Origin of the sequence: Nordella sp. HKS 07 (genome assembly GCF_011046735.1) — a bacterium.
GTDB lineage: Bacteria > Pseudomonadota > Alphaproteobacteria > Rhizobiales > Aestuariivirgaceae > Taklimakanibacter.
Genome location: NZ_CP049258.1, coordinates 4,922,470 through 5,835,645, shown reverse-complemented (window position 1 = coordinate 5,835,645; position 913,176 = coordinate 4,922,470). Strand labels below are relative to the sequence as shown.

Annotated in this window: 856 protein-coding genes, 9 tRNA genes, 24 pseudogenes, 1 CRISPR repeat array and 1 riboswitch (2 of these 891 cut by a window edge); of the genes and pseudogenes, 405 read left to right on the top strand and 484 right to left on the bottom strand. The window is 61.5% G+C overall.

Annotated elements, in window-relative coordinates:
- Positions 1-884, top strand: partial view of a GH1 family beta-glucosidase gene (locus G5V57_RS27460; RefSeq protein WP_165171377.1) — the 3' portion only. It extends 526 nt beyond the left edge of the window; only the last 884 of its 1,410 coding nucleotides appear in the window; its start codon lies off the left edge, out of view; its stop codon occupies positions 882-884.
- Positions 885-932: 48 nt separating this feature from the next.
- Entirely contained in the window at positions 933-1,625 is a 693-nt protein-coding gene (locus G5V57_RS27455) for an SDR family oxidoreductase (protein ID WP_246737396.1), read from the top strand.
- Between the two features lie 9 nt (positions 1,626-1,634).
- On the opposite strand, the gene G5V57_RS27450 is transcribed toward G5V57_RS27455, so the two are convergent.
- The 3 genes from G5V57_RS27450 to G5V57_RS27440 form a co-directional block, all read right to left on the bottom strand.
- A complete protein-coding gene (locus tag G5V57_RS27450) occupies positions 1,635-3,263 on the bottom strand; it encodes a CTP synthase (RefSeq protein WP_165171375.1) in 1,629 nt (542 codons plus the stop codon).
- 84 nt (positions 3,264-3,347) lie between these two features.
- Positions 3,348-3,749: a preprotein translocase subunit SecG gene (gene secG / locus G5V57_RS27445; RefSeq protein ID WP_165171373.1), complete on the bottom strand. Its 402-nt coding sequence runs from the start codon at positions 3,747-3,749 to the stop codon at positions 3,348-3,350.
- 230 nt (positions 3,750-3,979) lie between these two features.
- Positions 3,980-5,167 carry a helix-turn-helix transcriptional regulator gene (locus G5V57_RS27440; RefSeq protein WP_165171371.1) on the bottom strand — a complete coding sequence of 396 codons (1,188 nt, stop codon included), beginning with the start codon at positions 5,165-5,167 and terminating at the stop codon, positions 3,980-3,982.
- A gap of 164 nt (positions 5,168-5,331) precedes the next feature.
- On the opposite strand from G5V57_RS27440, the gene G5V57_RS27435 reads away from it, so the two are divergent.
- Positions 5,332-5,952: a LysE family translocator gene (locus G5V57_RS27435; RefSeq protein ID WP_165171369.1), complete on the top strand. Its 621-nt coding sequence runs from the start codon at positions 5,332-5,334 to the stop codon at positions 5,950-5,952.
- A 3-nt stretch (positions 5,953-5,955) separates the two neighbouring features.
- On the opposite strand, the gene tpiA is transcribed toward G5V57_RS27435, so the two are convergent.
- Positions 5,956-6,693: a triose-phosphate isomerase gene (gene tpiA / locus G5V57_RS27430; protein WP_165171367.1), complete on the bottom strand. Its 738-nt coding sequence runs from the start codon at positions 6,691-6,693 to the stop codon at positions 5,956-5,958.
- A gap of 122 nt (positions 6,694-6,815) precedes the next feature.
- Between tpiA and G5V57_RS27425 the strand changes: the two genes are divergently transcribed.
- The 9 genes from G5V57_RS27425 to G5V57_RS27385 all read left to right on the top strand — a co-directional run bounded on the left by G5V57_RS27425 (position 6,816) and on the right by G5V57_RS27385 (position 16,446).
- Complete coding sequence (locus G5V57_RS27425; protein WP_165171365.1) at positions 6,816-8,705, top strand: peptidylprolyl isomerase; 1,890 nt, start codon at positions 6,816-6,818, stop codon at positions 8,703-8,705.
- Positions 8,706-8,744: 39 nt separating this feature from the next.
- On the top strand, positions 8,745-10,265 hold the full coding sequence (gene trpE, locus G5V57_RS27420; protein WP_165171363.1) for an anthranilate synthase component I: 1,521 nt from the start codon (positions 8,745-8,747) through the stop codon (positions 10,263-10,265).
- Positions 10,266-10,527: 262 nt separating this feature from the next.
- Positions 10,528-11,103, top strand: a complete 576-nt coding sequence (locus G5V57_RS27415; RefSeq protein WP_165171361.1) for an aminodeoxychorismate/anthranilate synthase component II — start codon at positions 10,528-10,530, stop codon at positions 11,101-11,103.
- Positions 11,103-12,119, top strand: a complete 1,017-nt coding sequence (gene trpD, locus G5V57_RS27410) for an anthranilate phosphoribosyltransferase (protein WP_165171359.1) — start codon at positions 11,103-11,105, stop codon at positions 12,117-12,119. The genes G5V57_RS27415 and trpD overlap by 1 nt, the downstream gene beginning before the upstream one ends.
- A gap of 4 nt (positions 12,120-12,123) precedes the next feature.
- A complete protein-coding gene (gene trpC, locus G5V57_RS27405; protein ID WP_165171347.1) occupies positions 12,124-12,918 on the top strand; it encodes an indole-3-glycerol phosphate synthase TrpC in 795 nt (264 codons plus the stop codon).
- A complete protein-coding gene (moaC, locus tag G5V57_RS27400; RefSeq protein ID WP_165171345.1) occupies positions 12,915-13,391 on the top strand; it encodes a cyclic pyranopterin monophosphate synthase MoaC in 477 nt (158 codons plus the stop codon). The genes trpC and moaC overlap by 4 nt, the downstream gene beginning before the upstream one ends.
- Before the next feature lie 4 nt (positions 13,392-13,395).
- The gene (gene glp / locus G5V57_RS27395) at positions 13,396-14,601 is read left to right on the top strand and encodes a gephyrin-like molybdotransferase Glp (RefSeq protein WP_165171343.1); all 1,206 of its coding nucleotides are present in this window, start codon (positions 13,396-13,398) and stop codon (positions 14,599-14,601) included.
- A 114-nt stretch (positions 14,602-14,715) separates the two neighbouring features.
- Positions 14,716-15,423 carry a transcriptional repressor LexA gene (lexA, locus tag G5V57_RS27390; protein ID WP_165171341.1) on the top strand — a complete coding sequence of 236 codons (708 nt, stop codon included), beginning with the start codon at positions 14,716-14,718 and terminating at the stop codon, positions 15,421-15,423.
- A 150-nt stretch (positions 15,424-15,573) separates the two neighbouring features.
- Positions 15,574-16,446, top strand: coding sequence for a polysaccharide deacetylase family protein (locus tag G5V57_RS27385; protein WP_165171339.1), 873 nt, complete (start codon positions 15,574-15,576; stop codon positions 16,444-16,446).
- 64 nt (positions 16,447-16,510) lie between these two features.
- On the opposite strand, the gene gatA is transcribed toward G5V57_RS27385, so the two are convergent.
- The 3 genes from gatA to G5V57_RS27370 form a co-directional block, all read right to left on the bottom strand.
- Positions 16,511-17,977 carry an Asp-tRNA(Asn)/Glu-tRNA(Gln) amidotransferase subunit GatA gene (gene gatA, locus G5V57_RS27380; RefSeq protein WP_165171330.1) on the bottom strand — a complete coding sequence of 489 codons (1,467 nt, stop codon included), beginning with the start codon at positions 17,975-17,977 and terminating at the stop codon, positions 16,511-16,513.
- Between the two features lie 6 nt (positions 17,978-17,983).
- Complete coding sequence (gatC, locus tag G5V57_RS27375; RefSeq protein ID WP_165171328.1) at positions 17,984-18,271, bottom strand: Asp-tRNA(Asn)/Glu-tRNA(Gln) amidotransferase subunit GatC; 288 nt, start codon at positions 18,269-18,271, stop codon at positions 17,984-17,986.
- 80 nt (positions 18,272-18,351) lie between these two features.
- A complete protein-coding gene (locus G5V57_RS27370) occupies positions 18,352-19,041 on the bottom strand; it encodes a GNAT family N-acetyltransferase (RefSeq protein WP_165171326.1) in 690 nt (229 codons plus the stop codon).
- 93 nt (positions 19,042-19,134) lie between these two features.
- Here G5V57_RS27370 and G5V57_RS27365 point away from each other — a divergent pair, with 93 nt between their 5' ends.
- Genes G5V57_RS27365 through G5V57_RS27360 form a run of 3 tightly spaced genes read left to right on the top strand, consistent with a single transcriptional unit; the run spans position 19,135 to position 21,070 of the window.
- A complete protein-coding gene (locus G5V57_RS27365; protein ID WP_206530107.1) occupies positions 19,135-20,355 on the top strand; it encodes a GMC family oxidoreductase N-terminal domain-containing protein in 1,221 nt (406 codons plus the stop codon).
- Positions 20,262-20,684: a GMC family oxidoreductase gene (locus G5V57_RS34005; RefSeq protein ID WP_206530106.1), complete on the top strand. Its 423-nt coding sequence runs from the start codon at positions 20,262-20,264 to the stop codon at positions 20,682-20,684. The genes G5V57_RS27365 and G5V57_RS34005 overlap by 94 nt, the downstream gene beginning before the upstream one ends.
- Positions 20,681-21,070: a hypothetical protein gene (locus tag G5V57_RS27360; RefSeq protein WP_165171324.1), complete on the top strand. Its 390-nt coding sequence runs from the start codon at positions 20,681-20,683 to the stop codon at positions 21,068-21,070. Before G5V57_RS34005 ends, G5V57_RS27360 begins: the two co-directional genes overlap by 4 nt.
- A gap of 1 nt (position 21,071) precedes the next feature.
- Here G5V57_RS27360 and G5V57_RS27355 read toward each other — a convergent pair whose 3' ends face one another.
- On the bottom strand, positions 21,072-21,779 hold the full coding sequence (locus G5V57_RS27355) for a metal-dependent hydrolase (protein WP_165171322.1): 708 nt from the start codon (positions 21,777-21,779) through the stop codon (positions 21,072-21,074).
- 74 nt (positions 21,780-21,853) lie between these two features.
- On the opposite strand from G5V57_RS27355, the gene ruvX reads away from it, so the two are divergent.
- Genes ruvX through G5V57_RS27340 form a run of 3 tightly spaced genes read left to right on the top strand, consistent with a single transcriptional unit; the run spans position 21,854 to position 24,182 of the window.
- Positions 21,854-22,321 carry a Holliday junction resolvase RuvX gene (ruvX, locus tag G5V57_RS27350; protein ID WP_165171320.1) on the top strand — a complete coding sequence of 156 codons (468 nt, stop codon included), beginning with the start codon at positions 21,854-21,856 and terminating at the stop codon, positions 22,319-22,321.
- The gene (locus tag G5V57_RS27345; protein ID WP_165171318.1) at positions 22,318-23,253 is read left to right on the top strand and encodes an AEC family transporter; all 936 of its coding nucleotides are present in this window, start codon (positions 22,318-22,320) and stop codon (positions 23,251-23,253) included. The genes ruvX and G5V57_RS27345 overlap by 4 nt, the downstream gene beginning before the upstream one ends.
- A complete protein-coding gene (locus G5V57_RS27340) occupies positions 23,250-24,182 on the top strand; it encodes an AEC family transporter (protein ID WP_165171316.1) in 933 nt (310 codons plus the stop codon). Before G5V57_RS27345 ends, G5V57_RS27340 begins: the two co-directional genes overlap by 4 nt.
- A gap of 27 nt (positions 24,183-24,209) precedes the next feature.
- On the opposite strand, the gene G5V57_RS27335 is transcribed toward G5V57_RS27340, so the two are convergent.
- From G5V57_RS27335 to G5V57_RS27325, 3 genes are all read right to left on the bottom strand, one after another.
- The gene (locus G5V57_RS27335) at positions 24,210-24,551 is read right to left on the bottom strand and encodes a hypothetical protein (protein WP_165171314.1); all 342 of its coding nucleotides are present in this window, start codon (positions 24,549-24,551) and stop codon (positions 24,210-24,212) included.
- Positions 24,552-24,852: 301 nt separating this feature from the next.
- Positions 24,853-26,277, bottom strand: a complete 1,425-nt coding sequence (locus G5V57_RS27330) for an APC family permease (protein WP_246737395.1) — start codon at positions 26,275-26,277, stop codon at positions 24,853-24,855.
- A gap of 318 nt (positions 26,278-26,595) precedes the next feature.
- Positions 26,596-27,312, bottom strand: coding sequence for a gamma-glutamylcyclotransferase (locus tag G5V57_RS27325; protein ID WP_165171310.1), 717 nt, complete (start codon positions 27,310-27,312; stop codon positions 26,596-26,598).
- Positions 27,313-27,486: 174 nt separating this feature from the next.
- Here G5V57_RS27325 and G5V57_RS27320 point away from each other — a divergent pair, with 174 nt between their 5' ends.
- The 8 genes and pseudogenes from G5V57_RS27320 (at position 27,487) to G5V57_RS27285 (ending at position 37,847) form a co-directional block, all read left to right on the top strand.
- Complete coding sequence (locus tag G5V57_RS27320; RefSeq protein WP_165171308.1) at positions 27,487-28,449, top strand: aspartate carbamoyltransferase catalytic subunit; 963 nt, start codon at positions 27,487-27,489, stop codon at positions 28,447-28,449.
- On the top strand, positions 28,446-29,768 hold the full coding sequence (gene pyrC / locus G5V57_RS27315; protein ID WP_246737394.1) for a dihydroorotase: 1,323 nt from the start codon (positions 28,446-28,448) through the stop codon (positions 29,766-29,768). Before G5V57_RS27320 ends, pyrC begins: the two co-directional genes overlap by 4 nt.
- Positions 29,769-29,842: 74 nt before the next feature.
- Entirely contained in the window at positions 29,843-30,460 is a 618-nt protein-coding gene (gene plsY / locus G5V57_RS27310; protein WP_165171306.1) for a glycerol-3-phosphate 1-O-acyltransferase PlsY, read from the top strand.
- Positions 30,457-31,542, top strand: coding sequence for a DNA-processing protein DprA (gene dprA, locus G5V57_RS27305; RefSeq protein WP_165171304.1), 1,086 nt, complete (start codon positions 30,457-30,459; stop codon positions 31,540-31,542). The genes plsY and dprA overlap by 4 nt, the downstream gene beginning before the upstream one ends.
- Positions 31,543-31,802: 260 nt before the next feature.
- Positions 31,803-34,455, top strand: a pseudogene (topA, locus tag G5V57_RS27300) (type I DNA topoisomerase).
- A gap of 4 nt (positions 34,456-34,459) precedes the next feature.
- Positions 34,460-36,709 carry a ribonuclease R gene (gene rnr, locus G5V57_RS27295; RefSeq protein ID WP_165171293.1) on the top strand — a complete coding sequence of 750 codons (2,250 nt, stop codon included), beginning with the start codon at positions 34,460-34,462 and terminating at the stop codon, positions 36,707-36,709.
- Positions 36,709-37,122: a DUF983 domain-containing protein gene (locus G5V57_RS27290; RefSeq protein WP_165171291.1), complete on the top strand. Its 414-nt coding sequence runs from the start codon at positions 36,709-36,711 to the stop codon at positions 37,120-37,122. The genes rnr and G5V57_RS27290 overlap by 1 nt, the downstream gene beginning before the upstream one ends.
- A complete protein-coding gene (locus G5V57_RS27285) occupies positions 37,119-37,847 on the top strand; it encodes an NUDIX hydrolase (protein ID WP_165171289.1) in 729 nt (242 codons plus the stop codon). Before G5V57_RS27290 ends, G5V57_RS27285 begins: the two co-directional genes overlap by 4 nt.
- 244 nt (positions 37,848-38,091) lie before the next feature.
- On the opposite strand, the gene G5V57_RS27280 is transcribed toward G5V57_RS27285, so the two are convergent.
- Both G5V57_RS27280 and folK read right to left on the bottom strand, forming a co-directional pair.
- Positions 38,092-38,691, bottom strand: coding sequence for a L,D-transpeptidase (locus tag G5V57_RS27280; RefSeq protein ID WP_246737393.1), 600 nt, complete (start codon positions 38,689-38,691; stop codon positions 38,092-38,094).
- A gap of 53 nt (positions 38,692-38,744) precedes the next feature.
- Entirely contained in the window at positions 38,745-39,254 is a 510-nt protein-coding gene (folK, locus tag G5V57_RS27275; RefSeq protein WP_165171287.1) for a 2-amino-4-hydroxy-6-hydroxymethyldihydropteridine diphosphokinase, read from the bottom strand.
- 66 nt (positions 39,255-39,320) lie between these two features.
- Here folK and G5V57_RS27270 point away from each other — a divergent pair, with 66 nt between their 5' ends.
- Together G5V57_RS27270 and G5V57_RS27265 are read left to right on the top strand one after the other, a co-directional pair.
- Complete coding sequence (locus G5V57_RS27270) at positions 39,321-39,929, top strand: NYN domain-containing protein (protein WP_165171285.1); 609 nt, start codon at positions 39,321-39,323, stop codon at positions 39,927-39,929.
- A gap of 3 nt (positions 39,930-39,932) precedes the next feature.
- Positions 39,933-40,574: a uracil-DNA glycosylase gene (locus tag G5V57_RS27265; protein ID WP_165171283.1), complete on the top strand. Its 642-nt coding sequence runs from the start codon at positions 39,933-39,935 to the stop codon at positions 40,572-40,574.
- Between the two features lie 594 nt (positions 40,575-41,168).
- On the opposite strand, the gene smpB is transcribed toward G5V57_RS27265, so the two are convergent.
- Together smpB and dapA are read right to left on the bottom strand one after the other, a co-directional pair.
- Complete coding sequence (gene smpB, locus G5V57_RS27260; RefSeq protein ID WP_165171281.1) at positions 41,169-41,666, bottom strand: SsrA-binding protein SmpB; 498 nt, start codon at positions 41,664-41,666, stop codon at positions 41,169-41,171.
- A 7-nt stretch (positions 41,667-41,673) separates the two neighbouring features.
- A complete protein-coding gene (gene dapA, locus G5V57_RS27255) occupies positions 41,674-42,555 on the bottom strand; it encodes a 4-hydroxy-tetrahydrodipicolinate synthase (RefSeq protein ID WP_256378606.1) in 882 nt (293 codons plus the stop codon).
- A 238-nt stretch (positions 42,556-42,793) separates the two neighbouring features.
- Between dapA and G5V57_RS27250 the strand changes: the two genes are divergently transcribed.
- Genes G5V57_RS27250 through G5V57_RS27240 form a run of 3 tightly spaced genes read left to right on the top strand, consistent with a single transcriptional unit; the run spans position 42,794 to position 45,729 of the window.
- On the top strand, positions 42,794-44,860 hold the full coding sequence (locus G5V57_RS27250; protein WP_246737738.1) for a transglycosylase SLT domain-containing protein: 2,067 nt from the start codon (positions 42,794-42,796) through the stop codon (positions 44,858-44,860).
- A gap of 3 nt (positions 44,861-44,863) precedes the next feature.
- Entirely contained in the window at positions 44,864-45,205 is a 342-nt protein-coding gene (locus G5V57_RS27245) for an alpha/beta fold hydrolase (protein ID WP_165171255.1), read from the top strand.
- The gene (locus G5V57_RS27240; protein ID WP_165171253.1) at positions 45,202-45,729 is read left to right on the top strand and encodes an alpha/beta fold hydrolase; all 528 of its coding nucleotides are present in this window, start codon (positions 45,202-45,204) and stop codon (positions 45,727-45,729) included. Before G5V57_RS27245 ends, G5V57_RS27240 begins: the two co-directional genes overlap by 4 nt.
- Here G5V57_RS27240 and G5V57_RS27235 read toward each other — a convergent pair.
- From G5V57_RS27235 to G5V57_RS27230, 3 genes are read right to left on the bottom strand one after another with little or no spacing between them, the layout of a single operon-like run.
- On the bottom strand, positions 45,726-46,277 hold the full coding sequence (locus G5V57_RS27235) for a hypothetical protein (protein ID WP_165171251.1): 552 nt from the start codon (positions 46,275-46,277) through the stop codon (positions 45,726-45,728). The two genes, G5V57_RS27240 and G5V57_RS27235, sit on opposite strands and share 4 nt — an antisense overlap.
- Positions 46,278-46,279: 2 nt before the next feature.
- A complete protein-coding gene (locus G5V57_RS34945) occupies positions 46,280-46,408 on the bottom strand; it encodes a hypothetical protein (protein WP_256378605.1) in 129 nt (42 codons plus the stop codon).
- A 12-nt stretch (positions 46,409-46,420) separates the two neighbouring features.
- A complete protein-coding gene (locus G5V57_RS27230) occupies positions 46,421-48,835 on the bottom strand; it encodes an Ig-like domain-containing protein (RefSeq protein ID WP_165171249.1) in 2,415 nt (804 codons plus the stop codon).
- Between the two features lie 459 nt (positions 48,836-49,294).
- Here G5V57_RS27230 and G5V57_RS27225 point away from each other — a divergent pair, with 459 nt between their 5' ends.
- Positions 49,295-49,987: a serine protease gene (locus G5V57_RS27225; RefSeq protein ID WP_165171247.1), complete on the top strand. Its 693-nt coding sequence runs from the start codon at positions 49,295-49,297 to the stop codon at positions 49,985-49,987.
- On the opposite strand, the gene G5V57_RS27220 is transcribed toward G5V57_RS27225, so the two are convergent.
- Positions 49,988-50,965, bottom strand: coding sequence for a quinone oxidoreductase (locus tag G5V57_RS27220; RefSeq protein ID WP_165171245.1), 978 nt, complete (start codon positions 50,963-50,965; stop codon positions 49,988-49,990).
- Between the two features lie 215 nt (positions 50,966-51,180).
- Between G5V57_RS27220 and G5V57_RS27215 the strand changes: the two genes are divergently transcribed.
- Together G5V57_RS27215 and G5V57_RS27210 are read left to right on the top strand one after the other, a co-directional pair.
- Positions 51,181-52,347 (top strand): aminotransferase, encoded by a 1,167-nt coding sequence (locus tag G5V57_RS27215; protein WP_165171243.1) that lies wholly within the window; start codon positions 51,181-51,183, stop codon positions 52,345-52,347.
- A gap of 32 nt (positions 52,348-52,379) precedes the next feature.
- Positions 52,380-53,228: a sugar phosphate isomerase/epimerase gene (locus G5V57_RS27210; protein WP_165171241.1), complete on the top strand. Its 849-nt coding sequence runs from the start codon at positions 52,380-52,382 to the stop codon at positions 53,226-53,228.
- Between the two features lie 11 nt (positions 53,229-53,239).
- On the opposite strand, the gene G5V57_RS27205 is transcribed toward G5V57_RS27210, so the two are convergent.
- The 8 genes from G5V57_RS27205 to G5V57_RS27170 all read right to left on the bottom strand — a co-directional run bounded on the left by G5V57_RS27205 (position 53,240) and on the right by G5V57_RS27170 (position 61,650).
- Positions 53,240-54,253, bottom strand: coding sequence for an HAD family hydrolase (locus G5V57_RS27205; RefSeq protein ID WP_371744645.1), 1,014 nt, complete (start codon positions 54,251-54,253; stop codon positions 53,240-53,242).
- A 17-nt stretch (positions 54,254-54,270) separates the two neighbouring features.
- On the bottom strand, positions 54,271-54,858 hold the full coding sequence (locus tag G5V57_RS27200; protein ID WP_165171239.1) for an HdeD family acid-resistance protein: 588 nt from the start codon (positions 54,856-54,858) through the stop codon (positions 54,271-54,273).
- A gap of 47 nt (positions 54,859-54,905) precedes the next feature.
- Positions 54,906-55,856 (bottom strand): formylglycine-generating enzyme family protein, encoded by a 951-nt coding sequence (locus tag G5V57_RS27195; protein ID WP_246737736.1) that lies wholly within the window; start codon positions 55,854-55,856, stop codon positions 54,906-54,908.
- Positions 55,857-55,915: 59 nt separating this feature from the next.
- Positions 55,916-56,842, bottom strand: a complete 927-nt coding sequence (locus G5V57_RS27190) for a DUF2950 domain-containing protein (protein WP_165171237.1) — start codon at positions 56,840-56,842, stop codon at positions 55,916-55,918.
- Between the two features lie 42 nt (positions 56,843-56,884).
- Positions 56,885-58,231, bottom strand: coding sequence for a DUF3300 domain-containing protein (locus tag G5V57_RS27185; RefSeq protein ID WP_165171235.1), 1,347 nt, complete (start codon positions 58,229-58,231; stop codon positions 56,885-56,887).
- Between the two features lie 283 nt (positions 58,232-58,514).
- Entirely contained in the window at positions 58,515-59,567 is a 1,053-nt protein-coding gene (locus G5V57_RS27180; RefSeq protein ID WP_246737391.1) for a class I SAM-dependent methyltransferase, read from the bottom strand.
- A gap of 320 nt (positions 59,568-59,887) precedes the next feature.
- A complete protein-coding gene (locus tag G5V57_RS27175; RefSeq protein WP_371744839.1) occupies positions 59,888-61,399 on the bottom strand; it encodes an ABC transporter ATP-binding protein/permease in 1,512 nt (503 codons plus the stop codon).
- Positions 61,396-61,650, bottom strand: coding sequence for a hypothetical protein (locus tag G5V57_RS27170; protein WP_165171233.1), 255 nt, complete (start codon positions 61,648-61,650; stop codon positions 61,396-61,398). Before G5V57_RS27170 ends, G5V57_RS27175 begins: the two co-directional genes overlap by 4 nt.
- A gap of 214 nt (positions 61,651-61,864) precedes the next feature.
- Between G5V57_RS27170 and G5V57_RS27165 the strand changes: the two genes are divergently transcribed.
- From G5V57_RS27165 to tkt, 7 genes and pseudogenes are all read left to right on the top strand, one after another.
- On the top strand, positions 61,865-62,140 hold the full coding sequence (locus tag G5V57_RS27165) for a histidine phosphatase family protein (protein WP_165171231.1): 276 nt from the start codon (positions 61,865-61,867) through the stop codon (positions 62,138-62,140).
- Between the two features lie 16 nt (positions 62,141-62,156).
- The gene (tal, locus tag G5V57_RS27160) at positions 62,157-63,251 is read left to right on the top strand and encodes a transaldolase (protein ID WP_165171229.1); all 1,095 of its coding nucleotides are present in this window, start codon (positions 62,157-62,159) and stop codon (positions 63,249-63,251) included.
- A complete protein-coding gene (locus tag G5V57_RS27155; RefSeq protein ID WP_165171227.1) occupies positions 63,248-63,967 on the top strand; it encodes an ROK family protein in 720 nt (239 codons plus the stop codon). Before tal ends, G5V57_RS27155 begins: the two co-directional genes overlap by 4 nt.
- Positions 63,964-65,611 (top strand): annotated as a pseudogene (gene pgi / locus G5V57_RS27150) (glucose-6-phosphate isomerase). Before G5V57_RS27155 ends, pgi begins: the two are co-directional and overlap by 4 nt.
- Before the next feature lie 68 nt (positions 65,612-65,679).
- Complete coding sequence (gnd, locus tag G5V57_RS27145; RefSeq protein WP_165171225.1) at positions 65,680-66,699, top strand: phosphogluconate dehydrogenase (NAD(+)-dependent, decarboxylating); 1,020 nt, start codon at positions 65,680-65,682, stop codon at positions 66,697-66,699.
- A 22-nt stretch (positions 66,700-66,721) separates the two neighbouring features.
- Complete coding sequence (gene zwf, locus G5V57_RS27140) at positions 66,722-68,122, top strand: glucose-6-phosphate dehydrogenase (protein WP_165174281.1); 1,401 nt, start codon at positions 66,722-66,724, stop codon at positions 68,120-68,122.
- A 79-nt stretch (positions 68,123-68,201) separates the two neighbouring features.
- Positions 68,202-70,271 (top strand): annotated as a pseudogene (gene tkt / locus G5V57_RS27135) (transketolase).
- A gap of 444 nt (positions 70,272-70,715) precedes the next feature.
- Here tkt and G5V57_RS27130 read toward each other — a convergent pair.
- Positions 70,716-73,121: a phosphoketolase gene (locus G5V57_RS27130; RefSeq protein WP_165171223.1), complete on the bottom strand. Its 2,406-nt coding sequence runs from the start codon at positions 73,119-73,121 to the stop codon at positions 70,716-70,718.
- 436 nt (positions 73,122-73,557) lie between these two features.
- Between G5V57_RS27130 and G5V57_RS27125 the strand changes: the two genes are divergently transcribed.
- The 6 genes from G5V57_RS27125 to G5V57_RS27100 all read left to right on the top strand — a co-directional run bounded on the left by G5V57_RS27125 (position 73,558) and on the right by G5V57_RS27100 (position 80,132).
- The gene (locus G5V57_RS27125; RefSeq protein WP_165165511.1) at positions 73,558-73,986 is read left to right on the top strand and encodes a hypothetical protein; all 429 of its coding nucleotides are present in this window, start codon (positions 73,558-73,560) and stop codon (positions 73,984-73,986) included.
- Positions 73,907-74,395: a hypothetical protein gene (locus G5V57_RS27120; protein WP_165171221.1), complete on the top strand. Its 489-nt coding sequence runs from the start codon at positions 73,907-73,909 to the stop codon at positions 74,393-74,395. The genes G5V57_RS27125 and G5V57_RS27120 overlap by 80 nt, the downstream gene beginning before the upstream one ends.
- An 827-nt stretch (positions 74,396-75,222) precedes the next feature.
- Positions 75,223-76,428, top strand: coding sequence for a PqqD family peptide modification chaperone (locus G5V57_RS27115; protein WP_165171219.1), 1,206 nt, complete (start codon positions 75,223-75,225; stop codon positions 76,426-76,428).
- A 14-nt stretch (positions 76,429-76,442) separates the two neighbouring features.
- Positions 76,443-77,558 carry a nucleotidyltransferase family protein gene (locus G5V57_RS27110; RefSeq protein WP_165171217.1) on the top strand — a complete coding sequence of 372 codons (1,116 nt, stop codon included), beginning with the start codon at positions 76,443-76,445 and terminating at the stop codon, positions 77,556-77,558.
- A 600-nt stretch (positions 77,559-78,158) separates the two neighbouring features.
- Positions 78,159-79,673, top strand: coding sequence for a site-specific integrase (locus G5V57_RS27105; RefSeq protein ID WP_165171215.1), 1,515 nt, complete (start codon positions 78,159-78,161; stop codon positions 79,671-79,673).
- Between the two features lie 201 nt (positions 79,674-79,874).
- Entirely contained in the window at positions 79,875-80,132 is a 258-nt protein-coding gene (locus G5V57_RS27100; RefSeq protein ID WP_165171213.1) for a helix-turn-helix domain-containing protein, read from the top strand.
- Between the two features lie 647 nt (positions 80,133-80,779).
- Here the strand turns inward: G5V57_RS27100 and G5V57_RS27095 are convergent.
- The 8 genes from G5V57_RS27095 to G5V57_RS27060 all read right to left on the bottom strand — a co-directional run bounded on the left by G5V57_RS27095 (position 80,780) and on the right by G5V57_RS27060 (position 88,434).
- The gene (locus tag G5V57_RS27095; RefSeq protein ID WP_165171211.1) at positions 80,780-81,100 is read right to left on the bottom strand and encodes a hypothetical protein; all 321 of its coding nucleotides are present in this window, start codon (positions 81,098-81,100) and stop codon (positions 80,780-80,782) included.
- A gap of 457 nt (positions 81,101-81,557) precedes the next feature.
- Positions 81,558-82,013, bottom strand: a complete 456-nt coding sequence (locus tag G5V57_RS27090; RefSeq protein WP_246737389.1) for a glyoxalase/bleomycin resistance/extradiol dioxygenase family protein — start codon at positions 82,011-82,013, stop codon at positions 81,558-81,560.
- 263 nt (positions 82,014-82,276) lie between these two features.
- Entirely contained in the window at positions 82,277-82,996 is a 720-nt protein-coding gene (locus G5V57_RS27085; protein ID WP_165171209.1) for a hypothetical protein, read from the bottom strand.
- Positions 82,997-83,108: 112 nt separating this feature from the next.
- Positions 83,109-83,552: a hypothetical protein gene (locus G5V57_RS27080; RefSeq protein WP_165171207.1), complete on the bottom strand. Its 444-nt coding sequence runs from the start codon at positions 83,550-83,552 to the stop codon at positions 83,109-83,111.
- Between the two features lie 262 nt (positions 83,553-83,814).
- Positions 83,815-84,054, bottom strand: coding sequence for a hypothetical protein (locus tag G5V57_RS27075; RefSeq protein ID WP_165171205.1), 240 nt, complete (start codon positions 84,052-84,054; stop codon positions 83,815-83,817).
- A gap of 476 nt (positions 84,055-84,530) precedes the next feature.
- Positions 84,531-85,094 carry an alpha-ketoglutarate-dependent dioxygenase AlkB gene (locus G5V57_RS27070; RefSeq protein WP_165171203.1) on the bottom strand — a complete coding sequence of 188 codons (564 nt, stop codon included), beginning with the start codon at positions 85,092-85,094 and terminating at the stop codon, positions 84,531-84,533.
- Between the two features lie 34 nt (positions 85,095-85,128).
- Positions 85,129-87,309: an amylo-alpha-1,6-glucosidase gene (locus G5V57_RS27065; RefSeq protein ID WP_165171201.1), complete on the bottom strand. Its 2,181-nt coding sequence runs from the start codon at positions 87,307-87,309 to the stop codon at positions 85,129-85,131.
- 15 nt (positions 87,310-87,324) lie between these two features.
- On the bottom strand, positions 87,325-88,434 hold the full coding sequence (locus G5V57_RS27060; protein WP_165171199.1) for a glycosyltransferase family 4 protein: 1,110 nt from the start codon (positions 88,432-88,434) through the stop codon (positions 87,325-87,327).
- 485 nt (positions 88,435-88,919) lie between these two features.
- Between G5V57_RS27060 and G5V57_RS27055 the strand changes: the two genes are divergently transcribed.
- Positions 88,920-89,111 carry a YhjD/YihY/BrkB family envelope integrity protein gene (locus tag G5V57_RS27055; RefSeq protein WP_256378604.1) on the top strand — a complete coding sequence of 64 codons (192 nt, stop codon included), beginning with the start codon at positions 88,920-88,922 and terminating at the stop codon, positions 89,109-89,111.
- 535 nt (positions 89,112-89,646) lie between these two features.
- Here the strand turns inward: G5V57_RS27055 and G5V57_RS27050 are convergent.
- The 3 genes from G5V57_RS27050 to G5V57_RS27040 all read right to left on the bottom strand — a co-directional run bounded on the left by G5V57_RS27050 (position 89,647) and on the right by G5V57_RS27040 (position 91,129).
- Positions 89,647-89,853: a DUF6496 domain-containing protein gene (locus tag G5V57_RS27050; RefSeq protein ID WP_165171195.1), complete on the bottom strand. Its 207-nt coding sequence runs from the start codon at positions 89,851-89,853 to the stop codon at positions 89,647-89,649.
- A gap of 493 nt (positions 89,854-90,346) precedes the next feature.
- A complete protein-coding gene (locus G5V57_RS27045; protein ID WP_165171193.1) occupies positions 90,347-90,661 on the bottom strand; it encodes a hypothetical protein in 315 nt (104 codons plus the stop codon).
- A gap of 24 nt (positions 90,662-90,685) precedes the next feature.
- Positions 90,686-91,129 (bottom strand): Hsp20 family protein, encoded by a 444-nt coding sequence (locus tag G5V57_RS27040; RefSeq protein WP_165171191.1) that lies wholly within the window; start codon positions 91,127-91,129, stop codon positions 90,686-90,688.
- Between the two features lie 1,482 nt (positions 91,130-92,611).
- On the opposite strand from G5V57_RS27040, the gene G5V57_RS27035 reads away from it, so the two are divergent.
- Positions 92,612-92,890, top strand: coding sequence for a hypothetical protein (locus G5V57_RS27035; RefSeq protein WP_165170195.1), 279 nt, complete (start codon positions 92,612-92,614; stop codon positions 92,888-92,890).
- A 159-nt stretch (positions 92,891-93,049) separates the two neighbouring features.
- Here the strand turns inward: G5V57_RS27035 and G5V57_RS27030 are convergent, their stop codons facing one another.
- Entirely contained in the window at positions 93,050-93,985 is a 936-nt protein-coding gene (locus tag G5V57_RS27030) for a DUF763 domain-containing protein (protein ID WP_165171189.1), read from the bottom strand.
- Between the two features lie 1,384 nt (positions 93,986-95,369).
- Here G5V57_RS27030 and G5V57_RS35435 point away from each other — a divergent pair.
- Entirely contained in the window at positions 95,370-95,729 is a 360-nt protein-coding gene (locus tag G5V57_RS35435) for a Rap1a/Tai family immunity protein (protein ID WP_371744642.1), read from the top strand.
- 258 nt (positions 95,730-95,987) lie between these two features.
- Here the strand turns inward: G5V57_RS35435 and G5V57_RS27020 are convergent, their stop codons facing one another.
- On the bottom strand, positions 95,988-96,227 hold the full coding sequence (locus G5V57_RS27020) for a hypothetical protein (protein WP_165171185.1): 240 nt from the start codon (positions 96,225-96,227) through the stop codon (positions 95,988-95,990).
- A 29-nt stretch (positions 96,228-96,256) separates the two neighbouring features.
- Here G5V57_RS27020 and G5V57_RS27015 point away from each other — a divergent pair, with 29 nt between their 5' ends.
- The 5 genes and pseudogenes from G5V57_RS27015 to G5V57_RS26995 all read left to right on the top strand — a co-directional run bounded on the left by G5V57_RS27015 (position 96,257) and on the right by G5V57_RS26995 (position 99,377).
- A complete protein-coding gene (locus G5V57_RS27015) occupies positions 96,257-96,757 on the top strand; it encodes a hypothetical protein (protein WP_165171183.1) in 501 nt (166 codons plus the stop codon).
- A gap of 384 nt (positions 96,758-97,141) precedes the next feature.
- Positions 97,142-97,531 carry an isochorismatase family protein gene (locus G5V57_RS27010; RefSeq protein WP_246737388.1) on the top strand — a complete coding sequence of 130 codons (390 nt, stop codon included), beginning with the start codon at positions 97,142-97,144 and terminating at the stop codon, positions 97,529-97,531.
- Between the two features lie 10 nt (positions 97,532-97,541).
- Positions 97,542-97,984: pseudogene (locus G5V57_RS27005) on the top strand (cupin domain-containing protein).
- Positions 97,985-98,088: 104 nt separating this feature from the next.
- Positions 98,089-98,679: a hypothetical protein gene (locus G5V57_RS27000; RefSeq protein WP_165171181.1), complete on the top strand. Its 591-nt coding sequence runs from the start codon at positions 98,089-98,091 to the stop codon at positions 98,677-98,679.
- A gap of 440 nt (positions 98,680-99,119) precedes the next feature.
- On the top strand, positions 99,120-99,377 hold the full coding sequence (locus G5V57_RS26995; protein WP_165171179.1) for a helix-turn-helix domain-containing protein: 258 nt from the start codon (positions 99,120-99,122) through the stop codon (positions 99,375-99,377).
- Between the two features lie 2,077 nt (positions 99,378-101,454).
- On the opposite strand, the gene G5V57_RS26990 is transcribed toward G5V57_RS26995, so the two are convergent.
- Entirely contained in the window at positions 101,455-102,693 is a 1,239-nt protein-coding gene (locus G5V57_RS26990; protein ID WP_165171177.1) for a hypothetical protein, read from the bottom strand.
- A 98-nt stretch (positions 102,694-102,791) separates the two neighbouring features.
- Here G5V57_RS26990 and G5V57_RS26985 point away from each other — a divergent pair, with 98 nt between their 5' ends.
- The 3 genes and pseudogenes from G5V57_RS26985 to G5V57_RS26975 all read left to right on the top strand — a co-directional run.
- Positions 102,792-103,280, top strand: coding sequence for a hypothetical protein (locus tag G5V57_RS26985; RefSeq protein WP_165171175.1), 489 nt, complete (start codon positions 102,792-102,794; stop codon positions 103,278-103,280).
- A gap of 409 nt (positions 103,281-103,689) precedes the next feature.
- Positions 103,690-104,145, top strand: a complete 456-nt coding sequence (locus tag G5V57_RS26980; RefSeq protein ID WP_165171173.1) for a hypothetical protein — start codon at positions 103,690-103,692, stop codon at positions 104,143-104,145.
- 66 nt (positions 104,146-104,211) lie between these two features.
- Positions 104,212-105,049: pseudogene (locus G5V57_RS26975) on the top strand (transposase); the annotation flags it as partial.
- A 330-nt stretch (positions 105,050-105,379) separates the two neighbouring features.
- On the opposite strand, the gene G5V57_RS26970 reads toward G5V57_RS26975, so the two are convergent.
- Positions 105,380-106,327, bottom strand: a complete 948-nt coding sequence (locus G5V57_RS26970; RefSeq protein ID WP_165171171.1) for a hypothetical protein — start codon at positions 106,325-106,327, stop codon at positions 105,380-105,382.
- Between the two features lie 1,669 nt (positions 106,328-107,996).
- On the opposite strand from G5V57_RS26970, the gene G5V57_RS34610 reads away from it, so the two are divergent.
- Positions 107,997-108,278, top strand: coding sequence for a hypothetical protein (locus tag G5V57_RS34610; protein ID WP_246737387.1), 282 nt, complete (start codon positions 107,997-107,999; stop codon positions 108,276-108,278).
- A complete protein-coding gene (locus G5V57_RS34605) occupies positions 108,275-108,727 on the top strand; it encodes a DUF5681 domain-containing protein (RefSeq protein WP_371744641.1) in 453 nt (150 codons plus the stop codon). Before G5V57_RS34610 ends, G5V57_RS34605 begins: the two co-directional genes overlap by 4 nt.
- A gap of 594 nt (positions 108,728-109,321) precedes the next feature.
- Here G5V57_RS34605 and G5V57_RS26960 read toward each other — a convergent pair.
- Both G5V57_RS26960 and G5V57_RS26955 read right to left on the bottom strand, forming a co-directional pair.
- Positions 109,322-109,717 carry an Hsp20/alpha crystallin family protein gene (locus G5V57_RS26960; protein WP_165167746.1) on the bottom strand — a complete coding sequence of 132 codons (396 nt, stop codon included), beginning with the start codon at positions 109,715-109,717 and terminating at the stop codon, positions 109,322-109,324.
- A gap of 21 nt (positions 109,718-109,738) precedes the next feature.
- Entirely contained in the window at positions 109,739-110,164 is a 426-nt protein-coding gene (locus tag G5V57_RS26955; protein WP_165171169.1) for an Hsp20/alpha crystallin family protein, read from the bottom strand.
- A 768-nt stretch (positions 110,165-110,932) separates the two neighbouring features.
- On the opposite strand from G5V57_RS26955, the gene G5V57_RS26950 reads away from it, so the two are divergent.
- A complete protein-coding gene (locus tag G5V57_RS26950; RefSeq protein ID WP_165171167.1) occupies positions 110,933-111,427 on the top strand; it encodes a plastocyanin/azurin family copper-binding protein in 495 nt (164 codons plus the stop codon).
- Positions 111,428-111,668: 241 nt separating this feature from the next.
- On the opposite strand, the gene G5V57_RS26945 is transcribed toward G5V57_RS26950, so the two are convergent.
- From G5V57_RS26945 to G5V57_RS26935, 3 genes are all read right to left on the bottom strand, one after another.
- Positions 111,669-112,193, bottom strand: a complete 525-nt coding sequence (locus tag G5V57_RS26945) for a flavodoxin domain-containing protein (protein ID WP_165171165.1) — start codon at positions 112,191-112,193, stop codon at positions 111,669-111,671.
- 586 nt (positions 112,194-112,779) lie between these two features.
- Positions 112,780-113,622 (bottom strand): universal stress protein, encoded by an 843-nt coding sequence (locus G5V57_RS26940; protein ID WP_165171163.1) that lies wholly within the window; start codon positions 113,620-113,622, stop codon positions 112,780-112,782.
- 188 nt (positions 113,623-113,810) lie between these two features.
- Positions 113,811-114,794 carry an ABC transporter ATP-binding protein gene (locus tag G5V57_RS26935; protein ID WP_165171161.1) on the bottom strand — a complete coding sequence of 328 codons (984 nt, stop codon included), beginning with the start codon at positions 114,792-114,794 and terminating at the stop codon, positions 113,811-113,813.
- A gap of 123 nt (positions 114,795-114,917) precedes the next feature.
- Here G5V57_RS26935 and G5V57_RS26930 point away from each other — a divergent pair, with 123 nt between their 5' ends.
- The 9 genes and pseudogenes from G5V57_RS26930 (at position 114,918) to G5V57_RS26895 (ending at position 122,781) form a co-directional block, all read left to right on the top strand.
- The gene (locus G5V57_RS26930) at positions 114,918-115,604 is read left to right on the top strand and encodes a pentapeptide repeat-containing protein (protein WP_165171159.1); all 687 of its coding nucleotides are present in this window, start codon (positions 114,918-114,920) and stop codon (positions 115,602-115,604) included.
- A gap of 676 nt (positions 115,605-116,280) precedes the next feature.
- The gene (locus G5V57_RS26925; RefSeq protein WP_165171157.1) at positions 116,281-116,781 is read left to right on the top strand and encodes an OmpP1/FadL family transporter; all 501 of its coding nucleotides are present in this window, start codon (positions 116,281-116,283) and stop codon (positions 116,779-116,781) included.
- Positions 116,782-117,396: 615 nt separating this feature from the next.
- On the top strand, positions 117,397-117,687 hold the full coding sequence (locus tag G5V57_RS26920) for a host attachment protein (protein ID WP_165171155.1): 291 nt from the start codon (positions 117,397-117,399) through the stop codon (positions 117,685-117,687).
- Positions 117,687-118,560: pseudogene (locus G5V57_RS26915) on the top strand (alcohol dehydrogenase catalytic domain-containing protein). The gene G5V57_RS26920 and the pseudogene G5V57_RS26915 overlap by 1 nt, the downstream one beginning before the upstream one ends.
- Positions 118,561-118,607: 47 nt before the next feature.
- On the top strand, positions 118,608-118,958 hold the full coding sequence (locus G5V57_RS34600; RefSeq protein WP_246737385.1) for a hypothetical protein: 351 nt from the start codon (positions 118,608-118,610) through the stop codon (positions 118,956-118,958).
- Positions 118,922-119,283: pseudogene (locus tag G5V57_RS35430) on the top strand (DUF1003 domain-containing protein). The gene G5V57_RS34600 and the pseudogene G5V57_RS35430 overlap by 37 nt, the downstream one beginning before the upstream one ends.
- Positions 119,284-120,027: 744 nt before the next feature.
- A complete protein-coding gene (locus G5V57_RS35425; protein ID WP_371744639.1) occupies positions 120,028-120,201 on the top strand; it encodes a universal stress protein in 174 nt (57 codons plus the stop codon).
- A gap of 77 nt (positions 120,202-120,278) precedes the next feature.
- On the top strand, positions 120,279-121,835 hold the full coding sequence (locus G5V57_RS26900) for a PAS domain S-box protein (RefSeq protein WP_165171151.1): 1,557 nt from the start codon (positions 120,279-120,281) through the stop codon (positions 121,833-121,835).
- Positions 121,836-121,911: 76 nt separating this feature from the next.
- Entirely contained in the window at positions 121,912-122,781 is an 870-nt protein-coding gene (locus tag G5V57_RS26895) for a universal stress protein (protein ID WP_165171149.1), read from the top strand.
- Here G5V57_RS26895 and G5V57_RS26890 read toward each other — a convergent pair.
- Positions 122,778-123,500, bottom strand: coding sequence for a response regulator (locus G5V57_RS26890; RefSeq protein ID WP_165171147.1), 723 nt, complete (start codon positions 123,498-123,500; stop codon positions 122,778-122,780). The genes G5V57_RS26895 and G5V57_RS26890 overlap by 4 nt on opposite strands.
- Positions 123,501-124,008: 508 nt before the next feature.
- Between G5V57_RS26890 and G5V57_RS26885 the strand changes: the two genes are divergently transcribed.
- The 8 genes from G5V57_RS26885 to G5V57_RS26850 all read left to right on the top strand — a co-directional run bounded on the left by G5V57_RS26885 (position 124,009) and on the right by G5V57_RS26850 (position 127,943).
- The gene (locus tag G5V57_RS26885; RefSeq protein WP_165171145.1) at positions 124,009-124,716 is read left to right on the top strand and encodes a helix-turn-helix domain-containing protein; all 708 of its coding nucleotides are present in this window, start codon (positions 124,009-124,011) and stop codon (positions 124,714-124,716) included.
- A gap of 4 nt (positions 124,717-124,720) precedes the next feature.
- The gene (locus G5V57_RS26880) at positions 124,721-125,230 is read left to right on the top strand and encodes a hypothetical protein (protein ID WP_165171143.1); all 510 of its coding nucleotides are present in this window, start codon (positions 124,721-124,723) and stop codon (positions 125,228-125,230) included.
- Positions 125,212-125,370: a hypothetical protein gene (locus G5V57_RS26875; RefSeq protein ID WP_165171141.1), complete on the top strand. Its 159-nt coding sequence runs from the start codon at positions 125,212-125,214 to the stop codon at positions 125,368-125,370. The genes G5V57_RS26880 and G5V57_RS26875 overlap by 19 nt, the downstream gene beginning before the upstream one ends.
- Positions 125,371-125,469: 99 nt before the next feature.
- On the top strand, positions 125,470-125,700 hold the full coding sequence (locus tag G5V57_RS26870; RefSeq protein ID WP_165171139.1) for a hypothetical protein: 231 nt from the start codon (positions 125,470-125,472) through the stop codon (positions 125,698-125,700).
- 135 nt (positions 125,701-125,835) lie between these two features.
- A complete protein-coding gene (locus G5V57_RS26865) occupies positions 125,836-126,192 on the top strand; it encodes a hypothetical protein (RefSeq protein ID WP_165171137.1) in 357 nt (118 codons plus the stop codon).
- Complete coding sequence (locus tag G5V57_RS35420; protein WP_165174278.1) at positions 126,173-126,313, top strand: universal stress protein; 141 nt, start codon at positions 126,173-126,175, stop codon at positions 126,311-126,313. The genes G5V57_RS26865 and G5V57_RS35420 overlap by 20 nt, the downstream gene beginning before the upstream one ends.
- Positions 126,314-126,358: 45 nt before the next feature.
- Entirely contained in the window at positions 126,359-127,642 is a 1,284-nt protein-coding gene (locus G5V57_RS26855) for an NRAMP family divalent metal transporter (RefSeq protein WP_165171135.1), read from the top strand.
- Positions 127,643-127,649: 7 nt separating this feature from the next.
- The gene (locus G5V57_RS26850; protein ID WP_165171133.1) at positions 127,650-127,943 is read left to right on the top strand and encodes a universal stress protein; all 294 of its coding nucleotides are present in this window, start codon (positions 127,650-127,652) and stop codon (positions 127,941-127,943) included.
- A gap of 342 nt (positions 127,944-128,285) precedes the next feature.
- On the opposite strand, the gene G5V57_RS26845 is transcribed toward G5V57_RS26850, so the two are convergent.
- Positions 128,286-128,579, bottom strand: a complete 294-nt coding sequence (locus tag G5V57_RS26845; RefSeq protein ID WP_165171131.1) for a DUF1488 family protein — start codon at positions 128,577-128,579, stop codon at positions 128,286-128,288.
- A gap of 456 nt (positions 128,580-129,035) precedes the next feature.
- Here G5V57_RS26845 and G5V57_RS26840 point away from each other — a divergent pair, with 456 nt between their 5' ends.
- Genes G5V57_RS26840 through G5V57_RS26830 form a run of 3 tightly spaced genes read left to right on the top strand, consistent with a single transcriptional unit; the run spans position 129,036 to position 131,388 of the window.
- Positions 129,036-129,380 carry a PepSY domain-containing protein gene (locus tag G5V57_RS26840; RefSeq protein WP_246737382.1) on the top strand — a complete coding sequence of 115 codons (345 nt, stop codon included), beginning with the start codon at positions 129,036-129,038 and terminating at the stop codon, positions 129,378-129,380.
- Positions 129,380-130,045: a response regulator transcription factor gene (locus G5V57_RS26835; RefSeq protein ID WP_165171129.1), complete on the top strand. Its 666-nt coding sequence runs from the start codon at positions 129,380-129,382 to the stop codon at positions 130,043-130,045. The genes G5V57_RS26840 and G5V57_RS26835 overlap by 1 nt, the downstream gene beginning before the upstream one ends.
- On the top strand, positions 130,045-131,388 hold the full coding sequence (locus tag G5V57_RS26830) for a sensor histidine kinase KdpD (RefSeq protein WP_165171127.1): 1,344 nt from the start codon (positions 130,045-130,047) through the stop codon (positions 131,386-131,388). The genes G5V57_RS26835 and G5V57_RS26830 overlap by 1 nt, the downstream gene beginning before the upstream one ends.
- 7 nt (positions 131,389-131,395) lie before the next feature.
- On the opposite strand, the gene G5V57_RS26825 is transcribed toward G5V57_RS26830, so the two are convergent.
- The 3 genes from G5V57_RS26825 to G5V57_RS26815 are packed head-to-tail and all read right to left on the bottom strand — an operon-like array spanning position 131,396 to position 134,499.
- Complete coding sequence (locus G5V57_RS26825; protein WP_165171125.1) at positions 131,396-132,907, bottom strand: RnfABCDGE type electron transport complex subunit D; 1,512 nt, start codon at positions 132,905-132,907, stop codon at positions 131,396-131,398.
- Positions 132,907-133,647: an FAD:protein FMN transferase gene (locus G5V57_RS26820; RefSeq protein ID WP_165171123.1), complete on the bottom strand. Its 741-nt coding sequence runs from the start codon at positions 133,645-133,647 to the stop codon at positions 132,907-132,909. The genes G5V57_RS26825 and G5V57_RS26820 overlap by 1 nt, the downstream gene beginning before the upstream one ends.
- Before the next feature lie 3 nt (positions 133,648-133,650).
- A complete protein-coding gene (locus G5V57_RS26815; protein WP_165171121.1) occupies positions 133,651-134,499 on the bottom strand; it encodes an FMN-binding protein in 849 nt (282 codons plus the stop codon).
- Positions 134,500-134,900: 401 nt separating this feature from the next.
- On the opposite strand from G5V57_RS26815, the gene G5V57_RS26810 reads away from it, so the two are divergent.
- From G5V57_RS26810 to G5V57_RS35415, 4 genes are all read left to right on the top strand, one after another.
- Positions 134,901-135,140 (top strand): hypothetical protein, encoded by a 240-nt coding sequence (locus G5V57_RS26810; RefSeq protein ID WP_165171119.1) that lies wholly within the window; start codon positions 134,901-134,903, stop codon positions 135,138-135,140.
- 92 nt (positions 135,141-135,232) lie between these two features.
- Positions 135,233-135,694, top strand: coding sequence for a cytochrome c (locus G5V57_RS26805; RefSeq protein ID WP_165171117.1), 462 nt, complete (start codon positions 135,233-135,235; stop codon positions 135,692-135,694).
- 13 nt (positions 135,695-135,707) lie between these two features.
- Positions 135,708-136,106, top strand: coding sequence for a cytochrome c (locus tag G5V57_RS26800; protein WP_165171115.1), 399 nt, complete (start codon positions 135,708-135,710; stop codon positions 136,104-136,106).
- A gap of 90 nt (positions 136,107-136,196) precedes the next feature.
- On the top strand, positions 136,197-137,183 hold the full coding sequence (locus G5V57_RS35415; RefSeq protein ID WP_371744636.1) for an alpha/beta fold hydrolase: 987 nt from the start codon (positions 136,197-136,199) through the stop codon (positions 137,181-137,183).
- 403 nt (positions 137,184-137,586) lie between these two features.
- On the opposite strand, the gene G5V57_RS26790 is transcribed toward G5V57_RS35415, so the two are convergent.
- A complete protein-coding gene (locus G5V57_RS26790; protein WP_165171111.1) occupies positions 137,587-138,147 on the bottom strand; it encodes a tetratricopeptide repeat protein in 561 nt (186 codons plus the stop codon).
- A 96-nt stretch (positions 138,148-138,243) separates the two neighbouring features.
- Here G5V57_RS26790 and G5V57_RS26785 point away from each other — a divergent pair, with 96 nt between their 5' ends.
- Both G5V57_RS26785 and G5V57_RS26780 read left to right on the top strand, forming a co-directional pair.
- Positions 138,244-138,765 carry an RNA polymerase sigma factor gene (locus G5V57_RS26785; RefSeq protein WP_165171109.1) on the top strand — a complete coding sequence of 174 codons (522 nt, stop codon included), beginning with the start codon at positions 138,244-138,246 and terminating at the stop codon, positions 138,763-138,765.
- A 343-nt stretch (positions 138,766-139,108) separates the two neighbouring features.
- The gene (locus G5V57_RS26780; RefSeq protein ID WP_165171107.1) at positions 139,109-139,582 is read left to right on the top strand and encodes a hypothetical protein; all 474 of its coding nucleotides are present in this window, start codon (positions 139,109-139,111) and stop codon (positions 139,580-139,582) included.
- Here G5V57_RS26780 and G5V57_RS35410 read toward each other — a convergent pair.
- Positions 139,501-139,872 (bottom strand): GNAT family N-acetyltransferase, encoded by a 372-nt coding sequence (locus G5V57_RS35410; protein WP_165171105.1) that lies wholly within the window; start codon positions 139,870-139,872, stop codon positions 139,501-139,503. The two genes, G5V57_RS26780 and G5V57_RS35410, sit on opposite strands and share 82 nt — an antisense overlap.
- Before the next feature lie 324 nt (positions 139,873-140,196).
- On the opposite strand from G5V57_RS35410, the gene G5V57_RS26770 reads away from it, so the two are divergent.
- Positions 140,197-140,976, top strand: coding sequence for a universal stress protein (locus G5V57_RS26770; protein WP_165171103.1), 780 nt, complete (start codon positions 140,197-140,199; stop codon positions 140,974-140,976).
- Between the two features lie 454 nt (positions 140,977-141,430).
- Here the strand turns inward: G5V57_RS26770 and G5V57_RS26765 are convergent, their stop codons facing one another.
- The gene (locus G5V57_RS26765) at positions 141,431-141,601 is read right to left on the bottom strand and encodes a hypothetical protein (RefSeq protein WP_165171101.1); all 171 of its coding nucleotides are present in this window, start codon (positions 141,599-141,601) and stop codon (positions 141,431-141,433) included.
- Positions 141,602-141,944: 343 nt separating this feature from the next.
- On the opposite strand from G5V57_RS26765, the gene G5V57_RS26760 reads away from it, so the two are divergent.
- From G5V57_RS26760 to G5V57_RS26750, 3 genes are all read left to right on the top strand, one after another.
- A complete protein-coding gene (locus G5V57_RS26760; RefSeq protein ID WP_165171099.1) occupies positions 141,945-142,394 on the top strand; it encodes a universal stress protein in 450 nt (149 codons plus the stop codon).
- A gap of 331 nt (positions 142,395-142,725) precedes the next feature.
- A complete protein-coding gene (locus G5V57_RS26755; protein WP_165171097.1) occupies positions 142,726-144,276 on the top strand; it encodes a DUF1254 domain-containing protein in 1,551 nt (516 codons plus the stop codon).
- A 63-nt stretch (positions 144,277-144,339) separates the two neighbouring features.
- The gene (locus tag G5V57_RS26750; RefSeq protein WP_165171095.1) at positions 144,340-145,803 is read left to right on the top strand and encodes a DUF1254 domain-containing protein; all 1,464 of its coding nucleotides are present in this window, start codon (positions 144,340-144,342) and stop codon (positions 145,801-145,803) included.
- A 165-nt stretch (positions 145,804-145,968) separates the two neighbouring features.
- Here the strand turns inward: G5V57_RS26750 and G5V57_RS26745 are convergent, their stop codons facing one another.
- Complete coding sequence (locus G5V57_RS26745; RefSeq protein WP_165171093.1) at positions 145,969-149,259, bottom strand: adenylate/guanylate cyclase domain-containing protein; 3,291 nt, start codon at positions 149,257-149,259, stop codon at positions 145,969-145,971.
- A 1,208-nt stretch (positions 149,260-150,467) separates the two neighbouring features.
- Between G5V57_RS26745 and G5V57_RS26740 the strand changes: the two genes are divergently transcribed.
- The 4 genes from G5V57_RS26740 (at position 150,468) to G5V57_RS26725 (ending at position 156,989) form a co-directional block, all read left to right on the top strand.
- A complete protein-coding gene (locus G5V57_RS26740; protein ID WP_165171091.1) occupies positions 150,468-151,985 on the top strand; it encodes a hypothetical protein in 1,518 nt (505 codons plus the stop codon).
- Between the two features lie 529 nt (positions 151,986-152,514).
- Positions 152,515-153,753 carry a formylglycine-generating enzyme family protein gene (locus G5V57_RS26735; RefSeq protein WP_246737381.1) on the top strand — a complete coding sequence of 413 codons (1,239 nt, stop codon included), beginning with the start codon at positions 152,515-152,517 and terminating at the stop codon, positions 153,751-153,753.
- A gap of 535 nt (positions 153,754-154,288) precedes the next feature.
- On the top strand, positions 154,289-156,232 hold the full coding sequence (locus G5V57_RS26730; RefSeq protein WP_246737380.1) for a CocE/NonD family hydrolase: 1,944 nt from the start codon (positions 154,289-154,291) through the stop codon (positions 156,230-156,232).
- Positions 156,233-156,395: 163 nt separating this feature from the next.
- Positions 156,396-156,989, top strand: coding sequence for a VOC family protein (locus G5V57_RS26725; RefSeq protein ID WP_246737379.1), 594 nt, complete (start codon positions 156,396-156,398; stop codon positions 156,987-156,989).
- A 157-nt stretch (positions 156,990-157,146) separates the two neighbouring features.
- Here G5V57_RS26725 and G5V57_RS26720 read toward each other — a convergent pair.
- From G5V57_RS26720 to G5V57_RS26710, 3 genes and pseudogenes are all read right to left on the bottom strand, one after another.
- A pseudogene (locus G5V57_RS26720) lies at positions 157,147-157,533 on the bottom strand (hypothetical protein); the annotation flags it as partial.
- A 46-nt stretch (positions 157,534-157,579) separates the two neighbouring features.
- Entirely contained in the window at positions 157,580-157,864 is a 285-nt protein-coding gene (locus G5V57_RS26715) for a hypothetical protein (protein ID WP_165171085.1), read from the bottom strand.
- Between the two features lie 448 nt (positions 157,865-158,312).
- Positions 158,313-159,344, bottom strand: a complete 1,032-nt coding sequence (locus tag G5V57_RS26710; RefSeq protein WP_165165892.1) for an IS110 family transposase — start codon at positions 159,342-159,344, stop codon at positions 158,313-158,315.
- A 224-nt stretch (positions 159,345-159,568) separates the two neighbouring features.
- On the opposite strand from G5V57_RS26710, the gene G5V57_RS26705 reads away from it, so the two are divergent.
- The 3 genes from G5V57_RS26705 (at position 159,569) to G5V57_RS26695 (ending at position 167,959) form a co-directional block, all read left to right on the top strand.
- Positions 159,569-161,308: an adenylate/guanylate cyclase domain-containing protein gene (locus tag G5V57_RS26705; RefSeq protein WP_165171082.1), complete on the top strand. Its 1,740-nt coding sequence runs from the start codon at positions 159,569-159,571 to the stop codon at positions 161,306-161,308.
- A 204-nt stretch (positions 161,309-161,512) separates the two neighbouring features.
- A complete protein-coding gene (locus G5V57_RS26700) occupies positions 161,513-162,589 on the top strand; it encodes a calcium:proton antiporter (RefSeq protein ID WP_165171080.1) in 1,077 nt (358 codons plus the stop codon).
- 747 nt (positions 162,590-163,336) lie between these two features.
- Positions 163,337-167,959, top strand: coding sequence for an AAA family ATPase (locus tag G5V57_RS26695; RefSeq protein WP_165171078.1), 4,623 nt, complete (start codon positions 163,337-163,339; stop codon positions 167,957-167,959).
- Positions 167,960-168,730: 771 nt separating this feature from the next.
- On the opposite strand, the gene G5V57_RS26685 is transcribed toward G5V57_RS26695, so the two are convergent.
- The gene (locus tag G5V57_RS26685; protein ID WP_165171074.1) at positions 168,731-169,411 is read right to left on the bottom strand and encodes a hemolysin III family protein; all 681 of its coding nucleotides are present in this window, start codon (positions 169,409-169,411) and stop codon (positions 168,731-168,733) included.
- Positions 169,412-169,821: 410 nt separating this feature from the next.
- Here G5V57_RS26685 and G5V57_RS26680 point away from each other — a divergent pair, with 410 nt between their 5' ends.
- Both G5V57_RS26680 and G5V57_RS26675 read left to right on the top strand, forming a co-directional pair.
- Positions 169,822-170,025, top strand: coding sequence for a cold-shock protein (locus tag G5V57_RS26680; protein WP_165174274.1), 204 nt, complete (start codon positions 169,822-169,824; stop codon positions 170,023-170,025).
- 497 nt (positions 170,026-170,522) lie between these two features.
- Positions 170,523-170,798 carry a hypothetical protein gene (locus tag G5V57_RS26675; protein WP_165171072.1) on the top strand — a complete coding sequence of 92 codons (276 nt, stop codon included), beginning with the start codon at positions 170,523-170,525 and terminating at the stop codon, positions 170,796-170,798.
- A 903-nt stretch (positions 170,799-171,701) separates the two neighbouring features.
- On the opposite strand, the gene G5V57_RS26670 is transcribed toward G5V57_RS26675, so the two are convergent.
- Positions 171,702-171,794 (bottom strand) — tRNA-Ser (locus G5V57_RS26670).
- A 197-nt stretch (positions 171,795-171,991) separates the two neighbouring features.
- Between G5V57_RS26670 and G5V57_RS26665 the strand changes: the two genes are divergently transcribed.
- Positions 171,992-172,267 (top strand): hypothetical protein, encoded by a 276-nt coding sequence (locus G5V57_RS26665; protein ID WP_165171070.1) that lies wholly within the window; start codon positions 171,992-171,994, stop codon positions 172,265-172,267.
- 15 nt (positions 172,268-172,282) lie between these two features.
- Here G5V57_RS26665 and G5V57_RS26660 read toward each other — a convergent pair whose 3' ends face one another.
- The 5 genes from G5V57_RS26660 to gatB all read right to left on the bottom strand — a co-directional run bounded on the left by G5V57_RS26660 (position 172,283) and on the right by gatB (position 176,932).
- Positions 172,283-172,978 (bottom strand): CDGSH iron-sulfur domain-containing protein, encoded by a 696-nt coding sequence (locus tag G5V57_RS26660; protein WP_165171068.1) that lies wholly within the window; start codon positions 172,976-172,978, stop codon positions 172,283-172,285.
- Positions 172,979-173,035: 57 nt separating this feature from the next.
- Positions 173,036-173,296 (bottom strand): sel1 repeat family protein, encoded by a 261-nt coding sequence (locus tag G5V57_RS26655; RefSeq protein WP_165171066.1) that lies wholly within the window; start codon positions 173,294-173,296, stop codon positions 173,036-173,038.
- 218 nt (positions 173,297-173,514) lie between these two features.
- Complete coding sequence (locus G5V57_RS26650; RefSeq protein WP_165171064.1) at positions 173,515-174,417, bottom strand: endonuclease/exonuclease/phosphatase family protein; 903 nt, start codon at positions 174,415-174,417, stop codon at positions 173,515-173,517.
- Positions 174,418-174,561: 144 nt separating this feature from the next.
- Positions 174,562-175,317, bottom strand: coding sequence for a glutathione S-transferase family protein (locus G5V57_RS26645; RefSeq protein WP_165171062.1), 756 nt, complete (start codon positions 175,315-175,317; stop codon positions 174,562-174,564).
- 136 nt (positions 175,318-175,453) lie between these two features.
- Positions 175,454-176,932 (bottom strand): Asp-tRNA(Asn)/Glu-tRNA(Gln) amidotransferase subunit GatB, encoded by a 1,479-nt coding sequence (gene gatB / locus G5V57_RS26640; protein ID WP_165171060.1) that lies wholly within the window; start codon positions 176,930-176,932, stop codon positions 175,454-175,456.
- Positions 176,933-177,192: 260 nt separating this feature from the next.
- Between gatB and G5V57_RS26635 the strand changes: the two genes are divergently transcribed.
- From G5V57_RS26635 to G5V57_RS26615, 5 genes are all read left to right on the top strand, one after another.
- On the top strand, positions 177,193-177,627 hold the full coding sequence (locus G5V57_RS26635) for a cupin domain-containing protein (protein ID WP_165171058.1): 435 nt from the start codon (positions 177,193-177,195) through the stop codon (positions 177,625-177,627).
- A 26-nt stretch (positions 177,628-177,653) separates the two neighbouring features.
- Positions 177,654-178,973, top strand: a complete 1,320-nt coding sequence (locus tag G5V57_RS26630; RefSeq protein WP_165171056.1) for an FAD-binding oxidoreductase — start codon at positions 177,654-177,656, stop codon at positions 178,971-178,973.
- Between the two features lie 75 nt (positions 178,974-179,048).
- Positions 179,049-179,660 (top strand): TetR/AcrR family transcriptional regulator, encoded by a 612-nt coding sequence (locus G5V57_RS26625; RefSeq protein WP_165171054.1) that lies wholly within the window; start codon positions 179,049-179,051, stop codon positions 179,658-179,660.
- Positions 179,661-179,743: 83 nt separating this feature from the next.
- A complete protein-coding gene (locus G5V57_RS26620) occupies positions 179,744-180,970 on the top strand; it encodes a Xaa-Pro peptidase family protein (RefSeq protein ID WP_165171052.1) in 1,227 nt (408 codons plus the stop codon).
- A gap of 103 nt (positions 180,971-181,073) precedes the next feature.
- The gene (locus G5V57_RS26615; RefSeq protein ID WP_165171050.1) at positions 181,074-181,622 is read left to right on the top strand and encodes a chloramphenicol phosphotransferase CPT family protein; all 549 of its coding nucleotides are present in this window, start codon (positions 181,074-181,076) and stop codon (positions 181,620-181,622) included.
- An 11-nt stretch (positions 181,623-181,633) separates the two neighbouring features.
- Here G5V57_RS26615 and G5V57_RS26610 read toward each other — a convergent pair whose 3' ends face one another.
- Positions 181,634-181,867, bottom strand: a complete 234-nt coding sequence (locus G5V57_RS26610; RefSeq protein ID WP_165171048.1) for a hypothetical protein — start codon at positions 181,865-181,867, stop codon at positions 181,634-181,636.
- Between the two features lie 66 nt (positions 181,868-181,933).
- On the opposite strand from G5V57_RS26610, the gene metC reads away from it, so the two are divergent.
- On the top strand, positions 181,934-183,109 hold the full coding sequence (metC, locus tag G5V57_RS26605; RefSeq protein ID WP_165171046.1) for a cystathionine beta-lyase: 1,176 nt from the start codon (positions 181,934-181,936) through the stop codon (positions 183,107-183,109).
- 50 nt (positions 183,110-183,159) lie between these two features.
- A complete protein-coding gene (locus tag G5V57_RS26600; protein ID WP_165171044.1) occupies positions 183,160-183,681 on the top strand; it encodes a CreA family protein in 522 nt (173 codons plus the stop codon).
- A 61-nt stretch (positions 183,682-183,742) separates the two neighbouring features.
- On the opposite strand, the gene G5V57_RS26595 is transcribed toward G5V57_RS26600, so the two are convergent.
- On the bottom strand, positions 183,743-184,051 hold the full coding sequence (locus G5V57_RS26595) for a hypothetical protein (protein WP_165171042.1): 309 nt from the start codon (positions 184,049-184,051) through the stop codon (positions 183,743-183,745).
- A gap of 127 nt (positions 184,052-184,178) precedes the next feature.
- Between G5V57_RS26595 and G5V57_RS26590 the strand changes: the two genes are divergently transcribed.
- Positions 184,179-184,255 (top strand) — tRNA-Arg (locus tag G5V57_RS26590).
- Between the two features lie 201 nt (positions 184,256-184,456).
- Here the strand turns inward: G5V57_RS26590 and G5V57_RS26585 are convergent.
- The 5 genes from G5V57_RS26585 to G5V57_RS26565 form a co-directional block, all read right to left on the bottom strand.
- Positions 184,457-184,762, bottom strand: a complete 306-nt coding sequence (locus tag G5V57_RS26585) for an ETC complex I subunit (RefSeq protein ID WP_165171040.1) — start codon at positions 184,760-184,762, stop codon at positions 184,457-184,459.
- A 35-nt stretch (positions 184,763-184,797) separates the two neighbouring features.
- Positions 184,798-184,874 (bottom strand) — tRNA-Pro (locus G5V57_RS26580).
- Positions 184,875-184,988: 114 nt separating this feature from the next.
- Complete coding sequence (locus G5V57_RS26575) at positions 184,989-185,456, bottom strand: DUF192 domain-containing protein (RefSeq protein WP_165171038.1); 468 nt, start codon at positions 185,454-185,456, stop codon at positions 184,989-184,991.
- A gap of 18 nt (positions 185,457-185,474) precedes the next feature.
- A complete protein-coding gene (locus tag G5V57_RS26570; protein ID WP_165171036.1) occupies positions 185,475-186,053 on the bottom strand; it encodes a cold-shock protein in 579 nt (192 codons plus the stop codon).
- A gap of 336 nt (positions 186,054-186,389) precedes the next feature.
- Positions 186,390-187,160, bottom strand: coding sequence for a Sir2 family NAD-dependent protein deacetylase (locus G5V57_RS26565; RefSeq protein WP_165171026.1), 771 nt, complete (start codon positions 187,158-187,160; stop codon positions 186,390-186,392).
- Between the two features lie 29 nt (positions 187,161-187,189).
- On the opposite strand from G5V57_RS26565, the gene G5V57_RS26560 reads away from it, so the two are divergent.
- Positions 187,190-187,609, top strand: a complete 420-nt coding sequence (locus G5V57_RS26560) for a VOC family protein (protein ID WP_165171024.1) — start codon at positions 187,190-187,192, stop codon at positions 187,607-187,609.
- Between the two features lie 58 nt (positions 187,610-187,667).
- Here the strand turns inward: G5V57_RS26560 and G5V57_RS26555 are convergent, their stop codons facing one another.
- The 9 genes from G5V57_RS26555 to G5V57_RS26525 form a co-directional block, all read right to left on the bottom strand.
- Positions 187,668-188,414, bottom strand: coding sequence for an SDR family NAD(P)-dependent oxidoreductase (locus G5V57_RS26555; RefSeq protein ID WP_165171022.1), 747 nt, complete (start codon positions 188,412-188,414; stop codon positions 187,668-187,670).
- Between the two features lie 137 nt (positions 188,415-188,551).
- On the bottom strand, positions 188,552-188,701 hold the full coding sequence (locus tag G5V57_RS26550; RefSeq protein ID WP_165171020.1) for a hypothetical protein: 150 nt from the start codon (positions 188,699-188,701) through the stop codon (positions 188,552-188,554).
- Between the two features lie 280 nt (positions 188,702-188,981).
- Entirely contained in the window at positions 188,982-191,642 is a 2,661-nt protein-coding gene (locus G5V57_RS35405) for a GH36-type glycosyl hydrolase domain-containing protein (RefSeq protein ID WP_371744838.1), read from the bottom strand.
- Positions 191,533-192,243: a hypothetical protein gene (locus G5V57_RS34575; RefSeq protein WP_246737377.1), complete on the bottom strand. Its 711-nt coding sequence runs from the start codon at positions 192,241-192,243 to the stop codon at positions 191,533-191,535. Before G5V57_RS34575 ends, G5V57_RS35405 begins: the two co-directional genes overlap by 110 nt.
- A gap of 434 nt (positions 192,244-192,677) precedes the next feature.
- Complete coding sequence (locus G5V57_RS26540; protein WP_165171018.1) at positions 192,678-193,292, bottom strand: SOS response-associated peptidase; 615 nt, start codon at positions 193,290-193,292, stop codon at positions 192,678-192,680.
- 290 nt (positions 193,293-193,582) lie between these two features.
- Entirely contained in the window at positions 193,583-194,263 is a 681-nt protein-coding gene (locus G5V57_RS26535; protein ID WP_165171016.1) for a hypothetical protein, read from the bottom strand.
- A 129-nt stretch (positions 194,264-194,392) separates the two neighbouring features.
- Positions 194,393-195,418: a hypothetical protein gene (locus tag G5V57_RS26530; RefSeq protein ID WP_165171014.1), complete on the bottom strand. Its 1,026-nt coding sequence runs from the start codon at positions 195,416-195,418 to the stop codon at positions 194,393-194,395.
- Between the two features lie 39 nt (positions 195,419-195,457).
- Positions 195,458-195,817: a Rap1a/Tai family immunity protein gene (locus G5V57_RS35400; protein ID WP_371744634.1), complete on the bottom strand. Its 360-nt coding sequence runs from the start codon at positions 195,815-195,817 to the stop codon at positions 195,458-195,460.
- An 835-nt stretch (positions 195,818-196,652) separates the two neighbouring features.
- Positions 196,653-198,395 (bottom strand): adenylate/guanylate cyclase domain-containing protein, encoded by a 1,743-nt coding sequence (locus G5V57_RS26525; RefSeq protein ID WP_165171012.1) that lies wholly within the window; start codon positions 198,393-198,395, stop codon positions 196,653-196,655.
- 473 nt (positions 198,396-198,868) lie between these two features.
- Here G5V57_RS26525 and G5V57_RS34940 point away from each other — a divergent pair, with 473 nt between their 5' ends.
- Positions 198,869-199,000, top strand: coding sequence for a hypothetical protein (locus G5V57_RS34940; RefSeq protein WP_256378603.1), 132 nt, complete (start codon positions 198,869-198,871; stop codon positions 198,998-199,000).
- Between the two features lie 151 nt (positions 199,001-199,151).
- On the opposite strand, the gene G5V57_RS26520 is transcribed toward G5V57_RS34940, so the two are convergent.
- A tRNA-Glu gene (locus G5V57_RS26520) sits at positions 199,152-199,226 on the bottom strand.
- Positions 199,227-199,299: 73 nt separating this feature from the next.
- Positions 199,300-201,120, bottom strand: coding sequence for a single-stranded-DNA-specific exonuclease RecJ (gene recJ / locus G5V57_RS26515; RefSeq protein ID WP_165171010.1), 1,821 nt, complete (start codon positions 201,118-201,120; stop codon positions 199,300-199,302).
- Between the two features lie 176 nt (positions 201,121-201,296).
- Here recJ and G5V57_RS26510 point away from each other — a divergent pair, with 176 nt between their 5' ends.
- Positions 201,297-201,446, top strand: coding sequence for a hypothetical protein (locus tag G5V57_RS26510; protein WP_165171008.1), 150 nt, complete (start codon positions 201,297-201,299; stop codon positions 201,444-201,446).
- 261 nt (positions 201,447-201,707) lie between these two features.
- Here G5V57_RS26510 and argC read toward each other — a convergent pair whose 3' ends face one another.
- The 3 genes from argC to G5V57_RS26495 all read right to left on the bottom strand — a co-directional run bounded on the left by argC (position 201,708) and on the right by G5V57_RS26495 (position 206,183).
- Positions 201,708-202,748 (bottom strand): N-acetyl-gamma-glutamyl-phosphate reductase, encoded by a 1,041-nt coding sequence (argC, locus tag G5V57_RS26505; protein WP_165171006.1) that lies wholly within the window; start codon positions 202,746-202,748, stop codon positions 201,708-201,710.
- Positions 202,749-202,888: 140 nt separating this feature from the next.
- Positions 202,889-204,925: a bifunctional DedA family/phosphatase PAP2 family protein gene (locus tag G5V57_RS26500; RefSeq protein ID WP_165171004.1), complete on the bottom strand. Its 2,037-nt coding sequence runs from the start codon at positions 204,923-204,925 to the stop codon at positions 202,889-202,891.
- A gap of 43 nt (positions 204,926-204,968) precedes the next feature.
- On the bottom strand, positions 204,969-206,183 hold the full coding sequence (locus tag G5V57_RS26495) for an MFS transporter (RefSeq protein WP_246737376.1): 1,215 nt from the start codon (positions 206,181-206,183) through the stop codon (positions 204,969-204,971).
- Between the two features lie 146 nt (positions 206,184-206,329).
- Here G5V57_RS26495 and G5V57_RS26490 point away from each other — a divergent pair, with 146 nt between their 5' ends.
- Positions 206,330-206,545 (top strand): hypothetical protein, encoded by a 216-nt coding sequence (locus G5V57_RS26490; protein WP_165170994.1) that lies wholly within the window; start codon positions 206,330-206,332, stop codon positions 206,543-206,545.
- A gap of 30 nt (positions 206,546-206,575) precedes the next feature.
- Here G5V57_RS26490 and G5V57_RS26485 read toward each other — a convergent pair whose 3' ends face one another.
- The 3 genes from G5V57_RS26485 to G5V57_RS26475 form a co-directional block, all read right to left on the bottom strand.
- Positions 206,576-207,778: a M20/M25/M40 family metallo-hydrolase gene (locus tag G5V57_RS26485; RefSeq protein ID WP_165170993.1), complete on the bottom strand. Its 1,203-nt coding sequence runs from the start codon at positions 207,776-207,778 to the stop codon at positions 206,576-206,578.
- 33 nt (positions 207,779-207,811) lie between these two features.
- The gene (locus G5V57_RS26480) at positions 207,812-209,362 is read right to left on the bottom strand and encodes an AbgT family transporter (RefSeq protein WP_165170992.1); all 1,551 of its coding nucleotides are present in this window, start codon (positions 209,360-209,362) and stop codon (positions 207,812-207,814) included.
- 157 nt (positions 209,363-209,519) lie between these two features.
- Entirely contained in the window at positions 209,520-211,208 is a 1,689-nt protein-coding gene (locus tag G5V57_RS26475) for a hypothetical protein (RefSeq protein ID WP_246737731.1), read from the bottom strand.
- 600 nt (positions 211,209-211,808) lie between these two features.
- Between G5V57_RS26475 and G5V57_RS26470 the strand changes: the two genes are divergently transcribed.
- The 9 genes and pseudogenes from G5V57_RS26470 to G5V57_RS26430 all read left to right on the top strand — a co-directional run.
- Complete coding sequence (locus tag G5V57_RS26470) at positions 211,809-212,921, top strand: efflux RND transporter periplasmic adaptor subunit (protein ID WP_206530103.1); 1,113 nt, start codon at positions 211,809-211,811, stop codon at positions 212,919-212,921.
- The gene (locus G5V57_RS26465) at positions 212,918-216,010 is read left to right on the top strand and encodes an efflux RND transporter permease subunit (protein WP_165170990.1); all 3,093 of its coding nucleotides are present in this window, start codon (positions 212,918-212,920) and stop codon (positions 216,008-216,010) included. The genes G5V57_RS26470 and G5V57_RS26465 overlap by 4 nt, the downstream gene beginning before the upstream one ends.
- A 1-nt stretch (position 216,011) precedes the next feature.
- The gene (locus G5V57_RS26460) at positions 216,012-216,524 is read left to right on the top strand and encodes a Na+/H+ antiporter subunit E (RefSeq protein WP_165170989.1); all 513 of its coding nucleotides are present in this window, start codon (positions 216,012-216,014) and stop codon (positions 216,522-216,524) included.
- Complete coding sequence (locus G5V57_RS26455) at positions 216,521-216,805, top strand: monovalent cation/H+ antiporter complex subunit F (RefSeq protein WP_165170988.1); 285 nt, start codon at positions 216,521-216,523, stop codon at positions 216,803-216,805. Before G5V57_RS26460 ends, G5V57_RS26455 begins: the two co-directional genes overlap by 4 nt.
- Positions 216,802-217,095 (top strand): monovalent cation/H(+) antiporter subunit G, encoded by a 294-nt coding sequence (locus tag G5V57_RS26450; protein WP_165170987.1) that lies wholly within the window; start codon positions 216,802-216,804, stop codon positions 217,093-217,095. Before G5V57_RS26455 ends, G5V57_RS26450 begins: the two co-directional genes overlap by 4 nt.
- Positions 217,092-218,024 (top strand): MnhB domain-containing protein, encoded by a 933-nt coding sequence (locus G5V57_RS26445; protein WP_165170986.1) that lies wholly within the window; start codon positions 217,092-217,094, stop codon positions 218,022-218,024. The genes G5V57_RS26450 and G5V57_RS26445 overlap by 4 nt, the downstream gene beginning before the upstream one ends.
- Before the next feature lie 5 nt (positions 218,025-218,029).
- The gene (locus G5V57_RS26440; RefSeq protein WP_165170985.1) at positions 218,030-218,371 is read left to right on the top strand and encodes a cation:proton antiporter subunit C; all 342 of its coding nucleotides are present in this window, start codon (positions 218,030-218,032) and stop codon (positions 218,369-218,371) included.
- Positions 218,372-218,448: 77 nt separating this feature from the next.
- Entirely contained in the window at positions 218,449-219,903 is a 1,455-nt protein-coding gene (locus G5V57_RS26435; protein WP_246737375.1) for a complex I subunit 5 family protein, read from the top strand.
- Positions 219,900-221,018 (top strand): annotated as a pseudogene (locus G5V57_RS26430) (complex I subunit 5 family protein); the annotation flags it as partial. The gene G5V57_RS26435 and the pseudogene G5V57_RS26430, both read left to right, overlap by 4 nt.
- 538 nt (positions 221,019-221,556) lie before the next feature.
- On the opposite strand, the gene G5V57_RS26425 reads toward G5V57_RS26430, so the two are convergent.
- The 3 genes from G5V57_RS26425 to G5V57_RS26415 all read right to left on the bottom strand — a co-directional run bounded on the left by G5V57_RS26425 (position 221,557) and on the right by G5V57_RS26415 (position 226,236).
- Positions 221,557-223,374, bottom strand: coding sequence for an SLC13 family permease (locus G5V57_RS26425; protein WP_165170980.1), 1,818 nt, complete (start codon positions 223,372-223,374; stop codon positions 221,557-221,559).
- A 572-nt stretch (positions 223,375-223,946) separates the two neighbouring features.
- Positions 223,947-225,683 carry a metallophosphoesterase gene (locus G5V57_RS26420; protein WP_246737374.1) on the bottom strand — a complete coding sequence of 579 codons (1,737 nt, stop codon included), beginning with the start codon at positions 225,681-225,683 and terminating at the stop codon, positions 223,947-223,949.
- Between the two features lie 34 nt (positions 225,684-225,717).
- Positions 225,718-226,236, bottom strand: coding sequence for a DUF1269 domain-containing protein (locus tag G5V57_RS26415; RefSeq protein ID WP_165170976.1), 519 nt, complete (start codon positions 226,234-226,236; stop codon positions 225,718-225,720).
- Positions 226,237-226,451: 215 nt separating this feature from the next.
- Between G5V57_RS26415 and G5V57_RS26410 the strand changes: the two genes are divergently transcribed.
- Positions 226,452-226,661, top strand: coding sequence for a YMGG-like glycine zipper-containing protein (locus G5V57_RS26410; RefSeq protein ID WP_165170974.1), 210 nt, complete (start codon positions 226,452-226,454; stop codon positions 226,659-226,661).
- Positions 226,662-226,726: 65 nt separating this feature from the next.
- Complete coding sequence (locus G5V57_RS26405; protein WP_165170972.1) at positions 226,727-227,104, top strand: hypothetical protein; 378 nt, start codon at positions 226,727-226,729, stop codon at positions 227,102-227,104.
- A 79-nt stretch (positions 227,105-227,183) separates the two neighbouring features.
- On the opposite strand, the gene G5V57_RS26400 is transcribed toward G5V57_RS26405, so the two are convergent.
- The gene (locus G5V57_RS26400) at positions 227,184-227,483 is read right to left on the bottom strand and encodes a hypothetical protein (protein ID WP_165170970.1); all 300 of its coding nucleotides are present in this window, start codon (positions 227,481-227,483) and stop codon (positions 227,184-227,186) included.
- A gap of 50 nt (positions 227,484-227,533) precedes the next feature.
- Positions 227,534-228,580 (bottom strand): AI-2E family transporter, encoded by a 1,047-nt coding sequence (locus G5V57_RS26395; RefSeq protein WP_165170968.1) that lies wholly within the window; start codon positions 228,578-228,580, stop codon positions 227,534-227,536.
- 371 nt (positions 228,581-228,951) lie between these two features.
- On the opposite strand from G5V57_RS26395, the gene G5V57_RS26390 reads away from it, so the two are divergent.
- From G5V57_RS26390 to G5V57_RS26370, 5 genes are all read left to right on the top strand, one after another.
- Positions 228,952-230,757 carry a sensor histidine kinase gene (locus G5V57_RS26390; protein WP_165174271.1) on the top strand — a complete coding sequence of 602 codons (1,806 nt, stop codon included), beginning with the start codon at positions 228,952-228,954 and terminating at the stop codon, positions 230,755-230,757.
- On the top strand, positions 230,754-232,124 hold the full coding sequence (locus G5V57_RS26385; protein WP_165170966.1) for a sigma-54 dependent transcriptional regulator: 1,371 nt from the start codon (positions 230,754-230,756) through the stop codon (positions 232,122-232,124). The genes G5V57_RS26390 and G5V57_RS26385 overlap by 4 nt, the downstream gene beginning before the upstream one ends.
- Positions 232,125-232,319: 195 nt before the next feature.
- Positions 232,320-233,294 carry a tripartite tricarboxylate transporter substrate-binding protein gene (locus G5V57_RS26380; RefSeq protein WP_165170964.1) on the top strand — a complete coding sequence of 325 codons (975 nt, stop codon included), beginning with the start codon at positions 232,320-232,322 and terminating at the stop codon, positions 233,292-233,294.
- Between the two features lie 75 nt (positions 233,295-233,369).
- Positions 233,370-233,831 carry a tripartite tricarboxylate transporter TctB family protein gene (locus tag G5V57_RS26375; protein WP_165170962.1) on the top strand — a complete coding sequence of 154 codons (462 nt, stop codon included), beginning with the start codon at positions 233,370-233,372 and terminating at the stop codon, positions 233,829-233,831.
- Between the two features lie 13 nt (positions 233,832-233,844).
- Positions 233,845-235,356 carry a tripartite tricarboxylate transporter permease gene (locus G5V57_RS26370; RefSeq protein WP_165170960.1) on the top strand — a complete coding sequence of 504 codons (1,512 nt, stop codon included), beginning with the start codon at positions 233,845-233,847 and terminating at the stop codon, positions 235,354-235,356.
- 8 nt (positions 235,357-235,364) lie between these two features.
- On the opposite strand, the gene G5V57_RS26365 is transcribed toward G5V57_RS26370, so the two are convergent.
- From G5V57_RS26365 to rplM, 3 genes are all read right to left on the bottom strand, one after another.
- Positions 235,365-236,609: a hypothetical protein gene (locus tag G5V57_RS26365; protein ID WP_165170958.1), complete on the bottom strand. Its 1,245-nt coding sequence runs from the start codon at positions 236,607-236,609 to the stop codon at positions 235,365-235,367.
- Positions 236,610-237,109: 500 nt separating this feature from the next.
- A complete protein-coding gene (gene rpsI / locus G5V57_RS26360; protein WP_165170956.1) occupies positions 237,110-237,598 on the bottom strand; it encodes a 30S ribosomal protein S9 in 489 nt (162 codons plus the stop codon).
- Positions 237,599-237,602: 4 nt separating this feature from the next.
- Positions 237,603-238,067 carry a 50S ribosomal protein L13 gene (rplM, locus tag G5V57_RS26355; RefSeq protein WP_210256113.1) on the bottom strand — a complete coding sequence of 155 codons (465 nt, stop codon included), beginning with the start codon at positions 238,065-238,067 and terminating at the stop codon, positions 237,603-237,605.
- 210 nt (positions 238,068-238,277) lie between these two features.
- Here rplM and G5V57_RS26350 point away from each other — a divergent pair, with 210 nt between their 5' ends.
- Genes G5V57_RS26350 through G5V57_RS26340 form a run of 3 tightly spaced genes read left to right on the top strand, consistent with a single transcriptional unit; the run spans position 238,278 to position 240,331 of the window.
- Positions 238,278-239,000, top strand: a complete 723-nt coding sequence (locus G5V57_RS26350; RefSeq protein ID WP_165170954.1) for a hypothetical protein — start codon at positions 238,278-238,280, stop codon at positions 238,998-239,000.
- Positions 238,997-239,788, top strand: coding sequence for an enoyl-CoA hydratase (locus G5V57_RS26345; RefSeq protein WP_165170952.1), 792 nt, complete (start codon positions 238,997-238,999; stop codon positions 239,786-239,788). Before G5V57_RS26350 ends, G5V57_RS26345 begins: the two co-directional genes overlap by 4 nt.
- 6 nt (positions 239,789-239,794) lie before the next feature.
- Entirely contained in the window at positions 239,795-240,331 is a 537-nt protein-coding gene (locus tag G5V57_RS26340) for a CoA-binding protein (protein WP_165170950.1), read from the top strand.
- 7 nt (positions 240,332-240,338) lie between these two features.
- On the opposite strand, the gene G5V57_RS26335 is transcribed toward G5V57_RS26340, so the two are convergent.
- From G5V57_RS26335 to G5V57_RS26325, 3 genes are read right to left on the bottom strand one after another with little or no spacing between them, the layout of a single operon-like run.
- Positions 240,339-241,850 (bottom strand): tripartite tricarboxylate transporter permease, encoded by a 1,512-nt coding sequence (locus tag G5V57_RS26335; protein WP_165170948.1) that lies wholly within the window; start codon positions 241,848-241,850, stop codon positions 240,339-240,341.
- An 11-nt stretch (positions 241,851-241,861) separates the two neighbouring features.
- Complete coding sequence (locus tag G5V57_RS26330) at positions 241,862-242,320, bottom strand: tripartite tricarboxylate transporter TctB family protein (RefSeq protein ID WP_165170946.1); 459 nt, start codon at positions 242,318-242,320, stop codon at positions 241,862-241,864.
- Between the two features lie 7 nt (positions 242,321-242,327).
- Complete coding sequence (locus G5V57_RS26325) at positions 242,328-243,302, bottom strand: tripartite tricarboxylate transporter substrate binding protein (RefSeq protein ID WP_165170944.1); 975 nt, start codon at positions 243,300-243,302, stop codon at positions 242,328-242,330.
- A gap of 268 nt (positions 243,303-243,570) precedes the next feature.
- On the opposite strand from G5V57_RS26325, the gene G5V57_RS26320 reads away from it, so the two are divergent.
- Genes G5V57_RS26320 through G5V57_RS26310 form a run of 3 tightly spaced genes read left to right on the top strand, consistent with a single transcriptional unit; the run spans position 243,571 to position 246,732 of the window.
- On the top strand, positions 243,571-244,245 hold the full coding sequence (locus tag G5V57_RS26320; protein WP_165170942.1) for a response regulator transcription factor: 675 nt from the start codon (positions 243,571-243,573) through the stop codon (positions 244,243-244,245).
- Positions 244,232-245,626, top strand: coding sequence for a sensor histidine kinase (locus G5V57_RS26315; protein WP_165170940.1), 1,395 nt, complete (start codon positions 244,232-244,234; stop codon positions 245,624-245,626). The genes G5V57_RS26320 and G5V57_RS26315 overlap by 14 nt, the downstream gene beginning before the upstream one ends.
- The gene (locus G5V57_RS26310; RefSeq protein ID WP_165170938.1) at positions 245,623-246,732 is read left to right on the top strand and encodes an ABC transporter substrate-binding protein; all 1,110 of its coding nucleotides are present in this window, start codon (positions 245,623-245,625) and stop codon (positions 246,730-246,732) included. Before G5V57_RS26315 ends, G5V57_RS26310 begins: the two co-directional genes overlap by 4 nt.
- A gap of 73 nt (positions 246,733-246,805) precedes the next feature.
- Here G5V57_RS26310 and G5V57_RS26305 read toward each other — a convergent pair whose 3' ends face one another.
- Positions 246,806-247,081, bottom strand: a complete 276-nt coding sequence (locus G5V57_RS26305) for a hypothetical protein (RefSeq protein WP_165170936.1) — start codon at positions 247,079-247,081, stop codon at positions 246,806-246,808.
- A gap of 36 nt (positions 247,082-247,117) precedes the next feature.
- Positions 247,118-247,393, bottom strand: a complete 276-nt coding sequence (locus tag G5V57_RS26300) for a hypothetical protein (protein WP_165170934.1) — start codon at positions 247,391-247,393, stop codon at positions 247,118-247,120.
- Positions 247,394-247,705: 312 nt separating this feature from the next.
- On the opposite strand from G5V57_RS26300, the pseudogene G5V57_RS26295 reads away from it, so the two are divergent.
- Positions 247,706-248,982: pseudogene (locus G5V57_RS26295) on the top strand (O-acetylhomoserine aminocarboxypropyltransferase).
- Positions 248,983-249,140: 158 nt separating this feature from the next.
- Here the strand turns inward: G5V57_RS26295 and G5V57_RS26290 are convergent.
- Both G5V57_RS26290 and G5V57_RS26285 read right to left on the bottom strand, forming a co-directional pair.
- Positions 249,141-250,090, bottom strand: a protein-coding gene (locus tag G5V57_RS26290; RefSeq protein WP_165174269.1) for an IS630 family transposase whose coding sequence is annotated in 2 segments (ribosomal slippage) — positions 249,141-249,754 and positions 249,754-250,090 — 951 coding nt in all. Because the reading frame shifts where the segments join, the coding sequence is not laid out codon by codon here.
- A 221-nt stretch (positions 250,091-250,311) separates the two neighbouring features.
- Positions 250,312-251,355: a COX15/CtaA family protein gene (locus tag G5V57_RS26285; RefSeq protein ID WP_165170932.1), complete on the bottom strand. Its 1,044-nt coding sequence runs from the start codon at positions 251,353-251,355 to the stop codon at positions 250,312-250,314.
- Positions 251,356-251,448: 93 nt separating this feature from the next.
- On the opposite strand from G5V57_RS26285, the gene G5V57_RS26280 reads away from it, so the two are divergent.
- On the top strand, positions 251,449-251,652 hold the full coding sequence (locus tag G5V57_RS26280; protein ID WP_165170930.1) for a DUF2842 domain-containing protein: 204 nt from the start codon (positions 251,449-251,451) through the stop codon (positions 251,650-251,652).
- A gap of 21 nt (positions 251,653-251,673) precedes the next feature.
- Here the strand turns inward: G5V57_RS26280 and G5V57_RS26275 are convergent, their stop codons facing one another.
- Together G5V57_RS26275 and G5V57_RS26270 are read right to left on the bottom strand one after the other, a co-directional pair.
- Positions 251,674-252,588 carry a helix-turn-helix domain-containing GNAT family N-acetyltransferase gene (locus G5V57_RS26275; protein ID WP_165170928.1) on the bottom strand — a complete coding sequence of 305 codons (915 nt, stop codon included), beginning with the start codon at positions 252,586-252,588 and terminating at the stop codon, positions 251,674-251,676.
- Positions 252,589-252,631: 43 nt separating this feature from the next.
- Positions 252,632-253,588, bottom strand: a complete 957-nt coding sequence (locus tag G5V57_RS26270; protein WP_165170926.1) for a polysaccharide deacetylase family protein — start codon at positions 253,586-253,588, stop codon at positions 252,632-252,634.
- Positions 253,589-253,888: 300 nt separating this feature from the next.
- Between G5V57_RS26270 and G5V57_RS26265 the strand changes: the two genes are divergently transcribed.
- Entirely contained in the window at positions 253,889-255,034 is a 1,146-nt protein-coding gene (locus G5V57_RS26265) for a GNAT family N-acetyltransferase (RefSeq protein ID WP_165170915.1), read from the top strand.
- Positions 255,035-255,197: 163 nt separating this feature from the next.
- Here the strand turns inward: G5V57_RS26265 and G5V57_RS26260 are convergent, their stop codons facing one another.
- Complete coding sequence (locus G5V57_RS26260; protein WP_165170913.1) at positions 255,198-257,423, bottom strand: exopolysaccharide transport family protein; 2,226 nt, start codon at positions 257,421-257,423, stop codon at positions 255,198-255,200.
- A 222-nt stretch (positions 257,424-257,645) separates the two neighbouring features.
- Here G5V57_RS26260 and G5V57_RS26255 point away from each other — a divergent pair, with 222 nt between their 5' ends.
- The 4 genes from G5V57_RS26255 to G5V57_RS26240 all read left to right on the top strand — a co-directional run bounded on the left by G5V57_RS26255 (position 257,646) and on the right by G5V57_RS26240 (position 261,114).
- Positions 257,646-258,335: a polysaccharide biosynthesis/export family protein gene (locus G5V57_RS26255; protein WP_246737729.1), complete on the top strand. Its 690-nt coding sequence runs from the start codon at positions 257,646-257,648 to the stop codon at positions 258,333-258,335.
- Between the two features lie 20 nt (positions 258,336-258,355).
- Positions 258,356-259,435 (top strand): glycosyltransferase family 4 protein, encoded by a 1,080-nt coding sequence (locus G5V57_RS26250; RefSeq protein ID WP_165170909.1) that lies wholly within the window; start codon positions 258,356-258,358, stop codon positions 259,433-259,435.
- A 147-nt stretch (positions 259,436-259,582) separates the two neighbouring features.
- The gene (locus G5V57_RS26245) at positions 259,583-259,822 is read left to right on the top strand and encodes a hypothetical protein (RefSeq protein WP_165170907.1); all 240 of its coding nucleotides are present in this window, start codon (positions 259,583-259,585) and stop codon (positions 259,820-259,822) included.
- A gap of 59 nt (positions 259,823-259,881) precedes the next feature.
- Positions 259,882-261,114, top strand: coding sequence for an O-antigen ligase (locus G5V57_RS26240; RefSeq protein ID WP_165170905.1), 1,233 nt, complete (start codon positions 259,882-259,884; stop codon positions 261,112-261,114).
- Positions 261,115-261,215: 101 nt separating this feature from the next.
- On the opposite strand, the gene G5V57_RS26235 is transcribed toward G5V57_RS26240, so the two are convergent.
- The 12 genes from G5V57_RS26235 to G5V57_RS26180 all read right to left on the bottom strand — a co-directional run bounded on the left by G5V57_RS26235 (position 261,216) and on the right by G5V57_RS26180 (position 269,545).
- Positions 261,216-261,473 (bottom strand): acyl carrier protein, encoded by a 258-nt coding sequence (locus G5V57_RS26235; RefSeq protein WP_165170903.1) that lies wholly within the window; start codon positions 261,471-261,473, stop codon positions 261,216-261,218.
- Positions 261,470-262,501 (bottom strand): hypothetical protein, encoded by a 1,032-nt coding sequence (locus tag G5V57_RS26230; RefSeq protein WP_165170901.1) that lies wholly within the window; start codon positions 262,499-262,501, stop codon positions 261,470-261,472. Before G5V57_RS26230 ends, G5V57_RS26235 begins: the two co-directional genes overlap by 4 nt.
- 5 nt (positions 262,502-262,506) lie before the next feature.
- Positions 262,507-263,085 (bottom strand): GNAT family N-acetyltransferase, encoded by a 579-nt coding sequence (locus tag G5V57_RS26225; RefSeq protein WP_165170899.1) that lies wholly within the window; start codon positions 263,083-263,085, stop codon positions 262,507-262,509.
- 159 nt (positions 263,086-263,244) lie between these two features.
- Positions 263,245-264,234: a hypothetical protein gene (locus tag G5V57_RS26220; protein WP_165170897.1), complete on the bottom strand. Its 990-nt coding sequence runs from the start codon at positions 264,232-264,234 to the stop codon at positions 263,245-263,247.
- A gap of 222 nt (positions 264,235-264,456) precedes the next feature.
- Positions 264,457-264,993 (bottom strand): hypothetical protein, encoded by a 537-nt coding sequence (locus G5V57_RS26215; protein WP_165170895.1) that lies wholly within the window; start codon positions 264,991-264,993, stop codon positions 264,457-264,459.
- Positions 264,994-265,046: 53 nt separating this feature from the next.
- A tRNA-Pro gene (locus tag G5V57_RS26210) sits at positions 265,047-265,123 on the bottom strand.
- A gap of 107 nt (positions 265,124-265,230) precedes the next feature.
- The gene (locus tag G5V57_RS26205; protein ID WP_165174268.1) at positions 265,231-265,758 is read right to left on the bottom strand and encodes a MerR family transcriptional regulator; all 528 of its coding nucleotides are present in this window, start codon (positions 265,756-265,758) and stop codon (positions 265,231-265,233) included.
- A gap of 155 nt (positions 265,759-265,913) precedes the next feature.
- Positions 265,914-266,225 carry an integration host factor subunit alpha gene (locus G5V57_RS26200; RefSeq protein ID WP_165170893.1) on the bottom strand — a complete coding sequence of 104 codons (312 nt, stop codon included), beginning with the start codon at positions 266,223-266,225 and terminating at the stop codon, positions 265,914-265,916.
- 103 nt (positions 266,226-266,328) lie between these two features.
- Positions 266,329-267,303: a beta-ketoacyl-ACP synthase III gene (locus G5V57_RS26195; protein ID WP_256378602.1), complete on the bottom strand. Its 975-nt coding sequence runs from the start codon at positions 267,301-267,303 to the stop codon at positions 266,329-266,331.
- A gap of 17 nt (positions 267,304-267,320) precedes the next feature.
- A complete protein-coding gene (plsX, locus tag G5V57_RS26190; RefSeq protein WP_165170889.1) occupies positions 267,321-268,379 on the bottom strand; it encodes a phosphate acyltransferase PlsX in 1,059 nt (352 codons plus the stop codon).
- Between the two features lie 94 nt (positions 268,380-268,473).
- A complete protein-coding gene (locus G5V57_RS26185; RefSeq protein ID WP_165170887.1) occupies positions 268,474-269,010 on the bottom strand; it encodes a DUF177 domain-containing protein in 537 nt (178 codons plus the stop codon).
- A gap of 7 nt (positions 269,011-269,017) precedes the next feature.
- On the bottom strand, positions 269,018-269,545 hold the full coding sequence (locus tag G5V57_RS26180) for a ubiquinol-cytochrome C chaperone family protein (protein WP_165170885.1): 528 nt from the start codon (positions 269,543-269,545) through the stop codon (positions 269,018-269,020).
- Between the two features lie 74 nt (positions 269,546-269,619).
- Between G5V57_RS26180 and G5V57_RS26175 the strand changes: the two genes are divergently transcribed.
- Positions 269,620-270,129, top strand: coding sequence for an outer membrane protein assembly factor BamE (locus G5V57_RS26175; protein WP_165170884.1), 510 nt, complete (start codon positions 269,620-269,622; stop codon positions 270,127-270,129).
- Positions 270,130-270,152: 23 nt separating this feature from the next.
- Here G5V57_RS26175 and ehuD read toward each other — a convergent pair whose 3' ends face one another.
- From ehuD to ehuB, 3 genes are read right to left on the bottom strand one after another with little or no spacing between them, the layout of a single operon-like run.
- Positions 270,153-270,815 carry an ectoine/hydroxyectoine ABC transporter permease subunit EhuD gene (ehuD, locus tag G5V57_RS26170; protein WP_165170883.1) on the bottom strand — a complete coding sequence of 221 codons (663 nt, stop codon included), beginning with the start codon at positions 270,813-270,815 and terminating at the stop codon, positions 270,153-270,155.
- A 9-nt stretch (positions 270,816-270,824) separates the two neighbouring features.
- Positions 270,825-271,481 carry an ectoine/hydroxyectoine ABC transporter permease subunit EhuC gene (ehuC, locus tag G5V57_RS26165; RefSeq protein ID WP_165170882.1) on the bottom strand — a complete coding sequence of 219 codons (657 nt, stop codon included), beginning with the start codon at positions 271,479-271,481 and terminating at the stop codon, positions 270,825-270,827.
- An 8-nt stretch (positions 271,482-271,489) separates the two neighbouring features.
- Positions 271,490-272,377: an ectoine/hydroxyectoine ABC transporter substrate-binding protein EhuB gene (gene ehuB / locus G5V57_RS26160; protein ID WP_165170881.1), complete on the bottom strand. Its 888-nt coding sequence runs from the start codon at positions 272,375-272,377 to the stop codon at positions 271,490-271,492.
- Between the two features lie 235 nt (positions 272,378-272,612).
- On the opposite strand from ehuB, the gene G5V57_RS26155 reads away from it, so the two are divergent.
- Complete coding sequence (locus tag G5V57_RS26155; RefSeq protein ID WP_165170880.1) at positions 272,613-273,554, top strand: succinylglutamate desuccinylase/aspartoacylase family protein; 942 nt, start codon at positions 272,613-272,615, stop codon at positions 273,552-273,554.
- On the opposite strand, the gene G5V57_RS26150 is transcribed toward G5V57_RS26155, so the two are convergent.
- Positions 273,551-274,375 (bottom strand): alpha/beta fold hydrolase, encoded by an 825-nt coding sequence (locus G5V57_RS26150; protein ID WP_165170879.1) that lies wholly within the window; start codon positions 274,373-274,375, stop codon positions 273,551-273,553. The two genes, G5V57_RS26155 and G5V57_RS26150, sit on opposite strands and share 4 nt — an antisense overlap.
- A 484-nt stretch (positions 274,376-274,859) precedes the next feature.
- On the opposite strand from G5V57_RS26150, the gene G5V57_RS26145 reads away from it, so the two are divergent.
- The 5 genes from G5V57_RS26145 (at position 274,860) to G5V57_RS35390 (ending at position 276,887) form a co-directional block, all read left to right on the top strand.
- On the top strand, positions 274,860-275,108 hold the full coding sequence (locus tag G5V57_RS26145; RefSeq protein ID WP_165170878.1) for a hypothetical protein: 249 nt from the start codon (positions 274,860-274,862) through the stop codon (positions 275,106-275,108).
- Between the two features lie 76 nt (positions 275,109-275,184).
- Positions 275,185-275,502 carry a hypothetical protein gene (locus tag G5V57_RS26140; protein ID WP_165170877.1) on the top strand — a complete coding sequence of 106 codons (318 nt, stop codon included), beginning with the start codon at positions 275,185-275,187 and terminating at the stop codon, positions 275,500-275,502.
- A gap of 48 nt (positions 275,503-275,550) precedes the next feature.
- The gene (locus G5V57_RS26135) at positions 275,551-276,408 is read left to right on the top strand and encodes an exo-alpha-sialidase (RefSeq protein WP_165170868.1); all 858 of its coding nucleotides are present in this window, start codon (positions 275,551-275,553) and stop codon (positions 276,406-276,408) included.
- Positions 276,409-276,425: 17 nt separating this feature from the next.
- Positions 276,426-276,596, top strand: coding sequence for a c-type cytochrome (locus G5V57_RS35395; protein WP_246737373.1), 171 nt, complete (start codon positions 276,426-276,428; stop codon positions 276,594-276,596).
- Between the two features lie 9 nt (positions 276,597-276,605).
- The gene (locus G5V57_RS35390; RefSeq protein WP_246737372.1) at positions 276,606-276,887 is read left to right on the top strand and encodes a cytochrome c; all 282 of its coding nucleotides are present in this window, start codon (positions 276,606-276,608) and stop codon (positions 276,885-276,887) included.
- On the opposite strand, the gene G5V57_RS26125 is transcribed toward G5V57_RS35390, so the two are convergent.
- The 6 genes from G5V57_RS26125 to G5V57_RS26100 form a co-directional block, all read right to left on the bottom strand.
- Positions 276,875-278,371 (bottom strand): carboxypeptidase M32, encoded by a 1,497-nt coding sequence (locus tag G5V57_RS26125; RefSeq protein WP_165170866.1) that lies wholly within the window; start codon positions 278,369-278,371, stop codon positions 276,875-276,877. The genes G5V57_RS35390 and G5V57_RS26125 overlap by 13 nt on opposite strands.
- Positions 278,372-278,521: 150 nt before the next feature.
- Positions 278,522-278,884: a hypothetical protein gene (locus G5V57_RS26120; protein WP_246737371.1), complete on the bottom strand. Its 363-nt coding sequence runs from the start codon at positions 278,882-278,884 to the stop codon at positions 278,522-278,524.
- A gap of 175 nt (positions 278,885-279,059) precedes the next feature.
- The gene (locus G5V57_RS26115) at positions 279,060-281,183 is read right to left on the bottom strand and encodes a sodium-translocating pyrophosphatase (protein ID WP_165170864.1); all 2,124 of its coding nucleotides are present in this window, start codon (positions 281,181-281,183) and stop codon (positions 279,060-279,062) included.
- A 247-nt stretch (positions 281,184-281,430) separates the two neighbouring features.
- A complete protein-coding gene (locus G5V57_RS26110; RefSeq protein ID WP_165170862.1) occupies positions 281,431-282,099 on the bottom strand; it encodes an O-methyltransferase in 669 nt (222 codons plus the stop codon).
- A 111-nt stretch (positions 282,100-282,210) separates the two neighbouring features.
- Positions 282,211-283,578 carry an outer membrane protein gene (locus tag G5V57_RS26105; protein ID WP_165170860.1) on the bottom strand — a complete coding sequence of 456 codons (1,368 nt, stop codon included), beginning with the start codon at positions 283,576-283,578 and terminating at the stop codon, positions 282,211-282,213.
- A gap of 146 nt (positions 283,579-283,724) precedes the next feature.
- The gene (locus tag G5V57_RS26100) at positions 283,725-285,461 is read right to left on the bottom strand and encodes a VanW family protein (RefSeq protein WP_165170858.1); all 1,737 of its coding nucleotides are present in this window, start codon (positions 285,459-285,461) and stop codon (positions 283,725-283,727) included.
- 202 nt (positions 285,462-285,663) lie between these two features.
- Between G5V57_RS26100 and G5V57_RS26095 the strand changes: the two genes are divergently transcribed.
- Positions 285,664-286,260 carry a hypothetical protein gene (locus G5V57_RS26095; RefSeq protein ID WP_165170856.1) on the top strand — a complete coding sequence of 199 codons (597 nt, stop codon included), beginning with the start codon at positions 285,664-285,666 and terminating at the stop codon, positions 286,258-286,260.
- Here the strand turns inward: G5V57_RS26095 and G5V57_RS26090 are convergent.
- Positions 286,257-287,216 (bottom strand): MFS transporter, encoded by a 960-nt coding sequence (locus G5V57_RS26090; protein ID WP_371744631.1) that lies wholly within the window; start codon positions 287,214-287,216, stop codon positions 286,257-286,259. The genes G5V57_RS26095 and G5V57_RS26090 overlap by 4 nt on opposite strands.
- 44 nt (positions 287,217-287,260) lie before the next feature.
- On the opposite strand from G5V57_RS26090, the gene G5V57_RS35385 reads away from it, so the two are divergent.
- The gene (locus G5V57_RS35385; RefSeq protein ID WP_371744629.1) at positions 287,261-287,386 is read left to right on the top strand and encodes a hypothetical protein; all 126 of its coding nucleotides are present in this window, start codon (positions 287,261-287,263) and stop codon (positions 287,384-287,386) included.
- 204 nt (positions 287,387-287,590) lie between these two features.
- On the opposite strand, the gene G5V57_RS26085 is transcribed toward G5V57_RS35385, so the two are convergent.
- The 17 genes from G5V57_RS26085 to G5V57_RS26005 all read right to left on the bottom strand — a co-directional run bounded on the left by G5V57_RS26085 (position 287,591) and on the right by G5V57_RS26005 (position 301,914).
- Complete coding sequence (locus G5V57_RS26085; RefSeq protein WP_165170854.1) at positions 287,591-288,526, bottom strand: CorA family divalent cation transporter; 936 nt, start codon at positions 288,524-288,526, stop codon at positions 287,591-287,593.
- A 14-nt stretch (positions 288,527-288,540) separates the two neighbouring features.
- Entirely contained in the window at positions 288,541-288,744 is a 204-nt protein-coding gene (locus tag G5V57_RS26080; RefSeq protein WP_165170852.1) for a hypothetical protein, read from the bottom strand.
- 386 nt (positions 288,745-289,130) lie between these two features.
- The gene (gene nusB / locus G5V57_RS26075; protein ID WP_246737370.1) at positions 289,131-289,598 is read right to left on the bottom strand and encodes a transcription antitermination factor NusB; all 468 of its coding nucleotides are present in this window, start codon (positions 289,596-289,598) and stop codon (positions 289,131-289,133) included.
- Complete coding sequence (ribH, locus tag G5V57_RS26070) at positions 289,595-290,071, bottom strand: 6,7-dimethyl-8-ribityllumazine synthase (RefSeq protein WP_246737369.1); 477 nt, start codon at positions 290,069-290,071, stop codon at positions 289,595-289,597. Before ribH ends, nusB begins: the two co-directional genes overlap by 4 nt.
- Complete coding sequence (locus tag G5V57_RS26065) at positions 290,068-290,673, bottom strand: riboflavin synthase (protein ID WP_165170850.1); 606 nt, start codon at positions 290,671-290,673, stop codon at positions 290,068-290,070. Before G5V57_RS26065 ends, ribH begins: the two co-directional genes overlap by 4 nt.
- Before the next feature lie 137 nt (positions 290,674-290,810).
- Positions 290,811-291,908: a bifunctional diaminohydroxyphosphoribosylaminopyrimidine deaminase/5-amino-6-(5-phosphoribosylamino)uracil reductase RibD gene (gene ribD / locus G5V57_RS26060; protein ID WP_165170848.1), complete on the bottom strand. Its 1,098-nt coding sequence runs from the start codon at positions 291,906-291,908 to the stop codon at positions 290,811-290,813.
- Positions 291,905-292,363, bottom strand: a complete 459-nt coding sequence (locus G5V57_RS26055; protein WP_165170846.1) for a GNAT family N-acetyltransferase — start codon at positions 292,361-292,363, stop codon at positions 291,905-291,907. The genes ribD and G5V57_RS26055 overlap by 4 nt, the downstream gene beginning before the upstream one ends.
- 3 nt (positions 292,364-292,366) lie before the next feature.
- Positions 292,367-292,846 carry a transcriptional regulator NrdR gene (nrdR, locus tag G5V57_RS26050; RefSeq protein WP_165170844.1) on the bottom strand — a complete coding sequence of 160 codons (480 nt, stop codon included), beginning with the start codon at positions 292,844-292,846 and terminating at the stop codon, positions 292,367-292,369.
- Positions 292,847-292,858: 12 nt separating this feature from the next.
- Positions 292,859-294,262: a serine hydroxymethyltransferase gene (glyA, locus tag G5V57_RS26045; protein ID WP_165170842.1), complete on the bottom strand. Its 1,404-nt coding sequence runs from the start codon at positions 294,260-294,262 to the stop codon at positions 292,859-292,861.
- A gap of 87 nt (positions 294,263-294,349) precedes the next feature.
- Positions 294,350-295,333 carry an NAD(P)-dependent oxidoreductase gene (locus G5V57_RS26040; protein ID WP_165170840.1) on the bottom strand — a complete coding sequence of 328 codons (984 nt, stop codon included), beginning with the start codon at positions 295,331-295,333 and terminating at the stop codon, positions 294,350-294,352.
- A gap of 20 nt (positions 295,334-295,353) precedes the next feature.
- Positions 295,354-296,577 carry a 5-aminolevulinate synthase gene (gene hemA, locus G5V57_RS26035; RefSeq protein WP_165170838.1) on the bottom strand — a complete coding sequence of 408 codons (1,224 nt, stop codon included), beginning with the start codon at positions 296,575-296,577 and terminating at the stop codon, positions 295,354-295,356.
- Between the two features lie 150 nt (positions 296,578-296,727).
- Positions 296,728-298,605 (bottom strand): L,D-transpeptidase family protein, encoded by a 1,878-nt coding sequence (locus tag G5V57_RS26030; RefSeq protein WP_165170836.1) that lies wholly within the window; start codon positions 298,603-298,605, stop codon positions 296,728-296,730.
- 265 nt (positions 298,606-298,870) lie between these two features.
- Positions 298,871-299,386: a transcriptional regulator LdtR gene (ldtR, locus tag G5V57_RS26025; RefSeq protein ID WP_165170834.1), complete on the bottom strand. Its 516-nt coding sequence runs from the start codon at positions 299,384-299,386 to the stop codon at positions 298,871-298,873.
- Between the two features lie 215 nt (positions 299,387-299,601).
- Positions 299,602-299,874 (bottom strand): hypothetical protein, encoded by a 273-nt coding sequence (locus G5V57_RS26020; RefSeq protein ID WP_165170832.1) that lies wholly within the window; start codon positions 299,872-299,874, stop codon positions 299,602-299,604.
- Positions 299,875-299,929: 55 nt separating this feature from the next.
- Positions 299,930-300,259, bottom strand: a complete 330-nt coding sequence (locus G5V57_RS26015) for a plastocyanin/azurin family copper-binding protein (RefSeq protein WP_165170830.1) — start codon at positions 300,257-300,259, stop codon at positions 299,930-299,932.
- A gap of 61 nt (positions 300,260-300,320) precedes the next feature.
- Positions 300,321-300,989 (bottom strand): hypothetical protein, encoded by a 669-nt coding sequence (locus G5V57_RS26010; protein WP_165170828.1) that lies wholly within the window; start codon positions 300,987-300,989, stop codon positions 300,321-300,323.
- 223 nt (positions 300,990-301,212) lie between these two features.
- The gene (locus G5V57_RS26005) at positions 301,213-301,914 is read right to left on the bottom strand and encodes a hypothetical protein (RefSeq protein ID WP_165170826.1); all 702 of its coding nucleotides are present in this window, start codon (positions 301,912-301,914) and stop codon (positions 301,213-301,215) included.
- 93 nt (positions 301,915-302,007) lie between these two features.
- Here G5V57_RS26005 and G5V57_RS26000 point away from each other — a divergent pair, with 93 nt between their 5' ends.
- From G5V57_RS26000 to G5V57_RS25990, 3 genes are all read left to right on the top strand, one after another.
- Complete coding sequence (locus G5V57_RS26000; protein ID WP_165170824.1) at positions 302,008-302,841, top strand: extensin family protein; 834 nt, start codon at positions 302,008-302,010, stop codon at positions 302,839-302,841.
- Between the two features lie 87 nt (positions 302,842-302,928).
- Complete coding sequence (hemB, locus tag G5V57_RS25995; protein WP_165170822.1) at positions 302,929-303,924, top strand: porphobilinogen synthase; 996 nt, start codon at positions 302,929-302,931, stop codon at positions 303,922-303,924.
- Between the two features lie 82 nt (positions 303,925-304,006).
- Positions 304,007-305,740 carry an adenylate/guanylate cyclase domain-containing protein gene (locus tag G5V57_RS25990; protein WP_165174265.1) on the top strand — a complete coding sequence of 578 codons (1,734 nt, stop codon included), beginning with the start codon at positions 304,007-304,009 and terminating at the stop codon, positions 305,738-305,740.
- Between the two features lie 7 nt (positions 305,741-305,747).
- Here the strand turns inward: G5V57_RS25990 and G5V57_RS25985 are convergent, their stop codons facing one another.
- Positions 305,748-306,497 carry a sulfite exporter TauE/SafE family protein gene (locus tag G5V57_RS25985; RefSeq protein WP_165170820.1) on the bottom strand — a complete coding sequence of 250 codons (750 nt, stop codon included), beginning with the start codon at positions 306,495-306,497 and terminating at the stop codon, positions 305,748-305,750.
- 9 nt (positions 306,498-306,506) lie between these two features.
- Positions 306,507-307,379, bottom strand: coding sequence for an NAD(P)-dependent oxidoreductase (locus G5V57_RS25980; protein ID WP_165170797.1), 873 nt, complete (start codon positions 307,377-307,379; stop codon positions 306,507-306,509).
- A 223-nt stretch (positions 307,380-307,602) separates the two neighbouring features.
- Between G5V57_RS25980 and G5V57_RS25975 the strand changes: the two genes are divergently transcribed.
- The 5 genes from G5V57_RS25975 to G5V57_RS25955 all read left to right on the top strand — a co-directional run bounded on the left by G5V57_RS25975 (position 307,603) and on the right by G5V57_RS25955 (position 311,837).
- Positions 307,603-308,841 carry a threonine ammonia-lyase gene (locus G5V57_RS25975; protein ID WP_165170795.1) on the top strand — a complete coding sequence of 413 codons (1,239 nt, stop codon included), beginning with the start codon at positions 307,603-307,605 and terminating at the stop codon, positions 308,839-308,841.
- A gap of 96 nt (positions 308,842-308,937) precedes the next feature.
- Positions 308,938-309,195, top strand: a complete 258-nt coding sequence (locus G5V57_RS25970) for a GlsB/YeaQ/YmgE family stress response membrane protein (RefSeq protein WP_165170793.1) — start codon at positions 308,938-308,940, stop codon at positions 309,193-309,195.
- A gap of 117 nt (positions 309,196-309,312) precedes the next feature.
- Positions 309,313-310,041, top strand: coding sequence for an arginyltransferase (locus G5V57_RS25965; RefSeq protein WP_165170791.1), 729 nt, complete (start codon positions 309,313-309,315; stop codon positions 310,039-310,041).
- Positions 310,042-310,131: 90 nt separating this feature from the next.
- Complete coding sequence (locus G5V57_RS25960) at positions 310,132-311,043, top strand: DMT family transporter (protein ID WP_165170789.1); 912 nt, start codon at positions 310,132-310,134, stop codon at positions 311,041-311,043.
- 86 nt (positions 311,044-311,129) lie between these two features.
- Positions 311,130-311,837 carry a hypothetical protein gene (locus G5V57_RS25955; protein ID WP_165170787.1) on the top strand — a complete coding sequence of 236 codons (708 nt, stop codon included), beginning with the start codon at positions 311,130-311,132 and terminating at the stop codon, positions 311,835-311,837.
- Here the strand turns inward: G5V57_RS25955 and G5V57_RS25950 are convergent.
- From G5V57_RS25950 to G5V57_RS25855, 20 genes and pseudogenes are all read right to left on the bottom strand, one after another.
- Positions 311,824-312,606 (bottom strand): hypothetical protein, encoded by a 783-nt coding sequence (locus G5V57_RS25950; protein WP_165170785.1) that lies wholly within the window; start codon positions 312,604-312,606, stop codon positions 311,824-311,826. The two genes, G5V57_RS25955 and G5V57_RS25950, sit on opposite strands and share 14 nt — an antisense overlap.
- A gap of 121 nt (positions 312,607-312,727) precedes the next feature.
- Positions 312,728-314,972 (bottom strand): annotated as a pseudogene (parC, locus tag G5V57_RS25945) (DNA topoisomerase IV subunit A).
- A 55-nt stretch (positions 314,973-315,027) separates the two neighbouring features.
- The gene (locus tag G5V57_RS25940; RefSeq protein ID WP_165170783.1) at positions 315,028-316,695 is read right to left on the bottom strand and encodes a ribonuclease J; all 1,668 of its coding nucleotides are present in this window, start codon (positions 316,693-316,695) and stop codon (positions 315,028-315,030) included.
- On the bottom strand, positions 316,692-317,438 hold the full coding sequence (locus G5V57_RS25935; RefSeq protein WP_165170781.1) for a biotin--[acetyl-CoA-carboxylase] ligase: 747 nt from the start codon (positions 317,436-317,438) through the stop codon (positions 316,692-316,694). The genes G5V57_RS25940 and G5V57_RS25935 overlap by 4 nt, the downstream gene beginning before the upstream one ends.
- On the bottom strand, positions 317,438-318,874 hold the full coding sequence (nuoN, locus tag G5V57_RS25930; RefSeq protein ID WP_165174264.1) for an NADH-quinone oxidoreductase subunit NuoN: 1,437 nt from the start codon (positions 318,872-318,874) through the stop codon (positions 317,438-317,440). Before nuoN ends, G5V57_RS25935 begins: the two co-directional genes overlap by 1 nt.
- A 6-nt stretch (positions 318,875-318,880) precedes the next feature.
- Positions 318,881-320,392: an NADH-quinone oxidoreductase subunit M gene (locus tag G5V57_RS25925; RefSeq protein WP_165170779.1), complete on the bottom strand. Its 1,512-nt coding sequence runs from the start codon at positions 320,390-320,392 to the stop codon at positions 318,881-318,883.
- Positions 320,392-322,449: an NADH-quinone oxidoreductase subunit L gene (gene nuoL / locus G5V57_RS25920; protein ID WP_165170777.1), complete on the bottom strand. Its 2,058-nt coding sequence runs from the start codon at positions 322,447-322,449 to the stop codon at positions 320,392-320,394. Before nuoL ends, G5V57_RS25925 begins: the two co-directional genes overlap by 1 nt.
- 9 nt (positions 322,450-322,458) lie before the next feature.
- A complete protein-coding gene (gene nuoK / locus G5V57_RS25915) occupies positions 322,459-322,767 on the bottom strand; it encodes an NADH-quinone oxidoreductase subunit NuoK (RefSeq protein ID WP_165170774.1) in 309 nt (102 codons plus the stop codon).
- Positions 322,768-322,769: 2 nt separating this feature from the next.
- The gene (locus G5V57_RS25910; protein ID WP_165170772.1) at positions 322,770-323,381 is read right to left on the bottom strand and encodes an NADH-quinone oxidoreductase subunit J; all 612 of its coding nucleotides are present in this window, start codon (positions 323,379-323,381) and stop codon (positions 322,770-322,772) included.
- 27 nt (positions 323,382-323,408) lie between these two features.
- The gene (gene nuoI / locus G5V57_RS25905; protein ID WP_165170770.1) at positions 323,409-323,897 is read right to left on the bottom strand and encodes an NADH-quinone oxidoreductase subunit NuoI; all 489 of its coding nucleotides are present in this window, start codon (positions 323,895-323,897) and stop codon (positions 323,409-323,411) included.
- A 4-nt stretch (positions 323,898-323,901) separates the two neighbouring features.
- Entirely contained in the window at positions 323,902-324,141 is a 240-nt protein-coding gene (locus tag G5V57_RS25900) for a hypothetical protein (RefSeq protein ID WP_165170768.1), read from the bottom strand.
- Between the two features lie 12 nt (positions 324,142-324,153).
- Positions 324,154-325,191: an NADH-quinone oxidoreductase subunit NuoH gene (gene nuoH, locus G5V57_RS25895; protein WP_165170766.1), complete on the bottom strand. Its 1,038-nt coding sequence runs from the start codon at positions 325,189-325,191 to the stop codon at positions 324,154-324,156.
- Position 325,192: 1 nt separating this feature from the next.
- The gene (nuoG, locus tag G5V57_RS25890) at positions 325,193-327,256 is read right to left on the bottom strand and encodes an NADH-quinone oxidoreductase subunit NuoG (RefSeq protein WP_165170764.1); all 2,064 of its coding nucleotides are present in this window, start codon (positions 327,254-327,256) and stop codon (positions 325,193-325,195) included.
- Positions 327,257-327,263: 7 nt separating this feature from the next.
- Complete coding sequence (gene nuoF, locus G5V57_RS25885; RefSeq protein WP_165170762.1) at positions 327,264-328,571, bottom strand: NADH-quinone oxidoreductase subunit NuoF; 1,308 nt, start codon at positions 328,569-328,571, stop codon at positions 327,264-327,266.
- Positions 328,572-328,583: 12 nt separating this feature from the next.
- The gene (nuoE, locus tag G5V57_RS25880) at positions 328,584-329,294 is read right to left on the bottom strand and encodes an NADH-quinone oxidoreductase subunit NuoE (protein WP_165170760.1); all 711 of its coding nucleotides are present in this window, start codon (positions 329,292-329,294) and stop codon (positions 328,584-328,586) included.
- Positions 329,291-330,493 carry an NADH-quinone oxidoreductase subunit D gene (locus G5V57_RS25875; protein ID WP_165170758.1) on the bottom strand — a complete coding sequence of 401 codons (1,203 nt, stop codon included), beginning with the start codon at positions 330,491-330,493 and terminating at the stop codon, positions 329,291-329,293. Before G5V57_RS25875 ends, nuoE begins: the two co-directional genes overlap by 4 nt.
- Positions 330,490-331,095, bottom strand: a complete 606-nt coding sequence (locus G5V57_RS25870; RefSeq protein ID WP_165170756.1) for an NADH-quinone oxidoreductase subunit C — start codon at positions 331,093-331,095, stop codon at positions 330,490-330,492. Before G5V57_RS25870 ends, G5V57_RS25875 begins: the two co-directional genes overlap by 4 nt.
- A 5-nt stretch (positions 331,096-331,100) precedes the next feature.
- Positions 331,101-331,646, bottom strand: a complete 546-nt coding sequence (locus tag G5V57_RS25865; RefSeq protein WP_246737368.1) for an NADH-quinone oxidoreductase subunit B family protein — start codon at positions 331,644-331,646, stop codon at positions 331,101-331,103.
- Positions 331,637-332,002 (bottom strand): NADH-quinone oxidoreductase subunit A, encoded by a 366-nt coding sequence (locus G5V57_RS25860; protein WP_165170754.1) that lies wholly within the window; start codon positions 332,000-332,002, stop codon positions 331,637-331,639. Before G5V57_RS25860 ends, G5V57_RS25865 begins: the two co-directional genes overlap by 10 nt.
- A 1,484-nt stretch (positions 332,003-333,486) precedes the next feature.
- The gene (locus G5V57_RS25855) at positions 333,487-333,717 is read right to left on the bottom strand and encodes a hypothetical protein (RefSeq protein WP_165170752.1); all 231 of its coding nucleotides are present in this window, start codon (positions 333,715-333,717) and stop codon (positions 333,487-333,489) included.
- A 305-nt stretch (positions 333,718-334,022) separates the two neighbouring features.
- Between G5V57_RS25855 and G5V57_RS25850 the strand changes: the two genes are divergently transcribed.
- Entirely contained in the window at positions 334,023-334,355 is a 333-nt protein-coding gene (locus G5V57_RS25850) for an HNH endonuclease (protein WP_165170750.1), read from the top strand.
- Between the two features lie 88 nt (positions 334,356-334,443).
- Here the strand turns inward: G5V57_RS25850 and G5V57_RS25845 are convergent, their stop codons facing one another.
- The 6 genes from G5V57_RS25845 to G5V57_RS25820 all read right to left on the bottom strand — a co-directional run bounded on the left by G5V57_RS25845 (position 334,444) and on the right by G5V57_RS25820 (position 340,081).
- Entirely contained in the window at positions 334,444-336,279 is a 1,836-nt protein-coding gene (locus tag G5V57_RS25845; protein ID WP_165170748.1) for a carbamoyltransferase, read from the bottom strand.
- Between the two features lie 8 nt (positions 336,280-336,287).
- A complete protein-coding gene (locus G5V57_RS25840; RefSeq protein ID WP_165170746.1) occupies positions 336,288-336,437 on the bottom strand; it encodes a DUF5989 family protein in 150 nt (49 codons plus the stop codon).
- Between the two features lie 9 nt (positions 336,438-336,446).
- The gene (locus G5V57_RS25835; protein ID WP_165170744.1) at positions 336,447-336,869 is read right to left on the bottom strand and encodes an SxtJ family membrane protein; all 423 of its coding nucleotides are present in this window, start codon (positions 336,867-336,869) and stop codon (positions 336,447-336,449) included.
- Positions 336,870-336,989: 120 nt separating this feature from the next.
- Positions 336,990-338,396 (bottom strand): SGNH/GDSL hydrolase family protein, encoded by a 1,407-nt coding sequence (locus tag G5V57_RS25830; RefSeq protein ID WP_165170742.1) that lies wholly within the window; start codon positions 338,394-338,396, stop codon positions 336,990-336,992.
- A 303-nt stretch (positions 338,397-338,699) separates the two neighbouring features.
- Positions 338,700-338,776: transfer RNA gene (locus G5V57_RS25825), tRNA-Asp, on the bottom strand.
- 57 nt (positions 338,777-338,833) lie between these two features.
- Entirely contained in the window at positions 338,834-340,081 is a 1,248-nt protein-coding gene (locus G5V57_RS25820) for a mechanosensitive ion channel family protein (RefSeq protein ID WP_165170740.1), read from the bottom strand.
- Positions 340,082-340,231: 150 nt separating this feature from the next.
- On the opposite strand from G5V57_RS25820, the gene G5V57_RS25815 reads away from it, so the two are divergent.
- Both G5V57_RS25815 and G5V57_RS25810 read left to right on the top strand, forming a co-directional pair.
- Positions 340,232-341,278, top strand: a complete 1,047-nt coding sequence (locus G5V57_RS25815; protein ID WP_165170738.1) for a Fe(3+) ABC transporter substrate-binding protein — start codon at positions 340,232-340,234, stop codon at positions 341,276-341,278.
- An 8-nt stretch (positions 341,279-341,286) separates the two neighbouring features.
- Positions 341,287-342,981, top strand: a complete 1,695-nt coding sequence (locus G5V57_RS25810) for an iron ABC transporter permease (protein WP_165170736.1) — start codon at positions 341,287-341,289, stop codon at positions 342,979-342,981.
- Positions 342,982-343,042: 61 nt separating this feature from the next.
- Here G5V57_RS25810 and G5V57_RS25805 read toward each other — a convergent pair whose 3' ends face one another.
- A complete protein-coding gene (locus G5V57_RS25805) occupies positions 343,043-343,315 on the bottom strand; it encodes a hypothetical protein (RefSeq protein WP_246737367.1) in 273 nt (90 codons plus the stop codon).
- A gap of 251 nt (positions 343,316-343,566) precedes the next feature.
- Positions 343,567-345,312 carry an arylsulfatase gene (locus G5V57_RS25800; protein WP_165170734.1) on the bottom strand — a complete coding sequence of 582 codons (1,746 nt, stop codon included), beginning with the start codon at positions 345,310-345,312 and terminating at the stop codon, positions 343,567-343,569.
- Between the two features lie 335 nt (positions 345,313-345,647).
- Between G5V57_RS25800 and G5V57_RS25795 the strand changes: the two genes are divergently transcribed.
- Complete coding sequence (locus tag G5V57_RS25795; protein ID WP_165170732.1) at positions 345,648-346,172, top strand: hypothetical protein; 525 nt, start codon at positions 345,648-345,650, stop codon at positions 346,170-346,172.
- A gap of 50 nt (positions 346,173-346,222) precedes the next feature.
- Here G5V57_RS25795 and G5V57_RS25790 read toward each other — a convergent pair whose 3' ends face one another.
- The gene (locus G5V57_RS25790; RefSeq protein WP_165170730.1) at positions 346,223-346,630 is read right to left on the bottom strand and encodes a cupin domain-containing protein; all 408 of its coding nucleotides are present in this window, start codon (positions 346,628-346,630) and stop codon (positions 346,223-346,225) included.
- A gap of 286 nt (positions 346,631-346,916) precedes the next feature.
- Between G5V57_RS25790 and G5V57_RS25785 the strand changes: the two genes are divergently transcribed.
- The 4 genes from G5V57_RS25785 to G5V57_RS25765 all read left to right on the top strand — a co-directional run bounded on the left by G5V57_RS25785 (position 346,917) and on the right by G5V57_RS25765 (position 350,971).
- Positions 346,917-347,216, top strand: coding sequence for a hypothetical protein (locus G5V57_RS25785; protein ID WP_165170728.1), 300 nt, complete (start codon positions 346,917-346,919; stop codon positions 347,214-347,216).
- A gap of 218 nt (positions 347,217-347,434) precedes the next feature.
- Positions 347,435-347,812, top strand: a complete 378-nt coding sequence (locus G5V57_RS25780; RefSeq protein ID WP_165170726.1) for a hypothetical protein — start codon at positions 347,435-347,437, stop codon at positions 347,810-347,812.
- Between the two features lie 2,215 nt (positions 347,813-350,027).
- A complete protein-coding gene (locus G5V57_RS35380; RefSeq protein WP_165170722.1) occupies positions 350,028-350,351 on the top strand; it encodes a LysR family transcriptional regulator in 324 nt (107 codons plus the stop codon).
- The gene (locus G5V57_RS25765; protein ID WP_371744625.1) at positions 350,264-350,971 is read left to right on the top strand and encodes a LysR substrate-binding domain-containing protein; all 708 of its coding nucleotides are present in this window, start codon (positions 350,264-350,266) and stop codon (positions 350,969-350,971) included. The genes G5V57_RS35380 and G5V57_RS25765 overlap by 88 nt, the downstream gene beginning before the upstream one ends.
- 308 nt (positions 350,972-351,279) lie before the next feature.
- Here G5V57_RS25765 and G5V57_RS25760 read toward each other — a convergent pair whose 3' ends face one another.
- On the bottom strand, positions 351,280-351,513 hold the full coding sequence (locus G5V57_RS25760; RefSeq protein WP_165170718.1) for a hypothetical protein: 234 nt from the start codon (positions 351,511-351,513) through the stop codon (positions 351,280-351,282).
- 339 nt (positions 351,514-351,852) lie between these two features.
- Here G5V57_RS25760 and G5V57_RS25755 point away from each other — a divergent pair, with 339 nt between their 5' ends.
- Together G5V57_RS25755 and G5V57_RS25750 are read left to right on the top strand one after the other, a co-directional pair.
- Positions 351,853-352,167: a hypothetical protein gene (locus G5V57_RS25755; protein ID WP_165170716.1), complete on the top strand. Its 315-nt coding sequence runs from the start codon at positions 351,853-351,855 to the stop codon at positions 352,165-352,167.
- A gap of 13 nt (positions 352,168-352,180) precedes the next feature.
- The gene (locus G5V57_RS25750; RefSeq protein ID WP_165170714.1) at positions 352,181-353,524 is read left to right on the top strand and encodes a DUF6600 domain-containing protein; all 1,344 of its coding nucleotides are present in this window, start codon (positions 352,181-352,183) and stop codon (positions 353,522-353,524) included.
- Positions 353,525-353,729: 205 nt separating this feature from the next.
- Here G5V57_RS25750 and G5V57_RS35375 read toward each other — a convergent pair whose 3' ends face one another.
- The 7 genes from G5V57_RS35375 to G5V57_RS25715 all read right to left on the bottom strand — a co-directional run bounded on the left by G5V57_RS35375 (position 353,730) and on the right by G5V57_RS25715 (position 360,871).
- Positions 353,730-354,026, bottom strand: a complete 297-nt coding sequence (locus G5V57_RS35375; protein WP_371744837.1) for a Rap1a/Tai family immunity protein — start codon at positions 354,024-354,026, stop codon at positions 353,730-353,732.
- A 494-nt stretch (positions 354,027-354,520) separates the two neighbouring features.
- A tRNA-Val gene (locus G5V57_RS25740) sits at positions 354,521-354,596 on the bottom strand.
- 46 nt (positions 354,597-354,642) lie between these two features.
- Positions 354,643-355,416, bottom strand: coding sequence for a class I SAM-dependent methyltransferase (locus G5V57_RS25735; RefSeq protein WP_165170712.1), 774 nt, complete (start codon positions 355,414-355,416; stop codon positions 354,643-354,645).
- A gap of 154 nt (positions 355,417-355,570) precedes the next feature.
- Positions 355,571-355,846, bottom strand: a complete 276-nt coding sequence (locus G5V57_RS25730) for an HU family DNA-binding protein (protein ID WP_165170710.1) — start codon at positions 355,844-355,846, stop codon at positions 355,571-355,573.
- A gap of 255 nt (positions 355,847-356,101) precedes the next feature.
- Positions 356,102-358,540, bottom strand: coding sequence for an endopeptidase La (gene lon / locus G5V57_RS25725; RefSeq protein WP_165170708.1), 2,439 nt, complete (start codon positions 358,538-358,540; stop codon positions 356,102-356,104).
- A gap of 246 nt (positions 358,541-358,786) precedes the next feature.
- Positions 358,787-360,061 carry an ATP-dependent Clp protease ATP-binding subunit ClpX gene (gene clpX, locus G5V57_RS25720; RefSeq protein ID WP_165170706.1) on the bottom strand — a complete coding sequence of 425 codons (1,275 nt, stop codon included), beginning with the start codon at positions 360,059-360,061 and terminating at the stop codon, positions 358,787-358,789.
- Positions 360,062-360,244: 183 nt separating this feature from the next.
- The gene (locus tag G5V57_RS25715; RefSeq protein WP_165170704.1) at positions 360,245-360,871 is read right to left on the bottom strand and encodes an ATP-dependent Clp protease proteolytic subunit; all 627 of its coding nucleotides are present in this window, start codon (positions 360,869-360,871) and stop codon (positions 360,245-360,247) included.
- Positions 360,872-361,097: 226 nt separating this feature from the next.
- Here G5V57_RS25715 and G5V57_RS25710 point away from each other — a divergent pair, with 226 nt between their 5' ends.
- The 3 genes from G5V57_RS25710 to G5V57_RS25700 are packed head-to-tail and all read left to right on the top strand — an operon-like array spanning position 361,098 to position 363,611.
- Positions 361,098-362,402 carry a hemolysin family protein gene (locus tag G5V57_RS25710; protein ID WP_165170702.1) on the top strand — a complete coding sequence of 435 codons (1,305 nt, stop codon included), beginning with the start codon at positions 361,098-361,100 and terminating at the stop codon, positions 362,400-362,402.
- A 1-nt stretch (position 362,403) separates the two neighbouring features.
- Positions 362,404-363,018: an exopolysaccharide biosynthesis protein gene (locus tag G5V57_RS25705; RefSeq protein WP_165170700.1), complete on the top strand. Its 615-nt coding sequence runs from the start codon at positions 362,404-362,406 to the stop codon at positions 363,016-363,018.
- Complete coding sequence (locus G5V57_RS25700; RefSeq protein WP_165170698.1) at positions 363,015-363,611, top strand: histidine phosphatase family protein; 597 nt, start codon at positions 363,015-363,017, stop codon at positions 363,609-363,611. Before G5V57_RS25705 ends, G5V57_RS25700 begins: the two co-directional genes overlap by 4 nt.
- A 179-nt stretch (positions 363,612-363,790) precedes the next feature.
- Here G5V57_RS25700 and tig read toward each other — a convergent pair whose 3' ends face one another.
- The 6 genes from tig to G5V57_RS25670 form a co-directional block, all read right to left on the bottom strand.
- Positions 363,791-365,395, bottom strand: coding sequence for a trigger factor (gene tig, locus G5V57_RS25695; RefSeq protein WP_165170696.1), 1,605 nt, complete (start codon positions 365,393-365,395; stop codon positions 363,791-363,793).
- A gap of 81 nt (positions 365,396-365,476) precedes the next feature.
- Positions 365,477-365,561, bottom strand: a tRNA-Leu gene (locus tag G5V57_RS25690).
- Between the two features lie 33 nt (positions 365,562-365,594).
- Entirely contained in the window at positions 365,595-367,058 is a 1,464-nt protein-coding gene (locus G5V57_RS25685; RefSeq protein WP_165170694.1) for an NAD(P)H-hydrate dehydratase, read from the bottom strand.
- 40 nt (positions 367,059-367,098) lie between these two features.
- Complete coding sequence (locus tag G5V57_RS25680; protein ID WP_246737364.1) at positions 367,099-367,494, bottom strand: glyoxalase/bleomycin resistance/extradiol dioxygenase family protein; 396 nt, start codon at positions 367,492-367,494, stop codon at positions 367,099-367,101.
- Between the two features lie 98 nt (positions 367,495-367,592).
- Positions 367,593-368,798, bottom strand: a complete 1,206-nt coding sequence (locus G5V57_RS25675) for a pyrophosphate--fructose-6-phosphate 1-phosphotransferase (RefSeq protein WP_165170690.1) — start codon at positions 368,796-368,798, stop codon at positions 367,593-367,595.
- An 8-nt stretch (positions 368,799-368,806) separates the two neighbouring features.
- Positions 368,807-369,415: a GNAT family N-acetyltransferase gene (locus G5V57_RS25670; protein ID WP_165170688.1), complete on the bottom strand. Its 609-nt coding sequence runs from the start codon at positions 369,413-369,415 to the stop codon at positions 368,807-368,809.
- Positions 369,416-369,621: 206 nt separating this feature from the next.
- Between G5V57_RS25670 and G5V57_RS25665 the strand changes: the two genes are divergently transcribed.
- Both G5V57_RS25665 and glnA read left to right on the top strand, forming a co-directional pair.
- A complete protein-coding gene (locus G5V57_RS25665; protein WP_119269018.1) occupies positions 369,622-369,960 on the top strand; it encodes a P-II family nitrogen regulator in 339 nt (112 codons plus the stop codon).
- A gap of 79 nt (positions 369,961-370,039) precedes the next feature.
- Positions 370,040-371,428: a type I glutamate--ammonia ligase gene (gene glnA, locus G5V57_RS25660; protein ID WP_371744836.1), complete on the top strand. Its 1,389-nt coding sequence runs from the start codon at positions 370,040-370,042 to the stop codon at positions 371,426-371,428.
- 201 nt (positions 371,429-371,629) lie between these two features.
- Here the strand turns inward: glnA and G5V57_RS25655 are convergent, their stop codons facing one another.
- From G5V57_RS25655 to G5V57_RS25640, 4 genes are all read right to left on the bottom strand, one after another.
- Positions 371,630-373,261 (bottom strand): amidohydrolase, encoded by a 1,632-nt coding sequence (locus G5V57_RS25655; RefSeq protein WP_165170684.1) that lies wholly within the window; start codon positions 373,259-373,261, stop codon positions 371,630-371,632.
- 36 nt (positions 373,262-373,297) lie between these two features.
- The gene (locus G5V57_RS25650) at positions 373,298-374,194 is read right to left on the bottom strand and encodes an NAD(P)-dependent oxidoreductase (protein ID WP_165170682.1); all 897 of its coding nucleotides are present in this window, start codon (positions 374,192-374,194) and stop codon (positions 373,298-373,300) included.
- Between the two features lies 1 nt (position 374,195).
- Positions 374,196-375,389 carry a mandelate racemase/muconate lactonizing enzyme family protein gene (locus G5V57_RS25645; RefSeq protein ID WP_165170680.1) on the bottom strand — a complete coding sequence of 398 codons (1,194 nt, stop codon included), beginning with the start codon at positions 375,387-375,389 and terminating at the stop codon, positions 374,196-374,198.
- 72 nt (positions 375,390-375,461) lie between these two features.
- A complete protein-coding gene (locus G5V57_RS25640; RefSeq protein ID WP_165174260.1) occupies positions 375,462-376,550 on the bottom strand; it encodes a pyridoxal phosphate-dependent aminotransferase in 1,089 nt (362 codons plus the stop codon).
- 171 nt (positions 376,551-376,721) lie between these two features.
- On the opposite strand from G5V57_RS25640, the gene G5V57_RS25635 reads away from it, so the two are divergent.
- Positions 376,722-377,072, top strand: a complete 351-nt coding sequence (locus G5V57_RS25635) for a hypothetical protein (protein ID WP_165170678.1) — start codon at positions 376,722-376,724, stop codon at positions 377,070-377,072.
- Positions 377,073-377,147: 75 nt separating this feature from the next.
- Positions 377,148-377,855 carry a L,D-transpeptidase gene (locus G5V57_RS25630; RefSeq protein ID WP_165170676.1) on the top strand — a complete coding sequence of 236 codons (708 nt, stop codon included), beginning with the start codon at positions 377,148-377,150 and terminating at the stop codon, positions 377,853-377,855.
- Positions 377,856-378,038: 183 nt separating this feature from the next.
- On the opposite strand, the gene G5V57_RS25625 is transcribed toward G5V57_RS25630, so the two are convergent.
- On the bottom strand, positions 378,039-378,530 hold the full coding sequence (locus tag G5V57_RS25625) for a BA14K family protein (RefSeq protein WP_165170674.1): 492 nt from the start codon (positions 378,528-378,530) through the stop codon (positions 378,039-378,041).
- A gap of 28 nt (positions 378,531-378,558) precedes the next feature.
- Positions 378,559-379,710 carry a TIGR03862 family flavoprotein gene (locus G5V57_RS25620; RefSeq protein ID WP_165170672.1) on the bottom strand — a complete coding sequence of 384 codons (1,152 nt, stop codon included), beginning with the start codon at positions 379,708-379,710 and terminating at the stop codon, positions 378,559-378,561.
- A gap of 184 nt (positions 379,711-379,894) precedes the next feature.
- Between G5V57_RS25620 and G5V57_RS25615 the strand changes: the two genes are divergently transcribed.
- On the top strand, positions 379,895-380,182 hold the full coding sequence (locus G5V57_RS25615; RefSeq protein WP_165170670.1) for a hypothetical protein: 288 nt from the start codon (positions 379,895-379,897) through the stop codon (positions 380,180-380,182).
- Between the two features lie 192 nt (positions 380,183-380,374).
- Here the strand turns inward: G5V57_RS25615 and G5V57_RS25610 are convergent, their stop codons facing one another.
- The 3 genes from G5V57_RS25610 to G5V57_RS25600 form a co-directional block, all read right to left on the bottom strand.
- On the bottom strand, positions 380,375-382,555 hold the full coding sequence (locus G5V57_RS25610) for a TonB-dependent hemoglobin/transferrin/lactoferrin family receptor (protein WP_165170668.1): 2,181 nt from the start codon (positions 382,553-382,555) through the stop codon (positions 380,375-380,377).
- Positions 382,556-382,694: 139 nt separating this feature from the next.
- On the bottom strand, positions 382,695-383,627 hold the full coding sequence (locus G5V57_RS25605) for a dimethylarginine dimethylaminohydrolase family protein (protein WP_165170666.1): 933 nt from the start codon (positions 383,625-383,627) through the stop codon (positions 382,695-382,697).
- A 75-nt stretch (positions 383,628-383,702) separates the two neighbouring features.
- Complete coding sequence (locus G5V57_RS25600) at positions 383,703-384,611, bottom strand: LysR substrate-binding domain-containing protein (protein ID WP_165170664.1); 909 nt, start codon at positions 384,609-384,611, stop codon at positions 383,703-383,705.
- A 320-nt stretch (positions 384,612-384,931) separates the two neighbouring features.
- Between G5V57_RS25600 and G5V57_RS25595 the strand changes: the two genes are divergently transcribed.
- On the top strand, positions 384,932-385,123 hold the full coding sequence (locus G5V57_RS25595; protein ID WP_165170662.1) for a hypothetical protein: 192 nt from the start codon (positions 384,932-384,934) through the stop codon (positions 385,121-385,123).
- Here G5V57_RS25595 and G5V57_RS25590 read toward each other — a convergent pair whose 3' ends face one another.
- Genes G5V57_RS25590 through G5V57_RS25580 form a run of 3 tightly spaced genes read right to left on the bottom strand, consistent with a single transcriptional unit; the run spans position 385,124 to position 386,997 of the window.
- Positions 385,124-385,681, bottom strand: coding sequence for a thioredoxin family protein (locus G5V57_RS25590; protein WP_165170660.1), 558 nt, complete (start codon positions 385,679-385,681; stop codon positions 385,124-385,126).
- A gap of 27 nt (positions 385,682-385,708) precedes the next feature.
- Positions 385,709-386,269: a GNAT family N-acetyltransferase gene (locus tag G5V57_RS25585; RefSeq protein WP_165170658.1), complete on the bottom strand. Its 561-nt coding sequence runs from the start codon at positions 386,267-386,269 to the stop codon at positions 385,709-385,711.
- Positions 386,266-386,997 (bottom strand): glutamine amidotransferase, encoded by a 732-nt coding sequence (locus G5V57_RS25580; protein WP_165170656.1) that lies wholly within the window; start codon positions 386,995-386,997, stop codon positions 386,266-386,268. The genes G5V57_RS25585 and G5V57_RS25580 overlap by 4 nt, the downstream gene beginning before the upstream one ends.
- A gap of 161 nt (positions 386,998-387,158) precedes the next feature.
- Between G5V57_RS25580 and G5V57_RS25575 the strand changes: the two genes are divergently transcribed.
- Entirely contained in the window at positions 387,159-387,335 is a 177-nt protein-coding gene (locus G5V57_RS25575; RefSeq protein WP_165170654.1) for a DUF1127 domain-containing protein, read from the top strand.
- A gap of 105 nt (positions 387,336-387,440) precedes the next feature.
- Here the strand turns inward: G5V57_RS25575 and G5V57_RS25570 are convergent, their stop codons facing one another.
- Positions 387,441-387,668, bottom strand: a complete 228-nt coding sequence (locus G5V57_RS25570) for a KTSC domain-containing protein (RefSeq protein WP_165170652.1) — start codon at positions 387,666-387,668, stop codon at positions 387,441-387,443.
- Positions 387,669-387,674: 6 nt separating this feature from the next.
- A complete protein-coding gene (locus G5V57_RS25565) occupies positions 387,675-387,959 on the bottom strand; it encodes a DUF2934 domain-containing protein (RefSeq protein WP_165170650.1) in 285 nt (94 codons plus the stop codon).
- A 204-nt stretch (positions 387,960-388,163) separates the two neighbouring features.
- Between G5V57_RS25565 and G5V57_RS25560 the strand changes: the two genes are divergently transcribed.
- Positions 388,164-390,044 (top strand): hypothetical protein, encoded by a 1,881-nt coding sequence (locus tag G5V57_RS25560; RefSeq protein ID WP_165170648.1) that lies wholly within the window; start codon positions 388,164-388,166, stop codon positions 390,042-390,044.
- 10 nt (positions 390,045-390,054) lie between these two features.
- Here the strand turns inward: G5V57_RS25560 and parE are convergent, their stop codons facing one another.
- Positions 390,055-392,085: a DNA topoisomerase IV subunit B gene (parE, locus tag G5V57_RS25555; protein ID WP_165170646.1), complete on the bottom strand. Its 2,031-nt coding sequence runs from the start codon at positions 392,083-392,085 to the stop codon at positions 390,055-390,057.
- 175 nt (positions 392,086-392,260) lie between these two features.
- Here parE and G5V57_RS25550 point away from each other — a divergent pair, with 175 nt between their 5' ends.
- The gene (locus G5V57_RS25550; RefSeq protein WP_165170644.1) at positions 392,261-393,310 is read left to right on the top strand and encodes an alkene reductase; all 1,050 of its coding nucleotides are present in this window, start codon (positions 392,261-392,263) and stop codon (positions 393,308-393,310) included.
- Here the strand turns inward: G5V57_RS25550 and G5V57_RS25545 are convergent.
- The 14 genes from G5V57_RS25545 to G5V57_RS25480 form a co-directional block, all read right to left on the bottom strand.
- On the bottom strand, positions 393,307-394,353 hold the full coding sequence (locus G5V57_RS25545) for an Ldh family oxidoreductase (RefSeq protein WP_165170642.1): 1,047 nt from the start codon (positions 394,351-394,353) through the stop codon (positions 393,307-393,309). The genes G5V57_RS25550 and G5V57_RS25545 overlap by 4 nt on opposite strands.
- A 14-nt stretch (positions 394,354-394,367) precedes the next feature.
- Complete coding sequence (locus G5V57_RS25540; protein ID WP_246737363.1) at positions 394,368-395,198, bottom strand: ABC transporter permease; 831 nt, start codon at positions 395,196-395,198, stop codon at positions 394,368-394,370.
- Complete coding sequence (locus G5V57_RS25535) at positions 395,179-395,949, bottom strand: ABC transporter ATP-binding protein (RefSeq protein WP_246737362.1); 771 nt, start codon at positions 395,947-395,949, stop codon at positions 395,179-395,181. The genes G5V57_RS25540 and G5V57_RS25535 overlap by 20 nt, the downstream gene beginning before the upstream one ends.
- A gap of 66 nt (positions 395,950-396,015) precedes the next feature.
- On the bottom strand, positions 396,016-397,017 hold the full coding sequence (locus G5V57_RS25530) for an ABC transporter substrate-binding protein (RefSeq protein ID WP_165170640.1): 1,002 nt from the start codon (positions 397,015-397,017) through the stop codon (positions 396,016-396,018).
- A 27-nt stretch (positions 397,018-397,044) separates the two neighbouring features.
- On the bottom strand, positions 397,045-398,265 hold the full coding sequence (locus G5V57_RS25525) for a UxaA family hydrolase (protein ID WP_246737361.1): 1,221 nt from the start codon (positions 398,263-398,265) through the stop codon (positions 397,045-397,047).
- The gene (locus G5V57_RS25520; protein ID WP_165170638.1) at positions 398,258-398,554 is read right to left on the bottom strand and encodes a UxaA family hydrolase; all 297 of its coding nucleotides are present in this window, start codon (positions 398,552-398,554) and stop codon (positions 398,258-398,260) included. Before G5V57_RS25520 ends, G5V57_RS25525 begins: the two co-directional genes overlap by 8 nt.
- A 5-nt stretch (positions 398,555-398,559) precedes the next feature.
- Positions 398,560-399,522 (bottom strand): dihydrodipicolinate synthase family protein, encoded by a 963-nt coding sequence (locus G5V57_RS25515; protein ID WP_165170636.1) that lies wholly within the window; start codon positions 399,520-399,522, stop codon positions 398,560-398,562.
- Positions 399,519-400,646 carry an ABC transporter ATP-binding protein gene (locus tag G5V57_RS25510; RefSeq protein WP_165170634.1) on the bottom strand — a complete coding sequence of 376 codons (1,128 nt, stop codon included), beginning with the start codon at positions 400,644-400,646 and terminating at the stop codon, positions 399,519-399,521. The genes G5V57_RS25515 and G5V57_RS25510 overlap by 4 nt, the downstream gene beginning before the upstream one ends.
- The gene (locus G5V57_RS25505) at positions 400,647-401,828 is read right to left on the bottom strand and encodes a sialidase family protein (protein WP_165170632.1); all 1,182 of its coding nucleotides are present in this window, start codon (positions 401,826-401,828) and stop codon (positions 400,647-400,649) included.
- Between the two features lie 10 nt (positions 401,829-401,838).
- On the bottom strand, positions 401,839-403,047 hold the full coding sequence (locus G5V57_RS25500; RefSeq protein ID WP_165170630.1) for a sialidase family protein: 1,209 nt from the start codon (positions 403,045-403,047) through the stop codon (positions 401,839-401,841).
- Between the two features lie 39 nt (positions 403,048-403,086).
- On the bottom strand, positions 403,087-404,556 hold the full coding sequence (locus G5V57_RS25495; RefSeq protein WP_165170628.1) for an aldehyde dehydrogenase: 1,470 nt from the start codon (positions 404,554-404,556) through the stop codon (positions 403,087-403,089).
- On the bottom strand, positions 404,553-405,416 hold the full coding sequence (locus tag G5V57_RS25490; protein WP_165170626.1) for a carbohydrate ABC transporter permease: 864 nt from the start codon (positions 405,414-405,416) through the stop codon (positions 404,553-404,555). The genes G5V57_RS25495 and G5V57_RS25490 overlap by 4 nt, the downstream gene beginning before the upstream one ends.
- Positions 405,416-406,318 (bottom strand): carbohydrate ABC transporter permease, encoded by a 903-nt coding sequence (locus tag G5V57_RS25485; RefSeq protein ID WP_165170624.1) that lies wholly within the window; start codon positions 406,316-406,318, stop codon positions 405,416-405,418. The genes G5V57_RS25490 and G5V57_RS25485 overlap by 1 nt, the downstream gene beginning before the upstream one ends.
- Before the next feature lie 145 nt (positions 406,319-406,463).
- The gene (locus G5V57_RS25480) at positions 406,464-407,804 is read right to left on the bottom strand and encodes an extracellular solute-binding protein (protein WP_165170622.1); all 1,341 of its coding nucleotides are present in this window, start codon (positions 407,802-407,804) and stop codon (positions 406,464-406,466) included.
- Positions 407,805-408,023: 219 nt separating this feature from the next.
- Between G5V57_RS25480 and G5V57_RS25475 the strand changes: the two genes are divergently transcribed.
- Complete coding sequence (locus G5V57_RS25475) at positions 408,024-409,055, top strand: GlxA family transcriptional regulator (protein WP_165170620.1); 1,032 nt, start codon at positions 408,024-408,026, stop codon at positions 409,053-409,055.
- Positions 409,056-409,069: 14 nt separating this feature from the next.
- On the opposite strand, the gene G5V57_RS25470 is transcribed toward G5V57_RS25475, so the two are convergent.
- On the bottom strand, positions 409,070-409,321 hold the full coding sequence (locus tag G5V57_RS25470; protein ID WP_165170618.1) for a hypothetical protein: 252 nt from the start codon (positions 409,319-409,321) through the stop codon (positions 409,070-409,072).
- 310 nt (positions 409,322-409,631) lie between these two features.
- Between G5V57_RS25470 and G5V57_RS25465 the strand changes: the two genes are divergently transcribed.
- Genes G5V57_RS25465 through G5V57_RS25440 form a run of 6 tightly spaced genes read left to right on the top strand, consistent with a single transcriptional unit; the run spans position 409,632 to position 412,958 of the window.
- Positions 409,632-409,922, top strand: coding sequence for a hypothetical protein (locus G5V57_RS25465; RefSeq protein ID WP_165170616.1), 291 nt, complete (start codon positions 409,632-409,634; stop codon positions 409,920-409,922).
- An 11-nt stretch (positions 409,923-409,933) separates the two neighbouring features.
- Complete coding sequence (locus G5V57_RS25460) at positions 409,934-410,314, top strand: hypothetical protein (RefSeq protein WP_165170614.1); 381 nt, start codon at positions 409,934-409,936, stop codon at positions 410,312-410,314.
- Positions 410,315-410,323: 9 nt separating this feature from the next.
- The gene (locus G5V57_RS25455) at positions 410,324-410,485 is read left to right on the top strand and encodes a hypothetical protein (RefSeq protein ID WP_165170612.1); all 162 of its coding nucleotides are present in this window, start codon (positions 410,324-410,326) and stop codon (positions 410,483-410,485) included.
- A gap of 9 nt (positions 410,486-410,494) precedes the next feature.
- Complete coding sequence (locus tag G5V57_RS25450) at positions 410,495-411,901, top strand: APC family permease (RefSeq protein WP_165170610.1); 1,407 nt, start codon at positions 410,495-410,497, stop codon at positions 411,899-411,901.
- Positions 411,902-411,960: 59 nt separating this feature from the next.
- On the top strand, positions 411,961-412,647 hold the full coding sequence (locus G5V57_RS25445; RefSeq protein WP_165170608.1) for a hypothetical protein: 687 nt from the start codon (positions 411,961-411,963) through the stop codon (positions 412,645-412,647).
- Positions 412,644-412,958, top strand: a complete 315-nt coding sequence (locus G5V57_RS25440; protein ID WP_165170606.1) for a hypothetical protein — start codon at positions 412,644-412,646, stop codon at positions 412,956-412,958. Before G5V57_RS25445 ends, G5V57_RS25440 begins: the two co-directional genes overlap by 4 nt.
- A 13-nt stretch (positions 412,959-412,971) precedes the next feature.
- Here G5V57_RS25440 and G5V57_RS25435 read toward each other — a convergent pair whose 3' ends face one another.
- The 3 genes from G5V57_RS25435 to G5V57_RS25425 form a co-directional block, all read right to left on the bottom strand.
- Positions 412,972-414,108, bottom strand: coding sequence for a GNAT family N-acetyltransferase (locus tag G5V57_RS25435; RefSeq protein ID WP_165170605.1), 1,137 nt, complete (start codon positions 414,106-414,108; stop codon positions 412,972-412,974).
- A gap of 10 nt (positions 414,109-414,118) precedes the next feature.
- On the bottom strand, positions 414,119-415,210 hold the full coding sequence (locus tag G5V57_RS25430) for an ATP-grasp domain-containing protein (RefSeq protein WP_165170604.1): 1,092 nt from the start codon (positions 415,208-415,210) through the stop codon (positions 414,119-414,121).
- 413 nt (positions 415,211-415,623) lie between these two features.
- The gene (locus G5V57_RS25425; protein ID WP_165170603.1) at positions 415,624-416,169 is read right to left on the bottom strand and encodes a hypothetical protein; all 546 of its coding nucleotides are present in this window, start codon (positions 416,167-416,169) and stop codon (positions 415,624-415,626) included.
- A gap of 479 nt (positions 416,170-416,648) precedes the next feature.
- Here G5V57_RS25425 and G5V57_RS25420 point away from each other — a divergent pair, with 479 nt between their 5' ends.
- On the top strand, positions 416,649-418,136 hold the full coding sequence (locus G5V57_RS25420) for a DEAD/DEAH box helicase (protein ID WP_165170602.1): 1,488 nt from the start codon (positions 416,649-416,651) through the stop codon (positions 418,134-418,136).
- Between the two features lie 110 nt (positions 418,137-418,246).
- On the opposite strand, the gene G5V57_RS25415 is transcribed toward G5V57_RS25420, so the two are convergent.
- The 11 genes from G5V57_RS25415 to G5V57_RS25365 form a co-directional block, all read right to left on the bottom strand.
- On the bottom strand, positions 418,247-419,542 hold the full coding sequence (locus G5V57_RS25415) for a hypothetical protein (protein WP_165170601.1): 1,296 nt from the start codon (positions 419,540-419,542) through the stop codon (positions 418,247-418,249).
- 151 nt (positions 419,543-419,693) lie between these two features.
- Positions 419,694-420,059, bottom strand: coding sequence for a TfoX/Sxy family protein (locus tag G5V57_RS25410; protein WP_165170600.1), 366 nt, complete (start codon positions 420,057-420,059; stop codon positions 419,694-419,696).
- A gap of 100 nt (positions 420,060-420,159) precedes the next feature.
- A complete protein-coding gene (gene sufA, locus G5V57_RS25405) occupies positions 420,160-420,537 on the bottom strand; it encodes a Fe-S cluster assembly scaffold SufA (protein WP_165170599.1) in 378 nt (125 codons plus the stop codon).
- Between the two features lie 9 nt (positions 420,538-420,546).
- Positions 420,547-420,930, bottom strand: coding sequence for an SUF system Fe-S cluster assembly protein (locus G5V57_RS25400; protein WP_206530101.1), 384 nt, complete (start codon positions 420,928-420,930; stop codon positions 420,547-420,549).
- Entirely contained in the window at positions 420,927-422,171 is a 1,245-nt protein-coding gene (locus G5V57_RS25395; RefSeq protein WP_246737360.1) for a cysteine desulfurase, read from the bottom strand. The genes G5V57_RS25400 and G5V57_RS25395 overlap by 4 nt, the downstream gene beginning before the upstream one ends.
- Complete coding sequence (gene sufD, locus G5V57_RS25390; protein WP_165170598.1) at positions 422,168-423,367, bottom strand: Fe-S cluster assembly protein SufD; 1,200 nt, start codon at positions 423,365-423,367, stop codon at positions 422,168-422,170. Before sufD ends, G5V57_RS25395 begins: the two co-directional genes overlap by 4 nt.
- Positions 423,364-424,119 (bottom strand): Fe-S cluster assembly ATPase SufC, encoded by a 756-nt coding sequence (sufC, locus tag G5V57_RS25385; RefSeq protein WP_165170597.1) that lies wholly within the window; start codon positions 424,117-424,119, stop codon positions 423,364-423,366. Before sufC ends, sufD begins: the two co-directional genes overlap by 4 nt.
- Positions 424,120-424,231: 112 nt before the next feature.
- Positions 424,232-424,399, bottom strand: a complete 168-nt coding sequence (locus G5V57_RS25380) for a hypothetical protein (RefSeq protein WP_165170596.1) — start codon at positions 424,397-424,399, stop codon at positions 424,232-424,234.
- The gene (sufB, locus tag G5V57_RS25375) at positions 424,399-425,865 is read right to left on the bottom strand and encodes a Fe-S cluster assembly protein SufB (RefSeq protein WP_165170595.1); all 1,467 of its coding nucleotides are present in this window, start codon (positions 425,863-425,865) and stop codon (positions 424,399-424,401) included. Before sufB ends, G5V57_RS25380 begins: the two co-directional genes overlap by 1 nt.
- A gap of 11 nt (positions 425,866-425,876) precedes the next feature.
- A complete protein-coding gene (locus G5V57_RS25370; RefSeq protein WP_165170593.1) occupies positions 425,877-426,956 on the bottom strand; it encodes a cysteine desulfurase family protein in 1,080 nt (359 codons plus the stop codon).
- Positions 426,940-427,431 carry an Rrf2 family transcriptional regulator gene (locus G5V57_RS25365; RefSeq protein ID WP_165170591.1) on the bottom strand — a complete coding sequence of 164 codons (492 nt, stop codon included), beginning with the start codon at positions 427,429-427,431 and terminating at the stop codon, positions 426,940-426,942. Before G5V57_RS25365 ends, G5V57_RS25370 begins: the two co-directional genes overlap by 17 nt.
- Before the next feature lie 218 nt (positions 427,432-427,649).
- Here G5V57_RS25365 and G5V57_RS25360 point away from each other — a divergent pair, with 218 nt between their 5' ends.
- Both G5V57_RS25360 and G5V57_RS25355 read left to right on the top strand, forming a co-directional pair.
- Positions 427,650-428,297, top strand: a complete 648-nt coding sequence (locus tag G5V57_RS25360) for an alpha/beta hydrolase (RefSeq protein ID WP_165170589.1) — start codon at positions 427,650-427,652, stop codon at positions 428,295-428,297.
- 53 nt (positions 428,298-428,350) lie between these two features.
- A complete protein-coding gene (locus tag G5V57_RS25355; RefSeq protein ID WP_165170587.1) occupies positions 428,351-429,238 on the top strand; it encodes a hypothetical protein in 888 nt (295 codons plus the stop codon).
- A 131-nt stretch (positions 429,239-429,369) separates the two neighbouring features.
- On the opposite strand, the gene G5V57_RS25350 is transcribed toward G5V57_RS25355, so the two are convergent.
- The 5 genes from G5V57_RS25350 to G5V57_RS25330 form a co-directional block, all read right to left on the bottom strand.
- Positions 429,370-430,935 (bottom strand): sulfotransferase, encoded by a 1,566-nt coding sequence (locus G5V57_RS25350; protein WP_165170585.1) that lies wholly within the window; start codon positions 430,933-430,935, stop codon positions 429,370-429,372.
- Positions 430,936-430,947: 12 nt separating this feature from the next.
- Positions 430,948-431,709 (bottom strand): outer membrane beta-barrel protein, encoded by a 762-nt coding sequence (locus tag G5V57_RS25345; RefSeq protein WP_165170583.1) that lies wholly within the window; start codon positions 431,707-431,709, stop codon positions 430,948-430,950.
- A complete protein-coding gene (locus G5V57_RS25340; RefSeq protein WP_165170581.1) occupies positions 431,633-432,787 on the bottom strand; it encodes an outer membrane protein in 1,155 nt (384 codons plus the stop codon). The genes G5V57_RS25345 and G5V57_RS25340 overlap by 77 nt, the downstream gene beginning before the upstream one ends.
- 505 nt (positions 432,788-433,292) lie before the next feature.
- Positions 433,293-433,997: an aquaporin Z gene (aqpZ, locus tag G5V57_RS25335; RefSeq protein WP_165170579.1), complete on the bottom strand. Its 705-nt coding sequence runs from the start codon at positions 433,995-433,997 to the stop codon at positions 433,293-433,295.
- 80 nt (positions 433,998-434,077) lie between these two features.
- The gene (locus G5V57_RS25330; protein WP_165170577.1) at positions 434,078-435,013 is read right to left on the bottom strand and encodes a hydrogen peroxide-inducible genes activator; all 936 of its coding nucleotides are present in this window, start codon (positions 435,011-435,013) and stop codon (positions 434,078-434,080) included.
- A 159-nt stretch (positions 435,014-435,172) separates the two neighbouring features.
- On the opposite strand from G5V57_RS25330, the gene katG (G5V57_RS25325) reads away from it, so the two are divergent.
- Positions 435,173-437,356: a catalase/peroxidase HPI gene (gene katG, locus G5V57_RS25325; protein WP_165170575.1), complete on the top strand. Its 2,184-nt coding sequence runs from the start codon at positions 435,173-435,175 to the stop codon at positions 437,354-437,356.
- A gap of 814 nt (positions 437,357-438,170) precedes the next feature.
- On the opposite strand, the gene G5V57_RS25320 is transcribed toward katG (G5V57_RS25325), so the two are convergent.
- Positions 438,171-439,133: a LysR substrate-binding domain-containing protein gene (locus G5V57_RS25320; protein WP_165170573.1), complete on the bottom strand. Its 963-nt coding sequence runs from the start codon at positions 439,131-439,133 to the stop codon at positions 438,171-438,173.
- 133 nt (positions 439,134-439,266) lie between these two features.
- Between G5V57_RS25320 and G5V57_RS25315 the strand changes: the two genes are divergently transcribed.
- From G5V57_RS25315 to G5V57_RS25290, 6 genes and pseudogenes are all read left to right on the top strand, one after another.
- Positions 439,267-440,178 carry a serine hydrolase gene (locus G5V57_RS25315; protein ID WP_165170571.1) on the top strand — a complete coding sequence of 304 codons (912 nt, stop codon included), beginning with the start codon at positions 439,267-439,269 and terminating at the stop codon, positions 440,176-440,178.
- Positions 440,147-440,974 carry an ABC transporter substrate-binding protein gene (locus G5V57_RS25310; RefSeq protein ID WP_371744620.1) on the top strand — a complete coding sequence of 276 codons (828 nt, stop codon included), beginning with the start codon at positions 440,147-440,149 and terminating at the stop codon, positions 440,972-440,974. Before G5V57_RS25315 ends, G5V57_RS25310 begins: the two co-directional genes overlap by 32 nt.
- Positions 440,967-441,242 (top strand): annotated as a pseudogene (locus G5V57_RS25305) (ABC transporter permease); the annotation flags it as partial. The gene G5V57_RS25310 and the pseudogene G5V57_RS25305, both read left to right, overlap by 8 nt.
- A complete protein-coding gene (locus G5V57_RS25300) occupies positions 441,242-442,222 on the top strand; it encodes an ABC transporter ATP-binding protein (RefSeq protein ID WP_165170565.1) in 981 nt (326 codons plus the stop codon). The pseudogene G5V57_RS25305 and the gene G5V57_RS25300, both read left to right, overlap by 1 nt.
- Positions 442,215-443,213 carry an ABC transporter ATP-binding protein gene (locus G5V57_RS25295; protein ID WP_165170563.1) on the top strand — a complete coding sequence of 333 codons (999 nt, stop codon included), beginning with the start codon at positions 442,215-442,217 and terminating at the stop codon, positions 443,211-443,213. The genes G5V57_RS25300 and G5V57_RS25295 overlap by 8 nt, the downstream gene beginning before the upstream one ends.
- 1 nt (position 443,214) lies before the next feature.
- Positions 443,215-444,759 (top strand): succinylglutamate desuccinylase/aspartoacylase family protein, encoded by a 1,545-nt coding sequence (locus tag G5V57_RS25290; RefSeq protein ID WP_165170561.1) that lies wholly within the window; start codon positions 443,215-443,217, stop codon positions 444,757-444,759.
- A 36-nt stretch (positions 444,760-444,795) separates the two neighbouring features.
- Here G5V57_RS25290 and G5V57_RS25285 read toward each other — a convergent pair whose 3' ends face one another.
- A complete protein-coding gene (locus G5V57_RS25285) occupies positions 444,796-445,689 on the bottom strand; it encodes a sigma-70 family RNA polymerase sigma factor (protein ID WP_165170559.1) in 894 nt (297 codons plus the stop codon).
- A 68-nt stretch (positions 445,690-445,757) separates the two neighbouring features.
- On the bottom strand, positions 445,758-446,870 hold the full coding sequence (locus G5V57_RS25280) for an anhydro-N-acetylmuramic acid kinase (RefSeq protein ID WP_256378601.1): 1,113 nt from the start codon (positions 446,868-446,870) through the stop codon (positions 445,758-445,760).
- A gap of 48 nt (positions 446,871-446,918) precedes the next feature.
- Between G5V57_RS25280 and tyrS the strand changes: the two genes are divergently transcribed.
- Complete coding sequence (gene tyrS / locus G5V57_RS25275; RefSeq protein ID WP_165170557.1) at positions 446,919-448,175, top strand: tyrosine--tRNA ligase; 1,257 nt, start codon at positions 446,919-446,921, stop codon at positions 448,173-448,175.
- A gap of 252 nt (positions 448,176-448,427) precedes the next feature.
- Here tyrS and G5V57_RS25270 read toward each other — a convergent pair whose 3' ends face one another.
- From G5V57_RS25270 to G5V57_RS25245, 6 genes are all read right to left on the bottom strand, one after another.
- The gene (locus G5V57_RS25270; protein WP_165170555.1) at positions 448,428-449,054 is read right to left on the bottom strand and encodes a glutathione S-transferase family protein; all 627 of its coding nucleotides are present in this window, start codon (positions 449,052-449,054) and stop codon (positions 448,428-448,430) included.
- Entirely contained in the window at positions 449,051-452,482 is a 3,432-nt protein-coding gene (locus G5V57_RS25265) for a DUF3971 domain-containing protein (RefSeq protein WP_165170553.1), read from the bottom strand. The genes G5V57_RS25270 and G5V57_RS25265 overlap by 4 nt, the downstream gene beginning before the upstream one ends.
- 283 nt (positions 452,483-452,765) lie before the next feature.
- On the bottom strand, positions 452,766-453,779 hold the full coding sequence (locus G5V57_RS25260; protein ID WP_165170551.1) for an aromatic ring-hydroxylating dioxygenase subunit alpha: 1,014 nt from the start codon (positions 453,777-453,779) through the stop codon (positions 452,766-452,768).
- Positions 453,780-453,900: 121 nt separating this feature from the next.
- A protein-coding gene (gene prfB / locus G5V57_RS25255) for a peptide chain release factor 2 (RefSeq protein WP_165170549.1) occupies positions 453,901-455,032 on the bottom strand; the annotation gives its coding sequence in 2 pieces (ribosomal slippage) (positions 453,901-454,962 and positions 454,964-455,032; 1,131 coding nt in all).
- 36 nt (positions 455,033-455,068) lie between these two features.
- Positions 455,069-457,552 (bottom strand): penicillin-binding protein 1A, encoded by a 2,484-nt coding sequence (locus tag G5V57_RS25250; protein ID WP_165170547.1) that lies wholly within the window; start codon positions 457,550-457,552, stop codon positions 455,069-455,071.
- Between the two features lie 135 nt (positions 457,553-457,687).
- Positions 457,688-458,887 carry an N-acetylmuramoyl-L-alanine amidase gene (locus G5V57_RS25245; protein ID WP_246737359.1) on the bottom strand — a complete coding sequence of 400 codons (1,200 nt, stop codon included), beginning with the start codon at positions 458,885-458,887 and terminating at the stop codon, positions 457,688-457,690.
- A 666-nt stretch (positions 458,888-459,553) separates the two neighbouring features.
- Between G5V57_RS25245 and G5V57_RS25240 the strand changes: the two genes are divergently transcribed.
- The 8 genes from G5V57_RS25240 (at position 459,554) to aat (ending at position 467,485) form a co-directional block, all read left to right on the top strand.
- Positions 459,554-462,127, top strand: coding sequence for an Rne/Rng family ribonuclease (locus G5V57_RS25240; RefSeq protein ID WP_165170543.1), 2,574 nt, complete (start codon positions 459,554-459,556; stop codon positions 462,125-462,127).
- Between the two features lie 84 nt (positions 462,128-462,211).
- Positions 462,212-463,477: a M48 family metalloprotease gene (locus tag G5V57_RS25235; RefSeq protein ID WP_246737358.1), complete on the top strand. Its 1,266-nt coding sequence runs from the start codon at positions 462,212-462,214 to the stop codon at positions 463,475-463,477.
- Positions 463,395-463,589 carry a hypothetical protein gene (locus G5V57_RS34555; protein ID WP_246737357.1) on the top strand — a complete coding sequence of 65 codons (195 nt, stop codon included), beginning with the start codon at positions 463,395-463,397 and terminating at the stop codon, positions 463,587-463,589. Before G5V57_RS25235 ends, G5V57_RS34555 begins: the two co-directional genes overlap by 83 nt.
- 61 nt (positions 463,590-463,650) lie before the next feature.
- Positions 463,651-464,403, top strand: a complete 753-nt coding sequence (locus tag G5V57_RS25230) for a DsbA family protein (RefSeq protein ID WP_165170541.1) — start codon at positions 463,651-463,653, stop codon at positions 464,401-464,403.
- Between the two features lie 118 nt (positions 464,404-464,521).
- Positions 464,522-464,968, top strand: a complete 447-nt coding sequence (gene aroQ / locus G5V57_RS25225) for a type II 3-dehydroquinate dehydratase (RefSeq protein ID WP_165170539.1) — start codon at positions 464,522-464,524, stop codon at positions 464,966-464,968.
- Positions 464,969-464,976: 8 nt separating this feature from the next.
- Positions 464,977-465,480: an acetyl-CoA carboxylase biotin carboxyl carrier protein gene (accB, locus tag G5V57_RS25220; RefSeq protein ID WP_165170537.1), complete on the top strand. Its 504-nt coding sequence runs from the start codon at positions 464,977-464,979 to the stop codon at positions 465,478-465,480.
- An 8-nt stretch (positions 465,481-465,488) separates the two neighbouring features.
- Complete coding sequence (gene accC / locus G5V57_RS25215) at positions 465,489-466,832, top strand: acetyl-CoA carboxylase biotin carboxylase subunit (protein ID WP_165170535.1); 1,344 nt, start codon at positions 465,489-465,491, stop codon at positions 466,830-466,832.
- A gap of 5 nt (positions 466,833-466,837) precedes the next feature.
- Entirely contained in the window at positions 466,838-467,485 is a 648-nt protein-coding gene (gene aat / locus G5V57_RS25210; protein ID WP_165170533.1) for a leucyl/phenylalanyl-tRNA--protein transferase, read from the top strand.
- Positions 467,486-467,589: 104 nt separating this feature from the next.
- Here aat and G5V57_RS25205 read toward each other — a convergent pair whose 3' ends face one another.
- From G5V57_RS25205 to G5V57_RS25180, 6 genes are all read right to left on the bottom strand, one after another.
- Positions 467,590-469,626: an amidase gene (locus G5V57_RS25205; RefSeq protein WP_246737356.1), complete on the bottom strand. Its 2,037-nt coding sequence runs from the start codon at positions 469,624-469,626 to the stop codon at positions 467,590-467,592.
- Positions 469,623-470,066 carry a DUF2155 domain-containing protein gene (locus G5V57_RS25200; RefSeq protein ID WP_165170531.1) on the bottom strand — a complete coding sequence of 148 codons (444 nt, stop codon included), beginning with the start codon at positions 470,064-470,066 and terminating at the stop codon, positions 469,623-469,625. The genes G5V57_RS25205 and G5V57_RS25200 overlap by 4 nt, the downstream gene beginning before the upstream one ends.
- Positions 470,063-470,824, bottom strand: a complete 762-nt coding sequence (locus G5V57_RS25195; protein WP_165170529.1) for a class I SAM-dependent methyltransferase — start codon at positions 470,822-470,824, stop codon at positions 470,063-470,065. The genes G5V57_RS25200 and G5V57_RS25195 overlap by 4 nt, the downstream gene beginning before the upstream one ends.
- Positions 470,821-471,333: an outer membrane lipid asymmetry maintenance protein MlaD gene (gene mlaD / locus G5V57_RS25190; RefSeq protein ID WP_165170527.1), complete on the bottom strand. Its 513-nt coding sequence runs from the start codon at positions 471,331-471,333 to the stop codon at positions 470,821-470,823. Before mlaD ends, G5V57_RS25195 begins: the two co-directional genes overlap by 4 nt.
- A gap of 198 nt (positions 471,334-471,531) precedes the next feature.
- Entirely contained in the window at positions 471,532-471,933 is a 402-nt protein-coding gene (locus tag G5V57_RS25185; RefSeq protein ID WP_165170525.1) for an NADH:ubiquinone oxidoreductase subunit NDUFA12, read from the bottom strand.
- A 54-nt stretch (positions 471,934-471,987) separates the two neighbouring features.
- Positions 471,988-474,003 carry a bifunctional DedA family/phosphatase PAP2 family protein gene (locus G5V57_RS25180; protein ID WP_165170523.1) on the bottom strand — a complete coding sequence of 672 codons (2,016 nt, stop codon included), beginning with the start codon at positions 474,001-474,003 and terminating at the stop codon, positions 471,988-471,990.
- Positions 474,004-474,285: 282 nt separating this feature from the next.
- Here G5V57_RS25180 and G5V57_RS25175 point away from each other — a divergent pair, with 282 nt between their 5' ends.
- A complete protein-coding gene (locus G5V57_RS25175; protein ID WP_165170521.1) occupies positions 474,286-475,836 on the top strand; it encodes a DHA2 family efflux MFS transporter permease subunit in 1,551 nt (516 codons plus the stop codon).
- Between the two features lie 460 nt (positions 475,837-476,296).
- A complete protein-coding gene (locus G5V57_RS25170) occupies positions 476,297-480,004 on the top strand; it encodes a vitamin B12-dependent ribonucleotide reductase (protein ID WP_165170519.1) in 3,708 nt (1,235 codons plus the stop codon).
- An 846-nt stretch (positions 480,005-480,850) separates the two neighbouring features.
- Here G5V57_RS25170 and G5V57_RS25165 read toward each other — a convergent pair.
- Entirely contained in the window at positions 480,851-481,504 is a 654-nt protein-coding gene (locus G5V57_RS25165; protein WP_165170517.1) for a ceramidase domain-containing protein, read from the bottom strand.
- 87 nt (positions 481,505-481,591) lie between these two features.
- Positions 481,592-482,314 carry a L,D-transpeptidase gene (locus tag G5V57_RS25160; protein ID WP_165170515.1) on the bottom strand — a complete coding sequence of 241 codons (723 nt, stop codon included), beginning with the start codon at positions 482,312-482,314 and terminating at the stop codon, positions 481,592-481,594.
- 275 nt (positions 482,315-482,589) lie between these two features.
- On the opposite strand from G5V57_RS25160, the gene G5V57_RS25155 reads away from it, so the two are divergent.
- Positions 482,590-483,798: a hypothetical protein gene (locus G5V57_RS25155; RefSeq protein WP_165170513.1), complete on the top strand. Its 1,209-nt coding sequence runs from the start codon at positions 482,590-482,592 to the stop codon at positions 483,796-483,798.
- Between the two features lie 59 nt (positions 483,799-483,857).
- Here G5V57_RS25155 and G5V57_RS25150 read toward each other — a convergent pair whose 3' ends face one another.
- Together G5V57_RS25150 and aspS are read right to left on the bottom strand one after the other, a co-directional pair.
- Entirely contained in the window at positions 483,858-487,040 is a 3,183-nt protein-coding gene (locus G5V57_RS25150) for a glycosyltransferase family 2 protein (RefSeq protein ID WP_165170511.1), read from the bottom strand.
- An 11-nt stretch (positions 487,041-487,051) separates the two neighbouring features.
- Positions 487,052-488,833: an aspartate--tRNA ligase gene (gene aspS / locus G5V57_RS25145; RefSeq protein ID WP_165170509.1), complete on the bottom strand. Its 1,782-nt coding sequence runs from the start codon at positions 488,831-488,833 to the stop codon at positions 487,052-487,054.
- Positions 488,834-489,099: 266 nt separating this feature from the next.
- Between aspS and rnd the strand changes: the two genes are divergently transcribed.
- Positions 489,100-490,287, top strand: a complete 1,188-nt coding sequence (gene rnd / locus G5V57_RS25140; RefSeq protein ID WP_165170507.1) for a ribonuclease D — start codon at positions 489,100-489,102, stop codon at positions 490,285-490,287.
- A 70-nt stretch (positions 490,288-490,357) separates the two neighbouring features.
- Positions 490,358-490,651, top strand: coding sequence for a GYD domain-containing protein (locus G5V57_RS25135; protein ID WP_165170505.1), 294 nt, complete (start codon positions 490,358-490,360; stop codon positions 490,649-490,651).
- A 12-nt stretch (positions 490,652-490,663) separates the two neighbouring features.
- On the opposite strand, the gene ppx is transcribed toward G5V57_RS25135, so the two are convergent.
- From ppx to G5V57_RS25105, 6 genes are all read right to left on the bottom strand, one after another.
- Positions 490,664-492,175 (bottom strand): exopolyphosphatase, encoded by a 1,512-nt coding sequence (ppx, locus tag G5V57_RS25130; protein WP_165170503.1) that lies wholly within the window; start codon positions 492,173-492,175, stop codon positions 490,664-490,666.
- A complete protein-coding gene (locus tag G5V57_RS25125; protein ID WP_165170501.1) occupies positions 492,172-494,355 on the bottom strand; it encodes an RNA degradosome polyphosphate kinase in 2,184 nt (727 codons plus the stop codon). The genes ppx and G5V57_RS25125 overlap by 4 nt, the downstream gene beginning before the upstream one ends.
- Before the next feature lie 75 nt (positions 494,356-494,430).
- On the bottom strand, positions 494,431-495,135 hold the full coding sequence (locus G5V57_RS25120) for a chromosomal replication initiator DnaA (RefSeq protein WP_165170499.1): 705 nt from the start codon (positions 495,133-495,135) through the stop codon (positions 494,431-494,433).
- Complete coding sequence (locus tag G5V57_RS25115; protein ID WP_165170497.1) at positions 495,135-496,256, bottom strand: AI-2E family transporter; 1,122 nt, start codon at positions 496,254-496,256, stop codon at positions 495,135-495,137. The genes G5V57_RS25120 and G5V57_RS25115 overlap by 1 nt, the downstream gene beginning before the upstream one ends.
- A complete protein-coding gene (locus G5V57_RS25110) occupies positions 496,253-496,807 on the bottom strand; it encodes a CDP-alcohol phosphatidyltransferase family protein (protein ID WP_165170496.1) in 555 nt (184 codons plus the stop codon). The genes G5V57_RS25115 and G5V57_RS25110 overlap by 4 nt, the downstream gene beginning before the upstream one ends.
- A 42-nt stretch (positions 496,808-496,849) precedes the next feature.
- Positions 496,850-497,974 carry a DUF2066 domain-containing protein gene (locus G5V57_RS25105; RefSeq protein WP_165170494.1) on the bottom strand — a complete coding sequence of 375 codons (1,125 nt, stop codon included), beginning with the start codon at positions 497,972-497,974 and terminating at the stop codon, positions 496,850-496,852.
- Between the two features lie 143 nt (positions 497,975-498,117).
- On the opposite strand from G5V57_RS25105, the gene purM reads away from it, so the two are divergent.
- The 3 genes from purM to thiD all read left to right on the top strand — a co-directional run bounded on the left by purM (position 498,118) and on the right by thiD (position 500,779).
- The gene (purM, locus tag G5V57_RS25100; protein ID WP_165170492.1) at positions 498,118-499,200 is read left to right on the top strand and encodes a phosphoribosylformylglycinamidine cyclo-ligase; all 1,083 of its coding nucleotides are present in this window, start codon (positions 498,118-498,120) and stop codon (positions 499,198-499,200) included.
- The gene (gene purN / locus G5V57_RS25095) at positions 499,200-499,844 is read left to right on the top strand and encodes a phosphoribosylglycinamide formyltransferase (protein ID WP_165170490.1); all 645 of its coding nucleotides are present in this window, start codon (positions 499,200-499,202) and stop codon (positions 499,842-499,844) included. Before purM ends, purN begins: the two co-directional genes overlap by 1 nt.
- A 131-nt stretch (positions 499,845-499,975) precedes the next feature.
- Positions 499,976-500,779 carry a bifunctional hydroxymethylpyrimidine kinase/phosphomethylpyrimidine kinase gene (thiD, locus tag G5V57_RS25090; protein WP_165170488.1) on the top strand — a complete coding sequence of 268 codons (804 nt, stop codon included), beginning with the start codon at positions 499,976-499,978 and terminating at the stop codon, positions 500,777-500,779.
- Here thiD and thiE read toward each other — a convergent pair.
- The 7 genes and pseudogenes from thiE to G5V57_RS25055 all read right to left on the bottom strand — a co-directional run bounded on the left by thiE (position 500,721) and on the right by G5V57_RS25055 (position 508,714).
- Entirely contained in the window at positions 500,721-501,395 is a 675-nt protein-coding gene (gene thiE, locus G5V57_RS25085; protein ID WP_165170486.1) for a thiamine phosphate synthase, read from the bottom strand. The two genes, thiD and thiE, sit on opposite strands and share 59 nt — an antisense overlap.
- Complete coding sequence (gene thiM, locus G5V57_RS25080) at positions 501,392-502,189, bottom strand: hydroxyethylthiazole kinase (protein WP_165170484.1); 798 nt, start codon at positions 502,187-502,189, stop codon at positions 501,392-501,394. The genes thiE and thiM overlap by 4 nt, the downstream gene beginning before the upstream one ends.
- Positions 502,186-504,010, bottom strand: a pseudogene (thiC, locus tag G5V57_RS25075) (phosphomethylpyrimidine synthase ThiC). The gene thiM and the pseudogene thiC overlap by 4 nt, the downstream one beginning before the upstream one ends.
- A 90-nt stretch (positions 504,011-504,100) precedes the next feature.
- Positions 504,101-504,234: riboswitch (TPP riboswitch) on the bottom strand.
- Positions 504,235-504,296: 62 nt separating this feature from the next.
- Positions 504,297-505,010 (bottom strand): YafY family protein, encoded by a 714-nt coding sequence (locus G5V57_RS25070; RefSeq protein ID WP_165170482.1) that lies wholly within the window; start codon positions 505,008-505,010, stop codon positions 504,297-504,299.
- A gap of 110 nt (positions 505,011-505,120) precedes the next feature.
- Complete coding sequence (locus G5V57_RS25065; protein WP_165170480.1) at positions 505,121-505,609, bottom strand: hypothetical protein; 489 nt, start codon at positions 505,607-505,609, stop codon at positions 505,121-505,123.
- A complete protein-coding gene (locus tag G5V57_RS25060) occupies positions 505,606-505,875 on the bottom strand; it encodes a hypothetical protein (RefSeq protein ID WP_165170478.1) in 270 nt (89 codons plus the stop codon). Before G5V57_RS25060 ends, G5V57_RS25065 begins: the two co-directional genes overlap by 4 nt.
- Positions 505,876-506,623: 748 nt before the next feature.
- Positions 506,624-508,714: a molybdopterin-dependent oxidoreductase gene (locus tag G5V57_RS25055; protein WP_165170476.1), complete on the bottom strand. Its 2,091-nt coding sequence runs from the start codon at positions 508,712-508,714 to the stop codon at positions 506,624-506,626.
- A 110-nt stretch (positions 508,715-508,824) separates the two neighbouring features.
- On the opposite strand from G5V57_RS25055, the gene G5V57_RS25050 reads away from it, so the two are divergent.
- The 4 genes from G5V57_RS25050 (at position 508,825) to G5V57_RS25035 (ending at position 514,283) form a co-directional block, all read left to right on the top strand.
- Positions 508,825-509,589: an RNA methyltransferase gene (locus G5V57_RS25050; RefSeq protein WP_246737355.1), complete on the top strand. Its 765-nt coding sequence runs from the start codon at positions 508,825-508,827 to the stop codon at positions 509,587-509,589.
- Between the two features lie 157 nt (positions 509,590-509,746).
- A complete protein-coding gene (locus tag G5V57_RS25045; RefSeq protein WP_165170474.1) occupies positions 509,747-512,170 on the top strand; it encodes an FAD-dependent oxidoreductase in 2,424 nt (807 codons plus the stop codon).
- 2 nt (positions 512,171-512,172) lie between these two features.
- On the top strand, positions 512,173-513,507 hold the full coding sequence (locus tag G5V57_RS25040; protein ID WP_165170472.1) for a YARHG domain-containing protein: 1,335 nt from the start codon (positions 512,173-512,175) through the stop codon (positions 513,505-513,507).
- On the top strand, positions 513,504-514,283 hold the full coding sequence (locus tag G5V57_RS25035) for a M15 family metallopeptidase (RefSeq protein ID WP_165170470.1): 780 nt from the start codon (positions 513,504-513,506) through the stop codon (positions 514,281-514,283). The genes G5V57_RS25040 and G5V57_RS25035 overlap by 4 nt, the downstream gene beginning before the upstream one ends.
- 28 nt (positions 514,284-514,311) lie before the next feature.
- Here G5V57_RS25035 and G5V57_RS25030 read toward each other — a convergent pair whose 3' ends face one another.
- Entirely contained in the window at positions 514,312-514,668 is a 357-nt protein-coding gene (locus G5V57_RS25030) for a hypothetical protein (protein WP_165170468.1), read from the bottom strand.
- 84 nt (positions 514,669-514,752) lie between these two features.
- Between G5V57_RS25030 and G5V57_RS25025 the strand changes: the two genes are divergently transcribed.
- Complete coding sequence (locus G5V57_RS25025; protein ID WP_165170466.1) at positions 514,753-515,628, top strand: DMT family transporter; 876 nt, start codon at positions 514,753-514,755, stop codon at positions 515,626-515,628.
- 83 nt (positions 515,629-515,711) lie between these two features.
- On the opposite strand, the gene G5V57_RS25020 is transcribed toward G5V57_RS25025, so the two are convergent.
- The 8 genes from G5V57_RS25020 to G5V57_RS24985 all read right to left on the bottom strand — a co-directional run bounded on the left by G5V57_RS25020 (position 515,712) and on the right by G5V57_RS24985 (position 525,331).
- A complete protein-coding gene (locus G5V57_RS25020; RefSeq protein ID WP_165170464.1) occupies positions 515,712-516,197 on the bottom strand; it encodes a VUT family protein in 486 nt (161 codons plus the stop codon).
- A 4-nt stretch (positions 516,198-516,201) separates the two neighbouring features.
- Complete coding sequence (gene ndk, locus G5V57_RS25015; RefSeq protein ID WP_165170462.1) at positions 516,202-516,624, bottom strand: nucleoside-diphosphate kinase; 423 nt, start codon at positions 516,622-516,624, stop codon at positions 516,202-516,204.
- A gap of 95 nt (positions 516,625-516,719) precedes the next feature.
- A complete protein-coding gene (locus G5V57_RS25010) occupies positions 516,720-518,807 on the bottom strand; it encodes an OmpA family protein (RefSeq protein ID WP_165170460.1) in 2,088 nt (695 codons plus the stop codon).
- Between the two features lie 132 nt (positions 518,808-518,939).
- Positions 518,940-519,701 (bottom strand): formyl transferase, encoded by a 762-nt coding sequence (locus G5V57_RS25005; protein WP_165170458.1) that lies wholly within the window; start codon positions 519,699-519,701, stop codon positions 518,940-518,942.
- A 63-nt stretch (positions 519,702-519,764) separates the two neighbouring features.
- On the bottom strand, positions 519,765-520,508 hold the full coding sequence (locus G5V57_RS25000; RefSeq protein ID WP_165170456.1) for an amino acid ABC transporter ATP-binding protein: 744 nt from the start codon (positions 520,506-520,508) through the stop codon (positions 519,765-519,767).
- Between the two features lies 1 nt (position 520,509).
- On the bottom strand, positions 520,510-521,658 hold the full coding sequence (locus G5V57_RS24995; protein ID WP_246737354.1) for an amino acid ABC transporter permease: 1,149 nt from the start codon (positions 521,656-521,658) through the stop codon (positions 520,510-520,512).
- Between the two features lie 41 nt (positions 521,659-521,699).
- On the bottom strand, positions 521,700-522,557 hold the full coding sequence (locus G5V57_RS24990; protein ID WP_206530098.1) for an ABC transporter substrate-binding protein: 858 nt from the start codon (positions 522,555-522,557) through the stop codon (positions 521,700-521,702).
- Positions 522,558-522,616: 59 nt separating this feature from the next.
- Positions 522,617-525,331: a phosphoenolpyruvate carboxylase gene (locus G5V57_RS24985; RefSeq protein ID WP_246737353.1), complete on the bottom strand. Its 2,715-nt coding sequence runs from the start codon at positions 525,329-525,331 to the stop codon at positions 522,617-522,619.
- Between the two features lie 80 nt (positions 525,332-525,411).
- Between G5V57_RS24985 and G5V57_RS24980 the strand changes: the two genes are divergently transcribed.
- A complete protein-coding gene (locus tag G5V57_RS24980; RefSeq protein WP_165170454.1) occupies positions 525,412-527,280 on the top strand; it encodes an ABC-F family ATP-binding cassette domain-containing protein in 1,869 nt (622 codons plus the stop codon).
- 35 nt (positions 527,281-527,315) lie between these two features.
- Here G5V57_RS24980 and G5V57_RS24975 read toward each other — a convergent pair whose 3' ends face one another.
- The gene (locus G5V57_RS24975) at positions 527,316-528,134 is read right to left on the bottom strand and encodes a cyclase family protein (protein WP_165170452.1); all 819 of its coding nucleotides are present in this window, start codon (positions 528,132-528,134) and stop codon (positions 527,316-527,318) included.
- 127 nt (positions 528,135-528,261) lie between these two features.
- Here G5V57_RS24975 and G5V57_RS24970 point away from each other — a divergent pair.
- Together G5V57_RS24970 and G5V57_RS24965 are read left to right on the top strand one after the other, a co-directional pair.
- Positions 528,262-528,501: pseudogene (locus tag G5V57_RS24970) on the top strand (zinc metallopeptidase); the annotation flags it as partial.
- A gap of 57 nt (positions 528,502-528,558) precedes the next feature.
- Positions 528,559-528,939 (top strand): hypothetical protein, encoded by a 381-nt coding sequence (locus G5V57_RS24965; protein ID WP_165170450.1) that lies wholly within the window; start codon positions 528,559-528,561, stop codon positions 528,937-528,939.
- A gap of 24 nt (positions 528,940-528,963) precedes the next feature.
- Here the strand turns inward: G5V57_RS24965 and G5V57_RS24960 are convergent, their stop codons facing one another.
- Positions 528,964-529,422, bottom strand: a complete 459-nt coding sequence (locus G5V57_RS24960) for a DNA polymerase III subunit chi (protein ID WP_165170448.1) — start codon at positions 529,420-529,422, stop codon at positions 528,964-528,966.
- 100 nt (positions 529,423-529,522) lie between these two features.
- Here G5V57_RS24960 and G5V57_RS24955 point away from each other — a divergent pair, with 100 nt between their 5' ends.
- A complete protein-coding gene (locus G5V57_RS24955) occupies positions 529,523-530,002 on the top strand; it encodes a hypothetical protein (protein ID WP_165170446.1) in 480 nt (159 codons plus the stop codon).
- Positions 530,003-530,017: 15 nt separating this feature from the next.
- Here G5V57_RS24955 and G5V57_RS24950 read toward each other — a convergent pair whose 3' ends face one another.
- The 3 genes from G5V57_RS24950 to G5V57_RS24940 all read right to left on the bottom strand — a co-directional run bounded on the left by G5V57_RS24950 (position 530,018) and on the right by G5V57_RS24940 (position 533,652).
- The gene (locus tag G5V57_RS24950) at positions 530,018-531,208 is read right to left on the bottom strand and encodes a Xaa-Pro peptidase family protein (RefSeq protein WP_165170444.1); all 1,191 of its coding nucleotides are present in this window, start codon (positions 531,206-531,208) and stop codon (positions 530,018-530,020) included.
- Between the two features lie 106 nt (positions 531,209-531,314).
- Entirely contained in the window at positions 531,315-532,085 is a 771-nt protein-coding gene (locus G5V57_RS24945) for an IclR family transcriptional regulator C-terminal domain-containing protein (protein WP_165170442.1), read from the bottom strand.
- 82 nt (positions 532,086-532,167) lie between these two features.
- The gene (locus tag G5V57_RS24940; protein WP_165170440.1) at positions 532,168-533,652 is read right to left on the bottom strand and encodes a leucyl aminopeptidase; all 1,485 of its coding nucleotides are present in this window, start codon (positions 533,650-533,652) and stop codon (positions 532,168-532,170) included.
- A 241-nt stretch (positions 533,653-533,893) separates the two neighbouring features.
- On the opposite strand from G5V57_RS24940, the gene G5V57_RS24935 reads away from it, so the two are divergent.
- From G5V57_RS24935 to G5V57_RS24915, 5 genes are read left to right on the top strand one after another with little or no spacing between them, the layout of a single operon-like run.
- Entirely contained in the window at positions 533,894-536,164 is a 2,271-nt protein-coding gene (locus G5V57_RS24935; protein ID WP_165170438.1) for an LPS-assembly protein LptD, read from the top strand.
- Between the two features lie 14 nt (positions 536,165-536,178).
- A complete protein-coding gene (locus G5V57_RS24930) occupies positions 536,179-537,144 on the top strand; it encodes a SurA N-terminal domain-containing protein (RefSeq protein ID WP_165170436.1) in 966 nt (321 codons plus the stop codon).
- 5 nt (positions 537,145-537,149) lie between these two features.
- The gene (pdxA, locus tag G5V57_RS24925; RefSeq protein ID WP_165170434.1) at positions 537,150-538,175 is read left to right on the top strand and encodes a 4-hydroxythreonine-4-phosphate dehydrogenase PdxA; all 1,026 of its coding nucleotides are present in this window, start codon (positions 537,150-537,152) and stop codon (positions 538,173-538,175) included.
- Complete coding sequence (rsmA, locus tag G5V57_RS24920) at positions 538,172-539,014, top strand: 16S rRNA (adenine(1518)-N(6)/adenine(1519)-N(6))-dimethyltransferase RsmA (RefSeq protein WP_165170432.1); 843 nt, start codon at positions 538,172-538,174, stop codon at positions 539,012-539,014. Before pdxA ends, rsmA begins: the two co-directional genes overlap by 4 nt.
- Positions 539,011-540,060, top strand: a complete 1,050-nt coding sequence (locus tag G5V57_RS24915) for an alcohol dehydrogenase (RefSeq protein WP_165170430.1) — start codon at positions 539,011-539,013, stop codon at positions 540,058-540,060. Before rsmA ends, G5V57_RS24915 begins: the two co-directional genes overlap by 4 nt.
- A 110-nt stretch (positions 540,061-540,170) precedes the next feature.
- On the opposite strand, the gene G5V57_RS24910 is transcribed toward G5V57_RS24915, so the two are convergent.
- The 9 genes from G5V57_RS24910 to fabD form a co-directional block, all read right to left on the bottom strand.
- On the bottom strand, positions 540,171-541,085 hold the full coding sequence (locus G5V57_RS24910) for a cyclase family protein (protein WP_165170428.1): 915 nt from the start codon (positions 541,083-541,085) through the stop codon (positions 540,171-540,173).
- A complete protein-coding gene (locus G5V57_RS24905; protein ID WP_165170426.1) occupies positions 541,082-542,335 on the bottom strand; it encodes an MFS transporter in 1,254 nt (417 codons plus the stop codon). Before G5V57_RS24905 ends, G5V57_RS24910 begins: the two co-directional genes overlap by 4 nt.
- Positions 542,336-542,350: 15 nt before the next feature.
- Complete coding sequence (gene gmk / locus G5V57_RS24900) at positions 542,351-543,004, bottom strand: guanylate kinase (protein ID WP_371744835.1); 654 nt, start codon at positions 543,002-543,004, stop codon at positions 542,351-542,353.
- Positions 542,994-543,881, bottom strand: coding sequence for a YicC/YloC family endoribonuclease (locus G5V57_RS24895; RefSeq protein ID WP_165170422.1), 888 nt, complete (start codon positions 543,879-543,881; stop codon positions 542,994-542,996). Before G5V57_RS24895 ends, gmk begins: the two co-directional genes overlap by 11 nt.
- 194 nt (positions 543,882-544,075) lie before the next feature.
- Positions 544,076-545,464, bottom strand: coding sequence for an endolytic transglycosylase MltG (mltG, locus tag G5V57_RS24890; RefSeq protein WP_165170420.1), 1,389 nt, complete (start codon positions 545,462-545,464; stop codon positions 544,076-544,078).
- Between the two features lie 260 nt (positions 545,465-545,724).
- A complete protein-coding gene (fabF, locus tag G5V57_RS24885) occupies positions 545,725-546,984 on the bottom strand; it encodes a beta-ketoacyl-ACP synthase II (RefSeq protein ID WP_165170418.1) in 1,260 nt (419 codons plus the stop codon).
- A gap of 103 nt (positions 546,985-547,087) precedes the next feature.
- Positions 547,088-547,324 carry an acyl carrier protein gene (locus G5V57_RS24880; protein ID WP_119269176.1) on the bottom strand — a complete coding sequence of 79 codons (237 nt, stop codon included), beginning with the start codon at positions 547,322-547,324 and terminating at the stop codon, positions 547,088-547,090.
- 216 nt (positions 547,325-547,540) lie between these two features.
- Positions 547,541-548,278 (bottom strand): 3-oxoacyl-[acyl-carrier-protein] reductase, encoded by a 738-nt coding sequence (fabG, locus tag G5V57_RS24875; protein WP_165170416.1) that lies wholly within the window; start codon positions 548,276-548,278, stop codon positions 547,541-547,543.
- Positions 548,279-548,282: 4 nt separating this feature from the next.
- Positions 548,283-549,233: an ACP S-malonyltransferase gene (gene fabD, locus G5V57_RS24870; protein WP_165170414.1), complete on the bottom strand. Its 951-nt coding sequence runs from the start codon at positions 549,231-549,233 to the stop codon at positions 548,283-548,285.
- 115 nt (positions 549,234-549,348) lie between these two features.
- Here fabD and G5V57_RS24865 point away from each other — a divergent pair, with 115 nt between their 5' ends.
- The 30 genes and pseudogenes from G5V57_RS24865 to G5V57_RS24725 all read left to right on the top strand — a co-directional run bounded on the left by G5V57_RS24865 (position 549,349) and on the right by G5V57_RS24725 (position 579,238).
- The gene (locus G5V57_RS24865) at positions 549,349-550,314 is read left to right on the top strand and encodes a threonine dehydratase (RefSeq protein ID WP_165170412.1); all 966 of its coding nucleotides are present in this window, start codon (positions 549,349-549,351) and stop codon (positions 550,312-550,314) included.
- 220 nt (positions 550,315-550,534) lie between these two features.
- Positions 550,535-550,993 (top strand): HIT family protein, encoded by a 459-nt coding sequence (locus tag G5V57_RS24860; protein ID WP_165170410.1) that lies wholly within the window; start codon positions 550,535-550,537, stop codon positions 550,991-550,993.
- Complete coding sequence (locus tag G5V57_RS24855) at positions 550,990-551,472, top strand: GNAT family N-acetyltransferase (protein WP_165170408.1); 483 nt, start codon at positions 550,990-550,992, stop codon at positions 551,470-551,472. The genes G5V57_RS24860 and G5V57_RS24855 overlap by 4 nt, the downstream gene beginning before the upstream one ends.
- 63 nt (positions 551,473-551,535) lie before the next feature.
- Positions 551,536-551,721, top strand: a complete 186-nt coding sequence (locus G5V57_RS24850) for a hypothetical protein (RefSeq protein WP_165170406.1) — start codon at positions 551,536-551,538, stop codon at positions 551,719-551,721.
- Between the two features lie 4 nt (positions 551,722-551,725).
- Positions 551,726-552,400, top strand: a pseudogene (locus G5V57_RS24845) (response regulator transcription factor).
- Entirely contained in the window at positions 552,397-553,809 is a 1,413-nt protein-coding gene (locus tag G5V57_RS24840; RefSeq protein WP_165170404.1) for a HAMP domain-containing sensor histidine kinase, read from the top strand. The pseudogene G5V57_RS24845 and the gene G5V57_RS24840 overlap by 4 nt, the downstream one beginning before the upstream one ends.
- Positions 553,810-554,515: 706 nt before the next feature.
- Positions 554,516-554,932 carry a 30S ribosomal protein S6 gene (rpsF, locus tag G5V57_RS24835; RefSeq protein WP_165170402.1) on the top strand — a complete coding sequence of 139 codons (417 nt, stop codon included), beginning with the start codon at positions 554,516-554,518 and terminating at the stop codon, positions 554,930-554,932.
- Positions 554,932-555,180 (top strand): 30S ribosomal protein S18, encoded by a 249-nt coding sequence (rpsR, locus tag G5V57_RS24830; protein ID WP_119391349.1) that lies wholly within the window; start codon positions 554,932-554,934, stop codon positions 555,178-555,180. Before rpsF ends, rpsR begins: the two co-directional genes overlap by 1 nt.
- A 131-nt stretch (positions 555,181-555,311) precedes the next feature.
- On the top strand, positions 555,312-555,896 hold the full coding sequence (gene rplI, locus G5V57_RS24825; protein ID WP_165170400.1) for a 50S ribosomal protein L9: 585 nt from the start codon (positions 555,312-555,314) through the stop codon (positions 555,894-555,896).
- A 344-nt stretch (positions 555,897-556,240) separates the two neighbouring features.
- Positions 556,241-557,497: a cyclopropane-fatty-acyl-phospholipid synthase family protein gene (locus tag G5V57_RS24820; protein WP_165170398.1), complete on the top strand. Its 1,257-nt coding sequence runs from the start codon at positions 556,241-556,243 to the stop codon at positions 557,495-557,497.
- Positions 557,498-557,596: 99 nt separating this feature from the next.
- A complete protein-coding gene (locus G5V57_RS24815; RefSeq protein ID WP_165170396.1) occupies positions 557,597-560,617 on the top strand; it encodes a caspase domain-containing protein in 3,021 nt (1,006 codons plus the stop codon).
- Positions 560,618-560,731: 114 nt separating this feature from the next.
- The gene (locus G5V57_RS24810; protein ID WP_165170394.1) at positions 560,732-561,892 is read left to right on the top strand and encodes a PotD/PotF family extracellular solute-binding protein; all 1,161 of its coding nucleotides are present in this window, start codon (positions 560,732-560,734) and stop codon (positions 561,890-561,892) included.
- A 15-nt stretch (positions 561,893-561,907) separates the two neighbouring features.
- Positions 561,908-562,786: an ABC transporter permease gene (locus tag G5V57_RS24805; protein ID WP_165170393.1), complete on the top strand. Its 879-nt coding sequence runs from the start codon at positions 561,908-561,910 to the stop codon at positions 562,784-562,786.
- Complete coding sequence (locus G5V57_RS24800) at positions 562,780-563,565, top strand: ABC transporter permease (RefSeq protein ID WP_165170391.1); 786 nt, start codon at positions 562,780-562,782, stop codon at positions 563,563-563,565. Before G5V57_RS24805 ends, G5V57_RS24800 begins: the two co-directional genes overlap by 7 nt.
- Positions 563,562-564,353 (top strand): annotated as a pseudogene (locus G5V57_RS34930) (amidohydrolase family protein); the annotation flags it as partial. The gene G5V57_RS24800 and the pseudogene G5V57_RS34930, both read left to right, overlap by 4 nt.
- On the top strand, positions 564,289-565,044 hold the full coding sequence (locus G5V57_RS34925; RefSeq protein WP_165174248.1) for an amidohydrolase family protein: 756 nt from the start codon (positions 564,289-564,291) through the stop codon (positions 565,042-565,044). The pseudogene G5V57_RS34930 and the gene G5V57_RS34925, both read left to right, overlap by 65 nt.
- 30 nt (positions 565,045-565,074) lie before the next feature.
- The gene (locus G5V57_RS24785; RefSeq protein ID WP_165170387.1) at positions 565,075-566,175 is read left to right on the top strand and encodes a DUF4432 family protein; all 1,101 of its coding nucleotides are present in this window, start codon (positions 565,075-565,077) and stop codon (positions 566,173-566,175) included.
- Positions 566,172-567,185 carry a succinylglutamate desuccinylase/aspartoacylase family protein gene (locus G5V57_RS24780; RefSeq protein WP_165170385.1) on the top strand — a complete coding sequence of 338 codons (1,014 nt, stop codon included), beginning with the start codon at positions 566,172-566,174 and terminating at the stop codon, positions 567,183-567,185. The genes G5V57_RS24785 and G5V57_RS24780 overlap by 4 nt, the downstream gene beginning before the upstream one ends.
- Positions 567,182-568,123: a threonine/serine dehydratase gene (locus G5V57_RS24775; RefSeq protein WP_165174247.1), complete on the top strand. Its 942-nt coding sequence runs from the start codon at positions 567,182-567,184 to the stop codon at positions 568,121-568,123. The genes G5V57_RS24780 and G5V57_RS24775 overlap by 4 nt, the downstream gene beginning before the upstream one ends.
- Positions 568,123-569,064: a Gfo/Idh/MocA family protein gene (locus G5V57_RS24770; protein ID WP_165170383.1), complete on the top strand. Its 942-nt coding sequence runs from the start codon at positions 568,123-568,125 to the stop codon at positions 569,062-569,064. The genes G5V57_RS24775 and G5V57_RS24770 overlap by 1 nt, the downstream gene beginning before the upstream one ends.
- A 2-nt stretch (positions 569,065-569,066) precedes the next feature.
- A complete protein-coding gene (locus G5V57_RS24765; RefSeq protein ID WP_165170381.1) occupies positions 569,067-569,813 on the top strand; it encodes an SDR family oxidoreductase in 747 nt (248 codons plus the stop codon).
- 70 nt (positions 569,814-569,883) lie between these two features.
- Positions 569,884-570,738: an isoprenylcysteine carboxylmethyltransferase family protein gene (locus tag G5V57_RS24760; protein ID WP_206530096.1), complete on the top strand. Its 855-nt coding sequence runs from the start codon at positions 569,884-569,886 to the stop codon at positions 570,736-570,738.
- Positions 570,735-571,451, top strand: a complete 717-nt coding sequence (ubiG, locus tag G5V57_RS24755) for a bifunctional 2-polyprenyl-6-hydroxyphenol methylase/3-demethylubiquinol 3-O-methyltransferase UbiG (protein WP_165170379.1) — start codon at positions 570,735-570,737, stop codon at positions 571,449-571,451. Before G5V57_RS24760 ends, ubiG begins: the two co-directional genes overlap by 4 nt.
- Positions 571,452-571,582: 131 nt before the next feature.
- The gene (locus G5V57_RS24750) at positions 571,583-573,082 is read left to right on the top strand and encodes a replicative DNA helicase (protein WP_165170377.1); all 1,500 of its coding nucleotides are present in this window, start codon (positions 571,583-571,585) and stop codon (positions 573,080-573,082) included.
- A 247-nt stretch (positions 573,083-573,329) separates the two neighbouring features.
- Positions 573,330-574,502, top strand: a complete 1,173-nt coding sequence (locus G5V57_RS24745) for an MFS transporter (protein WP_165170375.1) — start codon at positions 573,330-573,332, stop codon at positions 574,500-574,502.
- Between the two features lie 61 nt (positions 574,503-574,563).
- On the top strand, positions 574,564-575,739 hold the full coding sequence (alr, locus tag G5V57_RS24740; protein WP_165170373.1) for an alanine racemase: 1,176 nt from the start codon (positions 574,564-574,566) through the stop codon (positions 575,737-575,739).
- Positions 575,736-576,509, top strand: coding sequence for an ABC transporter permease (locus tag G5V57_RS24735; RefSeq protein ID WP_165170371.1), 774 nt, complete (start codon positions 575,736-575,738; stop codon positions 576,507-576,509). Before alr ends, G5V57_RS24735 begins: the two co-directional genes overlap by 4 nt.
- A gap of 4 nt (positions 576,510-576,513) precedes the next feature.
- A complete protein-coding gene (locus G5V57_RS24730) occupies positions 576,514-577,290 on the top strand; it encodes an ABC transporter ATP-binding protein (RefSeq protein WP_165170369.1) in 777 nt (258 codons plus the stop codon).
- A gap of 276 nt (positions 577,291-577,566) precedes the next feature.
- Positions 577,567-578,118, top strand: coding sequence for an amidohydrolase family protein (locus G5V57_RS35370; RefSeq protein ID WP_371744614.1), 552 nt, complete (start codon positions 577,567-577,569; stop codon positions 578,116-578,118).
- Entirely contained in the window at positions 578,012-579,238 is a 1,227-nt protein-coding gene (locus G5V57_RS24725; protein WP_371744613.1) for an amidohydrolase, read from the top strand. Before G5V57_RS35370 ends, G5V57_RS24725 begins: the two co-directional genes overlap by 107 nt.
- A 6-nt stretch (positions 579,239-579,244) precedes the next feature.
- Here G5V57_RS24725 and G5V57_RS24720 read toward each other — a convergent pair whose 3' ends face one another.
- The 7 genes and pseudogenes from G5V57_RS24720 to G5V57_RS24690 all read right to left on the bottom strand — a co-directional run bounded on the left by G5V57_RS24720 (position 579,245) and on the right by G5V57_RS24690 (position 586,908).
- Positions 579,245-581,182, bottom strand: a complete 1,938-nt coding sequence (locus G5V57_RS24720; protein WP_165170367.1) for a beta-N-acetylhexosaminidase — start codon at positions 581,180-581,182, stop codon at positions 579,245-579,247.
- Positions 581,183-581,205: 23 nt separating this feature from the next.
- Positions 581,206-581,682 carry a GNAT family N-acetyltransferase gene (locus tag G5V57_RS24715; RefSeq protein ID WP_165170365.1) on the bottom strand — a complete coding sequence of 159 codons (477 nt, stop codon included), beginning with the start codon at positions 581,680-581,682 and terminating at the stop codon, positions 581,206-581,208.
- Positions 581,683-581,690: 8 nt separating this feature from the next.
- On the bottom strand, positions 581,691-582,623 hold the full coding sequence (locus tag G5V57_RS24710) for an ABC transporter ATP-binding protein (protein ID WP_165170363.1): 933 nt from the start codon (positions 582,621-582,623) through the stop codon (positions 581,691-581,693).
- Entirely contained in the window at positions 582,620-583,432 is an 813-nt protein-coding gene (locus G5V57_RS24705) for an ABC transporter ATP-binding protein (RefSeq protein WP_165170361.1), read from the bottom strand. Before G5V57_RS24705 ends, G5V57_RS24710 begins: the two co-directional genes overlap by 4 nt.
- Positions 583,429-584,331: an ABC transporter permease gene (locus G5V57_RS24700; RefSeq protein ID WP_165170359.1), complete on the bottom strand. Its 903-nt coding sequence runs from the start codon at positions 584,329-584,331 to the stop codon at positions 583,429-583,431. Before G5V57_RS24700 ends, G5V57_RS24705 begins: the two co-directional genes overlap by 4 nt.
- Positions 584,328-585,311 carry an ABC transporter permease gene (locus tag G5V57_RS24695; RefSeq protein WP_165170357.1) on the bottom strand — a complete coding sequence of 328 codons (984 nt, stop codon included), beginning with the start codon at positions 585,309-585,311 and terminating at the stop codon, positions 584,328-584,330. Before G5V57_RS24695 ends, G5V57_RS24700 begins: the two co-directional genes overlap by 4 nt.
- A gap of 27 nt (positions 585,312-585,338) precedes the next feature.
- Positions 585,339-586,908, bottom strand: a pseudogene (locus G5V57_RS24690) (ABC transporter substrate-binding protein).
- 315 nt (positions 586,909-587,223) lie between these two features.
- Here G5V57_RS24690 and G5V57_RS24685 point away from each other — a divergent pair.
- Complete coding sequence (locus G5V57_RS24685; protein WP_165170355.1) at positions 587,224-588,432, top strand: ROK family transcriptional regulator; 1,209 nt, start codon at positions 587,224-587,226, stop codon at positions 588,430-588,432.
- A gap of 117 nt (positions 588,433-588,549) precedes the next feature.
- Positions 588,550-589,269, top strand: coding sequence for a peptide-methionine (S)-S-oxide reductase MsrA (msrA, locus tag G5V57_RS24680; RefSeq protein WP_165170353.1), 720 nt, complete (start codon positions 588,550-588,552; stop codon positions 589,267-589,269).
- A gap of 110 nt (positions 589,270-589,379) precedes the next feature.
- On the opposite strand, the gene G5V57_RS24675 is transcribed toward msrA (G5V57_RS24680), so the two are convergent.
- The gene (locus G5V57_RS24675) at positions 589,380-589,892 is read right to left on the bottom strand and encodes a GAF domain-containing protein (RefSeq protein ID WP_165170351.1); all 513 of its coding nucleotides are present in this window, start codon (positions 589,890-589,892) and stop codon (positions 589,380-589,382) included.
- A gap of 218 nt (positions 589,893-590,110) precedes the next feature.
- Here G5V57_RS24675 and G5V57_RS24670 point away from each other — a divergent pair, with 218 nt between their 5' ends.
- Positions 590,111-591,223, top strand: a complete 1,113-nt coding sequence (locus G5V57_RS24670; protein WP_165170349.1) for an HPP family protein — start codon at positions 590,111-590,113, stop codon at positions 591,221-591,223.
- 19 nt (positions 591,224-591,242) lie between these two features.
- Here the strand turns inward: G5V57_RS24670 and G5V57_RS24665 are convergent, their stop codons facing one another.
- Complete coding sequence (locus G5V57_RS24665) at positions 591,243-592,199, bottom strand: LysR family transcriptional regulator (RefSeq protein WP_165170347.1); 957 nt, start codon at positions 592,197-592,199, stop codon at positions 591,243-591,245.
- Positions 592,200-592,336: 137 nt separating this feature from the next.
- Between G5V57_RS24665 and G5V57_RS24660 the strand changes: the two genes are divergently transcribed.
- The 7 genes from G5V57_RS24660 (at position 592,337) to G5V57_RS24630 (ending at position 600,241) form a co-directional block, all read left to right on the top strand.
- Complete coding sequence (locus G5V57_RS24660; protein ID WP_165170345.1) at positions 592,337-593,734, top strand: amidase; 1,398 nt, start codon at positions 592,337-592,339, stop codon at positions 593,732-593,734.
- Positions 593,735-593,788: 54 nt separating this feature from the next.
- Positions 593,789-595,087 carry an ABC transporter substrate-binding protein gene (locus G5V57_RS24655; RefSeq protein WP_165170343.1) on the top strand — a complete coding sequence of 433 codons (1,299 nt, stop codon included), beginning with the start codon at positions 593,789-593,791 and terminating at the stop codon, positions 595,085-595,087.
- A gap of 75 nt (positions 595,088-595,162) precedes the next feature.
- A complete protein-coding gene (locus G5V57_RS24650; RefSeq protein WP_165170341.1) occupies positions 595,163-595,963 on the top strand; it encodes an ABC transporter ATP-binding protein in 801 nt (266 codons plus the stop codon).
- Positions 595,960-596,679: an ABC transporter ATP-binding protein gene (locus G5V57_RS24645; protein ID WP_165170339.1), complete on the top strand. Its 720-nt coding sequence runs from the start codon at positions 595,960-595,962 to the stop codon at positions 596,677-596,679. The genes G5V57_RS24650 and G5V57_RS24645 overlap by 4 nt, the downstream gene beginning before the upstream one ends.
- 5 nt (positions 596,680-596,684) lie before the next feature.
- A complete protein-coding gene (locus tag G5V57_RS24640; protein WP_165170337.1) occupies positions 596,685-597,572 on the top strand; it encodes a branched-chain amino acid ABC transporter permease in 888 nt (295 codons plus the stop codon).
- Positions 597,573-597,581: 9 nt separating this feature from the next.
- Positions 597,582-598,649: a branched-chain amino acid ABC transporter permease gene (locus G5V57_RS24635; protein WP_165170335.1), complete on the top strand. Its 1,068-nt coding sequence runs from the start codon at positions 597,582-597,584 to the stop codon at positions 598,647-598,649.
- 8 nt (positions 598,650-598,657) lie between these two features.
- Complete coding sequence (locus G5V57_RS24630; RefSeq protein ID WP_165170334.1) at positions 598,658-600,241, top strand: GMC family oxidoreductase; 1,584 nt, start codon at positions 598,658-598,660, stop codon at positions 600,239-600,241.
- A gap of 20 nt (positions 600,242-600,261) precedes the next feature.
- Here the strand turns inward: G5V57_RS24630 and G5V57_RS24625 are convergent, their stop codons facing one another.
- Positions 600,262-600,744 carry an Hsp20/alpha crystallin family protein gene (locus tag G5V57_RS24625; RefSeq protein WP_246737350.1) on the bottom strand — a complete coding sequence of 161 codons (483 nt, stop codon included), beginning with the start codon at positions 600,742-600,744 and terminating at the stop codon, positions 600,262-600,264.
- 181 nt (positions 600,745-600,925) lie between these two features.
- Between G5V57_RS24625 and radA the strand changes: the two genes are divergently transcribed.
- The 7 genes from radA to G5V57_RS24590 all read left to right on the top strand — a co-directional run bounded on the left by radA (position 600,926) and on the right by G5V57_RS24590 (position 609,336).
- A complete protein-coding gene (radA, locus tag G5V57_RS24620) occupies positions 600,926-602,317 on the top strand; it encodes a DNA repair protein RadA (protein ID WP_165170332.1) in 1,392 nt (463 codons plus the stop codon).
- Positions 602,318-602,376: 59 nt separating this feature from the next.
- On the top strand, positions 602,377-603,114 hold the full coding sequence (locus G5V57_RS24615) for a CvpA family protein (protein WP_165170330.1): 738 nt from the start codon (positions 602,377-602,379) through the stop codon (positions 603,112-603,114).
- Positions 603,115-603,125: 11 nt separating this feature from the next.
- Complete coding sequence (purF, locus tag G5V57_RS24610) at positions 603,126-604,595, top strand: amidophosphoribosyltransferase (protein WP_165170328.1); 1,470 nt, start codon at positions 603,126-603,128, stop codon at positions 604,593-604,595.
- An 8-nt stretch (positions 604,596-604,603) separates the two neighbouring features.
- Complete coding sequence (locus G5V57_RS24605; RefSeq protein WP_165170326.1) at positions 604,604-605,338, top strand: SDR family NAD(P)-dependent oxidoreductase; 735 nt, start codon at positions 604,604-604,606, stop codon at positions 605,336-605,338.
- 284 nt (positions 605,339-605,622) lie between these two features.
- The gene (locus tag G5V57_RS24600) at positions 605,623-606,573 is read left to right on the top strand and encodes a sugar-binding protein (RefSeq protein ID WP_165170324.1); all 951 of its coding nucleotides are present in this window, start codon (positions 605,623-605,625) and stop codon (positions 606,571-606,573) included.
- 64 nt (positions 606,574-606,637) lie between these two features.
- The gene (locus tag G5V57_RS24595; RefSeq protein ID WP_165170322.1) at positions 606,638-608,143 is read left to right on the top strand and encodes a sugar ABC transporter ATP-binding protein; all 1,506 of its coding nucleotides are present in this window, start codon (positions 606,638-606,640) and stop codon (positions 608,141-608,143) included.
- Positions 608,144-608,337: 194 nt separating this feature from the next.
- Positions 608,338-609,336, top strand: a complete 999-nt coding sequence (locus tag G5V57_RS24590; RefSeq protein ID WP_165170320.1) for an ABC transporter permease — start codon at positions 608,338-608,340, stop codon at positions 609,334-609,336.
- A 498-nt stretch (positions 609,337-609,834) separates the two neighbouring features.
- Here G5V57_RS24590 and G5V57_RS24585 read toward each other — a convergent pair whose 3' ends face one another.
- The 11 genes from G5V57_RS24585 to G5V57_RS24535 form a co-directional block, all read right to left on the bottom strand.
- On the bottom strand, positions 609,835-610,455 hold the full coding sequence (locus tag G5V57_RS24585) for an HAD family phosphatase (protein WP_165170318.1): 621 nt from the start codon (positions 610,453-610,455) through the stop codon (positions 609,835-609,837).
- The gene (gene der, locus G5V57_RS24580; protein WP_165170316.1) at positions 610,452-611,804 is read right to left on the bottom strand and encodes a ribosome biogenesis GTPase Der; all 1,353 of its coding nucleotides are present in this window, start codon (positions 611,802-611,804) and stop codon (positions 610,452-610,454) included. The genes G5V57_RS24585 and der overlap by 4 nt, the downstream gene beginning before the upstream one ends.
- Positions 611,805-611,915: 111 nt before the next feature.
- A complete protein-coding gene (locus G5V57_RS24575; protein ID WP_165170314.1) occupies positions 611,916-613,223 on the bottom strand; it encodes a PQQ-binding-like beta-propeller repeat protein in 1,308 nt (435 codons plus the stop codon).
- Positions 613,224-613,232: 9 nt separating this feature from the next.
- The gene (locus G5V57_RS24570; RefSeq protein WP_165170312.1) at positions 613,233-613,892 is read right to left on the bottom strand and encodes a tetratricopeptide repeat protein; all 660 of its coding nucleotides are present in this window, start codon (positions 613,890-613,892) and stop codon (positions 613,233-613,235) included.
- 77 nt (positions 613,893-613,969) lie between these two features.
- The gene (locus tag G5V57_RS24565) at positions 613,970-615,334 is read right to left on the bottom strand and encodes a multicopper oxidase family protein (protein WP_165170310.1); all 1,365 of its coding nucleotides are present in this window, start codon (positions 615,332-615,334) and stop codon (positions 613,970-613,972) included.
- A 333-nt stretch (positions 615,335-615,667) separates the two neighbouring features.
- Positions 615,668-616,486, bottom strand: coding sequence for a 3-methyl-2-oxobutanoate hydroxymethyltransferase (gene panB / locus G5V57_RS24560; RefSeq protein WP_165170308.1), 819 nt, complete (start codon positions 616,484-616,486; stop codon positions 615,668-615,670).
- Between the two features lie 64 nt (positions 616,487-616,550).
- On the bottom strand, positions 616,551-617,111 hold the full coding sequence (locus G5V57_RS24555; RefSeq protein WP_165170306.1) for an NnrU family protein: 561 nt from the start codon (positions 617,109-617,111) through the stop codon (positions 616,551-616,553).
- On the bottom strand, positions 617,108-617,683 hold the full coding sequence (locus G5V57_RS24550; protein WP_165170304.1) for an NnrU family protein: 576 nt from the start codon (positions 617,681-617,683) through the stop codon (positions 617,108-617,110). The genes G5V57_RS24555 and G5V57_RS24550 overlap by 4 nt, the downstream gene beginning before the upstream one ends.
- A gap of 44 nt (positions 617,684-617,727) precedes the next feature.
- Entirely contained in the window at positions 617,728-618,060 is a 333-nt protein-coding gene (locus G5V57_RS24545) for a hypothetical protein (protein WP_165170302.1), read from the bottom strand.
- Between the two features lie 73 nt (positions 618,061-618,133).
- A complete protein-coding gene (locus G5V57_RS24540) occupies positions 618,134-618,454 on the bottom strand; it encodes a hypothetical protein (protein WP_165170301.1) in 321 nt (106 codons plus the stop codon).
- A gap of 27 nt (positions 618,455-618,481) precedes the next feature.
- A complete protein-coding gene (locus G5V57_RS24535) occupies positions 618,482-618,802 on the bottom strand; it encodes a hypothetical protein (protein WP_165170299.1) in 321 nt (106 codons plus the stop codon).
- A gap of 141 nt (positions 618,803-618,943) precedes the next feature.
- Here G5V57_RS24535 and G5V57_RS24530 point away from each other — a divergent pair, with 141 nt between their 5' ends.
- From G5V57_RS24530 to G5V57_RS24510, 5 genes are all read left to right on the top strand, one after another.
- On the top strand, positions 618,944-619,786 hold the full coding sequence (locus G5V57_RS24530) for a MurR/RpiR family transcriptional regulator (protein WP_165170297.1): 843 nt from the start codon (positions 618,944-618,946) through the stop codon (positions 619,784-619,786).
- Positions 619,787-619,899: 113 nt separating this feature from the next.
- On the top strand, positions 619,900-621,021 hold the full coding sequence (locus tag G5V57_RS24525) for an ABC transporter substrate-binding protein (protein ID WP_165170295.1): 1,122 nt from the start codon (positions 619,900-619,902) through the stop codon (positions 621,019-621,021).
- Between the two features lie 179 nt (positions 621,022-621,200).
- The gene (locus G5V57_RS24520; RefSeq protein ID WP_165170293.1) at positions 621,201-622,922 is read left to right on the top strand and encodes an iron ABC transporter permease; all 1,722 of its coding nucleotides are present in this window, start codon (positions 621,201-621,203) and stop codon (positions 622,920-622,922) included.
- A 6-nt stretch (positions 622,923-622,928) separates the two neighbouring features.
- Positions 622,929-623,990: an ABC transporter ATP-binding protein gene (locus tag G5V57_RS24515; protein ID WP_165170291.1), complete on the top strand. Its 1,062-nt coding sequence runs from the start codon at positions 622,929-622,931 to the stop codon at positions 623,988-623,990.
- Complete coding sequence (locus tag G5V57_RS24510) at positions 623,987-624,595, top strand: histidine phosphatase family protein (RefSeq protein WP_165170289.1); 609 nt, start codon at positions 623,987-623,989, stop codon at positions 624,593-624,595. Before G5V57_RS24515 ends, G5V57_RS24510 begins: the two co-directional genes overlap by 4 nt.
- Here G5V57_RS24510 and G5V57_RS24505 read toward each other — a convergent pair.
- From G5V57_RS24505 to G5V57_RS24490, 5 genes are read right to left on the bottom strand one after another with little or no spacing between them, the layout of a single operon-like run.
- Positions 624,556-625,440: an ABC transporter permease gene (locus G5V57_RS24505; protein WP_246737349.1), complete on the bottom strand. Its 885-nt coding sequence runs from the start codon at positions 625,438-625,440 to the stop codon at positions 624,556-624,558. The two genes, G5V57_RS24510 and G5V57_RS24505, sit on opposite strands and share 40 nt — an antisense overlap.
- Entirely contained in the window at positions 625,437-626,318 is an 882-nt protein-coding gene (locus G5V57_RS24500; RefSeq protein ID WP_165170287.1) for an ABC transporter permease, read from the bottom strand. The genes G5V57_RS24505 and G5V57_RS24500 overlap by 4 nt, the downstream gene beginning before the upstream one ends.
- Positions 626,311-627,378 carry an ABC transporter ATP-binding protein gene (locus G5V57_RS24495; RefSeq protein WP_165170285.1) on the bottom strand — a complete coding sequence of 356 codons (1,068 nt, stop codon included), beginning with the start codon at positions 627,376-627,378 and terminating at the stop codon, positions 626,311-626,313. Before G5V57_RS24495 ends, G5V57_RS24500 begins: the two co-directional genes overlap by 8 nt.
- Before the next feature lie 58 nt (positions 627,379-627,436).
- On the bottom strand, positions 627,437-627,661 hold the full coding sequence (locus tag G5V57_RS34550; protein WP_246737348.1) for a hypothetical protein: 225 nt from the start codon (positions 627,659-627,661) through the stop codon (positions 627,437-627,439).
- The gene (locus G5V57_RS24490) at positions 627,658-628,557 is read right to left on the bottom strand and encodes an extracellular solute-binding protein (protein ID WP_246737347.1); all 900 of its coding nucleotides are present in this window, start codon (positions 628,555-628,557) and stop codon (positions 627,658-627,660) included. The genes G5V57_RS34550 and G5V57_RS24490 overlap by 4 nt, the downstream gene beginning before the upstream one ends.
- A gap of 108 nt (positions 628,558-628,665) precedes the next feature.
- Here G5V57_RS24490 and G5V57_RS24485 point away from each other — a divergent pair, with 108 nt between their 5' ends.
- Positions 628,666-629,250, top strand: a complete 585-nt coding sequence (locus G5V57_RS24485) for a DJ-1/PfpI family protein (protein WP_165170283.1) — start codon at positions 628,666-628,668, stop codon at positions 629,248-629,250.
- Positions 629,251-629,265: 15 nt separating this feature from the next.
- Here the strand turns inward: G5V57_RS24485 and G5V57_RS24480 are convergent, their stop codons facing one another.
- From G5V57_RS24480 to G5V57_RS24430, 11 genes are all read right to left on the bottom strand, one after another.
- Positions 629,266-630,420 carry a patatin-like phospholipase family protein gene (locus G5V57_RS24480; protein WP_165170281.1) on the bottom strand — a complete coding sequence of 385 codons (1,155 nt, stop codon included), beginning with the start codon at positions 630,418-630,420 and terminating at the stop codon, positions 629,266-629,268.
- Positions 630,421-630,447: 27 nt separating this feature from the next.
- The gene (grrM, locus tag G5V57_RS24475) at positions 630,448-631,617 is read right to left on the bottom strand and encodes a cyclophane-forming radical SAM/SPASM peptide maturase GrrM/OscB (protein ID WP_165170279.1); all 1,170 of its coding nucleotides are present in this window, start codon (positions 631,615-631,617) and stop codon (positions 630,448-630,450) included.
- Positions 631,617-631,853 (bottom strand): hypothetical protein, encoded by a 237-nt coding sequence (locus tag G5V57_RS24470; RefSeq protein WP_165170277.1) that lies wholly within the window; start codon positions 631,851-631,853, stop codon positions 631,617-631,619. The genes grrM and G5V57_RS24470 overlap by 1 nt, the downstream gene beginning before the upstream one ends.
- Positions 631,854-631,873: 20 nt before the next feature.
- Positions 631,874-635,038, bottom strand: a complete 3,165-nt coding sequence (locus G5V57_RS24465) for a hypothetical protein (RefSeq protein ID WP_165170275.1) — start codon at positions 635,036-635,038, stop codon at positions 631,874-631,876.
- A gap of 43 nt (positions 635,039-635,081) precedes the next feature.
- Entirely contained in the window at positions 635,082-635,285 is a 204-nt protein-coding gene (locus tag G5V57_RS24460; RefSeq protein WP_165170274.1) for a hypothetical protein, read from the bottom strand.
- Positions 635,282-636,679, bottom strand: a complete 1,398-nt coding sequence (locus G5V57_RS24455; RefSeq protein WP_165170272.1) for a TIR domain-containing protein — start codon at positions 636,677-636,679, stop codon at positions 635,282-635,284. Before G5V57_RS24455 ends, G5V57_RS24460 begins: the two co-directional genes overlap by 4 nt.
- A 123-nt stretch (positions 636,680-636,802) precedes the next feature.
- The gene (locus tag G5V57_RS24450; RefSeq protein ID WP_165170270.1) at positions 636,803-637,273 is read right to left on the bottom strand and encodes a TIR domain-containing protein; all 471 of its coding nucleotides are present in this window, start codon (positions 637,271-637,273) and stop codon (positions 636,803-636,805) included.
- Positions 637,274-637,354: 81 nt separating this feature from the next.
- Complete coding sequence (locus G5V57_RS24445) at positions 637,355-637,903, bottom strand: hypothetical protein (RefSeq protein ID WP_165170268.1); 549 nt, start codon at positions 637,901-637,903, stop codon at positions 637,355-637,357.
- An 83-nt stretch (positions 637,904-637,986) separates the two neighbouring features.
- Positions 637,987-638,751, bottom strand: coding sequence for an SDR family oxidoreductase (locus tag G5V57_RS24440; protein WP_165170266.1), 765 nt, complete (start codon positions 638,749-638,751; stop codon positions 637,987-637,989).
- 123 nt (positions 638,752-638,874) lie between these two features.
- Complete coding sequence (locus G5V57_RS24435) at positions 638,875-639,399, bottom strand: hypothetical protein (RefSeq protein ID WP_165170264.1); 525 nt, start codon at positions 639,397-639,399, stop codon at positions 638,875-638,877.
- A gap of 10 nt (positions 639,400-639,409) precedes the next feature.
- Complete coding sequence (locus tag G5V57_RS24430) at positions 639,410-640,231, bottom strand: class I SAM-dependent methyltransferase (RefSeq protein WP_165170262.1); 822 nt, start codon at positions 640,229-640,231, stop codon at positions 639,410-639,412.
- A 300-nt stretch (positions 640,232-640,531) separates the two neighbouring features.
- Here G5V57_RS24430 and G5V57_RS24425 point away from each other — a divergent pair, with 300 nt between their 5' ends.
- Positions 640,532-641,425 (top strand): N-acetylmannosamine kinase, encoded by an 894-nt coding sequence (locus G5V57_RS24425; protein ID WP_165170260.1) that lies wholly within the window; start codon positions 640,532-640,534, stop codon positions 641,423-641,425.
- A gap of 188 nt (positions 641,426-641,613) precedes the next feature.
- Complete coding sequence (locus G5V57_RS24420; RefSeq protein WP_165170258.1) at positions 641,614-643,239, top strand: N,N-dimethylformamidase beta subunit family domain-containing protein; 1,626 nt, start codon at positions 641,614-641,616, stop codon at positions 643,237-643,239.
- A 3-nt stretch (positions 643,240-643,242) separates the two neighbouring features.
- Here the strand turns inward: G5V57_RS24420 and G5V57_RS24415 are convergent, their stop codons facing one another.
- Complete coding sequence (locus tag G5V57_RS24415; protein WP_165170256.1) at positions 643,243-643,743, bottom strand: DUF2938 domain-containing protein; 501 nt, start codon at positions 643,741-643,743, stop codon at positions 643,243-643,245.
- A 60-nt stretch (positions 643,744-643,803) separates the two neighbouring features.
- Between G5V57_RS24415 and G5V57_RS24410 the strand changes: the two genes are divergently transcribed.
- Positions 643,804-644,256, top strand: coding sequence for a helix-turn-helix transcriptional regulator (locus tag G5V57_RS24410; RefSeq protein WP_165170254.1), 453 nt, complete (start codon positions 643,804-643,806; stop codon positions 644,254-644,256).
- A gap of 211 nt (positions 644,257-644,467) precedes the next feature.
- On the opposite strand, the gene G5V57_RS24405 is transcribed toward G5V57_RS24410, so the two are convergent.
- The 13 genes from G5V57_RS24405 to G5V57_RS24345 all read right to left on the bottom strand — a co-directional run bounded on the left by G5V57_RS24405 (position 644,468) and on the right by G5V57_RS24345 (position 653,522).
- A complete protein-coding gene (locus G5V57_RS24405; RefSeq protein ID WP_165170252.1) occupies positions 644,468-644,947 on the bottom strand; it encodes a hypothetical protein in 480 nt (159 codons plus the stop codon).
- Positions 644,948-645,330: 383 nt separating this feature from the next.
- Complete coding sequence (locus G5V57_RS24400) at positions 645,331-646,713, bottom strand: AAA family ATPase (RefSeq protein WP_165170250.1); 1,383 nt, start codon at positions 646,711-646,713, stop codon at positions 645,331-645,333.
- Entirely contained in the window at positions 646,668-647,852 is a 1,185-nt protein-coding gene (locus tag G5V57_RS24395; RefSeq protein ID WP_165170248.1) for a hypothetical protein, read from the bottom strand. Before G5V57_RS24395 ends, G5V57_RS24400 begins: the two co-directional genes overlap by 46 nt.
- Positions 647,845-648,843 carry a hypothetical protein gene (locus G5V57_RS24390; RefSeq protein ID WP_165170246.1) on the bottom strand — a complete coding sequence of 333 codons (999 nt, stop codon included), beginning with the start codon at positions 648,841-648,843 and terminating at the stop codon, positions 647,845-647,847. Before G5V57_RS24390 ends, G5V57_RS24395 begins: the two co-directional genes overlap by 8 nt.
- A complete protein-coding gene (locus G5V57_RS24385) occupies positions 648,840-649,061 on the bottom strand; it encodes a hypothetical protein (RefSeq protein WP_165170244.1) in 222 nt (73 codons plus the stop codon). Before G5V57_RS24385 ends, G5V57_RS24390 begins: the two co-directional genes overlap by 4 nt.
- A 12-nt stretch (positions 649,062-649,073) precedes the next feature.
- The gene (locus G5V57_RS24380; RefSeq protein WP_165170242.1) at positions 649,074-649,541 is read right to left on the bottom strand and encodes a hypothetical protein; all 468 of its coding nucleotides are present in this window, start codon (positions 649,539-649,541) and stop codon (positions 649,074-649,076) included.
- Between the two features lie 18 nt (positions 649,542-649,559).
- On the bottom strand, positions 649,560-649,835 hold the full coding sequence (locus G5V57_RS24375; RefSeq protein WP_165170240.1) for a hypothetical protein: 276 nt from the start codon (positions 649,833-649,835) through the stop codon (positions 649,560-649,562).
- Entirely contained in the window at positions 649,832-650,785 is a 954-nt protein-coding gene (locus G5V57_RS24370; RefSeq protein WP_165170238.1) for a hypothetical protein, read from the bottom strand. Before G5V57_RS24370 ends, G5V57_RS24375 begins: the two co-directional genes overlap by 4 nt.
- 135 nt (positions 650,786-650,920) lie before the next feature.
- Positions 650,921-651,193, bottom strand: coding sequence for a hypothetical protein (locus tag G5V57_RS24365; RefSeq protein ID WP_165170236.1), 273 nt, complete (start codon positions 651,191-651,193; stop codon positions 650,921-650,923).
- Positions 651,194-651,280: 87 nt separating this feature from the next.
- Positions 651,281-652,069 (bottom strand): hypothetical protein, encoded by a 789-nt coding sequence (locus G5V57_RS24360; protein WP_165170234.1) that lies wholly within the window; start codon positions 652,067-652,069, stop codon positions 651,281-651,283.
- Complete coding sequence (locus G5V57_RS24355) at positions 652,066-652,575, bottom strand: hypothetical protein (RefSeq protein WP_165170232.1); 510 nt, start codon at positions 652,573-652,575, stop codon at positions 652,066-652,068. Before G5V57_RS24355 ends, G5V57_RS24360 begins: the two co-directional genes overlap by 4 nt.
- Complete coding sequence (locus G5V57_RS24350; RefSeq protein ID WP_165170230.1) at positions 652,565-653,290, bottom strand: MT-A70 family methyltransferase; 726 nt, start codon at positions 653,288-653,290, stop codon at positions 652,565-652,567. Before G5V57_RS24350 ends, G5V57_RS24355 begins: the two co-directional genes overlap by 11 nt.
- Before the next feature lie 76 nt (positions 653,291-653,366).
- The gene (locus tag G5V57_RS24345) at positions 653,367-653,522 is read right to left on the bottom strand and encodes a helix-turn-helix domain-containing protein (protein ID WP_165170228.1); all 156 of its coding nucleotides are present in this window, start codon (positions 653,520-653,522) and stop codon (positions 653,367-653,369) included.
- A gap of 772 nt (positions 653,523-654,294) precedes the next feature.
- On the opposite strand from G5V57_RS24345, the gene G5V57_RS24340 reads away from it, so the two are divergent.
- From G5V57_RS24340 to G5V57_RS24295, 10 genes and pseudogenes are all read left to right on the top strand, one after another.
- Positions 654,295-654,687, top strand: coding sequence for a hypothetical protein (locus tag G5V57_RS24340; protein WP_165170227.1), 393 nt, complete (start codon positions 654,295-654,297; stop codon positions 654,685-654,687).
- Between the two features lie 21 nt (positions 654,688-654,708).
- Positions 654,709-654,864, top strand: coding sequence for a hypothetical protein (locus tag G5V57_RS24335; RefSeq protein WP_165170225.1), 156 nt, complete (start codon positions 654,709-654,711; stop codon positions 654,862-654,864).
- 269 nt (positions 654,865-655,133) lie between these two features.
- The gene (locus G5V57_RS24330; protein ID WP_165170223.1) at positions 655,134-655,565 is read left to right on the top strand and encodes a hypothetical protein; all 432 of its coding nucleotides are present in this window, start codon (positions 655,134-655,136) and stop codon (positions 655,563-655,565) included.
- Positions 655,566-655,620: 55 nt separating this feature from the next.
- Positions 655,621-656,169: a tetratricopeptide repeat protein gene (locus tag G5V57_RS24325; RefSeq protein ID WP_165170221.1), complete on the top strand. Its 549-nt coding sequence runs from the start codon at positions 655,621-655,623 to the stop codon at positions 656,167-656,169.
- The gene (locus G5V57_RS35365) at positions 656,096-656,611 is read left to right on the top strand and encodes a S1C family serine protease (protein WP_371744610.1); all 516 of its coding nucleotides are present in this window, start codon (positions 656,096-656,098) and stop codon (positions 656,609-656,611) included. Before G5V57_RS24325 ends, G5V57_RS35365 begins: the two co-directional genes overlap by 74 nt.
- 4 nt (positions 656,612-656,615) lie before the next feature.
- Complete coding sequence (locus G5V57_RS24315) at positions 656,616-656,807, top strand: hypothetical protein (protein WP_165170217.1); 192 nt, start codon at positions 656,616-656,618, stop codon at positions 656,805-656,807.
- Between the two features lie 238 nt (positions 656,808-657,045).
- Positions 657,046-657,342 (top strand): annotated as a pseudogene (locus G5V57_RS24310) (transposase); the annotation flags it as partial.
- A gap of 693 nt (positions 657,343-658,035) precedes the next feature.
- Entirely contained in the window at positions 658,036-659,499 is a 1,464-nt protein-coding gene (locus G5V57_RS24305) for a hypothetical protein (protein WP_165170215.1), read from the top strand.
- 451 nt (positions 659,500-659,950) lie between these two features.
- Entirely contained in the window at positions 659,951-660,145 is a 195-nt protein-coding gene (locus G5V57_RS24300) for an SDR family oxidoreductase (RefSeq protein WP_165174243.1), read from the top strand.
- Positions 660,146-660,739: 594 nt separating this feature from the next.
- Complete coding sequence (locus G5V57_RS24295; RefSeq protein WP_165170213.1) at positions 660,740-661,156, top strand: class I SAM-dependent methyltransferase; 417 nt, start codon at positions 660,740-660,742, stop codon at positions 661,154-661,156.
- A gap of 201 nt (positions 661,157-661,357) precedes the next feature.
- On the opposite strand, the gene G5V57_RS24290 is transcribed toward G5V57_RS24295, so the two are convergent.
- From G5V57_RS24290 to G5V57_RS24275, 4 genes are all read right to left on the bottom strand, one after another.
- Positions 661,358-662,893 carry a toll/interleukin-1 receptor domain-containing protein gene (locus G5V57_RS24290; protein WP_165170211.1) on the bottom strand — a complete coding sequence of 512 codons (1,536 nt, stop codon included), beginning with the start codon at positions 662,891-662,893 and terminating at the stop codon, positions 661,358-661,360.
- A gap of 656 nt (positions 662,894-663,549) precedes the next feature.
- Positions 663,550-663,864: a DUF982 domain-containing protein gene (locus G5V57_RS24285; RefSeq protein WP_165170209.1), complete on the bottom strand. Its 315-nt coding sequence runs from the start codon at positions 663,862-663,864 to the stop codon at positions 663,550-663,552.
- 51 nt (positions 663,865-663,915) lie between these two features.
- Positions 663,916-664,347, bottom strand: coding sequence for a hypothetical protein (locus G5V57_RS24280; protein ID WP_165170207.1), 432 nt, complete (start codon positions 664,345-664,347; stop codon positions 663,916-663,918).
- Between the two features lie 496 nt (positions 664,348-664,843).
- Positions 664,844-665,182, bottom strand: a complete 339-nt coding sequence (locus G5V57_RS24275) for a hypothetical protein (RefSeq protein WP_165170205.1) — start codon at positions 665,180-665,182, stop codon at positions 664,844-664,846.
- A 310-nt stretch (positions 665,183-665,492) separates the two neighbouring features.
- Here G5V57_RS24275 and G5V57_RS24270 point away from each other — a divergent pair, with 310 nt between their 5' ends.
- The 3 genes from G5V57_RS24270 (at position 665,493) to G5V57_RS24260 (ending at position 668,327) form a co-directional block, all read left to right on the top strand.
- Positions 665,493-665,666: a hypothetical protein gene (locus G5V57_RS24270; protein ID WP_165170203.1), complete on the top strand. Its 174-nt coding sequence runs from the start codon at positions 665,493-665,495 to the stop codon at positions 665,664-665,666.
- Between the two features lie 467 nt (positions 665,667-666,133).
- The gene (locus G5V57_RS24265) at positions 666,134-666,625 is read left to right on the top strand and encodes a thermonuclease family protein (RefSeq protein WP_256378599.1); all 492 of its coding nucleotides are present in this window, start codon (positions 666,134-666,136) and stop codon (positions 666,623-666,625) included.
- 1,060 nt (positions 666,626-667,685) lie between these two features.
- Positions 667,686-668,327: a hypothetical protein gene (locus G5V57_RS24260; RefSeq protein WP_165170199.1), complete on the top strand. Its 642-nt coding sequence runs from the start codon at positions 667,686-667,688 to the stop codon at positions 668,325-668,327.
- Between the two features lie 1,104 nt (positions 668,328-669,431).
- Here G5V57_RS24260 and G5V57_RS24255 read toward each other — a convergent pair.
- Together G5V57_RS24255 and G5V57_RS24250 are read right to left on the bottom strand one after the other, a co-directional pair.
- Positions 669,432-669,776 (bottom strand): hypothetical protein, encoded by a 345-nt coding sequence (locus tag G5V57_RS24255; RefSeq protein ID WP_165170197.1) that lies wholly within the window; start codon positions 669,774-669,776, stop codon positions 669,432-669,434.
- 843 nt (positions 669,777-670,619) lie between these two features.
- On the bottom strand, positions 670,620-670,898 hold the full coding sequence (locus G5V57_RS24250; protein WP_165170195.1) for a hypothetical protein: 279 nt from the start codon (positions 670,896-670,898) through the stop codon (positions 670,620-670,622).
- Positions 670,899-671,195: 297 nt separating this feature from the next.
- On the opposite strand from G5V57_RS24250, the gene G5V57_RS24245 reads away from it, so the two are divergent.
- Together G5V57_RS24245 and G5V57_RS24240 are read left to right on the top strand one after the other, a co-directional pair.
- Entirely contained in the window at positions 671,196-671,399 is a 204-nt protein-coding gene (locus G5V57_RS24245; RefSeq protein ID WP_165170193.1) for a hypothetical protein, read from the top strand.
- A 1,002-nt stretch (positions 671,400-672,401) separates the two neighbouring features.
- Positions 672,402-672,605, top strand: coding sequence for a CsbD family protein (locus tag G5V57_RS24240; RefSeq protein WP_165170191.1), 204 nt, complete (start codon positions 672,402-672,404; stop codon positions 672,603-672,605).
- A gap of 276 nt (positions 672,606-672,881) precedes the next feature.
- Here G5V57_RS24240 and G5V57_RS24235 read toward each other — a convergent pair whose 3' ends face one another.
- The 5 genes and pseudogenes from G5V57_RS24235 to G5V57_RS24220 form a co-directional block, all read right to left on the bottom strand.
- Positions 672,882-673,358 carry a hypothetical protein gene (locus tag G5V57_RS24235; RefSeq protein ID WP_165170189.1) on the bottom strand — a complete coding sequence of 159 codons (477 nt, stop codon included), beginning with the start codon at positions 673,356-673,358 and terminating at the stop codon, positions 672,882-672,884.
- A 644-nt stretch (positions 673,359-674,002) separates the two neighbouring features.
- A pseudogene (locus tag G5V57_RS34545) lies at positions 674,003-674,247 on the bottom strand (SOS response-associated peptidase family protein); the annotation flags it as partial.
- Between the two features lie 289 nt (positions 674,248-674,536).
- A complete protein-coding gene (locus G5V57_RS24230; RefSeq protein WP_165170187.1) occupies positions 674,537-674,755 on the bottom strand; it encodes a hypothetical protein in 219 nt (72 codons plus the stop codon).
- 75 nt (positions 674,756-674,830) lie between these two features.
- The gene (locus tag G5V57_RS24225; RefSeq protein WP_165170185.1) at positions 674,831-674,983 is read right to left on the bottom strand and encodes a hypothetical protein; all 153 of its coding nucleotides are present in this window, start codon (positions 674,981-674,983) and stop codon (positions 674,831-674,833) included.
- A 34-nt stretch (positions 674,984-675,017) separates the two neighbouring features.
- On the bottom strand, positions 675,018-675,224 hold the full coding sequence (locus G5V57_RS24220) for a hypothetical protein (RefSeq protein ID WP_165170183.1): 207 nt from the start codon (positions 675,222-675,224) through the stop codon (positions 675,018-675,020).
- 83 nt (positions 675,225-675,307) lie between these two features.
- On the opposite strand from G5V57_RS24220, the gene G5V57_RS24215 reads away from it, so the two are divergent.
- A complete protein-coding gene (locus G5V57_RS24215) occupies positions 675,308-675,484 on the top strand; it encodes a hypothetical protein (RefSeq protein ID WP_165170181.1) in 177 nt (58 codons plus the stop codon).
- A 118-nt stretch (positions 675,485-675,602) separates the two neighbouring features.
- Here G5V57_RS24215 and G5V57_RS24210 read toward each other — a convergent pair whose 3' ends face one another.
- Positions 675,603-675,986, bottom strand: coding sequence for a hypothetical protein (locus tag G5V57_RS24210; protein ID WP_165170179.1), 384 nt, complete (start codon positions 675,984-675,986; stop codon positions 675,603-675,605).
- A gap of 165 nt (positions 675,987-676,151) precedes the next feature.
- On the bottom strand, positions 676,152-676,430 hold the full coding sequence (locus G5V57_RS24205) for a hypothetical protein (protein WP_165170177.1): 279 nt from the start codon (positions 676,428-676,430) through the stop codon (positions 676,152-676,154).
- 1,073 nt (positions 676,431-677,503) lie between these two features.
- Between G5V57_RS24205 and G5V57_RS24200 the strand changes: the two genes are divergently transcribed.
- Positions 677,504-677,956, top strand: a complete 453-nt coding sequence (locus G5V57_RS24200) for a hypothetical protein (RefSeq protein WP_165170175.1) — start codon at positions 677,504-677,506, stop codon at positions 677,954-677,956.
- Between the two features lie 100 nt (positions 677,957-678,056).
- On the opposite strand, the pseudogene G5V57_RS24195 reads toward G5V57_RS24200, so the two are convergent.
- The 5 genes and pseudogenes from G5V57_RS24195 to G5V57_RS24175 all read right to left on the bottom strand — a co-directional run.
- Positions 678,057-678,354 (bottom strand): annotated as a pseudogene (locus tag G5V57_RS24195) (IS5 family transposase); the annotation flags it as partial.
- A 263-nt stretch (positions 678,355-678,617) separates the two neighbouring features.
- A complete protein-coding gene (locus G5V57_RS24190; RefSeq protein WP_165170173.1) occupies positions 678,618-679,562 on the bottom strand; it encodes an MBL fold metallo-hydrolase in 945 nt (314 codons plus the stop codon).
- Between the two features lie 171 nt (positions 679,563-679,733).
- Positions 679,734-680,093 carry a hypothetical protein gene (locus tag G5V57_RS24185; protein ID WP_165170171.1) on the bottom strand — a complete coding sequence of 120 codons (360 nt, stop codon included), beginning with the start codon at positions 680,091-680,093 and terminating at the stop codon, positions 679,734-679,736.
- A gap of 148 nt (positions 680,094-680,241) precedes the next feature.
- On the bottom strand, positions 680,242-680,481 hold the full coding sequence (locus G5V57_RS24180; protein ID WP_165170169.1) for a hypothetical protein: 240 nt from the start codon (positions 680,479-680,481) through the stop codon (positions 680,242-680,244).
- Positions 680,482-680,505: 24 nt separating this feature from the next.
- Positions 680,506-680,937 (bottom strand): hypothetical protein, encoded by a 432-nt coding sequence (locus G5V57_RS24175; RefSeq protein WP_165170167.1) that lies wholly within the window; start codon positions 680,935-680,937, stop codon positions 680,506-680,508.
- Between the two features lie 1,273 nt (positions 680,938-682,210).
- Between G5V57_RS24175 and G5V57_RS24170 the strand changes: the two genes are divergently transcribed.
- The 3 genes from G5V57_RS24170 (at position 682,211) to G5V57_RS24160 (ending at position 684,178) form a co-directional block, all read left to right on the top strand.
- Entirely contained in the window at positions 682,211-682,858 is a 648-nt protein-coding gene (locus G5V57_RS24170) for a recombinase family protein (protein WP_165170165.1), read from the top strand.
- Between the two features lie 275 nt (positions 682,859-683,133).
- A complete protein-coding gene (locus G5V57_RS24165; protein WP_165170163.1) occupies positions 683,134-683,829 on the top strand; it encodes a hypothetical protein in 696 nt (231 codons plus the stop codon).
- Positions 683,822-684,178, top strand: coding sequence for a hypothetical protein (locus tag G5V57_RS24160; RefSeq protein WP_165170161.1), 357 nt, complete (start codon positions 683,822-683,824; stop codon positions 684,176-684,178). Before G5V57_RS24165 ends, G5V57_RS24160 begins: the two co-directional genes overlap by 8 nt.
- 779 nt (positions 684,179-684,957) lie before the next feature.
- On the opposite strand, the gene G5V57_RS24155 is transcribed toward G5V57_RS24160, so the two are convergent.
- Positions 684,958-686,208 carry an integrase family protein gene (locus G5V57_RS24155; protein WP_165170159.1) on the bottom strand — a complete coding sequence of 417 codons (1,251 nt, stop codon included), beginning with the start codon at positions 686,206-686,208 and terminating at the stop codon, positions 684,958-684,960.
- A gap of 114 nt (positions 686,209-686,322) precedes the next feature.
- Between G5V57_RS24155 and G5V57_RS24150 the strand changes: the two genes are divergently transcribed.
- A complete protein-coding gene (locus G5V57_RS24150; protein WP_165170157.1) occupies positions 686,323-686,658 on the top strand; it encodes a rhodanese-like domain-containing protein in 336 nt (111 codons plus the stop codon).
- On the opposite strand, the gene G5V57_RS24145 is transcribed toward G5V57_RS24150, so the two are convergent.
- Positions 686,628-687,050, bottom strand: a complete 423-nt coding sequence (locus G5V57_RS24145) for a VOC family protein (RefSeq protein ID WP_165170155.1) — start codon at positions 687,048-687,050, stop codon at positions 686,628-686,630. The genes G5V57_RS24150 and G5V57_RS24145 overlap by 31 nt on opposite strands.
- Positions 687,051-687,136: 86 nt before the next feature.
- On the opposite strand from G5V57_RS24145, the gene G5V57_RS24140 reads away from it, so the two are divergent.
- Positions 687,137-687,919 (top strand): helix-turn-helix domain-containing protein, encoded by a 783-nt coding sequence (locus tag G5V57_RS24140; protein WP_165170153.1) that lies wholly within the window; start codon positions 687,137-687,139, stop codon positions 687,917-687,919.
- Positions 687,920-688,096: 177 nt separating this feature from the next.
- Positions 688,097-689,014 carry a hypothetical protein gene (locus G5V57_RS24135; RefSeq protein ID WP_165170151.1) on the top strand — a complete coding sequence of 306 codons (918 nt, stop codon included), beginning with the start codon at positions 688,097-688,099 and terminating at the stop codon, positions 689,012-689,014.
- 2 nt (positions 689,015-689,016) lie between these two features.
- Here G5V57_RS24135 and G5V57_RS24130 read toward each other — a convergent pair whose 3' ends face one another.
- On the bottom strand, positions 689,017-690,837 hold the full coding sequence (locus G5V57_RS24130) for a heavy metal translocating P-type ATPase (protein ID WP_165170149.1): 1,821 nt from the start codon (positions 690,835-690,837) through the stop codon (positions 689,017-689,019).
- 171 nt (positions 690,838-691,008) lie between these two features.
- On the opposite strand from G5V57_RS24130, the gene G5V57_RS24125 reads away from it, so the two are divergent.
- The 3 genes from G5V57_RS24125 (at position 691,009) to G5V57_RS24115 (ending at position 698,446) form a co-directional block, all read left to right on the top strand.
- Positions 691,009-693,051 carry a molybdopterin-dependent oxidoreductase gene (locus tag G5V57_RS24125; RefSeq protein ID WP_165170147.1) on the top strand — a complete coding sequence of 681 codons (2,043 nt, stop codon included), beginning with the start codon at positions 691,009-691,011 and terminating at the stop codon, positions 693,049-693,051.
- A gap of 305 nt (positions 693,052-693,356) precedes the next feature.
- Positions 693,357-695,693, top strand: coding sequence for a glycosyl hydrolase 108 family protein (locus tag G5V57_RS24120; RefSeq protein ID WP_165170145.1), 2,337 nt, complete (start codon positions 693,357-693,359; stop codon positions 695,691-695,693).
- A 134-nt stretch (positions 695,694-695,827) separates the two neighbouring features.
- On the top strand, positions 695,828-698,446 hold the full coding sequence (locus tag G5V57_RS24115; RefSeq protein WP_165170143.1) for a DUF2235 domain-containing protein: 2,619 nt from the start codon (positions 695,828-695,830) through the stop codon (positions 698,444-698,446).
- Positions 698,447-698,481: 35 nt separating this feature from the next.
- Here the strand turns inward: G5V57_RS24115 and G5V57_RS24110 are convergent, their stop codons facing one another.
- The gene (locus G5V57_RS24110) at positions 698,482-699,366 is read right to left on the bottom strand and encodes a LysR substrate-binding domain-containing protein (RefSeq protein ID WP_165170141.1); all 885 of its coding nucleotides are present in this window, start codon (positions 699,364-699,366) and stop codon (positions 698,482-698,484) included.
- A gap of 210 nt (positions 699,367-699,576) precedes the next feature.
- Here G5V57_RS24110 and G5V57_RS24105 point away from each other — a divergent pair, with 210 nt between their 5' ends.
- The 6 genes from G5V57_RS24105 to G5V57_RS24080 are packed head-to-tail and all read left to right on the top strand — an operon-like array spanning position 699,577 to position 705,892.
- On the top strand, positions 699,577-701,127 hold the full coding sequence (locus G5V57_RS24105; RefSeq protein WP_165170139.1) for an ABC transporter substrate-binding protein: 1,551 nt from the start codon (positions 699,577-699,579) through the stop codon (positions 701,125-701,127).
- A 60-nt stretch (positions 701,128-701,187) separates the two neighbouring features.
- Entirely contained in the window at positions 701,188-702,129 is a 942-nt protein-coding gene (locus G5V57_RS24100) for an ABC transporter permease (RefSeq protein WP_206530095.1), read from the top strand.
- 5 nt (positions 702,130-702,134) lie between these two features.
- The gene (locus tag G5V57_RS24095) at positions 702,135-702,965 is read left to right on the top strand and encodes an ABC transporter permease (RefSeq protein ID WP_165174241.1); all 831 of its coding nucleotides are present in this window, start codon (positions 702,135-702,137) and stop codon (positions 702,963-702,965) included.
- Positions 702,962-703,939, top strand: a complete 978-nt coding sequence (locus G5V57_RS24090) for an ABC transporter ATP-binding protein (protein ID WP_165170137.1) — start codon at positions 702,962-702,964, stop codon at positions 703,937-703,939. Before G5V57_RS24095 ends, G5V57_RS24090 begins: the two co-directional genes overlap by 4 nt.
- Positions 703,936-704,943, top strand: a complete 1,008-nt coding sequence (locus G5V57_RS24085; protein ID WP_165170135.1) for an ABC transporter ATP-binding protein — start codon at positions 703,936-703,938, stop codon at positions 704,941-704,943. The genes G5V57_RS24090 and G5V57_RS24085 overlap by 4 nt, the downstream gene beginning before the upstream one ends.
- Positions 704,944-704,977: 34 nt before the next feature.
- On the top strand, positions 704,978-705,892 hold the full coding sequence (locus G5V57_RS24080; RefSeq protein ID WP_165170133.1) for a serine hydrolase: 915 nt from the start codon (positions 704,978-704,980) through the stop codon (positions 705,890-705,892).
- Here G5V57_RS24080 and G5V57_RS24075 read toward each other — a convergent pair.
- From G5V57_RS24075 to G5V57_RS24065, 3 genes are read right to left on the bottom strand one after another with little or no spacing between them, the layout of a single operon-like run.
- Positions 705,889-708,186 carry a xanthine dehydrogenase family protein molybdopterin-binding subunit gene (locus G5V57_RS24075; protein ID WP_165170131.1) on the bottom strand — a complete coding sequence of 766 codons (2,298 nt, stop codon included), beginning with the start codon at positions 708,184-708,186 and terminating at the stop codon, positions 705,889-705,891. The genes G5V57_RS24080 and G5V57_RS24075 overlap by 4 nt on opposite strands.
- The gene (locus G5V57_RS24070; protein ID WP_165170129.1) at positions 708,183-709,166 is read right to left on the bottom strand and encodes a xanthine dehydrogenase family protein subunit M; all 984 of its coding nucleotides are present in this window, start codon (positions 709,164-709,166) and stop codon (positions 708,183-708,185) included. The genes G5V57_RS24075 and G5V57_RS24070 overlap by 4 nt, the downstream gene beginning before the upstream one ends.
- Positions 709,163-709,639, bottom strand: a complete 477-nt coding sequence (locus tag G5V57_RS24065) for a (2Fe-2S)-binding protein (RefSeq protein ID WP_165170127.1) — start codon at positions 709,637-709,639, stop codon at positions 709,163-709,165. The genes G5V57_RS24070 and G5V57_RS24065 overlap by 4 nt, the downstream gene beginning before the upstream one ends.
- Positions 709,640-709,799: 160 nt before the next feature.
- Here G5V57_RS24065 and G5V57_RS24060 point away from each other — a divergent pair, with 160 nt between their 5' ends.
- Entirely contained in the window at positions 709,800-710,426 is a 627-nt protein-coding gene (locus G5V57_RS24060; protein ID WP_165170125.1) for a TetR/AcrR family transcriptional regulator, read from the top strand.
- A gap of 218 nt (positions 710,427-710,644) precedes the next feature.
- Complete coding sequence (locus G5V57_RS24055) at positions 710,645-711,268, top strand: DedA family protein (RefSeq protein WP_246737344.1); 624 nt, start codon at positions 710,645-710,647, stop codon at positions 711,266-711,268.
- Positions 711,269-711,276: 8 nt separating this feature from the next.
- On the opposite strand, the gene G5V57_RS24050 is transcribed toward G5V57_RS24055, so the two are convergent.
- The gene (locus G5V57_RS24050) at positions 711,277-712,926 is read right to left on the bottom strand and encodes an NAD-dependent malic enzyme (protein WP_165170123.1); all 1,650 of its coding nucleotides are present in this window, start codon (positions 712,924-712,926) and stop codon (positions 711,277-711,279) included.
- Between the two features lie 125 nt (positions 712,927-713,051).
- Between G5V57_RS24050 and G5V57_RS24045 the strand changes: the two genes are divergently transcribed.
- On the top strand, positions 713,052-713,480 hold the full coding sequence (locus G5V57_RS24045) for a cupin domain-containing protein (protein WP_165170121.1): 429 nt from the start codon (positions 713,052-713,054) through the stop codon (positions 713,478-713,480).
- Here G5V57_RS24045 and G5V57_RS24040 read toward each other — a convergent pair whose 3' ends face one another.
- Both G5V57_RS24040 and G5V57_RS24035 read right to left on the bottom strand, forming a co-directional pair.
- Positions 713,481-714,674: a lytic murein transglycosylase gene (locus tag G5V57_RS24040; RefSeq protein ID WP_165170119.1), complete on the bottom strand. Its 1,194-nt coding sequence runs from the start codon at positions 714,672-714,674 to the stop codon at positions 713,481-713,483.
- Positions 714,675-714,771: 97 nt separating this feature from the next.
- The gene (locus G5V57_RS24035) at positions 714,772-715,821 is read right to left on the bottom strand and encodes a GlxA family transcriptional regulator (RefSeq protein ID WP_165170117.1); all 1,050 of its coding nucleotides are present in this window, start codon (positions 715,819-715,821) and stop codon (positions 714,772-714,774) included.
- Between the two features lie 181 nt (positions 715,822-716,002).
- Here G5V57_RS24035 and G5V57_RS24030 point away from each other — a divergent pair, with 181 nt between their 5' ends.
- On the top strand, positions 716,003-717,079 hold the full coding sequence (locus G5V57_RS24030; RefSeq protein ID WP_165170115.1) for a class I SAM-dependent methyltransferase: 1,077 nt from the start codon (positions 716,003-716,005) through the stop codon (positions 717,077-717,079).
- Between the two features lie 46 nt (positions 717,080-717,125).
- Here G5V57_RS24030 and G5V57_RS24025 read toward each other — a convergent pair whose 3' ends face one another.
- Positions 717,126-718,895: an FAD-binding oxidoreductase gene (locus tag G5V57_RS24025; protein WP_165170113.1), complete on the bottom strand. Its 1,770-nt coding sequence runs from the start codon at positions 718,893-718,895 to the stop codon at positions 717,126-717,128.
- Between the two features lie 179 nt (positions 718,896-719,074).
- Here G5V57_RS24025 and G5V57_RS24020 point away from each other — a divergent pair, with 179 nt between their 5' ends.
- Together G5V57_RS24020 and G5V57_RS24015 are read left to right on the top strand one after the other, a co-directional pair.
- Positions 719,075-719,935: a LytTR family DNA-binding domain-containing protein gene (locus G5V57_RS24020; RefSeq protein WP_165170111.1), complete on the top strand. Its 861-nt coding sequence runs from the start codon at positions 719,075-719,077 to the stop codon at positions 719,933-719,935.
- An 80-nt stretch (positions 719,936-720,015) separates the two neighbouring features.
- Positions 720,016-720,747 (top strand): Crp/Fnr family transcriptional regulator, encoded by a 732-nt coding sequence (locus tag G5V57_RS24015; RefSeq protein ID WP_165170109.1) that lies wholly within the window; start codon positions 720,016-720,018, stop codon positions 720,745-720,747.
- Between the two features lie 6 nt (positions 720,748-720,753).
- On the opposite strand, the gene G5V57_RS24010 is transcribed toward G5V57_RS24015, so the two are convergent.
- Positions 720,754-721,245, bottom strand: a complete 492-nt coding sequence (locus tag G5V57_RS24010) for a hemerythrin domain-containing protein (protein ID WP_165170107.1) — start codon at positions 721,243-721,245, stop codon at positions 720,754-720,756.
- A gap of 345 nt (positions 721,246-721,590) precedes the next feature.
- Here G5V57_RS24010 and G5V57_RS24005 point away from each other — a divergent pair, with 345 nt between their 5' ends.
- Genes G5V57_RS24005 through G5V57_RS23995 form a run of 3 tightly spaced genes read left to right on the top strand, consistent with a single transcriptional unit; the run spans position 721,591 to position 723,987 of the window.
- The gene (locus G5V57_RS24005; protein WP_165170105.1) at positions 721,591-721,968 is read left to right on the top strand and encodes a hypothetical protein; all 378 of its coding nucleotides are present in this window, start codon (positions 721,591-721,593) and stop codon (positions 721,966-721,968) included.
- Complete coding sequence (locus G5V57_RS24000; protein WP_165170103.1) at positions 721,952-722,845, top strand: HTTM domain-containing protein; 894 nt, start codon at positions 721,952-721,954, stop codon at positions 722,843-722,845. The genes G5V57_RS24005 and G5V57_RS24000 overlap by 17 nt, the downstream gene beginning before the upstream one ends.
- Positions 722,842-723,987, top strand: coding sequence for a hypothetical protein (locus tag G5V57_RS23995; protein WP_165170101.1), 1,146 nt, complete (start codon positions 722,842-722,844; stop codon positions 723,985-723,987). The genes G5V57_RS24000 and G5V57_RS23995 overlap by 4 nt, the downstream gene beginning before the upstream one ends.
- Before the next feature lie 36 nt (positions 723,988-724,023).
- Here G5V57_RS23995 and G5V57_RS33985 read toward each other — a convergent pair whose 3' ends face one another.
- The 9 genes from G5V57_RS33985 to G5V57_RS23950 all read right to left on the bottom strand — a co-directional run bounded on the left by G5V57_RS33985 (position 724,024) and on the right by G5V57_RS23950 (position 730,820).
- The gene (locus G5V57_RS33985; protein WP_206530094.1) at positions 724,024-724,563 is read right to left on the bottom strand and encodes a hypothetical protein; all 540 of its coding nucleotides are present in this window, start codon (positions 724,561-724,563) and stop codon (positions 724,024-724,026) included.
- Between the two features lie 133 nt (positions 724,564-724,696).
- A complete protein-coding gene (locus G5V57_RS23985) occupies positions 724,697-725,218 on the bottom strand; it encodes a cupin domain-containing protein (protein ID WP_165170099.1) in 522 nt (173 codons plus the stop codon).
- A gap of 33 nt (positions 725,219-725,251) precedes the next feature.
- Positions 725,252-725,725, bottom strand: a complete 474-nt coding sequence (locus tag G5V57_RS23980; RefSeq protein ID WP_165170097.1) for a cupin domain-containing protein — start codon at positions 725,723-725,725, stop codon at positions 725,252-725,254.
- A gap of 53 nt (positions 725,726-725,778) precedes the next feature.
- Positions 725,779-726,075: a putative quinol monooxygenase gene (locus tag G5V57_RS23975; RefSeq protein ID WP_165170095.1), complete on the bottom strand. Its 297-nt coding sequence runs from the start codon at positions 726,073-726,075 to the stop codon at positions 725,779-725,781.
- Positions 726,068-726,421 carry a helix-turn-helix domain-containing protein gene (locus G5V57_RS23970; RefSeq protein ID WP_165170093.1) on the bottom strand — a complete coding sequence of 118 codons (354 nt, stop codon included), beginning with the start codon at positions 726,419-726,421 and terminating at the stop codon, positions 726,068-726,070. The genes G5V57_RS23975 and G5V57_RS23970 overlap by 8 nt, the downstream gene beginning before the upstream one ends.
- A gap of 210 nt (positions 726,422-726,631) precedes the next feature.
- Positions 726,632-727,846 (bottom strand): hypothetical protein, encoded by a 1,215-nt coding sequence (locus G5V57_RS23965; protein WP_165170091.1) that lies wholly within the window; start codon positions 727,844-727,846, stop codon positions 726,632-726,634.
- A gap of 1,028 nt (positions 727,847-728,874) precedes the next feature.
- Positions 728,875-729,120, bottom strand: coding sequence for a hypothetical protein (locus tag G5V57_RS23960; protein ID WP_165170089.1), 246 nt, complete (start codon positions 729,118-729,120; stop codon positions 728,875-728,877).
- An 8-nt stretch (positions 729,121-729,128) separates the two neighbouring features.
- Positions 729,129-729,893 (bottom strand): DUF899 domain-containing protein, encoded by a 765-nt coding sequence (locus tag G5V57_RS23955; protein WP_165170087.1) that lies wholly within the window; start codon positions 729,891-729,893, stop codon positions 729,129-729,131.
- Between the two features lie 180 nt (positions 729,894-730,073).
- A complete protein-coding gene (locus G5V57_RS23950) occupies positions 730,074-730,820 on the bottom strand; it encodes a hypothetical protein (RefSeq protein WP_165170085.1) in 747 nt (248 codons plus the stop codon).
- Positions 730,821-730,903: 83 nt separating this feature from the next.
- On the opposite strand from G5V57_RS23950, the gene G5V57_RS23945 reads away from it, so the two are divergent.
- Together G5V57_RS23945 and G5V57_RS23940 are read left to right on the top strand one after the other, a co-directional pair.
- Positions 730,904-732,124, top strand: a complete 1,221-nt coding sequence (locus G5V57_RS23945) for a helix-turn-helix domain-containing protein (protein ID WP_165170083.1) — start codon at positions 730,904-730,906, stop codon at positions 732,122-732,124.
- 85 nt (positions 732,125-732,209) lie between these two features.
- Positions 732,210-732,842 (top strand): DUF5074 domain-containing protein, encoded by a 633-nt coding sequence (locus G5V57_RS23940; RefSeq protein ID WP_165170081.1) that lies wholly within the window; start codon positions 732,210-732,212, stop codon positions 732,840-732,842.
- A gap of 561 nt (positions 732,843-733,403) precedes the next feature.
- Here G5V57_RS23940 and msrA (G5V57_RS23935) read toward each other — a convergent pair.
- The 3 genes from msrA (G5V57_RS23935) to G5V57_RS23925 all read right to left on the bottom strand — a co-directional run bounded on the left by msrA (G5V57_RS23935) (position 733,404) and on the right by G5V57_RS23925 (position 735,357).
- Positions 733,404-733,910: a peptide-methionine (S)-S-oxide reductase MsrA gene (gene msrA / locus G5V57_RS23935; RefSeq protein WP_165170079.1), complete on the bottom strand. Its 507-nt coding sequence runs from the start codon at positions 733,908-733,910 to the stop codon at positions 733,404-733,406.
- Positions 733,907-734,353, bottom strand: a complete 447-nt coding sequence (gene msrB / locus G5V57_RS23930; protein ID WP_165170077.1) for a peptide-methionine (R)-S-oxide reductase MsrB — start codon at positions 734,351-734,353, stop codon at positions 733,907-733,909. The genes msrA (G5V57_RS23935) and msrB overlap by 4 nt, the downstream gene beginning before the upstream one ends.
- Before the next feature lie 176 nt (positions 734,354-734,529).
- On the bottom strand, positions 734,530-735,357 hold the full coding sequence (locus tag G5V57_RS23925; RefSeq protein WP_165170075.1) for an SDR family oxidoreductase: 828 nt from the start codon (positions 735,355-735,357) through the stop codon (positions 734,530-734,532).
- 91 nt (positions 735,358-735,448) lie between these two features.
- On the opposite strand from G5V57_RS23925, the gene G5V57_RS23920 reads away from it, so the two are divergent.
- A complete protein-coding gene (locus tag G5V57_RS23920) occupies positions 735,449-736,390 on the top strand; it encodes an AraC family transcriptional regulator (RefSeq protein ID WP_165170073.1) in 942 nt (313 codons plus the stop codon).
- Here the strand turns inward: G5V57_RS23920 and G5V57_RS23915 are convergent.
- From G5V57_RS23915 to G5V57_RS23895, 5 genes are all read right to left on the bottom strand, one after another.
- Positions 736,368-737,621, bottom strand: a complete 1,254-nt coding sequence (locus G5V57_RS23915; RefSeq protein WP_165170071.1) for a flavin-dependent oxidoreductase — start codon at positions 737,619-737,621, stop codon at positions 736,368-736,370. The two genes, G5V57_RS23920 and G5V57_RS23915, sit on opposite strands and share 23 nt — an antisense overlap.
- 241 nt (positions 737,622-737,862) lie before the next feature.
- Positions 737,863-738,828, bottom strand: a complete 966-nt coding sequence (locus tag G5V57_RS23910) for a hypothetical protein (protein ID WP_165170069.1) — start codon at positions 738,826-738,828, stop codon at positions 737,863-737,865.
- A 777-nt stretch (positions 738,829-739,605) separates the two neighbouring features.
- Complete coding sequence (locus G5V57_RS23905; protein WP_165170067.1) at positions 739,606-740,685, bottom strand: D-alanine--D-alanine ligase family protein; 1,080 nt, start codon at positions 740,683-740,685, stop codon at positions 739,606-739,608.
- A gap of 180 nt (positions 740,686-740,865) precedes the next feature.
- Positions 740,866-741,903 (bottom strand): zinc-dependent alcohol dehydrogenase family protein, encoded by a 1,038-nt coding sequence (locus G5V57_RS23900; protein ID WP_165170065.1) that lies wholly within the window; start codon positions 741,901-741,903, stop codon positions 740,866-740,868.
- Positions 741,904-742,050: 147 nt separating this feature from the next.
- Positions 742,051-742,416 (bottom strand): MmcQ/YjbR family DNA-binding protein, encoded by a 366-nt coding sequence (locus G5V57_RS23895; RefSeq protein WP_165170063.1) that lies wholly within the window; start codon positions 742,414-742,416, stop codon positions 742,051-742,053.
- A gap of 158 nt (positions 742,417-742,574) precedes the next feature.
- Between G5V57_RS23895 and recQ the strand changes: the two genes are divergently transcribed.
- Entirely contained in the window at positions 742,575-744,377 is a 1,803-nt protein-coding gene (recQ, locus tag G5V57_RS23890) for a DNA helicase RecQ (protein WP_165170061.1), read from the top strand.
- Positions 744,378-744,536: 159 nt separating this feature from the next.
- Here the strand turns inward: recQ and G5V57_RS23885 are convergent, their stop codons facing one another.
- On the bottom strand, positions 744,537-745,004 hold the full coding sequence (locus tag G5V57_RS23885) for a MarR family winged helix-turn-helix transcriptional regulator (protein WP_165170059.1): 468 nt from the start codon (positions 745,002-745,004) through the stop codon (positions 744,537-744,539).
- A gap of 145 nt (positions 745,005-745,149) precedes the next feature.
- On the opposite strand from G5V57_RS23885, the gene G5V57_RS23880 reads away from it, so the two are divergent.
- A complete protein-coding gene (locus tag G5V57_RS23880) occupies positions 745,150-745,548 on the top strand; it encodes an Ohr family peroxiredoxin (protein WP_165170057.1) in 399 nt (132 codons plus the stop codon).
- A gap of 56 nt (positions 745,549-745,604) precedes the next feature.
- On the opposite strand, the gene G5V57_RS23875 is transcribed toward G5V57_RS23880, so the two are convergent.
- Together G5V57_RS23875 and G5V57_RS23870 are read right to left on the bottom strand one after the other, a co-directional pair.
- Positions 745,605-746,858: a lytic murein transglycosylase gene (locus tag G5V57_RS23875; RefSeq protein WP_165170055.1), complete on the bottom strand. Its 1,254-nt coding sequence runs from the start codon at positions 746,856-746,858 to the stop codon at positions 745,605-745,607.
- A 191-nt stretch (positions 746,859-747,049) separates the two neighbouring features.
- Positions 747,050-747,703, bottom strand: a complete 654-nt coding sequence (locus G5V57_RS23870; RefSeq protein WP_165170053.1) for a TetR/AcrR family transcriptional regulator — start codon at positions 747,701-747,703, stop codon at positions 747,050-747,052.
- Between the two features lie 266 nt (positions 747,704-747,969).
- Between G5V57_RS23870 and G5V57_RS23865 the strand changes: the two genes are divergently transcribed.
- The 5 genes and pseudogenes from G5V57_RS23865 (at position 747,970) to G5V57_RS23845 (ending at position 754,544) form a co-directional block, all read left to right on the top strand.
- The gene (locus G5V57_RS23865) at positions 747,970-749,064 is read left to right on the top strand and encodes a sugar ABC transporter substrate-binding protein (RefSeq protein WP_165170051.1); all 1,095 of its coding nucleotides are present in this window, start codon (positions 747,970-747,972) and stop codon (positions 749,062-749,064) included.
- A gap of 356 nt (positions 749,065-749,420) precedes the next feature.
- A complete protein-coding gene (locus G5V57_RS23860) occupies positions 749,421-750,398 on the top strand; it encodes an ABC transporter permease (protein ID WP_165170049.1) in 978 nt (325 codons plus the stop codon).
- Complete coding sequence (locus tag G5V57_RS23855) at positions 750,395-751,927, top strand: sugar ABC transporter ATP-binding protein (RefSeq protein ID WP_165170047.1); 1,533 nt, start codon at positions 750,395-750,397, stop codon at positions 751,925-751,927. Before G5V57_RS23860 ends, G5V57_RS23855 begins: the two co-directional genes overlap by 4 nt.
- 4 nt (positions 751,928-751,931) lie before the next feature.
- Positions 751,932-752,882 (top strand): ABC transporter permease, encoded by a 951-nt coding sequence (locus G5V57_RS23850; RefSeq protein ID WP_165170045.1) that lies wholly within the window; start codon positions 751,932-751,934, stop codon positions 752,880-752,882.
- Positions 752,883-752,887: 5 nt separating this feature from the next.
- Positions 752,888-754,544, top strand: a pseudogene (locus tag G5V57_RS23845) (GMC family oxidoreductase).
- A gap of 113 nt (positions 754,545-754,657) precedes the next feature.
- Here the strand turns inward: G5V57_RS23845 and G5V57_RS23840 are convergent.
- A complete protein-coding gene (locus tag G5V57_RS23840) occupies positions 754,658-755,347 on the bottom strand; it encodes an aldo/keto reductase (RefSeq protein ID WP_246737343.1) in 690 nt (229 codons plus the stop codon).
- Between the two features lie 234 nt (positions 755,348-755,581).
- On the opposite strand from G5V57_RS23840, the gene G5V57_RS23835 reads away from it, so the two are divergent.
- From G5V57_RS23835 to G5V57_RS23820, 4 genes are all read left to right on the top strand, one after another.
- Complete coding sequence (locus G5V57_RS23835) at positions 755,582-757,168, top strand: acyl CoA:acetate/3-ketoacid CoA transferase (RefSeq protein WP_165174239.1); 1,587 nt, start codon at positions 755,582-755,584, stop codon at positions 757,166-757,168.
- Positions 757,165-757,938, top strand: a complete 774-nt coding sequence (locus G5V57_RS23830; RefSeq protein WP_206530093.1) for an enoyl-CoA hydratase/isomerase family protein — start codon at positions 757,165-757,167, stop codon at positions 757,936-757,938. Before G5V57_RS23835 ends, G5V57_RS23830 begins: the two co-directional genes overlap by 4 nt.
- A gap of 430 nt (positions 757,939-758,368) precedes the next feature.
- Positions 758,369-759,127, top strand: coding sequence for a thermonuclease family protein (locus G5V57_RS23825; protein ID WP_246737342.1), 759 nt, complete (start codon positions 758,369-758,371; stop codon positions 759,125-759,127).
- Positions 759,128-759,175: 48 nt separating this feature from the next.
- On the top strand, positions 759,176-760,075 hold the full coding sequence (locus G5V57_RS23820) for a DUF429 domain-containing protein (protein ID WP_371744604.1): 900 nt from the start codon (positions 759,176-759,178) through the stop codon (positions 760,073-760,075).
- 27 nt (positions 760,076-760,102) lie between these two features.
- Here G5V57_RS23820 and G5V57_RS23815 read toward each other — a convergent pair whose 3' ends face one another.
- Positions 760,103-760,567, bottom strand: a complete 465-nt coding sequence (locus G5V57_RS23815) for a MaoC/PaaZ C-terminal domain-containing protein (protein ID WP_165170041.1) — start codon at positions 760,565-760,567, stop codon at positions 760,103-760,105.
- Positions 760,564-761,580, bottom strand: a complete 1,017-nt coding sequence (locus G5V57_RS23810; protein ID WP_165170039.1) for an aldo/keto reductase — start codon at positions 761,578-761,580, stop codon at positions 760,564-760,566. Before G5V57_RS23810 ends, G5V57_RS23815 begins: the two co-directional genes overlap by 4 nt.
- Positions 761,581-761,713: 133 nt before the next feature.
- Here G5V57_RS23810 and G5V57_RS23805 point away from each other — a divergent pair, with 133 nt between their 5' ends.
- The 4 genes from G5V57_RS23805 (at position 761,714) to G5V57_RS23790 (ending at position 765,884) form a co-directional block, all read left to right on the top strand.
- Complete coding sequence (locus G5V57_RS23805; protein WP_165170037.1) at positions 761,714-762,859, top strand: acyl-CoA dehydrogenase family protein; 1,146 nt, start codon at positions 761,714-761,716, stop codon at positions 762,857-762,859.
- Positions 762,856-763,635 (top strand): 3-ketoacyl-ACP reductase, encoded by a 780-nt coding sequence (locus G5V57_RS23800; protein WP_165170035.1) that lies wholly within the window; start codon positions 762,856-762,858, stop codon positions 763,633-763,635. Before G5V57_RS23805 ends, G5V57_RS23800 begins: the two co-directional genes overlap by 4 nt.
- Before the next feature lie 200 nt (positions 763,636-763,835).
- Positions 763,836-764,984 carry a dihydrodipicolinate synthase family protein gene (locus G5V57_RS23795; protein ID WP_165170033.1) on the top strand — a complete coding sequence of 383 codons (1,149 nt, stop codon included), beginning with the start codon at positions 763,836-763,838 and terminating at the stop codon, positions 764,982-764,984.
- A 42-nt stretch (positions 764,985-765,026) separates the two neighbouring features.
- Positions 765,027-765,884: a sugar phosphate isomerase/epimerase gene (locus G5V57_RS23790; protein ID WP_165170031.1), complete on the top strand. Its 858-nt coding sequence runs from the start codon at positions 765,027-765,029 to the stop codon at positions 765,882-765,884.
- A 7-nt stretch (positions 765,885-765,891) separates the two neighbouring features.
- Here G5V57_RS23790 and G5V57_RS23785 read toward each other — a convergent pair whose 3' ends face one another.
- Together G5V57_RS23785 and G5V57_RS23780 are read right to left on the bottom strand one after the other, a co-directional pair.
- Positions 765,892-767,037, bottom strand: a complete 1,146-nt coding sequence (locus tag G5V57_RS23785; protein ID WP_165170029.1) for a calcium:proton antiporter — start codon at positions 767,035-767,037, stop codon at positions 765,892-765,894.
- A gap of 233 nt (positions 767,038-767,270) precedes the next feature.
- On the bottom strand, positions 767,271-768,509 hold the full coding sequence (locus G5V57_RS23780; protein ID WP_165170027.1) for an NAD(P)/FAD-dependent oxidoreductase: 1,239 nt from the start codon (positions 768,507-768,509) through the stop codon (positions 767,271-767,273).
- 183 nt (positions 768,510-768,692) lie between these two features.
- Here G5V57_RS23780 and G5V57_RS23775 point away from each other — a divergent pair, with 183 nt between their 5' ends.
- From G5V57_RS23775 to katG (G5V57_RS23765), 3 genes are all read left to right on the top strand, one after another.
- A complete protein-coding gene (locus G5V57_RS23775; protein WP_165170025.1) occupies positions 768,693-769,292 on the top strand; it encodes a DNA alkylation repair protein in 600 nt (199 codons plus the stop codon).
- 344 nt (positions 769,293-769,636) lie between these two features.
- The gene (locus tag G5V57_RS23770) at positions 769,637-770,443 is read left to right on the top strand and encodes an alpha/beta fold hydrolase (protein ID WP_165170023.1); all 807 of its coding nucleotides are present in this window, start codon (positions 769,637-769,639) and stop codon (positions 770,441-770,443) included.
- A 260-nt stretch (positions 770,444-770,703) separates the two neighbouring features.
- Entirely contained in the window at positions 770,704-772,947 is a 2,244-nt protein-coding gene (gene katG, locus G5V57_RS23765) for a catalase/peroxidase HPI (protein ID WP_165170021.1), read from the top strand.
- On the opposite strand, the gene G5V57_RS23760 is transcribed toward katG (G5V57_RS23765), so the two are convergent.
- Both G5V57_RS23760 and G5V57_RS23755 read right to left on the bottom strand, forming a co-directional pair.
- Positions 772,939-774,327: a GH1 family beta-glucosidase gene (locus G5V57_RS23760; protein WP_165170019.1), complete on the bottom strand. Its 1,389-nt coding sequence runs from the start codon at positions 774,325-774,327 to the stop codon at positions 772,939-772,941. The two genes, katG (G5V57_RS23765) and G5V57_RS23760, sit on opposite strands and share 9 nt — an antisense overlap.
- Before the next feature lie 266 nt (positions 774,328-774,593).
- On the bottom strand, positions 774,594-775,193 hold the full coding sequence (locus G5V57_RS23755; protein WP_165170017.1) for a L,D-transpeptidase: 600 nt from the start codon (positions 775,191-775,193) through the stop codon (positions 774,594-774,596).
- Between the two features lie 446 nt (positions 775,194-775,639).
- Between G5V57_RS23755 and G5V57_RS23750 the strand changes: the two genes are divergently transcribed.
- Genes G5V57_RS23750 through G5V57_RS23740 form a run of 3 tightly spaced genes read left to right on the top strand, consistent with a single transcriptional unit; the run spans position 775,640 to position 780,578 of the window.
- Entirely contained in the window at positions 775,640-776,686 is a 1,047-nt protein-coding gene (locus tag G5V57_RS23750) for an HlyD family secretion protein (RefSeq protein WP_371744600.1), read from the top strand.
- Entirely contained in the window at positions 776,683-779,463 is a 2,781-nt protein-coding gene (gene rbbA, locus G5V57_RS23745) for a ribosome-associated ATPase/putative transporter RbbA (RefSeq protein ID WP_165170013.1), read from the top strand. The genes G5V57_RS23750 and rbbA overlap by 4 nt, the downstream gene beginning before the upstream one ends.
- A gap of 2 nt (positions 779,464-779,465) precedes the next feature.
- Positions 779,466-780,578, top strand: coding sequence for an ABC transporter permease (locus tag G5V57_RS23740; protein WP_165170011.1), 1,113 nt, complete (start codon positions 779,466-779,468; stop codon positions 780,576-780,578).
- Positions 780,579-780,586: 8 nt separating this feature from the next.
- Here the strand turns inward: G5V57_RS23740 and G5V57_RS23735 are convergent, their stop codons facing one another.
- Positions 780,587-781,963 carry an FAD-containing oxidoreductase gene (locus tag G5V57_RS23735; protein WP_165170009.1) on the bottom strand — a complete coding sequence of 459 codons (1,377 nt, stop codon included), beginning with the start codon at positions 781,961-781,963 and terminating at the stop codon, positions 780,587-780,589.
- A gap of 1,104 nt (positions 781,964-783,067) precedes the next feature.
- Here G5V57_RS23735 and G5V57_RS23730 point away from each other — a divergent pair.
- A complete protein-coding gene (locus G5V57_RS23730) occupies positions 783,068-783,553 on the top strand; it encodes a hypothetical protein (protein WP_165170007.1) in 486 nt (161 codons plus the stop codon).
- Between the two features lie 107 nt (positions 783,554-783,660).
- On the opposite strand, the gene G5V57_RS23725 is transcribed toward G5V57_RS23730, so the two are convergent.
- Positions 783,661-784,641, bottom strand: a complete 981-nt coding sequence (locus tag G5V57_RS23725; RefSeq protein ID WP_165170005.1) for an NAD(P)-dependent oxidoreductase — start codon at positions 784,639-784,641, stop codon at positions 783,661-783,663.
- A 150-nt stretch (positions 784,642-784,791) separates the two neighbouring features.
- On the opposite strand from G5V57_RS23725, the gene G5V57_RS23720 reads away from it, so the two are divergent.
- Together G5V57_RS23720 and G5V57_RS23715 are read left to right on the top strand one after the other, a co-directional pair.
- Positions 784,792-785,172 carry a nuclear transport factor 2 family protein gene (locus G5V57_RS23720; protein WP_165170003.1) on the top strand — a complete coding sequence of 127 codons (381 nt, stop codon included), beginning with the start codon at positions 784,792-784,794 and terminating at the stop codon, positions 785,170-785,172.
- The gene (locus tag G5V57_RS23715; protein WP_165170001.1) at positions 785,151-785,786 is read left to right on the top strand and encodes a DNA-3-methyladenine glycosylase; all 636 of its coding nucleotides are present in this window, start codon (positions 785,151-785,153) and stop codon (positions 785,784-785,786) included. The genes G5V57_RS23720 and G5V57_RS23715 overlap by 22 nt, the downstream gene beginning before the upstream one ends.
- A 42-nt stretch (positions 785,787-785,828) precedes the next feature.
- Here the strand turns inward: G5V57_RS23715 and G5V57_RS23710 are convergent, their stop codons facing one another.
- The 3 genes from G5V57_RS23710 to G5V57_RS23700 all read right to left on the bottom strand — a co-directional run bounded on the left by G5V57_RS23710 (position 785,829) and on the right by G5V57_RS23700 (position 788,592).
- A complete protein-coding gene (locus G5V57_RS23710) occupies positions 785,829-787,478 on the bottom strand; it encodes a Na/Pi cotransporter family protein (RefSeq protein ID WP_165169999.1) in 1,650 nt (549 codons plus the stop codon).
- Between the two features lie 89 nt (positions 787,479-787,567).
- Complete coding sequence (locus G5V57_RS23705) at positions 787,568-787,930, bottom strand: helix-turn-helix transcriptional regulator (protein WP_165169997.1); 363 nt, start codon at positions 787,928-787,930, stop codon at positions 787,568-787,570.
- Positions 787,930-788,592: an SRPBCC family protein gene (locus G5V57_RS23700; RefSeq protein ID WP_165169995.1), complete on the bottom strand. Its 663-nt coding sequence runs from the start codon at positions 788,590-788,592 to the stop codon at positions 787,930-787,932. Before G5V57_RS23700 ends, G5V57_RS23705 begins: the two co-directional genes overlap by 1 nt.
- 174 nt (positions 788,593-788,766) lie before the next feature.
- Between G5V57_RS23700 and G5V57_RS23695 the strand changes: the two genes are divergently transcribed.
- Positions 788,767-789,555 carry a class I SAM-dependent methyltransferase gene (locus tag G5V57_RS23695; protein WP_165169993.1) on the top strand — a complete coding sequence of 263 codons (789 nt, stop codon included), beginning with the start codon at positions 788,767-788,769 and terminating at the stop codon, positions 789,553-789,555.
- A 155-nt stretch (positions 789,556-789,710) separates the two neighbouring features.
- Here the strand turns inward: G5V57_RS23695 and G5V57_RS23690 are convergent, their stop codons facing one another.
- Together G5V57_RS23690 and G5V57_RS23685 are read right to left on the bottom strand one after the other, a co-directional pair.
- Positions 789,711-790,112 (bottom strand): cupin domain-containing protein, encoded by a 402-nt coding sequence (locus tag G5V57_RS23690; protein ID WP_165169991.1) that lies wholly within the window; start codon positions 790,110-790,112, stop codon positions 789,711-789,713.
- Positions 790,113-790,333: 221 nt separating this feature from the next.
- Positions 790,334-790,900: a flavin reductase family protein gene (locus G5V57_RS23685; protein WP_165169989.1), complete on the bottom strand. Its 567-nt coding sequence runs from the start codon at positions 790,898-790,900 to the stop codon at positions 790,334-790,336.
- Between the two features lie 119 nt (positions 790,901-791,019).
- Between G5V57_RS23685 and G5V57_RS23680 the strand changes: the two genes are divergently transcribed.
- A complete protein-coding gene (locus tag G5V57_RS23680) occupies positions 791,020-791,475 on the top strand; it encodes a hypothetical protein (protein ID WP_165169987.1) in 456 nt (151 codons plus the stop codon).
- Here the strand turns inward: G5V57_RS23680 and G5V57_RS23675 are convergent.
- The gene (locus G5V57_RS23675) at positions 791,436-792,089 is read right to left on the bottom strand and encodes a glutathione S-transferase family protein (RefSeq protein WP_165169985.1); all 654 of its coding nucleotides are present in this window, start codon (positions 792,087-792,089) and stop codon (positions 791,436-791,438) included. The two genes, G5V57_RS23680 and G5V57_RS23675, sit on opposite strands and share 40 nt — an antisense overlap.
- A 90-nt stretch (positions 792,090-792,179) precedes the next feature.
- On the bottom strand, positions 792,180-792,599 hold the full coding sequence (locus G5V57_RS23670) for a VOC family protein (protein WP_165169983.1): 420 nt from the start codon (positions 792,597-792,599) through the stop codon (positions 792,180-792,182).
- A gap of 162 nt (positions 792,600-792,761) precedes the next feature.
- Between G5V57_RS23670 and G5V57_RS23665 the strand changes: the two genes are divergently transcribed.
- Positions 792,762-793,319, top strand: coding sequence for a TetR/AcrR family transcriptional regulator (locus G5V57_RS23665; protein ID WP_165169981.1), 558 nt, complete (start codon positions 792,762-792,764; stop codon positions 793,317-793,319).
- 228 nt (positions 793,320-793,547) lie between these two features.
- On the opposite strand, the gene G5V57_RS23660 is transcribed toward G5V57_RS23665, so the two are convergent.
- Positions 793,548-794,585 (bottom strand): saccharopine dehydrogenase NADP-binding domain-containing protein, encoded by a 1,038-nt coding sequence (locus G5V57_RS23660; protein ID WP_165169980.1) that lies wholly within the window; start codon positions 794,583-794,585, stop codon positions 793,548-793,550.
- Positions 794,586-794,686: 101 nt separating this feature from the next.
- Between G5V57_RS23660 and G5V57_RS23655 the strand changes: the two genes are divergently transcribed.
- Genes G5V57_RS23655 through G5V57_RS34915 form a run of 4 tightly spaced genes read left to right on the top strand, consistent with a single transcriptional unit; the run spans position 794,687 to position 796,481 of the window.
- The gene (locus G5V57_RS23655; protein WP_165169979.1) at positions 794,687-795,292 is read left to right on the top strand and encodes a TetR/AcrR family transcriptional regulator; all 606 of its coding nucleotides are present in this window, start codon (positions 794,687-794,689) and stop codon (positions 795,290-795,292) included.
- Between the two features lie 49 nt (positions 795,293-795,341).
- Positions 795,342-796,076, top strand: a complete 735-nt coding sequence (locus G5V57_RS34540; protein WP_246737341.1) for a BsuBI/PstI family type II restriction endonuclease — start codon at positions 795,342-795,344, stop codon at positions 796,074-796,076.
- Positions 795,970-796,266 (top strand): BsuBI/PstI family type II restriction endonuclease, encoded by a 297-nt coding sequence (locus tag G5V57_RS34920; RefSeq protein WP_256378598.1) that lies wholly within the window; start codon positions 795,970-795,972, stop codon positions 796,264-796,266. The genes G5V57_RS34540 and G5V57_RS34920 overlap by 107 nt, the downstream gene beginning before the upstream one ends.
- Positions 796,266-796,481 carry a BsuBI/PstI family type II restriction endonuclease gene (locus G5V57_RS34915; protein ID WP_256378597.1) on the top strand — a complete coding sequence of 72 codons (216 nt, stop codon included), beginning with the start codon at positions 796,266-796,268 and terminating at the stop codon, positions 796,479-796,481. Before G5V57_RS34920 ends, G5V57_RS34915 begins: the two co-directional genes overlap by 1 nt.
- 145 nt (positions 796,482-796,626) lie before the next feature.
- On the opposite strand, the gene G5V57_RS23645 is transcribed toward G5V57_RS34915, so the two are convergent.
- From G5V57_RS23645 to guaA, 5 genes are all read right to left on the bottom strand, one after another.
- Positions 796,627-798,045, bottom strand: a complete 1,419-nt coding sequence (locus G5V57_RS23645) for a UvrD-helicase domain-containing protein (RefSeq protein ID WP_165169978.1) — start codon at positions 798,043-798,045, stop codon at positions 796,627-796,629.
- Positions 798,035-798,697 carry a TOPRIM nucleotidyl transferase/hydrolase domain-containing protein gene (locus G5V57_RS34535; protein ID WP_371744598.1) on the bottom strand — a complete coding sequence of 221 codons (663 nt, stop codon included), beginning with the start codon at positions 798,695-798,697 and terminating at the stop codon, positions 798,035-798,037. Before G5V57_RS34535 ends, G5V57_RS23645 begins: the two co-directional genes overlap by 11 nt.
- Positions 798,663-799,745, bottom strand: coding sequence for an ATP-dependent endonuclease (locus G5V57_RS34530; RefSeq protein ID WP_246737339.1), 1,083 nt, complete (start codon positions 799,743-799,745; stop codon positions 798,663-798,665). Before G5V57_RS34530 ends, G5V57_RS34535 begins: the two co-directional genes overlap by 35 nt.
- Positions 799,746-800,387: 642 nt before the next feature.
- The gene (locus tag G5V57_RS23635; protein WP_165169977.1) at positions 800,388-802,016 is read right to left on the bottom strand and encodes an ABC-F family ATP-binding cassette domain-containing protein; all 1,629 of its coding nucleotides are present in this window, start codon (positions 802,014-802,016) and stop codon (positions 800,388-800,390) included.
- Positions 802,017-802,096: 80 nt separating this feature from the next.
- Entirely contained in the window at positions 802,097-803,644 is a 1,548-nt protein-coding gene (guaA, locus tag G5V57_RS23630) for a glutamine-hydrolyzing GMP synthase (protein WP_165169976.1), read from the bottom strand.
- A gap of 149 nt (positions 803,645-803,793) precedes the next feature.
- Between guaA and G5V57_RS23625 the strand changes: the two genes are divergently transcribed.
- Positions 803,794-804,489 carry a DJ-1/PfpI family protein gene (locus G5V57_RS23625; RefSeq protein WP_165169975.1) on the top strand — a complete coding sequence of 232 codons (696 nt, stop codon included), beginning with the start codon at positions 803,794-803,796 and terminating at the stop codon, positions 804,487-804,489.
- 483 nt (positions 804,490-804,972) lie between these two features.
- A complete protein-coding gene (locus G5V57_RS23620; RefSeq protein WP_165169974.1) occupies positions 804,973-806,208 on the top strand; it encodes a hypothetical protein in 1,236 nt (411 codons plus the stop codon).
- A 254-nt stretch (positions 806,209-806,462) separates the two neighbouring features.
- On the opposite strand, the gene G5V57_RS23615 is transcribed toward G5V57_RS23620, so the two are convergent.
- The 5 genes from G5V57_RS23615 to G5V57_RS23595 all read right to left on the bottom strand — a co-directional run bounded on the left by G5V57_RS23615 (position 806,463) and on the right by G5V57_RS23595 (position 811,204).
- Positions 806,463-807,404 carry an amidohydrolase family protein gene (locus G5V57_RS23615; protein WP_165169973.1) on the bottom strand — a complete coding sequence of 314 codons (942 nt, stop codon included), beginning with the start codon at positions 807,402-807,404 and terminating at the stop codon, positions 806,463-806,465.
- Between the two features lie 39 nt (positions 807,405-807,443).
- On the bottom strand, positions 807,444-808,184 hold the full coding sequence (locus G5V57_RS23610; RefSeq protein WP_246737338.1) for an ABC transporter ATP-binding protein: 741 nt from the start codon (positions 808,182-808,184) through the stop codon (positions 807,444-807,446).
- Positions 808,185-808,257: 73 nt separating this feature from the next.
- Positions 808,258-809,121 (bottom strand): ABC transporter permease, encoded by an 864-nt coding sequence (locus G5V57_RS23605; RefSeq protein ID WP_165169971.1) that lies wholly within the window; start codon positions 809,119-809,121, stop codon positions 808,258-808,260.
- Positions 809,122-809,162: 41 nt separating this feature from the next.
- Positions 809,163-810,005, bottom strand: coding sequence for an ABC transporter permease (locus tag G5V57_RS23600; RefSeq protein ID WP_165169970.1), 843 nt, complete (start codon positions 810,003-810,005; stop codon positions 809,163-809,165).
- Positions 810,006-810,157: 152 nt separating this feature from the next.
- Entirely contained in the window at positions 810,158-811,204 is a 1,047-nt protein-coding gene (locus G5V57_RS23595; protein WP_165169969.1) for an ABC transporter substrate-binding protein, read from the bottom strand.
- Between the two features lie 136 nt (positions 811,205-811,340).
- On the opposite strand from G5V57_RS23595, the gene G5V57_RS23590 reads away from it, so the two are divergent.
- A complete protein-coding gene (locus tag G5V57_RS23590) occupies positions 811,341-812,225 on the top strand; it encodes a LysR family transcriptional regulator (protein WP_165169968.1) in 885 nt (294 codons plus the stop codon).
- Positions 812,226-812,263: 38 nt separating this feature from the next.
- Here G5V57_RS23590 and G5V57_RS23585 read toward each other — a convergent pair whose 3' ends face one another.
- The 4 genes from G5V57_RS23585 to guaB all read right to left on the bottom strand — a co-directional run bounded on the left by G5V57_RS23585 (position 812,264) and on the right by guaB (position 817,457).
- The gene (locus G5V57_RS23585; RefSeq protein ID WP_165169967.1) at positions 812,264-813,613 is read right to left on the bottom strand and encodes an Nramp family divalent metal transporter; all 1,350 of its coding nucleotides are present in this window, start codon (positions 813,611-813,613) and stop codon (positions 812,264-812,266) included.
- Between the two features lie 657 nt (positions 813,614-814,270).
- The gene (locus tag G5V57_RS23580; RefSeq protein WP_165169966.1) at positions 814,271-815,566 is read right to left on the bottom strand and encodes an RsmB/NOP family class I SAM-dependent RNA methyltransferase; all 1,296 of its coding nucleotides are present in this window, start codon (positions 815,564-815,566) and stop codon (positions 814,271-814,273) included.
- Between the two features lie 2 nt (positions 815,567-815,568).
- Positions 815,569-815,988: an MAPEG family protein gene (locus tag G5V57_RS23575; RefSeq protein WP_165169965.1), complete on the bottom strand. Its 420-nt coding sequence runs from the start codon at positions 815,986-815,988 to the stop codon at positions 815,569-815,571.
- Entirely contained in the window at positions 815,988-817,457 is a 1,470-nt protein-coding gene (guaB, locus tag G5V57_RS23570) for an IMP dehydrogenase (protein ID WP_165169964.1), read from the bottom strand. Before guaB ends, G5V57_RS23575 begins: the two co-directional genes overlap by 1 nt.
- Positions 817,458-817,757: 300 nt before the next feature.
- Between guaB and G5V57_RS23565 the strand changes: the two genes are divergently transcribed.
- Both G5V57_RS23565 and G5V57_RS23560 read left to right on the top strand, forming a co-directional pair.
- Positions 817,758-818,318 (top strand): BA14K family protein, encoded by a 561-nt coding sequence (locus G5V57_RS23565; protein WP_165169963.1) that lies wholly within the window; start codon positions 817,758-817,760, stop codon positions 818,316-818,318.
- A 155-nt stretch (positions 818,319-818,473) separates the two neighbouring features.
- On the top strand, positions 818,474-818,788 hold the full coding sequence (locus G5V57_RS23560) for an endonuclease domain-containing protein (RefSeq protein ID WP_246737721.1): 315 nt from the start codon (positions 818,474-818,476) through the stop codon (positions 818,786-818,788).
- Positions 818,789-818,930: 142 nt separating this feature from the next.
- Here the strand turns inward: G5V57_RS23560 and G5V57_RS35000 are convergent, their stop codons facing one another.
- Positions 818,931-823,433, bottom strand: coding sequence for an autotransporter outer membrane beta-barrel domain-containing protein (locus G5V57_RS35000; RefSeq protein ID WP_165169961.1), 4,503 nt, complete (start codon positions 823,431-823,433; stop codon positions 818,931-818,933).
- A gap of 596 nt (positions 823,434-824,029) precedes the next feature.
- Between G5V57_RS35000 and G5V57_RS33980 the strand changes: the two genes are divergently transcribed.
- Both G5V57_RS33980 and G5V57_RS23540 read left to right on the top strand, forming a co-directional pair.
- Positions 824,030-824,530: a hypothetical protein gene (locus G5V57_RS33980; RefSeq protein WP_206530092.1), complete on the top strand. Its 501-nt coding sequence runs from the start codon at positions 824,030-824,032 to the stop codon at positions 824,528-824,530.
- A 147-nt stretch (positions 824,531-824,677) separates the two neighbouring features.
- Positions 824,678-825,133 (top strand): hypothetical protein, encoded by a 456-nt coding sequence (locus G5V57_RS23540; RefSeq protein WP_165169960.1) that lies wholly within the window; start codon positions 824,678-824,680, stop codon positions 825,131-825,133.
- A 194-nt stretch (positions 825,134-825,327) separates the two neighbouring features.
- Here the strand turns inward: G5V57_RS23540 and G5V57_RS23535 are convergent, their stop codons facing one another.
- Entirely contained in the window at positions 825,328-826,068 is a 741-nt protein-coding gene (locus G5V57_RS23535) for a response regulator transcription factor (RefSeq protein WP_165169959.1), read from the bottom strand.
- Positions 826,069-826,896: 828 nt separating this feature from the next.
- Here G5V57_RS23535 and G5V57_RS23530 point away from each other — a divergent pair.
- Positions 826,897-827,202 (top strand): hypothetical protein, encoded by a 306-nt coding sequence (locus G5V57_RS23530; RefSeq protein ID WP_165165510.1) that lies wholly within the window; start codon positions 826,897-826,899, stop codon positions 827,200-827,202.
- 36 nt (positions 827,203-827,238) lie between these two features.
- Positions 827,239-827,463, top strand: a complete 225-nt coding sequence (locus G5V57_RS23525) for a transposase (RefSeq protein ID WP_165169958.1) — start codon at positions 827,239-827,241, stop codon at positions 827,461-827,463.
- Between the two features lie 93 nt (positions 827,464-827,556).
- Here G5V57_RS23525 and G5V57_RS23520 read toward each other — a convergent pair whose 3' ends face one another.
- The 3 genes from G5V57_RS23520 to G5V57_RS23510 all read right to left on the bottom strand — a co-directional run bounded on the left by G5V57_RS23520 (position 827,557) and on the right by G5V57_RS23510 (position 830,230).
- Positions 827,557-828,264, bottom strand: coding sequence for an outer membrane protein (locus G5V57_RS23520; protein WP_165169957.1), 708 nt, complete (start codon positions 828,262-828,264; stop codon positions 827,557-827,559).
- A 170-nt stretch (positions 828,265-828,434) separates the two neighbouring features.
- On the bottom strand, positions 828,435-829,136 hold the full coding sequence (locus tag G5V57_RS23515; protein ID WP_165169956.1) for an RlmE family RNA methyltransferase: 702 nt from the start codon (positions 829,134-829,136) through the stop codon (positions 828,435-828,437).
- A complete protein-coding gene (locus tag G5V57_RS23510; protein WP_165169955.1) occupies positions 829,133-830,230 on the bottom strand; it encodes a Ppx/GppA phosphatase family protein in 1,098 nt (365 codons plus the stop codon). The genes G5V57_RS23515 and G5V57_RS23510 overlap by 4 nt, the downstream gene beginning before the upstream one ends.
- A 209-nt stretch (positions 830,231-830,439) precedes the next feature.
- On the opposite strand from G5V57_RS23510, the gene G5V57_RS23505 reads away from it, so the two are divergent.
- The gene (locus tag G5V57_RS23505) at positions 830,440-831,303 is read left to right on the top strand and encodes a HAMP domain-containing sensor histidine kinase (RefSeq protein ID WP_165169954.1); all 864 of its coding nucleotides are present in this window, start codon (positions 830,440-830,442) and stop codon (positions 831,301-831,303) included.
- A gap of 17 nt (positions 831,304-831,320) precedes the next feature.
- Positions 831,321-833,273, top strand: a complete 1,953-nt coding sequence (locus G5V57_RS23500) for an ATP-binding protein (RefSeq protein ID WP_165169953.1) — start codon at positions 831,321-831,323, stop codon at positions 833,271-833,273.
- Between the two features lie 63 nt (positions 833,274-833,336).
- Here G5V57_RS23500 and G5V57_RS23495 read toward each other — a convergent pair.
- The 9 genes and pseudogenes from G5V57_RS23495 to G5V57_RS23455 all read right to left on the bottom strand — a co-directional run bounded on the left by G5V57_RS23495 (position 833,337) and on the right by G5V57_RS23455 (position 841,748).
- A pseudogene (locus G5V57_RS23495) lies at positions 833,337-834,417 on the bottom strand (NAD/NADP octopine/nopaline dehydrogenase family protein).
- Positions 834,418-834,442: 25 nt separating this feature from the next.
- On the bottom strand, positions 834,443-835,045 hold the full coding sequence (locus G5V57_RS23490) for a helix-turn-helix domain-containing protein (protein WP_165169952.1): 603 nt from the start codon (positions 835,043-835,045) through the stop codon (positions 834,443-834,445).
- The gene (locus G5V57_RS23485) at positions 835,042-835,617 is read right to left on the bottom strand and encodes a peroxidase-related enzyme (protein ID WP_165169951.1); all 576 of its coding nucleotides are present in this window, start codon (positions 835,615-835,617) and stop codon (positions 835,042-835,044) included. The genes G5V57_RS23490 and G5V57_RS23485 overlap by 4 nt, the downstream gene beginning before the upstream one ends.
- Entirely contained in the window at positions 835,614-836,102 is a 489-nt protein-coding gene (locus G5V57_RS23480; RefSeq protein ID WP_165169950.1) for a CMD domain-containing protein, read from the bottom strand. The genes G5V57_RS23485 and G5V57_RS23480 overlap by 4 nt, the downstream gene beginning before the upstream one ends.
- Positions 836,099-837,574, bottom strand: coding sequence for an NAD(P)-binding domain-containing protein (locus G5V57_RS23475; RefSeq protein WP_165174236.1), 1,476 nt, complete (start codon positions 837,572-837,574; stop codon positions 836,099-836,101). The genes G5V57_RS23480 and G5V57_RS23475 overlap by 4 nt, the downstream gene beginning before the upstream one ends.
- 23 nt (positions 837,575-837,597) lie before the next feature.
- On the bottom strand, positions 837,598-838,683 hold the full coding sequence (locus G5V57_RS23470) for an ABC transporter ATP-binding protein (protein WP_165169949.1): 1,086 nt from the start codon (positions 838,681-838,683) through the stop codon (positions 837,598-837,600).
- Entirely contained in the window at positions 838,683-839,477 is a 795-nt protein-coding gene (locus G5V57_RS23465) for an ABC transporter permease (RefSeq protein ID WP_165174235.1), read from the bottom strand. The genes G5V57_RS23470 and G5V57_RS23465 overlap by 1 nt, the downstream gene beginning before the upstream one ends.
- Positions 839,477-840,319, bottom strand: coding sequence for an ABC transporter permease (locus G5V57_RS23460; RefSeq protein ID WP_246737337.1), 843 nt, complete (start codon positions 840,317-840,319; stop codon positions 839,477-839,479). The genes G5V57_RS23465 and G5V57_RS23460 overlap by 1 nt, the downstream gene beginning before the upstream one ends.
- 319 nt (positions 840,320-840,638) lie before the next feature.
- On the bottom strand, positions 840,639-841,748 hold the full coding sequence (locus tag G5V57_RS23455; protein ID WP_165169948.1) for an extracellular solute-binding protein: 1,110 nt from the start codon (positions 841,746-841,748) through the stop codon (positions 840,639-840,641).
- A gap of 298 nt (positions 841,749-842,046) precedes the next feature.
- Here G5V57_RS23455 and G5V57_RS23450 point away from each other — a divergent pair.
- A tRNA-Gln gene (locus G5V57_RS23450) sits at positions 842,047-842,120 on the top strand.
- A 529-nt stretch (positions 842,121-842,649) separates the two neighbouring features.
- On the top strand, positions 842,650-843,240 hold the full coding sequence (locus tag G5V57_RS23445) for a hypothetical protein (protein ID WP_165169947.1): 591 nt from the start codon (positions 842,650-842,652) through the stop codon (positions 843,238-843,240).
- Between the two features lie 637 nt (positions 843,241-843,877).
- On the opposite strand, the gene G5V57_RS23440 is transcribed toward G5V57_RS23445, so the two are convergent.
- Positions 843,878-844,198: a hypothetical protein gene (locus G5V57_RS23440; RefSeq protein WP_165169946.1), complete on the bottom strand. Its 321-nt coding sequence runs from the start codon at positions 844,196-844,198 to the stop codon at positions 843,878-843,880.
- Positions 844,199-844,428: 230 nt separating this feature from the next.
- On the opposite strand from G5V57_RS23440, the gene G5V57_RS23435 reads away from it, so the two are divergent.
- From G5V57_RS23435 to G5V57_RS34910, 5 genes are all read left to right on the top strand, one after another.
- Complete coding sequence (locus G5V57_RS23435; protein WP_165169945.1) at positions 844,429-845,154, top strand: HNH endonuclease; 726 nt, start codon at positions 844,429-844,431, stop codon at positions 845,152-845,154.
- 342 nt (positions 845,155-845,496) lie between these two features.
- Positions 845,497-845,976, top strand: coding sequence for a hypothetical protein (locus G5V57_RS23430; protein WP_165169944.1), 480 nt, complete (start codon positions 845,497-845,499; stop codon positions 845,974-845,976).
- Positions 845,977-846,210: 234 nt separating this feature from the next.
- Positions 846,211-846,639, top strand: a complete 429-nt coding sequence (locus G5V57_RS23425) for a hypothetical protein (protein ID WP_165169943.1) — start codon at positions 846,211-846,213, stop codon at positions 846,637-846,639.
- Between the two features lie 146 nt (positions 846,640-846,785).
- On the top strand, positions 846,786-847,280 hold the full coding sequence (locus G5V57_RS23420) for a hypothetical protein (protein ID WP_165169942.1): 495 nt from the start codon (positions 846,786-846,788) through the stop codon (positions 847,278-847,280).
- Between the two features lie 150 nt (positions 847,281-847,430).
- On the top strand, positions 847,431-847,556 hold the full coding sequence (locus G5V57_RS34910) for a hypothetical protein (RefSeq protein ID WP_256378596.1): 126 nt from the start codon (positions 847,431-847,433) through the stop codon (positions 847,554-847,556).
- A 64-nt stretch (positions 847,557-847,620) separates the two neighbouring features.
- On the opposite strand, the gene G5V57_RS23415 is transcribed toward G5V57_RS34910, so the two are convergent.
- The 3 genes from G5V57_RS23415 to G5V57_RS23405 form a co-directional block, all read right to left on the bottom strand.
- Positions 847,621-847,833: a hypothetical protein gene (locus G5V57_RS23415; RefSeq protein WP_165169941.1), complete on the bottom strand. Its 213-nt coding sequence runs from the start codon at positions 847,831-847,833 to the stop codon at positions 847,621-847,623.
- A gap of 271 nt (positions 847,834-848,104) precedes the next feature.
- Entirely contained in the window at positions 848,105-848,530 is a 426-nt protein-coding gene (locus G5V57_RS23410; RefSeq protein WP_165169940.1) for a lipocalin-like domain-containing protein, read from the bottom strand.
- Between the two features lie 245 nt (positions 848,531-848,775).
- On the bottom strand, positions 848,776-849,054 hold the full coding sequence (locus G5V57_RS23405; protein WP_165169939.1) for a hypothetical protein: 279 nt from the start codon (positions 849,052-849,054) through the stop codon (positions 848,776-848,778).
- Positions 849,055-849,240: 186 nt separating this feature from the next.
- On the opposite strand from G5V57_RS23405, the gene G5V57_RS23400 reads away from it, so the two are divergent.
- The 3 genes from G5V57_RS23400 (at position 849,241) to G5V57_RS23390 (ending at position 854,347) form a co-directional block, all read left to right on the top strand.
- Complete coding sequence (locus G5V57_RS23400; RefSeq protein WP_165169938.1) at positions 849,241-849,555, top strand: hypothetical protein; 315 nt, start codon at positions 849,241-849,243, stop codon at positions 849,553-849,555.
- Positions 849,556-850,205: 650 nt separating this feature from the next.
- A complete protein-coding gene (locus tag G5V57_RS23395; protein ID WP_165169937.1) occupies positions 850,206-852,440 on the top strand; it encodes a DUF4157 domain-containing protein in 2,235 nt (744 codons plus the stop codon).
- A gap of 221 nt (positions 852,441-852,661) precedes the next feature.
- Complete coding sequence (locus tag G5V57_RS23390) at positions 852,662-854,347, top strand: DNA polymerase/3'-5' exonuclease PolX (RefSeq protein WP_165169936.1); 1,686 nt, start codon at positions 852,662-852,664, stop codon at positions 854,345-854,347.
- On the opposite strand, the gene G5V57_RS23385 is transcribed toward G5V57_RS23390, so the two are convergent.
- Complete coding sequence (locus G5V57_RS23385) at positions 854,344-854,700, bottom strand: septal ring lytic transglycosylase RlpA family protein (protein WP_371744597.1); 357 nt, start codon at positions 854,698-854,700, stop codon at positions 854,344-854,346. The two genes, G5V57_RS23390 and G5V57_RS23385, sit on opposite strands and share 4 nt — an antisense overlap.
- 517 nt (positions 854,701-855,217) lie before the next feature.
- On the opposite strand from G5V57_RS23385, the gene G5V57_RS23380 reads away from it, so the two are divergent.
- Positions 855,218-856,027, top strand: coding sequence for a YihY/virulence factor BrkB family protein (locus G5V57_RS23380; RefSeq protein ID WP_246737336.1), 810 nt, complete (start codon positions 855,218-855,220; stop codon positions 856,025-856,027).
- A gap of 149 nt (positions 856,028-856,176) precedes the next feature.
- Here G5V57_RS23380 and G5V57_RS23375 read toward each other — a convergent pair whose 3' ends face one another.
- Positions 856,177-856,614 (bottom strand): nuclear transport factor 2 family protein, encoded by a 438-nt coding sequence (locus G5V57_RS23375; protein WP_165169934.1) that lies wholly within the window; start codon positions 856,612-856,614, stop codon positions 856,177-856,179.
- Positions 856,615-856,881: 267 nt separating this feature from the next.
- Between G5V57_RS23375 and G5V57_RS23370 the strand changes: the two genes are divergently transcribed.
- The 6 genes from G5V57_RS23370 (at position 856,882) to G5V57_RS23345 (ending at position 862,537) form a co-directional block, all read left to right on the top strand.
- Positions 856,882-857,415, top strand: coding sequence for a group 1 truncated hemoglobin (locus G5V57_RS23370; RefSeq protein ID WP_165169933.1), 534 nt, complete (start codon positions 856,882-856,884; stop codon positions 857,413-857,415).
- A gap of 1,253 nt (positions 857,416-858,668) precedes the next feature.
- Positions 858,669-859,142 (top strand): DUF6328 family protein, encoded by a 474-nt coding sequence (locus G5V57_RS23365; RefSeq protein ID WP_165169932.1) that lies wholly within the window; start codon positions 858,669-858,671, stop codon positions 859,140-859,142.
- Between the two features lie 143 nt (positions 859,143-859,285).
- Positions 859,286-860,038 carry an inorganic diphosphatase gene (locus tag G5V57_RS23360; protein WP_165169931.1) on the top strand — a complete coding sequence of 251 codons (753 nt, stop codon included), beginning with the start codon at positions 859,286-859,288 and terminating at the stop codon, positions 860,036-860,038.
- Between the two features lie 26 nt (positions 860,039-860,064).
- On the top strand, positions 860,065-860,619 hold the full coding sequence (locus tag G5V57_RS23355; protein ID WP_165169930.1) for a hypothetical protein: 555 nt from the start codon (positions 860,065-860,067) through the stop codon (positions 860,617-860,619).
- A 311-nt stretch (positions 860,620-860,930) separates the two neighbouring features.
- Positions 860,931-861,821: a hypothetical protein gene (locus tag G5V57_RS23350; protein ID WP_165169929.1), complete on the top strand. Its 891-nt coding sequence runs from the start codon at positions 860,931-860,933 to the stop codon at positions 861,819-861,821.
- 215 nt (positions 861,822-862,036) lie between these two features.
- On the top strand, positions 862,037-862,537 hold the full coding sequence (locus tag G5V57_RS23345; RefSeq protein WP_165169928.1) for a ferritin-like domain-containing protein: 501 nt from the start codon (positions 862,037-862,039) through the stop codon (positions 862,535-862,537).
- A gap of 380 nt (positions 862,538-862,917) precedes the next feature.
- On the opposite strand, the gene G5V57_RS23340 is transcribed toward G5V57_RS23345, so the two are convergent.
- From G5V57_RS23340 to G5V57_RS23325, 4 genes are all read right to left on the bottom strand, one after another.
- Positions 862,918-863,160, bottom strand: a complete 243-nt coding sequence (locus G5V57_RS23340; protein ID WP_165169927.1) for a plasmid stabilization protein — start codon at positions 863,158-863,160, stop codon at positions 862,918-862,920.
- 12 nt (positions 863,161-863,172) lie between these two features.
- Positions 863,173-864,159, bottom strand: a complete 987-nt coding sequence (locus tag G5V57_RS23335) for an SDR family oxidoreductase (RefSeq protein ID WP_165169926.1) — start codon at positions 864,157-864,159, stop codon at positions 863,173-863,175.
- A gap of 79 nt (positions 864,160-864,238) precedes the next feature.
- A complete protein-coding gene (locus G5V57_RS23330) occupies positions 864,239-864,433 on the bottom strand; it encodes a hypothetical protein (RefSeq protein ID WP_165169925.1) in 195 nt (64 codons plus the stop codon).
- Between the two features lie 689 nt (positions 864,434-865,122).
- Positions 865,123-866,829, bottom strand: coding sequence for an HAD hydrolase family protein (locus G5V57_RS23325; protein ID WP_165169924.1), 1,707 nt, complete (start codon positions 866,827-866,829; stop codon positions 865,123-865,125).
- A gap of 428 nt (positions 866,830-867,257) precedes the next feature.
- Here G5V57_RS23325 and G5V57_RS23320 point away from each other — a divergent pair, with 428 nt between their 5' ends.
- Positions 867,258-868,526: an MFS transporter gene (locus G5V57_RS23320; protein ID WP_246737335.1), complete on the top strand. Its 1,269-nt coding sequence runs from the start codon at positions 867,258-867,260 to the stop codon at positions 868,524-868,526.
- A gap of 79 nt (positions 868,527-868,605) precedes the next feature.
- On the opposite strand, the gene G5V57_RS23315 is transcribed toward G5V57_RS23320, so the two are convergent.
- The 3 genes from G5V57_RS23315 to G5V57_RS23305 form a co-directional block, all read right to left on the bottom strand.
- The gene (locus tag G5V57_RS23315) at positions 868,606-869,715 is read right to left on the bottom strand and encodes a glycosyltransferase family 4 protein (protein WP_165169923.1); all 1,110 of its coding nucleotides are present in this window, start codon (positions 869,713-869,715) and stop codon (positions 868,606-868,608) included.
- Between the two features lie 646 nt (positions 869,716-870,361).
- Positions 870,362-870,775 carry a hypothetical protein gene (locus tag G5V57_RS23310; RefSeq protein ID WP_165169922.1) on the bottom strand — a complete coding sequence of 138 codons (414 nt, stop codon included), beginning with the start codon at positions 870,773-870,775 and terminating at the stop codon, positions 870,362-870,364.
- Positions 870,776-870,828: 53 nt separating this feature from the next.
- Positions 870,829-871,332, bottom strand: coding sequence for a ferritin-like domain-containing protein (locus G5V57_RS23305; protein ID WP_165169921.1), 504 nt, complete (start codon positions 871,330-871,332; stop codon positions 870,829-870,831).
- A 16-nt stretch (positions 871,333-871,348) separates the two neighbouring features.
- On the opposite strand from G5V57_RS23305, the gene G5V57_RS23300 reads away from it, so the two are divergent.
- Positions 871,349-871,939, top strand: a complete 591-nt coding sequence (locus G5V57_RS23300; protein WP_165169920.1) for a low affinity iron permease family protein — start codon at positions 871,349-871,351, stop codon at positions 871,937-871,939.
- A gap of 366 nt (positions 871,940-872,305) precedes the next feature.
- Here the strand turns inward: G5V57_RS23300 and G5V57_RS23295 are convergent, their stop codons facing one another.
- On the bottom strand, positions 872,306-872,497 hold the full coding sequence (locus G5V57_RS23295; protein ID WP_165169919.1) for a DUF6496 domain-containing protein: 192 nt from the start codon (positions 872,495-872,497) through the stop codon (positions 872,306-872,308).
- A gap of 363 nt (positions 872,498-872,860) precedes the next feature.
- On the opposite strand from G5V57_RS23295, the gene G5V57_RS23290 reads away from it, so the two are divergent.
- The 8 genes and pseudogenes from G5V57_RS23290 to G5V57_RS23260 all read left to right on the top strand — a co-directional run bounded on the left by G5V57_RS23290 (position 872,861) and on the right by G5V57_RS23260 (position 881,154).
- On the top strand, positions 872,861-873,298 hold the full coding sequence (locus tag G5V57_RS23290; RefSeq protein ID WP_165169918.1) for a hypothetical protein: 438 nt from the start codon (positions 872,861-872,863) through the stop codon (positions 873,296-873,298).
- Positions 873,299-873,333: 35 nt separating this feature from the next.
- A pseudogene (locus G5V57_RS35360) lies at positions 873,334-873,911 on the top strand (hypothetical protein).
- A gap of 237 nt (positions 873,912-874,148) precedes the next feature.
- Positions 874,149-874,890 (top strand): annotated as a pseudogene (locus G5V57_RS23285) (IS5 family transposase).
- 343 nt (positions 874,891-875,233) lie between these two features.
- Complete coding sequence (locus G5V57_RS23280; protein WP_165169917.1) at positions 875,234-876,100, top strand: hypothetical protein; 867 nt, start codon at positions 875,234-875,236, stop codon at positions 876,098-876,100.
- 96 nt (positions 876,101-876,196) lie between these two features.
- A complete protein-coding gene (locus G5V57_RS23275) occupies positions 876,197-876,718 on the top strand; it encodes a hypothetical protein (protein WP_165169916.1) in 522 nt (173 codons plus the stop codon).
- Positions 876,705-877,142, top strand: a complete 438-nt coding sequence (locus G5V57_RS23270; RefSeq protein ID WP_165169915.1) for a phage holin family protein — start codon at positions 876,705-876,707, stop codon at positions 877,140-877,142. The genes G5V57_RS23275 and G5V57_RS23270 overlap by 14 nt, the downstream gene beginning before the upstream one ends.
- On the top strand, positions 877,139-877,840 hold the full coding sequence (locus G5V57_RS23265) for a hypothetical protein (protein WP_165169914.1): 702 nt from the start codon (positions 877,139-877,141) through the stop codon (positions 877,838-877,840). Before G5V57_RS23270 ends, G5V57_RS23265 begins: the two co-directional genes overlap by 4 nt.
- A gap of 392 nt (positions 877,841-878,232) precedes the next feature.
- Positions 878,233-881,154 (top strand): phospholipase C, encoded by a 2,922-nt coding sequence (locus tag G5V57_RS23260; RefSeq protein WP_165169913.1) that lies wholly within the window; start codon positions 878,233-878,235, stop codon positions 881,152-881,154.
- Positions 881,155-881,683: 529 nt separating this feature from the next.
- Here G5V57_RS23260 and G5V57_RS23255 read toward each other — a convergent pair.
- From G5V57_RS23255 to G5V57_RS23235, 5 genes are all read right to left on the bottom strand, one after another.
- Positions 881,684-882,568: a hypothetical protein gene (locus G5V57_RS23255; RefSeq protein WP_165169912.1), complete on the bottom strand. Its 885-nt coding sequence runs from the start codon at positions 882,566-882,568 to the stop codon at positions 881,684-881,686.
- Positions 882,565-883,362, bottom strand: coding sequence for a helix-turn-helix domain-containing protein (locus G5V57_RS23250; RefSeq protein ID WP_165169911.1), 798 nt, complete (start codon positions 883,360-883,362; stop codon positions 882,565-882,567). The genes G5V57_RS23255 and G5V57_RS23250 overlap by 4 nt, the downstream gene beginning before the upstream one ends.
- Positions 883,362-883,547: a hypothetical protein gene (locus G5V57_RS23245; RefSeq protein WP_165169910.1), complete on the bottom strand. Its 186-nt coding sequence runs from the start codon at positions 883,545-883,547 to the stop codon at positions 883,362-883,364. Before G5V57_RS23245 ends, G5V57_RS23250 begins: the two co-directional genes overlap by 1 nt.
- A gap of 77 nt (positions 883,548-883,624) precedes the next feature.
- On the bottom strand, positions 883,625-883,864 hold the full coding sequence (locus tag G5V57_RS23240) for a hypothetical protein (protein ID WP_165169909.1): 240 nt from the start codon (positions 883,862-883,864) through the stop codon (positions 883,625-883,627).
- 363 nt (positions 883,865-884,227) lie between these two features.
- Positions 884,228-885,406, bottom strand: a complete 1,179-nt coding sequence (locus tag G5V57_RS23235; RefSeq protein WP_165169908.1) for a site-specific integrase — start codon at positions 885,404-885,406, stop codon at positions 884,228-884,230.
- 828 nt (positions 885,407-886,234) lie between these two features.
- Between G5V57_RS23235 and G5V57_RS23230 the strand changes: the two genes are divergently transcribed.
- Positions 886,235-886,492, top strand: coding sequence for a DUF1344 domain-containing protein (locus tag G5V57_RS23230; protein WP_165169907.1), 258 nt, complete (start codon positions 886,235-886,237; stop codon positions 886,490-886,492).
- 176 nt (positions 886,493-886,668) lie between these two features.
- On the opposite strand, the gene G5V57_RS23225 is transcribed toward G5V57_RS23230, so the two are convergent.
- The 12 genes from G5V57_RS23225 to G5V57_RS23170 form a co-directional block, all read right to left on the bottom strand.
- Positions 886,669-886,950, bottom strand: coding sequence for a hypothetical protein (locus G5V57_RS23225; RefSeq protein ID WP_165169906.1), 282 nt, complete (start codon positions 886,948-886,950; stop codon positions 886,669-886,671).
- Positions 886,951-887,278: 328 nt separating this feature from the next.
- Complete coding sequence (locus tag G5V57_RS23220) at positions 887,279-889,249, bottom strand: DEAD/DEAH box helicase (RefSeq protein WP_165169905.1); 1,971 nt, start codon at positions 889,247-889,249, stop codon at positions 887,279-887,281.
- A gap of 58 nt (positions 889,250-889,307) precedes the next feature.
- Positions 889,308-890,191: direct repeats of the CRISPR family, unit length 28 nt; unit sequence CTTTCAGTCCCCCTTCAAATCGAGGGGG.
- Positions 890,192-890,262: 71 nt separating this feature from the next.
- Positions 890,263-891,372, bottom strand: a complete 1,110-nt coding sequence (locus G5V57_RS23215; RefSeq protein ID WP_165169904.1) for an RAMP superfamily CRISPR-associated protein — start codon at positions 891,370-891,372, stop codon at positions 890,263-890,265.
- 16 nt (positions 891,373-891,388) lie between these two features.
- Positions 891,389-891,928 (bottom strand): type I-E CRISPR-associated protein Cas6/Cse3/CasE, encoded by a 540-nt coding sequence (gene cas6e / locus G5V57_RS23210; protein WP_165169903.1) that lies wholly within the window; start codon positions 891,926-891,928, stop codon positions 891,389-891,391.
- Between the two features lie 52 nt (positions 891,929-891,980).
- Positions 891,981-892,556 carry a hypothetical protein gene (locus tag G5V57_RS23205; RefSeq protein ID WP_165169902.1) on the bottom strand — a complete coding sequence of 192 codons (576 nt, stop codon included), beginning with the start codon at positions 892,554-892,556 and terminating at the stop codon, positions 891,981-891,983.
- 8 nt (positions 892,557-892,564) lie between these two features.
- The gene (locus G5V57_RS23200) at positions 892,565-893,266 is read right to left on the bottom strand and encodes a hypothetical protein (protein ID WP_165169901.1); all 702 of its coding nucleotides are present in this window, start codon (positions 893,264-893,266) and stop codon (positions 892,565-892,567) included.
- 220 nt (positions 893,267-893,486) lie between these two features.
- Positions 893,487-893,783, bottom strand: a complete 297-nt coding sequence (locus G5V57_RS23195; RefSeq protein ID WP_165169900.1) for a hypothetical protein — start codon at positions 893,781-893,783, stop codon at positions 893,487-893,489.
- Positions 893,784-893,876: 93 nt separating this feature from the next.
- Positions 893,877-894,554: an AIM24 family protein gene (locus G5V57_RS23190; RefSeq protein ID WP_165169899.1), complete on the bottom strand. Its 678-nt coding sequence runs from the start codon at positions 894,552-894,554 to the stop codon at positions 893,877-893,879.
- Between the two features lie 96 nt (positions 894,555-894,650).
- Positions 894,651-895,631: a TAXI family TRAP transporter solute-binding subunit gene (locus G5V57_RS23185; RefSeq protein ID WP_165169898.1), complete on the bottom strand. Its 981-nt coding sequence runs from the start codon at positions 895,629-895,631 to the stop codon at positions 894,651-894,653.
- Complete coding sequence (locus G5V57_RS23180) at positions 895,628-896,452, bottom strand: DUF4239 domain-containing protein (protein ID WP_165169897.1); 825 nt, start codon at positions 896,450-896,452, stop codon at positions 895,628-895,630. The genes G5V57_RS23185 and G5V57_RS23180 overlap by 4 nt, the downstream gene beginning before the upstream one ends.
- 57 nt (positions 896,453-896,509) lie before the next feature.
- Positions 896,510-897,031, bottom strand: coding sequence for a hypothetical protein (locus G5V57_RS23175; RefSeq protein ID WP_165169896.1), 522 nt, complete (start codon positions 897,029-897,031; stop codon positions 896,510-896,512).
- Positions 897,032-897,044: 13 nt separating this feature from the next.
- Positions 897,045-897,281, bottom strand: a complete 237-nt coding sequence (locus tag G5V57_RS23170) for a hypothetical protein (protein WP_165169895.1) — start codon at positions 897,279-897,281, stop codon at positions 897,045-897,047.
- Positions 897,282-897,742: 461 nt separating this feature from the next.
- Here G5V57_RS23170 and G5V57_RS23165 point away from each other — a divergent pair, with 461 nt between their 5' ends.
- Positions 897,743-897,919 carry a hypothetical protein gene (locus G5V57_RS23165; protein WP_165169894.1) on the top strand — a complete coding sequence of 59 codons (177 nt, stop codon included), beginning with the start codon at positions 897,743-897,745 and terminating at the stop codon, positions 897,917-897,919.
- Positions 897,920-898,089: 170 nt separating this feature from the next.
- On the opposite strand, the gene G5V57_RS23160 is transcribed toward G5V57_RS23165, so the two are convergent.
- The 4 genes from G5V57_RS23160 to G5V57_RS23145 form a co-directional block, all read right to left on the bottom strand.
- Positions 898,090-900,828, bottom strand: a complete 2,739-nt coding sequence (locus G5V57_RS23160; RefSeq protein WP_165169893.1) for a CARDB domain-containing protein — start codon at positions 900,826-900,828, stop codon at positions 898,090-898,092.
- A gap of 58 nt (positions 900,829-900,886) precedes the next feature.
- On the bottom strand, positions 900,887-901,543 hold the full coding sequence (locus G5V57_RS23155) for a hypothetical protein (protein WP_165169892.1): 657 nt from the start codon (positions 901,541-901,543) through the stop codon (positions 900,887-900,889).
- 178 nt (positions 901,544-901,721) lie between these two features.
- A complete protein-coding gene (locus G5V57_RS23150; RefSeq protein ID WP_165169891.1) occupies positions 901,722-903,845 on the bottom strand; it encodes an adenylate/guanylate cyclase domain-containing protein in 2,124 nt (707 codons plus the stop codon).
- The gene (locus G5V57_RS23145) at positions 903,842-904,999 is read right to left on the bottom strand and encodes an ABC transporter substrate-binding protein (protein ID WP_165169890.1); all 1,158 of its coding nucleotides are present in this window, start codon (positions 904,997-904,999) and stop codon (positions 903,842-903,844) included. The genes G5V57_RS23150 and G5V57_RS23145 overlap by 4 nt, the downstream gene beginning before the upstream one ends.
- 230 nt (positions 905,000-905,229) lie before the next feature.
- On the opposite strand from G5V57_RS23145, the gene G5V57_RS23140 reads away from it, so the two are divergent.
- Entirely contained in the window at positions 905,230-905,658 is a 429-nt protein-coding gene (locus G5V57_RS23140; protein WP_165169889.1) for a GFA family protein, read from the top strand.
- A gap of 504 nt (positions 905,659-906,162) precedes the next feature.
- Here G5V57_RS23140 and G5V57_RS23135 read toward each other — a convergent pair.
- The 3 genes from G5V57_RS23135 to G5V57_RS23125 form a co-directional block, all read right to left on the bottom strand.
- Entirely contained in the window at positions 906,163-906,648 is a 486-nt protein-coding gene (locus G5V57_RS23135) for a GNAT family N-acetyltransferase (protein WP_165169888.1), read from the bottom strand.
- Positions 906,649-906,693: 45 nt separating this feature from the next.
- Positions 906,694-907,491 (bottom strand): DUF1194 domain-containing protein, encoded by a 798-nt coding sequence (locus G5V57_RS23130; RefSeq protein WP_246737334.1) that lies wholly within the window; start codon positions 907,489-907,491, stop codon positions 906,694-906,696.
- An 80-nt stretch (positions 907,492-907,571) separates the two neighbouring features.
- A complete protein-coding gene (locus tag G5V57_RS23125) occupies positions 907,572-908,507 on the bottom strand; it encodes a LysR family transcriptional regulator (RefSeq protein WP_165169887.1) in 936 nt (311 codons plus the stop codon).
- Between the two features lie 97 nt (positions 908,508-908,604).
- Here G5V57_RS23125 and G5V57_RS23120 point away from each other — a divergent pair, with 97 nt between their 5' ends.
- Positions 908,605-909,207 carry a DUF6506 family protein gene (locus tag G5V57_RS23120; protein WP_165169886.1) on the top strand — a complete coding sequence of 201 codons (603 nt, stop codon included), beginning with the start codon at positions 908,605-908,607 and terminating at the stop codon, positions 909,205-909,207.
- Between the two features lie 208 nt (positions 909,208-909,415).
- On the top strand, positions 909,416-910,333 hold the full coding sequence (locus tag G5V57_RS23115; protein WP_165169885.1) for a DMT family transporter: 918 nt from the start codon (positions 909,416-909,418) through the stop codon (positions 910,331-910,333).
- 470 nt (positions 910,334-910,803) lie between these two features.
- On the opposite strand, the gene mtnA is transcribed toward G5V57_RS23115, so the two are convergent.
- Together mtnA and G5V57_RS23105 are read right to left on the bottom strand one after the other, a co-directional pair.
- Positions 910,804-911,916, bottom strand: a complete 1,113-nt coding sequence (gene mtnA / locus G5V57_RS23110; RefSeq protein ID WP_165169884.1) for an S-methyl-5-thioribose-1-phosphate isomerase — start codon at positions 911,914-911,916, stop codon at positions 910,804-910,806.
- Between the two features lie 86 nt (positions 911,917-912,002).
- The gene (locus tag G5V57_RS23105; RefSeq protein WP_165169883.1) at positions 912,003-912,308 is read right to left on the bottom strand and encodes an antibiotic biosynthesis monooxygenase; all 306 of its coding nucleotides are present in this window, start codon (positions 912,306-912,308) and stop codon (positions 912,003-912,005) included.
- A gap of 148 nt (positions 912,309-912,456) precedes the next feature.
- On the opposite strand from G5V57_RS23105, the gene G5V57_RS23100 reads away from it, so the two are divergent.
- Together G5V57_RS23100 and G5V57_RS23095 are read left to right on the top strand one after the other, a co-directional pair.
- Complete coding sequence (locus tag G5V57_RS23100) at positions 912,457-912,945, top strand: Lrp/AsnC family transcriptional regulator (protein ID WP_165169882.1); 489 nt, start codon at positions 912,457-912,459, stop codon at positions 912,943-912,945.
- A gap of 21 nt (positions 912,946-912,966) precedes the next feature.
- On the top strand, positions 912,967-913,176 hold the start of the coding sequence (locus tag G5V57_RS23095; protein ID WP_165169881.1) for a transporter substrate-binding domain-containing protein. 642 nt of this gene lie beyond the right edge of the window; only the first 210 of its 852 coding nucleotides appear in the window; its start codon is at positions 912,967-912,969; the stop codon falls past the right edge of the window.

The window sequence follows — 913,176 nt, the reverse complement described above, 5'->3', positions numbered from 1 at the left end:
GGACGACCCTGAACGAACCCTGGACCTTCTGCTGGAGCGGGTACGCGACCGGCGAGGACGCGCCCGGCCTGAAGGATGGCGCCAAAGGGGGCTTAAGCGCCAGTCATCACGCCTTGCTCGCCCATGGTCTGGCTGTGCCGGCGATCCGCGCCAATGTGGAGGGGGCGGATATCGGCATCGTGCTCGACCTCAACACGGTGATACCGGCATCCGACAAGGCGGCCGACGTCGCCGCCGCCGGGCGCTTCGAGGCCGCGCAGAACCGCTGGTTCCTCGATGCGCTGTTCAAGGGCCGTTACCCTGAGACGATGCTCGATCTTTGCGGCGGTATGCTGCCCGAGATCCGCGCCGGCGATAGTGAGATCATCGCCGCTCCCCTCGATTATCTGGGCGTGAACATCTATCGCCGCTCGATCATGGCGGCGGGCTCGGAGCTGCCGCCCTTGAATTTCGAGCGTGTCAATCCGCCCGGGCGCTACTCGGCGGTGAAGTACGAAGTCTGGCCGGAGTCGATCGAGGACATACTCGTCTATGTGCATGAGCAATATGGACCCAAGGCAATCTACATCTCCGAGAACGGCTTTGCCACGACGGCCGAGCGCGTGACGCCAGACGGCGCCATCCACGATGTCCTGCGCGCCGAGTATCATATCGATCATCTCGACTATATGGCGCGCGCCATGCGCCGCGGCGTACCGGTGAAGGGTTATTTCGCCTGGACGCTGATGGACAATTTCGAATGGGCCTATGGCTATTCGACGCCCTTCGGCATCGTGCATGTCGACTTTGCCGACCAGACGCGGCGCATCAAATTCAGCGGCCATGTCTATGCCGCGATCGCCCGCAATTCTTCAGCCAGCCAGAGCGCCAAGCCGGCCGCCTGAAAGCCTTGCGGTAAAAAATCGATTGCTCTGGAACATTGTGGATCGGCCATGACGCGCAATCTCGAGAATGGACATCCGATGACGATCCTTGTTACCGGCGCCAATCGAGGCCTGGGCCTTGAGCTCACACGGCAATATGCCGACGCCGGTCACCGTGTCCTCGCCTGCAACCGAAGGCCCGCTGACGCGCCCGCCCTCGCCGGCTCTGTTACCTGGAAGACACTCGATACCGGAGAAGCGGAAAGCATTGAAGCCCTCGCCACTGATCTCGCGGCACAGCCTGTTGATGTTCTCATCAACAACGCCGCCCGGCGCGGCGACACCGGCGGCCTTGACACTCTGTCCACAGACGATTTCCTCACCACCCTCCGCATCAATACGTTGGGGCCACTTCTTATGGTGAAGGCCTTCCGGCCGCATCTTGAACGCGGGCGGCGTCGCATCGTCGCCAATATCAGCAGCCGCGCCGGCTCGGTAGCCGAGGGCCTCGATGCCGACGGCGACTACGCCTATCGCTGCTCCAAGGCGGCGCTCAATATCGCCACGGCCAAGCTCGCCTTCGATTACCGGCTCATCTTCCTGGCACTGCATCCGGGCTGGGTGAAGACCGACATGGGCGGGCCTCAAGCCGATCTGCCAGTGACGGAAAGCGCCCAGGGTCTTCGCGCGGTCATCGACGCCGCTGCCCCCGGTAACAACGGCTCATTCCGCAGTTTCGACGGCAGCAGGATAGGCTGGTAGGCAGCTCTCCTAGACCAGGCGGCTCTGCTCGACCGCGGCGGCGATGAAGGAGGCAAACAGCGGGTGCGGCTCGAAGGGCCTGGATTTGAGCTCCGGGTGATACTGCACGCCGATGAACCAGGGATGGTCCGGATATTCGATGGTTTCCGGCAACAGCCCGTCGGGCGACATGCCGGAGAACAGCATTCCCGCCTTCTCCAGTCTTTCGCGATAGGCCGTGTTCACCTCGTAGCGGTGGCGATGGCGCTCGGAAATGCGGGTGTCGCCATAGATGTCGGCGATCTTGCTGCCACCCTTCAGCGTCGCCTCGTAGGCGCCGAGTCGCATCGTGCCGCCGAGATCGCCCCCTGCCCGTCGGATCTCGAGCTCGTTGCCCTTCATCCATTCGGTCATCGTGCCGACCACCGGCTCGCTCGTCGCTCCGAATTCGGTGGAGCTTGCGTTGCCGATGCCGCACAGGCTGCGCGCCGCCTCGATGCAGGCCATCTGCATGCCGAAGCAGATGCCGAAATAGGGCACCTTGCGGGTACGCGCGAACCTGGCCGCCTTGATCTTGCCTTCCGAGCCCCGCTCACCGAAGCCGCCCGGCACCAATATGCCATGAACGCCTTCGAGATAGGGCGCGGGATCCTCCTTCTCGAATATCTCGGATTCGATCCATTCGAGCTTGACCTTGACCTTATTGGCCACGCCGCCATGGACGAGCGCTTCGTTCAGCGACTTGTATGCGTCGAGGAGGCCCGTATATTTGCCGACCACCGCGATCTTCACCTCGCCTTCCGGATGGGTGATGCGGTCCATCACCGTCTTCCAGCGCGTGAGATCAGGCTCGGGAACGGTGGTGATGCCGAACGCGTCCAACACTTCCTTGTCGAGCCCTTCGGCATGATAGGCGCGCGGAACATCGTAGATGCTCTTCACGTCGAGCGCCTGGATCACCGCCGAGGGGCGGACATTGCAGAAGAGTGCGATCTTGCGCCGCTCGTTGACCGGGATCTCGCGGTCGGCGCGGCACAGCAGGATATCAGGCTGGATGCCGATCGAGCGCAGTTCCTTCACCGAATGCTGGGTCGGCTTGGTCTTGAGCTCGCCGGCCGTCGGGATGAAGGGCAAGAGCGTCAGGTGGATGAAGATCGTCTGGCCGCGCGGCAGCTCGTTGCTGAGCTGGCGGATGGCCTCGAAGAACGGCAGGCCCTCGATGTCGCCGACCGTGCCGCCGATCTCGACGAGGACGAAGTCATAGCCCTCATTGCCGGTGGTGACGAATTCCTTGATGGCATCCGTCACATGCGGAATGACCTGGACGGTGGCGCCCAGATAGTCGCCGCGGCGTTCCTTGGCGATGATGTCCTGATAGATGCGCCCGGTAGTGATATTGTCCTGCCGGTTCGCCGAGCGTCCGGTGAAGCGCTCATAGTGGCCGAGATCAAGGTCAGTCTCGGCACCGTCATCGGTGACGAAAACTTCGCCGTGCTGATAGGGGCTCATGGTCCCCGGATCGACATTGAGATAGGGATCGAGCTTGCGCAGGCGCACGGAAAATCCGCGCGCCTGAAGGAGAGCGCCGAGCGCTGCCGAAGCCAGACCCTTGCCGAGGGAGGAGACCACGCCGCCGGTGATGAAGATGTACCGCGCCATGGGCCCCTAATCTAACCTCTCATCCATACGATTCGAAGCCCGGATTTCTGAGGTCCGGGCTTCTGTGGAAAGCTGTGAAACAAACTACTGTGAAACAGGAACCTGCGGCTGCCCGGTGCCACCCGAGCCACCACCTTGCTGATTCTGATTCTGACCCGCCGGCGGCAGCGTCGGCAGGACGCTCCCACCCGACCCGGTCGGCGCCGACTGGCCCTGGTTTTGCTGGGTCGCCGGGGAATTGAAGAGCGATCCACCGCCGGTGCGGCCCGAGAGCAATGTCAGGCCGATCGAGGTCATGAAGAAGATGACCGCCAGAATGGCCGTGGTGCGGGTCAGCGTATTGCCGACGCCGCGCGCCGAGAAGAGCGAGCCGGCACCGCCGCCGCCGCCGATCCCGAGGGCACCACCTTCGGAACGCTGAAGAAGCACGACGCCGATCAGGGCCAAGGCGATGATGAGATGAACGACTAGGAGGACGGTTTGCATCTGGAGGGTCCGATTTCGAAATTCGGTGGCAGCGTCTAGCGCGGATATGGGAGCGAGGCAACCCTTCGGCAAGACGCGCCATCATTCGATCCTGCCAGGGCCGCAGCCAAATATGGATACCCCCTACAATTCAAAGAGTTATACTGAAACACTCATCTCATCTCTTGAAACGCCGGACGGACGGTCCGCCCGGCCCAACGGCTTCCGTTTTCCGGCGCGCCGCATGAGGATCAATTCTGAAGCGTGATCGCCGAGGCCATTTCGGTGGCGAGCCGGATGAAATCGCTCTGGCGCGACACCCCGGTTTTGCCAAATATGTTGCCGAGATGGGTGCGCGCCGTCGTCTCGGCGATACCGAGCCTTTCTGCGGCTTCCGCGAGCTTCTGTCCTTGCAGCAGGCCGTCGAGCAAGCGCGTCTCCATCGGCGACAGGTCATAGGCGACCGACATGGCCTCCGCCCCATGCGCCGCCGCCGACACTGGGCCGATGAAGATCGCGACCTTGGCGCCGGGATGCAGCCTGGAGCGGACATCGCCCTCTTCCAGCGGCAGAATATGAGCCAGCATCGGAGGGTCGCCAGCGCGGGTCAGCCGAACCGCCCTCGCCTTGCTGTCCGCGCCGATCACACGGTCGCCGGCCTGCGCGATGGCCGCAATGAGCTTCAGGGACGACGCCGGATCCTCGGTCCGGATCATGCCGCCCGCCGCATGAATGGGCCGGCCCTGCCTCAGCATCGTCTCGGCGGCCTTGTTGGAGCTGAGGATAAGCCCCCGCTTGTCGGTCATCACGACGCCGGCCATCAGGGCATCGAGCGCCTGATGCGCGCGTTCGCACTCCACCGTCTTGAGGTCAATCACATCGCCGATCATCGCGGCGCGCCTGATATGAGGGAGCAGCAATCGGCCAAGCGCCATTTCGCGCTCGGTGATGATGCCCATTTCGCGGTGCCGGCTCATGGCGAGCTGGGCATGCCGGGTCGGCGAGCGCATCAGCACCAGTTGCAGCGTGTCGACGAGGTCCTGCGGCGCGTTCCACTCGGCGTTGACGGGTGAGGCCGCGAGAACGGCGGCCGGGACGTTGCGCGAATTGGCCTGCGGTTCGTCGATCGACCAGTCCGGCGCGTAATAGAGCCGCTTCCACGAGGCGAGCTCGGCGGCATGGCGGTCGAGCTCAATGAGCCAGTACGGAGAAATATTGAGCGACTTCGAGAAGACGGCGCGGCCTTGCGCGAGATCGAACATCACGAGCAGCGCGCCATGGCAGTTGAACAACTGGGTCAAGGCCGCGAGCGCCCTGTCCCAGCGTGCCGGATCGAGCGCGCAATCATAAATGAGGCCGATGACCGTCGAAATCTCCTCGACGGATGGCGAGTTATTCTTACGCTCGATAATTTTTGGAGAGAGGGCCTTGCTCTTCATGCGGCGATCATAAATGTCGTCTCACCGCTGCATAGGGCCAGAGCTTAACTATTCAGTTATCCTGATCGCTAGAAAGCGATGTTCCTCAACACTCTCCTCCTCTGTTTGAAGGAGGTGCGCCTTTCCGGAAGCTGCGATAGCGGCGACTCTCTGGAGAGGTCATCATGCCGCCCATCGAACATTTGTTGCCGTTTCTCTTCGCCACTTTGCTGTTCGCGGTCATGCCGGGCCCTGCGATCCTTTATATGACGGCGCAGACCATGGCATTTGGCAGCCGGGCGGGCATCATGGCGGCGCTCGGCATCCATATCGGATGCTATGCCCACATCATCGCCGCTTCCATCGGACTTGCTGCGGTCCTGACACATTTTCCCGGCCTCTATGTCGCCTTGAAGCTGGCCGGCGCCGCTTATCTGGTCTGGCTCGGCTTGCGGATGCTATCAGGAACCGCCGGCCCGCAAGCCGAAGCGGCTTCCTCAGGCAAGGCCGCCTTCCGGGAAAGCATCGTCGTCGAGATACTAAATCCCAAGACGGCGCTGTTCTTCGTGGCCTTTCTTCCGCAATTCGTCGATCCCGCGGCCGCCTGGCCGGTCGGCCTGCAATTTCTGGCGCTCGGCGTGATCGTCAATCTGGCGCTGTCGTTCGCCGATCTCGGCGCCGTCGGCCTCGCCGCGCTGGCCCGCGGCCGCCTCTTTGCTCAGCCGCGCGGCAACCGTGTGCTGTTCACGGCCTCGGGCTCGATCCTGATCGGCCTGGGCGTGCTGCTCGCCGTCCAATCCTTCTGAAATTTATGTATAGGCCTTGATGATGCCGATGAAGTCGGCGGCCTTGAGACTCGCGCCGCCGACCAGCGCGCCATTGACATTGGCGACCGCCATCAGCTCGGCGGCGTTGCCGGGCTTGACGGAACCGCCATAAAGGATGCGCAGAGCCGGATCGGTCTTGGCGCGGATCGAGGCATGGACTTCCGCCACTTGCTCGACGGTGGGGGTAAGGCCGGTGCCGATGGCCCAGACCGGCTCATAGGCGACGACGGTATTGGTGGGGACCGCATTCATCGGCAAGGATCCCTTCAGCTGGCGCGCGATCACCTCGAGGGTGCGGCCGGCCTTGCGCTCATCGAGCGTCTCGCCGATGCAGATAATGGCGGTGAGGCCGGCCCTGTAGGCCGCTTCCGCCTTAAGCCTTACCGTCTCGTCGCTTTCGCCGTGATCGGCGCGGCGCTCGGAATGGCCGACGATCACCGCGCTGCAGCCGGCATCCTCGAGCATTTCAGAGGAAATGTCGCCGGTGTGGGCGCCATGCGCATGCCAATGGCAGTCCTGGCCGCCGAGCCTGATTTTGGCGCCCTTGACCACCGACTTGATGCTGGTGATGAGGGTCGCCGGCGGGCAGATCATGACTTCGCATTTCAGGCGCACGTCCTTCAGCATGCCGGCCAGGAGCCGGGCTTCCTTCAGGGCGGCGGTCGTGCCGTTCATCTTCCAGTTACCGGCGACCAGCGGTTTTGGTGATTTCTGAGCCATATCAGTCCCCTACCCGAGATTCTCAAATCCTACTAGCAGAGCCAAGCGGCGCTTGCGAGGGTTGATCCTCATCCCTATTATGCGCGCCGCTCCAACGGGAGCATTTTTGAGAAGGTGAATTGATGCTCGATAGAATGAGAAGCGGCGCCAAGAGCTGGATGGCCAAGGTGCTCATGGGTCTGCTGGTCCTGAGCTTCGGCGTCTGGGGCATCGCTGACGTTTTCACCTTCCGGGCTACGTCGGCGCTGGCGACAGTCGGCGACCAGGAGATTTCCGGGGTCGAATTCACCGAGGCCTATCGAAACTGGCTGCAGAACTATCAGCGGCAGACGGGCCGGACCATCACGCCGGAGCAGGCCCGCCTCCTCGGCCTCGACCGCGCCGTTCTCAACGACATGATTCGTACCGCCGCCCTCGATGGCGAAGCGAGCAAGATGAAGCTCGCCATCTCGGATGCCCAGATCGTCGAACTCGCCAAGACAAACCCCGCCTTTCACAATTCGCAAGGCGTCTTCGATCCGGCCCGCTTCGCCGAACTCCTGCGCCAGAACGGCCTGACCGAAGCGGGATACGTCGCCGGCGAGCGCGCGCGCTTCCTCAGAAGCGCCGTCGGCGACACCGCGACCTGGAACTTCACGCCGCCCAATGCGCTCAAGGAAGCCGCCTACCGCCATCGCAATGAGCAGCGCGATGCGCGCTATTTCGTTCTGCGCCCGCAGGACCAGGACGTTCCGACGCCCACCGAGCAGGATCTAAAGACATTCTGGGAGAAGAACAGCGCCCAGTTCACGGCGCCCGAATACCGCGTGATCGCCGTCATCAAGGCCGATCCGGAGGATCTGGCGCCGACCATCAAGATAAGCGACGACGAGCTCACCGCGGCCTATGACAGGTTCAAGGGCGATTATTTCAAGCCGGAGCTGCGCACCATCCTGCAGATCCCCTTCCCCTCGATCGAGGAAGCTAAGAAGGCCAAGGAGCGCATCGCCGCCGGCACCGACTTCATGGCCATCGCCAAGGAGCGCGGGCTCACCGACACCGATGCCTCGCTGGGCGAAGTCAGCAAGGACAAGGTCCTCGACACGCTCATTGCGGACGCCGCCTTCGGCCTCGCGCAGGACCAGGTGAGCGATCCGGTCCAGGGCAAGCTGTCGGTCGTCCTCCTCAAGGTGACGAAAATCACGCCCGAGAAGCAGTCGACGCTCGATGAGGTCAAAGCCGAGCTCACCCAGCGCCTGCAGCTCGAAAAGGCGCGCAGCGAAGTCCAGACCACCTATGATGCGATCGAGGACGCGCGCGCTCAGCAGAAACCGTTCGAGGAGATCGCCAAGGACGTCAACCTGCCGCTTACCGTGACGTCCCCGGTCGATGTCCAGGGCCAGGGCAAGGACGGCAAGGAAGTCGAAGTGCCGTTCAAGGAGAATGTCCTGAAGCAGGCCTTCGAGAGCGACACCGGCGTCGAGAACGACGCGCTGACGACGCCGTCGGGCGGCTATGTCTGGTATGAGGTGCGCGAAGTGACGCCTTCCGCCATCAAGCCCTTCGACACTGTCAAGGCCGAGGTCGAGACCGCCTGGAAGGCGCAGAAGCTGCGCGAAGTGGCGCTCGAAAAGGCCAAGCAGATGGTCGAGCGCGCCCGCAACGGCGTGACGCTTGAAGCGCTCGCCGGCGAAGCCAAGGCCGAGATCAAGACGGTCCAGGGCCTCAAGCGCAACGAAACGACGAACGAGTTCGGTGCCGACGCGGTCGCAGCCCTTTTCTCGGTTCCCGAGAACGGCTTTGCCTTTGCGCCGGAGGGCGACGGCAAGGGCGCCAAGGTCATGCAGTCGCAGGCCGTCCTCATCCCGACTTACGATCCCACTTCGGAAGAAGCCAAGACCATCGCCAAGGCACTGAGCGATGGCGCCGGTAACAATCTGGCGGCGAGCTATGTCGCCGATCTCCAGAACGAACTCGGTGTCTATGTAGACGAGAATATGTGGCGACAGGTCACGGGCGCGAACGCTAACTGATCTCAAATCCTGAAGGCACACTCATCTTGGTCTACTCCTATGAAAGTCTCACCCGATTTCGACGTATTCCGTCGCGTCTATGAGTCTGGCGAAGCCCAGATTCTCGCCACCCGCCTCGTCGCGGATCTCGAAACCCCCGTCTCGGCCATGCTCAAGCTCGCACGCAATGCGCGCTATTCGTTCCTGCTCGAATCGGTCGAAGGCGGCGCCGTGCGCGGGCGTTATTCCATCATCGGCATGCGCCCCGACGTCATCTGGAAGGTCGAGGGCCGCAAGACCCAGATCAACCGCCGGGCGCTGTTCAATCCGGATGGCCCCTTCGAAACGGTCGATCTCGATCCGCTGCCGGCGCTGCGCGCCCTCCTCCAGGAAAGCCGCATCAAGCTGCCGCCGGATGCGCCCCCCATGGCGGCCGGCGTCTTCGGCTATATGGGCTATGACATGGTGCGCCTGATGGAGGATCTCCCCGTCGCCAATCCGGATGTCCTCGGCCTTCCCGACAGCATGCTGATCCGGCCGACCATCATTGCCATATTCGATTCCGTGAAGGACGATGTGACGATGGTGACGCCGGTCTATCCGGAAGCGGATGTCAGCGCCAAGGCGGCCTATGCGCGGGCCGAGGAGCGTCTCGCTTATGTGGTCGAAGCGCTCGACCGGCCGCTCGATCATGGCATGATGGGTCGCGCCGATGTGCCGGCGATCGGCGACGCCCGTTCCAATACCACGCCCGAAAGCTATATGGGCATGGTGGACAAGGCTAAGGACTACATCGCCGCCGGCGACATCTTCCAGGTGGTGCTGTCGCAGCGCTTCGAGTCCGACTTCTCCTTGCCGCCCTTCGCACTCTATCGATCGCTCAGGCGCGTCAATCCCTCTCCCTTCCTCTATTATCTCGACTTCGACCGCTTCGCGATCATCGGCTCGTCGCCCGAGATCCTTGTCCGGGTGCGCGACGGCAAGGTCACCATAAGGCCGATCGCCGGCACCAGGCGGCGCGGCGAGACGCCCAGCGAGGACCGGGCGATGGCGGAAGAACTTCTGGCCGATCCTAAGGAACGCGCCGAGCATCTGATGCTGCTCGATCTCGGGCGCAATGATGTGGGCCGCGTCGCCGAAATCGGATCGATCAAGGTGACGGACCAGTTCATCCTCGAATATTACAGTCATGTGATGCATATCGTGTCCAATGTCGAAGGCCAGCTGGCCCGGAAGCATGACGCGATCGACGCGCTGGTGGCGGGTTTCCCGGCCGGCACCGTGTCGGGAGCGCCTAAAGTGCGCGCCATGCAGATCATCGATGAGCTCGAGGGAGAGAAGCGCGGCGCCTATGCCGGCTGTGCCGGCTATTTCTCGGCCGATGGCGACATGGACACCTGCATCATGCTGCGCACGGCGATCGTGAAAGACGGCAAGATGTATGTGCAGGCGGGCGCCGGCATCGTCGCCGACAGCGTACCGGAATCCGAGCATGCCGAATGCGTGAACAAGGCCAAGGCGCTGTTCCGCGCCGCCGATGACGCGGTCCGCTTCGCCGGCCGCGCCGGGAGGGGACAATGATGAAATCTGGTCCCCACGAGCGATCGGTCTGCACGTTCCCCCTTCTCCCGCTTGCGGGAGAAGGTGCCCGAAGGGCGGATGAGGGTGTTCTCCCCGCTTGGGAAGATCACCCAGATGGCCCGCGCTGCACTATTCTTCACGCAGCGAACACGCTGAACCAACACCCTCATCCGGCCTGTCGGCCACCTTCTCCCGCAAGCGGAAGAAGGGAAACGTCTGGCGCTGTATTCACAATGCGAGCGCAGGAGAGGAGGCATCACTCATGATCATCCTCATCGACAATTACGACAGCTTCACCTGGAACCTCTATCACTTCCTCGGCGATCTCGGCGCCGAGACGGTGGTGCACCGCAACGACAAGATCAGCGTCGGTCAGGTCCTTTCGGCCAGGCCCAAGGCGATCGTGCTGTCGCCGGGTCCCTGCACCCCCAATGAGGCCGGCATCTGCCTCGACCTCATCGCCAAGGCACAGGACCAGGTGCCGATCCTCGGCGTCTGCCTCGGCCATCAGGCGATCGGCCAGGCCTTCGGGGGCAAGGTGATCCGGGCACCGAAGCTGATGCACGGCAAGATGTCGGGCATACGCCATCAGGCCAAGGGCATCTTCGCCACGGTGCCGGATGGCTTCGCGGCGACGCGCTATCATTCGCTCATCGTCGAGCGCGACAGCCTGCCCGCCAGCCTCGAAGTCACCGCCGAGACCGAGGACGGCATCATCATGGGCCTCCAGCACAAGACCAAGCCGATCCACGGGGTGCAGTTCCACCCGGAGAGCATTGCCTCCGAGCATGGTCACACCCTATTGAAGAACTTCCTCGAACAAGCGGGGGCCGTGTGATGCCGACAGACCTCAAACCCCTCATCGCCAAGGCCGCCAATGGCCAGGCGCTGACGCGTGAGGAGGCCCGCGCGGCCTTCGACGTGCTGATGTCGGGCGACGCGACGCCGTCGCAGATCGGCGGCTTCCTGATGGCGCTCAGGGTACGCGGCGAAACGGTGGACGAGATTACCGGCGCCGTCGAGATCATGCGCGAGAAGATGACGCCGGTTGTGGCGCCAGGCGATGCCATCGATATCGTGGGGACCGGCGGCGATGCATCGGGCTCCTACAACATCTCGACCTGCGCGGCCTTCGTCACCGCCGGCGCCGGGCTCAAGATCGCCAAGCACGGCAACCGGGCGCTGTCGTCCAGGTCGGGCTCGGCCGATGTGCTGATGGCGCTCGGCATCAAGATCGACCTCACGCCGGCTCAGATCAGCCACTGCATCGACGAGGCCGGCTGCGGCTTCATGTTCGCGCCGGCGCATCACGTCTCGATGAAGCATGTCGGACCGTCCCGGGTCGAGCTCGGTACGCGGACGATATTCAACCTGCTGGGTCCCCTATCCAATCCGGCGGGCGTCAAGCGCCAGGTCACCGGTGTCTTTGCCAGAGCCTGGGTCGAGCCCCTCGCCCATGTGCTCAACAATCTGGGCTCGGAGCGCGCCTGGATCTGCCATGGCGAAGGCGGCTTCGACGAGATCGTGCCGTCGGGAACCACCTGGATCGCCGAACTTAAGGACGGCAAGGTCACTTCGACCGAGATCACGCCGGAAGACGTCGGCATCGCCCGCTCTTCCGCCGCCGATCTCAAAGGCGGTGACGCGGCCCAGAATGCCGAAGCGCTCAGAGGCGTATTGGAAGGCCAGAAGAACGCCTTTCGCGACGCGGCCGTCATGACGGCCGCCGCCGCGCTGCTCGTTGCCGGCAAAGCGAAGGATTTGAAGGACGGCGTGGCGCAGGCGCAAAAGTCCATCGATAGCGGCGGTGCCGGAAGCGTCCTGGAGAAGCTCGTCAAGGTATCGAACGGGTAGAGTGATGGCCACCATTCTCGACAAGATCGCCGCTTACAAGCGCGAAGAGGTCGCCAAGGCAAGAGCCGAGGTCGGCGAGCGCGAGCTCGACGTGATGGCGCTCGACGCGCCGCCGGTGCGCGGCTTCGCGGCGGCGCTCGAGGCGAAGATTGCGCAAGGCCAGTGGGCGCTCATCGCCGAAATCAAGAAGGCCAGTCCGTCCAAGGGACTGATCCGGCCCGACTTCAATCCGCCACAGCTGGCGATGGCCTATGAGGATGGCGGGGCCGCCTGCCTCTCCGTGCTCACCGACGCGCCCTCCTTCCAGGGCGCGCCGGAATATTTGGGCGCGGCGCGCGCGGTCACGCAGCTTCCCGCCTTGCGCAAGGATTTCATGCTCGATCCCTATCAGGTTGCGGAAGCACGCGCCTGGGGCGCGGACTGCATCCTCCTCATCCTGGCGATGATCGACGATGCGCTCGCCTGTGAGCTCGAGGCGGCCGCCTTCGACTGGGGCATGGATGTGCTGGCGGAAGTCCATGACGAGAAGGAGCTCGAGCGTGCGCTGAAGCTTTCGACGAAGCTCATCGGCATCAACAACCGCAGCCTCCACACTTTCGAGACGACGCTGGCGACGACCGAGCGCCTGGCGCCCATGGTGCCGAAGGACCGGCTGATCGTCGGCGAAAGCGGACTCTTCGCGCCCGGCGATCTCGACCGGCTCTCGCGGGCCGGCGTCAATGCCTTCCTCATCGGCGAGAGCCTGATGCGGCAGGAGGATGTCGCCGAAGCAACCCGTGCTATCCTGAAGCGGACATGAGCAAGCTCACCCATCTCGACGACAAGGGCCACGCCCGCATGGTCGACGTCTCGGCCAAGGACGTGACGACGCGCCTCGCCACCGCGCGCGGCCGCATCGCCATGAATGCCGAGACATTGGCGATGATCACCGAAGGCCGCACCAAGAAGGGCGATGTGCTGGCGGCGGCGCGCATCGCCGGCATCATGGCGGCCAAGAAGACCCACGAGCTCATCCCGCTCTGCCATCCGCTGCTGATTTCGGGCGTCACGGTCGATTTCACGCCCGACGCCAAGGCTTCGGCCATCGAGGTCGAGGCCACCGTCAAGGTCGAGGGCAAGACCGGGGTCGAGATGGAGGCGCTCACCGCCGTGTCGGTCGCCTGCCTCACCATCTACGACATGTGCAAATCGGCCGACCGCGCCATGCGCATCGGCGATATCCGCCTCATCGAGAAGTCCGGCGGCAAGTCCGGCCATTTCACCGGAGACTGACAAAATGGCGCTCATGCCGGTCGGCGAGGCCAAGGACCGCATCCTGAAAGGCGCCAGGGCGCTGTCGCGCGAGACTGTCCGGTTGCATGAATGCGCCGGCCGGGTGCTCGCCGCCGATATCAAGGCCAGGCGCGACCAGCCCCCCTTCCCGGCTTCCGCTATGGACGGCTATGCGGTGCGCTTTGCCGATGTCACCGCCGTTCCTGCCCGGCTCGCGGTGATCGGCGCCGCCCCGGCCGGTCACGGCTTCGCGGGCACGGTCAAGTCCGGCCAGGCGGTGCGGATTTTCACTGGGGCGCCGGTGCCCAAGGGCGCCGACACGGTGGTCATCCAGGAGAGTACCGAAGCCGCAAATGACCATGTCGACATCACCGTGGCCGCCAAATTCGAGGGCCAGCATATAAGGCGCAAGGGCCTAGACTTTGCCAGGGGCCAGGACGTGCTCCGCAGAGGGACCCTTCTCGGGGCCCGCGAGATCGGACTGGCCGCAGCAATGAACTGGCCCGAGCTTCCGGTCACGAAGCGGCCGAGGGTCGCAATTTTCACGACCGGCGATGAACTGGTTTCCCCCGGCAACATGCCCAGGGCCGACCAGATCGTTTCCTCGAACAGCTTCGCTCTCGTGGCCTTTGTTCGCCGCTATGGCGGCGATGCGATCGACCTGGGCATCGTCCCGGACAATATCAAAGCCATTTCCAGGGCCGTCCGGAAGGCGGCCGGCGCAGATATCCTTCTGACGACCGGTGGCGCCTCGGTCGGGGATCACGACCTTGTACAGGCTGCCCTCAAGGCAGAGGGAATAGAGCTCGATTTCTGGAAAATCGCGCTCCGGCCCGGGAAACCGCTCATGTTCGCCCGCAAGGGCCGGCAACGGATTCTGGGCCTGCCGGGCAATCCCGTCTCAGCGTTCGTCTGCGCGCGGATTTTCCTCAAACCGCTGCTTCTCACCCTGCTCGGTCTTCCGCCGACCGACGACATCGTCAAGGCCCGGCTTGGATGCGATCTGCCGGCCAATGATCTGAGACAGGATTATCTTCGCGCCCGGGTCGCGCGCCGCAGCGATGGCGCTTACGAAGCCACCCCCCTGGCGGTTCAGGACTCGTCGATGCAGCGCGCCCTCACCGAGGCGCAGGGCCTCATCGTCCGGCCGCCTTTCGCCCCGGCCGCGTCCTCAGGCGACCTTATCGACCTGTTGCCGCTCGATTTTTGAACGACCGACCAGTTTCAGCTTGCCGAACCAAACGGGAACGCTTATTCTCGTTTTGTATTTGTTCCGATTCTTGCTGATCGACTTCCCCGGAACGTTCTTTGAACAGGTCACGCCATGCTGACACGCAAACAACTGGAACTTCTCCTTTTCATCAACGAGCGGCTTAAGGAAGACGGCGTGTCCCCCTCTTTCGAGGAGATGAAGGAAGCGCTGAACCTGCAGTCCAAATCCGGCATCCACCGGCTGATCCTCGCGCTCGAGGAGCGCGGCTTTCTCCGCCGCATGCCCAACCGGGCGCGGGCGCTCGAAGTCATGAAACTGCCGGACGCCCACAGCCCCAGCCTCTTGACAGCCAAACGGCCGGGCTTCAGTCCCAATGTCATCGAAGGCAATCTCGGCAAGGTGAAGCCGATCCCGCATGCCGGCAGTGGCGCGCCGCGGGCGGCCATTGTGCCGGTGATGGGCCGGATCGCCGCCGGCGTCCCCATCTCGGCCATCCAGGATCACTCGCACAATATCACCGTGCCTCCCGAAATGCTGGGCTCGGGCGAGCACTTCGCGCTCGAGGTCAAGGGCGACTCGATGATCAATGCCGGCATCTTCGACGGTGACACGGTGCTCATCCGCAAGGGCGACAGCGCCACCAATGGCGACATCGTCGTGGCGCTCGTCGACAATGAGGAAGCGACGCTGAAGCGGATCCGCAAGAAGGGCGATTCGATTGCGCTCGAAGCCGCCAATCCGGCTTACGAGACGCGTATCTTCGGCCCCGATCGCGTGAATGTGCAGGGCCGCCTCGTCGGACTCATCCGCAAATATTGATCTCTGTCCATTCTGGGCGGACGTGACAAGCCGGGCGCAATCCGCCCGGCTCTTTTTTGTCCAACGGCATGGGCATGCGCCGAGACCGCTTGAATCCGATTATTACTTAGAGGAATGTTTATTCCCGGTCACCGAGAAGCGGAGACGTGCATGAAGATGGCCTTCACGCTTGATGACCTGCCCCTCTGGCCTATGTCCTATCCCCCGCCGGGCTATTCTGCCGCCGGAATAGTCGAGGACATCAAGGCGGCGCTCGACCGTCACAAGATCAAAGGCGTATATGCCTTCGCCAACTCATGGTCCCTCATCAAGCACCCGGAATTCAGCGCGATTATGGATGGCTGGGTTGCCGACGGCCATCACGTCGCGAACCATACGCACAGTCACATCGAACTGAACGACGTCTCCGCTGAAACCTATATGGAGGACATCGATTTGGGAGAACGCTGCCTGATGCCATGGCTGGCAACGGCGCCGAAACGCTATTTCCGGCACCCACTATGTTACTGGGGTGACACAGAGGAAAAGCGCGATACGCTGCGCAACTTTCTCGCCGCGCAGAACTACGAGACGGCAGAGGTCACGAGCTGGCTTTACGAGTGGCGCTGGAACCGGGCCTATCTCAACTGCCGCGAGCAGGGCTATCATGAGGGAACGGCTCTTGTCCGGCGGACATTTCTGGAGTTTTCGCTGGCGCAGCTGCGCTATGACAATCTGAGCGCGCGCCGGTGGTTTGGACGGGAAATCACAGGCATCACGCTCGGACACACCTTGCCGTTTTTCGCCGATATCGCCGATGAGCTGTTCGGTCAGTTGATCAACGAGGGCGTGGAGTTTGTGCCGCTCGAGGAGGCAATGGCCGATCCGGCCTATGCAGCTGTGGCGAGCGTGCCGTCCGGCAAGTTCCTGGTCTATCAGCAGAAGCTGGCGGAAGCCGCGGGAAGACCCATCGCGATGATCGAGCCCGATTATCTCGCGCTATTCGAGACGATCACGCATATGGGGGCCGGCCGGAGCGGATAGCGTCGCATCAAACCTCATGCCGGCTGGGGGATCGAATGCCTCTCATCCCCCGCAGCGGATGAGGTCACCACCATTTCGGCGCTTCGAACTTTCCGGCCGCTTCCTCGATGGCATGGCCGACCTGGAACAACGTCTTTTCGTCGAAGGGCTTGCCGATGAGCTGCAGCCCCATGGGAAGTCCCTGCTCCGACAGGCCGCCCGGCACCGAGATGCCCGGCAAGCCCGCCATGTTCACCGTCACGGTGAAGATATCATTCAGATACATCTGCACCGGATCGGTGATCTCGCCGGGCGCGAAGGCCGGGCTCGGCGTCGCCGGGGTGAGCACCACGTCCACCTTGTCCCAGGCTTTGTCGAAGTCCTGCTTGATCAAGGTACGGACTTTCTGGGCGCGCACATAATAGGCATCGTAGTAGCCGGCCGAGAGCACATAGGTGCCGATCATCACGCGGCGCTGCACTTCGCGGCCGAAGCCCTTGGCGCGGGTATTCTCATACATCGACAGGATGTCGTCGCCCGGCACGCGCAGGCCATAGCGCACGCCGTCATAGCGGGCGAGATTGGACGAGGCTTCCGCCGGCGCCACGATGTAATAGGCCGGCAGTGCGTATTTGGTGTGCGGCAACGAGATCTCGACGATCTCGGCGCCCTGCTCTTTCAGCCACCTGGCGCCTCTGTCCCACAAAGCATCAATCTCGGCCGGCGTGCCGTCGACGCGGTATTCCTTCGGGATGCCGACACGCAGTCCCTTGATCGGCTTGCCGATGACGGCCTCGTAATCCGGAACCGGATGGTCGACCGACGTCGTGTCCTTGGCATCGACGCTCGCCATGGACTTGAGCAGGATCGCCGCGTCGCGCACATCGCGTGCGATGGGTCCCGCCTGGTCGAGCGACGAGGCGAAAGCAACGACGCCCCAGCGCGAGCAGCGGCCATAGGTCGGCTTGATGCCGACGGTGCCGGTGAAAGCGGCGGGCTGACGGATCGAGCCGCCGGTATCGGTGGCGGTGGCGCCGGCGCAGATATGCGCGGCAACCGCCGAAGCGGAGCCGCCGGACGATCCGCCCGGCACCAGAGCCGCATTGGAATTCTTGCGGCGCCAGGGGTTGATCACATTGCCGTAGTAGCTCGTCTCGTTCGACGAGCCCATGGCGAACTCGTCCATGTTCAGCTTGCCCAGCATCACGGCGCCGTCGCGCCACAGATTGGTGGTGACGGTCGATTCATAAGTCGGCTTGAAGCCGTCGAGCACATGGCTCGCCGCCTGGGTATGGACGCCTTTGGTGGCGAAGAGATCCTTGATGCCGAGCGGTATGCCTTCGAGGGTCCCCGCCTCACCCTTGGCGATCCGGGCGTCGGAAGCAGCCGCCATGGCGCGCGCCTGATCCGGCGTTTCGACGACATAGGCGTTGAGGACGCGCGCCTTGGCCATCGCGTCGAGATACGCATCGGTCAATTCGCGCGCCGAGAAGGACTTCTTCTTCAGGCCGTCACGGGCGGCGGAAATGGTCAGGGAGGTAAGATTGGTCATCGAGAATTATTCCACCACTTTCGGAACCATGAAGAACTCGTCTTCGGCCGCGGGGGCATTTTGCGTCACTTGCTTGGCATAATGGCCGTCGGTCACCACGTCCTGGCGCTTTTTCATCTTCATGGCGACGACGGAGGTCAAAGGCTCGACGCCCGCGACGTCAACCTCGTTCAGCTGTTCGATCCAATGCAGGATCGAATTGAGCTCGCCTTCGAGGCGCGGCACATCCTCCTCGCTCACCTTGATGCGCGCCAGATGCGCGATACGCCGCACGGTTTTCTGATCGACCGACATGTTTCAACTCTTCTGGAAAACAGGGGCGCTCAATAACACCCGCTCACCCGACCTGCAACCCGGGGCCGGCTAGGGCCTTCTCAGCCGCCTAGCGGGCTCTTCTGCCGCCCTTGCGCATCGAAATTCTCATCATGGAGCCAGGCTTGGAATCTGGCCGCCATGGCCGGCCACTCCTTGTCGATCATCGCATACCAGGCCGTGTCGCGGTTGCGGCCCTTGACGATCAGATGCTGGCGGAAAATGCCCTCATAGGTGAAGCCGAAGCGCTCGGCCGCCTTGCGGGACGGCGCATTCATGGAATGACATTTCCATTCGAGACGGCGTACGCCCAGATCGTCGAAACAGTGACGCATCATGAGGAAAATGGCTTCCGTCGCCTCGCGGGTGCGCTGCAAGGCGGGCGCCATCCAGATATGGCCGATCTCGATCACGCCATTCGCCTTATCGAGCCGCATGAAAGCGCCCATGCCGGCGGCCTTGCCGGTGTCACGGCGAATGAAGGCGTAGAACCATGGGTCGCGGCTCTCCTCCTGCTTCGCGAGCCAGGCCTCGAAGGTCGCGAAATCGGCGAACGGCCCATATCCCATATAGGTCCAGATGGCCCCGTCCGGATCGCTCGTGGCGAAGGATTCGTAGAGGTCTCGGCCATGTAGGGCGGCGACGACCGGCTCGAGCCTAGTCCAGCGGCCGAACAGCGGGCGCTGATCGGGGGCCAGTCCCGGTGGCACGGGATCAACAACAGGGCCGACAGGTCGTTTGCGGTCTGACATGGCCCCAAGCTTATGTCCGGGTTTGCGCTCACACGCAATTCCCGCTTATCTTCTATGGTAATGACAAGAAAACGCCTGGATCCCGTCGACGTCGTGATCATCGGTTCTGGCTGCGGCGGGGCGGCATTCGCCTGGCAGCTCAAGCGCCGGTCCCCGCATCTCAAGATCGTCTGTCTCGAGCGCGGCGGTTGGCCCGATCCGCTCCGGATGCCGGCCAAGACCATGCGCTGGCAGCGCGCAATCATGGAGGACTGGGCCTCCAATCCCAATCTGCGCCTCAGAGCGGGCGGCTATCGTGGCTCCAACGACTATCCCGTCGATGAGGAAAACTCCGTATTCAAGCCGCTGATGTGGAACGGCGTCGGCGGCTCGACGGTCGCCTGGGCGGCGCATTTTCCACGCCTCCACCCCTCCGATTTCCGCGTCCGCAGCCTCGACGGCGTGGCCGACGACTGGCCCTTCGACTATTTCGATCTCGAGCCCTGGTACGATCTCAATGACGAGATCATGGGCGTGGCAGGCCTCGATGGCGATCCGGCCTATCCACCGAAGAGCCGGCGTGCCATGCCGCCTCTCTCTTTCGGGACCGTGGCCAATCGCGCGGCGCGCGCCTTCAGCGATCTCGGCTGGCACTGGTGGCCGGTCGACGCGGCGATCAACTCCATCCCGCATGACGGGCGCGATGCCTGCAACCATTGCGGGCCATGCCTCATCGGCTGCATTCCCAAGGCCAAGGCCTCGGTCGATCTCACCTATTGGCCGAAGGCGATCCAGCTCGGCGTCGAGCTCAGAACCATCGCGATGGCCCGGCAGATCGAGATCGAGGCGGGCCGCGCCACCGGCGTCGTCTATGCCGACCGCGCCGATGAGGAGCATTTCCTGCCCGCGCAAGCCGTCGTCATGGCCGGCAATGGCATCGGCACCGCACGGCTGCTCCTCGCTTCGGGTGTGGAGAGTCCGGCGCTCGGCCGCAATCTCATGTTTCATCCCGCCGCCTATGTGCGCGGCATCTTCAAGGATCGCCTCGACGGGCCTGTCGGCCCGGTCGGCTGCTCCATCTATTCGCATGAATTCTACGAGACCGACCGCGCCCGCGGCTTCGAGCGTGGCGTTCATTTGCAGCTGTCACGCGAGAACGCGCCCCTCGTCCAGGCCTCCCGGCTGTCCCCCTTTGGGGTCCTGAGCCGCAGGCTCAGTTGCGCGAGGAATTCCTCCATACGATGCCGATCCTGGTGCTCGCCGAGGATCTCCCGGAAGCGCATAACCGCGTCAGCCTCACCGGCACGATGGAGCGCGACGGATTACCAGGCGTGAAGATCGACTACCGGATCTCGGAGCGCGCCCAGAAGAGCCTCGATTTTGGTCTTGCCCGCGCCGAGGAAGTGCTGATGGCTGCCGGCGCCTATCGTACCGTGCGCGTCTCGCCCGCCCCCCTGACCGGCTGGCACCTGCTCGGCACGGCGCGCATGGGCGAAGATAAGCGGACTTCCGTCACCGATGCGCGCGGCCGCTGCCATGCCGTGCCCAATATCCTTGTCGCCGATGGCAGCCTGTTTCCAACGGTCGGCGCCGCCAATCCCGCCTCCACCATCGGCGCCGTGGCGCTCAAGCTCGCTGATGAATTCGCCGAGGATATCGCATGACGTCGGCGCAGTTGCGACAGCTCGCCAATCTCCTTCTGCCCGGCGACGAAGCGGGCCTGCCGCAAGGCTCGCTCGTTCCCGACGTCATGCTGGCGCTGGCGGAATCGTCATCGCCGATCAAGGCACTCGTCGGCAGTCATCCGGATTTCGCCGATGCGAAAAAGCGCACCGCGGTTCTGAGCAGCCTGGAGCAGAGCCACCCGCAGGACTTCCGCGATCTCGTCCTGTCGCTCATCAAGCCCTATTATGAATCGGGTCCGGTGCTCGAGGCCATGGGCTGGCGCAGTGCGCCGCCCCAGCCCACAGGCCATGCCATTGCGCCCATGGATGCGGAACTCAGCCAGGCGCTGGCCCGTGTCGCTGCCCGCAAACGGATGTGGCGGTGAATTAGAGTGTCACCGTGTCGCCGGATTTCATGACTTTGACGGTCCGGGCCTTGGGTCCCATCGCCTTGACGAAGGGCTTCGCATCGGGGATGAGGAAGCCCTCGAAAGTGGCGAAGTGGCAAGGGATAACCGTCTTGAACTTGAAGAACTTGCGGCAGGCATAGGCCGCCTGATCCGGGCCCATGGTGAAGCGGTCACCGATGCAGACGATACCGATCTCGGGCTTGTAGAGCTCGTGGACGAGCTGCATGTCATAGGTGAGGCCGGTATCGCCCGACACATAGAGGCGGCGCCCCTTCTCCTTCTTGGGCAGGATGACGAAGCCGGATGGGTTGCCGAGATAGATGGGCATGCCGTTCTCGACATGCGAGGAGGAATGCCAGGCATTGGTGAAGACGACATCGAAATCGTCGAAGGCGATGCGGCCGCCGTGATTGCCGGGGGAATAGTTGGCGACACCCTTGGCGGCAAAATACATCGCGACCTCGAAATTGGCGACAAGCGTGGCGCCGGTCGTCTTGCAGATATCAAGCGTATCGCCCGTATGATCGTCATGGCCATGAGTCAGGAGCACGTGGGTGGCACCTGCGGCGGCGGCCTTGGCATCGCCCGTGAACAACGGATTGCGGGTGAGGAAAGGGTCGAGCATGATGACCGCCTTGCCGGTCTCGATGCGAAAGGCCGAATGGCCGAAATAGGTGATCTTCATCCGCATTATCTCCTGTGATCCCGTGCCTTTATCCTCCTTTTGCGCATAAACGCCAAGTCGCGTAAGACGTCCCGATGATTATCGACTCTTTCGCCGACGCCATCTCCGGGCTGGCCCCCAACGTGCCAGTGCTCGGCCTCGATCTCGGCTCCAAGACGATCGGCGTCGCCGTCAGCGACATCACCCGCCGGATCGCCTCGCCGATCGCTACCATCGCGCGCAAGAAATTCACCGAGGACGCCCGCCTTCTCCTCGCCATCGCCGAGGAGCGGAAGGCCGGACTCGTCGTGCTCGGCCTGCCGCTCAACATGGATGGCAGCGAAGGTCCACGGGTGCAATCGACCCGCGCCTTCGCGCGCAACCTCGAAAAGCTGACCCCGATAGCCATCACCTATTGGGACGAGCGGCTCTCCACCGCCGCTGTCGAGCGCATGCTGATCGGCGCCGATACCAGCCGGGCGAGGCGCGCTGAAGTCATCGACAAGCTCGCCGCCGTCTATATCCTGCAATCCGCCCTCGATACGCTCAAGACCACCGGATGACGGCCGCCTTTGAAAGCCTGCTGCCGGTCTTCCTGCTTCTCGGCCTCGGCTATGTGCTGCGCTGGCGCGAGATCGTCCCTCTCGATCTGTGGCGTGGCATCGAGCTCCTGGGCTATTGGGTGTTCTTCCCGGCCCTCCTGGCGCAGACACTGATCTCGTCCGATATCCAGACCCTGCCGCTCGCCGGCATCACCTTCACCATGCTGGCGAGCTTCGCCACCATGGCGGGTGGCCTGTTGCTCCTGCGCGGTCCCATCCTTGCCGGCCTCGGCATCACGGCGCCCGCCTTCAGCTCGCTTTTTCAGAACACGACGCGCTGGAATGGCTTCATCGCCCTTCCCATCCTCGCCAAGCTCCATGGCGAGCTCGGTGTCGCATTGGTCGCGGTGGTGCTCGCCGTGCTGGTGCCGGTCGCCAACTTTGCCGCCGTCTATGTCGTGGCCCAGAATGCCGGCACCCAGCCGATGCCCCTGCGCCAGCTCCTCTATGTGATTTTCCGCAATCCGTTCATCTGGGCGACCACGCTCGGACTTCTGATCAATCTTTCCGGAATCCCCATCTATGCGCCGGTGCTGAGTACGCTGACCATGCTCGGCGGCGCCGCCATCGCCTGCGGTCTGCTGATGGTGGGGGCCGGCCTCAGGGTCGAGGAAATCAGGCGCCCCTCGCCCACAGTGTGGCTCGGCACCTTGCTCAAGCTCCTCGGCATGCCGCTCGTCGTCACGCTGTGGAGTTTCGTTTTTGGCATCGATGGCGTCGCCTTCCTCGCCTGCCTCGTCTGCGCCGCCGTTCCCACAGCCATGAGCGCCTATGTGCTCGCCCGCCAGATGGGCGGCGACGCCCCGCTTGTGGCGACGACGGTGACGCTGCAGACTGCGCTCTCCTTCATCACCATCCCGCTCCTCATCTGGCTGGCCCAGAATCTCAAATGACCGACGCCTTTATCGTTCTCCTGCCCGTCTTCATCGTCATCGTGATCGGCGCCGTGCTGAGGCGCACCAATCTCATGGGCGATGCGCATTGGGCGGGCGTCGACCATGTGTGCTATTTCGTCCTTTTCCCGGCGATCATCTTCAAGGAGATCGCCGCGGCCGACTTCTCCCGGATACCGGTCTGGCACATGGCGGCGTCGATGGTGCTGGCGCTCATGACGATGTTCGCCCTGCTTCTGGTTCTCAGGAAATCCCTCTCCGCCGCGCTCGGCATCAATGGCGCGCAGTTCTCCGCCCTGTTCCAGGGCGCCACGCGCTGGCACACCTTCATCGCCTTCGCCATCGTGCCCTTGTTCTTCGGCGACGGCGCGCTGGCTCTGGCGGCGGTGAGTGCCGCCACCATGACGCCGCTTCTCAATGTCGTCTGTGTGATTGTCCTGTCGGTCTATGCCAGTAATGGCGGCGAGAGCCCTTCGGCGGGCAGGCTGGCGTTTGTCGTCCTGCGCAACCCGTTCTTCCTGTCCTCCATGGGCGGCGTGCTGTTCCAGCTCTCCGGCCTGTCGCTGCCCGCCCTTGGCGTCCAGGTGCTCGACATGATCGGGCGCGGTGCGCTCGGCCTGGCGCTGCTCACCGTCGGCGCCGGGCTGCGTTTCGGCGAGGCAGCGTCGGCAAAAATGACGGTAGCACTTGCCACCGCGCTCAAGCTGCTGTTGATGCCGGTGCTGATGGCCGTTGCGCTGAAACTGTTCGGCGTCACCGGAACGCCCGCCGCCGTGGCTGTGCTGTGCTCGGCGGTGCCGACAGGCTCCGGCGCCTATGTGCTCGCCCGCCAGATGGGCGGCGACGCGCCGCTCGTCGCCAACATACTCACCTTCCAGGTAATCTGCGCCGCGGTGAGCATTCCGCTGGTGCTCGCCTTCCTGGCATGAGAGGGCCTAACGGTCATATCGGGCAGATCAATAATAGTCCCGGTAGTCGTCGATCACCCGTGCGCTGATGATGCGCCCCGAGCGCGCGCTGACCCTCACACTCCATAGCCGATCTCGCCTGACCGCTTCGTAGCGATAGATTTCGCCGCCGCATTTCATCGGACGAACACTCCAGAAGCCGTCGTCTCGCACGATCCGCCGGCCTTCGCCGCAGGAGATGTAATAATCGTCATCGCCATCGTCCGGATAGACCGGCACCCATCCGCCCCCGATCGTGACACCGATCCTGGTACCCGCATTGGCCGGTTCAGGCACGGACACGAAACACGCCAGCAACAGCGCGCCACCGATAACGAAACCCCTCAGCATATTACAACTCCACCAGGCATCCACGTGTCGTTCCCTCGAAACGCTCGGCAATAATTCTGGCGCGGCATTCGGGGCGAATTTGTGGTGTGAAGTACACGCACTCAGACCAAGCGCGGATATGGCTTACAATCGGTTAACGCCGCCTGCTGGCAATCCCGGCTAAAGCACCGGCCCGAGAAGCTTGTGGTCGGGCTTGACCCGACCATGCGAAGCGGTTCTCGGGTGGGCCGATGCGCAAAATCAAAGAGATAGAGCGCCGAGGTGATTCCATGAGAACGCCCGGCGCTCTAATTTGAGTTCCTCAGTTCACCGGACCTGAGCCGCCGGACGTTTCCATGGTCGGCTCAGCCGGCTTCTGGCCCATGGCGCGGTTGACCAGCAGATTGACCACCCAGAGCACGACGCCGATGCCGATCAGGATGCCGGCGATCTTGTACTGCACCGGATCACGCCCGGTCCACGGGCCGGCGAGGAATGCGCAGCATATGGCGCCGAAAATGGGCAGTATAGTCGGGCTGCGGAAATGGCTGTGCTCCACGGGGTCGCGGCGCAGCACCAGCACCGCGATATTCACGATGGTGAAGACGCACAGCAAAAGTAGCGCCGTCGTGCCGCCGAGCGCCGGAACCTCGCCCACGAAGGTGATGAGCGCGAAGGCGAGCAGCGTCGTGAAGGCGATGGCGATATAGGGCGTGCGGCGGCTGGCATGCACCTTGCCCAATACAGGCGGCAGGACATGTTCACGGCTCATGCCATAGACCAGCCGGCTCGCCATCAGCATGTTGATGAGCGCGCTGTTGGCCACCGCGAACATGGTGATGAAACCGAAGATCCATAGCGGGAAATCAGGCGCGCCCGCCTGGACGACCTGAAGCAGTGGCGTCTCCCCCTCGCCCAGTTGCTCAGGCGCCACCAGGGTCACCGCCGAGATCGACACCAGCACATAAATGACGCCGGTGATCAGCAGGCCGGCGAGCAGCACCTTGGGGAAAATGCGCTGCGGCTCCTTGCATTCCTCGGCCATGTTGACGGAATCTTCGAAACCCACCATGGCGAAGAAGGCGAGCGTGGTGGCCGCAATGACCGACCAAAAGGCGCCCCGGTCGGCGGCCGTGGCGAACTGAGTGATCCGCGAGACGTCGCCATTGCCGAGGCCGATGGCCCACAGGCCGATAAGGATGATGATCAGGAGACCGGTCAGCTCGACGCAGGTCAGGACCACATTGGCCTTCACGCTCTCGCCCACACCCCGGAAATTGACGATCGCCACGACACCCATGAAGAGAAGGCCGATCAATGTGATGCCGAATGTACCGGCAAGCCCCAGGTCGAAGGCGTTCGACATGTTGGCCGCGAAGGCACGCGACGCCGTCGAGGCCGAGGTGATGCCGGAACACATGACCGCGAAGGCGACGATGAAGGTGATGAAGTGGATGCCGAAGGCCTTGTGGGTATAGAGCGCCGCGCCCGCCGCGCGCGGATATTTGGTGACGAGCTCGAGATAGCTGAAGGCGGTGATCAGCGCGACGATGAAGGCCACCAGGAAGGGCAGCCAGACCACACCGCCCACCTGCTTGGCGACTTGGCCGGTCAGCGCATAAATGCCGGTGCCGAGAATGTCTCCGACGATGAACAGCAACAGAAGCCATGGCCCCATCACGCGATGCAGGCTCGGTTCGACGGTGACGGTGTTGGGCGTGCTGGCACGGGCGGCAAGATCGGTCATGACCATCTCCATCCAGGCGTGAAGCTGTCGTGACAGATTATGGGCGCCGGAGCGCAAGTCAACCTGTCGGCGACGAGATCAACCCGTGATCATGTCTCAATATGGGATTGTTTCGCGCCCGCGTCACGCTAGTGTGCTGAACGCGAAGTTCCTGATTTCAGGAGGCTCGCACTGACAGGAACTTCGCGTTCAAAAGCACACTAGAATCATTAGGCTTTCTAGTGTCCTTCCGAATCCGAAGTTCGCTCGGAAGGTCCCGCTGGCTCGTGGCGAACTTCGGATTCGGGACACTAGTTGGCAAACTGTCCGGTCGTCCATTCACAGTCGACCCTGTCCCGCCATTCCCGCGCTTTTCTGAGATCGTGTTGTCGCCTCGATCCGGTCGGAGACCAGTTCCTGCAAGCGCCACAATTGCCTGTCGCGAATCCCCAATTCCTCGAGATGGCGGACGGTGCTGCACAGATAATCCGCCATGGTTCCGACGGGACCGGCGGCCGTCGCGAGCGTATCCGCAACCGTTTCAAGCGAGAGTCCACCGATATAGCGCTCCCCGTGCCGATTGATGACGAAGGCCAGCGCGCGGAACTTATCCGTCGTCGTCTCGATCGTCAGCCAGCGTGGCAGATGTGCCCTCGACGACGTCCTGATCTCGCGACGGAGCAATTTCCTCAGATTCGCTTCGATCGCATCGGGTGGCAGCCGATAGGCCACCCCCCGGCACTGACCGCCGCGATCGAGTGACAGCATGAGACCCGGACGCGCCTCACATCCCCTGAACCACCTGTCCCAGCCGAGGCAAAAAGACCGCCGCCAGCCACGGACCGTGGCGGACCGGCTTTCAACGGTGTCGCAGGCAGGATTCCAGATCAAAGATCCAAAGGCGAACAGCCAGACGTCATGCCGCGACGGAGCGCTCTCCAGGATTTCACGCAGGACCTCGTCATATTCGGCGTCCGACACTGGCGCGCCAGGTAGCGCCGGCGCTTCCCCGACATAAGGGGGGACCTGGGCAACAAGGCCCGGTGTCAGACGCAAGGATCGTGCTTTTTGAGCCATCCAGGGTCATTTTCTTCGGTGTGGGCCACGCAGGCAAGCCCGGGTGCCCCGACGTCCATCGCGCCTGAATCGCCCGCGCCGCTCATAAACTTTCCCACAGGCCCGCATTGGCGCTTGCCGGGGCGAGGAATCGTCCCTAGACAGTGGCCTTCGATGACCCAAGCGCGCAATCCCAAACGCCTCATCGAAGGCCAGCATCTGCTGGGTATCGAAGCTCTTTCAGCTCAGGAAATCGTAACGCTCCTCGATCTCGGCGAGCGTTATGTCGAGGTGAGCCGGCAAATCGACAAGCGCCAGGCGGTGCTGTCGGGGCGCACCCAGATCAACCTGTTCTTCGAGGCCTCGACCCGTACACAGAGCTCCTTCGAGCTCGCCGGCAAGCGGCTCGGCGCCGATGTGCTCAACATGGCAGTGTCGACCTCCGCCCTATCCAAGGGCGAAACGGTGCTCGACACCGCGATGACGCTCAACGCCATGCATCCCGACATACTGGTGGTGCGCCATCCCTCCTCGGGTGCCGCGGAGCTACTCGCGCAGAAAGTCTCCTGCGCCGTCATCAATGCCGGCGACGGCCAGCATGAACACCCGACCCAGGCGCTGCTCGACGCCCTCACCATCCGCCGCCGCAAGGGCCGCATCGAGGGCCTGATCGTGGCGATCTGCGGCGACGTGCTGCATTCGCGCGTGGCACGCTCGAATATCCACCTTCTCAACAAGCTCGGCGCCCGGGTACGCGTTGTGGCGCCTTCGACGCTGCTGCCGACGGCGGCGCATCATTTCGGCGTCGAGGTCCATCGCAATATGCGTGATGGTATCGAAGGCGCCGATGTGGTGATGATGCTGAGGCTCCAGCTCGAGCGCATGAGCGGCGCCTTCGTGCCGTCGGTGCGCGAATATTACCGCTTCTACGGGCTCGACGAGGAGAAGCTTAGATTCGCCAAGCCCGACGCGCTGGTGATGCATCCGGGTCCGATGAATCGCGGCATCGAGATCGACTCCAATGTCGCCGACGGTGTGCAGTCGGTGATCCGCGAACAAGTGGAAATGGGGGTCGCGGTGCGCATGGCCGTGCTCGACGCGCTCGCCCGCAATCTGCCGGGAGGCGGCAACGCATGATGGCACCATCGGCAAAACATTCGGCGGGGCGCAAGGCCTATCTCAACGCCCGTCTCATCGACCCGGCGCAAGGCCTTGATGAAAAAGGCGGATTGCTGATCGAAGACGGCTGGATCCTGGCCGCGGGGCCGAAGGTGACGGCACAGTCCGCCGGCGCCGGCACCACGACATTCGACTGCAAGGGCAGAATCCTCGTGCCCGGTCTCATCGACATGCGCGTCTTCACCGGCGAGCCCGGCAACGAATATCGCGAGACGCTGGCCACCGCCTCGGAGGCGGCCGCGGCCGGCGGCATCACCACCATGATCGTGATGCCCAACACCAATCCCGTCATCGACGATGCGGCAATCGTCGATTTCATCCTGCGGCGGGCGCGCGATACCGCGATCGTGCGCGTCGCTCCGATGGCCGCCCTTACCAAGGGGCTCGGCGGCGAGCTCATGACCGAGATCGGCACGCTGCAGGAGGCGGGCGCCGTCGCCGTCACCGACGGCAACAAATCGGTCGCCAATGCGCGTCTGTTCCGCCGCGCCCTGGCCTATGCCAAGGACTTCGACATGCTGGTGGTGCAGCATGCCGAGGAGCCTACCCTCGCCACCGGCGTCATGAATGCCAGCGAGACGGCGAGCCGGCTTGGGCTATCGGGCACGCTCGCGGTCTCGGAAGTGATCATGATCGAGCGCGATCTGCGCCTCGTTGAAGCGACAGGCGCCCGCTATCACGTTTCGCAGGTCTCCTGCCGCATGTCGGTCGAGGTCATCCGCGCAGCCAAGGCCCGTGGCCTCCCCGTCACGTGCGGTGTCTCGGTCAATCACCTCGTCCTCAACGAGAACGATATCGGCGCCTATCGCACCTTCTTCAAATTATCGCCGCCCTTGCGCGCGGAGGACGACCGGCGCGCGCTGGTCGAAGGCGTCCTTGACGGCACGATCGACGTCATCGTGTCGAGCCATGATCCGCAGAGCGCCGACACCAAACGGCTGCCTTTTGCCGAAGCCGAGTTCGGCGCCATCGGCCTCGAGACTCTGTTCTCGGCGAGCCTCAGCGTGCATCACAATGACGGCGTCCCACTCACCCGGCTCATCGACGCGCTCTCCACCAAGCCCGCACAGATATTGGGTCTGGAGGCGGGACGCCTGGCGCCGGGTGCGCCGGCCGATTTCACCCTCGCCGATATTCAACAAAGCTGGACGGTGGAGGATCACGTCCTGCGCTCGCGCTCGAAGAATTCGCCTTTCGAGCACCGCACGCTGGAAGGCCGCGTACTCGAAACGGTCGTTGCGGGACGTACCGTCTATGCGTACGATCCCGCCGGATAAGCGGGACTCGACACCCTTCGAGGGCCCCGGCGCGGCCCCCTCGGGGTGAGGGTCGAAGGGAGCGGGAGGGATTGATGCTCGATTTCGCGGCGGTTACGCCGGCCATGGCGATCATGGCCGCCCTGCTCGGCTATCTGTCGGGTTCCATTCCCTTTGGCCTCCTGTTCACCCGCTGGGCGGGCCTGGGTGATGTGCGCGCCATCGGCTCCGGCAATATCGGCGCCACCAATGTGCTGCGCACCGGCAACAAGAAGCTCGCCGCGGCAACTCTCATTGCCGACGCTGTAAAGGGGACCATCCCGATCCTGCTGATGAAGGCGCTCGGGGGCGAGACCGCCGGCCTCATCGCCGGGCTTGCCGCCTTCGCCGGACATCTCTTCCCCGTCTGGCTCGGCTTCAAGGGCGGTAAGGGCGTCGCCACCAATATCGGCATCCTGTTCGGCCTCTACTGGCCGCTGGGCCTTATCTTCCTTGCCGTCTGGCTCGCCATGGCGTTCATTTTCCGCATCTCGTCGCTTTCCGCCCTGACGGCATCAGCCTTGAGCCCGCTGTGGGCCTGGTTCCTCGGCAAGCCTACCCTGGTGTTTCCGCTCATCCTGCTCGCGGCGCTGATCTGGATCATGCATCACGAGAATATCGCCCGCCTGCTCAAGGGCCAGGAAGCGAAGATCAAACTCGGCTCCAAAACATGATCCTGACGGATCAGGAGCGGCTCGATTGGCTGCGCCTGATCCGCAGCGAGAATGTCGGTGCGATCGTTTTCGATCAGCTTCTTGAGAAATTCGGCAGCGCCACCGAAGCGCTGGACGCTCTCCCCGATCTCACCCGCAAGCGCCCGATCAAGATCTACGGCATTGCGGACGCGCAAGCCGAGTTCGACAGAGCCGCGGCAGCGGGCGCCCGCTTCGTCGCGAAACCTGAGCCGGACTATCCGCCGCTCCTGCGCCATTGCGACGGCGCGCCACCCCTCATTTGCATCAAGGGAAAGACGGCACTCGTAGCGCGGGACGCGGTGGCGATCGTGGGCTCGCGCAACGCTTCCGCCAATGGCAAGCGCCTCGCCCGTACTTTCGCGTCTGATCTTGCGGCAGCCGGGCTCGCGGTCGTCTCGGGCCTGGCGCGCGGCATCGACACCGCGGCGCATGAGGCCGCGCTCACGCCAGGTACGGTGGCGGTTCTCGGCACAGGCATAGATATCGCCTATCCGCCTGAAAATGCCGGCCTGCAGAAGAAGATTAGTGAAGACGGGCTTCTCATCTCCGAGATGCCCCCCGGGGCCACGCCGCGCGAGACCTCCTTTCCACGCCGCAACCGCATCATTTCCGGTATGAGCCGGGCGGTGATCGTCGTCGAGGCCGCTCTGCGCTCGGGCTCGCTCATCACCGCGCGCTTCGCCAATGAACAGGGCCGCGAGGTCTTCGCGGTGCCGGGCTCGCCCCTCGATCCCAGAGCGGAAGGCACCAACCGGCTGATCGGCGAGGGCGCGCATCTCCTGAGCAAAAGCCAGCAGGTCCTGGACGCACTTCTCGAAATGCGGCCACGGCTCCATCCCGAAGCGCCGGCGGCGGGTCCTGTCCCCGAGACGGAGATCGACGGCTCGACGCGCGCCGCCATCCTGTCACTCCTGAGTCCCGCGCCTACCGAGGTCGACGATCTGATCCGCGAGAGCGGCGTGCCGGCGCAACAGGTGCTCGGCGTGTTGCTCGAGCTCGAACTCGCGGGCAAGCTCACCCGCCACGGACGACAGCTCGTTTCCCTCGTTTCGAAAGATTGAAGGCCGCCGTTCCCGGCGGAGCGCGCTTATTGACCTCACGTGTTACGGGCCCGAGGCAGATCCCCCTCCCGCAATTACCTTAGGGCAGTTGCTTTCCAGGGACGCTTGCTTATATATCCGCGGCATAGGCCCTGAATAACCTTAGGTTGTATCCATCAACCTTAAGAGTTCAACTTCCCGTGGAATCGCTTTCCACAAGGCTTGCGGGCCGGAAACGATCCCTATATGAGCCCCGTCCTAGTTTTCAGATCGCAAGATAAATGACAGTCGTCGTCGTCGAATCGCCTGCAAAGGCCAAAACGATCAACAAGTATCTGGGCAAGGACTATGTCGTCCTCGCCTCCTATGGTCACGTGCGCGATCTGCCGCCCAAAGACGGCTCGGTGCGCCCCGACGAAGACTTCGCCATGTCCTGGGAGGTCGACGGCAAGTCGGCCAAGCGCGTCTCCGACATCGCCGCGGCTCTTAAGAACAGCGACCGGCTGATCCTCGCTACCGACCCCGACCGCGAGGGGGGAGGCCATTTCCTGGCACGTTCTGGAGATCCTGAAGAAGAAAGGCGCTCTCAAGGGCAAGGACATAGAACGGGTGGTGTTCAACGCGATCACCAAGCAATCGGTGCTCGAGGCGATGAAGCACCCGCGCCAGGTCGATGCGGCGCTCGTCGATGCCTATCTCGCGCGCCGCGCGCTCGATTATCTCGTCGGCTTCACGCTCTCCCCCGTGCTGTGGCGCAAATTGCCGGGCTCGCGCTCGGCCGGACGCGTGCAGTCGGTGGCGCTGCGTCTCATCTGCGATCGCGAGCTCGAGATCGAGGCCTTCAAGGCGCAGGAATACTGGACCATCGACGGCGCCTTCACCTCGCCGCGCGGTGATGCTTTCGGCGCACGGCTCGCTGCCATCGACGGCAAACGCCTGGGCAAGCTCGACATCTCGAACGAGGCATCCGCCAAGGCGATCGTCTCGGCGATCAAGGGCGCGCGCTTCACCGTCGACACGATCGAGTCGAAGCCGGTCAAGCGCCATCCTTATCCGCCTTTCCGTACCGCGACACTGCAGCAGGAGGCCTCGCGGAAGCTCGGCTTCTCATCCGCCAAGACGATGCAGGTGGCTCAGCGCCTCTATGAAGGCGTCAATATCGGCGGCGAGGTCACCGGCCTCATCACCTATATGCGTACCGACGGCGTCGATCTCGCCGGCGAGGCGATCGCCGCGACGCGCAATGCCATCCTGAAGCGCTTCGGCGAGCCTTATCTGCCGTCGGTTCCGCGCAAATACACGACCAAGGCCAAGAATGCGCAGGAAGCGCATGAAGCCATCCGCCCGACCGATCTGTTCCGTTTCCCGGAGAATCTCCGGCGCACTCTCGATCCCGACCAGATGGCGCTCTATGAGCTGATCTGGAAGCGCACCATCGCAAGCCAGATGGAGAGCGCCGAGATCGAGCGCACCACCGCCGATATCGGCGCCAAGGGCGATGACGGCAAATCCTATTCCTTCCGCGCCACCGGATCGGTGGTGAAGTTCGACGGCTTCCTGAAACTCTACCAGGAAGGGCTCGACGATGAAGAGGACGAGGATGCCCGGCGCCTGCCTACTCTGGCGCGCGGCGATGGCGTTGGCGTCCGCTCGATCACGCCTGAGCAGCATTTCACCGAACCGCCGCCGCGCTACTCGGAAGCTTCTCTCATCAAGAAGATGGAAGAGCTCGGCATCGGCCGGCCTTCGACCTATACGGCCATCTTCTCGGTGCTGCGCGACCGCGGTTATATGAGGGTCGACAAGAAACGCCTCGTCCCGGAAGACAAGGGCCGCCTGGTAACCGCGTTTCTCGAAGCCTTCTTCAAGCGCTATGTCGAGTATGACTTCACCGCCAATCTGGAGGAGCAACTCGACCGGATCTCCAATGGCGAGATCGACTGGAAGGCGGTATTGCGCGACTTCTGGCTGAACTTCACCGGCGCCGTCGGCGAAATCCAGGAACTGCGCATCACCAATGTGCTCGATGCGCTGAACGAGATTCTGGGTCCCCATGTCTTCCCCGAACGCACCGACGGCCAACCGGCGCGCGCCTGCCCGTCCTGCTCCGACGGCCAGCTGTCGCTCAAGCTCGGCAAGTTCGGCGCTTTTGTTGGCTGCTCGAACTATCCGGAGTGCCGGTTCACACGTCAGATCACCCCGGGCAACGGTTCGGGCGAAGCGGTGCCGGCGGAAGGCATTCTGATCGGCAATGACCCTGAAACCGGCCAGCCCGTCACCCGGCGCGATGGCCGTTTCGGTCCCTATCTGCAACTGGGCGAAGCAGCGGAAGGCGAGAAACCACGTCGCGCGTCCATCCCGAAGAAGACCGACCCCTCGAGCATCGATCTCGAATTGGCGCTCAGACTCCTGTCGCTGCCGCGTGAGGTAGGGCTCCATCCCGAGACCGGTAAGCCGATCGTTGCGAATTTCGGGCGCTTCGGCCCCTTCATCCTGCATGACGGTGTCTACGCCACGCTGAGTGATCCCGAAGACGTCTACACCGTCGGCCTTAATCGCGCCGTCGATCTCCTCGCCGAGAAGAAGGAAAAGAACGCCAACCGCAAGCGGCCGGGTGCGCTCAAGGACCTGGGCGCGCATCCCGACGGCGGCGGCCCGATCCATGTGATGACGGGACGCTACGGGCCCTATGTGAAATGGGGCAAGGTCAACGCCACGCTGCCGGGCGACAAGCCCCCGGAAGAGACGACGATCGAGGAAGCGGTCGCGCTTCTTGCGGCGCGTGCCGGCAAGGGCAAGGCGAAGAAGGCCGGCAAGCCAAAGGGCGAAGCCAAGGCCCCCGCCAAGAAGGCTGCCGCGAAGAAGGCACCGGCCAAGAAGGCGGCCCCGAAGCGCGCCAAGAAAGCCGCCACACCCGACGAAGTGAGTGCCTGAGGTCGTGGCGCGCAAAGCGAAGCCAGCGCAAAACGATCTGCCGTCAGCCGAACAGCTCATCGACTTCATCAAGACCAGCTCAGGCAAGGTCGGGAAGCGCGAGATCGCGCGCGCCTTCAATGTCAAAGGCAATGACCGGATCGCGCTGAAGCGGCTTCTCAAGGAACTGGAAAAGGACGGCAAGCTCAAGCGCGCCGGCCGCGCCATGGCCAAGGCTGGCGAACTGCCGCCGGTCACTGTTCTGGAAGTCACCGGTCGCGATGATGATGGCGAATTGATCGCCGTGCCGGCCGAATGGGACGATGCGGCGGGCAAGCCTCCCCGTATACTGATCATCGCGCAAGCGGCCAAGGGCACGCGCGCGGAATCCCAGCCTGCCGCGGTTGGCGATCGGGTGCTTGCCCGGATCGAGCCCGTGAAGGATCCCAAGCTCCCCTATCACGGCCGCATCATTCGCAAGATCGCCGGCCGCAGCAGCCGAATCCTCGGCATATTCCGCCATGCCAGGGGCATGGGCGCCCGCGTCGTGCCGGTCGACAAGAAGGCGCGTCATGATTTGCAGGTCCAGCCCGGTCACGAGAATGGCGCCGAGCCTGGCGAGCTCGTCTCCGTCGAGGTCATGCGCGGGCGCGGCCAGGGCCTTGCGACCGCCCGCGTGAAGGAGCGGCTTGGCGACATTTCCAGCCAGCGCAACATTTCACTGATCGCCATCGAGCATCACGGCATCCCATCGGAGTTTCCCGCACGCACGCTCGCCGAAGCAGCGGCCCTGAAACCCTTCTCACACGCCAAGCGCACCGATCTGCGCGATGTTCCCCTCGTCACCATCGACCCCCCCGATGCGCGCGATCATGACGATGCGGTCTGGGCCGAACCCGACGATGACCCCAAGAATGAAGGCGGGGTGAAAGTGATCGTCGCCATCGCCGATGTCGCGACCTATGTGCATCCGGGCTCGGCGCTCGACCGCGAGGCACGGATAAGGGGCAATTCCGTCTACTTCCCCGACCGCGTCGTGCCGATGCTGCCGGAGCGAATTTCCAACGATCTGTGCTCCTTGCGCGAAGGCGAGGAACGGCCTTGCCTCGCCTGCTTCATGACCTTCGATCGCACCGGCGCCAAGCGCAAGCACCATTTCGCGCGCGCCGTCATGCGCTCGGTGGCGAAGCTTTCCTATCAGCAGGCGCAGGCCGCGATAGATGGGCGGCCCGACGACAAGACTGAGGCCCTGCTCGCCCCCGTGCTGAGGCCGCTCTGGGCCGCCTACAAGGTGCTGCTCAAGGGCCGCAACAAGCGTGAACCGCTCGAGCTCGATCTTCCCGAGCGCAAGCTTATCCTCGACGCGCATGGCCTCATCGAGCGGGTTGTGACGCCCGAGCGTCTCGATGCCCACAAGCTCATCGAGGAATTCATGATCCAGGCCAATGTTGCGGCCGCCGAGACGCTCGGCGAGCGTAAGGTGCCGCTCCTCTATCGCGTCCATGGCGAGCCCGCCGAGGAGAAGATCCGCAGCCTGGCCGAGTTCCTGAAGACCGTCGGCATCAATCTGGCCAAGGGCCAGCACATGATGCCCCGGCACTTCAACCAGATCCTGAAGGAGGTCGAGGGCAAGGACTATCAGCATGTGGTCAACGAGGTGGTCCTGCGCAGCCAGGCTCAGGCCGTCTACGACACGGAGAATGCCGGTCATTTCGGCCTGCACTTGCGGCACTATGCGCATTTCACCTCGCCCATCCGGCGATATGCTGACCTGATTGTGCATCGCGCTCTCATCACTGCATTCGGCTTCGGCGACGACGGCCTTTCGCCGGAAGACACGGCACAGCTCAATGATACGGCCGAGCTCGTCTCGGGCGCCGAAAGGCGGGCCATGGCGGCGGAACGCGAGACCGTCGATCGGCTGATCGCCAGCCATCTTTCCTCGCAGATCGGCGCGCGCTTTGCGGGACGCATCGGCGGCGTTGTGGCCGCCGGTCTCTTCATTACCCTCAATGATACGGGCGCCGATGGCTTTATTCCGGCAGGCACGCTCGGTTCAGACTATTTCGTCTATGACGAGACGCGCCGTGCGCTTATCGGGGAGCGTTCGGGCGAGACCTTCCAGCTCGGCGATCCGGTCGAGGTGCGCCTTGTCGAGGCGGCACCCGTCTCGGGCGGACTGCGTTTCGAGATGATGAGCGACGGGCGTAAAGGCAAGCCGGTACCGCGTCGCTCGCTGCGCCAGCGCGGCATGGGCCGGGCCAAGAGACGCTGATGCCCGTCATCATCGAAAACACGCAAGGTCCGGCACCGATGCCGTCGCGCTCGTGGCTTGGCGCCATGCTGCGCGGATTCGTGCGGCGATGCCCGGCTTGTGGTTCGGGCCCCATCTTCTCCGGCTTCATCGCCGTCAGGGACAAGTGCCCGCGCTGCGGCGAGGAGCTTCATCATCAGCGTGCTGACGACGCGCCGCCCTATTTCACGATCTTCATCGTCGGACACATCATCATTCCGCTGCTGCTCGTGGTCGAGAGATTGTGGCAGCCCGACTATCTCATCCATGCCGCGATCTGGATCCCAGCCACGCTGGTCCTCACCTTGCTGCTGATGCCCGCGGTCAAAGGCTCCATCATCGGCCTGCAATGGGCATTGCGCATGCATGGATTTGGGGGAAAGATCGAGGAATGACCCAGCGCGATCCCGAACTCGCCGGCTCGCGCCACTTCCCGCAGGCGCAAAAGCCGCGCGATTCCGCCACGCTGATCGTCGTGCGCCATGACGACAATGCGCCGCGCGTGCTTTTGGGCAAACGCCATGGCGGCCACGCCTTCATGCCCAATATGTTCGTCTTTCCGGGTGGCCGGCTCGACCCTGGCGATATGCGCGTCAAGGTCACGAGCGATCTCCATCCCCTCGTCCATGAGAAACTCTTGCAACGCATGCGCGGACATACCAGCGTGTCGAAAGCCCGCGGCCTCGCCGTGGCCGCGATCCGTGAGACTTACGAGGAGACCGGTCTTTTCCTCGGCAGCCTTCCCGACGACGCCAAACTCGCCAATGAGGAATGGGACGGCATCCTCGCCGCGACCGGCCTCGATCTGTCCCACCTGCGCTACTTCGCGCGCGCCATCACGCCGCCCGGGCGCACGCGGCGCTTCGATTCACGTTTCTTCGTCGCCAATGCGCGCCATGTCGGCAATCTCGACAACCCGCGACATCCGGGATCGGGCGAATTGCTGACACCGCACTGGTTCAGCTTCGCCGAAGCACAGGAACTCGAGCTGCCGATGATCACGCGCGATGTCCTGAAGCGGCTGCAGCCTCTGATGGAAGCGCAACAGGATCTACCGGCGGATCAGCCGGTCTGCTTCCAATACTACAGAGGCAAGAGCTGGCGCGAGGACATGCTTTAGTCCGCAGAGCATTATGACCCTGAGGTGCCCGCTGAAGGCGGGCCTCGAAGGGTGGCAAGCGGCAAGGCCTATGTACCTGGATCATGCTTCGAGGCTCCCCCGGCTCAAGGCCGGGGTCGCGCCTCAGCATGAGGGTGTGTCGTCGTCCGAATAATAATCGCGCATTGGCGCGGGATGCGAAGAGTGGGGACCGGTTCTTCGCAGCAAGCTCGCGCTGAGCTCTAAATCGATCCCGATGCACCGACTACTCGACCACGACCGTGGCGCCGACATCGACGCGATTATAGAGGTCGATGACCTCTTCGTTCATAAGCCGGATGCAACCGGAAGACACGGACTGGCCGATGCTCCAGGGCTGGTTGGTGCCGTGGATACGATACAAGGTCGTGCCGATATAGAGGGCGCGTGCGCCCAATGGATTATCAGGTCCGCCAAGCATGCGCACTGGGAGGTAATTGCCGCGATCGGCCTCACGCTCGATCATTTCCTTCGGCGGAACCCAGTCGGGCCACTCCGCCTTGCGGCTGACCTTGTCGGTGCCCGACCAGGTGAAACCTTCACGGCCGACACCGATGCCGTAACTGATCGCCCGACCCTCCGGCAGAATATAATAAAGCTTGCGCTCCTTGGTGCGGATGAGGATCGTCCCCGGCGCGAGCTGGGTCTGGAAATCGACGATCTCCTTGCCGCGGTAGTTGCTCCGCCGCACCGGCGTCGTTGCTTCGCTGCTGATTCCGCCGATAATCTGGAATGTATCGCTCGAGAATGTGATCGGCTCGGCATGCACCGGATAAGCCAGCATCGCCGCCGCGGCCATTCCAGCGGGAGCTATAAGGAAACGCATCGTCACAACCATTCTCACCAGAACGCGCAAGCCTCGAACATGGCGGGGACTCGTTAAGACTCCCTTTCGGGCACCTCTTGCAGCACCATACCACCCTGCGAGAGGCCCGACAAAACACTGCGCATCTGCTGGGCGGTCCGCCGTGTCACCGGATGGCGCCACCGGGGCACCAGCTCCGTCAACGGGGTCAACCAGAAATCCCGTTCGGGGATGCCCGGATGCGGCAGCTTGAGCCGGCCGCGACGCACCAGCCCGTGATAGTCGAGAAGATCGAGATCGAGTGTGCGCGGGCCCCAGCGCAGCCGCCGCCGCCGCCCGGCCCGTCGCTCGATATCATGCAGATGGTGCATTAAAGTCTCGGGCGGCATCACGGTGGATATCCGCGCGACCGCATTCACGAAGCTCGGCTGGTTCACCTTGCCGAAGGGCGTCGTCTCGACCAGACGGGAAGCCGCGACAAGCTCGGTGCCATTGGCGTCGAGTTCACGCAAGGCGCGCAGCATAGTCTCGCGCGGGTTTCCCCAAGGACCTTCCACATTGCTGCCAAGACCGATCAGGATCATAATTGACCTTGAGCCTCGCCCACGAAGCGACTATCAAAACACTGTTTCAAATAGGAGATTTCAATCATGAATTTTTACCAGGACGAACGCGTAGCGCTTTTTATCGACGGCGCCAATCTTTACGCAACCGCAAAATCGCTGGGCTTCGATATCGACTATCGCCGCCTCCTCGGCTTTTTCCGCAAGCGCTCGCGGCTGATCCGCGCCATCTACTACACCGCGCTGATGGAGGACGCCGAATACTCGCCGATCCGCCCACTGATCGACTGGCTCGACTATAATGGCTACCGGGTCGTCACCAAGCCGGCGAAGGAATTCACGGATTCGCTCGGCCGCCGCAAGGTCAAGGGCAACATGGATATCGAGCTCGCCATCGATGTCATGCAGCTCGCCGACAATCTCGACCACATCGTGCTGTTCTCCGGCGACGGCGATTTTCGCTCCCTCATCCAGGCCGTGCAGGCCAAGGGCCGGCGCACCAGCGTCGTCTCGACCCTCGCCACGAGGCCGCCCATGGTGGCGGACGAATTGCGCCGTCAAGCCGATCAGTTCATCGATCTCGCTGACCTGCGCGAGGAGATCGGGCGCGAACCGAGCGAACGCCCTGAACGGGTGCGCGAGCGGCCGGCGCCGGCGCAGTCTGCCTCTTCCTTCGAGGACTTCGCCGATATCTGAGCCGTGCACGTGGTGACGCCATCCGCCAACTGCCCGCTCTGCCCGCGGCTCGTCTCGTTCCGCGAGACGCAGCGGCGCGACCATGCAGACTGGTTCAATTCTCCAGTCCCTACCTTCGGCGGTACCGACGCCCGGCTTCTGATCGTCGGGCTGGCGCCCGGGCTGCGCGGCGCCAACCGCACCGGGCGGCCCTTCACCGGCGACTATGCCGGCGACCTCCTCTACGCGACGCTCAAGCATTTCGGCTTCGCCAAGGGCGACTATCGGGCCGACCCTCAGGACGGATATACGTTGATCGACTGCATGATCGTCAATGCGGTGCGCTGCGTGCCGCCCGAGAACAAGCCGCTGCCGGCCGAGATCAAGACCTGCAACAGTTTCCTGAGGGACCAGATCGCGGCATTGCCGAGGCTTTCCACCATCGTGGCGCTCGGCCGTATCGCCCATGACGCGACGCTGACGGCCCTGGGCGAGAGGAAATCACGCCACCCCTTCGGCCATGGGGCGCAGCATAAGATCGGCGCTCTCACGCTCTTCGACAGCTACCACTGCTCGCGCTACAACACGAACACCGGCGTTCTCACGACGGAGATGTTCGAGAGCGTGTTCGCGCAGGTGCGCGCCTCCCTCCCAATCGCGCCCTGAGGTCCGGCCCCGACCTTTGCGCAAGCCCCCTTTGCAATGATGTGCACGATCGCGTCATGAAATTATACGATCGGCGGGCCCTGGCTTCTGGTGTGCTTTCGAAGAGGCCGAAGAAGGGAGATTGGTGATGAGCCTGACAAAACTCTATCACAAGGCGAAGGCGGAGCTTGGCTTCCGCTTCAACCAGCTCTGCGACAAGCTGGGCATGCTTGCCCATGTCCATGCGCGCCGCTGCGGCACTGCGGAAGCGCCGGCCGAGGTGCAGGACGCGGCGGGAACGGAGCGCGTGAGCGGTGACAAGGGCAATGACTGCGGCACGCCGCGGGGCGGGATCAGCAGCCCCGTGCTTGCCAATCTCCAATTGAACCGCTTCGTGAAGCATTGGCGCGGCACCGGAAAGGGTGAGACGTTCCGGGCCCGCATCGCCAGCCCCAGGACCACACCGCTCCCGGCGGAATGGCCAAAGGTATCTGGGCGCAAGTCCGTCACGCAAAAGCGTGCAGCGGATCAAGGACAAGGTGGCAGCCGTCCTGGCTGCCGGCAACGAGGGCACGTGTCCCCACGTAAACTAGCGGCGTCGGATCCCCCTGGCGCTCAGCCGCGCTCGCGCAGGAGCCGCGCCTTCTCGCGATTCCATGACCGATCCTTGATCGCGTCGCGCTTGTCATGCAGCTTCTTGCCGCGCGCCAAAGCAATGCCGACCTTGGCGCGTCCGCGGGCATTCATATAGACGCGCAGCGGCACGATGGTGAGGCCCTCGCGCAGCACGCCGCCCGACAATTTGTCGATCTCGCGCGCATGCAGCAACAGTTTGCGCGGCCGCTTGGTCTCGTGATTGAAACGGTTGGCTTCGCGATATTCCGGGATATAGGCGTTGACGAGGAACAGCTCGCCGTTATTCACCGCGGCATAGGACTCGGCGATATTGGCCTTGCCGTCGCGCAGCGACTTCACCTCCGAGCCCTTCAGCTCGATGCCGGCCTCGTAGGTATCGAGGATCTCGTAATCAAAGCGGGCGCGGCGGTTGTCAGCGACAACCTTTATCCCCTCCTCTTTGCGCGAGGCTTTTGTTCCACCACTTTTCGACGACATGGCGTCCTCAGTTCAGGAGACCGGCATGGATCATGGCGGCGTGCACCTGCTTCTTGCAGGCTTCCGACGGCTCGACCAGCGGCAGGCGGATATCGGGACGGCAATGGCCGAGAAGGCTCACCGCGTATTTGATCGGCGACGGCGAGGTCTCGACGAACAAAGCAGTGTGAAGCGGCATCAGCCGGTCCTGCAGCTTGAGCGCGGCGCGATAGTCACCGGCGAGTGTCGCGCTCTGGAATTCGGCACAGAGACGCGGCGCCACATTCGCCGTCACCGAGATGCAGCCGACGCCGCCATGGGCGTTGAAGCCGAGCGCGGTGCCGTCCTCACCCGACAGCTGGATGAAATCCTCGCCCGATACTTCGCGCTGGCGCGACGGGCGGGTCAGATCGGCGCTCGCATCCTTGGTGCCAATGATGTTGGAGTGATCCTTGGCGAGGCGCGCAAGCGTCTCCACCGAGATGTTCGCTACCGTGCGGCCGGGAACATTGTAAACCAGGATGGGTATGTCCACCGCCTTGGCGATGGCGCTGAAATGCGCATAGATCCCGTCCTGGGTAGGCTTGTTGTAATAAGGGACGACGATCAGCGCCACGTCCGCCTTCGCCTTCTTGGCATGCACCGTGTATTCGATCGCCTCGTCGGTATTGTTCGAGCCGGTGCCGGCAATGACCGGCACGCGGCCCGCCGCGACCTCGACGGTGATCTCGATCAAGCGCTTGTGTTCGTCCGGCGTGACGGTCGGGGATTCGCCGGTGGTGCCGACCGGAACCAGCCCGTGGCTGCCCTCCTTGATCTGCCATTCCACGAATTTTCGGAACCCGTCCTCATCGACGCGGCCGTTCTTCATGGGGGTAATCAAGGCAGGAAAAGAACCCTTGAGCTTCACGTGTCAGTCTCCGGTAATAACTTGGCAACCATGCGCTGGCTAGAGTCGGGAGGTTCCGCGCAGCGTGGGAATGCGGGGCACATTAGACGCTCGCCTGAAGACCGGCAAGCGCGCGAAATAGCTGATTTGACAGGCCACAGGACGGTCGCAATTGGCTTATAGGGATTTTTCTGGCCGACAGGGGCCGACTGGCAGGGACGTATTGATGATTCGGGGATTTTCCGCTGGCTTGCTCATTGTGGCCTTGCTCGGGTCGACGGCTATTACCGTTGCCCCGCCTCTGAGCACGTCCGCCATTGCCGCGCCGCAGGTAAGCCGATCGGCGGTTAATGCAGCCGATGCCGCCTTCAATGGCAAATACAGCGATGCCGGAAGCTACGCCCAGCAGTCGGGCGATCCGGCCGCGGCCAAGCTGGTCGAGCTCATCTATCTGCGGAACAACTGGAAGGAAGCGGGCTATAGCCGGATCATGGCGTTCCTCAGCGCCGCACCGCAATGGCCGCTGACCGAGACCCTGCTCAAGCGCGCCGAGCAAAGCCTCTATGCGAGCAACGCCTCGGCCCAGACCGTCTTCGCTCATTTCGAGAAGCGCACGCCCCTTACGCCTGAGGGCTCGCTCGCCATAGCGCGGGCGCAGCTCGCAACGGGCAACAGCGACGCGGCCCGCCGGACGCTGCGGCGCGTGTGGCTCAATGAGACGCTCGACGCGGCAATGGAAAAGCAGATCACGAGCGAGTTCGGCTCGCTGATCACCAGCGACGACCGCAGGGGGCGCATGTGGCGTCTCGTCTACAAGCAGGAGACCAACGCGGCGATCCGCGTGTCCAAATCGCTTTCCGGCGATTACCAGTCGGCCGCCAAGGTGGCCCAGGCCCTCATTCGCGGCACCGCCGGTGCGGAGAAGCAGTATCAGTCTCTGCCCAGCGCCATGAGGCAGCAGCTCGGTATGCGCTATGCGATGGCCCGCTACTACCGGAAGGCTAACAAGCAATCCAAAGCGGCGCAGATGCTGCTCGATATACCGGCCGATAACGCCGCCATCGGCGATGGCGAGGCCTGGTGGGTGGAACGCCGCCTTGTGGCGCGCATGCTGCTCGACCCGCGCCGGCCCGGTTCGGCCAAGACCGCCTATCAGCTCGCCCGCGCCCATGGCTTTTCGAGTGGCGAGTTCTTCGGCGAAGGCGAATTCCTCGCCGGCTGGATCGCGCTGCGCTTCATGAAGGATGAGAACACCGCGCTCAAGCACTTCGCCAAATTGCAGGCGGGCGTCACCACCAGAACCGACAAAGCGCGCGCCGCCTATTGGATGGGCCGCTCTTATGCGGCACTCGGCGACAAGGACAAGGCAAAGGCCGCCTATCGCGAAGCGGCCACGGTGCCGACCGTCTATTATGGACAGCTCGCGCGCGAGCAACTGGGAATCGCCACGCAACCGATCCAGATCACCGGCGGACAGCCCTCGGCCGCAGCGCAGGCGCGCGTCGACAATGACGAGGTGATGCGCGCTTTCCAGATGGTGGCGCAGACCGGGCGCTCGCGCGAGCTCAACATGTTCCTGTGGTCGCTGTCGGGCCGCTTCAAGACAACCGACGAGATGAGCGCGGTCGCGCGTAACGTTTCGAGCGGCGGCGGCCCCGCCGCCGCGGTTCGGCTGGCCAAGCTCGCGGGTCAGAAGGGTGTCGACATCGACTATTGGGGCTATCCGACCAAGGCCCTGCCCGACTGGCGCCAGATCGGCCCGCCGGTCGAACGCGCCATGGTCTTCGGCCTGTCGCGCCAGGAAAGCGAGTTCGATCCCAAGGCCGGCAGCCGCGTCGGTGCGCAAGGCCTGATGCAGCTCATGCCGGGAACAGCGAAGCTCGTCGCCAAGCAGTATCGCCTCAGCTATGCCCCTGAAAAGCTGACCGGCGATCCGGCCTACAACGTCAAGCTCGGCGCGGCGCATCTCGGCGACCTCATCGAGGAGTTCGGCGGCTCCTACATCCTGACGCTCGCCGCCTACAATGCCGGCCCGCGCCGCTCGCGCGAATGGGTCGAGGCGCATGGCGATCCGCGTTCCGGCACTGTCGATCCGATCGACTGGGTCGAGATGATCCCCTTCACCGAAACACGCAACTATGTGCAGAAAGTGATGCAGAATGTGCATGTCTATCGCTCGCGGCTCGCGCCCAAGACGATGCATGCGATGACAGCGGATCTCAGGCGCGGAGCACCCGGCGCGATCAAGCTCGCCAACTCCTCGGAAGCAGGCTCGGCCAATTGCTCGGGCGGCAGCATTGCCGAACTGATCACCGGCTGCGACTGAGCGATGGGAGCTCCCGTCTCCCCTCGCGACATCCATTTCACATCGGCGGACGGTCTTGCTCTCTATGGGCGAGACTATCCGGCGGCGGGCAACGAGACGCCCCTCCTCTGTCTCGCCGGCCTGACCCGCAATGTCCGCGACTTCGAACCACTGGCCCGATGGCTTGGCGGAACACGCCGCATCGTGACCATGGATTATCGTGGCCGCGGCCGCTCCGCCTATGCGCCCGATCCTTCGACCTATAGGCCCGATGTCGAGCTTGCCGATGCGATGCGTCTGCTCGATGCCCTAGAGATCGAGCGCGCGAATGTCATCGGCACGTCGCGGGGGGCATCATCGCCATGATCATGGCGGCGCAATATCCGCAACGGCTCAACGGCGTGCTCCTGAACGATGTCGGGCCGGTCATCGAGAAGGCGTCGCTGCTCCGTATACGAAGCTATCTCGGCAAGGCCGTCTCGTTCGCGAGCTGGGAAGAGGCTGCAGCGGCCCTGAAGCAGAACCATCCGGGTTTTGCGAGCCTGAATTCGGAAGAATGGCTTTCTTTTGCCAGGCGCGTCTTCATCGAGAAGTCCGGGAAGATCGTCAACGACTACGATCTGCGCCTCGGCGAGGCGTTTCCCACCGATGCGGAGATAGAAAAGGCTGATACTCCCGATCTATGGCCTGTGTTCGATGCCCTGCAAGCACTCCCTGTGGCGGTGCTGAGGGCCGAGCATTCCGATCTGCTGAGCGAGGCGACCGTGCGGGAGATGGAAAGGCGCCATCCGCGCCTGAGCGCCCATATGATCAAGGATCGCGGCCATGTGCCGTTTCTCGACGAGGCTGATGCGCAAGCCGCAATCAGAGCCTGGCTCGCGCTGGTTTAATCCTTGCGCGTGTGCGTCCCCGATTCCGTCTCGCCTTCGTTGTTGCGCAATCCGCCCGTTCCGTAGAGCCGGCGGAATTCCTCTTCCTTGCCTTCGGCCAGGAGCCTTGCCTGGTTGATCCATTCCTCGCGCTCGATACGGCCGCCGAATTTAAGGTGGTCGTCTACCCAGGCAACCTCCTCGCGCGTCCACGCGGCGAGCTGATCGAAATGATAAAATCCCAGGCTGTGCAGGGTCTTCTCGTTCTTGGGGCCGACGCCGCTGATGCGCTGGAGATTATCCGGCGTGCCGTTCCTTGCCATGGCGATGCCCGTCGGTCTCGTGGCGATCAAGGGTTGGGCCGTCGAGGCAACCGCAGCCGCGGGCGCAGCGGCTTCCTGAGATGCCGGGGTGGTGACGCGCGGGACATCGCCTGTAGCGGAAGGACCCTGTGGGGCCACCGACGACGTGTCCCGAGCGACAAGACTGCGCAGCAGGCAGCCCAGGATGCAGCCGATGAAGAAAGCGAGAAGGATCCAGAGCGCCAGTTCGAGAGCGAGATGTGACATGATCAGATTCTCTCTTCGATCGAGCAGCTGATCCAACCTACGATCAGTCCCAGCCCCAGCGCCACCAGGAGCCACACCCAGTTTTCCCTGGCCAGGAACATCGTATCGTTAAAATTCCAGAAATCGACCATTGGCGGCCCTTTCTATTTCACGATCTTGATTTCGATGCGCCGGTTGAGTGCTCGTCCAGCTTGGGTGTTGTTGTCGGCAACGGGATTCTTCTCGCCATAGCCGATCGCCGTCAGACGCTCGCGGGCGATGCCGAAACCGGCAAGTGCATTAGCGACGGCGACGGCGCGGCGCTCGCTCAGCGCCTGGTTGTATTCGCGCGATCCGCGATTGTCGGTGTAACCTCCGACTTCGAGCCGATCCTCGGGACAGGTCGCGGCGATCACCGCGAGATCCTTGATGATGGCGGCGGCGGTCGGCGTCACCGCCGACTTGTCTCTGTCGAATTGGAGCGGCCGGGCCAAAAGTGTCTTGGCGAAATCGTCCACGCAATTCACTTCAGGCGGAGGTGGCGGAGTCGGCGGCGGCTCCTTAACCAGGATCTCGAAGCGGGTCTGGTCGGACGATGTGCGGCCATGCTTGTCGGTCACCACGACACCGACATCGTAACTGCCGGGCTTGAGCACCTCCGGTACCGCGAGCGTCCAGTTGCCCTTGTCGGCGGTGAGGCCCGCATCCTTGCCGAGCGTCCAGCTCTTTCCGTTGAACGTCACGACGAGGCTTGTCGCGTCTTCCACCGGCCAGCTACCGGAAATACTGCGCGGGCTTTCGAGCATGGCGTAGAGGTTGACGGTCGGCGAGACAGGACCAGCCGCGTCGACCACGAGCTCGTCCTTCGTGGTGTCAGTCACGATCTTGCCGTCGGCATTCGTCACCTCGACCACGACGTCATAGGTGCCGTCCTTCAGGGGTTCCGGCAGCTTCAGACTCCACTGGCCGGCGGAGGCCGTCAGCTCCTCATTGCTGCCGAGGACGAAGCTCTGGCCTGACAGCGAAACCTTGAGCGATCTCGTGGCGCCCGGCACCCAGGTGCCGGCGAGCGTCGGACGCGCCATCAGCGCGACGAGCGGCGTCACCGTCGGCACCGCATCCGTCGCGGGCGGCGGAGGTGGCGGCGGTGGCGGCTCGGTGGTTTTGCCGGCTTCGATTACAAGAGCGCCCGTGCCGGCAGCGGAGGAGACGTTGCCGAAGGCATCAACCGCTTCCACGATCGCGTCGTAAACGCCAGGCGCCAACTTCTGGTCCGGCGCCAGGGTCCAGGTCTCCGCCTTGGCGGTCAGCGCCGCGTCAGTACCGAGCGTGTAGCTGTGACCGGCGACCGTCACCCGCAGAAGCTTGGTGTCGCCGGGGGCGTAAGTCCCGGTCAGCGGGAAGCCGGTCGACTTGTTGACGGTGGGGGCCGCGGGCGCCGTGGCATCGATCTCGATCTCGCCCACCGTCTCGTCCTTGACGCTCCTGCCCTTCGCATCCGTCACGGTGACGGCGACGTCATAAATGCCGTCCTTCAGGGGTGTGGTCGGCTTCAATTTCCAGTTGCCGCTTCCGTCCGAGGTGAGTTCGGCATCACGGCCCAGCTCATAGGTCTTGCCGGCGAGTCCCACCTGCAGCTTGTTCCTCGGCGCTTCGGCCCATACGCCGGAAACGAGCGGGGTGACGATGTTGCCTGAGTATCGCGCAACCGTCGGCGGCGGTACGTCGCTGGCGATCGTTATCGCCGCCGGCATGTTCAGGCGGGTGCTGTTGCGGGCAGCATCGAGGGCTTCGACCGCCAGATCATACACCCCGTCAGCCAGTGGCTCCGGCAAGGTCAGGGTCCATGTGCCGCCGGAGGACGTCAGGGACGGATCGCTTCCCAGGACGTGAGTCTTGCCGGCAAGCTCGACCTTGAGCGCCGTGGCGTCACCCTCGGCCCATGTGCCGGAAAGACTGTTGGGAGAGACCGCTCCGCTGAATGGAACAAAGGCCGACATGGGCGGCGGCACCGTGTCGATGACGACCTTCGCCGGCGACGCGATCTTGGAGCTGTTGCCCGCTCCGTCGTCGACTTCGACCGAGACATCATGGGCCCCGTCTTTCAAAGGCGCGCCCGGAACGAGGCTCCAATTTCCCGCACCGTCCGATTTGAGGTCCGGATCGGTGCCGAGGACGTAGGTCCGCTCGGGCAAAATAATCTTCAGGGTTTTGGCGAAGATTTCCGGCCAAGTCCCTTTGATCTCAGGACGATTATTGTTGGCTATGAGCGGATCGAGGGTCGGCGGAGCGAGCACCACCTTGGCCGCGGAGGACTCGACCCGGCGCACGCCTTCGGTGCCGGCGACCGCCTTGACGGCATCCTCGACAGCGCGCACCCCTGGTGCCGAGCCTTCGAGCCGCGCGTCACGACCATCGAAGCTCAGTTTCGCCCAGTCGGCCTTGATGCCGGAAAGACTGGCGCCGGCGGCTTCCGTCAGCTTGCGTTCGATCGGCGCGGAGTTCAGCCAGAGAGCGCCGAGAAAAGGCAATACCGCCAGAGGCGCCCAATAGAGCCATTTGCGCGGATTGCATTTCATATTCCCTACCCCTTGCCCAACGCGGCCGCCGTCAGCCGAACTCTTCTTGGCCTGTTGAAGCCACAGGCTTGGGCGTGCCTCGCGCCGTCCGCTCAGGAATTTATGGCACTGGCAGGTATGTAAAACAACGAGATTTCCCATTCGGAAGGTTGAACCTGTTGCGAGACGAGCGGGTCTCGCTGCCCAAACGTCAGAGCACTGTTGCATGTTTGCCGCAGTTGCGGCTTCTTCCGCTCCCCGCCTTGTTCCCGACGCAAGGCGCTGTTAGATGGCTCGAAAGGGCTGGAATTCCGTCGAGGCGAGACCTTCTTTTGTCCACTAAGTTTCCAAAACTGGCCGTAACGCTGCCGTTACTGGCCCTTCTCGCGGCCTGCAGTGGTCAGCAGAACGCCCTTGAAGACAGGGTGATCAGTGTCGAGATCGGACGCGATTCCTACAGCGGCCACACCGACCCCCGACATGTCGGGCCTGTTGAAACAGACCAGCCCCAGCTACGTGACCCTGACCGTGTCGCAGGCTCGACGTAAGGGCAAGCCTGGCGATGGCGATGCCGGCCAAGCTGTAACTTCCGGTAGCGGCTTCATCGTGGACAATGCAGGCCATGTCCTCACCGCAGGTCATGTTGCCGTGCAGTCCGGATATACCGTCACGGCACGCGGCGCCGATGGTCGCCTCTATGCCGGCAAAGTCGTCGCCATCAAGCCGAGCAACGACATGGCCCTCATCTCTCTCAAGGGTCTCAACGGCAAGCCGGTCGAGCCGGCATCCACTCCCTGCATGCCGCGCGGCGCCCCGGTCTTCTCGCTCGGCAAGCCGCATGCGCAGGGCGACACGGCGCGTCTGGGCCAGGTCGAGTCCATGAGTTTCGGCAGGGCCGTCAGCTACAATGGCTTTGGCTACCCCGACGCGATGGTGCTCAGGATGAACACCAAGAAGGGTGAATCCGGCGGCCCCGTCTTCAACGGCTCGGGCCAACTCACGGGCATGGTGGTCAGCACATTGTCGGACGGCAATGGCCGGCCGCTGAACCTGGCTCACGCCGTGCCGAGTTCCAGCCTCGCCGACTTCCTCTGCTCGCAGACGTCCTGCTCGCCGCGTTGGAAGTCTCTGTCCACCCAGTCGGTCCAGAGCTGCCGGCCCTCCTCGAGCTAGTCAGGGCAGCAGGATCGTTGTTCCCGTGGTGGCACGCGATTCCAGATCACGATGCGCCTTCGCCACGTCCGACAGGCTGTAGCGCTGGTTGATCGGGATGCGGACCTTGCCGCTCCTCACGACCTCGATCAGATCGCGCGAAGCTTCCGCCAATTCCGTATCGTCGGCCATGTAGTTCATCACCGTCGGGCGCGTCACATAGAGCGAGCCCTTGGCCGCCAGAAGTCCCAGCTCGAAGGACTTCACCGGCCCCGACGCATTGCCGAAAGACACCAGAAGGCCGCGCGGCTTCAGGCAGTCCAGCGAGGTCATGAAGGTCGCCTGACCTACGCCGTCATAGACAACGGGTACCCCTGCCCCTTTGGTGATTTCCTTGACCCGCGCCACGACATCGTCAGTACGGTAGTTGATCACATGGGCACAGCCATACGCCTTGGCGACCGCGACTTTGTCGTCCGAACCCACTGTGCCGATCACCTTGACGCCGAGCGCCTTGGCCCATTGGGTGAAGATCACGCCGACCCCACCAGCCGCCGCGTGAAACAGGATGGTTTCGCCACGCTTGACCTTATAGACGGAGCGCAGCAAGGCCCGCACCGTCAGCCCCTTCAGCATCATGCCGGCAGCGGTCTCATTGCTGATGGCTTTGGGAAGCTTGGCTACGCGCACAGCCGGCACATTGCGAAATTCGGCATAGGCCCCGCGCGGCCCCAAGCCATAGGCAACCCGATCGCCCACCTTAATGCCCTTCACGCCTTCGCCGACTGCCTCGACGACCCCTGCCGCTTCCATGCCCAGGCTAGCCGGCAGCGGCAGCTGATAGAGCCCCGAGCGGTGATAGGTATCGATGTAATTGAGACCGATGGCGGTCTGGCGCAACGTGATCTCGCCCTTGCCGGGAGACGGAACGTCAGTCTCCACCAGGCGCATAACCTCCGGGCCGCCGTTCTCCGCGATTTGTATGGTTTTCGTGCGCACCGTATCACCTCATCGGCAGTTGAATCAGCAAAATTTCCAGTTCGACTTTTCCGCACACTGCCCTTAAAGGCAAGCTGCAGCCGCCGTTGTCTTTACGCCATTCCACCCTATCGGTCTGAAATGTCAAACCGTCCAGTAGCTTGCAATTCCCGGAAAGACGGCCAACGCCGGATTTGAAGACCAATCATCGAAGATTCCGCTAAAATCAAAGTCTCATGAAATCTCTCGCCAGCAAGACCATCAGAGGCATCGAAGCTCCCCCTATCGCCGAAGCGATGAGCTGGATCAGCTCGACCCCCAGCAACCGCGCGCTCATCAATCTCTGCCAGGCCGTTCCGAGCTACCCGCCGGCGGAAAGCCTGGCCGACGAAGTCGGGCGTCTCGCCAAGCTGCCGGAGACCAGCCTCTATTCCGAGATACTGGGCATCCCGGCCTTGCGCGAAGCGCTCGCGTCGAGCCTGTCGGCGGACTACCAGGCACGGATCCTGCCGGAGAACATCGCGATCACCGCCGGCTGCAACCAGGCCTTCGCGGCGACGATGATGGCGCTCGCCGAAGCCGGCGACAATGTCGTCCTGCCCGTCCCCTATTATTTCAACCACCATATGTGGCTGGAGATGCTCGGCATCAGGCCGCGTTATCTGCAGGCGATCAAGGGCGGGGGCACCACGCCAGTGGCAGCCGATGCGGCTCCGCTGATCGATGAGCGGACGAGGGCGATCGTGCTGTGCAGCCCCAACAACCCGACCGGCGCCATCTATCCGGCCGGGACGATCGAGGAATTTCATGCGCTTGCCAGGAAACACGGCATCGCCCTCGTCGTCGATGAAACCTACAAGGACTTCCGCGCCGATCCGGCCTCGCCGCACGGCCTTTTCAATCAAAAGGACTGGGGCGACAACTTCATCCACCTTTACAGCTTCTCGAAGGTCTTCGCGTTGACCGGCTATCGCGTCGGCTCGGTCACGGCGAGCCCGGTCTTTCTCGCCGAACTCGAGAAAATCCTCGACTGCGTCGCCATTTGCGCGCCCACCATTTCGCAAGGTGCTGCCCTGTATGGGCTGCGCGCACTCGAGGACTGGAAAAACCAGAAGCTCGCGATGGCGAAGGAGAAAGCGGTTGCGCTACGCAACGCCTTCATGCAACCGGGCCTCGACTACAAGCTTCTGAGCGCCGGTGCGTTCTTTGCCTATATCCAGCACCCGTTCTCGGAAGACGCCAAGAGCGTGGCCATGCGGCTGGCGCAGAAGCATGATCTTCTCGCCTTGCCGGGCAGCATGTTCGGTCCGGGCCAGGAACAATATCTGCGCCTCGCCTTCGCCAATGTCGAAGCGGGCTTGATGCCGGATGTCGTGGCCCGACTGATCGAAAGTCAGGGCTAGCCAAGCGAAACGGATAGAGGAGACTGACCAGCATGAAAATCGGTTTCAATCTCCTCCTCTGGACCGGACATGTCGGCGATGAGCATCGCTCGTTGCTGCGCGACATCAAAAAAGCCGGCTATGACGGCGTCGAGGTCCCCGTATTCCAGGGAGATCCGGTTTACTATGCCAGGCTCGGCCAGATGCTCGACGAAATCGGCCTCGAACGCACCGTCGTCACCATTATGCCGTCGCTCGACAAGGATCCGCTGAGCGGCGATGCGCAAATACGCAAGGCAGCGTTCGATCACGCCAAATGGTTCATCGACTGCAGTGCGGCGCTTGGCGCACCGACCATCGGCGGCCCCATTCACTCCGTCCACGGGCATTTTACCGGAAAAGGCCCGACAGCGGACGAACGCAAGCGCGCATTGGCCTTCCACCGCAAGGCCGGCGATTATGCCGCAAAGAAGAATATCCGGCTGGCGGTCGAGGCGCTCAACCGTTTCGAATGCTATTTCCTGACCACCATGCAGGGGCTCGCAGACTATCTCGACGAGGTCGATCATCCGGCGGTCAGCGGCATGTACGACACTTTCCACGCCAATATCGAGGAAGCCGATCCGATCAAGGCGATCCGCACGATCCGTCGCCATATGAGCCATGTGCATATTTCGGAGAATGACCGCGGCACTCCGGGTAAGGGCCATATCGACTGGACCTCGACCTACAAGGCGCTCAAGGCTGCCAAATATGACGGATGGCTCACCATCGAGGCGTTCGGACGCTCGCTTCCGGCGCTCGCCGCAGCGACAAGAGTCTGGCGCGATTTCTTCCCCAACCCCGAAAGCGTCTATCGCGACGGCATCAGGAACATCCGGAAGGGCTGGGCCGGCGCGTGATCGGCACACCTTCACTTTTCAAAGGGGTAGATCCGCTTCCAGTCGCGCTTCATGTCGGCGACCGTCCAGCCTTTGGCATTCGCCTCGTCGAGGGCCTTGTCGAGCTTGCCGATATGAGACTGCCGGTCATAGGCCCATTCGCGCTCGGCATCAGTATGATGAACCAGCCCCATGAAGCTCGCGCCCTGCCTCGCCGCGGTCCATTCCAGCATCTGCTGGTCGCCGTCCGAATTGCCGAAGGCGAAGATCGGGCGTCGTCCGATGAAGCGGTTGATGCCGACCGGCTTGCCCGGACCGTCATCGATGAACTCGATCTTGGGCTCCTTCATGAGCACCGGCTTGCCGTCGGCATCCATCTCGAACTTCACGACCCCTGAAGAGCCGACCACCTGCTCAGGCGGAATGCCGTATACCTTCTCCGTCCAGGGCCGCATGAACTCGATGCCGCCACCGGACACGATGAAGGTCTTGAAACCCTGGCCGCGCAAAAATGCGGTGAGCTCCAGCATCGGCTGGTAAACGAGATCGGTATAGGGGCGATCGAAGCGCGGATGACGCGCAGTGGCGAGCCAATCCGTGACGGTCTTCGTGAAGGCCTCGATGGTCATGCCGCTGTGGGTTGCTCCCACGATCTCGAGCAGCCCCTTCTCGCCCAAAGCGACAAGTCCCTTGAGATCGCCGGCGAGGACGCTCTTGAAAGGTTCGGTCGTTTTCCACTCCGGATGCTCGGGCGCCAGCGCCTTTACCCGGTCGAGCGCGAAGGCGAACTGGAAATAGACCGGCTGCTCGGACCACAAAGTTCCGTCATTGTCGAAGACGGCGATGCGCTCCGGGACCGGCACGAAATCCGCCGTCCCCTCCTGACTGACGCGCTTCACGAAGTCGAGGATCGACTGCTTCACCGGGCCGTCGCTCCAGGACGGCAAGACGTCGGCTTGCGCGCGCGCAGCTCGTCCCGCAATGCCGCTCAGGGCGCCCGCCGCCATGGCGACCAGAAGGTGTCGCCTGTTGAAATCGGGCATCATGCCCCCCTCGCCGTTACCTATGACTTGTCGGCGCGGAGATGCTTCTTGAGCCGGAAGGCGAAGCCGACCAGCAAGCCGCCAAAGATGATCGCATAGGCGCCGATGAGCCAGACAAGCGCCAGAGCGCCGGCGCCCGGCCTGACCAGAATGATGAGACCGAAGAGGACGGAGATGGCCCCCGACAGAATGAGCCACCACTCATTGTCGATTTCCTTGCGGATCTTGATGGCGCCGACGATTTCGAAGATGCCGTGGATGAGCGCCCAGGCGCCGATGAATATCGTGAGCACCAGCGCCGTGATGGCCGGCCAGAAGAAGGTGAGCAATCCGGCGCCGACGCCGAGCAAGCCGATCAGGATCAGCCACCATCTCGATTCCGCACCGCCTCCCTTTATGCCGGCGAGGATGGCGAAGAACCCGTCGATCAGGGCATAGGCGCCATAGAGGATAACCAGGGAGAGAAGAGTTATTCCCGGCCAGGCGAAGGCCAGGACACCGAACAAAATGCCCGCGATGCCGCGCAGCAGGACGATCCACCAGTTCTTCGCCAGCGCATGCAGTCCCGCAACCGGTAATCTCAGGGAGGCTTCCTCTTGCTTTGTCATGTCGCGCTTCTCCTCGATTGAGCGATCATTTCAGCATTACAAGGCCGTCACGCCGGGCTCGGCTTGCGCAGAATGCAGCGAAAACCCAAATGGCAGGTCGAGGTGTCGATGGGCTGCGCCATGCGCGCCGCCGGCCGGTAGCGGCGGCAATAATTGGGCGCGCACAGATAGGAGCCGCCCTTCATCACCTTGCGCGGAATTTTGATCTCAGGCTGGTCGGTCGCGATGCTGGCCTCGCGCGTGCCGCCGCGCGGATTTTCCAGCGTGCAGCACGGGCTGTCGATGCTGCCATGGGTCTGGTACCAGTCCGACGTCCACTCCCACACATTCCCGGCCATATCGTGAAGGCCGTAGCCATTGGCCGGGAAGGAGCCGACGGGTGCAGTCCATTCATAGCCATCCTCGAGCTTGTTCTGCCATGGGAATTCGCCCTGCCAGGTGTTGGCCAGATGCTGCCCGTCCGGCGTGAAGTCGTTTCCCCAGCAATATTCCGCTCCCTCGAGGCCGCCTCGCGCGGCGAACTCCCATTCGGCCTCGGTCGGGATGTCCTTGCCCGCCCATTTCGCATAGGCTTCCACATCCTCATAAGCGACATGAACCACCGGGTGATCGCCAAGACCCTTGATACTGCTGGCCGGTCCGCGCGGATGGCGCCAATCGGCGCCGCGCACATAGATCCACCAATTGTAGCGATTGGTGAGATCGACGCGCTGCGCGGCCTTCTTGAACACCACCGAGGACGGCGCCAGGAGCTCGGGCTTGGCACCGGGATAATCGCGAGGGTCCGCAGGCTTTTCGGCCGATGTAATATAGCCGGTCGCCTCGACAAAGCGGCTGAACTCATCATTGGTGACAGCGCGGGCATCCATCCAGAAGCCGCCCACGCTCACCTTGTGGCTGGGGGCCTCCTCGGGATAGTGATGGTCCGAACCCATGAGGAAGGTGCCGCCCGGAATCCAGAGCATGCCCGCCAGTGGCGCTGTCTCTTGACCTGCCATGTCCTTATGGTCCGCCGCGCCAGCCGTGTCGTCAAGCGCGCTCATGTCCAAGCATCCTTTCAGTCGTCGACCTCGTCCCAGGTCTTGTCGGGGTTGAAGCGCGTGATCTGTTCGGCAAGCTTGGCGGTCTCCGGCCCCAGATCCTTTTCATAGATCGTGCCTTGGTGATTGACGACGAAAGTCTTGATGCCCGTCTCGCCATAACGCGCCGGCCAGGCGATGAGCGCGTAGCCGGCGATCATATTGCCGTTGATCACATAGTCATACTGACCGCCGGCGATGTTCTTGCCCTGGCTCTTCAGGATGCGATAGCGATAGCCGAAATAGCCCTGGTCGGGCGCCCCCTTCAGCTTCGCCTCGACGACGAAGGGGCCGGCCGGGCTTTCTTCGCCATTCTCGCTCGGCCAATAGAGCCCGTCATGCGTGCCCTCGGTGCTGATGAGCTTCTGGGCGAACTCCAGCACATTGTCGCCGTCGCGGTCGTCGCTCGCATATTCCTGCTGGGCTTCTATGTAATTGCGGACATTGGCGATCGCCTCGAGCTCATTCTCGCCGATGCGGCGGGCGAGGATTTCTTCCAGACCCGCGGGAGTGTCGAACTGCCAGCCCTTGTCGGTCTTCACCAGCGGGAAAGGGAACGGCCAGAGCAGATTGCCAAGCACGATCACCCGGCGGTCCGGCGCCGGTTCCTCGATGCCGACACGTTCCTTGGTTGCGGCCTGCAGCTGCGTCAGGCGGGCATCGAAATCATCGCTCTTGCCGATTTCCTTTTCGTTGAGACCGATGAGATGGGCTAATCCCGGCACGTCCTTGGCGATCATCTTCGCCTTGAAGGCGTCTATCGCCTCGGAGGCTTCCTTGAAGCTTTCAGGCTCGGCACCCAAGAAGCGCTCGATCGCCTTGGTGGCTGCCCAAACGGTGGAAACGCTCGCGGTTCCTACGAGAAGCGCCGCGGTGAGGAGCGAGAGGAGAGATTTGCGATACATATGTATCCTCCTGGAATAACTGGGCGTCTATTGCCGGGACATTCAGCGCCGCCGCACGCGATGGCCGCCACCACCACCACCGCCTCTTCCACCGCCGCCGCGACTGAAATTGCCGCGCTGCGAGAAGGAACGTGCGTCGCTGCCACGGCCATAGTCGCCGAAGCCTGACATCTCCCGCGGGCGATTGTCGACCTTGGCCGCCGGCCGCTTTGTCGGACGGTTGGCGTTGGCCGCCTTGTTGCGCTGCTGTGGCCGGTTCGCCTTGGAGGTCTGGCCGCCGAGATTCTTGGCACCTTGGGCGGGACGATTCTTCCCAGCGATGTTGTTCTTGCCAGCGATGTTGTTCTTGGTCTGGCCGGAGAGGTTTTTGCCGGGGCCCTGACCACCCCTGTCCTTCAGGCCTTGCTGGACATCGCGGCGGACATCACGCCCGGAGATATTCCCGCCGCCCGGCAGATTGGAGATTTTCGAGCGGTCGAGATTGGGCTTGCGGTCGAGACGGTCCAGGTTGTTCTGCCTCAGGTTATTGTTGATCGAGTCGCGATCGAAATTGAATTTCTTATTGTCCCAATTGATGTTGTTGATGTTGTTCCTGTCCCATTTGAAGTCATTTCTGTTGATGTTGTTGATATCGATATCGATATTGGTATCGCCCCCCCAGGAATGCCAGTTATCCCAGTCGATCGCCGCGCCGAACACCGCGCCCGTGACGAATCCAGCCCAATAGGGCGCATAGGGATAATAGTAGGAAGGATAGGGATCGCCGTAATAAATCGGCTGCGAGGCGACATAGGTCGGGCTGGTCAGGATCTCCGGGTCATATTGCGGGACATAGACCACTTCCTTCTTCGCCGGCCTGATGACGACGTTATCGTTCTGCTCCTCGACGATTACCTTGTCGTCGCTCTTGATTATGCCATCGGCGACCGCCTTGTCGCGCAATTGCTGGATGGCGACGAGCACGTCTTTCTGCTGGTTGACGACTGCCTCTCCGATTTCCTGCGTCCACTTCAGGTCGTCATTCATCATCTTGACGATCTGCGGGTAATTGAGCAGCGACACGATGCTGCCGTCCCATGACGCATCGGGCTTGAGGTTCGGCTTCGACTTGACGTCGTTCAGATAGCGATCCGCCTGAACGATCTGCAGCGGATAGAGAGAGCCCGCAAGCACCAGAGCCACGAGATCATCGGGATAGAGCGCGATGCGCGCCACCAAGGTTTCGAGCTCATCCGCCTGCAGAAGCTCCGGCTGAGCGGCAGCCTGCGGGGCGGCGGCCGTCTGGTCGGTCGAGGTCTGCGCCTGGCCGCGATCTATGGGCTGCGCCGCCATAAGGGCAGAGAGCGCGACGACGGCTCCCAAAGGCTTTATCCAACTGGACAAGGGCATAACCGGAGCCTCCTGAAAAGACACCACTTCTTATACCTGCGGCAACGAGTGCCGGGCGAACGAATTCTGTCCTAAAAACAGGTGGGGCGGATAGTTGGACCAAGGCCCTATATGCGGCCGGACATCGTGCCTAACGTGGTGTCCAAACTTCCTTGGCCACGGCCAAGACGGTCGGTCGCACTTGATCGATTCCCCTTGTCCGACCAACGGCTTATGTCCTGCTTAAACCTGGCAAGCCTGCCAGCGACTGGAGTTCTATCCCCTTGAAACAGGATGGCTGGGTCTACGACGACTTCGCCAGGACCACAGCAGCGAGATAGTGTTCATGTTCTTGATGACTTGCAGCCACGCGTGAAGCGAAGCGAGAGAAGAGCTCTTCAACCAGTTCCTCGCCATTCCGGTCAGGACTTATGGCGCGCAAGGCGGTCGGCTTGAACACGGCTTTCATCGTATCTGCCCAGGATTGGCCAAGTTTATTGGCGTCTCCAGTCGCCTCGAAATCACCCCAGAAAGGATCGCTCCCCTTCATCAACTCGAGACGCTCAATCCTCAACCCGGCGAATTGTCCGTCGTTCAGGAAGGGTGCCTCAATTTCCTCCAAGGATCGCGCGTTTGTGGGAAATGTCAGGGACAGCCGTTCGCGCTCTGACAAAAGTCCGGAATCGCCCATATCGGCGATTGCTCCCCAGAATTCCCCTCCGATCCATCGCCAGCTTCGATGACCGGGATCATCAGCGACAAACAGGCTCAAGAGCTTCCCGCCCGGCCGCAGCTCGAAAGCCCGGGCTCGCAGAAATCGTTGCCAATCGTCCGCCTGCTGTTTTGCCACAGCATCAACCACAGCAGGAGAGTTGCTGAACCTCGCGAAGACATGATCGGGAGCTTCTATCGTTCGGCTCATCCATTGCAATGTCCATGAATTCCATCCGAGCGTAACCCGGCCTGCCGGGATAATGGGATCAAAGTACGAGCGTCCAATCGCCGATGGAAAGATATGCGAGTTTCTCGCCATGTAGCTGTCCGCGTCTTCCTCGAGTGCCTTGAACAATGAGGCAAAGTCGTTGGAAGGCAGATCGGTATGGATGACCTGCACCGGAATGTTGTTTCCAACCTTGGCGCGCAACGCGTCGATCGCCATTCGTATCGGCAACATTGAGTTTCGGCCCTGCGAGGAACCATAATCGGCAATGACCAGGTCGCCGCCCCCGGGATCCGCGGATTGGATTGCAGCCTCCCACAGGGGCAATACCGCGGCAATTCCCGCCGCCTGCAGAGAGGAGTTCCGATTATAAAATCCACTGCCTTCCATGGCAGCGACTACGGGTGCGCGGCTCATCGGTGTTGACCACCTTGCCTCCGCCCCCTGTCAGGTACCACGCCAAAGCGTAACCAGACGTTGGGTAACACTAGCTGCAATTCAACATGGTGTCACCAGCAAATGGCATGTGCATGTCGATGATCTTCCAGACTTGACCGTAAACCGAATTCAAACGTTGTCCGCCTTCGTCGAACGGACTTCTGCGCCAGTTGATGTAAGCCGGTGTCGCCTACACTCGAATCCAATCAGCAAGAGTTGCCTTGTCGTTTAAAAATCGGATTCACCTGGTGCTCAACAAGAGATTCAAGCTCATAGCCGGAAGCGCTTTGTCAGTGCGATTATGGCGCTCCATGTGTGACCGGGTGAAATGCCCGCGAATAGAACACATCCCGCGTGTCATCGCTCGTTATGCTGATGAGGGCAGAGTTTGCCAGTTCGTTCTCGAACACCGAGAGCACCATCTTGCGGGAATGCTCGTTGAGCCGAGCGATTGACTCATCGGTAATAATCCACCAAGGCTTCCGAAGAATAAGTTGCGCTAATGACAGATGCAGACGCTCATCGAGGTTCAACATCTTATCCCACCGTGTCACTCGCTCGAGTGCCGGGACCAGATGTCCCAGATTTGTCCGCTCGAGGGCATATATCACGTCGGTTGCCCGAAACTTCTCTGGATGGTCTGGATAGGCTAGAACCTCTCGCAGAGAACCCGTCGGGACGTAGGGTTGCGCAAGGAGGAAAGTCATACTGGTCCTCGGCGGTAGTGCAATCTTACCTCTTCCCCACGGCCACAATCCCGCGATCGCTCGGAAAAACACCTTGTTCCACATACCGGTCTTCGCGAATATAACGACATGCTCGCCCGACTGTATTTCTAAAGCAGGCACATCAAGACCGATCTCGGAATCGGTCATGCGCGCGATGACCCCGTTCAATATGAGGCTTTTCGCGTTTTCAGAAACTTCGATTTGGTCTTTGGACTTCTCCACTTCGTCAATCGAGAGAAGCGCCTGGCGGAAGTCCATGACCCGGGCAAGCGCGGCCCGCCAGTCCGCAATTGCGCTCGAATTGTCGACAAACCAGCGCAGGGATTGTTGAACCTGATTGAACGCGCCGACCGTCACCATGAGCTCACCGAATGTGAGCTGCCCCGAAAAATAGGCGGGAGCGGCGACGACAATTGGGACAACAAGAGCGGCCCAACCATAACCAGCGGTCACCGACGTCAGGCCGGCTATCCACCCCGCGAAGCGGCGCATGACGTTGATGACCTTAGCGAGCTCGTGTTCGAGGCGCTGCTGTTCCTCCGAGTTGCCACCAGCAAGGGTAATTCCATCCACTCCTTCACTTGCACGAACGAGCGCAAAGCGAAGATCACCTTCTCGAGCGGCGCGTGTCTTGCCGATTTCAATCAATGGCCGGCCGATGAACCGGCTCAACAATGATCCGGATGCGGCGTAGATCAATGCGCACCACAGAATAAATCCGGGTATGACGACACTTCGTCCACCGACGGTGAGGACAAAGCCCTGCGACAGCGACCAGAGCACGCCGACAAAGCTCGCGAGTAGCAATGTCGACTGAAAACATCCGATAGCAAGTGAGCCGGTCATTTCAGTCAAACGCCGGGTATCATCATGAATTCGCTGATCGGGATTGGCAGCGACATCTGCTCCAGGAGAGATCAATCCAGCGGCAGCCAGAAGAAAGGCGCGTTTTGGCGCCATCCACTGAGCCAACAGGTCTCGCGTGAGCCAATCACGCATTTCCAACTTTGCGGTTTGATCGAGCCATGCCTGGGAAACATTCAAGATTAGGAGGCTGCCGGCGATCGCTCCGAAGACGATCAGTTGCGAGATAAAGGCGTCACCACCCTTTCCTGGATTGCGTTGTAAAATGGCTTGTTCCAGGCGTTTAATCTGAGTTGGGCTGCGGCTGTCGCGCTGATCACGATCGCGATGCCGATCGCCAGGAGTAGCAGCCGTGTCCGCCCGGGTGAGTGGGCGAGTACGTTGAACAGTGCTTGGGCCTGCTGCCTGACGCCCGCGGAAACTCGACCTTGCAAGCCTGCTTTGTCACTGGTTGATGTTGGCGAGACCATGGGAATGCCTCCCTGGCAACCATTTTACCACTGCACTCCATCAATCGGCACGCAAAAGGAGTTCCCACAGCCATTTCTCAGGCATGGACGTTGCTCTGACAATCACAGAAACTATCATCGGCAAGATCTTTACAAGGCATTGAATCTGTCGCATCGTTCGCATCGGCCTGAATAAGGGAACGCGGCAATTGTAGTCTCGCCCTGCGGTGATGTGATGACCGAAGGCCTACCATCGATCTATCTGGCCAGACACGGGGAGACCGCTTGGAGTCTCTCAGGCCAGCATATCGGGGTTACGGACCCGCCGCTCACCGAGCGTGGCGAGCGTGATGTCGTCCGTCTTCCGGAGCTTTTGCGTGGGCTGACATTCCAGCAAGTCTTCACGAGTCCGTTGCAACCAGTGGCCCGGACCAGCGATTTGGCTGGCCATGGCGCCGTGGCCGAACTGGATCAAAGACATGATCCACCCGCCGCGGCTCCCATGACATAATCTTAAGGATCTCGCGATGAATGCGACAGAAAAGCTTCAGGATATCGGTCAAAGTCTTTGGCTCGACAACATCACGCGCAGCCTGCTCGATGGCGGTACACTCAATCACTACATCGATGAATTATCGATCACCGGGCTGACGTCCAATCCGACGATCTTCGACCACGCCATCAAGAATAGCACCGATTACGATGCCGACATTCGCCGAAAGCTGGCTGAGGGCAGGTCAGGAGAGCGACTGTTTTTTGGACTAGCTCTCCAGGATATCACCCGCGCCGCCGACATGTTCCGCCCCATCTATGAACGGACCAGCGGCGTCGATGGCTGGGTCTCTCTGGAAGTCTCCCCACTGCTCGCGCACGATACCACGACGACGCTGGCAGAGGCCAAGGAGCTGCACGCTCGGGCCGAACGACCAAATCTTTTCATCAAAATCCCCGGAACCAAGGAGGGCCTCCCCGCAATTGAAGAGGCGATCTTCGCGGGCGTTCCTGTGAATGTGACACTGCTCTTCTCCCGCGAGCACTATCTCGCCGCTGCTGAGGCCTACTTGCGAGGAATCGAGCGACGTATCGCGGCCAGACTCCGACCAGATGTGAGCTCGGTCGCGTCTGTTTTCATCAGCCGATGGGATGCCGCGGTGATGGGCAAGGTTCCCGCGGCGCTCAGGAATCGGCTCGGGATCGCTATCGGTCAACGCTGCTATAAGGCTTATTGCCAGTTGATCGGCTCATCACGCTATCTGCGTGTGCTGAATGCGGGCGCCCGCCCGCAGCGGCTGCTGCTGGCGAGTACGGGGACGAAAGACCCCGAGGCATCCGACGTTCTGTATATCAGGGCGCTCGCCGCCCCATATACCGTAAACACGATGCCGGAGAGCACGTTGAAGGCGTTTGCCGATCATGGCGAGGTTGGCGCAGCCATGTCTGGCGATGGCGGCGATAGCGAGATCGTGCTGGGTCAGTTTGCCAAGGCCGGTATCGACATCGATGCCCTTTCCGCCAGACTCCAGGATGAAGGGGCGGCCGCTTTCGTCACCTCCTGGAACGAGCTCATGGGCGTCATCGCTTCAAAGAGCGCTACCCTCGAGAAGGTCGGAGGTGCGGCATGAACGTGATGGTCATCGATGTGGGAGGCAGCGACGTCAAGATTCTCGCCACCGGAGAGGATGAGCCCCGAAAGTTTCCCTCCGGCCCAACGCTGACAGCGGCGAAGATGGTTGCCGGTGTAAAGGAAATCGCCGGGGGCTGGAAATATGATACGGTGACGATCGGCTATCCCGGGCCGGTTCTCCACAACCGGCCCGTACACGAGCCACACAATCTCGCACCGGGGTGGGTGGGATTCGACTTTCAACAGTCATTCGGACGACCGGTCAAAGTCGTCAACGATGCCGCCATGCAAGCCCTGGGAAGCTACAAGGGCGGCAAGATGTTGTTTCTTGGTCTGGGAACCGGCCTCGGCACCACTCTCATTGTAGACGGCATCATCGAACCGATGGAGCTGGGCCATCTCCCTTACAAGGATGCAACCTATGAGGACTATGCGGGCAACTGCGGATTCGACAAGCTGGGCAAAAAGAAGTGGCGAAAGAATGTGGCCGAGGTGATCGAACTCCTGGTCGCCGCCCTTCAACCGGATGACGTTGTGATCGGCGGTGGCAATGTCAAGAAGCTTGGGAAGCTGCCCACCGGTTGCCGGGCGGGAGACAATGCCAACGCGTTTGCCGGTGGGTTTCGTCTTTGGGAGAAAGCTGCACCAGGCAAACCCAGTGCATGCGAAATCAATTCCTCTCGGCCAGCGAACCCCGGTAGGGTACGAGCATGACGGCCGGTTCCTCGTCACTCACAGCCCGACCAGCATGGAAGGCTCTCAAATCCCACCATAAGAAGATGCGCGGGCTGCATCTGCGGAAGCTCTTCGCCGATGATCCCACACGCGGCGAACGCATGGCAATCGAGGCGGCGGGCATCTATCTCGACTATTCGAAGAACCCGCATCGTGGACGAGACACTTGCGCTGCTGCTGCAATTGACGGAGGAGTGCGGTCTGCGCGCGCGCATCGATGCGATGTTCAGTGGTGAGAAGATTAACATCACAGAAGGTCGCGCGGTGCTGCACGTCGCGCTTCGCGCACCGAAGGACGCATCGATTGTCGTCGACGGCCAGAACGTGGTTCCGAAAGTCCATGCCGTTCTCGATAAGATGATGGATTTTTCCCACCGTGTACGGAGCGGTGCCTGGAAAGGTCACACCGGCAAGCGCATGCGGAATGTCATCAACATCGGAATCGGAGGCTCTGACCTGGGGCCGGTGATGGCCTATGAGGCTCTCAAGGCCTATAGCGACCGGGCGATGACATTCCGTTTTGTCTCGAACATCGATGGGACCGACCTCGTTGAAGCCACCCGCGACCTTGATCCGGCGGAAACCCTTTTCATTGTCTCATCGAAGACCTTCACAACACTCGAAACGATGACGAACGCCGAGAGCGCGCGCAAGTGGTCGCTCGCGAGGCTCGGAGGCGATGCCGGCGCCGTGGCCAAACACTTTGTGGCGGTTTCGACCAATGATCAGAAGGTCTCCGAATTTGGAATCGACGTCGCCAATATGTTCGGTTTCTGGGACTGGGTCGGGGGCCGCTATTCCATGGACGCGGCCATAGGCCTTTCGACGATGCTCGCCATTGGGCCGGACAATTTCCACGCCATGCTGGACGGCTTCCGCGAGATAGACGAACACTTCCGCGCGACGCCGTTCGAGCGCAACCTGCCCGTCCTGATGGGCCTCATAGCACTCTGGCACAACGACTTCTTCGGTGCCGAAACGGTCGCCGTATTGCCCTACGAACAATATCTGAAGCGGTTTCCGGCCTATTTGCAGCAGTTGACGATGGAGAGCAACGGCAAACACGTCCATCTCGACGGGAGACAGGTCACCTACCCGACCGGCCCCATCTATTGGGGCGAGCCGGGAACAAATGGTCAGCACTCCTTCTACCAATTGATTCATCAGGGAACCCGGTTCATTCCCTGTGACTTCATTGCCTTTGCCAAGACTCTTAATCCTCTGGGCCGGCATCACGACATGCTACTTGCGAATGTCTTTGCCCAGACGGAGGCGCTCGCATTCGGTAAGTCATCGGAACAGGTCAAAGCGGAGGGTATGCCGGATTGGCTCGTGCCACACCGGGTGTTCGAGGGAAATCGCCCGTCGAACACAATCCTGCTGGACCGGCTGACGCCGAATGCGTTGGGCAAACTCGTGGCCCTCTACGAGCACAGCGTGTTCACGCAGGGAGTGATCTGGAACATCGATTCATTCGATCAGTGGGGCGTCGAACTTGGCAAGGTATTAGCCCAGCGCATCATACCGGAGCTTGAGTCCAAGACCGCGTCCAAGCTGCAACACGACAGTTCAACCACCACGCTGATCACGCGCTATCGGAACCTGAGAGACCGGGAGACGTGAAGCGGCCTTGAACACATAGTCGCCCGACGAATAGTTTCACCGACCTGAACCTGGCGAGGAATCTCATCATGCAACTCGGAATGATCGGACTAGGCCGGATGGGCGCCAATATGGTGCGGCGACTCCTCGAGAACGGCCATCAGTGTGTTGTATACGATAGGTCCTCGAAAGCGGTGGAGGCGCTGGTACAGGAAAAGGCGGCAGGTGCGACATCGTTAGCCGATCTGGTGAAGAAACTCTCCAAGCCGCGCGCCGTCTGGCTTATGGTGCCGGCAGCAGCAGTAGACAAGACGATTGCCGATCTGATGCCAAATCTGGAGCCTGGCGATACTCTGATCGACGGCGGCAATTCCTATTACATAGACGATATTCGGCGAGCGAGCGAGCTCACGGTCAAGCGCATAGATTATGTGGACGTGGGCACCAGCGGCGGCATATGGGGTGTTGAACGGGGCTACTGCATGATGATCGGCGGCCCCAAAGAGCCGGTGCAGCGCCTCGATCCCATTTTTAAAGCGCTGGCGCCAGGCACGGGCCAGATTGACCGCACACCGGGACGGGACAAGCTCACTGGCACGGCCGAGCTGGGTTACCTGCATTGCGGAGCCAGCGGCGCCGGCCATTTCGTCAAGATGGTCCACAATGGCATCGAATACGGACTCATGGCATCTTATGCCGAAGGGCTGAGCATCCTGCGCGCCGCGAATGTCGGTGCAAAACAGGGCGACGTTGACGCCGAGACGACACCGCTGCGAAACCCCGAGCACTATCAGTATGATCTCAACCTCACCGATATCGCCGAGCTCTGGCGGCGCGGAAGCGTGATCGCCTCGTGGCTTCTGGATCTGACGGCTGCCGCTCTTGTCGAGGATCCAGCACTTGAAAAGTTCGCGGGCCGGGTCTCGGATTCGGGCGAAGGGCGTTGGACCATCAAGGCGGCGATAGACGAAGCCATGCCGGTGCCCGTCCTCTCCACCGCTCTCTATGAACGCTTCAGCTCGCGCGGCGACGCGGAATTCCAGAACAAGGTAATGTCGGCGATGCGCTATGAATTTGGCGGTCATCTGGAAAAGGCGTCCGGCAAATGATCGACCGCGAGAGGTCAACATGATGAGCGACGGACGCTCCGACGCGCTGGTCTTTTTCGGCGCCACCGGAGATCTGGCATACAAGAAGATTTTCCCGTCGCTGCAGGCGATGCTGAAGCGCGGCCACCTCGATGTGCCAGTGATCGGCGTAGCGAAGTCCGGCTGGGACCTCGACCAGTTTCGTGCTCGGGCGCAGGACAGCCTGGAGAAACATGGCGGTCTCGACCCCGCGGCTTTCAAGAAGCTCGTCACGCTCCTGCGATACGTCGACGGAGACTACGCCGATCCCGGGACTTTCCTCGCGCTGCGCAAGGAACTCGCCAATGCGCAACGGCCGGCGTTTTACCTGGCGATCCCGCCCGCTTTGTTCGGCATGGTCGTCGAGCAGCTGACGAAGGCAGGATGTACCGACAATGCGCGTGTGATCATCGAGAAGCCCTTTGGGCATGATCGGGAGTCAGCTCGCAAACTCAACGCAATCCTGCTCGAGACATTCGATGAGAGGCGGATATTCCGCATCGACCACTATCTTGGAAAAGGGCCGGTGCACGCCATGCTCTTTTTCCGCTTCGCAAATGCCCTCCTCGAACCATTCTGGAACCGCAACTACATCGAGAGTGTCCAGATCACGATGGCGGAGGATTTTGGCGTCCAGGGTCGCGGTGCGTTCTACGACGCGACGGGCGCCATTCGTGACGTGATCCAGAACCACCTGTTCCAGGTGCTGGCCAACCTGACCATGGAGCCCCCGGTAAGGACCGACAGCGAGTCGATCCGCGACGAAAAGGTAAAGGTTCTGAAAGCAATTCCCACTCTCGATGAAAAGAGTATTCTGCGGGGGCAGTTTCACGGCTACCGGAATGAACCTGGTGTTGCGGCAAACTCGACGGTTGAAACCTTCGCGGCTGTGCGGCTGAACGTCGATTCCTGGCGCTGGCAAGGTGTGCCATTCTACATCCGTGCCGGAAAGTGTCTGCCGCTGACTTGCACCCAAGTACTCGTTCGCTTGCGGCGACCTCCCACGGTCTACAAGGCGACGAATGTAGTGCCGAACCACGTACGCTTTCGGATCAGCCCGGACGTCACGATTGCGATCGGCATGATGACGCTGTCTCCGGACAAGGACGATGTCGGCCTTCCGATCGAGATGGTTGCGAGCCAACATCCCCGCGCCGGCGAGATGGATGCCTATGAGCGGGTGCTGGGAGATGCGATGCACGGCGACGCTACGCTTTTCGCCCGCGAAGACTATGTGGAGGAGGCGTGGCGAATCGTCGATCCGGTGATCGCCGCAAACACGCCGATCCATGAGTACGAGCCTGGTAACTGGGGGCCCAGTGAAGCCGACACCGTGTCGCCGCCTGGGGGATGGAATAATCCAATGCTGGCGGGCGCGACGCCGGAAGAGGTGAAACGCCAATGAGGATCGAAGTGCTCGCGGACGCCGACCGAAGAGTGCCTGCGGAACCGCGATTTCCTGACACTTTCCAGGGGAAATCGAAATGACCACCGAGCAATTGGATCAACTATCGATCAACACCATTCGCACCCTGTCGATCGACGCGGTGCAGGCCGCCAATTCCGGCCATCCGGGCACGCCAATGGCGCTTGCTCCGCTTGTCTACACACTCTGGAACCGGGTGATGCGCTTCGATCCGAAGGATCCGATCTGGCCCAACCGCGACAGATTCATCCTTTCCAACGGTCACGCGTCGATGCTTCTTTGGTCAGTACTGCATCTCGCTCAGGTTCAGGCCGTCAATGCTGACTATGAGAAACTGGGACGGCCGGCGGTGACACTCGAAGATATTCGCCGCTTCCGGCAATTGGGCAGCAAGGCGCCTGGTCACCCTGAGTACCACTTGGTCTCGGGCGTCGAGGCGACGACCGGTCCCTTGGGACAAGGAATCGCAACGAGCGTCGGCATGGCGATCGCCCGCCGCTGGCTCGCCAGCCGCTACAATCAAACGGGCTTTGAGATATTTGACTACGACATCTATGGCGTATGCGGCGACGGTTGCTTGATGGAAGGAGTCGGGTCGGAAGCCGCGTCGCTAGCCGGCCATCTCGGTCTGGACAACCTGTGCTGGATCTATGACAACAACCACATCACCATCGAAGGAAACACGAGTATCGCCTTCACCGAAGACATCGCGGCACGATTCCTCGGTTATCACTGGAACGTCCTGCGCGTCGGCGACGCCAACGATATTGATGGTATCGAGAATGCGTTGCGGGTATTCTGACAGACAAAAGGCCGCCCCACCCTTATCATCCTCGACAGCCATATCGGCTATGGCTCCCCACACCGCCAGGATACTGCCGCAGCGCACGGAGAGCCGCTGGGCGAAGACGAGATCCGCCTCACCAAGCGTGCCTATGGTTGGCCAGAAGATGCGAAATTTCTAGTTCCTGACGGTGTTGTCGAGCACTTTGCGGAGGGTGTGGGAGCGCGCGGAGGTCAGCGACACCGCCAGTGGGATGAGGTCTTTTCCGCCTATAAATCGAAGTACCCTGGGCTCGCGGCCGAGATCGACCAGATGCAGCGACGCGAACTCCCCGCCGGCTGGGATCGTAATCTTCCGCACTTCGACGTCGATCCGAAGGGTATTGCTGGCCGCGACGCCTCGGGCCAGGTGCTCAATGTTCTTGCCCAGAATATCCCGTGGTTTCTAGGCGGTTCAGCAGATCTAGGCCCTTCGAACAAAACCACGCTAAAGTATGACGGTGCCGGTGATTTCCAGGCGAACAGTCCGGGCGGAAAAAACCTACATTTCGGGATTCGAGAACACGCAATGGGTGCCATGCTGAATGGACTTTCCCTCTCCAAGCTGCGGCCGTTCGGCGCCACATTCTTCATTTTCAGCGACTACGCGCGGCCGGCGATCCGGCTCTCCGCTTTGATGGAGCTGCCTACGATTTTCGTCTTGACGCATGACGCGATGGGTGACGGCGAGGATGGGCCCACGCACCAGCCGATCGAACAGCTCGCATCGTTGCGCGCAGTTCCCGGCCTTACCTTGATCAGGCCTGGTGACGCCAACGAAGTTGTCGAAGCCTATCGCTGCATCATGCAGCTCAAACACAGACCAGCTGTGCTCGCCTTGTCGCGCCAACCACTTCCGACCCTCGATAGAGGGGAAGCCTCACAATCGGATCGTGTCGCGCTCGGCGCTTATGTTCTCGCTGATGCTGCCGGGGGCAAGCCCGAAGTCATCCTCATCGCCAGCGGCAGTGAGTTGAGTCTTGCCGTGCAGGCGCACACCGCCCTCGTCGCCGAAGGCATTCACTCGCGTGTCGTATCGATGCCATCGTGGGATCTGTATGAACGGCAATCGGAGGCCTATCGCCATAGCGTGCTGCCCCCTCATGTGCGGAGCCGCGTAGCAATCGAGCAGGCATCCACCTTTGGCTGGGAGCGCTATGTCGGCCGCCAAGGCCACACGATCGGAATGCACACATTTGGTGCCTCCGCGCCACTCAAGGCGTTGCAGCAGGAATTCGGGTTCACGGTTGAGAACGTCGTTGCTGCTGCCAAAGATCAGCTCTCGAAGCAAGAGGACGTCACCTAACACAGGTCGAACAATGACTCGCGTCTTGCACCCGCTCGTTGCCATCCAGCGGAACTATCGCTTCATCGTCGACAAGGGCGGGCAAGTCATGAAGATCGTCGTCATTTTGCACCAGGACGGCCATGAAGCAGTCAAGTCCTCCCCAGCATCCCTTAGAGCGCCGGACGCTCACATAGAATCGGTCCGACGCTCTAACTCTTCGAATTGCGCATCGGATTATCCGAAAACCGCTTCGCACTTTTCGGTCCGATGCTCTAGACCATCGTCCGCTCGACTCAGTTTTTGAAATTCGTCAGCGCTATCGCGGCCTGTACCAGCCCATCCAGCGGACGACCTTGCTGCCCTCGTTGCCGATGCTGACCACCTTGCCTCCTTCCATGTCAGGTACCACCCGCGAATGGTTTGATATGTCGATCATCGGTCAGTCCTGACCGCGAACCGAATTCAGACGTTGTCGGCCTCCGTCGAACGGACATCTGCGCCCGTTGCCTCCTGCCCCCACTTCCAACCGGTAATCTCGGGCATGTCGTCACCGTGGCGCGTGATGAACTCCCGGTGGTCGAGGAGCTTGTCGCGGATCGCCTGCTTCGCATAGGCGGCACGCTCGCCGAGCTTCGGCACCCGGTCAATCACATCGTTGACAAGATGGAAGCGATCGAGATCATTCAGCACGCACATGTCGAACGGTGTCGTTGTGGTACCCTCTTCCTTATAACCGCGCACATGGATGTTTTCGTGATTGGTTCGCCGATATGTCAGCCGATGAATCAGCCATGGATAGCCGTGGAAGGCGAAGATGACCGGCTTGTCGGTCGTGAACAGCGTGTCGAAATCCTTATCTGAAAGGCCATGAGGGTGTTCCCTCGGCGGCTGCAGTTTCATCAGATTGACGACATTGATGACGCGGACTTTCAGCTCAGGCGCGTATTTGCGAAGAAGGTCCACCGCGGCTAGGGTCTCGAGCGTCGGCACATCGCCACAACACGCCATCACCACATCGGGTTCAGCGCCGCGGTCATTGCTGGCCCACTCCCAGATTCCGAGCCCGGCGGTGCAGTGCTTGACCGCCTGATCCATCGTCAGCCATTGAGGCGCCGGCTGCTTGCCGGCCACGACGACATTGACGTAATTCCGGCTGCGCAGGCAGTGATCTGTCACCGAAAGCAGGCAATTGGCGTCGGGAGGCAGATAGACGCGAATGACTTCGGCTTTCTTATTGACGACATGATCTATGAACCCGGGATCCTGATGACTGAAGCCATTGTGATCCTGGCGCCAGACGTGGCTCGACAAGAGATAGTTCAGCGAAGCGATAGGACGACGCCACGGTATATGATTGCACACCTTAAGCCACTTGGCGTGCTGGTTGAACATCGAGTCGATGATATGAATGAACGCCTCGTAGCATGAGAAGAAGCCGTGCCGGCCGGTGAGAAGATAACCCTCCAGCCATCCTTGGCACTGATGTTCGCTCAACATCTCCATGACCCGCCCGTCGGGTGCGAGGTGATCGTCCCAGGGATGGGTTTCCGCGACCCAGGCACGATTGGTGACCTCGAGCACATCCTGCCAGCGGTTCGAATTATTCTCGTCTGGACTGAACAGGCGGAAATTTCGCTCCTCCATGTTGAGTTTCATCACGTCGCGCAGAAACCGGCCCATGACCCGCGTGGATTCGGCCGTAACCGCCCCAGGTGCCGTCACCTCGACGGCGTAGTCACGGAAATCCGGGAGGCGGAGGTCACGGAGCAGCAGGCCGCCATTGCCATGCGGGTTGGCGCTCATGCGGCGGTCGCCTCGAGGCGCGAGGTCCGCCAAATCGGGCCGCAGACGCCCACTCTCGTCGAAGAGCTTCTCGGGCTGGTAGCTCTTCATCCAGTCCTCGAGAATACGAACATGAGCGTCATTCTCGTGCATCGCACCCATCGGCACCTGGTGAGAGCGCCAATAGCCCTCGGTGCGTTTGCCGTCGATTTCCTTTGGACAAGTCCACCCTTTCGGCGTGCGCAGCACGATCATCGGCCAGCGGGGACGCTTCGTAAAACCGTTGCGGCTCGCATCGGCCTTGATCCGCCGGATCGCGCCGAAGACTTTGTCCAGCGTGCTCGCCATAAGCTCGTGCATCTTCTTCGGATCGTCCCCTTCGACGAAATACGGCGTATAGCCGTAGCCACGGAACAGCTGATCCAGCTCTTCGTGACTGATGCGCGCGAGAACGCAAGGATTGGCGATCTTGTAGCCGTTGAGATGCAGGATCGGCAAAACCACACCGTCGGTCACCGGGTTGAGGAACTTGTTGGAGTGCCAGCTTGTCGCCAGCGGCCCGGTCTCCGCCTCACCATCGCCGACGACACAGGTGACGACCAGATCGGGATTGTCGAAGGCTGCCCCATAGGCGTGGGAGAGCGCGTAGCCGAGTTCGCCTCCCTCATGAATTGAACCGGGCGTCTCAGGTGCCACGTGACTTGGAATGCCGCCTGGAAACGAGAACTGCGTGAAGAGGCGCTTCATGCCCGCTTCGTCCTGGCTGATATTCGGATAAACTTCGCTGTAGGTTCCCTCTAAATATGCATTCGCCACCAGCCCGGGGCCGCCATGCCCAGGACCGGTGATATAGATCATGTCCAGGTCGTTCTGCCTTATCACCCTGTTCAGGTGGACATAGATGAAGTTTAAACCCGGCGTAGTTCCCCAGTGTCCCAGGAGACGCGGCTTGATGTGCTCCTTCGTCAGCGGCTTCTTCATGAGCGGGTTGTCATAGAGATAGATCTGGCCGACAGACAGATAATTGGCGGCCCGCCAGTACGCGTCCAAGAGCTTCTCTTCGTTGCCAGACAGCGTATTTGCCATTGCTTTCTCCTTCGATGCCGCGTCACCGGGATAGGTCCATGCCATTCCGTCGACGTCTCAAATCACAGGAAGAGCAAAAATGCTGCTCACTCGATAAGCATATCACACTCAGCGAGTTGGAAATGAGAGCGAAACGCATTGACGATCAACACGATTACTATTCAGGCGCCGACTTGGCGCCCGGAACGAAGTGTCGACCAGACGGATCAAGTACGAAGTGCAAGGTCGATCAGGCGGCTGGCCGCCGCATTTGTACGGGCGTAGTCATCGGCGAATGGTGGACATTGGCGAGCTTTCTCATTGCCCTGATGTTGGACAAAATGACTGTCTGACGGAGATCCCCGGGTGATGTCGCTCCACTATAGCCCGCGCCTCCAAATCGAGATAAGGTTGTGAAAGTGGATGGCACAAATCGAAAATAGTACGAGGGCCTTTCATGAAACTGAAATCACGCCATGCATTGCTCGTTGTTTCACTGACCACCCTGCTCGTCGCTGCGCCTTCATTGTTCAATGCCGGCAAACTGGTTTCCTATGACCAGGCCTATGCCGCCAAGGGCGGTAATGGTGGCGGCAAGGGCAACGGCGGGGGCAAGGGGAATGGCGGCGCCGGTAATGGCAATGGCGGCAATGGCGGCAATGGCAGTCAGGGCAAGTCCGCGGGCGCTCAAGGGAAGGCAGTCGGCCATAGCAAGAGCGCCTCACTGCAAAGCGGTTCGACGAACAAAGCAAAGACCAAGGGTAAGGGCAATATCTCAAGCCAGCTTGGCGCGCTGAATGCGGCCCATGCATCTCCCACGGCCCTGGCCAACGCATCCCCCCAATTCGCGAGTCGGCAAGATCGCGGCCTACAAGGCGGCGGCTGAGGCGGCGACGCAAGCAGAGAAAGCTGCAGCGGCGGCCGTCGCTGCCGCGATAGCGGCAAGTCCGGGCGCGCAGGCAGCTATCGCCGCGTCGGACCAGGCCGACGCGAACCTGGCAGCTGCGCAGCAGACGCTCGCCGATCTCAAGGCTGACCCAGCCGCAACGCCGGCGGCCATCGCCGCTGCGGAGCAGGCCGTAGAAGACGCGACGAATATCGCTGCGGACGCGCAATCTGCCGAAGAACAAGCCAAAGCCGATGCGGTGGCGGCCGATCCTGCCGCGCAGGCAGCATTGGCGGCGGCCCAAGAGGCCAGTCAAGCCGAGACGGATGCTCTCAATGCGGCCGCCAACAAGACGCCCGTCAGTGCGGAAACCAAGGCCGCGCTCGACGCGCTTCTTGCGGGCAAATAGTTCCGAGCCGACGCGATCGTGGCTGAAGCAGCTCCACGATCGCGAGCTGGCGCTCCCCGGCGTGCGAACAGACGTCGCGTCCGCGGAGCAGTCGACTAGTTGGATCTGAACATTGCGATGCGGCTTTGCCTTCCCAAGACGTTTTGCTATTCAAACAAACTGAAGAGCACTTCTTGTGAGACAGCATTAGGCCTGCTCAGCCCGCGACGAGCTGGAACGGCAGCGGCATCCCAGCCGGGATGAGCTTGGACCAATGTGACCTCAAGGCGACAACTTACCTTTTGACTTGATTCATAAGCACCTGGTCGGGAAATAAGACAGCGGGAAGAACCACATTGCGGTGTCGGTCTTCCTGGCTGGATACAGCCAAAAACTTCCGCGGCTCGGCTTGCCTGCGATCAAGCATCTGATTTATTTCCGCTTTTTCCAACGGAACGACTAAATCGTTCGATATATTGATAGCTCAATGCATTTGCCCCAGATTATGAGGCAATTCTTCGTAAAAATAGCGAAGTAAGAGGGCAAATATGAGTACCTCCCGCAGAGATGAAGACCACGCGCCCCCGCAGCAAGAGTCCGGTGATGGCCACGAAGTGGCACGCCGCGCCGTACTGAAAAAGATCGGGCGCTTCGCATACGCAGCACCAGCGTTAGCCTTGCTAGCCCAGCCCAAGCGGGCGCAGGCCGGTTATGGCGGTGGCGGTGGCGGTGGAGGCGGCGGCGGCGGCGGCACGAAGCCGGGGAATGGCTTTGGCGACAAGAACCACACGCATACTGGTCCGCCCGGTCAGAACAAGAAGCCCTGACACGAGGCGTTCTCGCGAGATATGCACGGCTTTGTCGATCAGCCCGACCGGATCGCTACTGCACCGTACTGTGACGGGGCTGTGATCTACGAGGCACTGACGGGCAGATTGTTTCACTTGAACCATACTGCCGCGCGCGCGTGGGTATTGCTGCGAGAGGGCGGTCGCGAGGCGGCGATCGTTTCTGATCTCGCGCGGGAGCATGGAAGCGATGCGGCTGCGGTTCAGCGCGACCTTGAGGCGTTTATTGCCGCGGTGCACGAAGCGGGACTTCTCAGACCACGCGCGACAACTGATCTGGACGTCGTCGTGGCCGACCCGCCACAAGAATCGCCGGCACTTGATGCTGCGTACCGGGTCGGCGAGGTCGTGGTCAGAGTGGTCTGCCATTCTGCCAACGTTGCCGCCGCATTCGCCCCCCTTGCCGCTCCCGCAATCGTCACTGATGGAACTGCCCCCGAGGTTTGCCTGACCCTATACCGCGATCGCGGCGCGTTTGTACTTGCGCGCGACGGCCGCGTCATTGACCGTTTGGCCACGGCACCCGTGGCGCGATGGGCTGTGGTCCGGCAGCTCGTTTCGGCTGGAAGCCGGCGCTCCTGGCTTGCTTTGCTGCACGCCGGTGCTGTGGCGACTCCGACGGGATGTCTGCTGGTCTGCGGCGACAGCGGTGCCGGCAAGAGCACTCTGCTGGCAAGTCTGCTCCACGCGGGCTTCGGGTTCGTCGCCGACGATATCGTGCCGCTTGAGAAGGGTACCAGGCTCATTCGGCCTGTGCCGCTGGCGATCAGCATCAAGCAGGGCAGCTGGCCCGTCATCGGGGCTATGTTTCCGGAACTCGCCGAGGCGCCGGCCGTCCGCCTCGGCGCTCGGAGGATGCGCTTCCTTTGGCCCAGGAACGGTACCGCTTCAGCTGATGCGGCCGGTCGTCCGGCAGCCGCAGTCCTATTTCCGCGCTATGTGAAGGGTACGCCGGTCAAGCTGACCCGGCTTGATCACCTTCGCTCCCTCACCTTGCTGGGAGAGGGAGGCAGCATACTGCCCTCCACCGACGCTGGGCTTGCCGAATTCCTCGCCTGGTGGCGCGGGCTTGCGGCCTACGAGATTTCCTACGGCCGCTTGGACGACGCGGTTCGCGTAGTACGCTCCCTCTGGGATACGATTCACCAGTCCCACGACGAACTGGCGGCTGCTGTCCCACCGCCTGTGTTCGGGCCTGAGCATTGAGCCCGGGCCGCGGCTTGGCGCCCCATCGCGATCTCCGGCCGCTGGACCTCCTTTGTGCGTGTCTCTCGGCCGGGCAGCGCGGGCGACGCCTGGATACCGCTACAGCAGCGGCTCTGATCAACCCAGCAACCGATCTCGTCAGCTTCGCGCAACTGGCCGGGCGCCATCTCGTCACGCCGATGCTTGCAGCCTGTATCGCGGACCCGGAGATCGGGCCGTTGTTGCCCGAGGACTTCAGGACATATCTGGAGTTCATGCACGCCCAGAACAGTAGTCGCAACGAAACGCTACGCCTGCAGCTCGCTGAAGCCGCGGCCCGCCTCAACGAAGTCGGCATCCAACCTGTTCTCCTGAAGGGCGCCATTCGGCTGGTCGACGGCCTCTACCCGGATCCCGGTTGGCGCTTCATGCGCGATCTCGATCTGCTCATTCCTCGCGACCGCCTGCCCGAAGCGGTGGCTTGCCTGAGCTCTCTGGGCTACGGCTTTCAGGAGAACGTCGCCGAATGGTCGACACAGTATAAGCATCTACCCCCGCTCAGACGAGACGGTGATGCCGCGGTGATCGAGATCCATTCCGAACCCCTGTCAAGCCGGCATGGGTTGTGTGGCGCGGAAGGTGTGCAGGCGAGATCGACGCTTGTCGACCTTGATGGCACACAGGTAAGGATACCGGACATCGTTGATCAGCTCGCGCAATTGATCGGACATGACCGTTTCGACCGCTATCTGTCCCGATCCAGGATGTTTCTCCTGCGCAGTATCTTCGAGACGGCCCTTCTTTGCCGCAACCAGGACCATACGCGACAGTTGCTCGATCGCTTCGCCAGCGAGGGTGTCAGGAGATGGGCGTGGACGCAGCTTGGTCTCGCTGCCCGTCTCTTTCCCGACTATGTCGCTCGCCCGCGAGACGGCGGCTTGATCGATAACCTGGAAACGCGCGCGCTCTTAGGGCTGGAACAGCTGGATGAGAATGGCCGGCTACGCCGGCTTGTCTGGTTCGGATGGACCAGGATCGACAAGCTCTTCAGGCTGCGCGAGGAGCGCGAGCATCTCGCGGCGAACATTTGGTCTACCGGATATCACCGTCGTGGCGTTCGTCGGCTACGCCGGCTCTGGAAGCATGATTGATCTAGTGTTGGCGGCCGCCTGACAGGCCAATGGCCGGAGACTGTTTTCCGCCCGATGGCTGACGAATAGACGAAACCCGCCACCTTCCGCCATCTTTACGGTTTGCCAGCAGGTTTTCATCTTGCGAATTCGGACGTCTGCAAGCATTGCATGCCTTTCCTTCAAAGCACCCGGTCAAGGCGCTTCTGACCCCCGGGCATAAGTCGAAAAGGCGCGAGAATAAGCGGAAGGCAGCCGCACCAGAAATGCAGTAAATTCAGGGGTTTTCGGTGATGTGTGGCCAACGGCGAAAGGTTGGTTGGCGGAGACGGAGGGAGATTCCGCCGCTCATATATAAGGCGCTGATTTTTATACAAGTTATTCTTTTTGCTTTCTTATTTCCACTTCTCTGCTACAAAATCTGCTACAAAATTAAAATGTCTGACGGTGGCAGGAATGGCGGCAAAGGTTCGATATCTACTTGTTCGCGATGGGCGGCATTTTGCGAGGCTGGGGGTTCCGGAAGCCCTTAGGCCGATTGTCGGTAAGCGTGAGCTTCTAGAGCCCCTGGGCGGCGATAGGCGGACTGCACTCCGGAGATTGCCGGCTGCTGTCGCCGGCATGCAGGCGCGCCTGGATGAGGCGCGTGCTTGGGTGAAAAGGCCCGCGCCAGCGGGGAGGCCCCTCACCCCGCGCCAGATGGCTCGGGCTCACTTTGACGAACAGACCGGCCTTGATGAGGCCTTCCGAAACTCAAACAGCGCATATGCGTCGGTCGGCATAGATGACAGCTACGTTGCGGCGCTCCGTAGAGCTATCGCCGGCACCGCTTCCAATGCCGAACTTGGTGAGACTGTCGGCTGGATCGTGCAAACCTTTCAAGCCAAGGCCCATACAGGCGTAGTCGAAAATACGCCCGAATGGCGAGAACTTGCCCGGACACTCGCCATTGCTGAACTAGAGCATGTGCGGATCACGGCCGCCCGCGACGACGGCGACTTTTCAGCTAAGCCGGAGCACCCCTTGCTCATAGACGAGCCTGATCATGCGTCCGCCGCGATCCGCGCAAGGAAAATCGGCCCGAACAGCACGAAGCCCCTTAGCGATATTGTCGACCTTGTCACCCAGGAGAAAGGCGCAAAGTCCGCGACCAACTATGAGTATGAGACGGCCGTCCGCATGTTCGAGGAGCACCTGGGAGAGGCGAAGCCCATCTATAAAATTACACGGCTGGACGTTCTCGGCTTCAAGGATGCCCTGCTAAAGACTCCATCCAACTACACAAAGCGCTTCCCTGGTACAAAATTGCCCGACGCGATCGCTCAGAATGAGGCGCGAACAGTCCCCTTCCCAACTCTGAACGTCACCACGATCAATGAGAAATGGCTCCCGCGCGTTCATACCGTCCTTAAATGGTCCGTCGACAACGCGGTGATCCCAGACAACCCGGCGAGCGGCGTTAAAGTCGCTAGAAAGAAAGGCGAGAACCGGCCTAGTCGCGTTCCGTTCACGCCCGGCGATCTCAGCCGGATCTTCGCCCCTCCCGAGTTTAGGAAGGACAGGCTCACTACGGAACGCCAATGGGCGTTGTTGATTGCGCTGTTTTCCGGCATGCGGGCAAGTGAGATTGCCCAGATCAAACTCGATAGCGTTCGGCATGAACGCCAGATCCTGGCATTTGCGATCGAGGAGGAGACAAAGAACGGCCAGTCTCTCCGGATTGTGCCGGTTCATAGCATTTTGGTCCGCTTGGGGCTCGCAAAGCGGATAGCTCAGCTGAGGAAAGCCGGCGAGACGCACCTGTTTCCTGGGTGGTATGGGCAAGGCCAGGATCAACTGGCCCGCGCCAAGGCTGCGGGGAAGATCGAAAAACAACCCTACTCTCAGTTTATTCCCCGGTGGTTCCTCCGGACCTACAAGAAAACAGTCGGGGTCGATGATGCCCGGAAAAAATTTCATAGCTTCCGGCATACCCTCAAGACCGCGCTTTCCAGGGCCGGCGTTCCCCGCTCCATCAGCGATGATATCACCGGTCATGATGATTCATCGTCGGGCGCAACCTATATTCACGATTCAGCAATTGAGGCTATGAAGGACGCCTTGGAGAAGGTTCACTTCGACGGCTTCCCCCTGTGAGTCCTGCTAGCGACTAACATACTAATAGAGCCACTTTCTGAAACGTCTAATAGTAGGCTGAGAAGCTAGACTAAGTTCTTTGCCTCACTTGCTACTTTTGGTCGACGAAATGATAACCCATGCCAAAAAAACGTATCAATATGGGCAAGACGCATGTAGGGGACAATGGCTCACGTAGCCAGATCGAGAAAGGCTTCAACCATGTCATACATCACTCATGGGAGCGTCTGGAACGCACTCTATGATGATCCCATCGAAGCAATGGCGATGGAGCGTCGGTCGCTTCTTCTGATGAAGGTGCAGGAGGAGCTCAATAGAAAAGGCTGGACCCAGAACGAGGCTGCCAAGAAACTTGGCGTCGATCAGTCGCGCATGTCCGACCTCAAATCCGGCAAGATCAGCAAGTTCACGGTTGATTCGCTGCTCGGCTATCTCGATCACCTTGGGCAGTCGACCTGATCCGGCCAGACGCGCTATTTTAGAGCGTGCACCTCTATCACCGCCATCTTTGGTTGGCGCTGGCAGCAAATCGCAAAGATTGGCGGAAAACCCGAAAGCTTTTCTGATCCTACATGCCTAATTTCGTGGGCCGTTTCGCTACGCAAGGGGGTGAAACGCATGCAAACGAGACGCCGGACGATTGACGCTGCACTTAGCGCAAGCATCATTCTTTTGCACGTTGCTCTTCCTTTCGACCTTGGCTTGGCGCTACAAATTCCGCATTGGCACAAAGAATGCAATTTCAGACGAAACCGAAGCATAGGGCTTTCGCGGTAACGAACCCGAGTTCTGGCGGAGTTTCGGGAATTGCCTGCGGCATGGCCTGGGGTTATCCGTCCAAAGCGGAAGCAGAGGCGTCTGCAATAAGCCAATGCCAAAAAAAGCTCTGGCCCTTGCTCGATCAAGAAGTCGGATTGAAGATAAGGCCACGCCTGACACATAGCGACAGAGAAAGACGACCGCGAGGCCGAGCTCGAGGCGGCGCTCGAAGCGATCCGCAAAGATTTAGAAGCCGGGGCAGACGTTCCCAAAGCTGCGACATGCAATTACGCAGACCTGCAAGCGCTCAAGCGGTAGATGGCAAAAGCTCTCGGCCCAAACAACTTTTAATTGGTGGCGCGATAGGTGATCGCGAGAATTCTAAAGACGCGAAGAAAGCGGTCGAGCGAAGGCGGCACTGGATCATTCCCCGGGTAACCGGTTATGGCGAGGTTATTGCCTAGCAGGTAGTGCGCGACGAAGCAGTGATCGAGCAAATGTTGAGGTGCCCAGCGGCGAACATGAGCGAAGCCAAGCACCCGATCAAGCAACTGCTCGACGGTCGCGCTGCCCTTCGTCACGATGTCCATGAATTTGGGTTGGTCAACATCATCGAGCACCTTTTGATAGGATTTAAGGCTGTACTCAAACGGGGTGGTATCGGCCATGGAACTTAACCTCTGAAATGGGCAAGGGACCGCAAATAGAAAAGCCCCGCCGCCAAGGGAGGCATCGACGGGGCTTCGATGTGAAGCTTGCCGGAGAATGGGGCAAATTCCTCGCCGGCAATTCAACAGTAACCAAATTCCCGCGATTCGGACAGCCAACCTTTCGCCGCCACTCTCGGTCGCGATTGGCGGCGACGGTGAAGGTGCGGATCTTCCGCCAAGGCTAGTGCAGCCAGGGCGGGGTTGTCGGCCCCTCCGCGGGCATTGGCGAGGCAGACACCACCACCCTAGCGGGAATCCGCACGCCGCGTTAAGTGCGCGCAAATTCCTTGCTTAACGTTCTGTCTTGAGTGACATTTTCGCATCACTCACATCAGTCTGAGTTGGCTCGGATGCGAAGTGCCACCGCACGGATGCAGGATGTGGGGACCACCGGCCCCCCGCGCGCCCTCGCGGCTCAGGCGGCCTTGCCCTTATTGTGCTGCTTCATGAATTCATCGGCACGTCGCTGCATTTCCGGCAGCGCCACATCTTCTTTGTGCGTCGCGATCATCCAGCTGTTGCCGGATGAATCCTTCACGCCGCCATAGCGGTCGCCATAAAACATATCGGTGGGTTCCATTACCGATTTACCGCCGGCCTTGACCGCTTGCTGATAGACCCGATCCACATCGGGCACATAGAGGTAGAGCGTGGAAGTAGTCGCCTTCGCCTCTTCGCTTTCTTCCCCGAGCATGACGCAGGAGTCTCCGATCTTGACCTGAGCATGCATGATCTTACCGTCCGGGCGCTTGATCGGCTCATGCGAGACTTCCGCGTTGAAGGCCTGACGGATAAAGTCCATGACCTTATCAACGCCACGAATGGTCAGATAAGGGGTTACGGTATGAAATCCTTCAGGAACCGGCTTCACAGGCACCTCCATTATTCGGGATCGAGACACGCGCAACATTGACGCGCGCAAACAACCGCTGCGCGGTATCTCGAAACCAACCTTCACATGAGGCAATGGTTCCGGCTTGTGCGGCTCGGCCGAGTTATCGCGAGATTTAGGATCGGCCAATCATGCGAATATTTCGCTGGGGCACCGGCGCTGGGGCTCTCGCCATGGCGGCCTTGGGGCGCGCCACGGTGAGCGCCGCCACCGCGAGGATCACCGCGCACATAGCCAAGAAATCATCGTGAGATCGCCCTGATGACGCGCTCGAACTCGTCCTTGCTTCCCGGACACCCCGGCAATCCCGGGAAGCCCGTCGGGCTAGCCACATTCAACGTCTGTGCGATCGTGTCGAGCAAACTCTCGGCTGAGACCTCCGCCGGCGCGGTCGTCGCGAAGAACTCCTGCAGTAAGGCATGGAGATGGTGCATGTCGCCGGCCTCGGGATAAGCCATCAGAGGATCGCCAAGATATTCCTGCAGCAAAAGTGGCCGCCCGAAATACCTTTCAATGTTCCGCTGAAGCCGGTTCCAGCCTCGATGCACCATGACAGGGCGTCCCGCCTGTAGCGCGAAGGCGATTTCGGCCAGCGTACCCGCGCCGCCCCCGAAAGCGACGACGAGGTCCGGCGTACGCGCGTTGATGACGTTGCGGATATTGTGGAGCAGCCCGGTCCTCAGGAAGAAATGCCGACCCTCGGCCATCCAAGGCAGCGGCGGAGGTTGCCCGTCTGGAATGATCCCCACGAGACGCGCCGGCCGACGCGGTACGCCTTCCTCCGCGGCTCCAAGCATTGAAGACTCCTTCAGCGCCCCTCCCCGCGCCACGTCTCTCTCATCGCGAAGCTCTCCGCCCGTCAGCAGGATCCATTGCCGGCGGGTGACCTCGCGCCCGAATTCCTTTCCTTCCTCGAAGTTCTTGCTACCGCCAACGGCGGCTATGATCGGTCGTCGAGCCACGTCTTTTTCACAGCTCCCATGGTGAACCGCTCGACGCCATGTGCATTGTGGGATGGTACCCTTTTTCCCAACTTTACCAATTGGCGAGGCTCCCGAATGGATTATTGCAAGATCAGAATGGCGAGCACTTGCCTGTGCTGAGTGTTGGCGTTGTATTTTCCTGATCGAAATCATCCACAAAGTTTTGGATGTTCGAGTAGATGAATGCCCGCGTCGTTGTGTTCATCTCCATCTCCGAGATGCCGGTGCAGCTGATAAGGGGGCCCCGCACCCGCTTTTTTTTGGATGAGTCGAGATAGCTGTCATCACAATCAGCCAACGCAAGAGGGAATCCGAGCCTTGTGAGAACCCAATACGACTTTTCGGGCATGCCCCCCATGTACTGGAGGACAAACGTCGATTGCTTCCATTCATTCTGCGGTTTCCAGACGCCGTTCTTGTATGAAAAGCCCGTCGTTTGGTCCGTCTTGCAGATGTATGTTGTGGGCTCGTCCTCAGCGAGCGCCAAAGGCGACCATGTGCTGCACAGAAGGGCGGCGACTAGCAAAACTCTCATTGGTTGCCTCCATCCCTGTTGAGCCTAGATGCCGGAACAGAATTGTGAAGGCTCATAATTGCACGGGGCGGCGACCGGGTTAGGCCCGATTTTTCGCCGAAACGCCGCCAGTAACTCGCGCTGCGAATCCTGCTCCTGGCTAAAGGAAAACTTACGGCCTCGATACGGCAGCCAGACGCGGATCTCTTTCGCCGCCCGCCTGGTGATACCGTGCCGTTGGCCATCATGCTCGCCGCCCTATCCCGCGTGGCGACGTCGGCCATTAGCCGTTGTCAGCTTTTGCTCCGATTTGTTCTAGCTGGTTGAGTACCCAGTAGATCTCCGCAAGATGCTTTTGATCGGCCATCTTCGCAAGCGACAATCGCCGCTCGGCCTCTGTCGAATCGCGCCCGTTGGTGGCCAGCCTAGTGACTGTGTCGCTCTTAAGGATTGTTTCAAGATGGGCCGCCTCCGCTTTTTGGTGGGCCTTAGCAAACTGTTCCAGAAGTAATGACTTGCTCATTCGCCCCTCGCTAGGGCTTGTCGATTTCGTATGGCAGACGCTCCTGTCGCGGAGGAAAGTTCACCAGGGAACAGCTGATCGCGACGCCGCCGAAACGATGCTGAGACGCCACATGGAAGGGCTCTGGCTGGTTAACAACAGACGAAGCGTGGAAGCGTAAGCCTTTAGAGAGAGTTGCCCTCTTACAAGTCCGCGCAACAACGCCCATGATCCCGACGCACAGCACAGGCATAGTGCTCCGTCCGACCGTAGTTGCATCCTAGGCTATGGCGGCTGCCAATCCGATGAGAATTGCGACGCAGATCATCACCATCGCGCCAAGGGCGATATACACGTGCATATTAGATTGCGGTTCCGAGTGCATGTGGTTCACCTATCCGAGACAACGGGCAAGGAGCTAAAAAGACCCATTTTGGGCGAATTTTTCCGCGGCCTTTTCGCCACATGCTAAGAGCCGGCGGGGTCCGGCCTTCGTTTCAATTGCCTGCCGCCAGTGTCCTGAACGTCATCGAGAAGCGAATGCTGGCGACGGGCGGGATGCTATGTTCCCAGACATGTCGGGATTCGTCGCTCATCATATAGAGGGAGCGCGGCTCGACATCGAGATGAAAGCGCTGCCATCCTTTACCCGCGGCGCGGCGAAAGCGGAATGTGCATTCCGACGCGAGTGACAGGCCGAACACGTCGCCATAATGAGCCTTGTCGCGATGCCAGCCTATTCCCACGCCCTCCTCATACTCGGTGCAGAGGACTTGGCGGATCGGCGCTGAGCCCGGTCCCCCGAATTGCTCGACTCTTGCGATGATGCTCAGCGTCCAATCGGGCGGCGGCAGGGCGTCCTTCACGGCGTGCCGCGTATAATCGTAGCGGGAACCAAAGGAAACGACGCGCCTTTTTCCCTCATACGCGCCGAACTGGAAAGGCTGCAACGGAAGCTCGCGGATGTGAGCGATGAGCTGCTGCTCCTCTTCGCGCGAAATGAAGTCTTCCTCATAGCGAAATCCCGGCGGCGCGCCCTCGGCAGGCGGGAAGAGATTCAACGTTTCTGCCAGTTCAAGACTTCTTTCCGGTGTTTCAGCTTTTCAGGACCAGACGGGCGCCGCCAGCGCGGTGGACGGCATTGGCCGCGACCTCCTGACCGGCGCGGCGCAAGGTGAGATCGAGAAGACCACCACCCGCCTGGACGCGACACAAGGTGATCTCGTCGAGGAACTGCGGCAAGATCGGCCGCTCAAGCCTTATTTCGCGCGTTTCGGGATCGATATCGAGCCCGAGCGATGACTGCACGAGGCTGAGGAGAGAGGCGGCCGCCCAGGCCTGCGGCGAACAGGCGACCGGATAGAAGGTCGGACCGCGGGCCGGCCGGCGCGGAAAGCCGCAGAACAATTCCGGCAGGCGGCGCAGATCGATATAGGAGGCGGCGCTGAACAAGCCTTCGAATATGCGCACGACTTGCGATTTGTAGCCGTAGCGCGCGAAACCCAGGGCGATGAGCGCATTGTCATGCGGCCACACCGATCCATTGTGATAGGACATCGGGTTGTAGCGCAGCTCCGTCGTAGCGATCGTGCGGATGCCCCATCCCGACATCGAGCTTGCATCCATCAAGGTCCTCGCCGTCCGCCGCGCCAGCTCGAAATCGGCGAGGCCTGTCAACAGCGCATGCCCGGCATTTGAAGAGCGGACGGCACACCGCCTCTTCTTTCCATCCAGCGCGAGCGCGAAGGTATCAAGCTCCTCGCACCAGAACGCTTCATTGAAGTTGCGTCTGAGCCCGGTCGCCTTTTGTCGATGCGTCGCGGCGGCTTCCGCATGGCCGAGACGCCCCGCCATCGCTGCAGCGGCCAGAAGCGCGCCATAATAATAAGCCTGCACTTCGCACAGCGCGATGGGCGGCTCGGCGATTGCACCGTCCCGATGGAAGATGGAATCGTGACTGTCCTTCCAGCCTTGATTGACAAGTCCGCCTTCACTCTTGCGGCGATACTCGATGAAGCCGTCGCCATCGATATCGCCATAGGTCGCGGCCCAGCTCATGGCCCGCTCCACATTGGTCCAGATCTGGCGGGTGAAGTCCATGTCCGCCGTCGCCTCGCAATAAGCCCCGGCCAGGATGACGAAAAGCAAGGTGGAATCGACGCTGCCGTAATAGCGGCGGAAGGGAACCTCGCCCAGGAGGGCCATCTCGCCATTCCTGATTTCATGAAGAATCTTGCCGGGCTCTGCGTCACTCAAAGGATTCTCATCCACCGCCTGGTGTGCCGCCAGATAGGACAGGACCCCGCGCGCCAGCACCGGATTGCTCCACAAGGTCAGGAGCGCCGTGATGAGCGCGTCACGTCCGAAGACCGTGCTGAACCACGGAATGCCCGCATAGACATAGGGGCCGTGCGGCGTGTGCGAAGTCAGCATCTCGATATCGCACTGAGCCCGCCGGATCGCCTCGTTGAAAATTTCGTTCGACGAGTCGATTGTGGCCGAACGTGGTCTTTCGGCTCTGTTCTGCCGGCGGATGGCGACCAGCGAGCGCAGATAATTCTCACGCGGCGGTGGTGGCGGAATGCCGACGCAGGACATGGTCACGAAGATGATGCGGTGCTCGCGCGGCGCGCAGGGCAGGATAAATATGGCGTGATTGCCCTCGAGCGTGTCTGGAACGGGGTCCAGTATCAGTGTCGTGGTGAGGCGCCGTCCGTCGAGGCCATTATAGGAAAGCACTACGCTGCCGCCGTCCAGGACCGGATCGAGAAAGGCGCCCCGGCGCGGCCGCTCGAGACCGCGCACTTCGAAGATGTCGGCAAAATCCGCCTGGAAGCGAAACTCGATCGGAAGCGCTATCACGACATCGGCGAAATTGCGGACGACGACGCGCTCGTGACAAACTCCGTCCTGCAGGAACTTGGAGCGCCGGATATGAATTGAATCGTGCCGAAGCACGAGCTTCTGCTCGGCGAAGATGTCGGGATTGGCGAGATCCGAGACCAGCATGGAGCTATCGTCCGTAAGAGACGACGACAAGAGGATGGGCCGCACGCCGCCGATCAGCAGTTCGTAATGGGAGAGATATCGCGTGTCGCGGTAGTAGATCCCGTCCGAACTGCCGAAGCCGGAAAGAAGGTCGCCATTGGGATCGATGACGGCGAAAGTATCGTCCCGCTTGAGAATGCGCGGACGCCGTTCCTGCAGCGAAAAAAAGGCGCTGACCTGGAATTGCTCGTCGCCTCCCGCGCGCGGGTATTTGCGATCCTGCAGCATCAGGGTCCCTGGCAATTACAGAGCCAGCTCTGATCGCAGATCCGGGCGGCGGTCGGCCACGGCGAGAGGCGGTCCATAGACATGTCCGTTCACACCTTTGGGCCGGGTCAGCTTAGCATAGAGCTTCAGATAATCCGCGCTCATGCGCGTCGCCGTGAAACGATGATCGAAACACTGCCGGACGACGCGGCGGTCGATCTCATCCAGCCTTTCCACGGCGGCAACCGCGGCCTCCCGGCTGCCTACGATGTAACCGGATCGCCCTTCCTCGACGATCTCCGGTACCGATCCCATCGGATAGGCGATGATCGGCGTTCCGCATGCCATGGCTTCGATCATGACCAGGCCAAAAGGCTCCGGCCAGTCGATGGGAAAGAGAAGAGCTGACGCATTGCCGAGGAACTCTCCCTTCTCGCGTTCCGAAATCTCTCCAACAAACTCAATGCTCGCATTCTTATCGACCAACGGCTTGACAACGTCACGCCAAAAGTCCGCGTCCACCTTGTCGATCTTTGCAGCGATTTTGAGCGGAAGGCCTGCCGCTAGGGCGATGGCGATCGCATCTGCCGGCCCTTTCTCCGGGGAAATGCGGCCGAGGAAAGCGAGGTAGCCACCTTGCCCTTTGCCATAATGAAGTAAATCCTGCGGCAGACCGTGATAAACGAGAGATGCCTGAGCTTCATCTGGGAGGCTACGACGCTGAGACCGGGAGATGGTGACGAGCTGGGCTTCGTTGAATTCGCGATAGAAGGGAGAAATACCCGGTCCGTCGAGGCGACCGTGTAGTGTGGTAACCGATGGGCAGTTCAGACTTCGTAGGAACGGAAATTGCAGAAGATCCATATGAAAATGGATGACGTCGAAATCCTCGTACCGGTCGCGCAATTTCTCGAGCATCAAAAGATGCTGCAATAATGGATCCTGGCGATCCTCGCTGAGGCGCAAGGCCATTCTGCTCCCCGCTACGAGTGTCGCACTTGTTCGCGAATCGCCGGACGCAAACAACGTGACCTCGTGGCCTTGCCGAATCAGTTCCTCGGTGAGGTAGAACACGATACGCTCGGTGCCGCCATAGAGCTTGGGCGGTACGCTTTCCATTAAAGGTGCAACTTGCGCAATCTTCACGGTCAATCTCAGCTATAGCTCAGTACGGATCTCCAACGATTAGATCAGCCCGTTGTTCCTATTAAATCAGCACAGGTCTTTGTAATACCGTGGACTTCCCGATAGGGCTGGGGTCAGCGAAAATGACGACTTTCGTGGCCCCAATCTGCCGCGGACGGAACAACCGAAGCGGCTCCTCGTTGCCTGTTGCCTGCCACGCGGCAGGTAGCCCCTAGGCCCGCCAGGAGATCACTTCGCTATGCCCAGCCCTGGCGGGCCACTGACAAGTGCCCCGCTTCCCGATATGGCGCCTTCCGGCCCGCGGCGGCACGCGCTTCAACTTTGAAATAGTATCTAGAACACCAGCAACCGCAGAACATTGTTTCCACTACCGAATTGATTGTCGCGCGTGGTCTGCTAAGCATCCGCATGCGTCCTTCTCAGTCTCGTCAGCAGATTGGATCTGCGCCGTAGCAGAATTTTCTTAGCAACCGACCACCCTTGCGGTGTCCGCTGCGATATTTTCCGCAATGTTCAAATGGCTGCCAGATGCGAGCACAAGCTGGAGCGACATTCTACCTGGCGCGCTGTTAACCGCCGCCCTGTTTGAAGTTGGTCGATTCCTGATCAGCTTCTACGACAGGGGCCTTGAATCCACGTATGGCGCGGCTGGTTCGATCGTGGCCATCCTCATCTGAGTCTATTATACATTTCAAATCGTTCTTTTTGGCGCTGAGTATGTCCGGGCTTATGCCGACGAATGGGGAGCAAGGGCCGCCTTGAGTACGTAGGCGGCTATTCTCACTAAGCGAGGTCATAGGCAACGCCAGCGCTCCGCTGGATTGCTAATGCGTTGCTCATAGGGCACACGCTAACGTCGACCTGGGGCCGTCCACCCCCCTGAATTTGATGATACTACAGCGCGAATTGGGAACCTTTCAGCTCGTGGGCGATTTTGTTCATGCTCAGCACGGCCCGTCAGGCCAAGGCTTCCTCTCTGGTCCTCGGATGCAAACCTGGCGGGCCACCGCTGAATGCCCATTGTACTCCGTTCTGCCGCCTCTGATTGATGGTGACATGATGCAGTGCTGGACGGCAAGCCAACCTCAATCCGAGGGAGCATTTTTGAAGCAAGTGCGCGCCCCTTTCTAAAGGAGCCGGTTTCCCTCAATTCCGTCGGAAACAGACTGGGCCTCGCATATGCGGGCAACCGTGATAACAGACGCGAAGGGTCTACTTGCGAGAGGTCTTCGTTTTTGAGCGTTTCTTGGGGGCGATCTTCTTGCCTTTCTGGCGCGCTTCCGACAGCCCGATGGCAATGGCCTGCTTTCGGCTCTTCACTGTCTTTCCGCTTCGGCCACTCTTTAGCGTGCCCTCCTTGCGCTTATGCATCGCCCGTTTCACGTCCTTGGAGGCGCTCTTCGAAGTCTTGCGTGCCATGTCTCACCTGATCGGAGGTTGACGGTGATCTGGCAACGCTAATTTGCACAGTTCGGTTCCTGTCTGGAAACACAAGCCCATTGAGCATCGCACTTCGAGCAGCGATGCAGCTCTGGCCGCGCCCCCTCCGATAGTGGTGAGGGCTCGCCCCTTACAATCCAACAATAGAAGCATGTCGGATCGTTGTCTGGGCGGAAAGTGCCGAACCGACGCAGCGCCTGGCGGCAATTTTCCGCGTCCGCTTCCAGTGCTGCGATTTCCTCCACATCCCTATCGGTGAGCGGATAGGCTCGGCGCCGGCCAATTTCGGCGTAGATTTCGACCCTACGCACGGTCTGACTGCTGGCAAGCGTCGCAGCATGCCGTAGCAATACGTGGTGCAGTTTCATCGGGAAATTGCTTCTGTGAATTAAGTGAGCCTGCCGCCGCTGTGGTGCTCTGCGGCAGGCTCTCCGAGAGCCGCCCGAGGGCGGTGAGCGGACCCTCGGTGGGGTTAGCTCCGTAGGTCGCTCTGCCTCACCCACCTTCGATAGGCCGGCGTTCGCTTGAGACCCTGCCGGGCCTGTTCATCCAGCTCTCTGAGCGCGTCCATGATTTCATCGAATGTCACGGTCGTGCCGGCCGGCGCCCTGCGAAGTTCGGGAACAGATTCGACGGCGCTGGCGTCAGAGGCCCAGGAAGCAAGAATTGCCCGCTTCTCGTTGATCGAAAGATCAGGGTCGCACGCAACCTCATTAGGGTGCATGAAGGCGTCCGCAGGTCGCAGGACGCCATCAAGATTGAGCTCGCAAGGGATTTTCCTTGCCATCTTCATTCCTCGCATGGCGCCACCTCACGAAAGGAGCTTGTGTGCGCCGCCCCCTTTTATGGAGATTTTGCGCGGCTTCGCTGCCTCAGGGATCTCCTTATGCAGCTCAATTTCGAGAATACCGTTCTCATAATTGGCATTCGTCACTTCGCCTTTGTCGGCCAGGCTGAACTGACGCTCGAAATCGTTGCTCGTGATACCTTCATGCAGGTAGTGGTGCCCCTGCTCCGGCTCTTTCCGGCCAGCAACGGTCAAGAGGTTTTGCTGAGTAGTGATATTGATGTCGCGCGGGGCGAAGCCCGCGACAGCGAGGCGGATAACATAATTCGTCTCGTCTTTCCGAATGATGTCATAGGGAGGAAAATTTCCCTCTGACTCGAGGCGGTTGTGAGCGCCGCTCAGAAGACTGAAAAAGGGTTCAAAGCCCACGCTCGAACGCGAGAAAGTCGATAGGTCGTAGTTGCGCATAGCCATATCCTCCATTGAGCAACATGGGTACGAGCAGCGCACCAGACGTCCGCCGGTGCCCGCACCGGAACCTAATACCCAATTGATCCGGCGAAATTTGATCTAGTTCGACCACAGGGACCTTCAAGATCTCCTTCGCAAAAATTTTATCGTGAGTTCCTTCCGTGAACGACGGCCAGAGGCCCCATTTAATCTATGACATTGGCGCGCGGCGAACGATGTGCGACATTTTAGGTTCCCGGGTCCGAATCCGGCAGCGCTCCCACCACGTGGCCGTCGGCAAGCTTACCCCCAAACCCTAAGCACCGACGGGCTTCGCACTCAACTGCAGACCCGGAACCATTTAACGACCATCCGCATTACGAAGATGGCCATGATTGCGCTCAATTCATGGCCATCTAGCCCGTCGGGCTACGGATTGCCTCCCAGTCCGGCGGGCGCCCTACATTGTCGAAATAGCCGCCGCATCCAACGAACGGAACATTTTAACATTGCATTTCGTTGCTTGTGGCCTGTCTCCCCGGCAGGCAGCCCAAGGCCCGTCAGGTGATCACTTCGCTGCTACCCAGTCCCTGGCGGGCCACTCTACGTGGGGAGTTGGCGTCGGCGATGAAAGCTAAAATAACCGTCCTACGCCCGCGAGAATGGTGAGACGCCGGTCGCGCGCTAGGTCGAGATCATCGAGGGAAAAGCTGGCCGGATTTCGCTGCCTGGAATGTGACGGATCAGGCCTATGGCCGCATCACCGAGACGGGACGGGGTGACGAGGATCTGCACGGACTGCAAGGGGACGCGGAGGGTGTTCGTTTCGGTCTAGTTATGGCAATTAACCGCACCTAACCTATGACATTGGCGGATGTCCGGGTGCATGCAATCTTCATGCACCGGAAGCCCCCGCAGGCGTCGTTTGCACTGCATGTCAAATGGGCGCCCCCGATGATCGGACGACCGTTGGGCGACATAAAAGCGCGGCTCATTTCTTTCTCTCCCTCCCGATAAATTCATCCAAGTCGAAGCAATCAACCGTGTGCCAGTTGCGAGCCTCGGACTCGAGCCAATGGTCGGGATTTGCCGAGATCCTCATCGTCATGACTATCGGCCCGGCTATCAGCCATCTCCTTGAGGGTCAGCCGGTCTGCTTCTTCGCAGTCTCCTCGACTATCGTCCCGAAGCTTGCGCACTCGGGCCAGTTATCCCAGGTTTTAGTGACGTAGAAGCGGGGCATGTTCTGTCCCCAAATGCAAAACGCTCGGTATGTTTCGAATATAGTGAGCGCTCAGCGGTATGCTCTCTTGGCAATTGCGGCTTGCGCTGCTTGGACGTAGCGGCAAGTAGCTGGAACTTGTTTCAGTTTTGACGCGGCGTTATTCTGCAAGTTCCAACGAATGATACAACCTGTCGTATTTTCGCTGCATTGTTTCGCACACTTGCGGTTGTGGGACGGCTCACTGAGTCAGAAAATCATCTGACAGAGGAGAAGCTATGAAGAAGACTATTCTCGCCGGTGCAGCGGTATTGGCATTGTTCGCAGCGATTCAGCCCGCTCTCGCCGATGGCCGTGGACCTGGCGGTGACAGCGGCATCAACAGTGGCGGAGCCCCTGATGGCCGTGGCAGCAACGGCGGCGCGCCCGACGGCCGTGGCTCTGGCGGTGACAGCGGCATCGGGGGTGGCGGTGAGGGCGGCGGTGGAACGCCAACTCCAACACCCGGCGAGGGCAGCGGTGGCGGCCAGGATTCGGGCAGCGGCGGCGGCAACTAAGCGCCGTACTACCAAGGCCTCCCTTAGGGGAGGCCTTTCTAGCTTCAGTTAGGCCTCGCCAGCCGACATGATCAAGATCGTGGCCAGGGGGGACGAGTAAGCAGGATTAGCCGAGAGAATCGAGTGTTCGCGTTCGCGGCGAGGAAGATCACGAAATGACTAGTGTTTGTCTGGGAGCAATGGAAAGCAGTATACCCTGATGTCACTAGCTGCTCGGTCTTTCTCCTCCAGAACAAGCAGCCACTGCGCACAGGCGGTTTGGGTGGTCTCAACCATCGTGACTTGGCAGTGCGGGGAGTTTAAGTTTCCGCAAATCATGCTGGAGCGAACATCATGATGGGCCGGCATGACGAGATGCGGCAATATCGGCTGCTCGTCCTCTGCCGCATGGTTCAAGGTGCGCCATTCATCGATGATGCGGTCCGGTCCCCAAACGGCAAGAAGATCGACCTGGGCGCTACGCGACCGTTCGGCGCGCTGGTCGGTAAGGTTGATGATCTCACCCTGCGCGGGACCATCGATCGCGGTGTGTGGTTGATCGACGAAGCTCACCAGACCCTGCGAGTGCCAATGATAGCGGCGGGCTTGGCGCTTGTCGCCGTTCATTCCTTGTTGAACGACGGTCCACAGCCCCTCATCCGTCACAAAGAAGCCGTGCAGGTAAAGATCGAAGCCGTCCTGGACGGCCGCGCTGTCCACTTTCGCCACGAGCCGGCTTGCACGCGTGAGCGCCGCGGCGTCGAGACCTAGTTGGTCGCCCAGCATCGTCAGTTCCTCCGGCGTCTTTCGGGAATGCCGACCGCGGCCACCGCAGACGTGAATGCCGAGTTCCCGTCCGAGCGGGGCAAGGCCGCGCTTTAGAGCGCCGATAACACTGGTCGTGATGCCCGAGGAATGCCAGTCCATCCCCATGAGGGCGCCGAAGGATTGAAACCAGAATGGGTGCGAAAGCCGCCTGAGAAACTCGTCGCGGCCATAATGGTGGACAATCGCCTGGCAAATTACGCTGCCCAAGACCGCCATGCGATCAGCCAGCCATGACGGCACGTGCCCGCCATGGAGCGGTAAATCGGCACTACCGCTACGCCTCACCATAGGAACTCGCGATCGGAGATCATCATACGCATAAATAGACACGCCGAAGCTGCGCCGCAATATTTGTCCGACGAAAGTTCCCGCTTCGGCGCACTTCAGTGGCGTTGGCTCCCTGAATGTTCTGGTTCGCACTCATTGCCACGCATTTCGGACCTTGACATAAGCCTCGGGCAAATTGGCGGACCGTCAGTCAGTCGTCATGTAAACTTTCCTCCTGTTCACTGTACTTTCGACGCCGAGCAGCCGCCGACCTGCTCTGCGGAATGGGGTACGAGCGTTTTCTCAGGATTTCAGCGCGAAGAGCGCGCGGAGCTCGACCTGATATTCCGGCCAGTTCTGCGATTTAATCACGCGTGAAAAAAATTCTCCGAATGCAAGGGGGGCGCGGGTCCGCTTAAAAGGCCTTCCAGACTTTTGACGGCCCCCCGGGCCATTCAGCGTTCGCCGGGTGTCGCGCCGTCCGCTGGGCCATCCATCAGTGCGTACCTCAGTCAAATAGCCTCGTACCTCGATCTGTTGAGCCTGGCCGTCGTGGCAGCACTTGCACAGGCTGGTGCATGGACCAGCGAAGAAAGTCTCTTGCTTATGCTTCAGTGATGGATCGTTGTGATGGCAAACCGTGGCAGCTACTGTCCGGCCCTTCTTCAGGCACCACTCATACAGAGGGTGCCCGCGACCGATGTGCGCGGGAAGCGGTAGAGATCTACTGTTGATTTGGCGGACTAAAGCCGGCGCTAGCTCAATGCTCGATATCGAAAGATATATTGCCGCATAGGTGGTTTGCTGGTCGAATGTCGCCACCAGTTGGGAGACAGCGATGGCAATGCGCGTTCAACTATCTGGCGATGGTCCGCTCGTGATACCTGCTGTTGTAGGCTATCTAGGCTTAGCCCTTCCAGCAGGCGGACGACCAACGCAAATCCGTTTTGTCTTAGAGGATGGATTAGAGCTCCATCTGCCGATTCCGGTGGCTGCTTACAACAAACTCCTCGCTCAGTTCGCGATGCCTGTACGCCGAGCGTTCTGAGCTGAACTCGATCGGAATAGGGCCAAGGTAGGCAATGCATTCGAACTCTCAGCATGACGCGGAGGACACGCCGGATGCTTTCGACTGGCAAAGAGTGCTCTTTCTGTTTCTCTTGGCCATTTGGCTGCTCGTGACTTTGTGGCTGATCAGTCAACTTCTGAATTTGATGTATCCCCCACTCGCCGGCATAGGAATGATGGTACTCTCGCTCGGAGAGCTATCCTACGTAGATAGGTTCGACGCGGGGCCGCCGCGTGACGGGACGGGTCAGTGAACGCTCACTGAGGGTTACACCCCAAGTAGACGCGTTTGCGTCGATGCTCCTTCGGTGGAACTCTGTCGCACGGGGACATCTCAATGTCGTGGGTTAGGACAGTCGCCGCTTTTGGGGTGCTCGTGTGTCTGACGCTGGCACCACCCGCTGCAGCAAAAAGCATGTGGAACAGCAACAAGCTTTATACCGAGTGCAGTCGGTCAGGCCCTCGCTGTGCGTCCTATCTTGCCGCAGTTGTTGATACAGCAAATGAGGCAGCGCTCATTGCCACACAAAAATTGGCGATCTGCCTCCCTCCAAAAGCAAAGGTGGAGAAGCTCCGAAAAGTTGTCTTGAAGGAGTTGGAGGTACAACCACAAGCTCGCGCAAGCTCAGCTGCTTCCGTTGCTTTGAGGGCGCTCAAGAGAAAGTGGCCGTGCCCCACCCACTTCGGGACGGACTGATAGGGGCACGCGGGGTCGCGCCGCGCTCGTCCCCTGGTGAGAAGCAGCAAAAGGTCGCATCCCGCGGCAGCTCACGTGGCTTCACTGTCGCTTCCTTCCTCCCCCCTGCGCGCCTCTGGACGGGCTTAGGCTAGCTTGGCGAGTCCGAGGACGGCCAGGGCTGGCTCGCGAACCTGAAGATAAAGGACATCTTCATGTTCAGCGTGTGCCTACTCATCGTTATCGGCGCCATTTTCTACAGTTGAGGAGTTCTGGCGGTTAGACCTTGCCTTCGCTGGGTGGAAGCTTGTCGAGCACATCCAGCAGTTTTTCAATCTCTGCCAGGTGGAGGTCATGGGATCGCTCGTAAGCATCGAGGACGATCAGAGCTTCTTTAGTATCGGTTCTCGCGGCTGTGAGCGTGGCAACAATCCGCTTTTGAGCCTCGATCAACATCTCTTCGTGGTCAGCTCGATGTCTGGCCTCTTCGAGACAGCGTAAAAAGGCGTCCTTGTCCATAACCCTTGCAGGTTAGCACGAAATGGAACTTGGGAGCAGATCCCGAAGGTTGCGGCCTGAGGCCCTGGTACTTACCTTTGGAACAAATTTGGCCCGTTTTCATTGATTTCTGGCTTACCAAACTCCACCAAGCAGAGGGTAATCCAATGGATTCTTTCATAACCGGTGCCGTGAGCCTAGAGCTCACCGAAAATGGCACCTTGATTGTGATCAAAGCCACCACCACAGACGGGCTAATCACAATCAATATGCCAAGAGAGGTGGCTCGGCTGGTGGGTGACCTCCAATGGATCCGGATGCCCGATGCAGTGCCTTCAGGTGCTCAGCTGAAGTTTGTAGGCCAGCTCGAGAACGTCTCTACGGCGTTGGTCGGACGGGAGACCGGAGAAGATCCTACGCGCCTCTTCATCTGCTTCGCAGTCGGGAGTGGCCAGACTTTCCGTTCCTTCCTTTTGGACCCTGAGGCAAGCGATCAGCTCATATTGGGCCTGACCAAGGTCACCAAGAAAGGCGAGAGGACGACCCACTAGAGAGCCCAGCGGCCGGGGATGGAATGATCCACCTCATTTTCTGTCATTACCGACCTAGTTGGACCAAACGCTGGCTCGAAATTGATTGTCCCATTGGGAACTGATGTCGTCGAACGACTTCAAACCGGGTGATACTCACCAAACACAGGCAAAGGGAATTGGAGCATGATGGAACTAGAGCTTGTGATGACTCCGCTTTCGCCCCCACTTTTTAGAGCACTTAAACGCTACGCCGCTGAGGTCCCTCCTCCTGGCGCACTAGTTCTCAGGCACTTCGCGATGCCATTACGGAATGGTGCATAGACCGCGGCTATATAGAGCCCAGTGAGATCGAGCAGACTTGAAATTCGGACATAGCCCTGCCATTGAGCCGAGGCCCGAGGGGTGCTAGCGGCGCGGCGCAGCCCGCGTGATGCGCGCGCGAGGCCAAAGCGCTTCGCAAAGCCTGGTCATGTAAAGTTCGTCATCGACGATGTGAACCACGAGCGGCGGCCGACGCAGTTCGGCATCCGGCGCATGATTGTTATCGGCATGATCGCCCATACTTGCATAGATGCGACCGGACGCTTCGCGATGGAGCTCGGCTACGATGTCACCTTGGTCAAAGATGCCATAGCCGACTTCAATGCTGAAGCGATGCGCGCTGCGCACGCGATCAACGGACCTACTTACGCCCCCGCTATCACTACAACCGATGAGCTTATCACCGCACTCGGCGTCCGAAGTGTGAGCAAGGCGAACCGTCAGCGGAGTGATCTGAGTCAACTCGAGTAAGGAGATTCACATGAAAGCGATAGGTATAAATGCAACCGGAAACATCCCGATAGCCGTGCTCGTCGTCGCGAGCGGCTGGGCAATGCACTCGGCATCAGCGCAGGATGAGGGAGTCAACCGCACTGGCCCCCAACGACACGATCTCAGCGTTCCCGGACGCGAGATGATCCAAGTGCGCGTCGATCTTGACCCAGCAGTGACGTTCCCACTGCACTCACATCCCGGGAAGAGATCATCTATGCACTCGAAGGGGAATGGGAGTATCATGTCGAGGGCAAAGGTGCGACGATCCTCAAGGCCGGCGACGTCTTGTTCATTCCGGCGGGAGTGAAGCACGGGGCGAAGAACGTCGGCAGTGCCAATGGTTCGGAGCTCGCTACGTATATCGTCGATAAAAAGCAAGCCGCTTGTAGTCCTGACCAAGTGAATCCCGCTGGAATAGCCACTGATTAGCGGGTTGCTATGCTCCCTGGGACGATCGGGCCAATGACGAAGCTGCTGGCCAAGTTGTTTCCGCAGGCGTATTGCTCGTTCTTTTCCAGCATTCGAGGGTTGCCATGGTCACGATTTTGATCGAGGAAGCTGGTTGCATGGAAGGGTTGTTGACGATTGGCAGACTGGTTGTCGTTCAGTCTGACCAAGTCGTTTATCCGAGTGCATCGCATGAACTTCAGGTCGATCTCCTCCCGGTCGAGCGGTTGGGTGCCAGTACTGGGTTAAAATTCGTAGAACCTACGATCGAAATAGAAATCTCTCCAACAAAGGCTGGGAGCATCGAACGCTGGCTAGTTCCGATGTCCAGCTCGAGTCAGCCTAACGGAGTGCATTTGGAGTACTATGACGGCACCAACTGGCAGCCATTTTTAGATACCACTCCCGGTGTCCCACGTACTGCGGCGAGCGCTCGGCTACGGCGAGATGAAACATCAATCGACTGGCACGGGGTGGCTAGCGCCCCAAATGGCTTAAGCTTTGTATTCGGGCTATTGATGAATGATACGGCAGATGCGGCTGCGCAGGTCGATTCCGTGTCGTTCCTCGTCAGGGGATTTGCCAGCCAGGTGAAGGCCACAAGTGCATCATGCCTGAGACGCGTATCCGACCTCTCGCTAGGCGCTCCTGTTCCGGGTTTTGTCCCTCAAACATAGGCGATGACAGCTTTTTGAGGACGCTGTGTCCGCCAATCACCGATGCCCCGCCATAAGCGGCCAACTACGGATTCTAACTTACGCACTTTCAACCATCATTGGTTTCTATTTCGGTGCCAAAGTTCAGAATAGCGACTCAGAGAAGAATCACTCAAGTGCTGGTCGCACTAATCCGTCAGGTCCTGGTGGCACTCCAAAGCCCAAGTCCAAAGGCTAGTCCCCGTCCTATCTTCAGTGGCAGGATGAGTGGACGGATGATCTCGTCTGGGAACTGGAGAGAAGCGGAAACTCGCCGGGGCGATTTCTTGGATGTCATCGCCACTTTTGGTCGGTGCAATGATGACCCATGCCCAAACGGCGCCACAAAAAAGTATCAATGCTGGCAAGGCCCATTACAAGGGACAATAGTTCACGCAGCCAAATTGAGAAAGGCTTAAGCCATGGCACATATCACTCGTGGGAGTGTCTGGTATGCGATTGAGAAGGACCCAATCGCCGCCGCGGCGATGGAGTGCAAGTCGAAGGTCCTAATAATGGTGCAGAAAAAGCTCAAGGAGAAGGGCTGGACCCAGGCCGAGGCTGCCAAGCACCTCAAGACCGATCAGCCCCGCATCTCCGACTTGATGAATGGCAATATCAGCAACTTCTCGATTGATATGCTGCTTGGCTTTCTCGATCGCCTAGGACGTCCAGCGTGATCCTGCCAGCGCCGGGGAAAATCGAGAAACAACCCTACCCTCAGTATATTTCGCGTTGGTTTCTTCTCACTAGCAAGAAAAGAGTCGCTATCGACAATACTCGAACCTTCCGGCTCTGGAATTCACGACCCATCGTTCGGAGCAATTTACATCCACGATTCGGCTACAGAGGCAATGAAGGAAGCCATTGAGAACGTGCACTTCGACGGCTTCTCATTGTGAAGTTGAGCGAACGGACGGTCTATTTCCGATGGTCTCTCCGGGAAGGCCAGACCTCCCCTCACGAGAGGTAACAACGCTCGCCACCTTAGCATCAGCGTGCCAGGCGGCCAGTGTATCTTCAGCTCCCCGCGGTGCTGCATCGGCACCAGCGCTGTTCGCGCCGAGAATGAAGCATTGGTCGAGTCAATTGATCATCGCGTGGTCGAACCGGGAAACGCCTAGCATTGGATCAGACTTCGCAAGCTGTCTCAAGCACATGAACTAGGGTATTGGAAACGACCGCTGGGTCTGAGTTACGATCGATGGTCACAGACCGATAACCGCTGGAGACCGCAAGATGCAATGCACGCCGTCAATATTGGTCAAGGTCAGGCATTTCTGCGTTATGGACACCCGAGCCATCCCGTTCGCTTGCGACGGTTTTTTCTAGGACTTCCATCCATACATTCCGCGGGTCCCGAGATACTGAGCCGTGTCTAATCGCGGTTACCACGGCATATGCGGTTCTGGAGAACAACAGAATATAGTATCACCGGTACGAATTCATCATCAGGCGGCTATGACAATCCTATGGCGATTTAGCGAAATCGCTATTTAGCTATTTCGGCTTTATATCAATAACTTGCGCGCAACTTCGAGTTGCAGTATTATGACGAGTCTCAGCCATTACGAACATCGTGAGGCCCGAGATGAAGTCGACTGATAATCAAAGAAGGAGAACACCGCAGATGAAAGGCCGTCTCCGACGTACCGTCGTCTATGACGCCGGCAAACCAAGAAAAGATTGCAATATGAAAATCTTGCCTGCCGAGAAGCGTGCGATTGATTTAGCTGCGGCGTACCGGGGCATAACGAGGAAGCAGCTCTTGCTCGAGGGTTTCAGACTGTGGGTATCCATATTCGGCAGGCACCCGCCACATAAGTCGTCTCCGAGACCCGTTAGATATTGCCGCAAACGCAAAGTTTCAAAGCGATAAGTCGTGACCATTCTAGGCGTCGAAACTAGGCTAACACGCAGGACGGCCTAAATTGCTGGCTGCTCAAACGGCGCCTATGGGAAGTAGACCAGTACCGGCTTCGATCGAATAGCGAACTTTAAATCCATACATCTCCCAAATCTGTCCCATACTTTGACAGCTATAAAATTGTCACTTGAGACATTTCATCTAGAGGTGACTAGTGACAACTGCGACATCGAAGCTAATCAAGCGTGCGATCGAATCTCTTGCGAGTGAGATCACGCAGAGCGAAATAGCAAGAAAAGCCGGATTCGACCGTCCGAACATGCTGTCAATGATCAAACACGGTAAGGCGCGGCTTCCCTTGGACAGGGTTCCTGCACTCGCGGAGACTCTCCGGATCGACCCTGGCTTGCTTTTCAGAACCGCTCTGGCTGACTATTGGCCCGAGCATGAACGAACCGTTCGTGCGATTTTCCGCGATGTGCTGACCACGAACGAATGGGCATTCCTGGACGTTGTGCGCTCCTTAACGCACGGGGAAGTTCCCACGATGACTCCGACACTTAAGGCGGCATTGACGAAGCTCTTGAAAATGACTTCTCCTATTCGCCCTTAGAGCGATTGAAGATGCGAGGTTGGACATAGCGCACGCGCATTCAAAACACACGCATTACGCTGTGTCAACTTGGCAACTTTTTTCCACCTAAGAGAAGGCGCTGGCCACTTAGGAATGGCTGTTATCAAAGGAAAATCGCGTCTTTTGCTTGTATCGATCTAATAACTAGTCAATGCACCTTCAACCCGCCCTAGCACTTGAAGTGAGAGTTCCCCGGTTCTCACCAATCCAAAAGAATGGAGCACCTCATCTGCTCTTCCATGTTCGCTTTGACTCATCAGCAACTCGTGGGCGAAGAAGTTCCAAGCTTCACCTGCCGTCTTACTCTCTCCGAAAGGTGGCGCAGGGCAGTATCTACGGCCTTGTTCAAATCCTTATATGACACAAAAGTGCCTTTACCACCCTTCCCTACTCTCACTCGATCGCGAGTCGGAATCTTAGCCTTCACAAGGGCCGATCGTGCTCTCTCCCTCTCCTTGCGCTTAGCCTCGTCCATCGCGAGCAACCCCGGCACGCCAGTCAATGCAAACTTTTCCCACCGCCGCTTCGAGGCCCATGCTCGGGGCTCGCTAGGCTTTGGAGGAGCACTTTCCTCGAAGGTGGTCAATTCAAATCGGAAGAATCGGCTCAAACGTTCGAATCGAAATGTCCTCAGTTTTGAAAATTCGTCAAAGCTAAACTCATCCATCGACTCGCCACTAAGCTGGACCTCGATCCTGGCGCGTCGCTCCTCGGGTGGGAGGACTATGGCCGTCCCCTTTCCCCGGTTCTGTCGGTCTATGACCTTGTCCATTATTCTCCACATAACCGGACCGCTTTGGGCTCCGAGGTAAAGGGTGGCGTCCGCAAAAGGCGCCTGATCGCCTGCTATGGAGAGTGGTAAAACATCCCGATTGATCCTCTCTTGGTCTGTTCCGAAGGATACCGTATCGAACTTCTTATCTCCCCAAGAGAACCGCTCCCTGTCGGCTTTGCAACTGATAACGTCGTGCGCGGTTGGCAGCAGGTGCCGGCCCAAGACCAACACCATGGCCAACCTGTCCCGGTCACATGGCGTCTTCGGAGTGAAATCAATACTGACTTCAATCGCAGGGATCCGAGGATCAGCGCTCAACTGATACCTTCTGGCGATCGCAATCAGGGCCGCTGCGATCTGGGCAAAGTCCGGCTCCTGGACACGCAGGACAAACAAATGAGACTTCCTGCGGAACCGCTCTAGGCGAGGCAGGGTTGTATCGGAGTCTTGCATCGGGACACAATACGGCTTTCTACCTCCAAAAACAGGCGCCATAAGCCTCCTAAGCTCCAAAATGCGTGTAGGCAAAACGGTCTCAAAATTGATCTCCACCCAATCAATGACAGCGCGGCAAGTGAACTTGGATAGATCAATGTCCGGTTGCAAAAGCCAGCGACCATCGAGCCTTCGCTGGCACCCGGCGAGATATTTCGCACGATAGGTGAGTGGCTCAAGGTCAGTCAGCGATTTTCGGGTGATTATGGGGATAGTCAGTGCCATGTCACCTATATAGCGCTCGACGTTAGTCAATATTGACTTAATCGTAAACGTGTCTACGGTAATTGCCATTCTTCGTAGACGTGTCTACGATGCGCGTCATGTCGAATGTCAAACAGAAGCGAGACAGCGCCTACCGAAAAAAGAGGCTCTCCAAGGAGGCGCCCAAGATCTATGACGACCTCCTGGCGGGGAAATATCCATCGGTGCGGGCAGCTGCGATCGCTGCCGGGATAGTGAAAGAGCAGTCCCGGCTCGCAAGACTCAAGAGCGACTTTCTTAGGGCAACGCCCGCTGAGAAGAAGCAGTTTCTCAACTGGCTTCTCTCGGTGATCTCGAAGAGACCCTTGCCAACTCCGCGGACCGGCATTCACCCGCTGGTCGGAACCGACGGTCTCCTGTTAAAGTCGGTTCGTTCAGACATCCAAGACATTATGGATAGGCGGCGTCTGAAGCCGGCAGACGTTTGCGAGGAACTGGGTTTCAGCCGGCTCGATCCTACCTGGTTGGGCGCCTACACGCGTCGCCAGCCACCGAAACAAGCGTTCTTGGACAAGCTACCGGCTTGGTTGGCCAAGCACTCGAAATAGTGGCCGGGCGACGCACCGCACACCTATGCCACTTCCTATCTATCGGAAATGGTGAAACTGCATGGCTTCGAGCAGGATGCCACAGACGGGTTGAGGTGACCGCAAGCACGGGTGTTCGCCCGCCAAAATGCTGATAGGACCAGGGCGCTGTAAACGTTTTTGCTGACAGCAAGGGGCTCGTCTCGGGGCTGGCCTTGGCGCTGTTGTGCCTCCCTACCGCCGAGGCATTTCAGGCTTAGCTCACCACCAAGCCCTTCACGAAGGGGCGAGCGAGTAGCACGCGCGGTCGAATGTTGTCAGGCGGTGGCTGAGCCAAAACTTGGACCTCTAGAAGCGCCTAGTCTGCATCCGCTCGTCATTTCGCTATATCTCATGCAGTTCAACATAACCCCAGCAAAGGTCAAGCCTCATGCACATCTCCGACGATTGGACATACACCTACTGTTCTAAAATTACCTTAGAACAGCTTCCCGATTTCTATCAGAGCATAAGGTTTTTGAGCTGTCGGGTCGACAAGACCATGCCAAACACTATTGAGGTTGTTGGACATCACGATCACTTAGGCCTCGTGGTTGTCTCTCAATACGCTGAAGGTGCAACGTTGCTGTCACCGCAGGAACTTCCTGGATTCGAAGTGCATTCAGTATGGTCGGAGGATGAGGACGACTTACTGGAGGCACAGAGGGCATTTGAAGAGGGTGATTTTGAGGACGGGGCAGAGCTCGTTCTCATGGACGATCCAACTGTTCCATGGATGTCAGAGGAGAAATTTGCATGCCTGAGAGCACTGTCGAACATCGCTTTTCGCGCTGCGCTTGAAAAGGCCAAGGTGGCCAACCTGATTCGAAATGCTGACGACAGCTGACCAAATCGTCACCCGCAGAGATCCGCTGCCTGCCTAAGACTATTTGCAGTGGTGGCTTGCTCTTGGGCTTTCGATAAGCTGGTGAGCTTGGCCAAGAAGGTCGGCCTCGACCTGCGCCAGAGCTATACGCGGGTGGGCAAGCTGGCGCTGGTCAAGTATCAGCGCTACGCCCACGCCAAGCAGTTCAAGCGGGCCGGCAAGGCGCTGCGCACGCTCAAGACCTATCTCGGCCGCACCATCCGCGACATCGGCCAGCAGATTGCCGGCGAGGACGAGCTTCAGGGCATCTTCCGGCGGCTCCTCTACCTGGCCAACCGGGTTATCGAGCAGAGGCAGAACCAGCGCGGCAGGAAGGTCTGCAGCCTGCATGCGCCGGAAGTGGAATGCATCGGCAAGGGCAAGGCGCATCGGCCCCTACGAGTTCGGTGTCAAGGTGTCGATCGCCACCACGCTCAAGCGCTCAAAGGGCGGCCAGTTCGCGCTGCATGCCAAGGCGCTGCCCGGCAATCCCTATGACGGCCATACCTTGGCCGAGATCATACCGAACATGGAGAAGACCATAGGCAACGGCATCGAGCGCCTTCTCGCCGATGCCGGATACCCGGGCCACAATGCGCCGCTCTCGCACAGGTTCAGGGTCTTCACGTCAGGCCAGAAGCGCCGGATGACGCCCTCTATCAAGCGCGAGATGAAGCGGCGTGCCGCCGTCGAGCCGGTTATCGGCCACATCAAGAACGAACACCGCATGGGTCGCAACTATCTCGCCGGAACACGAGGCGACGCCATCAACGCCATCCTCGCCGCCGCCGGCTACAACTTCAGCCTCCTGCTCAACTGGCTGAGGATGATTGTGCGCCTGCTCGGGATCTTGCTTATCGGCGCAAACAGGCCGTTCCCAGCCTAAAAGGCAGATTGTTCACGGTCGACCGTTTACAATTGGCGAGTGTCTGCCAAGAAACTTAGCCTTAGTAGATATGACTACCGATGGAGAAGAGCATGCGAGAGGCTTGACCCAGTGCCGGCTGTTTTCTTGGTCGAGTTCCCCCGGTGGCTGGCAAAGAATAGAATTTAGTGAGTAGACACGTCTATCACGGGCCGGAGATAGCTCCTCTGAAGTATCCGGGTCACACGCCCGGAGAGTCTAAGTGTAATGGCTTCCAATAATATATATAATACTTACAAGTTGAGAGATCTTGGAAACCATTACACCCTCCGGATAACCGGCGAGAGCCGCTCAGACCGACATACTAACGCTGGATCCCCTCTTCTTCGCCCGGTAACGGGCTACCCGCTCACGGTTTAGCTGTCTCTCCCTGGCCGTTACTGGATCCAGGCTCCCATGGCGAGAGGCGATATGTTTGTCGGTCGCTCGGGCAGCGGCCTTGCACCTCTGCTTAATCTGGCAGTCAGCACACATAGAACTGGACTCGTCAAAGGCATACGGGACCATATAGCAGGCTGGGCGGAACTGGGCGGTTGATAGCTTGACCACCGGCTCGGTCGTTCGACAAAAGTCCCGTTTAGCCTCCTCGACAATGTCATACCCGAAAGACGAAATTGCCAAGTCATGCGACAATACCCGTTCGCCAAACACCATCCGGCCGATGAGCTCGACGGGCCTGACCCGATCGTTAATCTGCTGGATGACATGTTCTCGATGAGCGAGCTGTGCTGGGAGACCCACGAAATTCTCCTCCCGGTATTGCGGTAAGCGTGAGTATCGGAAACTTTCTCCCGATGCGGCCCAGGAAGCGCGGACATGTTCGACAACCGACTGGCCCTTGACCTCGCAAACAAGCTGATTTGGTCGAGGAAGGCGTTTCCATTGAGATCTAAGGTGCCAAGTCATCGCCGCTCGAACAAAGGAGTCATACTGAACTCCGATCAGGTCTGCTATCTGGCGAACTCGCCAGAAGCTGGACAATTCTCTGCGGTTATTCGTAATGCCTCCCGCAACGATCGCCCGCTTTCTTTTAGCTTCATCACGATCAAACGACTCCGCCCATTTGTCCTTGTAGACTAGAGCGTAAGCTTCCGCGAACTTCACTGTGGCGTCCAGCGGTGTGTCGAAACGGTAATCAAACCACTTCAGTGGGACGAGTTCTTTTTCATTTTCGAGCAGTTCCCGCCTTATGTGCGAAGCGCACCGCAACGACTGTCTCAGGCGATCGGCTTCAAGCATGTGGTCTCCTTATGTGTAACGGTGCGAGGGATGGCTCCCTCGTTCCTTCTGGCCGATATAGCGTCGATCGAGCGGCCTCTGCAGGTGCTATCCGCCTTCGCCTCTATGAATATTGCCTGGGGTCAGTAATTGAGACCTCGCCTCGCAGGGAAACGCCCCGGCTCGCGAGAATGTAGAAAGCAAGGGAATTGCTACTTGCGATCGGATCCGATCAGAGGCGACCTGACGCAATTTGGGGCGCTATCGGCTGCGCATCGCGCTTATGAGCGAAAGCTGCTCTTTCGGTCCACTTGCAAAGGCATGGTTCTCGGACCGACACGTGCAGGCAGCCCAAAAGCAGCGCCAGGTTGTATCGGTCTCTCCTCTTATGTATCTCTCCAGAGATGAGACGCAGCCTGACCTCTCGACGTTTTCGAGTGAATTGAGATTGACTTTGAGGTGACTTTCAAGGGTTGAACCAATTGGACGAGCCGATTGAATAACCGGCTCCGCATTCTCTGCGAATGTTGTTTTGCCCAACGTTTCTCTATGGATAGACCGAGTTGAACCGCCGCGTCGTCCACCGGATCAAGATAGTTGCGTCTGCTATTCGGCTGAAGTCAACGCGGTCGCCGCGGAAGTAATCCTTGTCGGACTCTATGCCTGCGAACGAGAGAAAAGACCGGCTGATCCGTAACAAGATTTTTTCTGAGGGAGTTTTTGTCAACCTTATGTAAACATAATGACAACATCCGCCGTCGCTTCCATCTCGCTTTTGTCTCTCGGAAGACCAGAAGTGTTTAACATTGCCGGTTCGGAATATTGACAGACGTTTACATCGGTAGGGGGAAATGTGGGCAAAAGTTGACTCCTAAAGTCCCATGTAAACTTCGGAGGCACAGAACTCGGCACTCAACGTGTTCGAGGCCAAGGCGCGATACATGCGCCAGAGCGAACGATTATATGTGCGTTTTGGAGAGTTGGTCGGACGTCTGTATCTCGAGCTCCGCAACGACACACGGCAAGCTGTAGATATCGATGCCAACGCCGGCGGGTTGTCGATAATCCGCCGGTGCGTTTTCGTGGTGCTTCCGAATGCAGGTGTTGTCGGCGCCGGCTCGGGGCAGATCGGCCGATATGCTGCGACGGTTCCCCAATGTTCGTTCTGATGCTGATTTCGTCCTGGTCATCGCCTGGGCGGTGGCGTGCCTGCGGGACCGCGGACCCTATCCGGTGCTAGTGCTGTCGGGGGAGCAGGCTCGACCAAGGCCACTTTCTTGAAGATTTTGCAGTCGCTGCTCGATCCGAACACTGCGCCGTCGCAGACTTTGCCATGCAACGATCACAACCTGTTCATCGAGGCGAGTAACGGCCATGTTCTAGCTTTCGACAACGTATCCCGTCGCCGAATTTTGAAGCGCGGCCAGTAGCCGGCGGCCGATGAAGGTATCATTAGTGCATGACGAAATAATTGTCGGACAGCGGAAGCACGTGGACTTTGTCCGACGGGTTTTAGGTTTGGCCATGCCGCCTTTATGGAGCCGCCTTATAATGTGAGATCCGTGGTCGCGGTTGCCAAAAGTCGCCACCGCGAGTTTGCCAGGGTCACTGGCGCAATGTCGGGGCAGAGTTCCAGGCATTCCTGAAAGCTACTCTCGGCAATGCGGGCCAAGTCTCAAGGGACTGCGCGGTGCATTTCGTTTACATGGGCTGGCACCATACTGCTGAAATGATCGCTGCCGGCGAAGCGGTCTATAAGGAGTTAAAGAACCTCCTTGCCTCGGTCAAGCGCAATGGCGGCATGGGGACGTTCTACCGCTCGCGCCATGAGCTGATCTTCGCCGTTAAGAGGGGCACAGGTCAGCATGGCCGCTATAGAACCAATGTGTGGACCTACAAGCGGTTGAACACCCTCAAGGCGGGACGCCTGGACGAACCCGACTTCACCCGAGCGTCAAGCCGGCTCAAATGATTGCGGACGCGATCAAGGAGGTATCCGGCCGCAACGGCATGGTCCTCGATCTCTCCGGCAGCAGCGGTTCGCCCCTCATCGCAGCCCCTAAGACGGGGAAGCGCGCCTATCTCTGCGAATACGCTCCCCTCTATTGCGATCGCATAATTTGGCGATGGGAACCCTATGCGAAGAACGTGGCCGTCCAGCTGGCCTGCGGTCTGGGCGAAGGTATCATGTCGTCGAGGCCGCAAAATGACCATCGAACACGACAAGCACGAAATGCACTCGCCATCAGGCCCGCTGCATATGACGTGGGCCATGCCAGGTCGCTTGCCCAGCATCGCTTCAGGAAGGGCCAATCCGGCAATCCTCGCGGTCGGCCCAAGGGAGCGAAGAACAAGTTGCCGGCTCCTGGCGAGGAACGACTCAAGCAAATCCTACTGGAGGAAACCTACCGCCCAGATTAGGGCCAAGGACGGTGAAAGGAGCATCTCCGTGCCCATGGCGACTGCTGTTTGTTCGTTCCCTTGCCGTGTCAGCCGGCAAGGGTAACAGCCGCGCAGCCCAGTTCTTCCCCCAGATGATCAAAATCATCCAGGAGGAGAACAAAGCACTTCACGCGAGCTTCCTGTCCTCAGCACTCGACTTTAGGATTGCCTGGAACTGGGCCGGCATACCAGCCCGATGCGCCATTCGGGCGAATTGCTCGACGGCAGCTGGTTCACGGCCCTAACGGGCGATCTCGTAATGCGCTGGAACACCTCCAGTCGATTCGATGAAAAAACGCAGGCCTATGAACAGGCAGCCGATATTCAATTATTGTGGCGTCTTCGGCGGACGCTCATGCCAGGTAGAGCGTAAGCGACATAATGCATCGGAAATGCATCGGAGGATAAGAGGCTAATCTTGATCGCGGCGGCCCAGCGTGATGCTCGCTTACTGCTGCCGCTGGCAAAAGCCCATCACGGCATCCTCTGCATACTCATCAAACAAGCGGCTTAGCTCATCGATGGTAGCCCACGGGTCAGCGTATATGAGCGCTGTTGCGCGCTTTCTGTAAATCAACCCACCTTAATCTTCCGAGCTTTTGCTGTGTCGGCTTTGGGCAGAACGAGCGTCATCACGCCATCTTTCAGCTCTGCGCTGATTCCGTCTTGTTTGATCTTGCTCGAGATCTCGAAGCTGCGAGCATAATTGCCAATGTTGTATTCGGTATAGACTGGTTGCAACTCCTGGTATTTTGAAAAGTCAATCCGCCCCTCGATTGTCAAAACATCATTCTCGACCATGACGTCCACGTTCTGCTTGTCAACGCCGGGCATCTCCAGAACCACTGTCAGGGCTTCGTCGGTCTCGAAGATATCGGTCACCGGCAAGAATACGCGTGCAGGTATCGTGCGTTCTTGCTTCTTCTCAACTTCACGTTTCTGTTGAACGCTCAGTTCTTGTTCAACCATGGTAGCGTCTCCCATTAATCGTCATGAGACCTTAATCGCTCGCGGCTTCTGGCTTTCCGCCCGCGGTATGAATAGAGCGAGCACACCGTCGCCGTACTCCGCTCTGATGCTGTTCGGATCAATCTGAGTTGGGATCGAGATCGTCCTATCGAAAGCACCCCAAGTGCGTTCCCGCCTGTGCATGCTGGCCGCTGCGTCGTAATTGATCGTCTTCTTGCCGGATATTCGGATCGTGCTCTCCTTTGCCTCTATTTGAATGTCGTTCTTATCAATACCTGGTAGCTCAATGACCGCAACGAAATCGTCTCCATGCTGGAAAATGTTGATCGGTGGGTAGCTGCCCCTACCAGCAGTCCCGGCACTCATCCAATTGCTTTCCAAGCGCGAATCTAAAGCTCTTTGTAGAGCAAACAGCGCCGCAAACGGATCGCTAAAGCTGGAAGCCATCGCACATACCTCCTGTAACGCCAAATTCCACGTCAGAAGCAAGAGACATCTATTTAGCGGAATAATGACGCAATGCATCCATCTAGCCCTATGAACGCCCAGCGCTTTGATCTGCGTCAAATTCCGGAGCACTCTCGCGTGTTTCTTCAAAGAGGATCGCGCAATGCATGTTCCTAATATGACACTCGTCCTGGTGATGAAGCGCGGAAGTTCTGTTGACTAAGGTCTATGATTCAAGAGCCGGATTGCTCGACATGGGAGCATATGACCATTCATGGTTGCGCGCAATTTGTTCTCGGCGATGGTCAGTGTTGGACAAGATGAGATGCCCATTAATATTCTCGCATTGAGCTATCACGAACGCGTGTCACGCTAGCCTTTAAGTGGCCCGACAAACGAGTGGCAAATGCAGCTTATCGTGCTTCGTCGCGCAAGAGTCGACGCGAATAGTCTAGGGCTCCGGACCAGTGGGTGTCATTTGCGGTGCGCGGAAAGCTCCACACGATAGGAGAGATTTCATGAGAATCCTATTTGCCTTTGGAACATCTGAGGGTCAGACTCGGAAAATAGCGGAGGCAGTTGCAGCTCGCGTGCATGACCTAGGTCGTGACGTTCACGTTGTTTGAGACGGCTGGCAGCCCTGGAGGCGCGCGCAGTTTCGACAACTAAAACCAACGCAGTAGCGCTCATTGATTTGCGTCAATGCCAGCGGCCGAAAGTGCCCCTATGCTGCCACTGCACAGGTTAACTCAGCAAAAGGATTATGCCATGTCTAAATGGAACGTCTTAGTGTCTTGCGTGATCGCTGTGGCTTTGGCTGCGGCATCGTCTATTCCTGCCCTCGCAAATGCCGTCGTTAAAGTCTCTTTGCTGGACAAAGGTGGCGTAATGGATTTGAGCAAGCCCATGGGCATGGGCATGGGCATGAAAGGCGACATGAAATTGGCCATCATGAGCATCAAGATTGACCCGAAGAGTGTACCTGCCGGTAAAGTTACCTTCGAAGTAACAAATGCATCGAAGGAAACCATACACGAGATGGTCGTTGCACCTCTAGCAAATGAAAACGTCGTGTTGCCTTTTGTTGAGAATGAAAACCGTGTGGACGAAGAAAAAGCCGGTCACCTTGGCGAAGTTTCCGAACTCGAGCCCGGAAAGTCGGGTGCTCTGACAGTAGAAATGAAGCCCGGGCTCTATATTCTGTATTGCAATATTCCCGGCCACTACATGGCGGGCATGTGGACCACACTGAAAGTTAGATAACGCGGTTCAATCAAGAAGAGTGAGGGACCAGCAGACATGCTTGTACAACTTTCGCTCGCGCTGATGCTCATTAATGTTTGAATCGCCTCAATGTGGCAACGTCGCGGGCCAGAGATCTGTCTACTGTCGCCTCGCCACGACGATGCCCCGGGTCTCAGTTGCCTGCTCATCTGGACGTTGCACTTCTGCGGCCCTCTTCCTGGGATCGTTGTCAAAAAAAGCAACGTTTGGCACGCCCCTTCTATGACCGAACAAAGGAGTCGACGACCCGGGACAAGGCGGCCCAGTCCGTGAATTCAAGGTCCCCCTTTGGTCCTTCAACCTTACGGCCCTTCAATACAATATGTTCAATGACCTGTTCCTGGAAGTAGTCGTATTCTGTGTACTGTAACGCCCCGGCGACCAGATGGGACTGTGTAGGATTCCAACCGGAACTGGCGAGAAACGCGTGAACATAGCTCTGTGCTTCCGTCATACCCTCGGGGAACGCAGCCGAGAGACTGACAGATAGGAAAAGCGTTGGCCTCTTTCGGAGTTCGGCCAAATTCGCCGTAACAAAATCTTCGACAGACTCTTGATGCCGTTTATGATGCACTGATCCTGTGACGACGATCTTGTCATATAAATCCACATGCACGTCAGCGGGGCTGTCAGCGGTGTTAAACAGGTGAGCGTCATGACCAAGGTTACGCACACGATCTGCAACAGCCTCCGCTATTTTCCGCGTCTGCCCCTCCAATGTTCCGAAGGCAACCAGGATTCTCATGATATCCATCCCATGTGAGCCTCGTGCAGACTACCAGCTTTGCACGAACATCAGAACAACTGCCAGTAGATTTGTTCCAGCCTGTCGGACAGCTATATCATTTTGGGAAGGGTACCCGCATGATGAGTGTTCATAACGACGTCGTCCGGCTCGCGGCGCGGCGAGTAATTTCGCGCTTAGTCATTCTTCAAGCTGAGGATGTATTGAATAACGTCCCGCGTCTGTGCATCTGTCATGACAATATTTGGCATCGTTGGATGTGATGTCTGAAACCATGCCGCGAGTGAAATCGCGGTCATTCCGGGGGTGTTGGCGACATCCTCAAACCGCGGGGCCTCCGGCAGGGTGATCGCGGCTGCGCAGGGCGCACCGCGTGACACTGTGTGCAGAACTTTAAGGCGTACTGCCGACCTTTCTCAGCATCGCCAATTTGTTGGCTTAGCGCGGGTGCCGGAATTAAGGAGCTTAGCATCAGGCCTAGCCATCCGATCAAGACAGTCTGGGTTTTCAAGTTATCTATTGACTTAGTAAACAGAGCAAACTCAGCGGGACACCTTCCCGGAATGTATTTCATAGTGCTAACCTCTCAATGCGAAAGTAGAACCGGACACCTCATCTTCTGCATCACTGTTCGAGTGACGCCGCCGAGGACGAACTCACTCAAGCGCGAGCGGCCATAGGCGCCGATGACCAACATCCCGGCCCGCAAATCCGCGGCCTTTTTCAAGAGAGCATCCCCCGTGCTGTCTGCGCCGCTGTTGACCGGATCGACAACGACCTTGATGCCCTGCGATTCTAACGATCGAGCGATTCTTTCTCCCGGAATAGCTTCCGACTTTTGCCGCTCGGCAGGCGGGTCGATCCAAACAATATGGATTTTCGTCGCCCGTTTCAAAATAGGCAGGCTGTCGAACACGGCGCGAGCGGCCTCACGAGAACCGTTCCATCCGATGATCACCGTTTCCGGGATGGATTCCAGAGGCGCGTTGAACGGGATGACCATTACTGGCCGGCCGACCGCCACCGCAACTCGCGGCACGAAGTCCAATTCGACGCCTAATTTGGAGGCTGTCTCGGTCTGGCTCACCAAGATCAGATCGAAGCTGCGCCCCTGCTCTATGACGCAATCGCCAATCAGCGGACTGGGCGAATTCTCGATCCGCAGCTGATGGCGAAGCGTGTTATTGAGAAACGTGGCCTTGAAGGCCGCCCTGACCGAATGAGACTGGCGATTGAAATGTTTCCGGTGAGCCTCAAACAGTTCCGGTATGGGCTCATAATGAGCCGATGGATAAATGGGGGCGGCTGGAATCACATAGAGGCCGGTCAAATGTGCTTCGAATTCGCACGCAAGGGTGCTCGCCGTGGCAGCGACCGCCAGGTTGTTGGCTGTCTCATTGAGACAGGCAAGAATCGTTCTGAAACACATGGTACGGCCCTGAAAAATCAGCCGGCATTCTGGCACAGGGGCTCGACCGGCCTTTGACTTGCGTCAAACGCCTATATACCGCTCGGCAACTTTAGCCAGAGACGCGATATCAGGCACTTCGAACGCACGCGTGTCGATTAAACTGATGATCCCTGCCGCCTTGACCCGGGTCAGCTGCCGGCTGACGGTTAGTAGTCTCCCTGCATGGGTCCGAGTTTGCTACTGACCATTGCGTAGGCAACCGACGTATTGGAGATGGCGCGGTAAAAATTAACTAATTCGTCCCATGGATCCGCGATCCGTTGTAGACCGGAAATGAATACGACGAGCGTTCCAACCTCGGTTTTGCCAGTGATGACGAGATAGCCCCCAACGGTTACCACTATCAACGGCCCAAGGTTTGCAAGAAAATTCCCAAGCTCTGAGAGGAAATATTTTCGCAAGTAAATCCAGACGCGCACTTGATAGAGTCGGTCGATGAGCGCGCTTCCAGCATTTCGAAGAATCCGCTCATGCCGCTCGTCACCATGCTCAGCAATATGACCAAGGAAGCGCGTAAGTCTGATCCGCAAGCGAGCCAATCGGTTAATCTTATGCTGTATGCTTGGTACTAGCACCATCTGGGGGAGATAAACGACTATCGCGAGCATGGCGATCTCAGGCTGCACCCATAGGAGATAGCCGACCACGTAGAGTATGGTACCACCGCTGAGCATCGGAACCGCGAAGGCATCGCCAGCAAAGCCGCTCATATCTTCTGTTTCCGCGGACAATATCGAGACTAGGGTTGCGCCAGTCACCTGGCTTCGCGACTTTTCTATCCCTCCGGACATCTCGCCCGCCTTTACCATCACACGGCAGCGGATATCGCGCGCGATTGTTTCGATTGCGATACCCTTTGTCATGTTGAGAGTATACTTGAACGCACATTTCACGCAGATTACAGCAAGATAGGCAGTGCCGAGTATCGTTAACAAGCGCAAGTTTCGCTGCGTAACTGCCTCATCGACCATGCGCCGCTGCAGTTCGAGGTACGCCATCGGAAGCGGCGCCAGTACCATCGTCAGTATACAGATAAGTATTTGCGAGGATTGGCTCGTGTGCCAAACATAGCGGTATAGCGCGCCGACCGCTATCCCCGAACTCATCCCATGACTGTGCGCAAGCACCATCGTAACCTCTGAGAACTGGATCTTCGGCAGATATGCCTATTTGGGGATAATGGCAAGTGGCGCTATGATTAGGACGACAAACAGCGGGAGAAATCTTGTAATATTGAAGATAGGAGAATTCGCGTGCGTCGCTGGGCAATTGCGCTGTTTATGGTGGTGACATTTGGCGCCGCGCCGCGGGCAGGCTTCGCCGGTTGCTCCGACTATCCCGCTCCCGGGGTGAATTGGTCGGGCTGTTCGAAAGTAAACCGCATGATGGCGGGCTATGACTTTCGAGGCGCCAACTTGGAAAACGCCGATCTCAGCCGGAGCGACCTCACGGGCGCCAATTTCATCAACGCTAATCTGAGGAAGGCAAATTTCGCCCGCGCCCAGCTCAAGGGGGCCATGTTGACTGGCGCCCTCCTTGAAAAGGCGACGCTTGATCGAGCATTGCTCGCTGGCGCTGATCTTCGGGACGCCAGGCTTGAAGGAGCGAGTCTCGATCGCGCCAACTTAACGGAAGCGATACTTACAGGAGCCAACGTGCAGAAGGCGGCTCTGGGGCGAACCATTCTCATTGGAGCTGACTTGACCCGCGCGGATCTCAGTGGAGCATTTCTGGGTCGTGCCGATTTGCGGCGCGCAACGCTTACTCAAGCCAATATGAAAAATGCAACACTGCTATTTGCCGACTTGCGCGACACGGACTTGTCGGGAGTGATCAATCTGGCTGAGGCGCAACTCAACGAGGCCTGCGGCAACGCAATGACCAAATTGCCAGCAAGTATGGTTGCCCCAGGCACTTGGCAGTGCGCCGGCCGCGAATAGGGACACACGAACCAGAACCATCGCCTGTGCCATGGCCATCCTGTCATCGCTGGCCGAATGGAACGAAGCCCGCCTTGCAGCGGGTCACTACTGTGCCATCAGTCGCGACGATTCGAATGTGGTCGACGAGGCTCATTGGGTAATCAACGTACCCGTCACGTGAGGATGGCGGAGCGCCGGGTACCGGACGTGGCGAAGCTCACGGCGGCGTGGCGCTTGGCCGACATCGAGTGCGTCGACGAGCCTGCGGGCGACGTGAAAGGACAATACATAGACAATCAGTACCCAGCTCAAGCTCACGAAGCTTGCAAGAACGACAAGCGAGAACAGAAGCTTATGCTCCGACATTAATTCCTCCCTCAATTCCATTAGGCTAGAGTGCCCTCACTGCGTCGACTGCGGTTGTCGGAGTTGTGCTTGTTTGTGTCATTGTGTGTCCATCGGCGTCTTATTGTCTCATCGTTGATGACCACATAGACGGTCATCCCGGCCTATGCCGATAGCGCTGAACCGCAGGGTCTAAAGCGCTTTGAAAAGGAAGAAACACCTTAATCACGGCCACTTATCGCTCTATCGCAGGATCTTTTGTCTGGAATGGGCACCTTGTATGATCGCTTAGGGTGCGCTGCAAAATCCCCAACCATAGCAATCGCGGCGGGCCGTCAGGCCCGGGAACATGCCGCATGAACGTCCTGCTTTTCGCCTCAACCGTGATGACGACAACGTCAGTGGCCGCGACGGCAGCGGCAGGAGGGTTCGCCGTTCGCACGCAATCCGCGTACGGAGAGGGCTCGAGCTTTGCTGGCATTGCCGCCCCCGAGTACGTCAACGGGTCAACGAGACGTTCACGGTCATGGCTGGCATGGAGTGGACGAATTGGAGCCGCATGCAGATTGTTCCGCTTAAGGGCTCGCCCGCTGGTTCTAGCCTTACTTTCAACTACGAGGATGGTTGGATCTTCTCGCTCGGGGCCGACTACAACATTAACAATGATCTGACGTTCAGGGCCGGTCTCAGCTATGAAATCACACCAACAATTGACCAAGCACGGTCGATGAGATTGCCGGATGCCGACCGTATTTGGACTAGCGTTGGTGCAAGCTACAAATATGACGAACGGCTTTCAATTGACGTTGGCTATACGCATCTTTTCGTCGAGGACGCCCCAGTCGACTAGACAACTTTCGGCATCCGCTATGCCGGCACCTCCAAAGGCAGCGTCGACACTATCTCAGTTGGCCTACGTTACCGTTCGCCCTAAGGCGTTGGCGGCACGTAAGGAGCCATCACGATATGGGCGCCAAAAACCCTAGAACACGCGATAGGACCTCTATTGCGAATTCCTTCCCTGCCAACTTATCAGGAAAGACTGAGAAGCGGCCTGTTTCTTGGGGTCGGACGCCCGGCGACGCTGACATAGAAGCATGCGGCGGAAACGCCATGTCTTTCAGAATTATCTTTCCTCATCTAGATTAGCCGGCCAACCACCCGGCAGGACAGCCACGGCGAATTTAACCGGCCTCTATGGCCCATCCCCGAGAGATCTGTGGCGCAGGGACTCGAACTGCCCCTGACTTGGGTCAGACGCCTATATCCTGTCCGGCACTTCAGCCAGGCCCGCGCTAGGAACCGAGAACGTGCGTATTTCGCCTATATCGACGACCAGATCGTGAGTTGATTTCGATGCCTTTTAGCGGCGATGGAGACGCGGCGAGGTCACCGTGAAAATTGACCCAAATCAAAGCGCTTTTCTTCCAACACTCTCAAAGTTATTCAAGAAAGGAGGCTCGTCATGCGCGTACCAAGGACACTCTACATAATCGCGGATGGCGGTCGTGTTCGCTATATCGAGCGCATTGGCCCCAACCATTTCAAGACGTTCCGGAAATTCGTCTCGGCCCACATACATGAGAAATCATCCGAGCTCGCCCGCGACAGGCCGGGACGTGTCTGTGAGAGCGGATCGCCTAGCCGGCATGCCGTAGAAATGCGCAGCGACCCGCGCGACAAGGTCGAAGCGGACTTCATACAGGCCCTTGCCGCCGATCTTCGCGAAGACGAGACGGTCGCTAGCAGCCGCTGATGATGCGCGAGCGCCCGATGCCCATTCCGCGACGTGGCGAGGTTCGTGTCAGAGTGAGTGCCTGCGGTGTTTGCCGGACCGATCTTCATGTTGTCGACGGTGAATTGCCCAGGGCACCGCTCCCTCTCGTAACCGGCCACGAGATCGTGGGCTATGTAGAAGAACTAGGCCCCAACGTCCGCAGCTTCGAGCTGCATCAGCGGGTCGGCGCTTCTTGGCTCGGCTTCACGTGCGGCAAATGCGCTTATTGCGTGGCCGGGCACGAGAATCTCTGCGACCATCCGCTGTTCACCGGTTACACGCGGGATGGCGGATATGCAACGCACGCCCTCGCAGACGCCCGCTACGTCTTTGCCCCGCCAGAGGGCCGGCGATGCTAAGCGCCTGGGACTGTACGGCGGCGCTGCCGCCCATATCATCGCGCAAGTCGCAAACTCGGAAGGAAGACGAATTTTCGCCTTCACACGCACCGGCGATGTGGAAAGCCAGTCATTCGCGCGCCAACTTGGAGCCGTCTGGGCCGGCGCGTCCGATGAGACGCCCCCTGAGCTCCTCGATGCGGCCATAATCTTTGCGCCGATCGGTGCCCTCGTACCATGCGCGCTCAAGGCGGTGCGCAAGGGTGGCCGCGTCGTATGTGCAGGCATTCACATGAGTGATATTCCAAGCTTTCCCTACAGACTATTGTGGGAAGAGCGCCAAATCGTCTCCGTCGCCAATTTGACGCGTGTGGACGGCGATAGCTTCTTCCGACTGGTTCCGCAGATCGGGATTGAGACGCAGGTTTCCACATACCCACTTGCTGAAGCTAACCAGGCCCTGGCGGACTTGCGCGTGGGCCGGTTGATCGGGGCTGCGGTCCTGACGATGTAACGGGGGATAAGTGACGTGAAGAAGCGAACACCCAGAGCACAACGGAAATGCGCAATCAGCGGTCTCGCCTATCCCACCTCGGAGCTGTTCCGCAGGAACTGCTGAGGCATGCCATCGTCGAGAGGATCAGAAAGGAGCATCCCACACTGACATCGGATGCAGTGATCAGCCGTCAAGAGGCCAGTCGCTATCGTACCGCCTACGTTGAGGAGCTGCTGCGTGCCGAGCGCGGCGAACTCTCCCACCTAGAGCAGCAGGTGGCCCAAGGTGATTTGATCTCGGCAAATATCGAAAAGGACTATGGCGCCCGACGCACGCTCGCGGAGAGGGTTTCGGATGATTTGGCCAATTTCGGTGGAAGCTGGCGCTTCCTGATTTTCTTCGCTCTCGGATCCTGATAAATATCGCAAGTACCAATAGCTTCGATCCTTACCCCTTCATTCTGCTCAACCTCATCTTGTTGTGCATCGCCGCAATACAGGCACCCATCATCATGATGAGCCAGCGAAGGCAGAGGCCAAGGATCGGATGCGGTCGCTCAACGATTATCGCGTCAACCTGAAGGCGGAGCTTGAGGTCCGTCACTTGCAGGAGAAGGTCGACCACCTCCTGTTCAACCAGTGGCAAAGGCTGTCGGAGATCCAGGAGCTGCAGATCGAGAACATGCAGAACCAAGCCGCATCGGCCAGCCCGCAGGTGCGCCGTATGTTTGATCGGAGGTGATGCTTTCACCCAACTGAGCAAAAAGGTGTCAGGCGCCTTCTGTGTTGCGGACTTTCGAAAGGAGCGGCTTATGCGCCAAATTTACAATATCGAGAACATTCTCATCGGCCTGTCGGTAGAGAACAAGTATGAGCCGACCGCCGCGATCAGCTATGGCCTTTCACTCGCAAAGCTAGCAGGTGCGCAAATTACGGTATATGCACCGTCGGTGAAGCTTACTTTGCCTCATTCATTTGTCAGCGGTATCGTGGCTGGCGCTCGTGGCCTCCGAAAATCGTCATGTTGCGGAGTTGTCGCGTACGGTGACCGAACGCATTAGCGAGCAGGCCCGCGCGATCGGCGTTGCGGCTTCCGTCAGTTCGCCTCAGCTCAAGCGTTTAAAGCTTGTCGAAGGGTTTACCAGAGAAACCCGCTTGCATGATTTGTGCATTCTCGACAGCGAATCCGACGCAATCGACATCGACCGGGATCTGATAGAGGCAGCACTGTTGGATAGTGGACGTCCTGTCATCGTTGTGCCTCCTGGCTTCACCTCATTCAGTGCACCGCGTGTTGTTGTTGCCTGGGACGGTAGCAGCAAAGCAGCGCGCGCGCTTTTTTACGCGTTGCCGATCCTGCACATTGCGGAAATGGTCGAGGTGATCCAAATAGAGGGTGAAAAAGACCTATCTGGTTCGATCCCTAGCGCAAGGCTGGTCGAACACCTTCTTTCCCACAAGGTGAAGATTATTGCCAAGACCATTCATGCGGATAACGGCGAACGTGGCCCAAGCGTTCAGACAGTATGCCGAGCACTCGGCTGTCGACCTGATCGTGATGGGTGGTTTTGCGCATTCGCGGATACGGGAGCTCATTCTGGGGGGCGTGACGCAGGCTCTTCTGCGGCACTGCAATGTGCCGTTATTCCTGTCCCATTAGCGGCTGTTGAGTTCCCCTACCGCATGGGGCCAATCCAATGCTACGCTGGTCTATAGAGCTCAAATTCAGCCTGGATCATGCAACAGAAACTGCCGAACGGCGGGCCAAAAGCCTCGAAGCTCGAGGCCATTCTGAACTCGGCTGTCGCGGCCATAATCACGATAGATACCAGTGGCTTGATCGACTCGATCAACCCGGCGACGGAGCGGATTTTCGGCTATCACGCAGACGAGTTGATTGGGCAGAATGTTCGCATTCTGATGCCTGAACCGTTCCACAACGAGCATGACAGCTATATTTCGAACTATCTTTCCACCGGAAGACGAAAGATTATTGGCGTCGGCCGGGAAGTGATGGGCAAGCGCAAGGATGGGACCACCTTCCCGCTCGATTTGTCGGTCAGCGAGTTTGTTGCGGGGGGCAAGCGTTATTTCGCCGGCATCATCACCAATCTCAGCGACCGTAGACGAGTCGAAGAAGCTCTTTTGGAAAGCGAACGCAAGCTGGCCCAGGCGCAACGACTGGAGGCAATAGGCCAGCTGACGGGCGGCATTGCCCACGATTTCAACAATCTCCTGACCGTGATCACGGGAAATCTGGAGCTCATCGAGATGAGCGTACAGGGAGAGCACTTGCACAAAATGCTAAGAGATGCGCAGGAGGCCGCTGACCTTGCAGCGAAGCTTACGTCCCGCCTTCTCGCATTTGCCAGACGCAGTCATCTTGAACCGGAAATTCTTGAAACTAACGACTTGGTACTGAATGTCACCAGTATGCTTCGCCGCACGCTGGGTGAGCATATCTCACTGTCAACCGTCCTTTCGCCGGACCTGTGGCAGGTAAAGGTGGATCCCACTCAGGCTGAAAGCTCTCTGGTCAATTTAGCTATCAATGCACGCGACGCCATGTCAAAGGGCGGGAAGCTTGTCGTCGAAACACGAAATATCCGCATGGACGAAGTCAAGAGCGGAGACGCAATTGAACTGCCGCATGGCGACTACGTGCAAATTTCTATCTCCGACACTGGCACCGGCATGCCGGCGGAAGTCAGGGATCGCGCCTTCGAACCGTTCTTCACGACGAAGACAAGGGGGCACGGGACCGGCCTTGGCCTTAGCATGGTCTATGGCTTTGCCAAACAGTCTGGCGGCCATGTGACGATCTATAGCGAGCTTGGTTACGGAGCGACTATAAACATCTATTTGCCTCGGGCGAACGGAACGATGGATGCCGCAGTTGCAGCTGATGCCGAACCGTCGCCAAGGCGCGGCGAAACCGTCCTTGTTGTCGAAGACGACGACGGTGTCCGTGATTTGACGGTTACACGCCTTGCGACGCTCGGATTCAAGATCTATGAATCGTCAGATGGGGCGAGCGCTATCAGATTCCTTGAAAGCGGGCTCAAGGTGGATTTGCTGTTCAGCGATCTCATGCTGCCAGGAGGGCTTACCGGATATGACATTGCCAGAAAAGCAAGGGAAATATATCCCGGAATTCGGATATTGCTGACTTCAGGTTATGCCGAGGATCTCCTCCGGACGGAGAATCTCGGCGGTATAAAATTGCTTCGTAAGCCATATCGGCTCGCTGATCTACGCAGCGCTTTGGACGCCGTGCTCAACGGACCGCCGTGAAGCGGGTTTGATTTGCATCAAATCATTCTAGCGACACTCTGGTTACGTAGGCATTAGAGTTTAACAAGGTGCAGTCATGAAATCGATATTGGTCGCTGTCAGCGGGACGAAAACCGACGATGCAGTGCTCGGCGCTGCGTATGCTATTGCTAAGCCGTTGAATGCCCATATCGATTTCCTTCACAGTCCCATTAATGCGATAAATCCTGCGGACTATAATCCTCATGTCGAGTTTGCACGCGGCGACGCCGTAGAACTCGCACTCCGAACGACCCTGCTCAATGCCAAGGACGCAATAGCGAATGCCCGCTCGCACGTGAGCCGTTTCTGTAAGATGAATAATATACCGAAGGCGTCTTACGCAGCAGCCATGGACAGAGTGACCGCAAACTGGAGCTCCAATCCAATAACCGCAGGCATTGAGGGTTTGATCAAGGCAGCTCGCACCCACGATCTGACTATTGTCGGCCGCTCGAGTGCTGAACGCACCTGGTCAAGAAACCTTCTTGAAGCCCTGGCGACAGAAACGGGGCGCCCGGTTCTAATCGTCCCACATGACTGCCGAGATATGACACTCGACACAATAGCGGTATGGTGGAAGGATCAGGCAGCTGCTGCGCGCGCGCTCACCGCCGCCCTGCCATTGCTTAAGGCCGCGGACAGGGTTGTTCTTCTCAATGTTCCAGAGGACGCCGACAAAGCATCAGACACACTCTCTGAGCTGAGCGATCAGCTCGGATGGCATGGAATTAACCCGGTGCTTGAGATCCACGACCGTGGTCATCGGCCAACGGTAAGGGTGCTTTGGTCGGCAAGCCTGCGTAGGCAGGCGGATATCGTGGTGATGGGCGGATTCAGCCGCTCAAGAATCAGGGAGATCCTGTTCGGAGGATGCACCCAGTCCGTACTTGAGGACGGCGCGCGGCCGGTATTCATGTTGCATTAGGTCGAGGTCCTTGTCACTTTGGTGGAGAAGCTATAGCCAACTCCCCTTACGGTTTTGATCAAACTTTCGGAGTCCTCGCCAAGCTTCTTGCGCAGCCGCGATATTTGACTATCTATGGCGCGATCATTGGCGGCCCAATCATGGCCTTTGAGCTGGTCCATGATCGCCTCCCGAGATAGAACATGCCCCGGACGCTTGATGAGCACGGCCAGTAGGTCGAGTTCCGCTGTGGTCAAAGGGCATAGAGTTCCGTCGGGTTCACGCAATTCACGTTTTGCCAGGTTGAGTTCCCACTCGTCGAAGCGGTACTTAACCTCACTCTCCAAAAGAGGCTCGGTCAAAGCCCTGTCAGCCCGTCGCAAGACAGTACGGACCCGTGCGAGTATTTCACGCAGATGGAACGGCTTGGCTATGTAGTCATCGGCACCGAGTTCAAGACCTACGACGCGATCGATAAGGTCACCCTTGCCTGTCACCATGATTATTGGAATTTCTGAAATGGTGCGCAAGTTTCGCGCGATTTGCAGACCGCTTTCAGCCCCGAGCGTCAGATCGAGTGTTATGAGATCGACACCACCGCTCCTCACGAGATTGAAGAGTTCTTCGCTTGTTGCCGCTTCGCTGACTCTATAGCCCTCCGCTTCAAAACAGTTCCGCAGGAGCGTCCGAATAGGCGGCTCGTCATCGACGACGACAATATGTATGGAAGGGGTGTTCAAGGGAGCTCGCACTCATGCCGGGTCTGTGAGTATCACAGAGCCGGAATCTCCGCAAATGGTTGGGAAATTTCCAAATGGTTGGATCCCAGTAGAGGCTGGAGACAGAACCTCCAAATCAGGAAAACCTTCCCGACGGCGGCCTCTCCATCTAACACCCACCTTGACATTGGACCCCGTTTGACCGCCTCTCCGGCGACATGGAGCACGGCTTCCTCCCGCCTCCGCATGGACGGTAAAAGCAAGACAGCCTTCGCCAGTTCATGATTCGAGGCATATAGCACCGTTGTCGCGTCCGGTTACTGGGCGAGGACGAGTCTATCTCGACCAGATTGGAGCGAGCGCGCAAAACGTAGAATCCGAAGGCGTCAGGTGGGACGGCATCAGCCAACCTGATTTCGCGCCATTCCGGCCACTTGGCACAATTTGCCACAAACCGGCACAATCGGGGCAAGCGCGGGCGAAGCAGGGAGAGCTTACTGAGGTCCGAACAGATGCTCAGGAGTGAACCATGTTAACCCTTGCAGCAGATTCAGAACGTGACTACCGCCCCCCGCTCCAGATCGCGAGCGTAAGTGAGCCCTCAAAAGGCCTGAAAACATTCGACCAATTGCTATCTTGCCAATCTTTATGCAGCCTAGATCCTCATCAGCATCTGTATCATCAGGGAGACGAAAATCATAAAATTTACCGGATTGAATCGGGAATCGTGCGCATCTATCACGTGCTGAGCGACGGGCGGCGTCAGATTATCTCCCTGCGCTTTGCCGGCGATATCGTGGGCTTTGAAGCTACCTCGGAACGGCATTGCAGTGCCGAAGCGATCACTCATGTGAGATACCGTTGCTTAGAGCAGAATAGTGCTTATCGGCACATGCGCGACGAGCCAACGCTGGCACCGCAACTCGTAAGCCTTCTATCGAAAGAACTCGAGGATGCGCGAGGCCAGATCGCCGTCCTCAACCGTCGCTCCGCGATGGAGAAGCTGTCTGCCTTTATTCTTGAGTTGCACCGCCGCCAGGACAATTCGCCCGCAATCAACCTTGAGCTGAGCAGGTCCGACATCGCCGATTTTCTGGGGCTGACGATAGAGACCGTGAGTCGGAATCTCGCCAAGCTGAAGGTCAAGCGGATCATTCGGCTGCCGGAAGTCCACAAGCTCATCATCCTCGATATTGAACGTCTGGAAGCGCTGGCGGCAGGCGATTGCGTTGAGTGACGCCATGAAAGAGGCGGCACATAGGCGCTTCGCGCTCGCGGTCGTGGCCAATCTCGACGACGCCTTGCGTGCCCTGCGGCAACTGGTCCACAATGAGCTTGAGCCACAAGCGATCTCTATCGTCGGGCGCGAAGCGAGCTTTACTCACGGCCGGGAGAGATCCGCTGAACTCAGCGCCATCGTGAATGGGAAGTCGCGCTCCCTCGACTTCCAGACAGGGCAGGACCGAATTGTTGCACTCGCATGCGGACCTGTCTTGCCGAAGAGCATATCACAGGATGCCTCGGCATTCGAAGGATTGTTGGGACGCTGGCTCTTTCCCACGCATGCCAAACGTTTGGCGCAAGCCGTTGCCGGTGGTGAATTTCTACTGCTCGTCCAGCTTGATGGCCTGGTCGAGGAACGCCTTGCAACCAGGACATTGCTACGCAGCTGCCGAGGATCGGTGGAAGTGCATGATTTTGATCTGGCCGACAGCATCGAGCAGTTTTGCCTATGCTCGCAAAAGACCTGATCAGCGTCACGCCGGAGGTTCTTCGCGCGCAGCCGACCGCCGCTCAGGCTTCGAAAGTCTGGTTCTGCGCCGACGCGTCCATATCCGCGGCCGAAATGTACTACACGGTGATGGCGATCTCGGGCTGCACAGACGCATAGGCGATGATCTGGTCTCCTGATCAATTGACCTCAGTCAATGCCACGGCATCGGCCTTGTGTATCCTCGCGAACCCAGTGTCCGATCCAAAGGAGAATGTTGTGACATACAAGACGATTCTGGTGAACCTGAACGATCTCGAGCGCAACGAGGCTCTTCTCATATGCGCGGCGGAGCTCGCCCGTAATTTTGATTCCCATCTCCAGGGCCTATACGTCATCCCTGCTGTCGAGATCTATGCTGGGGCAGACTTTGGCATGCCGGTCGTCTTCGAAGGCAATCGAGAGACATACCAAAAGGCCGAGAAATCCGTGCGAGACTTGTTCGAATAGCTCGCGCAAGTGGCAGGTGTCCGCAGCGACTTCGTTTTGGTGGATTCGATAGCTCCCAGCATTACGGATCATGTAATTGACTATGCGCGCCGATCTGATATCGCGATCATCAACCAGCCCCCGGAGGATGGGGGATTGTCCGTCACGGGTCGCGCTTTCGTCGAGCAGATGCTGTTGTCTACTGGCAGACCGACCCTTGTCTTGCCGAGGAAAGGTGGGACGAGCGCGGTGGCCGAACTCGTCATCGTCGGCTGGAGTGGAAAGCGTGAATCGGCGCGAGCCGCTTTCGACAGCGTGCCGCTATTGACAGGTGCGAATGAAGTCCGCGTAGTCTGGGTCGATCCGGAAATGGAACATCCCCGTCCTGGCAGCCTGCTCGGCGCCGATCTTGCCACGGCTTTGTCGCGCCATGGCGTCAAGGCGGTGATCGAACCCCTCTCTACGGGGGGAAGGGGAGGCCGGCGAGGCCCTACTGACCAAGATATCGGATAGCGGAGCCGGCCTGCTTGTGATGGGAGCTTATGGTCATTCGCGTCTGAGTGAGCTGATTCTCGGCGGAGCGACCCGGTCTGTTCTCAGTGGCATGAATTGTCCGGTATTATTCTCGCACTGAGCCGCGAAAGCATTCGGCACGCGCCGGCCCCGCAGGTGAACTGAGATGGAGCAGCCGACATCAAAGCTACCCGATGAACCGCGTCGACGGCGGACCAGCTTCCTGCGAACATTGGGACCCGGGCTGATCACAGGCGCCGCGGACGATGACCCGAGCGGCATCGCAACCTATAGCCAAGTGGGCGCGCAATTTGGCTATACCCTCGGCTGGACAATTCCGTTCAGCTACCCGCTGTTGGTCGCGATCCAGGGGATCAGCGCAGGCATCGGCGCCGTGACCGGCCAAGGCATCGCCCAGAACCTGAGGCGACACTATCCGCCATGGGTGATGCGTTTTGCCGTTCTCCTGCTCCTCGTCGCCAACTTCATCAACATTGGTGCCGATCTGGCGGCAATGGGAGCCGCCTTGCGGCTGCTCGTCGGTGGGTCTCAGCTCTTCTATGCCATCGTCTTCGGACTGATCTGTGCGAGCCTCGAGATCCTCATCAGTTACAGGCACTATGTGATGGCCCTGAAGTGGTTGACCCTCTCGCTGTTTGCCTATGTCGCCGTGGTGCTGGCGGTGGACGTACCGTGGACAACCGCCCTGCGCGGTGCAGTCATTCCGCAATTTGCCTTCGACAGCGACCACGCCATGGCCCTTGTGGCTGTTCTGGGCACGACGATCAGCCCGTATCTTTTCTTCTGGCAAGCCGGCGAGGAAGTGGAGGAACTGCATCGTCGTCATCTTGCACGACTGGCCACTCATACGCGTGCGGCAGGTGCCGAGCTTGCCCGCATTCGAACAGATACGCTTTTCGGCATGGGCTTTTCCCATCTCATCGCCCTCTTCATCATTTTCGCCACCGCAGCCACACTCCACGCCAACGGCATCACACAGATCGAGACTTCCGCGCAGGCGGCCGAGGCGCTCCGGCCGATCGCCGGCGAGTTCACCTTCGCGATTTTCGCGGTCGGCATCATCGGCACCGGCATGCTGGCCGTCCCGGTGCTCGCCGGCTCGGCTGCCTACGCCGTCGCGGAGATGTTCCGCTGGCCAGAGGGACTGGATCGGCGACCGCGCGAGGCCAAGGCGTTTTATGCCACGATTGCCGTGGCGACGCTCGGCAGCGTCGTCGTCAGCTTCACCGCGTTCGATCCGATCCGCGCACTCTATTGGGCTGCAGTTATCAATGGCATACTTGCGGTTCCGCTGATGGCAATCATGGTGATGATGGTCAGCAGCCCGCGCGTCATGGGGAGGCTGACGGCCCCACGATGGATGGTGCTGATGGGAGGACTGACCGTGCTGGTCATGGCGCTGGCGACTATCGGGTTCCTGGTGCTTTGAGTGAACAATGCCCGGGAAAGAGAGTGCGCTGGCTCGACTGGACGTGCTCCGCGACGGATGGAGCTTTCTTGATTTCTTGAATCAGGCGGCAGGCAATTCTCGGAAAGCGGAAACGGAGCCATGGCCCGATACAGGGGAATTGTCGGTCATCGAGGCGCTGTTTGCTTCCCGGTGTATGGAGGATGCTGACATGATCGTCGCCGGCGCCTATAGCCATTCTCGTTTTCGTGAAACCTTGTTCGGCGGTGTGACCCGGGATTTGCTGCGCCAATTTTCGCTGCCGGTCTTCGTATCGCATTAGAAGAACCCGATCGTCGCGCCATCTCCGTCATTGCGAGCGAGGTCGGCGCCATGCGACAGTCCGTCGACTATGGCCGATCAAGGATGCAAATGGCGCCTGTCGGATGGACGCTGATGTGCGGTGAGGCGGAGTCTGGCTAGCCATTCAACTTCAGTCCAAGGTCAGGGATATCATTTGCCGAAATAGCCACGACGTAGGTGCTGTGCTGGCCCTCCTCAGACGCTCCGACTAAGCATCGATTCGACGGGCTCCGCGGGGGCTGGACTTACCAAGATCTGGCATCTAGGGCGGCTGAATCTTCAGGACCCGCGCCACCGGTCCATCGCCCTTTCCATTAGCGCTTCAGGGGGAGAGATCGCGGCGATGAACCACGATCCGCACGCTACCCTCCGGTTCGAACTCGCCGCGCTCGTATTTGGATCGTGCGGCATCGTGGATGGCGACGATGAGCCTCTCAAACGCCTCGAAAAATGCTTCCGACGGAATGAGACCATGACGCTGCATGTGAGGGTCGCATTCCTTGAGCGCCGCGGTCGTCACCCCGCAAGTCACCTCGTCCTTGCCGTCGATCCCCATAAAGCGGATGCACTGCCCGTCAAACCGCCTGTCTTCATCCAGGAAAGCGAGCTGACCCATATCCCTTCCCTTCTTCCATGTTCATGTCGGAGGCAGTAAGCCTCATGCAACCTGGTGGGCGACCAGGGCCAGGCCGGTAGTTGCCGGCGCGTTTGAGCTTGGTTGTCAGCAGTGGATCAGCCATCGACAGAACCTTTTCAAGTTTCTTAGGCATTGTACTACCACATATGAGCGGATCGGCAGCGTTCGGCGCTGTCGCCGGGGCTACTTTTGTCTAATACTGTGCAGAAAATTTCACAAGTTGCCACGGTATCTTCACCGCTCCTAGGACATGATCCCTGGCAACCAAAACTGGTCGCGCGCGGGGGTTGGCTCTACATATTGATGTCAGCTAGCTATACGGGCGGGTATGAGGTGAACAAGCAATTCGACGCCCAGTACCGTTACCTTTCGAAGCGATTTCAGATATATCCCCCGCGGATAGAACGCTATCGACAGCAAATTGCAAGCTCCGGTATGCAACAGACGTCGCTCATGAAAACCGTTCTGAAGCGTCTCGCTATGGTGGGGCTTTCCGGCTTCGTCCTGGGTTGGCCGCTCGCCGCTCGCGCCGACATGGACGATGACGGGGACCATGATCGGGCGCGGGATCTTTACGAACGAGGCGAGATCAAGGGCCTGTCCAATATCCTGGGCATGGTCCGCGCCCAGGCCCCAGGCGACATCGTGGCCGTCGATTTCATCCGGATGGGTAACCGGTGGGTCTACCGGTTCCAGGTCGTTGCCGCCGACGGGCGCCGCAGGGTCGTCGATGTGGACGCCGGCGCCGGGGTAGTCATTCCCCGCGAAGAGGGCGACTGATGAAGATCCTGCTTGCCGAGGACGAATCCCGTATCGCCGACGACATCGTGGCGGTCCTGCAGGGTGCCGGAATGGCTGTCGACACCGTGCGGGACGGCCAAGCTGCCTGGTTCGCGGGCGACGTCGAGAACTACGATGCAGCAATACTGGATCTCGGCTTGCCGAAGCTCGACGGCCTGACGGTGCTGAAGCACTGGCGCGCCAACAGGCGCCGTTTTCCCGTCCTGATCCTGACGGCAAGGGGTCTTTGGACCGAACGCGTCGAAGGCATCAATGCCGGGGCTGACGACTACCTGCCCAAACCATTCGAGATGGAGGAGCTGCTGGCCCGGCTGCGTGCTATCCTTCGGCGCTCGACTGGCCAGGCGGCACCCGTGCTGAAATCCGGCCCCCTGCGGCTCGATACGCGCCAGATGCGCCTTTCGCTACGCGGCGTCCCCGTCGCGCTGTCGCCGCTGGAATACCGGTTGATAGCGTTCCTGATGCATCACGCCGGGCGCGTGGTGGCGCCGACCGAACTCGCGGAGCATCTGTACGAGTCCGGCAATGATCGCGATCCCAACGCGATCGAGGTCATCGTCGCGCGCCTGCGCCGCAAACTCGGCAACGATGTGATCGAGACCCGCCGTGGGTTCGGATATCTCGTACCGGACGGACCGCCCTGATGGGCAACTCGATCCGCTTCAGGCTCTGGTTGGCGGCAACCATTTCGATCCTCGTCGCCCTTGCCATCGCCGGGATCGGACTGCGTTATCTCTTCGAACTAAATGTCGAGCGGCGTATTGTCCGCGAACTGACCGTCGATCTCAATGAACTGATCGGCGCGACCAGCTTCGCCGCCGACGGCCGCCTGTCGGTCGCAGCGGAGCTGACCGATCCGCGCTTCGCCAATCCCCTGTCAGGCCGTTACTGGCAAGTGGAAGACCTGGTCCGCCATAGAATCGTGCGCTCGCGCTCGCTGTGGGACGCATCGCTTGCCCTGCCGGCCCAGACAGAGAGTGGCGAAGTGAGAGAGATCGAGGAGCTACCGGGGCCCGGCGGCGAGCTTACCATTGCCGTCCAGCGCACTATCACCGATGCCGACGGCCGGTCCTTTCGCGCCATCGTGGCGGAGGACCATCGCAGCGTCGAGGTTTCGGTGCGCGAATATGTCCAAGACCTCGCGCCGGCACTCGTTGTGCTGGCCGCGGCACTCATTGCGGCCTTCTTCGTCCAGATCACCGTCGGCCTTGCGCCGCTGGAAAACCTGAGGGTCGCCGTTCGCAACGTCATCGCGCAGAAAACAGCGCGGCTTGATGTGGTGGCCCCCCGCGAGGTGCAGCCGCTCGCCAACGAAATCAACCGCCTGCTGGATGCACAAGAGAAGGCCCTTGCTCGTGCCCGGGCGCGCGCCACCGACCTGGCGCACGGGCTCAAGACGCCGCTGCAGGTGCTTTCGGCCGACATACGCGCCTTACGCAGCAAGGGCGAGACCGAACTCGCTGACGAGATCGAGAAGAGCGCCGGTGCGATCCGCCGCCATGTCGAGCGAGAGCTGGCGCGGGCGCGGCTGGCACCCGGCGTTTCGGGCAAGGCATCGTGCCGGGGCCGCGAAACCGCCGCCGGCGTGATCGCGGTCGTCAAGCGCACGCCAGGCGGCAAACAGCTTTCATTCGAGCTCGACATTGCAGAGGATTTCACAGCACCGGTCGATGAAGGCGATCTGTCGGAGATCCTGGGCAATCTGGTGGAGAATGCGGCGCGCTTCGCAAGATCCTCGGTTCGCGTTAGCGCATCCGCGACCGCCAGCGAAGTGACCATCGCCGTCGCCGACGACGGTGCAGGGATTCCCCCTGCGGACCGAGAAGCCGCCTTATCGCGGGGCGTCCAGCTGGACAGCAAGGGTGGCAGCAGCGGATTGGGCCTCGCCATCGTCGCCGACATTGTCGAGGCCTATGGCGGCCGGCTAGCCATGGCCAATGCCGATCCGGGTCTGGTTGTGACCGTCGCCTTGCCGAGACACGGTTGACCAGCTCTCAGGCAAAGCCCGGGAAATAGTCGACCCTTATCTTGGAGCGGCGAACACCCATGGCCAGGAGTTTTTTGCGCAGCGCCTTGACCATGGCCTGCGGGCCGGAAATGTAGAAGGTCCGCTCCAGATAATCGGGAATGGCCAGGCGGACCAGACGCGCGTCGATATAGCCAGGGTACTGGCCTTGCACCGCGCCCCGAGCCACGGCAAGCACCGTCCTTATGCCCAGCTCCCGCCTGGCCGCGGCAAGCACATCGAGATAAGCGGCTTCATGCTGGGTCTCGACTCCATAGAGGAGGACGATCGGGCGACTTTCACGACTGTCGATGAGAAACTGAAGCATGGAGCGGAATGGCGTGATGCCGATGCCGCCCGCCAGGAAGGCGATCTTGGTTTCGGAATCGGACGGCAGGGTGAAGTCGCCGGCGAGTTGCGAAGCGTGGATCGTGCTGCCTGGCGTCATCATGCCGAGCGCCTGCTTGAACGCGCTCGCCCGCGCATAGAACTTGACCCCAAGCCGAACCCGATCCTCCGTTGGCGCCGATGCGATCGTGAAGTAGCGGCGGTTGCCACGAACGTCCGGGCGGTCGAGACCTAGCGTCCATTCGAGGTACTGGCCGGCCTGGAAGGCGAGGCTTCGAGGCGACCTGAAGATAAAATCGTAGCTGTTGACGGAAGATTGCTCGATGCGCTCCAGCGTCAGTACGAGACGTCCCTTGGGGCTGACCGCATAGGCAAAAAGGTTTCCCGACAAGAGCGCCAGCTCCGGCGTGAAGTAGAACGAGCCGATATGGACGCTGGGTGCAAATAGGAAGCCGACAATGGCGGCGAAGGCGATGCGCGGCCACCGCCTCGTCGGTGACGTCAGCGGCTCGGTCAGCATGACGAATGCAAAGAACAGCAGCGGCGACGAGGTGAGCGTCTCCTTCAGCGCAGTGAGACATTGAGATGGCTCGGCGGTTGCAAGGATCGTCGCAAGCGCGACAGCGACGAAAGTGGCGACGAGATCGAGCCGGCGCAGCTTGCGCACGATGAGGAGGCCGCCGACGAGCACGACAGGAAGCAATGGCAGATTGCCTCCGACCCACCATGTGGCAGGCTGGTTCAGAAGCGCCGCGGTCAGCGCTACACCCAGCGCCGCGGGGTTGAACAGGTGCTTCCTGCTGATGGCAAGGATGAACTTGGATGAAATCGCCCAGACGCAGGCGAGCATCACCGCGCCGATCCGCTTGAGGTCGATGGCGGCCACCGGATCAAGGATGAGCGCCAGGATAAGGGCCGTGATGTAGACGGACTCGCTGTTGGCCGGAACCTGGAAGACAACGGCAAAAAGCCGGTTGGTGATCCAGCACGCGATCAGCATGACGACCGTCGTCAAGGCGAGCGCGACCGGATCCTGCGGCAAAAGTCTGAATAAGCCGAGCACCAGGGCCGAGCCCAGCAGGGCGACCAGAAAGTAGAGGACCAGCCGGTACATAGTCTGATGGTCGAGAAACCGGTCGATCGCCTTGATCATTATTGGCAAAAGGCTCCGAAGTAGCTTGTCTGCGTGGCGCGGCCGTTGCTGTCGACCATGTAGCCCTCAAGGCCCGTCGCCTGCTCGAGAAAGAGAATTCCATCCCGGCCCATGGCGAAGGCGGCAGTGGCGAAACGGTCGGCTTCGCACACATCCTCGCCGATAACGGTCAGGCTGACGATCTCGGTGATCGGGTCGCCAATGCCCAGCGGATTGTAGATGTGCTGCCCGCGCACATAGGTGCCGGAGGTCGCAATGCCGCGTCCACGCGGATAGACGATCTTGATGATCTCGGCGGCATTGAAAGGATTGCGTATGCCGACGCTCCAGTCGAGGCCCGATGCATTCCTGCCGCAAGATTGTATGTCGCCGCCGGCGTCGATGAAGAAGTCGCCGACACAAGCCCGGTTAAGGATTCCAGCGGCGTTGCGTATGGCCCAGCCCTTGACGATACCGGACGGATCGAGCGAGCCATCGGGCTTGCGGATGTCGAAATATCCGCCTGTCTCGTTCTTCGTGCGTTCGGCGAGCGCCAGCACTTCCCTCATTTCACCGCTCCAGTCCTGGCGTGAAACATCGCCCCGGTTGATGGCCGAAATCTCGCTGTCGCTCCGGTAAGTGCTGAACCGCCGGTCGACACCCTGGAAATATTCGAAGACGGTATCGACAAGCGTCACGTCCCCGGCACCGCGGATATCGAGGGTGATGGGCATACCCATCAGAAGCCGGGTCTCGCGCATGGATCAGGACGACGCTTCCTTCAATGCGCCGCCAAGCGACTGGATGAAGGCCCTGCTGGTCAGCGTCGCACCCGAAATGATGTCTACATTGGCGCTTTGCGCGCTGATCGCTTCGTCTCGCAGCATGGGCAGTGCCTGACGGTTGATTCTGATCGAAGTTCCGCGGTGCGACGGGTATCTCAACACGCTGAGCGCCATGAGGCGGCCGCCCTGGACGAAGGCCTGAATCTGGATGAGGCCATAATAGGCATCAGTGACCGGACCGGTGTAAATGCCGTCGGCAAAAGCGTGTGCGGCCGGCTTTGCGCCGGAATGGACGGATGATTTCGTGGCGGCCTTGATGACACGAGCGGATGCTTGAAGATGGGCCGGCCTCGGCTTCGGAATGGGGATGTATGCAACTGGCCTTATGGCGACGGACGCTTCCTGCGATGCGGCATCGGCGAGGAGCCGGGCGGGCGCCCATTCCGTCGGGGCGGCGGGTGCCTGGGAAACTTGCGGCTGCTTGACGATAATTGTCCTTTCTGCAGCCTCAGGCTTTGCGGCGGCCGGCTGATCCGGCACGGGTGCGGCGATCGCGGCCATAGGTTCGCTGCCAAACGTGGCCGGTGGAGTGGCCGGTGTCCCGGTCAGCATGCTCTGCTGTTCGATCCCGGGCGGGGCCAGGGCAGGCGCCACAACGTCAGCAGCGGGAGCAGGCACATGACCTAGAGGCTGCACCATATTGTCCTCGGCGGCACTGGCGGGACCTGCCGTATCGATCATGTCGCCAGCGGGACCCCTGCCCGCCTGATCCCACACGTAAGCGCCGGAGGCCGCGATCACGAAAAACGACAGGGCAATCTGTTTCATGTGAGGCTGGATTTCCAAGTCGAGGGTCCCGGGACATGCCGCGGACCGTTTCCAGCACAATATCTCATGAGCCAGCTGACAATTGGCTGTCAGGGCGGCCCTGACTTGGACAGGATTACCGGCTCCTGCCTTAGCCAGAGCGATACGAGCGATCCCCGGCTTGACCTGGGGCAAGGCCTGCAAAAATCCGTCCTGCTACCCGCCATTCGGCACCGAGGCCCGCAGCTTGCGCGACTTCTCAAACGTTGCAGGTATTCTGCTTCGGCCATTGTCGGCGCGCAGGCCAACACCGGATTGATATTCTCGGTATCATGCGCTGCCGGCGGTTTGACTAAGGTCAAGGCGCGACGCTCGCCGGCCCTTTATTTTTTGGCCACTTCGCTCAAGCCAAGGTTACAAATATGAAAGCGCCATATTTGACGCTGATAGCCTCTGCCATGCTTCTGGCAAGCAATATTGCCAGAGCCGATGATTGCCCGCCGGGCCAAGCCATGATGGGCCAAGGCATGATAGGCCGAGCCATGGGCATGATGGGACAGAGACAGGGTATGCATCTCATGATGATCTTGATGGACACGGATGGCGACGGCGCTTTGTCACAAAGCTTTCGTCATCCGATGCTGTGGAGACCGCCGCATTGACTCGTGTGGTTTCTGTTAAAATATCGTGTATATAAATGGATAGAGCGTTCCTCGGGTTACCTGTCGGGTGCCCAGTTTGAGTCGCCAGATAGATGCGTAATGTAATTCTGATCGTAGTGGGCGCTGTGGCCGCCACGTTTGTCCTGGTGCCGTTGACAGGTGCGACGTCAGTGGGGAGCGGAGAAGGTTCGACCGCAAAAACGCCGCTGAGCGTCGCGCTAGGCGAAGAGGACTTTGAAACCTATTGCGCATCATGCCACGGCGAAAGTGGCGTGGGAGACGGTCCCGTAGCCGAGTATTTGGCTCTCGAGCCGGCAGACCTGACCAAGCTTGCGCGCAAGAACGGCGGACCTTTCCCGCGTGAACGGATCGCAGCGATCATCGATGGGCGTGAATCCGTCAAGGTTCACGGTCCGCGCGACATGCCCGTTTGGGGCGACTGGTTCAATGCTGAAGCCGAAGCGCCCGGCCTGCGGGCCCAGGAGCGCGAGCTCGTCATTCAGGCGCGAATCGACGCCTTGGTCAGCTATATCGAGACGATCCAAGAAAAATAGCTAAGTTAGCGTTATGAAATTTGCTCTCCAAATCGGTCTCGGTCTTGCTCGTCTTAGTAAGGCAATGAATGCCTTGAAGGCCAGGACTGTCTTGATCGGATGGCTTGGTCTGCTGCTGAGCACCTTGATGCCAGCTCCCGCGATGAGTCAACAAATCGGTGATGCTAGGAAGGGAATGCAATACGCCCTGAAGTCCTGTTCAGAGTGTCATGCGGTGCGTCATTCGCAGCTACGATCACCCCTGCCGAAGGCCCCGCGGTTTGACGATGTTGCCAACATTCCCGGAATGACCGCTATTTCACTCACTGCATGGTTTCAGACATCGCACCCAACGATGCCAAATATTGTCATGACAGATGTGGAGATGCGAAACGTTATTCAATACATCCTCAGCCTTAAGAAGAACGACTAAAGCCGAGCGCCGGTTTTTCGCCAGGTAGTACACGGACTGCGAAAAGATTGGCAAAATAGCCTGGCAGTGGGAGTTGGTGCCGGTAGGCCAATGAACTCGCTGACGCTGAGGTGCCCTGCGGTGATTGAACATGGGGCCGGGATGGAAATGATCGACAGCGTAACATCGGACCATTTCGCGTGGAATTGGAAGGGCAAAGCGGTTGAAGTCGGCTTGGATCGTCTCGGAGCGGGGGCCACGCTCCTGCTGCTGCCTGCCTTAAGCTCAATCTCTACCAGGCGAGAAATGCGCCCTCTCCAAGAAAGGCTCGCGTCCGACTTCGCTACAGTTGCTATTGATTGGCCTGGCTTTGGCGACGAGCCCCGGCCACCCATCCCCTGGCAGCCCGCTGCCTATGTTTCCTTTCTGCAGGACGTCCTTACGCATGTGGTTGTCCATCCCTTCGCCACGATAGCTGCGGGGCATGCTGCAAGCTATGCCCTCGCGATGGCTGCCCGCTCTCCGAACTCAACAGGGCTCCTTTGCCTGATCGCGCCAACGTGGCGCGGACCTCTGCCCACCGTTACGGGTGGGCGTGGGCAAGTGGGAGAATGGATATCCCGGGCAAGCGACATACCCGTCCTCGGCCACCTGCTATACCGGCTTAACGTCAGCCCTCCCGTCATACGGATGATGGCGCGAGGTCATGTCTATGCCGATCCTGACTGGCTCACACGTGAACAGCTTGCTCAAAAGATGGATGTCGTAAACGCACCAGGTGCACGTCACGCCTCGATCCGATTCGTGACTGGTATGCTGGACTTAATGGCGAGCCGCACGTCTTTCGTGGATACGGCGAGAGGTATAAAAGAGCCCATACTTGTCGTCTACGGAGCCGCCACACCGACGAGGTCCAAAGCGGAGATGTTGGCCCTCGTGGACTTGCCCAATGTTCGGTATGTCGAACTGCCGTTCGGCAAGCTGGCCGTGCACGAAGAATTTCCTGACACTGTTGCCGAAGCCGTTAGGTCTTTTCTTGGCGGGCGGGGAGCAAGTTACGCTCCGGTGGCCAGTGGTCCACAATTCCGAGGTCCTTGAAAGAGAAAGCTGGGCGAGTGCTGATGCGATTGCTGCTGAAGACAACTGGTGTGCAAGTGTCAGGCCTAACCCGCGTCGGCGGGCCCAGCCAATTGGTGAAAGTGGAACAACAGTATCCATGTGATTGAATAAAGCGGCTCTACCACAGATTTATATTGGACACCTGGGTACCCGAGCCGCCCATGGCCGCAGGATCTCATCCGCCCCCGAGGCAACGGTGGTGACATTTTTGCCGACCAACATGCTGGAAGTAACGGCCGCGATGCACTGTTGGATATTCAACGGCACTCAGTGTTGGATCGATTCGCCGGATCGAGGACGCAAACGCCGCTGATCGATTAGGTCGTGATCATTTAGAACCACGGAGTCAAACAGAGCTCGCCCCGTGGTTCTTGTTTCGATATTAGGTTGCGTTTGGCGCGCCTGCAAGTGCAGCGGCAAGGTCATGATATTGCTCGCACTCAGTGCCGCAGAGCGCCTCGATCTTAGCGAGTTCGGCCTTAGCGAGACCAAACTTGCCCTTCTCCACATAGGCTTCGCCGAGATACTCGCGTGTATTGACATTGTTGGGATCGATCGCAAGCGCCCTCGCATAGAGAGCCATCCCTTCATCGAAATTGCCTAGCTTGCGTTTCGAATACCCAATCATCGTCAACACCATCGAATCGTTCTGGTTGCTAACGGCCTGAAGCGCCGCGAGCGCCTCCTCATATCGGCCGGCGAGAGCGAGATCACGGCCCTGCGTGTAGAGAGTCCCATCGTCGATTAAGCTCGACCCAGCCTGTACGCAACCGTGCTTTTTCTTATCGTACACCTGGCCTGCCTTACAGACAGGCGTGCCGCTTGCGCCACTGCTGCTGCCACCGCTACTGAATGCGAAAACGGGACTCACGGCGACCGCGCCCGAAAGCGCGACGGCCATGAAGGCTGCCTTGGTGAAGAAAGAGGTCCGTTCTTGTGTCATCAAAATGCTCCTATACAATGTGCTGGATTTGGGGCATGTCAGCACTCTCGAGACGTAAACACCAAGCCCTGAGCACTTATTCATTTGCCCCAGGCCATGAGCGCTCACAACGCTGTGATGACAGGCATCGCCACCTATCTCAATCGGTTGTGGCGGTACGGCCTCGTCCTCTCTGGCAATCGCACCGCTGCTGAGGATCTCGTCCAAGCGACTTGTGTTCGTGCGCTTGAAAAATCGCATCAATTTGAACCCGGCACGCGCCTCGATCGTTGGCTTTTCTCCATCCTTCATTCGATCTGGCTGAACGAAAGACGGGCGGAGCGCTATCGCCGGGGGGAGGGCCTCGTCGACCCCGAATCTGCTCTTATCTTCGATGGGATCAAGGAGATCGAAACGAATATTTTGGCTCGTCGGGTGTTAAGAGAGGTTCAATCCCTACCGGAGGCGCAACGTGAAACCGTGTTCCTGGTCTACGTCGAGGGGCTGACCTATCGCGAGGCGGCAGAAATTCTTGCCGTGCCGATTGGAACAATAATGAGCAGGCTGGCCGGCGCCCGCGCGAAGCTCGCCTGGCTGGCAGCTGATCAGTCAGGCGCCGAGACGAAGAGGGAAAGATGAGCGAAAGTTCCGTAATTGAGACTTCGGCAGACCCGATTCTTGTCGCCTATCTCGACGGCGAGCTCACCGAGGCCGAAGGCACCGAGCTTCAAGCGCGGTTTGGCGCGGAACCAAGCCTGAAGACGCGACTAGACTATTTGGCTCGCGGGGGACGGCCCTTCAGCGAATGCTTCGACGTGTTGCTGCACGATGCGCCGTCCGATCGTCTTGCGGATATTCTCGAGAATGCCCTAGCGACGAAAGCGAAGCGGATAGTTTGGTATGGGCGATTCCACGATCACCGCTTCGGACGGATTGCCGCTGCCTTGGTGCTTTTCCTTGCGGGGGGGCGCTCGGCGTCGGCTTGCCGCGGTTCCTTCCTGAGATGCAAATCCAGGCTAACACCGAAAAGACATCCGATGGATGGCGTGCGGTCGTCGCGGAATACCTCACCCTCTACACCGATGACACGCTTGCAAACATTCCTGACGACGCGGCGATGCGGGCGCGTGAGCTAGAGGCAGTCAGCGTCAAGCTTGCGCTCGATCTCTCATTGGAAAAAGTGCTGCTTCCCCAGCTCAGCCTCAAGCGTTCTCAACTATTCAACCTCGATGGTAAGCCGCTCGCTCAAATCGCCTATTTATCGCCATACGATGGACCGGTGGCGTTCTGCATCATTGCCGACGGCGGGGCCGACCAAGCGATACGCTTCGAGCAGCGCAGCGGCGAAAACATTGCGTATTGGTCGACGGCCGGTCATGCCTTCATGCTAATCGGGAAGATACCCCGCTCCGACCTTGAGCCGCTTGCCGCGAGCCTCGCCAAACGGGTGACCTGATCCTGCGCAGGCGGCAGAGAGACCCAATACCAATCGACGCCGGCCCGCCGCGCCGATGGCGCAACCCACATGCTGATCAGATGGGCGACTGGGTCCGGTCCCGGCTGAATCCAGCAGCCTGCAATACCGATAGGTGACTGGGAGTCATCGAAGGCGGCAAAATACGCTCCGTCTCGGGGCCAGGCGCGCCACTCCGCCTCTGAGCGGTCGAGTTCCCGGTCAAGACTGCTGGCGAATGCCGCTGAGCTCTCCTTAAGCGCGGCCAGGCGAAGGTCACGCTTAGCTGCCACTCATCGGCTTCGAGACGTCTGATGTTCATAAGTCGAAAAACACCCATACCCACTGAAATATCGCTCGATAACCGGGTTGGCCAGGCGAAGCCGCCTGCGGAAGATGTCCTGGAGCTCGTGCTCGCCGGCGATCTTTTAGCGCGGACAGCGCCCTCCCTTGATGTGATTGGGCGAAAGCGCACCCTTAACAGCGCTCCACGGGTGGTCCGAGAGGAGCCGATTACGACCCAATTTCGCACTATTTTCCACGATTCTTGATGTGGATCAATCCGCCGACGCCCGGCTTGGCTTTCATTCACCTTAGTTTTTTTGGAGGAGCCTTTCATGAGCTACAGAGATATCCTCGTCTTTCTCGACGGCTCGCGCGATAACGATGCCCGTTTGGACATCGCGATCTCGCTCGCGAAAGCGCACGATGCAAAGCTCACGGGCGTGGATGTCAGCTCAGCGGCTGCCTTTGAGGGCGAGTGGTCTGAGCGGGCAAGGAGGGTGGGAGAATCGTTTGAATCCAAGGCTGGGGCGGCGGGCTTAAGCAGTCGGTTCAAGATTGTTGAGCGGGAATCGGCTGGCTGGAAGGACTTCTACGTGCACTATGCAGACCTGCTCATTGCGACACAGCCCAACAGGCAGGCTGCGGGCAAGATCCTCTCGGCAATTCCCGAAGATGTCTTGATTTCGTCGGGCGTGCCAATGATTGTGCTACCGCATCGATGGACATCGAAACCAATAATGCAGAATGTCGTCATTGCCTGGTCTCCGAGCAGCCAGGCCACGCGGGCCGTACACGATGCGATGCCGATCCTTGCGCAGGCACAAAGGGTGTCGGTTTTCGCGTTTGACCCACCCTCGGACAGGAATGATGCAGATATCAAGATGCTTTGTGACCATCTCCTAACCCACGGCATTACGGCGGAAACGGAGCCATGGCCCGATACAGGGGAATTGTCGGTCATCGAGGCGCTGTTTGCTTCCCGGTGTATGGAGGATGCTGACATGATCGTCGCCGGCGCCTATAGCCATTCTCGTTTTCGTGAAACCTTGTTCGGCGGTGTGACCCGGGATTTGCTGCGCCAATTTTCGCTGCCGGTCTTCGTATCGCATTAGAAGAACCCGATCGTCGCGCCATCTCCGTCATTGCGAGCGAGGTCGGCGCCATGCGACAGTCCGTCGACTATGGCCGATCAAGGATGCAAATGGCGCCTGTCGGATGGACGCTGATGTGCGGTGAGGCGGAGTCTGGCTAGCCATTCAACTTCAGTCCAAGGTCAGGGATATCATTTGCCGAAATAGCCACGACGTAGGTGCTGTGCTGGCCCTCCTCAGACGCTCCGACTAAGCATCGATTCGACGGGCTCCGCGGGGGCTGGACTTACCAAGATCTGGCATCTAGGGCGGCTGAATCTTCAGGACCCGCGCCACCGGTCCATCGCCCTTTCCATTAGCGCTTCAGGGGGAGAGATCGCGGCGATGAACCACGATCCGCACGCTACCCTCCGGTTCGAACTCGCCGCGCTCGTATTTGGATCGCGCGGCATCGTGGATGGCGACGATGAGCCTCTCAAAATGCTTCCGACGGAATGAGACCGTGACGCTGCATGAGAGGGTCGCATTCCTTGAGCGCCGCGGTCGTCACCCCACAAATCACCTCTTCCTTGCCGTCGATCCCCATAAAGCGGATGCACTGCCCGTCAAACCGCCTGTCTTCATCCAGGAAAGCGAGCTGACCCATGTCCCTTCCCTTCTTCCATGTTCATATTGGACGCAGTAAGCCCAACCATCCGTCGACTTTCCTTGATCACGATCAATCCCCAGTGCGGAAAGTCTGTCCGGATGTGATGCATCAGAAATGCTCGCCCAGACGAAATGGCCCCGCGCGGGTCGACGCCACGACCAGATAGGCCATTACCTCAGCGCCGCAGCCCTAGCTGCAACCAAAATCGCCATTATTGTTCTGGACGGCGGAGCACATCAAGCGCAGGCTGCTAATGAGAGGGCAATTGAAGCCAAAAACTTGACTTCGCTTACGGAAGTGAGACCGTTCTATAGTGCGTCAAAGCTAGTTGGAGCATCTGGTGTACAAACATATTCTCATCCCAACTGATGGTTCTGAGCTTTCACAAAAAGCTATTGAACATGGCATGGCGCTCGCCGCGGTCCTTAGTGCCAATGTGACCGTCCTTACGGTTGCGATCCCATTTCATTCCATGGAGTCCGACCCCACACCCGTTGTGGATATTCCCGGCGCGGCCGACTTTGTTCATGAATTTCTTCATGGACACTCAAAGAGATACCTGGAGGCCGCCGGGGGCGTTGCAAGAGCGAAGGGTGTGGTCTGCGAGACTGTCCAAATCGAGCACCAACATCCCTATGCGGCAATCATCGAAGCGGCTGAAGGCAGGGGTTGTGATCTCATCGTCATGGCCTCACATGGGCGGCGAGGGATCTCAGCGATTGTCTTGGGAAGCGAGACGGTGAAGGTCCTGACACACAGCAACATTCCCGTGCTCGTCCACCGTTCCTGAACACGCCATCTGGGGTGTCGAAGGCAGAGGCTCTGGCAATGGGCATTCTCAAATCGGCGCTTAGAAAGAGTGCGGGCGTCATAGGACTAGACCCGGAAGTGCAGCGAGCTTTTTCAATCCAGTTTGACTGGCCCTGGCCGCGACGGGCCAACAGCGGTCATGCGAGATCCAGAAGTTGCGCGGTGCCTCGACCGGACTGCCGTCCGGAAGCCGGGTCGAATCGCTCTCATTGGGCCCTTGATCCAACTTGCAGCGTCGGTTCTTCAGGCAGATAATCGCTGCATGCCCCGATAGGGACGGAGGACTGCGTTCCCCGATAGGAGGGAGAGCCATGTCCATTACACTAAACGGACTAGTGACGCTGGGCCTAGCTGTCCTTGCAATGACTGCTAGCCCAATCGCGATTTCGCAGGCCCAGTCAAGTCGTTATGACGCGCTCGCAGATGCACCCTTCTCGGAAAATCGCCCAACCGCCGAGACCGCCAAGCTGCTGAAGGACGAACTGCTCTTCCAGCGCGCCACACAGACCTACCTGTGGGCAATGCCACTCATCAACACGCTCGGCATGAAGGTCGGCTCGAAGAAGGTCTTCGGCGCCGGCTACAATGTGCTGCCTGTCTGGAAGAAGCGCCTCGACCCCAAGACGCTCGTGACCACACCTAACAGCGACGTCATCTACGCGATGGGTTACCTCGACCTGGGCAAGGATGGACCGATCGTGTTCGAGGCCCCACCCGAACTGCAGGGAATTTTGCTCGACTTCTGGCAAAGGCCGATTCCCGGCCCGACCATCGACGGCCGCGCGTTCTTCGGAGATGTCGGTTTGCCGGGACCGGACGGCGGTAAGGGTGGCAAGTTCCTCATCCTGCCACCAGGCTACGACGGACCGATACCGGACGGCTATTTCGTGTATCGGTCAGGCACCAATAACGTCCTCGTGTTCCTCCGCTCGTTCTATCAGGACCCTGCCAACCTGAAACCCGCTGTGGACCGGATGGAGCAAGCGAAGATCTACCCGCTCGGCGGCGAGGCGAACGCTAAGCCGATGCAATATCCGGATGCCTCCGGCGTGGCGGCCAACATGCTGCCGGCCAGCGACGGCGGTGTCTTCGATCAACTCAAGGCTCTGGTCGACAGTGAAGGTCCGTGGCTAGCCGACAAGGACTGGTTGGGAATGCTTGCTTCCATCGGCATAGTCAAGGGTAAGCCGTTCACGCCGGACGAGCACACCCGCACCATTCTCGATAGGGCCGCAAAGACAGCCTACAAAACAAGCCGCGTGATCGGAATCCAGAGTGAGGTCGGTGGACGGTCCTTCCGCATGTATCCAGATCGGCAATGGGTGAACCCCGTCGCCGACGGCACCCCGGACAATCCCGGCGGAGCACTGGATCTTGAGTGGAACCGCAGTGCCGAAGGCTATCGCGACCTTGATGCGCGTACTTGGTTCTTCACCGACTATTATGCGTGGAGCCCAGGCATGATCTCGCAGATTCCTGGCAAGGGCGCGAAATACATGGTCGGCTTCACCGACGCCAGCGGGATACCTCTCTCGGGTGGGGCGAGTTACACACTGAAACTCCCACCCAATGTTCCAGCGGCTAATTTCTGGTCGGTCACGCTCTACGAGGCGGAGAACGCTTCGGGCCTTGCCAACGGCCAACCATTTCCGTCTAAGGGCTCGCGCGACAAGCCAGTCCAGGAACCTGATGGCTCCACCGTGATCTACCTGGGTCCAACCCCACCCGCCGGTAAGCCGGAATCCAACTGGCTCGCGACCGTTCCGGGCAAGGGTTATTTCGCGATCCTGCGGCTCTACAGCCCGACTGAGGCCGCAATCGACAAGAGCTGGAAGCCCGGCGACATCGAAAAGGTGAACTGAGGGGGCGCGTGCGGCGCTGTTCACGGCGCATGCACCTCCAAAACTCAACGATGGAGCATAGCCATGAGAACGGGATTGATAGTTGCGGCGCTTGCGGCCGCGTTGGCGGGTCAGGTGTCGTCGGTCGTCTGGGCGGCGCCGGTCGAGACAGTCAAGACACCAATCGGCGACGTCAAGCTGCAATTCGGCCTGCCTGCCAATGCCGACGAGGAGCGTCGCCTTTATGACCAGATGGACTTCCAGCGCGCGACGCAGTGCTACATCTGGGCGATCCCCTTCGTCGCCATGGCGGAATGGAAGTACGCCCATCTGAACGAAATAGGCGCTGCCGAAAACGAGACCGTTCTCTACGCCGAGTTCAAGGACAAGATGGGCATCCTCACGCCCAATATGACAACGCCCTATCTGATCACTTTCGGAAATCTGGCGAAGGGGCCAGTCGTTGTTGAGCTTCCTGCTGCGAACATGGGCGGGATGGTGATGGATTTTTGGCAGCGGCCGATGACCGACCTTGGTCAGGTCGGACCCGACAAAGGCAAGGGTGGCAAGTTCCTGCTGATCGGTCCCGGGCAAGCCCCGCCGGCAGACACGGCCGGGTATTTTGTGGTGCCGGTGACAACCAACAATTTCTTCGCCGGCGTTCGCGTACTCGATCCCGGGCCTGAGAATGTCGCCGTCGCCCAAAAGGGCTTCCGCATTTACCCTTATGCCCAGCGCGACAATCCGCCAAAGCAGCTGAGCCGCAGCGCTGGGGGCAAGAAGTGGTCACAGGTGCAGCCGCGGGGAATGGCCTACTGGGAGCGCTTCGACGAATACATGCAGCAGGAGCCGATCGATGCGCGCGACCGTATGATGATGGCAATGCTGGCGCCGCTCGGCATCGAGAAGGGCAAGTCGTTCAAGCCGGACGAGCGTTCGACGAAGCTGCTTACCGACGGCGCCGTGATGGGCGAATTGATGTCGATGAACATCTCCTTCGCCAAGCGTTTCCCTGATTCCTACTATCGCGACGATGCCAAGTGGGCTTACGTCTTAATGTTCGACCCGAGCCAGGAGCGTCCGAACTACACCGAGCTCGACGAGCGCACGGACTATTTCTACGAGGCGGTGACGGCCTCGGGGGGCATGGTCAGCACCACGCCCGGAGTCGGTTCGGCCTATCTCGGCGCCTACAAGGACAAGGACAACAACTGGTTCGACGGCAGCAAGACATACCGTCTGCGCGTGCCGTCGGGCCCGCCGGCAAAGAACTTCTGGTCGCTGACCATCTACGACACCTATGACCGCATCCCACTCGACAACCGCACGCAGGTCTCCGACATCTCCTCGCGCAAGGAAACCCTGAAGAAGAATGCCGATGGCACAGTCGATCTCTATGTGGGTCCCAAAGCCCCTGCGGGGTTCGAGAATAACTGGATCGAGACGCTTCCGGACAAGGCTTGGTTTGCCTATTTCAGGTTTTATGGCCCGGAACAGGCCTATTTTGACCGCAGCTGGAAGCTGCCAGATTTCGAGCTGGTTGAGTAGCTTGCCGCTAACAAATCCCAAGCAGCCAATGTCCCCTTTGGGTCAAAAGCAGACGTTTCACGCCATCGCCTCCGATGTCCGCTTAGGGCCAGAAGCAGACCTGAGTACACCTGCCATCAGGAACATCGGAGTTAGGTGTTGCTGAAGCGGCCCGACCGCCCGCCCCTACCAGGCGGCAAGTGTTGCCTCTATTCTCCGATTGGCCAAGCGTAGTCCCGCATCCGATGCAGTGCGCTGGAGACGCAGCAGCTGGTTTCTGATTTCTTCATCACGTTGCCCTTGCCCGTAACGAGACAGGGCCCGACCGCTCGCAATGAAGAAATCGCACCAAGGCAAAGGCTCCGGCCGCGTGAAACTCTCAAGCGCGCCAGCATAACGATTGACTTCGTCCCATTCGCCGCTTTGAAGACATGCCTCCATGGCCGTGGTGTAGAAGTGGAAATGACAATGGCTGACTGCGCCAGCTGCAAGCGTGCGCTCGCCCTCTGCCAGAGCCTCACTTCGGGCTTTGGGATCTCCAATATTCGCCGCAAATTCTGCCATTGCCCAAGGCCCAACAAACGCGAGGCCAGTATCGCGAGCAATCTGTATTGCACGGGTACATGCCCCTATCGCCTCATTACGACGCCCCTCGGAGCGCAATACTATTGAACGAAAGATAAGTAGCTGAGCCTCGAACCTTCTTGGCCCTAAACGCTCGAGGAGGATCTCAGCCTCCGTGATTTCCTTTTGAGCGGAGCCGAACTCCGCCATTTCGACGAGAATTGTAAAAGCCAGGAATCTTCCACCCAGTTCGGCACGGCGGTTTCCAACGGTAGTTGCGGCGTCGATCGTCTCAAGGGCGATTTTCAGAGCTTCTTGCAAGCGGTTTGCATATCGGGCGGTGTAACCGATCATATAGAGATTGGCCAAGGCGATACGGCCATATCCATTCTCCCGACTCAAATCGACACACTTACGGAAGTGTTGGTTTGCAGTAATCATATAGCCGCGCTGATAGTGCGCGTCGCCTAAGCCCCCTAACGCTCGGGCTTCTGCTTTGGCTGATCCAGCATCCTGGGCAAATTTTAGCGCCAACTCATGCTGTTCCAGACAGCCATCGATATTGGCCATTGGAAAATAGATATTGCCACGGAGGAAATGGATTTGTGCAAGTTGGCCGGCTTGGCAATCTGCAGAGGCTACGGATTCCGCCCTGCGCAACACCGAAAGGGCCTCGTCGTACCGATCAGCGATACGCATGCCTTCAACTTGGCCGATCCAGGCCGTCAAACGTTGTGAATCGCTCCCCGCTGTCTCAAGTGCATTTTCGAATGCCTCGATTGATTTCTCGGCCTCACCCAATTCACGGAGGATATTTCCATGAAGGCAAGTAAGGTCATAACGCATTGACAAATCTCTGACAATCTCCAATCCGCGCTTTACCAGCCCCGCCGCTCGCTCAAAATGGAATTGATGGAGTTCCGCCTTTGCCGCGTGCAGATAGGCCTCAGCGGCCGCGGCATCCTCTGCTCTGTCGAGATGTTCAGCCCGCAGTATGGGATCGGATTTGCGAAACCAATCTGCGGCGAGCCGATGCAGCACATTTCGCCGTGCGGTGAGCAGCGATGAATAGACACCGTCACGTATCAGCGCATGCGCAAAAAGGAACGCATCACCTTCCGGACGTATCAGTGAATTGCGCAGCAGTGGTTCAAAGTCGTAAAGCGGGTCGTCGATCAGATGCGCTACCGCATCAGGCGTGAACCGCTGTCCGACTACAGAAGCGGCTTGTAATGCCAATCGGTCTGCTTGTCCTAGTCGATCGACGCGAGCCTGGACCAGGCTTTGAACTGAAGCAGGTAACTCGGCGGCATCGGCCTCCTGTGCGTTGCGCAACAGTTGATCAAGGAAGAGAGGGTTGCCCTCGGCGCGCTCGACGCAGTCTAAGGCGAGGCGATTGCCGGCATCAAAAAACCCTGCTGCCAGTTCCAATGCCTCGGCCTGTCGCAGAGGTCCGAGATCAATCGTTGTAAGAGTCCCGTTCCCGGCAGCTGCGCGCCAAGATTGATTGATCGGGTCACCATCGAATCTGGATGTCATGACGAGGAGTGCCGGGATGTCATTTACTGCACGAGCCAACGCGGCAAGATGGCGCAACTCCATTGTGCTGGCCCAGTGCAAATCCTCGACGACAATTACGACCGGACGCTTCGCGGCCGCTGCTCGCACCAGACCTACTACCGTCCGACGTTTCCCATCATTCCTGCTCGTATTGTCCATTGCATCGTAAATGCCAGCCAAATCCGGTGGCTGGGGAAGCCCAAGCAGGTCATTCAGAAAGATGCGAGCCTCGGCGCCGACCAGTCCTTCGGCAACGGCTCTGGCTGCGGCAGCATCATGGGCTTTTAAGTCACTGGATGGAGCAAAATCTAACAGGCTCCGGACGATCAACCGGATTGCGTCCTGACCTCTGGCCACGCCGAAGTCGAGAAGAAACCCGATGTGACATGCAAATTCCTGCTCCTCAGCGAGACGCTTCAGTTCGGCTATCAGCCTCGTCTTCCCGATGCCGGCATCGCCCCTAACATAGATCGTCTGTCCGTTGCCCGTATCCCGGCAATTCGTCAGGATGCTTATAAATTGTGCCATTTCGCTGCGACGGCCGACAAACGGAATGGAATCGCTTTCATCCAACTCGCTCCGCAACCCCACCAGTCGTCCGGCTCTGACCGGTTGCGCGAAGCCCTTGACCTCAATTTCGACCATTCGTTCGCAGATTGCCATTCTACCGATTGCACGCTGGAGAGATTCAGACACCCAGGTTTCGCCTGCTTGCGCCACATCCTGCAGACGCGAGGCCAGGTTTACTGAATCTCCGGTGATCGTATATTCCCGGTGGGCGTCGCTGCCGGTGCCGCTCGCCACCACTTGGCCACTGGCAATTCCGATATGGACACGCAGCGCCTCCAGGGCGCCATTTCCTGATCTGGAAACAGCTTCGTGGATCTCGCATGCCGCCCTCACTGCACGCTCGGGGTCGTCACTATGAGCTTTCGGTGCCCCGAAGACCGCCATGACGTTGTCGCCAATGTGCTTGTCGATGGTGCCGCCATAGCCTTCGACGATTCCGTCAACGACGCCAAAATAGCGGTTCAAAAGATCGTGGGTCGCTTCCGCGCCGAGTTCGCGAGAGAGTCGGGTAAAACCCGAAATGTCGGCGAACAGCACGGTAACCTGACGACGGGCGCCGTCCAAAATACCTGCGGCAACGGCAGGACCCCCCTCCGAACTGGATCTGCCCAACTCCGCAATGGCCAAAACGAGCTTCTTGCGATGGCCGAGTGCCGACACTCCCAACTCCTTCAAATCCTCGTCGTCGAGGGCCCGCAGGGTGGTCTCATCGATTTCGTTTGCCGCGAAGTGCTCGGCGTATCGCTCCAAACCAAGATCGGTGAGCCATGCGACAATATCCATCCACGTATTCCCCAATCTATGAGTGACCATAGCGCGAATTGTGGGGATAGACCAAATCGGCCCACAAGATCCGCCAGTTCGCGCGTTCTTTCATCGATCGTGCTACTCGGCCGAAATTGATCGGGTTTGGAAAGCGAGAAAGGTTCTCGGGAACGGAGCGTCCTGGCCGTTGAAGCACGCCGCTCAATCCGAAGAGCAATGAAGAGCGTTTTCGCAATCGGCGTTTGAATGGCTTTAATTGACGGCATATCCCCAAGATGTCCGCATTGGGTCATAAGCGGAACTCCTCGGCCTGAGTGAAGGTGTCGGCTCTGCGCCCGGAAGCGGACATTCGGAGCTGCGGTTAGGTGCTCAATTTAGCGAACGAGGTGACGAACACACGAACACTCCTAAAGGAGTGTGTTCGTGTTCGTTCGCCCCGCACACCTGCGAAATTCGGCGAACAATGTTCGCTATGTTCGCCCTCACTCGTGGAGAGAATTACCTCACTGAGTTTTCGGGGAAATCCCGCCCGATCTCCTGCCACACCATCGCGCATCCTTGCACACCCTTACTCCCGGTCAGGGAAGAGATGCTTACCCATCATCACTTTCATGGCCCTATCCGCAAAGAGATGACCAGGTTCACGAACACCCCGAACACCCGCGAATATTGCGCGCTTGGGTTCGCCATGCTCGCCCTTCGCCTCACGACTTTATTCTTCGCCGACGGCTCCTCCTCCTTCGATCGTTTGGCCGCGGAGCATGACGGGCTGGTACGGAGCTCCATGCAGGGGATGATAGCCAGGCCTGTGGCACTTCGCGGCACCGCAATATGACGCGAGAGAGCGTTGACTCATCTACGCGCCACCATTGCCTCATTGACGCATGCTGGACGAAGGTTGAATAGTTGGCTGCAAGTTTGTCTCCGCGTCGCGATCCGACGACATTGCGTGATCTGATTGAAGATCGCTCAACCCGGTTGCAGGCGCGCTAGAGATGAGGGCTGAGACCGATCGGGATTCCGGCCTTGGCACTGGCGCTATTGGGATAAAGCGAACATCATCAGTCGGACGCTCAACGACCTGTTTCGGAACTCACGACCGGCTACTTTTACAGTCTGAATTTGAGAGCTATAATGCCTCGTCTTGAGCCTCAGGAAGGCTAATGAGACGACACCTCGATACCGGCAGTAAAAGAAGCTAACCTGCAAGAGCGGGAAGCTGGAACGTGCGCAATGACGCCGAACTTCAGGAAAGCGACACGAGCTCAAGCGCTCGAGAATTTCAGCTAGGTGTTTTGCTCGTTCACGGAATCGGCACGCCGCGAGCCGGAGATACGTTGGTCCATTGGGGCGACTTGCTATTAAAGACTATTGAGCGCGCAAGTCGCTTACCGGAAGGCGAGAGACGAAAACGTTTAACGTCGTCTCCATCCATCCCCGCAGAAAGCCAAGGCACGGCTCCTGAAGGGGTCTTGGTATCCATAGAGCGTGCGGTTCTTGGTGGTTCACCTGAGACTGGTCACTTCGAAGTGGCGCTGCGGCTAAGCGCTGGTGATCACACCGAACGATGGCTACTCCGCGAAGGTTTGTGGGCCGGGGCGTTTCCTGCCCCGAGCTACCGAGAACTCCTGTCATGGGGCGTAAGAGCATTGCCATGGTCTATCGTGGTCCATTTCGGGGAACGTTATTGGCAGTCTGCTGGCCTCGCGACAAGGAGCTGGCAAGCGCTCAAGCCACTGTCAAGCAGCCTACTCAAGCGCCCTTTGGATCGGACGAAGATAGTCGCACTCGCCAGGGCAATTCGCCACCTCATCGTCGCGATAGCACCCCTCGTTAAGGCGGTTTTCCAGCTTATCGGCATATTAGCGCTAACGCCCGCGCTAATCGCCGTCCTCGGGCTGACACTGCTGTTGGGGCTAATCCCCATCCCGCAGATTCGCACGCTGGCGCTCGCTGTTCAGTCGAAGCTTACGGCAACGGCCGGCGATAGCTTCGCCTTCGTCGAGAGTCCAATTCGGGCCGCACTGATCCGAGAATGCATTCTCAAGGGTCTAAAGCGGCTCAAGCCGCTCTGCGTGCACACCGTCGTAGTCGCACACTCCCAAGGAGCGGCTGTTGTGCTAGAGGCTCTGGGTGCCCTCGAGCCGTCTAACGATAAGCGTGAGGTAGCGGCAGTTTGGCGCCTCGTCCCGGACGCGCTGATTACCTTTGGTGCGGGTACAAACCAACTCGCAAGCCAGAAAGTCCTGGCTGACAGAATGCCAGAGTTGAAGATAAGCCCGGTCCTTCTCGCGGTCGGGGCCATTCTTTTGGGGGCTGGGCTATCCGTCTGGTTGTACTTGAACGCAACGGTGCGGCAAATTCTACTCGGCGGCGCGTTGGTGCTTTTCTTATTGATGATCCAACGCGTGGTCTTGTTGGGTTTGGCCCGGTGGGGGAAGAAGCAGCGAAAGGAACCGGACAATAACGGAGAGGACATTGATGACCCATGGATGATGTGGGGCAGCGCCCGGTGGTGGAAGAAGCAGAGCACGCAATCGGGCCATAAGCGAAAAGACGATGATGACCCTTGGAAGAATGTTGAGCCATGGACGAAAAAAATATATCGTAGGCATCTTGTGCGTTCTCTTAGCCGTTTTTTGGGGGGTGTATCAATTCTCGGATCTTTATTTGGAGCCCATTGTTTGGCTGATCTCTGCGCTGGCTATCTTGTATGGGTCGATTGGTTTCATTCTCTCACCTGAGGGCAGGAAAATCGTACAAGCGCCAGTGAGTAGGCCGTTGGGCCTTCGTCGTTGGGTCGATCTTTACGCGTCTGCCGACCCAGTGCCAAACGGTCGCACGAGAACAACCGAAGGCGGACATGAGTCCAAACAGATCTGGAATCTGGGCTCCCTGTTGCGCGACCACACCGCCTATTGGGACAATCGGGACGGATTCGTGCTTCGGGTCGTAAGGGTGTGCGCCGAGACGGCAGAGAGCCCCTGGACGCATGAGCTTCCTGAAGAATCGGACTTCGTAGACATACGTGCGGCTTGGCGGGTCGGCTTCCTGCGGGCGGCACGATGGATCAGCGGCTTAACCTGGATAGTTCTGGGCTTTTTGCTTTGGAATCGGGATCTGGCGGACGTACCCGTACCGTTCAATTTGCCAAGTTGGGTACCTGCTTGGGTACCTGCTCCGCCGGTTCAGCATGCTCTGTTCTTGGCGCTGATCCCGTTGGCTATGTGGGTGACGTCCAGTGTGCTGTGCTGGATCTGGAGGTGGTGGGTCTTGGCAGAGCAGGAGGTGGTGCTGGGTCACGAACAGCCCGGGCGGGAAGAGTCAACCGTAGGCCAATTGGTCATCTTTTTCATGGCGCTGGTCGTCTCTACGTTGATTGCGTCGGCCGTCTGTGTGCTATTTGTGGCCGATCTGGGCAACCTTACCAACCTCGAGTCGGTCGTTTCGATTATGGGGCCTTGTTTGTTATTTGCCTGGTTGTGTACTTATTTGCCCAGAGTTCTGAGATGTTGTCCGCCAGATGCCTCGCTTGGAAAGCGTTCCGATGACATCCCTAAGCTTGACCGGGACTTCATTGCGCCGAGCCGCAAGGCGGCGAGCATGCTGGCCTTCGCCGCTGGCCTCATGCTACTTTTCGGCGTCTGTTCTTTCCTCTTTCAGGTGGCGCGCTTCCAGCCTTTTTTCTTGGATATCTCGCCGTCCCCGCTGGCTGCCGAAGACGAGCAGGCCTTGAAGCCCGGCGACAAGTTCAGGGAATGTACGAACTGTCCCGATATGGTCGTCATCCCGGGCGGTAAATTCAAAATGGGGTCACCGGCAGACCAGTTCGGGCATAAGAACAGCGAGGGCCCGCCGCATGAGGTAACCATCGGCCAACGGTTCGCTGTGGGCAAATTCGAGTTAACTGTAAACGAGTGGAACGCGTGCGCGGCGCATGGTGGATGCCGCCCGCTGGACTACTTATCCCTCGACTTCATATTATCCAGCTTGAGGGGTGGCCTGAGCGGTCGCGAGCCGGCGAGCTCATTGTCCTGGGACAACGCCCAGCAGTATGTGGCCTGGATCGTCAAGGTGACTGGCAAGCCCTATCGACTATTAACCGAGGCGGAATGGGAGTATGCCGCGCGCGGTGGCAAAACAACAGCCTATTTCTGGGGCGATGAGATCGGCAAGGAGAATGCCAATTGCACCGGCTGTCGCGGCGAGTTGTCCCGTATAGGGGTCGAGGAGGTCGGCCGCTTCAAAGCCAATGCATTCGGCCTCCACGACATGCACGGCAACGTCGCCGAGTGGGTCGAGGATTGCTCGCACGAAAGATATGTGGGAAATCCACCCATCGACGGCTCGGCGTGGACAGCAGAAGGTAACTGCGACCTGCGTGTCATCCGCGGCGGTTCCTGGTACGACAATCCTCCCGACCTCCGCTCGGCCGCACGCATCTCGCAAGACAAATCAAGGTTCGCCAACACCACCATCGGCTTCCGGATCAGCCGGACGCTTACCCCTTAAATCCTTACTGTTCATCCTTAAGGTCTGGGCGGCGGACAGTAGTTGTCGGCAGCACCGTCCGAGGCGGCGATCCGATGCGACACGCTTGCAAGCGCGATCTTGCCCTCGCGGCTCTTGTGCCTCCTCGCTTCGAGGTTGAGCATGAAGATAATTGTCTGCCCATCCACGATGCGAATCAGCGCTTCAGCGCCAGCGGTCGAGCATGGTGTGATGATAGCTTGGAGAGACGCCATGAGTCTCCGGCATTCTTGTGCAGCAATGTCCGGAGTTGGCTCATCGCGTCATCTCGCTGCGCTGCAGAATTTAGACTAGTCGCTGTCGGGGCAAAGCTGACATGGCCGGACTTGATACGGGCGCGATCCGGTAGCGAATGACCCAATACCGACATCACGGACTATTGATTCAGCGCAGAGACGCCCTATGCCGGCAGCCCGGGCTCACGCCAAGCCTCGAATCGACAGTTCGAGATCGAGTATGATAATGCGGGCGTCGAAGCTTTCGCGTTCACATTCGGCTGATCCGTTGGAGTGCATCGGTGATTGTCAAGACCTTTCCAAGGACAGTGCGGGCCATCGAGCACACGCTGATACCGTTGAAGGACGGCACGATGCTGGCGGCTCGCATCTGGTTGCCGGACGATGCCGAGCTGAACCCGGTCCCGGCAATCCTCGAATATCTCCCCTACCGCAAGCGCGACGGGACATATGAGCGAGACGCGCTCACTCATCCTTATCTTGCCGGTCACGGCTATGCGGGCGTTCGGGTCGACATTCGTGGCAGCGGCGAATCGGACGGCTTGCTGTTCGACGAATACGCAAAGCAAGAGCAGGACGATGGCCTGGAGGTCATAGAGTGGTTGGCGGCACAGTCCTGGTGCAGCGGTGTGGTCGGGATGATGGGGATTTCCTGGGGCGGGTTCAATGGACTTCAGATTGCGGCGCGCCGCCCGCCGGCACTCAAGGCGATCGTAACCATTTGCTCGACCGATGATCGTTACGCCGATGATGCACACTACATGGGCGGCGCGCTTCTGACCGCCGGACTTGAATGGGCCTCCTTCTTCTTCGGCTCAATGTGCCTGCCGCCCGACCCATCACTTGTCGGTGATCGCTGGCGGGCAATGTGGGTGGAGCGCTTAGAGAACGTGCCGCTGTTCTTTGAAACCTGGCTGCGGCACCAACGGCGCGATGACTATTGGAAGCATGGATCGGTATGCGAGGATTATGCGGCAATCCAATGTCCGGTATACGCCGTCGGCGGCTGGACCGATGGCTATAAGAATGCAATTCCCCGGCTGCTCGAGCAGCTGTCGGTGCCGCGCAGGGGCCTCATCGGGCCGTGGGCCTGCGGCTATCCGCATTTTGCCCTTCCCGGCCCGCAGATCGGCTTTCTGCAAGTAATGCTGCGGTGGTGGGACTATTGGCTGAAAGGCATCGATACGGACGTGATGGATGACCCCATGCTGCGCGCCTGGATGACAGAGAGCGTGAAACCGGCTCGGCATCATGGCGAGCTGCCGGGCCGCTGGGTTGCCGAATCCTCTTGGCCGTCACCGGGAGTGATATCCCGACGCCTATTCCTGACTGATGAGGGGCTGCGGACCGAAGCAGCCGCTTTGACGCCTCGCCCGATATGTTCGCCCCAGACTGTTGGCAAATGCTCGGGCGACTGGGTTCCTTTCGGCCATGGGAGCGATCAGGCAGGCGACCAGCAGGAAGATGACATGCGCTCGCTCGTTTTCGAGACACCGCAACTCCATGCGCCGATTGAGATCCTCGGCGCCGCGACTGTGACACTCGATATCGCATCTGACCGGCCGATTGCGAACTTGGCGGTTCGGCTATGCGATGTCCACCCCTCCGGCAAATCGATGCGCGTTAGCTATGGTCTGCTCAATCTCACTCATCGTGACGGACATGAAGCACCCGCACCGCTGGTGACAGGCGAACGCTACACAGTGTGTGTTAAACTCAACGATGCGGGTTCTGTGTTCCCCGTCGGCCACAGGATAAGGCTCGCTCTTTCAACCGCTTACTGGCCGATCATGTGGCCAAGCCCTGAGAAGGCGACGCTCTCGATTTTGGGCGGCACCATCGACCTGCCGGAACGCCCGCCTCAGGCAGCGGACGCGCGGCTGTCGCCGCTGCCCGGCCCCGAGTCGGCGCTGCCGGAGAAACCAACAATCATCCATCGAAACGGCATGCGCATCGAGCGCATCGACCGCATCGGCCTGGAGTTAGGCGTTGGAGGCAAATCTCTGTTTCACGTCGCGGACGACGATCCCCTCAGTGCGCTGGTCGACCTGCAGCGGACCCAGACGATGTCGCGGGGAACTTGGCAAATCCGCACAGAAACTCAGATGCGGCTGTCTTGCACGCGCAATGCATTCCATTTGCGTGGGAGTTTGCGCGCCTTCGAAGGTGTGAATAAAATCTGCAGCAGGGAATGGGATCGCGCCATTCCGCGAGATTTCCTATAGCGATGCGAAAAGACGAGCTATCCGCTCTTAGGTCCCACCGATATCATCGCATAGTTGATCGGACTGTGCGCCTCTGGTCAGATCTGTAAAATACTCAAATCTAAGGAGTTCTCCGGTGTCCAACACAACAGCTACTACGGTCCCAATATCGCGGACGGTCGATTTGAAGCTCGAGGTTGTCGTCATCCCGGTTTCGGACGTCGATCGCGCCAAGAGTTTTTACAATAAGCTGGGTTGGCGGCTCGATGGCGAATTCGCCGTCGGCGACGATTTTCGGGTCATACAGTTCACGCCTCCGGGCTCGCCGTGCTCAATCCACTTTGGCCGCGGAGTCACATCGGCCAAGCCTGGCTCGGCCCAGGGACTTTACCTCGTCGTGTCCGACATCGTGGCGGCGCGCGCCGAACTCGTCGATCGCGGTGCCGATGTGAGCGAAGTATTCCATCGCGCCGGTCCAGGGCAACCGGCTGTAAGCGGCCCCGATCCTGAGCGGCGCAGCTACTTCTCATACGCGACGTTCAACGATCCGGACGGCAATGGTTGGCTGCTCCAGGAGGTCACTACACGGTTCCCCGGACGCGTGGACGCCGACCACACGACCTTTACCTCCACGAGGGAACTCGCGGGCGCGCTTCGCCGCGCCGAGGCCGCGCATGGCGAGCATGAGAAGCGGACCGGTGAGCGAGATCCGGACTGGCCCAGCTGGTATGCCGAGTACATGGTTCAAAAGCAGGCCGGCGGGCCGTTGCCGTCATGAAGACAGCCAAGGGGGCCAATCGGGAACTTGGCAACATCGCGCGCCGTCGCGACGACGCGATCGCCAGCGTTCAAGCGTGGCCTCCGCGATGCTGCGTCCCAGTCCGTGCCCCGCCCCGGTAATCAGCCAGATCTGCGCCATATCGAACCTCGTTTCATCAAGGCTGCTGAACCTGCACGATTGCGCCAGGCGCGTCGGTTGCGCCCTCACGAATGCCAAGGTAACGGCGGGCAGCCGATACGTCACCCTGGACGATCTGCCGGATCGGTCCAGTTGCGTTAACCACGGCCGAACCCGCCGGGTTGGTCATGAAGCTGGCAAGCGGCTCCACAGTGCCACTCCCGTCGGGGTTCACCGATAGCACCAACTGGTAGGGATGCTTCGGCAGAAGCCCGGTCACTCCCGCTTGCAAGATCTGCGTAAGTCCCTGGTCAAACAACGTGACGGTCGTGAGTGCCTTTCCTCCCGTGCCCAAAATAAGCTTCGTAGCTCCTTCCGCGACCGCCAGCGGCTGCAGATTCGCGAGTCCATCTCCTTCGGGCACCGTGCAACAGGATCACGACGGGACCGTTCGCCACCCCCGCTTCCGCTTAGCCGACGTTGAGCAGCCCAGCCCGCGCCTGCTTGATAGGCCCAAAAGTCGCGGCGGATATCGGCTGAACCCGTTGTGGGATTTGAGCGGCCGCTCGGCGCGAGGCGTTCATGATACTGAGAGGCATAGCGGCAATAGCCACGGCGGCGCCGCCGCAAAACATCCGGCGACCACAATCGATATCTTCCATCTGAAGTCCTCCTCCAGTCTCGGCAAGTACGTCGAGGCCCAAGTCTTCCAGCCATTTGCCAATATCGCGCGCCACAATCGCCTCATTTGGCATGGAAGGCCTCATAGCATAAGGCCTTCGAGTCGCTCGATCTATCGCCGTGGCGTTGCAGGACCAATGTCTGCTTAGGGTCAGATTCGGACTTCATGACCATGTCCGCTGCACGGCAGCTTTCCCCTCAAAACCGGGGATCGCATTTGGTAGCTGGGATGTCGCCTTAGGGCCATGTGTGGACGGCTCCGGGCTGTCAAGGTTCTTTTGCATGTCGCAGCGCTGGTCGTAGCAGCCATGTGTTCGGCCTTTGAGCGCGGCTCATAGGGCCGCTGGCCATAATGCCTTCCGCGGATCAGGTCCCGGTCAAAAGCTCGCATTCGACAATGCTGTGGCCCATGTGGGTTGTCCTGATCGCCGGATCGACCGGTTCTGCGTTACCTGCTGTCAGTCCTTTCCAGCCTTCACATCACGCCGTTGCCGGCGCGATCTCGTCCAAAGTCGCCGTGCCCTAGCGAGCCAGCGCGACGGGTTCCCTGTAACGCTCGCCCTTGGCCATCATCGCCCAGGCCATGCGGGCAATCTTGTTGGCGAACGCGATCGCGGCCACCTTTGTCGGCCGCCGCTCCAGCAGCTTGGCAAGCCATGGCCGATGCTTGGTGCCGTGGATTTTCGCGTATCGGATCACCGCCAACGCGCCAGCACAGAACAGCGAGCGCAGGTATCGATCGCCCTGTTTGGTGATATTGCCAAGCCTCTCCCTGCCTCCACTGGAGTTCTGCTTCGGCACCAGCCCAATCCAGGCTGAGAAGTCGCGTCCCGAGCGAAACGCCCTCGGATCGGGAATACTGGCGACCAGCGCGGTTGCCAGCGCCGGACCGACCCCGGGGAGTTCGTCGAGCCGACGGCTGGTCTCGTTTGAGCGATGCCAGGCGTTGATATGCTGGTCGAACGTCAGGATCTGCCGCTTCAGCTGCCATAGTTGACGGCCCAGTGCCTCCAGGCACTCGCGCGCAATCTCGGGCACGCGTCCATCGTCGGGATCGGCAACCACATCGAGCAGCTTCTCGACGCCATTGCGGCCGACTGGTGCGACAATGCCAAACTCGGCAAGGTGGGCGCGGATCGCATTGATCAGCGCAGTCTGCTGGCGAATGAACAGATGCCGCGTACGGTGGAGCATCAGACAGGCTTGCTGGTCGGGTGTCTTGGTCGGCACGAACCGCATGCTTGGCCGCTGCACCGCCTCGCAAATGGCCTCGGCATCGGCCGCATCGTTCTTCTGGCGTTTCACATACGGCTTCACATAGGCCGGCGGCATCAATCGAACCGTGTGCCCGAGTGCCTGCAACTCGCGCGACCAGTGGTGCGAGGACGCGCATGCCTCGATACCAACCACACAAGGCGAAAGCTTCCTGAAGAAACCGAGAACCCGTGACCGCTTGAGACGCTGGCGAATAACCCCCTGGCCGTCTGCGTCAATGCCGTGAACCTGGAAAACAGACTTCGCAATGTCGAAACCGATTGTCGTCACCGCTTGCATATCGAGCTCCTCCGAATCGTGGTCACCTTTTGGCCACCAATCCTATGGCACTTGCGCACCAGGTGGAGGAGCCGTCCACAGCATCAAAAGCGGCCATAAGTGGGTTCGGTAACTCGCCGCTGTAGGGGCTTGGGTCAGCCCTACTCATCCGTCGCCACTTCGCTTAAAATGCGGCCCTGTCCATTACAGGATCCGGCATGGCTGGGGGTAGAATTCAGCGCAGAATGGCCGCTATCCTTGCAGCCGATGTGGCCGGCTACAGCATGCTAATGGGCAAGGATGAGGAAGGTACTCTTGCCACTCTTAGGGTGTATCGCGAAGCCATCGACGCCTTGATTGCGCAGCACGAAGGCCGCGTCTTTGGCAGCGCCGGCGATAGTGTAATTGCGGAGTTCGCAAGCCCCGTCGAGGCGGTCAGATGCGCCACCAAAATTCAAATCGAGGTCGACAAACGAAATGCCAGCCTACCTGAGCCGAACAGGATGCGCTTTCGAATCGGGATCAATCTCGGCGACATCGTTGTCGACGGCGGCAATCTCATGGGCGATGGCGTTAACGTTGCCGCGCGCCTCCAGGGTCTTGCAGAGCCGGACGGCATTTGTATCTCGAGCAAAGTATTCGAGGAGGTGCGCGGCAAGAATGCCTCGGTGTTCGAGGATATGGGTGAGCAAACGGTCAAAAATATCGAGCACCCGGTCCGCGTCTACCGGTGGCAACGCGAAGACTTACGCGGCGTTCCCGCTGCTCGGCGCTTGACTCTCAACCTGCCTGACAGGCCCTCGATCGCTGTCCTGCCATTTCAGAACATGAGCGGCGATCCTGAGCAGGAATACTTCGCCGACGGCATGGTGGAAGAGATCATCACCGCTCTGTCGCGAATGCGCTGGCTGTTTGTGATCGCCCGGAATTCGAGCTTCGTCTACAAAGGCCGTGCTGTCGACGTGAAGCAGATCGGGCGCGAGCTTGGCGTGCGCTATGTGCTCGAAGGGAGCGTGCGGAAGGCGGGAAACAAGGTCCGCATCACGGGACAGCTCATCGACAGTACGACAGGCGCTCATCTCTGGGCGGATCGCTTCGATGGCACCGTCGAGGATGTCTTCGACCTCCAGGATCAAGTGACCCAGAACGTGGTTGCCGCAATCGCGCCGAAGCTTGAACAGCCAGAAATCGAGAGATCGCGGCGCAAGCCGACCGGAAGCCTCGATGCCTATGACTACTACCTTCGCGGATTGTCGGCCCTTCATCAGTGGACGAAGGTTGCCTGTGCGGAGGCATTGGTGCATTTTCACAGGGCGATCGAGCTCGATCCCGGCTTTGCTTCAGCCTATGGCATGGCGGCACGATGCTATTCGATGCGCAAGGTGTGCGGATGGGTCGAAGACGCAGCGAAGGAGGCCGTCGAAGCCGACCGACTGGCAAGGCGAGCGAGCGAACTCGGCAAGGACGACGCGGTGGCGCTCGCCGCAGCGGGAATCGCCCTGGGCTTCGTGGTCGAAGATCTCGATCGCGCCCGGGAGCTGGTCGATCGCGCAACCGCGCTCGATCCTAACATGGCCTGGGCCTGGCTTTGGAGTGCCTGGATAAGAGCCTGGCTTGGGGAGCCAGAAACTGCCAAGGAGTACGCCGCACGGGCACTGAGGCTGAGCCCGCTCGACTCGCATCGGGCCAGCATGTTTGCGGCGATGGCTGCCGGCCATTTCCTCGCCGGGAGCCATGATGAAGCATTGGCCTGGGCGGAGCGTGCGCAATTGGAGATGAAAGGAGTCTTATTTTCGATGGCGCTCATGGCAGCAAGTGCTGCGCTGGCAGGGAAGCTGGATCGGGCAAAGGACGCCCTTGACCAAATCATTAGCTACCATCCCCATTTCTCGATCTCTATGCAACGCCAAGTCTTTCCGTTTCGTCGGCCGCAGGACATAGCAAAGCTAGCCGAAGGCTTGCGCAAAGCGGGATTACCAGAATGATGTTTGGCATAATTTCCGATCGGCTTTGTAAGTGTCCGCTATGGGTCAGATTCGGACTTCATGACCATGTCCGCTGCACGACAGCGGCAATACGTCTTCCCGGACTGGGGATTCATTGCCCGCTAGTTTGCTCGAGCGTTTTGAAACAGTGCTGAAACTCAAATCTAATTATGATAGATGGTGCTAGTTGCTTGAGGCATCAGCATGATCGCAACACGGCTACCTTGGTGGACATGGGGCTGGCCTGCCTTGGCCTGCGTAATATTGTTGATGGCTGCTATACTCGGTGATGTGCGACTCATTGCCTTGCTCGCCGGAGTCGTCCTGCTCGGCACCGTGTTCGCTGCAGTCTATCACGCGGAGGTGATTGCGTCCCGCGTCGGCGAGCCATTTGGCACGCTTGTCCTCGCACTTGCGGTAACGGTGATTGAGACGGCATTAATTGTCTCGGTTATGATCGCCGCTCCCGCCGAAAAGGCAGGATTAGCGCGCGACACAGTTTACGCTGCCGTTATGATTGTTTGTAATGGCATTGTCGGTTCCTGTTTGCTATTGGGCGGTACCCGTCACCATGAACAGGGATTTCAGGTCCAGGGAGCAAGCGCCGCCCTGGCAGTGCTGACCCCACTCACGATCCTCACCTTAATTCTTCCAAATTTTGCGGCTAGCGAACTCGGGCCGCAGTACAGCCCGCCACAGCTCGTTTTTGCCGGGCTTGTATCGCTGGTGCTCTACGGCTCTTTCGTTTTCGTCCAGACCGTGCGGCACCGTGACTACTTCCTCCCGGTCCAAACTGACGATGAAGAGGTGCATCCCCCTCCGTCCGACACAATTGTTATTCTGAGCAGCGGACTTCTACTCGTCTCACTCTTCGCGGTCGTAGGTCTTGCCAAGATTCTCACTCCCACTCTGGAATTTGGAATAGACTTCCTTGGCGTCCCAAAGGCGGTGGTGGGGATTGTCATCGCTGCGCTTGTGTTACTTCCCGAATGTCTGGCAGCTCTCAGGGCGGCTCGGAATAATCGATTACAAACCAGTTTGAATTTGGCACTGGGATCTGCCCTCGCAACCATTGGTCTGACGATTCCAGCGGTTGGCGCTGTTTCGATCGCGCTTCGACAGCCCCTCGAACTCGGCCTGGGGACGATAGATCAAGTTCTGCTGGCGCTCACGCTGCTCCTCAGCGCAATCACCCTTAGCACCGGCCGTACAACGGTGCTCCAGGGCACCGTGCACCTCGTCATTTTTGCAGTGTTCTTGTTCTTCGCTGTGGTGCCTTGAGTGCGGCTAGGCGATACAGTCCCGCTCTCGGAATTCACCCACGCCCATCACGAAACCGATCACTACAACAAAAGGGCAGACTGATCGGTTTTCTTTTCCTTGGCGCTGGTGAGGAAGTTATCCCTGTTCGCATTGCCTTCGGCGACTGGCACGACCCCCGCGCCGGGTCTGGGACCTGTGGTGTTTAATATCCACGGTTGGGATCAAGACATTCCGGACCACAACCAGAAAGCCGGTCAGCACGTCGTTGTTATTCGTCTGACAAACTCGTGGCGATGCGCTTGGCTCTAAGTACAATAGGCCGTCGCCTAGCATATGTAGCCGCGTTCCTCCTCGTTGCCGCTGGACGCGATCGCTAAGACAACTCCGCGCGTACCAGCAGTAAACAAATAATTTGAACTATTGGACCGCGTGGCTTGCTTTCGCGGTTCGCTGGGCTCAATCAGCTGGGCGACGGCTACCCGATTGACCGTTCTGTTGCGTCCGCTTCGGGTCATTCGCTACCGGGTCGAGCCAGCTGGAAGTCCGGCCATGTCCGCTATGCCCCGATAGCGGCCAAATTCCACAGAGCCGCGAAATCACGCGATGGGCCACTAGCTGACCTCTTGATCAGCGCCGGTTCGGTTAGGAAGGGCCATATGCAGGCATTTGCAGGCTCGACCGGCGTCATTCGGCTCAGGTTAAACCGGCCCTCCTCATCCGCGCCTTTTTCGCTTAAGATCGCGCAAGAGGCACCGCGGAGCTAGCATGGCGGTGGATCGCGTTCAGCGCAAAATGGCTGCCATCCTTGCAGCCGATGTGGCCGGCTACAGCCGGCTGATGGGCAGGGATGAGGAGAGTACTTTTGCCGTCCTCAAGGCCTACAGGGAAGTCATCGACCATCTGATTGCGCGTCACGACGGACGCATCTTCGGGAGCGCCGGGGACAGTGTCATTGCGGAGTTCGCAAGCCCCGTCGAGGCGGTCAGGTGTGCGACCGAAATCCAGCTCGAAATCGACAAGCGGAACGCCGATTTGCCCGAGGCGAGCCGCCTCAGATTCCGCATCGGCATCAATCTCGGCGATGTCGTGGTGGATGGCGATAATCTCATGGGCGACGGCGTCAACGTTGCCGCGCGTTTGGAGGCCATGTCCCCTCCGGGGGGTATCTGTGTCTCCGAGGCGATCTACACGCAGGTTCGCGATCGATTATCGCTCGATTTCCTGGACCTTGGCGAGCACAAGGTGAAGAACATTGCCCGGCCGGTGCATGTCTATCGCGTACCCCTGGCTTCCGAGGAACAGGTCGGATCGCCTTTCCGCGGCCTCGACGTCTTCGACTTTGATCACGCTCCTCTCTTCTTCGGCCGTGCGCGCGCTATTGCGACCTGTACCGAGAGGTTGGAGCAGCTCGCCGCCAGCGGCAAGGCGTTCCTGCTGATCTATGGGATGAGCGGCTCGGGGAAGTCTTCTCTTCTACGGGCCGGGCTGCTCCCCTCGATCACCCGACCCGGTGCGGTGGCGGGCATCACCTTGTGGCGGCGCTGCCTGACCCGGCCGTCCGAAGGGCATGATGCGGTTGCATCACTGGCCGCAGGGCTGTTGCGCGGGGAAGCGCTCCCTGAGCTCGCGCAGGTAATGACGGCTGAGGAGTTGGCAACCCTGTTTCGCAGCGCCCCCGATCGGTCGCTTGCGCTGATCCGTCAAGCGCTTGGCAAAGCGGCGACGGCTAAGGGCCTGGCTCTCTCGCAAGCGCGATTGGTACTGACGGTGGACCAAATGGAGGAACTGTTCACGACGGAGAGGGATCCGGCATCGCGCGAGGCGTTTGTTCGGTTGCTGGCGGCGCTCGCCGGCAGCGGGCTCGTATGGGTGATCGGGACAATCCGGGCGGACTTCTTCCACCGATGCGGCGAAGTTCCAGGCTTCACGCCATTGAAAGATGGCCTCAGCAGTTATGAGCTGTTGCCGCCGACCGGTCCGGAGATCGGCCAGATCATCCGAGAGCCGGCCCGCGCCACAGGCCTCCGGTTCGAGGAAACCGCCAGTCAAGGCCGGCTCGAGGACGTGCTGCAGGAGGCGGCTGCCGCCGATCCCGGATCGCTGCCACTCCTCGAGTTTGTTCTCGATGAGCTGTATCAAGCCGGTTCGGAGCGCCGGCTCCTCACCTTTGCCGCCTATCGGGCACTGGGCGGCCTCGAAGGTGCAATTGCGCGCCGCGCCGATGAAGTTGTCGATGCGCTGCCCGCCGAAATTCAGGATGCACTGCCGCCCGTGTTGCGGGCCCTCACCACCGTGCGACCGAGCGATGAGGCTGTTACTGTGCGCCCCGCCTTGCTCAGCGAAGTCGCCGCAACACCGGCAAGATCGGCCCTTGTTGATGCACTTATCGCGGCCCGACTTCTCGTCAGCGATGAAGATGTCGGAGGCCGTGCGGTTGTGCGCGTGGCGCATGAAGCACTAGTAAGCCGCTGGCCGCGCGCCCGTGACATTATCAACGCGAACCGAAGTTTTCTTGAGACGCGCGCCCGACTTCAGACCGAGGCACGCCGATGGTCGTCAGACAATAAGAACCCGGAGCTTCTGCTCCCGCCTGGAAAGCGGCTGGCCGAGGGCGAAGAAATGCTGCTGTCGAGACGAGAGGAGATCGACGATCATATCGTCGAGTATGTCGAGGCATCTACTTTCGTACAAAAAGAGAAAGAGGAAAGGGATCGGGAAGCCGAGCGGAATCTGATCGAGGCGGCGGAAGCGGCAAAACGCGAGCGTCTCGAACGCGAGGCGGAACGCCGGAGTCTTGCGGCCACGGCGGCAACACGCCTCGCGCGACGCACACGCTACGCGGCCATCATCGCGCTTTTCCTCGCTGCCATTGCTGGTGTTGGCGCATTAGTTGGATTCAGGGGACAACGGGAAGCGGAGCGGCAGGCCATGCTGGCCGAAACAAGCGCGGATCAGGCGAGAGCAGCGGAGAAGCAGGCAAAAGCTGCGGAGCGACAAGCAAAGGCCGCTGAGGAGAAGGCTCTAGCGGCGCGCGACCAGGCCCTCCGCAATCAGTCTCTTTCCCTTGCCTTTTTGTCTGAGCAGACCGCGGCGGGCGGCGACACGGAGGCAGCTATCTTGCTCGCGCTCGAAGCGCTGCCGAAGGACGTGTCTGCACCCGACCGCCCGTACCTGTCGGAAGCAGAAGGAGCTCTCTACAAGGCAATATTCGCGCACCGTCAAACCAGGGTCTTCCGCCATGATGCCGGTGTAGCACACGCAGCTTTCAATCCAAGCGGCGACAGTATTGTCACCTCGTCTTTCGACAAGACAGCGCGTATTTGGAACGTCCGGGGTGGGTCCGAGACCGCGATCTTGAGAGGGCATCAGGACGCTGTCGAGAGGGCTATGTTCAGCCCGGACGGAAGCCGCGTCGTTACAGTTGCCAGAGATGATACCGCGCGCATATGGAACGCTGCTTCAGGCAAACAGCTCTTTGTACTTTCGCAGGCCGGTGACTTTCCAACGGCGATCTTCAGCCCAGATGGAACCCGCCTTCTAACAGCGGGGGTGGGCAATTATCCAGCACTCTGGGACGTTCAAACCGGAAAGAAAATTCTGAATGTAAATAGCCGGCTAGACGGTTTGGCTAGCTTTAGTCCCGATGGCCAGAGCTTCGCAAGCGCATCAGTTTCAGGCGGTCTTCACATCTGGAACGCGGAAGACGGCAAGCTGACTCGAATCCTGCCGGTTCGGCAATGGGTGTATAGGATCTTATTCAGTCCGGACGGAAGCCGAATTCTCTTGGGCTCGTGGAGCTCAGGTTTCGATGCCTTTTCGAGCCTTTGGGATCTCTCCAAAGGAACAGAAATTGCGAAGTTGGCCGGTCACAAGAGCGACACGCAATTACAAGGCGTAATATTCAGTCACGACGGCCGGCTTGTTGCGACCGTGTCCATTGATGGCACCGCACGGCTCTGGGACGGTGTCACGGGAAAATTGCGCGATGTGCTCGGTCAGGAGAAATCGGGGCTAAGACTGAGTGACATCGCCTCCGAAGAGCGCGATAAGGAGATGAACAGCGCTTTCAGCCGGGATGATCGTTTCCTGGCCACCCCTTCCATCGACGGCACGGTTCGCATTTGGGACGTGCAGCACGCATCGCTGCTTACGACCCTGAGCGGCCATCGGGCCTTAATCGAGCACGTAGAATTCAGCCCGGCTGACAGCAGTGTCCTGCTCACGGCATCGCACGATGGCACTGCTCGGCTCTGGGATATTGACGGGGTTATAACGTCTGCGTTGTTTCACAAATATCCGCCGACCTTTGCAGTATTCAGCCCCGACAATGTGCACCTATTGACTGGAGGCGGCGATAGTGTGGCGCACCTTTGGGACGTCGTCAGCGGGCGTGAGGTTGCCGAGCTTGACACACACGAAATTATGCATAGCGCGACGTTCAGTAATGACGGAAATCGCCTCGCAACCGCATCGCTTACGGGTCGGATTCTCATTTGGGATGTTCAAAGCAGGCGCGAAGTCGCGCAGCTCGAGACTCGCAACGGACTTTTCAATGTTCAGTTTAGCCCCGATGGTAGCTTACTGGCGTCGGCGACAATTCAGGGCGAAGTGCGGCTATGGGACACAGCAAGCGGTACAGAACGAACCGTTCTGAGGACAAGTGGGAGCCTGCCCCAGGCTGTTTTCAACCCCGACGGTAATCTCATTATCACAGCAACGAACGACAACATTGCGCGGCTCTTGAAGACCGACGGGAGTGAATTCAAGGTTCTTGTCGGTCACCAGAACCGGATCAGCGCGGCGGCGTTCAGCCCGGACGGCCAACTGGTTGCGACAGGGTCGTTCGACCGCACCGCGCGCATCTGGTCCATCAAGGACGGAAGCACCATCGCCACTATTACGGGCCACAGTGACGCGCTGACCGAAGTCGCGTTCAGCCAGGATGGTCGTTCGCTCCTTACTGCCTCACGCGATGGATCCGTTCGTATTTGGAACGTACCGGATGGAAGAGAAAAGGCCGTTCTCAGGGGTCACCGCGGCGTGACAAGCGCCCAATTCAGTCCCAACGGTTTGTATGTCGTGACGGTATCGTCTCAGAATCGCACAGTGAGGCTCTGGGCAGCGAATTCGGGGCACGAGATCGCCGTCCTTGCGAGTGACTCCGGCGGGCCGAACCGACTGGCGCCCATGCGCGCGATATTCAATTCGGAGGGAACCCGGATCGCCATCGTTTCCGGCGAAGAAGACGTTCAGATAGTCCGCGTATTCCAAACACCAAAAGACCTCATCAATTTTGCCAAGAGCATTGTGCCACGCGAACTGACCCTCTGCGAGCGCCGCCGCTTCTTCCTGCCTGTCAAGGGCGACGTCGGGGACTGTCCGGGCTAATATTGCTTCCTCGTCTGTTGACGTCAGTGGCAGGATCCCGCGCGCATTAGCCAGTTCAGCTTGTCACAGAATCGGCTCGGAATTCGTCCGCTAGCTCGAAATGCTCGACCGTTGCCGAATCGTAGATGCCTCGGACCTCTTCGGGAATGGACTTCATTGGTTGGTCCCAATCGTCACCGCGGGCGGCCTTAAGTGCTGAAAGGCTTTCCCAAATCTGAACCATGCATCTTGTTCGATCATCGCTGCCCGGGAGGGGCTTACCCGCATAGAACGCGATCAAGCCGGGCTCCTTACTCAACGCAGGATGGCTTTTCTTAAACGCAAATGCCCTGTGTTCTGCTTCCCTGCCTGCAACGACAGTGCAGCGGTAGACTCGGATAATCATCACCCGTGCTCCGATCTTGCAAACTCATCCTGAGAAATTGATGTGTATCACAGGTATTGCAAACGGACCGAATGTCCGTTTTGGGTCATTTTCGACCGATCTAGCGGGGATTGTCGGCCAGTTGATGTCCGCTTTACTCTAATAAGCAACTGGCGGCGATCAACGGATGATTATTGCTTTTTGGCGGCCTTTCGTGTGGGCGTGGGTATAATTGCGGGGATTGAGCTGGAGTTTACCAAGACTGCACAAGGCAATCAGTCACGTAGCAAGAAAGCTAGGCTCCTAGCCCGTCCGCTCTGGCGGATCGCGTTTTCTGGATCGTGATACGGTGCGAACGCCGAGGTGAGTACTAAACTCGCGCCACGGTCATCCTTACTTCTCTTCAATCAGGATCCAACGGATCCATGCGAGACGGTGTAGATAATAGCCCAATAGTGGCAGCATGCAGCAACGAGCACGAAGCTATGCCAGATCGCGTTTTGAAATCGGAGGCTCTCCCATTGATGAAAGATGACACCTATCGTGTAAATGATACCCCCTACTGCGAGGAGCCAGAGGCTTACACTTGGAAGAGCCGTTGCGATTGAGCCAAACACGAGCCCCCCGGACCAACCCAGGAGAAGGTAGAGAAGCAGAGACAATCGATCGAAACGGCCAGGCAAAAGTAGCTTAAGTGCGACACCAATGGCCGCAGTGATCCAAATTGCGATGAGTAGTCCGACTGGAGCAGCATTATTCATCTGCGCCAACACAGCCGTATAGGTTCCAGCGATCATCAGATAGATTGCCGAGTGATCAAGGCAACGGAGCGCCCATCTCACGTTGGTACAAGGCCATATGTTGTAGGCTGCAGAAAAGCCAAGCATCGAGAGTAGGCCAAATAGGTATGCCATCAGAGAGATCAACTCAGCTTCGGTCGCAGAATTGAAAGCGACGATCAAAAGCGCGGCCGCGCCGGCCAATCCGAGACAGCACCCGGCTACATGAACGAGCGCGTCGGCAGCAAATTCGGCCCGATCATGGTCCCGGTGATTGTCCGATATTTTGATTTTGACGAGGGCGGTCATTGAGCCTTAACGCAGGAAACTGCTGAAATCGACAGCCCGTCGTCGAAGCAGATGAGGAGCCATAATTAATCTCATTCTAAGGAATCACCTAACGATTCTGCTGGTACAAGGTTCGCGAGTAATCGGGGTACGGAGTAAAGCATAAAATCGTGCTACCTGTACATTCCGACAAGCTGACCGATTAACCGATGGTTTGACGACTCTTGCAATTGATCGTCTCCTGACGTTATGGGTTGCATCAGATAAGGATTACGCCCATAAAAGGTACTTCGATTTCGGCCGTATTGATTATCGGTCGTGCGCACGAGGCCCAAGCCTGGCGCCAACTGACAACCTCTCTCCTGAACATCGATCGTTTGAGCGGACGCGTGATGCGTTCCCGCGGCGCCTGTTTATTTGAAAGGGATATCATGCAGGTCGGAACTGTTAAGTTCTTCAACACCCAAAAGGGATTCGGCTTCATTCAGCCGGAAGACGGAAGCAAGGATGTTTTCGTTCATATCAGCGCGGTTGAACGCGCCAATATGGGCGCACTCAGAGAAGGCCAGAAGGTCCGGTTCGAAGCGGTTGTTGACCGCCGGACGGGTAAGACGTCAGCCGAGAATCTGGCGTAGACAGCGTGGGGATTGAGCAAGCGAAGCAGATCGCGGATGTACCGACTGCTCCGCCGTTCAATCCACACGGCTGATCCCCGCATCGGCCCGTTGGGCCGCAAGTATGGGGAACAACGCGGTTCGAGATGGGAGTTTTCGCTACATTGTAACCCTTGACTGAAGTCCCAGCGCTCGCGGGGCGAAGCGCTGCCCAGCGCCGCGTTCACGCATGATGAAAATGCCTGTTTGAACACGTTACGAGAAAGGCCGGCTGCGCCATCGACACAAATGTGAGCAGCGACTTAGCAAGGAACGACATATGGCATTTCCGCCCAACTATCGACAGGGCCGTCAGGATCGGAGACGCGCCAAGGACCGAAAGAACCGAGAGAAAGAGGAGCGCCGCGAGGAAAGACGCCAGCGAAAATCAGCTGAAGCCGTGGACGATCGACCTGTCGGCGAACAACAGGCACCTATGGACAAAGAATGAGCGCATTAGAGCAAGGAACGACGTGCCAATGGATACTGCCCGCTTCAATGTCGCCCAGACTGCACTCGTCCTGCAAAGCGTAATCAATCGCAATAAATCAAGTCGCTGCGAAATTCTGCAGATCATGCCGTTCGACGGTAAATGCTTCCAGTATCGAGTTAGATGCGAGCATGAACGTTTCGACCGCATCGCCCAGGAACATGAACTCGCCGAAATCACGCCGTTGCAGACCAAGGCCGCGCAGTTGGATGAGCGCAGGTCGGAGACTAAGCGTGACCGAACTAAGAATGAACGGTTCAAGTGAAGCAATGTTCGACCACCTACTATGACTGAAGGAACTCAGATCACCAATCTTATGGTTTTATATTGCCGATGGCGGATGACAGAGGAGCTATACTTTGCCACTAAGCGTTTGAACTGACATGACCTCAGGTATTTTTCGCCCCAGGAATCCCAGCATTTATCCCAACTTGCCTTAGATGTCCGAGGAAACGATTTTATGAAACCCCGATAGCAAATCTATTGCGCCCCACGTCTGCCTCGGGTCATTCGCTACGGGGTCAGCCAACTGCAAGTCCGGCCATGTGAGCAATGCCCCGATAACAGCGACCCCAACTGCTGTGCCGAATGCAGAATACGTCGGACCATATCGGAAAGACGCTCCATAGAAAACCTACAAACCGGTGCAATTGGCTCAGCCATCTTCTTCCGGACTCTTCCGCAATTGCGGATCGCCAATGGATGAAAGGTCGTCCCAGGCGCATCCGTAGATCAGCGCGACCAAACGACATCCTTCTTGTTCATACCCGAATGGCGTACGACCGTTCTGAGAAGTTCGTCGCTGGACAAGCAGGTCGATCTCACCCTTTTGCGGGCCGCCAGTAAGACGACTTCCTGTTGCGGACGTTTGTGACAGCCGGGGCGCGTCTGGGATATACGGCGGTTTCGGGTAACCCACCATCGCGACCTCTATTGGCCGCCGCCGTTGGTGCGGATCATACAAGCGCGCCTTCGATGTTTCTCTTTAGGCTGCGTGTTCTTTGATCGAACTTGGCGATTGCTCTCCTAATTGCAATCACGTTCCGCCCATTTCTCCTTCGGTTGTGGGCGGTCGCCTTCCCAAAATCACAAATACATCACCACAAAGCTGCTACAAAAACGCGCTTTGACTACCTGTAACCTCTTGATTTTGTTTGCAAAAATAAACTGGCGGAGACGGAGGGATTCGAACCCTCGATACGTCTTTACAACGTATAACGGTTTAGCAAACCGCCGCCTTCAGCCGCTCGGCCACGTCTCCTGCGAGGCCACCTATTGCCCTTATTTGGCGCGGCTGTGAAGGGAAATCTTCCGAGGAACTTAATCATATGCTCACTGTCCGGTCGTCATGTTGATTGCCTGGCGCGGGGAACCGTGCGAGATTATCAGAGTTAAGTGAATCTTATCGGGCCGCGTGGCAATCGCGTTCCCGTCAGACAGCGTAGTCAGGAGAAGAGCATGCGCCGGACCATTTTGAGTATTGCTTTCGCCGGTGCGATTTTCGGTCCCGCTCTCGCGGTCGAGAATTTCATCCCCGGCGGCCACACTTACTCGCCTGAGAATATCCCCCTGCCCCGGCTCAATTCTGAACGGGACGACGTCAACAAGCAGGCCGATATCATCCAGTCGGACATCTACACGAAACAGCGCGAGCAGAAGCTGATCGACAGCCAGTTCCGGCGCTTCATGAGCGAGCAGGAACTGCATGGCGATGACTTCACGCTCGACTACTGAGCCGCGAAGCCTGCGCTAAATTCCGTCGCGGAATTTGAGGGCGGCGTGGCTGCCGTCGCAGAACGGCTTGTTTTTCGATTCGCCACACCGGCACAAAGTGACCCGATTGCGGATCTCATATTCATGGCCATCGGCCGCAATCAAGGCAATACCGCCACGCAGCCACAGCGGGCCGCTGCATCCCTGCTCCGGGTCCTCCACCAGGCCGATCGACACCGGTAATTCAGGCTCGACCGGCTTACCGGTCTTCCTGTCCCACGCCACGAGCCGTCCGGCCGGACAATTGCCTACCTGACGGATGAAATTGGCGCGGATCTCGGGTTTTCCGGGGTCGCCGACCTGGGTCCAGACCTGACCGTTGGGATCGCAGAAGCGGCCAAAAGCACACAGGCCCTCGGCATCGCTCAGCGTCATTTCGGGCCCTTCGAAGAATTGTGCCTGATCGGCATAGGAAGCCCGGCTCGCGGTCTCCTCGCCCTCGAATCCCACGCGCGCATGCGACCCGTCGCAAAACGGCTTGTTCTGCGACTGACCGCAGCGGCAGAGCTCATAACTCTCGGGCACGGTGAACACCACGCCTTCGCGCCAGCTCTCCGAACCGCCCTCTTCATCGGCAGCGATGATCTGCTGGGCGAGCGGCACGGTGCCGCTGACCACGTAAGGGCCGTCCTCGATGACGACCACCTGCGCCCTGGCTTTCGGCTGGGTCATTTCCGCCAGAGGCTACGAGTGCCGGCGCCGGCGATCAAGTGACATCTCGAGGCCAGTCTAGTGCAGGCTGATCCAGTCGCGTGCCTGGCGCTGCGCCTCGGCGATCTCGGGCGCGGTCATTTCGCGCGAGATCTCGCAGCGGCAACGGCGCGCCTCGTGGCTGCCCTTGAGCGCGGCGATGTTGAACCATTTATGCGCGGTCACGTAATTCCGTTCGACCTCGCGGCCGAGGCGATACATCATGCCGAGATGGAAAAGCATCTCGGCGGACGTGCCTTTCTCCACCGCCGGTCGCGGCAGCGTCGCAGAGCGTATCATGCTCCTGTCCCTCTGTTTGACTGTCCCTGCCGGTCCTCTTTGTGACCGTGCGAAGGACAAGATGACTCCGCGCCCGCCAAAGCCGCGTTAAGGGACAGGCTTAACATGGGCTGAAGGGGAAGCCGCTCGTTGTCAAAATAACAAAGAGATTACAATAATTTAGCCGAAATTCCGGAAGGCCTTTGTTTACAGGCTGCTAACCAGTCCGGCACATTCACTTACGGAGTCACAGGAACGGCGACACGCACCACGAGGGGGAAGTGATCGGAGCCCGCATTGTTGCCGATCCGCACCTTCTCCACGCTCTTCACGTCGGGACTGGCGAATATGTGGTCTATGGCGAGCTGCGGCATCTGGAAATTGGCCGGCCAGGTCGGGAGCCAGCTGTCGAGCCTGCGCAAGCTGCTTCTCTGCTCGAAAGTACCGAGCAGGCGCGACGACGGCGTGGCGTTGAAATCGCCCATGACGATACGCGGTCCTTCCAGCCTGCGGACCAAATCCGCCAGCTCGTTCAGCTGGGTGAACTGGGCGCGCGAATAAGGAAAGCGGATGGTGTGGATGCCGATGACCGTCAGGCCGCCGAGCTCCTTACCGAAACGGGCGCGCACCATCGGCGGCCCCACCCAGGCGGCATGACTCTCGAAATCCTCGATCGGGAATTTCGACAGCACGGCCATGTAACAGTGATCAAGATGCCGGCAATCGTCCTGGTACGGCATCCGCGCCTTGAGCCGATCCAGCAGCGCGCGCTTCTCGGTCCCGAATTCCTGGAGCACAAGAATATCCGGATCATTACGCTCTATCTCGGCGGCCATCGCATCCACATCGGCGTTCAGGAGCCAGGTGTTGAACGACATGACGCGCAGGACGCGATGATCGGCGGGCGCCTTGATCTCGGGTGCAGGATAGGAGGCCGCAGTCAGATGCGGCAAGGCGCTGATCACCAGGAGGCCAATCATGACGATGGCGATCCCCGTCAGAACGCGCGCGAAAGGCATGAAGAAGGTGACGGCGAAAGCCAGAACGACCAGCCAGAACTGATAGGAGAACTGCGAAAAGACGTCAAAGGCGATCCACAGATTGCCGAGCCAGCCCGCGGCCACGCCGGCAAGGCCGAGCATGAGCCCGACGAAACAGGCGAAGCCTCCGCGACGGCGGCGCCTGGGGGAGCCTCGGAGGATCCTTGCGAATCCTCGTCAATCTCCAATTCCGGCGCAACGCGGCCGGTTTCCGGCTCTAAAGTCAAATCCTGAGGCCCCAGATTCCTATAGCAGCCGGCTTTCCAGCGGCAAAAGCTGCTCGGGTGTAGCAAACCCCGGAAGCGCTTCAAAGCGCTTCTTCCACTCGGCGAGCCTGGGATAGGCCTGGACATCAAGGCCGGCTTCCGCCGCGTAGCGGATCACGCCGTAGGCATCGATGTCGGCAATGGTGGGCTTGCGGCCGGTGAGCCATTCCGACTTGGAGAACTCCTGCTCGAGCACCATCAGGGCCGAGCGGGCCTCACCGTCATACATGACTTTCACTTCATCGCCGAACTGGCGCAGGCCGCGGGCGCGCTGGCGCAGGCGATAGATGGGCGCCGCCAGCTTATCCCAGATCCAGAACATCCACTCGCGCACGCGCTGCTGCTCGAACTCGGTCTTGCCGTCGAACCTGCCAAGCTTGCCGGCGAGATATTCAAGGATGGCAGCCGACTGGCTGAGAAAGATCTGGCCATCGCGCAGACACGGAACCTGCCCGTAGCGGTTCTTGACCAGATAATCGGGCTGCTTGTGCGCGCCTTCGCGCAGATTCACATGGATATAAGAGAATGGATGCCGGCAGAGCGACAGCATCAGCGCCACCGTGTAGGTCGGCCCCGACAGCGCAAAACCGTGCAGGGTGAAACGCTCCTTATTGGCCGATATCGGTGCCTCCGGCTTTTGCCGGGCTGATGGCTTCACCGGCCGCCGCGCCGACGGCTTGGATACAGCTTTCCTTGCGGCCGCTTTCTTCGCGACCTTCTTCGCTACCTTGGCCATTCAGTCCTCCGATGGCGCGGGCCGAAGCACCGCGCCCCCCATTTTCAATCCGGGTACGGACTATAGCGCCAATTCGAACGAATCGGAACTCTCTGATAAGCTATTGGTAAATCAATGAATTTTTCCGAAGCTGTGGTTAAATCCCGAGTTTCTGGCGCAGGATTTCGTTAACGGCCTGGGGATTCGCCTTACCGCCTGTGGTCTTCATGACCTGGCCGACGAACCAGCCCAGCATGGTCGGCTTGGCCTTAACCTGCTCGACCTTGTCCGGATTGGCCGCTATGATCTGGTCCACCGCCTTCTCGATAGCGCCGGTGTCGGTGACCTGCTTGAGGCCGCGCTTCTCGACGATCTCGGCCGGCTCTCCACCCTCGGACCAGACAATCTCGAAAATGTCCTTGGCGATCTTGCCGGAAATCGTGCCGGCCGCGATCAGGTCGACAATACCACCCAGCTGTACGGCAGAAACCGGAGTGTTTTCAATATCTTTGCCTTCCTTATTCAAGCGGCCAAAGAGCTCGTTGATAACCCAGTTCGCAGCCATCTTGCCGTCGCGTCCCTTGGCGACATCTTCGAAATAGGCGGCCGAGGCGGCCTCTGCGATAAGAACGTCGGCGTCATAGGCCGACAGCCCGTAGTCCTTGACGAAGCGCGCGCGCTTCTCGTCCGGAAGTTCCGGCAGATCCTGCCGGATCCGCTCGACCCACTTTTCCTCGAGTTCGAGCGGCAGGAGATCGGGATCGGGGAAGTAACGATAGTCATGCGCCTCTTCCTTCGACCGCATGGAGCGGGTCTCGCCTTTCCTGGCGTCAAATAGACGAGTCTCCTGGTCGATTTTGCCACCATCCTCGAGGATGCCGATCTGGCGCTTTGCCTCATAGACGATCGCCTGGCCCATGAAGCGGATGGAATTGACGTTCTTGATTTCGCAGCGCGTGCCGAACGCCTCGCCCGGCCGGCGCACCGACACGTTGATGTCGGCCCTGAGGCTGCCCTCCTCCATATTGCCGTCACATGTGCCGAGATAGCGCATGATCTGGCGCAGCTTGGTCACATAGGCCTTGGCCTCGTCGGGCGAGCGCATGTCGGGCTTCGACACGATCTCCATCAGCGCCACGCCGGAACGGTTCAGGTCGACGAAGCTCATGCTCGGATGCTGGTCATGAAGACTCTTGCCGGCGTCCTGCTCGAGATGCAGGCGCTCGATGCCGACATCGACGGAGCGGCCTTCGTCGAGATCGATCCGCACCACGCCCTCGCCCACCACCGGCTGCTTGTACTGCGAGATCTGATAGCCCTGCGGCAGATCGGGATAGAAGTAATTCTTGCGGTCGAAGACCGAGCGGCGGTTGATCTGGGCCTTGAGGCCGAGCCCCGTCTTCACCGCCTGCTCGACGCAGAATTCATTGATCACCGGCAGCATGCCGGGCATCGCAGCATCGACGAGGGAGACATGGTCATTGGGATCACCGCCATATTCGGCCGAGGCGCCGGAGAACAGCTTCGACTTGGACAGAACCTGGGCATGAACCTCCATGCCGATGATGATCTCCCAGTCCCCGGTGGCGCCCTTCAGCCAGTCCTTCTTGTCGGCGACCCGCAATTCTGAATTCATAGATCTCACTCCGTTTCGGAGAGCTTGGTACTGGGTTGAGGGGCCGGGTTCAAGGCCTACAGTTCTCTGCGGGAATGGCGGCAGCCGCGGCCTCGAAAGGCGAGTGACTTCGCCCGAACCGTCGCCCTGCCCCACCCTCACCATGTCGAAAAATCATTTATAGTAATAAAAATTTTTATTAGATAAAAATATCCGTTGCGGATGGCGCCGGCCGCTCCTAGACACCGGCGCAGCACCTATACCTAGAAGCGGGGATAAGCATGATCGCATACAAGACGACCGGTGAGCGCGTGGAGCTCACCCCTCTCGCCGCCAAGCCTCAGATCCTCGAAGGCAATCCGGTCGAATCGAGCCGGCGCGTCATGGACGCTCCCAGCGGCGGCCCGGTACGCAGCGGCATCTATGAGGTGACCCGTGGCAAGTTCGTCATTGAATTCGGTTTCCATGAGCTGGCAACCGTGCTCGAAGGCACCGTCGAGCTCACCGACCAGGATGGCAACAGTGTGACCTACGGACCGGGCGATTCCTGGTTCTGTCTGAAGGGCGAGAAGGTCATCTGGAACGTGACGAGCGATCGCCTGCGCAAGTGTTTCATGGCGGTAGACCCTGACCATCTCAGCCGCGACGGCGGCGTCATGGAGCCCCTCGCCTATAAGGGACCGCAAGGCACAGGCGCGACGCCGGTGATCGGCTGATATCAGGGGTTGCCGGGGACCGGAAAATGAGCGCCAGCTTTCAGAACAGCCTGATCGAGAAATCGCTTTGGGTCGCCACGGCCGGCGATGCGCCGGACCTTCCGATCCTCGAAGGCGAAACTTCCTGCGACGTGGCGATCATCGGGGCCGGCATTCTCGGGCTGTCGACGGCGCTGCACGCGGCCGCGCAGGGCGGCTCCGTCATCGCGCTCGACGCGGCGACGCCGGGCTGGGGTGGCGGGGGACGCAATGGCGGGCAGGTCAATCCGGGTCTCAAAGTTGACCCGGAAGGACTCCTCAGCCGGTTCGGCCCCTCCACCGGCGGCGAGCTCGCGCAATTCGGTGCTGCCACCGCGGATGAGACATTCGAGACCCTGCGCAAATTTGGCGTCGAGTGCGACAGCACGCAGAAGGGCTGGCTGCAGCTCGCCCATTCGCCTGCGGCGCTGAGCGGCCTCGAAATACGCGCCAGGGAATGGCGGGCGCTCGGCGTCGCCATGGAAGTTCTGTCCGCCGCCGACGCGCACAGGCTCACCGGAAGCGCCGCCTATGCCGGCGGTATCCTCAATCCCAAAGGCGGCAGCCTGCATCCGCTGAAGCTGGTGCGCGGGCTGGCGCAGGCGGCCCTCGCGCAGGGCGCGCGGATATTCCGTCACAGCCGTGTTCTGAAAATTGACCAAGCGCGAGGCCGCTCGGGCCTCGTTACGGCCCAGGGACGTGTTTGGGCGCGTCGCGTACTCATTGCGACCGACGGCTATACGGACGGCCTCTTCCCCGCTCTCGAGAGGAGCGTCCTCCCGGTCAGCACTTTCCAGATCGCCACCGAACCGCTCTCCGGCGATGTCGCGCGCAGCATTCTACCTAACGGACATCATGTCTCCGATACCCATCGCTCGCTCTATTACTTCCGCAAGGATGCGCAGGGGCGCTTCCTGATCGGCGGGCGCGGCTCCTATGGCCCGCAGGGTGCTGAGCGCGCTTATCGGGAACTCGAACGTGTGGCGGCCAAGATTTATCCCGAACTCGGCCACGGCCCGTGGGCCTATCGCTGGGGAGGCATGGTCGCGGTCACGGAAGATCACCTTCTCCATGTCACCGAACCCGCCCCCGGCATCCTCGCGGCGATCGGCTGCAACGGCCGTGGCGTGGCCCTCAGCGTGGCGCTCGGTCGGCGCCTTGCCGAGAAGCTCGTCACCGGTGCGGCCAACAGCGTCCTCTTCCCGCTCGAGGCGCTCCGTCCGATCGCGCTGCACGGGCTGAAAAAGACGATGCTGCCATTGATCGCCGAGACCTATTCGGTGCTCGACCATCTCGACAAAGGCAGCGTTCTGCGCCGCAATGCCTGACCGGGGAGTGTCTATTGCGAGACTCTCCCAGTCATGGTCTCTTGCGGCCGGTGCATTTCAGATGAGGGGCAACGCGTGACCGGACTTCGCGGCAAACAGAAATCGATGCGGCGCCAGCATATTCTCGATGCCACGCTGAAGCTTCTTTCGAAGAAGATGTTCTCCGACATCAGTCTCCAGGACATCGCGGCCCAGGCCGATGTCACCGTCCCTACCATCTATAACTACTTCGGATCCAAGAGCAGCGTCATTCTGGAGCTCGTGCTGAGCCGCCAGGCGGAACTGGCCGAACGCATGGAAGCCTTCATTTCCAAACGCAGCCATCGCGACGCCCAGCGCGCCATCACCGACTGGATCAAACTGGTCACCGACGGCGCCTTCGACACGCTCGATCGTGACGTGTGGCGCTCGCTCTATCAGGAGCGCGTGAAGGATGACGATCTCGGACCGCTGTTCGGCAAGCTCAGCTCCTTTTATGTCGGCCGATCGGTGCAGTTCCTGGACATGCTGAAGCAGAAGAAGCTCATCCACGCCGAGACGGACAGCAAGGCAGCGGCAAAGCTGCTCGATTCGGTCTGCGAGCATTATTTCCGGTTGTCGATATTCTATAATGCGCAAGCACGGTCGGGATATGGCGACGACATAAGGGCCATCGTGAAAGAACTGTGCCGTGGCTTGGCGCCATAATCACTTTTAATCTGATAAAAAATTTTATTGCACTAAAATATTGGCGTGGTTAAATCCCTGCATCACACGCAGGGAGAATTGCCATGGATTTGAGCATCAGAAACCGGGTCGACTGGGAACAGCCCTTTCCGCCGGAGGAATATGCCGACCGCCGCGCCAAGGTGAAAAAGGCGCTTGAGCTGGCGGGCTATGACGGCATCGTCGTCACGGCGCCGCGCGATTACTACTATCTCACCGGCCACGACCATATCTGGCAGTATCGCCATGCGATCATCGGCCTCTATTTCGACACCGCCAGCGGCAGTTTCGTCTTCTTCGACAATACCAGTCACAAGGTGCTGATCTCCAATACGCCCGGGATCAAGGACATCTGGTATCATTCGCGCAGCATTCCCGCCGCCGACCAGACGAAGGAACTCGCCGCCAAGATCCTGGCGCATGGCTGGGGCCGCGGCAAAATCGCGATCCAGAGCTGGGGCTATGGCGGTCATCCCGACCATGTCCGCGCCATCGGCAAGGGCCTCGCCGATGCCGGTGCCACGATCGTCGAGGATTCCGACATCATCGAGGATGTCCGGCTCTACAAGTCTGCGCGCGAAATCGCGGTGATGCGGGAAGCCGCCGCCGTCACCATTGCCGCGATGGAGAAGGCGCGCGAGTTCATGCGCGTCGGCGTCGCCGAAACCGAGATCGACGCCGTCATCTGCTATGAGCTGATGAAGCGCGGCTGCGGCCATCCCGGCATCCGCAACATGATCGGCAGCGGCCCGCGCTCGGGCTGCCATCATGCGCCTGCCTCACATCGGCGTTTGAAGAGCGGCGATGTCGTGCATCTCGATTTCTGCGCCAGCCTGCATCGCTATCACGTCAATCTGAGCCGCAGCTTCGCCATGGGCGAAATCGACAAGCGCTGGCACGACCTGTTCGACCGCTCGGCCGGCTGCAGCGACGCCATCGTCAAGGGCGTCAAGCCTGGCGACCCCTTCAGCAAGGTCCAGGAGGCGGCGGACACCTTCGTCGCCCAGTCGGGGGTCGACCGGGCCAAGTATGAATGGTTCATCGGCGGCTATACGCTCGGCATCGCCTTCCCGCCGGACTGGGTGCATCGTCACCGTCCGAATCCCTTCGAGCCGGCGAATGATCCGGTCATGAAGCCAGGCATGGTCTTCAATTTCGAAGTCCAATATGACGTCTTCGAAGACTGGCCGGGCGGTTCGGGCGCCGGCTGGATCGACTCCTATCTCATGACCGACAAGGGGTTGGAAATCCTCACCGAAATGCCGCGCAATCTGGTCGTCGTCGACGGCTGACACAAATCGCGACACCGAACTTGCACAGCGCCCGGCGGAACAGCTTCCGCCGGGCAAATCATATGCTCTTTCCTTCGCGCCGCATGGATGGCAGTTTGGCGCCATGTCACACATCATCGTTCTGAATGGCGTGGGCAGCGTCGGCAAAAGCTCGATCGCCCGCGCGCTCCAGGAGATCACCACCCTCCCCTTTCTCCATGTTTCCATGGACAGCTTCCTGGACATGCTGCCCGCCGCCTATTGGGATCACCCCGATGGTTTCACCTTCGAAACCATTCTGCAGGAGGGCTCACCGGTGGTCGTCATCAAGTCCGGCCCCGTCGCAATGAAGGCGCTGCGCGGCATGCGGCACGCCATGGCGGCGATGGCGGTGGAGGGCAACAATCTGATCATCGACGACGTCATGCTCGCGCCATCGGCGGCGGAGTACAGAGTCGTTTTTAAAGGTTTCGACGTGTCCTATGTCGGCATCTTCGCCCCGCTCGCCGTTCTCGAGCAGCGCGAGCGCGACCGTGAGGACCGGATGATCGGGCTGGCCCGCTGGCAATATGACCGCGTCCATCACGGTCTCGATTATGATCTCACGATCGATACCAGCCGCGAGACGCCGGCCCAATGCGCATTCAAGATCAAGGAAGCCTTCGGACTTTAGCTCCTTCGCCTCTATTTGCGCAGTTCCCGCCCCACGGCCCGGGCGAACAGAAGAGCGCCGATGAAGAGCCCGGCCAGGACAGCTAAGAGACCGTAATCCTGGCGCGTGACGCCGGCCGCCGCGGCGGAAAAGCCTTTCTGCCAGACCACGAGGGCGAAAATGGCGGCGAAGGCCCCAGCTGCGAAGCGCAGTCCCCAGCGCATGGCGATGAGGACGAACCTCCCCAGTGGCGACATATCACTCATGGCTTTTCCCTTTGCCGCCCGCCGTGCTAACCGGGAGACCCTACCTCCTCCCACATGAACCGAGCCATGGCGAAATCCAAGACCGATCTCAAGAGCCTGAAACCCGCGACCCGCCTCGTTTCCACCGCGCGCGACTTTTCCGAGCACGGCATCGTCTCGCCGGCCGTCTATCACGCCTCGACCATACTCTACCCGACCTATCAGGCGCTGAAGGAACATAAGCAGACCTATCAATATGGCCGGCGCGGCACGCCGACCTCGCGCTCGGTCGAAACCGCCATCGCGACACTGGAGAACGGCTTTGCCAGCAAGGTCGCGCCCTCCGGCCTCGCCGCCATCACGACCACGCTCCTGTCTTTCCTCAAGCCCGGCGATCACATCCTGATCCCCGACAACATCTATGCGCCGGCGCGCGCCTTCTGCGACAATGTGCTGAAGAACTGGAGCATCGACGTCGAATATTACGACCCGTTGCTGGGTGGCGCCATCTCGGCCTTCATGCGCGCCACCACGCGCATCGTCTATTGCGAGAGCCCGGGTTCGCAGACCATGGAGGTGCAGGACGTCCCGGCGATCGCCGAGGTCGCGCGCAAGGCCGGCGCGCTCGTCGTCGTCGACAATACCTGGTCGGGCGGACATTATTTCAACGTCTTCGCCCATGGCGGCGACATTTCGGTTCAAGCGGCAACGAAATACATCGTCGGCCATTCCGATGTGATGATGGGCTCCGTCACCTGCAGCGAGGAAACCTGGCCGCGCTTCAAGGAAGGCTATGAAACGCTGGGCCAGTTCGCCGGCCCCGACGACATGTATCTCACCCTCAGAGGCCTGCGCACCATCGATGTCCGGCTCGAGCGCCATATGAGAAGTGCGCTCAAGATCGCCGATTGGCTGAAAGGCAGGCCCGAGGTCGAGGAAGTTCTCTATCCGGCGCTGCCCGGCGCCCTGGGGCACGAGATCTGGCGGCGCGACTTCACCGGCGCCAGCGGGCTGTTCTCGGTCGTGCTCAAGCCGCAGAGCGAAGCAGCACTTGGCGCCTTTCTCGACGGTCTCGAGCTCTTCGGCATGGGCTATTCCTGGGGTGGCTTCGAGAGCCTGTGCGTCCCCTTCAAGCCCAACCGCACAGCCAAGCCCTGGACGCGCCAAGGCAGCTGCCTGCGCTTCCATATCGGGCTCGAGGACCCCGACGATCTCAAGGCGGATATTGCCGCGGGCTTCGACCGTCTCAAGTTGGCGTCTTGAATTCGGGCCCGGCGGGGCCATTTCTCCGGGGACCGAAAGGACGACAGACCATGCACCAGCTTGCCAAGCCCGCCGCCCTTGCCCTTGCGGGATTTGCCATGATCGCGCCGCTTGCCGCCCAGGAGGCGGATGATCCCGAGCTCATCTTCAAGAAGACGACGGTGTGGCGGATGCTGTCTCCGGACGCCAAGCTTGCGACCTATGCGCTCGACGATCCGCTGGTCGAAGGCATAGCCTGCCATTTCACCGTGCCCGAAGTCGGTGGCTGGAGCGGCTGGGCGGGATTTGCCGAAGAGCGTTCGGAAACCTCGCTCTCCTGCAAGCAGACGGGCCCCATTTCCTTCAAGGGCAAGTTCGCCCAGGGCGATGACGTCTACCGCATGCGCCGCTCGCTGTTCTTCAAGAAGTTCCATATTTCGCGCGGCTGCGACGCCAAGCGCAATGTGCTCGTCTATCTGAGCTACACCGACAAGCTCATCGAAGGCAGCCCGCAAAACTCGACGACCACCGTCGCGATCACGCCCTGGGGCTCGCTGCCGGCACCCAAATGCGGAGACTTCCTGGAGAAATGAGCGATACGGGCATCGCTCATTCGCGGCCGTTCAGCGTCCAACCTTCAGCTCGAGAGCGCGCTCAAGGCAGCTGACTGTCCGGCAATGAACCCGCCGGCATGCGGCTGGCCGGCAGAGTGCCAACCGGAAGCGTGCCGTCGGGGAGAGTGCTGTCCGGCATCGAATGGCTCGACATACGGCGCTCGTCGATGGCGCACCCATTGTCGCGCAGGCAGGCGCCGAGACAACCGTCTTTCGCCTGCGTTCCAAGTAAGGTGCAGGCGATCGCGCAGGCTTCGAATCGCTGGAAACACAGACTCTCCGAAGCTTGCAAGCGAGCAGGCATGGCGAGAGCGAAAAACAGGCTTGTGACGAGGATCGTCCTGCGCATGGAAGCCTCCTCCATGCTCATTTTCCGGCATAAATCGTCTCCGCCTGCGGATGGCTCCGAAGCGGACCGTTGCCGTGGAGCATGACGTCCATTATAGAGCCCAATGGCTGAAGCCGAGAAGCGGCATGACCCCGTAGCTCAGCTGGATAGAGCAACAGCCTTCTAAGCTGTGGGTCGGGGGTTCGAATCCCTCCGGGGTCGCCAAACCATTTCAATGACTTAGCCGTTTGACGGCAACGGCTGTTTCCGCGGTGACCGGCGACGCCGATCTTGGATATTTGTGGAGAAGCGGGCTTTGACGCACAAGCGAAGACCACGCCTGCCGAGGCGAGATGCAGACCCGCCATGGCCTGATCGGATCGCTTCGGACCGGCTGGCCGGAAGTGATCGCTACCCAATCCGCAATCAGTGGGTCCAGGTCTCCGTGCGACCCCACTTGAAGTTGTCCGCATAGGACTTGCGCTGCGCGCGCGCGGGTGCTTCGGGCTCCACCCAATAGGCGATCCCATTGCGCTCGGCATAAGCAATCGCCTGCTCCTTGCTCTCGAAAGTGAGGCGCAGCTGCTGCTTCATGTCCGCTGACGAAGTCCATCCCATCAAGGGATCCGCCGTCAGGCGCAGCTCCGGCTCGTATTCGAGCAGCCAGAGATCTGTCTTGCCCTTGCCGGACTGCATGGCGTTACGAGCGGGCTTGTAGATCTTCGCGGTCATGCCGTTACCTTCATCCTATCAACGCATTTTGGCGATGGTCGGGGTGGCCAGATTCGAACTGACGACCCCCTGCGCCCAAGGCAGGTGCGCTACCAGACTGCGCTACACCCCGTTACCGCCAAATGCTCAGATTTCTGGGCTTTTCGCCGTTTGCGCCCATTTGGTCAAGGGCGCAAATCGCGCAAATCGGACCGAAGTCCCCATTTCGCCAGAATTACTCAAGAGATCAGCCGCCGGTGTTGAAAATCGGGGTCACCAGGCGATCGCCGGGCTCAATGGCAAGCCGGCCGGTCGTGCCCGCCTTGACCTCAAGGACCGCATAGACCGGCATGCCGGGGCTGATGATGTCCTCGGAAAAAGGAACCGTGTTGCGCGCAATATAGAGAATCGCGCCCTTGTCGTCGGTGAAGATCATATCGAGCGACAGCGGCGTGTTCTTCATCCACATGGACACGCTGCGGGTCTCTTTGAAGTCGAACAGCATACCGCGATTGTCGGCAAGCTCGTTACGGAACATCAGCCCCTTGGCGCGATGCTCGGGCGTTTCGGCAAGTTCGACGGTCAGATCCGCCTTGGTCGCCCCATCCTTGCCCTGGATCGTCAAGGCGATCAGCGGCATGCCGGACGGCGTTTGGGCCAAGCCAGCGGCGGCCGCCGTGATCACCAAGAGGAAAGCAACGACGACGCTACGCATGACCCCTGCCCGCCTCATCTAGTTCGTATGGCGCGGCCCATTGTCGAGAGTAAGGCGAACCTCGGCCGCCATCTGGCCCTTGGGCCCGCTGCCGAAGCGCACATAGATCCATTGGTCGGGATGGAGCTCGGCGATCGCGGTCTTCCGCAATGTCTCCATATGGATGAAGATATCGGGGGCGCCGTCGCCCTCGCTCACAAAGCCGAAGCCCCGTGCCCGGTTGAACCATTTGACGCGGGCCCGCACCCAGCCGCTCGACGGCGACACGTTGACATGGGTGCGGCTCGGCCGCTCGACCGGATGAATGGCCGTGGACGTGTCCACGTTCAGAACGCGGAGGGCCTGATAGCCCTTCTGGCGCTCGACGGCCTCGCAGAAGACGCGCGTCCCCTCGAGCGGGGCATCAAAACCATCGCGCTTCAGGCAGCTCAGGTGCAAAAGCACGTCCGGCATGCCGTTGTCGGGGATGATGAAGCCATAGCCCCGACCGACATCGAACCACTTCACGAAGCCGCTGATCTGGTAAATTCTTACATTGATATCGGGGGCTTGATGCTCAAGCTCCCTATCTGCCTCGAAGGGCCCGCTAACCGCCATGACCGCATACCCGAACTAATGGCAGCCCTCAGTCAACCCCGCTGCCGGAACGCAGATTGATCGACTCTTTTGCAATTGTACAGAGAGCGGGCAACGAAGAGATGTGGAAAACGTAAGATTGCTCTTGAGCGAAGCTTCATTCGCATAGGAGCGCGCAGTTCTGCAATGCGAAAAAGCCCTGATAACAAACGCTGAATCATATCACGGAATGAACCGCGCGACCATCACGCGCGACGATATCCATGCGGGTCCGGGCACCATCGCGATATCGCGAAGTTCGCCGAGGCCTGAGGCGCGAGGAAGAGAATTGCGCAGATTCTGGCAAAACTGATTCGCTCAGCACGCGATCTGCTGTCGCCCGAGACGCTCAGCGGTTGCGCTCAGAACATCACCGAGCTCGCCCGCGATCACCAGATCGGCCAGAGCATCGAGACCGGTCGGCTCGCGATTGATGATGACCAGCCTGGCGCGATTGCTCTTCGCCATCACCGGAAAGCTCGCGGCCGGAAAGACCTGCAGCGAGGATCCCAGAGCGAGAAAGAGATCGGCATCGAAGGTCGCGGCACGGGCCCTCGCCATCTCCGCCTCCGGCATGGCCTGGCCGAAGGAGATCGTCGCCGTCTTCACGATCCCGGCGCAGGTTGAACAATAAGGAGGACGGCGGCCCGCCTCGATCTGGGCGCGGGCCCAGGCGATCTCGTAGCGCTCGCCGCAGCTCAGGCACTTTGCGTAGGAACCATTGCCGTGCAGCTCGATGATCGCCTCTTCAGGCACGCCAGAGGCGCGATGCAGATCGTCGATATTCTGGGTGATGACGTGGCTCACGATGCCGGCATGATAGAGGCCGGCAATCACCTTGTGGCTCGGCCCCGGCACCGCCTGCGCTACGGCATCGTAGATATTGAAATAGCGCCGCCACGCCTCGAGCCGCGTCTCCTCGGAGGCAAGGAAATCGTCGAATTCGATCGGCTTGTATCTGGTCCAGAAGCCGCCCGGCGAGCGGAAGTCGGGGATGCCGCATTCGGTGGAGACACCGGCGCCGGTGAAAACGACGGCGCGGCCGGCCGACTGGATCATTTGGGCAAGCTCGTCTATGTCATCTTCCATCGTCAGTTCCACGCGCAAGAGAGGTTCAAATGAAGTATCTCCACACCATGATCCGCGTGTCCAATCTGGACCAATCGCTCGACTTCTTCATCAACAAACTGGGTTTCGTCGAGCAGCGTCGCTACGAGAACGAGAAAGGCCGTTTCACGCTGGTTTTCGTCGCGGCTCCGGAAAGCCCTGATGCGCCAGTGGAACTGACCTACAATTGGGACCCCGAAGTCTATACGGGCGGGCGTAATTTCGGCCATCTCGCCATCGAGGTCGACGATGTCTACGGCTATTGCGCCAAGCTCCAGAAGCAGGGCATCACCATCAATCGTCCGCCGCGCGATGGCCGGATGGCTTTCATCAAGACGCCGGACGGCATATCGATCGAGATTCTCAACAAGGGTGGCGCCCTGCCGATCGCCGAACCCTGGGCGTCCATGCCGAATACCGGCGCCTGGTGAGGTGTTCAGGTAGCCGCGAGGTGCTTCGGCGAAGTCTTCAACTTTCGCTGGATTTGCTCTACGGCATCAGCAGGCCGCCATTCACCTCGATAACCTGGCCGGTCACATAGCCTGACGCCTTGTCGCTCGCGAGATACACAAAGCTGCCGGCGCAATCCTCGGCCGTTCCGAGACGACCCAGCGGCACCAGCCGGCGGGTCGCCTCGAGCTTCTCGGGCGTCGAATGCCGATCGTGGAAGGCGGTATGGATGGTCCCAGGCGAGACCGCATTGACCCTGATATTGGCAGGCGCCAGCTCCTTCGCCATGGACTTGGTGATCGCCGAGACGAAGCCTTTGGTGCCGGCATAGACGCCGGAACCGGCCGCTCCCCCGGAGCGCGCGGCGATCGACGAGACGTTGATGATGTTCCCGGAACGCTGCGCCTCGAAGAGCGGGATCACGGCACGGCAGCAATCGACCAGCTGGCGCACATTGAGCTCCAATACGCGATCATAGAGCGCATCATCGAACTCGGCGATGAGGCGGCGCTCGACCATACCGCCGGCATTGTTGATCAGCACGTCGATGCCCCCGAGGCGCTTCCTGGCCTCCTCGATCAGCCGCCAGGGCGCCTTCCGATCGGTCAGATCGAGCTTGAAGGTCTCTATCCCCTTCCCCGCCAGGGCCTCGGCTTCGCTCCCGCCGGAGAGATATTGGGCGAACAGCCTGGCTCCCATTTCAGCGAGCGCCAGGGTTGCCGCCCCACCGATGCCGGTCACGCCGCCGGTGATCACGATGCGCTTGTTCTTCAGGTCACTGAACACCGGGAGGCCTCTCTTTCGGGAATGACGGAGATGCCGCTCATATGCGGCCAGGGCCGGCTTGTAAATCGGCCCATTTCTCAACCTATCGGTTGACAGTTCCGTCCGCAATCAACCGTCGCCGGCTGATCGTCGGAAAGCTACATCATCCAGACATGCAGGATCATTCCGCAGGAGACGCCGATGATCGCCCCGATCAGAATGCCGACTGGAGGTGTCAATATGAAGCTGCCCACAAGACCGCCAAAAGCCGCTCCGAGCGTCAGGCCCAGAACAAATCGATTATGCACCCAAGCCTCCCGGACGGCGCGCCGACACACGCCGCAAGATCCAAAATCGTTGGTCAAACTTAGAATTAATTTTTGTGTAATTCTTGGCGTGCCCTCTGGGGCCGAGCGCGCCGCGTTCTAATCCATTTCCCTGCCCGACGCAAAGTCTTTCTTTTGCTACAGGCCAGAACTGGAAATTTCGGCTCCATGAAGCGCTGCTTCAGGATTGAAACAACACTTTTCTTCATCGACGTTGGAGAAGAGTCCTGTACTTTCTTGGGCGTACATTTTTGGCATCATCTCAGGCGGTGTCCGTCGCGACGGTGAGCTTCACGCCGGTGAGGCGCGCAGGCAAAAGCGGCGACATAACCCGTGTGCCAAAATGGCGTCGGCGGCCAAAAGCGAGGCGTATCAGCATGTTGGTGTAGAGGCCGGGACCGCTCGAATAGATGCGCCAGCCGCCATCTACGGCGACATCTCCCGTCCTGACGCGGTTCCATTCGGCGCTTGCCGCATAGCGGTCCGGGAAAGCCGCGTCGCTGCTGCTGAAATAGCAGTTGCGCTGGCGCAGCGCGGCGTGGGCCAGATGCTCGGTCACCGCCACCGGATTGACCTTGATCAACGCCTCCCACAGCGCCTCGGCATCATCGATGACCCCCATTGCCTCGGCAAAGCGCAGCTGCGCGTGTGTATACATGAGGCCGATCTCGCGACCGAAATTGGCCGCCGACTCGGCGCGGCGGAAAATAAACTCCGGTCCACCCCGATAGGTCACCGGCCGGTCCATGAGGCGCGCACCATCCGGATAAAGCAGATGCTCGCGGATGATCTTGAGATGATGCTCGCGCTGTTCCGGCGTGAAGAGTCCCGCGATGATGGCGCGCTTCATCGGCAGCAGCGAGTATTTGAGGCCGGTGCGCGTGTCGTGTGGGTGAATCAGGATTTCGGGCTTATCGTGACCCGGCTCGAAGACCGCATAGCCGACGACGGTTCCATCGACGATCAGATGACGGTTGAAGTCGGTGCGGATATCCTCCGAAAGCGCCTCGAGCTTCTCGGCTTCATCGTCGCGCCCTGCGCGGCGCAGCACTTCCGCATAGCGCCGCAATTGCTGGAACAGCAGCGCCACCGTCCAGCTGCTCACCATCCAGTCGCGCAGCTTGGGGTCAGCGGGCTGAAGCGAGTCGTTCCAGTCGCCTTCGCCATAGCGGATGAGCCGGGTTCCCGGAATGAAGCGCTCGCGCACCGTGGCGATCAGCTTGGCTATGTGCCGGCTGACCGGGTCCTTGCGCGCCGTCCGCGCGAAGGTGTCCTCGTCGCGCCAGGCGACCGGCTCGTCGAGAAAGTCCAGGTCGTTGGTCCATTCCAGGTAATCGCAGAGGGCCTTGAGTGGCCAGACGATGACATCGCCATGGGCGTGCCTGTCCTGGATGTTGGAATAGGGTTCGAGCATGAACCATTGCGGCCAGTCCCCCCGCTTCTCATATTGCTGGGCAAAGACGATCCGCAGGATCTCCTTCACCGGCGCGTCATGCTCGAGGGAAAGCAGGAACTCGATGGGGCCCTGGCAGACATCGCGCGTTCCCCAGGCCGCGCCCGTATATTGCTCCAGCCCATGCGGGACGGTCAGGTGGATCATCGCATTGTGCGCGAGCCACGGGAAAGTGGTGTTCAAGGCCCGGGCATCGGGGTCGTCGCCTTCGATGCGCGCGTTGCGCGTGACATGCTCCCAATAGCGCCGCGCCGGCGCCAGCAAGGCCGCCGCGTCCGGACCTGAGGCATATTTATCCGCCAGACGCGCGGCCTCCTCCGCATCGGTCAGCGAGCCCGTGACAGCGAAGCGGATCTCGCCGGTGGCCGTCGTCCGCAGTGCGACATAGGCGCCGCCGCGCGAGACGGCATCAGAATAGAGCAGTTCGTCGCCGCCCACGGCCTCCACCGCCTCCGGCGTGCTCGTTACCAGGTGGTAGACGCTCTGCGGATAGCGCTGGCCCCAGAGGAACTCCGGATCGGGCCTGAAGCTGAAGCGCTTGCGCTTCGCGTCGATCTCGACCCGGCCGGCATGGGCGAGCTCGCGCTCGCCCAATACCAGATGGCCGAAGACGAGGAACCGGCAGGCCGCGCCCTCGACGACGACGCGCCACTGCATAGCCGGATCGTCGCCCGCCGCGACGGAGTGTACGGTAATGGTGCGCTCGCCCAGCCGGTAGATCCACCGGCAGTCGCTCAAGCCTATCTCGAAGACGGAAGGCACCGCCATGAGCCGCCAGCCGTCGCCCAGGTCGACCAGGATGCGCAGGCCGCTCGCTCGCGTGATGTTGTAGGGGTCGCGCGAGATCGAGAAGAGCTTGTGGAAGGATGTATTGCCGATGGTGAGCTGGGCGCCGAAGACGCCATGCATCCACGAGGTGGCGCAGAGCGTCGTCTCGTCGAGCAGCATGCCCTGCCCGCTGCGCAGCAGCGTCCCATGCCGGCGCGGCACGAGATGCTCCTTGGCGGCGAGCACGACATGGCGGTTATGCGCCCCGTCGGGCACGAAGAACGAGAGGAACTCGCCGCCCTGATGCTCTTCATGCAGCCTGTTTCCGTAGCGCGCAGCGATCTCCGCCGCACTCATACGATCGGCCATGAGGGGGGCCGCATCCTGCACTAAACCGCGCACCGGCTGCGCGACCGTGACATTCATCGGCGTGAACCCGGCATATGCGTTACGCACGTGATCGAGCTTGGCCAGATCGGCCTTGCCCGACGCAGTGGCGTGATCAGGCTCGAAGAGGCCGAAGAAGGTCCATTTGCCGGAACTGCCTGGCTCGATCGAAAGCCGGCGCGACTGGATCGCCGCACAGGCGGCTTCATGCTGCAGCCGACGGCTCGGCAGGTTCCTGCCTTCCGGAAAGTCGAGGCTGCCGCGGTCGCGGAAGGCCGGCCCGAAGATTTGGCGCGCATCGGTGGCGAAGCCCACGGCGCCGTCCAAGCAGCCTTGCATGATCCAGGGGGAATCGCCCGCCCAGCTGGGCGAGATTCTGCCGGCTCATGATCACCGGCCCCAATGCCGGCTCCGGCTCAATATGGTGGTCGATATATTGCGAGACATAGGCTTCGTTGTTGGAGATGAAGCCGCGATCGCCGAGCCCCAGATCCTGGATGAGAAGCGCTTCGCCGGCGAGCCTGCTCTTACCCGTGTTGGTGACCTCGATCTGCCAGAGCCAAACGGGCCTGTCGGGTGCCAGCCACAAGGTTGTGCGATGGCGCAGGCTTTCCGCCTCCCCTTCCCAGACCAGGCGGTCGGCGGCGGCGCCGAAGCGAACCTTCGCGCCAGGTCCGACCAGCTCGATGAGACGGCCGTCTTCAATCCTCACGCAGAGACGTCCGATGCCTCCGGCAATGGGCGAGCCCGGCACCTGGTTCAGCATGATGCGGCCGCGCTCGCTCACATGCTCCAAGGCGAAGAGACAGCCATTGGGAAGAACGCTGACCGTCAGGCCGGCCTTGTTGGCAATCTCGCGGCAGCCGCGATCCCCGTCGCGCGGGAGGGTGAAGCTGCGAACGGCGTCGTTTGTCATGCCATGTCTCCCGAGATGCATCAGTCCGGAGAAGGAAGAGCCCGCGAGGGTGGCTTTGTCAACCGGGACGCGGACGTCGGGAATCTTACGCAAGGACTTTACACTTTGGACAATTTCACCTGGATCACCATGAGTTTGTATTGGGTCAATCCATACTCGTCGTGATCAAACGCATCGGCGCTCAACGCCGGACAATAGAGCCGCATGAAATCTTGCAGGAGTCGGAACCCGATCATGCTGCAAATACAGCGTAGAAAGAGGGAAAAATGCGAGAAAGAGATCGTCAGGGCTGCAGTCTTCGGCAAAATCTATCGCAATTGCGAAGACTTGCACTGCGCAGCCCCGAATCTTCGAGCAGGGAAGATCGAACCTCGCGATAGCGAAAGTGATGCGCGCGAGGCTGCGAAAAGCCGGTCCCCACTCTTTCGCAGTACCTAGAGCAGCTGCAGTTGCCCTTCGTCATCCGGTGCACTTCGCTCACGCTCCGTACCGGGCGGCAAGGATGCATCCATGAGAGCTGCTGGATACGGCATCAGCAATGCCTTCAGATGATCCTCAGATGCCACTTCATCACCAAGCCACTTCGCCCAGCCCTCGCGCGCGATGATAACGGGCATGCGGCTGTGAATCCTGGCGACCAGCTCATTTGGCTCAGTGGTGATGATCGTGAAGCTTCTCAGCATCCCGCCCATCGGGTTTTTCCACTCATCCCAGAGGCCCGCGAGCATCATCAGTTTCGCGTCGCGCAGGAAGAAATAGCGCTTCCGCTCATAGAAGCCCTCGGCCGGGATCAGGCATCGCCGCCCTTTCCGCCACGCCGCGCGATAGGTGGCAGTCTCACTGATCCGCTCGGCGCGCGCATTATAAGTCGAATGATCGAGACGGTCCGATTCGGACCGTGCCGGAATCAGGCCCCAGCGCATGTGCTGGGCGATGCGTTCACCGTTCTCGAATATGACGACCGGCGCCAAGCTTCCCGGCGTCCTGTCTCCGCTCAGAACCTCGCGCGACCAGCGACTCCGAAAGTGATTGAGCTTGATCTCGCTCACCTCCTCGACATTGGGGCTCTGACGCGTCGACACATGGCTACCCGTATCTCCAGATTTGGGTTCTTGTTATGTTCTCACATATTCGAGAGATGGTTTCAAAATGACAAGCGCGCTCAGGCGGAGTGTAAGCCACACGAGCCCCGGGGATAACGCTTGGGACGCCCCCGGTGGATAAGCGATCAAGGGGTGAAGATTTCCAATCGACGTAAAGAACCCATCATGGTCAGAAAGCGACGATCAGATCAGCGCGGCTAGCGATTTTATGCGAATTCCTCACGGGCCAAGCAGAGCTAAATGTCCTCGGCCCTAATTCGGGAGGCCTTGTCGGTTGGAAAACCAGAGACCTGCATCGAAGGAAGCCTCATTCGTTGCTCGGGATTCATAAGCTCCACTTCCTGAAAGACCCGCGGAATTAGGCCGTCGATTTCTTCAAGCAGCCTCTTCATGGTGAACGAAATGAGGTCTTGTAAGGACTGCTGGTGTTCTTGATCCAACGCGATTCTGGCCGACACTTGGAAAGAGAGAATATCGATTACGCGTCCACCATTTCCGAGCACGACCCCAGTCCGCATCTGCGTCATTTCGCTTTCGTTATGGATCAGATGTCTATCTCTAATATCCTTCCAATAGTGGAACACTTCCTTGATATCAGAGCGCTTCGCAAAGATTCTGTCGGGCGCTAGCGTAAATACCGCATTGTTCTTCCCGAAGCAGGAGAAATACGTCGCGACCGTGCCAACCAAAATGCCGTGAGCTAGTTCACTGTCCTCGAATGGATGAGCGCGAAGCCTTGCTATCAACGCGTGAGCGGTCATTAATGCAGACTGGTGCAGTCGCAGGACAGCTAATCTACGCGAGACCTTCGAGTTTAACTTCCCAATCATGACAGCATCGGGATAGCCCTCAACATGCAACTCCTTGGCAATGAGTGCGATGCCCATCGGCCCAGTATACGGGCGCTCATTGCTCATTGTTCTGCAAATCCCTTGTAAAGACGTCCACCAAAACTAATTTGGCGGAACAAATAATCCTGTCGAAGCGGCGACGCCACCAGCAGTGTCAGCGGGGCGGGCTAATCTCATCGCAAGGCCCCGTTTGGCTCAGTGGGGCGCGCTGCCTCCTCCAGCCAGCCTAGGAATCGCTTGAATAATGCTGGCGGGCAGCTCCATCTGGGTTCCACCCACCTTGGAATAGCCGGTATCTTGGGGAGCAAAGATACATGCGGCCGCGTAGGTCAGAATCACGTCTCGCCTGTCATCGCTACCCGCCGCATTCACAAGAGCATTGAATGTTAGCAGAGCGTTTTGGCGGTGCTTGTTCACAATCGCGTTGTGCTTATGCGACAAAAAATTGCGAGCACACAGTAACAGTACATAGGCGAGAACGGCGAATATGAGAAGCTTGCTAAGAGCCAGCTGAGCGGCCTCATAAGTCGACACAGGAGTGAGCCACGATACCTTGTGAAGAAATATCGACGCAACCGCGTAGAGGGCTAGCCCGCCCGCCACGCCTATCGTTCGATTTCGCCAAATAGCGCCGTCAGCCTCGTGGCTTGCGCTTTCGGCTTGAAAATAGCTCGCCTGTTGAGACACGCCCTGTTCAGCAGCGACCTTTCTAACTTCGTCTAGAATGCGCTGGGCGTCCTGCTGGACTCCTTGGAGTTTTTGCATCGACTCGCCGGCCGCGTCCTCGGAACGCTGGATCGACGCTCTAAAATCGCGCTCTATCGCCGAAAAGTCTCGCTGCCTTGACGCCCCATAGGATATCAGCGGATGTAAGCTGACAAAGTATTGTTCATACTGGCCTCTGATGGTCTCTATCAGTTGGTTCCGTTTATTGTACGCATCGGGCTCTTTGAGATTAAACGTCTCAATCTGACTTAGGAGATTGTAAAAACTATCCGCCTGATTTCCGAGCTGTTGCAGATGGTTGGTGGGAAGCTCTGGCAGAAACTCAATAGGAAATTGCCGGAAGAGGTTTGTGACGCGATTGGCCGGTTCAACCGCCTCATTAAAGTTCGCGTCTTGACCAAGCTGCGCCTCTCTGGGCAAGGTTGCCGTATCAAACTTTTGAATGCGCTCTAACGATTTCTTAGCCCTTTCCAGGGCTTCACTCTGGTTTGCCATTTTCCTCTATCCATCTCCTTAGCAACATGAGGATCGAAGCTACTGGGTACACGGGAACGCCTCCGAAAATGCGCTGGCACCTCCGCTATCTGCGCTGTAGTGGCCAAGGGCCGTGCGTGCTCCGAGATACTCTATTGCGACGTCTGCCAGCTGACCCGCCGTAACTTGGCTTGGAATGCAGGCCCTAAAGTCGCCGATGCGTTCACTGGCCAGCACGTCGGCAATGCCTCTTTTATTGCTGAGGCATAATGCTGTATCTTGATGATAGCCCGCGCTATTTTTAGAAGCCGTACTGGTAGTCCATTGGGTATTGCCAGACTCAAACGACGCCGTAGCCGGGGAAGAGAGTGCCCCTAACAGCAGCAGCGCCGCAAACAGCTGCGACGAAGTTTTCGACATTAAGGAGCCGTCCCCCATAAGTTGCCGTGCTACCACGATGGCACGACGTAGTGGAAATGTCACGACCACGAAGGACGGACCAAAAATCGCGGATAAATGTGAAGCGGTAATTGACAGATGGGCAGCGGATACTCACCCCCGTGGTTCCTGGGTGATCGGGCTGTGTCCTCGACTACTCGTCCATGTTCTCACGTCTCGCTCATGCCGAACTGGACATCGCTCCGCCGTCAGGTGACCTATACGCCCTCCCTGGCCTTGAGTGTTACCGCAGTGGGGTGAAGATGGCGATGAACTGCTTTCTCTTCGATCAGTCTGCTGCGCGGCGATCATGGCCGACTGGACTAGGCGTCGGCATGGGCGATGATAACTCTGCAGGGAACGGCGAAGTCCCTGCAGCCGAATACGATGCGCGTCTTCCAGAGGGATGGACGGTGAAGAGGACAAGGGATGCGATCCTCCAGCGCCATCCGGCATTGGCTGCCGCCTTCGGCACAAGTATCGGCTACCGCCTCATGCACCTTGAGAGTGAAGTCCTGCTAGCCGTGCTGGAGGAACTCCGCTCCCGAGGCATTGTCGGGTTGGGCCTTCACGATGGGTTACTCATCCCGGCATCCCGAGCATCAGAAGCGAGGGACGTTATGGGGACCATGTCGCAACGGGTCACGGGCTATCCACTGCGAGTGACGGACAAGTAGATAATCGCACATCCCGGGTGTTAGGCAGCGTACAGACCAATTTCTTCGAACGATGTCCGCTTTACACCCAATAGCGACCGACTAGTGGAAATTGTTTCATGTCGCCTTGGGGCCAGATTCGGACCAGGGCTAGAGGAATGTCATTCTGGCAGCCCTGCCTTCCGGTAGCCATCGACAAGATGCTGGAGCGTCTGTTCATCGCGGAAAGGCTGCGCATCGGCCCATTCGTGAATGGTGAAGTGCGGATTGCTCATCATGAATAGTTGCCCTTCGCGGTGGGCATCGTCCAGGCGCCCATGCTGGGCTAGGCTCGCTGCAAGAATGCGACGCGATGTTGTACGGTACGTTTCCGGTCTGCGTAGTGTCTGGATAGCAGACGCATATTTCCGAAGTGCGTATTGCGCCTGTCCCAGCAACCAATAGTACCAACCAGGTGGGTACGGATTGAGCCGAAGCGCCCGTTGTACATGTTCGATGGCTTCTGCTGCTTGGCCATTATGCGTCAGCAGATCCGATCTGATCGCCCATGCATCTGCGTGGTTCGGATCCAGTTTGAAGGTCGCGTCAAATTCAGCATCCGATTCTGCCCAGCGGTGCTCATTTCCCAAAATGAGCCCAAGTACCCATCTGTTTCCGGCGTCGTTGGGGTCGAGCGCCACCGCCCGCTGCGCTTCCGCCATAGCCCTTACGCGGTTGGGTTCTCGGGACTGGTTCCAGAATGCCCAGCCGAACCATAAGTTAAGCGCCAGCCAGCGATGCGCTTCGGCATATTCTGAGTCGAGCAAGATCGCACGCTCCAGCAGGAGGCTCGCCTCTCTCGCGGCCATTTCCGTCTGAAAATTCAGTGCACGCGCTTGTACGCAGAATTCGTAGGCTTCGATGTTTGCAGGTCGGTTGCGCGGCGGCGTCATCGTCAACCGGCCGACCAAGGCTTCAACGATCTTGCTGGCTACCTCGTCCTGCACCGCGAAGATGTCCTCCAGGCTGCGGTCGAACCGTTCCGCCCAAAGGTGGTCTCCACCGGCTGCATCGATCAATTGAGCATTGATACGCACCCGCCCAGCAGCCCGGCGCACACTGCCTTCCACGAGATATCGCACGCCGAGATCGCGGGCAATGCGGCGCACATCGACGGTCCTGCCCTTGTAGGCAAAGGTTGAGTTCCGGGCGATGACGAACAGCCCCGTCGCCCTCGACAGGTCCGTAATTAGATCTTCGGTCAGGCCATCGACAAAGTTTTCCTGCTCCGGATCGTTGCTCATGTTGATAAACGGAAGGACGGCAATCGAGGTTTTGGAGGGAAGCGGCAGCAGCTCACTATGCGAAAGCCCGCGATATTCATGCACGCCCGATCCCGGTGACCTGACTCGATAGACCGCTACTGGCTCCGCAATATTCTTGATCGTTTGTGGGCCAAGGTCGTCGAACTCTAGATCGAGCTTTCGCTTCACCTGTTCGTAGACACTGCCGGAGACGTAGATGTCCTCCGGCCCGGCCATGGTCTGCAGCCTGGCCGCCACATTAACGCCATCGCCGTAGAGATCGCTTCCCTCGACAATGACGTCGCCTAGATTGATGCCAATGCGCAGAACGATCTGACGTTTCTCCGGCAAGCGATCGTTCGCGCTCCCCATCCGGTTCTGCAACTCGACGGCGCAGGCGACAGCGTTGACGGCGCTCCCGAACTCGAGCAGCTCACCATCGCCCATAAACTTGACAATGCGTCCGTCATGATGTGCGACCAACGGTGTCAGAATATTACTTCGCCGGTCCTTCAACGCTGCAAGCGTGCCAGCTTCGTCCTGCTCCATGAGCCGGCTGTAGCCGACCACATCGGCCGCCAGGATGGCGGCGAGGCGGCGCTGGACGCGTTCTTCAGCCATTCGGCGCGACTGCTTTTTTGGAACCCGGACCTTGGCGATTGTATGAATGCCCTGGTTCAGAGTCTATCGCTACTTCCGATTGGGTCTTAGCGGAAGGCTCAATTTGAGCCCAGGATGTCCGCTTTCCACCCACATAGCGGCAAGGCCGGGCGACTCGCCAGGATGCAAGCAATGTCGTCGGATCGCAACCGCTATGACAAGCTCGCGGCCAACTACTTGGCTTTCACCCAGCTCGCATCAAGCAGACTTTGGCTGCGCGTTATGAGTATACGCCCCCCCAATAGATCGTAGGTGGAGGGGACAGATGTAGGAGGAGGTCAGTAGGTGGACACCACTCCTAACGACACTTCAAGCTGACTTCCCTCCACCTATGGGACCAGTAAGGTTCTAAAGGGTCCATGGTCAGTTCGACTGTCGGTGCCAGTTCATCTGCATCATCACCACCAACGCTAACAGGGAAAGGACCACGAGCGATGACCCTCAAGACCACTCCAGTTGAACTCGAAGTGAACAGCCGTTTCATCTTCTGGTTAGGGTTTACCTTCCTCGTAGACTTCACCGGGGACGTTGGTTCGTCCTTTGAGCGGACACGCCGCGAAGTCTAATCGACAACAACACGGGAGGCGGACCTAACCCCCGTTTCCCGTCCCCTTCGGGCACCCTCACCGGGGTGCCGCTATACCGAGTACGAGAACTGTGTACGAAACCGGAGTTCTACTTCCCGTATCCATTTGATTTTATTGATTATATTGGAGTTGGCGCGCCCTACGGGAATCGAACCCGTCTTTACAACGTGAAAGGCTGTCGTCCTAACCGATAGACGAAGGGCGCGCGAGATGGCGGCTCTATAAGGGGCTTCGCGCGCGAGCGCAAGACGTGAAATTCATCTTTTAAATCAAAGAAATCAGCTTGCGAGCCGAGCGACGTCCTCGACATGGAGGGAAGGCACGCGCTCGCGGCCCCAGTCATCGACCACCAGGCGTCCGGCGACATGCAGCGGATGCTGACGCTCGGTGAGGAGCAATTCGCCAAGATCGGTGCCCAAAGCGCGGAAGGCGATCGCTTTGATGCGGGTCCCGTCCGAGGCGGCGAGCGTCAGGCGGACGTGGTCGCTGCCGGCGCTGTCGGCATAAACGACGCGATGCGCAGGCAGAACGAAGACCGGCGCCGGATTACCCGCTCCATAGGGGCCTGCCTGCTCGACGAGCTCGATGAGGTCGAGCGTGGCGCCCGATGCGGTCAAGGCGCCGTCGACGTCGAGATAGCGCTGGTCGGCGAGTTGCAGGGCGTAGGCCAGATGCGTCTCGAGGAAAGCGCGGAAATCGCCGAGCCTGGATCTTTCGATGGTGAGGCCCGCCGCCATCGCATGGCCGCCGCCCTTGACCAGGATTCCGGCATCGAGCGCCGCCCTCACCGCCTGGCCCAGATCGACGCCCGAGATCGAGCGGCCGGACCCACCCGCGGTAAGGCTATCCCTCTCATAGCCGAGCACGATGCTCGGCCGGTTGAAGCGCTCCTTGAGACGCGCGGCGGCAAGGCCGAGCACACCGGGATGCCACCCCTCGCCCGCCACGACGATGGCGGGACTCGTGCGCTCGGCGCCGAGCGAGGCATCGGCCTCGCGCAGCGCCTGATCGAGCACGCTGAGTTCGATCGCCTGACGCTCGCGGTTCATTCTCTCGAGCTCGCCCGCGATGATGGCGCAGCGTCCGCGCTCAGGACTGATCAGAAGCTCGAAAGCGAGATTGGCATGGCCGATGCGGCCTGCCGCATTGAGGCGCGGCCCCAGAAGGAAGGCCAGCGCGTAGGCGTCGGGCCGGCGCTTGAGGCGGGCAACGTCGGACAAAGCGGCGAGCCCGGGATTTTCGCGGCGCGCCATGATGCGCAGGCCTTGGGTGACATAAGCGCGGTTGAGGCCGATGAGCGGCACGACATCGCAGACCGTCGCCAGCGCCACCAGTTCGAGCCACTGCAGCATGTTGGGCTCGGGACGGTCCGGCCCGTACCAGCCGCGCTGGCGCAGAATGCGGTTGACGACGCTGACGAGGATCATGGCGACGCCGCAGGCGCAGAGATAGCCGAAGCCCGATATGTCGTCCTGGCGGTTGGGGTTGATGACCGCCGTCGCATCGGGCAGCGTGGCGCCCGCCTGATGATGGTCGACAATGACCACATCCATGCCCAGCGCCTTGGCCTTGGCGAGAGGATCATGAGAGAGGACGCCGCAATCGAGGGTGAGCAGCAACTGCGTGCCCTGATCCTTCAGCGAACTCACCGCCGCCTCGCTCGGGCCGTAGCCCTCAGTGAGCCGGTCCGGGATATGCACGATATTGGCGGCGCCGACGCTCGCCAGGAAACGCGTAACGAGAGCGGCGGAGGAGACGCCGTCGACGTCATAGTCGCTGATCGTGCCGATACGTTCGCCGGTCATGATGGCGCGCGCCAAGCGTTCGGCGCCCTTTTCCATGTCCACCAGCGCCGAAGGCTGCGGCATCAGGCGGCGGATCGTCGGGTTAAGGTAACTCTCGACGTCCTCGAGTCCGACCGAGCGCGCCGCCAGAACGCGGCCGAGCAATTCCGGAAGCTCATTCTTCTCGGAAATGGCCTGCGCGTCACGGCTCTGGAAAGGCCGCGGCCGCCACAGGCGGCCAGTGACGGAGCGGCTGACGCCGAGAAAGGGAGGCGATGACTGAGGTGCCGTCCGACTATCCAGCAAGAGTGACATGATCCTTCATTGGACACCGATTCGGACGGGCATTCGACAGGAACACCCCGCATCGGCATAAGGCCGTTCCATACTCACCCCCAGGATGGCCCGCAAGCGCGGAACCTTCTCCATCGGTAGTCATTGATATCAAATGGAAACGGGCAACCGGAGGCAGCGCGTCGGAGGACCGTGCAATGATCCGCAAGCTGAAAACCGGCGAATATCGTCTCTATTCGCGCAAGAAGGACCCGAAGACCGGCAGGCGGCGCAATCTCGGCACATTCAAGAGCCGCGCGGCGGCGGAAAAGCACGAACGCGAGGTTCAATACTTCAAGCACCACTGACAGCGGGCATCAGCCCCTTTAAAGTATCCGTTTTGGTCAAGCAGGCTTAGAGGTCCATTTTCGGTTGGCTTTGAGCAGAGCGTTGGCGAGGACGATGAGTTTCCGCATGGTCGGGTCAAGCCCGACCACAAGCTTTCCGGATCATGCTCTAGATCACGATCACTTCAGGTCGAATCGACCTGAAGTGATATAGGTGATCGGAATCATTAGTTTAGCGCGTGATCGGACGGAAAACCGGTACCCACTTTTCCTGATCACGCGCTAGGGGAACAGCGCCACCTGTTCGAGTCCCTGGTTTTCGGCCAAGCCGAACATCAGATTGAAGTTCTGGATCGCCTGGCCGGCCGAGCCCTTGACCAGATTGTCGAGCGTCGAGATGAGGATGACACGGCCCGGCACGCGGTCGGCATAGACGCCGAGCATGACATTGTTGGAGCCGCGCACGAACTGGGTCGAGGGCATAACGCCCTTGGGCGCCATGAAGATGAACGGCTCGTCCTTGTAATGCTTCTCGAGGGCGGCGACGCAGTCCGCTGCGGTCGCCTTGCCCTTCAGCCTGGCATAGGTGGTGCAGAGCTCGCCGCGGCTCATCGGGATGAGATGCGGGGTGAAATTCACGATCACCTGCTCGCCCGCGGCGCGCGAGATCTCCTGCTCGATTTCGGGCGCGTGGCGGTGGCTCGCCACGCCATAGGGGGAGAGCCCCTCGCCCGCCTCGCAGAACAGCACATTCTGCTTGAGCGAGCGCCCGGCGCCGGAGACGCCCGACTTGGCATCGATGATCAGATCCGACGCGTCGATGAGTCCGGCCTTCACCAACGGCAATAGCATGATGAGGACGGCGGTCGGATAGCAGCCGGGACAGGCGACGAGCCGCGCCTTCCTGACGTCGTCGCGATAGTGTTCGCTCAGTCCGTAGACCGCATCCTTCTGGAGATCGAGCGCCTGATGCGGGCCGCCATACCATTTTTCATAGACGGCGGCATCGCGCAGCCGGAAATCGGCCGACATGTCGATAACCTTCAGATGCTTCGGCAGATCGCGGATCACGACCTGACTCGTCGCGTGCGGCAGGCCGCAGAATACCGCCTCGATATTCGACCAGTCGGCCTCCTCGTTCTTGACGAGGGTGGGCAGTTTCAAATGCGCCAGATGCGGGAAGACTTCGGCCATCGCCTTGCCGGCATGCGAATTGGCGGTGAGCACGGCGATCTCCATGCCGGGATGACAGGCGGCGAGGCGCACCAGATCGGAACCGGTATAACCCGACGCGCCGATGACACCGATCTTGATCCTGGCCATTGAGTCTGGTCTCCTTGCGCTAGTGTCCCGAATCCGAAGTTCGCTACAGCCAGCGGGACCTTCCGAGCTGGAGGCGCTCCTTTAAGGCACGCGCGCATATTGTAAAGATCGCCGCTCGCGCGAGCCGCAGCGAATTCTTATCAATCACCACCAAGCTGATGAAAAATATCGGTTTCTTCGCCTGCGAGCAGCACTTTGGCATCCCAGTCCGGCCCTGCCTCCTCGGCTTCGCGCCGAACCAGGCGAGCGCCCGTGAGGCCGGCGGTCGCGGTCTGGCGCGGCGCGTCGGCGCCGGGCTGCTCCTCGGTGACCGTCATAAGCGATAGCGGATGGTAGAGATTCTCCTCGACTACCGATCCCATCCATAGCGGTACCGTCTTGCCATTGGTCAGATCGAGATCGGCGGCCCAGAGCCTGAGCACCAGGCGCGTATTTCCTTCCGGCCGGATGAGCGTCAGCCCTGGCGGGCGCCCGGCATTGAAGGACGGCATCACCGGCACATGCGCGGCATCGGCCGCGGTCAGCCAGATCAAGGCATTCACCCCCGACCAGGATGTCGGCGCCTCCCAGCCCGATTTGGTGAGCGCCGCTTCGATGCTCGCGAGACTGCCGGCCCATTGCAGCGTCAGCGGCTCCCTCGCCTCGCCGGTAAGATCGGTGCGGTAGGACGGGAGCTCCTCCCAGCCTCCCGACCACCACTCGGCGACGGGCTCGCTCGGCAGAGCGGTCTCGACCGCATAAAGGCCGATATCCTTGCTGTGATCGCGATAGATATGAAGCGCGCCGGCGAGGATCAAAGCAGTGCATCCGACGACGAGCAGTCCCAAGGGCGCCACCCGATCAACGGGCTTGCGCAGATACGCAAGGCCGATGAGCGCCAGCCAGGCTGAACCGAAAGCGAGACCGCCCAGGACATCGGAGAGCCAGTGGGCGCCGAGATAGAGCCGCGAGAAGGCAATGAGGAACACCCCCGTCGCGGCGGCCAGCGCCACCGGCACACGCAGCGCCGGGCGAAGGTTGCGCGCGATGAGGATTGCGAGGAAGCCATAGAGCACCGCATTGACGGTGCTGTGGCCGCTGGGAAAAGAAAAGGCGCTCCAGCCGCTGTAGTGCAGTTCGCTCGGCCGCATCCGATGCAGGGCCACCTTGATGACGGTGTTGAGCGCCGAGGCGCCGGCGACCGCCGCCAGCCAGTAGAGGGCGGTGCGCCAGGCGCGCTGCCAGACGAGCCACAGCAGGACCGCAGCGGTGACGGCGATGACGACGAAGGTGTCGCCCATTTCGGTGATGGCGATCATCAGCGCATCGCCGGGACCCGAGCGCGTGTCCTGCAACAGTCGGAAGATCGCGGTATCCGTCATCACCAGCGGATCGCCGTGCAGCACATCCTCGAGGATACTGAAGAAGAGCCAGGCCGCGGCGATAAGGATCCCGGCGAGCGTCACCAGCGCGCCGAAGCCGGGCCGTGCCGGATTGAGCAGACGCGCCAGTTGGCGGCTGAGCCAGCCTTCATGGGAGCCGCTCCAGTCGCGCAACCGCTCCATGCCCACGAAGAGCATCGGAATCCCGCGGCGCATCAGCCAGCGCACCATGTGCAGGGCGATCCACCCCAGCGCCACGAGGACGACCAGCAGGATCGCCAGCGGCTTAGCGGCCGCCCCCAATATGCCGAAAGTGGCGCCGAGCAGCACGCCCGGAAGGATATGCGACGGCGCCCAGACCAGCGCCGAGGCGACATTCACCGCATAGAAGCGGCCGACCGGCATCTTCAGGATGCCGGCGAAGAGCGGAATGAAGGCGCGCACGCCCGGCGTGAAGCGGGCGAGGAAGACGCTCTTGTCACCATGGCGGGCGAAGAAGGCCTCGCTTTTCTGGATCAGCTCCGGATAGCGGTTCACAGGCCAGAGGCCGAGAACCTCGCGGTGATAGTGATGGCCGAGCCAGAAGGACAGGCCGTCGCCGGCGATGGCGCCCAGCGTCGCGGCGAGCAGCAAGGGCCAGAGCACCAGCACGCCGCTCGGCACCAGGGCGCTCAGCGCCACGATCACCGCCGTGCCCGGAACGACGACGCCGACGATCGGGATAGATTCCGACAGAGCGAGCAGGAACACGACCAGATAGGCCACATAAGGATGGGCCGTCAGGAACGCGATCACCGATGAGAACAAGGCCGTCATGCAGGTCGCCTAAAGAACCCTGGTGATGAAACGGGCATCGATCTCATACATGAGCCCTGCCCTCCCCGCTCAGCCGGCGTCTGACAACGACGAGCCCGGCCAGCGTCAGCAAGGCAAAGCCAGCCCCGGCGAGAAATGTGCCTTGCGGCCCGACACCATCCCATAACGCGCCCGCCAGGATGCTGGCGAGCAACAGAGCGATGCCGGTAACCAGATTGAACATGCCGAAGGCTGTGCCGCGTAATTCGGGCGGCGCCGTGTCGGCGACCAGGGCCGCCAGCAGGCCTTGCGTGAACCCCATATGCAATCCCCACAGCACGACACCCATGGCGAGACCGGCCATGCCTTGTGCAAGGCTCAGCACGATGTCGGCGCCGGCGAGCAGCACGAGGCCGAGCATCAGCAGGGTGATCTTGTTCATGCGGTCGGCCAGGATGCCGACCGGGTAGGCGGAGAGCGCATAAACGAGGCTCATGATCACCATGACGACCGGAATCAGCATCACCGGCAGACCGAGCGACTGAGCCCGCAGCACCAGGAAGGCTTCGCTGAAGCGCGCCAGCGTGAAGATCGCTGCGATCACGACCACCCACCAATAGGTGGCGCCCAGGCGCCCGATCTCGTCGCGATGCAGCGGCATGCGGACGCGGCGCAGATCCTTGGGCCGCTCCGGCTCCTTGACAGCGACTATGATGAGGCCGGCGGAGAGGAAGGCCGGGACAACGGCGATCCAGAACACGGTTCTGAAATCATTGACGCTCGCCCACATCACCGCGATGGCGATGAGCGGCCCGATGAAGGCACCCAGCGTGTCGAGCGACTGGCGCAGGCCGAAGGCGGCGCCGCGCAGCTGCGGCGGCGCCAGATCGGCGACGAGCGCGTCGCGCGGGGCGCCGCGGATCCCCTTGCCGATCCGGTCGATGAAACGCGCCGCGATCAGCCAGCCGACCGACGGCGCCAGGGGAAAGATCGGCTTGGTCAGGGCGGCGAGGCTATAACCCAGAGCCGCCAGCACCTTGCGCTTGCCGAGCCAGTCGCTGAGCGCGCCCGAGAATATCTTTGTGATCGAGGCGGTTGCCTCGGCGATGCCCTCGATGACGCCGACGGTCAGCGCCGAGGTGCCAAGCACCGTCACCATGTAGATGGGCAACAGCGCGTGGATCATCTCGGAAGAGATGTCCATGAGCATCGAGACGAAGCCGAGCACCCATATGCCGACCGGAATGGTCTGCCGGCGCGCCGGGTTCACCTCAGTCATGTCACGATCCGCATCGTCGACGGGAAACGGCAAGATAGCAAAGCCCCCTGCCGCCGCAAAATTGCATAAAGTTAAGGGGCGGGTTGGCCGGAGCCCCGGGACCCGGCCCCTGTTGTGCGACATGGGGCGCGCGTGCAGGACAGGCCATGGGAGGAAGGCGCCATACGCCTCATGTGGCGGTGAGCAAGCGCTTGGTTGCGCGTCCAGCGATCTGGGCGATGATCCTGCTCGCTCTGGCTGCCGTGGCGATCCTCATCCATGGCGGCGCGTTTGCGAAAAAAGCCTATTTCGACCAGGCCGCTTCGCGAGGCCAGGCGGGCGAAGAAGCCACCTGCGAACTCGCCCTGTCTCAGGCGACGTGAATGCAAGCCCGCGTATTCTACGCGTTGTTGTCACGTCTCGATTGTGGCTAACACAATGGCCAGACGGCAGCCCTCTGCATAATCATCCAGCTCGACATATTCCTTGATTGTATGCACTTCCCTTTGCCCAGAGCCAATGGTTACGGTCGGAATACCGTGCTTGTCGAGCCAGTTAGCATCGAGCCCGCCCGGCGAAAAAATCAAATTGACCTTGATGCCGAGTTTTTTCATGCCCGCCGTGGCGTGCCGCACAGCAGGGCTGTCTTCAGCAAGCCGAAATGGCGGATATGATGCGGCATGCTCGAACTTGACCTCGGCAGTCCCGCCGTCGACATCAGTAACCTCGGACTTGGCGCGCGCAAATGAAGATTTGAAGCCCTCGGCAATCTTCGTGGCGAACGCTGCTTCCGGGCTGCGCGCCTCGCCCTTAACGAACGCATAGTCCGTTACGACATTCGTCGCATCGCCGGCGGCCTTGCCGTCCTTGCCGCCGAATATTCCGACATTGCTCGTGCCATGACCGTCTTTCTTGGTGACCTTGCCGAACCAGCCTTCTTTACGGGCATCGGCCAATCCGATAGCGCCAACGAGGGTCGCCGATATTCCCCTTTCGGGCGCGAGACCCGCATGCGCGGCTGTGCCTTTAATTTCAACCTGCCAGTTTTCCTGGCCGATCGCCCCGATGATCAGGTCGGCAGGCTTCTGACTGTCGACATTGATGCACATGATGGGATCTCCGAGGCTCTTGGGCTTGAGCTCGCGCGCTCCGTGCAGACCGCTCTCCTCGCGAACAGTAAAGAGCAAGGTTATGGGCGGGTGTGGAAGCTTATGCTTGATGAGCGTCTCGGCGAGTGTCACCAGCACGCCGCAGCCGGTACGGTTGTCCCCTCCCAACGCGGTCGTTCCGTCGGAGACGATGCGGTTTCCCTCGCGTTTCGCCTTGGCCCCCGCACAAAGCGGAACGGTATCGAGATGAGTCGCAAACATAAGGCGCGGACCGGGTTTTGTTCCCGGAAGATCAACGATCAGGTTGCCGGTCTCCGTCGGCAGCGGAATTCGTTTGTTGGCGTCGTCGAAACTAATGGCCGAGGCGGGCACCCCGACCTTTTTCAACTCGTCCGATACCGCCGCCGCGATGGCGGCCTCTTTGCCCGTAACGCCCTCGACTGAAAGAAAACGCATCAGATGTGCCTCAGCCGAAGCAACATCGAGTGGAACCGCAGCACTGCCCATGATCACTAACCTCTCTGTTCCGTAATTCGGATCTCAAAGTCCCCAAGGCAGTCCAAGCACCTGCCACAGAGCGAAAAGAGCCGTCCACAGGACAAAAATCCACACGACGTAAGGCAGCATCAGCGACACGACCGTGCCCACGCCGGACTTTGGATCGTACTTTTGGGTGAAGCCCACCATCAATGCGAAATAGGCATTCAGCGGAGTGATCGCGTTCATGGGGGAGTCGCCAACTCTATAGGCGGCGAGGACCGATTCCGGCTCGACGCCGAGTTTGAGAAGCAAAGGAACGAAGACAGGAGCGAATATCGCCCATTTCGCAATCGCGCCGGTCAGCAGGAGATCGATAATCGCTACGACCACGATGAAGCCAATCAGAAGTGCGAGAGGCCCGACATTCATCGCCTGCAGCGTGCCCGCCAGCGATAGCGCCATGACCGTGCCTATGTTCGTGAAGGTGAAATAGGCCACGAACTGACTCAACACAAAGAACAGAAAGATCGTACCGCCAAGGCCGGCAACCGCCTTCTCCATCGCCTTGATGACATCGGACAAGGTGCGCAGGGTGCCGGCGCCGATACCGAAGGTCCAGCCTGTGACAAGGAACGCAAGCATGATCAAGGCAATCAAACCATTCATGAAGGGTGAGTTGCCGATGAGTTCGCCAGTGTCGGGATTGCGCAGCGGCGCTCCCGGCGGCAGCGTCAGCAAAGCGAATACCACCAGAAGACCGATCAAGCCGTAGAGGGCAAATTTCAAGCCCCGCTGTTCGGCCGGCGTAAGCTCGCTGCTCTCCGTGCCCTTGCTCGCCGCGGAGGCCGCCTCCGGCTTGTAAGGTCCAAGGCGCGGCGCGACGATCCTGTCCGTGATAAAAGCGATCAGGACGGTGAGGAAAATGACGGAAACGATGGAGAAGAAGACGTTCGACGCAAGGCCAATCGAAATGTTCGGGTCGACAAGGCGCGCGGCATCGTTGGTGAATTCGACCAGGACCGCATCGAGCGGCTTGATCAGCATGTTGACGGTGAAGGCGCCGGCCACCGCCGCGAAACCGAGAGCCAACCCAGCCAAGGGATGGCGCCCCACGCTTAAATAGGCGACACCCGCTAGGGGCAGCAGGACAAGATAGCCGGCATCCGCGGCAACGCTCGACAGGATGCCGCAGAAGGCGAGGATATAGGTGAGAGCCCAGGCGGGCGATACCAAAACAAGTTTGCGGATAAGAGCGTTTATTAAACCGGATTCCTCCGCGACGCCCGCGCCGATCATGGCGCCGATCATCAGTCCGACGGCGGTGAAGTTCATGAAGTTCGGGATCAGCGAGGTATAGATGAATCGAATGCCTTCGGCGTTCAGGAGGCTGCGGATCTGGGTCGTCACCTGTTCGACCTTATGCGTATCCGGATTGATCTGTTCCAAGGTTACGCCAGCCGAGAACATGCCAAGTATCGCCGAGAGGACAATGACAATGGCAATCAGGATAAGGAAGATGACTACCGGGTGCGGAACCATGTTCCCGACCCGCTCAACGGCATTCAGAAACCGTTGCATTGAAGTTTGGTTGGCTGCCACGGCTTTACTCATGGAGTCCTCGTGCGCTCAGAGAGGGCCTGTGCCGTTACTAAGGATAACGCCATTTGACGATCTGTTAAAGCCAGAAGTTGCACTGCCTCAGAGCACCCGCATACGGGACAAGTCGGGGTTACACCGTCCCAACTGGCTCGGATCCGATAGATCAAACTCATTTCGATTTGACCAGACCGGAGAAGCCGGCAATGGCAAGCAAGCTCAAAGCCCAACCGACGACGGCCTGAAAATAAAAATAAGCCATGACAAGAGAACCCCACTTTTTCGTCGTGTCCGGCCGCCAGAACTGCTTCTGGCCGACCTCCAGCACTGGAAACAGAGTGTCGAGCGAGTACATCCAGGCATTGAATGCCTGGTAGCTCAGCGCCTCCCGCTGCGATCTGAAGCAATCGAGCTGTGACTGCCCCTCAGCGGCGCGACCCTTCGCCCATTGCTCTGTTGCCGGCATGAAAACCTGCTCGCCGAGCGGCAAACCGCACATGGTCCACTCGGGGGAGCGCAAAATGACGGGACTGTTGGGCTTCAGCGCAGAGTGCGCATCGGCAAATCCGAAGACGCCGACACCAATTGCCCAGAATAAGAACAGCCAAACAAATGAGCGCAATGGCTGCCGTCCGTAGCCTACTGTTATCCCAAGAATGCCGTCCTTGACCGACAGCGCTTGCCGCCACAGACGGTTGGATGTCCTTTGCCGTCTGGCGCGCCGTTGCAGACGCTCCTTGGCGATGAGAACGGTGCGGGCGTCTTCGTCATGGCCCATTTCGCGAAATACTTGGGCCAGTTGTTCAAAGGGTTGCGGCCAGAAGTCTTCGCCCCAGCGGGCCGGTTCTTGACGCGAAAGCCAATCCAGACGCCGGACAGCATCCACCGGACCGCCAATGAAGGCGTTGTAGAGACATCGATTGAGGAGCAGATTGGTTTTGGCCGGCCAGCATGCTTCATCGTCATGGATTGTATCGAACGATGCACCGGTCAGGTCGAGGACGCCGTCCACAGCTGCATCTTTGCAAAGGAAAAAACCGCCCCGGACGGTGGCTCGGTTGACAAGAAGAGCAAAATCACCGGGTTGCTTGAGCTTGGCACCGGTCGCGTCAAGGTCCCCGTCCAGTCTCGCCCCAAGGAGCCGCGTCTCTCCAGCTACGGTAGCTCCGCGCAAGATGACGCCGCCGCCCGCATCGAGGGTCTCCGCATGGATGGCGACCCCGGCCGGCCGGCTGATCGTCGCCCCGGTAAAATCAAGGTCAGCGCCTAACCGAGCCCCGGCTATATTGATCCCCCCATTCACCGTAGCGCCGCGCAGAAACAGACTACGCGCCGTGAGTCCTTCTGCAATTATCGCCCATTGATCGGGGCAGTTGATGGTGGCCGAATCACACTCGAAGCTGCCTCCGAGCCGGCTGCTGCTCAGCGACATCTCACCCGTAATCGTGGCGCCGCGCAGATGAAAGCCGCCGCGAGCCTCGATGCGATCGGCCTGGAGGCCCGGGAGAACCGAACCATCAAGGAAGAGATTGTCGATAATTGCCGAGCGCAGATTCGGCACAGCCTCAAGAAAGCAGTCCTTGAGCCTGATGTCGTGCGGAATACGGCAACCCTCGAGGTCCAGTGTCCCGCCTATCCATCCCCCACTGACTCTTATCCCTTTCTCATGGGGCCGGCTTGCTTCATCGCCGCCGACCAGGATGAACCGCAACAGTTCCGCCCTCACATAGCGCGTGGGGTCGGGCTCCGCGGGCACCAATCCGTCACCGAGCCGATCGAAATCGCCGTGCCCCAGTTCAGCGATAATGCGTTCTTCGGCGGGGCTAAGCGGCGCGAAGTCTGAGAGACGGGTCTTTTGCACGTTCAATCAGCGAAGACGCCCGCATCGAGATCGGGTTTTCGCTGAGCCACAGACTGAATGACGCGGGCAAGCGCGCCGACCACGGAGCCAACGACTATGCCGGTCAGCGCAAATAACGACTGTTTCTGTACTGATGATGACGCCATAGTTCTCTGCATCCTGAACTCGGCAAATATGTAAGCAGACATATCACCGATAAGCTACACACACAAGTCAGAATTGTCCTACAAATACGATCAAAATGACACAACTCCCGCTCGCCTGTCTTTACATTTTGCTTGATGTGAATGGACTTCCTATTCTACGATATCCGCAAGGAAGCGAGGGCGCCGCGTCTTGTTGTAGTAAGTGCAGGCGATCATACTTCCTAAAGACACCTCAGAGGTCGACGATCATGAACACTCTGGTGGTCTGTACTGTGACCGAAGATTCCGAACCCAAGCGACCGAACTTTCGGCACTGTTGCGCGATTGCGCCTGCGGCCCTGAGATAATTTTCGACTGGGACGCGCTTCGTAGCGACCTGGAAGCGCAAAGCCGAAGGGGCGATGATTGAAGACCGCCTTTGAGCTACCGGTGAGTTCAAGCGATGCGGCAGAAAATGACGACGCATGCGGGCCATGTCGGGGATAAGCGCTCCTTAGCGAAAATAGCGCTGATTGTCTTCGTGCTCCCGACGATGCTTGCGACCTGCGGGTCCGAAATCGAAACGGTCGCCCCGGCCCCGCGTGCTGTTCGAACCGTAACGGCCGAGCGGCATGAAGCCGGCATTCCGGTTTTCCTCACCGGCCGCATCGAGGCTGAGGATGAGGTGGCGCTGGGTTTTCGGATCTCGGGCCGGCTGATCGAGAACCACATGAAGCTCGGTGACCGAGTAGAAGCCGGGCAGATTGTTGCCCGGCTCGAACCCCAGAACGAGACGAACGCGCTCCGGGCGGCGCAGGCGAATCTGGCGTCCGCTCAGGGGGAGCTGACCAAAGCGCGCAACCACTTTGAGCGCCAGGACAGGCTCATGAAAGGCGGCTGGACCACGCGCGCCAACCACGATCAGGCGGTGCAGGCGCTCCAGAGCGCCGAAGCGCAGGTCGAGGCTGCCGAAGCGCAGTTAAATACCGCGCATGACGCATTGAGCTTCACCGAGCTCAAGGCAGATGCGCCAGGCGTCGTGATCGCTGTCGGCCCGCCGGCAGGCGAGGTCGTCCAGGTCGGGCAGATGATCATCCGGCTGGCCCGCAAGGACGGTCGCGATGCCGTGTTCGACGTGCCGGCCAACGTCATCAGCACAGCCCCCGGCGACCCGCTGATCACGGTAAGCCTGACAAGCGACCCTTCAGTCACGGCCAAGGGGCGTGTCCGCGAAGTCTCACCCCAGGCCAATCCGGGTACCCGGACCTTCGAGGTCAAGGTCGGGCTGACCGATCCGCCGGAGCTGATGCGGCTGGGCGCCACCGTCAATGGCCGAATGGAGATGGAGGCGGTTCCCTTCATCGAGGTGCCGGCGTCGAGCTTGACGAGAGGCGGACAGCAGCCCGCCGTATGGGTCGTCGATCCGTCGAACCTCACGGTATCGATGCGCAATGTCGATGTCATGCGCTTCGATCCGGCGACTGTCGCCCTTTCCGGCGGACTTGACGTCGGCGAGATCGTGGTCACAGCGGGCGTGCAGGCTCTCTATCCCGGCCAGAAGGTGCGGCTGCTTGGGTCTGAACCATGAGCGGACTCAATCTTTCGGAGTGGGCTCTCAAACACCGTTCTCTGACCGTATATCTGATGATCCTGGCCGTTCTCGCGGGTGTCTATTCATATTTCCGTCTTGGCCGCGCGGAGGATCCGTCATTCGTCATCAAGACCATGCTGGTGCAAGCCGCGTGGCCCGGCGCCTCCATGGACGACATGGTCAAGCAAGTCACCGAGCGGCTCGAGCGAACGCTTCAGGAGACGCCCAAGCTCGACTTTCTGCGCAGCATCACGCGCCCCGGGTCAACGGTAATCTTCGTCAACCTGCAGGGCAGCGCCGGGGCGGCGGAGGTTCCCGACATCTGGTATCATGTGCGCAAGAGCATCGCCGATATGCGCCATACTCTCCCCGCCGGCGTTGTCGGTCCGGGTTTCAATGATGAGTTCGGCGACACCTTCGGTATCATCTACGGCTTCACGGCCGACGGCTTCACGCATCGCGAGCTGCGCGACTATGTCGAGGATGTGCGCTCCAAGCTCCTGAGCGTTCCTGACGTATCGAAGATAGATATCCTCGGCGCGCAGGACGAGCGAATTTTCGTCGAGTTCTCCGTGAAACAACTTGCCAATCTCGGCATCGACAGCTCAACACTCATCGCCGCCCTTAGCGCTCAGAACATCGTGCGGCCCGCCGGCACCATCCAGACCGGCAACGAGATATTGTCGTTGAGAGTCTCGGGCGCATTTGAGACCGAAAACGATATCCGCAACATCAACCTGGTCGTCGGCGGTCGCATCCTCCGCATGAGCGACATCGCCAAGGTCCGCAGCGGCTTCGCCGATCCGCCGCAGCCCATGTTCCGCGTCAACGGCGAGCCCGCCATCGGACTCGCCATCGCCATGCGCGACGGCGGCGACATTCTGGCGCTCGGCAAGAATATCAAGAACACCATGGATACGGTCATCGCCGACCTGCCGCTCGGCATCAACGCAACTTTAGTGGCGGATCAGGCGGTGACGGTCGAGAGCGCCATCTCGGAATTCATGACCTCGCTCCTGCAGGCAATCGGCATCATCCTCGCCGTGAGTTTCATCAGCCTCGGCATTCGTCCCGGCCTCGTCATCGCTCTGGCCATTCCCCTGACGCTTGTCGTCGTCTTCTCCTGCATGCAGATTACGGGCATCGACATGCAGCGCATTTCGCTCGGCGCGCTGATCATCGCGCTGGCGCTGCTTGTCGACGACGCCATGACCACAACCGATGCCATGGTCACTCGGCTCGCCGCGGGCGACGACAGTGTGTCGGCCGCGACTTTCGCCTTCCGAACCTATGCCTTCGCCATGCTGGCGGGCACACTCGTGACAATTGCAGGCTTCGTTCCCGTCGGATTCGCGGCGAGCTCGGCCGGAGAGTATACGTTCACCCTCTTCGCCGTTATCGCTATGACACTGATTGTTTCGTGGTTCGTGGCCGTCCTCTTCACGCCACTGCTGGGCGTCACGATACTCAAAGCCCCGGCGACGAAGCAGTCAACGGAGCCGGGGAGGCTGCTGCGAATGTATCGCGGTTTTCTCACCTGGGCCATTCGGATGAAGTGGCTGACAATCGCGGTGACCCTCGGCCTCTTCATTGCGTCCGTCCTGGCACTCCCTCTCGTTCCACGCCAGTTTTTCCCAGCGTCGGACCGCCCCGAACTGCTTGTCGACCTCGCCCTGCCGCAGAACGCTTCTATCTATGCGAGCGAAAGCCTCGTGGAACGGTTCGACGCGACTTTGAAGGACGACCCGGATGTCGAGCGCTGGAGCACATATGTGGGCACCGGCGCGATCCGCTTCTACCTGCCGCTCGACGTTCAGGGACCGGACCCCTCCTTCAGCCAGGCGGTGATCGTTGCCAAGGACGTTCCAGCTCGCGACCGACTCCAGGCGAAGCTGGAAAAGCTCCTTGCCGAGCAATTCCCAAACGTCGTCGGGCGCGTCTCACCACTCGAGTTGGGCCCACCGGTCGGATGGCCCGTGCAGTACCGGGTCAGCGGTCCGAATGTGGATACCGTCAGGGAGACCGCGCTCAAGCTCGCCCAGACCATATCCGCCAGTCCAAAGGTGCTGCTGGTCGCCTTCGACTGGATCGAACCGGCGCGACAGGTGCGCATCCGGATCGACCAGGATGAGGCCCGCCTGCTCGGACTGAGTTCGCAAGCACTGGCCGACGTGCTCAACACGGCTATTTCCGGCACGACCGCGACCCAGGTGCGCGACAACATTTACCTCATCGATGTAATACTCAGGGCATCGGACGAGCAGCGCATTTCTCTCGACACCCTGCGCACCATCCCCGTGCCATTGCCGAATGGGAGCACGGTCCCGCTCAGCCAGTTCGCATCGTTCGAATATGAACAGGATTACCCACAGATCATCAGACGCGACCGCGTCCCGACCCTTACCGTGCAGGCCGACATCACGCGCGGATTGTTGCCGGAGACGGTGATCGGCGAATTGACCCCCTCCGTCGCGGCGCTCCAAGAAGGCCTGCCCCGCGGATACAACATCGTCGTCGGCGGAACGGTCGAGGAGAGTGCAAAGTCGCTGGCTTCGGTGATGGCCGTTGTGCCCGCGATGCTGCTCATCATGTTCACAGTGCTGATGGTACAGCTGCGCAGCTTCCAGCGCCTTGTTCTGGTCCTCACCGTCGCCCCGCTCGGCCTGATCGGCGTTATCGCGGCGCTGCTCATTTCGCGCATGCCACTGGGCTTCGTCGCCATTCTCGGTGTCCTGGCGCTGATCGGAATGATCACCAAGAACGCGGTGATCCTGATCGACCAGATCGAATCCGAGAGAGCGCAGGGAAAGGACGTGCAGACCGCCGTGGTGGACGCCAGCAGCACGCGCTTCCGTCCCATCATTCTGACGGCGATGTCGACGGTGCTCGGCATGATACCGATCGCGCCGACGGTGTTCTGGGGACCGATGGCGCTGTCGATCATGGGCGGATTGCTGGTCGGCACCATCCTCACATTGGTCTTCCTGCCCACTCTCTACACGACGTGGTTTGCCCGGCAGAAGGAAAAGCGGGGCGAGCCTGCCGCTCCAGCGGCCACGGCGGCCGCTGCCGATAGGAAGGTCTGACATGGCGCGGACCAGGCGTGGGAAGAAGGACCCTCACAGCCACGTATGGTGGAATGCGCTGGCGCGAGCCCTGGGTTTTCTAGCAGTCTGGCTGATCCTCTCCCAAGGCGATCTTCTGGTGGGAATGATGGCGGCTGCCGCCGCAACCTGGGCCAGCCTGCTTCTATTGCCCCCTGGACGGGGACGCTTCCGCCCGATCGCCCTCGCCCGATATTTCCTGCACTTTATGTATCAGTCGGTCATCGCCGGTGTGGATGTCGCACGTCGCGCGTTCGATCCCCGATTGCCCTTGTCGCCCGGCTTCGTGATCCACGACTGTCATCTTCCCCCAGGCCCGATGCGAAATACGTTCTGCACGATCACCTCTTTGATACCAGGCACACTTCCCTGCGGTCAGGATGAACGCGGCCGAATGGTCATCCATTGCCTCGATACGAGCCAGCCGGTGGCCCAGCAACTGGCCGCGGAGGAAACCCAGCTCGTGCGCGCACTCGGCGGTGTGAGGCGGCAATGACCAGCTTCCTGTTCGCAGCCGCCGCTTTCGTCCTCGTGATGGTGGCGCTGGGTTTGTATCGCGTTCTGCGCGGTCCAGCTGAAGCGGACCGCATGATGGCAGCGCAGCTGCTGGGCAGCGGCGGCGTTGCCGTGCTGCTGCTGGCGGCCGTGGCGAGCGAATTGCCCTTTGTCGACGTTGCGCTGATGCTGGCGCTCCTTGCTGCATTTGCATCGGTTGCATTTGTCCGGAACGCATCCGGCTCGAAAGGAGCCCCTCCGGAGGCGACAGACCGCCAATGAACTTCGTACCCGATATTGTCACGGTCCTGGCGGTTTCGGCCGGCGCCTTCTTCTACATGGCAGGCACGGTCGGCCTGCTCCGCTTCCCGGATGCACATACGCGCCTCCATGCGCTGACCAAGGCGGACAATCTCGGCCTTGGCCTGATCGTGCTGGGCCTCCTGCCCCAGGCCGGAGGGCTCTTCGACGCACTGAAGCTGGTCACCGTCTGGCTTTTCGTCCAACTGTCCGGCGCGGTCGTCGCGCAGCTGATCGCGCGCGTCATCCGGCGCGATGAGCCTCTGCCATGATATTCGTATCCACATTCGACATCATCCTCGGGGCCCTGATCCTGGGAATCGCCCTTTGGATGACTGCCGCACGAAACTCCTTCTCCGTTGCCATCGGATTTGTCGTCTACGGGTTGCTGCTCTCTCTCGTCTGGGTCAGGCTTTTTTCCATAGATGTGGCGTTGACCGAGGCGGCGATCGGCAGCGGGGTGACCGGCATGATATTGCTCACTGCCGCGGCGCGTCTGCGCGCCACCGAGGCTGCCGTCAAACGGCCCGGCCTGCCAATCCAGCTGGCGGCCGGGCTCCTTTGCACCCTGACATTCGCGGGCCTCGCAAGCATCATGCTGTCCCCGCCCGTCCCTCCGCCCACGCTCGCCCCGCTGGCGGTCGCAAATCTACCGCCGAGCGGCCTCGGCAACCCTGTCACGGGTGTTCTCTTCGTCTACCGCGCGTTTGACACATTGCTCGAGAAGGTCGTGCTTCTGCTCGCTTTGACCGGCGTCTGGTCGCTGGCACCAGATCGTTTCTGGGGGGGCGCGCCGGGAATGCGTCCCAATGCTGATCCGGACAGCGTTCTCACGCTTCTCGCACAGTTGTTGCCGCCTGTCGGGATCGTATTCGGAATCTATATGTTCTGGACCGGAGCCGATCATCCGGGCGGCGCGTTTCAGGGCGGCACCGTTCTGGCGGCCATGTGGCTTCTTGTGATGATCGCGGGCCTGCGGGAAGCGCCGTTGATCAGCCGCCGCTGGCTCAGACTGTATCTCGTCATCGGGCCAGCGATCTTTCTCGCGATCGGGCTCGTGGGCGTCGTGCTGGCGGGCGCTTTTCTCGCCTATCCGGAAGGATATGCCAAACCGCTGATCATTCTTGCCGAAGCCGCCTTGACACTGTCAATCGCTGTCACTCTGGGCCTGCTGGCAGCTGGCCCACCAACACGGAAGTAACCCCCATGGACGCACCCACTTTGTTCGGGCTTTGTGGGGCGGCATTGGTGGCGCTCGGGTTGTTCGGGCTGATCATAAACCCCCAGCCATTGCGCAAGATACTGGCTTTCAACCTTCTGGGTGGCGGTGTGTTCCTCTTGTTTGGCGTCATTGCCAGACGTGGTGCGGCCGACGGGTTAGGCGGTGATCCGGTGCCACAGGGCCTCGTCATTACCGGGATTGTCGTTGCCTTTTCGGCGACAGCCGTCGCCATAGCGCTGCTGCTGAGGCTCTTCGATCAAACAGGCAAGGCGACACTCGATGCCGATGACGCCCGCCAAAAGGATCCTGATGGAGGCAACGCCTGATGCTTGAGGCGACAGCCCTGCCCGAAGCGACTACGACGGGAGGATTCCTGCTTGTAGCGGCCATCATATTGCCGGTCGTGGGGATCCTGCTGGCACTCATTCTCGGCGGTCGGTATGCCGAACGCATCGCCTTTCTTCTCCTTCCTGTCGGACTCCTCATCGCAGTCATGATCTTTGCCGATCTCTGGCAGAGCGGCCGGCCGCTCGTCTATATCGTGGGCGGCTGGATGCCCCCACTCGGTTTGGCTCTCAGGGCCGACGGGCTTTCCGCCGCCATGATGGTGACGACGGCCATCATCATCTGCGCCACTGCAATCTTTGCCCATGGCGAGTTCAGCCAACCGCGCGGGTCGCCGGAAACCCGTGCGCCGTTGGTATTCTGGATTCTCCTCCTGGGAATCTGGGGAGCGCTCAACGCCGTCGTCCTGGGCGCTGACCTTTTCAACCTTTACGTCGCGCTTGAACTACTGACCTTTGCCGCCGTCCCGCTCGTTTGCATCAAGGGCTCCGCGGAGACGATCCAGGCAGCGCTGCGCTATATGCTGTTCGCGCTCATCGGCTCGGTGCTCTATCTGCTCGGGACGGTGCTGCTTTACGGCGCCTATGGCACTTTGGACATCATTATGCTGTCGAGCCGGGTGCAGCCTGAGCCCGTCGCATGGATTGCCGCCGCCCTGATGACGATGGGGCTATTGGCCAAGACTGCACTATTCCCGTTTCATCTTTGGCTTCCATCCGCCCATGCCGGTGCTCCAGCGGCCGGCAGCGCCGTGCTTTCAGCACTGGTGGTCAAGGGATCATTCTTCCTCATCGTCCGGCTCTGGTTCGACGCGATGCCCAGCCTGTTGACTCTTCCAACTGCACAGGTTCTGGCCACGCTCGGCGCCGCGGCCATCGTGTTTGGAAGCGTCCTCGCGCTCAGGCAACAACGTTTGAAACTGTTGGTTGCCTATTCCACTGTGGCGCAGATCGGCTATCTGTTTTTCATCTTTCCACTCGCCGCGGGTCTTGTGGAAAGCGGGCCATCGAACAGCATTGCGTGGACCGGTGGCTGGCTCCAGGTCTTTTCGCATGCCTTCGCAAAGGCAGCCATGTTCATGGCGGCGGGGCTGATCGCCGAAACCCTCGGTCACGACAGGATCGCGGAACTCCATGGCGTTGGCCGGGCTCTTCCCATCACCATGTTTACGTTTGGAATTGCCGGACTATCGCTGATGGGAGTGCCGCCAAGCGGCGGCTTCGTGGCGAAGTGGCTGCTGTTGTTGGCGGCGATCGTCGAGGGGCAATGGTGGTGGGCCATCGTGATGATCGCAGGTGGGCTGCTCGCCGGCGCTTACGTCTTGATCGTGCTTGGCCGGGCACTGAGCCGCATGAGCGAGCCGTTGAAGCGGTACACCCCGGTGTCGCGCCGTCGCGAGGTGGTGGCGCTGGCGCTTGCACTGTGCGCGGTGCTTCTCGGTCTCGTGCCCCTGCAGCCCGCTGAGTTCCTGCAGATCGGCCGTCCTGAAACACTGAAGGCCGCCGTGCGATGACAAACTCTGACCTGCTGCTCATCCTCGCGCTTGCTGTACCGCTCGCCATGCTGGTCGCTTGTCTCTCGCAGCAGGCGAGAACTCGCATGCCGGCGCTGGTGGTCCTCGCGCCGATACCGGCACTCGCCGCCGCACTGTTGGCGGGCGATGGCTCGACGCAGGTACTGCCTGCCGCATTGCTCGGCATCACCCTTGAACTGGACAAGCCTGGAGCCATGCTGCTCGGGGCCTCCGCGGTGCTCTGGATTGCGGCGGGCGCCTATGTTCGTCCGTTTCTTCGTTCCAATGCCGGCGGCGGATCCTTCGCAATCTGGTGGCTGATGACGCTGACAGGCAATATCGGCGTCTTCCTGGCCGCGGATATGGTGAGCTTCTACCTGTTCTTCACCCTCGTCAGCCTCGCCGCCTATGGCCTCGTCGCCTATTACGAAACGCCTGCCACGAAGCGGGCTGCTTCGGTCTACATTGCTCTCACTGTTCTCAGCGAAGCCTTTCTGCTGATGGGGTTTGTGCTGCTGGCTGCGGCACATCCGAATGGCGGCCTTTCTATCCGCGAAGCAATGGCAGCCCTGCCAACATCATCGTGGCGCGACCCTGCATTGGCGCTCATCATCCTGGGCTTCGGAATGAAGATCGGACTTGTGCCTTTGCATTTCTGGATGCCGCTGACCTATTCGGCAGCACCGATTCCAGCCGCGGCCGTCCTCAGTGGAGCCGCGGTAAAGGCCGGCGTGATCGGACTGATCCGGTTCCTGCCGTTCGATGCGGCATTCGCGGGCTGGGGCGAAGCTCTCGTCGCAGTTGGCCTGGTTTCCGCCTTCTATGGTGTTGCGATCGGCATAACGCAGGCAAATCCCAAAACGGTGCTGGCTTATTCCAGTGTCAGTCAGATGGGCGTGCTCGCCGCCGTGCTCGGCATGGGCATAACGACCGGCGACAGGAGCGTCGCGATCCTGGCAGCCTTCTATGCCGTGCATCACATCTTCGTCAAAGGTGGGCTTTTCCTCGCTATTGGAGCGGCCGCGCTGACAGGAACGCGCCGCTTCTGGCTGGTATTGGTGCCGGCGGCAGTCCTGGCGCTCGGGCTTGGCGGACTTCCCCTGAGCGGAGGCGCCTTGGCGAAGTTGGCTGTGAAGGCGCCGTTGGGCGACGGTATTGTCGGTACACTGGCCGTTCTTTCATCGATCGCCAGCACGCTTTTGATGGTACATTTCCTGCGCTGCCTCATGCGCGACGGTTCGCACGAACAGGAGATCCCGGAATCCTCCGGGCTCCTATTGCCCTGGCTTGCGATAGCCATCGCCGCCGTTGTCGTTCCCTGGGTCCTTTATCCTTCAATCGGAATTGGTTCGTTGCAGGATGCACTGACGCCGCAAGTCCTTTGGGCCGCATTCTGGCCGGTTCTCATTGGCGGAATACTGGCTGTCGCGCTGGGACGCTGGGGATACCTTCTGCCACGCATTCCGCCAGGTGATGTGGTGGCGGCGGACAAAGGAACGGCACGCGCAACGCGCAATCTGGGCGCAGTCATGGAAAACATCGAAGAGCATTTGCGCCAATGGCCCGTGGCGGGAACGCTGCTGCTGGCGCTCGCGATTATCCTGGTCGGAACAATGCTTGCCGGAAAAGGGATCCAATAGGTTTCCCAAATGATCAGAAGTGCCATATCAGCGGTACATAAAACGTCGCGATGACAAAGAACCAAATCAGCAACGGCAGACCCAGCTTCCAATAGTCGCTGAACACGTAGCCGCCGGGGCCCATGACCATGAGATTAGTCGGCGTGGCGATCGGGGTTAGAAATGCTCCGGCAGCCGCGATTGCCGTGCTCATGAGCACGGGCCGTGGTGAAATGCCGAGTGTGGTGGCGGCCGCAACACCAATCGGAATGACGATCAGCGCCGTCGCAGTGTTGCTGATGAGTTGGCCCAATATTGCGGTCAACATAAAGAGGCCGGCCAGCAAGGCATAGGGGCCAAGATCGCCAACCGCGCTCACGAGTGCCTCGGCCATGAGCTTCGCAGCACCGGTCTGCTGCATGGCGGTCGACAGAGGCATCATGGCGGCAACCATGATGACCGTCGTCCAGTTGATCGCGCGGTAGGACTGTTCGACATTCATGATGCCCATCAGAATGATCGCGCCGGCGGCCAACAGCCCTGCGACGGCCGGCGGCACAATCCCAGTGGCAAGCAGCACCACCATCACCAGCAGCACCGCCACCGCCTGCTTCGCACCGGGTCCCATGGGAAGAGCTTGGCGCCGGACCAGTTCGGGCGAATTCACCACAAGCACATTCGGATCATTGAGATGGATGTCGAGGGCCTTCCAGGTGCCCTGCAGCAGCATGGAGTCGCCAACCTCCAATGTCGTCTCGCCGGGACCCAATGTGTTGCCTGCCCGCTGGAGCGCCAGGACGACCAGATCACCGCTTTCGGTCACCATGCCTGGAAACGCCTTCTGCCCAACCATCGCTGATCGCGGCGGGATCACAACTTCCGCCAGACCGGAATTCTTGTTGAACAGCGTATCCTGTCCCTCGGCGGGTTCGGTCGTCTCGCGAAACGCCAGATGCATCGCCAAGGTGTAGCGAGCCGCATCCTCGGGGTCGCCTTTCAGGATGATATAGTCGCCGTCTTTGATCGTATCGCGGCGAAGCGGCGATCCGGTGGCACCGTCCTGAATGGCGACAAGCTGCAATCCCGGATGGGCGCCGAGATCCACTGCACTGGCTCGCGCGCTACCCACAAGCGGCGATGTCGCCTTGACCCGCACCCGGTAGAGACCGCCGGCAAGGCCGTACTGCTCAACCAATGCCTGAGCATGCTTGCTGAGATCAGCAGGCATCGTCGCGCCGTTGCGATTGGGCAAGAGGCGCTGGCCGAAAACGATGATAATGACCATGGTCCCGGCAAGCAGCGGAATACCCGCCAGTGCGAACTCGAAGAATCCGAAAGGACGAATCCCTGCGTCCGACGCGGCTTCAGACACGAGCACGTTCACCGGCGTACCCGTGAGCGCCAGCAAGGAGCCTGCATGTGCCGCAAAGACCAGCGGCATCAGGAGCTGCGAAGCAAACCGTTTGAGCCGAACCGCCATGACGACGACGACCGGCAGAAGCGCTGCCACCGCGCCATTGACGCTGATGAGAGCCGTCAGCAGGGAAACGAGGATCATGGTGAGGACGAGCAAACGGGTTCTGCTCTCTTCGCCGGCCTTGGCAATGAGGAGTTGCCCTGCCCATGCAGTGACGCCCGTGGACTCAAGGGCCGTGCTCACGATAAACAATGTGGCGATGAAGATGACTGCCGGATCACCGAAGCCGGCAAGCGCGTCGTGAAGTGACAGCACCCCGGTCGCAAAGAGGGCCAGCGCAACGGCCATTGCCACGACGATGACCGGCAGGCGGTTCCACACAAACAGGACCACCGCGGCCGCAATGATCACCGCAGTCAGGGTAATATCAGTCAAGCCCAAGTCCCCGATTGACCCAGTCTAGTCCGTCACCTCGGATAAGGTATTGCATGTCGGTCTGGCCGTCCAGCGGAGATAGTGTCGTCCAAGAGCGGCTGGCCGGGTGTCGGCAGCCGGCATCATCTCTATCTGTTGATGCACGCCCGATATGCCGTGTTGTAAACAGCCTGCCACCGGTTGGCCGAGGTGCCGTGAACAAGACCGCCTATTGCGCCGCCGGCAATGGAGCCCAGACCTGAGCTATGCCCGGAGCGGTTTCCGACCCTCTGATTTGCAACTCGCCGAGCTTCGCGCGCGCATTGAGAGGTCCGGAAGGGTCCCGCAAAGTTCTGAATGATTTGCGCGCTCGCACTACCGATATCAACTTTCTCACTTGAATATGTGACGCCTATCAGTGCGACAAGCGCAACGCTCCAATTGCGAATTTTCATCGATTTTGCCTTCGCTAAGTCGCTTTGGCCATCATCGGATTTGACAGAATTTCCTTAAACCCGAAGCCTCATTCAATCAAGACACAGTGGCCAGGACTGTTGCGGTTCAAGGCGTTCTCAAACGACTTCGGCAGACCATCATGTCGCCACCGGCTGTCCAGGCACGGTGATACGCTCCGGTATCATAAGGCGAAGGTGACCGCCTGAATCGATCGCCAGACTGTGAACATAGAAAAAAGTATCGTCCTCGTCTCTTGCCTCCATGACTTGAGATGGCGCCGACACGATCAGGAGGCCGCCGCAGTCTCCTATCCAATCCACGTGACGGTGACCGTGCATGACGACGGCCCGGCCTGCAAGGCTCTGCAGGCGCCGGACGAACCAGCTGCCATTGACAAGCGCGGTTCCGATCCGTTCGGACAGCGCCTTCGCACGATCGGGATATTCTACGACATGGTGATGAAGGGCTACGATCCAGCAGGCGCGAGGATATTGTCTTGTGACGATTTCGATCGCATACACCTGCTCCGCCGAAACCAGGCCGAGGGCGTTGGTGAAGGAGAAGTGCGTTTCGGCATTCGAGTTCAATATGATCACTCCCAATCCATCCTCAGGATCAGGCGGCAGCACCATGGGAAAGATCGAGGCCCAGAGGTCCCCAAGCGATCGCGACAGTCGTAGGGAGGCGCGGTCCGCAAAAGCGGTGATGTCCTCAAGATGGGACTCGAGAACACTCGAGAGAGTGGCGCCAAGCACGCCCTTCTCCTTATCCACAATCCTCATCCGGGAGCCGTGCAGTGCATTCAAAGCCGATATGGTCCGTATCTGGCGTAGTCGTTTCTTGGGACTGGTCGGAAGATCCAGTCGGGCTGGATTGGCTCTATCGATGACATTGAGATCGTGATTTCCGGGGAGTGCCACCAACAGCTTCGAAAGCCCCTGGTGCGGCGCCAAGGCATCAAAGAACTCGGCCCATTCCGCCGAGCGGCCAGCGTCCGTCATATCCCCGGTGATGATGATCAGATCGAGTGGTTTTTCGGCATGGATCCGGTCCAGCTGTGCCAGCGTTTGCACGATCCTGTCATTGCCTCTGGCCCCCATTCTTCCGCTCTCGATCCGGAACCCGTAGCGTTCGCCGACCGCATGCAGATCGGACAGATGTGCAACCCGCCAAGTGCGACTGCCAGGCGATAGCGGCGGGAAAGACGGCAAATCACGAGGTTGGGCCATCAACGCATCTGCAGTGCCCCAAACAAGCGCAGCTCCCGCAAGGTATCCGGCAACAAGGACGACAGCATTGGCCAATGCGGGGCCGACCAGCAGATGCGGCGACGTCAGATCCGAGGAGGTTCCGACCCAACGAGAATGTGGCCAGGCGACAACGACCACCCACAGCGCCAGCCCGCACAGCGCGAGACCCGACAGGGCGGCGCCAGCAGCCCGCGTGGTCGCGCGTCGGTCCTGACTGAGATCAGTCGGGAGCAACACTTCTGCAAGGTGTCGAAAAGACTCTCTACAGAGTACATAGCCCGGTTGAACGGCCACGGCGTTCAGTGACCAAAAGCCTGATTCAGCAAACCTCAACAGGGGCCGTCCTCCGACCCAGCCCAGGACCGCGAGCGCTCCCAGAAAGAATACCGGCAGCCATTCCGTGAAGGAGGCCGAGACTTTCGATAAGACAACGCCGACCCAGATCGAGGCAAGGAGTGGAGCCATCCCGATCAGCACGCCGGGAAGGACGACCAGCAGTATCGAAGCCATGAAGAATCTCGGCAAACTGATCTCGGAAAGCAGACTGCCGCCGAGCGAGACCAGCGAATGCCGCTTGGAACTCGAGACGTCATCCTCGACGTCACCCTTGCGCGGATCGATCATCACCTCATCGGTCGATCGATGCCCCATGCCTTCGTCAGGCGCCGGGCGTGGCGGGTGCCTCAGTCTTCGCCTGCTCCGCCAGCGCCTCGCGAAGAGCAGTTTCCTTCGATTCATCAAAGGACGTGCGCATCACAGTTCCTCCGACGCCTCTTAAGTCGGCCAGAACCTTGTCCGTCGTCATCTTGCGAATGAGGAGAAACAAGCCGGCGGTTCCCGGTTGCAGGGCGCCCGCTGCGTCCTTCATGAACTGATCGTTTATACCCACATCGGCCAACTTGCCGCCCAGAGCGCCTGACGCCGCCCCGATCGCCGTTCCAAGCAAGGGCATCATAAAAATGAAGCCGACAAGTGTGCCCCATAAGGCACCAGAAAGCGCGCCGGTTGCAGTCGTGTTCATGAGCTGATTGAGCTTTATCCGCCCACTGGCGTCTCTCACAGCGACGACGGCGTCTCCGAGCTCGATCAGATACTCTTTCTGTAACGCCAATACCCGGTCCCGGACTTCCTCTGCTTTCTTCTCAGAGGGGAATGCAATAAAAACCAGATCGCTCATGGGACATTCTCCCGTTTGGCCGCAACCCTAGATCCAATATAGAGCAATCCGCCGACAGAGGACAGAGTCGGCCGTCAGGACTTCATGCATTGGCCCATGGTCCAACTATTCGGGCGGATGTTCCGAATGATAGGACTCTTATACGCCAGCTTGGCACACTTCCAGCTTGGCGCATTTCATGATTCAAATTGAACGAAGACGCTGGAGGAGAGAAGATGACTAACGCGCTATTTCGCTATCTTTCCGTAGGTTTCTTGAGCGCAGCGATCCTGGCTTCGATCCTGGTGCCAAACGCCGACGCCAGGCGCGCCAGGAACGCCGTCACCGGTGCCGCCATCGGAGCGGGCCTTGGTGCTATCATGGATGGCGGCCGCGGTGCCGCGCAAGGCGCGGCCGTTGGGGCGCTTGTCGGTGTCGTCCAATAACAGATCCGGCAGAACTGTCCATGTGACCAGTACCTGCGTTTTGCTGATTTTGACAGGAGCGTAAGATGTCGAGATTCTGGATTGCGACCATTGCCGTTCCCACGTTCCAGCTCGCACTCGCCACCGCAGCACTTGCCGATCCTGCGGCTGAGAAGTACGTCGACGATGCCCTTCCCTACATGTACCACAGCTGTGCAAGCGTGGTTGAAGAGGCCTCCGGCGACAACGCCTATATCGACAAGGTCATCCGAGCGCTGATCGCCGTGTCGCTTTACAATCGCGATGCCAGCATGGCCATGTTTGACGTCAGCGATAACGCGAAGACGGCAATGCACGACAAGTTCGTGGCGGGTATAAAGAAAGGATGCGCGGCGGATAAGAACGCTCTGCTCGCCGGCGTCGTTGACACGGCCGTCGGTGAAGCGCTTTCAGGATCCAAGTAGCGCGCTGTCGTCTTACAGCTTCGAAGGTTGAGCCGGCACCGTGTGGAGTCGTGCCAGGTCGATCGAGGTTGGCTCAATTTTACCCCAAATAGCCTGCCATGCTTGCGAGATTCCAAGCGGCCACCAGGAAGATGATGAGGATGATCGCTCGGACGACGTACTGCGAGATCATCAAGGGCTCTAGCGGGAGGAACGTTTCCTTCCTGTGTCTTTCAAGAAGCGATCCGGGTTTCGCCACGGCTCGGATAATCCCGAATAGGACCAGTACCGTCCCCAGAACAATGATCCAGAACGCCCACGCATAGTGACCGAGAAAATACAAGGCGCCGCACAGGAGTGCTATGCCGATCGTTATCCATGACGGCTCTCGGATACGCATCCTACCTCCCCTAGGATCTCATGGATCCCACAGTATAGTTGAACGACAGGTCAACGGGGAGCCTTGGCATCCTCTTCCTCGTCAGGCGCCCCGAGAAGGTCCGCCAACCAGCGGCTGGCAGGATGCTGTGCACAGTAAGTCAGCAGAGCAATAGTGATTGGAACCCCGATAAAGGCGCCGCCAAGCCCCCAAAGGAAGGTCCAGAAGAACACGGCAAACAGCACGACGAAAGGGGAAACAGCCAGCAGGCTCCCGGCGAGACGGGGCTCGATATAGCTGCCAACCACGAATTGGATGATATTCAAGGACCCAAAAAGCACGAGCGCCGCCTGCCACGTCGGAAATTGAATCAACGCGAACAATGTCGGGAACATGGTGGCGATAAACGGCCCGATGAAAGGGATGTAGTTCAAGACAAAGGCAATGACGCCCCATTCAGGCGCAAGTGGGAGACCCATGAGGGTTGCGGCGCCCCAGACGAGAACACCGGTCATCAGGCTCATGAGTGTCCGGACTGCCATATACCTGCGAAGCTTGGCCGCCGTCGCCACAGTGCCGGCGATGAGGACGCGCGCCGCGTCCCGGTTCTGCATGGCGCCGATCTTTCGCTTGATGCCGCCAACCTCGAGAAGCCCGAGTATCACATAGACGAGAACAACGAGCCAGAAGCTCATGGTCGTGTTGACACGGCCGGTAATCCCTTGTGCGGCGCGAACCAGCCACCCGACATTGAAATGCTCGGACCACAGTCGCGCCAGCACGATGCCGTGGCCCTCGAGCCATGCCGCCATCTGCTCATATAGCAGTTGGAAACGTGCCGCGTCGTTGATGAACGACCGCCCCACACGTCCAAAGCCCCATGCCACAAGCGACGCAAAGGCGATAAACACGACTACGGTAATGAGAATGACGATCGCCAAGGCGAGAAGCTTCGGCAAATTCGCTTGCAACCGGCTTTGCAACGGCCACACATTGGCGATAATAAAGAGAGCAAAGGCGAGCGGCTGAAATACCGCGCTGCTGAGATAAAGAGCCGTGAAGATCGCGACCGCCGCGATCAGACACACAGCGACTGAAGACACGCGATCCGCCATCATGTGGATCTATGACCGCGGTTCGCGCATCTGGAGATCACATTCTGTGAAACCTTCGCTGCACCGTTGAACAATGTCATGGCAATGGACGACACGGAGTGATCGCGTTGAGACGAGACGACAAGAGCGCGAGGCTCATCCTACACGTCATTTGGAAATTTGGCCATTGCCTGCCCACCGGGCATTTCCCAATGCAAGAAAGCGGCAGCACATGCGCTATCATCTTGATCTTGTAGAAAACTTCTATTCGAGGCCCCGGTGCCGGGTTGTGCGACAGTTTACGCGCGTGTAGGACTGAACCAATGGGAGGAAGGCGCCATGCGCCTCATGTGGCAGTGAGCAAGCGGCTTATCGCGCGTCCTGCGATCTGGGCGATGATGCTGCTCGCTCTCGCCGCCGCGACTATCCTCATTCATGGCGGCGCTTTCGCGACTAAAGCCTATTTCGACCAGGCGGCCTCGCGGGGGCAGACGACTTTGCGGCTCGCCGTCGCGGTCCTGCGCGGTCAGATGAGCCGCTATCAGGCGCTTCCGGCCTTGATCGCCGATCACTATGATATCCAGGCGCTGCTGGCCGAACCTCAGAACGCGGCCCTGCGCGCCAAGGCCAACGCCTATCTGAAGGGGATCAACGGGCTTCTCGCCTCCTCCGACATTTATGTGATCAAGCCGGGCGGCGAAACCATCGCCGCCAGCAACCATGACGGGCCGGTGAGCTTCGTCGGCGAGAATTTCAGCTACCGGCCCTATTACCAGGATGCGATCGAGGGCCGACAAGGCCGCTTCTTCGCGCTCGGCACCACCTCGCTCAAGCGAGGCTATTATTTCTCGGCACCTGTCACCACCGGGGGTGAGGTCAAGGGTGTCGTCGTCTTCAAGGTCGATATCGACGCCATCGAAGCCTCGTGGAAAGGCGATGACTACGAGATCCTCGTCTCCGATCCCGAAGGCATCATCTTCATGACGGATCAGCCCGACTGGCTTTATGCCGGGCTCCTGCCTTTAACGGCCGACCGGCTGGCGCGCACGGAAGCCTCACGCCGCTACGCCAATGCCAAACTGCGTGAACTGCCCGTCACCCGCTCGCGCACCGGCAGCGGACATCAGCTGATGACCATCGCCTCTGAAGGGCTCTCGCACGAATATCTGGTGCTGGCCGAGCCGATGCCGGAAGCCGGCTGGACGGTGAGCGTGCTGCTCGACACCGCTCCGGTACATACCCAGATCATCATCAGTGTCGCCGCCGCCCTCCTGCTCCTCGGGCTTGCGGCACTCGCTGGCGCCATCCTCTTGCAGCGCCGGGCCCGGCTCCGGGAGCGGCTCGAGATGCAGCGCAGTGCCCAGGCCGAGCTCGAGCAGCGCGTGGCGTTGCGCACCGCCGACCTGGCGCTGGTCAACAGGCAGCTCGAGACAGAGGTCGCCGAGCGGCGCGCCACCGAGCAGCAGCTGCGCCAGACCCAGTCGGACCTGATCCAGGCCGGCAAGCTCGCCGCTCTGGGCCAGATGTCGGCGGCGCTCTCACATGAGCTCAACCAGCCGCTCACCGCGGTCAAGACCTATGCCGACAATGCGGCCATTCTCATCGAACGCAACCGGACCGCCGAGGCGCGCGACAATGTCTCGCGCATATCGAGCCTCGCCGACCGCATGGCCTCGATCAGCCGCCATTTGCGCAACTTCGCCCGTAAGCCCAATGAGCAATTGGGGCCGGTGGCGCTCGCCGATGTCGTCAGGGACACGCTCGAGATCGTCGCCTGGCGGCTCAAGGCCGCCCGTAGCGAGGTCGCCGTCGATCTGGGGCCCAAGCCCCTCATCGTTCAGGCCGGACAGATCCGGCTGCAGCAGGTGCTGGTCAACCTGATCTCCAACGCGGCTGATGCTGTCGAAGGCCAGGCGGAGAGGCGTATCGCGCTTCAGGCGCGCCCAAAGGACGGCAAGGTCACGATCACGATCGCCGACAATGGCCCCGGCATTCCCGACGCCATCGCGCCGCGCATCTTCGATCCATTCTTCACCACTAAGGGCGTGGGCCGCGGCCTGGGACTTGGGCTATCGATTTCATATAATATCATCAAGGACTTCGGGGGCGATCTTACGGTCATGAATCAGCTTGAGGGCGGTGCCGTCTTCACCATCACGCTCGATGAAGCCTCGTCGTCGCAGCGCGAGGCGGCGGAATGAAGCCTGCGCTCGTGCTTCTCGTCGACGATGAAGAGGAGTTGCGCCGATCGACCGCCCAGTCGCTCGACCTCGCCGGCTTTGCGGTGCGTGATTTCAGCGGCGCGGAGACGGCGCTCGACTTCATCACGCAAGGGTTCAACGGCGTCCTCATCACCGACATCCGCATGCCGGGCATGGATGGCATGACCCTGATGAACCGTGTGCGCGACATCGATCCCGACATCCCGGTCATTCTCGCCACCGGCCATGGCGACGTGCAACTCGCCGTCAAGGCGATGCGCGAGGGCGCCTATGACTTCATCGAGAAGCCTTTCAACGCCCAGGCGCTGGCCGATGTCGCCGCGCGCGCCATCGACCGCCGCCGGCTGGTGCTGGAGAACCGGCGCCTGCGCGCCGTCGCCGGCAAGCGCGACGATATCGAGACGAGGCTGCCTGGCCGCACCCAGGCGATCATCGATCTGCGCTATCGCCTGCGCGCGGTGGCGCCGACCGATGCCGATGTGCTCATCATCGGCGACACCGGCACCGGCAAGGAAGTCGCGGCGCGGGCGCTGCATGATCTCAGCGGGCGCGCCACGAAACCCTTCGTCGTCATCAATTGCGCCGCACTCCCCGTCCATTTGATCGAGAGCGAGCTTTTCGGCCATGAGGCCGGGTCCTTCCCCGGGGCGATCAAGGCGCGCTACGGCAAGTTCGAGCATGCGCGCGGCGGCACCGTGCTGCTCGACGAGATCGGCTCGATGCCGCTCGATCTCCAGGCCAGGTTCCTGCGCGTCATCCAGGACCGTGTCATCACCAGGCTCGGCTCCAATGAGGCGGTGCCGCTCGACGTGCGTTTCATCGCCACCAGCAAGGCCGACCTCGAGGCGGAAGTGGCGGCAGGACGCTTCCGCGCCGACCTTCTCTACCGTCTCAATGTTGTGACGCTGCGCCTTCCCTCCCTTGCGGCGCGCCGCGCCGACATACCTCTTCTCTTTCTCCAGCTTGTCAGCGAGGCGGCGGCCCGCTATCGCCGCGACGACCTGCAGGTGTCGCCCCAGATGCTCGCCGATATCGCGCGGCGCGACTGGCCGGGAAATGTACGGGAGCTGCGCAACGCCGCCGACCGTTACGTTCTGGGCCTGGGCTTCTCGCCGGCTGACGAAGACGCCGGCCCGGCACAGGCCGCGCGCCTCGCCGACCGCGTCGCCCAGTTCGAACGCGGCGTCATCGCCGGGGCGCTGGTGGCGAGTGGCGGAAATCTCAAGCCCGTCTACGAATCGCTCGGCATTTCGCGGAAGACCCTTTACGAGAAAATGCAGAGATACGGACTCGACAAGCGCGAACTGGGCGAGCAGGAGCCGGTCGATCCGGAGGCCGATGTGTGAAATTCCACACAGGCGCGGGGGGCCGATGTTACGATTTCCACCCATCTGACGAGCAAATGATCGGCGAGCACCTGTTCTCCGGGTCTTGGCGATTGCCATGAGCGGGCCAGCGGGTCTAATGCGGAATCATGTCCGGGCCTGCGCCAAGCGCCAGAGCACCGGATGGCAGAACACTCTATTAGATGGGAGGACTTCATGAGAAAGCTTCTTGCCGCCTTTGCCGCCGCGACCATGCTCGCTCTGACGAGCGGGGCCGGAGCGCAGACCTATCCCGACCGCACCATCACAATGGTGGTTCCTTTTGCCGCCGGCGGGCCGACCGATACAGTGACCCGTCTCGTCGCCGAGGCGATGTCGAAGGATCTCGGTCAGCAGATCGTCGTCGAGAATGTGGGCGGCGCCGGCGGCACGCTGGGTGCCGCGCGTGTCGCCAAGGCGGAAGCCGACGGCTACACGCTGCTGTTGCACCATATCGGCATGGCGACCAGCGCCACGCTCTACCGCAAGCTCCCCTTCGACACGCTCCAGGCCTTTGAATATGTGGGTCTCGTGACCGACGTGCCGATGACCATCGTGGCGCGCAAGGATTTCGAGCCGGGCGACATCAAGAGCCTGCTCGACTATGTCAAGGCCAATAAGGACAAGGTCACGCTCGCCAATGCCGGCATCGGGGCCGCCTCGCATCTGTGCGGCATGATGTTCATGAGCGCCATCCAGTCCCCGCTGGTCACGGTCCCCTATAAGGGCACAGGCCCCGCGATGACGGACCTCCTCGGCGGCCAGGTCGACATCATGTGCGACCAGACCACCAACACCACCAAGCAGATCAAGGCCGGCACAATCAAAGCCTATGCTGTCACCTCGCCCAAGCGCCTCGACGTGCTGCCCGACCTGCCGACCGCCGAGGAAGCGGGCCTCGCGGGCTTCCAGGTCGGCATCTGGCACGGCGTCTATGCACCCAAGGGTACGCCCGCCGAAGTGACCGAGCGCTTGTCGAAGTCGCTGCAGTTGGCCCTCAAGGATCCCAATGTCGTGGCGCGCTTTGCCGAACTCGGCACCGCTCCCTCCACCGAGGCCGAAGCGACGCCCGCGGCGCTGAAGGCGAAGCTCGAAAGCGAGATCGCGCGCTGGAAGCCGGTGATCGAAGCCGCCGGCCAATACGCCGACTAAGGGTGAGTGATTGAAAGGGGTGCTGAAGGGCGCCCCTTTCTCTTCCATCGACCTGCAAGCGTGAGGAAACACGCCATGAAATCCATTCGCATCGATTCCGCCAACGGCCTGTGCGGCGCTCTCTTCATCGCCCTTGGCCTTTTCTTCGCCTACCAGTCCTGGATCATGGATATCGGCACGGCACTGCGCATGGGGCCCGGCTATTTCCCGCTGCTGCTCGCCGCCATCCTGGTGCTGCTCGGCGTCATCGTGCTCATCCAGGCGACGCGCGTCCAGGGCGAGCCCATCGGTCCCCTCGCCTGGCGCGGCATGTTGCTGATCCTCCCCGCCCCGATTCTTTTTGGCCTTACGGTCGGGGGCCTCGGCTTCGTGCCCGCCGTCTTCATCGCGGCTTTCATCGCCTCCTTTGCCAGCGTGAAAATGAAACCGCTCGCCGCCCTGATCCTTTCGACCAGCGTCACGCTCTTCTCCTATCTCGTCTTCAGCAAGGGCTTGAACCTGCCCTTCCGTGCCTTCGGCCCCTGGCTCGGCTTCTGAAGGAGAGCGCAAGATGGAACTCATCGATAACCTGATCCTCGGCTTCAGCACCGCCTCGACATTCTGGAACCTGTTCTTCTGCCTGATCGGTGTCCTGCTCGGCACCCTGATCGGCGTGCTGCCCGGTATCGGCGCCACCGCCACCATCGCCATGCTGCTGCCGATCACGTTTCAGATCGGCGATCCGGTCGCGGCCCTCATCATGCTGGCGGGCGTCTATTATGGCGCCCAATATGGCGGCTCCACCACCGCAATCCTCATCAACATGCCGGGTGAATCCTCCTCCGCCGTCACCGCCATCGACGGCTACCAGATGGCGCGCAACGGCCGCGCCGGCGCGGCGCTCGCCATCGCCGCCATAGGCTCCTTCTTCGCCGGAACGGTGTCGACCTTCCTCATCGCCCTCTTTGCGCCACCCTTGACCGCGATCGCCCTCAAATTCGGCGCCGCCGAATATTTCTCGCTCATGGTCGTCGGCCTCGTCTCCTCGATCGCACTCGCCCATGGCTCGGTCATCAAGGCGCTCGGCATGGTGGCGCTCGGCCTCCTGCTCGGTCTCGTCGGCACCGACATCTATACCGGCACGCCGCGCTTCACCTTGGGCATCAGCGAATATGCGGATGGTCTCAATTTCGTCGCGGTCGCGGTCGGCGTCTTCGGCATCGCCGAGATCCTGCGCAATCTCGAAAACGAGCATGAGCGCGCGGTGCTGATCAGGAAGGTGCACGGGCTGATGCCGACGCGCGACGATTTCCGGCGCATGGTGGCGCCCATCCTGCGCGGCACGGCGATCGGCTCGGCGCTCGGCATCCTGCCGGGCGGCGGCGCCATTCTTGCCGCCTTCGCCTCCTACACTGTCGAGAAGCGCGTCTCCAACCATCCGGAGGAATTCGGCAAGGGCGCCGTCGAAGGAGTCGCCGGGCCCGAATCCGCCAACAATGCCGGCGCGCAGACCTCCTTCATCCCGATGCTCACCCTGGGCATCCCCGCCAATCCGGTCATGGCTCTGATGATCGGCGCCATGATCATCCAGGGCATCGTGCCAGGCCCCAATGTGGTGAGCGAGCAGCCCTCGCTGTTCTGGGGCATCATCGCCTCGATGTGGATCGGCAATCTCCTGCTCATCATCCTCAATCTGCCGCTGATCGGCCTGTGGGTGAAACTGCTGACGGTGCCCTATTACATCCTGTTTCCTATCATCATGGCCTTCTGCTCGATCGGCATCTACAGCGTGAACTCCAATGTCTACGACCTCTATGCGGTCGCCTTCTTCGGCATCCTCGGCTATGCGCTGGTGAAACTGCGCTGCGAGCCGGCGCCGCTCCTGCTCGGTTTCGTGCTGGGGCCGCTGCTCGAGGAGAATTTGCGCCGCGCGATGATCCTGTCGAAGGGCGATCCCACGACCTTCATCACGCGTCCGATCAGCGCCGCCCTGCTGGCGTTGGCGCTGGCGGTGCTCATCATCGTCTTCCTGCCCGCGGTCAAGAAGAAGCGCGCCGAGGTCTTCGTCGAGGAGAGTGCGTGAGGATGCCCTCAGCCTGCCTCGGCCCGTTCCTCGAATTCCTGGATGACGCTGTCATTCGTATGCGCCAGGTGATCGGTCGACCGTATTGCTGTCACGCTTTCATATGAAAGAAAGGTACAGCGTTCCGAGAGAGGCGCTCCGCCAAGAAGCGAGAAGACGGGCCGGAGGATCTCGTTGAATACCTTCGTCCGCCTCTCCTCGGACGCAACGATGTGCAGTTTGATGTTCATATTCGGTTGCAATGCCAGCAAGTCCGCCATCCGGAGCAGTCCGGAATAGACGGCGGTCGTATGCTCGACCTCGAATGCGCGCACCATGTAACGCTGTTTCAACCAGATGACGTCGATCTGACTGACGGTCTGCATCGTGACCGAGTCATAGCTCAACGGCAAATTCTCGGAGATCGCATCCTGCAGATGGCTTACCATCAAAGCCTTGACCCGAGTTCTGTCATTAGCCGGGAGCCCGATGCTGAAGCCCATCATCGCTCCGATCTCGGCAAGCAGAGCCTGATAGCGGAACGACCGTCTTGTTTCCGGCACATCATCCTTCGCTCGCACGTCACCTTTCCCCTCGCCCACATCTTCATTGTCGGGCACAGCGACGGTGACTTCTCCATGGGGCGTTTTGACTTTCCCGCTGGACTGCCAGCGCTCCTTCAGAGGCGGTTCGTAGAAGTCCAAAACTTGGCCTGGATGGCCGTGCTCCAGCCTCCTGCGCAGGTTCAGGAGCGCCTCATCTAGATGGCGATCCGTCCACTTCCTCGTGTCGTGCGCCGGCGCCGCATCGAACGCTTCGAGAATCCGACGCCGAACACTGTTGGATGAAATTCTCTCGACGGTCTCCGGAAAAGCGAAATAGCGAATCATGTGACGGAATTGCCGAAATCCCTTTTGCGGAACGGCGCCAATCCACTCGGTAAACGCATCATAATCGCCGAATATCGCGCGCCGCGCCGCAAGTGGCCTTCCCTTCAGATCGCGCGTAAGCTCGATCAGAAACACGAATTCGTCTGCCCTGTAATTGTTGAAGCCGGGGCCAGCCGCTCCGATCCCGGCAAGTACTCCGTCCGCGAGATATACCTGGGTATCATCCAGCACGTCTCCTGATAACGCCCATATGTCGCCGATATTTTGACGCTTGGCACCTGCCTTGACATCTGAAGGAAATAGCAAAAGCGCCCATAACATCTCGGCTGCCAGATGCTGCACTCTCGTCCCATGCTTCGTGATCTGATCCTTGAGCTTGTTCATGAAACCAAGGTCCTCGGGGCTCGCCGTCCCGATGAAAGCTCCATGAAGTTCTTCGATGTCACGCGCAGTCCAGACGGCTTGCGCCGACCAGATTCCCCCGTCATTCAGCAAGCATTGTTCAATCCAAGTGCGAGCCGCTGAAAGGATCGGCGCAAGATTCCGATCCATTGTTTGCCTAGCCATGTCTGAGTAACCTTGACGAGTTTAGAAGTGTGGACGCCTGTTGCGCATCGCCCTTGGAACGCACTTTTCAGGATGTTCCGACGATGCCTGCATATCATTGCATTGATCCAACACGCGGTCACTACTGGCGCACGCCTTGATGCCCGGCGTGATCTGGCTCGGCGACGACGACAACCCTGGATATATCGGCCGCGCCTAGTTCACAGCAACGACCGCACGTCGCAATGACCCACGCGGGGATTGATGAATCTCAACGAAAAAAGGGATGGTGTTTCCACCATCCCTTTTCGATTGCAATCGGTGAGTTTCGAGAGCGCTTAGCGCTTCGAGAACTGGAACGAGCGGCGAGCCTTGGCGCGGCCGTACTTCTTGCGCTCGACGGCGCGCGGGTCGCGGGTCAGGAAGCCGTTCTTCTTGAGGATCGAGCGCAGCTCCGGCTCGAAATTGGTCAGAGCGCGGGCGAGGCCATGACGGACCGCGCCGGCCTGGCCGGAGAGACCGCCGCCGACGACGGTGCAGTCGACATCGACCTGGTCGCGACGCAGCGCCGTGACCATCGGCTGCTGGACAAGCATCTGCAGCACCGGGCGGGCGAAGTAGATATTGATCGCCTTGCCGTTGACCGTGATCTTGCCGGCACCACGCTTCACCCACACGCGGGCGATGGCGTTCTTGCGGCGGCCGGTGGCGTAAGCGCGGCCCTTGGCGTCGAGCTTGGGCTTGGCGGGCGCCTGAGCGGCCTGCGCCTGGATGGCGGCTTGGCCCAGCGCTTCACCGAGATTGGAGAGAGTTGTCTGTTCAGCCATCGTCTTAGCCTCTCAGCGTGTTCTTGGGATTGAGCGAAGCGATATCGAGCTTCTGCGGGCTCTGGGCCTCATGCGGATGGGCCTCACCCTTGTAGATGCGCAGATTGGACATCTGCTGGCGCTTCAACGGGCCGCCGGGGAGCATGCGCTTGACCGCCGCCTCGAGGACGCGGTCGGGGAACTTGCCGTCGAGGATCTTCTCGGCCTTGCGTTCCTTGATGCCGCCGGGGAAACCCGTGTGCCAGTAATAGGTCTTGTCCTTGCGCTTATTGCCTGTAAGGACCACCTTCTCGGCATTGATGACGATGATATTGTCGCCGCAATCCATGTGGGGTGTGAAAGTGGGCTTGTGCTTGCCGCGCAAACGATTGGCGATGATCGTGGCGAGACGTCCGACGATCAGCCCGTTCGCATCGATCAGCACCCACTTTTTCTCGATTTCCTTGGCTTTCGCCGAATAGGTCTTCATGATGAGTGTTCCAATGCTTGTCCGAATGGCGCGGAGATACAGACCTCGCGCGCTGAGGTCAAGAAAAACCTGCTATTTCAGGCAGATTCCGTATGTGGTACCATAATACCCGAAAATGTTGTTTTGCTGCCACAGTTTAAGCATCTGATGTGCTACCCCCTTTTCCTAACTTATTGTATTTTATAAGGTTCGAGACTTAGAGGGTGCCTGATGGTTCGTTTTGCCGTAGTTCTGTTGTTTGCCGGGGTCGTGGCCCTCGGCCCCGCTGTGGCTCAAACGCCAGCCAAGGACCAGACCCAGCTTCCGCAAAGCGAGGAACCCGGCCAGGAACCGCAGCCGGCGGCGCCGGCGGCAGGAACTGAGCAGCCCCCTGTCCAACCGCCTGCCGCGAAGTCAGGGGAAGACCTTACCCAGCCCCCTCCAGCCGATTCGGGCGATGAGACCGACACAGAAGAGTCCTCGCCGGACGATTTGAGCTACGGCGAGATACCCGATGTCACCGTCATCGAGCTCACCGACAGTATCGCCCGGCGCGCCCTCGACGCGCTCGGCCTGGTGCGCGACAAGTACAAGGACGCCAATCTCGAGAATTACGAAAGCCTGCAGGATTTCGTCGACCAGACGGATGAAGGCAAGCGCTTTGAGGCCGATCTCAAGGCGGCGGGCTTCGCCACCGTCGATGAATGGAATGTCGCCGTCACCAGCGTGAGCTTTGCCTATTCGGCCATCACCGAAAACCTCACCGACGACCTGACCGCACAGATCACCGAGATCGAGCAAGACAGCTCGCTCGCCCAGGACATGAAGGACCGGATGATCAAGGGCCTCAAGGCGATGATCCCCTCCGAAAACAACAAGAAGGTCGTGCAGGCCCTGATCGACGATCCGGCCTATGCCGAGAAGCTCAAGCTCCTCGCCGAAGAAGGCGAATGACCGGGATCCTCCAGCAGGAACGCCAGGCGGGCATAGTGCGCCTGACGCTCAACGACCCCCAAACCCGCAACAGCCTCAGCGAGGCGATGATGGCGGCGCTCGCCGACGCACTCGCCGAGGCCGGACGGGATGCTGACGCGCGGGTGATCGTCATCGCCGCGGAAGGACCCGCTTTCTGCTCCGGCCATAATCTCAAGGAAATCACCGCGCATCGGCGGGACGGCGATCACGGTGCCGCCTATTTCAACCGGCTCATGACGCAATGCGCCGAGCTGATGCAGGCGATCGTGCATCATCCCCTGCCCGTCATCGCCGAGGTCCAGGCAGTGGCGAGCGCCGCCGGCTGCCAGCTCGTCGCCAGCTGCGACCTCGCCATCGCCGCCGAACCGGCCCGCTTCGCCACGCCGGGCGTGAATATCGGCCTGTTCTGCTCAACGCCGATGGTGGCCCTGTCGCGCAACGTCACGCCCAAGCATGCCATGGAGATGCTGCTCACCGGCGACCTGATCGGCGCCGCCGAGGCCCAGCGAATCGGGCTCATCAACCGGATCGTCCCCACCCAGCTCCTGCGCGCGAGCGTCAATGAGCTGGCCGCGAAGATCGCCGGCAAGTCCAAGGCGGTGACCCGGATCGGCAAGGAGGCCTTCTATCGCCAGCTCGACATGACGCTTCCCGATGCCTATGACTATGCCGCGCGCGTGATGGTCGAAAACCTGCTGATCCAGGACGCCAAGGAAGGCATCGGCGCCTTCGTCGACAAGCGTCCGCCGCAATGGGAAGATCGTTAGCCTGCCATGGATCACGACAATTACCCGGCGGACTATATCCGCGACATCCTGCGCAACGTCAGAACCGTAGCCCTGGTCGGCGCCTCCAATAACGACGTGCGGCCCTCCTATTTCGTGCTGAAGTATCTGCTCGACAAAGGCTACGAGGTGACGCCGGTCAATCCCGGCCTCGCCGGAAAGGAAATCGTCGGGCGGCGTGTCTACGGATCCCTCAAGGACATCCCCCATCCGATCGACATGGTGGACATCTTCCGCAATTCGCAGGCTGCCGGCGTCATCACCGACGAGGCACTGGCGCTCGACCCGCGCCCCAAGGTGATCTGGATGCAGCTTGGCGTGCGCAATGACGAGGCCGCGGCGCGCGCCGAGGCGGCCGGGCTCAAGGTGGTGATGAACCGCTGCCCGAAAATGGAATACGGCAAGCTTTCCGGCGAATGGAGCTGGATCGGCGGGAATTCTGGTCTCATCTCTTCCCGCCGCCAGCGCCTCCATGAAAGCGGCAGGATGCAGAGCCTAGGGCTAGGCCTCGGCATCAAGCGCTGAAGCGCGATCACGACCTTGCGTCCGCCGACCTGCCGATTCGTTTCGCCCGCCAGCCGAGCATGAACGGCAGCACCGCGACGGTGATCGCAAGGCCCCACAGAACCAGGCTGATCCAGCTTTTGAAGAAGATCGAGACATCGCCGCCGCTGATCGCCAGGGCGTTGCGCATATTGATCTCCATCACGTCGCCCAGCACGAATCCTAAGATGATCGGCGCCATGTCGAAGCCGAGCTTGCGCAGCAGCCAGCCCGCCATGCCAATGGCGAGCATCAGATAGAGCGACAGAGCCGAAGCGTTGGTCGAATAGACGCCGACGACCGAAAGCACGAGGATGCCGGGAACCAGCAGCCAGTTCGGTATGGTTAGCACCCGCGCGAACAGATTGACCAACGGCAGATTGAGCGCCAGCAGGAAGACATTGCCGATGAACAGCGAGGCGACGAGGCCGCCGACCATTTCGGGATGCTCGCTCATAAGGAGCGGACCCGGCTGGATGTTATAGAGCATCAGGGCGCCCAGCATGACCGCCGTGGTACCGGATCCCGGCACGCCGAGCGTCAACATAGGCACGAAGGCGCCGCAGGCGGTGGCGTTGTTGGCCGCCTCCGGCGCGGCGAGGCCGCGCACGTCGCCCTTGCCGAACGTGCCCTCCCGGTCGGAGACGCGCTTCTCGGTCGTGTAGGAAATGGCGCTCGCCACCGAGGCGCCGGTGCCGGGCAATACGCCGATCACGAAGCCGATGGCAGAACCGCGCAATGTCGGCATGACACATCTGCGCAGATCGTCGAGACGCGCCACCATGCGGCCGAGCTTGCGGATCGCGCTCACCCCGGCGGACTGGTTTTCCAGGATGATGAGCGCCTCCGAGATCGAGAAGAGACCGATCACCAGCACGACGAACTCTATGCCCTCACCCAGTTCCGGCTCGCCGAAGGTGAAGCGATAGGCGCCGGAGGTCGCATCGAGGCCGATCGTGGCGAGCATCAGCCCGAGGACACAACCCATCAGCGTCTTGACCGGCTGATTCCCGACCATGCTGCCGAGCGTCGCCAAAGCGAAGATCATTAGAACGAAATATTCGGCCGGGCCGAAGCCGATGGCGAGGCTCGACAGAATCGGCGCGAAGAGCGCCAGTGCGATGGTCCCGATCACGCCGCCGACAAAGGACGAGAGGCCGCTGATGGCGAGGGCCTCGCCGGCGCGGCCTTGCTTGGCCATGGGATAGCCGTCGAGCGCGGTCATGACCGCGCCGGCATCGCCCGGCACATTGAGGAGGATCGACGAGATGCGGCCGCCATATTCGGCTCCGCAATAGACAGCCGCCAGAAGGATCATCGTGCTCTCGGGCGGCAGGCCCATCGTATAGGCGATCGGGAGCAGCAGCGCGATGCCGTTGATCGGGCCGATCGCCGGCAGCGCGCCGATCATCGTGCCGAGGAAGCAGCCGACGAGGCCGATCAAAAGATTCTGCGTCGTGAGGGCGACAGCGAAGCCGCCCCACAGATAATCGAGGTTCATACCCTATCCCTTCAAGCGAAGAGCCAGCCGACAGGCAGATAGACCGAGAGCAGCCTGACGAAGACGACCCACCACAGAAGCGCATGTCCGGCGCCGCTCAGGAGGGCCAAACGCGGCGGGGCACCGAATATCCAGGCAACTCCGGCGGTGAGCACGAAGACCGACACCGGAAACCCCGCCGGGTCGAGCAGCAGCGCCGACAGCAGCACGAGGCTCGGCACGGCGAGGGTGCGCAAAAGATGGCTGCCGCGCGGAAACGTCTCCGCTACCCCGGGCGAACGCCAGTAAAGGAGTGCCAGCACCGCCAGCGCGGAAGCCAGCACGACTGGAAAGACCCGTGGCCCCAGCGGGTCGGACGCGAAAGCATAATCGATCGTGGCACCGCCCAAGCCGAAGACGAGTGCCAGGATCAGAAGGGCGGCCGCGCCGATGCGGCCGGCCGTCCTGCCATTGCTTGTGGAATCGGCCATGACCGCGTCAGAGGCCGGCTTCCTTGGCGAGCACCTTGAAGCGCGCGACGTCGGCCTTCACCTTGTCGTCGAACGCCTGCCCGAACATATTGAACTCGAAGAGACCGCGCGCCTGGCGCTCCGTCGCGAATTCGGGCGTCGCCGACAGCTTCTGCAAGCTCTCGACCCACCAGTCATAATCGGCGGCGGACACATCCTTGCCCACGTAGTAGCCGCGCCACACGATCCAGTCGATGTCGATGCCCTGCTCGCGTGCCGTCGGAACCTCGGCGAGATCGCCCGGAAGCCTCCCGGGCGCCATTACCGCGAGAATGCGCACCTTGCCGGCATTGTGATGCTGGCCCATCTCCGCCGCGTCACCCGCTCCGACCTTGATATGACCGCCTTCAAGCGACGTCAGCACCGCACCGCCGCCTTCGAGCGCCACATAACGCATCGCCTTAGGATCCTGCTCGGCGGCCTTGGCCAATAAAGAGGCCTTCATCCAGTCCTGCGAACCGACGGCGCCACCGCCACCGACGGCGAAGTCGGCGGGATTGGCCTTATAGGCGGCCACGAGCTCACCGAGCGTCTTGTAGGGAGAATCGGCCGCGACCACCAGCACGCCATAATCGGCGCCGAGCGCCCCCAGCCATTTCACCGCGCTCTCGTCATACTGGCCGAATTTTCCCTGCGCGATCAGCAGGGCGGAGCCGGTCGACGCAGCGGTGATCAGATTGCCGTCCGATCCACGCTTGCCGATCACATGGTTGTAGGCGACCGCGCCGACGCCACCCTCCATATAAGTGACCTGCATCGGCGTACCTATGATCTTCGTGGCGAGCAGCGAATTGGCGGCCAGCCGGCATGTAAGATCGAAGCCGCCGCCAGGCTTCGCGCCGGCCAGGCATTCAGGCTTGGCCGGCTCGGCGACGACGGCTCCGCCGGCCGCGGCAAGCACCAGCAGCGCCGCAGCCGCGGCGCGCATCAGATTCAACGTCATTATTTCCTCCCAGAACGAGATTGAAGAGCTCTCGCCGACGTTGCAGAGCGACGGCGTCACCAGCGCCGCCAATCGAGTTAGCGCGCTTGCAACAGCACCAGTCGGTGCGCGTCGCGTCATCGGCTTGTTGTTGGCCCGCCCCTTGTTCCTTCTCGGCGGCGGACAGGTACACTGTGGCACGCGAAACTGTCACCGCGCTGTCACGGCCGCGCCATGTCGCGAAAAGATGCCGCTTGAAGCCTCAAATGCCACATGCGAAGTTTCGTCGATGCGCATTCTTCTTGTCGAGGATACGCGGGATGTCGGCGAAGCGATCGCCCGCCGCTTCAAGGCCATCGGCCATTCGGTCGATTGGGAAACCAGCGGCGCCGCCGCGGCGGATATCCTCAATTCCACCGGCTATGACCTGATCATCCTCGATGTCATGCTGCCTGAACTCGACGGCTTCGAGATACTTCGTCGCCTGCGCCGGGCGAAGAGCCCTGCCCCGGTGCTCGTGCTCACCGCGCGCTCCGAGATCGAAGACCGCGTCGAGGCGCTTGATCTGGGTGCGGACGATTATCTCGTGAAACCCTTCGATTTCCGCGAGCTCGAGGCCCGGGCACGCGTCCTGATGCGGCGCCATGCCGGCGAGACTACCAACATCATCCAGTGCGGCGATATCATACTGGACCGTGCCAGCCGTTCGGCACGTATCGGGCGGCGCGAGATCCAGCTGAAACGGCGCGAAATCTCGCTGCTCGAAATCCTCGCCAGCCGGCCTGGCCGGGTCTTCAGCAAGGACGAACTCCTGGAGAGCCTTTTCGGCTTCGACGAGGATGTCAATCCCAACGCCGTCGAGCTCTATATCGGGCGGCTGCGCAAGAAGCTGGATTGCGCCAAGGCGCGGATCGTCACGCTGCGCGGCGTCGGCTACCAGCTGGTCTCCGATGACACGGAGTGATTCATCGCTCTTCACGCGGCTGGCGGTACGTGTCGCCGTCGTGCTGTGCATCGGCGCCACGGCGCTGGTCAGCGCCGCCTGGTATTACGCGCGCGCCGCGGCCGACGATGCCTATGATCGCGTGCTGACCGGCGCCGCCTTGCAGTTGGCCGACAGCCTCACCGTCGATGCGGGCCAGATGATCGTCGACCTTCCCGCCTCGGCCTTCGAGCTGCTCGGCCTCGCCGAGCGCGATCGTCTGTTCTATCGGATTGTCGACACCGAGGGAGCAACTCTTACCGGCTATGCGGATCTGGCGGAAGACAGCGATCTGTCCGCGGTCCGCACCGAACCGGTCCTGCGCAATGGCAGCTATGCGGGCGATCCGGTGCGCATCGTCGTCATCGCTCGCGCTTTCTCGGATCCAGCACTTTCAGGCTGGGCGCATGTGATCGTGGCCCAGACCACCGAGGCGCGAGAAGCCCTCGCCGCCGAGCTCACCACGCGCGCGGTCTTTCTCGTCCTCGTCATGAGCCTCATGGCGCTGGCCGGTGCGGCGTTGGCGATCCGTTATTCGCTGCAGCCGGTCTGGCGCCTCGGCAATGCGCTCAACAATCGCGACTCGCATGACCTCAAGCCGATCGAGGTGGACATGCCGCGCGAAATGCGCCCCTTTGTCGGTTCAATCAACCACTTCATGGGACGCCTCGAAAGACGCGTGTCGCTGCTCGAGCGCTTCATCGCCGATGCCGCTCACCAGATCAGAACGCCTTTGACGGCATTGACGGCGCAAGTCGATCTGCTTGGGCAGGATCGGCTGAGCGCCGATGCACGCCAGCATCTCGAGCGTGTGCAGCAGCGCGCCCAGGAGCTTGCCCGGCTCACCAACCAGCTCCTGAGCCATGCGATGGTGATCCATCGCGCCGATGCCGTAAGACTGGCCCCGGTCAACCTCGCGGACATTGCGAGGCGCGCTTTCCGCGCCGCCGTTCCCATCACGCATTCGCCCGACATCATCATCTCCTTCGAAGCCGACGAAAGCGATCCAAAGGTGCTGGGCGACGCCGTCAGTCTGCGCGAGGCCATCGCCAATGTCATCGACAATGCCCTACGTCACGGTACCCTTTCGCGTCTGGAGGTCAGGGTGTCGAGCAAGGACGGAACAGCCTCTGTCGAAGTGGAGGACGACGGTCCCGGCATCCCTCCCGAGGCCTGGGAAGGCGTGACACAGCGTTTCGCCACGACGCGGCACAATGGCGGCGCGGCGGGTCTGGGCTTCTCGATCGCCGCCGAGGTCGCCGCGGCCCATGGCGGGACACTCACCTTCCGAGAAAAGGGCGCGCGCGGATTCACCGTCGTTCTGGCCCTGCCCCTGCTTTCCGGCGATGGAGACCGAGCATGAGAGATGTTGCATTCTTCCTATGGCTCACGCTGCTCTGCATTCCGCTGGCCGCGACGGCGCAATCCCTCACTGACAAGCCCGTCGTCTTCCCTGCCCGTGCGACGTCCTCGGCGACGCTCGACATCCATGCCGCGACGGACCTTCCGGCGATGGAGCCCCTGATCCGCGATTTCCAACTCCTGGCGCCCGAGATCACCATCAACTACTTCGAGTATGTTACCAACGACCTCTACCGCGCCGCCGCCGAGGCTTGCCGGACCGGCCGCTTCATGGGCGACATCCTGCTCTCCTCCTCCGTCGACCAGTTGATCAAGCTCGCCAATGACGGCTGCGCGACACCGCACAGCTCCGCCGAGACGGCGCGGGTGTCGCGCTGGGCGAACTGGCGCGACGAAGTCTTCGGTTTCACTTATGAGCCCTCCATTTTCGTCTACGACTCGCGCATGGTGCCCCCGGAGGATGTTCCGCGCTCGCACGCCGCCCTGGCGGAGCTCCTGCGTCGCCGAATCGATTTCTATCGCGGGCGCATCGGCACCTATGACATCAGACTATCCGGCATCGGCTATCTGCTCGCCTACAGCGATGCGCGTCAGACCACGACCGTCTATGGCCGCCTGCTCGAAAGCATGAGCCGGGCCGATGTCGTCACGCGCTGCTGCAACAGCGAGATCCTCGACCAGATCGCTGGCGGGCAACTCTATATCGGCTACAATATACTGGGGTCCTATGCCTATGCGGCGATGCTCAGAAACCCGGATCTCCGCATCGTGGTGCCGGAAGATTATACGCTGGTGCTGCGCCGCGGCGCGCTGATCTCGAGGGCGGCGCCCAACATGGCCGCGGCCGCGCGATTTCTGGATTATCTTCTGTCGGAACGCGGTCAACGCGTGTCGCGCGAGAAAGCCTTCTTCTTCGCCGAGGACGAACCGTCGCCCAAGGGTGTTGATGGTCCCGAGACATTGAAGGAATCAGGGGTGGCGCGTCCCATCCGCATCGGCCCCTATCTGCTTGCCGCCCAGGATCAGCAGCAGCGACAGCGCTTCATCGCCGACTGGACGGACGTGCTGTTCGGCTCCGCGCCCGGATCCGGCGGAGCGCAAGAGTGAATCGCCTTCGCCCCGGCCGGATGGGAGGATATGCGGCCGGGGGAAGGCCTCGCCGTCCCTAACATCTGACATCTTACATCTTGATAAACTTGCCGTCCTTGATCTCTACTTTCTTCACGCTCGCATCATAGGAAGATTTGAGCGCGCCCATCCGCACCTCGCAGCCTTTGGCGCAATCATAATTGCCCGTGGCGTTGGCCTTGAGAACCACCTTCTCCGGCTTGCCGCCCATCGGGGTGAGCATAAAAGTATGGCTCGTCTTGTCGGCGTTGGTTACAGTGAGCGCGCTGGCCGTGGTGATCGAGGCGGCCAGAGCGAGGCCGGCCAAAGCTAGGATACGCATATTCATTTCCAATACTCCTTCAATATGTCAGTGCAGTCGAGGTCAGGCAGATACGAACTTGCCGTCCTTGATCAGGACCTTGTGCGCCTTGCCGTTGAAATGCGCCTTGTGGTCGCCGAGCTGCAATTCGCAGCCCTTGCTGCAGTTATAGGTGCTCGTATGCTGCGCTTTGACGACGATCTTATGCGCCTTGCCGCCGTCGGGCGTCGCCATGACGGCATGATTCGTCTTGTCAGTGTTGACAATGCTCAGAGCGTTCGCCGATGTGACGGTTGCCGCAAGCGCGAGCGCCGCCGCAACGAGAATATGACCTCTCATAGTGGATCTCCAATGTTGGCGATTTGGGTTTGTGGTCGGTCGCGGCAGGAGCCGAGGCGGTGGAAAGCGGGCCCACCCGTCGCGCGCAAGCAGTCATATGGCGTTCTGATGGCCATTCCAGACAGGCGGTTTTGGGCGCCGCCTGCGACTTCCTATTGGGGTGTTTACCTCAGCCGATGTGTTGATCGGATGATGAAACGCTAATCCCGATAGCTCGGGCTCACTAGTTAAATCGAGGTAATCCTTAAACATTGTGGCCCCGGCGTCACTCGGCTATTTTGCCGGCCCTGGGGAGCTTCAGAGGAGACCATGATGACAGACAAGATACCGGGCTTCGACACTCTTGCCATTCACGCAGGAGCGCAACCCGATCCGGCCACGGGGGCACGCGCAACACCCATCTATCAGACGACGGCCTATGTTTTTGAAGACGTGAAACACGCCGCCGATCTCTTCGCGCTCAGGACCTTCGGCAACATCTATACGCGGATCATGAATCCGACGCAGGCTGTGCTTGAATCGAAGGTCGCGGCGCTCGAGGGTGGCACCGCGGCCCTGGCCGTCGCCTCCGGCCACGCGGCGCAAATGCTGATCTTCCACGCCATGATGCAACCGGGTGACGAGTTCGTCGCCGTCCGCCAGCTCTATGGCGGATCGATCAACCAGTTCAATCATTCCTTCAAGTCCTTCGGCTGGCATGTCGTATGGGCCGATGCGGATAACATGGCATCGATCGAGAAGGCCCTGTCGCCCAAGACCAAGGCAATCTTCATCGAATCGATCGCCAATCCCGGCGGCCTGATCACCGACATCGCCGCGATCGCCAAGATCGCGCAGAAGGCGGGCGTGCCGCTGATCGTCGACAACACCCTGGCGACGCCCTATCTGTGCAAGCCCTTCGACCATGGTGCCAATATCATCGTGCACTCGCTGACAAAGTTCATGGGTGGTCACGGTAATTCGATGGGCGGCGTGATCGTCGACGGCGGCAATTTCGACTGGTCGAAGAGCGGACGCTATCCGCTGCTCACCGAGCCCAACGACTCCTATCACGGCATCAGACTGCACGAGACGTTCGGCAATATTGCCTTCGCGGTCGCGTGCCGGGTGCTGGGTCTGCGCGATCTCGGTCCCGCCATCGCGCCGCTCAATTCCTTCCTCATCCTTACCGGCATGGAGACGTTGTCGCTGCGCATGCGGAAACATTGCGATAATGCTCTCACCGTTGCCAAATGGCTCAGCACCCATCCAAAAGTGTCGTGGGTCAATTATGCGGGCCTCGAGGGCCATAAGCATTATGAGCTCGCCAAAAATACTGCCCCAAGGGGGCGGGCTCGATCTTCACATTCGGCCTGAAGGGCGGCTACGACGCGGGCGTGAAGGCGGTGTCGAGCACCAAGCTGCTGTCGCACCTCGCCAATCTCGGCGACACGCGCTCGCTCATTATCCATCCGGCCTCGACGACGCACAGCCAGCTGTCGCCCGATCAGCTCAAACAGGCGGGCGCAACCCCGGATGTGGTGCGACTGTCCATCGGTATCGAGGATGTCGAGGACATTATCGCTGATCTCGATCAGGCCATCGCCTGATCGATACCGATCTCGCCCGCGTCTTAGAGCCTCTCCCGTTTTGATCGAATCAGTTGATTCGATCAAAACGGGATAAAAAAGGCTCGATTATATATGTCTGGAGCGCTTCCTTGTCGCGAAATTCGAGCAACTTTCGCGGGAAGCGCTCTAGAGCATTTTCATAGTTGATGGCGATAGCCAGCGGCGCGGATATAGTTTTCGCACTCTTTCGGTGTGAAGGTGTTGAGAGTGCGGGCGATAGCCTGGATGAGGGTTTCGAGAGTACGGGCAGCTTCCTTTCGCAGGTGTGATTTGAACTTGGCGATTGCCTGCTCGATGGGGTTGAGATCGGGTGAGTAAGGGGGCAGGTAACGCAGAGCAGCACCGGCGGCTTCGATCGCATCCTTGATGCCGGGAACCTTGTGGCTGGCGAGATTGTCCATGATGACGATGTCGCCGGTTGAGAGTGTGGGCGCAAGGATCTGTTCGACATAGGCGCGGAAGCACTCGCCATCCATCGGACCATCGAAGACGGCAGGTGCGGTGATACCGTCGCATCTGAGAGCGGCGACGAAGGTTATCGTTTTCCAATGTCCCCACGGGACTTTGCACAGCAGGCGCTGTCCGCGGGGAGCGCGGCCATAGCGGCGTGCCATGTTAGTTTGAGCGCCGGTCTCATCGATGAAGACAAGGCGCGCCGCGTTTAGATCGCTCTGAGCCTCGTGCCAGGCTCGGCGCGCTTCGGCGATGTCTTCGCGCTCCTGCTCGGTGGCGCGTTGTGTCTTTTTTTGAGCGGCAGCTTCAACTGCTTGAGAGCATTCCAAAGGCAACCAACACTGACCTCGATACCATGCTCAGCCAGTAAGAAGGTCCGGATCTCCGCTAGCGTGGCATCACAGTTCTCACTCACATGCTGGCGTAGAACTTCATGATGGCCCTTGAGCTTGGGCTGGGGACCACCAGCCCACGGCAGCGCTGTCGTCATTCCGCTGGTCCGACGCCGGATCAGAATCTTATAGACGTAGGACACATCGACATGAAACAGCTCAGCCACCGCGCCGGGCTTCAGCCCGCCGTCAACCGCCGCCAACACGCGATCACGTAAATCCTGGGAATAGGGCTTGCCCATGGGGTCCTCGTGCCGAATCAACCACAAGAACAAGGAATCAGAAAACCCTCCCCCTGAGAATCCCCCAGATTCCATCAATCACGAAAACGCTCTAGCGTGATCAGGAAAAGTGGGTACCGGTTTTCCGTCCGATCACGCGCTAAACTTATGACTTCGATCAAGTTCGTCACTTCAGACCGAACCGGTCTGAAGTGATCGTGATCTAGATAGGCGCGGGCGGATCAGACCGTTACCGGCTGAAAGCGAGTCGCCGGCTGGCGGGACAGAGCTTCGTGCATGGCCCAGATGGTGGCCGCGAAGACGATCATGGCGCCCCCTTGATGCGCCAGCCCGAGATCGAGAGGAACCTGTTTCAGCAGCGCCCAGATACCGAGGCCGATTTGCAGCAGCACCGCAACCAGAACGGCACAGGCTGGCCGGCTGCGGACCCGCCAGGCATAGAGCGCCGCATAGATCGCCACCGCGTAGGCGATGAGCCGGTGATCGAATTGCACCGTCATGGCGTTCTCGAATAAATTGCGCCACCAAGGTTCCATGATCAGGAGGCCCGCGGGGATCCACTGGCCGTCCATGAGCGGCCAGGTGTTGTAGCCCATGCCGGCATCGAGGCCGGCGACGAAGCCGCCGGCGGCGACCTGCAGCAGCACCAGGCCCACCAGACCGAATGCCGCCCAGCCCCATTTGTCTCGCGGCGGCTCGCGGCGCGCATGGCCAACGCCGAGGGCGGTCCAGACGATGGCGCCAAGAATCACCGTGGCGAGAGTCAGATGGGCGGCGAGGCGATGCTGGCTGACATCGACGCGCTCGACCAGACCGGACTTCACCATGTACCAGCCGAGCGCCCCCTGCAGGCCACCGAGCGAGATCAGCACCACGAGTCGCGGCGTCAGGCGCGGCTCAATGCGGCGCGAGAGCCAGAAGAAGAGAAACGGCAGTATCATCACGAGGCCGATGAAGCGGCCGAGAAAGCGATGCGCCCACTCCCACCAGTAGATGAACTTGAACTCGGCGAGCGACATGCCCTTATTGACGAGGGTGTATTCCGGGATCAGCTTGTATTTCTCGAATGCGGCCAGCCAGTCGACCTCGCCGAGCGGCGGAATCGCGCCCAGAAGCGGCTGCCATTCGGTGATCGACAGGCCAGAATCCGTAAGCCGTGTGGCGCCGCCGACAATCACCATGGCGAGAACGAGCGCTGCGGCGATCCACAGCCAGGCGCGAATGTAGGGGCGCGCCTTGAGCTGGCGCTCAGTCAGGACAGTCATGGGAAGCGGGATAGCGCCGCCGCTCTCTATCCTCAAGTCTCCAAACGCCGCAGGACCTTGCGCCGGCGGGCAAGGCCGAATAGGTCATGCCCCATGACCCTCAGGCAGCGCAAATTCATCGGCATGGTCGCGATCGTGGCCTTTCTCATCGTCTATTGCCTCATCGCGATGGCGGTCGGTGGCATGGTGGCGGTGGGTCTGCCGCTGCCGCTCGAAATCGGATTCTTCGTCATTGCCGGCATCGCCTGGTTGCCCGTCGTCATGTTCCTCATCCGCTGGATGTCGCGGCCGATATAGAGCGGAAACCGGTGAGGCGCCCTACAGCGCAAGTTCCCAATATTGCCCGGTCAGCTTGTGGCCGAAGCTTTCATGCGGCTCCTCGCCGACCAATCGGAAACCCGCCTTTTCGTAAATGTGACGCGCGGCGATGAGCCCATCATTCGTCCACAGGGTCAGGCGACGATAGCCCGCCTGGCGCGCAAAGTTCACGGCTTCCTCGACGAGCCGCCGCCCAAGGCCCTCACCGCGCGCATCGGGCTCCACATAAAGTAAGCGCAGCTTAGCAGTCTCGGCATCCACTTGGACGAGGAAGACCGATCCGACGACCCGGCCGCCCTTGTCCGCGACCCTGCAGAACTCGCGGCCCTCTTTGAACTCCCTGATGAACTTCGCCACGATTTCGGCGACCAGCGCCTCGAACTCCGCGTTCCAGCCATATTCCTGGTGGTAGAGAGCGCCGTGGCGATGAACGATCCAGCCGAAATCCCCACAAAGCGGCGGGCGTAGGACGGCCGGGAAGCTGTCCTTCTTATTCTTGCCCAGCATCTCCTCGACAACCGACATAGCGTCGATTAAGCGGTCTCGGCCGGCCGGCGTCAGTGCCTCCAGCAGACGTGTAACCGCGTCGATGCTTCCCGCCTCGAGCGGACGGAAGGCAGCCTCTCCCGCCGCCGTCAAGGCGATGCTGAACTGGCGGCCGTCCTCCGCGAAGCGTTCACGCGCAATGTAACCGGATTTCGCGAAGGCCTTGAGAATACGGCTTAAATAGCCCGGATCCAGACCCAGGACGGTGACCAACTCGCTGGCCGTGGCGACCTTGCGATGGGCGAGTTCGTAGAGGACACGCGCCTCAGTTAGGCCGAAGCCGCTGGCATGCAGATGCTCATCGAGAAGCCCCGTCCATTTCGTGTAGTTGCGGTTGAAGCGCCGCACCGCCGCGACTGCGTCAGTCATGTCGCCGAGCGTGAGGCAGATAGTTGACAATGTCAACTATAATTCAGGCGACTGATACCCGCTTAAAGCCATTCCACAGTGCGAAGGCACTGCCCGACAGAAGCACATCGACATAGCGCAGCTTTTGATAGCCACCATTCAGGGAAAGGCGCGGAAGCGCCGTCAGATGGTCCTTGTGGGCGGGAAAGATCAGTCCTTTGCGGGTGGTCACGGCGGCCGCAAAGCCCGCCTCCCGGATCAGGTCGAAGTCGCGCGGGCCGGCCGAATCCGGATCGCCATAGGGATAGGCGAAGACGTCCGGCACGCGGCCCAATTCGTCGGCAATGCGGCTGCGCGACTGCGTGACCTCGGCCAAGGCTTCGTCCGCCGGCAACTTGGCGATCGCATAGTGATTGACGGTGTGCGCGCCTATCGTGCAGAGCGGATCCGCCGCGATCTGACGCACGTCTTCCCAGGTCATCGCCTCGCTGCGACATTGCGCATCGAGGTCGACACCGTGGTGAGCGCAAAACTGCCGGATCCATTCGCGCTGCCGGTGCTCCGGCATGCTCCTCACCGGCCAGTAGAGGCGCTTGAAGGCCGTCTGCTTGCTGGCATCACTGCGCGTGTCGAGCTCGAAGCCGCTGCCGTCGAGAACGCCTTTGACCTGTGGGGCGCCGGCGATGACAGCCTCGAGGCCGCGCCACCAGAGTTCGCAGGTGCCATCGATGATCTTGGGCGCTACGAAGATCGTGAAGGGGCAGTTGTGGCGCCGGAAGACCGGCCAGGCATGGACGAAGTTGTCCTCATAGCCGTCATCGAGGGTGAACACCGCGAAAGGACGCTCGACCGGTCCCTCGCCTTTCAGACGCGAGGCGGCCTCCGTCAGCGAGACGAGTTGATAACCTTCCTCAACGACATGTCCGATAACCATGTCGAGGAAATGCGGGGTGATCTCCAGGCCGGAATTGGGGGCAAAGCCATGCGCGGCCACTCCGGTCGGGCGAACATGATGCAGCATGAATATTGCACCCATGCCCCCCAGGACCGAACGCAAGGCGCGCGATGCCCCAGAATAATACAGGACATCAAGACTTGTTTTCAGTGCGGCGGACAACGGCATTACCCAACAAACCGGAAGAACCAATAAAATTCGCGTGACTAGACAAGTAACACTCAAAACTTGACGAACTTTTGCTAGCGAGCGTCCTCCAGAGCCGAAGCAAAATTCGTACCGGAGTATCGTTTGAGCATCATGCCCCTCACTCCCCTCTCGGAGAAGGCGCGCTGGGCTTCCGCCCCGCCGCCGGCGAGAGAGGCAATGCTACGTGTCGTAACCGAAATCGAGCGCGACACCGAAATGCTCGCGGCGGAGTGGGTGAACTTTCAAGAACGTGCGGCGGGCACCTTCTTTCAGACCTATCAATGGTGCAGCGCCTGGCTTGAGACCGCCGGCGCTGCCCAGAATGCCACGCCCGTGATCATCGTCGGTCGTGATCCCGCCGGCGATTTGCTGTTCCTCCTGCCCCTCTGCGTGCGCGGTCGCCAGGGCTGTCGCGTGCTCGAATGGATGGGCGGCCAGCAGATGACCTATGGCTACGGTCTCTATGACAAGCGTTTCCTGCGTCATGCCCGATCCTGGTTCGCCACCGAGGGCTGGACCATCCTGGCGAGCCTGACCGAGATTGACGCGATCGATCTCGGGGAAATGCCGGCGGTGTGGGAAGGCCACGAGCATCCACTTGCCGGCTGGTTCTCCATCGCCGGCGCCAACTCCTCCTATGTGCTCAAGCTCGATGGCGGCTTCGCACCTGTCTATGCGCGAAAACGTTCGGGCGAAACACGCCGCGGCAACCGCAAGCGCGACGCCAAGCTGTTCAAGGCGGCGGATATTGAGGTGGGCATACCGCGCGATCGCGAGCATGCCCACAGGCTGATCGAGGAGATGTTCGCGCAACAACGCAGCCGCCTCGCCGAGAGCGGGATTCATGGCGTGTTCAACGCGCATGAGCGGCAATTCGTGCATCGTCTCATCGACCTGCCCGACAACCTGCAGCCCGTGCTCCTGCCCTATTACATGACGGCGGACGGGGAGCTCGAGGCCGTGGCGCTCGGCGGGCTTCACGGTGGCGCCTACTGGGCGCTGATCTCCTCACTCGGCACACCCCGCCTCAGGCGCTATTCGCCCGGCGATGCGCTGTTGCGCCGGACCATCGAAGCCTGCTGCGACATGGATCTCAAATTCCTCGACTTCTCGTCCGGCAGCTTCGACTACAAGCTCGCCTGGGCGGATGAGGAAATTCGTCTCCATCACGCGATACGAGGCCTCACCTTGCGCGGCTATGCGTGGGCACTCGTGCGCTGCGCGCGCCTGGCTACGAAGCGTCTCGTCAAGCGCACCCCATTGCTGTGGGGCACGCTCATCAAGACGCGGCGTATCCTTCTCGGCCATACGCCTGGCGTCTGATCAGCAAAAGCAGCCATCGGTCATCCGGCTAGAGCGCCGGGCGTTCTCATGGAATCGGCCCGGCGCTCTATCTCTTTGATTTTGCGCATCGGCTTATCCGAGAACCGCACGCACTTCTCGGGCCGATGCTGTAAGGTGACCTCAAGCGAATCGTGATGACGTGTCACGCGACGCGGCGGACCGACTGGCCGATCCGCACGAACTGCACGGCCCGCAATCCCGACTGGCGCCAGGATTCGATCGTGCGCGCGGCATCGAGAATGCGCGTGCCCGGCGCCATGAGCAGCGCCGAATGGCATTTGCGGATCACTGTCTGTGCCGAGGCCGATTGGGCGCCGCAATGAACGATGATCACAGGATAGATCTGCGCGAAGGCGTCGATGAGAGCGTCGAAGCGCGCGCCGGTCACCGCGTCGGCAAGCTCACCTGCCCGCGTACCTGCCCGCAATATATGGGCGAGCGAGCCACTGTCGCGCTGAACGGCATTCTCGATCGTCGCCTCGTTCAGCAATATGTCGGACAAGCCCACGCCGGCCTCGATGCCGCAAATCGTGTGTATGGAGGGCCGCCGCTCGTCGACATCGATCACCAAAGCGCCGACACCTTGGGCCGCGACGATACGGGCCAAGGCAACGGCGGCGGTGGCGCCATCGGGTCCGTCCTCGCCGATCGCCGTGACGGCGAGCTTCTGCACACCCAGCGACTGGCGGGCGTTGTTGAGCCAGGAAACGATCCGCCCGGCGGCCACTGCATAAGCGCCAGAGGGGTCTTGCAAGGGCTGGCTGGCATGCGCCACGGCCCTAGTCAGATCGGGCGTCTCTGGAATTTCGCTGAGGATCGCCTGATTGCCGGGAGGCGCCATACCGCCAGTCGACAAGTGGGGCGGCACAGGCGGGGGCGGCATTTGCTGACGCGGCGGCGCCGGAAGCGTGGCCGCCACCTCCACGGTGGGCGCGGGCAATATTCCAGGGGCTTCAAGGGAAGGCTCGCGCATTGCGGGAGCAGACGCGACGGTGCCGCCCGCCAACTTGAGCACTTCGGCCAGGAAGGCCAGGCCGATGGCCAGCGTCAAGCCGGCAAGCGTCGCCAATATGATCGTCGGTCCCTTCAAAGGGTAGCTCGGATTGGCGGGAGGAACGGCGCGCTGGATGACGCGGGCGAAGCCCGGCTGAGCGGCGACTTCCTGACGGGCGCTCGCATCGGCATAACGGTTCAGGAAGGATTCGAGCAGGCTGCGATTGGCGGCGGCGTCGCGCTCGAGAGCGCGCAGCTTCACGTCATCGAGATTGCTTGTCGAGGCCTTCGCTTTCGCGGCATTGAGGTTGGCGCGCAGCGATGCTTCGCGGGTCGCCGCGACCCGCGCCTGATCCTCGAGCCCGGCAACGATCTTCAGGACCTCGGTGCGAATCTGCTGATCGACATTGGCAATCTCGTTGCGCAATGCGACCATCTTCGGATGGCTCGGCAGATAGGTGACGGAAAGTTCCGCCATGCTCCGCTGCAAGGTGATCTGCTGCTCGCGCAATCTTTGAATGAAAGGCGAGTTCAGGACATCGGCGGAGACCTCGACCGAACCGCTGCTGTCGAGAAGCTCGCGAATGGCCTTCGCCTTGGTCTGTGCCTCAGTGCGCGCCGCCTGCGCCTGGGTGATCTGACTGTTGAGCTCCGACAACTCCTGGGTTCCAAGCGTCGCCTGGGTTCCTTTCAGCAATCCCGCCTGGGCGCGGAATTCCTCGGCCGCGGCCTCTGAATCGGCAACCTTCTTGCGCAGAATGTCAATTTGCTCAGCCAGCCAGGCGCGGGCCCGCCCGGTCGGTTCCGACTGCGCCTCCCGGGTCGAGACGACATAGGTTTCCGCCAGCTTGTTGGCGACATCCGCGGCGACCTGGGGATCGAGCGCGGAGTATTTGACAATGATGATCTTGGACTCGGGGATCTGATAGACGTTGAGCTGCGAGTCGTAGCGATCATATGCCCGATCCTCCAACGACTTCTTGAGCGGATCGTCCTTGAAGCCGAGTGCGATCAAGATCTGGCCGATCTTGCCGACGCCGTTGCGGGCCGGATCGAACTCGCCCTTGCCGGCAAGGCTGAGTTCCTTGATGACGCGGTCGCCCAGATCGCGCGATTTCAAAACCGAAACCTGACTCAATATGTCGCGATCGTCGAAGGCCGGGCGCGTTTCCGATCCCTCCCCGGGCTGAGCCCGGCTGAAGGGGGTTTCGAGATTGTCCACCAGGAGCTGAGCTTCGACCGCGTAGCTCGGCTTGTCACGCAGCACAAAGAACGCCGCCGCCGCCGCGAAAAGCACAGTGATGAGGAGGATCATCCATTTGCGCCGCCACAGACCGCGCAGAAGATCCATCATGTCGACCGACGACGCGTTCATTCCGGCTTGCTCGAGCTCATTCATCCGCGGAGTTATGCTTAATAAAGGGTTGCCAGGGCGTCACCATGCCCCGCCTGTGGTAAGTATTTTCTTAACATGGCCGAAGTGTTGCGCGATCATTCTCACGCTTAAGCGATTGCTAACCATAAATGCCTATCGTCGGCCTCCTCGCCGCTCCGCCAAATCGGATCGGCGTCGTCATGGAGTGCTCTCACAGTGCGTATGCGTGTCTTCGTCCTCATGGCCTTGCCATTCTTGCTTTCCGCCTGCGCGGAAACCTGGGAAGCTAACCCGCCGACCGCCGCAACCGGCGGCATGGGCGTGATGGCGGACGGGAATGTCGCGCAGGGCCCGGGTGCCGTGGCCAGCGTGACGGAACTTCCCTCGCGCACCCGGGAAGGCATTCAGCCGCCCTATGGCGCCCAGGGATCCGCCGCGGCCTATGAATATGACACAGGCTATCGCATCGGCGCCGGCGACAAGTTGACCATACGGGTCGCAGGCGAAGCTGACCTCACCAATGACTATCTCGTCGACGGTTCCGGCAATATTTCGATGCCCTATATCAAGACGACCTATGTCGGCGGCATGTCGGCACCCGAGGCGGAGAAACTCATCGCCAAGCGGCTGCGCAGCGGGTATCTGCGCAATCCCAATGTCTCCGTCCAGGTCACGACCCTGCGCCCCTTCTTCATCATGGGCGAAGTTTCCACGGCCGGCAGCTTTCCCTATCAGCCGGGCATGACGGTGCAGAATGCGGTGGCGATCGCCGGCGGCTACACGCCACGCGCCAATCAAGGGCCCGTGCTCATCACGCGCAAGAACGTCAACGGCACGCAGACCTACAAGGCGCCCGTCACCACGCAAGTATATCCGGGCGACATCGTTTTTGTTCGCGAGCGCTGGTTCTGAGCCGGCGGCGGACTTATCCCATGCGTAGCCTGCAAGTCTTTCGCACCCCGGTCGGCGGCCTCTTCCGTCATGTTCGAGATCTCGCGCGCGGTTTGACGGCGCTCGATCATGAGATCGGCATCGTCTGCGATTCCAGCACCGGCGGCCCGGCGGCGGAACAGGCGCTCGCGGCTCTCGCCCCCTACTGCCGCCTCGGCATCCACCGGCTGCCGATCGGCCGCATGCCGGGCCTCGCCGATGTCGAAGCGGCTTCCGCGATCGCGCGCATAGCCGCCAGGGTCAGGCCGGAGATTCTGCATGGCCACGGCGCCAAGGGCGGCGTCTATGCGAGGCTGGCCGGCGCGCGCCTCAAGATCCCTTCGCTCTACACCCCGCATGGCGGCAGCCTCCACTACGCCTGGTCGTCGCCACGCGGCGCCCTGTTCCTCGGCGCGGAGAAGCTGATGCTGAGGCGCGGCTCCGGCCTCCTCTTCGTCTGCGACTATGAAAGGCGCGTCTTCGAAGAGAAAATCGGACTCGGCGGTCTGCCCTGGCGCGTCGTCCATAACGGCCTGTGGCCGGAGGAATTCGCCGCCGTGCCGCTCGCGCCTGAGGCGCGCGATCTGGTCTTTCTCGGCGAGATGCGCCAGCTCAAAGGGGTGAGCGACCTTCTCGAGGCGCTGAGTCTGCTCAGCGACTGGCGACAGGTAAGCGCCACGCTGGTCGGCGACGGACCGGAGCGGCCGGAATTCGAGGCGTTGGCGCAGCGGCTCGGACTCATCGAGCGGGTCCGTTTCACAGGCGCGCTACCGGCCCGCGAGGCTTTCGGTCTCGGCCAGGTGCTGGTCATGCCGTCGCGGGCGGAATCGCTTCCCTATGTCATCCTCGAGGCGGTAGCCGCGGGAAAGCCGCTCATCGCCACGGATGTGGGCGGCATTCCGGAAATATTGCCGGCGGAAATACTCTCACCGCCGTCTGATCCGGAAAGTCCTGGCGGCGGCCATCAGGAAGAGCCTCTCTCACGGAGAGGAACACATGAGGCAAGCCCGCGCTCTCGCCGATGCGGCCAGAACCCGGTTCTCGGCCGAGGCCATGTGCGGCAAGATCGCCGATTTCTATAGGGAAACACGGACCGGGTCGGCGCGTTAAGCTCCCATTAAGCACGCTCCTTCATTTTCATTAACGCCAGGGTCCGCCAGCGCGGACCTCGAAGTTGCTCACCCGGCGGTTCAGGGAAAACAACCTGTCGCAACTTGAATCCAACTGTGATGCGCAAGGAAGACTTTTTCCAGCACGAGCGTGCCGCTGGCGGTCTTCTAGCCAAGCTCGGCGTCGATGCCGACATGCCGCTTCCTGCCGAAATTCTCGAGGCTCCCCTCATCCATGCGCCGCTTGACACTCTCGAGAGGTTGCACCGGCGAGTCGAGCACGACCTTCATGATATCGAGAACTGGTCGACCGCCTCCGATCTCTATATTCTGTTCCGCACGCTCACCTCGCTGCTTTAGACGGAGAAAGCCTATTGACCGACGCCGCTGCACAATCTCCCCTTGACGCCCCACGAAGGATGCTGGGCAGCCTCGAGACTTGGCGCAAGGTGGTGCTGTGGCTGCTGGTTGCATCGATGTGGCTCGTCGTGATCGAGCCAGCTCCCTACGAGCTGATCTTCGTGCTGGCTTTCCTCCTGTTCCTGCCCGCAGGCGGCCTCAAGGTGCCGCTCGTCTCGCTGCCCCTCGTCTTCTTTCTCGTTCTCTATAATCTGGGCGGCGCGGTCGGGCTCGAAGGCGCGCTCGACGACAAGATCTCCGTCTGGTTCACCATCATCTCATACTATATGGCCGTGACTGGCCTATTCTTCTGCTTCCTGGTGACGAGCGACACCAATGCGCGCATGGAGATCATTCGCAGCGGCTACATCACGGCCGGCGTCATCGGCTCGCTCATCGGCATCCTCACCTATTTCGACGTCGGCGGCACGGCGGCAGCATGGGCGCCGATGGGCCGCGCGCAGGGCACATTCAAGGATCCCAATGTCTTCGCTCCTTTCCTCGTGCCGCCCTTCGTCTTTCTGGCCCAGGATATTTTGCTCAGGAGGAGCCGGCGCCCGATTCTCGCCTTCATCGCGATACTCATCATCGCGCTGGCGCTCTTCCTCGCCTTCTCGCGCGGCGCCTGGGTCAATCTGGTCGGCTCGGGCATATTGCTCGTCGTCCTTACCCTCCTGCTCGCGCCGAGCCGCGCCTTGCGCAACCGGGTCATCTTCCTGTCGGCGAGCGGCGCCCTGGCCTTGGCCGTCGCAGGCGTCGTTGCGCTGCAGGTTCCGCAGATCAGGACCATCTTCGAAATTCGCGCCAGCCTCAGTCAATCCTACGATGTCGGCGAGACCGGGCGCTTCGGCTCGCAGATCGCCAGCCTACCGCGCGTACTGACCCAGCCCGGCGGCATGAATCCCAGGCACTTCCGCTACATCTACGGGCAGGACCCGCATAACGTCTATCTCAACGCCTTCGCTTCCTATGGGTGGCTCGGCGGCTTCGCCTTCTTCGCGCTGGTCATCATGACAATCTGGGCGGGCTGGCGCGCGATTAGGACCCCAACGCCCTGGCAGCACCACGCCATCGCCATCTATGCCCCGCTCGTCGCCGTCGTCCTGCAGGGCGTGCAGATCGACATCGATCACTGGCGGCATTTCTACCTGCTGCTCGGCTGCATGTGGGGGTTATTCGCCGCGACGATCGCTTATGAGGTCCAGCAGCGGAGAGGGCCTGCGAGCGCCATCGGCCAAAAGTCATACTCTTGATTACCGCCGCATTCGGCTGCGCGGAAAACTCAATCTCTGACGCAGCTTGCGACCGGAAGTCCATCATATGCGGCAAATACGCCACAGCATCGCAGGGTCAATCACCCTTTGGCAAAATGCGCCGCAAGGCTGTTCACGGACGGATTTTCGATAAGTTCCTCGACCTCGACTTCCCTCCCGATCCGCTCCTCAAGTCCGACGCAGAGGTCGACGACCTTCATGCTGTCGATCCCCAGGCCCGCCAGTTCGATATCCAATATCCGCGTCCCGAGGAGTTCCCTCATCTGCTTCTCATCGATGAGCTCGAGATTCTGCAGAACACTCAGGACCATGCCTCTGGCTTCGTCGGCCGTCATCATTGGACTTCTACCTCAACCAATTTATGCAAAATGATAAAATGAGACGGCATGAGCTGATAGTTGGCCATGCGGGCCCTCAGATCGAGCGCGTCGAAGTCCCGTTTGAAACTCTCCCAGATGCGCAGCGACAGCTGCTTGCCGACGCATGAATGCATGCCGGCCCCAAAGATGAACTTGCTATGCTCGGCAGCCCGTGAATAGCCGAAAGATTGCAGCTGCAGACGGATCAGATCGCCTGCCTTGAAGGCGCAGCCATCCATGTCGAAGTCTGCCTTTGCGCGCCTGAACGTCACTGGGACGCCGGTTTCGATCGGGAAGATCGGCAGGCGCGTGCCTGCCGATCCGACCGGATCGTCGCGTAGCGCCGCAACAATGCCCTCGGTCAGCATCATCGCGAGCGAATCGAGGCCGAAGACCAGGCAAGTGAATTTCCAGGCGATATCGTCGTCATTCGGGGTGGTTTCGCGCAGGAAAGCGAGCGTCTTTGCAATGCGGCCTTCGAGATTCTTCAAGCGCGCGAGATTCGTATTGAAAGACAGGATGTCGCCGACATGCATTGACAGGAATTCCGGCGGCAAATCACACTGGAGGAAGACCGAAAACACACGATGGATGAAGGGATCGACGACTTCGGACACGAGATCCACGTGTCCCTTTCTGCCCAGCGGAGCAAGGCAGGCTTTTGAGAGGTCGGCCAGCTCCGCGTCCAACTCCGACAGGCGGGCGGCCAGGAATGTGGCAAAGCCCTTGCGCGCCGCGGGATGTGCCTCATCGGCAACAAGAAGGGGCAACACGCCGCAGGCATAGGCCACGTTCGGGAGCTCGGTACCGTAATTCTCTCGAATGGCCTTGAGAACGTCGGTCAGGCTCGAAACCACCGCCAAGGGACTGCGGAATATTCGAAGGATAACTTCCGGGTCGGTAACAACCCAAGCGCGCAACAGATCATTCTCGAGCCAAATACGCGGTGACAGTTGGGCAAACACGGCATGCCGGTCGTCCGCCGAATGAAGCTGATAGGATTTCACGGCCCTCACGCGGCAGAGCGCGGCTCGCGCGCGGCGCGCCACTCCTGCGCAAGCATCCCCAGGACCAGAAGATCGCTGCGCTCGCCCGTCTCGGCGTCACGCAGATGCCCGACCAGTCGCGCCTCTTTGCGCCAGTTCTTGCCTCCGAGCATCAGCCACAGCATCGGACGGTTCTGCGGGCGCACATTCGCCTTGGCCTTGGCATAATCGAGCTTGTTGAAAAGATACTCATAGATGGGATCGGACGTCTCGGCCGTGAGGTCCTTGCCGCGCCATGCCGCGTCGCTGATCAAATGCGAGATCGTGAAGACTCCGATGCGCGGCTGCAGATGCAGGCTGTAGAAGCCAATCGGATATTCCTGCTGGCGCGGCACGATAGCCAGAAGGACCTTGTCCGGCTTGCCGGCAAAGAAGGCAGCCTGCTCCGCGAGGCTCCACTGCCTTCGCTTCGTGTTGAGCATCTCCGCCGCCAGATCGTCATCTGCCCATGAAAACAGCCTCTCACTCGCATCGGCTTTAGTCAGCCGGCGAAGGATGAAGTTTCGTGATTCAAGCGTGAGCGATGACGGAGGTAAGCCGGCCATGGATGAAAACCACTATCCGCGAGGCTCTCTACTATCTGGCTTTGCGGGCTTCGTCAAAACCGCACAGGCATTGCGGGTCATATGTTTTCTACGCCACGAGACAAAAAAGAGGAAGGAAACCCGTAGGTTTCCTTCCCCCTGTTACGTCCTCAGCTTCGCTTAAGGGAGTTCGTTGGCAATGGCATTCGAGATGCCCAGTATACCTGACGTCAGCACATTCGGAAGCTTTTCGTTGAAGGTGCTGGTGTTGTCCACCACACCGGTGCGCTGACGATCGATCAGCGAGCCATCCTGGCCGAAGTAGAACTTCAAGCCGGCATAGACCTGCGTGTCGTCGATATCGACGTTGAAGTCTTCGTTGTCGACATCAAGCGAACGCTCCGCATAACGCAAGCCGCCGAAGATCGACAGGCCCTGGTCCCAGACCAGATATTCGGCTTCGCCGGTGATCGCCCAGCCATCGAGGGTGACATCTTGATTTGTGAGCCCGTTCGGGACATCGAGATCGGAGAAGAGCATATCACCGCGGAGCATCAGCGACAGGTCCGGGGTGGCATAGAAGCGGCCATAGGCAGCCAGCTCGAAACCATCCTGATCGATATCGAACGGGCCAATATCGATGACTTCACCGTTGAAGTAGTGCACCGAGGCACCAAAGGTGAAATTCTCCATGAAGTATTCACCGAAAAGGCCGACGCGGAACGTGTCGGAGTCCTTGCCCAGAACGTCCTGATTGATCCAGGAGGCGCTGACACCGGCAGCGGCAAGGGATGGATCACGCCAGAACAGCGCGCCACCGAAATGCGAATTGTCGGCATCGACATCATCCTTGCCGGCGCTCAAGTTGCCGATATCGGCATCACCCGAGTGATTGTAATAGGCGAAATCGGCCTGGGCGTTGAAGCCACCGCAGGTCACAAGGCCGCCAGCCTCGCCGAAGGGCGTGTTGTAGTCTACATCGCCATCGATGCCCGGGCCGCCAAAGTCGAAGTCGGCGCTCTGCCAGTCATACATATAGCCGATGCCGACGGCGCCGGAGAGCGTGCAGCCCTGATCGACCACGTCCGCCGCCTGGGCCGATGAAACGGCTCCCGCTACGAGCAACCCGAGCGCGGCAACGCTTGCCGAGAGTTTCAACTTACTGGTCATTTCTGTTTATCCCCAAACCGATATTGATAATTTCAAGCGCCCCTGCGGCACCCGAGATACATCACTACCGGTCGATCGTTCAACGTCATGAGGGGATATTGTGACGAGTAATTTCTCACCGTTGCAGGAAGGCCACAGTGCAGATCGATGAGGCGCATCCGAAAGTTGTAGCTTCTGAGCGAATCGCAATCTTCGATGTTAGACGTCAGCCAATTCGCAACCTTAAGACGAGAGCAGCTTGCCGAACTGAACCACATCAAGCCGTCCCTGCCCTGACACCGCGGGATTCTCCTGGCGCAGAACGCCCTCCTTGAGCCACCCGCTCTGCTCGAAATGGAGAATCGCCGGCCTGTAGGTCTCGACGATCTTGGCGACGGCCTTTTCCAACCCGAATCGTCCCGCCAGATAGTTCAGCAGCACCGGGTCCGTTTCCCGCAACACATTGGCCAGGTCGTAGCGACGTTGATCGACCAGAACATCGATCGTCACGTTTCGATGCTCCACATTGATTTCGGTTTCGTAGAGGCCGACATGAACGCCGTCCTTGCGTTCGTAGATCCCCACGACGGCACGCTTTTGCTGTTGCTGGGAGATGAGGTAGCGCTGCAGGTCCGCTCGCGTGAGCTTGACGACACGGGCATTAATCTGGCCCATCAGTTCCCGGTCACCCGTCCAGCGCAGCCAGTCGTCGCTCACCGTGTCGGGAGTGATCGGCGTGAGGCGGAAGCGCTTGCTGAGGATTTCCGGGAGATTCGACATAAGGCGACCATTGGCAGCAATGGCGGCCAGTTTAGCCGCATGGGGAAGCAGGCTGGTCGGAGCGACAGGATTCGAACCTGCGACCCCTACCCCCCCAGAGTAGTGCGCTACCGGGCTGCGCTACGCTCCGACGGGCGCCGATATAACACCGGGCTTCGGTAAGTAAAAGCGTTATTCTGTTCGGACTTCCGGGGGTTATGCACAGGTCCGCGCACTCTCCCGCAAGGGAAGCGCGTGTCAATCGTCGGCGCCGAGGAGTTTGCGGGCGGCCCCCAGTTCGGAAAGCGCGAGCCTGAGCGATTGTACTTGGGAGTCGCTCATGCGCGGCTCGGCCGGGGCCGCGGGTGCCGGCGCATCGGCGCCGCCGCGCGCGAAAGGCGCCAGGCCGAGCGGCGGCGCCTGGCGCTTGATGCGCGGCGCCTGCAAGGCGCGGCCGGGAGCCGGAACGCCGTCGAGTTCCAGGTCGCGCGCATCGCGCTTGCGGGCCGCCGTTTCGCCGCGGCCAATGCTCGAGACATGCTGCAGGCCCTCCTCGCGCAGGATGCGCTGGACGCCGCGGATCGTATAGCCTTCGCCATAGAGAAGTGCGCGTATGCCCTTGAGCAGGTCGACGTCGCTTGGACGGTAAAAGCGGCGCCCGCCGCCGCGCTTCATGGGCTTGATCTGGCCGAACCGGGTTTCCCAGAAACGCAGCACGTGCTGGGGAACATCGAGTTCCTCAGCCACTTCGCTGATCGTCCGAAATGCCTCTGGCGCCTTATCCAACAACATCATCGTCCTCAGAGCTTTCCCAGCCCAGCCGGTGTTTCGTCCAGCCGGGAGAAAGGCTCGATAGCCCCAAACCGGAGCGCTCCCTCCGCACCAGGATCCGCCAATCCCGACGGGAAGCGCACTAGCCGTGCAGTCGGGCGCCCGACTCGCTAGTCTTCCGCACCACCTTCTACACCGTTAATCTGATTCTTCATAACCTGACTTGGACGGAAGACCAGGACCCGCCTCGGCGTGATTGGCACTTCTTCGCCCGTTTTCGGGTTCCGGCCGATGCGGCCGGTCTTGCTGCGCACCATGAATGTCCCGAAGGACGACAGTTTCACGGTCTCGCCCGTAATCAGCGTATCGGTGATGATGTCCAGAACTGATTTGACGAGATCAGCGGACTCTGTTCTCGACAGGCCAACATTGCGATGCACGGCTTCGCTCAGGTCGGCGCGCGTGAGTGTCTTACCAGCCATCTGTTTCCCCTGCTTGCCCGAGGGCCAGGGTAAAATGGATGAACACCGGGGTCAATAAAAAACTGCGTGTGAACTCAATAGCTTAGGGTTTTAACCGAAAGTCTTACCAACGGACGAGAACGGCTCCCCAGGTAAAGCCGCCCCCCATCGCCTCCATGAGCACCAGATCGCCGCGCTTGACGCGCCCGTCCCTGACCGCCGTGTCGAGCGCCAGCGGAATGGAAGCGGCGGATGTGTTGCCATGCTTGTCCAGGGTCATGACAACACGCTCCTCGGTGACGCCGAGTTTCCGCGCCGTGCCCTCGAGAATGCGCCGATTGGCCTGATGCGGCACGAACCAGTCGATGTCTTTAGGCTCGAGCCCCGCATCCTTGATCGTATCGGCCATCACCGTCGCGATATTGACGACGGCATGCTTGAATACCTCGCGGCCTTCCATGCGCAGATGCCCGACGGTCATGGTCGAGGACACGCCGCCATCGACATACAGCTTGTCGCGATAGCGACCATCGGAACGCAAGCGCGCGGCGAGAATGCCGCGATCCTCATTCGTCCCCTTGCCCTCGGCGGCGCGCAAGACAACGGCCGCGGCGCCATCGCCGAACAGCACACAAGTGGTGCGATCGGTCCAATCGAGGATGCGTGAATAGGTTTCAGCGCCGATTACAAGCGCACAGCTTCCCTGCCCGGCCTTCAGCAGACTGTCGGCCACGGTCAATCCGTAGACAAAACCCGAGCACACCGCCTGCACGTCGAAGGCCGATCCCTTCTCGATGCCGAGCGCCGCCTGCACCTTCACGGCCGTCGCCGGAAAAGTGTTGTCCGGCGTCGTCGTCGCCACGATGATCAGATCGATCTCATCGGCGGAAACGCCCGAGCGCGCGAGCGCGTCGCGCGCCGCATTGATGGCGAGATCGCCGGTCGTTTCCTTCTCGGCGGCGATACGCCGCTCGCGGATTCCGGTGCGCTCGACAATCCATTCGTCGCTGGTGTCGACCATGCGCGCCAGATCCGCATTGCTCATGATGCGGGCCGGAAGATAGGAGCCCACTCCCTCGATCACCGAACGAAGCTGCACTCCAGACCTCATTGCCATCATGCGTTGACCGCAGCGCGCGGCGCGAACGCATCCATATGCTTGTTGATTTCGGCGACATCGCTCGCGATCTTGGCGACGAGGCCGTTGCGGATCATTTCGATGGCAACATCAACAGCCGTCGCGAAGCCCAGAGCGTCGGTCCCGCCATGCGATTTCACCACGATACCGTTGAGGCCGAGAAAGACCCCGCCATTGTGCTTGCGCGGGTCCATGCGCTCGCGCAGGGTCGCGAAGGCGCCAGTCGCCAGAAGGGCGCCGAGCCGCGACAGGAGCGTGCGGGTGAGCGCCAGCTTCAGATAGGTTGAAAGCTGCTTGGCGGTGCCTTCCGCCGTCTTGAGCGCGATATTGCCGGTGAAGCCCTCGGTCACCACGACATCGACCGTGCCCTTGCCGATATCGTCGCCCTCGATGAACCCCTTATATTCGAGCGGCAGGCCCAGATCGCGCAGAATCCGGCCCGCCTCTTTCACCTCTTCGAGGCCCTTGACCTCTTCGACACCGATATTGAGCAGACCGACAGTCGGCCGATCGACGCCCAGAAGCGAGCGTGCCATGGCCTCGCCCATGAGCGCGAACTCGACAAGCTGGCGGGCATCGGCGCCGATCGTCGCGCCGACATCGAGAACGACGCTCTCGCCGCGCAAGGTCGGCCAGATGGCGGCAATGGCCGGGCGCTCTATGCCGGGTATGGTTTTCAGCACGAAGCGCGCCATCGCCATGAGGGCGCCTGTATTGCCGGCCGACACGACACCCTGCGCCTCGCCCGCCCGGACCGCGTCGATCGACATCCACATGCTGGATTTGCCGCGGCCACGCCGTAGCGCCTGGCTCGGCTTGTCGTCCATGGCGACCGCGATCTCGCAATGACGGACTTCACTCCGGCCCTTGAGGCGGGGATATTTCGCCAGAATTGCCTCCAGCCGCGGGCCATCGCCGAACAGCAGGAAGCGCAGTTCCGGATGCCGGACGCTGGCGAGTTCGGCCCCAGGCAGTACCATGTCGGGGCCCGCATCGCCGCCCATGGCGTCAAGCGCAATCGTCATTTTGCCTGTCATGAATACTCGGGGACCTTCGGTTTGCGCCTATTTAAGACAATCTAGCATGGGCGGGCGGACAATAGCCGCTGTCCCTGCCGAAACAACCGAAAAATCAGCCTTTCCCCTCCTTGAGCCGACTGAGCCCCGCGAATGGGTTGCGGCTCGCGGCGGCCCCGGACGCTTCCGATTCGGGCTCCAGCCGGTCTGCGAAAGTCACGCCCGGCTTCTTCGGATAGGGGTCGAGGGCGAGCGCCATGGCCTCGGCCACCACCTCGCCCATGTCGATGATCCCGTTCTCGAAAGGCTCGGCATCGCCTTCCTCGATCGCCGCCTCGTCCGATCCGGACGCGGCCTTCGCAGGCAGGAAATAAGTTTCGAACCGGTCCTCCAGGGTCGAGCGGAATGATTCGAGGCTGACCACACAAATCTGGTCGATATCGGCCCTAAGATGGCCCTTGAACTTGAGCCCTTCGCCGCGCCAGCGCGAGATCTTGAGCTCGGCCGTAAGCCCGTGGATGGCCGGCAGCCCGAATCGGGCCGCGAGCGCCACGCATTCCTGCGGTTCCGCGGCAATTCTCTCTGTATAGCCCTGTGGCGGAACCCGGGTGACGTCAAGGGGGCGGGAAAATTCGAGCTGAGGAGTCTGCATCAAGGCCTTAAGGTTCCGGAAAGTCCAACTGACCTGATAAGATGGGCTCAATCGGGCGTTCTTGCAAATGGCGGAGGACGGCCAGCGCGTAGGCGGCCAGATGCCGGACCCCCTCTGCCGTCCCTGTCCCGGCGAAGACGTTGCGCCCCAGGGCCTCGGCGAGGCCTGCCTGATCCCCGGCCTGAAGCAGAGGCCGGTAGACCTGAGCGCGGCCGTAAAAGATCTCAGCCATGCGGCGGACCTTCTTCCCCACCGACAGATCGCCCACCCCCATTTCCCGCAGTGAACGGTCCATGTCGGCGAAAACCTCGTCGGTCAGCCCCTGGGCGAAGGCCTGGGCGGACGGCCCGGCGGAACCCAGCCTGTCGAGCACCAGCACGGCATGGAGGATGATCATGTCATAACGGCCGTCCACGCTATCCGGCACCCCCCATTCGGCATAGGGTTTCGCATGCCGCGCGGCAGCCACAATTGAGCCGTAGACCGCTCGCACGGAATTGCGGGACGCCTTGCGCTTGAAAAGGGATAAAATCATCGTTAACGGCTCCCAAGCTATTCCCGCTCTATAATCGGGAAGATCACCCTTTGTTTGAACGCTGCCGGAAAGACATGCGCCGCATTCTCGCCTTCTCAAGCCGTCTTCTGCTCCCCGCCGCAATGGCCCTCACCGTCGCAGCCTGTTCGTCCAATATTGCGCATCGTGGCTATCTCGCTAAACCGGGCGCCTTCGGCCAGGTGCGCGAGGGCATGCCCAAATCCGAGGTCGAAGGCATTTTGGGCTCGCCCTCAACTACGGCGAGCATGAATTTCCAGGGCGACAGCTATTACTATATTTCGAGCACCACCGAGCAGACGGCTTTCCTCAACCCTACGGAAGTCGAACGTCAGGTGATCGCCATCCGCTTCGACAAGAATGATCAGGTCGCGAGTCTCGGCCAATATGGCCTCGAAGACGGCAAGATCATCGACATCAATTCGCGCACCACGCCCACCAAAGGCCGCGAGCTGACGATGCTGCAGCAGCTGTTCGGCAATATTGGCAAGCCCGGCCCCGGCGGCACCATCGTTCCGGGCCGCACGCCCGGCAGCACCGGTCCCGGCAAGAACCCGGGAATGTAAGCGCCGACGGCGCGCGACTTATTTCATCGTGATTTGCCGTCGGGCGCGTAACGGCGCTCGAGTTTGCGCACGAAATAGGCGGCGATCAGGCTGACGCTCAGCAGGATCACCGCCACCGCCGTATAGGGCTCGTTGTAGCGATAGTTGAGACCGGCGACGTTGTTGGCCGCGCCGAATACGTCGACGACCGTGATTGCGGCGAGCAGCGGCGTCTCCTTGAACAGCCCGATGAGGAAATTGCCGAGCGGCGGAATCATCGGTGGCAGAGCCTGCGGCAGGATCACCCTCAGCCACAGCGGCACCGGCTTGAGACCGAGCGACCTCGCCGCTTCCCATTGGCCATCCGGCACGGCATCGATCCCGGCGCGATAGACCTCGGCGATATAGGCGCCGATATGAAGGCCGAGGCAGAGAATGCCGGTGAACAAAGCCGGGAAGCGGATGCCGTAGGACGGCAGCACATAGAAGGCGAAGTAAAGCTGAACCAGGAGCGGCGTGCAGCGCATGAAGGCGATGTAGCCGTCACAGAAGAGCCGCAGCGGTTTGATGCCCGAGCGCCGGCCGAGCGCCAGGAGCAGGCCGACGATGAGGGCGAGCGCGAAACCGCCGAAGGTCGCCTGGAGCGTGACCACGAGGCCGCGCATCAGATCGGGCAGGATGCGGAGGAGGAATTCAAAGCTGAACATGTGATCTCTTCACCGGTAGCGCGCCGCATAGCGCTCGGCACCGCGCACTATCCAGGTGAGCGGATAGGCCATGACGAAATAAAGGATCAGGACGAGCGTCCAGATTTCCATGCTCTTTCCGGTGGTGACGACCATCTGGCGGCCGGAGAAGGTCAGCTCGGTGATGGTGATGAGAGAAACGAGCGAGGTCGCCTTGACGAGTTCGATCAGAAGATTGCCGAAGGACGGCAACATGGCGACCAAAGCCTGCGGCAGAACCACCAGCCGGTAGGTCTGGACCCGCGTGAGTCCCAGGGCCGCCGCCCCCTCATGCTGGCCCTTGCCTATCGAAAGGATGCCGGCGCGCACCACTTCCGAGCCATAGGCCGACAGGTTGAGGCCGAGGCCGATGACCGCGGTGGCGGTGGGCGGCAGCGAGATGCCGAAGGCGGGCAGGATGAAGAAGAGATAGAAGAGCTGCACGATGGCCGAGGTGCCGCGCAGAATCTCGACATAGGCGGTCACCAGGCGCCTGACCCAGACGTTGGGCACGAGCCGCAGAAAGCCGATGACGAAAGACAGGAAGAAAGCGAGAATCGCGGTGATCAGCGTGAGCTTTAGCGTGACCGCAGCTCCCTTGAGGAGCTGCGGCAGCACGTCCAACGCCAGAAGTTGATTGAGATCCACGCGCCCGGTCAGGCCTTGCAGATCTGCTCGGCCGTCTTCACCCCGTCAGGCAGTTCGCCCTTGCCATAGCCATAGGCCGAGATGATCTCGAGCAGCTTTCCGGAACTGATGAGGTTGGCGAGCTCCGCATCGAGCGCCGCCTTGAGATCGGCATCGGCCTTGCGCAGGCCAAGGCCCGCATAACCGTATTCGGGTTCGCCATTGGCGCCCATGATCTGCTGGAAGCCCTCGACGCGCTCGACGGAGGGATCATTCGCCGTCTTGAGCAGTTCGTTGAGCTCGAGCGCCGGGAAATAGATCACGTCGACGCGCTTGGCCCTGAGCCCGGCCAGCGCTTCCGTCGCATTGGCGAAAAGCACCACGCGGTCGCTGGGCACGCCGGCCTTGGCGAGTTCCTCGACCTGGGCCGCGCCATTCTGCGTGCCGACGATCGCATCGGCATGGGCGGCCACCTCGGCAATGCTCTTCACACCCTTGGGATTGCCCTTCAGGGCGGCGAAGCCCGCACCGGTGCGGGTGACCGGATTGGTGAACAGGACGGCTTCGCAGCGCGCCGGGCGGATATACATGCCGGCGCCGATTATGTCGAAACGGTCGGCATTGATGCCGGGGATCAGCGCATTGAACTCGACGATCTCGGCTTTCAGCTCCTTGACACCATGGGGCGCCAAGAGAGCGGTGATGACGTCGGGAATGGCGCCCTTCACCTTGCCGTCGGTATCGACGAAGCCGTACGGCTTCTCATTGGCGATGCCGACGCGCACGACGCCGTCTTTCATGATGCGGGCCATGGTGCTTTCGGCGCGCGCGATCGACGGCAGGACGAGCGAGGCGGCGCCCAAGGCGGCGGTGCTCAGGAAATGGCGGCGTGACAGAGTGTGGCGCAGAGCAGGCATGATGGAAACCTCCTTGGTTTTACTTCGCTTTTGTCCCATTAAGTCGGCGCGATATTCGGTTCAGGCGCCGCGCAAGTCAATGCGATGGCGGTTGAAAAATGCTAGCGCGCGATCAAGAAAATTGGATACCGGTTTTCCGTCCGATCACGCGCTAACCTGAGATTTCGATCACGTTTATCACTTCAGGTCCCTGGCCTGAAGTGATCGTGATCCAAGCGGGAGAGAAATACTTCTCATGGAAGCAGGCCTTCACAAGAGCGAGCTCACTTTCAACTACCCGGCACTTGCCGGATGGCGCTGGCCAGCGGTCGAGATCGTCGGACAAAGGCCGGGCCCGCGGCTCGCCGTCATCGCCGGCGTCCATGTGAACGAAACCTCGAGCATCGAAGCGGTGATCCGGCTGCAGCGGGCGCTCGATCCGGCCAAGCTCAAGGGGCGGGTGTCGATTATCCCGATCGTCAACCTTCCGGCCGTGCCGCTGCGCTCGCAATATGTCTGTCCGCTCGACGGCAAGAACATCAATTTTAGCTTCCCTGGCCGGCCGGACGGCAGCTTCTCGGAGGCGATCGCCTACGCCCTCCTCAATGACTGGGCGCATGACGCCGACTGCTTTGCCGATCTGCATGGCGGCGACCTGTGCGAACAAGTCTCGCATTTCATGGTGGTGCAGCGCACAGGCGACGAGGCCTTCGACCGGCGCAGTCTGGAAATCGCCCAGTGTTTCGACGCCGAGATCATCGCCGCCATCGATCCCTTCCATATGGACCAGCCGGCCAGGAGCGTCACCGGCCGAGCCAAGCGCGGGCAGCATGCCGCTTTCGCCGAAGCCGGACGCATCGGCCTGATCGAGGAAGCCAATGTCGCTTATCATTTCGAGGGTCTCCTGCGGCTTCTGCACAATCTCGGCATGACCGACAGCGCGCCGGCAAAGAAACGCGAGCCGGTCATTATCACGCGCTATCACTGGATTCCGGCTCCCGTCGACGGCTTCTACCGCTATCATGTCGAACCCGGCCAGAAGGTCGCGAAGGGCACCCTGATGGCCACCGCCGAGAACACCTATGGCGAGACCATCGCCAAGGTGACGTCGCCCGAGGACGGTCACGTCCTCTGGCGTATCACTCATGCGCTGTCGCCCAAGGACAGCTTCATCATCGGGCTTGGGACGAAGAGCTAATCCTTTCGTTCGAGGATCGCCGCGATAACGGCTTCGGGCGCATCGTCCTGGACGAGATGACCGGCGCCCGGGACCCGCAGCAGCCGGCCATGCGTCAGGGCGCTCGCCAGCCTTTCGCCGGTGGTTATCGGAATCCAGCGATCCTCCTCGCCCCACAGAATCTGGGCGGGAAAATCGAAGGCGCGGTAGAGCGGCTCAACCTCATCGGTGTATTTGACGTCCATCTGGGCGATCTGCCGGTAGAAGGCTGCCTGTCCCTCCGGCCCATGCCAGGGAGCGGCATAGATTTCCAGGGCCTCGTCGGATAGCCCGCGATAGGAGGCACCCTGCAGATATGCCTTGAGCAGCGCCTCATGCGCATAATCCGGAAGACGCGAAAAGGCCTCTTCATACCGGCGGACATGCTGGACGAAGGGCGAGCCCCAAGGCGCCAGCGCCACCGGATCGATCAAAGTGAGCCGGGCGTAGCGCAGGCCGTCCAGGTAATGGCCGCGCAAGACGGTGGCGCCGCCGAAATCATGGGCGACGACTTCCGGCCGGTCGAGCGCCCAATGACGCAGCATCTCGGCCAGAACTAGATTCTGCACGCCCAGCGACACGTCCTGGTGAGCGCGCTTTTCGGATTGGCCATAGCCCAGGAGGTCGAAGAAATAGACTTGCCGGCGCCGCGCAAGCCAGGGCGCGATACGCCGCCAGACCTGCGAGGAAAAGGGGGTGCCATGCACAAGAACGATCGGATCGCCTTCGCCCAGCCTGCCCCAGGCGATGCGCTGCCCTCGAAAATCATGGGTGTAATCAAGATGGAGCCGGGCAGACGTCATGCCTTAGATGAACCACAAGGCATCTAGTGAACGCAAGCCCGGACGCCTCGCAGGAGACGCATTGTCGACACAAATCGGGTCCAGAAACATTGAGTTCCCGACACTGTGCGACAGCAATCAAGCGAGCGCGTAAATGCACACAATCGCAAGCTTAAGGGCCCTTCTGGTCGCCCTCATCATCGGGTTCATAGGCGCACACAGCTTGCCTGCGGCGTCCCAGGAAGCCGATGTGCGAATCCGCGGGACGATCGCGAAAATCGACGGCAACTCGCTTGTATTCCGCGGCAAAGCCGAAGGCATAGCCTCGGTCTCGCTGGATTCCGGAACAGAGATATTCACAAATCAGCCATCGAGCCTCAGCGCGATCAAAGTCGGCGACTACGTGGCCTCCGCTGCGGTCAAGGGAGCGGACGGAAAGCTTCGCTCAAAGGAGCTGCGCATTTTCCCTGAAGCTCTGCGCGGGATCGGCGAAGGACAGCGGCCCATGAAAGCTCCTGATACCGTCATGACCAATGCCTCGGTCGCCGAGGTCGTGGCTGCCCCGGAGGGTCAGGTCCTGAAGGTCAAGTTCCAGAACGGAACGTCCGAGCTCATTGTCGGACCACAAGTCCCCGTCACGGCCGTGGTCGCTTCCGATGCGAGCGCTCTGAAGCCGGACATGCATGTGTTCGTAATCGCTGTCAAAGCGGCGGACGGGACTGCCAGAGCGAAGCGGATAATGGCGCTCAAGTGAGACTTTCAAATTTTCGGCGGCTTCGACCGATGCAAGATGGCTTGCGTCGCCCCGGCGCGCGCGCGATAACGCGCGCATGAACTTTTTGCGGTCCCTGCGCGGCCTTTCCATCGTGGCGATCCTCGCGGCCACGCTGATGGCATTGCTGCCGCTTGCCGGCATTGCATCCATGGCGATGGCGCAAAACCAGACTACGGCGTCGCAAATGTCGGATTGCGGCACGTGTCCCGAGCCCGATATGGTCATGGTCAATTGCGCGCAATCCGTGTGCGGGCTGGCCGCGAACGAGACTGCAGGGCTGGTGGCCCTCATCTTCACCCCGCCGCGCTTCGCGCCGGTGCTCGTCGCCATACCCTCTGGCCGCCATACGATACCGCCTGTCTCGCCTGGATAGTCCGGCTGAACACACAGCCCCATTCAACCTTCAATCCAGGAGCATCATATGCGCATTCCGCTTTGGGCGACGCTGTTCGCCCTCTTATCCGTCACTCCGGCTTCCGCCGAAACCCTGGCCGAACTCGGCCAGAAGACGCATTATCATGGCATCGCCTTCGCCCGCACAGGCTCGGCGGCGCTGATGATCGCCACGCATCACGGCCTCTATGCCGTCGACAAGGACGGTAGCGTCCTCAGGGTCTCTCCTGTTCAGGATTTCATGGGCTTCTCGCCCGATCCCGGAAATGAACTCGGGCTCTATGCCAGTGGGCATCCGGCGACCGGCGGCAATTCCGGCTTCCTGCGCTCGACCGACGGCGGTTCCACCTGGACGCAACTGTCGCCCGGCGTCGATGGTCCTGTCGATTTCCACCAGATGGATGTGAGCGGCGTCGATCCCAAGGTGATCTATGGCAGCTTCGGGCAGGTCCAGTTGAGCCGCGATGGCGGCACAAACTGGGAGATCGCCGGTGACGCTCCGGAACGGCTCATCGCGCTCGCTGCCTCCGGCCTGAAGGCGGAACGCGTCTATGCCGCGACCGAGAATGGTATCCTCGTCTCGGAAGACGCGGCGGCTACGTGGGCGCCGCTCGCCTTCGCCGGAGAAGTGGTGAGCACCGTCCAGACCGGTCCCGACAACGCGCTCTACGCCTTCGTGGTCGGACGCGGCTTCATGAAGGCGAGCGAAGAAACGCCCTCCTCCTGGTCGCTCCTCACCAATGATTTCGGCGAAGGCATCCCGCTCCATATGGCGGCTAATCCGAAGGACAGCCAGAATCTGGTGCTGACGATGCAGAACAACGAGGTGCGCGAAAGCCTGGATGGCGGCAAGAGCTGGCGCCCCTTCGGCCAGGCTGGGCAGTGACCCCAGACAAGTCCCGCATGATCGCAGCCCTCATTGGGGCTGCGATCATCACGGGCCTCGGCGTCGCTTACTTTAACTACGAGCTGCCCCGTCTGCGGACGGCGGAGCAGATCGCACTCGGCCGGTCAGTCTATATGGCGAACTGCGCTCAATGCCATGGCGCGCAGCTCGAAGGACAGCCCGACTGACAGACGCCGATGCCGAGCGAACGCCTTCCCGCCCCGCCGCATGACGCCTCCGGCCATACGTGGCATCACAGCGACGATGTGCTCTTCGGCGTGACGAAGCATGGCCTCAAGCCCTATGCGGGAGAGAGTTACGAGAGCGACATGCCGGTCTTCGCCGGCGTTCTGAAGGACGACGAGATCAGAGCGGCCATCGCCTACATCAAAAGCACCTGGCCGCCGCGCGAGCGCGACTATCAAGTCCAGATGACGCTCCAGGAAAGAAAATCGAGCCCTCGTGATCAGTCGAGATAGCGCCGCTCGAGATGCCGAATGAAGTAGCGTGTCTGGAGTTTCTCACCGGTCGCGCGCTCAAGGAGTTCCGGCGTCGACCAGCGCGAGGCCTGGCTCCAGATATGCTGGCGCCGCCAGTCGTTGAGACCGACGAAGCGCCCGTTGCGGATATCCTCGCGCGCCGAGGGCTGATCCCTTTCGAGTGCCGCCCAGAGCTGGGCGGCGATCATGGCGCCCAGCGTATAGCTCGGGAAATAGCCGAAGGCGCCCGACGGCCAATGGACGTCCTGCATCGGGCCGTCCTTGGCGTTGCCCAAGGTGGACAGCCCCAGATAATCGGTCATCTTGGCGTTCCAGGCCTCCGGAATGTCCTTGGGGGCGAGCTTGCCCGCGACAAGATCCTGCTCCATCTCGAAACGCAGAATCACGTGCAGCGGATAGGTCGCCTCATCGGCATCGACGCGGATGAAGCCCGGCCTGACGCGGTGAACATGGGAGAGGATGTCTTCGATATCCCACCCCTTGAGCGCCTCCTCTCCCAGGTGCTGGCCGACGATCGGCATGGCCCATTCCCAGAATTCGCGGCTGCGGGAGATTTGCATCTCGATGAAAAGGCTCTGGCTTTCATGCATGGCCATGCCGCGCGCCCTGCCGATCGGCATATGCGACAGCTGCGCGGGCAAGCCCTGTTCGTAAAGCCCGTGGCCGGTCTCATGCAGAATGCCCATGAGGGCGGAAAGGAATTCGCCGGTGACATAGCGTGTCGTCATGCGCACGTCGCTCGGCACGCCGCCGCAGAATGGATGGTGCGAGATATCGAGCCTGCCATGCGTGAAATCGAAACCGACCGCTTCCATCATCGCATGTCCCAGCGCTCTCTGCCGCTCGATGGGGAAAGGCGCATTGAACGGCTTCAGCGGCCTTTTCGCCAGCTTCTCCTCCTGATGGGCGATGGCGCGCGGAACGAAGCCCTTCAGGAAGACCTTCAACTCGCCGAAGATCGGCGCGATATCGGCCACCCGGTTACCGGGATCAAATTGCTCCATCAAGGCGTCGTAAGGCTCGAGCGCCGAGGCTTTCGCGCGCAGCTCAGCCTCCTCGCGCATCAGGGCGACGACGCCCTCGAAAGCTGGAAGGAATGCATCCCAGTTGCCCGTGGGCCGCAACTCACGCCAAAGCTGCTCGCATCGCACGCGGGCATTGACCTGGCGGCGGACGAAATCGGCGGAGAGACAGGTCAGATTGGTGTAGACCCGCTTGAATTCGCGCAAGGACGCTTTCTGAACGACATCGGGCCCTTCGTTCTCCGCCTTGTCGATCCAGTCGGCGATCTCAGGCGCCGCCGCCAGCTCGTGATAGAGGCCCGCCAGCATCGACAGCGCTTCGGCGCGCTTCTCGCCGCCGCCCACCGGCATCTGCACGGCTTCGTCGACGCCGAGCATGGCCTGGGCATGGTCGAGCGCTTCGAGTTTGCGCCCGAGCTTTTCTATCTGGGCATATGACATGGGAACCTGGAGAGTTGATGGTTGAATCTCCGCTTCATCTCACAAAGGCGCCGGGAGGGAAAGGACCCGCGCGCGCCGGCCGCCTATCGACGCAGAAACCCCGAATGCCTACATTCGGGGCTTCCACCGATCGCGGGGGTGCAGGTCGCTTCAGTTGCAGGCGGGATATTTGTAACGATCTGCCTGGCTCACATCGGGCGGACATTCACCGGCTGATCCGCCAGTGTCGCCTGCCAGGTTGCAAACACCATTCGCTCCGCCCTTGCCCGTATATGAAGCGGATGGGCTTCCATCCGGGTTGATGGACAACGAGATGGTGACCCCGCCGTTTCTGACCTCATAGTAATTGTTGTTGAATTTCTTCAACTTGCCTTGCTTGCCATTGATGTAGACGGGCCCCCCCTGATCGGCATGGACCTCGATCTTGCCCGGGCATTTCGCATTGAGAAGTGGAATATCGGCCAAGGCGCTTGTGGCGGGCGCCAGTAGAAAGAAGGCAGCGATCATTGTCATGCGCATCGATGGCCCTCCTCCTCGCTGTGTTTGAGGGCCAATTGTCCCAGTTTTGCTACCTGTAAGTAAATTGGTCTTAAGTCCAACGCCGTCCGGGTTCCATCGCTGTCATCTTTGGGAAAAAACAAACGGCCGGGCATCACCCGGCCGTTTGATCTCCGTAACGTGTTGCAGATCAGTGCGCGAGCACGGCCAACAGCAGCAGCGCCACGATGTTGGTGATCTTGATCATCGGGTTCACGGCGGGGCCCGCCGTGTCCTTGTAGGGGTCGCCGACGGTGTCGCCGGTGACGGAGGCCTTGTGCGCCTCCGAACCCTTGAAGTGCTTCTGGCCCTTTGAGTCCGTGAAGCCATCCTCGAATGACTTCTTGGCATTGTCCCAGGCGCCGCCGCCGGCGGTCATCGAGATAGCGACGAAGAGACCCGTGACGATGACGCCCATCAGCATGGCGCCCAGAGCCGCGAAGCCGGCATCCTTTCCGGCGATCGCCCAGATCACCAGGAAGACCACGATGGGCGACAGGACCGGCAATAGCGAGGGAATGATCATTTCCTTGATCGCTGCCTTGGTCAGCATGTCGACGGCGCGGCCATAATCCGGCTTCTCCGTGCCCTTCATGATGCCCGGCTTCTCCTTGAACTGGCGGCGAACCTCGACCACCACGGCTTGCGCCGCGCGGCCGACCGCCGTCATCGAGATGCCGCCGAACAGATACGGCAGCAGGCCACCGAAGATCAGGCCGACCACCACATAGGGGTTGGACAGGTCGAAGGTGACATTCACGCCCTCGAAGAAGCTTCCCGGCGTAGCGGTCGCCGCGAAGAACTTCAGGTCCTGGGTATAGGCGGCGAACAGCACGAGGGCTCCGAGGCCGGCCGAACCGATGGCATAGCCTTTAGTGACGGCCTTGGTCGTGTTGCCCACGGCGTCGAGCGCGTCGGTATTGTGGCGCACTTCCTTGGGCAGGCCCGCCATTTCGGCGATGCCGCCGGCATTGTCGGTGACGGGGCCGAAGGCGTCGAGCGCCACCACCACACCGGCGAGCGCCAGCATCGTCGTCACCGCGACCGCGATGCCGAATAGTCCCGCGAGGTTGAAGGTCGCGATGATGCCGCCGATGATGACGAGCGCGGGAAGCGCGGTCGATTCAAGCGACACCGCCAGACCCTGGATGACATTCGTGCCGTGGCCGGTGATCGAGGCCTCGGCGATCGAATTCACCGGACGCCGCCCGGTGCCGGTATAGTATTCGGTGATCCAGATGATGAGCCCGGTGACGATGAGGCCGATGACACCACACCAGAAGAGGTTCATCGGGGTGAAGCCGCCGAGATCGACACCCATACCGCCGAACACAGTGCTCATGACCGGATAAAGGGCGATGAGTGAAAGAACGGCAGTGGCGATGAAGCCCTTGTAGAGCGCGCCCATGATGTTGTTGGAGGCGCCGAGCTTCACGAAAAAGGTGCCGATGATCGAGGTGACGACGCAGGCGCCGCCAATCGCGAGCGGCAGCACCATGCCGGCAAGCTTGTAGGCTTCCGGCAGCACGATCGCCGAGAGCACCATGGTGGCGACCGCGGTCACCACATAGGTCTCGAACAGATCGGCGGCCATGCCGGCGCAGTCGCCGACATTGTCACCCACATTGTCGGCGATGGTGGCGGGGTTGCGCGGATCATCCTCGGGAATGCCCGCTTCGACCTTGCCGACCATGTCGCCGCCGACATCCGCACCCTTGGTGAAGATGCCGCCGCCGAGACGGGCGAAGATCGAGATCAGAGAAGCGCCGAAGGACAGCGACACCAGTGAGTCGATGACGGTGCGGCTCGTAGGAGCATAAGCCAGGGGGCCGGTGAGGAAGATGAAATAAAGAGTGACGCCGAGGAGACCCAGGCCGGCAACCAGAAGGCCCGTGACGGCGCCCGATTTGAAGGCGAGGTCGAGGCCGCCGGCGAGCGACTTGGTGGCGGCTTGCGCGACGCGCACATTGGCCCTGACCGACACATTCATGCCGATGAAACCGGCAGCGCCCGAAAGGATAGCGCCGATGGCGAATCCAATAGCCGACTGCCAGCCGAGAAGGAAGTAGGCGATGATAAGGATGACGACGCCGACAACGCCGATAGTGGCGTATTGGCGCTTGAGATAGGCCTGCGCGCCTTCACGCACGGCGGCGGAGATTTCCTGCATGCGGGCCGTACCGGCATCGGCGGCCATCAGGCTACGGGTCGTGAATATGCCGTAGACGATGGACAAAGCACCGCCGAGCACAATCAGCCATAAGATTGAGTTCATGGACGTTCCTTTTGTTTCCTTTATGTTTTTATTTTCCCCGAAGGCGGGCGTTAGGATTTCCCCCCTCCTCCCGCATCCCGGAACTATCGTTCGGATATGCCAAAATGGCGAGATCATGGCAACCGGGAAGAAGCCGCCGCAAGGGCAGGTTTGCCATGCTTCGGGTGCGTCCCAACACTGATTCGAGCCGAAGAATTCAAGGGCGCGGATCCAACCGGGACCGCGCTCCTTGCTGTCCGGAGGGATGCTACTTCATCACCACCGCGAGCGTGAAACCGTCATAGCCCTTGACGCCAACGGTCTGGATGGTTGTGGCGCTGACCCGCTTCTCCTTCTTCAGCATCTCATTGAAGCGGCGCACACCCCTGATATTCTGATCGCGCGTCTGGGCATCGATCACCCTACCGCCACGGATGACATTGTCGACCACGATGAGGCTGCCCGGGCGGGTGAGCTTCAGAGCCCAGGCAAAGTAATCCGGGATATTCTCCTTGTCGGCATCGATGAAGACGAAGTCGAAGGGCTTGCGCTTCTCGGTCGCGAGCTTCGGCAGGAGATCGAGCGCCTTGCCAAGCCTGACATCGATCATGGCGCCAAGACGGGCGCGCTTGAAATTGGCGCGCGCTACCTCGGCATGAGTAGGCACCGCCTCAAGCGTCACGACATGACCGCCCTTCGGCAAAGCACGGGCGAGCCAGATGGTGCTGTAGCCGCCAAGCGTGCCGATCTCGAGTACCGAACGGGCATTGATCGAGCGCGCCAGGAGCATCAGCAGCTTGCCCTGATTGGGCGACACCGCGATTTCCGGCAACCCCGCATCGGCGCTCGCCTCGAGCGCGGCTGCAAGCGCCCTGTCGGGCGGAACGAGCATGTCGCTCAGATAATCGTCAACGGCGGTCCATATCTTCTGAGTCATCGCGTTCGCCTTCATGGAAATGAGCGGGCGATGAGACCAGAATTGCTCCAGTGCCGCAAATGAAAAGGGCGGACCGCGAAGCCCGCCCATCCCACTCGAAGCTAGATTCGATTACAGGTCATTGAACAGCCAGGCGAAACCGATCGTTCCGGTGTGGCTCGACGGCGCGACCTCGAGGCCATCGATGCCCCAGTCTTCCTTGCCATACTGGGTGAAGCGATATTCGACGCGTGCCGTCAGATTATCGGTCAGCATGGATTCGATACCGGTGCCGACATGGTAGCCGTTATAATCCTGGCTCGCGCCGAATTTGGCACTGTCACTGAAGTCTTCGCCGCCTTCGCCTCCGTCCAGGGTTACCGACAACTCCCCATCGAGCTTGTAATGTGCGTAGCTATAGCCTCCGATGACATAGATCATCGTATCGGGGCTCGGCAGATAGCCGGCACGCACAGAAGCCGAGGCGAACCAGTCGAGCTTCGCATCGGCATTCAAACCGAAGCCGAGTGGACCAGCCGCAAGCGATGCATCAAGCTCCGACTTGATGTCGGCTATGCCGATATCGCCCTGAATGCCGAGCACGAAACGCTCGCTCGCCTGCCAGTTATAGCCGGCCATCAGGCTGCCGAGGATGCCCTCACCACCGACGCCGTCGAATTCCGCATCGACGTCATCGCCCGTGATGCGATTGACCACCGCACCGGCTCCGCCATTGGCGCCGACATAGAAGCCGGTCCAGCTCACTTGCGGCTCGACGATATCGGCGACAGGTGTCGCAATCTGCCCATCCCCCGCTGTCGGGAACAGATTGTAGGCGATGCCGAGCGTTCCAGTGTGGACGGACGGCGTGATCTCGAGGAAGCCGTCGGTATCCCAGTCCTCGCCACCAAACTTGGTGTAGCGATATTCAATGCGGGCGGTCAGGCGGTCGGTCAATCGCGTTTCCATGCCAGTGCCGACATGAAAACCGTCATAGTCCTGATCGAAGTCATCGCCGCCATCGAGATCGAGCTTGTACTCGGCGTAGCTATAGCCGCCGATGAGGTAGAAGAGCGTCTCCGGCGTTACCAGATAGCCGGCACGCAGCGAGGCGTTGGCGATGAAATCAGGACCCGCTTTGGCTTCGGCGTCGCCCAGTTCCAGCTTGGCCTCCAGATCGGTCCAGCCGAGATCACCCTGGACGCCCAGCACGAATTGCTCAGAGACCTGCCAGTTATACCCGATGAGGCCGCCGGCCAGGAGACCTTCGCCACCAATACCTTTGAAATCCGCGTCGAAGCTAAAGACCTGAGGAATCTCGGCATCCGCCTCGGCCCGCGCTACCGTGGCGCCGGCGCCGACATAGCCGCCGACATAGATGCCCGACCAGCTATAGACAGGCTCGGAATAAGTCACATCGGCCGCCTTCGCCGTGCCATGCACACCTGAAAAAGCAGCCAACGCCGCGAGAGCCGCGGCCCCGCGCAATATTGTCTTCATCCGCCGTCCCTAGCTTACCATTCGTAACGCCCGTCATAGAGCCCTGACGTCGGTTTTTCTTCAAGCGAATTTCAATAAAATTCGACGTATTTCCTGGATCTGTGGCGCTATTGTCACAGTTTCGGCGGGCGCTTGGGAAATGCCCCCTACCCCAACAAAGGAACTAACTGCTGCCTGAGGCCTTCGGTATCAGAACTCGGCACTTCCAGTACGCCTGCCGCCCCGCCCAATCCACATTCCGGTGTGGCGATGACGGGCAAGCCATGGCTCAGCGCCTTGAGCAGCGCCCGAGGCTCATGCTCGACAAGGGCCGGCAGGACGACAGCGGCGATCTGGCTTGGCCAATCCGCGCCATCAAGCCCGCGTGTCCTGACCTTGCCCCAGAAATCGCCCTCCTGCTCGGATGCCCTTCCGGTGACAACGATGTCGAGATCGAGGCCCCGGACCGCCTCGCGCAGGGCATAGGCGCCTTTGCGGGCGAGTGCTGAGGCCGGAAAGAGGATGGACTTGCCGCCACGGCCGATCCGGCGGCGCGGCGCAGGCATGATCCAGTCGAGGCGTTGGGTGCGCGCGGGATCGCCCGCGGCGATGCCGCTGTGTGGCGTATAAAGTACGCGTGCATGCGCCAGCGCGGCGCTCTCGGCCGCGACGATTTCGTCGGGGGCTCGGAAATCGCCCAGCGTCGGGCTCATCGGATAGCGCGCCTTGGCGGCATCGAGCTTGGCCTCGAGCTCGACCATCGGATGTCGCACCATCAGCACATCGAAGCTGCGCCCCTGCAGCTCGCCGAGCCGCCACAGATGCGGCAGGAGATTCTGCGAAATTACCAGATGCTCATGCAGAGGCGAAAGCCTTCTCGCATAGTGACGAGCGAGCGCCTCGTCATAGCGCAGCAGCATATCCTGCAAGCTGCGGCCCTGGCGCGGCGCGTGGCGCAGCGCCAGAGCGCGACGCAGGGCCACCAGAGTCGCGCAGCTCTCGCTTGTCACCACATGGCGCGGCCAGCTATGGCGTTCACTCTCGCGCAGGCGCTGCGGCAGTAGAAGAGTGTCCTCGGCCTGGGCCGTGGCCGCGAACAGGATGGAGAATTCCGGCCAGCACGCATCGACGAGCCAAGCCTTCGGTCCCCGATCATCGCGAGACAGTGGCTGTTCGGGATCGTGGCGTCGGCAATCGGTCTCGCCGCAGCTGGTGCAGTCATTGGCAGCAGAGCGCTCGTCCTCGCGCAGATCGCCGTCCTTGAGCGCAACAACGGCTCCCGGCCCGCGCAGAACGATCTCGAGCGCGCCGCGGCGCAAGGCCGCCTCGATGCGGAAGGGGCGCGGCGAACGGAAGCGCAGATCGACATAGTTCCAGAAGACGGTGGCGTCGCGTCCGAACGCCGCGCGCGAACCCGGCACGACGAAGCTGTGGGCATGACGCTCGACGACGTCGAAGCCGGCATCGAGGGCTGCCTCGTGGAGGGCGTTCGAAAGCTGGCACAGCCCGCCGCCGACACTGGCGATGAGACAGCCTTCACGCAATTCGCGGCCCGGCACGAAGCCCCGCCGCCTGGTGGTCCTCCCGACCTGGCGCCAGAAGCTGACAAGGGCGCCGGCCGGCACTTCGACGCCGTCGAGATGGCGGATGGCGCGGCGCAGGTTGTGGATCTTGCCAAGGGTGAGTGCCCTATCCTTCTCACCCTCGAGGTGGTGCCAGAGCGGAGAGGATATGCGGGCCAGAACGGGAGCCGCACCAAGCGTCGCGCCTTTGCCGTGGCGAGGAACAGAGCTGCGCCCCAGAGCATCGCGCGCCTTGCGCTTCATTCTGAAGGCTGTCGCCTTCGCTTCGAAAAGCGCCATGTCCCAGTAGCCTGGAACCTGGCTCAAGGCACGATCCGTCATGTCGCGCGTCCCGTCTTTACTCACAAACATGCTTGCCCCAAGCTGAATGCAGCATGAACCTTGAAGTCAGCCGGATTGCGGCGGGATCGTGGTCTCCTGAGGGCTGGGCTCGCTCCTCAGTGCCCGGATGAGTTGATACGGCCTTTCAATTGCCGCCCGACCGTGCCAGAAGCCCGGATCAACAATAATTGCCGGAGGCTTCATGATCATAGGTCCGTTGCTGCGCGCGCTCGCCGTCGTCATTTTTTGCGCAGTGCCCGCCTTCGCCCAAGGCGACGATAAGACCGAAAGGCTCGGCGTGCCGGGCCCGATTTCCTTCGAGGGCCAGGACTATACGCTCGCCTGGACATCGCATCCGTCGGCCGACTACTTCAAGCAGGAGTATCTCCCGGCCGGGCAGTCGTCGGAGCGCTATACCCATATGTTCATCCTCGAGGCTCTCACCTCGGGTATTACGCCGAAGGATGCGGCGGGTGCGCAGATCGCCACACTCGACAAGCGCAAGGCCAGCGATCCCCTCGTCTTCTATGATGCGATCGTCAACGAGGCGAGCGGGGATGTGATCCTTGATTTCCTGATCAGCGCTACCGGCCAGGACGGCAAGCTGATCATCGAATGGAACGGCTATCGCTACTCGCCGCATAAGGGCGAGAAGCCCGGCATCGTGCTCTACGCCATAAGTCGGCGTGCTTACGGCGACGATGCGACAGTCTTCATCACCGCCCTCAAGGAATGGCGGACCAAGACCGTCAATGAGCTGGCGAACTTCCCGGCGCCGGCCGTTACGCCGCAACCTTAAGCCGTCCTCGCCTTCCGGCGCCTCAGCATGATCCACAGGATCAGGCTGAGCGCCACCGCCACGGTCGGAAAGACGGCGATATTGACGCTCGACCAGCCGAACAAGTCGAGGAGCTTGCCTGAGGTGAGAGAGGCGATGGCGACGGTGCCGAAGACGATGAAGTCGTTGAGGCCCTGCACGCGCTCACGCTCGGCCGGGCGGTAGCATTCGGTGAGCAGCGTGGTGCCGCCGATAAAGCCGAAGTTCCAGCCGAGCCCCAACAGAATGAGGTTCACGGCGAAATTACCGAAGCTGATGCCGAGCAGCCCCGCCGTCGCCGCACCCGCCAGAAGCAGAAGTCCGGCGGCGCAGACCCGCTCGGCACCTACGCGGGCGATGATCTGGCCCGTGAAGAAGCTCGGCACGAACATCGCCAACACGTGCCACTGAATGGCCCAGGCCGCCGTGGTGGTGGAGAAGCCGCAATCGATCATGGCGATGGGGGCCGCGGTCATCACCAGATTCATCATGCCGTAGCTCAAGGTGGCGGCGACCACCGCGACGATGAAACGTGGCTGTTTGAATATTGTGGCGAGCGGGCGCGCCTCCCCCGCCACCGTTGTCTCTTCCTTTCGCGGAATGTCGACGAAGGCCAGGACACCGATCGCCAGTGTGCAAATGACCGCCATCGCCGCATAGCTGCCGGCGAAGGTCACCGGCGCCAGAAGATCGGTGGTGAACATCACCAGCGAGGTGCCGAGAAGGCCTGCCGCGACGCCGCCCGTCATCACCCAGGATATCGCCTTGGGGCGGAAGGACGGGCTCGCCATATCGGCGGCGGCAAAGCGCGAATGCTGCGCAAATGCCTGATAGACGCCCTGCAGCACGGTCGCCAGGATGAAGAGCGGGAAATTGCGCGTGTAGATCGCATAGACGCCAATCAGCGCGCCGACCGTACCGGCGAAGGCGCCGAGCATGAAACCCGGCCGCCGGCCGATGGCGCATCAGCATTGCGGCCGGGATGGTCGAGAGCGCCGTGCCGATGACGAATGCCGAGATCGGCAAGGTGGCCCAGGCCTTGGATGGCGCGATCTGCACGCCGATGAGGCCCGCCGTCGTGAACATGATCACGGTGGCCGAGCCATAGAGCGCTTGGCCGATCGCCAGCACCATAGCATTACGTCTCGCCCGACTGTCATCGAACTGGACTGCGATCTCGGCTGTGCTCATGGCTTTCGTGCATCCCGCGCTAGCGCGCATCCCTTGCTCTAGGTGTCCGGTGTGACATGAAGAGAAGCGAGCGACAAGGCCCGCTCCTCTTTCCCAATTTGCAAAATTACCGGCCGCTGTGTCAGCGCAGCCACCCCTTTTTCTTGATGTAAAGCAGGGGCAGAAGAGCGGCGAGCAACGTCTGGATGATGGTCGCGGTGAAGCCATGTTCCCAGGTCAATTCAGGCATGACGGCGAAGTTCATGCCGTAGAAAGTTGCGACCAGTGTCGGTGGCAGGAACACAGCGGTGATGATGGTGAAGACCTTGACGATCTGGTTCTGCTTGACGTTCAGAGAGGTCATCACCGACTGCTGCAGATAGCGCACCTTCTCATGTTCGAAGCTCGCATGCTGCTTGACGCCGTCGATGTCGGACAGGAGCGTCTCGACCATATTCTTGAGCTCGCTGTCGCTGCCATTGATCTCCATGCGCAGATAACGCGCGGCGCGGGCGAGCGAGAGCTGGCATTCGAGACAGCGCGAGATGAGCTCCTCCTTTTCGTTGAGCTCGATCATCGTGTCGCTGATGTCGCTCACTCCGATCTCGCGGCCCGACGAATCGAGGCCGCTGGTGATCACCCCGATCTGGTCATTCATAGCTTCGAGCGCCTGGCTGATCATCTCGATCGTCTCCGCGGCGGCGTCGTTCATGGCCTGGAGCAATGTGCGCATGATCGAATAGGACGACTGGACAAGGCCCGGATGACGCTTGAAGCGCGCCAGCGCTTTGTCGAAAGGCGCGAAATGCCCCTTCGGCTCGAGGGTCACGACGACCTTGTCGCTGACGGCGATGACGATCGTCTCGCGGCGGAATTCCTGCCCCTGCGGCATCATATGGGTGATGTTGAGGCAGACCGAATCCTGGTCCTCGAAGACGCCTTCGGCGCTCGCCGGGAACTCGAGCCTGTACTTGGCGGCGACACGCGCGACCTCGGCCTTGTTCTCGGCATCGACGCGGATCCAGATCTCTTCGAGCATCGGGGGCGATGACAGTTTGGCGACGGTGTTGCTGTTCATGGGCTGTCTCCGGCTCATTGCGCCTGCACAGGCGGAATTTCGGGGCTGCGCGGGCTCTGATGCGCGGGCGAGGTCGAGGACGTTCCTGCCGCCCGGCCGGCCGGCTGCAGATAGTGGATCGCAAGCATGGCGATCGTGATGAGCGCGTACAGGATCATCACGGCGTTGATCACTTCGCGCTCGAGATTCGACGCCTTCCTTTTCAAGGGCTGGGTCATCGCATATCTCCGTTGTCTTCATGGGTCACTAAGCCGTCCCGCGGATGCCGCGGAACAGGTGAACGCGAACGGACCCGCAAAAGCGGGCGCGCCACGCCAAATCAGAGACAGAGCTTGCTACTCATGGGCTTGCCTTTCCCGGTGTGCGACAGCCCGGGAGGCAAGCGGACCGGGCTCCTAACCCATCACCGCCGGCCCGGCCGAGACGCCGGAAACCATTTCATCGTCTATCAGGACCGGTCCGCGAGACCGGCCGCATCTAGGGTGATTGTCCATTGTTCCTATGCTTTGAGATGCGGCGACGCTCATGCGCCGACGCGACACTGCTCCTGCGCCTCGACGTCAAATGAGTCAAGGCGAAATGCAACGGCATCAGATGTGAAGGATCAGAACTCTTCCGGGCGACGCTGGCGGGCCAGGGTGTTCAATACGCCATTGAGGAGCTTCGGCTCCTGCTCGGCGAAGAAGGCATGCGCCACATCCAGATACTCCGTGATGGCGACGCGCGCAGGCACGTTTTCCATGAACATGATCTCGTAAGCCGCGGCGCGCAGTATGGCGCGCAAGGTGGCGTCGAGTCGGGGCAGAGGCCAGCCCGTGTCGAGGAGCCGGTTGAGAGCGGGGTCGATGGTGCGCTGCTCGCGCACGACGCCGTCGACGATCTCCTTCAGGAAGGGGAAGTCAGCGGGGCCGCACTGGCCCTCCTCGAAGGCATCACCGGTGGCGCGGGCGGAGAACTGCGCCAGCACCTCGTCGACATCGGTGCCGGCGAGATCCATCTGATACAGGGCCTGGACAGCGCCCAGGCGCGCGGCGGAGCGCGCCACAGGCGGCTTACGGCGGGGAGTCGTCAAGATCTGCGCTGCCTCTTCTTGATGGAGCGGGCGAAGCGGATCATGGCGAGCGCCGCATCGGCGGCCCCTCCTCCCTTGTCCATCTCGGTGACCCGGGCACGCGCCCAGGCCTGAATTTCGTTCTCGCAGGTAAGGATCCCGTTGCCGATGGCGAGCCCGGTCATGGTGAGATCCATAAGGCCGCGGGCCGATTCATTGGCGACGATGTCGTAATGCGAGGTCTCGCCGCGCAGCACGCAGCCCAGCGCCACGAATCCATCGAAACGCTTGGTCTTGGCGGCGGTAGCGACGGCGCCCGGAATCTCGAGCGCACCCGGCACATCGACGCGCTCCCAGCTGCCGCCGGCCTTCTCGATGGCCGCGATGGCACCCTTGGCGAGCTCATCGCATATATCCGCGTAGAAGCGCGCCTCGACGATGAGGAGATGCGCCTTGGTCTTGATGGCTGCCGCCGTGGTCTTGTCGCGTTTCACAATCTCGTCTCCGAAAGACGGGCGACATAGCGCGCCAGCATGTCGATTTCAACATTGACCCGGTCGCCGGCCTGGGCCTTTCCCCAGGTGGTCACGGCCTGGGTGTGCGGAATGATATTGACGCCGAATTCGTCGCCGTCCACTTCGTTTACCGTTAGAGACGTGCCGTCGAGGGAGACCGAGCCCTTCGGCGCGATAAAACGCGCGATCTCGGCTGAGACGCGGAAACGGAAGCGCAGCGAATCCCCTTCAGGGGCGATCGAAACGATCTCCCCCACGTCATCGACATGGCCCGAGACGACATGACCGCCCAATTCGTCGCCCATCTTGAGCGGGCGCTCGAGATTGATCCGCGTGCCGAGTTTCCAGTTGCCCAGCGTCGTCCGGGCGAGCGTCTCCGCCGAGGCGTCGACGGCGAAGAAGCCCCGCCCGTCCTGGAGTCGGCCGGTCTCCACCGCAGTCAGGCAGCAGCCGGAGCACGCAATCGAGGCGCCGATGGCGATCGTGTCGGGATCATAGGCGGTGGCGATGGTGAGGCGCGTATCGCCGCGCTGCTCTATGGCGATGACCTCGCCCATATCGGTGACAATGCCGGTGAACATGAAGGCTCCAGATAATTACCCTCGCCCCCAACGGGGGAGAGGGAGGGACCCGATGCGCAGCATCGGGAGGGTGAGGGGGAACCAGCGGTCAGGCTTGCTCGGTCTCACAAGACAGGTTCCGCCGGTTCCCCCTCACCCTAACCCTCTCCCCCGTTGGGGGAGCGGGGATTGCGTACATAGACGCTCAAACGGTCATCCCCAAGCCTTTCCTCAGCGCCGGGACGGAACCCTGCCATGACTTGCGCGACGGGCAAACCGGCAAAGCCGTCCACCCCTTGCGGGCCCACTACCCTCGGGGCGCGGAAGAGCTGCAATTCGTCCACGAGCCCGGCCTCGATCAGCCCACGCGCAAGTTTGGCGCCCCCCTCCGCCAGCACCCGGTTGATGCCCCGGGAAGCAAGCTTCGCCAGTCCATCGGCGAGATCCACTCCACCGGCGGCGCCGGGCGCACAGGCAAGGGTTTCAACACCCTCCGGCGCCGACACTCCAGCCAACGACAGTAGCCACAGGGGCACCTTACCCGCCGTTCTGACCAGACGAGCCTTTCGGGGGATGGCTCCCCGGGAATCAGCGACCACCCGGACGGGCGAACGGTTTTCGAGCCCCGGCAAGCGGCAGGTCAGATCGGGATCATCGGCGAGCACCGTTCCCAAACCCACTAGGATGGCATCGGCTTGGGCCCGCAGGAGATGGGTGCGCGCCTTGACCTCGGGGCCGGTGATCGCAGTGCGCCTGCCGGGGGCCTCGGCGATCTTTCCATCAGCAGAAAGCGCAAGTTTCAGAAGTACATAGGGACGTTTCCTGACAATCCGAGTCAGGAAACCGGCAAGATCCGCTTCCACCTCTTCGCGCCCGAGCCCCGTTTCCACCACGACGCCGGCCCGGCGGAGCATGGCAAGACCGCCGCCTGAGACGCGCGGATCCGGATCCTCCGCCGCCACCACCACCCGGGCGATGCCCGCTTTCACCAGGGCCTCGGCACAGGGCGGGGTGCGGCCGTGATGGGCGCAAGGTTCGAGCGTCACATAGGCGGTGGCGCCTCTGGCCGCGTCGCCCGCCATGCGCAGCGCCTCCGTCTCGGCATGTGGCCGACCGGCGGCCCGCGTCCAGCCCAGGCCGACGATGATGCCGTCCTTCACGATGACGCAGCCCACTGGCGGGTTCTCGGCGGTCGTTCCGAGCGCCCGGTGGCCGAGCCTGGCGGCGCGTGTCATGAAAGCAGGTTCGGCGCTCATGCGAGGCTCTTGCGGAAATGGACGAGGATGCCGCCTTTGAAGGCCTCCTCGCGCTCGATCGCATAGCCCTGGGCCTCATAGAAGCTGAGATTGGCGGCGAAGAGCTTGTTGGTATAGAGCCGGATTACCCGATGGCCGCGCCGGCGCGTTTCCATTTCCGCATGGGCGACGAGCCTGTGGCCGATGCCGCCCCCCTGCTCGTCTGGATCGACGCAGACATTCTCGATCAGGAGATCGTCGGCGCGCGGGATCATTTCGACCAGGCCGACAAGCCGGCCGTCCCGGAAAGCGAGGTCGATCACATGGTGGCGCACCGCATGGCCGTAGTCGGCGGTCATCGGCAAAGGCTCGCGGCCGATCACGGCGCACCATTTCATATAGGCCTTGCGGGTGAGCTCGCGCACCATCGCCGCATCATCGGGACCGGCGCGGTGGAAATCGAGATCGGCGGACATGATTCAGTCCCGCTGCGGGCCGACCTCGCCCTCTTCGCCCGACAATTCGCCGAGCAGCTCCTCGAAATCCTTGGCCTCGCGGAAGTTCTTGTAGACCGAGGCGAAGCGCACATAGGCGACGTCGTCCAGGACCTTCAGCGCCTCCATGATGAGCTTGCCGACCGTCTCGGACTTGATGTCGCTTTCGCCCAGGCTTTCGAGCTGGCGCACGATGCCTGAGACCATGCGCTCGACGCGCTCGGGATCCACCGGGCGCTTGCGCAACGCGATCTGCACCGAGCGCATCAGCTTGTCCCGGTCGAACGGCACGCGGCGGCCGGAGCGCTTGACGACGGTGAGCTCGCGCAGCTGCACGCGTTCGAAAGTGGTGAAGCGGCCGCCGCAATCGGGACAATAGCGGCGGCGGCGAATGGCTGTCCCGTCCTCGCTCGGACGGCTGTCCTTCACCTGCGTCTCTTCATTGTTGCAAAAGGGACAGCGCATGGAGCCTTGGGGTCAGGAGTAGATCGGGAATCGTCTGGTCAGCTGAGCGGCCTTCTTGCGAACGGCCGTCTCGACCTTAGCATTGCCCTCTTCGCCGTTCTTCGCAAGCCCGTCGAGGACTTCGGTGATGAGAGCGCCGACCTCCTTGAATTCCTTGATGCCGAAGCCCCGGGTGGTGCCGGCGGGAGTGCCCAGACGGATCCCCGAGGTCACCATCGGCTTCTCCGGATCGAAGGGGATACCGTTCTTGTTGCAGGTGATCCAGGCGCGGCCCAAAGCCGCCTCCGCCGCCTTGCCGGTGAGACCTTTCTTGCGCAGATCGACCAGCATCAGATGGGTGTCGGTGCCGCCCGAGACGATGTCGCAGCCGCCCGCGATCATGCTGTCGCTGAGGGTCTTGGCATTGGCGACGACCTGAGCCGCGTATTTCTTGAAGGACGGCTGCAGCGCCTCGCCGAAGGCCACTGCCTTGGCGGCGATGACATGCATCAGGGGCCCGCCCTGAAGGCCCGGAAAGACCGAGGAATTGATCTTCTTGGCCATTTCCTCGCCATTGGTGAGCACCATGCCGCCACGCGGGCCGCGCAGGGTCTTGTGTGTGGTGGTGGTCACGACATGGGCGTGATCGAGCGGATTGGGATGGACGCCACCGGCGACGAGGCCGGCGATATGGGCCATGTCGACCATGAAGACGGCACCGACCGAATCGGCGATCTGGCGGAACCTGGCGAAGTCGATGAAGCGCGGATAGGCGGAACCGCCGGCGAGGATGAGCTTCGGTTTGTTCTGTTCGGCCAACTCGGCGACGAAATCATAATCGATGCGCTGGTCGTCCTGGCGCACGCGATATGGCACGACATTGAACCACTTGCCGGACTGGTTGACCGGAGCGCCATGGGTCAGGTGGCCGCCGGCTCTCAGATCGAGGCCCATATAGGTGTCGCCAGGCTGCATGCAGGCGAAGAAGACGGCCTGGTTCGCCTGGGCGCCCGAATGCGGCTGCACATTGGCGAATCCGCAATTGAACAGCTTCTTGGCGCGCTCTATGGCGAGGGTCTCGACCTCGTCGACATATTGGCAACCGCCATAATAGCGCCGGCCCGGATAGCCCTCGGCATATTTGTTGGTATTGACGGAGCCTTGTGCCTCGAGCACGGCGCGCGAGACGATATTCTCCGACGCGATGAGCTCAATCTCATTCTGCTGGCGGCCGAGCTCGCGCTTGATCGAGGCGGCCACCGCCTTGTCGGCCTGAGCGAGACCCGCGCTGAAGAAGCCGCCTACGGTGACTTTCGGCTTGGCGACCTTCTTGGCGGGCTTGGCGGGCTTCCTCGCGGGCCTTGCGGCTTTCGCGGCCTTGCGTGGCTGAACCTTCTTCTTAGCCGGCTTGATCTTCTTAGCAACCTTACGGGCCATGATCCCCTCCTTTTCGTCCACGCAGACGAGCGACATAGGCGGAATCCCGCCCAGGGTCCAGAGTTAGACCGGCATGCGACAATCGGTTTACGCCACTGGATAAGGCCCCTCGGCGAAGGTCCGGTCGTGATAGCCTTTGCTGCCGACCGCGCCGGCCAGCGGGCTGCGGAAATCGCACCCCTTGGCGAGGCAATCGAGCACATGGTGGAAATCATGTTTCGGCCGCCAGCCCAGCTCCGTCACCGCGCGTCGGTTCACATAGACCCGGTCAATCGCAGGGAAAAGCCGCCAGCCGCGGGCGGCGAAGAGCGCCGCGCAATCGGGGTACAGCCGATGAACGACAGCCGGGGCGTCGACGCGCAACGTCTCGAGGTCGTCGCGGCAGAAGGGCGTCGTCGCCGAAATGATGAAGCGCCCGAAGCCGATCGACTTCGCCTTCGCGGCGGCCAGAAGATGGGCATCGACGATATCGGCGATGTCGGCGCGCCGGTTAAGCAACTCGTTGGCCTGGGTATTGGCCGGCTCATAGCGCCCCCGCATCGCCGTGTCGTCATCGACTTCCGGAAAAAAGCGCGAGGTCTTGAGCACAATAACCGGAAGCCCGTGCCTTCGCGCGAAGAGCCCGCACAGGCCCTCGGCAGCGATCTTGCTGACGCCATAGATGTTCCTGGGGATGGGCGTGAGATCCTCGGTCACCCAGATCGCCGGCCCTCCCTCGGCAGGGATCAGGGCGGCGCCAAAGGCGCTCGTCGTGCTGGTCAAGACGAAAGCCTCGACCCCGACGCTCATCGCCTCCTCCAATAGAACCAGCGTGCCGGTGAGGTTGGTGTCGAGGAAATCCTGGTAGGAATGGGTAGCGATATGCGGCTTGTGCAAGGTCGCCGCATGCATGACAGTCCGCACTCCCGCCATGCATTGTCGGATGAAGGCCCGGTCGGCGATGGATCCGACGCAATCGGTGAAGGGCGACGGCTTGATGTCGATACCTCGCGCCGCCTCTCCCTGCGCACCGAAAGTCCGCATGAGGGCCTCACCGAGATGCCCGGCGCTGCCCGTCACGAGGATCGTCATAGGTCGCTCGACCTCTTTTGTCAGGCGGCCCGCTTCAGCGTCATCGACGTCCAGAGCTGGTCGAGCGCCGAAACGAGACGGGCGATTTCGAGCTCGCCATGCAGCGGGCCGGGCGTCAGCCGGATTCGTTCGCTGCCCTTCGGCACGGTCGGATAGTTGATCGGCTGAACATAGATGTTGAACTGGGCGAGAAGCCGGTCGGTGAGCTCCTTGCAGCGGACCGGATCGCCGACGATGACCGGCACGATATGGCTCGGCGACATGATCACGGGCAGACCGACTCTTGCCAGCTCGTGTTTCAGGAGATCCGCGTGCTTGTGCTGAAGGGCGCGCTCCTCGCTGCTTTCCTTCAGATGCCGTACGCTCGCGACTATGCCGGCGGCGAGCACCGGCGCCAGCGAGGTGGTGAAAATAAACCCCGCCGCCGTCGAGCGGATGGCGTCGATCAGCATGGTCGAGGCCGCCACATAGCCACCCATGACGCCGAAGGCCTTGGCGAGCGTGCCCTCGTAGATGTCGACGCGATCAAGCACACCGTCGCGCTCGGCGACGCCGCCGCCTCTCGGCCCATACATGCCGACGGCGTGAACCTCATCGAGATAGGTCAGTGCGCCATAGCGCCGGGCGAGATCGCAGATCTCGGCGATCGGGGCTATGTCGCCGTCCATCGAATAGACCGATTCGAAGGCGATTACCTTGGGACGGCCGGGATCGAGCGACTTGAGCTTCGCCTCGAGGTCCTTCAGATCGTTGTGGCGCCAGATGATCTTATCGCAGCGGCCATGCCTGATTCCCTCGATCATCGAGGCGTGGTTGAGCTCGTCCGAAAGGATGACGCAACCAGGCAGCAGCCGGCCGATCGTCGACAGCGCCGCCTCATTGGCCATATAGCCTGAATTGAACAGGAGCGCTGCTTCCGTGCCATGCAGATCGGCAAGCTCGGCCTCAAGCAGGACGTGGTGGTTGTTGGTGCCGGAGATGTTGCGCGTGCCGCCCGAGCCGGCGCCGATCTCGTCCAACGCCTCATGCATGGCGGCGAGCACCTTGGGATGCTGGCCCATGCCGAGATAGTCGTTGGAGCACCAGACAGTGACCTCACGCTCGCCATCGGGACCACGATAGAGAGCGCGCGGGAAGCGGCCACGGATACGGCCGATGTCGGCGAACTCACGATAGCGGCCCTCCTGGCGTACTTTGCCAACGGCTGCCGCGAAAGCTCCGGAGTAATCAAATGTGTTCGTCATGATGGTGCCATTACGCCCGAAAGCCGGGCTCTAAGCCATTGACGAAAAGCCGCATGCGCAGATGCGCCGCAGGTGGTTCCCCTTGAGGCAACTCCCGCGATCCCGCCCGCACCGGGCCTTCATGCGCCGCCTCGCGACTCGAGCGGCCGGCTACGGCGCCGGCTGACCGGTGGTGGCTTCCTCGACCTTCTTTTTCTTGATGACCGGCGCGGTCGTGGCGGCGGGCGCCGCCTTCTTGGCCGGCGCGGCCGCCTGCTCGACTTTTTTCGCCTTGCTGTTTGCGACGACCGGCTTCTTCTTGCCGGCGCCGGTTATCGAGGCCTGCTGGAGCTTCTTTTTGTCTGGGGTCTTCTTCGCCGCGGCCTTCTTCGTCTTGCTGGAGCCCGGCTTGTTGAAGTTGAACAGCACGTCGTCTTCGTTATCGGCGGCCACGACCTTCTTGGGCTTCGCCTTGGTGTTTGACAACAAGCCGCTCGTCGTGCCGCTATCCGTCGTCTTGCGGCGCATGTTGAAAAAGCCGAAGGGCTGATCGTTGCTGCTCGACGAGACCTTTTCGACCTTGGGCTTGCGGCGCGAATTGAAGAAGCTGAAGGATTCCGGCTGATCGGGCACTTCCTCGACCTGGTAGACCTGCGCCTTCAGCACATAGCGCTTGCCGTCGTCGCTGAGCTCGCCAGGCGCCAGGGGCTGGCCGACGACGAAGCCGGTGTCGTCGAGATCATAGACATCGGGCCGGAAATTCACCTGGCCCGCGCCATTGACCCAGGAGGTGAGATAGACGGTGCGCAGCTGTGGCGCATTCGTCACCTTCACGTCCATGCGCTCCTTGCTTTGCTTGAATGCCTCGATACGCTGAGGGTTCCACCCGTCCTGGCCGTTGAGGATCCAGTTGATGAGCACTGAAACCTGATCGACGCGCACGCAGCCCGAGCTCAGATAGCGCGCCCCGGTGGTGAACAGGCTCTTGGTCGGCGTGTCGTGCAGATAGATACCGAAGGGGCTCGGGAAGTTGATCTTGACCGAAGCCATTGAATTCTCCTCGCCCGGATCCTGGCGGAAGAAATAGCGGTTGGCGGCGACATAGTCCCAGTCGACGGTGCGCGGATCGACTTCCGGCCCATTCCAGCCGTCGTAGATGCGCATGTCCATGTCGCGGAAGACGCTCACCCCATTTCTGCGAATACGCGGCAGGAGATCGCGCTCGACGATCGACACCGGCACGTTCCAATAGGGATTAAAATTGATGTCCGACACTTGCGTGATGGTGACGGGGGTCGGCCGCTTCGGGCTGCCGGCGATGACGTTGTGGCGCGAGAAGACGGTATTGAAGTTCACGGCCTCGAGCTGGAGCGCGGGCACGTTGACGATGATGTAGCGGTCGGCGAGGCCCTTCGAATATTCATGCAGGCGCGGGAGATTGGCGCGCATGGTGGCGAGGCGTTGCGAGACCGGGATGTTGAGCGTGCTGACGGTAGGCTTATCGGTCTTGCCGGTGACGGCGAGGCCGTTATTGGCCTGGAACTCCGCCAGCGCCTTTTCGACTCCGGCGGTGAACCACTGGGCGGTTTCGCCCGACAGTGCATCGGCACCGAGATAGCCTTCGGCGATGAGCCGGTGCTTCAGGGCCACAACGGCGGCACCGTCATCGCCTTTGCTCAGCTTCTTGCCCGAGAGCGTGCCCCAGCCGCCCTGGGCGGCGATCGCCTCATAGCGAGAAACGGCATTGGCCATGGCGCCGGCGCTGTTGATCGACACCATCGGCGCGACGCTCTTGTCGGCGAAAACCTCCGTCTTGGTGACCGCCTGACCGGCCTTGCTGCCTGAAATATTGCTGGTGGCCGACGGTGCCATGATGCTGTCCCTCACGCCCGAGGAGGGCGAACCGCCTGTGTCCTGGGCCTTCTTGGGCGACCACCAGGAATTGCCATCAGCCCGCTCGGCATAGGCCGTCAGCGGGGTCATGGCCGTGAAAGAGGCGAGGAGGACAGTGGTGAAAACCAGTTTGCCGAGGCGATTTCCGGACATCATGCTCTGCTTCTGCTGTCGTTTATTTCCCGATGCGCCAGCGCATCATCTCACACCCTGGGACCGGAACCAAGATCATGGCTCCCCCGCAGTTCGCTAAACCACGAAACCGCGAGACGAATCAAGGGAATTGACGCCGGGCCAGTCGACTTTCTAAAGGTCAAATTGGGCGTGACTGGGAAAGGGTGAAAATTCTCCCGGACTATGGCAAAAAAGCCACACCGGTGACCCGGTGCGGCTTTTGCGGCTGTTTCCGTGGCGCGGGCTATTACAGCCGGTAGAGGATCTGGTCCGTCCAGAAGCGCTCCAGGCGGGTCAGCGCCTTATTGATGCGCTCGAACTCCTCGACGGAGAGGCCGACGACCTCTTCGACCGAATGAAGCTGGCGGTTATAGAGCTGGTCGACGCGTTCGCGGATCGCCTGGCCTCTCGGCGTCAGGCGCACCCTTACCGAGCGCTTGTCCGAGTTCGAGCGCTCGTGATTGACGTAGCCCGCCTCGACAAGCTTCTTGAGGTTGTAGGAGACATTCGAGCCCTGGTAGTGCCCGCGTGTCTTCAATTCGCCCGCGGTGAGCTCGGAATCGCCGATATTGAACAGGAGCAGCGCCTGGACCGGGTTGACCTCCGGAGCGCCGGCCCGCTCGAAATCATCCTTGATGACATCCAGCAGCCTGCGATGCAGACGTTCGATCAGGGTCAGAGCTTCCAGATAGCGATGCTTGATCTGCTCGCGTCCGGGCTCCAGCCCGGCAGGGCGCACGCCCCCCACAGTTTGAGTACGCATTTTACCACCTCAGCCTTGTTAGTGGAGACGGCTTCTTTTGGCCGTTCTCCTTATGCGCGAGACTAGGCTTGGGCTCTTAAAAACGGATCAAAAAGGTGGGTAAATTTGTTCTTATATTTCGACGCTTTTGCCGCTTTGTCGATTAGAGTTGATGGAGTCTTGTTAAAGACTTTCCCCAGCCTTAACAGCCATTTGCACCTAGTCTCGGATGTTCGTCATTGGGTAAGGTAAACAGTCTGGCCTTTTCGGGCCCGGTTGCAGCCCTCGTAGGCGGCGCCCATGGGTGAACTCATCGTCGTCAGCGCCTTGTCTTCCGAAGCAGGGACGGACTGCGCCGCAGGCTCGACCACCACCTGGGGTGGCGGCGCGGGCGGAACCTGCTCCGCGGTCTTGAGCATGGCGTGGGACTGGTGTCGCTCACAGGCGACTACGGGACTTGCGAAAGTGGCCACGGTCACAAGGGCCAGCAGTGGAAGGATGCTTTTCATCGGCAGAACTCCTTTCCGTCGCCCGAGACTACCTCAGAATGGCGCGCATGAAAACTCATTCGACCTTCACAATTGCCCGCATATTGGGATGGCGCCTGCAGAAGTAGGTGAAGATGCCGGCCGTTTCGAAGGTGTGGGCAAAGCTTTCGCCTTTGGTGAAGAAGCCGGAATCGAATGCCGGGGAGGGTTTGCCTGGTTCACCCGCGGTGACCGAATGTTCGATGGCATCACCATTGGTCCAGGTGACGGTCGCCCCCCTCCTCACGTCGAGTTCCTTGGGCTTGAACTGAAAGAGCTTGACGTCGACTGTGACTGCCTCGCCGGCAAGCCCAGGAGCGACCGATGCGCCGCAGATCAGAGCAGCGAGTACGAGCTTCACGAACATGGGGGTTCTCCGGAAAGCCGGAGCGATGGAGGTCGCTCCGGCCATGTCAGGGTTGAAGGTTTCACTTGGCCGCGAATTTGTCGGGGAACTGAGCGGCGATGGCGTCGGCCAGCGGATCAGCGATCATCCGCATGTGATGCGACGCGGCGCGGGTCTTCTCGAAAGCGAGTTTGTAGTCACGCGCCGCCTGCGCATCGACCACCTCCTTGAGGCTCACGACATGCATTTTCACGAGATCGGCCACCGTGTCCTTGGGCAGTGCGGGCGTCGCCGAATTGAGGAAGGCGCCGAAATCGGAGGCATATTGGACGAGGTCGTTCACCGCCTTGTCCTGCTTCTTCTTCGAGCCGATGGCCTTGCCCATCGTGTAATCGACGAAGAAACCGATATGCTTGCGCCATAATGGCAGGAAGGCCTCGCCCGCCTCCTGGCCGTAGACCGACCCGATGGCGCCGGCGATATCCTGCGAGTTCATATCGAGGGCCGCCGCCGCGGCCTCGAATTCCGACTTGCGCCCGCGCAGCGCGGCCTGGGTCGCCGCGGCCGCGAGCGTCACATGCTCCGACAACAGGCCGTTCAGTGTCAGGCGCAGGTCGCCAGCGGCCTGGTTCTGCGCCGCTCGCGCGACGGCAGCCGAGAAAGTGCCGCTCATATCCGCGCCGGCAAGTCCAGTGACGGCAACGGCCGTGCCGAGCGCCAGAGCCGCGAATGTCGATTTGAAGCTTTTCATGATGCTCTCCTGATGATCCGATGTGTGGTTTCATCCCGCACATCGCCGATAACGGATCGATCAGGAGGGAGGACGCAGAAGTCGAGGTCACAAAGATGTGCGCGGGGCGGGCGCAACCGGAAAGCCTTCGACTACGTATCCCCAGAAAGGCGGGGCGCGGAGCCCGTCCCCTCAGACGAACCCCGCGCCACCTTCCCCGCTCTCCCCTTGGAGCTTTATTGAACTAGTAGCCGGCCAGCTTGGTGTATTCAGCGCGCACGATCTGGCGGCTGCTTGCGCCGCATTCCGTCGCATCAGCATCGGCTTGGGCGCGTTGCACAGTGCGAACAACCGCGCGACGGCCATAGGCGCTGAGCGCTGCACGGTGCTCGCGCACCACCGCCGCCCAGAAGGCGCGGATGTCGCGGTGCGAGAGAAACTCACAGCGCCGCTCGACAAAATAGGCGAAAGCCTGGCTACCATATTCGGCGAGCGTCGCATTGCGCGGCCGCGGCGCCGGAATGGCGCGCCGCTCCGGCATTACGGGAGGCTCGACGAACTCATCTTCCTCAGCCTCCGGCACCGGCTTTGTCTTCGCCATCGCCTGACGGGCGGCGTCGAGCGTGGCCCTCACCTCGTCCGTGGTATGGGTTGTGCAATCGGAGCCGCCGCCCAGAGCCTTGCCGAGCGAAACGGCGGAACGGACCTCGGAGACCGAGGCGCGCCCGGCGGTGGCGATCTCGGCGCGGGCCAGGTAGGCGGCGAGTTCGTCGGCCTCCCCGGCCGGCAGGATGCGGCACTTGCCGTCGGCGGCGCGGCTCTTGGCGAGCTGGCGCAGTGCTTCGATCTGGCTCATCACGACCTCGGCCTTGAGCGCGGGCGCGGCGCCCCAGAGAGGGAGCGTCAAAACCGGCAGCAAGATGAGGAATTTGGTGAGCCGCAGCATCCGTCTGACCTCGAAAAGGCCCTATTCAATTGCGACGGAAAGGCTAACGGGCATCGGTTAATTCGATTCAAAGACAGGGGACGAGTTCAGGCATTGGTTAACGAATTGCAGGGACGCCGGCTCGGTCTGATCGTTCTGGGGTTACAGCTTGCCCTAACGGCAGAGGCGGCTGGTGCTACGGCCCCGATACCGCGCGCCAAGCCGACGCCGCCCACAGCCGAGGCTATCCTCGAGCCCGCCCTGTCCAGCCCGCCCCTGCCGCGCGCCAAGCCCGCGAAGCCCCCGAAAAGCGCCGCCGAGGCCCTTCCCCGCCAGAGTTGGCCCAAGAGCACCGGCAACTGGCCCACAGCCGAGGTGCTCGCCGCCCGGGCCGCCTGCGAGAAGATGCTTTCCGGCCTCGACGTGATCTGGCGCCCCGATGAGCCGATCGGCGAGCCCGATGGTTGCGGCACGCCGGCGCCCATCGCCATCGCCGAAGTGGCGCAGATCCGCATCGACCCGCCCGCCACCGTCAATTGCGAATTCGCCGCGGCGCTCAATTCCTGGTTCACTCAGTCAGTGCAACCGCAGGCGAAGAAACAGTTGGGCGCGAGCATCATCGGCATCCGCAACGCCTCTTCCTATGCCTGTCGGCGGCGCAACAACGCCAAGACCGGCAAGCTCTCCGAACATGCGCGCGCCAATGCGCTCGATATCGCCGCGTTCGATTTCAGCAAGACAGCGCAGGTCACCGTCGCCGGCGGGTCGAGCGGCCTCCTTCAGAAGGTCGGGCTGTCGGCCAAGGGCAATTTCGTAAAGGCCCTGCGCAAAAGCGCCTGCGAATACTTCAATACGGTGCTGGGCCCCGGCGCCGACCCCTATCACGGTGATCATTTTCATGTCGACCTGATGAAGTTGCGTCCGGGCCGCTTCAAGATGTGCCGCTAGCACGCCAAAGCTCCCTCTTTTTGTCGCATCGCCGATGCGAAAAACCGGGTCCACTTTTCTGCGCAATGCTCTATCTTGCGCGCCATCATGTCCCACGCCCAATTCCCCAGCACCCGTATGCGGCGCAACCGGCGCACTCCCTGGTCGCGCCGCCTGGTCGCCGAGAACACACTCTCACCTGGCGATTTCATCTGGCCGATCTTCGTAACCGAAGGTACGAGTACACGCGTTCCCGTTCCCTCGATGCCGCAGGTCGAGCGGCTCTCCGTTGATCTCTCGGTCAAGGCCGCTGAAGAGGCGGCGACGCTCGGCATCCCGGTCATCGCCCTGTTTCCCTACACTGAGCCCCGCCTGCGCAGCGAAGATGGCGACGAAGCGCTGAACCCCGAAAATCTCGTGTGCAAGGCCGTACGGGCGATCAAGCAGGCGGTGCCGGAAATTGGCGTCCTCTGCGATGTCGCCCTCGATCCCTATACGAGCCATGGCCATGACGGGCTGCTTCGCCACGACACGATCGTCAATGACGCGACCGTCGAGATCCTGTGCCGGCAGTCCCTCGTCCAGGCCGAAGCGGGTTGCGATGTCATCGCGCCCTCCGACATGATGGACGGCCGCGTCGGCGCCATCCGCCAGGCCCTCGATGCGCGCGGCTTCACCCATGTGCAGATCATGGCGTACAGCGCCAAATATGCCTCCGGCTTCTATGGTCCGTTCCGCGACGCGGTCGGCTCCTCGGGCGCGCTCAAGGGTGACAAGCGCACTTATCAGATGGATTCCGCCAATGGCGACGAGGCGCTGCGCGAGGCGGCACTCGATATCGCCGAAGGCGCCGACATGATCATGGTCAAGCCCGGCATGCCCTATCTCGACATCGTCGCGCGCATCAAGCAGACCTTCCGTGTACCGACTTTCGCCTATCAGGTGTCTGGCGAATACTCGATGATCATGGCGGCCTGCCAGAATGGCTGGCTCGATCCCGACAAGGTAATCCTGGAAAGCCTGATGGCGTTCAAGCGCGCCGGCGCCGACGGGATACTCACCTATTTCGCGCTCGATGCGGTGAAGCGGTTGAAGGCAATGTAATCCGCGGCGGCGTTGACCCGGCCGGCGGGCGAGAGGATACTTGGGGCTCAATACGGATGCCCCGATGAAGCAGCAGCCCGCCGTGCATCGCCGCCTGATGGCTATCCTCGCCGCCGACATGGTCGGTTACAGCCGACTAGTGGAGCTCGATGAAGCGGGAACCCTGGCGCGACTCAAGACCCACCGGCTGGAACTCGTCGATCCGGCCATCACCAAGACCAACGGCCGGATCGTCAAGACGACGGGTGACGGCATGCTGGTCGAATTCGCCTCCGCCACCGACGCTGTGGAATGCGCGGTCGAGATCCAGCGTCGCATGGCGAGGCGCAATGCCGATGTCGAGCCGGAGAGGCAGATCCGTTTCCGCATCGGCATCAATCTCGGCGACGTGATCGTCGAGGATGGCGACGTGCTGGGTGACGGGGTCAACATCGCGGCGCGGCTGCAGACGATCGCCGATGCCGGCGGCATCGCCGTCAGCCAGGCGGTGCGGGATGAACTGGCGCACAAGCTCGATCTCACCTTCGAGGATCTGGGCGAGCAGCCGCTGAAGAACATCTCGCGGCCGCTCAGGGTCTACCGCGTCATGCTGGACGAGGCGCAGGCAACACCGGTCTCGGCACCCGCGCTCGGCGACGGCGGCGCGACCTCGATCGCCGTTCTGCCCTTCGCCAATATGAGCGGCGACCCCGACCAGGAGTTCTTCGCCGACGGACTGACCGAGGACATCATCACCGCGCTCTCGCGCTTCCGCGATCTGCTCGTCATCTCGCGCAACTCGACCTTCGTCTACAAGGGCAAGGCGGTCAACGTTCAGGACGTCGCCAAGGCGTTCGGCGTGCAGTATGTCGTCGAGGGCAGCGTGCGCAAGATCGCCAACCGGGTGCGCATCACCGTGCAGCTCATCGATGCGCGCACCGACCGGCATGTCTGGGCCGAACGCTACGACCGCGAACTCGCCGATATCTTCGCCATGCAGGACGAGGTCACCTCGTCGATCGTGGCGACACTTTCCGGCCGCGTCGAGGCGGCCGCGGTCGAGCGCGTGCAGCGCAGCCCGACCAGCAATATGCGCGCGTATGAATATGTGCTGACCGCCAAGGTTCTGCACCACCGCTCGACCGTCCAAGCCAATGCCGAGGCGCAGAGGATGATCGAAAAGGCCATCGAGCTCGATCCCAAGTATGCCCATGCGCATGCATGGCGCGGCTGCATCGTCGGTCAGTCATGGGTATACAACTGGTGTCCCGACCGCGACACCGCCTGGAACACCATCGTCGCCGAACTCGCAACCGCCCTGTCGCTCGACGATAATGACAGCGACGTGCATCGCATCCTGGCGGCCATCAGCCTCAGTCGCGGCGACCATGAGGCGGCGCGCTATCACCAGGAGCGCGCCCTCGCCCTCAATCCCAACAACGACCTGATCGTCGTGCAGCAGGGCGAGTATCTGACCTGGGTCGGAAAGCCCGAGGAAGGCGTCGAGTGGATCCACAAGGCAATGCGGCTCAATCCGCATCATCCGGAACGGTTTTGGAACCATCTGGGCCGCGCCTATTTCGTGGCCCGCAGATATCCGGAAGCGATCGAGTCGTTCCGGCACATCAGCAAGCCCGATCAGTTCCACCTTGCATTCCTCGCGGCGGCGGCCGCGATGGCGGGTGACCCGGCGGCGGCCGACTCGTACCGGCGGCAGGCGCTTGCCCTCGATGCGAGCTTGGCGGTGGAGGCCTATCTCGCGACCCTGCACTACAAACGCACGGAAGATGCGGCGCATCACCGCGAGGCGCTGATCCGCGCCGGCCTGCCGCAATGAATGTCGCCTAGCCAAGCGCCGCGTCGGAGACCAGCTTCAGCGAAATGAGCAACAAGGCGCCGATCACCAGGCGGTAGAAGAGCTCCTGCGGGACGATGCGGGTCAGCTTCACACCGGCGAAGGTGGCGGCGATGGCGAAGGGAAAAAGCACCGCGACGGTCTTGAGGTTGGCGAATGAGAGCTGGCCCAGCGCCCAATAGGGCACGAGTTTCGTCGCATTGACGACGGCGAAGAGGATTGTCGTGGTGCCGGCATAGATCATCTTGTCGAGGCGCTGCGGCAGGACATACATCTGATAGGGTGGCGCGCCGGCATGACTCACGAAGCTGGTGAAGCCGGAGACCGTGCCCCAGAAGATCCCGCGTGGAATATCGGCCCGATGTGGCGCCACCGCATGGCGGCCGCGCAGCCAGTAATTCAGGCAGAAGCTCAGACCGATCACGCCGACCAGCAAGGTCACCAGCCGGTCGGAGACCAGCGAAGCGGTAGCCCAGCCGATGGCGACGCCCAGCGCCGCCGCCGGAATGAGGATCATCAGATTGCGGCGGTCATATTCGCGCCGATAGACCCACAGGCCGAAGAGATCGGTCACCACGAAGATCGGCAATAGGAGACCCGCCGCATGAACGGGCGACGTCGCCAAGGCCAACACTGGCACGCCCAGCATGCCGACCACCGGCAAGCCGCCCTTGGACGCCCCGACCAGGACGGCGGCCAGCAAGGCCGCCGTATAGAAGTAGAGGCCGCCGTCGATCACGGGGATGAGTTAGCGCTGCAGCCGGGCGATCAGGCTCGACGTATCCCAGCGCTTGCCGCCCATCTTCTGCACATCGGCATAGAACTGGTCGATGAGCGCGGTAATCGGCAAGGCGGCGCCGTTATTGTTCGCCTCGGCGAGACAGATGCCGAGATCCTTACGCATCCAGTCGACGGCGAAGCCGAAATCAAATTTGCCGGCGATCATGGTCTTGTGCCGATTTTCCATCTGCCAGGAGCCGGCGGCCCCCTTCGAGATGACCTCGACCACGGCTTCCATGTCGAGTCCGGCCTTCATGCCGAAATTGATCGCCTCGGAAAGGCCCTGGACGAGGCCGGCGATGCAGATCTGGTTCACCATCTTGGCGAGTTGGCCCGAACCGGACGAACCCAGCAGCCGGCACATGCGTGAATAATGGGCGATCAGCGCCGCCGCCTTGTCGAAATCGCCCTGCTCGCCACCGCACATGACGGTCAGCACGCCATTCTCCGCGCCCGCCTGGCCGCCCGAGACAGGCGCGTCGACGAAGCCGATGCCCTTGGCCGAGGCGGCGGCATGAAGCTCGCGCGCGACATCGGCCGAGGCGGTGGTGTGATCGACGAAGATCGCGCCTTTCTTCATGGCCTGGAAGGCGCCTTCCGGGCCGATCGTCACCTGGCGCAGATCCTCGTCATTGCCGACGCAGGCGAAAACGAAATCGGCATTCCGGGCGGCTTCGGCCGGCGTCGGCGCCGTTCCGTCCTTGAATTGCGCCGCCCACTTGTCGGACTTGGCGGCGGTACGGTTATAGACGGTCAGCGGGACGCCGCCCTTGGTCTTGAGATGACCGGCCATCGGATAGCCCATGACGCCCAAGCCGATCCAGGCTGCTCTTTGGCTCATTCTTACACTCCATGTCGCGGGTTGACGCCTGAACGGCGGATAGAGGTGGTGGCGAGCGCCGATAGATAGGGCAAATACTGCCAAAGTTGAAGACTTTGGCGATAGGTATTTGCCCGGATTTCTATTGGCTCGATTCCTTTTGGGCGAAGTGATTCCACTTTGCCGGGAAGCGCGCTAGAAACGGGCGGCAAAGACAAACGAATAGTACTGATGGGGGATCGCGATGGCGGTGGCATTCAGGGATATCGAGAAAGCGCGGGCCGTCCTCGCCGGCAATGTAGTGCGCACGCCGCTCATCCGGGCCGGCAAGCTCTCCGACATGACCGGCGCCGATATCCATGTGAAATTCGAGAATCTGCAGGTCACCAGCTCGTTCAAGGACCGCGGCGCCTACAACAAGATGTCGAGCCTCACCGACGCCGAGAAGGCGCTGGGCGTCATCGCCATGTCCGCCGGCAATCACGCACAGGCGGTGGCCTATCACGCCAAGCGCCTCGGCATCCCGGCGACCATTGTGATGCCGGAGACAACGCCGTCGACCAAGGTTGAGCGCACGCGCGCCCATGGCGCCCATGTGATCCTCTCGGGCGAGACGCTAGCCGAGAGCCAGGTGACCGCCGAAGCGTTGGTCAAAGACAAGGGCTTCATCCTCATCCACCCCTACGATGACGACAAGGTCATCGCCGGCCAGGGCACGATCGCGATCGAGATGCTGGAGGACCAGCCGGATCTCGACTGCATCGTGGTACCGATCGGCGGCGGCGGCATCATTGGCGGCACCGCGATCGCGGCGAAGCACATCAAGCCGTCGATCGAGATGCTTGGCGTCGAGGTAAAGCTCTATCCCTCGATGTATCACGCGTTGCGCGGCCAGCCCGCGAAATGCGGCGGCTCGACGCTCGCCGAGGGCATCGCGGTCAAGAACGTCACCGAGCGGACCATCGCGATCGCCAAGCAATATGTCGACGACGTGCGGCTCGTCGGCGAGAGTGACATCGAGCGTGCCGTCATGGCCTATCTCACCCATCAGAAGACGTTGGCCGAGGGCGCCGGTGCCGCCGGGCTCGCCGCGGTGCTGGCGGATCCCGCTCATTTCCGCGGCCGCAAAGTGGGACTCATTCTGTGCGGCGGCAATATGGACCCGCGCATCCTCGCTTCGGTCATATTGCGCGAGCTTGAGCGCGAACACAGAATTGTGAACCTGCGCATCCAGATCGACGACCGGCCGGGCGTGCTCGGCCGCATCGCCACGCTGCTCGGCCACCTTGGCGCCAATATCCTCGAAGTGTCCCATCGGCGCATGTTTCTCGATGTGCCCGCCAAGGGCGCCGAGCTCGAAATCATGCTCGAAACGCGCGACGGTCCGCATGCCGATGAGATCGTGGCACGGATCGAGGCGGAAGGCTTCTCGACCCGGGTTCTAGATGCACCGGGAGGGCGCGAGACCGGCCGGCGGGGCTAAGCGCGCCTCGACAGTTTCAGACTTGTGCGGACCTGCGTGGGAGAGCAGACTTCCCGGGCGACTGCCTAACTGATTCAGAAATGAAGGGGTGAAATCATGGAAGGATTCGGCTGGTTCATGACGATCGTGCTCGGAGCCATCGCGGGATGGCTCGCCGAGAAGGTGATGAAATTCGACACGGGCCTCATCATGAATATCGTGCTCGGGATCGTCGGCGCTGTCCTCGGCAATGTCCTGTTACGCGCCCTGGGAATGACCTTCGCCGGATCCATCCCCGGCCAGCTCATCATTGCTGTAATCGGCGCCTGCATCCTCATCTACGTCTACCGCCTCATCAAATCGAGCCAAGCCTGATTTTCCTCTCCGGGGGGCCTAGCCGGGCACCCCCGGAGAGCCGTAACATGTCAAGCCTTGCTTCTGCCAAAAGCGGCGGCATGATAGGGGCATGACCACAAGTGCAGGACGGCCAGCGTGACGATCGAGCGGCGAAACTTTCCGCAGTTCTTCATAACCGCGCCGGCACCATGTCCATATCTGCCCGGTCGCATCGAGCGCAAGGTTTTCACCCACCTCATCGGCACCGAAGCGCGCCAGCTCAACACCCAGCTTTCGCAAGCCGGCTTCCGGCGCAGCCAGAACATCGCCTATAGGCCCGCCTGCGACGGCTGCTCGGCCTGTGTATCGGTGCGCGTCTGCGTCAAGGAGTTTGCGACCTCCCCCTCCTTCCGCAAGATCATCAAGGCGAATTCCGACCTGGCGGGCACTGTGAAGCCCGCGAAGGCGACGGCTGAACAATACTCCCTGTTCCGTGGCTATATCGACGAGCGCCATGCCGATGGCGGCATGGCCGACATGACGGCACTAGACTTCGCCGCCATGGTCGATGACAGCTTCGTCGACACCCGTATCGTCGAATACCGCTCGTCGAACGATATCGGCGAGGACGCGCTGGTGGCGTGCGTCATCACCGACGTCCTGAGCGACGGCCTGTCGATGATCTACAGCTTCTACGAGCCCGATCTCGCCCATCGCAGCCTCGGAACCTATATGATCCTCGACCACATCGAACGCACCAGGAAGTTGGGTCTGCCCTATCTCTATCTCGGCTACTGGGTATTGGGCTCGCGCAAGATGAGCTACAAGGCACGCTTTCTGCCGCAGGAACGGCTGACGATGGATGGGTGGGTCCGGCAGGCCTGAGATTTTGTGTACAATTTTTAGGAGTTTTTACTTCCCGTTACGATTTTAACCTGTAGACAGGTTACGCTAAGTGAGAGACACGGAAAGCGTATGGGACTGCCTTCTCCAACTCGCGGCGACGATCACCGCCGGGGCCTTTTTCTGACCGCCATCGGGGCGGTGCTGTTCACATTCGATGTCCCTCTGATCCGGCTCGCAGCATCCGACAAATGGACGTTGATGTTCGCCCGAGGTCTTCTACTCTTCCTCGCGATGACGGTTCTATGGATGGTCTTCCAGCGCGGCTGGCGGGGCAGTGTCTCCTATATCAGCGGCGTGGGCGGCATCATCGCGGCGGTCAGCAGCACCCTCGCCAATCTCATGTTCCTGGCCGCGGTCACGGAAACCACTGCGGCGAACCTGGTCTTTATCATCGCCCTCAATCCGGTGATTTGCGCCTTCCTCGCCTGGATGATCCTTAAGGAACGCGTGGCCTGGCAAACCTGGCTGGCTATCCTCATGGCGCTGCTTGGGGTCGCTATCATCGTCTGGAGCGGGCAGTCGGTGGGCACCACCACTGGTGACCTCCTCGCCCTCGGGGTCGCCACCTGCATGGCCATCACTCTGACTGCGGCGCGCTGGAGCGGCAAGAACATCATGACGAGCCTCGCCATCGGGGCGCTGGCTTCCGCCTGCATCGCGGCATTCTGGGCCGAGCCCGCCACGCTTCCGCCGGTGAGCTGGGGCTGGCTTGCCATCAATGCACTTGTGATCGTGCCGGTGGCCATGGCGTTGCTCGCCATCGGACCGCGCTACCTTCCGGCCCCCGAAGTGGCCATGTTCTTCCTGCTGGAGCTGATCCTCACGCCTCTCTGGATGTGGTTCATCTTTGGGGAAAGTCCGACCAGGGAGGCCTTCATCGGCGGAACGATTATCTTCCTGACGCTTCTCTGCCACAGCGTCTGGCGGCTGGCCACGGGTGGGCGCACGCGTCCTCTGCGAACCGAGACGGCCACGCCGTAATAACGTCGGATTTTACCAAAATTTTCATGACTCCTTGCGCCGATTCCTTAATCGGCCCGATATAGCTGCGTCATAAAAGGGGAATCATGACAAGCTTCCTGACCGATCCGCTCGGGGCCGCCCGTGTCGTCGTCCATATGCTGGACAAGGCGAAGGAATTTGGCCTGACGATAACCTGCTCATCGGATTTCGACGAGTTCATCGAGGTCAGGCAGAGCAAGCGCGGCAGCGCGGTCTCGCCGATGTTCGATCCCACCATTACCCAGCTCGACAATTCGCGCGCCTTCTGGATGATGGCCAAGCTCAACGACGCGGACGTCGTGTCGCTGCAGGCCTTCCGGCTCGACATCGTCCATACCAACCTCGCCGAATGGGCCCTTGGTTGGATGGCCGGGCTCTACATCAAGCGGCAGGAGCTGGTGATGCCGTCCTGCATCGAGCCGCCGGATCACTCGCGCTCGCGAATGCTCAAGGGCAGCCTCGTCTATCATGGCGAAGCCTGGATCGACAACAAAGCCATGAAGAAGCGCGAATGGTTCGATCACTTCCTAAGGCTCGGCATGCTGATCGCCCTGGTCAAATGGCACCCAGACGCGGTGTGGGCGCTGACCAGCAAAGCCTTCGTCAACCACGGGCACGCGGCACGCGGCGGCTATGCGTTGCAGGAACGCGGCTTCCTCAAGTGGCATGACGAATGGCAGCCGGCCGGCGCCGAACCCACTGAGTGGCTCATGCTCGCAGAGCGCACCCATCTCGAATTCATGATCGCCGAGGAAGCGTCTAAATTACCTTGATGTCGACCGGGCCGACCTTGGAGACGACGACCACTCCTTTGCGGTTGCCATCGAAGCGGTGCGGAAGGATGACGCGCTGATAGGGACACCAGAAGATGGTGGAATCGGGCGCCGACATCGCCGCGATGATATGGTCGTAATGCGGCCGGTCGGTGAGCACGACCTTGCGGTAGGCGGCACTCACCACTTGGTCATAGGAGTGGCCGGTGAGGCAGGGGAAGGAGACCGGATTCATCCCCCAGAGCCGGGCGATCTCGGACTTCTGCCCTACCCGATCGACGCTGAACTTGCCCGACGTCTCATCGAGGATGCAATCGACGGCGAATTTCGGATTGACGGCGCCGTCGTCGAAGGCCGTCTTGAGAAGATCCGGGATATTGGCGCGGTGCGGATCGGCCTCGGTCACGAATGTGTGCCGGGTCAGGTGGATGTCGCTCTTGCCGATGATAATGTCGATGCGGTTACGCGCCGCGTTCACATCGTTGTACTTCTCGTCGAACCAGCCCGAGAGATAGTAACGCAGGTTGTATGGGCCGGGATAGGTGTGCAGCCACTCCATGGTGAAGTAAAGAGAGGCCCAATTGGGCGCGAAGACCGACCATTCGATCTTGGTGCCGCGCGCGGAGCTTTCGATCTTCACGAAGCCTTGCCGATCGAGCAGATCGAACGCCGGCGTTTGTGCATGCGTGAGCGTCTCCTGCGCGGCCAAAGGCTGACCCCGGTAGATCCAGGAAACTTCCGTCTCTGTCGTCGCACTGTTCATGCGCATGCGGCGGCTACTCCAAATCCTTTCCGCGCCTTCTCCACTATGGCTTATAGCTGTAGTAAATACCTACGTCTTTCAAGGAACGGATTGAATTTTCCATTAATGAAGAGACATTGAGAAAATCTTAACCAAACTTATTGGCCTTAGGGAAGCCCTTTGGTGGCAGCCGGCCGGCCTGCGCCCGTTCTCCCACCCATTCCTTCAAATCCGTGACATTAAAATTACGGCCAGACGAATCGACCCAGGATAGCCCTTCCTTCAGCTTGAAACCGACGGCATCGGACAGCCCGCCGTCCTTGTACTTCTGCAGCCTGACGCCCTTTCCTCTTGTCATTTCAGGGACTTCCGCGCGTTTGAAGATAAGTAGCTTGCGGTTGTCGCCGACTGTAGCGATGTGGTCGGCCGTATCCTCGATGAACCGGCAGACCTGCGCCTCTACTGGCATCTTCACATTCATGACCTGCTTGCCCTTGCGGGTATTGGCCAGACACTCGTCTTCCGGCACGATGAAGCCAGATCCGTCCGTTGCCGCGAGCAAGAGCTTGCGGCTCGGACTATGCACAAAGAGTGCCACGATCGTATCCGTCGCCTCGAGATCGGCCATCAGGCGCACCGGCTCACCATGTCCGCGCCCTCCCGGCAGCTTCGCCGCATCGAGGGTGAAGAACTTTCCGGAGGAGCTGAAGAGCATGATGCTGTCCGTCGTTTCCGCCTTGACGACGAATTTGCCGGTATCCCCCTCCTTGTAGACGAGGCTCGATGCGTCCTCTAGATGGCCCTTCATGGCCCGGATCCAGCCCTTGTCGGAGCAGACGACAGTAACGGGTTCCTTCTCGATCATCGCCTGTTCGAGATCGAGATCGATCTCGGGCGCTTGCGCGAAATCCGTACGGCGTTTGCCGAGTTCGGTCTTCTTGCCGTACTTCTCCTTTGTCTCCTTGATCTCGCCCGCGATGCTCTCCCATTGCGCGTCCTCGGATTTGACGAGCCTCTTCAGACCCGCCTCCTCTTTCTTGAGGGCGTCGTTCTCGCGTCGGATCTCCATTTCCTCGAGCTTGCGCAGGGCGCGCAAGCGCATATTGAGGATGGCTTCCGCTTGCGTGTCGGTGAGCTTGAAGCGCGTCATCAGCGCGGGCTTCGGCTCATCCTCGGTGCGGATGATGTGAATCACCTCGTCGAGATTGAGATAGGCTATGAGATAGCCGCCCAGTATCTCGAGGCGGCGGGCGATCTCGGCGAGCCGGAAATTCGAACGCCGGACGAGCACGTCCTTGCGGTGGTCGAGCCATTCGCGCAGCAACGTCGCGCAGCGACATCACCATTGGCACGCGGCCGTGCGAAAGCACGTTCATATTGAGCGGGATACGCGCTTCAAGCTCAGTATTGCGGAATAGCTGCTCCATCAGGAGCTGCGGATCGACGGTGCGGCTCTTCGGCTCGAACACGATCCGAATGTCCTCGGCCGATTCATCGCGCAGATCCGCCAGCAGCGGCAGCTTCTTCGCCCCGATCAGCTCGGCGATGCGCTCAATGAGGCGGCCCTTCTGCACCTGATAGGGAATTTCGGTGACGACGATCTGCCAGGCGCCGCGGCCGAGATCCTCCTGGGTCCAGCGTGCCCGCACGCGGAAGCCACCGCGCCCGGTCTTGTAGGCTTCCAGGATGGTGCCGCCGTCATCTACGATGATCCCGCCAGTCGGGAAATCCGGCCCCGGCACGAACTTCACCAGCTTGTCGACGGTGGCGTTCGGGAATTTGATGAGGTGGAGCGCCGCATCGCAGAGCTCGGCGGCATTATGCGGCGGGATCGAGGTCGCCATGCCGACGGCGATGCCGGAGGAGCCATTGGCGAGAAGATTGGGAAACGCGCCCGGCAGCACGATCGGCTCGCGGTCCTCGCCATTATAGGTGTCTCGGAAATCGACCGTGTCCTCGTCGATCCCCTCGAGCAGCGCCATGGCGACCTCGGTGAGGCGCGCCTCGGTGTAACGATAGGCAGCGGCATTGTCGCCGTCGATATTGCCGAAATTGCCCTGCCCCTCGATAAGCGGATAGCGTACCGCGAAATCCTGGGCGAGGCGCACCAGCGCGTCGTAGACGGCCTGATCGCCGTGCGGATGGTATTTGCCGATGACGTCGCCCACGACGCGGGCACATTTCTTGAAGCCCGAGGCCGGGTCGAGCTTGAGGAGACGCATGGCATAAAGCAGACGCCGGTGCACCGGCTTCAGGCCGTCACGTACATCAGGCAGTGCCCGGTGCATGATGGTCGAAAGCGCATAGGCCAGATAGCGCTCTTCCAGCGCGTCGCGCAGAGTGATGGCTTCGATGTCTTTCGGGCCTTGCGGCGGAGGGGCGTGTTTGCTCATGATTCGGTCAGTATAGCAGAGGGGAAATGGCGGGATTCAGTCCTGGTTGTGGACTTCACAAACGATGTACCAGCACGCGACAGATCGGCTTTTTGCCCCATTCGGCATCGGCGGCGCGGCGGATGGCGACGCGCAAGGTTTCGGCCACCGTCTCATCGCTTGCCCGGCGCGACCGCGGCATGCTGTCGAAGGCCTCGTCCGCGGCGTCACGCAAGCGCTCCTCGAGACCGGATGGAAGCCCGTCGGCGATGATCTCGATATCGGTGACGAGCGAGCCCTTGTGGTCAATCACCAGGCTTGCCACCACGATGCCGACAAAGGAGAGCTTGCGGCGGTATTTCGCCGGGCCCTCGATCGCCGGCACGATGAGCTTGCCGTCGACATGAAGACGGCCTGACGGCGCCTCGTCGACGATCTGGACCGGTCCCGGGCAGAGGCGGACGATATCGCCATTCTCGGCCATTACCGTCTCCTCGATGCCCGCGTCCTCGGCCAGTTCCATGTGGCGCAGCAAATGACGCGCCTCGCCATGCATTGGGATCACGGCGCGCGGGTTGAGCCAGCCATAGAGGAGCTTCAATTCATCCTGGCGCGGATGACCCGACGTGTGAACGAGCGCATCGTCCGAGGTGATGACGTCGACGCCGAGGCGGGCAAGGTTGTTGTGAACCGCGCTCACCGCCTTCTCGTTGCCGGGGATAGTCTTGGAGGAGAAGACGACGAGATCGCCATCGTCCAGCGCGATGGCAGGATGGATGTCCTCAGCGATGCGGGCGATGGCGGCACGCGGCTCGCCCTGGCTGCCGGTGCATAGCAGCATGATCTTGTCGGGCGGCAGATAGCCGAAGGCCTCCTCCTCCAGGAAGGAGCCGGCGTCACGCAGATAACCACAGGCGCGCGCCGCCTCGATGGTCTGGCGCATGGCGCGCCCAGCAATGACGACCTCGCGGCCAGCCTTGCGCGCCGCCGCCACGGCGGACGAGATACGCTCGACATGCGAGGCGAAGGTGGTGACGGCGATACGATTCTTCGCTTCGGATACGATGCGGTCGAGATTAGCGGCCACCTCGGCCTCGGAAACGGAGAAACCCTCGCGGAAAACGTTGGTCGAATCGCAGACAAGGGCGTCGACACCCAATTCGCCGATCTCGCGGAAGCGCTTCTCGTCGAAGCCGCCGCCCATCATCGGCGTGCGATCGATCTTCCAATCGCCCGAATGAAGCACCCGGCCCTGCTTCGTCTCGATGAAAAGCGCCGTGGGCTCCGGGATGGAATGGGTGACGCTGACGAGCTCGACCGTGAAGGATCCCACGTCGAAACGCGATCCCACGGGCTTGACGTGCACCGGCACCCGTTCATCGATGCCGCGTTCCTTGAGCTTGCCGGCCAGGATCTCGGCGGCGAAGGGCGTGCAATAGACGGGACAATTGAGCTGCGGCCATAGCCAGGCAACTGCACCCAGATGGTCCTCATGGGCATGGGTCAGCACCAGGCCGGACAAGCGGCGGCGCTCCCCGACGATATGGCCGAGGTCGGGCAGGACTATATCGATGCCGGGCTCTGACTCATCGCCGAACTTGACGCCGAGATCGACCATCAGCCATTCGCGGTCGTGGGCCGGGCCCACGCCATAACAATAGCAGTTCATGCCGATCTCGCCGACACCGCCTAAAGGCAGCAGCACGAGATCGTTGCTGTGGTCGAATTTCTTCTTGGCGTTCATGCGCGCCTCACCTGCACTTCGCCGGAGTGGATGGACTTCCTGCTGCCATCCGTAAGCCTCAGGATCATAGCGCCGTCGTCCCCCAGATCCTCGAACCGGCCGCGGAGTTCGCCGTGATTGACCGTGGCGGAGAATTCCTCGCCGAGGCCCGCCGCGTCCTTGCGCCAGTTGGCGCGGATCTCGGCAAAGCCCTGGCCCTCTTTCCAGACCGAAAGCCACTGGGACAGCGCATCGTCCAGCAGGTCCAGGGCCTTGCGAGGCGTCGCATGGGCGCCATGGCGCGCGAGCGCCGTCACCGGATAGGGCGTCCCTTGCGGCGCGTGGGCGAGGTTGAGCCCCATGCCGAGCGCCACGATGATACGGCCGTCATTCGACTGGGCAACGGTCTCCGCCAGAATGCCGGCGAATTTGGCTCCCCCCACTTGCACGTCATTCGGCCATTTGATTGTGACGGGCGGCGCCTTCTTCGGCAACAGCGCCAGTGCCGTATCACGAATGGCCAGGGCCGCCACGAAGCCGATCTGACTCGCGGTCAATGCTGAGCCCTGAAGGGCTAGGACGAAAGTCGAATAGAGATTGCCGGGCTCGGACACCCAATGGCGCCCGAGACGACCGCGACCCTGTGACTGGAGGTCGGCGACGATCCACAACGGACCACACTCCCCGTCCTTGGCCAGACGGTGCGCTTCCGCATTTGTCGAGTCGATCGCTTCGAAATGGAGGAGGCGCGCCGCCAAACCCATCAGAACAGGGACGCCGCCGCCGCTTCGGCGAGGGCGCTCAACGGTTGCGGGAGGAACACGAACAACATGACGAAGAGTCCGGCCAGCACCAGAACCGCCTTGACCTCGGTCACCATCGGCTCGAAGCGCTCCACCGGCTCGTCGAAATACATGATCTTGATGATCCGGATATAATAGACCGCCCCCACCACGCTCGCCAACACGCCGATGATCGCGAGCGCAATGAGGTTCGCCTTGATCGCCGCCATGAAGATGAAATACTTGGCGAAGAAGCCCGCGAGCGGCGGAATGCCGGCGAGCGAGAACATGAAGACGGCGAGGAAGAAGGCGTGGAGCCCGTTGGTGCGGGCAAGCCCGGCGAGGTCGCTGATATTCTCGACCTGGCCCTCCTTGCGGCGCATCGCCAGGATACAGGCGAAGGTGCCGAGCGTCATGATCAGATAGATCGTCATATAGATGACGACGCTCTGAACGCCCTGCGGGCTGCCGGCCGCCAGGCCGATCAGCGCATAGCCCATGTGGCCGATCGAGGAATAGGCGATCAGCCGCTTGATGTTGGTCTGGCCGATGGCGGCGAAGGCGCCGAGCAGCATCGAGGCAATGGAGATGAAGACAAGGATCTGCTGCCAGTCGGGGAAAATCGACGGGAACGGCGCCAGCATCGCGCGCACGAAGAGCGCCATGGCGGCAATCTTGGGGGCGGCGGCGAAGAAAGCGGCCACCGGCGTGGGAGCGCCCTCATAGACGTCGGGCGTCCACATATGGAAGGGAACGGCCGAAATCTTGAAGGCGAGGCCCGCGATAAGGAAGACCAGGCCGAAGATCAGGCCGAGGCCAGGCTCGCCCGCTTTCACCGCCTGCGCGATCTCCGGGAAGCTGACATGGCCGGTGAAGCCGTAGATCAGCGACGCGCCATAGAGCAGCATGCCGGAGGACAAGGCGCCGAGGACGAAATATTTGAGGCCGGCCTCGGAGGATTTGGCTTTGTCGCGGTCGATGGCCGCCACGACATAGAGGGCGAGCGACTGCAATTCGAGGCCCATATAGAGAGCGATCAGGCTGTTGGCCGAGATCATGATCATCATGCCCGCGGTGGCAAGCAGAATGAGTATCGGATATTCGAAGCGCTCTATCTTCTCGGCCTTCATGAAATTGACCGAAAGCACGATGGCGACCGCCGAGCCGAACAGGGTCAGCACTTTCATGAAGCGGGCGAAGGTGTCGATGACGAGAGCGCCGCCAAAGGCCTCCTGGCGCCCGCCTGCCCCGCTTAGCACCAGCGCCACGGTGATGCCGAGCACGATGATGGCGGCGATATTGACGAAATCGGCCGCCTTGTCGCGGAAGACGCCGAACATGAGAAGCGCCATGGCGGCGACGGCCAGGAAGATCTCCGGCAGTGCGGCGGCGCCTTGGATGTGATCGAGAAGTGACATCATGGTTTAAAGTCCCGCTGCCGAGATTGCGCCCGCCGCGGCAAGCGATTTCTGGACGCCCGCCATCAGGCTTTCGACCGAGGCACCGAAGACATCGAGAAGGGGTGATGGATAGACGCCGAAGAAGATGGTGAGCAGGATCAAGGGCACGAGCGCCGCCGCCTCTCGCGGTGTCATGTCGGTGATATGCCTGAGGCTCGCCTTCTCCAGCTTCCCGAAGACGACACGGCGATAGAGCCAGAGGGCGTAGCCTGCCGACAGAATGACGCCGGTGGCGGCGAGGAAGGCGACCCAGGTATTGTTCTGGAAGGCACCCATCAGGGTCAGGAACTCGCCGACGAAGCCCGATGTGCCCGGCAGGCCGACATTGGCCATGGTGAAGACCATGAAGGTCAGCGCATAGAGCGGCATGCGGTTGACGAGACCGCCATAGGCGGTGATCTCGCGCGTATGCATACGGTCATAGACGACGCCGACGCAGAGGAACAAGGCGCCCGACACGATGCCGTGCGAGATCATCTGGAACAGCGCCCCGTCGATCCCCTGCCGCGTGAGCGTGAAGATGCCCATCGTGACGAAGCCCATATGGGCGACGGACGAATAGGCGATCAGCTTCTTCATGTCATCCTGCATCATCGCGACGAGCGAGGTGTAGACGATGGCGACGACCGAAAGCGTGAACACCAGCGGCGCGAAGAGATCCGAGGCGATCGGGAACATCGGCACCGAGAAACGCAGGAAGCCGTAGCCGCCCATCTTCAGCAGGATCGCCGCCAGGATGACCGATCCCGCCGTCGGCGCTTCGACATGCGCGTCCGGCAGCCAGGTATGGACCGGCCACATCGGCATCTTCACCGCGAAAGAGGCGAAGAAGGCGAGCCACAGCCAGGTCTGCATATCGGCCGGGAAAGCCGGGTTCTTGTAGAGAACCGCAATATCGGTCGTGCCCGAGTACCAGTACATGGCGATGATGGCGAGCAGCATCAGCACCGAGCCCAGGAGCGTGTAGAGGAAGAACTTGAAGCTCGCATAGACGCGGCGCGGACCGCCCCATACACCGATGATGAGGAACATCGGAATGAGGCCGCCTTCGAAGAAGAGGTAGAAGAGCACGAGATCGAGAGCGCAGAAGACGCCGATCATCAGGGTCTCGAGCACCAGGAAGGCGATAAGATATTCGCGCACGCGCCTGTCGACCTGCCAGCTCGCCAGGATGCAGATCGGCATCAGGAAGGCGGTCAGGATGATGAACAGCATCGAAATGCCGTCGACACCCATCTGATAGGAGGCGGTTCCGCCCAGCCAGGAAAGTTTCTCGACAAACTGGAAGTCCGGATTGGCCGGATCGAAATAGTACCAAATGAGCAGCGACAGGACGAAGGTGACGATCGTCGTCCACAATGCGGCCCAGCGCATGTTGCGCAGGGCGACCTCGTCATTGCCGCGGATGGCAAGCACGAAGGCGGCGCCGACAAGCGGCAGGAAAGTGACGACGGAGAGGATCGGCCAGCCGGACATCAATGGGCGCTCCCAAACATGAACCATGTCACGAGGGCGGCGACACCAATCAGCATGGCGAAAGCATAGTGGAACAGGTAGCCGGTTTGCAGCCGGACAACTCTCTGGGTGACATCGACGACCCGGGCCGAAACGCCGTCGGGACCGAAACCGTCGATCAGCCAGCCGTCACCGCGCTTCCACAGGAAGCGTCCAAGCCACTTGGCCGGATTGACGAAGATGAAGTCGTAGATCTCGTCGAAATACCACTTATTGAGCAGGAACTGGTAGAGCGGCCAGTGCTGCCGGGCGAGTTTGCCCGGAATGTCGGTGCGGCGGATGTAGAACTGGTAGGCGAGCGCGAAGCCGAGCACCATCGCCACGAAGGGCGACCACTTCACCCAGGCCGGCACTGCGTGCATTTCCTCGATGATCTTGTTCTCGGGACCGCGGAAGATCGAGCTTGCCCAGAACTGCACCTCGTCATGGCCGATGAAGTACGGCGCGAAGACGATACCGGCGAGAAGCGCGCCTACCGCGAGGAGATAAAGCGGCACCAGCATGACCTGGGGCGACTCGTGGATGTGGCTCATGACCTCGGCGGAGGCGCGCGGCTTGCCATGGAAGGTCATGAACATCAGGCGCCAGGAATAGAAAGAGGTGCAGAAGGCGGCGATGACCAGCAGCACGAAGGCGACCTGTCCAGCGGCCGCATGCGAGACGAAAGCCGACTCGATGACTGCATCCTTGGAGAAGTAGCCGGCCGTGTAGGGGAAGCCGGTGAGCGCCAGGGTGCCGATCAGCATCATCACCCAGGTGGCGCGGATATGGGGCGCGAGTCCGCCCATCTTGCGGATATCCTGCTCGTTCGACATCGCGTGGATGACGGAACCCGAGCCTAGGAACAACAGCGCCTTGAAGAAGGCATGGGTGAAGAGGTGGAAGATGCCCACGCCATAGGCCCCTACCCCCATCGCCACGAACATGTAGCCGAGCTGCGAGCAGGTCGAATAGGCGATGACGCGCTTGATGTCGTTCTGGACGAGGCCGACGGTGGCGGCGAAGAATGCGGTCACGGCGCCGATGACGATCACAACCTCGCGCGCATGGGGCGCCAACTCAAACAAAGGCGACATGCGCGCGACCAGGAAGACGCCGGCAGTCACCATGGTGGCGGCATGAATGAGGGCCGAGACCGGAGTCGGGCCTTCCATGGCGTCGGGAAGCCAGGTGTGCAGCAGGAACTGCGCCGACTTGCCCATGGCACCCATGAACAGCAGAAGGCAAATGACGGTGAGCGCGTCGACCTGCCAACTGAGGAACTGCATGGTCTTGCCGACCTGGGCCTGGGCGCCGGAGAAGATGGTGTCGAGTTCGATCGAGCCGAAAATGACGAAGACCGCCAGAATCCCGAGAATGAAGCCGAAGTCGCCGACGCGGTTGACGATGAAGGCCTTGATCGCCGCCGCGTTGGCGGAGGGCTTCTGATACCAGAAGCCGATCAGCAGGTAGGAAGCGAGGCCCACGCCTTCCCAGCCGAAGAACATCTGCAGCAGGTTGTCGGAGGTCACCAGCATCAGCATCGCGAAGGTGAAGAGCGACAAATAGGCGAAGAAGCGCGGCTGATACGGATCGTGACTCATATAGCCGATCGAATAGATGTGGACGAGCGCCGAGACGGTGTTCACCACAACCAGCATCACCGCCGTCAGCGTGTCGATGCGGAACGCCCAGTCGGCGTTGAGGGCGCCTGAGCTCACCCAGCGCAGCACCTCGACCTTGATCGGGGTTCCCTCATGCATGAACTGCCAGAAGGCGACCCAGGACAGCACAGCCGAGACGACCAGGAGACCGGATGTCAGATAGGCGGCCCAGGGCGTCGGATAGGCGTGATGGCCGTGGTCGTCGTCATGGCCGTGATCGTCATGGTGATCGCCGCCATGCGACGCATGGCCATGCGCGTCGCCATGGCCGTGGCCGGAGTCGATCGTCTTTCCCATCATGCGGAAGGCATTGGTGCCGAGAAGGCCCGCCACGAGGGCGCCGATCAGGGGGAGGAATACAATGAGCTGATACATGATGCGGCGTCAGCCCTTCATGAGATTGATGTCCTCAACCGCGATGGTGCCGCGGTTGCGGAAGTAGACGACGAGGATGGCGAGGCCGATCGCCGCTTCGGCGGCGGCGACGGTCAGCACGAAGAGCGCGAAGACCTGTCCCATGAGATCGTTCAGATAGGCCGAGAAGGCGACGAAGTTCAGGTTCACCGCGAGCAGCATGAGTTCGACCGACATCAGAATGATGATGACGTTCTTGCGGTTGAGGAAGATGCCGAACACGCCAATGGTGAAGAGGATGGCGGCGACGGTGAGGAAATGTCCAAGCGTGATGGTCATCGTCAGATCCCCTGCCCCGGCTTGACCTGGCGGACTTCAATAGCGGTCGCGGGGCTACGCGCTACCTGGTCGGAGATGTTCTGGCGCTTGATGCCCTGCTTATGGCGCAGCGTCAGCACGATGGCGCCGATCATCGCGACCAGAAGCACGAGACCAGCCACCTGGAAGTAGAAGAAATTCTTCGTGTAGAGGATGAGGCCGAGCGCCTCGGTATTGGTGACCTTGCTGCCCGGGATGATCGGCTCGGAGACCGCGCCCCTGCCCGAGGAGAAGTGCCAGGAACCCAGCACCAGCAGCAACTCGACCAGGAGGATCATGCCGACGGCGCCGCCGACCGGCAGGTAACTCAGCATCCCGCGACGCAACTCGGTGAAGTCGACATCGAGCATCATCACGACGAAGAGGAAGAGCACCGCGACCGCGCCGACATAGACGACGACAAGGATGAGCGCCAGAAACTCCGCTCCCGTCAGGATGAACAGACCCGCCGCATTGAAGAAGGTCAGGATCAGGAACAGCACCGAATGGACGGGATTGCGCGATGAAATGACCATCACCGCGGCGGCGCAGGCCACCACGGAGAACAGATAGAAGAACAAGCTCGCGACCGTCATAGTCCCCTCAATCCTGGCTCACGCCCCTTAGCGATAGGGAGCATCGAGTTCAATATTCCTGGCAATCTCGCGTTCCCAGCGATCGCCGTTGGCCAGAAGCTTCTCCTTGTCGAAGAGCAGCTCCTCGCGCGTTTCAGTGGCAAATTCGAAATTCGGTCCTTCGACGATGGCGTCGACCGGACAGGCCTCCTGGCAGAAGCCGCAATAGATGCACTTCACCATGTCGATGTCGTAGCGCGTGGTGCGCCGCGTGCCGTCATTGCGGCGCGGCCCCGCCTCGATGGTAATGGCTTGGGCCGGGCAGATCGCCTCGCACAGTTTGCAGGCGATGCAGCGTTCCTCGCCATTGGGATAGCGACGCAGCGCGTGCTCACCGCGGAAGCGCGGCGATACCGGCCCCTTCTCGAAGGGGTAGTTCAACGTCGCCTTCGGCGCGAAGAAATAGCGCATCGCCAGGATGGTGGCGGAAACGAATTCGCGCAGGAACAGCGCGCGGCCTGCTTGAGCCAATCTCATGACATCACCATTTCAAGACCAGGCCGCCGAGCAGGAAGCCCAGCAACGGCAATAGCAGCATGCTGACGAGATAGACGAGCCGGGCGGTCCGCGCGGGATCCTTCCCCTGCGTGGCGGTCGCCTTCGCCTTTTCGTACTGGGCGCTCAAAAGCGGATAGACGAAGCGCCGGAAGATCGCCAGACCCAGCAGGCCCAGCGTCAGGAAGATCAGGGCGCCCAGTATGTTGCCGAAGGAAAAGAACATGATCCTCGATCCTCATGGCAGCCATCCGAAAGTCACGAGAACGCCGGCGGTGAGCGCCACCCAGAAGAGAGAGATGGGCAGGAACACCTTCCAGCCGAGGCGCATCAGCTGGTCGTAGCGGTAGCGCGGCACGATCGCCTTCACCATGGCGAACATGAAGAACACCAGGCAGAGCTTGATCAGAAACCAGACGACGCCCGGCACCAGGTTGAGCGGCCAGATGTCGATCGGAGGCAGCCAGCCGCCGAGGAACAGGATGGTCATCATCGCGCACATCATGATGATCGCGATGTACTCGCCCAGCATGAAGAGCAGATAGGGGGTCGAAGAATACTCGACCATGAAGCCGGCGACGAGCTCGGATTCCGCTTCCGCCAGATCGAAGGGCGGGCGGTTCGTTTCCGCCAGCGCCGACACAAAGAAGACGACGAACATCGGCAGCAGCGGCAGCCAGTACCAGTTGAGGAAGGCCAGCCAGGGCAAGCCGACGGCGGTGGCGAGGCCCGTCTCCTGCGACTTCACGATGTCGGTCAGATTGAGCGAGCCGGCACAGAGCAGAACGGTGATGATGACGAAGCCGATCGAGACTTCGTAGGACACCATCTGCGCCGCCGAGCGCAGCGCCGACAGGAAGGGGTACTTCGAGTTGGACGCCCAGCCGCCCATGATGACGCCGTAGACGCCGAGGGACGAAATGGCGAGCAGATAGAGGATGCCGACATTGAGATCGGCGATCGCCCAGCCCTCGTCGAGCGGAATGACCGCCCAGGCGGCGAGCGATAAAAGCGCCGTCACCAAGGGAGCGATGATGAACACGCCCTTGTTGGCGCCATCGGGAATGATGACTTCCTTGAAGACGAATTTAAGCAGGTCCGCGAAAGACTGCAGCAGACCCCAGGGACCGACGACATTGGGGCCGCGGCGCATCTGCACCGCCGCCCAGATCTTGCGGTCGGCATAGAGCAGGAAAGCGGTCACGATCAGGAGTGACACCAGCAGTGCCACGCTCTGCAGGACGATCAGGCCGACGGTGAAGAAAATCTCGTTCATGTTATTCCGCCGCCTCGAGCTGAGTCCTGTGCCGCAGGACCGAGCACTCGCTCATGATGCGCGACGCGCGCGCGATCGGATTGGTCATATAGAAGTCCTTCACCGGCGAGGTGAACGCCTCCCCCGTCATGTTGCCGCCCTTGGCGCCGAGTTTCGTCAGCTCCGCCACATCGGCCTTGGTCACCTGGTCGAGACGGCCGAGATGCGGAACCGCCTGATACATCGCCTTGCGCAATTCGGCGAGCGAGTTCCAGGGCTGCGTGACGCCGAGCACGTCCGACAAGGCGCGCAGGATCGCCCAGTCCTCGCGGGCATCACCCGGCGGGAATGTGGCGCGGCGCGTCATCTGCGGACGGCCTTCGGTATTCACATAGGTGACCGACTTCTCGGTATAGGCCGCGCCCGGCAGAATCACGTCGGCGCCATGCGCGCCGCGGTCGCCGTGGCTGCCCTGATAGACGACGAAGGACGTGCCCTGCGGCGGGACGTCGACCTCATCGGCGCCGAGCAGGAAGAGCATGTCGAGTTCGCCCGCATGCGCCGCCGCCAGGATTTCGCGGGCGGACTTGCCGCCCTCACCCGGCAGCGCTCCCGCATCGAGCGCGCCGACGCGACCCGCCGCGATGTGGAGGATGTTGAAGCCGTTCCAGCCGTCCTTGACCACGCCCAGTGCCTGCGCCGCCGCAAGCACCGCCGCGCCATCGGGACGCGCCAGCGCGCCCTGCCCGATGATGACCATCGGCTTCTGCTTCTGGCTCAGGTCGAAATCCTTGAGGTGCTTCAGGCTTTCGGGACCGGCGCCCAGATACTTGTACGCATAGGTGAGGTCGGCCTGCTCGCCGATCACGCCCACGCTCACGCCGCCCTTCAGCCAGCGCTTGCGGATGCGGGCATTGAGCACCGGCGCCTCGAGGCGCGGATTGGTGCCGATGAGCAGGATCGCATCGGCTTCCTCGATGCCGGCGATGGTCGAATTGAACAGATAGCCGGCGCGGCCGCCATTGTCGCCCAAAGGCGAACCATCTTGGCGGCAGTCTATATTGGTGATGCCGAGCGATTGGGCGAGCTGCTTGATCGAGAAGGCTTCCTCGGCGCCGACGAGATCGCCCAGGATGATGCCGACGCGCTCAGGCTTCGTGCCTTTGAGTTTCTGCGCAATGCGGGCGAAGGCCTCGGGCCAGGTGGCCGGGCGCAGCTTGCCAATCTCGCGGATGTAAGGCCGGTCCAGGCGCTGGGTCCTGAGGCCGTCCCACACGAAGCGGGTCTTGTCGGAGATCCACTCCTCGTTCACGTCCTCATGGGTACGCGGCAGTATGCGCATCACTTCGCGGCCGCGCGAGTCGACGCGGATATTCGAGCCAACCGCGTCCATCGCATCGATGGTTTCGGTCTTGGTCAGCTCCCAGGGCCGCGCCTTGAACTCGTAAGGCTGCGAGGTGAGCGCGCCGACCGGGCACAGATCGATGATATTGGCCTGCAATTCGGAGGTCATGGCGCGTTCGAGATAGGAGGTGATCTCCATGTCCTCGCCGCGGCCGATGGCGCCCAGTTCCTCGACGCCGCCCACCTCGGTGGTGAAGCGCACGCAGCGCGTGCACTGGATGCAGCGGTTCATCGACGTCTTGACCAGCGGGCCGATATACTTGTCCTCGACGGCGCGCTTGTTCTCGGCGAAGCGATTCTTGTCGATGCCATAAGCCATCGCCTGGTCCTGCAGGTCGCATTCGCCGCCCTGATCGCAGATCGGGCAATCGAGCGGATGGTTGATCAGCAGGAATTCCATCACGCCTTCGCGCGCCTTCTTGACGACGGGCGTGCGGGTATTGACCTCAGGCGGTTCGCCATTGGGACCGGGGCGCAGATCGTTGACCGACATGGCGCAGGAGGCCTGCGGCTTCGGCATGCCCTTCACCTCGACCAGGCACATGCGGCAGTTGCCGGCGATCGACAGGCGCTCGTGGTAGCAGAAGCGCGGCACTTCGGCGCCCGCCGCCTCGCATGCCTGCAGGAGCGTCGTGCCGTTCTCGACTTCGATCTCGGTGCCGTCGACTTTCAGTTTCGGCATCTTGTCCTCACTCAGCGGCCTGCAGGCGCACCGCGCCCGCGTGATCCGGATTGGCCGAATATTGATCGATGCGCTCCTCGATCACATGGCGGAAATGGCGGATGAGGCCTTGGACCGGCCAGGCCGCGGCATCGCCGAGCGCGCAGATCGTGTGGCCTTCGATCTGGTATGTAACATCGAGCAGCATGTCGATCTCGCGCTTCTCGGCGCGGCCCTCCGCCATGCGGGTGAGCACGCGCCACATCCAGCCCGTGCCTTCGCGGCACGGCGTGCACTGGCCGCAGCTCTCATGCTTGTAGAAATAAGCGAGGCGGGCGATGGCGCGGATGATATCGGTCGACTTGTCCATGACGATGACCGCCGCGGTGCCGAGGCCCGATTTGAGATTGCGCAGCGAATCGAAGTCCATCGGACAATCGATGATCTGATCCGCCGGCACCAGCGGCACCGAAGCGCCGCCCGGAATGACCGCGAGCAGATTGTCCCAGCCGCCGCGGATGCCGCCGCAATGCTTGTCGATCAGCTCGCGGAACGGGATGCCCATCGCCTCTTCGACGTTACACTGCTTGTTCACGTGGCCGGAGATACAGAACAGCTTGGTGCCGACATTGTTGGGCCGGCCGATACCGGAGAACCATGCGGCTCCCCGTCTCATGATCGTGCCGGCGACGGCGATCGATTCGACGTTATTGATGGTGGTGGGCGCGCCATAGAGGCCGACATTGGCCGGGAATGGCGGCTTCATGCGCGGCTGGCCCTTCTTGCCTTCGAGGCTTTCGAGCAGTGCCGTTTCCTCGCCGCAGATATAGGCGCCGGCGCCATGATGGACATAAAGATCGAAGTCCCAGCCATGGATGTTGTTCGGGCCGATGAGGCGGGCCTCGTAGGCCTGGTCGATGGCGGCCTGGAGCCGCTCGCGCTCGCGGATGAACTCGCCGCGCACATAGATATAGCCGACATGGGCGCCCATCGCGGCGCCGGCGATAAGGCAGCCCTCGACCAGGAGATGCGGGTCATGCCGCATGATCTCGCGGTCCTTGCAGGTGCCGGGCTCGGATTCGTCGGCATTGACGACGAGATAATGCGGCCGCTCGCCGATCTGCTTGGGCATGAAGGACCATTTGAGGCCGGTCGGGAAGCCGGCACCGCCGCGTCCCCTGAGACCCGAGGCCTTCATCTCGTTGATCATCCAGTCGCGGCCCTTGTCGATGAACGACTTCACGTCCACCCAACAGCCGCGCTTGCGCGCCCCGTCGAGGCCCCAGTCATGGAGACCGTAGAGATTCGTGAAGATGCGGTCTTTATCTGCGAGCATGAGACGTGATCCTCACTTCGATTTGTCGCCGGCGGCGGGCTTCGCTGGTGCTGGCGCGGCGGCCGGCGGTGCCGGAGGCGGCGTCTCGATACGGGTGAAGGTGCGGTCCTTGCTGTAGATCGACGGATCCGTGAGGCTCGTGAGCTCGCCTTCGGGTGCCGAAAACTGGCGGCCGTTTTGCGGACCGGGCTTCACCGGCTTGCCCTTGGCGAAACCGTCGAGCACCTTCTCGAAGCTCTCTGGGGTGAGGTCTTCGTAAGTGTCGCTCCAAATCTGCACCATGGGCGCGTTCACGCAGACGCCGAGGCACTCGACCTCTTCCCAGGAGAAATTGCCCTCGGCCGAGAGATGATGGGGCTCGGGATGGATGCGGCGCTGGCAGACCTTCTTCAGATCCTCCGCCCCCCTCAGCATGCAGGGCGTAGTGCCGCAGACCTGAACATGGGCCTTCTTGCCGACGGGTGAGAGCTGGAACATCGTGTAGAAGGTCGCGACCTCATAGACGCGGATGAAGCTCATGGCGAGCATGTCGGCGACATACTCCATCGCCGGCTTCGACACCCAGCCTTCATTCTGCTCCTGGGCGCGCCACAGAAGCGGGATGACGGCGGAGGCCTGCTTGCCTTCCGGATATTTCTTGATCGTCTCCTTGGCCCAGACGAGATTCGCCGGCGTAAAGGCGAAACTCTCGGGCTGAACGGGATCGAGACGGCGCACGCTCATCGGTCAACCTCACCAAACACGATATCGAGTGAGCCCAGCACGGCGCTCACATCCGCGAGCATGTGGCCGCGGCACATGAAATCCATCGCCTGAAGATGGGCGAAGCCCGGCGCCCGGATCTTGCAGCGATAAGGCTTGTTGGTGCCGTCGGCGACGAGATAGACGCCGAATTCGCCCTTGGGCGCTTCGACCGCCGCATAGACCTCGCCGGCCGGCACCTTATAGCCCTCGGTGTAGAGCTTGAAATGATGGATGAGCGCTTCCATCGAGCGCTTCATCTCAGCCCGCTTGGGCGGCACGATCTTGCCGTCGGTCGAGGAGACCGGAGTCTTGCCGTCGGCCGAGTTCAGCTTTTCGATGCACTGCTTCATGATGCGGACCGACTGGCGCATCTCTTCCATGCGGATCAGGTAACGGTCGTAGCAGTCGCCGTTCTTGCCGATCGGAATGTCGAAATCGAGATCGGCATAGCATTCGTAGGGCTGCGATTTGCGCAGGTCCCAGGCGGCGCCTGAGCCCCTGACCATCACGCCAGAGAAGCCCCAGGCGAAGCAGTCCTCGAGCTTCACGACGCCGATATCGACATTGCGCTGCTTGAAGATGCGGTTGTCGGTTAGGAGCCCCTCGATGTCGTCGAGCACCTTGGGATGATGCTCGCAGAAGGTCCAGATATCGTCGACGAGCGCCTGCGGCAGGTCCTGATGGACGCCGCCCGGGCGCACATAGGCCGCATGCATGCGCGAGCCCGAAGCACGCTCGTAGAAGACCATCAGCTTCTCGCGCTCCTCGAAGCCCCAGAGCGGCGGGGTGAGCGCGCCGACGTCCATGGCCTGCGTCGTCACGTTGAGGAGATGCGAGAGGAGACGGCCGATCTCGGAATAGAGCACGCGGATGAGCTGGCCGCGCATCGGCACCGTAATGCCGAGCAGCCGTTCGACCGCGAGCGCGAAGGCGTGCTCCTGATTCATCGGCGCGACATAATCGAGCCGGTCGAAGTAAGGGATCGCCTGCAGATAGGTCTTGTGCTCGATCAGCTTTTCGGTGCCGCGATGCAGGAGACCGATATGCGGGTCAACGCGCGTCACGACTTCGCCGTCGAGCTCGAGGACGAGACGGAGCACGCCATGGGCGGCGGGATGCTGCGGCCCGAAATTAATGGTAAAATTTCGGATATCGGCTTCGGCGGTCGTCGTTGTCATTGCTTCACCGCCTTCTCATCGCCGGGCAGTATGTAATCGGTGCCCTCCCAGGGGGAGAGATAATCGAATTTGCGGAATTCCTGCACGAGCTTCACCGGTTCGTAGACGACACGCTTCTGCTCGTCGTCGTAGCGCACCTCGACATGGCCGGTGAGCGGGAAGTCCTTGCGTAACGGATGGCCGGAAAAGCCGTAGTCGGTGAGGATGCGGCGCAAATCCGGATGGCCCTCGAACAGCACGCCATAGAGATCGAAGGTCTCACGCTCAAACCAGTCGGCGGCGGGGAAGACCTCGATCACGCTCGGCACCGGCGTCGCCTCATCGGTCCTCACCTTCACGCGCACACGCGCGTTCTTGTAGGGGCTCAAGAGATGATAGACGACGTCGAAGCGCCGTTCGCGCTCAGGGTAATCGGCGCCGCAGATGTCGATAAAGCAGACGAAACGGCAGTCCGGATCGTCGCGCAGGAAGCGCAGGACATTGCCGATCTCGGTGGCCTCGGCCCATATCGTCAGCTCGCCGAAGGCGATTTCACTCGACACGACGGCGGGGCCGAGCTTGCCAGTGATGTGAGCGCTCAGGTTCTTCAGGATTTCCGACATCAGATCTAGCGCTCCAATGTGCCGACGCGGCGAATCTTCTTCTGCAGCTGCAGAATGCCGTAGAGCAGCGCCTCGGCGGTCGGCGGGCAGCCCGGCACATAGATGTCGATCGGCACGATGCGGTCGCAGCCGCGCACCACCGAATAGGAATAGTGGTAATAGCCGCCGCCATTGGCGCAGGAACCCATCGAGATGACGTAGCGCGGCTCCGGCATCTGGTCATAGACCTTGCGCAAGGCCGGCGCCATCTTGTTGGTCAGCGTGCCGGCGACGATCATCACGTCCGACTGGCGCGGCGAGGCACGTGGCGCGAAGCCGAAGCGCTCGACGTCGTAGCGCGGCATGGACGCCTGCATCATCTCGACGGCGCAGCAGGCGAGACCGAAGGTCATCCACATCAAGGAACCGGTGCGGGCCCAGTTGATGAGATCGTCGGTCGAAGTGACAAGGAATCCCTTATCGGCGAGCTCGGCGCTGATGCTGGTGAAATATTCCTGCTGGGCCGGCGTGATGAGCCCCTGACCGGCCTTCGGAGTCTCGGTCAATCCCATTCGAGCGCTCCTTTGCGCCATTCGTAAATGAAGCCGATGGTGAGGACGGCGAGGAAGATCATCATCGACCAGAAGCCGTAGACGCCGATCTCACCGAGCGTGATTGCCCAGGGGAACAGGAAGGCGACTTCGAGGTCGAAGATGATGAAGAGAATGGAGACGAGGTAGAATCGCACGTCGAATTTCATACGCGCGTCGTCGAAAGCCTTGAATCCGCATTCGTAAGCCGACAGCTTCTCCGGGTCAGGCTTCCTGACCGCGATGATGATCGCCGACGCCATGAGCGCCAAGGCGATCGCGCCAGCTACCGCCATGAAGATGACGACCGGCAGATAGTCTTTGACCAGTTCGGGCATGTCCCTGTGCCTCTTACGCCCGCATGCGGCGCGGGCTCATTTTCGGAGCCGTGGTAGCGCACCAAATGCTGCACTGCAAGCCAATTAGACCAATTCCAGAAAGCGCGTCTGGAACGGCCCCTTGTTACACAATGTCATGGCCGGACAAGGGCTTGGAGACGGGCGCCGACGCCGCCTCCACGCAGCAGGGAAATGCAAGTCTGACCGATCAATGCCGCATATCCAGTGCGACTCATCCCGCAATTCGAGACCATCGCTATGATGCCTGCTGAGATGTGAAACCGGTATCGGGCTTCCCGGCGCCATTGGCATTCATTGCCGCCCTTGCAGGATGTTTCCTTATTGGCCGAGAGCGCGCAGGAACTCCAGCCAGGTGCCAGCACTAAGCCATTGATAACATTGGTGCGTGCAGCGAAGCCCGTGCGCCCGAGGTAGCCAAGGCAGGAGGAGCGGCTACCCTCCGGTCTGGGATTGGAGCCTGCCTGGCTCAGCAATCGATATCGTGGCTACCGATGGAAACTTCATGGATTTCCACACCGAAGACAGCGTGTGGCGACGGAGCGTGATCGGCGTCCAGACCTTGGGGGAAAGCTTAAAAAGTCTGGCGGGCACGCCGCCGGATGGACCGCGCTTCGATCCATCAGCCGCCTGTCGTTTGGCCCAATGTTGGAACTGGAATCCGGTGGATGACTCCGAGGCGCCTTCTTGGAGGTGGTGATGCGCTTGATGCAGATCGGATCCGAGCGGTCGCCGCCAAGAAGGGCGCGTAGGGCTTCTCAAGAAATTCTACGAGACGGTCCGTATCATTATCGGATCACAGCTAGTCTCTCAGCAGTCGCGCAAAGTAGATATGCTAGGACGACTACAAAAGAACATCACCAACTCCTCCGCAAAGACCGGGTGTCAACTGACATTTCCTGACTTCTGAAGCCAGCCCCGGAAGGCGACGGATCATGGTAGAAGCTGACGCCCCATGTTCGGGTACTCGGCTCGATGGACAAAATGTCGTAGCACAAGGGCGAGCTTTCGACTCCAGTTGTCGAACCGCAGCCGACGACATCAATGTACCGAATCGACCCGTCAGAAGCCGAAATCTCTACTTGGACGTGACGGGCAACGTGTTTGTGCCCGTGCAGGATGAGCGAAATTTCTCGGTCGGCACACCATGTCAGGAACCGATCGGCATTTTTGAGTCGCGTGAAGGAGTCTTCGTTACGGGTGATTATTCGAACAAACTTGTCGTACGTTCTGTGGTTCATCACGGGGCGGCCTCGCGTCGAACCTACCTACGTAGGTTAGCTCCGAGCGAGAGCCCCATCATCGCTACGCCGACGAGTGGGGGATACATCAAATTGAGAAGTTGACTGATCAGCCACAAAGTCACGAGCAGCCATATGGCCATAAAAAAGCAGAAAGAGCACTCTTTGCCAGTCAAAAATATCCGGCGTGTCCTCCGTGTCATGCTGAGAGTTCGAATGCATTGCCTACCTTGGTCCTACTTCGATCCAGTTCTGCTCGGCGTACAGCATCGCGAACTGATCGAGGAGTTTGTTGTAAGCAGCCTCCGGAATCGGCAGATGGAGTTCTGATCCATCCTCTAAGACAAAACGGATTTGCGTTGGTCGTCCACCTGCTGGAAGGGTTAACCCCAAATAGCCTACAACAGCAGGCATCACGAGCGGACCATCGCCAGATAGTTGAGCGCGCATTGCCATCGCTGTCTCCTACTGGTAGCGACATTCGATCAGCAAACCAACTATTGGGCAATATATCTTCCGATATCGAGCGGCCACTCGGGGCGTAGCTCAGAGGGTGAAGCGCGGCAGCTGTGGGCGTCCTAGCTCTGACGATCTCCCATAGGGCTTCTTCTCCTCGCCCTCTGCAATAACGGCGACTCACTGCCCGAATGCTTTAGGATAGCACAACCGGTTGTGACGTACCAGACAGAGCCTGACGATGCCGGTAATGACAACAAGAGTAGGATCGCTCTACCCATGTCCACTAACGATCAGGGACTTAATTGAACAGATCAGACCGTCGCAGTCCTGAAGCTGCCCAATATCGCAAGCTCTACAAGACCTCGGCCTGGGCGAAGACGAGGGAAAGCCAGTTCCGGAAGCAGCCCCTGTGCGAGTGGTGTAAGGTTAGGGGCCGGATTGTAGCCGCCGCCGTCTGCCACCACGTCAGCCCATCGCAGAAGCTCAGGCCCGAGACCTTCTTCGCCGGCCCATTCACCAGCCTGTGCAAGGACTGCCACGACGGGCGCGCACAGCAGATCGAGGTGCGAGGCTACTCGACCGAGGTGGGCGCCGATGGTTTTCCGATCCATCCGAAGCATCCTTCACTGCGATGAGACCGGAGGGGGGAGGGTGAAAACTTCAAAACCGCCCTGCCACCGGACCGGTGCGGGCGACTGCCCCCTCGACGCGCCCCCCAATGCTTCAATCCAGCTCGAATGCGCTTTCGTAATTGCGCTTGAGCGCCGGATCCTGCCGTTCCTTGCGGAGCACGCAGTTACCCGCGACCAGAAGCTCGATTTCGGTCCCCATGAAGCAGCGGAACGCGTCCTCCGGGGTGCAGACCAGCGGCTCGCCGCGTACATTGAAGCTCGTATTGACGAGAACGGGACATCCCGTCTCGCGCTTGAAGGCCGAAAGCAGTGCATGATAGCGCGGGTTCGTATCCGCGCTCACCGTCTGTATACGCGCCGAATAGTCGATATGAGTGACCGCCGGAATCTCCGATCGCGGGATGTTGAGCTTCTCTATGCCGAAGAGCGCATTCTCGTGCGCCGACATGCTGCGGCGGCGCTCTTCCCGGACATCGGCCACGAGCAGCATATAGGGGCTGTCTTCGTCGAGCTCGAACCAACCTGCCACGTCTTCGCGCAGGACCGACGGGGCGAAGGGTCGGAAGGATTCGCGGTATTTGACCTTGAGATTGAGCAGCGACTGCATCGAGGGCGAGCGTGCATCGCCCAGAATCGATCGCGCGCCCAAAGCTCGCGGCCCGAATTCCATCCGCCCCTGGAACCAGCCGACAGCATTCTCCTGCGCAAGAGCCTTCACCGAAAGATCGATCACCTCGTCATCGGATACCGTCTCGAAGACGGCTTTCTGATCGCGAAGACGCTTTTCGATCTCGTCCTGCGTGAAACTGGGACCCAGATAGGCGCCCTGCATGAGATCCGCGCCGTTCGAGTTGATCCGCGGCTTCTTGGCGATGCCGTGATAGGCCGCAAGAGCCGCGCCGAGGGCGCCACCGGCATCGCCCGCGGCAGGTTGGATCCAGATCTTCTTGAAATGTCCGTCGCGCAGGATCTTGCCATTGGCGACGCAATTGAGCGCCACACCGCCGGCGAGGCAGAGATTGTCGATCCCATATGCATCGCGCAGGGAACGCGTCATCTTGATGACGACCTCCTCGAGCACCACCTGGACCGAGGCGGCAAGATCCATCTCGCGCTGCGTGAGGCGGTCTTCACTCTTGCGCGGCGGCCCGCCGAACAGGGCGTCGAAACGCTCATTCGTCATGCGCAGCCCGGTGCAGTAGTCGAAATAATCGAGATTCAGCCTGTAGGAGCCATCGGACCTTATGTCGATCAGGTTATCGCGAATGACGTCCACATATTTCGGCTCGCCATAGGGCGCCAGCCCCATGACCTTGTATTCGCCGGAATTGACCTTGAACCCCGTATAGTAAGTGAAGGCCGAATAAAGCAGCCCCAGCGAATGCGGAAAATGTATCTCGCGCTCGATGGCGAGATCGGTGCCCTGCCCCACGCCGGCCGATGTCGTTGCCCATTCGCCAACACCATCCATCGTGAGGACCACGGCCTGATCAAAGGGTGAAGGGAAAAAGGCGCTTGCGGCATGTGACAGATGGTGCTCGGTGAAGAGCAGCTTGCCTTCCGGATCGAAATCCGGATCGATTTCACGAAGGTGCTTCTTCAGCAAGCTCTTCTGGAACAGTTTCTCCCTGAGCCACACCGGCATGGCCATGCGAAAGGACGTGAAGCCCCGCGGCGCATAGGCAAGGTAGGTTTCGAGAATGCGTTCGAATTTGAGAAATGGCTTGTCATAGAAAGCGACATAGTCGATCTCGCCCAGTTTGGCGCGCGCTTCCTCCAGGCAATAGGCTATTGCATGGGCCGGAAAGCGCGCATCATGCTTCTTCCGCGTAAAGCGTTCCTCCTGCGCGGCGCAAATGATCTTGCCATCGGCAACGATCGCCGCCGCGCTGTCGTGATAGTAGGCCGATATCCCGAGGATACGCATGGAGCGCCCTAGAAGATCGTATAAATGAAAGGCGCCACGGCGCTGCCCTTGGCCAGGATCAAAAGTCCGCCGAACAGGCCCAGGAAAATGAGCATCGGCAGGAGCCAGACCTTCTTGCGGGCACGTGTGAAAGCGAGCAATTCCCCAATGAACGACATGGCTTCCTCCTAGAACTGATTGCGCACAGACTCGGGATCGGGCCCGGGCGGCTTGCGACGTATCCAATAACTGTCATCTTTGAGCTCGGAGGCGAGAAGCTTGCCCGAGAACATCCGTATGAGGTAGCCGACGGGAACGAGTATGCCCCAGAACATCAGCCCCAGAACGAGGGGATTGACGATGCGATGAAGCAGAAGGCCAAACCGCATCCACAGCTTGTTGAGCGGCCGCAGGATCGAGGGAACAGTGAGGCCGATGATCAGGAATACTGCGCCGATCACAATCGACCACCAGCGGATGCTGCCCCCATGCAGCAGCGGGATAAGTCCGATGAGAGCGAACACGGTCGCGAACACCATCGCGAAGGATCTCTCGGACGGGAGCTTTACCTCTTCGTCCGCTTCGATCCGCTCATGGAAATTTTCAGTCATGTTCCTCAGTCCCGAGAGCTGGTTGCACCGAAAGTCTGCAACAGTTCGACGATCCGGATCCGTGATTTGCCTGTTGAGTCCCTCCGCTTGGTCGTGCAGTCGCGACCAAACGCCTTTCCATCATTTCGCGGAGTGATATGCAGCCATCGGCTGTCTCAGCCGATCGATAATCGCCTGGGCCGCAACACGTGCCCCCTCTTCGCTGAAATGCCAGTCAGAGGCGTACAGACTTTGGACATCCTTCCGTTTCTTGAATATTTCCGCAAGATCGATGACTTCCACGCCGGCTTCTGCCGCAGCCTTCCGGACACGATTGCGCAATGGGTCATAGACGAACTCGTGTGAGATCATTCCGTCATATCGGGCAGCCTGCGGGATATAGAGAACCAGTAGCTCGCCACCCCAACTCTCAGTGATCTTGGCGGCCTTGCGCAATATGTCGACATATTCGGGCTGCGCCCGGAAAACCTTCGGGTAAGCGATCCCAAGCTCAGAACTCACCTGGCGCAGGGCAAAGAAGTTCCGGACGAGCCATGTACGGCGCAGAACATCAAGGGGTTTCACTTCGGTAGCACGCCAGCCATTGATAACACCATCCATCTCGGCGAGCGTTGCCGGAGGGATGGTTGTTTGCCCGAACTCAGTATTCTCGGACAAAGCCTGCCGCAGCCACGGGAATTCAAGCTCGACCTGCAGATTCTCCCAGTCATTGCCCTCGAAGAACGCCATCACGACAAAACGTGGACGGAGTTCTTTTCCGAATCTGCCCAACGCGGCCAGTTCCATGAGGGGGCCGTTGCCGCGCGTCGCAATACCAACGCTATCGGGCAAGGTGCCACGCAGCACACTGACCGTGTCCTTGCCTGGTTCCAGGCAGTAGCCTTCTATGAATGAATCGCCAAGGACAACAGTGCTGATCGGCTTGTCGTAGACGCTATCCGGGTTGTTGAAACCATAACGGTCGGCCGTGTAGGTCACCGGCTTGCCGTCGCGAGAACACATGAACACCTGCGAATGGGGCACACCGCTCAGCACGGCTTCAGGCAGCGTTGCAGGCTTAAGAACCCGGTTGAGTGCTTTTACCGTATAGCCCGGTGGCAAGCCGTTATTGGCATCGACGCTCGGGATCTGCGCACCGCCGGCATATCCGATCATGCCAAGAAGACTCGCATACAGCTTTATGGTCTGCCAGGTCTCGAAAGCAAACAGGGCTGCGATCACGGCTATGCCGCTCGTTCCTATCGATAGACTTAGACGGCGGGGCAGCGCATAGGCGCAAGCGAGAAATGCTACCCCGATCAAACCGGGTGCTAAGACATATCTAAGGAATTGCGGAAGCTCTGACGCGTATGTCTTGAAGTAGATGAGCGCGAACAGCGAGGATAGAAGAAAGTAAGCGGCCGGCAGGAGGCACGCCACAATCGCCAGTCGACGCTCGAATTTCGGCGAGGTAGGTCCGGCCAAGGGGAGAGGTGGGTCATCCGTACTCGGCAACAAACTGTTGCCGTCACGCTTGTCCACAGTCATGAAAGCTCCATCTCCGGGCGTCTCCCCAGGATCGCCCAAGGGAACGCACCCGCCAACTCCGAACTAACTTGGCCCTTCATATTACTCTATGTTAGCTCAGGCGCCGCCTTTGGCAATAGGTCCTCTGCCGGGCGCCTCATCTGATTACAAGTGGGAGAGCGTTATGAGCCGACCGCGGCACCGCGGCGCCAGCAGTGCGGCCAGAAGGCGCTCAAGCGAAGCGAACGACCGCTGGTCCTAGAACAGGTCTGTCCTGGCTTTGGGAAGTTACCTGATGCGATCGGCGCAAGTCATTGATATGACTGGCGCGAGTGACGGGGCTCGAACCCGCGACCTTCGGCGTGACAGGCCGACGCTCTAACCAACTGAGCTACACCCGCATCTGGCGTGGGGCGGGTGATAGTGCAGCGCCCGCCGGGTGTCAAGCAACGTGATACTTATTTTAACGGCCCCAAGGCGATACCTGCCTCCTTCAGCGTATCCCACACCAGGAAATGCACATCCGAGCCATATCCATTCGTCCCCGCGACCCAATAAGTGAGGCCGAACTGGATGCCTTTGTCGCCGAATTGCTTGATATCGCAGGAGGGTCCTGTGGGCCTGGCCAGGATATGCGGGTGCCGGGCGGCGGCTGCCTGGACGAGATTCGGGATCTTGTGGATATCGGCGTCATAGGGCACCGAAAAGGTCACGTCGAAGCGCTGCAAATGATCGGATTTCGTCCAGTTGACGAATGCCGAGGTGATGAATTTCTCGTTCGGCACCATGATTTCCTTGCCGTCGCCGGTATGGAGCGTGCTTGAGCGCATATTGATCTCACGCAGCGTGCCCGCCATGCCACCACCGACCTCGACATAATCGCCCACCTTCATCGAGCGCTCGAACAGCAGGATCATGCCGGAGATGAAGTTGGAGGCGATCTGCTGCAGACCGAAGCCGAGGCCAACGCCGAGGGCGCCGCCGAAGATCGTCAGCGCCGTCAGATCGAGCCCCAGCACCTGAAGAAGCAGGATGAACAGCAATACAAAAAGCGCGATCTGGAAGATCTTGGCCAGCAATTCGCGGGTCGGGATATCGAGCGCTTCCTGCTTGCGGATGGCCTTCTGCCCGGCGTCGTTGGAGAATCGTCCAAGCCAGAAGAGGATGCCGCCGAACACCGCCGCCTTGGCCAGCGTGTAGAGCGACAGCCTGATATTGCCGACCTCGAGTGAGACCGAATCGAGATAGAGCGAGAAATTGTCGAGGACACCGAAAACCTGGAGCGTCGCGATAGGAATACCGATCCAGCGCGCCGCGGCATTGATGAGCGGATGACGGATGAACCGGTTGATCGCCGCATAAAGTACGCCGATCACGGCGATGCTCTGGGCGATGCGCACCAGCCAGGAGGAGCCCACCGTTCCCTCGACCACCTGGACCGCAATGGCGAGCATCAGGACACATAGAATGGGAAACAGCAGGTCGCGGCAGCTATAGAGCCAACGCCGCACCTTCAGCAGCGCGCCCTGCTCCGGCGGGCTCTTGAAATAGGGTGTCTTCGCCTTGATCTGGCGGTTGGCGAAATGGGCAACCGCCCTGGCCAGGATGATGGCGCCGATCTGGGCGTAGAATTGCGAGCTGACCAGCCAGCCCAGCAGGATTTCCAACGCCCGCGTCGCTTCCACTTCAGCCTGATCGATCGTCATTCGCTTACCTTCTCTAGAACATTTCTAAATAACTGATCGAACAAGGTTTTTTCTTGACGCTCCGAGGCTTTTCCCGCAAAACCCGACAGTAATACTCAGGTATAGCTCCGGCGAGCATCGAGGGCCGGCGGAACAAAGGGAACAAAGCACATGAAGTCCTTCAAGAAACTCTTGCAACTCGCTGTCGCGGTGCCCTTTGGCGCCGCTCTCTTGGCGACCAGCGCACTCGCCGACGGCGTTGTCAACATTTATTCCTACCGCCAGCCCGAGCTGATCAAACCGCTGCTCGAGGCGTTCACCGCCGAGACCGGGATCAAGACCAATGTGCTGTTCCTCGATAAGGGCCTCGAGGAGAAGATCGCCGAGGAAGGCGCCAATTCGCCGGCGGATGTGATTCTCACCGTCGATATCGGCCGACTCCAGGCCGCCGAGGACAAGGGCGTCACCCAGCCGCTCGTCGATGAGCTCATCAACAAGGACATTCCGGCGCAATATCGCGACCCCGAGGGCAACTGGTTCGGCGTGACCACGCGCGCCCGCGTCATCTATGCCTCGAAGGAGCGCGTGAGCCAGGATGCGATTACTTATGAAGAGCTCGCCGATCCCAAGTGGAAGGGCAAGATCTGCACCCGCTCAGGCCAGCATGTCTACACGATCGGACTCATCGCCTCGATGATCGCCCATAACGGTCTTGAGAAGACCGAGGAGTGGCTCAAGGGCGTGAAGGCCAATCTGGCGCGCAAGCCAGATGGCGGCGACCGCGACCAGGCCAAGGCGATCTTCGCCGGCGAATGCGATATCGCGCTCGGCAACACTTATTATGTCGGCCAGATGCAGACCAACGAGAAGGAGCCCGAGCAGAAGGAATGGGCGGCCTCCATCAAGGTGCTGTTCCCCAATGCCAATGACCGCGGCACGCATGTGAACATCTCCGGTATGGCGCTGGCGAAATACGCCCCCAACAAGGACAATGCCGTGAAGCTCATGGAATTCCTGGCCACCGACAAGGGCCAGACCCTCTATGGCGAGCAGGTTTTCGAATATCCGGTCGAGCCCGGCATCAAGGCGTCCGACATCGTCTCGGCCTGGGGCACGCTCAAGCCCGACGCGCTGCCACTCGCCGAGATCGCCAAGAACCGCAAGGCCGCCTCGGAGCTCGTCGACAAGGTCGGCTTCGACGAAGGCCCGGCCTCCTGAGGTCAAGGGTGACGGCGGACATTATCCGGAAGGGGCGCTCGCGCCCCTTTTTCTCGTTGAGGGAGCACAGGCTCCTGAGCGTCGGCGCGGTGCTGACGGCGCTCGCCGTGCTCATCCCCCTCCTCGCGCTCATCACCCTGGCGCTCTCGGGCGGCGGCGCCGACTGGCCGCATCTCGCCCGCAATGTCCTGCCGGTGGCGCTGAAGACCACTGCCCTCGTGATGGCGGGCGTCGCCCTCCTCACCGCCAGCATGGGCATCATCCCGGCCTGGCTCACTGCCTATTATGAGTTTCCCGGCCGGCGCGTGCTCGCCTGGGCGCTGGTGCTGCCGCTCGCGGTGCCGACCTATCTCGCCGCCTATGCCTATGCCGAGTTCTTCACCTTCACGGGTCCGCCCCAGTCGCTGATACGGGCACTTTTCGGCTTCAAGACATCGCGCGACTATTGGTTCCCCGACATACGCTCACTGTGGGGCGCCGTGGTGATCCTATCCTTCGTGCTCTATCCTTATGTCTATCTCACCACCCGCGCCGCCTTCCTGATGCAGGGGCGCAATGCCACCGATGTGGCGCGGACGCTCGGCTCCTCGCCGACCCGCGCCTTCTTCCGGGTTCTCCTGCCGATGGCGCGGCCGGCCATCATCGTCGGCGTGACGCTCGCCTTGATGGAGACCCTCAACGATGTCGGGGCCGTCGAATTCCTGGGGGTCAAGACGCTGACCTCGGCCGTCTATACGACCTGGCTCAATCAGGGCAGCCTCAACGGTGCGGCACAGATCGCCTGCATCATGCTGGTGGTCGTGCTGGGCGTCATCCTGGCCGAGCGCTGGGCCAGGCGCCGGCAGCGCTTCAATCTCGGCCGCAGCACCTCGATGGTCCGCCGCAGCAGCCTTCAGAAGCTTTCGGGCTGGCAGGGCGGCCTCGCCTTCATTGCCTGCCTCATGCCGATCATCGCGGGCTTCGGCCTGCCCGTCTATGTGCTGGGCGCCTACGCGGTTAAGCGGCTCGACCAGTTGCTCGATCCGACGCTGCAGGAAGCGATCCTCACCAGCGTCCTGGTCGCCGCCGCGGCCGCCGTGGTCACGGTCGGCCTCGCTTTCCTCCTCACCTATACGGTGCGGGTGACGAGGAGCCGCAACATGCTGCTCCTCAATCGCTTCGCCGCTCTGGGCTATGCCATACCGGGCACGGTGCTGGCGCTCGGCATCCTCATCCCGCTGGCGCGCTTCGACAATCTCCTCGATCACTGGATGCAGGCCACTTTCGGCATCAAGACCGGCCTGCTGCTCACCGGCACAGCCCTGTGCATCATCTATGCGATGAGCGTGCGCTTCCTCGCCATGGCGGAAGGCGCCATCGAGGCGGGCTTCCACAAGGTGCCGATCCATATCGACATGGCGGCGCGTACATTGGGACGCAGCCCACGCGAGACGCTCACCCAGGTTCTGATCCCGATCCTGAAGCCGGCCTTCCTGACCGCCGGACTCCTCGTCTTCATCGACAGCATCAAGGAGCTGTCGGCGACGATCCTGCTCCGGCCCTTCAACTACAACTCGCTCTCGACCTATGTCTATGAGCGGGCTTCCCGCGCCGCCGTCGAAGACGCCTCCGTCGCCGCCCTCCTCATCATGCTTGCCGGAATCCTGCCGGTGATCCTCCTGTCGCGCAGCATCAACGCCGGCGTGGCGCGGACGGAGACCTAACCTGCGCTCAGACCGATTCCCGGCGTAGCGACCTGCCCGAGCACTCCAGGTGAGCCCGAACTCACTCGACCTTGGTTACCTTCGCCGCCTGATCAGGTACGAGGCGGATCTCATAAGTCGCATTTTCGCATTTCAAGATATAGACAGGTTCGTCCTGAACAGACTGAGCCGCCTGACGCTGCGCCGAGACAGGATTGGCGCATTCATAGCCCTGGCTTCGGATCTGATCGGCGAGGACGGTCATCTCGACGCTCTCGTCTTGCGCGGCCGCGCTGGTGAAGATGGCGCAGGTGGCAAGACACGCCATGCAGAAAGATCGAAGTACCCCAATCATTGCAGCTCCTCCTTGTTCAATCCCGGCGAACCTCCGTTACCGCGATCGAGTGGAGGCCGAAACCGAAACACCCTGCAGGATCGCAGTCACACCTGGTGAGATGATCTCAGTCTACTAGCGCGGAGATTCGTTTCCAGTCATAAGTGATGTCGCAGATCGCCCGGCTCGGCAACCGGCCTCTCCTGCCGTAGACTCCGGAAAAACAAACGAGCGGCCCGCAAAGGCCGCCCGCCGCGTATGTTTGTTTTTCTCTAGTTGCCTGGCTTGTTCTTGATCGCCGCGTCGATCTGCCTCTTCACGGCTTCAAGGTTGAAGGAAGCCGGATCCTGCATCGGCGGGTAGTCGATCGCCGTGAGGGCCAGCTTCGCGACTTCCTGCTGAACGCTGACGAAGCGCCAGAACTCGCGGGCGTAGAAGTCGTTCATGTAGCCTCCGCCGAGATCGTTGAGACTTTGCTCGCTGATCGATGGCGTCCGCTCGAACGGATCCTGGCGGATATTGACCATCGTCGGCATGTCCGTCGTCACTTTCGCGCCAGGCCAACCCTGCGGCTGCTGATAGAACTGGTACTTGAAGTCATCGATACGAACAGCACCCAATTGCGGGCCGCCAAAGTAGAAAAATTCATGGCGCGTCGACGGCCCTTTCCCCTGCAGCAGGTCGAGCTGGTTATAGCCGTCGAGGTGGTTCTTGTAGGTCCGATCCCCCAACTGCACACCCTTCAGCAACTGATCGGTAATGTCGGGGTTGCCGGCTGCCGCCGTCAGCGTCGGAAACCAATCCAGCGCCGAAAAAATGCCGTTCTCAACCGTGCCCGGCTTGACCTTGCCCGGCCAGCGGATGATGGCCGGTGCCCGGAAGCCGCCTTCCATCACGGTACCCTTGGTGCCCTTGAACGGGGTCATGCCGCCATCGGGCCAGGTAAACACCTCCGCCCCATTGTCGGTGGTGAAGACGACGATGGTGTTGTTGGCCTCGCCCGCATCCTCGATGCATTTCATGATGGCGCCGACATTGTCATCCATCTGCGCCATACCGGCTTCCTCGAGGCCGTAATTGGTCTGGCTGTTCATGAGGGCCTGGTATTTGGGCGACAGAAACGTCCAGACATGCATGCGCGTCGTATTGTGCCAGACAAAGAACGGTTTGCCGGCGGTTTTGGCTTTGTCCATGAAGTCGCACGAGGCCTTGACCAGCACTTCGTCGAAGGTCGTCATGTCGTATTTTGCCTTCGGCGTGATATCGTGCATGTTCGGCACGTTGGTCATGTCGGGGTACGGTGCCAGCGGTCCCTCGTCGATGATCCTCTGCTTCCCGATTTTTCCCCAACGCGGCTGCACGGTCGGGTCGTCCGTATCGGTCGCATATGTATGCAGCAAATCGCGCGGACCGATTTTGTCGCGGTACGACTGGTCATCCGGGAACGAATACCAATAGGGGTCCGACATCGCGTCGAGATGATAGAGATAGCCAAAGAATTCATCGAATCCATGCAGTGTCGGCAGAAACTTGTTCAAATCACCGAGATGGTTCTTGCCGAACTGGCCGGTGGCGTAACCCTGAGCTTTGAGGGCGGAGGCGAGGGTTGCGGCCTTGTCGGGCATGCCCACATCCGCGCCGGCCTGGCCGACGGTCGTCAAGCCTGTGCGCAACGGGATCTCTCCGGTAATGAAGCTCGCCCGGCCCGCCGTGCAACTCGCCTCGGCATAATAGTCAGTGAACATCATGCCCTGAGAAGCCAGTTTGTCGAGATTGGGCGTCTTCCCGGACATGATGCCCCGGTGATAGGCGCCGATATTGAACCAGCCCACATCATCGCCCATGATGACGACGATATTGGGCTTCGGCTCCTGTGCCAGCGCCGGCGCTGGCGCCGCAACACCGAGCAGCGCCCAGAGCGAAACACTCGCCACAACACCGGCAAGCAGATTGATGTGATTTCTCGTAGCTCTCGACCTTTCTTTCACTTCACCAAAATTGTTGAGATCACTGCACATCAGTACCTCCGTTAAGAAATTCGAACACGCACGGCTAAGCTTACGCAGATAGCGGGGAAGCCGCTCAAGTCGGCAAAGTGTTCTTTTTCACGGCAGATTCATCGCAAGCACAATTGTCGGCAGGCTCGCGGACGGCTTGACGCTCGCGCAGGACCCGCCCGAAGTCTATTGCCCTTAGGTCCCATATGGCGCGGACGCGAAAATGGATGGAAATCTACACGCGAGCGGAGCAGCGAATATTTCCCATATGCGGATTGATCAGGCTCCCGCCTTGCGCGGGCGTAGCCGGAGTGTATGCTGGACGCGGCGGCGCTCCATTGATGAGGAGACTTGCGATGACAATGGCCGCAATATCCGCTCCCGCTGCGATCTTGATCCTTGTCCTGTTGATCTGTGGCTCAACCACCTCCCTTGCCCAGCAGGAGAATGAGGCCTTCGTCGATCATGCGATCCGCCAGATCGCCTGCGCCTATCCTCCCGATCCGACGGCGACCCTGATTTCCCTGAACAAGACCAAGCGCATCAAGAAGGGTGAGCGCGCCGACAGCGAAACCTGCTGGGGCCTCGGCCCGCCGCTCAGGATCGAAGGCGTCGCCTTCACGCATATCTGCGCTTCATCCGAGGATCCGCTGCTGATCGAGCTCTTCCCGCGCCTCTATTATCGAGGTCCCGGCACGTCGGCAGGCACCGGCTTGCGGCTGGTCACGAATGAAGATCGCTCCGCAGTCGAGGACTGGCTGAGGCGCATCAGGGAACGCGCTGCCATCAAGGGCGAGACAAAGGTTCAGATCGGCGAGCCGTCCTTCGTCACCGGGAAGACCGAGGTCTCGTGCAACAGCATGAGTTTCCTCGGTGAGTGAGGCGTGACAACTCCGGATCCGATGATCCGCGCCGATAGTCTCGGCCCGGTCTACTTATCTTTCAGGACCGTATTCGCGGCCGTTCCTTCGACCTGATCTATCACGAGCAGCTTGACCGCATCATCGCCGACATTTTCGGCACGGTGCCACTGGTCAATCATTTCAACGATGAAATCGCCAGTCTTGTAGACCTTGGCCTCATTGGTCTCGACATTGATGACTTTCAGCGTCCCCGCCTGAACACTGGCGTAGCGCGCGAAGGGATGCTTGTGGACCGGCAGCGTAGCGCCCGGCGCGATATCGAAGGTGGAAACGATCACCCTCACGTTGTTGTGCGGCAAGGTGATCGGCTTTCCGGATGCCGTTTCGCTCGTCTCGTAAACCGGCGTGACCGTAACTGCCTCGAGCGCAAATGTTGCACCCGTCAAAATGACGACGCCCAGCGTCGCCAGAACCATTCTTGTTGTTATCAAGCGCCTTCTCCCTAGCTAATTGGCGTCAGACCTTACACTTACCAACATATCCGACAAGGAAAGAATTCCAGCGCGCCTCGGTGCTGTCGATCGTGTCGCCAAGAAAGGGCCGCGCGATTGGAAGACGCCGGGCCGAGGCGCCCTTTACGCCCCTTGGTGCAAACTTGGCGGGCCACCTTCTCAGGCCATCGTTCCAGCTTGACATACTCATGTTTTCGTTCTCATATTGTTCTCTAGTGAGTAACGAGTTTTGAGGAGTAGGCGATGAGCCATGGTTGGGGTTCCGCGCAGTATTGGCCCGAAGGCGCGCGACAATGTTCTCCTTCGTGAGGTCATCGACTTCAATTTGAGTGCCGTCGCCGAGTGCACGCGCTGCGGTCACAAGAAGCTCTTAGACGACGATATTCTTGAGCGCCTTCGCCAAACACATGGCCGCGAATTTCGCATGGCCGATCTGACGAAGATTCTGAAATGCGTGAAGTGTCAACGGTTCGAGGCGGAGATCCTGTTTCGGACCGGCGACTATTCGAACGACTGGTGGCCAAGGCGGCCCTTTAATCGGAGGAACTGAGGTGCCGCTGAGGTTTGAGCAGTACGTTGTGCCCCAGCCCGGGCGCACAAGGGAAGGTTATAGGATTTTCGCGGGCAAGCTGGAGGTCGGTCAGATTCACAAGATCGACGATCTTGGAAGTGACCGCATTCGCTGGGACTGGGGGATCAACCGCATAACGATGAGCACCTTACGAGGAGTCGCGAGAGGCTCGGCACCGACGGCCGACGATGCGAAGCGTGACGTCGATTGCGCCTGAAGCCTTTGGGTATCTGCGGCTGATCTCAGGGAGCCGTCGAATGCGCCTCCGAATTGAAAAGGATCGGAGGCCGGCGAACGCGTCTCGTCGACAGGGCGACACTTATTCCGTCTTCAGCCATAGGATCTTGGTCGCCGGCGTCGTCAACGTGAAAGAATGGCAGCTGATCGACCGGAAGTGGGTCGAGATGCATGCTTATTGGGCCTGGAGGATGGATGTCACGATCAGTAGCGTCGCGGCGCCGCAGGATCTGCCTCACGGAGGGAAAACAGCATCGCTCGACAAGGCCATTGAGAAAATCAACGAAGCCTGGGACCTTTGGGTCCAATATCTAGGGCTCGCCAAGACGGGGACGTAATCCGAATGTCTAAGATGGAACCTTCCTATAAACGGGACATTACCTGCGGCATCCCTGTCGTTTAGGGAAGCAAATGGCCCGCCAGGTATTACTATGCCCTTCGAATGGCGGGCTACCATCGTCCGCCGATCGCCCAGTGTCGCCGATTGGTGCTATGGGGCGGATACCAGAGGAGAAATCAGAATCGCTACCGGAGCCCTCGCAGAGTTTCTGCATTGAACCGATGTTCCCTTTTTGCAAACAGGTGACGGTGAGCAGCGCTTGACCGCTAACGGTGGCGGATTGTTTATCGAGAGAACATGACCTGCTCCTGAGGAACCTTTCCGAGGCGCGCTATGAAATTGCGAGCGTCACTGGAAAGTAGAGGCCCGTCGGTAAGTGACGGCAATAATTGCCACCCTGGTCACCTATCAGGTACGCCCATCGACTGATCGACCGCCATCTTCGCGTAGTGGCGCGCTCCACGCTTGGTTCAATTATGGAGACCGGAGGATGAGGACGCCAAATAGTCAACCGTGCTCGATCAGCCCCGGAACGACTTTCTTCACATTGCCGACCATTTCCGTCAGTTTCGATCGAATGTCCATTAGCCGGGTAAGGCCAGAACGATGAGCGCGCCTCACAAAGTCTCCTGCCACTGCGGGCACATCCAGCTCGAAGTCACGGCCGAGCTATCGGAGGTCTTCGAATGCAATTGCTCAATTTGCTCGCGAACCGGCTTCCTGCATTGGTATGTCCCGCCAGAAGCGGTGCGGCTTGTGACGGAGAGGCGGAAACTCTCCACTTATGTCTGGCGCTCGGTGACGGGTGGACAGCATTTCTGCCCGATATGTGGCGTGGCGGTAATACGGACATCCACGCAATATTCACCGCCCGTTTCCGTCAACGCGCGATGCATTGAGGGTATCGACCTCGCGGCCCTAACGATCCACCACTTCGATGGGAAGAACCTCATTCCTTGAAGCAAATTGCGCGCCGCGGACACCAATTGCTCCCGAATGGCCTGAGGCACGCCGGAAACTACATTGCTCATGGTGAACTTTCAGACTGGACCCACCACCGGAACCCGGCGGTAGCCAGGATACATTTTAGGTTTCCGGGCCCGAAACCGGCAGCGCTCCTACCAGGGGCCCCTGGGCAAGCTTGCCCCGAACCCTAAGTACCGACGGGCTTCGCGCTCAACTCGACGCCCGGAACCATTTAGGAGCACCCGCATTACGAAGATGGCCATGATAGAGTCGCGCTCATGTTCATGGCCATCTAGCCCGTCGGGCTACGGACCGCCTCCTGGTCCGGCGGGCGCCCTCAAAGCTCCAGCGACCCGCCCAGGCCACGATCAAGGTCGTGGCCAGAGGGACAAGCGAAGAAGATTGATAGCGATTGGGAACATCCAGAGCGTTTCGGGATTTTTCCGATAGCCTGTTACAAGGCACGCCCTAAAAGCCCGTCAGAGATGCGAGATCTCCGTTCGCGCGTTCTGTCGCGGGCGATAGGGCGCTCGCCAGCCGGCGGCTCTAGTTGGGCGTATATTCGTTTCGTTATAGCCACCTCGCTGGAGGCTCACTTAACTGTATGGGCGGATGACTGAGAACAAGGTATTCTCTGACGCCGGCCCTTACCGGCACAGCACCCGCCGGTGCCACCCGCACTGCACATGCTGGCGCCGGCGGAGCATTGCAAAACAAAAAAGCCCGGCTGGGACCGACCATCACTGGACGAACAAGGCGTCGGACGCCAAGATCGGAGGAGGATGATCGCCCAGTTCTAACTACATGTTCATTGGCGCGAAGAAGCACCGAACTTTCTGTTCCTTTTCGTGCGGCCCTTTATCTCGGCCATAGAAGCATGCCCAATATCGCGCATCTCCGCTGGGCAGCACTCGTGTGCGACTTATAAAGTACTGTCCGTTGATCAAGAAGCCCTCGCGTGTCGCCTTGACCTGTTCATCGTCTATTGGAAGACAATCATTTTCGTCACAGCACCATGAATGCGAGGATGGATCCTGGAAACGCTGGCGAGAGATCCAGTGGTCATGGGCAAATGCCGGTTGCAATGAATACAACATTGCCAGCACACCCGAGACGCCAATAATCGGAGTTTCTCGTGTCCGCACCGATGTCCCAAGTCCTTCCAAACTGGGGCTTTACCGTCGCTTGCTTTGGGGGTCGGGACAAGCGATACTATTTCAACCGCAGGTGAAAAGGACTCAAGCGCTGTGCGCCGCAGGCTTCCACCCTTTCCCGCAGTTCGCGCCTTCGAGGCCTCAGCTCGACATCTCAGCTTCAAGAAAGCTGCAAGTGAACTATGCCTTACACAGTCGGCAATCAGCCACCAGATCAAGGCGCTGGAGGATTATCTCGGGGTGGGTTGTTCTATCGTGAGACCCATGCCGTTGCCCTCACGAGCGAGGGGCTCAGTTACTTCAAGGGAATCGGCGCTGTTCTCGATACTATGGCTGCCGAAACGGCGCGCATCAGCAGTCGTGACACAGGCGGCTCACTTTCAGTGCGAGCAGCTCCTGGTTTCCTACGCTGGCTGATGCCGCGGTTATCTGGATTTCACGAGTTATACCCCGACATCGAGTTGAATCTGTGCGGCTCTCTTGTGCGAGCTGACTTTGCAAGCGAAGAAGTTGACATCAACATTCGCTGGGGGTTCGAGCCGATCAAGGGTCTGCTCGTCACGCCGCTGATTGCGTCGTCGCGCTATCCGGTAATTAACCCGGACCTGTTGCGCAAGAGCCCGCCCATTAAAAAACCGGATGACCTGCGTCGATTTACATTACTTCACGAAGCCGGGTGCCCAAACTTGGAGAATTGGATCACATTTGCTGGAGGCAAACCAGATGTCGGGAGGGGTTTAAGATTTGATCACTACGACCGTCTGCTTCAGGCGGTTACTGACGGACAGGGAATTGGACTAGGATTTGATGTTATCGTGTCGAGCGATATTGATGCTCGGCGTCTTGTCAGGCTGTTCGATGTCGAGTTTCCCGTGCGCATTCTTTATTCACTGGTAACACCTATTGCATGGTGTGAGCGACCGCGGGTTGCTGCATTCCGTTCCTGGGTTATCGGCGAAGCAGCCGTATTGAAACATGCCAACGACCTTCCGCGCATGGCAAGTTCCGGTGACATTTCCGTCCATATCCGCCCCTAGCCTTCCTGCAGCTGACCAGCCTACTATCTACCTTGACCCAACGACACTTTTCATTCGTTCTGTCAATGAATTTGAGCGGCTGATCCTGGATAAAGTCGATCTCGACACCTCACGCTCAGGGCGTCATGGAGCTTCGGGCCATCACGACATAGAGCTGAGAGTCCTGCAGAGACGAAGTGGAGCGTGTTCGGTCCGATCCGCCCTGCCCGAATCTATCTTTCAAGTCTCAGCGGACAAAGCACTGCCTGCGGTCTAACAACGGCCTCCCGTAGTATGGGAGGCCCAAGGATCCCGAAGTGATCGAAAGCTTAATGGCCAATTCCGCCGACCCGGCCAGTTCCGCCGCCGCCATGGCCACGACCGTCAATGCGACCGCCGCTGCCGCCGCCATAGGCCGCTGGTTCAATCACGATACCTTCGGCCGTTTGTGCCAATGTTTCCTGCGAAGGCGGTTCTGACATGACACCGGCGAAGGTAACGGGGCTCCCAATCAAAAATATTCCCAGCGCAGCAGCGCCGGCAAAGATCGTCTTGGTTTTCATGGTTTAGCTCCTGCAAAAATGGAGCCGTCCCTTACTTATTGTATGCTGCGGGCAAGCACATGTTCCGAACTTGAGAGCAATATGCGCAGGCGCGTAGAATCGCATGAAGATTGCGGCATGGTGTTTGCTGGGACATTTCAGCCAAACAATCTTAGCGCTCATCTGTCGCCGGCATTGGAATGCTTCGAGGCCGCTCGCAAGCATGTCCGGGCCTGCCTGATTTTATCTTCCAACCGCCGCCAATTACCGCTCTCTCGGCCCGAATTGGGCCAGGACACGGGAACGCTCCGGGGCTTGCCGCTGCAGTGACCGGACCCTTGGCCACGGCGTGGCAGCACGATGTCGTCGAAGACCGGAATGTCGATCTGCGCGTCCTCGCAAATCGTTTCTGCGAGCTGGTTGCCGCCGGCGACCCTATCCGACCTGGAAGCGGGCAACCGCACTGAGCGGGAAGCTGCTTCGATGCCGCGGATTACTGGATCAGACGATCAAGGCCGCCGTTCGATCGAAGGCGGCACGCCGGCGACGAGAAAACAATGCGCGATGCGCGTGCTGGTTCCAGAATCCATCCCGATGTTTGGGGTCGCCACGCGCTTGCGCCAATTATTTGGAACCTTTCCATCCGCCCGCCCCTTCATCCTCCGACAACATTGATAGGGAGGCCATCATGCGGCTTACCAAGATTCTCCTGTGTTCCGCCGCGGCCGCGGCATTCACTTTCGCGGTTCCCGTGTCGGGACCCGTGAATATGTTTCTATCTCCTGCGCAGGCCGCCACCGATGTGTCGATCTCCTTCGGCACTTTTTATGACGATCTGGCACCCCATGGCAGCTGGACGCAATATCGGGACGCCTATGTCTTCATCCCGGCGGGCGTGAACGGGGACTGGCGCCCCTATACGGTCGGACATTGGGCTTACACCGAGAGATATGGCTGGTTCTGGGTCTCCGATGAGCCTTTCGGCTGGGCGACGTACCATTATGGGCGCTGGGGCTATGATGACGACATTGGCTGGTACTGGATTCCGGGCAGACGCTGGGCGCCGGCCTGGGTCAGCTGGCGGCGCAGTGCGGATTACGTAGTCTGGGCGCCACTGCCGCCGGAAGTCGATGATGATATCTCAGTGACGATCTCGGTGAGCGACATTCCCGAACGCTACTGGGTGGCCGTGCCGTCACGGAGTTTTCTTGAAACCGATCTTTCGGTCCTGGTGATTGACGACGATCATGAGCGCGTCCGTGTCGTCGAGGCGGCGGATCCCGTCGGCAATGTGAGGATCGAGAACAATGTCGTCGTGAACAACGCAATCGATGTCGATTATGTCCGCCGGGAGACCAAGCGGGACGTGAAGACCGTGAAGGTGAAGGACACCGATGATCCTCGGCAGAGCGGGAAGAGCAGCGACGGCGAGGTATCAGCCTTCACGGGCGAGGTGAGTCGGGGCGACAATATGAAGCCCAAGGAGGTCAAAAAGGTCGAAGAGGTGAAGAAGAATAAGGGAGCTCAGTCGGAGAAAGTGGCGCCGGCAGAATCGCCCGATACAGGCCAGGCGGAGCAGCAGCCCCAGCAAGGCCAGAAGCAACAAAGAAAGTCACAGGCCGGCGAAGAGCAGCAGCCGGTGAAGAGGAAAAAACCCGCCGGAAATGCGTCGCAACCGCTGGAGAGCCCGGCTCCGGCGACTACCGAAGTGGAGCAACCGGCAAAGAAGAAGAAATCGTCCAAAGCGGCCGCACAGCCGGAGCCGCCAGTGAAGAAGAAATCTTCCGAAAGCACGGACCAACCACAGCAACAAGTGAAAAGGAAAAAGCAACCGCAGGTGAGTGAGGAGCAGCAGCAGCTGGTAAAGCGAAAGCTGAAAGGCACCGAGCAGCCTCAGATGCGAGTGGAACAACTGCAGGGCGCGCAGAAGCTGAAGCCGATCGAGAGGCCGAAAGCGAAGGAGAGCGAGCCCCGGGGCAAGGTACCCAAGGGCGGCTGCGATCCTGCCAGCGGCGAAGGGTGCGCTCAATAGTGGCTTCAGCCCGGCCGGTCACCCGGCTTGCCACAAATGCACTGTGCCTCCAGGGAGGAGCACGCCCAGTGCCCGTAATAGCTGGCTCGATCCGGTCATCCGCGAGGTGACGGCAGCGCGCGAGAAAAGTTGGCATCTGCGATGTCTCGACGCTCCACAAGATCGACGTGCAGGGACCCGATGCGGGTGAATTCCTTAACCGGCTTTATTGCAACGGCTTCGCTCCAGTCCCGAGGTGGGTGGGGCATGGCCACTTTCTCTTGAGAGCCCTCAAAGCAACGGATGCAGCCGAGCTTGCGCGAGCTTGTGGTTGTACCTCCAACTCCTTCAAGACAACTTTTCGGAGCTTCTCCACCTTTGCTCTTGGAGGGAGGCAGATCGCCAAATTTTGTGTGGCAATCACCGCGGCCTCATTTGCTGTATCAACAACTGCGGCAAGATAGGACGCACAGCGAGCGCTTGACCGACTGCACTCGGTGAAAAGCTTGTTGCCGTTCCACATGCTTTTTGCTGCAGCGGGTGGTGCCAGCGCCAGACACGCGAGCACCCCCGCAGCGGCGATTGTATTGACCCACCGCATGCAACGCCCAACGTATCCCATGAAATAGAGTTCCACCGAAGGGGCTCAGACGCAAGGCGCGTCTACTTCGGGTACACCCTCTGTGGACGCCTACTGAGCGGCCCAGTGCCGTGCACTATTCAGGTGGGCAAAGGCCAAGAGGCATGTTTCGGTAGACCCCGCTGCGGGGGTCGCCTTCCTGGAACTGGACAGCGATGGCTTTCCGCCGTGGACCGGCGAGGATGTCCTGATGGCGTGGTTCGGCTGGACCACAATAGGCATGTCTCAGGTCTATACCCGCGTGGCGAACAGGGCCGGTAAAATGCTTCTCGAAGCAGCGCTTGCGGACGGGTCTATTCCCGCACCTGTCCTGGGGATTCCCGCACCCAATAAATTGTATGGAAAAATCAATGACTTACCGAGTGACGACCAGCGTTTGGTGGGCGATGAGAGACTCGAACTCCCGACATCTTCGGTGTAAACGAAGCGCTCTACCAACTGAGCTAATCGCCCGCTCCAGCCGGGGTCTTAGCTGCCGGGGCCTCGTAAAGCAAGCCTGTCAGGCGGGGCGCCGGCCGGTCACCAGCCGGAACATGTTCCGCAGTCTCACAGCACCGTCTTCGCCCACAAAGGGCGCCAGCGCCACATTCAGCGCCCCCCGCACCCGCGCCTCGCCGGCATGGCGGATCGTGCTCTCCGACGCGGCCAGGATGGCATTGGCGGCGGCGTGCCGGTCGGCATAAACCAAGGTCGCGGCGAGGTCGCCGCAGATTTCGAGATCGAGGCCCGCGGCGCGCATGAAGCCATCAGCCGTCTCGACCAGAGGCGGCTTTGCCGGAGACGCGCTCGGCGATCCCAAAGCGACGACGGCGGGCATCACCTCGCTCATCAATTCGCATTTGTCGCGCCTGCCCCAGACCAGCATGGTCACCGTGCCGCCACGTTTCGCCACCCGCGCCGCCTCGGCGAACGCAATCGCGGGATCATCGGCGAACTGGAAGACATTGATACCGGTCACTACATCGAAGCTCTCATCGGCGAATGGCAGTGCGGCCATGTCGCCGACCATGATCTCGGCGCCCGGCAGACGCGTGCGCGCAATGGCGGCCAGACTTTGCGCCGCATCGAAGCCCGCGACGACCGCGCCGCGCTGGCGCGCCAGCACAAGAGCGCCGCCGGCGCCGCAGCCGATGTCGAGATGGCCCGTTCCCTTGCCGATTTTCGCCTGGTCGAGAACGGCGGTGAAGACATCGCGCCAGGCGGGCTCGCCGCTGCCGGCCCAATCATGCGCCCTGGCGCTCCACAGTTCGCCCTGCTCCTTCGCGCTGGCCATCGTCTCTCCTGACGTTCGGCGGCGCCGACCGGTGTCAGGAAACTTTCTGACGGAAGGATGGCGGGGGAAGGTCCTTCCCAAAAAAGAGAATGCCCCGCATGGTCTGAGGGGCATGCGGGGCCGATGTGATTTGAGTAGCTGTGTGTGGAATGTCCTAGCCGTTCACCGCCTTCTTCAGCATCTTGCCGGCCCTGAATTTCGGCCGCTTTGACGCCGGAAGCTTGATCAACTGTCCGGTCTGCGGATTGCGCGCCTGGCCCGCTTTGCGGCGCGTCACCGAAAATGTACCGAAGCCGACCAGCCTGACGTCGTCGCCGCCCCGCAGCGCCCGCATGATGTTGGCGAGCGTCGCGACGATCGCCTCGCCCGCTTCGCCCTTGGTCAGCTTGGCATCCTTTGCCACTTTGGCGATGAGTTCGTTTTTGTTCATGACCTCATATCCTCGTTGATAATGAGTGAGCTCACGCACTACGCCACACGCCTTTTCGCAATGGTCGCGCAAAAGGCGGCCTTTGCAAGCGCTTTTGCCCCGCCCTCGAATTCCTGACTCAAATCAAGCGGTTATTGAGACTTGGCAAAAGAAAGCGGCGCCTCCTCACGGAGACGCCGCGCATTTCTGGTTCGGACTGATTCGCGGAAACCCTTGATTCCTCTCAGGTTTGGCGCGTGACCTTGGCGACGCGGGTCAGTGGGCGGTCATGGCCTCGCCGGTATCGTCGCCTTTGCGGGCGGCGGCGCGGGCTGCGGCCTCCTCGGCCTCCTCATCCCAGGTGATGGGATCGGGATAGCGCGTCAGAGCATGGCGCAGCACCTCGTCCATCCGGGCCACGGGTATGATCTCCATCTCGGACTTCACATTTTCCGGAATGTCGGCCAGATCCTTGGCATTCTCTTCCGGGATCATGACCTTCTTGATACCCGCGCGCAGCGCCGCCAGCAGCTTCTCCTTCAAGCCGCCGATCGGCAGCACACGGCCGCGCAAGGTGATCTCGCCCGTCATCGCCACGTCCTTGCGGACCGGGATGCCGGTCATCACCGACACGATCGCCGTCACCATCGCGATGCCGGCCGAGGGACCATCCTTCGGCGTTGCACCTTCCGGCACGTGCACGTGGATGTCCTTCTTGTCGAACACCGGCGGCTTGACGCCGATATCGGTGGCCCTGGAGCGCACATAGGACGATGCGGCGGAGATCGATTCCTTCATCACGTCGCGCAAGTTTCCGGTGACGGTCATCTTGCCCTTGCCCGGCATCATCAAGGCTTCGATGGTGAGGATCTCACCGCCGACCTCTGTCCAGGCAAGCCCGGTGACCACACCGACCTGATCTTCCTGCTCGACCTCGCCATGGCGGAACTTCGGCACGCCGAGATACTTCTCGACGATGTCGGGTGTCGCCTTGATCTTCTTCTTGACGGTCTTGGACATCATGATGTCCTTGATCGCCTTGCGGGCGAGCGAGTTGATCTCGCGCTCGAGATTGCGCACACCGGCTTCCCGCGTGTAGCGGCGGATCACTTCCATGATGCCGGCGTCGGTGAGCTCGAACTCCTTCTTCTCCAGGCCGTGGTTCTCCATGGCCTTGGGCAGCAGATGGCGCTTGGCGATCTCGAGCTTCTCCTGCTCGGTATAGCCGGCGATGCGGATGATCTCCATGCGGTCCATGAGGGCCGGCGGGATGTTGAGCGTATTCGCCGTCGTCACGAACATCACATTCGAGAGATCGTATTCGACCTCCAGATAGTGGTCCATGAAGGACGAGTTCTGCTCAGGATCGAGCACCTCGAGAAGCGCCGAGGACGGATCGCCACGGAAGTCCATGCCCATCTTGTCGATCTCGTCGAGCAGGAAGAGCGGATTGGCCTTCTTCGCCTTGCGCATCGACTGGATGACCTTGCCGGGCATCGAACCGATATAGGTGCGGCGATGACCGCGGATCTCGGCCTCGTCGCGCACGCCGCCGAGCGACATGCGGATGAATTCGCGACCCGTCGCCTTGGCGATCGACTTGCCCAGCGAGGTCTTGCCGACGCCCGGAGGGCCGACGAGGCACAGGATCGGTCCGCGCAATTTGTTGGTGCGGCTCTGCACCGCCAGATACTCGACGATGCGCTCCTTCACCTTCTCGAGGCCGAAGTGATCGGCATTGAGGGTGTCGTCGGCGAATTTGAGGTCGCGCTTGATCTTGCTCTTCTGGCCCCACGGTATGTTGAGCAGCCAGTCGAGATAGTTGCGCACCACCGTCGCTTCGGCCGACATCGGGCTCATCTGGCGGAGCTTCTTCAGTTCCGCCTCGGCGCGCTCACGCGCTTCCTTGGAGAGCTTGGTGTTCTTGATCTTCTGGTCGAGCTCGTTCAGCTCGTCGCGCTCGTCGCCGTCGCCCAGCTCCTTCTGAATGGCCTTCATCTGCTCGTTCAGATAGTATTCGCGCTGGGTCTTCTCCATCTGGCGCTTGACGCGCGAGCGGATGCGCTTCTCGACCTGAAGGACCGAGATCTCGCTTTCCATGAGCGCATAGACCTTCTCGAGCCGCTTCGACACCGAAGCGAGCTCCAGCAGTTCCTGCTTCTCGGGGATCTTGATGGCGAGGTGGGCGGCGATCGTGTCGGCGAGCTTCGCATAGTCGGTGATCTGCGAGAGCGTCGCCATCACCTCCTGCGGCACCTTCTTGTTGAGCTTCACATAGCTCTCGAACTGCGCCATGGCGGTGCGCGACAGTGCCTCGGTCTCGGACTGTTCGTCGGCCACGTTGGGCAGGATATCGACCTTCGCCTCGAAGAACTCGGCGCGGTCGGTGAAGCTCGCGATCTTGGCGCGCTCAAGGCCCTCGACGAGCACCTTGACGGTACCGTCCGGCAGCTTGAGCAGCTGCAGGACCTGGGCGAGCGTGCCGACCTCGTAAATGGCATCCGCCTGCGGATCATCATCCGCCGGATTCTTCTGCGCGACGAGCAGAATGCGCTTCTCCTCGCGCATCACGTCCTCGAGCGCCCGGATCGACTTTTCGCGGCCGACGAAGAGCGGCACGATCATGTGCGGAAAGACGACGATATCGCGCAGCGGCAGAACGGGGAGCGTTTCTGGTCCGGCGGAAGAAGCTGGCCGGGAGGGGGTCGACGTCATTTTGTTTCCTTTCGCGGGTTAGGCCACGCGTGAAATCCGCACTCTGAATACGCCGCCCCGAGGGCCAACGCACCCATATTACAAGCCACGGACTTTCGGTGCCGGGATCCAGGCTGAACCTATCCGCAAGCACTCAGCTTACGCGGAACTCAACGGACGGGCAGCTTAAATCCGCTCCTCATATTGAGGCAGCGTTAACGTATTTCAATCCCTTGACAAAGGGCCCGCAGCTACCGTTTGACCAGCTCAGGCCGACACCGGTCCCGCCTTGACCGCCTGCTTCTCGCGATCGGCATAGATCAGCAATGGCCTTGCGTCACCTTCGACCACATCCTTCGAAATGACGACCTCCTGAACCCCGTCCATGGCCGGCAGATCGAACATCGTGTCGAGCAGGATGGCCTCCATGATGGAGCGCAGGCCGCGCGCGCCGGTCTTGCGGTCGATGGCCTTGCGGGCGATCGAGCGCATCGCCTCCTCAGCGATGGTTAGCTTGACGCCTTCCAGTTCGAACAGACGCTGATACTGCTTCACGAGCGCGTTCTTCGGCTCGCTCAGGATCTGGATCAGCGCCGGCTCGTCGAGATCATCGAGCGTGGCGACGACCGGCAAACGGCCGACGAATTCCGGGATCAGGCCGAATTTGAGCAGATCCTCGGGCTCCAGCGTCTTCAGAACCTCGCCGGTGCGGCGATCTTCGGGCGACTTGACCTCGGCGCCGAAGCCGATGCCGGAACCCTTGCCGCGCTGAGCGATGATGCGCTCAAGGCCGGCGAAGGCGCCGCCACAGATGAACAATATGTTGGTGGTGTCGACCTGCAGGAACTCCTGCTGCGGATGCTTGCGGCCGCCCTGCGGCGGCACCGACGCCACGGTTCCTTCCATTATTTTAAGTAGCGCCTGCTGCACGCCCTCGCCCGACACATCGCGGGTGATCGAGGGATTGTCGGACTTGCGCGAAATCTTGTCGACCTCGTCGATATAGACGATGCCGCGCTGGGCGCGCTCGACATTGTAGTCGGCCGACTGCAGCAGCTTCAGGATGATGTTCTCGACATCCTCGCCGACATAGCCGGCTTCGGTGAGTGTCGTCGCATCCGCCATCGTGAAGGGAACATCGAGGATGCGGGCGAGCGTCTGGGCAAGCAAAGTCTTGCCGCAGCCCGTGGGGCCGACCAGCAGGATATTGGACTTCGCCAGCTCGACGTCGTTGTTCTTCTGCGCGTGGTTGAGGCGCTTGTAGTGATTGTGGACCGCGACCGAGAGAACCTTCTTGGCATGGTCCTGGCCGATGACATAGTCGTCGAGAACCTTGCGGATTTCATGCGGAGTCGGCACTCCGTCCTTGGTTTTCACCAGCGAGGATTTGTTCTCCTCGCGGATGATGTCCATGCACAGCTCGACGCATTCATCGCAAATGAACACCGTCGGTCCGGCAATAAGCTTGCGGACCTCGTGCTGGCTCTTTCCGCAGAAGGAGCAGTACAGGGTGTTCTTGCTGTCGCCGCCGGACTTGGTCATTTCAAATCTTCCTCGAACTCTGTACGGGCCGCGCGCCAATGGGTGTCATCATTTTGACACGGCCGACTCAATTTGAGCATGCGCCCCGTTGGTTAATCAAGAATTGATTCAACTGGCGTGCCAGCTGCCGATGGGGCAATTCCCACAGCACGAATAATAGGGCGTAAAGGCCAATTCCGCCAATTATTTGGACTCCGCCGGCACCGGCCGCTTGTCGATCACCTTGTCGATGAGACCGAACTCCTTGGCGGCCTCGGCGGTAAGGAAGTTGTCCCGTTCCAGCGCCTGCTCGACCGCTTTGAGCGGCTGTCCGGTGTGCTTTTCGTAGATCTCGTTCAGCCGGCGCTTCAGGCTCTCCACTTCCTTGGCATGGATCAGGATGTCGGTGACCTGACCCTGATAGCCGCCGGAGGGCTGATGCACCATGATACGGGCATTGGGAAGCGCGAAACGCATGCCTTTGTCGCCGGCGCAGAGCAGAAGCGAGCCCATTGAGGCCGCCTGGCCCATGACCGTCGTCGAGATCGCCGGGCGGATGAACTGCATGGTGTCGTAGATCGACAAGCCTGACGTTACGACGCCGCCCGGCGAGTTGATGTACATCGAGATCTCTTTCTTCGGGTTCTCCGCCTCGAGAAAGAGGAGCTGCATCGACACGGAGGCCGCAACCGCATCGTCGATGGGCCCGGTGATGAAGATGATGCGCTCGCGCAAAAGCCGTGACGGAAGGTCATAGACGCGCTCGCCGCGCGACTCCTGGACGATGACCTGGGGCCAAAAAGAGCTATAAGTTTCAATAGGATCGCGCATGAATGTCCTGGAATTTGCGAATCAGGATGAGTTTAGGGCACCGCATAGATAGGTGATTGCCCGGCCAACCGGAAGAGGTGCAGCATATTCCGGAGCAAAATGCAAATCCGCCAAAGTTATCGTTTTGGCGCGTGATCGGTCGGAAAACCGGCACACCCACTTTTCCTGATCACGCGCCGTCAAGGGATTTGCATGGCGGTCCCCTGTGCCCCATTATTGCGGCATCATGCCTGTCCTAGACATTGTCGTCGTTCTGATTCTCATTTTCATCAATGGCCTTTTCGCGATGTCGGAGCTCGCGATCGTCTCCGCCAGACGCCCCCGCCTCAAGACCATGGCCGACCGGGGCGTCAAGGGCGCCCGCCGGGCCATGGCGCTCGCCTCCAATCCCGGCCGCTTCCTTTCGAGCGTCCAGATCGGCATCACGCTGGTCGGCATCCTGGCCGGCGCCTATTCGGGCGCCTCGCTCGGCAATTACCTGTCCCAGTGGCTGCAGAGCCTCGGCATGAGCCGTGGCTGGGCGGAACCGGTCGGCCTCGGCGTCGTCGTGGCCATCATCACCTACCTGTCGCTCATCGTCGGCGAACTGGTGCCGAAGCAGCTCGCCCTGCGCAATGCCGAGCGCATCGCCTGTGTCGTCGCCCCCTTCATGACCGTGCTGTCGCGGGTGGCGGCCCCCGTCGTCTCGTTACTCGACGCCTCCGGGCGCTTCGTCTTGTTCATTCTCCGTCGCAAGGCATCGGCCGAATCGCAAGTAACTGAAGAAGAAATCCGCACGCTCGTGGCCGAGGCCGAGACCGCCGGCGTGCTCGGGCGCGACGAGCGGCAGATGATATCGGGCGTCATGCAGCTCGGCGACCGGCCGGTGCGCGCAGTGATGACGCCCCGTCATGATGTCGATATCATCGACCTTACCGACAGCGCCGCCGAAATCCGCAAGGCCATCACCGAGAGTGTGCATTCGCGCATCCCCGTCACCGAGGGCGATCCCGAGGTGATCACCGGCATCCTCCAGGCCAAGGACCTGCTCGATGCCTATCTCAAGGGCCGCCGGCCCGACCCCAAGAAATTCGTACGCCAGGCGCCGGTCATCCCCGACACGATGGATGCGCTCGATGTCCTGGCGAAGCTCAAGGACAGCCCCGTCCATGTCGGCCTCGTGCATGACGAATTCGGCCACTTCGAAGGCGTCGTCACCACGGCCGATATACTCGAGGCGATCGTCGGCAGTTTCCACACCGAGGAAGGTCCGCCCGAGCCCAACGCGGTCGAGCGCGAGGACGGCTCGTGGCTGCTCGCCGGCAGCATGCCGGTCGACGAACTGATGGAACTGCTCAGCATCCCGCTCCCCGAGAAACGCGTCTATCACACCGTGGCGGGCCTCATGCTCGAACGCTTCGGCCGGCTGCCCAAGATCGGCGAGCATATCGAGTTCGCCGGCTGGCGGTTCGAGATCCTTGACCTCGACCAGCGCCGCATCGACAAGGTCCTCGCCATGCGCCCGCCGGCGCTCAGGCGGAAGGGAGCCTAGCTTGAGGGAGCCGCATAACGAACGCTTGTCGACCATCCTCAAGCGGCTGGCGCAGGACCACAATCCGGATCTCAGTCTCGGCGACATCGTCAGGGCCTTGGGCGAGCGCGGCTTCGGCGCGCTCATTCTGTTGTTCGCCGCACCCAATATCATCCCGCTGCCGCCGGGCTCTTCCTTCGTTTTCGGCGTGCCGCTCGTCTTCATAACCGCCCAGCTCATGATCAAGCAGAACAAGGTCTGGCTGCCGCAGAAGCTGATGAGGATGAAAGTCGGCGGCGGCCGCCTGCCCTCCCTGCTCGAGCGGCTGGTGCCCTATGTGATCAAGGTCGAGAGGTTCCTCAAGCCGCGCGGCACGCTCCTCACCTCCACATTCGGCGAAAGGCTGGCGGGCCTCGCCGGCCTCTTCTGCGCGACCGTTCTGCTGCTGCCGATCCCCGGCGCCAACATGGCGCCGGCGCTCGCTCTGTGCTGCTTTGCGCTCGGCCTCATCGAGCAGGACGACCTCGCCATGTCCGGCGGCTGGTTCTTCACTATCGCCACTGCCGTGATCCTGATCCTGCTCTATCTCTTCGGCACCGCCATCTTCGCCTTCCTCAGCAACTGGATCAGTCCGTGACCCGCGACACGGCTAGAGCTTATTACATCACACATCCACAGGTCCGCATCGATGCCGATGTCCCTGTGCCGGACTGGGCCCTGTCGGAGCTTGGTCGCGAGCGGGCGCGAAGGATGCTCCGTCAGCCTTGGGCCGGATCGGTCAGACGGATCGTCTCCTCGGGCGAAAGGAAGGCCATCGAGACGGCGGAAATCCTAGGCGCCCATATCGGCGTCGCGCCGGAGATCCGTGAAAGAATGCACGAGAACGACAGATCGGCGACGGGGTTCCTGCCGCCGGCCGAATTCGAGGCCGTCGCGGATCAGTTCTTCGCTCATCCAGAAACGAGCATTCGCGGCTGGGAGCGGGCGATCGACGCGCAAACGCGCATTCGCGGCGAGGTCGATATGGTTCTTGCCGGCCATAGCGAGGGTGACATCGCCTTTGTGGGCCATGGCGGCGTCGGTACGCTCCTGCTTCTGTCGCTAGGCGGTCGCCCCATCAGCCGCGCCGCCGACCAGCCCGCCGGCGGCGGAAATTTCTTCGCCTTCACCGTTGCGGGCAGACAGCTGCTCCATGGCTGGCGGCCGATCGACGGACCGGTCACCCGTTAGCGCGGGATGCGAAAAAGTGGGTACCGGTTTTTCGCAAGAATCCCGCGCTCAAATATTGGAATCGATCACGTTTATGAGTTTGGATTGACTCAATCCAAACTCATCGTGATCTAGCCTGGCCAGCAAAAAAGGCGGCCAACCGGCCGCCTTTCTCAATCCCAGATCCGTTCAGCGGGAAATCACTCCGCCTTCTTGGCCTTCTTGACCGGAGCCTTCTTCTTGGCCGGGGCCTTCTTGGCCTCAGGGGTTGCCTCATGAGCATGAGCATGATCGTGATCGTGGGCATGAGCATGATCGTGATCGTGGGCATGATCGTGATCGTGGGCATGATCGTGATCGTGGGCATGATCGTGATCATGGTGATGATGATCATGGCCGTGATCGTGATGGTCGTGATCATGATGATCATGGTCGTGATGGTCATGATCGTGATCATGCTCATCCTCGTCCTGCACCAGGGCCTGCAGCTCCTCGCGGGTCACCTTCTTTTCCGACACGGTGGCCTTCGACACGATATGGTCGACGACCTTCTGCTCGAAGATGGGCCCACGCAGCTCGAGCAGCGCATTGGCGTTCTTGCGGTAATAGTCGAACACCTTGCGCTCCTGGCCAGGGAACTGGCGGGCACGGTCGAGGAGCGCGCGCTGCAGTTCCTCGTCGGTGACGTTGACGCCTTCCTTCTCGCCCAGCGTGCCGAGAACGAGGCCGAGGCGCACGCGGCGCTCGGCGATGGCGCGGTATTCCTTGCGCGCCTCTTCCTCTGTGGTGTTTTCATCGGCGAAGCTCTTGCCCGAACGCTGCATCTCATTGCTGAGCGCGTTCCAGATGCCGTTGAATTCGGCTTCGACGAGCCGCTCAGGCAGCTCGAAGCTGTAAGTCTTGTCGAGGGCGTCGAGCACGTCGCGCTTCAGCTTCAGACGGGTCATCTGGCCGAATTCCTGGCCCATGCGCTCGCGCACTGTGTCCTTCAGCTTGTCGAGGCTTTCGAGGCCGAGCTTCTTGGCGAACTCGTCGTCGACCACCGCTTCCTTCGGAGCCTCGACGCTCGCAACCTTGACGTCGAACTCGGCCGGCTTGCCGGCGAGCTTGGCCACGCCATAGGATTCCGGGAAGGTCACCTTGACGACGAGCTCATCGCCGGCCTTGGCGCCGGTCAACTGGTCCTCGAAGCCGGGGATGAACTGGCCGGAGCCGATTTCCAGCGGGACGTTCTCCGCGGTGCCGCCTTCGAAGGCGGTGCCGTCGATCTTGCCGACGAAGGACATGGTGACCCGGTCGCCCTTCTCGGCCTTGCCGTCCTTGGCCTGCCAGTCCTTGTACTGGGCGGCGATGCGGCCGAGTGCTTCGTCGATATGCGTGTCGGTCACGTCGATCACATGGCGATCGAGGGTGAGCCCCGTCGTGTCCTGGAGCTCGAAGCTCGGAATCACTTCGAGCGACATGGTGTAGGAGAGATCGCTCTTGCCGTCGAAGATGCGATCCACTTCCGCCTGGTCCTCGGGCAGCTTCACTTCCGGCTGATAGGCCGGCTTCAGATTATGCTGCTCGAGCACCTTCTTGCTGGCATCGTCGACCTGCTTCTGGACGACCTCGGCCATGACCGATTTGCCGTAAACGCGCTTCAAATGCGGCACCGGGACCTTGCCAGGGCGGAAGCCCTTGATATTGGCCTTGCCGGCGAGTTCGTTCAGCCGCTTATTGAGTTCGGTGTCGAGTTCCGAGGCGGCGACGACGACCTTGTATTCGCGCTTCAGACCGGAGCTCAGCGTTTCGGTAACCTGCATGTCCCTGCTCAATCCTTATAGGGTTCTGTCTCTTCTTCGCGGCAACTCTGCGAAACCGGGTTGCTTCGGGCGCGTGAGCCTTGGTGCGGGCGGAGGGACTTGAACCCCCACGGGTTGCCCCACAGGAACCTAAATCCTGCGTGTCTGCCAATTTCACCACGCCCGCGCCGAGGCTCGGGCCCGTTGCGATGGGCGGGGTCTATAGCAGAGGGTTTTGGGGGATTCCACTAGAAATGAGGTCAGGTAAATCCTCCGCAATGAGGCCAGGGGCGGCAAATTTCCGGGCGGCCTCCCCATGCAGCCACATGGCCGCCGCCGCCGCCCCGAACGCCTCCATACCTTGCGCCAGGAGCCCGGTCACGAGCCCCGCCAGAACGTCGCCCGAACCCGCTGTGGCGAGGCTCGGCGGGGCGTTGCTGTTGATGACCGCCAGGCCTTCCGCATTTGCCGCGACACTGTCCGGGCCTTTCAGCAGGACGACCGCGCCGGAGCGCTTCGCGGCCGCGATCGCGCGCTCATACTTGGAATCAGAATCTGCGATCAGATCATTGAAAAGGCGATAGAATTCGCCATCATGCGGGGTCATCACGACAGGCCGTCCCGGGAGCTCGGAGATGGCCCCGAAAAGCTCGCCCGGAACAGTTGCGAAGGATGTCAGGGCATCGGCATCGAGGACCACCGCGGCCCCGCTGGCCAATGCGGCGCGGACCTTGGCCCGGGTCTCGGAGCCAATGCCAGAAGCGGGTCCGATACAGACGGCGTTCTTACGCCTGTCTTCGAGAAGCCGCCCGAGGGCCAACGCATCATCGGCCTCGGCCAGCATGATCGCGGTCAGATGCGCTTCATTGGCGGCCATGGCCGACCTTGACGACGCGATGGTGACGAGCCCCGCCCCTACCCTGAGCGCGCTTCTCGCGGCGAGTCGGGCGGCCCCGGTCTGATGCGCGGCGCCTGACACGACCACGGCATGGCCGCGCTGGTATTTGTGCCGGCCGGTTCCCGCCACCGGCAGGAACGGCGCTGCATTCTCGGAAAGCGGAGGCGCGATCTCGGCCAGGACCTCTTCCGGTATGCCGATATCGGCGACGACCGTCTCGCCGCAGTGGTCCCGCCCCGGCATCAGAACATGGCCGGGCTTCTTGCGGAAGAAGGTGACCGTCAGGTCGGCGCGGAAGGCATCAGGCCGCGCCTGCCCCGTCGCGCCATCGATGCCCGACGGCACATCGATGGCGATCACCGGCACTTTCACCTCACCGATGAGCTTCAACAGATTGGCCGGCAGCGGCTTCGACAGGCCGGCGCCGAACACGGCATCGACGATCAGGCCGGCGCCGTCCAGGGTAGTCACCGTTTCGAATGGGCCACCCCAACGTTTGGCCATGATCGCCGCGTCGCCCTTGAGACGCGCGTGATCGCCGAGGAGCGCCACGCGTACCGGCCAGCCCCAGCCGCGCAGAAGGCGCGCGACGACGAAGCCGTCGCCGCCATTGTTGCCGGGCCCGCAGAGTACGAGCGTCGGGCGGGCACCGAAACGCCGCAGCATCTCCTCGGCCACGGCACGTCCGGCCCTCTCCATGAGTGTCAGCGACGCGACGCCCGCCGCAACGGCGAGCGCGTCGGCGCGGTACATTTGCTCAGGGCTCAGCAGCGCATGGGTGTACATGCGCTCATGTTTGCCGGGCCTACCGGCCCGCCGCAAGCCGTTACTTCTTCTTGGAGGGCGCGCTGATCGACCATTCATGGCCGAAAGGATCCTTCAGGAGGCCCCAGCGGTCGCCCCAGAACTGATCGTCGAGCGGCATCACGACGGTGGCGCCGGCCTTCGTGGCGCGCTCCCACCATTGGTCGGGATCATCGACGCGCAACGCCATCATGACGCCCGACGGCGCCGTGATGGGCGAGCCATATTCGGGAAAAGCGTCCATGAGGAATACATCATGGTCATTCAATCTCAGATGAGCATGCATCAGGCGTTTGCCATCCTCGGCATCGTGGCGGACGACCTCCTCGGCGCCGAAGGCCTTCTTGTAGAATTCGATGGCGGCCTTGGCGTTGTCGTTGATCGTCATATGCGGGATCAGGGTATTGGCATAAGGCATAGCACTCTCCATGAAGAACGCCGCCGTCCCGGCTTTGAGACAAGACTACAGAGATCAGGGGCGCGTTGCAAAACGTCGCGCCCAGTCGCTTGTTCGCGCTATGCGCGCGGGCCTGGGGAACTCGTCTGCCCGATTTCGCGTAACAACTCGGTGAACCACGCCGCGCCTGCATCGAAAGGCTTGCCGCCCTTGATGCGCGGGAACTCGATGGCCCGCAACGCGCCGCCCTGCTCCTCGTCATGTCCGATGACACCGCTTTCGCCCTTGAGGCCAGAGGCGACGGCGAGCGCCACCATGTCGCGGATGAGCGCCAGGTCCTGCGCATTGGCGGCGGCGGAGCGGGCGAAATAGCCCGATTTCTGCACCAGAGTGCGCTCGGCGCCGATCAGCTTGGCGAAGCGCTTCGAGAACCAGTCGCCGACATTGATCTTGTCGATCTTGACGTGACCAAACGCATCGCGCTCGATGGCCTCGCCGCGCGCCTCCATCTCGTGCACGAGGTCGGCGACACCTGCCCCTTCACTGAGAAATATGGCGACCGCCCCCTTGGCGTCCATCACCGCGCGCAGTCTTGCCGCCTCGCCCTCGATATCGACGGGAAGCTCGGGCACATAAAGCGCGTCGATGTCTTTCTGCACCACACCGAATTGCAGCATCGGCGTTGCTTTCATGCGCCGGCGATAGGCCTGCGCGGTCGCCGCGGCGAGCCAGCCGGAATGCCGGCCCATGATTTCATGGATCACCAAGGTGCGTGGCGCGGTGCTCAGCTCATTGACGACATTCTCGAAGAAAATCGCTCCCTGCTCGGCCGCCGTCACGGCGCCCAGCGACTGGCGGATCGGCACGATGTCGTTGTCGATCGTCTTGGGGAGGCCTACCACAGTCAGATGATGGCCTTGCGTGGCGAGGAAGCGGGCGAGATCGGCCGCGGTCGTATTGGTGTCGTCGCCACCGATCGTATGGAGGATAGTGACGCCGTCCCGGCGCAATTGCGCCGCCGCGACGGCAAGCGGATCCTCCCCGTCCTTGATCAGCCCACGCTTCACCAGATCGGCGGCATTGGTGAGTTTCACCCGGCTGTTGCCGATGGGACTCCCGCCCTGGCGATGCAGAAGATGAGCCTGGGCACGGATCTCGTCGCTGATGGTGATCACGTTGCCGGTGAGCAGGCCCTGATAGCCGTAGAGATAGAAGATGATCTCGGCAGCGGGCGCGGCGGCGCTGTAATTCTCGATCAATCCGCCGACGGCGGAGGAAAGGCACGGCGCAAGCCCGCCGGCGGTCAATATCGCGACTCGGGTCATGCCCTGTCCTATCGCGCCGTCCCGTCGAAGAAAAGTCGCATCAAGGGTCGTTTCGGCGATCGGCGCGCCACTTCTTTGAAGCCCAGTTCGCGGAACACCGAGGCGAAGCCGATGAATCCCTCGCCCCACGTCAAGTGAGCGTCGGTATCGATCGGACAGACATCGAGCGCCACGGCCTTCTTCTTCCGCGCATAGGCGATTGCCGCCTTGGCGAGATCGGTCATCAGGCCCCGCTTCCTGTGGCCGGTGCGCACATAGAAGCAGGTGATGGCGTAGTGCTTCGCCGGCGTCTTCCCCGGCTCGAGTCGCGAGACCTTCGCCTTCTCGAAGCGGGTGACATGGGCGCGCGGCGAGACGGCCACCCAGCCGATCGCCTGGCCCTCCTCATAGAGAAGCAGCCCGGGCGCCGGCCCGGTCTTCACGCAGGATCTGAAGGCGCTCTTGCGCTTTTTCCGGCCCATGGCACGGAAATCGACGCCGGTCAGCCTGGGCCACATGCACCAGCAGCCCGAATTGGCACCCTTCTCCGGCCCGAAAAGCTTCTCGACATCGGCCCAGCGCGACGGCGTCAACGGATGAACCGTGAAACTCGGCTCCGCTCTGGCTGTCTTGCTCATGCGCGACAAATAACCCAGATCGGCAAATTTGTCCGTTGCCGGATTTGCATGCCTAAGGCTTGAGCGAATGCCTTATAAATAGGCACGTGAATCACCTGGGAATTTTACGCCCATAAAATATCCCTTTGATTCCATTACAACTTTAGTCCCAACGCCAATTGGCACGCGCCCTGCAATCAGGGTGCCTGATCACAACAGGGGTGTGCATGAAAAAGATCGAGGCCATCATCAAGCCGTTCAAGCTCGACGAAGTGAAGGAAGCTCTGCAAGAGGTCGGACTGCAAGGCATCACCGTCACCGAGGCCAAGGGCTTCGGCCGGCAAAAGGGGCATACCGAGCTCTATCGCGGCGCTGAATACGTCGTCGACTTCCTGCCCAAGGTGAAGATCGAGATCGTGCTTGCCGATGAACTGGTCGACAAGGCCGTCGAGGCGATCCAGAACGCGGCGCGAACGGGGCGCATCGGCGACGGCAAGATCTTCATTTCAACCATCGATCAGGCGATCCGCATCCGTACCGGCGAATCCGGCACGGACGCGCTCTGATCGCTCCAGCTCTTAAAGACAACCAAGCCAAGCAAGGGACTAACAGAAAATGGCAAAGGCAAAAGACGCCGACGCGGTGATGAAGCTTCTCAAGGAGAAGGACGTGAAGTTCGTCGATCTCCGCTTCACCGATCCGCGCGGCAAGATGCAGCATCTGACGATGGACGTGTCGCAGATGACCGAAGACGCTTTCGCGGAAGGACTGATGTTCGACGGCTCCTCGATCGCCGGCTGGAAGGCGATCAACGAATCCGACATGGTGCTGATGCCGGATCCCTCCACCGCGCACATGGACCCCTTCTATGCGCAGACGACGCTCGCTGTCTTCTGCGACATCCTCGAACCGTCGACGGGTGAAGGCTATGCGCGCGACCCGCGCATGATCGCCAAGCGCACCGAGGCCTATCTCAAGCAGACCAAGCTCGGCGACACGATCTATGTGGGACCCGAGGCCGAGTTCTTCATCTTCGACGATGTGCGTTTCTCGTCCTCGCCCTACAATACCGGCTTCAAGCTCGACTCGATCGAGCTGCCAACCAACACCGACCGCGAATACGAGACGGGCAATCTCGGTCACCGTATGCGCACCAAGGGCGGCTATTTCCCGATGAATCCGATGGATTCGGCGCAGGATATGCGCTCGGAGATGCTCTCGGTCATGGGCCAGATGGGCGTCTCAATCGAAAAGCACCATCACGAGGTGGCGGCCGCCCAGCATGAGCTCGGCACGAAGTTCCAGTCGCTCGTCACCGCCGCCGATCACATGCAGATCTACAAATATGTGATCCACAATGTGGCGCATGCCTATGGCAAGACCGCCACCTTCATGCCGAAGCCGGTCTTCGGCGACAACGGCTCGGGCATGCATTGCCATTTCTCGATCTGGAAGGACGGCAAGACGCAGATGGCCGGCAACCAGTATGCCGATCTGTCGGAGCTGTGCCTCTATTTCATCGGCGGCGTGATCAAGCATGCCAAGGCCTGCAACGCCTTCACCAACCCGTCGACCAACTCCTACAAGCGTCTGGTGCCGGGCTACGAGGCGCCGGTGCTGCTCGCCTATTCATCGCGCAACCGCTCGGCGTCGTGCCGCATTCCGCACACATCCAACCCCAAGGCCAAGCGCGTCGAAGTGCGCTTCCCCGATCCGACCGCCAATCCCTATCTGGGCTTCTCGGCGCTGGTGATGGGGGGCCTCGACGGCATCGTGAACAAGATTCATCCGGGCGATGCCATGGACAAGAATCTCTACGATCTGCCGCCGGCCGAGCTCAAGGGCATCCCGACGGTGTGCGGGTCACTGCGCGAGGCGCTCACCTCCCTCGACAAGGACCGCGAGTTCCTCAAGAAGGGCGGCGTGTTCACCGACGATCAGATCGACAGCTTCATCGAGCTCAAGATGGAAGAGAATATGCGCTACGAGATGATGCCGCATCCCGTCGAGTTCGACATGTATTACAGCTGCTGAGACTACCCCTGGGAACTTGAGGCCGGATGGAAACATCCGGCCTTTTCTTTATTAGCCTCGCCCCGTGAAACGGGAGAGGGAGGGACCCGCCGCGCAGCGGCGGGAGGGTGAGGGGCCTCTGCCAGTCTTGAGAGAAGCCCTCACCTTCCCATTGCTTCGCAATGGGCCCCTTCCTCTCCCCGCTGCGCGGGGCGAGGTGAATTATCCCTCAAATTCCTTATGCCGATACACCTCGCGACCGCCGAGCAAAGTCAGCATCACTTCGGTGCCGGCGATCTCATAGGGATCGATGGCGAAAAGGTCGCGGTCGAGCACGATGAGATCGGCATATTTGCCCTGCTCCAGCGAGCCGGTGTCGGCCGAGCGCCAGGCGGCGGCGGCGGCATTCACCGTATAACCCTTGATGCATTCATCGAGCGTCATGCGCTCCTCGGGCAAAAAGACCGGATGGTCGCGGCCCATTTCCGGCGGCTGGCGGGTGATCGCCGTCTGCATGATCGGGAACGGATTGAGCGTCGTGACGCTCCAGTCGCTCGACATGGCGCAGGTGGCGCCGGCATCGATGAGCGAGCGGAACGGATAGATCCAGCGGGCCTTGGGACCGGCGATCGGCACCGCGATCTCGGTGACCGACGCCTCGCTCCTCGCCCACAGCGGCTGGATATTGGGCATGACGCCGAGCTTGGCGAAGCGCGGAATGTCGTCGGGATCGACGACCTGGACATGCGCCAATTGATGCAGGCTCGGCCAGGCGCCGTTCACCTCGCGCGCCGCCTCGAGCGCGTCAAGTGCCGAGCGCACCGCCTTGTCGCCGATGACATGGCAATGGATCTGGAAGCGCGCCCGATCGAAGGCGATGAACAGCTCGCGCAGATGGTTTTCGCCGAACATCACCGGCGCATTACCGCCTTGCGCGTCGTGATAATCCTCGATCATTGCGGCAGTGCGGTTCTCGAGCACGCCGTCGAGGAAGAACTTCGCCGAATGAACCTTCAGCATCCCAGAGTCGAAGTCGCGGCGGAAGCCTTCGACACGCGTGAGCGCCCCCTCGACCGTGTCGGTGGGCTCGACGAGCGCGGTCGACGCCACGCGCACGGTCAGCCCGGTCGATTTGTCTACCGCGCGATAGGCATTCAGATGTCGCTCAGTGACGAGCGCGTCGAGCACGCCCGTAAAGCCATGGCGGTTGCACAGAGCCTGGCCATAACGTACGCCCTCCTCCCAGGCGGAGTCAGGCAGCTCCGGCATGCGGTCGCGCGCCCAATAAATGGCCTGCTCATGCAGGAGGCCCGTCGGCACGCCCTTGTCGTCGCGGCTGAAATAGCCGTTCTCGGGATCCTTCACGCTCGCATCGAGCCCGATGAGAGCACAGGCCTTCGAGTTGATGACGGCGCTGTGATAGTCGGAGGAATAGAGCAGCGAGGGGCGATCCGGCACGACGGCGTCGAGCACTTCGCGTGTCAGATTGTGCTCACCGAAAATGCCCGAATACCAGCCATGGCCGTTCACCCATTCCCGTTGCGGATGGCGCCTGGCGAAGTCGGCCAAGGTCGCCTGCAGATCGGGTACGGTGCGAATATGCGCGAGATCCACATTCAAGGCACCGTGCATGCCGCCATCCTGCATATGGATGTGGGTGTCCTGAAAACCCGGCAGAACCAGCCGGCCGCCCGCATCGATGATCCTGGTGGCCTTGCCGGCCAGCGCCCTGATCTCGGCGGTCGTGCCCAGCGCCATCACCCGGCCGTTGCGGGAGGCCAGAGCCTCCACGCGCGGTTTCAATGGGTCCATGGTGCGGATATCGGCGTTGATGAGTATGAGATCTGGCGTCATCGGGTCCTCTCGTTTCTTGTCGTCCGGTCTTTTGTTTCATTCGAGCCGCGCCGGAAAGCCGGGGGCGCGCAGATCGGTGGCGAGCGCATCTTCCAGCAGCTTGACGATCATAGTCGATTGCGCATTGCCGCCAAAGGCTTCCTTGCCTTTCAGAAAGGTATCGCGCGCCAAGGTTGCGAGATCGAGCGGCACCCCGAACTCCTCGCCGAATTTCATGGCGAAGCCCAGATCCTTGAGCGCCAGGTCCATGGTGAAGGCGATGTCGTAGCTCCCATTGAGGATGAGCTGACCTTCCGTCTCATGCACGAAGCTGGTGCCCGAGCTCGCGGCGATCGCCTTCCAGGCCTGGGCCAGATCGAGGCCGCCGCGCTTGGCCAGCATCAGCGCCTCGCCGTCGGCGATAAGATGGATGAAGGCCAGCATGTTGGTGATGACCTTGATCACCGCCGCCGAGCCCAGCGGTCCCATATGGAAGAGCCGGCCGCCCATGGCTTCGAGCGCCGGCCGGTGCCGGTCGAGCAGGCCGGCATCGCCGCCGGCGAGCAAGGTGATCTCGCCACGCGCCGCCAGATGCACGCCGCCGGTCACCGGGCATTCGAGCACCCTGATGCCGTGGCTCTGTGCCAACGCCGCAAGCCGCGCGATGTCCTCGCGGCCAAGCGTCGACATCTCGATCCAGTCGCCGGTGAAGCCGGCGCCGATCAGTTCGCGCAAGACCGCTTCCGATACGGCGGGCGACGGCAGGCAGGTGAAAACGGCTGTGCATGTTCTGGCAAGTTCGGCCGGCGTGTCGACCCATACGGCACCGAGCTCTACGTGTCTTTCGCCCCGCGCCCTGTCGCGGTCGCAGACGGTGACCGCGAAACCCTTGATGGTAAGGCTCGCGGCCAGATGGCCGCCGAGATTGCCGAGGCCGATATATCCGTAGCGCATGTCAGTCGATCGGCCGTTCGGTCATTTCGAGATGAAGCTTCGTCCCCGTGTAAGGATGCGCCAGTGCCACCTCCTCGTCGAGCTCGATGCCAAGGCCCGGTTCCGTCGGCAGCAGCACGCGGCCCGCTTCCCAGCGAATCGGCTTCTTGAGGATCCTGGCATGGAAGCCGCCCCAGTTTTCGATGCTTTCGAGAATGAGAAAATTGGGCAATGAGGCGGCGAAATGGATATTGGCAGCACCTTCCACAGGCCCCGCATAGAGATGCGGAGCAATCTGCGCGTAACGGGTCTCGGCCATGGCGGTGATCTTCTTCGCCTCCATGATGCCGCCGACACGGCCCAGCGCCATTTGCAGGATCGAGGCGGCGCCGGTCTCGAGCACGCGGGCGAATTCATATTTGGTAACGAGCCGCTCGCCGGTCGCCACCGGAATGGAGGTGGCGCGCGCCACCTTGGCCATTTCCTCAGGCATCTCAGGCGGCGTCGGCTCCTCGAACCAAAGCGGCTCATAGGGCTCGAGGCGCCTCGCGAGTCTTATCGCGCCCGATGCGGTGAACTGGCCATGGGTCCCGAACAGAAGATCGGCCTTGGCGCCGACCGCCTCGCGGATCAGCCGGCAGAACTTGCCGCAGAGCTCGAGGGTGGCGAGCGAAGGCTGGCGCGGATCGAATACAGAGTAAGGCGCTGCCGGATCGAACTTCACCGCGGTAAAGCCCTGTTGCACATAGTGCGCGGCACGCTCGGCCGAGGCCTCGGCATTCCAGTAGATCGAATCGTCCTGGCCCCTGGCGATGTCGGGATAGATGTAAGTGTAGGAACGCAGGCTCTCATGCACGCGCCCGCCCAGCAATTCATAGACGGGCTTGCCCAGCGCCTTGCCCTTGATGTCCCACAGCGCGATCTCGATGCCGGAGAGGACGGCCATCAACGAGGCGTCGGGGCGCAAAGTGTAACCGGTGCCATAGACCTTGCGCCACAAAGCCTCGATATGGAAGGGATCCATCCCCTCGACATGACGGGCGAAGACGTCCTCGATCATGGCGGTCATGGCCTTGGGGCCGAACGTATCGCAATAGACCTCGCCGATGCCGCTGACATTGTCGTCGGTGGTGAGCTTGACGAAGATGAAATAGCGTCCGCCCCAACCGGGCGGTGGATTGCCGACGATGAAAATCCTCAGGTCTCTGATCCTCACGCGCTCGCTCCCTATTTTGCGTCAGCTTCGCCGGAGCTTCAGGCCGGCGCAAGGGCCAGCCGCCTTGACCAACTAGACCAAGGCCCGCAGAGCCTCGGGCAACGCTTCGGCGAAAAGGTCGAGCTCGGCATCGGGCGCGGCACTCACTCTGATGCAGCGGTTGAGCGGAGAGACACCCGGCATGCGCACGAAGATGCCGCGCGCGATCAGCCCGTCCAGCAGGCTCTTGGCATAGCTCCCGTCACGGCCGCAATCAATGGTGACGAAATTGGTGGCTGACGGCAGCGGCGAAAGACCGTTCTGGCGCGCAATGTCGCTGATGCGCCGTCGGGCGCGCTCCACCTTGGCGGTCACCTCGCGCAGATAGGATTGATCGGCAAGCGCCGCGAGCGCCGCCGCTTGCGCCAGGCGGTTGACGCCGAAATGATTGCGCACCCTGTCGAAGCTCTTCACCAATTCGGCTTCTCCGATCACATAGCCGATGCGGGCGCCGGCAAGCCCATAGGCCTTGGAGAATGTGCGGAAACGCAGCAACTTCGGGTTGCCGATGTCGATCGGCGGAAGCGTCCCTTGCGGAGCGAATTCGCCATAGGCCTCATCGAGGATCAGAAGCGCGCCGTCGGGAATATTGGCGATGAGCTCTGCGACAGCGGTGGCGGGCCACCAGGATCCCATCGGATTGTCGGGATTGGCGAAGAAGATGAGGCGGGCTTTCTCCGCGCGCGCCAGATCGAGAAGAGCGGTGGGATTCTCGCGGTCGTCCCGATAGGGAGTCGTCACCAGCCGGCCGCCATATCCGTTCACGTGAAAATTGAAGGTCGGATAGGCGCCAAGCGATGTGGCCACGACGATACCGGGTGCCACGAACATGCGGACCGCATAGCCGAACAGCGCATCGATCCCCTCGCCCACCGCGATGTTCTGAGGCTTCACGCCGTGATGGCGGGCGAGCGCCTGCTTGAGATCGTGATTCTCGGGGTCGCAATATTTCCAGACGTCACTTGCCGCCGCTTCGAGCGCCTTGACGACGCTCGGTGCAGGGCCGAAGCCACTCTCATTGGCGCCGAGCCTTGCCCTAAAGGCAATTCCGCGCTGGCGCTCCAGGGCCTCCGGGCCGACAAAAGGCACCGTCGAAGGCAAAGCGTCGACCACGGGCGTCATCGGTATGCGGGACACGAAAGGCTCCACTTCCTGAAAAACCGAGCTATCGCATGCAAGCTGAGGCAAGGCAAACCGCACTGTGACCTTCGCGCAACAGTCACAAACATAACAGTAGGAGTCACAGGCTCGTGAGCTTGGCGGGCGAGCGAAAACGGGTAAAAGGAGCGCGAAATGAATCGCGTATCCGAATTCTCCTTGCGCCACGTCACGGTTGCCATTGTGTTCCTGTGCCTGGCGGCGCTCACCTTCTGCCAGCTTCTGGGCCCCACGGCGCGGCTGAACTATGCCTTCGCGCCGGCGGATTTATCGGAACAGATGCAGGTCGTCGCGACGATTCAGACGGCGGGTGCGCATAGCCCCCTGCCGCCCCGCTGCGCCAGCGTCAAGCTGGCTCCTTTCGAGATTAGGACCGCCAGCTTCGAGCAGGAGCTCGTGGCCTGCGACATCACGAGCGCGCAGCTCTCGATACCGCCGCACATCGCGGAACTCGGCGTTCCCACGCCGCCACCCCGGGCAGCCTGATCTCCTCACAGGTTCGCTAACCGGCCGCCGCCTACCTGCCGCGGTCTCTTTCACTTGAATCAAGGATAGTCTCTCATGCCGATCACCCGGCGCATATTTCTTCTCAGCGGCATCGGCGCGGCCCTCAGCGCCTGCGTCCAGGACGACGGCGAAGGCATCACCGCCGAGCCCACCGGTTCCGATCCCACGACATTCGCTTCGAGCTATGGCGCGCTGCCCAATGAGCAGTTCCCCATCCCGGCTGTAGACTTGAAGAAGCTCAAGCCCAAATACCGCCGCCGGATTGTCGATTTCCAGACCGCCGAGATTCCGGGCACGATCATCGTCGATACGCCCAGCCGCTACCTCTATCTCGTGCTCGAGAACGGCCAGGCGATGCGCTACGGCGTCGGCATCGGCCGTGACGGTTTCACCTGGGGTGGCCGCGGCCGCATCCAGTACAAGCGCGCCTGGCCGCGCTGGACGCCGCCTTCCGAAATGATCGATCGGCAGCCGGAGCTCGAGAAATACCGCAATGGCATGGAGCCGGGCCTCGACAATCCGCTCGGCGCCCGTGCGCTCTATATCTTCCAGAACGGCCAGGATACGCTCTACCGCCTGCATGGCACGCAGGATGCCTCGACCATCGGCAAGGCCGTCTCGTCCGGCTGCGTCCGTCTCGTCAACCAGGATGTGATCGATCTCTTCAACCGGGCGCGTCCCGGCGCCTCGATCATCGTGCGGCAGAGCCGCGGCGAGGATATCGCGCAGAAGGAATCGCATCAGACCGTTGGCGCCATCTAGCGCGCATCCCGGCGAAGTGGAATCACTTCGCCGAAAGGGGTTCGCGCCAGATGAATATTTTGGAGCAAATCCTCGTCGCCAAAGACTTCAACTTTGGCGGGATTTGCTCTAAGGCGCGATCCCCAATAAGGAAAAAGGCCGGAGCAATCTCCGGCCTTTTTCATTTCTCAGATGAAACAGAGTTCAGATACGGCAGGTGCGCCACTGGCCCGAATTCGACTTGTACTTGCCGGTGTCGGGATTGAAGGAGCGATATTTGCGCGAGCAGGCCTTCACCCAGGCGCGGCTGCCCGGCTCGTAGCTGCTGGCGCCCTGATAACTCCCACCGCTCTGATAATTGTCCATGCAATTGGCATAGGCATTGTCATAGGCGCGGCGATAGCGGTCGCTGGTGACGCCGGCGCCGAGGAGCGTGCCGCCGACACCGCCGATGATGGCGCCACGGCCGGCGCCTCTGCCATTGTCGATGATGCCGCCGAGGAGAGCGCCGCCGACCGCGCCGCCAACCGTGCCGACGAGCACATCGGCGCCGCCATTGGTCTTGCGGCTCGCGACGTCGCGAGCATAGGAATCACAATAACCACGCGGGCTGGCGGACGCTGCTCCGGCAAAACCCGCCGTGACGGCAACCGCCAACGCGGCGCCTACGCATTTTGCCAAAACTGTTCGATTCATGCCGTTCTCCTCATGAAGTGTTAACTCCTCACTTAGGAAGCGATTGTGGCCGGCCCGGGGCAGCCGCGAACTGCGTCAAACAGGCCCGTGCCGCGGCGACGGCGGTCGAGAAACAGGCCTGCAGCAGGTAGCCGCCGGTCGGCGCCTCCCAGTCCAGCATTTCGCCCACCGCATAGACGCGTGGCCACGCTTTGAGTTCGAAGCTGCCGTCGACCTCGCTGAGCGCCAAGCCGCCGGCCGAGGAAATGGCGCGCGCCAGCGTGTCGGTGCCGGTGACGGTCAGCGCGACGGACTTGATTTGGGCTGCTGTCGCAGGCGCCCCGGCTTCGCGCAGAAGCGCAATCGCCACCGGCGAGAGTCCCGCCGCCTTGCGCAGGAAGTTGCTCTGCGACGCCTTGCCCTTCGGCCTTGCCAGCCGCGCTTCCAGCTCATCGAGCGTCAGATCGGGCCTGAGATCGAGCACAAGCCTGCCGGTCTCGCGCAATTGCGGACCCAGCGCATAGATGGCGCCCCCTTCAAGACCGTTGCGGGTGACCACGGCCTCGCCGCGCATCCTGCGGCCGCCGCTCGCGATTTCGATGCGCTTCAAGGGCTTGCCCGCGAAGCGTTCCATAAAATGCGAGGACCAGGCGATAGTGACGCCGCAATTGGCGGAAATGAAATCATTCACCGCGACGCCGCGGCGGCGCAGCATCTCGACCCAGCGCGCATCGGAGCCAAGGCGCGGCCAGCTCGCCCCACCCAAAGCGAGGATCATCGCATCGGCATTCTTGTCGCCCGACCATTCCGACTTGAGATCGAAACCGACACCCAGACCGTCAAGACGCTTCAGCCAGGCGCGCAGCAGCGGCGAGGCCTTCATCGTCTTCGGAAAGACGCGCCCAGAGGAACCGATAAATGTCTCGATGCCGAGGCCGTTGCACCAGGCGATGAGTGCCTCCGGCGGAAAGGCGCGGATGGCGGGTTCGAGAAAGGGGCGCGCCGCGCCATAGCGATCGAGGAAGCGCTCGAGCGGTTCGGAATGCGTGAGATTGAGACCGCCCCTGCCCGCCATCAGGAATTTGCGTGCCGGCGACGCCATATGATCGATCACGCGCACCTGAGCGCCACCTTGCGCCAGGACCTCGGCCGCCGTGAGGCCGGCAGGCCCGGCGCCAATGATATCGACGCTGAAACTCATGATGCGGCATTGCCGCGGCACGCGCCGTCGCTGCAGCATCGGACCGAAAAGTGCGGAGCGGTTTTCGGGTCATCCGATGCGCAAAACAGAGGAATAGAACGCCGAGGCGATTCCATTGGAACGCCCGGCGTTCTAGAACAAACGTATGCGAAAAAGAAACTCATTGCGACTCGGCCTGTCGGCTATGGCGATTGCCCTGCTGTCCGGCCCTCTCCTAGCAAACCAGACACTACCGCCGCAAATCGCCCAGGCGATCAAATCCTGGCAGCAATGCGCAGCCGCCGCCTACAAGGCGGAACGGCAAGTGAAAGCCAGCAAGGATGAGGCCGCGGATGCGAGCTTCGCCGCCTGTCAGTCGCACTATGAGACGGTGGTGGCGCGCGCCGGCGAGAGCGGGCTTGAGCCCGAAGACGTTCGCCAGGCGCTCGACAAGGGCAAGATCGCCCTCAAACAGCAGATGACCGCCCATTGAGGGCGGCCATCGTCGTCTAGTGTCCCGAATCCGAAGCTCGCCACAGCCAGCGGAACCTTCCGAGCGAACTTCGGATTCGGAAGGACACTAGAGAACTCAATGATTCTAGTGTGCTTTTGAACGCGAAGTTCCTGTCGGTGCTAGCCGCCTGATATCAGGAACTTCGCGTTCAGCACACTAGCTAGTAATGCGTCAGCCGCCGAAACGCCAGGTGGCCGAGATCTTGGCGTTGAAGCCCGGCTCGAGATAGGCGTCGCCGCCGGCGCCCAGAACGGCGCTCAGATAATTCACGTATTCGACGTCGAATATGTTCTCGAGGCGCAGGTCGAGCCGGAAATCCTCCGTGACTTCATAGCCGGCGAAAATATTGACCAGCGTATAGTCCTCATCGACGCGCTTGGTGTCGCGCGGATTGGGTGTCGCATCGTTCGGCACATCGTATTCGTATTGGAAGGCGTGCTGAATCTCGCCACCGATGGTGAGGCGCTGCTCGAGAAAGCGGAAGCCCAGGAGAGCGTTCAACTCATTTGGTGGAACGGTGTCCAGCTCATTGCCGTCCTCCTTATTCTTGCTGTCGATGAAAGTACCCGACACGCCGGTAAAGAAGCTGCCGCGATCATAGATCGCCTCGAATTCGATACCCTTCAGAATGACTTCACTGAAATTCTGGTACTGGTAGCAGAAATTCGGATACAGAAATGGCGGATTGCCTGACAAGGGCGCGCAGTTCGGTCCCGGCGGGACCTGGGTCAGGCCGATATAGTCATCGACCGTGTTGTGGAATATCGCCGCCTTGGCACGGATCCCGTCGTCATCGGTGAAGATACCGTCCCTCTTGTAGTTCAGCCCGACTTCGAAAGTATGTGCGGTCTCGGGCGTCAGATCAGGATTGGGCAGGAATGGGAAATAGGCGCCGGCCGGATGGATACCCGTCATCAGCGTTTCGATGACGCTGGGCGAGCGATACCCTTCGGCATAGGTGCCGTAGACCTGGAGGCCGCGCAGGCCCGTCGACTCGAAGGGCTTTATGCCGGCCGTGATGCGAGGCGACAGACGCTCGCCGTCGCTATCGACGTCGCCGTCGTCGCTTTCGAGCGTGTAGGAGTCGTAGCGCAGGCCGCCAATGACTTCGAGCCAGTCGGAGAATTCCAGCTTGTCCTGCGCGAAAGCGCCCCACACTTGACGCTTGCCCGACGGGCTGTAGACGAAAGCGCCGCCGAGCGGATCATCGACATCCACTTTGTCCTCGAACCAGTCGCCGCCTAGCGTAAATGTATGCCGTACGGCCCCGGTTTCGAACCGCGACGTGTTGTTGGTATCAAACCCGGTGGTGACGAGATCGAAGCTGCGCTTGCTGCCGGCCGGCACGAAGATCGGCGTATTGCCATTCTGATTCCATCGCGTGCCGGATTTCAGCGCTGTCTGCTCCTGCTTCGTGTCATTTACATAGCCGCTCAGCGTGAAGTCGATCCATTGACTGCCGGGCGTGTAGCGATATTTGCCGGTGAAGACGTTCTCCTTGAGTTCGCTCTCCTGCGGCATGGTGCCAGGCTCGCGCCAGTCGTTGCTATTGCCGATCCACCCCAGGGTGATCTCGTGACCGTCGGCGGGCCGGATGACGCTCTTCAGGAGGCCGGCTGTAACATCATAGCCCGTCTCATCGACCCGCTCGCCATCGCCGCCCTCGTAATCGTCGCGCTCGCGATAGGTGAAGTTGGCGAGAAGGTCGAAGGCCTCGACCGGCCTGACGGCGCCGGTCACGCTGGTGAGCAGGCCGTCGCCATTGCTCTCATAGCCGCCCTTGACCGCGCCGCCGAACTGCTCGCCTTCGCGCAGGAAGTCGCTGGCCGACTTGGTCTCGAAGACGACGACGCCGCCGATGGCGCCCGAGCCATAGATATTGGCGACAGGACCACGCACCACCGTCACCTGCTTGAGCAGTTCCGGCTCGATCCACATCGAGGCGGCGCTGCCATGGTCGTTGCGGGCGAAATTATTGCGGGCGCCGTCGGTGATCATGGCGACGCGGCCGAAATCCTGAAGCCCGCGGATATTGATGCTGGTGCCGAGGCCGGTACGGTCCTGCGAACCGGCGGTCGCCACGCCCGGCACGCCGCTGAGAATCTGGCCGATATTGGACGGCTGCTTCTGCTGCAACCTCTCCTCGCCGACGACGCTGGTGGCGGTGAGCGAGGACGTCACGTCCTCGTCGAATTTCGAGGCGACGACGGTGATCATGTCGAGAAGGCCGTATTTCTGATCGGCTTCCTCGGTGGCCGGCTGCTGCTGCTCCTGGCCCTGCGCCGGAACGGCGAAAACAAAACTCGTAGCCGTGGCCAGCAGCCACAGCCGCAAATAAGCGGAACGTCCCATGAGACCCCTCTCCCCTGTACCCGTGAAATGCTGGCTACTGGACGAGAGGTCTTTTGCTGGCCGCCGGACTCATGTCCGGCGGCGTTAACTACTGGTATCCGACTAAATCAGTCAAGAATTATCTGGCGCATCCCGACAGTTACGCGGCCTCGCGGCGCAGCGGCTGGCACATGCAATGGACGCCGCCACCGGCCTGGGTGAACATGGTCATGTCCGGGTCGTAGACCTGAAAGCCCGCGGCACGCATCTTGGCGTTGAGGTCGCTCGCGCCGGCGGTCGACAGTACCCGGTCGTTGCCCAGCGCCACCACGTTGCAGCCGAGCGCCATCGTCTCCTTGAAGGTCGCCGGGATGATCTCGATCTTCTTCGATTTGAGCCACTGGACGATGTCGTCCTCGGTGGTCTCGAGACAGACGGCGGCGCAATGCTCGTTGAGCATGCAGACCATCAGATCGATATGGACATAGAACTGGTCGATTGGGGCATATTTGATCTCCCAGCCTTCCTTAACGAACCATTCGGAGACCTGGCGGGCCGCCACTTCCTCGGAGCGGTGGTCGGTGTAGCCGACGAGCGCCACGCCGGGCTTGATGATGTTGAAGTCGCCGCCCTCGAAATTGCCGGCGCTCACCATGTCGTAGATCGGGATGCCGCGCTCCAGATAGAAGCGCAAAACGGCGGCATATTCGCCGCGCCGGCGCGGATTGGCGAGCTGGCAGACGACGGCGCCGTAAGGCGACATGAAGGACGAATCGCGCGCATAGACCTGATAGGGGTTGGTCATGTCGACGGGCAGGAAGTGACAGGTGACGCCGGCGCTTTCATAGGCGTCCACCATCTCGCGGTGCTGGCGCATGGCGAGCTGCTTGTCGAATTTGTAGCCTTTACGTAACGTGTCGCGCACCAGCGACGACCATTGGGCGTTCTCGAGCCCCATCCAGCGGAAGCTCTCGGCGGGGCCGAGCAGCACGTCCTTGAGGGGGCCGGTCTCCGATTTGAGATACCAGTCGCTCATCAGAGGTGTGCCGCCACCTTCTTTGCGGGCGCGCAGGGGTGTGTTGTTCTGGGTCATCGCCTGTCTCCGGTTATTGCTCGCCAAGCTTTCGGCCAGGCCTCGGTCTGGAACAAGGGAGTAATCCTCCCCTCCTCAGTGACAATTCCTCACAAAGCTCACCATTTCCGCCTCAAGCCAGTCGGCGAAAAGGCGGGCTGCCGGCGACACCACGGAAGGCTCGATGAGAAAGTAGGCGGCGAGGCCCTCGACCGACTGCTCAAAGGGACGCACGAGCCGTCCCGCCGCGAGATCGGCGCCGGTTGTGATCATGTCGCCGAGGCAAAGGCCGAGACCTGCGCGGGCGGCTGCGAGGATATGGGCGAAGTCTTCGAAATAGATGCTGTTGGGCGGATCGGCGTCACGCAACGCCGCATGCTCGAGCCAGCGCTTCCAGTTGTCGCCCGCCGGATCGTCGAGGAGCAGCGTGTGATAAGCGAGATCACCCAGCGTCGCGAGGCCCGGGGGCTCGTTGAGCAGGCTCGGGCTGCAGACCGGAAAATAGCGCACATGTGCCAGAAGCCGGACGGTGCAGTCTCGCCACACGGGCTTGCCGAAACGCACAGCCAGGTCGACATCCTTGTCCAGCGCGTCCTCGGGCCGATCGGAAGCGAGGAGCTGGAGCCGCAACGACGGCGCCTGCCGTCGGAAGCCCGCCAGTCGGGGGATCAGCCAGTTAGCGCCAAAAGCCGGCGGAACGGAAAGCCTGAGTTCGCCCTCGACCGCCGCGCCGTCTAGCCTGGCGATCGCATAGCCCAACTGGTCGAGCGCCGCATTCGAGGCGGCGAGCAGCTTGCGCCCGCGTTCGGTCAGGACCAGCCGGTTGCCGGCCCGTTCAAAGAGCGCAAAGCCCAGATGATCCTCGAGATTGCCGATCTGCTTGGAGACCGCGCCATGGGTCACCGACAATTCCTCAGCCGCCTTGCCGAGATGCAGATGCCGTGCCGCTGCCTCGAAGGCGCGGATGGCGTTGAGCGGCGGCAGATGGCGCTTGCGGATCTTCATAACCGTGAAGTTTTCTCACAGCCACGTGCGCAGGGAAAGGGCTGGCGGTTTTCTGACTGTCACGTGCCGCAGGTAGGATTGCTTCCCGCCTGCCGGCGCCGGGAATGTGCGTTTCCTCACCGACGGGCGAAAAGCTTGAGATTACCATCACTTCCGTCACCTCGGGTGAATGCGGCCTGAAGTGATGGTGACCAGGAGCCAGGTGCCATGGGAGATCACGTCAGGAATGAACGCCAGCTGACAGTGCCATTCAGGGTCCCTTCGGTTGCGCGGCTCTAATCTTGCACCAAGTTCGAAATATTGCTTGCAGGGAGACATTAATGCTGTACGCCGTCGTCATTCCGTTCCCGAAACCCGCGTCAAGCCAGATGACGCTCCAGCCGCCGCCGGTCGCGCGCGGCCCCGCCGAGATCGTCATCTTCCCGGGGGTGCGCTATGACCGGATCCCTGAAACCGAGGACCTGTTCGCGATCGCAACCGCGCCGCTCAAGGCGCCGTCCAAGCGGAAATGATCACCAGTTCCCGGCCTTCCATTTTATGGAGCATCCCATCGAGGCTATCTGGTCGCGCGGGCCCTGGCCCGTCCGGGCGACTTCCTGCATGGCCTCGTAAAGATCGCGACGCGCATCGGCCACCGGGGCCTTGCGCGATTCGTCGAGCCGACCCCGGTATTGCAGCTCATCTCGGGCGTTGAAGCCGAAGAAGTCGGGCGTGCAGACGGCGTCATAGGCGCGCGCCACTTCCTGGCTCTCATCATGCAGATACGGAAATGGGAATCCGTTTTCCCTCGCGAAGACCTTCATATTGTCGAAGGAATCCTCCGGGTATTCGGTCGCGTCGTTGGAGCAGATCGCCGCCACGCCGATGCCCGCCTTCTGCAGGTCCCTGGCATCACGCACCAGCTTCTCCGTGATGGCCTTCACATAGGGGCAATGGTTGCAGATGAAAACCAGAAGCGTGCCCTTGGACCCTCTCAGATCGGCAAGGCCATAGGTCTTGCCGTCGGTCGCCTTCAGGCGGAAGTCCCGGGCTTTCCAGCCGAAATCGCAGATGGACGGCGTCGCTGACATGGCGGGCCTCAACCCTGTTTGATAAGCTTAATAAGCGGCGTTGAAATAATCTTCCGCCGTCATGGCGAAGAATTCAACCGCCTCGAAACGGCCGTGTCCGGCCGGATAGTCCGGATGTGAGCGCTCATGTTGGAGACCGATGCGGCGGGCGAGCTTGAGGGAGGCGGTGTTGGAGGCCATCACCTTGGCCCAGACCCTGACCGCGCCGACGCGCTCGACGGCGAGACCGACCAGGGCGCGCCCGATCTGCGTGCCATAGCCCTTCCCCCAGAGAGCGGGCGCCACGCCCCAGCCGATCTCGGCCAGACCGCCGCGCCCCAGGATGATGAACCCGTCGCCGACAGCCAGCCCGCGCGCCTTGTCCTCGGCGGCGAGATGAAAGACATGGCGGCGCTCGTCGCCCTGGCGCGCCACTTGGCGCGTGACGAAGTTCTTGACGTCATCCTCATTGCGCAAACGCATGGCGATATGGCGCTGATACGTGGCCTGCGTCATGAAGAGCGCGAAGGCATTCCAGTCGCGCGCCTCGATCTCGCGCAGCACGAGGGACTGTGTTTCGACCGCGGGAAGTATGGTGGCAATCGTCATTCTGCCGCCTCGTATCCGATCTGCTTTCCGCTCGCCCAGCCGTCGAGGAAACGATTGAACCAGTCGCCCAACACCTTGTCATAGAGAAGATTGTCCGCCAGTTGCCGGTCGGCGGGATGGGCGCCTTTCATCGTCTGCTTGTGCGCCGGGCGGCGCGCAATCCAGCGGCTCAAGCCCTGGCGACCTGTCTCGGGATGGAACTGGAAGCCATAGGCGTTGGAGCCGTATCGGAAGGCCTGCTCGGGAAAGCTGTCGGTGCCGGCGAGCTTCACCGTGCCGGCGGGCGTCCGGTACCAGCCGTGCCAATGCGACTGCAGCACCTTCATACCGGCGCCGAAAAGCGCGCGGCCCGTCAAGGTCGGCACCAGATCGTAATAGCCATATTCGGCCGCGCCCTCAGGGTGGCCCGATACCGTCTCGCCCAGCGTATGCGCCAGCAGCTGGCCGCCGAGGCACAGGCCCAGCACCGGCATCTCAAGCTTCAGGGCGCGGTCGAGGAGGCGCATCTCGTCTTTCAGATCGGGAAAGCGGTCCTGCTGGTCGACATCCTGGGCGCCGCCATAGACGATGATACCCGCCACCCGCTCATCGAGATCGGGCAGAGCTTCGCCCGCGGCCGGGCAAACCCATTTCAGAACATAGCCCCGGCGCTTCGCCCAGGCTGACGCCCGGTCGTCCATCTCATCGTTGTCGTGCACGACGAGGAGCATCACTTGCGAATCTGCCATGGCCGCCAGTCTAGCGTTCCGGGCCGATACGGAAAAGTATCGTCCGCCGATCATCCGCGATCCCGAAGATAAACGCCAGATGAACGGCCCGTTCAGGGTCGGTTGCGCCCGGCGCTGCTAGAACCTGGGCCATAGGGATTTCAGTGCTTCAGGAGAGTTCCATGACTGCCCAGGCCGTTCGCGGCACGCTTCTTGCTCCGCCCGGACTGTTCACGCGCGTGCGTTTCCATTTGGCGCAGCGGCAGGCGAGGCGGCAGTTGCAAGAGCTCGACGACCGCCTGCTGCGCGACATCGGCTTCGCGCGGGATGACAACGAAATCCGTAGGTTCCTGAAGTAATTCAGAGCTGACGGACGGCGAGACGAAGGCGGTTCTACGGCGGACCGCCTTCGTTCGTTTTGGGATCATGAACCGCCGAGTGCGGCGCGCTCACGAACATGTGAGCTAGGCCGCCGCCCGCCCCGGCCCGTCCGCGGAGATATGCGCGAAGTCGTACCGGTCGCGGATATGGTCGTTGAAGAACCGCCCCTTCGACACCGACTTGCGGAAGGCCGCATAGACCCGCTCCGGTACATCATAGTAGCGGTAGAGTCTGCCCGAATCCTGGAATCGCACATCGAGCGTCCCGGTGCCTGGCTCATATTCAATGCGGCTGATGGCGGTCGAAGGCATCGCTCCTCACATCGGCCGCGGCTTCGGCGTCCGCGTCATGCTCGGACGGCGCTTCTTGGGAACCTTCTTCTCCCCCTGGTCGGTCACGGCCGGCTCCCCCCACGGTCCCGGCTTGCTATGACCTTCGGCGACACCGTCCTTGCCTTCCTCGGGATCGGCCTCGAGGGCAAGAAGCTCGCGGGCTTTTTCCCAATGTTCGAAGTCCTTGCCTTGCGGCTGGCCTTCCTCGAGCCAAAGGCGGTAGGCGCGCTCCCGAATACGCTCTTCGGTAATATGGGTCGGTCTGATCATGGGCACCTCCCTACCGGCAGCGACTGCCGGTAACTGATAAGCGCCGGAACCGCATGCAGGTTCCGGCAGGGTTCCCATCTGCAAACTAAAATACGCGGATTCGCTCGCTCCTGCACCAAGCCGCCGTGCGCTCACACAATGAAATTGCCGCAACGGCATTTCGCCGCTAGGATGAACCTCAGGATCTTGAGGGAAATACTGAGAATGCGAGTGCTCTTCATAGTTCTCACGGTCCTCTTGCTGCAGCTTGCCAGCAACCACGACGTGCCCGCTCAGGAAGTGGCTGTCGCATCCCCGGAGGAACTGCGGGACATCTTCAAGCAAAACGGCGTTCCGGAGGGTAAACGCGCGGTGCTTATCTTCCTTCCCGGCATACTCGGTTCAAAGTTGATAGATCCAAACGAAACGGACCCAGACAAGCGGCTCGTATGGGGAGGCAACGTCTTCAATGACCCTAGATTACTGCTCGGAGAGACGGACCTGCGGCCGGAAATCTTTGACGATGCGGAGATCTCGACTTTTATCGCGACTCTAAGAGTCAGTATCTACGGCCAAGCGCTTCAGAGACTGCGCGTCGGCAACATTCTCCAGAAGTCCGAACTCCTGATTTTTCCCTATGATTGGCGACAGTCAAATCTGACATCGGGAGACCGGTTCGAGGAATTTCTGTGCAGGAACTCCAGCGAACTGAGCGGAAAGGATATTATTTTCGTCGCCCACAGCATGGGTGGACTCGTTCTGAAAAGTTGGTTCGTCCGCCACTATGACCGGGAAAACTCCTGCCTTCAGCAGAATGGCCAAAATCCAGACATCAAACACGTCGTCTTCGTTGGAACCCCCCATTATGGCTCACCGAAGATCGTCAGAACGCTATTCGCGGGTTACTCGATGCTCCCGATCAGCGTGATAAATTCTAAGGTCACTGAAGGGATCAACAAATACGGCTATAGCTTCGAAAGTCTCTACGAACTTCTTCCAGCGCAACACAATCCCAACTGTCGTCAGGCGTTACAGAACCTCAATCTCGCACCGGCGCTCGCGCTCGATAATGTCCCAGGAAACACATTCATAGATCTGTTCGACGCCAACCTCTATCGCGAGTGGAAAATTCCCCGGAGCATGGGCGACGCGGAAAGAAAGGAATTTCACGACAAAAAACTGCAAGGCATCCTGGACAAGGCTAAGATCATAAATTGCGGTTTGGCTACTTACGACTTTCCAAAGCTCGGCAAAGACAAGGTCGTGACCTATTTCGGCAAGACGCCGAAGAAGGACACCGACTTGCGATATACCCTCGTGTCCGATCAACGAAGGATCAGGCTGAGCTTCGGATCACCAGCCCCGCTTTCAAAACTCGACGAGGACAAAACGGAACTCGACTTCGGCGACGGCACCGTAACGACTGATGCCGCCTCATGGCGAGGCGTGATTAATGACCCAAATCACCGCAGAGACTGCGGTGCCTCCCATGGCGATCTGATGGACAACGATGGCGTCCAGTCCTATTTGTTTGATCTTGTCCAGACGCCTGTGGTCGTGCAATTGGGAAAACTTCGAGAGACGAACAAGGAAGGCTACAACAAGATCATAGCCGATCTGGCGAAAGACGGTAAGCTCGTCTGGAGTGTTCCATCCGCCAGCGACATCTCCACCACAACGACCAATGGCGAGATATTGCGTCTAATGTCAAAGGACGCGGAGTCCACCTGGAAGCTCGCGACTGCACCAACGACCGAAAGTATGGCCAAGATCGTGATCAACGAAGTTATCGCGAACTCAACAGACACCAATCAAGTCCGTCAGCTCTTTTCGCTGAACAACCAAGGCTATCAGCTTTTTGGATTGGGTTATACCACTGAGGCGGCGGCGAGCCTGGACAAGGCTATCGATATGTGGGCCAACAAAACGCCAGGCATGTTGAAGGGGCGCGATGCAGCCGCAAAGGCGTTCAACACCCTAGGGGTGATTAAACTGAATAATGCCGACATCGAGGGTGCCAAGGCCGCTTGGACAGCCTCAGAGGACCTGGGCCACCCTGTGGCCCGCAAAAACCTCGACTATTTGCGAAGCCTACAAGGGGGCTAAACGCGGTTCGTTAAATATCCAGCCCCTCGTCGCTGACGAATTCGGCGCGGCCCGAAATGAACTTGAAGCGTTCCTCCGGCTTGTTGCCCATCAGCTGCTCGACCACCTTGGCGGTCGTCGCTTTCTCGTCGCCCGCGACATCGACCCTGAGCAGCGCGCGCTTATTGGGGTCCATCGTCGTCTCCTTCAACTGGCCAGGCAGCATCTCGCCCAGGCCCTTGAAGCGCGATATCTCGACCTTGCCCCGGCCGGAAAATTCGCCTTTGAGCAATTCGTCCTTGTGCTGATCATTGCGGGCATAGGCGGTCTTCGATCCCTGCGCCAGCTTGTAGAGCGGCGGCACGGCCAGATAGAGATGGCCCTCCTCGATCATTTGCGGCAACTGGCGGTAAAAGAAGGTGATGAGCAATGACGCGATATGGGCGCCGTCGACATCGGCGTCGGTCATCACGATCACCTTGTCATAGCGCAGATCGTCCTCGCGGTAGCTCGCCCCCGTGCCGCAGCCCAAGGCCTGGAGCAGATCGGAGAGCTGCTGGTTCTGGGCGAGCTTGTCCTTGCCGGCGCTCGCCACGTTGAGGATCTTGCCGCGCAAAGGCAGCACGGCTTGAGTGGCGCGGTTCCTCGCCTGCTTGGCGGAGCCGCCGGCCGAGTCGCCTTCGACGATGAAGAGCTCGGAGCCGTCGGCGGCCGTCGAGGAGCAGTCGGCGAGCTTGCCCGGCAGGCGCAATTTGCGCAGTGCCGTCTTGCGGCCGACTTCCTTCTCCTGGCGCCGGCGCAGGCGCTCCTCGGCGCGGTCGGCGATCCAGTTCAGCAATTTGTCGGCCTGGGCCGGATGGCCGGTAAGCCAGTGGTCGAAATGATCTCGAATTGCCGTCTCGACGATGCGCGCCGCTTCGAGTGTGGCGAGCCGGTCCTTGGTCTGGCCCTGGAATTCCGGCTCGCGGATGAAGACCGACAGCAAGGCGCCTGAGGACGCCATGACGTCGTCGCCGGTCACGATGCCGGCACGCTTGTTGCCGGCGAGCTCGGCATAGTTCTTGAGCGAGCGCAGAAGCGCGGCGCGCAAGCCCTGCTCATGGGTGCCGCCATCGGGCGTGGGAATGGTGTTGCAATAAGACGAGATGAAGCCTTCATCGCCGCCGAACCACGCCACCGCCCATTCGACCGAGCCATGGCCGCCGGGCTTCGTCACCTTGCCGGCGAAGATCTCGTCCGCCACGCGGGTGCGCCCTTCCAGGCGCTCTTCGAGGAAGTCCTTGAGGCCGCCGGGGAAATGCAGCACGGCCTTTTCCGGCGTCTCCTTGTCCTTGATATGGGAGGGATCGCACGACCAGCGGATCTCGACGCCGCCGAAGAGATAGGCCTTGGAGCGGGCCATGCGGAACAGCCGCGCGCCAGAGAACTCGATCGTCTTGCCAAAGATCTGCGGATCGGGGCGGAAACGCACCAAGGTGCCGCGCCGGTTCGTCACCTTGCCGAGCTTCTCGAGCTTGCTCACCGGCTTGCCGCGCTGGTAGCTCTGGCGGAAAAGCTGTTGGCCGCGCGCCACTTCGACGATCAGGTCCTCCGACAGGGCGTTCACCACCGAGACGCCGACGCCGTGCAGGCCGCCCGAAGTCTCATAGACCTTGGAATCGAATTTGCCGCCGGCATGCAGCGTCGTCATGATGACTTCGAGGGCGGACTTGTCCTTGAATTTAGGGTGCGGGTCGACCGGAATGCCGCGGCCATTGTCGGTGACGGTGAGCCAGCCATCCTTGTCGTAATCGACCTCGATCCAGTCGGCATGACCCGCCACCGCCTCGTCCATGGCGTTGTCGATCACCTCGGCAAAGAGATGATGCAGCGCCTTCTCATCGGTGCCGCCAATATACATGCCGGGCCGGCGGCGCACTGGCTCGAGCCCCTCGAGCACCTCGATGTCGGCGGCGGTGTAGCTCTCATCCCCGCTCTTCGGCTTCGCGGCGCGCGCCTTGGGGGCGGGCGCCATCTCGCCGTCGAGCTTGTCAAAGAGATCGTTCACCTTGTTCTTGGCCATCGTAATCCAGTCGAATCAGTCGTTTCGGGGGTTACGTCCTACCTACCCCAGTTCAGGCGGAGGGTAAAAGCGACAGAAGCGGCAGAAGAATGGCTGACCTGACGCCAACGGCACTTCCCTTCTCGCCCTGGTCTCCCTTAAATGGCGCTCCCGCCACTATCGCAAAGCCCTTGATATGCCCGGTCTTTTCGATCCGCTGAAACTCGGTCCGCTGACCCTGCCGAACCGCATCTGGATGGCACCCCTGACCCGCAGTCGCGCGGGGCCCGAGCGTCGGCCCAATGCGCTGATGGCCGAATATTACGCCCAGCGCGCTTCCGCCGGCCTCATCCTCAGCGAAGCCACCAGCGTCACCCCCATGGGGGTCGGCTATGCCGATACGCCCGGAATCTGGTCCGCGGAACAGACGGACGGCTGGCGCGCCGTGACCAAGTCCGTGCATGAGGCGGGCGGTCGCATCTTCCTGCAGCTCTGGCATGTCGGGCGCATTTCGGACCCCATTTTCCTCGATGGTGCCTTGCCCGTGGCGCCGAGCGCCGTGCAGCCGGCGGGAACCGTCAGCCTGGTGCGTCCCAAGCGCCCCTATGTGACGCCCCGGGCGATCGAGCGCGATGAGATCGCCGGCGTCATCGCGGCCTATCGCAAGGGCGCCGAGAATGCCGAGCGGGCTGGCTTCGACGGCGTCGAGCTCCATGGCGCCAATGGTTATCTGCTCGACCAATTCCTCCAGGACAAGACCAACCGGCGCAGCGACGACTATGGCGGCTCGATCGAGAACCGGGCGCGGCTGATGCTCGAGGCTACCGATGCGGCGATCGCCGTCTGGGGCGCCGAGCGCGTCGGCATGCATCTCAATCTGCGGCGCAACTCGCATGACATCGACGATTCCTCGCCGGAAGTGACCTTCACCTATGTGGCGCGCGAGCTCGGTCGGCGCAAAATCGCCTTCATCATCGCGCGCGAGTCTCTCGCCGAGCCGCGGCTCGGGCCAAAGGTGAAGCGGGCCTTTGGCGGCGTCTACGTCGCCAATCAGGAGTTCACGCGTGACGCGGCGGAAGACGCCATCGCGCAGGGCGATGCGGATGCGGTAGCCTTCGGCAGGCTCTTCCTCGCCAATCCCGATCTGCCGGCCCGCTTCGCACAGGCAGCACCGCTCAACCGGCCCGATGAAACGACATTCTACACACCGGGGCGGGAAGGCTATACGGACTATCCCTTTCTTTAGATCGGCGCAGGCGGGGCGAGCGCGAAACGCTTCGCCAGCCCCATCAGTCCCTCGCGCCGACCGCTATCGAGCGCCAGCCCGTGGGCTTGCGCCTCGGCCTTGCGCTTGAGCGCCGCCTGCCCCGGCAGCCGCACATCCGGCTTGCCCGCAGGCACTGCCGACTTCGCGCAAACCTGTACAAGCCAGTCCGTCTGACGCAAAAACGCCTCCCGACCGCCAAAGGCTTCCGGCGCGAAAGCCAGGACCAGGACCGATGCTCCCCACTCCTTGGGCGCATCGGCACGGCCGAAGCCGCCGAGCCCCTGGGTGAGCGCTTCAACCATCAGGCTGAGCCCATAGCCTTTATGGCCATGATCGACGCCGCCAATGGGGAGGATCGAGCCGCCTCCTTTCATCACATTAGGGTCGTCCGTCACCTGGCCATTGCCGTCCAGGAGCCATTTGCCCGGCAGCGGTGTCCCCGCCTTGCGCATGCGCGCGCACATCGCCGCCGTAGTGATCGAGGTGCTGACATCGATCAGGATCGGATCGGGATCGGCCGGAATGCCGACCGCGATCGGGTTCGGCGTCATCACCGGCGTCACCCCGCCAAACGGCGCCACATGCGAGTCGCTGGGATCGGACGACAGGATGATAAGCGCCAGACCGTCGCGCGCCGGCGCCTCGAGGAAAGCCGCAAGGCAGGCGATGTGGTGGCTGCGTCTCAAGACAACAGCGCCGATACCGAAGCTGCGGGCGCGTTTGCCCGCTTCGGCGACCGCGAGCTCCGTCGTCCAGATCCCCGGTAGCCGTCCCGCATCCCACAACGCCACCGCGCCGAAATCGCTGATGATCCGGGGCCGGCCGTCTTTCACCATGGCGCCGTTTTCGATCTCCTCGACATAATCCGGCAACAGCGCGAGACCATGGGTCGTATGACCGTAGAGATCGGCCTCGACCAGTCCCTTTGCCACGACTTCCCCAGGCTCCGCGGGCAGCCCCGCTTTCACCAGCACATCGCGCGCAAATTTCCGTAATGCCTCCACTTCATAGACTGTGCTCATCGAATTTTCCGTGTTTAGCGCGAACGCCGTTGCGAGATATGCCAAGGGATGACCCAGCGCTCGATCAGAGTGACGGTGCCAAACAACGCCAGTCCCAGCAGGGTCAGAAGGAAGATGCCGGCAAAAGCGAGATCGGGCCGCATATTGCCGGTGACGATCTGGATATAGAAGCCGAGTCCCCGGTCGCTGCCGATGAATTCGGCGATGGTCGCCCCCACCGTGGCGTTGATCGCGGCATATTTGAAGCCGACGAAGCACTGCGGCAAGGCTGCCGGCAGGCGCACCTTGAAGAAGGCGCGCCATGGGCTCGCGCCGGAAGCACGGATGAAGCGCACCAGTTCCTCGCTCAGCGAGCCGAAGGCCAATATGGCATTAAGCACGACCGGGAAGAAGCAGACCAGGAAAACAATAATGACCTTCGGCAACAGGCCGAAACCAAGCCAGGAAATGAAGAGCGGCGCGAAGGCTATCTTAGGCGTCATCTCGAGGCTGACGAAAAAGGGATAGATCGTCCGGCGCAGGAGCGAGGAGAAAGCGATGGCAAGTCCCAATGGGACCGCGACGATTATCGCCACGACATAGCCGATGACACTCTCGACCGCCGTCACATAGGTATAATAGAGGAGACGGTCGATATCGGCCCAGCCACGCGTCACGATCTCGGAGGGGCGCGGCAGGATATAGGCGGGAATGCCGAACAGATCGATCGCATATTCCCAGAACAGGAAGAAGCCGGCAAAGAAGAGAACGAAGGCCCAGGAGCGGTTGAGACCGCGCCAAAGGGCATCGAGCCACGTTGCGCGCGCCGGCTTGGTACCGGCCTTCTCAGAGGACGCCATAGCCATGGAAGATCTCCTCGATCTCGCTCGCATGGGCTCTGAACCTCTCGCTGCGCTTGACTGCGAGATCGCGCGGCCACGGCAGATTAATGTCGATCACCTTCTCGATGCGCCCCGGTCGCGGCGAGATCACGCAGACACGCGTCGAAAGCTGTATCGCCTCCTCGATCGAGTGGGTGACGAAGACCACTGTCGGGCGATCAGCCAGCCACAAGGCCTGGAGATCTCGCCTTATGCTTTCGCGCGTCATCGCGTCGAGCTTGCCGAGCGGCTCATCGAGCAGGAGAACGCCAGGACGATGCACCAGTGTCTGGCAGAAGGCGGCGCGCTGCTGCATGCCGCCCGATAATTCGTAAGGATAGCGTTCGGCGAAATCATCGAGCTTCACCGAGCTGATCAGGCGATCGATGCCGGCGCGATAGTCAGCGACAGATAGCCCACGCAGTTCGATCTGCAGCTCGATATTGCCACGCACGGTGCGCCAAGGAACCAACGTATTGTCCTGGAACATGATGCCGATGCTGGTTTGCGGCTCGCATACGACATGGCCGCCGACCTCGATCTCCCCCGATGTGCAATCGAGAAGTCCGGCGATCATCAGCATCAGTGTCGACTTGCCGCAACCTGAAGGCCCGAGCAGCGAGATAAACTCGCCGGGTTCGATCCTGAGGCTGGAGGGGCCGAATGCATGGATCGCCTCGGCGCCCGTTGCATAGGTCTTTACGGCTGACCTGATCTCGATGGCGGCGGCCATCATCTGTCACCCTGTATTTAGTTCCCCCTCTCCCGCGCGTTGGCGTGGGAGAGGAAGAAGCCTGGAATGTCACGGGACGAAATCGTTGCTGTAGAAAGCGGAGGCAGGCTTGTCGGTCTTGAGATCATTGTACTTCTTCATCAATGCCAGCATGTCGTCCCAGTCGGCGGCTACATTCACGCCGAGGTGCTTGTCCTTGTTGGCCTTGGAGTAAAGCACACCCAAAGTCACGTCGAGCACTGCGCGCGCCTGGGCCTTGCCCTGCTCCTCGGCCATCGAGCCGCCGACGATATCCGCCATCGAGGCGATCGCTGCATCGGGATTAGCTTCCGTTTCCTTATAGGCCTTCATCGTGGCGGCGACAAAGCGCTTCACCAGATCAGGATTATTCTTCACCGTGTCCGCATTGGCGACGATGCAGTAGCCGACCTGGTTCACGCCAAAGTCCGAATAAGGAAAGGTGACCGGCTCGGCGCCGCCATTGGCCTTGATCTCGGCCGGCTTGTCGTCGAGCCCGCCCAATATGCCGACCGCGCCGCCAGCGCCTTGCAGGTAGCTCGATACCAGGGCGCCATCCGGGACATTGGTGATGGTCACATCGCCGTCCTTCAAGCCAGCGGCCTGAAGCACGAGCGGAAAGAATGTGTTCACCCCGGCATTGGCTGTCGTGAGAATGGTCTTGCCCTTCAAGTCAGCAAGCGATTTTACGCCCGCATCCGGCCGCACGATGACCGCCTCCGTCCCCATCGCGTCGATCACGCCCACGGAAATGAGCGGCGCGCCCTGAGCCGCGAGATTGAGCATCGAGGCACAGGAGCCATAAGAGAACGTGCTGTCGCCATTGGCGACAAGGCGATGCGCCGAGCCCGACCCGTTGCCGGAGCGAATGTCGAGATTGATCCCGGCATCCTTGTAATAGCCCTTGTCCTTACCAAGGGCGAAGCCGGCATGGGATCCGTAATACATCCAGTTAAGCCGCAGACGTACATCGTCCGCCGCTTTGGCGATGCCTGCCGCCGCGACCAGAGCCGCAGCAAGGACAGTAGATAGAATCAATTGCTTCCTATTCATCTGCTTCCTCCATGGCGCTTTGTTATTTCAAACCGGCAGGCAGGCCGGACCTGCCGGCTCGTAGGTTTTATACGACAACGCAAATTCCTGATGGCCAAGCTCTTCCGACTTGCTCGGATGCCCGCTCGCGAGACGAACGACCGCGGCGACGATGCGCTCCGCCACGTCGTCGATCGTCTCGGTGCCGTCGGCGATGGTTCCGCCATTGACATCGATATCCTCGGCGAGGCGTTGATAGACGCGCGAATTGGATACCCCTTTGATGACAGGCGCCACCGCTTGGCCGACGACGGAGCCCGCGCCGGTGGTGAAGATGATCATATGACAGCCGCTCGCCACCATCTCGGTAATGGTCTGCGTGTCGTTGATGTTGGGGATGCCGTAGCGTACCGGACCGTCGTTCACCGTGTCCATCAGATAGAGGCCGCTCTTCGGCGGGCGCGTGCCCGGTTTGATCAATCCGGCGATCGGGCGCGAGCCGCTCTTGGCATAGGCACCGAGCGACTTCTCCTCGAGTGTCGACAGTCCGTGCTTGATGTTGCCGCCGCCGAAACTGCCGTGACCAAGCTCGTTGTAATAGCGGTCCGCCTTTTCCACCGCCGCTCGCAATTCGCGGCCGAGCTCGGGCGTGGTCGCCCGCTTCGCCATGTGCTCCTGGCAGCCGATGAGCTCGCAGGTTTCCTCGAACATCAGCGTGCCGCCGGCATCGCCCAGACGGTCGAAGGCGCGGCCGACGGCGGGATTGATGGTGATGCCGCTCAACCCGTCCGAGCCGCCGCATTTGGTGCCGATCACGAGGTCGGAAATCGCGATCGGGATCGTCTCGGCCGCCTTTGCCCGCACTAGCGCCGCATCCAACCATTGGCGCCCTTCCGCGATCGTGGCGCGTGTGCCGCCGCTTTCCTGGATGACCAGGAGTTTCGCCTCCCGGCCCGACGCCGCTACCATATCAAGCAGCGCGCCACGGCGAAACTCCTCGCAACCCAGCGAGACCAGCAGAACCGCGCCGACATTGGGATGGGTGCACATGGCTTCCATCACACGCTGCGCGTAGTCGCTCGGATAGCAGCCGGGGAAACCGATGAGCTGTGCGCCCTCGGTCTGATAGCCCTGTGCGATCTGACGCGCCACGTGATGGGCGCACTCGACCAGATAGGCGACTACGACGAAATTGCGGATGCCTTTGCGGCCGTCGGCCCGCGGAAAACCCCGCATGCCGGAGACGGTCTGTGACGAAGCCCTATTCATAGTGGTCCTCATCATTGTTGAGATACTGGCTTTTCACATTGTGCACATGAACCAGACGCCCCCGCGGGATCGCGGCTGTCGTGATACCGACCGCCATGGTGAAGCGGATGACTCGTTCGCCCGCGGCGATGTCGCGTAGCGCAATCTTGTGCCCCTGGACTATCCGCTCGCCAGCGGTAAGCTGCAAGCCCCTTGCATCGCATGCCTGCTCATTCGCCGCGATGTCGCGCAGAGCGATACCCACATTGTCATCGCCGTCCAGCACGATCATGTTCACCATTGCGCTCATTCGACTTATCTCGCGACCAGCCTCGGCACTTTCTTCTCCTGCATCATGCGAAGAGCGTCATCACGATAACGCGCTCTTACATCGCGCGTCGGCGGGCGGCAGCGCGACGACGGCAAACCCACCAGCTCCATGCAGAGCTTGTCGAGATAGCCGTCACCGCTGGTATACTCCTTCTCGATCTTCACCCACAGCTTGTAGAAGGGCATCGCCTCATCGATCATCATGCGCGAGATCTCCGAATAGTTCGCGGCCCGGACTTCATCGATGAGCTTTATTCCCCATTCCGGCCAATAATTGCACAAATGGACCTCGAAGGCCTTCGCGCCCAGAGCCGGCATCGCCGAATAGGGGAAGAACAGATTATTGTCGATGATCGTGAAACGGTCGGAGAAATGCGAGGTCACGTCCTCGAACTCCATCGCATCGGTGCGCGGCGTCGCCCATTTCAGGCCGACGATGTTTGGAATGCGCGCCAGACGGTCGATCATGGCGAAGGAAAGCCCCGTCGCCGTCCAGAAGGTATTATAGACGATAATGCCGAGATCGGGAGCGGCTTTCGCCGCTGCGGTGACGAATTCCTCGAAATCACCCTCCGTATGGGCGAAGTAGAAGGGACACGAGACCTGCATGAAGTCGAAGCCCATGGCCTGTGCGGCCTGCGCCAGGCGTACCAGTTCGAGTGTGCTGGTCGACTGCCCGCCAAAAGCCAGTGGTACCCTCCCCCCGGCCTCCTCCACGACAGTCTCCGCCACCTTCAGGCGTTCATCGAAGGTCATGGTCGAAAAATCGCCCGCGGCACCGCCCGCGAGAAGCGTCGCATAATCGGTATTGAGTCCGCTCTCGATCAGGAACCGCACATAGTTGCGCAGGGCGGCATGATTGACGGGAAAACCGGCTGCGTCCTCGAATGGCGTCGGTATGGTGACATAGCAGCCGGCCAGCCGGGATTTCAGTAGTTCAGGATTCACGCGGTTTCTCCCTGGCTTGCAAGAGTTGATCTGTCGAGTTCGACGGCATTGCCGTCGGCCGTGAAGAGATGGACCTGACGCCAATCGACGCCGATCGAGATGGACTGGGGTTCAGGCCGCACAGGCGCTGCCTCGCCTTGGCGAACAATCAGGCCGCCGGCCGGATGGTCGGGCGCATGCAGATAGCTTTCGCCGCCGAGCCGTTCGACGAAGTCGACACGGGCATCGAGACGCGGCCCTTTGCCATGCTGCAGACGGAAATGCTCGGGCCGGACGCCGAGCGTCACCTGATCGCCGACCGGGATCTCACGCGCGAGCTCGATCTCGACCCTGCCCGGCGTCATGCCGGCAATGTCGAGAAGAAGCTTGCGGCCGGAAGTGTTCACCAGCCTGGCCGCAAGGAAGCTCATCTTCGGCGAGCCCATAAAGCCGGCGACGAATTTGTTGCGCGGGGCGGCGTAGATCTCGAGCGGCGTTCCGACCTGTTCAATGACGCCCGACCGCAGCACGACGATCCGGTCCGCCAGCGTCATCGCCTCGGTCTGGTCATGGGTCACATAGATCATCGTGGCGCCGAGCTTGCGATGCAGCTTGGTCAGCTCGAGGCGCATCTGGACGCGCAATTCGGCGTCGAGATTGGACAAAGGTTCGTCGAACAGGAACACCTGCGGGTCGCGCACAATGGCGCGGCCGATGGCGACGCGCTGGCGCTGGCCGCCCGACAGCTCCTTGGGCTTCCGGCTAAGCAATTCGCCAAGCTGAAGCGTCTCGGCCGCCCGTAGTATCCGCGCCTCGCGCTCCTTCTTCGGCACTTTTTCCATGAGCAGCGAGAAGCCCATATTCTCGGCCACCGTCATATGCGGATAGAGGGCGTAGTTCTGGAAAACCATCGCGACGCCGCGCTTGGCCGGCGGGACACCGCGCATCGGCTTGCCGCCGATCGACAGCGTGCCCGAGCTGATCGGCTCGAGCCCGCATATCATGCGCAGCAAAGTGGATTTGCCGCAGCCCGATGGCCCGACGAAAACGATGAACTCCCCATGCTCGACAGCCAGGTCCACCCCATGGATCACGTCGATATTGCCAAAGGATTTGGTGATGGACTTTAGCTCAATCGCGGCCATTTAATTCCTTTCGTCGGCAGACCCGAGGGCGCGCGCATCGAGAATGGTGGACTGGATGCCCGTCAGCCCGCGTGCATCGCGGGCGTAATAGGCGATGAACAAGAAGCCGTCGCGGCGCCGCGCCAAGGTCGGATAGCCGAGATCGCGGTTAGGAAGGCCTGCCCGGACCATGACGGGGCAATCGGTGTTCCAGCTTTCGCCGCCATCCTCGGAGACATAAAGCGTGATGGCATAGGGCGGTATGCGCCGGCCGGCGACGCAGACAAGCCGGCCGTCCGGCAGTTCCAGAAGGTCGGCGGGATAATCTGCGATGCCCGTCGCGCGGGCCGCACTCCAGCTTCGCCCGCCATCATCGGAGAAAGCGAGATGCAGGATGCGGGTGGCATTGTCGCGCATGAGCAGGAGCAGCCGGCCGGAGCGCAGCAGAAGCGGCGCCGGCTCCTCGAATTCATGGCCCGCGCCATCGGTCACGGCGAGCGGCGGCGACCAGCTCTCGCCGCCGTCGCGCGAGCGCAGCACGAAGACATTCCGATAATGCGGCACATCCGACAAGGGCAGGACGATCTCGCCATCAGGGAGCTCGATACCGCCGCGCATGCCATAGCCGCCGCTATAGGGCGCGGTGGCGATACGAATCGAACGGCCAAAGCTCTTCCCATTATCGTCGGAATGATGCAGCCAGGTCTCGCCCGCGCCGCGCGCCCACGGGAAACGCTCCGCGATGCTCTCGGCATCGGGTGCCCAATCCGCCAGCTCGGCCGCCATCGCCTTGGCGCTGAGCAACTTCTCCGAGGATACATAGGCTGCGGGATCGAGATGCGCGCGGGCATATTCCAGCGTGTGCCATTCGAACCGCCACTGATTGAGCAGCACGCGCCCGGACCGCAAGGCGGTGAGGCCGGCACATTCGACCCCCAGCCAACCGGACGCCGGAACAATCACCGGTTCGGTCCAGCTCTCCCCCTCATCCGCCGAGCGCATGAGCATGTTGCAATAAAGCGGGTCCTGCGGTGGATGCAGGACGAGATCGCGGCGGATGCTCCGGGTGAAGACCAGAAGCCAGCGATCCGGCCGCAGCGCGAGAAGATGTGGGTGGGCGCAATAAGCTGAAGGGTCGGCGTAGAGCACGGCATGCGCCATTGCCCGGTCCTCCTTCACTTTTCTTGCGCCCACCTGTTGCATTTAGCGCTCCTCAGACCCGGAATCTGGTGCAGCGGACATATTGCAGAGGCTTCGGATCGTCACTCCATTCATGGAAGGAGCAGACGATTGTGCCATCCGGCATCTGCGCCACGCTCGGATAGCCGATATGCTGGTAGACACCGGGATTGTTCCAGTCGACACCGCCGCCGGCGATCTTGCCGGAGGCCGGCGACATACGGCTCGAGCCCGGCGTCTCGGTTGCCGTGGCGCCCGGCACACCGCCTTCGCGGATGACGAACTCGTTCTTCTTGTCCCAGGTGACGCCGTCGTCGGAAATGATCGCGCGCACGCCGTAGGGCGGACGGCGATAGCCATAAACCATCAGGTAACGACCATCCTGAAGCGCGATGAGCTCCGGCGGATAGCCCCAGATATTAGTCCATTTCGGCGGCGTCCAGCTGAAGCCGTCGTCCTCCGAAATGGTCATCACCATGTTCTTGGCATCGCCGCTCGGATTGACATGGGTGCGCATGAAGCAGACGAGGCGTCCGTCCTTCAGGCGCAGCAGGCCGGGTTCTTCGTAGTCGATGATGTTGGCCGGGTCATAGGCAAGGGTCGAATAATATTCCCAGTTCTCGCCGCCATCATCGGAACGCATCAGGGCCGAGCGCGTACTCTCGCCTTCGCCCTCCTCCTCATAGCCGTGAATGCGGCCGTAAAGCCCCATCAGCAGCGATCCATTCGGCAGGAGCCAGGAGCCCAGCCGGCAGCCGCCATGCTTCAGCGGCCGCACATTGACCGGCACGGGATCGCTCCAGCTCTTGCCGCCATCCGTCGACTTCACGACATAGGTGCCGAGCCAGGCTTGCGTCTTGTAGGCCCAGGTCCAGTCGCCCCATTCCTTGGTGTGCGGATGCGAGCTCCAGGACGGCTGCTCCGGCTTGACGCCGCGCTTGAAAAAGCCGGTGATAGTCATGTTCACCAGGAGCGTGCCGTCCTCCAGTTCGCAGATGCCACAATCCCAGTTGCCCTGCGTCGCGGTCCACGGCAACACCACCGTCGGCTCGCTCCATGTCTTGCCGCCGTCCTTAGAACGGGTCAGCAATGTCTGTCCGCTGTCATGATGATAGGGAAAGCGCTCCTCGTTGAAGACGGCGACGAGATCGCCGTTCTTCAGAGTGCGCGTCGCGATCTGATTGACGCAATGCTCGTTGTGCTTGAAGATCACATGGTGCTCGACATTCTTGATAGGACTCATTCTTAATTCCCTCGTTGAACTTGATCGAAAATCTGCATGTCAGAGCCGGATTCCGACATTCTTGATGCTGAGATAGTTGCGGATTCCGGGCAGGCCGCGCTCGCGACCGATACCGCTGTCCTTAATTCCACCCGTCGGCGCCTGGACACCGCCGATGAACCAGCCATTGATCCAGACGGAGCCCGCCTCGAGGTCGCGGGCGAGCGTCAGCGCCTTGGAAATATCCCGGCTGTAGACGCCAGCGACGAGGCCGTAGCCCAGGCCATTGGCGAGCGCTCTAGCCTCCTCGACTGTGTCGAAGATCTGCGCCACGGCTACCGGACCGAAGATCTCCTCGCGCACCAGCGCATTGCCGGCATCGACAGCATCTATGATCGTGGGGGCGATGAAATAGCCGCGCTCGAGCGCCTTCGGGCGATCACCGCCCAGCCTCACGCGCGCGCCTGACCGGCGCCCCGCCGCGAGATAGGCCTGAACCTTGTCATATTGCTCCTTGGAAACGAGCGGACCCAGGTCGAGATTGTCGAGCCCCGGTCCGACAGCAAGCTTCTGCGCATGCGCCGCCAGTCGCTCGAGGAACTCCTCGGCGATCTCACGCTGCAGGAGAAGGCGCGACGAAGAGGAACAGACCTGACCGCTATTGCCGAAGGCGCCGTCGATCGCGTCGTAGGCGGCGCGCTCGAGATCGGCATCGCCAAGCACGATCATCGGATTCTTGCCGCCGAGCTCGAGCACCGCCGGCTTGAGCCCGGCCGCCGCGTTCATATAGATCTTGCGGCCGGTTTCCACGGATCCCGTGAAGGTGATGCCGCGCACTAATGGATGGGCGACGAGCGCCGCGCCCGCCTCCTCGCCATAGCCCGCAACCACATTCACGACGCCTTTCGGTAAGCCAACTTCCTGACACAGTTCGGCAAAGGCGAGCGCGGTCAAAGGTGACTGCTCGGCGGGTTTCACCACTGCTGTGCAGCCCGCCGCCAGCGCCGGTGCCACCGAGCGCGCCACCATCCCCAAGGGATAGTTCCAGGGCACGATGTGGGCGGTGACGCCGACCGGCTCGAGCATGGTGAAATCGACGAAAGCGGGACCTAGAGGAATAGTCGCGCCCTCCATCTTGTCGGCGGCGCCGGCATTGTAGCGGATGGTGGCACAGACGCCCCTGACGTCGCCAAGCGACTCCTTGACCGGCTTGCCGACATCGAGCGTTTCGAGCAGCGCGAAGCGTTCCGCGTCGGCTTCGAGAGCATCCGCCAGCTTGAACATCAGGCGGCCGCGTTCGGCGGGCGTCAGATTGCGCCAGTCGCCCCGGCTGGCACGGTCAGCGGCCTTGACCGCGAGATCGACGTCCTCGGCGCCGCCGCGCGCGACCGCGGCGAGCATTTCCTCCGTACTTGGATCGATGGTCGCGAAGGTCTCGCCGCCGGCCGCCTTGCGATGTGCGCCGTCGATGAAATGCGCTTCCGGAAGAACGCCCTTGAGATCTGCGCGCGAATATTGTCTATCGCTCATTGCTTGATGCTGCCTTGCGAAATGCCCTGGATGAAGTAACGCTGCAGGAAACAGAACAGCATCAGACTCGGGATGCTGAGGATGGTGACCGCCGCCATGGCGACGCTGTAGCCTTCGATCTGGGTCCTTGTACCGACAACAGGCGTGAAGGCGGCGACTCCGACCGGCAAAGTCTTCATGCTTTCATCGAAGGTGACGAGGAGCGGCCACAGGAAGCTGTTCCAGTTGAGCGTGAAGATGATGACCGAGGCGGCGATGGCGGGCGCGCGCGCCAGAGGCAGCGCGATGCGGAAGAACAGGTTGAAGGGACCGGCGCCGTCCATCTTCGCTGCATCCTCGAGCTCCGAGGGAAAGTTGAGGAAGAACTGGCGGAAGATGTATACGCTGAAGACATTGCCGATCGCCGGCAGGATGAGAGCCTGATAGGAGCTCGCCCACCCCACCTTCACGAAGGCCAGCAGCAACGGGATCACCGAGACTTCCACCGGGATCATCAAGGAGGCGAGGAAGACGGCGAAGAGAAGATTGCGCCCCGGGAAGTTCATCCGCGCCAGCGCGTAACCCGCCATGGCCCCGAACAGCACGCAGAGGAAGGTGGCGGCCGCGGCCTGGATCAGGCTGTTGATGCCCCAGCGGATCACCGGATATTCGAAGACCTTGATATAGTTGTCCAAGGTCACCCGGCTCGGCAGCCATTCGATATCCTGTGTCATGACGTCGGCAGGAAACTTGAAGGAGGTCGACACCATCCACACGAACGGCAGGGCCCATAGCACCGCGACGGCGATGCCGATCGGCCAGATCACGAAATCCCACCGATTGAGCCGGCGCTCCTCGAGTTCGCGTTCGAGCCACCGCATCACGCACGCTCCTTGAGCAGGAAGCGCTGCGCAAAGGTGACGGCGAGGATGAGCGCGAAGAGCAGGATCGCGATGGCGGACGCGTAGCCGAAGAGATTGCGCACGATCGCGATGCTATAGATGTAATGGATCGGCGAAGAGGAAGATCCCGCCGGCCCGCCATTGGTCATGACATAGACCTGACTGAATATGCGCAAGGTCGATATGAGCTGCAAGGTGACGACCATGCTGATCACCGGGCGCAAATGCGGCAGGATCACATAGCGGAAGCGCTGCCAGCGATTGGCGCCGTCGACGATCGCCGCGTCGTTGATCTCGCCCGGAATGTCCTGAAGTGCTGCGAGGAACAGCACGAAAGCTAAACCGAGATCCCACCAGATGGAGGCGATGCTGACCCCCACCAGTGACCAACGGGTGGAGGTGAGCCACGGAACATCGTCGATGCCGAAGAAGGAAAGATAGTGGTTGACGAGGCCGAATTGCGTGTCGAGCAGCCACACCCAGACCAGGCCGATCACCGTCGCCGAAACAACCGTCGGCGCGAAGAACAGTGTGCGCGCCAGGCCCGACAGTGGATAGCGCTTGTTGACGAAAAGCGCGAAGACAAGGCCCAGCACGGTGACGCTTGGCACGATGATGACGCCATAGAACAGGATGTTCTTGAAAGCGACGGCGACCCAATGGTCGTTGAAGGCGCGGGTGAAGTTATTCAGGCCTTCCCATTTCGGCGCGCCGACGATGCTCCAGCGCGTGAAGGCGACGTAGAAGCCGAAAAGCACCGGCAAGATGTTGAACAGGAAGAACGGGATCGCGAAGAAGGCGACAAGCACATAACCGGCCTTGTCGATCTCCCCCGTAATTTCCGGTCGCGCCCGCTCGACGCTATGGGCAGCCACGCTCATGCAATGGTCCTGATCAGTTCCGCATCATTGCTTCGAGAAGGACGCCACAGCCTTCGAACTGTGGCGTCCGGCGCTCTATCTCTTTGATTTTGCGCATCGGCTTTCCCGAAAACCGCGCGCACTTTTCGGGCCGATGTTCTAGATCTCAGCCTTCGTCGAGATCGGCCTGCCATTGCGTCTGGATCTGGGTCATGGCGTCGTCGATCGACGTCTGCCCCGACCATACGCCTTCGAGCGTCTTTGCCAGGAAGTTGCCACCCGAATAGATGGTGAAGTTCGGCCCGTTGACGACCGGGATCTCGCCGACGGTGGCGAAACTCATGCCGTCGACAAAGGCGCCGCGCACGTCCCAGGAATTACCGGTGGTCTTGTAATCCGGACGGTCCAGGATCGATTTGCGCGGGCTGGCGCCGCGTCCGACCGTCGTCCATAGGAAACTGTTGTCGGAGAGCCATTTGACGGCCTGCATCGTCGCCTCATAGCGGGCGGTGTCAGCCTGCTGATAGAGCTCGAGGCCGCCCATCTCGAAATAGGTAACGTGCTTGTCGCCAATCTTCGGGAACAGCGCCGTCTTGAAGTTGAGCTTCTGGCCGACATAGCCGTTGAGCGTCCACGGGCCGGTCCAGAAGATCGAGCCCTGCCCCGTGCCGAAGGCCTTGTAGCGGTCAGTGACGTCGCGCGTCGACACCTTGTGCTTGTCGAAGAGATCGAGCACCCATTGCATGGCCTTCTTGCTCGCCTCGGGATTGACGCAGGCGGTCTTGAGATCATCGCTCGCCCTCTGAAAGCCCAGCTGCTCGGCGACGATGCCCCAGGTCACGGTGGGCTGCACCCCCGAACCGGTCATCATGATCCCCGAGCGGGTGACCTTGTCGCCCTCGCGCTTGGTCATCGCCGTCGCCCACTCGAGCAACGTCGCGCCGTCGACCGGTGGTTTTGCCGGATCGAGGCCCGCTTCCTTCACATGATCAAGATTGATCTCGGGCTGCAGGCTCATCAGATCCATCGGGATCATGAAAATCTTGTTGTCGTATTTCGGATAGCGCGAGGCCGAAATTGAATATGCGCTGAAATCGGCGAGATCGAGCCCGGCTTTCGCCGCCAGGTCGTCGAGCGGCACGGTCACCGCGTCGCGCGCCAGCTGGGCGCCCTTGCCCGCGGTGCCCCAGCCGAAATCCGGTGCCTTGCCGGTGGCGGCGGCAGCCAGGACCTTGGTGACATATTGCTCTTCCGGCACCACCTCCATCTTGATCTGCACGCCCTTGTCCTTATGCGCCTCGTTGAAGTCGGCGATCATCTTCGCCCAGACTTCGCCGTCAGATGCCGCGAGCCAGCTCCAGTGATTGATTTCGATCGGGTTGGCGGCGCGTGCCCGGCGTGTGGCGAAACCGGGCGCGGCCAGGCTGGCTGCCGCGGCGCCTGTCGCTTTCAGAAGTCCGCGCCGGTTCAAGGCTAAAGTTCCAATGCGTGTGGGTTTCGCAGACATGACAGAACCTCCCTATCGGCACGCGATGAACTGCATGCCTCGTTTTGTTTTCGAGCCATTTTGCTGAGCTTTTGGACCGGTTTACCAATGCGATCGCGCTCCCGGCCTGAGTACGAGTTTTTGACAATCGGCGGATTTTCAGTTGATACTGCGCGCCGAAAACTTTGCATGAGGCGACACGGGGGCCTCTGTCTCATCCGGTTCACCAGGTGCGAGGCGATGGCTGACGAAGACAGAAACGCCCTTTCGGACTCGCGGCCGAGATTCGCCTTCATTCTGCAGCCCGAATTTCCGATGAACGCCTTTATCCTGGCGACGGAGGCGCTGCGGATCGCCAATCAGAACAGCGGCCAGGACCTCTTCGACTGGCTGTTCGTATCCGAATCCGGCCAACCGGTTCGGGCCAGCAATGGCATGCGGATCGACGTGCACAGCGATCTCGCCGCGCTGCCGCAATGCGACTACCTGATCCTGCTCGAAGGTAATCTCCCCACCCAGAACAACTCGCCACAGCTTCTCCAGGCGCTCCGCGCCGCCCATCGACATGGCGCGACCGTCATCGCCGTCGACACCGGCGCCTTCGCGCTCGCCCGGGCCGGGCTCACTGGCGAGCGCCGCCTCGTGCTGCATTGGGAAGCCATGCCCGCCTATCTCGAGCATTTTCCGGACGCAGAGATCGCCAACCAGCTCTATCTCCTCGACAAGCAGCTCGGCTTCTGCGCCGGCGGCGTCGGCATGCTCGATCTCATGCTGGAGCTCATCGGGCGCCTGCGGGGCGCGGCTCTGGCGCGCGAGGTTGCCAATGCCCTGATCCATACGCCGCGTGAGGCGACCCGGGGACAGCGCGTCGAGGGTGCGGCCGTGGGAGCGGTTGTCTCCATGTCGCGGCGCGTCATAGCGCTCATGGAGCGGCATCTCGACTTTCCGCTCAGCCCGCGTCTTATCGCAGACAAGCTCGGCATTTCGGTGCGTACACTCGAGCGCTATTGCGCGCGCGAATTCGGCCAGACACCGACGCAGCTTTATCTGTTGGTGCGCCTGCAGGCGGCGCGCAACCTGTTGTTTTATGAGGAAGGCGACATCAAGGACATCGCGGTCGCCTGCGGCTTCTCCTATCCCGCTGTCTTCACCCGCGCTTTCAAGGCGCAGTTCGGCCAGTCGCCGCGCGCCTTCCGCCAGTCCTTCAGGGACGCCCAGGGCAGACTCATCCGTCCTGAGATCGCGCGGCTTTCAGCCGCCAAACGACACTGACGAGCACAGGCCGCTCAGAGCCTGACAACATTTCCGCCGATGCCGGCGAGAAGGCGCGAGGCCATGCCGCCCGACATGGGTACGCGCGCCGGGTCGAAGGGGACGGGAAAATTATTGCCGGCGGCAGAAATCACGCTGCCCGCCTCATGCGGCAGGGCCGCCTGCATTTCGGCGAAAAGTTTCTCGGTGCGGGTCGCGGCGATGCCGATGGCGACGACGAGGCCGAGGGCGACTTGGAGATTCTTGCGGGCAAAAAGGAGAGACATAGGCACGAATCCTGACTTGAGAAGGCTGCTGTCGACCGACGATGGGCCTCTTCTCCTGTATGCAACCTGACGCTTACGTTAATCCCGCGTTCACCTCTAAGTCTGTGAGATTCTTCACTTTTGACGAGACAGAGCGAAACACCTTCGGTGCCGCAACCGCAGGACGCGGTGGGAAAGCTGCTCTCCCGTCTTGACTTTGGCCCGGGCCCGTATTTTCCTGTGAGAAAATAATTTTGCCCCGCAAGCAACGAAACAAGGGGCGGCGCGACTTTGCGGGGACAAACGCCGCGCCCGTGGGAAGGAAACGAAAATGTCGGACCTCAATCAGAGGATTGAGGCCATGTATCGCAGCGATTGCCGCGGTGCATGGACCCTCATCGCGATCCTATGGGTCGTCATCCTCTTCGTCCTCTTCATGACCTGGCCGCATATCCCAGACAGCACCATCCGCGTCGTGGTGGCCATCGGCGCGGCCGCCATCCTCGTCTTCAACACCGCCGCCATTGCCGCGATGGTGAAGCACTATTCCGAGGACAAGGAGTTCATCTACGGCCTCGACATCAAGCATCTCGACGCCATGCGCAAGCAAGGCCGGATGTGAGGGAGGGGAAAATGGCAAAATACATACCACCCGAACAAGGCAAGGCGATGCAGTTCGTCGATGTCGTCTTCCTGCTCGTGGCGATCTTCGCCGCCTTGTGGCTGCCGCTGCAGCTTGGCCTTGCCGGCGCCGCCAAGGCGATCGACAAGATCGAGAACCCGACCTGGGAACTGCTCGGCCAGAACGCCACCATGGTGTCGATCTGGGAAAAGCTCGGCTACACGCCCGAGACCGCCCATGACATCATCCAGAACCGCTTCCACTATAATATCGACTGGCTCAGCCTCATCCTCATGGCCGCTGTCCTCATCGGCTATTTCGTCTTTCTCTTCCGTGCTTCCGACAAGGAATATCGCGAAGTGATTGCCGAAAAATTCGGCGACAGGAAATAGGAGCGGCCCATGTGGTTCACACTTTCATATATCGCCTGGGCGATCTCGGCCGCGCTTGCGCTGTGGATGCTCTATGATTGGTTCAAGACGGACACGTCCTACAGCGAGGAGCAACTGACCTCATCGCGCGAAGGCGAAATCGAAGCCGTCAGCGAAAAGCACAAGGTTTGAGGGGCCGTCATGTCACAAGCAGCTCAAGCCACCGCTCAAGTACCGGCCCCCGGCCAGCGCATCTCGCTTCTGCGCGTGCTCGGCCCCGCCCATGTCTGGGCGCTCGGCGTCGGCATCGTTCTCGTCGGCGAATTCACCGGCTGGAATTTCTCCGCCGATAAGGGCGGCGCGCTCGCCGCCCTCATCACCTGCTGGTTCGTCGGCATCCTCTACACCTCCGTCGCTATGATCGATTCCGAAGTGACGTCGACCGTCGCGGCGGCGGGCGGTCAATATGCGCAGGCCAAGCATGTTGTCGGTCCATTGATGGCTTTCAATGTCGCCCTCTATCTCGTCTTCGCCTACACGATGCTCCAAGTCTCCGACGCCATCCTCGTCGGCGACCTCATGGTCACCGTGTCGGCGACCGAGGGACTGACGCGACACGCCTTCGTCGTGGTCACCATCGTCGTTCTCGCCTGGCTGAACTATCGCGGTGTGCTGATGACCCTCAATGTCAACTTCATCATTACCGCGCTCGCTTATGCCTCGATCGTCATCCTGTTCTTCTCGGTGCAGCCCTGGAGCCAGGGCGTGGTGCTCAAGCTCAACGAGCTGGTCACGCCGGAGAACGCGCTCCCCTATGGCTGGATCGGCGTCATCGCCGCCTTCCAGTTCGCCATCTGGTACTATCTCGGCATCGAGGGAACGACGCAGGCGGCCGAGGAAGTGCGCTCGCCGTCGCGTTCCCTGCCCTACGGCACGATGGCCGGCATGATCACGCTGCTCATCGCCGCGGCGATCACTTGGTATGTGTGTGCGAGCCTGCTTCCCTGGGAGTATCTGGGCTTCACCTTCTTCCCGCTCTTCGACGCCGCGCGCGTCACGGGCAGCCCGACGCTCGAATTCATCCTGTTCTGGGGAACGGTGCTCTCGGCGGTCGCCTCGGCCAATGGCTGCATCAACGATGCGGCGCGGGCCTGGTTCTCGCTCGGACGCGATCGCTATCTGCCGACATGGTTCTCTGCGGTGCATCCCAAATACAGGACGCCCTACAGGTCGATCCTCTTCTTGCTGCCGATTGCGCTGGCCTTCGCCTTCATCGCCGATCTCAACCAGGCGATCACTTTCTCGATCCTGTCGGGCGTGCTGCAATATACGTTCATGAGCATCAATATCGTGATGTTCCGCAACAAATGGCCGCTGGGCTCGATCCGGCGCGGATATACCCATCCGTTCCACCCGATCCCGGCGATCTGCCTGTTCCTGCTCTGCGCCATCACCTTCTTCGCGATTTTCCTCGGCTTCGGCTCGCAGCTGATCGCGATGGTGATCTTCTATGTGATTGTGTCGCTGTGGTTCCATTTCTACCGCTACCGCTATGTGCGGCGCGGCGACCAGTTCACGATGCCCTGGCCCAAGCCGCAAGGTTATTGAGCGAGGCTCAGCAACACGACACTATGGCCCGCCACCCCGGCGGGCCATAATCCATTTCTATGCTGCAGAACATCACCACCATACTGGGCCTTGCCGTCGCGATCGGACTTGCCATCCGTTGGGCGATGAACCTGCGCGCCGCCGCCCAGAAACGTCGCCGGGCGCCCGACGAGTTCTTCGCCAAAGTGAAACCGCTGATCGAGGATGCGCGCTATGAAGGCGAGAACTCCGCCGGCTATCCCCAGCTCGTCGGCAAATATCGCGGTCTCGCGGTGAGGCTCTATCCGCTCGTCGACACGCTCGCGGTGCGCAAGCTCCCCTCGCTCTGGTTGCTCGCGACCATCCCCGAGCCCCTGCCGCTCACCGCCACCTACGATCTCATGATGCGCCCGGCCGGGCCCACGACCTTCTCGAACTTCGATCGTCTGCCGGTGACACTCGATCATCCACCCGACGCTCCTGTAGAAGCCGTCATCCGCACCGATGATCCCGAGCATGTTCTGCCGCACCATGTCGTCGCCCCGCACCTCGCTTTGTTCCGTGCGCCGCAGGCCAAGGAGCTTCTGATCACGCCCAAGGGCTGCCGCATCGTCTGGCAGCTCGCCGAGGCCGACCGTGTCCGCTATGGCGTGTTCCGGCAAGCCGAATTCGGCGAGGTCACGCTCGATCCCGACCTGGTGCGGGACCTGCTCGACGAGCTTATCGCCTTGAGAAAAAACATCCTGCGCTGGGCCAATCCGTCATGACAGACACGCCGCAAAAGCCGTTCAATCCTTACGCAATACTGGCGCTCGCCATCGTGCTGCCGGGCTCCGGCCATGTGTTTTCGGGCGTTCCGGCGCGCGGTCTGCAGTTCCTCTTCTTCATGATCATCATCGGCTGGGCGACGTCGAAGATCGCCCCCGAGCAAGCGAGCTTCATCGGCCGCCACGCCGGCGGCTTTCTTATCTATGCGCTCTCCATACTCGACGCCTACAAGATCGCGCGCGTCAAATGGGAGACCTGGCGCTACGCCGCTGAGGTGAAGGAGAAGGACAAAGCCGCCTCGTCGGACTGAGAGTGCGCAAGCATCACTTCGAGCTGTCGGCCGTCTTCCCGAATTTCGCGCCATGACGCAGGCGCCGCCTGAGATTTCGGGCGCCGAAGATGGCATCCGACGCCAGCCGCCCGACGGGCGTCGTCCAGCGGTCGAATTCACCTTCCATGGTGACGATCTGCCCGGCCTTACCGACGAATCCCTTCTTGAACTGGCGCAGCCCCGGCTCATGCGACGCCCCGCCCAGGTCGTACCATTGGAACCCATTCTGGTTGAGCCACTGGACGATCACCCAGTGAAGCGCATAGCCCGCTTTGAGCGGCAAGGCATCGGCCGAGGACGCGCCGAACATATAGTAGGCCGTGTCGCCGAACAGGCCCACTGTGGCGCCGGCCACCAGTTTCTTCTCGTGATAGGCGACAAAAAGCTTCGGCTTGAGCTTGTCGGGCAGATTGGCGATCAGCTGCCCGGTCAGATGAACGGGTGTGGTGCTCGAGAAATCCTTTCGCTCCATCATCGACACATAGAGCTTCTGGAAGGCGTCGATGTCCTCGGGCGCTTCCGTCATGCGTACATCGAGCGAGTTGGCGAGCGCCTGGCGCAGATTGTAGCGCCATTTCTGGGCGAGGCTCTTGAGCTGGGCACCCTCGTTGAGCGCGGTGTTGACGACGTAACGCTCGGGATCCTCGTATTGGCGCCTCTGCGCGAAACCCATGTCGCGCAGCCAGCCGCATTCCTCGGCGTGATAGCGCGGATGCGGGCGCGGCAGGACGGTCAGGCAGTGGCCGCGCGCGACGCAATATTCCTCGACCAGTGCCGCGATCATGGCGCGGTAGATTTCAGGATCGGCTGCCGCATCCCGGCGCCGCCAGAAAGGGCCGAAGCGGAGAAAGGCAAGCCCTCTTCCGATCAGCGGCAGCTTGACGAGTGCGACACGCGCGCCGGCGACCGGCTCGCCATTGCGGTGAAGCAGAAGATGACTGTCCCTTCCCTTCCAGTGGTGACCGGCAAAGCAAGCGGTCTGTTCCGGGTGAATGTCGGCGAAGCCGCTGGCGATGCCGTCCCAGTCACTATCGGAGATATTGTCGACCTCGACGGTGAAGCCCGACCCGATGCCGGCACCGGATATTGCGGATGAGGTGTCGAACACGGCCGTGGGTTGCTGACGCATCGCGAGTGCCTTACGAATGGTTGCGGGATCTGCCCGGCAGGCGGGCAAGCGCCCGAAACAATGTCACGGGAAGCTCCACTATGCCCGGCAACGGATCGCTGAGCGACATTGTCGCAAATGTGCGCGTGCGGGTGAGCGAGGCGAGCCATGCCCCGGCATCGAGGCGTCCGGCGAGCGCGAGTTGAAGGGCGGCAATCGGATCGCGCTGGCCGAACATCCAGCCGACACCTGTTCGCGCCCGCATGGGCGGCGGCTCACGGCCGCTGGCGAGAGCGACGATGGCCGCCCCGAAATCGACCCCGGCCGCGTCGGCCAGTCCGAACCACGACCAGGGGCGCGGATTGACATCGAGCAGCTTGAGCACGCCGTTGCGCGAATCGCGCTTGAATTCGATCTCGCACAGGCCGTGATGGCCGATGGAAGACAGGAATGCTTCCGCCGCCTCACGCACATCCGGGGATTCGATGGTTTCGACGAAGGTGGAGGTATAGCTGAAATCGATCGGATATTGGCGGGTGCGCTGCGCCACGAAGGCGCTGACCGGCCGGCCCTGCCACCACAGGCCCGCATAGGAGAGCTGGCATTCGCCATCGCCCGGCACCAGTTCCTGAACGACGATGGCTTCCGGCCCGACGAGACCTGCCGCCTCGGCGTAGAGCCGCACGAAACCATCGCGGTCGTCGGCGCGCCAGACCTTGTCGCGCGTGAAGCGATTGAGCGCGAGGCGCATCGAGGGCTTGAGGACCACCGGAAATCGCATCGGCATGTCGGCGGCATCGGCGTGCGAGCGGACGGGATATATCTCGGGGACCGCGATACCGAGCTCCGCGGCGCGGCGATAGGTCAGAGCCTTGTCGGCGGCCCATTGCAGGCTGGACCAGTCCGGCAACAGCAGATTGAGGTGCCTCGAAAGGCGTGCATGGGCCTGGGAGGCGAATTTGACGTCGCCATCGGCAGCCGGAACGAGAAGATAGCCCTCAAGCTTCTCCCGTTGCACAATGTCCTCAAGCGCATCGATGGCGGTGGGATCCTCCGCGCCGGGCCAGTTGCGCCAGTGCGTCACGGCGCGCGAGAAACGCGGCAAAGGCGTGTGATTGGTCACGAACCAGACATCGAGCTTTTGCCGCGCCAGGACGCGGGCAAGTGCTATGGCGCCATGTGACCCGGCCAGAATGATCGCGCCGCGGGGCGCGGACGTTGCGGAGGCCGGCGCGCCGCCCCCCTGCCCGAGGGCGCCGGAGGCTCCGTTTCGCGCGAGCTTCGTTCAATCTTCATCACCAGACGGCGTCCTTAACCATTTCGGCACAGTCAGTGTCCCGTTGGAGACGCCAACAAAAGTTTCAGCCGACAGTTCTGCAATTGAAATGCCAATGGCTACCGCGCCCTGCCGCCTCACCGCTTGTACTTTGAGTTGGTTAGCAATTGCTCACCATCGCCGGACGAGGCCCGTCCACGATGCCCGCCGTCACCACCTCCGCTAGGGAGATCTGGCTTCAATCACCAGTCGGTGCCGCCTCACTCGGGCTTTTGTCCGTCCACGGAAAGATCAGGATTGGCCCGCAATTCGCTTAACGGAACCGACATCCCGTCGCGCATCAGGATGAAGCAGGGCGCGGATTTCGCCGCCTCGTTGCGGTTGCAGGTCGCGAGCGCCTCTGTCTCGGCCTCCTCGGTGCTATTGCCCTCCCAGGAGCGCGCCCATGGTCCTTTCAGGCTGATGGCGAAGGCCTTGTGCTCAGCCTTTTCGCGATAGCCCTCCTTGGCGCGCCAGGCGTCGATATCGAGCACCAGATCGGTAACCGGGGTCGGCTTTTCCAGAAGGCCTGGGTCGACACGCAGGAGCTGCGCCAACTGCACGGCGTCGGGCAGCCGCTCGCCATTGAGATTGATCAGGATGCAGCGCTTGGTCGAATCGGACACGCTCTGGTCGCAGGCCTTGATTGCCTCGCGCGCCGCGATGGTGGCGCTGGCGAAGCCTGTCTGCGCCGAAAACTGGCCCTCGGGGCCGGCGGCAAAGGCCTTTTCGGTCTTGGCCAGCGCATAGTCTTCCAGCGCCTTCATCTGCGCCTCGGTCAAAGGGAAGATAGGCGGTTCGAAGGCCTGAGCTCCTCCTGACGTCAGGACAGCCAAGCAGAGACCGAAAAACGATTTACGTAGCGATAGACAGGTGCTCATGTGACTTTGTTCACTGAAGAATTCGACCTAAGCAAGGCGTTTCTGGACCGGCACAGTTCATGGGTGCTCAAACCCCTAGAATCAGGCATACTGGACTCATCGGCGATGCAAAACTGGTGTCTGTAACCTCCCTGGCGTACCAACCTCATGGGCAGCTTCGCAAGACTGCCCATTTTTGTGCGCCCAGCGGTGATCGCACCCCTCCCATGTCGACGAATTAATATGCCGCAGCATCGTCCTATTTGACTTTTGTGAGATTCTACCTATTTTCCGGACACATTTCGTGCATCCGATGTGTGGCGAGCCCGGCCGGACGCACCCTTCAATACAATCACCCACTCGCCAGATCGGTTTTTTAACTTTCCATGCAATTTTCTGAATTGGGACTGAGCCCTAAGGTTCTCGAAGCTGTCGAGAAAGCTGGCTTTGCCACCCCCACTCCCATCCAGGCCGGCGCCATTCCGCCCGCCCTCGCCCGCAAGGACGTGCTCGGCCTCGCCCAGACCGGCTCGGGCAAGACCGCCGCCTTCGTGCTGCCGATGCTCTCGCTTCTCGAATCGGGTCGCGCCCGCGCGCGCATTCCGCGCACGCTCATCCTCGAGCCCACCCGCGAGCTCGCCGCCCAGGTGCAGGAAGCGTTCGAGCGCATCGGACAGCAACACCGCCTCACCGTGGCGCTGCTGATCGGCGGTGTCTCCTTCGACGATCAGGCCGCCAAGATCGATCGTGGCGCCGACGTCGTGATCGCGACACCAGGCCGCCTTCTCGATCACTTTGAACGCGGCAAGCTGCTGCTGACCGGCGTCGAGATGCTGGTCATCGACGAAGCCGACCGCATGCTCGATATGGGCTTCATCCCCGACATCGAGCGAATCTACAAGCTCCTGCCCTTTACCCGGCAGACACTCTTCTTCTCGGCGACCATGCCGCCCGAGATCCAGCGCATCACCAACCAGTTCCTGCACGCGCCCGTCAGAGTGGAGGTTTCTCCGCACTCCAGCACGGCCGCGACGATCGAACAGAAACTGGTCAAGGCGCCGAGCGAGGCCAAGGCCAAGCGCGAGGCGCTGCGCCGCCTGCTGAAATCGCAGACCAGTGTGAAGAACGCCATCGTCTTCGCCAACCGCAAGACCACCGTCGGCATCCTGGAGGCCTCGCTGAAGCGCCATGGCTTCAACGCCGCGGCTCTTCACGGCGACATGGACCAGCGCGCTCGCCTGCGCACGCTCGAATCGTTCCGTGGCGGCGAGATCACCTTCCTCATCGCCTCCGATGTCGCGGCGCGCGGTCTCGACATTCCGGACGTGAGCCATGTGTTCAATTTCGACGTGCCGATCCATGCCGAGGACTATGTTCACCGCGTCGGGCGGACCGGTCGGGCGGGCCGCGAAGGTCACGCTTTCATGCTCGCGACAAAGGCCGAAGCCAAATATGTGAAGGCCATCGAGCAGCTGATCCGCCAGTCGATTCCCTGGGACGGCAATGCCGCGCCCGCCGAAGCGGACCATGAGGACGGCGCCGACACGCCACGCGAGGAAAGACCGCGCCGACGCCGCGGCGGCAAGCCTGCCGGCGAACGCCCGCCAGCCGAGGCGAAGCCAGCTCGAGAGGAAAAGCCGCGCGCGGCGAAGCCGACTCGAGAGGAAAAGCCGCGGGAAGAGAAACCGCGGGAGGAGAGGCCGCTCGAGGATCGCCCACGCGAGGCGAAGCCCCGCCACGAGCCACGGCAGCCACGCCGCAAGGAAGGCTCGCGCGACCGCCGGCCTTCTCCGTCAGGCGACGTGCCGGATTCGGACGGCTTCCATTCCGGCAATATGCCGGCCTTCCTGTTACGGCCCGTGCGCAGCGCGTAGAGCATGATCCGGAAAAGTGCGAACCGGTTTTCCGAAAAGATCATGCGCAAACAAGAAGATAAAGCGTGATGGCGACTCGTCCTAAAGCCATCACACTTTCGATCGCGATTTCAGACCCGTCGCGCGATCAGTCCTGCGAGAAGATCGCCGCGACGGCCAATGAGTGACTGCGCCGACACGGCGAGCCCGATGGCCCACACGCATTCGGTGGCGAGTGCCGCCCAGCCCATGCCGGTGACGCCCATATAGGGCGTCAGCAAGGTCGCCGTGCCCAGAAGCACGATCAGCGAGACGGAACAGACCATGGCGGTGCGTGTCTGATGGCCGGCCAGCGACATTAGATGGTTGTTCATCGTGCCCGCCGAGCGAACCATCTGGCTGAACAGGAAGAGTACAAGCGCCCATTTGCCGGCGAGATAGTCGGGCCCGAAGAGTCCCAGGACCCAATCCCCCAGCACGAGCGTGACAAGTATCGCCGCCAGCATCAAAGCGAAATTCACGAGATTGGTCCGCCGCATCAGCCGGTCGGCGGCGGTGCGCGTGCCGCGGGTCATCGTGTCGGTGAGATCGGGAATGGCGATCAGCTGCATGGTCTGGACGACGAAGCCGGCGATCGAAGCGAGCCTGACCGCGATGCCTACGACCGCGACGTCGGCGGGCGGAAGCAAAAGGCCTGAGACGAGCGTCACGATTTCGGCAAAGGCGAAGGTGACGAAAGCGCCCACCAGGAGGGCCGCGGCCTTTATCCGATAGTAGGGGGCGAGGCTGCGGCGCGGGGCCCGGAACACCTTCGCCACGACGCCGGAGCGTCCGAGCAGCACCGCCTGGATCGCCGCCGCCGCATAGGTCGAGATCACGATCGCCCACAAGACCCACTCCATTTCGGGCCGGCGAGCGAGGGTGATGATGGCGATGATCGCGGCGAACAGGAAGCCGCTGCGCAGCACGAAGTCGGGAATGAAGGAGAGATCGTAGCGGCGAATCGAGTTTGCCGCCGCGTTGTTGAGGCGGATGAGAGCAAGGCCGGGCGCGGCGAGCGCGCCGAAAATGATTGCCGGACGCATCGGCGCCAGCGCCGGTGTGAAATAGGCGGCGACCGCCAGAAGCGCCGTGACGACGCTCAGGATCAGCGTGGTGCGCAGCGCCGCGGCGTGGAAGGCGGCAACCAGCGAGGCGCGGGCGAGCGACTGATAACGCGCCAGATAGGTGAAGCCCAGGGCCGGATAGCCGCCCGTCATCACAAGGCTGGCAAAGGCCATCACACTCATGGTGAGGAGAAAGACACCGACATCGGCGGGCGAGAAAACCCGCGCCAGCGCCAGCTGGCTGAACAGCCCGAAGGCGGCGGCAGCGACGCGTGCGCCGACCACGCTGAACAAGCGCGTTATGAGCTTAACTGCCGACATCCACCCTCCCCCTTGAGATTAGCGAGGGGGGTATGAAGGGCGGGTAAAGGCCTCGAGCATCGGACCGAAAGGTGCGAAGCGGCTTTCGGATAATCCGATGCGCAAATCAAAGAGATAGAGCGCAGAGGTGTTTCCATGAGAACACCCGGCTCTAGCTGCGCCTGATTGGTGCCCTCTTCGCCGGCTTGTGGGCGCGCAGCGCGGCGCCATAGGCCTTCCCCGCCCATTCCGTCATCTCATCGCGATCATCGAGACAAGCCTCGGGGGCGCGCCAATAGGCCATCACCGTTCGCTTGCCCCCCTTGCTGTCGTAGCTGAAAGGCGGCAGAGCGAGTGCCTCGAAGTCGCCTTGCGAGATAGCGTCGGCCTTGAGATAGAGCATCTCGTCGGCGACGAGAGCGAACATCAGCCCGTCCCGGAAGATACCGGCGCCGCCGAACATGCGGCGCACCGACACCGGACCGAAATCGGCAAGCTGTTCCTTGATGAAGGCGAGAAACTCGGCGCTCGCCGGCATTAGCGCGTGATCCGGAAAAGTGGATACCGGTTTTCCGAAAAGATCATGCGCAAACAAAAGCACACAGCATTGAGGCGACTCATTCTGGCGCCTTCACACTTTATGTGGCGGGCGCGGCCTCGGCCTGCTTCAGCACCACCGATTCACCGCAGCCACAGGCCGAGGTCTGGTTGGGATTGTTGAAGACGAAGCCCGATTTCAGCGTCGATTCTTTGTAATCCATCTGGGTTCCTAGAAGGAACAGGACGGCCTTGGGGTCGATGAAGACCTTGACGCCATTGTCCTCGACAACCTCATCGAGCGGCTTCTGCTGCTCGGCCCATTCCATCGTGTATTCCATGCCGGCGCAGCCGCCATTCTTGACGCCGACCCTGAGAGCCAGCACCGGCTTCGACGCCTTGGCCATAATGGCCTTCACGCGCTCAGCCGCGGCATCGGTGAGCGTCATCACTTTGGGACGGGGACGGGACATAGCCATCGAGCGAGCCTACCACATATTGAGCGCAACGCGCGCTTCATCCGACATGCGGGAATGATCCCACGGAGGATCGAACACCAGGTTAACTTTCACGCCCGAGACGCCGGGAACCGCGCCGACCGCGTTCTCGACCCAACCCGGCATGTCGCCGGCGACCGGACAACCGGGTGCCGTCAGCGTCATCTCGATGCTCACCTGCCGGTCGTCCTCGATATCGACCTTGTAGATGAGCCCCAGCTCGTAAATATCAACAGGAATTTCAGGATCATAGACCGTCTTGAGGGCGGCCGTGATGTCGTCGGTCAGGCGCGCGATTTCCTCCGGCGGGATGGCCGAAGCCGGTGCCGCGGGCGGGGTCTCGGGGCTGACGATATGGTCCTGAGCTTCGGTCAAAGAAATATCCTCTGCGCAGAGATAAGCGCTTCCGCCAGTTTATCAACTTCCGCCCGGGTGTTGTACATGGCGAAGGACGCGCGGCAGGTAGCTGTGACACCGAAGCGGGCGAGCAGCGGCTGGGTGCAATGGGTGCCGGCCCTGACCGCCACGCCGGCGCGGTCGATCACCGTCGATATGTCATGCGCATGCGCCCCATCCATGTTGAAGGAGACGATTGCCCCCTTCTCACGCGCCCGCCCGAAGATCCTGAGCGAATTGATCTCGGAGAGCCTTGCCGTCGCATAGTCGCGCAGATCCGCCTCATGGGCGGCAATGGCCTCGAGGCCGACGCCCTTCATGTAGTCGAGGGCGGCCCCGAGCCCGATCGCCTCGACGATGGCCGGTGTGCCCGCCTCGAAGCGATGCGGCGGTTCGGCGTAGGTGATGCGGTCGAGCGACACCTCGCCGATCATCTCGCCACCGCCCTGATAGGGCGGCATGCGGCGCAGATGCTCCATCTTGCCGTAGAGGACGCCGATGCCTGAGGGGCCATAGGTCTTATGGCCTGTGATGACATAGAAATCGGCGTCGAGATCCTGCACATCGACCGGCATGTGCACGGCCGACTGGCTGCCGTCGACCAGCACCGGAATGCCCTTTTCATGGGCGAGGCGTATGACCTCTTTGATCGGCACGATGGTGCCGAGCGCATTCGACATATGGGTGATGGCGACCATCTTGGTGCGCGAAGTGAGGAGCTTCGCGAATTCCTCGATGAGGAAATTACCGTCATCGTCGACCGGCGCCCATTTGAGGACGGCGCCCCGTCTTTCGCGATGGAAATGCCAGGGCACAATATTGGAATGGTGCTCCAGGATCGAGAGCACGATCTCGTCACCCTCCCCGATCACCATGCCGCCGAAGGACTGCGCCACCAGATTGATCGCCTCGGTGGCGTTGCGCGTGAAGATGAGCTGGTCCTTGGACGGCGCATTGAGGAAGCGGCGGACACTTTCACGCGCGTCCTCGAAGGCCTGCGTCGAGGTGTTGGAGAGATAATGAAGGCCGCGATGCACATTGGCGTAGTCTTCCGACATCGCCTGCATCACGCGGTCGAGCACCACCCTGGGCTTCTGGGCGGAGGCGGCATTGTCCAGATAGACCAGCGGCTTGCCATAGACCTCGCGCGCGAGGATGGGGAAGTCGCGGCGCAGGATCTCGACGTCATAGGCCGGGCGGATCTTCTGCTGAGCGGTCACCTTGCGTCTTCCTTGTGATTGACCAGCCAGCTCTCGGCGAAGCGTGTCAGCACGTCGCGCACGCCGTCATGACCGATCGTGTCGAAAGCCTCGCCGACGAAAGCGCCAATCAGCATCGATTTGGCCTCGGCCTCCGGAATGCCGCGCGACTGGAGATAGAACAGGTGATTGTGGTCGATGTCGCCGCTGGTGGCGCCATGGCCGCAAGCCACGTCATCGGCATAGATCTCGAGCTCGGGTTTGGCGTCGAACTCGGCCGTCTCCGACAAAAGCAGCGCATGCGAGGACTGCTTGCCATCGGTTTTCTGCGCATCGGGCCGGACGATGGCCTTGCCCTGGAAGATGCCGCGCGCATTCTCGTCCATCACGCATTTGAACAATTCGCGGCTGGTGCATTTCGGCACCTGATGATCGATGACGAGACGCGTATCGGCATGCTGCTTGCCGGCCAGCAGATAGGAGCCGGCAATCTTCGCATCCGCGCGCTCGCCCTTGAACTCCAAAGTGCCGTTCTGCCGGTTGACGCGGGCGCCCGAGGTCAGGGTGAAGTCACGCAGGACGGTATTGGCGCCGATCGTGATCAGCGCATGGGCGAGATGGATGGCCGAACGGGACTCGATCTCGAGCTTGACCCGGTCGAGCTTGGCCCCGGCGCCCAGCACGATATCGATCACGCTGTTGGACAGGTAATCGCCCTCGCCGATATGCGTCTCGAACAAGGTCGCGGAGGCGCCATCCGCCACCTTGACCTTGTTGCGGGTGGCAATGGTGCGCGCCTCGGCATCGGTCGCGACATGGACGATCTCGACCGGGGCATCAATATTGGTGGTGATCTCTATCTCGACGCCCGCCGTGGCGAAGGCGAGGTTCATGTCGAGGACCGGCTCGCTGTCGGCATCGAGCCCATTGAGGTGCGCTTTCACGCGCACATCGCCGCCAGCCGGCAGGTTGGAATAGCCTTCTGCGAATTCGCCATTGACGAAGACGATGCGGGCATGCGCCAGCTTTGCCAGAGGATCGCGCTTCAGGAGCCGTTCCACGTCCTTCTTCGCCGCCTCGACCTTCACGCGTGGCGGATAGGGTCGGTCGATCAGGACCCTGAGATTGGTCCATTTCCAGTCTTCGAGACGCGGATGCGGCAAGAGCATGCCGTCATAGGCGAGCTCGGCCGGCGTCTTGTTCACGGCGATATTCATGCGGCTTCCTTGGCGAACTCGGCATAGCCCTTGGCCTCGAGCTCGAGCGCCAGGTCCTTGCCGCCGGATTTGACGATACGGCCCTGCGAGAGGACATGCACATAGTCCGGCACGATGTAATCGAGCAGGCGCTGATAATGGGTGATGACGACCATGGCGCGGTCGGGCGAACGCAACGCATTCACGCCATCGGCGACGACGCGCATGGCGTCGATGTCGAGGCCGGAATCGGTCTCATCGAGAATGCAGAGCGAGGGCTCGAGCACCGCCATTTGGAGGATCTCGGCGCGCTTTTTCTCGCCGCCCGAAAAGCCGACATTGACGGCGCGCTTCAGCATGTCCTGTGTAATGTCGAGCTTGGCCGCGCGGTCCTTCACCAGCTTGATGAATTCGGGCGTGGTGAGCTCCTTCTCGCCGCGTGTCTTGCGCTGCGAGTTGAGCGCCACTTTGAGGAACTGCATGGTGGCGACACCCGGTATCTCGATCGGATACTGGAAGGCCAGGAACAGGCCCTTGGCGGCGCGCTGATCAGGCGCCATTTCGAGCAGGTCCTCGCCCTTGAAGGTTACATGGCCGCCCGTCACTTCATAACCTTCGCGTCCCGCCAGCACATAGGACAAGGTCGATTTGCCGGAACCGTTCGGGCCCATGATGGCATGCACCTCGCCAGGCTTCACATTCAGGGTCAGGCCGTTGAGGATGGTGCGGTCTTCCTCCGCCAGTTTCACATGAAGGTCATTGATCTCAAGCATTCTACTTGTCTTTCACATAGTCATTGTAGGTTTTCGAATGATCGGTATGGGCGCGAGCCGTGATGACGAACCAGATGGCCGCGATACCCATGCCGATCGCCGTAATGGTCACTCAGAGCCAGGTCTCCATCGTCTGGGCAAGGACGGCGCCCATGATGCCGGAAGCCACGATGCCCGCCACGAACACCCAGACGGCGCGCCAGCCCTCGGCGGTCACGGGATAAGCCCTCTGCCCACCATTGGAGCGCACGAACCAGATGTCATCGCGGCGCCTGGACATCAGCCGACGCTTCCTTCGAGAGAGATGCCGATCAGCTTCTGCGTCTCGGCCATGAACTCCATCGGCAATTGCTGCAGCACGTCGCGCACGAAGCCATTGACGATGAGCGTCACCGCCTCTTCCTGCGAAAGCCCGCGCGACTGGCAATAGAACAGCTGGTCGTCGGAGATCTTGGACGTTGTCGCTTCATGCTCGAAATGGGCCGAGAGCGTCTTCGCCTCGATATAGGGCACGGTATGGGCGCCGCATTTGTCGCCGATGAGAAGCGAGTCGCACTGCGTGAAGTTCCGGGCATTGGTCGCCTTGCGATGCGCCGAGACGAGGCCGCGATAGGTATTGTCGCTCCTGCCCGCGGCTATACCCTTCGAGACGATGCGACTCGAGGTGTTCTTGCCGAGATGGATCATCTTGGTGCCGGAGTCGATCTGCTGGCGGCCGTTCGAGATGGCGATCGAGTAGAACTCGCCGCGCGAATTGTCGCCGCGCAGAATGCAGCTCGGATACTTCCAGGTGATGGCCGAGCCGGTCTCGACCTGGGTCCAGGAGATCTTGGCGTTCTTGCCACGGCAATCGCCGCGCTTGGTCACGAAATTATAGACGCCGCCCTTGCCCTCCTTGTCGCCCGGATACCAGTTCTGCACCGTCGAATATTTGATCTCGGCGTCATCGAGCGCGATGAGCTCGACGACGGCGGCATGCAGCTGGTTCTCGTCGCGCGTCGGCGCGGTGCAGCCTTCCAGATAGGACACGTAAGAGCCCTTGTCGGCGATGATCAAGGTGCGCTCGAATTGGCCCGTCTTCTTCTCGTTGATACGGAAATAGGTCGAAAGCTCCATCGGGCAGCGCGTATTGGGCGGCACATAGACGAAGGAGCCGTCGGTATAGACCGCCGAATTCAGCGCGGCATAGAAATTGTCCCCCTGCGGCACGACCGAGCCCAGATACTTCTTCACCAGTTCGGGATGCTCGCGCACCGCTTCCGAGATCGAGCAGAAGATGACGCCGGCCTTGGCGAGTTCGTCCTTGAAGGTGGTGACGACGGAGATCGAATCGAACACCGCATCGACCGCGACCTTAGGGCTCTGGACGCCCGCCAGCACCTCGCGCTCGCGCAACGGGATGCCGAGCTTCTCATAGGTCCTGAGCAGTTCGGGATCGACCTCATCGAGGCTCTTCGGGCCCGACATGCTCTTGGGGGCGGCGTAATAATGCAGGTCCTGGAAGTCGATCTTGGGATAATGGACCTTGGCCCAGGTCGGCTCAGTCATCTGAATCCAGCGCCGATAAGCCTCGAGACGCCAGTCGAGCATCCATTGCGGCTCGTTCTTCTTCTTCGAGATGAAGGCGACGATATCCTCATTGAGGCCCTTGGGCGCCAGATCGGATTCGATTTCGGTGGTGAAACCGTATTTGTACTTGTCGACGTCAATGTCCTTGACGAGTTCGATGGTGTCGATATCGGCCATTCTAAACTTCCCTATGCCGCTTTCCGCCGGGCCGCGAGGCGGTCCCAGGCAGTGATGAAATGTTCGATGTCTGCCGCCGTCGTCGTCCAGCCGAGGCTGACGCGGATGGCGTTGCCGGCGAGTTCCGGGGGCAACCCCATCGCCGCCAGCACATGCGATTTCGCGACCTTGCCCGAGGAGCAGGCCGAACCCGAGGAGACGGCGATGCCGGCGAGGTCGAGCGCCATGAGCGCCGTCTCGGCGGAAAGCCCCGGCAGTGCGAAGCAGCTGGTATTGGGCAGCCGCTCGGCGGCGGCGCCGAAGATCACAGCACCTTCAAGCCGCTCCTCAAGCGCGTCGCGCAAGTGTCTGATTTCGATTCGCTTTTCCTCCGCCGCGGCGGCGAAGCCGGCAATCGCGGCGACATTCTCGGTGCCGGCACGCCGGCGCAGCTCCTGGCCGCCGCCCTGGAGGAGAGCCGTGACCGGGAGACCATCGCGGATGACGAGCGCCCCGGCGCCCACCGGGCCGCCTAATTTGTGCGCCGAGACGCTCAAGGTGTCGACGCCAAGCAGGCCGAAATTGACGGCGATCTTGCCAAGGGCCTGGACCGCATCACAGTGAACGAGCGCGTCATGCTTCTGGGCCAGCGCCACGACATCGCGCAGCGGCTGGATGACGCCAGTCTCATTATTGGCGAGCATGACGCTGACAAGCGCCTTGGGCCCGGTTGCCAGCAGCCCATCGAGCGCGGCCAGGTCGACGACGCCGGAGCCATCGACGGGCAGGACGTCTACTGGCTTGCCGGAAGCCTTGGCGGCTTCAATGACCGATGGATGCTCGACCGCTGATACGATCAGGCGCTCGGCCGGCGCCCCCTTGAGGGCGAGATTGTTGGCTTCGCTGCCGCCCGAGGTGAAGACGACCATGGGCGCGATCGTGCCCAAAGCGCGCGCCACGGCTTCACGTGAAGCATCGAGCGATGCACGCGCCGCGCGGCCCTCGGCGTGGATCGAGGACGCGTTGCCTTTGAGCTCGAGCGCGGCGAGCATCGCGGTCCTGGCGGTCTCGCGCAGCGGGCTCGTGGCGTTATGGTCAAGATAGGTGCGCATTGACCTCGGCCGGTTCCCTTCGGACATGGCGCGCCTTGGCCTGGCGGATCGAGGCCGCGAGCGCCAAATTGCGTTTGTTGACGACGTCATCGAGCGTGACATTGGCTAGGAAGGTGTTCACCTGGCGCCCGATAGATGACCAAAGGTCATGGGTGCAGCAGCGCTCGCCCTTGACGCAGCCTTCGACCGCGTCACCCTCGCAGCGGGTCACCTTCATCGGCTCGTCCACCGCGGCGATGACGTCATAGATGACGATGTCGTCGGCATCGCGGGCCAACCGATAGCCGCCGCCCGGACCGCGGGCGCTCTGCACGAGGCCCGCCTTGCGCAGCTTCACGAAAAGCTGCTCCAGATATTCCTGGCTGATGTCCTGGCGCTCGGCGATTTCGGCCAGCGAGACGGTCCGGCCCTCGCCGTTCTGGCCGATATCGACCATGGCCATCACCGCATATCTGCCCTTGGTTGAAAGTTTCATGGTTGCTCTTCCGTTGCCGCCGCGTTTGCGAGAAAACTTGCCATTTCACCCTGGAGCCGTGCTAAGGACCGGCCTCGCCCGGCGTCCGTGGGATTCTATATTTCTTTGAACGGTTCTAAACAAGGATATAGAAAATCCGACTACCGGAGTCAACTATTCCGCCGGTTTTTGCCCCTATTCAATGACCGCCAGATGCAGAACAGGATCGACACTCGCTCATGCCTGAAGTGATTTTCAATGGGCCCGCGGGCCGTATCGAAGCGCGCTACCATCACTGCAAGGCTCAAGGGTCCCCCATCGCGATCCTGCTTCATCCGCATCCGAGCTTCGGCGGCACGATGAACAACCCGATCGTGCATCAGCTCTATTATATGTTCGCGCAACGCGGCTTTTCGGTGCTGCGCTTCAATTTCCGCGGCGTCGGGCGCAGCCAGGGCCTGTTCGAGAATGGTGCCGGCGAGCTTTCTGATGCCGCTTCCGCCCTTGACTGGCTGCAGGCGCATAACCGCGAGGCCAAGATCTGCTGGATAGCCGGCATTTCCTTCGGCGCCTGGATCTCGATGCAGCTTCTGATGCGCCGCCCGGAGATTTCGGGCTTCATCTCGGTGGCGCCGCTGGCCAAACATTACGACTTCTCGTTCCTGGCGCCCTGCCCGGCCTCGGGGCTGTTCGTCAATGGCGACAAGGACACGGTGACCCCGCCGGAAGCCGTCAACACGCTCGTCACCAAGCTCAAGACCCAGAAGGGCATCGTCATCGAGCACAAGGTGATGCCGGGCGCCAACCACTTCTTCCAGGACAAGATCGACGATCTGACCAAGATCTGCGCCGGCTATCTCGACAAGCGGCTGGCGCGCGAGGCGTAAGGCTTTCACCGGCACCGCGCCCGAGAGCTTGAGCAAGGCCATTGGGAGGCAATGTGAGTCGGCCGAGTTTCTGCACATTCTGGGCAGGACGCGCCAGCCCGTATCAGACACTTTGCCTGGCGAGCTGGGTCGCCCATGGTTTCGATGCCATCGTCTACACCGCGGATGCGGACATCACGCTTCCGCCCGGCGCAATACGGCGTCCCGCCGAGGAAATTCTCGATCTCGGTGGCCATGTCCATCGCTACAAGAGCGGCTTCGGCGCCGGCAGTCCGTCGCTTCATTCCAACCTCTTTCGCTACAAGCTTCTGAAGCGCGGTGAATGGTGGCTCGATACCGATGTCCTCGTGCAGCGCGACGATCTGCCGGCAACGGATTTCTTTCTAGCCAGGCAGATCCAGAGCAACGTCGTGGGGACCGCCGTCATGCGCCTGCCCGCGGAATCGCCGCTGGTCGACGACGCGATCCGACAGATCGAAGCCGTCATCGAAGAGGCTCGGTGGGGGCAGACCGGCCCCGATCTCATCTCCTCGCTGGTCGCAAGGCACGGGCTCGCACACAGAGTGCATGAGCGGAAAACAGCCTATGAAATCGACTATTCCGAAGTCATCAAGCTGTTCGACCCGCGCGCCCGTGACGAGCTCGGGGAGCGCCTGGCGACCTCGACATTCGTGCATCTGTGGAACGAGATATGGAACGCCATCGGCTTCCCGCAGGAATTGGGGCCACCGGAAGGGTCGTATCTGGACACCGTCGTCGAGCGCTATGGTGGCGGGGCCATGTTTCCGGCACGCGTCCCCTTTGCCAGCATCGAGAAGTGGTGGGAGAACAGAGCCCATCGCGTGCGTCTGGAACACGAATTGGCGGAAACCCGGGCGAAAATGGCCGCTTCTCCCCGCTTCACCTTCAGCTACTCCCAACAATTCCGCAATCGCGACTGATCGGGCGCCCCAGCTTCGCGTTCAGCGCACTACAGCATCGGACCGAAAAGTGCGAAGCGGTTTTTGGATAATCCGATGCGCAAATCAAAGAGTTAGAGCGCCGGACCGATTCCATGTGAGCGTCCGGCGCTCTAGATGCGGAGCGCCGATTTGAGCGGGGCGAGGAACTTCTCGTAATGCTTCCATCGGCCAACGGACGAGTCGTAGATGGGCTGGCGGACCTGCCAGCGGCTGGGCGTCGTCACCTGCCGCTTCGTTTCGAAATAGCGCAGACAATTCTCGTCCCAGTCGAGACCGATATGGCTGATGAGCGCCCGCGCGCCGGACTCAAAATCGGCCACGGTGCTCTCATAGTCGACATCGAGCATCCTGATCGGCAACGCGTCGCGCCAATGGACCATCAAACCCTGATATTCGCGATAATAGTGACCGAGCGTAGCCAGATCGCCGCTGTAGCCGTGGCTCTCATTGAAGTTCTGCAGGTAGACCGCCACGCAGTTGTCCAAAGGCGAACGCCGGCAATGGATGACCTTGGCATTGGGAAACATCAGGGCGATCAGACCCAGGAGCTCGTAGTTATGCGGGCTCTTGTCGACCATGCGCCGGGCCGTTTCGGGCACCCGCTCATAGGCTTTGCAGTAGGCCTTGGCGAGGTCGGCAATTTCGCCAGCCGACAAGGCCGCCACCTTCGCGGTGAAGGCTTTCGGGTCGGGTGAACCGAAGGAAAGACCACCGACAATCTTGCGTAGATAGGGAAACTCGCCAAGCGCCGCCACCGCATGATGGCTGGAGAGTATCTGCTCGGTCAGCGTCGTGCCCGAGCGTGGCATGCCGACGATGAAGACCGGCCGCTGGTCCGGCACGCCGAAATGCCGGCGCGCGGCGAAGAAGCCCGGCGTGAACAGCCCTTTGGCGGCGGCGTAGGTCGCGCGATGAAGCTCCATGTGGAATTTAAGTTTCTTGAGCTCTTTGCCGCGCGTGAAATGCCGGAAGGCATCCTCGTGACGGCCGAGATCATTGCAGATCTTGCCATAGGCATGATGCAGCGGCGCCCGCTCGTCGTCGCGAAGTGCCGGATCGCGCAGCATTCTCTCGAAATTCTCGATCAGCGGGTCTCCGGCCGCGAATTTGTGCGTTCCGGCCAAACCGCACAACGCCTCGACATTGCGCGGGTTGAGAAGCAGGATCCGCGAGAAGGCCGCCTCGGCCTCCGCGAACTGTCCCATTTGCGACTGGATCTCGGCCAAGCCGATTTGCGCCTGCAGAAAGCCCGGCGCGGCCTCCAGCGCCTTGGCGAGATATTTCCCGGCTCTTTCGATATCGCCGATCTGCCGCCAGGCCTTGCCGAGATTGGCCCAAGCCTCGGCATAAGCGGGATCGATCCTGACCGCCCTTTCGAGATGCGGCACCGCCTCTTCCGCCCGCGATGAAATGACCAGGGCATTGCCGAGATTGTTCCGATAGATGGCCTTGTCCGGCGCCAGCTTCACCGCCGTGCTCATATAGTCGATGGCAATCCGAAACTGGTTTGCCTCGATCGCGAGCACCCCCATGAGATTGAGGGCATCAGGATGCTCGGGATTTTCGCGCAGCACCGTCTGATAGGCCCGCTCCGCCTCCACGAAGCGGCCTGCCTTGTGAAGCGCGATGCCCTTGGCGATAAGGGCTGTCTGGCGCGCTGTTATTGGCCGTATCAAGTTACCGAGCGATCAATAGGCCCACTGAAGCCCCACCTGTCCGCTATGCGTGTAATAGGTCGAGGAATTGTTGTCGTCGTCTTTGGTCGCTTCGGTGAGAACGCTCATCGCGCCCCTGAAGCGGTAGCCCAGATCGAGCATGAACTGATCGCTGACCGGAACACGCAGGCCGGCGCCCGCCTGGGCGGCCAAAGCGAGATCCGTGTGATCGGTGTCGTGAATGCGGGTGTCGTAGGTGATGTTCACATCCATAAGCGCCATGCCGACGCCGCCGCCCAAATAAGGCCTGACACCGCTAACCTCGACCTCGCGCCACAGATTGGCCATCAGGAAGTAGCCCTCGACATCGCCCTCGGACTCATCGACGTTTTCCTCTCCTTCATCGACCTTGTCGACATCGTAGGATTGATAGGAGACCTCGACCTCGCCGCGCAGAGATTCAGTGATATTGCCGCCGAGCGCCACGCCGACGGTGAAGCCGGTCTTGAACTTCACCAGATAATCATGATCGTCGATATTGGCGTGCGTGTCCTCGGGCAGCAACACGCCGCCGAACACGCTCACATAGTTTGCACCATAAGCCTCCGGCGCAACGTCCGCCGTTGGCGTGACAGTAGCACCCAGCCCCCAGTTGAAGCCGGCCTGAATGACGTGATTTTGCGTCGAAACATCGGCATTGTTGCCAAGCTCGTCCTCCTCACCGGTCAGGAGAACATCGAGAATGCTCTTGAAGCGATAGCCGACCTCGATCGACATGCTGTCGGCGACCGCCATCCGGGCGCCGACACCGGAATTGTCCGGCCAGGCCGATATTGGTGTCGTTCGACATCTTGTCGCTGTCGAGCTCGCTGTCATCGAAATGCAGCACGCCGACGCCGATACCGCCGCCGATATAGGGCGTGAACAGGCCAAACTCGAAATCTTTCCAGATATTGGCCAGGATGAAGCCCTGCTCCAGATCCCCGCTCGCATCCTGGGTGTCATTGTCGCGCTCGGAATAGTTCTCGAGCTTGGAGCGCGCATAGGAGAGCTCCAATTCGGCGCGCAGCTCCGGAGCGATATGTGTGCCGACGGCGCCGCCGACGGTAAAGCCCGTCTTATGGTCGATCAGATAGGACGAGCCGCCATAGTTCCAGCCCGTCTCGGTGAAGATGGCGCCGGCAAAGAGGCTCACATACCAGGAGGACGGATCGCCCGCGGCGCCTATGATACGGGAGTCCGCGCCGAGCGCGTAGGATGCGCCCAGCTGCACGCCATGACTGTAAAAGGAAAAGACGCCATTGTCATTATCGCCATTGTTGGAACTAGCGTCGACAACGGCTCTGAGCCTGTAGCCGGCATCGACCGCCAGCCGTTCAGTCAGCGCAAAGCGCAGGCCGGCGCCAAGCTGACCGGCCAGGCCGAAGCCGTCAATGTCCCAGTCCACGTCGACCGATTCCGAATCGGAGTTGAGGATGCCCACGCCGACACCGCCCCCCACATAGGGCTGAACCGTGTCGCTGAGACGGATATCCTTCCAGAGATTGCCCAGGACGAAGACGGCGGAGGTAGAGCCATTCAATTCGTATTTGGTTCCCCCCGCAAGTTCCTGGGCCCAGTCATTGTCGTTCGTCGCATAGGAAATTTCGAGCTCTGAGCGCAGCCCCTCGCCAAGGTTTCGGCCGATGGCGCCGCCCAGCAGGAAGCCGTCATTGAGCCTGATCTCCTTCTGACTGCTGATGGTGGCAAGTCCTTGCGCAAAGCTGGCGCCGCCGAACACGCTCAGATACCAGTCGGGTTCGACCATGGGCTGGCCGATATCGGCGGCTCGGGAGGCGTGCGAATAGGCGGTTGCCGCAAGCAACAAAGCCAATGTTGAAGCTGAACTGCGCAAATTCAACCGCATCATAGCGCCCCATCATTCGATCGCCGAGTTCCGCGGATGAGGTACACCCGCCTCCCCCGACCGCCTGCGGCCGATCGGAGGGCCCCTTCGCGGAGGCCTCAGGATCCCCCGTCCCTTACACGGAGTAAGCACCCCTGCGTGTTTGGACGTCAACATCCAAGACGCCGAAACGATAATTTTTTTGCCTCCTTGCGACATTTTTTTCACAGATACGCGACAGAGCTCTCCGTTTCGGTAGCGCATTAGCTACAAAATGGCGGCAGGCCCGGGACCCGTCGCTTGCGCGGCGTCCGGAGTTTTCGCCGCGTCCACGCCCGTCATCCACCAGTTGCACGATGGTAGAGAGGCTGGTGGCGTCGAACTCGTTCGGCGTGCAGAAACAAAAAAGCGCGGGATCCGAGAATCCCGCGCTCGAAAATCAGCACCGATCACGTCATGAATTTGGATCGCTTCGATCCAAACCCATCGTGATTCAGTTCTTCTCGCTCAGCAGTCCCTTGTAGATGAGGCCGCCAAGCACGCCGCCGATCAGCGGAGCGACCCAGAAGAACCACAGCTGCTGCAACGCCAGACCGCCGACGAAGAGCGCCGGTCCCGTCGAGCGCGCCGGGTTGACCGATGTATTGGTCACCGGGATCGAGATCAGGTGGATGAGCGTCAGCGCAAGACCAATCGCGATCGGGGCAAAACCCGCCGGCACCGATTTGCCCGTGGCGCCCAGGATGATGATCAGGAAGAAGGCGGTCATCACGACTTCGGTGGTGAGCGCGGCTGTGAACGAGTAGCCGCCGGGCGAATGCGCGTCATAGCCGTTCGTCGCGAAAGCGCCCGCCGCCGCGGGGTCGATCACGAAACCCGCTTTGCCCGAAGCGATGACATAAAGCACTCCCGCCGCGGCAATGGCGCCGATCACCTGAGCGATGACGTACGGAACGACAGAGGCCCACGGAAAGCGGCCCGCGGTTGCAAGGCCGACCGAAACGGCCGGATTGAAATGTCCTCCGGAAATGCCGCCCACCGCATAGGCCATGGTCAGCACGGTGAGGCCGAACGCAAAAGCGACACCCAGCAGGCCTATGCCGACGCCAGGAAATGCCGCTGCCAGAACCGCGCTTCCGCAACCGCCGAGAACCAGCCAGAATGTGCCAAAGAATTCCGCCGCAAGTTTATTCTGCATGTAAATCCCCTCCGACTCGATTGAGTGAGTCCGAGGCTCTTGTAAGCTCTCCGAACGAAAGTTCAATGTCGCGCGGTGCGTCAGGCCGGGACGGCGCCCCGGGACCTTGGCTCGTGCCGCTCTCGTAACATATCGGCCGACCGGCGGACGACTTCGGAAATCTGTTTGAGCTGTTTGCCGAGCGGGCTTGTCTTGCGCCAGATCATGCCGATTGTCCGCGCGGGTTGCGGACTCTTGAAGTGAGCTACGGATACCGGGGCCGATCGCGTCTCCACGGCAACGGCCATTTCCGGGATCAAGGTGACACCTATGCCGGCACCGACCATCTGGACCAATGTGGACAGAGAGCTGCCCTCCAGCAATTCCCGTGGCCGCACCGTATGCATATTGCAGAACGACAGGGCCTGATCGCGAAAGCAATGCCCCTCTTCGAGCAGAAGCAGCCTCATCTCCCGCAGCGCCTCGGCATTGGGCACCGGCTTTCCTTCATCCTCGCCCGGCCGAACCAGCACAAAATTCTCAGCAAACAGCGCGACCTCAGTCAACGAAGGCTCCGAAACCGGGAGGGCGACGATCGCCGAGTCGAGCCGGCCCTCCGCCAGCTCTTCAATAAGCTTCCGTGTCAGCGTCTCGCGCACATGAATTTCAAGGCCTTCATAAGCGCGCGTCAAGTTTCCGATGATGGTGGGCAGCAGATAGGGGGCGATCGTCGGGATCACGCCCAGACGCAGCCGTCCCGTCGGCCGGTCCTGCGAGGCACGCGCCAGGTCCGCCAGTTCATCCACCGACCGCAATATTTCGCGCACGCGCAGGGCAAACTCTTCTCCGAAACTGGTCAGGCGGACCTGTCGCGCTCCTCTTTCGAAGAGTTCCGCGCCGAGCGATTCTTCCAGATCCCGGATCTGCACCGACATGGCCGGCTGTGTGATCGCGCAGGCATCCGCCGCGCGTCCGAAGTGGCTATGCCGGACGAGCGCCTCGAAATAACGCAATTGCTTGATCGTTATGTTGTTCATAACTTTATTTTATCACCGCAATCAAAAAATCCAAGTTAAATTGATCGCGGAACTCTAGTAGACGGGATGGCGAGACGGGGGAACAGGCCATTCGCGGCGATTCCCTAATGGCCAAAGCGACTCAGCCAGGACATCAACTTAGCCAGGATCGGAGCAAAAATGGACGTTAAGACCAATGATAGCGCGGGCAAATGCCCGGTCATGCATGGCACAGCAGCCAAGACGAATCGCGACTGGTGGCCGAACCAGCTCAATCTTCAGGTTCTCCATCAGAATTCCAGCCTGTCCGATCCGATGGGCGAAGCGTTCGACTATGCCAAGGAATTCAAGAGCCTCGACCTTGATGCCGTGATCAAGGACCTCAAAGCTCTGATGACCGACTCGCAGGATTGGTGGCCGGCCGACTTTGGCCATTACGGGCCGTTGTTCGTCCGCATGGCATGGCACGGCGCGGGCACGTATCGCATCGGCGACGGCCGCGGTGGCGCCGGTGCCGGCCAGCAGCGTTTCGCGCCGCTCAACAGCTGGCCCGACAACGTGAATCTCGACAAGGCACGCCGGCTGCTGTGGCCGATCAAGCAGAAATACGGCCGCAAGATCTCCTGGGCCGACCTGATGATCCTCACCGGCAACGTCGCCCTGGAATCGATGGGCTTCAAGACGTTCGGTTTCGCCGGCGGGCGCAAAGACGTGTGGGAGCCCGAGGAGGCCATCTATTGGGGCCCCGAAGGCGCGTGGCTGGCGGACGAGCGCTATAGCGGCGACCGTGATCTCGACGATCCGCTCGCTGCCGTGCAGATGGGCCTGATCTACGTCAACCCGGAAGGCCCGAACGGCAACCCGGATCCGGTCGCCTCGGCGCGCGACATTCGCGAGACGTTCAGGCGCATGGCGATGAACGATGAAGAGACAGTCGCGCTGATCGCCGGCGGTCACACTTTCGGCAAGACCCACGGTGCGGGCGATGCGGCATTGGTGGGTGCTGCTCCGGAAGGCGCCAGCATCGAGGAGCAAGGCCTCGGCTGGAAGAACAAGTTCGGCACCGGCAAAGGCGGCGATACGATCGGCAGCGGCATCGAGGTCACCTGGACCACGACGCCGACGAAATGGTCCAACAATTTCCTCTGGAACCTGTTCGGTTACGAGTGGGAGCTGACCAAGAGCCCGGCCGGCGCGCATCAGTGGCAACCGAAACATGGCATGGGCGCCAATACCGTGCCGGATGCCCACGACAAGTCGAAGCGTCATGCGCCCACCATGCTCACCAGCGACATCGCCTTGCGGGCCGATCCTGCCTACGAGAAGATCGCCCGGCGCTTCCTCGAGAATCCGGATGAGTTCGCGGATGCATTCGCCCGCGCCTGGTTCAAGCTGACGCATCGCGACATGGGCCCGGTCGCGCGTTATCTGGGCCCCCTCGTTCCAAAGGAAGAGCTGTCGTGGCAAGACCCTATTCCGGCGCTCGATCATGACGTGATCGGGGAGCAGGACATCGCCGCGCTGAAGGCGAAGATCCTCGCCTCCGGCCTGTCGGTCTCGCAGCTGGTCTCGACGGCCTGGGCGTCGGCCTCGACATTCCGCGGTTCCGACAAGCGCGGTGGTGCCAATGGCGCCCGCATTCGGCTCGCGCCGCAGAAGGATTGGGACGTCAACCAGCCGGCTCAGCTGGCGGAGGTCCTCCAGAAACTCGAGGCGATCCAGAAGGAGTTCAACGCCGGCGGCAAGAAGGTTTCGCTTGCCGACCTCATCGTTCTCGGCGGCAGTGCCGCCGTCGAAAAGGCCGCGAAAGCCGCAGGCCACGACGTGAAGGTGTCCTTCACGCCGGGCCGCATGGACGCCTCGCAGGAGCAGACCGACGTCGACTCCTTTGCGCCACTAGAACCGACGGCTGATGGCTTCCGCAACTATCAACGCGGCCGCCATCGCCTTTCGGCTGAGGCGTTGCTGGTGGACCGTGCCCAGCTGCTGACGCTGACGGCGCCTGAGCTGACGGTTCTCGTCGGCGGCTTGCGCGTCCTCGGCGCAAATGCCGGGCAGAGCAAGCACGGGGCCCTCACCCAGCGGCCCGAGACGCTGACCAACGACTTCTTCCTCAATCTGCTCGATATGGGCACGGAGTGGAAAGCGCTGGCGGACTCGAAGGACACGTTCGAAGGGCGCGACCGGGAGACGGACGAAGTCAAGTGGACCGCCACACGCGCGGACCTCATCTTCGGTTCGCACTCACAGTTGCGTGCCGTGGCCGAAGTCTATGCGTGCACGGATTCAAAAGAGAAGTTCGTCAAGGACTTCGTGGCGGCGTGGATCAAGGTGATGAACCTCGACCGCTTCGATCTGGCCTGATCTCGGAGCAATGAGCTTCGCCTTCTAGGCGACAGCCGAGAGCCGCAGGAGCGATCCTGCGGCTCATTTCATTTCTGGCCTTCTCCCGACGCGGCGACGGGCGCTTGACATCGTGGGCCAAACGGCAGGATTGGGAAATATCAAGCTTGGAGTTGCGTTCGGACTTCGACAGCAGCACCCGGTTGGCCACTCCAGGGGCGTTTCATCCCCGAATAGATGCCGTCAGCCTCCATCCGAACTCCGAATAAAAGGATAAAACGAATGGCTCTCGCTCTTCGAATACTCCGTGAAATCGTGCAAGCTTTGCTAAGCGCGTGGACCAAGAAGGATGGCGGTGATGTCCTCGAGAATGTCGCACAAACCAGCACGGCATCTGGCGACGGAAGCAACGGCAAACCTGCGCTTGCAGGAACGGGATTTTCCACCCCATCACAGCCGGGCGTGACGACAGGCGATGGAGCTGCAAGTCAATCTGCCGGGACTCCGTCGCGGCCGGCGAATTTACAGACCATCCCTGGCCGGCCATTGAATGCGGCCGATACAGGGACACCTCAACGCCCCGAGGATACAAAGAAAGGATTAAGTGATTCCGGAGTTCACATCGATGCCTCACGCCGATGGTCATGGGGGCATGGCGGAACTGCAACGACCACCCCTGGCGCAGCTATTTTTCGTCTGGTCAAGAAAGCTGCGCACCAAGAGGAGAAGTTGCCGGAAATTCGCTACAAAACGTCCAGCGAAGTCAATTGGCAAAGGCAGCCACCAACAAGCCGCCGGCGGATGTCGCCACGTAAAATTTCGCAAGGTGGGCAGGCTATCCGGAACAGCTTTCGGCTTCGTCGGGAAGCGCCAATCCCTTGCGCAGCAGCAGCGCCTGCTTTTCCATACATATCGTTCGCAAGAGACTTGTAAGCTGGTCGGATGTGGCCACTGCGGGGCGATTGAGCGGGCGCAGGGCCGATACGATGAACTTCTGTCTTGGCGCGAACCGTTTCAGGGCCAGGGCCGGACTTTCATAGCCCAGCGCGGAGAGCGGATTGAGGATCGCGATGCCAAGCCCCCTGCTCACCAGTTCACATACACTGCCTGCCGATTGCGACGATAGAGACAGCCGCCTCTTTGTTCCCGCCCGGTCGAACACGCGCTCGACGGGCAAACGATAGGGATCATTCGGGCCAAGGCTGATGAAGCTGACCCCTTCGAAATCACTCGGCTGCAAATATTCGTGCCCAGCCAACGGATGCGCTGTCGGAACAATGGCAACCAGGTCGAAAGTCCCCAGCATGGTGACCTCCGCATCGCGTTGGGTGTAGACGTCTTCGATCAGTCCGAGGTCGAAATTGAAACCGGAAATCGAGGATTGGTTGCGCGGATCGACAGTGCTGATATTCAACGTCAGGCTCGGATAGGCAACGGCCAGGCGGGCAATCGCCTCCGGCAGGATCGTTTGCGCGAAGGCCGGAAGCGAGGCGACCGTCAGCACTTCCTCGGAAGCCTCCCGCAGCCGCTCGACAACGCCGTTGATGCGGTCCAGGCCGATGAATGAGGCCTGCACCTCCTGATAGAGCTTGATTGCCCGCGCCGTCGGCACAAGACGCTGACGTTTGCGTTCGAAAAGTGAAAAGCCGACATGCGCTTCCAATCGCGCCAACTCACGCGTAATGGTCGGCTGGGAGGATCCGAGCGCCGCCGCCGCGCCGGTAACGGTGCCGAACTTCATCGTGGCACGGAAAATCTCCACCTGGCGTAAATTGATATGATCTGTGTGAACAGCCATCAGACATGACCACCGCAAATACTAAAGTCGCGCCAAATCATATCCAAAACGAATGAACTTACATCCACTTTTCTATATGCAAGATAGATCTTTCGGTGCCTAAATCACCCCGGTTTTGCACTTGGGGGATTGAATGGCCAGGCCGGCGCCGGTTTCAGCAACGCATCCTGCGGCCGATGCCTTTGTGGGGGCACTGGAACAGACGCAGGGCGCCCTGGGTGAAGACCACGTCTCGGTTGCGGCCTGCCTCTATGATGCACCACTTCGTCACGCCGATCCCGGACCCTTCATCGGGCAATCATGGTGGGGACACAGGGCCGTTTCGCCGGTCTATCCGGCCAGCGTGGTGAAGCTGTTTTATCTGAACGCCCTCGCCGGCTTTCACGACGAAGGTCTCCTTGACCGCGAGCCGGAAGACTACCGCGCCGCCGCCGATATGATCAGGACGTCCTCGAACGAGGCGACGGTCTATCTGGTCGGGCGGCTGACCGGGGCCGATGATGGGGCGCCGCTTTACGGTCAGGCGCTGGAGGACTGGTGCGCCCGGCGCGCGCGGGTGCAGAACTGGTACACGGCGCAGAACCGTTCCGAGCTTGCAGGAATCAACGTCCTGCACGGCACCTATCAGGATAGTCCCTATGGCCGCGCCTTCCAGGCCCGCCGCGACGGCAACGGCAATCTGCTGACGGCACTCGCAGGGGCGGCCTTGATGCACGATATCGCACGCGGCGCCAGCCCCCGCTCCGGGTGGATGATGGACCTCCTGTCGCGCGATTTTCAGCGCAACGCTTCCGGCATCGACCCCGAAGGCGATCAGGTCCGCGGCTTTCTTGTCGAAGGGCTGCCCGCCGAAGTCAGGACCTGGTCGAAGGCCGGCCATACCTCATGGACACGGCACGATCTCGTTTATGCCGAGCTGCCGGACGGGCGGAGTTTTACTCTTTGTGTGATGACGGACGGAACATGGCCTGCGGGCGACAGAACTTTCCTGCCCGAATTCGCGCGACGATTCTATGGGCATGCCTTTGGCCGGGCTGCCGATTGAGCTCTCAGGAATGAAACAACAACCAGGAAGGGGAATAACGATGAGCTATCGATTCAGATTGAAGACCCTGCTCGTGGCGGCGGCGATCGCCATGGCGGCGCCCATGGGTACTCCCTGGGCGCAGGAGCCGGTTTCCGGCGGAAAGCTGCAACTTGCCGCGCCCTATGGTGCCGCGCTCAAGAGCCTTGATCCGCACGTCAGCTACAATTCACAGGACATGGTTGTCTCCAAGGCCTTCCACCGCGCGCTCTACACGTGGGATTCCTCGAATAACGCACCGGCGCTCGACCTCGCCAAACTGGTCAGCACCAGCGAAGACGGCAAGACCTATACCTACGAGTTGTTCGACAACATCTATTTCCACAACGGCCGCAAGCTGACGACCGACGACGTCATCTGGTCCTATACCCGCGTCATGGATCCCACCAAGGGCTATCCCGGCTCGGTGCAGGTAGGCACGCTGGCGGGTGCCAAGGACTACGCCGACGGCAAGGCGAAGGAAATCAGCGGGCTGAAGAAGATCGACGACCGCACATTCTCGATGACCTTCAGTGATTTCGTCGATCCTGGCATGCTCTTCTTCGAGGCGATCACCGCCATCATTCCCAGGGAAGAGGTGGAAGGTGGCAATTTCCTCACCCAGCCGGTCGGTCTCGGACCATTCAGCTTCGTCGAGCACATCGAGGGCTCGCGCATCTCCGGCAAGAAATTCGACAAGTACTACAAGCAGGGCAAACCCTATGCCGATGCGGTCGACTTCACCATCTCGGACGACACCAGCGCGCTCTCTGCCTAACATCAGCGGGCCGCTCATCGTCGTGGCGACCATGGGCATCGGCTCCGCGATCATGGCCGAAGCCGCTCTCTCCTTCCTCGGTCTCGGGGTCGTGCCGCCCGCGCCGAGTTGGGGCGGCATGCTGGCAAGAGCTCGCGAACAGCTCATGGTCGCGCCTTGGGTGGCTTTGTTTCCCGGCCTCGCGCTGTTCGCCACGGTACTCGGATTCAATATGCTGGGCGACGGTCTGCGCGACATTCTCGACCCGCACGGCAAGGCGAAGCGCTGATGGCCGATCAACCAATCCTCGAGGTCGACGACCTGTCGATCACGTTGCGCCTCAAGGAGAGAGATTTCGCCGCTGTCAGCAATCTGAGCTTTGCCATCGAGCGCGGCGAGGTATTCGGCCTGGTGGGCGAGTCCGGTTGCGGCAAAAGCCTGTGCGCCCTGAGCATTGCCGGGCTGCTGCGGGACCCGATGCACATCGCCGGCGGACGAATTGACGTCGAGGGACGCGATATCAACCAGCTCTCGAACCGCGACATGCGCCGCTTGCGCGGCGACCGCATCGCCATGATATTTCAGGAGCCGATGACCTCGCTGAACCCGCTGATGACCATCGGCGATCAGATCGGCGAGATGTTTCTGCTGCACCAGAACATGAGCGGACGTCAGGCGCGCGTCAAGGCAATCGAGTCGCTGGAGCAGGTGCAGGTGCCGAGCCCGGAGCGTCGCATCCGGGACTATCCGCACCAGCTCTCGGGCGGGATGCGGCAGCGCGTGATGATCGCCATCGCGCTGGCCTGCAACCCCGCTTTGCTCATAGCGGATGAACCCACAACGGCGCTCGATGTGACCATTCAGGCGGAGATCGTCGAGCTGATCCTCGATCTATGCCGGGCGCGCGGTACGGCCGTGCTGATGATATCGCACGATCTGGGGCTTGTTGCCCGCATCTGCAACAGGGTTGCCGTCATGTATGCAGGGCACATCGTGGAAGAACGCGCGGCGAGCGAGATTTTCACCGATCCGCGCCATCCTTATACGCGCGGACTGGTCGCGTCCCTGCCACGTCTCGGCCGGCGACTGCAGAAAGGACGCCAACCGCTCCAGGAGATCAAGGGCGTCGTGCCCGCTTTGACCGAGCGAGGTCAGGGCTGCGGTTTCGCGGCGCGCTGCGGCAGCACGACCGATCTCTGCCGCGCCGATATGCCGCCCGCCAAGCCGTTGGCCCAAAATGGCAGGATAAGGTGCTTCCACCATGGCTGAACTCACCGGCGTGCCGCCCGGAGGGCCGGTCGACGCATTCGATACGCGCGACCTTTGCGTCCACTATCCCGTACGCGAAGGTCTGCGCAGAAAGTCGCTCAAGGCCGTGGATGGCATCACCCTGAACATTCGGGCGGGCGAATGCCTCGGCCTGGTGGGTGAATCAGGTTGCGGCAAGTCCACTTTCGCGCAGGCGATCATGGGATTGGTGTCCATCACTTCCGGATCCGTCCGTGTCGCGGGGCAGGATGTCGCGGAAGCCGTGCGACGCAATCCACTCAGCCATGCACGCAACGTGCAGATGGTTTTTCAGGATCCCTTCGCGTCGCTCAACCCCCGCCAGAGTATCCGTCAAGCATTGGCCGGCCCTCTTCGGTTGCATGGCATGGGCGACCGCCACGAGATCGAAGCCCGCGTTGTCGATATGCTGGCGCGCGTCGGCATGAAGCCCGAGGCCGCCGACCGGCTGCCGCACGAATTTTCCGGCGGACAACGCCAGCGCATCTGCATTGCGCGGGCGCTCATCATCCAGCCCAAGCTGCTGGTCTGTGATGAACCTGTCTCGGCTCTGGACGTCTCGATCCGCGCGCAGATCATCAATCTGCTGATGCAGCTGAAGGACGATCTCGGCATCGCCCTCCTGATGATTTCGCACGACCTCGGGGTGGTCGAGCATATGAGCGACCGCGTCGCCGTCATGTATCTGGGCCGTATCGTCGAGGAAGGGGGGTGGAGCGACATTTTCACCGCGCCGATGCATCCTTACACGCAGGCACTGATCTCCTCGATCCCCGACCCAATAACGCCGGTCGCTACGAAACGGCGCATGAAAGGCGAGGCGCCAACCGCGTTGCACCCTCCTCCCGGCTGTGCCTTCAATCCCCGGTGCGCCGTTGCCATCGACGCCTGTCGCCAGGGCGACGCGCCCGACTTCACGCCGGTTGCGCAAGCCCATCGCGCCCGTTGTCATTTACTACCCAGAGGTCAATAGAATGAACCAGAACCCCTTCATGGTCGGAACGTTGGAGCAGAAGACGATTGTCGTTCGCGTGGGCCACGACCCCGGCGCGGCACATATCGGCACGCTCACCATCGACGACTGGACGGTCAAATGCGCCGTCGGGCGCGGGGGCCTCGTCGAGCCGCAGCACAAGCGCGAGGGAGACGGCAAGACGCCAATCGGGCGGTATCCGCTCCGCTACGGCTTCTACGATCCCGATGTCTTCGGAGATGCGCCACGAGGCTTCGACTTTCCGTTCCTGCCCAAGCCACCGAACTATCGCTGGATCGAGGACCCCGGCAGCGCCTTCTACAACAAACTCGTATTTGAGACCGACGAGACACAGCCCTCGCGGCGCGGCGAAAGCCTCTTCGACCTGTTCATTCCCGTTGGCTGGAACGATTCCCTTACAATGGCTGCCGGTGGCTCGGCCATCTTCATGCACGCGGCGCGGCCCGACTATTCAGGCACCGCGGGTTGCGTAGTGGTCGCACATGAGGATCTTCTGGAATTGGGACGCCGCCTGCGCCCGGGAATGTACATCGATATCGCACCGGTGGACCATGAGGCCAAGGCGCCTGCCCCGCTGGTCGCCGCCGCGCCGCAAGCGATCGAGAGCGTGACCTTTCATGGCCTGAGGCCAGGGCCGCGCGTCATCGTCACCGGAGCCGTTCACGGCAACGAGCCGGCCGGCCCATATGCCATTGCCCGGCTGATCGCAGAATTCCGTTCGGGCGCACGGCTGCTTGAGCGTGGCACGCTGACTTTCGTTCCCCTGGTCAACGGCCTTGCCTTCCGGCAGAACACCCGCGCCGGCCATCGCAACCTCAATCGCAACCTGAGCGAAAGCCCGATTCCGCGGGATAATGAGGATCGCGTGGCCAATGTGCTCTGCCCGCTCCTGCGCGCCCACGATGTTCTGATTGACCTGCATTCCTTCAATGGCGAAGGCGAGGCATTCGCGCTGATCGGCCCGCAAGACAACACGGGCGCCCTGGAACCGTTTGCTTATGCCGATGCCGAGGCGGCGCTGGCCAAGGCGATGAACCTGCCTCTGGTCGTTCATGGTTGGCTCGCTGCGCATGAGAAGGCCCAGGGTCAGAAGCAGGCGGCCGGGGTAAACGGGATCTCATCCCTGCAGGGCGTGGGAACGACCGAATATATGCGGTTTTCCGGAGGCTATGGCGTGACCGTGGAGTGCGGTCAGCATCTCGCTCCGGACGCCCAGCTGATTGGCTATGAGTGTGTCGTCAACGGACTTGCCCATCTGGGGGTCATCACAGCAGCCTCGCCAGCCATAAGAAAGCCGCGCGTTCTGGAGATCGTCGATGTCATACTCGCCGCTCACGAGGACGACCGCCTCGTGCGCCCATTCAAGGCGTGCGAGGCTGTGACCGAAGGCGAGGTCATCGGTCGTCGCGCTGACGGCACGGACATCCTTGCCCCCTATGACGGCGCCGTGATCTTCGCAAGCATGAATGCCGAGGCGAACCACGAGCTCTGCTATCTGTGCACGCCAAGCTCCAGGCTCGGCTGACATTTCAGGAGCGAGAGGGCGGCCAAGCGACACGCCTCACTTGGCGTCATCTCTGATCCACTCCGCCGTGATGTGCTTCAGCTTTTCCGGGTTGCGCACGACATAGATGCCGGTCACCTTGCCGTCGGTGATCTCGAAGGACATGGTCTGCGGCAGGCCGTCGGCCTCGATCGTGGCGAAGCCCGGCATGCCGTTGATGCGGGTGAAGCGCACCGGCATCACCCCGTGGCTCGCGAATGTCTTCAGGCCATAGCCGGTGAGGAACTTGGCCACCTGCGTTATGCCGCTCAAAATCTTCACGGCGGCGGTGCGATTGCCGCCTCCGTCGGATTGCAGGACCACGTTGTCACCGAGGAGTTTGCTCAACCCCGCCAGGTCGCCGCGCGAAGCGGCCTCGTGGAAGGCGCGGGTGATGGCGCCCTCCTCCGCGGCCTCGACCTTGTAGCGCGGCCGGCCGCTGCGCAGATTCCGACGCGCCCGGCTCGCCAGTTGCCGGGCGCTCTCCTCGCTGCGCCCGATCGTCTCGGCCACCGCTGGAAAGCCCATCTCGAAAATATCATGGAGCAGGAAGGCGGCGCGTTCGAGCGGCGACAATCGCTCGAGCGCCAGCATCATCGCCACAGACAGATCGCCAGCGAGTTCCTCCGCCGGTGAGCTCTCATCGACGAGCCCTTCGATCAAGGGTTCCGGCAGCCAGGGGCCGACATAGGTCTCACGCCGCCGGCGCGCCGATTTGAGGACATCGAGGCAGAGCCGCGAGGTGACCCGAGTCAGGAAGGCTCTCGGCTCCACCACCTCGCGCTGGTCCGTCCGGTGCCAGCGCAAATAGACGTCCTGGACGACATCCTCCGCCTCGGCATAGGAGCCGAGCATGCGATAAGCGAGGCCGGTCAGATATTTCCGGTGCGTCTCGAATATCTGCGCGCGCATGGTTCTCTTCCCATCATTTTTCCAAGACGAGACGACATGGCCGGGTGTGACACGACCCGGCGGCTTTTTCAGGGCTCCGCGCTGAGCCCTCCGGTCATCGGCTCCGGCGCGCCAGTGGTGCCGGGGAATGTGATCGGCAACTCCTTCAGGCTGCGCACGGCGAGATAGGCCCAGGCTTCGGCTTCCATGGCATCGCCATCGAAGCCTACCGCCTCGGCCGGGAGAATGGCCTCGGGGCCCAGACGCAAGGCGGCGCGTAATGCCGCCATCAAAGCCGGGTTCTTGCGCCCGCCGCCGCAGATCACCCAGCATTTCGGATCGGCCGGGAACCAATTGCGCGAAAGCGCCACCGCGCCTGCGGTGAAGGCGGTGAGCGTCGCCGCGCCATCGCCCGGGCTCAGGCCGCCGAGATCGAGCGAGCCGAAGCTGTCGCGGTCGAGTGATTTGGGCGGCTGTTCCTCGAAGAAGGAATCCCCCAGGAACTGCGCCAGCACCGCCTCGTGGACGCGGCCCGAGAAGGCCAGCCTGCCACCGGTATCGACCGGCCGTCCCGTCGTCTTCAACGCCCAATCGTCGAGGAGCGCGTTGCCGGGACCGGTGTCGAAGGCGATGAGCGTGCCATCGGCGCCGATCCAGGTGACGTTGCTTACCCCGCCTATATTGAGGAAAGCCAAGGGCAACGCCTCGAGGCTCTGCGCCAAGGCGCGGTGATAGACCGGCACCAGGGGCGCTCCCTGCCCGCCAGCGGCGATGTCGTCAGCGCGCAGATCATAGATCACACGACATCTCAGCCGGCGCGCCAGCAGGGCTCCGTCGCCCAGTTGCACCGTGAGGCGGCGCTCGGGCCGGTGCAGAACGGTCTGCCCGTGGAAGCCGATTACGTCGATATCTGTGGAGGTTAGCCCCAGCTCCTGACAGAAGGCTTCAACCGCCAGTGCGTGCCATTCGGTCAACGCCCATTCGACTTCGGCGAGGCTCTTCGGCCGCTCGTGCCGGTCCTTGAGGCCAAGCGCGTCTTTCAGAGCGTCCTTGAGCATCGCCCGCTGCGTCGGCACGTAAGGATAGGTGCGCGATGGCCCCCGCTTCACCGTCGCCTCGCCATCGGTTGTGATGAGGGCGATATCGATGCCGTCGAGGGAGGTCCCGGACATGAGTCCCAGGGCCGTGTAGAGTTTTGACACGCGCTAATCCCGTGGTAAGAGCCCGTTCGCGTTAAATTTAGGCCTGTTATGAGCAAGTTCTCGTCCGAATTCCTTAACACTCTTTCCACCCGCGGATACATCCATCAGGGATCCGATCTCGACGGGTTGGACCAACTCGCGGCAAGGAACGAGGTCAACGCCTATATCGGCTTCGACTGCACGGCACGCTCCCTTCATGTGGGCTCGCTCGTCCAGATCATGCTGCTCTACTGGGCGCAAACGACCGGCCAGAAGACCATCGCGCTCATGGGTGGCGGCACCACCCGCGTCGGCGATCCGACGGGCCGCGATGAAGGCCGCAAACTGCTCTCCCTCGAGGATATCGAGGAGAACAAGCGTGGCATCCAGAGCGTCTTCGCCAAGTTCCTGAAATTCGGCGATGGCCCCAAGGACGCCATCATGGTCGACAATGCCGAGTGGCTCACCAGGCTCAATTACATCGACATGCTGCGCGCCATCGGCCGGCATTTCTCGATCAACCGCATGCTGACCATGGATTCGGTGAAACTCCGGCTCGAGCGCGAGCACGAAATGTCCTTCATCGAATTCAATTATATGATCCTGCAGGCCTATGACTTCACCGAGCTGGCGCGGCGCTATGGCACCAATCTGCAGATGGGCGGCTCCGACCAGTGGGGCAATATCGTCACCGGCGTCGATCTTGGCCGGCGCATGGGCACGCATCAGCTCTATGCGCTGACGACGCCACTGATCACCCTCGCTTCCGGCGCCAAAATGGGCAAGACGGCCTCCGGCGCCGTGTGGCTCAATGCCGATATGCGCTCGCCTTATGAATACTGGCAGTTCTGGCGCAATACCGAGGATGCCGACGTGGCGCGCTTCCTGAAGCTCTTCACCACTCTGCCGTTGCCTGAGATCGAGCGGCTGGCGGCCTTGGGCGGGGCCGAGATCAACGAGGCGAAGAAGACGCTGGCGACCGAAGCGACCACCCTCCTCCATGGCAGGGAAGCGGCCCTCGAAGCCGCCGAGACGGCGCGCCGCACCTTCGAGGAAGGCCAGGCCGCCGAAGGCCTGCCCTCGATCGACGTGCCGGCGGCCGATTTCCGCGCCGGGATCGGCATCCTGACGGCGCTGGTGATGGCGGGCCTCGCTTCCTCCAATGGCGATGCGCGCCGGCAAATCCAGGGCGGCGCCATCAAGGTGAACGACATGGCCGTCGCCGACGACAAGCTGCAGCTCTCCGAGGCCTCGTTCAATCAGGACGGCGTCATCAAGTTGTCGATGGGCCGCAAGAAGCATGTGCTGCTGAAAGCCGCATCATAGCGCGGGATGCGAAAAAGTGGACACCGGTTTTTCGCAAGAATCCCGCGCTAAAATATTGAGATCGATCGCGTTTATGAGTTTGGATTGACTCAATCCAAACTCATCGTGATCTATGTACGGTACTTGCGATCACGGGCCCAAGGATGAGAAAAATCGCGGGTCGGAATCTCCCTGTGCCAGCGGTTTACGCGGAAATCCCTGCAAATCCCTGCAAATCCGCTGTTAATCCGCTGCAAATTCCGCTGTTCTTTTTCAGGTCGGCGGAATGAAGGGTTGAGCGATCTCGCGGAAGGCCGGGAGGGCTTCAAGCCGCTCGCCATGGTCTCTGAGGGCGCGATAATTTTCCATGCGCGCGAGGCCCGGATGCGCCTCGTTGAGGAAACGCAGGGCAACGGCGACGGCGATATCGGGATGGCCGATGCGATCGCCGAACCAATAATCTGTCGCTCTCGCCGCCCGGTCGGTCTCGAGCTCCGCCAGCGCGCCGAGAATCTGGCCGCCGCAGCGCTCGACCCAGATATGCGAGGCCTGCTCATGCAGGCGCTTCTCATAGAAGAGGCTCACTGCCTTGTCGGCCATGCCGGTCGCCAGCGCCGCCACCTTGAGGGCGCGATGGCGCTCGGGCTCGCGGCGCGGAAACAACGCGCGCTTCTGCGGCACGAGATTGTCGAGATAGTCCAGAATGAGGTGGCTTTCGATCAGCGCCGTGCCGTCATCGAGCACGAGTGTCGGAACCCGGCTCAGCGGATTGTAGGGCTTGATCTTGCCGGCGTCGGCGAAGGTCGACCAGGGACGGTGCTCGAATGGCAGACCATATAGCGTCAGCGCGATGCCGACACGGCGCACGAAAGGCGAGTCATATTGGCCGATGAGGATCAATTGTTGCGCTCCCGACGTTTGACCGCGGGTTCGTTGCTGCCGCCATATTCAAAGAACTTGCGCAGGATGCCGGGGGCGATGGCGGATACCGGATTAACCTGGAAGCGCGGCTGGGACATGGTGCCGCCCACCGCATAAGTCAGACCGAAAATGCCTTCGCCTTTGCCGCCGGTGAGGATCTGGCCGAGAATAGGAATCTCGCCGATCGCCGAATTCAGCGCATAGACCGGAATGATGGTGCCGTCGATGTCGATGGCGCCGTCGGTCTTGCGGATGAGGCCCTGGGCGGTGGCGCCGAGCTCCGGTCCCTTGACCAGCGTGTCGCCGATGCGGATGAAGCGCGCGTCACTGGTGAAGGGCAAGGTCAGACGCGAGAAAATCACCCCGCCCTTGCGCGGACCTGCCTTCTTGGGCCTCCCCTTCTGGTCGAGCTCGGCCAGTGCCGCTTCGTCGCGCACTTCGAAATCGCGCAATGTGAGGCGGCCGTTGCGCACCGTTGAATCGGCGCCGGCGCCGAGCTTCGCCGTGAAATCGATCTGACCGCCGGCGACCTTGGAATAGAGATTGGCGGCACGCAAAGCCGAGCCGGCGTCGCGACCACCGACACGCAAATCGCGACCGCCGTCATCGGCCGGCATGACGCGGATGGTGATCGGCTGGCCGCTGATGAAGCTGCCATTGATGGTGGCGCGCTCGACATAGCCGTCGCGCAGGACGACACTGCCGGCGACGCCTGTGACGACCTCGCCGCGATGCGCATAGACCTTGTCGACGACCGCGTCGACGATCACCACGCCCTTGCCTTTCCCCTTGTCCTTGCCCGAGCCCTCGTCGCCGGACGGCGCCGGACGGTTGGCGAAGAGCGAGCGGATCATCGGCCTTGCGTCGAAACTCACGCCGTTGATCGAAACATTCGTCGCCTCGCTGCTCTGCGTGATGACGACGCCGAAACGGTTGTCCTCATTGAGGACAACGGTCGGAAACTTGGCGTCCGCCATGACGCCGGCGCCGTTGATGGCGAGCTGTCCCTTCATCAGGAAGCCGTCGCCCTTGATGGTGAGATCGTCGATCCGGCCGGCCTTGCCGTCGCCTGGCGTGTATTCGAAGTTCGCCGTTGTGCGTGGCGCCGGCGGGCGCCACCAGTCGATGGCGGCGAGCCGCAACGAGGCCTTTGAGAGATCGGCCTCGACCTTGATCTTCTGAACCTCGTCGCGGAAACCCTCTGCCCTCACCTTGACCTTCACCGGTCCGCTGACATAGTCGTTGACCTTGGCGCCGATGGCGTCGCGCTGCTTGGCGTCGAGGGTCGTCTCGATGATGGCGTTCTGCGGGCTGTCCGCTCCCCCGTCGCGCCACCAGGTGACCTTGGCGGCGATATCGTTGAGCTTGGCGGTGCCTTCCGCCCGGACGGAAGTCTCGGTGATTTTGAGATCGATGACGCCGTCATTCAGATCGATGCCATCGAGCGCGTCCTTGAGACCGGCGTTGCGCAGCTTGGCCGTGGCGGAGACCTTGACGTCGTCGCGATCGACGATCTGCTTGAGCGGCAGATGAAGGTCGACCGCCACCGTGGCGTCGCCGGTCAGGTCCCTAGCCTTGCCGCCGCTCTTGGTGACCAGGTTCAACGGGTCGAGATCGAGATACTCGATGAAGGTCGGCACGCTGCCTTCTCCCTCGAGATGGATCTCGGCCGGCGTCATCGGCGCGAGCAGCGCCGTCATCTTGAGCGTGCCTTTGCTCAGATCGACCTTCTTGCCGGATGGTGTGCGCACTACCCCTTTGTCGAGGCGCAGGGAAAAGGTATCCCCGCCGAGCGTACCCTCGCCCGAGGCCTCGGTGATCGGCGGAAGGCCGCCGAAATAGGTGGTGGTGACGCCATCGAGTCCGAAGCGTGCCGCGATGGCGTCATTTGGAATAAGCTTGTTCTGGACCCCGTCGGCCAGCCCGTCGACCGGCAGGTTGATGACGAACTCGCCGTCGGTGATGCGGCCGGCGAGGATATTCGTGTTCACCCATTTGCGGGAGTTGGGCGCGATGATCGGTGGCCACAGCCGCTTCAGGATCGGCGCCGTCACGTCACGCACGCGGCCAGCGAGCTTGATGCCGACCGAGCGCTCACCGCCGGTGAAAGTGCCATGCAAGCGCACGCCGGCATTGCCCGCCATGATGACCGCGTCCTCGACATCGAAGCGCGCCTCGCGCACCGAGGCGACGCCGGCGAAGTCCACCCGGTCGATGGCGATCTGGTCCTTGACGATCGAATTGGGGTCGAGGCTCAGATTGCGCGCATTGATCTCGATCTTGAGCGCGTCGAGGCGGCCGTCGGGCTGGCGGATCGGGACGATGCGGCCACCGATCTGGGCCGGCGATCCGCCGATCATCAAGGTCGAGTTGCTGATTTCCACGCCGCCAGTCTTTGGATCGAAGTCGAGCCGCAGCAGCCCCTCATTCACCGCGATCGGCTCGGCGATGAAACCCGGCAATCCCACCTCGCCCGCCGCCGCGGTGAACTCGGCCGAGCCATTCATTATCTTGGCGTCCTCGCTCACCTCCATCTCGACATGGCCGGAAAGGGGCAGCTTCACCTGGGCGAGCTTCGAGAGAGCGAAGATATCGTCGGCGATGTTGGCGGGCACGAGATCGGTAACGCGCGCCGAAACGGCGAACGACTTGCGCTCGCGGCGATAGCTCGCTGATATCTCGGCGCGCCACGGATCGCCGCCCGAAGCAATCTTGGCCTCGGAAAAGAGCGTGAAACCATACGGCATGCGCTTGAAGGCCAGGCTCGCCTTGGGAATGCTCCAGCTGGTGCCGTTGACCTCGTCGACCAGTTGAATGACCGCGTCGCTGACCAGGATGGCGTCGAGACTCGCCATCGCGGAGTTCGCCTCCTCGGAGCCCGGCGTGACGCCGCTCAGGAAGTCGATCACTGTCCCGCCCTGCGTCTCGGGAGCGACCTGCTGCAGATTGGTCTCCTGATTGGACTTGCCGGTTGCGTCCTTCCCGTTGTCCGCCACGGCATGTTCATCGAAACCGAGCTTGAAGCCGCCGCCCAGCGTGCGTCTGGCTACGATACGAGGACCGATCAGCTCGATCTGCTTCGGCACCACCGCGCCGCTCATAAGTTCACTGCCATCGACGCCGATGGCGGCCTTCGGGGCGCGCGCGATGACCTCGCCTTGAGCATCGGCCAATTCGACATTGCGCAGGCGGAAATGCGGCATGCCGGTGGTGGCATCCCGCTCGATCATCACCCCTTCGAGATTGACCTTGAGGCCGCCGCCAAGATTGGAATTGATCTGGGCCTGGATGCGGTCGCGCATGAAGTCCAGCGATACCGGTCCGCTCATCAACCGGATGAAAAAGACACCGCCCCCGATGACGACGATCGCCACGAGACCTAGGAGCACCAGCGCCGTCGTTTTCAAGAATCGCCGCAAAGCCTGAGCAGCCCCGTACGAAAATGTCGTCTAGTTACAGCCACGCGCCCACGGCTAATGCCGCCATACCAACCGTCCGAATACGCAAACCTTCCGACACCCCGGGGCCCGCAAAATATCGGAAACACTGCGAATATCAGCGAGATAAGCCCATGAATGACGGCCAAACAATGGCAGCCACCCGACCAGCACCGCGCTTGGCCTTGGTCGCCCCGCAAGAGTGCAGTTTCGAGGATTCTCTCGATAAATCAAGGCTCCTTATGGCCCCTCCTCAGGGAGTCATAGGCCCGAGACTGTTCCGGATGCGGTCCTGGAAATAAGCGACTCCCGCCTCGTGGCGGGGCGACAGGGGGCCGGGCGTATAGGCGCCCGAGGCGTAGTTCTTGTGGGTCTCCAGGCAGATCTCGAAATCCTCGCGCACGATGGCGAGATTGCGCGCCACCAGATCATCGCGCTCCTGAGCTTTGTCTTCGGAGGTGTCGGCGAAATAGAAATTGTAGATCAACTCGGTGCGGTCCGGTCCCAGGGGATTGATCCTGGATGTGTTCATGCCGCCGTCGAACAGCGAAAGGGTCCAGTTCGGCCACATCCACAGCCACTTGCCGCGATAGAACAGTCCGTCGCGCGGCGGCGCCGTCATGCGGATCAGGCCGTCATGCGCGGTGGTCTTGAACTGCTCGAAATCGATCGCCGCGAAGAATTGCGGGTGGATGCCCGGTATGTGATAGCCCTCGACGAAATTGTCCGTGTAGATCTTCCAGTTGGCGTCGAAGACCATGCGCTCGGTGCGCATCGGGGTGTATCCTTCGATCGGCTCGTCGGCGATCTCGCCGACCAGATCGCCCAGTTGCTGATCGAGCGTCATCGAGGGATCGATGGCGATGAAAAGGAGCCCGCGCCACTCGGCGACCGGGATCTCGGCCAGGCGCCAGTCCTCGAGCTTGAAATCGGGGTCCTCGCCGAACCACGGCACGTTCATGAGCCGGCCATCGTCGGCCCACACCCACTGATGATAGGGGCAGCGGATGGTCGGGCAACGGCCATTGCCCTCCTCGAGCAAGCGGGCGCCTCTGTGGCGGCAAAGATTGCGGAAACCACGCAATTTACCGTCCCTGCCCCTGATCGCGAAGACCTTGTGGCCGGCGATCTCGACGGCGCAATACTCTCCGCGCTGGGCGACCTGCGATACCGGCCCGAGCAACTGCCAGGTTCTGGCGAAGAGCTGGTTGCGCTCGCGGTCATAGACAGCGGGATCGATATAGTAGCGCGGATCGAGATTGAGCATGACACTTGCCTGGTTAGCGCGTGATCAGGAAAAGTGGATACAGGTTTTCCCTCGGTTCACGCGCCACGTTGAAGATTTCCAGGCAGGCTATCGCATCAACTGCGCTGATCTCAAGCCCGGATCAGTCGATATCTTCCACCTGCGACGGGCCGCCGCCATGCACGCGCTGGGCGAGCGAGGCGGCCATGAATTCGTCGAGGTCACCGCCGAGTACCGCCTGTGGGTTGGTGCTCGTCTTGCCGGTGCGCAGATCCTTGACCAGCTGATAGGGCTGCAGCACGTAGGAGCGGATCTGGTGCCCCCAGCCGATATCGGTCTTCTTGGCGTTGGCCGCGTCGACCTTCTCCTGCTGCTTCTGCAACTCCAACTCGTAGAGACGTGCCTTCAGCATCTTCCAGGCGGTGGCGCGGTTTTTGTGCTGCGAGCGCTCGCTCTGGCAGGCGACGACGATGCCGGTCGGAATATGGGTGATGCGCACCGCCGAATCGGTGGTGTTGACGTGCTGGCCGCCGGCGCCCGAGGCGCGATAGGTGTCGATGCGGCAGTCGCTCTCATTGACCTGGATGTCGATCGAGTCGTCGAGGATCGGATAGACCCAGATCGAGGCGAAGGAGGTGTGGCGGCGGGCATTGGAATCATAAGGCGATATGCGCACCAGCCGATGCACGCCTGATTCCGTCTTGAGCCAGCCATAGGCATTATGGCCCTTCACCTGGATGGTTGCCGACTTGATGCCGGCCTCTTCACCCGCATGCTCGTCGAGGATCTCCACCTTATAGCCGTGCTGTTCGCCCCAGCGCACATACATGCGCAAGAGCATGCTGGCCCAGTCCTGGCTCTCGGTGCCGCCGGCGCCGGCATTCACCTGCAGGAAGGTGTCGTTCGGATCGACCTCGCCCGACAGCAAGGTCTCGATCTCATGCTTGGCGACCTCGTCCTTGAGACCGGTCAGAGCCTTCTCGGCATCCTTGACGATGGCCTGGTCGCCTTCCGCCTCGCCGAGTTCGATCAGGCCGGTATTGTCCTCGATCGTCTGTTCGAGGTGGCGCACCAGCTTGATGCGGCTCTCGAGGTCCTGGCGCTTGCGCATGAGGTCCTGCGCGACCTGCGGATCGTTCCAGAACGCCGGATCCTCGGACCGGGCGTTCAGTTCGGCGAGCTTTTTCTGGGCGTTATCCCAGTCAAAGATGCCTCCTCAGCAGTCCTATGGACTGCTTCATCTCGTCGACGAGATTGCTGATTTCGGTGCGCATGATCTTGCTTCGAAAAAGTTGACTGGTTGAGCGGGCTCAATAGAGGCCGCCGGTGCCGGTCGTCAACCCACCTTCGATCACCGCATCGCTTTCGGGCGGCTGCGCGCTGGTTCCGTCGAGCGGAACGCCCGAGGTCGCGACCTGATCGCCGATCACCGTGGTCTTGGACGGCGGCTCTTCACCCGGCTTGAACGCCTCGAGAATGACGCCTGGATCGCCGAACAGATCACGCTGGCCGCTCTTCACGTTGATGGGGATGAGCTCGATGCCCTTCGGCACACGGAAAGGCGTCGCCGGCTTGTCGCGCAAGGCCATACGCATGAAGTCGGCGACGACGGGTGCCGCCAGATTGCCGCCGGTGCGGCCCTTGCCCATGGGCTTCGGGTTGTCGTAGCCGATATAGACGCCGACGGTGAGATCCGGCGTGAAGCCGATGAACCAGGCATCGCGCTCGTCATTGGAGGTGCCGGTCTTGCCGGCAACGGGCTTGCCGACCGCCTGGAGCTTCTTGCCGGTGCCGCGCTCGACGACGCCTTCCAGCATCGAGGTGATCTGATAGGCGGTGTAAGGATTCATCACTTCGGGGCGGATGTCGAACAGCTCGGGCTCGGCCTGGCCCTGCCAGACCTGGTTGCTGCACTGGACGCATTCGCGCTTGTCGTGTCGGTAGATCGTCTTGCCGTAGCGATCCTGCACGCGATCAATCAGCGTCGGTTCGATCTTCTTGCCGCCATTGGCGATGATGCTGTAGGCGGTCGTCATCTTGAGAAGCGTCGTCTCGCCCGCGCCCAGCGCGTAGGCAAGCTGGTTCGGCACCTTGTCATATATGCCGACGCGCTGCGACAGTTCGCCTACCCGGCTCATGCCGAGATCGTTGGCGAGGCGCACCGTCATCACGTTGCGCGACTGCTCGATGCCGCGGCGCAGCGTCGAGGGTCCGTAGAACTTCTCCTGATAGTTCTTCGGCTTCCAGATCTCGCCATTCGACATCTTGAATTCGATCGGCGCGTCGAGGATCACCGAGGACGGCGTATAGCCATTGTCGAGCGCTGCGGCATAGACAAAGGGCTTGAAGGCGGAGCCCGGCTGGCGCAGTGCCTGGACGGCGCGGTTGAACTGGCTCTTGCCATAGGAGAATCCGCCGACCAGCGACAGCACGCGGCCGGTATGCGGATCCATGCCGACGAGTGCGCCCTCGACATCGGGAAGCTGGACCAGATGGAAGCGCCCTGCCGTCTTGTCGGGCGCCACATAGATGACATCGCCAACTGACAAGACGTCGCCCGCCTTCTTGATCTCCGGCCCGAGCTTCGTGCCGTCGATATATTTGCGCGCCCAGCTCATCAGCCCGACCGGCACAGTGCCGGTCTCGCGCGCCTTGTCGATGGTGCCGGAGATGAGCGTCTTCGGCTGCAGGCCGATCTTGGCGCCGTCATCGCCGACTTCGAGAACGATGGCGAGGCGCCAGGGATCGAGGTCGGACGGCACTCTCATCTTTCCGATGGTCACCCCCCAATCGTCGGCGGCCGACACGTTCTTGATCGGCCCGCGGAAGCCGCGCTTGCGGTCGAATGTGATGAGGCCACGGGCCAGGGCCTGGCGTGCATAGATCTGCAGCTTCGGGTCGAGGGTGGTGCGCACCGACAGGCCGCCCTTCATCAGCTTGTCCTCGCCATAGATCTGGACAAGTTCGCGGCGCGCTTCCTCGGCGAAGGATTCGGCGGCGAAGAGCTGGGCGCCGAAGGGCCGCGGATTGACGACCAGCGGCTTGCCTTGCGCCGCATCGCGCTCGGCGGCGCTGATGTAGCCGTTGTTGTACATCTCACCCAGCACCCAGTTGCGCCGTTCGATGGCGCGCTGGGTCTGGCGGAAGGGATGATAGTTGTTCGGCCCCTTGGGCAGCGCCGCGAGATAGGCGACCTCCTCGAGCGAAAGCTCGCTCAGCGACTTGCCGAAATAATTGAGTGAGGCGGCGGCGACACCGTAGGAATTGAGACCGAGGAAGATTTCGTTGAGATACAGCTCGAGGATCTGGTCCTTGTTGAAGGCCTGCTCGATGCGATGCGCCAGGATGGCTTCCTTGATCTTGCGCTCGACGGAACGCTCGTTGGTGAGAAGGAAGTTCTTGGTCACTTGCTGGGTGATGGTCGAGGCGCCGACGATCTGCCCTTTGCCGGTGACCTTGACCTCGATGTAGCGCAAGCCCGCCGCCGCGAGCCCCGGCCAGTCAAGACCTTGATGTGTATAGAAGGTCTTGTCTTCGGCGGAGAGGAAGGCCTGAATCAGCTTTTTCGGGATGTCGTTGATCGGCACGAAGAGACGGCGCTGCTCGGCATATTCGGCGACGAGGGTGCCGTCGGCCGCATGCACGCGGGTCATCACCGGCGGTTCGTAGAGAGCAAGCTGCTTGTAATCCGGCAAGCCCTTCGACATGTCCCAGATTACATAGCCGACGCCGCCCGCGACGCCGAGAAACGCGATGAACCCAACCGTGAAAAGCCAACCCAAAAATCTAAGCATATTGCCCCTGAGGCAAATTCATGACCCGAAAAACGTGTGATGAATCAGCGCTTAGCACGCTTCCCGCCGTCTGCCCAATTACCAATATCAACGACTTAGGCGGCAAATGTGGCGGGGTGGCGGCGCCCCCATCACCTACTGGCGCGCCGCGATCTCGGTGGCGAAATAGGCCGCGATGGCCTTGTTCATCGCTTCCGTCACCTGAGCCTGCCATTTGGACGACACCAGGAGCGCCTCATCCGCCTTGTTCGACAGATAGCCGAGCTCGAGGAGGACCGAGGGCACATCGGGCGCCTTGAGCACGACGAATCCGGCCGAGCGCGTCGGCTTGCCGGTCATCTGAGTGACGAGTTGCAACTGGCCGGCGGCCTTCTTGGCAAAAGCGATCGAGTGATTCTTCGTTTCGCGCTGGGCGAGCTCGATCAGAATGTCGGTGACCTCCTCATTCTCGGTGGCGAGATCGATGCCGCCGATGATGTCGGAGCGGTTCTCCTTCTGCGCCAGGGCTTCCGCCTCGGCGTCGGAGGCCTTTTCCGACACAGTATAGAGAGTGGCGCCACGCACCGATGCGCCGCGCACGGTATCGGCATGGACAGCAATGAACAGGTCGGCCTGGTTCTGGCGTGCGATGCCGACGCGCTGCTTGAGCGACAGGAAAGTGTCGCTGTCGCGCGTCAGAACCACTTCGTAGTTCTTGTTCCGCGCGAGCCTGTCGCGCAGCATCCGGCTGAAAGTGAGGACGACGTCCTTTTCCTTGGTGCGGCCGACGCCGACGGCACCGGGATCGATGCCGCCATGGCCCGGATCGATGACGATAACGCGCTTGCCATCGGGTCGCTTGGCCGGCATTGGCCGCTCTGCCGAGGTTGGCGCAGGCTCGGTGCCGGGCTTGGGCACCGGCAAAGGCGCTGCGGTCGCGGCCTTGACCGCATCGTCGGCTTCAGGCTCGGCAGCCGCCTGTGGGCGCGCCGCCATGTCGGCTTCATGCGCCATCCTGAAAGTCTTCTCGTCGGTCTTGACCAGATCGACGACAAGGCGCGCCGGCTGGCCGTCTTCCGGCTTCACCAGGAAGGACTTGGCGATAAGTACCGGTCCCTTCACGTCGATGACGATTCGGGATCGATCTTTGTCCAGCGGGCCGAAACGATAGGCGCTGACGAGGCCGAGGCCGCTTCCGCCGCTCCCCGGGGTCAGATCGAAGCCGACACCGGGAAGATCGATCATGACCCGGTAGGGATTGGGCAGGACATAGACGCTGTAGCTCACGGGCCGCGTCAGGTCGGCAACGAAGCGCGTCTTGCTTTCATCACCCGCCACGCGCGCGGCGACCGCCATGACCTCCTCCGCATGAAGGGGGACAGACGAGAAAACTCCCTCGCCGATCAGCAGGATCATCGCAAGAAGTGCGCATAACCCCCTTCTCTTACGTGGAAAACGCGACATGGCTCCGGCTGTCCCAATCATTGGACGGAGCCTAAAGGGGTGGTGGTTAACCTAAAGTTTCCAATGGCATCCAAATATTTCCCCTGGGTCATATGGTGAAGCTTGCCAAACAGCCTCCGCCTGCCTAAACAGGCGTCTAACCCTCCGTGCGGGCAGAGCTGGATCGTGTGATCCGAAGCGAAGCCGCCGGAGCGTCGAATTCCGCTACGGACGGGCTCCGGGATCTTAAACGATAGCCCCTTCGGATGCGTTCCAGTACGGGCCCGCAATAGGGCGGACCCAATGCCCTTTTGGGGTGGCACCCAGATGACGGGGCAGATGAGTTAAACCGTTCCGGCACGGCCGGGACATGTGGACAACAACAGGCATGAATCATTCCACGCTGACATTTACTCCGGAAGGGCCGCCTCTGGCAGCCGCTCCGGGCAGCGCACGGTTGCGCCCAGCGCCGATCATGCCAATTACGCGCTCGCCGGCGCACAGGTCTTCACAACGTCTCCTGCCCGGAACCGAGACGGAAGCCGCCCTGCCCCCGGCCGACGCAAAGGATAAGGACATATGGGCAGCAAGATGCTCATCGACGCCACCCACGCGGAAGAAACCCGCGTGGTGGTGGTTCGCGGCAACCGCATCGAAGAATTCGATTTCGAAAGCGCCGCGCGCAAGCAACTAAAAGGCAATATCTACCTCGCCAAGGTGACGCGCGTTGAGCCGTCGCTGCAGGCGGCCTTTGTCGATTACGGCGGCAACCGTCACGGTTTCCTCGCCTTCTCGGAAATCCATCCCGACTACTACCAGATCCCGGTCGCTGACCGGCAGGCGTTGTTGCGGGAGGAAGAAGAGGACGCCCGCCATCACGACGACGATATGAACTCCTCGCGCAGCGATGCGCATGATGAGGAGGCCGAATCGTCGGCCGATGAGACTGGTGAGGGTGAAACCGAGGTCCGTGAGGCTCACAACGGCGACACTGCCGCCGATGCGGCAGCGCCCGAAGCACGTGAAGCCGACCCCGTCGCCGCGCCGCAGGTCCAGCATGGCCTCCCCGCCGAGATCGGTGACGGCATCGAAACGGTGGAAGAGGACGCCGAGGCGCAGAAGGTCGATTCCATCGGCGCCGAGGATGCTCTCGAGGAAGTGCCGCAACGCCGCCGGCGGTCGCAGCGGCGCGTCTACAAGATCCAGGAAGTCATCAAGCGCCGACAGGTGATCCTGGTCCAGGTCGTCAAGGAAGAACGCGGCAACAAGGGCGCGGCCCTTACCACCTATCTCTCTCTCGCGGGCCGCTACTGCGTGTTGATGCCCAACACGGCGCGCGGCGGCGGCATCTCGCGCAAGATCACCGATTCGACGGATCGCCGCCGGCTGAAGGAGGTCACCCGCGACATCGAAGTGCCGGCCGGCATGGGGCTCATCGTGCGCACCGCCGGCGCCCAGCGCACCAAGACCGAGATAAAGCGTGATTTCGACTATCTGATGCGGCTGTGGGAGAACGTCCGCGACCTGACGCTGTCCTCGACCGCTCCTGCCCTCGTCTACGAGGAAGGCAGCCTGATCAAGCGCTCGATCCGCGATCTCTACAGCAAGGATGTCGACGAGGTTCAGGTCGAGGGTGACGAGGCCTATCGCGAGGCCAAGGACTTCATGAAAATGCTCATGCCGAGTCATGCGCGCAACGTGAAGCCCTACAAGGACAACCGCCCGCTGTTCTCGCGTTTCCAGGTAGAAACCCAGCTCGACAGCCTGTTCTCGCAGACCGTCACGCTGCAGTCCGGCGGCTATATGGTCATCAACCAGACCGAGGCCCTGGTATCGATCGACATCAACTCGGGAAAAGCGACCCGCGAGCACAATATCGAGGACACCGCGCTCAAGACCAATCTCGAGGCCTCCGACGAGATCGCCCGGCAATTGCGCCTGCGTGACCTCGCCGGACTTGTGGTCATCGACTTCATCGACATGGAGGAGAAGCGCAACAACCGCTCCGTCGAGCGCCGTCTCAAGGAAGCGCTGAAGAACGACCGCGCCCGCATCCAGGTTGGTCGTATCAGCCATTTCGGCCTGCTCGAAATGTCGCGCCAGCGCCTGCGGCCGAGCCTCCTCGAAGGCTCGACCCGCACCTGCCCGCATTGCGAAGGCCGCGGTATCGTGCGCTCCGTGTCCTCCTGCGCGCTCTCGATCATGCGCGCCATCGAGGAACATCTCATCGGCCGCAAGGCCGAGAATCTCACTGTCAAATGCCACCGCGACGTGGCCGCTTATGTGCTGAACGAGAAGCGCAACCATCTGCTCGATCTAGAAGCCACCTATGGCATTTCGATCTTCATCGTGCCGAGCGACGACGTGAAGGGCTCGCAGGTTCTGATCGAACGTGCCGGCGAGCGCAGCGTTCCGCAGCGCAAGACCGCTGCGCCGCCGGTCAAGATCGACACTGCCTTCCAGGAGCGGGAAGAGGAACCCGAAGCCGAGGCAATGCCCGAGGCTGAGGAAGAAGAAGAGAGAGAAAGCGAAAGCCAGGCCGAGCGCGCCGAACAAGGCGATCACAACGGCAACGGCGACAGTTCGCGCCGCCGGCGTCGGCGGCGTGGCCGCCGCGGTGGACGCCGTGGCCAGGAGCGCGATCAGGCCTTCAACGGCAATGGCGGCGAGCACGACGAGATTCCGGGCATGGGCGACCAGCCGAGCCTCGAACCACAAGCGTCTTTCGAGCCAGGTGACGATGAGCCGGCACCCGAAAGCGAGACCGTCGAACAGGGCATTCAGGAGACGCGCGAGGGGCGTGGTGATCAGGAAGGCCGCGGCGAGCGCAATCGCGGCCGGCGTGACAGATGGGGCCGTGGGCGGAGGAACCGCGACCGCGGCGAACGCAACGGCCATGGCGATGCTCCTGCCGAGCATGCGCAGAGCCGACACGAGGCGCCGGGCGGCCATGACGCCGCTCCGCCGCGCGAGGAACGCCATGAGCCCCGTTTCGAGGCGCCCCCGGCGTCGAAGCCGGTCGAAACACCCAAGGCCGAGCCCGCGCCCGCTCCGGTAGAGGCCTATCAGCCGCCGAAATGGCAGCCGCCCGCTCCCACCGTCTCGGAGCGTCCGGCGCAGGCCAAGCCAGGCTGGTGGAGCAAGCGGGGATAGCTCGCAGGCAAGGTGAGGCAAGCCTCAAACTCGCCTCATTTGCTGCCGAGAGATGCTTTGAACTGCGCTTCAATCGGAGGAGCGATGGCTGCGCGCCGCATCATTGCTGTCCTGTGTGCAATCAGCGTCGCGGTCGCGACGCTGGCGCCGCCCGCATTCGCGCAAAGTAAACGGAAGGGCCCCTCTCTCATCCGCGACGCTGAGATCGAGAGCCTGATGCGGCTCTACACCAAGCCGATTTTCCAGGCGGCGGGACTGAATCCGGGCTCGGTGCATGTCTACATCATCAACGACCCGCGCATTAACGCCTTCGTGGCCGGCGGCCAGCGCATATTCATTCATACCGGGCTTCTGACCCAGGCCAAGACTCCCAATGAGGTGATCGGCGTTCTGGCCCACGAGACCGGCCATATCGCCGGCGGCCATCTCGCCCGCATGCAGAACGAGATCGACCGCAAGAGCACGGCCGTCATTATCGGCATGCTGCTCGGCGTGGCGGCGGTCGCCGGCGGCGCGGCGGCGGGCGAAGGTGAGTTGGCGCAAGCGGGCGGCGGCATCATGATGGGCTCGCAAGGCCTCGCCCAGCGCATGGTGTTGAGCTACGCGCGCGCCATGGAAGCTTCGGCCGACCAGGCGGCCATCAAGTACCTGACCGCGACGGGTCAGTCGGGCAAGGGCATGCTGACCCTGTTTCAGAAGCTCGCCAACCAAGCAATGGCGTCGTTGCAGAATGTCGATCCCTATGTGCTGTCGCATCCCATGCCGCTCGACCGCATACGCAATCTCGAAGTAGCGGCGAAGGCGAGCAAATACTTCAACACGCCGGACAAGCCTGAGATCATGCTGCGGCACAAGCTGATGCAGGCGAAGCTCACCGGCTTCCTGCAGCCGGCGCAGATCGTCTTCCAGCGCTATCCCACATCTGATACGAGCCTTCCTGCCCGCTATGCGCGCTCGATCGCGATGTTCCGCAGCGGCGATACGCGCAACGCCGTCAAAGTGATCGACACGCTCATCCGCGACTTGCCGAGCGATCCCTATTTCTATGAATTGAAGGGCCAGGCGCTGCTCGAAGGAGGCCAGCCGGCGGAGGCCATCGCCCCCCCTGCGCCAGGCCGTGAAAATGCTGCCCAACAGCGGGCTCATCCGCATCATGCTGGCGCAGGCCCTGCTCGGCACCGAAAGCAAGCCAAATGCCCAAGCCGCCCTGACCGAGCTCAAGCTTGCGCGCAAGACAGAGGACGACACGGCAAGCCTCTATCAGTTCATGGCCATGTCCTATGGCATATTGGGCGACATTCCGCGCGCCGATCTCGCCACCGCCGAATTCGCCTATTACCGGGGCGATAAGGAACTCGCCACCGAGAAGGCCAAGATCGCCATGGCGACCCTGAAGCGCGGCTCGCCCGACTGGCTGCGCGCTAACGACATATTGAACTTCGTGAATCGGAGCGACGACTAGTAGACCGGCTCCCTGAATGAGCGCATTGTGCCGCGCTTGCCTATCCCGTTAAGGAACTCTCATGCTTATGACCATCCGTGCCATCCTGATCGCTATGATCGCCCTTTTCGTTCTCCCCGCCCAGGCGGCGGAGTTCAACGATGTTCAGAAGAAGGAGCTCGGCGACATAGTCCGTCAGTATCTGATGGAGAATCCGGAAGTGGTGCGCGATGCCATGCAGGAGCTCGAGCGCAAGCAGCAGGAAGCCGAGAACGCGGCCCGTACCGATTCGCTGAAAGCCATGTCCCCGGAGATTTTCCGCAGCAAGGACGATCTGATCGGCGGCAATCCCAATGGCAAGGTCACCGTGGTCGAGTTCTTCGACTATAATTGCGGATACTGCAAAAGGGCGTTCCCGGATGTCATGAAGATGATCGAGAACGACAAGGACCTCAAGCTGGTGATGAAGGAATTCCCCATTCTCGGCCCGGGCTCGGTCTATGCGGCGCGCGCCGCGCTCGCCTCGCGCAAGCAGGGGAAATACTGGGAATATCACATGGCGATGATGGCGCATGAGGGTCGGATCGACGAATCAGTCGCTGACCAGATCGCCAAGGCGACCGGCCTCGATGTGAAAAAGCTCAAGGCCGACATGGCGGCCGACGAGGTCAACCAGGTCATCGCCCGCAATATGCAACTGGCCGATACCCTCAATATCCAGGGCACCCCCGCCTTCATCATTGATGAAACCGTCATCCCGGGGGCGGTCGGCTATGAAGCCCTCGCCTCGGTGGTCAAGCAAGTCCGCGACAACGGCGGATGCAAGCTTTGCTGAGGGGTGGGCGCGCTATCGCGTTGATTTCCGCATCAGATCGCCCGCAGGTCGTTTTCACGGCCGGCGAACCGATGCTGTAGCCTTCACGAAGCACGCCTGACCGCCTATAAGCGCTGTAATGAAACCAGTCCTTGTCATTAACGGGCCCAACCTGAACATGCTCGGGTTGCGCGAACCCGACGTTTACGGCCATGAAACGCTGGCCGGACTTGAGGAACGGTGCCAGCGCAAGGCCAAGACCCTCGGGCTGGACATTTCCTGCCGCCAGAGCAACCACGAGGGCGAGATCGTTTCCTGGATCCAGGAGGCGCGCAGCGCTGCGAGCGGCATCATCCTCAATGCCGGCGCCTATACGCACACGTCGGTTGCCATCCATGACGCGCTGCGCATCGCGCAGCTGCCGCTCATCGAGGTCCATCTCAGCAATATCTACAAGCGCGAGCCGTTCCGGCATCACAGCTATGTTTCACCGATCGCCGATGGCGTGCTATGCGGCTTCGGCGGGCATGGCTATGAGCTCGCTCTCGACGCAATCCACAAAATCCTGACAGTCAAGAAGGGGTAAGACACACCATGCCCTCGAAGAAGAAAGCACCGCCCGTCAAGTCCAAGCCCCAACCGGGGGCCGAAACGGGCGAGCTCGCGCTGATCCGCAACCTCGCCGACCTGCTCAACGAGACCGGGCTATCGGAGATCGAGCTGGAGCAGCGCGGCGTGCGCGTCCGGGTCTCGCGCGGCGGAACCGTTTATGCGGCGGCCCCCGCCCCGGCCCATGCGGCACCGGTGGCAGCGGTCGCGGCGGCACCGGCCGTCGCGGCGGCTCCCGCCGCAGCGGTTATTCCGGCCGACGCGGTCAAGTCGCCTATGGTCGGCACCGTCTACCGGGCCGCGCAGCCGGGGGCACCGAATTTCGTCGAGGTCGGCACCGAGGTCAAAGCGGGCCAGACACTCCTCATCATCGAGGCCATGAAGACGATGAACCAGATTCCCGCGCCCCGGGCCGGCAAGATCACCCAGATCTACGTCCAGAACGGCAGTCCGGTCGAATATGGCGAAGCCCTTGTGTTGATCGAGTAGAGCGAGCGATGTTCGACAAGATCCTCATTGCCAATCGCGGCGAGATCGCCCTTCGCGTTATGCGCGCCTGTCGCGAGCTTGGTATCCATACCGTCGCCGTGCATTCGACGGCCGACGAGGAGGCGATGCATGTAAGGCTCGCCGACGAAAGCGTCTGCATAGGCCCGCCGCCGGCGCGCGACAGCTACCTGAACATTCCCGCCATCGTGGCGGCCTGCGAGATCACCGGCGCCGAGGCCGTCCATCCGGGCTACGGCTTCCTTTCCGAGAACGCGCGCTTCGCCGAGATCCTCGAAGAGCACAATATCAAGTTCATCGGCCCCTCCTCGGCTCACATCCGAACCATGGGCGACAAGATCGAAGCCAAGCGAACGGCCAAGGAGCTTGGCATCCCGGTGGTGCCGGGATCGGAAGGCGGCATCAGCGATATCGGCGAAGCCCGGCGCGTCGCCCGGGATATCGGATATCCGGTGCTGATCAAGGCGACGGCCGGGGGCGGCGGGCGCGGCATGAAAGTGGCGCGCAGCGAAACCGAGCTCGAGAACGCCATCCAGACGGCGCAGACGGAAGCCAAGGCCGCCTTCGGCAATGGCGATGTTTATCTCGAGAAGTACCTCGAGAAGCCGCGCCATATCGAGATCCAGGTGTTGGGCGACGGTCAGGGCCGCGCGGTGCATCTGGGCGAGCGCGACTGCTCGCTGCAGCGGCGCCACCAGAAGGTTTGGGAGGAGGCTCATTCCCCCGCCCTCAACGCGGCGCAGCGCGAGGCGATCGGCGGACGCGTGGCCAAGGCCATGCAGAAGCTCAGCTACGAGGGCGTCGGCACTGTCGAGTTCCTATATGAGAATGGCGAATTCTATTTCATCGAGATGAACACCCGCCTCCAGGTCGAGCATCCGGTGACGGAGATGCTCACCGGCCTCGATCTCGTGCAGGAACAGATCCGTATCGCCGCGGGAGCCCCGCTCAAATATGAGCAGGACGATATCACCTTTGCGGGCCACGCCATCGAATGCCGTATCAATGCGGAGAATCCCAAGACCTTCGCGCCCTCGCCGGGGCGCGTCGAGAATGTGCATGTGCCGGGGGGCCTCGGCGTGCGCATCGATTCCGCCCTCTATGCCGGCTATCGCATCCCGCCATATTATGACAGCCTGATTGGTAAGCTCATCGTGTTCGGGAAGTCGCGGACCGAATGCCTGATGCGGCTGCGCCGGGTTCTGAGTGAGTATGTTATCGAAGGGGTCGAGACGACCATCCCCTTATTCCAGCGACTCGTCGCCGAACCTGATATCATTGATGGTCATTACGATATCCACTGGCTTGAGAAGTACCTGATCAACAACCCGTAAGATATATGTCCACCATCACGCCGCAAATCCTGCTCAAGGCCTATGCCGCCGGGATTTTTCCGATGGCGGAGAGTGCGGAGGACAATGCACTCTATTGGGTGGAACCGGAGGAGCGCGGAATATTCCCGCTCAACGGCCTGCATATCTCGCATTCGCTGCGCAAGCGCATCCGCCAGCGCCGCTTCGACATACGCATCGACACGGCCTTCACCGACGTGATGGCGGCTTGCGCCGAGAGGATGCCTGACCGCAGGACGACCTGGATCAACCAGCGCATCAAGTCGCTCTACGGCCAGCTCTACAGGATGGGCTGCTGCCATTCGGTCGAATGCTGGCAGCGCAACCAGCTGGTCGGCGGACTCTACGGGGTCAGGATCGGTGGCGCGTTTTTCGGCGAGAGCATGTACTCGCGCGAGACCGATGCCAGCAAGGTGGCGCTCGTCCATCTGGTGGCGAGGCTCAGGGCCGGCGGTTTCATCCTGCTCGACGCCCAGTTTACGACGCCGCATCTCGAAAGCCTGGGCGCCCGCTCCATCAGTCGCGCCGAATACCACCAGCTGCTTGAGCGCGCCATCGAGCAGGATGCCGAATTCTTCAAATTCCAGGGCGATCGCGATCCCGAACTCGTCCTGCGGCTGGCCGGCGAAAAATAGAGCTACAGCATCGGACCGAAAAGCGCGAAGCGGTTTTCGGATAATCCGATGCGCAAATCAAAGAGTTAGAGCGCCGGACCGATTCCATGTGAGCGTCCGGCGCTCTAAATTCCGCCGGTAACGGCAAAGGCGCCGGCGCAGCGACCGTCGGCAAGCCGAATCACGGCTGTGATGATCGAGCCATAGGGCGGACGCCAGACGCTGTGGCTGGCTTGGTGTTCCGCAACAGCCACTTTCCGACGCACTGACCAGGCGAGATCCTCGGCAACGATGTCCGCCGGCGCGCCATTCACATGAATCTGGATCGATGCGCCGGCAAGATCGAGATCTCCCTCCGACAGCAGTTCGACGCGCGCCAGAATCTCGTCGAAACCGGCGTCGAGCGGCCGCGTCTCGGCGACAACCGTCAGCTTCACCCCGGCAGAAGTTGGCGGCCCGATCGGGCGTCGTTCCGGGAAGATGTCATCAGGCAGTTCCGGTGTGCGTGGCGGGACCGCGCGCAGCTTTGCGGCGCGGTCGAATTCCGCGGCGAAGCGCAAAAGGCGCGTGTCGTCATAGGCCTTCCCGGCGATGGTCAGGCCGACCGGCATGCCGATATCGGACATGATCCCCATCGGCACCGTGACGGTCGGGATGCCGAGATGGCGCGGCACCAGATTGCCGTTGGCGACCCAGGTCCCGTTGCGCCAGGCGAGACTGGCCGACTCCTCGTTCACATCGGCATCGGCCTTGCCGACATCGGCTACGGCCGGGAACACCACGGCATCGAGGCCGAGATCGGCCATCCAGTCCTCGAAATCGACGCGCCGCGTCGCCTCCAGACCCTTCAGCCCTTCTTCCATGTCGGGGATCTCGGCGAGCGGGACGAGCCCCTGCTTCGCCAGATCGACCAGACCGCTGAGGCTCGCATCAAGTGGCTCAGGCAGCGTGCCGGGCGGATGCGGAAAGATCTTGTCGCCCTCGACGGAAGCAAGATCCGCGAAAGCGGGATCGCCATTGGCGCGCAGGAAGTCGTCAAAGGCCCAGGCGCAGAGCAGCCCCAGCTCGTGAGTCTCGAAACTCTTGGGAACCAGACCTCTGTCGACCATCGATTTGGCGCCTAGTCGGTCGCGCTCGTAATTCGACACCGCCGGGAAATCGACCTCGACCACCTCGGCGCCCAGCGCTTCCAGCTGGCGCGCCGCCTTTTCCCACAAAGCGATCACCGACGCCCGTGTCTCGATCGGCGCCGTGGCTTCCATGTCGCGGCCGATATACATGCGCGGCACGCCCAGCCGCTTGCCGCAGAGAGCGCCACTGATCTCGAGATCCCGATAGCTCTTGGGGCGCAAGGCCGAGCTCGGCGGTATCTCCACCCAGGGCTGGATGCGCCAGAAATCGCCGCGCGCCGTGTGATCGTCGGCGACGATCACATCGAGGAGCTCCAGCAGATCATCGACGCCGCGTGTATGCGGCACCACGACATCCATCGTCGGCACCAGCGGCCAGTTGCCGCGCACCGAGATCACGCCGCGCGAGGGCGTATAAGCGACGAGCGCGTTGTTGGAGGCCGGCGCCCGGCCCGACGACCATGTCTCCTCGCCGAGCCCGAAGGCGGCAAAGCTTGCCGCCGTCGCGGTGCCCGAACCATTGGACGAGCCGGAAGCAAAAGCGGCCGTCAGATAATCGCCGTTATAAGGACTTTCGGCACGGCCATAGACGCCGCGCTGCATGCCGCCATTGGCCATGGGCGGCATATTGGTGAGGCCGATGAGGACGGCGCCGGCCTGCCGCAACCGTTCGATCGTGAAGGCATCATCGTGCGCGACAAGCCGCTCGAAAGCCGGCGAGCCGGAGGCGACAGTCAGTCCCTTGGCGCGATAGCTGTCCTTGGCCGTGTAGGGAATACCGTCGAGCGGTCCCAGCACCCTGCCCTCGCGGCGGCGCTGGTCGGAGGCGGCCGCGGCTTCGAACATCCGCGGATCGAGCACCGGAACGGCGTTCAGCGCAATCCCGTGGCGGTCGTAATACGCGATGCGGCGCAAGTAGGCGCCAACCAGCTCGACGCTGGTGACACGCCCCTCATCGAGCGCCTGACGCAACCCGGCGATCGAAGCTTCGACGAGATGAAAAGCGTTCAGGCGGAGTGCGTCACGAGTCAATCTTCAGGCTCGCTTTCCTGCTCGCTGCCCTGGGGCTGTGTATCGGGCGCCTGCTCGACGACCGGCGGCGGCGCGTTCGGGTCTCGGCAGCCGGTGAGCCATACGTCGTAGATCGGGTGCTCCACGGCGCTCAAGCCCGGGCTTTCCGCGAACATCCAGCCCGAGAATATCTTCTTGCGCGTCTCGTCCGGTTCGATCTCTTCGACCTCGACGAAGGAAGTCGTCTTGGGCTCTTCGGTGATGTCGCGCGTATAGCAGGCATCGGCCTTCACATAGAGGCCGCCGAAACGCTTCTCCTCACCGATCTTGGCCTCGAAGGTGGTGGTGAGGCCGGTGATCTTGTCGAGGCCGGCAAAGACGGCGATCGGATTGGAGATGCGCTCGGCCCGGGCCGGCGTAATCGCGGCAAGCAGAGCAAGCGGCACGACGATACGTCTCATAACTTCTTCGCCTCGACACGCAAACGCACATAGTCCGCCGTCCAATTGCCCGCGTCGTCGCACAGAGCCACGCGCAGAAGGTCCTCGGTCTCGCGCACCACTTCATCCGCGCGGGCGCCGAACTGCGCGAAGAAAGGCTGACGGAAGACGCTGAGCCACGCGGCCATGCCGGTCTTGAGCCGCGTCGGCCTCGGGATGAGCGCGATGCGCTTCACCTCGAATCCGTGTTTCTCCAGGATCGCCTGATAGGCTTCGGTGGTGGGAAAGTACCAGGGATGAGCCAGCGCCCTATCGACATCATGACCTCTGGCCACGGCCTCGAGCGCCGTCATAATCGCCGCCACATTGCCATGGCCGCCGAATTCAGCAACGAAACGGCCGCCCGGCTTGAGCGCGCGCCGGACGCCGGCGACCACGCGCTCGGGCCGCGTCATCCAATGCAGTGCCGCGTTCGAGAAGACGGCATCGAACTCACTCTCGAAGGTCAGATCCTCGCCATCCATCAAGCGGGCGTCGAGACCAAGGGCCTTGCAGGTGGTGACGAAATCCTCGCTCGAATCGACGCCGACCATCTTGGCGCCGCGGGCGGCAAGGTCGGCCGTCAGGACACCGTCACCGCAACCGAGATCGAGTATACGCTCGCCCTTCCTCGCCGACAGCCAGTCGAGCACGCCGCCCGCGAGGTCGGAGACGAAACGCGCGTGCGTATCGTAGGAGGATGCCGACCAAGTCTGGCGCGGCGCGGTATCGGCCGTCATTGCGGCTGGGTTTCCGGTGCCGGCGTCTGCGGCGCGGTGTTCTCGGCCGGCTTGTCGCCACCGCTGCCCTTGCCTTCGAACATCGCCCGCGAGATCAGCGACCAGATATCGACTGCCCCTTGCGTATTGACGATTTCGCCGCCGTCAGCGAGCAGGGTCTCCGAGCCGCCCGGATCGAGCGCCACGAAATTCGAGCCGAGTAGCCCTTCCGAGGTGATCTTGGCCGTCGTGTCGTCGGTGAGCTTCAGCTTGGGATCGATCGTCATGGTGACGACCGCCTGATAGTTATCGGGGTTCAGCGTCTGGCTGACCACAGTACCGACCTTGATGCCGGCAAGACGGACATCGGTGCCGGTGTTGACCCCGGCGACATTGTCGAACTCGGCCTTGAGGGTGTAGCCGCCCGATGCGGTGCCTGCCCCCGAGGTCGAATAGGCGAAGAGGAAGAAGCCGGCGGCGATCAGAATAACCAGCGCGCCGATGGCGGTTTCAACAGTGGTGTTTTTCATGATGCGGTCCCTTGCGACCCGGGCCATGGAACGGTTTGAAACTCTGTCCTGCGGAGGGAATCATCCGCGGGGACCGGATCTCGATAGCATAAATTCTCAACGCCTCCCCCTCGCCAAAGTCGGGCAACTTCGGCCGGAAAGCGCTTCGGAACTCAAGAAAACCTGCAAATTGTGGCAGCAACGGGCCGGAATGGCCGGCTATTCCGGCCGCCATGCCTCGTAATCGGGCTTTGCGGGCCGAGGCTTGGCAGTCCCGATGATGCTGCCGGGCGGACGATAGGCTTGTGCCGTCCCGGTCAGATTCGGATGATGCGGCTTTTCCCATTCGCGCGGCTTGTAGCCGTTCTTGGCGGGCGGATTGGCGTCACGGTGATGCATCCAGCCGTGCCAGCCAGGCGGGATCGCGGAGGCTTCGGCATAGCCATTGTAAACAACCCAGCGGCGCTCGGCGATCGACCGGGGCAGCGCCGAAGGCGCCCGGAAATAGCGGTTGCCGAACTCGTCCTCGCCGACGAACTCACCCTTACGCCACGTATAGAATCGCAGACCAAGGGTCTGCCCGCTCCACCAGGAGAAAAACTGCTTTAGAAAGTCAATCACGTCAGTACCTCTGCCCCCTGAATGGCGGAAACGGCCGGTTTTGTCCAGCCCGGCTCATTGTATGGCATCCACGAGGGTCAGGCCCTCCCTGGCCTCGAGCCCGCGCGCCGCGACGATCCGCACGCCGACTATGGAGCGCAGCAAGGCGGCGAAGGAATCGAGCTCGGCCGGCTTGGGAAAGATCGCCGAGGGCACCGCATAGAGATTGAGATCACGGCGCAGACGCTCGCGCATCAGGCTCACCACATAGACCGGGAAAGACTTGTCGCCCATACTGATCATCACATCCGTCTTCCAGGCGCGCAGCACCAGCCGCTGATTTGCATCCCCGGTGATGGGCTTGGTCCAGGTGAGGTCGGCCGCGCGGCCGCGATGCAGCGCCGGGCGCGGCGTCAGCTCGGCGAGGCTGCGATTGGGGTCGAGATAGGCAAGCCCCAGATTCCAGGACCACTTGCCTTCCTCGGTCCAGCCGTCCTTGGTGAGCGCATCCGCGAGGGGAGAAAGATCGCCGGCCCATTGCGCGGAGAACTTCTCCTCATTGCGCCCGGCCAGGTCGATGCGCCGGGCGGGCAGACCTGTCCACGAACCGGTCTCCCACTGCTCGCGGTCATAGAGAATGATCGCCTCGCGTGGCGCATAGATCTCCGCATTGGCCGCATAGTCGCGGCTGATATGGACGGTGCCTGCGGCAAGGAATGCCAGGAGGACGGCGATGCTGAGGCCAATCGGCTGGATCCGGCGTGACGGCGCGGCCTCGATGGCGATGCCGAAGGCGGCGATCATTACCGAGCCGAAGAGAAACCCGCCCAGAACATCCGACATCCAATGAGCGCCGAGATAGATGCGCGAGTAGGAAATGGCGATGACGGCGATGCCGATGCCGGCAAAGACGACCGACTTGCCCCAGCTGCGCAAGCCGTGCGTCACCAGCACGGCGAGGACGCCCAGCGTCACGGTGGCGAAGGTCGTGTGACCAGAGGGGAAGCTGAAAATTTCCGGCAGGCCGCTCAGTTCCACCGGACGGGGCCGCTGCAGCCACAGCTTCATCAAGGGAACGAAGAGCCGCGCGGCGGCGATGGTGACGAAGGCTGCGACCGCGATGCGCCATTGGCGTCGCCACAAAAGCCAGAGCACGATGGCGGCACCGACCACCCCCATGACGGCACCGTCGCCGAGCATCGTGATCATGGTCATGATCTCATCGGCCGGCGCGTTGCGCAGGCCCTGCATCATGTTGTGGACCGACAGATCGGCATTGATCAGGGCCGACTGACCAAAGACGCTGCTCATGAGGTGGATGAAACCGATGAGCGCCGTCACCGCCACGGCGGCGAAGAGAATGATCGCCAGCGATCCGGGATGCGTCGGCGAAATGAGGGCGCCGATACGCGGCCAGAAACGGCCCGGCTGCCCATCCGCCCAGGAAGCAAAACGGTTCTGGCCGCGTTCGATGACCGGCCCGAGCCCGCCGATGAACAGGCGGATGAGCCAGCCGGCAACCGCCAGCACGACGAGCAGCACCAGAAGAACGATCAGCAGCCTCTCGCTGAGATCGCCCGCCAGCGCCAGCACCTGGCCGAACAACATGCCGGGCAGAATGTGGGTCAGCGCCCAAAACAGACCCGAAGTGAAGTTGATGACCGCGAAATAGATCTGCCCCATGCCGAACATGCCGACGATGCCGGGCACCACGGCTTTGACACCCGGCACGAAACGGCCGATGGCGATCGATTTGCCACCATGCCGGCGCACGAAGTCCTCGCCGCGCGCCACCAACACCGGATAGCGGTTGAGCGGCCACAGCGTTTTGAGCCTCTCGCCGAAGAGGCGCCCGGCCCAATAGGACAATTGATCGCCCAATATGGCGCCGATGGCGGTGGCGGCGAAAACCGGCCAGAACGCAAGATGCCCCGTGCCGACCAGCATGCCCGCCCCCACCAATACCGCGGTCGAGGGCACGAACAGGCCAATGATGAGCAAGGCCTCGCCGAAGGCGATCAGGAAGACGATGGCGATCGCCCAGCCGGGATTCTGGCTGAAATAATCGAGATAGGGCTGAATATACTCCATGCGGCCGGCGGCTCGTTAAGAGAGGAAAGTCACAGGGATTCTACGACGCGGCGGCAGACGAGGTTTTCGGGACATGCGCCGGACTTACCAAAAACCTCATGTCAAGAACAAGGCGGGAGCGACACAGGTTCATGCCACCGCCGGGGTGGCTAGCAATTTCCGCGACAATATCAGCAAATATCGCATGATCCGAGACTACGCCGAATCAGGCGGAGCCGCCATCCTCGAATCATTGCCGCGTCTTTGCTATTCAGGGTCCTCCTCGCCAGATTGTGATCGCCAATGACGCAGCTCTCCGCCGACAGCCCTAAAGCCGACGCCGCCAGTTGGGCCGGATTCGCCGCGATGTGCGTCGGCATGTTCATGGCGATCCTCGACATACAGGTCGTGGTGACGTCTCTTGCGGTCATCGAGGAGGCGCTCGCGATCGGCGCCGACCGCATGAGCTGGATCCAGACGGCCTATCTGATCGCCGAGATCATCGCCATCCCGCTCACCGGGCTGTTCATCCGGGGGCTCGGGCTCAAGCGCACCTTCATCATCGCGCTCAGCGTCTTCACGGTCGCGTCCATCGCCTGCGCCTTCAGCTTCGATTTCACCTCCCTCATCGCCGCGCGCGTCGTACAGGGATTTGCCGGCGGCGTGCTCATCCCTCTGGTTTTCGCCGCCGTTTTCCTGCTGTTTCCGAAATCAAGCGAAGTGCTTGCGACCACCATCGCCGGCATTGTCGCGGTGCTGGCGCCGACGCTCGGGCCCATTGTCGGCGGCTGGATTACCGAGACCACATCCTGGCACTGGCTCTTCCTTATCAACGTCCTGCCGGGCCTCCTCGCGCTGGCCATAGCCGCGAAGAGCTTCGCGCCCGAAGCCTACGACATCACCCATTTCAAGAAACTCGACTGGGTGTCCCTGCTGTGCCTGGCCTTGGCGCTTGCCGCCTTCGAGATAGCGCTCAAGCAGGCGCCCGATGACGGCTGGATATCAGGCACGGTGCTCGGCCTTCTCGCGACGACCGTCATCCTGGCGACCGCTTTCATTCAGCGTACCCTCGCCCACGACAACCGAATCGTCGACATCGCGCTTTTGCGCCAGCGCAATTTCGCCGCCGGTTGCGTGCTGAGCTTTGCGCTTGGTGCCGCCCTCTTCGGCATGGTCTATCTGATGCCGGTCTTCCTGTCTTTCGTGCGCGGACACGGCCCGTTGCGGATCGGCGAGATCATGCTGGTGACGGGGGCCGCTCAGCTCCTGATGGCTCCCGTCGCGGTGCAGCTCGAAAAGCGTGTCGATGCGCGGATTCTCACCGTCGCGGGATTCCTCGTCTTCGCCTTCGGCCTCGCCTTGAGCATGCAGCAGACAGGCGACACAGATTTCAATGAGATGTTCTGGCCGCAGGTCATCCGCGGCGCATCCATCATGCTGTGCCTGCTCGCGCCCACCCATATCGCGCTGTCCCAGCTCGCGCCCAAGGATATCGGCGACGGCAGCAGCCTCTTCAACATGATGCGCAATCTGGGCGGCGCCATCGGCATATCGCTGATCGACACGGTGATGTTCACGCGCGGCCCTCAGCACGCCGACATGCTGACCGAGAAAATCAAGGCGGGCGACCCGGCGACGCTCGAGCTCTTCGGGCTGACGCCCGCCGATATCGAAGGCGGGCTCGATTCGATGCGGCTCATGGATCTGATGCCCGATCTCCAGAAACAGTCGCTGGTCATGGCGATCAACGACGCCTGGATGCTGCTGGCGCTGATCACGCTGGCAGGGCTCATGGCCCTGATATTCGTGCGGCGGGTGGAGAAGGACGCGCACCGCTCCCCTCTCGCGCACTGACTGTCCGGGCTCGCCGGGTGACCTCGGGTCGCCCGCGCTACCGACGGTGGTCGGCGTCCCAGCGTAAGGCAGTCTGAGAATCGGGGGTTTTCCGGCCTTTTGCCAGTCAAGCGCAAGGTTTCCTTGCCGGGGTCTCCCGAATCGTGGCGCAATCTCGGTTATCCACAGACCGCCGTCAAGCTGTGGACACAAGATGTTGTGTTAAGCTTTTGGTTACGCACTAGCTGTTGACGTCTCCGGGACGATGTAATAGATTGAGTCTTGAGGCTGAGGGGTACGGAGAACCGGGGAGAAACCGGCTCTCAAAATAGAAAAAAACCCAAAATAATGCTGCTTGATCCGCGAGGCGTTGTTTCGTGGATGGGGAGTACTGCGTCGTCAAACACGGGTGAACTGAAGCCGGTGGGTGGATTCTTGCGCGTCCGCCCGTGGGCCAACATTGAAGAAGACGAGGGAAATTATGAAGATCGAGCGCCGCTACACTAAATCTGGTCAGGACGCCTATCACGGGCTGGATTTCCGAAAGGCGGTGAGCGAGATCAAAAACCCGGACGGTTCCATCGTGTTCCGTCTCGAGAATATCGAGGTCCCCTCCTCCTGGAGTCAGGTCGCGTCCGACATCCTGGCGCAGAAGTACTTCCGCAAAGCGGGCGTCCCCGTCGCCCTCAAGCGCGTCGAAGAGTCCACCGTTCCCTCGTGGCTCTGGCGCTCGGCCCCTGACGACGCGACGCTGAGCGCGCTTCCCGTCAAGGAACGCACCCGCGGCGAAGTCAGCTCCAAGGAAGTTTTCAACCGTCTTGCCGGCACCTGGACCTATTGGGGCTGGAAGGGCGGCTACTTCGACAGCGAAGAAGACGCCCGCGCGTTCTATGACGAGCTTTGCTTCATGCTCGCCACCCAGAAATGCGCCCCCAATTCCCCGCAGTGGTTCAATACCGGCCTGCACTGGGCCTACGGCATCGATGGCCCGGGCCAAGGCCACTACTATGTCGATTTCGAAACAGGCAAGCTCGTCAAGTCGAAGTCGGCCTATGAGCATCCGCAACCGCATGCCTGCTTCATCCAGTCGGTCGACGACGATCTCGTCAACGAAGGCGGCATCATGGACCTGTGGGTGCGCGAGGCGCGCCTGTTCAAATACGGCTCCGGCACCGGCTCCAACTTCTCGAAGCTGCGCGGCGAGAACGAGAAGCTCTCGGGCGGCGGTAAGTCCTCCGGCCTCATGAGTTTCCTCAAGATCGGCGACCGCGCCGCCGGCGCCATCAAGTCGGGCGGCACCACGCGCCGCGCCGCCAAGATGGTGGTGGTCGACATCGACCATCCGGATGTCGAGGACTATATCGAGTGGAAGGTGAAGGAAGAGCAGAAGGTGGCCGCCCTCGTCACCGGCTCCAAGGTTGTGCGCAAGGCGCTGAGCGCGATCATGAAGGCCTGCGTGAATTGCGAAGGTCCCGGCACCGACTGCTTTGAGATCGAGAAGAATCCCGCCCTCAAGCGCGCCGTCAAGGATGCGCGCCGCAACACCGTGCCCGACAACTACATCAAGCGGGTCATCCAGTTCGCGCGCCAGGGCTATACCGATCTCTCCTTCGACACCTATGACACCGACTGGGACGGCGAGGCCTATCGAACCGTCTCCGGACAGAATTCGAACAATTCGGTGCGCGTCACCGACGACTTCCTGAATGCCGTCGAGAGCGACCGCAATTGGGACCTGACCTCGCGCCTCACCGGCAAGACGATCAAGACGATCCCGGCGCGGGAGCTTTGGGACAAGATCGGCTACGCCGCCTGGGCGTCGGCTGATCCCGGCATCCAGTTCCACACCACCATCAATGACTGGCACACCTGCCCGGCCTCCGGCGAGATCCGCGCTTCCAATCCGTGCTCGGAATATATGTTCCTCGACGACACGGCCTGCAATCTCGCCTCGCTGAACCTCCTGCAGTTCCGCCAGGCGGAAGGCACGTTCGACGTCGCCTCTTTCGAGCATGGCGTGCGCCTGTGGACCATCGTCCTCGAAATCTCGGTGCTGATGGCGCAGTTCCCGTCCAAGGAGATCGCCAGGCTCTCCTACGAGTTCCGCACGCTGGGCCTCGGCTTCGCCAATATCGGCGGCCTGCTCATGACTTCCGGCATCCCCTATGACAGCCATGAAGGCCGCGCGATTTGCGGCGTCCTCTCGGCGATCATGACCGGTGTTTCCTACGCCACCTCGGCCGAAATGGCCAAGCAGCTCGGCCCCTTCCCCGGCTTCGACAAGAACCGCGACCACATGCTGCGCGTGATGCGCAACCACCGGCGCGCCGCCTATGGCGCCGCCGTCGGCTATGAGGGCGTCAAGACCGCACCGGTGCCGCTCGACGAGTTGAGCTGCCTCGACAAGACCCTCATCGCCCATGCGCGCGCCGCCTGGGACAAGGCCGTGACCCTCGGCGAGGCGCATGGCTATCGCAATGCCCAGTCGACCGTCATCGCGCCGACCGGCACGATCGGCCTGGTGATGGATTGCGACACCACCGGCATCGAGCCCGACTTCGCCCTGGTGAAGTTCAAGAAGCTCGCCGGCGGCGGCTACTTCAAGATCATCAACCAGGCAGTTCCGGAAGCCCTGCGCACGCTGGGCTATGGAGTCGAGGAGATCGAGAATATCGTTTCCTACGCGGTGGGCCACGGCTCGCTCGCCGACAGCGCGGCGCTCAATCACGCGGCGCTGAAGGCCAAGGGCTTCGGAGACGCTGAGATCGCCAAGATCGAGGCGGGCCTCGCTTCCGCCTTCGACATCAAGTTCGTGTTCAACAAGTTCACCCTCGGCGAGGCCTTCTGCAAGTCGGCGCTGAAGCTGACGGACGAGCAGCTCAACGATTTCAGCTTCGACCTTCTTTCCCATCTGGGCTTCTCCAAGGCCGATATCGAGCGCGCCAATATCCATGTCTGCGGCGCCATGACGCTCGAAGGGGCGCCGGGCCTGAAGAACGAGCACCTGCCGGTGTTCGACTGCGCCAATCCCTGCGGCCGGCTCGGCAAGCGCTATCTATCAGTCGACAGCCATATCCGCATGATGGCGGCGTCCCAGCCCTTCATCTCGGGCGCCATCTCCAAGACCATCAATATGCCGAACGATGCCTCGGTCGAGGAATGCAACGCGGCCTATCTCTTGTCCTGGAAGCTGGCGCTGAAGGCCAACGCCCTCTACCGCGACGGGTCCAAGCTCTCCCAGCCGCTTTCGGCGCAGCTCATCGAGGACGATGAGGCCGAGGAGGATCTGGCCGAGCAGCTCGCCGGCAAGACCCAGGTGCAGCGCGTCGAGACCATCGTCGAGAAGATCGTCGAGGTCATGGTCAAGCGCGACCGGGAAGTCATGCCGCAGCGCCGCAAGGGCTATACCCAGAAGGCGATTGTCGGCGGCCACAAGGTCTATCTGCATACCGGCGAATATGAAGACGGCCGGCTCGGCGAGATCTTCATCGACATGCACAAGGAAGGAACGGCCCTTCGTGCCATGATGAACAACTTCGCCATCGCGGTGTCGACGGGCCTCCAATATGGCGTGCCGCTCGAGAAGTTCGTGGAGGCCTTCACCTTCACGCGCTTCGAGCCGGCGGGCCTCGTTCAGGGCAACCAGTCGATCAAGAACGCCACGTCGATCCTCGACTATGTGTTCCGCGAACTGGCGGTCTCCTATCTCGGCCGCCACGACCTCGCCCATGTCGAGCCTTCCGATATCGGCTTCGACGCGCTCGGCAAGGGTGTCGACGATGGCAGCGCCCCGCCGCCGGCGCCGGTGCCCATGCCGGCCGCCAAGGTCCTGTCCTCTGGCTTCGTGCGCCGCAACCTCAACACGCGCAATGTCGTCGTGATGTCGAACAGCGCGCCGGCGAGCGCCTCTCCCGCCCACGCGCTGCAGATGCGAGCGACGGAGAGCTATGGCACGTCGGCGCTGGCCGTCGCCGAGACGCGCGTCGCCGAGGTCCATGTGCATGAGCATCACGAGGAGCATGCCCATGTCCACGCCGCGCCCAAGGTCATGGAATTCGACCGGCGCACCGAAGCCCGCATGAAGGGCTATGAAGGCGACAGCTGCAATGAATGCGGCAACTACACGATGGTGCGCAATGGCACCTGCCTCAAATGCGACACCTGCGGCTCGACGAGCGGCTGCTCATAAGAGACGGAAGGCTGGCATCGAGCGATCTGAAATGGCCGGGCATGTCCCGGCCATTGTCTTTGTGGACTTGCCCGCCCGATCATGTCCGTCGCCGGTCGAAAACATGGCGAAGGCGTGCTCGCCCGCCGATTTTCCGACCTGCTCCTCCCGGTTCGCATCGCTATCGGTAGCAACTCCGCATCCCCAGACACGACGCCGACGAGGCCCGATCGAGCCGATTCAGCCTCCCGAGAGCCGCCTTCCACAAAAATTTTTGCCGGCGTGACTTCGCCGCCACAGTCGAAAAGCCCCCTCGGAAAGGGTTCCGCGGCGCCGATTCAGGCTCCTATTCCGTATACGGAGCATACCAAGAAAATGCTTGATTCCGGCTCGATTCCCATGAATCCGAGGCCTTTTCATCCGCACACGGACAAAAACCTCGATTTCCCAATGTTTACCGGTTGTTAGCTGATTTCTGGTGACATACCAGATGTGGTCGGCGTATTGCCGAATCACACAAACAGGTAGACAACACGTTGCGATGACGGTCTGACAAATGTTGATTCTTCATGGGTCATCTGTCGATCGTTGGATGTGAGGCTTACCTGCGTTATTGGGGCTCTAATTTAACCAGGAGAAATAGATATGGCTGCTAAGAAAGCTGCTAAGAAGAAAGCTGCTAAGAAGACCGCGAAGAAGAAGGCCGCCAAGAAGAAGAAGTAATCTTCTTTAGCGATACTTCAGGACTGGGCCCCGGACGGCATGCGCCTCCGGGGCCAGTTCTTTTTGTGGAGCACCTCGACGCTCAGAGCGCCTGGCGCCACCCTGGAATGGCCGGCGCAGGATCAGAGAATTCCCCTTTCCCCGTCAGGACGGTTTGCGCTGACCGTAGCGGATCGCCGCCTCGAGATAGAGCGCCAAGACGACGCCGTTCAGTATGTGCCAGACGAAATGCGTGCCGATCGGCACGAGTGAGCAGAGCACGATGTCGGCAGTGCGAAAGATCAGCGACAGGAACAGGATGATCGAGGCGAGGCCCACATTGAGCAGCGCCGGGTGTCCTTGCCGGAGCAGCTGAAGAGAGACGAGCATGCTCGCCACCAGCGCCGGCAAGTAGGCTCCGGAGCCGTTCATGAAGCCGGGCGGCAAGACGCTTTCGACGGCGTAGGTGATGAGGAACAGAGCGCCTAGCGCGAGCGCGAGCTTCCACCAGGCGAACCTCAGGAAGCGGCGCAGCGCGAATGCCAGATAGCCATAGATGAACAGCGTGATCGGCAGGACATCGGCCAAGGCCGACCAGCCATTGGCGAAAGTGTGGAAGGCAAGACTGCCAAGACCGATGACGAATACGAGGGCCACGAGGAGCCAGATGACCGGCTCACTGCCGCGCCTGTATGCCGCCCGAGCCGCCCAGATCGCGGCAATGATGAAGGCGGCGTTGCTCGCCGCATTGAGCGGCTCGGCCAGAAGTCCTGGCCCCAGGCGTTCGCAGTAGGAGTCGATCGGCGCAAACCAGTCCATGAGGACCTCAAACGTGTGGTCGGGGATCTTCGACAAAAAAGCCGCGGGCGAGCTGCCGCGGCTTCATCTTAGCGAGATTCGCGAGGCCTATTGATAGACATAGACCCGCGAACCGACCGCGACCCGCTCATAGAGGTCGATCACGTCGGAGTTCATCATGCGAATGCAGCCGGAGGACACCGCGCCGCCGATCGAGGCGGAATTGTTGGTGCCATGGATACGGAACAACGTGCCGGAGATGTACATGGCGCGGGCGCCAAGCGGATTGTTAGGACCACCTTCCATGTACGCAGGAATGTTGTTCCCTTTGGCGGCCTCGCGCGCGATCATCGTGGCGGGCGGGCGCCAATCCGGCCATTCCTTTTTCATGCCGATCTTGGAATTGCCGCTCCACTGGAAGCCCTCCTTGCCGACGCCGACTTTGTAGCGAAGCGCCTTGCCGCCGGGCAGCACATAATAAAGTGCGCGCTCGGGAGTACGCACAATGATCGAGCCCGGCTTGTATTGCGCGTCGGCGAAGGCGACGGTCGACCGCGTCGTGCGGTCGCTCATCCCGAATGAGCTGCGGCTGCTCCGCTTCCCGTTGAAAAGACACTCGAAAAAGCTTCCGCAATCGCGCCGCGTCGACATGCGGCGTTCCTTTTTCACCTCGGGTTTCTTTTTCTCGACGATCTTCTTTTTCTTCGGTGCCGGCTTTTCGTCGGCCACCGAGACATTGGACTTCACATTCGGCGTCGAGGCCTGTGCCTGCCCGACCACAAGCCCCGCCACGGCCAGGACAGCCGCGGCGCCGATCCAGAATCTCCGCATAGTAACCCCTTGTTAAGAGACAGCCCCGTCTCGAGTGGAATTATCCGACGCGGAGATTAATCCTTCATTGCGGCGTTTCAACTGCCCCCGCCGTTAGGGCATTTGACCGTCTCGCGGCGCAGGGCGCCGGTTGGTCGCCCCCCACAGGGCGGCGCATCCCCTGGATTGGCGTCGCAAATCCCAACTTGGTCACAGGTTCGCCATTGGTTTTTCCCATAGCTTGACCTAATGTCTGCCGCCCGGGTGGGTATTCAATTTTTTCAAGAGGTTAGGAAATGATATTGGTCAGGCGCTCGGCGCTCGCATTGATTCTCTTTACGTCCCTGTCAAGCATTGCGCCGGCCTGGGCAGCCGAAGAGCCCCCGCTTGTCACCGCCATCCTCAAGAGCTGGGAGAATCAGCTCCAGGCCAAGCCGACCTACAAGTCGATCTCCACCGGCAGCGACGGCTCCATCGTGATCGACGGGCTCAGCGCCAATGTGAAGACGGCTGGAGAGGGTGACCCGCAAATGGTCCTGAAGGTCGCCCAGATGAAGCTCAGCGGCATCAGCGACAAGGGCAACGGCCTCTTCGAGGTGGCCGCCGCCGAATACAACGACACCAAGATCGAAATTGGCGGCACCGAAGCCGACTTCGTCGTGAGCGTGCCCAAGAGCTCTGCCGAATATTGGTATGTCAAGGCTCTCGGCGACAATCCGACCCCGACCGACGTCATGCGCGCCAGCATGAATGTCGCCAAGAAAATGAGCTCCGGCGCCATCACGCTCGCCGTAGCCGGACAGAATTATACGGCCGACGGCTATGAAATGAACTGGGATGGCGACCCGGTTACCGGTGCCGGCAAGACCGACTTCAAGATCACCAATATCGCGATCCCCGAGGCGGCCGTCGCCGCGCTGGACAGCTCCGGTACACTCAAGCAGCTCGGCTATTCGACGCTGTCCTTCGATATCGGCGGCAACGGCACGATGGATTTCGGGTCGGACAAGATGGGCTTTGATTTTGATATCTCCTATGCCGGCAAGGACATCGGCACGCTCAAACTTGGCGCCGGCGCGGGCGATATCCCGCTCGCCCTCGTCGCCCAGGTACAGAAGCTCAAGGACGATGCCCAGGCGGATCCGAACGCGATCATGCCGCTGGTCCAGGGCATTCAGCTGAGCCGCGTGACGATCCGCTTCGAGGACAAGTCCATCACCAAGAAGGTCCTGCCGCTCATCGCCGCCATGCAAGGCATGGACGAAGCAACCATGATCGCCAATGCCGGCGCCATGCTGCAGCTCGGCCTCGCCGAGCTCAAGAACCCTGGCTTCACCCAGAAGGCAGTGGAAGCGGTCAATGCCTATCTCAAGGATCCGCGCTCGCTCACCATCCTGGCGAAGCCCGCGCAACCGGTCAGCGTCATGCAGCTCATGGCGCTGGACCCGAATAATCCGGGGGCGGCGATCGATCAGCTCGGGCTCAGCATCTCCGCCAACGACTGATCGGCGGCATCTAACATTCCGAACGACAATGGCCGGGAGCTCTTCCCGCCATTTGCTTTTCAGGCGTCCCAATCGATGGGCTGCAGGAGACCATGCCGCATGAGGCTGCCGGGGCCTTCATAGCGCTTGGAGCCGGCATGATGGGCGACCAGCCTGGGCATTCCGGTGAGCTCTTCATTGATGATCGCATAGGCCCGGGAACTCATGGCGTGCTGGCCCTCTTGCGCGTAGCGCCGGCTGCGCTCGCGAAAGTCATCCATCAGCTTGAGATGCAGCAATGCGCCCCTGGCAACCGGCATTTCGGTTTCGACGGGCCAAAGGAAATGGGCATCAGCGATGCTCATTTCCTCCGACATCCGAATGAACGGATGCTTTGACAGCCAATGAGTATGGATATCCTTCCCCTTGTTGAACAGCCGATGACGCGCGCCGCCGGTCACCAGCCATCCGCGCTTCTGGCGTTTCTCCGTGTATCCGTCGCTGTCGAACCAGCAATCGGTCGCCAGAATCTCGGCGATGGAACGATCGCACCGTCCGATTTCGCCGGAGGGATAGACATCGATCAGCAGGGCAAAAAGCCTGTCGCAGTTTCTCGCCTCCAGCCACTCTCCCAGCTGGAACAGGCTCCTCTCTTCCACACGATCATAGACCAGCAGCTCATCGATATCCGCATGGACCATCCAGCAGCCGCGGCAGAATTCGCGCGCTATCCCATTCACCCAATAGATGCCGCCCAGTCCCTCGGCATAGGAGGCGTGCGCCAGAAAGATGTCGGCCATGGGTTCAGCCGAGATAATGGCGTGCGAACCGTCGTTCGAATTGTTGTCGACCATGAAAAACCGGGTCACGCCGAGCTTCTTGTAATGCGCGAAGAATAGCGGCAGACGGTCAGCCTCGTTCCTTACGACGCAGACCAGGCCGATCTCGCCCGGCGCCAACGGCCCCCGACACCGGACGATGCGCATATGCTCGGTCAAGGTCGCGTGCGATTGCCAGTTGAAGGCTTGTCGTTGCTCCCAGACCCTCCCCTCGTCGGGCAGCGTTTCGACCCATTTGGTCCGCTCCGGCGGCTGGGGAATCGGCCGCAGGAAGTGTTTCCGCTTTTCGACCTCCTCGGGACTGGTCGGTTCGTCCCAGTTGATCGGCAGTATGAATGACTGGCGAACCAGGCTCCGCGGGCTGCGATACCGGCTCGAACCCTCATGAAAGGCGGTGAGATCGGGATGCTCCGCGAGTTGACCGGCAATCGCCTTGTAATCTTCCGATCCGTTGAAATGCTGCCCCTGCTCAGCATAACGCTCGGCGCGCCTTGCCAGATCGTCCGTCAGCTTGAAATGAAGCAGAGCGCCCTGCGGGCCTTCGGTCACCTCATCGCACGGCCATTGCCAGTGATGACTGAAGATGACGGTTTCGCCGGTCATTCGGAGGAACGGATATTTCGACAATATCGGCCACGGTCCCGTCCGCTTCTGTCCGAACAGCCGGCGGCGAGCTCCGCCCGTCAAATTCCAGCCGGCGCGGACGCGGTCGAGCTCATAGCCCTCTGGGTCGAACCAGCAATCGTGGCGGAGAAACTCGGTGATGCCATGCTGCGTCGCCGCGAGCGGGCCCGAGGGATAGATGTCGAGAAGCGGCGCGAAGAGACGATCCTGCCCACCGGCGTCGAGCCAACGCGACAAGTCCGCCAGATCGTGATCCTCCATGCCGTCATAGACCAGGAGCTCGTCGGCATCGACACGCAAGATCCAATGTCCGATGCAGAAGGCGCGGGCGATGCCGTTGGCCCAATAGAGCCCGGCCTGTCCCTGCCTGAAGGGGACGTGGGTCAGGAATACATCGGCATCCTTCTGGGCGAGAAGGAACTCATGCGACCCGTCGCTGGATCCATTGTCGATCATGAGGAAGCGCGTGACGCCCAACGATCTGTAATGCTCGAAGAAGAGCGGCAGGCGGTCGATCTCGTCGCGCAGTACGCAGATCAATCCTTGCTCGCCCACCCGCAAAGCCCCGCGACACCTTATCGGGGTCAAGTGCTCGCTGAGCGAACGCTCCGCCAGCGCGATGAACTCCGCCCCTTGTGCCCAATCCTTGCCGGGCGGCGGAAGCGAGGAACGCCAGAACCTCCAGCCTATGTTGCCGATGGCCAGGTAGGGGCGCGCATGATCGAGACGCTCCCCGCTGTCCCAGGCGATCGCCGACATGATCTTGTGCTCGATGAGGCTCTCAGGTCCCGTATAACGGCGCGACCGATCGGCGACCGCCACGATGTCCGGCGCGTCGGCAAGACGGCGGTTGATCGAGCAATAGTGCAGCGAGCCTTGCCAATGCTGCCCTTCGGCTTCATTCACCGCCGATCTTCTGATGAAATCATCCATCAGCTTGAGGTGAAGCAATGCGCCGAAGGCCACATTCGTCCGGGTATCGAGCGGCCAGACATAATGCGCATTACAGAGCGATGTCTCCGGCGTCATCCGGAAGAACGGATATTTCGAGATCGGCGCGGCCGTCGCTCCCTTCTCGAACAGGCGGTGACGGGATCCCCCATGCACGATCCAACCCGTGGCTATGCGGCGCGCCGAATAGCCCTCCACATCGAACCAGCAGTCCTTGTCCAGAACTTCCGCAATCGTCCGGCCGCCCTGCCCCACGGCGCCGGACGGATAGATGTCCAGCATGATGCCAAAAAGCCGGTCGAAGCCCTGACCTTCAAGCCATCCCCCGAGAGCGCGCAAGCCATGCGCTTCCATCCCATCATAGACGAGCAATTCGTCGGCATCGGCCATCAGGACCCAGTTGCCGACGCAATATTCGCGGGCCAGGCCGTTGTACCAATAGGTGCCGAAGCAGCTGTCGAAATAGGGAACGGTCGTATGGAACACGTCCGCCAAAGGCTCGGCGAGGAGCATCTCGTGCGAGCCGTCATCGGAATTGTTGTCGACCATGAAAAAACGGTCGACGCCGAGTTTCTTGTAGTGCGCGAAGAAGAGCGGCAGGCGCGCCGCCTCATTGCGCAGGACGCACAGGACCGCGACTTCACCCGGCTGCAGACGGCCGCGGCAGCGGATCGTCGTCAGATGCTCGGTGAGGGATCGACGCGAAAGCTCGTCGAACTCCGCCTTGTCGGCCCAGCCACTTCCCTCTTTGGGAAGTGTCAGCTTCCAGTCCCGGGGTAGGATCGGGCGCGTGCCTTGCGCAGGCGGCGGTGCGGCAATCCGATTACGATAGCCTAATCCGCCGCCCATCCGCCGCTCCCTTATTTGTCGGGCAGATTGAGCCTGAGGTGCAATTCTCGCAACTGCTTCGGCGCGACGTCCGAGGGAGCATTCATCAACAGGTCATAGGCCTGCTGGTTCATCGGGAACATCGTCACTTCACGCAGGTTCTTAGCCCCCACGAGCAGCATGACAATGCGGTCGATGCCAGCCGCCATGCCGCCATGCGGCGGCGCGCCATACTGGAAAGCGCGATAGAGGCCGCCGAAACGCTCCTCGACCGTCTCCCGACTGAGCCCCACCAACTCGAAGGCCTTGACCATCGTCTCCGGTAGATGGTTGCGAATGCCGCCCGAGGCGATCTCGAAACCGTTACACACCATGTCGTATTGGAACGCCTTGATGGTCAGGGGATCCTGCTTCGACAAGGCCTCGATGCCGCCCTGCGGCATCGAGAACGGGTTGTGGCCGAAATCGATCTTCTTCTCCTCCTCGCTCCATTCGTAGAAGGGGAAGTCGACGATCCAGCACAGTTCGAAACGGTTGCGATCGACGAGATTCAGTTCCTCGCCGGCACGGGTGCGCGCGGCGCCCGCGAAAGTCGCGAACTTCTGCGGATCGCCGGCGACGAAGAAGGCCGCATCACCATCTTCGAGTCCAAGTTGCTGGCGGATCGCTTCGGTGCGCTCGCCGATGTTCTTGGCGATGGGGCCTGCGCCTTCGAGCTTGTCGCCTTCCTTGCGCCAGAAAATATAACCGAGGCCCGGCTGGCCTTCGCCTTGCGCCCAGGCATTCATGCGGTCGCAGAAGGCACGTGAGCCGCCGGTCTTGGCCGGAATGGCCCAGACCTGGTTCTTGGCGTCGCCGGCGAGGATGTTGGCGAACACCTTGAAGCCCGACCCGCGGAAATGCTCGGACACATCCTGCATGACGATCGGGTTGCGCAGGTCCGGCTTGTCGGAACCGTATTTGCGCATTGCCTCGTCATAGGCGATGCGCGGAAATTTCTGCGTGACCGGCTTGCCGTCGGCGAAGGTCTCGAACACGGAGCGCAAGACCGGCTCCATGGTGGAGAGCACATCGTCCTGCTCGACGAAGCTCATTTCGAGGTCAAGCTGGTAGAATTCGCCGGGCAGACGGTCGGCGCGCGGGTCCTCATCGCGGAAACAGGGCGCGATCTGGAAATAGCGGTCGAAGCCCGACACCATGATGAGCTGCTTGTACTGCTGCGGCGCCTGCGGCAGCGCATAAAACTTGCCGGCATGGATGCGCGACGGCACCAGGAAGTCGCGCGCACCCTCGGGCGAGGACGCGGTGAGGATGGGGGTCGAGAATTCGGTAAAGCCCACCTCGCCCATGCGTTTGCGCATCTCCGAGATGATCTTCGTGCGCGCCATGATGTTCTTGTGAAGGCCCTCGCGCCGCAAATCGAGGAAGCGGTATTTGAGGCGGACGTCCTCTGGATATTCGATGTCGCCGAACACAGGCAGCGGCAGCTCCTTCGCTTCCGACAGAACTTCGATGCCGGTGGCGAAGACCTCGATTAGGCCGGTCGGCAGGTCGCGGTTCTCGGTGCCTGCCGGGCGCAGACGCACCCTGCCATCGACCTTGATCACCCACTCGCTGCGCAAGGTCTCGGCGATCTTGAAGGCCGGGCTGTCGGGATCGGCCACCACCTGGGTCAGGCCGTAATGATCGCGCAGGTCGATGAACAGCACGCCGCCATGATCGCGCACGCGATGCACCCAACCCGACAGGCGCGTCTCTGCGCCCTGGTGCGTCTCGCGCAGATCTCCGCATTTATGGCTTCTATAGGCGTGCATAATCCCTCGCAAATCGGGTCGGAAATTCATAAGAAGAGCGCGGACAAGCGCATGCGGAGGGCCGATTGTCAAGTTGCCCGCGCCAGCGGCCTGTTCAGGCGCTTTTTCGGCCTTTGCCGCAGTCGACGTAGCGACAGTTTGGCAAAATTGACAAAACGAGTCGAAAATTACCTTAACTCATTGAAAACAAAGGTGTATATATATTTTTTGCAGATGAGACAGCAAATCATTTGACGCCTGCCCCGGACTCGCGCGACTTAGAGCTTATGGAGGTCATTACTACTACATTCGCGCTCAAGGCGCTGACCAAGGAACTCGCCCGCGAAGCTTATGTAACGGTCGACACCGAATTCATGCGCGAGCAGACTTTCTGGCCCGATCTCTGCCTGATCCAGATCGCCGGCGGAAAGCATCAGGCGATCATCGACCCCAAGTCGCCGGATATCGACCTCAAGCCGTTTCATGCACTGATGACAAATGAGGCCGTGCTCAAGGTCTTTCATGCGGCACGCCAGGACATCGAGATCTTCGTGCACCTGTCCGGTCATGTGCCACATCCGGTCTTCGACACCCAGATCGCGGCGATGGTCTGCGGCTTCGGCGACCAGGTCTCCTATGAATCGATCGTGCGCCAACTGGCGCGCGCTCAGATCGACAAATCCTCGCGCTTCACCGACTGGTCGAGGCGCCCCCTCACCGAGAAGCAGCTCAATTACGCGCTGTCCGACGTCACCCATCTGCGCACCGTCTATGAGAAGCTGAAGGAAGAGCTCGACAAGACCGGTCGCGAGCCCTGGCTCGCGCAGGAAATGGAAGTCCTGACGTCGCCCAAGACCTACAATCTGGCGCCGGAAGACGCCTGGAAGCGCCTCAAGACCAAGCTGCGCTCGAAGAAGCAGCTGGGCGTGCTGATCGCGCTCGCCGCGTGGCGCGAACGCGAGGCCCAGGAAAAAAACGTGCCGCGCCAGCGCATCCTGAAGGACGACGCGCTGATCGAGGTCGCGACCCAGATGCCGCAGACCCGCGAGGCTCTCAATGCTTCCCGCGCGTTGCCGCGCGGGTTCGGCAATTCTCGCGCCGGCGAAGCGATCCTCGCCGCCGTCAAGGATGGCCTCGAGACGGACGCAAAGCTGTTGCCGCCCTTGCCCGGTGGGCATGAGAAGATGGCGGACAGCACGCAGGCCGCCGCCGAGATTCTCAAGCTCGCGCTCAAGATCGTGGCCGAACGTGAAGGGTTGGCGCCGCGCCTCCTCGCCAGCGCCTCCGACATCGACGCGGTGGCGCAGGACGACGATGCCGACGTGCCTTTGATGCACGGCTGGCGCCGCCAGATGTTTGGGGCAGTCGCCCTCGATCTCAAGCATGGTCGTGCCGTCATCGGCTTCCGCAATGGGCGGGCCGAAATCATGCCGAGCACCGGCCACTTCAAGCCGACAGCCGCCGCGGCCGAATAACCTCCTCTGCCCTTGCGACCGGCCTCATGCTAGGCTTGCCTGCCCGGGGGATCCAGCAGGGAGGTTGACCATGCCTACCTTCATCGTCCTCACGAACTTCACCGAGCAGGGAATCCGCGCCGTCAAGGATACGACCAAGCGCGCCGACAAGTTCCGCGACCTCGCCAAGCAGCACGGCGCGACCGTCAAGGAGCTTTATTGGACATTGGGCAAATATGACGTCGTCTCGATCGTCGAGGCGCCGGACGTGGCGAGCATGACCGCCCTCGGCCTCACCCTCGGCATGGCGGGAAATGTCCGCACCCAGACGCTTCCGGCTTTCTCGGCCGACGAGATGGCCAAGGTGCTGGCAAAAGTGAAGTAGACGGCATCGCGGTCATACTATCTCGATCGTGGCCAGGCGGCCCAACTGACCGGCGAGCGCGTCGAGGCGTTTCGCGACGCGCTCGCCCATGAGATCGGCCAATTTCTTCGGGACCCGCAGTGTCAGGTTCTTGGTCCCGGCCATTTCGAGGGCGATCTTGGGCAGGACACCCGGCATCGCGGCGGTGATGATGTAAGCGAGGCGGAACACTTCGCTCAGGAGTCGTGCGCGCTCCAGCGTCCTGTCATCGACCAGGCGGGCGAGATTATTGGTGAGCCCCTCCTCCTCGCCCTCATAGCGATAATAGATGGTCAGGGCCAGGAATACGCGCCCGGCATGGTCGATGTCGACAAAGGCGGCCTGAGAGATCATGCCGAGCGATCGTTGCGCCCGGTAGTCGGGATGCGCCCGCCAGCCGATATCCGCCAGGAAGCAGGCAGCCTGGCGTAGACGGCGCTCGGCCTCCGTCTCCTCGAAGCTCTTGTGGGCGAAGAGCTTGTCCGTCCAGTCGCAGAGCTCGAGCTCATGTTCGGGCGAACGCGCGTAGCGGCAGCAGAAATCCCAGCAGGACGACAGCAGCGCATCGGCCTCGCGCTTGCGTTTCGGCAGTTTGGAATAAAGCAGGCCCTCGCGCACGCCGTAGATCGACACGACCATCTGCTTCACCTTGGACTTGGCGAGCAGCCTTTCGAGCACCAGCGCGCCATAGGGCAATGTGTCTATGCGGCTTTTCGAGACGGTCTTGATGTCCTTCAGCGAGGATGACGAGAGATGCGCGACGAGATCGGCGACCGAGCGCGCCTGCTCGCGCCCGATCGTGTAATTGTGCAGCACATGGAGCGGATAGCGCGTTTGCGCCATATGGATGCGCGCGATACTGCGCCAGGTGCCACCCACCGCATAGAGGCTGCGCCCCTTGAGCTGAGTGAGAAGCGGCGAGGAATCCAGATATTTGTCGATGATCTCGCGCGCTTTCGCCGTCGAGCCGCCCGACATGTCGATGAGCCGCAAGGGTCCGAGTGGAAATGTGATGCCATCGCGGATCTGGCCGCCGTTCACGTCGATGAGCTCGAGGCTGCCGCCGCCAAGATCGCCGATGAGTCCATCGGCCTCGGAGACGCCCGCCATGACTCCCATGGCGGCGAGCCGCGCTTCCTCCTTGCCGGAGAGCACATCGATGTGGGCCCCCAGCGCCTCTTCCGCCATGTCGACGAATTGCGGGCCGTTCTCGGCCTCGCGCGCGGCCGCGGTCGCCACCGAATAGACTTCGCGCGCGCCGATCTGGCGTGAGAGCGCCTTGAAGCGCCGCAGCGCCGCCAGGGCACGTTCCATGCCTTGCGGATTGAGCTGGCGGGTCGTGGCGACGCCACGGCCCAGGCCGCACAGGATCTTTTCATTGAAGACAGGCGTCGGCGCCCGCCTGAGACCGTCATAAACGACAAGCCGCACCGAGTTCGAACCGATATCGACGACCGAGACCGGACGGTATTTCGTCGATCCGCTGCCTATTCTTTTGCGCTTCACTTCCTGGCTCTGGACTTCCTGCTCGCGTGCCCGATGATCGGGGGCGGCAGACTACCTTTAAGCGATCTGCCACGTCCAGAGAGAGATGGATTCTTCATGAAATAGGTGTGGGCGTTGAACGGCTCCTCGTCGGGGCCCGGCGCCATGCGGCGCGACGATCCGTCCGAGAGCAACTCCCAGCTCTGCTCATTGTCGCGCATATTCGCCATCATGATCTGGCCCATGACCTGCTCATGCACGGTCGGGTTCTCGATCGGGATCAGTGTCTCGACGCGCCGGTGCAGGTTGCGCGGCATCCAGTCGGCCGAGGCGATATAGACCCTGGCGCTCTGGTGCGGCAGACCGTGGCCGGCGCCGAAGCAGATGATGCGGCTGTGCTCGAGGAAGCGCCCGATGATGCTCTTGACGCGGATGTTTTCCGACAGCCCCGGCACACCGGGCCTGAGGCAGCAGATGCCGCGCACCACGAGATCGATCTGGACGCCGGCCTGGCTCGCCGCGTAGAGCGCGTCGATGATGCCGGGATCGACGAGCGAGTTGAGCTTGGCCCAGATCTGGCCGGGCCGGCCCTCCTTCACATGCTCGATCTCGTCCTCGATGTCCTCGAGAAGCTGGGCCTTCATGCCGATCGGCGACAGCGAGATCTTCTCGAGATCCTCGGGCTCGGCATAGCCCGAGACATAGTTGAAAAGCCGGGAGGCATCGCGCGCAAGTGCTGGATCGCACGTAAAGAAGGACAGGTCGGTGTAGATCTTTGCCGTCACCGGATGATAATTGCCGGTGCCGAAATGCACATAGGTGCGCATATTGCCGCCTTCCCGGCGCACCACCATCGACACCTTGGCATGGGTCTTGAGCTCGATGAAGCCGAAGACGACCTGGGCGCCGGCGCGTTCGAGATTGCGCGCCCATTGGATATTGGCTTCCTCGTCGAAACGCGCCTTGAGCTCGACCAGCGCCATGACCGACTTGCCGGCTTCCGCCGCCTTGACCAGGGCCGCGACGATCGGGCTGTCATTGGATGTGCGATACAGCGTCTGCTTGATGGCGACGACATCGGGGTCCTGAGCCGCCTGGCGGACGAACTGGGCGACGACGTCGAAGGATTCATACGGGTGATGGACGATGATGTCCTTCTGGCGGATGGCGGCGAAGCAATCGCCACCGTGATCGCGGATGCGCTCCGGAAAGCGCGCCACGAAGGGCTTGAACTGCAGGTCCGGACGCTCATCGAGAATGAGCTGCTTGGTGTCGGAATAGCCGATGAGTCCGGCGCAGGTGACCATCACATCGCTCTGCACGTCGAGCTCATCGGCGATGAAGTCGCGCAGGTTGGACGGACAGGCCGCGTCGATCTCCATGCGGATCACGGAGCCGCGGCGGCGGCGCTTCAGCGCGCTTTCGAAGAGCAGAACCAGGTCTTCCGCCTCTTCCTCGATCTCGATATCGCTGTCGCGAATGATGCGGATCAACCCCTGGCCCAGCACGTCATAGCCGGGAAAGAGCCGCGGCACGAAGTGCGACAGCATGTTTTCGAGCGAGATGAAGCGGGCGGTGCCGGGTGCCGTGCCCGGCAGGCGGATGAAGCGGTCGAGCTGCTGCGGGATGGGCAGCAGCGCGTTCATCGTGCCGCCATCGCGCCGACGCTTGAGCTGGAGCGCAATGATGAAGCCACGATTGGGAATGAAAGGGAAAGGATGGGCGGGGTCGATCGCGATCGGCGTCACCACCGGCAGGATATGGCTCAGGAAGCGATCATCGAGCCAGGCGCGCTCCTCATCGTTCAGCTCGGCGCCGTCGGTGATACGGATGCCGTTCTCGCTCATCTCGTCGCGCAGTTGCAGCCAGCGGGTGTCCTGCTCGCTCATGAGCTCCTGGGCGAGCTTGCGCACCTGCTCCAGCTGGTCGGCCGGGCTGAGGCCGTCCTGGCTCGGCTCGACAAGCCGCGCCCGCATCTGTCCGACCAGGCCGGCGACGCGCACCATGAAGAACTCGTCGAGATTGTTGCCCGAGATGGAAAGGAAGCGCAGCCGCTCCAGCAACGGGTGGTTGGTATTGCGCGCCTCCTCGAGCACCCGCATGTTGAAACTGAGCCAGGACAGTTCGCGATTGATGAAGCGGCCCGGATCGGTAAATCCGGTCCTGGTCTTCGGTTCTATGGTGAGGGAAATCTCATTCATTGCGCGATCCTGCCGGAAAACCCCTGCTTCTAAGGCTTTAGCGGGCCCTTGTGACCGAACGATGAAGGGAAATCGTTAACCGTCATCCTCGGCGAAGAGCCCTGGAGAGGTTATATCCTGAAGCACCCGCGCGACAAAATTCCGGGTGACCTCGGCCCGTTCCTCGAGCGCCCGGCGGTCGATTTCGGCGACAAGGGTGCGGGCAGCGTCGAGTTCCCGCGGCATGCGCGACAGGAGGTAGCTCACGGTAGCCTCGTCCACGGCGATCTGGCGGTCGGCGAAAAGCTTGACCAGCACCCCGCGCAGCAGTTCGTCGTCGGGGGCCCCCAATTGCGCGGTGGGCGCGGCCTTGAGCCTGGACATCAGGTCGGGCAGCGCCACGCCCCATCCGACGGGCGCCTGACGAGCGGTTACCAGAATTTGGGCCTTCTGCTCGCGGGCGAGATTCAGGAGGTGAAAGAAACCAGCCTCGTCCAGGCCGGCACCGGGGGCGTCTTCGATGACCAGGGCCCCCTTCTCCAGGAGTTCCGGCACAGCGGCCTTGCTGATCTCGGCGGGAACGATCGTCCTGGCGCCGGTCATTTCACGCCACACGGCGGCGAGATGGGATTTGCCGCTCCCGGGTGGTCCCAGAAGGATCAGGACATGGGAGGGCCAGTTCGGCCACAGATCGATGAGGGCCACCGCCTTCGCATTGGAAGGCGTGACCAGGAAGTCATCGCGCCCGGTGGCAGGGCGATGCGGCAGGTCGAACGCGAGCTGGCGGCCTTCCCCGGCCATTATTTCGACGGCCCCCGCCGCTTGGGCTCGGCCAGGTTCGGTCCGGCCGGATTTTCCCGAGTCGGAACACCGAGATAGTACGAACTCTTGAGATACTGCTGGAGGGCGAAACGGACCAGGACGCCGGCCGCGGCGGCGAGCGGCACGGCGAGCAGCAGGCCGACAAAGCCGAAGAAATAACCAAAGGCGAAGAGCGCGAACATCAGCCAGACGGGGTGGAGGCCGATGCGGTTCCCCACCAGGTTGGGCGACAGGAAGTTACCCTCGACGAACTGGCCGAAGGCGAAGATGGCGACGATCATGATGATCGACACCCAGTCGGGCCAGAATTGAATGAGCGCCATGCCGATGGCGAGCACGCCCCCGACGATGGAACCGACATAGGGAATGAAGCTCAGGAGCCCGGCACCAAGCCCGATCAGCAGTCCGAAATTGAGCCCGGCAAAGGACAGCGCCACGGCGTAGAAGACGCCAAGCAGGAGGCACACGGTGCCCTGGCCGCGGATGAAGCCCGCCATAGCCTCGTCCATCTGGCGGGCGAGCGCCCTGATCGTCTCGAGATGCTCGCGTGGCAGCCAGCCGTCGACCTTCTCGACCATGCGGTCCCAGTCATTGAGCATGTAGAAAGCGACGATCGGGGTAACGACCAGGAGGGAGAGGACGTTGACGAGCGCCAGGCTCCCCGACAGGATCGAGGTGAGGATGGCGCCGATCCAGCCGGCCGCTTTACCGGCGAGATCGGAGAGCGAGGCCGGCAGATTGGTGCCCGAGGAAGCCAGCATTTCCTTCAGCCACAGCGGGGCGAGTTCGTCGAAAAGCTTGACGAGCGCCAGCACATAGCCCGGCAAGTTGGAGGAAAACCGTGCGATCTGGTCGCCCAGCACCGGCAAGAGCAGCAGAAGCAGGACGACGATGACGACGATGCTCGAAATGAGGATGAACAGGGTCGCCGCGAGTCGCGGCATGCCGAGGCGTTCGAGCGCGTCGGCAACGGGGTCGAGAAAGTAAGCGAGGACGAGCCCGGCGATGAAGGGCAGCATGATATCGCCGAGCAGCCACAGCGCCAGGATGACCACGGCCAGCGCCACGGCCCAGAAGGTCACTTGCCTCCGCAATGTCATGGCGCATCCTTCATATTCGTTCCATTGGCCATATGACGGGCCCATGCGCGCATGTAAAGGGCGGCTGAGGCGACGGTGAGGAATGCAACGACGGCGCTGCCGATATTGAGGAACCAGGTCGCGTCCGACATCCAGGCGAGAACCGCGAGCACCCCGCCGGCGAAGGCGATCTGGGCGGCGGTGTTGATCTTGCTGGTAATGAGCGGCTGCATCTTGAGCGGCTTGTCCAATATCCAGGACAGGATCACCGCGCCGACGATCAGCACGTCGCGCGAAGCGACGAGGATGACCAGCCAGGCCGGCATATGTTGCAGAAAGCCCAGCGAGACATAGATCGACACCAGCAGCAGCTTGTCGGCGAGCGGATCGAGATAGGCGCCGAGCTGCGTCTTCATCTGATAGCGGCGCGCAATATAGCCGTCGATGCCGTCACCGACACCGGCGATGATGAAGACCAGGAATGCGAAGCCGAACTGGCCGGCGACGATCAGCCAGATGGTGACCGGCACCAGCAGTATCCGGCCGATGGTGATGATATTCGGCAGATTCATGCGAAAATGACGATGGTGGCGATGGTGGTTGCTGGTGTCATCTTACAACGGTTGCAGCACCCATGTCCCGCCCGCCTGCACGAGCCTCAGGCCACTGCCCGACAACGCCTGCTGGAGGTCCTGGACGGAATCCACGAAAACGAGCTGGATGACGGCGCCATTCTCGGCGATGGTCGAGACATCGACCCCGATGACGCCTTGGGTCGCCAGGAGCCGGGCGCGGATTCCGTTCCATTGATGTATTCCGGAAAACGGCACGGCGACGGGCATGGACTGCGAGGTGCGTGCCGTTTGCTGCTCGGCCTCGGCGCGGGCGCGCGCCTCGGCGGCGACCTTGAGGCGAACCGAGCGCCACTTCTCCAGCATCACGTCATCGAAGCGCCGGGCCGCGGTGGCGGCGGCAGCCTCGAGCGTGCCGTCCTCCGCGGTGTACACCTTGTCGAAATTGATCGCTCCCAGGGCCGAGTCCCCTTGCATCACAGCGCGGATGCCACCCGACGGATCGGGCTCGGCCATCGCGACGAGAATGCTCTTGGCCTGGTAGCGGATCATCAGACTTTCGAGCTTGATCGCATCACCCGCGGCCGCCTCTTCCGGGGTGATGGCCGAGGTATCCTGAAGATCGCCGAGCGGAACGATGATCGGCACCAAGGACTGTTCCGCCTTGAGATCGAGCCAGGCCTTGCGCCAGAGATTGTCCTCCCACAGCACCAGCCCCGTCGGTCCTTTCCACAAGGGCAGGACGACGAGCGGCGGCGCCTGGTCCTCGACCACTTCGATGCCGTAACGGCCCAGCAGCTCGCGGATCTTGCCGGGCAGGAAGCGCACGGTGAGCTTGCCGATATAGCGGCCAGGGCCCGAACGCTCCTCCTCGATGCTCAGGGAGCGCAGCATGCGGCCGATGTCTCGGGCATCCATGCCTTCAAGGCGCTTGGCCGCCTCGGCCGAGCCTAGTCTCGCGACCAGTTGATAGAAAGCCTTGACCTGCGCCTCGATGATGGCGCGGGTGCGCGCTGTGGCGGCATCCTTGTCGGTGACATCGACCTCAACGCCGGTCACCGAGAACAGGCCGGTCTCGACCGGCGCCACGGCCCAGGCCTTCAGCGGTGCGGCAAAGATAAGCAATATCAGGAATGCCCCAAACAGGCCCCTGGAACGGCACGTCATACATAAAACTCCATCTGCCCGCCTCGGCGCATTCGGGCGATTCGGCCCAATTGAGCGCTTTATCTGGCGCACCGTTCGGGCTATTCAGCCCCGGCACCCCGGATCACAGCAGAAATCCTAGATCATTGAGGCAAACTAGCGGCATGGGCGCAGGCAAACAAGACGGCCATAATGGCATTTCCTACGCCGACGCCGGCGTTGACATTTCGGCCGGCAACGCTTTGGTCGAGGCGATCAAGCCGCTCGCCAAGGCGACGGCGCGGACCGGCACCGATTCGGCGCTGGGCGGCTTTGGCGGCCTTTTCGACCTCAAGGCCTGCGGTTTCAAGGACCCGGTCCTGGTCGCCGCCAATGACGGGGTCGGCACCAAACTGCGCATCGCCATCGATTCCGGCCTGCACGCGAGCGTCGGCATCGACCTGGTCGCCATGTCGGTGAACGATCTCATCGTGCAGGGTGCCGAGCCCCTGTTCTTCCTCGACTATTTCGCCACCGGCAAGCTCCGGGTGGGCGAGGCGCGCGATGTCATCGCCGGCATCGCCGAAGGCTGCCGGCAGGCCGGCTGCGCCCTCATCGGCGGCGAGACCGCCGAAATGCCCGGCATGTATCATGGCGGCGACTATGACCTCGCGGGCTTTGCGGTCGGCGCCGTCGAGCGCGAGGACATCCTGCCCAAGCCCGATGTCGGTGCGGGTGACGTCATATTGGGCCTCGCCTCGTCGGGCCCGCATTCGAACGGCTATTCGCTGATCCGCCGCCTGGTCGAAGTGAGCGGCCTGCGCTACGGCGACAAGGCCCCCTTCGCTCCCGATAAGAGCCTGGGCGAGGCGCTGCTCACGCCCACCCGAATCTATGTCAAGCCGGTGCTCGCCGCCCTCAAGGTGTCGGCCGGCATCAAGGCGCTCGCCCATATCACCGGCGGCGGCTTCCTCGAAAATATCCCGCGCGTACTGCCGGCCCATACGGTGGCGGAGATCGACCTGGCGCAGATCCCCTGTCCGAAGGTCTTCGGCTGGCTGCGGCATGTCGGCAATATCAGCGAAAGAGAGATGCTGCGCACCTTCAACTGCGGCATCGGCATGATCTGCGTCGTCACGGCTGAAAGTGCCGATGAGGTGACGCGCCTCCTCAAAGCCCAGGGTGAAGACGTGGTGACCCTGGGCGTGATCGCCGAGCGCCAGGGTAGCGAGGAGCAGGTCAGATCAAGCGGCAGACTCGTGCTCTGATGGGCGCGCGGAAGAAGACTGGGATTCTCATTTCCGGCCGGGGCTCGAACATGCAGGCTCTGGTCAAGGCGGCACGGGATCCTGCCTTTCCGGCCGAGATCGTGGTCGTCATCTCCAACCGCGCATCGGCATCCGGTCTCGATTTCGCCAAAGCGGAAGGCATCGCCACGGAAGTCGTCGACCACAAGGCGCATGCATCACGCGAGGCCTTCGACGCTGAGCTCGATGCGGCGCTCAAACGCCACGGTGCCGAGCTTGTCGCCTGCGCCGGTTTCATGCGAATCATGACGGAAGGCTTCGTCCAGCGCTGGCGCGACCGGATGATCAATATCCACCCGTCCCTGCTTCCTGCCTATAAAGGCCTCCACACGCATGAACGGGCGCTGGCGGACAAGGTCACGCGCCATGGCTGCAGCGTGCATTTCGTGAGAAGCGACGTCGACAGCGGTCCCCTCATCGCCCAGGCCTCGGTGCCCGTGCTCAAGAGCGACACGCCGGAGACCCTGGCGGCGCGCGTGCTCGATGCCGAGCACAAGATCTATCCGCGCGCCCTCGCTGTGGTGGCATCGGGCGCGGTGCGCGTCGAGGGCGAGACGCTGGTCGCCGCGAAGCCCGGCCTGCATATCCCTCTCACCATCCCCTAGATCACGATCACTTCAGGTCGAATCGACCTGAAGTGATATACGTGATCGGGATCTTTAGTTTAGCGCGTGATCGGACGGAAAACCGGTACCCACTTTTCCTGATCACGCGCTAGTTTCAACGCGAGCGCCGCATGATCCCCAATGTCCTGAGCATCGCCGGCACCGATCCGACCGGCGGGGCCGGCATCCAGGCCGATCTGAAAGCCTTCGCGGCGCAGGGCGCCTATGGCATGGCCGCCATCACCGCGGTCGTGGCACAGAACACGCAAGGCGTGCGCTCCTTCGTCACTCTGGAGCCCGGCTTCATAGCCGAGCAGATCGACGCCGTGTTCGAGGATGTCCGCGTCGATGCGGTCAAGATCGGCATGGTGGCGACGGCGGCCATCGTCGAGACGATCGCGCAAAGGCTGAAGCACCATGGCGCGCGCAATATCGTGCTCGATCCCGTCATGATCGCCAAGAGCGGCCATCATCTGTTGCGCCCGGACGCGATCGCGGCCATTCGCGACATGCTCGTGCCGCTGTCGACGCTGATCACGCCCAATCTGCCGGAAGCCGCCGTGCTGCTCGGCGCCGAGCCCGACTGGACCTTGGCGGAAATGCGGGCGCGCGCCGAGACTCTCCACCGGCTCGGCCCGGAGTGGGTCCTGCTCAAAGGTGGCCATCTCGAAGGTTCCTCCGAGAGCACCGACATTCTGCTCGGTGGTGGCGGCCATGTCGAGTTTTCTGCACCGCGCGTGGTGACAAAGAACGATCATGGCACCGGCTGCACGCTCTCAGCCGCGATTGCCGCTCTCCTTCCCCGCCACGGGATGGAGGAAAGCGTGCGGCGCGCCAAGGACTATCTGTCTGGCGCGCTCGCCGCCAGCGCTGAGCTCACCGTCGGGCACGGTCATGGGCCGCTCCACCATTTCTACGCGCTCTGGCGGTCCTGACGGCTTCAGCGATCCGCTGGGCCTCGGCGCGCGGATCGAACCTCCCGCAAATGGCCGACACCACGGCGAGCCCGTCCGCTCCCGCCGTGATCACCGGCGCGGCGTGCTCGGCCTTGAGCCCGCCGATCGCCACCGCCGGAAGCCGGCATAAAGCGACAAGCTCGGCGAGGCCGCCAAATCCGATGGGCTGCTTGTGGTCGGCCTTGGTCGGGGTGGCGAAGACCGGCCCGATGCCGACATAGTCGACCGGAGCATCGGCCACGGCGCGCGCGGCGTCCGGCGTCTCGATCGAAAGGCCGAGAATTTTATCGGGTCCGATCAGATGTCGAGCCGCGGCCGCGGGCATGTCCTCCTGACCCACATGCAGGCCATCGGCCGCGATGGCGATGGCGGCCTCGACGTCGTCATTGACGATGAGCGACACGCCTGTCCCCGCCAGGACGGCCAGGAGCGCGCGCCCCGTCTCGATCATACGGGCGGTACCGGCATCCTTGTCACGCAGCTGCACCATGGTGACACCGCCCGCAACGGCGGCGCGCGTGGTCTCGACCATCGACAGATCGCGGCAGAGGACCGGGTCGAGCACGAGATAGACGGAAAGATCGAAAGGTCTCATGCCGCCGCCACCTTCGCCTCAGCATCGAGGGTAGCGGGATCGAGGGCCGCCAATGCGTCGAGGAAGCGCCAGGCGAACGACCCCGGCCCTTCCGCCTGTCGCGCCGCCGCCTCGCCCGCCACGCCGAAACAGGCCAAGGCGGCGACCGTCGCCGCCAGGGGTTCACGCGGTGACGTCGCCGCGAAGGCGCCGACCAGGCAAGTGAGCGCACAGCCGAGCGCCGTCACCTTGGGCATCAGGGACGAGCCGCCGGCAATACGCATCGATTGCCGCCCGTCGGTTACGAAATCGACCGCACCGGTGACCGCGACGACCGCGCCGTGTTGACCCGCAAGCACCACCGCCGCCGCTTCGGCCTGCTCGACCGGATCGCGGCTGTCGACGCCCTGGCCGGCGCTCGCGCCGCCCGCCAGCGCGATGATCTCCGACGCATTCGCCCGGATGATTGTGGGACGCAGCGCGAGCAACTGCTCCACTGCGTTGCGGCGGAATGAAGTCGCGAAATGCGCCACCGGATCAAGGACCCAGGGTATCGACTTCTCATGGGCGGCCGCGACTGCCGTTCTCATGCCGGCGAGCCAGTCCGGCGACAAGGTGCCGATATTGACGGTGAGTGCTGAGGCAAGGCCGGCGAATTCGCCGGCCTCTTCCGCCGCATGGACCATGGCGGGCGAGGCGCCGGCCGCCAGCATCACATTGGCCGCGATATTCATCGCGACATAGTTGGTGATACATTGGACGAGCGGCGGCCTCTCGCGCAGCTTGGCGAGCAACGTTCCGGGCATGGTCATCATTGGGAGTCCTCGCCGACCGGCACATAGAGATCGCCCACTTCGCGGTACTTCTCCGCCATGGCTGCGAGGCCCAGCCTCTGCGCTTCCGCCTGGATGTCCTGCGATATGCGCATCGAGCAGAATTTTGGTCCGCACATGGAGCAGAAATGCGCCACCTTATGCGCCTCCTTGGGCAACGTCTCGTCGTGGAATGAGCGTGCCGTCTCGGGATCGAGCGAGAGATTGAACTGGTCCTCCCAGCGGAACTCGAAGCGGGCCCGCGACAAGGCATCGTCCCTGATCCGCGCCGCCGGATGGCTCCTTGGCGAGATCGGCGGCGTGTGCCGCGATCTTGTAGGTGATGACGCCGATTTTGACGTCGTCGCGATCGGGAAGACCCAGATGCTCCTTGGGCGTCACGTAGCAGAGCATCGCGGTGCCGAACCAGCCGATCATCGCCGCGCCAATGCCCGATGTGATGTGGTCATAGCCCGGCGCGATATCGGTGGTGAGCGGACCCAGGGTATAGAAAGGCGCCTCGCCGCAGATCTCGAGTTGCTTGTCCATGTTGGCTTTGATCTTGTGCATCGGCACATGACCGGGGCCCTCGATCATCACCTGGCAGTCCTTCGCCCAGGCGATCTTCGTCAATTCGCCCAAGGTCTCCAGTTCGGCGAATTGCGCCCGGTCATTGGCGTCGGCGATCGAGCCCGGACGCAGGCCGTCGCCCAATGAGAAGGAGACGTCATAGGCCCGCATGATGTCGCAGATGTCTTCGAAATGCTCGTACAGGAAGCTTTCGCGGTGATGGTGCAGGCACCACTTGGCCATGATCGAGCCGCCGCGCGACACGATGCCGGTGACCCGGCTGACGGTGAGCGGAATGTGATGCAGCCGCACACCGGCGTGGATGGTGAAATAGTCGACGCCCTGCTCGGCCTGCTCGATCAGCGTGTCGCGATAGACCTCCCAGGTGAGGTCTTCAGCGACACCCGCCACTTTCTCGAGCGCCTGATAGAGGGGTACGGTGCCGATCGGCACCGGCGCGTTGCGGATGATCCAGTCGCGGATATTGTGGATGTTGCGGCCGGTGGAGAGGTCCATCACCGTGTCGGCGCCCCAGCGCGTCGCCCAGACCATCTTCTCGACCTCTTCCGCCATCGATGAGGTGACGGCCGAATTGCCGATATTGGCATTGATCTTCACCAGGAAGTTGCGGCCGATGATCATCGGCTCGGCCTCGGGATGATTGATATTGGCGGGAATGATCGCCCTTCCCCGCGCGATCTCGTCGCGCACGAATTCCGGCGTCACGAAATCGGGGATCGCGGCGCGGAAATCCTCGCCGTCACGCTCCATCGCGGTGCGGGCGCGCTCGCGACCGAGATTTTCGCGGATCGCCACGAATTCCATCTCGGGGGTGACGATGCCGGCGCGCGCATAGGCCAGCTGCGTCACCGCTTTGCCGTTCATCGCCTTCAACGGCCGGTGACGGACCGGGAATTCCGGCGTCAGGTGGCTTGCGCCGACCGCGCCATTGTCTTCTGGTCGGACCTCGCGCCCGGCATAGGCCGCGACATCGCCGCGTTCCTCGATCCAGCGGGCACGGATGCGCGGCAGGCCGCGCTCAATGACGATCTGAACTTCAGGATCGCTATAGGGACCAGAGGAATCATAGACGGCGACCGGCGGCTCGCCGGCGGTCGGATGCAGCGCGATCTCGCGCATCGGCACACGCAGATCGGGATAGAGGCGGCCCGGTATGTAGATCTTGGCCGAGGCCGGCAGCGACCCTTGCGTGACCGTGGGCACTTCAGGAAACTTGGAAGTTTGTATCGTCATGGTGAGACTCCTTCGCGTTCGCTTTGGAGACCCAGCTCTGACCCGGAATGATGAGATGGCGCCCTTGGAAGGAATGGTGGCCACGAAGAGCCGCAAGCGCCCGCACCGTCCCTACGCCAGTGTTAACTGGATCAGGTTCAACGGGTCGCTGCGCTGTTCCGGCCGGATATCGGCCTTCGCCAGCAGCCTCTCAGCTCCTTGTCGGAGCCCCCCTGGTGAAGGTGGCCAGGGTGCGTGCAGCGGCGGCGTTTGTCAAGCCAAGCGCCTGTGACTTTCCGTCATGTTGTTAGAGGAACACGTCGAGATCGGGTCTCTCCATGTCGGCACGCAGCTCATCCTGCCATTCCTTGAGCAGCGCCTTGCGGCGCTTGGGGTAACGGTCCTTCAGGATGTCGACCTGGGCGATGCGGTCGGTGCGAAAATGGCGGAAGGCCGTGCGCAGTTCGCACCAGGCGATGATGTTGCGGGTCGCTTCGTAATAAACGATGCCGATCGGCCAGATGGTGCGCTCGGTGTAGCGATCGATCTCGTCGCGATACTGGATCGATACTTTGCGGCTCTCGCGGATGGCGCTGCGCAAGGCCGCGACATCTACGGCATCGACGGTGCGCTCGTCGCGCGGCGCCACGACGAGGCCGGCGTCGAACAGGAAGGGCCGCAAGCCTTCCGGCAGAACGGCGCCGATCTTGGCGACGGAATCGCGCGCCGCCCGCGACAGCTGCCCATCGCCGCGCCGTGTCACCCAGCGCAAGCCAAGCATCACCGCCTCGAGCTCGTCCGCCGTGAACATCAAGGGGGGCATGTCGTAGCCCTCGCCCAGCACATAGCCGATGCCGGCCTCGCCCCTGATCGGCACGCCCTGGCCGACCAGGGAATTGATGTCGCGATAGACGGTGCGCAGCGACACTTCCAGTTCCTCGGCCATGGCATCACCGGTCACCGGGCGCCGGTGGCGGCGCAGGATCTGCAGCACTTGAAGAAGTCGGTCAGCGCGTCTCATGGCCAGAACCTAGCTCATGTTGCTGACAGATTATGTCAGGAGACTGGCAGGAGCGCCATCCCTTGATCACTCAGACGACTTGCCCATAAGTAAAACTGCCTCCGGCGATGTCAGACGAGCGCGTAACTCGCCCGGCGTATCCCCTTGAAAGCAATGAGAACGCCGATGGCGTAAAGAACCATGCAGCCGAGTTGCATGAATAGCCACACATTCTTTCCTGCGGTGATTGGCGAATAATAGAAGGACGGCCACATGGCATCGACGGCAAAGTACCCGGCATAGCCGGTCAGGAAGATCGCGACGAGCGCAACTACACAGATCGGAAGTGCCGATTCTCCTCCGCCGGCATCCTGGCTTCCGACCATGGCATAGACGACGCCGATGACGATCATCCCCAGTGATCCGCCGAGCACGACGGCGGTCGAAAGAGTCCAGGGACAGGCGTACCAGAGCGTCACATTCTTGAGGAACGCATCGCCGGTCGGATATTGGGCACCGACGACATAATGCAGCACCATGCCGAAGCTCATCAGAAGCCCGAGCAACAGAAGCCAGAAGCCACAGCGGATGAACTGGCCACCAAGCTTGACCTGCGTCATAGGTGCCTCCTGACTGAAGAGAGGGGGGAACCCCTCACCATGAGAATGCCCGCTCCCGCATGAAGCAGAGCGGCCGTTTCAAAAATGAGCAAGGGGAGAAGCCACGGCCACACCTCGAACACGCCCAAGCGGGCAAAGGCGGTGAGGCACGCGGCGGCCGGCGTCACATAGAAATAGTGAAACATCATGCCGAGGCCGCCGATGAGGCCGGCAACGGAGGCAGCAGCCCCGGTGAACAGCAAATTCATACCAAGACGCCGGCGCATCTCACTTCACCTTCTCGATCTCGCTAGCGCGGGATGCGAAAAAGTGGGCACCGGTTTTTCGCAAGAATCCCGCGCCAACAAATAAGAATCGATCACGTTTATGAGTTTGGGTTGTTTCAACCCAAACTCATCGTGATCTAGGCAGATCGAAGAGTGAAACGCGTTCATGACCTCCTCCGACGAAAGTGTCAGAGAGATCATCCCGTGATTTTGACTACGATGATAGTTGGACCAAGGGGAAGGCCCCGCGCGCCGCGCCGGTCCGGTACGGTCGTTACCGCGTCAAGGCGCTTCGGAAAATCAGACCAGGAAGGTCAGCATGGCGATGGGAGCCACAGTCGCCGCCAAAAGCAGGACGGCCATGATGAGAAACCACTGGGTGGGTAATGTAGCGCGGCGGAAGGTCATGGCGGGAATGTGTGCCGATTCTCGTTTTGGGAAAATGATTCTTTTCAAAGGTTTAGACTCTGAGACTAAGTCTTTGATTCAATTACTCCTCACTCCCACAGCTTGGCGGGTCATAACACATTCCTCTCTCAAGCAGCTGGCGCGTGATCAGGAAAAGTGGATACCGGTTTTCCGTCCGATCACGCGCCAAACTTAAGATTTCGATCACGTTCATCACTTCAGACCGAACCGGTCTGAAGTGATCGTGATCTAATCGCCGAAGTTACGCTGTAGATACCCTGTTCTTTCTGAGCACAGGCTGACCGGCCCGTTCATCCGCGGTTCATTTTGCGCTGGCGGCTCAGGCGGGCTTCATCCAGACCCGGTTGTCATGGAAAGCGCCGCCGGCGGCGGGCGCCGGCTGGTCGCAACCGGTGAGCGTGTTGATGCCCTTGCCGTCCTCGAAGGCCTCATTGGGCCATATCGATTCCGCGATGAGGACGCCCCGGCGGATGCCGTCCATGACCTTGGCGTGCAAAGTCACCACGCCGCGGGCGCTGCCGAGCCTCACCTTGTCACCGTCCTTGAGGCCTTGCGCCGCCAGATCATCGGGGTGGACGAAGACTGTCGGCCGTCCCTCCCTTTTGCGCGACGACGGTGTCTCGTTGAAGGTGGAATTGAGGAAGGTGCGCGCCGGGCTGGTCGCCAGCCGGAAGGGATAGGTCTCGGTGGCCTCCTCGATGACGGCCCAGTGATCGGGCATTTTCGGCATGTCGTCGACGGGACCGTAAGGCCCGATCCCCGCCTTGAAGCGCGCCGCCTGCCAGTCCGGCTTGAAGCGGAACTTGCCGTCCGGATGGCCAAAGCCGTCGAGGAAATGCGCGCTCTCGAAATCCTGCTGCACGTCGATCCAGGTGTCCTGCTCGAGGGTCTGCAGATCCGGCCGGTTCGAGTTCGTGAGCGTCCAATCGATAAGCTCGCGCGGCGTCATGCCGAAGCCCTGATGCTCCGCCCCGACGCGGCCTGCAAGGTCGGAGATGACCTCGTGATTGTTGCGGCATTCGCCCGGCGGTTCGACCAGCTTGGCGCCTAGCATGATGTGCTGATGGCCGCCGCCCTGATAGATGTCGTCATGCTCGAGGAACATCGTCGCCGGCAGCACGATATCGGCGAGCTGTGACGTCTCGGTCATGAACTGCTCATGGACGCAGACAAACAGGTCGTCACGCATGAGGCCTTGCCGGACCTTGGTCTGGTCGGGTGCCACCGAGGCCGGATTGGTGTTCTGCACGATCATCGCGGTGACCGGCGGCCCACCCGCCAGGTCATAGGGATCGTTGAGCAGCACCGGGCCGATGCGGCACTGATCGAGCTGGCGGATGGAGGGGTCGCGGCAGTCGAGGCCCTCGATCAGCGTCTTGTTCCATTTGTACATGCCGCTGTTGGAATGGAAGGCGCCGCCTCCCTCATATTGCCAGGCGCCGGTCACCGCGGCGATCGCCGTCACCGCATGCATGTTGACCGACCCGTTGCGCGAGCGCGTGAAGCCATAGCCGATGCGCAGGTACGTGCGCTGCGTCTCGCCGATGAGCCGGGCGAAGGCTTCGATCTCGTTCGCCGGACAGCCGCAAATGGCGGCCGCCCATTCGGGCGAACGCGACTTCACATGGGCCTCGAATTCGCGCGGCACATCGGTGTATTTTTCGAGATAGGCGCGATCGGCAAAGCCATCACGGAACAGCACATGCATGACGGCGCAGGCGAGCGCGCCATCGGTGCCCGGACGGATGATCATCTTCACATCCGCCTGCTTCATCGTGCCGGTATCATAGACATCGACGCAGGCGATCTTGGCGCCGCGCGTCTTGCGCGCGAGGGCTGCGTGAGTCATCACATTGACCTGGGTGTTCACCGGATTGGTGCCCCAGATCACGATCAGGTCCGACTTCTGCATCTCGCGCGGATCGGAACCGGTCATGCGGCCGCAGCCCGCGAGATAGCCGGGCCAGGACAAGGCGACACAGAACGTGTCGTACATGCCGGAATATTTCTTCACATGGCGCAGTCGGTTGATGCCATCGCGCATCACCAGCCCCATGGTGCCGGCATAATAATAGGGCCAGACCGACTGGGCGCCGTAGCGTGCCTCAGCCTTCAGAAAGGCCTCCACCACCTCGCCCATCGCATCGTCCCAGGAGAGCCGCTGCCATTCGCCCTCGCCCTTGGCACCCTTGCGCTTCAAGGGGTGAAGCAGCCGATCGGGATGATGTATGCGCTCGGCATAGCGCCCGACCTTCTCGCAGATGACGCCCAGCGTGTAGGAATTGTCCTTCGATCCACGCACCCGCCCGATCGTGTGTTCGTCGAGCAGTTCGACCTCGAGGGCGCAAGCGGAGGGACAATCATGCGGGCAGACCGACCGGCCGGTCTTGATATTGGGGCGGATGTTCATGATGGTAGCTTAGACCAACCGATTCCGAATGTTTAGGGTGACAATTCAATGGGACAATCCGGGGTAACGGCCATCAAGGGGGCGCCCGCTTTTCCGGCATCCCGGGCCACATGACTATGATGCCCGAGATCATCACCAGCGCGCAGAACCCGACGATCAAAACCATCCGCGCTTTGGACCAGAAGAAGCACCGCCAGGAAACCGGATTGTTCGTCGCCGAAGGCGTGCGCGCTCTCGAGCGGGCGCGGACCGGCGGCATCTCACCTGACATGGTCATTTCCGTCACGGGCCCGCAGGATTGGGGCCAGACGCGCGACATCCGCGTGTCGGAGGCGGTGATGGCGAGACTCAGCGCCCAGAACAACCCCTCCGGCCTGATCGGCGTGTTCAAGCAGTCCGCTCTCCTGTCGCCCTTCAACGCCGGGGCGGACATCGTCCTGGCGCTCGAGGACATCCGCGATCCCGGCAATCTCGGCACCATCATCCGCACCGCCGATGCCGTGGGGGTGCGCCATGTCGTCCTTGTCGGCGATACGTGCGATCCCTTCTCGCCCGAAACGGTGCGCGCCACCATGGGCTCCCTGTTCGGCATCACCCTGGCCCGCCTGCCGACGGCCAGGTTCGCCGCGGCGCTCGATGAATGGCAAGGCGAGATCGTCGCCACCGCGGCCGACGCTGATCTCGATTTCCGCCGCGCCTATCAGCGCCCGACGCTGCTGCTCATGGGCAGCGAAGGCAGCGGCCTTTCATCCGGACTTGCCGCCAAGGCCAATGTGGCGGTGCGCATACCCATGCCGGGCCAGGCGGAATCGCTCAATGTTGCAACCGCCTCGGCGCTGCTGCTCTATGAGATCAGACGGGCGGAGCTGAAGTAACTCCGGCCCTGGTGAACAATCTGGAGGTGAATCCTGTTCACCGCCATAATCCAAAATCACCCTTGTTTTCCGTAAGAAGTCGGTGAACACCGATCACCGGTCTTGCCGACTGGCCGGACGCGAGACTAATTTCTGAGTGGTCTTCAGGAGGGTTCGTATGAAATCGCATGCGCGGGTGGTGATTGTGGGCGGCGGCATCATGGGGGTCGGCCTTCTCTATCATTTGGCCCTCGAAGGCTGGACCGACATCGTCCTCATCGAAAAGGGCGAGCTCACCTCCGGTTCGACCTGGCATGCCGCCGGCCAGTGCCCGCATTTCAACGGCTCGCTGAACATGACCAAGGTGCATGTCTACGGCACCGAGCTCTATCCGAAGCTCGAGGCGCTCACCGGCCAGGCCGTCTCGTGGCATGGCTGCGGCGGCTTGCGCCTCGCCCAGACCGAAGAAGAGCTCAACTGGCTCAAATATGTCGAGGGCATCTCGAAGCTCGCCGGCTACCAGGGCGAAATCATCGGCCCCGACGAGATCAAGAAATACCACCCCTATCTCGAGACCTTCGGCCTCAAGGCGGCCTTCCGCACCGTGACCGACGGCCACGTGGCGCCGGCGGACGTGACCAATGCAATGGCGGCGGGGGCGCGCAAGCTCGGCGCCGAGATCTACCGGCGCACGCAGGTGACCGACATCAAGCTGCTGAAGACCGGCGAATGGCAGGTGATCACCGACAAGGGCAACATCACAGCTGAGCATGTGGTGAACTCGGCCGGCTCCTATTGCGACGTGGTCGGCTCGTGGACCGGACACAATGTGCCGATCGCCAACATGCTGCACCACTACATGATCACCGAACCCCTGCAGGAACTCATCGATCTCGAGATGGAGCTGCCGGTGGTGCGCGATCCCTATTCGCATTCCTATCTGCGCGAGGAGACCAACGGCATCCTCATCGGGCCGTACGAGACCGAGACGGCGCATGTCTGCTGGGACGGTAAGCCGCCGGCCTGGGATTTCGAAAGCGAGCTCGTGGCGCCGGAGCTCGACCGCCTGACGCCCTGGCTCGAGCGCGCCACCGAGCGCCTGCCCCTCTTCGCCAAGGCCGGCCTCAAATCCATCATTTCCGGCGCCATCACCCACACGCCGGACGGCGTCTATCTCTCGGGGCCCGCGCATGGTCCCAAGAACTACTGGATGCATTGCGGCGCCTCGATCGGCATCTGCCAGGGCGGCGGCGCGGGCAAATATCTGGCGCAGTGGATGGTGCATGGCCAGGCCGAGATCAACATGCGCGAATTCGACCCGCGCCGCTTCGGCAATTGGGCGACCAAGGATTACACGACCGAAGTGTCGATCACCGACTATCACCACATGTATTATTGCTACAAGCCGGCCGAGCAGCACGAGGTCGGGCGGAATCTGCGCAAGTCCTCGCTGCATGAGAAGCTCAAGTCCGAGGGCGCGCAGTTCGCTCAAATATTCGGCTGGGAGCGCGCCCGCTGGTATGACAAGTCCGGCAAGGGAGAGGACTTCTCCTATCGCCGCTCCAACTGGTGGGAAGCGGTCAAGTCGGAGGCGCTGGCGGTGCGCGAGAAGGTCGGCCTCATGGATCTCTCGACCTTCGCCAAATTCGAGGTGACGGGTCCCGATGCCTATGCCTTTCTCGAGCGCATCTGCGCCAACAAGATCCCGGCCAAGACCGGCGGCATCATCCTGGGGCACCTCCTGAATGACAATGGCTTCATCGAATCCGAGTTGACGGTCACGCGGCTCGGCGACGACAGGTTCTATGTCCTCTCCGCCGCCGCGGCCCAGCTTTATGATTTCGATCAGCTGAGCTGGCGGCTCAAGCCCGGCGAACGCGTCGAGATCAAGGACGTGACCGACGATTACGGCGTGCTGGTGCTCGCCGGCCCGCATGCGCGCGAGGTGCTCGCAGAGTGTACCAAGGCTGATCTCGGCAATGCCGCCTTCCGCTGGCTCACCGCCCAGGAGATCGAAGTGGCCGGCGTCAAGGGCGTCAGGGCGCTCCGTGTCAACTATGTGGGCGAGCTCGGCTGGGAACTGCACACGCCGATGGCGGACATGCCGAAGGTCTTCGACGCTCTGATGAAGGCCGGCGCCCCGCACGGCATCCGGCTCTTCGGAACCTACGCGATGAACTCGCTGCGCATGGAAAAAGCCTATCGCGGCTGGGGCTCGGAGCTCACCAGCGAGATCGACATGTTCGAAGGTGCGATGGAGCGCTTCATCCGCCTCGACAAGGAGGACTTCATCGGCCGCGCCGCGAGCCTTTCGCTCAAGCAGCGCGGCGAGCGGATCAAGCTCGCTTACATGGCGGTCGAGGCGGGCGACAATGACTGCCGCGGCAACGAGCCGGTGTATCAGAACGGCAAGGTCGTCGGGCTCACCACCTCGGGGGCCTATGGCTTTGCGGTCAAGAAATCGCTGGCCTTCGCCTATGTCGATCCGAAGCTCGCCAGGGCCGGCGAGAACTTCGAAATCCTCTTGCTTGGCGAGCGGAAAAAAGCCCAGATTATAGGCGAACCAGCTTGGGACGAGACCAACTCCCGGCTAAAGGGATAGGGATGGCATTCGGACGGCGGCTTAAAATCGCAGGATTGGCGGTCGCGCTCCTGAGCGCGATGTCGGCCTATGCGGACGCCACACAGCGCATCGCTCTGGTCATCGGCAATTCCGCCTACCGGCCGGGTTATGAATTGCGCAACCCGGTGGCCGATGCGCGCGCCGTCGCCAAAAGCCTGTCCGAACTCGGCTTCACCGTCACTATCGTCATGGACAGCGATCTCGCTACCGCACAGAAGGCGCTGGACGAATTCGTGCCGGAAGGCATCGCCGCGGAGGCGGCCATCATCTACTATGCCGGCCATGGCGCCATGATCAACGGCCGCAGCTTCATGCTGCCGACCGACTTCTCGATGAGTAATTTCGACGAGATCGACAAGGAGGCGCTCGCCACCGACCGCATGCTGCAGACTCTTTCCAGCACGCATGCGAATGTGAAGATGCTGCTTTTCGATGCCTGCCGCAACAACCCGCTCGAAAGCCGCGGCGCCACGGTGATCGAGAAGCCCGAAGAGACCGAAGCGCGCAGCCAGGACATGCTCATCGCCTTCTCGACCGCGCAGGGCATGGTGGCGCTCGACGGCAGCGGCAATCACAGCCCCTTTGCCGAGGGCCTGCTCGACAACATGGCTAAGGTCAATGAGGAACTGGCCGATGTCATGCGGGCGGTGAGCCTGCATGTGCGCGAGCGGACCGAGGGGCGCCAGACGGTATGGCTCGAGAATTCGCTGACCAAGAGCTTCTATTTTACGGCTGCCGCCGCGGCACCATTGATTTCGCCCGGCAAGGTGATCGACCTGACACCGCCCGAGCCCGATGCCGATATCGGCGTGATCTTCCCGCAATCGAGCGAGGAACTGCTGAGCCCCGCCGATCTCGAAGGCAAAGACGCCGCGACGCTGCGGCTCGCCCGCAACGAGATCTTCGCCCGCAATGGCCGCATCTTCAACGATCCGTCGCTGCGCGCGCATTTCGAGAAGTTCAGCTGGTATCAGGGCACGAGCTACGAGCCCAAGATCAATGCGGTCGAAAAGAAGAATGTCGCGCTGATCCGGCAGTTCGAGATGAACCAGTCGGCGCCACAGGCGGGCTTTCTGTTCGCCGATTCGGACCGCCGTCTCCTGACGGCTCAGGAGCTCAAAGCCCTCGACAAGGCGCAGCTGCGCAATGCCCGCAATGAGATCTATGCACGGCGCGGGCGTAAATTCGTGCGCAAGGAAGTCTCAGCCTACTTCAAGCAGTTCGACTGGTACCGGCCGCAATATGGCGAGGTCGAGCTCACTTTTATCGAAGCCAAAAATGTCGAGCTGATCCAGAAGTTCGAAAAGGCGAAGTGAAGTTTCCCATTGCAGCCCTGCTCCTCTGCCTGGCGGTCTCAGGCGCGTCCGCCGAGGCGACCTATGGCGCGCCTCCATCTGGCCTCGCCGATCATCTCGCCCGGCTCAAGCGCGCCTACCCGGATGTGATCCTGGATTACGACAAGACAAAGCTGACACTGAAATCGGGCGCCACGATCCCGATCTCCGATGGCCGCCGCGACAAGAGCTTCGACGAGCTCCTGGACGAGCCCGATATCGACGACATGTTCGCCTTTCCCTATCCTGCCCATGCCAAGCCGGCGGCGCCCGCTTTCAATGCCGATCCGGGGCGCGTGCGCGTCGAAAGCCTCTTCCGCGAGATCTATGGTGACTGCCGCCAGGGTGCGGCGGCGCTCAAGATGCGCAGGGTCCCGTGGTTCGGCGGCAGCGTTCTGATCACCACCCGCCAGGGCGTCGACAAGGCATTGGAGGCGGTGTCGCGCGATCTCGAGAAGCTCCCCAAGGCGATGCAAAAGTACCTGGCCCCTTCGGCCGGCACCTTCAATTGCCGGGCGATCGCCGGCACCACGCGCCTGTCCACGCATGCCTATGGGGCGTCGATCGATCTCAATACCGATTTCGCCAATTACTGGCGCTGGAGCAAAGCCGGCAAGGACAGGAAGGTCACCTGGACCAACCGGATTCCGGCGGAGATCGTCGATGTCTTTGAACGCCACGGCTTCATCTGGGGCGGCCGGTGGTATCATTTCGACACGATGCATTTCGAATACCGGCCGGAACTCCTGGCGCGCTAGGGAATCGCCTTTCTCATAACGCGCTAAATCACGGCTTTCCGAGCGTCAGGTCATTCGCCGTAAATGGCTTCTGCCAGCCGGTCAGTCGGAAGCTGCCGACCAGCTTGCCAGTGTCCGAAATAATCACCCTGTTGCTGCCGCCGGGGCTGGCGCGGAGAAGCTGGCGCGCCGCCTGAAGCACGTCGTCGCGCTTATCCTCCGGAACCGGCTCGGTGGAGACGATCTTGAGTTGCACCACGCCGCCAGTCTGCAGCCAGGTCACTTCGACATCGACTGTCTGGCTGGAGAGGGTGAGCATGGTACGGACAGGTCCACCGCTGCTCTCGACGGCCCATGCCGGGCTAATCCAGAGGCAAAGCAGGATTGCGGCGATCCGCATTGTCATCGCGCGGTCCTCCCTGTAGAGGGGCCCAACCGTCCCTTCCCATGATATAGTATGCCCGCTTCCCCAAAACAGCAAAATGCTCCCTTGACCGGCATCCTTCTGATGCTGGCGGCCATGCTCGTCATGCCCTTCCTTGACGTGGCGGCGAAGCTCCTGGGGCAACAGAACATGCCGGTGATGGAAAGCGTCTGGGCCCGCTTCTTCTGCGGAACCCTTCTCAACTTGCCCCTCGTGCTCAAGAACCGCGCGGTGCGCGAGCTCAAAACCGATATTCCAGTGACGCACACGGTCCGCGCCGCACTCGTCATCGCCTCGACGGCGTTCTTCTTCCTCGCAATGTACTATCTACCGATCGCCGACACGCTGGCCATCTTCTTCGTCCAGCCTCTGGCCGTGACCTTGCTGTCGCCGGTAATCCTCAAGGAACAGGTAGGACTGCGCCGCTGGATCGCGGTAGTCATCGGCTTCATCGGCACGCTGATCATCATCCGGCCGGGCTTCCAGGTCCTCAATGAAGGCGTGGTGCTGGCGCTTCTTTCGGGCACCACCAGCGCCCTCTACATAATCCTTACCCGCCGGATCTCAGGCCGCACCGATCCGATCGTCACCATGTTCCACACCAATGTGGCGGGTCCGATCATCACCACTCTGATGGTCGGCTTCTTCTGGGTAACGCCCAGCCTTGAGCAATGGGGACTTATGCTCATCATCGCCTTCGTCGCCTTCATCGGCCATTACCTGGTGATCGCGGCCTATCACTATGCGGAAGCGTCGCTCCTGGCGCCCATGGCCTATGCCGAGATGATCATGGCGGTGGTCTGCGGCTGGTGGTTCTTCGGCGATCTGCCGGACCGCTGGACCTTCACCGGCGTCGGCATTCTCATCGCCTGCGCGATCTACATATCCTATCGCGAAAGGGTACGCGGGATTCCCGTGGAGCCGTCGCCGCCGCAGCCCTGATCAGAGCATCGGTTTTCGGATAATCCGATGCGTACATCAAAGAGCTGGAGTGCCGGACCGTTTCTATGAGAGCGCCCGGCGCTTCAGTGCGCCGGCGCCGGCTCGTTGGCGGCGCGCAGCTTGAGCAGATACCAGACGATGAACACGCCGAGCGCCTTGCTCAGCACTTCCATCGAGAAGGCGGCGGGGGTGAGGTAATTCGCCAGATACTGGAAGGCCAGCGTGTCGAGCGGCACGGCGACCAGGCTCGATATCAGGATGCGCTGCTGCAGCGGCCTTTTGGTGAACGAATAGATCGCCCAGTCCGTCATCTCGGAGAGCACGAAAGCGGTGATACTGGCGATGGCGATCGCCGGATCGACCATGAGGTAGGTGATGATGCCGGCGACGAGCGTCGCCAGTAGAATCCTGTGGCCGACCTGTCTCTGCCCATAGTCACGGAGCACGAAGACGAAGCCGACCACCAGATTGGCAAGATAAAGGTCGCCGAACACGGTCGGCCAAGGCGCCACGGCTACGAAGAGCCAGTTCACCAGGACGATCGACAGGATGTAGACGGCGACCCACATCAGCTCAGCCCACGATCTCCGTGGCCTTGAAGCAGAGCTTGATCTCCTTCTTGGCGTTGTCGGCGCTGTCGGAGCCATGCACCGAATTGGCCTCGATCGATTCCGCGAAGTCTTTGCGGATGGTGCCCTTCTTGGCATCGGCGGGGTTGGTGGCGCCCATGACATCGCGATACTTGGCGACCGCCTTCTCGCCTTCCAGCACCTGGATGACGATCGGGCCGGAGGTCATGAACTTGACCAGGTCCTTGTAGAAGGGACGCTCCTTATGGACCTTGTAGAAGGTCTGGGCGTCTTTCTTTTTCCACTTCACACGCTTCTGGGCGATGATCCGGAGACCCGCGCCTTCGATCTTCGCGTTGATGGCGCCGGTCAGATTGCGACGAGTCGCATCCGGCTTGATGATGGAGAGCGTGCGCTCCTTGGCCATAAAATTCCTCTTGGGTTTGATCTGATAATGGTGGGGCCGCCTTATAGCGGCGGCCCCGGCAAGCTTCAAGTAGCGCCAGCAAAGGCTCTCAAGCCTTACTCCGCCTCTCCGACCAGAGGCGTCACGCGCCGGAAGGATACGCGGCGGTTCTCCTCCTCGGGCTCGGAGGTCGGGATCTTCAGATAGCGCTCGCCATAACCGACCGTCACCAGATTCCGGGCAGGAATGACGTAATAGGTGGTGAGCGCCTTCTTGACCGCCTGGGCCCGCTCGCGCGAGAGCTTCAGATTATAGGCGTCGGAGCCCACCGCGTCGGTATGCCCCTCGATCATGAAGACCTCGTCGGGATGGGCGGCCAGGATTTTCTCGACCACCTCGGCGATGCGGTCGAGACTTTCGACCTCCTCCTCGCGCAGGAATGCTTCGTTGAAACCGAAATGGACATTGTCGATCTCGATGGCCGGCATGGCGGTGCGGATTTCGGGCTCTTCCTCGATCTCGGCGACGGTATAGCGGCGCGCCACCTTGCGGCGCGGCGCCGTTACCAGATAGTCCTCCAACTCCTCATCGTCGATCTCGTCCATGAAGGCCGCGGGCAGAAGCTCGCGGTCGGGGCCCAGAATGATATTGATGTCGATATTGATCTCATTGCGGTCGCGCCGGTCGTACCAATAACGCTCGCGCTCACGCCGGTCGCGCCGCATCCAGTCGCCCAGATAGCGCCGGTCGCGCTCCATCATGTCGCGCCAATAGCGCCGCTCCTCGGCGCTGTAGCGGTCGTCATAGATAGCCACGCGATAGATGTCGATGCGGCGACGCAACTCGCCCTCTTCCAACTCGTCGGAGCGGCGGCGGTCGCGCAGGATGTCGCGCTCGGCCCAATCGTTCCAGCGGCGGTCGTCGCGGTCGCGCCGGCGCGGGAAGCGGTCCTTCTCATCGACCTTCTTCTCATCGACGATCACTTTCTGGGCCACCCGGTTGCGCAAGATGTCGCGCTCAGCTCTGAGCTTGCCGCGCAAGGCCCGCTCGGTGTCTCGCGACAGCTCGTTGCCAGCCAGAAGATCGCGCATGCCGTCGACCCGGGCGCGGAGCTCATCGTCCTTCAGCTGATCGCCGGAACGGCCGTCATCAAGATAGTCCTTGGCCTTGGCCTCCGCCTGCGGCGAGGCCTTGTTGCCGTCTAGCTTCTGGACTTCCTGCTTGTCCGGATTGACCGCCGGCTCGCCCGGCAGGATGTCCTGGCCCTGACCGCCCGCCTGTGCCGGTCGTTCACCAGCCGGCTGCTCACCAGCCGGCTGTTCGGCCACGGGAGGCTGCTCCTGGCCGGGCACTGGCTGGTTGCCCGCCTTGCCGCCACCCTTGCCCTGCTCCCGCGCGATTGCCTCGGTGCGCGCCTGCCGGGCCTTGCTGGCAAGCTCCTGGCGGACATCGTCCGGCAGACCCTGCATTTTCGACAGGCTGCGGCCTGTCCTCATGCGCTGCGTCAGCTCGGCATCAGTAAGTTCGCTCGCCGGGCGCGTATCGGACAGATATTGCGTCACGTCGGCAGGAACACCCGCTGCGGCCGGCTTCTCGGTCGGCTGTTCGACCGGCTGTTCGACCTGCTTCTTTCTCTTCTTCTCGGGCTGCGGCTGCTCGGCCTGCTGATCGGTCGGCTGTTCGACCGGCTGCTCGACCTGCTTCTTCCTCTTCTTCTCGGGCTGCGGCTGCTCGGCCTGCTGATCGGTCGGCTGTTCGACTGGCTGCTCGACCTGCTTCTTTCTCCTCTTCTCGGGCTGCGGCTGCTCGGCCTGCTGTTCGACCGACTGCTCGACCTGCTTTTTTCTCTTCTTCTCGGGCTGCGGCTGCTCGGCCTGCTGATCGGTCGGCTGTTCGACCGGCTGTTCGACCTGCTTCCTTCTCTTCTTCTCGGGCCGCGGCTGCTCGGTCGGCTGTTCGACCTGCTGCTCGACCTGCCTTTTTCTCTTCTTCTCGGGCTGCGGCTGCTCAAACTGCTGTTCGGCCGCAGGCTGCTCGGACTCGTGCTTCTTGCGCTTCTTCTGCGGCTGCTCGTCAGGCGCCTGTCCCTGCTGCTGGCCGGCGCCGTCCGGAATGATCAGGGCGGGATCCTGCTCCTGGGCGAGCGCGGCCCAGGACACTCCGAGCGTCAACGCCGCAGCCAGGGTTATGACAGTCTTCTTCATTCGCCGCCCTCCACAGTGCGCATGCACTCCATAGACCCAAGCAATATGACGAAAATTGGAGGCTCCGAAGGAAGTTTAAGGCAGAATGAGGCAATACTGACACAGGCCAGGACCGGCGACGCCTTCAGGTGGTCACCACACGCCTTTGGTCCAGGCCGTCCACAGATAGAACCACAGGGTCGGGTGATAGAATTGCTGGGACGGAAGATCGACCTGGACGGGCTTCAGACGCCCCGCCAGCGCGTCCTCCACGGCAGTGATGGCCAAGGGCCGGGCGATCGCCGCCTGGATGAAGAAATAGGTGATGAAATTGTCGCGCGCCGTGGCCTGAAAGCGTGCCTGGTAGAGGACGTCGCCGGTATCGACCCCTTCGTCGACGAGATGCACCGTCACCCCGGCATTGTCTGGATCACCCATGGCGAGCGCCCAATAGCCGCCCGCCTGGCCGCGATATTTGGGATTGATGCCGGAATGGAAATTGATCACCGGCACGGTAAGGCTGGCCAGGGTCTCCTTGCCGATGATGCGGGTGCCGATGACGAGCACCGCGTCGGGCTTTAGCCGCGCCAGGGCTACGCGACAGGCCTCGCTGTTCACCGAGCCGACCTGGATGATCTCGCAGGACGCGTTGGGATTGGGATCGATGCCATATTCGGCGATGATCTCACCGATGCGTTTCCGGGACGCCGGCGCCAGGATCCGCTGGAACAGGACGAAGCCGATCTGCCCCAGGATGGTGAACACGCCCTGCCTGCGCATGCGCCGGCGCATGAGGGTGAGCTTCGATTCGCGCTCCTCAGCCACGATCGTCACCGGACCGAAAAACCTCACCAGCGCGTTGACGATGATCCAGGATTGCGGCGAAGGAACCGTAACGACCGCTATTCGTGCCATATCGACGTCATTGCTCTACGCCGGATCGGACGGTACGCCGGTGTCCCCCTTGTCCTGATCATGCTAGAGCCGCCCTGCCTCGATGATGCGCTTCAGAAATGCGCGGGTACGCTCATGGTCTGGGGCGCCAAAGATTCGATCTGGCGGCCCCTCCTCGTGAACGACACCGTCATAGAGGAAGCAGACCTTGGACGCCACCTCCCGCGCGAAGCCCATTTCATGGGTGGCGAGCAGCATGGTCATGCCCTGCCCGGCCAGATCGCGCACGATGTTGAGGACTTCCGAGACGAGTTCGGGATCGAGCGCCGAGGTGATCTCGTCGAGCAGCATGAGTTTGGGCTCCATCGCCAACGCTCGCACGATGGCCACACGCTGCTGCTGGCCGCCGGACAGACGGTCGGGATACTCCTCCGCCTTCGCCTCGAGGCCGATACGGGAAAGCAAGGCCATGGCCCGCTCACGCGCCTCGGCGCGGCTGAAGCCCAGGACCTTCATCGGCGAGAGCGTGACATTCTCCATCACGCTCATATGCGGGAAGAGATTGAAGCTCTGGAAGACGATGCCGACCTGGCGCCGCAAGCGATTCACATCGATGCCGGGCCCCGACACCCGGTCGCCCTCGAGCTTGATCTCGCCCCCCTGTATCTGCTCGAGCCCGTTGATGCAACGCAAGAGCGTGGACTTGCCGCAGCCCGACGGGCCGATGAGGCAGACGACCTGATGCTCGTTGACCGACATGTCGATGCCGCGCAGCACCTCGATCGGTCCGAAGCGCTTGTGGACGTCGTGGATTTCGAGGAATGCCATGTCAGGATGCCGCCCGCCTGCGCGCCTGATCGCGCTCCAGCAGATTGTCGACGAAGCGCGCCTGCGGGATGGTGATCAGGACAAAGATGATGGCGACGATGGTCACCGCCGACAGGTTGAAGGCGTTGGAGGCGATGATTTTCGACTGGTTGAAGGCGTCGACCACGCCGATGACCTGGACCAAGGCGGTATCCTTCTGAAGTCCGATGAAATCGTTGAGAAGCGGCGCCACAATACGGCGCACCGCCTGGGGGACGATCACATAGCGCAGCGTCTGGAGGTAGGAGAGACCGAGGGAGCGCGAGGCGGCCCACTGGCTCGGATGGATGCTGTCGATGCCGGCGCGATAGACTTCGGCGACATAAGCGCCGTAAGTGAGCGTCAAGGCGAGGATGCAATACCAGAAGAGCGGGATGCGCGTATATTGCTTGATTTCACCCGCCGTCATACCGTCCAAATCGACGAAGAGCCCGACAATGGGCGGGATGATGAGGTCGGGAAGGCCTGAGATCGGCAGGCCAAAGCCGATGAGGTAGAGCGTCAGCACGGCGGGAAGGCCGCGGAAAATATCGCAATAGGCGATCGCCAGCAAACGCACCGGCTGGCCCGCGGGGCCCGGCATCAGTCGGGCGACGGCGACGATCAGTCCCCAGATCAGCACCAGAATTTCGGCGATGACGAAGATCTTGACGTTCTCCCAGAAGGCCCTCACCACCAGATCCCACTTGTCGAGGATCAGCGGCAGGTAGAAGAAGGTTTTGCCGACCCCGGCATTGTTGGCCATGATGAAGCTGGCAAAGCCCAGAAGCATCAGAGCGGCGGCACCCCAGCCGAAAGTGAGATACGCCCAGTCGCGCGCCGAAGCCGCGTCGATGCGCGCCTCGACGATGTTGTCGGCGGATAACGCCGCCCGGGCCCGGTTCGAGAAGGTCCAGGAGCGGAAGGCCGGCCAGAACAAGGCGGCCGTGCCGGCGATCGTCAGGAAGAAGATGATGCCCCACGCCACACCCTGATCGACCTGCAGATGGTCAAGTGCCGCGCCGACGACGCGCGTCGCGCCCCAGGCGCAGAGCACGCAGAAAGCGGCGAACAGCAAGGCTGCGAGAGAAAGCCCGTCGGTACGGCGCGGGAGAGTGGGGAGTGCCCCCACCCTCTCCTTTGTTGCGATATCGCTCACCGTCTAGGACCCGCTCAGGGGTTGAAATACGGGACCGTGGCCGGATCTTTGCCCCAGACGGACGCCAGATATTTGGCGGCGAGCTTCGACATGGTGCCGTCGTCGATGATCGACTTGATGATCTTGTCGATCGTCGCATTGTTGGTGCCGCCCTTGGGATAGAGCGCGCCATAGGACTCGCCGGTCTTGTACTGGCCGACGACCACATGCTTGCCGCTCGACTTCACCTCTTCGGCAAGCACGATCGACGTGTCGGTGACCGCGGCATCGATCTGGCCGGCGGCAAGTGCGGTGAACATATCACCCTGGTCGGGATAGGCCTGGGTCTGCTCCTTGGGTATCTTCAGCACATCGCTGACGAAGGTGGCGCCTGTCGTCGCCACTTGCACACCGACAGTCCGCTCTTTGATGGTCTTTTCATCGACCGGTGCGTCGGCCTTCGCAAGCACGCCAATATCGGAGCTGAAGTACGGAATGGAGAAGTCGACGACCTTCTTGCGCTCGTCGGTGATCGATATCTCGGACAGCGCCAGGTCGAAATCATTAGTCTGGCCGGTGACCAGCGCATCCCAGCCGACATTGATCACTTCCATCTTGTCATAGCCGGCCCGCCAGGCGATTTCGGCGGCGAGGCAGTATTCCATGCCATCCTTGATCGATTCCGGTGTGTCACCATTCCACCAGATCGGCGCCGGGAGCGAGACCTCGACGGTCAGCTGTCCGGACTTGGCCGGCTTTTCGATCGGGATCGATCCCTTTTCACTCACCAACTCGCAATTGCCGATCATGCCGGCGGCGCCGGCAGGCATCGAGAATTGGGCCAGCGCGGCAAGCGCCGCGACGGCCAATAGGCTCCGTTTGTCGATTTTCATCAGGCTTCCTCCGTTTATATTTTGCATTACTAGATCATGCCGGAGGAGCTTGGGCAAGATCATCCCGTCCAGCCGAGGCCTGCGGCGATGCAATTCATCGTCATCAGCAAGGGCGCCAGCGCCTTGTCGGTGGGTCTGCGGGCGCGTGCATCCCTGAGTAGATCCACCTGCCAGCGATTGGCCTGGTCGATCATCGGGCGCACGCGGTCGAAGCGGCGGCGGAAGCCTGGAAAGCGAGCGCATAGCCCGCTGGCGCCCGATAGGCGCAGAACCCGCTCGCGCGTCAAAGCATGTTCCGCCTGGATCAAGCCCAGAATGCGCTTGGCCGCCTTCCGGTCGGGCACCAAGCCGGCATACAAAGCGGCGATCTCCATATCGGCCAGATAGAGCGACTTCTCGACCTCGTCGATGGCGAGACGGAAGCCGCGCGAGCGGACAAACATTTCCTTGAGCAGGGCCAGGCCGGCATCGCCCTTCTCGGCAGTATAATTGTCGAGCGCCGAGCCCAGCCCATACCAGCCGGTGATCACATGGCGGTTCTGACTCCAGGCGAAGACCCAGGGAATGGCGCGCAGATCCTCTACTCCCTTGGCGCCGAAACGGCGCGCCGGACGCGAGCCCATCTTGAGCAGAGACAACTCCTCGACAGGGCTCGACGCCTGGAAATAGTCGATCAGGCCCGGATCCTCGGCGAGACCGCGATAGGCCTTGAAGGAGGCGGAGGAAATGGCCTCGACCGCGGCCTGATGTTCAGGCACCAGGCGCAATTCGCTTTCCTTGGCCGATTTGAGCGTATGCACCAGGACGCTCGAGGCGAGCACTTCGAGCTGATAGAGCGCGGTGCCGCGATTGGCGAATTTGGAGGAGACGACCTCGCCCTGCTCGGTGACACGCAGATGACCGCCGACCGTGCCGGCGGGCTGCGCCGCGATGGCGCGCCCGGTCGGCGCACCGCCTCGGCTCACCGACCCGCCGCGGCCATGGAAGAAGCTGATCTCGATGCCCGCGGTGCGCGCCACCTGGATGAGCCGGCGCTGGGTCTCATAGAGCTCGAAGCTCGCGCAAAAGAAGCCCCCATCCTTGTTGGAGTCGGAATAGCCGAGCATGATCTCCTGGCGCCCGCCCAGGGCCTTCACAGTGCGACGCACCATCGGGATCTTGAACAATTCCTCCATGATGCCGGGCGCGCGCTGCAAGTCGTCGATGGTTTCGAACAGCGGCACGATGGCGAGGCGACAGCTTTCACGCGAGGCGGCGTCGGTGAAAAGTCCACAATATTTGGCCAGCAGGTAAAGGCCCAGAATGTCGGTGGCGCTGCGCGTCATGGAGAGGACGAAGGCACCGGTCGCCCTGTGATCGGCGCCGTCCAGCGAAGCGCGTATGATGCTCAGAAGCTCGAGCGTTTCACTCGCTTCGTCGGATAGCCCCTGGAATAGCGGCAGGAAGCCCATCGGCCGTTTGAGTTCGGCAACCACCCATTTCGCCCATTCCTGCGAGTCCGGCTTCGGCGGTGCGCGCTTGGCGGTCGGGTTGAATTTTTGCCACAGTTCGGCCAGCACGCGGTTGATCACCGTCGTGTTCTGCCGCATGTCGAGACTCATCGTGCGGAAGCCGAAGATCTCGACCTCCCAGCGCACCGGCCGTATCGTGTGGGCGGCGATCGCGGTCGCATGCATGTGCGCCAAAGCGCGCTCGGCATGATGGATCGCTTCGGCGAGCTCTTCCGGGCTGGCGAATGGCTTGCGTTCGGGGAAGTGATCAGGACTGCGCGTCGCGGCGAGACGCCCACGCAGCGCCGAGAAATATTGGCGGAACGGTTCGCCCGGGTTGCGCTGGGGGAGCGTCGCGTCGGCGGCATGGGCGATCTCGCGCGTCACGCGGGCACGGAAGGCCTCGGGCACATCGACTTCCTGGTCGGAGACCGAGACGGTCTGGACCAGATATTCGAGGCGCTTGTCGAGGCGATCGATCGCTGCCTTGGCGTTCTCGCTCAGCGCGAGGCGTGTCGTCGACGCAGTCACATATGGGTTACCGTCGCGATCGCCACCGATCCAGGAATAGAAACGCACCGGAGGGCGCACCCTGATCGGCTGTTCGGGATAATGGCGCGCCAGTGCCCCCTCCAGCAATTCGCAGAGCTGCGGCGTGCGCTCGAACAAGGTCTCGCGGAAGAAATGCAGGCCCCAGGCGACTTCCGCCTCGACCGTCGGTTTTTCGAGCCGGATCTCGCCGGTCATCCAGAGAAGATCGATGTCGTTGCGCAACTGCCGGATGAGGGCTTCGCGCTCGCGCGGCGTCCAGCGCGGGCTTTCGAGATCATAAAGCCGCAGATAGATGCGGCGGTGTATCTCGAGCACCGTCACTCGCTTCGCCTCGGTCGGATGCGCGGTGATGGTGGGGCCGGCTTCGGCCGTCTCGAGCGCCTTGGCGACCGCCTCCCCCGTGGCACCCGCCGCCGCGATATTGGCGAAGGCGTTCGAGAACGAGCCCAGGATCTGGTCGTTGCCGCCCATCGTCTCGAGCCGCCGCCTGGACCGCATGGCGGCGTTTTCTTCAGCGATATTAAGAAGCTGCAGCCAGATACCAATGACCTGGAGGGCCGGTGTGCGAAGCTCCGGCTTGATCGCACGGGCATCCTCGGGATTGTCGATGATGGGAAGTACCTTGGGCGCGCGCTCGCGGATCACCCGGCGCAACAAATCGCGCAGAAGGACGGTAACCTCGTCCACATAGCCACCGTCGACAGGCAACATATGCCGGGTCGTATCTGCCATTCCCTCACCCCTTTTGGTCGCCATTGTGCACTGCACCTAAGGAATGACAATGCCCAAGATTGCGGCTAAACAGCCCGCCCATGTTGCATGTGAACGGACTCACCTACCGCATTGCCGGGCGGCTTCTTCTCGAAGACGCCTCCGTCGCCATTCCCGAAGGCCACAAGGTCGGCCTCATCGGACGCAATGGCGTGGGCAAATCGACCCTGCTCCACCTGATCCTCGGCGACCTGCAGTCGGAAGCCGGAACCGTCAGCCTGCCGCGCAATGCCAGGATCGGCACCGTGGCGCAGGAAGCGCCGGGCGGCGAGGAATCGCTGATCGACACGGTGCTCGCCGCCGATGTCGAACGTGCGAGTCTGCTCACGGAGTCCGAGACCGCGCATGACCCGCACCGGATCGCCGAAATCCAGCTTCGCCTCGCCGATATCGATGCCCATTCCGCCCCGTCGCGCGCCGCGACGATCCTGTCCGGCCTCGGCTTCTCGGAAGAAACTCAGAACGGCCCCTGCTCGGCGCTCTCGGGCGGCTGGCGCATGCGCGTGGCGCTTGCTTCTGCCCTCTTCGCCTCGCCCGACGTGCTGCTGCTCGACGAGCCGACCAACTATCTCGACCTCGAAGGCACGATCTGGCTCAAGAGCTTCATCCGGTCCAATCCGCATACGATCCTGATGGTCAGCCATGATCGCGATCTCCTGAATGACGCGGTCGGCGCCATCCTGCATCTCGAGCGCGGCAAGCTTACCCTCTATCAGGGTAATTACGACTCCTTCGAGCGGCAAAGGCGCGAGCAGCAAGCGCTCACCCTCAAGCTCAAGAAGAAGCAGGAAGACCAGCGCAAGCATATGGAAGCCTTCGTCGAGCGCTTCCGCTACAAGGCCTCGAAGGCCCGCCAGGCGCAAAGCCGCCTGAAGGCGCTGGCCAAGCTCGAGCCGATCGCCGATGTGGTCGAAGACCGCGTGGCGCCCTTCCATTTTCCCGATCCGCCGAAGCCCCTGGCGCCGCCTTTGGTGCGCTGGGACCATGCCGCCGTCGGCTATGCGGAAGGCAAGCCGATCCTGCGCAACATCACGCTGAGGCTCGATCCCGACGACCGTATCGCGCTTCTGGGCGCGAACGGCAACGGCAAGTCGACCTTCGCCAAGCTTTTGTGCGGCAAGCTCAAGACCATGAGCGGCGAGATGAAGCATCCGCCGCGCCTGACGGTCGGCTATTTCGCCCAGCATCAGCTCGACGAATTGTCGCCCGAGCGCACGCCTTACGACTATTTCACCGACCTCCTGCCGGAGCACACCCAGGCGCAGAGACGGGCGCGTCTAGGTTCCTACGGCTTCGGCGCGACGCTGGCCGATTCCAAATGCAAGACCTTGTCGGGCGGCGAGAAGGCCCGCCTCCTCTTCGCCCTCGCCTCGTTCCATGCGCCGCACATATTGGTGCTCGACGAGCCGACCAACCATCTCGACGTCGATTCCCGCGAGGCGCTCATCCACGCCATCAACGAATATCAGGGCGCCGTCATCCTCATCAGCCATGACCGGCACATCATCGAGACCTGCGTCGACCGCCTGTGGCTCGTCGCCCATGGCTCGGTGAAGCCTTTCGACGGCGATATGGACGACTATACGGATTTCATCCTGGGCCGCTCAGCGGCGCCGAAGCGGGAGGCTGCCCCGCTTGCGCCTCCGCCGGTCAAGTCGACAGCGCCTCAGCCGATCAAGGTCAATCCGGCCGCGGTTAAGAAAAAGATTCAAGACATCACGGTCAAGATGTCCAAATTGCAGGAGAAAATCGACGTCCTCGACCGCGCGCTGCATGACAACCAGCTCTATATCGCCGATCCCAAGAAGGCCTCCAGCTTCGCCACCTTGCGCGCCAAGCTCAGCCGCGACCTGGAAGAGCAGGAAACCGCCTGGCTTGAGGCGCAGGAAACTCTCGAACAGACGGCGTAGCATCCGCCAAACAGACGCTACGTCGTCAATTCGGCTTACAGCAGCGCGAAGGCCCGGGTCATGCCGCCCGTCGCGCCGGCGATCTTCGGGCCGCCCACCACGATGGCAGCCCCCTTCTCCGGCAACTGACCAATATTGGCGGTGCATTCAAGCCCCCAGCGCCCTGCCGGCAGCCAGCGATAGTGGGTGGCGAAGTCCTTCGAGGCGCCAAAATCGAGGGAAAGCGTGTCGACGACGATACCGACCACCTTGCGCTCGAGCAGCAACGCCGCCGCGTCCGGATGGAATCCCGGGAAATGCATGACGCCGTCCTTGTCGGCATTGCGGAACATGTCGGTCTTCACATGCTGGTCCCAGCCGGAATTCATCGCGACAGCGGCGCCGTCCGGCAATGCGCCATTCTTGGCCTCCCACGCTTTGATGTCATCGGCGGTGACCTGGGTGTCGGGATCCTTGGCCGCCCGCTCGGCGATGTTCACGATGCAGAGCGGCGCCACCAGTGTCTCGGCTGGCAGCGACGAGGCATCGGGACCATTGGTCGAGAAATGCAAGGGCGCGTCCATATGCGTTCCGGTATGCTCGATCAGATGCCACTGGTTCTCGTTCCAGCCGTCCTTTTCGAAGCGATAGAGAACCTCGAGCGTGAGCTGCGGTTTGCCGGTGAAAGTGGGAAATTCCGGCGACAGGACATGTGTCAAGTCTACGACCTTGGAGAAGCTCATCGTCGCCGCCTGAGCGGCGAAGGGGCTGAAGGCCGATATTGCGCCTACCGCGGCGGTCGTTCCCGCCGCGCGAAACAGCCCGCGCCGCGAGATGGTCCGGGCGACCGTCGCCATGCAACCTGGTACGCACATGATATTCCTCCGTTTCTGGTGTGAACCTCCATGCTAGGCAGGTAGCCCCGCTTCTGCCAAGAATGAACAATATTACGTCGGACATAATGGTTCTTGTTGCACTCGGCCTCGTCCCCTTCTCGCCCTTACCTTCGGCCCGCAGTTGTGGATCCACAGCACCATGGCGCGCCATTCGCGCAAGCGGGTGGATTTTCCGGGCACCGGCGGCGAGCTCGCCCGCCATCTTCTCGATGAGGCCGGGCTCGCGCATGTGAAAGTCGAGGCGGTTTCGCATTTTGAGGTTTTAGAGGAGTTTGCGTATTCGTACGCGCCACGGTGGGCGCTTGACATCGTGGGCCAGACGGCAGGATTGGAAATATCAATTTAGGAGTTGCGTTCGGACTTCAATTCCAGCCTCTATCCGAACTCCGATAGGATCAACCGAATGGCTCTCGGCCTCCGAATAATCCTTGAAATCGTGCAAGCATTGCTACGCGCGTGGAACAAGAAGGATGAGGGTAATCTCCTCGAGAATGTCGCACAAACCAGCACGCTGGCGAAGGTACAGATCATCCGTGGCCAGCCATTGAATGCGGCCGGATTGCGTGCCGTTGAGCGCACAACACAATTGGGCTTTGGCGGAACAGGGACACATCGACGCCCCGAGAATACAAACAAGGGATTACGTGATCCCAGAGTTCACATCGACATGGGAAGAAAGCTCCGCACCAGGAGAAGCAGTTGCCGGAGTATCACTGCAGAAGGCCCAGCGAAGTCATTGGCAAGGGCGGCCAGACCAAGTCCGCCGGTAGATGTCGCCACGTAAATTACGTAATCCGATACGCAAAATCTATGACGTCTTGGCCTTGTTCTGCCAGCGGCCGCGCTCGTCCTGCTGCCAGTAGCTGACTTCATGGCCCTGGCCGCGCGCGGCCTTCCAGACGCGGCGCGCGCGTTCGACGGCTTCCGAGTCGGCGCCCTCGAACAGAAGCACCGCGCGTTCCAGACCGTCGTAGTTCGACGGTTCGACACCGCCGACAAAGAAGCGCACCGAGGCGCCATTCGGATTCTCGGCCGAAGCGGTGATCCACACAGGCTGGCTCTCGGCATGGCCATCGCGGGCGGTGCCGTGCGGCAGGAAACCTTCCTCCGTATAAGTCCACAGCATGGTCGAGATCGACTCGGCCCGTTCATCCGAATCAGTCTCGATGACGGCCCGCCAGCCGCGCTCGAGGGTGCGCTCGAGGAGCTGCGGCAGCACGCGTTCGAGCGGCTGTTGCTCCAAATGATAAAAAAGGAAGTCGGTCATGGGCTGCATCCAAGCGGCTTATGCCAGCCCGGTCAACGGTCTTGGCGACATGCCTACCTTGCCGCTAAGGTAAACCCAAGAAACGGCGAAGGGGAATCTAATGGGGCGCTTACAGGTGTGGGGAGCCGCGGTCGCGGCTATGGTGGGGTTTGTCCTTTTTTCTCCTTCCGAAAGAGCCGAAGCCGTCGGGCTGTGTAATTGCTGCGACAGCGCCCTCACCCCATCCTGCGGCAAAATCTGCGCCACCGTGAGTTTGGCGCCCGGCATGTGTCCGGTGATTGTCGACTATGAGGGTTCCGGCGCCACTGTGCCCGGCAACAATCCCCTCAACGGCATGTCGCTCAGGGATATGACGCTCGGGGATCCGACTCCCTGGCAGCTCGAAGAGTTCCGCAAATTCCTCGAGACCGGCCGCCGCAAGGGTATCGCCAGCTACAATGCCGCCTTGCGCAAGCTCAAGCGACGCAAGATCACCCAGGCCGAATTCGACAGGGTCGGCACGCTCTACAGGGAAGCCATGGTCAATTACTACCATGGCATCCGCGCCTATCTGAACCGGGTCGGCCGCAAGTCCGACTGAAGCCGGCCGCTCCCGCTACCACCACAACATCGGCGTCGTGGTCAAGAGCTCGATGCCATTCGCGGTGACGATGGCATTCTGCTCGAAGCCGACGCTGCCGACGTCCGGCCGGGCGAAGAAGGCCTCGATACCGACCACCATGCCTTCCTCGAACTTATCGTCGCCATAGCCCATCGCGGTCGAAAAGATCGGCTGCTCCCAAAAGAGGCCGAGACCGTGGCCATAGAGCGGGAACTTCTTGGCCATCTCGTCGTCCTCGACATTGAGATCGGCCTTGAGCCGGTCGCCGAGTTCGACCAGCTCGCGTACTGTAAGGCCCGGCTTCATAGCCGCCAGCAGATCCTCCGTCAGCTTGACGCAGGACTCGACGAGCTCGCGCTGGGCCGGTGTAGGTTTGCAACCGGCGACGACGGTACGTCCAGGATCGAGATAATAGCCCTGAAACATCGGGCCATAGATGAAGCCGCGGATGAGATCGCCCGGCTTCGGCGTGTCGTGGCTGTAACCCGGCAAGGGATTACGGCACATACTGTCGATCTTGTCGCCATGCGAGATCGGGATCATGTGTATGGCGCCGCCCGAGCGCACCACTTCGCGCGCGGCGTCGCCCGCGGCTTCGGCTTCCGATTTGCCCGAGAGCAGGCCTTCGATCAGCACATTGCAGGCGCGCGACGCGATCAACCCGCCTTCGCGATAGGCCTCGAGCTCGCGGAGGCTCTTCACCCGGCGGGCAAGGCGGACGATGTCATCCTCGAACTGCCACGTGATGCCGGGAGTCGCCGCCTGGAGCTGCGCCCAATGCTTCATGGAGAAGAAATCGGTGCCGAGGAATCCGACGGGGCCTGTGTTCTTGCGAGCATTGAGGCGATCAGCGACGGTCTTGACCGGATCCCAGGTGCTGACGATGCGATCCGTCGCCAGCAAGTTCAGATGCGGCACGGTCTCCTCGATGATCAGTTCCGGCGTCTCGCCGGCACGCAGGATGACGGCGGAGAAGGCCCGGCAATTCTGCAGGTCATTGTCGATGCCCTGGCCGGAATTGTTGCCGTAGTAGTTGGTCAGATAATAGACATCGGAGGCCCGGTCATAGGTGCCGCCGCTGCGGCCCCACACCACGGCGGTCTCGACGCCGCGCCGGCGCATTTCGGCATGGACCAGCCTCCAGCGCCGCTCATATTCGGATATCGGGAAATAGCGTTCGGTCATCTTGTTCTCCGTTGTCAGGCCGCCATCGACCGACGCGCGGCGATCCCAACTATCGGCACATCGCTCGCGATGTCAACAGATGAACCGATAGGCTCAACTAGTGAACCTATGTTTTGTCACTCTCGATACTTTCGCCGATCTCATGCGCCGCTGCGCGCAGAGGAGACAAGAGCGTCTTCACCCCCTTTTCGAGCGGCAGCGCCTTGCGCAGGAAAAGCACATTCAAGGCGGCGATCGGCCCACTGCGTCCCATGACCGGCACGGCAATGGCATGCATCCCGACCGGATAGAGCGTGTCGAGATAGTCCTCATCGGAGACCGCGTAGCCGCGCTCCCTGGCCTCGGCGAGCATTCTCTCGAGCTGCCGGCGCGTTCCCGCGCGCGGGTCGGCCGGCAGGAAGCGGTCGATCAAACTCTCGCATTCGTCGTCCGGCAGATGAGCGAGATAAGCGCGCCCGAGCCCGCTGCGCAGAAGCGGCGCGCGCGCGACGCCCTGGCCCGAAAGCGACAGAACGCCGAGTTCGCTGCTCGTCAGGACGATCAGCATGGCGTCATTGTCGTAGATGGCGAAATCGGACGGCCAGCCGACCGTATCGCGCAGCTTGGCGAGCACCGGTTCGGCGGCCTTGACATAGCCGGCCTTGATATCGAAACCGCTGCTCAGCAGCAGACACTTGCCGGTCGGTGCATAAAGAGCGCCGGCGGAGCGGCTCACATAACCGACCGCGATCAACGTCTCGACCATGCGCAGCGCGGTCGCCTTCGGCATGCCGCTGCGTTTCTGCAGATCGACAACCGAGATCGGCCCGAATTCATTGATCAGCCGCAATATGTCGAGGGCGCGGACAACGGCATTGACGGGTTCGAAGGACGGCATAACCGCATCTAGCCCGGAAAGCTCGAAACTGTGAAGAGCGCTGAGCCCCAGGCCGACAGCCCTGGGGGCTCAGCTCACGCCATCAGCCCTCGTAATGCTCGGCGACCAGGCGGTTGAGCAGACGCACACCCCAGCCCGAGCCCCAGCTCTGGTTGATCGGCGATTTGTTCGAATCCATCGCCGTGCCGGCGACGTCGAGATGCACCCAGGGGACGTTGTTGACAAAGCGCTGCAGAAACTGCGCGGCGGTGATGGCGCCGGCATTGCGGCCACCGATATTCTTCATATCGGCGACTTCGAAGTCGAGCATCTTGTCATATTCGGGCGCCAGCGGCATGCGCCACACTTTTTCGCCCGTCGCCAGTCCCTGATCGTAAAGACGCGTGGCGAGTTCGTCATTGTTGGAGAAGAGGCCGGCATGCTCCTTGCCGAGCGCTACCATGATCGCACCGGTGAGCGTCGCGAGATTGATCATGAATTTCGGCTTGAAGCGATCCTGCGTGTACCAAAGGGCATCGGCAAGAACGAGACGACCCTCCGCATCGGTATTGAGCACCGCGATCGTCTTGCCCGACATCGATGTGACAATGTCGCCGGGGCGCTGGGCATTGCCGTCCGGCATGTTTTCGACGAGGCCGATGACGCCAACCGCATTCACCTTGGCCTTGCGCCGCGCGAGGGCAAGCATGAGACCGGCGACGCAAGCCGCACCACCCATGTCGCCCTTCATGTCTTCCATGCCAGCGGCCGGCTTGATCGAGATGCCACCCGTATCGAAAGTGACGCCCTTGCCGATGAAAGCCAGGGGCTTGTCGCCCTTCTTGCCACCCTGCCAGCGCATGACGACGAGGCGCGGCTCGTTCACCGAGCCCTGGGCGACGCCCAGAAGCGCGCCCATGCCGAGCTTCTTCATCTGCGCCGGGGTGAGAATCTCGACCGCGAGGCCGGCCTTGGCATTGACTTTCACACGCGCCGCGAACTCGACCGGATTGAGCTTGTTGGCGGGCTCGTTGACGAGATCGCGGGCGAAATGGACGCCCTGGGCGATCGCCTCATAGTCGGCGAAGGCTTTCTTGGCCTTGGCCGCCTGGCCGGTAAGCACTGTCAGGGAAGACAATGCCTTGCCGTTGGCAGGCTTCTTGGACTTGTAGCGGTCGAAGCTGTAGGTCCTGAGGGCTGCGCCCGAAGCCAGAAGAGCGGCGAACTCCGCCGCATCGAGGCCAGACGTGGCGACGTCGGCGGCAATGGACGCCGATTCGACCTTGCCGGCCTGCAGATATCCGGCGATGACGCCGCCCAGGAGCTCGGCCTCGCGGGCCACGAGCTTGGCCGGATCGCCAAGGCCTACCAGGATGATTCGCTGCAAGGGGAGCTTTTCCGGTGCCACGAGATCGAGAATCTGCTCGCGCTTGGCCTCGAAGCTGATCGCCTTCACCGCCCGGGAAAGATGACCGCCGCTACGCTTGTCGGCCTCCGCGGCGATGCCGAAGAGCTTTCCGCCCTCGGGACAAAGAACAACCAAAACGCCGGCTTTTGGCTGCCCGGGCGCAGCGAATGTCACATGCATGCATGAATCCTGCTGAGAAAAATCGAGGTATTCTCATTAGCGGCAAGACGGAATCGGTTCAACTCCTGTAATGGTTTGTTAAGTATGCCAATTTCCTGCCTTGGGACCGCCTCAAGAGGCGTTACATTGAGAAATGGAAAAGCACTTTGCGCGCCCGTTCAAACCGGGGTTAAGAAAGTGTAAAATAAAGTTATTCGGGTAGTACTCAAATCTCATGACGACGGGGCGTCGAAGGGGAAAATTGGCGCGCTTCGGGCATTTGCCCGGAGGCGTATGCTTTGCTGCACTTTTCGCGGCTAGCCTTTGCTTCGGGACGGTCCTCGTTTCGCCGCTTGCGCCTGCTCATGCCGCCACCGGCGATGTCCGAGACAACAAGATCAAGACGCCGCCAAAGGGTGCCCGCGTCAATGTCGTGGCCAATAAGATCACATATGACGCGCAGACCAAGACCGCGGTCGCTATCGGCAAGGTCATCCTGACCTATGGAGACTACGAACTCGTCGCCACGCGCGTGACCTACGATCAACGCAACGACAAGATGACGGCCGTCGGCGAAGTCAGACTGACGGAGCCGGGTGGCAACATCCTCGAGGCGGATCGCGCCTCGCTGATGAACAAGTTCAAGGACGGCTTCGCCGAGCATCTGCGCCTGCTGTTGACCAACGACGTGATCATCACCGCCGACTATGCCGTGCGCCAGGACGGCTATCTGACCGTCTATACCAATGTCGTCTACAATGCCTGCAACAACTGCCGGACATCGAGCGGCGAGCCGCTCTGGCAACTCAGATCGCGCCAAGTGACGCATGACGAAAAGGAAGGCGTCATCTATCACAAGGACGCCACCTTCGAGTTCGCCGGCGCCGATATCATCACCCTGCCCTATTTCTCGCATGCCGATCCGACGGTGAAACGCCGGACCGGCTTCCTCTCGCCGCGCTTCAGCTATGCCAGCGTCTATGGCGCGGGCGTCGAAGTTCCTTATTTCTGGAATCTGGCTCCCAATTACGACTTCACCTTCTCGCCGGTGATCACGTCCGAGCAGGGCCCGCTGCTCAAGGGGGAATGGCGTCACCGTCTGGCCAATGGCAGTTACAATGTCGATGTCGCCGGCATCTATCAGCTCAGCATGGGAAGCGACGCTGCGGGAAATTCACGCTTCCGCGGCGCGGCGCGCACCGATGGCGAATTCGATCTCAACGACAACTGGACCTGGGGTTGGGACGGAACGCTGGTCAGCGACAAGAATTTCATGGACAAGTACAAGATCGACAGCCGCGACGAGACTATCGACCGGCTGTACATCACGGGCATCAACGATCGTAATTACTTCTCGGCCCAGGCGCTGCATTTCCAGACGCTCGATAGCGACGACAACCAGGACATCTTCCCGACGGCGCTGCCCTATATCGAGCACAGCTATACATTCGACCAGCCTGTGCTCGGGGGCGAATTTGGCTATGACTGGAACCTCTACAGCATCAGCCGCACTGATGTGGTCTTCGCCAACGATCCCGACCTGCCGCTGACTAACGTGAATCTCGGCACCGACCAGACCCGCGCCGTCGCCAATCTGCGCTGGCAGAAGCAGATCATCAACAGCATGGGCCAGGTCATCACGCCTTTCGGCAATCTGCGCGGCGACGTCTACGTCACCGAGAACCTGCCCGATGACGACGATCTGACGCAAGAGAACGACACGACGACCCGCTTCCAGCCGACCGCCGGGCTCGACATGCGCTGGCCTTTCCTGACCAACACGGAGGGCGGCCAGCATATCCTGACCCCGGTGACCCAGGTCATCGCGTCGACCGACGAGGAAGATATCGACAAGAAGGGCAATGAAGACGCGATCAACGTAAATTTCGACGCCACCAACCTCTTCTTGCATGACCGCTTCAGTGGTCTCGACCGCTACGAGGGTGGCACACGCATCAATACCGGCCTGCTCTACACGTTCCTGTCCGAAAATGGCGGATTTCTGAGGGCCAGTCTCGGCGAATCCTTCCATGTCGCCGGCAAGAACAGTTTCGATGTCCAAAGCGGACTCGGAGAGACCAGTTCCGACCTCGTCGCCGCTCTTGCGCTCCAGCCCTGGGACAGCCTGCGCTTCTCCTACCAGATCCGCATGGAGGAGGATTTCTCGGCCATCAAAACCCAGGAAGCCGGGCTAAGCCTCAATTTCGACAGGTTTTCCGGGTCATTCTACTATGCGGACGTTGACGCTGACCCGGATGCGGGGCGGCCGAATAACGAAGAGCAGGTCTGGGGCGGCGCTGGCTGGAACTTCTCCGGCGGGTGGAGTCTTTATGGCGGGGCCCGGTACGACCTCAAGGAAAGCAAGCTGATCCGGGACACCGTCGGTGTCGGCTTTAATTGTGAGTGCTTTAATTTCCGCGTCTTCTACGAGGAAGATCGCGCCAATGAGGATCAAGGGGTTGACCGTTCAGTTCAGTTCGCGATCGACCTCAAGTCGCTCGGCAACAACATCGGCTCGGTGCCGAGTCAGTAGGGGCTGATACGGATATGAGATTCGGCATTCTGTTCGCCGCGGCGCTCAGCGCATCCTTGTATGTATCCGCTCCCGCCGCTTTTGCGGCGGCGGACGGACAAGGTGTGCTGGTCACGGTCAACGACTTTCCGATCACCAACTTCGATGTCGACCAGCGCATGAAGCTCAATGCCATCCTCGGCAGGCCGCAAGGCAGCGCCGACGAGCAGCGCAAGCGCGCGCTCCAGGCCGTGATCGATGACGTGATCAAGCTTGTCGAAGCGAAGAAATACAAAGCCGACCCCAACGACAAGACGATCGACGCCCAGATCGAGAAAATGGCCAAGGGCTCGAACACCGACACCAAGGGCCTGGCCGCGCAGCTCAAGGCCAAGGGCACCTCGATGGCCGCGCTGCGGCGCCTAGTCGCCGCGCAGATCGCCTTCAACCGCCTGCTCAACGCCATGTACAAGATTAAGGTCGAGGTCGATCCGGCCGAGATCGACAAGAAGTACAACGAGATCACCAGTGACCCGCGGCTCAAAGCGGTAACGGTCTATGAGATCCTGGAAATCGACATGCCGGTGGACAACGCCGGCGATGCCATGGCTGATCAGCTGTTCATGGCCCGCGCGGCCGATGCCGCCCAGTACCGCAAGGCTTTCAAGGGCTGCAACAGCGCGCGCGCAGCGGCGAGCGGAATCTATAATGTGCGGATCGGCAAGCGCCTCCAGGCTGACGGAAATAAGATCCCGAAACCGCTCAGAGCCGCCCTCGACCAGGCCGGCACGGGCGGAATAATCGGTCCTTCGCGCACCCAGTCCGGCATTCAGCTCCTTGGCTTTTGCGGCAAGAAGAGCATCTCGCCGGAGAAGCCTACACGCCAGCAGATCGAGACAATGCTGGTGAACAAGAAATACGACGTCTATGAAGAGCGCTATATGCGCGAATTGCGGCGCAACGCTTTCATCGAATACAAGGACGCGAAGGCGACCGAGTGAATGCCGTGACCGCACGGCGTGAGGCGCCACTCTTGGCCGTGACGATCGGAGAGCCGGGCGGAATTGGCCCCGATATCACCGCGGAGGCCTGGCTCGCATTGAGGTCTGATCCCGACCTCGCCTTTTTCCTCATCGGCGACAGCGCCTATCTCGACGAGCGTTTCTCCCGGCTTGGCGCTGCCGTGCCGATCCGTAAGATTGCGCTTCCGGCGGAGGCCCGCGGCATATTCCCCACAGCGCTCCCGGTGATCGATCTACCCTTCGCCCGCAGGCCGGATATCGGACGCTTCACTGCGGAAACAGCCGGAACGGTGATCGGCGCCATCGACATGGCGGTGGCCATGGCGCTCGAAGGCGACGTCGTGGCGATCGTGACCAATCCGATCCAGAAGGAAGCGCTCTACGCCGCCGGCTTCACCTATCAGGGTCATACTGATTACCTCGCTCATCTCGCTTTGCGCCACGGACATCAAGCGGATCCGGTGATGATGTTGTGCGCCCAGGATCTGCGCGCCATCCCCATCACCGTCCATATCGCGCTGGCCGAGGTGCCGCGCCAGCTCAGCGGCGATCTCATCATCCGTCAGGCGCGCGTCGTGTCACATGATCTCAAGCGGCGCTTCGGCATCGCATCGCCGCGCCTCGCCTTTACCGGTCTCAATCCGCATGCCGGCGAAAATGGCGCGATGGGCCTTGAGGAGCAGACCATCATCGCGCCCGCCCTCGCCCAGTTGCGCGCCGAGGGTCTGATCGTGCAGGGGCCGCTGCCCGCCGACACTGCCTTCCACGCCGAGGCGCGCGCGCAGTATGACGCCATTCTGTGCATGTATCATGATCAGGCGCTGATCCCGGTGAAGACACTCGACTTCCACGGCGGCGTCAATTGCACACTGGGCCTGCCCTTCATCCGCACGTCGCCCGATCATGGTACGGCCCTGAGCCTCGCCGGCTCCGGAAAGGCCAATCCTCGAAGCCTCATGGCAGCGATCTCGCTCGCCGCCGACATCGCCCGACGCGGTGCCGCAGCATGAGCGAGGACGGCCTGCCGCCGCTGCGCGAGGTCATCGCCCGCCATGGTCTCGACGCCCGCAAGGGCCTCGGCCAGAATTTCCTCTTCGACCTCAATCTCACCCGCCGCATCGCGCGCAGCGCCGCGCCGCTTTCCGCCTCAACCGTTGTCGAGATCGGCCCCGGTCCCGGCGGCCTGACCCGCGCACTGCTTCTCGAGGGCGCCCGGAAAATCGTCGCGGTCGAGAAGGATACGCGCGCCTTGCCGGCCTTGCAGGAAATCGCGGCGCATTATCCCGGTCGCCTGGAGATCGTGGAGGCCGATGCGCTGCGCTATGACTGGACGGCGCATATAACGGGCGATGCCAAGATCGTCGCCAACCTGCCCTACAATATCGCGACACCGCTCCTGACCGGCTGGCTCACCGGCCCCTGGCCGCCCTGGTTCTCCTCGCTCACGCTGATGTTCCAGAAGGAAGTGGCCGAACGCATCGTCGCGGCCCCCGGATCGGAGGCCTATGGCCGGCTCTCCATCATCAGCCAATGGTGCGCGTCAGCCAAGAAGCTGTTCGACATCGACCGGCGTGCCTTCACGCCGCCCCCGAAGATTACCTCTTCGGTCGTCCAACTCATCCCCAAGTCCGAGCGGCTACCCGCCTGCACTATCAGCGTTCTGGAAAAGGTTACCGCTGCCGCATTCGGCCAACGCCGCAAGATGCTGCGCTCGAGCCTCAAGAGCCTTCACCCAGATATGAGCAAGCTGCTCGACGGCCTCGGCATCGATGCCAATCTGCGCGCCGAGCAGCTCGCGGTTGCCGATTTCGCCCGTATCGCCGCCTCCTTGGAGAGTGACCCCGTATGATCCGGCAATCGCTCATCGCCTATGGCGAGCCGCTCGCCGAGACAACCGCATCCCTGCCGGAGCCCAAGGGCAGCGAAGTCCTGATCAAGGTTGCCTCCTGCGGTGTCTGCCACAGTGACCTGCATCTGCAGGATGGCCACTTCGATCTCGGTGACGGCAAGCATCTCGACATCACCTCCGGGCGCACGCTTCCCTTCACGCTCGGCCACGAGATCGCCGGGCATATCGAGAAAACCGGTCCCGATGCCGGACCGCTCGACCGTGCGGCCTTCTATGCGGTCTACCCGTGGTGCGGCTGCGGTGTCTGCGAGCGCTGCCGAAAGGGCCAGGAGCCGCTCTGCGATACCCCGCGGCAGCTTGGCATCACCGCTGATGGCGGTTTTGCCAGCCATGTGCTGGTCCCGGATTCCCGCTACCTGATCGATGCCAGCGGCATCGATCGGCGCCTCGCCGGCAGCTATATGTGTTCCGGCCTGACCGCCTACAGCGCCATCCGCAAGGCCATGCGCTTCCTTGCCGAGGACGGTACCCTGCTGATCGTCGGACTTGGCGGTGTCGGCATGATGGGGCTCGAGATCGCCCGTGCCCTCACTTCCGCCCGCCTCCATGCCGCGGATATCGTCCCGGCCAAGCGCGAGACCGCCCTGCAACTGGGAGCCGCGGCCGTCTTCGATCCCTCGCTCGCCGAGGCGCGGAGAGCCATACTCAAGCAGGCGGGTGCGATGGACGTGGCGATCGATTTCGTCGGCTCCGAGGCCTCCCTGCATTTCGCCCAGAGCGTCGTCGGCAAAGGCGGCGCCGTCATCATCGTCGGACTGATGGGCGGCAAGTTCAGCCTGCCGGTGCCGATGTTCCCGTTGCGAGAGCTCACCTTAGCGGGCTCCTATGTCGGCAGCCTCGATGAAGCCCGCGCTTTGATCGAGTTGGTGCGAGAAGGCCGCGTCAGGCCCATCCCGGTGAGCGAGCGCCCGCTCGCCGAGGCCAATTCGGCCCTCACAGATCTCCGCGCGGGTAGCGTCATGGGCCGCGTCATCCTGCGGCCGTAGAGCATGATCCGGAAAAGTGCGAAGCGGTTTTCCGAAAAAAGATCATGCGCAAACAAGAAGATAAAGCGTGATGGCGACTCGTCCCAAAGCCATCACACTTTAGGCTAGTCTCATCCGCCGTGCTTCAGGCAGGCATGCGCCCGCACCGGGAAGGTGCCCATGCCCTTGATCTTGGGCGGCACCGCCGAAAAGCGGAAGCCGGTTTCGGGCAGAGCCGCCAGACCGGTCAGGTGCTCGACGATCGGTATGCCCGCGGCGAGCAGCACTGAATGCACGGGCCGCTCTCCGCCTGACGTGTCATCGATATTGAGCGAGTCGATGCCGACGAGCGTCGCCTTCTGGTCACGCAGATAGAGCGCGGCTTTCTCCGTCAGGAAGGGGTGCCCCTCAAAGTAGCTGTCCGTGCGCCAGTTGCGATCCCAGCCGGTGTGAACAAGAACGGCATGGCCGCGACACTGGACCGGAACAAAATGATGCCAGTCGATCGCGCGCTCTCGCGCGCCTTCGACCCTGACCACGACGCCCGGCACGTCCGCGACGCGGTCAAGGGAAAGGGCGGCAAGATCATGCCCGTCCGGGTAGCGGTGAAAGGGCATGTCGATATAGGTGCCGGTATTGGCCACCATGTCGATCCGGCCTATCTGGAATTCGGTGCCGGGCGCATAGATCTCGCGCGACTTGCTGCGGGACAGATGATCGCAGATGAGGGGCGCCGGCAGCCCCTTATAGGTGATCATGCCGCTTTCGATCGTGTGGCTGAGATCAATGAACGCGTCATTGCCCTCGCTTTCCTCGACGGCCCGCGGCGTCGCAGCGGCGCGCTTGTGCCTCTCTTCTATGATGCGCTTGTTGAGGATTCGAACCTCGCCCACCATCAGCAGGCGAAGATCGCGAATGATATAGGCGGCCAGCGCGTCCTCGCCGATATCCTCGCCATCGATATCCAGCCTGAAATCCTGCCCTTGGATTCCGCCCCCATTGGAGAAGTCGACCTCGAAGTCGAAACAAACACGCTTGTCGTTCACGGCCCTGTCTCCTGCATTTCCATGCGACTATTCTGTTCCGGTGACGGAGGCATATCATGCTGGTGCCAGAGCGGCGACAGCATCGCCCAGAGGGGGGCCACCACGAGCCCGGCGGCGGCGATGAACAAGGTCTCCCTGATCCCGAGGCTCATCGCAAGACCCCCGCCCAGAAGCGCGCCCAGCACGGCCAAGCTGCCGGTGCCGACATGGAAGGCCGCGCCGACCCGGCCCATGATATTGAGCGGCAGAACAGTCTGACGCAGGCTGACCGCCACCACCCCACCGGCGACGGCGAGTCCGTCGCCCACGAATTGCGCGACCATCAGCACGGCCATCGCCAGCCAGGCGCCATAGCCGACACCCGCCAGGAGAATCGTGCGCCCGACACCCAGCCTCTCCACCAGCATTGGCCCCAGAACCGCACCGGCCAAGGCACCCAGGCCGCCAGTGGCGATAGTGATGCCCATCATGGCCGGGGTCAGGCCCAGCGTGTCGATGGCATAGAGCACATAGAGACCGGCCAGGAAGGAGCCGAAGAAGGCTTCGGCCAAGGTGATCACGAAGATCGGTCGCACATAGGGATCGGCGATGATGGCGCTGAGGCCGAGCTTCATGTCGTCGCTGAGGCTCGCCGCCTCCTCGGCCGGAGGCGGAGGCGCCTCGGCCTTGCGGATCGTGGCCAAGAAGCCCGCCGAGACCAGATAAGTCATGGCATTGACGGCAATGGCGACGGGTACCGTCAGAAGCTGGAACAGGATGCCCGACAGCGCCGGTCCGCCGATCTCCGCCAGCGATCCGGTCGTGTTGATCTTGGCATTGCCTTCGATCAGGTCCTCTGACCGGATCAGGCTCGGCAGATAGGCATTGTCGGCGATATCGAAGAGCACGCTGGCGGCCCCGACGCAGGCGGCTACCACATAGAGCTGCGGCATGGACAGAAGGCCGCTCCAGGCGGCGAACGGCACCGTCATCAGAACGGCCGCCCGCACGATGTCCATCGCGATCAGGATCGGACGGCGGCGCGATCGGTCGACATAACCGCCGGCCATCAACCCGACGACAAGACCGGGGCCCATGGCGAGCGCCGCCAGCACCGACAGTTCGAAAGCTGAAGCCTCGATGGTGAGCACGGCGGCGAGCGGCAGGCCTTCGCGGGTGATGCGGGCGCCGAAGGCGGAAACCGCCTGCGCCGCCCACATGCGCATGAAATCGGCATGGCGCCAGAGATTACCGGTAATGAAACCCGACATGCCGCTCGCCCGCCCTCAGAGCGTCTTGTTCAGTCCGCGGACGAATTCCGTCAGGCCGATGCGGCGCTTGCGGCGCAGTCTCTCGGCCGTCAGAATGGCGGTGATCTCGACGCTCGCCCCGGCGACATCGTCATTGACGATGACATAGTCATATTCGGCCCAATGGCTCATCTCGCGCGAGGCTTCCGCCATGCGCTTGGCGACGACCGAGGCCGAATCCTGGGCGCGTTTGATGAGGCGGTCGCGCAATTCGTCCGTCGAGGGCGGCAGAATGAAGATGCGCACAAGGTCGTCGCCCATCGCCTGCTCGAGCTGCTGGGTGCCCTGCCAGTCGATGTCGAACAGCACGTCACGACCCTGGCTCAGCGCCTCCTCCACAGCCTTGCGCGGCGTGCCGTAGAGATTGCCGAAGACTTCCGCCCACTCCAGCATCTCGTCATTGTCGCGCATCTCGAAGAAGCGCTCCTTGGAGATGAAGAAGTAATCCTTGCCGTCGCGCTCGCCCGGGCGTGGCGGCCGGGTCGTTACTGACACCGACATGCGAATATTCTGGTCGGCCGCCAGCAAGGCGCGCGACAAAGTGGTCTTGCCGGCGCCCGATGGCGAGGACATCACCAGGAGAAGACCGCGCCTGGCGATCACTGTCTTTGTTTTTCCGCTATTCAATATTCTGCACCTGCTCGCGCATCTGATCGATGACCGTCTTCAGCTCCAGCCCGATCGCGGTCAAGCTTTTATCGGACGCCTTGGAACACAGGGTATTCGCCTCGCGGTTGAACTCCTGGGCGAGGAAGTCGAGCTGACGGCCGGCCGGCTCGCGCGATTGCATGAGCTTTCGCGCCGCCTCGATGTGGGCGAAGAGCCGGTCGATCTCCTCAACGATGTCGGCGCGCGTCGCCAGCAAAATCGCCTCCTGATGGAGTCGATCCCGATCGAAGGACGAATTCGCCTCGATGAGGCGGCTGACCTGCTCGGCAAGGCGTTCCCGGATGACTTCCACGGAGCGCGCCGGATTGTCGCGCGCCGCGATAACAAGCTTCTCTATGCGGTCAAGCTGCTGGCCAAGGATGGCGCCAAGCTTGGCTCCTTCCGCCTTGCGCATGACTGCCAAGGCCTGGAAGGCTTCTTCGACGCTCTTGAGGATGGCCTTGTCGCGCCTGGCCAGCTGGCCCTCATCTTCCACGGACTCGGCGACGTCGATGATGCCGCGCAAAGCGAGCAGACTCTCGATCTGTGGCGGAGCGCCGCCCAAACGTTCGCGCAATTTTTCCGCCAGGGCAACGACTTGCTCGAGCGCCGCCTCGTTGACCGCGAGCTTCTGTTCGGCACCGCCGCGGTCCGAGGTAAAGCTGATTTGGACATTGCCGCGCTTCAGATGCTTCTGGGCGATCTCGCGCACCGGGAGATCGAGCGTCTCGAAGCCGGGCGGCATGCGGCAACGTATGTCGAGCCCCTTGCCATTGACGCTCTTGATATCCCATTGCCAGTGCAAGCCATCGAGTGCCGCCGAAGCGCGTGCGTAACCTGTCATGCTCGACAGCGACATAGACCCCATCCCCGAATCAAAACTGCGGCGACTTTACCGCCTGACCTGCAATGAGGGATACCGCTTTTCCGGCCAGATCACGATGAGTTTGGATTGAAGCAATCCCAACTCATAAACGTGATCGATCCCTATATGTTAGCGCGGGATCATTGCGAAAAACCGATGCCCACTTTTTCGCATCCCGCGCTACCCGGTTAAGGCATCTGGGGCTTCGGCGCCGGTATCGGAATGAGGCCCTTGGCGCCCCTGATCACGCTGCCGGGCTTCAGATTTAACGTGGCGTCCGCCACCGTGGTCGGAGCCTCGGCAGGTGCGGTGGGCGCCTCCTCGATGAGCCTCTCAGGCTTGGGCCGCGGCAACGGCACGGCAGCGGCCCCCTGCTCGGGAGCCTGGCTGGCGGTATCCGTCGGAGTGGCGGGGGCGGCGGCCTCGACATCGGTCTCCGGCTCCGGCGCCTGGTTGTCGGCGCCTTGCTGATCTGACGTCTGGATGTCATCGCCCGTGGGCAGGCTCGGCTTTGGTGTCTGCTGCTCCACGGGGGCCGCCTCCGGCCCGGGTTGCGCTACCGCTGCGGTTTCCGCAGGCACCGCCGCGGGCTCGCCCGGTTCCTGCGTCTCGTCCATGACCGGCGCTTCCTCGCCGCCCTGGTTGCGCTTCTTCTCGATCTCGCGCCATTTCTTCACATTGGCGCGGTGCTCTTCCAGCGTTTCGGCGAAGGCATGACCGCCGGAGCCGTCGGCGACGAAATAGAGATCCTTGGTCTTGGCTGGCGAAAGTGCCGCCTGCAGCGAGGCGCGGCCGGGATTTGCGATCGGCCCCGGCGGCAAGCCGTTGATGCGATAGGTGTTGTACGGCGTGGCCTCGGCGATGTCTTTCTTGGTCAAAGACCGGTCGAACTTGGTCTTGCCGCCGGTGATGCCGTAGATGATCGTGGGGTCGGACTGAAGCCGCATGCCCAGCCGCAGCCTGTTGGCGAAGACGGAGGCGACGCGCGACCGCTCTTCAGGCTGGCCCGTTTCTTTCTCGATGATGGAGGCGAGGACTATGGCCTCGGCCGGCGTTTTCACCGGGGTATCCTCGGCGCGCTGAGGCCAGAGTTCATCGACAAGCTTCTGATGCGCCTGCATCATGCCCTTGACGATATTGTCACGCGTCTCGCCGCGCTGGAACACATACGTATCGGGCATCAGCTGCCCCTCGCCCGGGGTGAGCGTAATATCGCCGAGAAGGACCTCGTTGCCGCGCAAACGGTCGAGCGTCTGCGCCGTCGTCCAGCCTTCCGGAATGGTGACCTTGTAGACGATGAACTTGCCGGATGTGATGAGCTTCATGGCATCGCGCATGCTCATCGCCTGCTTGAACTGGTATTCGCCGGGCTTCAGATGAGCGCCGGCGCCCGTCAGTCGCGAAAGCTTTGCGGCAGCGGCGAAGATATTGGCATCGGAGATGACGCCCGCCTTCTCCAGCTCCGCCGCGATATCGAAGATGCCGCTGCCGCGCTCAATCTGGAAAACGGTATCGGCGGCGAGTGGGCCCGGCTGGGTGAATTTCATGTAGCCGTAAAGGGCGGCCGCGAAAGCCACCAGGGCGACGCCCCCGGCCAGGAGTATCAGGGAATAGAATACCCGCCGGAGCGCTGACCGACGCCGACGGCGCGGTGGCACTACGACGCTGTATCTCTGCCTGCGCTGGTCGGGCACCATAGGCCTCCATTAGAGCCCTCGGGTTCGGATCGAAGCGACAGGCCTCGATCAGAACACGAACAAAGGCTCGTCAGCGAATCATCTGGAGCGCTTCCTTGTCGCCGAAGTCGCACAACTTCAGCGGGAAGCGCTCGAGAGACTCAGACTCGCCTCATGATCAAAGACGCGTTCGTCCCACCGAAACCAAATGAATTGGACAGAACTGTGTTGATCTCCTTATTTCGCGCTTTCAGGGGAACCAGATCGATTTCTGTCTCGATCGAGGGATTCTCCAGATTGAGAGTCGGCGGGCAGATATTATCCCTGAGCGACAGCAGCGAGAAGATGGCTTCGACGGCCCCTGCCGCCCCCAGCAGATGCCCGGTGGACGACTTGGTCGAGGACATGGCCAGGCCATTGAACCGGTTGCCCATCAGCCGTTCAACGGCCCTGAGCTCGATCTCATCACCCAGGGGCGTCGAGGTGCCGTGGGCATTGATATAGTCGATCTCATAGGCGGAAATGCCGGCCCGCTTCAGGGCCGCCTGCATGCAACGATAGGCGCCGTCGCCGTCCTCAGACGGAGCCGTGATGTGATAGGCATCGCCCGACATGCCGTAGCCGATGATTTCGGCGTAAATCTTGGCGCCTCGCGCCTTGGCGTGCTCCAGCTCCTCGAGGACAAGGATCCCCGCACCCTCGCCCATGACGAAACCGTCACGGTCCCTGTCATAGGGACGCGAGCCCTTTTCCGGCGCGTCATTGAATTTCGTGGCCAGGGCCTTGCAGGCGATGAAGCCGGCGATCCCCAAACGCGAAATGGCGGCCTCGGTGCCGCCCGCCACCATGACGTCGGCGTCGCCGAGCGCGATCATGCGGCTCGCGTCGCCGATCGCATGCGAGCCCGTCGCGCAGGCGGTGACGACGGCGTGATTTGGCCCCTTGAATCCGAATTCGATCGACACCACGCCGGAAGCGAGATTGATCAACGAGCCCGGAATAAAGAACGGGCTGACGCGGCGCGGCCCCTTCTCATTGAGGAGCAATGTGGTCGCCTCGATCGAGGGCAAGCCGCCAATGCCCGAGCCGATGAGGACGCCGGTCGCAAATTTCTCGTCCTCGGTCTTGGGTTCCCAGCCCGAATCCTTCACCGCCTGCTTGGCGGCGGCCAGCGCATAGATGATAAACGTGTCGTAGCGACGCTGGTCCTTATGCTCGACCCACTGGTTCGCATCGAAAGTGCCGTCGGTGCCGTCACCGCTCTTCACTTCGCAGGCGATGCGGCAGGCCATGTCGGACGTGTCGAATTTGGTGATCGGGCCGGCGCCGCTCTTGCCGGCGGTCAGCCTGGACCAGGTCTCTTCGATACCTGTCGCAAGCGGCGAAACGATACCCAGCCCCGTAACAACCACCCTGCGCATCAAAACTCCTCTCTATATATGACAACGCGGCGGCAAGACTTTCGGTCTCTTGCCTCCGCGCTGCAATCCATGGCTCTCCCCGCGGGGAGGTAACCCGCAACCGTCAAGCGGCGCTCTTTTCAATGAACTTAACCGCGTCGCCGACGGTCTGGATGGTCTCGGCGGCGTCATCGGGGATCTCGATGCCGAACTCTTCTTCGAAGGCCATGACGAGCTCGACCGTATCGAGGCTGTCGGCGCCGAGATCGTCGATAAAGCTGGCTTCGGGATTCACCTTCTCGGCGTCTACGCCCAGGTGCTCGACCACGATCTTCTTCACCCGCTCCGCAACATCACTCATGTTCAATCGTCCTCGTCAGTAGTTTAAGTTATTTTCCGTTCTACGATCGGACATACGTCCCCCTCGTGTCCCGGGCTTCCTAACACAGATTCCGCAAGCCATAAAAGGGGCAAGTCCACCCCTTTGATTTGGCCCGAAAAACCCGTCTAGAAGTTTCGCTGCATGGGTATCGGGCGGCCGGAATGCCGGCCGGCAAATTCAAGCCCGACGCCCCGTTCAGATCATCGCCATTCCACCGTTCACATGCAGCGTCTGGCCGGTAATATAGGCGGCTTCGGTGCTGGCAAGATAGAGCGCGGCGGCGGCCACGTCATCGGAGGATCCGAGCCTTCCGGCCGGAACCTTGGCGATGATCGCCTCTTTCTGCTTGTCGTTGAGCGCGTCCGTCATCGGCGTCGCGATGAAGCCGGGCGCTATGCAGTTCACCGTCACATTGCGGCTCGCCAGTTCCTGGGCGAGCGCCTTGGTCATGCCGATCATGCCCGCCTTGGAGGCGGCATAGTTGGCCTGACCGGCATTGCCGGTGACGCCGACCACTGAGGTGATGCCGATGATGCGGCCATAGCGGCGCTTCATCATGCCCCGCATCGCCGCACGCGAAAGGCGGAACGATGCGGTGAGATTGACGTCCAGAACCTGGGCCCAGTCGTCGTCCTTCATGCGCATCGCCAGACCGTCACGGGTGATTCCGGCATTATTGACCAGGATATCGAGCGAGCCCATGGCCGCTTCGGCGGCGGGAACAAGTTTCTCGACCTCCTCGGCATTGCCGAGATTGCAGACGACGACATGCGCGCGCTCGCCGAGTTCCGCCTTGAGCGCGTCGAGCACGTCGGCGCGGGTGCCCGAAATGGCGACAGTGGCGCCCTGCTTATGGAGGGCTCGGGCGATGGCGGCGCCGATGCCGCCGGTGGCGCCCGTGACGAGCGCCGTCTTTCCCGTAAGATCGAACATGTTTCTATCCCTGTTTGAGCTGCGCCACGTTCTGGGCGATATCGTCAGGCGTGCCGAGCGACAATCCCTGGGCGTCAGGCGCCGTCCTTTTCACGAGTCCCGACAAGACTTTACCCGCGCCTGCTTCACAAAAGAGTTTAACGCCCGCTGCGGCCATCGCCGCCATGCTCTCGCGCCAGCGGACGGTGCCCGTGACCTGCGCCACCAGAGCCTTCCTGATCTCGGCGGCATCGGTCAAAGGCCGGGCCAGCACATTGGAATAGACAGGCACGAGGGGCGGGCGCATCGGCGTATCGGTCAGCGCCTTGGCCATCGCCTCGGCGGCGGGCTGCATCAACGCGCAATGGAACGGCGCGCTCACCTGCAGCATCACGGCGCGCTTGGCGCCCTTCTCCTTGGCCAGCATCACGGCCCGCTCGACGGCAGCCTTGTGGCCCGACACCACGACTTGGCCCGGCGCGTTGTCATTGGCGGCCTGGCAGATCTCGTTTTGGGCGGCCGCCTCGGCGACCGCCACGGCATCCGGATAATCGAGGCCCAGAAGGGCGGCCATGGCGCCGGTTCCGACCGGGGTCGCCGCCTGCATGGCGGTGCCACGCAGCTTGAGGAGACGCGCCGCGTCGGCGAGCGAGAAAGTGCTGGCGGCGGCGAGGGCCGAATATTCCCCCAGCGAATGGCCGGCGACGAATTTGGCGGCATCCTGCAGCCTTACGCCATGCTGGGCTTCCAACACGCGGATGACCGCCAAGCTCACCGCCATCAAGGCCGGCTGGGCATTTTCGGTCAGCGTAAGTTCGGCTTCAGGGCCTTCCCACATCAATTTCGACAGGTTCTGGCCCAGCGCCTCATCGACTTCGGCAAAGACGGCGCGGGCGGCAGGTGAAGCGTCGGCGAGCGCCTTGCCCATGCCCACGGCCTGGCTGCCTTGTCCCGGAAATATGAAAGCGAGGCTCATACAGTACCTTTAGCGATTCAGTCGAGGGGGCACGAAGCATGCGGATGGCGGGGGAGTCAAGCGCGGGCTTTCGACAGCCATTGACCGTCGGCAGGGCCTGACAATAAGGAGAAGCATGCTTACACACGCTGATCTCGAGCGCGCCCAGAGCATCGTCTATGCGGCGATGCCCCCCACGCCGCAATATGCCTGGCCCCTTCTCGCTGCGGCAACCCAATGCGAATGCTGGGTCAAGCATGAGAACCACACGCCGGTCGGCGCCTTCAAGGTCAGGGGCGGCCTCGTCCATATGCGCCTGCGCAGGGAACGCGGCGAGACAAATGGCGTCATCACCGCGACGCGCGGCAATCACGGCCAGTCCATCCCCTTCGCCGCCGGGCGCGAAGGCATTGCGTCGACAGTGGTGGTGCCCAAGGGCAATTCGCTCGAGAAGAACGAGGCGATGCGGGCCTTGGGCTGCTCCTTGATCGAGGCGGGCTCGGATTTCGACGAGGCACGCGAGACCGCCATGCGCCTCGCCCGGGAACAGGGCCTCGACATGGTGGCCTCCTTCCATCCCGAACTGGTGATGGGTGTGGCCACCTATGCGCATGAACTCTTCAACGGCGCCGGCGCGCTCGACGCCGTCTATGTGCCGATCGGGCTCGGCTCCGGCATCTGCGCCGTTATCGCCATCCGCGATCTGCTTGGCCTCCGGACGAAGGTCATCGGGGTCGTGGCCGAGAGGGCCAATGCCTATAAGCTCTCTGTCGCGGAGCGCCGCGCCGTTCCGACCAATTCGGCCCTCTCCTTCGCCGACGGCATGGCCGTGCGCGTGCCCAACGCAGACGCGGTCGCGATCATAGCAAAGGGCGCCGACCGCATCGTCGAGGTCAGCGAGGACGAGATCGCGGACGCCATGCGCCTCTATTATCGCGCCACCCACAATGTCGCCGAAGGTGCCGGGGCCGCCGCTCTGGCGGCGCTCGTGAAGGAACAGGCGCAGATGAAGGGCCAGCGCGTCGGGCTCATCCTGTCGGGCGGCAATATCGACAGCAGCAAATTCGCGCAGGTGCTGCAGGGTCGGACTCCCCTGCCCTAGCTTGAAGTCTCCTGATATTCGTGCAACAAGACCACCGATGAAATCTGAGAATGGCCAGCTTCGAATGCGCGAGCCCTTGCCGGGTACCACCGGCGGAGGCTGTTGAGCGCGCGCTGATTTCCTGAAGAGAGACCGCGTTTCCTCGAGCCCTCCCGCCAGCCCGGTGAGGGTTTTTCATTTCCGGAAACCCGTAATTCCTCCCTTTCAGATGAGACGCGCTATGACCACGACTTCAAATCCCTGCCTGTTCTGCCGCATCGCGCGGCGCGAATGCCCTGCCCATATCGTCTATGAAGACGACTATCTGGTCGCCTTCCTCGATACCGGCCCAATCCGGCCGGGCCATGTGCAGATCATTCCGCGCGACCACTATCCCACCTTCGACGATCTCACCGCCGAGCTCGCCTCGCGCATCATCGTGCTGGGCCAACGGCTCGCGCGCATCCTCAAGGCCAGCCACAGGGTGAGCCGCGCCGCCTTTCTGTTCACCGGCGGCGATATCGCCCATGCCCATGCCCATGTCCTGCCGATGATCGCGCCCACCGACATCACCTCCAGGCGCTATATCGCCGAAGAGAATGTCACCTTCCAGCCCATTGCCCGGCCAAGCGAGGCCGAGCTCGGACAAGTGGCCTTCGCCTTGCGCGAGGCGCTCAAGGGCAAGGACACGAGCCCATGAATATCCGCGCCGCAACCGCGGATGATGGCGAGCCCGCCGCCCTGGTGCTCAGGCGCTCCATCGCGGAACTTTGCGGGCGCGATCATGAAAATGATCCAGCCCTCCTCGCAAGCTGGCTCGCCAACAAGACGGCCGAACATTTCCGCGATTGGGTGCGGGCGGAAGATACCCTCTGTCTCGTGGCGGAGGGTGATGACGGGGCGATTCTGGGTGTCGGCCTCATGTCCAGATCGGGCGAGATCAGGCTCAATTATGTCTCGCCCGATGCGCGATTCCAGGGGGTAAGCAGCGCGCTGATCCGGGCCTTCGAGCGAGGGGCGGCGCAACTCGGCGTCGCACGCCTTACCCTCAACAGCACCGCCACCGCGCACCGTTTCTATCTGGCGCGCGGCTTCAGGGATGAAGGGCAGCCGCAGACCGGCCGCCTCAGGGAAAATATCTATCCGATGGCGAAAGTCCTTTCCCAGACTGAAGCCTGAGTTTGCCAGACTGCCGCAATGTTGTTTGGGCAACAGGGCCTGCATTCGAGAGGAGACAGGCTCATGTTCTATGAGAGCGGCGGCGCGGCAGCCCGCCAATGGACGCAGACCTGCATCATTGCGCTGGTGCTCGGCTTCCTGCTTTATGATAAGTCGCTGCATCTGGCGCTGCCCGACAGCTATGGCTGGCTGTGGTCCGGCGTCACGGGCTCGCTGGCGGCCGTCACCAAGGGACTTTCCTTCTTCTGAAGCCATGCGCCTTCTCCTCATCGAAGACGAACCGCAAATGGTGGAAGCCCTCAAGGCGGCCTTCGCCCGGCACGACATTCTGATCGACGCCGTGTCGACGCTCGCCGATGCGGAGTTCATCGTCACCGACACGGCCTATGACGCCGCTCTGCTCGACCGCCAATTGCCGGATGGCGACGGGCTGCGCTTCCTCGCTACCTTGCGCAAGCGCGGCGACCCCTTGCCCGTGATCGTCCTCACCGCGATGGGCCATGTGCCGGAGCGCGTCGCGGGTCTCGACCTCGGCGCCGACGATTATATCTGCAAGCCCTTCGATTTCGACGAGTTGCTGGCCCGCCTGCGCGCCGTATTGCGCCGCCCGTAGACTCTCACTGTGCCGCTGATCACCATCGGCCGGCTCACTTTCGATCCCACCCATCGCGAGGCGCGCATCGACGACGAGCCGCTCAAGCTGCCGCGGCGCGAGCTACTGGTGCTGGAGAGCCTCATCCGCCGCACCGGCCGCATGGTGCCGCGCGCTCACCTGATGGAGGCGGTGTTCGGCTTCGACGACGAGATCCAGTCGAATGCACTCGATTCCCACATATCGCGCCTGCGCCGGCGGCTCAACGAAGCCGATGCCCGCCTCGTCATCAATGTGATCCGCGGTGTTGGCTACCTCTTGCGCGAGGATGCATGACCGGCCCGGCGCGGCGCTCGCTCAGGAGGCGCCTCTTCCGCCGCCTGCTCGCCGTCCAGGCGGCGGTGCTGGCGCTGGTCATCGCCGTGCTGTTCGGCTCGGGGCTTCTCTTCGATTTCCGCTCGCCCGACGCGACCATCGACATATTGCGCGCGGCGATCGGGCGCGACGAGAATGGCCGGCTGCGATTGCGCGAGACCGAGGAGCTCAAGGCGTTGCGCGTGACGATCCCGGATCTGTGGTTCATCATCCGCGACCGGCAGCAGCACAAGCTCGCGCACGGCGCGATCCCGCCCGAATATGCCAATATCGGCACGGCGCTCGACGATATCGGCCAGGCGCGGCTCGGCTGGAATCTGGGCGATCCCGACCGGCCGACAGCGCGCGTCAGATGGGCCGAGACGAGCATAGGCCGGCTGCAATTCACCACCGGCAGCGAAGCGCCCTGGCCGTTCCATTTCGTCCTGCTCGGCCTCTCGCTCGTCACCCTGCAATATCTCCTTCCCATCCTCGCCGTCATGGCGGTGGGCGCCTTGATCGCGACGCCATGGATCCTGCGCTCGGCCTTCGCCGGGCTCGACCGTGCCGCTTCCGAGGCCGACACTATCGATGTCAGCCAGCGCGGCCTGCGGCTGGCGACGGTCGACATACCCTCGGAGGTACTGCCCTTCGTCAATGCGGTGAACGGCGCGCTGGCTCGCCTCGACGAGGGCTATGAGCGCCAGGAGCGGTTCCTCGCCGATGCCGCGCATGAGCTGCGCACGCCCATCGCCATCCTGAACACACGGCTTGCGGCGCTGCCGCAGGGACCTGCAAAGGCGCAACTCGCTCTGGATGCGGCGCGCCTCAGGATCATCACCGAGCAGATGCTCGACCTCGAGCGCCTGCACTCTGCTCCCTCGCCATTTCCGGATGTCGATCTCGAGGCGCTGGCGCGCCAGGTCATTCTCGACATGGGTCCGCTCGCTTTCGAGGCGGGCTATGAAATCGAATTCGGCGCGGCAGACGGTCCGGCCATCGTCAAGGGCGACGCGCAGGCGATCGGCCGGGCTTTGACCAATCTCGTCCAGAACGCCATCGACCATGGCGGCCGGAAAGGCACAATCTCGCTCCTCGTCGGCACCGACTGGGTCGAGGTGACGGATGAAGGGCCGGGCATTCCATCCGACTTGCGCGATCGCATCTTCGAGCCCTTCTTCAAGCGCAAGAAGGATGGGCGCGGCGCCGGGTTGGGTCTGAGCCTCGTCGGCGACGCGATGCGACTCCATGGCGGCGGCGTCTCGGTGCGCGACCGCGCCGTCGGCGCCTCCTTCCGCCTGTCCTTCCCGCTAGCGCGGGATGCGAAAAAGTGGGCACCAGTTTTTCACGAGGATCCCGCGCTAACATATGAGAATCGATCACGTTTATGAGTTTGGATTGACTCAATCCAAACTCATCGTGATCTAAGCGGATAAATCCTGCCCACCGCAATACTCTCACAACCCGCCTCGGGGATCCTTCGCGTCCATGAACAATAGGCCAAGGACCACCCCATGCTTCGTGTCGCTCTTTTTTGCCTCTGTCTTTCGTCGATAGCATTCGTGCCCGCTGGTGAGGCACAGCCCCATAGCGGCCGGCTTGAGCGGGTCCAATATTACAACCCCTGCCGTGACGGGAGCCTCAGTGACGGCAAAGCCCGCAGCTGCAAGGAGCTCAGGCGCTGGCTGCGTCATCAGGGCCGCGAGCCGGAGCCGCGAGAGTGGCGCCGCAAGCGCTATGATCCCTGCACGGATGGCAGCGTCAGCGACGGCCGCCCCCGCACCTGCCGGGAGTTACGGCGTTGGTTCTACAATCCTGAAGTTCAGGATTGGGATTAGGAGAGCCTTCCCTGACGGCATTCAGAGCGCTTGCATTCCGCGGGCTTTTCAGCCATAGAGCCCCCGCCAGTTGGCTTCCGGTTGGGGGGCTGAACGGAAGGTTTGTGGCTCATCAGGGTCCCAGACAGGGTTTGATCCCGTCTTCCCGTGTCTCCGCTCTTTCGAGAAACCGGTCTTTCGAGCCTTTCACTTCTGAGGGCTCGAAGGAGGCTCTGCGCCGGGAGTCAATTGATGGCAGAAACTTTGAAAGGCTTGAAACATGCCACTTTACGAGCATGTGTTCCTGACCCGTCAGGACGCATCGAATGCGCAGGTTGATCAGCTGACTGATCAATTCAAGACCGTCATCACTTCGGGTGGCGGCAAGATCGGCAAGACCGAGTATTGGGGTCTGAAGTCCCTCAACTTCCGCATCAAGAAGAACCGGAAGGCGCACTACACCTATATCGACATCGAAGCCCCGCCGGCGGCTATCGCCGAAATGGAGCGCCAGATGTCGATCAATGAAGACGTCATCCGTTTCATGACGGTGCGCGTCGAGAAGCACGAAGACGGTCCCACGGCCATGATGAAGGCCGGCAAGCGCGACGAGCGCGGCGGTGGACGTGGCTTCGGCGGCCGTGGCGGTCGTGGCTTCGACGATCTCGATTTCTCTTCGGACAGGGAGGCTAACTAATGGCTCAAGGTCAAGGCGGGCCGGCACGTCGCCCCTTCTTCCGTCGTCGCAAGAGCTGCCCGTTCTCGGGCGATAACGCGCCGGCGATCGACTACAAGGATGTGAAGCTGCTGCAGCGCTTCATCTCCGAGCGCGGCAAGATCGTGCCGTCGCGCATCACCGCGGTTTCGGCCAAGAAGCAGCGCGAACTCGCCCAGGCGATCAAGCGCGCGCGTTTCCTGGGCCTCCTGCCCTACGTGCTGAAGTAATCGCTCATTGGAGCGTTCCCTTCTCGCCAAAGTCGAACAACTTTGGCGGGGAACGCTTCGACGGTTGGGGCGGATACCCGATCCGCCTCTAACCCATCCTCCAGGATCGGGGACAGCAAAGGATTAGAATTATGGACGTCATTCTTCTCGAGCGCATCGGCAAGCTCGGCAATATGGGTGAAGTCGTCAAGGTCAAGGACGGCTTCGCCCGCAACTACCTCTTCCCACAGCACAAGGCGCTGCGCGCGACCGAGGCCAACCGGGTCAAGTTCGAGCGCGACCGCACCCAGCACGAAGCTCGCAACGAGGAGCGCCGCAAGGCCGCCATGGGCGACAGCGGCAAGCTCGAAGGCAAGAGCTTCATCCTCCTGCGCCAGGCTGGTGAATCGGGTCAGCTCTACGGTTCGGTCTCAACCCGCGATATCGCCGAGGCCGCCTCGACGGCCGGCATTCCGGTGTCGCGCAACCATGTGCTGCTCGATGCCCCGATCAAGACCATCGGCCTCTACACGGTGCAGATCGCCCTCCACCCCGAGCTTTCCGTTCCGGTGACGCTCAATGTGGCGCGCTCGCAGGACGAGGCGGATGCTCAGGCGCGCGGCGAGGTCCTGACCGGCCCCGTCTCCGAGCGGGCCGAGGCGCTGGCCGCCGCCGAGGAGCTGTTCGAGTCGGAAACGGCTGCCGAGGAAGCCGTCGAAGAGGAAACGAAGGACTGATCCTTCCCTCAGCGATAAGTTGGACAAGGGCTCTGCCGCGGCAGGGCCCTTTTTCTTTGCCCGGCCCGGGCCTCCCCAAGCGCGGGATGCGAAAAAGTGGGCACCGGTTTTTCGCAAGAATCCCGCGCTATCATATAGGAATCGATCACGTTTATGAGTTTGGATTGACTCAATCCAAACTCATCGTGATCTAGGCCGCGGAACGAGGGTCGGAGCCCCCGTGGTCCTGCATTAACGCTATGCGCTCCCGAAATGCCGCGGGCCTTCACTTATTCGTCAAACTGCGTTTACTATGCGGGTGAACCACCTTCCGGCTGGGGAGCCGGAAAAGCGGGAGAACGGAGATGTTTGCAGCTTTAAACCAGGCTCTGAGACAGCTGGTTCAGACCGGCAATCTGACGGTGACCGATATCCGCGGGCGCAAGCACATCTATGGCGATGGGTCGGGTAAACCGTCCGGCTTCAAGATCGTCAATCCGCGGGCTCCGATGAAGATCCTTCTCGACCCCGACCGCTATTTCGGCGAGCTCTACATGGCGGGCGACATCGAGCTTACCGAAGGCACGATCTACGACCTGCTCGAAGTCCTCATGAAAAATATGGAGCAGCGGCCGACGCCGGGTGCTGCGAAATTCTTCAACCAGCTCCGCATCGGGCTGAAGCGGCTCGACCAGTATAATCCGGTCGGCAAGGCCAAGGCCAATGTCGCCCATCACTATGACCTGTCGGGCGCCCTCTACGATCTTTTCCTCGACCGTGACCGGCAATATTCCTGCGCCTATTTCGAGACGCCGGAACCCTCGCTCGAGGACGCCCAGCTTGCCAAGAAACGGCATCTGGCGGCCAAGCTCAATATCAAGCCCGGCATGAAGGTGCTCGATATCGGCTCAGGCTGGGGTGGACTCGCCCTCTATCTCGCCGAGACCTGCGATGCCAAGGTGACGGGGGTCACGCTTTCGGAAGAACAGCACAAGATGTCGATGGAGCGCGCCCGCCAGCGCAGCGTCTCCAACACGGTGGACTTTCGCCTGCTCGATTACCGCCATCTCGACGAGAAATTCGACCGCATCGTCTCGGTCGGCATGTTCGAGCATGTCGGCGTGGTCCACTATAAGGAATTCTTCGCGAAATGCCGCGCGCTGCTCAAGGATGACGGCGTGGCGGTGGTGCATTCGATCAACCGCTCCGACGGGCCCGGCGCCACCAGCGCCTGGATCAAGAAATTTATCTTCCCGGGCGGTTATATCCCTGCTCTGTCCGAAGTGCTTCCGTTTATCGAGAAGAGCGGCCTCTATGTGACCGACATCGAAATCCTGAGATTGCATTATGCGGAGACCTTGCGCGAATGGGGCAAGCGCTTCGCTGCCAACCGGCACCGCGCCAAGGCGATCTATGACGAGCGCTTCTGCCGGATGTGGGAGTTCTATCTGGCCGCGTCCGAAAACGCCTTCCGCTATCAGGGCATGAACAATTTCCAGATCCAGTTCACCCGCAACCAGCACGCGCTGCCGATGACGCGCAACTACATGATCACGGAAGAAGAACGCCTCAGGGCGATCGACAGCAAGAGCCGCCGGCTGAAATCGGTGCCGGCGGAATAATCCGCCGGAAGCCCGCAACGCGGCCGAATTCGGCCTTGATCCTGCCGCAACGACAGGCCTAAAGAACCGCGAGGGAAATTCTCAAGGACGGTCGGCGGCATGATGCCTCTATATCTGGCCCGGAATACGCAACGGGCCATCAGTGCCCTTCTCGCAGTCTTCATCACCGTCCTGGCCGCCTCCGCCGTTATGGCCGAGGAGCAGAAGACGCTGAAGGGCGTCGCCCTGGTGATCGGGCAGTCGAAATATGCCCATATCACGCCCTTGCCCAATCCCGCCAATGACGCGCGTGAAATGTCGAAGCTGCTTACCGATCTGGGCTTCGACGGACGCGCGGTGACCGACCGCGACGCTGGAAAACTCTCGCGCGATCTCGAGCGCTTCGTCGAGGATGCCGAAGGCGCGGATATCGCCTTCCTCTATTATTCGGGCCACGGCATCGAGGCGGGCGGCGACAATTATCTCGTCCCCGTCAATGCGGATGAAGCCTCGCTCGGCAATGCCGGCGTGGAGCTCGTCTCCCTCACTGCCGTTGTCGACAAGCTCAAGGCCACTGTCCCGGTGGTGATCGTGCTGCTCGATGCCTGCCGCACCAATCCTTTCCCCGCAACCGCCCAGCTCAAGGCGACGCCGGAAAGCCCGGCGCTGCCGGTGACCGTCAGCGGCCTCGGGGCGCCGCGTGGGGCGGCCGTCGTCGAAAACGCCGCTCCCGCCACCGAGAATCTCGGCACGGTGATCGGTTACGCGGCCGAGCCTGGCCGTCCGGCGCTCGATGGCGCCGAAGGCGGCAACAGCCCCTATGCGGCGGCCCTCCTGCGCCATCTCTCCGCCATGAAAGGCGCCGAGCTCGGCTCCGTGATGCGCATGGTGACGGAGGAAGTCTATCTCTCGACCGAGACGCGCCAGCGTCCTTGGGTCAATGAAAGCCTGAGGCGCCTCCTCTATCTGGGCGTGGCGCCCGACGAGCCCGAAGGCGAGGACGGCCTCATCACCGGCGAGCGCCGCCAGCTGCTCCTCACCATCGCCGATCTGCCGAGCCTCGAGCGCGGGCAGGTCGAAACGATCTCCAAGGACAAGGGCGTGCCGATCAGCGCGCTCTATGGCGTGCTGAGCGCCCTCGGCGTCAAGGACATGCCGAAGGATCCGGAAGCGCTGGAGAAGCTTCTCAAGATGCAAGCGGAAACCATCAAGAGGATGATGGCCGAGCGCGAATCGCTCAATGTGGACGATCCCGAGATCAAGAAGCTCGCCGAGGCGGCACACCGCGCCATCCAACAAGGCGCCATTGCCACAGCCCGTCAATTCCTCGATGACGCCGTCAAGCGCGTCGAAGCGACCGCGGGCGCCGTCGACGCCGCGGAGGAAGCGGTCAAGAATAAACGGCTGGCCGATGCCGCCATCTATGTGCGCCGCGCCGAGGCCGCCTCGCTCGCCTCAGACTATCTTGCCGCCGCCAAGGACTATGCCAAGGCCTTCTCTCTGGTCGAGAAGTGGGACGAGAAGCTCAAATGGAACTACAAGAACCTCGAAGCCGAGGCGCTTAACGCGCAAGGCGATGAGAAAGCCGACAATGATGCCCTCAGGCAATCCATCGCCGCCTATGAACAGCTTCTTTCCTTCATCCCCAATGGCGAGAAAAATGCCGACTGGGCCAAGACGCGCAACAACATGGGCGTCGCCTATCTCAACCTCAATGAACGCGTCTGCGACAGAAAACTGCTCGAAGAAGCGGCCCAGATCTTCCGCGGCTCCTTGGAGGTTCTCACCCGCCAGAGCGATCCGGTGAACTGGGCAGCAGCTCAGAACAACTACGCCAATGCGCTCATCGCGCTCGGACAGCGTGAAAGCAACACATTCAATCTGGAAGCCGCGGTTGCCGCCCAGCGCGCCGTGCTCGAAATCCGTAACCGCGACAAGCTACCGACGGAATGGGCGGATTCGCAATTCAATCTCGGCATCGCTCTTTCCGCTCTGGGCGGACGGGAAAGCGGCGACGCCCGTCTTCTCGAAGCCGTCGGCGCCTATCGCGCCGCCTTCGTAGTGATCGCCCGCGAAAAGGATCCTCTGCGCTGGGGCAATTTGCAGAACAGCCTCGGCAACACGCTCAGCACGCTGGCGACCCGCAAGAATGACATGGCCATGCTCAAGGAGGCCGAGAAGACGCTTCGCCTCGCCCTCGAAGTGCGCACCCGCGAGCGCGTGCCGCTGAAATGGGGCAACAGTCTCAATGGACTGAGCGAGGTGACCTACAATATCGGCCAACGCTCTGGCACGGCTACAACCGAGATGGAGGAAGCGGCGAAAGGATTCCGCGATGCCCTGGTCGAAGTGACGCGCGAGCGGTCAGCGGTCAACTGGGCCACCATCCAGAACAATCTGGCTTCGTCCTTGCTTGTCATTGGCATGCGCAAGCAGGACGTCGCGATGATTGAAGAAGCGGCTGTACTCTTTCCCGGCCCTATCGAAGTCTTCAAGCGTGATTGCTCGCCCCAGGACTGGGCAATGACCCGGGTCAATTTTGGTAACGCGCAGCAAGCCCTCGGCAAGATTAAGGACGATCCGGCCAAGCTCACCGCAGCGATCGCGCTCTACAATGAGGCCGCTGAGGAGTTCACGCGGGAACGCGACCCGATCACCTGGGCCGGCGTCCAAGCCATGCTCGGTAGCACGTTGGAAGCGCTCGCCTCGCGCGGCGGCGGCCTCGACATGTACAAACAGTCGATCGCAGCCAAGCAGGCCTCACTGTCGGTCTATACCAAGGAAAATTCCGGCCTCGAATGGGCGGAAGCCCAGCTCAATCTCGGCAATTCTCTCGCCATGGTCGGCAACTTCGAGAAGGGTACCGAGAGCTACGATCTGGCACTCATCGCTTTCAACGCTTCGATGGAGGTGTTCACGCGGGATACGAATGCGCTAAAATGGGGCCTCGCCCAGAACGGCATCGGCGATGTCTATTGGGGCTACGGCACAAGGCGTCAGGACCGGAAGGCCTTCGAGGAATCCATCACACGTTTCGAGATGGCAAAGGGTGCGCTCAATCAGGCCGGCATGGCCAGCATGGCGGGGCTCGTCGACAACAAGATCAAGATTATCAGCGACACCCTAGCGGGCATGAAGTAAGCGAGGAGAGCGCAGCAATAGCGCCCTCTCCCGCGTTGACTTCGCCCTTACTTACTAGTAAGTAAATCAAAACAACAATGCCCGCAATGCGCGGCAAATCAGGGAGAGAGCGCCATGAAAGAGTTCCTGCGACAAATCCTCGATTCCAAGCTCAATCAGGATGTGAGCCGCCGGCGGTTCATCCAGAGTGCGGCCGGCCTCGCCACGCTCACCGTGCTCGGCGCCCCGCCCGCTTCGGCCCAGGACAAGAAGCTCGGCGGGCCGCTCAATTTCCTCGGCTGGGACGGCGAGCATGGCGGCAATGTCGCCAAGGAGTTCCTGGCCAAGAACAACATCCAGATGCAGGCCTCCTTCCAGTCGGCGGCGGACGAGGCCCTCACCCGCTTCAACACCGGCGGGCGCGGCTCGATGGACATCCTGACCCCGAACAAGGATTTCCAGCGCGCCATCCTCGGCTCCAATACCGAGCTGTTCCAGCCGCTCGACATGGCCCGCATTCCGAGCGCGCAAGGTCTCTTCCCCGCCTTCAAGGATGCCCCGTGGCTCACGCGCGACGGCAAGACCTATGGCATCCCGATGATCTGGGGCGACGAGCCTTGCGTCTACAATCCGGCCAAGTGGGACAAGATGCCGGAAAAGTATACGGACTTCGCCGATCCAAAATATAAGGGCGAGCTTGTCCTCCTCGATGATCCCTTCGGCAATATCTGGCTCTTCGCCACCTCGCTCGGCATGAAGGAGCCGAACCGGCTGACCGCGCCTCAGCTCGAGCAGGTCGTCGAGGCGATGCTCAAGGTCAAGCCCAATGTCGTGACGATCGGCGCGTCCCACGGCGACATGGCCGACGTCATGGTGCGCGGCGACGCCTCGCTCGGTATCGGCGGTTGGGCCTATCAGACGCTCATCGCCAAGGACAAGGGCGTCAAGCTGGTGGTGGGCTCGCCTTCGAAGGACGGCACCTTTTTCTGGTCGGACGCCTATGCCCTCGCGGTCGATTCTCCCAATATCGACAATGCCTATGCGTTCATCGACTTCATCACCTTGCCGGAGAACAATGCCGCCTTGGCCAAGGAGCTGGGGTCGGGCTGCACGGTCGAGAAGGCCTTCGACCTTATCGATGCGAGCGTGCGCGACATCTATCCTTACGAGAATGTGCGCCAGCCCGGTGGCGGCATTCTCGGCACCCAGATCGTCGTGCCGCCGCAGAACCCGGAAGGCGACGTCGTCGGCTCGGCGGCCTGGGTCGAAGCCTGGCAGAAATTCAAGGTGGCCTGAAGTTTCGATCCGCGGATGACCGCGACCGCCGGCACAATGGGACGCTGGGGACAAGCGGGCGTGACTGCGCGCCCGCTCCTCCCGGCGTCGTTTTTCTACCTGATCTTCTTCGCCGTGCCGATGCTGGCGCTCTTCGTCTTGAGCTTCTGGCGGGCGAACGGCTTCGTGCTCATCCCCGATCTCACGCTCGACAATTATGAGAAGATCGCCACCTCCAGCCTCTATCGCGTGCTGATTATCCGCACCATCGCCGTCGGCCTGGTCACCGCTGCCTTCGTGGTGCCGATCGCCTTCGCCGTCTCCTATCTCATGCGCTTCGTCTTTGAGAGGCGCGGCCAGATCATCCTGCAGCTCATCCTGCTGTCGCTGTTCAGCGGCTATCTGGTGCGCATCTATGCCTGGCGTACCATTCTCGGCAAGCAGGGCCTGCTCAATTCCACCTTGCAATGGCTTGGCCTCATCGACCGGCCGCTCGAATTCCTGATCTACAGCAATCTTGCCATCGTCATCACGCTGTGCGGCCTATTGCTGCCGCTCGCCGTGCTGCCGATCTATTCGGCGATGGCGAATATTTCGCGCGATTATCTCGAGGCCGCGCGCGACCTCGGCGCCCCTGCTTATACCCTCATCCGCACCATCCTGGTGCCGATGGCGCTCCCAGGCCTCAGGACCGCCTTCGCCTTTGCCTTCCTGCTCGCTGCCGGCGACTTCGTGACGCCGACTTTGGTCGGGGGCACCCAGAGCCTCCTCATAGGCAATGTCATCGCCGACCAGTTCCGCGGCATCGGCTCGAACTGGCCGCTCGGCGCGGCGCTGGCCTTCGTCACCATCAGCATCGTGCTCGGCCTCTATTTCCTCATCATGCGCATCGTGCGCTGGGTGACGGTATGGTGAGGCCGCCCCCCTCGAACCTCCTGGCGCGCGGCTTCCTCGGCTTCGTGCTTCTCTACCTTTATGCGCCGATCGTGGTAATCGTGCTGTTCTCTTTCACCACCTCGCCCCGGCTCGCCATGCCGATCGAGGGCCTCACTCTGGCGTGGTACCAGAACGCTTTCGCCAATCCGCTCATCACCAAGGCGCTCACCAACAGCCTGATCCTTGCCGGCATTTCGGCGGTGGCTGCCGGTGTCCTGGGCGCCGCCTTCGCCTTCGGCGTCGTGAAGCTCGCCCAGCCGCGCCTGCGCCAGGCACTGCTCGCTGCGAGCCTCCTGCCGGCGGTCGTGCCGCTGCTCGTCATCGGCATCTCGCTTGCCGTCATGTTTCACGGGCTGGGCCTCTCGCAAGGCCTGCGCAATGCCGCCATCGGCCATGTGCTGGTGAGCCTGCCCTTTGTCGTGCTGACCATGAATGCAAGGCTCGAGACCTTCGACTTCACCACGCTCGAGGCGGCGCGCGATCTCGGCGCCTCATCCTTCCAGACCTTCCGCGACATCACCTTCCCGCAGATACGCCCCTCGATCGTCGGTGCCGCATTGCTTGCCGCCGCGCTGTCGCTCGATGAGTTCGTCGTCACCTGGTTCAATATCGGCAATGAGCAATCCGTTCCGGTGCTGGTCTGGGGCCTGATGCGCCGCGGCGTCGACCCTTCGATCAACGCCTTGGCGGCGATGCTGCTCTTCCTGCTCGTCTGCCTGGTGATCGGATCCAATTTCATCGGCCGGAGAAATTCATGACCCAAACGCCCCGCCAGTCCGTCGAGCTGATGATCCGGCATGCTCATGTGCTCACCATGGATGACGGCGAGCGCATCTTCGAACATGGCGCCATCGCCATCGACAAGGGCCGCATCATCGCGGTGGGCGATGACGCCGATATCGCCGCTCGGTTTGAGGGCAAGCGCAGCATCGATGCGCAAGGTGCTCCCGTCCATCCGGGCTTCATCGAATGCCACTTGCACGCGTCCTTCCAGCTGTTCCGCGGCGCGCTGCCCGACCAACTCGCCGAGACGGATGCCTTCGACACATTCGAAAGCGTCTTCTTCAACACGGTGAACGACGAGGAGGAATATCTCGCCGTCGCGCTCGCGGCGATGGAGATGATCCGCAACGGCACGACCTGTTTTCTCGAAGCCGGCACCGTGCTCACGCCCGCCGCCGCGGCGCGCGCCGCGCAGGATATCGGCATCCGCGCCATCATCGGCGACGCCTTCATCTGGGATCAGCCGCAGGGCTTCGCGCAAGGCATGGTCGAGTCAGGCTGCAGCGCCTGCGCCGCGCAGGCGCGCACCCGTCCGGTGCTGAAGCGCGCGCCCAAGACCCGCGCCGAGGCGCTCGCCCTGATGGGAGGCGAGCTCCATCGCAATGGCGATCCGGAAGCCCTGGTCACCGGCCATGTCGCCATACTGGGCCTCGGCACGGCCAGCGAGGAACTGATGATGGAGGCCAAGGCGCGCGCCGATACGGCGGGCGTCGTCCTCAATCTACACCAGTCCTACAGCCCCGCCGACACGGAAGCGGATCACAAGCGCTTCGGCACCGATCCCCCTCCTGCATCTCGAAAAGATCGGCTTCCTCGACCGCAATGTCACTTTCGGCCATGCCAATCATCTGACCGACGCCGAATGCGAGGCGCTGCTCGGCAAGGGCACGAGCATCGCCTGGGCGCCCGCCGCCTCGATGATGTGGGGTCATGGCGGCTGCTTCCATGGAAGGCACGCGGAACTGTGGCGGCGCGGCGCCAATATCGCACTGGGCTCGGACTCGGCCAACTGGTCGAATGACTTCGATCTCTGGCGGCAGGCAAACTTGAGCGTGCTGACGGCGCGCGAGGCGCATGGCGATCGCACCTATCTCGTCGCCGAGGATGGGCTCGCCATGGCGACGCGCGCCGGCGCCCGCGCCGTCGGCATGGAGAAAAGCATCGGCTCAATCGAGCCCGGCAAACGCGCCGATCTCGTCATCCACACGCTCGACCGGCCGGAACTTATCCCGACCACCAATATGATCCGCAATCTCTTTTATTCGTCGCGCTCGAAGTCCGTCCATTGGGTGATCGTCAATGGCCGGATCGTTCTGGAGGAAGGCCGCTTCGCGACCGTGGATGAGCGCAAGCTCCTGCGCGAAGCAAACCAGGCAGCCATGGCCCTGCTCGCCCGCATGGGTCGCAAGATCGAACCCAACACCCTTGCGCGGCACAAGCGGAACACGGCATGATCGCCTTCCCGCCCGGATATCAGACGCTCCATGTCACCTGACCCTGTCATCATCCCCTTTCGGCCCGAGCATTTCACCCGGGCGTCCGCTGTGGTTGCGGAGCATGCAGGCATGACCGCCACCGCCTTCCTCTATGGCAGCGGCGTCGCCGGACTCACGATCGCCAATGACGCGGGCCAGCTCGATCTGCTGCCCTTCCACGGCCAGCAGATCTGGGATGCCACATTCTTCGGGCGCCGCCTCACCATGGGCTCGATGTTCGACGAACCGGTCGCCACCCAGGACTATCTCTCCAATTACGGCGCGTTCTTCATCCATTGCGGTGTCACCGCCATGGGTAATCCGGGGCCGGGCGATACGCATCCGCTGCACGGCGAGCTTCCGAATGCGATTTATCAAGAGGCTCATCTCATCGTCGGCCGGGACGAGCGCGGGCCCTATATGGCGCTTTCCGGCAGCTACCGTCATCGGGTCGCGTTCACGCATAATTACGTAGCGGTGCCCGTCATCAAGCTCGGCGCGAAGGGCGGGCGCATCCGCGCCACTTTGTCCGTCCGCAACATGAAACAAGGGCCGATGGAGCTGATGTATCTGGCTCACATCAATTTCCGGCCGATCGACAGCGCGGCGCTCATCGACACGGCGCCCGATGATCCACGTCATATGCGGGTCCGCGCCACCTTGCCGGGCAATGCCACGCCCTCGGCGCGCCATCGCCAGCTTCTGGACGCCACCCTCGCCGATCCCGCCCGGCATCGGCAGATCCGACCGGGCGAAGCAATCGATCCCGAGCTTGTTTTCTCGCTCGACTGCCGCGCCGACGAGACAGGATGGGCGCACAGCATGCAGCTGCTTCCCGATGGCTCGGCCGATTTCGTGAGCCATCGTCCACAGCAACTCGATCGTGGCGTGCGCTGGATCAGCCGCAGCGGCGACCAGGATGCCCTCGGATTGATGCTGCCGGCCACCGCCGATCCCAACGGCTATACGGCGGAGAAGGCCAATGGCCGTCTGCGCATATTGGCGCCGCAGGATGAATATCATTGCGAGATGGCGTTTGGGGCATTGGCGCCGGATGAAGCGCAAAGCCTCAGGCAATCCATCGAAACGATCAGAAAGAGGACAACATGACAGGCGCTGCCGGCTTTACCACGATCGACTTCGACCGGCCCGGCAAGCAGACCGGATTCGTCAACATCCCCCATTCGCCGCATGACGATGCCTGGGGCGTCACACGCATCCCGCTCTGCGTCATCAGCAACGGCAAGGGGCCGACGGTCATCATCGAAGGCGGCAATCATGGCGATGAATATGAAGGCCCGATCACCATCTGCGAGCTGATCCGCGATCTCGATCCGAAGGAGATCCAGGGCCGCCTCATCCTGCTGCCGACGATCAATGTGCATGCTGTCATGGCCGGGCGGCGCACCTCGCCGGTCGACGGACTCAATTTCAACCGCACCTTCCCCGGCGATCCCAAGGGCACGATCACCCAGCAGATCTCGGCCTATATGACACGCGAGATCTTCCCGCGCGGCGATGCCTTCCTCGACCTTCACTCCGGCGGCTCCTCGCTCGACATCCTCCCCAGCGCCATCGTCGAGCCGACCGACAATCCCGATCTGCTCCGGCGCAATATCGCGGCGGCGCTCGCCTTCGACGCGCCGCTCGCCGTCGTCATCAGCAATCACGGCGACACACGTACCGCGACGGCGGCCGCCTGCCATGCCGGCCTCGTCACCGTCGGTACCGAGATGGGCGGCGGTGGCACCGTCTCGCTCGAAGGCCTCGCCATCTGCCGCCGGGGCGTGCGCAATGTGCTGGCGCATCTGGGTGTCCTGCCCCAGGCCAAGAAGCCGGAACCCCGGCCCGACAGGCGTATCCTGGATCTCGCCGGCAACAAGGCGCATGTCTATGCGACGATGGACGGCGTCTTCGAGCCCTCCCATCCCAATGGTCAGAAGGTGAAAGCCGGCGAAGAGGCGGGGCGCATCCATTGCCTGTGGGACCCGACGCGCCCGCCCGACCTGCTCCACTATCAAGCCGACGGCATCCTCTATGGGCGCCGCCAGCCCGGCCGGGTGAAGCCCGGCAATTGCTGCCTGGTGGTGGCCTCGCTCTATGAAGGAGACCTGTCATAATCAGCATCCAGGATATCGAGGCGGCGCGCACCCGCATCGCCCCCCATATCCGGCGCACGCCCGTGCTGGCGCTGGATCAGCTTCAGTCCTCCCTGAGCGGCGCGCCGAAGGTGACGCTCAAGCTCGAATGCCTGCAGGTGACGGGCTCGTTCAAGGCGCGCGGCGCGATGAACCGGCTTCTCGGCGCCGGCAAGGACGAGATCAAAGGCGGCATCACCACGGCCTCGGGCGGAAATCACGGCCTCGCGGTGGCGCGCACCGCCTTCGCGGCCAAGGTGCCGGCGACCATCTTCGTCCCGTCGAATGTCTCGCCCGCCAAGGTCGCCAAGATGAAGGCCTGGAACGCCAAGGTCGAGATCGTCGGCGACGAATGGAGCCAATCCAACCAGGCGGCGCATGACTATGCGGCGAAAACGGGAGCGGCCTATTTCCATCCCTTCGCCGACCCGCTCGTCGTCGCTGGGCAAGGTACGCTCGGCCTCGAGATCCTCGACGACCTTCCCGATATCGATGCGATTCTCATCGCCATTGGCGGCGGCGGGCTCATTTCCGGTCTTGGCACGGCGCTGAAGGCGAAGCGGCCCGACATTCGCATCATCGGCATCGAGCCCACAGGCTCGCCGACGCTCAAGGCCAGTCTCGATGCCGGCCATGTGGTGACGCTTTCCGAAGTGACCTCACGGGTGCCGACCATGAGCTGCCGGCGCACCGACGAGCGCATCTATGAAACCGTCCGCGCCACGGTCGACGACATCGTGCTCGTCAGCGATGAGGAGATGGCGGAGGCCTCGTGTTTCCTGTGGTTCGAAATGGGCATCGCCGCCGATCTCTCAGGCGCCGCCTCGATCGCCGCTTTGCGCCAGAACCTGCCACAGCTCAAGGGCGCCAGGCATGTCTGCGCACTGGTCTGCGGCGCCGGGCCCGAGGGAACCGTGTAATGGCGGTAAAGCTCGCCCTCGCCGGCGCCGGACTCTTCGGCCAGGAGCATTTGAGCGTCATCGCTCGTATCCCGGATGCGCAAGTCGTGGCCATCGCCGATCGCAATGAGACGGCCGCCAGGACGGCCGCCGAGCGCCATGGCGTCAAGGACTGGGGCGGCGACATCATCGACCTGTTGCGGCACACCAGGCCCGATGGCGTCATCATCGCCTCGCCGGGCCAGACGCATGTGCCGCTGGCGCTCGCGGCCCTTGAGCTCGGCATTCCGGCGCTCGTCGAAAAGCCCATGGCCATGACGGCGTCGCAAGCCCTTCCCCTGGTCGAGGCAGACGCGCGCGGCCCGGCCTTCGTGCTGCCCGGGCATGTGCTGCGTTTCTCCGCGCCTCATCGCCGGATCGCCGATATCATCGGATCGGGCGAGATCGGCCGCGTGCTCTCCTTCAGCGCCAGGCGTCACCGCGACGACAGCCATGCGGTGCGCTATCCCGACATAGATCCCATCATGATGACGATGATCCACGACATCGATCTCGCTTTATGGATGACGGGCGGCACGGCCAGGGACGTTCACGCTTGGCGGAGCCCGGACGGCGCGCAGCGATCGCAAACCATGGTGACGGCCAAAGGCGACACGGGCGCCGTCTGGTCGCTCGCCACCTCCTGGACCTATCCGGGCGAGGCCGCGCCCGATCGCATCGAGATCGTGGCTGAGCGCGGCGGCATCGACTTCGAGACCGGCACCTATATCCGCCAGTATGGCGACAAGCCGCGTAGCATCGACCTCGCCGAGCTGGGGCCGGACGATTCCCTTCTCAACGAGGTGTCCTATTTCGTCCACTGTATCCGCGCCGGAGAGCGCCCCAGCGTCGTCACCGCGCGCGATGCCTTGGCCGGCCTCGAGATCGCCGGAGCGGCTCTTTCATCACTCGGGAGGGAATAGCCATGACAGAGGAACGCCCGCTCGCCGGACGCATCGCGCTGGTCACCGGAGCGACACGCGGACTCGGCCGGGCGATCGCGCTCAAGCTCGCCCGCGACGGCGCGCATGTGGGCGTGCTTGGACGCAATGAGGCGCATGGCTCCGCCGTCGTGCGCGAGATCGAGGCCGCCAACGGACAGGCTTTCTTCACCCGCCTCGATGTCCGCGATTTCGCGGCGACGGAGCGCGTGGTCGGCGATACCGTGAGCCGCCTCGGCCGGCTCGACATCGTCATCGCCAATGCCGGCATCGGCACGATCGGACCGGTCGAGAGCGCCGATCCCGAAGACTGGCGCCAGATGATGGACGTCAATTTCCACGGCGCCGCTCACACCATCAAGGCCGCGTTGAGACCTATGCTGGCCCAGGCGCGCGGCGACTTCGTCGCCATCGCGTCTTCGGCCGGCACGACCGGCTATGCCGACTGGTCGGGCTATTGCGCCAGCAAATGGGCGGTGATGGGTTTCATGGAATGCCTCGGACGGGAAATGGTCTCGCGTGGCATCCGTGTATCGACCGTCTGCCCGGGCAGTGTCGACACGCCCTTCTGGGATATTCTCAATGTAGATCTCCATCCGGCGGGATCGGAAAGCCGCAGCGGCATGATGTCGTCGGATGATGTGGCGGAAGTGGTGCTGCTGCAATTGCGCCTGCCGCCCGGCGTGGTGCTCAAGAATACCCTGATGTTCCCCGCCAATGAGTGGCATTGACGCCCTGCGCATCCAAGCTTGATACTCAGGCATCTACGGAATAGCGTGCGGCCTGGGGCGTAGGGGAGGAATGATCATCAATCCACCGGCGCGCCGGATAGAGCATCGGACCGAAAAGTGCGAAGCGGCTTTCGGAGAATCCGATGCGCAGATCAAAGATATAAAGCGCCTTGGCGTTCCCGCCAGATCGTCAGGCGCTCGAGTCATTGCGGCCTGCTACGGATTGCTGTGCCACAGCCTGTTCATCGCGGCTGTCGCGGCGATGATCGTCATGATGTATCACGGCATGAGCCGGTCCTTCGGAGATCTGGCGGAGCCGTATGGTTCCATCGCGAACGGCATGCTTCTCCTTCAGTTTCCCATCGCGCATTCCCTGCTGCTGACGCGCGGCGGCAATCGTTTCATGCGCCATTTGGCGCCGGCCGGATTGGGCGCCGACCTCTCGACAACAACCTATGCCGCGATTGCGTCGCTGCAAGTACTGGCGCTCTTCCTCTTATGGTCGCCGAGCGGAATCATCTGGTGGCGGGCGGAAGGCCCCCTGCTCGTCGCCTTGTGCTGCGCCTATGCCGCTGCCTGGCTGAGCCTCCTTAAAGCCATCGTCGATGCCGGCTTCGCGCTGCAAGTGGGGCTTCTCGGCTGGTATTCGATCGCCAGGGGCATCGCCGTGCGCTACCCGCCGATGCCGCGGACGGGACTTTTCAGATTTTGCCGACAGCCCATCTATGTCGCCTTCGCCGCCACCTTGTGGACGGTTCCGACCTGGACGCCCGACCAGCTCACGGTTGCCGGCGTGCTCACGCTCTACTGCCTCATCGGGCCGCTCTTCAAGGAAGCGCGCTTCAAAGCGCGTTTCGGTGATCAGTTTGAAGCCTACCGCCGGCATGTGCCATACTGGCTTCCCTTCCGTCGCAACAGAAAATGAAGCACTCCCCCGATCCGGCCCGCAACGATCTGTCGATCTACGACACCTTTGCATCGAGCTGGTGGACGGGCGAGACCCGCTGGCTCCGGCTTCTGCAGAACATGGTGCCGGCGCGGCTTTCCTATTTCACACCGATCGTCGGGGACTGGCGCGGCAAGTCGGTGCTCGATCTCGGCTGCGGCGGCGGCTTCATGTCGGAAGCCCTGGCGCAACGCGGCGCTCATGTCATCGGCGTCGATCCTTCAGCACCCGCCATTGCCATCGCCAAAAATCATGCGGAAGCCACGGGCCTCCCCATCGACTATCGCGTCGGGGCGGGCGAGAGCCTGCCGGTTGCCGACAACTCGCTCGATATCGTGCTCTGCGTCGATGTGCTGGAGCATGTGCGCGATCTCGACGCGGTCATCGGCGAGATCCGTCGCGTGCTGAAGCCGGGTGGTCTCTTCCTGTTTGACACGATCAACCGCAACTGGCTGGCCAGGCTGGTCGTGGTGACTTTGGGCGAGAGCGTTCTCCGCCTCCTGCCGCCGGGAACCCATGATCCAGCCCTGTTCATCACCCCGGCCGAGCTCAAGGCCAAGCTGGAACGGCATGATTTCGCCGTGGCGCCACTTGCCGGTTTCGGTCCATGCGGACTCAACCGGCGATTCGACCTCACCTTCGGTTCCCTCCCGACTACCTCGATCACCTATATCGGGCATGCGCGCGGCTGATTTGTCAAAGTTACAAGGGGATATGAGCGAATCACCTGATTTTGAAAATCAGCATTTCCCCTGGCTGTGGATAGCGCGCATAATCGCCAATAGATTCGCCCTTTGACACCGGCAATCGCTATCAAAGACTCATGAACGCACAAAACACCGCCCGGGTGGTCGAGCCCGAACAGGAAACCGACTCCTACCGCACGCCTCCGCATAATCTCGAGGCGGAACAGGCGCTGCTCGGCGCCATCCTGGTCAATAATGAGGCCTGCGACCGGGTCTCGGCCTTCCTCGACCCGTCGCATTTCTTCGAGGCGGTGCATGCGCGCATCTACGAGGCGGCCGCGACGCTCATCCGTGCCGGCAAGCTCGCCTCTCCGGTGACGCTCAAGACCTATTTCGAGCGCGACGAGACGCTGAAGGAGATCGGCGGCCCGGTCTATCTCGCCCGTCTTGCCGCCGCGGCGACCACCATCATCAATGCCGAGGAATACGGCCGCGCCATCTATGAGCTGGCGCAACGCCGCAAGCTCATCGACATCGGCTCCGAGATCGTCAACAACTCCTTCGACACGCCGGTCGACCTGACCGCGAAAGATCTCATCGAGACGGCCGAACAGAGCCTCTATGAGATCGCCGAGACCGGCAAATACGGCCAAGGCTTCCAGCTATTCGGCCGGGCGCTCACCGAAGCCGTCGACATGGCCGCCAGCGCCTATCAGCGCGACGGCGGCCTTTCAGGCATTTCGGCGGGCTTGCGCGATCTCGACGAGAAGATGGGCGGCCTGCAGGCGTCGGATCTCATCATCCTCGCGGCGCGCCCTGCCATGGGCAAGACCTCGCTCGCCACCAACATCGCCTACTACGTCGCCAAGTCCTACAAGGCCGATCATCAGCCGGACGGCACAGTGCGCATTCTCGACGGCGGCGTCGTCGGCTTCTTTTCACTCGAAATGTCGCAGGAACAATTGGCGACGCGTATCATCGCCGAGCAATCCGCCATCTCCTCGGAACGCATCCGCCGCGGCAAGATCACCGAGGACGAATTCCATCGCATCGTCGAGGTGTCGCGCGAATTGTCGACATTGCCGCTCTATATCGACGCGACCGGCGGCCTCACCATCGCGCAGGTCGCGGCGCGCGCCCGGCGCCTGAAACGGCAGCGGGGCCTGGGCCTCCTCATCGTCGACTATCTCCAACTCCTTGCCGGCTCCGCCAAGCGCGCCTCTGAAGGCCGCGTCCAGGAAGTCACCGAGATCACCGTCGGACTCAAGGCACTGGCCAAGGAGCTCAAGGTACCGATCATCGCCCTCTCCCAGCTCTCGCGTCAGGTGGAGAACCGCGACGACAAGCGCCCGCAGCTCGCCGACTTGCGCGAATCCGGCTCGATCGAACAGGACGCCGACGTCGTGATGTTCATCTACCGCGAGGAATACTATCTCGGCCGCACCGAGCCCCGGCCCAATACGCCTGAGCATTTCGAGTGGCAGGAGACGATGAACCGGGTGACCGGCGTCGCCGAGCTCATCATCGCCAAGCAGCGCCACGGCCCCACCGGCATCGTCGAACTGCAATTCGACGCCTCGCTCACCAAGTTCCAGGATCTGGTCAAGTCCGACCACCTGCCCGAGCAATTCAACTAGCCAGGCCCCATGCGGTTATGCTCTCCGTCAGTTTCCCTTCTCCTGTTGCAAGGCCTTGCTCAGAGGTCGGAAGGATGAAGCCTGGCCGGTCACATACCTCCGCGGTCATGGCGATCTGACCATCCTCGCCGAAGCCGAGCTGCAATAGGTCCTGGTTTAAGTGGACTTCATCGCTTGTCCGGAAGTGGACGTACCGCATGTGGCCGATCGCAGCCATAGTCGGCCCATCATCTACCGGGCTGAATCCATGCGCGCATCGCACGCTTATTTCCTCTTTGTCGGCACGCTCCTCACCGCCGCCGGCTATGGCGCGACCTTTCTGCTCACTGAGCATTTCCGCGCCCTGGGCGGCAGCGAGATCGACACCAGCACGACGCTCGGGGGCGCGATGGCGGGCACGCTTATCGGCGTGCCGCTGGTCGGCTGGTATGCGAAGAAGCTCAAGGCGGCGCGCATGGGCGCCATGGGCGCCGTCTCGGTGGCGGCGGGCTATGGCTTTCTGGCGCTCCTCACGACATTGACGCCGCTCATCGCGCTGGCCGGCTTCCTGATCGGGCTTGGCTGGGGCATCTTCTATCTCGCCGGGCCCATGGCGCTCTCGGAGCGCGTCACCGATCAGGATCGCGGCTTCTGGTTCACCCGCTTCGGCGCCTTCCAGATGGCGGGCATCGGCTTCAGCCCGATCGTGGCGGCGGCGCTCGTCGAGCATCTCGGTCTCTCAACCAGAGGCGCTTTCGGCGTGATCGCCGGCGCCACGCTCGTCGCCGCCGTCCTGCTCCTCACCTTCGAAGCCTTGTCGCCGCAAGCTTCCCAGGCGCGGGCGCAGACCAGCAACTGGATGCGCGCGCTGCCGGCGCTTCTCTCCTCGCGCGCGATCTATCCGATCCTCATGGTGGGGCTCGGCGCCTGCGTGTTCAGCGGCATGCTTACTTTCCAGTCGTCGTTGGTGCGCGGCACCGGCCTCGAGGCCGGCACCTTTTTCGCCGCCTATGCCGTCACCGTGGTGGTGGCGCGCTTCGTCCTGGCGCCGATGATCAACCGCGCCGATGGCGATCGCGCGTCCGTCGTTCTCCTGGCGCTGATGATCCTCGGCGTCGTGACCGCCTTCGGCCTTGTCTATGGGGTGCCGGTCCAGATCGCGAGCGCCATCCTGCTCGGCCTCGGCTATGGCCTCGTCTACACAGTCATCCAGACACAGGCCGTCAATGACGCGCCGCCTGAGCACCGCAGCGCCGCCTTGACCTGGTTCGTCATCGCCTATTTCTTCGGCATTTTCGGCTTTCCGGTGCTTGGCGGCTGGCTGATCGTGACGGTCGGCATAGCGGGCTTTCTCGCCGCCGTGCTGGCCTTCGCCGTCGCGGAAATGGCGCTGGCGCTGCTGCGCGGGCGCCAGACCACACGTAAACCCGTCAGCGCGTGATTAACGCGTCTGACCGATATATCCTTGCATCCCCGGCCGTTTGACGCTTTATGCGCAGGCGATGAGCTCGTTCAACGCCCATATCAGCGGGCCGCCCACCGATCTGGCCGGCGCCGTTCTGACGGTCGATCTCACCGCCATCCAGGAAAACTGGAAGCGGCTTGCCGCCAGGGCCGCCCCGGCCGAATGCGGGGCCGCGGTCAAAGGCAATGCCTATGGTCTGGGCGTCGAGCAGGTCGCGGTAGCGCTGTGGGCGGCAGGTTGCCGCACCTTCTTCGTGGCGCGGCCAATGGAGGGCGGCGAGCTCAGGTCAATCCTGCCGCGCGAGGCCGTCATCTATGTGCTGGACGGCCTGTTTCCGGGCCAGGCCGAATTCTATGCGCGCGAGGATCTGCGCCCCGCTCTCATCACCGTCGAAGAGGCACGCGAATGGGCGGCCTTCGGCACCGAATATGGCCGCAACCTCCCCTGCGCCATCCATGTCGATACCGGCATCAACCGCCTGGGCTTTTCAGGTCCGGCCTTCGAGGCGTTGCTCGGCGACAATGAGATCAGCGCCCGGCTCAATCTCACCTTGCTGATGAGCCATCTCGCTTGTGCCGACGAGCCGGGCCATCCGCTCAATGGCCGCCAGAATGCCGCCTTTTCGGCGTTGCGCCGGCGCCTGCCCGGCATTCCGGCGAGCCTCGCCAATTCGAGCGGCATCTTCCTCGGTCCCGACTACACCCATGACATGGTGCGCCCCGGCATCGCGCTCTATGGCGGCAATCCGGTGGCGCCGGCGGCCAATCCGATGCTGCCGGTCGCGCATCTTCAGGGCACCGTGTTGCAGCTGCGCGAAATCGAGGCCGGCGAAAGCGTCGGCTACGGCGCCACCTGGCGGGCCACGCGGCCGACTCGTATCGCGATATTGGGCGCCGGCTACAAGGACGGCGTGCCGCGCTCCTTGAGCTCGCGGGCCACCAACGGCCCGGCCCAGGTCTATATCGCCGACCGCCGTTGTCCGGTGATCGGGCGCGTTTCGATGGACATGATGGCGGTCGACGTGACGCAGGTGCCGGTAGATCTGTGCAGGCGCGGAACAAGAGCGGAACTCATCGGCCGTAATATTGCCATCGATGAAACGGCAGAATGGGCTGGCACCATCTCCTATGAACTCCTCACCCGTTTAGGTCAGCGCTTCACCCGTCTATATTCAGGGGCCGAATCGCACCTCTCCAAGGCTCCCCTATCGTGAACTTCCTCGCCAATCTGGGCCGCGTCGTGCTGGCCCTCCTCACCGAGATCGGCAGCACTGTCCTTTTCATCAAGGATGCGCTGGTGCAGGGCCTGACGCCCACTATCTATGTGCGCCAGATTTTCGAGCAGATGCTCAAGATTGGCTATAACTCGCTGCCTGTCGTAGGCCTTACCGCCTTCTTCACCGGCGGCGCTCTCGCGCTGCAGATCTATCTCGGCGGCTCGCGCTTCAACGCCGAAAGCCTCGTTTCGACCATCGTGGCGCTCGGCATCACCCGTGAGCTGGGGCCCGTGCTCGCCGGTCTCATGGTGGCGGGCCGCGTCGGCGCCTCGATCGCCGCCGAGCTCGGCACCATGCGGGTCACCGAGCAGATCGATGCTCTGACGACGCTCGCGACCAACCCGTTCAAATATCTCGTCGGCCCGCGCATCCTCGCCGGCGTCATTACCTTGCCGATCCTGGTCTTCATTGCCGATATCATCGGCATCATGGGCGGCTATGTCATCGGCACCCGCTCGCTCGGCTTCAACTCCTTCGCCTATATCAAGAGCACGGCAGACTTCCTGCAATTCGGCGACGTGATGTCGGGTCTCATCAAGGCGGCGGTGTTCGGCTTCATCATCACGCTGATGGGCTGCTATCACGGCTTTCATTCGAAAGGCGGCGCGCAAGGTGTCGGCCGCGCCACCACCAATGCGGTGGTAAGCTCGGCGATCCTTATCCTCGCCGCCAATTTCGTCCTCACCTCGCTGTTGTTCTCGGAGTGATCTGATGGACGAGACCGACTACATAGTCCTCAAGGACGTCCGCAAGGCCTTCGGACCGAAGAAGGTCCTCAACGGCATCAATCTCACCGTGCCGAAAGCCCAGTCGCTGGTCGTCATCGGCGGTTCGGGCACCGGCAAGTCGGTGATGATCAAGTCCATCCTCGGCATCGTGCGTCCGGATTCGGGCTCGATCAGCATCGGCGGCAAGGAAGTCACCGGCCTCACCGGCAAGGACCGGGACGCCTTCCTGCAGCGCTTCGGCATGCTGTTCCAGGGGGGCGCTCTCTTCGACTCCCTCCCCGTCTGGGAGAATGTCGCTTTCGGCCTCATCCAGGGCCGCAACATGCCGCGCAAGCAGGCGCGGGATATCGCGATGGAGAAACTGCGGCAGGTGGGGCTCGGCCCCGAAGTGGGTCAGCTCCACCCGGCGGAACTGTCGGGCGGCATGCAGAAACGCGTCGGCCTCGCCCGCGCCATCGCCGCCGACCCCGAGATCATCTTCTTCGACGAGCCGACCACCGGCCTCGATCCGATCATGGCGGACGTCATCAACAACCTGATCGTCGACTGCGTGGAGCGTCTCGGCGCCACCACCATCTCGATCACCCACGACATGGCGTCGGCCCGCAAGATCGCTGACCGCATCGCCATGATCCACAAGGGCGAGATCATCTGGCAGGGCCCGGCGAGCTCGGTCGACGAGAGCGGCAACGCCTCTGTCGACCAGTTCATCCACGGCCGCGCCGAAGGGCCGATCCAGATGGAAATCTTGAAGGCTTAGGGGTCTCCCCAACTCGTCATGGCCGGGCTAAGAGGCAAAAAGAAGGGCCGCGCGAGCGGCCCTTCCCGTGAGATGCGTTGGTCAGCATCCCGATCCGGATAACGTCAGGAAAGGCAAGGAGCCTCCGCTGCGACCCGCACGAGCGTGACAAACGCAGTGAACTCACTCGACATCGGATCACCTCCTTTCGATTGTTGAAACCAGCCATAGTGTGGGGTCTTGCTATAAGAATATCAAGCGGGCAATTTCGAGCCCCTTTTTCAGCCAGGACGGACTATGCCGACAGCCGATATCATCATCACCAATGCCAAAATCCTGACCATGGACAAGGCGTTGCCGCGCGCTGAAGCGCTGGCGATCGCCGGGAACCGGCTGCTCGCGGTCGGAAGGCAGGACGATATCGCGGGGCTCAAGGCCCCGCATACGCGGGTGATCGATGCGCGCGGCAAGACGGTGCTTCCCGGCATGATCGAGAGCCATATGCATATCTTCATGGGCTCGGTCGAGCTCGACAGCCTCATGGTCACGGGACTCGAAGGCATCGAGGCCCTGACCCGGGCGGTGCGTGCTTATTCGGCCAAGCGCCCCGACGACAAGATCATCGTCGCCAATGGCGCGAACTACATGACCATCCGGCCGACCGGCATCATCACCCGCCAGGATCTCGACCAGGTCCTGCCCGACCGCCCCCTTCATCCTGTGCTGCTTCGACCATCACACCGTGTGGGCCAATACCGCGGCGCTGAAAGCGGCGGGCATCCTCCACGGCAAGGCCCTCCCGCCCGGCAACGAAATCGTCATGGGGGCGGACGGGCTCGCCGCCGGTGAGCTCAAGGAGCCGGCGGCCTATGGCCCCGTCTTCGCGCTCACCCCGACCCAGGGGCGCGAGTCGCTCGGGATGACCACCGGTGAGAATCCGGTGCCGCCGGCGAGCGAGGGGGACCGGCGCGCCGACATGGCGGCCCTCAAGCGCGGCCTCAAATACTGCGCCTCGCTCGGCATCACCTCCATCCACAACATGGACGGCAATTATTATCAGCTCGAGCTGCTCGACGCGCTGCGCCAGGAAGGCGATCTCGTCTGCCGCGTGCAGGTGCCCTGGCATCAGAAGAACTTCTTCGCCACCGAGCGCGTCGACGAGGCGGTCGAGATGCGGGCGCGCTACAATGACGACATGCTCTATTCGGGCCGCGTCAAGATCTTCATGGACGGTGTGATCGAATCCATGACGGCGCTGATGCTCGACGACTATCCCAACCATCCGGGCGAGCGCGGCTTCGCGCTTTTCACGGCCGACCAGTTCAACGAGGTCGCGGCGCGCGCCGACCGGAACGGGCTGCAGATCAGCGTGCATGCGATCGGCGATGCCGCGGTGAGGCGCACGCTCGATGGTTATGAGTTTGCGCGGAAGGTGAACGGCACGCGCGACTCCCGCCATCGCATCGAGCATATCGAGGTGATCGATCCCGCCGATATTCCGCGGCTCAAAGAATTGGGCGTCGTCGCCTCGCTGCAGCCGATAGTGGGTCTCGGCGTTCCGGGCGTGCCGGAAGAGCCCTGCCGCGAGCGCATCGGGAAGAAGCTGCCTTATTCCTATGCCTGGCAGACTTTGCGCGAAGCCGGCGCCCATATCAGTTTCTCCTCCGACTGGCCGATCTCGCCGCTCGATCCGTTGCAGGGCATGCAGTCGGCGATGACGCAGTCGCCGATCGCCCCCGACTGCCCACCACAGCGCCAGAGCTTCATGGACGCGGCCGCCGCCTTCACGTCCGACAGCGCCTATACCGAGTTCGCCGAAGCCAAGAAGGGCCGCCTCGTCGAGGGGCTTCTTGCTGATGTGGTGGTCTATGATGGCGACCTCGAAACGACGCGGGCGGAGGACTTGGCCAGGATCAAGCCCGCCGTCACCATTTGCGACGGACGCGTGACTTTCGAAGCGGACGTTTGACAAGCCTCATCGCGGATAGAGCGCCGGCATCAGCCCGGCCAATGCCCTGAAACGCGGCCAGGACTTCGCCTCGCTCTTCGTCCAGCCCGTCTCGGCCATCGCCGATATCCGCGGGAAGACGAGACGGTTGAAGACGCGCCGGTCGGTCATCGGCTCCGACCAGATGCAGGTCTGGACACCCAGCAGATGACGCTTCTGCGCGTCGCTCCAGCCGGCGGCCGGATCGAACGCATACGTCTTCTCGAGGCTCGACCAGCCGGCCCAGGAAGCGCCGGGCTCAGCCCATTCGGCGCTATGCGCCATGTCGAGATAATAGACCTGCGCCGGGCAGACGACGATGTCATAGCCCTCCTCCGCGAGCTTGGCGTTGATCTCAACCGAGTGCCAGCCATTGAGATAGCAGTTCGCCTTGTCGATGCCGCCGCCATGGGCGGCCTCTTCCCAGGCGCCGGTGATGCGGCCCCTGGCGGTGAGATGGGCCTGCACGCGGCGCAGGAAATGCGCCTGCAGTTCCGCTCGCCCGGAGCCCTGCAATTCGGCGAGCTTGGCCTTGGCCTGCGGCGAGCGGCTCCAGGCATCGGCCGGCACTTCATCGGCGCCGACATGAATGGTGCGTGAGGGAAAGAGCTCGATAAGCTCGTCCAGAACCGTCTCCATGAAGCGATAGGTCTCCTCGCCAGCAGGATTGATGCAGTTGTTGGGATAGCCCTGGATGGAGAAGTATTCGCCCGTCTCGTGCGGATCATGCAGCCAGGGCAAAGACTGCTGGGCGGCGAAGCAATGGCCGGGCACATCGATCTCGGGCACGATGTCGATGCCGAGGTCGGCCGCAAACGTCACCATGCCGCGAATGACATCCTTCGAATAGTACCCGCCCGACGGCTCGGGCGATGATCCGAAGAGTGGCGGAATAGGCAAGCCGTGGCCGCGCCAGGCGCCGATCGAGTTCAGCTCGGGATAAGCGGAACTCTCGATGCGCCAGGCCTCGTCATCGGTCAGATGCCAGTGAAACCGGTTGAGCTTGTTCCAGGCGAGGATGCGAAGAAACTGCCTCACTTCGTCGGCGGCATAGAATTGCCGCGCCACATCGAGATGAGTGCCGCGCCAGCCATAGGCCGGCCGGTCGCTGATCTGGCCCACACCAGGGAACAGGAAGGTCTCCGGATATTGCCGCGCGCCGCGCAGGACTTGGCCGAGGGTAACGAGACCGTAGAGGAAGCCGCTTTGCGTCGAGGCCCTGAGGGTTGCGCCAACCGGCAGGAAACGCAAGCTGTAGGCCTCTGGTCCAAGTCCCTCCGCGTGCTTGAGATCGACCGTATAGCCCCCCTCCTCCGGCGGCCGCAGCAAGGCCTCGGCCGGGAAGAGATGGCGGACGAGATCGCCGAAGGCCGCGATCGCTCCGTTCGCTTGCGTGCTGTTGCCTTTGAGCGCCAGCCCCTTCGGTACCGCACGGCGCTCGCTCACCGCCACATGCTCGGGCCAGGGAATGATCGAAACCGGCGCCGGTACCGTCTCGGGCACCGGATAGGCTTCGACATTGTTGCGCAGCGGCGCATTGTCGCTCGTGCTCCGCGTCGGCATCGCACGCACCGACAGCGTGGTGAGATCGGCGAAGGCGAGATAAGCGGTGGTGGCGCCATCGCTCCAGTGGCACAGCGGATAGCTGACACCACGCGCGACGACGCGCCAGGAGGCGCCGGGCTCCAGCACGAAGCCGTCCGGCGGGCTGAGCTCGGTGTGGTTGGAGAGGCGCACATGAAGCCTGCCATTCTCGATCTCGGCGGCGGGATCGATGCGGGCCGGGCCGCTGAAGCACAGAAGGAAATCCTTGACCGGTGCGGATGAGAGATTGGTGAGGATCAAGGCATAGACCGCGCGCTCGGACGCGGTTGCGGCCGTCCATTGCGTGTCGAGCCGGAATAGTGATTTGGCGTCGGGAGCCATGGCTTTCCTTCAGGTTCGTGGGTTCAGTCGGTGGGTCTGAGGCGGCCGGCGAAGATGCCGGGGGTCGAGCCCGCAATGCGCGTGGCGCCGACGGTGCGGGCATAAAAATCGACCGGCCCGACATCACCGATGATCGCATAGGCATAGCCTTGCGCCAGCATGTCGAAGAGGCAGGCGAGCAGCAGCGTCTGGCCGATGCCCTGGCCGCGTGCCGCCTCATCCACCCCGGTCGGACCGAAGAAGCCGCGCGCGGTCGCGTCGTAGCAGGCGAAGCCGACAGGCTGGTTCTTGCGGATCGCGATGAAGCAGGATGGCGGCTGGCGCGCGAAACTCACCGTCGCCTCTCCCGCCCAGCCGGCCCCGAAACTTTCCCCGATCCAGCGCGTGACCGGCGCCAGCTCGGGCGCCAGGACGCGGCGGATCACGATGCCCTTCTTCGCCAGTTTGGCGGCGAGCTGCGGCTTGGGCTCGAGGGCATAGAGGCGAACGAGAAGGTCCATGATGCTGCTCAGAGGGTGACGCTGCGGGTGAAGTGATTGGGGCCTATCTGCTCGATGGCGGCGGACGCGTCCCGGCTCACTTTGCGAATGGCCTCGGCATGGCGCAGGAATTCAACGCTTTCGCCCGGGACGAAGGGCCGATCGGGATCGGGCACGGCGGAGAGAAGCAGACGCGTATAAGGGTGGCGCGCCTCGGCGATGATCGTCCGCGTGTCGCCCCATTCGATCATCTGCCCGGCGAACATCACGATCATCTCTTCGGCGACATGGGCGGCTGTGGCGATGTCGTGAGTAATGTAGAGCAGCGCCAGATTACGCTGGCGTTTGATCTCGGACAGAAGCTCGAGAATGCCGAGGCGGATCGACACGTCGAGCATCGAGGTCGGCTCGTCGGCGACCAGTACATCGGGCTCGACCGCGAGCGCGCGGGCGATGTTAACGCGCTGGCGCTGGCCTCCTGACAATTCATGCGGGAACTTCCCCGCCGTCGATTGCCCTTCGAGATCGACGCTGGCGAGGAGTGCCGCGACACGCGCAGCGACCTCACTGCGTGTCTTTGCGTGACCGTGCAGCAGCATTGGGCGCGCCAGATGATGGGCGACGGTGAAGACAGGATTGAGCGCGGCGAAGGGATCCTGGAACACCATCTGCACGGCGCGGCGATAAGTCTTCTCGTCCTCCGAGCTTTGCGACGAGGTGAATTGCCGGCCACGGAAATAGAGATCGCCCGTGCTCGGCCGGTCCATGCGCGCGATGATGCGGGCACAGCTCGTCTTGCCGCAGCCCGATTCCCCCACTAGCGCCAGAGCGCGGCCGGGCTTCAAGGCGAGCGAGATACCACGCAGGGCCTGCACCGGACCAAAGGACCGGGTGATGCCTTGGAGCGTGATGATGGGCTGGCGCTGATCGCTATCCGTGGTGATCTCCTGCATGATGGTCATGCGGGGACCCCGGCCCGGCGATGCTGCGGCAAGGACGGGATCGCGCCCCAGAGCTTGCGCGTATAAGCATGGCGAGGCAAGCGGCTGATCTCGCGCACCGTGCCGGTCTCGACCAGCTCGCCCTTCAGCATGATGCCGATGCGGTGGCAGAGCTGCGCCATCAGATGCAGATCATGGGTTATGAACAGGACGGAGAAGTCGCGGGCGCGCTGAAGGTCGACGATCTGCTCCAGGATCTCGCGCTGCACCACGACATCGAGGGCCGTCGTCGGCTCATCCATGATGATGAGTTCGGGGTTGAGCGCCAAGCAGATCGCGATGACGATGCGCTGGCGCATGCCGCCCGAGAATTGGTGCGGATAGTCGCTGAGCCGTGAGGACGGGATGCCGACCAGACGGAACATCTCCTCGGCCCGGGCGTACGACTGGGTACGTGTCGTATTGCCATGCCGATGCAGCACGTCATGGAACTGCGCCTCGACCCGCATCAGCGGATTAAGGGAATTCATGGCGCTCTGGAACACCATGCCGATGCGCCGCCAGCGTACTTTCTGCAACTCGGCCTCGGGAAGCCTGAGAAGGTCGACGCCGTCAAGCAGGATCTCGCCCTCCGTCACCCAGGCCGGCGGCTTGGACAACCGCGTGATCGCATAAGCGATCGTGCTCTTGCCGCAACCCGATTCTCCCGCCAATCCGAAGATCTCGCCGCGCCCGATGTCGAAGGAGACGTTGCGCACCGCCTGGAAGGCGCCGACATCGAGAAGATAATCGACGCTGAGATTGCGGATCTGCAGCAAGGCCTCGCTCATGACGCCCGCTCCAGGAGACGGCGACGACGCCGGTCGAGGCCGAGCCAGCGGCTCAAGGCGGGACCTGAGCGTAATTGCGGATTGGCGATCTCGTCGAAGGTGAAGTTGAGGAGCGCCAGGCCCAATCCCACAAGCGCGATACCAATACAGGGTGCGGCGATGTCCCACCAGGCGCCGACCATGATGGCGGAGGCATTCTGCGCATTGTAGAGCATGGTGCCCCAGGTGACGCGCAAGGGATCGCCGAAGCCCAGATATTCGAGCGTGGTCTGGGCGATGATCGCATAGATGACGCTGCCGACGATGTTGATGCCGATGAGCGGCAGGAGATTGGGCAGGATCTCGACGAAAATGACGCGCCAGGCCGGCTCGCCGATCATGCGCGCGGCGACGACGAAGTCGCGGTTCTTGAGCGCCAGCGTCTGCGAGCGCGTCATGCGGGCCCCCCAGGGCCAGGAGGTGAGCGCGATGATGGTCATGATCATCAATGGCCCGACCGTTCCGGCGAAGGACGCCAGCAGGATCAGAAGTGGTATATTGGGGATAACGAGCACCGCATTGGTGAAAAGATCGAGCGTGCCGTCGATGCGGCCACCGAAATAACCGGCGACGAGCCCAATGATCGTGCCGAGCGCCGTGATGAAGAGGCCGGTGGCGAAGCCGACGGCGAGCGAGCTCCTGGCGCCCCAGATGAACTGGCTGAAGACATCGCGGCCCATCTTGGTGGTGCCGAACACATGCTCGATGCTGGGCGGCTGGTGCGAGCGACCCACCCGCTCGGCCGGATCGCCCGGTGCCAGCACCGGCGCCATGAGCGCCAACAGGCACAGCACACCGACGATCATGAGGCCGAAGACCGGCTTCTTCTGGCGCAGCAGGATCGTCATCGCCGGCATCATGCGGGAGCCTCGCGGATGCGCGGATCGACCAGGCCATAGACGATGTCGACCAGGAGATTGGCGATGAGCGTGGCGAGCGTCATCAGGAGCAACTGGCCCTGAATGACCGGATAGTCGCGCGCCACGCTGGCGGTGAAGAGAGTGAGACCGAGGCCCGGATAGTTGAAGACGATCTCGATGACGATCGAGCCGCCGAAGACGACACCGAGCATCAACGCCAGATTGGTGAGCACCGGCAGCATGGCGTTGCGGGCGGCATAGCTGAACATCACCGCCGTTTCGCTCAGGCCCTTGGCGCGGCCCATGGTGACATAGTCCTCGCCCAAGACGGAGATCATGCTCGAGCGCATGGTGGACTGGAATTCGCCGATGAGATGGGTCGACAGCGTCAGCACCGGCATGATCGCATGCAGGAAGACGCTGCCGAAGAAGCGGAAATCGAGAGCGGGATCGAGATCGGGATGATAGGCATAGCCGACCGGCAGCCAGCGCAGCGACACGCCGAAGACGAACAACGTCGTAAGCGCCACGATGACCGGCGGCACGGCGATGAGCACGAAGGCGAAGGGCGAAACGAAGGTGTCGAAGCGTCCGCCGCGCCGCCAGGCAGCGTATGCGCCGAGGAGCACGCCGACACAAAGCGAGAAGAGGATGGCGGTGAGGACGAGAAGCGCCGTCCATCCCGCCGAGCGGGCCAGAACCTCGGTGACTGTCTGGGGGTAGTATTTCACCGAGACGCCGAGATCGAAAGTGGCAAGTCCCTTGAGGTAGTCAAGGAACTGCCACCAGATCGGCTGCTCCACCGCGCCGAAGCGCGCCTTGATCGCCTCGATGGCGGCCGGAGTGGCGCGTTGCCCCAGTTGCGCGATCATCGCATCGACGGGACTGCCCGGCATCAGCCTCGGCACCGTGAAATTCATCACGATGGCGAAGAGGAACGCCACGCCATAGACCGCGAGCCGGCGGGATGACAGTCGCATCGCCTGCGATTCTCTTGACCCGCCCTCCTATTGCACCGGCTTGAGGCGCAGGAGATGGATCAGCCTCATGCTGTTAAGGTCGTGATCCTCCGGATTCATCACCGGCTCGTCCTTGGTGACCCATCCGGTGAAGCGCTTGCTCGAATATTGATACCAGATCGGCCCATTATAGGCGGGCACCACCGGCATGTTGTCGGCGACGATGAGCTGGATCTTGTCGAAAAGCTCATGGCGCTTGGCATCATCCGTGGCCTTGCGGAATTCGGCGAAGAGCGCATCGAGCTCGGCATTATCGTAGCGCGACGCGGCTTCCGCCGTGCGCCCGGCATTCACGCCGGCCAGCGCATTGTAGAAGGCCGTGAAGGGCGTCGCCCCGTCCTGACGCGACTGCAGCACGACATCGAAGCTGCCTTCGATAATCTGCTTGCGCCATTGCTCATATTCGGGCGTCGTGACGGAGGCGTTGATGCCGGCCTTGCGCAGGCCCTCGACCGCGATCTGCGCCGCGTCGATCCAGTCGGTCCAGCCATTGGGCACGATGATCGCGAAGGCGATCGCCTCGCCCTTGGGTGTCGCGCGGAAACCGTCGCCGCCCTTCTTGTAGCCGGCTTCATCGAGCACCTTGTTCACCTTGTCGACGTCGAAGGCCATCCATTCGTCCTGCGTCTTCTCGGCCTCCGGATTGCGCCAGGCCTCGAAGCGCGGCGGCAGGCCGCTCGCATGCTCGGCTGCCTTGGGGTAGCCATAGCCCGCGATGTCGACCATCGACTTGCGGTCGAGAGACAGGCTGAAGGCGCGCCGGAAGGCGAGATCGTTGAAGGCCGCGGCATTGCCGGGCTTATCGGTCTTCAAATTCATCTGATAGGAGACCGTCGCATCGGGCGGCTGCCAATAGCCATTGTGCTCGGGATCGAGCGCCACATAGGTCTTGTCGATATCGGGCAGGAAGGAGCCTAACCAGTCGAGCTCGCCCGAGGGGGAGATAGGCCAGCATCTGCTCGTTGCCGGCGATCTGCGGGAATTTCAGGCAATCGACCTTGAGCGTGTCCGCATCCCAATAATGCGGATTGCGGCACTGCTCATAGACCTGAGGGGTGAAGCGGCGCACTTCGGTCATCGGCCCCGAGCCCACCGGCTTTTCATTGGTGAAGGCGAGCGGGTCCTTGATGTCTTTCCATATGTGGGCGGGCACCACGGGCAAACGCTGCAAGGTCTCCGGGATTTGCGTGTCGACATCCTTGAGATTGAGCTTGAACTCGGTCGGCGAGACGATCTCGACCGAACTGATCAGCGCGCCGGCGCCGATCGTATCGACGGCGGGATTCTGCAGCATCAGGTCGAGCGTATATTTCACGTCATCGACGGTGAGCGGCTTGCCGTCCGACCATTTCACGCCCTCGCGCATGGTGAAGGTCAGCGTCTTGAGGTCGTCGGAGAACTTCATGCCGGTGGCGAGACGGAAAATCGGCTTGCCGCCCTGATCGGCGTTGAAGATGACCAGAGGTTCGTAGATGAACTCCATGGTGCTCTGGCGCCGGCCGGCGAGATCGAACGGATTGAAGTTCTGCACCCAGCTCGTCTGCTCTTCTATGTGCATGGTGAGCACCGCCTCTGCGGCGGCGGACCGCGACTGCGTCAGGAAGCTTGTGGTGAGAAGTGCGGCACCGAAAGCGGTCGCGGCGATGAAAGTCGAGGTCGAAACGAATGACGGCCGGCTGAACCAAAGATGGGTTTTCGTGTCTGCACGCATGTCCAGATGTCCTCCCATTGGATGTGGCTTGGTCTAATTCACGACGACGGTTTCCCTGCTTCTTGAACCCCAAGTTAAACACGCTGTTTTTATTAATTCAAGTTGATTTGATTATTGTGGATGATCCATGCACAATCCGTTACACCCTCTGAAATGCCTGCCATGAAGACCAGAAACGCACTTGCCGGTACCAATCTCGAACAGGCCAAGTCGCATAATCGCCGCGTGGTGATCGAGGCGATCCGGCTCAATGGCGCCATTTCGCGCGCCGACATCGCCCGGCTGACGGCGCTGAGCTCCCAGACCATCTCCAACATCGTCGAGGAGCTGGAAAAGGCCCGCTTCCTCAAGGCCGAGCCCGCCGGTAAACCGGTGCGCGGCCAGCCGGCGGTGCCCTATTCGATCGACCCGGATGGCGCCTATTCGATCGGATTGCAGCTCGATCACCAATTGCTGATCGGCGTCGTCACAGATCTGTCGGGGCTCATCCGCGCCCGGGTCGAGAAGATGGTCGACCGGCCCGTCCCGGCCGATGCCCTGCCCGCTCTGGCGGAAACGGTGGAGGAGCTCACCCGGTGCTTTCCCGCCGCCCGCGGCAAGCTGCTCGGCGTCGGCCTCGCTATGCCGGGCCCCTTCGGCGTCCAGGGCCTCACCTCCGTCGGCCCGACCGCCCTGCCCGGTTGGCAGGATTTCCCGATCGCGGCCGAGCTCGAAAGGCTGACCGGGCTGCCGGTGATCGTCGAGAACGACGCGACCGCCGCCGCCATCGGCGAAAAACTTCATGGCGTGGCCCGCCAAATCGGAAGTTTCGTCTATCTCTTCATCGGCACCGGCCTCGGCGCCGGCCTTTTCCTTGACGGCCATCTCTACAAAGGCAGCGGCCACAATGCCGGCGAGATCGGCCATCTGGTGGTCAATCCGAATGGTCTCGCCTGTGCCTGCGGCAAGCGCGGCTGCCTCGAGCGCTATGTGTCGCTGCGCGCGGCCTATGACTTCCTCGAGCTTCCCGACGCAGACCACGCCTCGCCGAAGCTGCTCGAAGATCTCCAAGCTCAGGGCGATGAGCGGATCGAGGCGTGGATCAACTCCGCTGTCGAACCCTTGCGCCAGGCCATCAATACGCTGGAGTTGACGCTCGATCCCGAAACCGTCGTGCTCGGTGGCTTCATGCCGGTGGAGATCATCGAGCGGCTGGTGGCGCGGCTAGAGCCCTTGCCGCTTTCGGTCAGCGCCAGCGGTGGCGCGCGGGGTATCCCGCGCGTTCTGATCGGCGCGACCGGGCGTGAGACATCGGTGCTGGGGGCCGCCGCCCTTCCCATCTTCGGCGAATTCGCCCCACGCTTCGATGTCCTGCTCAAGCCGCGCGGTTGAGTTCTTGTTCACTTGCCCGTGATCGCCGGTAAAATCAGGGCATCCGGCTGCGTATTGAGCGGCATGGGCCTTCGAACGACCCGCGCCTGGCCTGTGCGCTTTGTGGAGACCACCGCGATGACCGATACATCTCCCCGGCTTTCAGCTCACTATCTCCGCCTGCTGGCCATGCTTGTTCCCCTTCTCGGCGGCGGCGCCGGTATCGCCGCCGCTGAGGAAGGCATCGCCATTCCCGCACCCGTTCTGGACGAGCCCGCCACGACCAAACCGGAAACGGCCATCCTGGCCGGCGGCTGTTTCTGGGGCGTGCAAGGCGTGTTCCAGCATGTCGCGGGCGTCACCAATGCGGTGTCGGGCTATGCGGGCGGAACCGCGGACACGGCACAATACGAGACGGTCAGCGGCGGCGCGACCGGTCATGCCGAATCCGTCAGGATCACCTTCGATCCCAACAGGATCAGCTATGGGCACATACTTCAGATCTACTTCTCCGTCGCGCATGATCCGACCCAGCTCAACCGCCAGGGACCCGACAGAGGAACCCAGTATCGATCGGCCATATTCCCCGTGAATGATGAGCAAGCGAAGGTCGCCAAGGCCTATATCGAGCAACTCGGCTCAGCGAAGCTGTTCGATGCGGACATCGTCACCAAGATCGAGCCGGACCACGAATTCTATCCGGCGGAAGCCTATCATCAGGATTACCTGACGCTGAATCCGACCCAGCCCTATATCGTCTATAACGACCTCCCGAAGGTCGAGAATCTGAAGCGCCTGTTTCCGGCGCTCTATCGCGACGATCCCGTGCTCGTGTCGGAGGTGGGCCTGTCCAACTAGATCACGATGAGTTTGGATTGAATCAATCCAAACTCATAAACGTGATCGATTCTTATAGGTTAGCGTGGGATTCTTGCGAAAAACCGGTGCCCACTTTTTCGCATCCCGCGCTAGGCTTGCGCGCCCGGGATGATCGGCGCGCTGGCGGCGATATAGATGGCAGCGAGGAGCTCGATTCCATCCTGATCTTCTGCGTCGAAACGCCCGGGCATTGGACTGTCGAGATCGAGGACGCCGAAGATCTCGCCCGCGCGCAGCAGAGGGACGACGAGCTCGGAGCGTGATGCGCTGTCGCAGGCTATGTGGCCGGCAAAGCTGTGCACATCTTCCACCCGCTGAGTGGCGCGGCGCGCGACCGCAGTTCCGCACACACCGCGACCCACGGCGATGCGCACGCAAGCCGGCGTGCCCTGAAACGGGCCGAGCACGAGCTCCTGTGGGCTGCGCAGGAAATAGAACCCGGCCCAATTGAGATCCGGAACCTGTTCGAAGATCAAAGCCGACATATTGGCGGCATTGGCGACCGGATCGCTCTCGCCGGCAAGGAGTGCCTCGAGCTGACCCGACAGCTCGCGATAGAACGTCTTCTTGTCGGTGCTCTTGATGGCCGTCGCGGCGAACATCTGTCCTCGCTTGATCGCCCGGAGGCTATCGTAACAGTTAGATCGAAATAACGGCTGACCATAGCATAGTCCTGCTTGAATGCCTGTTCACGCCGAACCCTGGCAGGCGCGGCGCCTAAGCCACGTCGGAAACGCAACGCCGGTCCGCGCCTGGTTTTCTTGACACAGCACGGGAGCTTGGTAGTGAGCCTGCCCCCATCCCTTCCGGCCGTCGTCCCATGCCCGCTTCCAGCAAGTTTCCCTGGTTCAAGCCCATTCTCGCCGGCGCCACTTTGCGCGACCGGCTCATCGCCAGCCTCGGCACGCTCCTTGGCATTGGGCTCACAGGTCTTTTCTGCGCACTCAGTTTCGGACCCGACCCCTTCCTGCCGCTGATCGTCGCGCCGATCGGCGCCTCGGCCGTCCTGCTCTTCGCGGTGCCGGCGAGCCCCCTCGCCCAGCCCTGGCCGATCATCGGCGGCAACACGATCTCGGCCCTGGTCGGCGTCACCGTCGTGCATTATCTGCCCCATCCGCTTCTCGCCACAGGCGTCGCGGTGGCGCTCGCCATCGTCGCCATGTCACTCACACGGAGCCTGCATCCGCCGGGTGGAGCGGCGGCCCTCACCGCGGTCATCGGCGGCTCGGCCGTCGCCGATGCAGGTTATCTTTTTCCTTTCGTGCCCATCGCGATCAATTCGGCACTGCTCGTGCTTCTCGGCATCGGCTTTCACAAGCTCACGCGCCGGGGCTATCCGCATGTCGCGCAGCCGCCGGCCGTCAATGAACACAAGACAAAGGATCGCCCCGCGCCGTTGCGCGTCGGCGTGCAGAGTGCCGACATCGACGCGGCGCTGATCAAGATGGGCGAGAGCTATGATATCGACCGCGGCGATCTCGACCGTCTGCTGCGCGAGGTCGAGGCCCAGATCCTGTCGCGCTCCCATGGCGACATGCTCAGCGCCGAAATCATGTCACGCGATGTCGTAACCGTCGACGAGCACACGACCAGCGCCGTCGCGCGCGGCTTGCTGCTCGATCACGATCTCCGCACCCTCCCCGTGCTGGACGGTGACCGCAGACTTGTCGGAACGGTCGGTCTGCGCGAGCTCGCTAAGGAAACCGAGCATATTTCGGGCAGCATGTCGAAAGCCGTGACGGCCACACCCGGCACCCCGATCGTGAATCTCATCCCCTTGCTGAGCAATGGGCGCAACCATGCGGTGGTCATTGTCGACGGCGACAGCAGGATCGCCGGCATCGTTACCCAGACTGACCTCCTGGTGGCGCTGGCGCGCGCCTTGCTGACGCGGGACGGCCGCAAGGATGTCCCGAAGCGGGCGCTCACTTGATGCCGGCCCGATCGGCCGATCAGTTCCACATCAGCTCGGTTTCCTTCTCACGTGTCGTCACCGAGAAACGCGCCGGACCGACCTCGTGGAAGAACCGGGAGAATATCTCTATGAACAGCCGGACAAAGAGGGGCTTCGAATTCCCATAGAGATCCAGGATGATTAACGACGGCTGCGGCAGCTCATCGAGCAAGGGACGACGCACGATTGCCGATCCATCCGCCGTCGCGCGGCCGATCGGACGCATGTTGAGGATGGACATGCCGAAACCTGAGGCGACGGCGGAGCGGACCGTCTCGTAGAAGCGCGTGCGGAAGCGAACTTCCGGCCGCTTCGCCAATATATCGAAGAGCGTCAGCAGATATGTCGCGGTCTGCGGCATATCGAGCAGGACGAAGGGACGCGTGGCGATTTCGGCGAGCCATACGGCGTCCCTGGCGGCCAAGGGGTCGTCGGCATGCAGCAGCGCGTGTGCCGGCACCTTGCAGATTTTTGTCATCGTGCCGGTCGTGATCGGGCCTATGTCATAGAGGACCGCCAGATCGATGATTCCCTCTCGCAGCCACGCCTGCAGCTGCACCTGATCGCCCTCGAGAAGGTCGATCTCCACGTCACCGACATAATCGACATATGCGCGTAGCATTTCCGGCATGAACAGCGCGCCGAAGGGTTCGAAGCAGCCGATGCGCAGCACCTTGGGCACGCGATCCGCCAGGTCGCCGATAGCCCGGTCGAATTCGGTGGACGCCGAAAGCAGAATGCGGGCGGCGCTGACGAACCGCACGCCCGCCGGTGTGATCTGGACCCCGCGGGCGGGCCTGCGCTCGAAAATCCGGGCGCCCATCTCCCCCTCGGCCAGCGTTATCGCGGCCAGGATCGAAGACTGGGATATGTTGAGCACCTTCGAGGCGGCCTGGATGCTGCCGAGACCGGCGACCTCGCAAACATAGCGTAGCTGCCGGATAGTCAGATTCATCGCCGCCCCATGATCCATAAAATGTAAGATGTTCTACGAAATAATACATTTTGTGAATGCACGGAAGCAGTTCAATCTGTTGCACGAACGAGCCTGCCGCCAAATGCAGGCCAGATGACGATACGGGAACGACAGGAATGCATTTTCAGAACCCTCTCGAAGGGGCGAACGAATTTTGCCGCATCGGCGCCGCTGAGCTGGCTGCGGCCTTTGCCAAACGCTCCCTCTCGCCGGTCGAGGTCGCCACAGCCGCGATGGACCGGGCCGAGGATGTCAATCCCGGGCTCAACGCTTTCACCTTCATCGACCGGCACGGCGCACTCGACGCGGCCACCGCCTCCGAGCGGCGCTGGAAGGACGGCGCCCCCCTCTCTCCGGTCGACGGCGTCCCCGCGACACTGAAGGACATCGTCTGGGTGAAGGGCTGGAGCGTGCGCTACGGCAGCACGACGACGCCGGCCACGCCCTTTGAGGAAGACGCCCCGTCCGTGGCGCTGCTGCGACAGGCCGGGGCCGTGTTCATCGGCCAGACCACCACGCCTGAATTCGGCTGGAAAGCGGTGACCGACAGCCCCCTCTTCGGTGTGACGCGGAACCCCTGGAACAGGGAAAAGACGCCCGGCGGATCATCGGGCGGAGGCGCGGTGGCCGCGGCGGTCGGCGCCGGCGTATTCCATCTCGGCACCGACGGCGGCGGCTCGATCCGCATTCCGGCATCCTTCACCGGCATCGTCGGTCACAAGCCGACATTCGGACGCGTCCCGGCTTATCCGCCGAGCCCGTTCGGCACCGTCGCGCATGTCGGCCCGATGGCGCGACGTGCTGCCGATGCGGCCGCCATGCTGCAGGCCATGTCCGGGCGCGACCTGCGCGACTGGGCGCAAGGGCCTGGTGAACTGTCAACGCTCGGCGGCGAGCCCATGGCGCGCCTCGCGGGCAAGCGCATCGGCCACTGGTCGAAACCCGCGGCTGGCGTCCTCGATCCAGAAGTCGCCGCGATCATAGCGGCCGCCGTCGCCCGGTTGACTGCAGCCGGCGCCCTCGTCGAACCGGTGGAGCTTCCAACCGGCGATCTTCTCGATCTCTTCCATCATCACTGGTTCACAGGGGCTGCCGCAAGGCTCGCCGCGATCCCCGAGCCCGCGCGTGCCGCTATTGATCCGGGCCTCGTGCAGATCGCCGCGGCCGGCGCCGCCTACAGCTCGACGCAGCTTGTCCGCGCCCAGATACGGCGCGGCGAATACGGCGCCGCCATGGACAGGTTGCTGGCCAAATACGACTTCCTCGTGTCGCCGGCGACGCCGCTGGCGGCTTTCGACGCGGGCGTCGAAGTGCCGGCGGGAAGCACCTTCGGGCGCTGGACCGAATGGGCGGGCTTCAGCTTTCCGATCAATCTCAGCCAGCAGCCGGCCTGTGTCGTCCCGTGCGGTTTCACCGCCGCGGGGCTTCCGGTCGGCTTTCAGATCGTCGGCGCGCGCGGCGAGGATGCCCGCGTCCTGTCCGCCGCCGCCAGCCTGGAGACGATCTTCCCGTAACAACCGCCAGACGACACGCAACACTCACAACCAAAATCAGGAGGGGAAACCGTTATGATGAATAGACGTGCGATGCTTCAGGGAGCTCTGGGCGCCGGCGCCGCCGGCGGGGTGCTCCTCGCCGATATGAACAAGGCCACCCGGGCGCAGGATTCCGCGCCGATTCCCGTCGGCTCGGCGCTGCCGATGTCCGGCATCGCCGCCGCGGACGGCATCGAGTTCAAGAATGGCCTCGAACTGGCGGCAGAGGAGATCAACGCCGCGGGCGGCGTTCTCGGCCGCCCCATCGAACTCCACATCGAAGACACCAAGGAGATGGGCGCCGACCTCGTGTCGCAGGCCATGCAGCGCCTGGTCGACCGATTCAACACGCCGGTGATCATCAACGGCTACAATCTCGGCACCAACATGATCGAGATGGACGTCGCCGCCGACAACGACGTCATCATGATGCACTACAACACGCTCATTTCGCACAATGAGAAGTTCAAGACCGATTCAGAACGTTATTACGGCTCGTTTCAGGGCGATCCGCCGGAGTTCTGGTACGGACCGGGCTGCTTGAACTTCTTGAAGACGCTGGCCGACGGTGGCAAGTGGACGGCGCCTAACAAGAAGATCGCCATCATTCCCTCGGCCAACGAGTATTCGATCGTCATCGCCAACGCGATCCGCGACAAGGCCAAGGATTACGGCTTCGAGGTCAGCCTTTTCGAGACCGTGCCGTTTCCGACCAACCAGTGGGGGCCGACGCTGGCAAAGCTGCGGCAGGATCCGCCGGCAGCGATCATCGTCACCCACTTCCTGCCGCAGGACCTCGCGCAGTTCATGGTGCAGTTCCTGACGCAGCCGACCAACAGCCTGGTCTATATGCAATACGGCCCGTCGCTTCCGGCATTCCGCGAGATCGGCGGGGCGAATGTCAACGGTGTCATCTATTCGACCGTCGTCGGCTGCCTGCCGGATGAATTCTCCAAACCCTTCCGCGAGTCCTACCGGGCGAAGTTCGGACCGAATTCGGCCTATATCACCGGCTCGCAGACCTATGACGGCCTGTGGATGTGGGCGATCGCGGCAGCGATCGCCGGCGGTCCGGGTGAGCCGTTCAACAAGGACCAGGTGCGCAAGGTCGCCGCCGCGATGCGCCGCAACATCTATCGGGGCGTCAACGGCACATACCGGGCCGATCCCGCCGGCCAATCGGCCTACTGCTACCCGACGCAGGTGGCCGATCCGTCGCTCGGCATGCCGCACCAGTTCCTGCAGCACCAGGACCACACGACGGATCCGAGGCTCGTCGCTCCGGCGCTCTATGCGACCCACGACTTCCTGCTGCCGCCCTGGATCAAATAAGCCGATCAAGACCAACGACGTTGACTCTCCGCACCGGCCGCGCCGCGGCCGGTGCCGATGACGAAGGAGCGGACAATGAAGAACGGCAGTCGAGCACTGCTGGAATGCGCCAATGTCGTGAAGAGGTTCGGCTCTCTGGCCGCCGTCGACGGCATGTCGCTGACGGTCGCGCCCGGCGAGATCGTCGGCATCGGGGGACCCAACGGGGCGGGTAAGACGACCTTCTTCGATGTGGTGACCGGCGTCACTCCCGCCACGGACGGCAGCATAGGCTTCGACGGTCACGACATCACGGGCGTCGGCGCCGACCGCATCTGCCAACTCGGCATCGCCCGCACCTTTCAGCTCAATGCCGCATTCGAGAGCCTGACGGTGCGCGAGAACATCGACGTGGCCGCCTATTTCGGCCGGGCGAGGCGCGCCGTGCCGGGCTTGCGACTCGGCCGGGACGTTCGCGAGCACACCGACGAGGCGCTCGCCTTCGTCGGCCTGGCGGACAAGGACGACGTCACGGTTGCCCAATTACCCGTCCTCGATCGCAAACTGCTGATGATCGCCGGCGCAATCGCCACGAAGCCCAAGCTCCTGTTTCTCGACGAGCCTGTCGGCGGCCTCAACACCAAGGAGATCGACCACATCATCGGCCTGGTCGAGCGGCTCAAGGCGGGCGGGCTCACGGTGGTCCTGATCGAGCACGTCATGCGCTTCCTGCTCGCGCTGTCGAGCCGTGTCATCATCATGCACCACGGCAAGAAGATCTTCGAGGGACTGCCAAACGCCGTGGCGGAGGATCCGATCGTCGTCGAAACCTATCTCGGAGAAGGCACGCGGAAGCGCCTCAAGACCTTTTTCACGGAAGGCGGGGCGCAGGCATGAGCGGCAAACCTCCCATTCTCAGCCTTTCGAATGTCGTTTCCGGCTACCGGGAACTGACCGTCCTCAAGGGCATCTCCTTCGACGTCGCGGCCGGAGAATTCGTGACGGTCGTCGGCCCGAACGGTCACGGCAAGTCGACGCTGCTCAAGACCATTTCCGGCCTCGTGCCGCTCAAATCCGGCACGATCAGCATCAATGGCGGCCCGACGCTCGCCAAGCCCCACGCCATCGCCGCGCTCGGCGTCGCCCATGTGCCCCAGGGCGACATTCTCTTCCCGGAGATGACCGTCCTCGAAAACCTCCTGATGGGCGCCTATCTGGCGCCCTCGAAGGCGGAGATCGACCGCCGGCTGGACGAGGTCTACACGCTCCTGCCAAAGCTCTCCGACCGGCGCCAGCAAATCGCCTCGTCGCTCTCGGGCGGCGAGCGTCGCATGGTCGGCATCGGCCGCGGGCTGATGATGAACGGCGAGATCCTGCTCATCGACGAGCCCTCGCTCGGACTTGCGCCGCTGATCATCGAGCAGATCTACGGCGTCATCACGGAGCTTTCGAAAAGCGGCCGCACCATCCTTCTCATCGAGGAGAATCCGGCACGCGTCGCCGACCTTGCCGATCACCTCCATCTGCTGGACGACGGCGAGATTGTCTGGTCGGGCCCGGCCGCCGAGCTCCTCGCCCGCGACGAGCTCCTTGCAACCTATCTCGGAGGCTGAGGGCCATGTTCGACATCATCTCCGCCATTCTCATCGCCGGACTGACGATGGGAGCGCTCTATGCGCTCGCCACCATCGGCCTCTCACTCGTCTGGGGCTCGATGGGCATGCTGAACATGGCGCACGCCGCCATGCTGACGCTCGGTGGCTATGCCGCCTTCACCTTCTCCTCCGCCCTCGGCCTGCCGGTCTTCGTCGGTTTCGCCGGTGCCATCCTCGTCGGCGCCGTCGCCGGTGGCCTGCTCTACTTCCTGATCGTGCGCAACCTGCTGAAAGGCGACAAGCCGACATTCGAATCCAGCGTCATGATCGCCACAGTCGGCGTCGGCATCGCGCTCGAAAACGCGATCCTGCTCGTTTTCGGCGGCCAGCCCCTGAAGCAGCCGATCTCGACGAGCGGCTCGCTTGCTCTGGGGCCGGTGAGCGTGCCTTACCAGAACATTCTGATCGTCTTCGTCGTCATCGTGCTCATGGTCCTGATAGCACTCCTGCTCGGCCGCACGCGCATGGGCCGGGCGATCCGCGCCACCGCGCAGAGCCGCGAGACCGCCCAGTTGATGGGCGTCGCCGTCAACCGCGTCTATTTCCAGGTGCTGGTCCTCTCCGGCGCGATTGCCGGCGTGTGCGGCGTCATGGTCAGTTCGATGACGCAGCTTTCGCCGCCGCTCGGCAACGACCCGATGCTGAAAGCGTTCATCATGTGCGTGGTGGCCGGTCTCGGTAATCTGCCGGGCGCCGTCGCCGCCGCCTTCGGCCTGGCACTGCTCGAAGCCTTCGTCCAATACGCCGCGGGCGCGCGCTGGGGCTTCCCGACGCTGCTTTTCGTCGTCATCGCCGTCCTGATCTGGCGGCCGGCGGGCCTCTTCGGCCGTACCCAGATCCGTCGCATGTGAGGTGCCGTCATGACCCAAGCCTCCCGCTCGAAACGCGTCTCCGGCTCCGCTCGCGCCGATCTGGTCATCAGTCTGCTTCTCGTCGCCGCCGCCGTCGCCCTCCCCTTCCTGGTCGATAGCCGCTACGTGCTCGGCCAAGTCGTGCTGGCGCTGTTCTACGCGACCATCGCTTCGCAGTGGAACCTGCTCTTCGGGTTCTCCGGCATCTTCTCGCTGGTCCAAATGGCGATCTTCGCCTTCGGCGGCTACGTGACCGCGATGATCTGCTTCTATTTCGGCTGGAACGTCTGGGCAGCCCTCCTGCCCGGTGCGCTCGCCGCCGTCGTCTTCTCCCTCATCATCGGCCTCGCCTGCCTCAGGCTCACCGGCGTCTATGTCGCGCTGCTGACGCTCGCGATCGCCCAGACCATGTATCTGCTCATCGTCACCGATACCGAGTGCTTCACCATGGTCGGCTCGATCTGCCGGCAGTTCACCGGCGGAGCGGTCGGATTTGCCCGCTTCGGCGACCTCGGAACCCGGGCGCTGCTCAAGGGCCAGTGGCTCGTCGGCAACTACGCGATCGTGGCAGCGCTCTTCGCCGTCACGATGACCTTCACCTATGTCATCGTCAAAAGCCCGATCGGTCTCGCCTTCAGGGCGCTGAAGGACAATCCCGGCTATGCGGTGGCGCGCGGCGTCAACCGCTTCCAGGCGCAGCTTCTCGTCTTCGGCATCTCCGCCTTCTTCACGGGGCTGGCCGGCGGCTTTTACGCGGCGCATTTCCAGGCCATCGGTCCGGGCATTCTGTCCCTGTCGCAGCTCCTGTTCATCATCGCGATCGCCGTGGTCGGGGGCGTCGGCACATTCTGGGGGCCGCTCGTCGGCACCGTCGTGCTGGTGGCTGCGGACGAACTGATGCGGGAGATGGGCGAGTTCCGCACCCTCGGCCTCGGCCTCATCATTGCACTATCCGTCATCCTCATGCCGAAGGGTCTCGTCGGCCGGCTGGGTGACCTCGTGCACTGGCTGCGCCACAGGAACGGCACGGCGCCGAAGACCAAATTTCAGGAGAATCCGGCCGCGGCTGGGAAATGAGGGGTTCCATGTACGACACGATCATCATCGGCGCCGGCTCCGCCGGCTGTGTGCTCGCAAACCGTCTGAGCGCGGATCCGGACCGCAAGGTCCTCGTGCTCGAGGCGGGCCGGTCCGCCCCGATCGCCAGCGATGTTCCCGCCGACTGGGTGACGATGTTCAACACCAGCGCGGACTGGGGCTACTACACCGAACCGCAGGCCGGCTGCCGCGGCCGCCGCATCTTCTGGCCGCGCGGCAAGATGATCGGCGGCTCCGGCGCCCTCAACGCCATGATCTATATCCGCGGCCTGCCGTCGGACTATGACGGATGGGAAGCGATGGGCTGCGCAGGTTGGGGCTGGAAGGACGTGTTCCCTGTCTTCCGTTATTCGGAAGCCAATGCCGATATCAGGAATAGCCCCTACCATGGCAATGAGGGCCTGCTGCATATCGGCAACGTGCCCTATGTCGATGTGTATGAGCGGATGTGGATCGAGGCCGCGGAAGCGGCGGGCTACGCATACAATCCCGACTATAATGGCGAGAAGCAGGAGGGCGTCGGCCTCTTCCAGTTCACCATCAAGAACGGCGAGCGCTGGGGCACCGGCAAGGCCTATCTGCGCCCTGCCCTCGAACGACCGAACCTGACGCTCAAGTCCGGGGTGCTCGTCACGGGGCTGATCATCGAGAACGGCCGCGTCAAGGGCGTGAAGTACCTTGCCGACGGCATTCCGGCGACGGCCTATGCCGAAAGCGAGGTCGTGCTGTCCTCGGGCGCTGTGGGTTCGGCGCAACTTCTTCTGCTATCGGGCATCGGCCCGGCCGATGAGCTCAAGGCCGTAGGCGTCGATCCCGTCCATGATCTGCCGGGCGTCGGCAAGGACCTGCAGGACCACCTCAATATCCCGATCACCTTCTACACGAACGAACCGATGGGCATCGGCGCCTGGACCGAGGACATCATCGCCAAGAGCTTCGAGGAATGGCGTGACCGGCGTACCGGCATCCGCACCTCGCCCTGGGTGGCCTCGGGCGGCCATGTCTGCAGCCGCCCCGGTATCGAACCCGACCTCCAACTCTACGGCGCCATCAGCCCGCACCGCGACTATGCCCGCTTCCTCGCCGGCCAGTCCGGCATCACGACGCACTCGACGCTCCAGCGGCCGAACAGCCGCGGCGAGATCAAGCTGCGCTCCGCCAATCCGATCGAACACCCTTCTATCGATCCGAAGTATTTCGTGAGCGACCCGGAGGGCCTCGACCTCGCCACCATGGTCGAAGGGGTCAAGATCAACCGCCGCATCATGCAGCAGTCGCCGGTCAAGCAACTCATCGCCTGCGAGGTCACGCCCAGCGCCGAATGCCGGACGGATGAGGAGATCGCGAATTATGTGCGCGGCCATATGACGACGCTCTATCATCCCTCGTCGAGCTGCCGCATGGGCACGGACGCGATGGCCGTGACCGATCCCGCCACCCTCAAGGTGCACGGTCTCGAAGGGATCCGCGTCAGCGACGCCTCGGTGATTCCAAAGATGGTCTCGGGAAATCTCAACGCGCCGACCATCATGATCGCCGAACGTGCCGCGCTGATGATCGTCGGCGGCTAGAGCATCGGCCCGAGTTCGTCTCAAGCGCCCGGTTTGACCGCGATCTTGCGGACCTTGCTCGTAGCCTCGGGCAGCTTGGGCAGGGTGATCTTGAGTACGCCCTTGTCGAAGCTCGCCTCGACCTTGCCGGCATCGATGCCGACCGGGAGCATGAAGGAACGTTGAAACATGCCGTATGAGCGCTCATTCAGATGGTAGTTCTTCTGCTTGTCTTCCTTCTCCGCCTTCTTCTCGGCCTTGATGGTAAGCATGTCGTCCTTCAGCGCTATATCGATATCCTCGGGCGCCGCCCCCGGGAGTTCGGCCGTCACCTCGAAGGCCTTGTCCGTCTCCGCGACGTCAAGGGTGACCAACATGAAGCCGCTCCCGGCATCACCCAGTCTTGGCATTCCCAGCGAGAAATCCTCGAACAGGTGGTCGATCTCGCGCTGAAGTGAACGAAACATGTCGAGCCCCGCATTGGAGCGATTACCGAACATTTGCGGCAAGTGAGCCTTGTTCATGCGTTTTTCCTCCTTCATGGCGGGGCGCGGTCCAGAAGAGGGCGCGCCAGGCTTGGGGTTCATCGATTCAGGGCGAACCGTTCTGAATTGCCCGTGATGAGGTGAATGGAATCAACGGAATCGCGACGGCAAAGTTCCGGACTCTTGCTTAGGCCCACGGGGCACGCCAAATAGGGACCCCATGGCCAGATCATCCTCGCAATTCGTCTGTCAATCCTGTGGCGCCGTCTCGTCGAAATGGGCGGGGCGCTGCGACAATTGCGGCGAATGGAATTCGATCGTCGAGGAATCGGCACCGACGCCGCTGTCGGGCGCCAAGGGGGCGAGCCTGCCCAAGGGCCGTGCTTCCCGCCTCGTCGGGCTCAAAGGCGAAAGCGCCGCCCCGGCACGCATTGAAACCGGCATCGCCGAGCTCGACCGGGTGGCGGGCGGTGGCTTCGTGCCGGGCTCGGGCGTGCTGATCGGCGGCGATCCCGGCATCGGCAAATCGACGCTGCTGCTGCAGGCCATGGCGGCACTTGCCAATCGCGGGCGCCGGGTGATCTATGTTTCGGGCGAAGAGGCGATCGCGCAGGTGAGGCTCAGGGCCGAGCGGCTCGGTATCGCCGATACCTCGGTGCTGCTCGCCGCCGAGACCAATGCCGCCGACATCGTCGCCACGCTCGGCGAGGGCGAGCCCCCCGCCATCGCGGTCATCGACTCGATCCAGACCGTCTGGTCGCCCAATATCGATGCCGCCCCGGGCACCGTCTCGCAGCTCAAGGCCGGCTCGGAAGCCCTCATCCGCTTCGCCAAGCAGAAGGGCACCAGCATTCTCCTCGTCGGCCATGTCACCAAGGACGGCCAGATCGCCGGCCCCAAGGTCATCGAGCATATGGTCGATACGGTCCTTTATTTCGAAGGTGACCGCGGCCATCAGTACCGCATCCTGCGGGCGGTCAAGAACCGCTTCGGTCCGACCGACGAGATCGGTGTGTTCGAGATGTCGGATGGCGGCCTCAAGGAAGTGGCCAACCCGTCACGGCTGTTCATGGGTTCGGGCGAGCACCCGACCCCGGGGTCCGCCGTCTTCGCCGGCGTGGAAGGCACCCGGCCCCTCCTCATCGAAGTGCAGGCCCTCGTCTCGCCCTCGCCTTTCGGCAATCCCAGGCGAACCGTCGTCGGCTGGGACGCCAACCGGCTCGCCATGGTGCTGGCGGTGCTGGAAGCGCGCGCCGGCGTTCAGATCGGCAATCACGATGTCTATCTGAATGTGGCTGGCGGCCTCAAAGTAAAGGAAACCGCGGCCGACCTCGCCGTCGCTGCCGCCCTCCTTTCATCGCTCACGGGCACCATCGTGCCGCATGGAACGACGGTTTTCGGCGAAATCGCGCTCTCCGGCGCCATCCGTCCGGTGAGCCTCGCGGAGGCACGTGTCAAAGAAGCACATAAACTCGGCCTGAAGGAGGCCGTGACCGCCGCCCGGCCCGAGCTTGTCGGCCCGAAGGGCTTTAAAATCAAGCCGTTGGAGACCATCGCCGACCTTGTTGCCTGGGCCGCCGCCCAGCCCAAGGGGCTCGCCCGAATCGCCTAGCCCATGCCACAAAAGCTGCTTATAAGATCGCGTTCAACCTCCATCGCACGGACTGGCTAATGCCGTTTCAACTGCTTGATCTCATTCTTGCCGGCATCATGATCATTTCGGGCCTCCTCGCCCTGATGCGCGGCTTCACCCGCGAGGTGCTCTCCCTCGTCGCCTGGGGTGCGGCGGCGGTCGGCGCCTATTTCGCCATCCGCTCGCCGGAGATGGTCGGTTTCGCCAGCCAGTATCTGCAGCCCGAAATCGTCGCCAAGATCGCCGTCGGCGGCGCGATCTTCCTCATCGTCCTCATCGTCGTCTCGCTGATCAGCGTGAAACTCTCCGATGTGGTTGTCGACTCGGCCGCCGGCGCCTTCGACCGGACGCTGGGTTTCTTCTACGGCCTGGCGCGCGGCCTCGTGCTGGTCGTCATCGCCTATCTGTTTTATGGCTGGCTCATTCCCTTCGACCGTCAGGAAGACTGGGTGAAGAACGCCCGCACGCTGCCGGTGATCCAGTCGGTCGGTGAAGTCATCCTGTCACTGGTGCCGCCCGACATCGCCGAAACGCTTACCAATTCCTCCATCCTCACCAACCAGGCGCCAGCGTCCACACAGCAGCCGCCCGCCGCGCAGACCGGCACCGGCGACGCGACGACGCCCGACGAAGAAGGCTACAAGAAGAACGAATCGCAGGGCCTCGATCAGTTGATCCAGGGAACGCAGGGCCAGCAGCAACAGCAGCAGCAGAACTCGCCGCCTCCCGATAATCAGGAGCAGCCGGATTTCGGCGGCCAGAGCAACCCCAATTGAGGACTTTCGCGATGGCGGCGCCCAATCCCGTACTCAATTTCGATCTCGACGGTGACACGCTGCGTGAGGAATGCGGCGTGTTCGGCATTTTCGGCCATGACGACGCCGCTGCCCTCACGGCGCTCGGCCTGCATGCTTTGCAGCATCGCGGCCAGGAAGCGGCCGGCATTGTCGCCTTCAACGGCGAGCGCTTTCATTCAGAACGCCGGCTCGGCCTCGTCGGCGATCATTTCTCGAAAGAGAGCGCCATCAAGCGCCTTCAGGGCCGCGTGGCGCTCGGCCATGTGCGCTACTCGACGACGGGCGAAACCATCCTGCGCAATGTGCAACCGCTCTTCGCCGAACTGGCGACCGGCGGCCTCGCCGTCGCGCATAACGGCAATCTCACCAACGGCCTGACGCTCCGGCGCGATCTCGTGGCGCAAGGCGCCATCTGCCAGTCGACGTCGGACACCGAGGTCATCCTGCATCTGGTGGCGCGCTCGCAGAAGCCGCGCATCGTCGAGCGCTATATCGACGCGCTCAGGGCCCTCGAGGGCGCTTACTCGCTGGTCGCCATGACCAACAAGAAGCTCATCGGCGCACGTGATCCGCTCGGCATCCGCCCGCTGATCCTCGGCGAACTCAACGGCGCCTATATCCTCTGCTCGGAGACTTGCGCGCTCGACATCATCGGCGCCCGTTTCGTGCGCGAGGTCGAGAACGGCGAGGTGGTCGTCATCTCCGAGGAGGGCGTCGAATCCCTGCGCCCCTTCCCGCGCATGCAGGCGCGTCCCTGTGTCTTCGAATATGTCTACTTCTCGCGCCCTGACAGCATCCTCGGCGGACGTTCGGTCTATGAAGTGCGCAAGCAGTTCGGCCGTCAGCTCGCCCAGGAGGCCCCGGCCGACGTCGATGTCGTCATCCCGGTGCCGGATTCGGGCGTGCCCGCGGCACTCGGCTTTGCGCAACAGGCCGGTATTCCCTTCGAGCTCGGCATCATCCGCAACCACTATGTTGGGCGCACTTTCATCGAGCCGACGCAGACCATCCGGGCGCTCGGCGTGAAGCTCAAGCACAACGCCAATCGCGCGGTGATCAACGGCAAGCGCGTCCTGCTCGTCGACGACTCAATCGTGCGCGGCACCACGTCGGTGAAAATCGTGCGCATGATGTATGAGGCGGGTGCTCGCGAAGTTCATATGCGCATCGCCTGCCCGCCGATCCGGCATCCCGACTTCTACGGCATCGACACGCCGGAGCAGAAGGCGCTGCTCGCCGCCACGCACACGCTGGAGGAGATGCGCGACTATATCGGCGTCGCCTCCCTCGCCTTCCTCTCGGTCGATGGCCTCTACCGCGCAGTGGGCTATGACGGGCGCGATCCGGTGCGGCCGCAATTCACCGATCATTGCTTCACCGGCGATTATCCCACTCACCTGACCGACATTATCGGCGAATCGGCCAAGCAGCAGCTTTCGCTTCTCGCAGAGGCCGGCTGAAGGACATCATGACCAGAGAACTTGAGAACCGCATCGCGGTCGTCACCGGTGCGTCGCGCGGTATTGGCAAGGCCGCCGCCCTCGCCTTGGCCAGACAGGGCGCCCATGTCGTGGCGCTCGCCCGCACCCAGGGCGGGCTCGAGGAACTCGACGACGAGATCAAGGCCCTGGGCGGCAGCGCCACGCTGGTGCCCGCCGACGTCAAGGACTATGCGGCCATCGACCGGCTGGGCGCCGCCATCCACGAACGCTGGGGCCGCCTCGACATCCTGATCGGCAATGCCGGCGTGCTCGGCAAACTCTCGCCTTTGGGCCACATCGAGCCCAAGACCTGGGACGAGGTGATGGCGGTCAATGTCACGGCCAACTGGCGGCTCATCCGCTCGCTCGACCCGCTGCTGAAGCGCTCGGAAGACGGACGCGCCATTTTCGTTACCTCTGGCTCGGCGCAGAAGGCTTTTGCCTATTGGGGCGTCTATTCGACATCGAAGGCGGCGCTCGAAACCCTGGTCAGGACCTATGCGGCGGAAATCGCCACCACCAAGGTGACGGCGAACATGTTCAGTCCGGGTCCCACGGCCACGCGCATGCGGGCGCTTGCCATGCCGGGCGAAGATCCGGATAAGCTGCCGACGGCCGATGATGTGGCGGGACAGCTGGTCGAGATGTGTCTTCCCTCCTTCAAGGCCAATGGCGCGACCTACAAATACGCGCCGACCGGACTGTTCAAGTTCCGGGGCTAGCCGTTCAATCCCCTCTCTCCCTGCGGGGGAGAGGGCGAATGCACTCCGTCTCTGGGCGAGCCGAGCGACTGAGCCAATTCAATCTGATCGAATCCCATCAGGCTGCGTCGAACCGGACTGGCGCGATCGGCACATTCATTGTCGCCTATATTCTACATCATCGTCGCGCCCAGTGTTGACGCTTCGCGGATTCTCGCCTAGCTTTTTGTCATACAAATAAGAAAAGGCGGTTCAACATTTGCCGCTCGCGGGTGCCGCTGCGGCATCATCATGGGAGGAAGCATATGAAACGTCTGCTGATGGCCGGCGCCGCTTTCGCGATGGCCTTATCCGTCACGTTGAGCGCGGGTGCTCAGGACAAGAAGACCCTGGCGTTCGTCGTCAATGGCGCGTCCGACTTCTGGAAGATCGCCGAAGCCGGCGTCAAGAAGGCGCAAGAAGAACTTCCCAACTACACGCTCGAATTCAAATACCCGGAACAGTCTTCGGCCGCCATCCAGCAGCGCCTGATGGACGATCTCGTCGCCGCCGGCGTCTCGGCCATCATGGTGAGCGCCGTCGATCCCAAGACATCGACGGATGCGCTCGACCGCGTCGCCGGCCAGGTTCTGCTGTTCACCACCGACAGCGATGCGCCGCAATCCAAGCGCGTCGCCTATATCGGCAGCTCGAATGTCGAGCTCGGCAAGGACGCCGGCAAGCTCATGCTGAAGGCCCTCCCCGACGGCGGCAAGTGCATAGGCTTCGTCGGTCTGCCGGGCGCCGATAACGCCCGCGAACGGATAGAGGGCGTGCAGACGACAATCAAAGGATCCAAGGTCGAACTGGTCGATGTGCGCGGCGACGACATCGATTTCGCTCGCGCCAAGCGCAATGTCGCCGACGCGCTGTCGGCGATGCCGGATGTCGCCTGCATGGTCGGATTCTATTCGTATAATACGCCGTTCATCTACGAGACCCTCAAGGAATCCGGCAAGCTTGGCCAGATCAAGATCATCGGATTCGACGAGGACCCGGTGACGCTCGGTGGCGTGCGCGAAGGCGCGATCGTAGGCACGGTCGTCCAGAACCCCTATGAATGGGGCTATCAGGGCATGAAGCTGATGGCGAAATATCTGGATGGCGACAAATCCGGTATTCCCGGAGACGGTCTCATCATCGTCCCCGGCCAGGTCATCGACAAGGCGAATGTAGACAGCTTCGAGGCTGAGCTCAAAGCCCGGATCGGAAAATAGCGCAGGGGAGCCTGCCGGCACCCGCTTGTGCCGGCAGGTATTCCGGGTCAAGCTCCGGGGCAAGATGGCCGATCCGTTTCTCGAGCTCGTCGACATCAGCAAGTCCTATCCGGGCGTCGTCGCCCTGAAAGGCGTGACGCTCAGCGTGACACCAGGCGAGGTCATCGGCCTTGTCGGCGAGAACGGCGCCGGCAAATCGACCCTGATGCGCATATTGGGGGGCGTCGTCGCGCCAGACCACGGTGTGCTGCGGATCGACGGGAGCGAACGGGCGGCGATGACCATCGACGCGGCGTCCAAGGCCGGTATCGCCTTCGTGCATCAGGAACTCAATCTCTTCGATAATCTCGATGTCGCGGCCAATGTGTTCATCGGCCGCGAGCCCCGCGGGCGCGCGCCGCTCCGGCTCATCGACACCCAGGCTACGCGGCAGCGCACCGAGCCCCTGCTCGGCAAGCTCGGCGCCGATTTCGCGCCGACAAGCCTGGTGGCCGGCCTTTCACTGGCGCAGCGCCAGCTCGTTGAAATCGCCAAGGCTCTGTCCTTCGCCGCGCGTCTGGTCATCATGGACGAGCCGACCTCGAGCCTCACCGTCAACGAAACCAACCGGCTTCTGAAGATAATCGCCGATCTGAAAGCCGGCGGCGTCAGCGTGATCTTCATTTCCCACCGGCTGCAGGAGGTCGAGCGCTGCGCCGACCGCGTCATCGTCCTGCGCGACGGCCGAAAGGTGGGCGAGCTCGCCGGTACCGGCATCCAGCATGATGCGATGATCCGGCTCATGATCGGCCGCGATCTGAAATCGCTCTATATCCCGCCCAAGGCGGCGCCGGGCGATGAAGCCCTTACGCTCGTGGGGTTGCGCACCCTCACCTTTCCGGATAAGGCGGTCGATCTCGCCGTCAGGCAAGGCGAAATACTGGGTCTCGCCGGCCTGGTCGGCTCGGGCCGCACCGAAGTGGCCCGCGTCGTCTTCGGCATCGATCCCACGCCCGGCGGCGAGATCCGTCTCAACGGAGATCCGATCCGCATCGCCCGGCCGCGCGAGGCCATCGACAAGGGCATCTTTCTCGTTCCGGAGGATCGCAAGCAGTTCGGCCTCCTGCTCGATGTGTCGATCAGCCAGAACATCTCCCTGCCGGATCTGACGAACTATGCCGAGGCGGGACTGGTCAAGCCCGGGCGCGAGGACGCCAATGCCATGCGCCAGAAGGACCGTCTCAATATCAGGGCTCCCAGTGTCGAGGTCGCCGCCGGAGCGCTTTCGGGCGGCAACCAGCAGAAGGTCGTGCTGGCGAAATGGCTGTCGATGAAGCCACAAGTCATCATCTTCGACGAACCCACGCGCGGCGTCGATGTCGGCGCCAAGCAGGAGATCTATGAATTGATGCGCGCCTTGAGCGACGCCGGCGTCGCCATCCTGATGATTTCCAGCGACATGGAGGAAGTGATCGGCGTCAGCGACCGGATCGCCGTGATGCATGAGGGGCGCATCAGCGGGCTGCTCGAACGCAATCGTTTCAGCGAAGACAACGTGCTCAGACTGGCGGTCGGAAAGACGCTCAACTAGAGCGCATCCCGCGAAAGTTGCTCGACTTTCGCGAAAAGGAAGCGCTCCAGATAATATGTAGTCGAGCCTTTTTATCCCGTTTTGATCGAATCCCTTGATTCGATCAAAACGGGAAAGGCTCTGAAGCATCGGGCCGAAAAGTGTGACACGCTATTCCGGCAGCCCGATGCGCAACAGAAAGTTCTAAGTTCGCCATGCTCAAGAAAGACCTGGGCCTCCTCATCCTCATCATCGTGGTCTCGGCCACGGTCGCCTTCATCAATCCGCGCTTCCTGCTGCCGGCCAACTTATCCAACACGATGAACCTCATCGGCCTCTATGGGATATTCTCGATCGGCGTCGGCCTCGTCATCATTACCGGTGGCATCGAGCTTTCCGTCGGCTCCATGTTCGCCCTGCTCGGCGTGATCTTCGTCGACCTGCTCTCCAACTATGAGATCAACTGGGCCATCGCCTTCCTGCTCATCGTCGTCGCCGGACTGATCCTCGGCGCCTGGCATGGCTTCCTCGTCACACGAATGGGGCTCCAGCCTTTCATCGTCACTCTATGCGGGCTTCTCATCTATCGCGGCATAGCGCGCTTCTATACCGAGGATGCCACTGCGGGCTTTCCGTTCGGCGCCTCCTATCCGGCGCTTCAATGGCTGACCACCGGGCGCACCTTCGGCATCCCGCACAGCTTCATCGCATTCATCATCATCGCCATCATCATGGGCATCGTGCTGCACCGTTCCGTCTTCGGGCGTTATCTCTTCGCGGTCGGCAAGAACGAGGAAGCCGCGCGCTATTCCGGCATCCCCACCAAGCGCATCATATCATCGGCCTATATCATCTGCGGCGGCCTGGCCGGCCTCGCCGCCGTGTTCCTGACCCTTTACACCCGCTCCATCTCGCCGGCTTCGCACGGAAATTTTTACGAGCTCTATGCGATCGCCGCGGCGGTGCTGGGCGGCTGCAGCCTCAGGGGTGGCGAAGGCTCGATCCTCGGCATCGTATTGGGTACGATCCTGCTTCAGGTGCTGCAGAACCTGGTCAATCTGCTCGGCATTCCGAGCTCGCTCAATTTCGCCGTCATCGGCACCGTGATCCTGTTCGGCGTCCTGGCCGACCAGCAGATCGCCCGCTATGGCGGTTTCACCCAGTTCTTCCGCCGCAAACCGGCGCCGCAACCCATTCCGGAAAAGCAGGGCTAGACTAGAGCATGATCCGGAAAGCTTGTGGTCGGGCTTGACCCGACCATGCGTGCGGTTTTCGGGAAAGCCGATGCGCAAAATCAAAGAGATAGAGCGCCGGGCCGATTACACGAGAACCCCCGGCGCTCTAAAGCCTTGACTATCCGCGCGCGGACATGGAATTGGAGAATTTCATCATCGGAGAATTGCCTTGAACGACTCTGTCGGCGGGCTTGTGCGAATGACCCGTCTTAGGAAGAGAACAGATGGAAATTCCCTGCTCCTGAGCACCGGAATTTGACTAAGCCATTGATATAGTTTGATTCCCACCCGAGTTTCGCGATAATTCCCTGCAAATCCCTGCAAATCCCTGTTTTTTGCCTTGGACTGCACTGGACTGCACCCCGAGGGTGCGACAGGCCAATTGAGTGACACGGTTTTCGGAGGAGCAACCGTAGCGCATGCGGCTGCCCCGTATGACCACTCGCGGGCACCGACGATGCCCTCCGCGCGCTCCTGTCAGACCGAAAATCCCAAAGCGCGCAAATCGCGGGTCAGGGCCTCAGGCGAGGTGAAATGCACGGCATGCATGCCGGCGGCGCGCGCGCCCTCGACATTGCGCAGGCTGTCGTCGATGAACACCGCTGTCTCGGGTATCACCTTGTAGCGTTCGAAGAAGAGATCGAAGATCTCGCGGTCGGGCTTCAGCATGCGCTCATCGCCCGACACCACGATGCCGGCAAAGCTCTTGAGGAACGGGAAGCGCTCGAGCGCCTCGCGGAACTTGTCCTGGTTCCAGTTGGTGATGGCATAAATCGGTACATTGTTGTGTCTGAGCGCATCGAGAATAGCGACCGTCCCCTCGATGGGCCCCGAAATCGTTTCGTGCCACAACTCGTCATAGGCTCGGATCATCGGATGCCATTGCGCCGGATGCTCCTTCACCAGGAGGTCGACCGCGTCCTTGAAGCTCCGCCCCCTGTCCTGCTCGACATTCCAGGCCGGGGTGCAGATGTTTGCCAGGAACCACTCCATCTCCGTCTCGCGGTCCGCGAAGAAGCGGCGGTAAAGATGACGCGGGTCCCAGGAGACGAGAACATTGCCGATATCGAAGACGACTGTGGTCGGACTGGCGGTCATCTCTTATCCTTGTCGAACGGGTTGCGGCTGCCGCGCCGGTTGAAGCGCAAGGGTGTGCCCCAGAGCTCGAAGGTTTCGCGCAGGCCGTTCATCAGATAACGCACATAGGTCTCGGGCAAATGATCGAGCTGATTGCCGAAGAGGGAGAAGGTCGGCGGCCGCGAGCGCACCTGCGTCGCATATCTGATCTTGATGCGTCGCCCCGACGGCGCCGGCGGCGGGTTGCGCTCCAACATGGTCTCGAGCCAGCGATTGAGCTGCCCCGTCGAGATGCGGCTGTTCCATTTCTCGACCGCGGCGAGGACCGCCTCCATCAGCCGGTCGAGGCCTTTCTCGTGCAGCGCCGAAAGGGGAACGATGGTGACACCACGGATCTCGGGCAGGATGTCGGCGATGTCGTCCTTGACCTGCTTGAGGCGCTTCGGCTTGTCCTCGACAAGATCCCATTTCGACAGCGCCAGCACCACGGCTCTGCCTTCTTGTGCCGCGAGATCGGCAAGGGTGAGATCCTGGCGTTCGATATCGATCGAGGCGTCGATCAAGACGACGACGGCATCGGCGAAGCGAATGGCGCGCAGACCGTCGGCCACCGCGAGCTTCTCGACCTTGCCGGTGACACGCGATTTACGTCTGATGCCGGCCGTGTCCCACAGCATGACTTGCTTGTCGCGCCAGGTCCAGTCGATGGCGATGGCGTCGCGCGTGATGCCGGCCTCGGGGCCTGTCAGAACGCGCTCGGAGCCGAGCAAAGCATTGACCAGGGTGGATTTGCCGGCATTGGGCTGGCCGATGATGGCGAGCTTGAGGGGCTTGTCCTCGGCCTCATCTTCGTCCGTTTCATCGCTTTCCTCGGCGCTCTTCACGTAAGGCTCGAGCGCCTCGTAAAGCTCGTTCATGCCGTCGCCATGCTCGGCCGAAATGGCGATCGGATCGCCCAGCCCCAACGAGAAGGCTTCAAGGGCGCCGGACTCCCCGGCACGGCCTTCCGCCTTGTTGGCGAGCACCAGGACCGGTTTGCCGTGGCGCCTCAGCTTGGCGGCGAATTCGCGGTCGACCGGCGTGACGCCGGCCCTGGCATCGATGACGAACAGGCACACATCGGCATCGGCGATCGCCGCTTCCGACTGGGCGCTCATCCGGTCTTCGAGGCTGCCGCGCGGCGCCGCATCGAGACCGGCCGTGTCGAAGAGACGGAAGGTCAGATCGGCGAGATGCGCTTCCCCCTCCCGGCGGTCGCGGGTGACGCCAGGCTGATCATCGACCAGCGCCAGCTTGCGGCCGACCAGCCGGTTGAACAGCGTCGATTTGCCGACGTTGGGTCGGCCCAGGATTGCGACTTTTGCTTGCATGATGAGTGTTCTAGAGCATCGGACCGAAAAGTGCGAAGCGGTTTTCGGAGAGTCCGATGCGCAAATCAAAGAGATAGAGCGCCGAGGTAATCCATGACAACGCCCGGCGCCCTAGCGCAGCGCGATCAGCTGGGCATCGTCGGAAAGCAGATACACCGTGCCGTTGGCGATGACGGGAGCGATATAGAAGGCATCGCTCAGCTTCGTCGTGTTCAATACCTCACCGGTCTGCGCGGAGATGCTGGCGAGCTGGCCATCGGAGCTTACCGCCAGCAGGCGTCCGCCACCCAGAACCGGACCGGCCCAGACCTTGCCCGGCAGGTCCTTGCTCCAGCGCACGCCGCCGGTGCGCCGCGACAGCGCCATCAGGGTCTTGCCGTTGATGATGACGAAGACATGATCGCCCGCCACCCACGGCGTCTGCGATCCGGAGATGTCGCGCGTCCACTGCCGATCGCCGTTCTGCAAAGCGAAGGCCCCCATGCGGCCGGCATTGGAAATGGCGATGACCTGATCGCCATCGATGACCGGGCGGCCGGCGACACTGCCAATATTGGTGGCGGTCGCGGCGGGATCAGAGGAGGTCAAAGCATCGCTCCAGGCCTCGAGACCGTCGCTCGCGGTGAAGGCGATGATCTCGCCGGCCGTGGTGGGAATGACGACTAAGCCCTGCGAGACGGCCGGGCTCGGGCTCGACGCGATGGTGGCTTGCCCGCCGGTGCCTTGATACTTCCACACCTCACTGCCGTCGCTGGCCCGGAGCGCGAAAACCTCATTGCTCGAGCCGGTGAAATAGATCGTGCCGTTGGCGACCGTCGGCGCGGCGCGCACCGGGGCGCCTAACTTCTTGCGCCAGAGTACGGCGCCGGTCGCCGCATCGAGCGCCAAAGCCTCGCCAAAGACCGAGGTGGCATAGATGCGCTGGCCGTCGGAAGCGAGGCCGCCGCCGAAAGCGCGGGTGCTCTTGCCTTCCGGAATGAGCGAGACGCGCCAGGCCTGGCCGCCGCTCGACGTGCGGATCGCCGTCACATTGCTGCGCGAGTCGAGCACATAGGCGGTGCCGCCGACAATAATGGGGCTCGCCACGATGCGGCCATCGCCCGAGGTCCCCTCGCCCGCATTGGCGGACCAGGCACGCGACAGATTGGCGCCGGCGGAGAGATTACCGAAGGAATTGGTTGCCTGGCCTCCGGGCTGCGGCCAGCTGGCATTGGTCTCGGCGGTCGGAATGACAATGGGCTCGCTCGACGTCTCGCCCTGGGCAGCGGTGGACTCGCCCGAGGACAGGACGCTCTCGCGCTTGCCGGGCAGCACCACGTCCTTCTCACCGGTGACGCCCTCGAGCAGCTTCGAGGCCGAGCCGCAGCCGGTGAGGAAAAGCGATGTCGCCAGGAGCGGCCAGAGCCGAGAAAATCGCATGTTCAGCCCTTACTTTTTGGCGGTCAGAAGCGGTGTGATCACTTCGAGCAGCATCTGGGCACGCTGGCGCAATTCCAGCGACACGCCCTGATCGGAGATGATGGCATTGAGATAGCGGTCAGCCATGGTGTAATCGCCGGTACGATAGGCGGCCAGCGCGAAGATTTCGCGCGCCAGGCCGCGCCATGGGCTCGTCTCATTGTCGAAGGAGCCGAGCCGGCTGATCAGCTCCGCCGGCGCCAGCTTGTCGGTCAGGGCGTAGCCGGCACGCAGGCGCGCCAGATCGCGCAGCGACTGCTCATTCTTCTGATCATTGGCGATCTTGTCATAGAGCGCCACGGCCTCATCGGTCTTGCCACCCGCCGCGAGAGCGGCGGCGCGGCGCAGATCTGCAAGCTTGGCGTAGCCCGAGTGGTTGATGGCGGCGAAAGCCCCCTGGGCGTCGGCGATCTTGCCGTCCTGCAGCTTCTGAACGCCATCGGCAAAGATCTGTGCGGCCGTCTCCGATTGGGTCAACTGCCAGTATTGCCAGCCCTTGAAGCCCGCCACGGCGAGCACTACGGCTACTGCCAAGACTGTGAAATAGCTGCCATATTTGGTCCAGAGCTTCTTGAATTGGTCTTGGCGGACTTCTTCGTCCACTTCTCTGAATAGCGATTCATCGCTCACTGATTGGGCTCCCGACCTGCCGTCTATAACGCTTTGATGAAGCTGCTAATTTAGCCAAACGGCCAAATCAAGGCAAATTACGCACCGACCTCGAAAGAGGACATCAGGCCGGAATCGATCCGTTCCGCGATTGTACTCTGGATGCCCCAGCGGCCCGGATTGTCGGCCACGAAAACCAATTTCACCTGTCTTTCCGCTGGAATGACCGCCGTGTCACGCCAGGGCGTGGGCTGCTCGTCGATCACCCGCCAGACATGTCCGTGGATATGGAGCGGCTGGTCAAACCTTGTACGGTTGTCGACCTCGAGGACCACCGTCTCGCCGCGGGTGAAGCTCATCCAGGGCTCCGGAGTAAGCCCCGCCGTGCCGTTTATAGCCCAGGCCATGCGTTTTTCGAGCAGCGCCCGCAAATCGAGCTTCTCCCCGGCATAGACGGCCCCGGTCATTCCGCCTTTCTCGCCCCCTTCGAGCACAAAGGGCACGATGTTCGCCTTTGCCATATCGAGGGTCGTGGAAATGGGGTTGGGTGGCAACGCAAAATTATCGGGCAGCACGATTTCGGCCGCCGCCCCCTTGCGGTTGAGATAGGCCGCCTCGATGACATCCTCGAACAGATTGACCGCCAAAGTGAGGTTTTCCTCGCTTTCCGCCAGCAGCAGGTCGCTCCTTTGTCCGGGCGCCAGGACGAGGCCGTTATTGCCCAGTTGGCGCGGCGGCACCGGCTGGCCGTCCTCGGAAATGATCAGAGGGTCGGCCCCCTTGATGAGGATCGACATGGTACGGACATTGGCGGCATTAAGGATACGCAGGCGCACCAAGCCGGTCGGAATGTCGATCTTGGGGCGATAGGCGCCATTGACGGTGAACCAGTTGCCGAGCCGGCCCTGGCCGATCGCATCCTCGAGATTGCCGAAAGTCGTGGTGTCGATCTGGCCGTCATCTGTCAACTGCCAGTCGTCGAAGGTTAGCGGCAGATCGGCAAAGGCGGGGACCGGCTCCTTCTCCAGGACCTCGACAAGGGCATAGAGCCCGATTTCACGCTGGCGTGAGACATCGGCGACAGGCGAAAGCCAGAATGTTCCAGCATCGGGCGGGGTGAAGACGCAATCGAAGGCATTGTCCTCACCCGGCACCACCGAGATGCTCATCATCTCGGATGGACCGCGCAGGCCGTACCAATGGAGCGCCATCGGCCTGTCGAGTAAATTGACGAAACGTACCTTGAACTCCTCGCCCTGCTTGGCGCGCAGCACCGGGGGCGGCCACTGCCCGGAGAGGCTTTGGAGCTTCGTCGCGGGACTATCGGCTTCCATGAGCCGGCCGGCGGTCGGGCTGGCCGTCAGCACGATGAAACCGTCTTCCGCCGTCTGCGCCTCAAGACGGTGAGGTAGGGCGGCCAGCGCCGCACCGCCGACAATGAACGAACGCCTAGAGAGGATCATCGATCATCCCGTTCCGATTCGGAATCTTTATAGCAATTCCGCGTCATCCTGACTTCGGATTGTTTCAATCCCAAGTCCGCAATCCAAACTCATAGTGATCTAGTGTGCTGAACGCGAAGTTCCTGATATCAGGCGGCTGCACCGACAGGAACTTCGCGTTCAAAAGCACACTAGAATCATTAGGTTTTCTAGTGTCCTTCCGAATCCGAAGTTCGCTCGGAAGCTCCCGCTGGCTGTGGCGAACTTCGGATTTGGGACACTAGCTAGTGATCGGATAATGACTTCTTGCCGGCTGGCCAGATGATGGCCGCACCGGTCGGATCGGCTTGCGCGTCAGTCCTTGGTTTCGTAGATATTGGCCTTGCCGGGGAAGCTCCGTGCACGGACTTCCGTGGCATAGGAGCTGATCGCCCTGTCGATGGCCTTGCCGATTTCGCCGAATTCGCGCACGAATTTCGGCACGCGCGGCGAGAGGCCCAGCATGTCCTCCATCACGAGGATCTGACCATCGCATTCGGCCGACGCACCGATGCCGATGGTCGGGATCGGAATGGCCTTGGTGATGCGGGCGGCGAGCGGTTCCACCACCGCCTCGAGCACGACGCAGAAAGCGCCGGCCTCGGTGACGATGCGGGCGTCTTCTTCGATTTCCGCCCACTGGTCGCGCTTGCGGCCCTGTGTCTTGAAGCCGCCCAGGACATTGATCGATTGTGGCGTGAGGCCGATATGGGCGACGATCGGAATGCCGCGCTCGACGAGGAAGCGGATGGTCTCGCCCATGCGCCGCCCGCCTTCGAGCTTGATCGCCCCGCACTGCGTCTCCTTGACGATGCGGGCGGCATTGCGGAAGGCCTGGGCCGGGCTTTCCTCATAGGTGCCGAAGGGCATGTCGACGACGACCAGCGCCCGCTTGGTCCCGCGCATCACGGCGCGACCGTGGATGATCATAAGCTCCAACGGCACCGGCAAGGTCGATTCAAAGCCATGCATGACCATGCCGAGCGTGTCGCCGACCAGCAGGAAGTCGACATATTTGTCGGCGATCGCCGCGGTGTGGGCGTGATACGAAGTCAAGGCGACGATCGGATCGCCCCCCTTGCGCGCGGTGATGTCGGGAGCGGTGAGACGCTTCTGATCGGTATGTAGTGACATGGCGGGCAAACCTATCGCGGTTGCGTTTGCCGAGCAATCGTTTTTGTGCACCGCACAATATCTATTATAACGTCAGCGTCACCACCGGCACACCGGTAAAGAGCGGGTGCAGTTGCGCGAAAACGCCATAAAGCGCCACGCCCATGATGATCGAGATCGCGTCGTGACCCTGGCGGATATCGGGCGACGGCCGCACGCCATTGGCATAACCAAGCCCCAGATGCGCCAGCGCATAGAGCAGCATGCCGCCAAAGAGTATGAGGCTGGCAAGATCGCCATTGGCAAACAGATGGCCCACCGACCAGAAGACGACGCCCCAGGCCAAGGGCAACCGCAGTTTCTGGCGCAGATTGCCGCGGAACAGGAAGATCGCCAGGCAAAGAAAGGCGAATAGAACGAGGACGAAGGTCACGGTGCGGCCCCAGCTCGGCGTCTCATAGATGATCTCGACCGGCGCTCCGCGCCAGCCGAGCACAATGAGAATAAGCGGCAGAGCTGAGACGACGCCAAAGCCCGGCCCATGGAATTTGCCGAAGCGCCGGCGCAGCGCCTCCTTGGCCTCGGGCAATGCGAGTGTCAGATGGCAGACAGCGAAGAGCGCCACGCCTAGAGCGAGAAGAATCATACGATGATGGGCAGATTAAAGACGTAAGGATGGATGACGAACAGGAAGATCGCATAGAGGACGATGCCGACGATCACGGCGATCACATCGGATCTCAGCCTCGGCTCATGGGTGGGAACCTTACCGCGTGCCGTCGAGAGGATGATGTCGATCACCGCCAGCGCCAGGATCGCTCCGAACATCACGACACCGGGCCGGTCGCCGTTGGCGAGCAGATGCGCCACCGCCCACAGTCCGATGCCGATCGACATAGGCTGCTTCAGCCAGCGTTTCAGATAGCCCTTGCCATGCGAAGCGCCGACGAAGATGAAGCCGAGGAGAACCAGCGTCATCGCGGCATGGCGAGTCCACGGGGCTGGCGTATAGAGATAGTCGTCGCCTTCGAGCATGCCGCGCGTGGTGTAGAAGCCATAGATCATCAGCGCGAGACCGAGGAGCGACACGAGCGAGAACACGCCCTTGTAAGGCCCCTCGCCCAGACTGCCGCTGAGACTATCGCGCAAGCGCGGATTGAGCATCACAACAAGATGTGCGCCGACGAAGATGACGATACCAATAATCAACAGGCTCATGATTCCTCACCAGCTATTATGAAGCAAAAGTCGGGGCGTCAGCATCAGCGACCATAGAAGCGGCAGCGCCAGCCCTTGCTGGTCCAGTTGACCAGAAGGCTCGATGCGTTGAACTGATCTCGGCAAAGGTTGAAGGCCTCCGACCGCGACATCGGCTTGCGCCCCTTCTTACCCTCGCCGAGGCAGATCGCTGTTTCTCGGTCCCCGCCATTCTGCACCTTGATGGGATAACGGCTGTAGAGCGTCGAACAGGCCCAGGCCTGCTGGTCCATCTTGATGTCCCAATCCTTGGCATGGGCTCCGGCCAACGGCAATGACAGGCCGACGCCCACCCCGGATAGGAGGAGAGCTGCCCGAAGGGCGACAGGAAACCGCATGATTCTGACCCGATGATCCATTGCCGGCCATCCTGCCATCAAAAAGAGAGCAGGTGAAGCGCGGCGGAACCGCTCAGTAGTTGCCCGAATAGAGACACATCCAACGGCCGTTCCGCTTCTGCATGACGATCATCTTGGGGTTGAGCGTGCGCTTGCAGTATTCATAGACTTCCTTGCGCGACGCCGTCTCACTCGGCCCCTGCTGACACACGATCTCGCCGTTCTTCTTGATGACGACATCGCTGACCTCATTGCCATACTTGGCCCGGCAGGCGGCCATCGCCTGCTTTTTCGATACGCCTGCTTCGGCTTCGCCTAGCAGTCCTGCCGTCATGAAGGCGGACAGAGCAAGCGCGAACGCTGCATTGAGGACCGCCGTCCCGCTCGACGTCATATTATACTCCCGTTGCTTGTATGATGATCAGTAGCGCCCATAGTAACGGCACAAACATCCGTCCTTGGTCTTGCGGAGCAGGACGGTCGTTGCGCTGTATTTCTTCCGGCAGGATTCGAAGGCCTCCTCGCGCGTCATCTCGCGCCGGACCATCCACTCGCACCTGACTTTGCCGTCCTTCTGCACAATGGCATTGACGACTTTCTTGCCATATTGAGCCCGGCAGGCCGCAAGGGCCTCCTTCTGGGTCGGTTTCGCAGCGTTGGATGTTTCAACCATGCCACCCAGCGCAGCCCCGACAACGAGCGCAGCTACCACGTGGGCGCGCTTCGCCTTCCGCCATGTCATGAAAGCCCCCGAAAGTTGCTCACTGACATTACGACGGCTCCAGGCTAACGCAACGAAAATGTTAATAATTGCAATTTCACTTGCAACAATTGTTATCTTTGCATAATTACATGCTGTCGAGTTAAGGTCGCCGGAGGAATCATGTCCATCGTCACCCTGGTGCAAAGCGTCGCCGACACCTTGACCCCATCCGAGCGCATGCTCGTGAAGGAAGTCATGGCGCGGCCGCGCGAGATCGCACTCAGCACGGCGGGGGAACTGGCGGAGCGCGCCGGCGTGCATGAGGCGACAGCCTCGCGCTTGGCGCGCAAACTTGGCTTCGAAAGCTATGCCGATTTTCGCGATGCCATTCGCGACGAATTCATTGTGCGCACGGATCCGGCTGTTCGCATGCGCAACACGCTCGCTCATTCGCGCGGCAATTCGATACTGGGCGGGTTGATCGCCCAGGAGATCGAAGCCCTGACGGCGCTCCCCGATTTCATCGGCGACGATCGGCTGAAGGCGGCGGCGCGTCAGCTCACCGACCGCCGCAAGATCTTCATCTTCGCGCGCGGCAATGCCGAAAGCCTTGCGGTGCTGATGGAACGCCGCCTGCGGCGGATGGCAATCGACGCCATCTTGTTGAATGGCGACAGCCGCGACGTGGCCGAGCGTCTGCTGGCGCTCAACGCAGACGACGCTCTCCTCGCTTTTGCCTTCCGGCGCCAGCCCCGTCATTATCAGGCGGTGATCGAGCATGCGCGGAAAGTCGGCGCCTTCACGCTTGCAATCGCGGGCTCTATCGGTCCGGCCCTGGCGCCCGCGGCCGACATGCTGCTCTCCGCGCCTCGTTCAGGCGCGCCCGACGGCTTCCAGACCCTCACCGTCCCGATGGCGATCTGCAACGGGCTGATCCTGCAACTGGCGGAAACGGCGGAGCGGCGCTCTCTGGTACGGCTCGAGGAACTCGGCCGCCTTATCAGCACCTTCGAAGACACCTGAGACCGCGCATGGCTGCAATCACCAATGTCGCTCACCTTGAGACTGCAAGCTAACATGCAGATTGGAAGAGAACCGCAATAATGTCCCGCAACATCTACAACAGGGAGGAAAGAATGATCTCGAAACGAATAGGCTATCTCACGGCGACACTGCTCTTCGCGGCGCTCCCCGCCACCGCGCAGAACCTCGACACAATGAGCGCCAAGGAACTTCTGCCGCTCGCCCAGAAGGAAGGCAAGGTCACGGTCTATGCCTTCACCAGCCGGATCGCCAAGGTCGAAAAGGCTTTCGAAGCGCAGTATCCGGGAATCGACATGATCCCGTTCGACATGTCCTCGACCGAACAGATCGCCCGCCTCAAGAGCGAGGATGGCGCCGGCATCACCAATGCCGATGTCGTCTATATTTCCGACGTTCCCGTCGTGATCCCCGAACTGCTCAACACCGGCATCGTTCAGAACTACGTGCCACCGCGCATCGCCGACCGGCTCGATGAGCCGTTCAAGGCGCCCCTCCTCGCTCAGCGCCTCTCCACCAAGGTCCTGATGTACAATGAGGAGGCTAACCCCAACGGCTCGCCCATCAGCAACCTTTGGCAGCTCACGACGCCCGATTGGAAAGGCCGGGTCGTCATGGTCGATCCCTTGCAGCGCGGCGATTATCTCGATCTGATGGTCGAGATCGTGCTGAATGCGGACGGGATGGCGAAAGCCTATGAGGCGCAGTTCGGCAAGCCGATCGCGCTCGGCGACGGCGTGAAGAGCGCCGGCCATCAGTTCATCACCGACCTCTTCAAGAATGATGTGGTGCTGATGGGCTCGACCGACGACGTCAACAAGGCGGTGGGCGCCAAGGGTCAGGCCAATCCGCCGGTCGGCTTCACCAGCTACTCGGACCGTCGCGACAATGAGGATGAGGGTTGGGCTCTGCAGGTCGCCAACAACGTCGCACCCGCCAACGGCATCATCTTCCCGGCCGTGCTCGGCGTCACCAAGAAGACGACCAAGCCGGCGGCGGCACGTCTCGCCATTGACTTCCTGATGGGCGACGACAGCGCAACCGGCGGCGATGCCTACAAGCCCTTCTATGTCGCCGGCGACTATGCGACCCGCAAGGACATCGCCAGCCATCCGGACGCGGTGCCGCTCGCTGATTTCAAGGCCTGGCAGATCGACCCCGCCAAGACGGCGGAGATCCGCAAGGAGATCGGCGACCTCATCCTGCTCCTGCAGTGATATCGCCCCAGTCCCCGCGCGGGGCTATCCCTAGAGCGGGATGCGAAAAAGTGGACACCGGTTTTTCGCAACAATCCCGCGCTAAAATTAGAATCGATCACGTTTATGAGTTTGGATTGATTCAATCCAAACTCATCGTGATCTAGTCCAACGAAACCGGCGCGGCACCGCTTCTCCGAATGACTCTTCTTCGCTCCACTCATCCAGGACTGCCCCTGAAGCTCGCGGTACTCGCGCTGCTGGGCCTGCTGATCGCCGCGCCCCTGCTCAAGATCCTGATCGGCACGCTCGGTCCCGATGCGATCGGCGCCTGGTCGGATGCGCTCGTCAGCCCGCTGTCGCGCAATCTGTTCTGGCTCCCTCTGCTCAACACCATGATTCTCGGCTTCGGCGTCGCGGCGGGCTGCGTCCTGCTCGGGGGCTTCCTCGCGTGGCTGGTGGTCATGACCGACATTCCGTTTCGCCGGACCATCGGCCTCATGGCGACATTGCCGTTCATGATCCCGAGCTTCGCCACCGCGCTCGCCTGGGGAGCCCTGTTCAAGAATGCGCGCGCCGGCGGCCAGATCGGCTTCCTGACCGGCCTCGGCCTGCCGGTGCCCGACTGGCTCGCCTGGGGCATGGTGCCCACCCTGATCGTTCTCGTCGCGCATTATTATTCGCTGGCCTTCACCGTCATCGCGGCGTCGCTCGCCAGCGTCAATTCCGATCTCGTGGAATCGGCGCAGATGACCGGCGCCGGTCGCGGCCGCATCTTTCTCGGCATCATCCTGCCGGTCACCTTGCCGGCGGTGGTCGCCGGCGCCTCGCTCACATTTGCGGGTGCGGTATCGAATTTCGCGGCCCCGGCATTGCTGGGCCTGCCGGTGCGTATGCAGACGCTCGCCACCCGGCTTTTCGGCATGATCGAAATCGGCCAGACGGCGCGGGGCTTTGTCATCGCCATTCTGCTCATCCTCATCTCGGCCCTGTTCCTCTGGCTCGGCAACCGCGTGATCTCGGGGCGCCGCTCCTATGCGACCATCACCGGCAAGGGCGGACGCGCCAAGCGCTTTACGCTCGGCGCCAACAAGTGGGCGCTGTTCGTGATCGCCCTGACGATCTGCCTCCTCACCACCATCGTGCCGGTCTGTGTGCTGATCGCCTCTAGCTTCGCTCCCTCCTCGTCGGCGCTGTTCTCCGACTGGACGCTCCATTACTGGCTGGGCCAATCCATCGCTTCGATGGAACAAGGCCAGCCCGGTATCTGGCGCAATCCGGCCATCCTGTCGGCCGTAGGCATCACCATGGCGCTCGGCGCCGCCGTTGCCGTCACCGGCACGCTCGTCGGGCTTTTCGTCTCCTTCGCACTCGCCCGCTACCGTCAGGGCGTGTTGTCGGCGGCGATCAACCAGATCGCCTTCCTGCCGTTGCTCGTGCCTGGCATCGCCTTCGGCGCCGCCTATATCGCGCTCTTCGGCGCGCCGATCGGACCGCTTCCGGCCCTCTATGGCACTTTCGCCCTGCTGGTCATCGCCGCCACCGCCTATCTGGTGCCTTTCTCCATTCAAACCGGACGCGCCGTGATCCAGCAGGTCTCAGGCGATCTCGATGAAAGCGCGCGGCTCACCGGGGCGGGCTTGCTGCACCGCCTCGCCGCCATCACGGTGCCGCTCGCCGCGCGCGGACTTTCGGCCGGCGCGCTCATCGTCTTCGTCAAGATCGTGCGTGACCTGTCACTCGTGGTGCTCCTCTTCACGCCGACCATGCCGGTGCTCTCGGTGCTCGCCTATCAATATGCCTCCGAGGGTTTTACCCAATTCGCCCATGCGATCACCGTCGTGGTTCTGGTGATTTCGGTCGGCGCCACATTGCTCGCCAATCACATTCAGAAGAAGTCGCAACCATGGCTCAAGGCTTGAGGCCCGATGATCAGGATTGAAAATCTTCGCAAGAGCTTCGGCACCTTCGAGGCGGTGCGCGGCGTCACCCTGGACGTGCCGAAAGGATCGTTCCTCGTGCTGGTCGGGCCCTCGGGCTGCGGCAAGTCGACTATGCTGCGGATGCTGGCGGGTCTCGATACACCGAGCGCCGGCACCATCTCCTATGGCGGGCGTGTCGTCTCTGACGGCGCCCTCAATTGGACCATCGAACCTGCCAAACGCGACAACGGACTCGTCTTCCAATCCTATGCGCTGTGGCCACATATGACCGTCGCCGGCAATATCGACTGGCCGCTCAAGGTCGCCGGGATGGCGAAGCCGGAACGGCACAAGCGCATCACCGAGGTACTGCAGCTGCTCGGTATCGCCGAGCTTGGCGCCCGATATCCCAATGAGATCTCGGGTGGACAGCAGCAGCGTGTCGCGATCGCGCGGATGATCGCGCCGAAGCCCGGCATCCTGCTCTTTGACGAGCCGCTCTCCAATCTCGACGCCAAGCTCAGGGTCGAAATGCGCACCGAGCTCTTGCGCATCCACCGTGCCACGGGAGCGACCTCCGTCTATGTCACCCACGACCAGGTCGAAGCCATGACCATGGCGAGCCATGTCGCGGTCATGAACGGCGGCGTCATCGAACAATTCGGGACACCCGAGGAACTCGTGGCCAGGCCCGCGAGCACCTTCGTCGCGACATTCGTCGGCACGCCCCCCGCCAATCTCGTGCCCATCATGCCCGGCGCCGACGGACCGGCCCTTGCCGGACGCATCGCGGATGCGGCGCTCAAAGGCAGTCGCGCGGCGCATGCGATGTTTCGGGCCGAAGAAATCACGGTGTCGGCAAGGCCAACGCCCCGCAGCCTGGCGCTCGATTTCGCCGAGGCGAGCCCGATCGCCGGTCGCCTGATGGTCACCGGCACCAGCGGCGACCTTAGACTCACCGCCGTCGTCGACGAAGCGCCGCGCTTCGCCATCGGCGACACTGTTCATTTCGCCTTGCCGGCCCAGCCGTCGGCCCTCTTTGCCGCCTCAGGAGCACGCCTCAGTTGAAACGCATCTTCCTTGTCCGCCACGGTGAAAGTGAGTGGAACTCGGTCCGCCGGCTGCAGGGCCAGGCCGACATCAATCTGTCGGAGACGGGGCGCGCCCAGGCGCGTGCTCTCCGCGCCACGATACGGAATCTGACGCCCGACCAGGCACTGACCTCGGACCTCAAGCGCGCCAGCGAGACGGCGGAACTGCTTGGCTTCGAGCACGCCAGTCCGTCGTCGCGCCTGCGCGAGATCGATGTCGGCGAATGGACGGGAACACCGATCGCCGATCTCTCGAAGCTGAATGACGGGCTCTATCGCCGCTGGCGGGCCGGCACCTATACGCCGCCCGGCGGGGAAAGCTGGAACGATTTCGTGGCGCGCAGCAGCGCCGCCGTCGGCGAAGCTCTGCAGCGCGGCGCCGAGCGCCTGCTCGTCGTCTGTCATGGAGGCGTGATCCGCGCCCTCCTCGAACATTTCATAACTCTGCCGCCACACCGTCTCGTGCCGGTCGGCCCGGCGAGCCTGTCAATCGTCGCGGTGCGCGATCTCGAGGCCCAGGATATCCGCCTCGAATTGCTGAATTACCGACCGGACGGACCGGCGCTCGATTCCCCCGACTGAGCACGCCTGCGCTTTACGGCCTCGAGAGCCACGGCGGCGGTTATGGTCAGCACGATAAGGATGAGGCCCAGCGCATTGACTGCCGGGGTCAGACCGGTGCGCACCTTGGTGGCGATATAGACGGTGAGCGGCGTCTCGGTGCCGCGCACGAAGAGCGTCGTGTTGTAGTTCTCGAAGGACTGCAGGAAGGCGATGAGTGTCGCCGCCAGAAGCGACGGCTTCAGATAGGGCAGAAGGATGCGGCGGAACACCATGAAGCGCGAGGCGCCGAGCCCGATTGCCGCCTCTTCCAATGTGCGGTCGAAGCGCTGCAGTCGCGCGGTGACCATCAGCATCACGTAAGCCGCGATGAAACTCGACTGCGCCAGGATGATGAGCCAGAGCCCACCGCCGACGCCAGCCTGACGCCAGAGGATCAATGTGGCGATGCCGATGGCGACGCCGGGCGTCAGCAAGGGCGAGACCATAACGGCATAGAAGAAGCTGCGTGCCCGCCCATCGAGGCTCGTCAGGAACAAAGCGGCGGCGGTGCCGATCGGCAGCGCGATCGCGATGACGCAGAAGCCGATCAGGATCGAGACCCACAGCGCCTTCCACATCGCCTGATCGGCCCACAACGCCGAGAACCAGTGCAGCGTGGTGCCGAGCCAGGGCGTCACGGTCGGGAACTTGCTGGTATTGAAAGTCGCCGCCGTCATCACCGCCAGCGGCAGGAAGAGATAGGCGAAGAAAAGGATCATATAGAGGGCGAAGGTGATCCGGGGCAGCAGATCGGCGATAACGGCAAGGCCCCCTCTCGGGGCGTTCAAGCGGGCCGCCATGGGCGCTTCGATAGCCATGGTCATTTGGCGACATCCGCAAGATTGACTCGGAACAGACGCAAGGCCGCCAATACCACCAGCATGCAGAGGACAAGCAGCACCAACGCATAGGCCGCGCCGCGATTCCAGTTTCCGCCTTCGAAGAACCAGTTATAGATGATTTCGGTGAACCAGCGGCTGCCGGGCGAACCCAGGAGTGCTGGCGCCACATAACTTCCCGCCGCCAGCATGAAGGTGAAGACACAGCCGGTGGCGATTCCGGCCTTGGCATGCGGAATGACGATACGGCGATGAATTCTCACCGTCGAGGCGCCGAGATTGCGGGCTGCCTCGATCTGCGCCGTCTCCAAGGTGGAGATCGAATTGTAGATTGGAAACAGCATGAACAGGATATAGGCATAGACCATGCCGGCGAGGACACCGATATCGCCGAACCAGCGCACCGGCTGGTCGATGACGCCCAGCGCCAGGAACACCGCGTTGAGTGGGCCATTGAAGGCGAGCAGGATGTACCAGGCGAGCGTGCGCAGGACTTCATTGATCCAGAACGGAATGATGAGCGCCAGGAGCGCCAGCGCCATGGTCTTAGGCGTCGAGAGCTTGGCCAACCAGAAGGCCAGGGGATAGGTCACGATCAGCGTCGTCAGCGTGACAAAAGCGCTCGCCCAGATTGTCTTGAGAAAGATGCCGCGGTGAACGGAATCGCTGAATAGCGCATTGAAGTTCGCGATCGAATATCGGTCGGCCACCGTGCCGATCTGGCTCGGCATGAGATTGGGACGCAGCGAGAAATCGAGCATCATGAGATTGGGCGCCAGCACCATGGCGACGAGCCACAGAGCGACAAGCAGCAGGATCGCGCCGCCAAGCCCCGGACCGAAGCGCATCGTCAGGCTAGACATGGGAAAGGACCAACGCCTCGGCGGGCGTGAAGGATAGCCGGACATTGCCGCCTGCCGACGGCGCTTTGGCGAGGCCGTGATGGGCTATGGCCGCGAGCACCGCCTGGCCCTCGCCCGCCTTGGCATGGAGTATGGCGACGGCGCCTTCGAAATCGAGGCGCTCGACAGCAGCCTCGATGCGGTTGTCGCTTTCGCCTTCGAGCGACAGAGCTTCCGGTCTCACATAAATGGCGGCCTGATCTCCAGCCTTGAGCCCGGGTCCGGCACGCCCCCTGAACAGGCCATGGCGGGTCTCGATGGCGGCCACGCCGCTGTCGATGCTGTAGACGCGACCCGGAAATTCATTCGTCTCGCCGACGAATCTGGCGACGAAGGAGGTGGCGGGGTTGGCATAGAGTTCGCGGGGTGTCGCGATCTGCTGCAGCTTGCCGGCGCTCATCACCGCGACCCGGTCCGACATGGCGAGCGCTTCGGACTGATCATGGGTGATATAGATGAAGGTGACACCGGTGCGCTTCTGCAGCGCCCGCAATTCGGCGCGCATATGCTGGCGCAGCTTGAGATCGAGCGCCGAGAGCGGCTCGTCGAGGAGGAGCACCTGCGGCTCGACCGCGAGGGCGCGTGCAATGGCGACACGCTGCTTCTGGCCACCCGACAATTCATGGATCATGCGGTCGCCGTAACCCGGAAGTGCTATGAGCTCGAGCAGCTCCGCGGCCCGCTTGCGCCGCTCCGCCTTGGGAACGCCACGCACTTCGAGACCGAAGACGATATTCTCCCAAACCGGCATCAGCGGGAAGAGCGCCAACGACTGGAAAATCATCGAGGTCGGGCGCTGATGCGCCCCCCGCCCCGTCATGTCCTCGCCCCCGATCACGATCCTGCCTGCGGTCGGCTGGATGAAGCCCGCGACAAGGCGCAAAAGGGTGGTCTTTCCGCAGCCCGACGGCCCCAGGATCGAGAAGAATTCGCCGCCTTCGACGGAAGCGGAGAATTTCTCGACGGCACGCACCTGGCCGAAGATCATTTCGATGTCGATAAGGTCGACTGAATGGGACATGGGGCACCAGGGGAAAGAGGGGATGGCAGAGCCTCGCGGCTCCGCCATCGACTTGAAATCAGGCCGAGAGGAACTTGTCCTGATATTCGTTGCGGATGGCGACGAACCAGTTCTCCTGGACCGGCCACCACCAGAGCTTCTCGAGCGCGTCGCCCGGATAGGCGGCATTAAAGAAGGTCTTCGATCCCTCCGACAGGAACTTGTCGGCGCCGATCGCGGTGGTGTTGATCGAGGTGTGATTGGCGTAGAGGGCGCCGGCTTCCGGCGTCAGCATCCAGTTCACGAATGCGTAGGCTCGTCGACGTTCTTGATGCCGACCGGCAGTGACACGCCTTCCATCCAGGCGAGCGCCCCTTCGACCGGTGCCACGAAGCCGATGGGGAGACCTTCCTTGGCAAGGCCGGCGGCGGAGGAATCCCAGGTCTGGCCGATCACCGCGCCATTGGTGCGAAACGCGCCCTGCGCCTCATTCTCGTTCGCCCAGAACTGCACGATATTGCCTTTACGCGCGATGGCCTCGGCGAGAATCAAGTCGTAATTGGCGCGCATCGTGGCTTCGTCCTTGAAGCTGTCGCGCATCGGTTTCGGCAGCTTGCCCTGGGTCTCGAGCCAGAGGCCGAGGCCGACGAGACCCGAATGGCCGCGGATCGTCGCCTTGCCCGTGTTTTCGGGCTTCCAGATGTCGCCATAGGAGGCCTTGCCATATTCGAGCGGCGCAGCCTTCTTGTCGAAGGAGAGCCCTTCCGTGCCCCAATCGGTCGGCACCTGATAACGCTTGCCATCGACGACGGCGCCGAGCGTCTCCGATCCCTTCACGGCGCTCGGCAGCGCCAGATCCCATTTCACCTTCGCTTCGTCGATCGGCTGCAGAAGGCCAAATTCCACATAGTTCGGCACGCGGTCGACCGCCGGCCAGATGATGTCGTAGCCGGTGCCATTGCTGGCGCGCATCTGGTTGAGAAGCTCGTCATTCGTACCGTAGGGCGTATAGACGGCCTTGATTCCAGTCGCTTTTTCGAAACCTGCCAGCATCTCGTCGGAAATGTAGCCGGCCCAGGCAAAGATATTGACCGTTCCCGACGAAGCCTGGGCTTCCCGCGCGATGAAGGGAGCCGCGAGCGTCACGCCTGCCGTGGCGGCGGCGCTCCCGAGGAGCGTCCGGCGGCTGATCGTCTTCATATGAAATTCTCCTGTGTTTGGTCTTCAACCATTGCGCTAGCTATCGTTGCTGTGTGACAGTCGTGCGAAGATGTTTTGCACAGGCCGACAAGCGACCGGGAGGTTCTCATGGCGCAGGACAAGACGATCGGACTCATATTCATCGAAGGATATGCCGACTGGGAGTTCGGGCTTCTATCGGCATCGACGGGAGAGTGGTTTCCGGGCCGGGTAGTTGCACTTTCGCCCGGGGGCAAGCCGGTGCGCTCGATCGGCAAGCTGATGCTGACGCCTGAGCGCGACACGGCCCCTGACAACAACAGCGATCTCGACGCCGTCGCCGTCATCGGCTCGGATGGCTGGGCCCAGGCCGACGCACCGGATGTCGCCCCCCTGCTCAAGGCCGTGGCCGCGCGTGGCGGTGTCATTGGCGGCATCTGCGCTGGTACGCTGGCCCTGGCGCGCGCCGGGCTCTTCGCCAAGGCGGCGCACACCAGCAACGACCGCGGCTGGATTGCCGGCCTGGTCCCCGACTATCAGGGCAGGGAGCATTATCGGGATGTGCCCCAGGCGGTTGTCGATGGCAGGATCATCTCGGCACCAGGGTCGGCGCCCGGCACATTCGCGACGGAATTCCTGCGCGCACTCTATCCCGACGAGGCCGAAAAAGTCAGTGAGATGAAGGCGATGTTCGCGAAAGAGTATACGGGCTGAACTTAGAACACCCTGCTATGCCGTGGCCGCCGCCCCGAACGTTCCCCATTGGTTGGGAATGTCGAGCGATGCCTTGGCATAGGCCTTGCCGATGGCGATGAGATCGTTGGTCGCCTTCACTGAATCCAACTTGCCCACAGCTTCCGGCGAGACGCTTTTGAAGCCCAGGTCATCGAGCCCGGCACGGGTAAGCTGAGGGTCGTAGCGCGCATATAGAAAGGCGCGGCCCAAGTCTTCCGACAAGGCCCGCTTGGACACCATGTCGCCCACCTCGCGGTCGATCACCGGACCGAAAACACAGCGCCCGACGGTTCGGCAATTGATATCCTGGTCATAGGCCATGCCGTTCATCATTTCGCCCGCAATGGACATGGCGACCTCCAGAAGCGAGCGGCTCGGATCCCCGGCCTCGGGTCCAAGGCGCGGCGCCGATCCGGTCCCGGCGGACACGATCAGCATCTTGCTCTCTCCCCTTTCCCACAAGAGTCTGTAGGGATCGGCCGTCGCCTTGCGGAACATCAGGAAGGCCGGAATGTTGTATGGCGTCACCCCGCCATCGACGAAAACGAACTGCCGCCCCTCCTTTAGCTTGACGACCTCGGGCGGGAAAAAGGTCGGCGCCGCCGTCGAGGCCCGCACCAATTGCCAGAGCGGAAGCTTGAGATTGCAGTCGTCCCGGTCACGCGAATTATAGTGGGCGTTGGGGTTGTTGGTGACCGGCCATGGCGAGTCTGTCGTGACGTTGCGCATGACAACCAGCAGGAGCGTCTTGAGCTTGGGGCTGCCAAGCTCAGTGTCCTTGCCGAGAATGTCCTTGAGTTTGATCTCCAGAGGGTCGGATTTGAACTTGTTCCACAAACGATCGAGAAGCTCTTCCTTCTTGAACATCAAGGGCCCGGCCTCGAGATAGAATTTGGTCAGTTCGGCGGCAGACAGGCCAATAGAGAGACCGACTGCCAGAATGGCGCCGGTGGACGTCCCGCCGATAAAGTCAAAATAATCGGCGAGACGGAAGCTCGCGTCTTTCTTGAGGATGCGGCGCAGATCCGCCTCCATCTTCTCGAGAATGCCGAGCGTGATCAGCCCGCGTATGCCGCCGCCATCGAGGGCGAGCAGCCGGCGCTGGCCGGCCTGTTTCGGCTCAAGGATGGAAGAATTCGCTGCCACCATATCCACCTCCCTGTGATGAAGCCCGGTCTAAGATGCTTCGGCCAGAACAGAGCTACGCTCCATTTCTTTCAGGATGCGCCCGAGGACCACCTCGGCGACTTCCTGCTGACCTAGTCGGCAAGCCATCGTCTCGGTGCCGGCAAAAGTGCCGAGCTCGCCCAGCTTGTTCGAAGGCGCGCCGCCGCGGCATAGTGGAAAATAGGCGCAATCGCGCGCGCAGGCCGCGATGCCTGCGGAGATCTCCGCCCACTGGGTCTGAAAGACTTGCCCGTCGATGATATCGGCCAAGCTGTCGCTGCCGACATGACCAAGCGCCAGCGTACCGAACTCGGGATGCTCGATTCCCGCGAGCTCCGGAGAGAAGGTATAAATCGCCCCGTCCCTCGTTACGGTCACGAGGACAAAGGGCATGTTCTGGTCGTTGCCCGGCCAGTCCTTGTTCGGCAATTCCACCGCGGCGCCGAGAACGCCGCGCACTTCACGTATACTGATGCCAAGCTCGTCGGCACGCTCGACGGCACGCTCGAAGAAGGCGCGGAAGCGGGCACGGCCATCATTTACCGCCAGGGTCGAGCCAGTATGGACGCCCTCGATCTCCTCGATATTGAATCCGACATCGACAATCCCTTCGCCGGCAAAGAACTCGATGAGCGCGTCCGAGCGCGACAGCGACGCTTCAGTGACGACGCAGATGACATGGAATGGAACCTCATTGCGCTTGAGGGCGGCGACACCCCGCATGGCCGCGGCATGGCTACCATGACCATCCCGCCTCTTGCGATGGAGATCATGCAGCGCCGCGGGCCCATCGAGGCTGACGCCGACGCGCACCTTGTGCCCGGCGAAGAATGCGCACCACGCGTCGTCTATGAGCGTGCCATTGGTCTGAAAGGCGTGACGCCGGTTCCAGGATGAAGGGGCGACCTCAGCCGCCACGGCGAAAGCTTTTTCATACCAGGCGCGCGGCAAGGTGAGCGGTTCTCCCGCATGCCACACGACAGTCGTGTCGTCCTGGCCCAGGCCGTTCTCGAATATCCAGCGGACCGACTCTCCAACCATCGCCATCGGCATGCGTGCTTTGACGCTGCGCTCCGCCAGATAGCAGTAGTCGCAGTCAATGTTACAGAAGGGCGTACCCTGAAGAACGAGCAGCTTGGTGCGCCCGCGCAAGGCGGCCGGCTGCAAGCCAGCGATCATCAATTGCCCCAATTGGTCCAATTCGGCCAATCTGCGAGCACCTTGCCTGATGCTGAAGGCTTAATCGGCTTCGTGCCCTCTTCCAAGGCGCCGCGCAGAACAGCGCGGATTTCGGGCAGCCGATCGATGGCCCTTCCCTCGTCTACCGCCGTGCTCTGCGAAGACGACGACGCACTCACGAGTCCCAGCGTGAGGGCGGCTGCCGACCATAGAAGACGCTTATTCTGTTTATCCATGGCTCACCTCGTTTCGCCATTCACCATTGCCACGACTGGGCGGCGGAATCTTCCAATGGCGCCCACTCATAACATCGTGTCTTTCGACAGGCTTCTGATAGATCGAAAATGTCCAGCTTCTCCTTCCCTTGCTCATCCGACATCGAGCCCGCCAGCAATTTCACATGCTCAGCTAAAGTTTGGACACCGATCACACGCCGGCGCCACATGCCATCCGCTGTGTGGAAATCCATGACCTTTCCATCGGTCGTTACGACATCGATAGGAGCGTCCGGCGGCAACGGCCACTCCCATATTGGAAGATATCCCGTCCCTTCGGATGGGACCGCTTGAACCGTAAAATAGGGATTGCAGTTGCCAGGATCATTCTTGGCACATCTGCTCTCCTTGTCGATGCGCACTTTCGATGACGACATCTCAAACTCGCACGGGAAGATCGCCGCCGCGCACCTGTGCTCCACATTCGGCGACGTGGAGAGGAGATAGGGATCATTCACACCAGGTGTTGTATCGGCAATGAGCCACTCGTCGCCAAACTTCAAAGCGAAGCCCATGCGGGGAGGCGCATCTTGGACCGGTGAGATGAAATCATAGACATCCATACTGGCCCATAATGTCGCCCCCGCAACCTCGCCCGACTTCTCCCGCCATAGTTTCCGCCACGGTGGCTCAGCTCGCACTTTCGCGTATTTCTTTGGATAGGTCACACGCAGAAGACGCGGTTCCGGCAGCCACGCGACACAATCCTTACCCGTGAAACGCTCACAGGTCAGGCCCAGCATCCAGAACCGCGGCTCCTGGTCCTTTCCGGCCGGCCACACCATCAAGAGAGGTATAGTTTTGTTGAGGCAAACCATATCGCCTTCCCTAGCCAAGGGATACAACCTCGCATCCGGCGCGGGTTCGGCCCCCGCTCTCGAAGCGGTCCCGAGCCGCGCCCACCAGGACTTCGTGTATTCAACGTAAGTCACGCCGAGGTATAAGGAACCCGCCGGGTGCATGAGCACGGGGTTGTACATCCTGCAATCTGACTTTGAGGTTTCGAAATTCGAATCCGTGGGATCGCGGAAAACGACCGCCCCGGTGATCTGGCGCGCCGCTCTTTCCCAACTGCTCACCGACAATGACATCTCGTTGTAGGGCTGTGTATCTTTCACCCAGTTCTCGGCGCTGCGATGTCCATTCATCCGATTATAGACACGATCGAGTTCGTAGGCGCTGGCTTCGAGCCAGCGCTGCGTGTCCAGATTACCGGACGACGCCACGGCACCGAAATAAAGCCGATCCTGCGAACGCGTCAGCTCGTTTTTCTTCACGGCCAGATATAGCCCGCCGCCGCCGAGGGCGATGGTAAGGAGGCCAACGGCACCGGTCATGATCATCCAGCGCGGAAAGTAGCGTTTCGAAGCCGCGGTGGCCCATGGTTCCGCCATTTTCCCGATGCGCCGGCGCATCTCCTGTTCCAGCACCTCACGCTCGCGCGCCTCGGCTACCGCCGCCTGCCCGCTTGCTTCCTGCTGGCCCGGAGATTTCCGCCCTTCGATATCAGCCAGAAGAGCCGCGGCAAGACCGACACTAACGCTCTTGGCCGGCCCCACGACCTTGCCGACATCTTCACGAAAACGATCGGGAATGAGCTCGCGGGCACGACTCTCGTTCTTCTCGCGTATCCAGTCCCAGGCCCAGCCCCAGAGCGAGCGCGGCCTGGCCGCGCCGACGTCGTCCGTTTCTTCATTCTCGATATTGGTGGATACCTCGCGAAGGCTGTGTTGGAGCGCGCCGATCTCGCGCAGCCAGTCGTTGTATGTGTTCCAGTTGCGGATCAGGGCCTCGTGCGAGACGTCGAATTTCTTGTCCTTGCCACTGCCGGTCCGGTTGAGATATCCACTTCGCTTGAAGGTCAGCAGCACATCCTTCACCGCAGCCTTGTCCGCCGCGTCATTGTCGAGGAGCTCCGCGACACGCGCAGGAGAAACGAATCGGCGAGCCCAGTTGCCGCGATCGTCGCGGCGCGCCATTGCGCAGAAAGCGGTGCGCACCACACGCTCTGCCTTGTCGCGCGCATCTGGGCCGGTGAAGCGCTGGGCAGCCTTGTCGATCGCCTCGTCGCGCGCCCGGTCGGCATAATTGTTGAGACAGCGGACAAGAAAGCCCGGCTCGACGCCATCGCCGATGTGCGCGAGATCGGGAACGCCGATGACGCGATCCACCGGCTTGCCCTCCTTGAGTTCGCGCTGCCAACGCATCATGGCGGCATCCCACAGGTGCTGAAGCGCATGCTGCAGCAAGGGCAGATAATCCGATTTGTGAGTCAGCCCCGCCATGGCGCGCTGGCTCTCGTCCATCAGAAGCTGCACCACCTTGGCATCGAAAGGGGCGGTGTCGCTGTCAGGCGCTGCTTCATGAGCCCAAATCCAATCACCAAATACCGCCTGTGCCGGCCGGATGATGATCTCGCGCCGCGCATTCTCGTCGTCGAGAGGACCGAGGAGATAGGCGGTCTCCGTGACGATATTGGCAAGGCCCGCCTCGGCGCAGCGATGCAACTCCTCGCTTCTGAGCGTGAGCGCCAGGAACAACGACGACGGACGCTGCTTGAAGGTCTCCTTGATCAATTCGCATAGATTGTCTTGACCCTGCGGCGTCACTTCCGAGCGGAAGGCCTCTTCGAATTGATCAATCAGCATCAGAAGGTTGGGAGGGCCGGCGCGGGCGCCGCGGGAAAGCTCGATGTCGAGCCGATCGAGCACGTCGCAGGCTAGTTTGAAGACGCCTTTTACAATGAGCGGGGTGGCGCGCAGCTCGTCCGGCCGGGCGTCACCGAACAGCCTCTTGCGGATCGCGGCGACGGCCTGAACGCGCAACTGCTCTTCTGAGTCTTGCGTAATCAGGGCGTCATCGAGGTCAAGCGCCTTGACTAACGCTCGCCTGCCGAGAAACAAGTCATCGGCCGGCGCGAAGCGCGCCACAGGGGCAATGATACTGTCGCGAAAGCCGTCGACCAGCGCGCTGTTGGGGTCGAGACCGGGACGGAACTCGACAACATACCAGCGTCCGGTGAGGCCAGGCACCGAGGCGGAAGTTGAAAGCCTTGGAATGAGACCGGCCCGTACCAGCGAGGACTTACCGCAGCCCGAGCCGCCCAGCACCACCATGATGTTGCTCTTGGCGAGGCGCTGGACCAATCCATCTGTCTGCGCCTCGCGCGCGAAAAACAGCGCCGATTCGTCAGGGTCCGAAGCTGCGCAAGCCTGGATAGGGCGTGGGCGGGGTGAGCCACAGCAGCTCGCGGCGCTCGTCCTCGCTGATTTCCGCAGCCGACCTCTCGGGGCTCTCGTCCTTTCGTTCCTTGATCAGCTCATCCCAGCGCGAGACCAAGCGCTCAATCCGCCTGCGGCTCTCCACACCCGCGATGTTGACGTCGTCATTCATGCCGACTGAGCCCAAGTTCCCAATGCGTTGTCCAGTCTCTTCCGGCTCTGCTCCTCGGGCACGAACCGCTCGCCGGCATATTCGAGCTCAAGGATAATCCAGCGCCGCAGATGGAAGGTCGGCAGATGCGGGCTGCGCGGCAGCCCATGCCGGCCGTTGCTGATGCAGGCCACCCAGAACACATCCTCGGTCCGCAACCCCTTGGCCTGCAGGATCTTATCGGCCCGAACCTGAACGTCGGTGAATTTTGCGAGTATCTGCTGACGGGGATCGCCATTGCCTATCATGACATTGGCCGATGCCTTGAGATCATGGGCGACGAGAATCGGCCGCTGGCCGGCGATATCGCCGAAAAGCAACTCGAACTCGCTGGGCGGAAACTCCACATAGGTGTTCTCTTCGGGCAGATATTTCCGCACGCAGCCGAATATCTCCTCCGGCAGCTTTCGCCTCACTTCCGCCGCGCCATTGCCAGGCTCATCAACACTCTCGAGGGTCAGGACCGGACCGCGTTTGTCGCGCCCGAGCAAGCGGGCCAGCACATGCGACAGCTCCGACGGAGTGTCGATCCGGAAGGCAGGATTGGCCTCGCCTTCCGTCTCAGCGCGCTTGCCGAAATCCTCATGCTGCTCGCCTTTCGGCAGCCACAGCATGATCTGCGACTTTTCCAGGACCGGTCGCGATTTCTCGGCCAGCGCTACCGACAGATACTTCAATGTGCGTCCCGGCTGCTCCATATAGGCTGGCGCATCTGCGGCCGACAGAGGCTGCACAAACAGCGCGCCCTCATTGAGTGCCGCCTCCTTGTCGGGATCGCACCACTTGTTCGGCCAGGCGGTAACCGTGGCGCCACTCGCCTTCATCTCTTCCGTCAGTTGGTCTGCCGCCTGCCGCACGCCATCCGAGAGCTCCGCCTTCGGGTGACCGAGCAGGATCATCTGCTTGAGGCTGACGATTGGGCCGACGGGAACAACCGGCTCCAGCAGCGCGTTGCGGATTTTTACGACCAGTTGGGCGTCGGGAGTGTCCCAGTTTGAACTTCCCGGCTGGAAGAAGGCTTGGTCCTTGATGTCCAGGCTATGACTCTTCTTGAAGTCGTCCCACCAGATCTTGCCACCCTGACTGAGAGTTATCGGCACGATCCTCTTGCGCAGACTGGCTCGGCGGTCGAGCTCATTCGCGCAATCCTTTTCATAGGTACTACCGATGAAGGCGATGAAAATATCAGCAGCGTCTATGCGTTTCGCCAACTCATCGCGCTCGACCTCGCCGGCGTCGATAGTCCGGTCAAGATGCTGCAAATCCAGCTCAAGGCTGAAGAAGTGTCGGGAAAACTCGTCGACAAATGGCTTCGTGTCATCGACATAGCTTAAGAAGACCTGCGTGCCGCTCATGGCCCACTCCGCTCCTCGACCTATGCCCTCGAGTAACTTGCATACAACTCTCAAGCATCGGGTCCGTCAAGATGTCCGCCCCCGGAGCATCATCTGATGCACGATAAGTCGTTAACGCGTGACCTAGGCCGGAAACTTCTCGGCCAGGGATTTGCGCAGCCTTTGGATCGCCATGACGCCAGCCGCATCGGGTAGCGACCAGGCATTGGTACCCGGTTTGAAGAAGGGCTGGTCGGCGATATCGTTAAGACCCGCCTTTTGCTTGACGTCCTTCCACCAGCTCCGTCCGCTTTGTCCCAAAGTGACCGGCACGACAATCAGATTCTGCCCGGCCTTACGTAACTCCAGTGCTTGGTCAAGTTCCTTAGCCGCCATCCGGCTCGGATAGTCTTTGCAAATGAATGCGATGAAAACTCCGGACGATTTGATTCTCTCGGCAATCTCGGCTGAGACCGCCTCGCCGGCATCGACATTCTCGATGAGCCAATCAAGCCTCAGGAAATTGCCGCTGACCGTAAAAAAGTGCTTGGAAAACTCCTCCACGAACACGCTCGTGTCGCCGACATAACTCAGGAAAACCTTCACCTCGCTCATGGTTAAGCCTCTCCTGCCGACTTGTCATAAGGTCAGCTGCATTCAACTCCGCAGCCAGCCTAGCGTCAAGCTCGCTCCCCATTATCGCAGATCGGCGGGGCGAATAATGTGCGGTTTATCACCATCGGCCTCAGCCTTGCGCACGAGATCGGCGGTGCCGCCGGGGCCATCGCCTCCTTTGCCGTCCCAAAGAGCGATCAGGTGATAGGCGCCGTGCCCCCGCGCGAGCTCAATCATCCTCGTATTGCACAAAGCATAGGCCTCGCTGGAGCGCGGCAAGTTCAAATTGATACAGTCTCGCGGGTCCTTGGCCCACAGGGCGCGAAAGCGTTCCACCCACTCTCCCTCCGCGACGCCGGCGATGGATGTTGTCTCGAACAGCGCCGGGGCGAAGGGAAGGACGATCACGGTGCGAAAGCCGAGCTCGCGGGCCTGCTCGTGGAACAGGATGTCGCCGCCACGCGCCGCGCTGGCATAGCCGATCTTCTCGGCCGGCATATGCGTCCTTGTCTCCGCGAGGGCTTTCCGGATCGCCACCGCGGCCGCCGCCTCCAGCGCCGGCGGAAAGCGCGGCTCGGGGCGGTCGGGCAAATCGATCATGTGCCCGGTGAAAATCACCGCATCGATCATGGGCAGGCTTCCCTCAAAATCCCGTCCTACATCTTTCAGCAGAGTGGGAACCTGCCCGCAATAGTCAAAGCCGCTACCGCCGCTCATGTCTTGTTGATCGACACACCGCCATCGACGAGAAGCGCTGCTCCAGTCATGAAGCTCGACGCCTCCGACGCCAGGAATAATGCCGAGCGGGCGATCTCGTCCGGTTCCGCCAGACGCTTCAAGGCATGCAACCCCTCGACGAAGCTTCTGATCTCAGGCGAGTTGATCACCTCGCGCCCCATCGGCGTATCGGTACCACCGGGAAGCAGCGCGTTGGCTCTGATCCTCTTCGCGCCGAACTCGGCGGCGATGACCTGGACGAGACCGACCAGGCCGGCCTTGCTCGCAGCATAAGCGCCGAGATTGGGGAAACCCACCGTGTGGCCGACAAAGGTGGAGGTAAAGATGAGCGATCCGCCGCCTTGCCTGAGCATTGCCGGGATCTGATGTTTCGCTGCGAGAAAGGCGCTCGTCAGATTGGTGTCGAGCGTCTCGCGCCATCCCGCGACACTGATGTCGGGTACGGGCGCCATCTCACCCACCGTGCCGGCATTGTTGAAGGCGATGTCGAGGCCGCCAAATGTATCGCGCGCGACCTCGACCAGCGCCTTGGCCACGGCTTCATCCTTCACATCGCCCGCAACGGCAACCGCTTCGCCCCCCTCACTTGTGATCTCCCTGACGACGTCGTCCAGACCGCCCTTGCGGCGTGCACAGAGCACGAGCTTTGCGCCTTCGGCGGCGAAGAGTTTCGCCGCAGCTCGACCGATGCCGGAGCTGGCGCCGGTGATGATAGTAACCTTGCCGGGAAGAGAAAGCATGAGAGTTCCTTTCATTGCATAATCGAAACTCTCTTTGATCCAGACCATGAAGCGAGGCAGCCCGTTTCTTGCTCGGGCATCGTAAAAATTGGTGAGGTCCGAATATCAGGGCCGGAAAAGACATCAGATCGCGCGGCGCGCCGCGAAGGTCTGCTGCACCCGCCAGCCGGTCTCGGTCCACAGCTCATTGCGCCATGAGAAGGAGTTCGCCTGAACATCGGAGAAAGACCAGCGCATGCGCGGTACTTCGCCTTCCGTCGTCTCGAGAATAATCTGCGCGCCGATCCTGCGCGCGGTGAAACTACGCACCACACGGTGCATCGGACCGATCCACGTGGACTGCCAGGCGCCGAGCTTCGCATCAAAGAAACGCAGGCTGGTGCCATATTCATAGAGATAATTCCGATCGGCGCGCTCCCTGCGCGGAGGCACGATCCAGACATCCTGTATGGCCCTGCCCTCCAATATCCAGGCGAAATGCCATTCGCCACGCTCCTCACGGGTGAGCTTGCCCGCTTCGTCGAACCAGCGAACAACGAGATCCCATGAGCCGATAAAGGGCGCAAAGATCTGCTGCTCAGGCGGGATCGCCTGATGCGGACCGGCGCTGATCAATGACTCGGCGAATGGGACAGATGAATGGGGCATGATTGTCCTGCTAACTTTGCCGGCGCGCCAGAATGGCGAAACGCGACAAGCGCCTTTCCTTGGCGAGCAAGGCGGCGGTCGCGAGGAACCGTTGCTGGCCGGCGAAGATATCGTCGCCTTCGATGCCGCGCAGCTCCGCCTCTCGTTTGGCGCGCGCGGTGAGCCATCCAGCCGCGTTCTCGGCCATATTCCGGGTACGATCCTCGACGCGCTCGACCTCAAAGCCCGTATCTATCAACAAGGCTTCGTCCAACCCGGCGGGCGTGAAAACGATGAAACCGATCGATGCGCGGATGGCGATTTCTGCATTGGTGATAAGGCCGGTCAGGACAATGGGATCTGTGAACAGCAGCAATCCGCCCGGCTTGAGGATGCGGCGACACTCCGCCAGCACCTGTGGCCGGTCGGGCAAGTGATTGATCGCATCAATACAGGTAATCGCATCGAAGCTCGAATTGACGAAGGCGAGGCGCTCAGCGGCATTGCCTTGATAGAATTTGGTGCGCCCTTCATAACCCAGCTCGCGCGCGCTGGCCTTCGCGCTGGCGATGGCATCGCCGTGGAGATCGACGCCCGAGACATGGCAACCTGTCTTCTGGGCGATCCGCAAAGTCGGCTTTCCCGACCCGCATGCCAGATCGAGCAGTTGACTCGAGCGCGACAGATGCAGCCACCCGATAAAGAGATCCTGCTCTTCCGCCGTCAGCCACCCGGTCTGGCCGATGTCCTGGCCGAATGCCTCACGGCGAATCTCGGCATAGAGGTCGGTCGCAAAATTGCGGTAGCTGGCACCGTAGAGATCGACGCGCTTGTCGGTTTCGGATGTCTTCATGACCTCGTCCCGCTCATGACTGCCCCGCCGCATCCCCGGCTCATTCTCCATACGAGGGAGATACAAGCAAGCGTTCAGCGATGAGCCCTTGCGCTCGCCACCCATTTCCACCACCACCCTGAATTAATTCTCAATAACAGGAGAAGCTTGAAGATCATTTCGTGTCGGTTTGCCAGGCATGGCAGTGCGACCACTTCCAATGCCAGCCAGCTTCTCATTGTCGATGCTTAGAATTCAGCTATCCTCAAAGCCGACGCGGCCCGGCGTTGCGTCATCGATGTGACCCCACGGACCCCGTCAGTGACCGCAACTACTGAACCGACCGTCGCCGTCAATATCGGCGGCAGCAAGATCGCCGTCGCCCGGATCGAAGGCGGCGGAATCACCGAACGCCACCAGACCGCGACGCCGCGCACTGGCCATGGCCACGACCTCGCCGATGCGGTGGCGACGATTGTGCGCAAGATCAGCGCGAACCCGGCCAGGCTCGGCGTCGCCACCACCGGCATCGTCGCCGAAGGCTGCCTCACCGCGCTCGTTCCCGGCACACTGCCGGTCGAGAACAACTATCCGATCGTCGCCTCCTTGCGGCGAAGACTCGGTGTGGAGCCACTCGTCGTCAATGATGCGCAAGCCGCCGCCTTCCATGAAAGCCGTCAGGCTGGCGAGATTGTCAGGCGTCTCGCTTTCATTACCGTGTCGACCGGCATCGCCGCCGGCATTGTGATTGATGGCAAGCTGCAGATCGGCCGCCACGGCCTCGCTGGACATGCCGGCCATATGACCGTCGACGGATCGGGTCCGCTCTGCGGATGTGGTCGGCGCGGCTGCGTCGAAACGCTTGCTTCCGGAACCGCCATCGCCAGGCGTGCCAGCGACGTTATCGGCAAGGAGATGAGCGCGCCGGCGGTCTTCGCCGCAGCGCATCAGGGCGATGAGCACTGCGTCCGCGTGATCGAGGACGCCGTCCAGGCGCTCGCCGCCATGATCGCCGATCTCGTCGCCAGCCTCGATCTCGACCTCATTCGCCTGGGTGGCGGTATCGGCATCGTGCCTTCCTTCCTCCACCGACTGCGCGCCACGATGGAAGACCTGCCCGCGATCTATCGGCGTCCGATCGAGCCGGCACGCGGTGGCGCTGAAGCCGGGCTACTCGGCGTTGCCGCCTTGTTGGATGTGAAACTTCCTCAGTAATCGTCCAATGCGCCGGGGCGAATATATTAAGACTCGGCTTCGAACGGCATGCCGGCATCGGCTTGGTGGGACTTCGGATCAAGGGGATGATCGGCATCGCTGCGGCGGGCGCCCTGCTCTTCGATCCTGAGAGCGGGCAACGCATCGTCTAGCTGGCGGGTTTCGGCGGCAGCGCGTAGCCTGCGACAATGACCGATGATTCATCCCCCCATTCTGAAGAATGGCGCGCGCAGGCGGTACTCGGCAACTACGCGGAGCGTCCCCACGCCGGCCCTCTCACGCACCTGCGTATCTGGTCCTATACGGATGCGGTCTCCTATGCGCCCGGCGAACGCGTGAAACTGCATTGCTGCACCAATGCGCCGGCTTTCGATCTCATTGTCCTGCGCGACGGGCTCGTGCAAGAGGTTGTGTACGCGCGGCAAGGCCTGCCGGGCAAGTTGCACCCGATCCCCGACGATTGCTCGATCAAGGGCTGCGGGTGGCCGGTCGCGCTCGAGTTCGAGATCGGTGCCAACTGGCGCTCGGGCGTCTATATCGTGCGTACGCTGTGCCGGAAAAACGACACTGTCGCCGACACTCATGAGCATCTCCTCATCGTCCGGCCGAAGCCGGCCGCTGCCGCGCCGGGACGCCTCCTCCTCATCGCCGCCACTGCGACCTGGACAGCCTATAATGACTGGGGCGGCTCCAACCACTATCAAGGCTTCACCGGTCCGAAGGGTGATCTCTTCTCGGCGGAACTCAGTCTCCACAGGCCGCTCGCCAAGGGTTTCGTCAGTCTGCCGCCCGACGCACCGCGTCCAGTCCTGACCGAACCGCCAGCGAAGATGGCCGAGCCGCGCTATCCACACATGGAATGGGCCTATGCGAATGGCTACAGCAAGAAATATGCGTCCGCCGGCTGGGCAAGCTATGAACGCCATTTCGTCCAATGGGCGGAGGCGTCAGGCTATCCGGTCGACATCATCTCGCAGACCGATCTGCACTTGCGCCCTGAGATCATCTCCGCCTATCCCTGCCTGGTGATGGTCGGCCATGACGAATACTGGTCCTGGCAGATGCGCGACGCGATCGACGCCTACGTCGACAAGGGCGGCCGCATCGCCCGCTTCGCCGGTAATTTCCTCTGGCAGATAAGGCTCGAGGACGAAGGCCGTACCCAGATCTGTCACAAATATCTGGCGACCAGGAACGACCCCTGTATGCTCTCAGGCCCGCGCCATCTGGTGACCGAAGCCTGGGAAGCGCCCGAGATCGGACGGCCAGGCTCGCAGACCTTCGGGCTCAATGCGACGCGCGGCTTCTACACCGGCTGGTCCGGTTGCTCGCCGCGTGGCCCCAAAGGCTTCCCCGTCTACCGGCCCGAGCACTGGGCCTTCGCAAACACCGGTCTCTATTATGGCGATGTGCTCGGTGCGCGTTCCTGCATCTTCGGCTACGAAGTCGACGGGCTCGACTACGAGATCCGCGGCGGCCTGCCTTATGTCGCGCCCGGCGAACAGGCTCCCCAGGACATCGAGATCCTTGCGCTCGGACTGTCCTCGACGATCGAGGAAGGCCCGACGATCGTGCCGGGCAAAGTGTTTCTCGGCGCCGAAGATGCGGAGTATGTCGCCTCCGTTCTCAAAGGCAGCAGCGATGCCGCCGCCGTCGAGGCGACGAAGCGCGGCTGCGGCATGATCGTGAATTTTCGCCGCGGACGCGGCGAGGTCTTCCATGCCGGCACATGCGAATGGGTGGCGGGATTGCTGCGCCAGGACGAGATGGTCATCCAGGTGACGCGCAACGTGCTCGACCGCTATCTCGCCTGACACTCACGTGATCAGTGCCGCGAGCGCTCGGGCTGTGAGATAGAGGCCAAGTCCGAAGACCGTATGGTTGAGAAGGCTGCGTAACCGCGCGACCGTAGGTCTCGGCGTCTTCGCGGCGGCAATGCCGAGCCCCAGGCCTGGCTGCATGATGAAGAAGGGGGCGGCGAGCGTCGCCCACCCGATGATGAGCGCGGGCATCAAAGTGGGCTGGTACGCCCAGCCGGGACGCCAGATCGCCAACAGGACACCGGCGAAGACGATGCCAATCGCATAATGTGCGATCCATCCGATTGCCAGCTCGCCCCGGACGGGCGCCGCCTTGGCTATGCTCTCGTGGACAAATCGTCCGGCCGGCATGTGGCCGAACCACCGGCCCACCATTCCCCAATTTACGGCGGGAATGCCGAACATCTGCTTCGTGCCCATGCCCCAGACATCAGCCAGGGCCGTCGCGCCGATACCGATGACCGAGGAATAAATAACAAACTCAATAGCTTCCTGCATGAAAACCATCATTCAATTAATTCATTGAATGATTGAAGCAGAACGGCTAGCCTGCTGTCAATGACCGACCGCATGCCGAACCGGATATTCGCCGACGTGGCCGAGTTGACCCGCAGCCTCGGTCATCCACATCGCCTCCAGCTGCTCGACCTCATCTCCGAAAGCGAGCATTCAGTTGAGCGCCTCGCCGAACTCTCAGGCCTTTCCATTGCCAATGCCTCCCAGCATCTCCAGCAACTGAAGCGCGCCGGCTTCGTAGCCGCGCGGCGAAACGGCAAGCACGTCCTCTACGGTTTGGGCGACGGTCCGATACTCCCCCTGCTCGCGGCCCTGTGCCACTATGCCGAACATCGTCGCGCCGGGATCAGCGCCTTCGCGATGGACACTCTCACGCGGCAGGCTTCCCTCGAAGCCATCACACGCGAAGAGTTGCTGCGCCGGATGCGCGAGGAGAGCATCACCTTGCTCGGGCCATGCTCTACGGCTGAAAATGTAAAGAAATCATCTACTTGACTATGCCGTACTGTTTGCAGACTACAACAAAACAGCAGAACCACGGCGCCGGCGGCGCCGGTTGTTGTGGGCGCGCAACAACGTGTTGGATGCATGAAACGAAAATACTGTGTGAAATCAATGATTTAGAAGCGCGACGCACCGCAGATGGGTGTTTCAGGTGGCGGTCTCAGGCCCGGGAAATGCAAGTGCCATGGGCATTTTCTGAATTTTACTGCCGAACCTTAAGCTTCACCGCTCTTTCCCCGACCCGGTAACGGACCCGCGGCCGCAGCTCATGCGCCCAGATATCCGGCGCCGTATGCCGGTTCCGCCACGCCTCGACTAGCCTGCCGAAGGCCAGCGGACCGAGTTCCAGGAAATCCTTGCGCATCGGCATACCCTTGGGCCAGGCCGCCGTGGCGCCGAGCGCCGCCAGCGCCCGTTTCCTCGGGTTCCGCAAAATGAGAACTGGCCTGCCGAAGCGTGCGGCCTCGGCCTTCGCCGCCGAGATCAGGCCGCCGTGACAACGACAGAATTTGCCGCCGCGCAGGGCAAATGCCCGGCACTTGCGGCCGGTCGACCGCGCCGTGGCCTCGCACAACTTCACCACGCGCCTGGCCCGTGCCGCCCGGAAGGCGGCCGACTGCTTCGGGTTCCTGCTCCCGCGGCCGTTGACGAACGGCGCCCGCCACGCCGGACGATGTCCCACTACCGCTTCTCCAACGCTCGATCGCTCATGGCGTCGAGGATTAGACCGGCGCGCCGCTGGCCGCAACCAGTGCCGGATCTCAATAACGACCATTACGGTGCGTCCCCACAGCCGCAGCCATCTGGACCGGCCACATCGCTCATCTCCGCCGTACCGGCCAACGGCTCCGCCGGATGCTGCCGCCGGCGGTCGCAGGGTTATTTTTCTGCCCCACTCACCGGCGCGCCGCGGAGGTCTGCCCCGGTCAGCCTGCCCCAGTTCCTCCCCCTACGGGGGAGAGAACAACTGGGGCAGACCGGGGGTGACTGCAGCGCCACACTTCGCCCCGGTCTGCCACAGTTATTGCCACAGTTATTGCTGGCAACTGTGGCAGACCCGTTACCTCACGTTCCAGCGCCGTCGTCGGGCTCTTCTGACCCCCCTGCGGCCGGCGTCCCCACCGCCGCCGCCAGCGTCTCGGCCAGCGATGTCGCGGGGGCGCCGACGGCGACGAATGTGCGCTGCATGCGCTTCTCGTCTTTTCCCATCACCCGCTTGAGCCAGCCCGCCTCGAGCCACCTGTCGATGACCGTTTTCACCTTCTCCCGTGCCGCCACCTGGGCAGTGCTGGCAGCTTTCGCCGCTTTCACCCCTCCGGTGGCGTCGAGCCCCATGTCGACGCCGAGCGCCTGGGCGACCGGGAACCCGACCCAGTCGCGCGCCCGCAGGTCGAGCCGCAGCTGGCTCTCGCCGATCAGCGTCTGTGCCTTTCTGGCGACCTCCGCGTCGACGCCGTCCATCACGTCCGGCGGCTCCCATCGGGCGAGGGCCTGGACCTCGTCGGCCGGCTGCGGCCCGCCGCCGCCGTCCGGCTCGGCAATACCGTTGTCGAGGTCGACGGAAACCAGTTCGTACCAGTCGTCGTTGCTGCGGGCGATCGCCATCGAGTTCTTCTCGCTGGCGCCGACGATGCGCACATACGAACCCGGTGTGGCGATGCCGAGCTTCATGGCGACATCGTCCGGCATCCGGTTCAGCGCCCGGCCCGAGCGCACGGCGGCCAGCAGTGCCGAGGCGCCGCGCAGGTCCTCGAGCGTCACCGCCTCGCCCGGCAGCGTCTTGCGCGGATGATGCACGATCATGACGGCGCAGCGCGCCTTGTCGGCCACGTAGCCCCATTTTTTCAACACCAGGGCGATCGCGCCGTTGTCGTTTTCCGACACCCCGTGCGAAGTATTGAACGGGTCGACGATGATGACGTCGATCCCCTGCGCCTTGATCTGGCCGATCAGGTCCTCGAGCATCGCCTCGTTGACGATCATGCCGTCCCGGCCTTGTGTCACTGTTGCCCATTCCCGGTCGCGGCCGCTGTCGAAAAACAGCCACTCCCTGATCTCGGCCCAGGCGACCTTGTGCTGCAGGCGGGCCGCCCGGATGCGGCGTTTCAGTTCCTCGCGCGGATCTTCGCCATTGTACATCCACACCTTGAGCCGCCGTCGCGGCTGCACGCCGATGAGATTGCGGCCGGTCGTCATCGCCAGCGCCTCGGCGATCACCAGCGACGTCTTGCCGGCGCCGCTGGCGCCGACCGTCGCGCTGACATAACCCCTGATGTAGTGGCGGGCGTACAGCCAGTCGCGGGGCGGCGTGTAATCGTCCTCCCCCGCCGCCGTGATGACGGCAAAGCCGACCTTCGGCTCGACCTTGTCGAACGGATCGGGCTCTCCCGGCACCAAGGGCTTCAGGAAATTGTAGACTTTTCCGGTCGGCTGATTTTTTTCGTCCATGGCTTGTCCTTCCTGCGGCCGAATAGCTTGTGCTGTAAAAATTCTATCTCCTCAGCCAGCTTTGCGTCCTTGCCGCGGAAGCGCCGGATCGTGCTGACCACCCAGTTTTCGCCATAGCGGCTCTGCCGGCCGGGATCGGGGCGCTGGCTGAGTAGCGCGGCGACACAGGCGCAGATCTCCGCTTCGCTCTCCTGCGTGTGGGCGGCGAGCCCGAGGGCCCTGCTCAGCGGCTCGAAGAAGCCGGTCGGGCCGCCGAGCGTCGCATCCAGAAGCTTGCGCCAGTCGCCGCCGCTGGCCGCCGCCGCCGCCGCGACCTTGCGCTCGATCGCCAGGGAAATGCTGTCGTAGCGCTCGGCCACCAGGCTGACGCGCCCAGCCGTGCCGGGCAGCACGAACGCCCACAGCTCCGGTGGCACCGGGTCTTCCATGTTCTCGAAGATCGGCCGGCTCGTATAGACCGGTTGGCCAGGCTGCAGGATTGCCGGATCGATCGGCAGGCCGGCGCGCTGCGCCGCCAGCCCCCAGCGGCGCAGCCGCAACAGGTCGCAGGGCCGGTCGAGCAGGTAGAACATCCTGAGCCGGGCGATGTCCGGGGCGATCAGGCCGGTGCTCGCCGTCGCCGTGACGGCGCACTCGACGCCGCGGAATTCCTCCGGCAGCAGATTGTCGCGCACCCAGATCGCGGCGTCGGCGAGGCGGTCGCCGTCGCCGTATCCCTGCGGCACCGTGACGTCGTCGACGTCGATCGCCAGCCAGGCGCGCGGGGTGGCGAACAGCGTGTTCGGCTCGCTGAGCAATGGCGACGCCCACAGCCGCCGGCTCCGCCGCTTCGGATCGTGCCCCGCGGCGGTCACGCCCATCACGATCATCAAGTCGCGCATGTCCGCCAGCCAGCGCAAGGTCTGCGCCATCGTCACCGTTGCCTGCGGACCGGCCAGCGCCCGCGCCATCTCGGCCAGGCCGGCGTTCGGGCTGTCCGGCGCCAGCTTGATCAGGCTCCACAACTTGGTGTTGTCGTAGTCGTGCTTGCGCAACGTGCCGTCTCGGCGCCGCCGGATCCGCTTGGCCGCCGTGCAGCCGGCCTGGGCGACGGCGCACAGGGTGAACTCGAAGCCGGGCAGGTTGGGCCGCTCAGTCATCGGGGTGCTCGACATCGACCTGCATGATCCTCGCCTCGCGACTGCCGCCGCGGCTCTCGAAGGTGATCGTCATCCACACTTTCCAGCTGGCGCCGCGCGCGGCCTTACCGATTTCCCTCACCAGTTGCTCGGCGTCGTCGCCCGCGGTGACGCCGAGGCCGTTCATCCACTGCAGGAGCATCTGCATGTCGTGGCAGAGGCGTGCCTGCGCCGTTCCGTCGGTTTCGGTAACCAGGGAAAGCGGGATTTCCTTGCCGGCGAAGTCGCCCTCGATGATGCCGACGACGAAGCCGATGCCGGACTTCCATTGCGAGCTGAACGGCGCGATGTCGTGCGGCAGCAGTTGGACCAGGTAGCGCCCATCTGGAATATGCGAGTAGCGTTTCGACAGCAGCGCGGCGAAATTGCCGACGGCGGGAGATTCCAATCGCGGCCGAAACAGCGGTGGAGGAGAAGCCGCTGGCGCCGGCGTGGCGGCTTCCTCGGCGCTTGTCTTCGGCGCCGGCGCGCCCTCGCGGATCGCGCGCGGGGTTTCCGTCGCACTCGCGATCTCCGCAGCCCCCGGAATTTCCGGGTCCTCCCGGGTGTCGGGGGTCTCCGCGAGTTTCGAAATTTCCGGGTCCGTCGGGTTGTCGGGGGTCGCCGGGCGCGCCGGTCGCGCCGGTCTCGCCGGTCTCGCCACTCTCGGCGCTCTCGCCGGCGGGGGCGGCGCCGGTTCGGCAGGGTTGTCGAACGCGGTGTTTGGCGCCGCCGGCTTCGTGAAGCTGAACAGCGGCTTTTTCGTTTCCGTCCGCGGCTCGTAAGGCGAGCGCGGTGGCAGCGGCGGCTTGTTGCGGCGGGGGCCCGGCGCCGCCGGCTTCGCCCCCTTAGTCGCCCCCTTCTCCGTCGTGTCGTCGTCGGCCGCGTCCATCTTCATGACCGAGGCCGCGAGATCGGCGGCCAGGCTGCTGGTGCCGCTTTGCGGCGGGTGTCTGGTGCTTATGGGTTTCATCTTGAACCTCCTCCTTTGAATCCCTGGCGTTGGTAGTGGTGCGGGGCGTCGTGCTGATAGGTTCGGGAAATTTCAGCCCGCTGACGTGGATCAGGCGTCCCTCGGCCACTTCGACGCTCTCTTTCGGCACGGCGGCCGGCGGGGATCTCGGCCAGCAGCCCGTCCATTTCTTTCCGTGCGGCGATCGGTGCCTGCGCGATGAGATTGTCGTCGCGCATGGATTTCACCTCTCACCAGCGAAAACGACGGCGGCGGGCGTCGAGCAGGGGCTCGAGACGCCGGCCCAGATCGACCAGGCCTATAATCAAATCCTGATTCTGCGTGGCGCCCCTGACCTGCAGTGTAATGGTCGCGTGCGGGCCGATATTGATCTTGGTCGCGCCGTCAGCGTTGGTGACGCACAGGGCGTTCTTCGCGCCCTTTATATCGATGTGAAGCTCCGCGACGACACTGGACTCATGGCAGTCAAGCGTCGTTGTGCTTAAGCCCATGACGATGCTTTCTGGCATGTCTATCTCATGGTGTTCAGCCATGTAGCTGTTCTCGACCGTGAGATCGCGGTCGGTCAGCTTGCGCGCCATGTCGTCGCTCATCCTGGCGGCAGCCCCGCTGCGCTCTCGCAGATATGTTTCCCAGATGTCCGGCTGGAGGGCATTGAATGCCTTTGCCGCGTGGCGGGCTTTAGTGATGCTTTTCATGGGTTCCTCTGCTGTTTGCTAATGGTACGTGCGGCGAAGTGCGGCGCGCGGCCGCCCTATCTCGACGGGTTCGGTCGTGAAGTAGGACTTGGTCTCCTCGCTCTCGAAGCCGCTCACGATCTCGAGCGCTTCCACGACACGTATGAGAGTCGCGGCATTATCGTCGCCGATGAGTGCGGGGGGCTCGCCCTCATAGGTGCGCGGCGCGGCCGTCTCGCGCGCCTGGCGGAGTCCTTCCGCGAGATCTTTCAGAAGGTCGGCGGCCGAGAAGCGAGCTTTGCGGTTGTCAGTCATTGGCCGCCTCCAACTTCGAGCCGGTAAAAATCGCGGCGGCGGAGATGCCGGATAAGGAGTCCGACTCGGCTCGGCTTGACCCAGCAGATCGCGCCGGAGCGCAAGCGCCGGCGATGGCCGCGGCGATCATGCGGAATCGGCGAGCGGTGGGTGCCGGAACGGCTGCTGCCGGGGCTGGCCTTGCGCCGGGTGTCGAGCTTCGTGGTGTAGAGTTCGCCGATACGGCTGGCATCGAGATGCCAGATCGGCGGCAATGCCGGCTTGCCTTTCTCGCGGCGGCGCTTGTTGAGCTTCTCGTCCGGGACCTCGCGCTTCAGGGGCAGGCGTGAGTCATTGACCAATAGCAGCAGCGTGCGCGTCGCGACCGCCAGCCCGGTAAGGATCAGCATCTGCAGCTCGGTGGTGGTGTCGTCGACGACCGGCAGCCCCCTGGGGTCCGGTTGAATCCAGGCGCGCAAGGCGAGCCCATGGGCGCCGTTATCAGGATCTTCGCAGAGTAGAGCGACCGTGACCTGTTGAAGCCGGCCGCGCTCGTCGCCGCGCAACACGAAAAGCGTCGGCGACTGGTCGATCGTAATGATGATCGGCGTCGCCGTGAAGGGAACGCCGAGCCCTTCCATGACCTCCGCCGGCGGTGTCTGCAGCATCAGTTCCCTGAGAGACAGGTTGCCGTCGATGCTGAAGGTGTGCCCGGCCGCGTGGGCTTCCGTCGCGGCGTGGAGATCGGTCGAGGCGCGCCGGGTGGCGGGATCGTCCATGCTGCCGGTGCCCACCATTGTCGCCTGCGTCAGCGGGGAGTTAGTGAGCAGCTGCCGAAGGTCGGCATTGCGGCCGTTGGGCACCGGCGGAAAGGCGGGGTCGAAAATCGCGCTGGCCACTGGATAAGTGCCGGCCGGCAGCTGCCGAAGCGGCAGCAGTGAAGTGGTTTCGTTTCTGTCGTGGATCGTCATCCGACGGCCCTCCTTGCTGGTTCAAAGAGGGCGGGGTTTGCGGAAGCGCTCGCTTTCGGCTATTTCTTCACGGTCGGCTGGCGTCGACCAACTTAGAAAAAGCCGGGCGGTGCTCTCCGTAGAGCCCGCCCGATTTCATGCTGCCGGCTCCTCCTGCAATTCGACATCGGCCAGGCGCCGGAAGTCGTTCAGCGTGAAGGCCAACGTGCGCCAATCGGGCAGCGATGGCATGTGCACGAACGGCCGATCGCCAGCATATTCGATGCGCGGCAACAGGCCCTGGCGGGCGAGCCGGATCAGATCCGACGGGCTGATCCTCTCGAGCAGCATGAAAGCCTCGACCGGCGCCCAGAGCGGCTCTGGCTCCGGTTCGGTCTTCCTGGGGTGAAATCTGGGGGGTTTGGTCATCGGCGCCTCCATGGGAGGCTTCCCATTATGCGCACATTTTGCCGGCTGTCTGTGCCGGGAAAGTCGATTTTTGGCACATAGGCCGTCTCATCGCTTCTTGCCGCCGAACGGAATGATGTTGGCACCATTTTCCTTTCCCACCTCCTTGCGCATGAGTTTTTCGAGCTGCTGCAGGTCGTAGTCGCCGCCCCATTGCGGTCGCATCGCTTTACCGGCCCTGGCGTCCGCCTGGCCTTCCAGGCGCGCCGCCTCGACACTCGGCCGGATGTTGAGCTTGCGGACGGTCTTGTCGAAGGCGTTGCGCGAAATGTCGATGATGGCGGCGTTCTCGAGGAGCACCGCCTCGACCGTCCTTCCGGTGAAGCCGACGCGGTAGTAGACGCCCATGCTGAAGTAGAAGAACGCCACCGCGTAGCGCCCACTGCCGCCGCGCAGCCCCTGCACGGTCGCCGGCGCGACCAGCGGCGTCACCGCGTTCAGATTGAGCAGGTTGAGCGCCGCCGCCATATTGACGGCCAGCCCCGGCGGTAGGGCATCGGAGAAGTCGAGGAGGAACTGTATGATCATCCGCCGCTGCGTTGCCGCCTCGTCCTGATCCATCGCCTGCAGGGGAGCCACCGGTATGCCGCCGGCCTGCGCGGCTTCGGGCAGCCAGCTCGGCGTCAGCGCAAGGCTCGATCTCGCGATGCGGGCGACGCCGAGGCGTTCGGCGAGCTGCGGCCCGATCAGCTCGCTGAGGAGCGTCATCTTGAGCTTCCAGATATCGTCGTAGGCGGCGGCGAAATGCTCCGGGTCATTGATGCTGGCGACCGCCTCCTCCTGCTGCGCGAGGCGGTCGATCAGCTGGCGCAGGCTATCCCAGTGGGTGCGCTTCATGTCTTGGCTTCCTCGCCGGTGAACTCGCATGCGGCGACCATCAATTCGTAGGCAGCCAGCGCGTCGTCCTGGGCGGCGATGGTCTCCGCGGTACTGGTTGCCCGCGTCTCGCGCTCGAGTGCCGCCTGATAGCGCGCCAAGGCGGTGAGACACACGCGCCCGGCCGGGGTCTGCAGCCAGGCCTTCACCTGTGGGTAATCGTCGCTGCTGTTCATTGTGATCTCCTCCACATGTTGCGCATGTTTGCTGTCGGCGGCCAGGTTGACGAGTGCCGCCAGGGCGCGCCGCCGCCTGAGCGCTCTGATGCCGGTCAGCGCCGCGATGGCGCTCGTCGCCTTCCGGGCAGCCGCCTGGGCGGCTTCGCGGGCGGCATAGGAATTCGCCTGCGCTTCGCGCTCGCGCGCCCGGTGCAGCTCCTCCAGCAGCTGCAGGGCGGCGAAACCGGCGGGCGTGACCGTGCCGTCGATGGCGATGAACTCATGCACGGACTCGGGGCTAACGCTCATCTTGCCGTCTCCAACCGGGGTTTGCTGGGCCAGCACCACGAGACCCGAGCACCTGGTCGAGCCGCTTGTCAGACAGGCCGGGTGCCGGCAATCGGTCGCTGGTCGTGCCGACCGTCGTCCAGCCGGGTCGTTCGGCCCGCGCAAACAGCTCGAGCCGGCGCACGTGCGGTCCGAACAACCGCTCGATGCGATCGTAGGCCTCGTCGGGCTTTTGCGAATGTCGTCGCCGCGGCGCCATGATGATCTGGGATATGCCGCGATCGAACCGCTTCAGCGGCTTGCCGCGGGTTGCGAGGAGGCAAGGCTCGGAGTTGGCGCGGGTGTAGAAACCGGTCCCCAGCGCCGGCAGGCCCTTCTTGGTTATCTTGATCCAGTCGAAGAGGCAGGTCTTGCCCTTAAATCCCCAGGCATCGAAAACGCGCTGCACGTTACCGCACGCCTCCTGCGGCCAGGTCGTCCATAGGCAGCCCGTGCAATCCTTCGCGGCAAGCTTCCTGATACGCGGGCCGAGCGCCATGATCTCGGCGAGGTTCATCGTCGGATAATGGCGGTCGGCGCTGCGGCCCAAGCCCTGCTTCGAATAGGTTTTGAACCGCCAGGCCGGATCGAAGAGCATGATGTCGAAAACCGCTCCGACGGAAATCAGCGCGTCAAGCTCGGCGAGGAAGCTGCCGGATTCAATTTCGGCGCGGAAGGCCGGATCGTCGATGGCCAACCTGATGGCATTGCGTTCGAGTGGCGCGACTGGCGCAGCCGTCGCCGCGAAGGGTTTCGACATTCCATCGCACCCTTCACGAAGCCTTGTGGCCGGCGATCAGTTTCCTGAGCGCGCCGACCGTGATCCTGACGGCGCGGCCATATTTGACGACCTCAGGTCCGACGCCGGCGTGTCGCCAGCTTTTCAGCGTCTCGGCCGAAAGCCCTAGAATGTCGGCGGCTTCGCGCATGGTCAGGCCTACGGAATCACTGAGTTTATCGAAGTCCAGACGTGGATCGCGGCGTTGCGCTTCGCCGTGAGCTGCGGCAGCTGGTTGGGGATTGTTCTTTTTGGGCGCGCCTCGCGGCGCCGCGGTTGGCCGGGGCTTGCGACGTTTGGGCATGTCGCCTGAGGTAACGATCTGACGGGAAGACATTGACAGCAAAACTCCTGAAATCGAGGAACAGATGAATGCACGGACCTTTTGCTGTGTCCTGGTGCCTGCTTCGATTTCCGGTTCGCTGTGTCCTGTCTGGTCAGGCCATACTGGCGCGCGGGCTGGCGGTGGGTCAAGAGGTATTGTTGGGCGCAGACGTTGCTGCCGACAATCCCGACAATCCGAGAAATGCGTGTACCTATGTACACAACTTTATCGGCGAAAAATTTTTGTGGCAGCCTGAACACATTTTGGCAAGTCGTCCAGGCCGGTGCTGTCGGTCAAGCCTGCCGGCGGCCGGCGCGGCCTTGTTGCAGATTTGCGCGTCGTCTTCGTCTCCGCCTGCGTGGGGTTCCACCTGCCGCGCATAGCGTCAGCGCCGAAATCCGGGCCTTCCAACAGGTCGCGGGCAGTCGGCCCCGGGCGGCATCTCTGCTTCGGCCCCATTCTCGGCGAGAGGTGCGGCGGCAGTCGGTACTGCCATTGACGCGCCCTCGTCAGAGCGAAACTCAAGGACGACACCACCAAGAACAAGTTGCGCGCTGAGGCCACGGCTTTGCTCTGGCTTGGCGAGGAAGCCGAACGGATGATAATTTTGTCCGAGTACCGCGCCGGCCTTATCCCGGCTAAGCATGCGGCACTCGCCACCCCGAAGGCGGCCAGGGATGCCGTCGAGCGTGTCTTGAAGGCGCGCCAGGCGGAGGCAGAAGCCAAGCGGCTCGGCGCCTGCCATGTCGGCGACGGCGTCGAGAAGCTGCTCGCTGGACAGAACGATGCCGCCGAGCCGGTCGGCGCCACCGATGTCCAGCTGCGGGCGGCATTCCGCCAGCGCCCGGTTCTCCAGATCGCCTTGCTGTATATCGCCGAGAACCAGGACCGGGCGATCGATCTCGCCGATAGCATTCGTAACGAGGTCAGACAGGCGCGTATTGACGCCAAGGATGCCGCGACACGCGCCAAAGCGAAGGCGAAAGCCTGAAGGGGTTTGCTATCGTCAGGCATGCGCAAGACCGTCATGAAACTCAAACCGGATGATCTTCCGACGACCGGCTGGTCAAAAGTCGATGTGGTCGGCTTGTGGAAATCGGATCTGCTGCCGCTGATCGAGGCTTCGCGGGCTTTGCAGTGGCAACTCGAGGACGCCGTGCGGCCGTGAGCCACGTTGGGGCCTACAATCGCATACAAACTAGATAAGCTCGCTCACCGAGACGTTCCTACGGGAGACCGCGGCCAGCAATTCGGCCCCGTTCTCAGTGACGCACAGGCGCGCCAAGCTCGAGCTGCTCCTGTACGGGATGGGCAGAACTTCATTTGGCGTCAAATCGCAAGAGATTGGCGGATCGCCGTATGAGGCTCTGATGCTTCGCGCCTATTTAATTGTGAGTGTCGGATGGGCTGTTTGAAATTTCAAAAGGATGGATTGACATGAAACGTGTACTGGCCGTGATGGCCCTCATTCTCAGCGTGTCGAGCGCGCATGCGCTAACCGCCGAGCAGAACAAGCACTACAAGATCGGCGCTCGCATGATCGAGTGCAGCGCCTATTTCCGCTTGACTTCGGAAGCCGCATTGGCCGTTGGCCAGCAAGACACTGCCACCGCGCTGGAAAATCTCAAGAACGGATGGGAGCTGGCCGGTATGTTCGTGCTCGCCGACGGTCTCGAAGACCCGACGCGGACGAGGAAGGTGACCGCAAGTATCCAAGATGCCATGCTCGCGCGGCTGAAAGGCCAAGTGCAATTGGAGGGCGATAAGTGGGGTGATCTAGCGGTCAAGCAGTTCGACGCCGACTGCCGCCCATACCTCGAATACCAGGAGTCGATAATTCAGTTCATGAGGCAGCAGAAAACGCAATGACCCACGAAGAGCGCATGGTGATCCTCGATCTGTGCAGACTGCTCGAGGCTTATACATGGAGCTCATGCGCTTCGAAGAAGCCGTTCATGATTTTACCGCACTCATTCAAATCAATCCCACCGTGGCGGGCTATTACGATAATCGGCAGAGTGCGCTAAAATCGCTGGGGTACATGAACGAGGCTTTGCAAGACGCGGACATGACTGTCCGGCTGGCTCCGAACCATTCATTCGCCTATCGCAGTCGCGGAGTCGTTTATGCTGCTGCCGGCCGTTACGATTCCGCCATCGCAGATTTCAGCAAGGCGATTTCGATCGCTCCACGCGCCGGAGGGCTTTTCCTAGATCGGGGCAAAATTTACGCGAAAGTGGGCACTTACCGGGAGGCCATCGCCGACTTCTCCCACGCTCTCGACATAGATGACAAAATGCTCGCCGCGTATCGCGAGCGTGGTCTTGCTTTCAAGCAGCTTGGCGACCTCGAAGCTGCTCTTGCTGACCTCGCATGGTGCGCGAAGTTCGAACACAGAGATGCGGAAGGATATAAAGGCCGCATCGTTTGCCTCGAATGGCGTAGGGCGTTCGCCTGTGGAACGATTGCCTGATGCAAGTCCGCCCGAAAGCCAGGGTGGGTCATCGGGAACTGGCTTCTTGATATCTGCTGAGGGGGACATCGTCACGAACGCCCATGTTGTCAGCGAATGCTCAAGGCCGGTAATAGTTTTCGGACAGCATCCGCCCAGCTCAGCGCGAGTCCTGGCGCGCGACCAGTCCAACGATCTCGCCATACTTAAGGGCGACTTGAAACCTCCTCGTCTGGCAACATTGCGAATAGGCGCCAAGATCGGCGAGACAGTTGGCGCTTTCGGCTATCCATTGGTGGGGCTCCTTTCGACAAGCGGAAATTATACGGTTGGCAATGTGTCGGCCATGACTGGTGTGGGCGACAATACGCGATATCTTCAATTTTCAGCCCCGGTTCAGCCAGGCAACAGCGGTGGACCCGTGCTCGATCAGAGCGGTAACGTCATTGGCCGGAAAACTTGATACAATGAAGATCGCGGCCGCAACCAATGACGTCGCCCAAAACGTCAATTTCGCAATCAAGACTGCGCTGTTGACGAATTTCCTTGAGGCAAACAATGTCAGTTACGCGACCGCAGCTCTCGGACAGCCGCTTTCGCCTTCAGATTTGGCTGAACGTGCGAAATCGATCTCGGTTCTTATCAGATGCGAAAAATAGCGGGGCGCTGATTTCGCCTCAACGGCGATACAGGCTTCGAACTCGTCCATGAAGCAGTCGCCAATGAACTATTTCCAAATCACTGACTGGATAGATAAATTTCGGAAATTGAGGTTATCCGATCTGCCAGAATGTGGGCTGGAAAGCCGGATTTTCTTGCAAATTCGATTGGGGATTCCTGACTCAGCGAAGCGTGATTCTCTCGGGCTGAGGGCAATAGACCGAGGGGGATCGCGCCATGAAGCCGCGGGAACGTCGCGAGAAGGGTGAGCAGGATCTGTTCCGCTCACGGCTCGATCAGATCATCAACATGGAGCACGAGTTGGTGAGGCTGGCAAAGGCGATCACATGGCGCTTCATCGAAGAGAGATGCGGCGAGGGCTACAGCGACGGCCCCGGCATGCCGCCTCTACCGACCCGGCTGATGGCTGGACTTGCGATCCTCAAGCATACCTTCGATCTCTCCGATGAGGAGCTGTGCGCGCGCTGGGTGGAGAACCCCTACTTCCAGTATTTTTGCGGCGAGGAGTTCTTCTGCCCCCACAATCGACTTTCTAAACGTACTGTTTGACAAATGCTCGGGAGCTTGTGAGCGGGAGTCTCGTTGCGCTTAAAAACAGTATCGGAGAATCTGTGGGTCGATCAGGGATATCTGCCGCCAAACATCACAGCCCGTGCTCAACCCGAGCGTTGTTGCATTGCTTCACTCGACCTGCAGGACACCAATGTCGGTTTCCAAAAAATCATTCTTTCCCCAATTTGGATTTTTCCGCCTGACAAGTGAAAAGAGCACCAGCATGCGAGATACGCCCTCTTCCTCGCTAACCATGAACCTAGCGATTTCAACGAGATGGGTGTTCTAATATTTTATCCTGCACTGTGCGCCTTCATACCTCGTCCCACGAGCGCTCGTGCTGCACGGCACTCAACTTAATCCGATCGGCCTACGTGGGATACATCGTCATCAGGATTCGCTTCGGCAATTGTGAATGCGCTTGGTAGCCTGCCGATATATTCATCTTTAGGCGGAGCAACATCAGCCGCCGATCTTGCGCGACGTGGGGTAGGCGAAGAAAATAATCGCACAATGTTCGTTTTAAGCTGGGGACAGAAGAACTCGCTGGTAGCTCGATGGATTACATTCTGCTGATGCAATTCTACAATCATGATGGCATAATATTTTTGTGCGGTTGATTTTTTTTTCGACACAGCTAGAGGAGTAGCACACATGCCTGACATTTTTCAGATGTTACGCAAAGAAATCTCGCTGGACTATTCATTTCACGCTGTTACGAGCCGTCCCAGCAAGTGGGCCATTCTGCTCCTGAAATTCAACAACGAGCCAAAACCTTCCACTCCCACACTCGATTTCTATGAGCGCCTTTTCACCGGCAAAGGCGCAGGCACCCTCAACGTCCCCGAGTTCTTCTCAGACGTCTCTCACGGCCAACTCGATCTCTCAGCGTCCAAGGTCTTCGATTGGATGACCATCAACGCAAACCGCAGCGACTACGCCGGCAATATCGCCGACAAGGATGTCCCCAAAGGAAAGTTCAACCGCAACGGCCTCATGACCCTCGGATATCAGACCGCCCTCGATAATAAGGTTCCCGTCGGTGACTACGAGGGCATCGTCTACTCCTTCTCCGGCAGGATGGACCTCTTCGGTGTCACTGGCGGCATGGCCGCCGTCTGCGACACCGCATCGCTCTGGCCCTCGCTCCTTGGGCAGGAGATGGGACACGGTTATGGCCTTGACCACTCCCGCGCCGACGGTTCCAGCCAGGAATACAAGGATATCTGGGACATCATGAGCACCAACGTCGGAGGGACCTTTTCCACCCCCAACCCCAACTACTCGTTCGTCGGTCCAGGCATGAATGCCTGGAACATGCGCTCGCGTGGCTGGCTCAACGAAAACCGCGTATGGAAGCCTCTGTTTGAACATTTCGGAACTCAGGATGTCGTGCTCCGCCCGCTTCATCGCCGGGATCTGCGCGGATACCTCGCCGCTGAGCTTGGTCCCTACCTCGTAGAGTTTCGCGTTGCGGAATTATGGGACGCTGGGCTTCAGGGTGGCGGCGGTATCCTCGTTCACCGGTTCGCCGACAATGTTTCTTATGTCATGGGTTCTCCCGCCTCGGTCGCGCTCTTCTCGCCGTTTGGCGCACACCCGCAAAAGGTTGGAGAACCTTTCCAGGTCGGTGACGACGCGCATCAGTTCAGCCCTCTCTACCGCTGCGAAGTCATCGCTATCGACAACTCTGCGCGCACGGCCACCGTGCGCCTCTCATATCGGGCGGCCGCTAAACCACCAGGCCCTCACCAGCGGCCGTTTGAGCTTGGCCCTCTCGTAGACGAAGGTATAAACTTCTACGTTCAGAACGGTCACGTAGTGCGCATACCGCCCCACGGACCGCTCATGCAGATCATGCAGCAGGTCATCGCCCACACCGAAGCCTCCACGATTCCCGACACCGGTATTCGCAGCCTTACCCAGGCCACCGCCCTCACCAGCCTCATGCGCCACGCCGCGGACGCGCTCCGCGCCCTCGACCCCATCCGCTCCCCAGCCCCCAAGCCTCACAATCCCCAAATCAACGCAAAAAAACCTTCTCAGCTCAAGGCCACGACAAAACTCAAGGTAGCGAAGATTCGTAAGCTGAAAAACAGTTCGGGAGAACGAAGTTAGTAGATTTGGGTCGACCGCGAGGTTATCGGGACCCGCTATCGAATGGGGCGTGACCTGTTGGCGGATGCGATGCTGCGACTTGAGGCCGCCGGCTTCCCAGTCGTGACGTCGATTCACGACGAGATCATCTGCGACTAGCAAGGCAACCGACGCGCGATGGGTGAGCCGGTGTAAATCTGCGATAGTGAACCGCGCCTTCATTTCAACCGCACAAGCAGTCCGGAGACGGTCGGATCATCCTCACAAATCGTCGGTTTTGCAAGATCCCCGGCATCTGCCCCTCGGCCCAATCAAATACGTATGCCATTGCAAAGCATCACGAATACGCGGAACAGGTATTGCACAAAGTGTCGAGCCATTAACCGGCGAACCAGGCGAACCCGCTCCGTCGGCAACGATTGTGCTGCACTACGGTTGATTTGCTCCGCAGCAGCCGGGCTGCCCTGGCGAAATCGACACGCCCACGACGGCCGCCGGCCTTGCGTACCGCGGGTTGACCAAGGAGCAACTCGCTGCGGAGATTTCGCTTGGCCGCATCGCGAATCCCGACAAGATCGCCAAGGCGGTGCTGTTTCTCGCTTCGGACGATTCCTCCTTTATGACGGGCGCTATGATGTCGGTCGATGGCGGCAGTACGGCAGCTTAGTCAATGGGTGAATCGGCGATCAACATCAAGGGCGCTACAAATGCACCAATCTCTGCAACGTCCGCCCCAAGTCGGCTTCAATGTTGGGAGCTGTCCCTTGATCCAATCCCCAAATGTGCGAGAAATGCCACGTGCGGTGTTTCTCAGAGTTCACTGGTCGAATGCATGAAGCGTCTTCGATTGAGACAAGTGCTTCGATCCTCATAATACGATCCCGCCGAAAATGGAGATGGTGACCGTAGGATAGGCAACTGGCGGCGATCAAAAGGATGATTTCGCCTTATTGCTTTCTGGCGGCCTGTCTTGTTGGCGTTGGTATAATTGCGGGGATAGGCTGGAATTTACCAACGCTGCACAAGGCATTTCATTCACATAGCAAAAAAATTTGACTCCTAGCCCGTCCGCCAAGCGGCCGTCTCCAGACGAGACGAGAAACCCCGCCCAAGGGAGGGCGTTCCATGGACGGGGCTCTTGGGTTCCGCCCGCTCTAAGGCGGACGGCACTACCTTAGCGGAAAAAATGTACCTTCGGTAAAGCGGACCTTGATTAGCCGTTGCGGAGAATGATAAACTTCGCCATGTCGCCGTTCGCTCCATGACGAGGTTTTCTCTTCGAAGAAACCCCAGCGATCGGGGGTGGAAAACGGGGTTTGAAGAAGGCCATGCCACTGATTTGGCCTCGTTGCCGGACAATACCTTCGACCTCGTGGTTAGCGTTTTTTTTTTTTTTTGGAGCATGCTCGCGCCGAGGCCATTTGATGTCGCCAAGGAGATGGCGAGTGTGACCCGACCCGGCGGCCGAATTGTTATGGGGAATTGGATACCGAGTGACCCCACGCTCGTTGCGCAGATTCTGGAAATAAGCGCCGCCTATACGCCGCCGCCCCCTGAAGGCTTTATCAGCCCGATAACCTGGGGTGTTGAGTCCAACGTCGTGGAGCGGTTCGGCAATGCGGGCGTGCCGGAAAAGAACATGTCTTTTGTGAGGGATACTTTCCGGTTCGACTTCTAGCTACGCAACAAGAGGGAGAGGATTAACGCGCGTCGTACCTTCTCGACCACTGAATAATTCCCATGCTTCCATGCATTCCGGGCTGCATTTCGGTGCGCCGGTCGCATTGCCGTCGTGCATCAGGCACCTACCGTTCCTCATCGCGCCGTTCCGGCACGGCTTGCCGTTCCGTCTCGAATTTGGCCAGGTATGATCCTGTGCTTAAGCGTGAAGCCTCACGGGCATTTCTCCGACTGCCATTTCTCGTCGTAGCGAGGCTTCGTCCCCTTTGATTTTATCTTGCAACAAGCCTAGCACCGAAGAGGTGTAACTCTTGTTCATTGCGTTTGTATGTTCACAAAATGATTCCAGTGTTCGAATGAAGGTCGCCTTGTCTGATTCAGAAACGTCTTTGATGTTTAGTATTGTTGTAGCGGCGCTGTAGAGCGCCGTCTGCTCTCTATCCCATATCTGAAATAGGGTATCCAATTCTGATGACGCATCCTTCATTATTAGTATAATATTTTTTGACTCATTCAATCCATATTGTTGAGACTTTTGCAGTAGAAGATTCAAACCATTGAGCAAATCAAGTACTTTCTTCTTCATCTTTTGTTTCGTAACGGCTCTAAATACAATAGGTGAAAATTCACTTTGATCCTTCTCAAGAAACATGAATCGATATTGCAATCCTATTTCCATAGCTTTCAATAGCAGTGTAGTTTTGGGGTCGCCATAGTCCTTTCCCTGCAATATCTCGACTATATAAACCTCAAATTCAGTCGCATTGCTGTAAAAATTGGCGATTCTTGATGTGAATATCCGAAAGCTCTTTTGCCTGTCGAAGGATAAAATCATGTTATTCTCGATAAAATTGCTCTTCTTCGCGGCCCCCATCAATGCTGTGAAGGCTTCGTGCCAGGCAAAGCGAATATCTTCGCCCTGGGCCTTGGACGTAAATTGAGCCCAGGTAATTGGTCCGGACAATCCTTCCTCAAGACCAAAAGCTTCGTTGCAGGGCCCCTCAATTCTTAGCGTGGCATCCTCGATTGAAATGGCTTCATCACCTTTGACGGTAATGACGAGTTTGCTTTTTGGAATGACTACCGACTTTTCTCTGTTAAGCATGAGCTCAAAAAGCCTCGTGCAAAGATTCACTGAATGTGCGCGCAGCTGTTCGATTCTTCCTTCGAGGCTTACAGTTCTGCCTACCGTACCTATTCCGCAGGCATGAATAACATCCTCAATATCGCCAAGCAGCCGAAAAATCATATTATCTGGAGAGTTTCTTGCGTGCCTATTAGATAGGTTTTCAAGATTTGACGTGAGGTCGGTCGGATCGAACCTAACATCCCGCAGATGCGTCGGATCAATGTCCACACCCTGGAACTCATCTAGGGTACCCGGTATCCGGGCTAATACAGCAAATGGAATCATACGACGGTTCAGGGAGGGCCATCTTTCCATTGTGGGTTTTGATCGCAAGGAAAAGGAGAAGCTACCGATTTCAACACCGGTAAAGGAATGACTTGGTTTCAATCGTCCGGTCGCAATGGCGATCAGAATATCTGTTCGCTCTATGCTGTCGTCTATAATCTTCCGCCAATTCAGCCCACTCGGAAACTCGCTCATTTTGGTGATCTCAATCTCGTGCAAAAATACCTGTCGCAGAGTGGTAGCGAGCGCGTCGGCTACCGTCTCGTCTTCCGAGGCATAACTAAAAAAGATATTCAAAGCAGCGGTGTTGGAAAATGGCATGACGTTCCTCCCGAGCCAGCCAGATGTCCGATGTCATAACGAATCTGGGGCATGAGGCTCTGATACCTTCTCGGCACAATTCTTTCAGCCTTGCGAGGCTCGCGGGCCTCACTCCAATTTCTCAACGCCCTATCGAGCTATGAGCCTTTGATTGGAATATGGTGAGACTTGCCGCATGCTTATGTGTGACAGTCTCCATCTCAAGACTGTGAACCTGATGAATCATAAGGCGGGATTCTGACGAGCGCTGTGGTAAAAATCACAATGACAAACGGTAACACCAAGCTAGCGATGGTTGCTTGTGGATGATCACATCGCAGAACCAGATGTATCCCGTGGGCATAAAGGTACCATAGGAGAACGTTCATAGCAATGCGGCGCGTTTTCTCCTTTGTTGCATAATTCCCATGCTTCCAGGCGTTTCGGTTACCTTTTGGAGAGCCCTTTGCCTTGCCGCGATGCATTCGGCACCTACCATTCTTCATCGCCCCGTTCCGGCGCGGCTTCCCGCTCCACCTCGAATGAGCTTCGCATCTCCCACTCCCGTGAACAGAATGTTTCAAGCGCCGGTCACGTTTGCGGGATTGGCGCGACATGACGGCGAAGGTCGGGGGGCTCGGACGCTGAAGGTTTAGTCGACCGTGAACATCGTGTTTTCACGTGAATGCGGATCGCGGCTGAGGCAAGAGCGCGATCAGGAGGAGACGCAAGAGAAGCCTCAGCCAGGTGAGCAGGACCGCGAGCAGGTTTGGAAGCCCGGTCAGACACTGCGGCAGCCAGACGCGAGCCTCCCTCGCCGCCGCTTCGAAGGCTTTCTTTGCCGCTTCGGGCTCAGCCTTGCCCGCATGTGCTTCAGTCACCAGCCTCGCGGTGCCATCACCCTTGGCGCTCCTCGGCCATTTGAGGAGTTCGGCGGCTGCCATCTCAAGGTTGTTGACTTGTCGGACCATGCCCGGCTTGGCCCAGTCCATGACGCACGCCGGAGGATGCGAAAACCATTTCATGGGCCGACTATGTCAGGGTCAGCCGTCCGTCGGCAATGTGTCGAACAAACGGAGCAAGCGCTCGACGTGGTCAAGATGGTTCTGCTGGGTGTGCTCGAAGAGTGTCACTATCCGCCGGGCTTCAGCGTCGTCCTGACCTGCCGCTGCAAGCTGGTCCGCGATGCGCCTTTGAGCTTGGACAAGCACCTCTCCCCTTTCGGCGTATCGCCTAGCGGTCGCCAAGTGCTCAAGGAGTTCGGCGCGCTCCATGGCGAGGAAGCCTATCGCGGAAATCGACGCCGAGGGGATCCATGTGATCTCGGTCAACACCTTGTCGACACTCGCCTCGGTGTGCCCGTTGATGGCCTTGGCGACTGCGCGCAGTCCGACCTGGGTCTCGGGATCGGAGACACGCTCGGCGGCGACGGTCACCCATGACGGCGAGACCCGCGGCATGCGTGAAGTGCTCATACCAAGTGAGTTGCTTCATGACACGCGAGAAAAGCGGAAGGCATTGCCGCTTGATAGAGCTTCGCGAGCCTAGGCCAGCAAACCATTGCTGCGGAGGCCCGCCTGTGCCGATCCTACAGTTCGTCTCGGAGCTTCGAGAGCTTGACGAAGGTTTTGACAATCGCCACCCCTTCCTCTTCGGTCGGCTTATCGCGCTCGCCTGCGCCGACGCTGGATGCGCCAAGGCCGCCTCGCGCAGGATGATTGCAAGATGATCGTCTATGATCAACGCCGCTTGAGAAACTCAACCGACAGGGTGAAGTCGTCGCGCTTCGGCGTCCTGCCTGGTCTGATGGCCGCCTCTTGCGCCAACGCTTGGAGAGCCCAGGCTCTCATTACATTTTGACTTGGGGTTTGCCTCGTGGGTGCGGTCCCCCTCTCGATGCGCTAGCGAGGGAGGGGGCAGATAGGTGAGGGGTATGGTGCACTCCATATCCTAACCGGCCCCTAGTCCACCCTACCCACCGGATGCTAGCGGAAGGGAGTAAGCAGTCCATGCCCATTGAATATGCAGCAGGCGTAGCGATCCACTCAGGGAGGTATTTTTACTCGAATTGATGATTGCCTGTGCCGCAACACGCGCCCCCTCTTCGCTGAAATGCCAATCAGAGGCGTACAGACTTTGGACATCCTCTCGTTTCTTGAACATTTCCGCAAGATCGATGACTTCCACGCCGGCTTCCGCCGCAGCCTTCAGGACGCGATTGCGCAATGAGTCATAGACGAACTCGTGTGAGATCATTCCGCCATAACGGGCAGCCTGCGGAATATAGAGAAGCCGTAGTTCGCCCCCCAACTCTCGGTGATCTTGGCGGCCTCGCGCAATATCTGGACATATTCGGGCTGCGGCCGGAAAACCTTTGGGTAAGCGATCCCAAGTTCAGAACTCACCTGGCGCAAGGCAAAGGAGTTGTCAGAAGGCCCTTGTAACGGGCTTTTCGGTGGGTAGCCTGGTCGCTTGACGCTCGATAGAAGTTGTTGATCCGTGGCGCGGAAGAAAGACAATCAGCGAACGGAATTGGAACTGCAGAGACCTGTTTGGTCGGGAGGAACCATCCGGCCCATGAAGGGTTGCCACTAGTCAACCTTCTAGACAGGAGCACTCCATGAATCGCGATCAAGACAACCGTGATCGGAATCAGCAACAGCAAGGGAATCCGGGGCAGCGGCCCGGCCAGGAGCAGCAAGGCGGCGGAACGAAGAACCCCGGTCAGCAGCAGCAGAATCCGAACCTCAGACATCCTGATTATGAAGACGACGACCGCACTCCGAGCGGCTAGAACAAGTGATGCGTGCAGCGGAGCCCCTTCAAACGAAGGGGCTCTTTATGTTTCTGCACGGTCCACGAATCCCAAGCTTCTGAGGTTTGCAAATGCCCCCACGTCGTCGCACTACCGGTGTGAGCCAGAAGAGCGGGGTTTCTACCGGACGCCACATTCAGTCGGCGGTCGATGGCAGGGACCGCAAGCGAGGTTCAAAAGAACCATCGAAAAAGGCTATGCACGCAGGCGTGCGCGGCACCCCGAAAGAGTTTCCGCGCTGTGAGGCAGCCTCGATGGGCATCGACTCATCCTTTGTGGCAGTTGGACCGTCTCGTTCCGTCGCCGATGCCATGTTGGGATACGCCATCGGCAATGCTATCGAGCGGTCTATTCGTCAACCGGAAGGCTCAAGGCTACGAATATGTGAAGTCGCCCACTCGTGAGAAGAGGGACGATGGCATTGAAGCGCCTGAGACCGCGCAACGGTGCCAGCTGGCACTTGGGACTGTTTCGGGGGCGCGATCGACGCCCTGGCGGCTATGACCGACGGCAAGGCAGTGACCTGTGTGGGCCATAAGAGAGACCAAAACGGCCGGCTGATCGCCCGTTGCTCCACCGATGAGGTGCCGGACGTGGGCGCCAGACTCGTGGCCTCGGGCCTCGCCTGGGCGTTTGTCAAGTATTCGCCGGACTACATTGCGCTGGAAATGCAACCACGGCGCGGCAAAGTCGGCATCTGGCAGTCGAAGACGCAACCTCCGTGGGAGTATCGCGCCAGGCGCTGGGCAACTACAGCGCAGATCAGCTCAGAGGGCTGTCCGATCAAGGGCAACATCAACGACAAGGGCGAGCGGATCTACCACGCTCCGTGGTCGAAGAGTTATGCCAAGACGCGGATAGACACTTCGAAGGGCGAAAGGTGGTTTTGCACCGAAGCCGAGGCGAAGGCTGCCGGATGGCGGGCGCCGTATCGGTGATGGCTGGGCGGAAAACGCCTGATATAGTGGGGCATGCACCGCGACCAAGCCAGCACCACCACTGGAGACCTTATGCGAGGTGACGCCGGCTGGTGGATCATAATTCCTCGACCGCTTATTGCGGAAGCCGCTTAAACACACAAGCGATGCTTTCGACTTCGTGCTTCAACACTGCTATATCGTTTGGCTCCCAACCGACGAGGGAATGTCCCGGGTCTGTCCAGACATATCCGTTGCTCTTTAAAGCCTTTTCAGCGAGTTCTAAAACGCCTCTAGCACATGTAGCGGGATCACCCGCCTCCGCCAGGGGGAAAGTATACTCTTTGGCCCGCTCATCCCTTATCGTGATCTGCTCCACCCAATTACCATGACGGGTTTGAAATTCTGCGTGCGCAACGCCACAGCAAGATAGAGCGACAAGCGAAACAGTTAGGCGCACCATTTTGTGCCTCCGCAAATGCCTTCTCGCTTCCGCGCCGTAACATATTACTAGACTGTTGTCGTCCGCTAACTTATTCCCACTCTATTAGTCGTTCTTGTCGGTGCCGTGCGCAGGTCGGCAGTCGCCCGGTTGATCTGGACGCCCCCGGCCCACTTCTACCGGTCGCTGTGCTTGGCGTCGTCGATGCTGACGACGAGGACAGTCTCGAAATCTTCTTCGGCACCTGGCTCAGGTTCCCGTAAACGAACAGAACGGGTCGGTTTAGCCATGCAGTATCATGGCTAGAACGGTCCCCTACGGGTCGGTTTGACCAGGCACTATACTGGACAGAACGATCCCCTACGGGGAGACTTCTGCCAAACCCGCGGGGTCTCTTCGTTTTAAGGCTGCTCGAACAATAGCCCCCGCCATTCGTAAGGTCCTGCCGGTGATATCCGCAGGGCCTTTTTTGTTTGGTTGAAGACCTGCGAGGGCCAGCCATGCCCTCAGGCTGCGCCTAACAGCGCTGAGCAAGGCGCTCTTGGCACAACATCGTGTGTAAATGGCAGCCAAGAGCAAGCGCCCCCTCCCCAGGCTCCCCATCTAAGCGGCGTCGGAAAACCTGAAAGGAACCTGAAAATGAAACGCTTGTTGCGAACCACCACAACGACCCTCGCGGCCGCTTTGACGGTCGCAGCGTTGTTTTCCTCCAGTGCTTATGCGGGCCAATCGAAGCAGCACCACAACTCCGGTTTCGGTACAGCAAAGCACGAGTGCCGGACTTTTCTGTGGAGAAAAAACTGTGAATCTTCCCACAGCCGCCCCGATGAACATCGCGCGAGTCTCTCTGGCCTCGGAAGCCGGACCTCGTCGCACAAGACACACGGCAATGTAGGTTCGGCACCCGGTGATACCGGCGGTTCCAATCAGACCGCGCTGGGCAGCGACCAGGGTGGCAGTAGCCCGAGTGGCAGCAACCCGGGTGGCAGCAACCCGAGTGGCAGCAACCCGAGTGGCAGCAACCCGAGTGGCAGCAACCCGGGTGGCAGCAACCCGAGTGGCAGCAACCAGAGTGGCAGCAACCAGAGTGGCAGCAACCAGGGTGGCAGCAACCATGGAAACAACGGCCATGGAAATGATCCCGATGGCAATGACTCTTCCAATCCTGGCCACTCCAATAATGGAGATGGAACGGATGCGGATGGATCGCCCGGCGGTGGCAATGGTTCGAATGGCGGTGGCAATGGTTCCAGCAACGGCCATGGCGGCAACAAACCGTAAGATGACGCCCTGAACAACAAACTCCCCCGGCCTTTCTGGACGGGGGGGGCCAAGGGAAAACCTTGTCCCGGAACACCAGCGCCGGCGAGGCTTTCTCGCTAAAATAAGGTGATCTCTCCACCGTCTCCGTCGGAAACCTTGTCCCCCCAATCAAGCGTGCTTACAACTTGCGCTGCAAGACTAGTCCTTGCGGTCAAGCGTTTCGCAGCTTCCGTGCGTCCGACCTGGGCTTTTGTTTTGAGTGGTCCGCCGGCGCCATTATGTGCAGTTCTGGTGAACGCCGGCGGGTGCTGTGCCGGCGGGGGTTGCCGGTGCATCAGGATTGCATGCACCCGGTCATCCGCCAATGTCATAGGTTAAGGGCGGTTAATTGCCGTAGCTAGGTCGAGACGAAGACCGGCCCGCTCCCCTTGCAGTCAGCGCAGGTCCTCGTAACCCTGTCAAGATGATCGGGCCATAGCTCCGACCCGTCACATTCCAGGCACCCAATCCAGCCGGCGCCTTCTGCCACGATAACGACCTGGCGGACGAGTGGCGTCTCGCCATTCTCCCCCGCATACACGGTCATCTGGGTTTTCATTGCCGACGCCGGTGATTCCCATGGACGGTGGCCCGCCAGGGACTGGGCATAGCGAAATGATCGCCTGGCGGGCCTTGGGGCTACCTGCCGCAGGGCAGGCAAGAGGCAATACCGAAAGGTCGGGATGTTCCGGTGCTGCGACTTGGTGCGATTTGGGAATCCAAGGGGCAGCTTTTGCATTTTAAATGCTCCGCCGGCGCCAGCATGTGCAGTGCGGGTGACGCCGGCCGTTGCTGTGCCGGTGGGAGCCGGCGCCAAAGAATAGCATGTTCTCAGTCACCCGCCCATACAGTTACGTGAGCCTCTAACGAAGTGGCTTTAACGAAACGAACACCCGCCCAGTCCCCTTGCAATCCGGGCGCCGCCTCGCTTTGCCGGGCAGATGATAGCGCCAAGCCTGAGCCATCCTTGAGCCATCGCATTCCAGCCACCTGATCCGGCCGGCGCCTTCTGTCACGATCTCGGCTTGGCGCGTTACTGGGCGCCTTACTGGCGTCTCGCCATTCTCCTCGGGCACGGCTATCTCAGCCTTCACGCCACATCCGCCCGTTGCGTGAATTTACGTATATGACAAAAGAATTGCCGTTGTGCCTACCGCGGAATGTATAGACACGGCCATCGCACTCGCGGGGCCTGACCTTGCTGTAGCCGGCTTCGCGCACGATCTGCGCGGCCTCACCGCAGCTCAATCGGCCACCGCCATAGTTGACCTGGCGATCGCCATAGCCATCGCCATAGCCATAGCCATCGCCATAGCCCAACTGGCCATCGCCCAAATAAATTTCGACGTCGCCTGCCATCGCAGGTGCCATGCCGATCAGGCCGAGTGGAAGGGCGATACCACAAGCAAGCAGGGTATTGCGGAACATAACATACCTCCATGAAATGCCATTCTGAGTAAAGAACGACGCTTGCAATGCCCTGGTTCCACGAAATGTTACGACTGCGTTCCACGTCCCAGCTGAGCCGCAAGATCAGCCCGCCAGAGAATGCGCGAACGGTCGCATCTCTGACGGGCTTTTAGGGCGTACCTGTTTTGCGACAGGCAACAGGAAATGCCCGAAAGGCTCGGGATGTTCCCATATTGCGACAGGAATATTCTGGGGCTGGCTTTTGCTTTTGAAATGGTCCGCCGGCGCTACGATGTGCGGTGCGGTGTGGACTGAGCGCCGGCGGCTGTGGTGCCGAGGGGGTTCGTCGGCTACGGAACTCGGAACTTTCCACCGCTTAAAAAGTTCCTCTGCCATTGAAGGCGAGGAACGCTGGACAAAACGGGAACGGGACAAGACTTCCGAAGAGTTCATGGCGCAGAAGGAGGACCCAGAGGCGCCGCTCTAGGCGTTTGGAAGAAATGATGCGAGGCTTACGGATGCTATGGAACCAATGCTCGCCCTCATCATGATTTGCGGAAACTTAATCTCCCCGCACTGCCAAGTCACGGTGGTTGAGACCACCCAAGCCGCTTGTGCGCAGTGGCTGGTTGTTCTGGAGAACGATGAGGCCCGACCAGCTAGTGACATCAGGGTATACTGCTTTCCATTTCTCCCAGAAAAACGCTAGTTGTGATCCTCCTCGCGCAAACGCGAACACTCGATTCTCCCGGCTAATCCTCTTTGCTCGTCCCGCGCGCCACGATCTTGATCATGTCGGCTGGCGAGGCCTAACTGAAGCTAGAAAGGCCTCCCCTAAGGGAGGCCTTGTTAATACGGTGCTTAGTTGCCGCCGCCGCTGCCCGAATCCTGTCCGCCACCGCTGCCCTCGCCGGGTGTTGGTGTTGGCGTTCCACCGCCGCCCTCACCGCCACCCCCGATGCCGCTGTCACCGCCAGAGCCACGGCCGTCGGGCGCGCCGCCGTTGCTGCCACGGCCATCAGGGGCTCCGCCACTGTTGATGCCGCTGTCACCGCCAGGTCCACGGCCATCGGCGAGAGCGGGCTGAATCGCTGCGAACAATGCCAATACCGCTGCACCGGCGAGAATAGTCTTCTTCATAGCTTCTCCTCTGTCAGATGATTTTCTGACTCAGTGAGCCGTCCCACAACCTCAAGTGTGCGAAACAATGCAGCGAAAATACGACAAGTTGCACTATTCGTTGGAACTCGCAGAATAACGCCGCGTCAAAACTGAAACAAGTTTCAGCTACTTGCCGCTACGTCCAAGCAGCGCAAGCCGCAATTGCCAAGAGAGCACCGCTGAGCGCTCACTATATTCGAAACATAGCGAGCGTTTTGCATTTGAGACAGAACATGCCCGCTTCTACGTCACTAAAACCTGTGATAACTGGCCCGAGTGCGCAAGCGGGACGATCGTCGAGGAGACTGCGAGGAAGCAGAGCGGCTGACCCTCAAGGAGATGGCTGATAGCCGCGCCGATAGTCATGACGATGAGGATCTCGGCAATCCCGACCATTGGCTCGAGTCCGAGGCTCGCAACTGGCACACGGTTGATTGCTTCGACTTGGATGAATTTATCGAGAGGGAGAGAAAGAAATGAGCCGCGCCTTTGTGTCGCCCAACGGTCGTCCGATCATCGGGGGCGCCCATTTGACATGCAGTGCAAACGACGCCGGCGGGGGCTTCCGGTGCATGAAGATTGCATGCACCCGGACATCCGCCAATGTCATAGGTTAGGTGCGGTTAATTGCCATAGCTAGACCGAAACGAACACGCTCCCCGTCCCCTTGCAGTCCGTGCAGACCCTCGTCACCCCGTCCGGGTGATACGGCCATAGGCCTGACCCGTCACATTCCAGGCAGTGAATCCGGCCAACTATTCCCTCGATGATCTCGACCTAGCGCGCGACCGGCGTCTCACCATTCTCGCGGGCGTAGTATAGCGCCGACGCCAACTCCCCACGCATAGTGACCCGCCAGGGACTGGGTAGTAGCGAAGTGATCACTTGACGGGCCTTGGGCTGCCTGCCGGGGGGACAGGCCACATCGAAATGCAATGTTAAAATATTCCGTTCGTTGGATGCGGCGGTCATTTCGGCAATGTAGGGCGCCCGCCGGACTGGGAGGCAATCCGTAGCCCGACGGGCTAGATGGCCATGTTGCACTTCATGGCTATCTTCGTAATTCGGGTGCTCGTAAGTGGTTCCGGGGGTCGAGTTGAGCGCGAAGCCCGTCGGCTTAGGGTTTGGGGGCAAGCTTGCCGACGGGCGCCGTGGTGGGAGCGCTGCCGGATTCGGGCCCGGCAACCTAAAGTGTCGCACATCATTCGCCGAGCGCCAATGTCATAGTTATGCGCGCCTCTGAAATAATCCCCAAACCTGCCCGCTCCTTGGGAAACCATTGTCGCGCATGTCTGGCGCGCGCCGTATCCTTGAGCCAAGCGTAGATCAGCCCGCCAGAGAGAACGCTCAGGGCAAGCGACGCGACTGGCGCGAGAAGCGCTGACATCGGGCCGGAATGCTCCACGCAAAACCCGTTTGGTGAGCGGAACGATTCCACCATGCACACGTTACATTGCGGAGTAATTTTTTCAGGAGGCCAATATGGATTGGAACCGCGTTGAGGGTAACTGGAAACAGGTGAAGGGCAAAGTCAAAGAGAAATGGGGCAAACTCACGGACGATGATCTTGACGTCATAAATGGTCGCCGTGATCAACTCGAAGGTAAGATTCAAGAGCGCTATGGAATTGCGAAGGATCAGGTCAGAAAGGACCTTGACGCTTGGTACAGCGATCAACGCTGGTAGCTGCCAAATTCTAATTCTAGGCCCGGCCGCCGAAAGGTGCCGGGCTTTTTTTGCGTTGAAGTAGTCCCGGGTCAGTCGCGGAGCAGGAGCCGCGAGGTCCGCCGTTACGGGGAATCTGTACCGACGGACCCGTCGGTGGCTGCCGGGATGCGGCGCCGGCATCTGGGCGTCGCACATCGTGCGACGCTCGCCAATATTGATCCGCGCTCTTTGGAACGCTGACGGGGCTGGCCTGGCGGGCTCCTTGCTCCTGCATAGAGCAGGAATCTGAAAATGTTACGGACGCCGAGAGGCTCCGGTCGCGCGACGACGATGCGACTTTTGCCGAAATGCGTCGCGATTTTCTTCGCAAATGGCTGCATGGAAAAGATACAAATCAGCGACAGGGCCGCTATTGTGTTGCGCAAATTTCTTCGCGCGCCGGATCTGCTTTTCAAGCCGCTCCATTTTGGGACCCATTTTCCGCGATTGGACCACTCCTGCAGGAGGCCGGGCAACGATCGTTTCCGCGGCCTGATCCCGGCAAGGTTGGGAACGGGCGCCATGGCTGTTTGTTTGTCCGGCACCACCTAACACGAATCCGAGCAATTTTTCGAAGTCGCGCTCGCCCCCGTCGGCATATGCAATTGTGCGTGATGCTATAGTTGCCTTGGCCACCTCATCACAACCCCCAACCGCCTCACAAGCCCGATCCACGACCTGCGCAAGCAGAGCCAATTCTTTAAAATCGTAATAATTGTAAGCGTTCTTCATCCGCGCCTCCTCGATGCCAAATACTGGCATACGAGCGAGACTCATGCGTGTTCAAAATTGATCATTCCGTGGAGAAAAGTGGTGCGGAGTTTCGGCTAACTTTCCCAGCCAGCCTGTGCATAAAGACGGCCCGGATCGACGATCCTCATTGTCTTCCCAGCCTATTATTGCACATTAGAGGCGCCCGTCGGGCCGGGAGGCGATCCGCAGCCCGACGGGCTAAATGGCCATGAATTGAGCGCAATCACGGCCATCTTCGTAATGCGGGTGCTCTTAAATGGTTCCGGGCGCCGAGTTGAGCGCGAAGCCGGGGCTATGTTTCAAGGTGCCCGCCGGGCGGAAGGCCTCCGCGACCCGACGGGCTAGGACCACGTCACACGCTTCATGGCGATCTCGGAAATACCCTGCGCCGACCGCCGGCAAAAGAAAACCCGCCGAAGCGGGTCGAGAGTTGGATTGGGTAGTTCACCTCCATAGGGGGTGTGGAGGCATTACATAAACGCCCGCTTAACAAGAAGGTTCCATTTCACTGATCGATCTCGCCGGCATAGTTATCTCAGCCTTCACGCCACATCCGGCCGTTGCGCGAATTTACGTATATGACATAAGAATTGCCGTTATGCCTACCGCGGAATGTGTAGACGGATTGGCTCGACGACCTCATTGGCCTCTGTAGTCAGGAACGAATAGAGCAGGTGCTCGCCCTCAACGGGAGCCTTCTTCGTGCCCCTCACACCATTCCAAGGGCGCCAGATGCCGGCAAGGGCAAAGGGCGGCGGGTTGTGGCTCAGAGCAAACCAGACGACATCCTTTTTCTTCGTCACCGGGTCGGGCTCTGGCGCGTATTCAGAAAAACTTGTCACGGCACCAGGCAGCGGTTCTCCGCCTTCCAAGAGAGGTGGCTGCTTATATTTGGCTGGAAGATTCCATACTGGCAAAATGAGCAATTCGCGCGATGTACAGTCACCTCGTAGCCCGGTGTTTCGAAACAAACATAAAAGGGCATATGAGATTGGAACAACTTTCGCCCTGTCAATACTTTCCCTCGACGGATGTTCCACTCGGGTCAATTAAGTTTTAACTGGCCAATCGCAGGGCTTTCATGGGCATCGAAGGACTTGCTTCCATCCTGCGCCGGCCGGTTACAGGGTGGGCGCCGCACGGCTTAGGGTTCTCGTTCACCCCTGATCCATTACATCGAGCAGCCGTTCCATTTCCGCCAGATCAATGTCCTGCGCCTCAATCAGTCTAGCGAGGATGGCGCGCGCCTTCTCGGAAGGGAGGCCTTGCTTTTCGAGTTCCCTGATGATTTCGTATTGGGCCATAATATCCAGGTCGCCGGCCTCAGCTCGCCGCCGGGCTTCGGTGAAAAGGGTGAGAAGAGTGGTCTTGTCCATCCCACACTTTTGCCATTGAGCGGGAACGTGATCAACCGACTGTCGCGGACCGCCTCGACATCGTGCCGTCTCGGGTCAGTCTTCCTTAAGGTCTTTCAGGATCAGCGCGATTTCGTGGCGAGCCTGGGGAAGGGTCTGCTTGGGGCGCCACAGGACGGCGCGGATCTCCTCGATCGCCGCGGCGAGCTTCCGTTTCTCGATCTTCTCCAGTTCCTTGACGAGGTCCATGGGGCGGCCATCCTCCTCCGGCCGCTGGAAAAAGTCACGCGGTCGCCCGGCGCAGCGCCTGTTGCGCCTCCCCAAGAGTTTTGTAGAGCGCAAAGGGCTTGTCATCCACCATGAGCGCATGGCCGGAAACGTTGCGCTTGAGGATCGGGCCATTGACGCGGGCCTGAAGGTCGTCGCCCTCAACCAGCCACCCATTAGAGGTGCGGACAAATCTACCGCTCAAAATGGAAAAGGTTGTCATCTGTCGCTCCTGTCGCACCCATATCCTGCCAGACTAGTGTGCCAACGTCGACACCGGTATTCTCGCCCAAATGGAGTAGAGAAATGTTCACGCAGCTGGCTCGGATTGTTGCATTCCTCACTCTTTTTCTCGGGGGGTTTCGCATCGCGATGGGGATTGCGATCGCAAGCTGCTGGTTTGGACCGACGCAAGAAGCGCTGGCTCAATTCCTGCCTGCAGACGCGACGACAGGTGAGGCCATTGACAAAGGGGTGTTTTAGGTCGCTGTGGCAATTGCATTTGTGGTCCGTCATAGCTGTTTATCCATTCAAGTCGGATTTTGGGTCCGCTGTTCAGTAGACAGCTTTTTCCAGGGAGCACTTTGCGGCGTCGGCATGATCAATCCTTTAGGTCGCACACCTTATTCAAGGCGTTATAGGCGGGGACATTCACTCCTAAGTGCCAAAGTTCTGGATTCTCTTGGAGGTCCTTAGAAAGGATGGCAGCTATCTGCTCCGCTGACTTATTCTTGATACAGGCGTCAAGCCGCGCGACTCTGCCGCTGTCTGGTGCGCCAAAAAGCGGTGCGCCCAACATCCCATCCACTAGCCCCGCCGCGTAGACAATCTTCTCCGCTTCACGCAGCTGTTGGTACTCATTGCCAGTTATGTAGCCACCACCGATCGTTACCGACTGTGCGGTCGCGCTAACAGCGCCGGTCCCGATCAAGACGGCGGACAACACCACAACTCCAAAGTCACCAGCTGATCGCCGCAACATCATCAGCCCTCCCACAAAGAAGCAGCAGCATACCTGCATGCCTTGCAGATGGCTATTTGGACTTTGGCTCCGACAAATTGTTAGCAAGGCCGCCACCTGATCCGGCACATCCCGCGCGAGACTATGCCGGAAGCCCGGTCCCCTCACGGAGGCCGGGCTTTTTTGTTTCTATCGGCCGAACGCATCTTTCCCAAGCGAGTCAACGTAGTCGCCGCCCAGAGTGACATGATCCGGATATTCATTGTCGGGATCGGTGCCGATGTAACTCACCGGCATCACATATCCGGTGTCGGCATCCAAGATGCTCACTTTCATCTCCGGCGGAAACTTGCTCAACTTTTCGATCAGGTCAGCGACCGTCAAGTATTCTCCGGTAGGCACAGCTCTTTGTCTGGCTTCCGCCACACGTTGGTCAATTGCCGCTGTCTGTTCCTTTGTGACCATCATCCTCTCCCAAACGCCTCAACCTTGACCGTCAGCGAACCTACCGTGATCTTCTCGTCGCGGGACTTCCAAACTTCCTGAGCCAGCTTTTCGAGACGTGCCCGAGAGGGCATCTTCGGTGCGACGACCGTCACCGTCACCGCCCGGTTCCACGGCCGGTCAGGCACTTCGACTTAGTCTTTAAAGGTCGCCATCCAGACATCCTGCCACTGAAGGCAGGGAGAGGGCTAGGCCAGGGCCGTAGTGGCGTCAAATCGCAAGCATTTGGCAGACTGCCCTAAGCAATTCTGATTAGGAGGGGCTATCTATCCTGCCCGCCGATTGGATACGTCCGCTCGCCCCTGCCCTTCTCGTGGGCGGACGCATCAAGGAGACCCCGCTCCGTCACCACGGGGTGGGGTTTTCTCTTGGACACTATCCAAATCGCCCGACACCTATGTTCTCGCCCAAATGGACGAGAAGATGTTCACGCAACTGGCTCGCACAGCGCTGATTATCAGCATCGCGACATCGACTCTTTTCATAGCAGCTAGCGCCCAAGCCGAACCCATCATGTGCAAGAATCCGAAAACCTACTTTTGCAACGTCGACGGATGCATTCCAGACCCCGGCCTGCGGCGTAATGAGAATGTCGTAATCCTCGACACAAAAAAGGTCCTCACCGTCTGCAAGGAGAGAGCCATTTCATATCCGGTCCTGCGATGGCCCTCGAGCCCATCGACACCGAACTCACACTAGCCCTAAGCAACAAACAATCCATCATGACGCAATTTTTCCAGTGCGCGAAACACTAAAGGCGGGCCGCATCCCCCCATCCTGCCAACAATGACAGGGAGAGGGCTAGGGCCGCTCTGAGGGAGAGAGGACGGGGGGCGCAGCGGAGGTCGCCAATTATGATTTGGCAGTATTTTAATTCCACCTCTGCGCTATATTGGCGAAAGGTGTAGGGTGTGTGGCGACATGGCCGCTTGTCAGGAAGAGGGCAACGCCGGCATCGAAATCCTCGGTGATCCGGCCCATCAGCATGATCTGCCGCTGTAGCGCGCTGCACTGAGTTCGTTCTGGAAGGACATTCCGTGGACGCATACTTCTCAGCTCTAATAGGTCTGGCCGGAGTGGCGATCGGCAGCTTGACCTCGTTCGCCACCGCATGGCTGACGCAGCATTCTCAGTTGAAAGAAATGCGTCGTGAGGCCCAGTTTGCCAAGCGAGAGAAGCTCTTCAGCGACTTCATCACTGAAGCCACACGGCTTTACGGAGATGCGCTTAGCCATCAGAAGGATGATGTCTCTGACCTGGTGCTGCTGTACGCACTCGTTGCTCAAATGCGCCTCGTCGCGTCCCGCCCGGTCGTGAATACAGCCGAGAAAGCCATGGATGAGATCATCCAGACATATCTGGCTCCTAATCTTTCGCTTCATGAGATTCAAAATCTGGCTCGCTCAGGGGCTATGAACTTCCTTTATGATTTTGGAGAGGCATGCCGAACAGAATTGGCGACAGACAGTAGCCGAAGTTCCAGAACGTAATAAGACCGGCTGCCAAACATCACGGCGCTGTCGCCTCAAACCATGGGGGAACGCAAGGACGCTGGCGTCAAATAGTGAGTGTCTGGCGTGGATTCGAAACCTGATGGACTCGTACAACAGATGTATCGATCATTTGCACTGCGGCATTGTGAGCCGCAGCTAGTCCGTCCATGATCTGATCCCAGATGCCAGCCCGACGCCAACGAACGAAGCGATTGTAGCATGTCGTGCATGGGCCCATAATTCTTGGGCAAGTCGCGCCACGGCGCACCGGAATGCAGAACCCAGAAGATGCCATTGAGTATGCGTCGGTCGTTTACACGCGGAACGCCGCACGGCTTGTTTGGTAGCATCGGTTTGATAGCGACATACTCAAAATCGCTGAGTTCGTAGCGCATGATTCGAGGCTCCAGTTTTAGAGCTTGAATCACGCCCGACCACTCCAACCCGCAATGGTCCTGCGCCGCTAACGCTCCAATTTACTTCCGCTCTTGGCAGCACAACGGACATGGCCGAACTTGCTGCCGGTTCGACCGTGTCGCGAATACCCCAGAACCGACATCGTTTGCTAGGGAACCCTGCTCCTCCAAATAAAAGATCCCGGCTGAAACCGATGCTGCCGCGCGCCGGCGGCGCGCATCTACCTGCCTCGGGTGACGCCCTACATTGCCGCCACGAATTGATAGGCGCTATCCTTCCTCTCGGCGTGGCCGACGCCCGGATAGGGCCAATGGAAACCGAGGAGCTTCGTCTTGTCGGTGGCGGCGCGGTCCAGCAACTTCTTGCGGTTGGCAATGGCCAGATCGTGGATCGCGTCGAAGGCCAAGCGCCACTCCGGGTGTGGGAAGTAGATGAAGGGTAAGCCGATCGCATCGGCGACGATGATAAGCCCGCCGTCGCCCGCCACTTCGAAGGAAACATGCCCCGGCGTGTGCCCGAAGGTTTCGAGCACGCGGATGCCGGAGACGATGTCGTCTCCCGGCTTCACCATCGTGACGCGATCCTTGACGCCATTGAGATGCTTCTGGGCGCCGAGCACGAAGGGGTGCATCTCTTTGGGCATCTGGGTGAGAATGTCCTTGCCCATCCAGAAATCCCATTCGGCGGCAGCGCAACAATACGCGGCGTTGGGGAAATTCAGCGCCCCGCCAGCACCCACGGTTGCCCAGATGTGGTCGGGATGGGCATGGGTGAAGACAACCTTGGTGATCGCGCCCGGATCGATCCCGGCGAGCTTCAGATTTTCAATGAGCTTGCCGGCCGTCGGCTGGAACTCCGTGCCTGAACCGTTATCGAACAGGATGAGGTCGGCGCCCGACTTGATGAGGGTCACGTTGGTTGGTGCCTGCACCTCGTTGCCGGTAACACCGGCCGCGGTGAACAAGGCTTTCCGCGCTTCTGGCGGTGCATCGGGCGCGAAAACGTCGATTGGCAGAACAAGGTGGCCGTCGCTGACCACCGTCACATCGACGGTGCCCTGCTTGAAACTGTAGGGGCCGGCCAGCGCCAAGACGCTTTTCGGCATCAGGCCAGCGGCGATGAAGCCAGCGGCGGCAGCCAGGAACTTGCGGCGATCGACGACGATAAACGGCTTTGAGTCCAGCATGATCGTCCCTCCAATTCGAATGCGCGGAAGCCATAATAGTCATATTGCGCGCGAAGTTTCAACGACCGACAGTGCTGTGGAATTGGGCCGCTATCGGGGCGTAGCGGACATCGAACAAGCACCACCAATCATGCTCAATTTATGAGTACGCGCCCTAATTAGAAAAATAAATTAGCGTAGACGGCGGGCGGCACGCTCGATCTCGGCGGTCTTGAGATCGGAGCGCAGCCTGGCGATGTTGATCTCATCGGTAATGTCCGGCCCGCCCAGCGCCTTGGCCCAGCGTCGCGGCGAGATCGGTGCCGGTCTGACTGTGGTTGATGCGAAGACCGATCGATGCCAAAGCCCCGTCGTCCGTTTAAAACCCTCTGCCGCCGCCGGTACTGGCGGCACCGGGGAGGCAACAGACGCGCCGGCGCCGCGCACCATGGGGCGGTTGACCAGGTTCAAGTCGCGCGCCAGGAAGTCGCACGATTTGGTGCGCCCGCCACGCGAAGCCGGGCCAAAGCGCCGGCCGGCCAGATCGATCAATTGGATGGCCCAGGCTGCCGAACGTTATCCGATCCGGTGGCCATGCCGGTTGCCAGAGGCCGTGGCACACAGCGCCAGACGCCAGAGAAGCCAAGTCACGACCCCGGCCTTGGCTAGCGCGGGGGCTGGCCGGGCTGATAGCGCTTTCTCATTCGGGGTCCGGCCTGGGCTGGCGCGCCAGAAATTCGGCCAGCGCTTCCAGCATTGTCGCCCGGTCGGCGTTGGAGATGTAGTTCACCCGCGCCGGTTTATCGAACTCGAATATCAGGAGCGCAAAGCCGATCTGACGCTGCTTACCAGGCACCTCGCCGTTGAGCGACTTGTCGAGGAAGCGTGCCAGCTCGTTCAGGCGCTCGAGGTATTCGGGGGAAACCGGGTCATCGGCCATGCGCGGACCTTTCGCGTTTCGGCATCAGTCGCCGGGTCCGCCGCGCAGCGTTCGCACCACCCGCTGGATCAGCGAGGCGCGGTCCATAGTGCAGTCGCAGTGGCCGACGCCGCCAAGACCGGTCGGATAGACGCGCGGCTGGCGCTGCAGCACCCGATCGACGTCAACGAGGCTGCGGCCGATGTCGCGGTTGATCGTGCCGGCCATCTGCTGCTCGCGTTCGTGGTAGTCGGCGATCGTCCGGCGCATACGCGCCATCTTGTCCTCGTGGCCGCCGACAAGGCGGCGCAAGGCAGCGATCTCGGCATTGAGCCGGTTCTCGCGCTCGGTGGCGTCCTTCAACTGCCTATGCGCAAGCTCAAGTGGATCGACTACGGCCACGTTCTCATCGAACGGCAGCTCAGGCCTCGTCTCAGTCACCAGCTGGTCCTGCACGTCCTTGTCGAAAGGGGTCATGATCGTCCTCCCACTATAAAACTCAGCACAGGGCTGAGGGCCGCGATGAGCAGCCAGACAGTCAGCAAAAGCCGCCAGTCGATGCCGAATATCATACGCGGATGCCTCGTTACAGCGCTCGTTATGCTTCCATAGCTCATCCAGCGGCAAGTCGTCGAACCCCTTCGGCGGTGCCGCCTTTGTCGCAAATACGCAACATCGAGCAGACCGGGAAGCTGAACCCCACGCCTTTCGCCAGCGCCGGTACTTTAAACCCGCAATTTTTAGGTGGCGGCACTTAAAAAATGCAATTTTCCGAACCGACGGTGCGCGGATTTTTGTCCTAGGAATTTAGGGGCGGCCAGGGGTGGGATGCGGTTTTTAAAATGCAACCGCCACATCGACGACGAGGCACACAAACCCCGGCACGATGCCGATACGAGGACGCACGCGGAGCAAGGCATGCCCCCCTTTCATATCCGCAAAAGTGACCCCCCAGGGGGTGGACTGTCGCCCACAGCATCAAGCGTCGTGCACTATTCACTACTGCAACAAGACAGATGCAGAGACGATAAAACAACGCGAACGCTTGACAATCGACATCGCCATTCGGTGCAACAGTGTTGCATCTCCGCGTCACAAACGGCGCAAACACCCCGCAAATACAGGGCAAAACCAGCCTATACAGCGTCACGGCGTTGCGGACGCGCCGCGCCACGGCCGGCGCCGAACACGAGACGCGGGCCGCGCGACGGACGCGGCTGACTCATCTGAGCGGTGACGGTGACGACGCCGACCGGCCGCGCGCACCAGGCACCGAGCACCCGGGATAACCGCGACCCGTGCGCCCTTCCGGTGCGCCCAGACGAAGTGCTGCGCCGTTTTCACCAGCGTGTGAAACCAACGGCGCGCCGATGTGCTTCGCGTGAATACCCGACGTCGCCGGCTCGCGGCCCCCATCTCGAGCCCCGTCTCGAGCCCCATCCCGAGTCCCCTCTCGAGCACCATCCTGCCCCTGACCGAGATCACGAACCTTTCGGCGCATCCGCCCGCGAAAGCCCGGCGCCGGCGATGTCGGTCCTATGCCCACCCTGGCGACGCTGGCAGCCTGGCGCACGGATTCGGCCTGACGCGCCGAGAACGGCGCGACCCGACTGCCCCGGGCACCGAGTCCTGCCCGCGCGCCCCGCTCGGCGGCCAAAACCGAACCATTTGTAACATCGCAGTTGACTTGTTTCACCAGCCGTGTAACAACACTACGCTCGTAGCAATGCTCTAAATTGAGGCCCGAATCGTGAAAACCGCCATCGCCTACGCCCGTCTCTCCAAACCCAACAAGCGCGGCCGGCCTGGCATCGGGCTGGAAGCCCAGCAGGAGGCAATCATCCGCTTCGCCGAAGCCGAGGGGTATCAGCTGCTCGAAACCTTTACCGAGATCGAAACCGGTGCCGGCCACGATGCGCTCGACCGGCGCCCGCAGCTGGCCGCCGCGATGAAGCTGGCCAAGAAGCACAAGGCGCCCGTCATCGTGGCGAAGCTCGATCGGCTGGCGCGCGACGTGCATTTCATCTCAGGGCTGATGGTGCATCGGGTGCCGTTCATCGTCACCGAACTCGGTGCCGACGTCGACCCGTTCATGCTCCACATCTATGCGGCGTTGGCCGAGAAGGAACGGCGGCTGATCGCGCAACGCACCAAGGACGCGCTCGCCGCGCTGAAGGCTGGAGGCAAGAAGCTCGGCGGCCTGCGCCCCGGGACTGTCGCGGCGATGAAGGCTGCCGACGATCGCGCCAAAGGGCTCCGATCCGTCCTGACCGAACTCGAGGGCCTGTCAGCCCGCCATATCGCCGCCGAACTCAACGCCCGCGGCATCCCGACCGCAAAAGGTGGCGCTTGGCACGCGGCGACGGTAATCCGCGTGCAGAACAGGCTGAAGAGCTAAGCGACACAAAATCATCGCCAATCGGCTTAGCCGAGGGATTCCAGCCCCCCATGCCGGCGTGGCCAAGGTGCTGCGCCGCGCCTGAAATTGGCGCCGAAAAACCCGGAAATCCCGCGCACCGAAGCGTCTGAATTGTAACTATGAACATTATTAAAATCAATAACTTAGCTGCAGATTCCTCAACCAAAATGTGACATAAACGACGAACGCGCCGATCGTGGTGAAACGATCGGGCGCGCTCTTGAAATCCAACCGGATCAGACGGTCAGAAATCCATGTCCAAGGTAATTCCTGCGCCCGCCCCGACACAAGAGCCGCCGAAAACCGTTGAACCTGTCGCCTGTCGCGGCCGCATGATCGTGCGCGAAGAACGCCACGCCGGCTATCAGCCCGAGAACCATGAATGGCGCGCCTGGCTGTGCGAGCGCGACGCCAAGTGCAAGCTCATCGGCAAAGACCCGATGACCCTGCCGCTCGACGTTTTAACGGCCAGCGGCCATCCCAGCGCCCGCACCAGCGCCGTCATTTTCAGATTGCGCGTCGCCCATGGGGTCGCGACCGGGGAGGCGCGCGGCGACAGCTTCCTGGGACTGCAGCCGGAAGACCTGCCAAAACGGCTGACGGCAATCCGCGAGACGATTTGCCTGGCGTGCACCGGCGAAAACAACCTCAACGCCTGGGAAGTTCGCCGCTGCGCAGTCTATGACTGCCCCGCCTGGCCGTTCCGTATGGGTCACAACCCGCATAATCCGCAGCGCGGCGTCAATCGCTTCCAAAAGGCTGTTTCCCCCGCTGAGCCCTGCCGTCAGCGCTTTCAAACGGGCGGCGCGGCCGCGCCGGGCACGGATTTGGCCCCACCCTGCCAAACCGGCACCGGCCAGAGCGCCAGCGCGCCAGCGCGCCAGCTCGCCAGCGCACCGGCAGCCTCATCCACTCCGACCGCCAGCGATCAGGAGCCCGAGCATGGCTGAACCCCAAATCGACGCTAAGATTTTTATTGAGTTTAAAAGGATAGGCCGCCAAGGGCCGCTGTATGCCGTGTATCTCGCTGCCCCCGATGGCGAAGAGATTGTCGCGGCTACAATCCAGCCGATGTATGACGCCAGCCGTGTCCTGCTGGAGCGCGGCATTACCGGCACCCTGGAAATGTGGGACAGCGAACGGCCCTATCCCCGAATGCGCGGCGACATAGCGGGGATGGCAAACTGGACGATCAGGGAAAACCGGAAAGAATTTAGGCTTGTCCGCTACCAGAAGATGCCTTCCGCAAGCGATGTCTTCTCGCCAGCGGCAAAACAGGGCTCCGGGGTATCCGAGTAAGGGGTCCCCCCCACCCGCCACCGCCAGGACCAGGCCGCCCAGCCACGCGATCAAGGTGCTCCACAGCAGCAACCTGGCCATGACGATCGCCTCCCACCGGCCTGGGAGGCCGGCCGCTTCCGCCGCCGAAAGCCCGACCGCCACCCTCACAAGGGCGAGAAGAAGACCTGGGGGCCGGACCGTGCACCGTGAAGCCAACAGACCAGCCCCGCAGGCTTGCCCGGCAGAGAGGTCTCCGCCGGGAAACTGGAGCGGCGCGGGCTGCGAGCGCCGTACTCGGGGGCTTTGGCTGAGCCGGGCCTGACCGATCCACTCTCAGAATATCGCCCGGCGGGAGCAACTCCGGGCGCCTCTCGGCAGCCCAGCGCCCTCGCGCCGAGACGGTTTGGACCGGGGAGCGCGAAAGCTAAGAAAATGCACCCGCCGGGGTGCTCAGCGCCAACCCACCGGAGATGCGATCGGCGCGATAGGCGGTTCCAGGCGAAGGCGTGGTCCTTCGGGGTGGGATAGACCTAGGGGACCAGCCGAGGGTTGAGCACTATGCCGTCGCCTGGAATCTCACAAACTTGGGCTGGCTCCTTGACCTCGATGACCTGGATGACCTCGATGACCTGGATGACCTCGAGGCGGGAGCCGTCGCGCCGATACAGCACACCGCCGCGCCGCCGCCAGAGCCGCGACGCGGGCCTTCAAGGCGGCACCTGGTACCCGATCGGCAGCGCCACTCCTTGGGAAGCCCCGCCACTGCGAAAAGCCCTCCCGTCTCTCCGCACAGGCCTTCACGGAGCTGGCGGAGCGACGTCGAGACCAAGCAGGCCCTCGACATGCGCCGAGACGCGGACGAAGGCCGCCACCCTGGCCGGCCACATGAGATCGCGGTTGTAGACGCCGACCAAGCCCTTACGCACATGGCCGATGCACAGTTCGGCGACCGCCTCGTCGACGCCAAGCCGCGACATCAGGGTCCGAAGCGTGCGCCGCGTATCGTGTAGCCGCATCGCCACGCCCGATTCACGGACCAATCTCGACACCAATCTCGACCAACCATGCAAAACGCCGCCGCTGACCCGGCTCGGAAACACCAGCCCGGCGCCGTGACGGCGCGGCTGGTTGCTGAGGATTTCCCGCATCAAACCGGTGAGCGGCACGTGATGGGCGCGGCCCATCTTCGAGCGCGCGGCCGGAATGGTGATCATGTCGGCGCCGATATCCGACCACTCGAGCGTCGCCATCTCGGCGCGCCGCAAACCGGTGAGCAGGCCGAGCCGGACCAGGGCGCCGAAGGCGCCGAGGCCGGCGGCGGCGCCCCAGACCTTGGCGATCTCGGCGTCGTCGAGGGCCTTGCCCTCACGCAGGCCGGCGCCGGACAGCAGCTCGGCGCGGGTACGCCGGACGATACGATAACCGGCGAGAGGGTTATACTTCACCAGGCCCGTTGCCGTGCACCAGGCCAGGAAGGCGTGGCAATTCTTGCGAAATTCCCGGGCACTGCCCGGCGTCGTGTAGAGCGTGCCGTCCTTGCGGCGCTGGGGCTGAGTGGCGATCGCCGTGATCCGCGCGATCAGAATGGGCTGGTCGAGAGCCCTGAGATCCGCATCGAGCATCGGCGCCAGACCGCGCCGGAGGGCGGACATGACGCCGGTCCGGCCGACGACGCCGCGCCGGTCAAGATCGCCCGCGTAGGCGTCAAGGGCGTTGGCGATCCGTGATTTGACCTTGGCGCGCGCCGCCCGCAGATCGGCGGCAGGATCGCCGCCGGCGGCAACCGTCGCAACATGACGAAGCGCCTCACGACGCGCATCATCGAGAGCGAGCGACGGGTACGAGCCGATCGTGATGGTCCGCGGGGGAGCACCGGTGACGCCTTTCGGCCTGAACACATAGACCCAGCTGGCGCTGCCGCTGGCGCGCAGCTTGAGGCCGAAGCCGATCGGCCTGGCGTCCCACAGGACCAGCTGCGCCTTGGCCGCAGGCACGCCGCCCTTCACGAACGCCGCGACTGTCGCCCTCGTCAACGGCCTTGCCGCCATGTGGATCGTAACCCTCCCATTCACCCCGGACTACACCTGGACAGCAGGATGATCTACCTCTCCAGCCACCTCAGCCCACCTCGGTACACGATATAACCACGTAACTAGGCACGTTTGTCAAGTCAGAGTGGCTCGAGCGAAGGAAGTCGAACCCCGAGCATAACCTTGCTCGACGTGCGCCCGGAAGCGGAATACGCCGTGGGTCATGTGCCGGGCGCGCTCAACATCCCTGTCGCGGAGCTCGAACGCCGGCTCATCGAACTGCCCGATGACCAGGAAATCATCGCCTATTGCCGCGGCCCCCATTGCGCTCTTTCCGCTGAAGCGGTCCGGGCCTTGCGTGCCAAAGGCTACAAGGCCCGGCATTTCGAAAGCGGGCTTCCCGGCTGGCAGGCTCTGGGCCTTGCAGTCTCCTCTGTTCACTCTTCCGGCAGGAGTGCCGGATTGTAGACGATTTCCCAGAGATGATCGTCGGGGTCCTGGAAATAGCCGGCATAGCCGCCCCAGAAGGTCTTCTGCGCCGGCTTGACGAGGCGCGCGCCTGAAGCGATCGCCCGACGCATCACTTGATCGACCTCGCTCTCGCTCGCCACATTGTGCCCAATGGTGAATTCGGTCGGACTGCGCGGCGTCTCCTTGATGCCTGCGTCATGCGCGATGTCGCGGCGGGCGAAAAGCGCGAGCTTGAAGCCATGCGCGAGATCGAAGAAGGCCACTTCGCCATGTTCGAATTCCTGCCCGATGACGCCCTCAGTCGGCAGTCCGAGACCGTCTCTGTAGAAGCGCAGCGCGGTTTCGAGATTGTCGACCCCGAGCGATAGGACGCTGATTCTGGGTTTCATGATGCGATTTCCTCTGATGCCGCGCCATTCTGGCCGAGCAGCACCGGACATTTCTTGAACATTCCGGCCAATGCTACACTGCGCCCATGACCCTGCCCAAACCAGGAGACCCGGCGCCCGCCGCTGCAGTGGGCGAGTTCCACGAGCGGTCGGTCGCGCCGGCTCTCAGCGATGTGTTCGCGTGTGTCTGGACGCACCGCATGCCCAAAACCGGCACGCCGCCCATTGTCGTGACACCCGACGGCACCATCGATCTGCAGTGGATCGGCGGCGCCTTGCGCATCGCCGGTCCCGACAAGGAGCCGCTGACCGAAATCATCCCGGCTGGAACGGACGTCGTCGGCTTCCGCTTCCATCCCGGCGCAGCGCATGGCTGGCTGGGACTGCCCGTCTGCGAGATCACGAGCCGGCGCATCGGCCTCGAGGAGCTATGGGGCGCCAAAGCGCGACGCCTCGCCGAGCATATCGGCGGGGTGGAGGATATCGAGCGTGTGCTCATCCAATTTCGCCCCGAGCAAGAGCGCGGCGATGCGGTCATGCGCGCGGCGTTCGCCTTGATCGCGCAAGGTCCACCACCTGGCGCCGCGCTCGTTGCCTGGCTCGGACGCGCGTTGCATCTGAGCGAGCGCAGCCTCAGACGCCGCTTCGAGGAGAATTTCGGCTACGGCCCGAAGACCCTCGACCGTATCCTGCGTTATCAGCGCTTCCTGCGTCTGCGGCGCGCGTCACCGGCGACTTCGACGACCCTCATCGCCCTGGACGCCGGCTATGCCGACCAGGCGCATCTGGTGCGTGAAAGCCGTCGCCTCACCGGGCGCACACCTTCCATATATCCGGTCGTCAGAAATCGATCGCAAGCGCGCCGGTGACGCGCTGAGCTCAGGCCGCCGCAGCCGATCCCGCCAGGGCGTCGCTGCCAGTCAGATCGTGTACCCGCCCCATTCAGCCCTCAGACTCTCATCCTTACGTTGCAGCTGTGGCACGCCGCCCGACGAACGGATAAGTATACTATATTGACAGGAATTGCAGCTAGACTCCTTGCCATCATGCCTATTGCCTCCGGACAGTTCATTCTCACTTCGCAAGCTTTGACGGCGCTGCGCGCCCATCCGAGTTTTGCCGAGGCGATGCGGGTTTCGGCACAGAGCCTGATCGCGCTCCATCGCCGCAACCGTGTAATGAGCTGGATCTTGAGCGACCGGACACTGGCGCTCATCGGCCATTCGGTGATCTATCTCTCTCTTGATCAGCGCGCCGACGATACACAATCAGGCCTCACATCCAGCCGGTTTCGCAACTTCTGCACGAGTAACCGTCTGTGCAGCGCCGGCCGCGCCAGCGCGATCCTCGCCTTCCTGCGCCTGACCGGCCATATCGAAGCCATTGCCCATCCAAGCGACCGTCGGGTCACGCAATTGCGGCCGAGCGAGAAACTGATGGAAATCGCACGGGCCCGTCTGGAACGGCAATTCGAAGCGATCCGACTGATCAGGCCGGACATAGAACCGGCGATCGCCGCCCTCGGTGATCCGGATTTCGAGACGGTGATGTTCCACAATCTGGGCACCTGGTTCGTGTCCGGCAGCCGCCTCCTCGATCGCGCACCTGGAATACGTCTCTTCGCCGAGCGCGATGTCGGCATGCTGATTCTCTACAGCCTGATGCTCGCCGGGGAAGCGGATGACCGCCCCGTGCCGATGAAACCGGTGCCGATCTCGATCTCGGCGCTGGCCAAGCAGTTCCAGGTCTCGCGCACCCATGTGCTGCGGCTCCTGCGCGATGCCGAAACAGCGGGCCTCCTCACCCGCGGGGGCGACAAGGCGGAGACGGTAACAATCAGCCCGGACCTTGCGGAGGACATGGAGAACCTGCAGGCCGGCCTGTTCCAGCTGCTGGCCACCTGCGCAGCGGACGCTCTTGCCGCCATGCCCGAGCGGCCGATACCGGCCCGCCTGGCGGTCTAGATTCAGCGCAGGGCCCGCAGGGCATTGACGATGACGGCGATATCGATCGCTTCCTGGAATAGCGCGCCTTGCACCGGCGGGAGATAGCCGAAGGCGGCGACGATCATCGCGGCAATGGACAGGCCAAGGCCAATGAGCACGCTTTCCAGCGCGATGCGGCGGGTGCGATGGGCGACCGTCACCGCGAAGGTCAGGCTGGCGATCCGGTCAACCAGCAGCACGACGTCGGCGCTTTCCGAAGACGCCGCCGACCCCCTGGCGCCCATGGCGATACCGACCGTGGCGCTCGCCAGGGCCGGCGCATCATTGACGCCGTCGCCCACCATCATTGTCGGGGCGCTTGTACTCTCGCGCGCAACGACGTCCACCTTGTTGGACGGCGTCAATTCGCCGAAAGCATCCGTGATGCCGAGTTTGCCGGCAACCGCATCCACGACGTCCTGGCGGTCACCCGAGGCGAGCACAATGCGGTCAATCCCAGCCTGCCTCAGCGCCGCCAACATCGCCGGCGCGTCGGGGCGCAACTCGTCCTTGAGGATGATGATGCCCGCGAGTTTCTCAGCCACGGCTACCGCCACGACCACGCTGCCTTCCGCGATCCCCTTGCGCAGCGCGTAAGGATCGCCTTCGCGGCTCCGGTCACGCACGAAGCGGCTGCCGCCGACGACCACACGCTTTCCGTCGACCCTGCCTTCGAGACCGGTGCCGGCGGTCTCGCTCACATTCGTCGGCATGGACAAGGCGAGACCGCGCCCCTTCGCCTCGGCAACGAGCGCTTCGGCAATGACATGGCTCGACGCCTGATCGAGCGAGGCCGCGAGCCTCAAGATCTCGTCCTGGCTCCAGCCTTCCGCGGTACGGATCTCGCTGACCCGCGCCTGGCCGAAAGTGAGCGTGCCGGTCTTGTCAAGAATGGCGGTCTTGACCTTGGCCAGCGCCTCGATCGCGCCACCGCTCTTGACCAGGACGCCGCCTTTGGCGGCGCGCGACATGCCGGAGATTATCGCCACCGGCAGCGCCAGGATCAGCGGACACGGGGTGGCCACGACCAGGACCGGAAGAATGCGGGTCATATCTCCCGACAGCCACCAGGCGAGGCCGGCAATGACGAGGGTGAGCACCAAAAACCAGATCGCGTAGCGATCGGCGATGCGCACGCTCGGCGCTTTGCTTTCCTGCGCCTGGGCGACCAGGCGCACGATATTTGCATAGGTGCTCTCAGCGGCCGGCCGTGTCGCTCTCACCTGCACGGGATCGCCGGCATTGGTGGAACCGCTGAGAATCTCATCCTCCGCCCGCTTGCCGACGGGCAGGCTTTCGCCGGTGAGCACCGACTGATCGAGCAGGCCTTCGGGCGATACCAGGACGCCGTCGACCGGAGCCACCTCACCGTGGCGCAGCAAAATCAGATCGCCCACCACCAGCTGGCCGATCGGAACCTCTTCGAGCGCGCCATCCACGTAGCGCATCGCGCTGTGCGCGGCGCGTCCCAGAAGTGCGGTCATCTCGCGGCGGGCGCGGCCCTCGGCATAGCTTTCGAGCACCTGCCCGCCGGCATACATCAGCGCCACGACATTGCCGGCCAGTTCCTCGCCGAATGCGAGCGCCACCGACATGGACAAAGCGGCCACCAGATCAAGTCCCACTTCGCCGCGTCTGAGGCTGGTGATGATCTCGAAGATCAAGGCCGCGAGAACCGGCACGGTCCCCGCCATCCAGGCCCATCGGGCCCAGCCGGCATCAATCGCCCAGGCGAAGACACCGCCGGCCAAGCCTGCAACCGCGATCGCTACCAGAACCGATCTCGGCGAGAAACTCGTCATCAGGCGCGAATTCAACCGTCTGACCCTCACAACTCAGCATTTGATCCAGCCCCTATCACATCCGGACGCGGCGCTCACCCTTCAACTGGCCTGGAACACGCCTGCGCAAGTGGACAGCAGATCGCCATCGCGTCCGTGCTATCGTCGTGAAACGCCATGCCGGAATCTCTGATGACCACAGCCACCTCGAGCATAAAGACGACCTGCCCCCGCGATTGCTATGACGCCTGCGGCATCATCGTGAACAAACGCAGCGGCATGATCGCCAATGTCCTGGGCGATCCCGATCACCACATCACGCGTGGCGCCCTCTGCGGCAAATGCGCCATTGCCTATAATGGCTCCTGGCGCGACCCGGCGCTTCGGCTTTCCACTCCCCTGAAGCGTATTGGACCTAAAGGCCGAGGTGAGTTCGAACCGATCTCCTGGCATGACGCATTGGAAGAGATCGCGACGCGGCTCAAAACAGTTGTCACCCAGGGCCGGGCACGCGGCATCCTCCATACGCATTATACCGGCACAGTCGGGCTTCTGGGTGGCGCCTTCCCCAACCGCTTCTTCAACCGCATCGGCGCCACCGAAGTCGATCCCGACACCGTCTGCAACAAGGCCGGTCATATGGCGCTGGAGCTCGTCTTCGGCAATTCGCTGGACGGCTTCGACCCGCGCACCGCAAGGGACAGCCGCGCCATCCTGATCTGGGGCGCGAACCCATCCCATTCGGCGCCACATCAGGACAAGTTCTGGCTCAAGGAGGCGCGTGACCACGGCGCCAAAATCATCGTCGTCGACCCGATCGGCCACGATACCGCCCGCGGCGCCGATATCCATCTGAAGCTCAGGCCGGGCAGCGACGCGGCGCTTGCTTTCGCGCTGCTGCATGTCCTCATCGCCAGAGGCCTTGTGGATAAGGACTTCCTCGCCGCCCATACCATCGGTTGGGAAGAGCTGGTGCCGGCGATCCAATCGATGTCGCCGGAGCGGGCGGAGGAGTTGTGCGGCGTCGCGCGTCATCTCATCGAGCAGGCCGCCTTGGCCTATGGGCACGGCCCCTCACTTCTCTGGCTCGGTCAGGGCGCGCAGCGCCAGCCGCAGGGCGGCAATGTCTTTCGGGCCGTCTCCGCTCTCGTCGCCTTTACCGGCAATCTCGGCAAGAAGGGCGCCGGATTCTGCTACATGAACGGCAGCAACGGGCGCGGCATCGACATGGCGATGGTCACCGAGCCGTCGCTCGCCCGTGCCGGCACCGGCTCGGTCAGTCATATGGACCTCTCCGCTACGCTGGATGACAAGGAACAGGCGCTTGTCTTCATCAACTGGAACAACAATCCAGCCGCCTCTTCTCCCGGACAGCGCCGCCTGCGCCACGCACTCGAACGCGACGATCTCTTTCATGTCGCCATCGATCTGTTTCACACCGACACGACGGCCTATGCCGACATCGTGTTGCCGGCCGCGAGCTTTCTTGAATTCAACGACCTGGTGCTTCCCTATTTCGATCTCACCTTGTCAGCGCAGGTGAAAGCTATCGATCCCCCGGGCGAAGCGCTGCCTAATTCCGAGATCTTCCGCCGGCTGGCTGCGGCGATGGGTTTCAAAGAGCCCGAACTCTTCGAGAGCGATGACGCTTTGATTGAACGCCTCATCGCGCAGACGCCCTATCCTGGCAGCTTTGCCGATCTCGCCAGGGCCGGCACCGTCAGCTTGTTTCCCGAGCCGCGCGTACAGTTTGCCGATTTCACTTTCGCAACGCCATCCGGAAAGATCGAGCTCGCCAGCGGGCGCGCTGTGGAACTGGGCCTGCCACGCACACCGCTTCCCGATGCCGATCCGCCGCCTGCCCAAGGCAGCATCCGCATCCTCTCACCGGCCTCGCTCTGGCTCATGAATTCGAGTTACGGCAATGACAAGGTCATCCGCCGCCGGCTCGGTCCGCCCACGATCATGCTTCACCCGGATGACGCGGCCGCAAGTGGCTTCGCGGATGGCGACCCCATCCTGCTCGTCAATGAGAATGGCCAGCTTGCGCTCACGGTCACACTGTCTGATGCGGCTCAGCCCGGCATGGGCATTGTCCACAAGGGCCGCTGGCCTGGCGCCTCGGCCGGAGACGCCAATGTCAACGTGCTGGTTTCGGCAGCCAAAAGCGACATGGCCCAGAGCACCGCGGTGCACGGTACGGAAGTTCGCTTGCTTCGTCCCGGCGCCCCCTAAGGCGGGCGCATGGCAGGACTGCCGGCCTGATCAAAGGACTTTCGTGGTCAGTTCGTGATTTTAAGCATAGGGCTGATGGAGGGCTAGCTCATCGCGCCTGCCTTCGCGCGCTTGAACCGTCGCATTTAAATTATTGGTTTCGTTTGTGCTTTTTCGCACATCCTCGCTGTCGTCCGTTGGCTACAGTTTTAGCCATGAAACCCGGGCCAGTAATCATAAATAAAGATTTCACTTAAAGGTACTTCCGCTCCAGTTCCGATTGTGCTGATTTGTCATATAATTCCGCGAGGGCATGAGAGGACGCTATGGCTGATCTGACGATCACCGCCGACCTTCTTACCCGTGGCTCAAGGCGAAACTGCTACCCTATCCCATCCACGGGCATGGTTTTCTTCGGTATCCGCGGGCTGAAGCCCGAACTTCCGATCGATACGACATTCGCCGCGAGCCGGGCCGGCAACTTCACTCCCGTCGATTTCCGGCGCATGAACTGTACGCTCGGCCAATGGAAGGTCGACACCGGTGAGATCGCGGTCTTTCCGGGATCGACGGTCCCGTCGCTACCGAACATCATCAGAGCGAAGGAACAAGGCGGCAGCGGCACGAACATGCTCATGCTCGGCCGCTATGAGTATGAGAAGGGCATCCACAAGCCGTCCAAGCCTGGTGGTCATCGCGCGTTCCGGCAAGCGACCTTCTTTCCGGTCTGGCGTACGGTCGACAATCTTACCTTCGATCTTTCCGACAAGCTCGATCTTGGCAGCGATTCCGGCGACTTCGTCTGGGACAATCTACATTCGGCCTATACCGACAGCCTCGACGGGGCCTATAGCAGCGCCGGCTGCCAGGTCGTCTGCGGCCTGCCGCGCTCGGCGGCGCGCGACAATCAACCGGAAACCGGTCCTTGGCGCACCTTCGTCGAGAACGCCTATGCGCTGCAGCAGAATCGCTTTGTCTATCTGCTGTTCTCCGCTGAAGAACTGGCTCTGCTCGAGAAGGCTGAGAATGCCAAGGATATGGCGCAGGTCGTCCGCTTCGGCTCGTCGGGACAGCCGGTCAAGGACGTCCAGACCGCGCTCGCCGGGAAAGGTATTCTCCAGAGCGAAGCGGATGGCGAATTCGGCAGGGACTCGCTGCGCGCACTGATGGCCTTCCAGACCAGGTCTGTCGGCCCGGCAGTCGCCGATGGTGTGTGCGGCGCCAATACCGCCGCCCTGCTCGGGGTTACCTTACCGACCCTGAGCAAGGCCAAGCCCGCGCCGCAGCCCAGTCAGCCGACCCCGGCGCCGACAGGCAGCACCGCCGAGCCCGAAGATGAAACCGATCTCGATGAGGCGACGCTGCAACGGCTCCGTGTCCTGATACTCGGCTTGTCCGGCGCTCAGCCCATTCTCACCACAACGATGGTGGTTACACCACCACCACATCCAACGACGGTGGTTGCACCACCACACCCGACGATAGGGGTTGCTCCACCCCCACCTCCAACGACAGTGGTTACTCCACCACCACATCCAACGACAGTGGTTGCTCCACCACCTCCTCCCGCCCAATCAGCTGCCGAACGCTCGCGCGCCAATTTCGAGCGCGCGCAAGCCCTCATCAAAGAGTTCGAAGGCGGCTTTGTCGATGATCCGAGAGACCCCGGCGGAGCGACGAATTTCGGCATCACACACACCACCCTGGCGAACTGGCGCAAGCGGCCCGTCACCACGCAAGATGTGCGCAACATGTCTTACGAGGAAGCCAAGGACATCTACTTCAGCGAATACTGGTCGAGCTGCGCATGCGGCGGCATGCCTGGCCCGCTGGCATTGCCGGTCTACAATGTGGCCGTGCATGCCGGCCCTGGACGAGCGGCAGACTTCCTGCTGCGGTCTCTCAACCAGAACGGCGCGTCGCTGACGGGCGGCAACAAGATCGACGACGTTATGCTTGCCGCCGTCACCAAGGCCCCAATCCCGGATGTCATCAGCGACTTCATCGACCTCTACGAAGCCAAGCTTCGTGCTCATCCGAATTTCGCCCACTTCAAAACGGGCTTTCTGCGACGGGTAAACAAGCTAAGGACGGAATCTGAGAAATGGCTCGCCGAAACGGGCGGCGATCAACCTGTGACGCCGACGCCCAGACTCGACGACGAAAGAGAGGTTACCGTGACCACCAAGGAAGACTTGCTCGCCGAACTCATGAAGATATTGGGGCCCGCTGCAACGCTGCCCGGCATCACGACACAGCCCAGCGTCACGCCGCCACCCGCGGTGACATCACAGCCGGGCGTGGCTCCCCCGGGCTCGGCCATGCCACAGGATCAGGCTGACGCCATTGCCGCGCTGCTACGCCAAATTCTCGGAAGCGGCGCCGGCCAGCCCGGTCTCACGCCGGTCAATGGCGCCTTGGGCGAGACCATCGGAAAGATGCTCGATGGCCGCAAGAGCTTCATCGGCATCGTCGGCGCGCTTCTGAGCTCGCTGCTGTCGCCTGGTGCCGCCGGAGCGTTGTCGCCACTCGCCGCTCTCCTGCCTGGCGCCCTCGGCACAATACTTTCCTCGGCGGCCCCGGTGCTTCTGCCGATCTTCCTCGCGCTGTCGGCCTGGGGCGGCCTCGGCAAACTGGACAAATACGCCGCGCAACAGAAGTGAGCCGCGGCGCAGCCCACGCGGTGGAGAAACCAGCAGAGCGGCTGCAACGGACGGGGCGAGCGCGGATACGGGAGAACCGCAGAGGGTGATGGGCGCATCCGGAGATTCCGGCGGCGCCGATGGGGGGTTCGCAAATGGCTGGCGAAAGAAATCTCGTCGTCCTGGCAGACGGCACCGGAAACAGTGCGGCCAAGGCCTTCAAGACCAATGTCTGGCGCCTCTATGAAGCGCTCGATCTGAATGGCGCCGACCAGATCGCGGTGTTCAGCGACGGTGTCGGCACATCGAGCTTCAAGCCTTTTCAGGTCATCGGGCTCGCCCTGGGCTTTGGCGTCAAACGGCGCGTTCTGGCGCTCTATAGATTTCTGTGTCTCAATTACCAGCCGGGCGATCAGATCTATGCTTTCGGCTTCAGCCGCGGCGCCTTCACCATAAGAGTACTTGTCGGCCTCATCCATCGCGAGGGTCTGGTCGGATTCAGCTCAACCGAAGAGCTCGACCGCAACGCGCTTGCCGCCTATCGCGCCTATCGCGAGAAGGCGTTTCCCTCGGGCCTTCCATGGATCGGCGCCTTGCGGAAGCTGCGGGACACCTGTGTGCGCTGGTGGAACGCGGCGGCGGGAAGCCGGACCTATGCGGAAGTCAGACCCACACCAGGCGACCCGAGGGCCGCCGGAAATGTCAGAATCCGGTTCCTCGGGGTCTGGGACACCGTGGCGGCCTATGGCCTGCCGATCGATGAGCTCACGCGCGCCGTCGACCGATGGGTGTGGCCGATGTCGTTCAAGGACAAGCGACTGCTGGCATCCGTCGATCGCGCCCGTCAAGCCTTCAGCGTAGATGACGAGCGCCGGACGTTTTTCCCCATCCGCTGGGATCCGGACAGCCCCAGCGACCTCGATTCGTCAGCGGGGACACCGCCGCGATTGCGGCAAGTCTGGTTCACCGGCGCACATTCCAATGTCGGGGGAGGTTACCCCGACGACCGCCTCGCCTACCTGCCCCTATGCTGGATGATCGGCGAAGCCGCGGAAGGCGGATTGAGGTTCAAGTCTGACATCGTCGCGGATTATTGGGATGAAGCCTCCGAGAGCGGACGGCGCTATGGCTCGCGCTCAGGGTTGGGTGTCTTCTATCGCTATCATCCGCGCGATGCGCGTGAGCTCATGCAGGCGCGCCCGCTCGTCGATGCCAGCGCCATCATCCGCATGGCCAGGGGCTCCGACAGCTACGGCCCGATCGCGCTGCCCGAAAATATCGACGTGCTCACGCCCTATGATGAGATCGTCTCGCTTGAGCAACTCGGCAACGTTCCGGCAGAGGCCCCGCCCCCGACACGTCCCGACAAGCTTCCCTCTCCTCCCGGCCGTGCACGCGACCTCAAGGAAATGCAACAGTCCCTTTACGATGCCGCACATCGGCTCGTTGCGATGAGAGGCGCGGACCGGCCCGAACGCGTCGAGCTGATGCGTGATACTGTGTGGTGGGGCCGCGCCCTTTATTATGTGACTCTGGCGCTTTTCGTCCTGGCGGCGCTTTATCCCCTCATCGCCGGATATCTCGTCAACGAAAAGACCGTCAATATCGAAGATACCCTCCACGGCCTGATCGCGCCGCTGGCGGGGCTGCTCCAGGGCGTGCTGCCGGGATTTGCGGCGCCCTGGGTGCAGGCGATCATCAACAGCCCCGCCGGCGCGATCGTTCTGGCGCTTGCGATCGGCATCTGCCTGTGGATCGGCGGCTTCCTCAGAACCCGCATCCACGATCGCGCTCGCGCCGTCTGGAGCAGCGGCGGCAAGGCCGACAGCTCCAACAGCATGACCAGCCGCAAGAGGGCGCAACGTCGCTTTTTCTCGATCGCCGCGATCGTCTTCCTGCTCGCCTCGCTTGCCGCGTTGGTCATCTCGACTCCGCGGACGACTTTCGCCGTCGTCGCAGCCTGCGTCCTGTTCGCCCTGGCCGTCATCTGCCTGATCAGGGCGATCCGCCTCGCGCGCGCCGAGACTGTCGAGGCGGCCGACCAGCCGCCGCCCGCGCTTCGCTTCGCGCGCCGCATCAGAACCAATCCCGCGGCCATAAGCCTCTACAATGCCCTGCGCGTTACCTGGCTTCCGGCTCTATTTCTCGTGCTCGCCTCGGCCCTTATCTTCTTCGCCGTCAACAAGGCGGCCTTCGAGATCGCCGATTCAATGGGGCAGATCTGCCCGACACCCAGCCCGCCAGCGGCCGGCATGACGGCGGATTTCAAGACCCAGTCCATCTGCACGGACACTGGCATAGACCTTGCCGAGGGTGTCACTTACGAGGTCGCGATCACGATCCCGGCGAGTGATCCATGGCTCGATGCCGAAAATTGTGCCGATGTGCTCGGCGTGAGCAGCGACCTGGGCTGGTGGAGATCCTCCCACTACTTCCTCGGCGCGCTCGCGAAGCGCTGGTGGACTGAGCCCTATTTCCGGCCGATCGCCCGTGTCGGGCGATTTGGCGGCGACGAATATGCGCTGACCCCGATCAAGGAGCCGAAGGAAAGGATCGCGTGCCAATCCAACACCTTGCGCGCCCTCATGACGGCCGGAAAGTCCGGCCGGCTCTACCTCTTCGTCAACGACACGGTCATCGGATTCCCGGGTCTCTACGCCAATCGCTATAAGAAAAATCACGGCCTGGCGACTGCATCCGTTTGCGAGATCGATCCCGCGACAGGATGCAACAGGACTAATCCCCCAATGGCATTGTCAGAAGACTCTCCGTAACCAGAGCATCGGATGCGGCTGCGTCCCCGGCAAACTCAGCCGGATACAGCGGTGCTGATCGTGTTCGCGAAGGATTTCCTGAGGATAGTGCCGAAGTCGGTATAGAAGCCGCGAATGACATTGGCCTCGTGGGTCAGCACGACCATGTGTACGATGAGGCGCTGCTTCAGCTTGCGGAGGAACAGACCCGGCCGCAGCATGCTCTGCGCCGTCAGGCGGTCGACGACCGCGGCGCCGCAGCCGGCGGCGGCGAAAGCGCAAGCGAGATAATAGGTCTGCACCTCGATTGCCGGTGCGTAGCTGCAGCCGAGCTTCTCGCGTTCGTGCGCGATCATGCCGCCGACGCCGTCGCTGCGCGAAAGGCCGACGAATTCATGGTCCTGAATCTCGGCGAGATCGACCTCGCCGCCATCGTGGGGACCGAGATAGACGAGGTCGACCTCGCCAATGACCTGCGTTCTGATGTCGGGATGTTCATCGGGGAACATCGACACGGCGAGGTCGAGTTGGCGCGATCGCAAGCCTGCGATAAGTGCGTCGATATGGTTGGTCTCCACCTCGCAGACGACCGAAGGACAGGTCTTGCGGAATTCATGGATGGTCTGGGGCATGATCGACAGGCCAAGGCTCGGCAGGCAGCCGACATGCAGGCGCCCTTGCGGGAAGCGCCGCAAATTGGCGGACAGCTTGCGCAACTGATCGAGACCGGTGTTCAGCTTGGCGACCTCGACATAGAGCAGTTCCGCCTCTGCTGTCGGCAACAGCCGGCCCTTGACGCGCTCGAACAGCTTGAAACCGAGCGAGGACTCCGCATGCTGCAACACTTTGCTGGCAGCCGGTTGCGATACGCCCAATAGAACCGCCGCCTTGCTGATCGACCCGGCCTGCTTGATGGCGTGGAAAACCTCGATATGGCGCAATCGCAAAAGACATCCTCCGAATTGCACAACCCATAACCCAAAGCTATGGATGCCGTCCATATTCCAATTTGACGATTCCGGCATTCATCTCACAATTGCCCTTATTGGACAGGCACCGGCCTGCGGTGGCGCGACTGCCGAATATCTTTCGCAGACGGTCTGTTCCAGCCTAATTCATAACCAGGAATATAGATCCGGGAGGAGTTAAACATGCGCATTCGAAACTCTGTATTTGGCATTTCACGTCGGGCGTTCCTTGCACCGGCCCTCTTCGCCCTCCTTGCAACCGGCGCCCTCACCGCCGGCCCGCTGACCTCCGCCGAGGCCGCCACCTTGAAGGTTGGTGTGCGCGAGGACGCGCTCACCATCGATCCCATCGCGTCCAGCGACAATGCCTCGATCTGGGCTGAGCTGCAGATTTATGATCAACTCGTCCGCCCGAGCAAGGATGGCACAAAGCTCGAGCCCGGGATCGCCGAATCCTGGACTGTGTCACCCGACGGCAAGGAATATAAGTTCAAATTGCGGGCCGACGCCAAATTCTACGACGGGACGCCGGTGACGGCGAAGGACGTCGAATTCTCACTCAAGCGCGCGGCCGGGGAGAAGTCGGAGTGGGGGCGCTTCTTCCGGCCCATCACGACATATGAGATCGTCGATGACCAGACGATCGTAATGAAGCTTGAGAAGCCCTTCACCCCGATCATCAACAATCTCGCGATGTTCAGCGCTTCCATCTTGCCGGCCAAGCTGGTCGAGGCCCAGGGCGAGGCGTTTTTCGAAAAACCGATCGGCTCGGGCCCTTTCATTCTGTCCTCCTGGGCCCGCGGCCAGAAGATGGAGCTCGCCAAGAACCCGCATTACTGGGAGAAAGGCAAGCCCGCCATCGACGGCGCCACACTTGAGATCGTGCCCGAGGACAATTCGCGCGTCTTGAAACTCAAGGCCGGCGAGCTCGATGCGATCATCGAGGTGCCGTTCAACCAGGCCGCCGCGCTCAAGAACGATGCAAGCGTGAAGGTCGGTCTTGCCCCGGTATTCCGCATCGATATGGTGCAGATCAACACGACCAAGAAGCCATTCGATGATGCGCGCGTCCGCCAGGCGATGAACTACGCGATCGACAAGGAGGCATTGGCCAAGGGTGTCTTCCATGGCGACGCGGTCGCCGCCACGTCATCCATCCCGAAGATGGCCTATCACAACGAGGAACTGAAACCCTATCCGTTCGATCCTGAAAAGGCGAAGGCGCTGCTCAAGGAAGCGGGCCTGGACTCCGGTTTCAAGACCAGCATGCTGGTGCGCGGTGGCGACGTCACCAGCCGCCAGATCGGCAGCGCCATACAGGCGTCGCTGCGCGCCATCGGCATCGAGGTTGAACTTCAGACCATCGAAGGTTCCTCGCAATTCAGCACCACCAAGGCCGGAAACTTCGAACTGTCGCTCTCCTACGCGACGAGCGACACGATCGATCCCGACCAGCTCGTCGGCTTCACCATGATCAATCCGGAGCGGGCCAATGCCTTCCACACGCAATGGAAGGACGACCGCGTCAACGAGCTCTATGCCCTCGAACGCTCGACCAACGAAGGCGAGGAGCGCGGCAAGATGTTCAAGGAGATCGAAGCGCGCGTGCATGAAGGCGCTCCCTTCATCTTCCTGTTCATGCCGAAATCGGCCTATGCGATGCGAGCCAATGTCGAGGGCTTCGAAGTCCTGCCGACAGCCAATTACTCGCTGAAGGACGTGGTGATAAAGTAAATTGCAGATTGTCGCTTCCGCCCGGTCCCACAGGATCGGGCGGGCGCCCCAGTTCCGATCATGAAAATAGTCTTTTTCTGCCTGTCGCGGATGATCCAGCTCCTGCCGGTGTTGCTCGGCATCACGGTGGTTGCGTTCCTCCTGCTGCGCGTCATGCCGGGCGATCCGGCGACACTGATGCTCGGCAGCCGCGGCACGCCGGAAGATATCGCCAAGCTCAATGAGCAACTTGGGCTCAATCAGCCCCTGTGGCAGCAGTATCTCCGCTTCATCGGCGATCTCGTCCAGGGCAGCTTCGGCCGCTCGATCGCCTACAAGGCTGAAATCGGACCGCTCATCCTCGAGCGCCTGTGGCCGAGCCTCGCCCTGGTCGGCCTCTCGACCGTCATGGCCGTGATCATGACCGTGCCGCTGGCCATGCTGGCGGCGATCCGGCGCGGCGGCGTCATTGACCAGGTCGTGCGCGTCGTCTTCGTCGTGGCGATGTCGATGCCGGCTTTCTGGCTCGGCGTCCTCCTGGTCCTGCTCCTCGCCATCTATCTGCCGCTGTTCCCGGTATCGGGTTATGGCGAGGGATTCTGGGACAGGCTCCACCATCTGGTGCTCCCTGCCTTCATCATCGCCCTCGGCACCGCGGCACTGACCATCCGCTCGCTCAGGAGCTCGATCATCGCGGTCCTCGGCGCCGACTATGTCGACACCGCGCGCGCCAAAGGGCTGGTCGAGCGCCAGGTGCTGTGGCGCCATGTCTTCCGCAACTCGCTGACGTCGACGATATCGGTCCTCGCCGTCCATACGAGCTGGGTCATCGGTGGAACCGTCGTCATCGAGACCGTCTTCGGCATACCGGGCCTCGGCTCGCTGCTCGTCTCATCGATTTCGGCGCGCGACTATCCAATGGTGCAAGCGCTGACGGTTACCTTCGCGACGCTCGTCGTCCTCATCAATCTCCTGACCGACCTCGCTTACGCGCTGGTCGACCCACGCGTGACACTGTCGTGAACCAGATGATCTCCGCAGAGACGACGGAACGATTCCGTCGCAACCGAAACCTGCATATCGGCCTCGTGCTGTTGTCAGCGCTGGTCCTCGCCAGCCTGTTCGGTCCACTGGTCGTTCCCTATGATCCGCTCGCCATAGACTTTGGCAATTCGCTCACCCCGCCGAGCCTGGCGCATCCCTTCGGCACCGACGATCTTGGCCGCGATGTGCTGGCGCGCGTTGTCGCCGCCGCGAGGGTAGATCTGCAGGTCGTCGCGGTCTGCGTGCTCCTGCCCTTTCTCATCGGCTCCTCCATCGGACTGATTTCAGGCTATTTCGGTGGCTGGCTCGATCTTCTGCTCATGCGCCTGGTCGACATATTGTGGGCCTTTCCCTTCTATGTGCTGGTGATCAGCATTGTCGGCGCCCTCGGCCCCAGCATCGCCAATATGTATCTGGCCTTCACCATGGTCGTATGGATCTCCTTCGCCCGCATCGTCCGGGGAGAGGTTCTGCTCGCGAAGGAAGTCGACTATGTGAAAGCCGCCAAGGTGCTGGGCTACAGCCACGTCCGCATCATGTTCCAGCATGTCCTGCCCAATGTCATCACGCCGGCCATCGTCTTTATGATGGCGGATGTGGTGCTCACCATTCTCGCCGTCACATCGCTCGGTTTCCTCGGGCTCGGCATCCAGCCACCGACACCGGAATGGGGTGTGATGATCGCCGACGGCCGAAATTTCATCCAGGATGGTTGGTGGATATCGTTGTTCCCCGGCCTCGCCATCGTGCTGGTCGGCATCACCTTCACCTTCCTCGGCGACGGACTCGACGATTTCCTGAGGCCAAAGGCATGAGCGCCCCTCTCCTCAGTGTGCGCGACCTCAGGGTCACCTTCGCCGGCCGTGGCGGCGACTTGACCGCGGTCGACGGCGTCAGTTTCGACGTCCGGCCAGGCGAGATTTTTGGGCTCGTTGGCGAGTCGGGCTGCGGCAAGAGCGTCACCTGCCGCTCGCTGATCCGCCTGTTCGGTGGCGCCGCCCCTACCCGCATGGAAGGCTCGATCCTGTTCGAAGGCCGTAATCTCGTCGAGCTCAGCAACTCCGATTTTGTCGATATCCGCGGCAGCCAGATCGCGATGATCTTTCAGGATCCGATGACGGCCCTCAACCCGACCATGCGCGTCGGGAGGCAGATTCAGGAGGGCCTCGTCCGGCATGGAAGGCTCGACGGCAAGTCGCCGCGCCAGGCCGCCATCGACCTCCTGAAATCGGTCGGCGTCACCGCGCCGGAACGCCGGCTCGACGCCTATCCCCATGCCTTCAGCGGTGGCATGCGCCAACGTGTGCTCATCGCCATAGCACTTGCCTGCCGGCCCAAGCTGCTGATCGCCGACGAGCCGACCACGGCGCTCGACGTCACGGTCCAGGACCAGATCCTGAAACTGATCCTGAAGCTGCGTGCCGAAACCGGCATGGCGGTACTGTTCGTCACCCACGACCTCGGCGTCGTCGCGCAGACCTGCGACCGCGTCGCTGTCATGTATGCCGGGCGGATCGCGGAAACTGCCGACACGGCGCAACTCTTCGCCAAGCCGTCGCATCCCTATACACGCGCCTTGCTCGGCGCATTGCCCGCGATGCGCGGCAAGCATGAGCGGCTCGAGCCGATCGGTGGCGCGCCGCCAGATCTGTCGGCGCCGCCGACCGGTTGCCGCTTCCACCCGCGCTGCCGCTTCGCCGTCGACCGATGCGCGCGCGACGAGCCGTCGCTGCTCGTCGTCGAATCGGGCCACTCCGCCGCCTGCTTGCGCATGGGAGAAATCGCATGAGTGCGGCGCCACTGCTCGAAATCCGTCAGGTGTCGAAGACCTACGCGCTCGATCACAGGCTCAGCGACGTTCTCGCCCGCAAGCCGCGGGCGAAGCTGCGGGCCCTGCGCGATGTGAGCCTGACAGTCAGGCCCGGCGAGATCCTGGGCATCGTGGGCGAGTCGGGCTGCGGGAAATCGACTCTGGGTCGCTGCATCGTCGGCCTCGACACCCCGGAACACGGCTCCTTCACCTGGCAGGGCGGCGCCTTCGATGGCGACCGCCATACCCGCGCACGTCAGATCCAAATGGTGTTCCAGGATCCCTATGCCTCGCTCAATCCGCGCATGACGCTCGGCGCCTTGCTGGACGAGGTTCTGAAGGTTCACGGCATGGCGGGGAACGCCGCGGCACGGCGCGAGCGCGTCGATGAATTGCTACTGATGGTCGGCCTGACGCCGGCGCTAAAAGACCGGCTGCCGCACGCGATCAGCGGCGGCCAGCGCCAACGCATCTCGATTGCCCGGGCGCTCGCCGTCGAGCCCCGCCTGCTCATTGCCGACGAGCCCGTCTCGGCGCTCGATGCCAGCGTCCAGGCGCAGATCATAAATCTGCTGGAAGACCTGCGGACCAAGCTCGGCATCGCCATCCTCTTCATCGCGCATGATCTCAATGTGGTTCGCCATATCAGCGACCGTATCGCCGTGATGTATCTGGGCGAAATCGTCGAGCTCGCCGAAACTGAAAGCCTGTTCGCCGAGCCCCGGCATCCCTATACCAGGGGTCTTCTTGCGGCGATCCCAATGCCGGATCCGCGCATCCGCACGCAGGCGCCCGGCGTCGAAGGCGAGGTGCCCGATCCCCTGGCGCCGCCGGTCGGCTGTGGATTTTCGACTCGCTGTCCCTTCGTGCTGGCGGCCTGCCGGGCCCAACATCCCAAGCTTGAGCCAGAAGACGGGGACCACGCCGTCCGCTGCCTCAATCCCGCGGCATCCACCGATTTCAAACTCACTCATCCTGACTGAGCAATTCATCTCATCACCTTCCGAGGCCCCCTTCATGTCTTCAAAGAACTATCCTTCGGCGGAAACACTCGGCACTGAGCTCGTTGCCTGGATCGCCGAGCGATTTGCGTCCCATGGCGTCGCCCGCGACCACTTTGCCGTCACGCTGCATCTTCATGCGGGCGAAGGAGGACCGGTGGCGGCGAGCTTTTCCTATCGTGGCGACGTACCCTTCTATCCCTGCAGCGTCGTCAAGATATTCTATATGGTGGCATTGCAGCAGGCCTATGAAGACGGGCGTCTCATCGAGACGCCGGAGCTCTCCCGTGCCATGCATGACATGATCAAGTGGTCGAGCAACATGGCGACCAACTACATCATCGACCATCTGAGCAGAACGACAGGCGACCTCGAACTCTCCGCGGTGGAGATGGAGCGATGGGTCGAGGCCCGCGAGAACGTCAACCTGTATTTCCATTCGCTCGGCCTCAAGGAGCTTGCTGGCATCAATGTGTCGCAAAAGCTGATGGACGACGAACGTTATGGGCGCGAGAAGATCTATGTCCAGCGCGGCGGAAACAATCACAACCGTCTCAGCAGTGACGCCGCCGCCGTCATCCTGGCCCGGATCATGAGCGGCACGATGATCTCGGCGGAACGGTCGCGGATCATGCGCGAGACTCTCTATCGCCCCAACACCAAGGAATTCCGCGACACGCCGAATGCGCAGCTCCTCGCCTTCCTCGGAGAGAGCATGCCGGAAGGTGCCCGCATCTGGTCCAAGGCCGGATGGACCGGATGGACCGGTGACGCGCTCGCGAGCTACCGCCGCCATGACGCGCTGCATGCGGTGCTGCCGGGTGGCGAGGCTTTCACGCTCGTCGTCTTCACCCAAGGCAAATGGCCATCCGAGAGTCTGATCATGCTGCCGGAGATCGCGGCGAAGACAGTGGCTCTCATTAGCGGTTAGCCGATCAGCTTCTCGAGCGTGATCGGCAGGTCGCGGATGCGCTTACCCGTCGCATGAAAGACGGCGTTGGCGATTGCCGGGGCGACTCCGACAATACCGAGCTCGCCCACCGCCTTGCCACCCAGTGCCGAGGCATGGAAGTCCGGCACACCGACCGAGATCACCTCGATGTCTGGAATGTCAGCATTGGTCGCGATGAGATAGTCGCCCAGATTGTTGTTGATGACTCTTGCGTAGCGCGGATCGACGACACCCTCCTCAAGCAGCGCCTGGCCGATGCCCATGATGATGCCACCTTTCCACTGGCTCTCGGCGAGCTTTGGATTGTAGAGGCGGCCGGAATCGAGCGCCGATACGACGCGCGATGCGCGCACCGTGCCGAAATCCTCATCAACCCTGACTTCGACGAAGTGGACGCACCAGGCATGGAGCGAGTAATCGCCTTCAGTCGGCGAGCGCATGCGCGAGATGGTCGTGAAGGTCGTGTGCTTGTCGGCGGCACTGTTGGCCGTCTCGGGCAGCGTGTCGCTCAGGACCTCGATCTTGTCGCGGCCCAGGCGGCGCATCAGTTCGGCGATGGACAGGCCTTCGCCGCCCAACGGCGAGGAGATGATACCATCCGCCACGCTGAGTGTATTCGCCTGCAGGGCGCGGAATGGCGAATTGGGGTCGCTGATGGCGAGACCGACCAATTCGTCGCGTGCCGTCATCGCCGCCTTGTGGACGGCACCCGTCATCAGATTGGCGAGTTGCGAGCCGCCGGCCACCGGCGCACCGGGCAGCGTCGAATCGCCGAGCTTCACCTCGACCTGATCGACCGGCAGCCCCAGCGCCTCGGCAGCCGTCTGGGCGAGGATCGTGTAGGTGCCCTGCCCCATATCGATGCCGCTGCTCGCCACTTCGGCGCGGCCATCGGCGAAGAGCCTGACCATCGCCTCACCGGCGGTGCGGCGCACCGGATAAGTGCCGGCGGCGACACCCCAGCCGATCAGATGGGAGCCGTCACGCATCGCGCGCGGCTGTGGACTCCGCTTCTCCCAGCCGAAGGCCTTGGCGCCCGCTTCATAGGCTTGGCGCAATTGCCGCGTCGACCAGGGCTTCCGCGCATGCGGATCCTCCTCGGCATAATTCAGGAGCCTTATCGCCACCGGATCGATGCCGACCTCATAGCTGAGCTCATCGATAGCGCATTCGATACCGAAGGCGCTCGGATTCTCACCCGGTGCGCGCAGGGCGCTGGGCAACACCGTGTTCACCGGCACGACCGTCTGGCGCGAGGCGAGATTGGGCACCGCATACATGATCGTCGTGACGGCATTCAACGGCTCGCCCCACACGCCGTCGACCGACGTCTCATTGGCGCCCTGCTGTATGATCGAGAGAAGCTTGCCTTCCTTTGTGGCGCCAAGCGCCAGCGTCTGACGTGTGGCCGGGCGGCCGCCATAGGCGGTGAAGGTCTGCGGGCGCGTGAGTGCCAGCTTTACCGGACGCTTGAGCATCTTTGCCGCGATGGTGGCAATCGCGCCATGCGCCAGAGCGAGGGCTTTCGAGCCGAAGCCGCCGCCAATAAACGGGGAGACCAGACGCACATTGTCATAGGGGATGCCGAACCATTCGGCATAGGTGCGCGCCATGCCGTTGATCCACTGGCTTGGCTCCCAGATGGTCAGCGTCTCGCCTTCCCATTGCGCTACCAGCCCATGCGGCTCGATCGGCACGTTGTATTCGCGGGGTGTGCGATAGGTCGCTTCGAGGCTAACAGGTGCCGCCGCCAAGACTTTCTCGGCCTCTCCCCAGCCGGCGGCCAGATGGTCGAGCGCCCTGCCGTCGCCGGCGCGCGGATCGTCATAGGTGGCGATCGCTTCCGCTTCTTCATAATGGATATTGAGAAGTGCCGCTGCGGCGGTCGCCTGCTCGAAGGTCTCGGCGATCACGGCGGCAATATGCTGACCGGTGAATCTGATAGCATGAGTCAGCGCCAGATACGGCCCTTCGGGACCAGGCGTGCCGAGCCAGGTCGACGCCGACTTCAAAGGCAGGACATTATCCGGCGTGAGCACCAGAAGAACGCCCGGCGCCGCTTCCGCCGCCCTGGCATCGATAGCCTTCACGCGACCTGCCCCGATGGTGCTCTGGACGATCACCGCATGGCAGAGGCCGGCGGGCCGATGCTCGAGCGCATAGCGCGCCGCGCCCGTGACCTTGGCCGGACCGTCTATGCGCGACAGACGGCTGCCGAGGGCTCCGCCATCGGAAGCATCGCCGCGTTTCGCCTTCATGGTAACGGTTGTCATGCGAGGCCTCCGACTTTCAGGATGGCGCGCGCTACGATGCGCGGCGCAAGCTCGATCTTGTAATGATTGTCGCCTTGGGCGACGGCGCCTGTCATAGCGAGCAGGCTCGCTCGCTTCACGGCTTCGACTTCAAGCGTCTGGCCGATCAATGCCTTTTCGACTTCGCGCGCGCGCCAAGGCTTCGTCGCGACTCCGCCCAGCGCGACGCGCAGATCACGAATGGTCCTGCCGTCCGCCGCAAGCTCGATGCCCACCGCGGCGCTCGCGGCGGCGAATTCATAGGACTGCCGATCGCGCACCTTGAGATAGGTCGAGCGCCGCGCTGCGTTGGAGGCCGGAATGGTCACCGCGGTGATCACCTCGCCCGGCTCCAGCGCGTGTTCGCGCTCAGGTGTCATTCCCGGCAGCAGGAAGAACTCCTCTATGGCGACACGGCGATCGCCCAAGTGAACTACCGCATCGAATGCGGAAAGCGCTACCGCGAGATCCCCCGGATTGGTGGCAATGCAGACCTTGCTCGTGCCCAGCACCGCGTGATTGCGGGTGAGGCCGCCGATCGCCGCGCAGCCCGAGCCCGGATGGCGTTTGTTGCAGGACGGAAAGGCTTGAGGATCGCGAAAATACGCACAGCGCGTGCGCTGCAGCAGATTTCCGCCGATCGTCGCCATATTGCGCAGTTGTGCCGAGGCCGCCTGCCAGAGCGATTCCGACACGGCCGGGTAATTTTCGCGGACCGCCGCGGCATCCGCGACATGGCTCAATTTGGCCAGCGCGCCGATATATGCGCCTTGCTGGTCGACCTTGATCGCATCGAGTCCCGTCAAATAGGTGATATCGACGACCTTCGTCGGCGCCGCCACGCCACATTTCGCGAGATCGAGCAAGGTCGTGCCGCCGGCCAGAAGCATGGCGCCGGGCTCGCCGGCAATCATGCGCGCTTCGGCCAGCGAGGCGGCGCGAGTATAGTCAAAATCCCTCATGACATCGCCTCCTTCGCCTCGCGCACCGCCGCCACGATATGCGGATAGGCACCGCAGCGGCACAGATTGCCCGACATGTATTCGCGGATCTCGGCATCGGACGAGGCATGGCCCTCCCTGATGCAGGCGACAGCCGACATGATCTGGCCCGGCGTGCAGTAGCCGCATTGGAAGGCATCATGAGCGAGGAAGGCGGCCTGAACGGGATGCAGACCGGCGCCTTCCGGTGTCAGTCCCTCGATGGTGGTAATGGCCCTGCCCTCCACTTGCGCGGCAAGGGTAAGGCAGGCAAGCACACGCTCGCCGTCGACATGCACCGTGCAGGCGCCACACTGCCCCTGGTCGCAACCTTTCTTCGAGCCGGTGAGGCCCAGATGCTCGCGCAACGCATCGAGCAAAGTGACGCGCGGCTCGATGGACAGCTCATGCGGTGCGCCATTGACGACGAGCTTAAGTTTCAGGTGTTTTGACATGAATTCGGCCTCACTCTGTCTTCCGCAAAGGACATGACATTTCGGATCCGGATGGAGTAACAAACTGGAGGCGTCCGCATTGCAATCGGAGGCGCCTCCGCTTAATACTTATGAGCCTGACGATGAGGATTCAAGACCCCAATTGCGTTGGGTGTGTGAAGTGAGCGCCAGACGTCCGGGAAGACACGGTAAGGCCACCCCGCCTCCCCAGGCGACAAGGCCCCTGCGCGCCGACGCCCAGCGCAACCGCGACAGGCTCGTCGAGGTGGCCGGACTCCTATTCGCGCAGCACGGCATCGATACATCGCTCGAGCAGATCGCCGAGCGTGCCCGGGTCGGGATCGGCACGCTCTACCGGCATTTTCCGACGCGCGAGCATCTGGTGGAGGCGGTCTACCGGCACGAGGTGGAGGCGCTTTGCCAGGCGGCGGAGGACCTGGCACGCAAGTTCCCGCCCGACAAGGCGCTCGCCGAATGGATGCGGCGTTTCGTCGACTACATCGCCGCCAAGCGCGGCATGGCCAACAGCCTCAAGCTGCTGCTTGCAGGCAATTCCGAATTCTTCGCCGAGGCCTCCGGCAAGATTCCGGCCGCCGTGCAGGGCCTCGTCGATGCCGCCATTGCACAAGGCTCCATTCGTTCGGATATCGACAGCTCGGACGTGCTGCATGCCCTCTCCGGCATTTACAACCTCCCGCAAACGCACGACTGGCGGGAACGTTCCCGCCGTCTCATTACACTTTTGATGGACGGCCTGAGATCGGGGGCACGGAAGCCCGAGCTCTGATCAGGACCGGGCGAAGACCAACCTGGAGCAAGCGCCCTTCGACGGGCCATCGGACCATATCGTGACGGACCGGTTCCGGATGACAGGTTCCCGTAATCCGGAGATGCGAGTTCTCCCCTCCTGACTGGAAAGGATGAAGGAGACAAACATGCGCCCGATTCGCGCCAATCTGCTGTCCGCGCGACGACATGCCCCGGTTAATCGGCTTGCCAGGTCCCATGTCGCCTTCTGATCTCGCTTCGACAATGTTGGAGAGCGTCGCCTATTTCTTGAGCTTCGGCCTCCTCGGCGCCGGTTTCCTCGCAGTAGTGGAAAGACTCGCACCTTTCTTCCCCTCCTACGTCCTGCTGATCTTCCTGGGGCTGACGGCTCCTGACAGCAAGACGCTCCTCCTCACCATCGGCGTGACGACGCTTGGCTCCTTCATCGGCGGACTCGGCTGGTTCATGATCGGCTGGTCGCTTGGTCCCCAAAGGGTGCGCAAAGCAGTGGCGGGCTATGGCAGATATGTGTTTTTGAAACTGTCTCTCTATGACCGCTTGACCAGCGCCTATCGCCGCAATCATTTCTGGGTGACACTGTCCGGCCAGATCATGCCGGTGGTCCGCCTCTATCTCCCCTTGCCGGCCGGCGTGCTCAGATTGAACCCGAAGACGTTTCTAGCGGCGACGTTGCTCGGCATCCTCATGTGGAACACTCCCTTCCTCTATCTCGGCTACGCTCTGCGCGGCCAAACGCATGATCCTATCCGGACGGGTTTTTGGACTTCGGTGTTCCTGCTCCTTGTCGAGTGCGCCATTCTGCTGCTGATCCGGTTTCGCAAGAGCATGCTCCCGCGCTGATCGACCGCTCATGCCAGCGGACGATAGGCCGGACGATAGACTTTCGACTCCATATAGGCATCGAGATCGGATGGCGTCGCGATACCGGCGAGGCCGTGGTCGAAAATGTAACGAGCCACCTTGCGGGCCACATTGAGCGATACCTGGAGGATCATCGATTGGGGCGGATAGATGAGGCCCGTGGCGATCTGGGCCGGCGTCACCTCCTCGGCAAGCGCCTGGGCGGCGACGATGAACATCTCGTCGGTCACGCGCGCGGCCTCCGTCGCATAGATCGCCATGCCGATCGCCGGGAAGATATAGACGTTGTTGCCCTGGCTCGGCACGAAGGTCTTGTCGCCGAGAAAGACTGGCTGGAACGGACTGCCGCTGGCGAAGACGGCTTTGCCGTCGGTCCAGCGATAGGCCTCTTCCGCGGTGCATTCCGAATGCGACGTCGGATTGGAATAGGGAAAGATGATCGGCCGCTCATTGAGCCTCGCCATCGTCTCGATGACGCCTTGGTTGAAGGCCTTGCCGACGCCCGAGACGCCGATGATGGCGGTGGGCTTGAGCGTCTCTATCGCCGTCGTGAAATTGTCGAGGGGCGCATGCTCATGCGCGAAAGGTTGCTGGAATTCGTTCAAGCCTTCGCGCTTCGACTGGATGAGCCCGCCGACATCATAGAGCCAGCAGCGCCGCCGCGCCTCGGCCTGCGACAGGCCTTCCTGCTCCAGAGCCTTGGCGAGGAGCGCCGCAATGCCGGTCGCGGCCGTGCCGGCGCCCAGAAAGAGGAAACGCTGATCCTTCAGCGTGCCGCCGACAATCTTCGATGCCGCGGCGAGCCCCGCCAACGCCACCGCCGCGGTGCCCTGAATATCGTCATTGAAGCAACATACCTTGTCGCGATAGCGCGCCAGGATCGGGGCAGCATGCGGCAGCGCGAAATCCTCAAACTGGATGCATGCGCGTGGAAATACATCTTGGACCGCCATGATGAATTCATCGATGAAGGAATCGTATTCGGAGCCGGTCACGCGCGGCTCGCGGAGGCCCAGATAGAGCGGATGCTTGCTGAGTTGCTCGTTGTTGGTGCCGACATCGAGCGTGATCGGCAAGGTCACCCTGGGCGGCACGCCGGCGCAGGCCGTGTACAGCGCCAGTTTGCCGATCGGAATCCCCATGCCGTTGATGCCGAGATCGCCGAGCCCCAAAATACGCTCGCCATCGGTGACGACGATGAAGCGCACGTCCTTGTGCGGCCAGTTGCGAAGCAGATCGCGCAGCTGGCCCTTGCGTTTTATCGACAGATAGACGCCGGCCGGGCGGCGCAGAATCTGGTCGAATTTCTGGCAGGCCTCGCCCACAGTCGGCGTGTAGACGAGCGGCAGGAAGCGCGCCGGGTCCGACATCAGTGCCTTGAAATAAAGCGTCTCGTCATTGTCGCGTAACGAAGACAGGAATATATAGCGCTCGAGATCGGTCGGCTTGTAGTCGAGCTGAACCAGAACGCGCTGCAGGCGCACATTCTCGTCCTCCACACAGTCGGGCAACAGGCCGACCAGCCCGAACTTTTCCCGCTCCGCCTCGGTGAAGGCAGTCGAGCGGTTCAGTGCCGGATCACGCAGCAGCGCCACGCCGGTCGGATGGTTGGTGGGAGGAGTCGATGTCGCAGTCATAATCATTTCCTTCGGTCGGCAGGACGTTGCGGAAGCTTGCCGCGGCCTGTCGGTTCTCGTCTGAGCCACATATAGCCCGTCCATGCCGGATGATATAAGAGGGTGCGGGGGCCGGAGACAGGCAGATGAATGAAGTGATCAGCTTCGGCACGATGACCCTCAAATTCTTCCATTCCAAAGAATCGACGGCCGGTAGCCTCGATATGTTCCGCATGACCGTACAGCCACATGGCCGCGTCCCGGTGCCGCATTATCATGAGAGCTGGGACGAAGCGGTCTACGGTCTCTCCGGTACTTTGCACTTCACCGTCGACGGCAAGACCTTGCCCTTGGGGCCGGGTGACACGCTGTTCATCAAGCGCGGCGTCGTCCACGGTTTCAACAATGTTACCGAGGACCCCGCCACGTGTCTCTGCGTGCTCACCCCCGGCGTGCTCGGCCCCGGTTATTTTCGCGAGATGGCCGCCCTTCTCGCGTCCGGCACGCCTAATCCGCAACGCATCAAGGAGACCATGCTGCGGCATGGGCTGGTGCCGGTGCCACCGAAAGCCTGATCAGTTGCCGGCGAGCGCGTTCAGAATGCGCTTGCTCGGCCGCCCGTTGGGCTTCATGCCGGCCTTCTTCTGCGCTTCCTTGATCGCGGCGACGGTGATCGGCCCGATGCGCCCGTCCGCCTCACCCTTGTAATAGCCCTGACGAATCAGAAGCTCCTGCAGGCGCTTGCGTTCGACCCGGCTCAAGCCCGGATCGTCGGTCGGCCAGGGTGTCTTCAGCGCTCCCTTGCCGGCGAGGCGGTCGGAGAGATGGCCGATCGCGAGCGCGTAGGACTCGGCCGCATTGTAGGAGTAGAGCGCGTCGAAATTGCGCGAAACGAGGAAGGACGGCCCCGAACGCCCCGCCGGCCTGATCAGGCCGTAGGAGCCACTCGACGGGAGGGCCGAGCCATCGGCACGGGTCACGCCGAGCTTGGTCCAGGCCGATGCTGGCGCCTTGCGGGAGCGGCCGACCGGTCCCTTGTAGGAAGCAGGGACTTTCACCTCGAAGCCCCATGGCAATCCCGACTGCCAGCCCGCCTTGTCGAGGAAGTTGGCCGCGGAAGCGAGCGCATCCGGCACCGAGCGGATCGTGTCGCGCCGGCCGTCACGGTCGAAATCGACGGCGAGGCGGCGATAGGTCGAGGGCATGAACTGAGTCTGGCCGAAGGCGCCGGCCCAGGAGCCGGTAAGATCGGCGAGCTTCACGTCGCCCGCCTGGACGATACGCAAGGCCTGGATGAGTTCGGCCTTGAACACCGCCGGCTTCTTGCCGCCGCAGACGACATTGGGCAATGCATGCGGCAGGAAGAAGTCGCCCTTCTCGCGACCATAGTCACTCTCCACGCCCCACAGCGCCGCGAGGACGAAACGGTTGACACCATAGGCCTTCTCGACGGCACGCAGGGTCTTGTCATGGGCACTGAGCATCTTCGCGCCATCAGCGAGGCGCGCGGCGTCCACGAGGAAGGCCATATAGTCCCAGATGGCGATGCGATATTCGGGCTGGGTCCTGGAGAAGCGCACCGCCTTCTCGTCGAAGGCAATGCCCTTGAAGGCGGCATCGACGAGGTCGGGTTTGATGCCCGCTTTCAGAACATCGGCGCGCACAGCCTTGACGCAGCTTTCGAAGGAAGCCCAGGCAGGAGGCGCGAAAAGGCCTGCAGCAAGGACCACGCCACAGGCGCCGAACAGTCGACGAAGAACACGAGTCATGATGCCATCCCAGAATGTTGGCGCAGCCTAGCAGCTGCCTCATCGGAAGTGAATCCCTTCGCCATGTCGGCTTGTTCACTCGAACTCTTTGTCACGACTATGGCTTGAGCCCCGGCTTGGCGTAATCGGGGATTCTAAAGCGGCGGCGATAGGCGCCGGGCGCCAGACCCGTCACGCGCCGGAACAGGCGGCGGAAGAAGGCCGGCTCCTCATAGCCCACCTGCCAGCTGATCTCATCGACAGAAGCCTCAGTCCGCTCGAGACGGCGTTTGGCGTCCTCGATGCGCAGGCGTTGCACATAAGCGATCGGGCTGAGGCCTATGGCGGCGGCAAAGCGACGCTTGAAGGTGCGCTCCGTGAGCCCGCTGCGCCGGACCATTTCCTCCAGGGGATTGATCACCGAGAAATGCCCGGCGACCCAGTCCTGCGCCGCCTTGATGGCGACATCGCCATGATCGCTGCGGCCCTCGAACACGATATAGGGCGCCAGCCCATCCTGATGCCATTGCAGCGCGAAGGCGCGCGCCACCGCCTGCGCCGCGGTCGCACCGGCATGGCGGCCGATCAGATAGAGCACCAGATCGTGCCAGGTCATCGATGCGCCCGAGCTGATCAGCTCCTCGCGTTTGCCGGAGATGACGAGCACCCGTTCCGGATTGATCGGCACCTGGGGAAAAGCTTTCGCGAATGCGTTGCCGTAGTGGAAATGCACCGTCGCCTCCTTGCCGTCGAACAACCCCGTCTCGGCGAGCAGGAATATGCCGGAGCAGGCCGAGCAGGGCAGCGCGCCGCGCCGATGCATGGCGCTGAGCCAGTCGACGAGCTCGGGATAGCGGCCCTTCTGCCAGCCTTCCGGCCCGAGCAGCACGGAAGGAACGATGATGATGTCGGTCTCGACAATCGTCGCGACCGCCCGCTTGACCGGCACCGGCACGCGGCTCGCCAGCTCCAGCGAACCCGGCTTCATCCCCACGATCTCGACCCGGAAAGGCGGCGGATCGGCGGGCGACGCGCCGGCCAGCGGCATCATGGCGAAGGCATTCATCACATCGAAGATGCCGCTCAACGTCGACACCACGGCCTCGGGTATGGCGACGAGGCTCACATGGAGCGGCTCCGAACCGGCCGAAGCGGGCTGACGCGGCATTGCGGTTTCCCTGACTGCAGGACGGCACGTTAGCTCCGAACGGCCGACCGCGCCATGTTTCCGGGCCGCAATGGCGCAATCGGCCCGATTCTGGACAGGTCGGCTCTGCCGCGGCGGTCGCCGGATCGTCAATGTGCGCACCGCCCATGGACGACCATGGCCCGCGCAACAGGAGACAGATATGGACGATATGCACCACAAGACGACGGATGCCGGCAAGCTCGACGCCCTGCTCGGCCGGGCGATCCAGGATATTTCGGCCGGCTATGGCGGCGTCATGATCAGCCTCGGCCACAGGCTCGGCCTCTACAAGGCGATGGCCGGTGCCGGTCCCCTCACCGCCGGCGAGCTGGCGCGCCGCGCGCGCTGCGCCGAACGCTATGTGCGCGAATGGCTCAACTCGCAGGTCGCGGGCGGCTATCTCGACTATCATGCGATCAGCGATACCTATGAGATGACGGCTGAGCAGGCCTTCGTTCTCGCCGATGAGGAAAGCCCCGTCTTCATGCCCAATGCCTGGGCTGTCCCCGCCTCGATGTGGGCCGATGAAGACAAGGCTGTGGAAGCGTTCCAGACCGGCAAGGGCATCGCCTGGGGCGATCATGATGGGCGGCTCTTCTGCGGCGTCGCCGCCTTCTACCGCAATGCCTATCGCGGCAGCCTGGTGCCGGAATGGCTGCCGGCTCTCGGCGGCGTCGTCGCCAAGCTCGCGGCCGGCGCCCTCGTCGCCGATATCGGCTGCGGCCATGGCCATTCGACGACACTGATGGCCAAGGCATTTCCCAACTCGCAGTTCCGCGGTTTCGACACGCATCGCCAGTCGGTCGACGAAGCGAACCGACTCGCCATCGAAGCGGGTGTCGCGCAGCAAGCGACCTTCGCGAGGGCAAAGGCGGATGATTATCCCGGCACCGGCTATGACCTCATCTGCTTCTTCGATTGCCTGCACGATATGGGCGATCCGGTCGCCGCGGCGACGCATGCGGCCAAAGCGCTGGCGCCCGACGGCACCGTCATGCTGGTGGAGCCCTTCGCCCACGATCATGTAGAGGACAATGTCTCGCCGGTGGCGCGCATGTATTATGCCGCTTCGACGACCATTTGCTGCGCCCATGCGATCTCCGAGGGAGGACGTCTGGTGCTCGGCGCCCAGGCCGGCGAAGCGCGGCTTGGCGATGTGTTCCGCAAAGCAGGCTTCACCCGCTTCCGCCGGGCTCTGGCGACGCCGTTCAACCTCGTTCTCGAAGCCAGGCTCTGATCACCTCCCGCAATCTGGATGAGATCCGTCGCGGAAAGGGCGGATCTCATTCGGCACTCCAGCCTTCGCTGCCGACCCCGTGATGCACGATGAAGAGTCCCTCGGGATCGTATTGGCGCTTCACTTTGAGCAGCCTGTCATAGTTGGCGCCCCAGAAGGATGTCTGCCAATCCCTTTCGAAGAAATCGCTTTCCGACACATAAGAACCCGCAGACGGATCGAGGTCGCGCAATTGCGCCATGGCACGGTCTATTGCGGCCGCGTCCTGGCGCGCTTTGGCGATATCGGGCTCATATCCCGGCACGCCCGGATAGGCCGGCGGCCCGTGGGCGCCCGCGATGGCCAGGGCGAAGGCGTCGAGGACTTGAGGATTCATCGCCGTGTCGCGCGCCGCATCGATCGCACTGGCGGGAGCGCCGGCAAGCCCCTTGTTGAAATGGAGCGATATGCTCCAATGCCGCGTTGCGCGGAACAAAGCGCCGATCAGAGTCTCCTGTCGCTCAGGTGCAAGGAAGGACTTCGCCAGCCAGCACGACTGGTAGCCATGCAGGACCTGTCCCGCCTCTTGCCTGTTGCTGGCCCAGAACAGATTGCCCTCTGGCGCGCCGGGACGGTCATCGGACAATATCAAGCCGGGAAGTCCTTTCAGGAATTGCGGACTCCAGAAATCACGTGCCGGTGCCGCGAGGATGGCGGGCTCCTGGGCGAAGGTGAAATCCTGCGGTGAGTTCCTGACCCAGTCGAAGAACGGACGCCATGCAGCTTCCGCTTCCTTCTGGCTCAATCCCTGGAATACCATGCCGATACCGATTTCGTGGCCCGGGCGGAACGTGATCTGCTCGCCCCAATGCGGGTTGAACAGCGCTTCGGCGTAGAAGGCGATGAGACGGGCGATCAGGCGGCGCCAGGCGTCCGTCGACCGAGCCTTGATCGTGGCGAAGACCCCGCCGAAGAAATTCGGGAAATCATGCGTGCGCAGCGTCAGCCGCGTCACGACACCGAAGCTGCCGCCGCCGCCTCCCTTCAGCGCCCAGAACAGGTCGGGATTAATGCAGGCATTGGCGATGCGCACCACGCCATCGGCGGTCACGATTTCGGCCTCGATCAGGCTTGCCGCCGCAAGGCCATAAGCCTTCGAGAAGGGCCCGAAGCCGCCTCCCTGGATGAGACCCGCCACCCCGACGGTCAGGCAACCGCCGCCCTGGACATAGCGTCCCGCCTGGCGCGCCGCCTCGTCATAGGCCCGCCCCCATAATGCACCGGCGCCGATCGTTGCCGCCGGTACAGATGCCTGTTCGCAGCCTTTTGCGATAAAGTCGTCGTGCGTGGTGATCGTCTGCATCCGGCGCGTCCAGATCAGCAGGGAGCCGGCGGCATTCGAGGCGCCGTGATAGCTGTGGCCGCCGCCCTTGACGATGAGCCGCAGTTTCTTCGCGCGGGCGAAATTGACCGCCGCGACGATATCGGCGGTTGTTTCCGCCGCGACCGCATAGGCGCTGGGCTGCGAGGTCCAGGCATCGACCCAACCCAACGCCTGGGTCAGCCCCGCTTCATCGCCCAGATAATAGGGATTGCGCAGATTGGCGAAGACTTGCGCCGTGCGGGCACGGTCCGCGGAACCAATACAGGGCGTGATGGGCGAGGAGACCTCGATGAGGCGGCCATTCACTTGCCCGCGCAGGCGACCCCAGTCGGCCGGGGCCGGCCAGTCCCGATCACCGGGCCGAACACGCGACCGAGCCAAACCGGAAGCGGATGAAGCCATGGCGGACAGAAGGGAAACTGCCGCCGCCCCGAGCAATGTCCGCCGCTTCATCGGGCGCCCTCCAGGGGACAAGCCGGCAAACGCATGCTAGAAACCGGCACGCTTTGCGAGGTGATGGCCATGAGACTCTCCTGTGGCGCGGTCCGCGCCTCTCATTGGAGCCTGTTTGGTGTCCGCCGGAATCGTTTGGGGACGAATGGCGGTGCCCCTGCCGCGAATGGCGGCGCGGCATGACGGCCGAGCCCTTGATTGGTGATCCCGGCGAGAAAATCGAACCCGATTTTCACTTCCCCCGCTGGCTGTGGTCTCTCTATGTGCTCATGCTGACGGCGATCGCCCTTGTCGGGGCGACCTCCTTCTGGATGGAGGCCGGACGTGACGGTGACGATCCCTCCTTCTGGCCCTTTGCAGTCGATGAAGCGACCAGTGTCGTGGCAGTTCTCGCGCTCACCCCGCTTCTCCTCGCTTGGGCGAAACGGCTCGCGCCGAGCCGCATCGGATGGGCATTGACGCTCCTCGGCCATGCGGCCGGGTTGATCGTCTTCATTCTTCTCCATGTCGTCCTCATGCTGCTGCTGCGGTTCCTCTCCTATCCGCTCTTCGGCGGCGTCTATGGTCTGGACAACGAACCGTTCCTGACGCGACTGATCTATGAGGGTCGCAAGGACAGTCTGACTTATGTCGGGCTCGTCATCGGCGCCTGGCTTCTCGCGACCCTCTTCGCGCGGCGCGCCAATGCCACACCGGCGCCGCAAGCCGAAGCGCCGTCGCGCCTCGAGATCCGGGATGGCGCGAAGCGCCTCTGGCTCGCGACGCACGACATCCAATGGGTCGAGGCCGCGGGCAACTATGTCGAGCTGCATCTCGCCGATCGCAGCCTCTTACGCCGGCAGACACTGGCGGCGCTGGAGCGCGACCTTGCGGGGCAGGATTTTGTGCGCATCCATCGCTCGCGACTGGTCAATGCACGCCATGTCGTGGGCGCCGAGACGAATGAAAGCGGCGACTTCTCCATCACGCTCAAGGACGGACGACGACTCTCTGGAAGCCGGCGCTGGCGCGGGGGTCTCAATAGGCTGGCGCTGCGTTAGGGGATCACCTTGGCAAAAGGTCACGTGGCTCCCTGCCCCATTGGATGCTAGGACGCCCCCATCGCAGGTTCCGAAAGGTAATGCTCTCGTTGCGCAAGGATATCCATACAGCCGGCATTCCGGTGCTCTGTGCCGCCTGTGAGGCGCGTCATCGCGGCGTCTGCGGCGCGCTTTCGCCCGAGCAGCTGGTGGAGCTCGCCAAGTCATCGGTCAAGCACAAGGCACCGCAGGGCGAGGAGCTCGTCGGCGATGCCGAACGCGTCGAGCGCTATTCCAATGTAATGTCCGGCGTCGTGAAGCTGAGCAAGACTCTGCCCGATGGGCGCCAGCAGATCGTCGGCCTGCAATTCGCACCCGATTTCGTCGGCCGCCCCTTCCGCAGCGAAAGCGCCGTTACGGCCGAGGCCGCGACCCAGGTCGACCTGTGCTCCTTCCCGCGCCAGGCTATCGAGCGGATGATGGAAGAGCAGCCGGATTTCGAGCATCGCCTTCTCAAGCAGACGCTGCGGGAACTCGACCAGGCGCGCGACTGGATGGTGACGCTCGGCCGCAAGACCGCGAGCGAGAAAGTGGCGAGCTTTCTTCTCATGATCGCCCGCAATATCAGTCCCGCCGCCGATCCGGCACCATCGCCCACCACATTCGACCTGCCCTTGTCGCGCGCCGAGATTGCCGATTTCCTCGGCCTCACCATCGAAACCGTCAGCCGGCAGCTCACCCGCCTGCGCACCGACGGCGTGATCCGGATCGAAGGCACGCGCCGTGTGACCGTTGTCGATATCGATCGTCTCGTCGCGCAGGCCGGCGACTGACAGCCCTTATCCGTCGCAACCGATGGCGGTCAGGATATGGTCGCGCTCGAAGGCGATATGACGGCGCATCGCCTCGAAGAAAGCCCGCAGCATATAGCCGAAGGCTTCCGGATTGCTGACTGCCGCGCCGTGGCCGATGGCGAGCAGCATCTCGGTCAGATCCTCGGCGGCGCTGTCGTCCTCGAGATGCTCGGCTGTGAGTCTGGCGATGACCCTTGCCTCGCCGCGCTCGGCAATGAAAGCAGGAAATATCGCCTCCTCTTCCAGGCGATGACAGGCCCGCAGCAACGGAACGAGCGTGCTGGCGATGGTCAGGCACTTGAGACGGTCGACGCGCGCCGGCAGATCGTCGGCGATCGCCTCGAGCGCGGCGCAGAGCTCGAGCTTCTCGGCATGCAGCCGCGCCAGATCGATACAGGGAACATGCTCGCCGGCACGGCACACCGCGCCCGCCGGACAGGCCTCCAGCACCCGGCAGCTCCATGCTTCCTGTCTCATGGCGACGCCGCGCCTCGGTGTTTCATGACGGATTCCTTTCGCAAGGCTTCCTTCTAGCCGGACCTGCGGCAAAGCGGTTTGATCTGGGTCAAGCAGGTGCGACGTCAGGCCCGGCTGGATATTCCTGTCAGAGCCAGTTCTCAAGGCTTTGCGAACCTGATTGGCGTGCCGTTGAAATGCGTCAGCTGACCGGTCAAGGCCATCTCATAGAGACGTTTCAGATCCGCGTGGCCGTACCAAACCCTTTTCAATGGGGGAGCGGACCTGCTCTAAGGTCGAGATATGGTGGACGCCGTCTCGACCGGACTCACAGCGCAACCTGCCAGCTCCGTCGGGGCGCGGCACGTGCGGCTCGTCCTCTTCCTGGCCATCGCCGCCTTCATGCTCGCCGGCCCGGTGATCGAACAGGCCTTGGGCACGCGCACGGTGTTTTGGCGCTCCTGGACGATGTTCAGCGGCATTGGTCTGGGCCTGATCGAGGCCTCTTTCACGACCCGCGCTCCCGACGGCACATCGCGCCCCCTGAACCGCTTCGCGGTGCTCGGGGTTCCGCCCGGCGGGAAGCTCAAGCGCATCGAGAATGCCGACGAACTCACTTCCATCATCGAGCGACTATGTGCCGTCCTGGGGTCCGGTGCGGATCTGCGCGTCGCGGCGCGGCTGGCGACGCGCGGCGGCTGGCGGATCATCCGCACGGAGGAACAGAATGCCTGCGCCGGCTGAGGCGGATGGAAATGGCCGGCACCTGTTGGCGCGCTTCGCCGACTGGGCAGTCTCATCATATGGCTCGTCGCGCTCTTCGGCCCTTGTCCGCGTCGGACTAGCCCTGCTCTTCTGGTCGCGTTGGGCCGGCGAATTGCTACTCTATATGAACCAGTCGCTCCCCGGCCTTATCCTGTCGGTCAATTTCTTCATCGCGACCACGCTGCTCTTCGTCGGCTACAAGAGCCGGCTTGCGGCGGTGTGGAGCGGGCTGGTCGGTTTCGCCATCTATTACTATTTCGGCCATGCGCTGGGCCGCGAACCCTGGACGCATCACCATGCCTATCTGCTCTCCGTTGCGGCCCTGCTCATCGCGCTTACGCCGTGCGGACGCTCCTTCTCGCTCGACCGCTATCTGGCGGTCACGCGGGCCCGGCGTGAGGGACATGCGCCGCCCCCCGAATATGGCAACCTGTGGGGCCTCAGACTCATCGTCCTGCAACTTTCGGTGCTCTATTTCTTCTCCGCTTTTGACAAGACCAGTCTCGCGTTTCTGAGCGGCGCCAGGCTCGAGCACATATTCCTCTGGTTCTATGCCGGCTCAGACTATCCGGGCCTGCCCGGCTTTCGGCACCTCGCCATGCTGACGGCCATCGCCGTTGTGCTGCTCGAATATGCCCTGGCATTCGGCCTGCCCTTTCTCCCCACCAGGCGCTACCTCATCTGGGCGGGTCTTGCCTTCCACGCCATCATCTATGTCGCCTTGCCGGTCTACACGTTCAGCGCGACTATGATGGTGCTCTATCTGGCCTATCTCGATGCGGATGACGTCGACAAAGTGATCCGGCGCGTGCAAGGGATGGAGCCTGCTGCGAAAACCGGGGAGACGACATCATGAGGCGCGAACCAGGCCGGTCCGGCCTTCCGGCGGCGGGCTTCGGCGTAATTCTTCTCGCCGGTCCCGCCGGCGCGACTGATCCGCTCTATCCGGCACGCGACTGGAGCGCCTTCAGCGGCGGCGAGATGAACACGTCCCTCCTGGTGTTTCGCGACATCAACCGGAATGGCGTCTACGATCTCGGCGACCGTCCGATGCCGAATATAGCGGTCGAGCTCGGCAAGCCGGACGGGCGCACCAGCCTGGAGAGGACGAATGTCAGCGGCTTCGCCAATTTCCGCATGTCGGTTCTCCGGCGCGATCGTGAAGTGGTGGACCCCGGACGCTACAGCTTCCGCGTGATGAAGCCGCCCGGCTGGTCGATCACGACCGTCAACGACATGCAGGAAAGCGACTATGTGGTCAGGCCCGGCGCGCCCGGCGACATGATCGCGCTCAGGACGACGCATCCCGTCGGTCTCGCGGCGGATCTGACGATCAGTGGCGTGGCCGCGGCCGGCACATCGATCTCAGCCATTGGACCCGAAGGTGCGAAGCGTGATCTCAGAGCCGGCGCCGACGGGCGTTTCAGTATCGAAGCGAGCCCCGGCGACTGGCAGATCGAGGCCGCGTCCGAGCGCCGCAAGGTGACGGTCGATCAGGCGCCGGTTGTACTGTCCGCTTTTGCGGGCGCGACGGAGAGCGAGGAACCGCCGCTCCCGGAAACCCGTGTCATCGGCTTCGATGACCTCGCAACCTCCGGCGTATTCGAGGTGCCTTCGGGCTATGGCGGGCTCGACTGGTACAACATCGTCGCCATGCATCAGCGTTTCACCGGCGGGCCCGGCTACATCAACGCGGCCGTGTCGGGCGAGTTCATCGCCTATAACAGCTCAGGCCATCCGGCGACGGTCGCCAGCGACAAGCCCTTCGATTTCGCCGGAGCCTATATGGGGGCCGGCTGGGATAGCGCGGAAGGCGAGACACTGCATATCCGGGCATGGCGGGGCGAGGACGTGGCACATGAGGATCAGGTCGTGCTCTCCTCCACCAGGCCCGTCTATTTCGCCGCCGACTATCGGCGCATCACCAAGATCGAGATCAAGACCGAGCATTATTGGCAAGCCGTCATCGACGATTTCGCCTTTCGCACCGGGAAATAGGATCGGATCAGGCCGGCGCGCCTGAGGTCGTCGTCGTCAGCAGGATTGTCCTGTCAGCGGACCACAGAAATCCGGATCATATCTGTCGGATCTGTCGGATCTGTCGGGGCCGGAGGCCGGGTCCGCGCTGCGGCCAGGGCTGTTTCCACCACCGATGGTGCCCCCGCCGCCCGGACTGCCGCCATTGCCGGGACTGCCGCCATTCCCGCCATTGCCGCCATTCCCCCCATTTCCACCGTTCCCGCCATTGCCGGGCGTACCGCCACCATTCCCGCCATTGCCGCCATTCCCGCCATTGCCGCCATTGCCGGGCGTACCGCTACCATTCCCACCGTTCCCGCCATTGCCACCATTCGCTGCCATCTGCGAGCGACCGGGAAGCTGGCCGTCTTTGGCAATCACCGGTTGCCCCGTGACAGAAAGTGCTGCGATCTGGGTGAGTGCATCGAACGAGGACGGTGCATTGCCTGCCGAAGCCGTGGTGGCCAGCAAGGCTGCCGATGCCACGAGTACGGCGAAAAACACGTAGCTGGTGCGCACCACGGCGCGTTGTGGCGAAAGCCGGTCCGAATGCATGTGCGAATCCCCGAGACGCCGCAGGCGGCGTGCCGACGGCGGGCTTTTCTAGCAATCCCTTCCGCCGCGTCGCCAGAGTGAAACGGAATCCACCCAAAAAAAGTCACTGCTCACGGCAAGGTGGCGGGCCCCGTCAATTCGCCTCTTCGCCATCGAGATAGTCTCTGACCCCCGACATGTCGAAGATCGTGCGCTCCCGGCCCAGAGCGCGGACATCCATCTTGTTGGAATCGGGCATCACCTGGACATCGTTCGGGTTGCGCTCACCGATCATCAGATAGCTGCAGGGGCCGGAGCCGCTGTTGAGGAAACTGTGGCCGACCCTTTGCCCGGCCGGGAAGCACACATAGTCACCCGCTTTCATGACATGGCGCTCCTCGCCGAGCAGCAATGTCACCTCGCCTTCGAGGATGAGCGCGTGCTCTTCCTCCAGCATGTGATAGTGCCGCGGCGCCAGCCGCATGCCGGGCGGCGGCCCTTCGATCAGGACACCAACATGGTAGTTCTCGCCCACCGCCTCGAAGGTCAGATGCTTGTTGCGGTCGAAGAAGCCGCGCTCCAGAGGCCTTTCATGCCAGGCGATATCTGGCGTCGAGATCGGTGGCTTCGGTTCCAGGGCGGCCTCTATCACCAGGGGCGGGACCGTGGAGGGCACCGCGCTCTCCGGCAGACCAGTCTCCTCCCCATCCTAGTAATCGCGCGTCGCGCCGAGATCGAAGACCGCGTCCCGTCCCAAAGGCCGCAGCAGCACTTTATTCGAATCCGGATAGACGACCACCTCATTCGGATTGCGCTCGCCGACGAGCACATAGCGGCAGACGGCGCTGCTGGTGTTGATGAGGCAATGTCCGGCCTTCTGTCCGGCGGGAAAGCAGACATAGTCGCCGGCTTTCATCTCGTATGACGCGGCTCCCAGGCGCAAGGTGAGCGCGCCTTCCAGGACGAAGACATGCTCTTCCTCGAAGATGTGATAATGCCGGGGCGAACTTTGTTTTCCCGGCGCCAGTTCCTCGATCACCACGCCGACGCGATAGTCGTCGCCCAGCGCGGCGCGGCTCAGATGACGGTAGCGCGACGCGAAACGCGGCGCCTCGGAGAATTCCTCCCAGGCGACCTCGCGCGACGGAATCGGGCGCAGCGGGAAAACAGGCACCTTCGACATAGATCAGCCCTCCGGATTAATTGGGACGAGGCACCTAAACGAGGCGGCGGGGTTCACGGGTCTGCCGCGAACACATCCATCAGGATGAATTCCGGCTCCCTGCGCTTATGCGCGTCGATGAGCGGCACCAGCCGCCGGAAATGCTCGCTCGCGCAATGCGCATCGAGTGCCGCCCGATCCGGCCACGCCTCGATGAAGATGAAATGCCCGGGATCCTTCTGGTCGACGAAGAGATCATAGGCGATGCACAACTCCTCCTGCCGGGTCTTCTCGACGAGTTCGGCGTAGAGCGGGCGGACGATATCGATGGCTTCCGGCTTGATGAAGTCCTCGGCGATCACCTTAAGCATAGTCAGCTCCGGCCAGCTCAGGCGCCGCCACGGTCTGACGCAGATGCAGTTCGCCCCATTGGCACAGGCTCGCGACCCCGGCGCTCAAGGCGGCACAATGCGGTGTGAGAAAGTAGACGACCTTGGGCGGCGACGTGTCATGGCTCTCGCGGCGCACCAGGCCGTCTGCCTCCATCTCGCGTAATTGCTGCTCCAGCATCTTCTCGCTGATGCCCGGGATGATCTGGCGCAACCGGCCGAAGCGGGGCGGCGCCGTATTGAGGGCGCAGAGAATGTCGATCTTCCATTTGCCGCCGATGATCCTGATCGCGGTGGTGAAACCGCAGTCCTTCGGTATGACCGTCATCGCTGTCTCCCTTACCCGCGGGTTAGCACTAACCTCGCGGTGCGTATTGTCTCCATCCGGATGGCTTCATAGCTACCGTCCATAAATGCCGCGTGCAACCCGCAGCAGATCACAAGGACAGGAGGTGGAAGGTTAAGACATCGGTCAGCATGTTGGGTGCCGGGATTGCCGCCGGCCGGCTCCAGGATGACTTCGCCGCGATGACGCTGTTCACGCGGAGGCCTTAGGCCAGGTCTCGACCCTTGCGGCTGTTCCATCCGGCGAACCTCCCCGGGCTGCCCGCATGTGACGAGCGTTGCCGATCAGGTCTTCGATGTCGCTGGCGAAGATCAGAGTGGGAAGCTGGCGTGCGAGCCATTGCAGGCTCTCCGCAACCAGTTTGCCCCGGATTGGCGGCATGCTCCAGGGCGAGACGGCCCTCTGTCCAACGATGTGGACAGCGGCAAACAGCACCAGCGCCGCGTCTTCCGCCGTGATCAGCATTCCGGGACTGGCAAGATAGGCGGCAAGATAATCGCGCAAGCTGACGATGCCTGCCTCCCTCAATCGCTCCGGAACCGGCCAGAGCGACAGATCATCGAGAGCATCCTGACGCTCGTAGCCATGCACCCAACGATCCGACCAGCCCGTCTCCTCACGGGCGTGACGCAACAACTTCACCAGATCGTCGCTGTCGCCTCCCTGTGAACTCGATCTCTGATGCGCTTGCGTGATCACATTCCACGACGGGCCATCCTGGTAGATATTCTCGAAAATGCCATGCCGCGCCAAAGCATGGACAAGCGCCGCCGCTGCATGTCCCCAATCGGCGCGCTCCGCGCCAGGTTTGGGCGCCGCAAGAATCAATTCGGCCATCAATATGGCCCCAGTTCTGGTCAGCACCTCCGCTTCATTTGCCGAAGCGGCGGTGAATGTCTCCAGCCTGTGAGGTTCGCCCGGCGATCTGAAATAGCGCGAGGGCGCCGTCTCGCCGGCGTCCGCGTTGACGAGGTCATTAGAATTGGCGACAAATTCCTCAGAGGCCGCCACCAATGCCTTGATAACATCGCTGCCTTCGATCGGAGGCGGCTCCAGAGGCTCCCCGCCAGCGGGCCCTGCCTCCGGCGGTATTGGCCCGCCACCGCCAGCACCATCGCCGCCACCCGACCCCATATAGGCGCGACGGATGAACTCCGTCAGTTCGTCGAGCGTCGCAAATGCGGCCTCGCCTCTCTCAGTGAAAAGCCCCAGCTGATGCCCGCCGCGCGCGGCGGCGAAGGCCAGTCCCCGGCTCGCGATGGGCACCGCCTGAAAGAAGGGCGCATCGATATGGACGGCCATGACGGAGGGGTCCGGCTTCTCGTCTTTCAGATCCGCTTCGCGGAAACTGGCGAAGCCGCTGCCGGCGATGGCGTCCAGAGCATCGATGTACCACAACTCGCTCATCCGCGATCCGTCCGACCGTCATCACCACACGAACCGGAACTCTGTCGGGGCCCTTGCCGAGCGCCGCTTCGGCCACCCGGCGGCGATGCCGCCACTGCAACTCGGCGAAACCGGGCAGCGGACCATTGCGAGCGCGGTCGGCGATGCGCGCCTCAGCCGCGGCATCGGCCGAGCCCAATCTGCACTCCTCCACATCCCGCGCGGCGAATGAACCGCGCTTCGGAATCTCGATATAGTCCTCGTCCGCGAGGACCCCTTCCGAGACGGCGCCCGTCGTCATCCGCCGCCGGCTGTCGGGGCGTTGCTCGAGTATCTTGCAAATGACCATGTCGGGCACGTCATCGGGCCAGCGTCCCGCCCAGCCATCGAGTTCGGCAACGGAGTTCTTGTGGGTGCCGCTCTCGTCGCCGGGCACATGGATCCGATCCACGACCGGATCGCATGAAAGGTCGTAGCTGTTGCGGTAGAGAACCAGCGACTCCCTTGGCACCTTGTCATACCGCAGCACCAGGCACGCATCGCCGAAGTACCTTATGCCGGTACCGTTCAGCTCCAGGGCCCCGTAATAGATATCCGCCGGGATGTCAGCCTGCCCGGGCCAGCCCACTTCGGCGACGACATTGTCGATGCGCTCGCGCAAAGGCAGGGTGCCGGGAGGATTGGAGGGGGGAGCGTTGCCGAGCCGGCCGGCCGGAGCGTTCATCAGATCATATCGGTTCAAGTAAGCGGGGTGCTGCGCCGCGCCGCTTTTCGACATGAAGCTCGGTATATGAGCCGTCGATATGTTGTAGACCAGTCGCACGCCGCCGCGCGGCGTGGAGGTTGCGTGCGGTCCCGCGCCGCGCATTACGCGCTCGACCATCCGCGCATTCGCCTTCCGGTACTGCGCATAGTCTGTCGTATAGTCGGTTGACCGGTCGGTGATACCTTCGGAGACCGTGGTCCAATCAGGCTTGGCCATGAAGGCGTCCCATCCAGCGCCGGACGAGCCGCGATGACCGAGCGGCTCCCCCTTTGAATAGATGGAACTACCACATATCTTTACGTGAGGATATGTTTATCCGGCTATCTGAGAACCATCTGGATGCTGCCCTCGCCCATGGCCCCAGATGGAAAAGGCTCATCAGTCCGTACATGAAGACCATGCCGGTGAGCGGCGATCCTTGCGGGCTTCCGCACAGCATCAGCGCCGGATCGCCGCCGAGCCAGCCCGTGAGCAGCGCCATGACGGCGAAAGTCGGCGCGGCGGCGAGGCTGAGGGCGGAGGCGATCATGGCACACCTCAGGCCTTGGCGTATTCGTCGTGACGGCGGAACCACAGGCCCTGCTCGTTGCGTCCTTTGGGCGCCCGGTCTAGCCACTGATACATGCCCCACAGGCCGTCGAGCCCGCGCGCATAGGTGGAATAGGTGTGATAGATGTCGTCGCCCTCGCGCGCGAAAGCGCTGAGGCCCGGCCGGTCGCGCCCAAAAGTGGCGGGATCGGTGCCGGAGCGGGCGGCGAATTCGACGACGGGCGGCGGCACCGGATCCAGGTCCAGCGCATGGGCGTTGCGCGCGTAATTATAGTCGATGCGGCCCTGACGCTGCTGCTCCTCGGTGAAGGAGACGTCGAAGTCGAAATTGAAGTCGCTGTCGCGCGACGACGCCCAGGGGAAGCTCCAACCCATGCGCTTCCTGTAGGCGGTGAGCTTGGCGAGGGGCGCGCGCGACACCGTCCACAGCATGACGTCGTGGTTCGCCAGATGGACGGCGAAGCCGTCATAGCTGTCGGCGATCGACGAGCAGGAGATGCAGCCGGCCTCGTAATCGGGACCGAACATGAAGTGATAGACGAGAAGCTGCGAGCGGCCCTGGAAGAGATCGGCGAGCGTGGCGGATCCCTTCTCGGTATCAAAGCGATAGGTCTTGTCGAGCTTCACCCAGGGCAGTTCCTGGCGCATGCGCGCCAGCTCGTCGCTACGCCTTGTATGCTCCTTCTCCGCCTTGAGGAGTGCGAGCCTCTTGGTGAGCCAGACATCATGCGTTGCGGTCGAATGAATGGTCATGGTGTTTCTCCTTTCGGGATGAATTTAAGAGCGGAATGCACGGGGGAGTGAGTGACAAAACTGGCGCGATTGGATGGCGCCTGGATCACCACCCGACCCCCATCCGGCAATCCCGGCTTACAGCCGGGATTGCCACCTTCCCCGCAAGGGGGAAGGAGAAGGTGCGCGCGCACGCATCGCTCAATGCTCCATATGGTCGAGGCACAGCACGTCGCGATAGGCGCAGAGATCGGCGAGGAGCTGCTTCTCGTTGCTGAGGATCTTCGCCTTCTCCGCTTGGCCGATGAGCTGGATCATGTAGCTGTGCTCGGGATTGCCCTGCCTGTCGACGAAGGGATAGACGAGGCTGTCGAAGTCGGCGAAATCAGGCGCGGCGCCGATCTCGGCATTGGTGAGATAGGGCGCATAGAACATCAGATGCGGCATGGCCATGGTGCGGACCTTCAGATCCGGCGGGCCCAAGGTGCGCATGATCGGCGCCACCATGTAGGAGAGACCGGGCTTCTCCGGCACCTTATAGGTTTTGTCGCGGAAACGTTTCTCGACCTCGGCCTTGAGCTCCGCCGGGCCCATGCCTTGCGCGCGCAAAGTCGCCGTATCCATGATGTAACTGAGATAGGTCTTCGTGCCTTCGGCGTCGTAGCAGAGCGGGACATAGATATCGTTGCGAAAGTTCGCGAGCTCCCATTGGGTACGCTCGACGATGCAGGTGACGCCATTGGTGCCCTGCTTGGCGAGCTTGTAGCCGGTCTTCGGATCGAGCAGATGCACGGTGGCCCTGTCGCGCAGGAGCGGTGGTGCGGCGCTCAGCGCAAGCTGCAATTCGAGCTTGGGCGGCATGGCTTCGATCGTCGTGTCGGCGGCGCGCATGGGTGTGGCCGCGGCGAGAGTGATGCCAATAAGGGCGGTGATAAAAACGAGCTTCATGAGTTCTCCTTGTCCTTGGTGGTGTCGTCGAGGATACTGAAGGCTATCGAAGGGACGGGAGTGACAAGTGTGGCGGGATTTCCATGGACTCACTGATCACGGCTGCGGCCCGCGCCCTTGCGGCAGGCGATCCGCTGGGCGCGCTGAAGCGGGTGGCGCTGCGCGAGGATGCGCCGGCGCTGGCACTGCGCGGCATCGCCATGGCGCAGCTCGGCGAACTCGAGCGCGCCAAGCTGCTGCTGCGCCGGGCGGCGCGCACCTTCGGCTCGAAAGAGGCGGTGGCGCGGGCCCGCTGCATCGTCGCCGAAGCCGAGGTTGCGCTCGCCTCGCGTGACCTGGGCTGGCCTGCCCAGATGCTCGATCAGGCGCGCGCCGTGCTCGAAGAGCATGGCGACAGAGCCAATGCCGCCCATGCGCGCTATCTCGCCGTGCGCCGCCTGCTCCTCATCGGCCGGCTCGACGAGGCGGAGGCGTCGCTCAAGGATCTCGATCCCACACATCTGCCGCCCGCCTTGCGCACCGCGCATGAGCTGGTGGTGGCCGGCATCGCGATGCGCCGCATCGACACGAAGACAGCGCGCGCGGCGCTGGCGCGGGCGGAACGGGCGGCCGATTTCACCCACATCCCGCCGCTGATGGCCGAAGTCGAAAGCGCGGCACTGCTTCTGGATGCGCCGGCGGCGCGGCTCATCAGCCGAGGCGAGGAGCGCCCTCTCCTGCTCGATGACGTCGAGGCGCTTTTCACATCGAAGGCGCTCATCATCGATGCCTGCCGCCATGCCGTGCGAGACCGGCACAGCGTGGTGTCGTTGGCGACGCGCCCGGTTCTCTTCGCGCTCGCCCGCGTCCTGGCCGAGGCGTGGCCCAAGGATGTGGCGCGCGATGTGCTGCTCGCCCGGGCCTTCGGCGCAAAGCATGCCGATGAGTCGCACCGCGCGCGACTGCGCGTCGAGATCGGGCGGCTGCGCCGGATGCTGCACCGGCACGCACGCATCAGCGCGACGGAACGCGGCTTCGTGCTGGAGCCGGCCAAGGCGCAGGAGGTGATGGTGCTGGCACGTCCCGTCGAGGAGAAGCATGCTTCGGTTCTGGCCTTTCTTGCCGATGGCGAATCCTGGTCGAGCTCGGCCCTGGCGCTGGCCTTAGGCGCGAGCCAGCGCAGCGTGCAGCGGGCGCTCGAGGAACTGGCGCAGGCGAACAAGGTGCAGTTCTATGGCCGCGGCCGGGCGCGCCGCTGGACGAGCCCGCCGGTGCCCGGTTTCACGACGACATTGTTACTCCCGGCACCGCTGGCGAGTGATTAGATTGTGAGCGTCGCCGTAGCGTCGAGCTCACGCGCTTCCCCTTCTCCCGTTGTGGGAGAGGGGAAAACTGATGCAGGATAGAAGCATGAAAAGATCGCAAGCCGAGATCATCCGCGAATATGGTCCCTTTCCCGATGTCAAGAATGTGGGCGGAATTACCTATGACGGGCGCAATGTATGGCTCGCCGGCGGCGCCACGCTGAACGCGCTCGATCCCGAGAGCGGCGAGACGGTGCGCAAGATCGATGTCGCCGCGGATGCCGGCACCGCTTTCGACGGTGAGTTTCTCTGGCAGATCGCGGAAGCACGCATCCAGAAGATCGATCCCAAGTCGGGGCGCGTGGTCGCGACCATTCCCGCACCCGGCGGCGGCGGCGATTCAGGTCTCGCCTGGGGCGAAGGCACGTTATGGGTCGGGCAATATCGCGAGCGCAAGATCCACCAGATAGACCCTGAGACGGGCAAGATCCTGCGCACGATCGAGTCGAAGCGCTTCGTCACCGGTGTCAGCTGGGTCGATGGCGAGCTGTGGCATGGCACCTGGGAAGGTGATGAGAGCGACATCCGGCGCATCGATCCCGAGACCGGCGAAGTGCTGCAGCAGATCGACATGCCGGCAGGCACCGCCGTGTCGGGCCTAGAAGCCGATGGAGCGGACCGCTTCTATTGCGGCGGTGGCAACAGCAGCAAGGTGCGCGCCGTGCGAAGGCCCAGATAGCCTGTTGTTCTCCTGTTATTTACAGGGGAATTAACAGGGGATTTGCAGGCGACTACAGAGAACTACAGGGACTTCTCGCGAAGAGCGCGGGACAGGGAGTTCTCCCGGTTCCGCCGATCGTGGAATTTCCTGACTCGAATGTGCCCATGAATGCAAGTGATGATCGCACGAACACCCTCACCCACCCTGTCAGGGCCTCGCGCATCACAGTCCGCTCTTCTCTGCTGTGTCATCCAGGCTTTCGCCCCTATCGTATGCACACATCTCGTGAGGGATGCGCCCTTACCCTCGCCCCGCTTTAGCGGGGAGAGGGAGGGACCCATTGCGTAGCAATGGGAGGGTGAGGGGCCCTTGCGAGATTGAGTTCGACTTCAGACAACTGAACGCTCTCGCGACAGCATGCCCTCACTGCGTCGGTGGCCGTGCCCCTCACCCTTCCCGCCGCTGCGCGTCGGGCCCCTTCCCTCTCCCCGCTGCGCTTCGCTTGCAGGGCGAGGGTAAAGCGGCAGGCCGGTCATCAGATGTGTGAATCCGATGACGACAGGGAGGATCCCGCCCCGGCTACTCGGCCGCCTGGCGTTTCGGCAGGACCCAGTCGGCGCGCGGGAAGTGGCAGGTATAGCCGTGCGGATATTTCATCAGATAATCCTGGTGCTCGGGCTCGGCCTCCCAGAAATCACCCACGGGTTCGACCTCGGTCACCACTTTGCCAGGCCACAGGCCTGAGGCATTCACGTCCGCAATGGTGTCCTCGGCGATGTGCTTCTGCGCGTCGTTCAGATAATAGATCGCCGAGCGATAGGCCATGCCCCTGTCGTTGCCCTGCCGATTCAGCGTCGTCGGATCATGGATCTGGAAGAAGAACTCCAGGATCCGCCTGTAGCTGATCTTCTCCGGATCGAAGACGATCTCGATGCCTTCGGCATGGGTGCCGTGGTTGCGATAGGTGGCGTTCTTCACATCGCCGCCGGTATAGCCGACACGGGTTGCGACGACGCCGGGCAGCCTGCGGATGAGGTCCTGCATGCCCCAGAAGCAGCCACCAGCGAGAACAGCTTTCTCTGTCATTGGATGTCCTCCACCTGGTTCAGATAATCACCATAGCCCTGGGCCCCCATTTCATCGCGCGGAATGAAGCGCAAGGAGGCGGAATTGATGCAGTAACGAAGCCCGCCTTGATCCGGCGGACCGTCCGGGAACACATGGCCCAGATGACTGTCGCCATGCGTCGAGCGCACCTCGGTGCGGATCATGCCATGCGAGACGTCGCGCAACTCGTTGATATTGGCCGGCACGATGGGCTTGGTGAAGCTCGGCCAGCCGCAGCCCGAGTCGAACTTGTCGGCGGAGGCGAAAAGCGGTTCGCCGGAGACGATATCGACATAGATGCCCGGCTCCTTGTTGTCGTTGTATTCGCCGGTGAAGGGGCGCTCGGTGGCGCTCTCCTGGGTCACCTTGAACTGGATGGGCGTGAGCTTTGCGACAGCCTCCGCGGTCTTACGGTAGCTCATGGCGTCTTACTCCATTCTTGATTTTGCCGCCCCAATATGGCGATGGGGCGGCGATTTTTCCATGCAAAACCCGCATGGACATGTCACCCGGCGCAATTGCACCGGGTCCACATCGCCTCTCTACGCGGGAACCACCGCCCGCGTTACACGAGGGCGGTGGTGCCCGGGCGCGCTGCTCACGCCTGCGGCGCGGGCATGAACATGTCCCGCATGGCCTTCAGATAGGCCTCCTCGGAGGTCGACCAGCGCAGGCCGGCGAAGAGCTGGGAATCGACGCCGGCCGGATAGCGGATGCGCCCGCTTTCCTCGGTCGCGGCGGCGAATGTGGCCTCGGCGACCTCGGCCTCGGTGCAATAGCGGGTGGGATATTCAGCGAGCCTGGCGAAGAAGCCTTGCGCGAAGTCGCCATAGATATCCGGCATCAGGCCCGGCATGCGACCACGGACATTGTCGGCGAAGTTCGTGGTCGGCGCATAGCCCGGCTCCACCAGCCGCGCTTTCACGTTGAACGCGGCCAGTTCATGAGAGAGCGATTCCGTGAAGCCTTCCACGGCGCATTTGCTGGCGGCGTAGACCGCCACCATCGGCATCACGCCGAGCGCGACGCTGGACGTGACATTGATGATGGTGCCGCGGCCCTGCTTCCGCAGCTGCGGGATGATGGCGCGGCAGGCGGCAAAGACGCTGAGGGTGTTGGTCTCGAAGACCTCGCGCATGGCGCTGTCGGGCGTCGCCTCGACAATTGAGACGAGGCCGATGCCGGCATTGTTCACCCAGACATCGATGCCGCCAAAGGCCGCGACGCCATCGGCGATCGCCTGCGAGACGCTGGCCGGCTTCGTCACGTCGAGCGGCAGTACGGCGAGGCGCGGAGAGGCCGGAAACAAAGCGGGGTCGGGCCGGCGCATGGTGGCGATTACGTTCCAGCCGCGGTCATGAAAGAGTTCGGCCATCGCCTTGCCATAGCCCGACGATGTTCCGGTGATGAGGATTGTCCTGGTCATTTGTCTCTCCGTTGAGGTTCTCGCGAGGATAGACAAATGCTCAGGACGATCTATAATCATCTATCCATATTTCATTACGTGACGTCCAAAGATGGATCCGTTCAGCGACCTCATCGACCTGCTCCGCCCGCATACGGCGCACACCAAATCCATAACGGCGCGCGGCAAATGGGGTGTCCGCTTCCGGGCCTATGGGAAACCCAGCTATGCGATCGTGCTCGAAGGACAGTGCTGGCTGGCACTCGATGGCGAGGAACCGGCACTATTGGAGCGCGGCGATTTCGTCCTCCTGCCCGCGACGCCGGCTTTTGCTATCTATAGCGACGCCACCGCCCCCCGCATGCCGGTGGAGCCGACGGGGCATGTATATCGGTATGGCGAATCCGAGGGCGAACCCGATCTTGCGATGCTCGGCGGCTCCTTCGAGGTCGAGCCGGTCAATGCAGCGTTGCTCCTCTCGCTCCTGCCCCGCATGATCCATATCGGGGCGTCCGAAGGCGGCACCGGGCGGTTGTCGCGGCTCATCGCACTGATCATGGAGGAATGCGCGTCTGAGGGGCCGGGCAAGGAAGCCATACTGGTGCGGCTTCTCGAAGTGCTGATGGTCGAATGCCTGCGCTCCTCCGGTCGCGAGCGCCAGCCCGTCTCGACAGGTCTGTTGTCCGGCCTCGGCGACGCAGCCCTGGCGCCGGCGCTGCGCGCGCTCCATGGCGATGTGCGCGGGCCCTGGACGGTGGCGGGGCTGGCGCGGCTCGCCGGCATGTCGCGCTCGGCCTTCGCCCTGCGCTTCTCGCAAAGGCTCGGCTGCGGGCCGCTCGAATATCTGGCGCGCTGGCGCATGATCCTGGCGCGCGACGCTCTGAGCCGCGGCGGAAAACCGCTCGAACGTCTGGCCGAGGAAATCGGCTATGAGTCGGCAAGCGCCTTCAGCACCGCGTTTCGAAGGCGCGTCGGCTGCTCGCCCGGCGCCTTTGCGCGCGCGCAACGGGCCGGCAATGGCGTTGAAGAGATCAGCGCGACGTCCGGCGATTGACCTGCTCGCTGGCATAGCCCGCCATCGACGCATAGCCGCGCACGATCGCCTCGCGCTCGGCGTAGCTCGCCACCTTGTCGATATCGTCGAAGCCATCGGGAGCGCGGGCCTCGACCATGTCGATGACGCCTTCCGGCCCGCCGCGGCGGTTGGCGCTGACGATATCGGCGGTCAGCGGCCGGCGCTCGGCATCATAGGCGGCGAAGGCCGGAACGACGTCCGGCACGGCGGTGAGATGGCGGGCGAGTGCGGCGGCATCGAGGATGGCCTGGCTGGCGCCGTTGCTGCCCACCGGATACATGGGATGGGCGGCATCACCCAGCAGCGTCACGCGGCCGTAAGACCAGCGCGCGACGGGGTCGCGGTCGCAATTGGGGTATTCATAGAAGATACTGGTCGCGGCGATGAGGCGGGCAGGATCGACGAAGCCCAAGTGGAAGCTGCCCTCGACGAAAGCGCGCGCCTCCTCGATGCGCCCGACCGCGTTCCAGTCCTCGCGCCGGGGCGGCGGCCCCGCACCGTCGGTGATACGCGCCATGATGGCCCAGTTGGTGAGGCGCTGGTCAGGCCGCGCCGGATCGGCGTGGATCGGGTAGAAAACGAACTTCGCCGCATTGCCGCCGGCGATGACCATGGTGCGGCCGTCCTCATAAATGGGCCAGGCGGTGGCGCCGCGCCACAGCATGATGCCGCTCCACAGAAGCGGCCCCTCTTCGGAATAAAAAAGACTTCGCACCCGGGAATGGATGCCGTCGGCGCCGATGAGCCCGTCGCCCACAACCTCGAAGCGTCGGCCGGTGCGGCTTTCCAGAAAGGCGGTGACCTTGCCTTGCCCGTCTTTCAGATCGACGAAGTGCCGGTCGGCATGGAGCCGCGAGGGACCGATGCGCTCGAGCACCGCCTTGAGCAGCACGCCATGCAATTTGCCGCGATGGATGCTGAGCTGCGGCACGTCATAGCCGGCATCGAGGCCGCGCAATTCGCGCCAGACCACCTGCCCGTGGCGGTTAAGATAGATGAGCTCGCGGGTGCGGATGCCGGCTTCATCGAGTGCGGGCAGAAGCCCCAGCGCCGCCAGCTCCTTCACCGCATGCGGCAGGAGATTGATGCCGACGCCCAGTTCGCGCAGCTCCTGGCTTTGCTCGAAGATGTCGACATCGATGCCGGCGCGGTGGAGCGCCAGTGCGGTGACGAGGCCGCCGATGCCACCGCCGATGATGAGGAGCTTCATCGTATCTCCTGTCTCTGGAGTACGTGGGCGTCGCGATCCGGAGCGAGTTCAATTGTCCAGATTGTCCTTGGTCAGATCATACAGGGATGGGGAGCAATCTCAAGGTCACCGTTCGTCAGCCTGAGGTGAGCGCACTACAGTAGATCGAACAACGCACTCGGAAGATCGTTTCCAGTACTCTGCCTCGCTGATGCTGCATATGGAGTGTCGCGCACGAGAACTTTGTCGCTACCACGAAACGTCATAAGCATTGATCAATTACTGGCGGCTCGGCATCCAGCCGCCAGAATCTCCCCTCCCGCCGCTCGAGCCTACTTCTCAGGCAACGCGGCTGGGCGGGCAGGATGAACTCCGGCGGCTCATCCGTCAGCTCGAAGCAGAAGCGCTTGGGCAGGTCGGTATAGAGAGAGCGTGGCGGCTTCCACTTTTTTCTCAGATTCTTGATCTCGCAGCTGGTGTCGAAATAGTGGAACCAGACGCGACGGGTGCGGAAGACCTGGCCCAGCAAATGCAGCGCCGCCGAAAGAACGGCTTCGCTCCATATGGCCACGTGCGGCGCCATGACGGTCTCGGCATAGAGCTTGAGATTCTCCCGCGCCTCGGGCTTGCGGAATGGACCATAACCTCGAACAGCATTTGCAAGGTGTCTTTCCATTCTCCTGATCCAATCGTTCTGCACTTCCTCGATCAGTGCTTCGCCGGAATGGATGTCGATATCCATGCGCGCCCACGCCAGGATGTTGCGTCCCTCCTGGTTCACGGGATGGTGGCGGTAGTTGAAGGGCATATTCTTGGCATTCAAGATCAGCCGCTGATATTGCACATCATGCGAGTGTGGGAAATTGAGCTGCAGCACGAGTTGGCGGCGCGGCCGCGATGTCTGGTTCCAACGACGCTCGCAGCTCTTCTCGGAGCCCCAGGTGGCGAACGTTACGACATAGATCTCTATCTCACTCGGCCACAGTCTCCAGAGATCATTCTGGTGCAGCCAGCCGTCACCCTTGGCAGCGGCCAGCGCCTTGATCGGCGGGCGGTCGAGCAAGCGTCCATAGCGCCCTTCGCGCAAAGTACGGATGGGCAGGCGGGGCTGAAGCAGATCCTCCAGCAGCATCGCGGCATAACGGTCCTTGTAATAGCGAAAGAGCAGACGGCGCGGCTGAGACGCGGCATCCAGCTTGTCCGCGATCACGATATCACGGTCTTTCATTGTCGTTGTCCAATAGCTCGCCTGCCCGCAGGCCTGGACGGCGCGGGGCCGGAAGCGGAACGACGCGCACAGGCGTGCCCGGCACGCGCATGTTCACACCGTCAGCGGTTCGGAATCTCTAAGGGTGAATGAAAGGCGGAATCCGGCTGGCTTAGCCGGCCGATGCAAGAAGGAGCAGCCGGGCGCCGATGGCGCCCAGAAGATCAACACCCATCATATGGCAATCTTCAAACATGGCCGTGCTCCAACTTTTCGCGCGTCTCGCGCGGGAAGTGCAGATGGCACAAAATATGACGCGACGCAAGTGTTTGATGCGAAACGGCGCCGGGAGGATACGTCTTTAGCTTCCTGATAGGCGCTTCGAGGCCCGGCTACGAGAGGGTGTTGAGAGTGTCACGCGTGCGCACTTCACGCTGCTCGTCATGATCGGCCCATAAGACGGCCATCCGGACTCGACATCACACAGCTTATGCGCGGCTGGGCTGGATGGCCGCCTCAAGGGCGGCCATGACGAAAAGGGGAAAAGGGCGTCTCAGCGTGAGGGCGTTGAGAGTGCCACGCGTGCGCACGTCACGCCGCTCGTCATGATCGGCCCATGCCGGCCATCCAGACTCGACATCACAGAGCTTCTGCGCGGATGGGCTGGATGGCCGCCTCAAGGGCGGCCATGACGAAATGGAGGAAAAGGGCGCCTCAGCGTGAGAGCGTTGGGAGGCGGAGGACGCTTCGAGGGCCGCTGCGCGGGCACCTCAGCGTGAGGGAGTTGAGAGACGCGCCTCAGCGGGAGGACTGTCGAGCGTGGCGCGCGAGGGCGTGCGCGATGAGAACGTCGATTGCTTCGGCATACGAGACGCCCGAAGCAGCGAGCGCCTTGGCGTACATGCTGATATTGGTGAAGCCGGGGATCGTGTTGACCTCATTGAGGATGAGGCTGCCATCGCGTCTGAGGAAGAAGTCGACGCGCGCCAATCCTTCGCAGCCGAGCGCGCGGAAGGCAGCTTCGGCGAGGCGGCGGGCCTCTTCGGCAACCGCCGCCGGCACATCGGCGGGGGCGCGCACGACGGCGCCGTCGGCGTCGATGTATTTCGCCTCGTAAGTGTAGAAGCCATGCTTCTCGGCGGGAATGATCTCGCCCGGCAGAGACACGGTGAGCACGCCCTTCGCATCTTCGAGAACCGCGCATTCGATCTCGCGCGCCTCGATGAATTCCTCCGCCAGCAGCTTGTCGTCATGGCGGAACGCCTCGTCGCGGCAACGGGCGAAGCTCGCCCTGTCCGTGACCTTGCCGACGCCGACCGAGGAGCCCTGGCGCGCCGGCTTGAGGAAGAACGGCAGACCCAGCCCGGCGGCGATCGTGTCGAAAGTGACCGGCTCGTCCCGGCGCAAGGTCAGCGCGCGGGCGACCGGAAGTCCTGTTGCGGCGAGCAACTTCTTGGCGAATTCCTTGTCCATGGCGGTGGCGGAGGCGAAGACGCCCGAGCCGACATAGGCCACATCGGCGACCTCGGCATAACCCTGCACCGAACCATCCTCCCCGAAGGGGCCGTGCAGCACCGGAAAGACCACATCGACGGACGGCAGTTCGCTTGTCTTGCCGTCCGCCGACAAAGTGACGAGCCGGCCGCGGCCGCCCGGAAGCAGCGCGACCTCGATGCCCTTGGAAGCATCCTCGCGCGGCAGAGCGCCGTCTTCGAGCTCGGTCAGTCGCCATACGCCGCTTCTGTCAATGGCGATGGGCACGATCTCGTAGCGGGCGCGATCCATCGCCTTCACCGCATTGGCGGCGGACAGGATCGAGACATCATGCTCGGCCGAACGGCCGCCATACAGCATGGCGACCCTGATTTTCTTCGTCATGAATTTGCCCCAGCCCGTTTTCGATTTGCGCAACGGCATCGGCAATGGAGGCCGATTCCGCCCTTTTTGTGATGGCCCTGGATACGGGATACTGTTGCCGTCCGTTCCCCCTCACCCTCCCATTGCTGCGCAATGGGGCCCCTCCCTCTCCCCCGTTGGGGGCGAGGGTATCACCTGCCCTCACGCCTCGATGATGACCTTGAGCGCCTTGGTGCGCGCCGCATCGGCGAAGGTCGCATAGGCGTCGAGGATCTGCGCCAGCTTGAAGCGATGGGTGATCAGTTTGCCGGGATCGATCTTGCGCGCCCGCACCGTCTTGAGCAGCATGGGCGTCGTGACGGTGTCGACGAGGCTGGTCGTGATGGAGATGTTGTGCGACCAGAGCCGCTCCAGATGCAGGTCGACCTTCACGCCATGCACACCGACATTGGCGATGATGCCGCCGGGCGCCACGATGTTCTGACAGGTGAGGAAGGACGCCGGCACGCCCACCGCCTCGATCGCCGTGTCGACGCCCTGGCCCCCGGTCAGCTTCATCACCGCCGCGGCCGCATCGCCCTTGCCGGCATTCACCACCGCCGTCGCGCCGAAGCGCGTCGCCACCTCCAGCCGGTTGTCGTCGAAATCGATCATGATGATCTCGGCCGGCGAATAGAATTGCGCCGTCAGGAGCGCCGCCAGGCCGATGGGACCGGCGCCGACGATCGCCACTGTGCCGCCCGGCGCCACCTTGCCCCTGAGGACGCCGCATTCGAAGCCGGTCGGCAGGATGTCGCTCAGCATCACCAGCGCATCCTCCTCGACTCCGTCCGGAATGCGATAGAGGCTCGTATCGGCATGCGGGATGCGGACATATTCCGCCTGCGTGCCGTCGATCGTGTTGCCGAGGATCCAACCACCGGTGGCGCAATGCGAATACAAGCCGCGCCGGCAGAAGTCGCAGCGTCCGCAAGACGAGATGCAGGAGATGAGCACGCGGTCGCCGGGACGGAAACTGGTGACACCGGCGCCGACCTTCTCCACGATGCCGGTTCCCTCGTGTCCCAGAATGCGCCCGGGCGCGCAGCTCGGCACATCGCCCTTCAGGATATGGAGGTCCGTGCCGCAGATCGTCGTCTTGACGATCCTCACGACAGCGTCGCCGGCCGCGGCGATCTCCGGCATCGGACGGTCTTCCAGCGCCTTGCGTCCGGGTCCCTGGTAAACGAGCGCTTTCATGATTTTGTCTCCTTACTGCAACGCGCGCGCTCCCTGTCGATCGGCAATGGAGTTCGCTCTCGTCCCAACTTGCCTCGATGGGCACAGGCGCACCTTGATCTGAATCAATTGCCGTAGAGGGCAGCTTGCAGACCGCTCTTCACGATATCAGCCGACGGCGAGGCCGAGGGCTTTCTGCTGCTTCTTCGACAAACCTTCCGCGACGAGGCGGTGCGAGGCCAAAAGGTAAGCCTTGAGCTCCTTGTCCTTGAGACCGGGCTTCGCATAATGCTGGATCCATTTGAGGCCGCGCGAAGCCAGATAGGGTGCCGGGCGCAGGCCGCGCTGGTCCTTCAGCACCTCGAAAGCGAGGTCGGAGACCTTGAAGGTGATATGCGGCTCCGCCTCCTCGTCCCAGCCGCCAATGGCGAAGACCTTGCCGCCTACTTTCCACACATGCGAGCCGCCCCATTGCATCACATAGGTCGTCGCCGGCAGCGAGGCGCAGAAGGCGTTGTATTGCTCGTAGGTCATGAAAGAGCTCTCATCCCCGGGTCGGCGCATATTACGCTATCCCGGCCCGCGCGGGCCATCGCCAATCCACACCTGCCGCACCGACAGGGACACACGGGCTGCGATCACGCGTGAGTTTCTGCTACTGCCTGGAGACAGTCCTCAGATTGATTCTCTCCATGCCCGCCGATCCTCTCTCCATCCTCAACAGCGTCTATGGCTATGCCAGCTTCCGCGGCCAGCAGCGCGACATCATCGATCATGTGATCGCCGGCAATCACGCCTTCGTCCTGATGCCGACGGGCGGCGGCAAGTCCTTGTGCTACCAGATCCCGGCGCTGATCCGGCCGGGCCTCGGCCTTGTCGTCTCGCCGCTCATCGCGCTGATGGAAGACCAGGTGGCCGCATTGCGCCAAGCCGGGGTCAAGGCGGCGGCGCTCAATTCCAGGCTCTGGGGCAACGAAAAGGACCAGCTCTGGCGCGATGTCGAGGAAGGCGAGCTCGATCTTCTCTATATGGCGCCGGAAACGCTGCTGCGCCCTGAGACCCTCGAGCGCCTCAATTCCACCCCGCTCTCGCTCGTCGCCATCGACGAGGCGCATTGCCTGTCGCAGTGGGGCCATGACTTCCGGCCCGAATACCGGGCACTCGACTGTCTCGCCGGCCGCTTCCCCAAGGTGCCGCGCCTCGCCCTCACCGCCACGGCGGATGAACCGACGCGCGCCGAGATCGTCGAGCATCTCGATATCGGGGTCGAAAACAGCTTCGTCTCCGGCTTCGACCGTCCGAATATCCGCTACGGCGTCGCCGAGAAGACGAATTCGACCCAGCAGATGCTGAAATTCCTCAAGAGCCGCAAAGGCGAAAGCGGCATCGTCTATTGCCTGTCCAAGCGCAAGACGGAGGATGTCGCACAAACGCTCAACGCCAACGGCTTCAGCGCGCTCGCCTATCATGCCGGCATGGAGATGAAGACGCGCGAGGAGAACCAGCGCCGCTTCCAGCATGAGCAAGGTCTGATCATGGTGGCCACCATCGCCTTCGGCATGGGCATCGACAAGCCAGATGTGCGCTTCGTGCTGCATCGCGACCTGCCGTCGAGCATCGAGGCCTATTACCAGGAGACGGGACGCGCCGGGCGCGACGGCCTGCCGGCCGAGGCGCTGATGCTCTATGGCGCGGAGGACATCGTGCTGCGCCGCCGTTTCATCGACGGATCGGAGGCGCCCGATGAAAGAAAACGCATGGAGGGCCGCAAGCTCGACGCGCTTCTGGGCTTCGCCGAATCCAGCCGGTGCCGCCGGCAGGTGCTGTTGCGCTATTTCGGCGACGATAGCGGCCCTTGCGGCAATTGCGATGTCTGTCTCGATCCGCCGCACACCTTCGACGGGGCGATCACCGCCCAGAAGCTGCTCTCCTGCATCTACCGCACCGGCGAGCGCTTCGGCCAGGCGCACGTGATCTCGGTGCTGCTGGGCGAGAGCGACGAACGCATCACCACTCTCGGCCATGACAAGCTCTCGGTCTTCGGCATCGGGCCTGAGCATAACCGCAACGCCTGGCGCTCGATCCTGCGCCAGCTCGTCGCCCATGGGCTGATCGGTGTGGATGTGGCGGGTTATGGCGGTCTCTATATCTCAGCGGAAGGCCGCCAGTTCCTGCGCGAGAAGCCACCCTTGCGGCTCAGGGTCCTGAAAATATCCAAGGCCGAGCGGAAAGCCCCACGCGCCGCGGGACCGGCGCTCGACGCCCATGACCGCGAGCTGTTCGATAGATTGCGCGAGAGGCGGATGGAGCTCGCCAAGGCGCAGAATGTGCCGCCTTATGTGATTTTCCACGACAAGACACTGATGGAGATGGCGGCGCGCAGCCCGCGCTCGCTCGCCGAGCTCGCCGCCATCCCCGGCACCGGCCAGGTCAAGCTGGCGCGTTATGGGGAGGCGTTTCTGGCGGTGATCAATGGAGAGGGCCGGAGTGCTTGAGGAGAGACGCCCTGCCCTCGCCCTGAGGTGCGAGCGAAGCGAGCCTCGAAGGGCGTGTTGCGGCTCTCTCGCTTCATCCTGATCGACGCTTCGAGGGCCGCTTCGCGGCCACCTCAGCGTGAGGGATTTTGAGAGACGTTTCACCTGCGCTTTGAGAGGTCACCCTTCCGTCTTCAGCGAACGCAGGAGATTGTCGCGGAGCTCGACCACTTCCTGCTGCACTTTCGGAAACTCGGACCCGAGCCCGGCCGCCTTGATCAGCAGCGGCCCCGACTCCGTGTCGAAACGCTCGAGCAGAAGGCGGCCGGCCTCCGTCAGCCGCACCTTCACCTGGCGCTCGTCGGCCGGGTCACGGCGGCGCTCGATGTAACCGGCCGATTCAAGCTTCTTGAGGATGGGGGTCAGGGTATTGGATTCGAGGAAGAGCTTCTCGCCCAGCGCCCCTACCGTCTGGTCGTCCTCGTCGCCCAAGGCCACCAGTGCTATATATTGAGTATAGGTCAGGCCGAGCCGGTCGAGGACGGGCTTATAGACCCTGCCAAAAGCGAGATTGGCGGAATAGACGGCAAAACACAGGAATTTCGCGAGCTTACGGCTTTCGGAAGGTGAATTTGCGGGCGTCGACATGGCGATCTCCAGCGGATTTCAGAGTTCCCCTTATATATATCGCATCCGATTTAATCGGAAGGGCTTGACATCCGGCATCAGTCTCTTTATTTACATCGCATCCGATTAAATCGGACACGATTTTTCAACCTGAAAGGACATCGCCATGACCGACAAGATCCTCTTCACCGGCAAGACCCACACCGTCGCCGGCCGCAACGGCGCTTCGAAAAGCCGCGACGGCAGTCTCGACATCAAGCTGCCCGAGCCGCATCCCGCCGCCGAGAACCATTTCGCCACCGCCTGGTCGGCCTGCTATCTGGGCGCCATCGAGCTCGCCGCCACCCAGCGCAAGATCAAGCTGGCGAACCCGCCTGAGGTCGACGCCGAGATCAACCTGCTGCATGGCGGCCCCAAGGGCTTCTTCCTCAAAGCGCGCTTCGATGTGAGCATTCCGGGCCTCGATCAGGAAATGGTGCGCAGCCTCGCCGACGCGGCGCATGGCATCTGCCCCTATTCCAAGGCGACGCATGGCAATATCGACGTCGAAACACATGTGGCGTGAATGCGCCAACACAATTCACCGGCCTGGCGCAGCGCGCGCCGGGTCGGGATCGCCCCTCAATTTTCGGCCAATACTCTTAGGATACGGGCACCTGGCCGTCCGGTGGGCTTCATGCCTGCCTGCTTCTCGGCTTCCCGGATCGCCGCCGCGGTGAGCGGCCCCATGCGCCCGTCGGCCTCGCCCTTGTACAGACCGCGCGCGATCAGCAATTCCTGAAGGCGCTTGCGCTCGGCGCGCGAGAGGCCCGGATCATCGGTCGGCCAGGCGGTCCTGAACGCCCCCTTGCCGCGCAGACGATCGGAGAGATGAGCAATCGCCAGCGCGTAGGATTCCGCCGCATTGTAAGAATAGAGCGCGTCGAAATTGCGCGACACGAGAAAGGCCGGCCCGCCGCGGCCCGCCGGCCGGATCAGTCCGTAAGAGCCGGCTTTAGGCAGTGCCGCGCCATCGGCCCGCCTGATGCCGCGTTTGGCCCAGGCCGAAATGGCGGCCTTGCGCGTGCGCCCCGTCGGCCCCTTGTAGGAGGCCGGCACCTTGACCTCGAAGCCCCAGGCCTGGCCCGGCCGCCAGCCGGAACGCTTCAAGTAATTGGCGGCGGAGGCCAGCGCATCGGGAATGGAGTTGATCGTGTCCTTGCGCCCGTCGCGGTCGAAATCGACGGCGAGCCGGCGATAGGTCGAGGGCATGAATTGCGTATGACCAAAGGCGCCCGCCCAGGGGCCGGTGAAATCCTGGAGCTTCACATCGCCGGCGGCGACGATCTTCAGCGCATGAAAAAGCTCGGCCTTGAAGAGCGCCGCCCGCTTGCCTTCGCAGGCGAGGCTCGCCAGCGCGCGGGGCAGATGGAAGTCCCCTTCCAGCCGCCCGTAATCGCTCTCGACGCCCCACAATGCGACCAGCACGTATTTGTCGACGCCATAGGCCTTCTCGATGGCGGCGAGCGACTTCGCCTCGATCTCGAGCATCTTGCGGCCGTCGGCGATGCGCGCCTCATCGACCAGAAAAGCCATGTAGTCCCAGATCGCCAGGCGATATTCCGGCTGGCTGCGCTGGAAGCGCAGCACGCGCTCGTCGAAAGTCATATCGCGGAAGGCCGCCTCGACGATGTCAGGGCTGACGCCGGCCTTGATCGCGCTCGTTCTGAGGCCTTTGACGCAGGTCTCGAAAGGCGCGGCCTTGGCCGATGGCGCCGCCAGCCCCATCGCCAGAGCGGCGATGATCAGCGCGCCGACGCCCAAGCGCAGTCGGCGTGACAGGCGGACAATGGTAACGGTCAGCGCAACGCTCCCCTGTTTCGCGGCACAGGACATATGCCCTGTCCGCGATTATTCGCAAATGACTCCCTAAAGAAGAAAGACTCACCCGAAACTGCGACACAATTTTGGCGCGGGCGCGAGCATGCCTGCTTCGCTGCCGGGAGTGAAGCGATTTAATGGATCCCGACTTTCGTCGGGATCACGGAACATGGTTTGTCAATTCACAATAGCGTCATCCGAGCGCGTCAAGCGCGCACGAGCCTGAGGATGGTGTCGACATTGAAGTCGATGCGCGCCTGCAACGCTTCAGGCGTCATGAAGTCGCGCTTGTAGACGACGGCGCCGGTGAAGCGGTTGGTGAAGTAGTAGTAGCTCACCGCCGCGATCGTCACATTGAGCTGCATTTCGTCTATCCCTGAACGAAACACGCCCTCGCGCACGCCGCGGTCGATGATGTCCTGCACCATGCCGTGCAGCGGCCGGTTGATCGCCTCGATATTCTGCGAGGTCTTGAGATGGCGCGCCTTGTGCAGGTTCTCGCTGTTGACGAGGGTGAGGAATTCCGGATGGTCGAGATAATATTTCCAGGTGAAGCGCACGAGCTTCTCGAGCGCCGCCTCGGCCGGCAGGCCGGCGAGATCGAGTTTCGATTCAGCGGCGCGGATGTCCTGATAGGCATCCTCGAGCACCTTCTTGAACAGGTCCTCCTTGCTGCCGAAATAGTGATAGATCATGCGCTTGTTGGCATTGGCCTTCTCGGCGATGTCGTCGACGCGCGCCCCGCCCAGGCCCAGACGGGAAAATTCGCGCTTGGCCGCCGCCAGGATGCGCTTCTGGGTGGCCTCGGCATCGCGGGCGCGCGGTGCCGCCTCTCCCCGTGCCGTCGCAGATCTCGCCATCACCAGTCTCCCAGAACGCCCCGGATATAACTAAACAGTTACATAGGAATCGGCGCTTGTCCAGCGCGCTTCGAGTTACCGTAATGCCGCCAACCGGCAAATATTTCAATCTGTTAAGCGCGGCAGGGCGATTTCGCAGGAAGCCCGGGCGATGGTCTCTCGTCCTCTTGCCGGAATCTGCCTCTTGAAAAGCCGGCGGAAATCCACTAACGAAGTAACCAGTTAGTGCACAAAACAACAAGCGCATTCATTCCTTGGGAGGAACCATGACGAGCAAGACCGTCTCGCGTAAATCCGTACAGCTCAATCGCCGCTCCGTTCTGAAAGGCATCGCCGGCCTGAGTGGTGCCGGTATCCTCGGCGGCACATTCCCCGCACCGGCCATCGCCCAGGAAACCACCTGGACGCTCGCCAATTCGATGCGCTCGCTCGCCAATCCCTATCACGCGACTTTCGCCAAAGGCGGCGAGGAATTCGCCAAGTCGATCGGCGCCAAATACGAGATGCTGGTGACGGAAGGCAATTCGGAGAAAGGCGTCTCCGACATCAAGGCGCTGCTCCAGCGCACCGGCGGCAAGCTCATCGTCAATGTCGATCCGAACGACTCGCCCGATGCGCGCGTCATCGTCGAAGAGGTGAAGAAGGCCGGCGGTTATGTCGTCACCCAGTGGAACAAGCCGGACGATCTGCATCCGTGGGATTTCGACCCCAACTATGTGGCGCATATGTCCTTCGACGGTGTGCCCAATGCCGAGGCGATCGCCAATGCGCTGTTCGCGGCCTTCGGCGGCGAAGGCGGCATCGTGGCGTTGGGCGGCATCCTCTCCAATGTGCCGGCGATCGAGCGCAAGCTCGGCCTCGACAACGCCATCGCCAAGACCAACGGCAAGGTGACGCTGCTCGATTTCCAGCCGGCCGACTGGAACGAGCAGAAGGCCTTCGATATCACGCAAGCCTGGATCACCCGCTTCGGCGACCAGATCAAGGGTGTCTTCGCCGCCAATGACGGCATGGGCATGGGGGCGCTCGAGGCGCTGCGGCAGAACAGTCTCGCGGGCAAGGTGCCGGTGGTCGGCATCGACGGCATCGACGCCGCGCTCGCGGCCATAGAGGCCGGCGAGTTCGCGGGCACGGTGGCGTGGGATCCGATGTGGACCGGCTCGATGGGCCTCGCCATTCCTTATGCGCATGTGACGGGCAAGATCGACATCACCAAGGAGCCGAAAGAGCATCGCGAATTCTACGGCACCGGTGTCGTGGTGACGAAGGACAATGTCGCCGCCTATAAGGCCAACCCGCCCAAGACCGACTTCAACGATCTGTGGGGCAAGGCGACGGGACAGGTGCAGTATCGCAAGTGACCGGTGCGATCTCTTGCTGAACCTCCCCTTCTCCCGCTTGCGGGCAGGCGCGCGATCAGGAAAAGTGGATACCGGTTTTCCGTCCGATCGCGCGCCAAACCTAAGATTTCGATCACGCTATCAGGTCAAATCGTAACGATTTGACCTGATCGTGATCTAGGTGGCGCGAAGCGCCGGATGAGGGTGTCGTTGCAAAGCGAGCGAATAACCTGACAATAACGCGATAATCGAACCAACACCCTCACCCGCCCTGTCGGGCACCCTTTCCCGCAAGCGGGAGAGGGGGGAAAGCCCGAGATAGGCCGTAGACGGAGAGGACAAAATTGGAGATCGTCCACACGGGAACTTCTCAGGCCATGCAGACGAGCAAGGCGACATCCTTCTCCTATCTCGAGCACTGGCGTCGCTGGGCGCCGGTGCTGGTGCTCGTCGCACTCTGCATCCTGATCGGACTGTTCAACCCGAACTTCCTGAGCATCGGCAATTTCATCCGGCTGCTGAACTCGGCGGCGATCCCGGTCGTTTTGTGCATGGGCGCCACCTTCATCATCCTCATGGGCTCGATCGATCTCTCGGTCGAAGGCATCGTGGCGCTGACCGCCGTCATCGCGAGCCTGCTCGTCGCCAATGACATCACCAGCTATTCCTTAGGCCTCTTCGCCGTGCCGATCGCCATGGCGATCGGCGGCGCCATGGGCCTTCTCAACGGCATCGTACATGTGAAGCTCAAGACGCCTTCCTTCATGACGACGCTCGGCATCGGCTTTGCCGGGCTCGGCATCGCCACCGCGATCCTCGGCGGGCTCACGGTGCGCATCGCCGATCCGACCTTCCGCTATCTCTCGCTCGGGCGCGTGTTCGGCGTGCCGATGGCGGTGTGGATCGCAACCGCCGCCTTCCTTGTCGCGCTGACGATCCAGCAGCGCACCCGCATCGGCGCATGGATCTATGCCATCGGCACCGATGAAGTGACGGCGCGCTTCGCCGGAATTCCGGTCGAGAAGACACGCATCCTGGTCTTCGCCCTCGCCGGCCTGTTCTATGGCCTCGGCGGCGTGCTGGCGGCGGCGCAGTTCGGCCAAGGCCATGCGCTGATCAGCCAGGGCCGCCTCTTCACCACCGTCACCGCGATCGTGGTCGGCGGCACGGCGCTGTCGGGCGGCGTCGGCTCGGTCGTCAATTCCGTCATCGGCGTCTTCATCGTCGTGGTGCTGGCTAACGGCATGGTGCTGATGGGCATCGAGCCCTATGTGCAGCAAGGCGTGCAGGGCATTCTCATCATCGCGGCCGTCGCTCTGGCGCTCGACCGCTCGCGCCTCGCGGTGGTCAAATGAACGCCCCTGCCCGCCTCGCCATACCGGCGCTCGAATTGCGCGGCGTCTCGAAGTCGTTTCCGGGCGTCAAGGCGCTCGATGATGTCTCGCTCGCCATCGGGCGCAACGAAGTGGTCGGGCTCATCGGCGAGAATGGTGCGGGCAAGACATCGCTGCTCAAGGTTCTGAACGGCATCTATCAGCCCGACGCCGGCGAGGTTCTGGTCGACGGCAAGACGGTCAAGATCGCCTCGCCGCGCCAAGCCTTCGACACCGGCATCGCCATGGTGTTCCAGGAGCAGACGATCCTGCCGTCGCTCACCGTGGCGCAGAATATCTTTCTCGGCCGCGAGGAGGAGTTCCTGCGCTTCGGCCTCGTCTCCAAGGCACGGATGAACGAGGCGGCGGCGGCCGAGCTCAAGAAGGTGCATCTCGACATCCATCCGGGCACGCCGTGCGCCAAGCTCACCTTCGCCGACCGGCAGATGGTGGAGATCGCCAAGGCGCTGTCGCTCGACAGCCGCATCAGCGGCAATATCACCATCCTGCTCGACGAGCCGACCTCGGTTCTGGAGCGCAAGGAGGTCGAGCTCCTCTTCGCCATCATCGCCGATCTCAAGAAGCGCGCCTCGATCGCCTTCATCTCGCACCGGCTCGACGAGGTGCTGGCCGTCTCCGACCGCATCTATGTGATGCGCGACGGCAAGGTGGTGAAGGAGTTCGAGGGCAAAGGCGCCACCGAAAAGGACATGCATCAACATATGGTCGGCCGCCAGCTCCACACCGAATATTACCGCGAGGCGCGCCAGACGGCGTGTTCCGACAAGGTGCTGATCGAGGCCAAGGGATTGTGCAAGGCGGGCGGCTTCAAGAATGTCAGCTTTGCTTTGCGCGAAGGCGAAGTGCTGGGCATCGCCGGGGTCATCGGCTCGGGCCGCGAGGATCTGGCGCGCTGCCTCGCCGGCCATGCCCGCGCGGATGCCGGCACGCTGACGGTAAACGGCCAGCAGGCCAGATTCGCCTCCGTGCCGCAGGCCGCCGCGAAGGGCATCGGACTGGTGCCGGCGGAGCGCAAAGTCGAGGGCCTCGTCGCGCAACTCAACGTCGCCGAGAACATGACGCTCGCCGCCTTGCCGAAATTCGTCGCCGCCGGCATGCTCAAATTCGCCGCCGAGAAGGTTCAGGCCACAGCCTGGATCGACCGGCTGAAGATCAAGACGCCCTCGCCCTATGCCATGGTCGGTGGGCTTTCCGGCGGCAATCAGCAGAAGGTGGTGCTCGCCAAATGGCGCATCGCCGGCGTCAAGGTGCTGATCCTCGATCATCCGACACGCGGCATCGATGTCGGCGCCAAGGAGGACGTCTATGAGCTGGTGCGTGACATGACGAGCGAAGGCCTCGCCGTCATCCTGCTCGGCGATACGCTCGAAGAGGTCATCGGCCTCTCCAGCCGCATCCTGGTGATGCGCGACGGTGAAGTCACCGCGGCCTTCGATTCACCGCCCGGCGGCAAGCCGACCCAGCTCGATCTCGTGCAGCATATGGTGTGACCTCATGAGCAAGGAATGGAAAGACCGCATCCACACCTATCTGCCCATCATCTTCCTCATCGTGCTGGTGCTGCTCGTCGGCGCCTATGATCCGAGCTTCTTTTCGGTCGACAATTTCCTCACCGTGACGGCCGACACGATGACGCTGTTCCTGATGGCCTCGGGCGTGACACTCGTCATCATGATCGGCGGCATCGACCTGTCGATCCAGGCGGTGGCCTCGATGGCGAGTTGCATCCTCGCCGCCTATCTCGGGCGCTTCGGCATCTGGACGATCCCGCTGGCGGTGCTGGGCGGCGCTGTCGCGGGTTTCGCTGGCAGCATCGTCTCGACCAGGCTGCGCATCCCCTCCTTCATCGCAACGCTGGCGGTAAGTGGCGTCGTGCTCTCGGCCGCCTACTGGTTCTCCGACACCCGCTCGATCAATATCCCGCCCGACCTGTCGGCGAGCTATCTCTCCTGGGCGGTCGGCGAGACGCTGGGCGTGCCGCACGAAATCTGGGTCGGCGCCGTCGCCTTGGTTGCCTTGAGCATACTGTTGCAGCTGACACCTTTCGGCCGGCTCATCCGCGCCATCGGCGCCCAGGAACAGGCGGTCATCGCGTCGGGCATCAATGTCGATCGCATCAAGATCGCCGCCTATACGCTGTCGGGCACGATGGCGGCGATCGCCGGCGTCGTCATGGCGGCGCGCCTGGGCTCGGGCTCGCCGACGCTGGCGAACGAGTTTTTGCTGCCCGCCATCGCCGCGATCATCGTCGGCGGCACGGCGATCACCGGCGGCGTCGGCTCGGTGTGGCGCACCTTCGTCGGCGCGCTCATCGTGCAGGTGGTGCGCATCGGCATGACCTTCATGGGCGTCTCCGTCTTCGCCCAGCAGATCGTGTTCGGCTTCATCCTGGTCGCCGCCGTCGCCATCACGCTGGACCGCAGCAAGCTGCTCGTGGTGAAGTGACGGCGATGACGGAAAGCTACGATTATATCATCGTCGGCGGCGGGTCTGCGGGCTGCGTGCTGGCCAACCGGCTGTCGGAAGATCCCGACTGCCGCGTGCTGCTGATCGAAGCGGGCGGGTCTGACCGAAACCCTTACATCCATATGCCGGTCGGCTTCGCCAAGATGACCACCGGGCCCCTGACCTGGGGCCTCGTCACGGTGCCGCAGAAACACGCGCAAAACCGCGAGATCACCTATGCGCAGGCACGCGTCATCGGCGGCGGCAGTTCGATCAATGCCGAGATCTATACGCGCGGCCATCCGAGCGACTATGACCGCTGGGCGAATGAGGAAGGAGCGACCGGTTGGTCGTTCAAGGACGTGCAGCCCTATTTCCTGCGCGCCGAGGGCAACGACACCTTGGCCGGCGACTGGCACAATACAGAGGGCCCGCTCGGCGTCTCCAACATCGCTTCGCCGCAGAAGATGAGCCAGGTCTTCGTCCAGGCCTGCCAGCAATATGGGATGGACTACAATCCTGACTTCAACGGCCCGCAACAGGCGGGCGCCAGCATCTATCAGACGACGATACGCGAGGCGCGGCGCTGCTCGGCGGCGGTAGCCTATCTCCGGCCGATCAGCGCGCGCAAGAACCTCACCATCCGCACCGACTGCCAGGTGTCGCGGCTTGCCGTTGAGAAAGGCCGCGCCACAGGCGTGCGCTATTGGCTGAACGGATCGGAGGCGATGGTCGCAGCCGAGCGCGAAGTGCTGGTCGCCGCGGGCGCCATCGGCTCGCCGAAACTCATGATGCTCTCCGGCATCGGACCGGCCGATCATCTGACCTCGCTCGGCATTACGGTCGAGGCGGAGGCGCCCGATGTCGGGCGCAATCTCACCGATCATTACGGCATCGATCTCGTCTATGAATTGAGCGGGCCCTACAGCCTCGACAAATACAACAAGCCGCACTGGATGATGTGGGCGGGCCTGCAATATTATCTCTTCAAGTCGGGCCCGGTGGCATCGAATGTCGTCGAAGGCGGCGCCTTCTGGTATGCCGACAAGAGTGCTACGCGTCCCGATCTGCAGTTCCATTTTTTGTGCGGGGCCGGCGTCGAGGCAGGTGTGCCGACCGTGCCGTCGGGCTCAGGATTGACGCTCAATTCCTACACGCTCAGGCCCAAGAGCCGCGGCAGCGTGCGCCTGCGTTCAGCATCCTATGTCGACAAGCCGCTGGTCGATCCGAATTTCCTGGCCGAGCCCGACGACCTCAAGACGTCGGTGGAAGGGGGTCAAAATAAGCCGCGATGTGATGCACCAGCCGGCTTTCGCGAAATATGTGAAGCGCGAGCATTTTCCAGGCACGGCGGTCAGGACGCAGGCCGATTTCGAGACTTATGCGCGCCAATATGGGCGAACGTCCTATCACCCGGTCGGCACCTGCCGCATGGGTTCGGATGCGCGGGCCGTGGTCGATCCGCAATTGCGGGTGCGCGGCATCGAGGGTTTGCGCATCTGCGACTCCTCCGTGATGCCGAGCCTCATCGGCTCCAACACCAATGCCGCGACCATCATGATCGGCGAGAAGGCGGCGGATCTGATCAGGGGGGAACAGGTAGGCGTGGGACCTTTCCCCTTCTCCCGCCTGCGGGAGAAGGTGGCGCGAAGCGCCGGATGAGGGTGTCCTTCGGTGAAAGATGCGCTTGCTGAACCAACACCCTCACCCGCCCTTCGGGCACCCTCTCCCGCAAGCGGGAGAGGGGAAAATGCCTGAGAGGCCTGACGTGTCCTTCAATCCCACTCCGGCGCCCATTTCACCAGGTCACGCGTGACGATGCGGTGGTTTGTCTTCGTGAGCGCCGTGATGCGCGCCATGTCGATGCTCGACAAGGTGAAATCCATGACGTCGAAATTGGCGCGGATATTGCCCGGCTTGGTCGACATGGTGTTGACGGCGACACCCATCTGCAGGATCCAGCGCAGCACGATCTGACCGGGCGAGCGGCCATAATCATTGGCGAGCTCGGCGAAGAGCGGATAGGCAAAGACCTTGCCACGCGCCACCGAGCAATAAGCGGAAAGCGGGATGCCGGTCTCGGCGGCGCCGGCCAGGAGCTTCGACTGGTCGAGCAAAGGATGAAACTCGACCTGGTTGGAGGCGATCGGCGCCGAAACGAGCCGGCGCGCCTCGCGCATCATCGCCACCGTATAGTTCGAGACCGCGATATTCCTGGTGAGCCCCAGACGGTGCGCCTGCGCAAGCAGTTCGAGCGACGGGCGGATGTCGCCGCCGACCGGCGGCCAGTGCAGGAACAGCACGTCGGCGTAATCAAGCCCCAGATCGTCTAAGCTCTTCTTCACGCTGGGGATGAAGCGGTCCTTCGGGAAATTGTCGGGATGCACCTTGGTGGCGATGCAAAGCTCGTCGCGCGGCAGAGACAGCTTCGCGAGTGCCGCCCCCCAGATCCGCCTCGTTGCCATACATCTGCGCCGTGTCGATGGCGCGGTAGCCAGCCGCTGCCGCCGCCGTCACCGCGCCTTCGAGCTCGGCTCCCTTCAAGGGAAAGGTGCCGAAGACGCGCTGAAAGGACTTCCTGAAATAGATGCTCATCCGCTCCCTCCCGGGGGCCTCTTGAAGCGGGCCCCGAATGCCGCTATAAATAACTATCTGGTTACTTATCTGAAGGCAAGGATGATCGTGGCATGGCACGGGTGATGACGAAGATCAGGAGCGCGGCCGAGGCGATCGCCGGCATAGCCGATGGTGCGACCGTCGCGGTCAATTCATCGAGCGGCCTGTGCTGCCCCGACGCCGTGCTGGCAGCACTAAGCGAGCGCTTTGCCCGCGAGGCGCATCCGCGCGCCTTGCGCATGATCCATCCCATCGCCGCCGGCGACATGTTCGGGACCAAGGGCATCGATCATCTCGCTGTCCATGAGGGCATGATCGCCACGATCATCGGCGGCTCCTATCCCTCGGGCCCCTCCTCGTCCGAGCCACCGGCCATCTGGCAGGCGATCGGCGCCGATAAGGTCGCGGCCTACAATGTACCGTCGGGCATCCTCTTCGACATATTGCGCGAGGCCGCCGGTATGCGGCCGGGTGTCCTCACCAAGGTCGGTCTCGACACCTTCGTCGATCCGGATCTCGAGGGCTGCGCCATGAATGCGCGGGCACGCGCAACGCCCATCGTGCGGAAGATGCCATTCGAGGGCGAGGAGTGGCTCTATTTCCCGGCGATCAAGCCCGATGTCGCCATTATCCGTGCCACCACGGCGGATGAGCGCGGCAATCTCACTTTCGAGGATGAAGGCGCCTATCTCGGCGCCATGGAGCTGGCGCTCGCGGCGCATAATTGCGGGGGCACCGTCATCGCCCAGGTCAAGCGCATCGCGGCGTCGGGCTCGCTCAAGGCGCATGACGTGCGCGTGCCCGGCATGCTCGTCGACATAATCGTCGAGGCGCCGGAGCAGTTGCAGACGACGGCGACGCCCTATGATCCGGCGATCTCCGGCCAGCTGATCCGTCCGCTCGACAGCTTTCACATGGCGCAGTTTGACATCGCCAAGGTCATCGCGCGGCGCGTCGCCATGGAGCTCAAATCCGGCTGGGCGGTCAATATCGGCTTCGGCATCTCCGCCAATGTGCCGCGCATCTTCATCGAGGAAGGCCGCCATGGCGACGTTACCTGGGTCATCGAGCAAGGTGCCGTCGGCGGCGTGCCGCTCCTCGACTTCAAATTCGGCTGCTCGGCCAATGCCGAAGCCTTCGTCGCCTCGCCGCATCAATTCACCTATTTCCAGGCGGCGGGCTTCGACGCCTCGCTCCTCTCCTTCCTGCAGATCGACCGCGAGGGCTCCGTCAATGTATCCAAGCTCTCGGTGCGCCCGCATGTGACCGCCGGCGTCGGCGGCTTCGTCGACATCACGGCGCGCGCCCGCAAGATCGTCTTCTCCGGCTATTTCAATGCCGGCGCCAAGCTCTCCGTCGCCAATGGCCGCCTCGTCATCGAGAAGGAAGGCAAGGTCGCCAAGATCGTCGACAAGGTCGAGCAGGTCACTTTCTCAGGCCCCCGAGCGATCGCGCAGGGACAGGACATCACCTATGTCACCGAGCGCTGCGTGATGAAGCTCACGCCTTCCGGGCTCGTCATCACCGAACTCGCCCCCGGCGTCGATCTCGAGCGCGACGTGCTGGCGCAGGCGAAGATCCCGCTCGCCGTCGCCAAGGATGTGAGATTGATGGCCGCCTCGCTCTTCCATGAGGACCGCTTCGGCCTCAAGCCGGCGGAAGCCGCGTGATGGAAGGGATACGTCTCGAGATCGAAGACGCCATCGCGCTCATCACGCTCGACCGTCCGGCCAAGCTCAATGCACTAGACCGCAAGATGATGGCCGGCCTCGCCGGCGCCTGTCGCGAGATCGAACATTCCGCCGCGCGCGTCGCGATCCTCACCGGCCAGGGGAGCAAGTGCTTCTGCGCCGGCGGCGATATCAGCGCCTGGTCGGCCGACACGCCGGAAGAGTTCGGCCGCTTCTGGATACGCGAAGGGCATCAGGTCTTCGATCAGCTGGCGCGGTTGCGCCAGCCGCTGATCGCGGTGCTCAATGGCGATTGTCTCGGCGGCGGGCTCGAGCTCGCGGCCTGCGCCGATTATCGCATCTGCGAGCGTCATGCCCGTCTCGGTCAGCCCGAAAGCGGGCTCGGCATCATTCCCGGCTGGTCCGGCACGCAGCGCGCGGTGCGCCGTTTCGGGCCGCAGGCGGTGCGGCGCATGGCGCTGATGGGTGAGATGTTCGACGCGGAAGCTGCCCTGGCTCTGCGGGTGGTGGATCGTGTCTGCGCGACGGGCGAAGGCCTGGCCATGGCGCGCACGCTCGCCGCCCAGATAGCCAATCGCAGCCCGCAGGCGAGCGAGCTCACGAAGATGCTGATCAATGCGGCGGAAGGCGAGGAGCGCGAGCGCGTAATCGAAGCGATCGCCGGGCAACTGGCGGCCGGATCGCCCGATCTCGCGAAGGGCGTCGAGGCGTTCCGCAACAAGCGGAAGCCGGATTTTTCGGGATCGTGAGGGTTGCCCGCCTCACTTACTTGCCCTCCTCCTTGCAATTAGGACTCGGCCCAAGGCCGTGATTATAGCCATGTTTTGACGTGATGCACGCCGGTATGACGCATGCCGGGACTGTCACTGTCATATCCGCGCGCATCGTTGGAATCGGTCATACCAGACGCTGACGTCGTCGATACCGCCGCTAGTGAACCACTGGTGGCTCGGCCGACCTGCCTTTCATGACAAACAAGCGCCGAAAATTGCCTAAGACTCTCTGGTTCCGAAGGCGACTGACGTCAAATCGCAAGAATTTGGCGGGTCGCCACAAGCAATCGCAGCGCGGGAATGCTTAGTCTCCGCGCGTTGCAGGCTGACGGAAGCAGATCAGGAAACATTCCTTCGAGATGCCCGTCCCTCCGTTCAATCATCAGCGCAAAGGGACGACTTCGTCGTGATCGATATTACCGATTTGCCGCGTATGCAAAGCTCAGTTGCATACCCCAAAATTGGCGACTTTCATTCTCGCACCTTCCCGTTCATACGGAAACTCTCCGCAGCGCTTGTTGTTGCGGCCATCAGCGTAATAACCATTCAAAGCGCTCAATCCGAAACTGTCACCGGCTCTGCAGTCATCGTTGATGGCGATACGATTTGGGTTGGATCAGAGGAAGTTCGCGTCTATGGGATCGACGCGCCCGAGACAGCGCAGAGATGCCAGCTTCCGAAAGGAGTCTGGGATTGTTCAAAGGCCGCCATCGGCGCCTTGGCGGCCATGACCGACGGCAAAACAGTCAATTGCGTTGGCAATGAGCGCGACAGATATGGAAGGCTGATCGCCCGCTGCTCGACAGATGATGTTCCCGACGTCGGCGCCAAGCTCGTCGCTTCCGGCTTGGCCTGGGCATTCGTGAGATATTCGCCCGATTACAGTGCTCTTGAGAAAAAGCCGCGAGCGATGAGAATTGGCATCTGGCAGTCAAGGACGCAGCCACCTTGGGAGTACCGAGCCAGGCGCTGGTCAACCGCGGCGCAGATTAGTTCAGAAGGGTGCCCCATCAAGGGCAACATCAATGCCAAAGGTGAAAAGATCTATCACGCCCCATGGTCGAGGCATTATGCAAAGACAGTGATAGAGCCGTCCAAGGGTGAAAGATGGTTCTGTAGCGAGGCTGAGGCCAGAGCCGCAGGTTGGCGGGCTCCGTACCGCTGATGGTTGGTCCAACAAAGGTAACCAGACACGCCGTTAAAGACGCTGCGCTTGGCAGAACATGGACTGGCGGTGGCTGGTTTTGCGCATATTTTCTTTGAGATGCTGGTAGCAGATATGGACGTCTACATTGGATTTGATTCTGCCTGGGCAGATAACCCAAAGGCTCCCGGCGCGATCTGCGCCATTGCCTTTAACGATGGCACTCCGGTTCGATTCCATGCTCCGCAGTTGGTCTCATTCGATCAAGCGGTCGCCTTTATCCGGAAAGCTCGCTTCGAGGGCGGCAATACGCTGATTGCCCTTGACCAACCAACCGTCGTTCCAAATTTGACCAGCATGCGGCCAGTTGAGCGCGCAGCCGCTTCCCTGGTTAGTTGGCTTGGCGGCGGAGTGCAGCCAGCTAACCGGGGAAGGCTCGGCATGTTTTGTGACGCCTCACCAATCTGGCGCTTCCTAGACATGATTGGTGCAATTCAAGATCCGGAAGAGTCGCGAACAGCGTCGACAGGTCTATATCTGATCGAGGTTTTTCCGGCACTGGCTCTGGCGTCACTAGGCGATTGCTTCTTCGGGCGAAAAGGTGGTCCAAGGTATAACCCCGCTCGAAAGAAGACATTTCGTCTGATTGATTGGGTTCGCGTAGCAGAGATCGCGGCTCAGGAAGCATCTGCATTCGGATGCAACAGCTTGGCGGCATGGTGTCGCGATGCCGGAAGAATTGCTGATCCGCGGAAGGCCGATCAGGACATGATGGACTCCGTCCTTTGTGCCCTGATCGCAATGCATTGGAGGCTGCGTCCTCGCGAAGCGTCCTTGCTATTGGGTGATTTGACTACAGGCTATATGGTCCTGCCGGCCAGCCCGAAAGTGCGCGAGTACCTCATCGAACCGGCCCGAATGTGTTCCGTCAAGGTGGATGGCGCCATTCCGCATGTGTCTACCACCTGAGCTGCACTGCCGGTAGACCAAGGGATATCAGGAATGCGATCGCAGCACCATCAGCGTGTTGATGCCGGATTGCACCGTCTTTGCGTCCTGGTTCACTACATCGAAGGCAATGGTGAGGATGCCGCGGTCAGCCCGCTTCGTCTCGCGCTTAGCCGTGACGGTCATCCGCGCTTTGATCGCATCGCCGGGCAGCACCGGTGCGGCAAATTTCCACTCCCAGCCCAATGACGCCACCGCCGCGAATTGCGCTTCCGTTTGGTTCTTCAAGCCGTCGACCAGGGACAGGATCAGCAGTCCATGGGCGACACGCTTGGGAAAGCCGTGCCTCGCCGCGCCCTCCTCGCTCATATGAATCTCGAAGCGGTCGCCGGTGAGATCGGCGAAGCGGTCGATGTGATCGGTCGTGACGGTGAGGGCGGCTGTCTCGATCACATCGCCCGTGTCGATATCCTCGTAGAAATATCTGCCAGGAGGCAGGAGACGACCGGTCATGCGGGAACCGGCGCGTCCTCGCGCAGGAGGTCTTTCTTCTTGAGCGTTGCCCAGAAATCGGCCGGAATGGTTTCACTGAACCAGGCGATGTTCTGGCGAAGCTGCTCGACGTTACGCGTGCCGGCGCAGAAAGACGCCACCGCCGGATGAGCGACGACGAACTGCAGCGCCGCCACCGGCAAAGGCACGTTGAACGCCTTGCACACTTCCTCGATGGCGGCGACCTTCTTCATCACATGCTCGGGTGCCGGCGAATAATTGTATTTGGCGCCGGGCCTGGCGCCGGTGGCGAGGATGCCGGAATTGAAGCCGCCGCCCACCACCACCGCGGCGCCGCGCTTCTCGCAGAGCGGCAAGAATTCATCGAGCGCCTCCTGCTCGAGCAGCGTGTAGCGCCCGGCGAGGAGGAAGCAGTCGAAGTCGCGCATCTGCAAGGCGGCGTGACAGACTTCCCATTCGTTAACGCCAACGCCGATCGCCTTGACCGCGCCCTGGCGGCGCAGTGACTCGAGCGCGCGCCAGCAGCCGTCCATGGCCTGCTTGAACACTTCCGGCTGCTCCGACCCGCGGGTGAAACTGTCGATGTCGTGGATGAACAGGATCTCGACATGCTCGAGCGCCAGGCGCTGCAGCGAATCCTCGAAGGCGCGCATCGTGCCGTCATACGAATAGTCGAATTCGAGCCGGTTCGCCGCGGCAGCGGTCCAGGGCGTGAAATCGATCGCGGAGCGGCGCGCCGGCTTGAGCACGCGGCCGACCTTGGTGGAGAGGACATAGTCGTCCCTGTTCCTCCAGCGCAGCGAATGGCCGAGACGCAGCTCGGCGAGGCCGTGACCGTAATAGGGCGCGGTATCGAAATAGCGCACGCCAGCGTCCCAGGACTGCCGGATCATCGCATCCGAGGTCTGATCGTCGATCGGCCGGAAGAGATTGCCGATCGGCGCCGTGCCGAAGGAAAAAGCCGTGACGTCGAAACCGGCGCGGCCGAAGCGTCTTTTCGCGGAAACCTGCACCCCGATCCTCCCATGATTTTTATGTAACCATATAGTTACTAATATAGGGAAGCGCGGATTGCAAGACACCTCGTTGACAAGGGGCAGTCAGCACCGTATTAAGTAACTAGATGGTTATCACGAAAGGCGGACCATGCGGCTGAGCGAAACCCAGATCCAGGTCCGGGACATGGCGCGGCAGTTCGCTGACGAGGTCATCCGGCCGATGGCCGAGGCGCTCGACCGCGAGGAGCGGTTTCCGGCCGATCTCTACAGACAAATGGGAGAACTGGGCCTGTTCGGCATTGGGGTGCCGGAAGAAATGGGCGGGCCCGGCTTCGACACGCTTACCTATGCGCTGGTCATGGAGGAACTGTCGCGCGGCTATGCCTCCGTCGCCGATCAATGCGGCCTGGTCGAGCTCGTCTCCACCCTGCTCGTCCGCCACGGCACGCCGGCGCAGCAGCAGCACTGGCTCCAGGGCCTGCTCTCCGCCGAGATCAAGGCCGCCTATTGCATCACCGAACCCGAGGCCGGCACGGATGTGTCGGGGCTGCGCACCGAAGCGGTGCGCAACGGTGAGGGCTGGGTGCTCAATGGCGGCAAGATCTGGATTCACAATGCGCCCGTCGCCGATGTCGGCTTCGTGCTCGCGCGCACCGACAAGGCGGCGGGCCATCGCGGCATGAGCATCTTCATCGTAGATCTCAAGGGCGCGGGTGTCACACGCGGGCCCAAGGAGCACAAGATGGGCCAGCGCGCCAGCCAGGTCGGCGCGCTCAGCTTCGCCGATGTGCGGCTGCCGCCCGAGGCGCTGCTCGGCGAGGAAGGACGCGGCTTCCACATGATGATGAGCGTGCTCGACAAAGGCCGCGTCGGCATCGCCGCGCTTGCCGTCGGCATCGGCCAGGCAGGACTCGAGGCGGCGCTGGATTACGCCAAGCAGCGCAGGCAGTTCGGCAAGCCGATCGCCGATTTCCAGGGCGTGCAGTGGATGCTCGCCGACATCGCGCGCGACGTCGAGGCGGCGCGTCTTCTCGTCCACAGTGCCGCGGCCAAGATCGACGCCGGCGAGGATGCCACGCGCTATTGCTCGATGGCCAAATGGTTCGCCTCCGACATGGCGGTGGCGCGCTCGGCGGATGCGGTGCAGATCTTCGGCGGCAGCGGTTATATTCGCGGCTTCGAAGTGGAGAGGCTCTATCGCGATGCCAAGATCACCCAGATCTATGAGGGCACCAACCAGATCCAGCGGGCGATCATCGCGCGCGAGCTCCTGAAGAACGGAGCGGCGGCATGACGACGCCACGCCACGCCGCCTTCGTCACCGGCTCGAGCCGCGGCATCGGGCTCGCCATCGCCGAGGCTTTGGCCGAAAGCGGCTTCGACATCGCGCTCAACGGTCCGGCGGTGGATGCGGAACTGGCGGCCGCCGCCGAGAGGGTGGCGCGGCATGGCGGCAAGGTGGTGACGATCGTCGCCGATATCGGCGACATCAAGCGACATGAGCGACTGCTCGACGAGGCCGAGGCGGTCATCGGTCCCCTCTCCACTTTGGTCAACAATGCCGGCGTGTCGGTCCTGTCGCGCGGCGATCTTCTCGATGTGTCGGAGGAAAGCTATGACCGCTGCATCAGGATCAACGCCAAGGCGATGTTCTTCCTGAGTCAGGCTTTCGCCAGGCGGCTCGTGAAGCGGGCGCGCGATGATGAACGCTTCTACAGCCTGATCAATGTGTCGTCCTCCAATGCGATCGCCGTGGCGGTGCAGCGTGGCGAATATTGCGCGTCCAAGGCGGCGGCGGCGATGATCTCGAAGGTCTTCGCGGTGCGGCTCGGGCCTGAGGGCATCGCCGTCTATGACATCCAGCCCGGTGTCATCGAAACCGCCATGACGAGTGTCGCCAAGGAGAGCTATCAGCGCCGCATCGCGGATGAAGGCCTGACCTTGCTGCCGCGCATGGGCGCGCCCGCCGATATCGGCCGCATCGCCGCGACGCTGGCGCGGGGCGATCTTCCCTATACGACCGGCCAAGTGATCTCGGCCGATGCCGGCATGCTGGTGCAGAGGTTTTAGATGGCTTTGCGCTCTCACACAGCTCTACCCTCCCCCTTGCGGGGAGGGTCGGTCCGAAGGACCGGGGTGGGGGTCGGGCGGTGTCTCAATATCTCTTGCACATTTGACAGACCACCCGACCCCCATCCGGTGTCCCCGGCCGAAGCCGGGAACATCACCTTCCCCGCAAGGGGGAAGGATATTGTGCTCGGAGTCATGACATGAAGATCGACCTGCCTACTGAGAGCGGAAAGCTCGTTCCCTACGCGCTCACCGGTGCGCCGGTCGATACCGCGAGGTTCGACCGCAACTTCAACCGCGTCGTCTTCTCGGCGGCCCATGTCGTCGCCGATCCCTTCACCGCGTCCGACCCCACGGGCCGCGCGGCGATCGACTGGGAAAAGACGCTCGCCTTCCGCCGTCATCTCGTCTCGCTCGGCCTCGGCATCGCCGAAGCGATGGACACGGCGCAGCGCGGCATGGGGCTCGACTGGCAAGGCGCGCTCGAGCTGATCCGCCGCACCAAGCAGGAACTTCCCGACGCGCTCGTCTTCAACGGTGCGGGAACCGATCATCTCGATGCGCGTGACGCCCGTTCTCTCGACGATATTAGCGACGCCTATTCTCAGCAGATCGACGCGATCCAGAAAGTGGGCGGCCGCCTCATCCTGATGGCGTCGCGGGCACTCGCCAAGATCGCACGCGCGCCGGACGACTATATCGCCATCTATCGCGACGCCCTGGCGCGCGCCGACCACCCCGTCATCCTGCACTGGCTGGGCGAGATGTTCGATCCCGCGCTCGCCGGCTATTGGGGGGCCGACCTCTTCGACAAGACGCTGGAAACCTGCCTCGCGGCGATCGAGGAAAACAGGGCGAAGGTCGACGGCATCAAGATCTCGCTCCTCGACAAGGACAAGGAAATCGCGATGCGCCGGCGCCTGCCCGAAGGCGTCAAGATGTATACGGGCGATGATTTCAACTATCCGGAGCTGATCGCCGGCGACGATCAGGACTATTCGCATGCCCTCCTCGGCATCTTCGATCCGCTGGCACCCGCCGCCGCCGTCGCCATGTCCAGGCTCGCGGCCGGCGACAAGCAAGGTTTTCACGCCGTCCTCGACCCGACCGTGCCGCTGGCGCGCCTCATCTTCCGGGCGCCGACGCAGCACTACAAGACGGGTGTCGTCTTCCTGGCCTGGCTCAATGGCTTCCAGGATCATTTCATCATGCTCAATGGCGCGCAGGCGATGCGGCCTCTGCCCTATTTCACGGAAGTGTTTCGCCTTGCCGATGGTTGCGGCCTGCTGCGCGATCCCGATCTCGCGATGCGGCGGATGAAAACGCTGCTGGCGCTTTATGGAGTGTGACCTTCAGGTTGCGCAACTTTCGTCGGGGTGACGGAGATGGCGATGCGTGATTTCAGCCATGACCATTCGGCGCTGGCGCTCAACACCGCGACGCTAGGCCATAATGTCGAGGGCCATGGCGCCGGCTGGTCGCCGGAACAGGTGATCGATGCCTGCGCCGAGATGGGATTGGGCGGCGTCGTCTTCTGGCGCCGTGAAATCGGAAATCGCGCAACGCAGATCGGCGCGCATGCGCAGAATGTCGGTCTCAAGGTCGCGGGACTTTGCCGCACGCCCTTCCTGGTCGGGCCGCTGGCGCCGCAACCGCGGCAGGCGATGCTCGACGACTTCGAGGCCTCGATCGACATGGCGGCGGGGCTCGGCGCGGAGGTACTTACCATCGTGGTCGGCGGCGTCGAACCGGGCACGAAAGGCATAAAGGCGAGCCTCGAACGCGTCGCCGATGCCGTGGCGCGCATGGCGCCGGTCGCCGCGGCGCGCGATGTCAAGCTGGCGCTCGAACCCTTGCATCCCGTCTACGGGGGCAATCGCTCCTGCCTCGTCACGCTCAAGGACGCCAATGATCTCTGCGACCTGATCGACCATGCCGTCGGCATCGTCGTCGATGTCTATCATGTCTGGTGGGACACGACGCTCGCCGATGAGCTCAAGCGGGCCGGCAAGGACCGCCTCCTCGGCTATCATCTCTGCGACTGGCTCGCCGACACGAGCGATGTTCTTCTCGACCGCGGCATGATGGGCGACGGCGTCGCCGATCTCAAGGCCATCCGCCAAGCGGTCGAAGCTGCCGGCTATCAGGGCCTGTGCGAAGTGGAGATATTCTCGGCGCGGAACTGGTGGAAACGCCCGCCGCACGAGGTCCTCCAGACCTGCATCGAGCGCTTCCGGTCGGTGTGCTGAAAGCCGGTCACGCTCCAAAAATAAGCACGCCGAATACCGCGAACAGCATCAGATGCATCAGCCCCTGCGCCGGCGACGTGCGGTGTCCGAGGAAGGTCAGTGTACTGAGCGCAATCGTCAGCAGCAGCAGAACGGTCTCGGCCGCGCTGATGCCCAGCACCACCGTCTTGCCGGTGATGAGGCCGACGATCAGCACTGCCGGCACGGTCAGGCCCACGGTCGAGACGAAGGCGCCCAGACAAAGATTGACGACCCGCTGCATCTCGTTGCGCAGCGCCGCTCGGATCGCCGTGATCGATTCCGGCGTGAACACGATGATGGCGATCAGAACGCCGCCGAGTGCCACCGGCGCGCCGGCGAGCTTGATGCCGTGGTCGATCAGGATCGCCAGATCATGCGCCAGAAGCACGATAGGCAGCATCGACGCGACGAGAATCACGGAGCGGACCAGAACGGCCTGGCGATCAAGTGCCGCCCCCGTCGCCGGCTTCGCATCGCCCTGCCCCGCGATGTCCTCCACGGTGTCCAACGGAACCGAGAGCTCACCGGCGCGCGGCTGAATATAGAGGCGACTGTAGTCGCTCGTCTGCATGGCGAGAAAAGCCCCGTAGAGCAGCACCGTCAGCACCGACAAGGCGATTGCCAGGCCGGGCGGGAAGGTCCCATCGCCGGTGCTCAGCGCATTGGGCAGCACGAGCGCGGTACCGGTCAGCAGAATCGTCATCGACATATAGGTCATGGCACCCTGCGCATTGTATTCCTGCTCGCCATATCGAAGGCCCCCCAGCAGCAGGCAGAGTCCGGTCACCAGATTGAGGATAATCATCATCACGGCGAAGATCGAATCGCGGCCGATGGTAGGAAATTCACCGGGCCCGACCATCACCGCGGCGATCAGGATCACCTCGATCGACACCACCGAAAGCGTCAGGATCAGCGTGCCGTAGGGTTCACCGAGCTGGTGGGCGAGATGATCCGCCTCACGCACCACGCCGAACGATGCCGTCATGATCGTGGCGAACAGCACGATAAAGCTGACGATGCCGGTGAAGGGCGTGATCGGAGCCGCGAGCCAAGTCGAGCCACCGAGCTGGAAGGCAATGACCACAATCCAGGCGATGAGCAGCCGCGCGCAGGTGACAAAAGGGAACATATCGCGGAGGCTGGCAGATCCAGAGGCAGATTCCGACGCTGATTTATGAGGCTTTAGAAGGGTTTTCATCAATTAATCCAAGGGTGTCCGAGCCTCGCATGCTTAAGCGGATTCCCCTTCACTGTCGCCGCAAATTGTGCACCTCCTCGCGCAAATACCGCAAGCGCCCGACGCGCGACGTTGTCGAGATCAGCATCGCGCGCTTCCGGTCGGTGTGCCGATCACGCCTGGCGTCAGGCAGCCTCGACATCCAGCCCGCCGACCCTCTCGATAATGTCGGTGCGGGATCCGGCGAGCAACGCCTCGGCCGTGCCGTCGGCCGGCGGATAGATGATCTGCGTATTGATCAGCCGCTTCATCGCCTTGGCGGCGCTGCCGGTCTTTTCGACCCGACGCTCCCAGCCCTCCGTGACGACCGCACCGGAACGGCCAAGGTCGAGGCAGGTCACGTAGCGCAGCTGCCGGTAAGGCACGGGCGCCTCGCCAATGAGATCGCGCGCCGCATTCTCACCCGCCACGCGGCCGAGTTGCCCCGCATGCTGGCAGGACTGCAACGCGGGGTGTCCGTCGCCCGTATCGGCCGCGGCCGCGTCGCCGGCGACGAAGATCTCGGGTGCGCCCGGCACTCTGAGCGCCGCATCGACGATGACGCGGCCGAGCGTATCGCGGGCTCCGGGAATCACTCCTGCGAAGGGCGCCGCGGCCATACCGGTCGCCAGCACAACCGCGTCGGCCGCGAGCACACTGTCATCGGCGAAGCTCACGCGGTCCGCCGCCAAGGCGCGCACCGTGGCGCCAAGGCGCAATTCGACGCGCGCGTCCGCGAGCGCCGCCTCGATCACCGGCCGAGGTCCTGGACCAAGCTCAGGCCCCACCACATCGGCGCGGTCGATCAGGATGATGCGCGCCCGCTCGGCCGCGCCATCGGCTTCATGCGCGATGAGTCGGTCGCGCAGCTCGAGCGCCAGCTCGATGCCGGTGAAGCCCGCGCCGATAACAGCGATGGCGGGCTCCGCCACGTCATTGGCGATCTCGCGCAGACGCCGGTCGAAGGCCATCGCCTCCGCCTGGGTGTCGACCGAAAAAGCCGTTGCGGCGCCCGGCATCGGAGGCCGGCGCATGCGGCTGCCGGTCGCGACGATCAAACGGTCATAGAAGAGGCGCTCGCCGCCGGCGAGCGTGACCGCCCTGGCCGCGGGGTCGAGCCCCGTCGCCTCGCCGCGCGTAAAGGCGACGGCGACCCTCCGCAGATGTGGCAGCAGGTCGACACCGAGTGTTTCGGGGCGGGCTTCGTAGAGCCGCGGCCGGATCTGGAGCACCGGTTCCGGCGACACCAGCGTCACCTCCGCCCGGGTTCCAGCGACCCGCCGGGCCGCGAGCGCCGCCCAAAAACCGGCAAATCCGCCGCCGATGACCAGAATTTTCCCAGGCAGGGCATCCGGTGCGGTCGCTACATTAAACGTCATCATCATCTCCGTTCTGAAGGGGCTTTCGAAGACAAGACGAGGGTCACTGGCGCGATGTGACATGGGAACCCAAGATTTTTTTGAGATCACAACTTTCTTGTCCAAGGTGGGATGATCGAGGGGCAAAAGCTTGACGGGTGGATAAGCAGTCAGTATCCGACGGCTTAACCTAGCCTGTCAGGACCGAGCGTGCCGAAAGTGTCGAGCGAACTTCATGATCTCAGGCTGTTGGCAGACTCCGACAACTGGCATTCGCGGGAGGACGCGGGCTACAGGCTGCGGGATCTCGTGGAAGACGATCCACCGCGGATCATCGCGCTTACACAGGATTGGGTCACCGACACTTCAGAGTATGTCCGGCGGGCGGCCTGCCTCGGCTGCCTCATTCGCAAGGGCCGGAAACTGGACGCATCGCTGTGGCCCCCTATCCTCGACCGGCTGGCGATCCTGATGGGCGACCGGTCCGCCTATGTGCGCAAATGCTGCGGCCCGTTTGTGGTCGGCATTCTCGGCTGGACTTACCCGGACGTGATCCTGCCGTGGCTCAAGACTATGGCGGCGCGCTCGGACGAGCAGGTCCGCTGGAACGTCGCCTCGGCTTTCACCCAGACCCTCGGTCGCCGCTTTCCGGACGAGGCCATCACTCTTTTGCGCCAGCTCGCCGCCGATGACCGCAAGCTTGTGCGAGGCGCCGTCCGGGCCGCGCTGCGCAACGTTGCCAAGGCAAAAACACCGGCAAGCACCGAGGCCGAAGCCATCCTGTCCGGCATCGGCGCCAGTAGAATGTGAATTGGCACGCGTGCTCATAGTTCGTGATCAGTCCACTTTGGTGCGCATTTGCGGACTCAAATAAAGCGTTGCCACGGCAGAAAGAACAGATACTCTCCTCACGTGTTCCTTGCGGATTATGAGATCGCAGGTGCGCTCATGCCATCGTGGCCCGGAGCACAGCAGGCTTCAATCAGAGGCCGGATATATTGATGCAAGACCGCACATCCGCCAGATCGGCGAGACCCTCTTGCAACGCACGGCCGGATCATACATCGGGTCACGGGCTTAATGTCGAATTGCGCGGATGTTGTCTCATTTCTTAGCAAGCACACGCCTCGCTGAAAAACAAGGGACAAAGGACCATGCCAAAAATCAAAATCAACGACATCACCATGAATTACGAGCAGCAGGGCGCGGGCGAACCACTGCTCTTGATTCCTTATCTAGCGGCTGACAACGCCTGCTATGCCTTCCAGGTGGCGGAATATTCGAAGCGTTTCACCTGCATCTCCATTGACCCACGCGGCGCGGGAGAAACCGATAAGCCGACCGGCGCCTATTCCACCGCGCTTTTCGCTGACGACGCCGCGGCTTTTCTGAGCGCGCTCAAGATCGAGGAGGTCCATGTCATGGGTCTCTCGCTAGGCGCGGCTACCGGCATGCGGCTCGCAGCCCGCTATCCGCAGAAGGTGAAATCATTGTCACTCCACAGCGCTTGGTCGAAGAGTGACCCGTTTCTTCGGGCCGTGGTTCAAAGCTGGCAAGTCATGGCAAGAGGCCTTGGCAGCGTGACCGAGATGGTCATCCAGGGCATTTTCCCATGGTGCTTCACGCCGGAGCTATATGCGGCCCAGCCGGAATATATCGATCAACTCGCCGCATTCGTCCGCAGTCGACCAAAGCAACCGCTTGAAGCTTTCCTCAACCAGTCGAACGCCGTCATATCTCATGACGCTGGATCCGAGCTAAGCCAGATTAAGGCCCCGACGCAAATCACGTTCGGCCGCCATGACATGGTCACTTCCACGCGCTTTGCCGAGGCGATGAGGAGGGGCATCACAGGCAGCGAGCTTGTGGTCTTTGAAGACTGCTCACACGCACCAATCTACCAGAATGTCGCTGATTTCAATGCAAAGACACTCGAGTTTCTCATGCGCCAGGAGCGATAGACGTAATCTAACGGTTCCCGGGCGGCTTATTCGTCGCATAGTCGACGGTGCGCCGAAGCGGCAATTCGTCCTGCCTATTCAGCCCCATTGATCATTCACTGGCTTGCGGAATTGTATCCGGCTAGAATCCGGCCCGGATCGGCGCCGCGCCGCCTGTTGACCTGGATCGAGGCGGCAAGCCGGCACCGACAAATATCAATTCGAGCTACCTCGGTGCGCTGCTTGTGAAAAGCGGACACTTCGGCAGCCAAGGAGGCGATATGGCAGATGAAAGCAGGTGCCCGGTTTCCGGACGGAACTCCGCACGCACGAACCGCGACTGGTGGCCCAACCAGCTGAATGTTCAGGTTCTCCACCAGCACTGCACATTGTCCAATCCGATGGGCGAGGCATTCGACTACAAGAAGGAGTTCGAGAGCCTCGACCTCGATGCCGTGATCAAGGACCTCACCGCCTTGATGACCGACTCGCAGGATTGGTGGCCGGCCGATTTCGGCCATTATGGCGGCTTGTTCATCCGCATGGCCTGGCATCTCGCCGGCAGCTACCGTGTCAGCGACGGCCGCGGCGGCGCCGGCGCCGATCAGCAACGTTTCGCGCCGCTCAACAGCTGGCCCGACAATGCCAATCTCGACAAGGCGCGCCGCCTGTTGTGGCCGATCAAGCAGAAATACGGCCGCAAAATCTCCTGGCCGGACCTGATGATCCTCGCCGGCAATGTCGCGCTCGACTCGATGGGCTTCAAGACCTTTGGCTTCGGCGGCGGACGCACGGAAGCCTGGGCGCCTGACGACTCCATCTTCTGGGGTCCGGAAGGCAAGTGGCTGGCTGATGAGCGCTACAGCGGCGACCGCGACCTGCAGAATCCCCTCGCCGCCGTGCAGATGGGGCTCATCTATGTGAATCCGGAAGGGCCGAACGGCAATCCGGACCCGATCGCCGCGGCGCGCGATATCCGCGAGACCTTCAAGCGCATGGCGATGAATGACGAGGAAACCGTGGCGCTGATCGCCGGCGGCCACAGCTTCGGCAAGACCCATGGCGCGGGCGACGCGTCGCTGGTCGGGCCTGAGCCCGAAGCCGCCGATCTCGAGTATCAGGGCCTGGGCTGGATCAGCCGCCACGGCTCGGGCAAAGGTGCCGACGCGATCACCGGCGGCCCCGAGGTCACGTGGACGCAGACGCCGAACAAGTGGAGCAACCTCTTCTTCGACAATCTGTTCAAGCACGAATGGGAGCTGACCCAGAGCCCGGCCGGCGCCAAGCAGTGGACGGCCAAGGGTGCCGAGCCCTCGATCCCCGACGCCTTCGACAAATCGAAGCGGCATGCGCCGACCATGCTGACCACGGATCTGTCGCTCAAGGCCGATCCGGCCTATGAGAAGATCTCGCGGCGCTTCCATGAGAATCCGGATCAGTTCGCCGATGCCTTCGCACGCGCCTGGTTCAAACTGACCCATCGCGACATGGGACCGCGCGTGCGCTATCTGGGCAAGCTCGTGCCGAAAGAGGAACTGGTCTGGCAGGACCCGATTCCTCCGGTCGATCATCCGCTGATCGGCGAGGCGGACATCGCGGCGCTGAAAGCCAAGATCCTCAGCAGCGGCCTCAGCGTGTCGCAGCTGGTCCAGACGGCATGGGCATCGGCTTCGACCTTCCGCGGTTCCGACAAGCGCGGCGGCGCCAATGGCGCGCGTATCCGCCTTTCGCCGCAGAAGGACTGGGCGGTCAACCAGCCCGCCGAACTCGCCAAGGTTCTCACGACGCTCGAAGGGATCAAAAAGGACTTCAACGCGGCGCAGAAGGGCGGCAAGAAAGTCTCGCTGGCGGATCTGATCGTGCTCGGCGGCAATGCCGCGATCGAGAAGGCCGCCAAGGACGGCGGGCATGCGGTCAAGGTGCCGTTCACGCCGGGGCGCATGGACGCCGCGCAGGAGCAGACCGATATCGAGACCTTCGCGCCGCTCGAGCCGACGGCCGACGGGTTCCGCAACTATGCGTCAGGTCAGCAGCGCCTGTCGCCGGAAGAGAACCTGGTCGACCGCGCGCAGTTGCTGACGCTGACGGCGCCCGAGCTGACCGTTCTCGTCGGTGGCTTGCGTGTGCTGGGCGCCAATAGCGGGAATTCCAGGCATGGCGTCTTCACAGCGCGGCCGCAAGTCCTCAGCAACGACTTCTTCGTCAACCTGCTCGACATGGGCACGCAGTGGCAGCCGCTTGCCGGCGCTGAAGGCGTCTATGAGGGACGCGACCGCAAGACAAATGCGGCGAAGTGGACCGGCACGCGCGCCGATCTGATCTTCGGCTCGCACTCGCAGCTGCGGGCGCTGGCGGAAGCCTATGCGTGCGCGGATGCCAAGGAGAAGTTCGTGAAGGACTTCGTGGCGGCGTGGACGAAGGTGATGAATCTGGATCGCTTCGATGTCGCCCGATTTTTCGGGACTGAGCTTGAAATCGCGGAGGACCGATCAGCGATGATCGGTAATTTGTCGCATTCAGGATGAGCCATATCGCGACGTTCGCCAGTCCTCGATCAGCCGGCGATACCAGTGGGCGCTTGATTTGAAGGTGCGGCGCTGGGTCGGAAAATCGACATGCACGATGCCCCAGCGCGTGGTGTAGCCGAGATCCCATTCGAAATGATCGAGGAACGACCAGATGAAATAGCCGTCGATCCGGATGCCGGCGCGAAGCGCCTCGGCGAGGACATTCAAGTGACCCGCCAGGTAGCCGATGCGCACGGGATCGTCGATCCGGCCATCTTCCGTGATGTCGTCCGGCAGCGAACAGCCATTCTCGGTGATGACCAGAGGTGGCAGCCTGTCGCCGTAACGGTGCCGCAGAGCGGTCAGGACTTCCCCAAGGCCTGAAGGCACGATCGGCCAGCCCATCGTTGTTTGCGGCACGCCGCCAGTCGCGACGGCCTCGAAGGGTTCGAGCGCCGCTTCCGTGCTTTTCGGGGCGCCGGTCGCGAAGGGATGGAAATAAGTGAGGCCGAGCCAGTCGATCGGAGTCTTGATGATATCGAAGTCGCCGGCGCGGCACTGGGACCAGTCGGCGCCCGGCAACGACTCCAATTCCTCCGGATAGCGACCGAAAAGGATGGCGTCGGTCACGATATAGTTCCTGAGCGCATCGAACCAGGCATTCGCCGCAACATCCGCCGCCGCCGTGGAGGCAGGCCGGGTCGGCGATGAATGGTTGGTGAGGCCGATCCTGGCTTGCGCCTGGGCACGGATCGCCGTGGTGGCCAGACCGTGGCCCAGCAGCAGATGGTGGATGACGGGCAGCGCCGCGCCGGTCGGCATCTTGAGGCCGGGCGCATGATCGCCGATCACATGGCTGTGGCGCATCACCGTATAGGGCTCCGCCACGGTGAACCAGTTGCGTACCCGGTCGCCGAGCCGCCTGGCAACGAGTTCGGCGAACGCACCGAAATGCGAACTGGTATCGCGGGCGAGCCAGCCGCCTGCGTCCTGCAGCGCCGCCGGCATGTCGGAATGAAGCAGCGTGATGACCGGATCGATGCCGCGCTCCAGAAGACCGTCAACGAGCCGGTCATAAAAAGCGAGACCTGCCTCATTGGCGGGGCCCCTGCCCGCGGGCTGGATGCGCGACCACGACACGGAGAAGCGGTAGGCGCCGAGCGCCAGCGCGGCCATGAGGTCGATATCCTCACGCCAGCGATGATAGTGGTTGGCGGCGATGGAGCCGTCGCTGCCATCCACGACCCGCCCGGGCTCGCGCAGGAAGCGGTCCCAGATGGACTCGCCGCGCCCGTCCTCGTCCAGCGCGCCTTCCACCTGATAGGCCGCTGTTGCCACGCCCCAAAGAAAATTGCGCGGAAAGGCGGCGCCGAGGGCGGCGGGATTATCGACGGTCATGGGAAACTGCCTGGATGTGGCCGTGGTTGACGGACATCCCTTGTGTCCCAAGCCCCGCGGTATTTCCAGCTGAATCCGATACTATCGATAAAATACTAGCGCGTGATGCGAAAAAGTGGGCACCGGTTTTTCGCAAAAATCACGCGCTAAAATATTGAGGTCGATCACGTTTATGAGTTTGGATTGGCTCAATCCAAACTCATCGTGATCTATGTGGCGACCGTACCCGCTGTTGGTGTTTTGCGGCACGCCCGGCCAGAACCGGATCAGGCGGCGGGCGGCAGGATCACGACGCGGGTTCCGAGCTCGACGCGGTCATAGAGGTGGATCACGTCGATATTGATCAGGCTGATGCAGCCTGCGGTGGTCTTTTTGCCGATCAGCGAAGGTTTGACCGCGCCATGAATACGGATCACCGTGTCGACATCGCCCTGATAGAGATAGAGTGCCCGCGCACCCATCGGATTGTCCTTGCCGCCCGGCATGCCGCTGGTGAATTTTGCCATATCCGGGAATTCGGCGAGATGCTCCGGCGTCGGCACCCAGACCGGCCACTTTTCCTTGCGCCCGATCACCGCCTCGCCGTACCACGTCCTGCCGGCCTTCCCCACGCCCACGCCGTAACGCGTGGCCTGGCCGTTGCCCTGCACGTGAAAAAGGAACTTCTGCCCCGTATCGACGACGATCGTGCCCGGCGGCTCCGCTGTCGCATAGTCGACGGTACGACGCCGGTATTTGTAGGGGATTTCCTTGGCATCGGATTCGAACACCGGGAACGGTTCGCCGGCAAGCGCCAGCGCCTGACGGTTGGCGAAAAGTCCCGAAGCGAGAACGGACGTCACGAAGACGCGGCGTGAGATCCCCATTGGCATATCCCCTACAATAGACCGATTCTTAACCCTGTCGGCCGCGCCGATCAATAGTTTGCTGATCCCGTTGCGTTGAGCCTCTTGCTGCGTGGACGACGAACAAAGTCGAAAAGGCTTAGGAATTTCGAGCGTTGAGCGTTGGAGCGCCGGACGCTCTGATGGAGCCGCTCCGGCGCTCCAACTCTTTGATTTGCGCATCGGATTATCCGAAAACCGCTTCGCACTTTTCGGTCCGATGCGTTAGTATCATTCGCGAAGATCGACGTCAGACCTGCTGAGTAAAGGTGCCCTATGGAGACATCCATGTCGCCTGTGCGGTACGAAGCGGCTTTCCTGGGAAGGTGTCATCTTCGCGCAGCCAGCACAGACACGCCGCTGCCTCACTCCCCGCCCAGCTCCAGGAAAGAGGTCCCACGGTGACGACATCAGGCCGTAGAGGATGGTTGATCGCCGCCTTGGTCGCTCTCGCCGTCATCGGCGGCTATTACGCCTGGCAGACTTATGGTCGCGGCGGCTTGCCGGAGGGGATCGCCGGCGGCAACGGCCGGATCGAGGCGACCGATATCGACATCTCGACAAAGATCGCCGGGCGGATTCAGGACATCCTGGTCAATGAAGGCGACTTCGTCACCGCCAACCAGATACTAGCCAAGATGGACACCGAGCAGCTCGAGGCCAAGGCGCGGCAGGCCGAAGCCGAACTGCAGCGGGCCTTGATCGGCGTCGATGCTTCGAAGAGTCTCGTCAAGCAGCGCGAAGCGGAACGAACTGCGGCGGCCGCCGTCGTCGCCCAGAAGGAAGCAGCCCTCGATGCCGCGAAGAAAAAGCTCGCGCGCTCCGAACAACTCGTGCTGACAAGAACGGTCTCCCAGCAGGTGCTCGATGATGACCGGGCAAGCGCCGACGGGGCGACCGCCGCGGTGGCAGTGGCGCAGGCTCAACTCGCCGCCGCCGAAGCGGCGATCAGCGCTTCGCAAGCACAGGTCGTCGATGCGGAAGCCTCGGTCGCCGCCGCCCGGGCGGCCATCGAGAGCATCAAGGCGGACATCAATGACAGTACGCTGAAATCGCCGCGCAACGGCCGCGTTCAATATCGCGTCGCGCAGCCCGGCGAAGTGCTGTCAGCGGGCGGCCGGGTGCTCAATCTCGTCGATCTCGAAGAGGTCTACATGACGTTCTTCCTGCCGACAATCGAGGCCGGCCGTGTCGCCATAGGCAGCGACGTCCGTCTCGTCCTTGACGCAGCACCGCAATATATCGTTCCGGCCAAAGTGTCCTTCGTCGCCGACGTCGCTCAGTTCACGCCGAAGACCGTCGAGACCGAGGAGGAACGCCTGAAGCTGATGTTCCGGGTCAAGGCGCAGATATCTCCGGACCTGCTGCGTAAATACATTCAACAGGTCAAGACCGGCCTGCCGGGCATGGCCTATGTCCGGCTCGATCCCAATGTGGAATGGCCGGCTAATCTTCAGGGACAACTCGTGCAATGAACGAGCGGCCAGCAGGGGACGAGCCCGCAGCCGCTTCGCCTGTCGTGCGCCTGAAAGGGGTCGGACTCTCCTATGGCGCGACGCGGGCGATCGACGGACTGACCTTCGATATGCCCTCCGGGGTGATGGTCGGGCTCATCGGTCCGGACGGCGTCGGCAAGTCCAGTCTTCTCTCGCTGATCGCCGGCGCGCATGTCGTCCAGGACGGAGAGATCGAGGTGCTGGGCGGCGATATCGCCGACGCCACGCATCGCAGCCTCACCTATCCCCGCATCGCCTATATGCCGCAAGGCCTCGGCAAGAACCTCTATCCGACGCTGTCGGTTTTCGAGAATGTCGACTTCTTCGGGCGCCTGTTCGGACATGACAGGCAAGAGCGCGAGCGTCGCATAGCCGAGCTTCTGCGGAGCACGGGTCTCGCCCCCTTCGCCGACCGCCCGGCCGGAAAGCTCTCGGGCGGCATGAAGCAGAAGCTCGGCCTCTGCTGTTCCCTCATCCACGATCCCGATCTCCTGATCCTCGACGAGCCGACGACCGGCGTCGATCCGCTGTCGAGGCGTCAGTTCTGGGAGCTCATCGACGAGATCCGCGGCAAACGCCGTGGCATGAGCGTCATCGTCGCGACGGCCTATATGGAGGAAGCCGAACGCTTCGACTGGCTGGTCGCGATGGATGCGGGAAAGGCGCTCGCCCCCGGCTCACCCGCCGAGCTTTTGAAGCAGACGGGGGCGCCGACGCTCGATGCCGCTTTCATCGCCCTCTTGCCCCAAGAGAAGCGCCAGGGCCATCATGAGGTCGTCATTCCCCCTCGCCCGCCGGGGACGCAAGACGAGATCGCCATCGAAGCCGAGCATCTCACCATGAGATTCGGCAGCTTCACGGCCGTCGACAATGTCAGCTTCCGCATCACGCGCGGCGAGATCTTCGGCTTTCTCGGCTCCAATGGCTGCGGCAAGACGACGACCATGAAGATCCTGACGGGCCTTCTGCCGGCGAGCGAGGGCATAGCGCGCCTGTTCGGCCGCGAAGTCGATCCCAACGACATCGATGTGCGCCGCCGCGTCGGCTACATGTCGCAGGCCTTCTCGCTTTATGTCGAGCTCACGGTGCGCCAGAATCTCGAGCTGCACGCCCGTCTGTTCCGGATGGATCCGCAGGCGATTCCCGGACGCGTCGAGGAGATGATCCGGCGGTTCGATCTCGCCGATGTCATCGATGCGCTTCCCGACGCTTTGCCGCTCGGCATAAGGCAACGCCTGTCGCTGGCGGTGGCGGTGATCCATGCACCCGATATCCTCATCCTCGACGAGCCGACCTCGGGCGTCGATCCGGTGGCACGCGACGGGTTCTGGCAGATCCTCTCGGACCTGTCCCGCAAGGACAATGTCACGATCTTCGTCTCGACGCACTTCATGAACGAGGCCGAGCTCTGCGACCGCATCTCGCTCATGCATGCCGGCAAAGTGCTCATCAGCGATACGCCCGCGGCCATCACCGAGAAGCGTTCTGCCGCCACCCTCGAAGATGCCTTCGTCGCCTATCTGGAGGACGCGATCGGGCAAGCCGGCACGGCGCCGGCGGCCGGAGCCGCCGCGGCGGCGATCGAGCCCGCAGCGACCCCGACGCATACTACCGCCCCCGCGAAGACCGGCGGGTTCTTTCGCCGCATGTTCGCCTATTCGCAACGCGAGGCCCTGGAGCTGCGCCGCGATCCCATCCGCGCCACGCTCGCCATCGTCGGCAGCGTCATCCTGATGTTCGTCATCGGCTATGGCATCAATCTGGACGTCACCAACCTCACCTTCGCGGTTCTCGATCGCGACGACACGACGGTGAGCCGCGATTATGTGAATCAGATATCGGGCTCGCGCTATTTCACCGAGAAGGATCCGATCCTCGACTATGCCGAACTCGACAGGCGCATGCGCAGCGGCGAACTCGCTCTGGCGATCGAGATCCCGCCGGGCTTCGGACGCGACGTGGCGCGCGGCCGCAGCGTCGAGATCGGCGCCTGGATCGACGGGGCCATGCCGACCCGGGCGGAGACCGTACGCGGCTATGTCCAGGGCATGCATGCGACCTGGCTGATGCAGAAGGCGCGGCAGATCCACGGCGATGCCGCGACCACCGGCGATTTCCAGCTCGCCATCCGCTACCGGTACAATCCGGACATCCAGAGTCTCGTCGCGATGGTGCCGGCCGTCATCCCGCTGTTGCTGCTCATGATCCCGGCCATGCTCGCGGTGTTGAGCGTCGTGCGCGAGAAGGAGCTCGGATCGATCACCAATTTCTACGTCACACCGGTTACAAGGCTCGAATTCCTGCTCGGCAAGCAGCTGCCCTATGTGGCGCTGGCGATGGTCAATTATCTCATGCTGATGGCCGTCGCCGTCTTTATCTTCCGCGTGCCGTTCACCGGCAGCTTTCTGACGCTCAGCGCCGCGGCACTTCTCTATGTCATCGCGACGACGGCCCTGGGGCTCCTCATCTCGACCTTCATGAAGAGCCAGATCGCCGCCATATTCGGCACGGCACTCATCACCCTCATTCCGGCTGTCCAGTATTCGGGCATCATCGACCCGGTCTCCTCGCTGCAGGGCGCCGGCGCTTTCTTCGGCCAGATCTATCCGACGACCTATTTCGTGACGATCGCGCGCGGCACCTTCTCCAAGGCGCTCGATTTCAGCGATCTCGCGGGCCAGTTCGTGCCGCTCGTGATCGCCATTCCGGTGCTGCTGGGCCTGAGCGCCCTCCTCCTCAAGAAGCAGGAGGGCTGAATATGCGCTTGGCCAACATCCTTCAGCTCAGCATCAAGGAGCTCCGGGGGCTTGCGCGCGACCCGATGCTCCTGGCTCTCGTCGTCTATGCCTTCACGCTTTCCGTCTATACCGCTACCAAGGCGATCCCGGAGACGCTCAACCGGGCGCCGATCGCGATCGTCGACGAGGATCAGTCACCGGTCTCCTCGCGCATCATCACGGCGTTCTATCCGCCCTATTTCGTCGTTCCGCGGCTCATCTCGCAATATGAGATGGACAGCCGGATGGATGCCGGCCTCGATACCTTCGCCATCGACATCCCGCCGAATTTCCAGCGTGATCTTCTCGCCGGCAAGTCGCCGACGATCCAGCTCAATGTCGACGCGACCCGCATGACGCAGGCCTTCACGGGGGGCGGCTATGTGCAATCCATCGTGTCGAGCGAAGTCGGCGAATTTCTCAATCACTATCGCGGTGAAACGGCGGCCCCCGTCGATCTCGTGCTGCGGGCGCGCTTCAACCAGGAACTCAACAAGGGCTGGTTCGGCGCCATCAACAACATCATCTCGTCCATCACCATGCTGTCGATCGTGCTGGCGGGCGCCGCTCTCATCCGCGAACGCGAGCATGGCACGATCGAGCACCTGCTCGTAATGCCCGTGACCCCGGTCGAGATCATGCTGAGCAAGATCCTCTCGATGGGGCTGGTGGTGCTTATCGCCACCGCCTTCTCGCTGATCTTCGTCATCAGAGGCTGGCTCGGCGTGCCGATCGAAGGCTCGATCCCGCTGTTCCTCGCGGGTACCGCGCTGCAGCTCTTTGCCACGACCTGCCTGGGTATTTTCCTCGCCACCGTCGCGGGCTCGATGCCGCAATTCGGTCTCTTGCTGATGCTGGTGCTGCTGCCACTTCAGATGCTGTCAGGGGGCACGACCCCGCGCGAAAGCATGCCCCAGATCATCCAGGACATCATGCTGGCAGCCCCCAACACGCATTTCGTCATGCTGGCGCAGGCCATCCTGTTCCGCGGCGCCGGCCTCGATGTGGTCTGGCCGCAGTTCGCGGCCCTCCTGGCGATCGGATCGATCCTGTTCTACCTGGCCCTGAGACGGTTCCGGCAATTCCTGAGATAGGTGCAGGTTTATCCAAGCGGCCTGAAATCACCCATCATGGTGGGCACGAATTCGGACACGGTCGGGTGAATATGCATGGCCCGCTGCATCACCGTGTAAGGCGCCCTCGCATACATCAGATCGAGGAGGCAGTGGATCGCCTCATCGCCCCCGGTGCCGAGGATCGCGGCGCCAAGGATCTGCTTCGTCTCTTGATCCACGAGCACTTTCATGAACCCTTTCGTTTCACTCTTCTCGAAGGCGCGCCCGACATCCTCCATCGGCATCGTGGCGATGAGGGCCGGCCGCCCGGATTTCCGCACCTGCGCCTCGGTCATGCCCACCCGCCCGAGCGGCGGATCGATATAGAGATTATAGGCGGGGATGCGGTCGCTGACGCGGCGCGTATCCTTGTCGAGGAGATTGGCGGCGACGATCTCGAAATCGTTCCAGGCGGTGTGGGTGAAGGCGCCCTTGCCGTTGCAGTCGCCCATCGCCCAGATGCCGGGCACGTTGGTGCGCAGCTCGTCGTCGACCGTGATGTAACCTTTCTCGTCCGTGGCGATGCCTGCCTTGTCGAGGCCCAGATCGTCGATATTGGGACGCCGCCCGACGGCGAGCAGCAGATGGCTGCCCGCCACTTCGGGCGCCCCTTCCGTGCAGTCGACTTGGGCGGTGATGTCGCCGCCGCGCTTTCCCAGCGAGATGCATTGCGCATTGAGGCGAATATTGATCCCCTCGGCCTCAAGAATATCGCGGATGGAAGCTGAGACATCCTCGTCCTCGCGCGGCACGAGGCGGGACGACATTTCAATCACCGTGACCTCGCTGCCGAAGCGGCGGTAGATCTGCGCGAATTCGAGACCGATATAGCTGCCGCCGATGATGACGAGATGTTTGGGCAACACATCGAGCTCGAGGAGCGATGAGTTGGTAAGATAGTCGACCTGGTCGAGCCCCGGCATGTCGGGCACCGCCGCCCTGCCGCCGACATTGATGAATATCCTGTCCGCTTTGATCACGTCGTCGCCGACCGCCACCTCATGGGGTGCCACGAAGCGGGCGTGATCGTGATAGACGGTGCAGTTCTCTGCATTGCGCAGCGATCTTTCGACGCCCGTGGTCGAGGGGCTGACGATGGCTCTCATGCGGGCCTTTACCCGTTTGATGTCGACGCGTGGCGAGCTATCGATCATCACACCGAAATCGGCCGCGCGGCGCGTCAAAAACGCGGCATAGGCGCTCGCCACCAGCGCCTTGGTCGGCGTGCAGCCGGTGTTGACGCAGGTGCCGCCGAAGAGCTTGCGCTCGATGATGGCGACGGTTTTGCCCGACCCGGCGAGACGCCGCGCCAGCGCAGGCCCCGCCTGCCCGGTGCCGATGATGATCGCGTCATAGTGCTTCATGGGGAGTCCTCGTCCTTCGTTGCGCCGCCCCCAGGAAAGCTCCTTCTGCCCGGTGCCTCAGGCTGTGCCGCTCCGCCTAGCTTGCGCCTATTCCGCTCCCCGGCGGCGAGATTCTTTCGTCATACCGACGAAAGTCGCTGTCAGATTCACACATCTTTCCGAGGGATGCGGGTCACCCCTCGCCCCTCGAAGAGCGGAGGTGGAGAACCGCATCTTTTGTGAGATGTGTGTACGATAGCGACGAAAGTCGGGATCCATTTGATATGCAAAACCGGAAGAGTTGTGAATATGATAGCGGCTTTCGCCGGGATGACGATCTGAGGTATCCCCTCTCACTGCGCCGCCGGGATGACGGTGTCGGAGGGAATCGACGGCGCCGGCGCGGTTGGTCCATGTTCGCCATCCCGAGCTCTCGCGAAGCCGGCCTCATCAAATACAGGGTAGATACAGCGTAAAAGGCGAAAAGCGCCGTCTTCGAAGCTCGGTCGCCCTCAATATTCGCTTTCGTTTTGAAAGGCTTGCGGGCGACAAGCCGGTTTTTCCGGCAGGGATGATAACATCCCCCAGGCAGGGAAGCCGCAGCGTTTGTTGCGATGCCACAATGGCGGCGCCACGCCGATGGCTCTCCCCTCCACCTGTCATCCGGCGGAAAGCCCGATCCCTCAAATTCTCTCCGAATGCGCAACACCGCCCAGATTTCGCTTACTCAGTGGATCCCGGCTTTCGCCGCTATCATATGCACACATCTCGTGAGGGATGCGCCCTTACCCTCGCCCCGCTTTAGCGGGGAGAGGGAGGGGCCCATTGCATAGCAATGGGAGGGTGAGGGGCCTTTGCGAGATTGAGTTCGACCTCAGACAACTGAACGCTCTCGCGACAAATATGCCCTCACTGCGCCGGTGGCCGTGCCCCTCACCCTTCCCGCCGCTGCGCGTCGGGCCCCTTCCCTCTCCCCGCTGCGCTTCGCTTGCAGGGCGAGGGTAAAGCCGCAGGCCGGTCATCAGATGTGTGAATCCGATAGCGGCTTTCGCCGTGATGACGGGTAGCGTCGTTACCTTCGGTTTACGCTCGTCGGCTAGGACGGGAGGATATGGGGGATAGACCATGACCAAAGCTCTTTCGACAGTCGTCCTTGTCGCGTTCCTGACCGCCGCCCTCGCCGCGGTCAGCCTGCTGGCGAACCGGCAAGGATATCCGCAAGGTGCCCTGGGCCTGCGCCGGCTCGACGATATCGCGACGGCCGCGACCTTCATTCCGCTGGCGGCGGTGTATAGCTTCTCCGCGCTGTTGCTCATGGTCCTTCCCATGCGGGCGGCGGCCTTTGTCTTCTACAATGCGACCGAGGCGGTTTTCTGGACCATCGTCGCGCTGTTCGGGACGATTGCCGGCGTGCTGATCGCCAGGGCCGCCTTCGGCCAGGTCTCCGTCCTGTGGGCGCTCGCCGACTGGCGCTTCGGCCTCACTCTCGCCGTGGTCGCCTGCCATTTCGTCCTGAACGAGCTGGGACGGAGCCCGTTGCTGCGCGTCATCGGCTTCGCGGCCTTCCTGGCGGCGACCCTGCTCTGCCTCTTCTGGTCGTTCCGGTTCTAGAGCATCGGACCGAAAAGTACGAAGCGGTTTTCGGATAATCCGATGCGCAAAACAAAGAGTTAGAGCGCCGGGCCGATTCTACGAGAGCGTCCGGCGCTCTAAACCCTTCAGCCCGGATACCACACGCGGCGCGGGTCGCTCGGCGAACGCCGGTAGTCCCAGGCGGCATCGATGAGCTTCTTCGTATCGTAGACCGGTCGCCAGCCGAGCTCGGCCTTGGCGCGGCTGTTGTCCATCCAGGTGCTGACATAGGGCGAGCGGATCGGCTTCACCGGCAGGCCACGCGTGCGGGCCAGATGATCGGCGACGATTTGATAGTCGACCGGTTCGTCCATGCAGATGTTGTACAGACGCTGGCGCGCCGCCGTCGCGGTCAGCGCCAGCAGGATCGCCTCGACCAGATCGTCGACATGGACGAAGTTGCGCTTGACCGGTGTCCCGTCGGCTTCCTCAAGCAGCGGCACGGCGCCCCTGGCACGGCACGCTTCCGCTTCTTCCGGCGTCACCATCGTTTTCCAGTCCGGGCCGCCGAAGACATCATCGCCGAAGGAGAGCGTGTGACGAAAATCGTCCTTCTCCATGATCCATGGGGCTCTCAGGCAGCACCAGTCGATGCCGTACTGGATGCCATATTGCTGGAGCATCACCTCTTCCAGCACTTTCGACAGGGCATAGCAGCCGGGATAGGCCATATGGGGCGTTTCCTCGGTGACCGGCGCGGGGTGGCGGTAGAAGAAATGGCCGACCGCCGCATCGCCGCCGATCAGCACGAAGCGTTTGGCGCTTGGACTCTCGCGGAATTCCTCGAGCAGCCAGAACAGGCCCTTGACCGTCACATCCATCACATCCTCGGGCGTCTCCTTGCAGGTGGCGAGATGGACGACATGGGTGACGTCGCGCAGTGCCGCGCGGCAGACCGCGCGATCGGCGATCGATCCTTTCATCACCGAAAGGGTCTCCGTCTCAGGCAGCACGCGGTTGTGGCAGAGAGCGCGGATTTTCACGGGCTGGGCCGCGGCTGCGCGCGACATCCGGGCAATCAGCGCCTGGCCGACCTTGCCGGTTGCTCCTGTCACCAGTACCAGCATTTTACCTCTCCCTGTGCAAGCTCATGCGTGAATGCCCAATGTTTCCGCGCTGGCGCGAACGCTGCGGGAGGGCCGCTCGGGGGAATTCTTGCTTTCAGTTGACATTGGCGTCAACCATAGCGACGGCGATGGTCAAGGAGAATATCCGATATGAAAGACCAGGAGATCAGAGCGGCTCTGGATCGCCACTGGGCCGCCTCCGACGCAAGCGACTTCGAGGTGGAGCACGAGATCTATCGAGAGGACGCGGTGCTCGACTATCCCCAATCGGGCGAGCGCATGCGCGGGCGGCGAAATATCCAGTTGTCCCGCGCGGCGCAGCCGAACCGGAAGCGTTTCACAGTGCGGCGGATCATCGGTGCGGGCGACCTCTGGGTCACCGAATATGTCCTGACCTATGACGGGCAGCCGTCCTACACTGTGAGCATCATGGAGTTTGTCGATGGGAAGGTGGCCCGCGAGACCCAGTATTTCGGTGATCCGTTCAAGCCGGGACATTCGCGCGCGCAATGGGTCGAGCAGATGCCGTGAAACCTGGCCGCCGTAAGAAACGCCACCTGCCGCTCGTGCGCTCAGACCTGCCGACGGATACTGTCTCACTCGCGCGTTATCTCATCGGCAAGGTGTTGGTGCGGGCTTTGCCTGATGGCGTTGCCAGCGGCCGGATTGTCGAGACCGAGGCGTATGTCGTCGGCGACGCCGCCGGGCACGCCTATCGGGGAATGACCCGGCGCAATCGCTCGCTGTTTCTCGAACATGGGTACGCCTATGTTTATATAGCCTATGGCAGCTCATACCTTCTGAATGTCTCAAGCGAGGCGCCCGGGATCGGAGCCGGCGTCCTGATCAGAGCACTCGAGCCACTCGACGGTATCGCGATCATGCGGCGAAACCGAGGTATCGAGCGTTTGCGTGACCTGGCGCGTGGGCCAGGAAAACTCGCCACCGCGTTGCAGATCGATCTTCGGCTCGATGGCCTGGATCTTTGCCGGGAAGGCCCGCTCTGGCTCGCCGGCGATGACCACGAACCCGGCGAGATCGGGCAGAGCACCAGGATCGGCATTTCACGGGATGCACATCGCGTCTTACGATTTTATGTCCGGGGCAGTCCGTTTGTCAGCGGTCCAAAATCCCTCAACGGATAGGAACCCGCCGAAGCGAAATCGTGGTCGAAATGGTGGTAATCGTCATGCGCCGCGACCGAGGAGATGCGTCGCCGAACGCCAGGCATGATGCGCGATGCGGTCGAGGCGGCGTACAGCGTCGATCCGCGCGAAGGCATCGGCGGCGGTCAGTTTTCCCGGCGCGACGGCAGCAAGCGTCGCGGCGCGATGATCACCCTGCAGGGCGTCGAGCTCGCGGGCGGCCTCCTCTCCTTCAGCGAGCGCCGCGGCGATCTCAGGCGAAACGCTCCAGCCGATGGGTGTCGCCTTGATGCTCAAGGCGGATTCGGAGGTGATCGAGCCGCCGACCGCCTGTGCCGCGCGCATCGCCTTGGCGCAGAGTTCGGCGGCGCGTAGGTCGTCGGGGGCGCCCGCCGGCTTTGCGGTGAGCCCGCCATTCGCCAGGGCCTCGACCAGGCGCGAGACGTGATCAAGCGCGTGCAGCGTGCTCGTCAGGCGATGCTGCTCGGCCTCCGTCTCGGGCGGCTCGTGCAATTCGGACAGGAAATCGCGCACCTGTTCGAGCGTCGTGGCGGCTTCCGCCGTGTCCTTCGCCGCAGGATCGGCCCCGCCCGAAAGTGCCGACGAAACCGAGGCGGCCACTCTCGTGAGGATGTCCGCCACGACACGCCGGGCAGCTTCAATCGCGATCACCGGGCTCGCGAGTGCGCTCGGATCGAGGGCCTGCTCAAGGGCGGTCTGGCGCGAAGGCAGGAGGCGCTCCACGACGCGGGTGAACCACTGCGTCGCCGGAAGGAGCACCGCGACGCCCACGACGTTATAGGCCGTGTGGTAGGCGGCGAGCAGCGTCATCCCGTCGACCGATGCGGTGAAGGCCTGCATCAGCCGGGCGGTGAACGGAAAGGCGACGATGGCGATGAGCGCCGCGATGAGCTTGAACAGCACATAAGCGAGAGCGAGGCGCTTGGCCGTGCTACTCGCGCCGATGGCCGCCAGCGCGGAGCTCGTCGCCGTCCCGATATTCTGGCCGATGATCAGCGCCGCGCCCTGCTCCAGGCCGACCGCCCCGGCGAAGAAAGCCGAAATGGTGACGGCGATGGCGGCGGTCGAGGACTGCATGACCGCGGTCATCGCCAGGCCGGCGAGGATCAGGCTCAAAAGGCCGACCAGGCCCGAGGCCCAGCCTATGCCGGGCATGCCCAGCACCGCGGGCAGATCCGACGGGTGTAGGCTCTCGGCGAGGCCGCCCATGCCCTGCTGGAGAGTCGTCAGCCCGTAGAGCACCAGCGCGAAACCGGCGAGCGCCCCACCCGACGCCGCGATCCGCCCGCCGCCCAGGAGCTTCGCCAGCGCGCCAATGAAGATCAACGGCAGCGCATAGGACGATAGCGAGACGCGCACGCCGATCAGCGCGATGAGCCAGCCGGTGCCGGTGGTGCCGACATTGGCGCCGAAGACGAGGCCCAAGCCTTGCGGAAAGGTCAGCAGCCCGGCGCTGACCAGGCCGATCGTCGTCATCGTCACCGCGCTCGACGACTGCACGAGCAGCGTGACGATGGCGCCCCAGAAGGCGCCCGAAAGCGGCGTCGCCGCCGCCTTGCCGAGCACGGTGCGCAGGGCCGATCCCGCCAGCGCCTTGAGGCCGTCGGTCATGACGGTCATGCCGAGCAGAAACAACCCGACGCCGCCCAGAATGGCGATTGCTGTCGACATGCACCCTCGACCTGTCCACTGTCACGTGCCGGAGTATGACCTGAACCTCTCCTTTGGAGTAGAGGCGGCATATCAAGGATGCGAGATGATCAGGCCCTCTTTCCCGTCCGCCGGCCAAGCGGCGCGCGCCGCCGCTGCCGCTTGCCACGCGCGATCTCCGTGGCCAGCGCGTCGAGCTTCGGCTCCCAGAAGCTGCGGAACTGACCGATCCACGCATCCACGGTCTGCAGCCCGGCGGCATCAACCGAATAAAGCCGGCGCTGCGCCTGCGCCTCGACGCGCGCGAAGCCGCTCTCACGCAGCACCTTCAGATGTTGCGACACCGCCGCCTGCGTGATCCCGAACTCGGCCCCGATCGCCTCCACCACTTCGCCCGACGCCATTTCGCCTTGACCGATGAGCTCGAGAATGCGGCGGCGCACCGGATCGGCCAGGACCTCGAAGACGTGCATCAGCTTCCCGTGCCTGGATGCGCCATGTCGGGCGCGAGCTCGCCGCGATAGAAAGCGATGGTCCGGTCCGACCGCTCCTTTGCCGAGGCCGCATCGGCGCCGCTCGCGACATGCGCGGCGCGCCAGAGCTCGCCGCTACGGCTCATATAGTCCTTGCCATCGGCAGAGCCCATCCAGGCCTCGGCCGTCGCATGGTCGACCGACGCGCCGGTCGCCACGTGCCGCTCCAGCCCCGTGAAAGCGAGGTCCCAGCCGATCCCTACAGCACCCGGGCCATACTGCTTCCAGTGGTCCTCAATGAACGCGGTGTGCTCCAGCGTCAGCAGCGCCTCGCCCCTCACCGCCCTGACCTTGACGTCGATCCAGCTCGTCCCGCCGCCGAATTCCCATGTCGCGGCGAAATGAGTGGGCGGCGTGCAGGCGGTGATGGTTCCGCCTGCATTCCCGGTGAGCTGGTACCTTCCGCCAAGCCGGAGGTCGCCCGCGACCGGCAGAAACCAGCGCGGAATGCGCTCCTTGCTGGTCAGCGCGTCCCACAGGTCATCGACCGTCGTGTCATAGGCGCGCGTCAGGATGACCGTGCTCGCCGGCTTCCCGTCCTTCTCGAAATTGCGCACCGAGCGCGTGACCAGCCCCAGCACACGGGCGGCGTCGATCTCCATCACTTCCTCCTCATCCGTTTGCGACTCGAATACCGGCTTTTGCTTATATAAGTCAAGACTTGTATTAAGAGGAGGCTGCCGGCTGCGCGTGCCGGATTTCTTTGGCTTCTCAAAATGCGCAGGCGACCCTACACTCCGGTGAGACAACCGATGGGCCATCGCAGGACTCCCCTGATGAGCGAACAAACGATCCGTTTCGATGATGGTGCCGCCTACGAACAGATGATGGGGATCTGGAGCCGGCTCGCCGGCTCGATCTTCCTCGACTGGCTGGCGCCGCCTAAGGCCTTGCGATGGATCGACGTGGGCTGCGGCAACGGCGCCTTCACCGAACTTCTGGTCGAGCGTTGTGCGCCGGTGGAGGTTCAAGGCATTGATCCCTCCGAAGGGCAGCTCGCATTTGCCCGCACGCGGCCCTCAGCGAGGCTGGCGGAATTTCGCCTGGGCGATGCGATGTCGCTTCCCTTCCCGGCTGACTGGTTCGACGCCGCCATCATGGCGCTCGTCCTTGTCTTCGTCCCGGAGCCCGCCAAAGGTTTAGCGGAAATGGTTCGCGTGGTGCGGCCGGGTGGCATCGTCGCTACTTATATGTGGGACATGCCCGGCGGCGGCTTTCCTCTCGAGCCGCTCCTCATCGGAATGCGCGCCATGGGCCTGAACGCGCCGCGCCCGCCGCAACGGGAGGCCTCGCGAAGGGATGCCATGCTCGATTTGTGGAGAGGCTCCGGATTGGAGGACATCGAGACGCGGGAGATCACCGTGCACCGGACCTTTGCCGATTTCGACGACTGGTGGAGGACGAGTTTGAAGTCGCCTTCGCTCGGACCCACGATCTCAGCGCTCTCCGCTGCGGACGCCGACACGCTCAAGAGTGGGGTGCGGGCGCGCCTGCCGGCGGACAGTGACGGGCGGATCACCTATGAAGCGCGCGCCAATGCCATCAAGGGGCGACTCCCGACCTGATCCAGGCAAACGCCTGCGCGTCCTAAAGCCTTTCCCGTTTTGATCGAATCAATCGATTCGATCAAAACGGGATAAAAAGGCTCGATTACATATATCTGGAGCGCTTCCTCGTCGCGAAAGTCGAGCAACTTTCGCGGGAAGCGCTCTAGCAAATGTTATCCGCGCAGTGTCTTCCAGGGCGGATCATTGGCGACATCGACCAGCTCATAGCCGATCGGTCCGACGCAGGGGCCTAAGATGGCGACGATCTTCGCGTGACTCTGGCCGACATTGAACGAGGCGTGCACGACGGTGGCCGGAATGAACGCTGAGTCGCCGGGGCCGAGGATGCGTTTCTCGCGATCGACCCACTGCTCGACAGTTCCGGCGACGACGAGGATCACCTCCTCCTGATCGGGGTGCTTGTGGAAATTATGGCCCTTTCCGGGAGCGAGGCCGACATCGATGACGGTGAGCTGGCGGGCACCGGTGCCGGGCGGATTGCTGAGCCAGCGTAACGTGCCCCAATCCTCGACCTGGTTCTCGACCTCTTTGGCGATGACGAATTTTCCCGACATTGGCCTCTCCCCGACAAGCGCTTCCAGATTCTGCCTTCTACACAGGCAGCGTAGCCTACTCCGCAGCCCTTCTTGAAGCCCCCACGACGGCGGCGACGCGATGACTTTGAATACCCCCCTCATGCTGAGGTGCGACCCCGGCCTTGAGCCGGGGGAGCCTCGAAGCATGATCCAGGTACAGAAGATGAGGATCGTGAGTGGGAGCGTCGCCACTCACCGCATCAGCTGTCGAGCAGCTCCGGCCGGAACTGTCTTCGCCGGCTGATGATCTTGCCCGCGACCATGAATACGCCGTCGCCCGTATAGTGCAGCGTCTCCGGATGCTTTGGAGACCTGGCGACATGCGCCTTCACGACCTCGAAGATGAAGAAGTTGTATTTGTCGACCAGGGCATCATCGGCAAGACGACACTCGAAGTTGGCGTGACACTCGGCGATCAGCGGCGCCTTCACGCGCGTCGCCGGCTGAGGCGTGAGCCCGAATGTTCGGAACTTGTCGACCTGGGCACCGGTCGTATTGCCGACACCGACCACGGCGTCGGTGAGCGCCGTCGTCGGCAGATTGATCACGCATTCGCGGCTTTTGCGGATCAGGTCGAAACTGTAATTCCCGCCGGCGATGATGCAGCCGACAAGCGACGGCGAAAACTCCATCACTGTGTGCCATCCCATCGTCATGATGTTCCGCCGGCCATCCAGCGCCGAGGAAACCATCACGATCGGCCCCGGTTCGAGATAACGCCGGATCCGGGACACCGGATAGTCGAGCTTTGCTGCATGTCTCGCCATGGGAGTCTCCTTGCCAGGCCCAGATTTTCTCATGCCTAAGCCCAAGAATGATCATTTGGCCAGATCTCGAATTCCACGTAAGCGGCGGCCGGGACGATCTGGACAGAAAGAGCATGATAGTGGCCATATCCCGCGTTATCACCGCTGTCGCGGCGCTGCTTTCAGGCGTGCCGGACGCGATATCCACCGAGCCATGGCAAGGGCGCGACAGCCCCTTCGTCCTTGGTGAGGTTCTTCCCGAGACGACGCCGGCCACCTGCGCGAGCGTGAAGCACTGGGCTGCCGAGGCTCCGCAAGTCGACGACCGGGTGAGCTTCGCGATCGTCGGAAGACTGGTGTCGGCCGAATGGGACGGCACGCTTGCCTATCTGATCATGTGCCCTGAGTCCGATATCCAGGTGATGTGCGTCACCTACAGCAAAGGAAGGGCGCGATGTGGGCGACACCGTGCTCTTTGCCGGCGGCTACAGCCGCGCCGGCGAGCGCGCCATCGTGCTCGACCCGTGCCTCGCCTCGCCCGCGCAGTAACGGGCCTCTATCTGCCGCTCGCGGCGGCGGTGAACACCGCCAATTGAGCAGCGAAAGCGCGTTTGAAGGCGGGCCGCGCTTCGCCCCTGGCGACATAGGCCGCGAGGTTCGGATAATCCTCCAGCATGCGGGAACTGCTTAAGCGGCGCAGGACATGCACCATCATCAGGTCACCGGCGCTGAACGCGCCGTCGAGCCAGTCCGATGTGCCGAGGCGGGTCGAAAGCTGCCCCAGACGGTTGCGGATGCGACCGTCGACAAGGGGCAGACGCTCCCCCGACCAGCTCTTGTCGCGTTCCACGAGCACGGCGATTTCGCGATCGAGGATAGGCGGTTCCATCGTGCTGAGCGCGGCGAACATCCAGGTGACGGCGCGCGCCCGGGCATCCGCATCGTCCGGCAGCAGGCCTTTATGGCGCTCGGCGATATGAAACACGACCGAACCCGTCTCGAACAGCGCGAGATCGCCCTCCTCATAAGTCGGAATCTGTCCGAAAGGATGCAGCGCCAGATGCTCAGGCGTCTTCATCGCGTCGAACGAAACAAGACGAACATCGTAAGGCTGACCCACTTCCTCAAGCGCCCAGCGGACGCGCATGTCGCGCGCCAGTCCCCTGCCGCGATCGGGAGAGTTTGCAAAGGCGGTGATCGTGGGTTTCATGGGGAGGCTCCGGACGATTGTTTGACACCGTCCAGCCTAACATGGGTCATGGCGATAATCGCCCGCTGTCGGCCTTGCGGGGCCCCTAGGCTACTCTTTCATCCCGGCAGGCATTGCGTCCATGTCCGCCGATATCGCTTCAAACACGTGACCATCGGGATCCTCGAAAGCCCGGGTATATAGCCATCCCATGTCCTGCGGCTCGCGGATATCGGCCTTACCGCCGCTCGCGGCCGCCGCCGCGACGATGGCGTCGACCTCTTCGCGACTGTCGCGCGTCAAGGCAAGCAGCACCTCGGTCGTCGCATGGGCGTCGGCAATCTTCTTCGGCGTGAAGGTTGAGAAATAGTCGTGGGACAGCAACTGAAACGTGATGGTGTCGGACCAGACCATGCTCGACGCCTGGTGGTCGCTGAACTGCTCATTCTTCCTGCATCCGACCGCCTCGTAGAAGCGGGTCGCGACGGCAAGGTCCCTCACCGGCAGATTTACATAGATCATCTTCGGCATTGCGGCTCCCCATTGGAGTTTTTGATGCATCTGGCTCGCGCCACTCAGGAAGGGCTCGATCAGCGGCTAACATGTAGACTGACCTACATATTCTGTAGACCAGTTTTCATATTCCGTCAATTGTGATATCGAGCCTTGATGGCAAACTCGACGAAAGACCGGATGCTGCACGCCGCCACGCGGCTTCTCCAGACGCGCGGCTACTACGGCACGGGATTGAATGACATCCTCGCCGAAAGCGGCGCCCCACGCGGTTCGCTCTATTTCCACTTTCCTGATGGCAAGGGGCAGCTTGCCTTGGAAGCAACCCGGGCGGCGGTCGATGACGTCACGCTGGCGACCGCCAGGATCATCGCCGAGGCCGAAACCCCGGGCGCGGCGCTCAGAACCATTTCCGAACGTATCGCGGAACTCATGAGATGCACGAACTACGAGCGCAGCTGTCCCATCTCGCCGCTCATACATGATGGGACAAACGATCTGCCGGCTCTTCTTGATGTGTGCCGCGAGGCTTTCGACACCTGGATGGGCCTTATGGAGGAGATGCTTCTGAAGTCAGGCCTGCCGGCGGATCGCGCCAAGGCACTTTCATTGCTGGCTCAAACAGTATTCCAGGGTGGCGCCATCGTCTCGAGGACCCACCATGATGATCGGATGCTTCTCGATGCGATCGACGAGGTGGCGCGACTGGTCGATAAAGAAGTTGCCGACGTTTCCTGACAAGCAATCGAACGGAAGTACACGAAGGCGGCACGCGGCCGGGAAGTGGCGGTCATGCGAGACGAACAGCGTGGCGCCCTCGAATTCCGCCAGCGCCTGGACCAGCATCTCCTTCGTCGCGATGTCCAGATGGCTCGCCGGTTCGTCGCGAACCAGAAAGCTCGGCGAAGCGATCCGCTTTCTCGCTATCGAACATGTCTATCTCCCCTCGTCTTCATTCGCGAATATTCAGTCGTTGAAGACTTCGAATGTCAGATGGTCCGGCCGCAATGCGCTCAGCACATCGTGGGCATCGAGGATCGCACCCGGGGCGTGAGCGCCCGCATGAGCGAAATCGGGCCTGAGAAGACGCTCGGCGACTTCGCATATGAGCGGCGCCGAGAAGGCATAGATATCGCGCCCCTTGGCGATGACGCGACGAGTCCTGCCGCCCGCAGTCGCCACCACCTCGACGACAAAATGTTGCGTCGAGCGGCCCGTCGCATCGACGACCGGAGCGGGAGTCGCCGCATCGCGAACGTCGCGCAGTGCGTTGGCACTGAGATGGGTGTGAAGGCTCGATGGCTTCAAGTGACTTGAGATCAGGATGACTTCCGAAAACGGGATTTCGAGCGTCGCCTGCCGGCCGACCGGTTCGGCAAAGCTCCAGACCTTCTCGGCCGGCGGGAGATTCACCGGCACCAGTTGCCCGTTCTCGACGACCAGGCGCCTGGCGGTGTTGCGCTCGCCGGTGAGGCGGGTTCCCCGCGGCGGATGCCAGCTGTCGAGACCAATCAAAACCTCGATCCCATCGACATCATCCCATTCGCCCACGGCGACCGTCGCCAGCAGATCGGCGAAACCGCCATAGAAACCCATCGCGGGGATCACAGCTACGCCGGCCTTGCGTGCGGGCGCATCGAAATCGTCGAGTGTCGCCAGGGCGTTGGGCTGCTCGGCAGTGACGTCGAGATAGTGGATGCCGGCGCGCATCGCGGCGGCGGCGACCGCGCTTGCGGTGTCGAGGAAGGCACCCGCGCAATTGATGACCGCCGCCGCGCCCGCGAGCGCCCGGTCCAGGCTTTCGGCATCGTCCACCGTGGCGCGCCGGCGGATCACTTTCGGGTCGGAAAACCGCGCCGATGTAAGCGCCTCCTCACTACGCGCTATGGCGATCGGCACGAAGCCGCGGCGCAGCAATTCCTCGACGACGAAAAGTCCGGTGTGGCCGGTGGCTCCATATACGGCCACCCTCTTTCCAAGGGTTTTCTCGGTATTCAGCGGCATCCCCGTCCCTCCTTTTGCTACAGACCTGTCTGTTTCCTACATACAGGTCTGTAGCGTGTCAAGCATTTTTGAGCTATGGGATGCGCAGAGGAGATGTTGAGATGCCCGAAGCCCCGCTTGTTTCTGTCCGTCACGATCCGATCGATGTGCGGGAGAAGATCCTGGAGACCGCCTCCACCCTCTTCTACAGGCAGGGGGTACGCGCCGTCGGCGTGGACCTGGTGGTGAAGGAGGCTGGTGTCGCGAAGACCAGCCTCTACCGGCATTTCGGCACGAAGGACGACCTGATCGCGGCGTTCCTGCAACGGGAGGATGCGGACTTCTGGTCTCAGTGGGAGAGCGTCGCGGCCGCCCATCCGAACGATCCCAGGGGTGAATTGTCCGCCCACATGGAATGGATCGGCGCCCGGGCCGGGCGTCCGGGTTATCGGGGTTGCCCGCAGATCAACGTCGCCGCGGAATTTCCGGAAGCGGATCATCCGGCGCGCAAAGTTGCCACTGCCCACAAGCGAGAGCTGCGTCGGCGGCTGACGGTCATCGCCGAGGCCCTGGCGGTTCCCGCTCCCCAAGAGTTGGGCGGGCAGCTCGCCGTGCTCATCAATGGCGCATTTGTCAGCACCCCGATTTTCGATTCCGGCGAAGCTACGCTCATGCTTCAGCGCGCTGCAGATGCCTTAATCTCAGTGGCGTCCGTCGGCCGACGCTGAAATGCTGATATGCCGATCTGCGCCCGTCGCACAAGCAAGGCCTGCTCTCGTGAAGCGTTCACGCGCCGGCAGGAACGACGTGGTTCGTCCGAGCGCAGTCCGGTCCAAGATCTCTCAACGAATAGAACGGGAATCGCGCTTTCCAGCAGCCCGGGTGGAAACGGATAGGGACGACGGATTATGCATCGGGCGGCGGGGTCACCATCTGCGCGCCGAGTTCGCCGCGATCTACATTGGCGCTGTTGAGGATTGCGGTCGTTTCCTCGGGCCGGTGCACGTTTATCGTATGACACACGAGCAAGCCGCTTTAGCAGATAATATCGACCGTGAAAATTACGCGACTGCTGTGATACGCAGGAATGGCATCTCCGCCGGAACACGTTGGTATGCCGACAACACCCGTGAGCCTATTCGCGACGAGACGTTGCGGGACGGCTTAGTGGCAATTGGAGCAGTTATACGACGCGAAGATTTGCCAACGACATCAAGCGAGCCGCGCTACGCGCTGAAGCGCGATTTCGCAACGCTCTTCGATCCGGCACTCGATGGTGCGGCGTTGGAGACGGCGATAGCCACTTTCCAGGAGACGCATCTCAGCAATGGCGCATTGGCGCGGGTAACTATTATGCGAGAGGGAGCAGCTGCCAACGTGGCTGGAATCCGCGTCACCTTTCCGAATGGTGAAACTAGGCTACTCGCGCCGGGTCCGAGTTCTATCATCACACAAGCCGTTATCGAAGTATTCGCAAAGAGGTTTCTTAGCAGTGGTGCTTTGGTTGAGTGAGAGCGGCAACAAAGTTGTCATCCGCGGTGATGCCATAGCAAGCGCAACTGGGCTCAGGATCGAAGCAGACAAGAACCTCCCGGATCTAATCCTTGCCGATCTTGGCGATAAGGAGCCACTAATCCTATTCGTCGAAGTAGTTGCAACCGACGGCGCCATTACCGATCGCCGCGTGAGGCCATTTACTTGATGACAGATGCCGCCGATTTCGACCGGAAACAAATCGCATTCCTCACAGCCTATCAAGATCGCCAATCCGCTGGTTTCAAAAAGACTGTTGCGCAACTTGCGTGGGGCTCTTTTGCATGGTTCGTATCAGAGCCGAAGCAGCTTCTCGTACTGCACGACGGGACAGCGGACGTATCCCACCTCGCTAGCTTGCCAAGAGGCATAACGTCATTGTGATGCAACTTGAGTCGGTCACCTGCATATTAGACAACAAGCTTGTGATGCGTAGATGCGCTTCAATCTCGGGATTGGTAGATTATTGATAACTGTGCGGAGCAGGAGGCTTAAGCATAGCTTCGAGCGGCCGCTTCAGATCTACGCTTCAGCGCGGCCGCAGCACTTGATCTTGTGAGCAGATTACCAACTTTTTCGAACCGCGCGTCATCGCGACATACAAATGCCGTCGATCCATAAGTTCTGGATTCAAGATGACACAGATTTCTGCTTCTAACCCCTTGAGCAACAACGTGCTGCCAACCGTTCGTTTCGCCAGCGGCCTTCCAATAAGCCTCGACTGTTCACGCACGATGCTCGCCGCTTCGGCGGGCATCATATCGGGTGAGCCAGCACACGCCTTGAACATGTCGTAGGCGCCACGTAAGATCGCCGGGCGATGGGCGCGCACCCCTGGTTGCCGCGCGATGGCCTCCAGGAGCGCCAGGGCTGCTGGGTAACGGGGATTTTTAACGAAGTCGATTGCGGCAGTCTCAGCATCCGACGCTTCTCGGCGAGCGCGACCGTTACGCAAAGAGTCAATACGCGCCAACATGTCAGGAGCGCCAACATTAGTCATGACGCTCCCGGCGAACTCTACCAAATGACGCAAGACTTCTGGCGATTGCAGATTAAATCGGTCTCCGAAATCAACGAGGTCAGTCAAATCGACGTTCTCCACAGTGACCGCTCCAGGAATCTGCCGAGCGAAATCGCGCTGCGCGGCAGGTCGCGTATCGGCTAGAATTAGCGCCTTCTCATTTTCATCGATAGCTACACGGCCGACCGCAACGCGCACGGCGTGATCCCCGCCGTCGCCGGCGAGCCTAACCCAATTCACGTTCGGCGGCACAGCACCAAGGTCGAGCGCTTCGCCATGCAGCAAATGTTCCCGCTGTCGCAAAAGCCAGCGGCCGAACGCCTCTTCGCCGACGCGCACCCACCGCTGGGGTATCTGGAGTTGGGCTACGACCTGGAAATGTTGACAAACCTGAGCACTCCAATCAGGCAAAGGATCGTCACCAAAACCGAAGATCGCTTGCATCGGATCACCAAGCACTACAGTCCGCAAAGCCCAAGATGCAGCGGCGACGATGGCGTGTTGCCGGATGGAGCAATCCTGATACTCATCGACAAAGAGCCGATCGTAAGTCGCGGCCAGAATATCGTTGATGTGGCCACCACTCACCAGTTGAAACGCCGCGTCACGGATGGCAGGATAATCTCGGTTGCGATTCCTCAATTGCAGGACGGCCGGATTGATGCCGGACCTTGCAGGGAATATGTTCACTAGGCGGATCGCCCACCCGTCGATGGTCGCTAAACGATATCGACTTGCCGGCACGGAGGCACGATTAAGCTTTGTGCGGAGAGCAGCGACCCCAGCATTTGTATGCGTAAGTACCAACACCGGCTTGGTACCTTCGTGACGCGACAACGCGTCGGCAATCAGATGCGTCTTACCGCAGCCCGCCGGGGCCGTGATCGCCCCCCGCTCAACACCTAATAGATCGATTTCAACCGACACTGGTCAGCCAGAGCCTAAGGCGTCGGACGATCGAGCGCAGGTTCGGGTCCGCATGTTGAAGACTCGGCCCAACGATAGTTCGCCCGACCTCCTCATAAGCCGTTACCGATTTGAACCATGGGTTCTGCTTTGACTTTGACGCCGTCGCCATCGCAGTGCGTGTCGCCGCGGTTACCATTCCCCGGCAGGCAGCAAGGTCGAGCGTATTACCGCTTGCTGTACTTAACTGCGCATCCACCATAACATCACCACACCATTCGACGGCTTTCTCCAACAAGGCGTGAACCGCGTCATCGGGTAGGCTGTTGAACAATTCGTCTTCGAGTGCCCGTCCGGCCTGCCATGCGAACACCGCACAACCTGCTCCAACAAACATATCTTCCTCGGCCGCGTTAGGCTTGGCATCATCATCTCTCAAGACCGCGACACGATAGTCGAGCGCTACGAATGGCCTCGCTCGCCCATAGATCTTAGACACACCTTTAGCGTCCACGAGACTAACCCCACGGGCGTTAATCGAGCCGTGCCCCAATTCGTCCCAATATAGATCTAGCCCGCGGAGCAAGCCGACCTCGCTTGCTCCTTCGCAGACAATGACGGAAGGAGCGAGGAATGCTTCAGGATGAAGCCGAATGGTCCCCCTGGACGTCATCCACCGATCCGACGACGGTCACATAATGCGCGCTAACTTGTTTCCTCACCACAAACAGTTGATCGCCACGCAATTCCCTCAACGCGATCGGTGAATGGGTGGTGATGAAGGCCTGCAGCGGAGCGGGCGTCTCTTTCGCTCCCAGTGAACCAAGCAAACGGATGACTCGATGAGGCTCTAGCCCATATTCCAGTTCATCAATCAGAATTACGGTCGCCTCTGAGGCTGCCTTTCGTTGGAGGCCAGCCAGCAGCAGGCGGGTTGAGCCGACACCCAGAGCACGTAGCGGTACTCCGTCGGCACTATGAAGTGCGATAGTGCCGCCGCTGAATGACACCGAGTGCGCATCCAACATCGCTTTCGGCTTTCCGCCCGTCGGAATTCCAAGAGCAGTTGCGGTGTCCGTAACAATCTGAAGCGTCTCGCCGAGTTGTATATCAGCGGCGTCGCCGAATGTGACGCGCGCGTCGCGAGCCGCTTTCGCCAAGGCGGCCGAGGTGTCCGCCCGCTCATTAGAAAGACGATTAAGAACCGAACCCCGTCGCCAGGCAAGGTTGTGATCGGCTAATGCGCCGATACGGTTTGGAGAAAGACGCGCCCGATCGCTCCATGTCAGGTATCGGCTTTGTCCGTGAGCTTCGGCACGAGCGGAGACGAGTGTCCAAACAGGATCAAGGTCGCTTCCCACCGTCATGTTGATCGTCAGGACGGTCTCCGCAGCGGCTTCCGGCTCATCCTCAATAGCACGCGTTTGCGCCTTGTACCCGCGAAGGTAGAGGCCATATACTTCCATGCTCTTCAAACTGTCGTCAAGCTCTCCAAGAGTGATTGTGATCGAGATCGACTGTTCGACATCCAACAGGTAGAAATCGGCATCGGTTAGAGAGACGGTTCGACGCGAGCCCAGGCATAAGTCGATGGCCTCAAGGATAGAGGACTTCCCGGAGTCCCCAGGGCCGATCAGGCAGTTGATCCCGGCCGACGGATGCCAGTCGAGCAACTGTATGGACCGGAAATTCTCAATCCTGATGTGACGGACACGCGCCAACCTGCTCCCCCGACTTAGTTGTAATACTCTTACCGCTGTTCGCCGCATGACACCATTGAAACCAGTCATGCATCCACAATCTGCGATCTGGCTGGGAGGTACCGGCATCGGTCCGCCAAGGCGAACTACACGCGGACTTAGCATCGTCCGATAGGATCTGAATGCCGGCTGACGGTGCTAAACTATGCTGATCGTCAGCTGCTAAGGCTACGTACGGAAGGCACTTTATAGGCTTGATTTCAAAGCGTTGAGGCAGGAACAGTGTATCAGGAACGGATGAATGCGCCCTTCGCGAGCGTTGGGTCCAATAGGTCGCGCTGTCCCCTCATTCTCCCACTCGATCGTCCCCGGCGGTTTCGACGTGATGTCGAAACCGCCCCGTTGATACCCTTACCTTTTGGATGATACGGCTGGCAGTACAAGCGAGGAAGTCGTGGTGGAGACGATAGTAGTCGGCGAATATGCAGGCGATCGAGGTACGGCTCTAAACGCGCAGACCCTGCGGCCTTCGCCCATGACGCCGAGGGTCTGGACGGTAACAGGAAAGCGTGATGGCCCTAAGAAGAGTCGCCGTCGCCCTTTATTTTCTTGTTTGCGGATGTTATCTCCGGAAAACGGCATCGCACTTTTCCGGATCATGCTTTACCCGCCCGGATGCAGCCCCGGCGCCTCCTGGCCCGTGCGGGCCACATATTCGGTGTAGCCGCCGCCATACTGATGAACGCCGTCGGGTGTCAGTTCCAGCACCCGGTTCGAGAGCGCGGCCAGGAAGTGGCGGTCATGCGACACGAACAGCATGGTGCCCTCGAATTCCGCCAGCGCCTGGACCAGCATCTCCTTCGTCGCCATGTCCAGATGGTTCGTCGGTTCGTCGAGAACCAGGAAGTTCGGCGGGTCGAACAGCATCTTGGCCATGACCAGACGCGCCTTCTCGCCGCCGGACAGCACCCGGCAGGGCTTCTCGACATCATCGCCCGAGAAGCCGAAACAGCCGGCCAGCGTGCGCAGCGCCCCCTGCCCCGCATGCGGGAACGACTGGTCCAGCGACTCGAAGACCGTATCGTCACCGTCCAGCAGATCCATGGAGTGCTGCGCGAAATAGCCCATCCTGACATTGGCGCCGACGCTGACCGTGCCCTCGTCCGGCCCGGTCGCACCCGCCGCCAGCTTCAGAAGCGTGGATTTACCCGCGCCATTGGCGCCCAGCACGCACCAGCGTTCCCTGCGGCGCACCTGGAAATCGAGCCCCGTATAGATCGGCTGGCTGCCATAACCCTTGTGAACATTCTTGAAGCTCGCCACGTCATCGCCCGAGCGCGGGGGGCTACGGAATTCAAACTGGACGGCCTGGCGGCGCCGGGGCGGCTCCACGCGTTCGATCTTGTCCAGCTTCTTCACCCGGCTCTGGACCTGTGCCGCGTGCGAGGCCCGCGCCTTGAAGCGCTCGATGAACTTGATCTCCTTGGCGAGCATCGCCTGCTGGCGCTCGAACTGCGCCTGGCGCTGCTTCTCGCTCAAGAGGCGCTGCTGATCGTAGAAATCGAGATCGCCCGAATAGGTGGTGAGCGAGCCGCCGTCGATCTCCACGACCTTGCCGATGATGCGGTTCATGAAGGCGCGGTCATGCGACGTCATCAACAACGCGCCGTCGTAATTCTTGAGGAAGTCCTCCAGCCAGATCAGGCTTTCGAGGTCGAGATGGTTGCTCGGCTCGTCCAGCAACATGCCGTCGGGCCGCATCAGCAGGATGCGGGCGAGCGCCACGCGCATCTTCCAGCCGCCGGAGAGCAGGCCGACATCGCCGTCCATGCGTTCCTGGCTGAAGCTCAGGCCGGCCAGCACCTCGCGCGCCCTGGCGTCGAGCGCATAACCATCGAGCTCCTCGAAACGGTGCTGCACCTCGCCATAACGCTCGACGAGCGCTTCCATGTCGTCCGCCTGATCGGGGCCGACCATCGCGGCCTCGAGCTCAGACATTTCAGCGACCAGCGCGCTCACCGGCCCGACACCATCCATCACCGCCCTGACCGCGCTCTGGCCCGACATCTCGCCGACATCCTGACTGAAATAACCGATCGTCATGCCGGGATCGATCGTCACCAGCCCGTCATCGGGCCGGTCCTCGCCGGTGATCATCCGGAAAAGCGTCGACTTGCCGGCGCCGTTGGGCCCGACGAGCCCCACCTTCTCCCCCTTCTGGATGCCCATCGAGGCGTCGATGAACAGAATCTGATGGCCGTGCTGCTTGCTGATGTTGTCGAGACGAATCATGATGTCCATGCTGGCTGAAAGAGGCTGAAACGCCTCTTGCCGAAATTTGTGCCGTCAAAGTGTTGCGGGTGTTTGTCCTCTCACTCCCACTCGATCGTCCCGGGCGGTTTCGACGTGATGTCGTAGACCACTCGGTTGATGCCCCGGACCTCGTTGATGATGCGGGTCGCGGTGCGGGCGAGGAAATCGTGGTCGAAATGATAGTAATCGGCGGTCATGCCGTCGGTCGAGGTGACGGCGCGCAGCGCGCAGACGAAATCATAGGTCCGGCCGTCGCCCATCACGCCGACGGTCTGGACCGGCAGCAGGACCGCGAAAGCCTGCCAGATCGCGTCATAGAGGCCGGCCTTGCGGATTTCGTCCAGATAGACGACGTCGGCTTTCCTCAGGATGTCGAGCTTGTCCCTGGTGATGGCGCCCGGAATGCGGATGGCGAGGCCGGGGCCCGGGAAAGGATGGCGGCCAACGAAATGCTCCGGCAGGCCGAGCTCGCGGCCGAGGACGCGGACCTCGTCCTTGAACAATTCGCGCAACGGCTCGACCAGCTTCATGTTCATGCGCTCGGGCAGGCCGCCGACATTGTGATGCGACTTGATCGTCACCGACGGGCCGCCGGTGAAGGAGACGCTCTCGATCACATCGGGATAAAGGGTCCCTTGCGCCAGGAAGGCGGCGCCGCCGATCTTCTTGGCTTCCGCCTCGAACACCTCGATGAAGAGCCTGCCGATCGTCTTGCGCTTCACTTCGGGGTCGGTCACGCCGTCCAGCGCGCCCAGGAACGTCCTGGAGGCGTCCACATGGACGAGCGGAATATTGTAGGCCTCACGGAACAGCTTCACCACCTGGTCCGCTTCGCCGGCGCGCATCAGGCCGTGATCGACAAAGATGCAGGTCAGCTGGTCGCCGATCGCCTCGTGGATCAGAACCGCGGTCACGGCGGAATCGACGCCGCCCGACAGGCCGCAGATCACCCGCTCGAAGCCCACCTTCTTCTTGATGCGCTGGATCGCCTCGTCCTTGAAGGAGGCCATCGACCAGTTGCCGCGGCAGCCGCAGATGTCGATGACGAAATTGCGATAGAGCCTGGCGCCGTCCGGCGTGTGCACCACTTCGGGGTGGAACTGCACCGCGTAGAACTGCCGCTTCTCATCGGCAATGGCCGCGAAGGGGGCGCCGTCCGAAGTGCCGACCACGCGGAAGCCCGGCGGAAGGCCGGTGACGCGGTCGCCGTGGCTCATCCACACCTGGTGGCTTTCGCCTTCCGACCAGACGTCGTCGAAAAGCGGGTTGCCGCTCGTGACTTTAAGGAAGGCGCGGCCGAATTCGCGATGGTCGGAGCCCTCGACCTTGCCGCCGAGCTGCGCGCACATGACCTGCTCGCCATAGCAGATGCCGAGCACCGGCAGGCCGAGCTTGAAGACGCGCTCGGGCGCCCTGGGGCTCTCGCCCTCGGTCACGCTGGCGGGGCCGCCGGAGAGGATGATGCCCTTGAGACCCGGCCAGTCGAGCGCCTTTTCGGCCGACTGGAAAGGAACGATTTCCGAGTAGACACCGGCCTCGCGCACCCTCCTGGCGATGAGCTGGGTGACCTGCGAGCCGAAATCGATGATGAGAATACGGTCTGTCATGGCGAGCGCTTAAGGTATCGGCCCCGAGTCCGCAAGGGTGTCGCAAAACCCTTGAAAAACCTGGCGTTTTCGGTCGATAAGGAAGCGGTCGCGATATCCTGGCGAAGCCCGATCTGTTATTCTGGCGAGGTTAGGCATGGAGATGTTCTATGACGCCGCATTTCGGCATTCTCGTTTTCCCCGGCGTCCAGCTGCTCGATCTCGTCGGCCCCTATGAGGTCTTCACATCGGTGCCGGACGCGCGCGTCGATCTCGTCTGGAAGGACCTGACGCCCGTCGCCTCATCGAGCGGCCTGCCGGTGACGCCGACAGCGACGCTCGCCGATTGTCCGCCACTTGGCGTCCTGTGCATTCCGGGCGGCGGCGGCATCAATGCGCTGCTCGAGGATGCGGCGGTCCTGGATTTCATCCGCACGCAGGCGGCAGGCGCCCGCTTCGTCACCTCGGTGTGCACCGGCGCGCTCGTCCTCGGCGCCGCCGGCCTCCTCGAGGGCCGCAAGGCGACAACGCATTGGAACGCGTTTGACCTGCTCTCGCCTTTGGGCGCCAAGGCGACAGAGGGCCGCGTCGTAAAGGACGGCAAGTTCATCACGGCGGGCGGCGTCACCTCAGGGATCGATTTCGGCCTCGCCATCGTGGCGGAGCTCTACGGCAGGAAGGAAGCCGAGACCATCCAGCTCGAGCTCGAATATGCGCCAGAGCCGCCTTTCGATGCCGGCACGCCGCAAAGAGCGGGCGCCGATATCGTCGCCACAGCGAAACAGCGCATGGCGAAGATGCGCGCCGAGCGGGAAGAGATCATCGCGCGGCGGCTGCGCTCGTCGACGGGAGCGGCGGTGTCATAGCTCCGCCCTTTCCCGCAGGCGGCAGGGATGTCCGGGGAAATTCGTTGCAGTACACAAGGCCTTACTTAGTTTCCCCTTCTCCCGCTTGCGGGGCGAGAGGCGACGGCGAAGCCGGCAAAAAGGTCCAGTGGACCTTTTTGAGCATCGAGCGCCGGAGCGCAAGCGGAGGCCGGGCCGGGTGGCCGAAGGCCGGATGAGGGTGTTCTCTCAGCCTGTTTACAACCACAAGCGTGGGACGTGTCGAAGCTCTGTCATATTGTTCTCTTGAAGAGAGTAGCGAGCTGAACCAACACCCTCATCCGCCCTATCGGGCACCTTCTCCCGCAAGCGGGAGAAGGGAATATTGGGCGAGTACCAAATTCCGTCCCCCTTGCGGCGCCGGATGGATCACCTGCTTTACCTCCGATTAACGGTTTCACTTGCTCAACCGATGCTTGCGTCCCGGCACGCTCCGATATACGATGTTCGAGCTCGGAGGGGAGCATGAAGGGGTTGTCTCGCATCCTGTTGGGAAGCGTAGCTCTGCTGGGTGCCACCGCGGTGGCTTCCGCTGACGAGTTGAGCTCCCTGAAAACTGAGATCGAAGCGCTGCAATCGCGCATCACGCGACTCGAGGCGCAGCCGCAGGCTTCGGTTCCGGCGGGCTACAGCCTGTTGTCCATCAGCGACGGTCAGACCTATTTTGAGGGTTTTGAGTATTCACGCCCTGAAAGACGCGCCGATGTGATTCCGCCAGAGCTGGGCTACACGTTCTCCGTCGCGCCCACCGCGGATGTCGCACCCACATCAGAGGTCTTCGTAACGGCCGAAGCCCGCACGGCCCTGCTGTATTCGGATTTCGAGGACGGTGACAATCTGGACGTCGCTGTCCGCGCCCGCCTTGTCGTCACCGGCAAGACCGAAACGCCGGTCGGCGAGGTCGGCGGCTTCTTTCGCCTGCAGGCCACGGGCGGCGGCGACGACACGGACTTTGACGAAGGCCCCGCGATGCAGAGGGCCTATGGCTGGTGGAAGTTCCTGCCCGACTGGCAGTTGCTCGCCGGTCAAGAAGACACCACCGCGACATTGCTGACGAGCTGGGACTGGCTGGCCGCCACGGGCCCGGTGCGCTCTTTCGGACCGTCCGATGCCTATAACGAACAGATGCGGCTGACCTATACATCAGGGGCCTGGTCCTTCGCCCTGGCGGCGGAAGATCCGGACTATGACACGGGCGATAATCCCCGCAACGACATACCGTCTATTCCGGGATATATCTTATATTCCACCGACGAATTTACCGCCCAGCTCGGGGGCCTGTGGCAGGCGGATACCGACGGTCCCGACGAGTGGTCAATTGGCGGCGGTGTCTCGATTACCCCGATAAAAGGCTTCCAGGTATATGGCGCGGCGGTTGTCGGCGAAGGGACCGCGGTCTATGCCAACAATCTCGCCCCGCTTGATGCCGGAGACAGTTTTTGGCTGGGAAGTGCAGGCATCCTCGCCGACCTTACTGACACGACCCGCATCGAGCTCGGCGTCGGCATTGAGGACTATCAAGATGCAGGCGAGGCGTTGGGCGTTGGTGGGGGACTCTATTGGACTCCCGTGACCCTGGTGTCGCTCGGCGTGGGGGCCACCTATATCGACTTCACCGACGCCTTCGTCGGCGACGAACCGACGAGTGACAACAGCTTGCAAGTCTTCTTCGGCGTCTGGTGGCGTGGCTTCCGCTATTAGAGCATGATCCGGAAAGCTTGTGGTCGGGCATGACCCGACCATGCGAAGCGGTTTTCCGAGAAGATCATGCGCAAACAAGACGATAAAGCGTGATCGCGACTCGCTCCAAAGCCATCACGTTTTGGGCCAGCCCACTGGCGACGCGTTCTCCGCGATCGCGCCGCCTGACCAGCCGCCTCCGGTGAGGATAGAAATCCTCACCAACCATCCAAGACCGTGATGTATCCGCCCGGATCGAACTATCTCGCGATTCTTCAGAGGCGCAGGATTCTCACCGCGTTTGCGCCCGCAATCGCCATCTTCTCGTCATCGGATAGCACAGGCAGCGCAAAGAAACGCTCAATAGTGGTGTCCAGATCGTACCAGGGAAAGTCAGATCCCAACATCACACGTTCCGGTCCCACGTCCTTGATCAGCCTGGCCAGTTCGTAATCCGACGGCGCGTTCGGAGCCCCGGTCCAGTGAATGATTTCCGAACAATCAAAAACCGCGTTCTCATACTTGCGTGCTATGTCCAGTGTCTGGCGCCACGCGGCTCCCCCCATGTGAGCAACAACCACCTTCAGCTTTGGAAAAGCGCCGAGCATTTCGGCGAATGCATTTGGATCGGACAGCCCCTTGCCGCCCTTGTCCGGCCCCGCATGGCCAAGTACCGGGAGCCCCATCTCCTGGCAAACCGTATATACGGGCCACAGACGTCGGTCGGACATTGAAAAGCCCTGCAGGGCGCTGTGGAGCTTGAGGCCTTTTGCGCCTTCCCTTCGGGCGAGTTCAACCACCATTTCCGCCGCACCTTCCGGGGACTGGATACCGACGTCTATTGTGATGAAGGTGCTGATCCTCTCATCACTTTTCGCGATTGAACAACCCCAACGATTGAGCTCAACAAGTTCCTGTTCGACCACGCCTTTCAACCGCGCGATTTCCGGTTCGTCGATCTCCCGACCCTCGCGACGCTGGTTTTCCTCCAGTTCCCGGAGCCTGCTTTCTCCCTTGAAGTAAATAAGCAACACGGCCTTGCTGAAGCCCGCACGGCACATGCTGTCGGAGATCTCGGCGTGGGTGCCGGTGCATTCGCTGTATCGCACACCGTCCAAGCGGCCATACTCCCAGACCTCATAGGCCTTTTCCCGAACGCCCGTTTCGACGTTGGGATAGACATGAATATGCATATCTACTTTCAGTAGATCGGACATGCTCTTTTTCCTTTAATGACTTGGATTCGGGCGAGGTGACTACGCGGTCTGCTGCTGCAGGAACGCGTTGTCCACTTCATCTCTCAACTGGTCTGAGAGCAGATCGCGCAATCGGTGAAACTCGGGATCGTGAGGATCGCGCGGCCTCGGAAGATCGATCGGAACGATGCTCTTTATCCGTCCCGGACGGGCCGTAAAAACAACCACCCTGTCTGCAAGCGCGACGGCCTCATCGATGTGATGCGTCACAAACAGAATCGACGCACCGCTTTCTCGCCAGATCTGGATCAGGAAGTCCTGCAGTTTGCTGCGGGTTTGGATATCAAGGGCCGCAAATGGCTCATCCATCATGAGAAGCTTTGGCTGCATCGTAAGGGCACGCGCGACCGCGGCTCTCTGCCTCATACCGCCGGACAATTCGTCCGGTCGTTTGTGCAAGAACTGACCCAGGCCAACCTTCTTGAGATATTCAGTCGCCAGGTTGTGTCGCTCGCCCAATGGCATCCCGCGCAGAGCAAGCCCGAAGGCCACGTTGTCGATGATAGAAAGCCACGGATAAAGCGACGTCTCCTGAAAGATCAGGCTCCGATCACTTGACGGCCCGGTTACGGGGGCGCCCTCATATTCGATGCTTCCCCCGGATATTTCCTGAAGACCCGCGATCAGGTACAGCAACGTGCTCTTCCCACAGCCGCTGGGGCCGAGAAACACAAGGAACTCGCCAGGAAACACCTCAAGATTGATATCCTCGAGAGTGACCAGTGGTTTGTCGCTGTCCATGCCCCAGACCTTCTGGACGTCCCTGCAACGAACCCGGGCTACCCTATCCTTGTTTTGCATTCTTCTGACGCCCTTATACGTTAGTTGAGTTCCAGTAGAGACATTTGCGCTGGACGACACGCAGCACCGCATCAAGGGCGTATCCGACAACACCAACGACAGCCATGGCCAGAATGGTTAGTTCTGCGTTGAACGTATTTCTGGAAATCATGATGACCTGACCGAGGCCGTTGCCAATACCAATGAGCTCGGCAATGAGAACAATCATCCAGGCTGCAAATACATTGAGGCGAAGGACTGTGAAAAGTGACGGCAATATGCTCGGCACAATCACGTTCGTGAATATCTGAAATCTGCTCGCTCCCATCGTTCTCGCTACGTTGATCGGCGTTTGGCCGACCCTGTCTATCTGGTTGACGGTCGCAATCGTCATGATGAAGAACAGGGTAATGACGACCAGGAAGACGGCGGCGACATTGCCGACGCCGAAAGCGAATATTGCTATCGGCAACCACGCGATCGGCGATATCGGAGCCAGCGTGTTGATGATCGGGAATGTGAGTCTTCCGAAAATGCGAAAATAGCGTATCAGCACGCCCACCAACATGCTCATTGCGAAGGCGACAGCAAGCCCTGCAATGACACGGAGCAGAGTATAAGTTACCGTCAGCACGAACGAGCTTGCAACCTGCAGGCCTGTGGGGTTGCCCATTCTCATACTGGGGTCGAAGAATTTCGCCTGATACGAGATACCGCTCAGGAAGACATGGGGCGGAGGCAGCACGAGGGGGTTGGCCAATCCGGTCGCCCACGCCAACTCCCAGATTGCCGCGAACAAACCGATCGACAAGCCCCACCATCCGGCGGATACCAAGATACCTGCGGATTCTTTTTGTGCCGTTAACCGGCGCTTACCTGCCAACTCAAGCTTCCCCATCTAGTCAACGACCTGCTTTGCCACGAGTCCCCCGACGCGCATTAGTTGCCGACCAATTCAGCGCGGTCGCTCGGCATCCAATAGAGAGTCTTCGTCTGTATCTCCTTCAGTATCAGATCGAAAATCAGTGCCACGACCCCGATTATCATTATGCAAATGAAGACCAGAGAAGAATTCGCGGTATTGCGTGCGAGGTTTGTCACCATGCCAATACCGGAACCGACACCTGCGGCTTCGGCAACCAGGACCATCATCCAGGCCGCAAACATGTTCAGACGGATGGTCAGGAACAGCCCGGGAAGTATGGCAGGAAATAACACGCGCCGATAAAGCTGGAACTTGCTCGCCCCCATCACCCTCGCAACCTGAACATATTGCGGCTTGACGCCATCAAGATCCGCCACGGTCGAAACGACGATGATGAAAAAGACGGTAACGAACACGAGGAATATTGCCGGCCCGTTGCCGATCCCGAACGTTCCGACGGCAATTGGCAACCAGGCTATCGGGGATATGGGCGCCAGCAGAGTGATCATCGGCTGCAGCAACTTGCCTAGAGCAGACCAGTAGTGAATTGCGCCACCGACCAGAACGCCGAGCACGAAACCCAGCGCCAGCCCGGCCAGAACGCGGGAGATGGTCGCAAGAACGGTCAGCGCCAAAGCCAGGTAAGCGCTTGAGGCCTGCACGCCGACCATCTCCGCCGTCTGGAAGTTTGCGACTTGCTGAGGGAACTCGCCCAGGAACACATGAGGCGGCGGCAGCACGGCGGACGTAATCAGACCGAAGTACCACGCAGCTTCCCACGCAAGGACAAGCAGTGACAGAGATGCGAGGTACCATCCGACATTCACAAGTCGGGTTTCGGTGCGCCGTTCAGCCATGGAATATGATCGCCTCCAGAGCATCGGCCCGAGAAGCTTGTGGTCGGGCCTGACCCGACCATGCGTGCGGTTCTCGGAAAAGCCGATGCGCAAAATCAAAGAGATAGAGCGCCGAGGCGATTCCATTGGAACGCCCGGCGCTCCAAGGCCCACTAGGCAGATTTGCGCTGGAGAGAATTGTGAAGATCGCTGTTCTCCGCGACCACCTCCTGCAAAAGGCTCCAATCAAACGCGGCCTCGTTGGATGGGCCACGCAGATAGCCCAACTCGGTCAGGGACTGAGACCGCTCGATCAAGAAACCTGTCTTGTCGCGCTGGTCTACCACGTTCGGCTGTTTTTTTGACGCGTCCAGGGCGACGGCAAGATCAGTTTTAAAGTACTTGCCAACGGTCGACTTGATGGCCGCCTCGCGATCGTCCTCGGAGAATTTCTGCGCGATCATCAACGCCTTTACCAGTCCCTTCAATGCAGTACGATTCTCTTCAATGAAGCCTTCATGCGCCGCGAGCACGCAATCCGTATAGCCGGGGCCATAAACGTCGAATCCGTCGGACAACGAGTTCGCGCCAGGACGCCCCGCCAAAGCCTGGGTTATGTACGGCTCATGGTGGCATATCGCATCGATGCTGCCCGCGACAAACGCCTGGGCCAGTTCCGGCGCGGTCCCGAAGTAACGGATCTCGACGTCGCTGAAGGAGAGCCCGTGCTTTTTCAGCCAGTCATACGGCATGACCTCCAGCGTGTCGGCCTGGAAGGTACCGAATGACTTTCCCTTGAGGTCAGCCGCCGTCTTGAGCTCGGGCTGGCTCAGGATCATCAACCCTTCGACACCGCCCCCGGCGATGATTTTCACGGGAACGCCGCGCTCTCTGAGGGCAAGGAAGTTAGTATAGGGGAGCATCGAAGCATCGACCTGCCCCGAGCCAAACATAGTCGTTATGTCGGCAATTGCCGCGGTGTTCACAAACTGCAGCTGAAATCCTTCGGCTTCGCCGAGGTTCTGCTCTTTCACGAGGAACAGGCCAAGATTGCATAATCCGGTCCCATGCGTCGCCTTGATCACAGGGCCGGACGCCGCCTGGGCCGTCCCCATGTAGAATGACGATGGAATCGCGGCGGCGGCGGCCCAACCGCAGCACCGGCATAGAAACCCTCTGCGGCCAAGATTGGTCGACAGTATCTGGTTCAAACGGCTCATCTTTTCCTCCCTGGATGGCTCTGCCGAGCAATCGTTCAGCGTCGCCAATTCCCGGATTGTGCCGCAACCCTTACCTCAATAAAATCAAATTCTCGATCGGGTTAAATCATCAAAAATTTTGAAGGGATGGATCCGTGTGAACCACAAACAGCTCGAAACGTTCTATTGGGCTGCCCGACTCGGCAGCTTGGCGAAAGCGGCTGCACGCCTGCATGCAACGCCCTCGGCAGTCTCAATGCGGATCCAGGAGCTCGAAACACAACTTAAGGTAAGGCTTTTCGATAGATCTCAACGAACCGTGCACCTCACTCCGGAGGGGGCCGCCCTCCTGCCGCTGGTCGAAGACGTGATCAGGGCCATGAACCGCCTGACGGAATCTCCCGGAAGGGATGTTGAAGTCGTTTCAGGATACATCCGCCTCGGTGTCATCGAGACGGTCGCGCTAACCTGGCTGCCTGAATTCTTGACACAGATGAAGACCCGCCATCCTCAGGTGCAAATCGAAGTCGAAGTCGCACTGTCGTATATCCTGGAGGAGAAGTTACATCGATCAGCCTTGGATATGGCCTTTGCGCCATGCGAGCTTTCGACGACACGGTTCAGGCTCAAGGAACTTGAGCACGTCTCGTTTGTCTGGGTGGCGAGCCCACGAATGGCCGCGCTACCGTCCTCGTTGACGCCCAACAACGTTCTGGACGTGCCGATAATCGCCACGTCTCACGAATGGCAGCTTCGCGGCTCCGGTCTCACATTGCTATCCTGGAATGATATGCGCGTCCGCCACGCGACCATCTGCAACACAGCTAAAGTGGCCGCCCACCTGGCACAGGAAGGGCTTGGCGTGGCGTATGTGCCACGGCGCCTGTTTGAGAATGAGTTGAGATTGGGCGTCCTTCGCATTGTGCCCAGCAGACCGGAACCCCCGCCATTAATTCTCTATTCCGTCGTCCCTTGGACCAAAACGACGTTGGCGCAGAACACGGCCGAGGATGTGGCGAGGAGTGTCGTCGGGCAACTGTGAAGCCGGACTGGAGTGATAGTGAAGTCCCGGCCGTGATCCTACCCGCCGAAGCCCAGATCGTAGAGCATCTTGATATTGAGGCCGATGATGATGGCGGCGATAGCGGCGGAGACGACGGTCAGCCAGGTCGGCGCCACCAGGGCGCCCATCTTGGCGCGGTCGCGGGTGAACATCACCAGGGGCACGATGGCGAAGGGCAATTGGAAGGCGAGAATGACCTGGCTCAGGATCAGCAGCGTCCCCGTCCCGCTCTCGCCATAATAGATGGTCACGCCCGCCGCCGGGATGATGGCGAACATGCGGGTGATGAGACGCCTGGCCCAGGCCGGCAGCCGGATGCGCAGGAAGCCTTCCATGACGATCTGGCCGGCGAGCGTCGCCGTCACCGTCGAATTGAGGCCGCAGCATAAGAGCGCGATAGCGAAGAGCTTGGGCGCCAGCATGGAGCCGAGCAGCGGCGCCAGCATCGCATGGGCATCGCCCAGATCGGCAATCTGCGCATTGCCCGTCTTGTAGAAGGTCGCCGCCGCCAGGATCAGGATCGAAGCGTTGACGAGCAGCGCGAACATGAGCGCCACGGTCGAGTCGATGGTGGCGAAAGTGAGCGCCTCGCGCTTCTCCTTGTCGGAGCGGCCATAGGCGCGCGTCTGCACCACGCCCGAATGGAGATAGAGATTATGCGGCATCACGGTGGCGCCGATGATGCCGAGCGCCAGATAGAGCATGGTGGGGTTGGTGATGATCTCGGTCGTCGGCGCGAAGCCCTTGATGACGGCGCCCCATTCCGGGTCCGCCATGGCGATCTGCACCCCGAAGCACACCGCGATCACGCCGAGGAGGCAGATGATGAAGGCCTCGACCCAGCGGAAGCCGAGCTTCTGCAGATAGAGGATCAGGAACACGTCGAGTGCGGTAATGATGACGCCGATCTCGAGCGGAATGCCGAAGAGCAGATTGAGGCCGATGGCCGTGCCCACCACTTCGGCGATGTCGGTGGCGATGATGGCGATTTCGGCGAAGAGCCATAAGATCCAGGCGACGGGCTTGGGGAAGGCGTCGCGGCAGGCCTGTGCCAGGTCGCGGCCCGAGGCAATGGCGAGCCGGGCGCACAGCGACTGCAGGATGATCGCCATGATGTTGGACATCAGCGCGATGACGAGCAGCGTATAGCCGAACTGCGCGCCGCCGGCGATCGAGGTGGCCCAGTTGCCGGGATCCATATACCCCACGGAAACGAGATAGCCCGGGCCGACAAAGGCCATGGCGCGCCGCCACATGGAGGCGTCGGCGCGCACCGGAATGCTGCGGTGGACATCGCTGAGCGACGCCTCGCCGCGGTCGCGGCGCCATCCCATTAACCGGTCGATAGCGGTCGTATGATCATGCATACAGTAGATTTAGCATAAGCTAAATTTCTTACAAGGGGCTAACCTACGTCATCGGAGACGCGTTCTGGCATCGTCCGGCCGTGCCGAAATTTGCCGCATACGCTCAGGCGCCCGCAGGAAAGCAATCTCATCGCTCAGGCGCTTGACATCGTGGGCCTAACGGCAGGATTTGGGAAATATCAAGTTGAGGAGTTGCGTTCGGACTTCAACTCTTGAGTCCGACCGAACAGGCTCCTCTATCCGAACTCCGATAGGATCAATCGAATGGTTCTCTGCCTCCGAATAATCCATGAAATCGTGCAAGCTTTGCTGCGCGTGTGGAACAAGAAGGATGAAGGTAATCGCAACGGCAAGCCCGCGCTTGCAGGCGATGGAGCAGCGCGTCAATCGCCCGGGACTCCATCACGGCCGGCGAATGTACAGATCATCCATGGCCGGACATTGAATGCGGCCGGATTGCGTGAAGTTGAGAATACAAACAAGGGATTAAGTGATCCCGGAGTTCACATCGATATGGCCAAGACAGCTCCGCGCCAGGAGAAGCAGTTGCCGGAACTTCGCAGCAAAGGGTCCAGCGAAGTCATTGGCAAGGGCGACCAGACCAAATCCGCCAGCAGGTGTCGCCACGTAAAATTATGCAAGGCGGGGAGAGCGGGCCTAGGCGGACTTCTTCCTCAGCAGCGCCATGAAGAAACCGTCGGTCGCGTGGCTATGCGGGGTCAGCAACAGCGTCTCCGTCCACTCGCCCGCCGAATTGGGCGGTTCGGTGCCGATGGCCTGGCGCCACTGGTCGCGATAGGGCACAACCGCGAAATCGGGATGGCCTGAGAGGAAGGCCGCCACCTGGTCGTCATTCTCCTCCGGAAGCACCGAGCAGGTGATGTAGAGCATCCGCCCGCCCGGCTTCACCAGCCCCGCGCCACGTTCCAGCACCGCCCTCTGATCGCCAAGCCGCGTCTCGAGCTGCTTCTCGCTCAGTCGCCATTTCGAGTCCGGGTTGCGCCGCCAGGCGCCGGAACCCGAACAGGGCGCATCGACCAGGACGCAATCGATTTTTCCCTTGAGAGCATCGAGTCTTACGGACTCGTCCGAACCCAAAACCTGAACATTGCGCGCCCCTGCCCTTTGCAGCCTTTCGAAGATCGGCCGCAGGCGGTGCTTGTCCTGGTCATAGGCGTGGATCTGGCCCTTGTTGCCCATCAGCGCCGCGAGCGCCAGGGTCTTGCCCCCGGCCCCGGCACAAATATCGGCCACCTGTTCGCCAGGCTTGGCGCCCGACATCAGCGCCGCCACCTGCGAGGCGGCATCCTGTACCTCGAACCAGCCCTTGCCATGGGCGGGCTCGGCCTCGACATGCGGGTTACGCCGGTCGGGACCGGAGGCTTCTATGCGCACGCACCAGGGCGACAGAGGCCCCGCCGACGCACTGAACTTCTCCAGCGCCTTGATGAGTTTCGCGCGATCGCATTTGAGGAGATTGGCGCGCAGATCGACCGGCGCGCGCTCGGCTAAAGCGCGGCCTTCCTCAGCGGCGCGCATGCCGAAGGCACGGTCGAAGGAGGCGCTGAGCCATTCGGGATAGTCGCCCGCGACATAAGCGGGTGCAGCGTTTTCCTCTTGACGCGCCAGGGCCGCCCGCTCATCGTCAGTCAGCGCCCCCGGCCCGTGTTCTTGCGCCATGGCAAGCGCGATGTCGTCGGGCGCGCGCTTCCAGACATCGTGCAAGGCGGCCAGCGCCAGCGCGCGGGCGCCATCGCCGCCCATGTGAGCCTTCAGCGAATTTTTCCGCCGCAGCACGTCATAGACCAGCGTGCCGATGGCATGGCGGTCGCCGGCACCGGCGAAGCGATGCGCCTTGCCCCAGTCCTTCAGCGCCTCCGCCGCCGGGCGATGGCGCTCCGCGATCTCCTGCAGAACCTCGATCGCCGCCGATATACGTCCACCTTCACGCATGACTATCCGAAAACCTTGTAAGCGAGCCACAGCCAGGAGAGCGTCAGGACGACGGCCCCGGCCACGAAAACATAAAAGCGCCGGACCAGGATATTGCGTCCAACATGGATGAAGCTGTGCGCGATGCGCAGCGCGAAAAAGGCCCAGGCAAACGCCACCGCAACGCCATCGACAAGTCCCAGCGCCAGCGTGAATGCGACACCCGCATACCAGAACATCGGCAGCTGGAACTGGTTGTCGTAGTTATTGCCGAGCTTGCGCACATCGTCGGGCCAAGTGCTGCTGTCCAGCACGATGTCTTTCATGCGCACCCGGCCGGTGAGAAGTGCTGTGCGTCGCGCCAGGGCCGAAGCGACGCCCAGGCCCATCGTCATCAGCATATGCAGGAAAACCGGCAGCAAGAGCGCTTGCTGCAGGCTCATCAGCCCTGCCTCTGATAATTCGGCGCCTCGCGCGTCACCATCACGTCATGGGGATGGCTTTCGCGCAGGCCGGCATTGGTGATACGGATGAACTCGGCGCGCTTCTGGAGATCGGGAATGTCGGCGGCGCCGACATAACCCATGGCGGCGCGCAAGCCGCCGACCAGCTGATGCAGCACCGCCGAGACCTGCCCCTTATGCGGCACCTGACCCTCGATGCCTTCCGGCACGAGCTTCAAGGAATCCTTCACTTCCTGCTGGAAGTAGCGGTCGGCCGAACCGCGCGCCATGGCGCCCACCGAGCCCATGCCGCGATAGCTCTTGTAGCTGCGCCCCTGATAGAGGAACACCTCGCCCGGGCTCTCATCGGTGCCTGCGAGCAGCGAGCCGATCATCGCCACGCCGGCGCCGGCGGCGATCGCCTTGGCGAGATCGCCCGAATATTTGATGCCGCCATCGGCGATCACCGGCACGCCCGCTTTCTGGGCGGCCTCGGCGCATTCGATGATGGCCGAGAGCTGCGGCACGCCCACCCCCGCCACGACGCGGGTGGTGCAGATGGAGCCGGGGCCGATGCCGATCTTCACCGCGTCCGCACCGGCATCGATCAAGGCTGCCGTCCCCTCGGCGGTCGCCACATTGCCGGCGATGATCTGCACCTTGTTGGACAGTTTCTTGATGCGCTTCACCTGCTCGATGACATGGATCGAATGGCCATGCGCGGTGTCGACCACCACGAGATCGACGCCGGCATCGATGAGAAGCTCGGCGCGGGCGAAGCCCTTGTCGCCGGTGCCGGTGGCGGCGGCGACGCGCAGGCGACCCTGCTCGTCCTTGGCGGCAGAAGGATGATGCGCCGCCTTCTCCATGTCGGTGACAGTGATGAGGCCGACGCATTTGTAGCTCTCGTCGACGACGATCAGCTTCTCGATCTTGTATTTATTGAGGAGCCGCGTCGCCTCGTCGCGATCGACGCCCTCGCGCACCGTGACCAGATTGTCCTTGGTCATCAGCTCGGCAACCTTCATCCTGCGATCGGTGGCGAAGCGCACATCGCGGTTGGTGACGATGCCGACCAGCGTGCCCCTGCCGTCGACCACCGGAATGCCGGAAATGTGATGCTGCTCCTTGAGGCGCATCAGATCGCCGAGCGTCGCCTCGGGCGCGATGGTGATCGGGTTGATCACCATGCCGCTTTCGAAGCGCTTCACCTGGCGCACCTGCTCGGCCTGCTGGTCGGGCTCGAGATTCTTGTGAATGACGCCCAGGCCGCCGGCCTGCGCCATGGCGATGGCGAGGCGGGCCTCGGTCACCGTGTCCATGGCCGCCGAGATGATGGGGATGGAGAGCTGGATGTCGCGGGTGATGTGGGTGCGGGTCTGGACCTCGGCCGGCAGGACGGCGGAGGCGCCGGGCTTCATCAGCACGTCGTCAAAGGTCAAATATTCCGGGATCTGGCGCCTGGCCATCGGCCAACCTCCGTTAGGCACTTCGCAAGTGCGGTAAGACTCAATCTGGGTTGGCGAGGGCTCATAACACCCCTCTTCGGGCGTGGGCAAGCAAGAAACGGGGCGCGGGAGACCCGTTTCCGACGCAGGGCTCGCCCTGGAACCTGTCCGCCGCCCAAGGGAACGAAACCGGTCCTGCCTGCGTTCATATTTTTGACGGAGCGGGACTCCTCAGCGACGGATGAGGTGGAGGCGGCCCGTCGTAATATATATGTCCGTCCGCGCCCGACCCCGGGCCTGGACGGCAATGGAGGTTCGGCGATGGTGAACAAACCCTTTGCATTGGCGGCCGCCGCCCTGATGGCGGGTCTCCTCGGCTTCGGAAGCGTCGAGGCCGCCAATGTGGCGACCGGCAACGCGCCGCTTCCAGCGGTACAGGCAATGCCCGACGCGAATGTCCAGCAGGTCGCGCGCCGCTACTACTATCCCGGCGGCGGGAACTATTACCGCGGCGGGAACAATTACCGCGGGGGGAACTATTACCGCGGCGGACGCTATTACCGGGGCGGGAATTATTACCGGGGAGGACGTTATTACGGCGGCTACGGAAACTACTGGGGCGGCTCCGGCATCGCTCTCGGCCTCGGCTTCGCGCCATTCTTCGGCGGTTATTATGGCGGCTATGGCGGATATGGTGGCTATTACAACGATTATCCCTACTACTACTATCGGCGCCCCTATTATCGACCCTATTACCGCCCGGTCGGTAACTCGCATGTGCGCTGGTGCCTCAACCGCTACCGCTCCTACAGCCCGCGCAGCGACACCTTCATGGGTTACGATGGCCGTCGCCATTATTGCAGAAGCCCGTACCGCTACTGACGATCAGTTGCGGTTTTGGTGAAGGCGGGGCCGTGATGGCCCCGCTTTCATAATTTCCTCCTTCCCCCGCGAAGCGCGGGGAAGGTGGCGAGCGAAGCGAGCCGGATGGGGGTCGTGCAGTGTCGAAACTGATCGCCAGACAATTGCGCAAAACGATGACTCCGCAAGAAGTCAAGCTTTGGGTCCAGCTCAAATATCTCAATCGGCAAGCACATCACTTCAGACGCCAGGTCCCTCTTGAAGGCTACATCGTCGACTTCGCCGAATTCCGCCACAGGCTGATCATCGAGGTCGACGGATCCCAGCATGGCTTTGCTATAGGAGAGGCGGCTGACCGTATTCGCGACCAGCATTTTGCAGACAATGGATTTCAAATCCTCCGCTTCTGGAATCATGAAGTCGACAAAAACATGGATGGCGTCATCGACGCCGTACTTGGCGCGATTCCCCCATCCGTCTCCCCCGGCTGAAAGCCGGGGAGACACCTTCCCCGCGCTGCGCGGGGGAAGGATGAAGTCATCACCGCTCGCCGCCATCGCCATCGCCATCGCCACCGGCCGTCGCCATCGCCGCGAAAGCCGATAGCAAAGTGAAAATCGGGAAGCACGTCTGCTACCAGGCGTATCTCAGACCGGCATTGCCGCTCAAGGCATCGAAATCGTCGGCGAACTGATAATAGCCTCGCAGGAAGGCGGACCAGCCATCGGGCGCTGCCACGCTGAAACCGATCGACATGTCGCCAAAGGTCTCGCCCGGGTCGTCCGACACACCGAGAGCCGGGGTGAGCGGCGCGAAGATCGTGACGTCATTGTTGCCGGCGAATTCCTGCCACACGCTTGCCGTCACATCCGAGGAATAGACCACCTGGCTGACCGCCGTATATTCATGGCCGAGACGCAAGCCCAGCCTGCCGCGCACGCTCGTCTCGTCGTCGAACTCGACCGCGCCGCCGAAGATGTGGTCGATATCGTCGACTTCGGTATGGACGACCGCCAGCGCCGCCTGCGGCTCGATGAACAGGCCCTGATCGAGCGGGACCTTGTAGCCGGTGTCGATCTGTCCGCCGATATTGAGCACATCGGTATCGGCTTCTCCGTCAGGGGCGAGGCCGCCGGCATCGATATCGACATCGAGGAAGTCCGCCCTGACGATCGCATCGACATAGAAGGCGTCGTTCAGGTAGGTCGCATAGACGCCGGCCGAGGGGCCTTCGTATTTCCATTCGGTATTGGTCTGGTCGAAGTCGAGATCGGAGCTGAGATAGCCGCCCAGGACGCCGAACATCAGCACGTCGCCCGGGGCGCTTACATTCTCGGTGCCGAAGTCGTAGCCGCCCACAAGACCGAACACCGTCTGGTCGCGGTCGAGGACGACGTTGTTATCTGCATTCGCCTCGCGCTCGAGATAAGCGCCCACTCCCGTGAGCCAGAAGCCGGGCGTTACATTGGCAATCGGCGTCGGTTCGACCGGTTCGGCGAAATCGGCCACCGGCGTCACCTGGGTGCCCTTTAGCAGCGGGCGCAGATCGGCCTGGCGCCGCAACACCGTGGCGGTCGTCTGGTACCAGATGTCCTGCGCACCGGTGATGCCGGCGGCGAATTCGAAGGCGCCCGCACCGAGGCCGGTGGTGAACAACTCATGCACATCGTCGATCCCGCTCGTGTCGAGCCTGAGGTCCCAGGCGAAGAAGCCGGCATTGAGCACGCCGCCGGCTATGTTGAAGTTATCCTCGCTGGTGAAGCCATGTCCGATCACCCGAACCACCGGGATGCCCTCTTCATTGGGGGCGCTGCCGATCGGATTCGTCAGATGGACGAAGACATCGGTATTGCCGGCCGTCGTGCCGTTGATGACCAGCAGGTCGGACTTGCCATCAGGCGCCGGTGCGAGGAAGCCGTCGACGGCCAGCGCGCCCTTGACGCCGACATAGGTCGTCGACGAAACCGCGCCCATGGTGAAGGTATCGACATTGTTGCCGCCGTCGACCAGCGAGATCACACCGCCATTGTTGTTGAAGTTCTCGAGATCGACGAAGGTCACATTCTCGACAGCAGCAGGATCTTCCGCTGTGTGCACGACGCCGCGATTGTTGAAGGTGTCGTCACCGGCACGGAACTGCGAGTCCAGCCGCGCTTCGAAGACACCGCCATTGTTGTCGAAGGTGTCGTCCTGATCCGTGAGGTCGATGTAGCCGAGCGTCGTGCCGGTGTTCACGATCTCCGTCGAAGCGCCCTTGGCATCGATCGCCAGCAGCGAGTCCGCCGTCAGGAAGCCCGAATTGACCACATCGATATCGCTGTTGGCGATGAAGGCGGGATCCGTCGCCAGTGACAGGCCCGCTCTGCCGCCAAAGAGAGCGCCTGTGTTGTTGACGAGGATTCTGCTGTTGTCGCCATGCGCCGATGCACTGACGCCGGCTCCGTTTACATCCATGAGGCCGTTGTTGTTGACGACGAGCGAGCCCTTGCCATTCGTGCCGAGACCGTCGATGCCGCCGGTGCCGGTGAATGTGGTGACGTCAATGCCGTTTGTACCGTCCCCCGTGCCCAGGATATTGCCGTCATTGGTGATCGTCGCACGAGCGCTGCCGCCCGCGGCCGGGCCACCGCTGCCGCCCGTAGCGCTGCCGCCGGCGGCCGTCACATCAATGACACTCATCCCGGCACTCATGACGGTGAGTCTGCCGCTATTGGTGACATCGACGGTGGCCCTGCCGCCCGTCGCCTTGCCGCCCGTGGCGCTTACGCCCAGGCCACCATCACCGCCGGTCGCATCGCCGGCGATCGCCTGGACATAAATGCCCGGCGCCGCGCTGGCGATGTCGGCGCTGTTGTTTATAGCGACAGTGCTGTCGCCACCGACGGCATTGCCGCCATCACCGCCGACGCCGCCTGTCGCATTCGCCGTGCCGGCTTGACCATCATTGCCGCCAGCCGCGCCGAGATTATTGAAACCCGCATTAACAGCGCCGATATTGCCGCCGCTACCACCGGCTCCGGCAGTTCCGCCCGTGCCGGCACCGCCATTCCCGCCGCTCCCGGAAGCCGCCACGCCGCCCATCGCGATGATGCTGATCCCTGCCCCCGGAGTGATGAAGCTGCCGCCGGCTCTGATACTGACGTTGGCATCACCGCCGATGGCGTCACCACCCTTGCCGCCACTGCCGCCCACACCGGTAGCGTTGCCGCCATCGCCAGCGGCGCCACCGGCGCCGGCCGTTCCGCCTGTGCCGTCGCCACCTGCACCGCCAACCCCACCGGAGACATTGCCGCCAAGCGCCGTGACGGTGATGGCTGTCGTCCCCAAGGTCGTGGTGCCGCTATAGCCCACAGAGACATCGGCATTGCCGCCGGTGGCGCCGCCGCCATTGCCGCCATTGCCGCCCGAACCATTGGCATTGCCGCCCGTTCCGCCATTGCCGCCAGCCCCGGCACCACCAGCTGTGCCGTCGCCACCCGCGCCCCCCATACCGCCGGCGGCATTGCCGCCAAGCGTCGTAACCTCGATGCCGGTGGTTATTTCGCCGCTTGCCGTGATGATGATCGGGCCGGCGTTCCCGCCGATACCGGCACCGCCATTGCCGCCATCGCCGCCCGAAGCATCGGCACTTCCGCCAGCGCCGCCTGTGCCGCCGGCGCCCGCGACATTGCCGCTGCCTGAAACATCTCCGGCATCGCCACCCATGCCACCGGCACCGGCGACACCGCCAATCGCAAGGCCGCCCGCGCCGCCGACGCCGCCCGTCCCGTCGCCGCCGACCGACGCGACAAAGATACCCTCGACGCTTGCGGCCAACAAATTGAGCGTGATGGTACCCGTGCTGCCGCCCGTGCCGGCACCACCGGCACCGCCGGCCCCCCCTGAACCCGTCGCATCGCCGCCCTGGCCGCCATTGCCGCCAATGAGATTGTCGACAGCACCGCCATTGCCACCGGCCCCGCCGGCACCTGCGGTACCCCCAGTGCCAGCCCCGCCGTCGCCACCGGCGCCGCCCAGATTGGGAACCATGGCGCCACCGCCAACCGAAGTGACGACGACGACGCCCTCTACGTCACCACCCACAGCGACATTGATCGCACCGGCGTTGCCGCCTGTGGCGGCACCGCCGGCGCCGCCAGCGCCACCTGAACCATCCGCATCGCCGCCCGCACCGCCGCCAGCGTTATTGAATACCTGAACATCCGCCGGTCCAATAATGCCCGGTGTGCCGCCAGCACCACCATCGCCGCCGGTGCCGTCGCCACCGGTCGCACCGGCACCACCGATACTGTTACCGCCGACCGTCGTGATCAGGGCATTGGCTGTATCGCCCATCACCTCGATGCTGACCGCACCGGTGCTTCCGCCTGTGCCGACACCGCCGGCGCCGCCGGCACCGCCTGAGCCATTGGCACCGCCGCCTTGACCGCCAGCACCACCGGTCCCTCCGACACCCCCCGTGCCGGCGACGCCTTCGTCACCGGCACCGCCGATGACGGGTCCACCACCGGCACCGCCACCGACCGCGGTGATGATCAGGTTGTCGCCAATGTCGCCCCCCACATTGACAGTGATCGCACCCGTTCTGCCGCCCGTGCCCGCACCGCCCTGACCGCCGGCACCGCCCGCTCCATCGGCGCTGCCGCCGGCGCCGCCGGCACCGCCGATCCCTCCGACGCCACCCGTGCCGACACCGCCGACACCACCGGCGCCGCCGTTGACTGGTCCATCACCGGCACCGCCGCCGACTGCGGTGATGACGAGGCTGTCGCTTATGTCGCCACCCACATTGACATTGATCGCACCCGCGGTGCCGCCCGTGCCCGCGCCGCCCTGACCGCCGGCACCGCCCGTTCCATCGGCGCTGCCGTCGGCGCCGCCAGTGCCACCTGTGGCACTCTCTCCAATCGCGCCATCGCCGCCGGTACCAAACCCACCGACTGACGTGACGAGGATGTCGCCAATGATGTCGCCACTCGCATTGATAGCGGTCGCATCCGAATTGCCGCCCGTTCCGGCGCCGCCTGCGCCACCAGCGGCGCCAGCCGAGTCGGCTTTGGTCGAATATGGCAAAGCCAGCGCAAGTCCGCCGAGCAGAATGGTCGATGCCAGCGCCGTGCAGGAAAGAAGGGCCAAACGCCGCTGCTTCCCCAGCGCTTGGTTAACAAGCGCCGAATTCTTCAAACATCCCACCATGCCCAAGGGATAAATTACTTAAGGTTTATTTTTCTTTTCTAGACAACCGTCAGATGCAAATTAAACCGACATGTTGCATCTGCGCCACATGAAGGAAGGATTAATAGGAAGCAGATGGAATTTCTTCAGCTCCCTTTCACTCGGGTATGCGGCCTTGGGCTTCGCCGCACCCCAGGCGTATCTCAGACCGGCATTACCGACGACGGCGTCGAAACTGTCGGCGAGTGGCGGCGGCTTTGGGTGGCACCGCCTTCGCCAGAGCCCATTTCCTACCGAAAGATCAAGATTGTGTTCCATCGTGATACGTGCCGGCCGCGTGGCGCGATGCCACCCATATGGCCCGTCAACGGCATATACCGAAAGGCGTAAGTGCGTCGGCTGAACGATGTAGGCAACCTGGCTGAATAGTAAACGCTGCCGTCGCCTGCGAGAAACTCATCGTCGCACCATAATGCAAGATCATGGTGGCCTCCGTATTTGCGACAACAACGAAATCGGTGCCGCCAGTCGCCTCTTGCGTCACGAGGAGTACATCCATGAAGAGACTCATCATCGCGTCTGTCATGATTGCAGCGATGACGACCTTTGCGGCCGCGGCCAATAATGGCAACGGCAATGGCAATGGCAACATCGGCAACTTCAACGGCAACGGCAACGGCAACTTCAATCCGGGAAGCGGCAACGGCAACGGTAACGGCAACGGCAACGTCGGCAGCTTTAACGGCAATGTGAACGGCAACTGGAACTTTGGACCCGGCAACGGGAATGCGAACGGCAATGCCAATCTTGGATCCGGCAATGGCAACTTCAACGGCAATACCAATCTCGGCGCCGGCAACGGAAATCTGAATGGCAACGTCAACGCCAGTTCCGGTAATGGCAACTTCAACGGCAACCTCAACGCCGGCAGCTTCAACGGCATTGCTAACGGTAATTTCAACGGCTTTGGCGGTGGCGGCGGCCTGAACGGTAATGGCAACGGCAGCGGCAACCTGGGAAGTGGCAACGGCAACGGCAACGGCAACGCCAACCCGTAGCTTATGCTGCGTGCGACGAGCGGGACGCGCGGTCCGTAGTTGGACATTAAGTGTCTCGCAGCCTGGGCCGGCCCGCCCGCCGGCCCGGGCATCATGAAAAGAAGTACGAACACCGTTCATAGACGAGCGGCAGGCGTGGAGGAGCACATGAATATCGTATCAGCACTTGCCCTGTTTGTTGGGCTGGCGGCTTCGGCACCGGGTGGTGCCATGACCGTTCCGCCGGTTTCGCCGCCATCGCAAGGCGGGATCCTCTATCAGACGATCTCGGACAATCACGTTCCCTCCAATGCGCAGGTGCGCGGCGCCATTTTCGGAGGCAACGCCAACATCGGATACAAGAATTCCGGCCAGGGCAATATTGGAGCCTTCAATGGCGGCAGCGGCAATATTGGCGCTCTCAATGGGATTGGCAATGTCGATGCGACGAGCGGGAACAACAATATCGGCGGCGTCAATGGCAGCTTCAACACTGGTCAGAACAACGGCAATGGCAATATCGGCGGCCTGAACGGTAACTTCAATGGCGGTTCAGGCAATGGCAACAACAACATTGGATTCGGGAACGGAAATTTCAACGGCAACTTCAACCGAAATCCCTGACACCCGCATTGTTGCGATGCCGACGAACCCTTAGCTTTGCCTGACGGTTCTTCTCCGAACCCGTGCCTGCACCTCGGAGACCCCGGTGAAAGTCGGGGTCTTTCTATGTTTTGGACGAGAACCACACCTGCCGACGGAACCGATCAGGGGCAATCGCGGTCTCGCGCGCACCCTGGCGAAGTGCGGGATCTGCTCTAGAGACCGAGCTTGGGCAAGGAAGGAAGTGCGATGATTTGAGTACGATTGGCGACATCGCATTTCTTCATGATATTATGCAGATGAACCTTCACGGTTCCCTCGGACAAGCCAAGCTCGCGGGCGATTTGCTTATTCGGCATCCCGCATCGCAACAGAGCGATGATCTGCTCTTCCCGCACCGTCAGCTGGCCATGGGTTTTGCCGTTCACCAGCACTGGTCGGATCGCGGTGGCGAGTCCTTCCGTCGGTATGAACGTCCCCCCGGCCATCACCAGTCTAAATGCTTCTACCGCCACGTCCGCGGTTGAAGAGGTCGTTACGACGCCTTGCGCGCCAAGCCGCAGCGCTTCGCTGACGAAGCCCTGGTCGCAACTGTCGGTGAGTATGACAAGCCGGCAGGAATGGTCGATCTCGCGCAGCCTGGAGATTTCATCCAGTGCCACCTGGCGTGACTTGTTCGCCGCGCCCAGAATTATCAGATCCAGGTCGCGGTTCGAGCCGTCGATCAGAAGCTCTCCAATCGTCACATATCGCCTGACCGATACGCCACGGTATTTCAATAGCAGGTGCGATATACAGTCCCGCAGCAGACTTCTGGATTCCACCACGGCCACCAGACAGATCGTTTCACCCGAGCCTGCCGCATCGGATGCTGTTGGAATCTTCGGTGCAATCAGTTGATGAAAGTCTGCGTTCAGCCCGGTTACGTTTTGCCCCACGTCTTCCGGCGCGATCATTGCTGCCTCCCACAACGCATGAACAAACTTACTAACGCTACGCTATGTACGCACTAAGAGCAGTTGGCGTTTGGCCGACTGCACCAAACGTGGCTAGGAAGTCACTTAGAATGCGATGGGGATCACAGGGTTGCCTCTGAGCTCCACCACTCCTCGATCGCCGCCCCAAGCGGAGGATATGCCCAACTACGAGTCATATCACGTTGCGGAAGCAACTTAAAGTAGCTTAAACCATACATTAGGAATAAACTTGTGCTAAAGTGGCACACTAACATGCCTCGGCTATCGTGTTGGGAAGCTGAGACCGTTGGCGTGATCCGTCCCTCTCGGCAAAACCCCTGTTAAACCTGGCATTTTCGCGCTTCAACTTTTCAGCGCCGCAACATGCCGGAATGACAGAAGTCGCATGAGGCAAATTTGGACCAAACTCCGCCTCATCCTATGCATCCCCTTAAACATAATTTGAAATGCAACTTCATTCGAGATGCACCTTCGATCCCCGGGGCCCGATGGCGGCATGGACAAGGCGACCGAGAGAGCCACAGTCAGAACTACAATTCCGCGCGCCGGCGTCCAGCCATTCATGCGCCCTGACGCGCATGCACTGAACTGCGGCGACCTTGCCGCTCAAGCTTATATCAAAGGATATATTCGGCATGGCCTAAAGGCCTAAGCAACTTGGACGAGTAGTAAACACGCCCAGCCTCTGCGACAAAGAGCAACCATCGCTTTCTTTGTATCAGTGCGGGAGTTTGATGGGTGCCGGGAAAAGCGACGCTTGCGATTGCAGGGCCAGGACTCACACTCCCACCGCTGAGGAGCGCACTCATGAGGATGTTTCTAATTGCGTCCGCCGCGACCGTGGTCATGACGGCTGGCGCGGCGGCTGACAACAACGGCAATGGCAATGGCAATTTCAACATCGGCAACTTTAACGGCAACGGCAATGGTACCATCGTTCCATATCCTGGAGGCGGGAACGAAAGCAGCGGCCAGGGAAACGGGCGTGGCAATTTCAATATCGGCTCGGGCAACGGGAATGGTCCCGGCCTGTTGTATCTTTGCGGCGGTTCCGGCCAGCGCGACCGGCAGATTCCGTATTTGGATGAGCTCTGTGCGAGATCGGGCCAATAGCCCGCCAAAGAGCAACAATCAGATGGATCACTATCGATGAGTGAACGATCCATCATGAAGACTCGCAGGATGAAAACCCGCAGGCGATTTTCGGCAGACTTCAAGGCACGCGTTGCCTTGGAGGCGATCCGCCGGAACGCAACGGTCGCCGAGCTGGCGACCCGCCATGGCGTGCATCCAAATCTGATCAGCCAATGGCGGCGCTTGGCGATCAGCCGGCTGCCCATGGTGTTTGACTACAGGCCACCACGGGCGTTTTGACGCTTCCCGGCCCGAAAGCTCCGCACATTGGCGCGAACGCCACTCCGCCCGCCGTGTCGCCGCCGCGTCATCGGCCGGTCTGTTCCGGAGATTTCAGAAGCGCCAGCTCACCCCGGCTCGGACCGCGTGGAAGGTGTTCTTGACCTCAAGGTCTTCGAAGTAGGCCGCCGGGTTGATGACGTCGGTTGCTCGCACGTCCAGCGTGCCCAAGTCGGTATAGCGATATTCCGCCCTTATACTGAGATTGTCGGTTAACGCAGATTCAATGCCACCGCCAACGGTCCAGCCGACCTGAGTGGAGTCATCCGAGTCATGGTCCGCCATTCCTGGCTCCCCCGAGAACTCCAGCTCGGTGCCACCGATAGCAAGTCCGCCCGTGGCATAGATGAGCGCCCAGTCCATCGCAAAGCCGGCGCGCAAGCGAAGCGAAGCCAGCCAATCGATATCGCTTTCCAAGCGACCCACATCAGCAGTGCCCTGAACAGTCTTCGTCGAACCATCCATTCCGGAGTATTCGACATCCCCTTCCAGTCCGAGTAGCAGGCTTTCATGTTGGAACAGATAACCCGCGAATGCGCCTCCGACAAATCCGTCCCGGGTAAATGAATCGGCATCTTGATCTGCTGTCGCGAGGGCGGGAGACTTATCCAGATTGACGGATGGCTTATCCCATCCATAACCCGCCTGCAGGCCAATATAGGGTCCGGTCCAGTCGTACGCGGTCGGCTCGACAATGTCCGCAGCCTGAGCGCCCGAGCGCGTCAACAGTGACGCCGCAGCGGCAAGAAGTAGCCTCTTCATCACTATCCCCAGCAGCTTCCCCCTGGGCCGAGCCTCATATCACGGCGTGGGCCACCGGTAACCGCGATATCGATTACAAGGTCAACGATTCATGTATCCAGTCGCTTTACGACGACACATGAAAATGATCCACTGATTCGAAATCCCTGCCCACTATGGGGAAGTGACTCTTAGTCCACCGGCCTGAATCCCGTGGCCAGCACGAAGAGCTCCGCAGAGTCGGTGCGGCTGGCGCCCGGCTTCACATGGCGGACCGTCTCGAAATGCCGCTTCATCATCTTCAGCATCTCGCCCTCGGTGCCGCCGCGTAGAACCTTGGCCAGAAAGGTACCGCCGGGTCTCAGCACGCCCTTGGCGAAGTCGAAACCCGCCTCTGCCAGGGCTATGATCTTGAGATGGTCAGTCTGGCGATGGCCCGTCGCATGCGCCGCCATGTCCGACATCACCACATCGGCCTTCTCGCCGCCGAGCGCCTCGATCAGAAGCTGTGGCGCATCCTCGTCATAGAAATCCTTGTGGAAGATGACGACGCCCGGAATGGGGTCCATGCCGTGCATGTCGATGGCGATGACGCGGCCCTTGCCCTCCCTGGCCTTCACCCGGTCGGCCGCCACCTGCGACCAGCCGCCCGGTGCGGCCCCCAGATCCACCACCCGCCCACCGGGTTTCAGGAAGCGGAACTTGTCGTCGATCTCGCTCAACTTGAAAGCGGCGCGGGAACGGTAGCCGAGCTTCCTCGCTTCGGCCACATAAGGGTCGTTGAGCTGGCGTTCGAGCCAGACCTTCTGCGAAACGGTGCGGCCCTTGCCGGTCTTCACACGCACCTTGAGACGCCTCGAATTCTTGATCGTCGTGCCGCCGGGCCGGGTCATGCGAGACCTCCGGGTGTGGTTCCATAAGTGCCGTCGGATTTCATCATCAGCGTCAATATCCCTTCGCGCAGGCCCCGGTCGGCGACGCGGATGCGCGGCGTCGGGAAAGCATGGCAGATCTCTTCCAGAATGGCGCAGCCGGCAAGCACCAGATCGGCGCGGTCGCGCCCGATACAGGCATTGTCCATGCGCTCGGCATAGGTCATGGCCTGAAGCGTGAGGCAGACCTTGGCGATATCGTCGCGGGCGAGCCAGCAGCCATCGACCTTGGCCCGGTCGTAGCGCCTGAGGCCAAGCTGCACGCCGGCGATCGTCGTCACCGTGCCCGACGTGCCCAATAGATGCGCCGGCAAGCCGCCGCCCATTCCCCGGCGCACCCGCTCGGCGAACTCTGCGATCATCGGGCGCAGGAATTCGCGCATCGCCCGGTATTTGCCCTCATCGACATCGACGCCGCCGAAGCGCTCCGACACCGTCACGACGCCGGCGGCAAGCGACACCCAGGCGGCGATCTCAGGGCGGCCCTGCCGGTTGTCGAGCCACATCAGCTCGGTCGAGCCGCCGCCAATATCGAAGATGAGCGCGTCGGCCGCACCCGCCTCCATCAAGGGCTCGGCGCCGACGGCGGCGAGCTTCGCCTCCATCTCGCGCCCGATGATCTCGAGCTCGAGCCCGACCTCGTCCTGCACCCTGGCGATGAATTCGGCCCCATTGCCGGCCATGCGGCAGGCTTCCGTCGCGACCAGGCGACGGCGCCCGACCCGGTGCCAGGTCAGTTTGTTGGCGCAGATCCGCAGCGCCTCGATGGTGCGCTTCATCGCCGCCTCGCTCAAGGCGCCGGAGCCCGACAGCCCTTCGCCCAGGCGCACGATGCGCGAGAAGGCATCGACCACGACGAAGCCCTGAGGGTTCGGCGCGGCGATCAACAGCCGACAATTGTTCGTGCCGAGATCGAGGGCGCCATAATAGGCATCCCCGCGCTCCGGCCGTTGCTTCGGCGGGCCACGATGATCACCCCTGAAGGAGCCTTGGCTCCCGGAAGGGCTGTCGTGCCGCCGGCCACGGGCCTGGCCCGCGCCGCTTCTGGCATCCACCTGTCAAAACCTTTCGCCGGCCGTGCGGGCCTCGAGGCGAGCTTTTCCGCCGAAATCCGCCTGCACCGGCAATCCATTATGTTGGATCTAGATTAACAGCTTGGGCAGGCCAGTCAAAGTTCGGCCCACAAAGCGACAAACCGCAACTGTTTGTTAACGGCAAATTATCCGTTTGCCCCCTATTTTCCGTACTTTAGAGGCAACCAGTCATGCGTACTTTCGGCCCGAGGTGGTTCAAGAGCGACTCGCTGATCGCGGAGTATTCCGACCATTTCGGTCAGGCGGTGACGCGCCAGAAGCAGACGCTCGCCCTCAATGCCGCCAGGGTCGAGGCGGAACTCGCCTCCAAGGCCAAATCCGAATTCATCGCCAATATGAGCCATGAGCTCAGGACGCCGCTCAACGCCATCATCGGCTTTTCCGACATGCTGGGCACCCTCAACATCTCGGAGCCCAAAAGGGTCAACCAGTATTCGGGCTACATCAAACAGGCGGCCGACCACCTGCTCGCTTTGATCAACGGCATCCTGGACGTCACGAAGATCCAGGCCGGCTCCATGACCATCGAGCGCGAGCCGATGGATATCGCCCCCATCGCCCAGTCCTGCCTGCTCATCGTCGAGGCCAAGGCCAAGGAAAAGGACATCATGGTGGCGAGCGAGATCACGGCCGACATGCCGAAGCTCTATGCCGATCCCTTGAGGATCAAGCAGATCCTCATCAACCTGCTCGGCAACGCGGTGAAGTTCACCCCGAACAAGGGCCGCGTCTCGTTCCGGGCGAGCCCGGCGAGCGAGGGCTTCGTACGCCTCGCCATCGCCGACAATGGCGGCGGCATGTCGGTGTCCGATATCGAGACCGCGATGCGCCCCTTCGGCCAGGTCGATGCCGGCTTCAACAAGAAGCATGAAGGCACCGGCCTCGGCCTGCCGATCTCGGCGGCACTCGCCAAGCTCCATGGCGGCAGCCTCAGCATCGATTCCGAGAAGGGCAAGGGCACGCGCGTCAATGTGTTCCTGCCCGTCCACGACCTGACCCAGATCCCACCCCACAGCGCCCAAAGGCGCCATTGACCGGCGAGAGAGAGAACATGCAAGCGGCCCAGGTTCAGGCAGCGTCACGCTCGAGGAGTCCCGCCATCGACAGCGTCGAGCGCATCGGGCGTATCGTCGCGGTCACCGGCGCCCATGCCATCATCCTGCTCGACACCGCCGACGGCCAGTACCAGCACGCCTCCAGCCATTGTCCGGAGATCGGCACGCTGCTCAAAGTGGATACACTCCATTCCGTCACGCTGGCGCTCGTCTCGGCCTTGAGTTCGCCGATGCCCTCGCACGGACAAAGCGACCAGGAGCTGCGCATCATCGAGGTCGAGTTCATCGGAGAGTTGCCGAAAGACGAGCTGGGCAGGCCGAAATCCTTCCGGCGCGGCATTTCGAGCTATCCCTCGCTCCGCAATGTGGTGTTCCGGGCGAGCAAGGAGGAGCTCTCCAAGGCCTATGCCTGCGACACCGACACCTCCATCCGCATCGGCCATATCCAGCAGGACGCGTCCATCCCGGCGATGGTCAAGATCGACGAGCTGCTCGGCAAGCACTTCGCCGTGCTCGGCACCACCGGCACCGGCAAGTCCTGCTCGGTGGCGCTGATCCTCAGGCGCATCCTGGAAAAGAACCCGCAGGCCCATATCGTTTTGCTCGACGTCCACCGGGAATATGAGCAGTCCTTCAACGAATGGTCGGAAGTCATCACGCCCGAGAACATGACGCTGCCCTTCTGGCTGCTCAATTTCGAGGAAATCGTCGAGATCCTGATCGGCACCCAAGCGCATCGCGAGACGGATATCGAGATCCTGCGCGAGCTGATCCCGATCGCCAAGCAGCGCTACATGCAAAATCAGCGCAAGGACAAGGCGCACCTGCTGCGCACGCGCGATTCCGAAAGCGTGAATGTCGGCGTCGACTCCCCGGTACCCTATCGCGCCTCTGACTTGGTGGCGCTGCTCGAAGAGAGCATCGGCAAGCTCGACCTCAGGGGCGAACTCGCCCCCTACAAGCGGCTGAAGGCGCGCGTCGAGGCGATCTCACGCGACCCGCGCTATGCCTTCATGTTCGGCAATCTCACCGTCCAGGACACGATGGCGCAGACGCTGTCGCGCATCTTCCGGATCCCGGTCGCCGGCAAGCCGATCTCCATCCTCGAGCTCGGCGGCCTGCCGTCCGAGATCATCAATGTCGTGGTGTCGGTGCTGGCGCGGCTCGCCTTCGATTTCGGCCTGTGGAGCGGCGGCCAGATCCCGATCACCTTCGTGTGCGAGGAAGCGCATCGCTATGTGCCGATCGACCGCACGCTGGGTTTCGAGCCGACCAAGCGGGCGATCTCGCGCATCGCCAAGGAAGGCCGCAAATACGGCGTGTCGCTGTGTCTCGTGACGCAGCGCCCGGCCGAACTCGATCCGACCATCCTGTCGCAATGCAGCACGATCTTCTCCTTCCGCCTCAGCAATGAGCGCGACCAGGAGATCCTGAAAGCCGGCATCTCGGATGCGGCGAGGAGCCTTCTCGACTTCATGTCGACGATGGGCACGGGCGATGCCATCACTTTCGGGGAAGGCGTGGCGCTGCCGACCCGCGTCAAGTTCGACATGCTGCCCGCCCATGCGTGGCCCAAGAGCAACACCGCCTCCTTCACCGAAGGCTGGGCCAAGGAAGCGCCGAGCGAGACCTTCCTGCAGGACGTGGTGTCGCGCTGGCGTCAGCAGTCCTTCGGCTCCTACAGCGTCGATCCCGAACCGGCGGCCGCGCCGGCAACGGCCGAGCCGCAGCGGACGTCGGCGCCTCAGCGCCAGCCGGCCGCCGCCTATATGCCGCCGGGCGCCGGCCAGCCCGCCCCCATTCCCGATCTTCAGGGCCTCGGCTCACGGCTGCGCCGCACGCTGCCGCCCTTGCCGCAAGGCGACATGGTGGCCCCGCCGCCCGCCGATGCCGGCGCCGCCACCCAGCAGACCAGCATTTCGAACCTGCTCAAGCAGTTCCGGGCTTAGATCTTTCCCCCCAAGTCACCCCTCTCCCGTGTGCAGCATGGGAGAGGGGGAAGCTCATGCTGGTTATCCGGCGGGATACCCATCGCGCGACAGCTGGACGAGATCGGCCAGTGACAGGCTGTCGACGTCAAGGGCGGCGAGCAGATCGTTTTCGGCGAAGAAGTCGCGGCCATAAAGGGCCGAGAAAATCCTGATGCCTGATTCATGCAGCTCCGCAGGCCTGCCGGCGAGACGGCCGAGCTTCACCGTCATCACCAGGCCGAAGGGCACGTCCTCGAGTACGTAGCGGCTGTCGGCCGTCGTCGGCCCCGCGCCGCCATTGCCGGCCGCGTGCATCTCCTGGTTCATCTGCGAAATCGAGCTCACCGGAACATGGAAAGACAGATGGAAATGCTGGAAGATGGTGCGCACATCGAGACCGAGGGCCTTGGCAATGGCGAGCCGCTCCTCATCCAGCGCCTCGAGCAGCGCGCCCACTTTCGGGGTGACATTCTGGCCCTGGCTCCAGCTCTCGGCGCGCTCCATCCGTGTCAGATTGCAAAGCGCGATGCCCATATGGTTCTGCGGGTTGAGATTGCTGAGCGCGATCGCCATCAGGCTGCCGCGGTCGACGAAACGATCACCGAAGAGTTTCTGGCACAAAGCGAGCCCCTCGGCACTGCGCGCCGCCGGAACGGTCGCGAGATCGACCTTCTTGCGCACCGTGCTCACATTGACCTCGGCCGGGCCCTTCTGCCGGCCGGTGACGATGGTGGTGCCCCAGGCAACGATCGGCACAACGACGCCACGTTGCGCCAGCGCGCGGCCGAGATAGAGCGCGCCAAAGGAGGCGTGCGAGCTGATCACGACGGCCTGATCGGCGTGGATGAAGGGGGGCGATCGCGTCGAAGACGAATTTATGGCCATAGCCCGGGAGCGCGACGAAGAGCACATCAGCGGCCGCGACGAGTTCCCGGGCGTCGGCCGCGACTTTCGGATGGAACGTGCCTTCGATGGCGCCGGTCGCGGTCAATGTGACTCCGTTGGCCAGCGTCTTGGTGCGCTCGCCTGAGGGCGACCACAGCATGGCCTCATGGCCCATCTGCTCGAGAAGACAGGCCGTACCGAAGGCGATCGATCCGGCTCCAACAATTCCTACGCGCATTTTCTGATTTTCTCCGTGAAGGGGTCTATCTGGTTTTCTTGCTGAGATCGAAGGCGACGACCAGGAAGGCCTTGGCGCCCACGCGACCGGCGCTCACCAGCCCGTGCTCGACATCGGCGGCATAACGCGCCGTTTCGCCGGCGCATAGACGGGTTTCCGACCCGCCGCTCCTCACCGTGATCTCGCCCTCGGTGCAATGCAGATGCTCGACCGTGCCATGAGCATGCGGCTCGCTGATGAGCTGGCCACCGGGCTCGAAGCTCAGAAGATACCATTCGGTGATCGACACCATCGCAGCCGGCGACAGAATCTGCAGCGTGCAGGTTCCGTCGGCGCTGCGGATCACCGGCGTCGAATGCTCGGTCTGATGGTCGATGGCGCGCGTCTCATCGCTCGCCCCCGACAGGAGACTCGTCATGTCGAGACCGAGTGCGCGTGTCAGATGCCAGAGCGTGCCATAGGTCGGATTGGCGTCGCCGCGCTCGATCTCGGACAGCATCGAACGCGAGACGCCCGAGGCCCGCGCCAGCTCGGCCAGCGTCAGATTGCGCGCCTTGCGCTCAGCCTGGAGCTTCGGCCCGATGGCCGGCGGCTCACTCAAACTGAGCACTGGCGCCTTACTCGTCATGCCGCGACCGGCTCTCCCAAAGTGTGCATCAGGCGGTTAGCCCAGCCAAAGAGCGAACACGACAGAATGAGGTCGAGGATCTCCTCCTCGTCGAGGCCGGCACCCCGCAACGCCTGGATGTCGTCCGGCGTGGCGGTGGGAGGGCACTGCGACAATTTCATCGCGAAATCGAGGATCGCCTTGAGGCGTGGCTCGAGCTCGGCCTTGGCCCCGCTGGCGAAGACTTTGCTCATCGCCGCCTCGTCCTTGGCGAGCTGATTGTAGCGCTCGGCATGGACGGCGGCGCAATAAATGCAGCGGTTAACGACGGAAGCAGCGACGGCGCCCATCTCACGCTCGGCGCGCGACAGGCCCCCGCGGTTGTACATGATGGCATTGAAGAGCGGCGAGCGATGCTTCAGCGTCTCGGGATCATGCGCCAGCACCAGCACATAGTCCGAGATCTTGCGGTTGGAGGGCGTCACCTGCAGGGCGTCGAGCTGCGCCGGCGTCGCTTGATCGAGATCGACCGGCGTCACAAACGGACGCCATCCGGGAACAGTGATGGTGAAATCCTTGACAATCTGGCTCATTGGGTCCCCTTCATCAGGCGCAATCCCGCGACGACGCGGATCTGGTAGCTCACAAAGGCGACCAGCTCGGAGAGGCGGACGATATCGGGGCCGGAAATACCGGCCTTGGAGAGAAGCTCCATGTCGGCGCCCGAGGCCTTCTTGGGTTCACAAGCAACGAGATCGGTATGGCGGACGAGCGCTGACGTGCGCGCGTCGCTGCCGGTGCAGGAGAGCTCGGCCACGCGCTTCTCGGCATCGCCCGCTTTCGCCTCCTGCAAGAGCTTGCGGAAATGCTTGAGGAAGGCTTCATCGCCATTGAGGGCGGCGATGCGGCAGGCGAGTGCCGCGCGCAGTCCATGCGAAAGGCCGCCCGGCTCGGCGGGCTTCAGCGCTGCGTCATGCGTTTTGTGCGTCAGCTCGAAAATATCGGCACGTTTTCCGGCAACCGCCGCCAAGGGGCTGTCGGAAGCGATCCCCGCCAGCTCCAGCATCATATCCTTCATCTCAGTCCTCTTCTTTTAGCAGGTTCTTCCGCCGCCTCGTCCGGCACGTCACTGATCCGCCATTCGTCGCCCTTGAGCTCGGGCGTCGCATAGGCCAGGAGCCGGCGCCAATGCTCCTCGATATCCTCGCCATAGAATTTGGCGGCGATGGCGCGGGCGAGCCAGGCTGCCCCCTCACTGATGCCCGGAATATCGCCGCTGGTCTTGCCTAGACTGACGCTCGCGCCATAGTTGAAGCAGTGGATGCGCAAGAGCCAGGGAGCCTCGCCGGCGTTGCGCTCCAAAAAGCTGAAATCGTCGCCGAGATAAGGGAAATTCCCCAGCTGCTGCTGCTCGAGGCCATCGGGCGGCTCATAGCGGTCGCGCCACAGCGCGATCCTGTCGGCATAACCCGCGAGCTCGGTGCGGGCCAAGGGCTCGACCAGGAAGCCGGTGCCAAGGATGATGAAGTCGGTGGCGAGCCGCCTGCCCTCGCTCAGATCCAACACCACTTCGTCGCCGTGGAGGCGCGCCTTCTCGACGCCGGCGCCGAAATGGAAATAGGCATTCTCATGCCGGCTCACCCGCAAGGTCGAACCGCGCGGCGCCGGCGTCTGGGTGAGGAAGGAATAGTGCATGATGCGCCAACGCCACGCGTCGCTCAGATCCGAATAGGCGGCGGTGAAACCGAAGGAGCCGATGCCCATCAGCTTGTTGATGGTCGGCATGGTCTTGCGGCGCGCCAGGAGGCGGACCTCGGCGACGCCTGCTTCCAGCGCCTCGGCCGCATTGTCGACCGCGGAAGCGCCGACGCCGACCACGACCACGCGCTTGCCCTTCAGCGCCGTGAAGTCGATCGGGTCGGCGGAATGGGCCCAGTGGCTCCTGGGCAGGCCGTCGACGAAGGACGGGATATTGGCGCGCCCCGTTCCGTCGCGGCCGGTCGCCATGATCACCCGGCGGGCGAGCACCTTGTCTTCGCGCCTTCCCTGGCCCGCCAGATCGAGACGCAGGAAATCTCCCTCGGGCAAGATGCGTAGCACCTCGACCTCATTCTCGACGGGGAGATCGAGCACGTCGCGGTACCAGCGCAGGTAGTCGGCCCACATCGGGCGCGGAATCTTGTCGAGCGCCTCCCAGGCGGCATGCCCGAACTGCGCGACGAACCAGGCGCGGAAGGTGAGCGAGGCCATGCCATAGGCGGGGCCGGTCAACTGCTTGGGCGAGCGCAGCGTCTCCATGCGCGCGTAGGTCAACCACGGGCCTTCGAGACCCTTAGGCGCCTTGTCGAGAATGCGAAAATTGCGGATGCCGGCGCTGCGCAAGGCGAAGCTCGCGACGAGGCCGCACATGCCGCCGCCGATGATGATCACGTCATGGACGGGCTCGCCGCCCGGGGCTTCGCTGGGCACGACCCAGTTGGCCGGCGGCACGCACAGGCAGGCGAGATCGTCGCGCACGCGTTGCTCGAGCTCGGACAGGCTTGTCGCCATGGCGGCGCCGATGGAAGGAACAGTCACGCCGGCACCGCCTCATCGCGAACGACGGTCGCATTCTGCGGCTTCCAGCTGATCCACACATCCTCTCCATTCGCCGCCTCGGCATCGCCCAGATGGACGAGCGCGTTGAGGCGGGTGCCGTCGGCGACCTCGACCAGCATCGAAGTGTGATTGCCCTTGAAGACACGCTGGCGGATCTTGCCCGGCATCGCGTTCACACCATCCGCGGGCTTGGCCGAAAACTGGATCGCCTCGGGCCTCACCACGATGCAGGCGGCATCGCCCGCCTTGGCGGCATGGGCGGTTGTCGCGGCCTGGACCTCGAGCCCGTTCCAGCGCAAGGCGGTGCGGTCGCCCTCCTTGCCGATGACAGTCGCCTTCAGCAGATTGGCCTCGCCGATGAAGTTGGCGACGAAAACACTGTTGGGACGCGAATAGAGCGTGTGCGGGTCGCCCATCTGCTCGATCCGGCCGTTGTTCATGACGACGATGACGTCCGACATGGTGAGCGCCTCCTCCTGGTCATGAGTCACGAACAGGAAGGTCTTGCCCGTCGTCTCCTGAATCGCCTTCAGCTCGATCTGCATCTGCAGGCGCAGTTTCGCATCGAGGGCCGAGAGAGGCTCGTCGAGGAGGAGCACCTGCGGATCGGGGGCGAGTGCGCGCATCAGCGCCACACGCTGGCGCTGGCCGCCCGACAGCTCCTGCGGCAAACGCTCGGCGAAATCTTCGAGCCTGACCAGCGCCAGGAGCTCCATTACCCGGCGGTGGATGGCGTCGGAAGATTTGCCCTGCAGCTCGAGCCCGAACGCGATGTTGCGGGCGACATTCATGTGAGGAAAAAGCGCATAGTCCTGGAAGACAATGTTCACATTGCGCTTGTTGGGGGGCAAGTTCGTCACGTCCTTGCCGGCGAGCAGGATGCGGCCCGAATTCGGCGTCTCGAAACCGCCCAGCATGCGCAAGGTGGTCGACTTGCCGCAGCCCGAGGGGCCAAGCAAGCTCACGAACTTGCCGGGCTCGATCGCGAGGGTGAGATTGTCCACCGCCACCGCCTGGCCATAGGCCTTGGTGACATTCTCGAACTGAACGACCGGTTGCATCAGCGGCTCCTCGAACGGCGGGTCATATATTCGGCATAGAGGCCGACGGCGGCGGTGACGACGAGCACCAGCGTCGCCATCGCGTTTATCTCGGGCGACATGCCGCCCTGCACCTTCGCGAAGATCAACATCGGCAAGGTCGGGCGGTAGCCGCCAAGGAAGAAGGTGCGCACGAAATCATCGACGCTGAGCAGCACGCAGAAGATCATGCCGCCGAAGATGGCGGGACCCAGATAAGGCAACGTCACGCGGAAGAAGGCGACGACGCTGTCGGCGCCGAGATCGCGCGCCGCATCGACAAGATTGGGCGGCATCGAGCGCAGCCGCGTCAGCGCCATGACCACGACGAAAGGCACCGCATGCACTGTATGACCCAGCACGATGGCCGCGGTACCGGTCGGCAGGTCGATGGTCGAGATGAAGACGCGCAGCGAAATGGCCGAGATCATGCCGGGCACCACCGCCGGCAGGCAGGCGAGCGCGAAAAGAACGCCGCTCCAACGGCTCGAGGCCTGGGTGATGAGCATGGCGATCCATACGCCGATCACGGTGGCTGAGAGCGTGGTCACGGCCGCAATGACGATGGAATAGAGACAGGCCTGGAGGAACTGCCGGTCCTGCATGACCTGCGCGTACCAGCGCAAGGTCCAGTCGCCGATCGGAAAGGCGATGAAATTCGCGTCCTTGAAGCTCATCGCCATCATGAGGGTGAGCGGCACCAGCAGATAGAGCACGAAGGCCCAGTAGCCCATGGTGAGCAAGGTGCGGGGAATGTCGGTGAAATAGGCTCGCATCACATCAACTTCGTCGCTTTGCCGCCGACCAGGCGCATGAAGATGCCGGCCGTGGTCAGGGCCGAGACGAGCATGATCAAGGCGAAGGCGGCACCGACCGGCCATTTGTCGCTGGCGCCATGGAAGAAGCCGCTGATCGTCTCGGGGAACATGACCGTGGTCGGCCCGCCGAGCAGCATCGGTGTGGCGAAGACTCCGATGCAGGTGAGAAAGACCAGGCTGCAGCCCGAGACGATGCCGTCGCGCGACAGTGGCAGCACGATGCGGCGGAAGCGTGTGACGGGCCCTGCCCCCAGATCGGCCGCGGCGTCGAGCAGATGCTTGGGGATCTTCTCGATCGAGGAATAGAGCGGCAGCAGCATATAGAGGCAGATCAGATAGACGAGGCCGAAGCCCAGCGAAAACGAGGTGTAGAGCATCGGGATCGGCCGGTCGATGAGACCGATATCGCGCAGGAGCACATTCAAGGCGCCGCGATTGGCGAGCAGCATGATGACCGAGAAGGTGCGGATGAGCTCGCCTGCCCAGAAGGGCACGAGAATGAGCAGAAGCGCCTTGGAGCGCCGGTCCGGCCTGACGATCTTGGCTACGTAATAGGCGACCGGAAAGACGACGATGAGAGTGATCGCGGTTGCCGCCAGCGAGAAGATGAAGCTCCTGATGAGCGGCATGAAGTAGATCGATTCCGAGAAGAAGATCCCATAGTTCGCGAGCGTGTAGCTCGCGTCGCGCCCCTGCTGCAGCGGGTATTGCGCAAGGAAGCTGATCTTCGCCATCTGGTAGATGGGACCGATATGCATGACGAGCAGCCAGAGGAGCGGCACGCCGGCAAGCAGGATCATCCGCCCCGTCCGGCTCGCAACCGCGGCGCCGAGCGTTGCCTGATAGAGGCGCGAATTGACGATGCGGCTGTAATTCGTCGAATAGCGCGGTATCGATCGAACTGGGCCGGCGTCCCCCGCATTTCCCCCTCTCCCGCTTGCGGGAGAGGGTGGCCGAAGGCCGGGTGAGGGTGTGTTGTTTGCGAGCATCGTCACACTTGAAGAGACCGATTGAGCCAATTCCGCTCTTTCATGAGGCGTCATTGCAGCTGACGGACACCCTCATCCGCCCTGTCGGGCACCTTCTCCCGCAAGCGGGAGAAGGGAAATGTCGGTGAGATCAGGCCGCCTTCACTTCGGCGGTGGCCTTGTCGATCATCTCGTTTTTCATGTCGCGGTTGACGGACGAGAAGAACACGATGCGCTCGACCTGTTCCTGCGGCAGCGAGTTGGAGGCTTTCTCGAGATCGTTCAGGAGCTCCGGCACGCCCGAAATGGTCGAGGCGAAGCCCGACTGGCGCGTCATCGAGGCGCCGACCTCAGGGGAGGCCAGGATGGCATCGAGAAGCTTGTAGGCGTTCTCGGCATTGGGCGCGTTGTTGACGATGTTGAGCGTGTAGCAGAAGCCGAAAGTGCCTTCCTTCGGCACCGACAGGCGGATCGGATGGCCTTCGGCAATCAGCTTCGCCGCCGGGCCCGACCAGGAATGGGCGAGATAGATGTCCTCGTTGATAAACATCTGCTGCACTTCCGAGCCCGCATCGTAATATTTGCGGACCATGTCCTTCTGCTTGATGAGGAAGTCGCGCGCCGCGTTGGTGGCTTTCTGAGCCTCGTCGCGCTTGTCGACATAGGTCACGAAGTCGCCGTCATAACCCAGATATTGCATGACGATGGTCATGAAGTCGCTGACGATGTAGGAGGTCATGCCCTTATATTGCTGGTCGAACATGACGTCCCAGCTCTGCGGGTCCTTCACATAGTTGGTGTTGACCGCGAGGCCCTCGTAGCCGGCGAGGATGGGCAGGCCCCAGAACTTGTCGTCGACCTTGGTCCAGGGCGCGTTCTGATAGGCCGGGTTGAGGTTCTTCCAGTTGGCGATCCTGGCGGTGTCGATGGGCGCCAGCAGATTCGAGGCGATGAACTGGCTGTAGCGGTGGCCGGCGACGGTGACCATGTCGGTCGTCGGATTGGCGCCCTCGGCGGCCAGCAGATTGTACTGCTTACCCTGATCGTCGGTCAGGCGGATATTGACCTCTATGCCGGTATCCTTCTGGAATTTCTCAAGAAAATCGGCCGGCAGGAATTTGTCATAGGTGGTGACGTTGAGCACCTTGCTCTGCGCCCAGGCGGGGCGCGGGCGGATGATATAGGGCACGCCCAGGGCGCCTGCGGCGGCGCCTCCCAGAAGTTTCAGCGTGGTCCGACGGTTGGCGGTGAAATCCCTCATAGGCTTCCTCTCTCTTTCTTTTTTTACTTCTTCAGCCGCACCGCCACATTGTTGCGACGGTGGTCGTCAGAGTTTTCTTCGGGTGGCCAGGGTATTTGCGCGCCGGGAGCGACCGGGAGGTCAGGCACGAATTCCGGAAAACCGAACTAAATTTCCAACATGCCGGAATATTCGGTCGCATTTGGGGATCGAGTCAACCAAAAATTACCGGAAAGTTAGATTCGCCCGTGCCTGAAGCAGTGTGTTGACCATCTGCCAGGTCGGGGCTATGAAGCGCCCGGACATTCCGGTTCATGCTTGGGGAATCGTCTAACGGTAGGACAGCGGACTCTGACTCCGCCAGTCTAGGTTCGAATCCTAGTTCCCCAGCCACTTGATTTTCCTAGTGTTTTTCACTTTTTTACCACTTCACAATGACAGCTCTGTAACCACCGTGTAACCAAAGTGGGCAGTGCTGGTTCCTTTCGCCCTGCTCGCGCCTATGCCGGTATGCAACAATAAACCCGCGATTTGCGGGCATTTGCGCCCCTTCCCCTGACAGCGGGTAACCCGCATCGCCTCCGGGGCCACCCCCAGCGAACCCCTAGACTCAATTTTTTCCATGATGCCGGTGCGCGAGGGTTTCGGCTCAACCGGTCCCTCCGCCTCCACCGCTGGAACCAAAAACCCCGCCAAGGCGAGATAGCCAAAGGGCGGGGTTTCCGTCCGCCCCTCCGGGGGCATGGCGACGCGGACAACCCAGCATAGGCGATCAACAGGGCGCGACTATGGGACTTTAGGCACGCCGCCATATTTGGTTGGCGCTGGCGGCAAATCGCAAGGGATTGGCGGCCACCCATAAGCAAGTCGGCTAGTGCTTGTATATACAAACGCACCATCCAGTTACCACAGGAAAAACATCGTGAAGAAGCTTATCAAACGGAACATGGACCGTGAATCCGCTGAGAGAGAAAGACTTTACGAATGTCTTCACGAAGCCGGGCATGTTATCGCCGCCCGGGCTTACGGCTTTAGAGTTGCGTGGGTTTCAATCGACCAAAACTTCATTTCCGCGCAGGGCGCGAATAAAAGGGGGGCTCTTGAAATATTTGGCCCGATGTCAATGGCACTATGCGTCCACCTCATAAATCCAATCTTGGCACGAAGGAAGATGGACGGCCCAGATGATGAGCGTCTTGTACGTGGATATTGCATTCAAGTGCTCGCTGGGCCGGTGGCCGAAGGGCATTACAATCCCGATTTTGACAGGGCTGTTGCCGCAGTAGACTTGCAGCAGGTCACACATGTCTGCGAACGCATCTTTGGGGAACGATCTGAAAGGCGTGCCTTCAGACAGAGAGTTGGCAAAGAAGCCACCGCTTTTGTAGAAGCGCACAAAGGAGTGATATTCCATTTCGCCGTAGCGCTGTACAATCGCGAGACTATCCTTGAAGTGGACATTGATCAGGCAATTGCGACCGCGCGTGCTCAAGCCTTATTGGGCGCTGTGTGAAATGAAAGGAAGCAAGCGCTCGATCCCAGAAGAGACAAAGCATTATTCAGGGGCACCATCTAGCCGCTATTGGTGACCCGGAGGATACCTCACCGCTGCAACGGCATCGCGCGATACGCCGGGTCAAAAAGAGCCGCTCCAAACGCCGGTGGCCCGGCGCTGGCCCGGCGTGCGAAAATAAGAAAACCGCGCTGGATAGGCGCGGCCTCGTGTGGAAGGTTGCCATGACGCCAGGCGGCCCGATGATCACGGAGGCTTTTTGCCGAGTACGGACTGTGTCACCGTCCCCGGCGCAGGAACTCGGGCTCAAAACGACCACCTGAGTAGCGGCAATCAGCCACCCTCGATACGACAACCAGACGTAGATCTCTTTCGCCGCCGCCTCGAAGACTTCTTTGCTATCTCGGGCGAGGCCTTGCCGCTGTGCGCGTCGCCGAGCAGCCTCGCCGCCTTATCCCGCTTGGCAGACGGGGTCGATTTGAGCACAGTGCGGTCATGGCGACGGGCGACAAAGTCGATTGCGAGGCCGACCTTGAGGCGCCGGAAGCCGGGGCAGACGCTCCCCAAGCTGCGACATGCAATTGCGCTGATCCTGCAATCGCTCAAACGGTAGATGGCAAAGTTCTCGGCCCAACTTTTAATTGGTGACGCGATAGCTGATCGCGAGAATTTTAAAGACGCGAAGAAGACGGTCGAGCGCGGGCGGCACTGGATCATTCCCTGGGTAACCGGTTATGGCGAGGTTATTGCCTAGCAGGTACTGCGCGACGAAGCAGTGATAGAGCAAATGTTGACGTGTCCAGCGGCGAGTATGAGCGAAGCCAAGCACCCGATCAAGCAGCTGCTCGACGGTGGCGCCGTCCTTCTTCACGATGTCCATGAATTTGGGTTGGTCAAGATCATCGAGGACCTTTTGATAGGATTTAAGGCTGTACTCAAACGGGGTGGTGTCGGCCATGGAACTTAACCTCTGAAATGGGCAAGGGACCGCAAATAGAAAAGCCCCGCCACCAAGGACGGGCTTCGATGTGAAGCTTGCCGGAGAATGGGGCAAATTCCTCGCCGGCAATTCGACTATAATCAAGTTCTCGGGATTGGGACAGCCAACCTTTCGCCGCCACTCGGTTACGGTCGGCGGCGTGACGGTGAAGGTCAAAGCGTTCAGCGGCTAACCGGGAGACAAGGGCAATGTGGAACGAAGCGATGCCGAAATGGCGCACGGCGCACAAACAGCATCAATGCCAGGGCGAGGACTGTGGCAAGGTTATCCTGATTGGCGAGCGATATCTCGATAAGGTCCTTTCCGACCCCGAGCATACCCATCAACGATATTGCCAAGAATGCGCAGGACCTGTGATGGCAAAGGCCAAAAGTTATCACTACTTCAACGGGCGCAATGATTTTCGTGATCGCTATAACGACCGCATTTCCAGTACGGAATGGAAGAACCTAAGACAGACGATCATTGAGCAGCGCGGCACTCGGTGCCAGCGTTGTGGAGCAGAAAGTGGCCCCCTGGCGTTGCATCACCTTCACTATCGCTCCCTTGGAAACGAACAGCCTCAGGATGTCGAATTGCTTTGCCCCGAGTGTCATGAAGCGGCGCGCCCGCCGAAGAGGGAATACCCAAAAGAAGGGCTGATTGCTGGTCCCGGTGGCAGTCAGTGGGGCGAGTTTGCTCCGAATACAGTGTATCTCCCATCGACATTGTCAGACGGCACAGTCCTGCACATACCCGTTGAATGGACCCCGCCCCTCGACGCCGAGGCCGCCATGGAAGCGAGCAGGCACGCCCACGCCCCGACAAAGGCGCTCAGGAACGAAAGGCGCGAGCGGCGCAACGAAGTTCTTCACAATCCGACGCTGCACACGGCGGAAATATCGCTTATCGGCCGGCTCGCTCAGAACAGCTGAACCCGGGCCACGGTTGCCAGGGCTGGACCCCGCTCGGCGCCTGCCAGGGCGAGATCTTTGATCGCCTCAACAACATGGGGCTCATCGAATTCGCGCGGCATTCTAAGCGCCTCGTGCGCCTCAGCACGCCAGGCCACAATCTCCTAAAGAAGCTCCGTCCGTAGAATGTGGCACTCCCGCCTGCCTTGCCGCCTCACCAGAAGCGCCGCTAACGGCCTTCCCGACGTATCATCGGGCCAAACATTTTGTCATACGAAAGTAGCAGTGGCTGCCTCCTTGCTGACTAGGCCAGCAAGAGTATTCAATTGGTAGTTGCGGCGACTATTTAGGGACGCGAAAGTCATGGGAAAGATACTGGTGGCAGCGCTTTGTGCGCTGGCGATCTGCGGTGGCGCGGCGAATGCCGAAGAGTGGCTTGATGAGTGCAAGGTTGATCCCATGAACGACGACAACGATTGCATAATCTACAATAGGGACGTCGACCTAATGATCGGTATTGTCGACCGCCACTCTACTAACGAGTCCTCGCTCATTGAGCTTTTTGCACCGGCCAGAGGTCCGACCTTACTGGGCGTCTGCCTTATCTTGCACAACTATCCCGGTCGAAAGGGCTTGATCAGGATCGACGCCCATAAAGCTATTGAAACCGACGAGCGCGGATGCCTTCCGACAAAGCTCATCTTACCCCAAATGAAAGCCGGCAATCGCGTTCGAACACGTTATTGGGTTTTTCCCAACGACAAGCCCATTGAACGCGAGGGCTCACTGATCGGATTGACCAGCGCAATCGACCAGCTAACGAACCGGCTTAAAAAGCCATGATCAACATCTTGGCTGTCATTGTGGCCATAGCAGCTACCGCTTTCGATGTCCCGCGAATACAACGCCCATCGCCGCTGATAGCAAAAGCTCCAGCGACAAGGTGACGACCGGGCTCAAGGAAACTGGAATGCTGCAATGACCAAGGGCGAAGTCGCAACGCTGTGAAGCACCCCGGTCTAGGTGTCACGCACCTACTGGCGAAGCCCGTCGGCAACTCAACCAGGAGACCATTCTGTGAAACGAACTATTACCATTGCGGCGCTCGGCTTGATGATGGCGACACCGGCATCCTCCGATGAATCCAAATGGCACAACGAATGCATTGTCGACTCCATGAGCGACAGGAATGTTTGCGGCGTCTTGAATACTGAGGCTGCTTTCGGAGTTATGTTTGTCGCTGGCAGACCAACCGCCGTGTGCGTTTTCTTAGATGAGCATTTCACAAACCTAACTGAGGCCGGAATGTTCAGAATTGATAATGAAAAGGCAATCAAGACGAACGATGTCGGTTGTGTTACTCCAACCCGCGAGCTTCTGGCACAGCTTCGCATGGGCTACCGTCTTCGAACCCGAACATTCGGTGACCAGTGGATAGACCGCGAATCAACATTAATGGGCATCTCGGCAGGTATGGACAAGATACTGAAGAGTGAGCTGCCGTGAGCCGCGGCTGCAGCAAGGCACTCGCTTGCGACGGCACAATCATGCAGCACTATTCGATGGCTCTTCTAGGCTTGGCGATTTTTGTGGCGCCAAGCGCTGGCCTTGGCGATACTGTTCTCCCCCGGCCGAAGCCAATCGAAGTTATCATGAAGAAGCTGACAACGGATCCCACTCCAAAAGCTGATTTCGCAGATGCCTTACACTCGACGCCAACGGCGTCCATTGAGGAACCAAAGTGCCCCTTTTCAGCAGCCGTCTATACCGACCGCAGTTCCGATTATGAGTTGCGGATCATTTCTCGCGACGGAGCAGTTACAGAGATGGGCGTCGATCTAACTTCAAAATCAACGAAGTTAAATCTGCGCGGCGAAATCATGTGGAGCAACGGAGCGGCCCGTCCTTATATCGCCCTCGCTGCGCTTGGCGACACAGAGGAATTCTACGGTGGCGAGATTTATGCGCTTGCTGTCGAAGGGGCCGAGGTCATCAATTCGGGTCTTCCTGGCCCAGACGACGATGCCCCGCCCACACTTCTGCTCCCGAACTATAGCGCCACTTTCTATAGCACGTTTCGCGATGACTATCCCGAAACTGCCGAGTTGCCGCAGGATGTATATTATCTAACCATGTGCCAGAAGTGAGCACGACGCGCTCACCGGTTCGGCGGCGACCGCGAGGCCGAGCTTGAGGCGGCACTAGAAGCGATCCGCAAAGTGACTTCGAAGTCAGGGCAGACATTGCCGGAGCTGCGCCGGGCGATTGCGCTGATCCTGCAAGAGTTGAAGGACTAAATGGCGCTTTGGAAAGACACGCTAATGATCCGAGTCGGGGCGGTTGACCGCGCGGTCGAGGTCACCATCGACGCCCCTGAAGGCACGAGTATCACGAATGTGCAGGAGCTTGCCGAGAAGGCCTAGCGGTCGGTGAACAAGACCATCGGCCAGGTGACGGTGAAGGTGCGGGGCTTCGGGCGCTAGAGCGTTACACGCCGAAGTCAGAGAAACTGGACAACTCTATGAGCTCGGCCTCAGCATTGTCGATGCCCTTTTGGATGTGCTCGTCGATCACCTTCGCCACCGACAGCAACGAGTCTCTGAGTTCAGGATCTGCAACCTTCACGGCGGCAACAGGCAACAGGTTGGCGAAACCCTGAGTATGATTGAGGTGGTCAATCCAACTGGGGTCGTTCTTCATACTCGACGAGCCCACACCCGAATAGCGACCGCGTGTTACGGCCCTACGGCGACCGCTGGCGGCCTTTCTGCCTGACCCCTCCCCCACAGGCCACAATCGCCGAACCGCCGTCGGTGATTCGCTGCGCGAATCCTGAGTCATTCTGCGCTACGATGCCGGTGCGATCGCCCTAGCCTCCTTTGTGGCGAAGCGCCGGCCGGGGTTATCCTTTTCCCCGGTTTCCCTTGGCCGCCTCGACATCTTGGCTTTGGCCCGACGATGCCTCCCGGCGCTAGTCCGCTCGATGCCACATCACGACGCCTCGCCCCATGCGGCCAGGAAATCTGGGGTGCGGGGTTTGGTCAGAGAAAATCAGCAGTTGGTCGCCATTCAGTTTGAAGTACCTCGCCTGCTCGGTACCCACCCAATCGGGATGCCACGCAACTTCAGCTACGTTGATGATCAGCAGATCGCCTTCTTCAAGCCGAAACTTGCCGGTGTAGGCCATCATGCTCTTAAAGAGGGCGGCTTCATCGGTCTCGCCTTTCGGCGATTGGCGTCCGTCCGACGTGATTATCGTAATAAAGCGCTGATCCTCAGTTATGACCAGATATCCGCGAGGCTTCGAGCCGTAAATATCGACGCGCTCCCCGGTGTCAGAAAACTCATACTGGACAGAGATTAGCTTCCAGGTGCCAATGAGCTTGTCACGTGCCATGGTATTTCCCCATTCCGAACAGCTCTGCGCCCCGGACAAAATTGGCTCAGATTACGCCCCTTGTCACGGGAAACGATCAATGCCGTGATGCGGGCCAGGGCCGACGAACAGGGCCTGCCTTAAACAAGGAAATTCCCGTCGGCGGCGTGACGGTGAAGGTGAGGACGTTCAGGCGCTAGGCCTCAAACAAGAAAACCCCGCCAAGGCTGGCGGGCCAAGGACGGGGTTTCCGTGGTGCGTCCGCCCTAACCGGGGGCATATTGGCGAGCGGACACCACTACCTTAGCCCGAATCCTGTGTGGGTAAAGTGCACTATGGTCCTCGATATGGCAGCCAGACCTTTGCCGCCTCGCCGCCAGTTCGAAGATCGTCTTCACCGCCTCGGACCGCTTCGACATCTTTGCGATTGCCCGGATGATCAGCAACCTCTCTTCCTCAGTGGGCTGGTGGAAATTCCTGCCTTGCGCGGTATAGGCGTAGACGACGCGCTTGTTGGCGTCCTCGATGCGGAAGCCGCCGCGCAACTATGAGCCGCCGCAGGCGTTCTAAGGCATAGCGGTGTGCGCCGATGGCGGCGAGTGCCGTGCCGGATCGCCGAGGGCAAGGAGACCGTGGCGTTTCGCTGTGAACATCAAGTAACGGCCGTAAACCGTTGATCTCCCATAGCGGCGGCGGCACCGGAACCGCCTGCCCATTAACGAGAGTGGATTATGGCACTTCGACATCTGATCATCGTAGCGACTCTGGCGAGCTTCGCGCCTGCTGTGGCGCCCGTCATGACCATCAACAAGGTGGCAGCGGCTGAGACAGTGAAGAAGAAAAAGGATCAGACGGTGAATAAGAAAAAGAAGAAGGTCGTCGAGAAGAACCAGGAGCCGCGGGTGAAGAAGAACTTCCGCGGGCCTCGGCCGGGCGAGCCCAATGCCGGCTGGACCGACGACTGCCTCTTCTACTATGACGTTTATGGCAGGCTGCCCGCCTATTGCGAGCCATATGGCCACGGCTTCCGAATGTGGGACTGGTAGCGGCGGCGAGCGTTTTTCAACAAAGGACAGCGCGCCATGGTGGTTGTGATGCGAACATGTGCGCTCGGTGATCTCGCGCAGCGCCCGCGGTTTTCTGTGCGTCTGGCCGGCGCGTTCCGCTGCCTCCGCAAATAGAGGGTAGGTCGATGCCTTCGACGCACCGCGCATTGATCGACACTGGCGGAGGATATTGGGTTGAGGTTCGGACTATTGCAATGCCACAGATACGACAGAAGTGCTGCCCTCCCCATAACGATCGCCAGAAAGGCGTCGTGCCAGTCTTCACACAGACGGAACAAGTTGGATGTATCCACAATGGCATGCGACATTGAGGGATTGCGGCATGCACGCTTTTCTTTGCCGTATTGACCCATGGCCGCCGCTAATAGTGACTAACAAATCAAGGGTTCCGTCAATCAAAATGGCTTGTAAGGGCCGGCTGTTATCGTCCTCGTTCGGATGATGCGAAATCGCCACGAGTGGCTTTCGCAAGCTTGGGAAACTGCATAAAGGGGGCGGCACCGAAGGTCGGACACTCGGCGTTGTGACGAGGAGACCCGAATCTTGGACGGGATGCGATGCAGGGAATATATCTTGACTTGCCTCGTTAAGCGGGCGCTAGATCGAGCGTTATCGGAGAGGACGATGGCATGTTTGCTCCCCTGATGATGAAGCCCGAATCCCCCACCGCTGCTATGCGTAACAGCCGAGTTTCGCGCCCGGCCCCTGTCCAAGCGCCGGTTCAATCGTCGGAACAAGAACCGCAGTTGCCCAGGCTGACGCCCTCTTTGCCCGGTTCCCTCCAGCGAAAACTCGCCGTCGGCACGCTCGATGATCCCCTCGAACAGGAGGCGGATCACGCCGCCGAGCAGGTGACGAGTATGCCTGCCTCCAAATTAACCGTCACCCCCGCGCCGCCTGTCCTCAGCCGTAAGTGTGCTGAGTGCGAAGAAGAAGAGAAGCGGCTTCAGAGAAAGGTTGCGGAAAGGGCCGAAGCGGGCGTCACCGACGCGCCCGCGATAGTCCGCGATGTGCTTCGTTCACCCGGCCGCCCATTGAGCGACGCGTGGCGCTCTTACTTCGAGCCGCGCTTCGGCCGTGATTTTTCGCAGGTTCGCTTGCACACCGAAGCGCATGCCGGTGACTCCGCCCGCGCGGTCGGCGCGCGTGCCTATACGGTGGGCCGGCACATCGTATTCGCCGACGTACAGTCCGGCGGGGATCGAGCGCTGCTCGCGCACGAATTGGCGCATGTCGTCCAGCAATCGGCGCCCGCTTCGGAAACGACGGTGCGTCGAGCCCCGGTCAGAGGACCGCCGAATCCCCCGCCAAGGGAATCTCTGGAGATTATCGCGCAAAGACTTGCCAGGCTGGCTTTGGGACAGCACCAGATTAATCAAAACTTTCCCGGTGGCCCGGTTCTATCGGTGGTTCGCGATGATGTGTCGGGGCGCATTTTCGTCGCGTTCAACACGGGCATTTCGAGGCCACTCACCGAACTCATGAACCAGAGGCTGCTCGCGCACATCCAGCGTGCGGGCACGGGTCAATTCAAAATCGTTCACGACATCGTGCCCGGCGGCCATGCGGAGGTCATTGCTCTCAACGACGCGATCACAGCGCGCGAAGCCGCGACCCAAAGGCTCGTGGCCGCCCAGGACTTGCCAACGTTCGAGCTGCACAATGTATGGCTGCAAGAGAGCCGGCGGTTCGAAACCGCCGTCCGGTGTGAACACTGCGGCCCTTTGACCGAGGGCGTTAGGGTCACCCGGTCGCTCTACATCGCCGAGAACCCCGTGTCGGTCACCAGCCCGGCTGCCGTCACTGTAAGCGGAACCATCACTCCCAAGGAGCCCGGATCGGGAGAAAGGTCGCCACCGACGTCGCCACCTCCCGGGCCTGAAACCAGCCGAGGAGGCGTTCAATCGTCTGCTACGGCGAGCCAGAAGGCCACGACGGGTGCGGAAAAACCGTCAGCGAAGGCGCCACCTCCCCTACCTGAAATCAGCCGAGGGGCCTTCCAATCCTCTGCCGCGAGCGGCCAGGAGGCCACCACGGGCGCGGTTGGTGGCGCCGCCATGATGATTCACCAAGGACAAGTCCAAAATCTGGAGAACTACGAGCACCAAAAGGCCGAGGAAGCCGTCAAGAAGATCGAGCCGATCGTCAGAGAGCTCACGTCACAAGGCTCGTGGGTCGCCGTTAAGATCTATTTCGATGCGCCGAAGACGACGAACCTGCTCGCAAGTGTCTTCAAGGAGTCATCCGACGTCAGTCATTTCCTCTGGGTGACCTACTCCAGTGGAGACACCCGAGAGCAGGCTCTCGGCCAAGAACCGGCGAAGATGGGTCGCGCACCCTTGGGCACGTATGAAGCCCCAAAAAACCCTTTGGGAGAGGACCGGACCGGTTACGTTGCGGATGTGAGGATCTTCCGGCCTGATCCCAACCCTCAGCCGATGATGTTTGGGTACCCGAGTTTTGTGGGAACCTATAGCCCCTTTCATGTGGAGCAGAATTCAGTCGGCGGAAGGTTCGATCAAATGGTCGCAACGGGGATGCATCGATCGCTTCGGTTCCATGCGGGGTCTGCAGCCGATCCGCGCTCGGTCGTTGAGATGTCGCATGTCGACTTTGATGGAACCAAGCACTGGTACGAGACTGAATGGGTAAGTGGCAACGACCCATCAAAGGGAATTAATGCTCGCTTCGTCGAAAAATCCGACGGAAAAATTCTCTCCACAATCAATAGCTATTTTAAGCATGTCGAATCTCCTAGTGGCAATGTTCTTGGTGAGAATGTTAGCGGCGAGAGCACTTCTGCACCTGGGGTCTATAACTGGAGCGCACTAATCGTCTGGAAGCAAAACGACAATTCTCGCTGATGTGGTCGCTCATCCCCGGGGGAAATCTGCAAAATATTGGTGATGTCCTGCGACGGGAGTAAAGTTCCGTGCAATTGCTTTCAGGACAACCAATCTCGTTCGGAAGCTATCCAGGTAGCCCATATCCGCAAGTCTCCATACATACCCGGCCCACACCATGGCATAGGGCACCGAGTGCGTCTGCGGGAACCGGGGGCAATGCGCACCGTTGGACAAAAACCATGCCGAAAACCGATACTCAGACCGTCGCCAGGCTTCTCAGGGAATACGCGCAGAGAGTATCTTTGGGGGGCGGCAACCCGTACCGGGCTAACGCCTATCTGCGCGCAGCAGACAGCCTTTCGGCTCTTTCCCAACCGCTCGATCGCATCATCGCAGCCGGTAGGCTCACGGAAATACCCGGTGTCGGCGATGCCATTGCAGACTTCGTAACGAAGCTTCACCGGACAGGATCGCATCCGAGCCTTGAGAAGCTTCGAAAGGATGTACCGGCCGACGTTCTCGAGCTTTTTGCGGTCCCCGGCCTTCGTCCTGATAAGATCCTCAAGCTCTATCAGGATCTCGGTATTACCTCGCTTGCCGAGCTTGAGGCTGCGGCAACGGAAGATCGAATCCGCGGGGTCAAGGGTCTAGGAGCCGGGCTTCAAACGAAAATCCTGCAGAATCTCTCCATCGCCCGCGGCGGCGAGACGCAGCTCCATCTGCATAAGGCAGCTGCGTTACTTGAGCATGCGGTGTCTGCCGTGAAGCACGAGCATCCAGAATATTCCCGCATCGAGATCGCTGGCGATTTCCGCAGGGGATGCGAGCTTGTTTCCGATCTCGCGCTGGTCGCGCAGGCTAAAGACGCATCGCCGGACCATGCTGCTTCTGGAAGTCTGAATCTAGTTGTTACCGACAAAAAGCATTTCGGCGCAAAGTTACTCACCGCGACCGGCTCTTCCGCGCATCTTCAACAACTGCAAACATTCGCGCGCGATAAAGGCTATGACCTAACACCGGACGGACTATATCGGGGCAAGAAGCTTGTTGCTTCGGCGACAGAGGAAGATATCTACGAAGCCCTGGCCCTGCCCTTCATTGAACCGGAACTCCGCGAAGGCCGCAACGAGATAGAGAAAGCCGCAAAACACGCTCTGCCACGGCTTGTCCGGGACAAAGATCTGCGCGGCATCCTTCACTGCCACACAACGAGGTCTGACGGCACCGAGACCCTAGAGACAATGGCTGAAACGACGCGGCAGCGCGGCTACCAGTATTTCGGCGTGGCCGATCACTCACAATCGGCGCACTACGCAGGGGGGCTTTCCTTGGACGAGATCGCCGAGCAGCACGGCGAGGCAGACGAGCTGAACAAGCGCTTTGGTAAGTCATTCCGTATACTGAAAGGAATTGAGGCGGACATCTTGGCTGACGGCTCGCTCGATTACCCAAGCCGCATTTTGGATAGTTTCGACTTCGTCGTTGCAAGCGTGCATAGCCGCTTCAAGATACCGAAACAGGAGCAGACGGATCGGATCCTCAAGGCGATTAAGAACCCGCACACGACGATCCTGGGTCATATGACCGGTCGCCAGCTCCTGCGCCGCCCCGGCTATGAGGTCGACATCGACAAGATATTGAAGGCCTGCGGCGAATGCGGCGTTGCCGTCGAAATCAATGCTCATCCGTGGCGGCTCGATCTCGATTGGCGTTGGCACGAAAACGCGCTAGGTTACGGTTGCATCTTCAGTATTAACCCGGATGCCCATTCCATCCGTGAGCTTGATCATATGCATTGGGGCGTCGAAATGGCGCGTAAAGGCGGCATTCCGGCAGACCGGATTCTCAACGCAATGACTTTACCAAGGCTTCTGCGCTATCTCGCCCAAAAGCGATATCGTCGGAACGCCCGTCGTGTAGGTTAGTTGAGTAAAGCGACCTCTACCTTGGCGACGCCTGAATCATGCAGGCCCACGGCTTTCGCCGCAGCATAGGCCAGATCGATGATGCGGCCGCGAACAAACGGACCGCGGTCATTGATACGTACGATCACTGAGCGGCCATTGAGCAGATTGGTGACGCGCACTCGTGTACCGAATTTCAACGAGCGATGCGCCGCTGTATACCCGTTGGGATCGAATGTTTCGCCATTGGCGGTCCGCTTGCCGGACTTGTAATAGGAGGCCATGCCGGTTTGCGCTTCCGCGGCATTCGTCGATAGAATGGAGATCGGCGTTGCAAAGGCACAAATAAGGAGAGCAGCGAGGGTTCGCTTCACGTTTATCCCCTCAATGGTAGAAGTGCCTATTTCGCTAGGGAAACGTATGAGGCGAGAATGTGTTCCGTGGTTATACTGCGTTCGAGGGAGATTTCTAGCTTTTTCCCGCAATGAGATCGGCCGGGATGCGCGCCGTGGCTCATGCAGGCTGGAAGGAGTGGCGTCGTCTCCTACCCTCTGTGAGCTCCACCAGCGCGGAGTCATCCTCCGGGATCCCGGAACAAATCAGAGGGCCGGACACTTAGTTCCCTGCGTAACAAAGGCCTGAGAAATGCGCCGCCGCTCCAGTGCTACTTCCGGTCGCTCAAAGCTCGCTGAGTACTCAATCCGTGCGGTGAGTATAGTGGTTGGCAGCTTCGTTTCTGGAATCGCTAACTTGAAGGCAAGACGAGGTCTTCCCCCCGATTCACCTGCCCAACCACCTGCCGATCGAACGCACGAGCTTCGGTATTCCAGCGGACTGTTGATCAACCCGCGAGCATGGTGGTCCCTCTTGAGGGATGCGGCGTCAGGATGGATGGCGCACAAAGTGTCAACCCTGGGTGCAGCCCTGGCCTACTATTCGCTCTTCTCGATAGGACCATTGATGGTAATTGCGATTGCCGTTGCGGGGCTGGTTTTTGGCGAGGCAGCAGTCCGCGGACAGGTAAGTCAACAGCTGTCAAGCCTTATAGGCGATGAGGGCGCTAAAGGCGTCCAGCAGATGCTGCTGATGGCGGGAAAACCAACCGGAGGAGTTTTCGCCACTATCATAGCGACTGGCGCGTTGATATATGCCGCAATTGGAGTTGTCGTTCAGCTCAAAGACGCCTTGAATACTGTTTGGGGCGTAAAAGCTCCGGCCAGTTCCGGGATTTGGAGTTTTCTTCGGATCTATGGAATATCACTGGCGGGAGTGCTTTCGCTTGGTTTTTTGCTGCTCGTATCGCTGCTCCTCACCACTGCTCTATCGGCTGTTGGCCCCCTGCTCTCTGAATACGTCTCAGAGGTGGCGCTGCAGGTCGCGGGCTTCGCGATATCGTTCACGTTGACGACCGTCCTCTTCGCTATGATGTTCAAATGGCTCCCTGATATCGAAATAGAATGGAGGGTAGTCGTACCGGGAGGCCTTCTCACGGCTGCTCTCTTTGAGATCGGCAAGCTGCTCATTGGACTCTACATCGGTAAACAAGGTCTTGAATCAACGTATGGCGCGGCGGCCTCGTTCGTTGTGGTTCTAATCTGGGTCTATTATTCCGCTCAGCTCGTATTGTTCGGCGCTGAATTTACTCGCGCCTATGCTCAGAAGATGCGACCACGTCGTGTTGGACGGACCGAAACGGCGTGAGCTCTCTCCGGCTGTGCGTGCCAGTCCCGGGCCTAAAAACCTTGTTTGCTAATCAGCGAGGGCGGCTGCTCCACCCGTCAGGTGGACGCAAACGGCGAATGATTTCGACGGTACGTGTCGACGACACGTCACGTGAACGCCACCGCAGTTTATTCCGGCTGAAGATCGAGTAATGCCCTTTCGCTGCCGTCCATCGCAAACGGCACTGAATTGTGCATGTGTGTGATGCGCCACTGACCATCCTCGCGGCGAAAACAGGCCGTCGCTCGGAACCAAAGGTCCACTTCCTGACCATCGATCTTGGTGCCTGTCATATGCTGCAGTCCGTATGCGTAGGCCACGTTACCACTGACGTCGAGCTTAAGGTCGCGGGACTCCGAGTTAATTGGTCCTTTCCATGTTTGAAACCACTCCCCCAATAGCGCGGGGTTGTGAGTGGCGTCTGGCCCCTGCTCAAGCGGCGGAGCCAGGTCGAACGTAATTGCGTCCTCGGCAAGCAGAGCGATGGCACTATCGGCGTCCTTATTGCGAAGGGCGCCAGTAAACTCAGCCAGCAGAGAACGAATTTCGGCTTCATCGTTGTTCATTGGGAATCACCGAAGGAAGTCATCAAGTTGGGAGAAGGTCGAGAAGGGCCCCGGCGGACTATGAAGCTCAACGCGAAAATCATCTACAAGTTCCGGCGAATAAGCCCGCTCTAACCTGCGGCCGAAGGCGGGTTTTCTTTTGCCGGCGTCGGGATAGCAGCATTCTGCTGAGTCCCCGACCGGCCAATGTCACTGGCTGCTGGGAACCAATTTGCTAGCAACTCATCCAATGTCGTTAGGTACCAATCCTTGAGAAGGAGGAACACAATGGCTCCCCTCATTTCCGCTACTATTACAAGGCGCAGCGTTGTAGCGGGCTTGGCGCTGAGTACAGCGCCCATCACCATATTCGCTAACGCGTACGCCGAGACCACATCCGAAAAAAGTCTCTACGAACGACTGGGTGGTGTCTTTGCCATCGCGGCCGTGGTGGACTATTTCAGCGATGCTCTCGTGAAGAATCCCATCGTTGGCCAGAAGTCGAAGAATCCGCAACTGCGGAAATGGCACACAAAGAGCTTAGAGCGGTTACCGGGCCTAAAGTTCATGCGAACGCTCTGGGTCTGCGACGTGTCGGGAGGGCCCTTTAAATTCACGGCCACCAAGCCAGGCAAGACACCGCTGGGTCTTGAAGAGGCGCACCGGGACCTACGGATTTCGCCGGCGGAGTTCGATGAGGTCGCAGCGGAGCTTGGACGAACGCTGGATCACTTCAAGGTCCCCAAGCGGGAGAAGGAAGAGGTCCTCGCAGCTTTCGCGGCTCACAAGGGAGAGGTTACTGCCGGCTATAAACCGGGCTGACATGACCCGTTCCCAGAGCTCTCTTCACATCCTGGGCGCTAATACCCCATGCCGCCAGAGCTTTTACGCGGCGCGCGGAACCATTTGCACCAGCCATTCGGACTGATATTGCCTGGCACGACCTCGCACGAATCTGGAGGCTGGAAATGCCTGCATCCGCCACAACGCTGGCTTCCATTTGGGTGACTCTGGTAGTCCGAAGCAGCCTTGCTCATCCGGTTCAGAGCCTGCGCGGGGACACTGGACCCCGCAATGGTAGCGCCTGTGAGGCATTGCCCCAAAAATTTGCGACGTGATAGCTCGGATTTGTCCTTCATGGGCGTTGCTCCCTTTAAGGCTTCTGGTTGCGCGCGACCCTACTCCCGGTGTGGTGCTCCCGCTTACTCGCACCCCGTGGCTGAAGACTACTTTCCTGCCGAGCCTTTGGAGCCCTCGCGCCTTCCAGAACTACAGTCCGCTGACCACCATTATTCCCGCCTTGCGGAAAGGCTTCGGGCTCACGACAACAGATGCCGGCGGCTGCCAGTGCGACACATGGGAACCTTTCCGCAGCGCCCGCGTTTACGTGATTCCTCGACAACCCCGTCGGGGTGCACTACCCAATCCTAACTCTCAACCCGCCTTGGCGGGTTTTCTTTGCCTGCGGTCGGCGCAGGGATACTACGAAGATGGCCATGATAGCGTGTGACATGGCCTCTAGCCCGTCGGGCCACGGATGGCCTCCCGGTCCGGCGGACGACCTTAAATGCAAAACCCCGCCGCCCTCGCTTCCCCACGAGCGGGCTCACTTGCCGAATCGGCCAAACGCTGAAAATGCATGAGCAGGTTTTTCGGTGCGCCATCTCGCGTCGGAACTTTTTAGGGTGAAGCAAGTTCTTCGCAAAATTGAACCGGCACGAGCTTCACCCGATGCCCTGATGCTATCCTCATCGGAAGGCTGAGGGGAGCAGAAGAGACCGGCGCCGGCCTCCTTCAGGAGCGGTCCGAATGCGGAAAATGGATCCCAGAATTAAGCGACTGGAAAAGCAGATACGGCGCGCGAAAAAGTTCGCGCAACACAATACCGGCCCTGTCGCGGAGCTGTATCTTCTCCATGCCGCCATTTGTGAGGAAAAGTGCGACGCGTTTCGGCAGAAGGTTGATCGACGCCGTGCGGCGGGAACATCCCGGCTTCCGTAAAAGTCCGCCACGCTTGCCATTTAAAGGAAGGACAGAGGCATTCTACTGGACGGTCGCGAGTGGCAATGGCCTTCATGGAGAAGAAATCGAGCATAGAGGCAATTGGGCAGAATGTAATTGAGGAGGCGCGAATGGTGCTTCCCGGCATTCAGGCATTATTCGGATTCCAGCTTATCGCGGTGTTCAATCAACACTTTTCTTCACTACCGATTTTGGAGCAATACCTGCACTACGGCGCCATAGTCCTCATCGCCATGTCCATTGCGATAATTATGACACCGGCCGCATATCACCGCCTTGCCGAGCAAACTACGATTTCCGCGTTTTTTGTATCCTTTGCTTCTTGGCTCATCGCTCTTGCTATGGTCCCCCTGGCAACCGCGATTTCGGTGGAACTCTATATCGTGGGCGTCGCCCTGATTGGTCGCTGTTTTCTCAGCATCAGTATTGCTGTCGGACTTTTTTGCTTATTCGCGACTTTGTGGTTTGCGTTGCCGTTGGTGATCCGCGCTCGTCGTAAGCAATGGCCCTCGAACACTAGAAACTGATTGATTCTGAGAGCCGGGCGGCCTCTTCGCGTTCGAGCGCGAAGACCGCGATAACGCAGAATAGGAGCCTTGAATGTAGGAAAAGGGAACCGGATCACAGCGTTGTAAGTTTTCGCTGTGGGCTCCGACCGCGAGAAACGACAATGGCGCGCAGCAAGCTGCTTTTAGAACTTGAACCCTATGATAAGAAAACAGGAGCATTGCGCGTCGTCATCGAGACGCCAAAGGGCAGCCGCAACAAGTACAATTATGATCCAGACAGCAATACTTTCGAGCTGGCAAAAGTTCTGCCCGAAGGCATGAATTTTCCGTTTGATTTCGGATTCGTGCCTTCGACGCTGGCTGCCGACGGCGATCCGCTCGACGTTCTGGTGCTGACTGATGCGCCTGCCGTGCCCGGCTGTACACTGAAAGCCCGCGCACTGGGGGCCATCGAGGCGCGCCAGAAGGAAAAGGGCAGCGGCTGGATTCGCAATGACAGGTTAATCGCGCTCGCAGAGAATGCCCGCGAGCACAATAGCGCGTGCAGCCTCGATGATCTTGGCCCCCACGTGCTTAAAGACATCAAGGGTTTTTTTGCCAACTACAATCGGCTCTTCGAGAAGAAATTCGAGTGCATCAAGGACGTCGGTCCCAAGGGTGCCGCGCGCCTTATAGAGGACGCGCAAAAGCTTTTCCAAAAAAACACTAGTGTTGTTGCCATGCCCTCGCCCGGGGTTCCCGCTCGGACCAAGACGGCGGCGGCCGGATATTTGCCGATTAGGCGCATAAGCAGGGTCTTTAGGTTGGCTCGGCCGTTTGGCGGCCATGTGCAGCGCATCTTTTCGATTCCTCGCACCGGGCAGGAACATTATTCGAAGCACCGAGTTTGGCCCGCAAGGACGGCTTTTTTCTAAAGGGACAAAACTCATGAGGAACAGACGTGACTATCGTCGCGACTTTGACGAAAGCGAACATCCTCGCGATGCGCGCGGGCGATTCATCGACGACGATGAGGATAACGGCGGTCGCTATCAGGGTGGATATGGTCGCGGCGAATATGGCGGGCGCGCATCGAGCCGCGAGAGCTTCAGTGAATACGGATCTGGTCGATATGGAGGTGGCGGCCGGGAAGGTGGCTATGGCGAGTTCCGCGGCGGTGGCCTTACACGCGGCGGATGACTATGGCGGCTCCGAAGGAGGTTGGGGCTATCCAGAGGAAGGCCAAAGAGGATCATCTTGGCGTGGCCGAGGGATGAGGACCGAAAATTGGGGTGATAACGGTGATGCCGAGGGCGGTTCCTGGGAAAGTCGCCACGAACGAAATGACGATGATTATGACCCAGACTATCGCCACTGGCGGGGCGAGCAGCTTAAGAAACTTGACGCCGATTATGATGAATGGCGCCAGGAGCGTCGCAAGAAATTCTCCGAAGACTTTGACAAGTGGCGGAGCACGCGACCCGCTAAGAGCCAAACGGAACAGACGAAGAAATAGAGTGCCTGTGTGGCCTTAATTCTCAAGGGCCGGATAGCAGGTAGCTCTCGTTTGATCTCCACATGTGAAGCTCGCCACGATGCCGCGCGTCGGATTGTGGCGGGCCTATCCCTCCATAAACATGGTCTTTGGAGACTGCCTTAACGCCAAAATGGAACTCGCACAGACCTTGTGGGTTACACAGTGCTCAGGAATTGTTCCAAGAACTATCGAAGGAGGACTATATGGGACGCGGTATTCTACTTTGGATGTTGGGGGTTCCTATCCCCATCATCCTGCTTCTCCTCCTCTTCTTTCGATAGGAGGACGATATGGCAAGCATTACTCGTGAGGCGTCATTGGTAGGCGAGGCGTCAACGCCCGCGGTCGTGTGGGGACCCATATTTGCCGGCGCATTCGCCGCGGTCGCCGCGACGGCGGTGCTCATGCTTCTTGGCTCGGGGCTGGGCCTTACACTGATCTCTCCCTGGTCGGGTGAAAGTGCAGGCCTGGCGACCGTAGCTACATCGACAGCAATCTGGCTCGTCATTGTTCAATGGCTTTCCTCAGCCCTCGGTGGCTATCTCTCCGGGCGCCTTCGGACCAGATGGGTGGACGTTCATACGGACGAAGTGTTTTTCCGTGATACGGCCCATGGTTTCATGGCATGGGCGGTGGCGACACTAATCATCATCGGGATTGTGGGTATCCATACGACTATGCTTTTCGGGGCGGCGGCCACCGTTGCCGGCGGCGCCGGGAATGCCGCTGGCCAGGCGGCGCAGCCGAACAATCAGAATGATGCGACCGGCTATCTGGTGGACAGCTTGCTGAGGCCCGCCGATCCAGCGCGCTTGGCAACTACGGGGCCGGAAGCCGATCAGGCCGCATCGGCGCAAGCGTCACGCATCCTCGTAATGGGAACCATGCAGGGTGAAGTTGCTCAGGAAGACCGGACTTATTTGTCTAGTCTTGTCGCCGCAAGAACAGGCCTTTCACAGGAGGGTGCGAAAGCGCGGGTCGAGGCCGTCCTCACCAAGGCTAACGAGTTGAAAGCGAAGGCACAGCAGGCTGCAGATGATGCTCGCAAAGTCAGCGCCACGGCTGCCATCCTTGGCGCGCTGTCAATGGCAATCGGGGCATTCATTGCTTCGGTGGCCGGAGCCATGGGCGGAAGACAGCGGGATGACGACGAACTGATGCTGGTGAGCTCCGCTCCTTAGACGGGCGCCCGTGCCTCATTGGGCGCAGAAAACCGCATAGCGGCTTAGAAGACACCAACGAAGGGCCCTGCCCCAACATTATTCAGGGTGTCGACCGGGCGTACCGCACTCTACGAGGCCCACGTAAACAATCTGCGCGGGGCCTTCATATCACGGGAACATTTCGCCCGCTGGGGTAGTTCACCACCTATTCAACCCGAAATAGGATAACTGCCATGGCCATGAACTCACTTGAGGCCCTCTTCGAAGATACACTTCGCGATATGTATTATGCCGAGAAGAAGCTCACCAAAATTCTCCCGAAGATGGCAAAGAAGGCGACCACTGAGGAGTTGGCTGAAGCGTTCACATCGCACGCGGAAGAAACCGCAGGCCAGGTCCAGCGCATCGAGAAGGTTTTCGAACTTCTCGACAAGACACCCCGGGCCAAGAAGTGCGAGGCGCTCGAGGGGCTGTCGGCCGAGGGCGACCATGTTATGGAGGATGCTGAGGACGATGGCGTCATGGACGCCGGCCTAATTGCTACCGCCCAGGCTGTCGAGCACTACGAGATCGCTCGTTATGGCACCCTCATAGCCTGGGCAAACCAACTCGACATGACGGAAGCAGCAGATCTGCTGGCAGAGACCCTTGAAGAGGAAAAGGCCGCCGACGAAAAGCTGAGCGGCCTTGCCGAAACCGTCAATCCGATGGCAGCACACAAGGCAGCCGCCTGAAATTAGGCTTGCTAACGGAACACGCCCGATACTGCTTCGTTATCCCAAGCCATTTGGAGTGAACCCCGAATAACCTAGCTCGCCAGACCGAATGGTCTTGGCGAGTTCTTTTTTGGAGACGTGGAACAGATCTACTGATTTGGACAGGCCGGAACTGAAGTCTTTTGCTTAATTAGTTTCTAGCCGAATGAAAGGAGCGGCAGCCTGCGAAAGACTAGAGTTTGGCTCCCACACACCAACCGTATTCGTTCCCGACCAGCAGAACTATCGCAATGGCCGGGCCCCTCCACGAGGCGCCATGCTTCGCGCGCTCATCGAAGTCGCGCTAAGGTAAGCGACCCTTGATATTGAGCACGACTAGAGAAACGGGGAACCGGGTCCTAGCGGCGAGCCTGCTTCTTTGCGGCAACCTTGTGGCCGCCGCGCCGCGACGCCGACCGGTTTTCCGCTTTGCCGCGCCCGGAGCGACTTTTCTTGCCACCGCCAGACTCTTTATTGACCGTGGCCCATGCGCGCTTCGCCGCCTCCTTTCGCGAGACCCCGCGCTTCTCATACCCTTCCTCAATGTGCTCGGCGCGCCGCTTCTGCTTTCCGGTGTAGCTGGACTTGTCTCCACGTGGCATTTGAGGCCTCCTTCAATATCCTCCGACGATGGGCAACACTTCGCCGGTGATGTAGCTCGAGCAGCATGGCGCGGCGAGGAACACGAAGGCGGGTGCGATCTCTTCTGGTTGTGCCGCGCGTTTCATCGGCGTGTCCGCCCCGAAGTCCTTCACGTCCTTGGCTGGTTTGTCTGCCGGATTGAGCGGTGTCCAGACCGGGCCGGGCGCCACGGCATTCACCCGGATGCCGCGCTCGATGAGGTGCCCGGCGAGGGATCTCGTGAAGGCGTGAATGCCGCCCTTGGTCATAGAATAATCGAGCAGGTGCTTGCTCCCCATGATTCCGGTCACCGAGCCTGTCATGACGATGGAGCCGCCCGGCTTGAGATGCGGCACCGCCGCCCGCGCCATGTAGAAATAACCATAGAGGTTGGTCTTGAGCGTATGATCGAAATGCTCGTCACTCAGGTCTTCGATATCGTATTCATGTTCCTGGAACGCCGCATTGTTCACCAGAATATCGAGCTTTCCGAATGTGCGAATGGTCTCTTCGACCGCTTTGTTGCAGAAGCCCGCCATTCGGACATCGCCCGGCAGTAACAGGCAGCGGCTCCCCTCTCGCTCCACGGCGGCCTTCGTGATCTCGGCGTCGTCATGTTCATTCAGATAGGCGATCGCGATATCGGCGCCTTCGCGGGCATAGAGTACGGCAATGGCTCTCCCTATCCCTGAATCGCCGCCGGTGATGAGTGCCACCATGTCTTTGAGCTTCTCCGAGCCCTGATAGCCCGGAGCCTGAAAGAGAGGCGGATAGGAGAGGTCGTCCTCCACGCCGGGTTTTGTGAGATGCTGCGCCGGAAACGCCTTCGGATAGGCACGTTTACCGGACTGCATCGGCTTGCTGGACGACTTCTTCGGACTCCGCTTGCGGTCTCGACGATCTACCGCGGACTGGATTCGGCGTCCGGCGGCTACGGCCGTCTTGGAACTTGCCTTGCGGGTGGGTCGGCGTGGAGCCATTCGACACCTCGGCACTTCGTCTTGGTTCAGAACTTGGGGACGGGAAGCCCGTCTAGCAGACGGGCTTCCCAGCTACCGCCTATTTTTTAGGACCGCCAGGAGTGCGGTCATCTTCCTCGTCGTCACGACGGCCGGGATTCGGGTTCTGCTGCTGCTGCTGACCCGGGTCCTTCATGCCGCCGCCCTGCTGGTCCTGGCCCGGACGCTGAGACGGGTTGCCCTGCTGCTGCTGTCCCGCCTGGCCATGCTGCTTGTTTTCTTTGTCGCGATTCATGTCTTCACTCCATATGATGGATAAGTGACCAACGGCAACAAAGCGCTCGCTTATTTGTTCCTCTTTGCATCACGAATGCCGCTGGAACTCTCGTGTCCAACAGTTCAAGAGCTCGTCGACGCCGACAAGCTCGACCTGTTGATCAAACAGTGGCAATATTCCTTCGAGAGCGGCCCTCCGCCCTGCATCATACGAGCTCGTACACCTTCACTAACGATCACAACTCGGTAGCCGCCGTCTATGGCCGCAAAGATCGTGGCCAGAGAAACAAGCAAAAAGATTGATAGCGATTGGGAACATCCAGAGCCTCTCGGCATTTTTCGTGTTGCCTGTCACAAGGCACGCCCTAAAAGCCCGTCAGAGACGTGATCTACCTGTTCGTGCATTCTCTGGCGGGCTGATTGTGGCAGGGAGCGCGAGGATGTCGTTCTTCTGCGCCATACATTCGCCTGTGGTTTTGTCCCGCTTCGTCCAATGCCCCTCCCCTTCCACCTTAGTCTTGAGCTGAGAGCGCTTGCGTGGGGCGCCTTTGCGCGAGCCCGCAGGACGCTTGACTATTGTCGGTGTTGCCTTGATCTAGGGGCGCTGAGACCCGAGGACTTTCACAGAGAGTTCCCGCCTTCTAGCGTGAAGTGCTCCCCAACGCTCATTGTAGGACGAACATTGTTGGGCAAAACCTAAGTAGATACTTAGGAAGTCTGAGATGGTGCAGTATAGCGGCGCTCGACTATCGCACGAACGTCTTTGCGAGTTGTTACAGGATCGGCGTCGTCCTGTACCTTCTCCACCTCGTCTGCCAGCTTTTCGTCCTTTATCGACTCGCGAAACCAACGGCTGTAATCCCCACGGTGGAGGTGGTGCAACCAAGTCTTGTCATCAACGCCGTCAGCTATCTGAAGGAAAATCATAAGGTTTTGCGCTCGGAGGTTCAGCTTGCCGCGTGGGCCTCGGAAATAAAAGCTGTTGTCTTCCCCAAGATCCCCTTGGGCATATTTGCGCGTATGTCGTTGATGCTCCTGTTGCGGACGATCGACGCCGATCCATCGAGGTGGTTCACCAGAGGTCCGATCCCAGAACAATACCTCCTCATCTTTACCTGACGACGGAAGTGTGGGTGTCGCTGTTCCGGTTGCAGCACAAAAGCTCAATACGACTTGATTTGCCTTTGGTCCGACGCCGATCACGATTTGCACGGCGGCTAACGCCTTGGGGCGCATCGCTTCCGGGTGCACAGTAACGTAAATTACCGCAGAAAGTGGATCTGGGAGACTGACATCGCTGACTTCCGATTCTGCGGGTAGCATATGGTGGGCCTCGTCAACTACTAGCCAATGCGGCCGAGCAATTTTGCTGCGCATTTGCTGAATCCGCGAGAGGAGTTCAGCAAAGAACTTCGGGCGCTCTTCTAGGGGCAAGCCTAACATATTGACCACCAAAGCCATGTCGACGGGCTTGCGTAGGATGTCAAGAACTTCATCTATAACTGGGGCCCGTTGTGCGTCGCCGAGAACAATCGCCTTCTCTAAATCATCATAGTCTCCCTCTGGGTCGAACACACAGATCTCAAATCCCCGACCTATCAGCTTCTCTATGATGGCTGTAGCGAGGGTCGATTTGCCGATTCCAGAGGCACCTGCGATCAGGACCGCACCGTGCTCGGGTTGCAATACGGCCGCCTCATCTTTGCCAAGTGAAATCTTGTGGCGCTTTGCGGCAAGAGAAGTGAAGACTTGTTCATCGGAGAGCAGCGCATCAATTATTTCAATCACGCCGGCGCCGTGGTCACCACTCGTAACCACGTCAACGACTTCTTTAACTGAATCTATCGCATTAGAAACCGCGGCCGAGCAACCGCTCGCCGTCAGGAAGGCATGATCGTTCTCGGCGTCGCCAATGCCCAGCACGTTGAGCGGAGAGATTTCTAGTACATTGAGCGCTGCGGCCAAACCTGTCGCCTTGTTGACGCCAGGTGGCAGCACCATAACGGCACCCTTGTTGAAGATTATTTGCCATTCCAATCCGAGTTCCCGTATACATTCCAGCACCGTTGTCTCGTTGGGCTCCCAAGTGGCGATGATGCCCCCTCCCACCGACAACGGATGAACGCCACGATTTCTTAGCGCGGCCACAAGTTCCGCCGGAGGCTTAGCAGCTACCAAGCGTTCCTCCTCTCGTTCTGGAAAGTAGAGAAGTGAGCCGTTCTCAGCAACAACGCCGTCGAAAAGGTCGAGGCGCGCGAACACCCGCTTTAGGTGTGGTAATTCCCGACCAGTAACCATCAACAGCTTGCGGCCACTGGCCTTCAACCGTTCGAATGCCGCAATCGTTGGTGGATCAACGCGCCCGTTATGCGCCAAAGTGCCGTCGTAGTCGGTGGCCACCGAAATCAGGTACATCTTCGTCTTCACCCTTAAGACTATGCGTTAACACTTGCCCAGCGTGCTAAGTTCCGTGCAGGCCAATGCTGCATTGAGAATGGCCTGAGGCAACCCGTGTTCCAGATAGTGACCTTCGGGCTGACCCACTACTGGAGACCAACGATGACCAGAACACTAGCGCTTGTCGCGCACGACCGTATAGACTGTCAGACGCGCCGCTTACCCTCGCATTGTCTTACGGGCGCTGCGGGTAACATAGAGCGCCTGGACAGCGTTCTGGCCACCCGCAACCTTCGGGAGATCGCACTTCACCTGCACCTCGCCTGCTGGTCTGGCGAGGGTACTCGTATGTCAGGGGCCGCGTCGACCTTGCGCACATCGTCCACATGCTCGCGCGGCGGAGTGCACGAATTCCGGCTGGAATTAGCATTCTGTGATTATAGGAAATGATGACTTCACTACCTGGCAAAAGGGCGGCGGAAACCACCGCGCCTGCTACTGTAAGTCGGGCCTCTAGCCGAAGTCTTCACGGCCTCGATTGGTTTGCCTTCTTCGTTGCAGATATTCAGACCGGTTGGGGGCCATTTGTCGCGTTATATTTGACATCGGTAGCTTGGACGCAATTAGACATTGGCTTGATCCTTACGATTGGAACGCTCGTGACCTTTGCGTTACAAATTCCCGCTGGTGCCCTCGTCGATCGTGTACCCGCCAAACGTTTTCTGGCAGCGCTCGCGGTTGCAAGTGTCAGTGGCAGTGCTCTCCTGCTCGTGGTGTGGCCGACCTTCAGTGTGGTGGTTGTCGCAAAGGTGCTGCACGCGATTGCAAGCTGTCTGCTTGGACCGACACTGGCCGCAATCAGCCTCGGACTCGTTGGTCACGCCCTCTTGAGTGTGAGGCTTGGACGGAATGCGCGGTTTCTTTCGCTCGGAAACGCGATTGCCGCCGGCGTGATGGGTGCCTTTGGCTATTTCTTCTCGAATAGAGCGATATTCCTTCTCACCGCCGCGCTCTGCGTCCCCACCTTCGTCGCCCTGACGCAAATCCGACCGGAAGACATCGACCTGGACCTTGCGCGCGGAGGGGTTAGGGCAAACGAACGCCGTTCATCGTTGCATACGTTTCATTCGTTGGTACACAACCGCTCGCTCTTGATTTTTGCCAGTGCGGTTCTTCTGTTTCAACTCGCCAATGCCGCCGCCCTACCCACTATGGCGGGTCTGCTCGCGACGCGCTTGCCCGAGACGGCAACCTTGATACTCTCCATTTGTATCTTCGCGCCACAGTTCGTAGTTGTAGCAATTGCACCCTGGGTCGGCCTTCAGGCACAGAGCTGGGGCCGACGTCCGCTTCTCTTGCTTTGCTTCGTCGCACTGTCGATCCGGTGCGTCGTATTCGCGGCAACCAGCGCGCCGTATCTGGTGGTCGCGGTGCAATTGTTGGACGGCATTTCAGCAGCCACTCTCGGCGTGTTGGTCCCGCTGGTCATCGCGGATGTGATGCGTGGGAGCGGTCATTTCAATTTCGCTCAGGGCGTGGTGGGCGCCGCCGTCGGCATCGGCGCTTCGCTTAGTACCACGCTCGCGGGATATGTTGCCGATCGTTTGGGCAGTGCCACGGCTTTTCTTTTCCTTGCCGGCGCCGCCGCCGCCGGGTTCGTGCTTGTTATTGCACTCATGCCGGAGACACGACCCTCTCAGTCGGCAGATCGGTGAAGCGGAGACTCTCATTCCGGTTTGGACCGGGGCGGGTGCCCAGACGGTCTGTAGTTTGCAGCATTTCGGCCTCAACCAGTTACATGGCGCTGATTGGCTGCACGTTTGATGGAGTTTGTCGCGCAGCGAGCGGCGGTCCGTAAATATGCCGGTCAGTGCGGCGTGATTGCATCAACTTTTCATAAAGTCTCACATAACCAGCAGTCATGCGTTCAACGGTGAAGCGTCGATCGAAGCATTGCCGCACTATGCCGCGATCCAACTGATCGATCCTCCTCACCGCGTCGGCCGCGGCGTCGCGGCTGCCCACGATATATCCCGAATGCCCATCTTCAATAATCTCAGGCACTGATCCGAGAGGATATGCAATCACCGGCGTTCCGCATGCCATGGCTTCGATCATGACCAGGCCAAAAGGCTCCGGCCAGTCGATAGGAAAGAGAAGAGCTGACGCATTGCCGAGGAACTCTCCCTTCTCGCGTTCCGAAATCTCTCCAACAAACTCAATGCTCGCATTCTTATCGACCAACGGCTTGACAACGTCACGCCAAAAGTCCGCGTCCACCTTGTCGATCTTTGCAGCGATTTTGAGCGGAAGGCCTGCCGCTAGGGCGATGGCGATCGCATCTGCCGGCCCTTTCTCCGGGGAAATGCGGCCGAGGAAAGCGAGGTAGCCACCTTGCCCTTTGCCATAATGAAGTAAATCCTGCGGCAGACCGTGATAAACGAGAGATGCCTGAGCTTCATCTGGGAGGCTACGACGCTGAGACCGGGAGATGGTGACGAGCTGGGCTTCGTTAAATTCGCGATAGAAGGGAGAAATACCCGGTCCGTCGAGGCGACCGTGTAGTGTGGTAACCGATGGGCAGTTGAGACTTCGTAGGAACGGAAATTGCAGAAGATCCATATGAAAATGGATGACGTCGAAATCCTCGTACCGGTCGCGCAATTTCTCGAGCATCAAAAGATGCTGCAATAATGGATCCTGGCGATCCTCGCTGAGGCGCAAGGCCATTCTGCTCCCCGCTACGAGTGTCGCACTTGTTCGCGAATCGCCGGACGCAAACAGCGTGACCTCGTGGCCTTGCCGAATCAGTTCCTCGGTGAGGTAGAACACGATACGCTCGGTGCCGCCATAGAGCTTGGGCGGTACGCTTTCCATTAAAGGTGCAACTTGCGCAATTTTCACGGTCAATCTCAGCCATAGCTCAGTACGGATCTCCAACGATTAGATCAGCTCGTTGTTCCTATTAAATCAGCACAGGTCTTTGTAATACCGTGGACTTCCCAATAGGGCTGGGATGAGCGAAGATGATGCCCCAAGGCCCGCCAGGCGATCTTCGCTATGGCCAGTCCTGGCGGGTCACTTAATACAATTGGTTCGGATGTTGCTGGACCTTTTGGCCGGCTTGAAATGCCGACGGCCTCAGCTGATGGCCGTGGCTGATTACGACATCCCCTCTGAGGCGTGCCCTTGCCTGAATAGGAACCATCCAAAGCCATCCCATGGCGAGAGCACGGCGCGGCCGGAACCCACTCTGGCCGATCGTGCCGGTGACGTCGACCACGACCAGACCGGCCAGGGTCTGGAGCCCTGGGTCCGGTCCGGCCGATTGTGCCGGTGATCGCTGGCGCGGTCACCGACCCGCTCAAGGCCTGCGTCGGATGCCGGGCGGACTGGACGACGGCGCCCGATATCGCGCCGATGGCCGTGAACGCTTCGGTTAAAGAGGCGACGTCGCCGGCTTTGTTGCACCTAACGAGATCTTCACTTCCTCCATATTTTCACTAGCTTCCTGGTCATCCTCATCTGACTCGCCGGCGGCGACTTCACTCTACGGTTCAACTTCGGCCGCAGACGGCCGATCGCTTAGACGGTCGATCTCGTGCTCGTGCGCCAGTCGCTGTGTTTCTCCAAGCTGAGGCGGTCGCCCGGTACGCGGATCGCGTGTTGCGTCATATGTCTGATTGCGTAGTTCCTTCCCCGCCTCAAGCGCGTCATCGCTTGAATTTTTCTGGCTCTTGAGAATGCGGTCTGGAAGGCGGTCCACATACTCATCCGTCGAGAGTTCCTCGCCGGTGGCGCCTTCGGCCAGAACGCACGTCGCCGCCTCGTCCTTGGCCTTGGAATCGGTTGGGATGGGCGCGGTTGCCTTGGTCGCGGTGAGGCCGGTAACTCCCGCACGCTCACCGCGCCGCGCGGATTCCGCAAACTGCGATAGAGCTTCTGGCCGTTCGTTCTTATTCATTGATCCCTCCTCGGTTAGAAGCAAAAAGCGCCCGCCTAGAAGGCGGGCACATTTTATTCCGCGGCTTCGGCGTGCATGGCTGTTTCGTTGACCGTTTCCGCGATGCCGTTCAGCTTTTCGTCCGCGGCCTTTTCCTCCTCCAAGGTCTGCTCAAGGAGACTGACGGCGTCGCTAAAATTGAGCTGCCCGGCCCAAGCGCTCAACGCTCCGTAGCGGGCGATCTCATAGTGTTCGACGGCCTGGGCGCTGGCGATGAGGCCGGCATCCATTACGCCATCGTCCCCGGCTTCTTCCATGACGTGGTCGCCTTCGGCGGATAGGCCTTCAAGGGCTTCGCACTTCTTGGCGCGAGCGGTCTTTCCGATGATTTCAAAAACCTTCTCGAGGCGTGTGACGTGCTCCTCGGTTTCCTCTGCATGCGACGTAAAGGCGTCGGCCAGCTCGGGCGAACTCGCTTTCTTCGCCATCTTTGGCAAGATTTTGGTGAGTTTCTTTTCCGCGTAATACATGTCCCGAAGGGTGTCTTCAAACAGGGCATCTAGACTGTCCATAGCCATAGGGAGTCCTCCAGTTATGGGGTCGCCGCTGGTGGTGAACTCACTTTCAGGCACGGATGTTCCCGATCAGGCGGCGGGAACTTCTCCGCACCCTGATTATTATGTACCCGCCACCATATTGGAGACTCCCGTGACTAAAGCACACAAACCCACCCGCAGTTTCAGCGACCATTTCGCCACTTTCGCGAGTAAAGTAGCCTGGGCGTCCGGTAGTCCGATCACATCCTGCGTGGCGCTCGTGGCGCTATTGGCCTGGGGAGCCTCTGGGCCCATCTTCCATTACTCCCCGAACTGGCAGCTGGTGATCAACACCGGCACCACCATCGTCACCTTCATGATGGTTTTCGTCATTCAGAACAGCCAGAACCGGGATGGATTGGCCGCACAGATCAAGCTGGATGAGATCATTCGCGCCGTCGGCGGCGCCAAGAACTCAATGATCGACCTTGAATGCCTATCGGACGACGAACTGGCGGAGCTGCGGGCCAAATTCTCTGAGATGGCCGACGAAGCGCGAAAGGACGAGCATAAGGTCGAGAGTGCCGAAGGTCGCAAGAACACCCCGCGGTCGTCAAATGGGAAGACGCGTTCCCGCGCCCGCAATTAATCAGGAACCCGATACCCGCGATAAGGTTCGCGGGAACTTGGAACCTTTCAGCTCCTGGGCGATTTTGCTCATGCTCGAAGCACGGCCCGTCAGGCCAAGGCTTTCCTCCCTGGTCCTCGGAAGCAAACCTGGCGGGCCATCCATTGTACTCCCTTCGGCCGGCTCTGAGTGATGGTGTGAGTGATGGTGACGTAATGCATGGACGGCAAGCCACCTGAATCCGCCGGAGCTTTTTGAAGTAATGCGCGCCTCTTTCTCAAGGAGCGGGTTTACCTCATTCCTTCGGAAGCAGATCCCGCCGAATAATGGGCCTCTCGTATGCGGGCAACCGTGATAGCAGACGCCGAAGGTCTACTTGCGAGAGGTCTACTTTTTTGAGCGTTTCTTGGGGGCGACCTTCTTCCCTTTCTGGCGCGCTTCCGACAGCCCGATGGCAATGGCCTGCTTTCGGCTCTTTACTGTCTTACCGCTTCGGCCACTCTTTAGCGTGCCCTCCTTGCGCTTATGCATCGCTCGTTTCACGTCCTTGGAGGCGCTCTTCGAAGTCTTGCGTGCCATGTCTCACCTGATCGGAAGTTGACGGTGATCTGGCAACGCTAATTTGCACCGTTCGGTTCCTGTCTGGAAACACCAGCCCATTGAGCATCGCACTTCGAGCAGCGATGCAGCTCTGGCCGCGCCCCCTCCGATAGTGGTGAGGGCTCGGGCGACCGCGCCCTTCTTCATCTGCGCCCAGTGAGAACCGGTGTTCGATTTCTTCGATCCGCGCCTGCGCTGAAAACCAAGTTGGCGAGCTTGCGAGTGACGATCCGCGGGCGCCGTCGGAAAGGAACCTATCGTCATCTTCGACGTTGGCCTTCCGCCGTTGCAATAGCCCGGCATTAAACACAAGTGTGAGTTTGCTCAGTGAACAGAACCCTGATGTCCCTGCTGGCGGGACTTTTCCTATCGGCTCCTGCGGCATTAGCGGCGACCGATGCGGAATGCGAAGCAATGTGGAAACAGGCCGATGCAAATCATGATGGGGTGTTGAGTGGAGGAGAAGCAATTCGCTACGCCGCATCGTTGCGAGTTAGTGGAAAAGAAGTTCCCAGTGATGGAACAATTGCCAAAGCCGCGTTTCTAGAGCACTGCAAGGCTGACACATTTGTGACCGCCAAGGTGGATCTTGGCGCTCCATTGGAAGGAGCGAACAGCTTCACTGAAGGGCAGGCACAAGACCGTGTGCTTGCAGCTGGATATGCCGACGTCTCGACGTTGACGAAAGACGACAAGGGTATATGGCGGGGTACGGCAACCAAAGACGGTACCACCGTAAAGGTTGCCGTGGATTACAAAGGAAACGTGGTTTCTAATTAGCGTGGCGCCCCCCGCTTTCGAAAGGAATGTGAAAAATGCAAACCGTAACGAAAGTGTATGATAATCATGAACGTGCTCGCCGAGCAGTGAGCGAGCTCGAGGCGGCTGGGATACCGACCAAAGACATCAGTGTACTCGCCAATCGTCATGTAAGTGCCAAGTATGCTGAAGTCGATGAAATTTCGAATACCGGAGCTGGCGCGGGCCTGGGAGCGGCTGTCGGTGGTGGCGCGGGTCTTCTTGCCGGGCTAGGGCTGCTAGCTATTCCAGGTATAGGCCCCATAGTTGCCGCTGGTTGGTTAGCTTCGACAGCGGCAGGCGCTCTCGCGGGTGGTGCAGCGGGCGGTATTATAGGCGCCCTTGTCGACGCAGGAGTTCCCGAGAAGCATGCCCATGTCTATTCGGAAGCGATTCGGCGCGGCGGAACCTTGCTTTCAATAAAACGGACGAGGCTATAGCCGGCAAGGTCCGCTCAATTCTTGATAAACACCAACCACTCGATCCGATCCGTATCGGAGATGAGTATAGAAAGGCGGGATGGAAGTCTTACGACCCCGACGCTCCGCCCTACGAACTAACCGATGCGGAGATGGAGCGCATTAGGCGTCTGTGAGGACCATTCATAACAGCAATAAGCCCCGGCAGAAATGCCGGGGCCGGTTTCATGCTGCTCTGTCGGCAGCATCTCACCGGATTGCGGAGTAAACAACGGTTTTGGCCTCTTCGTAAAAATGGCTCGTGTTGTGGGCTCGCGGTGTTTGGGCGCGGACTAGAGTCTGTCTTCAGTTGAGGGATTCCCAAATCAGCGATTGAGTGATTCATGGGAGGTCGGCTTTTGGAGGGCCGACCGATGCGACGCTATGCATTACGTGACGATCAGTGGGATCGGATCAAGGATTCTCTGCCCGGCCGTGAAGGCCATGTCGGCGGTACAGCTGCCGATAATCGATTGTTTGTTGATGCGGTGCTGTATCGCTACCGAGCGGGGATTCCCTGGCGCGATCTGCCGGAGCGTTTCGGAGACTGGAATATCGTCTATCAACGCTTCAGTCGGTGGTCAAAAAGTGGCGTTTTCGAGCGTATTTTCAAGCTATTAGCGAGCGATCACGACAACGAGTACATGATGATCGACGCCACCATCGTGCGGGCTCATCAACATAGTGCAGGAGCGCGCAAAAAAACGGCGAGCAAGCGATCGGCCGCTCGCGTGGCGGACTGAGCACCAAAATCCACGCGCTCGTCGATGCCTTGGGCAATCCCGTGGAGGTGATGCTTTCGCCAGGACAAACCAACGACATCATTTGTGCCCAGCCTTTGCTCGAGAACTCCGATCCCGCCGCCCTCATCGCCGACAAGGCCTATGATGTCGACGCCTTCCTCGCAACCCTCGCCGACAAGCAAATCACCCCAGTCATTCCCTCTCATCCCCGCCGTAAGATCCCATTGCCTTGCGATTTCGCCCTCTACTGCTCGTCGAGCGCTTCTTCAACAAACTCAAGCACTTTCGAGCTATCGCAACCCGCTACGATAAGCTCGCCAGAAACTTTCTAGCCGGCGTCCACTTGGCTTCGGCTTTCATCTTGCTCAACTGAAGACAGGCTCTAGTGAGTGTCGTACTCGCCGTAGCGCTATTCTGCCTTTTTGGAGGGTTATGGTTCGGCCTGCCTCTAGCAATGCGCCACCCGAACTAGAGGAATCGGCGACTCGTAGTTGTTAGTTGCCTGACCACCTACAGTGGCAACCCAAAGGCACGCCACGTCACAGATCCGGGCGGGCTCCGTGGAGTGAAATGACCAAAAACCGTGAACGCTGGGGGATCGAATAGTCGACTCAGGAGCCGGGTGCCATTTTCGATCATTGGTCCACCCGCAGAACCTGAAGGGAACCATTTGCGCCCTGCGGGAGTTCGCTTTGCACCTCCTTTGGAGACATATTATGCCCGACGGCTCTAACTCCATCCATGATTTGCGAGCGATGTCCGAACTACGCAGAGCGGAACTTAAGGAGACACTCAGCGAGCTCACCCAGACCCTGTCGGATACTACCGACGAGATTAAAACGACACTCTCACCGCGCCATCTGAAAGATGAGGCGACCGCCTATGCCAGACGAAAAAGTTCGAAGGCGGTCGAGGCGGTCAAGGAGAATATTGCCACTCACCCGCTTCAGGCATTAGCAATCGGCGCCATCGCGAGCTATCCGTTTCTTGGTCTCGTCAGAAAAGTTCCTTTTTCCATGGTCTTGATCGGCGCCGGTCTGCTGCTTTCTCGAACCAGCGCCACCCCAGTCGCCAATGAGTCTCAGCACCCAGTAGAAAGGCCTGACGGGGGTCCCCCCGACGGTGGGGAAGGACTTGGTGAGGCTATTCACACCGCGTTTCAAGGAACGCGCAGATCAGCCGTGAACGCCGGTAACATAGCTAAAGAAGCATTTTCCGCTGGCGCGGCTTCGGCGGTCTCGAGCGCCAAAGCTACAGCAGCGGATGTTACCGCTCAGGCGGCTAAAGCGAGCTCGGAAACGCGGGATGCGCTCGCAAGGCTGGTTGATCGCAACCCCCTTCTTGTTGCGGGAGTGGCAATGGCTGTAGGTGGCTTCATCGCGGCCTCAGTGCCGGCGTCGCGGATAGAAGAAGACGTGCTCAACAACACCGGCAGGGCGTTGAAGGGTGCAGGCCGGAAAGCCGCCGCCGAAGTCGTCAAGGGAGCCAAGGCCCAGGCAGCTGAAATCGCCGACGATATATCTGCCGCCGCCGCGACGAAGGCCTCACCCCTGCAGCTCTCGATGAGGCAGTTAGCAGTGTAACCGAGAAATTCGCATCCGTTGTCCATAGGGCGGTCGGCGCAGCGATCGGGACTGAACCGGCCAACGGCGACCCTGAAGACAGCGATGGAGGCCATAATGCAAGATCGTGACGAGTTCGAAAGAAGCGATGGTTCGTCGCAAAGCCTGGACGAGCAGGCTCGATCACTTGGACGGGATGCAAAGGCTGCAAGCTCGCAAGCACGTGAGAAAGTGACCAGCACTGTGAAGGAGCAGGCCGCCAAAATCGGCGACAAAGCCAAGAGTGTCGCGACAGATACCGGAATGAAGATCGAGAACTTAATCGACGAACAGCGCGCTTCGGGGGCGAGCTATTTGCAGAATGTCGCCGATCTCGTACATCAGGCGGCCGACGTTTTTGACAAGGAGATACCTCAGGCCTCCCGGTATATTCATCAGGCCGCACAGCAGATCGATACGGTCGCTGAAACCGTACGAACACGAAGGATGCGAGAGGTTGCACATGATGTGCAGGATTTAGCTCGCCGGCAGCCAGCCCTCTTCTTCGGCGGTGCGCTGCTTCTCGGGTTTGCGGCTGTGAGAGTCTTCAAGGCCGGTCCCTCGCAATCGAGCCAGGAGAACGAATATGGGGGCCAGTGAAAGATTAAAAGGAAAAGGCCTAACAATGTCTCTAGTTGAGCGCTCCAGGTCCCTCTCCAAGTTGCTCGGCGACGGCGTAGAACAGTTGGGCGAGATGTTTCAGGTCGAACTGCAGCTGGCGCAGGCCGAATTGTCCGAAAAGGTCGCGAATGTCGGCTGGGGCGCAGCCTATCTCGCCGCCGCCACCCTGTTCGCCGTACCGGTACTCACCCTGCTCCTTGCCGCGCTGGCGCTTTGGATAAGTGACTTAAGTGGAATTTCCCTTCCTCTGTCGCTTGTAACCGCGGCGGTGATCGGCGCCGCCCTTGGCGCAATCTGCGGCGTGACGGCAATGAAATATCTTCGGGCGAAGAACCTTCGGCCGGACATCACGCTGGAACAAATCCGCCGCGATATCGCCGCGGCCAAGGACATCGTAAAATGAGATCGGAACATTTTCTCGACAACGTGAATGACGCGGTACGCGACAATCCAGTTGCGGCAGGATTGATCGGATTGGGCTTGGCCTGGATGCTTTTCAGCAAGTCCCGTGCAGTCGTTGGGACGACGTCAAGAGCCGCGCGCGCGAGCAGAGACACGCTGGACACAGCCGTCGATGTCGCAACCGGGGCGATCGGATCCACGGTGGTCGGGGCTGTCGATCAAATACGCAAGGCTACTGCGGGAGTAAGCGATGCGGTATCGGACGGCATGAAGGCTGCGGCCTCCAAAGTCGGCGTCGATATGGAGGGATCTGAGACGGCGACGACGAAGCCGGACAAACGGAACGCGGATAGCGGCAACCACTCGCTGCCTTTTCGAAGCGGGCTGGCGGACTTGCTGGATCGTCAGCCACTGGCTTTGGCAGCGGTTGGCGTCGCAGTGGGGGCGGTTATTGCCTCCGCCTTCCCGTCAACAGGCACCGAAGAGCGCCTGATGGGAACGGCGGGCGAAAAGCTGAGGGAAACAGTCAAAGGCGCGGCGGAAGCCGCTGGCGATAGGGTGACCACGGCGATCGCTGAGGCCACAGATGAAGCCGTTGCTCAAGACTTGACCCCCGACGCCTTTAAAAAAGGGGCCAGGGGCAGCGCTGCAAAGCTGAAGAGGGTGGCGGAGGCAGGTCTCAAAGGAGTGGTGAGATAGTGCTGGCCGAGCGGCGACGCATCGCCGGAATTAAAACGCAAGCAAGGGGTCCCGCAAAACACCCGTGGCGATTTCCCGAGCCCTGTGCTCGTACTCGAACCCGTGGCTACGATATCGGTAACGCGACAACGATTGCTGGACTTATGCTCAGGCGGTGTGCATTCGCGGGATTGTAGCTTTAACCCCGGCCTCATAAAATGGAGCCGGCTTTTGCCAGCCCAAGGGCTTGAGGTGTTGGAAACGGTTAATCGCTCCGCCTATCGCCCCTTTTCGGAAGGAGAGGCTTCGAGTAGGATGACCCTCATTCACCGGCGCGAGCATCGGAACCAACCGGAAGCGAAGAGTTCCCTGCCAGGCGCATGAAGCGGACGAGCCGACGAGGAGCGGGTGCAATGGCATTTGCTTATCGGACTCACGAGGCGCTCATCGAACTCAGTCCAGGCGAGACCGGCCTGTGGCGGCTGCCGCCGATGACGCCGGGAACCATCATCGTCCAGTCATTCTACGCCATGCCATCCGGCTGGCAGTCCAGCACGCCGGCTACGCCATTGGAACACGGCTCGGGGACGCCGCAGCCTGGCCTCGGCGGCCACGCCGGCGGCCCGGGACTGCATACGCCACTCGGGCGGCTGGAGGCCGATCCGGGAGGCGCAGGCTCCGCGACACCCGCTGCCGGCGGCACGATCCGCCGCGCCCAGCCTCGTTTCCCGACCGGCGGACTCGGGGGCGACCTCGACCTCATCGACGACATCGGCGGCAGCTTCGGCCCCACCATGGAGCTGACGCTGGAGCTTCTGCGAGGCGGTCAAGTGGTCCCGGACCTCAATCCGCAGAGCCACACCATCCTGCATCAGACCCCCAACGCCGGAGACATCTGGGCGCTGCGCATCACCCGTAACCAGGACGGGTCGCTGGAACGTCGGCGCTACAGAATCCACGCCCAGTATCCCAGCGTCCTTCCTATCCTGACCCGCACCATCCCGATGGGATTCTTCAGCCGCGGCTTCGCCAAGAATTGGGACAGCAATCCCTACATCGCCTGGGCCTATCTCGAAGGGGGCCTGCTTGCCTACAAATGGGACGAGCAGTTCGCCCTGCTCTATGACAAGCCGCTCGACGACCAGTATGTCCCGCTGGGAACCGACCGCTTGAAGCTGCCGCATATAACGCTCGACACGATTAGCGTTGAGGCAGGGGGCGAACAGGGACCTATCGCCGGCCAGGGCCAGATGCCGTACTTCAAGCTGCGGTTCGATTTCAGCTACCGCGACTCGCATACGGCCGAGTTAGATATCCCCGGCCCGAACCCGTCGGCCCAGTTGCCGGATCCGCTGTGGGTCGCGGCCAAGTTCTATCTCTCGCCCTACAGCCAGGGAACCATCGGCTACTACGTGGCCGTGGAGTCGCCCCTGCTCGACGCCCTCGACCGGGACGTAACCTATCCCTCCGCGAGCCAAGGGCTTGAGACGATCAACGTCAAGCAGGTCGTGAAGAAGGCGATCGAGGACTACCTGTACCGGCTGCAGTTCTCCGCAAAGGGCAACCTTATGGACCGCTACCTCAGGCCCTGGCTGGTGGGCCGCTACGAGGTGGAGAACATCCGCTACGATCCCAACGCCGACGCCATGGTGCTCACTTACGTGGGCCGCCAGACACCTTCGCACGAACTGGTGTTCAGTTCGGATACGGGCGGGACGATCGTGCAGCCGGACATGGTTTCCGACGGCGGCGGCAGCGGTGGGGTCGCCACCGCCGGCGCGCCCCGGTTGTTCGACCTGCCGTTCGAGGAGCCGCTGCCCCCTGAGGGATTCGGCGTCGACCCGACCCCGCTGCACGGCGTGAGCCCGGGCGCCCTGTCCAAGATCGAACACATCGTCGTGCTAATGCAGGAAAACCGCTCGTTCGACCAGGTGCTCGGCTATCTGTCACGCGACGGCATGCTGCCGCGATCGAAGCTGCTTTCCGCTGACGAGAGCGCGGAGCATGAGCGCGAGCCGCTGCAGGACAATGTCGACGGCTTGCTGCCTGGTGACAATGCGCGCGACACGATTCGATTTCCCGACCTGCCGGGCGGCCACCTGTTCCGCGCGAGCCGCACGCGCACGACCGCCTGGCCCTCGTTCGGTCTCGACAACCCGTGCCATGGCCACGCCTGCGTCGAGCGCCAAATCGCCGACGGCATGAAGGGATTCGTCGCCGACTTCGCGCGCAAGCCGGGGAACGGCCAGGCCGAGCTGCAACTCATCATGAACTACCTGACCGACGCGGAGCTTCCGGCCTACGGCGCCCTGACGCGCGAGTTCGCCATCTGCGACCGCTGGTTCTGCTCGCACATCGGCGGCACTTTACCCAACCGCTTCATCTCGCTGGGTGGCGACCTCAGCGAAGACATCTATGGCAGCCCTGAAGCCGAGAACCCAGACTTGGCGAAGAGCTTCGCGCCGCTCGAGGCCAGGACCTTTTTCGACCACCTGACGGCGCGGAACGTGTCCTGGAAGCTGTTCGAGCACGGCTACAGCATGCTCAGGCTGATCCGAAACTTCACGTTCGACGAGACCAATATCGCGAGCTTCGCGAGCCCCACGGATGGCTTCGCCGCCGTCGCGCGGGCCGGCCGGCTGCCGGCGGTGTCATTCATCGAGCCGGACTATATCGAGGCGCCCGACGGCAACGACGACCATGCGCCGGCGGACATGTTCAACGGCCAGCGGCTGATTGCCACGATCGTCAGCGCCCTGCTCGACAGCCCCGCTGATGCGAATGGCCGTACGCAGTGGGACAAGACCCTGCTCATCATCACCTACGACGAGCACGGCGGCTTCTACGACCACGTCCCTCTGCCGTACCAGACGACTCACACCGCCCCGGACGGGACCACCACCACGCGCGACATCCCGCCCCTGGCCAATGGCGAGCGGCGCCTCGGGGTGCGTGTGCCGGCTTTCGTGATCTCGCCCTTCATCCCGTCGATGCCGGACGGCAAGGTGAACGTGGCCAAGGCGATCTACGACCACACCACAATCCCGGCGACCATCCTGCGCCGCTTCTGCGCACCGTTCCCGCCCAACCTCGGCGCCCGAATGGCCGGGATGCCGGACCTGCGCGACGTGTTGACTCTGGATTCGCCGCGCCCGCGGTCGGACTTCAACACCCTCGCCGCCGAGATGGCCGCGATCGCGAACCGCGCCCCGGCGCCGGTGAACGGCCAGGTTCCACCCGCGCCGCTGCGCGCGCCCGCGCCCGACCGGATGGAGGACGACTTCCACGGCCTGATCGCCTACGCCAGTTCGGTGACCGGGATGGGTCGGCCCTAGGCCTGCATCAGTGCCCCCACCGGAGGGAGCGAACAAATCAGTTCACCATGGGATCGCGCAGCGCCGTGTCGCAGAAATATCCGCCCTCACGTTGGTCATGAATTGCTTCAGCCGCTTGCCGGCAGCGAAGTTGCCGATCGAATGGGGGACCGGACCAAGACATCGGAGGCCCCACATTCGATGGCCGCCAAACTCAAAGGGCATGTAGCAGCCTTCAAGAAGCACCAGCCAAAGGACATGGCGTTAGGACAGCAACTCAGTTCTCGCAGCTCCTAGCTCCTCGTCACGGGTGGCAACGCCAGCCTCCGTGGGGGAGTCATGCATTGCCGGTTCACTCGCCGCCAAATCCCGCACCGACAGCGCGGCTCTGCCGCCATCAGGCAGCGCGCTTCCGGTATACGCCCAGGCACCATCACGGCAGAAAAAAATTCCCTGGATGCTTGGGGCGCGCGGGTCGCCTTGGGAGGCCTTCTAGACTTTTGACGCCCCCCTCCCCGCCATCGTTGCGTGCAGTACGGATAAACGGACATCAGGCTCTCACCTGTTCGAAGTTGACATCCCCAGGGAGCAGCCGCTTCAGGCATGAGATATCCATACACTGCTCGTAGTCTAAGCGGTCGAAGGCGACCAACATCAGGTCGTCGCCCCAGGGTCTGACTACTGTCCCGGGCCCCAAATACTCAACTTCGACACGGTCGCCAGGTGTGATCGGCAGCGCACGCTGCCGTTCCCTGTCGCGCTCCAACCGCTCACGCTCCAGCCGCTCGCTTTCCATTCTCTCGCGCTTCTCTACGACCCAGGCCTCGGCCTCTTCGATCAGTGTAGGCAGCTCGCTCAATTCGTATCCAAGTTCATCATGGGCCTCTAACCGGTGGGACCAGACCTTTTCTTCGCGATCAAGGGTTTCGAGCAACTCAGAAAGGGTCGGCACGAATTTCGAAGTCCGCCGCAGATGCAACAAGGCGGCGTTTAGCGCAAACCAATTCGGTGCGCGAGCCCCGACCTCTTCCGATAGGATCTTCAGAAACAGAGGGGGATCGGGCACGTTGCTGGTGGGAAAAGCCGTCAGGAAGTTGATGAGCATGGCCATACCGAACGACGCCGACATCTCGCCATCTTCCGTGTAGTATTCCCCCGGCTCGAGCTTTGCGGCCTGGCCTTCGAGCCGCTTGACACGCTCCAAAGTGCCGTCGCAGGAATAGCGCTCGAGCGCCGCCTTTGCTTCCTTGATGACGCGCTCCATTTCGTCGGTCGTTGAATTCATTTCGCGCAGCGGCTCAGTGACTTGGTGAAGTTTCCGCCTGACCTTGGCGAGCTTTTCGGTTTCCTTCGCGAACCGATCAAAGTCGGCGAGATCCTGCGCGCCTTTGAGGACCGTCAGGTTCGCCGAATCCGACTTAACAATCTTATTCAACGGTCCTCTCCTATGATGCTACGCCCCGCGTTCAGCCAGCTACGGTCACCACCGCGTGCCGACCGGCCGCCGCTGCGCTTCGGCGCAGGCCGGTATTCCTTGAGCCAGCCCTCTTGCTTCAGCCACTTGACCGGATAAATCGGATGTTCGCCAGATGCCCTATAACATTTGGCGCCGGCGATTATGTGGGCCGGATCCACGCCATCCTTCACCTTTTGCTTGAAGCAATTCTCGGCGAACTGGCGGTTGCCGCCATGGCCTGACGGATAGGCCTCCATGAAGGCTTCGAACTCTTGCGCGAGCGCGGCGTCAGCCGCGCGCTCGCGCGGGTGCGCGATCTCTCCCGAGGGTTCCTCAAAGGGAACCCTCATAGGGTTAGTAGGACATTTTTGTCCTGTAAGAACGGGCATTTTTGCCCAGCCAGTTGGACAAATTTGTCCGGTCAGCTTTTCGTCTGACCGGGCATTTTTGTCCGGTGAGGGCGGCATCTCGCTAGTGATTGTCCGGTCAGGGAAGATGATCCGGTAGCGGTTGGATACGCCCGGTCCTCCCTGCTTGGAGATCAGATAGCCGGCCGCGACTAGTTCGCTGGCGACGCGGCGAATGGTGCGGTCGTTGATATCCAAGATCTTGGCAAGGGTGTCCTGCGCCGGAAAGGCATAGCCGTACTTGCGGTTGAGAAACCGGGTAGCCAGGAGCACGCCAAGGCGAACCGCGCTAGCGCTAAGCTTCGCGTCAGCGGCGATGCACTCAATCCACTTCAGCTTGTTCTTGGTGAAATCGTCGCCGGTCATTAGGGAATCGCACCGATGTCGTTTGCCGGTGCCACGGGCGACTCCACAACGACCGTTTCGGTTTCTGAGTAGGTGGACAGCCCGGAATGTGGGGATATCGCAGCGGCAATTGGCTTCCAGCGCGCGAAGGTGGCTCGGTCCTCACGGACCATCAAACCCGTCAGTTCCTCGATGTCGCTGCTCATGCGCGGGAAAAACGCCTGGCGTCCCACACCTCGATCAGGCCTCTGATACCCTTCGTTTTTGCAGTGGTCACGGCGAATCACTGGGCTCCCATCGACCGCCGCTCAGCGGCTTCAATCTGAACAATGGGAAACAACAAACGCTTGCCGACGCGGATCGGCCGTAAGCCGAGCGAACGATATTTCGCGCTGATGGTAAAGACGGTGCAGCGCCAGCGCGCGGCGAGTTCGTTCGTGGTTAAGTGCGGGAAGGGCGTGACGTGATTCGGATGATTTTCAGAGTCGAACGGCGAGACTTGCTCTGCGGGAATGGGCGGCATGGCTGGCTCCATAATTTGATTGGCCAGCCCTTAAACAACCAAACAATGCATGTTCGCAACCCATGCGATTAGTAAAAATTTATGCGGGTGTGTCCTTTTCGCGAGGCAGCCCCGGTGATTCCATGCGTGTTCCCCATCAGGCTCCTAACAAGTGCGGCCGCCAAACCGGCCATAGGGATGCGCCTGAGTTTAAGCGCCGAATCCGTCGCCGGGCCTTGGCAACCCCAATTCTGCAGCGCGCCGCCTACAATGTTTTGGACTCACGCCGCCGGCCCGTGCCAGCACTAATCGCCAGAGAGTTGCGCAAAACGCGATGTGACGGCAGTCCCCTAATCAGCACGGGTTCTGGTTTGCGGCGGTCCATCAACCTCCTATTGCCTTGGCGATACGCTCCAAAGCCTCGCGCGCTACATCATGCTCAAGGTGGGCATAACGCTGTGTGGTGGTGGCTTGTTTGTGGCCGAGCAGCTGGCCAGTGACGTACAAGCTCGTGCCTGTTCTAATGGCTGCGCTCGCAAAACTATGCCGCAGATCATGAATTCTGTGAAGGTTGACACCGGCGCGCTCGACTGCGTCATTGAGGTGCTTTTCGATGTTGACCGTATGGCCCGATTTCGAATCGGCGGGGAACACGAACGAGGAACTCCTCCTCGGCAACCCCTTAAGAATCGCCACGGCTTCCGGCAGCAGGAGGATATCTCTGCGATTTTCGCTCGTCTTATCCTTTTCAAGCGCGAGTACTCCGTGTTTCAGGTCGACGTCGGACCAGCGTAGCGACAGGATTTGGCCCTTACGCGCGCCAGTCAGCAGGAGCAGGCGCAAGGCCGCGAAACCCATTCGCCGTTCGGGCTTCTCCCGCATGAGCTCGACCATAGCCGCGTCGAGCCGCACCAGTTCGTCGGTCGTGTAGAAGTTCTGCATTTCCTTGGATTTCTGAGCCGAGATGGCGATTGCCTGAGTGGTCGCCAGATTGCGCGATGCGGCAAACGACAGGAGACTTTTCAGGAGCACCAGCGAATGGTTGCGCTGACCGTCCGCTTCGATGGTATCGAGCCAGCGCCGGACCCTTGCCGTATCGATTCGGCTTACCGCCTCGCCCCCGAGCATCGGCTTGATGCGGTAATTATAGCGATCGGTGTCGCGCTTGATCGTCGAGGCGCGCTTGCGGCCTGTACCCTTCAGCTTCGGAAAACCGGCGTCCGCGTAGGCTTGCCACACCTCGGCAAGCGTCAGGCCTTCCGGGGCGTTCGCCTGCCCGATAGCTACGCGTGGGTCCTCCCCTCGCCTTGCCGCTGTAATGGCGGCAATGGCAAGATCGCGCGCGCCGGGGCGGTGGGGCGGCCCCTCGAAGGGCAGCACGCCGACCGCGCCAAGGGCAATCATGACGCGGATGCCGTTCGTGCAGCGTGGGTAAACCACCCAAGTCCGGCTGCCCGGCGTGTAGCGTGCGCCGAAGGTTCTAACCTCCGAACACCAGTCAAATTTCGTGCCCTTTTTGGGCAGTTTGGCGCGCAGGGCCCGGGTTTCCGTCAGTCTTGGCATTCCATCTTCCATGTAACCGTTGTGTAACCGACAGGGATCAAATAAACGCAAAAGGCGCAACTATCAAGCAAAAAAATCCAGCAATATCAGATATACCGAATGATTCCATATATTAGACTTGCGGACTCTGACTCCGCCAGTCTAGGTTCGAATCCTAGTTCCCCAGCCACTTGTTTTTCTTACACTTTCCTTATTGGTCATCTGGAGCATTCCAGGTCAGTTGGACGCTCGGTTGGGAGAAATCGTTCTCTTTTCGAGCTTTCGGATCGCTGATTCACGTGTGGGATCACGGTGCAAGTAGTGCGCATCAAGAATCGACCGCACGTCACCAAGGCTATGGCCGGTAATGGTGGCGATCTCCGCTTCTGTTGGCTTTGCGCCATGAAGAACGGAACCGGTCTCCTGTCCAAGGCCGCTTGTCGCTGTTCAGCAGGATGGGGCCGGCTTTGCCGCGGTCATCATCGAGAGCCGCTTTCAGCGGTGCGAACGCAATAGCCATGCCTCACAGTCTGCAGTTCTTCTTCCGACAGTTTTGACTTTAGGGCATGCCCACGTGGCTTAAGAGCGAACTGATTGGAGCAGCTGGTGACCTTTTGCTTACTCGACGACCCATCAGGCAACCGGATCAAGTCGTAGCACAGCAGTTGCAGATCCGATTGCAGCAGACGCCGCAATTGCGATCAGTTCGAATAACTATTTGTAAGAAACCTGCGATGTTGGCGCCACATTGGGCTCGATAGACCCTCTCCCCGTATCGGCTAAAACCACGCTTGACGCGCAGCGAAAAGTGCTGGGGGCGGCCGAAAGCCAAGACAACAGGAGAATGCCATGAAAAGCTCGATCTTAGCTGCTGGGGCAGCGTTCCTTATCGTGTCGGCCGGCAGCGCTTTCGCCAAGGATGACGTCGGAACTATCAAGGCCATAAACAAGAGTGGCGATTCGATTACGCTCTCAGATGGCAAGGTGTTCACCTTGCCGGAAGGCATCGAAGCCGAGACACTTAAAGTAGGAGAGCGCGTTCACGTCGTGTATTCCACGAACGCCGCGGGGAAGGTGACAGTTTCCAAGGTAATCCCGGTGAAATGAGTAGCGCAGCGAAGTGGCTGTCTTTTCAGTAAAGTGACACCAAAATTCTCGCCATCTCAGCAGTCACCGGCGCGCCGGATCTATGAATTACCCCCACGCCAGATACATGATCCTCAAGGGCTTCGGGGGCTGTACGTTTCTACGATGAAGGGTTAAGAAATTTACGTGGCGGTATATTAATCCGTCCTATATCGGCTTCCGCCTGCGCCGAGTTGAGCTATCGAATGGCTTGCCGATCCCGGAGCGGCGCTTGCGTAGATGCGATCCATCTTGAGGTCCCGAGAATTCTGCGCCGCGGCGCCCGGGTCGAACCATGCAGCGCGCTTGCGATGGGGAGCGGCAGCCGGCTTGCCTTCACGTGTCGCAGATCCGCTTGCCGCGCCATGGCTTCGGGCTTTGCCGCCATCCGCCGTGCCAATGACATTTTCCACCAGCATCAGGAGGACTTCGACGATCATGTCCAGGCTCCGCCCGATCCCTGCCGCCCATGACCCGGCTAGGTGGTGGAGCATCCCTGTTGCACCGGCCGTCATGCTCATCCAAGCGTTTCCTTTATGGGTGAAGTTCGAGACCGATAGGCGATTGCGCCGTTACAACTGGTGAAATGTATTTCAGGACAGAAGAGCCGTCGGGCGAGCATCCCGTCCGGATCGGGACACTGCGCGGATCCTGATATATTCAAACTCACGACGGCCCACGATTGCAAGAGAAATCGGAACTGTCGATCAGGATCGCCCAGCCGATCGCGAATTGCTGTTCCGGCCGATTGGGCCCCTTTTTTAGAAGTTATGTCGCGATTACCTTCCCTTCGTACTGACCGTATTCGGCAGCCACAGACGGATCGACGCTTACTACATTATCCGTGATGGTCAGTAGTCCATCGTCGATCAGCTTGTGGATGTCGGATCGAACAAGCAGCCCATCTTCAACGCGGTTGTGACCGGCCTTCCATGACTTGCCCGGGCGGTGAGCGGCTTCCAGTACGGCCTCGACATTGCTGCCGGTCACGACGCATCGACCGCCATGATGCGCGAGGAGTGCGTCCCGGAACCTTTCCTGCTCTGTCCGGACTGCGGCAAGTCGCATTCGCACTTGATTCAATGAGACCAGAAAGGCGTTGCGGAACCTCTCGGGGATTGCAGCGAGAATGCCATTGCGAAGATCGTGGACACGGGGGTCCGCGAGCCAAACGGTCACCTGATCATCTTCCTTTCGGATGCCTCGCCCCAGCCCCTGCTTCAGCTTGCGTTGCATCGCCGCCTTGATTGCAGGAAAGTCGGTTCGGCCGGTCAGTTCGGTCTTTAGGTCGTCAATTACTCCATATGGCAGCCGAAGGACGACCACGTCCGTGATCAGTCCTGGGAGATCTATTCCGGCCCAACCCGCAGGTGTCGCCAGTCCCTGGATGTCTCCGCTCCGAAACCGTTCGACAAACCTCGCGAGAGGTTGTCCACGCTCATGTCCGATTATTCCGAGGCGTTCGGCGAAGTACGCCGTGTCAGCGTAGCTCTGGGCCAGCACCAGCGGGCGACTGTCCTTGCGCATCAGCCCTTCGCGCGTCAGCCAAAGACTTGCTTCTTCGCGCCACGCGTCGTTGACTGTCCTATCCTGGACGGGCGCGGGTGTCGTCTCCGGGATGACCCTGAAGTCCATGGTGCCGAAGTTGCGCGGGGAGAAGCTGGCAGCTTCGGTGGACGCAAGCGGTACTCCATATCGCCGCAACGAGAGGCCTACCTGGTCACCAACCGCCAAGGTTGCCGAGGCAAAGATGGACCGCTGCGCGCCAGCATCAGTCAGGTTCCGCCAGATCCAGTGGGCGCGGTCTGCCCAAAGTGCGCGTATGATTGTATCGTTACCCTCGCGGATCACATCTGTTCCGCGGCGCGGTCCGTCCCGTTTGTGGGCCGTGAGTATCCGTTGCGCATTGCTCATTGCGAACCGGACGTCCTCATCCTCATGTTTGATCTTGAGCGTCGCGGCGAGGTCCTCGCGAAGTTTGAAGTCGCGCGGCTCCGCTGTAACCCTATCAAGGGCGGCGGTGCTTACACCGGCATATTTCAAGAGTGCCTGGAGTTCAGCCAGAGACAGCCGATTGTCTTCGGCAGAGTCGGCCACATCGCTCAGTGCATCGGCCTCGTCGAAGATGACGACTGGTGGAAGCTGGCCGAAACGGGCCTGAGCAAGCGTGAGAGCGTGTGTCTGAATGACGATCTCTGTCTCACGCACTGCCTCCGTTGCTCTCTGCCAGGCCGCACGATCAGAGGCACGCGCCGAGGGAAGGAGGCAAATCTCATGGGGCTTCAACCCGGCCGGGAGATCCCCGCACTCGGCAACGAAGTCCTCGATCAGGCCTGAACGACTCTCGGCGAAGTTCATCAGATCGGAGAAGACGGCTTCATCTTCTGCGGTCGCGTCATCTCTGGACAGCAGACGGGCAAAAGCCGAGTTCGCCCGTGACACAGAGATGAAGTTGCGCATTCCCAATCGCGTTCCAAAACTGACGCCTTCCGTACTAAACCGGGCCGCCTCGCGTTCGACCTGGTGGAGCAGCTGGATGGTATGAGTACTGACGATTGCCCGGCGACCGCGCTTTGCTTCCGCGATTGCTGCCGACAGCAGGACGGCAGTCTTCCCCGTGCCCGTATCGGCCTGAACTGCGATGGCAGGTGAAGCCGCGCCGTCAATGAACTCGGCTAGCCGCTTCTGTTGGTCGCGCGGTGTGAGAATACGCGAAAGGATGCGAGACGTCGAAGTCATCGCACGTGTCTAACCGAATTTACTGGCTCAAGGAACTCCGCTTCCTCGCCATCCTCTACTTTCAGTCCCCCTTCAAATCGAGGAGGTTTGCTCCAATGCTCTATTCTCCTTGAGATTGCGGGGACTTTCAGTCCCCCTACATATCGAGGGGGCCATACCCAACGATGAACTCATCGGCTGGTACGATTACTTTCAGTCCTCCTTCAAATCGAGGGGGTCTGCAACCGGGGCCCAGCTATTCGCCAACCTCATTCCCTTTCAATCCCCCTACAAATCTAGGGGGCCTGCAACTGTGATCAAGGCGAACAATACGTTCCCCGACTTTCAGCCCCCCTGCAAATCGAGGGGGTCTGCAACTCATCTCACGTCTCCTTGATCGTGTTTGAGCTTTCAGTCCCCCTTCAAATCGAGGGGGTCTACAACCGCCCGCGCCTGCCTCTCTGCCGTTCTCCCCTTTCAGTCCCCCTTCAAATCGAGGGGGCTGCAACCCACGGTTCGACGGTTGTGCCGTTCGCCGGCTTTCAGTCCCCCTTCAAATCGAGGGGGCTGCAACCCACGGTTCGACGGTTGTGCCGTTCGCCGGCTTTCAGTCCCCCTTCAAATCGAGGGAAGGCTGCAACGATATTCGGCCGCGACGTGCGGTTGACGCACTTTCAGTCCCCCTTCAAATCGAGGGGGGCTGTAACGGATTGACTTGGTGTTGCGGACGTTCGTCACCTTTCAGTCCCCCTTCAAATCGAGTGGGGCTGCAACGCTCGCTCATTCTCTCTCTCCATTGAGGGCTTTCAGTCCCCCTTCAGATCGAGGGGGGCTGTACCATGGGCGCTGATGGATCTGAGCCGCGTCACCTTTCAGTCCCCTTTCAATTCGATGGGGTCTGTATGCCCCGCCCCTGCGGATGTGGCGGGAGTGGTCTTTCAGTCCCCCCTTCAAATCGAGGGGGGCTGAACCCCTGATATCGCATTTGTTACGGGCTTTCCGATACAAACACTCATCGTCCGCAGCAAAATTGCCTATGAAGCTTTCAGGTTCCAATTCGCGAATCCTTCCTTTCTCATCGCGTCCTCCGCACCGACGATCTTCTGCAATACGTCATCGCCCGTCTCGATTTGTACACCTGCCTCGTATGAAAACTTCATGCGTCCGGCGGCGACCGGTGCATCCAGCCGATTCGCACCCTGTGACGGCTTGATCAGGATATCGTAGTGGCCCTTCAATTTCCCGAAGCCGCTGCGCTGAATGGCGCCGACTCGTGAGCCATTCGCAACCCACGCACGCCAGGCCAACAGGAATACTGCCGCCTCGTCCACCGATACATCCCTGAGTGCCCATCCGTGCTCCAGTTCTCCACCCGAAGCTATTGCTTCATACCGCGTCGTGATCTGCTGAAGGTTCACTGCACCTCCCGCTTTCTCCGCGAGGACCTCCGCATCATCTTTCAGTTGCGCGATCTCGGCCTTGAGGGCCTTGACTTGCTCCGGCGTCATCTCACGCTTTCCGTCTGCGACCTGCTGAAGCCGATGCTCCAGCTGTTCGGCCCGTTTCTCGGCTTTGACCATCTGCCGTCGCGCAATGATTTCATCCTTGAAGGCGCCGAGGTCCGTCTTGTCAAAAATCCCCAACAGACCATAGTCGCGCTCAAGGGGGTCGGTGCGCACCTGCGCCGGTATCAGAACGATCGCGGCTTCACCGTCCACTGCTCTCGCCGAGCGCATCTCGATCAGCGAACCCATCTTGAACGTGAAGTTTCCCCACAGTCCCATGATGGGGTTCTCTGCACGGACCCGTGCCGGTATCGAGATTTCAACAAAGCTCTCGACACCTTCTTCCCTCCTGTCTGTAACGCCGCCTTGCGCCGTCCAGATGTAGTCGTTCACTTTGAACAGCTTCTTCTGTGCCACCTCGTTCAGTGCCTCAAAGGTGTGGCCGGTCACGGCGTGGCGCAGTGCCCCGCGGAAGGTCGAAGCAGGGATAATGGGAAACTTCTGTGGCGAGCCGTCGCGGTAAACGGTCTCCCTCGGCAGCTGGAGTAGCCGCCTGGCTTCGCTGTAGTGATCCGGAGGAGACACGGCGACCGGTGTCTCCGCGGTAATGTATCCTTGGCCCGTGATGCTATAGTTCATTGTTGTGTCCCCTCGTTCAGCCGACGTCGATGAGGCCAAGGCCGAACGCCTTGCCATGACCAATACCCATGCGCATGGCGTTCGCAAACTTCTCAGGATCCGTGATCTTCAGTGTTCCCTCGAACCGGGTCCGGTCCGCCACGTGGCGAGCACCCGTCTTCCCGATGCGAATACGCTCCACAGTCGCGATCTCGGCACTGACGACTTCAAAGCCGTTCAGGGCCGCACGTCGCCGAAGCCACTCGTGCCTTCGCTCATCATCATCCACGTCGATGGCGACCCGGTTGTTCTTTTCGCCCCTTCTAATCGCGCACTGCGCCACGAGGCTGAAGCGCCTCACTTCTCCGACGTGGAAAGTCGAGGGGAGCGTCACGCCATACTTCTCGAGGACCGGAGGAAGTGCTGCCGATCTGATGGTAATGGCCGTCATCCGGTTGCCTATGGGTTCCGCAGACCACACATAGTGGTTCGCTCCACGGCCACCCATCAGCTTCTCTATCTGCTGGTGAAGGACGTAGGTGTTGGTCTCCAACGTGGGAAAGGTTGCCTGCCTCACTTCTTTATCCTCCGGATCATGAGTGCGATGGCATAAGTGATCTCGTCTTGAGTCATCCTGTCGATGGCCTTGAGCAGATCAGCAGGGTCATCGTTGAAGGGTGGCTAGGGAGAGTCTGCAGCCCCGCCGGGTTGCCGAACTTCGCCTCGACGAGCGCCCTGCGGGTTTGGTACACCCATTTGGCCCCGGGCTTGACCCGCCAGGTCAGTCTGGTGAGGTCGCGAACATTCGCGAGGTCGATGTTGCTTGTGGGCTTGCCCGCTTCGTTGATGCGCAGTGTATCGCCGTAGCTGGGCTGGAAGTTTCGGATTGAAAGTCCCGCCTTCGCGAGTCTGACGACTACGGTCGGCCTCTCAATCGGCTGGTCACCGATGGTCTCCTCGATACTGGTCCCTCGGACCACGCGATTGCTCAGGGAGCGCAGTGGTTCGGCGCCCAGGTTGTGATACCCGCCATCCGGGGTTGCAATGAACCACCCAACGGTAAGACGCCGTGCCGCCTTCTCGGGGTCGGTCACCTGCGGCCGCGACAGGGCCCGCAGCACGTTGGCGCGGTTGTCACTGCCTTGTTCATCTTCCGGCAGCCAGTGCCTGGCGACCTCGAAGGCAATCGCGAATTGGTCAATCATCCCGCCGCTCATGAGAACTCCAGTTCGGCGGCTGGAACCAGTTCGGCAAAGATAGTGGGGTCGACAGTCTTTCTTGTTGGTATGGCGCATTGCTCCGGCGCGGCCGACCACCGGGGAAAGCCAAGAACGTAGGCGCCGCGCTTTGTCACTGCCTGGCATTCGTCGACAGGTATGGCTCGGGCAGGTGAGCCGTCTCGCATCAGCTTGCCGAATCCGGGCCAGCCCTCTGCACGGCTTATATCAATGCGCTGAACTCGACCAAAGCCGTTCGCTCGCTTGATGCCGATGCTGCTCACATCCGAAAGCATTTTGGCGATGGCTGAAAGATCGCCCGTCGCGAACGCCCATATCGCGGGCGTGGCGATAGTCGTCATCGTAGTCCGTTTGTTGGCGGCTATGCCCCGCTTGTTGTCAACTCTAAAGGCGTCGGTCTGTCCTCTTGGCGGCAGTAGTGTTCGGGTGTTGAGCGCCGTGCCCGTCCGCTGCAGCCTTACGAACTCCGCGCGGTCGACTATGTATTCCGTCTCCGGAAACAGCCATGAGGCACAATGAACACTGCCGTTCCTTACGAACAGCTGGTTCAGTAATTGGACCCCATCTTCGCCCCTTGCGAAGCCCTGGAAGGTAGCCACGGCATCAAGGCTCGCCCCATCACTCAGTATGACTGGTGAGGCCATGACAAACCGGATCACGATAGGAGTCGCCGTCACTGGTTCCCCCGCCCCAGCTGAAAAGCCACCCGGGACCTATCTTGCTGACTATACCGTCAAATTGGATTACAGCAATGCGATATTCGTTTTGCCCTGCCAACAGGAAGCTGCGTCTCATTCGGACGGGGCCGGTTTCTTTTCGGAAGACTCAGGGCGCGGGGACTTGGGGCGCCACAGGCGGCGCTCCTATGCAATTCTGTGTGGGCCGGAGTCCGGCCCGTCAACGAAGAAACGTTAATGCCGTCCGAATCTCAGCCGTCATAAACTCCGGCTGCCCCCCAAGCCGCGAAGTGTCCGCCCTTGGGAAGCTAGTTTGTAGTGTATGAGATTGGGATAAGCCTTCTGCCCAGCTCTTCGGCGCTTCATACAGCTCGTCCGGAAATACGCTGCAGGCAATCGGGAGCTTGACGCCTTTCATGGCGAAGAAGTAGAGGCCGGCAACGGTGGTCTCGCAGTAGAGACGAGTGAAAGAAATCGCTGTCCCCGCAAACCAGAAGGGCGTGTTGTTGTCGAGCACGTCATCGCACGTCAGGACTCATTCAAGAGTGGCATTCAATCGCATCAAGCGGGACACTTCGCCACTTTCTTTGCCGTTGGATAAAAACCGCATTCAGGAAACGCTCATCGTGTCGCTTTCCGGTGCAAGGCCGGCCGCGAGACGCCGGTTCAAATACGGGGTGGATACCAGCAGCACCTTGCCGGGACCTGTGTACCGGCGAACGAATTTCTCACGCGAAAGCCAATATCTGAAATATGATCTGGCCGGGTTGGCGACCTTGTACCCAACACCGGCGGTGCGGGCGATGATGAGCTTGCCCTCGACGGAGATAGATTCATTTCCGAGGCTGATCTCTTCCACGGGACCTGGCGCATTCAGCACGACACGGCCGCTCCCGCTGACTTTTGTCTGAAAGTCGATGAACCCCTCTCCTGCCCAGAAGGATGTGATCATTGCTTCGCGATACAGGCCCAGCTCAATCGTATTGTCGGATGCCCAGTAGGCGCCGCTCTCGAGAATCCAGGCCTCATCCTTAAGCTCAATGACGTGGTATCCGCCAAATGAGGAGGTGAGAAACACTTCACCCGTTCCGATATAGCGTGGCCTGACCAACGGTTCATCGGCGAGGCTGCACTTGATGAATTGGCCGAGCGAGGGCAGCGGCGTATCGATTTCTATCTCGCCGCGCATGTAGCTCAGCGCACCGGCCTCGGCCCGCACGGCTTCGTCGTCCAGGGTGATCTTGATCCATCGCTGAAACTGGGCCTCCTGCGTCTCGAACTGCGCCATCTCCTCCTCTCTTTCTCCCAGATCACGATGAGTTTGTATTGAATCAATTTCCTGCGAAAATCGGTGTCCACTTCATCTCGTTTCCAGCGCTTATCCTCACTTGAGAAGGCCGAGTTCCCGGTAAGCTCTGGCGGCCCCGGGATGCAAAGGTGCCGTCAAGGATTGGCTGATCATCTCCTCCGGCTTCAGCCCCGCGAGCGAAGGCGATTGCGCCTTCAAATTATCGAGATTCATCATGATGGTTTTGACAAGCACATAGACAAGATCATCAGGTACGTCGGCTGACGACACCAGCGTGGCTTTGACACCAAATGTCCTTACGTCACTGCCAAGGCCATAATATGCAGCCGGAATTGTCGCGCTGACATAGTAGGGCCTCGAGCTGACAAGCTTGCTGATCCTCTCCTCGCTCGCACCAGCAAGAACCAGGCCACAGGTCGCGAGTTGAGATTCCACCATTTTCGATGGATGGCCGACGATGAGGAGATTTGCGTCCAGTGTTTTGGCGCACATGCGCTCGATCGCGGCCGCCGGCTTGAGCTTGGCTGCCTCCATCAAATCTCCGGCGGAGATACCGAAGGTGTCGGCAATCTCATCCCATGTGGCGCGCGTTCCGGTTCCCGACATTCCGATGTTCACTCGCTTGCCTTTGAGCCCATCGAGATCGTGGATGCCGGCGTCGGGGCGCGCCATGATCGTCAGCAGTTCGGGATAAAGCGACATGACCGATCGAAGCTTGCCCACAGGTCGGTTCTTCCAGTGTCCCTCACCTCTACTCGAGAAGAACTGGACATCCGATTGGATGAGCGCAAATTCGATTTCCCCGCTCGCAACCGCTTCCACATTGTACACAGACCCGGGAGTAGCTTCTACCGAACACCGCAGGGTCATTCCGGCTACGGCGTTTACGACGTCACAAATCGATCGCCCGGTCGGATAGTAGATGCCTGAAACAGGACCGGTGCCCATCGATACGAAGGCCGGCTCCGCGGATGCGACAATCCAGGTTCCGGCCAAGGTCAGAGATGCGATGACCACGGCCACAAGCTTGCGCACGTTGGGATAGCCGACTGTCATTGGGCATCGTCCCATTGCATGGCATGCTTGAACATGACCTTGTACGCGTTGGCCGACACGCTGACGCTTCCCTGCAGCGGGCGATCCATTGCCGCTATGAGAAAGATCATGACGCCGAGAAAGAAAGAGACAATGCCGCCGAGCACCAGATGCAACGAAAAGCGCATATCGAGCATCCAGATCAGGAGTATGTTTATCACGGCGCCGATAAAGACGACATACCAGAGCACGCCGGGAATTGCGGTATTCACGCCGGTGAGTCTCTGGAAACGCGCGTCGCGGATCTCGCCAAATGTCTTGATGCTCTGTTCCTGGAGGAGTTCTTGCGCGTGACTGGCGGGCATAAGAGATATTATCTTCTCCTCGATCACCTGTAGTCGCAGATCGCCTCCGTTATAGATTTTCCCCTGCCGGTGTGCCGGCCAGTCTTTGTCGATGACATATTTAGTATAGTCGCGAAGCAGGTACTGCAGTTCACTCTGCAGTGGTTCGGGGTAGGATCCCACCAGGCGATAGAGCGCCGCGATGTTTGACGCCTCGCGATCCACACTTGCTTCGACGCTCGATACGTTGCCGAAGGTCGCAAACGACAGGAGCCCGAGCAGCAGCCCATAGAAAAGGCTGAATCCCGCACTTGCAAAATTTACAAGATCGTTTGCTCCAGGTTGGCTGCGCAGCAGCCTGCGAATGAATGGCTTGAAGAAAATGATTCCAAACCAGGTGACACCGACAAGGATCGCCGAGCAAAAGAACGCCAGCTGCCTCGTCGACAGCGCGTCCATCGCCGCCGTCAGCCATTGCAGATCAAACCACCGGGGCATGGGACAGACTGCTTTCCTCCTATACGCTCCTCCCCAGCGAGCGCTTGAGCGCTTGGATCAGGCCGTCGCGGCGACGCCAAGTGCGTTGCGGACGTCCGCGATCAGCGCCTTTTCCGCCGCCGAAACACGCTCTCCGCCAAAGCCGAGGAAGCCGCCTTCGGTCGCAGCACTCGCAACTTTCTCGGCGATCGACAGAGCCCACTGCTTGTATTCCGCCGCTTCGCTTGGGGAGGCCTTGCTGGCGAGCACCGCAGCGGCAGCCCGAGCGTCTTCAATGACCAGGGCTCTCAGCTTCTCGCCATTGTCCACGCCCTTGGCCCTGAGCCGCGCCGTGGTCCAGTCACGTGTTCTTTTCATCTTCTCGACGGCTGCAGCCCGGTCACCTGCCGGATCCGGCAAAAGCTGCTTGATCAGAGGGTTGCCGGGATAGGATTTGAGCCCGTCCAACACTGCGTTGGCGTTGGCAAAGAGCTCCTTGCCGGTGCCGAACAAACCGCTTCCCGCCGAGGCGGCGATGGCCGAGCCGATGAGCTGCGGCACCGAAGCCAGAAGGTTGAGATCGTCTTCAGTATAGGCCATGTGCGCCTCGCTGTTACGCGGGCTTGACCACATCGGTCACGCCCGGGATGGCAAGCACTTCGCAGGCGGCTTCCTTGATCGGAGGTAGCTGCTCGGTAGAGAGTCTGGCGGTCCTGCCCGAGACTCCGATGGCAGCGGCCGCCTCTTGCAGCTTCGGCAGGGGAGCTTGCGCCGTGGTAATGTCCATGATGACGGCGACCATTACGGAGTAATTGTCTTCGAGATTGGCGTCGCATTCTAGATGGACCAAGTACCTACGCCCTGCAGCCACAGAGCGCCGAGCGCGCTCAATGTGACTTTTGAGCCGCAACTCCAGCACACCGCTGTAAGCGTCATTCACTTCTTAAAGAATTACTCAGAATAGAGTATCTCCTGCCGCAGCCAACGAGGGTGAACATGCTCAAATGCTGCTGAAGCGCTCGCTCTCTATGCTGAAGGCGCCGACCTTCCGGCTCCTCGCGGCAGCCCGAGATCGTCAAGGATATAAGCGAAGGTGTGACGATCGAGGCCGGCTTGCTTCGAGCGATCGACGAGGCCGCTGCCAGCCGCGACCCTCCCGAATGATACGATCGACTAGAGAGTCACTGCCAATGGCAAGCGGCAGTCGACTCTCATGACTTTTTGTCCAGAGGTTTGGATCGGAGCAAGAAACGGGTGGCAACAGCGCCGCGCGCAGGACACGGTAAAACCTTCCGACAAGGAGGACATTCGATGATGATGATGTTGCTTCGCTCCCTGCACACTCAGGCGGCCCTGCGCGGCGACGGGTTGCTTGCCGAGTTCCAGGGCTCTCAGAACCGAATTCACGAACTGCCGAAAGCCACAAACGATAACCAGCCGCCCGAAGTCCCGCAACAAGGACCTGAATTCAAGTCACAGTCGTTTTGACTGCACCAGGAGGATCAACCGGACGGCGCCGCGCCAGCGCGGATGGCGGCTCCGGCAGCGGTGGTGGCCGCCGGAGCCGCTCTATCTCTTTGTATTTGCGCATCGGCTTGCCCGAAAACCGCTGCGCATGGTCGGGTCAGGCCTGACCACAAGCTTTTCGGGCCGATGCGCTAGCCCTTCGTGGTCTTGGCGAGAGAATTGTTGTCCTCTCGGCACTCGTTGACCTTGTTCGAGCTGTCCACGTCCACCGCCACGGTGCAATCGCCGTCAAAACAATTGCCGTCCGGCGGCGTGACCACGCTGATAGACGTGGACTGACCCGGCGCCAGACCCGCAGCGACGAGTTGCGTGACCACAACCGACTGGTTGGGATCGAGCGTCGCCCGGCTCTCGAACGGACCCGAGGCCGCATTGCCGATATTGGCGATCGCGTAGTCCACCTTCGTCACGCAGCTGCCCCCGCCCGTCGGGCACGAAACCTGCGGCCGACTGATATCGCGCACCGTCAGGTCGGCGCACTGCTGCACCGGCGGCTGCTTGGCGCGCTCAATCACCCGTTCGCGGATCTGCTCGACATCGAGCGTGGTCGAGATCGAATCCGGCGGCTGGCAGCCCGGCGAACCGCCCCCGTCCTTTCCGCAGCCACGCTTGCAATGATCGTCCCCGCCGTGCTTGCAGCCGCAATGCCCGCCGTCTCCTCCGGGACGTCCGCCGCAGTCAGGCGCCTCGGCGACATCGCGGCTCGAATAGACCGCGGTCACGTCAAGGCTGCCGGAGCTCTCGATGACCACGAAGCCCTCGATATACAAGGCCGGCAGGCCGTTCGGGAACAACCGTCGCTGAATGTCGGCACAATCGACCTTGAGCGCCTGGTCCGGCTTGAGAAGATCCTTGCCGATCGTCAGCACATCGCCCGGGCGCTGCTCTTCCGGCGGATAAGTGAGCGACAGCGTCTTCACAAGGCGCACTTCCCGCTCTTGCGGATTGAGGATGTTGACGGTCGTGGCGTAGCTGCCCCGCACCACGCGGCCGTCATTTTCTTCCGGCTGCACGCCGCAGACGAGCTTCGCCGCATATTTGTAGTGCTGGGGCTCGATATGATCACACACGCCGTTGCGGTTCGTGTCCGCGCAGGTTCCGTTATCGATGTCGATCGCGTCGTCCACCCCGTTCTCGTTCAGGTCCGGATGCTTGCCGGCAACCTGGAAGAAGACACGGGTGCTGAGCGGGCCTGTCACGAAGCGCCCCTCCTTGGCGTCGAAAAAGATCGCATTAGGATCGGTCACCGTCGCCTTCACATAGACCCGCGCCGAGGGGAACAGGCCCAGCACGTGACCCTTGGGGCAATATTCAACGGTGGCGAACCCTCGGCCGTCCTGGATCGGCGGCGGCTTGAAGATCCCGCGCTTGCAGCCAGGGGCCGTCTCATATTTGTAGTCCACCGCGCGCTTATTGGAGAGATTGCCGAGGCTCAGATTCGCCCTGTCGGTAATCTCCACGGCCTTCTGGCCGGGGTCCCACGCCTTCCAGGGCTCGATCGGCAGCCCGTCCTGGCCGACGAGCTTCCCGCCGGGCACCATCTCGTCGATTGCCACGGTGCGCGGCAGATGCAGGATCTCGATGTCCGACATGATCAAGGGCGCGTCCGGATCGCCATTGACGAGCGACACATGGAAATCGCCGCTCTCGGGGTCGAAAGACCCATCGACGGTGTAGCCCACGACGCGCGGATGCAGACCGAGGACCGTGGTCCCCGAACGAAGCTCGGTCGCGCGCACGATATAGGCCGTCGTGAGGCCGACGCCGACATGGAACTCGACGCCTGCCCCGACCTCGCCGGCACTGCCGTTCGCCCAGCCCTTCGGATCGGTGAAATTGATGCGGTAGCGGTTGTAGTTCACGCCCTGGAGCATTTCCGAGCCGTCGGCCGAGATCGATACGTTGTTCCACGGGCTGAGCGAGCCGGTATACATCGAACCCTTCGTCGGCGCGCCGGCCGACGGAACGACGAGCACGGTGATGGTAAAGCCGTTCGCCGCGGTGCTGTTCGGGTTGATGAAGTCCCAGTTGCTGACCGTCTGCTCATAGAGGCCGATATTGGCGGCCAGCTTCTCGAAACTCGTATCGCTGAAATGCCGATTCTTCACCCGGTCGGCACCCGTGAGCCCGCCTTCAGTGCCCGATGCCATGATGTGGCTCTTGCGGTCATCCTCGCCCGCCTTTGAAATCGAATCGTTGTGGCCGAGACCGTAGTCGTGTCCCGCCTCGTGCGAGGTGGTGCCGGCGATCGCATTGGCCCAGCGATCCAGCGTCGAGTTGGCCCCGTTAAGTTCCCCGCCGGCACCGCCGAATTCGACGCCGAACGAATCGGCAAAGACACGGGCAAAGTCCTGCGCCACCGCGTCACCGGTATCGACGTCGCTCGCTATGCCAAAAAGGTCCGGAGATGAATCACTTCCGATCCCGACGACCTGCCACCGAGCGTCCCCGGGCTGCGGATTTGTGGTGCCGTTCGCACTTGTCGTCGGCACGATGCGGATATTGAACTCGCAGTAGTCCACCTTGACGCGTGACGTGACGGCATCGCGCAAGGCGGCGGTCGTTCCTATCCCCGAATCGAGGTCGGCGACATCGAAATCGGCAAGCGGTGAAGTCGTGACCCCCAGGTCGCCGACATCGTCCGGAAAGTTGCTGTCACTGGCCGTCGGGTAATACAGATAAAGGACACTGCCGGTGCCGGTACGGTTCGCCTGACAATCCACGTTGGCGGCGCGCGCGGCATGCGTGAACGCTCCGATCAGCGCGACGACTGCCGCAGCATATACCAAATGCCGGGCCGGAGGCCGGCGCACTCCACTCCATAAAGACTTGTTCGAGGTGTTGCTGCGATGCCCGAATAAGGAGTGCATAATATCCTCCATTCAGCTCATGGAAAGATGCTCTCGGTCGTGCGGCTAGTCGCGCGTGTTATTCACCCTTTGCTTGTCGGATCAGATACGCTCCAAGGGTTGTGTTGTCCCGGAGCACCTTGAGTTCCGATTCCGAACACAGGATCTCGGATTTGCCAGGCGGCCGCTCACCGCGGACCGGCGCGCGGCCAAAGCAATCGCGGTGCGCCTTCACCGCCGCGACGAAGTCTGGAAGCCCAAACTTGTAGGCTGTGAATTCCGCCCCGTCGACATCGTATGGCTTGGCTTCGAAACCCTCCAGCGCGCCGCTGGTGTAGTAGACATGCTCGCCCTCGACAGGCAGCACGCCTTCATTCTCGAAGCCGAGCACCCGCCAAGGCGGGCTTCCGGCCGGCGCGTTCGCCTTGGCCTTCTCGGCGAATACCAGCACGTTCTCGCCCTTGCGGTAGAGCTGCGGCCCCTCGTCGCCCGACCAATCCTTATTGCGCTTGATCGCGACGCTGCCGCTGCTTTCCGGCGCCACGATGGGGTCGGACAGCCGGAGCATGAAACGATCCTTCGAAACCGACTCGATGGTGCCGACGGCCACGAAGTCAGCGGCGCGGATCATCCGGTCGAGGGAGATTGGCTTGGTGTCCAGCGCAAATGCAGCGGCCACGGTGAGGAAAACACCCATCGCTACAGAAACATAAACAAACGGTCGGGCTAAGGGCACTCTAACGTCTCCTTAGCGGAACACTATGCGCTGCCTGTTTGAGCTTTTTATTGTACCTCAGTTTGCGCGCAATGTCTCTTCACGAATATCGGTCGGTCTCTCCGTGTGCCGCATTGAAACAAGATGGGAGCCACAGGAGCGTGGCGAGAGGCGCGGTCCAAAAGTACTGATGTCCTGCTCAATCGGCCGGCAGGCGGCGCGCCAGATCCTCTTCCATGCGGCGCATTTCCTCGATCGCTTCCTGAATGTGGCGTTTATGCGCGACAGAGACCGTGACATGGCGGCCGGCGAGCTGCACCGCATCCGCGGTGTCGGGCGCAACAAGGCCATTCAGGCGATAGCAGCCGACGGGGCGGGCAAAGCCCTTCGGCGTGATCTCGCCCATCGGCGTGGCGTCCGCGACATCCTGGATGAGGAGCCAGGTGGAATCGGCCATCAGGATGGTGCCGGGCTCGGCCCGCGTCTCGAGCCTGGCGGCGAGATTCACCGTGCCGCCGAGCACCGTGTAGTCGAGACGATGCTCGGAGCCGAAATTGCCCACCGTGCAATAACCTGTGGTGATGCCCATGCGGGTGCGCAAAGGCTTCGAGATGCCGTTCTCGTGCCAGGTCTTGTCGAGCTCTATCACCCGCTCGCGCATGCGCAGCGCCATGCGGGCGCAGCGCAAGGCGTCATTGCGGTCCCCTTCCGTTTCCGGATCGCCGAAGAACACCAGCATCGCATCGCCGATGAACTTGTCGATGGTGCCGCCATGCTCGATGGCGATGTTCGACATCTCGCTCAAGTAAGTATTGATGAAGAAGGACAAGCGCTCGGGCTCCATGCCGTCGCTGATGTCGGTGAAGCCCGCAATGTCGGAGAAGAAGATGGTCAGGTTCTTGCGCGCCAGCGTGCCCGTCGCGGCACCCTTGGCCGAGAAGATCGAACTGTAGATCTGCGGCGACAGATATTTGGCCAGGCGGTTGGCGACATTCTCCAATTCGCTGGTGCGCTCGGCCACCAGGCGGTCGAGCGTGTCGGTGCGGGTCTGGACCTCGCCCGCCATGCGCGTGAAGGTGCGGGCGAGATCTCCCAGTTCGTCGGTGCGCGTGCGCACATGGCTGAGGCTTTCGGGATCGAAGCGCCGCTCCTCGAAGGACGCGGCGGCATCGGTGATGCGCACCACCGGTGCGGTGACCTGGCGCGCCACATACCACCAGCCGATCAGAAGCGCGCCCATGATGCTGATGGCGTTGAGCACGAAGAGCAGCTTGCTGCCGACATCGATCGCGCGGTTGGAGGCGGCGACGGCTTCATCGGTCCTCGCCCTGACGCCGGCCACGAGCCGGTCGACATCACCGGTCAGCCGCGCCGCGATGGTCCGCGCCTCGCCGGCCAGCGCTTCGGCAGCCTGGGTTTCGACAAGCAAAGCGTGGCGCGGCACAAATATGCCGCTTGCCCCCTCGCCCAGATTGATCAGGCCGTCGGCGATGACGCGCAGCACCTCCGCCTCGTTGCCTCTCACGACCGCAAGCGCGGTCCGGAAGCGATCCGCCGCCGCCTCATAGCGCTCGCGCAGCGGCGGCAACAGCGTGACATCGGGGATATTGGCCGCTTCGGCGAGAAAGCCGCCGATCAGATTGCCCTCGATGCCGAGTTGAGCAATCGCTGTGTAATCGAGCAGCGCCTCCTGCGAAAGTCGCTCCCCCGCCAAGACCGGTGCCGGATCCTCGAGAGTTCGATATCCGGTGACCAGGTACATGGTCGCATCGTCGAGAAGCGGCGTCAGCCGCCCGATCAGGCGGCGATGCAGTTCCACCGCCCGGTCGCGGCGCTCGGCAAGCTCGGCCTTGAGCAGAAGCTGGCGTCCGACCGATCCATCGAGCCGGTCGAGGGCGGTCGCGAGTTCGCCGGTCGCTTGCCTGATCCCGGTAATATGCTGCTTGGGGTTGCCGGGATCGGTGGCATTGGCGCTCTGCCGTTCGAGATCGTCGATCAGCGCGCCGATCATGCGCTGATGGTCTCTGACCGCCTGCATCAGCGCTTCGCGTTCCGCCTCGCTGGCGGCCGAGACCAGGGCCGGCGCGGTCGCCGCAATCAGCGCGCTCCGCTGCGCGAGCCGCAGGGAGTCGGTCATCGAGGGAATGTGCTCACGCGTGATGCGGCGCTGCAGCTGGCCGAGCTCGACGAAGGAGATCCAGGCGACGACGCTCGCCGCCAGGATCAGCGCCACCGCGCCGGCGATCGCCACATAAAGCTTGATGGAGAGGCCAAGACGCGGCCGCCGGCGTCGGATCTGAGGTGCGGCGGCGGCGATGTTCATGGTGCAAGCCGCTCGGCCGAAAAGATGTCGCCCTTGCGGACTACCGTCAGGAAGACCTGGTCGGAGCCCCGGTTGTCGCCCGGCCCGTAGCGCAGCGTGAAGCCGCCAATGTCGAACTTGCCCGTGGTGGTGAGCGCCGACAGGAAGCTCGCGCGCGTCGGCGCCTCCCCCGCCCGGGCCAGCACCTCCGCGGTGAGCCGGCCGGCGATATAACCTTCGAGTGAGACGAAGGACGGCCGCGCCGCCGCCTCGTGGGCGACAAGAGCCTTGCGGTATTCAGCGAGCAGCGGCAGCGACCCGCCGTCGGGAAAGGGCACGACCTGGGTGATGTAGACGCCGTCTCCCGCCGGCCCAAGCGCCGCCGCGAGCGCATCGCTGCCGACGAAGGAGATATTGAAGATGGGGGCCTCGACGCCAAGCTTGCGCGCCCAGCGGGTGAAGACGGCGCTCGGCATATAGGCGCCGATGATGACGATCGCGTCAGGATTGCCTCGGCCGAGCCCCAGAAGGGCGGTCTTCACGGCGGTGGTGTTGCGCATATAGGTGCCGGTGCCGGCGAGCTCGAGTCCACGCCGGTCGAGCGCCCGGCGGACGCCGGCGAGGCCGTTGCGGCCATAGGAATCGTCCTGATAGAGGACGCCGATGCGCGAGATGCCGAGATCGCTGGTCAGGCGCTCGACCATCGCTTCGGTCTCCTCATAATAGGAGGCGCGCACATTCACGACATGGCCGAGGGCCGGATCGCGCAGGAACTCGGCACCGGAGAAAGGGGCGATGAAGGGCACGCCGGCGGCGCGCGCGAGGGGCTCACTGGCAGCCGATGTCGTCGTGCCGACCCCGCCGATCAGGGCGAATACGCCGTCGTCCTCGATGAGCCGGCGTGTATTGGCGATCGCCAGCTCCGGCTCGTAACGGTCGTCATAAGAGCGCAACTCCAGGCGGCGCCCGCCGACACCCCCTGCCCGGTTCACTTCCTCGAAGGCGGCCAGGATGCCGCGGCGCATCTCATTGCCGAGATCGGCGGTAGGCCCGCCCAAAGCCGCCGACTGGCCGAACAGGATACGGTCCGTCGCAACGCCGGGCGTTTGCGCGCCCGCCGCCGTCGCGGCCAGCCACAGCACCGCCGCCAGAGCGCCTGTCCGGCACTTGTTCATCGCACCGATTGTTAGAATGGCCTCATCCTCCCGACGGGAAGCGATCCCGCAACCTACAATGCCGCACGATTCGGGAGAATGGCCAAAGGCGCGGCACCGGTCGACAAAGTAAATGCTCGCCCCGGCATGCCGTGAGATTGCAACAACGGCCTATCACACGCTAAGATCTGCTTTCGGTGTTCTACTGGTCCCCCAACGATTTCCACGTCTGAAACGAAGAGGACAAAGACATGGGCGACACGCACAAGGGAACCTGCTTCTGCGGCGCGGTGGAGATCGAGGTGAGAGGCGCGCCTCTGGAAATGGGCTATTGCCATTGCGCCTCGTGCCGATCCTATTCGGGAGCGCCGGTAACCTCCTTCACCTTGTGGAAGATGGAGAATGTGACGGTCACGAAAGGGGCGGACCTCATCGGCCGTTTCAACAAGACCGGCATGAGCGACCGGCAATTCTGCAGGAGATGCGGCGGCCACATCATGGCCGACCATCCGGAATTCAACCTTACCGATGTTCATGCCGCCGTGCTGCCGACGCTCGCCTTCGCGCCAACCGTCCATCTGAACTACGCCGAAACCGTGCAGCCCATGAAAGACGGGCTTCCCAAGCTGACGGACTTCCCCACTGAAGCGGGTGGATCGGGAAAGCTGATGCCGGAGTGATCACACACCGTGATAGCGACTCTTTCCGACAGCTTGATCAAGCGCTGCTCCCATCGCAGCGGGCAAATCGGGACCATAAAAGCGAACATGGCGGGTGGGGTGATCCATCCGCCATGTCGCGAAACTCAGATGGTTTTCGAGAGCGTTATTTTTGTTGACCGGGTTTGGACCTCCGGTGGCGCAGTTGCAGAGCCAGGCGCGCGTTATGCTCGCGCTTGGATTCCGCTTTCACAGCACCCAGAAGAACTTCCTCATAGTCGTATTCGAACCACTCCTCGAAGACTGGCATGACACACACTCACTTGACCTAACGATACCGCCGCAACACAGAAACGGTAGCATCTGGGCGGCCCAAATCCAGCCCCGAAAAACGCGACAAAAAGGGCCGAAAAACGTGCGAATTTCGTGCAAATCGATAGGAAAATGCGCCCTGTTTCCGGCATGAAAACCGGCCTTGACATGGCAAACGCACAAGGCGCTGTGGGTGCCCGGGAACGCAGGCAATCAGCTAGGAATATTCTTACTCAGATAGCGGACGGTCTTGCCGGAGCCCTGCAACAGCTGGCGCCCAACGTCAATAAAACCCAAGGCTGCATGGAAGGCATCGGACACCGGGTTCGGAGGGTCCAGATTGACCTCGCAGACCACCCTGCCATGCCCCCGGACGGCCGCCTTTTCGAAGAGGTCCTGGTAGAGCGCACGGGCATAACCCTTGCCGCGCGCCTGAGGCCCCGTGACGATGCGGTCGACATATACGAAAGTCGGGTAGTGCGCGCGGAACCACTCGAAATTGGGGCTGTCATAGCGGGCTTTCTCATCGAAGACGATGAGGAAGGCATCGACATCGCCGATACGGGTGGCGAGGAACGCTTCGTCCAGCATGCGGGCGAGCTTTCCATCGTCGAGCAATGACGTCTCGACGGCATGCGCATTGTTGAGAGCGAGAACGCGGGCGCGTTCCGTGCTGCCTATCGGCTGAATGAAACTCATGCGGCGCGCTCGCACATATTGTTCAATACCGTCCCCTGTTCCGTCCTATTCGCGCATCCACTGCTCGCGCAGCCGCTCGCCGATCATGCAATCGATGCGCGTCTCCGGCTCCGTCTCGCTGGCCTTCTGCAGCAGCACGGGGCGGGTCGCGATCTCCAGCACCAACTTGCGGCGGATGGCCGAAGCAAGGTTCTTGATATCGGTCACCGTCACCAGGAAGGCGCCCGGACCGCCGATGACGCAGTCCTCGTAGTAGATATCGAGATTCTCGATCGAGGCAAAGCCGCCCGCCCGCTTGATCATGATCGGCAGGCCATTGATGGTCACTCCCGCAGCCACCAGCGGATCGCGCGCCGTCTGGACCGGCACGCCCATATTGTTCGGGCCGTCGCCCGACACGTCGATGACGCGGCGGCTGCCGGCGATGCCATTGCCTTCGAAGGTCGGACCGACAAAGAGAAGGCCATTGGCGATCGAGGTGCCACGCTCACGCGATATGGGTGCGGCAGCCAGACGGTCGGCGAAGGCGTGAGCGGCCGCTTCGCCGTCGATCAACATCCAGGGCACGATGGTCTGCTGGAAGGACGGCCCCGCCCATTCGACATAGCTGACCGCGATGCGGCCATACGGCCCGGACGACAAGGCGTCAATCACCTCCTGGTGGCGAAACGCCTGGATATAGCCGTTGCGCTGCAAGGCCTGCTCATCCGCATCCATCGAGCGCGACACATCGACGGCAAGCACCAGTTCGAGATCGACCTGCGTGTCGGCGGCAAGGCCCACACGCAGCGAAAACGCCAGGGCAAGCACCGTCATCAGAAGCCGCAAGAGCATGCCGCCCATCAGAGCCTCCATATCCGCCGTCCCGGCCCTGAGAGTAGGCTGCGCCGTGAAAGCGTCAATGGTTTGTCACCCTGACGGCATCACATTGCAGTCAGCGCCTTGCCGCGCGCACGCCGCAACAAGGCCTCGCGCAGGCAACGCGCCGCCGGTCCCAAGGCATCGTCGCTGCGGCGCGCGAGGCAGGCGCGAATGATCATCTCGCCATCGGGACCGAAAGCCGCCGTCCTCACCGGCACCAGGCGCTTTTCAGCCAGATCGCGCTCGATCCACCAGCCGGGCAGGCGACCCCAGCCCAATCCTTCGCGAATGAGCGCATATTTCGTCTGCATGTCGCTCACCCGCCAGGTGCCGGCGGAGAACACGCCGAAATCCTTGCCGCGCGTGAGGGATGAGCGATCCTCGACCACGATCTGCAGGTGATCGGCCAGGTCCTGCGCGCTGAGCGGCGGAGCTTCGCCCGGGTGCCTTGCCAGCGGATGCGATGGCGCGGCAACGGCGATGAAACTGGCCGGCGGGGAGATGGGCAGCTGCTCCATCTCGATTTCAGCATCGGGGAAATCGACGGTCGTCAGCGCCAGCACGCAGCGCTTGTCACGCAAGGCGGCGATCGGCTCGGCCAGCGGTGCTTCCCACAGCCGCACCGCGACCGAGGGGAAGTCCTCATGCATGTCCTTCAGCGCGGCGGCGGCAAGCGGATAGGGAAAAAGCGGATCAAGCGCGATCGGGAGCTCCAGCTCGATCCCGGCGCCCAGGCCGCGCGCGCGGGCTTTCAGAGAGTCCATGCGCTGCACGGCGGCGCGCGCATCGGCGAGCAACGCCCTGCCCTCGGGCGTCAGCTCCGGGCGATGCGCGGACCGGTCGAACAAGGTAAGGCGCAGCTCAGCTTCGAGATTGGCGATCGCATGGCTCACCGCCGACTGGACGCGACCGAGCCGGGCCGCCGCCGCGCGGAAGCTGCCGGCCTTCGCCACGGCGATGAAGATACGAAGCTGGTCGAGGGTCAGGCCATCCAACATGATCGATCTCTTAGATCAAGATGAGCAGAAATTTATCAATTACGTCGATCGCTTAAGAATGTCATCTCTCTGTCGTACCCCACTGGAGATGAGCGACATGACGAAGTTTGCCGTGATCTATGAATCGCCGCGCGTCGGACCCGAAGGCGAAAGCATCGACATCGAGAAAGGAGCGAACAAGGTCACCATCGTGACGGTCGCCGAGCCGAGCCATGCGCTTGCCTGGGCGAAGACGCTCGTCACTGGGGGCGCCCGGCGCATCGAGCTGTGCGGCAGCATGTCCCCCATCTGGCGCGACAAGGTGAGCCGCGCAGTCGATGGCGCGGTGCCGGTGAGCTCGGTCACCTTCGGCTTCGAGTCCATCCGTCTGGCCGCCGCCTTCAGCGCCAATTTCGAGGCGGGCAAGGACATGAAGGATGCCTTCATCATCAGGCTGCCGGGCGCCGATGCCCAGCGCGACCGCACAGTGCAGAAGCGGCCGCCGCAGATATCGACTCTGATTGCCGTGCCCGATGCGGCAGGCGCGGTCGCGGCAGCGCGCGAAATGGTGGCGGCGGGCGTCGAGCTCATCGAGCTCTATGGTTTCGACACGCAAGACGCCGCATCCGTCATCGCCGCGGTGGAAGGGCGCGTAGCCGTGGGCGTCGGGAGTTTCGGTCTGGAAGTGGCTCGCGGCCGGAATTCTAAGTTTAGCGCGTGATCGGACGGAAAACCGGTATCCACTTTTCCTGATCACGCGCTAGATCACGATGAGTTTGGATCGAATCGATCCAAACTCATAAACGTGATCGATTCTTATATATTAGCGCGGGATTCTTGCGAAAAACCGGTATCCACTTTTTCGCATCCCGCGCTAGAGTGCCGCCGGGGGCGCCCTCACCTTCCGCGCCCGCGGGGGCTTCAACAGCATGAGCAGCGATCACACGGCGCAGAAAACGCGCTTCGGCATTATTATTGCGGCGGCGGCGGGCCTGATGCTCGCCGTCAACGACGTGTCGGTGCCCTTCGCCTACAAGAGCGGCTTCAGCCCGCCGACCGTCGTGCTGGCGCGCTTCGGCTTCTTGTTCCTGACCGTCGTGCTTCTGATGGTGGTGCTCAGGCTCAAGCCGCGCCTAGCGCCAGGCCACACCGGGCATGCGCTGGGCTCCGGTGCGATAACCGCGGTCGCGACATTGGGACTGCTCGGCTCCTTCGCCTTCATCCCGGTCAGCCTCGGCGTCGTCATCCTCTATACCTTCCCGATGCTCACCACCTTGTTTGAGTGCCTGCATGCCCGCCGCTTCCCCGGCGCCGTCGAACTCCTGTGCCTGATCACCGCCTTTGCCGGTGTGGGCATCGCGGTCGGCCTCAATGACGTGGCGCTCGACCCCACGGGCATCTTCCTCGCGGGCCTTGCGGCGTTCTGCTATGCCGTATCGATCTTCTGGAACGGCATTGCGCTGCGCGCCGCCGACAGCACGGTGGTGAGCTTCCATATGGCGATCTCCGGCATCGTCACGGTGGCGCTCTTCGTGCTGGCGACAGGCAGCTTCGTCCTCACACCCGAGCCCGGCCTCGCGCCGTGGCTGCCGCTCGTCGTCACCTGCTTCTTCTTCTCGGTCTCCTTCGTGCTGATGTTCCGGGCGGTGAGCCTGGCCGGCGCGGCGCCGACGGCCATGGTGCTCAATCTCGAGCCGGTCTTCGTCATCGTGCTGGCCGCCGCGTTTCTGAGCGAAGGGCTCACGCTGGCGCGTGTCGTGGGCGGCACCCTCGTCATCGGCGCGGTCATCGTGTCGGAGATCATACGCGCCCGCAAGGAAGCCGTCGTGATCGAGCCCATCGGATGAGTATCTCCCAAACCGTCATCCCTGCGAAAAGCCGGAATTCACAAAAGCCAATCCACGCGAGCAGCGCTGCCCGCCTTGTACGAATTTAGTGGGTCCCGGCTTTCGCCGCTATCATCTGACACACATCTCCTGAGGGATGCGCCCTTACCCTCGCCCCGCTTTAGCGGGGAGAGGGAGGGGCCCATTGCGCAGCAATGGGAGGGTGAGGGGCTTTTGCGAGATTGAGTTCGACCTCAGACAACTGAACGCTCTCGCAACAAGCATGCCCTCACTGCGTCGGTGGCCGTGCCCCTTACCCTTCCCGCCGCTGCGCGTCGGGCCCCTTCCCTCTCCCCGCTGCGCTTCGCTTGCAGGGCGAGGGTAAAGCGGCAGACCGGCCATCAGATGTGTGAATCCGATAGCGGCTTTCGCCGGGATGACCGAAAAGCTTGGTACCGCCGTGGTCTAGCCGTTCGCTCTAGGGTGCTTCACTAGGGAATCGATTGCTCTCCGACTCGTTCCGGGAACGCCTTGGCGATGGCGGCCTTGTCGGCTTTCACCACGCCGCGCTCGGTGATGAGGCCGGACACATATTTCGCCGGCGTCACGTCGAAGGCGTAGTTGGCGACGGGCGATCCCGGCGCCACGATGTCCACCGTCTCGATGCGCCCGTCTCTGGTGACGCCGGTGAGCTTCGTCACCTCGTCGCCCGAGCGCTGCTCGATCGGGATCTGCTTTAGCCCGTCATCGATGGTGAAGTCGATGGTCGGCGACGGCAGCGCCACATAGAAGGGCACATTGTTGTCGTGGGCGGCGAGCGCTTTCAGATAGGTGCCGATCTTGTTGCAGACATCGCCCGAGGCGGTGGTGCGGTCGGTGCCGACGATGCAGAGATCGACCAGGCCGTGCTGCATGAGATGGCCGCCGGTATTGTCGGGTATCACCGTATGCTTCACGCCGTGATGGCCGAGCTCCCAGGCGGTCAATGAGGCACCCTGGTTGCGCGGGCGCGTCTCGTCCACCCAGACATGGATCGGGATGCCGCCGTCATGCGCCATGTAGATGGGTGCTGTGGCGGTGCCCCAGTCGACGGTGGCGAGCCAGCCGGCATTGCAATGGGTGAGCACATTGACCGGTTCGCCAGGCTTCTTCTTCGCCGCGATCTTCTTGATGAGCTGGAGACCATGGCGGCCGATCGCCTGGTTGATCGCGACATCCTCCTCGCAGATCTCGGCGGCGCGGGCGTAAGCGCGTTTCGCCCGCTCGGCCGGCGGGAAGTTGCGCAGCGCGGCCATCATCTCATCGAGCGCCCATTTGAGATTGATGGCGGTGGGGCGCGTTTCATGGAGGCGCGCATAGGCCTCGGTCAGCGCCTCGTCGGAAGGATCGATGCGCGCCTGCAGCGCCATGCCATAGGCGGCGGTGGCGCCGATCAAGGGTGCGCCACGCACCAGCATGTCCTTGATGGCATGAGCGGCATCAGCCATCGAGCGCAAGGTCACGGTCTCGAAACGGTGCGGGAACTTCGTCTGGTCGATGATCTCGACCGACCAGCCGTCCGCATTGAGCCAGATGGTCCGATAGGGCTTTCCGTCAACTTTCATAGTCTTCTTTCCGATTCAGTTGACCAACGGTGCCGTGAGAGCTGCCTGGCTGTCAATCAACCCCTTGCGTCATCAAGAGACGCGCGTCAGCGGACTTCGGCGATCGCGGCGATCCGGGTCTCACTTGTCGTCAGTCCGTCGAAGCTCCTGTCCATCGCTTCATACTCGGCCGCGAAGTCGCGCCGAAAAGTCTCGAACGCTTCCTTTGAGTCCCATCGATCGATAGTGAAATACCGGCTGTCGCGGTCGGCGCTCCGGAACAGCTCGACCACGAGAAAACCCTTCGCCTTGCCAAACAGCCTGGCCCAGGGTCCGGAAGGCCCGTAGGCGGCCTCGAAGTCGGCGCGATTGGTTTCCGCAACCTCATACGCCCAGATGATGCGATAGCTCATGCCGCCTGCTCCCTGCCGCTACGCTATTCGAGGATATCATTGCCCGCGGACGTCCACAGCTCCCTAAAGGAAGCACTAGACATCTTCGGTTTCCGCTGATAAATCGTCATAAAATTATCGTAATCGTCCACTTCTGTCGAAAATTTTGATGCTTTCCGTCACATTAGAGGATTTCGACGACACCGAGCGCGCCATCGCCGATCGCCTGCGCGTCGACGGCCGGATGTCCACGGTGCAGCTCGCGAACGAGATCGGCGTGGCCGAGGCGACGGTGCGGCGGAAGCTTCAGAATCTTCTGAGCGATGAGTCGATCCATGTGCAGCTCGTGAGCGATCCGATGCGCGGCTCGGGGATCACGGCGATCGTCGGCTTCACCATCGAAAGACTGCAGGTTGACGAGGTGGCGCAGCGCCTGGCGACCTATAACTTTGTCGAAAGCGTCTATGTGATGACCGGTCCCTATCATCTCATTGCGGAGATCAGGGTCCCTTCGACGGATCATCTGTTCAAGTTCCTGATGGACGAGCTCAGGCCCGTCGAAGGAATCAAGAACACCGAAAGCTACTTCATCGGCCGCGTCTACAAGCATCACGGGCGGTTGACCGCCGTCGCGCGCGCCGAAGCCAAGTCTCAATAAGAGAAAACAGGGAGTACAAGCATGTCCACTTTCAACATCACCCGTCGCGGTTTCGCGATCGGCGGCGCCGCGGCATTGCTCGCCGCCAATATCGGCGGCGCCAAGGCGGCGGGTCTTCTCGAAGAGATCAAGAAGCGTGGCAAGGTGGTGGTCGCCACCGAAGCGGCCTTCGAGCCCTTCGAATTCGTCCTCGACGGCAAAATCGTCGGCTACAACATGGACATTCTCGCT

Bases quoted from the DNA above. Each gene is read 5' to 3' on its own strand.
- G5V57_RS24345 (WP_165170228.1), bottom strand. From the start codon at position 653,522: ATGCGCGAAGCCGCCGACATTCTAGGGCTTTCGGCCGAGACGCTGAAA.
- nuoH (WP_165170766.1), bottom strand. From the start codon at position 325,191: ATGAACGAGATTTTCTTCACCGTCGGCCTGATCGTCCTGCAGAGCGTG.
- G5V57_RS26415 (WP_165170976.1), bottom strand. From the start codon at position 226,236: ATGAGCGATCTGGTTTTTATTGCATTCCCCTCTGAGAAGAAAGCAGAG.
- G5V57_RS26525 (WP_165171012.1), bottom strand. From the start codon at position 198,395: ATGGCTGAAGAACGCGTCCAGCGCCGCCTCGCCGCCATCCTGGCGGCC.
- G5V57_RS24660 (WP_165170345.1), top strand. From the start codon at position 592,337: ATGCATTTTCAGAACCCTCTCGAAGGGGCGAACGAATTTTGCCGCATC.
- G5V57_RS24415 (WP_165170256.1), bottom strand. From the start codon at position 643,743: ATGCAGGAAGCTATTGAGTTTGTTATTTATTCCTCGGTCATCGGTATC.
- G5V57_RS23675 (WP_165169985.1), bottom strand. From the start codon at position 792,089: ATGAAACCCACGATCACCGCCTTTGCAAACTCTCCCGATCGCGGCAGG.
- G5V57_RS26845 (WP_165171131.1), bottom strand. From the start codon at position 128,579: ATGGGTCAGCTCGCTTTCCTGGATGAAGACAGGCGGTTTGACGGGCAG.
- G5V57_RS23945 (WP_165170083.1), top strand. From the start codon at position 730,904: ATGGACTCACTGATCACGGCTGCGGCCCGCGCCCTTGCGGCAGGCGAT.
- G5V57_RS23125 (WP_165169887.1), bottom strand. From the start codon at position 908,507: ATGTTGGATGGCCTGACCCTCGACCAGCTTCGTATCTTCATCGCCGTG.
- G5V57_RS26135 (WP_165170868.1), top strand. From the start codon at position 275,551: ATGCGCATTCCGCTTTGGGCGACGCTGTTCGCCCTCTTATCCGTCACT.
- nuoF (WP_165170762.1), bottom strand. From the start codon at position 328,571: ATGCTCGCAGATAAAGACCGCATCTTCACGAATCTCTACGGTCTCCAT.
- G5V57_RS23665 (WP_165169981.1), top strand. From the start codon at position 792,762: ATGCTGCACGCCGCCACGCGGCTTCTCCAGACGCGCGGCTACTACGGC.
- G5V57_RS24780 (WP_165170385.1), top strand. From the start codon at position 566,172: ATGACAGGCGCTGCCGGCTTTACCACGATCGACTTCGACCGGCCCGGC.
- G5V57_RS26285 (WP_165170932.1), bottom strand. From the start codon at position 251,355: ATGACTGTCCTGACTGAGCGCCAGCTCAAGGCGCGCCCCTACATTCGC.
- G5V57_RS27215 (WP_165171243.1), top strand. From the start codon at position 51,181: ATGAAATCTCTCGCCAGCAAGACCATCAGAGGCATCGAAGCTCCCCCT.
- G5V57_RS26800 (WP_165171115.1), top strand. From the start codon at position 135,708: ATGAAATTTGCTCTCCAAATCGGTCTCGGTCTTGCTCGTCTTAGTAAG.
- G5V57_RS25480 (WP_165170622.1), bottom strand. From the start codon at position 407,804: ATGTCTGCGAAACCCACACGCATTGGAACTTTAGCCTTGAACCGGCGC.
- G5V57_RS25065 (WP_165170480.1), bottom strand. From the start codon at position 505,609: ATGACGCAGGTCAAGCTTGGTGGCCAGTTCATCCGCTGTGGCTTCTGG.
- G5V57_RS35395 (WP_246737373.1), top strand. From the start codon at position 276,426: ATGATCGCAGCCCTCATTGGGGCTGCGATCATCACGGGCCTCGGCGTC.
- G5V57_RS23695 (WP_165169993.1), top strand. From the start codon at position 788,767: ATGAGCGAACAAACGATCCGTTTCGATGATGGTGCCGCCTACGAACAG.
- G5V57_RS24455 (WP_165170272.1), bottom strand. From the start codon at position 636,679: ATGAGCGGCACGCAGGTCTTCTTAAGCTATGTCGATGACACGAAGCCA.
- G5V57_RS25670 (WP_165170688.1), bottom strand. From the start codon at position 369,415: ATGAGCAAGACAGCCAGAGCGGAGCCGAGTTTCACGGTTCATCCGTTG.
- G5V57_RS25735 (WP_165170712.1), bottom strand. From the start codon at position 355,416: ATGGCCAGCGCGAAGGAGCAGGGCGAACTGTGGAGCGCCAGGGCGCAT.
- G5V57_RS26115 (WP_165170864.1), bottom strand. From the start codon at position 281,183: ATGAACTCAATCTTATGGCTGATTGTGCTCGGCGGTGCTTTGTCCATC.
- sufA (WP_165170599.1), bottom strand. From the start codon at position 420,537: ATGGCTATGTCCCGTCCCCGTCCCAAAGTGATGACGCTCACCGATGCC.
- G5V57_RS26565 (WP_165171026.1), bottom strand. From the start codon at position 187,160: ATGGAAGATGACATAGACGAGCTTGCCCAAATGATCCAGTCGGCCGGC.
- ndk (WP_165170462.1), bottom strand. From the start codon at position 516,624: ATGGCCAAGGAGCGCACGCTCTCCATCATCAAGCCGGATGCGACTCGT.
- G5V57_RS23165 (WP_165169894.1), top strand. From the start codon at position 897,743: ATGATGATGATGTTGCTTCGCTCCCTGCACACTCAGGCGGCCCTGCGC.
- G5V57_RS25615 (WP_165170670.1), top strand. From the start codon at position 379,895: ATGGCGATTGCCCTGCTGTCCGGCCCTCTCCTAGCAAACCAGACACTA.
- G5V57_RS26675 (WP_165171072.1), top strand. From the start codon at position 170,523: ATGGATACTGCCCGCTTCAATGTCGCCCAGACTGCACTCGTCCTGCAA.
- G5V57_RS25795 (WP_165170732.1), top strand. From the start codon at position 345,648: ATGACAATGGCCGCAATATCCGCTCCCGCTGCGATCTTGATCCTTGTC.
- G5V57_RS26395 (WP_165170968.1), bottom strand. From the start codon at position 228,580: ATGATGGCGGATCGCGTGTCTTCAGTCGCTGTGTGTCTGATCGCGGCG.
- G5V57_RS26960 (WP_165167746.1), bottom strand. From the start codon at position 109,717: ATGGTTGAACAAGAACTGAGCGTTCAACAGAAACGTGAAGTTGAGAAG.
- zwf (WP_165174281.1), top strand. From the start codon at position 66,722: ATGAGCGACGGACGCTCCGACGCGCTGGTCTTTTTCGGCGCCACCGGA.
- G5V57_RS25160 (WP_165170515.1), bottom strand. From the start codon at position 482,314: ATGCGGAGATTCTGGATCGGCGCCGCGGCTGTCCTGGCCGTGGCGGGG.
- rplM (WP_210256113.1), bottom strand. From the start codon at position 238,067: ATGAAGACCTATTCGGCGAAAGCCAAGGAAATCGAGAAAAAGTGGGTG.
- G5V57_RS26985 (WP_165171175.1), top strand. From the start codon at position 102,792: ATGTCGAATGTCAAACAGAAGCGAGACAGCGCCTACCGAAAAAAGAGG.
- G5V57_RS25855 (WP_165170752.1), bottom strand. From the start codon at position 333,717: ATGGCAATGCGCGCTCAACTATCTGGCGATGGTCCGCTCGTGATGCCT.
- G5V57_RS25845 (WP_165170748.1), bottom strand. From the start codon at position 336,279: ATGCGTATCCTCGGGATATCGGCCTACTATCACGACAGCGCGGCGGCG.
- G5V57_RS24745 (WP_165170375.1), top strand. From the start codon at position 573,330: ATGCGCGCATCGCACGCTTATTTCCTCTTTGTCGGCACGCTCCTCACC.
- G5V57_RS23715 (WP_165170001.1), top strand. From the start codon at position 785,151: ATGGGTCGAGCAGATGCCGTGAAACCTGGCCGCCGTAAGAAACGCCAC.
- G5V57_RS25460 (WP_165170614.1), top strand. From the start codon at position 409,934: ATGGCAAAATACATACCACCCGAACAAGGCAAGGCGATGCAGTTCGTC.
- G5V57_RS24410 (WP_165170254.1), top strand. From the start codon at position 643,804: ATGACCGACCGCATGCCGAACCGGATATTCGCCGACGTGGCCGAGTTG.
- rpsI (WP_165170956.1), bottom strand. From the start codon at position 237,598: ATGGCTGAACAGACAACTCTCTCCAATCTCGGTGAAGCGCTGGGCCAA.
- G5V57_RS23895 (WP_165170063.1), bottom strand. From the start codon at position 742,416: ATGACCTACGAGCAATACAACGCCTTCTGCGCCTCGCTGCCGGCGACG.
- G5V57_RS27270 (WP_165171285.1), top strand. From the start codon at position 39,321: ATGAATTTTTACCAGGACGAACGCGTAGCGCTTTTTATCGACGGCGCC.
- G5V57_RS24260 (WP_165170199.1), top strand. From the start codon at position 667,686: ATGAAACGCTTGTTGCGAACCACCACAACGACCCTCGCGGCCGCTTTG.
- G5V57_RS25610 (WP_165170668.1), bottom strand. From the start codon at position 382,555: ATGGGACGTTCCGCTTATTTGCGGCTGTGGCTGCTGGCCACGGCTACG.
- G5V57_RS24285 (WP_165170209.1), bottom strand. From the start codon at position 663,864: ATGGACTGGGCCAAGCCGGGCATGGTCCGACAAGTCAACAACCTTGAG.
- G5V57_RS24240 (WP_165170191.1), top strand. From the start codon at position 672,402: ATGGATTGGAACCGCGTTGAGGGTAACTGGAAACAGGTGAAGGGCAAA.
- G5V57_RS23205 (WP_165169902.1), bottom strand. From the start codon at position 892,556: ATGATTGACCAATTCGCGATTGCCTTCGAGGTCGCCAGGCACTGGCTG.
- G5V57_RS26110 (WP_165170862.1), bottom strand. From the start codon at position 282,099: ATGACTCAGAAGATATGGACCGCCGTTGACGATTATCTGAGCGACATG.
- G5V57_RS23910 (WP_165170069.1), bottom strand. From the start codon at position 738,828: ATGAAAGACCGTGATATCGTGATCGCGGACAAGCTGGATGCCGCGTCT.
- G5V57_RS24495 (WP_165170285.1), bottom strand. From the start codon at position 627,378: ATGTCCCATTCAGTCGACCTTATCGACATCGAAATGATCTTCGGCCAG.
- G5V57_RS23410 (WP_165169940.1), bottom strand. From the start codon at position 848,530: ATGGCACGTGACAAGCTCATTGGCACCTGGAAGCTAATCTCTGTCCAG.
- radA (WP_165170332.1), top strand. From the start codon at position 600,926: ATGGCCAGATCATCCTCGCAATTCGTCTGTCAATCCTGTGGCGCCGTC.
- G5V57_RS25605 (WP_165170666.1), bottom strand. From the start codon at position 383,627: ATGACCCAGAACAACACACCCCTGCGCGCCCGCAAAGAAGGTGGCGGC.
- G5V57_RS25820 (WP_165170740.1), bottom strand. From the start codon at position 340,081: ATGACGATCGATCAGGCTGAAGTGGAAGCGACGCGGGCGTTGGAAATC.
- G5V57_RS25000 (WP_165170456.1), bottom strand. From the start codon at position 520,508: ATGGCATTCCTCGAAATCCACGACGTCCACAAGCGCTTCGGACCGATC.
- G5V57_RS27355 (WP_165171322.1), bottom strand. From the start codon at position 21,779: ATGAAGATCACCTATTTCGGCCATTCGGCCTTTCGCATCGAGACCGGC.
- thiM (WP_165170484.1), bottom strand. From the start codon at position 502,189: ATGATGACCATGCCCGGAACGTTGCTCGCCAAGCTGCGCGAGAGGCCG.
- G5V57_RS26145 (WP_165170878.1), top strand. From the start codon at position 274,860: ATGAAAGCTCCTGATACCGTCATGACCAATGCCTCGGTCGCCGAGGTC.
- G5V57_RS25365 (WP_165170591.1), bottom strand. From the start codon at position 427,431: ATGAAACTTTCAACCAAGGGCAGATATGCGGTGATGGCCATGGTCGAT.
- G5V57_RS25950 (WP_165170785.1), bottom strand. From the start codon at position 312,606: ATGCGCATGAACAGTGCGACGACAGAGACGGAAGTTTCCTGGATCTAC.
- G5V57_RS24905 (WP_165170426.1), bottom strand. From the start codon at position 542,335: ATGTCGGGTTTCATTACCGGTAATCTCTGGCGCCATGCCGATTTCATG.
- G5V57_RS24080 (WP_165170133.1), top strand. From the start codon at position 704,978: ATGTCTTCAAAGAACTATCCTTCGGCGGAAACACTCGGCACTGAGCTC.
- G5V57_RS27345 (WP_165171318.1), top strand. From the start codon at position 22,318: ATGACGGCCGCCTTTGAAAGCCTGCTGCCGGTCTTCCTGCTTCTCGGC.
- G5V57_RS25710 (WP_165170702.1), top strand. From the start codon at position 361,098: ATGCCTGTCCTAGACATTGTCGTCGTTCTGATTCTCATTTTCATCAAT.
- G5V57_RS25285 (WP_165170559.1), bottom strand. From the start codon at position 445,689: ATGCGCGCGCAGATATTCGAGACGCACCGGAAATATCTGACCGGCCTC.
- accB (WP_165170537.1), top strand. From the start codon at position 464,977: ATGCCCTCGAAGAAGAAAGCACCGCCCGTCAAGTCCAAGCCCCAACCG.
- G5V57_RS23390 (WP_165169936.1), top strand. From the start codon at position 852,662: ATGCCGAAAACCGATACTCAGACCGTCGCCAGGCTTCTCAGGGAATAC.
- G5V57_RS26310 (WP_165170938.1), top strand. From the start codon at position 245,623: ATGAGAGATGTTGCATTCTTCCTATGGCTCACGCTGCTCTGCATTCCG.
- G5V57_RS24915 (WP_165170430.1), top strand. From the start codon at position 539,011: ATGATCCGGCAATCGCTCATCGCCTATGGCGAGCCGCTCGCCGAGACA.
- G5V57_RS26855 (WP_165171135.1), top strand. From the start codon at position 126,359: ATGGAGCAGCCGACATCAAAGCTACCCGATGAACCGCGTCGACGGCGG.
- G5V57_RS25175 (WP_165170521.1), top strand. From the start codon at position 474,286: ATGACGCAGCTCTCCGCCGACAGCCCTAAAGCCGACGCCGCCAGTTGG.
- G5V57_RS23635 (WP_165169977.1), bottom strand. From the start codon at position 802,016: ATGATTCGTCTCGACAACATCAGCAAGCAGCACGGCCATCAGATTCTG.
- G5V57_RS26235 (WP_165170903.1), bottom strand. From the start codon at position 261,473: ATGATGACGGCCGACGAAGCCAGAGGCATGGTCCTGAGTGTTCTGCAG.
- G5V57_RS26245 (WP_165170907.1), top strand. From the start codon at position 259,583: ATGCGCAAGGAAGACTTTTTCCAGCACGAGCGTGCCGCTGGCGGTCTT.
- G5V57_RS23240 (WP_165169909.1), bottom strand. From the start codon at position 883,864: ATGCCGCCCATTCCCGCAGAGCAAGTCTCGCCGTTCGACTCTGAAAAT.
- G5V57_RS26835 (WP_165171129.1), top strand. From the start codon at position 129,380: ATGAAGATCCTGCTTGCCGAGGACGAATCCCGTATCGCCGACGACATC.
- G5V57_RS24960 (WP_165170448.1), bottom strand. From the start codon at position 529,422: ATGACCGACTTCCTTTTTTATCATTTGGAGCAACAGCCGCTCGAACGC.
- G5V57_RS24675 (WP_165170351.1), bottom strand. From the start codon at position 589,892: ATGTTCGCCGCGACGGCCATCAAGAGCACCGACAAGAAGACGTTCTAT.
- G5V57_RS24930 (WP_165170436.1), top strand. From the start codon at position 536,179: ATGAGATTCGGCATTCTGTTCGCCGCGGCGCTCAGCGCATCCTTGTAT.
- G5V57_RS27320 (WP_165171308.1), top strand. From the start codon at position 27,487: ATGACCCAAGCGCGCAATCCCAAACGCCTCATCGAAGGCCAGCATCTG.
- G5V57_RS26610 (WP_165171048.1), bottom strand. From the start codon at position 181,867: ATGAGTGATATGTCGCCACTGGGGAGGTTCGTCCTCATCGCCATGCGC.
- plsY (WP_165171306.1), top strand. From the start codon at position 29,843: ATGCTCGATTTCGCGGCGGTTACGCCGGCCATGGCGATCATGGCCGCC.
- G5V57_RS25345 (WP_165170583.1), bottom strand. From the start codon at position 431,709: ATGGCGGTCGCCGACAGCATGTCGATCGAGGTCGGCTATCGCTTCAAG.
- G5V57_RS24420 (WP_165170258.1), top strand. From the start codon at position 641,614: ATGACCGATGATTCATCCCCCCATTCTGAAGAATGGCGCGCGCAGGCG.
- G5V57_RS27360 (WP_165171324.1), top strand. From the start codon at position 20,681: ATGACGTCGGCGCAGTTGCGACAGCTCGCCAATCTCCTTCTGCCCGGC.
- G5V57_RS26330 (WP_165170946.1), bottom strand. From the start codon at position 242,320: ATGGCCGATTCCACAAGCAATGGCAGGACGGCCGGCCGCATCGGCGCG.
- G5V57_RS25330 (WP_165170577.1), bottom strand. From the start codon at position 435,013: ATGAACAACATAACGATCAAGCAATTGCGTTATTTCGAGGCGCTCGTC.
- G5V57_RS25540 (WP_246737363.1), bottom strand. From the start codon at position 395,198: ATGGCTATGGCGTCCTCTGAGAAGGCCGGTACCAAGCCGGCGCGCGCA.
- G5V57_RS26895 (WP_165171149.1), top strand. From the start codon at position 121,912: ATGAAATCGATATTGGTCGCTGTCAGCGGGACGAAAACCGACGATGCA.
- G5V57_RS23340 (WP_165169927.1), bottom strand. From the start codon at position 863,160: ATGCCACGTGGAGACAAGTCCAGCTACACCGGAAAGCAGAAGCGGCGC.
- G5V57_RS23370 (WP_165169933.1), top strand. From the start codon at position 856,882: ATGGCTCCCCTCATTTCCGCTACTATTACAAGGCGCAGCGTTGTAGCG.
- G5V57_RS25260 (WP_165170551.1), bottom strand. From the start codon at position 453,779: ATGCTCAATCTCGATCCGCGCTACTATATCGATCCCGCTGTCTATGAC.
- G5V57_RS26900 (WP_165171151.1), top strand. From the start codon at position 120,279: ATGCAACAGAAACTGCCGAACGGCGGGCCAAAAGCCTCGAAGCTCGAG.
- G5V57_RS24565 (WP_165170310.1), bottom strand. From the start codon at position 615,334: ATGATCCTCTCTAGGCGTTCGTTCATTGTCGGCGGTGCGGCGCTGGCC.
- G5V57_RS35415 (WP_371744636.1), top strand. From the start codon at position 136,197: ATGAACTCGCTGACGCTGAGGTGCCCTGCGGTGATTGAACATGGGGCC.
- G5V57_RS24370 (WP_165170238.1), bottom strand. From the start codon at position 650,785: ATGACGATCCACGACAGAAACGAAACCACTTCACTGCTGCCGCTTCGG.
- G5V57_RS25495 (WP_165170628.1), bottom strand. From the start codon at position 404,556: ATGAGCGATAGACAATATTCGCGCGCAGATCTCAAGGGCGTTCTTCCG.
- G5V57_RS24715 (WP_165170365.1), bottom strand. From the start codon at position 581,682: ATGGACCTTCTCGTTCGCCTCTATGCCCTCGAGCCCAAGCCGCAGCTC.
- G5V57_RS23835 (WP_165174239.1), top strand. From the start codon at position 755,582: ATGACGAAGATCAGGAGCGCGGCCGAGGCGATCGCCGGCATAGCCGAT.
- G5V57_RS26980 (WP_165171173.1), top strand. From the start codon at position 103,690: ATGCACATCTCCGACGATTGGACATACACCTACTGTTCTAAAATTACC.
- G5V57_RS26825 (WP_165171125.1), bottom strand. From the start codon at position 132,907: ATGATCAAGGCGATCGACCGGTTTCTCGACCATCAGACTATGTACCGG.
- G5V57_RS27180 (WP_246737391.1), bottom strand. From the start codon at position 59,567: ATGAGCCGCGCACCCGTAGTCGCTGCCATGGAAGGCAGTGGATTTTAT.
- G5V57_RS25040 (WP_165170472.1), top strand. From the start codon at position 512,173: ATGGCATTCGGACGGCGGCTTAAAATCGCAGGATTGGCGGTCGCGCTC.
- hemB (WP_165170822.1), top strand. From the start codon at position 302,929: ATGTCCCACGCCCAATTCCCCAGCACCCGTATGCGGCGCAACCGGCGC.
- G5V57_RS24645 (WP_165170339.1), top strand. From the start codon at position 595,960: ATGAGCGGCAAACCTCCCATTCTCAGCCTTTCGAATGTCGTTTCCGGC.
- tpiA (WP_165171367.1), bottom strand. From the start codon at position 6,693: ATGGCTCAGAAATCACCAAAACCGCTGGTCGCCGGTAACTGGAAGATG.
- G5V57_RS25875 (WP_165170758.1), bottom strand. From the start codon at position 330,493: ATGACAACGACGACCGCCGAAGCCGATATCCGAAATTTTACCATTAAT.
- aspS (WP_165170509.1), bottom strand. From the start codon at position 488,833: ATGCACGCCTATAGAAGCCATAAATGCGGAGATCTGCGCGAGACGCAC.
- G5V57_RS27095 (WP_165171211.1), bottom strand. From the start codon at position 81,100: ATGGCCGATACCACCCCGTTTGAGTACAGCCTTAAATCCTATCAAAAG.
- G5V57_RS26095 (WP_165170856.1), top strand. From the start codon at position 285,664: ATGATCATAGGTCCGTTGCTGCGCGCGCTCGCCGTCGTCATTTTTTGC.
- G5V57_RS26485 (WP_165170993.1), bottom strand. From the start codon at position 207,778: ATGGGCAGTGCTGCGGTTCCACTCGATGTTGCTTCGGCTGAGGCACAT.
- G5V57_RS24040 (WP_165170119.1), bottom strand. From the start codon at position 714,674: ATGACTCGTGTTCTTCGTCGACTGTTCGGCGCCTGTGGCGTGGTCCTT.
- G5V57_RS25450 (WP_165170610.1), top strand. From the start codon at position 410,495: ATGTCACAAGCAGCTCAAGCCACCGCTCAAGTACCGGCCCCCGGCCAG.
- G5V57_RS25635 (WP_165170678.1), top strand. From the start codon at position 376,722: ATGAATCGCGTATCCGAATTCTCCTTGCGCCACGTCACGGTTGCCATT.
- G5V57_RS24895 (WP_165170422.1), bottom strand. From the start codon at position 543,881: ATGTCGCTGTCGAGCATGACAGGTTACGCACGCGCTTCGGCGGCACTC.
- G5V57_RS25785 (WP_165170728.1), top strand. From the start codon at position 346,917: ATGGTTGGGGTTCCGCGCAGTATTGGCCCGAAGGCGCGCGACAATGTT.
- G5V57_RS26365 (WP_165170958.1), bottom strand. From the start codon at position 236,609: ATGAACAAGCTCAAGGATCAGATCACGAAGCATGGGACGAGAGTGCAG.
- G5V57_RS27065 (WP_165171201.1), bottom strand. From the start codon at position 87,309: ATGCTGCAGGATCGCAAATACCCGCGCGCGGGAGGCGACGAGCAATTC.
- G5V57_RS27370 (WP_165171326.1), bottom strand. From the start codon at position 19,041: ATGTCAGACCGCAAACGACCTGTCGGCCCTGTTGTTGATCCCGTGCCA.
- G5V57_RS27230 (WP_165171249.1), bottom strand. From the start codon at position 48,835: ATGAAATGCAATCCGCGCAAATGGCTCTATTGGGCGCCTCTGGCGGTA.
- G5V57_RS25970 (WP_165170793.1), top strand. From the start codon at position 308,938: ATGGAAGGATTCGGCTGGTTCATGACGATCGTGCTCGGAGCCATCGCG.
- G5V57_RS24050 (WP_165170123.1), bottom strand. From the start codon at position 712,926: ATGACTGCGACATCGACTCCTCCCACCAACCATCCGACCGGCGTGGCG.
- nuoN (WP_165174264.1), bottom strand. From the start codon at position 318,874: ATGTCACTTCTCGATCACATCCAAGGCGCCGCCGCACTGCCGGAGATC.
- G5V57_RS24125 (WP_165170147.1), top strand. From the start codon at position 691,009: ATGACCACAGCCACCTCGAGCATAAAGACGACCTGCCCCCGCGATTGC.
- G5V57_RS26015 (WP_165170830.1), bottom strand. From the start codon at position 300,259: ATGTTCGTGAAGCTCGTACTCGCTGCTCTGATCTGCGGCGCATCGGTC.
- G5V57_RS25500 (WP_165170630.1), bottom strand. From the start codon at position 403,047: ATGAGTCCTATCAAGAATGTCGAGCACCATGTGATCTTCAAGCACAAC.
- G5V57_RS25595 (WP_165170662.1), top strand. From the start codon at position 384,932: ATGCTGTACGCCGTCGTCATTCCGTTCCCGAAACCCGCGTCAAGCCAG.
- G5V57_RS26705 (WP_165171082.1), top strand. From the start codon at position 159,569: ATGGCCGCTATCCTTGCAGCCGATGTGGCCGGCTACAGCATGCTAATG.
- G5V57_RS26950 (WP_165171167.1), top strand. From the start codon at position 110,933: ATGTCTAAATGGAACGTCTTAGTGTCTTGCGTGATCGCTGTGGCTTTG.
- G5V57_RS23375 (WP_165169934.1), bottom strand. From the start codon at position 856,614: ATGAACAACGATGAAGCCGAAATTCGTTCTCTGCTGGCTGAGTTTACT.
- G5V57_RS23190 (WP_165169899.1), bottom strand. From the start codon at position 894,554: ATGGCGCAGTTCGAGACGCAGGAGGCCCAGTTTCAGCGATGGATCAAG.
- G5V57_RS23430 (WP_165169944.1), top strand. From the start codon at position 845,497: ATGGGAAAGATACTGGTGGCAGCGCTTTGTGCGCTGGCGATCTGCGGT.
- G5V57_RS25650 (WP_165170682.1), bottom strand. From the start codon at position 374,194: ATGCGCTACGGATATATCGGCCTCGGCAATCTCGGCGGCCATCTGGCC.
- G5V57_RS26770 (WP_165171103.1), top strand. From the start codon at position 140,197: ATGAGCTACAGAGATATCCTCGTCTTTCTCGACGGCTCGCGCGATAAC.
- G5V57_RS23115 (WP_165169885.1), top strand. From the start codon at position 909,416: ATGAGCAGCGATCACACGGCGCAGAAAACGCGCTTCGGCATTATTATT.
- G5V57_RS25585 (WP_165170658.1), bottom strand. From the start codon at position 386,269: ATGACGATTGCCACCATACTTCCCGCGGTCGAAACACAGTCCCTCGTG.
- aat (WP_165170533.1), top strand. From the start codon at position 466,838: ATGTCCACCATCACGCCGCAAATCCTGCTCAAGGCCTATGCCGCCGGG.
- G5V57_RS26410 (WP_165170974.1), top strand. From the start codon at position 226,452: ATGACTAACGCGCTATTTCGCTATCTTTCCGTAGGTTTCTTGAGCGCA.
- G5V57_RS23515 (WP_165169956.1), bottom strand. From the start codon at position 829,136: ATGACCCGGCCCGGCGGCACGACGATCAAGAATTCGAGGCGTCTCAAG.
- G5V57_RS23710 (WP_165169999.1), bottom strand. From the start codon at position 787,478: ATGTCGACAGCAATCGCCATTCTGGGCGGCGTCGGGTTGTTTCTGCTC.
- G5V57_RS25665 (WP_119269018.1), top strand. From the start codon at position 369,622: ATGAAAAAGATCGAGGCCATCATCAAGCCGTTCAAGCTCGACGAAGTG.
- G5V57_RS26140 (WP_165170877.1), top strand. From the start codon at position 275,185: ATGAACTTTTTGCGGTCCCTGCGCGGCCTTTCCATCGTGGCGATCCTC.
- G5V57_RS23690 (WP_165169991.1), bottom strand. From the start codon at position 790,112: ATGTCGGGAAAATTCGTCATCGCCAAAGAGGTCGAGAACCAGGTCGAG.
- G5V57_RS23215 (WP_165169904.1), bottom strand. From the start codon at position 891,372: ATGAACTATAGCATCACGGGCCAAGGATACATTACCGCGGAGACACCG.
- G5V57_RS24440 (WP_165170266.1), bottom strand. From the start codon at position 638,751: ATGCTTTCTCTTCCCGGCAAGGTTACTATCATCACCGGCGCCAGCTCC.
- G5V57_RS23225 (WP_165169906.1), bottom strand. From the start codon at position 886,950: ATGATCGTCGAAGTCCTCCTGATGCTGGTGGAAAATGTCATTGGCACG.
- G5V57_RS26270 (WP_165170926.1), bottom strand. From the start codon at position 253,588: ATGCTGCATCATGTTCGCCCGACCGGAGTGGCCGCGCATGGCTTTGCC.
- G5V57_RS34920 (WP_256378598.1), top strand. From the start codon at position 795,970: ATGGTGAAACTAGGCTACTCGCGCCGGGTCCGAGTTCTATCATCACAC.
- lon (WP_165170708.1), bottom strand. From the start codon at position 358,540: ATGACGTCGACCCCCTCCCGGCCAGCTTCTTCCGCCGGACCAGAAACG.
- G5V57_RS23575 (WP_165169965.1), bottom strand. From the start codon at position 815,988: ATGAGCCTGCAGCAAGCGCTCTTGCTGCCGGTTTTCCTGCATATGCTG.
- G5V57_RS25765 (WP_371744625.1), top strand. From the start codon at position 350,264: ATGGCTGCCGAAACGGCGCGCATCAGCAGTCGTGACACAGGCGGCTCA.
- secG (WP_165171373.1), bottom strand. From the start codon at position 3,749: ATGCAAACCGTCCTCCTAGTCGTTCATCTCATCATCGCCTTGGCCCTG.
- G5V57_RS26810 (WP_165171119.1), top strand. From the start codon at position 134,901: ATGAAAGCGCCATATTTGACGCTGATAGCCTCTGCCATGCTTCTGGCA.
- G5V57_RS23420 (WP_165169942.1), top strand. From the start codon at position 846,786: ATGAAGAAGCTGACAACGGATCCCACTCCAAAAGCTGATTTCGCAGAT.
- G5V57_RS26680 (WP_165174274.1), top strand. From the start codon at position 169,822: ATGCAGGTCGGAACTGTTAAGTTCTTCAACACCCAAAAGGGATTCGGC.
- G5V57_RS35375 (WP_371744837.1), bottom strand. From the start codon at position 354,026: ATGTGGAACGGCAACAAGCTTTTCACCGAGTGCAGTCGGTCAAGCGCT.
- G5V57_RS26155 (WP_165170880.1), top strand. From the start codon at position 272,613: ATGGAAGCAGGCCTTCACAAGAGCGAGCTCACTTTCAACTACCCGGCA.
- G5V57_RS26445 (WP_165170986.1), top strand. From the start codon at position 217,092: ATGATATTCGTATCCACATTCGACATCATCCTCGGGGCCCTGATCCTG.
- G5V57_RS23860 (WP_165170049.1), top strand. From the start codon at position 749,421: ATGCAGACGAGCAAGGCGACATCCTTCTCCTATCTCGAGCACTGGCGT.
- G5V57_RS25630 (WP_165170676.1), top strand. From the start codon at position 377,148: ATGCCGATCACCCGGCGCATATTTCTTCTCAGCGGCATCGGCGCGGCC.
- G5V57_RS25865 (WP_246737368.1), bottom strand. From the start codon at position 331,646: ATGGGATTGACCGAGACTCCGAAGGCCGGTCAGGGGCTCATCACGCCG.
- G5V57_RS24315 (WP_165170217.1), top strand. From the start codon at position 656,616: ATGAAGATCGCGGCCGCAACCAATGACGTCGCCCAAAACGTCAATTTC.
- G5V57_RS23730 (WP_165170007.1), top strand. From the start codon at position 783,068: ATGACCAAAGCTCTTTCGACAGTCGTCCTTGTCGCGTTCCTGACCGCC.
- G5V57_RS24770 (WP_165170383.1), top strand. From the start codon at position 568,123: ATGGCGGTAAAGCTCGCCCTCGCCGGCGCCGGACTCTTCGGCCAGGAG.
- G5V57_RS26440 (WP_165170985.1), top strand. From the start codon at position 218,030: ATGGACGCACCCACTTTGTTCGGGCTTTGTGGGGCGGCATTGGTGGCG.
- msrB (WP_165170077.1), bottom strand. From the start codon at position 734,353: ATGAGCTACCGTAAGACCGCGGAGGCTGTCGCAAAGCTCACGCCCATC.
- G5V57_RS27185 (WP_165171235.1), bottom strand. From the start codon at position 58,231: ATGCCCTTGTCCAGTTGGATAAAGCCTTTGGGAGCCGTCGTCGCGCTC.
- G5V57_RS24500 (WP_165170287.1), bottom strand. From the start codon at position 626,318: ATGTCTAGCCTGACGATGCGCTTCGGTCCGGGGCTTGGCGGCGCGATC.
- G5V57_RS24705 (WP_165170361.1), bottom strand. From the start codon at position 583,432: ATGAGCGAGGCCTTGCTGCAGATCCGCAATCTCAGCGTCGATTATCTT.
- G5V57_RS24180 (WP_165170169.1), bottom strand. From the start codon at position 680,481: ATGGCCGATGACCCGGTTTCCCCCGAATACCTCGAGCGCCTGAACGAG.
- G5V57_RS26080 (WP_165170852.1), bottom strand. From the start codon at position 288,744: ATGACCCAGCCCTTGAAAAGGAAGGCGTCGAATCTCGAGCGCGAAGTG.
- G5V57_RS25560 (WP_165170648.1), top strand. From the start codon at position 388,164: ATGCGAGTGCTCTTCATAGTTCTCACGGTCCTCTTGCTGCAGCTTGCC.
- G5V57_RS27195 (WP_246737736.1), bottom strand. From the start codon at position 55,856: ATGGCAGGTCAAGAGACAGCGCCACTGGCGGGCATGCTCTGGATTCCG.
- argC (WP_165171006.1), bottom strand. From the start codon at position 202,748: ATGGCCAGGATCAAGATCGGTGTCATCGGCGCGTCGGGTTATACCGGT.
- G5V57_RS24065 (WP_165170127.1), bottom strand. From the start codon at position 709,639: ATGTCAAAACACCTGAAACTTAAGCTCGTCGTCAATGGCGCACCGCAT.
- G5V57_RS26700 (WP_165171080.1), top strand. From the start codon at position 161,513: ATGATCGCAACACGGCTACCTTGGTGGACATGGGGCTGGCCTGCCTTG.
- G5V57_RS24190 (WP_165170173.1), bottom strand. From the start codon at position 679,562: ATGCTGGACTCAAAGCCGTTTATCGTCGTCGATCGCCGCAAGTTCCTG.
- G5V57_RS24090 (WP_165170137.1), top strand. From the start codon at position 702,962: ATGAGCGCCCCTCTCCTCAGTGTGCGCGACCTCAGGGTCACCTTCGCC.
- G5V57_RS26240 (WP_165170905.1), top strand. From the start codon at position 259,882: ATGCTGGGCAGCCTCGAGACTTGGCGCAAGGTGGTGCTGTGGCTGCTG.
- G5V57_RS26880 (WP_165171143.1), top strand. From the start codon at position 124,721: ATGAAAGAGGCGGCACATAGGCGCTTCGCGCTCGCGGTCGTGGCCAAT.
- G5V57_RS27125 (WP_165165511.1), top strand. From the start codon at position 73,558: ATGAAACTGAAATCACGCCATGCATTGCTCGTTGTTTCACTGACCACC.
- G5V57_RS27330 (WP_246737395.1), bottom strand. From the start codon at position 26,277: ATGACCGATCTTGCCGCCCGTGCCAGCACGCCCAACACCGTCACCGTC.
- G5V57_RS24105 (WP_165170139.1), top strand. From the start codon at position 699,577: ATGCGCATTCGAAACTCTGTATTTGGCATTTCACGTCGGGCGTTCCTT.
- G5V57_RS23855 (WP_165170047.1), top strand. From the start codon at position 750,395: ATGAACGCCCCTGCCCGCCTCGCCATACCGGCGCTCGAATTGCGCGGC.
- G5V57_RS23580 (WP_165169966.1), bottom strand. From the start codon at position 815,566: ATGCGTGAAGGTGGACGTATATCGGCGGCGATCGAGGTTCTGCAGGAG.
- G5V57_RS27155 (WP_165171227.1), top strand. From the start codon at position 63,248: ATGAACGTGATGGTCATCGATGTGGGAGGCAGCGACGTCAAGATTCTC.
- G5V57_RS26530 (WP_165171014.1), bottom strand. From the start codon at position 195,418: ATGGCAAACCAGAGTGAAGCCCTGGAAAGGGCTAAGAAATCGTTAGAG.
- G5V57_RS23290 (WP_165169918.1), top strand. From the start codon at position 872,861: ATGTCCCTGCTGGCGGGACTTTTCCTATCGGCTCCTGCGGCATTAGCG.
- G5V57_RS26455 (WP_165170988.1), top strand. From the start codon at position 216,521: ATGACCAGCTTCCTGTTCGCAGCCGCCGCTTTCGTCCTCGTGATGGTG.
- G5V57_RS26005 (WP_165170826.1), bottom strand. From the start codon at position 301,914: ATGCTGCGGCTCACCAAATTCCTCATCTTGCTGCCGGTTTTGACGCTC.
- G5V57_RS26470 (WP_206530103.1), top strand. From the start codon at position 211,809: ATGACGACGCATGCGGGCCATGTCGGGGATAAGCGCTCCTTAGCGAAA.
- G5V57_RS23795 (WP_165170033.1), top strand. From the start codon at position 763,836: ATGAAGATCGACCTGCCTACTGAGAGCGGAAAGCTCGTTCCCTACGCG.
- G5V57_RS26465 (WP_165170990.1), top strand. From the start codon at position 212,918: ATGAGCGGACTCAATCTTTCGGAGTGGGCTCTCAAACACCGTTCTCTG.
- G5V57_RS26450 (WP_165170987.1), top strand. From the start codon at position 216,802: ATGAACTTCGTACCCGATATTGTCACGGTCCTGGCGGTTTCGGCCGGC.
- G5V57_RS24390 (WP_165170246.1), bottom strand. From the start codon at position 648,843: ATGAAACCCATAAGCACCAGACACCCGCCGCAAAGCGGCACCAGCAGC.
- G5V57_RS24120 (WP_165170145.1), top strand. From the start codon at position 693,357: ATGGCTGATCTGACGATCACCGCCGACCTTCTTACCCGTGGCTCAAGG.
- G5V57_RS26615 (WP_165171050.1), top strand. From the start codon at position 181,074: ATGTCACACATCATCGTTCTGAATGGCGTGGGCAGCGTCGGCAAAAGC.
- G5V57_RS27225 (WP_165171247.1), top strand. From the start codon at position 49,295: ATGTCGGGCCTGTTGAAACAGACCAGCCCCAGCTACGTGACCCTGACC.
- G5V57_RS34555 (WP_246737357.1), top strand. From the start codon at position 463,395: ATGGCCATGTCCTATGGCATATTGGGCGACATTCCGCGCGCCGATCTC.
- G5V57_RS27120 (WP_165171221.1), top strand. From the start codon at position 73,907: ATGCATCTCCCACGGCCCTGGCCAACGCATCCCCCCAATTCGCGAGTC.
- G5V57_RS23585 (WP_165169967.1), bottom strand. From the start codon at position 813,613: ATGCATGATCATACGACCGCTATCGACCGGTTAATGGGATGGCGCCGC.
- accC (WP_165170535.1), top strand. From the start codon at position 465,489: ATGTTCGACAAGATCCTCATTGCCAATCGCGGCGAGATCGCCCTTCGC.
- G5V57_RS24720 (WP_165170367.1), bottom strand. From the start codon at position 581,182: ATGGCTCCCGACGCCAAATCACTATTCCGGCTCGACACGCAATGGACG.
- katG (WP_165170021.1), top strand. From the start codon at position 770,704: ATGGCAGATGAAAGCAGGTGCCCGGTTTCCGGACGGAACTCCGCACGC.
- G5V57_RS24530 (WP_165170297.1), top strand. From the start codon at position 618,944: ATGTCCATCGTCACCCTGGTGCAAAGCGTCGCCGACACCTTGACCCCA.
- G5V57_RS23330 (WP_165169925.1), bottom strand. From the start codon at position 864,433: ATGAATCGCGACAAAGAAAACAAGCAGCATGGCCAGGCGGGACAGCAG.
- G5V57_RS23500 (WP_165169953.1), top strand. From the start codon at position 831,321: ATGCAAGCGGCCCAGGTTCAGGCAGCGTCACGCTCGAGGAGTCCCGCC.
- G5V57_RS24095 (WP_165174241.1), top strand. From the start codon at position 702,135: ATGATCTCCGCAGAGACGACGGAACGATTCCGTCGCAACCGAAACCTG.
- G5V57_RS23655 (WP_165169979.1), top strand. From the start codon at position 794,687: ATGCCCGAAGCCCCGCTTGTTTCTGTCCGTCACGATCCGATCGATGTG.
- ldtR (WP_165170834.1), bottom strand. From the start codon at position 299,386: ATGCGTACTCAAACTGTGGGGGGCGTGCGCCCTGCCGGGCTGGAGCCC.
- G5V57_RS25550 (WP_165170644.1), top strand. From the start codon at position 392,261: ATGCCCGGTCTTTTCGATCCGCTGAAACTCGGTCCGCTGACCCTGCCG.
- G5V57_RS24655 (WP_165170343.1), top strand. From the start codon at position 593,789: ATGATGAATAGACGTGCGATGCTTCAGGGAGCTCTGGGCGCCGGCGCC.
- G5V57_RS25835 (WP_165170744.1), bottom strand. From the start codon at position 336,869: ATGACTGAAAATTTCCATGAGCGGATCGAAGCGGACGAAGAGGTAAAG.
- G5V57_RS25435 (WP_165170605.1), bottom strand. From the start codon at position 414,108: ATGCGTCAGCAACCCACGGCCGTGTTCGACACCTCATCCGCAATATCC.
- G5V57_RS25200 (WP_165170531.1), bottom strand. From the start codon at position 470,066: ATGAGACGTATCGTCGTGCCGCTTGCTCTGCTTGCCGCGATTACGCCG.
- G5V57_RS24020 (WP_165170111.1), top strand. From the start codon at position 719,075: ATGACGGCCGAGCCCTTGATTGGTGATCCCGGCGAGAAAATCGAACCC.
- G5V57_RS23135 (WP_165169888.1), bottom strand. From the start codon at position 906,648: ATGAGTTTCATTCAGCCGATAGGCAGCACGGAACGCGCCCGCGTTCTC.
- G5V57_RS26100 (WP_165170858.1), bottom strand. From the start codon at position 285,461: ATGACGGATCGTGCCTTGAGCCAGGTTCCAGGCTACTGGGACATGGCG.
- G5V57_RS24695 (WP_165170357.1), bottom strand. From the start codon at position 585,311: ATGCGACTGTCATCCCGCCGGCTCGCGGTCTATGGCGTGGCGTTCCTC.
- G5V57_RS24010 (WP_165170107.1), bottom strand. From the start codon at position 721,245: ATGAGACAGGAAGCATGGAGCTGCCGGGTGCTGGAGGCCTGTCCGGCG.
- G5V57_RS25790 (WP_165170730.1), bottom strand. From the start codon at position 346,630: ATGGTTCTGGCGACGCTGGGCGTCGTCATTTTGACGGGTGCAACATTT.
- G5V57_RS26460 (WP_165170989.1), top strand. From the start codon at position 216,012: ATGGCGCGGACCAGGCGTGGGAAGAAGGACCCTCACAGCCACGTATGG.
- G5V57_RS25955 (WP_165170787.1), top strand. From the start codon at position 311,130: ATGACAAGCTTCCTGACCGATCCGCTCGGGGCCGCCCGTGTCGTCGTC.
- G5V57_RS23880 (WP_165170057.1), top strand. From the start codon at position 745,150: ATGACCGACAAGATCCTCTTCACCGGCAAGACCCACACCGTCGCCGGC.
- G5V57_RS27435 (WP_165171369.1), top strand. From the start codon at position 5,332: ATGCCGCCCATCGAACATTTGTTGCCGTTTCTCTTCGCCACTTTGCTG.
- G5V57_RS26650 (WP_165171064.1), bottom strand. From the start codon at position 174,417: ATGCTCGGCCTTGCCGGCGTGGCCGCGGGCTGGCTCGGCAATCTGTGG.
- G5V57_RS25935 (WP_165170781.1), bottom strand. From the start codon at position 317,438: ATGGGTTTGGCGGCGCGCCTCCTCCATTTCGAAGCGATCGACTCGACA.
- G5V57_RS23505 (WP_165169954.1), top strand. From the start codon at position 830,440: ATGCGTACTTTCGGCCCGAGGTGGTTCAAGAGCGACTCGCTGATCGCG.
- G5V57_RS27285 (WP_165171289.1), top strand. From the start codon at position 37,119: ATGACCCAGCGCGATCCCGAACTCGCCGGCTCGCGCCACTTCCCGCAG.
- G5V57_RS26575 (WP_165171038.1), bottom strand. From the start codon at position 185,456: ATGCGTAGCGTCGTCGTTGCTTTCCTCTTGGTGATCACGGCGGCCGCC.
- G5V57_RS24225 (WP_165170185.1), bottom strand. From the start codon at position 674,983: ATGGACCTCGTCAAGGAACTGGAGAAGATCGAGAAACGGAAGCTCGCC.
- G5V57_RS26065 (WP_165170850.1), bottom strand. From the start codon at position 290,673: ATGTTCACCGGCATTGTCACCGATATGGGCGAGGTCATCGCCATAGAG.
- G5V57_RS34940 (WP_256378603.1), top strand. From the start codon at position 198,869: ATGACCCTCAAGACCACTCCAGTTGAACTCGAAGTGAACAGCCGTTTC.
- G5V57_RS23815 (WP_165170041.1), bottom strand. From the start codon at position 760,567: ATGACCGGTCGTCTCCTGCCTCCTGGCAGATATTTCTACGAGGATATC.
- nrdR (WP_165170844.1), bottom strand. From the start codon at position 292,846: ATGCGCTGTCCCTTTTGCAACAATGAAGAGACGCAGGTGAAGGACAGC.
- G5V57_RS25590 (WP_165170660.1), bottom strand. From the start codon at position 385,681: ATGTCAGCGACGCCGTCCATCTGCGATTTCGGCTGGAAAGCCCGGGAC.
- G5V57_RS24145 (WP_165170155.1), bottom strand. From the start codon at position 687,050: ATGAAACCCAGAATCAGCGTCCTATCGCTCGGGGTCGACAATCTCGAA.
- G5V57_RS27030 (WP_165171189.1), bottom strand. From the start codon at position 93,985: ATGGTGAGGCGTAGCGGTAGTGCCGATTTACCGCTCCATGGCGGGCAC.
- G5V57_RS24700 (WP_165170359.1), bottom strand. From the start codon at position 584,331: ATGATGCCGGCGATGACGATCCTGCTGCGCCAGAAGAAGCCGGTCTTC.
- G5V57_RS23120 (WP_165169886.1), top strand. From the start codon at position 908,605: ATGACGAAGTTTGCCGTGATCTATGAATCGCCGCGCGTCGGACCCGAA.
- G5V57_RS26955 (WP_165171169.1), bottom strand. From the start codon at position 110,164: ATGGCTTCCAGCTTTAGCGATCCGTTTGCGGCGCTGTTTGCTCTACAA.
- nuoL (WP_165170777.1), bottom strand. From the start codon at position 322,449: ATGTATCAGCTCATTGTATTCCTCCCCCTGATCGGCGCCCTCGTGGCG.
- G5V57_RS24640 (WP_165170337.1), top strand. From the start codon at position 596,685: ATGTTCGACATCATCTCCGCCATTCTCATCGCCGGACTGACGATGGGA.
- G5V57_RS24650 (WP_165170341.1), top strand. From the start codon at position 595,163: ATGAAGAACGGCAGTCGAGCACTGCTGGAATGCGCCAATGTCGTGAAG.
- G5V57_RS24820 (WP_165170398.1), top strand. From the start codon at position 556,241: ATGTTTGCAGCTTTAAACCAGGCTCTGAGACAGCTGGTTCAGACCGGC.
- G5V57_RS24940 (WP_165170440.1), bottom strand. From the start codon at position 533,652: ATGCATGTGACATTCGCTGCGCCCGGGCAGCCAAAAGCCGGCGTTTTG.
- G5V57_RS25455 (WP_165170612.1), top strand. From the start codon at position 410,324: ATGTGGTTCACACTTTCATATATCGCCTGGGCGATCTCGGCCGCGCTT.
- G5V57_RS23840 (WP_246737343.1), bottom strand. From the start codon at position 755,347: ATGGCAACGAGGCGGATCTGGGGGGCGGCACTCGCGAAGCTGTCTCTG.
- G5V57_RS27415 (WP_165171361.1), top strand. From the start codon at position 10,528: ATGATCATCCTCATCGACAATTACGACAGCTTCACCTGGAACCTCTAT.
- G5V57_RS24555 (WP_165170306.1), bottom strand. From the start codon at position 617,111: ATGATTCTTCTCGCTCTAGGCGTGGCGCTCTTCGCTGTCTGCCATCTG.
- G5V57_RS27440 (WP_165171371.1), bottom strand. From the start codon at position 5,167: ATGAAGAGCAAGGCCCTCTCTCCAAAAATTATCGAGCGTAAGAATAAC.
- G5V57_RS24075 (WP_165170131.1), bottom strand. From the start codon at position 708,186: ATGACAACCGTTACCATGAAGGCGAAACGCGGCGATGCTTCCGATGGC.
- G5V57_RS24525 (WP_165170295.1), top strand. From the start codon at position 619,900: ATGATCTCGAAACGAATAGGCTATCTCACGGCGACACTGCTCTTCGCG.
- G5V57_RS26255 (WP_246737729.1), top strand. From the start codon at position 257,646: ATGCGTGTCTTCGTCCTCATGGCCTTGCCATTCTTGCTTTCCGCCTGC.
- G5V57_RS25415 (WP_165170601.1), bottom strand. From the start codon at position 419,542: ATGTCGGCAGTTAAGCTCATAACGCGCTTGTTCAGCGTGGTCGGCGCA.
- G5V57_RS27245 (WP_165171255.1), top strand. From the start codon at position 44,864: ATGGGAGCTCCCGTCTCCCCTCGCGACATCCATTTCACATCGGCGGAC.
- G5V57_RS26220 (WP_165170897.1), bottom strand. From the start codon at position 264,234: ATGACCAGTAAGTTGAAACTCTCGGCAAGCGTTGCCGCGCTCGGGTTG.
- grrM (WP_165170279.1), bottom strand. From the start codon at position 631,617: ATGATCGCTGGCTTGCAGCCGGCCGCCTTGCGCGGGCGCACCAAGCTG.
- G5V57_RS23235 (WP_165169908.1), bottom strand. From the start codon at position 885,406: ATGCCAAGACTGACGGAAACCCGGGCCCTGCGCGCCAAACTGCCCAAA.
- G5V57_RS24325 (WP_165170221.1), top strand. From the start codon at position 655,621: ATGGAGCTCATGCGCTTCGAAGAAGCCGTTCATGATTTTACCGCACTC.
- G5V57_RS24810 (WP_165170394.1), top strand. From the start codon at position 560,732: ATGAAAGAGTTCCTGCGACAAATCCTCGATTCCAAGCTCAATCAGGAT.
- G5V57_RS26020 (WP_165170832.1), bottom strand. From the start codon at position 299,874: ATGAAAAGCATCCTTCCACTGCTGGCCCTTGTGACCGTGGCCACTTTC.
- purM (WP_165170492.1), top strand. From the start codon at position 498,118: ATGGGCGCAGGCAAACAAGACGGCCATAATGGCATTTCCTACGCCGAC.
- G5V57_RS27450 (WP_165171375.1), bottom strand. From the start codon at position 3,263: ATGGCGCGGTACATCTTCATCACCGGCGGCGTGGTCTCCTCCCTCGGC.
- G5V57_RS27050 (WP_165171195.1), bottom strand. From the start codon at position 89,853: ATGGCACGCAAGACTTCGAAGAGCGCCTCCAAGGACGTGAAACGGGCG.
- lexA (WP_165171341.1), top strand. From the start codon at position 14,716: ATGCTGACACGCAAACAACTGGAACTTCTCCTTTTCATCAACGAGCGG.
- G5V57_RS25230 (WP_165170541.1), top strand. From the start codon at position 463,651: ATGCTTATGACCATCCGTGCCATCCTGATCGCTATGATCGCCCTTTTC.
- G5V57_RS26585 (WP_165171040.1), bottom strand. From the start codon at position 184,762: ATGACCGCGAAGATCTACAAGCCCGCTCGTAACGCCATGCAGTCCGGC.
- aroQ (WP_165170539.1), top strand. From the start codon at position 464,522: ATGAAACCAGTCCTTGTCATTAACGGGCCCAACCTGAACATGCTCGGG.
- G5V57_RS24400 (WP_165170250.1), bottom strand. From the start codon at position 646,713: ATGGACGAAAAAAATCAGCCGACCGGAAAAGTCTACAATTTCCTGAAG.
- G5V57_RS25110 (WP_165170496.1), bottom strand. From the start codon at position 496,807: ATGAATCTGCCGAATATCATCACCATCGGCCGGATACTGCTGGTGCCG.
- G5V57_RS26925 (WP_165171157.1), top strand. From the start codon at position 116,281: ATGCCGCATGAACGTCCTGCTTTTCGCCTCAACCGTGATGACGACAAC.
- G5V57_RS25870 (WP_165170756.1), bottom strand. From the start codon at position 331,095: ATGTCGGAAATCCTGAAGAACCTGAGCGCTCACATCACTGGCAAGCTC.
- G5V57_RS23905 (WP_165170067.1), bottom strand. From the start codon at position 740,685: ATGACGAAGAAAATCAGGGTCGCCATGCTGTATGGCGGCCGTTCGGCC.
- G5V57_RS27340 (WP_165171316.1), top strand. From the start codon at position 23,250: ATGACCGACGCCTTTATCGTTCTCCTGCCCGTCTTCATCGTCATCGTG.
- G5V57_RS24230 (WP_165170187.1), bottom strand. From the start codon at position 674,755: ATGGACAAGACCACTCTTCTCACCCTTTTCACCGAAGCCCGGCGGCGA.
- G5V57_RS25135 (WP_165170505.1), top strand. From the start codon at position 490,358: ATGCCTACCTTCATCGTCCTCACGAACTTCACCGAGCAGGGAATCCGC.
- trpE (WP_165171363.1), top strand. From the start codon at position 8,745: ATGAAAGTCTCACCCGATTTCGACGTATTCCGTCGCGTCTATGAGTCT.
- G5V57_RS23320 (WP_246737335.1), top strand. From the start codon at position 867,258: ATGATGACTTCACTACCTGGCAAAAGGGCGGCGGAAACCACCGCGCCT.
- G5V57_RS23755 (WP_165170017.1), bottom strand. From the start codon at position 775,193: ATGGGGATCTCACGCCGCGTCTTCGTGACGTCCGTTCTCGCTTCGGGA.
- G5V57_RS26715 (WP_165171085.1), bottom strand. From the start codon at position 157,864: ATGCCAAATGAGGCGATTGTGGCGCGCGATATTGGCAAATGGCTGGAA.
- panB (WP_165170308.1), bottom strand. From the start codon at position 616,486: ATGTCACTACATACCGATCAGAAGCGTCTCACCGCTCCCGACATCACC.
- G5V57_RS24805 (WP_165170393.1), top strand. From the start codon at position 561,908: ATGACCGCGACCGCCGGCACAATGGGACGCTGGGGACAAGCGGGCGTG.
- G5V57_RS26630 (WP_165171056.1), top strand. From the start codon at position 177,654: ATGAGCGCCAGCTTTCAGAACAGCCTGATCGAGAAATCGCTTTGGGTC.
- G5V57_RS23145 (WP_165169890.1), bottom strand. From the start codon at position 904,999: ATGAACAAGTGCCGGACAGGCGCTCTGGCGGCGGTGCTGTGGCTGGCC.
- G5V57_RS24250 (WP_165170195.1), bottom strand. From the start codon at position 670,898: ATGAAGAAGACTATTCTCGCCGGTGCAGCGGTATTGGCATTGTTCGCA.
- G5V57_RS24480 (WP_165170281.1), bottom strand. From the start codon at position 630,420: ATGGTGGCAGCGAATTCTTCCATCCTTGAGCCGAAACAGGCCGGCCAG.
- G5V57_RS26335 (WP_165170948.1), bottom strand. From the start codon at position 241,850: ATGAACCTCGATTATCTGTGGGGCGGCTTCGCTGTCGCCCTCACGACG.
- sufD (WP_165170598.1), bottom strand. From the start codon at position 423,367: ATGAATATCGCCGTGAACAAGACGCCGGCCGAGCTCGCCTATGACGGC.
- G5V57_RS24380 (WP_165170242.1), bottom strand. From the start codon at position 649,541: ATGAAAAGCATCACTAAAGCCCGCCACGCGGCAAAGGCATTCAATGCC.
- G5V57_RS26745 (WP_165171093.1), bottom strand. From the start codon at position 149,259: ATGGATATTGTCGCATGGCTCACCGATCTTGGTTTGGAGCGATACGCC.
- G5V57_RS26300 (WP_165170934.1), bottom strand. From the start codon at position 247,393: ATGAGAGGTCATATTCTCGTTGCGGCGGCGCTCGCGCTTGCGGCAACC.
- G5V57_RS25530 (WP_165170640.1), bottom strand. From the start codon at position 397,017: ATGAATAGGAAGCAATTGATTCTATCTACTGTCCTTGCTGCGGCTCTG.
- G5V57_RS23485 (WP_165169951.1), bottom strand. From the start codon at position 835,617: ATGAGCCAGATTGTCAAGGATTTCACCATCACTGTTCCCGGATGGCGT.
- G5V57_RS23265 (WP_165169914.1), top strand. From the start codon at position 877,139: ATGAGATCGGAACATTTTCTCGACAACGTGAATGACGCGGTACGCGAC.
- G5V57_RS25815 (WP_165170738.1), top strand. From the start codon at position 340,232: ATGAAGTCCTTCAAGAAACTCTTGCAACTCGCTGTCGCGGTGCCCTTT.
- G5V57_RS24605 (WP_165170326.1), top strand. From the start codon at position 604,604: ATGACCAGAGAACTTGAGAACCGCATCGCGGTCGTCACCGGTGCGTCG.
- G5V57_RS26660 (WP_165171068.1), bottom strand. From the start codon at position 172,978: ATGACCCAGCCGAAAGCCAGGGCGCAGGTGGTCGTCATCGAGGACGGC.
- G5V57_RS26420 (WP_246737374.1), bottom strand. From the start codon at position 225,683: ATGATCGATCCGCGCAAGGGTGACGTCGAGGATGACGTCTCGAGTTCC.
- G5V57_RS24445 (WP_165170268.1), bottom strand. From the start codon at position 637,903: ATGATCGATGCGGTGATTTTCACCGGGCACATGATCGATTTGCCCGAC.
- G5V57_RS25490 (WP_165170626.1), bottom strand. From the start codon at position 405,416: ATGCGGTGGCTCGAACGCGAACTCGAGGAGCGCCGGCTCAATCGGTGG.
- G5V57_RS35385 (WP_371744629.1), top strand. From the start codon at position 287,261: ATGGTCGAGAGCGCCGTGCCGATGACGAATGCCGAGATCGGCAAGGTG.
- rpsR (WP_119391349.1), top strand. From the start codon at position 554,932: ATGGCTCAAGGTCAAGGCGGGCCGGCACGTCGCCCCTTCTTCCGTCGT.
- fabF (WP_165170418.1), bottom strand. From the start codon at position 546,984: ATGCGCAGGGTGGTTGTTACGGGGCTGGGTATCGTTTCGCCGCTTGCG.
- G5V57_RS23335 (WP_165169926.1), bottom strand. From the start codon at position 864,159: ATGGCTCCACGCCGACCCACCCGCAAGGCAAGTTCCAAGACGGCCGTA.
- G5V57_RS25170 (WP_165170519.1), top strand. From the start codon at position 476,297: ATGAAGATCGAGCGCCGCTACACTAAATCTGGTCAGGACGCCTATCAC.
- G5V57_RS25910 (WP_165170772.1), bottom strand. From the start codon at position 323,381: ATGACGGTCGCGAGCTTGTTCTTCTATCTGTTCTCCGTGGTGGCCTGC.
- G5V57_RS24280 (WP_165170207.1), bottom strand. From the start codon at position 664,347: ATGAGCACTTCACGCATGCCGCGGGTCTCGCCGTCATGGGTGACCGTC.
- guaB (WP_165169964.1), bottom strand. From the start codon at position 817,457: ATGGCCAGGCGCCAGATCCCGGAATATTTGACCTTTGACGACGTGCTG.
- G5V57_RS24360 (WP_165170234.1), bottom strand. From the start codon at position 652,069: ATGAAGCGCACCCACTGGGATAGCCTGCGCCAGCTGATCGACCGCCTC.
- G5V57_RS25940 (WP_165170783.1), bottom strand. From the start codon at position 316,695: ATGAACGCCAAGAAGAAATTCGACCACAGCAACGATCTCGTGCTGCTG.
- glp (WP_165171343.1), top strand. From the start codon at position 13,396: ATGGCGCTCATGCCGGTCGGCGAGGCCAAGGACCGCATCCTGAAAGGC.
- G5V57_RS34535 (WP_371744598.1), bottom strand. From the start codon at position 798,697: ATGACGTCCAGGGGGACCATTCGGCTTCATCCTGAAGCATTCCTCGCT.
- G5V57_RS34915 (WP_256378597.1), top strand. From the start codon at position 796,266: ATGACAGATGCCGCCGATTTCGACCGGAAACAAATCGCATTCCTCACA.
- sufB (WP_165170595.1), bottom strand. From the start codon at position 425,865: ATGGCCGATATCGACACCATCGAACTCGTCAAGGACATTGACGTCGAC.
- G5V57_RS24015 (WP_165170109.1), top strand. From the start codon at position 720,016: ATGCTCTCGTTGCGCAAGGATATCCATACAGCCGGCATTCCGGTGCTC.
- G5V57_RS25640 (WP_165174260.1), bottom strand. From the start codon at position 376,550: ATGACGCCCGTGGTCGACGCTTTGCCTTCGACGGTGCCTTTTGTCGGC.
- G5V57_RS24535 (WP_165170299.1), bottom strand. From the start codon at position 618,802: ATGACATGGCGGAAGGCGAAGCGCGCCCACGTGGTAGCTGCGCTCGTT.
- G5V57_RS26785 (WP_165171109.1), top strand. From the start codon at position 138,244: ATGAGCGCTCACAACGCTGTGATGACAGGCATCGCCACCTATCTCAAT.
- G5V57_RS24430 (WP_165170262.1), bottom strand. From the start codon at position 640,231: ATGAAGACATCCGAAACCGACAAGCGCGTCGATCTCTACGGTGCCAGC.
- G5V57_RS25800 (WP_165170734.1), bottom strand. From the start codon at position 345,312: ATGTGCAGTGATCTCAACAATTTTGGTGAAGTGAAAGAAAGGTCGAGA.
- G5V57_RS25445 (WP_165170608.1), top strand. From the start codon at position 411,961: ATGCTGCAGAACATCACCACCATACTGGGCCTTGCCGTCGCGATCGGA.
- G5V57_RS26055 (WP_165170846.1), bottom strand. From the start codon at position 292,363: ATGTCCGCCGATCTCGATTTCCACCGCGCCGGTCCCGATGATGCGGCG.
- G5V57_RS23350 (WP_165169929.1), top strand. From the start codon at position 860,931: ATGGCAAGCATTACTCGTGAGGCGTCATTGGTAGGCGAGGCGTCAACG.
- G5V57_RS24395 (WP_165170248.1), bottom strand. From the start codon at position 647,852: ATGACTGAGCGGCCCAACCTGCCCGGCTTCGAGTTCACCCTGTGCGCC.
- nuoI (WP_165170770.1), bottom strand. From the start codon at position 323,897: ATGAGATTGGCTCAAGCAGGCCGCGCGCTGTTCCTGCGCGAATTCGTT.
- G5V57_RS23490 (WP_165169952.1), bottom strand. From the start codon at position 835,045: ATGACGAGTAAGGCGCCAGTGCTCAGTTTGAGTGAGCCGCCGGCCATC.
- G5V57_RS26945 (WP_165171165.1), bottom strand. From the start codon at position 112,193: ATGAGAATCCTGGTTGCCTTCGGAACATTGGAGGGGCAGACGCGGAAA.
- G5V57_RS24985 (WP_246737353.1), bottom strand. From the start codon at position 525,331: ATGGCAGATACGACCCGGCATATGTTGCCTGTCGACGGTGGCTATGTG.
- G5V57_RS25600 (WP_165170664.1), bottom strand. From the start codon at position 384,611: ATGAAGATCCGCAAGCGCCATCTGCCGCCGCTCAACGCCATCCGCGCC.
- msrA (WP_165170079.1), bottom strand. From the start codon at position 733,910: ATGACAGAGAAAGCTGTTCTCGCTGGTGGCTGCTTCTGGGGCATGCAG.
- G5V57_RS23685 (WP_165169989.1), bottom strand. From the start codon at position 790,900: ATGGCGAGACATGCAGCAAAGCTCGACTATCCGGTGTCCCGGATCCGG.
- G5V57_RS25410 (WP_165170600.1), bottom strand. From the start codon at position 420,059: ATGCCGGCGAGCGCCGAGTTTCTCGCCTTCATCAAGGAACAGCTTGCC.
- G5V57_RS23480 (WP_165169950.1), bottom strand. From the start codon at position 836,102: ATGAAGGATATGATGCTGGAGCTGGCGGGGATCGCTTCCGACAGCCCC.
- G5V57_RS23160 (WP_165169893.1), bottom strand. From the start codon at position 900,828: ATGCACTCCTTATTCGGGCATCGCAGCAACACCTCGAACAAGTCTTTA.
- G5V57_RS25250 (WP_165170547.1), bottom strand. From the start codon at position 457,552: ATGCTTAGATTTTTGGGTTGGCTTTTCACGGTTGGGTTCATCGCGTTT.
- pyrC (WP_246737394.1), top strand. From the start codon at position 28,446: ATGATGGCACCATCGGCAAAACATTCGGCGGGGCGCAAGGCCTATCTC.
- G5V57_RS25805 (WP_246737367.1), bottom strand. From the start codon at position 343,315: ATGATTGGGGTACTTCGATCTTTCTGCATGGCGTGTCTTGCCACCTGC.
- G5V57_RS26385 (WP_165170966.1), top strand. From the start codon at position 230,754: ATGAAGCCTGCGCTCGTGCTTCTCGTCGACGATGAAGAGGAGTTGCGC.
- G5V57_RS24130 (WP_165170149.1), bottom strand. From the start codon at position 690,837: ATGACGAGTTTCTCGCCGAGATCGGTTCTGGTAGCGATCGCGGTTGCA.
- G5V57_RS25575 (WP_165170654.1), top strand. From the start codon at position 387,159: ATGACTGCCCAGGCCGTTCGCGGCACGCTTCTTGCTCCGCCCGGACTG.
- G5V57_RS25510 (WP_165170634.1), bottom strand. From the start codon at position 400,646: ATGGCCGCGATTGAGCTAAAGTCCATCACCAAATCCTTTGGCAATATC.
- G5V57_RS24955 (WP_165170446.1), top strand. From the start codon at position 529,523: ATGGGGCGCTTACAGGTGTGGGGAGCCGCGGTCGCGGCTATGGTGGGG.
- ribD (WP_165170848.1), bottom strand. From the start codon at position 291,908: ATGAGCGCCGAACCTGCTTTCATGACACGCGCCGCCAGGCTCGGCCAC.
- G5V57_RS24485 (WP_165170283.1), top strand. From the start codon at position 628,666: ATGGCGCAGGACAAGACGATCGGACTCATATTCATCGAAGGATATGCC.
- G5V57_RS25730 (WP_165170710.1), bottom strand. From the start codon at position 355,846: ATGAACAAAAACGAACTCATCGCCAAAGTGGCAAAGGATGCCAAGCTG.
- G5V57_RS23620 (WP_165169974.1), top strand. From the start codon at position 804,973: ATGAAGGGGTTGTCTCGCATCCTGTTGGGAAGCGTAGCTCTGCTGGGT.
- G5V57_RS24255 (WP_165170197.1), bottom strand. From the start codon at position 669,776: ATGTTCCGCAATACCCTGCTTGCTTGTGGTATCGCCCTTCCACTCGGC.
- msrA (WP_165170353.1), top strand. From the start codon at position 588,550: ATGACCGATACATCTCCCCGGCTTTCAGCTCACTATCTCCGCCTGCTG.
- rplI (WP_165170400.1), top strand. From the start codon at position 555,312: ATGGACGTCATTCTTCTCGAGCGCATCGGCAAGCTCGGCAATATGGGT.
- G5V57_RS24665 (WP_165170347.1), bottom strand. From the start codon at position 592,199: ATGAATCTGACTATCCGGCAGCTACGCTATGTTTGCGAGGTCGCCGGT.
- G5V57_RS25155 (WP_165170513.1), top strand. From the start codon at position 482,590: ATGATATTGGTCAGGCGCTCGGCGCTCGCATTGATTCTCTTTACGTCC.
- G5V57_RS25060 (WP_165170478.1), bottom strand. From the start codon at position 505,875: ATGCGCCGGCGTCTTGGTATGAATTTGCTGTTCACCGGGGCTGCTGCC.
- glyA (WP_165170842.1), bottom strand. From the start codon at position 294,262: ATGGCCCGTAAGGTTGCTAAGAAGATCAAGCCGGCTAAGAAGAAGGTT.
- G5V57_RS23720 (WP_165170003.1), top strand. From the start codon at position 784,792: ATGAAAGACCAGGAGATCAGAGCGGCTCTGGATCGCCACTGGGCCGCC.
- G5V57_RS26755 (WP_165171097.1), top strand. From the start codon at position 142,726: ATGTCCATTACACTAAACGGACTAGTGACGCTGGGCCTAGCTGTCCTT.
- G5V57_RS26305 (WP_165170936.1), bottom strand. From the start codon at position 247,081: ATGAATATGCGTATCCTAGCTTTGGCCGGCCTCGCTCTGGCCGCCTCG.
- G5V57_RS26805 (WP_165171117.1), top strand. From the start codon at position 135,233: ATGCGTAATGTAATTCTGATCGTAGTGGGCGCTGTGGCCGCCACGTTT.
- G5V57_RS24625 (WP_246737350.1), bottom strand. From the start codon at position 600,744: ATGAACAAGGCTCACTTGCCGCAAATGTTCGGTAATCGCTCCAATGCG.
- G5V57_RS23705 (WP_165169997.1), bottom strand. From the start codon at position 787,930: ATGCACGTCTTCGAGGTCCTGGCCGATCCGGTGCGCCGCCGCATTCTC.
- G5V57_RS25755 (WP_165170716.1), top strand. From the start codon at position 351,853: ATGTCGTCGAAGACCGGAATGTCGATCTGCGCGTCCTCGCAAATCGTT.
- G5V57_RS26655 (WP_165171066.1), bottom strand. From the start codon at position 173,296: ATGATACGCTCTGCGACGCTGCCGCGACCGGCGGTGGAGAAAGGCACG.
- G5V57_RS23470 (WP_165169949.1), bottom strand. From the start codon at position 838,683: ATGCAACCGGTCGTTCAGTTCGAGAATGTCACCAAGGCCTATGGCCAG.
- alr (WP_165170373.1), top strand. From the start codon at position 574,564: ATGAGCTCGTTCAACGCCCATATCAGCGGGCCGCCCACCGATCTGGCC.
- G5V57_RS23150 (WP_165169891.1), bottom strand. From the start codon at position 903,845: ATGAACATCGCCGCCGCCGCACCTCAGATCCGACGCCGGCGGCCGCGT.
- G5V57_RS24070 (WP_165170129.1), bottom strand. From the start codon at position 709,166: ATGAGGGATTTTGACTATACTCGCGCCGCCTCGCTGGCCGAAGCGCGC.
- G5V57_RS34575 (WP_246737377.1), bottom strand. From the start codon at position 192,243: ATGACAAACGACGCCGTTCGCAGCTTCACCCTCCCGCGCGACGGGGAT.
- G5V57_RS26265 (WP_165170915.1), top strand. From the start codon at position 253,889: ATGCTACGTGTCGTAACCGAAATCGAGCGCGACACCGAAATGCTCGCG.
- G5V57_RS25105 (WP_165170494.1), bottom strand. From the start codon at position 497,974: ATGACGTGCCGTTCCAGGGGCCTGTTTGGGGCATTCCTGATATTGCTT.
- G5V57_RS34910 (WP_256378596.1), top strand. From the start codon at position 847,431: ATGGCGCTTTGGAAAGACACGCTAATGATCCGAGTCGGGGCGGTTGAC.
- G5V57_RS24880 (WP_119269176.1), bottom strand. From the start codon at position 547,324: ATGAGTGATGTTGCGGAGCGGGTGAAGAAGATCGTGGTCGAGCACCTG.
- G5V57_RS25545 (WP_165170642.1), bottom strand. From the start codon at position 394,353: ATGAGCACAGTCTATGAAGTGGAGGCATTACGGAAATTTGCGCGCGAT.
- G5V57_RS23965 (WP_165170091.1), bottom strand. From the start codon at position 727,846: ATGAGCGAGTTGTGGTACATCGATGCTCTGGACGCCATCGCCGGCAGC.
- G5V57_RS23625 (WP_165169975.1), top strand. From the start codon at position 803,794: ATGACGCCGCATTTCGGCATTCTCGTTTTCCCCGGCGTCCAGCTGCTC.
- G5V57_RS27105 (WP_165171215.1), top strand. From the start codon at position 78,159: ATGCAGGCGCGCCTGGATGAGGCGCGTGCTTGGGTGAAAAGGCCCGCG.
- metC (WP_165171046.1), top strand. From the start codon at position 181,934: ATGGCGAAATCCAAGACCGATCTCAAGAGCCTGAAACCCGCGACCCGC.
- G5V57_RS26325 (WP_165170944.1), bottom strand. From the start codon at position 243,302: ATGACGTTGAATCTGATGCGCGCCGCGGCTGCGGCGCTGCTGGTGCTT.
- G5V57_RS27385 (WP_165171339.1), top strand. From the start codon at position 15,574: ATGAAGATGGCCTTCACGCTTGATGACCTGCCCCTCTGGCCTATGTCC.
- G5V57_RS25360 (WP_165170589.1), top strand. From the start codon at position 427,650: ATGCCTGAAGTGATTTTCAATGGGCCCGCGGGCCGTATCGAAGCGCGC.
- tyrS (WP_165170557.1), top strand. From the start codon at position 446,919: ATGAGCAAGTTCTCGTCCGAATTCCTTAACACTCTTTCCACCCGCGGA.
- G5V57_RS27200 (WP_165171239.1), bottom strand. From the start codon at position 54,858: ATGACAAAGCAAGAGGAAGCCTCCCTGAGATTACCGGTTGCGGGACTG.
- fabD (WP_165170414.1), bottom strand. From the start codon at position 549,233: ATGAGCCTCGCTTTCATATTTCCGGGACAAGGCAGCCAGGCCGTGGGC.
- G5V57_RS26030 (WP_165170836.1), bottom strand. From the start codon at position 298,605: ATGATGTCCGGAAATCGCCTCGGCAAACTGGTTTTCACCACTGTCCTC.
- G5V57_RS23805 (WP_165170037.1), top strand. From the start codon at position 761,714: ATGCGGCTGAGCGAAACCCAGATCCAGGTCCGGGACATGGCGCGGCAG.
- G5V57_RS25840 (WP_165170746.1), bottom strand. From the start codon at position 336,437: ATGTCGTTCATTGGGGAATTGCTCGCTTTCACACGTGCCCGCAAGAAG.
- G5V57_RS26820 (WP_165171123.1), bottom strand. From the start codon at position 133,647: ATGCGCGAGACCCGGCTTCTGATGGGTATGCCCATCACCCTCGATATC.
- G5V57_RS23280 (WP_165169917.1), top strand. From the start codon at position 875,234: ATGCCCGACGGCTCTAACTCCATCCATGATTTGCGAGCGATGTCCGAA.
- G5V57_RS23105 (WP_165169883.1), bottom strand. From the start codon at position 912,308: ATGAGCTATCGCATCATCTGGGCGTATGAGGTTGCGGAAACCAATCGC.
- G5V57_RS26570 (WP_165171036.1), bottom strand. From the start codon at position 186,053: ATGGCGGTTAGCGGGCCCTTCGAGGCAGATAGGGAGCTTGAGCATCAA.
- rsmA (WP_165170432.1), top strand. From the start codon at position 538,172: ATGAGCGAGGACGGCCTGCCGCCGCTGCGCGAGGTCATCGCCCGCCAT.
- ehuB (WP_165170881.1), bottom strand. From the start codon at position 272,377: ATGCCTGCTCTGCGCCACACTCTGTCACGCCGCCATTTCCTGAGCACC.
- G5V57_RS24600 (WP_165170324.1), top strand. From the start codon at position 605,623: ATGAAACGTCTGCTGATGGCCGGCGCCGCTTTCGCGATGGCCTTATCC.
- G5V57_RS23995 (WP_165170101.1), top strand. From the start codon at position 722,842: ATGAGGCGCGAACCAGGCCGGTCCGGCCTTCCGGCGGCGGGCTTCGGC.
- G5V57_RS26710 (WP_165165892.1), bottom strand. From the start codon at position 159,344: ATGCAAGCGGTGACGACAATCGGTTTCGACATTGCGAAGTCTGTTTTC.
- G5V57_RS24210 (WP_165170179.1), bottom strand. From the start codon at position 675,986: ATGATGTTGCGGCGATCAGCTGGTGACTTTGGAGTTGTGGTGTTGTCC.
- G5V57_RS26260 (WP_165170913.1), bottom strand. From the start codon at position 257,423: ATGAACGCGTCGTCGGTCGACATGATGGATCTTCTGCGCGGTCTGTGG.
- G5V57_RS24160 (WP_165170161.1), top strand. From the start codon at position 683,822: ATGGCTGAACCCCAAATCGACGCTAAGATTTTTATTGAGTTTAAAAGG.
- G5V57_RS34605 (WP_371744641.1), top strand. From the start codon at position 108,275: ATGATTGCGGACGCGATCAAGGAGGTATCCGGCCGCAACGGCATGGTC.
- G5V57_RS27290 (WP_165171291.1), top strand. From the start codon at position 36,709: ATGCCCGTCATCATCGAAAACACGCAAGGTCCGGCACCGATGCCGTCG.
- G5V57_RS25045 (WP_165170474.1), top strand. From the start codon at position 509,747: ATGAAATCGCATGCGCGGGTGGTGATTGTGGGCGGCGGCATCATGGGG.
- G5V57_RS23325 (WP_165169924.1), bottom strand. From the start codon at position 866,829: ATGTACCTGATTTCGGTGGCCACCGACTACGACGGCACTTTGGCGCAT.
- G5V57_RS26380 (WP_165170964.1), top strand. From the start codon at position 232,320: ATGAGAAAGCTTCTTGCCGCCTTTGCCGCCGCGACCATGCTCGCTCTG.
- G5V57_RS26940 (WP_165171163.1), bottom strand. From the start codon at position 113,622: ATGTGTTTCAGAACGATTCTTGCCTGTCTCAATGAGACAGCCAACAAC.
- G5V57_RS23530 (WP_165165510.1), top strand. From the start codon at position 826,897: ATGAGGATGTTTCTAATTGCGTCCGCCGCGACCGTGGTCATGACGGCT.
- G5V57_RS24055 (WP_246737344.1), top strand. From the start codon at position 710,645: ATGTCGCCTTCTGATCTCGCTTCGACAATGTTGGAGAGCGTCGCCTAT.
- G5V57_RS25485 (WP_165170624.1), bottom strand. From the start codon at position 406,318: ATGAGCGTGGCTGCCCATAGCGTCGAGCGGGCGCGACCGGAAATTACG.
- G5V57_RS26750 (WP_165171095.1), top strand. From the start codon at position 144,340: ATGAGAACGGGATTGATAGTTGCGGCGCTTGCGGCCGCGTTGGCGGGT.
- G5V57_RS33985 (WP_206530094.1), bottom strand. From the start codon at position 724,563: ATGCATTCGGACCGGCTTTCGCCACAACGCGCCGTGGTGCGCACCAGC.
- G5V57_RS23525 (WP_165169958.1), top strand. From the start codon at position 827,239: ATGAGTGAACGATCCATCATGAAGACTCGCAGGATGAAAACCCGCAGG.
- ehuD (WP_165170883.1), bottom strand. From the start codon at position 270,815: ATGTTCAGCTTTGAATTCCTCCTCCGCATCCTGCCCGATCTGATGCGC.
- G5V57_RS25070 (WP_165170482.1), bottom strand. From the start codon at position 505,010: ATGAGACGCGCTGACCGACTTCTTCAAGTGCTGCAGATCCTGCGCCGC.
- G5V57_RS26885 (WP_165171145.1), top strand. From the start codon at position 124,009: ATGTTAACCCTTGCAGCAGATTCAGAACGTGACTACCGCCCCCCGCTC.
- gatC (WP_165171328.1), bottom strand. From the start codon at position 18,271: ATGTCGGTCGATCAGAAAACCGTGCGGCGTATCGCGCATCTGGCGCGC.
- G5V57_RS24305 (WP_165170215.1), top strand. From the start codon at position 658,036: ATGCCTGACATTTTTCAGATGTTACGCAAAGAAATCTCGCTGGACTAT.
- G5V57_RS26560 (WP_165171024.1), top strand. From the start codon at position 187,190: ATGAAGTATCTCCACACCATGATCCGCGTGTCCAATCTGGACCAATCG.
- G5V57_RS24335 (WP_165170225.1), top strand. From the start codon at position 654,709: ATGCGCAAGACCGTCATGAAACTCAAACCGGATGATCTTCCGACGACC.
- G5V57_RS23885 (WP_165170059.1), bottom strand. From the start codon at position 745,004: ATGTCGACGCCCGCAAATTCACCTTCCGAAAGCCGTAAGCTCGCGAAA.
- G5V57_RS24085 (WP_165170135.1), top strand. From the start codon at position 703,936: ATGAGTGCGGCGCCACTGCTCGAAATCCGTCAGGTGTCGAAGACCTAC.
- G5V57_RS26490 (WP_165170994.1), top strand. From the start codon at position 206,330: ATGGGAGGAAGGCGCCATACGCCTCATGTGGCGGTGAGCAAGCGCTTG.
- G5V57_RS25370 (WP_165170593.1), bottom strand. From the start codon at position 426,956: ATGCGCACCTATCTTGACCATAACGCCACGAGCCCGCTGCGCGAGACC.
- G5V57_RS26850 (WP_165171133.1), top strand. From the start codon at position 127,650: ATGCCCGGGAAAGAGAGTGCGCTGGCTCGACTGGACGTGCTCCGCGAC.
- G5V57_RS25020 (WP_165170464.1), bottom strand. From the start codon at position 516,197: ATGTGGGTCGCCGTCTACATCCTGTCGATCGTCCTGGTGAACTGGCTC.
- G5V57_RS34600 (WP_246737385.1), top strand. From the start codon at position 118,608: ATGCGCAATCAGCGGTCTCGCCTATCCCACCTCGGAGCTGTTCCGCAG.
- G5V57_RS26935 (WP_165171161.1), bottom strand. From the start codon at position 114,794: ATGGTGCTTGCGCACAGTCATGGGATGAGTTCGGGGATAGCGGTCGGC.
- G5V57_RS23780 (WP_165170027.1), bottom strand. From the start codon at position 768,509: ATGATGATGACGTTTAATGTAGCGACCGCACCGGATGCCCTGCCTGGG.
- G5V57_RS34005 (WP_206530106.1), top strand. From the start codon at position 20,262: ATGCCGATCCTGGTGCTCGCCGAGGATCTCCCGGAAGCGCATAACCGC.
- G5V57_RS23245 (WP_165169910.1), bottom strand. From the start codon at position 883,547: ATGAGCAGCGACATCGAGGAACTGACGGGTTTGATGGTCCGTGAGGAC.
- G5V57_RS24540 (WP_165170301.1), bottom strand. From the start codon at position 618,454: ATGACGTCGAGCGGGACGGCGGTCCTCAATGCAGCGTTCGCGCTTGCT.
- G5V57_RS23560 (WP_246737721.1), top strand. From the start codon at position 818,474: ATGACTCCGCAAGAAGTCAAGCTTTGGGTCCAGCTCAAATATCTCAAT.
- G5V57_RS25685 (WP_165170694.1), bottom strand. From the start codon at position 367,058: ATGTACACCCATGCGCTGCTGAGCCCTGAGCAAATGTACCGCGCCGAC.
- moaC (WP_165171345.1), top strand. From the start codon at position 12,915: ATGAGCAAGCTCACCCATCTCGACGACAAGGGCCACGCCCGCATGGTC.
- G5V57_RS25760 (WP_165170718.1), bottom strand. From the start codon at position 351,513: ATGAAAACCAAGACGATCTTTGCCGGCGCTGCTGCGCTGGGAATATTT.
- G5V57_RS24025 (WP_165170113.1), bottom strand. From the start codon at position 718,895: ATGAAGCGGCGGACATTGCTCGGGGCGGCGGCAGTTTCCCTTCTGTCC.
- G5V57_RS26685 (WP_165171074.1), bottom strand. From the start codon at position 169,411: ATGACCGCCCTCGTCAAAATCAAAATATCGGACAATCACCGGGACCAT.
- G5V57_RS26815 (WP_165171121.1), bottom strand. From the start codon at position 134,499: ATGAAACAGATTGCCCTGTCGTTTTTCGTGATCGCGGCCTCCGGCGCT.
- G5V57_RS27165 (WP_165171231.1), top strand. From the start codon at position 61,865: ATGACCGAAGGCCTACCATCGATCTATCTGGCCAGACACGGGGAGACC.
- G5V57_RS24215 (WP_165170181.1), top strand. From the start codon at position 675,308: ATGTTCACGCAGCTGGCTCGGATTGTTGCATTCCTCACTCTTTTTCTC.
- G5V57_RS24975 (WP_165170452.1), bottom strand. From the start codon at position 528,134: ATGTGCGTACCAGGTTGCATGGCGACGGTCGCCCGGACCATCTCGCGG.
- G5V57_RS24950 (WP_165170444.1), bottom strand. From the start codon at position 531,208: ATGACCGAACGCTATTTCCCGATATCCGAATATGAGCGGCGCTGGAGG.
- G5V57_RS23300 (WP_165169920.1), top strand. From the start codon at position 871,349: ATGGGGTCGCCGCTGGTGGTGAACTCACTTTCAGGCACGGATGTTCCC.
- G5V57_RS25005 (WP_165170458.1), bottom strand. From the start codon at position 519,701: ATGGCACGAATAGCGGTCGTTACGGTTCCTTCGCCGCAATCCTGGATC.
- G5V57_RS27045 (WP_165171193.1), bottom strand. From the start codon at position 90,661: ATGGCAAGGAAAATCCCTTGCGAGCTCAATCTTGATGGCGTCCTGCGA.
- G5V57_RS24385 (WP_165170244.1), bottom strand. From the start codon at position 649,061: ATGCGCGACGACAATCTCATCGCGCAGGCACCGATCGCCGCACGGAAA.
- G5V57_RS23915 (WP_165170071.1), bottom strand. From the start codon at position 737,621: ATGAAGCTCCTCATCATCGGCGGTGGCATCGGCGGCCTCGTCACCGCA.
- G5V57_RS25675 (WP_165170690.1), bottom strand. From the start codon at position 368,798: ATGACCCGAGTCGCGATATTGACCGCCGGCGGGCTTGCGCCGTGCCTT.
- G5V57_RS23615 (WP_165169973.1), bottom strand. From the start codon at position 807,404: ATGTCCGATCTACTGAAAGTAGATATGCATATTCATGTCTATCCCAAC.
- G5V57_RS25380 (WP_165170596.1), bottom strand. From the start codon at position 424,399: ATGTCCAGGCGCCGCGATGACATCTGGTTCGTGCGCTCCAATGGTGGG.
- G5V57_RS23540 (WP_165169960.1), top strand. From the start codon at position 824,678: ATGAATATCGTATCAGCACTTGCCCTGTTTGTTGGGCTGGCGGCTTCG.
- G5V57_RS24035 (WP_165170117.1), bottom strand. From the start codon at position 715,821: ATGCCGCGTCAGCCCGCTTCGGCCGGTTCGGAGCCGCTCCATGTGAGC.
- G5V57_RS23900 (WP_165170065.1), bottom strand. From the start codon at position 741,903: ATGAAAGCGCTCGTTTACCAGGGACCCGGACGCAAGGCGCTGGAAGAC.
- tal (WP_165171229.1), top strand. From the start codon at position 62,157: ATGAATGCGACAGAAAAGCTTCAGGATATCGGTCAAAGTCTTTGGCTC.
- G5V57_RS26875 (WP_165171141.1), top strand. From the start codon at position 125,212: ATGCTCGCAAAAGACCTGATCAGCGTCACGCCGGAGGTTCTTCGCGCG.
- G5V57_RS23250 (WP_165169911.1), bottom strand. From the start codon at position 883,362: ATGACCGGCGACGATTTCACCAAGAACAAGCTGAAGTGGATTGAGTGC.
- G5V57_RS34945 (WP_256378605.1), bottom strand. From the start codon at position 46,408: ATGGTCGATTTCTGGAATTTTAACGATACGATGTTCCTGGCCAGGGAA.
- G5V57_RS23345 (WP_165169928.1), top strand. From the start codon at position 862,037: ATGGCCATGAACTCACTTGAGGCCCTCTTCGAAGATACACTTCGCGAT.
- G5V57_RS23800 (WP_165170035.1), top strand. From the start codon at position 762,856: ATGACGACGCCACGCCACGCCGCCTTCGTCACCGGCTCGAGCCGCGGC.
- G5V57_RS25320 (WP_165170573.1), bottom strand. From the start codon at position 439,133: ATGGCTGTTCACACAGATCATATCAATTTACGCCAGGTGGAGATTTTC.
- G5V57_RS23660 (WP_165169980.1), bottom strand. From the start codon at position 794,585: ATGCCGCTGAATACCGAGAAAACCCTTGGAAAGAGGGTGGCCGTATAT.
- G5V57_RS26400 (WP_165170970.1), bottom strand. From the start codon at position 227,483: ATGCGTATCCGAGAGCCGTCATGGATAACGATCGGCATAGCACTCCTG.
- G5V57_RS25195 (WP_165170529.1), bottom strand. From the start codon at position 470,824: ATGACGGCCGATACCGCGCCGCGCCAGACTTGGTCGGCATCCTCCTAC.
- G5V57_RS26375 (WP_165170962.1), top strand. From the start codon at position 233,370: ATGAAATCCATTCGCATCGATTCCGCCAACGGCCTGTGCGGCGCTCTC.
- G5V57_RS25680 (WP_246737364.1), bottom strand. From the start codon at position 367,494: ATGCCTTATGCCAATACCCTGATCCCGCATATGACGATCAACGACAAC.
- G5V57_RS23260 (WP_165169913.1), top strand. From the start codon at position 878,233: ATGGCATTTGCTTATCGGACTCACGAGGCGCTCATCGAACTCAGTCCA.
- G5V57_RS23600 (WP_165169970.1), bottom strand. From the start codon at position 810,005: ATGGCTGAACGGCGCACCGAAACCCGACTTGTGAATGTCGGATGGTAC.
- G5V57_RS23875 (WP_165170055.1), bottom strand. From the start codon at position 746,858: ATGTCCTGTGCCGCGAAACAGGGGAGCGTTGCGCTGACCGTTACCATT.
- G5V57_RS25055 (WP_165170476.1), bottom strand. From the start codon at position 508,714: ATGAACATCCGCCCCAATATCAAGACCGGCCGGTCGGTCTGCCCGCAT.
- G5V57_RS23725 (WP_165170005.1), bottom strand. From the start codon at position 784,641: ATGCTGGTACTGGTGACAGGAGCAACCGGCAAGGTCGGCCAGGCGCTG.
- katG (WP_165170575.1), top strand. From the start codon at position 435,173: ATGGACGTTAAGACCAATGATAGCGCGGGCAAATGCCCGGTCATGCAT.
- G5V57_RS25235 (WP_246737358.1), top strand. From the start codon at position 462,212: ATGGCTGCGCGCCGCATCATTGCTGTCCTGTGTGCAATCAGCGTCGCG.
- G5V57_RS26085 (WP_165170854.1), bottom strand. From the start codon at position 288,526: ATGAACAGCAACACCGTCGCCAAACTGTCATCGCCCCCGATGCTCGAA.
- G5V57_RS25925 (WP_165170779.1), bottom strand. From the start codon at position 320,392: ATGTCCGGCTGGCCGATCCTCTCCGTCGTCACTTTCCTGCCGCTTGTC.
- G5V57_RS24990 (WP_206530098.1), bottom strand. From the start codon at position 522,557: ATGAAAATCGACAAACGGAGCCTATTGGCCGTCGCGGCGCTTGCCGCG.
- G5V57_RS26635 (WP_165171058.1), top strand. From the start codon at position 177,193: ATGATCGCATACAAGACGACCGGTGAGCGCGTGGAGCTCACCCCTCTC.
- G5V57_RS23365 (WP_165169932.1), top strand. From the start codon at position 858,669: ATGGAGAAGAAATCGAGCATAGAGGCAATTGGGCAGAATGTAATTGAG.
- G5V57_RS24340 (WP_165170227.1), top strand. From the start codon at position 654,295: ATGATAATTTTGTCCGAGTACCGCGCCGGCCTTATCCCGGCTAAGCAT.
- G5V57_RS26595 (WP_165171042.1), bottom strand. From the start codon at position 184,051: ATGCGCAGGACGATCCTCGTCACAAGCCTGTTTTTCGCTCTCGCCATG.
- G5V57_RS24435 (WP_165170264.1), bottom strand. From the start codon at position 639,399: ATGCCCCATTCATCTGTCCCATTCGCCGAGTCATTGATCAGCGCCGGT.
- G5V57_RS23960 (WP_165170089.1), bottom strand. From the start codon at position 729,120: ATGATCGCCTCCGCCCTCAGCCTCGCCGCCGCGCCGACTTTCGCCGTC.
- G5V57_RS27040 (WP_165171191.1), bottom strand. From the start codon at position 91,129: ATGCGCAACTACGACCTATCGACTTTCTCGCGTTCGAGCGTGGGCTTT.
- G5V57_RS26620 (WP_165171052.1), top strand. From the start codon at position 179,744: ATGGATTTGAGCATCAGAAACCGGGTCGACTGGGAACAGCCCTTTCCG.
- G5V57_RS25580 (WP_165170656.1), bottom strand. From the start codon at position 386,997: ATGGCAGATTCGCAAGTGATGCTCCTCGTCGTGCACGACAACGATGAG.
- G5V57_RS23295 (WP_165169919.1), bottom strand. From the start codon at position 872,497: ATGGCACGCAAGACTTCGAAGAGCGCCTCCAAGGACGTGAAACGAGCG.
- G5V57_RS23865 (WP_165170051.1), top strand. From the start codon at position 747,970: ATGACGAGCAAGACCGTCTCGCGTAAATCCGTACAGCTCAATCGCCGC.
- G5V57_RS24590 (WP_165170320.1), top strand. From the start codon at position 608,338: ATGCTCAAGAAAGACCTGGGCCTCCTCATCCTCATCATCGTGGTCTCG.
- G5V57_RS25830 (WP_165170742.1), bottom strand. From the start codon at position 338,396: ATGACTGTGGACAAGCGTGACGGCAACAGTTTGTTGCCGAGTACGGAT.
- G5V57_RS27210 (WP_165171241.1), top strand. From the start codon at position 52,380: ATGAAAATCGGTTTCAATCTCCTCCTCTGGACCGGACATGTCGGCGAT.
- G5V57_RS25975 (WP_165170795.1), top strand. From the start codon at position 307,603: ATGGCGGTGGCATTCAGGGATATCGAGAAAGCGCGGGCCGTCCTCGCC.
- G5V57_RS25115 (WP_165170497.1), bottom strand. From the start codon at position 496,256: ATGACATTGCGGAGGCAAGTGACCTTCTGGGCCGTGGCGCTGGCCGTG.
- G5V57_RS25440 (WP_165170606.1), top strand. From the start codon at position 412,644: ATGACAGACACGCCGCAAAAGCCGTTCAATCCTTACGCAATACTGGCG.
- nuoG (WP_165170764.1), bottom strand. From the start codon at position 327,256: ATGCCGAAACTGAAAGTCGACGGCACCGAGATCGAAGTCGAGAACGGC.
- G5V57_RS25240 (WP_165170543.1), top strand. From the start codon at position 459,554: ATGGGCAGCAAGATGCTCATCGACGCCACCCACGCGGAAGAAACCCGC.
- G5V57_RS23740 (WP_165170011.1), top strand. From the start codon at position 779,466: ATGCGCTTGGCCAACATCCTTCAGCTCAGCATCAAGGAGCTCCGGGGG.
- G5V57_RS23305 (WP_165169921.1), bottom strand. From the start codon at position 871,332: ATGGCTATGGACAGTCTAGATGCCCTGTTTGAAGACACCCTTCGGGAC.
- G5V57_RS27190 (WP_165171237.1), bottom strand. From the start codon at position 56,842: ATGTATCGCAAATCTCTCCTCTCGCTCCTCACCGCGGCGCTTCTCGTA.
- G5V57_RS23395 (WP_165169937.1), top strand. From the start codon at position 850,206: ATGTTTGCTCCCCTGATGATGAAGCCCGAATCCCCCACCGCTGCTATG.
- G5V57_RS23595 (WP_165169969.1), bottom strand. From the start codon at position 811,204: ATGAGCCGTTTGAACCAGATACTGTCGACCAATCTTGGCCGCAGAGGG.
- G5V57_RS26105 (WP_165170860.1), bottom strand. From the start codon at position 283,578: ATGAAGACAATATTGCGCGGGGCCGCGGCTCTCGCGGCGTTGGCTGCT.
- dprA (WP_165171304.1), top strand. From the start codon at position 30,457: ATGATCCTGACGGATCAGGAGCGGCTCGATTGGCTGCGCCTGATCCGC.
- G5V57_RS26090 (WP_371744631.1), bottom strand. From the start codon at position 287,216: ATGCTCGGCGCCTTCGCCGGTACGGTCGGCGCGCTGATTGGCGTCTAT.
- G5V57_RS26510 (WP_165171008.1), top strand. From the start codon at position 201,297: ATGATCCGCAAGCTGAAAACCGGCGAATATCGTCTCTATTCGCGCAAG.
- G5V57_RS24630 (WP_165170334.1), top strand. From the start codon at position 598,658: ATGTACGACACGATCATCATCGGCGCCGGCTCCGCCGGCTGTGTGCTC.
- G5V57_RS35425 (WP_371744639.1), top strand. From the start codon at position 120,028: ATGCGGATAACGGCGAACGTGGCCCAAGCGTTCAGACAGTATGCCGAG.
- nuoE (WP_165170760.1), bottom strand. From the start codon at position 329,294: ATGAGCGTGCGCCGTCTCGATCCCGTTCAGCCCGAGAGTTTCGCCTTT.
- parE (WP_165170646.1), bottom strand. From the start codon at position 392,085: ATGGCCAAGAACAAGGTGAACGATCTCTTTGACAAGCTCGACGGCGAG.
- G5V57_RS27240 (WP_165171253.1), top strand. From the start codon at position 45,202: ATGATCATGGCGGCGCAATATCCGCAACGGCTCAACGGCGTGCTCCTG.
- G5V57_RS24545 (WP_165170302.1), bottom strand. From the start codon at position 618,060: ATGCGGTTTCCTGTCGCCCTTCGGGCAGCTCTCCTCCTATCCGGGGTG.
- G5V57_RS24470 (WP_165170277.1), bottom strand. From the start codon at position 631,853: ATGGATAAACAGAATAAGCGTCTTCTATGGTCGGCAGCCGCCCTCACG.
- G5V57_RS23925 (WP_165170075.1), bottom strand. From the start codon at position 735,357: ATGACCAGGACAATCCTCATCACCGGAACATCGTCGGGCTATGGCAAG.
- purF (WP_165170328.1), top strand. From the start codon at position 603,126: ATGGCGGCGCCCAATCCCGTACTCAATTTCGATCTCGACGGTGACACG.
- G5V57_RS25125 (WP_165170501.1), bottom strand. From the start codon at position 494,355: ATGAATGAGATTTCCCTCACCATAGAACCGAAGACCAGGACCGGATTT.
- G5V57_RS23870 (WP_165170053.1), bottom strand. From the start codon at position 747,703: ATGGCGAGATCTGCGACGGCACGGGGAGAGGCGGCACCGCGCGCCCGC.
- G5V57_RS26480 (WP_165170992.1), bottom strand. From the start codon at position 209,362: ATGAGTAAAGCCGTGGCAGCCAACCAAACTTCAATGCAACGGTTTCTG.
- mlaD (WP_165170527.1), bottom strand. From the start codon at position 471,333: ATGAAAAACACCACTGTTGAAACCGCCATCGGCGCGCTGGTTATTCTG.
- G5V57_RS24045 (WP_165170121.1), top strand. From the start codon at position 713,052: ATGAATGAAGTGATCAGCTTCGGCACGATGACCCTCAAATTCTTCCAT.
- G5V57_RS23230 (WP_165169907.1), top strand. From the start codon at position 886,235: ATGAAAAGCTCGATCTTAGCTGCTGGGGCAGCGTTCCTTATCGTGTCG.
- rnd (WP_165170507.1), top strand. From the start codon at position 489,100: ATGGAGGTCATTACTACTACATTCGCGCTCAAGGCGCTGACCAAGGAA.
- G5V57_RS26275 (WP_165170928.1), bottom strand. From the start codon at position 252,588: ATGACTGACGCAGTCGCGGCGGTGCGGCGCTTCAACCGCAACTACACG.
- recQ (WP_165170061.1), top strand. From the start codon at position 742,575: ATGCCCGCCGATCCTCTCTCCATCCTCAACAGCGTCTATGGCTATGCC.
- G5V57_RS26830 (WP_165171127.1), top strand. From the start codon at position 130,045: ATGGGCAACTCGATCCGCTTCAGGCTCTGGTTGGCGGCAACCATTTCG.
- G5V57_RS23275 (WP_165169916.1), top strand. From the start codon at position 876,197: ATGCAAGATCGTGACGAGTTCGAAAGAAGCGATGGTTCGTCGCAAAGC.
- G5V57_RS23270 (WP_165169915.1), top strand. From the start codon at position 876,705: ATGGGGGCCAGTGAAAGATTAAAAGGAAAAGGCCTAACAATGTCTCTA.
- G5V57_RS23435 (WP_165169945.1), top strand. From the start codon at position 844,429: ATGTGGAACGAAGCGATGCCGAAATGGCGCACGGCGCACAAACAGCAT.
- G5V57_RS33980 (WP_206530092.1), top strand. From the start codon at position 824,030: ATGAAGAGACTCATCATCGCGTCTGTCATGATTGCAGCGATGACGACC.
- G5V57_RS23735 (WP_165170009.1), bottom strand. From the start codon at position 781,963: ATGAAGCACTATGACGCGATCATCATCGGCACCGGGCAGGCGGGGCCT.
- G5V57_RS23790 (WP_165170031.1), top strand. From the start codon at position 765,027: ATGCGTGATTTCAGCCATGACCATTCGGCGCTGGCGCTCAACACCGCG.
- G5V57_RS24490 (WP_246737347.1), bottom strand. From the start codon at position 628,557: ATGAAGACGATCAGCCGCCGGACGCTCCTCGGGAGCGCCGCCGCCACG.
- G5V57_RS27205 (WP_371744645.1), bottom strand. From the start codon at position 54,253: ATGATGCCCGATTTCAACAGGCGACACCTTCTGGTCGCCATGGCGGCG.
- trpD (WP_165171359.1), top strand. From the start codon at position 11,103: ATGCCGACAGACCTCAAACCCCTCATCGCCAAGGCCGCCAATGGCCAG.
- G5V57_RS26150 (WP_165170879.1), bottom strand. From the start codon at position 274,375: ATGACGTCTGCCCGGCTCCATCTTGATTACACCCATGATTTTCGAGGG.
- G5V57_RS26200 (WP_165170893.1), bottom strand. From the start codon at position 266,225: ATGGCTGGTAAGACACTCACGCGCGCCGACCTGAGCGAAGCCGTGCAT.
- G5V57_RS25980 (WP_165170797.1), bottom strand. From the start codon at position 307,379: ATGAGCCAAAGAGCAGCCTGGATCGGCTTGGGCGTCATGGGCTATCCG.
- G5V57_RS25475 (WP_165170620.1), top strand. From the start codon at position 408,024: ATGGCTGACGAAGACAGAAACGCCCTTTCGGACTCGCGGCCGAGATTC.
- G5V57_RS23380 (WP_246737336.1), top strand. From the start codon at position 855,218: ATGGCGCACAAAGTGTCAACCCTGGGTGCAGCCCTGGCCTACTATTCG.
- G5V57_RS26250 (WP_165170909.1), top strand. From the start codon at position 258,356: ATGCGTAGCCTGCAAGTCTTTCGCACCCCGGTCGGCGGCCTCTTCCGT.
- G5V57_RS23605 (WP_165169971.1), bottom strand. From the start codon at position 809,121: ATGGGGAAGCTTGAGTTGGCAGGTAAGCGCCGGTTAACGGCACAAAAA.
- G5V57_RS26970 (WP_165171171.1), bottom strand. From the start codon at position 106,327: ATGCTTGAAGCCGATCGCCTGAGACAGTCGTTGCGGTGCGCTTCGCAC.
- thiE (WP_165170486.1), bottom strand. From the start codon at position 501,395: ATGAGACCTTTCGATCTTTCCGTCTATCTCGTGCTCGACCCGGTCCTC.
- G5V57_RS24330 (WP_165170223.1), top strand. From the start codon at position 655,134: ATGAAACGTGTACTGGCCGTGATGGCCCTCATTCTCAGCGTGTCGAGC.
- G5V57_RS24235 (WP_165170189.1), bottom strand. From the start codon at position 673,358: ATGAAGAACGCTTACAATTATTACGATTTTAAAGAATTGGCTCTGCTT.
- G5V57_RS24460 (WP_165170274.1), bottom strand. From the start codon at position 635,285: ATGAATGACGACGTCAACATCGCGGGTGTGGAGAGCCGCAGGCGGATT.
- G5V57_RS25715 (WP_165170704.1), bottom strand. From the start codon at position 360,871: ATGCGCGATCCTATTGAAACTTATAGCTCTTTTTGGCCCCAGGTCATC.
- G5V57_RS23970 (WP_165170093.1), bottom strand. From the start codon at position 726,421: ATGACGGTCATACCGAAGGACTGCGGTTTCACCACCGCGATCAGGATC.
- G5V57_RS23520 (WP_165169957.1), bottom strand. From the start codon at position 828,264: ATGAAGAGGCTACTTCTTGCCGCTGCGGCGTCACTGTTGACGCGCTCG.
- purN (WP_165170490.1), top strand. From the start codon at position 499,200: ATGGGCGCGCGGAAGAAGACTGGGATTCTCATTTCCGGCCGGGGCTCG.
- G5V57_RS24615 (WP_165170330.1), top strand. From the start codon at position 602,377: ATGCCGTTTCAACTGCTTGATCTCATTCTTGCCGGCATCATGATCATT.
- G5V57_RS26495 (WP_246737376.1), bottom strand. From the start codon at position 206,183: ATGACTGAGGTGAACCCGGCGCGCCGGCAGACCATTCCGGTCGGCATA.
- G5V57_RS25860 (WP_165170754.1), bottom strand. From the start codon at position 332,002: ATGCCCGAACTGGTCAAAGACTATCTGCCGGTCGTCATCTTCATGGCG.
- G5V57_RS26180 (WP_165170885.1), bottom strand. From the start codon at position 269,545: ATGATTTTATCCCTTTTCAAGCGCAAGGCGTCCCGCAATTCCGTGCGA.
- G5V57_RS23770 (WP_165170023.1), top strand. From the start codon at position 769,637: ATGCCAAAAATCAAAATCAACGACATCACCATGAATTACGAGCAGCAG.
- G5V57_RS26790 (WP_165171111.1), bottom strand. From the start codon at position 138,147: ATGACACAAGAACGGACCTCTTTCTTCACCAAGGCAGCCTTCATGGCC.
- G5V57_RS24865 (WP_165170412.1), top strand. From the start codon at position 549,349: ATGCTTACACACGCTGATCTCGAGCGCGCCCAGAGCATCGTCTATGCG.
- G5V57_RS24815 (WP_165170396.1), top strand. From the start codon at position 557,597: ATGATGCCTCTATATCTGGCCCGGAATACGCAACGGGCCATCAGTGCC.
- G5V57_RS24850 (WP_165170406.1), top strand. From the start codon at position 551,536: ATGTTCTATGAGAGCGGCGGCGCGGCAGCCCGCCAATGGACGCAGACC.
- G5V57_RS27335 (WP_165171314.1), bottom strand. From the start codon at position 24,551: ATGCTGAGGGGTTTCGTTATCGGTGGCGCGCTGTTGCTGGCGTGTTTC.
- ruvX (WP_165171320.1), top strand. From the start codon at position 21,854: ATGATTATCGACTCTTTCGCCGACGCCATCTCCGGGCTGGCCCCCAAC.
- G5V57_RS24520 (WP_165170293.1), top strand. From the start codon at position 621,201: ATGACTCTTCTTCGCTCCACTCATCCAGGACTGCCCCTGAAGCTCGCG.
- G5V57_RS23940 (WP_165170081.1), top strand. From the start codon at position 732,210: ATGAAAAGATCGCAAGCCGAGATCATCCGCGAATATGGTCCCTTTCCC.
- rpsF (WP_165170402.1), top strand. From the start codon at position 554,516: ATGCCACTTTACGAGCATGTGTTCCTGACCCGTCAGGACGCATCGAAT.
- G5V57_RS27455 (WP_246737396.1), top strand. From the start codon at position 933: ATGACGCGCAATCTCGAGAATGGACATCCGATGACGATCCTTGTTACC.
- G5V57_RS25505 (WP_165170632.1), bottom strand. From the start codon at position 401,828: ATGCAACAGGTGGGCGCAAGAAAAGTGAAGGAGGACCGGGCAATGGCG.
- G5V57_RS25300 (WP_165170565.1), top strand. From the start codon at position 441,242: ATGGCCGATCAACCAATCCTCGAGGTCGACGACCTGTCGATCACGTTG.
- G5V57_RS26370 (WP_165170960.1), top strand. From the start codon at position 233,845: ATGGAACTCATCGATAACCTGATCCTCGGCTTCAGCACCGCCTCGACA.
- G5V57_RS26695 (WP_165171078.1), top strand. From the start codon at position 163,337: ATGGCGGTGGATCGCGTTCAGCGCAAAATGGCTGCCATCCTTGCAGCC.
- G5V57_RS24115 (WP_165170143.1), top strand. From the start codon at position 695,828: ATGGCTGGCGAAAGAAATCTCGTCGTCCTGGCAGACGGCACCGGAAAC.
- G5V57_RS27115 (WP_165171219.1), top strand. From the start codon at position 75,223: ATGCACGGCTTTGTCGATCAGCCCGACCGGATCGCTACTGCACCGTAC.
- G5V57_RS24945 (WP_165170442.1), bottom strand. From the start codon at position 532,085: ATGCCGTCCTTCGAACCCGTCAATGCCGTTGTCCGCGCCCTCGACATA.
- G5V57_RS26920 (WP_165171155.1), top strand. From the start codon at position 117,397: ATGCGCGTACCAAGGACACTCTACATAATCGCGGATGGCGGTCGTGTT.
- G5V57_RS24670 (WP_165170349.1), top strand. From the start codon at position 590,111: ATGCCCGCTTCCAGCAAGTTTCCCTGGTTCAAGCCCATTCTCGCCGGC.
- G5V57_RS25165 (WP_165170517.1), bottom strand. From the start codon at position 481,504: ATGGACTGGTTTGCGCCGATCGACTCCTACTGCGAACGCCTGGGGCCA.
- ubiG (WP_165170379.1), top strand. From the start codon at position 570,735: ATGAAGCACTCCCCCGATCCGGCCCGCAACGATCTGTCGATCTACGAC.
- G5V57_RS23455 (WP_165169948.1), bottom strand. From the start codon at position 841,748: ATGAGGGATTTCACCGCCAACCGTCGGACCACGCTGAAACTTCTGGGA.
- G5V57_RS24375 (WP_165170240.1), bottom strand. From the start codon at position 649,835: ATGACTGACAACCGCAAAGCTCGCTTCTCGGCCGCCGACCTTCTGAAA.
- G5V57_RS25030 (WP_165170468.1), bottom strand. From the start codon at position 514,668: ATGACAATGCGGATCGCCGCAATCCTGCTTTGCCTCTGGATTAGCCCG.
- G5V57_RS26350 (WP_165170954.1), top strand. From the start codon at position 238,278: ATGGTTCGTTTTGCCGTAGTTCTGTTGTTTGCCGGGGTCGTGGCCCTC.
- G5V57_RS35390 (WP_246737372.1), top strand. From the start codon at position 276,606: ATGCCGAGCGAACGCCTTCCCGCCCCGCCGCATGACGCCTCCGGCCAT.
- G5V57_RS23360 (WP_165169931.1), top strand. From the start codon at position 859,286: ATGGCGCGCAGCAAGCTGCTTTTAGAACTTGAACCCTATGATAAGAAA.
- G5V57_RS23460 (WP_246737337.1), bottom strand. From the start codon at position 840,319: ATGATCCTGCTTGCCGGCGTGCCGCTCCTCTGGCTGCTCGTCATGCAT.
- G5V57_RS25570 (WP_165170652.1), bottom strand. From the start codon at position 387,668: ATGCCTTCGACCGCCATCAGCCGCATTGAATATGAGCCAGGCACCGGG.
- G5V57_RS27020 (WP_165171185.1), bottom strand. From the start codon at position 96,227: ATGGACAAGGACGCCTTTTTACGCTGTCTCGAAGAGGCCAGACATCGA.
- G5V57_RS26990 (WP_165171177.1), bottom strand. From the start codon at position 102,693: ATGGCACTGACTATCCCCATAATCACCCGAAAATCGCTGACTGACCTT.
- G5V57_RS35435 (WP_371744642.1), top strand. From the start codon at position 95,370: ATGTCGTGGGTTAGGACAGTCGCCGCTTTTGGGGTGCTCGTGTGTCTG.
- G5V57_RS35400 (WP_371744634.1), bottom strand. From the start codon at position 195,817: ATGTCGAAAACTTCGTCGCAGCTGTTTGCGGCGCTGCTGCTGTTAGGG.
- G5V57_RS24030 (WP_165170115.1), top strand. From the start codon at position 716,003: ATGGACGATATGCACCACAAGACGACGGATGCCGGCAAGCTCGACGCC.
- G5V57_RS26315 (WP_165170940.1), top strand. From the start codon at position 244,232: ATGACACGGAGTGATTCATCGCTCTTCACGCGGCTGGCGGTACGTGTC.
- G5V57_RS27080 (WP_165171207.1), bottom strand. From the start codon at position 83,552: ATGAGAGTTTTGCTAGTCGCCGCCCTTCTGTGCAGCACATGGTCGCCT.
- G5V57_RS25050 (WP_246737355.1), top strand. From the start codon at position 508,825: ATGACTATGATGCCCGAGATCATCACCAGCGCGCAGAACCCGACGATC.
- G5V57_RS23565 (WP_165169963.1), top strand. From the start codon at position 817,758: ATGGTGAACAAACCCTTTGCATTGGCGGCCGCCGCCCTGATGGCGGGT.
- G5V57_RS24785 (WP_165170387.1), top strand. From the start codon at position 565,075: ATGTCACCTGACCCTGTCATCATCCCCTTTCGGCCCGAGCATTTCACC.
- clpX (WP_165170706.1), bottom strand. From the start codon at position 360,061: ATGACCAAGTCCGGCGGCGACAGCAAGAACACCCTGTACTGCTCCTTC.
- G5V57_RS25425 (WP_165170603.1), bottom strand. From the start codon at position 416,169: ATGAAGGCGCTGGAAGACTATGCGCTGGCCAAGACCGAAAAGGCCTTT.
- G5V57_RS25960 (WP_165170789.1), top strand. From the start codon at position 310,132: ATGGGACTGCCTTCTCCAACTCGCGGCGACGATCACCGCCGGGGCCTT.
- G5V57_RS24175 (WP_165170167.1), bottom strand. From the start codon at position 680,937: ATGACCCCTTTCGACAAGGACGTGCAGGACCAGCTGGTGACTGAGACG.
- plsX (WP_165170889.1), bottom strand. From the start codon at position 268,379: ATGACAGGCAAAATGACGATTGCGCTTGACGCCATGGGCGGCGATGCG.
- G5V57_RS23100 (WP_165169882.1), top strand. From the start codon at position 912,457: ATGCTTTCCGTCACATTAGAGGATTTCGACGACACCGAGCGCGCCATC.
- G5V57_RS26215 (WP_165170895.1), bottom strand. From the start codon at position 264,993: ATGTCGAATCTCCCGGAAATCCTCAGCAAGCGCTTCCGCCTCACGCCG.
- G5V57_RS27235 (WP_165171251.1), bottom strand. From the start codon at position 46,277: ATGTCACATCTCGCTCTCGAACTGGCGCTCTGGATCCTTCTCGCTTTC.
- G5V57_RS26665 (WP_165171070.1), top strand. From the start codon at position 171,992: ATGCGCCGGACCATTTTGAGTATTGCTTTCGCCGGTGCGATTTTCGGT.
- sufC (WP_165170597.1), bottom strand. From the start codon at position 424,119: ATGCTTGAGATCAATGACCTTCATGTGAAACTGGCGGAGGAAGACCGC.
- G5V57_RS23785 (WP_165170029.1), bottom strand. From the start codon at position 767,037: ATGTTCCCTTTTGTCACCTGCGCGCGGCTGCTCATCGCCTGGATTGTG.
- G5V57_RS23130 (WP_246737334.1), bottom strand. From the start codon at position 907,491: ATGGGCGGCATGCTCTTGCGGCTTCTGATGACGGTGCTTGCCCTGGCG.
- G5V57_RS24000 (WP_165170103.1), top strand. From the start codon at position 721,952: ATGCCTGCGCCGGCTGAGGCGGATGGAAATGGCCGGCACCTGTTGGCG.
- G5V57_RS26010 (WP_165170828.1), bottom strand. From the start codon at position 300,989: ATGAAAAGCTTCAAATCGACATTCGCGGCTCTGGCGCTCGGCACGGCC.
- G5V57_RS24165 (WP_165170163.1), top strand. From the start codon at position 683,134: ATGTCCAAGGTAATTCCTGCGCCCGCCCCGACACAAGAGCCGCCGAAA.
- G5V57_RS23955 (WP_165170087.1), bottom strand. From the start codon at position 729,893: ATGACCATTCATTCGACCGCAACGCATGATGTCTGGCTCACCAAGAGG.
- G5V57_RS26390 (WP_165174271.1), top strand. From the start codon at position 228,952: ATGATGCTGCTCGCTCTCGCCGCCGCGACTATCCTCATTCATGGCGGC.
- G5V57_RS26120 (WP_246737371.1), bottom strand. From the start codon at position 278,884: ATGACAATGATCGCTGCCTTCTTTCTACTGGCGCCCGCCACAAGCGCC.
- G5V57_RS24855 (WP_165170408.1), top strand. From the start codon at position 550,990: ATGAATATCCGCGCCGCAACCGCGGATGATGGCGAGCCCGCCGCCCTG.
- G5V57_RS25290 (WP_165170561.1), top strand. From the start codon at position 443,215: ATGAACCAGAACCCCTTCATGGTCGGAACGTTGGAGCAGAAGACGATT.
- G5V57_RS25525 (WP_246737361.1), bottom strand. From the start codon at position 398,265: ATGAATAGGGCTTCGTCACAGACCGTCTCCGGCATGCGGGGTTTTCCG.
- G5V57_RS23975 (WP_165170095.1), bottom strand. From the start codon at position 726,075: ATGCTTAAGGTGATCGCCGAGGACTTCATCAAGCCGGAAGCCATCGAT.
- G5V57_RS24295 (WP_165170213.1), top strand. From the start codon at position 660,740: ATGACGAGGTTTTCTCTTCGAAGAAACCCCAGCGATCGGGGGTGGAAA.
- G5V57_RS24860 (WP_165170410.1), top strand. From the start codon at position 550,535: ATGACCACGACTTCAAATCCCTGCCTGTTCTGCCGCATCGCGCGGCGC.
- G5V57_RS27130 (WP_165171223.1), bottom strand. From the start codon at position 73,121: ATGGCAAATACGCTGTCTGGCAACGAAGAGAAGCTCTTGGACGCGTAC.
- G5V57_RS26280 (WP_165170930.1), top strand. From the start codon at position 251,449: ATGACCCTCAGGCAGCGCAAATTCATCGGCATGGTCGCGATCGTGGCC.
- G5V57_RS24760 (WP_206530096.1), top strand. From the start codon at position 569,884: ATGATCATCAATCCACCGGCGCGCCGGATAGAGCATCGGACCGAAAAG.
- G5V57_RS25010 (WP_165170460.1), bottom strand. From the start codon at position 518,807: ATGAAGAAGACTGTCATAACCCTGGCTGCGGCGTTGACGCTCGGAGTG.
- G5V57_RS24135 (WP_165170151.1), top strand. From the start codon at position 688,097: ATGCCTATTGCCTCCGGACAGTTCATTCTCACTTCGCAAGCTTTGACG.
- G5V57_RS24270 (WP_165170203.1), top strand. From the start codon at position 665,493: ATGAATCGCGATCAAGACAACCGTGATCGGAATCAGCAACAGCAAGGG.
- rbbA (WP_165170013.1), top strand. From the start codon at position 776,683: ATGAACGAGCGGCCAGCAGGGGACGAGCCCGCAGCCGCTTCGCCTGTC.
- G5V57_RS26995 (WP_165171179.1), top strand. From the start codon at position 99,120: ATGGCACATATCACTCGTGGGAGTGTCTGGTATGCGATTGAGAAGGAC.
- G5V57_RS27425 (WP_165171365.1), top strand. From the start codon at position 6,816: ATGCTCGATAGAATGAGAAGCGGCGCCAAGAGCTGGATGGCCAAGGTG.
- G5V57_RS25120 (WP_165170499.1), bottom strand. From the start codon at position 495,135: ATGGCCGGGGAAGGCCGCCAGCTCGCGTTCGACCTGCCGCATCGCCCT.
- G5V57_RS26405 (WP_165170972.1), top strand. From the start codon at position 226,727: ATGTCGAGATTCTGGATTGCGACCATTGCCGTTCCCACGTTCCAGCTC.
- G5V57_RS26040 (WP_165170840.1), bottom strand. From the start codon at position 295,333: ATGACGATCCTCGTGACGGGCAGCGCCGGGCATCTCGGTGAGGCCCTC.
- G5V57_RS26645 (WP_165171062.1), bottom strand. From the start codon at position 175,317: ATGGCCAAGGTAGCGAAGAAGGTCGCGAAGAAAGCGGCCGCAAGGAAA.
- G5V57_RS23475 (WP_165174236.1), bottom strand. From the start codon at position 837,574: ATGGCGACAAGCCTGTCCGAGCTCGAGCAACGCGTGCGCGACGATCTC.
- G5V57_RS24750 (WP_165170377.1), top strand. From the start codon at position 571,583: ATGAACGCACAAAACACCGCCCGGGTGGTCGAGCCCGAACAGGAAACC.
- G5V57_RS35365 (WP_371744610.1), top strand. From the start codon at position 656,096: ATGCGGAAGGATATAAAGGCCGCATCGTTTGCCTCGAATGGCGTAGGG.
- hemA (WP_165170838.1), bottom strand. From the start codon at position 296,577: ATGACGAACACATTTGATTACTCCGGAGCTTTCGCGGCAGCCGTTGGC.
- G5V57_RS24550 (WP_165170304.1), bottom strand. From the start codon at position 617,683: ATGAGCCTGTTGATTATTGGTATCGTCATCTTCGTCGGCGCACATCTT.
- G5V57_RS25750 (WP_165170714.1), top strand. From the start codon at position 352,181: ATGCGGCTTACCAAGATTCTCCTGTGTTCCGCCGCGGCCGCGGCATTC.
- G5V57_RS24140 (WP_165170153.1), top strand. From the start codon at position 687,137: ATGACCCTGCCCAAACCAGGAGACCCGGCGCCCGCCGCTGCAGTGGGC.
- G5V57_RS24450 (WP_165170270.1), bottom strand. From the start codon at position 637,273: ATGAGCGAGGTGAAGGTTTTCCTGAGTTATGTCGGCGACACGAGCGTG.
- G5V57_RS23310 (WP_165169922.1), bottom strand. From the start codon at position 870,775: ATGAATAAGAACGAACGGCCAGAAGCTCTATCGCAGTTTGCGGAATCC.
- G5V57_RS26600 (WP_165171044.1), top strand. From the start codon at position 183,160: ATGCACCAGCTTGCCAAGCCCGCCGCCCTTGCCCTTGCGGGATTTGCC.
- G5V57_RS25520 (WP_165170638.1), bottom strand. From the start codon at position 398,554: ATGAGCGCAATGGTGAACATGATCGTGCTGGACGGCGATGACAATGTG.
- G5V57_RS25245 (WP_246737359.1), bottom strand. From the start codon at position 458,887: ATGGCGGTCGCCGCGCGCGTGGCGGGTGATGAAAGCAAGACGCGCTTC.
- G5V57_RS23535 (WP_165169959.1), bottom strand. From the start codon at position 826,068: ATGATCGCGCCGGAAGACGTGGGGCAAAACGTAACCGGGCTGAACGCA.
- G5V57_RS24290 (WP_165170211.1), bottom strand. From the start codon at position 662,893: ATGCCATTTTCCAACACCGCTGCTTTGAATATCTTTTTTAGTTATGCC.
- G5V57_RS23440 (WP_165169946.1), bottom strand. From the start codon at position 844,198: ATGGCCGACACCACCCCGTTTGAGTACAGCCTTAAATCCTATCAAAAG.
- tig (WP_165170696.1), bottom strand. From the start codon at position 365,395: ATGCAGGTTACCGAAACGCTGAGCTCCGGTCTGAAGCGCGAATACAAG.
- der (WP_165170316.1), bottom strand. From the start codon at position 611,804: ATGCAAGCAAAAGTCGCAATCCTGGGCCGACCCAACGTCGGCAAATCG.
- gnd (WP_165171225.1), top strand. From the start codon at position 65,680: ATGCAACTCGGAATGATCGGACTAGGCCGGATGGGCGCCAATATGGTG.
- G5V57_RS24595 (WP_165170322.1), top strand. From the start codon at position 606,638: ATGGCCGATCCGTTTCTCGAGCTCGTCGACATCAGCAAGTCCTATCCG.
- G5V57_RS23850 (WP_165170045.1), top strand. From the start codon at position 751,932: ATGAGCAAGGAATGGAAAGACCGCATCCACACCTATCTGCCCATCATC.
- G5V57_RS25420 (WP_165170602.1), top strand. From the start codon at position 416,649: ATGCAATTTTCTGAATTGGGACTGAGCCCTAAGGTTCTCGAAGCTGTC.
- G5V57_RS23400 (WP_165169938.1), top strand. From the start codon at position 849,241: ATGGCACTTCGACATCTGATCATCGTAGCGACTCTGGCGAGCTTCGCG.
- smpB (WP_165171281.1), bottom strand. From the start codon at position 41,666: ATGTCGTCGAAAAGTGGTGGAACAAAAGCCTCGCGCAAAGAGGAGGGG.
- G5V57_RS24575 (WP_165170314.1), bottom strand. From the start codon at position 613,223: ATGCGATTTTCTCGGCTCTGGCCGCTCCTGGCGACATCGCTTTTCCTC.
- G5V57_RS24220 (WP_165170183.1), bottom strand. From the start codon at position 675,224: ATGACAACCTTTTCCATTTTGAGCGGTAGATTTGTCCGCACCTCTAAT.
- gatB (WP_165171060.1), bottom strand. From the start codon at position 176,932: ATGAATTCAGAATTGCGGGTCGCCGACAAGAAGGACTGGCTGAAGGGC.
- G5V57_RS24585 (WP_165170318.1), bottom strand. From the start codon at position 610,455: ATGACCGCCAGTCCGACCACAGTCGTCTTCGATATCGGCAATGTTCTC.
- G5V57_RS26340 (WP_165170950.1), top strand. From the start codon at position 239,795: ATGGATCACGACAATTACCCGGCGGACTATATCCGCGACATCCTGCGC.
- G5V57_RS25655 (WP_165170684.1), bottom strand. From the start codon at position 373,261: ATGACGCCAGATCTCATACTCATCAACGCCGATATCCGCACCATGGAC.
- folK (WP_165171287.1), bottom strand. From the start codon at position 39,254: ATGATCCTGATCGGTCTTGGCAGCAATGTGGAAGGTCCTTGGGGAAAC.
- G5V57_RS23760 (WP_165170019.1), bottom strand. From the start codon at position 774,327: ATGACCGTCGATAATCCCGCCGCCCTCGGCGCCGCCTTTCCGCGCAAT.
- G5V57_RS26125 (WP_165170866.1), bottom strand. From the start codon at position 278,371: ATGTCATATGCCCAGATAGAAAAGCTCGGGCGCAAACTCGAAGCGCTC.
- G5V57_RS25565 (WP_165170650.1), bottom strand. From the start codon at position 387,959: ATGATCAGACCGACCCATATTACCGAAGAGCGTATTCGGGAGCGCGCC.
- G5V57_RS26175 (WP_165170884.1), top strand. From the start codon at position 269,620: ATGCGCCGCATTCTCGCCTTCTCAAGCCGTCTTCTGCTCCCCGCCGCA.
- G5V57_RS23415 (WP_165169941.1), bottom strand. From the start codon at position 847,833: ATGAAGAACGACCCCAGTTGGATTGACCACCTCAATCATACTCAGGGT.
- G5V57_RS25150 (WP_165170511.1), bottom strand. From the start codon at position 487,040: ATGGGCGGCGGATTAGGCTATCGTAATCGGATTGCCGCACCGCCGCCT.
- G5V57_RS26345 (WP_165170952.1), top strand. From the start codon at position 238,997: ATGACCGGGATCCTCCAGCAGGAACGCCAGGCGGGCATAGTGCGCCTG.
- trpC (WP_165171347.1), top strand. From the start codon at position 12,124: ATGGCCACCATTCTCGACAAGATCGCCGCTTACAAGCGCGAAGAGGTC.
- fabG (WP_165170416.1), bottom strand. From the start codon at position 548,278: ATGTTCGATCTTACGGGAAAGACGGCGCTCGTCACGGGCGCCACCGGC.
- G5V57_RS24710 (WP_165170363.1), bottom strand. From the start codon at position 582,623: ATGACCATCATGCAGGAGATCACCACGGATAGCGATCAGCGCCAGCCC.
- G5V57_RS23610 (WP_246737338.1), bottom strand. From the start codon at position 808,184: ATGGACAGCGACAAACCACTGGTCACTCTCGAGGATATCAATCTTGAG.
- G5V57_RS25295 (WP_165170563.1), top strand. From the start codon at position 442,215: ATGGCTGAACTCACCGGCGTGCCGCCCGGAGGGCCGGTCGACGCATTC.
- G5V57_RS24155 (WP_165170159.1), bottom strand. From the start codon at position 686,208: ATGGCGGCAAGGCCGTTGACGAGGGCGACAGTCGCGGCGTTCGTGAAG.
- thiD (WP_165170488.1), top strand. From the start codon at position 499,976: ATGATCCCCAATGTCCTGAGCATCGCCGGCACCGATCCGACCGGCGGG.
- G5V57_RS27280 (WP_246737393.1), bottom strand. From the start codon at position 38,691: ATGCGTTTCCTTATAGCTCCCGCTGGAATGGCCGCGGCGGCGATGCTG.
- G5V57_RS24980 (WP_165170454.1), top strand. From the start codon at position 525,412: ATGTTGCATGTGAACGGACTCACCTACCGCATTGCCGGGCGGCTTCTT.
- G5V57_RS23950 (WP_165170085.1), bottom strand. From the start codon at position 730,820: ATGAAGCTCGTTTTTATCACCGCCCTTATTGGCATCACTCTCGCCGCG.
- G5V57_RS23465 (WP_165174235.1), bottom strand. From the start codon at position 839,477: ATGCGAGCCTATTTCACCGACATTCCCCGCACCTTGCTCACCATGGGC.
- G5V57_RS26185 (WP_165170887.1), bottom strand. From the start codon at position 269,010: ATGCAGACTCCTCAGCTCGAATTTTCCCGCCCCCTTGACGTCACCCGG.
- G5V57_RS24840 (WP_165170404.1), top strand. From the start codon at position 552,397: ATGACCGGCCCGGCGCGGCGCTCGCTCAGGAGGCGCCTCTTCCGCCGC.
- nuoK (WP_165170774.1), bottom strand. From the start codon at position 322,767: ATGACCATCACGCTTGGACATTTCCTCACCGTCGCCGCCATCCTCTTC.
- G5V57_RS23220 (WP_165169905.1), bottom strand. From the start codon at position 889,249: ATGACTTCGACGTCTCGCATCCTTTCGCGTATTCTCACACCGCGCGAC.
- G5V57_RS26500 (WP_165171004.1), bottom strand. From the start codon at position 204,925: ATGACGGCCTTGTTCTCATCGGTGATCGCGTTCCTGACGGCCCATCCT.
- G5V57_RS27000 (WP_165171181.1), top strand. From the start codon at position 98,089: ATGGTCACGATTTTGATCGAGGAAGCTGGTTGCATGGAAGGGTTGTTG.
- G5V57_RS24685 (WP_165170355.1), top strand. From the start codon at position 587,224: ATGAAGACCAGAAACGCACTTGCCGGTACCAATCTCGAACAGGCCAAG.
- G5V57_RS26320 (WP_165170942.1), top strand. From the start codon at position 243,571: ATGCGCATTCTTCTTGTCGAGGATACGCGGGATGTCGGCGAAGCGATC.
- G5V57_RS25535 (WP_246737362.1), bottom strand. From the start codon at position 395,949: ATGATGGCCGCCGCCATCGAGATCAGGTCAGCCGTAAAGACCTATGCA.
- G5V57_RS23185 (WP_165169898.1), bottom strand. From the start codon at position 895,631: ATGACAGTCGGCTATCCCAACGTGCGCAAGCTTGTGGCCGTGGTCATC.
- G5V57_RS23175 (WP_165169896.1), bottom strand. From the start codon at position 897,031: ATGGCCTATACTGAAGACGATCTCAACCTTCTGGCTTCGGTGCCGCAG.
- G5V57_RS24800 (WP_165170391.1), top strand. From the start codon at position 562,780: ATGGTGAGGCCGCCCCCCTCGAACCTCCTGGCGCGCGGCTTCCTCGGC.
- G5V57_RS27035 (WP_165170195.1), top strand. From the start codon at position 92,612: ATGAAGAAGACTATTCTCGCCGGTGCAGCGGTATTGGCATTGTTCGCA.
- G5V57_RS23140 (WP_165169889.1), top strand. From the start codon at position 905,230: ATGGGCGACACGCACAAGGGAACCTGCTTCTGCGGCGCGGTGGAGATC.
- mtnA (WP_165169884.1), bottom strand. From the start codon at position 911,916: ATGAAAGTTGACGGAAAGCCCTATCGGACCATCTGGCTCAATGCGGAC.
- G5V57_RS26765 (WP_165171101.1), bottom strand. From the start codon at position 141,601: ATGGGTCAGCTCGCTTTCCTGGATGAAGACAGGCGGTTTGACGGGCAG.
- G5V57_RS24635 (WP_165170335.1), top strand. From the start codon at position 597,582: ATGACCCAAGCCTCCCGCTCGAAACGCGTCTCCGGCTCCGCTCGCGCC.
- G5V57_RS25315 (WP_165170571.1), top strand. From the start codon at position 439,267: ATGGCCAGGCCGGCGCCGGTTTCAGCAACGCATCCTGCGGCCGATGCC.
- G5V57_RS25625 (WP_165170674.1), bottom strand. From the start codon at position 378,530: ATGAATCGAACAGTTTTGGCAAAATGCGTAGGCGCCGCGTTGGCGGTT.
- G5V57_RS27100 (WP_165171213.1), top strand. From the start codon at position 79,875: ATGTCATACATCACTCATGGGAGCGTCTGGAACGCACTCTATGATGAT.
- recJ (WP_165171010.1), bottom strand. From the start codon at position 201,120: ATGTCACTCTTGCTGGATAGTCGGACGGCACCTCAGTCATCGCCTCCC.
- G5V57_RS27075 (WP_165171205.1), bottom strand. From the start codon at position 84,054: ATGAGCAAGTCATTACTTCTGGAACAGTTTGCTAAGGCCCACCAAAAA.
- G5V57_RS24205 (WP_165170177.1), bottom strand. From the start codon at position 676,430: ATGATGGTCACAAAGGAACAGACAGCGGCAATTGACCAACGTGTGGCG.
- G5V57_RS25620 (WP_165170672.1), bottom strand. From the start codon at position 379,710: ATGAGTTTCAGCGTCGATATCATTGGCGCCGGGCCTGCCGGCCTCACG.
- G5V57_RS24965 (WP_165170450.1), top strand. From the start codon at position 528,559: ATGGCTCTCGGCCTCCGAATAATCCTTGAAATCGTGCAAGCATTGCTA.
- G5V57_RS24355 (WP_165170232.1), bottom strand. From the start codon at position 652,575: ATGAGCGTTAGCCCCGAGTCCGTGCATGAGTTCATCGCCATCGACGGC.
- G5V57_RS24730 (WP_165170369.1), top strand. From the start codon at position 576,514: ATGGACGAGACCGACTACATAGTCCTCAAGGACGTCCGCAAGGCCTTC.
- G5V57_RS24765 (WP_165170381.1), top strand. From the start codon at position 569,067: ATGACAGAGGAACGCCCGCTCGCCGGACGCATCGCGCTGGTCACCGGA.
- G5V57_RS26535 (WP_165171016.1), bottom strand. From the start codon at position 194,263: ATGAGCAATGAGCGCCCGTATACTGGGCCGATGGGCATCGCACTCATT.
- G5V57_RS25900 (WP_165170768.1), bottom strand. From the start codon at position 324,141: ATGTTCTTTTCCTTCGGCAACATACTGGGCGCCCTGATCTTCCTGACG.
- aqpZ (WP_165170579.1), bottom strand. From the start codon at position 433,997: ATGCAGAATAAACTTGCGGCGGAATTCTTTGGCACATTCTGGCTGGTT.
- G5V57_RS25180 (WP_165170523.1), bottom strand. From the start codon at position 474,003: ATGGAGTATATTCAGCCCTATCTCGATTATTTCAGCCAGAATCCCGGC.
- G5V57_RS24515 (WP_165170291.1), top strand. From the start codon at position 622,929: ATGATCAGGATTGAAAATCTTCGCAAGAGCTTCGGCACCTTCGAGGCG.
- G5V57_RS26840 (WP_246737382.1), top strand. From the start codon at position 129,036: ATGCAACAGACGTCGCTCATGAAAACCGTTCTGAAGCGTCTCGCTATG.
- G5V57_RS24100 (WP_206530095.1), top strand. From the start codon at position 701,188: ATGAAAATAGTCTTTTTCTGCCTGTCGCGGATGATCCAGCTCCTGCCG.
- G5V57_RS23980 (WP_165170097.1), bottom strand. From the start codon at position 725,725: ATGTCGAAGGTGCCTGTTTTCCCGCTGCGCCCGATTCCGTCGCGCGAG.
- G5V57_RS25470 (WP_165170618.1), bottom strand. From the start codon at position 409,321: ATGTCTCTCCTTTTTGCCCGCAAGAATCTCCAAGTCGCCCTCGGCCTC.
- G5V57_RS23670 (WP_165169983.1), bottom strand. From the start codon at position 792,599: ATGCCGAAGATGATCTATGTAAATCTGCCGGTGAGGGACCTTGCCGTC.
- G5V57_RS25465 (WP_165170616.1), top strand. From the start codon at position 409,632: ATGTCGGACCTCAATCAGAGGATTGAGGCCATGTATCGCAGCGATTGC.
- G5V57_RS23180 (WP_165169897.1), bottom strand. From the start codon at position 896,452: ATGCCCCGGTGGTTTGATCTGCAATGGCTGACGGCGGCGATGGACGCG.
- G5V57_RS24365 (WP_165170236.1), bottom strand. From the start codon at position 651,193: ATGACCAAACCCCCCAGATTTCACCCCAGGAAGACCGAACCGGAGCCA.
- G5V57_RS23920 (WP_165170073.1), top strand. From the start codon at position 735,449: ATGGATCCGTTCAGCGACCTCATCGACCTGCTCCGCCCGCATACGGCG.
- gatA (WP_165171330.1), bottom strand. From the start codon at position 17,977: ATGACCAATCTTACCTCCCTGACCATTTCCGCCGCCCGTGACGGCCTG.
- G5V57_RS23700 (WP_165169995.1), bottom strand. From the start codon at position 788,592: ATGGAGATCGACGCCGCCCGTGTGCTGGGGCTGGTCACGCGCTCGGTG.
- G5V57_RS24505 (WP_246737349.1), bottom strand. From the start codon at position 625,440: ATGACCATGGCTATCGAAGCGCCCATGGCGGCCCGCTTGAACGCCCCG.
- G5V57_RS25310 (WP_371744620.1), top strand. From the start codon at position 440,147: ATGGGCATGCCTTTGGCCGGGCTGCCGATTGAGCTCTCAGGAATGAAA.
- G5V57_RS27170 (WP_165171233.1), bottom strand. From the start codon at position 61,650: ATGGTCTCGCCAACATCAACCAGTGACAAAGCAGGCTTGCAAGGTCGA.
- guaA (WP_165169976.1), bottom strand. From the start codon at position 803,644: ATGACAGACCGTATTCTCATCATCGATTTCGGCTCGCAGGTCACCCAG.
- glnA (WP_371744836.1), top strand. From the start codon at position 370,040: ATGAAGCTTCTCAAGGAGAAGGACGTGAAGTTCGTCGATCTCCGCTTC.
- G5V57_RS26225 (WP_165170899.1), bottom strand. From the start codon at position 263,085: ATGGCCGGCTTACCTCCGTCATCGCTCACGCTTGAATCACGAAACTTC.
- G5V57_RS35370 (WP_371744614.1), top strand. From the start codon at position 577,567: ATGCCGACAGCCGATATCATCATCACCAATGCCAAAATCCTGACCATG.